Annotated in this window: 780 protein-coding genes, 3 tRNA genes and 2 pseudogenes (1 of these 785 only partly in view); 399 read left to right on the forward strand and 386 right to left on the reverse strand. The window is 68.3% G+C overall.

The genetic code is table 11. From position 1 onward, the window contains the following. Positions 1–434: protein kinase (locus KEG38_RS04320; RefSeq protein ID WP_272417726.1), on the reverse strand; the 434-nt coding region annotated here is incomplete at its 3' end. 391 nt (positions 435–825) lie between these two features. After that, a complete protein-coding gene (locus KEG38_RS04325; RefSeq protein WP_272458200.1) occupies positions 826–1,947 on the reverse strand; it encodes a lysine-2,3-aminomutase-like protein in 1,122 nt (373 codons plus the stop codon). A 137-nt stretch (positions 1,948–2,084) separates the two neighbouring features. Here KEG38_RS04325 and KEG38_RS04330 point away from each other — a divergent pair, with 137 nt between their 5' ends. Next, positions 2,085–4,868 (forward strand): tetratricopeptide repeat protein, encoded by a 2,784-nt coding sequence (locus tag KEG38_RS04330; RefSeq protein WP_272417728.1) that lies wholly within the window; start codon positions 2,085–2,087, stop codon positions 4,866–4,868. An 85-nt stretch (positions 4,869–4,953) separates the two neighbouring features. Here the strand turns inward: KEG38_RS04330 and KEG38_RS04335 are convergent, their stop codons facing one another. The 4 genes from KEG38_RS04335 to KEG38_RS04350 all read right to left on the reverse strand — a co-directional run bounded on the left by KEG38_RS04335 (position 4,954) and on the right by KEG38_RS04350 (position 9,639). Then, positions 4,954–5,649, reverse strand: coding sequence for a hypothetical protein (locus tag KEG38_RS04335; RefSeq protein WP_272417729.1), 696 nt, complete (start codon positions 5,647–5,649; stop codon positions 4,954–4,956). Between the two features lie 75 nt (positions 5,650–5,724). Continuing rightward, positions 5,725–6,693, reverse strand: coding sequence for a tetratricopeptide repeat protein (locus tag KEG38_RS04340; protein ID WP_272417730.1), 969 nt, complete (start codon positions 6,691–6,693; stop codon positions 5,725–5,727). A 27-nt stretch (positions 6,694–6,720) separates the two neighbouring features. Then, the gene (locus KEG38_RS04345; protein ID WP_272417731.1) at positions 6,721–8,277 is read right to left on the reverse strand and encodes a serine/threonine protein kinase; all 1,557 of its coding nucleotides are present in this window, start codon (positions 8,275–8,277) and stop codon (positions 6,721–6,723) included. A gap of 435 nt (positions 8,278–8,712) precedes the next feature. Continuing rightward, the gene (locus tag KEG38_RS04350; protein ID WP_272417732.1) at positions 8,713–9,639 is read right to left on the reverse strand and encodes a hypothetical protein; all 927 of its coding nucleotides are present in this window, start codon (positions 9,637–9,639) and stop codon (positions 8,713–8,715) included. A 96-nt stretch (positions 9,640–9,735) separates the two neighbouring features. On the opposite strand from KEG38_RS04350, the gene KEG38_RS04355 reads away from it, so the two are divergent. Both KEG38_RS04355 and KEG38_RS04360 read left to right on the forward strand, forming a co-directional pair. Next, positions 9,736–11,490, forward strand: a complete 1,755-nt coding sequence (locus KEG38_RS04355) for a M1 family aminopeptidase (protein WP_272417733.1) — start codon at positions 9,736–9,738, stop codon at positions 11,488–11,490. A 229-nt stretch (positions 11,491–11,719) separates the two neighbouring features. After that, positions 11,720–12,181 carry a hypothetical protein gene (locus KEG38_RS04360; RefSeq protein WP_272417734.1) on the forward strand — a complete coding sequence of 154 codons (462 nt, stop codon included), beginning with the start codon at positions 11,720–11,722 and terminating at the stop codon, positions 12,179–12,181. A 4-nt stretch (positions 12,182–12,185) separates the two neighbouring features. On the opposite strand, the gene KEG38_RS04365 is transcribed toward KEG38_RS04360, so the two are convergent. From KEG38_RS04365 to KEG38_RS04400, 8 genes are all read right to left on the reverse strand, one after another. Continuing rightward, on the reverse strand, positions 12,186–13,046 hold the full coding sequence (locus KEG38_RS04365; RefSeq protein WP_272417735.1) for a sugar ABC transporter permease: 861 nt from the start codon (positions 13,044–13,046) through the stop codon (positions 12,186–12,188). Further along, positions 13,043–15,304: an extracellular solute-binding protein gene (locus tag KEG38_RS04370; RefSeq protein WP_272417736.1), complete on the reverse strand. Its 2,262-nt coding sequence runs from the start codon at positions 15,302–15,304 to the stop codon at positions 13,043–13,045. The genes KEG38_RS04365 and KEG38_RS04370 overlap by 4 nt, the downstream gene beginning before the upstream one ends. A 4-nt stretch (positions 15,305–15,308) precedes the next feature. Next, positions 15,309–16,388 carry an ABC transporter ATP-binding protein gene (locus KEG38_RS04375; protein ID WP_272417737.1) on the reverse strand — a complete coding sequence of 360 codons (1,080 nt, stop codon included), beginning with the start codon at positions 16,386–16,388 and terminating at the stop codon, positions 15,309–15,311. Between the two features lie 17 nt (positions 16,389–16,405). After that, positions 16,406–18,337, reverse strand: a complete 1,932-nt coding sequence (locus KEG38_RS04380; protein ID WP_272417738.1) for an alpha-amylase family glycosyl hydrolase — start codon at positions 18,335–18,337, stop codon at positions 16,406–16,408. Positions 18,338–18,362: 25 nt separating this feature from the next. Then, complete coding sequence (locus tag KEG38_RS04385) at positions 18,363–20,042, reverse strand: carbohydrate porin (RefSeq protein WP_272417740.1); 1,680 nt, start codon at positions 20,040–20,042, stop codon at positions 18,363–18,365. Positions 20,043–20,109: 67 nt separating this feature from the next. After that, complete coding sequence (locus tag KEG38_RS04390) at positions 20,110–21,429, reverse strand: ArnT family glycosyltransferase (RefSeq protein ID WP_272417741.1); 1,320 nt, start codon at positions 21,427–21,429, stop codon at positions 20,110–20,112. Beyond that, positions 21,426–22,214 (reverse strand): BtpA/SgcQ family protein, encoded by a 789-nt coding sequence (locus tag KEG38_RS04395; protein WP_272417742.1) that lies wholly within the window; start codon positions 22,212–22,214, stop codon positions 21,426–21,428. Before KEG38_RS04395 ends, KEG38_RS04390 begins: the two co-directional genes overlap by 4 nt. A gap of 22 nt (positions 22,215–22,236) precedes the next feature. After that, complete coding sequence (locus KEG38_RS04400) at positions 22,237–23,082, reverse strand: coiled-coil domain-containing protein (RefSeq protein WP_272417743.1); 846 nt, start codon at positions 23,080–23,082, stop codon at positions 22,237–22,239. A 115-nt stretch (positions 23,083–23,197) separates the two neighbouring features. Here KEG38_RS04400 and KEG38_RS04405 point away from each other — a divergent pair, with 115 nt between their 5' ends. Continuing rightward, positions 23,198–24,073: a hypothetical protein gene (locus tag KEG38_RS04405; RefSeq protein ID WP_272417744.1), complete on the forward strand. Its 876-nt coding sequence runs from the start codon at positions 23,198–23,200 to the stop codon at positions 24,071–24,073. A gap of 34 nt (positions 24,074–24,107) precedes the next feature. Here KEG38_RS04405 and KEG38_RS04410 read toward each other — a convergent pair whose 3' ends face one another. The 7 genes from KEG38_RS04410 to KEG38_RS04440 all read right to left on the reverse strand — a co-directional run bounded on the left by KEG38_RS04410 (position 24,108) and on the right by KEG38_RS04440 (position 29,588). Then, positions 24,108–24,854: a hypothetical protein gene (locus KEG38_RS04410; protein WP_272417745.1), complete on the reverse strand. Its 747-nt coding sequence runs from the start codon at positions 24,852–24,854 to the stop codon at positions 24,108–24,110. Positions 24,855–25,929: 1,075 nt separating this feature from the next. Then, positions 25,930–26,565 (reverse strand): cyclase family protein, encoded by a 636-nt coding sequence (locus tag KEG38_RS04415; RefSeq protein WP_272417746.1) that lies wholly within the window; start codon positions 26,563–26,565, stop codon positions 25,930–25,932. Between the two features lie 45 nt (positions 26,566–26,610). Further along, on the reverse strand, positions 26,611–26,892 hold the full coding sequence (locus KEG38_RS04420; RefSeq protein WP_272417747.1) for a hypothetical protein: 282 nt from the start codon (positions 26,890–26,892) through the stop codon (positions 26,611–26,613). Between the two features lie 82 nt (positions 26,893–26,974). Continuing rightward, positions 26,975–27,277, reverse strand: a complete 303-nt coding sequence (locus tag KEG38_RS04425; RefSeq protein WP_272417748.1) for a CPCC family cysteine-rich protein — start codon at positions 27,275–27,277, stop codon at positions 26,975–26,977. A gap of 44 nt (positions 27,278–27,321) precedes the next feature. Continuing rightward, positions 27,322–27,777: a hypothetical protein gene (locus KEG38_RS04430; protein WP_272417749.1), complete on the reverse strand. Its 456-nt coding sequence runs from the start codon at positions 27,775–27,777 to the stop codon at positions 27,322–27,324. Positions 27,778–28,053: 276 nt separating this feature from the next. After that, the gene (locus KEG38_RS04435) at positions 28,054–28,518 is read right to left on the reverse strand and encodes a hypothetical protein (protein WP_272417750.1); all 465 of its coding nucleotides are present in this window, start codon (positions 28,516–28,518) and stop codon (positions 28,054–28,056) included. Between the two features lie 98 nt (positions 28,519–28,616). Beyond that, the gene (locus tag KEG38_RS04440) at positions 28,617–29,588 is read right to left on the reverse strand and encodes a PAS domain-containing protein (protein WP_272417751.1); all 972 of its coding nucleotides are present in this window, start codon (positions 29,586–29,588) and stop codon (positions 28,617–28,619) included. A gap of 736 nt (positions 29,589–30,324) precedes the next feature. Here KEG38_RS04440 and KEG38_RS04445 point away from each other — a divergent pair. The 3 genes from KEG38_RS04445 to KEG38_RS04455 are packed head-to-tail and all read left to right on the forward strand — an operon-like array spanning position 30,325 to position 32,826. Further along, on the forward strand, positions 30,325–30,927 hold the full coding sequence (locus KEG38_RS04445) for a hypothetical protein (protein WP_272417752.1): 603 nt from the start codon (positions 30,325–30,327) through the stop codon (positions 30,925–30,927). Next, positions 30,924–31,610, forward strand: a complete 687-nt coding sequence (locus tag KEG38_RS04450) for a hypothetical protein (RefSeq protein WP_272417753.1) — start codon at positions 30,924–30,926, stop codon at positions 31,608–31,610. The genes KEG38_RS04445 and KEG38_RS04450 overlap by 4 nt, the downstream gene beginning before the upstream one ends. 7 nt (positions 31,611–31,617) lie before the next feature. After that, positions 31,618–32,826, forward strand: coding sequence for a hypothetical protein (locus KEG38_RS04455; protein ID WP_272417754.1), 1,209 nt, complete (start codon positions 31,618–31,620; stop codon positions 32,824–32,826). A 32-nt stretch (positions 32,827–32,858) separates the two neighbouring features. Here the strand turns inward: KEG38_RS04455 and KEG38_RS04460 are convergent, their stop codons facing one another. The 7 genes from KEG38_RS04460 to KEG38_RS04490 all read right to left on the reverse strand — a co-directional run bounded on the left by KEG38_RS04460 (position 32,859) and on the right by KEG38_RS04490 (position 39,547). Next, on the reverse strand, positions 32,859–33,410 hold the full coding sequence (locus KEG38_RS04460) for a hypothetical protein (RefSeq protein WP_272417755.1): 552 nt from the start codon (positions 33,408–33,410) through the stop codon (positions 32,859–32,861). A gap of 34 nt (positions 33,411–33,444) precedes the next feature. Further along, entirely contained in the window at positions 33,445–34,446 is a 1,002-nt protein-coding gene (locus KEG38_RS04465) for a hypothetical protein (RefSeq protein ID WP_272417757.1), read from the reverse strand. A 33-nt stretch (positions 34,447–34,479) separates the two neighbouring features. After that, positions 34,480–36,183: a VanW family protein gene (locus KEG38_RS04470; RefSeq protein WP_272417758.1), complete on the reverse strand. Its 1,704-nt coding sequence runs from the start codon at positions 36,181–36,183 to the stop codon at positions 34,480–34,482. 162 nt (positions 36,184–36,345) lie between these two features. Further along, the gene (locus tag KEG38_RS04475) at positions 36,346–37,101 is read right to left on the reverse strand and encodes a trypsin-like serine peptidase (RefSeq protein WP_272417759.1); all 756 of its coding nucleotides are present in this window, start codon (positions 37,099–37,101) and stop codon (positions 36,346–36,348) included. A 15-nt stretch (positions 37,102–37,116) separates the two neighbouring features. After that, a complete protein-coding gene (locus tag KEG38_RS04480) occupies positions 37,117–37,548 on the reverse strand; it encodes a cysteine peptidase family C39 domain-containing protein (protein ID WP_272417760.1) in 432 nt (143 codons plus the stop codon). A gap of 59 nt (positions 37,549–37,607) precedes the next feature. Next, positions 37,608–38,045 carry a hypothetical protein gene (locus tag KEG38_RS04485; protein WP_272417761.1) on the reverse strand — a complete coding sequence of 146 codons (438 nt, stop codon included), beginning with the start codon at positions 38,043–38,045 and terminating at the stop codon, positions 37,608–37,610. A 404-nt stretch (positions 38,046–38,449) separates the two neighbouring features. Further along, positions 38,450–39,547, reverse strand: a complete 1,098-nt coding sequence (locus tag KEG38_RS04490) for an oxidoreductase (RefSeq protein ID WP_272417762.1) — start codon at positions 39,545–39,547, stop codon at positions 38,450–38,452. Positions 39,548–39,761: 214 nt separating this feature from the next. Between KEG38_RS04490 and KEG38_RS04495 the strand changes: the two genes are divergently transcribed. Next, positions 39,762–40,985: a hypothetical protein gene (locus tag KEG38_RS04495; protein ID WP_272417763.1), complete on the forward strand. Its 1,224-nt coding sequence runs from the start codon at positions 39,762–39,764 to the stop codon at positions 40,983–40,985. A 46-nt stretch (positions 40,986–41,031) separates the two neighbouring features. After that, on the forward strand, positions 41,032–44,481 hold the full coding sequence (locus KEG38_RS04500) for a VIT domain-containing protein (RefSeq protein ID WP_272417764.1): 3,450 nt from the start codon (positions 41,032–41,034) through the stop codon (positions 44,479–44,481). A gap of 12 nt (positions 44,482–44,493) precedes the next feature. On the opposite strand, the gene KEG38_RS04505 is transcribed toward KEG38_RS04500, so the two are convergent. Next, positions 44,494–45,273 carry a hypothetical protein gene (locus tag KEG38_RS04505; protein ID WP_272417765.1) on the reverse strand — a complete coding sequence of 260 codons (780 nt, stop codon included), beginning with the start codon at positions 45,271–45,273 and terminating at the stop codon, positions 44,494–44,496. A 522-nt stretch (positions 45,274–45,795) separates the two neighbouring features. Here KEG38_RS04505 and KEG38_RS04510 point away from each other — a divergent pair. From KEG38_RS04510 to KEG38_RS04545, 8 genes are all read left to right on the forward strand, one after another. After that, the gene (locus tag KEG38_RS04510) at positions 45,796–47,238 is read left to right on the forward strand and encodes a sigma 54-interacting transcriptional regulator (protein ID WP_272417766.1); all 1,443 of its coding nucleotides are present in this window, start codon (positions 45,796–45,798) and stop codon (positions 47,236–47,238) included. Between the two features lie 164 nt (positions 47,239–47,402). Then, positions 47,403–48,845 (forward strand): serine/threonine protein kinase, encoded by a 1,443-nt coding sequence (locus KEG38_RS04515; RefSeq protein ID WP_272417767.1) that lies wholly within the window; start codon positions 47,403–47,405, stop codon positions 48,843–48,845. Positions 48,846–48,860: 15 nt separating this feature from the next. Then, the gene (locus KEG38_RS04520; protein WP_272417768.1) at positions 48,861–49,991 is read left to right on the forward strand and encodes a tetratricopeptide repeat protein; all 1,131 of its coding nucleotides are present in this window, start codon (positions 48,861–48,863) and stop codon (positions 49,989–49,991) included. 21 nt (positions 49,992–50,012) lie between these two features. Next, a complete protein-coding gene (locus tag KEG38_RS04525; protein WP_272417769.1) occupies positions 50,013–52,724 on the forward strand; it encodes a MopE-related protein in 2,712 nt (903 codons plus the stop codon). 77 nt (positions 52,725–52,801) lie between these two features. Further along, on the forward strand, positions 52,802–53,365 hold the full coding sequence (locus tag KEG38_RS04530) for a hypothetical protein (protein WP_272417770.1): 564 nt from the start codon (positions 52,802–52,804) through the stop codon (positions 53,363–53,365). 154 nt (positions 53,366–53,519) lie between these two features. After that, positions 53,520–55,328, forward strand: coding sequence for a DUF3604 domain-containing protein (locus KEG38_RS04535; protein WP_272417771.1), 1,809 nt, complete (start codon positions 53,520–53,522; stop codon positions 55,326–55,328). Between the two features lie 161 nt (positions 55,329–55,489). Continuing rightward, positions 55,490–57,109 (forward strand): sensor histidine kinase, encoded by a 1,620-nt coding sequence (locus KEG38_RS04540; RefSeq protein ID WP_272417772.1) that lies wholly within the window; start codon positions 55,490–55,492, stop codon positions 57,107–57,109. A 195-nt stretch (positions 57,110–57,304) separates the two neighbouring features. Continuing rightward, positions 57,305–58,354, forward strand: coding sequence for an SGNH/GDSL hydrolase family protein (locus KEG38_RS04545; RefSeq protein WP_272417773.1), 1,050 nt, complete (start codon positions 57,305–57,307; stop codon positions 58,352–58,354). A gap of 4 nt (positions 58,355–58,358) precedes the next feature. Here KEG38_RS04545 and KEG38_RS04550 read toward each other — a convergent pair whose 3' ends face one another. The 3 genes from KEG38_RS04550 to KEG38_RS04560 are packed head-to-tail and all read right to left on the reverse strand — an operon-like array spanning position 58,359 to position 61,977. Next, a complete protein-coding gene (locus tag KEG38_RS04550; RefSeq protein ID WP_272417774.1) occupies positions 58,359–60,698 on the reverse strand; it encodes an Eco57I restriction-modification methylase domain-containing protein in 2,340 nt (779 codons plus the stop codon). Between the two features lie 8 nt (positions 60,699–60,706). Continuing rightward, complete coding sequence (locus KEG38_RS04555; protein WP_272417775.1) at positions 60,707–61,558, reverse strand: hypothetical protein; 852 nt, start codon at positions 61,556–61,558, stop codon at positions 60,707–60,709. Continuing rightward, on the reverse strand, positions 61,555–61,977 hold the full coding sequence (locus tag KEG38_RS04560; RefSeq protein ID WP_272417776.1) for a hypothetical protein: 423 nt from the start codon (positions 61,975–61,977) through the stop codon (positions 61,555–61,557). Before KEG38_RS04560 ends, KEG38_RS04555 begins: the two co-directional genes overlap by 4 nt. 164 nt (positions 61,978–62,141) lie before the next feature. Between KEG38_RS04560 and KEG38_RS04565 the strand changes: the two genes are divergently transcribed. After that, positions 62,142–64,745, forward strand: coding sequence for a DUF2169 family type VI secretion system accessory protein (locus tag KEG38_RS04565; protein ID WP_272417778.1), 2,604 nt, complete (start codon positions 62,142–62,144; stop codon positions 64,743–64,745). A gap of 57 nt (positions 64,746–64,802) precedes the next feature. Continuing rightward, positions 64,803–65,069, forward strand: coding sequence for a hypothetical protein (locus KEG38_RS04570; protein ID WP_272417779.1), 267 nt, complete (start codon positions 64,803–64,805; stop codon positions 65,067–65,069). Here KEG38_RS04570 and KEG38_RS04575 read toward each other — a convergent pair. Continuing rightward, a complete protein-coding gene (locus tag KEG38_RS04575) occupies positions 65,008–66,681 on the reverse strand; it encodes a sensor histidine kinase (protein ID WP_272417780.1) in 1,674 nt (557 codons plus the stop codon). The two genes, KEG38_RS04570 and KEG38_RS04575, sit on opposite strands and share 62 nt — an antisense overlap. A 537-nt stretch (positions 66,682–67,218) precedes the next feature. Here KEG38_RS04575 and KEG38_RS04580 point away from each other — a divergent pair. After that, complete coding sequence (locus KEG38_RS04580; protein WP_272417781.1) at positions 67,219–68,061, forward strand: sigma-54-dependent transcriptional regulator family protein; 843 nt, start codon at positions 67,219–67,221, stop codon at positions 68,059–68,061. A 6-nt stretch (positions 68,062–68,067) separates the two neighbouring features. On the opposite strand, the gene KEG38_RS04585 is transcribed toward KEG38_RS04580, so the two are convergent. From KEG38_RS04585 to KEG38_RS04630, 10 genes are all read right to left on the reverse strand, one after another. Then, the gene (locus tag KEG38_RS04585; RefSeq protein WP_272417782.1) at positions 68,068–68,799 is read right to left on the reverse strand and encodes an N-acetylmuramoyl-L-alanine amidase family protein; all 732 of its coding nucleotides are present in this window, start codon (positions 68,797–68,799) and stop codon (positions 68,068–68,070) included. Between the two features lie 60 nt (positions 68,800–68,859). Next, a complete protein-coding gene (locus tag KEG38_RS04590) occupies positions 68,860–69,570 on the reverse strand; it encodes an N-acetylmuramoyl-L-alanine amidase family protein (RefSeq protein ID WP_272417783.1) in 711 nt (236 codons plus the stop codon). An 84-nt stretch (positions 69,571–69,654) separates the two neighbouring features. Then, a complete protein-coding gene (locus tag KEG38_RS04595) occupies positions 69,655–71,790 on the reverse strand; it encodes a type VI secretion system Vgr family protein (RefSeq protein WP_272417784.1) in 2,136 nt (711 codons plus the stop codon). Positions 71,791–71,805: 15 nt separating this feature from the next. After that, positions 71,806–72,666 carry a DUF4123 domain-containing protein gene (locus KEG38_RS04600; protein WP_272417785.1) on the reverse strand — a complete coding sequence of 287 codons (861 nt, stop codon included), beginning with the start codon at positions 72,664–72,666 and terminating at the stop codon, positions 71,806–71,808. Continuing rightward, positions 72,663–73,025 (reverse strand): PAAR domain-containing protein, encoded by a 363-nt coding sequence (locus tag KEG38_RS04605; RefSeq protein ID WP_272417787.1) that lies wholly within the window; start codon positions 73,023–73,025, stop codon positions 72,663–72,665. The genes KEG38_RS04600 and KEG38_RS04605 overlap by 4 nt, the downstream gene beginning before the upstream one ends. A gap of 14 nt (positions 73,026–73,039) precedes the next feature. Next, positions 73,040–75,124: a type VI secretion system Vgr family protein gene (locus KEG38_RS04610; RefSeq protein ID WP_272417788.1), complete on the reverse strand. Its 2,085-nt coding sequence runs from the start codon at positions 75,122–75,124 to the stop codon at positions 73,040–73,042. A 134-nt stretch (positions 75,125–75,258) separates the two neighbouring features. Further along, a complete protein-coding gene (locus KEG38_RS04615; protein ID WP_272417789.1) occupies positions 75,259–77,367 on the reverse strand; it encodes a type VI secretion system Vgr family protein in 2,109 nt (702 codons plus the stop codon). 18 nt (positions 77,368–77,385) lie between these two features. Beyond that, positions 77,386–78,243, reverse strand: a complete 858-nt coding sequence (locus tag KEG38_RS04620; RefSeq protein ID WP_272417790.1) for a DUF4123 domain-containing protein — start codon at positions 78,241–78,243, stop codon at positions 77,386–77,388. After that, on the reverse strand, positions 78,240–78,602 hold the full coding sequence (locus KEG38_RS04625) for a PAAR domain-containing protein (RefSeq protein WP_272417791.1): 363 nt from the start codon (positions 78,600–78,602) through the stop codon (positions 78,240–78,242). The genes KEG38_RS04620 and KEG38_RS04625 overlap by 4 nt, the downstream gene beginning before the upstream one ends. A gap of 14 nt (positions 78,603–78,616) precedes the next feature. Continuing rightward, complete coding sequence (locus tag KEG38_RS04630; RefSeq protein WP_272417792.1) at positions 78,617–80,701, reverse strand: type VI secretion system Vgr family protein; 2,085 nt, start codon at positions 80,699–80,701, stop codon at positions 78,617–78,619. A 98-nt stretch (positions 80,702–80,799) separates the two neighbouring features. Here KEG38_RS04630 and KEG38_RS04635 point away from each other — a divergent pair, with 98 nt between their 5' ends. Next, entirely contained in the window at positions 80,800–82,020 is a 1,221-nt protein-coding gene (locus KEG38_RS04635; RefSeq protein ID WP_272417793.1) for a hypothetical protein, read from the forward strand. A gap of 7 nt (positions 82,021–82,027) precedes the next feature. Here KEG38_RS04635 and KEG38_RS04640 read toward each other — a convergent pair whose 3' ends face one another. Beyond that, positions 82,028–82,228 carry a hypothetical protein gene (locus KEG38_RS04640; RefSeq protein WP_272417794.1) on the reverse strand — a complete coding sequence of 67 codons (201 nt, stop codon included), beginning with the start codon at positions 82,226–82,228 and terminating at the stop codon, positions 82,028–82,030. A 1,086-nt stretch (positions 82,229–83,314) separates the two neighbouring features. On the opposite strand from KEG38_RS04640, the gene KEG38_RS04645 reads away from it, so the two are divergent. The 4 genes from KEG38_RS04645 (at position 83,315) to KEG38_RS04660 (ending at position 88,870) form a co-directional block, all read left to right on the forward strand. Next, positions 83,315–83,623, forward strand: coding sequence for a hypothetical protein (locus KEG38_RS04645; protein ID WP_272417796.1), 309 nt, complete (start codon positions 83,315–83,317; stop codon positions 83,621–83,623). 135 nt (positions 83,624–83,758) lie between these two features. Beyond that, complete coding sequence (locus tag KEG38_RS04650) at positions 83,759–86,746, forward strand: hypothetical protein (protein WP_272417797.1); 2,988 nt, start codon at positions 83,759–83,761, stop codon at positions 86,744–86,746. Positions 86,747–86,841: 95 nt separating this feature from the next. Further along, positions 86,842–87,354 (forward strand): hypothetical protein, encoded by a 513-nt coding sequence (locus tag KEG38_RS04655; protein WP_272417799.1) that lies wholly within the window; start codon positions 86,842–86,844, stop codon positions 87,352–87,354. Positions 87,355–87,487: 133 nt separating this feature from the next. Beyond that, a complete protein-coding gene (locus tag KEG38_RS04660; protein WP_272417800.1) occupies positions 87,488–88,870 on the forward strand; it encodes an STAS domain-containing protein in 1,383 nt (460 codons plus the stop codon). A 38-nt stretch (positions 88,871–88,908) separates the two neighbouring features. Here the strand turns inward: KEG38_RS04660 and uvrC are convergent, their stop codons facing one another. Continuing rightward, the gene (uvrC, locus tag KEG38_RS04665) at positions 88,909–91,053 is read right to left on the reverse strand and encodes an excinuclease ABC subunit UvrC (RefSeq protein ID WP_272417801.1); all 2,145 of its coding nucleotides are present in this window, start codon (positions 91,051–91,053) and stop codon (positions 88,909–88,911) included. 93 nt (positions 91,054–91,146) lie between these two features. On the opposite strand from uvrC, the gene KEG38_RS04670 reads away from it, so the two are divergent. The 7 genes from KEG38_RS04670 (at position 91,147) to KEG38_RS04700 (ending at position 98,856) form a co-directional block, all read left to right on the forward strand. Further along, positions 91,147–92,421, forward strand: coding sequence for a S1C family serine protease (locus KEG38_RS04670; protein WP_272417802.1), 1,275 nt, complete (start codon positions 91,147–91,149; stop codon positions 92,419–92,421). Between the two features lie 5 nt (positions 92,422–92,426). Then, entirely contained in the window at positions 92,427–93,971 is a 1,545-nt protein-coding gene (locus KEG38_RS04675; RefSeq protein ID WP_272417804.1) for a substrate-binding domain-containing protein, read from the forward strand. A 35-nt stretch (positions 93,972–94,006) separates the two neighbouring features. Next, positions 94,007–94,399, forward strand: coding sequence for a hypothetical protein (locus tag KEG38_RS04680; protein ID WP_272417805.1), 393 nt, complete (start codon positions 94,007–94,009; stop codon positions 94,397–94,399). Then, a complete protein-coding gene (locus KEG38_RS55410) occupies positions 94,392–95,516 on the forward strand; it encodes a D-Ala-D-Ala carboxypeptidase family metallohydrolase (protein ID WP_272417806.1) in 1,125 nt (374 codons plus the stop codon). The genes KEG38_RS04680 and KEG38_RS55410 overlap by 8 nt, the downstream gene beginning before the upstream one ends. A gap of 78 nt (positions 95,517–95,594) precedes the next feature. Continuing rightward, positions 95,595–97,040 (forward strand): serine/threonine-protein kinase, encoded by a 1,446-nt coding sequence (locus tag KEG38_RS04690; RefSeq protein WP_272417807.1) that lies wholly within the window; start codon positions 95,595–95,597, stop codon positions 97,038–97,040. An 8-nt stretch (positions 97,041–97,048) separates the two neighbouring features. Beyond that, positions 97,049–98,020: a hypothetical protein gene (locus KEG38_RS04695; RefSeq protein WP_272417808.1), complete on the forward strand. Its 972-nt coding sequence runs from the start codon at positions 97,049–97,051 to the stop codon at positions 98,018–98,020. 17 nt (positions 98,021–98,037) lie between these two features. Beyond that, positions 98,038–98,856 carry a hypothetical protein gene (locus KEG38_RS04700; protein WP_272417809.1) on the forward strand — a complete coding sequence of 273 codons (819 nt, stop codon included), beginning with the start codon at positions 98,038–98,040 and terminating at the stop codon, positions 98,854–98,856. 21 nt (positions 98,857–98,877) lie between these two features. On the opposite strand, the gene KEG38_RS04705 is transcribed toward KEG38_RS04700, so the two are convergent. From KEG38_RS04705 to KEG38_RS04715, 3 genes are all read right to left on the reverse strand, one after another. Then, on the reverse strand, positions 98,878–99,789 hold the full coding sequence (locus tag KEG38_RS04705; RefSeq protein ID WP_272417810.1) for a M23 family metallopeptidase: 912 nt from the start codon (positions 99,787–99,789) through the stop codon (positions 98,878–98,880). Positions 99,790–99,850: 61 nt separating this feature from the next. Further along, positions 99,851–102,106 carry a hypothetical protein gene (locus KEG38_RS04710; protein ID WP_272417811.1) on the reverse strand — a complete coding sequence of 752 codons (2,256 nt, stop codon included), beginning with the start codon at positions 102,104–102,106 and terminating at the stop codon, positions 99,851–99,853. 105 nt (positions 102,107–102,211) lie between these two features. Then, positions 102,212–102,610: a PilZ domain-containing protein gene (locus tag KEG38_RS04715; protein ID WP_272417812.1), complete on the reverse strand. Its 399-nt coding sequence runs from the start codon at positions 102,608–102,610 to the stop codon at positions 102,212–102,214. 42 nt (positions 102,611–102,652) lie between these two features. Between KEG38_RS04715 and KEG38_RS04720 the strand changes: the two genes are divergently transcribed. Together KEG38_RS04720 and KEG38_RS04725 are read left to right on the forward strand one after the other, a co-directional pair. Next, complete coding sequence (locus tag KEG38_RS04720; protein ID WP_272417813.1) at positions 102,653–104,356, forward strand: class I adenylate-forming enzyme family protein; 1,704 nt, start codon at positions 102,653–102,655, stop codon at positions 104,354–104,356. A 31-nt stretch (positions 104,357–104,387) separates the two neighbouring features. Further along, a complete protein-coding gene (locus KEG38_RS04725; RefSeq protein ID WP_272417814.1) occupies positions 104,388–105,323 on the forward strand; it encodes an ATP-grasp domain-containing protein in 936 nt (311 codons plus the stop codon). Here the strand turns inward: KEG38_RS04725 and KEG38_RS04730 are convergent, their stop codons facing one another. From KEG38_RS04730 to KEG38_RS04760, 7 genes are all read right to left on the reverse strand, one after another. Next, entirely contained in the window at positions 105,324–106,334 is a 1,011-nt protein-coding gene (locus KEG38_RS04730; RefSeq protein WP_272417815.1) for an AAA-type ATPase lid domain-containing protein, read from the reverse strand. It lies immediately after the preceding gene. A 203-nt stretch (positions 106,335–106,537) separates the two neighbouring features. Then, the gene (locus KEG38_RS04735) at positions 106,538–107,932 is read right to left on the reverse strand and encodes an Ig-like domain-containing protein (RefSeq protein ID WP_272417816.1); all 1,395 of its coding nucleotides are present in this window, start codon (positions 107,930–107,932) and stop codon (positions 106,538–106,540) included. 59 nt (positions 107,933–107,991) lie between these two features. Then, complete coding sequence (locus KEG38_RS04740) at positions 107,992–109,179, reverse strand: serine/threonine-protein kinase (RefSeq protein ID WP_272417817.1); 1,188 nt, start codon at positions 109,177–109,179, stop codon at positions 107,992–107,994. A 2-nt stretch (positions 109,180–109,181) separates the two neighbouring features. Further along, complete coding sequence (locus tag KEG38_RS55415) at positions 109,182–110,240, reverse strand: LysM peptidoglycan-binding domain-containing protein (protein WP_272417818.1); 1,059 nt, start codon at positions 110,238–110,240, stop codon at positions 109,182–109,184. Between the two features lie 40 nt (positions 110,241–110,280). Next, positions 110,281–110,607, reverse strand: coding sequence for a tellurite resistance TerB family protein (locus KEG38_RS04750; RefSeq protein WP_272417819.1), 327 nt, complete (start codon positions 110,605–110,607; stop codon positions 110,281–110,283). Between the two features lie 22 nt (positions 110,608–110,629). After that, positions 110,630–112,078, reverse strand: coding sequence for an ArnT family glycosyltransferase (locus KEG38_RS04755; protein ID WP_272417820.1), 1,449 nt, complete (start codon positions 112,076–112,078; stop codon positions 110,630–110,632). Continuing rightward, entirely contained in the window at positions 112,071–113,699 is a 1,629-nt protein-coding gene (locus KEG38_RS04760; protein ID WP_272417821.1) for a helix-turn-helix domain-containing protein, read from the reverse strand. Before KEG38_RS04760 ends, KEG38_RS04755 begins: the two co-directional genes overlap by 8 nt. Before the next feature lie 93 nt (positions 113,700–113,792). Here KEG38_RS04760 and KEG38_RS04765 point away from each other — a divergent pair, with 93 nt between their 5' ends. From KEG38_RS04765 to KEG38_RS04780, 4 genes are read left to right on the forward strand one after another with little or no spacing between them, the layout of a single operon-like run. After that, positions 113,793–114,338, forward strand: a complete 546-nt coding sequence (locus KEG38_RS04765; protein ID WP_272417822.1) for a hypothetical protein — start codon at positions 113,793–113,795, stop codon at positions 114,336–114,338. Between the two features lie 55 nt (positions 114,339–114,393). Further along, positions 114,394–115,617, forward strand: coding sequence for a DUF1015 domain-containing protein (locus KEG38_RS04770; RefSeq protein WP_272417823.1), 1,224 nt, complete (start codon positions 114,394–114,396; stop codon positions 115,615–115,617). Positions 115,618–115,675: 58 nt separating this feature from the next. After that, complete coding sequence (locus tag KEG38_RS04775) at positions 115,676–116,263, forward strand: hypothetical protein (RefSeq protein WP_272417824.1); 588 nt, start codon at positions 115,676–115,678, stop codon at positions 116,261–116,263. An 11-nt stretch (positions 116,264–116,274) separates the two neighbouring features. After that, complete coding sequence (locus tag KEG38_RS04780) at positions 116,275–116,808, forward strand: hypothetical protein (protein WP_272417825.1); 534 nt, start codon at positions 116,275–116,277, stop codon at positions 116,806–116,808. Between the two features lie 32 nt (positions 116,809–116,840). On the opposite strand, the gene KEG38_RS04785 is transcribed toward KEG38_RS04780, so the two are convergent. Both KEG38_RS04785 and KEG38_RS04790 read right to left on the reverse strand, forming a co-directional pair. After that, entirely contained in the window at positions 116,841–117,752 is a 912-nt protein-coding gene (locus tag KEG38_RS04785; protein ID WP_272417826.1) for a hypothetical protein, read from the reverse strand. Positions 117,753–117,784: 32 nt separating this feature from the next. Then, the gene (locus KEG38_RS04790) at positions 117,785–119,128 is read right to left on the reverse strand and encodes a hypothetical protein (protein ID WP_272417827.1); all 1,344 of its coding nucleotides are present in this window, start codon (positions 119,126–119,128) and stop codon (positions 117,785–117,787) included. A gap of 96 nt (positions 119,129–119,224) precedes the next feature. On the opposite strand from KEG38_RS04790, the gene KEG38_RS04795 reads away from it, so the two are divergent. The 9 genes from KEG38_RS04795 (at position 119,225) to KEG38_RS04835 (ending at position 128,084) form a co-directional block, all read left to right on the forward strand. Continuing rightward, the gene (locus KEG38_RS04795) at positions 119,225–119,980 is read left to right on the forward strand and encodes a hypothetical protein (RefSeq protein WP_272417828.1); all 756 of its coding nucleotides are present in this window, start codon (positions 119,225–119,227) and stop codon (positions 119,978–119,980) included. A gap of 277 nt (positions 119,981–120,257) precedes the next feature. Next, a complete protein-coding gene (gene gluQRS, locus KEG38_RS04800) occupies positions 120,258–121,205 on the forward strand; it encodes a tRNA glutamyl-Q(34) synthetase GluQRS (protein ID WP_272417829.1) in 948 nt (315 codons plus the stop codon). A 12-nt stretch (positions 121,206–121,217) separates the two neighbouring features. Further along, complete coding sequence (locus KEG38_RS04805) at positions 121,218–122,180, forward strand: serine/threonine-protein kinase (protein ID WP_272417830.1); 963 nt, start codon at positions 121,218–121,220, stop codon at positions 122,178–122,180. A gap of 140 nt (positions 122,181–122,320) precedes the next feature. Then, positions 122,321–123,631 (forward strand): polynucleotide adenylyltransferase PcnB, encoded by a 1,311-nt coding sequence (gene pcnB / locus KEG38_RS04810; RefSeq protein ID WP_272417831.1) that lies wholly within the window; start codon positions 122,321–122,323, stop codon positions 123,629–123,631. Positions 123,632–123,692: 61 nt separating this feature from the next. Next, complete coding sequence (locus tag KEG38_RS04815; protein ID WP_272417832.1) at positions 123,693–124,139, forward strand: nuclear transport factor 2 family protein; 447 nt, start codon at positions 123,693–123,695, stop codon at positions 124,137–124,139. A 61-nt stretch (positions 124,140–124,200) separates the two neighbouring features. Beyond that, the gene (locus KEG38_RS04820; RefSeq protein WP_272417833.1) at positions 124,201–125,847 is read left to right on the forward strand and encodes a transglutaminase domain-containing protein; all 1,647 of its coding nucleotides are present in this window, start codon (positions 124,201–124,203) and stop codon (positions 125,845–125,847) included. Continuing rightward, the gene (locus KEG38_RS04825) at positions 125,844–126,281 is read left to right on the forward strand and encodes an NUDIX hydrolase (RefSeq protein ID WP_272417834.1); all 438 of its coding nucleotides are present in this window, start codon (positions 125,844–125,846) and stop codon (positions 126,279–126,281) included. The genes KEG38_RS04820 and KEG38_RS04825 overlap by 4 nt, the downstream gene beginning before the upstream one ends. A gap of 176 nt (positions 126,282–126,457) precedes the next feature. After that, positions 126,458–126,607: a hypothetical protein gene (locus tag KEG38_RS04830; protein ID WP_153823572.1), complete on the forward strand. Its 150-nt coding sequence runs from the start codon at positions 126,458–126,460 to the stop codon at positions 126,605–126,607. Positions 126,608–126,713: 106 nt separating this feature from the next. Beyond that, positions 126,714–128,084: an RCC1 domain-containing protein gene (locus KEG38_RS04835; RefSeq protein WP_272417835.1), complete on the forward strand. Its 1,371-nt coding sequence runs from the start codon at positions 126,714–126,716 to the stop codon at positions 128,082–128,084. On the opposite strand, the gene KEG38_RS04840 is transcribed toward KEG38_RS04835, so the two are convergent. Then, positions 128,071–130,329, reverse strand: a complete 2,259-nt coding sequence (locus KEG38_RS04840; protein WP_272417836.1) for a carboxypeptidase-like regulatory domain-containing protein — start codon at positions 130,327–130,329, stop codon at positions 128,071–128,073. The genes KEG38_RS04835 and KEG38_RS04840 overlap by 14 nt on opposite strands. Before the next feature lie 64 nt (positions 130,330–130,393). On the opposite strand from KEG38_RS04840, the gene otsB reads away from it, so the two are divergent. Continuing rightward, a complete protein-coding gene (gene otsB, locus KEG38_RS04845) occupies positions 130,394–131,200 on the forward strand; it encodes a trehalose-phosphatase (RefSeq protein WP_272417837.1) in 807 nt (268 codons plus the stop codon). On the opposite strand, the gene KEG38_RS04850 is transcribed toward otsB, so the two are convergent. After that, on the reverse strand, positions 131,178–131,747 hold the full coding sequence (locus tag KEG38_RS04850; RefSeq protein ID WP_272417838.1) for a TlpA family protein disulfide reductase: 570 nt from the start codon (positions 131,745–131,747) through the stop codon (positions 131,178–131,180). The two genes, otsB and KEG38_RS04850, sit on opposite strands and share 23 nt — an antisense overlap. Before the next feature lie 170 nt (positions 131,748–131,917). Here KEG38_RS04850 and KEG38_RS04855 point away from each other — a divergent pair, with 170 nt between their 5' ends. The 5 genes from KEG38_RS04855 (at position 131,918) to KEG38_RS04875 (ending at position 136,255) form a co-directional block, all read left to right on the forward strand. Continuing rightward, positions 131,918–132,517, forward strand: coding sequence for a hypothetical protein (locus KEG38_RS04855; protein WP_272417839.1), 600 nt, complete (start codon positions 131,918–131,920; stop codon positions 132,515–132,517). Between the two features lie 81 nt (positions 132,518–132,598). Continuing rightward, positions 132,599–132,853, forward strand: a complete 255-nt coding sequence (locus tag KEG38_RS04860; RefSeq protein ID WP_272417840.1) for a DUF4266 domain-containing protein — start codon at positions 132,599–132,601, stop codon at positions 132,851–132,853. 74 nt (positions 132,854–132,927) lie between these two features. Further along, positions 132,928–135,117: a DUF3570 domain-containing protein gene (locus KEG38_RS55420; RefSeq protein ID WP_272417841.1), complete on the forward strand. Its 2,190-nt coding sequence runs from the start codon at positions 132,928–132,930 to the stop codon at positions 135,115–135,117. Beyond that, the gene (locus tag KEG38_RS04870; RefSeq protein WP_272417842.1) at positions 135,114–135,716 is read left to right on the forward strand and encodes a hypothetical protein; all 603 of its coding nucleotides are present in this window, start codon (positions 135,114–135,116) and stop codon (positions 135,714–135,716) included. The genes KEG38_RS55420 and KEG38_RS04870 overlap by 4 nt, the downstream gene beginning before the upstream one ends. Beyond that, entirely contained in the window at positions 135,713–136,255 is a 543-nt protein-coding gene (locus KEG38_RS04875; protein WP_272417843.1) for a hypothetical protein, read from the forward strand. The genes KEG38_RS04870 and KEG38_RS04875 overlap by 4 nt, the downstream gene beginning before the upstream one ends. Before the next feature lie 802 nt (positions 136,256–137,057). Here the strand turns inward: KEG38_RS04875 and KEG38_RS04880 are convergent. Continuing rightward, entirely contained in the window at positions 137,058–137,570 is a 513-nt protein-coding gene (locus KEG38_RS04880) for a DUF3224 domain-containing protein (RefSeq protein WP_272417844.1), read from the reverse strand. A gap of 586 nt (positions 137,571–138,156) precedes the next feature. Between KEG38_RS04880 and KEG38_RS04885 the strand changes: the two genes are divergently transcribed. From KEG38_RS04885 to KEG38_RS04895, 3 genes are all read left to right on the forward strand, one after another. Beyond that, a complete protein-coding gene (locus KEG38_RS04885) occupies positions 138,157–138,660 on the forward strand; it encodes a hypothetical protein (RefSeq protein WP_272417845.1) in 504 nt (167 codons plus the stop codon). Between the two features lie 171 nt (positions 138,661–138,831). Continuing rightward, on the forward strand, positions 138,832–140,829 hold the full coding sequence (locus tag KEG38_RS04890; protein ID WP_272417846.1) for a hypothetical protein: 1,998 nt from the start codon (positions 138,832–138,834) through the stop codon (positions 140,827–140,829). Between the two features lie 49 nt (positions 140,830–140,878). Beyond that, on the forward strand, positions 140,879–142,228 hold the full coding sequence (locus KEG38_RS04895) for a hypothetical protein (RefSeq protein WP_272417847.1): 1,350 nt from the start codon (positions 140,879–140,881) through the stop codon (positions 142,226–142,228). Between the two features lie 19 nt (positions 142,229–142,247). On the opposite strand, the gene KEG38_RS04900 is transcribed toward KEG38_RS04895, so the two are convergent. From KEG38_RS04900 to KEG38_RS04910, 3 genes are all read right to left on the reverse strand, one after another. Next, positions 142,248–143,693, reverse strand: a complete 1,446-nt coding sequence (locus tag KEG38_RS04900; RefSeq protein ID WP_272417848.1) for a S41 family peptidase — start codon at positions 143,691–143,693, stop codon at positions 142,248–142,250. A 117-nt stretch (positions 143,694–143,810) separates the two neighbouring features. After that, a complete protein-coding gene (locus KEG38_RS04905; RefSeq protein WP_272417849.1) occupies positions 143,811–144,218 on the reverse strand; it encodes a GFA family protein in 408 nt (135 codons plus the stop codon). A gap of 407 nt (positions 144,219–144,625) precedes the next feature. Further along, on the reverse strand, positions 144,626–144,835 hold the full coding sequence (locus KEG38_RS04910; protein WP_272417850.1) for an RtcB family protein: 210 nt from the start codon (positions 144,833–144,835) through the stop codon (positions 144,626–144,628). Positions 144,836–145,125: 290 nt separating this feature from the next. Here KEG38_RS04910 and KEG38_RS04915 point away from each other — a divergent pair, with 290 nt between their 5' ends. The 3 genes from KEG38_RS04915 to KEG38_RS04925 all read left to right on the forward strand — a co-directional run bounded on the left by KEG38_RS04915 (position 145,126) and on the right by KEG38_RS04925 (position 150,614). Then, a complete protein-coding gene (locus tag KEG38_RS04915) occupies positions 145,126–146,160 on the forward strand; it encodes an STAS domain-containing protein (RefSeq protein WP_272417851.1) in 1,035 nt (344 codons plus the stop codon). Positions 146,161–146,225: 65 nt separating this feature from the next. Beyond that, positions 146,226–149,366: an amino acid adenylation domain-containing protein gene (locus KEG38_RS04920; RefSeq protein WP_272418618.1), complete on the forward strand. Its 3,141-nt coding sequence runs from the start codon at positions 146,226–146,228 to the stop codon at positions 149,364–149,366. Between the two features lie 948 nt (positions 149,367–150,314). Then, a complete protein-coding gene (locus tag KEG38_RS04925; protein WP_272417852.1) occupies positions 150,315–150,614 on the forward strand; it encodes a hypothetical protein in 300 nt (99 codons plus the stop codon). A 144-nt stretch (positions 150,615–150,758) separates the two neighbouring features. Here the strand turns inward: KEG38_RS04925 and KEG38_RS04930 are convergent, their stop codons facing one another. The 5 genes from KEG38_RS04930 to KEG38_RS04950 form a co-directional block, all read right to left on the reverse strand. Further along, positions 150,759–151,151 carry a hypothetical protein gene (locus KEG38_RS04930; protein ID WP_272417854.1) on the reverse strand — a complete coding sequence of 131 codons (393 nt, stop codon included), beginning with the start codon at positions 151,149–151,151 and terminating at the stop codon, positions 150,759–150,761. Positions 151,152–151,288: 137 nt separating this feature from the next. Next, a complete protein-coding gene (locus tag KEG38_RS04935) occupies positions 151,289–151,711 on the reverse strand; it encodes a hypothetical protein (RefSeq protein WP_272417856.1) in 423 nt (140 codons plus the stop codon). Between the two features lie 85 nt (positions 151,712–151,796). Beyond that, a complete protein-coding gene (locus KEG38_RS04940) occupies positions 151,797–152,921 on the reverse strand; it encodes an RNA polymerase sigma factor (RefSeq protein ID WP_272417857.1) in 1,125 nt (374 codons plus the stop codon). A 44-nt stretch (positions 152,922–152,965) separates the two neighbouring features. Then, entirely contained in the window at positions 152,966–153,676 is a 711-nt protein-coding gene (locus KEG38_RS04945) for a hypothetical protein (RefSeq protein ID WP_272417858.1), read from the reverse strand. 383 nt (positions 153,677–154,059) lie between these two features. Then, complete coding sequence (locus tag KEG38_RS04950) at positions 154,060–155,103, reverse strand: hypothetical protein (RefSeq protein ID WP_272417859.1); 1,044 nt, start codon at positions 155,101–155,103, stop codon at positions 154,060–154,062. A gap of 674 nt (positions 155,104–155,777) precedes the next feature. Between KEG38_RS04950 and KEG38_RS04955 the strand changes: the two genes are divergently transcribed. From KEG38_RS04955 to KEG38_RS04975, 5 genes are all read left to right on the forward strand, one after another. Further along, complete coding sequence (locus KEG38_RS04955; RefSeq protein WP_272417860.1) at positions 155,778–156,482, forward strand: hypothetical protein; 705 nt, start codon at positions 155,778–155,780, stop codon at positions 156,480–156,482. 133 nt (positions 156,483–156,615) lie between these two features. Continuing rightward, the gene (locus tag KEG38_RS04960) at positions 156,616–157,269 is read left to right on the forward strand and encodes a hypothetical protein (RefSeq protein ID WP_272417861.1); all 654 of its coding nucleotides are present in this window, start codon (positions 156,616–156,618) and stop codon (positions 157,267–157,269) included. Between the two features lies 1 nt (position 157,270). Next, the gene (locus KEG38_RS04965) at positions 157,271–158,371 is read left to right on the forward strand and encodes a hypothetical protein (protein WP_272417862.1); all 1,101 of its coding nucleotides are present in this window, start codon (positions 157,271–157,273) and stop codon (positions 158,369–158,371) included. Next, positions 158,368–158,916 (forward strand): hypothetical protein, encoded by a 549-nt coding sequence (locus tag KEG38_RS04970; RefSeq protein ID WP_272417863.1) that lies wholly within the window; start codon positions 158,368–158,370, stop codon positions 158,914–158,916. Before KEG38_RS04965 ends, KEG38_RS04970 begins: the two co-directional genes overlap by 4 nt. 890 nt (positions 158,917–159,806) lie before the next feature. Further along, a complete protein-coding gene (locus KEG38_RS04975; RefSeq protein WP_272417864.1) occupies positions 159,807–160,079 on the forward strand; it encodes a hypothetical protein in 273 nt (90 codons plus the stop codon). Between the two features lie 34 nt (positions 160,080–160,113). Here KEG38_RS04975 and KEG38_RS04980 read toward each other — a convergent pair whose 3' ends face one another. Then, positions 160,114–160,392 (reverse strand): hypothetical protein, encoded by a 279-nt coding sequence (locus KEG38_RS04980; protein WP_272417865.1) that lies wholly within the window; start codon positions 160,390–160,392, stop codon positions 160,114–160,116. A 119-nt stretch (positions 160,393–160,511) separates the two neighbouring features. Here KEG38_RS04980 and KEG38_RS04985 point away from each other — a divergent pair, with 119 nt between their 5' ends. The 3 genes from KEG38_RS04985 to KEG38_RS04995 all read left to right on the forward strand — a co-directional run bounded on the left by KEG38_RS04985 (position 160,512) and on the right by KEG38_RS04995 (position 163,603). Then, on the forward strand, positions 160,512–162,539 hold the full coding sequence (locus KEG38_RS04985; RefSeq protein ID WP_272417866.1) for an HTTM domain-containing protein: 2,028 nt from the start codon (positions 160,512–160,514) through the stop codon (positions 162,537–162,539). A gap of 71 nt (positions 162,540–162,610) precedes the next feature. Beyond that, positions 162,611–162,686, forward strand: a tRNA-Ala gene (locus tag KEG38_RS04990). Positions 162,687–162,967: 281 nt separating this feature from the next. Then, on the forward strand, positions 162,968–163,603 hold the full coding sequence (locus tag KEG38_RS04995; protein ID WP_272417867.1) for a DUF4360 domain-containing protein: 636 nt from the start codon (positions 162,968–162,970) through the stop codon (positions 163,601–163,603). Positions 163,604–163,667: 64 nt separating this feature from the next. Here the strand turns inward: KEG38_RS04995 and KEG38_RS05000 are convergent, their stop codons facing one another. Further along, the gene (locus KEG38_RS05000; protein WP_272417868.1) at positions 163,668–164,291 is read right to left on the reverse strand and encodes a histidine phosphatase family protein; all 624 of its coding nucleotides are present in this window, start codon (positions 164,289–164,291) and stop codon (positions 163,668–163,670) included. Positions 164,292–164,501: 210 nt separating this feature from the next. Here KEG38_RS05000 and KEG38_RS05005 point away from each other — a divergent pair, with 210 nt between their 5' ends. Continuing rightward, positions 164,502–168,419: an isopeptide-forming domain-containing fimbrial protein gene (locus tag KEG38_RS05005; RefSeq protein WP_272417869.1), complete on the forward strand. Its 3,918-nt coding sequence runs from the start codon at positions 164,502–164,504 to the stop codon at positions 168,417–168,419. Between the two features lie 72 nt (positions 168,420–168,491). Here the strand turns inward: KEG38_RS05005 and KEG38_RS05010 are convergent, their stop codons facing one another. Next, positions 168,492–169,676 carry a hypothetical protein gene (locus KEG38_RS05010; RefSeq protein WP_272417870.1) on the reverse strand — a complete coding sequence of 395 codons (1,185 nt, stop codon included), beginning with the start codon at positions 169,674–169,676 and terminating at the stop codon, positions 168,492–168,494. A 174-nt stretch (positions 169,677–169,850) separates the two neighbouring features. Between KEG38_RS05010 and KEG38_RS05015 the strand changes: the two genes are divergently transcribed. Further along, the gene (locus KEG38_RS05015) at positions 169,851–170,405 is read left to right on the forward strand and encodes a GNAT family N-acetyltransferase (RefSeq protein ID WP_272417871.1); all 555 of its coding nucleotides are present in this window, start codon (positions 169,851–169,853) and stop codon (positions 170,403–170,405) included. A gap of 5 nt (positions 170,406–170,410) precedes the next feature. On the opposite strand, the gene KEG38_RS05020 is transcribed toward KEG38_RS05015, so the two are convergent. Together KEG38_RS05020 and KEG38_RS05025 are read right to left on the reverse strand one after the other, a co-directional pair. Then, the gene (locus KEG38_RS05020) at positions 170,411–171,289 is read right to left on the reverse strand and encodes a 1-acyl-sn-glycerol-3-phosphate acyltransferase (RefSeq protein WP_272417872.1); all 879 of its coding nucleotides are present in this window, start codon (positions 171,287–171,289) and stop codon (positions 170,411–170,413) included. Then, positions 171,286–172,176, reverse strand: a complete 891-nt coding sequence (locus KEG38_RS05025) for an alpha/beta fold hydrolase (protein WP_272417874.1) — start codon at positions 172,174–172,176, stop codon at positions 171,286–171,288. Before KEG38_RS05025 ends, KEG38_RS05020 begins: the two co-directional genes overlap by 4 nt. 269 nt (positions 172,177–172,445) lie before the next feature. Here KEG38_RS05025 and KEG38_RS05030 point away from each other — a divergent pair, with 269 nt between their 5' ends. Genes KEG38_RS05030 through KEG38_RS05040 form a run of 3 tightly spaced genes read left to right on the forward strand, consistent with a single transcriptional unit; the run spans position 172,446 to position 174,647 of the window. After that, the gene (locus KEG38_RS05030; protein WP_272417875.1) at positions 172,446–172,970 is read left to right on the forward strand and encodes a hypothetical protein; all 525 of its coding nucleotides are present in this window, start codon (positions 172,446–172,448) and stop codon (positions 172,968–172,970) included. Positions 172,971–173,007: 37 nt separating this feature from the next. Beyond that, the gene (locus KEG38_RS05035; RefSeq protein ID WP_272417876.1) at positions 173,008–173,952 is read left to right on the forward strand and encodes an ABC transporter permease; all 945 of its coding nucleotides are present in this window, start codon (positions 173,008–173,010) and stop codon (positions 173,950–173,952) included. Further along, the gene (locus KEG38_RS05040; RefSeq protein ID WP_272417877.1) at positions 173,949–174,647 is read left to right on the forward strand and encodes a hypothetical protein; all 699 of its coding nucleotides are present in this window, start codon (positions 173,949–173,951) and stop codon (positions 174,645–174,647) included. The genes KEG38_RS05035 and KEG38_RS05040 overlap by 4 nt, the downstream gene beginning before the upstream one ends. Position 174,648: 1 nt before the next feature. Here the strand turns inward: KEG38_RS05040 and KEG38_RS05045 are convergent, their stop codons facing one another. The 3 genes from KEG38_RS05045 to KEG38_RS05055 are packed head-to-tail and all read right to left on the reverse strand — an operon-like array spanning position 174,649 to position 176,460. After that, the gene (locus KEG38_RS05045) at positions 174,649–175,533 is read right to left on the reverse strand and encodes a hypothetical protein (protein ID WP_272417878.1); all 885 of its coding nucleotides are present in this window, start codon (positions 175,531–175,533) and stop codon (positions 174,649–174,651) included. A 55-nt stretch (positions 175,534–175,588) separates the two neighbouring features. Then, positions 175,589–176,155 (reverse strand): oligoribonuclease, encoded by a 567-nt coding sequence (gene orn / locus KEG38_RS05050; protein ID WP_272417880.1) that lies wholly within the window; start codon positions 176,153–176,155, stop codon positions 175,589–175,591. Between the two features lie 14 nt (positions 176,156–176,169). Further along, entirely contained in the window at positions 176,170–176,460 is a 291-nt protein-coding gene (locus KEG38_RS05055; RefSeq protein WP_272417881.1) for a hypothetical protein, read from the reverse strand. Positions 176,461–176,463: 3 nt separating this feature from the next. Here KEG38_RS05055 and KEG38_RS05060 point away from each other — a divergent pair, with 3 nt between their 5' ends. Next, positions 176,464–177,390, forward strand: coding sequence for a cation diffusion facilitator family transporter (locus tag KEG38_RS05060; RefSeq protein ID WP_272417882.1), 927 nt, complete (start codon positions 176,464–176,466; stop codon positions 177,388–177,390). Between the two features lie 3 nt (positions 177,391–177,393). On the opposite strand, the gene KEG38_RS05065 is transcribed toward KEG38_RS05060, so the two are convergent. Continuing rightward, positions 177,394–178,602, reverse strand: a complete 1,209-nt coding sequence (locus KEG38_RS05065; RefSeq protein ID WP_272417883.1) for a CAP domain-containing protein — start codon at positions 178,600–178,602, stop codon at positions 177,394–177,396. A 19-nt stretch (positions 178,603–178,621) separates the two neighbouring features. Then, on the reverse strand, positions 178,622–179,932 hold the full coding sequence (locus KEG38_RS05070) for a tetratricopeptide repeat protein (protein WP_272417884.1): 1,311 nt from the start codon (positions 179,930–179,932) through the stop codon (positions 178,622–178,624). Between the two features lie 90 nt (positions 179,933–180,022). Here KEG38_RS05070 and KEG38_RS05075 point away from each other — a divergent pair, with 90 nt between their 5' ends. The 5 genes from KEG38_RS05075 to KEG38_RS05095 all read left to right on the forward strand — a co-directional run bounded on the left by KEG38_RS05075 (position 180,023) and on the right by KEG38_RS05095 (position 186,442). Continuing rightward, entirely contained in the window at positions 180,023–181,507 is a 1,485-nt protein-coding gene (locus KEG38_RS05075) for an MlaD family protein (RefSeq protein WP_272417885.1), read from the forward strand. Positions 181,508–181,687: 180 nt separating this feature from the next. Then, positions 181,688–182,134 carry a hypothetical protein gene (locus KEG38_RS05080; protein ID WP_272417886.1) on the forward strand — a complete coding sequence of 149 codons (447 nt, stop codon included), beginning with the start codon at positions 181,688–181,690 and terminating at the stop codon, positions 182,132–182,134. Between the two features lie 295 nt (positions 182,135–182,429). After that, a complete protein-coding gene (locus KEG38_RS05085; protein WP_272417887.1) occupies positions 182,430–183,494 on the forward strand; it encodes a hypothetical protein in 1,065 nt (354 codons plus the stop codon). 56 nt (positions 183,495–183,550) lie between these two features. After that, a complete protein-coding gene (locus KEG38_RS05090) occupies positions 183,551–185,182 on the forward strand; it encodes a multiheme c-type cytochrome (protein ID WP_272417888.1) in 1,632 nt (543 codons plus the stop codon). Between the two features lie 252 nt (positions 185,183–185,434). After that, the gene (locus tag KEG38_RS05095; protein ID WP_272417889.1) at positions 185,435–186,442 is read left to right on the forward strand and encodes a FliH/SctL family protein; all 1,008 of its coding nucleotides are present in this window, start codon (positions 185,435–185,437) and stop codon (positions 186,440–186,442) included. 203 nt (positions 186,443–186,645) lie between these two features. Here KEG38_RS05095 and KEG38_RS05100 read toward each other — a convergent pair whose 3' ends face one another. Further along, on the reverse strand, positions 186,646–187,350 hold the full coding sequence (locus tag KEG38_RS05100) for a small ribosomal subunit Rsm22 family protein (protein WP_272417890.1): 705 nt from the start codon (positions 187,348–187,350) through the stop codon (positions 186,646–186,648). Positions 187,351–187,561: 211 nt separating this feature from the next. On the opposite strand from KEG38_RS05100, the gene KEG38_RS05105 reads away from it, so the two are divergent. Then, positions 187,562–188,776 carry a hypothetical protein gene (locus KEG38_RS05105; RefSeq protein ID WP_272417891.1) on the forward strand — a complete coding sequence of 405 codons (1,215 nt, stop codon included), beginning with the start codon at positions 187,562–187,564 and terminating at the stop codon, positions 188,774–188,776. 2 nt (positions 188,777–188,778) lie between these two features. Here KEG38_RS05105 and KEG38_RS05110 read toward each other — a convergent pair whose 3' ends face one another. The 4 genes from KEG38_RS05110 to KEG38_RS05125 form a co-directional block, all read right to left on the reverse strand. Continuing rightward, positions 188,779–189,192 (reverse strand): hypothetical protein, encoded by a 414-nt coding sequence (locus tag KEG38_RS05110; RefSeq protein WP_272417892.1) that lies wholly within the window; start codon positions 189,190–189,192, stop codon positions 188,779–188,781. A 150-nt stretch (positions 189,193–189,342) separates the two neighbouring features. Further along, a complete protein-coding gene (locus KEG38_RS05115; RefSeq protein ID WP_272417893.1) occupies positions 189,343–189,888 on the reverse strand; it encodes a hypothetical protein in 546 nt (181 codons plus the stop codon). Continuing rightward, positions 189,889–190,632, reverse strand: coding sequence for a 3'-5' exonuclease (locus tag KEG38_RS05120; protein ID WP_272417894.1), 744 nt, complete (start codon positions 190,630–190,632; stop codon positions 189,889–189,891). After that, positions 190,629–191,672, reverse strand: coding sequence for a DsbA family protein (locus KEG38_RS05125; protein ID WP_272417895.1), 1,044 nt, complete (start codon positions 191,670–191,672; stop codon positions 190,629–190,631). Before KEG38_RS05125 ends, KEG38_RS05120 begins: the two co-directional genes overlap by 4 nt. 129 nt (positions 191,673–191,801) lie before the next feature. Between KEG38_RS05125 and KEG38_RS05130 the strand changes: the two genes are divergently transcribed. Next, the gene (locus KEG38_RS05130; protein WP_272417896.1) at positions 191,802–192,545 is read left to right on the forward strand and encodes a response regulator transcription factor; all 744 of its coding nucleotides are present in this window, start codon (positions 191,802–191,804) and stop codon (positions 192,543–192,545) included. On the opposite strand, the gene KEG38_RS05135 is transcribed toward KEG38_RS05130, so the two are convergent. The 4 genes from KEG38_RS05135 to KEG38_RS05150 all read right to left on the reverse strand — a co-directional run bounded on the left by KEG38_RS05135 (position 192,508) and on the right by KEG38_RS05150 (position 198,906). Beyond that, positions 192,508–193,692, reverse strand: coding sequence for a metallophosphoesterase (locus KEG38_RS05135; protein WP_272417897.1), 1,185 nt, complete (start codon positions 193,690–193,692; stop codon positions 192,508–192,510). The two genes, KEG38_RS05130 and KEG38_RS05135, sit on opposite strands and share 38 nt — an antisense overlap. A 57-nt stretch (positions 193,693–193,749) precedes the next feature. Then, complete coding sequence (locus tag KEG38_RS05140; RefSeq protein ID WP_272417898.1) at positions 193,750–194,625, reverse strand: hypothetical protein; 876 nt, start codon at positions 194,623–194,625, stop codon at positions 193,750–193,752. Positions 194,626–194,903: 278 nt separating this feature from the next. Next, a complete protein-coding gene (locus KEG38_RS05145; RefSeq protein WP_272417899.1) occupies positions 194,904–196,970 on the reverse strand; it encodes a hypothetical protein in 2,067 nt (688 codons plus the stop codon). 70 nt (positions 196,971–197,040) lie between these two features. Continuing rightward, positions 197,041–198,906 carry a SpoIVB peptidase S55 domain-containing protein gene (locus KEG38_RS05150; RefSeq protein WP_272417900.1) on the reverse strand — a complete coding sequence of 622 codons (1,866 nt, stop codon included), beginning with the start codon at positions 198,904–198,906 and terminating at the stop codon, positions 197,041–197,043. A 233-nt stretch (positions 198,907–199,139) separates the two neighbouring features. On the opposite strand from KEG38_RS05150, the gene KEG38_RS05155 reads away from it, so the two are divergent. Next, positions 199,140–199,391 carry a hypothetical protein gene (locus tag KEG38_RS05155; protein WP_272417901.1) on the forward strand — a complete coding sequence of 84 codons (252 nt, stop codon included), beginning with the start codon at positions 199,140–199,142 and terminating at the stop codon, positions 199,389–199,391. Positions 199,392–199,394: 3 nt separating this feature from the next. Here KEG38_RS05155 and KEG38_RS05160 read toward each other — a convergent pair whose 3' ends face one another. The 3 genes from KEG38_RS05160 to KEG38_RS05170 all read right to left on the reverse strand — a co-directional run bounded on the left by KEG38_RS05160 (position 199,395) and on the right by KEG38_RS05170 (position 202,112). Beyond that, positions 199,395–200,141 (reverse strand): hypothetical protein, encoded by a 747-nt coding sequence (locus KEG38_RS05160; RefSeq protein WP_272417902.1) that lies wholly within the window; start codon positions 200,139–200,141, stop codon positions 199,395–199,397. Between the two features lie 125 nt (positions 200,142–200,266). Beyond that, a complete protein-coding gene (locus tag KEG38_RS05165) occupies positions 200,267–201,085 on the reverse strand; it encodes a Uma2 family endonuclease (RefSeq protein ID WP_272417903.1) in 819 nt (272 codons plus the stop codon). Positions 201,086–201,149: 64 nt separating this feature from the next. Then, on the reverse strand, positions 201,150–202,112 hold the full coding sequence (locus tag KEG38_RS05170) for a Uma2 family endonuclease (protein ID WP_272417905.1): 963 nt from the start codon (positions 202,110–202,112) through the stop codon (positions 201,150–201,152). Between the two features lie 75 nt (positions 202,113–202,187). Between KEG38_RS05170 and KEG38_RS05175 the strand changes: the two genes are divergently transcribed. Continuing rightward, positions 202,188–203,372 (forward strand): hypothetical protein, encoded by a 1,185-nt coding sequence (locus KEG38_RS05175; protein WP_272417906.1) that lies wholly within the window; start codon positions 202,188–202,190, stop codon positions 203,370–203,372. 293 nt (positions 203,373–203,665) lie between these two features. Here the strand turns inward: KEG38_RS05175 and KEG38_RS05180 are convergent, their stop codons facing one another. Further along, the gene (locus tag KEG38_RS05180; RefSeq protein ID WP_272417907.1) at positions 203,666–205,096 is read right to left on the reverse strand and encodes a hypothetical protein; all 1,431 of its coding nucleotides are present in this window, start codon (positions 205,094–205,096) and stop codon (positions 203,666–203,668) included. Next, positions 205,072–207,489 (reverse strand): hypothetical protein, encoded by a 2,418-nt coding sequence (locus KEG38_RS05185; protein WP_272417908.1) that lies wholly within the window; start codon positions 207,487–207,489, stop codon positions 205,072–205,074. The genes KEG38_RS05180 and KEG38_RS05185 overlap by 25 nt, the downstream gene beginning before the upstream one ends. Positions 207,490–207,615: 126 nt before the next feature. On the opposite strand from KEG38_RS05185, the gene KEG38_RS05190 reads away from it, so the two are divergent. The 3 genes from KEG38_RS05190 to KEG38_RS05200 all read left to right on the forward strand — a co-directional run bounded on the left by KEG38_RS05190 (position 207,616) and on the right by KEG38_RS05200 (position 209,294). Continuing rightward, a complete protein-coding gene (locus KEG38_RS05190; protein ID WP_272417909.1) occupies positions 207,616–207,951 on the forward strand; it encodes a DUF4258 domain-containing protein in 336 nt (111 codons plus the stop codon). 5 nt (positions 207,952–207,956) lie between these two features. After that, positions 207,957–208,178: a type II toxin-antitoxin system MqsA family antitoxin gene (locus KEG38_RS05195; RefSeq protein ID WP_272417910.1), complete on the forward strand. Its 222-nt coding sequence runs from the start codon at positions 207,957–207,959 to the stop codon at positions 208,176–208,178. Positions 208,179–208,478: 300 nt separating this feature from the next. Next, positions 208,479–209,294 carry a hypothetical protein gene (locus tag KEG38_RS05200; RefSeq protein WP_272417911.1) on the forward strand — a complete coding sequence of 272 codons (816 nt, stop codon included), beginning with the start codon at positions 208,479–208,481 and terminating at the stop codon, positions 209,292–209,294. Positions 209,295–209,615: 321 nt separating this feature from the next. On the opposite strand, the gene KEG38_RS05205 is transcribed toward KEG38_RS05200, so the two are convergent. Then, positions 209,616–210,767 (reverse strand): DUF362 domain-containing protein, encoded by a 1,152-nt coding sequence (locus KEG38_RS05205; protein WP_272417912.1) that lies wholly within the window; start codon positions 210,765–210,767, stop codon positions 209,616–209,618. Between the two features lie 107 nt (positions 210,768–210,874). Here KEG38_RS05205 and KEG38_RS05210 point away from each other — a divergent pair, with 107 nt between their 5' ends. The 8 genes from KEG38_RS05210 (at position 210,875) to KEG38_RS05245 (ending at position 215,941) form a co-directional block, all read left to right on the forward strand. Continuing rightward, on the forward strand, positions 210,875–211,420 hold the full coding sequence (locus KEG38_RS05210) for a ComEA family DNA-binding protein (RefSeq protein WP_272417913.1): 546 nt from the start codon (positions 210,875–210,877) through the stop codon (positions 211,418–211,420). Positions 211,421–211,453: 33 nt separating this feature from the next. After that, complete coding sequence (locus tag KEG38_RS05215; protein WP_272417914.1) at positions 211,454–212,170, forward strand: hypothetical protein; 717 nt, start codon at positions 211,454–211,456, stop codon at positions 212,168–212,170. Between the two features lie 95 nt (positions 212,171–212,265). Next, complete coding sequence (gene rph, locus KEG38_RS05220; RefSeq protein ID WP_272417915.1) at positions 212,266–213,030, forward strand: ribonuclease PH; 765 nt, start codon at positions 212,266–212,268, stop codon at positions 213,028–213,030. Continuing rightward, positions 213,027–213,692 carry an RdgB/HAM1 family non-canonical purine NTP pyrophosphatase gene (gene rdgB / locus KEG38_RS05225; RefSeq protein ID WP_272417916.1) on the forward strand — a complete coding sequence of 222 codons (666 nt, stop codon included), beginning with the start codon at positions 213,027–213,029 and terminating at the stop codon, positions 213,690–213,692. Before rph ends, rdgB begins: the two co-directional genes overlap by 4 nt. Continuing rightward, positions 213,689–214,045 carry an AtpZ/AtpI family protein gene (locus KEG38_RS05230; protein WP_272417917.1) on the forward strand — a complete coding sequence of 119 codons (357 nt, stop codon included), beginning with the start codon at positions 213,689–213,691 and terminating at the stop codon, positions 214,043–214,045. Before rdgB ends, KEG38_RS05230 begins: the two co-directional genes overlap by 4 nt. Next, positions 214,042–214,563, forward strand: coding sequence for an ATP synthase subunit I (locus tag KEG38_RS05235; protein ID WP_272417918.1), 522 nt, complete (start codon positions 214,042–214,044; stop codon positions 214,561–214,563). The genes KEG38_RS05230 and KEG38_RS05235 overlap by 4 nt, the downstream gene beginning before the upstream one ends. Positions 214,564–214,617: 54 nt before the next feature. Beyond that, positions 214,618–215,391 (forward strand): F0F1 ATP synthase subunit A, encoded by a 774-nt coding sequence (atpB, locus tag KEG38_RS05240; RefSeq protein ID WP_272417919.1) that lies wholly within the window; start codon positions 214,618–214,620, stop codon positions 215,389–215,391. 208 nt (positions 215,392–215,599) lie between these two features. Next, entirely contained in the window at positions 215,600–215,941 is a 342-nt protein-coding gene (locus KEG38_RS05245; protein ID WP_136928778.1) for an ATP synthase F0 subunit C, read from the forward strand. Between the two features lie 96 nt (positions 215,942–216,037). Here KEG38_RS05245 and KEG38_RS05250 read toward each other — a convergent pair whose 3' ends face one another. The 4 genes from KEG38_RS05250 to KEG38_RS05265 form a co-directional block, all read right to left on the reverse strand. Then, on the reverse strand, positions 216,038–217,756 hold the full coding sequence (locus KEG38_RS05250; RefSeq protein WP_272417920.1) for an ABC1 kinase family protein: 1,719 nt from the start codon (positions 217,754–217,756) through the stop codon (positions 216,038–216,040). A gap of 28 nt (positions 217,757–217,784) precedes the next feature. Beyond that, positions 217,785–219,101 (reverse strand): L,D-transpeptidase, encoded by a 1,317-nt coding sequence (locus tag KEG38_RS05255; protein WP_272417921.1) that lies wholly within the window; start codon positions 219,099–219,101, stop codon positions 217,785–217,787. A gap of 19 nt (positions 219,102–219,120) precedes the next feature. Then, positions 219,121–220,764: an FHA domain-containing protein gene (locus tag KEG38_RS05260; protein ID WP_272417922.1), complete on the reverse strand. Its 1,644-nt coding sequence runs from the start codon at positions 220,762–220,764 to the stop codon at positions 219,121–219,123. A gap of 117 nt (positions 220,765–220,881) precedes the next feature. Continuing rightward, positions 220,882–222,531, reverse strand: coding sequence for a HEAT repeat domain-containing protein (locus KEG38_RS05265; protein ID WP_272417923.1), 1,650 nt, complete (start codon positions 222,529–222,531; stop codon positions 220,882–220,884). 218 nt (positions 222,532–222,749) lie between these two features. Between KEG38_RS05265 and KEG38_RS05270 the strand changes: the two genes are divergently transcribed. The 4 genes from KEG38_RS05270 to KEG38_RS05285 are packed head-to-tail and all read left to right on the forward strand — an operon-like array spanning position 222,750 to position 230,522. Beyond that, complete coding sequence (locus KEG38_RS05270) at positions 222,750–226,097, forward strand: FtsK/SpoIIIE family DNA translocase (protein ID WP_272417924.1); 3,348 nt, start codon at positions 222,750–222,752, stop codon at positions 226,095–226,097. A 24-nt stretch (positions 226,098–226,121) separates the two neighbouring features. Next, positions 226,122–226,505 (forward strand): hypothetical protein, encoded by a 384-nt coding sequence (locus KEG38_RS05275; RefSeq protein ID WP_272417925.1) that lies wholly within the window; start codon positions 226,122–226,124, stop codon positions 226,503–226,505. After that, positions 226,502–227,788, forward strand: a complete 1,287-nt coding sequence (locus tag KEG38_RS05280; RefSeq protein ID WP_272417926.1) for an outer membrane protein assembly factor BamB family protein — start codon at positions 226,502–226,504, stop codon at positions 227,786–227,788. The genes KEG38_RS05275 and KEG38_RS05280 overlap by 4 nt, the downstream gene beginning before the upstream one ends. 16 nt (positions 227,789–227,804) lie before the next feature. Beyond that, a complete protein-coding gene (locus tag KEG38_RS05285; protein ID WP_272417927.1) occupies positions 227,805–230,522 on the forward strand; it encodes a cyclic nucleotide-binding domain-containing protein in 2,718 nt (905 codons plus the stop codon). Between the two features lie 318 nt (positions 230,523–230,840). On the opposite strand, the gene KEG38_RS05290 is transcribed toward KEG38_RS05285, so the two are convergent. The 3 genes from KEG38_RS05290 to KEG38_RS05300 form a co-directional block, all read right to left on the reverse strand. Beyond that, positions 230,841–231,572: a hypothetical protein gene (locus tag KEG38_RS05290; protein WP_272417928.1), complete on the reverse strand. Its 732-nt coding sequence runs from the start codon at positions 231,570–231,572 to the stop codon at positions 230,841–230,843. A 5-nt stretch (positions 231,573–231,577) separates the two neighbouring features. Continuing rightward, on the reverse strand, positions 231,578–232,702 hold the full coding sequence (locus tag KEG38_RS05295; RefSeq protein WP_272417929.1) for a M50 family metallopeptidase: 1,125 nt from the start codon (positions 232,700–232,702) through the stop codon (positions 231,578–231,580). A gap of 184 nt (positions 232,703–232,886) precedes the next feature. Beyond that, positions 232,887–233,462, reverse strand: coding sequence for a hypothetical protein (locus KEG38_RS05300; protein WP_272417930.1), 576 nt, complete (start codon positions 233,460–233,462; stop codon positions 232,887–232,889). 217 nt (positions 233,463–233,679) lie between these two features. On the opposite strand from KEG38_RS05300, the gene KEG38_RS05305 reads away from it, so the two are divergent. Beyond that, positions 233,680–235,722 (forward strand): TonB-dependent receptor domain-containing protein, encoded by a 2,043-nt coding sequence (locus tag KEG38_RS05305; RefSeq protein ID WP_272417931.1) that lies wholly within the window; start codon positions 233,680–233,682, stop codon positions 235,720–235,722. Positions 235,723–235,777: 55 nt separating this feature from the next. On the opposite strand, the gene KEG38_RS05310 is transcribed toward KEG38_RS05305, so the two are convergent. Both KEG38_RS05310 and KEG38_RS05315 read right to left on the reverse strand, forming a co-directional pair. Next, a complete protein-coding gene (locus KEG38_RS05310) occupies positions 235,778–236,578 on the reverse strand; it encodes a hypothetical protein (RefSeq protein ID WP_272417932.1) in 801 nt (266 codons plus the stop codon). Positions 236,579–237,271: 693 nt separating this feature from the next. Beyond that, positions 237,272–237,796: a hypothetical protein gene (locus tag KEG38_RS05315; RefSeq protein WP_272417933.1), complete on the reverse strand. Its 525-nt coding sequence runs from the start codon at positions 237,794–237,796 to the stop codon at positions 237,272–237,274. A 332-nt stretch (positions 237,797–238,128) separates the two neighbouring features. On the opposite strand from KEG38_RS05315, the gene KEG38_RS05320 reads away from it, so the two are divergent. From KEG38_RS05320 to KEG38_RS05335, 4 genes are all read left to right on the forward strand, one after another. After that, positions 238,129–238,800 (forward strand): macro domain-containing protein, encoded by a 672-nt coding sequence (locus tag KEG38_RS05320; RefSeq protein WP_272417934.1) that lies wholly within the window; start codon positions 238,129–238,131, stop codon positions 238,798–238,800. Between the two features lie 121 nt (positions 238,801–238,921). Beyond that, complete coding sequence (locus KEG38_RS05325) at positions 238,922–239,467, forward strand: ricin-type beta-trefoil lectin domain protein (RefSeq protein ID WP_272417935.1); 546 nt, start codon at positions 238,922–238,924, stop codon at positions 239,465–239,467. 11 nt (positions 239,468–239,478) lie between these two features. After that, positions 239,479–239,985, forward strand: coding sequence for a hypothetical protein (locus KEG38_RS05330; RefSeq protein ID WP_272417936.1), 507 nt, complete (start codon positions 239,479–239,481; stop codon positions 239,983–239,985). Between the two features lie 86 nt (positions 239,986–240,071). After that, the gene (locus tag KEG38_RS05335) at positions 240,072–240,584 is read left to right on the forward strand and encodes an RICIN domain-containing protein (RefSeq protein ID WP_272417937.1); all 513 of its coding nucleotides are present in this window, start codon (positions 240,072–240,074) and stop codon (positions 240,582–240,584) included. 15 nt (positions 240,585–240,599) lie between these two features. Here KEG38_RS05335 and KEG38_RS05340 read toward each other — a convergent pair whose 3' ends face one another. The 3 genes from KEG38_RS05340 to KEG38_RS05350 form a co-directional block, all read right to left on the reverse strand. Further along, complete coding sequence (locus KEG38_RS05340; protein WP_272417938.1) at positions 240,600–240,869, reverse strand: hypothetical protein; 270 nt, start codon at positions 240,867–240,869, stop codon at positions 240,600–240,602. Positions 240,870–240,974: 105 nt separating this feature from the next. Beyond that, complete coding sequence (gene mgtA, locus KEG38_RS05345) at positions 240,975–243,428, reverse strand: magnesium-translocating P-type ATPase (protein WP_272417939.1); 2,454 nt, start codon at positions 243,426–243,428, stop codon at positions 240,975–240,977. Next, positions 243,425–246,868 carry a serine/threonine-protein kinase gene (locus KEG38_RS05350; protein ID WP_272417940.1) on the reverse strand — a complete coding sequence of 1,148 codons (3,444 nt, stop codon included), beginning with the start codon at positions 246,866–246,868 and terminating at the stop codon, positions 243,425–243,427. Before KEG38_RS05350 ends, mgtA begins: the two co-directional genes overlap by 4 nt. A gap of 80 nt (positions 246,869–246,948) precedes the next feature. Here KEG38_RS05350 and KEG38_RS05355 point away from each other — a divergent pair, with 80 nt between their 5' ends. The 4 genes from KEG38_RS05355 (at position 246,949) to KEG38_RS05370 (ending at position 251,820) form a co-directional block, all read left to right on the forward strand. Beyond that, a complete protein-coding gene (locus KEG38_RS05355; RefSeq protein ID WP_272417941.1) occupies positions 246,949–248,763 on the forward strand; it encodes a TolB-like translocation protein in 1,815 nt (604 codons plus the stop codon). Between the two features lie 65 nt (positions 248,764–248,828). Further along, a complete protein-coding gene (locus KEG38_RS05360) occupies positions 248,829–249,659 on the forward strand; it encodes an SDR family oxidoreductase (protein WP_272417942.1) in 831 nt (276 codons plus the stop codon). 71 nt (positions 249,660–249,730) lie between these two features. Beyond that, the gene (tpx, locus tag KEG38_RS05365; protein WP_272417943.1) at positions 249,731–250,222 is read left to right on the forward strand and encodes a thiol peroxidase; all 492 of its coding nucleotides are present in this window, start codon (positions 249,731–249,733) and stop codon (positions 250,220–250,222) included. A 155-nt stretch (positions 250,223–250,377) separates the two neighbouring features. Further along, on the forward strand, positions 250,378–251,820 hold the full coding sequence (locus KEG38_RS05370) for an NHL repeat-containing protein (protein ID WP_272417944.1): 1,443 nt from the start codon (positions 250,378–250,380) through the stop codon (positions 251,818–251,820). Positions 251,821–251,833: 13 nt separating this feature from the next. Here KEG38_RS05370 and KEG38_RS05375 read toward each other — a convergent pair whose 3' ends face one another. Continuing rightward, positions 251,834–251,986: a hypothetical protein gene (locus KEG38_RS05375; RefSeq protein WP_272417945.1), complete on the reverse strand. Its 153-nt coding sequence runs from the start codon at positions 251,984–251,986 to the stop codon at positions 251,834–251,836. 208 nt (positions 251,987–252,194) lie between these two features. Here KEG38_RS05375 and KEG38_RS05380 point away from each other — a divergent pair, with 208 nt between their 5' ends. The 3 genes from KEG38_RS05380 (at position 252,195) to KEG38_RS05390 (ending at position 254,025) form a co-directional block, all read left to right on the forward strand. Further along, complete coding sequence (locus KEG38_RS05380; protein ID WP_272417946.1) at positions 252,195–252,626, forward strand: hypothetical protein; 432 nt, start codon at positions 252,195–252,197, stop codon at positions 252,624–252,626. 79 nt (positions 252,627–252,705) lie between these two features. After that, a complete protein-coding gene (locus KEG38_RS05385) occupies positions 252,706–253,377 on the forward strand; it encodes a hypothetical protein (RefSeq protein WP_272417947.1) in 672 nt (223 codons plus the stop codon). Between the two features lie 42 nt (positions 253,378–253,419). After that, entirely contained in the window at positions 253,420–254,025 is a 606-nt protein-coding gene (locus KEG38_RS05390; RefSeq protein ID WP_272417948.1) for a pentapeptide repeat-containing protein, read from the forward strand. A 5-nt stretch (positions 254,026–254,030) separates the two neighbouring features. On the opposite strand, the gene KEG38_RS05395 is transcribed toward KEG38_RS05390, so the two are convergent. From KEG38_RS05395 to KEG38_RS05415, 5 genes are read right to left on the reverse strand one after another with little or no spacing between them, the layout of a single operon-like run. Continuing rightward, a complete protein-coding gene (locus tag KEG38_RS05395; RefSeq protein WP_272417949.1) occupies positions 254,031–254,837 on the reverse strand; it encodes a carbohydrate ABC transporter permease in 807 nt (268 codons plus the stop codon). Further along, positions 254,834–255,712, reverse strand: coding sequence for a carbohydrate ABC transporter permease (locus KEG38_RS05400; RefSeq protein ID WP_272417950.1), 879 nt, complete (start codon positions 255,710–255,712; stop codon positions 254,834–254,836). Before KEG38_RS05400 ends, KEG38_RS05395 begins: the two co-directional genes overlap by 4 nt. Then, complete coding sequence (locus tag KEG38_RS05405) at positions 255,709–256,980, reverse strand: ABC transporter substrate-binding protein (protein ID WP_272417951.1); 1,272 nt, start codon at positions 256,978–256,980, stop codon at positions 255,709–255,711. The genes KEG38_RS05400 and KEG38_RS05405 overlap by 4 nt, the downstream gene beginning before the upstream one ends. Further along, positions 256,977–258,062, reverse strand: coding sequence for an ABC transporter ATP-binding protein (locus KEG38_RS05410; RefSeq protein ID WP_272417952.1), 1,086 nt, complete (start codon positions 258,060–258,062; stop codon positions 256,977–256,979). Before KEG38_RS05410 ends, KEG38_RS05405 begins: the two co-directional genes overlap by 4 nt. Before the next feature lie 3 nt (positions 258,063–258,065). Beyond that, positions 258,066–258,860, reverse strand: coding sequence for an HAD family hydrolase (locus tag KEG38_RS05415; RefSeq protein ID WP_272417953.1), 795 nt, complete (start codon positions 258,858–258,860; stop codon positions 258,066–258,068). Positions 258,861–259,052: 192 nt separating this feature from the next. On the opposite strand from KEG38_RS05415, the gene KEG38_RS05420 reads away from it, so the two are divergent. Continuing rightward, the gene (locus KEG38_RS05420; protein ID WP_272417954.1) at positions 259,053–259,436 is read left to right on the forward strand and encodes a hypothetical protein; all 384 of its coding nucleotides are present in this window, start codon (positions 259,053–259,055) and stop codon (positions 259,434–259,436) included. A 10-nt stretch (positions 259,437–259,446) separates the two neighbouring features. Here the strand turns inward: KEG38_RS05420 and treS are convergent, their stop codons facing one another. Together treS and KEG38_RS05430 are read right to left on the reverse strand one after the other, a co-directional pair. After that, positions 259,447–262,761: a maltose alpha-D-glucosyltransferase gene (gene treS / locus KEG38_RS05425; RefSeq protein WP_272417955.1), complete on the reverse strand. Its 3,315-nt coding sequence runs from the start codon at positions 262,759–262,761 to the stop codon at positions 259,447–259,449. Further along, positions 262,758–264,770, reverse strand: a complete 2,013-nt coding sequence (locus KEG38_RS05430; protein ID WP_272418619.1) for an alpha-1,4-glucan--maltose-1-phosphate maltosyltransferase — start codon at positions 264,768–264,770, stop codon at positions 262,758–262,760. The genes treS and KEG38_RS05430 overlap by 4 nt, the downstream gene beginning before the upstream one ends. A gap of 103 nt (positions 264,771–264,873) precedes the next feature. Between KEG38_RS05430 and KEG38_RS05435 the strand changes: the two genes are divergently transcribed. The 5 genes and pseudogenes from KEG38_RS05435 (at position 264,874) to KEG38_RS05450 (ending at position 270,716) form a co-directional block, all read left to right on the forward strand. Further along, on the forward strand, positions 264,874–265,728 hold the full coding sequence (locus KEG38_RS05435) for a DUF6929 family protein (protein WP_272417956.1): 855 nt from the start codon (positions 264,874–264,876) through the stop codon (positions 265,726–265,728). 165 nt (positions 265,729–265,893) lie between these two features. After that, positions 265,894–266,163 (forward strand): annotated as a pseudogene (locus KEG38_RS55975) (DUF2321 domain-containing protein); the annotation flags it as partial. A gap of 15 nt (positions 266,164–266,178) precedes the next feature. Further along, positions 266,179–266,643 carry a PD-(D/E)XK nuclease domain-containing protein gene (locus tag KEG38_RS05440; protein WP_272417958.1) on the forward strand — a complete coding sequence of 155 codons (465 nt, stop codon included), beginning with the start codon at positions 266,179–266,181 and terminating at the stop codon, positions 266,641–266,643. A 6-nt stretch (positions 266,644–266,649) separates the two neighbouring features. After that, positions 266,650–267,639, forward strand: a complete 990-nt coding sequence (locus KEG38_RS05445) for an nSTAND1 domain-containing NTPase (RefSeq protein WP_272417959.1) — start codon at positions 266,650–266,652, stop codon at positions 267,637–267,639. A 101-nt stretch (positions 267,640–267,740) separates the two neighbouring features. After that, positions 267,741–270,716 carry an AAA family ATPase gene (locus KEG38_RS05450; protein WP_272417960.1) on the forward strand — a complete coding sequence of 992 codons (2,976 nt, stop codon included), beginning with the start codon at positions 267,741–267,743 and terminating at the stop codon, positions 270,714–270,716. An 82-nt stretch (positions 270,717–270,798) separates the two neighbouring features. Here the strand turns inward: KEG38_RS05450 and KEG38_RS05455 are convergent, their stop codons facing one another. Beyond that, positions 270,799–272,361, reverse strand: coding sequence for a 4-hydroxyphenylacetate 3-hydroxylase N-terminal domain-containing protein (locus tag KEG38_RS05455; protein WP_272417961.1), 1,563 nt, complete (start codon positions 272,359–272,361; stop codon positions 270,799–270,801). A gap of 146 nt (positions 272,362–272,507) precedes the next feature. On the opposite strand from KEG38_RS05455, the gene KEG38_RS05460 reads away from it, so the two are divergent. Beyond that, positions 272,508–273,224 carry a hypothetical protein gene (locus KEG38_RS05460; RefSeq protein WP_272417962.1) on the forward strand — a complete coding sequence of 239 codons (717 nt, stop codon included), beginning with the start codon at positions 272,508–272,510 and terminating at the stop codon, positions 273,222–273,224. 56 nt (positions 273,225–273,280) lie between these two features. Continuing rightward, positions 273,281–274,276, forward strand: a complete 996-nt coding sequence (locus KEG38_RS05465; RefSeq protein ID WP_272418620.1) for a nucleoside hydrolase — start codon at positions 273,281–273,283, stop codon at positions 274,274–274,276. A gap of 153 nt (positions 274,277–274,429) precedes the next feature. Here KEG38_RS05465 and KEG38_RS05470 read toward each other — a convergent pair whose 3' ends face one another. Then, positions 274,430–275,350, reverse strand: a complete 921-nt coding sequence (locus KEG38_RS05470; protein ID WP_272417963.1) for an alpha/beta fold hydrolase — start codon at positions 275,348–275,350, stop codon at positions 274,430–274,432. Positions 275,351–275,396: 46 nt separating this feature from the next. Here KEG38_RS05470 and KEG38_RS05475 point away from each other — a divergent pair, with 46 nt between their 5' ends. From KEG38_RS05475 to KEG38_RS05490, 4 genes are read left to right on the forward strand one after another with little or no spacing between them, the layout of a single operon-like run. Continuing rightward, positions 275,397–276,590 (forward strand): mechanosensitive ion channel family protein, encoded by a 1,194-nt coding sequence (locus KEG38_RS05475; protein ID WP_272417964.1) that lies wholly within the window; start codon positions 275,397–275,399, stop codon positions 276,588–276,590. 60 nt (positions 276,591–276,650) lie between these two features. Beyond that, the gene (locus tag KEG38_RS05480; protein ID WP_272417965.1) at positions 276,651–277,064 is read left to right on the forward strand and encodes a hypothetical protein; all 414 of its coding nucleotides are present in this window, start codon (positions 276,651–276,653) and stop codon (positions 277,062–277,064) included. A 34-nt stretch (positions 277,065–277,098) separates the two neighbouring features. Next, complete coding sequence (locus KEG38_RS05485) at positions 277,099–279,000, forward strand: M20/M25/M40 family metallo-hydrolase (RefSeq protein ID WP_272417967.1); 1,902 nt, start codon at positions 277,099–277,101, stop codon at positions 278,998–279,000. Continuing rightward, positions 278,997–280,028: a formylglycine-generating enzyme family protein gene (locus KEG38_RS05490; RefSeq protein ID WP_272417968.1), complete on the forward strand. Its 1,032-nt coding sequence runs from the start codon at positions 278,997–278,999 to the stop codon at positions 280,026–280,028. Before KEG38_RS05485 ends, KEG38_RS05490 begins: the two co-directional genes overlap by 4 nt. A gap of 100 nt (positions 280,029–280,128) precedes the next feature. On the opposite strand, the gene KEG38_RS05495 is transcribed toward KEG38_RS05490, so the two are convergent. Further along, positions 280,129–280,443, reverse strand: a complete 315-nt coding sequence (locus KEG38_RS05495; protein ID WP_272417969.1) for an RpnC/YadD family protein — start codon at positions 280,441–280,443, stop codon at positions 280,129–280,131. Positions 280,444–280,733: 290 nt separating this feature from the next. Between KEG38_RS05495 and KEG38_RS05500 the strand changes: the two genes are divergently transcribed. Next, the gene (locus tag KEG38_RS05500) at positions 280,734–281,165 is read left to right on the forward strand and encodes a hypothetical protein (protein WP_272417970.1); all 432 of its coding nucleotides are present in this window, start codon (positions 280,734–280,736) and stop codon (positions 281,163–281,165) included. A 7-nt stretch (positions 281,166–281,172) separates the two neighbouring features. Here KEG38_RS05500 and KEG38_RS05505 read toward each other — a convergent pair whose 3' ends face one another. Then, positions 281,173–282,183 (reverse strand): fatty acid desaturase family protein, encoded by a 1,011-nt coding sequence (locus KEG38_RS05505; RefSeq protein ID WP_272417971.1) that lies wholly within the window; start codon positions 282,181–282,183, stop codon positions 281,173–281,175. A gap of 86 nt (positions 282,184–282,269) precedes the next feature. On the opposite strand from KEG38_RS05505, the gene fumC reads away from it, so the two are divergent. Then, on the forward strand, positions 282,270–283,667 hold the full coding sequence (fumC, locus tag KEG38_RS05510; RefSeq protein ID WP_272417972.1) for a class II fumarate hydratase: 1,398 nt from the start codon (positions 282,270–282,272) through the stop codon (positions 283,665–283,667). Between the two features lie 75 nt (positions 283,668–283,742). Here fumC and KEG38_RS05515 read toward each other — a convergent pair whose 3' ends face one another. Both KEG38_RS05515 and KEG38_RS05520 read right to left on the reverse strand, forming a co-directional pair. Next, positions 283,743–284,204 carry a hypothetical protein gene (locus KEG38_RS05515; RefSeq protein WP_272417974.1) on the reverse strand — a complete coding sequence of 154 codons (462 nt, stop codon included), beginning with the start codon at positions 284,202–284,204 and terminating at the stop codon, positions 283,743–283,745. A 284-nt stretch (positions 284,205–284,488) separates the two neighbouring features. After that, positions 284,489–286,330 carry a hypothetical protein gene (locus tag KEG38_RS05520; RefSeq protein ID WP_272417975.1) on the reverse strand — a complete coding sequence of 614 codons (1,842 nt, stop codon included), beginning with the start codon at positions 286,328–286,330 and terminating at the stop codon, positions 284,489–284,491. A 111-nt stretch (positions 286,331–286,441) separates the two neighbouring features. Between KEG38_RS05520 and pip the strand changes: the two genes are divergently transcribed. Together pip and KEG38_RS05530 are read left to right on the forward strand one after the other, a co-directional pair. Continuing rightward, positions 286,442–287,416, forward strand: coding sequence for a prolyl aminopeptidase (pip, locus tag KEG38_RS05525; protein ID WP_272417976.1), 975 nt, complete (start codon positions 286,442–286,444; stop codon positions 287,414–287,416). Between the two features lie 51 nt (positions 287,417–287,467). Continuing rightward, complete coding sequence (locus tag KEG38_RS05530; RefSeq protein WP_272417977.1) at positions 287,468–288,196, forward strand: PP2C family serine/threonine-protein phosphatase; 729 nt, start codon at positions 287,468–287,470, stop codon at positions 288,194–288,196. Between the two features lie 12 nt (positions 288,197–288,208). Here KEG38_RS05530 and KEG38_RS05535 read toward each other — a convergent pair whose 3' ends face one another. From KEG38_RS05535 to sucC, 5 genes are all read right to left on the reverse strand, one after another. Beyond that, the gene (locus KEG38_RS05535) at positions 288,209–289,975 is read right to left on the reverse strand and encodes a GMC oxidoreductase (protein WP_272417978.1); all 1,767 of its coding nucleotides are present in this window, start codon (positions 289,973–289,975) and stop codon (positions 288,209–288,211) included. Positions 289,976–290,182: 207 nt separating this feature from the next. After that, positions 290,183–290,803 carry a DUF4360 domain-containing protein gene (locus KEG38_RS05540; RefSeq protein WP_272417979.1) on the reverse strand — a complete coding sequence of 207 codons (621 nt, stop codon included), beginning with the start codon at positions 290,801–290,803 and terminating at the stop codon, positions 290,183–290,185. Positions 290,804–290,876: 73 nt separating this feature from the next. After that, the gene (locus KEG38_RS05545; RefSeq protein WP_272417980.1) at positions 290,877–291,938 is read right to left on the reverse strand and encodes an alpha/beta fold hydrolase; all 1,062 of its coding nucleotides are present in this window, start codon (positions 291,936–291,938) and stop codon (positions 290,877–290,879) included. 221 nt (positions 291,939–292,159) lie between these two features. Continuing rightward, the gene (gene sucD, locus KEG38_RS05550) at positions 292,160–293,032 is read right to left on the reverse strand and encodes a succinate--CoA ligase subunit alpha (protein ID WP_272417981.1); all 873 of its coding nucleotides are present in this window, start codon (positions 293,030–293,032) and stop codon (positions 292,160–292,162) included. A gap of 40 nt (positions 293,033–293,072) precedes the next feature. Continuing rightward, positions 293,073–294,266 carry an ADP-forming succinate--CoA ligase subunit beta gene (gene sucC, locus KEG38_RS05555; protein ID WP_272417982.1) on the reverse strand — a complete coding sequence of 398 codons (1,194 nt, stop codon included), beginning with the start codon at positions 294,264–294,266 and terminating at the stop codon, positions 293,073–293,075. A gap of 142 nt (positions 294,267–294,408) precedes the next feature. On the opposite strand from sucC, the gene KEG38_RS05560 reads away from it, so the two are divergent. After that, positions 294,409–295,344: a formylglycine-generating enzyme family protein gene (locus tag KEG38_RS05560; RefSeq protein ID WP_272417983.1), complete on the forward strand. Its 936-nt coding sequence runs from the start codon at positions 294,409–294,411 to the stop codon at positions 295,342–295,344. A gap of 117 nt (positions 295,345–295,461) precedes the next feature. Continuing rightward, complete coding sequence (locus KEG38_RS05565; RefSeq protein ID WP_272417984.1) at positions 295,462–300,465, forward strand: AAA family ATPase; 5,004 nt, start codon at positions 295,462–295,464, stop codon at positions 300,463–300,465. A 527-nt stretch (positions 300,466–300,992) separates the two neighbouring features. Here KEG38_RS05565 and KEG38_RS05570 read toward each other — a convergent pair. The 3 genes from KEG38_RS05570 to KEG38_RS05580 form a co-directional block, all read right to left on the reverse strand. Then, on the reverse strand, positions 300,993–302,090 hold the full coding sequence (locus KEG38_RS05570) for a hypothetical protein (protein ID WP_272417985.1): 1,098 nt from the start codon (positions 302,088–302,090) through the stop codon (positions 300,993–300,995). Next, positions 302,087–302,545, reverse strand: a complete 459-nt coding sequence (locus KEG38_RS05575) for a hypothetical protein (RefSeq protein WP_272417986.1) — start codon at positions 302,543–302,545, stop codon at positions 302,087–302,089. The genes KEG38_RS05570 and KEG38_RS05575 overlap by 4 nt, the downstream gene beginning before the upstream one ends. 399 nt (positions 302,546–302,944) lie before the next feature. After that, a complete protein-coding gene (locus KEG38_RS05580) occupies positions 302,945–303,877 on the reverse strand; it encodes an STAS domain-containing protein (protein ID WP_272417987.1) in 933 nt (310 codons plus the stop codon). Positions 303,878–304,014: 137 nt separating this feature from the next. Between KEG38_RS05580 and parA the strand changes: the two genes are divergently transcribed. The 4 genes from parA (at position 304,015) to KEG38_RS05600 (ending at position 307,511) form a co-directional block, all read left to right on the forward strand. Continuing rightward, positions 304,015–304,698, forward strand: coding sequence for a ParA family partition ATPase (gene parA / locus KEG38_RS05585; protein ID WP_272417988.1), 684 nt, complete (start codon positions 304,015–304,017; stop codon positions 304,696–304,698). After that, on the forward strand, positions 304,649–305,290 hold the full coding sequence (locus tag KEG38_RS05590) for a hypothetical protein (protein WP_272417989.1): 642 nt from the start codon (positions 304,649–304,651) through the stop codon (positions 305,288–305,290). The genes parA and KEG38_RS05590 overlap by 50 nt, the downstream gene beginning before the upstream one ends. A gap of 223 nt (positions 305,291–305,513) precedes the next feature. Beyond that, positions 305,514–306,902 carry a hypothetical protein gene (locus tag KEG38_RS05595; RefSeq protein ID WP_272417990.1) on the forward strand — a complete coding sequence of 463 codons (1,389 nt, stop codon included), beginning with the start codon at positions 305,514–305,516 and terminating at the stop codon, positions 306,900–306,902. A 147-nt stretch (positions 306,903–307,049) separates the two neighbouring features. Beyond that, complete coding sequence (locus KEG38_RS05600) at positions 307,050–307,511, forward strand: VOC family protein (RefSeq protein WP_272417991.1); 462 nt, start codon at positions 307,050–307,052, stop codon at positions 307,509–307,511. A gap of 3 nt (positions 307,512–307,514) precedes the next feature. On the opposite strand, the gene KEG38_RS05605 is transcribed toward KEG38_RS05600, so the two are convergent. Further along, positions 307,515–309,344: a TIM-barrel domain-containing protein gene (locus tag KEG38_RS05605; RefSeq protein ID WP_272417992.1), complete on the reverse strand. Its 1,830-nt coding sequence runs from the start codon at positions 309,342–309,344 to the stop codon at positions 307,515–307,517. An 85-nt stretch (positions 309,345–309,429) separates the two neighbouring features. Here KEG38_RS05605 and KEG38_RS05610 point away from each other — a divergent pair, with 85 nt between their 5' ends. Next, a complete protein-coding gene (locus tag KEG38_RS05610) occupies positions 309,430–310,641 on the forward strand; it encodes a cytochrome P450 family protein (protein ID WP_272417993.1) in 1,212 nt (403 codons plus the stop codon). A gap of 72 nt (positions 310,642–310,713) precedes the next feature. Here KEG38_RS05610 and KEG38_RS05615 read toward each other — a convergent pair whose 3' ends face one another. After that, positions 310,714–313,479: a HEAT repeat domain-containing protein gene (locus KEG38_RS05615; protein ID WP_272417994.1), complete on the reverse strand. Its 2,766-nt coding sequence runs from the start codon at positions 313,477–313,479 to the stop codon at positions 310,714–310,716. A gap of 119 nt (positions 313,480–313,598) precedes the next feature. Between KEG38_RS05615 and KEG38_RS05620 the strand changes: the two genes are divergently transcribed. Continuing rightward, positions 313,599–314,150, forward strand: coding sequence for a TlpA family protein disulfide reductase (locus tag KEG38_RS05620; RefSeq protein WP_272417995.1), 552 nt, complete (start codon positions 313,599–313,601; stop codon positions 314,148–314,150). A 4-nt stretch (positions 314,151–314,154) separates the two neighbouring features. Here the strand turns inward: KEG38_RS05620 and KEG38_RS05625 are convergent, their stop codons facing one another. Beyond that, positions 314,155–315,501, reverse strand: coding sequence for an alpha/beta hydrolase fold domain-containing protein (locus tag KEG38_RS05625; RefSeq protein WP_272417996.1), 1,347 nt, complete (start codon positions 315,499–315,501; stop codon positions 314,155–314,157). Positions 315,502–315,601: 100 nt separating this feature from the next. Between KEG38_RS05625 and KEG38_RS05630 the strand changes: the two genes are divergently transcribed. Then, a complete protein-coding gene (locus KEG38_RS05630) occupies positions 315,602–316,087 on the forward strand; it encodes a hypothetical protein (protein ID WP_272417997.1) in 486 nt (161 codons plus the stop codon). Between the two features lie 3 nt (positions 316,088–316,090). Here KEG38_RS05630 and KEG38_RS05635 read toward each other — a convergent pair whose 3' ends face one another. Further along, positions 316,091–316,924, reverse strand: coding sequence for a class I SAM-dependent methyltransferase (locus tag KEG38_RS05635; RefSeq protein WP_272417998.1), 834 nt, complete (start codon positions 316,922–316,924; stop codon positions 316,091–316,093). A gap of 98 nt (positions 316,925–317,022) precedes the next feature. Here KEG38_RS05635 and KEG38_RS05640 point away from each other — a divergent pair, with 98 nt between their 5' ends. Both KEG38_RS05640 and KEG38_RS05645 read left to right on the forward strand, forming a co-directional pair. Further along, positions 317,023–317,709: a metallophosphoesterase family protein gene (locus KEG38_RS05640; RefSeq protein ID WP_272417999.1), complete on the forward strand. Its 687-nt coding sequence runs from the start codon at positions 317,023–317,025 to the stop codon at positions 317,707–317,709. Positions 317,710–317,752: 43 nt separating this feature from the next. Next, a complete protein-coding gene (locus tag KEG38_RS05645; RefSeq protein WP_272418000.1) occupies positions 317,753–318,697 on the forward strand; it encodes a tetratricopeptide repeat protein in 945 nt (314 codons plus the stop codon). 5 nt (positions 318,698–318,702) lie between these two features. Here KEG38_RS05645 and KEG38_RS05650 read toward each other — a convergent pair whose 3' ends face one another. Continuing rightward, the gene (locus tag KEG38_RS05650; RefSeq protein ID WP_272418001.1) at positions 318,703–319,842 is read right to left on the reverse strand and encodes a cysteine desulfurase family protein; all 1,140 of its coding nucleotides are present in this window, start codon (positions 319,840–319,842) and stop codon (positions 318,703–318,705) included. A 147-nt stretch (positions 319,843–319,989) separates the two neighbouring features. Between KEG38_RS05650 and KEG38_RS05655 the strand changes: the two genes are divergently transcribed. The 3 genes from KEG38_RS05655 (at position 319,990) to KEG38_RS05665 (ending at position 322,828) form a co-directional block, all read left to right on the forward strand. Next, positions 319,990–320,586 carry a hypothetical protein gene (locus KEG38_RS05655; RefSeq protein ID WP_272418002.1) on the forward strand — a complete coding sequence of 199 codons (597 nt, stop codon included), beginning with the start codon at positions 319,990–319,992 and terminating at the stop codon, positions 320,584–320,586. A 70-nt stretch (positions 320,587–320,656) separates the two neighbouring features. After that, positions 320,657–321,583, forward strand: a complete 927-nt coding sequence (locus tag KEG38_RS05660; RefSeq protein ID WP_272418004.1) for an exopolyphosphatase — start codon at positions 320,657–320,659, stop codon at positions 321,581–321,583. Positions 321,584–321,640: 57 nt separating this feature from the next. Next, positions 321,641–322,828 (forward strand): NAD-dependent epimerase/dehydratase family protein, encoded by a 1,188-nt coding sequence (locus KEG38_RS05665; RefSeq protein ID WP_272418005.1) that lies wholly within the window; start codon positions 321,641–321,643, stop codon positions 322,826–322,828. Between the two features lie 5 nt (positions 322,829–322,833). Here KEG38_RS05665 and KEG38_RS05670 read toward each other — a convergent pair whose 3' ends face one another. The 4 genes from KEG38_RS05670 to KEG38_RS05685 are packed head-to-tail and all read right to left on the reverse strand — an operon-like array spanning position 322,834 to position 328,391. Continuing rightward, positions 322,834–324,693 carry a hypothetical protein gene (locus KEG38_RS05670; RefSeq protein WP_272418006.1) on the reverse strand — a complete coding sequence of 620 codons (1,860 nt, stop codon included), beginning with the start codon at positions 324,691–324,693 and terminating at the stop codon, positions 322,834–322,836. Further along, the gene (locus tag KEG38_RS05675; protein WP_272418007.1) at positions 324,657–326,534 is read right to left on the reverse strand and encodes an acyltransferase family protein; all 1,878 of its coding nucleotides are present in this window, start codon (positions 326,532–326,534) and stop codon (positions 324,657–324,659) included. The genes KEG38_RS05670 and KEG38_RS05675 overlap by 37 nt, the downstream gene beginning before the upstream one ends. Positions 326,535–326,594: 60 nt before the next feature. Continuing rightward, positions 326,595–327,647 (reverse strand): Rieske 2Fe-2S domain-containing protein, encoded by a 1,053-nt coding sequence (locus tag KEG38_RS55425; RefSeq protein ID WP_272418008.1) that lies wholly within the window; start codon positions 327,645–327,647, stop codon positions 326,595–326,597. An 18-nt stretch (positions 327,648–327,665) separates the two neighbouring features. After that, complete coding sequence (locus KEG38_RS05685; RefSeq protein ID WP_272418009.1) at positions 327,666–328,391, reverse strand: Rieske (2Fe-2S) protein; 726 nt, start codon at positions 328,389–328,391, stop codon at positions 327,666–327,668. Positions 328,392–328,475: 84 nt separating this feature from the next. Here KEG38_RS05685 and KEG38_RS05690 point away from each other — a divergent pair, with 84 nt between their 5' ends. Next, positions 328,476–329,186, forward strand: coding sequence for a TetR/AcrR family transcriptional regulator (locus tag KEG38_RS05690; protein ID WP_272418010.1), 711 nt, complete (start codon positions 328,476–328,478; stop codon positions 329,184–329,186). A 4-nt stretch (positions 329,187–329,190) separates the two neighbouring features. On the opposite strand, the gene KEG38_RS05695 is transcribed toward KEG38_RS05690, so the two are convergent. Genes KEG38_RS05695 through KEG38_RS05705 form a run of 3 tightly spaced genes read right to left on the reverse strand, consistent with a single transcriptional unit; the run spans position 329,191 to position 333,515 of the window. Beyond that, positions 329,191–332,673 carry a WD40 repeat domain-containing serine/threonine-protein kinase gene (locus KEG38_RS05695; RefSeq protein WP_272418011.1) on the reverse strand — a complete coding sequence of 1,161 codons (3,483 nt, stop codon included), beginning with the start codon at positions 332,671–332,673 and terminating at the stop codon, positions 329,191–329,193. Next, a complete protein-coding gene (locus KEG38_RS05700; protein WP_272418012.1) occupies positions 332,670–333,038 on the reverse strand; it encodes a hypothetical protein in 369 nt (122 codons plus the stop codon). The genes KEG38_RS05695 and KEG38_RS05700 overlap by 4 nt, the downstream gene beginning before the upstream one ends. 3 nt (positions 333,039–333,041) lie before the next feature. Next, positions 333,042–333,515: a hypothetical protein gene (locus KEG38_RS05705; protein WP_272418013.1), complete on the reverse strand. Its 474-nt coding sequence runs from the start codon at positions 333,513–333,515 to the stop codon at positions 333,042–333,044. 150 nt (positions 333,516–333,665) lie between these two features. Here KEG38_RS05705 and KEG38_RS05710 point away from each other — a divergent pair, with 150 nt between their 5' ends. From KEG38_RS05710 to KEG38_RS05720, 3 genes are all read left to right on the forward strand, one after another. Beyond that, positions 333,666–333,977 (forward strand): hypothetical protein, encoded by a 312-nt coding sequence (locus KEG38_RS05710; protein ID WP_272418014.1) that lies wholly within the window; start codon positions 333,666–333,668, stop codon positions 333,975–333,977. Positions 333,978–333,983: 6 nt separating this feature from the next. Then, positions 333,984–334,478 carry an MmcQ/YjbR family DNA-binding protein gene (locus KEG38_RS05715; protein WP_272418015.1) on the forward strand — a complete coding sequence of 165 codons (495 nt, stop codon included), beginning with the start codon at positions 333,984–333,986 and terminating at the stop codon, positions 334,476–334,478. Positions 334,479–334,626: 148 nt separating this feature from the next. Beyond that, the gene (locus tag KEG38_RS05720; RefSeq protein WP_272418016.1) at positions 334,627–335,796 is read left to right on the forward strand and encodes an STAS domain-containing protein; all 1,170 of its coding nucleotides are present in this window, start codon (positions 334,627–334,629) and stop codon (positions 335,794–335,796) included. Here KEG38_RS05720 and KEG38_RS05725 read toward each other — a convergent pair. From KEG38_RS05725 to KEG38_RS05745, 5 genes are read right to left on the reverse strand one after another with little or no spacing between them, the layout of a single operon-like run. Next, a complete protein-coding gene (locus tag KEG38_RS05725; RefSeq protein WP_272418017.1) occupies positions 335,790–336,809 on the reverse strand; it encodes a DUF1152 domain-containing protein in 1,020 nt (339 codons plus the stop codon). The two genes, KEG38_RS05720 and KEG38_RS05725, sit on opposite strands and share 7 nt — an antisense overlap. 53 nt (positions 336,810–336,862) lie before the next feature. Beyond that, on the reverse strand, positions 336,863–337,660 hold the full coding sequence (locus KEG38_RS05730; RefSeq protein ID WP_272418018.1) for a succinate dehydrogenase/fumarate reductase iron-sulfur subunit: 798 nt from the start codon (positions 337,658–337,660) through the stop codon (positions 336,863–336,865). Beyond that, on the reverse strand, positions 337,660–339,573 hold the full coding sequence (locus KEG38_RS05735) for a fumarate reductase/succinate dehydrogenase flavoprotein subunit (protein WP_272418019.1): 1,914 nt from the start codon (positions 339,571–339,573) through the stop codon (positions 337,660–337,662). Before KEG38_RS05735 ends, KEG38_RS05730 begins: the two co-directional genes overlap by 1 nt. A gap of 9 nt (positions 339,574–339,582) precedes the next feature. Further along, positions 339,583–340,251, reverse strand: a complete 669-nt coding sequence (locus KEG38_RS05740; protein ID WP_272418020.1) for a succinate dehydrogenase cytochrome b subunit — start codon at positions 340,249–340,251, stop codon at positions 339,583–339,585. Between the two features lie 36 nt (positions 340,252–340,287). Then, positions 340,288–340,965 carry a hypothetical protein gene (locus tag KEG38_RS05745; RefSeq protein WP_272418021.1) on the reverse strand — a complete coding sequence of 226 codons (678 nt, stop codon included), beginning with the start codon at positions 340,963–340,965 and terminating at the stop codon, positions 340,288–340,290. A gap of 176 nt (positions 340,966–341,141) precedes the next feature. Here KEG38_RS05745 and KEG38_RS56390 point away from each other — a divergent pair, with 176 nt between their 5' ends. The 4 genes from KEG38_RS56390 (at position 341,142) to KEG38_RS05765 (ending at position 344,420) form a co-directional block, all read left to right on the forward strand. Further along, the gene (locus tag KEG38_RS56390) at positions 341,142–341,915 is read left to right on the forward strand and encodes an Hsp20/alpha crystallin family protein (protein WP_272418022.1); all 774 of its coding nucleotides are present in this window, start codon (positions 341,142–341,144) and stop codon (positions 341,913–341,915) included. A 45-nt stretch (positions 341,916–341,960) separates the two neighbouring features. Continuing rightward, positions 341,961–342,863, forward strand: coding sequence for an undecaprenyl-diphosphate phosphatase (locus tag KEG38_RS05755; RefSeq protein WP_272418023.1), 903 nt, complete (start codon positions 341,961–341,963; stop codon positions 342,861–342,863). Beyond that, positions 342,833–343,930, forward strand: a complete 1,098-nt coding sequence (locus KEG38_RS05760; protein ID WP_272418024.1) for a mannose-1-phosphate guanylyltransferase — start codon at positions 342,833–342,835, stop codon at positions 343,928–343,930. Before KEG38_RS05755 ends, KEG38_RS05760 begins: the two co-directional genes overlap by 31 nt. 85 nt (positions 343,931–344,015) lie before the next feature. Beyond that, a complete protein-coding gene (locus KEG38_RS05765) occupies positions 344,016–344,420 on the forward strand; it encodes a CBS domain-containing protein (protein ID WP_272418025.1) in 405 nt (134 codons plus the stop codon). A 97-nt stretch (positions 344,421–344,517) separates the two neighbouring features. On the opposite strand, the gene KEG38_RS05770 is transcribed toward KEG38_RS05765, so the two are convergent. From KEG38_RS05770 to gshB, 4 genes are read right to left on the reverse strand one after another with little or no spacing between them, the layout of a single operon-like run. Then, positions 344,518–345,162: a hypothetical protein gene (locus KEG38_RS05770; RefSeq protein WP_272418026.1), complete on the reverse strand. Its 645-nt coding sequence runs from the start codon at positions 345,160–345,162 to the stop codon at positions 344,518–344,520. Positions 345,163–345,218: 56 nt separating this feature from the next. Further along, positions 345,219–345,737 carry a 2-amino-4-hydroxy-6-hydroxymethyldihydropteridine diphosphokinase gene (folK, locus tag KEG38_RS05775; protein ID WP_272418028.1) on the reverse strand — a complete coding sequence of 173 codons (519 nt, stop codon included), beginning with the start codon at positions 345,735–345,737 and terminating at the stop codon, positions 345,219–345,221. Further along, positions 345,730–346,044, reverse strand: coding sequence for a hypothetical protein (locus KEG38_RS05780; RefSeq protein WP_272418029.1), 315 nt, complete (start codon positions 346,042–346,044; stop codon positions 345,730–345,732). Before KEG38_RS05780 ends, folK begins: the two co-directional genes overlap by 8 nt. 53 nt (positions 346,045–346,097) lie before the next feature. Then, positions 346,098–347,048 carry a glutathione synthase gene (gene gshB, locus KEG38_RS05785; protein ID WP_272418030.1) on the reverse strand — a complete coding sequence of 317 codons (951 nt, stop codon included), beginning with the start codon at positions 347,046–347,048 and terminating at the stop codon, positions 346,098–346,100. A 113-nt stretch (positions 347,049–347,161) separates the two neighbouring features. On the opposite strand from gshB, the gene ggt reads away from it, so the two are divergent. Further along, positions 347,162–348,955 carry a gamma-glutamyltransferase gene (gene ggt / locus KEG38_RS05790; RefSeq protein ID WP_272418031.1) on the forward strand — a complete coding sequence of 598 codons (1,794 nt, stop codon included), beginning with the start codon at positions 347,162–347,164 and terminating at the stop codon, positions 348,953–348,955. A gap of 107 nt (positions 348,956–349,062) precedes the next feature. On the opposite strand, the gene KEG38_RS05795 is transcribed toward ggt, so the two are convergent. Genes KEG38_RS05795 through KEG38_RS05805 form a run of 3 tightly spaced genes read right to left on the reverse strand, consistent with a single transcriptional unit; the run spans position 349,063 to position 351,371 of the window. Then, a complete protein-coding gene (locus KEG38_RS05795) occupies positions 349,063–349,929 on the reverse strand; it encodes an anti-sigma factor family protein (RefSeq protein WP_272418032.1) in 867 nt (288 codons plus the stop codon). After that, positions 349,926–350,630 carry a sigma-70 family RNA polymerase sigma factor gene (locus KEG38_RS05800; RefSeq protein ID WP_272418033.1) on the reverse strand — a complete coding sequence of 235 codons (705 nt, stop codon included), beginning with the start codon at positions 350,628–350,630 and terminating at the stop codon, positions 349,926–349,928. The genes KEG38_RS05795 and KEG38_RS05800 overlap by 4 nt, the downstream gene beginning before the upstream one ends. 30 nt (positions 350,631–350,660) lie before the next feature. Continuing rightward, entirely contained in the window at positions 350,661–351,371 is a 711-nt protein-coding gene (locus KEG38_RS05805) for a polyhydroxyalkanoate synthesis regulator DNA-binding domain-containing protein (RefSeq protein ID WP_272418034.1), read from the reverse strand. 102 nt (positions 351,372–351,473) lie between these two features. Between KEG38_RS05805 and KEG38_RS05810 the strand changes: the two genes are divergently transcribed. The 4 genes from KEG38_RS05810 (at position 351,474) to KEG38_RS05825 (ending at position 357,246) form a co-directional block, all read left to right on the forward strand. Continuing rightward, the gene (locus tag KEG38_RS05810; protein ID WP_272418035.1) at positions 351,474–352,286 is read left to right on the forward strand and encodes an ABC transporter ATP-binding protein; all 813 of its coding nucleotides are present in this window, start codon (positions 351,474–351,476) and stop codon (positions 352,284–352,286) included. Between the two features lie 8 nt (positions 352,287–352,294). Further along, positions 352,295–354,253, forward strand: coding sequence for an NADH-quinone oxidoreductase subunit H (locus tag KEG38_RS05815; RefSeq protein ID WP_272418036.1), 1,959 nt, complete (start codon positions 352,295–352,297; stop codon positions 354,251–354,253). 207 nt (positions 354,254–354,460) lie between these two features. Continuing rightward, the gene (locus KEG38_RS05820; protein WP_272418037.1) at positions 354,461–356,074 is read left to right on the forward strand and encodes a hypothetical protein; all 1,614 of its coding nucleotides are present in this window, start codon (positions 354,461–354,463) and stop codon (positions 356,072–356,074) included. After that, the gene (locus tag KEG38_RS05825) at positions 356,071–357,246 is read left to right on the forward strand and encodes a serine protease (RefSeq protein ID WP_272418039.1); all 1,176 of its coding nucleotides are present in this window, start codon (positions 356,071–356,073) and stop codon (positions 357,244–357,246) included. The genes KEG38_RS05820 and KEG38_RS05825 overlap by 4 nt, the downstream gene beginning before the upstream one ends. Before the next feature lie 79 nt (positions 357,247–357,325). Here KEG38_RS05825 and KEG38_RS05830 read toward each other — a convergent pair whose 3' ends face one another. Then, positions 357,326–358,270: a hypothetical protein gene (locus KEG38_RS05830; RefSeq protein WP_272418040.1), complete on the reverse strand. Its 945-nt coding sequence runs from the start codon at positions 358,268–358,270 to the stop codon at positions 357,326–357,328. A gap of 412 nt (positions 358,271–358,682) precedes the next feature. Beyond that, a complete protein-coding gene (locus tag KEG38_RS05835; RefSeq protein ID WP_272418041.1) occupies positions 358,683–358,853 on the reverse strand; it encodes a hypothetical protein in 171 nt (56 codons plus the stop codon). A gap of 74 nt (positions 358,854–358,927) precedes the next feature. On the opposite strand from KEG38_RS05835, the gene KEG38_RS05840 reads away from it, so the two are divergent. Next, positions 358,928–359,803 carry an alpha/beta fold hydrolase gene (locus tag KEG38_RS05840; RefSeq protein ID WP_272418042.1) on the forward strand — a complete coding sequence of 292 codons (876 nt, stop codon included), beginning with the start codon at positions 358,928–358,930 and terminating at the stop codon, positions 359,801–359,803. 132 nt (positions 359,804–359,935) lie between these two features. Here the strand turns inward: KEG38_RS05840 and KEG38_RS05845 are convergent, their stop codons facing one another. Further along, entirely contained in the window at positions 359,936–360,652 is a 717-nt protein-coding gene (locus KEG38_RS05845; RefSeq protein WP_272418043.1) for a hypothetical protein, read from the reverse strand. A 139-nt stretch (positions 360,653–360,791) separates the two neighbouring features. Between KEG38_RS05845 and KEG38_RS05850 the strand changes: the two genes are divergently transcribed. The 4 genes from KEG38_RS05850 (at position 360,792) to KEG38_RS05865 (ending at position 364,317) form a co-directional block, all read left to right on the forward strand. Further along, entirely contained in the window at positions 360,792–361,334 is a 543-nt protein-coding gene (locus KEG38_RS05850; RefSeq protein WP_272418044.1) for a hypothetical protein, read from the forward strand. Next, positions 361,331–361,744, forward strand: coding sequence for a hypothetical protein (locus tag KEG38_RS05855; protein WP_272418045.1), 414 nt, complete (start codon positions 361,331–361,333; stop codon positions 361,742–361,744). Before KEG38_RS05850 ends, KEG38_RS05855 begins: the two co-directional genes overlap by 4 nt. Positions 361,745–361,826: 82 nt before the next feature. Continuing rightward, positions 361,827–363,482: a signal recognition particle protein gene (gene ffh, locus KEG38_RS05860; RefSeq protein WP_272418046.1), complete on the forward strand. Its 1,656-nt coding sequence runs from the start codon at positions 361,827–361,829 to the stop codon at positions 363,480–363,482. Positions 363,483–363,495: 13 nt separating this feature from the next. Beyond that, on the forward strand, positions 363,496–364,317 hold the full coding sequence (locus KEG38_RS05865) for a carbohydrate-binding family 9-like protein (RefSeq protein WP_272418047.1): 822 nt from the start codon (positions 363,496–363,498) through the stop codon (positions 364,315–364,317). Between the two features lie 7 nt (positions 364,318–364,324). Here the strand turns inward: KEG38_RS05865 and KEG38_RS05870 are convergent, their stop codons facing one another. After that, positions 364,325–365,602, reverse strand: a complete 1,278-nt coding sequence (locus KEG38_RS05870) for an agmatine deiminase family protein (protein WP_272418048.1) — start codon at positions 365,600–365,602, stop codon at positions 364,325–364,327. 670 nt (positions 365,603–366,272) lie between these two features. Between KEG38_RS05870 and KEG38_RS05875 the strand changes: the two genes are divergently transcribed. Beyond that, a complete protein-coding gene (locus tag KEG38_RS05875) occupies positions 366,273–366,893 on the forward strand; it encodes a hypothetical protein (RefSeq protein WP_272418049.1) in 621 nt (206 codons plus the stop codon). Between the two features lie 67 nt (positions 366,894–366,960). Here the strand turns inward: KEG38_RS05875 and KEG38_RS05880 are convergent, their stop codons facing one another. The 3 genes from KEG38_RS05880 to KEG38_RS05890 form a co-directional block, all read right to left on the reverse strand. After that, complete coding sequence (locus KEG38_RS05880; protein ID WP_272418050.1) at positions 366,961–368,565, reverse strand: protein kinase domain-containing protein; 1,605 nt, start codon at positions 368,563–368,565, stop codon at positions 366,961–366,963. Between the two features lie 82 nt (positions 368,566–368,647). Next, the gene (locus tag KEG38_RS05885; protein ID WP_272418052.1) at positions 368,648–369,133 is read right to left on the reverse strand and encodes a hypothetical protein; all 486 of its coding nucleotides are present in this window, start codon (positions 369,131–369,133) and stop codon (positions 368,648–368,650) included. A gap of 27 nt (positions 369,134–369,160) precedes the next feature. After that, a complete protein-coding gene (locus KEG38_RS05890; RefSeq protein WP_272418053.1) occupies positions 369,161–369,502 on the reverse strand; it encodes a hypothetical protein in 342 nt (113 codons plus the stop codon). Between the two features lie 192 nt (positions 369,503–369,694). On the opposite strand from KEG38_RS05890, the gene argC reads away from it, so the two are divergent. The 3 genes from argC to KEG38_RS05905 all read left to right on the forward strand — a co-directional run bounded on the left by argC (position 369,695) and on the right by KEG38_RS05905 (position 374,188). Further along, positions 369,695–370,741 (forward strand): N-acetyl-gamma-glutamyl-phosphate reductase, encoded by a 1,047-nt coding sequence (gene argC, locus KEG38_RS05895; protein ID WP_272418055.1) that lies wholly within the window; start codon positions 369,695–369,697, stop codon positions 370,739–370,741. A gap of 67 nt (positions 370,742–370,808) precedes the next feature. Then, the gene (gene argJ / locus KEG38_RS05900) at positions 370,809–372,935 is read left to right on the forward strand and encodes a bifunctional glutamate N-acetyltransferase/amino-acid acetyltransferase ArgJ (RefSeq protein WP_272418056.1); all 2,127 of its coding nucleotides are present in this window, start codon (positions 370,809–370,811) and stop codon (positions 372,933–372,935) included. Between the two features lie 14 nt (positions 372,936–372,949). Continuing rightward, positions 372,950–374,188 carry an NAD(P)/FAD-dependent oxidoreductase gene (locus tag KEG38_RS05905; protein WP_272418057.1) on the forward strand — a complete coding sequence of 413 codons (1,239 nt, stop codon included), beginning with the start codon at positions 372,950–372,952 and terminating at the stop codon, positions 374,186–374,188. Here KEG38_RS05905 and KEG38_RS05910 read toward each other — a convergent pair. After that, positions 374,154–374,888: a hypothetical protein gene (locus KEG38_RS05910; RefSeq protein ID WP_272418059.1), complete on the reverse strand. Its 735-nt coding sequence runs from the start codon at positions 374,886–374,888 to the stop codon at positions 374,154–374,156. The two genes, KEG38_RS05905 and KEG38_RS05910, sit on opposite strands and share 35 nt — an antisense overlap. Before the next feature lie 101 nt (positions 374,889–374,989). On the opposite strand from KEG38_RS05910, the gene KEG38_RS05915 reads away from it, so the two are divergent. The 3 genes from KEG38_RS05915 (at position 374,990) to KEG38_RS55430 (ending at position 378,526) form a co-directional block, all read left to right on the forward strand. Further along, positions 374,990–376,984 carry a hypothetical protein gene (locus KEG38_RS05915; protein WP_272418062.1) on the forward strand — a complete coding sequence of 665 codons (1,995 nt, stop codon included), beginning with the start codon at positions 374,990–374,992 and terminating at the stop codon, positions 376,982–376,984. A gap of 108 nt (positions 376,985–377,092) precedes the next feature. After that, positions 377,093–377,572: a TraR/DksA family transcriptional regulator gene (locus tag KEG38_RS05920; RefSeq protein WP_272418063.1), complete on the forward strand. Its 480-nt coding sequence runs from the start codon at positions 377,093–377,095 to the stop codon at positions 377,570–377,572. A gap of 84 nt (positions 377,573–377,656) precedes the next feature. After that, a complete protein-coding gene (locus tag KEG38_RS55430; protein WP_272418064.1) occupies positions 377,657–378,526 on the forward strand; it encodes a thioredoxin-like domain-containing protein in 870 nt (289 codons plus the stop codon). 12 nt (positions 378,527–378,538) lie between these two features. Here the strand turns inward: KEG38_RS55430 and KEG38_RS05930 are convergent, their stop codons facing one another. The 6 genes from KEG38_RS05930 to KEG38_RS05955 all read right to left on the reverse strand — a co-directional run bounded on the left by KEG38_RS05930 (position 378,539) and on the right by KEG38_RS05955 (position 385,253). Beyond that, a complete protein-coding gene (locus tag KEG38_RS05930; protein WP_272418066.1) occupies positions 378,539–379,999 on the reverse strand; it encodes a DUF1552 domain-containing protein in 1,461 nt (486 codons plus the stop codon). A gap of 7 nt (positions 380,000–380,006) precedes the next feature. Next, a complete protein-coding gene (locus tag KEG38_RS05935) occupies positions 380,007–381,713 on the reverse strand; it encodes a DUF1592 domain-containing protein (protein WP_272418067.1) in 1,707 nt (568 codons plus the stop codon). A gap of 301 nt (positions 381,714–382,014) precedes the next feature. Next, on the reverse strand, positions 382,015–382,626 hold the full coding sequence (locus tag KEG38_RS05940) for a TetR/AcrR family transcriptional regulator (protein WP_272418068.1): 612 nt from the start codon (positions 382,624–382,626) through the stop codon (positions 382,015–382,017). A gap of 171 nt (positions 382,627–382,797) precedes the next feature. Beyond that, on the reverse strand, positions 382,798–383,973 hold the full coding sequence (locus KEG38_RS05945) for a hypothetical protein (RefSeq protein WP_272418069.1): 1,176 nt from the start codon (positions 383,971–383,973) through the stop codon (positions 382,798–382,800). Positions 383,974–384,021: 48 nt separating this feature from the next. Beyond that, positions 384,022–384,735, reverse strand: a complete 714-nt coding sequence (locus KEG38_RS05950) for a hypothetical protein (RefSeq protein ID WP_272418070.1) — start codon at positions 384,733–384,735, stop codon at positions 384,022–384,024. Beyond that, positions 384,732–385,253 (reverse strand): hypothetical protein, encoded by a 522-nt coding sequence (locus KEG38_RS05955; RefSeq protein ID WP_272418071.1) that lies wholly within the window; start codon positions 385,251–385,253, stop codon positions 384,732–384,734. Before KEG38_RS05955 ends, KEG38_RS05950 begins: the two co-directional genes overlap by 4 nt. A gap of 284 nt (positions 385,254–385,537) precedes the next feature. On the opposite strand from KEG38_RS05955, the gene KEG38_RS05960 reads away from it, so the two are divergent. Both KEG38_RS05960 and KEG38_RS05965 read left to right on the forward strand, forming a co-directional pair. Then, positions 385,538–385,762, forward strand: coding sequence for a hypothetical protein (locus tag KEG38_RS05960; protein WP_272418073.1), 225 nt, complete (start codon positions 385,538–385,540; stop codon positions 385,760–385,762). Between the two features lie 50 nt (positions 385,763–385,812). After that, a complete protein-coding gene (locus KEG38_RS05965) occupies positions 385,813–387,084 on the forward strand; it encodes a vWA domain-containing protein (protein ID WP_272418075.1) in 1,272 nt (423 codons plus the stop codon). A 28-nt stretch (positions 387,085–387,112) separates the two neighbouring features. Here KEG38_RS05965 and def read toward each other — a convergent pair whose 3' ends face one another. After that, positions 387,113–387,688 (reverse strand): peptide deformylase, encoded by a 576-nt coding sequence (def, locus tag KEG38_RS05970; protein ID WP_272418077.1) that lies wholly within the window; start codon positions 387,686–387,688, stop codon positions 387,113–387,115. A 76-nt stretch (positions 387,689–387,764) separates the two neighbouring features. Between def and KEG38_RS05975 the strand changes: the two genes are divergently transcribed. After that, the gene (locus KEG38_RS05975) at positions 387,765–388,511 is read left to right on the forward strand and encodes a DUF2383 domain-containing protein (protein ID WP_272418078.1); all 747 of its coding nucleotides are present in this window, start codon (positions 387,765–387,767) and stop codon (positions 388,509–388,511) included. Between the two features lie 33 nt (positions 388,512–388,544). On the opposite strand, the gene KEG38_RS05980 is transcribed toward KEG38_RS05975, so the two are convergent. The 7 genes from KEG38_RS05980 to KEG38_RS06010 form a co-directional block, all read right to left on the reverse strand. Then, a complete protein-coding gene (locus KEG38_RS05980; RefSeq protein ID WP_272418079.1) occupies positions 388,545–389,642 on the reverse strand; it encodes a serine/threonine-protein kinase in 1,098 nt (365 codons plus the stop codon). An 8-nt stretch (positions 389,643–389,650) separates the two neighbouring features. Beyond that, positions 389,651–390,295 carry a PE-PGRS family protein gene (locus KEG38_RS05985; protein ID WP_272418081.1) on the reverse strand — a complete coding sequence of 215 codons (645 nt, stop codon included), beginning with the start codon at positions 390,293–390,295 and terminating at the stop codon, positions 389,651–389,653. Positions 390,296–390,339: 44 nt separating this feature from the next. Then, positions 390,340–391,017, reverse strand: coding sequence for a dienelactone hydrolase family protein (locus tag KEG38_RS05990; protein ID WP_272418083.1), 678 nt, complete (start codon positions 391,015–391,017; stop codon positions 390,340–390,342). A gap of 125 nt (positions 391,018–391,142) precedes the next feature. Further along, complete coding sequence (locus tag KEG38_RS05995; RefSeq protein WP_272418084.1) at positions 391,143–393,803, reverse strand: serine/threonine-protein kinase; 2,661 nt, start codon at positions 393,801–393,803, stop codon at positions 391,143–391,145. Positions 393,804–393,819: 16 nt separating this feature from the next. Further along, positions 393,820–394,449 (reverse strand): hypothetical protein, encoded by a 630-nt coding sequence (locus KEG38_RS06000; RefSeq protein ID WP_272418086.1) that lies wholly within the window; start codon positions 394,447–394,449, stop codon positions 393,820–393,822. A 98-nt stretch (positions 394,450–394,547) separates the two neighbouring features. Then, positions 394,548–395,480, reverse strand: coding sequence for a sigma factor-like helix-turn-helix DNA-binding protein (locus KEG38_RS06005; protein WP_272418087.1), 933 nt, complete (start codon positions 395,478–395,480; stop codon positions 394,548–394,550). Between the two features lie 10 nt (positions 395,481–395,490). Then, positions 395,491–396,060, reverse strand: a complete 570-nt coding sequence (locus tag KEG38_RS06010) for an O-acetyl-ADP-ribose deacetylase (RefSeq protein ID WP_272418088.1) — start codon at positions 396,058–396,060, stop codon at positions 395,491–395,493. A gap of 118 nt (positions 396,061–396,178) precedes the next feature. Between KEG38_RS06010 and KEG38_RS06015 the strand changes: the two genes are divergently transcribed. The 3 genes from KEG38_RS06015 to KEG38_RS06025 all read left to right on the forward strand — a co-directional run bounded on the left by KEG38_RS06015 (position 396,179) and on the right by KEG38_RS06025 (position 402,164). After that, a complete protein-coding gene (locus KEG38_RS06015) occupies positions 396,179–397,009 on the forward strand; it encodes a formylglycine-generating enzyme family protein (RefSeq protein ID WP_272418090.1) in 831 nt (276 codons plus the stop codon). Between the two features lie 311 nt (positions 397,010–397,320). Continuing rightward, positions 397,321–400,161 (forward strand): hypothetical protein, encoded by a 2,841-nt coding sequence (locus KEG38_RS06020; protein WP_272418091.1) that lies wholly within the window; start codon positions 397,321–397,323, stop codon positions 400,159–400,161. A 95-nt stretch (positions 400,162–400,256) separates the two neighbouring features. After that, positions 400,257–402,164, forward strand: a complete 1,908-nt coding sequence (locus KEG38_RS06025) for a bifunctional homocysteine S-methyltransferase/methylenetetrahydrofolate reductase (RefSeq protein ID WP_272418092.1) — start codon at positions 400,257–400,259, stop codon at positions 402,162–402,164. Between the two features lie 114 nt (positions 402,165–402,278). Here the strand turns inward: KEG38_RS06025 and KEG38_RS06030 are convergent, their stop codons facing one another. Then, entirely contained in the window at positions 402,279–403,133 is an 855-nt protein-coding gene (locus tag KEG38_RS06030) for a hypothetical protein (RefSeq protein ID WP_272418094.1), read from the reverse strand. A gap of 617 nt (positions 403,134–403,750) precedes the next feature. Between KEG38_RS06030 and KEG38_RS06035 the strand changes: the two genes are divergently transcribed. From KEG38_RS06035 to KEG38_RS06045, 3 genes are all read left to right on the forward strand, one after another. Continuing rightward, entirely contained in the window at positions 403,751–405,262 is a 1,512-nt protein-coding gene (locus KEG38_RS06035; RefSeq protein ID WP_272418095.1) for a hypothetical protein, read from the forward strand. A 73-nt stretch (positions 405,263–405,335) separates the two neighbouring features. Then, entirely contained in the window at positions 405,336–406,148 is an 813-nt protein-coding gene (locus tag KEG38_RS06040) for a hypothetical protein (RefSeq protein WP_272418096.1), read from the forward strand. Positions 406,149–406,186: 38 nt separating this feature from the next. Beyond that, entirely contained in the window at positions 406,187–408,775 is a 2,589-nt protein-coding gene (locus KEG38_RS06045; protein WP_272418097.1) for a DUF2169 family type VI secretion system accessory protein, read from the forward strand. Between the two features lie 16 nt (positions 408,776–408,791). Here KEG38_RS06045 and KEG38_RS06050 read toward each other — a convergent pair whose 3' ends face one another. From KEG38_RS06050 to KEG38_RS06105, 12 genes are all read right to left on the reverse strand, one after another. Then, complete coding sequence (locus KEG38_RS06050; RefSeq protein WP_272418098.1) at positions 408,792–409,220, reverse strand: META domain-containing protein; 429 nt, start codon at positions 409,218–409,220, stop codon at positions 408,792–408,794. A gap of 108 nt (positions 409,221–409,328) precedes the next feature. Continuing rightward, a complete protein-coding gene (locus KEG38_RS06055; protein WP_272418099.1) occupies positions 409,329–410,015 on the reverse strand; it encodes a penicillin-insensitive murein endopeptidase in 687 nt (228 codons plus the stop codon). Between the two features lie 18 nt (positions 410,016–410,033). Beyond that, positions 410,034–410,648 (reverse strand): HEAT repeat domain-containing protein, encoded by a 615-nt coding sequence (locus tag KEG38_RS06060; RefSeq protein ID WP_272418100.1) that lies wholly within the window; start codon positions 410,646–410,648, stop codon positions 410,034–410,036. Then, a complete protein-coding gene (gene tssI / locus KEG38_RS06065) occupies positions 410,645–413,473 on the reverse strand; it encodes a type VI secretion system tip protein TssI/VgrG (RefSeq protein ID WP_272418101.1) in 2,829 nt (942 codons plus the stop codon). The genes KEG38_RS06060 and tssI overlap by 4 nt, the downstream gene beginning before the upstream one ends. 12 nt (positions 413,474–413,485) lie before the next feature. Further along, the gene (locus KEG38_RS06070) at positions 413,486–415,129 is read right to left on the reverse strand and encodes a T6SS phospholipase effector Tle1-like catalytic domain-containing protein (RefSeq protein ID WP_272418102.1); all 1,644 of its coding nucleotides are present in this window, start codon (positions 415,127–415,129) and stop codon (positions 413,486–413,488) included. Beyond that, positions 415,126–415,545: a hypothetical protein gene (locus KEG38_RS06075; RefSeq protein ID WP_272418103.1), complete on the reverse strand. Its 420-nt coding sequence runs from the start codon at positions 415,543–415,545 to the stop codon at positions 415,126–415,128. The genes KEG38_RS06070 and KEG38_RS06075 overlap by 4 nt, the downstream gene beginning before the upstream one ends. Then, entirely contained in the window at positions 415,545–416,462 is a 918-nt protein-coding gene (locus KEG38_RS06080; protein WP_272418104.1) for a DUF4123 domain-containing protein, read from the reverse strand. Before KEG38_RS06080 ends, KEG38_RS06075 begins: the two co-directional genes overlap by 1 nt. A gap of 3 nt (positions 416,463–416,465) precedes the next feature. After that, a complete protein-coding gene (locus tag KEG38_RS06085) occupies positions 416,466–416,867 on the reverse strand; it encodes a PAAR domain-containing protein (RefSeq protein WP_272418105.1) in 402 nt (133 codons plus the stop codon). A gap of 17 nt (positions 416,868–416,884) precedes the next feature. Further along, on the reverse strand, positions 416,885–419,107 hold the full coding sequence (locus KEG38_RS06090; RefSeq protein ID WP_272418106.1) for a type VI secretion system Vgr family protein: 2,223 nt from the start codon (positions 419,105–419,107) through the stop codon (positions 416,885–416,887). Positions 419,108–419,230: 123 nt separating this feature from the next. Then, positions 419,231–419,596, reverse strand: a complete 366-nt coding sequence (locus KEG38_RS06095; RefSeq protein WP_272418107.1) for a DUF2752 domain-containing protein — start codon at positions 419,594–419,596, stop codon at positions 419,231–419,233. Positions 419,597–419,609: 13 nt separating this feature from the next. Continuing rightward, complete coding sequence (locus KEG38_RS06100) at positions 419,610–420,638, reverse strand: DUF898 family protein (protein WP_272418108.1); 1,029 nt, start codon at positions 420,636–420,638, stop codon at positions 419,610–419,612. Between the two features lie 245 nt (positions 420,639–420,883). Next, positions 420,884–423,139 (reverse strand): DUF4139 domain-containing protein, encoded by a 2,256-nt coding sequence (locus KEG38_RS06105; protein ID WP_272418109.1) that lies wholly within the window; start codon positions 423,137–423,139, stop codon positions 420,884–420,886. Positions 423,140–423,372: 233 nt separating this feature from the next. Between KEG38_RS06105 and KEG38_RS06110 the strand changes: the two genes are divergently transcribed. Further along, on the forward strand, positions 423,373–423,819 hold the full coding sequence (locus tag KEG38_RS06110) for a Fur family transcriptional regulator (protein WP_272418110.1): 447 nt from the start codon (positions 423,373–423,375) through the stop codon (positions 423,817–423,819). Between the two features lie 19 nt (positions 423,820–423,838). Here KEG38_RS06110 and KEG38_RS06115 read toward each other — a convergent pair whose 3' ends face one another. Continuing rightward, a complete protein-coding gene (locus KEG38_RS06115; protein WP_272418111.1) occupies positions 423,839–424,225 on the reverse strand; it encodes a hypothetical protein in 387 nt (128 codons plus the stop codon). A gap of 409 nt (positions 424,226–424,634) precedes the next feature. On the opposite strand from KEG38_RS06115, the gene KEG38_RS06120 reads away from it, so the two are divergent. The 7 genes from KEG38_RS06120 (at position 424,635) to KEG38_RS06150 (ending at position 433,245) form a co-directional block, all read left to right on the forward strand. Further along, on the forward strand, positions 424,635–424,940 hold the full coding sequence (locus KEG38_RS06120; protein ID WP_272418112.1) for a hypothetical protein: 306 nt from the start codon (positions 424,635–424,637) through the stop codon (positions 424,938–424,940). Positions 424,941–425,411: 471 nt separating this feature from the next. Continuing rightward, a complete protein-coding gene (locus KEG38_RS06125) occupies positions 425,412–426,047 on the forward strand; it encodes a hypothetical protein (protein WP_272418113.1) in 636 nt (211 codons plus the stop codon). Between the two features lie 106 nt (positions 426,048–426,153). Beyond that, entirely contained in the window at positions 426,154–427,320 is a 1,167-nt protein-coding gene (locus KEG38_RS06130) for an AAA family ATPase (protein WP_272418114.1), read from the forward strand. After that, positions 427,317–427,817, forward strand: a complete 501-nt coding sequence (locus KEG38_RS06135) for a hypothetical protein (RefSeq protein ID WP_272418115.1) — start codon at positions 427,317–427,319, stop codon at positions 427,815–427,817. The genes KEG38_RS06130 and KEG38_RS06135 overlap by 4 nt, the downstream gene beginning before the upstream one ends. A 239-nt stretch (positions 427,818–428,056) precedes the next feature. Beyond that, on the forward strand, positions 428,057–428,632 hold the full coding sequence (locus KEG38_RS06140; RefSeq protein WP_272418116.1) for a DUF2760 domain-containing protein: 576 nt from the start codon (positions 428,057–428,059) through the stop codon (positions 428,630–428,632). Then, positions 428,629–430,476, forward strand: coding sequence for an Hsp70 family protein (locus tag KEG38_RS06145; protein WP_272418117.1), 1,848 nt, complete (start codon positions 428,629–428,631; stop codon positions 430,474–430,476). The genes KEG38_RS06140 and KEG38_RS06145 overlap by 4 nt, the downstream gene beginning before the upstream one ends. 9 nt (positions 430,477–430,485) lie before the next feature. Then, positions 430,486–433,245, forward strand: a complete 2,760-nt coding sequence (locus KEG38_RS06150) for a hsp70 family protein (RefSeq protein WP_272418118.1) — start codon at positions 430,486–430,488, stop codon at positions 433,243–433,245. A gap of 6 nt (positions 433,246–433,251) precedes the next feature. Here KEG38_RS06150 and KEG38_RS06155 read toward each other — a convergent pair whose 3' ends face one another. Continuing rightward, positions 433,252–434,250: an RNA ligase (ATP) gene (locus tag KEG38_RS06155; protein WP_272418119.1), complete on the reverse strand. Its 999-nt coding sequence runs from the start codon at positions 434,248–434,250 to the stop codon at positions 433,252–433,254. A gap of 166 nt (positions 434,251–434,416) precedes the next feature. Here KEG38_RS06155 and KEG38_RS06160 point away from each other — a divergent pair, with 166 nt between their 5' ends. Beyond that, on the forward strand, positions 434,417–436,435 hold the full coding sequence (locus tag KEG38_RS06160; RefSeq protein WP_272418120.1) for a hypothetical protein: 2,019 nt from the start codon (positions 434,417–434,419) through the stop codon (positions 436,433–436,435). Positions 436,436–436,449: 14 nt separating this feature from the next. On the opposite strand, the gene KEG38_RS06165 is transcribed toward KEG38_RS06160, so the two are convergent. Next, positions 436,450–436,986 carry a pyridoxamine 5'-phosphate oxidase family protein gene (locus tag KEG38_RS06165; RefSeq protein ID WP_272418121.1) on the reverse strand — a complete coding sequence of 179 codons (537 nt, stop codon included), beginning with the start codon at positions 436,984–436,986 and terminating at the stop codon, positions 436,450–436,452. 140 nt (positions 436,987–437,126) lie between these two features. Between KEG38_RS06165 and KEG38_RS06170 the strand changes: the two genes are divergently transcribed. Together KEG38_RS06170 and KEG38_RS06175 are read left to right on the forward strand one after the other, a co-directional pair. After that, positions 437,127–437,969: a nuclear transport factor 2 family protein gene (locus tag KEG38_RS06170; RefSeq protein ID WP_272418122.1), complete on the forward strand. Its 843-nt coding sequence runs from the start codon at positions 437,127–437,129 to the stop codon at positions 437,967–437,969. Between the two features lie 90 nt (positions 437,970–438,059). Beyond that, a complete protein-coding gene (locus KEG38_RS06175; RefSeq protein WP_272418123.1) occupies positions 438,060–438,617 on the forward strand; it encodes a hypothetical protein in 558 nt (185 codons plus the stop codon). 18 nt (positions 438,618–438,635) lie between these two features. Here the strand turns inward: KEG38_RS06175 and KEG38_RS06180 are convergent, their stop codons facing one another. Then, positions 438,636–439,619: an NAD(P)H-dependent flavin oxidoreductase gene (locus KEG38_RS06180; protein WP_272418124.1), complete on the reverse strand. Its 984-nt coding sequence runs from the start codon at positions 439,617–439,619 to the stop codon at positions 438,636–438,638. Positions 439,620–439,799: 180 nt separating this feature from the next. Between KEG38_RS06180 and KEG38_RS06185 the strand changes: the two genes are divergently transcribed. The 7 genes from KEG38_RS06185 to KEG38_RS06215 are packed head-to-tail and all read left to right on the forward strand — an operon-like array spanning position 439,800 to position 445,378. After that, positions 439,800–440,366: an OmpA family protein gene (locus KEG38_RS06185; protein ID WP_272418125.1), complete on the forward strand. Its 567-nt coding sequence runs from the start codon at positions 439,800–439,802 to the stop codon at positions 440,364–440,366. A 12-nt stretch (positions 440,367–440,378) separates the two neighbouring features. Continuing rightward, positions 440,379–441,068 (forward strand): MotA/TolQ/ExbB proton channel family protein, encoded by a 690-nt coding sequence (locus tag KEG38_RS06190; protein ID WP_272418126.1) that lies wholly within the window; start codon positions 440,379–440,381, stop codon positions 441,066–441,068. Between the two features lie 15 nt (positions 441,069–441,083). Next, positions 441,084–441,524, forward strand: a complete 441-nt coding sequence (locus KEG38_RS06195; protein ID WP_271928148.1) for a biopolymer transporter ExbD — start codon at positions 441,084–441,086, stop codon at positions 441,522–441,524. Continuing rightward, positions 441,521–442,354: a TonB C-terminal domain-containing protein gene (locus tag KEG38_RS06200; RefSeq protein WP_272418127.1), complete on the forward strand. Its 834-nt coding sequence runs from the start codon at positions 441,521–441,523 to the stop codon at positions 442,352–442,354. The genes KEG38_RS06195 and KEG38_RS06200 overlap by 4 nt, the downstream gene beginning before the upstream one ends. Beyond that, positions 442,345–443,682: a beta-propeller domain-containing protein gene (locus KEG38_RS06205; RefSeq protein WP_272418128.1), complete on the forward strand. Its 1,338-nt coding sequence runs from the start codon at positions 442,345–442,347 to the stop codon at positions 443,680–443,682. Before KEG38_RS06200 ends, KEG38_RS06205 begins: the two co-directional genes overlap by 10 nt. A 14-nt stretch (positions 443,683–443,696) precedes the next feature. After that, positions 443,697–444,509, forward strand: a complete 813-nt coding sequence (locus KEG38_RS06210) for a ferritin-like domain-containing protein (protein WP_272418621.1) — start codon at positions 443,697–443,699, stop codon at positions 444,507–444,509. Next, on the forward strand, positions 444,482–445,378 hold the full coding sequence (locus KEG38_RS06215) for a hypothetical protein (RefSeq protein ID WP_272418129.1): 897 nt from the start codon (positions 444,482–444,484) through the stop codon (positions 445,376–445,378). Before KEG38_RS06210 ends, KEG38_RS06215 begins: the two co-directional genes overlap by 28 nt. Positions 445,379–445,380: 2 nt before the next feature. Here KEG38_RS06215 and KEG38_RS06220 read toward each other — a convergent pair whose 3' ends face one another. Continuing rightward, positions 445,381–446,043 (reverse strand): thioredoxin family protein, encoded by a 663-nt coding sequence (locus KEG38_RS06220; RefSeq protein WP_272418130.1) that lies wholly within the window; start codon positions 446,041–446,043, stop codon positions 445,381–445,383. Between the two features lie 119 nt (positions 446,044–446,162). Then, positions 446,163–448,406, reverse strand: coding sequence for a DUF4215 domain-containing protein (locus tag KEG38_RS06225; protein WP_272418131.1), 2,244 nt, complete (start codon positions 448,404–448,406; stop codon positions 446,163–446,165). Between the two features lie 293 nt (positions 448,407–448,699). Here KEG38_RS06225 and KEG38_RS06230 point away from each other — a divergent pair, with 293 nt between their 5' ends. Next, positions 448,700–449,545, forward strand: a complete 846-nt coding sequence (locus KEG38_RS06230; RefSeq protein ID WP_272418132.1) for a DUF309 domain-containing protein — start codon at positions 448,700–448,702, stop codon at positions 449,543–449,545. A 31-nt stretch (positions 449,546–449,576) separates the two neighbouring features. Here the strand turns inward: KEG38_RS06230 and uvrB are convergent, their stop codons facing one another. After that, positions 449,577–451,724, reverse strand: a complete 2,148-nt coding sequence (gene uvrB / locus KEG38_RS06235; protein ID WP_272418133.1) for an excinuclease ABC subunit UvrB — start codon at positions 451,722–451,724, stop codon at positions 449,577–449,579. Between the two features lie 132 nt (positions 451,725–451,856). Here uvrB and KEG38_RS06240 point away from each other — a divergent pair, with 132 nt between their 5' ends. The 3 genes from KEG38_RS06240 to KEG38_RS06250 all read left to right on the forward strand — a co-directional run bounded on the left by KEG38_RS06240 (position 451,857) and on the right by KEG38_RS06250 (position 456,600). After that, positions 451,857–454,769, forward strand: a complete 2,913-nt coding sequence (locus KEG38_RS06240) for a TIGR03960 family B12-binding radical SAM protein (protein WP_272418134.1) — start codon at positions 451,857–451,859, stop codon at positions 454,767–454,769. Positions 454,770–454,806: 37 nt separating this feature from the next. Beyond that, on the forward strand, positions 454,807–455,601 hold the full coding sequence (locus KEG38_RS06245; RefSeq protein WP_272418135.1) for a TSUP family transporter: 795 nt from the start codon (positions 454,807–454,809) through the stop codon (positions 455,599–455,601). 297 nt (positions 455,602–455,898) lie between these two features. Beyond that, entirely contained in the window at positions 455,899–456,600 is a 702-nt protein-coding gene (locus KEG38_RS06250; protein WP_272418136.1) for a sensor histidine kinase, read from the forward strand. Here KEG38_RS06250 and KEG38_RS06255 read toward each other — a convergent pair. Continuing rightward, entirely contained in the window at positions 456,597–457,775 is a 1,179-nt protein-coding gene (locus KEG38_RS06255) for a vWA domain-containing protein (protein WP_272418137.1), read from the reverse strand. The two genes, KEG38_RS06250 and KEG38_RS06255, sit on opposite strands and share 4 nt — an antisense overlap. A gap of 116 nt (positions 457,776–457,891) precedes the next feature. Here KEG38_RS06255 and KEG38_RS06260 point away from each other — a divergent pair, with 116 nt between their 5' ends. From KEG38_RS06260 to KEG38_RS06280, 5 genes are read left to right on the forward strand one after another with little or no spacing between them, the layout of a single operon-like run. Further along, entirely contained in the window at positions 457,892–458,317 is a 426-nt protein-coding gene (locus tag KEG38_RS06260; protein ID WP_272418138.1) for a hypothetical protein, read from the forward strand. Positions 458,318–458,376: 59 nt separating this feature from the next. After that, the gene (locus KEG38_RS06265; protein WP_272418139.1) at positions 458,377–459,195 is read left to right on the forward strand and encodes a ParA family protein; all 819 of its coding nucleotides are present in this window, start codon (positions 458,377–458,379) and stop codon (positions 459,193–459,195) included. Next, entirely contained in the window at positions 459,170–459,841 is a 672-nt protein-coding gene (locus KEG38_RS06270; RefSeq protein ID WP_272418140.1) for a hypothetical protein, read from the forward strand. Before KEG38_RS06265 ends, KEG38_RS06270 begins: the two co-directional genes overlap by 26 nt. Continuing rightward, entirely contained in the window at positions 459,838–460,671 is an 834-nt protein-coding gene (locus tag KEG38_RS06275) for a hypothetical protein (protein WP_272418141.1), read from the forward strand. The genes KEG38_RS06270 and KEG38_RS06275 overlap by 4 nt, the downstream gene beginning before the upstream one ends. After that, complete coding sequence (locus KEG38_RS06280) at positions 460,668–461,936, forward strand: hypothetical protein (RefSeq protein WP_272418142.1); 1,269 nt, start codon at positions 460,668–460,670, stop codon at positions 461,934–461,936. Before KEG38_RS06275 ends, KEG38_RS06280 begins: the two co-directional genes overlap by 4 nt. Positions 461,937–461,948: 12 nt before the next feature. Here the strand turns inward: KEG38_RS06280 and KEG38_RS06285 are convergent, their stop codons facing one another. Further along, complete coding sequence (locus tag KEG38_RS06285; protein WP_272418143.1) at positions 461,949–462,842, reverse strand: LysR family transcriptional regulator; 894 nt, start codon at positions 462,840–462,842, stop codon at positions 461,949–461,951. 106 nt (positions 462,843–462,948) lie between these two features. Here KEG38_RS06285 and KEG38_RS06290 point away from each other — a divergent pair, with 106 nt between their 5' ends. Together KEG38_RS06290 and KEG38_RS06295 are read left to right on the forward strand one after the other, a co-directional pair. Further along, on the forward strand, positions 462,949–464,100 hold the full coding sequence (locus KEG38_RS06290) for a cytochrome P450 (RefSeq protein ID WP_272418144.1): 1,152 nt from the start codon (positions 462,949–462,951) through the stop codon (positions 464,098–464,100). Positions 464,101–464,105: 5 nt separating this feature from the next. After that, positions 464,106–465,131 carry a ferredoxin--NADP reductase gene (locus KEG38_RS06295; protein WP_272418145.1) on the forward strand — a complete coding sequence of 342 codons (1,026 nt, stop codon included), beginning with the start codon at positions 464,106–464,108 and terminating at the stop codon, positions 465,129–465,131. Between the two features lie 15 nt (positions 465,132–465,146). Here the strand turns inward: KEG38_RS06295 and KEG38_RS06300 are convergent, their stop codons facing one another. The 4 genes from KEG38_RS06300 to KEG38_RS06315 form a co-directional block, all read right to left on the reverse strand. Continuing rightward, a complete protein-coding gene (locus KEG38_RS06300) occupies positions 465,147–465,395 on the reverse strand; it encodes a DUF4351 domain-containing protein (protein ID WP_272418146.1) in 249 nt (82 codons plus the stop codon). Between the two features lie 122 nt (positions 465,396–465,517). Continuing rightward, positions 465,518–467,968: a hypothetical protein gene (locus tag KEG38_RS06305; protein ID WP_272418147.1), complete on the reverse strand. Its 2,451-nt coding sequence runs from the start codon at positions 467,966–467,968 to the stop codon at positions 465,518–465,520. 134 nt (positions 467,969–468,102) lie between these two features. Continuing rightward, positions 468,103–469,074 (reverse strand): electron transfer flavoprotein subunit alpha/FixB family protein, encoded by a 972-nt coding sequence (locus tag KEG38_RS06310; RefSeq protein WP_272418148.1) that lies wholly within the window; start codon positions 469,072–469,074, stop codon positions 468,103–468,105. Between the two features lie 51 nt (positions 469,075–469,125). Beyond that, positions 469,126–469,953, reverse strand: coding sequence for an electron transfer flavoprotein subunit beta/FixA family protein (locus tag KEG38_RS06315; RefSeq protein ID WP_272418149.1), 828 nt, complete (start codon positions 469,951–469,953; stop codon positions 469,126–469,128). A gap of 121 nt (positions 469,954–470,074) precedes the next feature. On the opposite strand from KEG38_RS06315, the gene nadB reads away from it, so the two are divergent. The 3 genes from nadB to KEG38_RS06330 are packed head-to-tail and all read left to right on the forward strand — an operon-like array spanning position 470,075 to position 473,696. Next, positions 470,075–471,712, forward strand: coding sequence for an L-aspartate oxidase (nadB, locus tag KEG38_RS06320; RefSeq protein ID WP_272418150.1), 1,638 nt, complete (start codon positions 470,075–470,077; stop codon positions 471,710–471,712). After that, positions 471,712–472,587, forward strand: coding sequence for a CPBP family intramembrane glutamic endopeptidase (locus KEG38_RS06325; RefSeq protein ID WP_272418151.1), 876 nt, complete (start codon positions 471,712–471,714; stop codon positions 472,585–472,587). Before nadB ends, KEG38_RS06325 begins: the two co-directional genes overlap by 1 nt. After that, entirely contained in the window at positions 472,584–473,696 is a 1,113-nt protein-coding gene (locus KEG38_RS06330) for a patatin-like phospholipase family protein (RefSeq protein WP_272418152.1), read from the forward strand. Before KEG38_RS06325 ends, KEG38_RS06330 begins: the two co-directional genes overlap by 4 nt. On the opposite strand, the gene KEG38_RS06335 is transcribed toward KEG38_RS06330, so the two are convergent. Next, positions 473,693–474,112, reverse strand: coding sequence for a SpoIIAA family protein (locus KEG38_RS06335; protein WP_272418153.1), 420 nt, complete (start codon positions 474,110–474,112; stop codon positions 473,693–473,695). The two genes, KEG38_RS06330 and KEG38_RS06335, sit on opposite strands and share 4 nt — an antisense overlap. A 181-nt stretch (positions 474,113–474,293) precedes the next feature. On the opposite strand from KEG38_RS06335, the gene KEG38_RS06340 reads away from it, so the two are divergent. After that, entirely contained in the window at positions 474,294–475,010 is a 717-nt protein-coding gene (locus KEG38_RS06340) for a DNA-directed RNA polymerase (protein WP_272418154.1), read from the forward strand. Position 475,011: 1 nt separating this feature from the next. Here the strand turns inward: KEG38_RS06340 and KEG38_RS06345 are convergent, their stop codons facing one another. After that, positions 475,012–476,487 carry a 5'-methylthioadenosine/S-adenosylhomocysteine nucleosidase family protein gene (locus KEG38_RS06345; protein ID WP_272418155.1) on the reverse strand — a complete coding sequence of 492 codons (1,476 nt, stop codon included), beginning with the start codon at positions 476,485–476,487 and terminating at the stop codon, positions 475,012–475,014. 85 nt (positions 476,488–476,572) lie between these two features. On the opposite strand from KEG38_RS06345, the gene KEG38_RS06350 reads away from it, so the two are divergent. Continuing rightward, on the forward strand, positions 476,573–477,967 hold the full coding sequence (locus tag KEG38_RS06350) for an SIR2 family protein (RefSeq protein ID WP_272418156.1): 1,395 nt from the start codon (positions 476,573–476,575) through the stop codon (positions 477,965–477,967). A gap of 48 nt (positions 477,968–478,015) precedes the next feature. Continuing rightward, the gene (locus KEG38_RS06355) at positions 478,016–478,939 is read left to right on the forward strand and encodes an adenylate/guanylate cyclase domain-containing protein (RefSeq protein ID WP_272418157.1); all 924 of its coding nucleotides are present in this window, start codon (positions 478,016–478,018) and stop codon (positions 478,937–478,939) included. 3 nt (positions 478,940–478,942) lie between these two features. On the opposite strand, the gene KEG38_RS06360 is transcribed toward KEG38_RS06355, so the two are convergent. The 3 genes from KEG38_RS06360 to KEG38_RS06370 form a co-directional block, all read right to left on the reverse strand. Beyond that, a complete protein-coding gene (locus KEG38_RS06360; protein WP_272418158.1) occupies positions 478,943–479,461 on the reverse strand; it encodes a class I SAM-dependent methyltransferase in 519 nt (172 codons plus the stop codon). Positions 479,462–480,042: 581 nt separating this feature from the next. Further along, the gene (locus KEG38_RS06365; RefSeq protein WP_272418159.1) at positions 480,043–480,963 is read right to left on the reverse strand and encodes a hypothetical protein; all 921 of its coding nucleotides are present in this window, start codon (positions 480,961–480,963) and stop codon (positions 480,043–480,045) included. Positions 480,964–481,229: 266 nt separating this feature from the next. Continuing rightward, positions 481,230–482,051 carry a hypothetical protein gene (locus KEG38_RS06370; protein WP_272418160.1) on the reverse strand — a complete coding sequence of 274 codons (822 nt, stop codon included), beginning with the start codon at positions 482,049–482,051 and terminating at the stop codon, positions 481,230–481,232. A gap of 6 nt (positions 482,052–482,057) precedes the next feature. On the opposite strand from KEG38_RS06370, the gene KEG38_RS06375 reads away from it, so the two are divergent. Next, entirely contained in the window at positions 482,058–482,468 is a 411-nt protein-coding gene (locus KEG38_RS06375; RefSeq protein WP_272418161.1) for a hypothetical protein, read from the forward strand. 19 nt (positions 482,469–482,487) lie between these two features. Here the strand turns inward: KEG38_RS06375 and KEG38_RS06380 are convergent, their stop codons facing one another. Further along, positions 482,488–483,396 carry an RNA polymerase sigma factor gene (locus KEG38_RS06380; RefSeq protein WP_272418162.1) on the reverse strand — a complete coding sequence of 303 codons (909 nt, stop codon included), beginning with the start codon at positions 483,394–483,396 and terminating at the stop codon, positions 482,488–482,490. A 508-nt stretch (positions 483,397–483,904) separates the two neighbouring features. Between KEG38_RS06380 and KEG38_RS06385 the strand changes: the two genes are divergently transcribed. Together KEG38_RS06385 and KEG38_RS06390 are read left to right on the forward strand one after the other, a co-directional pair. After that, the gene (locus tag KEG38_RS06385) at positions 483,905–484,507 is read left to right on the forward strand and encodes a hypothetical protein (protein WP_272418163.1); all 603 of its coding nucleotides are present in this window, start codon (positions 483,905–483,907) and stop codon (positions 484,505–484,507) included. After that, the gene (locus KEG38_RS06390; protein WP_272418164.1) at positions 484,495–485,619 is read left to right on the forward strand and encodes a hypothetical protein; all 1,125 of its coding nucleotides are present in this window, start codon (positions 484,495–484,497) and stop codon (positions 485,617–485,619) included. Before KEG38_RS06385 ends, KEG38_RS06390 begins: the two co-directional genes overlap by 13 nt. Positions 485,620–485,785: 166 nt before the next feature. On the opposite strand, the gene KEG38_RS06395 is transcribed toward KEG38_RS06390, so the two are convergent. After that, a complete protein-coding gene (locus KEG38_RS06395; protein ID WP_272418165.1) occupies positions 485,786–485,965 on the reverse strand; it encodes a hypothetical protein in 180 nt (59 codons plus the stop codon). Between the two features lie 42 nt (positions 485,966–486,007). Further along, positions 486,008–486,328 (reverse strand): helix-turn-helix domain-containing protein, encoded by a 321-nt coding sequence (locus KEG38_RS06400; RefSeq protein ID WP_272418166.1) that lies wholly within the window; start codon positions 486,326–486,328, stop codon positions 486,008–486,010. Positions 486,329–486,523: 195 nt separating this feature from the next. On the opposite strand from KEG38_RS06400, the gene KEG38_RS06405 reads away from it, so the two are divergent. Next, on the forward strand, positions 486,524–487,426 hold the full coding sequence (locus KEG38_RS06405) for a hypothetical protein (RefSeq protein ID WP_272418167.1): 903 nt from the start codon (positions 486,524–486,526) through the stop codon (positions 487,424–487,426). Positions 487,427–487,668: 242 nt separating this feature from the next. On the opposite strand, the gene KEG38_RS06410 is transcribed toward KEG38_RS06405, so the two are convergent. From KEG38_RS06410 to KEG38_RS06425, 4 genes are all read right to left on the reverse strand, one after another. Further along, positions 487,669–491,304, reverse strand: a complete 3,636-nt coding sequence (locus tag KEG38_RS06410; RefSeq protein WP_272418168.1) for a hypothetical protein — start codon at positions 491,302–491,304, stop codon at positions 487,669–487,671. Positions 491,305–491,381: 77 nt separating this feature from the next. Further along, positions 491,382–492,461 (reverse strand): tetratricopeptide repeat protein, encoded by a 1,080-nt coding sequence (locus tag KEG38_RS06415; protein ID WP_272418169.1) that lies wholly within the window; start codon positions 492,459–492,461, stop codon positions 491,382–491,384. A 517-nt stretch (positions 492,462–492,978) separates the two neighbouring features. Then, positions 492,979–494,817, reverse strand: coding sequence for a vWA domain-containing protein (locus KEG38_RS06420; RefSeq protein ID WP_272418170.1), 1,839 nt, complete (start codon positions 494,815–494,817; stop codon positions 492,979–492,981). Positions 494,818–494,902: 85 nt separating this feature from the next. Further along, on the reverse strand, positions 494,903–496,249 hold the full coding sequence (locus KEG38_RS06425; RefSeq protein WP_272418171.1) for an RCC1 domain-containing protein: 1,347 nt from the start codon (positions 496,247–496,249) through the stop codon (positions 494,903–494,905). Between the two features lie 153 nt (positions 496,250–496,402). On the opposite strand from KEG38_RS06425, the gene KEG38_RS06430 reads away from it, so the two are divergent. Both KEG38_RS06430 and KEG38_RS06435 read left to right on the forward strand, forming a co-directional pair. Then, positions 496,403–496,693, forward strand: a complete 291-nt coding sequence (locus KEG38_RS06430) for a DUF485 domain-containing protein (protein ID WP_272418172.1) — start codon at positions 496,403–496,405, stop codon at positions 496,691–496,693. Beyond that, entirely contained in the window at positions 496,690–498,255 is a 1,566-nt protein-coding gene (locus KEG38_RS06435) for a sodium:solute symporter family transporter (protein ID WP_272418173.1), read from the forward strand. Before KEG38_RS06430 ends, KEG38_RS06435 begins: the two co-directional genes overlap by 4 nt. 3 nt (positions 498,256–498,258) lie before the next feature. Here KEG38_RS06435 and KEG38_RS06440 read toward each other — a convergent pair whose 3' ends face one another. Next, positions 498,259–498,855 (reverse strand): Uma2 family endonuclease, encoded by a 597-nt coding sequence (locus tag KEG38_RS06440; RefSeq protein WP_308216879.1) that lies wholly within the window; start codon positions 498,853–498,855, stop codon positions 498,259–498,261. A 68-nt stretch (positions 498,856–498,923) separates the two neighbouring features. Continuing rightward, entirely contained in the window at positions 498,924–500,054 is a 1,131-nt protein-coding gene (locus KEG38_RS06445) for a Rieske 2Fe-2S domain-containing protein (protein ID WP_276072291.1), read from the reverse strand. 141 nt (positions 500,055–500,195) lie between these two features. On the opposite strand from KEG38_RS06445, the gene KEG38_RS06450 reads away from it, so the two are divergent. The 3 genes from KEG38_RS06450 (at position 500,196) to KEG38_RS06460 (ending at position 503,208) form a co-directional block, all read left to right on the forward strand. After that, on the forward strand, positions 500,196–500,918 hold the full coding sequence (locus KEG38_RS06450; RefSeq protein WP_272418175.1) for a lipocalin/fatty-acid binding family protein: 723 nt from the start codon (positions 500,196–500,198) through the stop codon (positions 500,916–500,918). Positions 500,919–500,983: 65 nt separating this feature from the next. Continuing rightward, entirely contained in the window at positions 500,984–502,042 is a 1,059-nt protein-coding gene (locus KEG38_RS06455; protein WP_272418176.1) for an OmpA family protein, read from the forward strand. A 38-nt stretch (positions 502,043–502,080) separates the two neighbouring features. Continuing rightward, complete coding sequence (locus tag KEG38_RS06460; RefSeq protein WP_272418177.1) at positions 502,081–503,208, forward strand: hypothetical protein; 1,128 nt, start codon at positions 502,081–502,083, stop codon at positions 503,206–503,208. 4 nt (positions 503,209–503,212) lie between these two features. Here KEG38_RS06460 and KEG38_RS06465 read toward each other — a convergent pair whose 3' ends face one another. The 4 genes from KEG38_RS06465 to KEG38_RS06480 all read right to left on the reverse strand — a co-directional run bounded on the left by KEG38_RS06465 (position 503,213) and on the right by KEG38_RS06480 (position 507,642). Then, on the reverse strand, positions 503,213–503,869 hold the full coding sequence (locus tag KEG38_RS06465) for a hypothetical protein (protein WP_272418178.1): 657 nt from the start codon (positions 503,867–503,869) through the stop codon (positions 503,213–503,215). Between the two features lie 17 nt (positions 503,870–503,886). After that, positions 503,887–505,521, reverse strand: a complete 1,635-nt coding sequence (locus KEG38_RS06470) for a serine/threonine-protein kinase (RefSeq protein WP_272418179.1) — start codon at positions 505,519–505,521, stop codon at positions 503,887–503,889. Next, entirely contained in the window at positions 505,518–506,396 is an 879-nt protein-coding gene (locus KEG38_RS06475; protein WP_272418180.1) for a formylglycine-generating enzyme family protein, read from the reverse strand. Before KEG38_RS06475 ends, KEG38_RS06470 begins: the two co-directional genes overlap by 4 nt. Positions 506,397–506,463: 67 nt before the next feature. Next, positions 506,464–507,642 carry a cytochrome P450 gene (locus KEG38_RS06480; protein ID WP_272418181.1) on the reverse strand — a complete coding sequence of 393 codons (1,179 nt, stop codon included), beginning with the start codon at positions 507,640–507,642 and terminating at the stop codon, positions 506,464–506,466. Positions 507,643–507,814: 172 nt separating this feature from the next. On the opposite strand from KEG38_RS06480, the gene KEG38_RS06485 reads away from it, so the two are divergent. The 5 genes from KEG38_RS06485 to KEG38_RS06505 all read left to right on the forward strand — a co-directional run bounded on the left by KEG38_RS06485 (position 507,815) and on the right by KEG38_RS06505 (position 514,014). Beyond that, entirely contained in the window at positions 507,815–508,279 is a 465-nt protein-coding gene (locus KEG38_RS06485) for a Tudor-knot domain-containing protein (RefSeq protein ID WP_272418182.1), read from the forward strand. A gap of 15 nt (positions 508,280–508,294) precedes the next feature. Further along, the gene (locus KEG38_RS06490) at positions 508,295–509,461 is read left to right on the forward strand and encodes an acyltransferase family protein (protein ID WP_272418183.1); all 1,167 of its coding nucleotides are present in this window, start codon (positions 508,295–508,297) and stop codon (positions 509,459–509,461) included. Positions 509,462–509,585: 124 nt separating this feature from the next. Further along, on the forward strand, positions 509,586–511,670 hold the full coding sequence (fusA, locus tag KEG38_RS06495; protein WP_272418184.1) for an elongation factor G: 2,085 nt from the start codon (positions 509,586–509,588) through the stop codon (positions 511,668–511,670). Between the two features lie 8 nt (positions 511,671–511,678). Then, entirely contained in the window at positions 511,679–512,995 is a 1,317-nt protein-coding gene (locus KEG38_RS06500) for a hypothetical protein (RefSeq protein ID WP_272418185.1), read from the forward strand. An 89-nt stretch (positions 512,996–513,084) separates the two neighbouring features. Beyond that, a complete protein-coding gene (locus KEG38_RS06505; protein WP_272418187.1) occupies positions 513,085–514,014 on the forward strand; it encodes a cation diffusion facilitator family transporter in 930 nt (309 codons plus the stop codon). Positions 514,015–514,162: 148 nt separating this feature from the next. On the opposite strand, the gene KEG38_RS06510 is transcribed toward KEG38_RS06505, so the two are convergent. Beyond that, positions 514,163–514,591, reverse strand: coding sequence for a DUF6918 family protein (locus KEG38_RS06510; RefSeq protein ID WP_272418188.1), 429 nt, complete (start codon positions 514,589–514,591; stop codon positions 514,163–514,165). A 319-nt stretch (positions 514,592–514,910) separates the two neighbouring features. Here KEG38_RS06510 and KEG38_RS06515 point away from each other — a divergent pair, with 319 nt between their 5' ends. Then, entirely contained in the window at positions 514,911–515,648 is a 738-nt protein-coding gene (locus KEG38_RS06515) for a hypothetical protein (RefSeq protein ID WP_272418190.1), read from the forward strand. A gap of 104 nt (positions 515,649–515,752) precedes the next feature. Then, on the forward strand, positions 515,753–516,022 hold the full coding sequence (locus tag KEG38_RS06520; protein WP_272418191.1) for a hypothetical protein: 270 nt from the start codon (positions 515,753–515,755) through the stop codon (positions 516,020–516,022). A gap of 4 nt (positions 516,023–516,026) precedes the next feature. Here the strand turns inward: KEG38_RS06520 and KEG38_RS06525 are convergent, their stop codons facing one another. The 8 genes from KEG38_RS06525 to KEG38_RS06560 all read right to left on the reverse strand — a co-directional run bounded on the left by KEG38_RS06525 (position 516,027) and on the right by KEG38_RS06560 (position 525,824). Next, positions 516,027–516,641, reverse strand: a complete 615-nt coding sequence (locus KEG38_RS06525) for a hypothetical protein (protein WP_272418192.1) — start codon at positions 516,639–516,641, stop codon at positions 516,027–516,029. A 1-nt stretch (position 516,642) separates the two neighbouring features. Beyond that, a complete protein-coding gene (locus KEG38_RS06530) occupies positions 516,643–517,650 on the reverse strand; it encodes a site-2 protease family protein (RefSeq protein ID WP_272418193.1) in 1,008 nt (335 codons plus the stop codon). 32 nt (positions 517,651–517,682) lie between these two features. Further along, positions 517,683–518,342 (reverse strand): molybdenum cofactor guanylyltransferase, encoded by a 660-nt coding sequence (gene mobA / locus KEG38_RS06535; protein ID WP_272418194.1) that lies wholly within the window; start codon positions 518,340–518,342, stop codon positions 517,683–517,685. Next, a complete protein-coding gene (locus tag KEG38_RS06540; RefSeq protein ID WP_272418195.1) occupies positions 518,339–520,258 on the reverse strand; it encodes a molybdopterin biosynthesis protein in 1,920 nt (639 codons plus the stop codon). The genes mobA and KEG38_RS06540 overlap by 4 nt, the downstream gene beginning before the upstream one ends. Positions 520,259–520,273: 15 nt before the next feature. Then, positions 520,274–521,527, reverse strand: coding sequence for a molybdopterin molybdotransferase MoeA (locus tag KEG38_RS06545; RefSeq protein ID WP_272418196.1), 1,254 nt, complete (start codon positions 521,525–521,527; stop codon positions 520,274–520,276). A gap of 7 nt (positions 521,528–521,534) precedes the next feature. Further along, positions 521,535–523,166 carry an NADH-ubiquinone oxidoreductase-F iron-sulfur binding region domain-containing protein gene (locus tag KEG38_RS06550; RefSeq protein WP_272418197.1) on the reverse strand — a complete coding sequence of 544 codons (1,632 nt, stop codon included), beginning with the start codon at positions 523,164–523,166 and terminating at the stop codon, positions 521,535–521,537. Positions 523,167–523,187: 21 nt separating this feature from the next. Beyond that, positions 523,188–523,412 carry a hypothetical protein gene (locus KEG38_RS06555; protein WP_136928993.1) on the reverse strand — a complete coding sequence of 75 codons (225 nt, stop codon included), beginning with the start codon at positions 523,410–523,412 and terminating at the stop codon, positions 523,188–523,190. A gap of 321 nt (positions 523,413–523,733) precedes the next feature. Further along, positions 523,734–525,824, reverse strand: a complete 2,091-nt coding sequence (locus KEG38_RS06560; protein WP_272418198.1) for a DUF2330 domain-containing protein — start codon at positions 525,822–525,824, stop codon at positions 523,734–523,736. Between the two features lie 253 nt (positions 525,825–526,077). On the opposite strand from KEG38_RS06560, the gene KEG38_RS06565 reads away from it, so the two are divergent. The 5 genes from KEG38_RS06565 to KEG38_RS06585 all read left to right on the forward strand — a co-directional run bounded on the left by KEG38_RS06565 (position 526,078) and on the right by KEG38_RS06585 (position 529,398). Beyond that, a complete protein-coding gene (locus tag KEG38_RS06565) occupies positions 526,078–526,662 on the forward strand; it encodes a helix-turn-helix domain-containing protein (protein ID WP_272418199.1) in 585 nt (194 codons plus the stop codon). Next, entirely contained in the window at positions 526,659–527,087 is a 429-nt protein-coding gene (locus KEG38_RS06570; protein ID WP_272418200.1) for a DUF2203 domain-containing protein, read from the forward strand. The genes KEG38_RS06565 and KEG38_RS06570 overlap by 4 nt, the downstream gene beginning before the upstream one ends. 5 nt (positions 527,088–527,092) lie before the next feature. Next, the gene (folE, locus tag KEG38_RS06575; RefSeq protein WP_272418201.1) at positions 527,093–527,656 is read left to right on the forward strand and encodes a GTP cyclohydrolase I; all 564 of its coding nucleotides are present in this window, start codon (positions 527,093–527,095) and stop codon (positions 527,654–527,656) included. A gap of 61 nt (positions 527,657–527,717) precedes the next feature. Continuing rightward, the gene (locus KEG38_RS06580; protein ID WP_272418202.1) at positions 527,718–528,371 is read left to right on the forward strand and encodes an LON peptidase substrate-binding domain-containing protein; all 654 of its coding nucleotides are present in this window, start codon (positions 527,718–527,720) and stop codon (positions 528,369–528,371) included. 49 nt (positions 528,372–528,420) lie between these two features. Then, positions 528,421–529,398 carry a hypothetical protein gene (locus KEG38_RS06585; protein ID WP_272418203.1) on the forward strand — a complete coding sequence of 326 codons (978 nt, stop codon included), beginning with the start codon at positions 528,421–528,423 and terminating at the stop codon, positions 529,396–529,398. Between the two features lie 40 nt (positions 529,399–529,438). Here the strand turns inward: KEG38_RS06585 and KEG38_RS06590 are convergent, their stop codons facing one another. Next, positions 529,439–529,966: a hypothetical protein gene (locus KEG38_RS06590; RefSeq protein ID WP_272418204.1), complete on the reverse strand. Its 528-nt coding sequence runs from the start codon at positions 529,964–529,966 to the stop codon at positions 529,439–529,441. Then, positions 529,963–530,538, reverse strand: coding sequence for a hypothetical protein (locus KEG38_RS06595; protein ID WP_272418205.1), 576 nt, complete (start codon positions 530,536–530,538; stop codon positions 529,963–529,965). The genes KEG38_RS06590 and KEG38_RS06595 overlap by 4 nt, the downstream gene beginning before the upstream one ends. 9 nt (positions 530,539–530,547) lie before the next feature. Here KEG38_RS06595 and KEG38_RS06600 point away from each other — a divergent pair, with 9 nt between their 5' ends. Next, entirely contained in the window at positions 530,548–531,975 is a 1,428-nt protein-coding gene (locus KEG38_RS06600) for a hypothetical protein (RefSeq protein ID WP_272418206.1), read from the forward strand. Between the two features lie 14 nt (positions 531,976–531,989). On the opposite strand, the gene KEG38_RS06605 is transcribed toward KEG38_RS06600, so the two are convergent. After that, the gene (locus tag KEG38_RS06605; protein WP_272418207.1) at positions 531,990–532,628 is read right to left on the reverse strand and encodes a TetR/AcrR family transcriptional regulator; all 639 of its coding nucleotides are present in this window, start codon (positions 532,626–532,628) and stop codon (positions 531,990–531,992) included. A 109-nt stretch (positions 532,629–532,737) separates the two neighbouring features. Here KEG38_RS06605 and KEG38_RS06610 point away from each other — a divergent pair, with 109 nt between their 5' ends. Further along, positions 532,738–533,460: a Coq4 family protein gene (locus tag KEG38_RS06610; protein WP_272418208.1), complete on the forward strand. Its 723-nt coding sequence runs from the start codon at positions 532,738–532,740 to the stop codon at positions 533,458–533,460. 4 nt (positions 533,461–533,464) lie between these two features. Here KEG38_RS06610 and KEG38_RS06615 read toward each other — a convergent pair whose 3' ends face one another. The 8 genes from KEG38_RS06615 to KEG38_RS06650 all read right to left on the reverse strand — a co-directional run bounded on the left by KEG38_RS06615 (position 533,465) and on the right by KEG38_RS06650 (position 540,623). Continuing rightward, on the reverse strand, positions 533,465–534,112 hold the full coding sequence (locus KEG38_RS06615) for a hypothetical protein (protein ID WP_272418209.1): 648 nt from the start codon (positions 534,110–534,112) through the stop codon (positions 533,465–533,467). A 472-nt stretch (positions 534,113–534,584) separates the two neighbouring features. Continuing rightward, positions 534,585–535,244, reverse strand: a complete 660-nt coding sequence (locus KEG38_RS06620) for a hypothetical protein (protein WP_272418210.1) — start codon at positions 535,242–535,244, stop codon at positions 534,585–534,587. A 79-nt stretch (positions 535,245–535,323) separates the two neighbouring features. After that, positions 535,324–535,944: a hypothetical protein gene (locus tag KEG38_RS06625; RefSeq protein WP_272418211.1), complete on the reverse strand. Its 621-nt coding sequence runs from the start codon at positions 535,942–535,944 to the stop codon at positions 535,324–535,326. A gap of 464 nt (positions 535,945–536,408) precedes the next feature. Beyond that, positions 536,409–537,065 (reverse strand): hypothetical protein, encoded by a 657-nt coding sequence (locus KEG38_RS06630; protein WP_272418213.1) that lies wholly within the window; start codon positions 537,063–537,065, stop codon positions 536,409–536,411. Positions 537,066–537,162: 97 nt separating this feature from the next. Beyond that, positions 537,163–537,723 (reverse strand): hypothetical protein, encoded by a 561-nt coding sequence (locus KEG38_RS06635; RefSeq protein ID WP_272418214.1) that lies wholly within the window; start codon positions 537,721–537,723, stop codon positions 537,163–537,165. A gap of 253 nt (positions 537,724–537,976) precedes the next feature. After that, positions 537,977–538,834 (reverse strand): hypothetical protein, encoded by an 858-nt coding sequence (locus KEG38_RS06640; RefSeq protein WP_272418215.1) that lies wholly within the window; start codon positions 538,832–538,834, stop codon positions 537,977–537,979. A 105-nt stretch (positions 538,835–538,939) separates the two neighbouring features. Then, complete coding sequence (locus KEG38_RS06645; RefSeq protein ID WP_272418216.1) at positions 538,940–539,572, reverse strand: hypothetical protein; 633 nt, start codon at positions 539,570–539,572, stop codon at positions 538,940–538,942. A gap of 190 nt (positions 539,573–539,762) precedes the next feature. Beyond that, the gene (locus KEG38_RS06650) at positions 539,763–540,623 is read right to left on the reverse strand and encodes a hypothetical protein (protein ID WP_272418217.1); all 861 of its coding nucleotides are present in this window, start codon (positions 540,621–540,623) and stop codon (positions 539,763–539,765) included. 171 nt (positions 540,624–540,794) lie between these two features. Between KEG38_RS06650 and KEG38_RS06655 the strand changes: the two genes are divergently transcribed. After that, positions 540,795–543,536 carry an ArnT family glycosyltransferase gene (locus KEG38_RS06655; RefSeq protein ID WP_272418218.1) on the forward strand — a complete coding sequence of 914 codons (2,742 nt, stop codon included), beginning with the start codon at positions 540,795–540,797 and terminating at the stop codon, positions 543,534–543,536. Here the strand turns inward: KEG38_RS06655 and KEG38_RS56395 are convergent, their stop codons facing one another. Then, positions 543,537–544,145, reverse strand: a complete 609-nt coding sequence (locus KEG38_RS56395) for a hypothetical protein (protein ID WP_272418220.1) — start codon at positions 544,143–544,145, stop codon at positions 543,537–543,539. 101 nt (positions 544,146–544,246) lie between these two features. Between KEG38_RS56395 and KEG38_RS06665 the strand changes: the two genes are divergently transcribed. Then, on the forward strand, positions 544,247–544,600 hold the full coding sequence (locus KEG38_RS06665; protein WP_272418221.1) for a hypothetical protein: 354 nt from the start codon (positions 544,247–544,249) through the stop codon (positions 544,598–544,600). Here KEG38_RS06665 and coaD read toward each other — a convergent pair. From coaD to KEG38_RS06685, 4 genes are read right to left on the reverse strand one after another with little or no spacing between them, the layout of a single operon-like run. Beyond that, complete coding sequence (gene coaD / locus KEG38_RS06670) at positions 544,597–545,082, reverse strand: pantetheine-phosphate adenylyltransferase (protein ID WP_272418223.1); 486 nt, start codon at positions 545,080–545,082, stop codon at positions 544,597–544,599. The two genes, KEG38_RS06665 and coaD, sit on opposite strands and share 4 nt — an antisense overlap. A 3-nt stretch (positions 545,083–545,085) precedes the next feature. Then, on the reverse strand, positions 545,086–546,564 hold the full coding sequence (locus tag KEG38_RS06675; protein ID WP_272418224.1) for a tetratricopeptide repeat protein: 1,479 nt from the start codon (positions 546,562–546,564) through the stop codon (positions 545,086–545,088). A gap of 26 nt (positions 546,565–546,590) precedes the next feature. Next, positions 546,591–547,433, reverse strand: coding sequence for a 3'-5' exonuclease (locus KEG38_RS06680; RefSeq protein ID WP_272418225.1), 843 nt, complete (start codon positions 547,431–547,433; stop codon positions 546,591–546,593). Next, entirely contained in the window at positions 547,433–548,293 is an 861-nt protein-coding gene (locus KEG38_RS06685) for an SDR family oxidoreductase (protein WP_272418226.1), read from the reverse strand. Before KEG38_RS06685 ends, KEG38_RS06680 begins: the two co-directional genes overlap by 1 nt. Before the next feature lie 188 nt (positions 548,294–548,481). On the opposite strand from KEG38_RS06685, the gene KEG38_RS06690 reads away from it, so the two are divergent. Further along, entirely contained in the window at positions 548,482–549,150 is a 669-nt protein-coding gene (locus tag KEG38_RS06690) for an HNH endonuclease (RefSeq protein WP_272418227.1), read from the forward strand. Positions 549,151–549,257: 107 nt separating this feature from the next. Here the strand turns inward: KEG38_RS06690 and KEG38_RS06695 are convergent, their stop codons facing one another. Both KEG38_RS06695 and KEG38_RS06700 read right to left on the reverse strand, forming a co-directional pair. Then, positions 549,258–549,737: a hypothetical protein gene (locus KEG38_RS06695; protein ID WP_272418228.1), complete on the reverse strand. Its 480-nt coding sequence runs from the start codon at positions 549,735–549,737 to the stop codon at positions 549,258–549,260. Next, positions 549,734–550,195, reverse strand: coding sequence for a hypothetical protein (locus KEG38_RS06700; protein WP_272418230.1), 462 nt, complete (start codon positions 550,193–550,195; stop codon positions 549,734–549,736). The genes KEG38_RS06695 and KEG38_RS06700 overlap by 4 nt, the downstream gene beginning before the upstream one ends. 78 nt (positions 550,196–550,273) lie before the next feature. Between KEG38_RS06700 and KEG38_RS06705 the strand changes: the two genes are divergently transcribed. Beyond that, complete coding sequence (locus KEG38_RS06705) at positions 550,274–550,921, forward strand: AgmX/PglI C-terminal domain-containing protein (protein ID WP_272418231.1); 648 nt, start codon at positions 550,274–550,276, stop codon at positions 550,919–550,921. A gap of 15 nt (positions 550,922–550,936) precedes the next feature. Continuing rightward, the gene (locus KEG38_RS06710) at positions 550,937–552,541 is read left to right on the forward strand and encodes a hypothetical protein (protein ID WP_272418232.1); all 1,605 of its coding nucleotides are present in this window, start codon (positions 550,937–550,939) and stop codon (positions 552,539–552,541) included. Here the strand turns inward: KEG38_RS06710 and KEG38_RS06715 are convergent. Together KEG38_RS06715 and KEG38_RS06720 are read right to left on the reverse strand one after the other, a co-directional pair. Further along, positions 552,538–553,794, reverse strand: a complete 1,257-nt coding sequence (locus KEG38_RS06715) for a spinster family MFS transporter (RefSeq protein ID WP_272418233.1) — start codon at positions 553,792–553,794, stop codon at positions 552,538–552,540. The two genes, KEG38_RS06710 and KEG38_RS06715, sit on opposite strands and share 4 nt — an antisense overlap. Before the next feature lie 221 nt (positions 553,795–554,015). After that, complete coding sequence (locus KEG38_RS06720; RefSeq protein WP_272418234.1) at positions 554,016–554,354, reverse strand: hypothetical protein; 339 nt, start codon at positions 554,352–554,354, stop codon at positions 554,016–554,018. Positions 554,355–554,741: 387 nt separating this feature from the next. On the opposite strand from KEG38_RS06720, the gene KEG38_RS06725 reads away from it, so the two are divergent. From KEG38_RS06725 to KEG38_RS06735, 3 genes are all read left to right on the forward strand, one after another. After that, a complete protein-coding gene (locus KEG38_RS06725; protein ID WP_272418235.1) occupies positions 554,742–555,566 on the forward strand; it encodes an OmpA/MotB family protein in 825 nt (274 codons plus the stop codon). A gap of 44 nt (positions 555,567–555,610) precedes the next feature. Beyond that, on the forward strand, positions 555,611–556,561 hold the full coding sequence (locus KEG38_RS06730; RefSeq protein WP_272418236.1) for a Ppx/GppA phosphatase family protein: 951 nt from the start codon (positions 555,611–555,613) through the stop codon (positions 556,559–556,561). 443 nt (positions 556,562–557,004) lie between these two features. Then, entirely contained in the window at positions 557,005–557,511 is a 507-nt protein-coding gene (locus tag KEG38_RS06735; protein WP_136920397.1) for a CarD family transcriptional regulator, read from the forward strand. A gap of 81 nt (positions 557,512–557,592) precedes the next feature. Here KEG38_RS06735 and KEG38_RS06740 read toward each other — a convergent pair whose 3' ends face one another. Then, positions 557,593–558,045 carry a hypothetical protein gene (locus KEG38_RS06740; protein ID WP_272418237.1) on the reverse strand — a complete coding sequence of 151 codons (453 nt, stop codon included), beginning with the start codon at positions 558,043–558,045 and terminating at the stop codon, positions 557,593–557,595. A 5-nt stretch (positions 558,046–558,050) separates the two neighbouring features. Further along, positions 558,051–558,569 carry a tRNA (cytidine(34)-2'-O)-methyltransferase gene (locus tag KEG38_RS06745; RefSeq protein WP_272418238.1) on the reverse strand — a complete coding sequence of 173 codons (519 nt, stop codon included), beginning with the start codon at positions 558,567–558,569 and terminating at the stop codon, positions 558,051–558,053. A 103-nt stretch (positions 558,570–558,672) separates the two neighbouring features. On the opposite strand from KEG38_RS06745, the gene KEG38_RS06750 reads away from it, so the two are divergent. Continuing rightward, positions 558,673–559,833, forward strand: coding sequence for a hypothetical protein (locus KEG38_RS06750; RefSeq protein ID WP_272418239.1), 1,161 nt, complete (start codon positions 558,673–558,675; stop codon positions 559,831–559,833). 76 nt (positions 559,834–559,909) lie between these two features. Here KEG38_RS06750 and KEG38_RS06755 read toward each other — a convergent pair whose 3' ends face one another. The 3 genes from KEG38_RS06755 to KEG38_RS06765 are packed head-to-tail and all read right to left on the reverse strand — an operon-like array spanning position 559,910 to position 561,452. After that, positions 559,910–560,326, reverse strand: coding sequence for a hypothetical protein (locus tag KEG38_RS06755; RefSeq protein ID WP_272418240.1), 417 nt, complete (start codon positions 560,324–560,326; stop codon positions 559,910–559,912). A gap of 24 nt (positions 560,327–560,350) precedes the next feature. Further along, entirely contained in the window at positions 560,351–561,136 is a 786-nt protein-coding gene (gene rnc / locus KEG38_RS06760) for a ribonuclease III (RefSeq protein WP_272418241.1), read from the reverse strand. A 19-nt stretch (positions 561,137–561,155) separates the two neighbouring features. Continuing rightward, positions 561,156–561,452: a 4a-hydroxytetrahydrobiopterin dehydratase gene (locus KEG38_RS06765; protein WP_272418242.1), complete on the reverse strand. Its 297-nt coding sequence runs from the start codon at positions 561,450–561,452 to the stop codon at positions 561,156–561,158. A 68-nt stretch (positions 561,453–561,520) separates the two neighbouring features. Between KEG38_RS06765 and KEG38_RS06770 the strand changes: the two genes are divergently transcribed. After that, positions 561,521–562,144, forward strand: coding sequence for a zinc ribbon domain-containing protein (locus KEG38_RS06770; RefSeq protein ID WP_272418243.1), 624 nt, complete (start codon positions 561,521–561,523; stop codon positions 562,142–562,144). 105 nt (positions 562,145–562,249) lie between these two features. Continuing rightward, positions 562,250–563,065 carry a hypothetical protein gene (locus KEG38_RS06775; RefSeq protein ID WP_272418244.1) on the forward strand — a complete coding sequence of 272 codons (816 nt, stop codon included), beginning with the start codon at positions 562,250–562,252 and terminating at the stop codon, positions 563,063–563,065. Between the two features lie 11 nt (positions 563,066–563,076). Here the strand turns inward: KEG38_RS06775 and KEG38_RS06780 are convergent, their stop codons facing one another. Both KEG38_RS06780 and KEG38_RS06785 read right to left on the reverse strand, forming a co-directional pair. After that, a complete protein-coding gene (locus KEG38_RS06780) occupies positions 563,077–564,108 on the reverse strand; it encodes a peptidyl-prolyl cis-trans isomerase (RefSeq protein ID WP_272418245.1) in 1,032 nt (343 codons plus the stop codon). Between the two features lie 52 nt (positions 564,109–564,160). Then, positions 564,161–565,435, reverse strand: coding sequence for a metallopeptidase family protein (locus KEG38_RS06785; RefSeq protein ID WP_272418246.1), 1,275 nt, complete (start codon positions 565,433–565,435; stop codon positions 564,161–564,163). 198 nt (positions 565,436–565,633) lie between these two features. Here KEG38_RS06785 and KEG38_RS55435 point away from each other — a divergent pair, with 198 nt between their 5' ends. Beyond that, entirely contained in the window at positions 565,634–567,409 is a 1,776-nt protein-coding gene (locus tag KEG38_RS55435; protein ID WP_272418247.1) for an SBBP repeat-containing protein, read from the forward strand. Positions 567,410–567,421: 12 nt separating this feature from the next. Here KEG38_RS55435 and KEG38_RS06795 read toward each other — a convergent pair whose 3' ends face one another. The 4 genes from KEG38_RS06795 to KEG38_RS06810 form a co-directional block, all read right to left on the reverse strand. Continuing rightward, positions 567,422–568,279, reverse strand: a complete 858-nt coding sequence (locus KEG38_RS06795) for a hypothetical protein (RefSeq protein WP_272418248.1) — start codon at positions 568,277–568,279, stop codon at positions 567,422–567,424. A gap of 51 nt (positions 568,280–568,330) precedes the next feature. After that, on the reverse strand, positions 568,331–570,694 hold the full coding sequence (locus KEG38_RS06800; protein ID WP_272418249.1) for an N-6 DNA methylase: 2,364 nt from the start codon (positions 570,692–570,694) through the stop codon (positions 568,331–568,333). Positions 570,695–570,725: 31 nt separating this feature from the next. Further along, positions 570,726–571,346: a hypothetical protein gene (locus KEG38_RS06805; RefSeq protein WP_272418250.1), complete on the reverse strand. Its 621-nt coding sequence runs from the start codon at positions 571,344–571,346 to the stop codon at positions 570,726–570,728. 274 nt (positions 571,347–571,620) lie between these two features. Next, entirely contained in the window at positions 571,621–573,213 is a 1,593-nt protein-coding gene (locus tag KEG38_RS06810) for a hypothetical protein (RefSeq protein ID WP_272418251.1), read from the reverse strand. 260 nt (positions 573,214–573,473) lie between these two features. On the opposite strand from KEG38_RS06810, the gene KEG38_RS06815 reads away from it, so the two are divergent. Beyond that, entirely contained in the window at positions 573,474–574,859 is a 1,386-nt protein-coding gene (locus KEG38_RS06815) for a sigma-54-dependent transcriptional regulator (protein WP_272418253.1), read from the forward strand. 44 nt (positions 574,860–574,903) lie between these two features. Beyond that, positions 574,904–576,109, forward strand: a complete 1,206-nt coding sequence (locus tag KEG38_RS06820) for a hypothetical protein (RefSeq protein WP_272418254.1) — start codon at positions 574,904–574,906, stop codon at positions 576,107–576,109. Between the two features lie 24 nt (positions 576,110–576,133). Here KEG38_RS06820 and KEG38_RS06825 read toward each other — a convergent pair whose 3' ends face one another. After that, positions 576,134–577,381 (reverse strand): hypothetical protein, encoded by a 1,248-nt coding sequence (locus KEG38_RS06825; protein WP_272418255.1) that lies wholly within the window; start codon positions 577,379–577,381, stop codon positions 576,134–576,136. 158 nt (positions 577,382–577,539) lie between these two features. Between KEG38_RS06825 and KEG38_RS06830 the strand changes: the two genes are divergently transcribed. Further along, positions 577,540–577,614: transfer RNA gene (locus KEG38_RS06830), tRNA-Cys, on the forward strand. Positions 577,615–577,650: 36 nt separating this feature from the next. Here KEG38_RS06830 and KEG38_RS06835 read toward each other — a convergent pair. Next, entirely contained in the window at positions 577,651–578,424 is a 774-nt protein-coding gene (locus KEG38_RS06835; RefSeq protein WP_272418256.1) for a hypothetical protein, read from the reverse strand. A 113-nt stretch (positions 578,425–578,537) separates the two neighbouring features. Between KEG38_RS06835 and cobA the strand changes: the two genes are divergently transcribed. After that, positions 578,538–580,148: a uroporphyrinogen-III C-methyltransferase gene (gene cobA, locus KEG38_RS06840; RefSeq protein ID WP_272418257.1), complete on the forward strand. Its 1,611-nt coding sequence runs from the start codon at positions 578,538–578,540 to the stop codon at positions 580,146–580,148. Positions 580,149–580,157: 9 nt separating this feature from the next. Here cobA and nhaR read toward each other — a convergent pair whose 3' ends face one another. From nhaR to KEG38_RS06890, 10 genes are all read right to left on the reverse strand, one after another. Continuing rightward, positions 580,158–581,057, reverse strand: coding sequence for a transcriptional activator NhaR (gene nhaR / locus KEG38_RS06845; protein ID WP_272418258.1), 900 nt, complete (start codon positions 581,055–581,057; stop codon positions 580,158–580,160). Positions 581,058–581,140: 83 nt separating this feature from the next. Further along, on the reverse strand, positions 581,141–582,538 hold the full coding sequence (locus KEG38_RS06850; protein WP_272418259.1) for a hypothetical protein: 1,398 nt from the start codon (positions 582,536–582,538) through the stop codon (positions 581,141–581,143). Positions 582,539–582,574: 36 nt separating this feature from the next. After that, entirely contained in the window at positions 582,575–582,952 is a 378-nt protein-coding gene (gene folB, locus KEG38_RS06855) for a dihydroneopterin aldolase (protein ID WP_272418260.1), read from the reverse strand. 85 nt (positions 582,953–583,037) lie between these two features. Continuing rightward, positions 583,038–583,763 (reverse strand): Crp/Fnr family transcriptional regulator, encoded by a 726-nt coding sequence (locus KEG38_RS06860; protein WP_272418261.1) that lies wholly within the window; start codon positions 583,761–583,763, stop codon positions 583,038–583,040. 44 nt (positions 583,764–583,807) lie between these two features. Continuing rightward, complete coding sequence (locus KEG38_RS06865) at positions 583,808–587,671, reverse strand: hypothetical protein (protein WP_272418262.1); 3,864 nt, start codon at positions 587,669–587,671, stop codon at positions 583,808–583,810. A 91-nt stretch (positions 587,672–587,762) separates the two neighbouring features. Continuing rightward, positions 587,763–589,835 carry a hypothetical protein gene (locus KEG38_RS06870; protein ID WP_272418263.1) on the reverse strand — a complete coding sequence of 691 codons (2,073 nt, stop codon included), beginning with the start codon at positions 589,833–589,835 and terminating at the stop codon, positions 587,763–587,765. Beyond that, a complete protein-coding gene (secA, locus tag KEG38_RS06875) occupies positions 589,832–592,864 on the reverse strand; it encodes a preprotein translocase subunit SecA (protein ID WP_272418264.1) in 3,033 nt (1,010 codons plus the stop codon). Before secA ends, KEG38_RS06870 begins: the two co-directional genes overlap by 4 nt. A 270-nt stretch (positions 592,865–593,134) precedes the next feature. Further along, positions 593,135–593,219, reverse strand: a tRNA-Leu gene (locus KEG38_RS06880). Positions 593,220–593,291: 72 nt separating this feature from the next. Beyond that, positions 593,292–594,233 (reverse strand): hypothetical protein, encoded by a 942-nt coding sequence (locus KEG38_RS06885; protein ID WP_272418265.1) that lies wholly within the window; start codon positions 594,231–594,233, stop codon positions 593,292–593,294. Positions 594,234–594,301: 68 nt separating this feature from the next. Further along, positions 594,302–595,699, reverse strand: coding sequence for a hypothetical protein (locus KEG38_RS06890; RefSeq protein WP_272418266.1), 1,398 nt, complete (start codon positions 595,697–595,699; stop codon positions 594,302–594,304). A 455-nt stretch (positions 595,700–596,154) separates the two neighbouring features. Here KEG38_RS06890 and KEG38_RS06895 point away from each other — a divergent pair, with 455 nt between their 5' ends. Beyond that, positions 596,155–596,604 (forward strand): response regulator, encoded by a 450-nt coding sequence (locus KEG38_RS06895; protein ID WP_272418267.1) that lies wholly within the window; start codon positions 596,155–596,157, stop codon positions 596,602–596,604. Here the strand turns inward: KEG38_RS06895 and KEG38_RS06900 are convergent. After that, positions 596,558–597,283: a Crp/Fnr family transcriptional regulator gene (locus KEG38_RS06900; protein ID WP_272418268.1), complete on the reverse strand. Its 726-nt coding sequence runs from the start codon at positions 597,281–597,283 to the stop codon at positions 596,558–596,560. The genes KEG38_RS06895 and KEG38_RS06900 overlap by 47 nt on opposite strands. A 352-nt stretch (positions 597,284–597,635) precedes the next feature. Here KEG38_RS06900 and rpoN point away from each other — a divergent pair, with 352 nt between their 5' ends. Then, the gene (rpoN, locus tag KEG38_RS06905) at positions 597,636–599,168 is read left to right on the forward strand and encodes an RNA polymerase factor sigma-54 (RefSeq protein ID WP_272418269.1); all 1,533 of its coding nucleotides are present in this window, start codon (positions 597,636–597,638) and stop codon (positions 599,166–599,168) included. A 15-nt stretch (positions 599,169–599,183) separates the two neighbouring features. Further along, a complete protein-coding gene (locus KEG38_RS06910) occupies positions 599,184–600,128 on the forward strand; it encodes a hypothetical protein (protein ID WP_272418270.1) in 945 nt (314 codons plus the stop codon). A gap of 3 nt (positions 600,129–600,131) precedes the next feature. Here the strand turns inward: KEG38_RS06910 and KEG38_RS06915 are convergent, their stop codons facing one another. Then, complete coding sequence (locus KEG38_RS06915; RefSeq protein ID WP_272418271.1) at positions 600,132–600,704, reverse strand: Uma2 family endonuclease; 573 nt, start codon at positions 600,702–600,704, stop codon at positions 600,132–600,134. 32 nt (positions 600,705–600,736) lie between these two features. Beyond that, a complete protein-coding gene (locus KEG38_RS06920) occupies positions 600,737–603,538 on the reverse strand; it encodes a valine--tRNA ligase (RefSeq protein WP_272418272.1) in 2,802 nt (933 codons plus the stop codon). A 525-nt stretch (positions 603,539–604,063) separates the two neighbouring features. Here KEG38_RS06920 and KEG38_RS06925 point away from each other — a divergent pair. Next, positions 604,064–605,440 carry a Vps62-related protein gene (locus KEG38_RS06925; RefSeq protein ID WP_272418273.1) on the forward strand — a complete coding sequence of 459 codons (1,377 nt, stop codon included), beginning with the start codon at positions 604,064–604,066 and terminating at the stop codon, positions 605,438–605,440. A gap of 119 nt (positions 605,441–605,559) precedes the next feature. Here KEG38_RS06925 and KEG38_RS06930 read toward each other — a convergent pair whose 3' ends face one another. The 3 genes from KEG38_RS06930 to KEG38_RS06940 form a co-directional block, all read right to left on the reverse strand. Further along, complete coding sequence (locus tag KEG38_RS06930) at positions 605,560–606,129, reverse strand: DUF642 domain-containing protein (protein ID WP_272418274.1); 570 nt, start codon at positions 606,127–606,129, stop codon at positions 605,560–605,562. Between the two features lie 289 nt (positions 606,130–606,418). Then, positions 606,419–607,153 (reverse strand): hypothetical protein, encoded by a 735-nt coding sequence (locus KEG38_RS06935; protein WP_272418275.1) that lies wholly within the window; start codon positions 607,151–607,153, stop codon positions 606,419–606,421. Between the two features lie 77 nt (positions 607,154–607,230). After that, positions 607,231–607,674 (reverse strand): HNH endonuclease, encoded by a 444-nt coding sequence (locus KEG38_RS06940; RefSeq protein ID WP_272418276.1) that lies wholly within the window; start codon positions 607,672–607,674, stop codon positions 607,231–607,233. 102 nt (positions 607,675–607,776) lie between these two features. Between KEG38_RS06940 and KEG38_RS06945 the strand changes: the two genes are divergently transcribed. After that, positions 607,777–608,784 carry a helix-turn-helix transcriptional regulator gene (locus KEG38_RS06945; RefSeq protein WP_272418277.1) on the forward strand — a complete coding sequence of 336 codons (1,008 nt, stop codon included), beginning with the start codon at positions 607,777–607,779 and terminating at the stop codon, positions 608,782–608,784. 12 nt (positions 608,785–608,796) lie between these two features. Here the strand turns inward: KEG38_RS06945 and KEG38_RS06950 are convergent, their stop codons facing one another. Further along, positions 608,797–609,606 (reverse strand): response regulator transcription factor, encoded by an 810-nt coding sequence (locus KEG38_RS06950; protein WP_272418278.1) that lies wholly within the window; start codon positions 609,604–609,606, stop codon positions 608,797–608,799. A gap of 271 nt (positions 609,607–609,877) precedes the next feature. On the opposite strand from KEG38_RS06950, the gene KEG38_RS06955 reads away from it, so the two are divergent. After that, positions 609,878–610,921, forward strand: coding sequence for an RluA family pseudouridine synthase (locus KEG38_RS06955; RefSeq protein ID WP_272418279.1), 1,044 nt, complete (start codon positions 609,878–609,880; stop codon positions 610,919–610,921). On the opposite strand, the gene hrcA is transcribed toward KEG38_RS06955, so the two are convergent. Then, positions 610,913–611,962: a heat-inducible transcriptional repressor HrcA gene (gene hrcA, locus KEG38_RS06960; protein WP_272418280.1), complete on the reverse strand. Its 1,050-nt coding sequence runs from the start codon at positions 611,960–611,962 to the stop codon at positions 610,913–610,915. The genes KEG38_RS06955 and hrcA overlap by 9 nt on opposite strands. Before the next feature lie 309 nt (positions 611,963–612,271). Between hrcA and KEG38_RS06965 the strand changes: the two genes are divergently transcribed. Continuing rightward, positions 612,272–613,336, forward strand: coding sequence for a hypothetical protein (locus KEG38_RS06965; protein WP_272418281.1), 1,065 nt, complete (start codon positions 612,272–612,274; stop codon positions 613,334–613,336). Between the two features lie 40 nt (positions 613,337–613,376). Here the strand turns inward: KEG38_RS06965 and KEG38_RS06970 are convergent, their stop codons facing one another. The 4 genes from KEG38_RS06970 to KEG38_RS06985 are packed head-to-tail and all read right to left on the reverse strand — an operon-like array spanning position 613,377 to position 618,462. Continuing rightward, positions 613,377–613,838, reverse strand: a complete 462-nt coding sequence (locus KEG38_RS06970) for a transcriptional repressor (RefSeq protein ID WP_308215602.1) — start codon at positions 613,836–613,838, stop codon at positions 613,377–613,379. Positions 613,839–613,897: 59 nt separating this feature from the next. After that, positions 613,898–616,240 carry an HAD-IC family P-type ATPase gene (locus KEG38_RS06975; protein WP_272418282.1) on the reverse strand — a complete coding sequence of 781 codons (2,343 nt, stop codon included), beginning with the start codon at positions 616,238–616,240 and terminating at the stop codon, positions 613,898–613,900. 9 nt (positions 616,241–616,249) lie between these two features. Further along, positions 616,250–617,212: an ornithine carbamoyltransferase gene (argF, locus tag KEG38_RS06980; protein WP_272418283.1), complete on the reverse strand. Its 963-nt coding sequence runs from the start codon at positions 617,210–617,212 to the stop codon at positions 616,250–616,252. Further along, positions 617,209–618,462 carry an aspartate aminotransferase family protein gene (locus KEG38_RS06985; protein ID WP_272418284.1) on the reverse strand — a complete coding sequence of 418 codons (1,254 nt, stop codon included), beginning with the start codon at positions 618,460–618,462 and terminating at the stop codon, positions 617,209–617,211. Before KEG38_RS06985 ends, argF begins: the two co-directional genes overlap by 4 nt. A 129-nt stretch (positions 618,463–618,591) precedes the next feature. On the opposite strand from KEG38_RS06985, the gene grpE reads away from it, so the two are divergent. From grpE to KEG38_RS07000, 3 genes are all read left to right on the forward strand, one after another. After that, entirely contained in the window at positions 618,592–619,197 is a 606-nt protein-coding gene (gene grpE / locus KEG38_RS06990; RefSeq protein WP_272418285.1) for a nucleotide exchange factor GrpE, read from the forward strand. Between the two features lie 85 nt (positions 619,198–619,282). Next, a complete protein-coding gene (dnaK, locus tag KEG38_RS06995) occupies positions 619,283–621,130 on the forward strand; it encodes a molecular chaperone DnaK (protein ID WP_272418286.1) in 1,848 nt (615 codons plus the stop codon). Between the two features lie 87 nt (positions 621,131–621,217). Then, on the forward strand, positions 621,218–625,135 hold the full coding sequence (locus tag KEG38_RS07000) for a serine/threonine-protein kinase (protein ID WP_272418287.1): 3,918 nt from the start codon (positions 621,218–621,220) through the stop codon (positions 625,133–625,135). Positions 625,136–625,150: 15 nt separating this feature from the next. Here the strand turns inward: KEG38_RS07000 and KEG38_RS07005 are convergent, their stop codons facing one another. After that, a complete protein-coding gene (locus KEG38_RS07005; RefSeq protein ID WP_272418288.1) occupies positions 625,151–626,758 on the reverse strand; it encodes a thioredoxin-like domain-containing protein in 1,608 nt (535 codons plus the stop codon). Between the two features lie 53 nt (positions 626,759–626,811). Continuing rightward, positions 626,812–628,272 carry a chromosomal replication initiator protein DnaA gene (gene dnaA / locus KEG38_RS07010; RefSeq protein ID WP_272418289.1) on the reverse strand — a complete coding sequence of 487 codons (1,461 nt, stop codon included), beginning with the start codon at positions 628,270–628,272 and terminating at the stop codon, positions 626,812–626,814. Positions 628,273–629,066: 794 nt separating this feature from the next. On the opposite strand from dnaA, the gene KEG38_RS07015 reads away from it, so the two are divergent. The 11 genes from KEG38_RS07015 to KEG38_RS07065 all read left to right on the forward strand — a co-directional run bounded on the left by KEG38_RS07015 (position 629,067) and on the right by KEG38_RS07065 (position 638,739). Then, the gene (locus KEG38_RS07015) at positions 629,067–630,140 is read left to right on the forward strand and encodes a PorV/PorQ family protein (RefSeq protein WP_272418291.1); all 1,074 of its coding nucleotides are present in this window, start codon (positions 629,067–629,069) and stop codon (positions 630,138–630,140) included. Between the two features lie 91 nt (positions 630,141–630,231). After that, positions 630,232–630,834 carry a MiaE family protein gene (locus KEG38_RS07020; RefSeq protein WP_272418292.1) on the forward strand — a complete coding sequence of 201 codons (603 nt, stop codon included), beginning with the start codon at positions 630,232–630,234 and terminating at the stop codon, positions 630,832–630,834. 5 nt (positions 630,835–630,839) lie between these two features. Beyond that, positions 630,840–632,177 carry a hypothetical protein gene (locus KEG38_RS07025; protein ID WP_272418293.1) on the forward strand — a complete coding sequence of 446 codons (1,338 nt, stop codon included), beginning with the start codon at positions 630,840–630,842 and terminating at the stop codon, positions 632,175–632,177. Positions 632,178–632,225: 48 nt separating this feature from the next. Next, the gene (locus KEG38_RS07030; RefSeq protein WP_272418294.1) at positions 632,226–632,504 is read left to right on the forward strand and encodes a type II toxin-antitoxin system Phd/YefM family antitoxin; all 279 of its coding nucleotides are present in this window, start codon (positions 632,226–632,228) and stop codon (positions 632,502–632,504) included. A 5-nt stretch (positions 632,505–632,509) separates the two neighbouring features. Next, entirely contained in the window at positions 632,510–632,902 is a 393-nt protein-coding gene (locus tag KEG38_RS07035; protein ID WP_272418295.1) for a PIN domain-containing protein, read from the forward strand. Between the two features lie 354 nt (positions 632,903–633,256). Then, complete coding sequence (locus KEG38_RS07040; RefSeq protein ID WP_272418297.1) at positions 633,257–633,730, forward strand: F0F1 ATP synthase subunit B; 474 nt, start codon at positions 633,257–633,259, stop codon at positions 633,728–633,730. Continuing rightward, on the forward strand, positions 633,727–634,695 hold the full coding sequence (locus KEG38_RS07045; protein WP_272418298.1) for a F0F1 ATP synthase subunit B: 969 nt from the start codon (positions 633,727–633,729) through the stop codon (positions 634,693–634,695). The genes KEG38_RS07040 and KEG38_RS07045 overlap by 4 nt, the downstream gene beginning before the upstream one ends. Then, positions 634,692–635,234 carry an ATP synthase F1 subunit delta gene (gene atpH / locus KEG38_RS07050; RefSeq protein WP_272418299.1) on the forward strand — a complete coding sequence of 181 codons (543 nt, stop codon included), beginning with the start codon at positions 634,692–634,694 and terminating at the stop codon, positions 635,232–635,234. The genes KEG38_RS07045 and atpH overlap by 4 nt, the downstream gene beginning before the upstream one ends. Before the next feature lie 79 nt (positions 635,235–635,313). After that, complete coding sequence (gene atpA, locus KEG38_RS07055; protein ID WP_272418300.1) at positions 635,314–637,098, forward strand: F0F1 ATP synthase subunit alpha; 1,785 nt, start codon at positions 635,314–635,316, stop codon at positions 637,096–637,098. Positions 637,099–637,101: 3 nt separating this feature from the next. Continuing rightward, on the forward strand, positions 637,102–638,037 hold the full coding sequence (atpG, locus tag KEG38_RS07060; RefSeq protein WP_272418302.1) for an ATP synthase F1 subunit gamma: 936 nt from the start codon (positions 637,102–637,104) through the stop codon (positions 638,035–638,037). A gap of 90 nt (positions 638,038–638,127) precedes the next feature. Continuing rightward, on the forward strand, positions 638,128–638,739 hold the full coding sequence (locus tag KEG38_RS07065; RefSeq protein WP_272418303.1) for an L-threonylcarbamoyladenylate synthase: 612 nt from the start codon (positions 638,128–638,130) through the stop codon (positions 638,737–638,739). A 21-nt stretch (positions 638,740–638,760) separates the two neighbouring features. On the opposite strand, the gene KEG38_RS07070 is transcribed toward KEG38_RS07065, so the two are convergent. Together KEG38_RS07070 and KEG38_RS07075 are read right to left on the reverse strand one after the other, a co-directional pair. Next, a complete protein-coding gene (locus KEG38_RS07070; protein WP_272418305.1) occupies positions 638,761–641,385 on the reverse strand; it encodes a penicillin-binding protein 1A in 2,625 nt (874 codons plus the stop codon). A gap of 42 nt (positions 641,386–641,427) precedes the next feature. Further along, positions 641,428–642,834 carry a serine/threonine-protein kinase gene (locus KEG38_RS07075; RefSeq protein ID WP_272418306.1) on the reverse strand — a complete coding sequence of 469 codons (1,407 nt, stop codon included), beginning with the start codon at positions 642,832–642,834 and terminating at the stop codon, positions 641,428–641,430. A 193-nt stretch (positions 642,835–643,027) separates the two neighbouring features. On the opposite strand from KEG38_RS07075, the gene pgeF reads away from it, so the two are divergent. Next, a complete protein-coding gene (gene pgeF / locus KEG38_RS07080) occupies positions 643,028–643,804 on the forward strand; it encodes a peptidoglycan editing factor PgeF (protein WP_272418624.1) in 777 nt (258 codons plus the stop codon). Here pgeF and KEG38_RS07085 read toward each other — a convergent pair whose 3' ends face one another. Both KEG38_RS07085 and KEG38_RS07090 read right to left on the reverse strand, forming a co-directional pair. Continuing rightward, positions 643,805–644,794 carry a zinc-dependent alcohol dehydrogenase family protein gene (locus KEG38_RS07085; protein ID WP_272418307.1) on the reverse strand — a complete coding sequence of 330 codons (990 nt, stop codon included), beginning with the start codon at positions 644,792–644,794 and terminating at the stop codon, positions 643,805–643,807. Between the two features lie 6 nt (positions 644,795–644,800). Then, positions 644,801–648,040, reverse strand: coding sequence for a protein kinase domain-containing protein (locus tag KEG38_RS07090; protein ID WP_272418308.1), 3,240 nt, complete (start codon positions 648,038–648,040; stop codon positions 644,801–644,803). A gap of 376 nt (positions 648,041–648,416) precedes the next feature. Between KEG38_RS07090 and KEG38_RS07095 the strand changes: the two genes are divergently transcribed. The 3 genes from KEG38_RS07095 (at position 648,417) to KEG38_RS07105 (ending at position 650,491) form a co-directional block, all read left to right on the forward strand. Continuing rightward, on the forward strand, positions 648,417–648,806 hold the full coding sequence (locus KEG38_RS07095) for a hypothetical protein (RefSeq protein WP_272418309.1): 390 nt from the start codon (positions 648,417–648,419) through the stop codon (positions 648,804–648,806). A gap of 30 nt (positions 648,807–648,836) precedes the next feature. Next, the gene (locus tag KEG38_RS07100) at positions 648,837–649,700 is read left to right on the forward strand and encodes a hypothetical protein (protein WP_272418310.1); all 864 of its coding nucleotides are present in this window, start codon (positions 648,837–648,839) and stop codon (positions 649,698–649,700) included. An 83-nt stretch (positions 649,701–649,783) separates the two neighbouring features. Beyond that, entirely contained in the window at positions 649,784–650,491 is a 708-nt protein-coding gene (locus tag KEG38_RS07105; protein ID WP_272418312.1) for a glutathione binding-like protein, read from the forward strand. 49 nt (positions 650,492–650,540) lie between these two features. Here KEG38_RS07105 and KEG38_RS07110 read toward each other — a convergent pair whose 3' ends face one another. Beyond that, positions 650,541–651,926 carry a cystathionine beta-synthase gene (locus KEG38_RS07110; protein WP_272418313.1) on the reverse strand — a complete coding sequence of 462 codons (1,386 nt, stop codon included), beginning with the start codon at positions 651,924–651,926 and terminating at the stop codon, positions 650,541–650,543. Positions 651,927–652,109: 183 nt separating this feature from the next. Between KEG38_RS07110 and KEG38_RS07115 the strand changes: the two genes are divergently transcribed. Beyond that, the gene (locus tag KEG38_RS07115) at positions 652,110–654,104 is read left to right on the forward strand and encodes a protein kinase domain-containing protein (RefSeq protein WP_272418314.1); all 1,995 of its coding nucleotides are present in this window, start codon (positions 652,110–652,112) and stop codon (positions 654,102–654,104) included. An 11-nt stretch (positions 654,105–654,115) separates the two neighbouring features. Beyond that, positions 654,116–656,743, forward strand: a complete 2,628-nt coding sequence (locus KEG38_RS07120) for a B12-binding domain-containing radical SAM protein (protein WP_272418315.1) — start codon at positions 654,116–654,118, stop codon at positions 656,741–656,743. A 3-nt stretch (positions 656,744–656,746) separates the two neighbouring features. Here the strand turns inward: KEG38_RS07120 and KEG38_RS07125 are convergent, their stop codons facing one another. Continuing rightward, positions 656,747–658,096, reverse strand: a complete 1,350-nt coding sequence (locus tag KEG38_RS07125) for a hypothetical protein (RefSeq protein WP_272418316.1) — start codon at positions 658,094–658,096, stop codon at positions 656,747–656,749. A 78-nt stretch (positions 658,097–658,174) separates the two neighbouring features. Here KEG38_RS07125 and KEG38_RS07130 point away from each other — a divergent pair, with 78 nt between their 5' ends. Next, positions 658,175–660,961: a radical SAM protein gene (locus KEG38_RS07130; protein WP_272418317.1), complete on the forward strand. Its 2,787-nt coding sequence runs from the start codon at positions 658,175–658,177 to the stop codon at positions 660,959–660,961. A 65-nt stretch (positions 660,962–661,026) separates the two neighbouring features. Here KEG38_RS07130 and KEG38_RS07135 read toward each other — a convergent pair whose 3' ends face one another. The 3 genes from KEG38_RS07135 to KEG38_RS07145 all read right to left on the reverse strand — a co-directional run bounded on the left by KEG38_RS07135 (position 661,027) and on the right by KEG38_RS07145 (position 663,411). Beyond that, entirely contained in the window at positions 661,027–661,365 is a 339-nt protein-coding gene (locus tag KEG38_RS07135; protein ID WP_271927784.1) for a helix-turn-helix domain-containing protein, read from the reverse strand. A 587-nt stretch (positions 661,366–661,952) separates the two neighbouring features. After that, positions 661,953–662,489: a TlpA family protein disulfide reductase gene (locus tag KEG38_RS07140; protein WP_272418318.1), complete on the reverse strand. Its 537-nt coding sequence runs from the start codon at positions 662,487–662,489 to the stop codon at positions 661,953–661,955. Between the two features lie 13 nt (positions 662,490–662,502). Further along, positions 662,503–663,411, reverse strand: coding sequence for a hypothetical protein (locus KEG38_RS07145; RefSeq protein WP_272418319.1), 909 nt, complete (start codon positions 663,409–663,411; stop codon positions 662,503–662,505). A 58-nt stretch (positions 663,412–663,469) separates the two neighbouring features. Here KEG38_RS07145 and KEG38_RS07150 point away from each other — a divergent pair, with 58 nt between their 5' ends. Further along, on the forward strand, positions 663,470–664,708 hold the full coding sequence (locus KEG38_RS07150) for an aminotransferase class V-fold PLP-dependent enzyme (RefSeq protein WP_272418320.1): 1,239 nt from the start codon (positions 663,470–663,472) through the stop codon (positions 664,706–664,708). 18 nt (positions 664,709–664,726) lie between these two features. Here KEG38_RS07150 and KEG38_RS07155 read toward each other — a convergent pair whose 3' ends face one another. Continuing rightward, on the reverse strand, positions 664,727–667,441 hold the full coding sequence (locus KEG38_RS07155; RefSeq protein WP_272418321.1) for a TolB family protein: 2,715 nt from the start codon (positions 667,439–667,441) through the stop codon (positions 664,727–664,729). A gap of 83 nt (positions 667,442–667,524) precedes the next feature. Further along, on the reverse strand, positions 667,525–669,261 hold the full coding sequence (locus tag KEG38_RS07160) for a sensor histidine kinase (RefSeq protein ID WP_272418322.1): 1,737 nt from the start codon (positions 669,259–669,261) through the stop codon (positions 667,525–667,527). A gap of 180 nt (positions 669,262–669,441) precedes the next feature. On the opposite strand from KEG38_RS07160, the gene KEG38_RS07165 reads away from it, so the two are divergent. The 4 genes from KEG38_RS07165 (at position 669,442) to KEG38_RS07180 (ending at position 673,705) form a co-directional block, all read left to right on the forward strand. Then, entirely contained in the window at positions 669,442–669,669 is a 228-nt protein-coding gene (locus KEG38_RS07165) for a hypothetical protein (protein WP_272418323.1), read from the forward strand. A 144-nt stretch (positions 669,670–669,813) separates the two neighbouring features. Then, positions 669,814–672,168, forward strand: coding sequence for a methyl-accepting chemotaxis protein (locus KEG38_RS07170; protein WP_272418324.1), 2,355 nt, complete (start codon positions 669,814–669,816; stop codon positions 672,166–672,168). A gap of 46 nt (positions 672,169–672,214) precedes the next feature. Next, complete coding sequence (locus KEG38_RS07175) at positions 672,215–673,183, forward strand: FHA domain-containing protein (protein WP_272418325.1); 969 nt, start codon at positions 672,215–672,217, stop codon at positions 673,181–673,183. A 60-nt stretch (positions 673,184–673,243) separates the two neighbouring features. Continuing rightward, on the forward strand, positions 673,244–673,705 hold the full coding sequence (locus tag KEG38_RS07180; RefSeq protein WP_272418329.1) for a 1,2-dihydroxy-3-keto-5-methylthiopentene dioxygenase: 462 nt from the start codon (positions 673,244–673,246) through the stop codon (positions 673,703–673,705). On the opposite strand, the gene rnr is transcribed toward KEG38_RS07180, so the two are convergent. Further along, on the reverse strand, positions 673,702–676,041 hold the full coding sequence (rnr, locus tag KEG38_RS07185) for a ribonuclease R (RefSeq protein ID WP_272418330.1): 2,340 nt from the start codon (positions 676,039–676,041) through the stop codon (positions 673,702–673,704). The genes KEG38_RS07180 and rnr overlap by 4 nt on opposite strands. 129 nt (positions 676,042–676,170) lie before the next feature. On the opposite strand from rnr, the gene KEG38_RS07190 reads away from it, so the two are divergent. Both KEG38_RS07190 and add read left to right on the forward strand, forming a co-directional pair. Beyond that, on the forward strand, positions 676,171–677,340 hold the full coding sequence (locus KEG38_RS07190; RefSeq protein WP_272418331.1) for a vitamin K epoxide reductase family protein: 1,170 nt from the start codon (positions 676,171–676,173) through the stop codon (positions 677,338–677,340). Between the two features lie 59 nt (positions 677,341–677,399). After that, positions 677,400–678,632 carry an adenosine deaminase gene (gene add / locus KEG38_RS07195; protein WP_272418332.1) on the forward strand — a complete coding sequence of 411 codons (1,233 nt, stop codon included), beginning with the start codon at positions 677,400–677,402 and terminating at the stop codon, positions 678,630–678,632. A 563-nt stretch (positions 678,633–679,195) separates the two neighbouring features. Here add and KEG38_RS07200 read toward each other — a convergent pair. Next, positions 679,196–680,071, reverse strand: coding sequence for a hypothetical protein (locus KEG38_RS07200; protein WP_272418333.1), 876 nt, complete (start codon positions 680,069–680,071; stop codon positions 679,196–679,198). Positions 680,072–680,234: 163 nt separating this feature from the next. Between KEG38_RS07200 and KEG38_RS07205 the strand changes: the two genes are divergently transcribed. From KEG38_RS07205 to KEG38_RS07235, 7 genes are all read left to right on the forward strand, one after another. Then, positions 680,235–681,521, forward strand: a complete 1,287-nt coding sequence (locus KEG38_RS07205; protein WP_272418334.1) for an HNH/ENDO VII family nuclease — start codon at positions 680,235–680,237, stop codon at positions 681,519–681,521. A 549-nt stretch (positions 681,522–682,070) separates the two neighbouring features. Further along, positions 682,071–682,604 carry an RNA polymerase sigma factor gene (locus KEG38_RS07210; RefSeq protein ID WP_272418335.1) on the forward strand — a complete coding sequence of 178 codons (534 nt, stop codon included), beginning with the start codon at positions 682,071–682,073 and terminating at the stop codon, positions 682,602–682,604. A gap of 1,106 nt (positions 682,605–683,710) precedes the next feature. Beyond that, positions 683,711–684,022: a hypothetical protein gene (locus KEG38_RS07215; RefSeq protein WP_272418336.1), complete on the forward strand. Its 312-nt coding sequence runs from the start codon at positions 683,711–683,713 to the stop codon at positions 684,020–684,022. Positions 684,023–684,030: 8 nt separating this feature from the next. Then, positions 684,031–684,561 (forward strand): DUF8467 domain-containing protein, encoded by a 531-nt coding sequence (locus tag KEG38_RS07220; RefSeq protein WP_272418338.1) that lies wholly within the window; start codon positions 684,031–684,033, stop codon positions 684,559–684,561. 1,011 nt (positions 684,562–685,572) lie between these two features. Beyond that, a complete protein-coding gene (locus tag KEG38_RS07225) occupies positions 685,573–687,252 on the forward strand; it encodes a sensor histidine kinase (protein ID WP_272418339.1) in 1,680 nt (559 codons plus the stop codon). A 57-nt stretch (positions 687,253–687,309) separates the two neighbouring features. After that, entirely contained in the window at positions 687,310–687,465 is a 156-nt protein-coding gene (locus KEG38_RS07230) for a hypothetical protein (RefSeq protein WP_272418340.1), read from the forward strand. 129 nt (positions 687,466–687,594) lie between these two features. Continuing rightward, the gene (locus KEG38_RS07235) at positions 687,595–688,236 is read left to right on the forward strand and encodes a hypothetical protein (protein WP_272418341.1); all 642 of its coding nucleotides are present in this window, start codon (positions 687,595–687,597) and stop codon (positions 688,234–688,236) included. Between the two features lie 19 nt (positions 688,237–688,255). Here the strand turns inward: KEG38_RS07235 and KEG38_RS07240 are convergent, their stop codons facing one another. Together KEG38_RS07240 and KEG38_RS07245 are read right to left on the reverse strand one after the other, a co-directional pair. Continuing rightward, complete coding sequence (locus KEG38_RS07240) at positions 688,256–689,632, reverse strand: flavin monoamine oxidase family protein (RefSeq protein WP_272418342.1); 1,377 nt, start codon at positions 689,630–689,632, stop codon at positions 688,256–688,258. A 44-nt stretch (positions 689,633–689,676) separates the two neighbouring features. After that, positions 689,677–690,099, reverse strand: coding sequence for a (deoxy)nucleoside triphosphate pyrophosphohydrolase (locus tag KEG38_RS07245; RefSeq protein WP_272418343.1), 423 nt, complete (start codon positions 690,097–690,099; stop codon positions 689,677–689,679). 50 nt (positions 690,100–690,149) lie between these two features. Between KEG38_RS07245 and purM the strand changes: the two genes are divergently transcribed. The 3 genes from purM to KEG38_RS07260 are packed head-to-tail and all read left to right on the forward strand — an operon-like array spanning position 690,150 to position 693,093. Next, entirely contained in the window at positions 690,150–691,202 is a 1,053-nt protein-coding gene (gene purM / locus KEG38_RS07250; protein ID WP_272418344.1) for a phosphoribosylformylglycinamidine cyclo-ligase, read from the forward strand. Between the two features lie 41 nt (positions 691,203–691,243). Further along, the gene (locus KEG38_RS07255) at positions 691,244–692,143 is read left to right on the forward strand and encodes an SPFH domain-containing protein (protein ID WP_272418345.1); all 900 of its coding nucleotides are present in this window, start codon (positions 691,244–691,246) and stop codon (positions 692,141–692,143) included. A gap of 5 nt (positions 692,144–692,148) precedes the next feature. Continuing rightward, positions 692,149–693,093, forward strand: a complete 945-nt coding sequence (locus tag KEG38_RS07260; RefSeq protein WP_272418347.1) for a hypothetical protein — start codon at positions 692,149–692,151, stop codon at positions 693,091–693,093. Here KEG38_RS07260 and KEG38_RS07265 read toward each other — a convergent pair. The 3 genes from KEG38_RS07265 to KEG38_RS07275 all read right to left on the reverse strand — a co-directional run bounded on the left by KEG38_RS07265 (position 693,090) and on the right by KEG38_RS07275 (position 696,301). Further along, complete coding sequence (locus KEG38_RS07265; RefSeq protein ID WP_272418348.1) at positions 693,090–693,746, reverse strand: CAP domain-containing protein; 657 nt, start codon at positions 693,744–693,746, stop codon at positions 693,090–693,092. The genes KEG38_RS07260 and KEG38_RS07265 overlap by 4 nt on opposite strands. 117 nt (positions 693,747–693,863) lie before the next feature. After that, positions 693,864–695,096, reverse strand: coding sequence for a PAS domain S-box protein (locus tag KEG38_RS07270; RefSeq protein ID WP_272418349.1), 1,233 nt, complete (start codon positions 695,094–695,096; stop codon positions 693,864–693,866). After that, a complete protein-coding gene (locus tag KEG38_RS07275; protein WP_272418350.1) occupies positions 695,093–696,301 on the reverse strand; it encodes a PAS domain S-box protein in 1,209 nt (402 codons plus the stop codon). Before KEG38_RS07275 ends, KEG38_RS07270 begins: the two co-directional genes overlap by 4 nt. Positions 696,302–696,597: 296 nt before the next feature. Here KEG38_RS07275 and KEG38_RS07280 point away from each other — a divergent pair, with 296 nt between their 5' ends. From KEG38_RS07280 to KEG38_RS07310, 7 genes are all read left to right on the forward strand, one after another. Next, on the forward strand, positions 696,598–698,046 hold the full coding sequence (locus KEG38_RS07280; RefSeq protein WP_272418351.1) for a CoA-acylating methylmalonate-semialdehyde dehydrogenase: 1,449 nt from the start codon (positions 696,598–696,600) through the stop codon (positions 698,044–698,046). Then, entirely contained in the window at positions 698,046–698,921 is an 876-nt protein-coding gene (locus KEG38_RS07285; protein ID WP_272418352.1) for a nitrilase-related carbon-nitrogen hydrolase, read from the forward strand. The genes KEG38_RS07280 and KEG38_RS07285 overlap by 1 nt, the downstream gene beginning before the upstream one ends. 24 nt (positions 698,922–698,945) lie before the next feature. Next, positions 698,946–700,352: a dihydropyrimidinase gene (hydA, locus tag KEG38_RS07290; RefSeq protein WP_272418353.1), complete on the forward strand. Its 1,407-nt coding sequence runs from the start codon at positions 698,946–698,948 to the stop codon at positions 700,350–700,352. Next, entirely contained in the window at positions 700,349–701,704 is a 1,356-nt protein-coding gene (locus KEG38_RS07295; protein ID WP_272418354.1) for an FAD-dependent oxidoreductase, read from the forward strand. The genes hydA and KEG38_RS07295 overlap by 4 nt, the downstream gene beginning before the upstream one ends. A 3-nt stretch (positions 701,705–701,707) precedes the next feature. Further along, the gene (preA, locus tag KEG38_RS07300) at positions 701,708–703,093 is read left to right on the forward strand and encodes an NAD-dependent dihydropyrimidine dehydrogenase subunit PreA (protein ID WP_272418355.1); all 1,386 of its coding nucleotides are present in this window, start codon (positions 701,708–701,710) and stop codon (positions 703,091–703,093) included. Between the two features lie 32 nt (positions 703,094–703,125). After that, positions 703,126–704,649 carry an NCS1 family nucleobase:cation symporter-1 gene (locus KEG38_RS07305; protein WP_272418356.1) on the forward strand — a complete coding sequence of 508 codons (1,524 nt, stop codon included), beginning with the start codon at positions 703,126–703,128 and terminating at the stop codon, positions 704,647–704,649. Positions 704,650–704,803: 154 nt separating this feature from the next. Beyond that, positions 704,804–706,543, forward strand: a complete 1,740-nt coding sequence (locus KEG38_RS07310; protein ID WP_272418357.1) for a hypothetical protein — start codon at positions 704,804–704,806, stop codon at positions 706,541–706,543. Here KEG38_RS07310 and KEG38_RS07315 read toward each other — a convergent pair whose 3' ends face one another. The 4 genes from KEG38_RS07315 to murA form a co-directional block, all read right to left on the reverse strand. Then, on the reverse strand, positions 706,544–707,974 hold the full coding sequence (locus KEG38_RS07315) for an Ig-like domain-containing protein (protein WP_272418358.1): 1,431 nt from the start codon (positions 707,972–707,974) through the stop codon (positions 706,544–706,546). A gap of 19 nt (positions 707,975–707,993) precedes the next feature. Then, entirely contained in the window at positions 707,994–710,285 is a 2,292-nt protein-coding gene (locus KEG38_RS07320) for an FG-GAP repeat domain-containing protein (RefSeq protein WP_272418359.1), read from the reverse strand. 61 nt (positions 710,286–710,346) lie between these two features. Then, a complete protein-coding gene (hisG, locus tag KEG38_RS07325; RefSeq protein WP_272418360.1) occupies positions 710,347–710,988 on the reverse strand; it encodes an ATP phosphoribosyltransferase in 642 nt (213 codons plus the stop codon). Next, entirely contained in the window at positions 710,985–712,274 is a 1,290-nt protein-coding gene (murA, locus tag KEG38_RS07330) for a UDP-N-acetylglucosamine 1-carboxyvinyltransferase (protein ID WP_276072239.1), read from the reverse strand. Before murA ends, hisG begins: the two co-directional genes overlap by 4 nt. Positions 712,275–712,391: 117 nt before the next feature. Here murA and KEG38_RS07335 point away from each other — a divergent pair, with 117 nt between their 5' ends. The 3 genes from KEG38_RS07335 (at position 712,392) to KEG38_RS07345 (ending at position 715,504) form a co-directional block, all read left to right on the forward strand. Beyond that, positions 712,392–713,723 (forward strand): DUF6688 domain-containing protein, encoded by a 1,332-nt coding sequence (locus tag KEG38_RS07335; RefSeq protein ID WP_272418361.1) that lies wholly within the window; start codon positions 712,392–712,394, stop codon positions 713,721–713,723. An 82-nt stretch (positions 713,724–713,805) separates the two neighbouring features. Then, positions 713,806–715,014, forward strand: a complete 1,209-nt coding sequence (locus KEG38_RS07340; RefSeq protein ID WP_272418362.1) for a hypothetical protein — start codon at positions 713,806–713,808, stop codon at positions 715,012–715,014. Between the two features lie 112 nt (positions 715,015–715,126). Then, on the forward strand, positions 715,127–715,504 hold the full coding sequence (locus KEG38_RS07345; RefSeq protein ID WP_272418363.1) for a hypothetical protein: 378 nt from the start codon (positions 715,127–715,129) through the stop codon (positions 715,502–715,504). 357 nt (positions 715,505–715,861) lie between these two features. Here the strand turns inward: KEG38_RS07345 and KEG38_RS07350 are convergent, their stop codons facing one another. Beyond that, positions 715,862–717,730 carry a radical SAM protein gene (locus KEG38_RS07350; protein WP_272418364.1) on the reverse strand — a complete coding sequence of 623 codons (1,869 nt, stop codon included), beginning with the start codon at positions 717,728–717,730 and terminating at the stop codon, positions 715,862–715,864. A 227-nt stretch (positions 717,731–717,957) separates the two neighbouring features. On the opposite strand from KEG38_RS07350, the gene KEG38_RS07355 reads away from it, so the two are divergent. The 9 genes from KEG38_RS07355 (at position 717,958) to KEG38_RS07395 (ending at position 728,312) form a co-directional block, all read left to right on the forward strand. Further along, a complete protein-coding gene (locus tag KEG38_RS07355) occupies positions 717,958–720,135 on the forward strand; it encodes a HEAT repeat domain-containing protein (RefSeq protein ID WP_272418365.1) in 2,178 nt (725 codons plus the stop codon). Between the two features lie 17 nt (positions 720,136–720,152). Further along, the gene (xseB, locus tag KEG38_RS07360) at positions 720,153–720,404 is read left to right on the forward strand and encodes an exodeoxyribonuclease VII small subunit (protein WP_272418366.1); all 252 of its coding nucleotides are present in this window, start codon (positions 720,153–720,155) and stop codon (positions 720,402–720,404) included. An 11-nt stretch (positions 720,405–720,415) separates the two neighbouring features. After that, positions 720,416–721,144: a competence/damage-inducible protein A gene (locus KEG38_RS07365; RefSeq protein ID WP_272418367.1), complete on the forward strand. Its 729-nt coding sequence runs from the start codon at positions 720,416–720,418 to the stop codon at positions 721,142–721,144. A gap of 401 nt (positions 721,145–721,545) precedes the next feature. Next, positions 721,546–722,295, forward strand: coding sequence for a hypothetical protein (locus KEG38_RS07370; RefSeq protein WP_272418368.1), 750 nt, complete (start codon positions 721,546–721,548; stop codon positions 722,293–722,295). 121 nt (positions 722,296–722,416) lie between these two features. Then, positions 722,417–723,133, forward strand: coding sequence for a RadC family protein (gene radC / locus KEG38_RS07375; RefSeq protein ID WP_272418369.1), 717 nt, complete (start codon positions 722,417–722,419; stop codon positions 723,131–723,133). Between the two features lie 100 nt (positions 723,134–723,233). Then, a complete protein-coding gene (amaB, locus tag KEG38_RS07380; RefSeq protein WP_272418370.1) occupies positions 723,234–724,805 on the forward strand; it encodes an L-piperidine-6-carboxylate dehydrogenase in 1,572 nt (523 codons plus the stop codon). 2 nt (positions 724,806–724,807) lie between these two features. Further along, entirely contained in the window at positions 724,808–726,151 is a 1,344-nt protein-coding gene (locus KEG38_RS07385; protein WP_272418371.1) for a PQQ-binding-like beta-propeller repeat protein, read from the forward strand. A gap of 172 nt (positions 726,152–726,323) precedes the next feature. Continuing rightward, the gene (locus KEG38_RS07390; RefSeq protein ID WP_272418372.1) at positions 726,324–727,754 is read left to right on the forward strand and encodes a PPC domain-containing protein; all 1,431 of its coding nucleotides are present in this window, start codon (positions 726,324–726,326) and stop codon (positions 727,752–727,754) included. Positions 727,755–727,820: 66 nt separating this feature from the next. Further along, the gene (locus tag KEG38_RS07395; protein WP_272418373.1) at positions 727,821–728,312 is read left to right on the forward strand and encodes a hypothetical protein; all 492 of its coding nucleotides are present in this window, start codon (positions 727,821–727,823) and stop codon (positions 728,310–728,312) included. Position 728,313: 1 nt separating this feature from the next. Here the strand turns inward: KEG38_RS07395 and KEG38_RS07400 are convergent, their stop codons facing one another. Next, positions 728,314–728,760 (reverse strand): hypothetical protein, encoded by a 447-nt coding sequence (locus KEG38_RS07400; RefSeq protein WP_272418374.1) that lies wholly within the window; start codon positions 728,758–728,760, stop codon positions 728,314–728,316. Positions 728,761–729,506: 746 nt separating this feature from the next. Next, entirely contained in the window at positions 729,507–730,520 is a 1,014-nt protein-coding gene (gene ppk2 / locus KEG38_RS07405) for a polyphosphate kinase 2 (protein WP_272418375.1), read from the reverse strand. Positions 730,521–730,573: 53 nt separating this feature from the next. On the opposite strand from ppk2, the gene KEG38_RS07410 reads away from it, so the two are divergent. The 3 genes from KEG38_RS07410 (at position 730,574) to KEG38_RS07420 (ending at position 735,112) form a co-directional block, all read left to right on the forward strand. After that, positions 730,574–730,960 carry a hypothetical protein gene (locus KEG38_RS07410; protein ID WP_272418376.1) on the forward strand — a complete coding sequence of 129 codons (387 nt, stop codon included), beginning with the start codon at positions 730,574–730,576 and terminating at the stop codon, positions 730,958–730,960. A 103-nt stretch (positions 730,961–731,063) separates the two neighbouring features. Beyond that, entirely contained in the window at positions 731,064–733,289 is a 2,226-nt protein-coding gene (locus tag KEG38_RS07415; RefSeq protein ID WP_272418377.1) for an ATP-binding protein, read from the forward strand. Positions 733,290–733,354: 65 nt separating this feature from the next. Then, a complete protein-coding gene (locus KEG38_RS07420; RefSeq protein ID WP_272418378.1) occupies positions 733,355–735,112 on the forward strand; it encodes a C25 family cysteine peptidase in 1,758 nt (585 codons plus the stop codon). A 40-nt stretch (positions 735,113–735,152) separates the two neighbouring features. On the opposite strand, the gene KEG38_RS07425 is transcribed toward KEG38_RS07420, so the two are convergent. Beyond that, positions 735,153–735,959, reverse strand: a complete 807-nt coding sequence (locus KEG38_RS07425) for a CPBP family glutamic-type intramembrane protease (protein ID WP_272418379.1) — start codon at positions 735,957–735,959, stop codon at positions 735,153–735,155. Between the two features lie 164 nt (positions 735,960–736,123). Here KEG38_RS07425 and KEG38_RS07430 point away from each other — a divergent pair, with 164 nt between their 5' ends. The 5 genes from KEG38_RS07430 to KEG38_RS07450 all read left to right on the forward strand — a co-directional run bounded on the left by KEG38_RS07430 (position 736,124) and on the right by KEG38_RS07450 (position 738,541). Continuing rightward, positions 736,124–736,519, forward strand: a complete 396-nt coding sequence (locus KEG38_RS07430; protein ID WP_272418380.1) for a bactofilin family protein — start codon at positions 736,124–736,126, stop codon at positions 736,517–736,519. A gap of 57 nt (positions 736,520–736,576) precedes the next feature. After that, entirely contained in the window at positions 736,577–736,891 is a 315-nt protein-coding gene (locus KEG38_RS07435) for a bactofilin family protein (protein WP_272418381.1), read from the forward strand. A 3-nt stretch (positions 736,892–736,894) separates the two neighbouring features. Further along, on the forward strand, positions 736,895–737,596 hold the full coding sequence (locus KEG38_RS07440) for a bactofilin family protein (RefSeq protein WP_272418382.1): 702 nt from the start codon (positions 736,895–736,897) through the stop codon (positions 737,594–737,596). Further along, the gene (gene pyrE / locus KEG38_RS07445) at positions 737,593–738,153 is read left to right on the forward strand and encodes an orotate phosphoribosyltransferase (RefSeq protein ID WP_272418383.1); all 561 of its coding nucleotides are present in this window, start codon (positions 737,593–737,595) and stop codon (positions 738,151–738,153) included. The genes KEG38_RS07440 and pyrE overlap by 4 nt, the downstream gene beginning before the upstream one ends. A 67-nt stretch (positions 738,154–738,220) precedes the next feature. Continuing rightward, on the forward strand, positions 738,221–738,541 hold the full coding sequence (locus KEG38_RS07450; RefSeq protein WP_272418384.1) for a hypothetical protein: 321 nt from the start codon (positions 738,221–738,223) through the stop codon (positions 738,539–738,541). Between the two features lie 28 nt (positions 738,542–738,569). Here the strand turns inward: KEG38_RS07450 and glyQ are convergent, their stop codons facing one another. Further along, on the reverse strand, positions 738,570–739,514 hold the full coding sequence (glyQ, locus tag KEG38_RS07455; protein ID WP_272418385.1) for a glycine--tRNA ligase subunit alpha: 945 nt from the start codon (positions 739,512–739,514) through the stop codon (positions 738,570–738,572). 421 nt (positions 739,515–739,935) lie between these two features. Between glyQ and KEG38_RS07460 the strand changes: the two genes are divergently transcribed. Beyond that, positions 739,936–740,313, forward strand: a complete 378-nt coding sequence (locus tag KEG38_RS07460; protein WP_272418386.1) for a response regulator — start codon at positions 739,936–739,938, stop codon at positions 740,311–740,313. 30 nt (positions 740,314–740,343) lie between these two features. Here the strand turns inward: KEG38_RS07460 and KEG38_RS07465 are convergent, their stop codons facing one another. Continuing rightward, positions 740,344–741,984 (reverse strand): acyl-CoA synthetase, encoded by a 1,641-nt coding sequence (locus tag KEG38_RS07465; protein WP_276072240.1) that lies wholly within the window; start codon positions 741,982–741,984, stop codon positions 740,344–740,346. Here KEG38_RS07465 and KEG38_RS07470 point away from each other — a divergent pair. From KEG38_RS07470 to KEG38_RS07490, 5 genes are all read left to right on the forward strand, one after another. Next, positions 741,983–742,516: a polyhydroxyalkanoate synthesis regulator DNA-binding domain-containing protein gene (locus KEG38_RS07470; RefSeq protein WP_272418387.1), complete on the forward strand. Its 534-nt coding sequence runs from the start codon at positions 741,983–741,985 to the stop codon at positions 742,514–742,516. The two genes, KEG38_RS07465 and KEG38_RS07470, sit on opposite strands and share 2 nt — an antisense overlap. A 120-nt stretch (positions 742,517–742,636) precedes the next feature. Further along, entirely contained in the window at positions 742,637–742,894 is a 258-nt protein-coding gene (locus KEG38_RS07475; protein WP_272418388.1) for a hypothetical protein, read from the forward strand. A 90-nt stretch (positions 742,895–742,984) separates the two neighbouring features. Then, a complete protein-coding gene (locus tag KEG38_RS07480; RefSeq protein WP_272418389.1) occupies positions 742,985–744,526 on the forward strand; it encodes an acyl-CoA synthetase in 1,542 nt (513 codons plus the stop codon). Between the two features lie 22 nt (positions 744,527–744,548). Beyond that, positions 744,549–744,989 carry a hypothetical protein gene (locus KEG38_RS07485; protein WP_272418390.1) on the forward strand — a complete coding sequence of 147 codons (441 nt, stop codon included), beginning with the start codon at positions 744,549–744,551 and terminating at the stop codon, positions 744,987–744,989. Positions 744,990–745,012: 23 nt separating this feature from the next. Further along, on the forward strand, positions 745,013–746,143 hold the full coding sequence (locus KEG38_RS07490) for an alpha/beta fold hydrolase (protein ID WP_272418391.1): 1,131 nt from the start codon (positions 745,013–745,015) through the stop codon (positions 746,141–746,143). A gap of 12 nt (positions 746,144–746,155) precedes the next feature. On the opposite strand, the gene KEG38_RS07495 is transcribed toward KEG38_RS07490, so the two are convergent. The 5 genes from KEG38_RS07495 to KEG38_RS07515 form a co-directional block, all read right to left on the reverse strand. Next, positions 746,156–746,860 (reverse strand): hypothetical protein, encoded by a 705-nt coding sequence (locus KEG38_RS07495; protein ID WP_272418392.1) that lies wholly within the window; start codon positions 746,858–746,860, stop codon positions 746,156–746,158. After that, positions 746,853–747,095 carry a hypothetical protein gene (locus KEG38_RS07500; protein WP_272418393.1) on the reverse strand — a complete coding sequence of 81 codons (243 nt, stop codon included), beginning with the start codon at positions 747,093–747,095 and terminating at the stop codon, positions 746,853–746,855. Before KEG38_RS07500 ends, KEG38_RS07495 begins: the two co-directional genes overlap by 8 nt. Positions 747,096–747,132: 37 nt before the next feature. Beyond that, positions 747,133–747,936, reverse strand: coding sequence for a PP2C family protein-serine/threonine phosphatase (locus tag KEG38_RS07505; protein WP_272418394.1), 804 nt, complete (start codon positions 747,934–747,936; stop codon positions 747,133–747,135). Position 747,937: 1 nt separating this feature from the next. Then, complete coding sequence (locus tag KEG38_RS07510; protein WP_272418395.1) at positions 747,938–748,927, reverse strand: NHL repeat-containing protein; 990 nt, start codon at positions 748,925–748,927, stop codon at positions 747,938–747,940. A 75-nt stretch (positions 748,928–749,002) separates the two neighbouring features. Next, positions 749,003–750,682, reverse strand: coding sequence for an RCC1 domain-containing protein (locus KEG38_RS07515; protein ID WP_272418396.1), 1,680 nt, complete (start codon positions 750,680–750,682; stop codon positions 749,003–749,005). Positions 750,683–750,814: 132 nt separating this feature from the next. Between KEG38_RS07515 and KEG38_RS07520 the strand changes: the two genes are divergently transcribed. From KEG38_RS07520 to KEG38_RS07535, 4 genes are all read left to right on the forward strand, one after another. Beyond that, complete coding sequence (locus KEG38_RS07520; protein ID WP_272418397.1) at positions 750,815–751,537, forward strand: hypothetical protein; 723 nt, start codon at positions 750,815–750,817, stop codon at positions 751,535–751,537. 5 nt (positions 751,538–751,542) lie between these two features. Beyond that, positions 751,543–751,911 (forward strand): hypothetical protein, encoded by a 369-nt coding sequence (locus tag KEG38_RS07525; protein ID WP_272418398.1) that lies wholly within the window; start codon positions 751,543–751,545, stop codon positions 751,909–751,911. Further along, the gene (locus KEG38_RS07530; RefSeq protein WP_272418399.1) at positions 751,908–753,689 is read left to right on the forward strand and encodes a radical SAM protein; all 1,782 of its coding nucleotides are present in this window, start codon (positions 751,908–751,910) and stop codon (positions 753,687–753,689) included. Before KEG38_RS07525 ends, KEG38_RS07530 begins: the two co-directional genes overlap by 4 nt. A 107-nt stretch (positions 753,690–753,796) precedes the next feature. Next, positions 753,797–755,365, forward strand: a complete 1,569-nt coding sequence (locus KEG38_RS07535) for a serine/threonine protein kinase (RefSeq protein WP_272418400.1) — start codon at positions 753,797–753,799, stop codon at positions 755,363–755,365. Here KEG38_RS07535 and KEG38_RS07540 read toward each other — a convergent pair whose 3' ends face one another. Then, positions 755,366–756,562 (reverse strand): trans-sulfuration enzyme family protein, encoded by a 1,197-nt coding sequence (locus KEG38_RS07540; RefSeq protein ID WP_272418401.1) that lies wholly within the window; start codon positions 756,560–756,562, stop codon positions 755,366–755,368. It lies immediately after the preceding gene. Between the two features lie 120 nt (positions 756,563–756,682). On the opposite strand from KEG38_RS07540, the gene KEG38_RS07545 reads away from it, so the two are divergent. Together KEG38_RS07545 and KEG38_RS07550 are read left to right on the forward strand one after the other, a co-directional pair. Beyond that, positions 756,683–758,347 carry a nitrite/sulfite reductase gene (locus tag KEG38_RS07545; RefSeq protein WP_272418402.1) on the forward strand — a complete coding sequence of 555 codons (1,665 nt, stop codon included), beginning with the start codon at positions 756,683–756,685 and terminating at the stop codon, positions 758,345–758,347. 71 nt (positions 758,348–758,418) lie between these two features. Then, positions 758,419–761,103, forward strand: coding sequence for an acetylxylan esterase family protein (locus tag KEG38_RS07550; protein ID WP_272418403.1), 2,685 nt, complete (start codon positions 758,419–758,421; stop codon positions 761,101–761,103). A 9-nt stretch (positions 761,104–761,112) separates the two neighbouring features. On the opposite strand, the gene KEG38_RS07555 is transcribed toward KEG38_RS07550, so the two are convergent. Continuing rightward, positions 761,113–761,643 carry a mismatch-specific DNA-glycosylase gene (locus tag KEG38_RS07555; protein ID WP_272418405.1) on the reverse strand — a complete coding sequence of 177 codons (531 nt, stop codon included), beginning with the start codon at positions 761,641–761,643 and terminating at the stop codon, positions 761,113–761,115. 70 nt (positions 761,644–761,713) lie between these two features. Between KEG38_RS07555 and KEG38_RS07560 the strand changes: the two genes are divergently transcribed. Then, positions 761,714–762,520: an acetate and sugar kinases/Hsc70/actin family protein gene (locus KEG38_RS07560; protein ID WP_272418406.1), complete on the forward strand. Its 807-nt coding sequence runs from the start codon at positions 761,714–761,716 to the stop codon at positions 762,518–762,520. 64 nt (positions 762,521–762,584) lie between these two features. After that, positions 762,585–763,214 (forward strand): hypothetical protein, encoded by a 630-nt coding sequence (locus tag KEG38_RS07565; RefSeq protein WP_272418407.1) that lies wholly within the window; start codon positions 762,585–762,587, stop codon positions 763,212–763,214. 15 nt (positions 763,215–763,229) lie between these two features. Here the strand turns inward: KEG38_RS07565 and KEG38_RS07570 are convergent, their stop codons facing one another. After that, on the reverse strand, positions 763,230–764,807 hold the full coding sequence (locus KEG38_RS07570) for a tetratricopeptide repeat protein (RefSeq protein WP_272418408.1): 1,578 nt from the start codon (positions 764,805–764,807) through the stop codon (positions 763,230–763,232). Between the two features lie 96 nt (positions 764,808–764,903). On the opposite strand from KEG38_RS07570, the gene KEG38_RS07575 reads away from it, so the two are divergent. Beyond that, positions 764,904–766,808, forward strand: a complete 1,905-nt coding sequence (locus KEG38_RS07575) for a serine hydrolase domain-containing protein (RefSeq protein ID WP_272418409.1) — start codon at positions 764,904–764,906, stop codon at positions 766,806–766,808. Between the two features lie 12 nt (positions 766,809–766,820). Here KEG38_RS07575 and KEG38_RS07580 read toward each other — a convergent pair whose 3' ends face one another. The 3 genes from KEG38_RS07580 to KEG38_RS07590 form a co-directional block, all read right to left on the reverse strand. Further along, on the reverse strand, positions 766,821–767,927 hold the full coding sequence (locus KEG38_RS07580; RefSeq protein WP_272418410.1) for an HmuY family protein: 1,107 nt from the start codon (positions 767,925–767,927) through the stop codon (positions 766,821–766,823). Beyond that, on the reverse strand, positions 767,924–769,918 hold the full coding sequence (locus KEG38_RS07585) for a TonB-dependent receptor plug domain-containing protein (protein WP_272418411.1): 1,995 nt from the start codon (positions 769,916–769,918) through the stop codon (positions 767,924–767,926). Before KEG38_RS07585 ends, KEG38_RS07580 begins: the two co-directional genes overlap by 4 nt. Positions 769,919–770,030: 112 nt before the next feature. Next, positions 770,031–772,220, reverse strand: a complete 2,190-nt coding sequence (locus tag KEG38_RS07590) for a S9 family peptidase (protein WP_272418413.1) — start codon at positions 772,218–772,220, stop codon at positions 770,031–770,033. Positions 772,221–772,568: 348 nt separating this feature from the next. Here KEG38_RS07590 and KEG38_RS07595 point away from each other — a divergent pair, with 348 nt between their 5' ends. Then, on the forward strand, positions 772,569–773,228 hold the full coding sequence (locus tag KEG38_RS07595; protein ID WP_272418414.1) for a hypothetical protein: 660 nt from the start codon (positions 772,569–772,571) through the stop codon (positions 773,226–773,228). Positions 773,229–773,297: 69 nt separating this feature from the next. Next, a complete protein-coding gene (locus KEG38_RS07600) occupies positions 773,298–774,668 on the forward strand; it encodes an NAD(P)/FAD-dependent oxidoreductase (RefSeq protein WP_272418416.1) in 1,371 nt (456 codons plus the stop codon). Here the strand turns inward: KEG38_RS07600 and KEG38_RS55440 are convergent. Then, complete coding sequence (locus KEG38_RS55440; RefSeq protein WP_272418417.1) at positions 774,658–775,452, reverse strand: phosphatidylethanolamine N-methyltransferase family domain-containing protein; 795 nt, start codon at positions 775,450–775,452, stop codon at positions 774,658–774,660. The two genes, KEG38_RS07600 and KEG38_RS55440, sit on opposite strands and share 11 nt — an antisense overlap. 74 nt (positions 775,453–775,526) lie before the next feature. On the opposite strand from KEG38_RS55440, the gene KEG38_RS07610 reads away from it, so the two are divergent. Both KEG38_RS07610 and KEG38_RS07615 read left to right on the forward strand, forming a co-directional pair. After that, positions 775,527–776,270 carry a c-type cytochrome gene (locus KEG38_RS07610; protein WP_272418418.1) on the forward strand — a complete coding sequence of 248 codons (744 nt, stop codon included), beginning with the start codon at positions 775,527–775,529 and terminating at the stop codon, positions 776,268–776,270. Next, positions 776,267–777,181: a methyltransferase domain-containing protein gene (locus KEG38_RS07615; RefSeq protein ID WP_272418419.1), complete on the forward strand. Its 915-nt coding sequence runs from the start codon at positions 776,267–776,269 to the stop codon at positions 777,179–777,181. The genes KEG38_RS07610 and KEG38_RS07615 overlap by 4 nt, the downstream gene beginning before the upstream one ends. Here KEG38_RS07615 and KEG38_RS07620 read toward each other — a convergent pair. The 4 genes from KEG38_RS07620 to KEG38_RS07635 form a co-directional block, all read right to left on the reverse strand. Continuing rightward, positions 777,121–777,684, reverse strand: coding sequence for an EF-hand domain-containing protein (locus tag KEG38_RS07620; RefSeq protein WP_272418420.1), 564 nt, complete (start codon positions 777,682–777,684; stop codon positions 777,121–777,123). The two genes, KEG38_RS07615 and KEG38_RS07620, sit on opposite strands and share 61 nt — an antisense overlap. 54 nt (positions 777,685–777,738) lie before the next feature. Continuing rightward, positions 777,739–778,965: a YncE family protein gene (locus KEG38_RS07625; RefSeq protein WP_272418421.1), complete on the reverse strand. Its 1,227-nt coding sequence runs from the start codon at positions 778,963–778,965 to the stop codon at positions 777,739–777,741. After that, on the reverse strand, positions 778,962–779,594 hold the full coding sequence (locus tag KEG38_RS07630) for a hypothetical protein (RefSeq protein WP_272418422.1): 633 nt from the start codon (positions 779,592–779,594) through the stop codon (positions 778,962–778,964). Before KEG38_RS07630 ends, KEG38_RS07625 begins: the two co-directional genes overlap by 4 nt. Positions 779,595–779,669: 75 nt before the next feature. Then, on the reverse strand, positions 779,670–781,643 hold the full coding sequence (locus KEG38_RS07635) for an alpha-amylase family glycosyl hydrolase (RefSeq protein WP_272418423.1): 1,974 nt from the start codon (positions 781,641–781,643) through the stop codon (positions 779,670–779,672). Between the two features lie 24 nt (positions 781,644–781,667). Here KEG38_RS07635 and KEG38_RS07640 point away from each other — a divergent pair, with 24 nt between their 5' ends. From KEG38_RS07640 to KEG38_RS07655, 4 genes are read left to right on the forward strand one after another with little or no spacing between them, the layout of a single operon-like run. After that, entirely contained in the window at positions 781,668–782,786 is a 1,119-nt protein-coding gene (locus tag KEG38_RS07640; protein ID WP_272418425.1) for a hypothetical protein, read from the forward strand. Continuing rightward, positions 782,787–783,653: a PHP domain-containing protein gene (locus KEG38_RS07645; RefSeq protein ID WP_272418426.1), complete on the forward strand. Its 867-nt coding sequence runs from the start codon at positions 782,787–782,789 to the stop codon at positions 783,651–783,653. After that, the gene (locus KEG38_RS07650; RefSeq protein ID WP_272418427.1) at positions 783,650–785,833 is read left to right on the forward strand and encodes a hypothetical protein; all 2,184 of its coding nucleotides are present in this window, start codon (positions 783,650–783,652) and stop codon (positions 785,831–785,833) included. The genes KEG38_RS07645 and KEG38_RS07650 overlap by 4 nt, the downstream gene beginning before the upstream one ends. Then, entirely contained in the window at positions 785,830–786,378 is a 549-nt protein-coding gene (locus tag KEG38_RS07655; protein WP_272418428.1) for a peptidylprolyl isomerase, read from the forward strand. Before KEG38_RS07650 ends, KEG38_RS07655 begins: the two co-directional genes overlap by 4 nt. Positions 786,379–786,451: 73 nt before the next feature. Here the strand turns inward: KEG38_RS07655 and KEG38_RS07660 are convergent, their stop codons facing one another. Beyond that, positions 786,452–787,066, reverse strand: a complete 615-nt coding sequence (locus tag KEG38_RS07660; protein ID WP_272418429.1) for a glutathione S-transferase family protein — start codon at positions 787,064–787,066, stop codon at positions 786,452–786,454. 120 nt (positions 787,067–787,186) lie between these two features. Then, positions 787,187–789,112 carry a myxococcus cysteine-rich repeat containing protein gene (locus tag KEG38_RS07665; protein ID WP_272418430.1) on the reverse strand — a complete coding sequence of 642 codons (1,926 nt, stop codon included), beginning with the start codon at positions 789,110–789,112 and terminating at the stop codon, positions 787,187–787,189. Positions 789,113–789,389: 277 nt separating this feature from the next. Here KEG38_RS07665 and KEG38_RS07670 point away from each other — a divergent pair, with 277 nt between their 5' ends. Next, positions 789,390–790,160, forward strand: coding sequence for a hypothetical protein (locus tag KEG38_RS07670; protein WP_272418431.1), 771 nt, complete (start codon positions 789,390–789,392; stop codon positions 790,158–790,160). Continuing rightward, positions 790,157–791,173: an STAS domain-containing protein gene (locus KEG38_RS07675; RefSeq protein ID WP_272418432.1), complete on the forward strand. Its 1,017-nt coding sequence runs from the start codon at positions 790,157–790,159 to the stop codon at positions 791,171–791,173. The genes KEG38_RS07670 and KEG38_RS07675 overlap by 4 nt, the downstream gene beginning before the upstream one ends. Positions 791,174–791,188: 15 nt before the next feature. On the opposite strand, the gene KEG38_RS07680 is transcribed toward KEG38_RS07675, so the two are convergent. The 4 genes from KEG38_RS07680 to KEG38_RS07695 form a co-directional block, all read right to left on the reverse strand. Further along, complete coding sequence (locus KEG38_RS07680; protein WP_272418433.1) at positions 791,189–791,911, reverse strand: hypothetical protein; 723 nt, start codon at positions 791,909–791,911, stop codon at positions 791,189–791,191. A gap of 186 nt (positions 791,912–792,097) precedes the next feature. Further along, complete coding sequence (locus KEG38_RS07685) at positions 792,098–793,195, reverse strand: serine/threonine-protein kinase (protein WP_272418434.1); 1,098 nt, start codon at positions 793,193–793,195, stop codon at positions 792,098–792,100. 76 nt (positions 793,196–793,271) lie between these two features. Then, entirely contained in the window at positions 793,272–794,684 is a 1,413-nt protein-coding gene (glnA, locus tag KEG38_RS07690) for a type I glutamate--ammonia ligase (protein WP_272418435.1), read from the reverse strand. Between the two features lie 13 nt (positions 794,685–794,697). Continuing rightward, entirely contained in the window at positions 794,698–795,036 is a 339-nt protein-coding gene (locus KEG38_RS07695; protein ID WP_136930265.1) for a P-II family nitrogen regulator, read from the reverse strand. A gap of 308 nt (positions 795,037–795,344) precedes the next feature. Here KEG38_RS07695 and KEG38_RS07700 point away from each other — a divergent pair, with 308 nt between their 5' ends. The 7 genes from KEG38_RS07700 (at position 795,345) to KEG38_RS07730 (ending at position 806,592) form a co-directional block, all read left to right on the forward strand. Then, on the forward strand, positions 795,345–798,074 hold the full coding sequence (locus KEG38_RS07700; RefSeq protein WP_272418436.1) for a serine/threonine protein kinase: 2,730 nt from the start codon (positions 795,345–795,347) through the stop codon (positions 798,072–798,074). 5 nt (positions 798,075–798,079) lie between these two features. Continuing rightward, positions 798,080–798,661, forward strand: coding sequence for a GNAT family N-acetyltransferase (locus KEG38_RS07705; protein WP_272418437.1), 582 nt, complete (start codon positions 798,080–798,082; stop codon positions 798,659–798,661). 58 nt (positions 798,662–798,719) lie between these two features. Beyond that, a complete protein-coding gene (locus KEG38_RS07710; protein WP_272418438.1) occupies positions 798,720–800,294 on the forward strand; it encodes a sensor histidine kinase in 1,575 nt (524 codons plus the stop codon). Then, entirely contained in the window at positions 800,291–802,195 is a 1,905-nt protein-coding gene (locus KEG38_RS07715; RefSeq protein ID WP_272418439.1) for a sensor histidine kinase, read from the forward strand. The genes KEG38_RS07710 and KEG38_RS07715 overlap by 4 nt, the downstream gene beginning before the upstream one ends. Before the next feature lie 45 nt (positions 802,196–802,240). Then, on the forward strand, positions 802,241–803,269 hold the full coding sequence (gene ruvB, locus KEG38_RS07720) for a Holliday junction branch migration DNA helicase RuvB (RefSeq protein ID WP_272418440.1): 1,029 nt from the start codon (positions 802,241–802,243) through the stop codon (positions 803,267–803,269). A 56-nt stretch (positions 803,270–803,325) separates the two neighbouring features. Continuing rightward, the gene (locus KEG38_RS07725) at positions 803,326–805,356 is read left to right on the forward strand and encodes a PAS domain S-box protein (RefSeq protein ID WP_272418441.1); all 2,031 of its coding nucleotides are present in this window, start codon (positions 803,326–803,328) and stop codon (positions 805,354–805,356) included. 69 nt (positions 805,357–805,425) lie between these two features. Next, positions 805,426–806,592 (forward strand): sensor histidine kinase, encoded by a 1,167-nt coding sequence (locus tag KEG38_RS07730; RefSeq protein WP_272418442.1) that lies wholly within the window; start codon positions 805,426–805,428, stop codon positions 806,590–806,592. Between the two features lie 9 nt (positions 806,593–806,601). Here the strand turns inward: KEG38_RS07730 and KEG38_RS07735 are convergent, their stop codons facing one another. The 8 genes from KEG38_RS07735 to KEG38_RS07770 form a co-directional block, all read right to left on the reverse strand. Continuing rightward, positions 806,602–807,156, reverse strand: coding sequence for a M23 family metallopeptidase (locus KEG38_RS07735; RefSeq protein WP_272418443.1), 555 nt, complete (start codon positions 807,154–807,156; stop codon positions 806,602–806,604). Between the two features lie 111 nt (positions 807,157–807,267). Next, a complete protein-coding gene (locus tag KEG38_RS07740) occupies positions 807,268–807,771 on the reverse strand; it encodes a hypothetical protein (protein ID WP_272418444.1) in 504 nt (167 codons plus the stop codon). Continuing rightward, positions 807,768–808,520, reverse strand: coding sequence for an anti-sigma factor (locus KEG38_RS07745; RefSeq protein ID WP_272418445.1), 753 nt, complete (start codon positions 808,518–808,520; stop codon positions 807,768–807,770). Before KEG38_RS07745 ends, KEG38_RS07740 begins: the two co-directional genes overlap by 4 nt. Beyond that, complete coding sequence (locus KEG38_RS07750; protein WP_272418446.1) at positions 808,517–809,350, reverse strand: sigma-70 family RNA polymerase sigma factor; 834 nt, start codon at positions 809,348–809,350, stop codon at positions 808,517–808,519. The genes KEG38_RS07745 and KEG38_RS07750 overlap by 4 nt, the downstream gene beginning before the upstream one ends. Positions 809,351–809,392: 42 nt before the next feature. Further along, positions 809,393–810,586: a S1C family serine protease gene (locus KEG38_RS07755; protein ID WP_272418447.1), complete on the reverse strand. Its 1,194-nt coding sequence runs from the start codon at positions 810,584–810,586 to the stop codon at positions 809,393–809,395. Then, positions 810,583–810,870: a DUF1844 domain-containing protein gene (locus KEG38_RS07760; protein ID WP_272418448.1), complete on the reverse strand. Its 288-nt coding sequence runs from the start codon at positions 810,868–810,870 to the stop codon at positions 810,583–810,585. Before KEG38_RS07760 ends, KEG38_RS07755 begins: the two co-directional genes overlap by 4 nt. After that, the gene (locus KEG38_RS07765) at positions 810,867–811,178 is read right to left on the reverse strand and encodes a hypothetical protein (RefSeq protein WP_272418449.1); all 312 of its coding nucleotides are present in this window, start codon (positions 811,176–811,178) and stop codon (positions 810,867–810,869) included. Before KEG38_RS07765 ends, KEG38_RS07760 begins: the two co-directional genes overlap by 4 nt. Before the next feature lie 53 nt (positions 811,179–811,231). Then, on the reverse strand, positions 811,232–811,846 hold the full coding sequence (locus KEG38_RS07770) for an FKBP-type peptidyl-prolyl cis-trans isomerase (RefSeq protein WP_272418450.1): 615 nt from the start codon (positions 811,844–811,846) through the stop codon (positions 811,232–811,234). 104 nt (positions 811,847–811,950) lie between these two features. On the opposite strand from KEG38_RS07770, the gene KEG38_RS07775 reads away from it, so the two are divergent. From KEG38_RS07775 to KEG38_RS07790, 4 genes are read left to right on the forward strand one after another with little or no spacing between them, the layout of a single operon-like run. Beyond that, complete coding sequence (locus tag KEG38_RS07775; protein WP_272418451.1) at positions 811,951–813,261, forward strand: efflux RND transporter periplasmic adaptor subunit; 1,311 nt, start codon at positions 811,951–811,953, stop codon at positions 813,259–813,261. 12 nt (positions 813,262–813,273) lie between these two features. Next, on the forward strand, positions 813,274–814,038 hold the full coding sequence (locus tag KEG38_RS07780) for an ABC transporter ATP-binding protein (RefSeq protein ID WP_272418452.1): 765 nt from the start codon (positions 813,274–813,276) through the stop codon (positions 814,036–814,038). Further along, the gene (locus tag KEG38_RS07785; protein WP_272418453.1) at positions 814,035–815,255 is read left to right on the forward strand and encodes an ABC transporter permease; all 1,221 of its coding nucleotides are present in this window, start codon (positions 814,035–814,037) and stop codon (positions 815,253–815,255) included. The genes KEG38_RS07780 and KEG38_RS07785 overlap by 4 nt, the downstream gene beginning before the upstream one ends. After that, positions 815,252–816,481, forward strand: a complete 1,230-nt coding sequence (locus KEG38_RS07790; RefSeq protein WP_272418454.1) for an ABC transporter permease — start codon at positions 815,252–815,254, stop codon at positions 816,479–816,481. The genes KEG38_RS07785 and KEG38_RS07790 overlap by 4 nt, the downstream gene beginning before the upstream one ends. Positions 816,482–816,556: 75 nt before the next feature. On the opposite strand, the gene KEG38_RS07795 is transcribed toward KEG38_RS07790, so the two are convergent. The 4 genes from KEG38_RS07795 to KEG38_RS07810 all read right to left on the reverse strand — a co-directional run bounded on the left by KEG38_RS07795 (position 816,557) and on the right by KEG38_RS07810 (position 822,579). Further along, positions 816,557–818,425 carry a S1 RNA-binding domain-containing protein gene (locus KEG38_RS07795; RefSeq protein ID WP_272418455.1) on the reverse strand — a complete coding sequence of 623 codons (1,869 nt, stop codon included), beginning with the start codon at positions 818,423–818,425 and terminating at the stop codon, positions 816,557–816,559. Positions 818,426–818,572: 147 nt separating this feature from the next. After that, a complete protein-coding gene (locus KEG38_RS07800) occupies positions 818,573–819,682 on the reverse strand; it encodes an Mrp/NBP35 family ATP-binding protein (RefSeq protein ID WP_272418456.1) in 1,110 nt (369 codons plus the stop codon). A gap of 174 nt (positions 819,683–819,856) precedes the next feature. Continuing rightward, the gene (locus tag KEG38_RS07805; protein WP_272418457.1) at positions 819,857–821,035 is read right to left on the reverse strand and encodes a hypothetical protein; all 1,179 of its coding nucleotides are present in this window, start codon (positions 821,033–821,035) and stop codon (positions 819,857–819,859) included. A 215-nt stretch (positions 821,036–821,250) separates the two neighbouring features. Then, complete coding sequence (locus KEG38_RS07810; protein ID WP_272418458.1) at positions 821,251–822,579, reverse strand: hypothetical protein; 1,329 nt, start codon at positions 822,577–822,579, stop codon at positions 821,251–821,253. 284 nt (positions 822,580–822,863) lie between these two features. Between KEG38_RS07810 and KEG38_RS07815 the strand changes: the two genes are divergently transcribed. From KEG38_RS07815 to KEG38_RS07825, 3 genes are read left to right on the forward strand one after another with little or no spacing between them, the layout of a single operon-like run. Continuing rightward, positions 822,864–823,481, forward strand: coding sequence for a TlpA family protein disulfide reductase (locus KEG38_RS07815; RefSeq protein ID WP_272418459.1), 618 nt, complete (start codon positions 822,864–822,866; stop codon positions 823,479–823,481). Between the two features lie 58 nt (positions 823,482–823,539). Next, entirely contained in the window at positions 823,540–824,067 is a 528-nt protein-coding gene (locus tag KEG38_RS07820; protein ID WP_272418460.1) for a peroxiredoxin family protein, read from the forward strand. A 34-nt stretch (positions 824,068–824,101) separates the two neighbouring features. Further along, positions 824,102–826,192, forward strand: a complete 2,091-nt coding sequence (locus KEG38_RS07825) for a DUF6029 family protein (RefSeq protein WP_272418461.1) — start codon at positions 824,102–824,104, stop codon at positions 826,190–826,192. 12 nt (positions 826,193–826,204) lie between these two features. Here the strand turns inward: KEG38_RS07825 and KEG38_RS07830 are convergent, their stop codons facing one another. Continuing rightward, positions 826,205–827,536, reverse strand: a complete 1,332-nt coding sequence (locus tag KEG38_RS07830; RefSeq protein WP_272418462.1) for a HEAT repeat domain-containing protein — start codon at positions 827,534–827,536, stop codon at positions 826,205–826,207. Between the two features lie 190 nt (positions 827,537–827,726). Here KEG38_RS07830 and KEG38_RS07835 point away from each other — a divergent pair, with 190 nt between their 5' ends. Beyond that, positions 827,727–828,662, forward strand: a complete 936-nt coding sequence (locus tag KEG38_RS07835; RefSeq protein ID WP_272418463.1) for a diacylglycerol/lipid kinase family protein — start codon at positions 827,727–827,729, stop codon at positions 828,660–828,662. 5 nt (positions 828,663–828,667) lie between these two features. On the opposite strand, the gene KEG38_RS07840 is transcribed toward KEG38_RS07835, so the two are convergent. Continuing rightward, a complete protein-coding gene (locus tag KEG38_RS07840) occupies positions 828,668–829,321 on the reverse strand; it encodes a CBS domain-containing protein (protein WP_272418464.1) in 654 nt (217 codons plus the stop codon). A 168-nt stretch (positions 829,322–829,489) separates the two neighbouring features. Here KEG38_RS07840 and KEG38_RS07845 point away from each other — a divergent pair, with 168 nt between their 5' ends. Continuing rightward, positions 829,490–830,455 carry an acyl-CoA desaturase gene (locus tag KEG38_RS07845; protein ID WP_272418465.1) on the forward strand — a complete coding sequence of 322 codons (966 nt, stop codon included), beginning with the start codon at positions 829,490–829,492 and terminating at the stop codon, positions 830,453–830,455. On the opposite strand, the gene pyrG is transcribed toward KEG38_RS07845, so the two are convergent. Then, complete coding sequence (pyrG, locus tag KEG38_RS07850; RefSeq protein ID WP_272418466.1) at positions 830,448–832,139, reverse strand: CTP synthase; 1,692 nt, start codon at positions 832,137–832,139, stop codon at positions 830,448–830,450. The genes KEG38_RS07845 and pyrG overlap by 8 nt on opposite strands. A 311-nt stretch (positions 832,140–832,450) precedes the next feature. Here pyrG and KEG38_RS07855 point away from each other — a divergent pair, with 311 nt between their 5' ends. Next, the gene (locus KEG38_RS07855) at positions 832,451–833,353 is read left to right on the forward strand and encodes a fumarylacetoacetate hydrolase family protein (RefSeq protein ID WP_272418467.1); all 903 of its coding nucleotides are present in this window, start codon (positions 832,451–832,453) and stop codon (positions 833,351–833,353) included. On the opposite strand, the gene KEG38_RS07860 is transcribed toward KEG38_RS07855, so the two are convergent. Beyond that, entirely contained in the window at positions 833,350–833,844 is a 495-nt protein-coding gene (locus KEG38_RS07860) for a hypothetical protein (RefSeq protein WP_272418468.1), read from the reverse strand. The genes KEG38_RS07855 and KEG38_RS07860 overlap by 4 nt on opposite strands. 8 nt (positions 833,845–833,852) lie before the next feature. Further along, positions 833,853–834,386, reverse strand: a complete 534-nt coding sequence (locus tag KEG38_RS07865; RefSeq protein WP_272418469.1) for a hypothetical protein — start codon at positions 834,384–834,386, stop codon at positions 833,853–833,855. 134 nt (positions 834,387–834,520) lie between these two features. On the opposite strand from KEG38_RS07865, the gene dacB reads away from it, so the two are divergent. Continuing rightward, complete coding sequence (gene dacB / locus KEG38_RS07870; protein ID WP_272418470.1) at positions 834,521–836,044, forward strand: D-alanyl-D-alanine carboxypeptidase/D-alanyl-D-alanine endopeptidase; 1,524 nt, start codon at positions 834,521–834,523, stop codon at positions 836,042–836,044. A 152-nt stretch (positions 836,045–836,196) separates the two neighbouring features. Here the strand turns inward: dacB and KEG38_RS07875 are convergent, their stop codons facing one another. After that, a complete protein-coding gene (locus tag KEG38_RS07875; protein WP_272418471.1) occupies positions 836,197–837,936 on the reverse strand; it encodes a sigma-70 family RNA polymerase sigma factor in 1,740 nt (579 codons plus the stop codon). Positions 837,937–838,772: 836 nt separating this feature from the next. Between KEG38_RS07875 and KEG38_RS07880 the strand changes: the two genes are divergently transcribed. Next, entirely contained in the window at positions 838,773–840,140 is a 1,368-nt protein-coding gene (locus KEG38_RS07880; RefSeq protein WP_272418472.1) for an ATP-binding cassette domain-containing protein, read from the forward strand. Here KEG38_RS07880 and pheS read toward each other — a convergent pair. Genes pheS through rpmI form a run of 3 tightly spaced genes read right to left on the reverse strand, consistent with a single transcriptional unit; the run spans position 840,131 to position 841,793 of the window. After that, complete coding sequence (gene pheS / locus KEG38_RS07885) at positions 840,131–841,201, reverse strand: phenylalanine--tRNA ligase subunit alpha (protein WP_272418473.1); 1,071 nt, start codon at positions 841,199–841,201, stop codon at positions 840,131–840,133. The genes KEG38_RS07880 and pheS overlap by 10 nt on opposite strands. Before the next feature lie 16 nt (positions 841,202–841,217). Beyond that, positions 841,218–841,571 carry a 50S ribosomal protein L20 gene (gene rplT / locus KEG38_RS07890; RefSeq protein ID WP_272418474.1) on the reverse strand — a complete coding sequence of 118 codons (354 nt, stop codon included), beginning with the start codon at positions 841,569–841,571 and terminating at the stop codon, positions 841,218–841,220. Positions 841,572–841,595: 24 nt separating this feature from the next. Beyond that, positions 841,596–841,793, reverse strand: a complete 198-nt coding sequence (rpmI, locus tag KEG38_RS07895) for a 50S ribosomal protein L35 (RefSeq protein WP_153819534.1) — start codon at positions 841,791–841,793, stop codon at positions 841,596–841,598. Between the two features lie 162 nt (positions 841,794–841,955). Here rpmI and KEG38_RS07900 point away from each other — a divergent pair, with 162 nt between their 5' ends. Then, a complete protein-coding gene (locus tag KEG38_RS07900; protein WP_272418475.1) occupies positions 841,956–843,491 on the forward strand; it encodes an ASKHA domain-containing protein in 1,536 nt (511 codons plus the stop codon). Positions 843,492–843,548: 57 nt separating this feature from the next. After that, a complete protein-coding gene (carB, locus tag KEG38_RS07905) occupies positions 843,549–846,920 on the forward strand; it encodes a carbamoyl-phosphate synthase large subunit (RefSeq protein ID WP_272418476.1) in 3,372 nt (1,123 codons plus the stop codon). Positions 846,921–846,959: 39 nt separating this feature from the next. Here the strand turns inward: carB and KEG38_RS07910 are convergent, their stop codons facing one another. Together KEG38_RS07910 and KEG38_RS07915 are read right to left on the reverse strand one after the other, a co-directional pair. Beyond that, entirely contained in the window at positions 846,960–847,223 is a 264-nt protein-coding gene (locus tag KEG38_RS07910) for a hypothetical protein (RefSeq protein ID WP_272418477.1), read from the reverse strand. Further along, positions 847,220–850,957, reverse strand: coding sequence for a DUF3857 domain-containing protein (locus KEG38_RS07915; protein WP_272418478.1), 3,738 nt, complete (start codon positions 850,955–850,957; stop codon positions 847,220–847,222). Before KEG38_RS07915 ends, KEG38_RS07910 begins: the two co-directional genes overlap by 4 nt. Before the next feature lie 491 nt (positions 850,958–851,448). Between KEG38_RS07915 and KEG38_RS07920 the strand changes: the two genes are divergently transcribed. The 6 genes from KEG38_RS07920 (at position 851,449) to rimI (ending at position 856,586) form a co-directional block, all read left to right on the forward strand. Further along, a complete protein-coding gene (locus KEG38_RS07920) occupies positions 851,449–851,931 on the forward strand; it encodes a roadblock/LC7 domain-containing protein (RefSeq protein ID WP_136930304.1) in 483 nt (160 codons plus the stop codon). Positions 851,932–851,942: 11 nt separating this feature from the next. Next, positions 851,943–852,533: a GTP-binding protein gene (locus KEG38_RS07925; RefSeq protein ID WP_272418479.1), complete on the forward strand. Its 591-nt coding sequence runs from the start codon at positions 851,943–851,945 to the stop codon at positions 852,531–852,533. A 433-nt stretch (positions 852,534–852,966) separates the two neighbouring features. Further along, a complete protein-coding gene (locus KEG38_RS07930) occupies positions 852,967–853,566 on the forward strand; it encodes a hypothetical protein (protein WP_272418480.1) in 600 nt (199 codons plus the stop codon). A gap of 174 nt (positions 853,567–853,740) precedes the next feature. Next, positions 853,741–854,886 carry an alanine racemase gene (alr, locus tag KEG38_RS07935; protein WP_272418481.1) on the forward strand — a complete coding sequence of 382 codons (1,146 nt, stop codon included), beginning with the start codon at positions 853,741–853,743 and terminating at the stop codon, positions 854,884–854,886. Between the two features lie 42 nt (positions 854,887–854,928). Continuing rightward, complete coding sequence (locus tag KEG38_RS07940) at positions 854,929–856,119, forward strand: vWA domain-containing protein (RefSeq protein WP_272418482.1); 1,191 nt, start codon at positions 854,929–854,931, stop codon at positions 856,117–856,119. Beyond that, complete coding sequence (gene rimI / locus KEG38_RS07945) at positions 856,116–856,586, forward strand: ribosomal protein S18-alanine N-acetyltransferase (protein WP_272418483.1); 471 nt, start codon at positions 856,116–856,118, stop codon at positions 856,584–856,586. The genes KEG38_RS07940 and rimI overlap by 4 nt, the downstream gene beginning before the upstream one ends. A gap of 71 nt (positions 856,587–856,657) precedes the next feature. On the opposite strand, the gene tssM is transcribed toward rimI, so the two are convergent. Together tssM and KEG38_RS07955 are read right to left on the reverse strand one after the other, a co-directional pair. Beyond that, positions 856,658–859,603, reverse strand: a complete 2,946-nt coding sequence (gene tssM, locus KEG38_RS07950) for a type VI secretion system membrane subunit TssM (protein ID WP_272418484.1) — start codon at positions 859,601–859,603, stop codon at positions 856,658–856,660. A gap of 101 nt (positions 859,604–859,704) precedes the next feature. After that, positions 859,705–860,499: a hypothetical protein gene (locus KEG38_RS07955; protein ID WP_272418485.1), complete on the reverse strand. Its 795-nt coding sequence runs from the start codon at positions 860,497–860,499 to the stop codon at positions 859,705–859,707. 221 nt (positions 860,500–860,720) lie between these two features. On the opposite strand from KEG38_RS07955, the gene KEG38_RS07960 reads away from it, so the two are divergent. Continuing rightward, complete coding sequence (locus KEG38_RS07960) at positions 860,721–861,458, forward strand: metallophosphoesterase family protein (RefSeq protein WP_272418486.1); 738 nt, start codon at positions 860,721–860,723, stop codon at positions 861,456–861,458. A 130-nt stretch (positions 861,459–861,588) separates the two neighbouring features. Here KEG38_RS07960 and KEG38_RS07965 read toward each other — a convergent pair whose 3' ends face one another. The 3 genes from KEG38_RS07965 to pyrH form a co-directional block, all read right to left on the reverse strand. Next, positions 861,589–862,437 carry a class I SAM-dependent methyltransferase gene (locus KEG38_RS07965; protein ID WP_272418487.1) on the reverse strand — a complete coding sequence of 283 codons (849 nt, stop codon included), beginning with the start codon at positions 862,435–862,437 and terminating at the stop codon, positions 861,589–861,591. 24 nt (positions 862,438–862,461) lie between these two features. Beyond that, a complete protein-coding gene (rpoZ, locus tag KEG38_RS07970) occupies positions 862,462–862,701 on the reverse strand; it encodes a DNA-directed RNA polymerase subunit omega (protein ID WP_136930313.1) in 240 nt (79 codons plus the stop codon). 82 nt (positions 862,702–862,783) lie between these two features. Further along, positions 862,784–863,563, reverse strand: coding sequence for a UMP kinase (pyrH, locus tag KEG38_RS07975; RefSeq protein ID WP_281317878.1), 780 nt, complete (start codon positions 863,561–863,563; stop codon positions 862,784–862,786). 138 nt (positions 863,564–863,701) lie between these two features. Between pyrH and KEG38_RS07980 the strand changes: the two genes are divergently transcribed. Further along, the gene (locus tag KEG38_RS07980; RefSeq protein WP_272418488.1) at positions 863,702–864,781 is read left to right on the forward strand and encodes a peptidyl-prolyl cis-trans isomerase; all 1,080 of its coding nucleotides are present in this window, start codon (positions 863,702–863,704) and stop codon (positions 864,779–864,781) included. An 18-nt stretch (positions 864,782–864,799) separates the two neighbouring features. On the opposite strand, the gene KEG38_RS07985 is transcribed toward KEG38_RS07980, so the two are convergent. Continuing rightward, positions 864,800–867,289 carry a bifunctional serine/threonine-protein kinase/formylglycine-generating enzyme family protein gene (locus KEG38_RS07985; protein WP_272418490.1) on the reverse strand — a complete coding sequence of 830 codons (2,490 nt, stop codon included), beginning with the start codon at positions 867,287–867,289 and terminating at the stop codon, positions 864,800–864,802. Between the two features lie 189 nt (positions 867,290–867,478). Between KEG38_RS07985 and KEG38_RS07990 the strand changes: the two genes are divergently transcribed. The 9 genes and pseudogenes from KEG38_RS07990 to nusB all read left to right on the forward strand — a co-directional run. Then, positions 867,479–869,047, forward strand: coding sequence for an acyl-CoA carboxylase subunit beta (locus KEG38_RS07990; RefSeq protein WP_272418491.1), 1,569 nt, complete (start codon positions 867,479–867,481; stop codon positions 869,045–869,047). A 185-nt stretch (positions 869,048–869,232) separates the two neighbouring features. After that, positions 869,233–869,748: a hypothetical protein gene (locus tag KEG38_RS07995; protein WP_272418492.1), complete on the forward strand. Its 516-nt coding sequence runs from the start codon at positions 869,233–869,235 to the stop codon at positions 869,746–869,748. Positions 869,749–869,858: 110 nt separating this feature from the next. Beyond that, positions 869,859–870,326, forward strand: a complete 468-nt coding sequence (locus KEG38_RS08000; RefSeq protein ID WP_272418494.1) for a hypothetical protein — start codon at positions 869,859–869,861, stop codon at positions 870,324–870,326. A gap of 223 nt (positions 870,327–870,549) precedes the next feature. Further along, positions 870,550–872,802, forward strand: coding sequence for an Rne/Rng family ribonuclease (locus tag KEG38_RS08005; protein ID WP_272418495.1), 2,253 nt, complete (start codon positions 870,550–870,552; stop codon positions 872,800–872,802). An 8-nt stretch (positions 872,803–872,810) separates the two neighbouring features. Continuing rightward, positions 872,811–873,155, forward strand: a complete 345-nt coding sequence (locus KEG38_RS08010) for a PilZ domain-containing protein (RefSeq protein WP_272418496.1) — start codon at positions 872,811–872,813, stop codon at positions 873,153–873,155. A gap of 23 nt (positions 873,156–873,178) precedes the next feature. Beyond that, entirely contained in the window at positions 873,179–873,919 is a 741-nt protein-coding gene (locus KEG38_RS08015) for a riboflavin synthase (protein WP_272418497.1), read from the forward strand. A gap of 43 nt (positions 873,920–873,962) precedes the next feature. Further along, entirely contained in the window at positions 873,963–875,114 is a 1,152-nt protein-coding gene (ribB, locus tag KEG38_RS08020; protein ID WP_272418498.1) for a 3,4-dihydroxy-2-butanone-4-phosphate synthase, read from the forward strand. A 10-nt stretch (positions 875,115–875,124) separates the two neighbouring features. Further along, complete coding sequence (gene ribH / locus KEG38_RS08025; RefSeq protein ID WP_272418499.1) at positions 875,125–875,631, forward strand: 6,7-dimethyl-8-ribityllumazine synthase; 507 nt, start codon at positions 875,125–875,127, stop codon at positions 875,629–875,631. Positions 875,632–875,649: 18 nt separating this feature from the next. Continuing rightward, positions 875,650–876,069 (forward strand): annotated as a pseudogene (nusB, locus tag KEG38_RS08030) (transcription antitermination factor NusB); the annotation flags it as partial. An 82-nt stretch (positions 876,070–876,151) separates the two neighbouring features. Here the strand turns inward: nusB and KEG38_RS08035 are convergent. The 4 genes from KEG38_RS08035 to KEG38_RS08050 form a co-directional block, all read right to left on the reverse strand. Continuing rightward, a complete protein-coding gene (locus KEG38_RS08035) occupies positions 876,152–878,584 on the reverse strand; it encodes an endonuclease MutS2 (RefSeq protein ID WP_272418500.1) in 2,433 nt (810 codons plus the stop codon). Further along, a complete protein-coding gene (locus KEG38_RS08040; protein WP_272418501.1) occupies positions 878,585–880,501 on the reverse strand; it encodes a sigma 54-interacting transcriptional regulator in 1,917 nt (638 codons plus the stop codon). Between the two features lie 86 nt (positions 880,502–880,587). Further along, positions 880,588–881,982 carry a hypothetical protein gene (locus KEG38_RS08045; RefSeq protein WP_272418502.1) on the reverse strand — a complete coding sequence of 465 codons (1,395 nt, stop codon included), beginning with the start codon at positions 881,980–881,982 and terminating at the stop codon, positions 880,588–880,590. An 84-nt stretch (positions 881,983–882,066) separates the two neighbouring features. Beyond that, positions 882,067–883,065 carry an NAD(P)H-dependent glycerol-3-phosphate dehydrogenase gene (locus KEG38_RS08050; RefSeq protein ID WP_272418503.1) on the reverse strand — a complete coding sequence of 333 codons (999 nt, stop codon included), beginning with the start codon at positions 883,063–883,065 and terminating at the stop codon, positions 882,067–882,069. A 158-nt stretch (positions 883,066–883,223) separates the two neighbouring features. Here KEG38_RS08050 and KEG38_RS08055 point away from each other — a divergent pair, with 158 nt between their 5' ends. The 3 genes from KEG38_RS08055 (at position 883,224) to KEG38_RS08065 (ending at position 887,083) form a co-directional block, all read left to right on the forward strand. Further along, a complete protein-coding gene (locus tag KEG38_RS08055; protein WP_272418504.1) occupies positions 883,224–884,288 on the forward strand; it encodes a hypothetical protein in 1,065 nt (354 codons plus the stop codon). A gap of 60 nt (positions 884,289–884,348) precedes the next feature. Continuing rightward, a complete protein-coding gene (gene lepB / locus KEG38_RS08060) occupies positions 884,349–885,812 on the forward strand; it encodes a signal peptidase I (protein ID WP_272418505.1) in 1,464 nt (487 codons plus the stop codon). Between the two features lie 71 nt (positions 885,813–885,883). Continuing rightward, the gene (locus KEG38_RS08065; protein ID WP_272418506.1) at positions 885,884–887,083 is read left to right on the forward strand and encodes a zinc-binding dehydrogenase; all 1,200 of its coding nucleotides are present in this window, start codon (positions 885,884–885,886) and stop codon (positions 887,081–887,083) included. Positions 887,084–887,168: 85 nt separating this feature from the next. Here the strand turns inward: KEG38_RS08065 and kbl are convergent, their stop codons facing one another. Further along, a complete protein-coding gene (gene kbl, locus KEG38_RS08070) occupies positions 887,169–888,377 on the reverse strand; it encodes a glycine C-acetyltransferase (RefSeq protein WP_272418507.1) in 1,209 nt (402 codons plus the stop codon). Positions 888,378–888,739: 362 nt separating this feature from the next. After that, positions 888,740–889,555, reverse strand: a complete 816-nt coding sequence (locus KEG38_RS08075) for a hypothetical protein (RefSeq protein WP_272418508.1) — start codon at positions 889,553–889,555, stop codon at positions 888,740–888,742. 81 nt (positions 889,556–889,636) lie between these two features. Here KEG38_RS08075 and KEG38_RS08080 point away from each other — a divergent pair, with 81 nt between their 5' ends. Further along, a complete protein-coding gene (locus KEG38_RS08080; RefSeq protein ID WP_272418509.1) occupies positions 889,637–890,230 on the forward strand; it encodes a hypothetical protein in 594 nt (197 codons plus the stop codon). A 17-nt stretch (positions 890,231–890,247) separates the two neighbouring features. Here KEG38_RS08080 and KEG38_RS08085 read toward each other — a convergent pair whose 3' ends face one another. Further along, positions 890,248–890,370 (reverse strand): hypothetical protein, encoded by a 123-nt coding sequence (locus KEG38_RS08085; protein ID WP_272418510.1) that lies wholly within the window; start codon positions 890,368–890,370, stop codon positions 890,248–890,250. Between the two features lie 196 nt (positions 890,371–890,566). Between KEG38_RS08085 and KEG38_RS08090 the strand changes: the two genes are divergently transcribed. Further along, a complete protein-coding gene (locus tag KEG38_RS08090) occupies positions 890,567–890,773 on the forward strand; it encodes a hypothetical protein (RefSeq protein WP_272418511.1) in 207 nt (68 codons plus the stop codon). A 65-nt stretch (positions 890,774–890,838) separates the two neighbouring features. Beyond that, the gene (locus KEG38_RS08095) at positions 890,839–891,957 is read left to right on the forward strand and encodes a HupE/UreJ family protein (protein WP_272418512.1); all 1,119 of its coding nucleotides are present in this window, start codon (positions 890,839–890,841) and stop codon (positions 891,955–891,957) included. A 2-nt stretch (positions 891,958–891,959) separates the two neighbouring features. Here KEG38_RS08095 and KEG38_RS08100 read toward each other — a convergent pair whose 3' ends face one another. From KEG38_RS08100 to KEG38_RS08110, 3 genes are all read right to left on the reverse strand, one after another. Beyond that, on the reverse strand, positions 891,960–892,250 hold the full coding sequence (locus KEG38_RS08100; RefSeq protein WP_272418513.1) for a hypothetical protein: 291 nt from the start codon (positions 892,248–892,250) through the stop codon (positions 891,960–891,962). Between the two features lie 27 nt (positions 892,251–892,277). Beyond that, the gene (locus KEG38_RS08105; RefSeq protein ID WP_272418514.1) at positions 892,278–892,979 is read right to left on the reverse strand and encodes a hypothetical protein; all 702 of its coding nucleotides are present in this window, start codon (positions 892,977–892,979) and stop codon (positions 892,278–892,280) included. Positions 892,980–893,147: 168 nt separating this feature from the next. Further along, entirely contained in the window at positions 893,148–894,236 is a 1,089-nt protein-coding gene (locus KEG38_RS08110) for a polysaccharide deacetylase family protein (RefSeq protein ID WP_272418515.1), read from the reverse strand. Positions 894,237–894,361: 125 nt separating this feature from the next. Here KEG38_RS08110 and KEG38_RS08115 point away from each other — a divergent pair, with 125 nt between their 5' ends. Then, positions 894,362–896,932: a serine/threonine protein kinase gene (locus KEG38_RS08115; protein ID WP_372518161.1), complete on the forward strand. Its 2,571-nt coding sequence runs from the start codon at positions 894,362–894,364 to the stop codon at positions 896,930–896,932. Here the strand turns inward: KEG38_RS08115 and KEG38_RS08120 are convergent. After that, positions 896,929–897,618 carry a ComF family protein gene (locus tag KEG38_RS08120; RefSeq protein WP_272418517.1) on the reverse strand — a complete coding sequence of 230 codons (690 nt, stop codon included), beginning with the start codon at positions 897,616–897,618 and terminating at the stop codon, positions 896,929–896,931. The two genes, KEG38_RS08115 and KEG38_RS08120, sit on opposite strands and share 4 nt — an antisense overlap. 147 nt (positions 897,619–897,765) lie before the next feature. Here KEG38_RS08120 and KEG38_RS08125 point away from each other — a divergent pair, with 147 nt between their 5' ends. From KEG38_RS08125 to KEG38_RS08135, 3 genes are read left to right on the forward strand one after another with little or no spacing between them, the layout of a single operon-like run. Then, positions 897,766–900,567 carry a GYF domain-containing protein gene (locus tag KEG38_RS08125; protein ID WP_272418518.1) on the forward strand — a complete coding sequence of 934 codons (2,802 nt, stop codon included), beginning with the start codon at positions 897,766–897,768 and terminating at the stop codon, positions 900,565–900,567. Further along, complete coding sequence (locus KEG38_RS08130; protein WP_272418519.1) at positions 900,564–901,355, forward strand: hypothetical protein; 792 nt, start codon at positions 900,564–900,566, stop codon at positions 901,353–901,355. Before KEG38_RS08125 ends, KEG38_RS08130 begins: the two co-directional genes overlap by 4 nt. Before the next feature lies 1 nt (position 901,356). After that, entirely contained in the window at positions 901,357–902,865 is a 1,509-nt protein-coding gene (locus KEG38_RS08135; protein WP_272418520.1) for an alginate export family protein, read from the forward strand. Here KEG38_RS08135 and KEG38_RS08140 read toward each other — a convergent pair. The 8 genes from KEG38_RS08140 to mnmA all read right to left on the reverse strand — a co-directional run bounded on the left by KEG38_RS08140 (position 902,862) and on the right by mnmA (position 912,480). Next, positions 902,862–903,491, reverse strand: a complete 630-nt coding sequence (locus KEG38_RS08140) for a YcbK family protein (protein WP_272418521.1) — start codon at positions 903,489–903,491, stop codon at positions 902,862–902,864. The genes KEG38_RS08135 and KEG38_RS08140 overlap by 4 nt on opposite strands. Next, positions 903,488–905,431, reverse strand: coding sequence for an ATP-dependent zinc metalloprotease FtsH (gene ftsH, locus KEG38_RS08145; protein ID WP_272418522.1), 1,944 nt, complete (start codon positions 905,429–905,431; stop codon positions 903,488–903,490). The genes KEG38_RS08140 and ftsH overlap by 4 nt, the downstream gene beginning before the upstream one ends. A gap of 148 nt (positions 905,432–905,579) precedes the next feature. Continuing rightward, a complete protein-coding gene (tilS, locus tag KEG38_RS08150) occupies positions 905,580–906,470 on the reverse strand; it encodes a tRNA lysidine(34) synthetase TilS (RefSeq protein WP_272418523.1) in 891 nt (296 codons plus the stop codon). After that, positions 906,467–906,661 (reverse strand): hypothetical protein, encoded by a 195-nt coding sequence (locus KEG38_RS08155; RefSeq protein WP_272418524.1) that lies wholly within the window; start codon positions 906,659–906,661, stop codon positions 906,467–906,469. The genes tilS and KEG38_RS08155 overlap by 4 nt, the downstream gene beginning before the upstream one ends. Before the next feature lie 28 nt (positions 906,662–906,689). Continuing rightward, positions 906,690–908,063, reverse strand: coding sequence for a class I SAM-dependent RNA methyltransferase (locus KEG38_RS08160; RefSeq protein WP_272418525.1), 1,374 nt, complete (start codon positions 908,061–908,063; stop codon positions 906,690–906,692). 71 nt (positions 908,064–908,134) lie between these two features. After that, a complete protein-coding gene (locus KEG38_RS08165) occupies positions 908,135–910,642 on the reverse strand; it encodes a serine/threonine protein kinase (RefSeq protein ID WP_308216880.1) in 2,508 nt (835 codons plus the stop codon). Between the two features lie 78 nt (positions 910,643–910,720). After that, entirely contained in the window at positions 910,721–911,368 is a 648-nt protein-coding gene (locus tag KEG38_RS08170; RefSeq protein WP_272418527.1) for a hypothetical protein, read from the reverse strand. Further along, a complete protein-coding gene (gene mnmA, locus KEG38_RS08175; protein WP_272418528.1) occupies positions 911,365–912,480 on the reverse strand; it encodes a tRNA 2-thiouridine(34) synthase MnmA in 1,116 nt (371 codons plus the stop codon). Before mnmA ends, KEG38_RS08170 begins: the two co-directional genes overlap by 4 nt. A 157-nt stretch (positions 912,481–912,637) precedes the next feature. On the opposite strand from mnmA, the gene KEG38_RS08180 reads away from it, so the two are divergent. Further along, positions 912,638–914,404, forward strand: coding sequence for a response regulator (locus KEG38_RS08180; RefSeq protein WP_272418529.1), 1,767 nt, complete (start codon positions 912,638–912,640; stop codon positions 914,402–914,404). 25 nt (positions 914,405–914,429) lie between these two features. Here KEG38_RS08180 and KEG38_RS08185 read toward each other — a convergent pair whose 3' ends face one another. Further along, a complete protein-coding gene (locus KEG38_RS08185; protein WP_272418530.1) occupies positions 914,430–915,038 on the reverse strand; it encodes a CPBP family intramembrane glutamic endopeptidase in 609 nt (202 codons plus the stop codon). A gap of 224 nt (positions 915,039–915,262) precedes the next feature. Between KEG38_RS08185 and KEG38_RS08190 the strand changes: the two genes are divergently transcribed. From KEG38_RS08190 to KEG38_RS08200, 3 genes are all read left to right on the forward strand, one after another. Beyond that, positions 915,263–916,030, forward strand: coding sequence for a zinc ribbon domain-containing protein (locus KEG38_RS08190; protein ID WP_272418531.1), 768 nt, complete (start codon positions 915,263–915,265; stop codon positions 916,028–916,030). After that, entirely contained in the window at positions 916,030–917,382 is a 1,353-nt protein-coding gene (locus KEG38_RS08195) for a DNA methyltransferase (protein ID WP_272418532.1), read from the forward strand. The genes KEG38_RS08190 and KEG38_RS08195 overlap by 1 nt, the downstream gene beginning before the upstream one ends. 84 nt (positions 917,383–917,466) lie before the next feature. After that, positions 917,467–917,772: a hypothetical protein gene (locus KEG38_RS08200; RefSeq protein WP_272418533.1), complete on the forward strand. Its 306-nt coding sequence runs from the start codon at positions 917,467–917,469 to the stop codon at positions 917,770–917,772. A 9-nt stretch (positions 917,773–917,781) separates the two neighbouring features. On the opposite strand, the gene KEG38_RS08205 is transcribed toward KEG38_RS08200, so the two are convergent. Beyond that, on the reverse strand, positions 917,782–919,029 hold the full coding sequence (locus KEG38_RS08205; RefSeq protein WP_272418534.1) for an NAD(P)/FAD-dependent oxidoreductase: 1,248 nt from the start codon (positions 919,027–919,029) through the stop codon (positions 917,782–917,784). Positions 919,030–919,114: 85 nt separating this feature from the next. Between KEG38_RS08205 and KEG38_RS08210 the strand changes: the two genes are divergently transcribed. Then, a complete protein-coding gene (locus tag KEG38_RS08210) occupies positions 919,115–919,429 on the forward strand; it encodes a 2Fe-2S iron-sulfur cluster-binding protein (protein ID WP_272418535.1) in 315 nt (104 codons plus the stop codon). A gap of 31 nt (positions 919,430–919,460) precedes the next feature. Here the strand turns inward: KEG38_RS08210 and KEG38_RS08215 are convergent, their stop codons facing one another. Next, complete coding sequence (locus KEG38_RS08215) at positions 919,461–920,459, reverse strand: phosphatase PAP2 family protein (RefSeq protein WP_272418536.1); 999 nt, start codon at positions 920,457–920,459, stop codon at positions 919,461–919,463. Positions 920,460–920,757: 298 nt separating this feature from the next. After that, on the reverse strand, positions 920,758–920,973 hold the full coding sequence (locus KEG38_RS08220) for a hypothetical protein (RefSeq protein WP_272418537.1): 216 nt from the start codon (positions 920,971–920,973) through the stop codon (positions 920,758–920,760). A 75-nt stretch (positions 920,974–921,048) separates the two neighbouring features. On the opposite strand from KEG38_RS08220, the gene KEG38_RS08225 reads away from it, so the two are divergent. Continuing rightward, positions 921,049–921,429, forward strand: coding sequence for a PDZ domain-containing protein (locus tag KEG38_RS08225; RefSeq protein WP_272418538.1), 381 nt, complete (start codon positions 921,049–921,051; stop codon positions 921,427–921,429). 49 nt (positions 921,430–921,478) lie between these two features. Here the strand turns inward: KEG38_RS08225 and KEG38_RS08230 are convergent, their stop codons facing one another. Then, complete coding sequence (locus KEG38_RS08230) at positions 921,479–921,874, reverse strand: YbjN domain-containing protein (protein ID WP_272418539.1); 396 nt, start codon at positions 921,872–921,874, stop codon at positions 921,479–921,481. Between the two features lie 249 nt (positions 921,875–922,123). Between KEG38_RS08230 and dctP the strand changes: the two genes are divergently transcribed. Beyond that, positions 922,124–922,746: the 5' portion of a TRAP transporter substrate-binding protein DctP gene (gene dctP, locus KEG38_RS08235; protein ID WP_272418540.1), read on the forward strand. It continues 379 nt past the right edge of the window; the window shows 623 of its 1,002 coding nt (coding positions 1–623); its start codon is at positions 922,124–922,126; the stop codon falls past the right edge of the window.

A 922,746-nucleotide genomic window follows, 5' to 3' on the forward strand; every position in this document is an offset into this window, starting at 1 on the left:
ACCGCGCCGCGCGCGCCGACGAGCACGTTCTGCGGGCGCAGATCGCGGTGGACGAGCCCGGCCGCGTGCACCACGGCGAGCCCTTCGGCGAGCGCAGCCGCGAGATCGAGCGCTTCGCCGACCGGCATCCTGCGTGACGGGCGCGCGGCGAGGATCCGCGCGAGATCGCGACCCGGGAAGTCCTCGAGGACGACGATCAAGGAGCCGGCGAGCGCCTCGACGCCGCACAGCGCGACGAGGCGGGGCGAGGCGAGGCGCGCGATGCGCTCGTACTGGTGCTTGAAGCGCGCGACCTCGGCGCCAGTCGCTCTTTCCGCGCGCAGGATTTTCAGCAAGACCGGGACGCCGTCGCCCTCGCGGCACGCGCGGTACAGGGAAAAATCGGCGGTTTCCTCGATCTTCTCGCGGAGCGCGTAGCCTCTCCCGACGATCATCGAAGACCTTGCTCGCTCGCCCGTCAAGGCGACGCACTACGACCAGCTATTTTTATATCCCAAAGGGGGTGACTTGGCACCGGCGGAGTTTGGCCCACGCAGAGCTCGTGCGACTCTTGGGTGTGCAGGCGCGTGAGGTCGTCATGAAACTCCGAACGCCGCCCTGGAGTCCAGACGCTCGGCGCACCCCTTGGCGGCCAGGGGTCTCATGGGAGGGGCGCTATGGGCAGCGTGGACGTGGTGCGTCCGAGCTGCGGACAGGAGAGGCGTCGAACCATCCCTCGGCTCTCGGTTCGGCCCGGGAGGTGCTGGCATGCGTCCAGGTCACCCACGCCATGCATTACATCGATACGGTCTGCGCCTGGAAACGCCCCGCCTGACCTGCCCCCCTTCAATCCCCCGTCTTCCCGTTCCCCGGCGGATATTCATGCCTCCGCCCCCACGGATCTTCCACCGTCCGCCGCCCGTCTTCCCCTTCCGCCCCGAGATACCCCGGCCCGATCGGCACCTTCCCGTAACCGCCCGGGATATCGAGCACGTACGTCGGCTGCGCGATCCCCGACAAGCTCTGCCTGAGCTCGCGCAGGATCGTTTGCCCCTCCGCGATGCTCGTCCGGAAATGACCCGTCCCCACCGCCAGATCCCCGTGGTGCAGGTAATACGGTTTGACCCGTAAAACCACGAGCTCACGGAACAGCTCCTTCAAGGTCTCGGCGTCCGCGTTCACCCCGCGCAGGAGCACCGTCTGCGACAGCATCGGGATCCCCGCGTCCACGATCCGCGTGCACGCCTCGCGCGCCTTCGGACCGAGCTCGCGGGGATGGTTGGTGTGCAAAACGACGTACGTCGTCAGGCCCGGCACGCGCAGCGCCTCGATCATCGCCGCGTCGATGCGCCCGGGCTCCATCACCGGCACGCGCGTGTGCACGCGCAGGATCCGCACGTGCTCGATCGCGGCGAGCGCGGAGGTGATCTCGGCGAGCTTGCGGGGCGGCAGGATCAGCGGATCGCCCCCGCTCAGGATCACCTCCCACACCTCCTCGTGCGCGCGCACGTACGCGAGCGCCGCCGCGAGCTCCTCGCGCGACAGCACCTCGCTGCCCGGACCGACCTTCTCGCGCCGGAAGCAGAAACGGCAGTACGCGGGACAGACGTGGACCGGCTTCAAGAGCAGCCTGTCCGGGTAGCGGTGCGTGATCCCCTTGACCGGCGTGTGCGGATCGTCGCCGATCGGATCCACGCGTTCTTCCGGCAGGATCCGGAGCTCGCGTTTGCTCGGTACGAACTGCTTCGCGATCGGGTCGTTCGGATCACCCGGCGTGACGAGGTCCACGAGGTCGGGCGTGATGGCCACGCTGAAGCGCTCTGCGACACGCTCGAGCGCCTCCATCTCGCCGCGATCCACGAGACCCTTCTCGACCAGCTCGCTGACGCGTCGCGACGTCCGGCGCGCGTCTTCGTGCGCGCCCTCGCGCTCTTGCGCGCGTTCCACTTCGCATGCCCTCGCACCCACGGCGCCGCTCCTCCTAGACTCCTTTCGGTCCAAAAGCCAGCGACGTCGAGCGCCCGCCTGCTCGCCAGCGTACGCTCGCCCTGGAAAGGGGCCGGCGCGCGTCGTAAGAAAGAACCTGCCTTTCCGGCTCGACGAACATGCGCACGAACCGCTCCTTTCTCGCTGCCCTCTTCGCTGCCACCTTGCTCGCTCCGGCTGGATCCTTCGCGGACGACACGTCCGGCAAGGCCGTCGGGCGCGCCGCGATCCTCGCGCAGAAGGGCGACTACGCCGCCGCGCAGAAGGAGCTCGACGCCGTCAAGTCCGGGCCCGAGCGCGGCCCGGCCCTCGTCGAGAAAGCGCGGCTCGAACTCCTCCAGGGCCGCTACGCCGACGCCGTGAAGACGGCGAAGAGCGCCGCGGCGCTCGGCAAGGACACGAAGATCCAGGCCGCGCCCATCATCGCCGAGGCGCTCGCGTCGCAAGGGAAGGTGAACGAGGCGATCGACGCCGTGAAGGACGTCGCGGACGAGGACACGGCGCACAGGGCGCGGCTCGTCCTCGGCGAGCTCTTGATCCGCAGCGGAAAACGCGGCGCGGCGAGCGTGCCGCTGCGCAGGCTCGTCGAGGCGTACAACGACGACACGATCAACGATCGTGACGCCGAAGGCCTCTCGCTCGTCGGTCGCGCGGCGCATCTCCTGCGCTCGGCGCACGACGCGAACCAGGCGTATGGCGAGGCCGAGAAGGCGGGCGCGAAGACGCGCGTCGAGACGCTCCTCTGGCGCGCCGAGCTCTTCCTCGACAAGTACAACCCCGGCGAGGCGGGCGAGTCCGTCAAGGCCGCGCAGAAGATCGCGCCCAAGGATCCGCGCGTCCACGTCGCGATGGCGCGCGTCAAGCTCGAGAACGCCATGGACTTCGAGGCGGCCGAGAGCGAGATCAAGCAGGCGCTCGAGGTGAATCCGAACCTCACCTCGGCGTACGTGATCCGCGCCGGCCTCGCGCTGCGCACGATGGACATCGCGGCGGCGGACGCGGCGGTCAAGCGTGGCCTCGAGGTCGACGCGACGAACCTGGAGCTGCTCGCGATGAAGGCGGCGACGCGCTTCCTCGCCGACGATCTCGCGGGTTACGAGGCCACGAAGAAGCAGGTCCTCTCGCTGAACCCCGAGTACTCCGCGTTCTTCCAGATCGTCGCGGAGTACGCCGAGTGGGAGCATCGCTACGAGGACATCGTCCGCATGATGGACGAGGCCACGCAGGTCGACGCGCAGGACATGAAGGCCTTCGCGACGCTCGGCTTGAACAAGATCCGCCTCGGCGACGATGACGGCGGCCTCGATGCGCTCCGCAAATCGTGGAAGAAGGATCGGTTCAACGTCCGCGCCTACAACACGCTGAACCTGTTCGAGAAGACGATCCCCGGGGAGTACGTCGCGACGAACGGCACGCGCTTCCGCATTCGGTATCACAAGGAGGAGAAGCCCGTCCTCGAGCGCTACGTCCCGCGCATGCTCGACGAGGCGTGGGATTCGATGGTGAAGCGTTATGGCTTCACGCCGAAGATGCCCGTCTCGATCGAGCTCTACGCCGACTCGGAGCACTTCAGCATTCGCACGAGCGGCCTGCCGAACGTCGGCATCCAGGGCGTTTGCTTCGGCCAGTCCCTCGCGGCGCTCTCGCCTGGCGCGGGCCCGTTCAACTGGGGCAACGTGCTCTGGCACGAGCTCGGGCACGTCTTCGCGATCCAGTATTCGAAGAGCCACGTTCCGCGCTGGTTCACCGAGGGCCTCAGCGAATACGAGACCATCATTCGCCGCCCCGAATGGCAACGCGAGGAGGACCCGGCGCTCTTCGCCGCGCTGAAGGGCGGGCGCATCCCGCCGCTCGACGGCTTCAACCGCGCCTTCACCCACGTCGACTCCGTGGAGGACGTGACGATGGCCTATTTCGCGGCGAGCCAGCTCGTCGTGTTCATGGCCGACAAATACGGATTCGACAAAGTCGCGGCCATGCTGCCGCGCTGGGGCAAAGGCGAGCGCACGCCGGACGTCATCAAGGGCGCGCTCGGCGTCTCGCACGACGAGGTCGATCGGCAGTTCCGCGAATGGCTGAAGAAGCGGCTCGCGCGTTACGAAAAGCAATACGTGCCCGACCTGCACGCGCCTCCGCTCGACGAGGCGCGCAAGGCGCTGCGTACCGATCCGAAAAACCCGAAGAAGCTCGTGGAGCTCGCGCTCGCGCTTTTTTCGGACGGGCAGAAGCCGGAGGCGCTCGCGGTGCTCGACGAGGCGCTCGCGCTCGATCCGAAGCAACCCGACGCGAACTTCGTGCGCCTGCGCCTCGCGATGGGCGAAAAGAAGCTCGACGACGCGGCGCGGATCCTCGACAAGATGGTGGCGAACGGCCACGACGGCTACGTCCTGCGCATGAAGGCCGCCGACCTCGCCGAGATGCGCAAGGACAAGACGCGCATGAAGGCCTGCTTCGAGGCCGCGTTCAAGTTCGACCCCTCGCAGGCCGAGCCGCTCCAGGGTCTCTACGACCTCGCGAAGGAGCAAAAGGACATCGCCGGGCAGCTCGACGCCTTGCGGCGGCTATCGCTGCTCGATCAGCACGATCGGCGCGTGTGGGTGAAGCTTCTGGAGCTGCTCGTCGAGCGCGGCCTCTGGGAAGAGGCGGTCAAGGTGGGCGAAAGCGCGATCTACGTCGACGTCTCGAACACCAAGGTCCACCGCCTCTACGCCAAGGCCCTCGCGCGCTCGGGCCGGCAGGTCTCGGCGATCTTCGAGCTGAACAGCGCGATCCTCACGAAACCCGAGCCCGCCGAGATGACCCAGATCTACGAGGACCTCGCCAAGGGCTACGACAAGCTCGGCAAAGCCGATTACGCCAAACAAGCCCGCGACCTCGCGAAGCTCGTCGCGCCGAAGGGCTGAGCGCCTCTTTCCCTCGTCTCCCCTCTCCCGCAAGGGAGAGGGGCCGGGGGTGAGGGAGTTGTTCGGGGGTGAGGGAATCGTCCCGTTACGCGCGTTTTTCCTTCGCGTCGGCGCGCTTCTGCGAGAGCTCATCGAAGCCGCCGAAGATCCGCTCGTCGAGATCACGCGGCATGTGCGGGTGCTCGACCAGCTCGTCGCGCAACGCGGCGCGGAAACGGCCGAGCAGGCCGATCGTGGTCACGCGCAGCGCCGTCTGCTGGCGGAAATACTCGAACCCCGTCGCTTGCCCGCGCCCCGCGAGGAGCTGCGCGAGTTTGTCGCCGTGATCCACGAACGCGCTCGCCCAGTCGTAGAGCGTCTTTCCGTCGGGCGTCGGCGCGGCGCGCAGATCGGCTTCGAGCTCCGCGAGCTTCGGCCGGTTCTGCTTCGCCGCCGCCGCCTCCTCCGCATAGCTGTCGCTGAGCACGCCGAGGTCACGGATGAACGCCTCGCGAATGCGACGCGCCGCCGCGCGCCGCTCCTCGGGCACGAACGGATGGGAGAGGACGGCCTCGGTGTAATGCCAGATCGCCGTGCCGAGTCCGTCGTGATGCGCGTCGGCCTCGGTCAGATCGCCGACGGGCCTGCCCCCCGCGTCCTCGAGGTTCTCGATCGCCTTGCGCTTCGCGGCCAGGATCGGGCCATACAGCTTGCCCGTCTGCGTGGCCTTCAGCGCCTCGTCGCGGTGATGGAACAGGTCCAAGAGGCCCGCGCGCAGGTCGGACAGGGTCAGGTTTCGCATGACAAATCCCTCCGTGATCCTTCGTTCCCGACGGAGGGTAGCAGCCGGGCTTGGCGCGGGGGAAGAACGAGCGGCTCAGAATCGTCCGAGGAGGGAAACGCCGCCGCCGAGGGGACCGACGGTGGGCACGACGGCCATGGCCGCGCCGCTGTCGCGCTTGGCCTGTGGTGTGACGAGCCAAAGGACGCCCGCAGCCACGACGCTCGCGCCGCCGAGCCCGAGGCCGATCGCGGACGTGGAGCGCGTCGTCCCAGACAAACCTCCCGTCGCCAGGGACACCCCGGCGATGCCCGCGCCCACGAGGAAGGCGCTGGCGCCGCCGACACCGAGCACGAGCGCGGCCGTGGTGCGCACGCTCGGGGCCGGGGTCGCTGCGCTCGCGTGCGTCACGGGAATCGTGGCTTCGGCGTGAGGCACGGGCGGTGCTTCGTGCTCGCCGCGCAGCGTAGGCACGCTGAGCTCGACGGGGACGGACGTATCGCGCACGGGCACGACACGACGATAGGGCTTTCGCCCGGGCGCCATGGCTTCGAGCACGTGCTCGCCGAGCTCGACCGGGAGCGGATCGCCGGTCCAGGCCGCCCGATCGAGCGGCCTGCCGTCGATCGTGACCTCGAGATCGGGCGTCTCCGCGACCTCCTTCGGCACCCAGACGACGAGCCGCGCGAGCATCGCCGACAGCGCCTCGCTGCGCAGGCGCGCCCGGCTCTCCCGATCGGTCATGCCGGCGCGCTTCGCCTCGATCGCGACCTCGGTATAGAGCCGATACGCGGTTTCGCGGTGGTTGGTCTTTTCATAACATTCCGCGAGCCTGTACCGTGTGCCCATGGCCGGATCGAGCTCGAGGCTCTGTTCGAGCATGGGACAGGCCTCGACGTCGCGTCCCTCGGCCGAGAGCTCCATCGCGCGGGTGAAGAGCACCTCCGCGCGCTCGACCGGACCGAGCCCGTGCGTGGACGTGGGCTCCTCGGCGCGCGCGGCCGTCATCGTGCAGAAAAGGGCGATCGCTGTGAACAGCGCGGCTCCTGTGTGTTTTCCGGACATGTCGAAGCTCCTTCCTCGATCGCCGCGTCAATGGCGCCCCGTGAAGGGGTCGTAAGGGCGGTGCCCGGTCTGCCCGGGTTTGGTAGGGCTTGCCGCCGTGGGCGTCGATCCCGGCGTTTTTCGCGAGGGCTTGCGGTCCGCGTCGGCGGACGCCGAAGCGGTCGGCGCAGGCTCGATATCGATATCCATTTCGTTCGCCGCGGGCGTCACCGTGGACGCGGGCGCGGGTGGCTGCGCCGCGGGCACGGGGAGCGATTCCCGCGTGGTCGTGAAAGGCACGTGCACGCCGAGGGCCCTCGTCTCCTGGGTTCGTTGCGGCGCTGCCCGGAAGGCGGGCCATTGCACGCCGATCGCCGCGACCCCCGCGCCTGCGAGCGCCGAGAGCGCGGTCAAGCCCGCGACGAGCACGAGGCGCACTGGCCGTGAAGCGGGTTTGTCGTGCGAGCCCTCCCAGGGCCCCATGCTCCGATCGTCTTTCTCGATCACCTCGGCAGCGGGCTCCTGCTCCCCGAGCAGGGCGAGGTGGGGACGGCTCGGCATGCGCACGGACCCCGAGGGCGGCGTGGACGTCCGCGCCGGCGTCGGCGTCGGGGGCGACGATTCGAGGGTTTCTCGCGGCGTGACCAGCCGGAGCCGGCCGGGCGGAATGCTGCTGCGGCGCGCGAGGGTTCCAAGACGGGTCGCTTCCCCGTCCTCCTCCAGCGTCGCGTCCCACGGCCCGAACGGCCGGAGCGCGTTGAGCAGCTCGGTGGCCGAGGCATACCGGCGCGAGGTATGTTTGTCCAGGCAACGCATCACGACGTTATCGAGGCCGCGCGGAACGTCGGGCCGGATCGCGGAGGGCAGCTTGACGGGTTTGGCGAGGACGGCCGCGAAGATCTCGGGCACCGTGGCCGCCTGGAACGGAGCGCGCCCCGTGAGCAATTTGTAGAGAATGGCGCCGAGGGCCCAGACGTCGGCCCGTGCGCAAACCTTGCTCGCCGAGCGCATTTGCTCCGGCGCCATGTAAAGTGGAGAGCCCATGAGGTCGCGCGCGCCGGTCATCTCCGGATCGTCCACCTCGGGCCTCGTGTGCTTGGAGATCCCGAAATCGAGAACCTTGATGCAGGGCGATCCGTCCGAGCGGCGCGTGAGGAAGAGGTTTCCGGGCTTCAAATCGCGGTGGACGATCCCGGCGGCATGGGCCTCGGCGAGCGCATGGCAGGCTTGCGCGACGTACAGGACGGCCTCTTCGATGGGGAAGGCGCCGCGGCGCTTTTGCATCGCGGCGAGGTCCTGTCCTTCGAGCATCTCCATCACGATGTAGGGCGCGCCGGAATCGAGGCGGCCGACGTCGTACACCTCGGCGACGTGCTCGCTGCGGAGGCGAACGACGGCGCGCGCCTCGCGCAGGAAACGCTCGACGCATTGCTCGCTCGACGCCTCGGGACGCATGAGCTTCACGGCCCGGACCTCGCGCAGGTCGAGGTGCGTGGCGGCGACGACGACGCCCATTCCGCCCATCCCGAGCACCTTCTCCACGCGATACTTGCCGGCGAGGACGTCCCCCACCGAAACGATGTTCGATGCCTCCTGCTTCGACATGGTGCCTTCCGATCAAATGAAGAAAGGTAGGTATGGCCCCCACGCCCCCGAGGGCGCGCAGCGGCGAGCGCACGAAAGCCCTGCGTCCGCCGCTGAATCAGCGTCACGGACGTTTCGTTGTGGCATGGCCCCGCCGGTCGGGCCGTAATGTGTCCCACCCCTGGAGCTTTGCAAGTCTCTGCAAAACCGGGCGACCCGAGATCGCGGCGAAAAACCACGAAATCATGCCAAGGATTTTTTTCGTGGTCGGCAGCCTTCTACCCGGGTCGTCCGGGCAGCAGCGCATGTCCGCGTCATGCGGAGGCTTTTCCCCGATGCAGGGCGTTCCTGAAGGAAATACGCGATCAGGACGAGATCGCGGTGTCGTGGGGCGGAAGGAGGGAATGCGGGGGAAAACGCGGTGCGCCGCGACGGACGCGCGGGCGCCCGGAACGATTACTTCCGCGGGAGCGACACGCGCACGACCTCACCGCCGCTCGTCCCGACCCAAACCCAGGCCGAGCCTTTGTTCGTGATGAGCATCGTGGTCGGCTCCCCGCGCGCGCCGAGCGAGAGGGAATGCGTCGGGGTCATCGGCCCGCCGCCCGCGGCGTCGAGCGTCTGGCCGTCGAAGAGCGCCGCGCGTCCGTCGGCGAAGCCCACGACGAGGCTCGTCTCGCTCACCGCCGCGCACGTGATCGGCACGCCAATGTCGACCAGCTTCGCCGCGAGCCGTCCGCCGCGCTGGGTCACGATGCACGCGGCGCTATCGCCCTTCTTGTAAAGCACGTGCAGGGCCGTGCCGCTGCTCAGGCGGTCGAACTTTTTCGCCTCGGCGGGAAGGCCCACGCGTCCGTTCGCGCCGGGCTCCGGCGTCGGGCCGGGGTGCATGCGCAGCTCGAGCCCGCCGGGGACCTCCACGACGACCGTCGTGTCGACGGCGCCGAGGTCGGCGACTTTCACAGTTCCGCGCAGCACGAAGGGCCGCGCCTCGACCTCGTTGCCCGACACCGAAAGCTGGATGGCGTTGCCGTCCCAGGTGAGCGCGAGCGCGTGTTCGCCCGAGGGGCGACCGCGGAGCGAGCGCACGTCGCTGGCGACGCGCTCGGTCTTGGCGCGGTGGTGGATGTCGAGCACCGCCCAGACCTCGTTTTCGCTGCGCACGAGGGCCACGTCGCGCGACAGCATCGCGACTTCGTCGCCCTGGCCGAGCGAGAGGTTCACCGTCTTGTTCGTGCCGCTGCCGATCGGCACGACGGCGAGGCGCGCGGGCGCGGCGGAGACCATGGCCACGAGGCCCGGATTGTCGATCGCGGCCGCGCCGCGGACGTCCGCGTCGAGGGACTCGACACGACGGGGAGCAGAGAGGCTTTTGTAAGGCATCGCGAGGAGCGTAATGGATCCCGTGCCCGGTGCGGAAGCACCTTTCGCCGCCCGCGCGCATCTTCTCGGGTGGGCATTTTCCTGTACGATGCCCCCATGCGCTTCCCCTCAAGCTCCTGTCTCGATTCGCCCCGAAAGCTCTTTGCCGGCCTCACGGCGCTCGCCTTGCTCGTCACCGGTTGCAGTGACGACCCTGCCGCCAACTGCGGCGTCGCCGGGTGTGGCGAGGGGGGGGCCGGCGGCGGCGGCGGCGCGGGCGGCGCCGGAGGAGGCGGCGGCACGGGGCTCACCGGAGACATCACGGCGAACGTCGTCCGATACGACTACACGTTCGATCTCGTCACGGCCGAGGCGCAGTCGTTGCTCGCGCTCGACGTCGCGGCGCCGGGCGGGGATTGTTACAGCGTATCGTGCGAGGCTTCCTCGCTCACGGACGTCACGTGGAACGAAGGTCCCGCGGCATCCGCCGAATTTGCGAGCAACGTGCTCAAAGCGTGTGGCGCGGGCATGCCCGCGGGCCCGACGGTCACGGTCGGGGCAACCACGACGGTTTCGAAGGATACGTGGTGGGGCCTCGACGTCGGGTTCTCGCGCAAGAAGGACCTCGCGGGTGGCGAATTTTCGTATCTGCTCTCGTGGGTCGGCGGCTGCGACAGGTTCGGTCCTTGCGACGATGATCCCGCGCGCATGAGCGATTTCCATTTCGAGGTCACGCACCCCGCGGGCACCGTCGTGCTTTGCCCGGGGACGCTCACGGCGGGCGAGACGAAGACGACGTGCGACGTCACGAATGCGCCGACCTATTCCGCGTTCGCGATCGCCGCCGATCCGCTCTGGGAGCGCGCGCCCTATGGCACGTTCGCGGACGTCGAGCTCGTGTTTTACGAGGTCCCGCTCGGCACCCTCGCCGCGTCGCTCGACAAGCCGAGCGTCGGCGCGTTCATGGACTGGATCACCGCGCTGCTCGGGCCGTTCCCGTATGGCAAGGAGCTGCGCATCGCGGGCGGGCCGACGGCGTGGCTTGGCTTCGAGCACCCGGGCAACATCGTCTTGCAGGAGCAGCTCGACAAACTCCAGACCGATTACGCCGACGCCCCGATGCACGTGCTCATGCACGAGATCGTCCACCAATGGGCCGGCGACCACACGACGCTCGCGTCCGCGACCGATTTCGTCTGGAAGGAAGCGACGGCGGAGTATCTCGCTTACGTCTTCGAGGAGCTGGCGCGTCCCGAGGGCGAGGCGGCGGCGACGCGCGCCTACTGGGATGGCATCTCGCCGTTCTCCACCCATTGGCCCCGCCCCATGGACGAGCCCGCGCCCGAGGTGCAGGACTTTTACGGGGACGTGTATGGCCCCGGGCCGATGGTGCTTTACCTCCAGCTCGAACCGCTCATCGGCAAGAATGCGGTGCTCGCGGGCATCGCGGACTTCCTCTCGAAATCGGGGGGGCGCAGCGTGGCGGAGCTCAAGGACGCGCTCGAAGCTGCGTCCGGGCAGGACCTCGACGTTTATTTCGACGCGTGGGTCTTCGGCAAAGGCGCGCCGGTCTGGCCCACGTTCGACGTCTCGGCGACGCAGCTCGACGGCCTGGCCACGATCACGGTCACACAGCAAAACCCCGCCGGAAAACTCTTCCCCTGCGTCGTCGAGGTCGAGGTGAAGGGCGCGACGGAGACGGCGCGCGTCAACGTCGATTTCGGCCTCGCTCCCCAGAACGCCACGGCCACGATGCAGGTCCCGTTCTCCGAGGCGGTCGTCACCGTCACGCTCGATCCGGATCACCGCCTCCTCGGCACGAAGGCGGGCGTGCAGCCGATCACGATCGCGCGGCCGGTCTGGATTTTCTGACTCTCCGCGTTCGACGCCATTTTCGCGAGCGCGCCCGCAAGCCCTGACGACGACGACCGCCGGGCATCCGTTGGCATCATCCTGGCAATCGCTCCGGGACGAGGGGTCCGGTTGCCTGGGGCGCGCGCAAAACGCGCTCCCCCGGCAGGGCCGCTGGAGGGATATGGTCAGGTCCAAAGGTACGGGACTCGGTCGACTCGCTGCATTCGCGCTTCTTCCGCTTTCCGGCGTGGCACTCGCGGATACGGTCTCGCTCCTGGCGCAGCGAGGCGGGCCCGACGGAGGGTCCGAGGTTCCACCACCCCCAGACGGACCACGTGTTTCGTCGGACTGGTCCTACGACGAGCTTTTCACGTTTGCCCTCGATAACGGCTGCTGGTACAGCGCCAGCATTCGCGGCACGGTGCGCCCGATCGTCGCGGGCCGCGACGCGGGGCAAAAGGTCGAGCCCGACCTCGCGGTGACGGCCGTGCTCTCCTGCCAGGGCGCTCCGACGGTCAAGGTTGCCGAGCGCGTCGGCGGCACGGGTCCGATCACGCGGGCGCAGGTGGAAAACCTGCTCGAACGACGCGCGAGCATTCTGACCGACGAGGCCGGGAAGAAATGTTCGTACGTGCCGGAAATCGATCTCGTGGGCGAGGGGCTCGTGGGGGCGGGCGTCACCTACCTTTGCCCGCTGTCGAGACCGTAAAAGACTACCCCTTCACGCCACCTGCCGTGAGACCTGCGACGAGATGGCGCTGGGCCACGTAAAAGAGCGCCATCACCGGGAGCGACACGACGAGCGCGCCCGCGGCGAATTTTTCCCATTGCGCGTCGTACTCGCCGATGAACCGCTGCAGCATCACGGGCAGCGTGAACATCTCCTCCTTGTCGAGCAGCGTCGCGGCAAGGATGAACTCGTTGTAGGCGCCCATGAACGCGAAGAGCGCGGTCACGGCAATCGCAGGGCGCGCGGCCGGCAAGACCACGCGGACGAACGCGGAGAAACGCGTGGCGCCGTCGACCATCGCGGCCTCTTCCAGGTCGACCGGGATCGCCTCGAACGCCGCGCGGAGCTGGAAGATCGAAAAAGGCACGCTCGTCGAGGCATAACAGACGACGAGGCCCGTCCGCGAGTTCAAAAGGCCCAGGTAATTGAGGATCATGTAGAGCGGGATCGCGCTCGCCACGGCCGGGAACATCTGCGTGGCGAGCAGCGCCCGCACGCCGGACTCCTTGCCGGCGAAGCGGAACCGCGCGAGGGCGTACGCCGTCGGAATGGCGATGAGCACGCCGACGAGCGTCGTCGCGAGCGAGACGACGAGCGAATTCGCGAGCTGGCGGCCGAAGAGCCAGGTCTCGACGCCATCGACCTTGCGCGTGGCGCCCACGACGGCCGAGAGGTGCGCGAGCGTCGGCGCCTCCGGAACGGGAATCACGCGGGGCGAAGGCGTTTGCGTGCCCGAGAACGCGAGCGCGACGACCCAGAGGACGGGATAGAGCGCGAACGCCACCGCAATCACGAGGACGACGTGACACGCAGCCGATTCGAGAAACGGAGGCTTCTTGTTCACGCCGCACCTCCCGCCGCCTTCGCGATCGCCGCCGCCGAGGCCTCCTTTTCGCGCGCCTCGCGCCGCTCCGCGAGCCAATCCGAGAGCCGGGTCCGACCGAAGAGCAGGAGGAAGATCAGCACGGCGTACGCCGCGGCGTACCCGTATTGCGCATTGCGGGTGAAGGCCCAGCGATAGGCCTCGGTGACGAGGATCTCGGTCGTCCCGTCGGGCTCGCCGCCCGAGACGAGGAAGACGACGTTGAACATGTTGAACGTCCAGACCGCGCCCATCGTCACGGCAGGCAGGAGGCTCGGCCGGATCATCGGGAGCGTGACGAGCCAGAGCCTTTGCCAGCGGCTCGCGCCGTCGACCTTCGCCGCTTCGAGCACGTCGTCCGGCACCGCGGTGAGCGCGCCGATCGTCACCACCATCATGAAGGGAAAGCCGAGCCAGACGTTCGTCGCCACGTTCGCCGCGAAGGCCGTGGAGAAACGAGCGAACCACGAAATGGGCTCGAGGCTCGTGCCGAAGGTTTCGTTGAGGGCCTGGATGAGCCCCGTGACCGCCCCGAACTGGCGGTGGAACATGCCCTTCCACGCGAGCGCGGTCACGTAGCTCGGCACGGCCCAGGGGATGATCAGGAGCACGCGGTAGAGCGCGCGCAGCCGCAGCATCGGCCGGGAGAGCAGGAGCGCGAGCGCGACGCCGATCGCGACGTGGAAAAACACGTTGATCACGGTCCAGAGGACGGTGACGAGCAGGACCACGTAAAACGATCCCGTCGAGAGGAGCGGGCTGCCGCGCGCCGTGAGGATCTGGACGAAATTGTGGAGCCCGACGTAATTGTTCCAGCCGACCTCTTTCAGATTCTGGATCGAGCCGCCGAGCAGCGACGTGAGCGCGCCGAGCACGAGCGGCAAGACCACGAGGACGCCGACTGCAATCATGGCATGCGCGACGTACGCGTACGCGGGCAGCGAGCGCTTCACATCTTTTCGGAATTCCGGATCCTTCGCGCGCCGGACGAGCGTCAACGCGCCGAGCAGGAGCAGCGCGCCGAACACGACGAGCCCGGGCGTGCGCGAGGCGGGCGGCGGCGCCGGGCGGCGCACGTCGTCGAATCGACGCTTGGCCTCGGAGAGCGCGGCGGCGGGGAGCGCGTCGCGGCGGAGGACCTTGCGAATGGCCCGGTCCGCAGGCTCCCACACGGAGTTCATCGCGAGCGAGGAGGGCATCGCAATCGAGGACCTGGCTTGCTCGGCGAATGCGGCGAGGAACGCGTCCTCCGGCGGCAAGGGGACGTCGATGCGCGCGGGCAAGGTGCGCGCTCGTTCGAGGCGGATCTTCGTGGCCTCGGGGCTCGCGAGCAGCCGCGCGAGCGCGCGGACCTCGGGGCGCGTCGCGCCTTTCGGCGTGAGCATGACGGCCTCGACGCCGAGATAAGGCTGGATGGGTTTTCCCGCCGCGCGGATGAGCGGCAGCGGCGCCACGCGGTAATGGAGCGAGGTCGCTTCCGCCAGGCTCGTCGCGAGCCACGGGCCGTCGATCGCAAACGCAGCCTTGCCAGAGCGGAAGAGGTTCGTGACGACCGAGACGTCGGTATCCTCGGCGACGACCTTTTTCGCGCGCAGGTCGAGGACGAAATCGAGCGATTTTTCCGCCGCGGGCCCCGCGAACCCGAACTGATCGTCGGGCGTCAGCATGAGCCCGCCGAACGCGTGGACGAACCCGGCGTGGTAATACGTCGACTGCGAGTAGTAGGCGAGGGGAACGACCCCGGCCGGGAGATTTTTGGCGAGTGCCTCGATCGATTCGAGGTCGGCCGGGATTTCCTTGACGAGGTCCGTGTTCACGTAAAGAGCGATGCTCTTCTGCGTGATCGGAACGCCATACGGCTCGCCGTGGAGCGAGACGGCGGCGAGCGTGGGGCCGGCGAACGCGTTTCGGTCGAGCGCGTCGCCCACGGGCGCGACGACCTTGCGGCCGTCGTAATCACCGAGCTTGTCGTGCGCGTCGACGAAGAGGTCCGGCCCCTCGCCGAACTGGACGGCGGCGGAGACCTTGGATTTGAAGGCGTCCGAGGGGAGCGCGAGCAATTCGACGCGCTCGCCCTGAAAGCGGGCGACGATCTCTTCGAGCGCCTTTTGCTCGTCGCCGCGTTGCGCGTGCCAGAGCCGGATCGGCTCGGCCCGGGCCGCGGGCGCGAAAAAGACGACCACGAACAGCAGTGCGAAGGCCCAGAACCCGCGGAACGGTCGCCGCTCGGTCGATTTCACGCTTTCACCTCGCGCGGAGCGATTTTCCGGTGGCCGCGTCGAACAGGTGGATCGATCGGAACACGAGGGGAAGCGTCTCGCCTTTTTTGATGCTTCGGCGAGCTTCCACGCGGGCAATGAACGGCGCACCCGCGATCTCGCCGTGCGCATACGTCTCCGGGCCGAGCGCCTCGACGACCGTGACCACGAGCTTCGTCGTCTCCCCGCCACCCTCGGCGAGCGCCACCTCGTGCGGCCGAATGCCGAGCGTCACCTTCCGCCCCGGTTCGAGCCCGCCGAAGGTCGCCTCGTCGACCGGCACGACGAGGTGATTGGCGCGAAACACCCACGCCGAGTCTGCCCGTTCCAGCGCCCCGTCGATGAAATTCATGGCGGGGCTCCCGAGGAACGCCGCGACGAACTTCGTCGCCGGTTTGTCGAAGATTTCCAAAGGCGCGCCCGATTGCTCGACCTGGCCCTTGTTCAGCACGAAGATCACGTCGGCGAGCGTCATCGCCTCGACCTGGTCGTGCGTGACGTACACGCTCGTCGCGCCGAGCTCGTCGTGGAGCTTGCGGATGTCGACGCGGACCTGCGCCCGCAAGGCCGCGTCGAGGTTCGAAAGCGGCTCGTCGTAGAGGTAGAGATCCGCTTTGCGGACGATCGCGCGCCCCATCGCGACGCGCTGCCGCTGCCCGCCCGAGAGCTGCTTCGGCAATCGATCGAGCAGCGCCCCGAGCCCGAGCATGTCGGAGGCGCGCTTCACCTGCTTTTCGATCTCGGCTGGGTCGGTCTTGCGCAGCTTGAGCCCGAACGCGAGGTTTTCCCGCACGGTGAGGTGCGGGTACAGCGCGTACGATTGGAACACCATGGCGATGTTCCGATCGCGCGGCTCGAGCCGCGTGACGTCTCGATCCCCGAGCTCGATCTTGCCGGTGTCGGCCTCTTCGAGCCCGGCGAGCAGGCGCAGGAGCGTGGATTTCCCGCACCCACTCGGGCCGACGAGGACGGCGAAATGGCCCTCGGGCACGCGCACGTCCACGCCCTTGAGCACTTCGGTTTGTCCGAACTTCTTCTTGAGGGCCGTGACCGTGACCGACGCCATCGTGGGGAGCTCCGGGGCTAGCGCTGGGACTCGGGGACGAGGACGGCGCCGCTCGAAGGCGGCAGTTGTATGGAAAGGCGGCCGTCGTTCGTGACGGTGTAGGTTTGTCCGCCCTCATTGAGCACGTCGACGAGCACCGTGCCGGGCGCGGCGCCGACCTGCATGGGCTGGCCGCCGAATTCGGGCGAGCCTTCCTTCTCGATGTTCGCGTTGATCACGACGATCGCATAAGAGTCGCCCGCGTCGCCGCCCGTGCGCTCGAACGCGAAGACATTCGCGTCGGGATCACTCGGGCCCGTGCGATCGCTGGCCCAGAGGATCTGGAGGTCGCCCTTGCTCAGGGCGGGGTACTTGCGCCGGATCTCCGAGAGGCGGCGAATCCACTGGAACGTGGGCGCCCCCATGTTGTAGCCGGACGTCCAGAGGTCCTCGCGATTGCCGGGGTCGTTGCCGCCCTGGAAATCCTGCTCGGTGCCGTAATACACGCAGGGAATGCCCTCCTCGGTGAAGAGGAAGAGCAATGCGTTGTGCAGCATCTTTCGGCGCGTCTCGAGCGAGAGCGGCGTGCCGAAGGTCGGATCCTCGGGGTACATGCCCGCGCCCGTGAAGAGGAAGCGGGGCACGTCGTGGTTGTCGAGGAAGTTGACGAGCAGCTTTTGCGGGGAGACGCCCTGGCCCGCCGCGTTCACCGCGCCGCCCTGCGCCGGCGTCGCGCCGTAATTGACGACGCGATCGGCCCAGAGCTTCTGGATGTTCGAGGTGGGCCCGCGATAACGGAAGACGTCGCGGATGACCTGGAATTGCTGCGGGAAGTAGAACACGCTGTCGAGCATGTCCGCCGTCAGCGGGACGCCGTCCGTCACGCACTGGTTGTCCGTGGCGAGCTCGTCGGCCGGCGGCGGGGCGTCGTTTCCGTTTTTCGTGAACGAACCGACGAGCTGATCGCGGCCGTCGAACGCCTCGCCGAACATGAAGAAGTTCGTCTTGCCCTTCGCGGCCAGGCGCTGCCGCACCTTCTGCGTGAAATGCCGCCAGAAGCCGTTTTCGACGTGCTTGACCGTGTCGATGCGGAAGCCGTCGATGTCGGTGAGCTCGATCCAGCGCGTGTAGGCGTCGACCATCGCGTCGCGGATCGGGCAGAGCTCCGTGTTGACGTCCTTCAATCCGCCCGGGAAGTCGCCGCGCACGAGCTGATCGGGGTCGTCGAAATTGTACGTGCGGCCCTTGCGGTTGTAGGCGAGGGGGTTTTGCAGGATCTCCGGGAACGGCGGCATGTGGTTCGACGCCGGGTCGTGCGCGAAGATGATCGGCGCGAGGCCCGATTCCCCGAGGGAGGTCTCCGCCTGCACGCCGCGGACGTCGTAGGTCGGGTCGTACTCGTTCTCCTTGAGGACGTTCGGCGTGCCGGGCACGGATTGGTTGAGCGGGTCGTCCGCCTGCCCATTGCCGTTGATGTCGTAGAAGAAGAGCTGCCCCATGTGGTTCGTGACGATGTCCAGGATGACCTTGATGTTGCGGCCATGCGCCGCCTTCACGAGGCTCTGGAGCGCCGCGAGGTCACCGAACTGCGGGGCGGGCTGGGTGAGGTCCTGCGCCCAGTAGCCGTGGTATGCGTCGAATCCGGCGTCCGTGTAGACGTTCTTCACGACGGGTGAAATCCACAGCGTGGTGACGCCGAGCTCGTCGAGGTAATCGAGCCGCTCTTCGAGCCCCTTCCAATCGCCGCCGTGCCATTTGCCGGGCGCCGACGGGTAGACGGCAAAATTGTTTCCCCAGTCGCCGTCGGCGAACCGGTCGACGAGGATCTGGTAGATGATCTCCTCGCGCCAGTCGACGACGTTCGTCTTGAGCTCGACCTCCGGCGGGTCCTCGAACTCCATGCAGCCGCTCGTCGCGAGTCCGGAGACGACGAGGCCGAGGATTGCGGCCGATGAACGCGCTCGATTCATGAGGCTCCTTCGATTCGCTTTCATGTCATCCACCGTAGGTCGTCTGCGCGTTGAACCACCACTCGACCCCGACGCCGAAGAAATGCTCCCATTCCCGCAGGCTGAACACGTCGTCCTTCGGGTACATCGAGCGCGCCCCCTCGTCGCGGTGCGTGAGGAGATAAATCAGGCGGAGCTGCGGGCGGCTGTAGCTGCCCTTGCCGGCGGGATTCAGGAAAGGCACGAGGCCGATGCGGAAGAGGCCACCCATGACCGGATCGTTCGTGGGCGCCGGAATGGGCTGGCCCGGCGGCGTCGGCGGCTGGTACCGCACGCCGCGCTGCTGCGCCTGGTAGGAGATCTCCGTCGCGATGCCGCCCCACTCCGTGAGGAAGAAATGGGGACGGGCCATGATGATGCCCTCGTCGACGTCGTTGTAGTCGAGGGACGTGCTCGCATCCCGAAAACTCCGGAAATAACCGGCCGCCATGAGCCCGAGCGGGCCTGTTTCCCAGTTACCGCTCAGGGTGATCCAGAGCTCGCGCGCGCCCGCCGAGGTGCGGTCCGGCGCGAGCTGGAACGGCGTGCCGAACTCGCCGTACGCCGCGGCGCCGCCCGCATACCGGATGAACAGGTTCACGTGCGAGGCGTCGCGCCCCGTGAACGCGCCGAATTGCGCGCCGACCACGTACCCGAAATCGGCCGGCATGGTCTGGAACGTGCCCTTGACCTCGGTCTCGCGCTGGCCCGAGGGGATGTCGTGGAGCTCGCCGTAAAAGACCGCCTTCACGCCGGCCGTCTCCCCGACCTTGACGACATGGCTCGCCTTCAGGCTCGTGATAAACTTCTGCCGGTCGAGGATGTTGACGTTCGTCGCGCCGACCTGGTTCAAGGCCGGCGTGCGCGTCACGGTTTGGCTGAAGAAACCCGTGCGCGGCTGGTTCAGGCCGGCGTGCCAGGCGATGAAGGTGCGGCCGTTCGCGAAATCGTAGCGCAGGCCGCCGCCCATCGTGTTCAGGTTGTCGAGGGGCCAGTAATCGATGAGGTAGGCGTCGTCGCCGCGGTACATGCGCGAGCCGACCCAGGCCGAGAGGCCCTTCGTGACGATGTTGTTCGCCTGGAGGAACAGGTTCCGGACCGCCATGCGGATGTTGAAGTCCGCATTGTAATGAAAGAGCGGCGCCGAGGTGCCGAGCGTGATGACGGCCCGCGTCGTCGTGCCCGTGGCTTTCCAGTAATCCTGGCGCTGGACGTCGAGCTCGAAATAAGGTGATTCGTCGAGGCGCGATCCACGCGCGACGATGTCGGCGTCGCGACCGGGGCGCTTTCGGAAATCGGTGGCCGCACCGACGCGGCCGTACGAGCCCAGGAAAAACCCGCTCTCCGGCGGCGGAGGTTCGGCCGCTTTGGGCGCCTCGGCCGTTTTCGGCGGCTCCGCCTTGGGCTCGGCGGGCTTCACGTCGCCTGCGTCGGGGCGCCTTTGCTCCTTTGCGCCGTCGTTCGCGGGGGGCGGATCCGCCTGCTTGCCCGCTTCTGCCGCGGGCGGCGGCGGCGCATCGGGCAGCGGCGGCGCGCCTTCGGACGCGGCAGGCTTCGGTTCGGCGGTGGGCTCGGTTTGCGCTGCCGCGAGAGACGGGGAGGCACAGAGCGCCGCGGCGAGGAGGGCCAGCGGGACGCCGTGAACACGGCTCCTTCGCGGCCCGAATTCGGGTCCGGGTCGTCGCACGCCGGCACGGTACACCAAGGTGCGGCCCCGCGTGAAGATTGCATCGTCGAGACGCACGACCCCGTCGTCAAACCCGGGCTCTGCGCGACAGGATGCTGCGGACCCACCCGAGCACGCGCGCGTACCCGTCGAATGCGAGGGCGATCACGATGCCATCGTAGGGTACGCGATACCGTACGTCTCCAAAGTAAACCATCGCCATGAGCACGAGCGCGACGAGGTGCGCGGAGAGGAGCGCGTGCCGCGCGAGGTGACGGCGGACGGAGGCGGCGAAGGCCACGAGCATCGGCGGCAGGAGCAGCACGTTGTGCAGATCGATCGCGCGCCGCATGGGGCGGCGATAGTCGTCGGTGCCCGAGTCGGGCCAGACGATATTGTAGCCCCAGAGCAGCACCACGTGGCCGAGGGCGTATCGCGCCTGCCGGAGGAGACCGGTCGTCGCGACGCACTTCCGCGCGAGCGCGTAGAACGGGCCGTCATTCCACATCGTGCCCTGGACGGTGAGCCTCACGCCGAACGCAGGATCGAGCCGGACGAACGCATCGGGGTATTTCTTGTCGCGATAGGCGAGGTAGCCCATCGGAGGCGGCCCGAACGAGGCGTAGTAGCCACGCGTGCGCGCCTCGATGTCGACGGCGTGGCATCGGCCGAACGCATAATTGAGCGGGCCGTTCGCGGAGATCAGGCCGACGCGGTCCACGTGGTGATGAAAACGCGCGGCGGAGACGGCGAGCACGAGGACGACGGGCACGAGGGCGCGCGCGAGGTGCGCGGGGCGGATGCGCGGCAAGGCGCGGCGGCGCGCGAGCCAGACGAGGAAAAGCAAGGGGAGCGAGAGCAGGATCTGCGGGCGGAACGTAGCGCCGAGCGCGACGGCCGCGCCGAAGAGATAGGCGTCACGCGCGCGCCCCGTATCCGCGAGGCGAACCGAAAAGAGCGCGGCGGCGGTGACGCAGACTGTGAAGGGCAGCTCGCTCAGGAAGTATCCACCGAGCGAGATCCACGGATAATAGAAGCAAGCGACGAGCGCGGCGATCCGCGGCGCCATTCGGCCGCGGCCGATCCGCTCCACGAGGAGCGAGACGAGCGGCACGAGCGAGGCGCCGAGGAGCGCGTAGAGGACGGCCGGCGCGGCATGGTTTTCCCGGCCAAACACGGCGCGGACGAGGGCGAGCAGGACGTGGGTGCCGTACGGGAAGAAGGCGGCGGAGGGGTCCTTGCGGAGCGGGGCGTCGAGCAGCGCGGTCGAGCGCTCGAAGTAACCCGCCATGTCGGAGTAGAGGTGCTCGGACGGCGGGTGGACGACGAGGTTCCACACGAGCCGGAGCGCGAGCGCGAGGAGCGTGACGGCGACGAGGAACGTGCGGCGCGGAGGCCGGATCGTCATCGACGCGAGGCGCGGAAAGCTTCGGCGAAGCGCGCGGCGAGGTCGCGATCGATCGGAGCGCCGGCGCGACCGCCTGCGCGGAGCGCGGAGCCGACGATGATGCCGTGGGCTTTTCGGACGGCGGCGAGGTTTTCCGTGGTGACGCCGCTCGCGACGTAGACGGGGACGGAGACGGCGCGCGAGACCGTGTCGAGATCGGCCTCGGAGGCGGCGCGGCCGGTGCCGCTGCCCGTGACGAGCAGGGCGTCGGCGAGACCGCGCTCGGCGAGGTCGTGCGCTTCTTCTTCGATGGGGCGCGGCGCGAGGGGCGCGGAGTGCTTGACGTCGACGTCGCAGAAGATGCGGACGCGATCGGCCGCGAGCGCGCGGCGCGTGCGGAGCGTGTGGTGCGCGGCGCCTTGCACGAGGCCCTGATCGGTGACGCGCGCGCCGGTGTGCACGTTGACGCGGATCATGTCGGCGTGTGCGGCGACGGCGACGGCGAGCGCGGCGTCGGCATCGTTGCGCAGGATGTTCACGCCGAGGAAGAGGCCCTTGCTGCCTTCCCGCGCGGCGCGCGCGCAGGCGGTCATGCACGCGATCGTGATCGGCGGGACGGGGCCGGGGAAGAAGGGCGCGTCGCCGAAGTTCTCGATGACGATGCCGTCGTAGCCGGCGGCCACGAGCAGCTCCGCCTCGCGAAAGGCGCGCTCTTCGGCGGGGCCGAGATCGCCGTCGGATCGAGGGCTGCCGGGCAGGGGCGGGAGGTGGATGACGCCGAGGAGGCTGGGGAGGACGCTCGTCACGCGGAGACCCTTACCACGAGGTTCAAGACGATCGCTTCTTCGCCGTGAACTGGTTGTAGGTCATACGGATCGTCTCCTTCTGACCGCGGTTCAGATAGGGATCGCCATCGAGCGCCGCGATGAAATCCCCAGCGCCGCCGCCGCTCGCCGCTGCGGCCGCGGGGGCGGGCGTCTTCGCTGCTTCTTCGCGGGCTTTTCCGAGTTCGGCTTCGAGGGCCGTGGCCTTCTCCTGGGCTTCCTTCGCGGCCGCTTCACGCTCGTAGAGCTTCGCCTCGATCTCCGAGAGTTGCTTCTTCGCGGCGACGGCCCCCTCCTCGGCGGCCTTCTTCTGCCGCTCCACGTCGGCGAGCTTTTTCGCGGCGGCTACCGCCTCGGCGCGCGCGGCGCTCTCGGCCTTCGCGAGCTCGCTGATCTTCTGCTCGCTCGCGGCCGCTGCGCTGCGACCTTCCTCGGCGACCCGGGCGAGCTCGGCGATGGTCTTCTGCGCGACGTCGCCTTCGAAGGCCTTCGCTTCGAGCGCGCGTTTCGCTTCTTCCTGCAGCTTCTGCGCCGCGTCCCGCTCCTCTGCGAGCCGCGCGACCTCGGCCTCGCTCGCTTCGAGCTTCTGCCTCGCCTCGGCGGCCGCTTCGGCTTCCTTCTTCGCGGCCTCGGCCTCCTTCTTCGCGGCCTCGGCTTCCTTCTCGGCGGCGGCGCGCTGGGACTTCAGGTGGATGAGCTCGCTCGTCGCGCGCTCGCGATCTTTGCGCTCATCGAGGAGCTGCCGCTGCGCGGTTTTGAGGCGCGCGACGGTTTGTCGCCGGAGCAGCGAGAGCATCACGCAGAGGCCGAGGGCGATGAGGGTGAGCCAGTAGAGCGAGGACTGCGGCATCGAGCTTTGGGGTCTACGGTAACGGAAACGGCGCTTCGTTTCACCTCCCGCGGGGGAGATCGGCTCGCCTCGATCCTGTGGGAAAAATCCCGAAGACGGACTAGGCTCCGCCGCCATGTGGTGGCTGTGGATCGTCGCGCCGATCGCCGCGGGGCTCATCTTCGTGCTCACGGGGCAGGTCGACAAGCGAGCACTTTCGGCAATCGAAGCGTGGCGTGACGCGCTCGGCGCGCGGCGGACCGGGCAAGGCAAGGCCCGGGCGAAGGCGGCGGGCGCGAAAAAGAAGAAGGGCAAGGACACGCGTCCGAAGCGCGTGGGGAACCTCCCGCCCGTGCTCGGGCCGGTGGCGGAGCTCGCGGGCGGCGGGAAGTTGCTCGGCGATTACGAGATCGTGCCGAAGGTGGCCTACGCGCGGTTCGTCCAGGGAGACGTCGCGGGCAGCAGCGATCACCAGACGGTGATCGTGGCGCTGGAGGAGGCGGGCCCCGCGTTCACCGCGCGGCCGCTGCTGGTCGTGGACGGCAAACCCGCGCCGAACACGGGCATCCAGTTCCGCAAGCACCCGGAGTTCATGGAGGCGTACGTCGTCGAGGGATCAACGGCGGTGGCGAAAGCGATCGGCAAGTGGCTGACGCGACCGCTGCGCGATCTTCTGTGCGAGTCGGGCGAGGTGTGGGTGCGCGTGGAGGGGAAGGCCATGGCGCTCTCGATCTACGGGACGGTGCGCGAGGAGAAGATCGCGGCGCTGCTCGAGATCGCCGACCTGTTCGTCGCGGAGCACGGCGCGGCGGGCGGGCCGTCGCTGTTCGGTGAGGACGAGGAGACGCGCGCGGCGCGGCTCGCCGAGGACGAGAGCGACGACGAGGACGAGAGCGACCTCGAGGACGACGAGGACGAGGACGAGGACGAAGAAGAGGACGACGAGGAAGAAGAGCCCGCGAAGCCTGCGGCGAAGGCGCCGGCGAAGTCCTCGAAGTCGGCGAAGGGCTGAGGGGCCGGCGCCTAGATCCGATTGGGCGGGCTTGTCAAGCCTGGGCGGGGAGGGGTGCGTCCTCGGACGGGGCTCCGCTCTGCATGGCGGCGCGCGCGCGGTCGGCGCTCAGCTTGTCGATGTAGGCGAAGAGCGAGGCCTCGTAGTTGGCGGGCAGGAGGGAGGCTTCCTCTTCGAGCTCGTCGCGGAGCGCGTCGCGGAAGCGGCCGAGGAGGCCGAGGGTCGAGGCGCGGAGAGGGGCGGTGCTCGCGGCGTTCTCGGCGCACGCGAGGAGCTTGGCGCGCTCGCGGAGGAGGGAATCGATCGAATCGCCCGCGGCGAGGAAGTCCGTGGCCCAGGCGAAAAGGTTTCCGCCGCCAGGGGTGGTGATGGCCGTGAGATCGGGTTCGAGGGCGTCGAGCTGTTTGCGCGAATCGAGCGCCGCGGCGGCCTCGTCGATATAAGGACGGCGCAGAACGGCGAGCTGGGGGATGAAGGTCTCGCGAATGCGCTTGGCGGCGTCTTTCTTGGAAGGCGCGAGCATGGGGTGGGCCTCGACGGCAAGGCAGACGTAATGGATGGCGGTGCCAAGCCCGTCGTGGAGCCCGTCGGTGGACGCGAGCTCGGCGGCGAGGGGGGCCTGGGTGAGCGCGGGATCGGGGATGGATTCGATCTCGGTTTGCTTCTTGCGGAGGCGCGGCTCGTAGAGCTTGCCGGTCTTCGAAAGGCGCAATTCGTCGACGCGAGTATCGAGGAGATCACGGAGCGAGAGCCTGAGGTCACCGAGGGTCAGATTTCGCATGGTATGCCTGCCTTGTAAATTGACGGCACGGGTACAGACGAACGAGGGGCACGGAACGTCAATGGCAGGGCGGGCGAGCAAGAACTGGACGGTGCTGTTGGCAGGTGTGTGGGTTGGGACACGGATGGTTAGCGGATGGCAGGAGACGGGACGAACGCGAAGAACGGGAGTGTGCGTCGACCGCGAGATACAATCGGGGTACGGGCAGATGCCCGCGCCATACATGTCGCCGCATCCCTCGCATGCTCGCGGGATCCGCAGGGGACTATGAGCAAGCGTCGCTACGCGCCTGCCACATACGGCTATACGCGCTTGCCCTTCGGATCCTCTCCTGGCAGGCCGCGTTGTTGTCGATGGTATCGTCGTAGCCCCGGCGGCAGGCCGCTCGGAACCGTTCCGTGATGGGCTCCGGCTCAGGGAGGCTCCCGAAGATGCTCGCAAGGGTCCCCACCCCCTCGTAGCGCAGATCGCGGCAGAAGTCGTTCGCTGCGTCCGATCCCGTCTCGTACGCCTGCAGTTCGAGGTCGTTGGCCAGCGCAGAAGCGCCGGCGACCATGGACAGCGCCGCACAAACGATTCCGAGTATCATTGCTGATTTCATGTCACGTCTCCTTTTCGAGTGCTCGTGATCGTCGTCGACCTATGCGCTCTGCATTCTGCCGGGCGCATCGATCGTGATCCGATCCGTCACATGTCCGTTCACGAAGCAAGGCCTGTTCCGTGTGGAAGGTATGGCTAAAGGAGCCGACGAGGTGCATGAGCTGGAATCGATTGCCTAGGATATCCCGAGGCGCACGCAGGCGATGCTGCACGGCACGGTGCGAGGAGCGCTATGGACCTGGGCATCCTTGCGGTACGTTGCCGGCTGTCCGTCTTTCGTCTTGTAGCGGATGTCAATGAACAGCCGGGTTTCCCCGCGGCGGTTGGCTCCGCGCTTGGACCGGGACATTCAGTTGCAGGTGGGGGCACCGTCGATGAACAGCACCCGACCGGATTGGGTCGGGAGCACGACGCTGCCGCTCACGGGTGCATCGTAGAGCCCGGAGACCGGATCCCAGCGGTTCCACTTCCTGCATCAAAGCGAGAAGAGCAGCGCGCGCACGGGGCTCGCCTCGAGTGCGACCGGCAGAGGCGGGCAAACGAGCGTGTAGCTGCCCGTCGCGACGCCATCGAGATCGAGCGCGACGAGCGCGGGCAGCCCCGCGGTCGCAAGGCGGGTGTGGGCGGGGAAGGTCGTGGAATCGAGAGGGTCGAGGCTGTAGGCATCGAATCCGATAAGGACGGGGCGGCGAGCGAGCAGCGCGTCAATCGCCTGCGGATCCAGAAAGGCGAGGTCGACAGCGGGAGAAGGACCATGCCAGCAGGCGCTGTTGCGCGTGCGGAGGAGGAGGCGACTCCGGCGCGGGATGCGGGTGAGGTCGCCGAGGTCGGAGGCCTCGATGCGGTCCTTGGGGAGGCGCGCGAGATCCACGACGAAGGCGGGGCCGACGAAGGTGTCGGGCGGAAAGGCGGAGAGATCCGGCGCGCCGAGGAGGAAATGGGAGGGCGCGTCGAGGTGGGTGCCGACGTGGGCGTGAAGGTGGAGGCTGGAGACGTCGAGCGGGGCGCCGTCACGAATGCGCGCGAGGGGACGCAGCTCCGGGGGGGGATCGCCGGGAAAAACAGGGGTTGTCGCGGCAAGGGGGAGCGAGAGGTCCTTGACGAGGCGCATGGCTTGCGAAGGTAGCCGGCCGAGTGGGGAGGTGTCGAGGGAGTGTCAGCGTGTCGAGCGGCTACCCTCGTGCGTGCAGCGCTCGAGGAACTGCTCGCGACGACGGAGGTACTCCTCGTGCGTCACGCGTGGATACGTTCCCGGCACCTCGACATCGCCCTCCATGGTGATCAGCAAGGCCCCGCCCATGTCGGCGTACACCGGAAGAGCTGAGGCCTCCCGGGCGACATCGACCAGATCAGCGACCATCTTGCGCGAATCTGTCGACTCGAGATACCGAGACAGTTCCTCGCGAACCAGGGCTTGCTGCTCCGCCGTCAGCTTCATCGAGCAGCCTCTCGCAAGAGGCTAACGAAAGCTTCTGCCGCGGCGCAGAGCGCCGTCGACAGCGGGCGCTTGTTGGGCTGCGTCATGCATCCGCCTCCGGTGGCGACAGCGGCTCGTACCGAAATCTTCCGCGGTCATGCACGGGGAGAACGTGCACCAGCATTTCTGCATCACACGCGCCGATCTCGATGAAATTGGCCCTTGCTTGCCGCAGGGTCATCTTGTTGCAAAGGGAGTACTCATCCAATTCATTGCCGATGAACGCGTCATCCTCCCAGAAGCATACGAGGCAGATGAGGCTCATGCCGCGCTCGGGCAGACTTATGTAACCGCAGCAAGGGCATTGCTCACGCGGCGTCGGATCCTTTGGTTCGTACCACGGCATGAATTTCTCCGCTCGAGCTTCTCGCAGGGCAACAAAGCTCAGGCTCAACCGTCGCCGATGACGATGGGGACGAGGCCGGAAAGGTCGATCTGCACGACGGTGGCAAATCGGATGCTTGGGAAGCAGACAAGGCGTGCAGCGCGACGAAGAATGGGGGGCGCCTCGGGCTCTCGCAGAGGGCGTACGGGTGAGGCGTCGAGATAGTAGACCGTCTGTCCCCCGTAGCCTGGGTCTGCATCAAAGGAGTAGAGGCCACAGGAAGCTTCGAGCGACGGGATTGTTGGAGACGCCCCTGATTCGCGCCACCGAGCACTGAGGATAGCCTCCGTGGTGGGGGGAGCGGATGCGAGGAACGCGTCGGCCGCGTCGACCGCTTGGTAATCATCGAATACCGACGCTGGCCACGCCGCGTACGGGCCCGTGAAGACACCAATATGGGAGTCCGCATCGACGGCGAACCAACGCGCCAGAGTACCTTCGACGTCCCTTCGGGTGGTCATGCCATCGTCTCCGTCCGCTGAGCGATTGAGTCAGGTTGCCTGCCGCTTGGAGCGCCACATTGCAGTGATGGCGACTACAGCGGGTGATACCCAAGCCGTTGCGGCAATTAGCTTTTGAACCAGGCCGCCGACGGCAGACAAGTCAACGCTCGTAGCCCCTGACATGACCACGCCAAGAGCAACGAATGCAACTGAATTTAGAAGCAAAGAGGAGGACGAAGCCCCCTACGTCCATGGCGACCGAATCGCCCCCGTGTCTCCCATTCGCCTTTCCGTCTACTGGGCCTGCGTGTTCTGCACTGCCTTGCAGCCGCCGACAGGGCAATCGAGGATGTAGCTCGCCTTCTTCCCGCACCCCTCTGCGCCGAACGTATCGGCGTTGAGTGTCGAAAACTTGAGCTGCTCGGCGCTGCACGAAAGATCGAAGGTCGCCTGCTTCGTGATGATTGCCTTCACGTCGGTCCCTTCCGTATTCCCGCCCGGCGGGCTCACGTAGCGCCAGAGTTTGTCGCACCCTTCGGCGTAGTACGGCCCCGCGGGTGGCCCCGACGGGGATGCTGGACGCACCTGAATGGATTGTGGGTCGCACTGAAGATCCGTAGGAGCGCGCGCGCGCACCCCCTCGATCCCTCCCCCGCATGCGGGGAGCGCGATGAGCGCAAGGAAGAGCCAGACGGGGGGATGGTTCGCGCGCCGGTGCATCGAAATGCTCGCTTGTTTCGGTTCAAACAAGTTCATCATGCGCCCCGTATCATGTCCTTGCGACGGGCGAAAGGGGACTGCCAGAGCTGCCCGCGCGCACCAAGTGCCGGATGTAGGTCACCAAGACCCACGCGGGCTCACTTTCCCACGCGCGCGATTGCCCCCGGCCGCGCGATGGTTCCGAGCGCATATGCGATACCGCTTCGCAGCGTGCTGCGCGTGATGATCCCGGTGATGTCTGCGTTCATGTCGACGAGGGTCTGCGCGATGGCCGGCTTGATGCCGGTAAGCACCACCTGCGCGCCGAGCAGCCGCGTGGCCTGCGCGGCTTGCACGAGCGCCTGGGCCACCTGCTCGTCGATCTCCCGGACCCCGGTGATATCGATGATCACGATGGTCGCCGCGTGCATTGCGACGCCCGCGAGCAACGTCTCGAGGATCTGCTCGGCTCGTTCCCCTTCGATTGCGCCGACGAGCGGCATGGCCACGACCCCGCGCTCGATCGGCAGGAGCGGCGTGACGAGCTCACGGATCGTCTGCTTCTGGGCCGCGATGATCCTGTCCCGGACTGCGGCTTCTTGTGTCTCGAGTTGCTTGCGGGCGGTAACATCGGTGGCCGTCACGCCGATCGCCACGATGGTTCCCTGGTGGAAGATCGGAAACTTCAGCGTGAGGAAGACGCGTTCGCCCTGGGGGTGCTGGATCGTGTCCTCGGCCTCGACCGATTTCCCTGTCGCGAGGACCGTGGCGTCGGACGCCTCGATGACCTTTGCAAACTCAGGTGGAAAAAGGTCCCGATCGATGATGCCGAGCAGCTCTGCCTTCTCCATTCCAAAGAAGTTTGCGCAATGCTGGTTGACCAGGATGAGGCGCCCCTGCAGATCTTTGGCGTACATCGGCGAGGGGGCATGATCGACGAGCGCCTGGAGGATGTTGAGGTTGACGCCTCGCTCCTCTACGGCACTCCTCGGTCCGCTGGCGAGCGCCCCTCGCGCGGATTCGAGCTCCGCTTCGAGCGCGACCACGCGCCCCTCCAGCTCCTCGACGCGCGCTCGCCAGGCGAGCGCATCGACGGATGCTGCCATCTCCTTGTTCGCGTCTTCCGTCACGCGCGGCCCCTCCCTCCCGTCGCAGCTCATCTCGCACGGTAGGCTTTCGTCCGCGGCAGATCAAGACAGCTGGGTACTCTTGAGCTCGTGCGGCAGAAGTCCCTTCTGCCCCAACACCGAATCGCCACAGCGTGAGCGAGCGTTATCGGCGTCCAACCTCTACGGGGAATCCGAGTTCACCATGCGGGAGATGCATCCCTCATGGCTTGCGCCGAGGTCCCTCTGTGCTTCCGAGTCTTCTACGGGTTCCTCCATCGTGAGGGCATGCGACGATCGGAGGCGCCTCGCGTCACGTGGTCGACGCTTGATCTTGTGCGTACCCGCTTGCCGCTTCCACTTGCCGCTTCCGCTCCTGACTCCGCTACTTGCCTCGTCGCCGAGCCCCCGGCCGTGATCGGACTCCGTCGCTTGCCTCGTCGCCGAGCCCCCGGCCGTGATCGGACTCCGTCGCTTGCCTCGCCGCCGAGACCCCCGCCCTGATCGGACTCCGTCGCTTGCCTCGTCCGCGAGACCCCGGCCCTGATCGGACTCCGTCGGCTGCCTCGTCCGCGAGACCCCGGCCCTGATCGGACCTCGTCGGGGCCTCGTCGACCAGGCACCCGACGAGGTCCGATCTCCTCCGGGGTCTCGTCGACGAGGCATCCGGGTGAACTTACCTTGTGCTGGTGTGTAGGTCCCGCTTCATGGCAGTGGTGATGCGTCGGAAGGCGCGTTACAAGGGTAGGGGGAGGATGTCGTGACCAGCGACAGCGAACGGTTGCCGACGGCGATCCAGCTCACGGACGGCGCCATGGCGATGGACGGCGGCTCTCTCGTTCTTCACGCCGTGGACCAGGACGGAGCTCGGGTCGAGCTCTTCCTCGATTGGTCCATCCAGAGCCATCGGGAGGGCAAGACGCAGTTTTACGCAAACGGCCGGGTCGTTCTCCGAGGGTCGCCCGAAGAGGCGCACTGGCTGGCGCTCATCGGGGGTGCGGTGCCAAAGCCGTCCAATTCACGGCCCGCGCCCGAGGCGAAGGGCAGGGCCGGCAAGGGCGTCATCTTGGCAGAAGACGCCGCCGGGTATTTCAATGCAATCGAGCAAGGACCCGCGTCCGCCCTCGCTCATCTGGCGGCTCGCTTCGTCTCCCTGGTCTCATCGCAGGCCTATCAAGAGGCCCGCGCGCCCGCTCCGCCGCAAGCTCCAGAGGATCGCGTCGAATCGTTGTTGAGGGAGGGCAAGACGATAGAGGCCATCGAAGCTTTTCGTGAAGCTCACCCTCACATCGGGCTCGAGGCGGCCAGCAGGGCCGTGAAGGCAATGGCGGCAGAGATGGAGGAGGCTACGCTGCGGCGATGAGCGTCCCCATGGCAGAACACCTTTCTCGGACGGTCGATTATTTTCTGGTGCTGTCCCGCGCACGCGACCTCCTGCCAGATGCAAAGGCAGTTCTCGACGAGAGGGCTCTCGTGAGTCCCGACCGGATGGTCGAAGCATTGCGGATGTGCGGCACGACGCCAGCGTGGGCGACCTTCGATCCCGAAGATGCCTCGCACCTCGAACGGCTGATCGAGGCGGTCGACGGGGACGTTTATGTCGTTGGTGATTCCGCGTATTCGGCCGGCTTGCAAATGATTCACGTTCGACATGACGAATGGGATGACGTTCAGCTCGACGTCGATCTTGGTTTCGACGCCACGCTGATCGGAGTCACCGCTCCAGCCATCGTTCTCCTTCATCACGAAGGACTGTGCGCAGTCGTGACCGGCCTCAGAGCCCACGGGTCGCCAGAAGACGCGCGAGAGCTCGAACGACATCTGGTGGAGCAAGCCGAGCGACGACGTCGCGAAGCGCTGGAGCGCGTGCCACGGGGAGTGCGGGAGGGCATGCTGGCGATTCTCGAAGAGAAGAGGCGCGTGGATGCCATCAAGTATCTTCGAGCACAGCTCGGGTATTCGCTGGCGACCGCGAAAGACATCGTCGACGCCGTTCAACCGGGGTGGTGGACTTGCGGCGCGGATGGGCGACTTGCGACTCGATGAGGAAGCAATGGCCACGTACCCTTCCGACATCGAGGAGATCCCCGGGTTCATGGACTGGTTCGTGGGGGAGCCCGCCGCGTCCCGCGGGGAGCCGGCCGAGAGCGTCGAGGTTCATGGATTCGGTTGCTCGTTCTCTCGCTCGCTCACCGAAGAAGAGCGGGCCGAGGTCCTCGACTTTCTTCGCAGCCACGTCGACCCATACAAGGAGTACCGACTGATCGGAACCCTCTCGTTGCCTCTGGCGGAGATCTCGATGGAGCGCATCGATGAAATTCGCACCGTCGCGCGCGGGATCGAGGTCGCAGGCGGTCATGGCGGCCGCTGGCTGAGTTTGGAATCGAGCGTGATCCTTTATTTCGGTACGCGTCGCGAGGCCGCCGAGAAGAAACTCGAGACGCTCGGGCCCAGGGTGTATGGCACGCGGATCGTGGACAGCGACGGAGAATGCCTCTTGAACGGGAAGCTCCAGATTCCCCTCCGCGAGGACCTGGGGACGAGCGCCGAGGTCGAGCGGTACATCGCTCTCGCACGCAAAGAAATCGGCGACGACGAGTTCGAGGCCCCGCCGAGGTTTCTTGCCGAATTATCCATGCTCTTCGACGAGCGCGCTGCGGCCGAGGCCATGCGTCCGCGGTTCGGCGCCATCGGGCTCGGGACCAAGGTCGTCGAGGAAATCCACAAAATGGTGCGCTCGACGGTCGTCGCGTGGCAACAGGCCTGGCTGGTGACGTCGGGGCGTGTCGAAGAGCTGATGCGACCGGGCGTGCTCTCCACGGCGGGATTCCTGGGAGAGGCGGAGCGCCTCGGGGACGTGCTGAAGGAGGACGCGAGCACGCTGGCAGCGCTGGGGGTCACCCCCGCCGATGTCGCTGGCCGTATTCGCGAGATCGTCCGTGCGGCACTCGGCTCTCGGAAGAGAGAGTGGGAAGAGGGCGGTGACGTGATCGGCAGGTTTCGTGTTCGATTGAGGCACTGGGGCGGATATCAGCGATGCCCTTGGCTTTGCACATCCAATACCGCCTGGGGTTCGTTCGATTTCATGATCGAGAACCGCCGCACGGGCGCGAAGCTCGAGGGACCCGGCCTCATCGTGCACTTGATCGCCGAGCATGGCTTTTTCGAGGGCAAGGAGAGCCCCTACCGCGTGGACCCCAGGCATGCGGCGGAGGTCCTGGGGCTCCCGCGCACCTTCTGGGATCGGCTCTTGCGGCGCTAGAACATCGATCGGTTTGACAACCGCTCGATGTTCTAGGCGCGCCGTCCGCCGACGGCAGCGTGTAGCCGACCGAGCATGACACGCCCTCGTTCGATGAGCGCTTCGTGCTCGGCGGAGAGGACGAGCATGCCTTCGTCCTCCACCGCGCCAGGGATGTGAGGCGCGAACTCCTCGGCGAGCCCCTCCTCGGCGATCTCCGCGAGGTATTCGGGCTGTTCGGTGCAGCGCAAGGCAGTCATGGCGCGGCGAAGTTTCGGGACGGAGTTCTCCTTCAACGCCTCCTCGGCTTGATGGAGCGCCGCCTCGATCACCGACGGAATGAGCGCCGGCCAGTACGAGCGCAAACGCTGCTCGGGCGTCTGCTGCTTCTTCTTCGCGAGCGAGACGTAATTTGCGAGATCGCCGAGCTGCTGAACGATCACGGTCAATCCGCGGTTCGAGGCCTTCCGGCGCAGCGATCGGAGCTTCGAGCTCACCGCCTCGAAGTCGTAGCCGGCAAAGTCTGCATCGCGCGCCGCGTGGTATTCGCTCCAGAGTCGACGGGACTCTTCTTCAAAATCCAGGGGGACGTCCGATTCCTTCATTTACGTCGTGAGCTATTCGTGATGCGGCGCTAGGTCAATCGTCCCGCACGAGCAGCTTCCGCAAGAGCTCCAGCGGATGGAAGCCGAGCATCTCTTCGAGCTCTCCATGCTGCGCGCTCTTCGCCGCCCGATCCCACAATCGCTCGATCGACCCCGCCACCACGCCATTCGAATCGACCCGCTCCATCACCTTGCGCACCGCCAAAAACGCCGCCCGGCTCGCGTCGATCCCCAGCGGAATCGCCATCGGCGCAGGCAACGGCGAAAGAATGATGTCGCGCACGAACGCCGCACGCGCCCACGCGCCGGGGCTCGGGTCCACTTCGAGCGCGCGGAACGTCGCCGTCTCCGCATAACAGCCGAACGCGATCGGCCCGACACGATCCTCGATCGCATGCGACAGGTGCCGGTAGTCGCGGCGCCAGTCGCCCGAGAGCAGGCCCATGTCGCCGCGGATCTCGTCGGGGCCGAGGATCAAGCTGATCCCATCCTGACCACGACGCAGCGCCACGCTCGTCCAGAGCTCGCCGCCCTCGAAGATGCCGAGCACCATCGCCTTGCCGATCGGACACACCGCGTCGAGGCTCGTGCGCACCATGCCCGACGTCGGGATCGGCACGCCGCGCAGGCGCAGCGGCCACGCCGAGAGACGGCCCGCCGCGAGCTCGGCTTGCGCGAGCGAGAAGAGCGTGACCGTCTGCGCCGCGAGGTCGTCGCCCTTGCGCGAGCGCGAGGCGAAGCGCTCCATGATCCGTTCGAGTGTACCGCTCTCGAGCACGATGCAGAAGCTCGCGTCGTTTCGCTTCGCGAGCTCTTCGGCCGTCATCGGCCACTCGATGTCCTCGATCCCGAGGCGGCCCACGTTCGTGTGCAGGAGCTTGCGCAGGCGGCCGCGGTCGTGGATGGCGATCACGCCGCCGCGCGGGCGGTTCGGATCACGCAGCTCGCCCGTGGTGCGACGTGGCCGGAAGAGCGACAGGACGCGGACCCAGTCCGTCGCGGTGAACCCCTCGAAGCGTACGTGGGGGGAGAGCACGGCGGCGGAGGGTACCCCGACGCGTGGAGGTTGTCAGGTCCCGCTCTCGGCCGCGGGCTTCTTCTTCTTGCGCTTCTTCTTCTTGCCCTTGTCGTCCTCGGGCTTCTTGGCCTTGCCCTCGTCCTTCGACTCCGCCGAGGCAGGCTGCGCCGCCGGCGCCTCGCCCTCGCTCGCGCCTTCGGCCGTGTCCTTGCTGCGGTAGTGCGAGAAGCCGAGCTTCTCGTAGTAGCCCGGCTTGCCCGTCGGTCCGGGCTCGCGGCTCTCGATCGTGCCGCCACCCGGCTGGGCCTCGGTGACGCCCGGCGTGCGGATGTCGGGGCCCTGCGTGACCACGAGGTACTCGTCCACGACGTACTCGGGGTGCTCGTCGTCCTTCGCGTTGACCTCGAGCTCCTTCGGGCCCGTGCCGACGTTGATGATCTGCGCCGTCGGCGGGTACGAGTCGCTCCACTTGTAACGAAGCGCGTGCGCGCCGTCGCGCACGACGCGCGAGCTCGTGGTCTTGAAGCCGGGGATGCCGCGCTGCGCGAGCACGCGCATGCCCTCGGGGAGTTTTGGTGTTTGGCGCTCGACCTCCTCGAACGGGAGGACCTCGTCGATGCGCCGGAAGTACGTGACCGTGTGGCGGCGCTCGGGACCGAGGATCTCGGCGCGCACGACGCCGTTCGAGACCGTCTCGTGCAGGACGATCGGGAAGTCGAAGGGGTTGCGGAAGCGGAAGCTGATCGTCGGGTACACGACGGTCGCGTCGAGACCAAGCTTGATGTAGGAGCTCGGCCGCGAGTGCGGGTAACGCTCGACGATGTCGAGGCCCGCGAAGAAGGCAGCGCCGTGCAGCGTGCCGGAGATCTGGCAGGTGCCGCCGCCGAGGCCGTCGACGAGCTCGCCTTGCGCGATGACGGTCGCGACGCGGTAGCCGTGCGCCTCGTCGCGCGGGCCGACGACGTCGTTGAAGTCGAAGACCTCGCCGGGCATGACGACGGCGCCGTCGAGCTTCGAGGCCGCGAGGCGCAGGTTGTACGTGCGGTCCTTGGTGCGCTCGCCTTGCGTGTAACGCGTCTCGAAGTAGCCGAGCACGTGGCTGAACTGGACGTTGCCCATCTGCTCGGCGCGGCGCTTCGGCGGGACTTTTTCCACCGCGGCGGCGACCTCGTCCGCGCCCTGGCGGAAGGCCGCGTCGATGCGCGCGATCGTGCCGTAGACGTCGAGCCGGTGGCCGTCCTTCTCGGGGACGAGTTTTTTCTGCGCGAGGTCGACGTACGCGTCGGTCGCGGCCGCGTCGAGCTCGCTCTTCAGCGCGAGGAGTTTGTCGACGGCGGCCTCGGCGTCGAGGATGAGCGGCAAGGGGACGTCGAGCGGCTTGCCGGGGTTCGTTTCGTCGTGCGCGCGGCGGAGGGGGCTCTCGGGGCGAAGCGCCTCGCGCACGAAGCCGGCGAGGCGGACGCGATCGATCTCGGCGCCGAGTGCACCGCGGCGGATCTTTCGGCCCGTGCCGTCGGGCAGCTTGATCGTGATCTCGCCGGCGGCGTACCTGCGCACGAGGTCGAGCGCGTTCGCGACCGGGTCGCCCTGCATCGGCACGGCCATGCCGGCGACGCGCAGCTCGGGCGTGGGATGCACGACGGGCGTGTCGGGCGCGGGCGGCAAGAGCAGCCACGTGATGCCGAGTCCGGAGGCGATCGCCACGGCGGCCATCGCCGCGTAACGTTTTACCTCGGAGGATCGCGGGGCTCGCATCGCTCCGGCATCTTGGAAAGAGAGGCGGGGCGCGTCAAGAAAGGGAAGTGTTGTTCGGGGGAGTCAGCGGTCGGTCCCACACGCCGCGCTCATCCTCCTTGCGCTGGAGCATCGCAGTCATCGCGTCGTGCAGCCCGTTCAATGCTCTGGCAGCGGTGTGCATCACCCCCGAAGGAGATCGAGAAGAGGTGCCACCTTCGTCGCAAGGATCAGCTTCTCGTCTGGGCACCACGTCGTAACGATGCCGACGAGCAGGCAGAGATCGGGCTTCCACGCGTCGACACGCTGCCCGCTCGCGCCGATGCGCCACACTGGGCTACCCGAGAGGCCGTGGGGATCAAGCCAGTCGGCGGCGTTGCCATCGCGCAAGAACATGTTCGTGGGATCGAAGTCCATCGCGAACTGGAACGGCTTCATGCTGGCGGGAAGCTCGTCCTCTCGCAGCATGACCCCGTACGGAAGCGACTGTTTCGCGAGGCTGCCAAGGAGCGGGCTGAATCGCGAGCGGACTCCAGGGAAGCCATGTACGAAGAGATAGTCCGTCGAGAGCTTCTCCTCGTAGGGATCGATGCGCTCCTTGGGCCAGAACGCGAGCCCATGGGTGGGGTACTCGGCGGGGAGGAAGTACGCTGCCACGTCGAACTCGTCGTCGATACGGGCAGGATCGCCGTGCAACTCGAAAGGTGCCTCGCCACGCACCGCAGTGACGGCGAACCGTCCACCGCTCCGTGCCTCACGGACGACGTGCGCTGCTGTGATGATGATGTTGCGACCAGCGACCGCGCAGCGCAGCGCGGACCCGACGTGACGACCGGTGTCATCTTCGATGGCAACGAAGCCAGCGATGTGCGGGTACGTGTGCAGGGCCATCGGCTCGATGGTCGATTGGACGAACCTGATCTTATCCTGGACATCCATGGATCGTCGATCTCCTCATCCAACTCGCCACAGGACACCATTGTACGCTCGTGTCCATCGCTCGAGGAACGTCGCCCGCTTCATCACCACGACCGCGCCAACTGACGGTTCTGCTTCCGTTCCAGCAGGATCACGTAGGCGGACGTCAGTCGAGCCGACCTCATCGACGATGACGAAGTGTCGCGAAGGCATCCGCAGTAGGGCGATGAAGGGTGCTTTTCCTGCCAGAGCGTCAAGGTCTTCGGGCCGAACTCCGCCATGTCTATAGGTCGCGCCAGGATGGAGCACAGTGAGGGCGTCGGCTAATCCGTCCAGAAGCATGGGCATCTCTGGGTGGTAACCTGCGATGTCGCGGATGGTCGCCTCGGGCACGTCGATCTGCGCCTCTAGCAAGATCTGACGCACGCAGGCGGCGCCGCATGACATCGGCAGTTCCTGCCGGACCATGAGAATGGTCGGTTCTCGACACATTGTTCAGGTCGCGCTGATCTCGATATGTCGTTCGATCAACGACCGACCTCGGCAGAGAGCATGCCTCGATCGCGGTAAACTCGGAGGATAAACTCGACCGCCTGGGTGAGGGTAGCAACGGTGACTTCTTCGTCGGCAAAGGGTCGAACGCCAGCAACCGCTGCGGTGAAGTGCCCTTCGGGCTCCTCCAAGATCATGAAGGGGCGCTCGAAGCCTCGAATGCCGCAGTCAAGGAAGGCGCTCGTGCCTCCCAGGATGTGAACGCGCTCCCCTGGGCCACGCCCACAAGCAAGCCCTGCCTGCGACAGCTTTGCGAGTGCCGCGTCGACCGTCAACTCCGCAGGCAACGTCGCTCGAGCTGCATGGCCGGAGATCACACGGAGGCGATCAATACCCCTCCTCAACCATGGGTTGCGAAGGAGATCAGGTAACAGGAACAGGCTGCTGGTCGGCATCTCCGTGGAATGCGCCATTTCCGTCCTTCTCTATCGTTCCTGATCTCACCACACGTTCGGCACTGGGATCATGCATCCCGGTTGGGACGTCGGTCAACCCTCGTCCTGTGCGCTGTACCGCGCCTCGGAGCAACCAAGGACTTGGCTGCGCACGACGTCGCCATCCGCGCGGCCATCGCCGCGTAACGTTTTACCTCGGAGGATCGCGGGGTCCGCATCGCTCCGGCATCTTGGAAAGAGAGGCGGGGCGCGTCAAGCGAACGGCTCGATGCAACAGTGTTGCAAAAGCATCCGAGGTCGTTTAGAAGGGACGTCGTGGCACGACGGTGCGTTGGTCGACCGTCGTGCGTCACGCCGCTCGCGGGGGCGCGGGTTCCCGGACCCCTTCTTCCCCGCGCCCTCGCGAGCGTTTTTTCTCGGCGTCAGCGCGACTCGTCCGCCACAAAACCCTTCCAGCGGCGCATGTAGTCGATGAACCTCGGGCTGAGGCCACGCTCGGCGAGCTCCGCGGCCGGCATCGGAGGCCGCCTCGGCTCCCACGTCGCATCGCGCGCGCGGAGCGGCCAGTCGGGGTTCAGGATGGCGGAGCGCGCGAGCGAGACGCCGTCGGCGCCGAGGGCGAGGAGCGAGTCGGCCTCGGCGCGCGTCCAGATCTTGCCCGCGACGAAGAGCGGGACGGAGGCAGGGAGAGCGCGACGGAAGAGCGGGATGGGATGCTCGTCGGGGCGCTTCTTCGTGCTCGCAAAACTGTCCCAGAGCGAGACGCCGAGGAAGTCGATGCCGTCCTCGGCGAGCCAGCCCGCGAGCGTGAGGTTTTCGTCGAGGTCGAGGCCCTTGGCCTGGCCCCAGTCCTCGGGCGAGATGCGCACGCCGACGAGGAACGACGCAGGGACGGCGGCACGCACAGCGCGCGTGGCTTCGCGCAGGAGGCGCGCGCGGTTCTCGAAGGAGCCGCCGTAGGCGTCGTCGCGCTTGTTGCCGGTCGCGCTGAGGAACTGGCCGAAGAGGTAGCCGTGCGCGCCGTGGAGCTGGACGCCGTCGAAGCCGGCGCGGTGCGCGCGCACGGCGGCGTCGCGGAAGGCGGCGATCACGCGCTCGATGTCCTCACGCGTCGCGGCGCGGGGGTTCCCGGGGTCGCCTTCGATCTCGCTCGCGCTCCAGGGGCGCTCGCCGGTGACGCTCGCGTCGGCGCGGGCGCCGCCGTGGAAGATCTGCACGATGGAGACGGTGCCTCGTTCGCGGAGCGCCGCGGCGAGGCGCGTGAGACCCGGCAGGAGCTTGTCGTCGTAGATGCCGAGCTCACCGGGCCAGCCCTGACCGTCGAGCGTCACGTGCGCGGCGCACGTGGCGACGATGCCGAAGCCGCCCTCGGCCCGCAGGGCGAGCCAGCGGAGCTCGTCGTCGGAGAGCGTGCCATCGGCGTGGCTCTGCTGGTTCGTCATGGGCGCGAGCGCGATGCGATTGCGCGCCGTGCGGCCGTTGCGAAACGTGATCGGTTCGAAGAGGTCTTTCGAGGCCATCGTGCGGCGAAGCTAGCAGCGGCGGGAGCACGGGTCACCTTCGGTCATACAATGTCCGAGCAAAGAGCCTCGTGCATTGAAATGGGCCCGGCGATCCATTAAAGAGAGCAGACGCACCGCGGCCGGTAGAGGGACGCGGCGAGGGTGGGCCGGACACGCCGGCTGCCCGCGCCGCGCGGGCGCGCGGACGCACGCTTTTTTCCACGAGGCTCGCATGAACCTTGCTGCACAGCGCTCGCCTGCGGCGCGCTCGGGCGTGGACGATCGATTCGTCGCCGATGAATTCCTCACGCTTCGCGGCCGCGCGGTCCGATGGGAGCTCGCCGCCTGGTCAGGGGCCATCACGCAGGCGCTCGCACGGGCGCTCGCGCAGAGCCGCGAGGACAGGGTCGCGGCGCTCGCCCCGTGCTTCGAGGAGGCCACGATCGTGGCAGGGCACCTCGGCCGGCACGAGGACGCGCGCCGCGTCGCGGAGGCCGCTGTCCGGTTCTATGCGGCGATCGCCCGGCAAAAGCGATCGGCCGAGGCGCTCGCGTTCGCGGTCTCGGCGCTCGTCGGGCTCGGCGCCGCGGAGCGCGCAGCAGGTCGGCTCGACGAGGCGCTGCTACACCTCGGGCGGGTGCGTTCGCTCGGGCTCGGCGCGGAGATCGGCGCGGGGCTGCTCCGCGTGTCGCGCGCGCAATGGGAGAGCGTGCTCGCGCTGGAGCCCGCGGCGGCGCGGTCGATCGCGCTCGCGTCGGCGACGGAGACGCTCTCGGCGTTGCTCGCGGCGCGCAGGCTCGAAGACGTGGTTTCGCTGGCGCTCGTCTCGCGCCGTGGCGCGACGGATCCTCCGACGCTCGAATGGGCGCGCAAGGAGGCCGCGCTCGCCGCGCTTTGCCACCTCGGCCGCCCCGACGAGGCGCTCGCGCTCGCCGCGCGTTACACCGTGGAGGCCGGCGAAGGCGAGCGGCTCGTCTTCGAGCTGCGCCGGGCCGAGGTGCTCGCGTGTTTCGGCGACGCTGCGAAGGCGCGCGCGCTCGCCGAGGTGGTGCTCGGGCAACTCGAACGCAAATGGCGCGCGCGCCCCGGCACGCTCGAAGACGTGCGGCTCGCCGCGCGTGTGGCGAGGCTCTGCGCGCTGCTCGGCGAGGCGACCTCGGCCGATTTCTGCTGGGCCGCGCTGGCCGAGGCGCTCGCGATCGGCGACGTGCCGCTGCAAGCGGAGCTGCTCGTGTCCATCGTGGAGACGGATTGGGATCAGGAGCGGCGCGAGGACGCGTCGGACCTTTTACGCGCGGTGGCGCTCGGGTCGGGGTATCGATTGCCTGCGGCCGAGCGCCTTCTTTCGCCTGAGGACGGACCGCGCTCGTCGCGCTCGGCCGACGAGCGCGCGCCGGGCTTCACCTCGCTCGTCGCCTCGCTCTGCGCGCTCGACCCGAGCAAGCGCACGTCGTGACCCTCGAAAGCCGCGCCGATCGGTGTAGCATCGGTGTCGGCCCGCCATGACCGATCCCACGACCGACCGAATCACCCAGGGGACGATGCGCACGTCGAGCGGCGCGCCTTTGCCGCTCGAGCACACCGACGTCGAGGCCAAGATCAACGGCCCCGTCGCGAGCGTCACGCTGAAGCAGCGCTTTCGCAACACGACGGGCGGTCCCATCGAGGCCGAATACCTCTTCCCGCTTCCGCACGAGGCGTCGGTGCACACGATGCGTTTTCGCATCGGCGCGCGCACGGTCGAGGCCGTCGTCAAGGAAAAGGAAGAGGCGAAGCGCGCCTACGAGGCTGCGCGGCGCGAGGGGCGCAGCGCGACGCTGCTCGAACAGGATCGGCCGAACCTGTTCACGTTGAGTGTCGCGAACATCCCGGACGGCGAGACGATCGAGGTCACGCTCGGTTATCAGGAGAAGCTCGCGTTCGACGAGGGGGAGTGGCGCTTCGTGTTTCCCATGGTCACGACCGAGCGTTACCACGCGAGGACGGCCGCCGACGTGCAGGACGCGGGGGCGATTCAGCCGCCGCGCGCGGCGACGGGCGAGCGGAAGGCGGACGTGAGCGTCAGCCTGGAGATCCGCCCCGGCGTGCCGATCGAGCCGCCCCGCTCGCCGTCGCACCGGATCGACCTCGAGCCCCTCGAAGGCGGCGCATTCCGGGTGAAGCTGCACGCAGCGGAGACCGTCGCGAACCGGGATTTGGTCGTTGCTTATCATGCGCAGCACGACAAGGGCGTGCGGCCGCGGGTGTATTTCGAGCGCCAGGCCGACAAGATGGGCACGTTCCTGCTCGTCGTGACGCCGCCAGTTGCGCCGATCGAGGATCTCTCGCTCGCGGAGGCTGGCCCGGCCGGCGATCACCGCACGTTCCGCTGCAACAATTGCGGCGGCGCGCTGCGGGATCCTTCGGTCGTGAAGGAATGGCCGGGCCTCGGGCCGGCGTGGAAATGCGAGTATTGCGGCGTCGTCGTGGCGGCGACGCGCGAGCTCGCCAAGGTCGGGCTCCCGCGCGACGTCGTTTTCCTCGTCGATCGATCCTGCTCGATGCGCGGGCAAAGCCTCCCGCAGGCCCGGCGCGCGGTGCGCTTGATCCTCGATCACCTCGGGCCGGGTGATCGCGCGCAGGTCTTCGCGTTCGATCACGACCGGATCGCCGCGGATCAGCAAGGAGAAAAATTCGTTCCGATCTCGAAAGAATGGGCCGAGCAGATCGACGTGTTCCTTCGAGGCATGACGTCGCGCGGCGGCACGGAGCTCGAAGAAGCCCTCGTCCGCGCCGCGAAATTGCAATCCGACAAGGGCCGGACGCGGCTCGTCGTCTTGCTGACGGACGGCGCCGTGGGCAACGAGGGCCGGATCTTTCGGCGCGCGCCGGAGATCCTCGGCAAGGAGACGCGCCTGTACGTGCTCGGCGTGGGGCCTTCGGTGAATCGTTATCTCGTCGAGCGGCTCGCGCGGGCGGGAGGAGGCGCGAGCGACGTGCTCTTGCCCGGCGAGGACGTGGAGACCGTCGTGCCGCGTTTCGCGCGCCGCGTCCGCCAGGCCGGCCCCGTGCTCACGAATTTGCGTTTGTCCTGGGACGACGCGATGCCCGTGGACGTGTATCCGCATCCGGCGCCCGAGCTCTTTGGTGGACAAACCGTGCAGCTCCTCGGGCGTTTCGCCGGATCGGGAAAGAGCAGGCTCGTGCTCACGGCCGAGCGCGCGACGGGGGAGCCGTTTCGGCAGGAGGTCGACGTGGAGCTGCCGGAGCAATCCGATCAGATCCCGGGGCTCGAACGGCTCTGGGCAAGGCTCCGGATCGACGCGCGTTTGGCTCGGCTCGCCGAGGCGCCCGGGGAGGCGGCCGAGGTGCGGATGGAGGTGCTCGCGCTCGCGCTCAAGCACAAGCTCTTGAGCCCGTACACGGCGCTCGTGGCGGAGGACAGCGAGAAACGCGTCGAGGGGCCCGCGAAGAAGGTGCAAATGGAGGCCGTGGCCTCGCACGAGGACGCGTTCGTGGAGGAGGCAGAAGACGAACCGGTCGCGGAAGGCGCCGGGGGGTTCGGCGAAAAAATGGCGAAGGGGGGCGGGGCAAGGCGGGAGAGAGGGGGCGGCGGCGCGATGGATATGCTTTCCGCCCGCTCGATCTCCTTCGAGGACGAGCTCGACGACGGCGCCGAGGAGCATTCGAGGAGCACGCGCGCCGGCACGATGGGAAGGTCTGCGCCCGTCGCCGCGGCGGCGCGCCCGGCGATAGCCGTGCCCCCCGCGCCGGGAGCGCCTCGGTCGCGAGGATCGTTTGGCGCGCCACCCGGGGCCAAGTCTCCGCCGCCGCCCTCCTCGGCGTCGGTGTTCGATGCCGAATCGGTCGAAGCGCCCAAGCGCGGCGGAGGGTTTTTCTCGAAGGTAAAGGATGCCCTGGGGATCGGCGGAAAAGAAGAGGCGCCGCCCCCGGCGCCGGCCATGGACTTCATGCCGATGGAGGATGAGCCGGCTCCGGCCGGTCGGGCGCAGCAAGGCCGGTCGCAAGGCGCGCCGCCGTTGCAATCGAGCGATTCCGAGGCCTATTCGCCCGAGATGATCGCCCGCGTGGCGAGCGCCGGGGTCGGCGAGCTCGATCTCGTGTTCCTCGTCGACGAGACGGGCAGCATGGGCGAATACATCGAGGAGGTGAAGCGCAGGCTCGTCGAGATCATCGACGCCCTCCGGCGCGCCCCGCTTTGCCGCAGCCTGCGCCTCGGCCTCGTGAGTTATCGCGACCATCCTCCGCAGGATCGCTCTTTCGCGAGCCGCGTCGTGCCCCTCACCGACGATATCGCGTCGATCAAGAAGGGAGTCGAGCGCATGCAGGCCTCGGGCGGCGGCGATGGCCCCGAATCGGTGACGGACGGGCTGTACGACCTCGTACGGCTCGATTGGCGGCCCCGCGCGGCGCGTGTCGTCGTCTGGGTCGGCGACGCGCCCCCGCACGGCGTAGAGCCCTCGGGCGACGCCTTCCCCCAGGGCTGCCCCTGCGGGCACCACTGGTATGCGCAGGCCGAGAACGCCCGCGAGATGGGCATCGTCATTCACGCCGTCGGCTGCCTGCCCACGCTGCGCCAATACGTGGGCGCCGAGGACGTGTTCAAAACGGTGGCGCGGACGGCCCGCGGCCTTTACTTGCCGCTCGAACGCGCGAACCTCTTGATCCCCATCATCACCGGCGTCGCCGAGACCGAGCTCGACAAGCAACGCATCGAGGAGCACATCGCCGAGGTGCTCGCGAAATACGAAAACGTGCTCGTCCCGGCCGATCAGGAGGAGCGCGTCCGTTTCGTGACCGACGTCCTCCGCCAGGGAAACGTGCGCCCGCGCGGCCTCGTCTACGACCCTTCCAAATCCGGCCCCTCGCCGCTCCGCTTCCGCGACATCACGTCCGCCGACGTGGAGGAAGGAATCGAGCGGCTCCGCAGGGTCGCCCGGACCTCCCTGTAAAACTCATTCCTCTCAATGGCAGAGCTCGGGCTGCGAGCTCCGCGGACTCGAGGGCCGCTCGCCCGTGATCGCGCGGGCGCTCGCCTGCGCGGCTTGCACGCATTCGCGCAAAAAATGCCGGTAGATGTCGAGCGCGCCCGCGCCGATCTCCGCGAGCTGCTCGGCGGACTCGGGCATTCCGTCGAGGATCGTCTCCAGCGTCGAGCCATAAAGCGCCGCGCGCTCCACGCCGACCGACGCGCGCTTGCGCAGCCACGTGAGCCGCTCGGCCATGTCCACGCCGAGCACCCGCTGGGACTGGATCAGGAGCCCGATGGAGAGCGCGCTCGTGATGCGCTCGATCTCGTACTGGATCGCCGCATACCCGAGGGGAAGGTCTGCCCCGAGGACCTCCTCGTTCAGCACACGATAGGCCCGCATGACCACGGTCGGGCGCTCGGCGAGCATGGCGACGTCGATCGAGATGCCGCATCGCATGGCGATGATCTGGGCGACGGCGCGCGCGTCGCGCAGGACGAGCGAGGCGCGGACGTCTTCCTCCGCCGCGTGCTCCCGGAACGACTGGGCGACGGCGTGGAGCCCGAGCTTTTCGCATTGCTCGGCGGCGCGCCGCGACCAGCGCGCCGTTGGCTGCGTGAGGTAGGGCGTCCGGGCGAACCATTCGAGCAAAAAGCACTCGACCAGGACGGGGGATGCGTCCGCCGCCAGGATCTCCCCGAGGACGTGATCATTCTCGACCTCCGCACGGAGAGAAAGGACACGTGGCTCGTAGAGGGTCTTCAAGCTGTTCATAGGAATGCCTCGTACGGATGAATTTGCATTCGCCATGCCACGAGCGAAAAAGGCCGGGAAACTGAAACCGTCACGGGATTGTCGAGCCGATTCTGCTCGATTGGCGCTTCGAGGGCCCTCGTTCGCGCGAGATCGTACTGACGCGCGTGCCCTACGGTGATGCTTCGCCGCATCAGGGATGCGACGCAGGCTCCCCATCGCGGCGCACCTCCGCACCCGAGGTTGTTTCGTATATGTTCACACATCAAACTTGACTGTTGACAAGGAAACGTTTTTCGTGTGGAGGGCCCGTCAGGTGTTCGTGTCGCCTGGACGGAGTGAGCGGGGACGCCGGGAAAAAGGAAGCAAGTTCACCGAGACCACGCCCGACCGCCGCTTCGCGAGGTCACACACGGCGCGCGGTCACCTCGGGGGTGGTTCGAAGCGAACACGCAGGCGCATGGTGGCTTGCGTTTCGGGTCGTGCTCGACCTACGGTTCCGCGAGCGGTGCTGTCCATCGGAACGAAGGGAACGACGAGAACGTGAAGGGGCGCCTCGAGCTCGCAGTCTTCGCCGCGGGCGGCGTCACCCGTCACCCCCTGCCCGCCGAGGGGAAGGTGATCCTGGGCCGCGCCGAGGAGAGCGACATCCGGATCGACGACGGCTCGGTCTCGCGCCGTCACGCGCAGATCTACCTCGGGCCACCCTTGCGCATCGAGGACCTCGGCAGCGCGAACGGAACCACGGTGCGTCGCGAGAAGGGCGCAGGCGGAACGGTGCGCCTGCTCGACACGCGCGTCGAACCCGGGAAACTCGTGGAGTTCGGCGTCGGCGATGCCATCAACCTCGGCTCGACGATCCTCGTCGTTCGCAAGGTCGACGACGAAGAGCCCGAGGTGCGCGGTGACGGTTCGCCGAGCAGCTACGTCATCCGCGACGAGGCGATGAAGCGCCTCTACGCGCTCGCCGAGCGCGTCGCCGAAGGTCCGATCAGCGTGCTCTTGCTCGGCGAAACCGGCTCCGGCAAGGAGGTCCTCGCCGAGACGATCCACCGCAAGTCGCCGCGCGCGTCGGGGCCGTTTTTGCGCTTGAACTGCGCCGCGCTGAGCGAGTCGCTCCTCGAGAGCGAGCTCTTCGGTCACGAGAAGGGCGCGTTCACGAACGCGGTGCGCTCGAAGCCGGGCCTCTTCGAGACCGCGGAGAAAGGCACGGTTTTCCTCGACGAGGTCGGCGAGCTGCCGCTCGGCATCCAGGTGAAGCTCTTGCGTGTGCTCGAGGACCGCCAGGTGATGCGCGTCGGCGGGCTTGCGCCGCGCCCCATCGACGTGCGCTTCGTTTCCGCGACGAACCGCGACCTCGCGAGCGAGGTGCAGAAGGGCACGTTCCGCCAGGACCTGTACTTCCGGCTCAACGGCATCGCGCTCTCGATCCCTCCCTTGCGCGAGCGTCGCTCGGAGATCGAGCCCCTCGCGCGGACGTTCGCGGGGCGCGCGGCGGCCTCGATCGGCAGGAGCCCGCCGGAGATCACGCGCGAGGCGCTCGCGGCGATGACGAGCTACGACTGGCCGGGCAACGTGCGCGAGCTGCGCAACGCCATCGAGCGCGCCGTCGTGCTCTGCGAGGGCGTGATCCGGCCCGAGGACCTCGTGCTGGAAGGGCGCGTGCAAGGCACGGCTTCTTCGCCGCGGAACGTGCCGCTCACGGGCACCGTCCCGCTCACCCCGATGATGGAGCCGCTGCTGCCGTCGTTCACGGTCGCCGCCGACGATGCGACGTCGCAGCTGCGCGGCAGCGTCGTCGACACGAGCTCGTCGGGCAGCTTGCGCGAGGAGCTCGGCTCGCTCGAGCGTCAGCGCATGATCGACGCGCTCGAAAAATGCGCGGGCAACCAGACTGCGGCCGCGGCGATGCTCGGAATGCCTCGACGTACGTTCGTCTCGAAGCTCTCGGCCTACAACATCCCTCGGCCGCGGAAGAAGGGCTAGAGCGCCGAACCGTTCGGGTTTGACCGTAGGGGCGTAGTAGCTCGGCGAGCCGAGTCACGCCCCATACCCCCCGAGGGGTGTCGGGATCCGGATCGCGCACGAAACGTACGATCTTGGTCCCCCGCGCCCGAACTCTGGCATAATGGGGAATAATCGAGGAACGCATGGGCGCGCCGAGCGTGGTCTTTCTCCCGACTGGAACGCTATTTCACGAGCGTTATCGTGTCCTTCGGGGCATCAAGGCGGGCGCGATGGGCGCGGTGCACGAGGCGCGCGACGAGCGCACCCACGGCCTGTGCGCGCTCAAGGTGATGCTGCCCGGCGTACTCGAAGACGCGGTGCTGCGGGATCGCTTCGCCCAGGAGGCGCGGATCACCGGCGAAATCCGGAGCGATCACGTCGTGCGCGTGACCGACGCGGGCATCGATCAAGCGACGAGCATGCCGTTCCTCGTGATGGAGCTGCTCCACGGCGAGGAGGTCGGCGCGATGCTGAAGAAGCGCGGCCACATCCCGATCGACGAGGCGCTCGTCTACCTCGGGCAGGTCGCGTTTGCGCTCGACAAGGCCCACGCCGGGGGCATCGTCCACCGGGATCTGAAGCCGGGCAACCTCTTCATCGCGGAGCGCGACGACGGCACGCCGTGCGTGAAGATCCTCGATTTCGGCATCGCGAAGATCGTCTCCGAAGGGACGAACTCGAACATGACGCAGGCCGTCGGAACGCCGACGTACATGGCCCCCGAGCAGATCGCCGGCAGGAGCAACCAGATCGGGCCCGCGACGGACATCCACGCGCTCGGCCACATCACCTACACGATGCTCACGGGCGAGGCGTACTGGCAGGAAGAGGCGCGCGAGCACGGCGTCTACGCGCTCATCCGCCGCGTCGTCGACGGGCCGGAGGAGATGCCGACGGCGCGCGCGCTTCGCCGTCGCGGCATGGTCTTGCCGCCCTGGTTCGACGGCTGGTTCGCCCGCGCGACGGCGATCCACCCCGAGGATCGTTTCCAGCGCGCGACGGAGGCGATCGCGGAGCTGCGGGATCAGTATGCGGAGTCGGGGCCGGATTCGTTCCGGATGAACTTGACGATCCCGCTCGTGCGGCGCTCCGAAGGGCCGGAGCGGCCGCTCGAAGAGGCGTCGACGACGCGCGCGTCGGTGGCCTTGATTCAGGCCTCGACGCCGCCTGCGCCGCCGCCTGCGCGGTCGCGCTGGGCGACGGCCGTGCTCGTCGCGCTCGTTTGTAGCGTTCTCACCCTCGTAGGTGGGCTCGGGGTGCAGGCGCTCGTCGGCGCGGCGCCGCTCTCGGTCGCGCGCGCGGGGTTGCCCGATACCGTGCCGCTTCCGCCGATCGCGGCGGGCGAGGTGCCGCGCACCGAGCTCGCGAATCCCGCGCCCGAGGCCTCCGCCGAGGCGATCGACATCGAGCCTGCCCCGGCGGCCGGGACGCCTGCGGCTGCGCAGACGGCTGCCTTGTCCGGAAAAACCGGATCGATTGGGCAACCTGTACGCCCGGCTTCCACCGGGGCACAACCTCCGTCCACGAAGAGCACGGGGACGAAGTCGACCCGCAAGCCCTACGAGCCTCCGACCTCGATCGATTAGGAGACCGCTTTGCCCATGATGAGCGGAAAACCCAGCGCGTGGATCGTTCGTTCGTTCGTCGCGCTCGGGGGTATCCTCGTCGCGTCGGGCGCGCGCGCGGCAGACCCGGCCGACGAGGCCCGGGCGAATACGCTGTTCCAGGAGGCGCGCGCGGCGTTCATCGCGGAGGATTACGCGACGGCGTGCCCGAAATACGAGGAGGTCGTCAAGCTGCGCCCGGGCCTCGGCGCGCGTATCGGTCTCGGCGATTGTTACCGGAAAATGGGCCGGCTCGCGCGGGCGTGGGAGACGTACCGGGGCATCGTGGACGACGCGGCGCGCATCGCTTCGACGTCGAAGGGTTTTACCGAGAAGTCGACGGCCCAGAAGCGCGGGAGCGAGGCGAAATCGCGAATGGGCGAGATCGAGCCGCGGCTCGGCTGGATCACGGTTTCCGTGCCCGAGGCGGTCCTCGCGCTCCCGAATCTCGTGGTCACGCTGGACGGCGTCCCGCTCGCGCGGGAGGTGTTCGGCACGCGCCTGCCAGCCGAGCGTGGCGAGCATGTGGTCGACGCCAGCGCGCCCGGGAAAAAGTCCTGGGAAAAGAGCCTGGCCATTGCCGAGGGCGCGGAGCTCACGGTTGCGGTGCAAGCGCTCGAGGATGAGGCCGCGCCGAAGCCCGAGCCGAAATCGTCCCCGCAGACGATGGGGCAGGAGTCGCCCAAGGGGACGAATCCGGCGACGACCGCAAATCCGGCGATGATGCAGGGCCCCTCCGGACCGCTCGGGCCCCGCGAGCCGGACCGCATTCCGGAAGCGCCGACGGAGAGCTTTTTCAGCACCCAGCGCATCGTCGGCCTCGGCCTCGGCATCGCGGGGCTCGGGGCAGGCGCCGTCGGCACGTATTTCGGGCTCCGCACGATGCAAAAACGCGACGAGAGCGAGGTGGACGGGCATTGCGCCGGCAACACCTGCAACGAGTTCGGCTACGACGCGCGCAAGGATGCTTATCAGTCGGGAAACCTTTCCACGGGGCTTTTCGTCGCGGGCGGCGTCGCGTTTGCCGGCGGCCTCGCCCTCTTCTTGACCGCGCCGAAGCGCACGAAGACGCAGACGACGTCGCTCATTGTGGGTCCTTCTTCTTTGTACTGGACGGGGCAGTTCTAGCGCCCGAAAGGGAACTCGGTCATGCGGCGTGCATTGGTGCTTGGGCTCGTGCTCGTGGGGATTGGGGCGGGGGCCGTCGGGTGCAATGCAGCCCTCGGGGTCGACGATCCGGTGCTCGTGCAGACGGGGCCTGGTGGGACGGGCAGCGGCGGCCAGGGCGGCGTCGGAGGCCAGGGCGGGAGCGGCGGGGCGGAGTGCACGGCCGTGGAGACGGCCTGCGACGGGATCGACGACGATTGCAATGGAACGATCGACGACCTGCCGCTCGCGAGCTGCGGGGACGGCGTCTGCCGTGTGACCGTGGAGGCGTGCGTGGACGGCATGCCCGTGCCGTGCGTGCCCGGCTCGCCCTCGCAAGACGAGCTCTGCGACGACGACAACGACGGCATCGACGACAACTGCAATGGCCAGGTCGACGAGGGCTGCCCCTGCAAGGTCGGCGAGACGCAGGCCTGTTACACCGGCTCGCCGGACACGCGGAACATCGGCGCGTGCAAGGACGGCTCGCAGACGTGCATCGCGGAGAACACGTGGGGGCCCTGCGAGGGCGACACGCTCCCGTCGCTCGAGACCTGCAATGCGGTCGACGACGATTGCGACAACCTCGTCGACGACGGCTTCCCGGAGATCGTCTGCGGCGAGGGCGCTTGCCAGGTGACCGTGTCCACCTGCAATCCGGCCGGCGGCGATCCGCCCGAATGTACGCCGAAGGACCCGGTCGAGGAGACCTGCAACGGCCTGGATGACGATTGTAACGGCGTCGTCGACAACGGCGATCCGGGCGGCGGCGGGGCGTGTATGTCGGGGGTGCCGGGGCAATGTGCCACGGGGACATACCATTGTGATGGCGGCGCGCTCAACTGCATCCCCGACGCGAAGCCCACGATGGAGACCTGCAACGGCGTCGACGACGATTGCGACGGCACGACGGACGAGGACAACCCCGGCGGCGGCATCGACTGCCCGACGGGCCAGATGGGCGAGTGCGGGTTCGGCAAGACGAAATGCTTCGTGGGCTCCTTGATCTGCGCCGCGCCGCCCCCGGTGGACGAGATCTGCGACGGCAAGGACAACGACTGCGACGGCGAGGTCGACACGCACGGCGTCGACGCCGACAAGCCGTGCACGACGGGCATGCCGGGCGAATGCTCGCCGGGCAAGACCCTCTGCGTGGCGGGCGAGCTCCAGTGCAAGCCTTCGATGTTGCCCCAAATGGAGTATTGCGACGGCAAGGACAACGACTGCGACGGGACGACCGACGAGGGCAACCCGAACGGCGGCGCGGCCTGCACGCTTTCCTTCAACAAGGGCGTGTGCGCGGCGGGGACCGAGACGTGTGTGGGCGGCATCGTCACCTGCGTGCAGAACGTGCAGCCGTCGGCCGAGACGTGCGACGGCCTCGACAACGATTGCGACGGCGACGTGGACGAGAGCCTCGCCTGCGGCACCTGCGGCTCGTCGACGATCGCCTCGGGGAGCTGCACGAGCTTCGCGATCCCCGCGCAAAACCCGCTCACGACGAATTGCGAGCAGGTCTTCCCCCCGGCGTCGAGCATCCAGAACTCGATCGCGGAGACGGCCGTCAAGTATTACGTCAATGCCGCGGGCGGCAATGACAACAACGACGGCAAGAGCCCCGCGAAGGCCTGGGCGACGCTCTGCAAGGCCGTGGCGATGGCGCCCGCGGGCAGCACGATCCTCGTCGCGCAGGGCGGCTACGCGTCGACCTCGGTCATCGTGGCCAAGGAGCTCACGATCAAGGGCGGATTCAGCTCTTCGTTCGCGAACTGGAACCCGGACACGTACACCACCGCGTTTTACGGGCAGCTCACGCTCGACCACAACAAGGCGGTCTGGGGCGGCTTCCGGATGCACGCGTCGCCCACGAGCTCGCTCACGCAGCACAACCTTCGTGCCGGCACGTTCGTGCGCAATTACGTGGAGACGCTGTTCAGCGGCGGCGCCACGACCTCGGCGGCCCTCGGCGCGACGGCCTGCCCGGGAAGCACGTCGACGCTCTTCGGCAATGACGTGTATGCCCGCTCCACCACCTCGACGACGCACGCGGCCATCCAGTTCGGCAACCAGCGCGGCACGACGATCCTCGATTCGAACCGCGTCTGCGTCGAGGGCAAGAGCAACGGCGCCACGACGTATGCCATCAACGGATCCGGCCCGAGCACGGCCAACGTGGCCTCCCTGATCGCCCGGAACAACGTGCTCGAAGCGGCGAGCAACAATGCCTACCTCGTCAATTTCCTGGGCAGCAACGGCGGCGTCGATTTCAACCTGATCTTCACGAACAACACGATGTTCGCTCGCACGTACGGCGTCTGGGGCACCGCGGCGACGAGCGGCAAGATGCGCTGGCGGTTGACGAACAACATCCTGTTCAGCATCACGGGCGGCAGCACGGCGGTGAACCTCGGCGCAGGCGCGGGCGTCTCGCTCGACTCCGCGGAGGGCAACCTCGTCTTCGGGTTCAACAACAACCTCTTCAGCGCGCCCGTCCCCCTGGCCTCGTCCGGCAACGACACGACGAACACGCCCACGGTGACGAGCGTCTTCATCAATGCGACGGGCGGCGATCTCCGGCTGAAGACCGGCGGCCAGGGCGACGGTACCGGGAAAAACGTCTACAACCAGGCCACGTACGGTACGGTCACGACGGACATCCTGCAATCGGCGCGGCCCCAGGCGGGGGTCTGGGATCGCGGGGCGTTCATGAATTGAGGGCCAGGCCTCGGGGAACGGCGCGGTTGGTGCGCCCGGCCTCTTGCGACGCGCCGCGGATCGAGGCTCAATGAGGCATGCACAAGCCGCTCCCCGGAGCGCGCATGGACCGCCGTGTCGCGCTCCAGAACCTCGTCCTCGCGGTCGCAGCAGCCGTCGTCACGAGCTGCGACAACATCGATAACTTCGAAGTGGACGTCGGCGCCAAAGCGACGATCCCCGCTGGCACCGTCCTCGACGAGCTGCTCGGCGTCCTCGCGTTCAACGAATTTCAGAGCATCAATCTCACGCAGGAGCTCGACAACCAGGGCGTCACGAAGGACGACGTCGATTCGGTACGCATGATCTCGCTCTCGCTCGTCATCGATGGGCCTGCGGGGGCGAACTTCGATTTTCTCGAATCGCTCGCATTCTACGCGGAGACCGAGGGACAACCCAAGGTGCTCGTCGCCGAGCTCGATCCCGTCCCGAAGGGGCAGACGTCCCTCGATCTCGTCGTGTCCGGCGCCGAGCTGAAACCGTACGTCGTCGCGCCCTCGATGAAGCTCACGACCACGACGAAGGGCAAGCGCCCGCCGGAGGAGACGATGGTCACGGCCGCGGCGGTGCTCGACGTCGACGTCACCGTGCCCGGTTGCTGAGCTTGACGACGGCGCCGAGCACGTTTTCCATGGCCTGGTGAGGATCGTCGGGCTCGCTCTTTTTCTTCCCCTCCTCTTCGACGGATGCGCGGAGGCGCCTTCCCCCGCGGCGCCCCCACGCGTGCCGCGGCCGCGCGCTCCTTGCGCGGAGCGCGTGCCCACACGCGTCCCGCTCTATGGCGATCTTCACGTCCACACGGCATTTTCTTTCGACGCACGCTCCTACGACACCGTGGTCACGCCGGCCGACGCGTATCGCTTTGCGCGCGGCGAGGCGATCCACCTGCCGCCGCTCGACGCGTCGGGCAAGGGCACGCGCGAGGCGCGGATCGACAGGCCGCTCGATTTCGTGGCCGTCACCGACCACGGCGAGTTCCTCGGCGAGATGTACCATTGCACCACGCCCACCTCGCCCAAGTACGACACGTTCACCTGCCAGACGTACCGCGAGGAGGTCGGGCAGGGCGCCTCCACGTTCGCCGTGCGCCTCTCCCAGGCAAACCCGATGCGCGTGGCCGAGCTCTGCGGCGAGGGCAAGGACTGCGAGGCGGCGGCGCGGGAGCGCTGGCAGGCCATGCAGGACGCGGCCGAGGCGGCCTATGATCGCACCGCGTCCTGCTCCTTCACCACGTTCGTCGGGTACGAATACACGAACACGTTCGGGATCTCGAACCTGCACCGGAACGTGATCTTCGTGAACGACATCGTGCCGGACCTGCCGGTCACCTATTTCGAGGCCCCGACGCCGCTCGACCTCTGGACGCTTTTACGCGACGGATGCAGAAGCGCCGAGAACGGCTGCGACGTGCTCGTGTTGCCGCACAACTCGAACCTCTCGAACGGCCGGCTCTTCGACCCCACGTACCCCGGCGGCGCGACGATCGAGGAGGAGGCCTCGCGCGCGGAGCTCCGGGCGGAGATGGAGCCCGTCGCCGAGATCTTTCAGCACAAAGGATCGAGCGAGTGCCGCAATGGCTTCCTCGACGTCGAGGCCGACGTCGATCCGCTCTGCGACTTCGAGGAGCTCCGGCCGGACGACGACGAGCAATGCGGGGACAAACCCGGCTCGGGCGGCATGCGCCTCTGGGGCTGCACGCACCGGCACGATTTTCTCCGGTATGTCCTGAAAACCGGCCTCCTCGAGGCCGAGCGGCTCGGGACGAACCCCTTTCAATTCGGCCTCATCGGCTCGACCGACACCCACAACGGCACGCCGGGCAACACCTCCAGCGTGGGGTTTCCCGGGCACGTCGGGCTCGTCGATGATACCCCGGACAAACGCCTCGGCGCCGGCACGGAGACGCACGACGGCGTCATCAACAACCCCGGCGGCCTCGCGGGGGTCTGGGCCGAGGAGAACTCGCGCGAGTCGATCTTCGAGGCGATCCGCCGCCGCGAGACCTTCGCCACGAGCGGCCCCCGCATTCCGATCCGCTTCTTCGGCGGCTTCGGCTACGACGCGGGCCTCTGCGGGCGTCCCGAGCGGCTCGAAGAGGCCTACGCGGCTGGCATCCCGATGGGCGGGATGCTCGGGGCGTCGTCGGGATCGGAGCCGACGTTTTTCGTGCAGGCGAGCGCCGATCCCGGCACGGCGAGCTGGCCGGGTCGGCCGCTCGAGCGGCTCCAGATCATCAAAGGTTACGTGCGCGAAGGAAAGGTGTACGAGAAGGTCTATGACGTCGCGGGCACGGCCGCCGCGGAGCCCTCCGTGGATACCTCGACCTGCGAGGTGCTGGCCGAGGGCGCGGAGGAGCTCTGCGTGGTCTGGACGGACCCCGATTTCGATCCGAAGGAGCGCGCGTTCTATTATGCCCGCGCCCTCGAGGTGCCGAGCTGCCGCTACAGCACGTACGAATGCAACGAACTCGATCCGGCCTCGGCGCCCGCGGCGTGCGCCGATGCGTCCCTCCCGAAGACGGTGCAGCACCGCGCCTGGAGCTCGCCGATCTGGTACGGGCCGTGAAGGCCGCCCGCCTGTCAGTCCCGGGCGGCGGTCGCGGGCCCTCGACAACGTCCGCCGTTGCGCCTACGAACTTTCCGGAGTCGTGCGCGCCCGACTCGTATCGAAACGAGAGGAGGCCGGAATGGAGCAGAACGAGGGCCAATGGGTAGCGCGAGGAGCCCATGACGGAACACGCCTTCTCCAGCATTCATGACTTTACCGCGGAGGCCGTCCTTCTCCTCCGCAGCGCCCTCGATGTGCTCGACGAGGCGATCATCATGGCGGATCAGACCGGCCGGATCGTCGCGTGGAACAAGACGGCGGCGCGCCTCATCGGTCTGCCCGTCGACGCCTCGCCCGAGGCGTGGAACGAGGCCTTTGGCATTTTCCTGCCGGACGAACGGACGCCTTGCCCCGCCGAGGCCGTCCCGCTGTGGCGAGCGCTCCAGGGCGAACGCGTGGACGACGTCGAGCTTTACGTGAAGAACCCGCGTATGCCGCAGGGGGTTCACGTCTTCGTCTCCGCGCGGCCCATTCCGGGCGAGCAAGGGCGCGTCCGCGGGGGCATCGTGGTCTTCCAGGACGCGACGTTCCCCAGGCTCGCGCAGGTCGCGCGGAGGCATGGCGAGACGCGCCTGCGCGCGATCGTCGCCAACACGCCGAACGTCGCGATCGAGGGGTACGACATGCAAGGCCGGGTTCTCTACTGGAATCGCGCGGCCGAGCGTCTCTTCGGCTGGTCCGAGGAGGAGGTCGTGGGCAAGACGCTCGACGGCATGATGCTGGATACGCCCTCGACGCAGAAGTTCGTGGAGACGCTCGAGGAGATCGCGCGCACGGGGAAACCGAACGGGCCCAATGAATGGTCGTGCCATCGCAAGGATGGCAGCGAGGTCTGGGTCTACTCGACGATCTTTGCGATCCCAACGATCGCGGGGGCCTGCGAGTTCGTCTGCATGGACGTGGACGTGACGCCGCTCAAGCTCGCCGAAGACCGGATCCGCGAGCAGGCGAAGCAGATGGAGGCGCAGGCCATCGGCAACGCGAACCTTTTTCACGAGGCGCTGCAGGCGATCTCGGCGCGCGACGACTTTCTCGCCGTCGCCTCGCACGAGCTCCGCACGCCGCTCACGCCGCTCAAGCTGCAGCTCGAGCGCCTCGTGCGCGACGCGCGCGCGGGCGTCTCGCAGGAGCGCATGGCGCCAGCGCTCGAAGTGGCCTATCGGCAGGTCGGACGGCTTGCGGCGCTCATCGATCGCCTGCTCGACGTCTCGCGCATCACGGCCGGCAAGCTCGATCTCTGCCTCGACGAGGTCGATCTTTGCGCGCTCGTGCACGATGTCGTCACGCGCTTCGGGCGCGAGGCCGAGGACGCCGGGTGTCTCGTCGCGTTCCACCATGACAAACCTATCTGGGGCACGTGGGATCGGCTGCGGATCGAGCAGGTGGTCACGAACCTCCTCGGCAATGCGCTCAAGTACGGCCGCGGCAAGCCGATCGAGATCGAGCTCGAGGCGGACGAGGGCACGGCGCGCCTCACGGTCCGCGACCACGGCGTCGGCATTGCGCCCGAGGATCAGGGCAAGATCTTCGAGCGATTCGAGCGCGCCGTCTCCAACCAGTCTTTCGGCGGCCTCGGGCTCGGGCTGTGGATCGTGCGACAGATCGTGGAAACGCACGGCGGGACCGTGCGGGTGGAGAGCGCGCCGGGCGTGGGCTCCACGTTCCGGGTGGAGCTGCCGCGGCGGGGGAAATCGCTCGACGAATCGCACGGCACGATTTCGATTGCCCCGGGGACGTGATCGCTGTTGCCAGCGGCGCGCCGGGGAGCGATCCTCGCGCGCATGCAGAAGCTCGCGCTCGCCTCCTTTGCCTCCTTCGCTCTTTTTGCCCTTGCTTGCAGCTCGCCTTCGGGCGGGGGAAGTTCGCAGGGTTCGGGCTCGGGGGGCGGTGGCGGTGGCTCCTCGTCATCAAGCGGCAGCGCGTCGTCGAGCGGCATGTCGTCCTCCTCGGGCTCCTCGTCGTCGAGCGGCGCCGGGGGCGGCGGGCCCATGGCGGAGGTGCATTTCATCGGTCGATTCACGAACGAGGCGGACCCGCGTTTCGCCTGGCCGGGCAGCACGATCGTCGCGCGCTTTTCGGGCACGGGCCTCGACGTGCGCCTCGCGGACGCCGGCAACAACCATTTCGCCGTGGTGATCGACGACGGGCCGCCGACCGACCTCGCGACGAGCAGCGCGAAGGATACGTACACGCTCGCAGCGAACCTGCCCGCCGGGGAGCACACGGTCCTGCTCGAAAAACGCACCGAATCGTTCGTGGGCGTCGTGCAGTTCAAGGGCTTCGTGCCAGCGGCCGGCGGCGCGCTCGTCCCCACGCCCGCGCCGTGGACCCGCAAAATCGAGCTCATCGGCGACTCGATCACCTGCGGTTATGGCAACACCGGCGCGGGCCCGCTCTGCCCGTTTTCGCCCGAGACCGAGGACGAGTATTCGGCGTACGGCGCCATCGCGGCGCGCAAGCTCGGAGCCGCACACGTGGGAGTCTCGTATTCGGGGATCGGCGTGTACCGCGATTACGGAGGTGTGACGGAGAACCAGATGCCGGTCCGCTTCGAGCGCACGCTCGCCGATGATCCTGCCTCGACCTGGGATTTTTCCTATCTTCCGGACGTCGTCGTCGTGAACCTCGGGACGAACGATTTCGCCAAGGGTGACCCCGGGCAGGCGTACGTCGACGCGCTCTCCGGGTTTCTGGACAAACTGCGCGGGCATTACCCGAACGCGTACCTGCTCTGCGCCGTCGGCTCCATGCTCAGCGACTCGTACCCGTCCGGCGCGACGCACCTGACGAAGGCGAAGCAGTACGTGAACACGGCGGTCGAATCCCGCAAGACGAAGGGCGATACGAACGTGGGGTTCGTGGACCTTGGCGAGCAGAACTCGGGCGTGGACGGGATTGGCTGCGATTACCACCCGAGCGTCGCCACGCACCAGAAGATGGCGGACAAGCTCGCGGCTGCCATTCAAACGGCCAAGGGGTGGTGAGGCGTCAAGGCGAGGGGGCGCGATCCGGGGTCACGGTCCGCGCCCATCGTTCGATGGGCCCCCGCTCCGGCGGCGCGACGCCGAGCGCGCGGGCGACGAGGTCGTCGAGCGTGTCCTGCTCGGACCGGCTGATGCCCTGATTGCGGGTGCCGAAGTGCCCGGCGAACGCTTCGATCTCCGGGACGAGCTCGGGATGGGCCGGCGCGGGGAGCGCGCGCAGGTGGGTGATCTTCACCTGCGGCATTCCTTGCCGGGCGTCACGGTGCCGCATGTAATGGTAAAAGCGAATGGGGCTCGCGTTGAGCCAGCCGAGCAGAAACGCCGCGCTCCATTGATCGTCGGAAAAACCCGCGAGGATCGAGTTCCGGAAGGCGATGCCGTCCGACAACGCGACCATCGGGAAGCGGGCCGTCTGGCGGATGAGGAGGCGCACGGCGAGCCATTCGACGTCCTTGCGGAAGCGACCCGAGAAATCGGTGGGGTCGCAATAAAGGCGCGGAGGACGCCGGGAAAACGGCTCGATGTCGCCGCCCACGCGCAGGCCGATCTGGAAACGGCCGTCGGGCGCCTCGCGCTCGTGGAGGTGCCGGACGTCGTCGCCGTTGCTCTGAAAACCCCGCTCGCCGAAGAGGTGCGGCGGGAGCTTCGGCAGGGCCGAGAGTTTTTCGAGCAGGGCTGCCGTCTCGGCGTCGAGGTCCGAGCGCGCGAGGGGCCAGGCGAGGGCCGTGCCGAGCGAGGCTTTCTCGTTTCGACGCGTGGAGAGCAGGCCCATGCTCGGCTGGAAGACGCCTTCGAAGGCGTCCCCGAAATCGGGCAGCTCGTCGTCGCACACGCAGAGCACGTCGTGCGCGCGGCGTGAGGGCTCGTAGCCGCCGAGGTCGGACATCGACGTGGGCAAGACGAGCCCGAGCCGACCTCCAGGACGGAGCATGCGGGCGCACTGGTGGACGAAGAGGCCCTGCAGATTGCGATATCCGGCGAAGGCGGGATTCGTGCGTCGATAAAATTCGCGAAGATCGTCCGCGAGCGGCTGCGCGGCGCGGCCGGCGTACGAGACCCAGGGCGGGTTTCCCACGAACGCGTCGAAGCCGCCGCGACCGAAGACCTCGGGCAGCTCGATGTGCCAGTGAAACGGAAAGCGGGTGGCCGCAAGCGCCGCGGCCTCGGCTTCGAGCTCGGCGAGACCCTCGCCGGTGAGATACCTCGCAGCGAGATCGGGCAGGGCGGCGAGGCGTTCTTTCTGGGCTTTTTTGTCCTTCGAGGCAAAATGCGCGGCGAGCAGGGCATGGCCCACGGTGCGCAGCGGCGCGAGGGCGCGATCGGCCTCGGCGAGCAGATCCGGATTGGCCGTCTCGAAAAAACGTCGCCGCGCCGTCGCTGCCTCGGCCAGGCGCTCGCGTACCGGCGCGGGGGAGACGTTTTCGATCTCCTCGCGCCCGAGGCCCACGAGCGAATCCCCGTGGCGCAGGCTGGCTTCGAGGAACAAAAAGGGATGCGTCTTCGGCGCCGTGAGCAGCCATAACGAGACGCGGGCGAGGTCCACGGCGATGGGATTGCGATCCACGCCGTACAGGCAAACCTCGGCGACCCGCCTCCGCGCGAGGGATTGCGGGTCCTCGTCGGGCGCCTCGGGCGCGGACATTCCTGCGCGCTCCCAGGCGGCGACGAGGCGATCGGCGAGCCACCGACAAACCTGCACGAGAAATGCGCCCGCTCCCATGGCGGGATCGCAGACCGAGAGGCCGAGGATCTCCTCGGCGCTCGCGTCCGGGCGCACGAGCGGGGCGAGCGTGCGCTCGACCATGATCCGCGTGAGGAGCGGCGAGGTGTAATGGGCGCCGAGGCGCCGACGCTCCTCGGAAAAACCCATCAGGGTCTCGTAGACGGTGCCGAGGTGCTCGACGTCGAGCTCGGCGTAGGCGAGGCGCTCGCCCGCGGCGAGGAGGAGTTTGTCGAGGATACGCAGGACGACGGCGTCGGAGAGCGGCCCTTCGAGGAAGGGATACGCGTCCGCGTCGAAGAGCGAGCCGCGCCGGGCGGGGCCCGGGGGCGGGGTTTGTCCGAGGAATCCTTCGTGAAGATGGCGAAACAGGGCGAGGACACGCGGCCAGGCGTCGTGACGATCGGCGAGCGAGGCGCGGTCGGCCGCGGTGAGCTCGGCGTGGAGGGCGCCGAGGTCGTCGCCTGGAAAGAGCCCGCGCGACGACGCGAAAAGGACGACGACGAGGCGCAGGATCGCGCTCACGAGCCCCGCGGCGTCCGCTCCCGGAAATCCGGAGGCGAGCTCGCGCAGGGCGAGGGGTGCCTGTTCTCGCAAAACGCCCGCGCCTCGGGCCGCCTTCACGCTCTCCGTCACTGTTTTTCGCAATGGATGAGCTCGATCCAGGGGAGCGCCGCCTCGCTCGCGTCCGCCTCCGCTTGGCTCGTGTACGTGTCGTTTCGCGCATACCCGGTCGCGGCGCCGTTGCTCACGAGCCCGATTCCGTGGGAGGTCGTGGCGAGCGAGACCTCGCCTCCGTGGAGATGCGTGCGCGGGGTCGCGCTCGAAAGAGGTTCGCCGCCGAACGAGAGATCGGCAGGCGCGTCTTTCGGCAGGCCCACGACGAGCCGCCCTTGTGTCGCGGCGGCCTGCTGGAAGCCCGTGGGGCACGTGGGGCCGTCGTAAAAGATTTGCATGCCCTTCGGCAAAGGTTTGACCCCGGCCACGGGCTCCGCGAGCTTTTTGCACGCGAGGAGCTGAACGTAGGGCAAACGCGTGGTCGATTCCTCGGAGGTCGTCACGAATTCGACCGTGCCGGCCGCGGCGACGCCCTGGTTGCCGCCGCCCGGGGCGCCCGCATACGTGATGGGGACGAGGTCGAACGCCGCGCGCACCCCGTGCGTGTGGGGCCGCTCTTCCCCGCTCAGGAGCGGCTCGCCCACGGTCGTGCCACCCGACGCGTCGGCGATCGTCGGCAAGATCGTTCGTCCGGCCGCGGCCTTGTACGGCTCCCATCCGCTCGGGCAGGCGGGTACCTGGAAAAACCCGATCGTGTTCGTGGGCAATGCGTCGCCGCGCGCCCCGGGGCCGCCGCCCGCGCCGCCGCCGCTCCCGCCGCTTCCATTCCCGCCGGCGCCGTCCGACGATCCACCGGTCGTCGAAACCGACCCGGCCGCGCAGGCCGTGACGAGGGCGATCGCCGCGATCGTGACCATGCTTTTCATTGCTTGACGCATGCGATCACCTGCACGAAAGGAAGGCCCGACACACCCGGATCGGTGGTCCCTGCAATGGCGTACGTTTGCGCCTGCGCCCCCGCCTGATTGCTCCCGTCGGCGGCCGCGATCGCCTTCGAGGGCAGGGCGATCTCCCCCGCATAGTCGTGGGTGTGCGTGCGATCCTCGCGGTCCGAAAGCGGCTCGCCGACCTGCACGCCGACATCCTTGCCCTCGGCGACCGCCACGACGAGCCGTCCCTCGATGTTCGGCGCGGGCGCCCATCCAGGGGGACAAACACCACCCTCGACGTGAGCCACCATGCCGGGCGGCACACCATCTTCCTCCACGGGTTCCCCGGACGCGCTCCGGCTCGCGACGAGCCCGAGGCCAAGACCGAGGCCGAGGAGCAGAAATCTTCCTGTCATCGTACCCGAGATTGGTTTGTGCATGTGCGAGGCGTATCGACCCGCTCCCGCGGCGTCAACGGGTAGCGTATGACGCACCGCTCCCGTGTCCGACTCCACAGCGTCGACACCCCCTTCCATTTTTCCCGTCGGATCCCGTGCCATTTGAGATAGGCTCCGGCGCGATGCAAATCCTCTCGGTCGGTCCCCTGCGCACCGGATCGCTCGTGTGGCAGAAGCGCGCCGGGGGCTTCGTCCTCACGGTCGTTTGCAAGGCCACGTATTGGCTTCAGCCCGGCGAGGCCGTGCTCAACAACGAGCAAGAGGCCCTCAATGAGGCCGACGATCACTGGGACGACGACCCGAACCGGAGCTTGCGCGCCGCGAGCGACCTCGTGCCGCTCAAGCCGCGCCCCGAGGTCACGCTCGTCGGTTATGCCTACGCGCCGAACCAGCAGCCCGTCCGATCCCTCGTGGCCCGTCTCATCGTCGGCGAGGTCGACAAGTCGATCGAGGTGTTCTGCGATCGCTCGTTCCTGCCCGATGGCTCGCTCCAGGAAGGCAGCCGGTTCACCCGCATGCGCCTCACATGGGAGCGCGCAGGCGGCGGGCCCGGGACGAACAACCCCGTCGGCGTGCGCGCCGACGTGCGCGACGGATATGGAAGACGCGCGCTGCCGAACCTGCAGCCCCTCGGGATGTACGTCTCCTCGGCCGACGATTTCGTGCCGCCCGTGTGTTACGCGCCGATCGCGACGAGCTGGCCCTCGCGCGCGGACCTCGTGGGGCGCGCGCCGCCGCCTGCAGGCGTGGGCCTCGAGGGGCCGAGCGAGGCGTATTTCAATGCCGCGCCCTCGGATCAGCTCCTCACGGCGCTGCGCGACAACGAGCGTATCGTGCTCGAGAACCTGCACCCGGAGCACACGCGGCTCGTGACGAACCTGCCGGGCGTGCGGCCCGCCATCTTCGTCGACCGTGGGCAAGGGCCGGCGCAACGGCAGAAGGTGCGCGCCGACGCGCTCTGGATCGATACGGACCGCGGGATCGCCACGCTGACGTGGCGCGTGCAGATCCCGCTTTCGCGGCCGGACGAGCCGGGGCGTATCATCGTCGGAATGGAGATGCCCGGCCACGAGATGAGCTGGGGCGAGATCGTCCAGGCCATGGCGGCCTCGGAATCGAAGGGGTATTCGGAGGAAGACCATACCCAGACGAACGTGATCTCGCAGGCGGAGGCCGAAGCGGCGCGCCGCGCGGCGCTGCCCTTCGCAGCCGCATCCCTGCAGCCGGCCGCGCGCGAGCCGCAGCCCTCGCTCGCGGGGGATCTGCCGTTCCAATCGTCGGCGCCGCGCCCCTGGCCGCAGCAGCTCCAGACGCCGCAGCCGCCGACGATGAAGCCCCCGCCCTTGCCCTCGGCGGCGCGGGGCTCGCTACCGGGGACCGTCGTCTCCCCCGCGATCGTGCCGCCCGTGCCCAAGCCCGCGCCGTCGGTGCCACAGGCCACGCCCAAGCCCGCGTCGATCTCCACCCCCGCGTTCGTCCCGCCCGTCGTGCCCGCGCCGGTCGTGCCGCCCGCGCCCGTGGCCGCACCGCCGCCGGTCGTCTCCGTGCCCGTTCCAGCGCCCGTGCCGGTCCCGGCGCCCGTTCCTGTCTCCACGATTCCCGCGGCGCCCCCGTCGCGCCCGCCGGCTGTGCCTGCGCCGGTTCGTCCTGGAACAACGTCGTCGTCGGAGGGCGGCCGCGCGCCGAGCCCGTGGGCCGGCGGCGCGCCCGGCGGCGTGGCTCCGGGGCGCGAGACGCTCGGCACGGCGGCGGCCGCGGCCGCGGCGGCGGTCGCGGAGGCGCCCAAGGAGTCGGCGTCCGACGGCGGCGCGCTCGGCGCTTCGAATGATGCCGCGGGCTTGCGCCCGTGGAGCGCGCCGCGCCGGGAGATTCGCTCGCTCGTCGCGGAGGAAGAGGCGGCAAAGCCCGTCATCGTCCGCGAGCTTTTGCACCTCGTATGGTTCGAGCCGAGCTTCGTGCCGCGCATCCGGCGCGTGCCCGCGTGGAAGAGGTTGCTCTCCGAGCTCGAGCAGCGCGGCGCCGACAAGGAGATCGACGACGTGCTCGCCGGCAAGGAGGCGTGGGAAATCGAGGATCGCCGCGAGATCTTCGAGATCCTCGCCCGCGCCGATCGAATGGACGACCGGAGCCTCGTCGAGCTCATGGACCAGGCCATTCGCGAGGACGGGAAATACGCGACGCCGATCGTGCTCGTGGGCGGCGAGATCGAGACGCCGTTCGACGAAATGGAGACGCTGAAGGCGCTCTCGACCGCGGCGGCGCCGCTCGTCGGGCCCACGGACGAGGGGCTGAAGGCGGCCGTCGAGGCGGCGGACAAGTTCATCGCGCGGTCGGGGCTGTCCTGGGCGCCGGTCGTGCCGGAGGGTTTGTCGAACCGGATCCGCGAGGCGTTCGCCCGGGAGAAGAAGGGTTTGCCCGCGGACGCGCTCGACATGCAGGCCGAGCGGGCGCTGCTCGGCGGGCGTCATTATCAGAAGCGCGAGGTGCTCGGCGGGACGTACCTGCGGCTGCTCCTGCGCATCCATTCGGACATCCTGCCCATCGTGGCGTACGCGCCGGACGCGGTCGCCCGCAAGCTGCCGATGTTCCGCAAATTCCGGGCGCGGCTCGTGGGCGAGCTGCACCCGGCGCAGGACCAATACGAGGGGCGGGGCGAGGCGCTCCGGGCGCTCGCGATCGGGACGGTGACGGTGCCGGAGCGGGGGACGGCCGGGGCCAAGAGTTGATGGTGGAGCCCCACCCTGGCGACGGCGGCGCCTGGCCCCACATGCGGGCAGAGGCGCATGACGGAGCTCATTGGCTGGGTCAGCTCGCTCATCCTGCTCGCCACGCTCACCGGGCAAAATTGGAAACAGTGGCGCAGCGATTCGGTGGCGGGCGTATCGAAATGGCTGTGGATCGGACAAACCGCGGCCTCGATCGGGTTCACGTCGTACAGCGTGCTTCTGGGAAACTGGGTGTTCATCGCCACGAACGCGCTCTTGCTCGTCAATGGCCTCGTCGGCTTCGTGGTGGTCCACCGCCGGGCGAAGCGTGCTCGATCGGTTTGACGGGGAGGGTGAACGAGAATGTCGTCCCCACGCCGAGCTTGCTGTCGACGGACACGATCCCGCCGTGGGCCTCGACGATCCCCTTGACGATGTACAGGCCGAGCCCCGCTCCCGCGCCGCGCGCCGCGCGCGGACGCCAGTAGCGATCGAAGAGACGCGGGACGTCTTCCGGCCGGATCCCCGGCCCTGTGTCGGCGACCGAAAATCGCACCCAGGCGTCGTCGAGCTCGGCAGAGAGCGTGATCATCCCGCCCCCGGGGGTGAACTTCAATGCATTGCCGAGGAGGTTCGAGAGGACCTGGATCACGCGGCCGCGGTCGCACGTCGTCGAAAGGGCGCAGCCCAGCGTGCGGGTGCCGAGCTCGATTTTCTTTTGCTCGGCGATCGGCGCGTGGATGTCGGCAACCTCGGCGAGCAGCGCGTCGACCTCGCACCGCTCGCGCTCGAGCGCCAGCGTGTTCGCCTCGATGATCGCGGCGTCGAGGAGGTTGTGGAGCAGCTCCATCGCGTGCTCGGCGGTCACCTTGAGCTTTTGCGCCCGTTCCCGGACCCATTTCCCGATTTCGTCCTCGGGCGCCGTCCGCATCATGGACGAGGCGACCAGCGTGATCGCCGAGAGTGGATTCCGGAGGTCGTGCGCCGCAATGGCGAGCGCCTCTTCCCGCGCGAGCCGCGCCCGCTGCTCTGCCTCGTACAGGCGTGCCCGCTCCAGGGCCTGCCCGCATTGCTGGGCGAGCGTGCACATGTACGCCCGATCGTCCTGGTTGATCCTGCAGGTATCGAGGTACGTGACGCCGAGCGCGCCGATCGTCCGATCGCCGACCTTCATCGGGACAACCACCCAGGTCTTGGCCCAGCGCTGCGAAGGCGCATCGGGGTAGGCCGCGCGAAACGCTTGCGGGGAGTCGTAAACGAGGAGGCGGCCGGTGCGAATGCAATCGGCCCACGGCAAAGCTGCGGTGAGGAGGGGCACGCGGCGCAATCGCTCGAGGTCATTTTCCGGATAACCGGGGGCGAGGAGGACCTCGATCATGCTGCCCTCCGCCAGCGCGACGTACCCCGCGTCCGCGTAGACGGCGGCGAGCCCCTGCCGCAGCACGACGTCCGCCACCTCGGTGGGCGTCACGGCGCGCGCAAGCTCGGACGTGATCGTCTGGAGGCGCGCCATTCGCGCCTCGGCCAGCTCGACCCGGATGCGCGCCGCCCGTTCGCCGGCGAGGTCGCGCTCCCGCGCCTCCTCGGCGCGCTTGTAGCGCCCGGTTTCTTGCATGACTTCGAGGATGTGGAGCGGAGCCCCCGAGGGGCCGCGGGCGACGGAGCGGGTGACCGCGACCCATAGCGACGAGCCATCCCTTCGTAGCAAGCGCTCCTCGGTCGTGGCGGATTGCACGACGCCCTCGCCGAGCACCTGCATGTGCTGGAGGGCGGCCTTCGTGTCGTCCGGATGTCGGAGGTCCTGCGCGGGGCGCCCGGCGAGCTCTTCTTCCCTGCGGCCGAGCAAATCGCAGAGCTTCGGGTTGGCGCGGAGCAAGACGCCTTCGAGGGAGACGACCGCCATTCCCACGGCGGCCAGATCAAACGTCGCGTCGGGTCGCTCCCCTAGGTCCGCCATGGCGCGGCTCGACTCCATCTTTCGCCACGGAAGGTTTCGTCAGGCACCTCGCGCTCGTACACTTCTCAGGATGTAGTCTAGACACAGCGGAGAGCGGAAGATGGCCATGTGCACCAAACTTTCGCTCGGAGATGGGAGGGGCCATGGTCACGGTGTCCCAGGAAGGCGTTGTCGAAGCAGGGCGGCTTTACCGGTCGACGGGAGCCATTTCGTCGGCGCTTTTGCGTCCGCACGTGCGGAACTCCTGGGAGCGCTCGCACCTCGGCGGCGCCAATCCACGACGCCCGTTCGCCGAGAGGCTCGGTGTGCTCGACACCGAGCGCCTGCGCGCGCGGCACGACACGCTGGTTCGCGCCGCGCAGCCGTACATGCAGGCGCTCTCGCGCGCCTCGGGACGCGAGCTGCACGCGGCCATTCTGGGGGATTCGCGGGCGGTGGTCCTCGACGTGCTCGGCGACGCGCGGACGATCCATGGCCCCGGGCCGATGCCCGGCCCCGGCTCGTTGCTCGACGAGGGCGTCTTCCGGGACGAACGGGGTGGGCACGGCAATCGTGGAAAACGCATACGTGGAGATCGTCGGGCCGGAGCATTTCATCGAAGGGTTTCAGGTCTTCAACTGCCAGGCGATCCCGGTGCGCGACGGCGCCGGGGCGATGGCCGGCGTGCTCAGCATCTCCGTGCGCAAGCACGAGGCCGGGCATCGGCTGCGCGAGATCATGCTCTGCGCCGCGCATGGCATCGAAATGGAGCTTTTGGCCGCGCGGCTGGAGGAGGAGCTGAAGCAGGCGCTCGTGGTGGGTGGGCAGCTCGAAGAGGCGCTCGAGCGGCTCCTCGGCGACATCCTCCAGGCGCAGGCGGGCGTGCGCCTTCGGCTCGCGTTTGCCGCGGAACAGCTCTCCTTCGACCGGTTGACACACGCGCGCGACCTCCTCGCGCTCGTGACCACGATCCTCGAGCGGTTCCGGCTTCACGCGGCCTTGTGGAGAGAGCTCGCGCGGGACGAGCCCGCCGCATCGCGTCCGGTTCCTCTCGACGCGCTGGTGCATGATCTCCTGGAATTGCTCCAGACCGAGGCGTCCATGCGCAATGTCGAGGTCGTCCTGCACGACATCGAGCCCCTCGTGATCGAGGCGGATCCGAATACCCTGTCACGAACGGTGTTTCGTCACCTGCTCGGGGCCATGCGGGCCGCCCGCGGCGGCGCCATGCAGGTGGACCTGCGCCGAAATGCCGATGGCGCCGAGCTGCACATCCTCCCCATTCCCGGCCCGGGTTTGACGCGGGAGAGCCTCGCGCCGTGGAAGCTCGTGGTGCCGGGCCGTCTGATCCTCTCGCCCGATCTGGGCGACGGGATCGCAGGGGCGTGGCTCAGCTCGTGAACGAATTCATCGATTGGCCGGGCGGGGCTGCGGGATGGGCACGTTCTTCGGCAGGCTGGAGTCCTCGCTGAAGATGGCCTTGTTCGCGAGGATGAAATCCTCGACGCCGTCGGCGATCTCGGCCGCGATCTCGCTCTGCTTCGTCTGGCAGGCCGTGCGGTCGGCGTCGTTCGAGATGAACCCGAGCTCGATCAGCACGGAGGCTTTCGTCTCCTTGCCGAAATGGTTCTTGTTGAGCACGTGGAGGTCGCTCCTGGGACTGATGGCGCCCTTCGTTTTGGGCTTGACCACCTTGGCGCGCGCGGAGATCGCAGTCGCGAGCTTGACCGAGTTCTTGAAACTCGGGTGATGGCAGACCGACTGGCCTGACGCCGACGCGCCGGCCGCGTCGAGGTGGAGGCTGATGAAGATGTTCGCCTTCTTGTCCTTGGCGATGTTGGTCCGCCAGTGGAGCCTCCTCCGGAGCTCGCTGATATCGCCGTCGCGCGTCAGGTGGACGGACTCGACGCAACTGGTCTTCGCCTCGAGCTTCGGCTTCAGGAGCTTTCCAATGGCGAGCGCGAGGTCCTTCTCGTAGATGTCGCCATGGACGCAGCCGGGGTCGATCGGGTTTCCCTTCTTGAGCCGGTCTCCGTGCCCGGGGTCGATGACCACGATGACGGCGCATTTCTGGACGGCGCTGCCGTCGCTCTGCTCCGTTGCGAGCGCCTTTTCTTGGTCCGGGGATACGGTCGTCATGATGGGATCGAGCCTCCGATGTCGTCGAGCAATCGGGAAGCGTGAATTGCTGAGCTCTGGTCAGGGGCCGCAGAGCGCGGCGCGATTGGCGCTCGCGTACGAGCAGATCCCTTCGCAGAGATACTCGGCGATCGGGTCCTTGTTGTTGAGGACGGCCGTGCGGTCTCCCGTATTCGAGATGAAGCCCAGCTCGAAGAGCGCGGCAGCCTTCACCGATTGGAAGATCGTGGAATCGCGCCAGATGCCGAGCTTTTTCGACTTCCACTTGTACGTGGCAAGCACGCTGAGGCCCATCGTTTTGACGCCCCGGGGGTCGAGCGGCAGTTTGTATGCCGCGTACAGCGAGGCCGCGAGCTTCGCGCTCTCCGCCTTGTTGGACGCTTTCTGATTGTAGTAGACCTCTTTGCCCAGGGCCGCTGTATTCGCGTTGGAGTTCAGGTGGAGGCTGACGAAGATATCGGCCTTCTTGGCGACAGCGACCTTCTGGCGCCACAGAAGCTTCTCCTGCGAGGGGTCATTGGCGATGCCCTCACGGGTCAGGTGCACCGCCTCGATGACGTCGGTCCGCGCGGCGAGCTTGCCCTTGAGGAGCTTCGAGACCTCGAGGACGTAGTCACTCTCCTGGAGGCCACCGCCGACGGCCCCCGGGTCGACGACGCTGCTCTCGTCGTGTGTATCGCCGTGCCCCGGATCGATCACCACGACGACGGCGCACTTCTGGACGCCGTTTGCACCCGCGACCTGCTGCTGCTGCTTGGACGAAACGTTCATGCCGGAACCCAAAAAATCGTGGCTATTCGTTGGCTTCCAGGAAGATGGTCCAGCTTGCCAGGACGAACCTCTTTGAAACGGACGTCATGACGGGATCGAGGTCCCGTCCTCGTCGGCGGGATCATCGACCGGGGCGTGATCATTCGGGCTCTCGTCGGACGTGGCCTGCTCCTCGGGCGGGGGCGGATCGAAGGGCTCCTCGGGCTTGCTGCCGCTGCCGTCGCCAGGCTCGCCGCGCTCGTTGATCCACACCATCGTGCCCCAGATCGTGACGCCCGCGCCGTCGAGCTTGATGAAGCCGCCCGGGCCCTTGATCGTGGCCGCGCCGCCCGCCTCGCCAACCCACTCCTCGCCGGCCACGTGGTGAATCTCTTGGCCCGCCCGGAGCGCGCTGCGACCCTCGACCTTCTCGTGGCGGCTCTTCTTCACCGTGAGGGATTGCTTGCCGTCGATCCGCTCGCGCCGGCTGCCCTTCACCACGAGGTGGACGTCTTTGTTGTACGTCTCGTTCTTGTTTTGCTTCGTGACCTCGTCGTAATCCTTGCCGACCCAGAACTTGCGGTTGCCCATCGTCTGCTCGGATTCGTCGTTCTTCACGAGCTTCTGCCGGTCGTGGACGATCGTGGCGAACTCGTCGTTGTTGACGTTCCGGTTGCGGTCCTTCTGCGCCTGCTGCCAGACGAGCTCTTTCTGCGCGAGATCCTCGAACATGATCTCGTTGAACCCGTCCGAGCCGAGCGAGGAATCGCTCTTCCACGTGCTGCGCGTCTTGTCTTGCGGCAGCTTGTACGGGACCTGCTGGGCGGCGTTGTAGACGCGGCCCACGATGATCGGGTGGTCCGGGTCGCCCTCGAGGTACGCAATGAGCACCTCGTGGCCGATGCGGGGCACGGTGACCATGCCATAGCCCATGCCGCCCCAGCCCTGGCTCACGCGGATCCAGCACGAGCTCTGCTCGTTCTTCTGGCCCTCGCGATCCCAGTGGAATTGTACGCGCACGCGGCCGAACTCGTCGACGTGGATCTCCTGGCCCGAGGGCCCGACGACCGTCGCGCTTTGCAAGCCGTTGATGCGCGGCTTCGGCGTCTGCCTTGCCGGACGATAAGGCGCCTCGGCGAAGAACGCGTGGCCGTAGAAGCTGAAATCGCCCGTGTCCGTGCCTTCGAGCGAGGCGCCGACGACGAGGAACTGGCGGCTCTCGGGGAGTGCTGCATGCGGGTGGCGCGCCATCGAGAAGATGACGCCCGGCGCGAGGTCGAACGTGTTGGCCGCGAAGGAGACCATCCGCTCGCCCGTGCGCTCAGCTTCGAGGACACGCGTCGAGAGCTCGGTGCCGTATTTGCCATCGTGCCGCGCGAAGCCGCGATCGTCGGCGTTCGGCGTGCCTTCGGCCTTGCCCGTCTCGACGAGGAACGAGCCCGCATCGTAATGGTACTGCTCCATCTTGCCCTCGATGCCGGCCGTCGGCTCGGCCTTGCCGAAGAGGGCGAGATCGGGCTTGCGCGGGTCGTAATCGCGAAACGTCGCCGCGCCGGGGCGAACCTCGCGGCCGAAGCGCACGCGGCTGATGAACTCTTTCTCGGCCGCCTCGTTCGGGTTGTCGACGTACGGAATGGGCGGGCCGGAGCGGGGCGCATTCGTCTGGATGCGATCGCCGAAAACGAGCGTCGTGCCGCGTTCGGGGTGCTCGCTCAGGGTATACGCGATGCCCGCCTCTTCGAGGAGGCGGCACATGAAGGCGTAATCGGTCTCCCGGTACTGGACCTTGTAATCGAGCTTCGGATACTTGTCGCGCTCGATGCGCCAGGTCGGCCGGATGTTCCACTCGCCGAGGAGGCGATCGAGGATGTCCGGAATCGAGACCTGCTGGTAGATGCGATTGTTCTGGCGATGCGTGAGCAGCCAGAGCTCCGGCACGATGTGGATGTGGTACGTCGAGAGCCCGTCCTCGGCGGAGACCTCTTGCAGCGCGTGCGCCTGCTCGGCGCGGGACACGATGCCCGTCCACGTGCGCTGGGCGCCGCTCTGCACGTGGGCATACCCGGCGTGCAGGCGGAAGCCCGCGGGATACCCGACCACGGCCCCGAGGTCGAGGCTATGGTCCGGCGAGCGGACGAGGAGGTGAATCGAAAAGAGGTTCGAGACGGCTTCCCGGACGGAAAAACGCCGCACGTAGAGGTCGCGTTGACCGGAGGCGAGGGAGAGCTCGAGGTTTGCCACGGCATTGACTCCGAATCAGTGAGGCCTTACGAGCGCCGAGATCGAGAGGTCCTCTTCCTCGACGAAGATTTCCTCCATGCCGGCCGAGAACTCCTGGCGTTGCGCGGGGCTGCAGGTCGGCCAGAAGACGCGGAACACGCCCGGATCGTAGAAACGGAAGTAGACCTTCTCGTTCGTCGATTCGAGGGTCACCATCAAGAAGCGCCGCCAATGCCGCCGCACCTCCACGAACTTGTCGTAGCTCGTGCAGAAGATGCCCCAGCGGTTGCCGAAACCCTCGGCGAGGAGACGGTCGAGCAGCGCCGAGTCCTTGCGGAACGGGCCCACGAGGTACGGCGCGACGTCTTCGAGCGTCTCGCCCTGCAGGCCGTCGTAGAGCGATTGATGCGGCTCGACGCCTTCCCGCAGCACTTCGAGGATCCGGCGATCACGCGCGCTGTCGACGACGGCATAAAGCGGCACCTTCGCCGCCTCCGCGCGCAAACGCTCGCACGCACGCGCCGCCGCCTCGATGCGCGCTTCTTCGTCCTCGGGTGAACGTTCGAGCTTTCGCCGCGGCGGCTTCGTCTTGCCCTCGACGTACACCAGGAAATCGGTCTCGCCGGCCTGAATCCAGCCGCCGTGCGGGACTTCGCCCTGCGTGGTGGCCTGGCCGCCGAGGCGCGTCCCGCCCTGGCTGCCGAGGTCACGCAAGAGGCACGACGCGCCGTCCCAGTGCAGCTCGAAATGCGTGCCCGACATCTGCCCGTCGTGCGCGATGACGAGGTCCGCGAGCTCGGTGCGGCCGACCTTCAGCGCGTGACCCGCCTCGACGGCCTTTTTCGTGCCGGCGAGCTTGCCATAACGCACCTCGACGATGAGCCGAGGCTCGGTCACGACCCGTCCCTCCCGGCCTTCTGGCGCGCGGCGCGCTCGGCCGCCTTCCTGGCGCAGTCCTCGCAGAAAGGTTTGTCCGTCTGGAGGACGGCCATCGGATTGGAGCCGATGATGACGGTTGGGCACCCCGACGCGATCGTTCCGCCGTGGTTCGTGGGGTCGCCTTTTCGCGCGGCGTCCTTTCCGCCGATGATGACGGTGGGCTCGCCGGCTGAAATGGCCGCGCCGCAAGCCTCGGCGTCGCCGACGCGCGCCTGGGGCTGAAAACCGACGATGACCGTGCCCTCGCCCTCCACGATGACATTCGGCGGATGAATCCCGCAGTTGTGGCGATCCGTGATTCGTGCGGCAGGAGGCATCTTCGTGGCTCCTTTTATTGCGCGATGAGCGTCTTGCTCACGTCGTCGACGACCGCCTCGATCGCCTCGTCCGGCTTCTCCGGCGACGCGCCCGAGCCCTGGCCCGCCGCGCCGCCGCTGTTGATGTAGACCTTCGTGCCGCGGATCGTGACGCCGCTGCCGTCGATGCGGATGAACCCGCCCGGGCCCTTCAGCGTGAGATCCTCGGCCTCGATCACGAGCGCCGTGCCCGCCTTGATGTGGAGCTCCTTCGACACCGCGAGCGCGTGGTTCTCGCCGATGAGCTCGTGCCGATCGCCCTTCACTTCGAGCGACTGATTGCCCTCGATGCGCTGGTTGCGCTTGCCCTGCACGTGCAGGTGGCTGTTGCCCTCGACGCGCTCGCGTTTGTCCTGCTTGATGACGATGTCCTGGTCCTTGCCGACGAACACCTTTACGAAGCCGATCGTCTTGTCCTGCTCGTCGTTCGAGACGAGCTTCTGCCGATCGTGGCCGATCGTGATCGTCTCGTCGTTCTTGACGAGCCTGCGCCGGTTCTTTTGCGCCTGCTCCCAGACGAGCTCCTGGCCCTTGAGATCCTCGAACATGATCTCGTTGAAGCCGTTGCCGCCGAGCGACGTATCGCTCTTCCACGTCGAGCGCGTCTTGTTGTCCGGCAGCTTGTACGGTACGGCCTGCTTCGCGTTGTAGACGCGGCCCACGATGATCGGCTGATCCGGATCGCCGTCGAGGAAGCCGACCATCACCTCGTGCCCGATGCGCGGGATCACGATCATGCCGTACCCCGTGCCCGCCCAGCCCTGGCTCACGCGGATCCAGCAGGAGCTATTGTCGTCGTTTTTCCCCTCGCGATCCCAGGGGAACTGCACGCGCACACGGCCGAACTCGTCGGTGTGGATCTCCTGGCCGGATGGACCCACCACGACCGCGCTCTGCACGCCCTCGACCTTCGGCTTCGACGTCTTCTGCTGCGGCCTGTAGGGCGCGTCCGTGAACACGGCTTGCCCCGACATGCTCCACTCCTCGCCTGGCGTGCCCTCGACCGTGAACTCCGTCACGAGCAGGCGTTTGTCGTCGCCGAGCTCGGCGTGCGGGTGTTTGTCGACGGAGAAGATTTGCCCCGGCCAGAGATCGATCGTGTTCGTCTCGAAGGCGATCGTGCGCTTGTCCGCGCGCGTGCCACCGAGCATGCGGTCCGCGCGGTCCTTGCCGAACCCTTGATCGTACCGCGCCGTGCCCTTGTCGTCCGCGGTCGGCGTGCCGCCGCCGCCCTTGCCGTTCTCGACGAGCGTGGCGCCCGGCTGATAATGATACTGCTCGTACTTGGCCTCGGGGCCCTCGGCCTTCGGCGACTCGCCGAAGAGCGCGAACATCGGATTGCGGAAATCGTAGTCGCGAATCGTGTGCGCGCCCGGCCGGACGAGGTGCGTGAGGCGGACCTTCGAGAGGTACTCCTTCTCGGACTCGCGGTTCGGGTTGTCCACGTAGGGCAGGGCGCCGCCGGGCCGCGCGGGGTTCGCTTCGAGGCGATCACTCAGCGTGAGCTTCGAGCCCTTCGCGTCGTCGTCCGGGAACGTGTACGAGATGCCCGCCTCTTCGAGCAGGCGGCTCACGAAGGCGAAATCGGTCTCGCCGTACTGCACCTTGTACTCAAGCTTCGGGTAGCGGCCCCGATCGATCTCCCACTTCGACTCGACGTTCCACTCGCCGAGCAGACGATCGACGATGTCGGGGATCGAGAGGTGCTGGTAGATGCGATACCCGCGCCGCTGCGTGAGCAGCCACAAGGTCGGCACGATGCGGAGCGAATACGTCGACAGCTCCTTGCCTTGGCCGCCCGGCTGCACCGCGTGCACCTGCTCGATCGAGCTCACCACGCCCGTCCAGAGCCGCGCGCCGCCGAGGCGCGCGTACTGCCAGCCGCTCACGACGCGGAGGCTCGCTGGCTGCCCGACGATCGCTTCGAGATCGATCGAAGGGCTCTCCGAACGCGCCATCACGTTCACGCTGAACAAGCTCGAGACGCTCTCTTGCACCGAGAAGTGGCGCACCGACAACGACGTCTCACCACTAGCGAACGATAGCTCCAAGATCGGCATGGAAGCCGCCTCCTCGACGTGACGTGACCGCCAGGACCAATGCGCGTACTGTCCGAATTTTGGCACCGGCACCCTAAACCGGCTTCGCGGTCGGGCTCAAGATCAAAATGGGCGCAAAAGCGTGTCGCTCTGCGTCAATGCTGGCAGCTCGCCTCTTCTTCGTCGCCGAGCTGGCCGGACCCTTCGCCGAGGCCCTCGTCGAGCTTGGGGCCCGTCTGCTCGCCGAACGCGGGCGCCTCGGCCTTCGCGCCGCGGCCCTTGCCGGGGGATCCGCGCTCGTTGATCCACACCATCGTGCCCGAAATGGTAATGCCGCCCCCGTCAATACGGAGGAAGCCGCCGGGCCCCTTCACGGTCGCGTCACCGCCACCCTCGCCGACCCAGTTTTCGCCGGCCACGTGGTGCACGTCGCTCCCCGCGCGCAGCGCAAGGCTTCCATTGACCTTCTCCTGAAGGTCTTTTTTCACCGTCAGTGAATGCTTGCCTGTGACTTCCTCACGTCGGCTGCCTTTCACCACGAGGTGAGCGTTTTTCTCGATCCACTCGTGCTTGTTCGTTTTCGTGACCGCATCGAGATTCTTACCGACCCAAAGCTTTTGGTTGCCCTCGATACGCTCGTTCTCGTCGTTCTTCACGAGCTTCGTCCGGTCGTGAACGATCGTGGCGAACTCGTCGTTTTCGACCTTGCGCCGGCGGTCTTTTTGCGCCTGTTGCCAGACGAGCTCCTTCTCGGCGAGGTCCTCGAACATGATCTCGTTGAAGCCGCCGCCGCCGAGCGAGGTGTCGCTCTTCCACGTGCTGCGCGTCTTGTGCTGCGGCAGCTTGTACGGGACCTGCTGGATGGCATTGAAGACGCGGCCGACCACCTCGGGCTGATCGGGGTCGCCTTCGAGGAAGACGACGAGCACCTCCTGGCCGACGCGCGGGAGGTTCAGCATTCCATACCCGAGCCCGCCCCAGCCCTGGTTCACGTGGATCCAGCAAGAGCTGTCGTCGTCGCGTTTGCCCTCGCGATCCCAGGGGAACTGGACGCGGACGCGGCCGTATTCGTCGGTGTGGATCTCCTGGCCCGCGGGGCCGACGACGGTCGCGCTCTGCACGCCGTGGAGGAGCGGCTTCGGGGTCTTCTTCGGCGGGCGGTATTTGTAATCGGTGAAGAAGGCGCGCGCGCTCATCTCGAACTCACCCGTGTCGGAGCCCGAGAGCTTGCTCTCGACGACGACGAGCGAGCGGCCCTCGGGTAGCTCGGGGTGCGGGTGGCGCGCGATCGAGAAGACGACGCCGGGCGAGAGGTCGAGCGTGTTGCCTTCGACGGTGACGTCGCGGTGATCGGCGCGCGCGGCTTCGAGCGTGTGGCGGGCGAGGCCGTAGCCGTACGTATGATCGTGCCGGGCAAACCCCTTGTCGTCGGCGACGGGCGTGAAGCCGGCCTTGCCCGTCTCGACGAGGAAGGCGCCGGCATCGTAATGGTACTGCTCGAGGGGTTTTTCCACGCCGGTGTGCGGCGCGGCGAGCGCGGTGAGCTCGAGCTCGGGGTGGCGCGGGTCGTAATCACGATACGCGACGGCGCCGGGACGCACGACGCGGCCGATGCCCACGTTCTTGACGTATTCTTTTTCGGCCGCGGTGCTCGGGTTGTCGACGTACGGAATGGGCGGGCCTTTGCGCTTCGGGCCCGCTTCGAGCGCGTCGCTGAAGACGAGCCGGCCGCCGTCCTCGAAGACGAACGCGACGCCGGCCTCTTCCAGGAGGCGCGAGACGAAGTCGTAATCGGTCTCGGCGTACTGGACCTTGAACTCGAGCTTGGGATACGCGCCGCCGTCGATGCGCCACTCGCCGCTGATTCCGAATTCGCCGAGGACACGCTTGACGATGTCCGGGATCGAGAGGTGCTGGAAGATGCGATTGCCGCGGCGCTGGGTCAAAAGCCAGAGGTCGGGGACGATGCAGAGGACGTAGGTCGAGAGTCCATCCTCGGCGCTGACCTCCTGCAAAGCTTCGACCTGCTCCGCATAGGAGACGATGCCCGCGAGCGCGCGCGTGCCGCCGCCTGCGACGTGCTCGTAGCCAGCTTGCAAGCGGAAGGAGGCGGGCTTTCCGACAATGGAGGAGAAGTCGAGGCTATGGTCGCGCGAGCGGACGAGGAGCGTGACCGTGAAGAGCTCGGAGACGCCCTCATCCATGGAGAAATGACGGACGAAGAGCTCGTGTTCTCCGGCGACCTTCAAATCCAGGATGGCCATCGCAAAACTCCCAGTGCGTCAGCGCGGCAGGCGGAGGAGCGAGAGGTCCTTGCCCTCGACGAAGATGTCCCCGAGCGTGCCGTAAAGCTCGGTTCGTTGCGCGGCATTGCACGTCGGCCAGAAGACCCGCGCGACCCCGGGGTCGTAGAAACGGAAATAGACCTGCTCCCCGGTTTCGTCGAGCTCGACCATCAAGAAGCGCCGGAAATGGCGGCGCACCTCGACGAACTTCTCGTCGCTCGTGCAATAGATGCCCCAGCGCTTGCCGAAGCCCTCGCGCACGAGGCGATCGAGCAACGCGGAGTCGCGGCGCATCGGGCCCACGAGGTACGGCGCGACGTCCTCGAACGTCTCGCCCTGCGGACCGTCGTAAAGCGAGCGGTGCAGCTCGACGTGCTCGCGGACGAGGGCGAGGATGCGTCGATCCCGGGCCATGTCGAGGACGGCATAAAGAGGCTTGTCCCCGGCGAGCGAGCGCAGGGAGAAGAGCGCCTGTTCGGCCGCGAGGACACGCGCCTGTTCCCGCGCGAGCTCGTCCTCTTCGAGGAAGTCTACCGGCGGATTCGTCTTGCCCTCGACGTAGACCATGAAATCGGTCTCGCCCGCTTGAATCCAGCCGCCGTGCGGGACCTCGCCTTGCTCGACGGCCTGCCCGCCGAGGCGTGTGCCGCTCTGGCTGTGGAGGTCCCGCAAGGCGCAGCGCGCGCCGTCCCATTGCAGCTCGAAATGCGTGCCCGACATCTGCATGTCGTGCGCGATGACGAGGTCGGCGAGGTCGGTCCGGCCCACGCGCAAGCCGCGACCGGAATCGATCACGGTCTTCGTGCCGGCGAGCTTGCCATAACGCACCTCGACGATGAGCCGAGGCTCCGTCACGACCCGTCCCTCCCGGCCTTCTGCCGCGCCGCACGCTCGGCGGCCTTCTTGGCGCAGTCCTCGCAGAAAGGTTTGTCCGTCTGGAGGACTGCCATCGGATTGGAGCCGATGATCACGGTTGGGCAGCCCGACGCGATCGTGCCGCCGTGGTTCGTGGGGTCGCCTTTTCGCGCGGCGTCCTTTCCACCGATGATGACGGTGGGCTCGCCGGCCGAAATGGCCGCGCCGCAGGCCTCGGCGTCGCCGACGCGCGCCTGGGGCTGAAAGCCGACGATGACCGTGCCCTCGCCTTCCACGATGACGTTCGGCGGATGAATCCCGCAGTTGTGTCGATCCGTGATGCGCGCGGCAGGAGGCATCGCCCGGCTCCTTCCTATTGCCCGATCAGGGTCTTGCTCACGTCGTCCACGACCGCCTCGATCGCCTCGGCCGGCGCCTCGGGCGACGCGCCACGGCCTTCGCCGGGCGATCCGCCGCTGTTGATCCAGACCTTCTTGCCGCGGATCGTGACGCCGCCCGAATCGATGCGGATGAACCCGCCGGGGCCCTTCAGCGTGAGATCGCTGGCCGCCTCGATGACGATCGCCGATCCGGCCGCGACGTGGATGTCCTGCACGACCGCGAGCGCGTGGTTTTTCCCAACGACCTCGTGCCGGTCGCCCTGCACCACGAACGAGCGGTTGCCCTCGATGGCCGTGCTCTGCTTGCCCCACACGGCCAGGTGATCGTCACCCTCGACGCGCTCGCGTTTGTCCTGCTTGACGACGACGTCCTGGTCCTTGCCGACGTAGATCTTGAGGTTGCCGAGCGTCTTTTCCTGCTCGTCGTTCTGCACGAGCTTCTGACGATCGTGGCCGATCGTGATCGTCTCGTCGTTCTTGACGAGCCTGCGCCGGTTCTTCTGCGCGTGCTCCCAGACGAGCTCCTGATCCTTGAGATCCTCGAACATGATCTCGTTGAAGCCGTCGCCGCCCTGCGAGGTGTTCGTCTTCCACGCCGAGCGCGTCTTGTTCTCGGGCAGCTTGTACGGGACGGCCTGCTTCGCGTTGTAGACGCGGCCCACGACGATCGGCTGATCCGGATCGCCGTCGAGGAAGCCAACGAGGACCTCCTGCCCGACGCGCGGGATCACGATCATGCCGTACCCCGTGCCCGCCCAGCCCTGGCTCACGCGGATCCAGCACGAGCTGTCGTCGTCGTTCTGGCCGTCGCGATCCCAGGGGAACTGTACGCGCACGCGGCCGAACTCGTCGGTGTGGATCTCCTGGCCCGAAGGCCCGACCACACGCGCGCTCTGCACGCCCTCGACCTTGGGCTTCGGCGTCTTCTGCTGCGGCCTGTAGGGCGCGTCCGTGAACACGGCTTGCCCCGACATGTGCCACTCCTCGCCCGGCGTGCCGTCGACGGAGAAGCGCGTCACGAGCAGGCGCGTCTCGTCGCCGAGCAGCGCGTGCGGGTGCTTGTCGATGCGGAAGATCTGGCCCGGCCAGAGGTCGATCGTGTTCGTCTCGAACGAGGCCGCGCGCCGGTCGCTCCGCGCCCCGCCGAGCATCCGCGCCGCACGATCCTTGCCGTGCGACTCGACGTACCGCGCCGTGCCCTTGTCGTCCGCGACCGGCGTGCCGCCGCCCTTGCCGCCTTCGATCAGCGTGGCGCCGGGCTGGTAATGGTACTGCTCGTACTTGGCCTCGTTGCCTTCGGCGTTCTGGGCGTCGCCGAGGAGCGCGTAGCTCGGGTTGCGGAAATCGTAGTCGCGAATCACGTGCGCGCCGGGGCGCACGGCCTGCGAGAGGCGGACCTTGGAGACGTACTCTTTCTCGGACTCGCGGTTCGGGTTGTCGACGTACGGAAGCGCCGGGCCCGGGCGGAGCGGGTTCGCTTCGAGGCTGTCGCCGAGCGTGAGCTTCGAGCCCTTCGCGTCGTCGTCGGGGAACGTGTACGAGATGCCCGCTTCTTCGAGCAGGCGGCTCACGAACGCGAAGTCGCTCTCGCCGTACTGGACCTTGTACTCGAGCTTGGGATAACGGCCGCGATCGACGGCCCAGGTGCGCTCGAGGCTCCACTCGTCGAGGACACGATCGACGATGTCGGGGATGGAGAGGTGCTGGAAGATCTTGTAGTTGCGGCGCTGGGTGAGGAGCCACAACGTGGGGACGATCGTGAGCGAATAGGTGGAGAGCTCCTTGCCCTGTCCCCCGGGCTGGACGGCGTGCACCTGCTCGATCGAGTTGACGATGCCCGACCAGAGGCGAGCGCCGCCGAGGCGGGCGTAGAGCCAGCCGCTGACGACGCGCAGGCTCGCGGGCTTGCCGATGATCGCTTCGAGGTCGATGCCGGGGCTCTCGGACCGAGCCATCACGGACACGGTGAACAAGCTCGAGACGGCCTCCTGCACCGCGAAGTGGCGCACGGACAAGGACGTCTCTCCACACGCGAACGAAAGCTCGAGAATCGGCATGAAAGCCGCCTCCTGGGGGGCCATGACTCTAAAGCGGCCCTTTCCTGGAAGACAAGCGTAAACTGCGACGCGGCTCGCGGCGGCGTCGCTCGGGCCACGTGGATGTGGTATCCACGAGCGTGCCCTCGTTCCTCGAGCGCTACGTCGATCCGGTGCCCATTCGATCGCGCAGCGCGTACAACGTCGTCGCAGCGAGGCGCGCGGACGATGGCGGGCGCTGCACGGTGGTGCTCCCTGGAGCATCCGCGAATCCGAGGCGGATCGGCGAGGCGCTCGCCGAGGTGGAGCGCACGCACGCGCTTCTCGATCACCCGCGGATCCCGAAGGTCGCCTTTCGCGGCGAGGCGCAGGGGACGCCATTCCTCGAGCTCGCCTGCGACGCTGTCGTCGACGGTCAGGACGTGGTGCGGGCGATGGCCGATTCAACGCAAAAAATCCCCTATGGCGCGGCCGACGGGTTCATCGTGGGGCTGCGCACGGCGATGCAGGCCGCGCACGCGCAGCGTGACCCGCGCACGGGCGGGCCGATCTGCCTCGGCCGCATTTCTACAGGCAATGTGCTGTTCAACGCCGAGGGCCGTTTCTTCCTCGTAGGATTCGGCAGGAACTTCCCGGTCGAGAAGGACGACGGGACGAGCGACGGCACCCTCACGCCGTATCAAGCGCCCGAGCTCGCAATGCAGGGGAGCGCGTCGCCGATGGGCGATTACGTGGCGCTCGTGCTTTTCATGCGCTCGCTGATGCCTTACGTGGACATCTCGGACGCCGTGGGTCGCATCGTGCGGGGCGAGCTCCAGCCGTCGGACGCGGAGCTCGTCGATTGCTTGCGCTGGGTGGAGCAACGCGTGCTCGGCGAGCTGCCAGCGCTCAGGGCGAGCATGGAGGAGGCGATCGAGGTGGCCGACCGCATCCGCGCCTGCGTGGGCGCCGTGCCGGAGCCGGAGGCCTTCGAGGCGCACGTCGCCGCGCTGATCGGGCGGGGCGGAGCGCGGACGGGCGCGGAGCTCATGCTCACGCTCGGACAGGACGCGGCCTGGGTGGCGGGATCGGATGGAGAGCGGCGCCGGCTCGGCCGGGCGCAGCGGCGCATTTTGCTGGCGCTCGTGGAGAAGCAAAAGGCGGGGTCGGGCGAGCCGCTCACGATGTGGGAGCTGCTCGAAGCGGGGTGGCCCGGCGAGCGGCCGAGCTTCGAGGTGGGCGCGAACCGGGTGTACGTGGCGCTCACCCGGCTCAGGCATTTCGGGCTGCGTGAGGTGATCGAGCGATTCGAGGACGGCTATCGGCTGGCGCCGAAGGCCATGGTGCGCGTCGTCGATTGAGGCGCCGTCAAGGCGCGGGCTCTTTCACCACCGGCTCGGGGTCGAGCGGATCGACGGGATCTAGCGTGCCCGTCCCCGGGTCCGTGGCGGCCGCCGGCGGGCATCTCGGGGGCTGGTCGCCGCCGGCGCCGCTCCATCCGCACGATTTGCACTGCACCCAGCCGATCGAGCCGTAAGGTCCCTTGATTGCTTCCACGTCGTGAGCCATGGGGCATTCTCCTTCGAGGTCCGGTGAACCTCTCTCGAAAGGATCGATATCACCCTGCGGCTCGGTGGTGTCCTTACAGGTCCTTTCAATCGAACGATACGCACCTTACCCGTGGGATTGGGGCGGGGGTGGGGTCGGTGTTTCGTGAGGCGAGGGGCGGGTATGGCGGGGAGGGATTGGGCGTCGGGGGCAGGTTTGAGCGGGGTGGATGGGAGGAGGGATCAGGCTGGATTGGGGAGCTGGTGGATGTCGGTGCGGAGAGGAGTGGGCGTGGGGGTGAGGGAAAGGGGTCTCGGGGGGAAGAGGGGCGGGACTGGGGGCGGCGGTAGGTGAGGGGGTCGAGGGGAGAGGTGCGAGAGGTCACGGGGGGAGGCGTGGACATGTCCGGGCGAATTCGGACAGTTTTGGGAGATGGTTCGGAGTGGATGCGCGGCCAGGTGACAGTGGGTCGCGGGGGGGTGCGACTGTCTTGGAGGTGTGGTGCGACTGTCTTGGAGGTGTGGTGCGACTGTCTTGGAGGTGTGGTGCGACTGTCTTGGAGGTGTGGTGCGACTGGTGCGCGACGTCCCCCGAACACGCGCGCACGGTCCGGCGGACGGAGCGACAAGGAAGCCCCCGCCGGTCCGGTCATCGACGCGCCGCCGAGCGAACCCATGTAGCCCTGCGTGCCCGGCAGGCTTTGCCGGGGAGGGGGAGGCATGGGTCGAGGTGGCAAGCGCTGGTTCCATCCGGCGCGGATGAATGACCTCGGCGCTAGAGTACGCGCACAATGAAGCACTCGCCCCAGGAGTTGATCGAGCTCGCTCGCCAGTACTATCCCGGAATCGGCATCTCGCCTAGCGAGCGCGAATATAGGCAGACAGCGGAACATCGACGGCTGATCGAACGGCGCAGACAGGCCATCACAGGCGCGGAATACGAGGTCTGGCGCGGCCTGCTCCGCCGCCTCCGGGACCGGTTTCCGGAATGCGACGTAGAGAACGCGTTCCCGCATTTTTGGGGGGGGGACCGGTAGGGGCTCACGTGGGGGGCATCCGTCTCCCCACGTGAGCCCGGGACGTTGGTTTTCACTCGCTCGCCTTCGGGGTGAGCTTTCTCGTACCCTACTACGTCCTTCATAGCTATCGCTATCTCTTCTTCGACGAGCCGGACGGCCACGGCAATCTCTTCCCACCGGCGGAGCGGCGTATCGAGCTCACACCCGAGGAGCAACCCTATGCGGATGGGATCGCACAGGAAATCGCAGTCGCGTATCCCGGGTACGAGCTCATGCCGCCCGAAATCGGTCATGTCGTCGTTCCGGACGTTCAACACCCGTCGAAATGGGCAGGTGAGGCCACGATCTACGATTGCCTGATCGACGAGCTGACGCTCCCACCCAAAAAGGACGCATGAGCTGATCAGCCCACGCTGCAGCCTTCGCGCAAGGCTGTTCTTGACGTTCGGGTGCAGTTTGTCTTACCTACGCCAAGCGTCGCCGTAACCCGCGGTCCGACCCCGGCCCCTTCGCCCCACCCCCCATCGAAAACCATGCTCACTGCCCGCCAGATCGAAGAGATTGCCTTGCGGTTCCTCCCGTTCGAGCACGACGGGGTCACCTTCGGGTTCAGGAGCCTTTTTTATCAAGACAAGTCGCCATACGACGACATCGAGATCGAAGGCGATACCCTCACCCTGACCTACATGCTCGTGATAAGAATGCCCGATGGCAGCATCTCCGACGTCATGGAGTTTGCGAGGACGTACGACCTGACGAAGTTCACCGAGGAGCGCTGGGTGGCCTATCTGGAGGGCTTCCAGCGGGCGTTCCCCTCCCTCGAGCACGACCCCGGCGTGGCGCGTGAGGAGGCGTTCGACGATCCGGCGAACGTGACGGCGGACGATTTCAAGCGGGCGTTCCTGACGCCTGATCCCGAGGACGAGGACGACCGGACGTTCCTCGAGAAGACCGAGGAGGGCTACCAGGCCTTCCTGCTCCGGGCGCGGCCCAAGGGCAAAGAAGACGCCCAGCGCCGGCGCGCCGAAGCCGTCGACCAATGCATGGCTCGCCACGCGGAGGTGGCGGCCCGGGTCGAGCAGACCTACGGACTTCTCCTGCCCAAGCATGCGGCGCTGACCTGGGCTTTTTTCTCGAGCCTCTCCGCGTCCGAGTGGAAGGCGCCTCGCCGGCTCCTCAGCATCAACCCTTACACGCTGTCCTCGGGGGTGCTCGGCCTCTATTCGGAGGCCGGTTTCCGGCGGCCGCTCAAGGAGGGCTTCGATCCGCGGATGCACTTCGTCGCTCCGGCCTTCCCGCCGGAGGCCCTGACCATGTTTTGCGGGGACTTCAGCGCATTTGCGCTCTTCTATGACGATCCGGCCTACCTTCCCAGCGGCGCGGTCGTCTACGACATGGAAGACAAGTCCCGCTGGATTGGAGAGACCTTTTTCGATTTCTTCCGGGACTGGGCAAGGCAGCTCGTCACGTACCCCGCGTTTCTGAGGGATGATGACGGGGAGATCGACGAAAACACGTTCTTCAGCGTCCGCTTGTTCCTGGAGGCGATCGAGGAGTTCGAAGAATACATGGAGCAGGTCCGCGAAGAAGACCGCGCCCGGATGCGCTGGCCTTACAGCGAACGCACGCAGATGGCGGAGCATGGTTCGGGGGTCGGCATTTGCACCGACCAAGGGGACGGCGCGGGCTTCGAGATTCCGTCGGACATCCATGCCGCCGAATCCCAGGAGGCCGTCACGCAGGCGGTCGCGCGCGCCAGGCAGCTCCTCGCGGAAGGAGATCCGCGATATGCATTGGCGCTCGGCCGGGAGCTCCATTGCGCCTGCGGCGTCCCGGATCGGCAGAACTTCTCCACCCTCTGGCAGGCCGAGGCGCTTTCGTTGATGGTGGCCGCGTACGAGGCCCTCGGGCGAGGCGCGCTCGCGCGCAAGGCGGAGGTCCACCACGCGAATCGTGGGATCTTCATGAAGGACGCCTACAAGGACGCAGATCCCGCCACCGAGCCGCTGGGGCTCGAGTTTGCCGTGTCGCTTGCGGGAGACTACTTTCCCTTCCTGATCCAGCGCGGCGAATACAAGCTGGGATTCGAGACCGCGGACGGACAGGCCGCGGATCCGAGCGACTGTATCCAGCTCCAGGATGGAATCCTTACCATGACCCTGGCCTTCACCCACACGGATCCCGAGGACGATTCGGCCGTGGGGTTCTTCGTTACCGCGCAGTACGACGTGAAGAACGTCTCCGTGCAGCGCTTTCACTCGTTCCTCGCCGGGTGGCAGAAGGGGTTCCCGGACATCGCGAGGCGCTGGAAGCCGTGCATCGACCGCCTTCGAGCGGAGGAAGACGCGGGTCAGGAGGTCATCGACGCGATGGACATCCGTGACATGTGGAGCGACTACGCGCTGGCCAATGAAGCGAATACCACCGAGGAGGACTTCGCGTGGGCCATCCGGGACGGTCTCCAGAACGGCGGCAGAAACAAGGAGCAGCAATACAGGGCCTATCTGGAGGCCGAGCACCCTTCGGACGCGGAGCAGGACGAGCGTCGCTGGGCCGCCGCGCTCGAAACGGCCCTTTTGCGCTTCCCGGCGGTCGCGGCGCGGGTGGAGAAGACGTACGGGTTCCGCTTGCCCAAACATGTCGCGCTCGCGTGGGCCTATTTCTCGAGCCTGCAGGAATCCGAGGCGCGTGGTTTCCGGGAGCTGTTCAGCGTCGATCCCGCGGGCGTGATGGAGCTATTCGAAGACGGCGGGCTCGATCGAAAGGTCAAGGAGGGCTTCGACGAGCGACTGCACCAGGTCCAGCCGTGCGATGCCCCCGAGTGCCTGCTCGTCGCGGCAGCCGGCTCCGACCATCGGCTCGCCCTGGTGTACGACGATCCGTCCTGTACGCCGAGCGGCTTGATGCTCGTCGATAATAGCTTGCACTTCCAGGTTTGGCGCGGGGAGACGCTGCTGGACCAGATCCGCGCGTGGGCGAACGGCGTCCTCGAAGACAAGGTGGGCGCATTCCACTGCCGAAAGGACCAGATGCTCCTGGCGCGGCGGCTGCTCGAGGTGCTGGATGGGTTCGCGGAGCACGAAGCGCGAATTCGACGGGAGGACCGCGCCGCCATGCGCTGGTCCTACGAGGAGCGGAGCGCGGTGGGCCCTAAGATGGGTCTCTTTGGCATCTGGACCGACCAGGGAGATGCCCAAGGAATGGAGCTCGAAGGCGCGCTGACGAAGTACCAGGATGCGGCGGACGAGGTCCAGGCAAAGCTGCCGAGCTGGATTGCGCGCGCCAAGCGAGAGCTCGCGGACGGAGATCCTCGTTATGCGCTGACGCTCGGGCGGGAATTACACGCCTCCTATCCCTGGCCGCCCCAGGACGAGCGCCCCCCGCTTTGGCAAGCCGAGGCCCTGGAACTGATGGTCGCAGGGTATGAGGCCCTCGGGCGGCACGCCCTGGCGCGTCGGGTGGAGGCCCACCACGCCCATCGGTCCCTGTTCGACGAGAGCGCGTTCGAGGCGGACGGCTGAACCTCACCCGGAGCGCGATCCGAGCATCGACGCGACGCCGAGCGGACCCATGTAGCCCTCGCGTGCCCGGCAGGTTCTGCCGGGGAGGAGGAGACATGGTTCGAGCTGGCAATCCCTGGTTTGCGTGGATGGTCGCGGCCTTTTGTGCAGCGATTCCTGCGATTGCGCAGGCGGCTTCGGAGGATGTCCCGGAGGACACGGAAGGGGTCGCGGAAGCGGAAAGTCCGATCGTGTGGATCGGCGGCGTCTCGGAGGCAGAATTCCCCTTCATCACCGTCGTGGCCGACGGCGGGACGGAGCAAGCCGGCGGATGGCAAGCCGCCGGCACCACGCTGCGCTTCGTGGATGGTCGGGGTATTTTCTTCTCGAATGCCTGGTCTTGCCAGGTCTTCGTCTGGATGCCGATCCGGCACGCGGTTCACGGGGTGATCACGCCGCAGAAGGCCGCGCAGGTGACCGCCGCAGCCTCGAGCAGCGCGTCCACGCTCGTGATGCATCGAAGGCCGCACTGGATCCGTGCGTCCTTCTGTTCGGATTTTGCGACCGAGCTGGAAACGCAACTGAACACGCAAATGACGGGGCTCGGCGCCAAAGCGTCGGCACGTTGACGCCCAAAACCTGGGTCGCGGGTGACGACGCCTGGTATTCGTCAATGCGTTGACGATTCGTGCCGCGGCGAAGCCCGGGCGAGAGCGTGATCTCTGTTGCAGCGCTTCGTGCCGCTCGGATACGTTCGTTTTCATGAATGGCTCTTCCGAGGGGGGATCCGTGGAGGCGCTATCCCGGCGCATCGCCGCGCTGGAGGAGCTGGTCGTTCAGCAGGAGCGAACCATCGAGGCCCTGCGCGCCAAGGAGGCGCTGCTCGAACGCATGGGGGAGGAGCGGCGCGTCATGATCGCCGCCCTCGAGTGCTGCACGGATTTCGTGGGTATCGCCTCGCTCGAGGGGGAGGCCATTTTCGTCAATTCGGCCGGCCGCAAGCTCGTGGGGCTCGAGAGCGCGGAAGCGGTGCAGGGCACCGTGATGCCCGATTACGTGATGCCGGAAGAAATCCCCCGGCTGATAAACGAGATCGTCCCCATTCTCATGACCGAAGGCCGCTGGGAGGGCGAGCTCAGGTTCCGGCACATGCCCACGGGCGAGCCCGTCGCCGTCTATTACAGCGCGTATCTCGTCCACCACCCCGAGACGGGGGCGCCGCTCGCCCTGGCCACGGTCACGCGCGACCTGCGGGCGTCGAAGCGGGAGGCCGAGGAGCGGCAGCGGCTTTTGGAGCAGCAATCGGAGGCGGCCGCGGCATTGCGCCACGGGCAGGCGCGCATGGAGAGCCTCGACGAGGAGCGCCAGCAGATGATCGCCGCCGTGGAAGCCTGCGCCGATTTCATCGGCATCTGCACGCTGGACGGCCGCACGATCTACTGCAACGCGGCCGGCCGCAGGCTGATCGGATTCGACGTCGACGCGGACATGCGAGGCTTCGACGTCACGAAGGTGCTCACGCCGGAGGCCACCCGCTATTTCGTGCAGCAAATCGTTCCGGTGATCCTGGAGACGGGGGGCTGGGAGGGGGAGCTCGAATTCAGGCACCTCGTGACGGGCGAGGCCTTCCCCACGCAATACAACGCGTTCCTCATCAAGGACCAGCAGACGGGACAGCCGATCGGTATCGGGGCGGTCACGCGTGATTTACGGGCGGCAAAACGGGCGGAGGAGGAGCGGCAGCAGCTCGCGGAAGAGATCATCCGGGCGCAGGCGGCCATGCTGGCGGAGCTTTCGACGCCCCTCATCCCCATCAGCGATCACGCGGTCGTGATGCCGCTCATCGGTACGGTGGACGAGGCGCGCGCCGAGCGTGTGCTCGATAGCTTGCTTTCGGGCGTGGCGGCGCGGGGCGCGAAGGTGGCGATCCTCGATATCACGGGCGTGGCGACCGTCGACGCCGCGGTGGCCGAGGCGCTGCTACGCGCCGCCAAGGCGGTGCGGCTGCTCGGCGCCGAGGTGGTGCTCACGGGGATTCGCGCCGAGGTGGCCCAGGCGCTCATCGGTCTCGGCGTGGATCTCGGCAACATCGTCACGCGCAGCACGCTCCAGAGTGGGATTGCGTTCGCCATGCGGCGCGTGTAGGGCTCTCTGAGCCGTTCTCGATCGTGCGAACGGCTCGCCTAAGCTTCGTCCTTGCGGTCTTCTGCGGGCGTAGCCTCTGCGGCAGCCGGCCCTGGCGCAGGCTCCACCACCGCCCCCGGCGCCGCAATCACCTTCCGGATCGCCGTCAAATGCCGCTTCGTCACGCCCGTCACGGCGAGGATCTGCGCATCCGTCGCCGTGCGCAGCGCCGCCATCGAGCCGAGCTCGCGCAGGAGCGCCTTGCGCACGGCGTCGCCGAGCCCCGGGATGTCTTCGATCTCGGAGCGCAGTCGCCGCGCTTTGCCGAGCTTTTCGCGAATATGGTTCGCGAACCGGTGCGCCTCGTCGCGTGCACGCGCCAGGAAGAACAGTGACGAGCTGCCCGGCCGGAGCAAGATGCCGTTTTTCTGGCCAGGCAAATACACGCGGTCGACCATCTTCTCGCCGATCACGCTCTCCCGCTCCTTTGCGAGGCCCACGATCGGCAAGTCGTGCAGGCCCAGATCGCGCGCCGCCGAGAGCGCGACATTGAGCTGGCCCCGGCCGCCGTCGACCACGAAAAGGTCCGGCAAATCCCAGTCGGCTTCGGCCTTCTTTCCCGACGACGGCGGCGGCGGCTCCGAGGGCGTCTCCGTCCGTGCCTCGTCGATCACCTCCGCGGCCGCATCGAGCTCCGTCCCCGGCTCCGCAATCGCGGAAGCCTCCGACGCGAGCTCCGCCTCCGCCGCCGCTTCGGCAGCCAGTTCCGCGGCCAGCTCCGCCTCCTTGACCTCCTTCGCCGTGCGGCCGCGCCGGAAGCGGCGGGCGAGGACCTCGTACATCGCGGCGTAATCGTCGCCCTCGGTCTTCGTGCGCACCCGGAAGCTTCTGTAATGCTTGCGGTCGGGCTGGCCGTCCTTGAGCGAGACGATCGAGCCGACGGTGTCGCCGCCGCCGAGATGCGAGATGTCGCAACACTCAATGCGCCGCGGGAGCGCGGGCAAACGAAGGCGCTCGCGCAGGTCGTCGAGCCGCGCCTCGATGTCGTCCGAGGCGCGCTGCTTTTCCTTGAATGCGTGCTCGGCATTCTCGCGCGCCATCGCGAGGAGCTCGACCCGCGGGCCGCGCTGCGGCACGACGAGCGCGACCTTGCGGCCCCGGCGATCGCCGAGCCATTCCGAGACACCCTCGGCGCCGTCCGGCAAGACAGGCAGGAGGATCTCGTCCGGGATGACGTCGACCGGGACCTCGGCCTCGTCGCCGTAGTATTGCGTGAGGAAATTGCCGAGGATCTCTTCGTCGGGCAGCTCGACGCCGCGCAGGGAGAACGAGACCGTGTCGGCGACGCGGCCGCTTCGGACCTTGATGAGCTCGACCTCGGCGATCGAGCCCTCGCGGTAGAGGCCGACGACGTCCTGGTCGACGTCCTTCACGGAGACGACGCGTTGCGATTCACGCGCGCTCTCGACGGCCTTGAGCTGGTCGCGGTAGATCGCAGCGCGCTCGAACTCCATGGCGCGCGCCGCTTCCTTCATGCGTTTTTCGAGCTCGCCCGTGAGCTCGTCGTGGCGACCTTCGAGGAAGAGCGAGACGGAGCGGACCTGCTCGGCGTATTCGTCGCGGTCGACCTCGTAGACGCACGGCGCGGGGCAACGCTTGATCTGGTACTGCAAGCAGGGCCTGCGCCGCGAGGCCATGTCGAGGTCGGTGCAGGTGCGGAGCTTCCAGTGCTTGTTGACGAGGTGGAGCGTGCGGCGCGCGCTCGTCGCCGAGTGGAAGGGGCCGAAGTAACGGGCGCCGTCGGGCGAGGGGCGGCGCACGGTCTCGAGGCGCGGCCAGGGGTTTTTCGTGTCGATGCGCAGGCAGAGGAAGTCCTTGTCGTCCCGGAGCTTCACGTTGAAGCGCGGCTTGTGCTTCTTGATGAGCTCGTTCTCGAGGACGGCCGCTTCCTTCTCCGTGGAGGTGACGACGGTCTCCAGGTCCCGCACGATCTTGCGCAGGATCGGGATGAAGTACCGCGAGTCGCTGCCACCCTCCTGGAAGTAGCTGCGGACGCGCGAGCGCAGGCTCTTCGCCTTGCCCACGTAGATCGCGGCGCCGGTCTTGTCGTAGAAGAGGTAACAGCCGGGTTTTACGGGGAGCGTGTCGAGCTTCGCGAGGACGGGATCGGTCTCGGGCTCGGGAGCACGTGCGTCGTCGGACACGTCCTTCGTCTAGCGCCGGATCGGCGCTCCTAGCAAGCTCTGGCTTGACGCGACGCCGAACCGAGAGCGACGCTCCTCCCCGCGAAAGCGTCCATGCCCAGCCCCAAACCTACGCCCAAGCCAGCACCCAGGCCCACGCTGAGCCAGCCTTCGGCAGGCTTTCGTGTCGCGCTGGTCCTCCTCAAGATCGTCGCGATCGTCTGGGGGTTCGTCGCCACCCTGGTCTCACTCATGGCCGCGGTCGGCGCGTTGACGGAGAACGGTTATGCCCGGGCGCTCATCGCGCTCGCCGTGACCGTGATCGTGCCGCTCGGGATCGCCGACAGGCTGCTGCCCGAAGGAGAAACCAAGGGCGGGGCGAGCGTCGTTTCCGACGTGCTCGCGATCTTCCTGCTCGGCGTGTCGCTCGCGTTCACGGGCGCCGCGAAGTTCACCGGGTCGCTCTACGTGAAGGAAGGCGATCGTCTCGCCGCCTCGGGCTACAAGACGCTCGCGCAGGTCGCGTACCTGCTCGGCGGCGTAAAGCCCGCGTTCCCGGAGCCCGTGCCTGCGCCCGCGCCCGCAGCGGACGCGGCCACGGATGCCGGCGCGGACGCGGAAGCCGCAGCGGATGCAGGCGCAGCAACGGACGCGGCGGCGGTGACGCCCGCGGCCACGGACGCAGGCGTGGCGGTCGATGCGAGCGCGCCCGTGGACGCCGGCGCGACGGGGAAGGCCGACAAGACGCCCGCCGAGCTCTTCCGTGATCTCTCGCCGTCGGTGGTGACGATCTTCGTGAAGAAGGGCGAGGCGCAGGGCGGCGGGACCGGGTTCTTGATCGACGAGGCCGGAGTCGTCGTGACGAACCACCACGTGATCGACGGCGCCGGGTCGGCGCGGCTCAAGTTCGAGAACGGCGCGACCTACGCCGACATCCAGGTGCTCGTGGACAACCGCGAGGCGGACCTCGCGCTGCTCGCGATCGAGATCAAGAAGCCGCTCGAAGGCGGCACGCCGCCGAGCGCGAAAGTGCTCGACCTCGGCGACTCGGACAAGATCGTGGTCGGCGAGAGGGCGATCGCGATCGGCAATCCGCTAGGGCTCGAGCACACGCTGACCGACGGGCTCGTGTCGGCGCGTCGGCTTCACGAGGGGCGGCAGTGGATCCAGATCTCGGTGCCGATTTCCCCGGGAAACTCGGGCGGACCGCTGTTCAACATGCGCGGTGAGGTGATCGGGATCAACACGGCCCAGTTCGGTGGGGCCTTCGCAGGGGCGCAGAACCTGAACCTCGCCGTGCCGGTGAACGAGCTCAAGCGCCTCGTCAAATCGAGCTACCCCGGGCGGCGCAAGCTCGGCGATCCGAGCGCCTCCTCCAGCCAGTGGTGAGTCCATTGCGCCAGAAAATCGTCTTCGTCTTGCTCATCTGCCTCCTCGGAGGGTTCGGCGCGATCTTCGTGACGCGGAGCCGCGCACCCCACACAGCGCCGCCGCCGCCGAAAGGCGAGGCCGCCGATGCCGCGCTGCCCGTCCCGAGCGGGAGCGCGAGCGCAGGCCCCGGGACGAGCGCCGTCGCGAGCGCGGGGCCTGTGCCAGGCACGAGCGCGAGCGCAGGCCCGGTGCCCGTGGCGAACGGGAGCTCGAGCGCAGGCGCGCCGCCGGTCGATGCGAAGCCGCAGGCGCTGCTCGATCGGCCGCTGAAGGTGGTGTCGCTCGGCTGGGAGCTCGCAGCGCCGGGGATGCTCGCGAACGAGGGACAAACGCCGGGGCCGAAGAGCGTGTTCACGGCCGCGGGGCTCGACGTGCGGATCTCCGTGTCGGACGCGATGAGCGCGGTCGAGGAGGCGCTCGCGCGCGGCGGCGGCGACGAGAACGGCGCGGACGTGGCCGTGGTGCCGCTGCCGACGTTCATCGCGGCCTACGAGCGGCTGCGGGCGCTCTCGCCCGAGGTGTTTTTCGTGGCCGGGTTTTCCCGCGGGCGTGAGGCGTTCGCGGCGAAGGACGGTTTGCCCTCGGGGCCCGTGAAGGGCGACGTGACGCTCGTGGGTACGCCGGGCGCACCGTCGACGTTCGTGGGGCTCTTCTTGCTCGACGTGGCGGGCGTGCCGTCCGCGAACGTGAAGGTCGTGGCGCCGGGAAGCCACGACGAAAAAGAGGCTGGGTTCGTCGCGTTCGATCGGACGGAGATGGGCGCGGACGGGGCCGCGGGACGCAAGATCGTGCTGACGACGGCGGACGCGCCGCGGCTCGTTCCGCTCGTGGCCGTGGCGCCGCGTGGGCTCGTCGCCGACAAGGAGCGCGCGCTCGTGGCGCTCGCGAAGGGCCTGCTCGAGGGCCAGAAGAAGCTCGCGACGGATCCGCCGGGCGGGGCGCGGATCGTGGCCGCGGCGAAGGGCGCGCCGGAGCCGCTCACGCTCTTGCGACGGCTCGGGGACGTCGCGCCGGCGTCGATCGGGGACAACGCGCGGATGGCGGGATTGTCGGGGCGCGGGGCGCTCACGTTGACGACTTTGTTCCAGCGATCGTGGCAGCTCTATCGCGGGGCTTCGGTGCTCGCGACGCCGCCGCCGGAGGCGCCGCCGATCGCGACGAACGTGATCGCGGCGCTCGCGCGGTCGGGCGCGCTGCCCGGCGGTGACGCGAAGGCCGAGGCGGGCAAGGGCAAGCTGGAAGAGGGCGCGAAGCCGCTCGTCGTGTTCCGTCAGGAAAAACTCGACGAGGAGGCGCTGATCGACACGATCGGGCTGCTCGCGGCGGTGTTCGAGCGGAGCGTGGTGCGCGTGTCCGTGACGAGCGGGGCAGGCGTGGACGGGGCGAAGACGAAGAAGGTGATCGAGGCGGCGGCGGGTCGCTTCGATCTCGAGAGCGGAAAGCTCGTGGCACCGAAGAAGGCGGGTGCGAAGGGGGCGGCGGTGGTGGAGGTGATGGCGCTGCCGTAGTGGGGCGCCGTGATTTCGGAGGCTGTGGCCGGGCCATGTTGAGAATCCTTCGCGAACAGGTCGATGCGCTGCGCCAGGCGGAGCTCGAAGAGTACCGGGAGCGCGTGCTCGCGCAGATCCAAGGGATTTTTCCGGCGGAATGGTCGAGGCTCGGCGAGGAGGGATGCGCCGCGCTCGTCGATCGGGCGCTCGGGCGCGCGGCGCGTCACGGGTGCAAGTCGGAGCAGGACGTGTTCCGCTACGTGTCGCTGATGCTGGTGCTCGGGCCCGATTTCGAGGAAGATCCGGCGCTGCCCTGGGTGCGCGAGATTCTCGAAGACCCGGAGGCGAGCGGGTGGCAGAAGGTGAGCGCATTGATGGACCGGGCCATCGCGTGGCTGCGCGAGCGCGACGCGCCAAAGGCTTCCGAGGAGGTGGGTCGTGAGTGAAGGCGATGTGCCCATTCCGCGGCCGCGGCCGGAGCGGCCGGAGGACCAGACCGCAACGGCCAACCAGCTAGAGAACGCGAACCAGGCCGCGTCGAACATGCCCGCGTCCGAGGCCGGCGCGGCGTGCGCGGATTGCCCGGCGGGCTTCAAGCTCGAATACAAGAGCCGCTACACGGAAGCCGGGCAGAAGGACAAGACGCCGAACCGGTACACGAAAGAGGTGTGGGTGCCGGCGAAGGAGTTCATCTTCCTGATCGGGCAGGATCGGAAGCTGACGGTCCGGACAAACCCGCCGATGGCCGACGCGGAGTGGGAGGTGAAACCCATCGGGAGTCACAGCGGGACGCCGACGCCGAACAAGGGCAAGGGCGCGGAGTTCACGTGGGTCCCGAAGGTGACGGCGTCGCAGCGGCCCGTGGGCGGCTCGAAGTCGCCGAACAAGCCGGTAGGCTACGAGATCACGGTGAAGCTGACGCGGGGGCGGTCGACGACGTACACGGAGAAGATCGAGCAGGACGTGCGCGACATCATCCGGCAGGAGTACGTCGATTATCGTTCGCTGGCGGCGAAGAAGACGTCGCTGCACGTGCCGTATCGGGACCAGATCGTGACGGCGCCGCGGGAGGAGTTCCTCAACAACAACAACTACGCGTCGCACCGCGTGGTGCTGAACTCCGGAATGCTGGAGCTGCTCCAGGCCGTCGAGGCGGAGTATGGGGAGCGGGTGACGGTGAACAGCTCGTGGCGGTGCCCGCAACGCAACAAGGCGGTCGGGGGCGTGCCGAACTCGAATCACCAGCACGGCGGCGCGATCGACATGGCGCCCGGCAATTACAACAGCACGCGGGGGACGCAGGCAGGTCGGACCGCGATCCTGAACCTCTACCGGGCCGCGCTGCGGGCGAAGGAGACCGCGGGCGGGCGGATGGTGCTGCTCGAAAAGGGGACGAAGGCGCTGCAAACGGGCAATACGGATCTGCCGCTGCCGAACGCGAAGAACCCCGACGAGAACAACGACGGGCTCCGCGACAACGACACGACGTCGGTCGGCAAATTGAACATCGCGTCGCACGTGCACATCGACAAGGAACCACCGGGGGGCGGGAACGACGATTAGCCGGCCGTGACGAGCCCCGCGAAGGGCTCGTGATCTGGAGGACTTCCAGAGATCGGGGCCCTCGTGTACCCTGGTCGGATGGCATCCGAGCGCGGCCGTTACGACAAGCTTGCCGAGATCGCGTCCGGCGGCATGGCCACGGTCTACCTCGCGCGTGCCCACGGCCTCGGCGGGTTCGAACGGCTCGTCGCCGTGAAGGAGATGCATCCGCATCTCGCCAAGGAGCCGGAGTTCGTCGCGATGTTCCTCGACGAAGCCCGGCTCGCCGCGCAGATCCGGCACCCGAACGTGGTCGCGACCCTGGACGTGACCGAGAACGAGGAGGGCTCGCTCTCGCTCGTGATGGAATACGTCGAGGGGCCGAGCCTGCAGCAGATCCTGCGGCGCGCCGTTCGTCAACACGATCGCGTGCCGATCGACCTCGGGCTCCGGCTCTTCCTCGACGCACTCTCGGGCCTCGAGGCCGCGCACGAGCTCACGGACGAGAGCGGCACGCCGCTGCACATCGTGCATCGTGATGTGTCCCCGCAAAACATTCTCGTGAGCACGGATGGGATTGCCAAGCTCACGGATTTCGGGGTCGCGCGCGCCGATTCACGGCTTTCGAGCACGCGCACGGGGACGGTGAAGGGGAAGGTGCCGTACATGGCGCCCGAGCAGATTCGCTCGAAGTCGCTCGATCGGCGCACGGACGTGTATGCGGCGGGGGCGGTGCTGTGGGAGATGCTCGCGTGCCGGCGGCTCGTGCAGGGCGATAGCGAGGTCGCGATGATGTACCAGATCACCGAGGGCGTGGCTGTCTCGCCACGCGAGGTGATTCCGGAGGTGCCCGAGGGCGTTGCGCGCGCTTGCTTGAAGGCATTGGAGAAAAACCCGGACCAGCGATACCCGAGCGCCGCCGAATTCGCCGAGGCGCTGGAGGCGTCCGCGCGCGCGGAAGGGGTCGTGGTTGCGAATCACCGCGCGGTGGCGGCGTATGTCCGGGCGATCAACGTGCACCGCGCGCCGTCGGCGCTCGCCCCGGAGGGCCGGCGCTCGGTGATATCCGGCCTTTCGAGCGTGACGGGCTCGGGGTCGGGGCCGGCGAGCAAGGAGGCGCCGCTGTCCCCGCCCGCGACGCCGGCGCGCACGGCGCTCACGAGCACGCGGGATGCGGACGTCGAGGCGTCGAAGAAGAGGTCGTTCCGGGGGGTTTTCATTTCAGTGGGCGCGGTGGCGGTGGCGGCGCTCGCGTTGTTCGTGTGGATCCGGTATGGAAAGCCGCCCACGGACGCGAATGGGCCGAACGAGCGGCCGGCCGCGCAGGGCGCGCCGGTCGAGACGCAAGCGCCGCCCGCGACGACGGCCGCGGTGCCGCCGCCGGCCGCGTCTGCCACGGCGTCCGCGGCGACGTCGGCGAATGCGGCGCCCGCGGAGGTGGTGCAGCCCGCGGTGGCGAAGCCCGCGGCGCCTCCTTCGACGGCCACGACGAGCCGAACGGCAAAACCTCCGGTGAAGGGGGGCTATCGCCCCCGGGAGTTATGACGGGTTTCATGCGACGTTTTCTCGCTTCATTCGTGGTGGCGGCCCAGCTCACGATTTCGAGCGCGCCCGCGTTCGCCGAGCCGACCACCGCATCCCCGGCCGCGGCGCAGAAGGCGTTCGACGCGGGGCAGGATCTATTCGACAAGGGCCGGCACGAGGAGGCGATCGCCAAGTTTCGCGAGGCCTACTCCATCACGAAGAGCCCGAATGCACGATTGATGGTCGCACGCGCGCTCCTCGCGCTGGGCAAGGTCGTCGAGGCGTACGAAGAGCTCGCGGCCACGCGGATCGAGGCGGCGACACTCGCCGAGCAGCAACCAAAATACGAGCGGGCCCGCGACAGCGCGGCCGCCGACCTCGCGGCGCTCGAGCCCAAGGTGGCGAAGGTGATCGTGGCGCTCGCGCAGCCCGAGGGCGCGCGCGTGACCCTCAATGGCACGGAGCTGTCCGCCGAGCGGCTCGGCGTGGCCATCGTGGTGCTGCCGGGCAAGGTGGTGGTGGACGTCGAGCCGGCGAAAGGCGCGCCCATGCACCGCGAGGAGGTCGTGGTCGGCGGGCAGACGAAGACGATCTTCGTGGCCCCGGGCGCCGAGGCGCAAAAGACCGAGCCGAGCGCGCCCGCGCCCGCAGAATCGACGACGGGCGGCGGGGTGCGGATCGCCGGATACGTGGTCGCAGGGCTCGGCGTGGTGGGGCTCGGGGTGTTTGGCGTGACGACCGCCATGGCGCAGAGCAAGTATGATGGGCTCGTCGCCGATTGCGGGGGCAATCGGTGCACGGATCCGCGCTATGCGGACGTGATCGACGAGGGAAAACGGCTCGATACGATCGCGCTCGGCTCGCTCGTGGGCGGCGCGGTGGGCGTGGCAGCGGGCGCGCTGATGATTGCGCTCGGCGGGCCAAAAGCGGCGAAGAAGGCGGACGCGAGGGTGATGGTCGGGCCCGCGGGCGCGTTCGTCGAGGTGGGCGGGGCGTTCTGAGCCGGGCGAGGTTTGGCATGACGTACAACAACACGATTTCGAGGCTCGCCTGGTTGCCGCTCTTCGTGGGTCTCGTCGGTTGCAGCCGAGACTGGGACGCATACGATCCGCGGCTCGGCGGCGGAGGCGCGGATACGGGGACGAGCGCTTCGAGCAGCGATTCCGGCGTGGGCGTTTCGGTGAGCAGCAGCAGCGCAAGCTCCGGCACGGGCGGCGCCGGGGGCGCCGGGGGCGCGGGCGGCGCGGGCGGCGCGGGCGGCGCTCCGCAGTGCACGATCGACTTGAAGGACGATTTCGACGATGGGATGACCGATCCGGCGAAATGGTCGATCTACGTGGAAAACGGCGGGTCGATCGCCGAGTCCGAGGGCAACCTGGTCGTGGAGATCCAGTCCGGGGCCCCCGGGTACGCGGTGCATTACTCGACCCAGCCGTACGACGTTTCGAATTGCGGCGCGTTCGTCCAGGTGCTGGAGGTCCCGAACCCGGCCGCCAAAGCTTATGCGTCGTTCCAGATCGGCACGGGGAGCGACAACGCGGTCGAGATCGCTTTCTACCAGGGGACGCTGTACTTCCACAAGATCCTCGACAACAACTACACCGATGTGGCGTTCACCGAATACGATCCCACCGAACACGCGTTCTGGCGCATTCGCGAGCAGGACGGGACGACGCTCTGGGAGACGTCGCCCGACGCGCAGCAATGGACGGTGCAGGCGAGCGAGCCGAACCCGCTGCCCTTCGGGGAGATGTACGTGGCCTTGACCGGAGGAATCGACGAACCGGCGCAGGACCCGGGCCGCGCGCGTTTCGACAATTTCAACATCCTGCCCTGACGCGGGCAGGTTTTCCGCGCGTCACTGCGATTCGACGCTGATCTTGTTGCCCTTCACGTCGACGGCCACGGCCCGGACGCGGAGCATGCCGCTCGTGACGGTGCCGACGAGCCCCGTGAACGTGAAATCGATCTCCTGCGCCGGCATCGTGTTGTTGTATTTTTGCGGCCGGACGAGGATTCCCTCGTTGTTCGGGTCGTCGATCACGACGTCGGATTCGCTCGACGTATAGGTGCGATTCCAGGTCTCGATGTCGTAGGTCCGCTCGGAGAGAGGCACGAGGCCTTCGAGGATGGCGGCCGCGTCGGCCTCGTAGGTGGCGACGGAAACGCTGCGAAGATCGAGCTCGCCCGCGCCCACACGGGCCGTGACCGTGACCTTGGGCTGGAGAGGGGTTGTCATGTCCACCTTGCCGATCTCCAGCGTGGGCGCGCCTTTGTCGGTATAGGGCAGGACGTCGAGCGGGTGGACGCAGTCCTTCTTGTTGTCGCCGGGCTTGCGAATCTCGAAGTGCAGGTGCGCAAAGCCATTCGAGGCCTTGCCGCTCTCGGCGATGAACTCGCCGGCGTCGACCCTGTCTCCGACGTCGACGTCGACCTCGGAGCAATGCACGTACGTGCTGTAATAGCTGCCGTGATCGACCTTGACGAGCATACCGCCAGCGCTCGTGTCCTCCTGAATCTCGCTGACCACGCCCGCGGCGATCGAGTAGATGTCCGTGCCCTCGGGGACGGCAATGTCGATGCCACGATGAAAGTCGTATACGTCGTCGTCCGTACGAACGCGGGGACCAAAGGTCGATGAGAGCGGAAAATCACCGTCTGTCGCGCCGCTGATTGGCCAAACGACAGGCCCGTCGGCGCCGCAGCCGCCGAGGACGAGCGCGCTTGCAGAAACGAGGACGGAAGCACCCCGCGCCAATAAGAATTTCATGAATGTATGATAACATTCGTGGCCGGTCGCGGGAGGGAAATGCGCTTCCCAGGGCGACCGTTCAGGGCAGCGCGGCGCCCTGTGGCAGCTCTACGCGAAAATTCGGCGCAAGCAGATCTCGCGCGAGCTGAACCTCGACGAGATCGAGGACCGGACTGTCCGCGACTTTGCGCAAACGCTCCGCCGCCGCCGGGTCGCCCGACGCGCGGCGTGCCATGGCCGTGTAAAACTCCGCCTCGACTCGCTGCGCCGCATTCTGTGCCGCGGCGAGCAGGCCGTCGTCCGTCATGCGCCCGAGCGCCCATTGCGCGAGCTTGACGACCCACGCGTCCCGATCGCCGTTCGTCGCAAGCGCGCGCGTGGCCGTGTCATCCGGCGTCGCGCGGAGCTCCCGTTCGAGGAGGTGGAGCCAGAGGCCGCCGTAGATGCGCTCTTCCTGATCGACGTCGGCTTCGAGGCCCTGGCGGACGGCCGCGCGCGCCGCGTCGAGGTCGCGACGCACGAGCGCGCGGGAGGTGACCTGGAGGATGGTGGCGCCGAGCGCAGGACGATCGGTGGCCGCGACGGCGAGGGCACGATCGTGCGCGCGCCTTGCAGCCTTGGCATCGCCGTACGCTTCGAGGACACGGGCGAGCAAGGTCTCGGCCCGCGCGCGCATCCCTGCATCGCCACGTTGCTTCTGCGAGGCGAGCGCGGCGGTGAGCGCGTCCGCGAGCTCGGCCTTGGCGGCGTCGGCAGCGCCGAGGTCGCGCTGGATCTCGAACGCGAGCAGGTGCGCCTCGGCGAGGTCGGCGAGGGCGACACGCGCGTCGGGCGCGGCATACGCGCGGCGCAGGTTGTCGAGTGCGGCGGCAGAGTCCTTCGCCTGGCGATCTGCGCGCGCGACGCGGATCCACGCGGCGACCGAGGGATCACCTTTCGCGGCGGCCACGAAGAGCGGGCGCGCCGCGGCGAGGTCGCCACTGCGGACCTCGACGGAGGCCATGAGCAAGCGCAGGCGCGCGGGCGTGGGTTCGAGGCCGGCCGTCGCGATCTCCGGTCGATCCGCGGCCGCGAGGATCGGCGCGGCGGCGCGGAAGGTGCGGCGAACGGCGTCGACGTCGCCCGCGTCGGCGTCGACGGCCATGGCCTCGAAGACGATGCGGTTCGCGGCCGCGACGAACCTCGCACTCGGCTGCGCCCCGAGCGCGCCCGCGAGCACGGCCGGCGCGCCCTCGGACATGCCGAGGCGCACGAGCTCCTCGGCAAGGAGCGCGGCCATGCGGAAGTTCTTCGGGTCCTTGCGGTACGCCTCGAGCACGCTGCCCCAGACGCCCGCTTCGACGAGGCACGGATCGAGCCGCTCTTCGCGTTCGTCCTCGTCCTCGCTCGTCGGCGCGCCTTCGTTGGCGAACGCCGCCGCGACCATCTCCCACGCCTCTGCATCGCCGTCCTCCGAGGCGACCATGAGGCTCCTGCGCAGCGCGGGCTCGGTGATGAGCCGGACCTCGGAGCTCTCGATGCGCGACAAGGCGCCCTGGGCGTCGCCGTGGCGGATGAAGATCGACGCGAGCATGACCGCGCCCGTCTCGATGGAGCGCGCCGCCTCCATGGCCTCGGCGCGCTCGGGCCGCTTACCCGTTTGCCGGAAGATGCGGTTGATCTCGATGCCACGATTGACCCACGCCTCGATCGCGTTCGCCGCGGCGTCGAGGGTCTCGCCGGACGGATCGACCATCGCACGCGCGGCCAGGTAACGCGCTTCGGCGCCGAGCCGCACGCCGGGGCTGCCCGCGTGGGTGTCGCCGATCCACCGTTCGAGGTTCGAGAGGTGCTCGTCGAGCTCGGCGCGGCCCGGGGCGCTCGTGCCGAGCGCGGTGGCGCGCATGCGCATGAGCGCGTGCACGCGGCCCTCGTCGCCGAGCGTGCTCAGGTGTCGGATCGCGCCGTCGAGCGCGCGCGCGCCGGACGCGTCGACCATCGCGCCTTGTCCCTCGCCGACGCGGACGAGGTAGAGCGCGCCCATCACGCTCGAGGTCCCTCGCTCGGGTGCGCCGAGCGCGAAGCGTCGCTCGGCGTGGGCGAGCTGGCGGCGCACGACGCCCGCGACGGTGCCGAGCCGCTCCGGGGTGCGCGAGCCGTCCGAAAGGACACGCGCGAGCGTCGTGGCGAAGTCCGCGTCCTGGACGTCGACGGGTTTGACCGGGCCCTCGACGACCTGCACGGGGGTCTTCGTGGGCCGGGCCGACGTCCCGCAGCCCGCGGCGCCGGCGGCGAGGAGCGAGGCGAGGATGGCTCGGGCGAACGCGCGCGCGCGGGGCGTAGATCTCGGAGGCATCTTCGCGGAGTGTACACGGCGGGCGCGAACCTGCACGAGGCGACGAGTCCCTCCGGACGCCGAAGCAAGCTTGAAACCGGCGTAGACGAACGGAGCTCTTCGCGCTTACGCCTTCGTGTTCGGCTTGTGTCCGAGGAGCTTGCCGGCGAGCTCGTCGCCAAGCTCGTTCGCCATGAGCTTCTCGACGATCGCCTCGGTCTCGCGGCGCTCTTTCTCGTCGTTGTACTGGAACTCGATGCCCATGCCGGCGGGCGAGTCGGGCGTGGCGTCGACGGGGCGCACGATCCACTTGACCCGACCGCGGAGGCGGAGCGGCTCGGCGAGGTTCTTGATGCTGAGCGCGAAGACGAACTCGGTGTTCACGTCGAGGGGCCGATCCGTGCGGATGAACGTGCCGCCCTTCGAGATGTTGCGCGTGTAGTCGGCGAAGAACGTGTTGAGGCGCTTGTACTCGACGTTCAGCTCGATGGCCGCGCGGCCTCCGGTGGTTCGCCGGTCACTCACGGGAGTAACCTATCCCCAACGTCGCGAGACTACAATCCGCGCATGCACTGGAAGGAGAGGCTCTCCTCGCTGAAGCAGGCCGCCGAGGGCATGGTGTTCGGGGCGCGGACGGTAGGCCGCGTCGCGATCCAGACCAAGATGCCGCGTCACGTCCACTGGTCCGGGCTCGAAGCCGCCGCGCGCGAGCTTTTTCGGACCAAGAAGGCCGCGCCGCCGCTCTTGTTCCACTTCATGGCCCACAACGATCCGCACACCGTGGGCCTCGTGGGGCTTTCCGCGCTGCCGAGCGGCAGGCTCGTGGAGGAGCGCGCGTACTCGTTCGCCGAGATGAACGAGCGGATCGAGCGCATCGCCGCAGGCCTCGCCGAGCGAGGCGTTCGGTCGGGCGATCGCGTCGCGTTGATGCTCAAGAACCGGCCGGAGTTCGTGCTGCTGCAGATCGCCGCCGGCAAGCTCGGCTGCGGGGCGGTGAGTTGTTCGTTCCGGTCGACGCCGAACGAGCTCGAGTACGTGGCGACGCACTCGGGCGCGCGTGCGCTGTTCTTCGACGTGGACGTCGCCGAGACCGTGCAGGAAGCAGGGCCGAAGCTCGCGCAGATCGGCGCATCGCGATGCTTCTCGGTGGGCGGCGCGGCCGCGCCGTTCCCGACGCTCGAAGCGCTGGTCGCGTCGGCGAAGGGGCCGCCGCCGGACGCGGGCGACGAGCCCGCGGTGGTGATGTACACGTCGGGCACGACGGGCAAACCAAAGGGCGCGGTGCGGCAGTTCGCCAAGGGCGCGACGACGGCGGCGCTCGCGTTCATCGGGGAGACGCCGATGGAAATGGGCGAGGTGCACCTCGCGGTGTGCCCGCTCTATCACGCGACGGCGTTCGGGTTCATCACGATGTCGTACCTCGTCGGGAGCACGGTGATCGTGCTGCGTGAATTCCGGCCCGAGTCGTTCCTCGAAGCGATCGAGCGCTACCGCGTGACCACGACCGCCGTGGTGCCGACGATGCTGCACCGGATCGTGGAGCTCGGGGAGGAGAGGATCCGGCGCTACGACACGTCGTCGCTGAAGGCGATCTTCACGGGCGGCGCGGCGATCTCGGTCCCGCTGGCGAACGAGGTGCTCCGGCTCTTTGGGGACAAACTGTTCAACTTCTACGGGGCGACGGAGACGGGCGTGGTGACGCTGGCGAAGCCCGCGGATCTGCGCGCGGCGCCGGGCACGATCGGACGCGCGATTCCGGGCGCGGAGGTGCGGCTCTACGACGAGTCCGGGCGGATCTGCGGGCCCGGCGCGGTGGGCGAGCTCTACGCACGGAGCGGGCAGCTTTTCTCGGGCTACCACGCCGACGACGCGGGGACGCGCGACGCGATGCGGGACGGGTTCTTCTCGGTCGGCGATCTCGCGCGGAGGGACGAGCGCGGCTACTTCTTTCTCGAAGGTCGCAAGCGCGACATGGTCATCTCGGGCGGCGTGAACGTGTATCCGGCCGAGGTGGAGGGCGTGCTCCACGATCATCCGGCGGTCGCGGAGGTCGCAATCGTGGGCGTCCCGGACGAAGCGTGGGGCGAGCGGGTGCGCGCGTTCGTGGTGCTGAAAGCGGACGTGAGCGCCGAAGCGAAGGAGCTCGAGGCGTTCGCGCGCGCGCGGTTGTCGGGCGCGAAGGTGCCGCGCGAATTCGTGTTTCTTCCGTCCTTACCGCGGAACCCGACAGGCAAGGTCCTGAAGCGCGAACTCCGCAGCATGGCCCTGTGACGAGCGCAGAGGTTTGGTGTAGGACGGCCCTATGGTCCTCCGCGTTGGCTTGCTCGTCGGACGTGAGCGCTCCTTTCCCGATGCCCTGATCGCCGAGGTCGCGCGGCGCGACGCCGGCGTGGTCGCGAGTTACGCAGAGCTCGACATCACCTCGATCGATCGTCCGCCGCCGTACGACGTGCTCGTCGATCGCATCTCGCACGAGGTGACCTGTTACCAGCCGGTGCTGAAGCTCGCGGTGCTGAACGGCACGCGCGTGGTGAACAACCCCTTCTGGCGGATCGCCGACGACAAACTCTTCGGGACCGCACTCGCCGCGCGGCTCGGCGTGCGCGTGCCGAGGACGGTGGTCTTGCCGTCGAAGTCGTACGGCGAGGGGGTGTCGAGCCAGACGCTCTGCAACCTGCGTTTCCCGCTCGACTGGGAAGGCGCGGCGCGCGAGCTCGGCTTTCCGATGTTCATCAAGCCGCACTGGGGCGGAGGGTTTCGCGACGTCTACCGCGTGAGCTCGATGGAGGAGCTCTGGGGCGCGTACGATCGGACCGGGACGCTCACGATGATCGCGCAGGAGGCGATCCCGTGGTCGCAGTACGTGCGGTGCATCGTGATCGGCAAGGAGCACGTGCGGCCCGCGCTCTGGGATCCGCGGCTCGGGCATTTCGACCGGTATGTGCGGGCGAGCGAGACGATGCCGCCGCTCGAACCGGCGCTGCTCGCGCGCTGCGTGGAGGACGCTCGCTCGCTCTGTCGCGCGCTCGGCTACGACATGAACACGGTCGAGCTCGCGATCCGCGACGGCGTGCCGTACGCGATCGACTTCATGAACTCGGCGCCCGACTTCGACATCACGTCGCTCGGGCCCGAGCACTTTCCGTGGGTGGTGGAGAAGATGGCCGACCTCGTGATCCGGCTGGCCCACGAGGGTTCGCCGAAGCCGGCCATGAGCTTCAAGGACGTGATGCGCTGATCACTCGGCGTCGGCGAGCACCTCGTGCGCGTCGGCCTTCGTCGTGGTCGGCTTGCGCGCGCCGAGCGGCGGTGCGAGGCGCTTGCGCTTGATCATCTCGACGAGCGTCGTGCGGTTCAGGCCGAGCAAGCGCGAGGCGCGGTTCTTGTTCCAGCCCGTGCGCTCGAGCGCCTGGAGGATCATGCGCGTCTCGAACTCCTCGACCGCGGCGCGCAGATCGAGGCCGTTCACGGGCAGCGCGCCGAGCAGGAGCGACGAGCCGAGCGGCTTCGATCCGCGGATCTCCTCCGGCAGATCCGAGACGGTCACGTACGGGCCTTCGGCGAACGCCATCGCCTGATCGATCGCGCGGTCGAGGCCACGCACGTGGTCGGCGAAGGTGTGCCCTTCGAGCAGCGCGGTCGCCTCGGGCGACAGGCCGCGCAGATCGGTGCGGCGCGAGCGCGTCGCGTGCAGCTCGAAGAAGTGCTGGATGAGCTGCGGGACGTCCTCGGCGCGCTCGTGCAGGCTCGGGAGCTTCACCGTGCTCGTGGTGAAGAGCGCGCAGAGCGCGGCGTGACAGCAGCTCGGATCGAGCGCCATCGTGGAGGTTGCGACGAGGCGCGTGTCGCCGCGGCTCGCCAGCGCGACGAGCTCGTCGGCGAGCTCGGGGGTGAGACGATCGATGTCGACGACGACGAGCGTGCCGCCGCGAGCGCTCTCCGTGGCGGTGCGGAGCGCGGCGGCGTCGATGGGCGCGGCTTCGTCGGAGAGCAGAACGAGCGGACCCTGGGCCGTCGTCTCGTGCAGGACCCGGGCGAAGAAGCGCTTGCCGGCGCCGGGCTCGCCCACGAAGAGCACGGGCGTGCGGGACGTCGAGAGGACTCCGATGTTGCGGACGACCTCCTCGATCGCCGCGCCTTGTCCGACGACGCGCGATCCCATGGAGACGAGCGCCTGGCGTACGGCGCGGGTCTGCGAAGAGGGCTGGGTTTCGTGGATGTGCTGGTCCTGCTGCGTGGCCGTCGACATGTCAGGAACTCCCCGATGCTGAAGTCAGGTCCGGAATGGACATCAGCAACGGTCATGCCAGCCAAGGAATTGGCGGAGTTTCGCAGGTTTTTGTCGGACGGGGGGTCGCGACAGACCCAGGGGTGAGTTTGTAAGCTGGCGAAATGCCGTGTGCGTCGTTCCTGTGGCGGGCGGAAAGGGGGGTCGCACAGGACCCATGGGGGTCAACCTCGACCCACCCTCCGATTTCGCCGTACGAGGGCTGCGAACCCAGCGAGGGCGGTGAGCGCGAGGCCCGCCGGGGCGGAGGTGGGCGCGTCGTTTCCGGCGGCGCGGCAGGCGCACCCGCTCTCCTGCGAGATGTCCTGCGACGGCGCCACGGGGCCGCCGAAGCCCACGCCCTTGAGGACGATCTCCTGGACCGGGTCGTTCGGGTCGTTGGACGCGATGAACAACGTCGCCTCGAAGGGGCCGTTTTTCCGGGGCATGAAGCGCACGGCCGTGTCCGCCGTGACGCCGGGCTCGATGTCGATGCTCGGATCCCACGCGGGGAAGAGCTCCGGGCTGCTCGACACGAGCGTCACCTTCGCGCGCGCCTCGCCCGCGTTCCACACGCTGAAGCTCTCGAGGCTCTTCTGGCCGACCTCGACCTCGCCAAAATCGATCTCGGCCTTCGGCAGCACGACGTCGGGCAGAGGCACGTGCACGCGTTGCTTGGGGAACGACCACGTCGTCTGCGTGATCGGGAAGGTGATCGGGATGTCGACGAGGTCGAACGCGAAGTTCTGGCCGAGGATCTCGATCCACATGCCCGGGATCAGGTGAATGATGCCGTCGTAGTCGATGTTCCCTTCGGGATGCACGTCGAGGTCGATCGCGGGGCCGTTCAAATACTCGGCCTTCGTCTCACCGTCTTCCTCGGTGATGTCGCCGCCTTTGACGCTCTTGCCCTCGGCGGTCTCCACGACGATGCGCTCGGTCGTGTACGTCGCGGCGAGCTCCATCTGCACGTCGACCTTGAGGCCGCCGTCCACGAAGACGCTGGGGATGCTGATGATGTCGCTGAGGCCGACCTCGATGATCGTCTGCGGCTGCGTCTTGCTGGCGAGCGTGGCGCCGGGGTTCCATCCCCACGCGTTGAAGACCTGTTCGCCTTCGACCTGGAAATCGATCTGCGGGATATACGGGATGTCGCCGACCCAGTCGTACGGGATGCCCGCGATCTCCACGTGGAACTGCGCCTGCGCGCCGAGCTCGACGCCGTAGTGATACGAGAGCAAACCGCCGTCGACGTTGCCCGGCGCGCGGAGGAGAAGCGCCTCGGGCCAGCTCGTTTCGAGCGCACCCTTGAGCGAGACGCGCGTGGTCGCATAAACGCCCGCCCAGATGTGGACCTGCAAGGGCGAGTTCGCCGGGACCCAACCCGTGTCGAAGCTCCATTCGATCGGGAGAGAGTCGCTGTGCGAGAAGCCGATCGGAGCGGTCTTGCACCAGTCGGGATCGACGTCGCAATCGACGGCGACGACCTCGGCGCGCGCCGCGCTCGGAAAAAGCGCGACCCCGAGTGCGACAGCGGAGGCCGCGAGGAAACCTTTCTTCCCAAGAAAGCGCGTCTTCATGATCGCGCGCATTATCGCCGCGATGCCGCGCGAAAGCCATCCGCGATGCGCGTTGCCTGCTATCGCGCGCCGGCCATCGCGCCGACGGCGATCGCCACGGCCGCGAGCACGACCGCCACGAGGATCCACGGCCACCGCACCGGCTGTCCCGGGCGCTCCGCGGCGGCCTTCGTCGTCGACGCCTTCTGCTCGAGCGCGACGGCCTTCGCGACGGCCGTGCGGAGCTCGAGCTCGGTGTCGCCCGTGGCGAGCGCGTCGGCGTCGTCCACGGCGGCCGGCGCGATGACGTGGTGTTCGTCGCGCGCGGCGGAGAGGGCCTCGGCGAAGGCGCGCGCGGTCTCGTATCGCTCGTCGGGGTTTTTCGCGAGGGCGCGATGGACGACGGCTTCGAGCGTGGGCGGGATGTCGCGATCGGGGCTCGAGGCGCGCGGGGAGGGGACGGGCTCGGTGAGGTGCGCGGTCATGGCCGCGATGGGCGTTTTGCCCGCGAACGGCGCGCGGCCCGTGAGCATCTCGAAGAGCAGGACGCCGGCCGCGTAGATGTCGCAGCGATGATCGAGCTCGTCGCCGCGGACCTGCTCGGGCGACATGTACTCGGGCGTGCCGAGGATCATGTTGCGCTCGGTGAGCGAGGTGCCCGAAGGATCGCGGTGCAAGGCCTTGCCGAGGCCGAAGTCGACGACCCAGACCATGGGCGGGGGGTTTGGGGGCGCAGCTCCGCTTGTCGGAGCGGAGCCCCCATGCGTTGGCTGACGGCCCGTGCCGAGCTCGCCCTGGATGATGACGTTGCCGGGCTTGAGATCGCGGTGCACGAAGCCACCCGCGTGCGCGGCGCCGAGCGCGGCGCAGATCTGGAGCGTGATCTCCACGGCCTCCTCGATCGTGGGCCTGTGCTTGCGCAAGGTCGCTTCGAGCGAGAGGCCCTCGACGTACTCGAGCACGAGCACGGGCAGGCCGTCGTCCTCGGTGACGTCGAGCAGGCGCACGATGTGGTTGCCTTCGAGCTGCTTCAGGATCGAGGCCTCGCGCGTGAAGCGGCGCGAGAAGTGCGGGTCGAAGCAGAGGCTCCTGTGGATGACCTTGAGCGCGACACGCGCGCCCGTCTCGCCGTCCGTGGCGACGTAGACGATGCCCGTCGCGCCCTCGCCGACGACGGACGCGACGGTGTACCGCGAGGCGACGACGGTGCCCGGCGCGAGATACTCGGCGTCGGAGGAGGCCGGGGCGCGCGTCTCGCCTTGCTGCACGCCTACCGACCTCCCACGGGCGAGCGGCGCGGCGCGCTGGGGGGCGTGGACGAGGCTGCGGACGCGGATGCTGGGGCGGACGGGATCACGGCGGCGGGCGGAGCCGCGGCGCCGAGGGTGCTCGCGTTCGTGCAGGCACGCACGATCTTCGGGGAGAGCTCGATCGGGTCGAGGACGAGCGCGGGATCGGCCTCGCGCCAGGCGAGGCAGGACGTCTCGGCGAGGCCCTGGGCGTCGAGCGCGACGTAGGCTTCGACGAGGCGCTGGTGGATCTGGGCGAGCTGCGTGCGCGAGAGCTCGCCGGAGCCGAGCATGCGGCTCGCGCGGGCGACGGCGTCGACGTAGCGGCCGCTCCGCACGTCGGCGGCGAGCTGTGGCAGCTCGGTCTCGGCGCGACGCTGGGCTTCGCGGGCGCGGCCTGCGCCTTCCGAGCGGACGAGCGCGCCGGCGCTCGCGGCGAGGGCTTTTCCTTCGGTCGTGAGCTCGAGCTCGGTGAGCGGCACGAGCACCACGTCGCCGCGCTGCAGCGACTCGCCGCCGAGGCGGTTGTACCGATCGAGCATCCACGCCTTGTCGCGCTGGCCGAGGAAACGGTAGGCGACGGTCAGCGTCGAGTCGCCCGGGCCGGCGACGTAGCGCAGGTTGTAGGGGACGCGGATCTCCTGGCCTTCGGTGGGCTGGATCCAGGGCTTGGCTTCGTTCGCGAAGGCGAGGACGTCGCTGCGCTCGGGGTGGCCGAGCAGCGTGTCGGCGAGCGAGGTCCAGGTCTCGCCGGCGGTGACGCGGTGGTGCCCGACCGACGGGATCTCCAGGCGCATGCCGGGCACGATCGACAGGCCTCTGCCCGCGTCGAGGGAGTTTGCCGCGACGAGGATCTGCTCCATCTCGACGCGGCCGTACACGCGCTCGGCGATCTGCGCGAGCGTCTCACCGGAGCGGACGACGTGCGGGAACGCGCCGGCGGGCCTTGCAGGGGTGATCGTGAGGGCGAGCGCGGTCGCCACGCACGCGAGGGTGATCCCCCACGGCCCGTGCCGGCGACCGAGACCTTGGCGAAGCACGCCCCGAGCGTACCAGACGGACGCTGGGGGTGGCGAACGGTTACGCTAGCAACTGCTCGAGAAGCTCGAAGCTCTCCGCCTCTTCCGGGTCCACGTTCCCGTCCGCCTTGATGATCCGGCGTGCGGCGTCGAGCACCATCTTCCGGTGCGCGGCCGGGATCGTGGCCGGGTCGACCTCCTCGGCGCGCGGCGGCACCTGCAGCCAGCCCTCGACTTGCTTTGCCTCGTCGGGATCGAGCTGGAACTCCTTGACCATCTTGTGGACGAGGGCGCGCTCCTTGGGCTTGACCTCGAGGTCCGCCCAGGCGAACGAGCACACGAACCGCATCACCTGAAGACGATCCTCGTGGCTCAGGTTCTTCAACATGACGGTACTCTATCAGACCTGGTCAGGACGGTGGGGGAACGTCTGCGGCTGCTCGTGAGGGAGCGGCGAGCGCTCCGGACGGCCGCAACGCGAGGGCCGCGAGCAAGCAGAGGACCGGCGTGATCACCACGTGATAGCGGTCTTCGCCGAAGAAGATCGCGTGCGTGAGCGCCACGGTGGCGACGGCGAAGACCAGGTAACCGACGGCCGCGTTGCGGGCCGGCGCGCCCGGGAGCGGCAGGGCGCCGAAGAGCACGATCAGCACGGCGAGCGGCCAGAACGGATGCGCGTCGGAGAGGATGCCGTGGAGCACGACGCCCAGGACCGCGAGGAGCGCCGCGATCTGCGTGAGGCGCGCGCGGAGCGGCAAACGTCCGAGCGGGGAGGCGACGAGTCCCAGCGCGGCGAGCGCGAGCAGCGCGACGTGCACCGTGGTGAGCACGGCGCGGCCTGTGGCTTTGCGCGGCTCGGGCCAGGCCGCGGGGTTCGCTTCGCCGAGGTAGCCCATCGGGAACGATTCGTGATCGAAGGTGTGGCTGAGCTTCTTCGGGACGAGCGAGAGCCAGCGGATCGGGTCGTTCGTGATCCAGCGCAGGCCCTCGTCGCGCCAGCATTGATCCTGCTGCACCTGGCCCGTGACGACCTTGCAGCCGTCGCTCGCGCGCAGCGTTTCGAAGCGGCCCGTGGCGCGCGGGGAGGCGCCGATCGCGAGGTTCCACCCGGCGTTCGTCGACACGAACGCGCAGCCGTCCATCACGCGGCAGTTGCGCGCGGTCCACGGCAGGACGACGAGCACGGCCGTCGCGAGCGCGATTCCGGCCGTGACGAGCCCCTTCTTCAGCTTCGTGCGCAGCGTGCCGTCGCCCAGCGTGAACAAGCCGAGCGCAGGCGCGCAGAGCAGGCTCTGCGGCCGCACCAGCGTGGCGAGGCCGAGCGTGAGGCCCGCGAGCAGCGCGCCGCGCATTGGCTTGGTCTTCGCGTCCCGCGCGACGAGCCACCCCGCCGCGACGAGGCCGAGCGCGGCGAGCGGCTCGGTCATCACGAGCGCGGCGTAGACGATGAGGCCGGGATCGAGCGCGCAGAGAAGGCCCGCGGCGCGGGCGCGGTTCTTCGTCGTCGCGTACCTCGCGAGCCTGTGTACGAGCACCACGACGAGCGCGCCCGTGACGGCGTTGACGACGGGCGCGGTCATGGGGCCCGCGCCGAAGAGCCGATAGAAGATCGCGAGGAAGCCGCTGTAGCCGACGGGGTAGTGGCACCAGGGATGCCAGACGCGCTGACCGCCCACGACGACGTCGTCGGAGTAGCCAAAACCCTCGGCGATGCGGCGCGCGCCGAAGTCGTAGTAGTGCCCGTCCCACACGGGCTCGCGGGCCCAGGCGATGGCGACGTAGAGGCGCAGGAGGAGCGCCAGCACGAAGAGGGCGGCCGAAAAGAGCCGATCCCGTCCTTCGTCCGAAGGCTTATCCACTGCCCCTCGCGCGCCCAAGGGAGATATCCCGCAGCCTTCGCGTGTACGTCTTCGCGACCTGCGCCGGGTCGAGCTTCAAGAACTTCGCGACCTGCTGCACGAAGCCCTGCACGTACACGAGCGCGGGCAGGTCCCCGAACGACTCGTTCTCGATCGCGTTGAGGTGCGCGACGTTGATCTTCGTGCGCTGCGCGATCTCGGTGATCTCGATCCCCTGCGACTCGCGCACCTTGCGCAGGAGCGCGCCCGTGAACTGCGTCTCGGCGTTGATCTCGCGCGCGAGCTCGGCCTGCAGCATGGCGAGCTCGGCTACCTGCGCCGCGTTGCTGCTGCGCTGCGGCACGACCGTCGCGGGCGTGTCGTCCGGGAACGTGGAGAGGTCGTAGGCGCGGCGGCGCACGGGATCGAGCAGGGTGTCGTGCGCTTCTTCGATGCGCGCTTGCACCTTTTGCAAGACCTCGGGCGCGACGACGGAGCAGAGCGGCAAGCTGCCCTCGCGGAAGATCTCCCGCTGGCGCTTCACTGCACGGCGGATCTCGTCGTCAGCGCCGGTGCGTGGCACGCCGAGCACCTCGTAGAGCGTGGCAGGCAGGGCGCCGGCACGTTGGGCGACCGGCGCGCGGGCCGGGAGCGCGCCGCCGCGGGTGCTCTGCGCGGCGAGCAGCGCGAGGATGCGGCGCGCGACGCGCTCGATGTTGCGCGCGCTCTTCGACGTGGGGCTGTCGATGAGGAGCGGCTGCCTGCGCCGCACCGTCAGCCACACGGCGTCGTCGTGCTCGATGTGGCCGAGGTAGTCGAGCGAGATGCCGAGGAAACGCTCGGCGATGACGTGCATGCTCATGCCGAGGTCGAGGTCGGAGCGCAGGCGTGTCTGGCCGACGACGAGGTGCGCGGCGACGCTCAGCATCTCCTCGGCCGCGACCTTGGCCACGCCGTCGTCGTAGCGCTTGATCTCGGCGACGATCGCCGGCGGCGGGGCGAGCGGTGGGAGCGCCGCGATCACGCGCTCGACGAGGCGCAGCTTGAAGCGCTCCTTCGTGAGCGCGCGCCGGAGCACGCGCAGGTAGAGCGCGCGGCAGAAGCGGTAGGTCGTCTCGATCGCGAGCGGCTCGGGCGCCGTCACGCAGATCCCGACGTCGGCCTGGAGGAAGAGATCCAGCGTGGAGGCCGTCGTCGAGGCGCCGAGGTTCAGGAGGACGTAGTCGACGTCGAGCTTCTCGATCTGCCTCGCCCAGTGCGATCCGCGGTTCGGGCGGATCGGTGTCGCGGTCATCGGATCGTAGGCCGTGGGCAAGAGGCGCAGCCCCGGGACGATCGTGCTCACGGGCTTGGCCTTGCCTTCTTCGAGGGCCTCGCTCGTCACGAGCGGCGGCGTCTCCAGGCCGAGCACGCCGTGCAGGTTCGAACCGAACGGATCGGTGTCGCAGACGACGACCTCGCGGCCGAGCTGGGCGAAGTAGACGCCGAGGTTCACGGTGAGCAGCGTCTTGCCGACGCCGCCGCGCCCGCCTCCGACGGCGATGACACGTCGCGTCCGGGCGCCCGAGGCCGACTCGATCATGGGCGGCGGCGGGATCGTGGGTGTCAGCCGCTCGTTGTCGTCGTCTCCGGGCACGGGCACGGCGGGACGTGTACCACAGGATCCGACCGATCGGCTCCGAGCGCTTGACCGGGGCGCGCTCGCGGGCCGACACTCTCGGGCAAGGGGGCGGCCATGTCGACGCCGGACTCGGAGATCGATCGAGCCTACGCGGCCGCGCGGTTCGCGGAGATGTCCGATGAACAGCTGAGAGCGGTCGTCGGCCCCGCGCGAGAGGACTACACCGAAGAGGCCCGGGCGCTCGCCGCCGCGGAGCTGCAAAAGCGAGGCGCGCGCGTCGATCGGAAGAAGCTCTCGATCGCGCGTCGGGTGCAAGAGGACCCGCGCCTCGGATTCTCGTGGTTGAACTACTACCCGGCGCTGCTCGGCATGAGCGGCGTGGGGACCGCGTTCATCGCTGCCCAGACCTTCTGGGAGGGGCGGAGCAGCCTCATAGCGTTCCTCGTCACCGCGTTGCAGTGCTCGTTCGTGGTGACGGTCGCCGTCTTGCTCTCGCGGCGGCGCGCGTTCGGCTACTACCTCCACTGGGTCCTGCCCGTCGCGGCGATCTTCCTCCACTACGCGCCGTTCGCGCTGCTCTGGGTCGTCGGCAACCAGGTGTACCTGTACCGGCACCGGCGTGTCTTCCTCTCGACCGAAGAGCCCGTCCGCCCTCGTTGAGGGCCTGCGCGCCGCCCATCTCGACACGACGCCCGAACCGGGTTAACCGCCTCGCATGGCCAAAGTCCGCCCCTTCCGCGCCTTCCGCCCCCCGCCCGCCTTGGCCCTCGAGGTTGCGAGCCCGCCGTATGACGTCATCTCCACGGCCGAGGCCCGCAAGCTCGCCGAGGGCAACCCGGCGAGCTTCCTGCACGTCTCCCGGCCCGAGATCGACCTCCCCGAGGGCACGGACGAGCACGACGATGCGGTCTACGCCATGGGCGCGAAGAACCTGGCGAAGCTCATCGCCGAGGGCGCGCTCACCCAGGACCCCGAGCCGCACCTCTACCTCTACGCGCAATCCATGGGCGACCACCGGCAGATCGGCGTCGTCGGCTGCGCGGCCGTGTCCGAGTACCTCGCCGGCGCGATCAAGAAGCACGAGAAAACCCGGGCCGACAAGGAAGACGACCGCACGCGCCACATCGAAGAGCTCGCCGCGCATGACGAGCCTGTCTTCCTCACGTACCGCAAGGACCCGACGATCGACGCGCTCGTCCGGGCCTCGACCGAGGCGCCGCCGATCTACGACTTCACCACGAAGGACGGTGTCGGCCATCGCTTCTGGGTGCTTGGCCGCGACGCCACGCGCGCGCTCGAAGAGCGCTTCGAGGACGTCGCGTGTCTCTACGTGGCCGACGGCCATCACCGCAGCGCCGCCGCGGCGCGCGTGCACCAGATCTTCCGCGGCGACGGCCGCGAGCACGACATCTTCCTCGCGGTCGTCTTCCCGCACGACCAGATGAAGATCATGCCGTACAACCGCGTCGTGCGGGACCTCGAAGGCCGCTCGCCCGAGGCGATCCTCGAGCGCCTCGCGTCGGTCATGCAGGTCGAGCCGCGCCCCGACGGCCTTGCCGCGACCCCGCCCGAGCCGCGCACCTTCGGCGCGTACCTCGCGGGCAAGTGGTACCTCCTGCGCGCCCCGCAGGATCCTGCGCGGGACCAGGATCCGGTCGCCTCGCTCGACTGCTCGATCGCGCAGGACCTCCTCCTCGGCCCGATCTTCGGCGTGAAGGACCCGCGCCGGGACAAGCATGTCGACTTCGTGGGCGGCATCCGCGGCTACGGCGAGCTCGAGCGGCGCGTCGACGCGGGGGAGTTCACGCTGGGCCTCCACCTCTATCCGACGCAGATCGAGCAGCTCTTCGCGGTGAGCGACGCGGGCCTGCTCATGCCGCCGAAGAGCACGTGGTTCGAGCCGAAGCTCCGGAGCGGCTTGTTCGTGCACACCTTCTGATGCGCCTGGCTGCTTGCCGAGCGGCCTTCCACGTGGAAACGAGACGCTAACCTCGCCGATGCCCCTCACGCGCCGCCAAGCCCTCGCCTCCGGCCTCGCCCTCTTCACGCTCGGCGGCGCTGGCTACGTCTTCTGGTCGGCGTCTCGTTTCCCGCCGGATACCACGCCCGAGGGCGCCTACCTGCGGGTTGCGTTCAACCTCTCGCAGGGCGACGCGCGCACCTGCTTCCATTACCTCGAAGACTCCGCGCAGCACGCTGCCTACAGCATCCGCGATTATCGCAAGAAGGCGAGCGACCGCATCACGCAGGCCTACCCCGAGCCCGAGCGCACGCGCCTGCTCGACGCGTACCGGACGCACGCGACGGCCGAGGACGGGGCGGACGTGTGGGTGGATCTGGCGACGAAAAAAGGATTCGTGACGCGGCTGCGGCGGGATCTGTCGGGAATGGCGAAGGTCGAAATCGTGGGCGAGCGGGCGACGGTGGAGACGGCGCGCGGGACGCGGTACGGGTTTCGGCGGCGCGAGAATGGGATCTGGGGGCTCACGTTGTTCACGGCGGACCTCGTGGCCGAGTCGGAGCGCGCGGCGCGGGATTGGGACATCGTCGAGCGCGCGGCGAAGGATTACGAGCGGGGTCGGTAGGAGCGATTTCGATGGCGGACGACGACGATCTCCAGCAACGGCTCGACGCGCTCACGGTCTCCGAGATGCGCCGTCGTGTCGACCTCGTGGTGGCTTTCCTGCGCGAGCAACGCCGCGCCCTCGCGGTGGAGGTGGGCATGACGCTCGAGGACGCCCCTGGGCCGAGGCCCACCATCGACCATGAGCAGGGCCAGCGGCACCTGCAGGAGCTCGTGGAGATGCTCCCGCTCCTTCGGAGGCGACTCACGCCGGAGGAGCGCGCGCGGATCCAGCCCATGAGCGAAGCGCGAGCGGAGCAGATGAAAGAGGTCTTGGACGAGCTCGCCTCGCAGCCGGAGCTCTTCGATTCCCTGATGGAGGAGGGGGGAATCGATGTCCGGCACGCGGACATCGTGCGGATGCGCGAGGGCGTCGAAAAGATGGAGATGCTCAAGGACATCGAGCGCGAGGTTCGGCTCCTCGTGGAGGAGCTCACCGCGTACCGGGAGCGCCTCGAGGAGAGCGTCGCGGAGATGATGAAGAAGGCGGGCGGGCCTTCGAATTGAGGGGCAGTCCGCTCGACAGCCGATTGAAAACGTCACTCCTCCTCGACGACGCGGATGGGGATCCACTGGAACCCGGTCACGCCCGCGTCGCGGAAGATGCGCCAGACCTTGGGGGTGACGAGGAAAAAGGGTTGCCCCAGTACGGCCGTTTTCAGATCGCCGTTCCACTGAACGTGACCGAAGCGCTCCCACATCCGGTTGACGTCCTGGGCCCCGACGAGGTCCTGGGCGCGGTAGGCGACACGCAGGGGCCCCGGGCTTGACCTTTCCAGCTTGCTACGCCCGCAGGTTTTGCACGCCCGGTCCCAGGAGACCCCTGTCGAGCGTGGGGACATCGGTGGCAACGTGTGCGACGCCCACATCTGCCGCCAGGGCAGCTTGGTCTGGCGCTTATCCTTCTGCAGGACGTACACGCTCCGGAACGAGAGCCCCGAGAGGCCTGTGCCTTCGAGGACCTCGGCCAGCCGCTCGTTCACCAGGATCTCCTCGTTGCTGGCGACGGCGGGAGACTTCTCAAGTTTTCCGATCTCCTCGGGGTATGCGCCATCGATCACGAACGCCGAGGTTTGCCGCATCCCCGCGCCGCACGCCGGGCACGCGCTCGACAGGTCGTAATCCGTTCCGAACCTCGGGCCCCCGTTGACGTCGATCTCGATGAGCGGGCGCGCGAGGATCAAGCGCGCAGCGTCGAAATCCTCGTCCGTGTACTCATCCCAGCGCTCCTCGCTCCAGTCTACTTTGTAGGCGAGAAGGAGCTTTTGCAGGAGCGCCAGACGAGGATCGTCGACGTTGAGGGTGACGTAGACGAATACCGAGAGCCTTCCCTGCCATTCGATGTCGCTCACGCGAGCGACGTCGGGCCCGCAGCCTGCAGGTTCCAGGACGATCTGCTCTCGTCCTGGGACCTCCGTGCCGTGAAAAAAAAGCTGTACCTTGGTTTTCATTCCTTGTCCTTCACGGTCCACGGGTGCCTTGCTCACTCCCCGAAGTAGTGCGTGATAGCCTTGAGCCATGCAGGGTTGGCCTTGTAGACCTTCTTGTATGCTTCCCACAGTTTTGGGAGCTCCCGCTCACCGATGCCTTTCGTAGCCTGTGCCAATTCGGTCGTGAACCTCTGATGCACCTCCTTCGAAAGGATCACGCACGGCCCATCCAGGGGATCGAGGCCCGCCTTGATCATCCTCGCCGTCTCGTAGACGTGATGCGCTTGCCAATCCCGTCCATACTTCTTCGTGAAGTGCTGCAGCACGCGATACGGCCCGATCACCTCCGCCTTGGCAAGAGCCTCCGTCAGCTCCTCTCCAAACTCCTCCGCCAGGTACTTCGCCGCGTCCTCCGATAGCTCACCCACGTCCTTGATGACGACCTTCTCCCCGCGTGCCAAGGCCTCCGACGTCGCCTTCATGAACTTGTTGCCGAGCGCCATCGCGACCGGGGAAAACATCACCGCCGCGGCCGCCGCCTGGAGCCTCGGGTCGTTCGGCCCGTCGGCGTTCATCCCGCCGACGATCCCGTATTCCTTTCCGTCGGGCCGATGGAGGTCCTCGTTCATTTGCAGGTTGAAGATCGCCCCCGCGATCACCACCTGCTCCAGGAGCGCCCCGGCCCGCGTCTTCTGCTTCCGCGCCGGGCAGCCCTCCTTCGTCTGCTCGCACGACGTGACGTTCAAAGGCTTCCGGTCCTCCGTCTCCACGAGCAGCGGCAGCGCGCCGCCTCGATCCACGAGCCCGTGCTCCTTGTCGGCCCACTTCGCCTCTCGTCGCGGGAGGATCGGTTCGCTCGACAAGACGCCTTCCCGCGGCAAGACCGGATCCTGTCGCTTCTCCGGGGCCGAAGCACGCGGAGGCGGCGGGCCCTCCTTCGGCTGCGGGAGGCGATGCTCCTCGACGCGCTTCTCGACGCTGCCCTCGTCGTCCCCGCCTTTGCGTTCCTCGTCGCCGCCGCGCTTGCCAGGCGCTTTGCTCGCGCTCCCGTCCTCCGCTTTCTTCTCTTCTTTTGGTGGCTCCTTCGCCGGCGCCGGTTTCGGCGGCGGCGGCGGGCATTTCAGCGCGTTGTACGGGATGGGCAGGACCCGGACGCTCTCTGGCGGGGCATGAGCGTCGTATATAAAAACGGCGCGCCCCTCGACCCTCCGCGCGAACTCCATCCGGCTGCGCGTGGTCCACACCTTCGCCGACCCCTGCTCATAGGCCCACTGGGTCATGCCGGGCGGGACGTCCGGCGGCTTGACGCAGACGCGGAACTCCAGCGCATGCGCAGGCGAGGCGAAGAAGAGAAGGGGCAGTGCCAGCAGGGACGAGGTGAAGACGCCACGGCGCATGGGACTTCCCGCGCCGATGCTACCGCCGTTTCGAACGCAACTGGAAGCCCTCTTGCCTTGCCGTTGTACCCCATGATACCGTCCCGGCCATTCTCCATGGCCCTCAAAAACCTCCAAACCGAAGAAATGCTCCAGGTCTCCGCCACCTGGGTCGACCCCCAATCCCTCGCCCGCGCGGCCATTCTCGGAAACCCCGATCTCTCCGCCAAGCTCTCCCGTATCGACGAGATTCATTCCATCCTCGCCGCCGCGGCGCAGCCCTCCAAGAATCCGCGGCTCGACGAGATCAGCGCCGAGCAGGCCAAGATCGACGTCCGGCACGATTCGATCATCCGCGGCATCTTCGGGTTCCTCACCGCGACCGCCGAGCTCCTCGGGGGCGAGACCGGGGCTGACCTCATCCAGCTCCGCGATCTCCTCATCCCCGACGGCCTCCCCAGCGTGCAAAAGACCTATCGCGCGCAAGCCGGCCAGGCGCAGCAGCTCGAAGGCCGCCTCACGCCCGCGATCAAGGCGCGCACGAATGTCATTTTTATTGGCCAGGGGCCCGCGCAGACATCCCTGACGGAGTACCTCGACGAGTGGATTGCCCTCGGCAAGCAGCTCGGCGAGCGCGAGGACGAAAGGGGCCGCCTCCTCGCCGAGCAATCCGAGCTCGCCTCCGGGATGTCGCTCGTCAAGGCTCGCAATCGGTGGATCCGGGTCGTCAATGCCTTCGTCGCCGACGGCGAGCTCGCCGAGCTCGCGCCCGCCACGGAGGCGCTCGTCTTCGGGCCGCTCCGTGACGCGGAGAAGAAGGCCGACGCGCGTGCGAGGAGCGCCTTCGCCGCGAGCGTCCCCGCGAAGGCCTAGTCGAACCACTTCGAACCGCCGCCGACCCGGCTTTCAGGTGGTTCGAAACCACTTCGAACCGCCGCCGACCCGGCTTTCAGGTGGTTCGAAACCACCTCGAACCGCCGCCGACCCGGCTTTCATGTGGTTCGAAACCACTTCGAGCCGCCGCCGACCTGGCTCGCCGGTGGTTCGAAACCACCTCGAACCGCCGCCGACCCGGCTCGCCGGTGGTTCGAAACCATTTCGACCCCTCGACGACCCGCCTCGCGGGTGGTTCAGTCCCTCTCGTCCCACCATGCCCGCCTACCGCGGCCGATTCGCCCCATCCCCCACCGGCGCGCTCCACCTTGGCAGCGCCGCCGCTGCGATCTTCTGCGCCGCCGCCGCCCAGCAAGCAGGCGGCACCCTCGTCCTCCGCATGGAAGACATCGACCGTCCGCGCGTCGTCCCCGGCGCGGCCGAGGCCATCCTCGACGACCTCGCGTGGTTGGGTCTGCGCTGGGACGAATCTCCTCTGCGCGGCCCCTTCGCGCCCTACGTCCAATCCGAGCGCCTCGCCCTCTACGAAGCCGCCCTCGACGACCTCGCCGCGCGTGGACTCGTCTACTACTGCGACTGCTCCCGCGCCGAGATTGCCCGCGTCGCCAGCGCGCCGCACGCCGGCGAGGAAGGCCCGCGGTATCCCGGCACGTGCAGGCCCTTCGGCATGCGGAAGCGTGACTTCCGTCGCCCGCCCGCCGTTCGCCTCGCCGTGCCCGACGACGACCGCGCGATCATCACCGTCCACGACCGCGTGCTCGGCACGTACACCGAGCACGTCGGCGTGGTGACGGGCGACTTCGTCCTTCGTCGGGGCGACGGCGTCTTCGCGTATCAGCTCGCCGTCGTCGTCGACGACCTCCACATGCAGATCACCGACGTCGTGCGCGGCGGCGACCTGGCGAGCTCCTCCGCGCGCCAGATCCTCCTCGGAACACTCCTTCGCGGAACACCGCCCACCTTCGCGCACGTCCCCTTGCTCGTCGCCGACGACGGCAGCCGCCTCGCCAAGCGCGACAAGCTCATGGCGCTCCGTGATCACCGCGCCGCGGGAAGCGACCCGCGCGCGCTCGTGCGCGCCATCGCCCACGCGTACGGACACGACCTCGGCGACACCGACGCGCCGCTCGAAGCCCTCGCCGAGACGCTCGACTGGTCTCGCTTGCCGCGTGAACCCGTGCGCGTGTCGGCGATCGTGCGGTAGGATGGATTGCCGATGCACCGCGAGAGCTCCGCCACGTCCGATGCGCTCATCGGAGCCGTCATCGACAAGCGCTTCCGCGTCGTCCAGTACCTCGGCAGCGGCGGCGTGGGTCACGTCTACGTCGCCGAAGGACTCGTGCGCGGCGCGCGCAACGGTCCTCGCGTCACGGTGAAGGTGCTCCGCCCCGAGCACCAGTCGAACGACATGCTCCGCGCGCGCTTCCACCGCGAGGTCGCCGCCGCGACACGCATCTCCGATCCACGCGTCCTCCAGATTCACGACTTCGGCACCTTGCCGAGCGACTTGCCCTACTTCGTCGCCGAGCTCCTCGTCGGCCTCGACCTCGCCGACACGCTCTCCTACGCGGGCACTCTCTCTCCCATCCGCGCCACACGCATCGCCCTCGATACCGCCTTCGCCCTCGCCGCCGCGCACACGTCGGGCGTCGTGCATCGCGACGTCAAACCGGAGAACATCTTCCTCGTGCACGCGCCGGACGGCCGCGAGCTCGTCAAGCTGCTCGACTTCGGCTTCGCCTGGATCGATGGCGATCCGGGCGGCCCGGGGTTTGGGGCGCAGGGCGCCGACGGCGACCCGAAGCCCCAAGCGTCGAAGGAGTCGTTCCGCCTCACCACGCGACGCGGGGCCGTGGGCACGCCCGAGTACATGCCGTCGGAGCAAGCCGCGGGCGAGCTCGCGCAGCCGACCGCCGACATCTACGCGCTCGGCGTCGTGCTCTTCGAGATGCTCGCGGGTCGTCCGCCCTTCACAGGGCCGCCCGCGGTCGTCGCCGAGAAACACGCGACGGAGCGACCGCCGCAGCTCCGCGCGGTGAACGCCGCGCTCGAAGCCTCCACCGCGCTCGAAGCCGTCGTCGTCCGCTCGCTCGAAAAAGACCCGGGACGCCGCTACGGCTCGGCCGCCGCCATGGCCGAGGCCCTGCGCGACACCCCCGAGGGACGGGCTTTGCGGTAAGATTTTACACTATCCTGCGCTGGACGTTTGCCCCCGGGGCCGTCCCCTGCTAGACGCCCTGAATCCTCTCGAAGGGCGGCCCAGGCCGTGCAAAGCGCTCGGACGAGCCGAGCAACACTCCCACGAGCCGCATGGAAGCCATGGGGCGAACGACCCCCTCTCCTCTGAATCCCCTCCCTGATTTCGCCGAGGCCGACATCGAGCCGAGCTACACCGTCGGCCCGGCGCCGCTCCCGCCGTCCGAACCTGCGCGTCGTTACGACGTTTCCTTCGACGAAGCGCGCATCGACCCGGACGTGCAGAAGGTGCTCCGGCGCCTGACGCGGCACGGCCACGAGGCGTACCTCGTCGGCGGCTGCGTCCGTGACCTCCTGCTCGATCGGAGCCCCAAGGACTTCGACGTCGCGACGAGCGCGCGGCCCGAGGAGGTGCGCGAGCTCTTCCGCAACTCCCGCATCATCGGCCGTCGCTTCCGCCTCGTGCACGTGCTCTTCCAGGGCGGCAAGGTCATCGAGGTCGCCACGTTCCGTCGCAACCCCAAGGACGACGCGGACGAGTCGACGGAGCTGCTCATCCGCAGCGACAACGCGTTCGGCGTCGCCAGCGAAGACGCCATGCGGCGCGACTTCACCATGAACGCGCTGTTCTACGACATCGATGCGCGTCAAATCCTCGACTGGGTAGGCGGCATGGCCGACGTCGAGCGCCGCGTGGTGCACACGATCGGCGACCCCGAGACGCGCTTCCGCGAAGATCCGGTGCGCATCCTGCGCGCGCTCAAGTTCGCAGGCAGGCTCGGCTTCGCGATCACGCCCGACGTCTACGACGCGATCGTCTTCTGCCGCGAGGCCCTCGCGCTCGCGGCGCGCCCGCGCCTCTCGGAGGAGATCCTGCGGTTGCTCCGCGGCGGTCAGGCGCGCCGGACGATCTACCTCGCGTGGGAGACGGGCGTGCTCGACGTGCTCCTGCCCGAGCTCTCCTCGCTGCTCTACGACGAGGAGCGCGAGGACGGCCCGGGCGCGCGGCAGTGGCGCTTGCTCGAGTACATCGATCGTCGCACCACGGAGTCGGGTCCGCTCGACGACACCGTCCTCTGGACCTTGCTGCTGCTCGAACCGCTCAAGGAAGCGTGCGACGGCGCGCGTGACCGTGGCGCCGCCGTGGCCGATTTCCTCGACCCGCTCATCGAGCGGCTCGCGCTCTCGCGCAGGTACGCCGACGGCATCCGCCGCATCATCGGCGTCATGCCGCGCCTCTCCACCGGCCGCGCAGGTCGCTTCGCCCGCACCGAGCTCTTCCAGGCAGCCCTCGAGGTCGCCTTCGCCGACCTCACGGCCCGCGGCGAGCCAACGGCCGCGCTCGAACGATTCCGCGGCGCTGCGCCCTCGACGTCCCTGCCGCACCACCACCATCGCGAGCGGCCGCATCCGTCCCATCGCGGTCGGCGGTAGGCACTCGACGTAGTTCGCTCTGATACGCTCCGCGGTGTCCCGCACGACAGGAGGACCCGCGATGAACGATCTTCCCTCGCGCATCGATCGGCTCGAAGCGCTCGAAGCACTCCGCACGCTCAAGGCTCGGTACGTCGTCCTTGCCGACCGTTGCCTCATCACGCCGAGCGTCGACAACGCCCGCGCTCTCGTCGAGCTGTTCACCGACGACGCCACGGCGGACTACGGCCCCTTCGGCAAGTTCTCCGGCAAGGACGGCCTCGTCCGCGCCTTCGCCGAGGTCCTACCCGCGGGCTCGCGCTGGGCCGCCCACTACGCGATGACCCCCATCCTCTCGGTCGACGGCGACACCGCGGAGGGAACGTGGGCGTTCTTCGTGCACAACGTCCCGCGCGAACCGAAGGACGCCGCGCAACGCACGTATTTCGGCAGCTACGAGGAAAAGTACCGTCGCGTAGGAGGCGTCTGGAAGATCGCCTCGCTCGTCGTCCTCTTTTCCTCTCCCTGACGCGATCACACGCGCCTCGCGTGGAACTTCCGCGCCCGTCGTGGTTCACTAGCGGAACGTCATGCGCGTGGCTCCTTCACCGCTTCCCGCCCGCTCGCGACTGCGCCGCGCCCTCGCGCGCCTTCCGTTCGTGCCCTTCGTTCTCGCCGCGACGATCGCCCTCTCGGGCACGGTCGACGCGCAGAGCACGATCCTGCACGAGTTTCTCCCGCCCGATCCGCAGGAGAACCTCTCGTTCAACACCACGACCATCGACGGTGACTTGCCCGCCGCCGTGCAGACGCCGAGCGGCATCGCCACCGCGCCCGATCCGCGCAGGCCGCCCGACGCGCGCAACCTCTACGGCGGCTCCACCACCGACGACACCCCCGAGTCCACCTACGAGCCCGACCGGGACACGCGCCGCCCCAACGTCGAGAACTACGAAGATCCCTTCACGCCCTCCACCGCGCCCTTCAAGCGCCTGCGCGCGTTCGACGCCGTCCTTGACGACTACACCCTCGCCGTCCGCGACAAGACCCTCCGCCCCGTGCCCATCGGCGGCACGCTCGCGCCCGGCGAGGAGACGTTTTACGGCGACTTCTCCGTCGGTCTCGTCCCCGACCAGCCCGTACGCATCCCGAACGTCGGGCCCGGCACGCGCCTGCTCCGGCTGAGCTCGAACCCCGAGACGCGCATCGAGGTTCTTCGCGACGGCGCCGACAACTGGTTCGTCCGCGGACACGATCGCAAAGAGGTGCGCCTCGTGGTCCAGCTCGGCATCCCGCGCGCCACGTTCGGCAGCGCGTTCGCCGACATCGGCTGGTCCGAGCTCGAGCGTCTCGTTCCGCCGCAGCCCACCACGCACCGCACGGCCTTCGCCCAGGTCGCCGACGCGATCGGCATCTCGCGCGCGATGCGCCCGCGCGACGTGCTCGAAAAGATGGTCGGCTACTTCCGCTCGTTCGAGCCCTCCGACGATCCGCCGCGCGGCCGCGAGGACATCTACCTCGACCTCGCGCTCACGCGAAAAGGCGTCTGCCGGCATCGCTCGTTCGCGTTCCTCGTCACGGCCCTCAACATCGGCCTGCCCGCGCGCATGGTCGTCAACGAGGCGCACGCGTGGGTCGAGGCGTTCGATGGGAATCTCTGGCATCGCATCGACCTCGGCGGCGCCGCGCTGAACATGGAGTCGCAGCAGGACGATCGTCCCGCGCACCAGCCGCCCGCCGATCCGTATGCGTGGCCGGAGAACCAGGACTCCGGGCAAGAGATGGCCGACCGTGCACGGAACAGCAACAGCGGCGGCCAGAGCGGCAACGCGCAGAACGGCGGCACGAACGGCAGCGCGCCTTCGCCGAGCGCGACGACCTCGTCCAGCACGACGCCGCCCGAGCCCGCGCCGAGCGCCTCGGAGCCCGTCGATCCGAATGCGCCGCCCGCGGAGATCACGGTGGGCGAGGTCGGCCGTGACGTGCGTCGAGGTTTGCCGGTGATCCTGCGCGGCGAGGTGAAGAGCGGCGGCAGCGCTTGCCCGAACGTGCGCGTGGATGTGCTTCTGCGCAGCACGAACGCGCCCGAGGGCATCGTCGTCGGCTCGCTCTCCACCGACGATCGGGGCGGGTACAATGGGCCCGTCGTCATTCCGCGCGAGCTCTCGCTCGGCGAGTACGAGCTCGTCCTGCGTACGCCGGGCGGTGCGCGGTGCGGGGCAGGGGAGACGAAGTGAAGGTCCCAGGCGCGCCTTCGAGATTCGTCGAGGGCGCGCCCCGTCTCGCTGTCGGGGCGGCTGTGATCGATCGTGGGGAGGACGAACCGCGCATCCTGCTCGTCCGCCGCGCGCACCCGCCGATGGCGGGGACGTGGTCGCTTCCGGGAGGACGTGTCGAACCGGGCGAGCGGCTGGAGGTCGCGGTCGCTCGGGAGGTCCTGGAGGAGTCGGGGCTCATCGTAAAGGTCGGTCCGCTCGTCGAGGTTGTCGAGGTCGTCGATCCTCCCTACCATTACGTGATTCTCGATTATGCCTGTCTCCGGACGGGGGGCGACCTACAGGCGGGGGATGACGCGAGCGAGGCGATCCTCGCGCGTGTGGACGATCTCGGCCGTCTCGGGGTGACGGAGGCCGTTCGGCGCGTCGTGACCCGGGCGCTCGTCTTGCAATGAGGTCGAATGGCGGGATCGTCCGCGCGCGGTGCCAGAGGCCTGCGCAATGCCCGTGCAAGGGCCGCGCATCGGGAAGCTGGTCCTTCGCCTGGGACGGATGAATTGCATGTGAGGGACGTGGGAATCCGCGCGCCACGCCGGGGTTCTGTGGCCCATCGATTGCACCCCTGACCTGCGTGCGCATCCTCGAAGTCGACCCCGGTCGCTGGCGCGTCGAATTCGACAGCGGTCTGGGCCTCGAAGTGGTCCTGCTATTCAGCCGCACCGTGGCCTTCTGGCGATGGGGCGGTGAGCTCTTCGCGGAGGTAAATATCGGCGAGTCATGAAGGCGAGTGGAAATGCAGAGGAGGTCCCCGAAGAGCCTGCCGGATGGCGGGCTCTTCCTGTTTTCGGCGCGGAAGTCAGGTGTGGTAGCCTCCTCGCCCGAAGCCCATGACGAGAGCACGACGAGCGTTTTTACGAGTCACGGGTGCGGCCACGTTTGCCTTGCTCTCCGCGGCTTGTGGGGCGGGCAAGGACGTGGGCGCCGGCCCCGCGGTTCTGGGGCCGCCGCCGAACATCTCCGCGGGGTATCGGGAGTCGCCGCGCGTCCTGTCGGGCCACCGCTGCTTGCGCCTCGCGGACGGGCGGGTGGCGGTGGCGTCGGTCGGGCGCGGGGGGGATCAGGTGATCCTGCAGGCGAGCTGGACGTCCTCGGAGCCCGTGCTCGATTACCTGTGTCGCCGCGAGGACGTCGTGCTCCTTTTCCGGGATGGCCGCGTGGCGCTTCGCAGCTTCGACGCGCACATCGGCCCCGAGAGGCCTTACAACGACTTCACCGAGGGGGGAGTCGGGTTCGAGGCGAAGGGCGGGACGCGTCTCGCCGAGGTCGTCAGCCGTGATTATGGCCTCGCCTGCGTGACGGGCGACGGCCAGGTGCGTTGTCCGCGGGACATGAAGGCGATTTACGGGGAGCTCGAGGCGTACGGCCGCATCCGGACGATGTACGCACAGGGCCGGGCCGCGCTGCTCGAGGATGGTCGATTCGTCCTCGGAGGCCCCGGACGCCCGGAAAACCAGGTGCTGCTCGATCGGGTGGTCCGGGGGTCGATGGCGGACTTCGGATCCAACAGCCTCGTCGGGTGCCTGGTGCGCGACGACGCGAGCGTGTGGTGCTGGGGTCGGAACGATTTCGGCCAGCTCGGCGACGGCACGCGCGAGAGGCGCGACATGCCCGTGCGGGTGGTCGGATTGCCGCGCGTGGTGGATGTCGCCACGTCCGGCGAGCACGCCTGCGCGATCGACGAGCAGGGCGACGTGTGGTGCTGGGGCCGCTCGAAAGACAGAGAGACGGGCGAGGCGGGCAAGAAGGCGACTGCGAAGGTCGCGGTTTGCCCCGTCGACGAAAAGGCGACCCAGGAGGCGCGGAAGTGGGCGGAAGAGCATCCCCCGTGCGAGCCGTCCCCGAAACGGAGCTCGCTCGTCGAGGTGGTCGATCCAAATGTGCCTGTGCGACGACCCGACGACGCATGCGCGCGGCTTCAATGGAATGCGCGGCGCGCCGGGGAGAGCGTGCAGCCCGTGTACAAGCGCGTCCCAGGTTGCGTGATGCCGGACGACGTCCGCGAGGGTCACCCATTGCCCGTCCGGATCGACGAGGTCGAGGACGCCGTGGCGCTCGACCTCTCCCCGAGGCGCACGTGGGCGGTGCGTCGGGACGGCGTCATCGTGATGTGGGGGGCCGACGCGAAGGTCGGCGGCGGGCCGCGAATGCAGGCCTTTCCCGTGGAGAAGGGCGCGGGGGCTTCTCCTAGTTCGCGCTGACGCTCTCCTTCCGCGTCGCCGCCACCCAATCCAGCGCCTCCCAGCCTCGCTCTTTTGCCATCCCCACCGGCACCGGCCGATACAGCGCCGTCGCTGTCACCGTTACGCTCGGACAACCCGCCGGCAGCACGAACGAATGCTGACTTGTGACAGGCGTGAACGGCGGCAGGCGATTGTCGCTCACCATGTCCACCGCGCGATAATGCGGGACGAACCGGTTTCCCTCCGCGTCCACGAGCACCCGCGCGAATGCTTGCCCCGCCGCGCCCGCGAGCGCCGCCGCGCCCGATCCGTCCATCACCTCGGCCGCGAGCGCATCCCCGAGGAAGACCCGATCCCCCGGCATCACCTCCGCCACGCCCTCCGTCACGATTTGGCCGTTCGCCGCGGATACGATCTTCCATTCGGCGACCGGCACCCGGATCGGAATTCCCTTTTCCGCCGGGGAGAGCGCCGGATCCGCAAAGATGCCGACGCCCGGATAGTCCAGCCAGTTCCCCGTCTCCCGCACCACCCGCAAAACCTGCCCCGGCTTCGCGTGGGCCGCGCCCTCCGGCCAGGACCATTGCGTCCCCGTGACCGCCACGCCTTGCCCGATCACCCCCTCCGCCCACGCGCCGCCCACGTCCGGCACCGTCGGCCCCGCGCTCGCCACGAGCAGCTCGCCGCAGGCCTCGGCACGGACCACGAGCACGAGTGATCGCATCGGCTCGCCCGTCGGCAATGCGTGCCCGCATCCCTGGTTCGACAGCGTCACTGCCACGTCGACCACGCCTGCCGCCGTCTTCGCCGTCATCCACATTCCGAGCGCCAGATCCAAAAGACGCGGCGTCCCCGTGAGCGGGCCTCGAAATGCGTGGGATCGAATCTGCTCCGGCGGCCGCACGAATCCGAACGTGATGCCTCCGTTCTTCGGGGTCGTCTTGTCCAGCGTGTTCCAGAGCCCCTCGTTCGGCGGCATGTGGCAATGCTGGCAAGGAGCGCCGACTTCGGCCCACGGGCTCGCCGACCACTCCGCGAACGTCGAATGCACGGGCAGGCCACCGGGAAAACGCGCCGGATCGACCGTCTGGCCCGGGAGCAAGGCCGGCTGCGTTTGCTCGTGGCAGCCCGCGCAGAACGTCGCCTCGGAGAATTTCGGCTGATAACTCCCGCCCATGAACTCGTTCGGCACGTCGGGCAGCGGGCCGAACATCACCTGGCGGAGTTTTCCGAGGGGCTCGTCGGACACCTTCTCGCTCGGCCGCTGCATGAGCAGCCGTCCCGCCGTTCCCGGCGGTTTCGTCAGATCGATGTCCCGCACCTTGTGGCACGTGTCGCAATGGTTTCCATTCTCGAACGCGATGCCCGTCGCCTCCAGCAAATCCCGCCCGCCCGCCTTTCCATCGAGCCCCGCCGCGTGGCAATCGGCGCACGCGCCGAACGACGTGGGTTTTTCCGCCGCCGGTAGCGCCGGATCATCGCAGGCGAGCGCGCCCTTCGCGCCGCACCCATTGAGATCCGGCAAGACCCCGCCGCCGAGATAACAACGCGGCCCGGCCTCCATCATCGTGCCCGGCACCCGCCCCGTCCGCCATTCCCCGCCCGCTGCCGCGCACGACGCCGCGTCCGCGTGCGCGCGCGAAGTCCCCGCATAAAGATCCTGCACGAGCGGGTCGCGCGTCGCCTTCGCGTGCGCCGATTGCTGAAATTGCGCCACGAGCGTCGTGTGACAGTGCCCGCAAACCGCCGTCGTCGCGTCGAGGTTCTCGTCCCCCACGCCCGGCGGTCCGAACTTGTAGCCGTCCGCATTGTCGGGCGGCGCCACCTCGTGCAGTACGAGCTCGAGCGGCCCCTCGGGAAGCGCGTCGAGCTCGATCCCGGCGCTCCGGTAGCCCACCTTCGCCGCGACCACCGTGGGCGCGCCCGGGATCGACGCGGAGAGCTCGATCGAAAACGCACCATCGTCGCCCGTCACGAGCGCGGGCGCGCCGCCGCCTTGCATCACGATCGCGCCGGCGAGGGGCGAAGCGCCGTCCGTCACCACGCCCGTCACGGTGAAGACCTCGGGCAACGCGCCTCCCGCGCCCGTCGTCGGACCGACCGACGCCGAAGACGACGACGAGGACGACACGGTCGTCGCCGCGCCGCCCGCGCCGCCTGCACCCGCGGGTGCGTCTTCCCCGCAGCCGGAGAGCATCCTGGTCGTGGCCGCGACCACGATCGAGGCCGCGGCGAGACGCGCGTGTTTCACGGGACCCCTCATGCGCGAACGCTACCACCACGCTCGCTCGTTTGCGCTCGGCGTGCCTTCGGGGGAGGCTCGGGCCATGGATGAGGATGTGCTGATCGCGCGGGCGTCGCGCGCCCCGTCGTTGCTCGTCGCGACGGACTTCGACGGCACGATCGCCGACATCGTGCGCGAGCCGGACAACGCGCGCGGAAGGAACGACGCGTTCGCCGCGCTGTCCAAGCTCGCGTCCATGCCCGCCGTGGACGTGGCCGTCGTCTCGGGGCGCGACATGGAGAGCCTGCGCGCGCGGACGGCCATGCTCGGACGGATCTACCGCATCGCCGAGCACGGGGCCTTCATCGAGGAGCCCGACGGCAGCGTCATCCGATCGGTGCACGGCGTGATGTCACACGAGGTCATCGATCGCGTCGCGCGTCGCGCCGAGGCCATGGCCGCGCGTGTGCCCGGGATGCGCGCGGAGCGCAAGGTGAGGGGCGCGGCCCTGCACGTGCGCGAGGTCGAGCCAGCGTTTCGCGACGCTGCGGCGGAGGTGCTCGCCGCGTTTCGCGAGATCGCCGCGGCCGAGGGGCTCGCGGTGATGGAGGGTCGGCAGGTGGTCGAGGCGCGTGACCCGGCGGCCTCGAAGGAGGACGCGCTGAATCAGCTTCTCTGGGAATTTTCCCAGAAGACGTTCCTGATCTACGCCGGAGACGACACCACCGACGAGGGCGCGATCGCCCTCGCGCGGCAGCATGATGGGGCGGGGATTTACGTGGCCTCGGCGGAGCGGCCGACGCCGAACGTCGAAGCGGACTTGGTGCTGCCCGGCCCACGCGCGTGGGCCGAGCTGCTCGATCGCATCGCGGAGGCCCGCGCCGCGGTCACTGACCGATCAGCGCCTTGATCTCCTCGGCGATCTTCTCTTCTTCGCCCTCGCCGTAGCCGGCGTGCATGTGGCGGATCGTGCCCGTCTTGTCGACGATGAACGCGGTCGGCATCTTGGGCGGGCTGTAGGCCTTCGCGGCGCTCTTGTTCTTGTCCCAGACGATCGAGAACTTCACGCCCGTCGCCTTGACGAACTCCTCGAGCTTGGCCTTGTCCGTGTCCTCCTCGTCGACGCTCACCGCGATGACGCTGAGGTCGCCGCCGAACTGATCGACGAGCTCCTGGTACTTCGGGAACGACTTCTTGCACGGTCCGCAGTACGTCGCCCAGAAGTCGATGATGGTCACCTTGCCGGAGGCTTCCTTCACGCTCTTCGGGCCCTCGCCGGTGACCGCCTCGGCGGTGAACTCGGGCGCCGGCTTCCCGACGAGGTCGCCCTCGGCGCCTCCGGTCTCTGCACCGCCACCCGACGCGGCGCCGCCGCCGCACGCGGCGAGGGTGAGCGAGAGGGCCGCGCCCATGACGAGCGCGCTGAGGGTGCGGACAATCGACGATCTCGAGCTCATTCAGGTCTCCTGGTTTTGCTAAGACGGCGCTCTTTGCGCTCGGAAACTGCGGCTTCGGGCCTCGATCGCACGATCACGATCGGGGGCGAACCGCGCGCACGGCGCGAGCTTACCTCAGCCCAAACCCACCCAGTCGACTTTGTGACGAACCAAGGGCACCATGCGGGCCCATGACCGCGAGAACCTCGCCCAGGGTCCGGTCGCGCCACACCCTCCGCGCCGCCCTCGCCTCGATCGCCGTCCTCGCGCTCGCCGCGTTTGCAGGCTGTCAAATCAGCGTCGGTGATCAGGCGTGCACCGAGCAGTCCATCGTCAACGACAAGGACGACGCCTGCCCCTACGGCCCGCCCGGAGGCCCCAAGGTCCGCGAAACCGGCTGCCCCGAGCTCACGATCCTCGACCCCTCGGCATGCACCACGGCCCCGAGCTGGGCCGAGGTCTACGAGATCCTCCGCGGCCCCTCGGCGGGCTGCACGATCGGCGGCTGCCACGGCGCGGCGCCGGGCGCGCGTGGCATCTTCCTCTCGGCCGACAGCTCCGACGCGTTCTACGACGAGCTCAAGGGCTACGCAGGTGCGCAGGGGTATCCGTACATCAACGAGGAAGACCCCTCGCGCTCCTGGATCCTCTGCAACCTCCAGGGCACGCCGGGCGGCGGCGCGCCGATGCCGCCGCCGAGTGGTCTGTCGGACGCCGACTACGCCCTCATCGAGCAGTGGGCCCTCTGCGGCCTGCGGCGGACGGGCGGCGGCAGCGACGCCGGTCCCTGAAGCGCGGGGTCACCTCTGGAAGAATCTTGACGCGGGGCGAGAAAAACCCCGTTATACAAGAGAAAACCGGAGCTTCTCGCGATGCTGAACGAAGACACCTCTGCCTCGCTCGTCGTGCGCGCCGGTCGCGCGCTCCTCGTGGTTCTCGTGCTCGGCGGAGGCCTCTTCGCGAGCACCGGCTGCGCGCCGGTCGCGCCCTATGAGCGCGGCAAGCTCGCGCACCCGACGATGACGGCCGCGGACATGGCCGGGTTCGGTGAGTCGCACCTGCGCGCCATCACCGAGGGCGCGGTCGGGGGCAGCGGCGGCACCGGCAGCGGTTGCGGCTGCAACTGATTTCCTCCTCCGAGCCGAAGGTCGCCATCTTGTCGGATCCTTTTTTTCGGGGACGGGGCTATCGTGGCCACCGCGTGATTCGCCGCCTCGCACAAGCCCTCCTCGCCCCGCTCGTCGCCGCCGCGATCACCTTCGCGCCCGCGCCCGCGAGCGCCGCGCCCAACGACGAGGAGGTCGAGACCCTCGTCCAGACGGTGCTCGAGGCGAGCTACAAAGAAGGCAACTACAAGGAAGCGCTCGACACGCTGAACCTCGCGAAGCAAGCGTGCGCCAAGAAGAGCGCGTGCAGCTCCAAGGTCCGCGCCAAGCTCTACGTCGCGCTCGGCACCGTGCTCGCCGGCGGCATGAAGAAGCCGAGCGACGCGAAGGCCGCGTTCGCCACGGCGATCAAGGAAGACCCGACCGTCGCGCTTTTCCCCGACTTCACCTCGCCCGAGATCGAGAAGGCGTGGAGCGAAGCGCGGAACGCGGGCTCGCCGAGCGGCGGCAACCAGGAGACGAAAGAGGCCAAGGCCGCGTCGGGCGGATCGAAGAAGCTCAAGGCCACGTACGAGGGCCAGGCCCCTGGGCGCGGCTGGCGCACCGGCGAGGGCTCGTTCTACTACGAGCAGGCGATCAAGGCGGAGAAGCAGAGCGAGTGGCTCGACTGCGCCACGTACGGCAGGGCGTCGTACGAGGCCGAGGATCGCACCTCGACGCTCTTCCTCGTTGCTTCATGTGAGTCGCGCGCCGGCCTCTGGGTCGAGGCCGTCTCCGACTACGAGGCCACGGCCGAGGCCGCGCAGCGCAAGAACATCCGCCAGATGGCCGCGCAGGCCCAGCGACGCGCCGAAGAACTGCGCGGAAAAATTCCGAAGATCGTCATCCAGAAGCCTTCGGGCGCGACCGACCTCAAGGTCCGCATGAACGGCGTCACGCTCGAAGACGATCAGCTCGGCAGCGAGATCCTCGTCAACCCCGGCGAGCGCACGGTCATCGCGACGGGCAAGGTGAACGGCGCCGAGCAGTCCTTCGAGCAGAGCGTGAACGTCGGCGAGGGCGAGACGGCGACGGTCGAGATCAAGCTGCGGCCGAAGGGCAAGGCGATCGACCGCGCCCTCGTCCAGTGCATGCAGAACGCGCAGACGCAGGACGAGTTCGACGAGTGCATCGCGAAGAACAGAAAGCTCCCGCTGAACCTCAAGTTCGGCCTCGAGTTCTCCGCGTACCACGACTCCGACAAGGTCGACGTCGTGAGCCCGACGCTCTTCTTCAACGTCGAGAACCCCACGAGCGGCTGGGGTTTTGGTGGCTCGTTCCTCGTGGACGTGGTGACGGCTGCCTCGACGGACATCGTGGCCACGGCCTCGCCACGCTGGACCGAGCAGCGCTACGTGCCTGCGCTCGGCGGACACAAGAAGTTCGGCGACGTCGACGTGAACCTTCACGCGGCGATGTCGATCGAGCCCGACTACCTGGCGACGAGCGTCGGCACCACGCTCGCGCTCGACCTCCGGCAGAAGACGGTCACGCCGAGCCTGAGCTACGACTTCTCGTACGACGTCGCGGGTCGATCGGGCACGAGCTACGAGGTCTTCTCGCGGCGCATCCAGCGCCACGCGGTCGACCTCGCTTCTTCGTTCGTGCTCGACAAGAACTCCGTGCTGACGACGAACTTCAGCTTGGTGATCGAGTCGGGCGACAGCTCCAAGCCCTACCGCTACATCCCGACGTTCGCGCCGGACATCGCTCCGCGCGTCTTGCCGGGACAGTCGCTCGCGACGGTGAACTTCTACCGCAACCCCGAGCGCATCCTCGAGCAGCTCCCGCTCTCCCGCCAGCGCTTCGCGCTCGCCGGCCGCTACGCGCGTCGCTTCTCCGCGAGCACGCTGCGCATGGAAGAGCGTCTCTACGCGGATAGTTGGGGCCTCAAGGCCACGACGACGGATCTGCGCTACCTCTACGACGTCGGCAAGAACGTGCGCATCTGGCCGCACTTCCGCTTCCACGCGCAGACGGGCGCGGCGTTCTGGCAACTCGCGTACGTGGCGGAACGGACGCCGACGGGCCTGCAAGTTCCCGCGCTGCGCACCGGCGACCGTGAGCTCGGGCCGCTGCTCGGCGTGACCGGCGGGCTCGGCACGCGCATCGCGTTCGGCGAGGCCAAGAACTGGGGCCTCATCGCGAGCGGCGACGTCATCTACACGCGCTTCATGAACACGCTCTTCATCCTGCAGCGCTTCGGTTACTTCGGCGCGCTCACGCTGGAGGTCGACGTCGAATGATGACGGTCAAGACCGCCTTCGCCTCGTCGCTCCTTGCCCTTGGCACGCTTGGCACGTTGGGCCTCCTCGTCGGCTGCGGCAACCGCGCCGTCGACGAGCGCATCGCCGCGCTCGGCGAAGAGGATCCGAACGTCCCCGTCGGCGAGTTCCATCGCCCCGGACAACCCTGCGTGCTTTGCCACGGCGAGTACTTGCGGGAGAACCCGATCATGAGCGTCGGCGGGACGATCTACGCGTATCCGACGCTTTCGGCGGAGCAGAAGCCGCTGCCCGTCAAGGGCGTGAAGGTCAAGCTGACCGACTCGTTCGGCGAGCAATACGAGGTCGGCACGAACTGCGCGGGCAACTTCTTCATCGAAGCGGAGAAGTGGGACCCAGCCTTTCCGCTGCGCGCCGAGATGGAGTACCCGGTGCCGGGGTCGCTCGAGAGCACGAAACGCGTGGTCATGTCGACGCGCATCAGCCGCGACGGATCCTGCGCGGGCTGCCACGTGGGCACGCGGAACCAGGGTTCGCCTGGGTGGGTGACGTGCGCCGAGGCCGAGACGGAGCCGCCGTTCCCGCCGCAAGATGCCACCTGCCCGGGAGCTCCGAAATGAACACACGACGCAAGGCAAGCCTTCTTTGCTTCGGCGTGACGCTCCTCGCCGCCGCGGGCTGCGGCGACCTCGGCCCCGCCGTGAACGAAATCGCGGCGCCGCCCTTCGACCCGACCTCGTTCCGCGCGGTCTCCGCGGTCCTCGAGCGCCGCTGCGGCACGCTCGATTGCCACGGCCACATGGCGCGGCCGCTGCGGCTCTACGGGCAATACGGATTGCGTCGGTACGAGGAGCGGAACACGCCGAACGTCGAGAACTACGACGAATACTATTCCGGCGGGAAGGAGCCCACGACGCTCGCCGAGCTGGAGGACAACTACCGCTCGATTTTGGCGCTCGAACCGGAGCTTGCGGCGAAGGTCTTCGCGAAGACCGCGGATCCCGAGGTGCTGTCGATCGTGCGCAAGGCGCGATTGCGCGAGAAACACAAGGGCGGACTCTTGTGGAACAAAGGCGACCCCGGGGATGTGTGCCTGGTCAACTGGCTGACGGGGAATACGGATACGACGCAGTGTGAGGTCGAGCTCGGGCATCCGTAGCGCGACGCGTCCGTAGCGCAATGAAGTGCCGAGGCGGGTTCAGCCCGCCGTAAACGCGCCTGTTGCGCAAATGGGCGCATATTTTGCGCGAGTTGCGCAATGCACCAACTGCGCATCCGAGGCCATTTCGGGCCCCGTGCCGAGAGCTGCCCGGCGGAATTCAGCGGCTTCCGTTGTTGGCACGATAACTGCCTCGCGTCCGCGCCCCGCGATGGCGCCGTCGTCATCTCGCGGATTTGTCGAGGAGGTTCATCATGTTTCGTAGGTTTGCAACGTTGATCAAGCCCTTGGCTGCGCTCGTGCTCTTCTGCGCTGCCCCGGCCGCATGTTTCATGGGGAGTCCCGACCCGCAGGAGAATGTCGAGGCGGACACCGACGAGGCGAGCAGCGCGCTGCTGCCAGTGGGCAGCCCGTGTTCCAAGGACTGTCAATGCGAGCTGGGCACGGCCTGCAAGTCGTATGAAGGCGCTCCAAAGGTGTGCACGAGGCTCGCTGCGGGCAGCCCGCCCCCGCCGAGCCCCCTTTGCGCAGCCACATGCCAATGTCCGGGTTCCACGACCTGTGTCTTCAACGGGGGACTCTATGGCACCTGCCAGGCGCCGAAGGAGCCTTGCAGTAGCGATTGTGATTGCGGCGTCCGTAAGATTTGCTCCAACGGTGTCTGCAGCACTGCCTTCCAGCCCTACCCGCAGTGCGTTTGCGACAAGCACTGTCCCTCAGGGAAGGCCTGCGTCAGCGGCGGCTGTCAATAGCTGCGCAGCGCGGTCACCGTCGTGAGACCTGGGGTCCCGCCCCATCTCGATTAGAACCGTAGGTGACCTCGGTATGAGAATGTTATCGGGTCGTCTTCGACGTTGTCTTTGAAGTCGAGTCTCCCCGTGACACCCTCGAAAACACCCGTGCCGCTGCCCGGTACGATGGGATGTTGGCATCGTCCAAAGATCTCAGTAGCCGGGTCGGGGCAATCCTCGTACTTCGCCTCGAACCGGTAGGTCGTCTCGAACGTGCCTTCGTTTCCGTTGTACGAGCCAACGAAGATCTCCCTGCCCGTCTCGAGATAGGTCCCACTCGGCTTGCATTCGCTGGTCTCGACGATGACATAAAGGCACCCGTTCAAGTCCCCCGTCATCGGGTTGAAGAAGTCGGCTCCGAAGGTGTCGAGGTCGGGACATTCTGGGGTGCTCTCGGAAACGGGAGCCAAGGCGAGCCCGTCTATCTGCGTCGCACCCCCGGCAAGCACCGGGGAGGGAGCCATCGAAAAAGCACTGATGATGGCCCCCACCGATATCACCGCGACGATGTAACCTTGCCTCATGGTCAGCCTTCTTCTTCATGCAGGGTTCTGCGCAAGCGAGAGGTGGAGGAAAGGTACTCGTCGAGGATAAATCGTGAATGGGGAATCCCCTGATTTTCACCCCGAGAAGGGTGTAAATGACATGTAGGCGCTACAGGCCGGGGCAAAAACCCCTCTCGGACGGTCGCGCTGGGGGGATATTGCCAGCGGTCGCTCGGTCGCTTGATCGACGCGCTCACGCTACCAGGCGCCGGTGCTCGGCGCCTTCCCAGCGTTCCAGAGCCAGATGCTCAGCGCGCCCATGCCAGAACCGTAGGCACGAAAGGCCCAGGGATCGAACCCCACCGGCGCGTTCCAGCCATAAGGGTCGATCGTGAGCCTTTGGCCATCATTGGCGCGGGGTTGCCGTGGTGAGCCTGCAAAGCTTCAGCGAGAGCGCCATTTCGGTCATTTCCGACATGATCACGCGGCCTTGGCCAGGTCGAAGAGATTCCCACGTTCAGCATCCTCACCCGGCCAGCTGCGGGGCGGTCGATCATGCTATCTGGCAGGGTCGTTTTGCTTTATTCTGCGCGTACAGCGCCTGATCACGCGTCCAGGAGGCCCCATGTTCGAAATTATTCAAAGGAATGACCAGAGAGCCCCCCTCGCCATCATGGAGGACCATATCAATAACAACGTAAACGATCCGTGGACGACGTGCCCGTGGGTGAAGGTTGGAAACCTTTACATGTCCGTGACCCAAACGTCCGATTCATCCTGGCCGACACTGGTCAGGCACCTTCAGAGCCAGGGACAAACGAAATTCACCGTATTCTCGGGACGGCACGGTACACAGGCTGGGCAGGCGGTCTCGGAAAGCAAGGGGATTTTGAGTTCCAAATACGTCCTCGACAAGGCATTTTATCAAAACGATGTGAGGGCGGCGGCGCAGTTCGGCAATGCAGTGAAGGTGGTCGACGTCGGGGCGAGCCCCCAGACGACGACCACGGTCGATTTTGCAGGCCAACACGAAGCAAGCGCTCGCCAGCGGTGTCGTCATCTATGCGTGGTGCCACTCGCTGTTTTCGATGATGGACCACAGCGCAGAACTTTACAGCGCCGTGTATAACAAGAAAGTCGTGAACAAGGATGGAATTCGCATGAGGAACTACGCTGTCGAATCGAGAGCGTTGTGGCTCAGCAACCTCAAAGTCGCGCAGCTCGTGACCGATTGGTACAGTTGGGTCCCTTGAGGCCTAGGCCTTGCGCTCGGCCGCTCGCTCGGGCATAGGCCTCGCCCATGGGCGCCTTCTTCACCAACGTGCATGTCCGCCTCCCCAAGGGGGCCTCGTTCGAGCCGTTCCGCGCCGCGCTGATCGCCGCCGCCGAGGAAGAGGGCGCGGAGCTCTGCGCCGAGGGCGCGGAGCCGGACCGGACTGTGCTGATCCTCGGGCCGAACAAGCACGGCTGGGTGTCCATTTACGACGAGCGCACCGAGGGCCAGGACCAGGCGCTGCTCGACGGTCTCGCCGCGCTGGCCTCGCGCGCGCTGGGGGCGCCCGCCATCACCGTACTCGTGCACGACAGCGACGTGCTTTGCATGGACCTCTTTGCCGAGGGCGCCTGCGTCGACCGATACAATAGCCATCCGAGCTATTTCGGCGAGGAGGCCGATGAAAGCGACGCCGAAGAAGTTTCGGGACACCCGGAGCGGTGGGCGTCGCGCTTCGCGCTGGGAATATCGGCCGCGGAGCTCAGCGCCATCTGGAGCGGCAAGGAGCTCTTCGCGGAGGCCACGCTGGCCGAGACGGCGCGCGCCCTGGGGGCACCGCCGGAGCGGATGGGCGTGGGGTACCGTTATCTGGACGAGAAGACCCGGGCGAAGGCGACGGCGCTGCGCTTCCGGCTACGCGAGCGGCCGGGGTACGAGGCCGCCGCCGCGGGGCCGACGGTGCTCGTGGCACAGACGGTCGGGGAAAGCGTGCCGGCGAGGTTTTCGGTGGGCGACGAATTGCGCGTATCGCTGACCACGCATAACCACGGCGGGCCGTCGCAGGGATTGCAGGTGGTGGCCTGGGGCGAGGCGATCACGCAGGGCCTCGTGAAGGTGGAGCGCTTCGAGGTGCTCGTCGGCGATGTGCGCGCGGGCGCGCAGCACGAGAATGTGGCGCCCTCGGCGCGCGACTACAAGTGCACCCCGATGGTGGTGGCCGAGCTGGAAAAGGCCGTCTTGCCTGCGGGCGTGCCTGGCGGCTTTCATGCAATGGCACCCGGCGGGGACTGGCAGCGCGCCTTCACGGCCATGCAACGGGCGCAGGTGCACGTGAACGTGGTGGGCCGGGTGGTCTCCGCGGGAGCGGCGACGCTCCACGTGGGATTGAAGCCGCTCGCGCATCGCGAGGGGCGGACGTCGATCACTTACGAGCTTACCCTGGACGCGCCTCTCTGGCGTCCGCTGCGCGCGGCGCCGGAGATGCCATCGCAGGTGCTCCTGCCGCTCTCGATGGGGCAGCTTTGGGTGGCATTCGTGGTTTTCCCCGACCGCAGCGAGGCCGTCGTCCAGCACGCGGCGCAGGCGTTCGAGAAGCTCGCGACGCTGGTGGCGCCAGCGTCGGGCTTCGACACCGCCATGTTCCTCGCCAAGGCGGGCCGCCGTCCCGACTCGAAATCGGCGCCGGGCAAAGGGTTTTTCGAGGGCGCGCGCTGGCGGAAGCTCGTCGAGGGAATGCACAAGGAGCAGGTCGTCACTGTACAACGGCAAGAGGACATGCACGCGCTCATGGCCCAGGCGGCGGCCACGGGCGTGATGCCAATGCCAGGGCTCGGGGTCTCGTTCGGCGGCTCGATCCTGCCGCAAAACAAGCCGGAGACCGCGGTGCTCAGCCTATGGGTGAACGTCACGGAGCTCGCCGAGGCGCAGGTATCCGCGGAACGGGCGCATCTCGTCGAGGTGGTGGAGGGCGCCATGGAGCGGCTTGGCGCGCTGCAAGGGTTTCTGACGCGCTGGGGGACGGCGCCGTCGAACAGCCTGAACACGACGCCGTACGAGGTGGCGTGCGGCATTCACGGGGACACGCTGCACCCGAGCTGGGCCTCGCGCTGGCTGCGCGCGGTGGGGAGCGAGGCGACGTGGATCGGGGCGCCGCTGCTCGCGCATCTGGACGCGGATTCGCGGAAGAGGCTCGCGCAGGTGGCGGACGTGCGCCCGGGGACAGGATGGCTGCGCGTGGAGCCGCGGCCGGGGGAATCGCTGACGGAGATCGAGCAGGCGCTCGCGGCGTTGTTGCCGGAGCGTTGAGGAATGTCGGTTATTTGCCCTTCGTGCTCGTTTGGGCAAAGAAGCCGTCATGCGATTTCGCGATGTAGCGCTCGGGCTCGTGGGATTTTTCGGTTGTGCTTGCGGCGGCAAGTCCGCCCTCGAAGTGGAAAGCGGTGCCGGCGGTGCTGGGAACGGAAGCAGCAGCGCAAGCTCGTCCAGCTCCGGCGGCGGAGGCGTCGGACCTGGCGCGCCCTATAGCCTCATGCTCTCGGGCAAGCTCGCGACCTATCCCCTCGCCATCGCCCCAGACGGCTCCGCCTGGGTGTTCGGCGGGACCTACACCGAGCCAACCCCCGGCTACCCCGAATGGGAGAGCGCCTGGGTCTCGAAGATCGATCCCCACGGAACCATCGTGTTCACCGGGACCCTCGACGGCGAGGACATCGTCGTCGAGCCCATCGCCATCAAAACCGACGCAGAAGGCAACGTGCTCCTCACCGCCTATGCGAAGCGGACGCCGGGCTCGCAGGCGGACCTCGACATCCTGGGGAACAAGTTCGGAACCTACGACGAAGCTCCCTTCATCGTGCGTCTCGATCCGAGCGGAAACATTCTGTGGGTATCCATCACCGACAGCCAGAAGACCCCGAGTGATCCGCCCGCGCATCGCTTCACCGACATCGGCGCCGATGGCGAGGGGAATGTGTATGTGGCCGGCTCGATCTCGAGCCCGTTCGTATCGGATGAAATCGATTCCGAGGTGACGGTTCGAGCGCCTGGTGGAGGCACGTATCTGGACGGGTACACGATGCCGGCCATGAAAACCGTGTTCTGGAAGCTCGAAGTGGAGCCGAATGGGGACTTCTGGCTCGCGCGATCATCGTATTACCAGAAAGCACGGGTCCAGAGGTTCAAACAGGGTGGGCAGTTGCAGAGCGAGGTGACGGAGAGCGTGTGCTGGGTCGATGTGTTCGCCTTCGCGCCCGACGGCAAAGAAGGATTTTTCATGGCCCGCGCAGAGGACCCCGCCGAGCACTGTTATTCCTCCCTACGGCATCACTCGCTCGACGGGAAAAGCGATTGGTTCATCGAAGGAACCGAGTTCTACGCCGTCCACACGACGCTCACGAGAAGCTCCCCCGGACGTGCATGGCTGGGCCTCGGGCTCGAAGGGACCATCAACATCAATGGATCCACGCTCACAGGCAAAGATTACGGCGATATCGTCGTTGCCGAGATCGACGAGCACGGGACGTTCTTGCAATCCGCGACGTACGGAGGACCAGGAGACGATTACGTGGAGCAAATCGCGCTCGATGACGAAGGTCGTCGGTACATGGCCGGCTATTTCACGAGTCAAATCGACTTTGGACAAGGCGAGCTCGTGAACAGCAGCGGACAGCCGCGCGCCATTTTCGTGACCCGGTTGGATCCTTGAGTCGGGCGGGCTCCCCCCGCTACTTTGCCGCCGCCTCCGGGCGAGCGGAAAGCTGCGCCAGCCGAAGGACGGCTTTGGCATGTCCGTTCGACAGGTCATCCTTGGGAAAGATATCGATCGTCTCCTCGGGAGGAATGCCGCGCGCCTCGAACAGCTGGCCTTCCGTGTCCAGGTAGATCTCGTTCGACAATTCCACCTTCCAGCCGTTCGGCAGAGGCTTCTCGAGCACGTCGGAGAAAGCGCCTCGTGTCGTCGTCCCGAAGTGCTTGACGTGGGGGAGAGCCCGCATGGCGAGCGTGAACGTTTCTCCAGCGCTCACGGTGACGTCGCTCGTCAGCAGATAGACCTGACCGGTAAAGCGCGGCCGCGGGCTCGGCTCCACATGGAATGCCTGCGGCGCCATGCCCTTCGCGCGGTAGGCCTGCTTGGTGAAGGCAAGCCGCTTCTGGTCGGCAAAGCGGTTCGCAATCGCGCGGGAGATCAGGTCGTAGCCGCCGCGGTTGTTGGTGACGTCCACGATGACCGCAGCGGCGCCGTGAAAGGCTGACATGGCCTCGTCCAGCACGAGGTCCAGGGCGGAGAGCTCCTTCTCGCGCGAGAGCTTATCGCCGAAGCCCCCCATCGTGACCACGTTGAGATACCCGACGCGCGGGGCGGCGAACCCCCATAAGATCCGATCGTTGGCGGCCTGATGCCCCTTTCCGCCGAGGATGACCTGCAGAATGCCATCGCGGTAGGCCCGCAACCACGCGCGCTCGACCTCCTTCGCGGGTCGACCCTCGGCGCGGGCACGCGCCGAGAGCAGCTCGAGCGTTGGGCTGTGCGTCTCCTCGAAGTTCAGCGCGTCGGCGCCGATTTCGGCCGAGAGATTGACATGCGCGTCGCCGAGGCCTTGCAGCGTCGTGGAGAGGACGTCGAACAGCTTCCGCTCGGGCATTCCAGGCGACACCTGCGCGCGCCCCGCTTCAACACGTGCCGACCAGTCCAGGTTGCGTTCCTTGAAGAATGCGTAGTGCTCCGCGAGGGTGGCGGCGAAGACTTCGAAGACCGCAGGTGCATCCCACGCGCGGTTCTCATCATTGCAGGAGGCCGGCAGCCGGTCGATCCTGTCGAAGAGGTATCGCGTCTCGTCCGGACGGCTGAGAAAGTGCATGGCACCCTCCGGTCCGGGCTGGCTATAGCCAAAAATCTCGAGCAGCCCCGCAGTCTCGTTGGGGTCTGCATAGCAGCCTGCGGCGCTTTCGTGGTGAAGCCGTAGCCCCTTGTCGGATACCGTCAGGAGCCAGCCGTAGCCGCGCGAGCGCCACGAGCCTCGCACACCCTTCGCCGTCGTCTCTCCCTGGATGACCGGGCTTATCGTGGCGGCCGCCGGCGGGGCGAGCGGCGGAGAGCTGCCGCCGGGGCCCGATGCGGCGCAGCCGGTCATCAGAACGCAAAACCCAGCAAGAAGGCGGAGATGCATCATATCGATCGAGGTTCTAGAGCGCCGAACGGTTCGGCGCTCTGCGAGATCGCGAAGCGGTTTCCCCCTCGGGACGAAAGAAGGCTAGAACATCGAGCGGTTGTCAAACCGATCGATGTTCTAGCTGAACTGCTCCATCACCTGCTGGCCGGTCATTTCCCGGGTCTGGTTGGCGAAGCAGTAATAGGCCGGTTTCTCGTCGATGTAGACCTGCAGGTTGAAGGCCCACTGGGTATCGCCGTCGAGCACGCCGACCGGCACCGCATGGAAGCCGCCGGCCTTCAAACGATAGAACAGGTGGGTGCCGCACTGGCCGCAGAAGCCGCGCTGGGCCCAGTCGGAGGAATCGTAGATGCTCGGCTCGCGACCGCTGAAACGTACCTGTTGGGTGCTGTGCACCACCAGCAGCGGGCCACCGGCCCACTTGCGGCACATGCTGCAGTGGCAGGCGCTGACGCTGGCATCTTCCAGGGTGACGCTGACCTTGGTAGCACCGCAGAGGCAATTACCGTGTTTTTCAAGGGACATGGGGATGGCTCCGTGCGCTGGGTAGGGCCTGACGGTCTAGCAGGTCGGTGAGCGCATAGGGCAAACCGGGAATTCCTGCTCCCCGGCGCCTAGCACGCTTCCCGTGCGGCTGGCAACCGTGTCCTTATCAGATGGGAGACACTCGACGTCATCGAGCGGGAGGCCCGCGTCTCACCCACCGGCGAGGCACTCGGGATTGCAGCGCTCGGCGATGCAACCGGGGACTTGACGCACGGAGCACAGGACTCGGACAGGCTCTTCGTCATCGTGCACGCGGCGACTGACTCGGGGCTCACCGGCGCCGGGCGAAGTTTCATTCGCCCACGCTGGTAGCACTCGGGCGGTCTGGACGTCACGACCGTTCCGCCCAGGGCGCGCAGAGGGAGTCCGAGGAGAGGCGGTTTCTTTCATCCCTTCACGGTCGTGAGCGGCCAGAGGCGGGCCACTCGCCGCGCGACCCCCGCGTCTTCCACCGATTGCACGACCGGCGTTATCGGTTTGTATGCATAGGGCGCCTCCTCCTTCATACGCTGGTGATACTTGGCGAGGATATCCCGCCGGCAGCGCACCTGAGGTGAGTCGGGATCGCTCGGCGTCACCACGCGGAGCCGGGCCATGGCTTCCGTTGCCGCGGTTCGTCGTGCGGGAGGTCGAGGAGTATCTCCGGTGCGGACTCCTCGAATATGGGGTCATTCGTGTGGCGTACGCGGCGTGGAAGGACACGGTTGCGTTTGCGGCATCGTCGGTTTGTCCACGGGAGCGGGGGAAGATCAGGGACATCCTCCCCCGCCTTCATGATCGAAGTGCCGAACGCGCTGCTCTCGCTCGATACCGATCACGGTCCATCCTCCGTGCGCCTCGGGTACGGGCGTACGCATTCTGATGGGGACGGTGCGCCCTTGCCCTGGTGCTGTCCAGCCGTTGCGAATGTCCCGCATTCAGGGTGGCGCGTTGGCGTGCATCTATCCTAGAATCTTGGTGGAGGTGGAGTATCATGAATACGCTCACCGGCGTGGAACCACAAGCACTCGACGATACGTCCCCGTCGAATCGCACGGATGCACTCGGTCCGGAGACATATCTCCATTGCAATGGTATCGCGTGCGCTGAGGAGGAAGTGCGCACGCTGAGGGCTGTCGTGAAGTCGCAGACCTCCATGATCGAGCAGCTTGGCGTTGCTCAGGCGCTCGTCAATTACGCCCTCGACGGCATCACGCTCACGTCCCTCGACGGCCGCGTTATTTATGCGAACGCGAGCTTCAAGGCAATGAGCGGGTTTGGAGAGAGCGCCGTCGGACTCACTCTCGAGGAGTTCTACGATCCCGAGAATTATGCAAGGCTCCAGGCTGAAGTCGTCCCTGTGCTCTTTGACACGGGCGCATGGAGCGGCACCCTTCGAATCAGGCGTCCGAATGGCAGTGAATGGCTGGGACAGACCTCCGCCTTCCTCATCAGAGACGCCGCGGGGGCGCCCACGGGAATGGCCGGATTTTTTCGGGATGTCACGACGAGCACGGCCGAGCGCCTCCAGCTCAAGCTCCAAACCGAGCTGGTCAAGACCCAGCAGCGGGCCCTCCGCGCGCTCGGGACTCCGCTCTTGCCTATCGCCGACGGTGTCGTGGCCATGCCCCTCGTCGGAGATATCGACGACGCGCGGGCAGCGGAGATCCAAAGGGCGCTCATCGACGGCATCGCTTCGCACCACGCACGGGTCGCCATCCTCGACATCACAGGCGTGAAGCTCGTGGATGCCGAGATTGCAGATGCGCTGGTGAGCGCCGCGAAGGCAGCCCGGCTGCTCGGCGTTGAAATGTTGATGACCGGCATCAGCCCCGCCGTCGCGAAGACCCTCGTCGAAATCGGAGCCGAGCTTTCAGGCATCGTCACACGCGGAACGCTCCAGAGCGGGATCGCGTATGCGCTATCGCGCGATCGGCGCTGAGGCTCAGCCAGTTCCTACCGCGGAATTCTGTTGGCAAGGGGGAAAGCGTGACACTGACAACGATGATGAGCACGGATGCGCCTCGTGACACAACGGTTCACTCTCTTTTCGAGGCGCAGGCCCGAGCGGCACCAGACATGATAGTGGCCGTGCACGAGGGGCGAACACTCACCTATGGCGCGCTCGATCGCAGCGCCGGACGGCTCGCACGCAGATTGCGGCGGTGCGGGGTGGGACCGGGCGTGCTCGTCGGCATATCCGTGGCCCGGTCACTTCCGATGCTCGTGGGCATCCTCGGCGTTCTCAAGGCGGGGGGCGCTTATGTTCCCATGGACCCCACATACCCCAAGGAGCGCCTGCGATGGATGCTCCACGAGACCGAGGCTCCGGTGCTCGTCGCGCAGCCGGACCACGCGCGTCAGCTTGGATTCCAGGGCGACGTCGTCCCGCCCGATGACGACAAGGCGAACGGAGATGCCTACCTTCCATCGGGCGATCCGTTACAAAATCTCACATCCGAGGCCCCGGCGTACGTGATGTTCACGTCCGGCTCAACGGGCCGCCCGAAGGGCGTCGTCGTGCCTCATCGCGCGATCGTCCGGCTCGTCGTGCAGACCAATTACATCGAGTTTTGTCGCTCCGACCGCGTCATGCACGCTGCGAGCCTGTCCTTCGACGCGTCCACGTTCGAGATATGGGGCGCGCTGCTCAACGGCGCGCGCCTCGTCCTCGTCCCGCAAGACACGTTGTTGTCGCCTGCCGCTCTCCGCGCCGCCAAGGACCGCGCCGGCATCACCGTGATGTTCGTGACGACCTCGATCTTTCATCATTTGGCGAGCGCCGATCCCGATATCTTCTCGGGCCTCGAATATCTCGTCGTCGGCGGGGAGACGCTCGACCCGAAATGGGCTCGTGCCGTGCTGCGTACCGGCGGCGTGAGACGACTGATCAACGGGTATGGTCCGACCGAGAATACGACATTCTCCACGACGCATCTCGTCCGTGATGAGCCCCATGACGCCTCGAGCATCCCGATCGGTCGGCCCATCGCAAAATCTACCGCCTACGTGCTCGATCCGGACCTCTCGCCCGTTGCCGCGGGTGTACCTGGCGAGCTTTATGTCGGCGGCGACGGGCTCGCCATCGGGTATCTTCGCCAGCCCGAGCTCACGGCCGAGCGTTTCATTGCGGATCCGTTTTCGAGCAAGCCCGGGGCGCGGCTCTATCGTACCGGGGACTTTGCTCGTTATCTACAGGACGGCACCATCGACTTCCTCGGGCGACAAGATCGTCAAGTCAAGATCCGCGGCTTTCGCATCGAACTCGGGGAGATCGAGGTGGCGCTCTGCGCCTGTCCCCTCGTCAAAGAGGCCGCCGTGGTCGTGCGGGAGGACGTCCCCGGCGACAAACGCATCGTGGCTTATGTCGTCGCCCACGCGAGCGTCGACACGAAGCAGATAGGCGCCCACCTCGAGGCACGCTTACCAAGCCACCTCCTCCCCTCATACACCGTACTCTTACCCGCGCTCCCCCTCTCGTGCAATGGCAAACTCGACGTCTCCGCCCTTCCGTCGCCACGGGACGTGCGTGCACGGGCCGAGTTCGACGAGGCGTCGCCTCCTTCCACGAGCACCGAGACGCACCTCGCACGAATCTTTAATGATATCCTCCGCATGGGGGGCATCCACCGGGAGGACTCCTTCTTCGACCTAGGAGGTGATTCCATCCTTGCCGCGCGGCTCATCGTCCGTATCCGCCAGGATTTTCGGGTTGACTTGCCCGCGCGATATCTCTTCGACGCGCCGTCGCTCGCGCGCCTTGCGCAGAATATCGACGATGCTCGACGCTGCGTCTGCAATGACGTCGCGTCGAGCACGATCGCGTCGTTCCACGACGACGTCGAGCTTGATCCGAGCATCCGCCCAGGTCCTGCGACCCGCCCGAGCGGCCCTCCCCGGCATATCTTCTTGACCGGCGCCACTGGCTTTCTCGGCGCCTTCCTCCTGCGCGATCTCCTTCGACATACACGCGCGGAGATCCGCTGCCTCGTGCGCGCGGAGGATACGCAGGCGGGCATGGAGCGTATTCGCGCGGCGCTCACGATGTACGGACTGTGGCAGCCGCAGCACGAGGCACGCATTCTGCCCATTCCTGGCGATCTGAGGCAGCCGCTCCTCGGGCTCGATGCGCCCCAATTCCACGCCCTGGCCGGGCAGATCGACACGATTTACCATTCCGCCGCCGAGGTCAATTATGTCAAGCCCTACCACGCGCTCAGGAGCGCGAACGTCTCGGGGACGTGTGAGGTCCTCCGGCTGGCGTGCGCGATCCGGCAGAAGCCGGTGCATTACCTATCATCGATCGGTATCGTCGGCCATGTGGGTTATTTCAAGGGCGTGAGCGTCGTGTACGAGACCGACAATCTCGCGCACGGCGCGCCCTACCTCGATACGGACATGGGCTACTCACAGAGCAAGTGGGTCGCCGAGCAACTCGTCTCCACGGCGCGCTCGCGTGGGCTCGCCACGAGCATCTTCCGACCGGGGTTCATCATGGGCGACACGACGACGGGCGCCGCCAACGTGGACGATTTCGTCTGCCGGTTGATCGAGGGTTGCATACATGCGGGCTGTTATCCCGACCTGCCGCGCCAGCGCAAGGACTTCGTCCCTGTCGATTACGTGAGCGCCGCCGTCACGCGCATCTCGCTGAACCCTGCAAACCTGGGCCGGACGTACCATCTCGTGCCGCCGGTGGCCGAGTCGCCCGATCTGCAGGGCTTCTTCGAACTCCTGCGCGGCGCCGGACATGCGCTCCGGAGGCTCCCGTTTGCGTCTTGGCTCGAATGCGTGCTCGATTCGGTCGGGCGCTCTCTGAGCAGCCCGCTCCTTCCGCTCATCCCGATGTTGACGGAGAAGGTGCACGAGGGGCTCACGCGATGGGAGCTCTACGAAGGCATGCCGGTCTTCGATGACACGAACACGCGCCAGGCGCTCGCGGATACCTCGTTATCATGTCCACCGCTTGACGCCAGGTTGCTGCGCGTCAACCTGGCCTATCTAGGCGGTCGCACGCGCCACCGAGGGGCGCGACGCGAATTGAGCGGGGTGATGGAACCGACCTCCGAGGTTACCTTCGAGCCTCGCTCGGAGCTCCGACCTAAGCTCCGACGTCACCTTCGAGCCTCGCGCAGAACTCGGACCTGACCTCCGAGAACGGTTCCATCCCCCCTGACCCGGCGTGACCCGCTCGATCCGCGTCCCATGGACGCCGGATCGCCCCCGTTGACGCGTGGTGGTGCCACTTCGGATCCAGTGGCCACCCCTTGGGGCGCCCCGCCGGCGCGTGGTGGTGCCACTTCGGACGTTGCCGCCCTTCCGAGCTCCGGGGCCGAGCCACGCACGGACCTACTCGCGGTGCTCATTCCGCAGTGACGCCAATCAGCACCTCGACGCCGCCGATTCTTGAAACCGATCGCTAGTCGACGCGGAACGTCCCGACCTCCCGGCCGTCGATGATGGCGGTCGCCATGCCGCTATAACCTCGTTCATTGGGGACCGTATGACCGAGACAGCCCCGTTGATGACCCGTGTCGAGCGAAACCGCGCCGCATGAATCGACGCTGCGAAGGACGCATCGAGTGCCAGACATGACACACACTCGGGTCACGGCGATCCGGTGAGGGCGACCCGTGTGGTTGTTCATGGCGACGAATGCTTGAACGCTTTGCCTGCCCCGCGAAAATCCAAGGCATACCTGATATTTGACACCATCATGATCATACGTCGGCCCACATCGAGTGCCGCCGGCCCACCGAGGGAGCGGCTTCCAAGTGGCCGCGTCCGCCGTAGCCGGGCAGAGGAGATGGACGGCCGCCGCGAATGCGAGGAAAATCAATGATTGCTTGACGATGTTCATGCGCGCCCCTGCCAAGCTCGTTGCGTCCACGGCGCCGTCCGTCAAGCAGCCCGCGCAGAGCTCGTTCCCAGCGGCCCCTCGGCAGCAGCACCTTGCGCAGCGCCATACTCCCGTCCTGCCACCGCTTCACGTTGCGGCTCACCCGTCGCGCCGTCGCGTTCACGCTCTCGATTGGATTGGCTCGTCGGCGAGCGTGGGCTCCGATTGTGTCTCGAGCGCGCCGGCCTTAGAAAAGATTGAGCATCACCGATGGTCGCGATGACAAAGGGGAGATCATGAGAAAAATGGTAACTGCGCTCGCGCTTGGCGCGTTCTCGCTGTCTCTCGTGCTGCTCAGCGGTGGCTCGGCGGTGGCCCAGCATCGACCGCGGGGATCGTACATGCGCACCTGCAGGAACATCCGCATGGAGGGGGGGACCCTGTTCGCGATGTGCGAAGATCGTGGCGGGCACTTCCGGAGGACGATGCTGCGCGATTTTCATCGCTGCAGGGGCGACATCTCCAACGACAACGGTCGACTGCGCTGCAGGCGCTGAAGAAAGCAATTCCTGAGCGGCTCGCCGGATCGCAGAGGAGGCGTCCATGGGGGCCGGCCCTGAGGGGGTGGGGTGTCTGAGGGCATCACCTCCGGGGCCTATGGTGTCGGGAAAACCGACACATCGTGGGCATGTGTGTCGCGGTCACGGCGAGCGTCCGCAGGCGCGCTTCTCGCCCAAATCCACTCGCTGACCCGGCTGACCCGGCCTTATCACCCTCATGCTGCGAAATACGTGGCAGAAGCCCGGAGAGTCCCACTCGGTGCGTAGGTAGCGGTGGTAGACGGCCTGTTCGCCGCACCTCGTGGCGTGAGTGCGCCTGACAAAATTCGGATCGTCACAGGCTGCTGCGGCTGGCGATGGGCTGACGACCAGCAGCGGGCCGACCAGCGCAAAGATGGCAGCGATACAGGACTTTTTGGCCCTGAGCCTCCGCTTGTACGAAGTGGTGGCGGGTGCGCTCATCGGTTTTCCGGCTGCTTCGAGCTCGGAGGCGAGATTGGCCAGAAATTCGGGCTTGATTGTTTCCACGTTCATCCCCTCCACGTTGATGGTATCGTTCCGTCTCTCTCGTTCGAGCCGAAAGCAATACATCGTTCGTGCCAAACGAGGCGAGAAGCTCCTTCCACCGCACCATGATGGCCCCCGCAGGTGCTCCCCAAGGCTGCCGTCTTTCATAGCTGGGCGCGATCGCTCGCCGCGCGCTTCCGCGCGAACACCTCCACGGTGATGTTGAACGCGGCGCGGTGCAATACCTCAGCCGCGCGCGCAGCTTCCTCCGCCGTCGCAGCAAAACCGCGGAACACGTCCCGGCCTTCCGCGTCGATGGCCCCCTCCTCCACGTAAATGCAGCCATCACTCCCGAGCGCAAGCTTGTGGAGCATGCCCCACGCGAGCACGTCCGCCGCGTTGAACTTCATGACCTCTTCCGCATGCAATGCGTAACCAACGAAGACCGGACGCCCCGGGGGTGGCTCGTCCTCGAACTGGAAATAAAGCTTGCCGTCGCTGGCGAGTGCGAGCTCCGTGGTCAGCTCCGCGGGTTCGGACGGCTCGGGAGCGGGGGGGACCATTCTCTTGCTGAGCTTCCTGGGCATGGCTCGTTTCCTTCGGCTCGTCGTTGGGACGGACCTACTTAGGGGGATTGGTTCAGCCGCGGCGAAGGGACACCAAAAAACTCACTCAGCGCGCGGCCTTCACGATTTTCCCGAGGACCGCTGCCCTCACGTTGGGGAAGGGATTCGCAGGGAAACGGCGATCGTAGCGAGCAAGAACCTCCCGAGCATCCGCGATGTCCCCCTGCTCCAAGGCGCCTCGGGCCCGATCCAGCAAGGCGCGCGCCTCGAGCAGGGGATCCGCCGGTTGCTGCCCCGCAGTGAGTTTCCGCGGTGGCACCGCTGGCGGCGTGGTTGGCTGCGCAGGCGTCGCGTCCACGGCAGGGACGTGCGGGACGCGCTCGTCAATGTAGGCCCGTGCGGCCACCGGCACCGGGGCCGGCGTGGTCTGCATGAGGAGATAAACGATGACCCCACCCACAATCCCGCCCGTCAAGTTTCCGCCGACAAACGAGCCGACGTTCGAAGCGACAGACGTGGCCGCCTCGGCATTCGGCACGGCATCCGGAACCGCTGGCTGGGCCCCCGACGCGGGGCTCTGCTCGACGATGGCGCGGAGCTCGGCGAGCTGGTCCTCCGGCACCTGCTCCGTGCGGGCGCGAATGAACGCGAACAGCCCGTCCACCGCGAACGGCAGGACGACGAGCCCGCGGTCGCGCATCTTCCTCTTGATCCGGCGGGAAAAATCCTGCCGCGCCCGTTCCAGCCGATCCTTGACCGTTCGTTTCGAGCCCCCGATGAGCTGCGCCGTCTCCTCGTAGCTCAGCTCCGCGAGCTCCACGGCCGTGAGCACCTCGCGCAGATCCTCGTCCATTTCCCCGATGGTCTCGTGAACAAGCCGCTCATATTGCGCTGTCGCCATGGCTTCCTCGGGGTTTTTCGCGCCCACCGGCAGGACGGTCACGTCTTGCTCGTCGGTGAAATCGCTTCGATAGTCCTCGCGCTGGCGAAGATCGCGCGCCATCCGCCTCGTGATCACGTACAGCCAGAGGCCCAGCGAACCTTTGGCCGGGTCGTACCTCGACAAGCTTGCGATGGCCGCGAGCAGCACCTCCTGCGCGAGGTCTGGAATGTGCTCGTCGGCGACGGGCCCCCAGGGCGGCGTGAGACGGGCCAGCCAGATAGGCACGCGGCGCGAGAGCTGCACGAGCTGGTCACGAGTCGATGGGTTCGAGGTTCGTTCTTGGGTCACATCTTCGGGGATTGGGTCGAGCCCCCGAGAGGGACACCAAAATCCTACGGTCGACAGCAAATCGTCGACGGGCGGAGGCGCTCCACCTCGCCGGTGGACTCACCGTCGATCGGCTGACACGTGCCCGGGTGGTATTTGACGTCCGACAGGGCCTTGCTTCCGAGTGCCTGTCCTGGTGGCGTCAAGGGCAAACACACCTCTTGCAGCGACGAGATCGGGTATCCCGAAATCAGTGGCGTCTGACACATCGCATCCGAGTAGATCGAGGCGGTCGCGGTACACAGGCTGCCGACGACCTCGGGCGAGCACGTGCAATCCGTGCAGGTCCGTTTGTCGTCGTAGCCGGTATAAATGACGAGGCGGTCGGTATAACTTTCGCCTTCGCAGGGGACGTCCCCTTCTTGATACACGCAGATCCGGAACTCGGGAGGGGGCACGGGCGCGGGGGCACACTTCGACGCGGAGCCGCACCCCACCTCCCCACCTTCCGGAAACCCCTCGCAGCCAATGACCGTCAGCCCCCACCTCGGCACGTCGGAGGTTCCCGTGAGGATCTGCTCCTCCTCTACCTCGCAGCCGACGTCCACGGCTTGCATCGGGCCAATCGTGAGAGACTCGACGCACGCTTTCCCGCCGCATTGTTTGCCGGCGGCGATTGCGCTCGCGTTCGAGCAGGCTCCATCCCACTCGGTCGGAGGATCGAACGACGTTACCACGGTCTCCGGCGCGTCGCAGGCGGCATTTTGCGCGGTCATCGTCGCGGGAAGGATGCACGTCCCGGTGGATGGCTTGCAGGCGCAAGCGCAGTTGAGCGGCCCCGCGATCAGGTCAGCGTACTTGGTAAAATGGTGTACGGGCGCCTCCGGGGGACATTCGAGAGGGTGACCCGGCGACCTCGCGATGAGGATAGGGTCGCTCCATCCGATGGGCCGCAAAGGGACGCACTGCCCGCCCCGTGCCTCGCATGACTTGGCCTCGACGCCGCCGCCGCCGCCGCCGCCTTCCTCGCCGCCATCGTTCGTTCCGGCGTCATCGGCATCCGGACCGGCGTCGCCTATTCCAATAACTTCAAGCGTCCCCGTATAACATGCCGAACACAGCGTCACGAATGCACCACAAATAGCCAACCGAATAAATGCTATGGTTTCCATATCGCCCCAACTCCAATAGACGGCAACACCGCAGGCATGGCCCAAATTCTTTCCGACTCTCGCGACCCAGGGGAAAGATAGACGATTTCGGTCCTGGTAGCCGCAATCAGTACCTCTGCATATCCGCGGAGTCGCACGTGCGGGGAGAGTGCGACGTCGTACGAACCCCGCAGGCCGGCACCGCCGAATGGCTCGGCGAAGCTACTACCCGTCTTTGCCGCGGCGCCGACGCCAATTTGATAGACCCCAGCGGATATCGGAATGCAGGCACGGACATGTTCGCCAATGACGAGGCACGGGAGCACGACGCCCGTTGCAAACCACGTGCGGATCGGGACCTCGGCGACCTCCCCTCGATGATCGACCACGACGCGCAGCTCGACGCCGAGGCTAGCCCGCGGCCAACGCAGCGCGACCTGGAGGGCTCCGCCGAAGGCGACGTTCGGGGTGTCGAGAGGCCCGAACACGGCGGCTGCGGACAGCTCCGGGCGGAACGGGGGCGCGGCGGCTGCGCCGGCCGGTGGAGCGGCCTGCGGAGGGGGCGCGGCCGGGGGCAGTACGTCAGGCGGCTGCCGCTCTGGCGTAGGCACCGAGGCCGGAGACGCGGGCGGCGGCGGGACCAGGAGTGCCCACGCCTCCGGCTTCTCGCCCTTCACGGTCACGAACCGCACCGCCACCATGAGCGCGACGTCCTCGACGAGATCATTGCACTTCCCTCGGGGCGTCGCCGTTTCCTCCCATTGAACCGTCCCCTGCTCGTCGCGCGCGATGAGCACGGCCTCCAGTTGCCCCCCGGCACGCCGCACCCTGACGGAGAGGGACGCACGCGCCGATTCCGGGAAGACGTCGTAGCGGAACTTCGCGCTCGTCAGCTCGGCAAGGGCCGCTTCCGTGGGACACCGAACGTCCGCGGGAACGACATACTCCAGGCGAAACGCGAGCCGCTGGTCCACCAGCGCGTCGTCGGCCATTGCAGGCGCCGCAAACGCGACGACCGAGGCGGTGAGCAGGTTGAGGCCCGGGCAGCGCATCGAATCCGTGGACGAACCCTGATGCTACCAGGGAACGCCCGGAAAACACAAGGGGACGGCGCACGGTTCGGTCACGACGAACCAGGGGGGGGTCACTCGGACGAACCCCGGATCCTGCCTACGGCCATTCGCGGCGGCAGTTCGAAGAGCGTCGGCCGGTATTCGGGATCTTGCCCGGTGCCGGTCGACGTCGAGGTCGAAACGCACGCCGATCGTGCAGGGGATGTCTCGCGCCGGCGCGAACACCTTCCAGACCTCGGCAGGGCGCGCCTTGCGCCGGCGCGCGCACCTTCCAGACCTCGGCAGGGCGCGCCTTGCGCCGGCGCGAGCGCCTCGCAAGGCTCGTCAGGCAGCGCCTCGCACCGACGCAAACACCTTCCTGCACCTGACAGGACGTGTCTTGCGCCGACGCAAACACCTCCCGGCCGTCGGCAGGACGTGTCTTGCGCCGACGCAAACACCTCCCGGCCGTCGGCAGGACAGGTCTTGCGTCGACGCGGACACCTCCCAGCGCTCGCCGGGAGCCCACCGACGCGCCTGCGCCCGCGCGCCCCGTCGAAAGCAAGAATCCGCCTCGCATGAGATGACCCTCCGTACGTCTCACGGCCCGCACGGCCGCAGCGGCCTGCGCTTTCTCGACACTCCGCATCCCCTTTTGGAAGGAGGATTCCTCGATGCAATCGCCCACGCGTGACACCCCCGTCTCGAAATGCTCCGAGCTTGCGCGTTACTCCGCCCGAATGCTCGGTAAATTCAGCGCCAATGCCGTGCTCGTCGGCCTCGCCGAGAAGATGACGTGCGGCGAGGCGGAGCTCATCGCGGCGCAAGTCGTTTACGAGGAGGCCGTCAAGGCCATTCTTCCCGCGCGGGTCGACGTCAAATACGAGAACCACGTCTCCGATCGCCGCGTCCGCATCTCGCTCCAGAAGGCCGAGATCGCCGACGGCAGGAGCGGCGGGCGTATCGCGGGCATGGTCTTCCCCGAGGGATCTGGCGTGATCACGAGGCTGCTCGGCGAATCGCAGGTGCAGGCGATGATCGACCTCGAAGGCCGCCTCGCCGCCGCGGCGCCATTTTGGCCGGAGGCGGAGGCCGAGAGGCTCGTCATTGCGGCGCACAGGCAGCAATATCAGGTCGCGCTCGCGAGCCGGAAGGTCGCGGCGCAGAAGGCGCGGGACGCGCGGGCGGCGAGGGACGCGGCGAAGGAGAAGTTTCTCCTCGTATACACCGAGGTGATGAGCCGCCTCGTGGCCGAGTTTCCTCGCGATAGAGTCACGCAGGACCTCTTCTTCGACGAGGTCCGCACGAGGTCGGCCCTCGCCGCCGCCGATACGGGCGCAGGCGACGAGGCGCTCGAAACCGATCCCGCACAGGGCTGACGCCGCCGCCCGCCGCGATGGTGGACGCCATTCGCGCTCCATTGTTCGCGGCGAAGGCGAAGCAGACGCCGGAAGGCTGAGGCTTGGGGGGAGCGGGTTGATTTCCTTGTCAAACCCGTGAGAACATGCCCGCATGAACCCGCTCCTCCGCGCTGTGGCGATCGGGGTGTTCGCCCTCGTTCTCCCGAGCTGTTCGATCATGGACCCGGATGACCGGCAGGCGCTGCGCGACCGTCTGGCCGCGATGGCGCCGGAGGACATGGTCCTCTTGCGGCGCACGGTTCTGAACGCCAAGGGGCTCAACTACTTTCAGCAAAGGCCAAGCAACGATCAGGTGGGACGCCTCTTCTGCCGCGAGTATGCCGATGGTCAGTGGGGCGACTGGAAGGAAGAGAAGCGCTGGGAAGTCAAGGATGTCATTGAGTGTCTCATGACGGACGGCCTCGCGGTGACCTTCATCTTGTGCAAAGACAAATTTCTGTATACAGAGATGTCGAAGAAGAAGGGGGACATTATGGCGCAGCAGATCCCCGGCAAGGATGCGGAGTGCCGATTCGACTTCGATTGGCGGTACGAACCCGAGAAACTCCCTGAGGAGATCTGGAAGGAAGAATCGATCTCGTTCGACGACGTGATCGACGTGCTGGTCAGCCTCCCCGCGCCGCCGCCGGGATTCATCGCGCCTGAGCTTGTGCCCCTGCTTTGCCCGCTCGGTGCCGGGCCTGGGTGGGGGTGCCCGAGCGATCCGGCTACCGAAGGGGATCCGCCGCCGGAAGGAGGGGGTTGACGTGGAGCCGAAAGGACCTCCTCACAGCATCGCGAAAGGACCGTGCGCCGCGCTCGAGGCTGAGCTCCAGAAGGAGTGGTTTTTCCGGAAGGATCCGGCCGAGAGGGCTGCAATTGCGGACGCGCGCGCCCAGGTCGTTCTCTTGGCCTATCGAGATCCCCTTCCGGAAGAGGATGCGGAGTGGGCCCGCCTGCATCGTGAACGTTCGAAACGGGATCCAGAGCCGGCGCGCCGCGATTTTGCTGGGAGGTGCGCGTACAAGGGATACCTCGAAAGCACGGGCGGCACCTTCGAGGGCCGTGCGGCACCATGGGACAGCATCGATCGTGAACCATGGTGCGCGTTCGGCTACCACGTGTGGAAAGCCCCTGAAGACGAGCCCGAACACGAGACGCTCGCGGCTGCCCTCACCGCGTATGGGAACCGCGCCGGCCAGCCGGCGCCGCCGCCGTCGGAGCCCTGGCTCGCGGCCGCTCGCGCCGTCCGGAAGAATTTCCCCAAGCCGACGCCGCCACCATCCCGAGAGGCCGTGATGGAGGCCGCGCGAAAATGGCTCACGAGCCCGGAGGAGCGGACGCAGCGCCGGAGGGCGGAGGCCGAGGCGAAGATCCGCCCGATTGCGCCAGGACCGAGCGCCGCGCGTGAGGCAGAGCTCGCGAAAAAACTTTCGTGGGTCGAGGATCCTGCCGAAAAGGAAGCGCTCATGGCGGAGTACAAGGCGCTCATGAGCCGGGCCAAAAAAGACCCCGTCCCCGAGGAGGACGCGGAATGGGCCCTCATTCATCGGGAGTGGGATCAAGATTGGCTGCGAGAGTTTCGCCCCGCGCGCAGGGGCATCGCCGCCAAGCTTGCCTACCGCGCGTATTGCGAGACCGAGGGTATCCCCGTAGACGAGAAGGTGCTCGCGACGCGCCTCCCGGACGAGTTCTATTTCGTTGGCGATCGGATGATCGATAAGTTCGAGGAGCCCGAACAGGAGACACTCGCTGCGGTCCTTGCCGTCTATGTGAGGCGCACCGGCAAACCGCCTCCGCGCCCCTCGGAAGCCTGGCTTGCCGCAATCCGCAAGGTCCGCGAAGTCCTCCCGAAGCCCAAACCATGATTCCCCGCGTCACGATTGGGCTCTGCGCGCCCTTCCTCGCCGCGTCCCTCCACGCCGCCACGGCCCACGCCGATCCCGCCCCGTGGCAATTCGACGTAAAAGCCTCCTACGTCGTCCTCGGCGACCACGCCCAGCGCTCGACCGGCGGCCTCATGCCGTCCCTCTCCGCCCGCCGCACCTTTGCCCTGCGCGAAAACGTATCCCTCGGCCTCGGCGCTCATCTCGGCGCTTTCGGCCTCTTCCGCGACTCCGCCTGGATGGGCATCCTCGGAGGCCCCCTCCTGAGCGCTGGCTATCGACCCTCCCGCGCCCCCTTGTCCTTCGAGCTCGCCGCGCACCTCGATTTCGGCCGCGTCCCCGTCTGCAATGCGTGGGGCCTCTGCTCGCGGTATCTCGGCTTCTTCCCCGCGGTTCACCTCGGGCTTGCCTACACGCTCGCGAAGCACCTCGCCCTCGTCGCCGCCTGCGGCGTGCGCTTCCTCCGCACGCTCGCGTGGACCGGCGTGAGCGTGGAGCCCGCGGTCGCTGGCAGGTTTTCCTTCTGAGCGACTTGTCAAGGCACAACGGAGAGCGGGAAACGAGCGGCGAAGGTGAAAGCGGATACGGGCTTGACGGGTGGAAACACGGAGAGATAGCGTACGGGAATGAGGAGGCCGATGAGGTACGCCGTCGCGATGAGCATGCTCGTGCTGGCTGCCATGCTGATGGTCGGTGGATGCACGACGGATCCTGACCTCGGGGTCGATGCGGGCGTCGCGCAAAGCTATTGATGCACGCTGAGGTGAACGCGTGCATCAATAGCTGTTACAAAGCCGATCAGGGGCTGCCATGTCGTATGTGCGGCCGCCGTAATGGTGCGCAGTGCGACGCGGATGCTGGTTATAGCTTCTACTCATGCCTCGGGGACTGAGCGTCGTGGGGCTCGCATGGGCGCCCTCCTGCATCATCTTGAGTGCGGGTCTTGTCCTGCTCGCAGGTTGTAGCCCCCGGGAAAAGAAGAAGGGCCGGTACGATGCATACGATGGCGGCGTTCCGCCGTTTCGGGAGGAGTGTATCGTACCGGGGGACAACTGTTATCGTGACTGCCACGATCGAGAGGCCAGCGTCACGTGTGTAGGATGCTGCCGCGATCAGGATTTTTTGTGCAACACGCAGCAGCAGCATTCCTTCGAGTCGTGTAAGACCGTGAAGTGATCGAGCACTCTGTTGACGTATGGCTGGGCGCCGGGTGCACCGCCGGAAGCCACTCGCCTCCCGGACGAGCTCTATTTCGTTGGCGATCGGATGATCGATAAGTTCGAGGAGCCCGAACAGGAGGCACTCGCTGCGGTCCTCGCCGTGTATGCGAGGCGCACCGGCAAAGCGCCGCCCCGCCCTCGGAAGCCTGGCTCGCCGCAATCCGCAAGGTCCGCGAAGTTCTACCGAAGCCCAAACCATGATTCCCCGCGTCATGATTGGGCTCTGCGCGCCCTTCCTCGCCGCGTCCCTCCACGCCGCCACGGCCCACGCCGATCCCCACCCGTGGCAATTCGACGTAAAAGCCTCTTACGTCGTCCTCGGCGACCACGCCAAGCGCTCCACCGGCGGCCTCATGCCCTCTCTGAAGCACCTCGCCCTCGTCGCCGCCTGCGGCCTGCGCTTCCTCCGCACGCTCGCGTGGACCGGCGTGAGCGTGGAGCCCGCGGTCGCCGGCAGGTTTTCCTTCTGAGCGACTTGTCAAGGCCCAACGGAGAGCGGCTTTGCTACGCCCCGCCCGTTCGAGCGCTCTCCTCGGCCGGCGTGGCATCTCCCGGCGTCGACCCCGCTTCGGTCCGGGATCTCCACACGTGGTGGATCAAGATCAGCGCGGCGATCACCCACGCGATCTGCGTTGCCCGATGCTCCAGCAGCCGGTCGAGCAGGACCTGCCGTGCGTAGTCCCATATCCTCGGCCCGCGCGGCGTCTCTCCGGGGATCAGGCATAACACCCCTGCGAGGAAGGCGCTCCAGGCCAGGGTCTTCCGTTCCGTAGCGGTAAGCATGCGATAGCCCCGCCCTCGATACGCGGGATCGCGCCGAGCCTAACGCAAATTTCCCGCGTAAGGGAAGGGAAGTGAAGGGGTGCGGCGCCTCGAAATTCGCGCTAATGGGGGGACGCCCCATGAGCTCCGCCACAGGCCAGCCGCCCCTCGACGCAAGCACGGCCCCCGAAGCCCTCGACGAAGCGCCGGAAGAGGCCTCCGAAGCCGCGCCCAGCGCCGCTTTCGAGACGCCCAAGGGCCTCGGGTGGCTCTCGTGGCACCTCCAGGGCTACTGGACGATCATCCGCGACGTCTACCTCTCGATCGACCGGCGGACCCTCGGCTTCGCCCGGATCATGCTCGGCTTCCTCCTCGTCACGGACCTCTTCCGGCGCACGCCGGACTGGCTCCACATGTACTCGGACAAGGGGGTCCTGCCGACGCACCTGAACCTCTTCCGGCCTCAGGCCTGGGGCGCGTTCACCCTCTTCAATGCCTTCTCCACCGCCCCCGAGCTCTGGGCCCTCTGGGCGGTCCTCCTCGTCACGTTCACCTGCGTCCTCGTCGGCTACAAGACGCGGATCGCCCACGTGCTCGCCGCGATCTTCGTGGCCAGCATGAATGGCCGCATCCTGCTCATCGAGAATGGCGGATACGTCGTTTTCAACCTCCTCGTGATGTGGACCGCGTTCCTCCCGATGGGGGACCGCTTCTCCGTCGACGCCCTGCTCGACTCGATGCGCCGCCGCAAAGAGGCGAACGCGGACGAGCTCAACGACCGCACGAACCTCATCGAGCCGCGCAAGCTCACGCCCCACGTCTCGCTCGTGGCCGGCGTCATCCTCCTCCAGATCTGCGCCATTTATTACTTCAACGTCATTCACAAGACCGGCACGGCCTGGAAAAACGGCACGGCGGTTCATTACGTGCTCTGGGTCGACCGCATGGTCACGCCGATCGTGGCGGCCGTGCGTGGCCTCGTCCCGCCCGCGCTCATCATCGTCGGCACGAAGTTCGTCCTGATGGCCGAGGCCACGATCCCGATCTGCCTCGCCTCGCCGCTCGGCCGCGCCTGGGCCCGCCGGCTCGCCGTCGCGCTCATGTGCATCCTGCACATCGGCTTCGGCGCGACGTTCGTCCTCGGCCCCTTCGCCTGGGCAATGTGCGTCTTCTCCACGCTGCTCTTCACCACCGACGACTGGGACCTCGCCGTCCGCACGATGCGCCGCACGCATCGCGCGCGTGTCGTCCTCTTCGACGCCTCGTCCGGCGCCTCGCTCTGGCTCTGCCGTGTCTTGAAGCGCCTCGACCGCTACGAGCTCCTCACGTTCCGCGCCGAGGAAGGCCTCACGCGTGGCATCGCGGTGGAGCGCCCGAAGGACCATGCGCGCCTCGAGCAGAGCGCCGCGCTCGCCGACATCGTCGCGGCCTTGCCGCTCGGGCCCACGGTGGCCTGGCTCTTCCGCGTCCCTGGCCTCTCGCACCTCGTCGACGCGATCTGGAACGCCGTCACCACGCGTGACGTCTCGCGTGTCTTCGGCCTGCGTGTCCCGCGCGCGCCGGGCCCCGTCACCCTCACCGAGCCCTCGCCGCTTCGCCGCAAGGTCGGTCGGTTCGTCGTGACGCTGCGCGAGCTCGCGGTCGTCGCGATGCTCGCGGGCGCGGTGAACCAGGCGATGGTCGAGCTCTGGGTCGTCAACCGCCGCATCAAGGTCCCGCACCCCGAGCCCTTGCGCGTCCTCGCGCAGAAGATGCGGTACTTGCAGGGCTGGTTCATGTTCTCGCCGAACCCCGTGATGGACGACGGCACGATCATCGTCGACGCGAAGACCATCGACGGCCGCTCGATCGACCCGTTCACCGGCAAGCCGCCGGAGTTCGACCTCACGAAGGCGCAGAGCCTCCGGTACAACCAGATCTGGAGCGACTACTTCAACCGCATCCACCTGCCGGCGAACTCCGCGTACCGGGACGCGATGCGGGACTTCATCTTCCGCTACCCGGAGCGCACGGGGCGCCCGGAGGACACGATCGTCTCGGGGGACGTGTACTGGATCCAGGACATGAACCCGCCCTTCGGCAAGACGGCGTCGTACAAGCTGGAGAAGAACAAGCTGTTCTCCTTCGAAAACCCGGCCGCTCGCTCGCAGGCGCGGTCCGGAGGCTGACCGAACCGCCGAAACAAAACTTTCGTCTTGACTCGCGAGGCTCAATCAGTAGAGTCCCGCGAGTCGCTGACGGGCCTGTAGCTCAGTTGGGAGAGCGCTAGAATCGCACTCTAGAGGTCGCAGGTTCGATCCCTGTCAGGTCCACCAAGAAAAACCCGCAGCGAGATCAAACGCCGTGTTCCCGAGCTGGAACACGGCGTTTTTCGTTTTCCGCGCGCTCCTTGCTCGGGCGCACGCTGGCGCGTTCGAAAACGCGGGAAAGGAAGCGCGCGAAGAGCGCCGTCCGAGGCTTGCGACCGCCTGCTCGGCTCCTCAGGTTCGCGATCGGACGGCACGGAGGAGGCGGTCTGGGCGGACCCCTGCGCCTTCGTCGTGCCCATACACCGCCGCGGGCCGAACACCCGCGAGCGATCTGGGGGGACATCATCATGAAGAAGCTGCTCGTTGCGTTCGTCGCGGCCGGTTCGACCGTCCTCGGCATCTCGCAGCAGGCCAACGCAGAGCCTTACGAGCTCGTCGAGCCGCCCGAGGGCGTCGAGATCCGCGGGCTCGTGTACAACGGAACCGGCTGCCCGCAGAGCTCGGTCGCCGGCACCCTCTCCGAGGACCGCAAGGCCCTCGAGCTCATCTTCGGGGCCTTCACCGCCGAGGCGAGCCCGCTCGGACTGCCGAGCGAGGCGCGCAAGTTCTGCCAGCTCACGGTCGATATGGCCTTCCCGCAGGGCTACAGCTACTCGCTCGTCTCGGCCGACTACCGCGGCTTCGCCGAACTCGGGGCGGCCGTCGTCGGCACGCAGACGTCGAGTTACTACTTCACCGGCGGCTTCGGGCGCACCTTCCGCACCAAGCTCGTCGGTCCCTTCTCGGAAAACTACTTCCGCCGCGACGACCTCACCCTCGAGGCCGTGGTGTGGTCGCCGTGCGGCGCGAGCCGTCCGCTCAACATCAGCACGCAGGCGGCCGTCTCGACGCTCGCGAACCGCTCGGGCAGCGGCCTCATGACCGTCGACTCGGTGAGCCTCGTCGTGCGGCAGACGTACGGCATCGCCTGGCGCAAGTGCTGACGCGATCCGCGTGAACGAACGGCGGGCCTCCGGACGTGTGTTCGTCCGGGGGCCCGCGCTCGTTTCAGGTCAAACCTTCGAGGTGGCTGCGGTCGTTGATGCAGAGGATGCGCACGGTGTCCTCGTGGCGCTCGACGCGCTGGACCGAGCAGTTGTCCACGCGGAAGACGACCGGTGGCGGCTGCGAAGCCGGCACGCCGAGCAGGTGGTAGAGGAGCTGGTTGATCGCCACGCCGTGGCTGACGAGCACGATCCGGCCCTCGACGCCGCGGGCGAAGAGGCCCTCGACGAAGCCTGAGATCCGGGCCCGGCAATCGGCGTTCGACTCGCCGCCCGGGGGGCGGAAGAGCGGGTCGCGCGCGAGCAGCGCCCGCCACACGTCGGGATGGCGCGCCTCGATGTCGGCGAACGACGTGCCGGTCAGATCGCCGAAATTGCGCTCACGTAGAGCCGGGTCCGCGACGAGCGGAACGCCTGATTTTTCGACGAGGGGCGCCGCCGTTTCCAGGGCCCGCGGCAGATCACTCGCGAAGATCGCGGTGACTGGCTTCTCCGTGATCCGCCGGGCCACGGCCTCGGCTTCGCGGCGCCCGCGGTCGGTGAGCGGTGAGGGGCCGTGCCCCGTGAAGACACGATCCCGGTTTCCCTCCGACTGACCGTGGCGAACGATGATGAGTTCGATGTGCATGGTGCGAGAGCGACTGTGCTCGCGCTCAGCATAACGCGTCCGCAAGGGGTGAGGACCACGAGCCGCACGTGATTGATGCCTGTAGGCATCGAGATGAATTCTTCTTCATGCAGCAGGATCGCGCTTCTTGCCGGGATGACGCGCGGATTGACTGCTGGTACGGAACTTGATGATAAACGGGGGTTGCATCCGATTGCTTGGAGAGGACGCATGAGAAGAAGAACGGCTCTCAGCGGTATCGTCGCCACGCTCATCTGCGGGGCGGCGGGGACCGTGAGCGCAGAACCGGCGCAGCGTTTCCAGGTCACCCAGCGGGGTGACTTCGTTTTGATCGGCAACACGCTCGCGCAGGACTGTGGTCCTGGAGTCCCCGTGCCGATCGCCGGAAACGTCGGCGCCTGCGGCACGAACACGAACGACTCGGCGCCTGACGTGTACTGGCAAGCGGACGCGCAGGCCTCCGCGAGCACGATGGTGAGCGCGAGTTCCGCGAGGACGACCGCGCAACTGACCCTGCCGATCGGCGCCACCGTGACGCATGCATACCTCTACTGGGCTGCGCGCAGTCCGACCGGGGTGGCCGATCTCGAAGTGACCCTCGATGATCCCCTGGGCGACTTCACCCACAACATCACGGCGATCGACTCTGTGCTCGGGGATCCGCTCTCGAACATCAGCGGGTACTACCAGTCGGTCGCCGACATCACGGCGTACGTGCAGCAGTACGGCTCGGGCCCCTACCGCGTGAGCGGCGTCGACACGGTGGCGCTGAACAACCTCAACAACAACTCGGTGTTCGCCGGCTGGTGGATGGTCGTCGTCTACGAGCTCCAGAGCGAGCCGCCGCGCAACATCACGCTCTTCGACGGCTTCGACGAGGTCAGCAGCGAAAACCAGGATGGCATCGCGGCGACGATCTCCGGCTTCGCCGTGCCGCTCGCGGCCTACAACGCGAAGCTCGGCGTCGTCGCGTACGAGGGCGATGATCAGCAAGGGGGAGACAGCCTGAGCTGGAACGCGCTCCCGCTCTCGGACGCCTCCAACCTCGCCACCAACTTCTTCAACGGCACGCGCTCACGCCTCGGCACGCCCGTCTCGGTGATGGGAGATCTGCCGCAGCTCACGGGCGCCGCGCGGAGCATGAGCGGCATCGATCTCGACATCCTCGACATCACGAGCATCGTCACGCCCGGCTCGACCTCGGCCGAGCTCGTCGCGAAGACGTCGAGCGACGGCTACATCCTCGGCGGCTTCATCACCGCGATCTCCACGCTCAAGCCGAACTTCACCTCGTCCGCGAAGAGCGTCGCCGATCTGAACGGCGGCGTGGTCAACCCCGACGACGAGCTCGAGTACACGATCGTCGTCAGCAACACGGGCGACGACACCTCGAAGGAGACGGTTCTCTCCGACAAACTCCCCGCCGAAGTGACCTACGTCCCGGGCTCGCTCGAGGTCGTCACGGGCCCGAACATGGGCGCGAAGACGGACGCGAACGCCGACGATCAAGGCGAGTTCGACGCGGCCACGAGCACGGTGATCGTTCGTCTCGGCACGGGCGCGAACGCCACCGTCGGCGGTAACCTCAACGTCGGTGAGACGACGACGATCCGTTTCCGCGTCAAGGTGAATCCCGGCGTCGGCGGCAGCATCGTGAACCAGGCCGTGATCAACGCGAGCGGCACGCAAGGCGCGCCCGCCGAGGACACGCCCACCGACGGCAACGGCGGCGATCCCGGCGCGCCTCCCACGGTGATCATCGTCGACTCCGACGGCGACGGCCTCTCGAACGACGAGGAGGAAGCCGGCGGCACGGACCCGAACGACGCCGACTCCGACGACGACGGCGTGATCGACGGCCAAGAGCCGCAGTGGAACGTCGACTCCGACGGCGACGGCCTCATCAACGCGCTCGACCCCGACAGCGACAACGACGGCCTGCTCGACGGCACCGAGCTCGGCCTCGGCTGCGACAATCCCGCGACCAATGCCTCGGCCGGCGCGTGCCGCCCCGATGCGGACATGGGCGCGACGACGACCGATCCGCTCGACGCCGACACCGACAACGGCGGCGTGAGCGACGGCTCCGAGGACGCAGACCTCGACGGCAAGATCAATCAGGGCGAGGGCAACCCGCTCGATCCGAGCGACGACAACACGATCAACGACAGCGACGGCGACGGCCTCTCCGACATCGTCGAGGGCACGCTCGGCTCGAATCCGAACGACGCCGACAGCGACGACGACGGCGTCATCGACGGCCAGGAGCCGAACCCGTCGATCGACACCGACGGCGACGGCGTGCCCAACGTGCTCGACGCCGACAGCGACAACGACGGCCTCTTCGACGGCACCGAGCTCGGGTTCGACTGTTCGAACCCCGCGACCGACACGACGGCCGGCACCTGCAAGCCGGACGCGGATAGCGGCGCGACGAAGACGAGCCCGATCGACGCCGACACGGACGACGGCGGCGTGTCCGATGGTTCGGAGGACGGGAACCTCAACGGCCAGATCGATCCGGGCGAGGGGGATCCGAACGTCGCCGCCGACGACAGCACCGTCGTCGACACGGACAACGACGGCCTCTCCGACGTCGTCGAAGGTACGCTCGGCACCGATCCGAACGACGCCGACACGGACGACGACGGCGTGCCCGACGGGCAAGAGCCGAACCCCGCCGAGGACTCGGACGGCGACGGCCTCATCAACGCGCTCGATCCTGACAGCGACAACGACGGCCTGCTCGACGGCACCGAGCTCGGCTACGACTGCAAGGCGCCCGGCACGAACGAGGTCTTCTGCGTGCCCGACGCCGACATGGGCGCGACGAAGACGAGCCCGATCGACGCCGACACGGACAACGGCGGCGTGAAGGACGGCTCGGAGGACGGAAACCTCAACGGCCAGATCGATCCGGGCGAGAAGGATCCGAACGATCCGAGCGACGACAGCGTCATCATCGACGCGGACGGCGATGGCCTCTCCGATGACCTCGAAGAGCACCTCGGCTCGGATCCGAACGACGCGGACACGGACGACGACGGCGTGGCCGACGGCGCCGAGCCGAACCCGTCGTTCGACACGGATGGCGACGGCACGCCGAACATCGCCGACGCCGACAGCGACAACGACGGCCTGTTCGACGGCACCGAGCTCGGCCTCGGCTGCGACAGCCCCGCGACCGATCCGAACGCTGGCCGCTGCGTGCCCGACGGCGACATGGGCGCGACGAAGACGAGCCCGCTCGACGCGGACACGGACGACGGCGGCATCTCCGACGGCTCCGAGGATTGGAACCTCAACGGCGTCGTCGATCCGGGCGAGGGCGATCCGAACAATCCCGGCGATGACAACACCGTCGTCGACACGGACGGCGACGGTCTCGGCGACGATCTCGAGGACTTCCTCGGCTCGGATCCGAACGACGCGGACACCGACGACGACGGCGTGATCGACGGCAAGGAGCCGAACCCGAGCGACGACTCGGACGGCGACGGCATCAAGAACGTCGTCGATCCGGACAGCGACAACGACGGCCTGCCCGACGGTCTCGAGCTCGGGTTCGACTGCTCGAACCCGGCGACGGATGCGGCGGCGAACATCTGCAAGCCCGACGCGGACGGCGGCGCCACGACGACGAGCCCGATCGACGCGGATACGGACAACGGCGGCATCCCCGACGGCGCCGAGGACGCGAACGGCAACGGCGCGGTCGACGCCGGCGAGACCGATCCGACGAACCCCGGCGACGACATCTCATGCAACACGGACGCCGATTGCGGCAACGCGACGAGCGGCATGGTCTGCAACGAGAGCAAGGCTTGCGTCGAGGGTTGCCGTGGCAGTGATGGCAACGGTTGCCCGACGGGGCTCGAGTGCACCTCGATGGACAGCAGCATCGGGCAGTGCGTCGATCCGACCGGCGTGGGCGGCGCAGGCGGTGAGGGTGGCGCAGGCGGCGCAGGCGGTGCGGGTGGCACGGGCGGCGCCGCTGCGGACGGCGTCCAGCTCAGCGGTGGTTGCGCGGGTTGCACGGTCGCGGCCGACGATGACGCCTCGCGTGGCCTGCTCGCGGCGCTCGGCGCGGCGCTCCTCGCGTTCGGCCGTCGTCGCCGGCGCGCCTGAGGCCATGAACAAGGGGCTCGGCCTTCCGCGCCGAGCCCCTCCTTCCCCTCGTTCATCTCTCCAAACCTGAGCTCACTTGCAGCAGAAGGTCACCGCGCCTTCGGGCGTGACCTCGCCTGTCGGCGCGCCGCCCGTCGGGGTGCACGAGCCGCTCGGCATGGCCGGGACTTGCTCGACCGACCACGAGTTCGAGTCGAGCTGCCCGCTCACGTTCCTGCACGTGTTGCTGTCGACCGCGATCCGGGCGGTGCTGGCGCCCTCGGCCACGCACATGTCGAGATCATAAAAGACGTACTGCCCGCCCGTGCACGTCGTGTCGGACTCGCACGCGCATGCGCTGCACGCGCGCGTGTCCGTGGCGCTCTTGTAACTCACGACCTGCGTGAAGCCGTTGGGGCACGCGTGCTCGCCCTCCTGCCGGAGGCAGAGGCTCTCCGTGTCCGCGGCGGGCTTCGGCGCGCACGCCGAGCCGGCGCCGCAGCCACCGTTCGAGGTCTTGGCGTCGCACACCGTGATCTTGCCGGCGAAGGGCTCCTTGTTCTGGAAATCGCTCACCGAGGGCGGACAGCTCCCGGGCGAGGTCACCATCGCCGTCCCGTTCAGCCGGCACGAGAGCGAGATGGCAAAGCCGAGCAGGTTCGTCGGCTTGGCGCAGGCGCCGTTCTGGAACGCGCCCGACCAGCTCTCGCCGCCGCCGAAGCAATTGTTCGAGTTCGTATGACACTGCAGGCCCGGGGTCGAGCACGCCGCGCCTTGCAGATCGCCGCACGTACACGCCGAACACTCGGCCGCGCCCGCGGGATCCGTGAAGAGCTCCTCGGGCTGGAAGCCGGGTTCGCAGGACGTGGGCGTCGCGTCCCCTTCTGCGGTCCACGTGTACGACCATCCCGCCGGTGCCTCGTCCACGCAGGTAAAACCTTCCGTGCAATCGGCATCTGCGCAGTCGACATCGCCGTCGCCGTCGTTGTCCGCGCCGTCGAGGCAGTCCTCGGACCCGCTCATCCCGGCGCCTGCGCCACCTTGCCCGCCCCCGCCGCCGCCTTGCCCGCCGCCGCCTTGCCCGCCGGAGCCGCCGGGTCCCGCGTTCGTGGTGTTTCCTGCGCCGGCGCTCCCGCCGCCGGTCTGGAACACGTCCGACGTATCGGTTCCGCATCCGAAGAGCGACGCACCGAGCAGGGTGAGCGCGCCGCCTGCCATGGCGGTGGAGGCGACGATGGAGAGACGCAATGTGCGACGAGGCCGAACGCGGCTGAACATGGTTAAGCTCCCGGGTTTTCGAAGGATTCGAACGACCCCGAGAGATACCGTGAAACCTGGGATTCGAGAAGGATCGTCGCGCACCCTACCTGCATCCATTGCGCGAGGGGACGACTGCCCTTAGCATCGCGACCCTCGCGGACTGCCCCCGCGGTTTTCTTCGATGCGATGACGATGGCCTTCTCTGCGGTTTCGCGCCCTTCCCAGGTCCTGCTCGTGCCGCCTCGTGCTGCGCATGCGCACCTCTGGTTCGGCTGGCGGAGCGAGGCGCACGCCCAAAGGCACATGCCGATCGAGCCCTGGTCGGTCGACGCGCTGCGCCGAAGGCTCGTCGCGTCGACGCCGGACCTCTCGGACCCGGAGAAGCAGGAGCACCGCTGGATCGTGCAGTGGCAGGAGGAGTGCGTGGGGATCGTCTCGATCCTGCGGCCGAGCTTCCGCCTCGGCCACGCCGAGCTCAGCTACCACGTCGCGCAGGCCCACCATCGCCGAGGCATCGCCACGCACGCGGTGGCGGCGCTCATCGATCGCGTCTTCGAGCAGACCGACCTCGCGCGGCTCTACGCGTACATCAGCGAACCGAACCGGCCCTCGCGCAGGCTCGCGGAGAAGCTCGGCTTCGTGCACGAGGGCACGCTGCGCGAGCATTTCATGATCCACGGACGCCGCGTGGATCAGTGCATCTACGGCCTGCTCCGGCGCGAGTGGGTCTCGCCGCGCAAGCGCTGAACGGCTCAGCCGATGACGGGGTACTTGCGCTCGTCGTAGAGCTCGCCGAGGCGCTTGCGCATGCGGCCGACGACGAGGTCGAAGCCGGCCTGCACGATCTCCGGATCGGAGGCGTGGTGCGGCGCGAGGTCCCTCCCGAGCGCCTCGGAGAGGTGGATCGGGGGCAGGACCTCGGTCGTGATTTTCGCGGGCAGCGGGATTTGCGGCAGGAACGGCAGCGCCCAGATGCCCCAGGGCAGCCCCGCGAGGACCGGCCAGATGTCGGCGGAGCGCACGATCTTCGGGATTCCGATCGCCTTGGCGAACTCGTGGCCGCCGGAGAGGACGACGACGGTTTCGTGGGAGCCGGCGGAGACCACGGGCGTGATGGGCAGGTTCCAGCGGATTGCCTGCGCGATAAAGCCTTTGCGGCCGCCGAGGTCGATGTTCGCGCGGTGCCAGAAGGGGCGGAACGACTCGCGGGCGGCGCCGGGAAAAATCAGGACGGATTGCCCGCGCTCGAGCACGGCGTCCATGGCGTTGCGATCGGCGCGGAGCAGCCCCGAATCCGCGAGCAGCTTGGAGAACGGATCCCACAGGCTGTGCAGGAGATCGTGCGTGAGGACGTAGAGGGGACGGTCGAATCCGAAATGGTCGTACCAGTGGACCCCGAGGCAGAGACCATTGATCGGCAGCACGCCGCCGTCGTGATGGGAGACGATGATCGTTTGGGACGACGGGAGTCGCTCGGCGCCTCGAATCTCGCTACGGAAATACGATTTCACGATCCGCGAGATGATGCGGTGCGAGCGCCGGACGACCTCGGTCCGGATCTCGGGAACGGTATGGCCGTATTTTCGTGGACTGCGGGACGCGCTCGAATGCTGCGCGGCTTCGAATTTCATGCGAGGATCGTCCTGGTCACCTCGGGCACGATCACGGAACCAAAGAATCCCTCGATCGTCCGGACGACCTCGTCCGGGCACTCGATCATGGGCAAGTGGCCGCACCCAGGAATGACTCTCATTATAACCCTGGGTAGCTTGGCCGCCACCTCCGCCGCGCTTTCCCGCGGAATCAACCGATCTCGTTCTCCCCATACGACCAGGACTGGCATGCCGAAGCGATGCGCATTCTCCAGGATCGTCGGGGACACCAGATCCTTCGCCAGGTCGTGAAATACCTTCGCCATTTCATCCATCGTCGGGTGAATGGGCCGGTCGAGGGAATCTTTCACGAATTTCTCGGTATACTCGTTTCGAGCGACGAACACATGGTCGAGCATCGGCATCGCCAAGCGGTCGAGCGTGCGCGACAGGAGCCACGGCTGAAGCAGCGTCTCGGCGAGCCACGGGGTGAACGGCGGGTACCTGCGCATCCCCGCCGAGCCGATGAGCACGAGCCGCTCGACCCGATCGGGCGCACGGAGCGCCGCCTCCGCCACGACCTGCCCCCCGGCCGAGTGCCCGACGAGCGTCACCCGGCGCATCCCACGCTCATCCAGCCATTCCAGGAGCGTGTCGGCGTAACCGGCGATCGTGTTCCGCGTCGTCGGTTTGTACGAGAGCCCGCAGCCCGGAAGATCGAGCCCAGCGAGGCGAAATCGCCCGGCGAAGGGCTTCACGACATGCTCGAAGTGCGTGAAATCACCCACGAGTCCGTGGACGAACACCACGCTTTCACCCTCTCCCGCGTCGAAGTAAGCGACGCTCCCACGCCGGAGCGCGGCGAAGCGCGTAGGGAACGGAAACGACTGCGAACGCCCCTGACCCAGACCACCGGTGACGACCACGGGCCGGAGGGTAGTAACGAGCCGGGCGACGTCGAGCGAAACCATTCGCCTGGGCGCGCGTCCGGGTCGGGTAGCAAGCCACGCCGAACCCGTGAAATATTGCCCACATCACGCAACCACACGAAGGAAAGCTTTTTCGAGGGATGCACGTGGGGGCTCGACGGCGCGCCCACATGGAAGTACATACGCCGCTCGCTCGGCCTCGATCCGGGGCTGGAACGGGCAAGATGACACCTCCTCGAAATCGCCGACGGTCGACCTCTCTTCGGGTGGAATCGGAAAACCACGGCGAGCCGGGCTTTGTGCAGGCCAGCCGCGACGCGCAGGTCGATTGGGTCTTCGAGATCCTGTTCGGCAAGGGCGCGCTCGACAGGGACGATGCGATCGGGCAAGCGCTCGACGCGCTCGTGCTGCTCGGCCTCGCCGACGAGGAGGACGAAGCGAAGAAGGCCAAAGCGCGCATCGCCGTGGAGCGAGCGATCGACAACGGCCTGCGCGCGGGCCGCTTCGATCGGCCGAAGCGCGGCCAGATCCGCGCCATTCGTACCGACGCGAAGGACTATTCGTCCGAGGATTGGACGCTCTGCCTGATGAACGCGCTCGACCGCGAGCCGACCGATCGTGACGCGGCCTTGCGCTTCGCCGCGTACTGGGCGGCGTCGAACACGGGTCTCTCGTTTGCGCGTTTGCAGCGCGGCGGCTCGATCTTGACGGGCCTCGACGCTGCGCTCGAGTCGGCTCTGCGGCGTGGTCGCTTCCTCGACGTGGGCGGCGGCTGCGTGCGCAAGGTCTGACAGGAACGACCGATCGCTTCGTGATACGTTCCGCGCCATGTTCGGCCGGATCGGCGTCATCGCCCTGAACACGTACCGCGAGGCGGTGCGCGCGCGCATCTTGCTCGGGCTCGCGGTCGTGGCCTTCTTCGTGTCGCTCTACTCGCTCGTGGTCGGCGCCTTCACGCTGAAGAACGCGCCGCGCGTCGTGAGTGACCTCGGCGCGGCGTCGATCTCGATCTTCAGCTTGCTCGTGGCGATCGTCATCGGCGCGACCTCGCTCTACCGCGAGCTCGAACAGAAGACGCTCTTTCCGATCCTGGCCCGACCGATCCGCCGCAGCGAGTACCTCGTCGGCAAGTACCTCGGCACGCTGCTCACGATCGTGGTCTTCGTCATGGCCGACGCGGGCCTCGTGCTCCTGCTCAGCGCGGGCCTCGGCGCGGGCGACTCGGCCGCGCACCTCTCTCGCATCGCAGGCGGCGGGCTCGGCTGGCTCGTGCTCATGGGCCTCGTCGGCTGGCGGATCCCGTCGATGCGCACCTACGGCGTGATCCCGTGGGCCGCGGGCATGCTCGTGCTCGGCGTGGTCCTCTCGGGCGTCGCGCCGGACGAGCGGCGCGTCGTGCTCGCGTCGAGCGTGCTCACGCTCCTCGAGATCGCCATCGTTGCCGCGGCGGCCACGCTCTTCGCCTCGTTCTCCACGCCGTTCCTTTCGGCGCTTTTGACGCTCGGCGTGTGGATCGTGGGCCGGCAGGCCGACAGCCTTTCGCGACTGCCGGTGAAACAATTCGGACAACAAATTCACGACATGGGTGTCGTGCTTTCGAAGATCGTACCGAACCTGCAAATCTTCGTGCCGCCGCGGCCGCTGCTCGTGGGCGCGGCGATCGATGTGAAGTTATCTTCGTACCTCGGCATGGCTTCGCTCACGTCGCTCGGCTGGTCGATGGGGCTTTTGGCCGTGGCTGCGCTCGTCTTCAACGAGCGTGATTTCCTGTGAGCGACGCAGCCCCCACGACTTCGATTTCGCCCGAGCGCGCGCGCTTCGTCACGCGTGTCGTGCGCGCGCTCGGGGCCGCGGCGATCGTCGGGCTCCTCGTCGGCGCGGTGACGGCGCGTGTCGTGTGGTCGGGCGAGTCGGAGATCGCCGAGAGCACGGCGGCTTTGCGGCACGGCAACGCGTACGAGGCCACGGTGCGGGCGCGGAGGGCCGCGGGCTGGTATGCGCCGGGCGCGCCGCACGTGCGGGTCGCCTACGAGCGGCTCGCGTCGATTGCCACGACGGCCGAAGGTCTCGGCGATCGGGATCTCGCGCTCCTCGCTTGGCGCGGCATCCGCACGGCGGCGATCGAGACGCGCTGGCTCCTCGTGCCGCACAAGGAGGACCTCGACCGCGCGAACCTGGCCATCGCGCGGATCGAGGCTGCGGCGCCGCGTCCGCCGGGCACGCGGACCGAGCCGCCCCAGCGCATCGAAGAAAAGCAGCTCGCGGCGCTGCTCCGCGACGAGGCTCCGCGCACGCCGTGGGTCGTCCTCTTGCTCGTCGCGTTCGTCGCGTGGGCGGGCGGCGCGGCGTGGGCCGTGCGCCGTTCGAGTGCTTCCCCGGACGGCATCGATCTCGCGCGGGCGCGGGCGGGCGTGTTCGTTGCGCTTGCCGGCGTGCTCTTGTGGGTGCTCGCGCTCTGGCGCGCTTGATTCAGCGTTTGGCGAGGTCCATTTCCGCGGGCACGCTCGTCCCGGGCGAGAACGCGACGACGGGCGAGGGCAGGAGCTTCGGCTTCGGCTGTGCGCCGTGCGTGGCCTCGGCGAAGGCGACGAGCGCGTTCGTCTGCACGTGCACGCGTTTGGCGAGCGAGCGCGCCCCATCGGCGGCGATCTTCCCTTGTTCCTCCTTGTGCGAGCGTGCCGCGCCGATCATCTGCTCCTTCTTCGACACGCGCAGCGGCTCGGTCACCGAAAACAGGATCGTTCCTGTGCGTACGTCGAGGAAATCGGCCTGGGCGATCCCCTGGCTCTCCACGGTCACGCCTGGCGCGAAGAACATGCCGAGCACGGTCGGATAGAGCCACGCCCAGCCGTTCAGGTGCGTGCTGTCCTCGAAGCGCTCCGAATAAAGCACGAGATACCTGAGCCGGTAGCGGGCGGCGATCACGCGCAGCCCCTCGATTCCGCCCACGTTCGGCAGGTCCGTCGAGATGTCCGTGACCTGCGAGAAATGGGGATTTCCCGCGAGCGCCTTGGCGAAATGGTGCGACGCCGTGTTGCGGAGGCCGAGGGACGGCGATCCTTTGGGATCAAAGGGTTCCGCCAGGGGAATCACGCCAATGCGTGCGGGGAGCTGCAGATCGATCGGCGCTTCGAGCACGGTTTGCAGGTCCTGCTCGGTGAGCGCGCCGGTCACGTCCTTCGTGAAGTACGAGCGCTGGAGCGCGGGCGCGGTGGGCGCCACCATTTCGGGCCGCGCGGCGGCGTAGGCCTGGGGCTCGGCCACGGGTGACGGCGCGCCGCCGCAGCCGGCGAGAAGGGCGATCGAGGCGAGGACGGGGGCGATTGTCGAGGCGAGGCGGCTCAGGGCGATCATGGCGGGTATCCGTTCTCCGTGGCGTGTGCATGAGAACGAGATCGCCGCCTTCGCCTTACACCGGGATCGTCAGGCGCGCGAGGGGCGCGAAGAGCAGCTTCTGGTAATGGGCGAGCTCCTCGATCGATTCGCGGATGTCATCGAGCGCGCGGTGCGTCTCCTTCTTCTTCGGCGCCTGCCGCTCTGGACACCACCGCTTCACGAGCTCCTTCAACGTGGACACGTCGATCATGCGGTAATGCAGGTGCGCCACGAACGCGGGCATGTAGCGCTCGAGGAACTCGCGGTCCTTCCAGACGGAGTTGCCGCAGAGCGGCGCCGTCCCCTTCGTCACGTGCTTCTGCACGAAGGCGAGCGTTTGCGCGGCGGCGTCGTCGAGGGTGACCCTCGAGGTCGGGATCCGTTCGAGCAGCCCCGAGCGCGCGTGCAGCTCGCGGACGAAGTCGTTCATCGTGGCGAGCACCTCGGGCGGCTGGTGGATGACGAGGTTCGGCCCTTCTTCCACGACGCGAAGGTTACAATCCGTGATGATCGTCGCGATCTCGACGATCGCGCAGCGCTGTGGATCGAGCCCTGTCATCTCGAGGTCCACCCACACGAGGCGGTCCGACGGTTCGGCCATGGGGCGGAGCATAGTCAACGAAGCCCGCCCCCCGCCAAGTTTTGACCCGCTCGGCTCGCCCGCGTGCGCGTCCTCGCGTCCGGGCGCGTCGATCGGTGCCTTCGCTCGCTCCCGAATGGACTACCCTCCCGGCCATGGCCCGTGCGGCGCACCCCGATGAACACGCGCATCACGACCACGCGCATCACGATGGTCACGATCACGACCACGATCACGACCACCACGACGATCACGACCACGCGCACGACGAACGCGCGAAGGGCGACGCGCACCACGACCACGGCCACGACCACGGCCACGCGCACGGCTTGAGCGAGCTACGGCGCACGCCGATCCGGCGGCTCGTCCTGGCGTTCACGATCACGGCCGGCTTCATGGTCGTCGAGGCGATCGTCGGCTTTTTGTCGGGCAGCCTCGCGCTCCTCGCGGACGCGGGCCACATGCTCGCGGATGCGGCCGCGCTCGCGCTCGCCATGATCGCGCAGCGCATCGCCTCGCAGCAGCGCACGCGCGCCCGCACGTACGGCTATCGCCGCGCCGAGGTGCTCGCGGCCTTCGCGAACGGCGTCGCGCTTGCGCTCACGGCCGTGTGGATCTTCGGCGAGGCCGTGCAACGGTTCAACGAGCCGCGCCCAATCGACGGCACGGCCATGACGGCGACCGCGGCGGCCGGCCTCGTCGTCAACCTCGTCGCCGCGGCGGTGCTCTCGTTCGGCGACAAGGGGCACAACATCAACACCCGCGCGGCGCTCGCGCACGTCCTCTCCGACGCGCTCGGCTCCGTCGGGGCGATCGTGGGCGGCGTGCTCGTCCTCTCGCTCGGCTGGACCCGGGCCGACCCGATCATCAGCGGCGTCATCGCGCTCTTGATCTGCTGGGGTGGCTTCAAGCTCGTGCGTGACACCTCGCACGTGCTCATGGAGGGCAGCCCCATCGAGATCGACATCGCCCACGTGGAGGAGACGCTCCTCAAGGTCCCGGGCGTCGTGGGCTTCCACGACCTGCACGTCTGGTCGATCTCGGAGGGCTTCGACGTGCTCACGGTGCACATCGTCATCGCCCGCGGCTTCCACGGCACCGACGTCGTCCAGGCCGTCGCCGCGCGCATGCGCGAGGCCCACGGCCTCGAGCACTGCACCATCCAGCCCGAGCCCTCCTCCGAGCCCCAGCTCGTCCCCCTTCGCCGCAAGTCCCAGGGGGAAAACCCTTCGACCTCCAACGAAGGGAAACCCTGAACGTTACGATCCGGAGAACATCTCCGTCACCCAGAACGACCCATCCGCCCCGCGCGACACCGCCACCCCCACGCGGGTGAACTTCTCGAGGAGCAAATTCCCTCGGTGTGACGGGCTCGCCCAGAGCGCCCGATGCGCGTTCGGCAGCGAGCTCGCGCTCGCCACGTTTTCCCCGGCGATCGCCGCCTGGATCCCCGCCGCCTCGATGCGCTTGCGTGGATCGCCCCCGCCCACGTCGTGGCCGACGAGCCGCGTCTTCATCATCTCCTCGGAGTGCGCCCGCGCCACCTTGTCGAGCGCCGCGTCCCGCACGAGCGGCTTGCGACCTTCGGCGATACGCGCCGCGTTGATCATGCGCAGCATCGCGTCCGCGTCGTCCTTCGCGCCTGCCGCGGCCTCCTCGCCCGGCACCGCGGCTCGAACGAACTCGCTCGGCGGCTTTTGCCCGGCGTAGATCGTCGTTTCCAGCACCGGCCGCGGCCCCGTCGACACCGTCGCGAGCACCTGCACGAGCCACGCGCCCGGCTGGTCCACCGAGAACGTCGACCGGATCTTCCCGCCCGACAGCGAGCTCGGCACCGTGCGCGGCGCCGCGCGTGGCCCGAGCAGCACGACCTGCACGCCCGAGGCCGGCACGAGCATCGTCCCTTCCAGCGTGATCCACTGCCCCACGCGCGCCGTCGTCGTCACTGGCGCCATGTCCGCGAGCGCGTCGAACGTGATCACCGTCGCGACCGACGCCCCGCCTTCGCCGTCGAGCTTCGCCACCCCGCACCGGCGCGCGCCGAGCGAACGAAGGCCGTTGATCCACCCCTTGAAGCGCGTCTCCGTGTCCGCGTCGTCGAGGTTCACTCCGGAGAGCGACCACGCCTTCGGCCACACGTGCGGGTCTCCCGCGGCGCGCAGCGCGAAGGCGAGCTCATCGGCCGTCAGCGCGCTCGCCCCGTCGAGCTGGCGCCGCGCCACGATCCCCGCGACCTCCATGAGCGCGCTGTCCGCGGGCCCGCAGAGGCCGAGCAGTGGAGCCTCGCGCGAACCGGTCTTCGCGGCGGGGTGGGGGGACGAAACGGTGGGCTTCCAGGTGACGCGCAGCGCGCCGGCCTGGGCGGAGGCGACGAGCGGTAGCACGAGTGCGGCCAGGGCGGGCAGCGAGCAAACGAGCGCGTGGAGGCGGGACGGACCTCGGTGCAATCGACGCGAATGAGCGTTCATCGACGATCTCCGGGTGGGGTCAACGCGCCGCTGTGTACACCCCTTGCGCGGGGTCGGCGACGAGCGGCGTGCCGAGCATCGTGCGTTCGACGTACCGCACCATGGCCTCATGCACCTCGCGTGGCGCGCCGCGCGCCCGCTCGGGACGGTACCGGCCCAGGATCTCGGTCATGACGTACCCGCCGAGACCTTCCTCGTGGGCGACCTCGAGCAGCGCCTCCATCGCCGGATCGACCGCCGCGCCCTCCTTGGACATCCGCGCGGCGACGTACGCCCCGATCGCCGATTCCATGCAGATGAGCTCTTCCATCATCGTGAGGTGGTAGGGCACGTCCTCGGGCTGCTCGAAGATCCGCGCGCGGACCTCGGGCTCGTAGCGCATCACGGCGCGGCAGCCGGCGTAGATCCGCGCGGGATCGCCGCCCGAGGAGCCGACGTGGATCGCGCCCACGTCGTCGACGTCGAGGAAGACGCGGAAGAGGGGAAGGCGCGTGTGACGCGACGAGACCAGGCCGTTCGAGAGCCGGTCGGCGAGATCGAGCGCGCGGCGCGAGGCGGGCCAGAAGGCGATGGCCTCGGCGACCCGGCGACGCGCCTCGTCGCGATCGGTCCGTTTCTCTGCGAGCTCGGCGAGCCGGAGATGCGCCGTCGCGAGCGTCGGGTCGATACGGAGCGCCTCTTCGAACGCCTCGCGCGCTTCCTTCGGCTGGTTTTGCGCGACGAGCATTTCCCCGAGCTCCAGGGCAATCCCCGCGGCCCGCGTGAACCCGAGCGCGGCGCGGAACGCCTCGGCGGCGGCCTTCGTATCACCCGCGTCGCGCTTCGATCGGGCCGTCGCGAGCGACGCTTTCGCCTCGTCCGACAATTTTACCGCGGTCAGCGTGAGCGCGCGCTCCTTGCGAACCACCTCCGCCGTTTGCCACGGGTCCGGCTCTGCGGCCGGGGGCGGCCCGTACTGCGCCACCAGGTTCGCGAGCTCGGGCGCCGCGTTGTCGAGCGCGTACAAGCGCGGCGATTTGTCGATCACCGTGACGATCAACGTCGAGAACCGGATCGTTCTCCGTAGATCGTCGAGGCGCGCCGGGCCCGCGTACTGGAAGCGGTGCAGGTCCGGATAGACGCGCGCCGCGGGCACCTGAATCGGCGTCTCGACCGGGGCGAGCAGGGCGCGCTGCGCCGCGGAGTACGCGGGGAGCCACGCTGGCCGATCGCCGTTCACCTGCGTTTCTGCGGCCGGCGCGTCGGGGGCGGGCGTCATCGGCGCGGCGCCGGCACAGCCCATGCCGCCGAGCGCGAACGTCACGAGCGCTGCCCGAGCTACGCCACGCATGCTTCTGGTGGTAGCAAATTTCGGCGCGCCTGACACCCTCGGTGACCACGCCCCGGCTGCAAGAAAGGGGCGCGTCTCTTCGGCATTTCCGTGGTACGCTCGGTTTGCTTGGGCATCGAGGTCAATAAAGGCGCCAAGGTCGGCTTGATGACCGTCGCGCTCGCGGCTGCGGCGTACGGCGCGTATCGCTTCATCTCGCCGGATGCGGGCACCGAGAACGGTTATCGCGTCTGGGCGTACTTGCCCGACGTGACCGGCGTGGCGCCGCACTCGCGCGTGATGATCCAGGGCATCCAGGTTGGCACCGTGGATCGCATCTGGCTCGACGGCGGCAAAGCGCGCGTCGACATCAAGATGTTCCCGACGGCCCCGCTCTACGACAACGCGGCCATTGGCAAGCGCGCGACAAGCCTGATCGGCGAATACTACATCGTGCTCGCGCCCGGGACGGAAGGATATCCACGCATCCCGGATCAGGGGCAGATCACGCACTACATCGAGGAGCCCTCGATCCAGTCCTTGCAGGGGCAGGTCTCCGAGATCCTGAAGGACGTCAAGACGGTGACCGAGTCGTTGAAGGGCACCGTCGGCAGCGACACGGGCAAGGATCAGCTCGAAAAGATCCTGAAGAACCTCGCCGAGGTGACCGAGGCGCTGAACGAGACCGTCCGGGAGAACCGCACGGCGGTCCGCGACACGATCAACAACATCAACACGATCACCCAGAACTCGCAGCCGAACATCAACGCCATCCTCGACAACCTGCGGCAGGTGACGGGCGACGTCCGCAAGATGACGAGCGCCAACGGCGAGAACGGCAAGGCGGGCGAGCTCCGGAGCGCGGCGGCGCGCATCGACAAGGCGACGACCTCCCTCGAGAGCGCGCTTTCGCATGCGGACAACGTCGCGGCGCGGATCGATCGGGGCGAGGGCACGCTCGGAAAGCTCACGAAGGACGAGACGCTCATCAACGAGGTCGAGAGCGCCGTCGGCGACGTGGGCGAGCTCGTCGGCGGCATGGGCCGATTGCAGACGATCGTCGGCCTGCGGACCGATTACAACTTCCTCGCGAACACCATCAAGAGCTACGTCGAGCTGCGATTGCAGCCGTCCGAGGACAAATACTACCTCATCGAGCTCGTCAACGACCCGCGCGGCCTCACCACATTCGAGCAGATCGACGTCGACACGACGAACCCGAACGACCCGCCGCATTACCGCGAGATCCGTACGGTCACGACGAATGCCTTCCGCTTCTCGTTCCAGTTCGCCAAGCGTTTCGGCCCCTTCACGGGCCGCTTCGGCATCAAGGAGTCGACCGGCGGCATCGGCCTCGATTTGCATCTGCTCGATGATCGATTCGAGCTTCGGCAGGACCTCTTCGGCTTCGGCGAGCAGATCTCGCCGCGCTGGCGCGTCGCGCTCGCGTACGAGTTCATTCGCAAACTGTGGCTGCTCGGTGGCGTCGACGACATCCTGAATGCCGATCGCCGTGATTACTTCATCGGCCTTCAGCTCCGCTTCAACGACAAGGATCTGAAGACGATCCTGCCCTTCGCGCCGCCCGTGTTCTGAGATCGCGAAGGGTGCGGAGCCAGCGCCGCACCGTTCTCTCCGCAGGCGAGGGGCGCGGCGATCGCTCCGCAGCCGATTTTTCGCGCAAATCGCGAATTCGGAGCGGAAATGACCTCGGCACGGACCGTGCAATTCCTCCTCGCGAGCGCCGAGACAAGGCGCTGTCCCAAGGAGCCAGCCATGATGCACGTCCCCTCGTTCTTCCGCCCCCTCGCCGTCGCCCTTTGCCTCGCTTTCGCCGCCGCGCCCACGGTCGCTTTCGCGGGTGACGGCAGCGCCCCGGCCGGCGCCAAGGCCAAGGACGAGGCGGGCAAGAAGAAGCGCGTCGCCTTCCCGATCCCGGCCGATCAGTTCACGAAGCACCTGGAAAAGCGCATCGAGAAGGCACGCGGTCGCATGGAGAGCCACATGAAGGAGAAAAACCTCCCCGAGGCCGACCGCGCCGCACGCCGCAAGGCCTTCGACGCGAGCGCCACCGAGGTCCGCGCCGCCGCCAAGCGCGTCGCGCAGGACGGCACGGTCACGAAAGAGGAGGCCAAGGAGGTCCGCAAGCTCGCGAAGGGCCTCAAGCCGGGCGGCCACAAGAAGGGCCGCGACCACGGCAAGAAGCCTGGCAAGGCCGCCTGATCCGACGCTCGCGCCCCGCGCCGCTCACGCCCGCCTCGACCGGAGGCCCCTGCTGTACTACTGAACAACCGAACCCTGTTCACCCGGTCGAGGCGGCCCCGATAGCGTATCCTGCCAAACGTAGCGCCCGTTCGTCCGCTTGGAACCCCAACGGTTTTTTCTCGGTAGATCCTGCGTCGAACCTGGATCGAGAGCCCGGTTGACATGACCTGAAACTTCGTTCAGTATCCGGCCCAGGTCGCGCCTCGCCCGGACGTGCTGCTCGGGCCTGCTCGCGCGCGCCAGGGATGTCGCCATGACTCCGCCCAGCGCCAGTCATCGTGTCGTTTGCCTCGGAGTGCCCGGCGTGCCGGAGCTCGGGTGCGAAGAGACCAATGCCCGCGATATGTTTCGCCTGTTCAGCGGAGCACTCGGGCCGCCGGGGACCATCGCGACGTGTCTCGTCGGCGAGGACGCCACGAAAACGGCCGTAAAGCGCGTATTCGACGCGGCGTCGCGCGAGAGCGCGCCGTTTTTCGTGGTGTATTTCTCGGGTCGGGCCAGCGAAAAAGGGCTGCACGTCGCGGATGGGTGCATCGGCGCTGACACGCTCGCGCGTCATTTCGAGCGCGTCGCGGCGCCGTCGGTGCTGGTTGTCCTTGATCTCGTGGTCGGCGCCGTTCCCGATGAAGACGTCGTGCCGGCGTGGGTCGAAGCCTTCGCGCGCGCACGCAAAGGCCTGCGTGTGGCGGCGGCGCGCGCGACACGAATTGGCGCGGGCAGCGCGGGCGCGGGGCGGGGGCGGTTCACGGGCGCGCTGCTCGAAGCGTTGCAAACCTCCGAGGGCGATCTGGAGTTTCAGGGGGCGAAGTACATCTCGGATATGCGGGCGCTCGACCAGTCGCAGGCCATTTTGCAGCGGCGGTGGCATGCGACCCATTTGCCCGTCCGGATGGGGCCATTCGGGGAATTTCCGCTTGCGCGTTGCCAGGCTGTCGCGGGCATTGGAAAAGGCACGATTGTCGGGGTCGCGGCCGGGACGCGCCTCTCGGCGACGGTGCGTTATTCGATCGAAGGTCGCGCGTACGTGCCGACAGTGCTGCAGTACGCGCTCGAAGACACGAGCCAGGAGGTGCTCGGGGAGGGCGAGGTGATGGTGCTCCCCGACGGTCCGGTGTGCGTGGGTCGTCAGCGTATTCGCCTGCCCGCGCGCGTGCTCGCCGATCATACCGTCTGGGGGCCGACGCTCGAGCTTGGCGAGCGGGTGCACGTCCGCTGGCGCATCTCCCTGCGAGATGCTCGCGGTCGCACGCTCGATCGCAAGGTCTTCGGCCACGAATACGCCGCGCCGCCGAAGTCGTCCCGGCGTTCGCGACGCTAGTCGGCGGGGCGGCCGGGCGGCTCCGAAGCGCCGCGCCCTGTGCTACAAGCCGTCCGATGCCTCGCGCGCTCCCCAGCACGGCTCTCGTTCTGTCCCTCGTCCTCGGAGCCACCGTGGCCGCGTGTCAGGGTTGCCGTACGCCTCCGGCCGTCACCGCCGAGGAGGACGCAGCCTCCGCGCAGCCGACCCTACGCCTCTACCTCCTGAGCACGGTCGCCGGCGCGATCGAGCCGTGCGGCTGCACGAAGGATCAGCTCGGAGGCGTCGATCACCTGGCCGCGTTCCTCCGCGCGGAGTCGGCCGCGGCGCCTTCGAGCCTCGTGCTCGGCGCAGGTCCGATGCTCTTCGGCGAGCCGACGCTGCGGCCCGAGGAAGTGACGCAGCAGTCGTGGAAGGCGGAGACGCTCGCCGCGGCGGCGAAGGAGCTCGGGCTCGTGGCGTGGGCGCCCGGCTTGAACGACTGGGCGGCCGGCGGCGAGGCGCTCACGAAGTACGTCTCGACCGCGGGATCGGCGCTTCTCGCGGGCAACGTCGAGGGCGTGCCGGGCGTGACGAGCGTCGTGGTGCGCGAGGTGTCGGGCGTGAAGGTGGGGATCATCGGCGTGGCGGAGCCGCGGGATCGCGCGGGAAAACTGCCGGACGGGATCACCACGAAGCCCGCGCTCGATGCGATGAAGGCGGGGGTCTTGGAGGCGAAGAAGCAGGGCGCGCGCGTGCTCGTGGGGCTCGCGGCGATCCCGCGCGGCGATGCGCTGCGGCTGGCGGACGCGATCCCGGAGCTCGCGGTCCTCGTGCTCGGCAAGCCCCAGGAGACGGACCACAACAACGACGCGCCGAAGCCGCCGATGCGCGTGGGCTCGACGCTCGTCGTGGAAACGTCGAACCATCTACAAACGGTGGGCGTCGTGGATCTCTACGTGCGGGCGCGGGACGCGGAGGTGCTCTCGTTCGCGGACGCGAGCGGGATCGAGCGCGCCGAGGAGCTCGTCGTGCTCGCGGGCCGCATTCGCGACCTCGAGACGCGGATTCAGTCGTGGGAAAAGGGCGGCAAGGTGAAGGCCGAGGATCTCGCCGCGCGCAAGGCCGACCTCGAAAAGCTGCGCGCCGAGAAGGCGAAGCTCGAAGAGCCCATGCCTTCGCCGAAGGGCAGCTTCTTCCGGTACAAGCTCGTCGAGGTGCGCGAGAAGCTCGGCATCGAGCCGGCAATGGCGACCAAGCTCGTCGATTACTACAAGCGCGTGAACGAGCACAACCGCACGGCGTTCGCGGATCGCAAGCCCGCGGCCGCGCCGGCGGGGAAGGCGAGTTTCATCGGCATCGAGGCGTGCACGGTTTGCCATGACGAGGAGCGCAAGGTCTTCGACGGCACGGCGCACGCGAAGGCGTACGAGACGCTGGAAAAGGACTTCAAGGAGTTCAACCTCGATTGCGTGAGCTGCCACGTGACGGGCTATGACAAACCCGGTGGCTCGACGGTCACGTTCGTGGACAAACTCAAGGACGTGCAATGCGAGGAGTGCCACGGGCCGGGGTCGCTCCACGCGAAGAAACCGGACGCGAAGGGGCTCATCATCCTGAAGCCCGATCCGCAATCGTGCGTCTCGCAATGCCATCACCCGCCGCATGTCGAGAACTTCGATCCGGTGGCGAAGATGGACCTCGTGCTCGGGCCGGGGCACGGGAAGTAGGGCTTTCGCCGATGTCTGGCCCTCGCGAGGGTCGTCGCGGAGGGTGTGAGGAACGGTCTCACGGTCGGGCTGCGGGGCTGGTTTTCGGGTGGGAGCGGGGAGCTCGCGGGAGGTCTCGGGCGGGTATCCGCGGTTCCGATCCCCATTCCAGCGAGACGTGGCGTGATCGGAGGTCGCTGCTGCGCTCGTCACGCTCGTTCCTGGTAAAACGTTTTACTTGACGGAACCCCGCCCCGCCGGTACACGGCGCACGTGTCCCCCGAAGACGACAGCGTCGACTTGATCCTGCGCCACATCTCGCAGCGGTTCCCGGCCGAGCTCGCGCGTGGTCTCCTCGGCTGCGAAGGGCCTCTCACCGCCGCCGTGCTCGAGACCCAGGTCACCTCGCGCCACCGCGAGCTCGATCGCACGCTTGACGTACGCATCGACGGAGAGCGGAGGCTGCTCCACGTGGAATGGCAGACCGCGATGCCCGCCAACATGCCGTATCGGACCTACGAGTATCAAGCGCTGCTCGGCTTCGCGGTCGCGGAAGAGAACAAGAGCGGCCCGGAGCTCGTGCCGCCCATCGAGAGCATCGTCGTCCTCTTGGGCGGTCGTGAGGAGCCGTGGCCCCTCTATGGCACCTACCGGGTTTCCCCGCGGGGCGCGCCGTTTTCGGGGGTCCACTTCCGCATCGAGCCTGTCTACCAGCGGACGATCGCCGAGCTCGCCGCCTGGGGCAGCTTCTGGCTCGCGTTCGCGCCGCTCGCCGTGGACGCGGACGAACGTAGCGTCGCACGCGTGCTCGACGAGCTCCGCGCGCGCGTCCCGCCCTCGACGTTCGACGAGCTCGGCACGGCCATGGCCGTCCTTGCGGAAGCGGATCAACGCGAGCGGGGATTACGAGACGTGGTACGATCGCTGTTGCCGAGGGAGCTGGTGATGCAGAACTGGATCTACAAGGAAGGGCTGGAGGAAGGGTACGCGAAGGGTATCGAGAAGGGCATCGAGACGGGTATCGAGAAGGGCATCGAGAAGGGCATCGAGAAGGGTATCGAGAAGGGCATCGAGAAGGGCATCGAGAAGGGCATCCACGAGGGCCTCCGGCCGCTCGTTCACCTCTTCGAGCGCCGGCTCGGCCGTGCGCTGACCGAGCCCGAGCGCGCGACGTTGCTCGCGCGCATCCGCGCCGACGGCCCCGATCGGGTGGGCGACGCCGTCCTCGACCTTTCCCCGCAGGACCTCGCCGCCTGGATCGCCGCGACGAACGGCCATTGAGCGCCGCGCCCCCTCGCGCTCCCCATCCCCGCGCTGTCGCTGGCAGGTGGTCCGGTAAAACCACATCGCCCTCGCATACCGCCGCCGCGTGATCCATTGACGAGCGCGAGACCTGCGTCGACGCACGCGATCCGTCGACATGGCCGACCGAAGGGGGCCTGGCCGACGAAAATCCGGTGTCCGGCGCCGGTTTGCTTTCGCCTTCAGCCGCGCGGGGGCAGCACGACATTCATCATGACCCGCGTCGCATTGGCCTCGCCGTCTCCCGGCTGGGCGCGGATCACGACGCGGTCGCGGAAGCGGTACGTGCACTCGATCGACGAAAGCCCCGCCGCGTAGAGGCGCTCTTCGAGCTCCGGGAGTTGAAGCCTGCGCACGGGTCCGTCGAGGCCGCCGCGGGCCCAGGGCGCGCCGAGCGTCTCGACGAGGAACAAAGAGCCGCTCGGCGAGAGCATGGCCGAAAGCTCTTCGAGCGCTCGATCGAGCCACGCGATTCCGTCGCGCAACGTCCCGCCGCGCAGCTCCATGATGGGCATGAGCACGCTGCCCACCGTGACGACCGTGGCGAGCGGCGCGATCGCGAGCCCGCCTTCGCCGAGCCCCTGCGTGATCGACTTGATGCGTGTCGACCCGCGGTGGAGGGCCTCGGCGAGCGCACGTTCGGCGCGGATGATCTTCTGCACGTTCGGCTCGACCAGCGTGATCCGGCCGAGCTCGGGGTAGGCCGAGGCGACGAGGCGCGTGAGCTTGCCCGTGCCGGCGCCGACGTCGACGAGGTGATCGTCGGCGCCGAGCGGGGGGAGCGAGAGTACGAGCTCGCGGTAGTGCTCGGGTTCCCGCTCGGGCCCGGCCGTGAAGGTGGTGTCGTGCAGGTCGTACCAGTCGGGGTGCTCCCACGGGGGCATCATGCCCCGAGTTTATCGCGACGCCGCCGCCCGCGCCACGCCCGTCCGCCCGCGCGCCGGGGCCGCGCGCCGGGGCCGCGCATGCGCCTCGGGCGGGTTCGGCCGGACGTACCCTGGGTTTGCCCGCGGCAGGTTCGGACGACAAAAACACGCCCGCCGACAAACGTGGAGGTTGTCAAACCCGGCCGTGCCTTCTATAGTTTGCCCCGGAACGATGTTCGTCTGGACAACCAACGGCGCGACGCGCTGCGAGGGCTTCGACGAGACAGGCGCGCTCTTCGGCGGCCTCGGCGCGATCGTGCTCGGGGGATTTCTCGGGCTCGTCTTCTTGCCTGTGTCCTGGGGCCTCGTGGTCCTCGGTATCGTCGTCACCTTGTGCGTGGGCTGCCGGTATTCGATCCGGATTGGTACGGATGGCATTCGCCTCACGCTCTACCGGTTCTGGCTCGTTCCCGTGCACCGGCGGCATTCGTTGCTCGACGCGGACATCGACATCCATCACGACCTCGACGCGGCAGGCCCGAAGGGCCTCGTCATCCGCGAGCCGTACGCCGATCCCGGCTTCGACAACGAATCCGACGTGTTCGGGCCCCGCTTCGGTCCGCCGCGCCTTCTTCGGCTACACGCGCGGCTCGTGACCGCGCTCGAAGTTATGCGCGCGGCCGCGGCCCGTACGCCGGTGCCGCCGGAGCTGCGCAATTTCTGGCTGGGCCCGCAGATGGGCGCGTTCGACCTCGTCCGGGCCATTCGCGACCCGCGTGGGCGGCTCCGGCGGGTCCGTTCGGTCTCGCCCGTGTACGTCGGCGAGGTCGAGGTGCCGCCGGGATCCATTTTCCATTTCAATGAAGACCGCTTCCTCGATCCGCGCCGGGAGGACCGGCTGCACGAGGTGGTGCTCGGCGGTCCGATTTCGCTGCTCGGGAGGAGGGTCCGCCCGGGGGCGAGCCTCGTGTTCGCGCCCTCGGGCCGTTTGTCGAGCCTGCGCGGCGCATTCGAATCGGAGGTGGAGATCGACGGGACGTGGGTGAACGGGCGGGACGTGCTCTCCTTCAATGAAGACGGCGAGCTCATGGGATTCACGTTGGGCCGGGACGGGCGCGCGGCGGGTCGCTGTTTCCCCAAAGGGAGCCGCTTTCAATGCTGGCCGGCCGACGACGTGCTGCCCACGCGCTGGACCGTGCGCCTCGGGGGCACCTTGAAATTGCCCGACATCACGCTCCGCGCCGGCGAGTCGATCGAGCTCTCGGACGACATCAGCCGGATCACCGCCATCTGCCCGCGCCGTGACGTGAAGGCCTCCGGGCTCGTGGTGCGGGCCGGCATCGTGCCGATTCCGCTCCGCCAAGACGGGCGAATCGACGTGGCGGGTTGCTTGAAGAATGGAATCTTGCGGCCTCGCGAGGAGGCCGAGGAGCAACGAGGCTTCTGACCTCAGGCCTTCGGCATCGGCGGCGTCGGCACGAAGAACCCTTCGAATTCGTCCCAGCCTTCACGCGGGCCGGGGAAGCCGAGCACGGCGAGCGTGCGGCGCGCAGGCTCCACGACCGCGGACGGCAATTCTTCCTCGATGGGAGCGCCGCCGGGCAGCGCCTCGCAGATCTCCTCGACGAGCGTCGCCGCCTCGACCACGCGGCCGACGTCCCCCGAGAGCGAGCCGCTCCGTGTCCGGATGCCTTCCGCCGTGCGCACGAACGCGCGGAGCGTCTCCGCCGCCGAGGCGAGCGACTCCGGGCTCGCCGAGCGGACGGAGGCGAACACGCGGGGCGCCGCGAACAGGAAGAGGAGGTTCATGCACTGGGACATCGCATGCGCGACCTCGGCCGCGCGCGTGGCGCTCGCATTCATGGACAGGCATGGTACCACGGACTTTCAGCGTCGGAAAAGCCCTTCCCCACGTACAGCACGGCTACGACGTGGGAGGACCGCCGCTCCGTCCACAATGGAGAATGACCGTACGATCACTCTGCCGGCAAGGCGGAAAATCGTTTGGCGAGATTAAACGTTACGGTCCGGAGCCGGCTTTTCGGCCGGATGACGGCGCGCATATCCGAGGCGAGCGCCGAAAAAGCCGAAGACCGCGCCGAGGCCGCCGAGCAAGACGAGCAGAAGTGCCCAGGTCGGCGCGCCGGGACCCGGCGCAGGCGCAGCCGCCGCGAGCGCCCAGGCGAGGGCGGCCGCGACGAAACCGCCCACCGCGCCCTCCTTCGGCCCCGCCTTGCCGCCGAACCGACCCACGAGGAATCCGCCCGCGAGCGAGGCGATCAAAAACCCCGCGAGCTGCAAGCCGATGAACGCGAGCTGCGCGGAGAGCGGCACGACCATTTTGGCGTCCGCGGGCGCGGGGACGCCGAGCTCGGCCCGATCGACGATCCGCGCGCCGACCTTCGCCGCGATCGCCGCGAGCGGTAGCCAGACGAGGAACGTCGCGACCGCGCCGATCCCGGACCAGTGCCACGGCGGCCGATCCTCGGCGTCCGGCTCGTCCGGCGGCGGGCCCGCTTGCACGAGCGGGAGGCGTCGCTTCTTGTCGGGTGCGCTCACCTAGCTCGGCCTGCGCCAACGCGCGCGGGCCTCGTCCTGCATGCGGAGGAGCCGGCGTTGCTCCTGGATGAAGCTGCCGTAGGCGCGCGGGACGCGTGAATCCTTGGCGAGCGCGTAGAGCACGCGCAGCGCCGCCTCGGCGTCGTCGGTGGCGCGGTGCGCGTTGACGAGCTCGATGCCGAGCAGTGCGGCCATGTCGCCGAGCGCGCGGCTGCCCTCGTGCTTGTAGAGCTCGCGCGCGAACGTGAGCGGATCGATCCAGTCGACCTCGCGGCGCATCGCGGGCGGCGGGTTTTCGGGACGAACCGAGGCGCGCTCGAGCTCGGCGAGCAAGAAGCCGCGGTCGAAGACGGCGTTGTACGCGGCGGGGATCGCGCCCCCGAGTGTCGCGAGGAACTCGCCGGCGATCTCCGAGAACGCGGGCTTTCCGGCGACGTCCTCGTCGCGGATGCCGTGCACCGCGGTGGACTCGGCGGGGATCGGGCGGCCGGGGTTCACGAGCCAGCTGTGGCGCGCGACCACGTCGCCGCGGATGCCGATGACGACGGCGACCTCGACGAGCCGATCCTGCTGCGCGTTCTTGCCGGTGGTCTCGACGTCGAGGAAGGCGATCGGGTGATCGATCCACGGCGCGCTCGCGTCGAGCTCGGAGGCGACGCCGACGGCGCGCACCTTGAGCAGGTGCGCGATGCCGGGGTAGTGCCTCCCGGTCGGGAAGCAGCCGCAGGGATCGGCGACCTTCATTTCTTCGCGGGACCCGCCGCGGGCACGGCCGAACCGGCTGCGGGCACCGCGGAGCCGGCCGCGGGGATCGCGGAACCAGCCGCGGGCGCCGCCGAACCGGCCGCGGGGATCGCCGAACCTTCGGGCTTCGCGGGGGCCGGCGCTGGCTTGATGCCCGCGAGCTCGAGGTCGAGCTTGATCCACTCCTCGAGGTCTCCGTAGAGGTCCGTGAGTTTGCCGAGGTTGACCTCACGGCCGTTGATGAAGACCGTGGGCGTGCCTTCGAGGCCCACGCCGTCGGCTTGCTTCTTGTCCTTCTCGATGCGGCCGGTCGTGTCGTCCGAGACCATGTCCGCGCGGAACTTCACGGCGTCGAGCTCGAGCTTCTTCGCGTACCGTTCGAGGTCCGACTGCTCCAGCCGATCCTGGTTGTCGAATAGGAGATGGTGCATCTCCCAGAACTTGCCTTGCTTGAACGCCGCGTTCGCCGCGCGCGCGGAAATCTCGCCGTGGGGATGGCTCCCGAGCGGGTAGAACTTGTAGACGGCGCGCACCTGGCCCGGGAAACGCTTCACGAGGTCGTCGACCACCGGGTAAAACGCGCGGCACGCGGGGCACTCGAAGTCGGCCCACTCGACGATCGTCACGGGCGCGTCGGGCGGACCGAGCTCGGGCGAGCCGTCGGTCACCAGCGTCCGGACCTTCTTGGAATCGAAGCGAGCCGTGTACGCTTCCTCGCGCTCCTGCTTGCTACGCCCGGCTTGCACCTGTTTGAGCAGAAACTGTGCCGCGGGAAGACACGCCTTGCAGGGCCGGTTTTCCTGGATGCACTGGGTGATCGGGACCGGCGTCTCGGCGCAAGGGGCGAGCAGCGTCGAGACCTGCGCCGTCCACTCGCGTCGCTCCCGCGGCGTGAGCTGACCCAGCTCGACGCCCGGGATGCTCGGATCGGGCGCCGCCGAGGGAGCCGGCTTCGATTCGCTCCGGTCGGACGAACCATGACAGGCGCCGCCGCTCCCGAGAAGGGCCAAGAGGAGAGGCGACCATCGCAGTAGGGACATCGCGGCGCGAGCTTAGTCGGACCCTTCGCGGGGCGCTAGCCCCGGAGCTCCATGGGCGAACCGGGGTTTGGGGCGTAGCTCGGTTTGCCGAGCGTAGCCCCATGGGCGAACTGGGTGTAGCGTGTGCGCGTGCGGAGCGTCTGCTATCGGTTTCCCGACCCTCGGCAGTTCGAGCAGATGATCGGTTCGGCCGGGGATTCCGAGCTCGAGCTCGGTCTTCCTTCCGGCGAATCGGTGGAAGACGGCGAGTGGGTGCTCGCCATCTTCGACGTTGGTCCGGAGAGACGGGCCACGTCCGCGGCGGCGCGCGCCTCGATCGGCCCCGAGGGGCCTCTCCTCGCGTTCGAACCTCGCGACTGGCGCAGGCTTGCGGACTTCGCGGCGATCGAAGCGTTCCATCGTCCCTCGTCGCGGCCGCCGGCGCGCGCCTCGCAGCCCGAGATCGAGCTGCCCCTGAGCCTGCCGCGCTCGTGGCCGCCGCGTGCCGGTGAAGGCGCGCAGATCCTCGTCGTCGACGACGACCCCGACATCCGCGACGTCGTGAGCGCGATGCTCGAAGCCGTGGGCCTCGTCGTCACGACCCGCACGAGCGCGGAGGAAGCGCTCGAGACCGTGCAGCGCGAGCACTTCGATCTGCTCGTGCTCGACTGGAACCTGCCGAAGATGACGGGCATCGAGCTCTGCCGGATGATCCGGCGCGACCTCAACGTCGCGCTGCCCGTCTTGTTCTTGACGGCGAACGCGTCGAGCCAGGACATGGTCGAGGCGTTCGCGAGCGGCGCCGACGACTACGTGGTCAAGCCCTTCCGCGCGCCCGAGCTCGGCGCGCGCATCTTCAGCTTGCTGCGCCGGACGATAGCTCGAGGAGCGTGATCTCCGCGGGCGCGCCGACGCGCATCGGCGGACCCCAGTAGCCCGTCCCGCGGCTCACGTAGATCTGCGTCTCGCCGAGACGATCGAGCCCCGCGACGAACGGCTGCTGCAGGCGCACGAACATCGTCGCGGGGAAGATCTGCCCGCCGTGCGTGTGGCCGCTGATCTGCAGGCCCACGCCGTGCGCGGCGGCCTCGAAGATCTGGCGCGGCTGGTGCGCGAGCAGGACGAGCTCGCGGTTCGGATCACGGCCCGCCACGACCTTCGCCATGTTCGGGCCGTGCCCCTTCACGTACGAGCCGCCGGTCCAGTCGTCGACGCCCGCGAGGTCGAAGCTCGCCGCGCCTTCGCCGATCGATACGCGCTCGTTCCGAAGCACGCGCACGCCGATGCGGCCGAGCTCCTCGATCCACGCCTCGACGCCCGAGTAGTACTCGTGGTTCCCCGTGACGAAGTAGACGCCGTGCTTCGCGCGCAGATCCGCGAGCGGCGCGACGTGCTCGCGCAGCGCCTCGACCGAGCCGTCGACGAGGTCGCCCGTGATGACGACGACATCGGGATCGAGCGCGTTGACGCGGCCGACGATCTCCGCGAGCCACGCGCGCCCGATCGTCGGGCCCACGTGCACGTCCGTGAGCTGCACGATGCGCAGGCCGGAAAGCTCCTTCGGCAACCTGCCGAGCGCCACGTTCACCTTGCGCACCGCGACCTCGCCGAGCGCCTCCGCCGCGCCCGAGCCCGCGAGCCCGAACGTGATCATGCCGGCCGAACCGGCGATCGTGCGCGAGAGAAACTTGCGCCGCGCCTCGTCGAGCGGGCGCGAGACGAGCTTCGACAGCGCGTGCACCGCGGCGCGCATCGGCTCGCTCACGAGCAGCGTCGAGACGAGCAGCGCCGCCACGCCCATCCACGTGTACACGACGAACGAGACGAGCGCGCCCGCCGAGCGTGGCAGGAGCCGCACGACGAACATCGACACGGGCAGCGCGACGCCGAGCGCGACGAGCACGCGCTTGCCCCAGGTCTGCACGCGCTGATGCAGCGCCGGCGCGCGCAGCAGCCGGTGCCAGAGGTAGAAGTGGATCGCGAAGACGAGCAGGGCGAAGACGACGATGAAGATCGCGTACTGGAGGACGGAGCGCTGCACGGGCGAAAGGATGCCACGCGCGGCCGCGCGGCGCTCCGTCCGGGCCGCGCGATCACACTACTTCACACAGACGCCGATCCCGTCGGGGAAGCTGTTCGCCCCGCCCTGGCAGAACATGCCATCGGGGCAGTCGTTGCCGCCCGTGTGGCAGAGCGCGAGGCACTTCTTGAAGGCGGCCACGCAGAGGAAGCCCGCGGCGCACGGGCACGGGTCGTCGAGCCCGCTCGCGCCGGGCGCCACGCAGCTCGTCGTGCCGTCCTCACGCACGAGCGTGCACGTGAGGCCCTCGGGGCACGACGTGTCGTCGAGCAGCGTGCACTCCGTCGCGGGGATGCACACGGGGATGATGAGCGGCACCTCGCTCGTCGTGTCGTCGGCCATCGGCGCGGGCGCGCAGTAGGTGTCCTCGGGACACGCCTCGACCGCGCCGCAGCAGTACGGCCTGCACGAGCCGACGCTCGATCCGGTGAGCGCGCAGCCGAGCCCCGGCGCGCAGTCGCTCGCGCGCGTGCACGGGTCGCCGGCCTTGAACGTGCCCGGCGTCAAACACTGGGCCGACGCGCCGTTCTCGGTCGGCACGATTTGACACGCCACCTGGGGCGTGCCGTCGGGGTTCATCGCGACGCTACAGCCGAGCGCGCTCTCGCTCGACATGCACCCGCCGCCGCAGAGGTGCGTGTACGACGTGTTGCCGTCGGGCGGCGGGTTCGGCGGGGGAAAATCGATGCCGCTCGAGTTCCCGCCGCCGCCGTCGGTCGTGGTCGGCCCCGTCGCTTCGCCGCCGGCCGTGGACCCGGGGTCTTCGTCATTCACCGTCGAACGCTCGTAGGTCGAGGCGTTGAGCTGAATGTTGCACGCGACGCCGAGGACAGACGCAGCCGCGAGCGAGGAAAGCAGGCAAAGGGAGTGGAGGAAGCGCGTCGTAGAGGCCATGGCAAGGTGGGGTGCGAGCGCGGGAAGGAATGCCCGAGTTTATCACCACGCCTCATTCACGTCCCGTGCCGCAGGTCGCTCGCGCAAGGGAACGACGCGTCGGAATCCACCTCCGCCGAGAGATGCGGCGCGAACGGCTCGGCGGGTCCTTTCGAGGTGTCGAGCCTCTGGCGCACGGGGCATGACGCCCGTGTCGTGGGGCGAGGTGGAGGCACATCGTCTGAGCACCCTCCGCGCTCCCGCGGAAGGAGAGGGGAGAGCGTCAGGAAGTCGTCGGATTACTTCGCTTCGACGTCGCGCGTGACCACGTTGCCGGCGCTGTCGTAGACGCGGACGGCCACGATGTGCGCCCCGGGCGGCACGATCGAGGCGATGTCGACGTCGAAGGCCTCGGAGGGCTCGTCGAGCACGCCGTCGCTCGGGAAGAGCGGGCGCCACTCGTCGGAGCCGGCGATCGAGACCTCGATGCGGGCGATCGGGCCGAGGCCGTCGACAACCTCGCCCTTCAGCTTGCGGCCCTGCATCGCGAGGGCCTTGTAGACGGGCGGCGTGTTGTCGACGAGGACCGTGGCCGACTCGAGCGAGTGCTTCTGCACGCGGTCGGGCGGGTTCGAAAGCTCGTCCGTCGCCTCGACGAGGATGCGGTACGGGCCCTCGGGCAGGCCCGTCGTGTCCCAGTCGAGCTCGGGCCGCGTGAGCTTCTCGCCTGGCTTCTGCACGCTGCGCCAGGTGTTCTGGCCTTCGAGCCGGTACGAGACGCGGTACCGCAGGTCGTCCTGATCGGGGTTGTCGACGCGCCACGAGAGCTTGACCGAGCTCGACGGACGCGGCGACTCGCCGCCCGAGGACACGATGCCCATCTTGCCGCTCTTGCTGCCGCTGTTCTTCGCCGTCGCGTCGATCGAGGTGATCACCGCGCGCGCGTTGTCGGTGACGAAGTACAGCGTGACCTCGCGCAGCACCGCCTTCGGGTCGCGGCTCCATCGCGCGCGGATCTGCACGTAGCGGCCCGGCGGACTCTGCACGTCGCCGGGCGCGCCGAGGCCCGCCGACCACGCGCTCCACGTCGCGTCCGGTGTCTCGGTGTTGCCGCTGCGCGTGGAGAGCTCGAGCTGGCCCTCCGAGCGCCACGCGAGACGACCGAACGTCGCGCGCAGGCCCGCGTCGAGCACCTTGCTCGTCCACACCGCGTCGGCGCCGCCCGTACCCTTGATCTCGCGGAACACCACGGGGTCGGTCGTCGCGAGGAAACGCTGCTTGCCGCTCACCACGACGGCGCCGATCTGGCGCTCGTCCGTGTCGGCGACGAGGCTCGCGACGTGCGCCTCGTCGACCGTGTAGAGCCGTCCCTCGGCGCCCGTGCCCACGTACGGCGCGCCCGTGTCGTCGATCGCGAGCGACACGTAGTGCGCCTCGTTGTCCGTGAGGAGCTGCTCGGCGATGCCGTCCTTGCCGAAGCGGTAGAGCATGCCCTTGCCGGGCTTCGAGGGCCGCGTCGACTGCGGTCCGGCCGGGCCTCCGCGGTTGCGCTTCGGCGGCGCGAAGCTCTCGCCCATCTTGTTCGCCACCACGAACATCGAGCCGTTCTTGCCGAACGCGATCGCCTTCACCTCGTCGGCGTCGAAGTCGTACGCGACCGTCGCGCGGCCCGGGCCCGTGATCTTGTAGAGCAAGCCCTTGCCGTTCGAGCCCGCGTAGAGCGTGCCGTCCTCGGCGACCGCGAGCGAGACGATGTGCGCCTCGTCGCTGTCGAAATGCACCTGCGACTTGCCCGCCTGATCGACGCGGAAGACCTTCCCCTCGGGCCCCGTCGCCGCGTAGAGCGACTTCGACTTCGCGTCGAACGCGAGCGCCCAGACGTCCTCCGCGCCCGGCAGATCGCCGAACGCCGCCGCGGGGCCGCCATTGCCGCCGCCCGCGGGCAAACGATAAAGCTTGCCCTCGGGGAACGTCCCCGCGATGACGTCGCCGTTCCACGCGACGACCAGCGCGCTCACGGCCATTGCGCCCGTCGTCGCGACGAGCGTGGCCTTGCCGCCCGAGACCTTGAAGATCTTGCCGTCGCTGCCGGTGCCGAGCAGCACCGAGCCGTCGGGCAGCACGACTGAGCTCCACACGCTGCTCGCGTCCTGCACGGGGAGCGATCCGAGCGTGAGGCCTGCGCGCACGTTGCCGTTCGAGTCGACGCTGACGCCGGTCAGATCGCCGCCCTTGAGCTCGTCGATCGTGTCGAGCTGGAAGGTGCGGGTACCGACGGCGGAGGCCGTCTTCGCGGGAATGACGGCGGCAGCGAGGACGAGCGCGCCGATGCCGAGGCGCGCGAGCTTTCCGGGAGAGAGTGTCATGCGTGGGCTTTCTTCAGGCGGCGAGGGTAATGGGCTCTTGCGGGGAGAGGGATTGGGGGGTGAGGGGCGTTCACCGGAGGACGTTGCGAACCTTCACGCGCACGGTGTCGCGACCGACCATGAACTGCTTGAGCGGCACGGCAGACTGCACCTGCGCGACGAAGGTCTCGGGCGTATCGGAATCGACGCTCGAACGGAGCGTGTCGATCGCGCCGGCGGGCAGGCGCGAGGCGATCTTGCCCTTGTAGGACGCGCCGTTCTCGCGCAGCCGGAACGAGGCCACGACGCTCTCCGGATCGAAGGTCTGGTTCGGCAGGTTCGCCACGAGCTGCGCCACGGTCTCGGGCGAGGGCAGCGGGCGCTCGACCTCGTAGCCGGGGGCGAGCTCGATCTCGACCTCGCGGCCCGCGAGTTCCGTGGGCACGTCGACCTCGATGATCTTCGTCTCGGTCTTGCCCTGGAAGCGCTGCAGCTCGAGCTGGATGTGCACCTTCGCGCCCGCGTCGATCTCGGGCTCTAGGATCTTCGCGCCACGCAAGGTCACGACCTCGCGCTCGTAAGAGACCTTGACCTCGGTGTCGATGCCTTCGATCGAGATCGGCTCCCAGGGGTTGTTCAAGAGCGAGCCGACCGCGCGCACGAGGCGGCCACGCACGAAGTCCTCGGCGCCCGGGGGATTGCCATTGCCGGCGCCGAAGTCCGTGAGCGTGATCGTGCCCCACCGGCCGATCTTCAGCTTGCTCGTGGCGCGGTAGGTGAGGTCGTTGCGCTCGGAGGCCGAGGTCTCGAACGCGTTGCCGATCGCCATCGCGACGAACGTCGGCGAGAGGAACTGATCCTGCGCGACCTCCAGGTTCCACGTCGGGTGCGGGACGCCGCCGGGCGCGGTGATCGTGACCTTCATCGGGAAGATGGGCGCCTTGACGGACGAGTCGACGACGATGGCGGCTTGTCGATCGTTCACGAGCGCGCCGACGGAGCGCACGGCCTCGCCAATTTTGAAACTGCGGTTCTGGCTCGCCATGATCCAGTGCACGCGCGCGACGGCCGTGGGCAGGGCCTCGATGCCGCCGCCGAGCATGGGGTGACCGAAGGCGACGAGCTTGTCGCCGCTCACGCGCGTGACCGTGCCGAGGCCCATCGCGGAGATGTCGCCGCGGATCATCTCGACGCCGATTGCGCCGCCGTCGACGAACTTCGTGGGCGCGTCGGGCGGCGGCTTCGTCGACGTCCCGCCGCCGGCCTGGAGCGGCTCCATGCCCATCGGGCCGAGCAGGTTCTGCGCGATCTTGAGCGACGTCCCCGAAAGCCCGCCGAGCATGATGGGCGTCGAGGCGCGGGCGAGCGCGCTGCCCTCGGGCGGCGCGAGCAGGCTCGCGGCGCGCGACGCGAGCTGTGTCGCGTGTCCTTGGAGGTCATAACTTTCGGGCGTGCCGTGGAACAACCGGGCGTGCTTGTCGCGCTTCGGCCTGCCGTCGTCGTCGACGGAGGGCAGGGGGCCCTTGCCGGGAATGGGCATGATTGCCTTCGGCATGGGGCGCGCGAGCTCGTCGAGCATTGACTTGATGGGCGTGACGCCGGCGATGGGCTCGACGCCGAAGAGCCAGCCGTAGGCGTAGGCGCCGATCATCTTGCCGTTGAGATAGATGGGGCTCCCGCTCATGCCGCCGACGGTGCGGGCGACGTCGAGGCGCGGGTGGTTCGGCGTCTTGATCAGGATGAGATCCTGGTTGGGCCGGAAATTCTTGAGGGTGGAGATGACCTCGACGTCGAAGCGCTCGGGGTTCGTCCCGGAGAAGACGGTGAGGCCGTAGCCCTTCATGCCGGGTTTGACCTCGGAGAGGGGCAACGTATCGGGCGGGTCCGTGACAGCCTCGGCGACGCCGACGCCCACGAGGGCGCTCGTGATCACGCCGAGGGCGAGGCCCGCGGGCACGACGCGAGATCCGGGGAGGCGGTCGAGGAACGAAGATCGAGGAGAGGCGGGGAGATCTGTGTCGCGGACGGGGATGGGGCTTCTCGGCACGCGCAGAGCTTAGCGTGAAAATGGAGCGGGGACAGAGCCGCGAGCGTGGATCGATCGTGGTGATCGCGCCGGGTTCGTGGGAAAGGGCGCCTTGGGTCCGCGAAGTCGAGGCGAGTCGCCTCCGCCCGCGCTACGCTCGCCGCGTGTCCGGCAAGGACGTTGCCGTCGTCGCCCTCCTGATCCTGGGGTTCGCCTCGTTCGTGACCACGCACGTGTGGCTCGCGGCGAGGCTGATTCTCCGCGGCTCGTCACGTCTGCGCGGCGCGCTCGCGTTCTTCGTGCCGCCGCTCGCGCCGATCTGGGGATATCGGCAAGGCTTCCGAAAAGGGGCCGTGTTGTGGGTGGCCGCGCTCCTCACGTACGTGGCGGCGCGTGTCGTCGCGCAGTTCGCATGAGGCTCAGCGCGTGAGGGGCTCGGGCGCCTGCTTGACGTGGCGCTCCCAGACGAGCTGGTTCGCGCCCTCGGCGACCCATCGATCGCGGACCTTCTTGGCGGTTTCGCGGTGCTCGGTGGCGACGACGGCAAAACCCTGGACGAGGCACGTGCCCGGGAAGGATTGGTAGGCGGCGACGGCGCCGACGTAATCGTCGCGGCCGAGCAAGCTGTCGAGCCTGCCTTCGACGAGGTCGACGATCATGGGGCGGACCTCGGCGCCGACGCTCTGGTTCATGCGGACGCGCTGGCGGGCGCCGATACGCACGCCGTTCGCGTCGGCGATGGGCGTGGCCATGTCGAGGAACTTGGCGAGGCAGGCCTCGGGATCGTTCGGGCCCTCGATGGTCGTATACCAGATGGAGGCGACGGCGTAGTGATCGTCGCCGTAGCGATACGAGGCGCGGGTGGGATGGCCGAAGATGCGGACCCTGCGCCAGTTTTTCCAGTCGGCGAGGGGGACGTGGAGGGTGTTCCAGAAGTCGCGGCGAAAGCCCCAGGGCTCGGCGGCGAGGCGAGCGAGGGCCGCGCTTTCCGGATCGTCGGCGTCGCCGCCGGGGTTTTCGCGGGTGACGGTCTTGGGGGTCGGAGGCGCGCCGGGGGGCTGCGTGTTCGTCTGCGAGGCGCATCCCTCGGTAGCGAGCAGGAGTGCAAGGAGAGGAAGCAAACGCGGCAGCGACATGGCGAGCCCCTCGGGGTGAACGAGCCTCAAGGCTAGCAGGTAGACGAAGGTCACGCGGAGAGCACGCAGCGGCAAGCGCGGGATCGGGGGAGGTTGCGCGCGGCGTCAGGGAGGTCGCGAACGTCGCGGGCGTGGTCGGGGACCGTGCGGGCGTGTCAGGCGCGTTCGCCCATCGCGTCCACGAAGGCGCTCGCACTCGCCGCGGTGGCCGCGAGGACGAGCCAGCGCTTCAGCATCGTGACGTCGGTGCATGCGGTGATGCGTGCCCGTGCCGTTTCCGGAAGATCGAGCCCGCGCGCGTCGAGAAACTCGAGGAGCGTCTCCCCACGTGCGCGCGCTTCCGCTCGCTTTTGCACCCATTCGTCCGTGTAACGCGTCACCTCGCGCTGATCGAAGAACGCGGTCACGGGGAGCGCCGTGAGCCCGTACTTGTCGAGCGCGGGGATCATCGGGACTTCCGTGCCGGGGCGGTAGACGACGGACGCGACGCCGCGGCGCAAGACCTCGACCTCGTGCCGTTCGGCGTGGACGAGCCAGACCTCGGGCCAGTCGTGCTCGAGGTAAAGCTTCACCTTGTCGTCGAGGTACTTCTTCGATTGCGTGCCGCGGATCTCGACGGCGAGCAAAGGCGTGCCGCGATAAGCGTCGTTCCGGGGCGTGACGAGGTCGCTGACGACGACGACGTCGGGGGCGCGAAGCGAGGGGCCCTGCTCGTCGGTCAGGTCGCAGTAGATGTCGGCGAGGACCGTGTGCCCCTCACGGGCATGCACGCGGAACAGGGCCGCGAGCAGGGCCATGGTGATGCCGTGGATGTCCTTGCTCCCCATCTGCTGCACCAGCTCGCCGCGGTGGAGCTCCCACGGGCTACCGTCGTAGCAGTCGTCGGGCGTACCCAGCCGATGGCCGTTCGGTCCGAAGTCGCGGAGCTCGATCGGGCCGGTCCTGCGGGGAGGGCGGGTCGGTCGCGCGTCCATGGAGGGCAAACGTAGCACGGGGGGAGGGCGTTCGACCGGACGAGGAGGCGCGAGCGGAGGGCCCTTACGACTTGCCACCACGGAGCCGATCGAGCTCCGCCTGCAGCGCAGCCGCTCGCCGTTCGGCTTCGTCGGCCCGCCTGCGCTCCTCTTCGGCCCGCACGTGCTCCTCTTCGGCCCGCACGTGCTCCTCTTCGGCCCGCTTGCGTTCCTCTTCGGCCCGCACGTGTTCCTCTTCGGCCCGCTTGCGTTCCTCCTTGGCCCGCTTGCGTTCTTCCTTCACCCGCCGTCGCTCCTCCTCGATCTGCCGCCTCGCTTCTTCCAGCGCGCGCTCGTCCTCCTCGCGTCGATGCACGAGGCCGTCCACCATCGACTCGAGCTGGCCGATGATCTCCTCTGATTCCAGGAGCGGCGTGCCTCCGACCACGAACCGCAGGCGACCCTCCACGAGCATCAATTCGAGCCCCAGCAGCGCGGACGCATAACGCCCCCCTTGCGGCACGATGGGCTGGTAGACGCGCGCCCCCGAGGACGGGAGCCGGTGCCCGCGCAGGCTCAGCCGGCCACGGTCGAAGATGAAATACTCCGGAATGCCCAGCTCGGCGTAGAGCGCGACGTTGCGCTCGTGATCCTTGCGCTTGTCACCCTCGACGTGCACTTCGAGCACGAAGTCGAGCCCCTTGCCTTCGTCGTCGACGACCCACTTGCTCCGCGGATGCGGGTCGACGTCGAGGACGGCCAGGACGTCGGGCACGACGCGCGGGCGGCCAGGGTAATACGTCGCGAGCTCCGACGAGAGGTAAACCCTGCGCCCGGTGCGACGGAAGAAGCGGCCGAGCGCGTCGAGCGTGCGCTCCTTGGCCTCGCGGTGCGGGTCGCCCTCGGGCGCCATGATGTCGATGGGCACCTCGGCCGGGAGCATGGAGACGACGCGGCGTCGCTCCTCCGCGGACATGGACGCCCAGACCTCCTCAGGCGGGGCGCGCGGGTCCTCGGGGTCGACGGTGAACGCGAGCGGCTGCGTCATGGGGGAAACGTAGCATGTCGTGCTTCTCGACACGCCGCTCGCAGGGACGGCTCGCTGGCGTTGTAAGATCCGCCCATGAGACGTTCGTTCCTTCGCGCTTTTTCGATGGGCATCACGGCCGTGCTCGTGTCGAGCTGCGTCGACGATGGTTACGACGAGTATGCGCCGAAGCCCCCGCCGAACCTCGCGTGCGCCTCGATTCCCTGCGGGGGCAGCGGGGACACGTGCGAGCCGTTCCTCATCGAGCCGAACGTCGTCATGGGCGCGCTGAGCTCGGATGCCGAGTCGATCGTCGTCCGGCAATACGCGACGCCCGGCTCGATTCGACGCCTGCCGAAGCCGGGCTGCTCGGCGCCTCTGCTCGACATCGGCGGCTTGCGGGTCGAATGGGCCGTGGTCTCGCACGATTTCATCGCCTGGACCCAGCGCGGCAACGAATCGACCTGCCTCGGGTCGAATCTCTCCTGGTGCGACCCGAGGAACTGCGATCCCGACGTGATCCCCGTGCTCGGCGAGCAACCGGAGTTCGAGAAGCTCGCCGGGATCACCCTCGGAGGCGAATACCTCTATTACATGCTCACGGACGGGCTCGTGGGACGGGTGGCGAAGGGATCGACCACGTACGAGGCGCTCTGGATCGACCCGGAATACAAGCAGGGAACGGCGGCCTCGATGCTCTACGACATCCGCTACAGCGACGGCCGTCTTTATTTCACGCGCTTTGCGCTGGGCGACGACGTGCCGAACTCGTGCGACGACGGCGAGAAACCCTTGACCGGCGCGGTGTACTCGCTCGATCCGTCGGTCGGCGTGGGCGTGGAGGAGAAGGCGCTCGCGACGGGCCTCAATTACGTGTCGAGCCTCGACGTCTCGGGCGAATACGTGTTTTTCTTCGCGCAGAACAACGCGCTTTTGAACCGCGTACCGAAGGCCGGCGGGGCGGTGGAGTCGTTCGTGCCGACCAGCGGCGAGCTCATCTTCTCGAATGCGGCGACAGACTTCACGCTCGCGGTCCTGCCGCCGATCGAGGTTCAAGGAGACTGGGTCTATTTCGGCGCCTCGACGTTCGACGGCGGCAAGGCAATCGCGCGGCTGCCCGTGGGCGGCTCGAACTGGGGGACCCAGGCGGCCGAGATCGTCGTGCGGCCGACCGGGCCGTTTCATTTCACGGTCGACGACGAGGCGCTCTACTGGATCGAATGCGAGACGAACACGGCGTGCGAGAACGGGCGGCTCCAGGCCCTGGTTCTTTCGCCGTAGGCTTTGGCAGGGATCCGTGGACGGGGAGCCACCTCCTGAGCGCGAGCGCGAGCAGCGCCGCGGGGTGGTTCTCGTATTGGGCCCTGCGCCTCCGCGGCGCTCGTCGAGCGGAAGCACTGGAACATGGGGAGCTGCGTGCCGAGGGGTGGGGCTACGGCAGGTGGGGGGTCATGTCGAGGCGTTGCCTGTGCAGGCGGGGCGCGCGGGAGCGGGCGTGACAGCGGGCGGTGCACGCTGGACACGCAGATGCTTGCCAAGCCTGGCAGCGGCGGGGGCGGTGCCAGCCTTGACGGTCAGGAAGTCAGATCCAACGCGATATGGTAGACGAAATGCGGCGCGTCATCGCGAACGTAGTCGAGTCGAACAACGACGAGCTTGCGATGGTTCTGATCGGCATATGGTTCAGAAAATCTGATCGGCAGAAGCCCTCGAAGTTGCGTGTTGCACACGTGGTCAACGTACTTGTTCCAGAACTGCAAGAATGGCGTGCCCCCTTCGTAGTACACGACAATGTATGCTTGAGGATGACCACTCGTGTCGTATTTGAAGACCGTCTTGTCAACGTGCTCGTCGATGTACTTGCGGCGTATCTTCGTCAGCACGAGTGCCTCGAAAATGGCAATCTCGCCCCCGGCGCCCGGATTCTCCAAAGTCCAATCCCGCAAGCCGGCATCCCTCCCCACGGTCGACGAACCGCCGCGGCCCTCTTTGACTGCCCACTTGAGGAACGCGACCCGCATCTGGAGCAGGGAAGCGAAAAAGTCGTTGCGCTTGGGCTCGTTGCCCCCTTTGAACAGCAGGTTGCGCTTCATGACCTCCTTCGCAATGTCGTACAGCTCGTCCATTAGGAACTGGTGCACGGGTGTTCCGGGGCCTCGCAAGACCTCCACGGCTCTTGAGGCACGGTAATCGCGCAATCTCTGGTGTACCCTGTACTCTGCTGCAGGGTCATCTTGAGACGCGGGGATCGTCATCGCTGCGCTGCCAAGCCCTGCCTGTGGCGCCGCCTTCAGAAGCCGCTCGAATGCATCATCGAACTTGCCTGTCTCGACCATGTGATAGGGTCGGGCATGTTCCAGCATGATGACTGCACGCTCCTCCAGCCCGCGGCGTCGGGCATTGGTAACGCCGACGGTGACGATGTCGATATCCGCCCGCATCTCGGGCTCCAGCCTTGCCCACGCTGCATCGAAGGCTTCGTCCATTCGAGCGCCGTCCAGTGCCATCAGTCGAAGGCCAGCAACATTGTTGCGTACACGCGCGAAAGCAGCGGTAGGGATGGTCTGCTCGATGGATTCCCAGGCACGGAGCGCCTGCAGGAAGGCCAGCTTTTGTGCATCCGGGTCCTGGATGCGCTTCGCTGCCTCCAGGGATGCCGCCGTCAGGTTGATGGCATGAGACACGGACCCTGGGTATCTGGCGGCTAATTCGACGAAAAGCCTCTGCGCCTCCGCGGGGTTTTTTTCGACTAGGATCAGGGCGCGGTAGAAATCGCGCGTGTCTCGCGCCTCGTCCTGTACGTGGCCATCTACGCGAATCCGGTGTCGAGCATGGGTCGGTGGCAACGCGACGGCGTCGAGCTCGTTCTCGTCCCGGCTGTGATAGGCGAGCATGATCCGCATTTTGTAGGCAAACATCGCCCACTCGTTGTCCCGGTAAGAGGCCCGCAGGTGCTCATTCCCATAGGCCAGAACCTTGTTTACGATGTCTTTCTGGCCAGCCACGTTCGCGGCCAGGGCAAGTTGCTGGAGCTGGTCCGCGTGTAGCTTCCTTGCAATCTGCTTGATGTCGAAAGCAGAGAGCTTGTCGACGACCTGCCGCTTCGCACTCGCTGAAAGCGCTCGATCGAGACTCTCAGGAGTACCGTAGGATCGTCCTCGACAGGGATCCAGTCGGCGAACGCCTTGTCGCGTCTATCGACACTGGTGAAGCGGTTAAAGGTACGTACGATCGGCTCCAGAATTCCCTCGGGCCCCGCGATGCCGCCAGCGAACGCTTCCTTGTCGGGCGTGAACAACGATCCATGCTTCCCGTCGTGCGCCGAGTTCTCGCTCGTGCATACAAGCAAACTCATCCGCTCTTCCACCTTGGCCAATAGCTCGGCCGCCTGCTTCGAAGACAGCCCGAGCACAGGATCAAAGTCGCCCTTTACCAAAGCGTTGTGAATGGCCATGAGGACCCGCAAGTGCAGGCGTGTCTTCCTTAGCCAGGACCGGTGCGCATCCCCTCCGCCATACCTGTCCGCGTGGTAGCACCCCGCCAGATGGTTGCTCAAGTCGACGCCGCGAGGCGCCAGCAATTCGTCTGCCCTCCCCTCCCGATGAAGGAAAATTGCGAGGTCCGTCCATGGCTGGGCCACCATGTCCGGCGCGTCGTCGTACCAAATTTTAAGGTTGCCGCGGTCATCGACACATTCGCGTAGGAACAAGCTTTCGTACGCGGACAATAGGGTACCCGCGACCGTGGCCGCATCGAGTGTGGCCCCCTCGGGGTCGGTCATCAGCGTTCGTAGCAACCAGAGGAGAACGCGTACCTCTGCCGAGGGCCTGGCCCACGGATGGTTGGCTACACGGGCGGCCAAGAATCGGTGTAGCTCCGTGGCGAGCGGGAACAACACGAAATGTTTCGTCGTCGAAAGCTCGCGAAACAGAATCTGGAGCCGCTCCTCCGATCCATTGCGCAGAACTTCGTCAACCTCCGGAAGATGAGCCCGGCGTGAAATCGTTGGCACGGACAGGAGGATGGTTTCCCCGAGCGCTGTCGCACATTCCTTCAGGCGATCAGGCCTCTCGTTCATTTCGTCGCGGACCGTACCGAGTAAGAGGCCAACGGCTTCACGCCAAAGCCTGTTCTTTTCAGCCTCCTGGATTCTCGTCCGATCGCTCGGCTCCTCCCAGTTGAAGTCCGCCTCGACACGCACGCTGTGCTCTGCGAGAAGGAGCATTCCGAGCGGAGCTGTCTCCACATGCGCAACAACGCCGGCGATGACGCTATCTCCAGCCGCCATGCTCAGCATTGCGCGATAAATGAGATAGGGCTTTTGACGCGATGCCTGCAACACCTCGACCAAGCCGTAGCGCCAGACGTCTTCTTCGTGACGCACGACGAGCGAGATCAGGAGGTCGAGCCAATTCCGTATGCGGCGCAGCCCGCTCGGGTCGTAGAGGAAGGCATGATCGAACCATCGGTAGACCTCCAGCAAGCTGGCATCATCTGCTGGTCTGGCCGGTGGACGGAACGTGGTCTCGCGGTCGAAACCCACGGTTTCCCAAAGAAAACGCTCAACTTCTTTATCGGGATCGCTCACATCCGTCTCGGCTAGGATGAAGCGCGTCGCAGCCTTTACGAGGCGCGCTCGCATCGGCGCCGTCATGTGCTCGGTATGTGACCCCCACCAGGGAAATTCGATGGCACGTACGAGCCACTCCCGAAACATGGAATCATCCAGGTTCGTGTCGGCCCTGCGTGGCGTACTTCGCGTTAGGGCTTCCCAGTAAAGCCCAACCGCACGTGTGCATAGCCACGGAGTAACCCCTTTCTCACCACCACGATTCCTCCAGGGCAAGAGATACCCTTCTCGACCCTGGTGCGCTGCCGGGGCGATCACGTGCGTCTTCTCCAGATCGCACAACGTGGGCGTGAGCGGGTGCGCGTTCTTATGCACAGCATGTATGCGTTCGAGATCGTCGCGCTCCACCCAGAACAGAGGAGTATTGTCGTCCCGCGCGTCGACGAGCTGCTTGAGCGCTCCGCGCTCGGCGTCCGGCAAAGCGTCCCTGTGCCTCCCCGTCTGAAGCTCCCTGCGAATCGCGTCGGGGATCTCCAGTTGACCTACGACGAACCGCACCCAGAACTTCTCTTCGAGGCTCTCCAGCGTGACGCTGCTGCCGGCATCCTTCAGGATCTCCCTCGCACGCTCGCGACCGAGCCACGCTCTCCGGGGCTTCGCATGCACCAACAGCTCGACGAGGAACCGTGATTCTGCCCAGTCGTTTTCGGCCGCCGATACGAGCCGCTCTTCCGGCTGTTGCGTTGCGCGACTCCATCGCGCAAGCGCTCGAGCGAGAGGGTACGGTTGGCGTGCGTAGGAGAATGAAAACGACCTTGTCGTGAGCACGTTACCTCTTCGCGAGGCTACCGCGCGCAGCCAGGTCCGTCCATGCACCCTCCCGCGTGCCTGCTCGACCACCCGCGCCAGACTTCCCTCTTGCGCCCCGCGCGGGGCCCATGAAACCTTCCGCCGATGGCCGAGCCGCGGCTGCTACCATCCGACCCGCTCGACTTCGTCAAGCGCTGCGTGCGCTCGGGGAGCCTCCTCTGGACGCACCACGTGAACATGCGGTTCGGCGTGCGGCGCGTGACGCGGGACATGATCCTGGGCGCCGTGGACACGTTCGAGATCATCGAACACTACCCGGACGACAAGTACCTGCCGAGTTACCTCGTCCGCGGCGAGCATCCGGATGGAGTCTTCCACGTTCTCTTCGCAACCGATGTCGCGGGTGACAACGTACGGGTCGTCACGGCATACTTGCCGGACGTCGCGAAATGGGACGCCGAGTTCCGGCAACGGAGGTAACGCACATGCTGTGCACGACGTGTGGTGGTGACATGGAGGAACGCGTGACCGACTTGCCCTTCAAGCTCGGCGACCGGTCGATCGTCATCGTAAAGGACGTGCCCGTCCTCCAGTGCCCTGACTGCCACGCGTATCTCCTTCGTGATCCCGTCATGGCGAATATCGAGCGTCTGCTCGAATCGGCCAACCGCAGCACCGAACTCGCCATCTTCCGCTACGCAGCCTGAAGCGGAAACGCTCGTCCAAAGACGAGCCCCACCGTCTCCCTCGCTCGCTCTCCGTCGAACCCGGTCCTCGCCCTCCTTCGCTGACGGTCGACCCCCAGCGAACCCGGTCCTCGCCCTCCTTCGAGGCGGGTCGACCCCCAGCGAACCTGGTCCGTGCTCCCCTTCGCCGACGGTCGACCCCCAGCGAAGCCGGTCGCCGCTCTCCTTCGCCGAAATGCTGCTCCGATTGCGTGGCGAGCCCTCCGTTTGGCGTCTACCGCCCCGACCGAATTTTCCGGCATGCCCCAAAGGAGGCTCTGCATGGATACCTCGCTCGCCACGCTCTTCAATCTGTACATGTTCACTCCCGGCCGTCGTCTCTTCGCCATCACGCAGGTGCGCAAGGCTGCGCTCGCTGCGGGCGACATGGACATCGCGGCGTTCGCGGCTTCGTGCGTCGATCACGACGAGGCATTGCGCACGCTCGAGGCGAGGTGGGCAGCGCAGGACGAAAAGGTCCCGGCGTTCGCGCCCGAGGCGAAGCCGATCGACCTCGCCGTCGACGGTGTGCTCGTCGCCATTCGTGATACCGCGGAGCGGCAGATCGAAGCGTCCGCGCCAGGGGATCCCGTCGCCACGAGCGGCTCCGCGCTCTTGAAAGAGATCTTTCCGCGCGGTCTCTTCGCCGTGACGTCCCTCCCTTACGTGGAGGAGCTTTGCGAGGTGGAGCGGATCCTCGGCGTGCTCCAACATCCGATGCGTGTATCCACGGTGCAGGAGCTCGGGCTCTCGCGGTATGTCACGCGGCTCGTCGATCTGGCGAAGCAATATCGCACCGCGCTCGAACTGCCTTGGCCGAAGCGGATCACGTTTCCCGAGGTGAAAGCCGCGCGCGCCGAGGGGCAGCGGCGAATGCTTCAGCTCGTGGCCATGATCGTCGGGCGATACCCGTCGGAGGCGCCGGAGGATCAGGCTTCCCGTTTGGCCATGCTCGGACCCATCGTGCAGCAGAATGAGGCCATCGGGCAGGCCCTGCGCGCGCGGCGAGCGGCCGACGACGTGGATCCCGAGACGGGTGAGCCTTTGCATGCTCCCGTCGTGAGCGACGCACCGGCGCTCACGACGAGCCCCGCCTGATGTGCGCGGCAGCGTAGCGCCGGGGTTTCACCCCGGACCCGAGCAGGGGCTCTCCGCCCCTGCACCCGGACCAGCGCAAGCGCTGGACCCAGGGCGACAGCGCGCGATGCGCGCTGTCGACAGGGAAGACGTCCCCAGCACGTAGGACAGTGCTGCTGTCTCAGCTGGCAAGGTCGTCGCGGGTCTTGCCACGGTCTGTTCGATGAACTGCGCATCGCGCAGTTCATCGACCCCGAGTCCAGCGCTTGCGCTGGTCCGGGGTGCAGGGGGCGGACAGCCCCCCTGCTGGGGGGGCGGGGCAAAGCCCCGCGCCGCGCCCCCTCAGAGCGTGACTTCGCGCAACGAGATGCGGTTCTTGTCGAACACGCCGAGCCCGAGCTCACTCGCGATGCGGATGTACGTGGGCTCGCGGCCGGCGTCCTTGAGCGTTGGCAGGCCGTTGTCCTTGCGCCATTGCTCGATGATGCCCCAGCCGAGCGTGTCCATCGCCACGGGGTCCGTCGTCGCGTAGACGGCCTCGTGCAGCACGCGGCGCTTCTTGTTCTTGTCGAGCGGACCCTCGTCGTAGATGAGCTTGAAGCCGTCGATGATGTGCAAGCGCACGCGGCTCTTCACGACGTCCTGCGCGTAGAGCTCGGCGATCTGCGGGCTCGCGTTGTGCTGGTGGAAGGCGTGCGGGTTGATCGTCGCGCCGTGCGTGATGTTCTTGAGGCAACCCGTGAAGCCGCAGATCGAGTGATCCTTGATCAAGCCGAGGTTGATCACGGCCGTCGCCTCGGTGAAGGGACGGACGAACTTCGTCGGGATGCCCATCACGCTTCGCTCGGGCATCGTGGCGTCCTCGTTCTCGTGCACCGCGGTCGCGATGCCCGCGGGCAGCGCCGGGTCCGGGCCCTTGTGGCGATCCCAGATGCGCGTGCCTTCCAAGAACTTCGGGTACTGCTCGAAGATCATGATCTGGCTCGCGGGCACGCCGGCAGCCATGACGCCTCGGACGACTTCGAGGATGAGCTCGCGGTTCGTGGCCATCGTCGCGCCCTTCTGGCCCGCGATGCCGTTCGGCTTGATGGCGACCTTGTCGTCTTTGTGGACGAACTTGGCGAAGGCCTCGCCGAGATCACTCTTGCCCGTGAGCTCGGCCATCACGCGTTCGAGCATGAGCTTCGCGGCGCCCTCGGTGGGCCAGAGGCCGTTCGGCTGCATCACGTTCGACTTCGCGACCTTCACGACCTTGCCGGGGATCGAGAGGGGCATGAAGCCCGCGGGCGGCTGGGCCACGAGGCCCGAGCCCGCGGCGAGCGCGTGATCGGCGCCGAGCAGCGCCGCGCCGGTGAGCGCAGCGCCGAGGAAGGTGCGTCGCGAGAAGGCCTCGGGGTACGGGGAAAAACGCGGGTCGGACATGGTCACCTGCTCCGCCGCATCGTAGCGCAGGTCGAGCAAGAGGTCCCGGTGGCGTCGCCACCCATCCACCATGGCGGCGCCACCCCCGCGTGGACCGTTTGCACCCAAAAGGGCCGCGTGTTTCCGCGTCCCGTTCGCTGGCACGAAGATCGCCGAAGAGGCCGCCGAGGAGGCTCTCGGTGGAACTTTCGGCAGAGGACAAGCAGGTCGGAGCGCGGGCGTTTTTCGGGTCGATCGCGGCACGGCTGCGCGGATCGGCATGGATGCCGCTCGCAGGGAAAGCCGCGCTCGGGGTGCTCGGGTTCCTGGCGCTCGCGTTCATGGGATCGGGGGCGGGCGCGGATTTGATGCCGCGTCGCGTCGGGGCTTACCTCGGTCCGCCGGCGACGAGCGCGAGCGCGGCGGCGCCTTTGCCTACGGCGGACGCGGGCGCGGGTGCGCACGCGGAGGCGGATGCGGGCGCGGGAGCGGATGCGGGAGCGGCGGCGGATGCGGCCGCGCCGATCGCGGCGGTGACCCCGGATGGAAGAGTGATCCTGAACCTCGCGACGGAGGAGGATCTGCGAAAGCTGCCGGGCATCGGGGCCACGAAGGCCAAGGCGATCCTCGCGCTGCGGGCGAAGCTCGGGCGGTTCAAGCGGCCGGAGGATCTCCTGCGCGTGAAGGGACTTGGGCGGAAGTCGCTCGGGCGGCTCCGGCCGAAGCTCCTGATCGACCCGCCGTAGCGGACGAGCGACAGCGTGCCAGACTGCGCGCCCATGCGAACGCGCCCCTTCGTCGTCCTCGTCTCGATCGCCGTCGCCGCGTGTTCCCAGGAGCCCGCCGGGGACTCCGCGGCGCCCGCGCGCACCGGGGCGCCCACACCTCCGTCCGCCGCGCCGCCCGCGACGACGGCGCCCGAGGCCGTCGCCGCGCCCGACGATCTCGACGTCGCCGCGTTCAAGAAGACGCTCGCGTGCGCGGCCGACGCGAAGAGTGGCCCGTGCGCGGTGCTCAACGCGTTCGCGTCGTGCAAGCCGTGGAACGCGATCGTGCCGTCCGGCGACGGTCGATGGATCGGCCGGGGTCACCGTGTCGAGGGCGCCAAGACGACCGAGGAGTTCACCATCGTTCGTTCGCGCCGCGTGCCCGCGAACGAGGTCGGTCCGGGGCAGCTGCCCGCGAAGGTCGGCATCGCCGACATCGCCAAGCAGGATGGCGCGGCGTTTTCCCAGGCGGACCGGCTCATCCGTATCCTCGAACGGTCCGACGTGCCTCCGCGGTCGAACCCCGCGCTCGAATACTTGAAGAAGCGCGAGACGTGGCCGGAGGGGTTCACCATGAGGACCGTCGGGCTCCAGGTGTACGTCGCGTCCGAGGGAGGCGCGTTCGTCTGTCAGGGACCGAAGCAGGAGCTTTATCTCGTCCAGCGCGCCTCGACGCGGGGCGGTTCGGCCGACGGGCTTTACGCCACGGTGTATCCCGTGAGCTGGTGACGGACGCGACGAGCGGGCGCGCAGGCCGGACGAGGATGCACAGGTCGAGAGTGAGGATGCACTGCGCGGCTCTTCGCCTGTGCTAAGGACGCGGCGTGTCCCGCCCCGATGGCCGTAGCCCCGCCGAACCTCGTCCCGTCGAGATCGTCCCGCACTTCCACCGCAACGCGGAGGGCTCCGTGCTCTACCGCGCGGGCGGCACGGTCGTGCTTTGCACCGCGTCGATCGACACGGTCGTGCCCCCATGGATGGCAGGCAAGGGCAAAGGCTGGCTGACGGCCGAGTACCAGATGCATCCCCGCGCGAGCCGCGCGCGAAGGGAAGCACGCGAGGGGCGCGGCAAGTCGCCGAGCGGGCGGACGCAGGAGATTCAGCGGCTCATCGGGCGCGCGCTCCGCAGCGCGATCGACCTCGACGCGATCGGCGAGCGCACGATCGTGATCGACTGCGATGTGCTGGAGGCCGATGGTGGGACGCGGACGGCGTCGATCACCGGAGGCTTCGTGGCCGCGGCGCTCGCGCTCGCGAAGCTGCGCGCGGCGGACCAGATCGCGCCGGTGCTGCGGGATCAGGTGGCCGCGATCAGCGTGGGGCACGTGGACGGCGAGGCGATCCTCGACCTCGTCTACGTGGAAGACAGCCAGGCGCGCGTGGACCTCAACGTCGTGGGTACGGCGCGTGGATCGATCGTCGAGGTGCAAGCGACGGCCGAGGGCGAGGCGATCGAGCGGCGCGACCTCGACGGCATGATCGACATCGGTCTCGTGGGCGTCGCGAAGCTCGTGGCGATGCAACGCAGCGTGCTCGCGTCCGCGGGCGTCGAGCTCGCTTCGCTCTTCCAGGCGGGGAGGTTCTCGTGAGCGAGTCGAACCTGCCGCTGTCGATCCTCGTCGCCTCGACGAACCGCGGCAAGCTCGCGGAGCTCGCGGCGCTCTTCTCCGACCTGCCCATCAAGCTCCTGCCGCTCTCGCAGGTGCTGCCCGACCTGCCGCCGATCATCGAGGACGGCGCGACGTTCGTGGACAACGCGCTCATCAAGGTACGCACGGCGTCCGAGGCCGCGATGATGGTGACGCTCGCGGAGGACTCGGGGCTCGAGGTCGACGCGCTCGCGGGCCGGCCCGGCGTGCGCTCGGCGCGCTTCGCGAAGGAAGGCGCGACCGACTCGGAGAACAACGCGGCGCTGCTCGCGGCGCTCGAAGAGATCGACGATGAGCACCGCACGGCGCGCTTCCGCTGCACGATGGTGCTGCTCGATCCGTGGAACGAACTGCAGCCCGAGGTCATCTGCGAGGGCCGCTGCGAGGGGACGATCGCGCGGCAAGCGCGCGGCGCGGGCGGCTTCGGCTACGACCCGCTCTTCATCGTCAAGGGCGACGGCCGCACGATGGCCGAGCTCGGCGACGACGAGAAGAACCGCATCAGCCACCGCGCCGAAGCGGCGCGCGCGATGCGGCCCGTGCTGGAGGCGTTGATCGAGAACAGGCGCGCGACGGTGACGCGCGTCGCGGGCGAGCGGTGAACGGGAACGAGCGCAAGCGCCCGCCCAAGGTCGAGGAGTGGCGTGGCGTCGGGAGCCTCGGGACGATCGGTCTCGAGATCGTCCTCTCGATCGCCTTCGGCTTCTTCGGCGGGCGCTGGCTCGACGGCAAGCTCGGCACCGAGCCGTACCTCTCGATTCTCGGTTTCTTCTTCGGCTGCGGCGCGGCGGTGAAGGCCTTCCTGCGCGCCTCGCGCGAGATGAAGGCGCAGGCCGAGCGCGAGGAGCGCGAGCAAGGCAATCCGCGGCCGCGTTACGACACGCCCGAGGAGCGCAAGGACGCGCCTCCGATCACGAAGGCGGACGATGAAGACGAGGGGAGGGGAGGCGGATGAGCGACGACGCGCAGAAGCCTTCCAAGCTCGACGCGCAGATGCGCGCGGCGCTCTTCGGGGTGATCGGAACGGGGGTTGTCCTTTCGCTCGGCGCGTTCGCGTTCGGCGGGCCGCGGTTCGGGATCGGCGTGGCGATCGGCGGGGCGCTCGCGCCGATGAACCTCTGGGTCTTCGCGCAGGTGGGCGAAGCGTTTTTGTCCCGGCGGGGAAACACCGCGCCCTGGGCGGTCATCGCGACGATCAAGCTCGCGCTTTTGCTGGGCGGGGTTTGGCTCATCCTGCGCAGCGGGATCGCGTCGGGTCTCTCCCTCATCGTGGGATATGGGGCGCTGCCCATTGGGATCACGGTGGGGACGCTGTTTGGCCCGAAGCCCCCGGAGGACCTTCCGGAGGGGGACGGGCGGCGAACCGCGGGGCCTGGTTCACAAACTTCGCGAAGATCTTTCGGGGACGCGCCGCGCGAAGATGTGCTAAAGGCGAGGCCCGCCGACGAGGGGGACCCCTCGAACGAGCCCTGAGATCGAGATCGAGCTCAAGATTGGAGCGCTCCTCGTGACGGAGCGACGACGGTCATGCCCGAGCATACTGGTTTTCTGACCTTCCTCCTGGCCCACCTCCCTGGTCTCCGCGAGAACGCGAAGAACCTCGGCCACACCTTCATCGCTCACGAGCCGATGAGCTACCACTCGGTCGAGCCGATCTTCTCGAGCCTGCTCATCATCGTCGTGTTCATCGCGATGGCGATGTCGGTGCGCTCGAAGTTCCGGCGGCTCAACGAGTCGGTCGTTCCGGACGATCGGCTCAGCCTGCGCACGTTCTTCGAGGCGTTCTTTGGCTACTTCTACGACATGGCCAAGGACGTGATGGGGGCCGAGAACGCCAAGCGGTACTTCCCGCTGATCGGCGGCGCCGCGGGCTTCATCTTCTTCTCGAACGTCTCGGGCCTGATCCCCGGCTTCTCGCCGCCCACGTCGAGCCTGAACGTCACGCTCGGCTGCGCGCTGCTCGTTTTCCTCTCCTTCAACATCTGGGGCATCAAGGAGAACGGCTGGAGCTACATCGCGCACCTCGCGGGGCCGAAGTGGTACCTCGCGCCGCTCATCTTCCCGATCGAGGTCATCTCGACCTGCGTCCGTCCGATCACGCTCAGCGTGCGTCTGATGGTCAACATCGCGGTCGACCACCTCATCGCCTCGGTCTTCTTCGGCCTCGTGGCGATCTTCCTGCCGCTGCCCGTGATGATGCTCGGGCTCATCGTGATCGTCGTGCAGACGCTGGTGTTCTGCCTGCTCAGCAGCATCTACATCGGCCTCGCCACGGAGCACCACCACGCAGAACACCACTGAGGCGCCCCCGCGAAAGATCGCGGTGGGATCCTCAAAAAGCTGCTAGCCAAACCGTCAGTTTCGGAATAAAGGGGGGCCGCCCGAAGCGAAGCCCCCGAGCCCTCGGCGGGCTGGGACCAACAGTCAGTCCCCCCAAACCCCGTGGGTCGTCTCGAATGATGCATGCAGCCCCCCATGGGGGCGCGTGGCCTGAAAGGAGCAGAACCCGATGTCTCTCAAGAGCAAGCTCACCCTGTCCACGCTGGTCGCCACCGCGCTGGCCCTCGTTCCCAGCATGGCGTTCGCGCAGGATGCTGCTGCTTCGAACAAGTTCGACACGAGCGGCATGATCGCGCTGGCCGCCGGCCTCGCGATCGGCATCGCCGCCCTCGGCGGTACGCTCGGTCAGGGCCGCGCCGCCGCGGCTGCCCTCGAGGGCATCTCGCGCAACCCGGGCGCCGCGGCTCGTATCCAGACGCCGATGATTCTCGGCCTGGCGCTCATCGAGTCGCTCGTGCTCTTCGCGCTGATCATCGCGTTCTTGCTCCAGGGCAAGATCCCGCAGCTCTGATCGGACAGGCCACGCGCGGATTCACCGGGCCGCGAAGCAGGGCGTCGAGGTAGCTCGGCGCCCTGCTCTGCGCATGTGGCAGTCAGTGAGCGGTCGTTAGCGAAGATGGCGGAGCACGTCGAGGACGACGTGCCCGAACATCACGAGCACGCCGAAGACGAGGAGCGTGATGCCGAGCGGATCCTTTCGATCCGTTTGAAGCAGCCACGTCCCCGCGAAAACGAAGGTCGCCACGACGAGGCCCGCGAAGAGGCGCCGTCCGAGGCGATCGACCGTGCGCGGGAGGGTCGGATCGGTGGTGCGTAAGGTCAGCCGCCCGAGGCGCAGGTCGTCGAGGACCTCGCGGAGCTGTTGCGGCAAGTCGTAGGCAGCGCCGGATAGGCGCTCGACGCCGCGCCAGAGCTCCATCCCGACGCGCTCGGGCGAGTAACGTTTGCGCAGGAGATCGAGGAAGAACGGACGCGCGACGCCAAAGACGTCGAGGTCCGGGTCGATCTCCTTGCCGACGCCCTCGATCGTCATGATCGCCTTGCCGACGAGCAAGAAGTCCGGCGGGATCTCGATGCCGTACTTGCTCGCGCCACGCATGAGGTCGCTGATCATCGCAGCGACGTCGATCTCCTTGAGCGGGCGGCCGAGGTACTTCTCCGCCAGGACGCTGACCTCGGCGCGGTAGGCGCGCATGTCGACCTTCTTCGTCGGCGTGCCGATCGCATAAAGCGCGTCCGCGACGCCGAGGTGGTCCTGACGGACCGCGGCAATCATCAGGTCGAGCGTCTTGTCGCGCATCTCCGGGGACAAACGGCCGACCATGCCGAGGTCGATGAGGCCGATCGTGGGGCTGTCCGGATCGCCGGAGATCAAGATGTTCCCGGGGTGCGGGTCCGCGTGGAAGAACCCGTCCTCGAAGATCATCTTCACGACGATGCCTACCGCGGCCTGCGCGATCGCAGGGCCCTTGTGCCCGTGGTCGCGGATCTCGTCGTAGACCTTGCCGCCAGGCAAGAGCTCGAGCGTGAGCACGGTTTTCGAGGAGGCTTCGCGGTAGACGTGCGGGAAACGCGCGTGCGGGTGGCCCGCGAAGTGGCGCCTGAACTTCTCGGCGTGCTCGGCTTCGAGTCCGAAGTCGAGCTCGCTCGTGATCGCGCGATCGAACTGATCGACGAGCGCCGATGGTTGGTACAAGGACGATTCGGGGATCGTGCGCTCGATGAGCTTCGCGAGCGCGTGCAAGAGCTCGAGGTCACGCGCGACGGTCGTGCGCACGCCGGGCCGCTGCACCTTCACCACGACCTCTTGCGGGCCGTCCGCGTGCTTGAGCACCGCGCGATGCACCTGGCCGATCGAGGCCGCGGCGAGAGGTTTTTCCTCGAACCGCTCGTAGATGTCCTCGATGGGCGCGCCGAGCGAGGCCTCGACCGCGGCCTTGATGTCGCTCCACGGCAGCGGGTTGACCTCGTCCTGGAGCTTCTTCAGCTCGATGATCCAGTCGTTCGGCAGGACGTCGGGGCGCGTGGAGGCGATCTGGCCGAGCTTCACGAACGAGGGGCCGAGATCCATGCACACGAGCCGCACGCGCTCGGGGAGCGAGATGCGACGTCGCTCTTCTTCACCACGCTTCGCGTCGGCCTCGGGCGCCTCGACCAGCGCGTCGCTCGCATCGACGCCCGCAGGCAGTTCGGGCATGGCCTGCGTGCGCGAGCGGCCGCCGAGGCCGAGCCGCTGCGCGAGCTCGCCGAAGCCGTGACGAACGAGCACGACGTAGATCTGGCGCAGTCGGCCGAGATCACGGACAGCGTTGACGATCGAGACCATGGGTGAGCGCCCTCTCGCGTGAGGGCTTCTAGCGTACTCGCACGACCGTGCCTACGTCGTGCGTGCTCGGCAAGGCGGCGGTCCATCCGGCGGGCACGCGCGGCGTGGTCCAGAAGAAGAGCCTCTGCGCGTCGAGCGGCGCGAGGTTCACGCAGCCGTGGCTACGCACGGTCCCGAACGATCGATGCCAGAACGCGCCGTGCAGGCCTACGCCCTTCGCGAAGAATTGCACCCAGGGCACGTCCTCCATCCGGTAGTACCGCGTCGCGCCCTCGTCCTCGAGGTTGTCCATGTTCGAGGTGAAGAGCTTGGCCCAGATCCGCGAGGTTCCGCGCGGCGTCGCCGTCGCCGTTCCTTCACGGCCCTTGCCCGTCGAGACGAGCGTCGCGAACACGGGCCGTTTGCCCTCGTAGGCCACGAGCGTCTGGCTCTCGAGCTCCACGTCGATCCACTTCTCGCCCGCGGCGACGTCGACCTCGGGTGGCGGCGGCGCGATCGTCGGGTGGCGGAGCTCCGACGAGCGGACCCACGCGTTCTCGCCGATACGCGTGAAGCGCGCGCCGCCCACGTGTTTCTCCTCGAAGAAGGGGACACGTTCGAAGCGCGCGCGGCTGCCTTCCGTTTTGCCGAGCGCGCTCGGCGTCGAGAAGACCTTTGCTTTGTCGACGAGGATCCATGCGAAGGGCAAGACGTCCGCGGGCGCGTCGGGCTTGATCTCCTCGCCGCGGAACGCGAGCGGTCGCGCGGGGCCGAGGTCCCGCATCGGGATCCAGAGCTCGTTGTGGCTGCGTCCGTAACGAGCGCCCTCGACCACGCGCTCCTCCACGATCGCCACGGCGAACCCCGGTTCGAGCTGCATGTCGGGCGCGCCGATGTCGACCGCGTGAAGCTTTTTGTACGCAAACGATCCGTCGGGGCCGACGAAGTAGTACCGGAAGGGCAAACCATCGGCGGTCTCGCGGATCGCGCGGTAGGCGGCGTTGACGAAGGGCGTCTCCGCGAGCTCGACGGCGTCCTCGCAGACCCACGCGAGCGGGCCGATCGAGAGGAACCGTCCTTTGCAGCCCGGGCCGCGGCGCACGGCGAAGATCGGCAGGTGCACGTCGAGCGCAGCCGAGCCGCGGCGCTGTGCACCTTCCCATGGAGATGCGAGGATCGGCTGATCGGCCTTGAGGATCCGCGCGCTCACGATGCCCTGCGGCAAGGGCTCTGTCTCGGGCGCGACCCAGGGCGGCTCGTTCGAGGCGCGGGCGTGTCCCGTGACGAGGAGCGCAGCGAGCGTGAAGGAGAGGAAGGGCGGGGCGTGGCGGGTGGCTCGCAGGGTTTGTCCACGCGAGCCACCCATGACCGCACCCATCAGCGCGTCAGCGGAAGGAGAACCGGACCTCGTGGTCGCAGATCCGGAACGAGTCGCCCTCGCCGATCGCCTTGCGCGTGATGCGCTGGCCGTTGAACTCGACGCCGTTCGTCGAGCCCATGTCGACCATGTAGTACTGGCCGTTCAGGTACTCGACCATCGCGTGCTGGCGCGAGACGTTCGGGTCCTTGATCGTCAGGTCGCTCGACTGCTTGCCGCGGCCAATGATGAAGCGGTCCTTGTTCACGACGCTCCGCTCGCCTGCGTAATACGCGAAGAGCGGGATCGCGCCCGGGATGCCGCCGGCCGCGGAAGGCGCAGGCGCAGGCGGGGCCGGAGGCGGTCCCGGAGGCGCCATGTTGCCATACTGCGGCGGAGGCGGCGGCGGAGCCCCGAAGCCAATCGCCGAGGGAGGTCCCGGCGGGGGCGGCGGAGGCGCACCCATCATCGGGGGGCCCGGCGGCGGAGGCGGCGGCGCACCCATCATCGGGCCCGGCGGGGGCGGCGGAGGCGCGCCCATCATCGAACCCGGCGGCGGAGGCGGCGGCGCACCCAGCGACGGCGGGGCCGGCGGCGGGGGCGGGCCTCCGGTGGCCATCGGAGGCACCGGCGTGGCCGGAGGCGGCACCGAGCGCGCGGGCGGCGGCGGCGGAGCGCCCGGGCCCATCGTCTGCCGGGTCGGCGGCGGGGGCGGGGGCGGACCACCGGGACGCGCGGCGCCCGTGGGCGGCGGCGGCGGCACGTTCGGGCGCGACGGCATGCCGGGGGCCGGCGGCGCGGGGACGCTCGGCGGGCGGGTCGCCGTCTTCGGGGGCGGCGGCGGCGCGCCGGCCAGGGAGCCGGTCGGCGGACGCGTCGGCCCCGGCGGAGGCGGCGGCGGGGTCGCGGTCGCGGGTCCGGGCGGAGGCGGCGGCGCGCCGAGGCCCGGCCCCGGGCCACCCATCATGGGCGGAGGCGCGGGCGGCATGCCCGGACTTTGGGTACCCGTGAGGCTCGGCGGCGCACCGTAGGGCGAAGGCGGCGGAGGCGGCGGCGCACCATACGGCGAAGGCGGCGGAGGCGGCGGCGCACCGAGACCCGGTCCCGGGCCGGGACCCCCCATCATGGGCGGGGGCGCGGGCGGCGCACCCGGGCCACCCATCATGGGCGGGAGCGCGGGCGGCGCACCCGGACCCCCCATCATGGGCGGGGGCGCGGGCGGCGCACCGGGGCCACCCATCATGGGCGGGGGCGGCGCGGGCGGCGCGCCGAGCATGGGCGGCGGCGCGGGCGGCTGCGCCGGGGCGCCGACCATGGGCGGCGGTGCGGGCGGCATGCCGGCGCCGATCGGGGCCGAGCTGTACGCCGCGGGCATCGAGACGCCGGTGGTGGGGCCCGGGGCCGGCGGATAACCCGGCGGCGGCGACGGCGGCGGCGCGGGGATTCCCGGCGTCGACATCGGGCTGCCGCTTCCGGGGGCCGACTCATTGCGGACCGCGCCGGGGAACGGTGTACGCGGGCTGTAGCTACGCTGCCGCGCGTACTGCTTCATCGACTCGTTGATGAGGTAGTCGATCGAGCACTCCAGCTCGCGTGCCATCTGTTCGAACGTCTCCCAGAGGACGTCGCGGCACTGGAATGTCCTTGCGCTCTTCTTGTTCGGGTCCGACATTGTTCCCTGATCGTCGTCGATGGTTCCGGGGCCGTACTGAGGATCCGGAAAGCCGATCCTCCGCGATGTCGACCTGCACGCTCTACGAAGGCTCTTCGTCGATGCGTGCGGTGCCGCTCATTTCTTTTGCTCCTTGGCAGCTTCGGGTTTGCGCTCCTTCATGGCCGGCACGACGCAGTGGCGGACGAACTCGCCGATCGTCTTGATCTCTTTCTGCTCGCGCTCCTGGCTGCCCTCTTTCGGGACATCGCAAACCCATTTGCAGTCCGGGTCGCTGTCGCACTTCGGGGCCCTGCCCTCGTCGGCTTCCAGCGAGGACAGGGCGGACACGTCCGCGGATGTCCCGTACGTGAAATAATACGCGATCGCGCTCGTCCGCGCTGCGGGTGATCCAGGGCCGAAGTATTTCTTCAGCGCGTCGAGGGGCGTGCCCTCCTTCAGCTCGCCCAGATATGCGCCATACGTGAGCGCCTCGCCGAGGGCGAAGTTTTTGTCGTCCGGGAGCTTCCCGAGGAACTCGCCCACGTCCTTGACCGTCGACATCTTGAGCACTGTCGTCGCGGCGGCGCGGCGCACCTTCCACTTGTCGGTCTTGAACAGGGCGTAGAGCTTCTCGACCACCGCCTCGCGGGGCAGCTCGCCGATGCGGCGGAAGGCTTGATCCAGCACCACGTCGGGCGCGTCGCTGCCCGCGATCTCGAGGATCCGCTTGACGTCGTCGGCGTTGTCCTTCTTGAGGTGCCCCTCGAGCGCGGCGAGCGCGGTTTGCCTTCGTTTCTCGCTCTGATCCTTGCGCGCCGCGAAGCCGAGCAGGTGGTCGACCACGGGCCTCTGGCCAACCCTGCGCATCGAGGCGAAAACCTTGATGAGCTCGTCGTCCTGGAGCGTCTCGATCTGCTTCTTGAATTGCTCCTCGGTCGGCGTGAGCTTTTGCGCCGCGTTCGAGTCCTTGAGCTCGGGCGTGCGCACCTTCGTCCAGTCGTCCGAGAGGATCCACTTCGCGACCTCGACGAGCGCCGCGGACGCGCCTTCCTTCGTCTTCGCGTCGCCGAGCTCCGCCACGAGCGAGGCCATGGAGTCGAGCTTGCGCGCGTCCTTCGTCATGAGCTTCGGCAGCCCCACGACCGCTTCCGCCCCGATCACGCGCAGGAGCTGCTCCATCCCGTAGGCCTGGCCGCGTGCTTCGAGGCGGCGTTCGAAGTCCGCCATGGCCCACTCGACGAGCGCGCCGCGCAGCGTCTGCTTCAGGCCTTCGTCCGTGATGAGCGGCGGCTTGTCCGCCACGAGCATCGCGTAGGCCGCGTCCTTGTACGGAAACGATCCGTCCGCGGGCGCCGGCTGTCCCGGCTGTGCGACGGGCGGCGGGCGCTTCAGCTCCACGATGATCGACGAGACGAGCTGCGACACGATCGGCGCCTGGACGTCGGCGCGCAGGCCCGAGAGCACCTCGACGAGGCTGCCTTTGCAGGCCTCGTTCTCCGGCGGATTCTCGCTGTCGATCTGGGTGAAGGCGAGGCGCCGCCCGGATCGTGGCTTCATGCGGATCAGCGCGAGCGCGCTCTCGACGCGGAGCGAGGTGTCGTACTTGTCGTACAACAGCACGGCGCAGAGCTTTTTCGGGCCGTGGGCCGTGTTTTCCCAGCGGTGGATGTCGTTGTCGTCGACACGGCAACCGCTCACCGCGAGCCCCATGCCCAAGGTCACGAGGCACGTCGCGAGAACCCTCGCGGTCTTGGGGCGCGGCCCTGCTCCATCAACGCTTCGCATGCTGTCCTTGGGAATGGCGGCGATGGTACCGCTCGGGGCGTCCCAGGCTCAAAGAATTTCGGGTCCTTAACAAAGGCGCGACCTCGCCGCGCCGCGCCGAAGAGGGGGATCCTCTGTAACCCCGATCACGAACTCGGTGCGTCCCGCCGCCTTCGCCACCAGGGACTTGCATAGAGGGAAGAGTGGGAATATGTAGGCAAGGTAGGTTCAGGTAGGCCATGACCGTTCCTCTCTTCGCTCCGCGTCGTGTGCAGACCGCCCCGGGTCCCGGTGAAACTGTTTCGTCGCCCACGAAAAAAACACGTGGGGGCGGAGGCCGGGGGGGCGAGGGCGAGGGTGCGTCCGCGGCGACGGCCGCGCCGGCGCGCCATACGTATGCGCGGGAGGCGGCAGCGCTCGTGCTGCTCGCGTCCGCGCTCTACACGTCGCTCGCGCTGGCTTCGTTCCGGGGGGATCCGCTGCGGCCCGAGGTCGTGGGTCCGGACTGGGTCGGGCCCGTGGGCGCGGCGTTCGCGGAATTCGCGGCGAGTACGGTGGGCGTCGTCGCGTGGGCGCTGCCGCTCGAGCTCGTGGCGCTGTCGGCGCCGCTGCTCGGGGGCAAGCCGTCGCGCGCGAGCGTGTCGCGGTTCGGCGGCGACATCGTGGTCATCGTGATCCTGGCGGCGCTCGCGCACGTGGCGTTTCCCGTGGCGACGTCGTTCGGCGCGATGCCGCTCGGCGGCGCGGTGGGCGAGCTCTTCGGCGAGGTGATGCGCTCGCTGTTCTCGGCGATCGGCTCGTACATCATCGGCCTGACGGTGGTCTCGTTGATCCTGGTCCAGCGCGCGACGTTCTCGTTCATCGAGCTCGTGCAGCGGATGCGGAAGTCGCTGGAGACGGCCGGCGAGAAGGGCGCGTTCGGGCTGAAGGCGCTCGCGTCGGCGTGGCAGAAGGCGCGCGAGATCGAGCGCGCGAGCACGAAGGACGAGAAGGCCGAGCGCGCAGTGGACGCGAAGATCGTGGCGACGCCCGCGGCGGACGCGATCATCGCGGCGCTGACGGCGGGCGATGATGGTGACGAGGTCAAGAAGGACGCGACGCCCGATGCGATGAACGTGGTGATCGCGAAGGGCGCATCGGAGCCGGCGCTGCCGGTCGCGTGGAACGACGGCGGCGTGATCGCGAGTGCGCTCGTGGAGGCGGATGCGCCGAAGCCGCAGCAGCGCAAGCGGCGCGCGCAGACGGCGAAGCCCGCGGCTGCGTCGGGGGACGCGGAGACGAAGGAGAATGCGGTCGCGGCGCCGGTGATCGTGACGAACGGGGCGGCGGCGGAGGCGGTGGCGGAGCGGTCGATCACGCCGGCTGCATCGGCTGCACCTGCGCCTGCTGCGATCACGCCGGCTGCGTCGGCTGCGCCTGCGCCTGCTGCGATCGCGCCTGCCCCGATCACGCCTGCGGAACGTGCCCCTGCGCCTGCTGCATCTGCGGAACGTGCACCCGCGGCGCCTGCGCCCGCGCCGATCACGTCGACCGTCAAGGAACCGACGGGCCCCGCGATCTTCGCGCCGCCCGCGGATCCCGTGGCGATCGTGGCCGTCTCGGACATGGCCGCGGGAGACGCGTTCTTCGACGCCGTCGCCACGCCGACGCCGCCCGCGGCGCCGCCGAAGGCACAAGCACCCAAGCCGACGACCTCGAAGCCCCGCGCGATCGAGCCGAAGGCGAAGCCGTTGCCGCCGCCTCCGCCGCCCACGCCCACGCCCGAGCCTGCGGTCGTGAACGAGGTCGACAACGAAGAGGACGAAGCGGACGACGAGGACGAGCGCGACTTCGAGCACGAAGCGCCGACGAGCGAGGACGAACCGGAGGAGGCGATCGACGAGAGCCCGATCGCGCCCGTGAAGGTCGAGCCCCCGAAGCCCATCGCCAAGCCCGTGACGCCCGCGGCCGCGGCCGCGCCCGCGCCCGCCGCGCCTGTCGCGACCGTCGCGACCGTTGCACCTCAAGCGATCACGCGCGCGCCCGAAAAGCCGAGCGCGCCCGAGGTCGTGAAGGTCGTGCCTGCCGTCGGCAAGGGCTTCCGCTTGCCCACGACGGACATGCTCGAACCGCCCTCGCCTGGCGACAAGTTCGCCATCGACGAAGAGCAGCTCCGCGACAACGCCGCGCTCCTCGAGAAGACGCTCGCGGACTACGGCGTGAGCGGCAAGGTCGAGGAGATCCACCCGGGCCCGACCGTCACCACATTCGAGGTCGCGCCGGCCGCGGGCACGAAGGTCTCGAAGGTCGCGAGCCTCGCCGACGACCTCGCGCTCGGCCTCTCGCGCAAGGTGCGCATCATCGCGCCGATCCCGGGCAAGAATCGCATCGGCTTCGAGCTGCCGAACGAGCGGCGCATGCCCGTGTCGCTGCGCGAGCTCGTCGAGGATCGCCGCTTCCAGGAGATGAAGGCGCCGCTGCCTTGTGTCCTCGGCCGCGACATCATCGGCGCGCCGTACTTCGCCGACCTCGCGTCCATGCCGCACGTGATCGTCGCGGGCGCGACGGGCGCCGGCAAGAGCGTCGGCCTCAACGTCATGCTCGTCAGCCTCCTCTTCCGCAAGACGCCGGAGGAGTTGCGCATGCTCATGATCGATCCGAAGGTCGTCGAGCTCGCGCCCTTCGATCGCATCCCGCACATGCTGCTTCCGGTCGTGACGGACATGAAGCAGGCGGCGAACGCGCTCAAGTGGGCCGTCGACGAGATGGAGCGTCGCTACCAGCTCTTCGCGAACGCGGGCACGAAGAACATCGGCACCTACAACGCGTGGGTCGAGCGGGTGCAGCGCGGCGAGGCGAAGCCGCCGCGTCCGCCGAAGAAGGTCGCCGCGATCTCGGCCGAGGGGCTCGAGGTCGAGGTCGATGCCGCGAAGGACGGAACCGACGTGGCCTTGCCGGAGAAGATTCCGTACATCGTGATCGTCGTCGACGAGTTCGCCGACCTCATGATGCAGCAGGGCAAGGACGTGGAGGCGAGCGTCGCGCGTCTCGCACAGAAGGCGCGCGCGGCGGGCATGCACGTCATCCTCGCGACGCAGCGCCCGAGCGTCGACGTGATCACGGGCATGATCAAGGCGAACTTCCCGACGCGCATCGCGTTCCGCGTGGCGCAGAAGGTCGACAGCCGCACGATCCTCGACGAGCAGGGCGCCGAGCACCTGCTCGGCCGCGGCGACATGCTCGTGAAGATGAACGGCGCGACCGACACGCGCCGCGTGCAGTGCCCCTTCGCGAGCGAGGAGGAAGTGCAGCGGGTCACGGACTTCCTGCGCCTCCAGGGCGAGCCGGTCTACGACGAGGCGATCCTCAAGCCGCGCGACGAGGAGGGCCAGGAGGCCGACACGAATGATGCCGAGAACGATCCCATGTACGACGCTGCCGTAAGGATCGTGGCCGAGACGCGGCGCTGCTCGACCTCGTGGATCCAGCGTAAGCTCGGGGTTGGCTACAACCGTGCGGCAAAAATCGTCGAGGCCATGGAAAAGCGTGGGATCGTCGGTCCTGCGAACGGAGCGAAGGACCGGGAGGTGCTGATCGCGCCCCTCTGATCGCTATTTGTTTTCCGTCCCCGCGTGCTAGAGAAACCGCTCGAGATGGCCTGCGAAGAAGAGCGCACACAGCTCATCGGCCAGATCGCGAGCCTCCTTCGGGAAAACTCGCTGCCGCCCGCCGCTCGGGAAGCGGGGCTCACGCTGATCGCGTGGCTCGCGCGGCGCATGCCCGGCGAGTCGGTTTCGCTCGCCGGAAAAGAAGAGATGATGCGTCGCTGCGTGGAGCACGGCTACACGATGAACGGCGCGCATGGCGTGAACGGCGTGGTCACGAACGGCGTGAACGGCGCGGCCAAGAACGGCGCGCATGGTGCGTCGGGTCTGAACGGCGCGAGCTCGGCGAAGAGCCGCGCCGCCGAGAAGCGCAGCGGTTCGTCGCGGAGTAACGGTCGCCGCGCGCGGTGAAGATCAAGCCGGGGCCGCTCTTCGCGTCCGCGGCCGCAGCGACGATCTGCGCAGCCCTCGCCGCAGGACGCGCGCCAGAGACGCTCGCAACCGCGCGCTCGACCGAACACGCGATCCTCGATCCGGCCCTTCGCCTCGCGGACGCGTTCCCGCCGCCTCCACCACCGCCGCCGCCCGAGGTCGTGGTGCGAGGTCCTCCGAGCCGCACCTTCCGCGGTGACGCGAAACGCCGGCATCGAAGCCCTTTCTACGGCCCACGCGCGCTCCCCACCGCCACCGTCCTCCACGAGGCCAGCGCCTCCATCGCCGCGATGCCTGCCATCCTCGAAGGCGGCGATCTCCTCGTCGCGTCGCTCGACGGCTCGCTCGTGCGCCTCTCGCCCACCGGCGATCTCCGCTGGAAGATCCGCCTCGGCGATCGCATCTACACGAGCCCGCTCATCACGGGTGATCACGCCGTCGTCGGCTCCGATGCCGATCGTGTCGTCGCCGTTCGCCTCTCGGATGGCCGCATCCTCTGGCAGCTTCTCGTCGATGGGGACGCCGACACCGCGCCGGCCGAAGCGCCCGATGGATCGATCGTGATCGCCGCCGGCAGCTCGCTCTACGTGATCCGCCCGAGCGGATCGCTCCGCACGCGTGTCCGCTTGCAGCGCAAGATCTACGGCTCGCCCGCGATCGACGACGACGGCACGATCTACGTCGGCGCGCAGGACGATCACCTCTACGCGTTCACGCTCTCGGGCGCGCGTGTCTTCCGCCGCGAGCTCGGCGCCGACGTCGACTGCGCGCCGCTCCTCGGCGACGAGGGCGCGATCTTTGTCGGCACCGACGGCGGCCACGTCTTCGCCTTCGAGAAGAGCGGCGCGCTCCGGTTTCGTGTCGACGTCGGCGGGTTCGTCCGCGGAGGGCTCTCGCTCGGCCTCGATGGGAGCGTGATCGCGGGAGTGTACGGCCCGAGGCCAGGGATTGTCGCGCTGGATCCGACGAGCGGCGCCGAGCGGTTTGCCTTTCGAATACGGGAGGGCGGCCCCCGCGAGCTCGGCGTTCACGGCGGGCCCCTCGTCGACGCCGAGGGACGCCTCTACTTCGGCGCCGCCGACGACCACGTCTACGCCCTGGATTCCCGCGGATCACGCCTCTTTGCGGTCCCCGTGACCGGCGACGTGGACGCGCCGCTCGTCCTTGGCCCGGGCGGGGTTCTGTACGCCGGCGCAGAGGACGGTCGCCTCTACGCGATCCAAGGCGCGGCACTTCCCGCACCGACCAGAAACGGCCTGTGATAGGGGTGGTCTGGTCATGGCCGAGCTTTCGGTGACGCTTCCCGAGGCGCGCCCCGACGACGCGGAGGATGTCGTCTGGGGGTTGTCGACTGCGAGAACGCTGTGGGCGCGTGGTGAGCGAAGAGATGCCGTCGTGTGGCTCCGGCGCGCAGCCGAGGCCGCCGAGTCCTCGGGCAACGCCTTCCGCGCCTCGGAGCTCGGGATGTATGCCCAGGAGCTCGACGACGCCCTCACCGCCGCCGCCGCGCCCGCCGCGCCGGACGTGCCGCCGCGCCCGCCGCTGCCGTCGTTCGACATCGACTTCGATGCCAACACCGGCACGCCGCCGCCCGCGCACGTGAGGCCCGCGATCGTGCCGCCCGCGCCGGCAGCGCCGCCGCTCCCGCCGATGGCGCCGCCGCCGCTTCCGCCGCAAGCGACGCCCCAACCGCCTTCCGCTGTCCCCCTCACCGCGCGGCCCCCCTCGATAGCGCCGCCGCCGCTTCCACCGCAGAGCGCACTGACCGCGCCGTCGCCCGGCTCCTTGCGGCCGCCGCCTCCGCCCTCGGTCATGCCGCCGGCCGCGCCGTTCGTGGCGTCTCCCGCGCCGAGCGTACCGCCGCCGGTCGCGGCGCCGCTCCCGCCGCCCGTCTCGCCCGTGCCGCCGCCGGTCCCGGAAGGCGACCCTCTCGGGCCGCCGTCGCACCCGCCCTCGGTGCGTCCTCCGCCGCGTTCGGTCACGCCGCCGCCGATGTCCGCGACGACCACGCGGCCGACGACCACGCCGCCGCCCGCGCCTGGCAAGGCCGCCGCCGCGCAGCAACGGAAAACCCCCCTCCGCTCGCCGATCCTCGATCCCTGGTCGGAAGGTGATCCGCAGAGCGCGAACCTGCCCCGCGGGGAAGAGCCCGCGCCGCGGCGCAAGACCGTGACGGGCGAATCGAGCGCCTCGCTCGCACGGCCGCGCGTTTCGGCCTTGCTCGAAGACGCGGACGTCATCACCTCGGCCGCGCCGCTCGAGCAGACCCTCGGGAAGAAGCGCGCCGTCCCGCCGCCGCTCCCGGGCGGCACCGCGCTCGCCGGGCCGCCGGCTTCGGCCGCCGCGCCGCCGCCTCCCAAGGCGCCCCCGCCTCCGCCGGTGCGCGCCTCGTCCCCCGCGAACCCCGCGGTCGCGCCGCCGCCTCCCGCCTCCGTGCGCCCGCCCGTGCCGCCGCAGCCGCCATCCGTGCGGCCGCCGCCTCTGCCGCCGGTGCCGCTTGTGCCGTCCGTCGCCGAAGCGCCGAACGAGGCCGCCGCCGCGCCGCCGCCTCCGCCGGTCCCGGCTGCCCCCGAAGCGCCTCCTCCCGCGGCGCCGGCTGCTGCGCCGCAGGCCCCCGCAGCCGAAGCGGACGGCTCGGTCGATCCCGCCGCCGCGCCGCAGCCCGGACAGCTTGCCGCCCAGGCCCAGGCCGTCCCGCAAAAGCAGGGCCCGCGCGCGCCGAGCGTGCCCCCGAAGGCCCCTGCGCCGGCCGCCATCCCCAAGACCGGCGGCCCCGCGACCACGCCCTCTCCCCCCGTCGCCGAGCCGCGCGCCGAGACGAAAACGCAGCCGCCTGCCCTCAAGGCCGACGCGCCCCCGCCCGAAGCCACCAAGGTGACGGTCCCGAAGCCCGCGCCGGGCGGCATCAACCCGGCGGCGCGTCGTGCCCTCGCCGACACGCTCCAGAGCCCCATCGCCGCGAGCGCGCTCCGCGTGCCGAAGCCCCCGACCGTCGCGACGCAACCCGCGCCGGAGAAGGAGCCCGCCTGGGCCGTGCCTCCGCCGGCAAAGACGGCGCCCGCCGTGCCCGACGCCATGAAGAGGTCCGGCACCACGATGCCGCCGCCTGCGCCGCCGCGTCCTTCCCCCGCCACGACCACGGGTCGTGCCGCGCTCGCCGCGCTCAAGCCGGACGCAGCGCAGCCCCCGGCCGAAGCGCCCAAGCCTGCGCCGCCTGCTGCTCCCGAACCTGCGCCGCTCTCCTCGGGACCGCCGCGCATCGGCGACGTGATGCTCGAAGCGATCGAGCCGCTCACGGACCTGCCCGAGGACGTGCAGCGCGCCCTCTCGCGCGCCGCAAAGATCGAGGAGCTCGGCCCCGGCCAGACGCGCGCGCTCAACGTGATGCTGGTGATCGCGGGCGAGGTCTCCGTCTACGCGACCGACGCGACCGTACCGGGTCACGTCGCGGGCCCGCGCTCGTTCTCGACGTCGCGCGGCTCGCTCGAAAGCAGCTTCCCCATGCGGTTCGTCACCGGCGCGAGCGGCGCGAAGATCGCCTCGTGGGACGAGGCCACCTTCGACCACGCGCTGCGCTCGTGCCCCTGGGTCCTCGACGACTGCAAGGCGACCGCCGATCGCTTGCAGGCGCGCGCGGGCCTCGCGCTCGGCGCCCTCGGCGGGCTCGACGCAAAGACCCGCGACAGCCTGGCCACGCGTCTCGACATGCGCGTGGTCGAGCCGGGCGAGGTCATCACGCAAGAGAACGAGCCGATGCCCGGTCTGATCTTCGTGGTCGGAGGCGGCGTCGAGATCGTCGAGGGGGATCCGTCGGCCGTCGTCGGCGAGGCACGCGCGGGAGAGCTCCTCTTCGCGGATGCTCTCTGGGCCGGCGTTCCCGCGCCGCTCACGTCACGCGCGAAGGCCTCGGGCGCGCTTCTGCTCGTCGCGGATCGCAAGCTCGCGCTCGAGCTCGCGGCGGATGTTCCGCTCGTCGCCGAGTTGCTTTCGCGCTGAAGCCGCTGCGCTGGGGCGTCGCCCCAGGCCCCACCAGGGGCTATCCGCCCCTGGACCCGGACCAGCGCAAGCGCTGGACCCGGGGTCGATGAACTGCGCGATGCGCAGTTCATCGAATAGCCGATTCAAGACCAGGAGCGACCCTGCCCGTCAAGACCGCCGTGTCGACTGGCAACGCCGTCCCTGGTCTTGCCACCGGCCTGTGGAAGAACCGCGCATCGCGCGGTTCTTCCAACCCGAGTCCAGGGCTTGCCCTGGTTCGGGTCGAGGGGCGAACAGCCCCCGCGGGGCCCGGGGCAGAGCCCCGGCGCGGCGTCTTCAGCGCACAGCCGTCGTCGTGCTGCGCGGATCCGCGGCTGGCGCGTTCGGGCTCGCTGGATCACTCGCGCTCGCGCCATCCGCGGGACCCGTCTCCTCGATCAACCAGACGAGCTCGCTGTTGCCTTGTGCGCCGGCGAAGCGGATTCCGAACCACTTCGCTTGTGGTGAGATCGTTGGCCTTCCATCCGCTGTCGATCGCGGAAAGCGGATCCGGAACGCTTGCCTGTGCACCGTGCTGTACGGGAAGTATGTCCGTTCGAGCGCGTTCGGCTTCGTGATTGCGATGATCTCTTCCGGCGCTGTCTCGTTGCCCGTGTCGTCGATCAGCCGCACGATCCACGCGCTGTCGGCCTTCGTCAGATCGTTGAACCGACGCTCACCGCCGTAGAGTGCCACGAAGAACTGATGCCGCTGCCGCGTCTCCTCGAGCGTGCGCTCGAGCAGCTTCTTCCGTTGATCGATCGTGAGCCGGTAGTCCTGCACGTACCGCACGACGTAGGCCCAGCGGAAATCCCACGACTCGAACGTTGCTGTCGCGGTCAGGTAGTTTTCGAGCTCGCTCACTGCGAACAGATCTTCGGTGCGCGTCCACTTCCGCAGCACGCTCTCGTAGTCCGTTGCGACGTACTCGCGTGGACCTTCGGCGAGGCTCACGTGGGGCGTGACGCAGCCCGAGGCGCCGAGGAGAAGAGTCACCGCGAGCGTGGCGCCGAGCAGCGTGCGTTCCATCGTGATCACTTCGACAGCATGTGCGGCACGTCTTTGAAGACCGTGATGTACAGCGCGAACCCGAGCAGCGTCAGGATGCCGAAGCCGTTCGTGTAGACCTCGACCATCGCGTTTGGCTTGCGCCGCGTCACCGCCTCGTATGCGAGGAACACGAGCCTCCCGCCGTCGAGCGCCGGGAACGGCAGCAGGTTGAAGATCCCGATGTAGGCCGACAGCACGCCGAGCAGCCACAGGTACGCGGCGAGCCCTTGCTTTGCGGCGTCCTCGGTCTCCTTGATCATTCGCAGCGGGCCGCCGAGGTCGTCGGTGTTGCCGCGGAAGAGCTGCGACAGACCTGCGCCGATGCTCTTCACCACCTTCGGCGGCTCGGTCAGCGCGAAGATCGCCGCATCCTTGATCGGCACGGGCAGCTTGTGCGGCGCGACGCCGATCTTGCCCTTGCCGTCCTCGTTCGTGGGCGTGATGTCGAGCGTCTTGCGCTCCTCGTGGTTGTCGTCGATCTTGCGCTCGATCACCACCTTGATCGGCTCGCCCGGACGCTTCGAGATCTGCTCCGCCATCTCGTTCCACGTCGTCACGGGTGCGCCTGCGACCTCGACGATCTTGTCGCCCGGCTGCACCCCTGCCGCTTGCGCTGGCCTTCCGGGCACCGCGTCGACGTACGTGAGCAGCTGACGCTCGTTGTTGATGACGGCTTCGGCTGCCTTGCCGCCGTAGAGCGTCGCGCCGAAGAAGAACACCGAGGCGAAGACGTAGTTCGCCAGCGGGCCGCTGAAGATCGTGACGATGCGGCCCCACAGGCTCCCGTTCGAGAAGTTACCCTTGTCCTTCGGGTCCACCTCTTCGAGCGGGTTCATCCCCGCGATCTGCACGTACGCGAGGAACGGGATGATCGCGACCTGGTAGACCGTCGGCCCTTGCTTCTCGGCGTCGTGCTTCCAGAGCCGCAGCTTCACCTTTTCGGCGGCCGACGTGAACCAGTAGTAGCCGTCCTTCGGGGAGACCTTGAAGAACGTCGGTCCGAACCCGATCGAGAACTTCAGCACGCGCATCCCGAACATACGCGCGGCGAGGAAGTGCCCGCCTTCGTGGACGACCATCAGCAAGGCGAGGGCCAGGATCCCGAACATCGACGTCAGTTTACCTGCCCGGCGGACGATCCGCACGCGCGAGATAAGCTCGGATGACCAGCTTTACCGTGCTTTCTGGCTCGAACGAGGGGGCGAGGCGAGCGAAGCGCCCGCCAGGGCGGGTCCGTCCCCGGGGGGCGGGGAGCGGTGGGGGGCAGGGAGGCGGACCGGCCGCGGAGGCCTTTCAGCTCCCGACGAAGAAGGACACGCCTACGCTGAACATCGGGTAGCCGAGGCGGAACGTGAGGGCGATGTCGTTGTTGAAGTGGATACGCGTGCCGAACCAGATGGCCGGGTCGATGTCGACGTAGCGGAAGGCGCCCTCGCTGCGGACGATGCCGCCGAACTCGGCGAACGCGCTCCAGCTCCTCGTGAGGAAGAAGTTCCACTGGAGCGCCACGGGCGACCAGATCGCGTAGTTGTCGCGGTAGTAGCGGCAGTAGCGACACTGGGTGAAGTCGAGGCCGAACGAGATGCCGATCGTGTTGTTGATCTTCTTGATGAACATCGGATCGGCGAGCTCGATCGTGGCGCGGAAGCCACCGCCGAGCTCGGCGCCGCTGCCGTAGCGACCGACGCCGTAGCCGCGTCGGAAGAGGATGAAGTTGGCGTGCGGCTCGAGCTCAGCCCGGTACTCCGGGTGCTGCGAAGGGTTCTTGATCACCCAGTCGACGGCGTGGGCGTCTGGCGAGTACGCCACGAAGGCCCCAGCAGCAGCGAGACCTGCAGCGAGCAAGTGGTGTGTCGTGCGCGTCTTCATGGAACCTTCGTAGCAAGAGAATTTCCGGGAAGGAAGGAACCAGCATCAACTCGTTCGCTCGGTGGTAACTCCGGTTTCCAGCGCGAAGCCAATCTCTGCGGCTTTTTGCGTCGAGGGCGGCACCGACGCAGCAAACGCTCGCCTCGCGGTGTGGATCGATCTACGAGCGGCGCGGTTCGTCCCCGTGCGTCACGGGTGACCCTCGTCCCGGATCGGCATGTCCTCTCGCACGAGCGCACGTTTCCTCGTCGCAGCTGCGTTCGTCGCGGCGCTCGTGGCTCCTCTGCGCGTCCGGGCGGACGAGGAACCGGCGAAGCCCGCGCCCATCGACGTCACCATCCGTGGCTCCACCGCGCCTGCGTTCGTCACGCGCGCGTCGAGCGACGAACGCGCCCGCGAGCCCATCGACGCGGCCTCGATCCTCGCCGAGCTGCCGAGCGTACACGTCCGTCGTCTCGGCGCTGACGGCGCGCAGTCCACGCTCTCCATCCGCGGCTCGGCGTCCACGCAGGTTGGCGTCTTGCTTGCCGGCATTCCGCTCACGAGCGGCGCGGATCCTTCGCTCGATGTCGGCTCGCTCCCGCTCTGGCCCGGCGCGAGCTTCCGCGTCTACCGCGGCTTCGCGCCTGCTTCGCTCGGCGCAACGGGCTACCTCGGCGGCGTCCTCGTCATCGATCCGCCGACGCCGCTCGCGGGCGCGCGCACCGAGTGGCAAGCGCTCGCGGGCTCTTTCGGCGCGCTCAAGGTCCGCGCGGGCGACGCGCGCAAGATCGGCGACGTCACGATCGGCCTCGGCGTCTTCGGCGCGCGCTCCGATGGCGACTTCCCGTACGAGATCACGAACCCGCGCACGGACAAGCTCGACACGCGCACGCGCACGAACGCGAGTGCCGTCTCCGCGGGGGCGATCGGCCGCGTCGCGCTCGAACGATCGTGGGGCACGATCGGCGCGACCTTCCTCGCCGACGCGCGCCGCGTCGGTCTGCCCGGTTCGGCCACGTACCCCACGTTGCTCCCGCGCCTCGAAACGGATCGCCTCGTCCTCGGCGTCGACGCCACCGTGCGTGACGCCCTGCGTGGCTCGCTCCGCTTGCAAGCGTGGGGACGACGCGAGGGCGCGACCTTCTCGGATCCGAACGGCGAGATCGATCCCACGCGCGTCGGCATCGACGCGCGGCAATCGATCCTCGCGGCGGGCGGCTCCCTTGGCTACCGCGCCGTGTTCCCTCGCGTCGCGCGATCGAGCCTCGGCGTCTTCCTCGACCTCCGCGGCGAGTCCCTCACGCCTCCCGAGACGAGCACCGTGCTCGTGGGCGTCACGGCATCACGTATCGCGGGTGGCCTCGGCGTCGAGCTCGAAGCGCGCCCGTTCGAACCGCTCCGCCTCTTCGCCACCGCGCGCCTCGACGCGCGACGCGACCGTGCGACCGACGTCCCCTCCTCGCTCTCTCCGACGGGCGACACGGACCCCACGGCGAGCGACCTCGTCCCGAGTGGCCACGTCGGCGCCTCCTACCGCTTCGCCGATGCGGCGATCCTCTCGGCGCACGCGGGCGCGCTTCGCCGCTTCCCGAGCTTCGTCGAGCTCTACGGGGATCGTGGCAGCTTGCTCGGCGACCCGCGCTTGCGTGTCGAGGGCGCGCTCGCGGCGGACGTCGGCGTGCATGGCGACGTCGCGGCGGGTCGCGTGTCGTTTCACTACGAGCTCGTCGGGTTCGTCACGTCGGCGCGTGACCTCATCGTCTTCTTGCCGCTCGGCCGCAGCACGTTCCGCGCGGGCAACGTGGACGCGGCGCGTATCGCGGGCGCTGAGGTCTCGGCCTCGCTCACCGGGACGCGTTTTGCGACCACGCTGAGCTACACGCTCATGCACACGGAAAACCTCGGCGAGGATCCGCTCGCGCATGGCAGGCCCTTACCGGGCCGCCCGCTGCACGACCTTTCGTACGATGCGGCATACCGATTCGGCCCGGTGCGGCTGCGTTATGGGATCGACGCGGTGGCGGGCACGACGGTGGATACGGCGGGCACGATCCTGGTCCCGCCGCGCCTGTTCCACGGCGCGGGCGCGTCGCTCGACGTCCCGGGTATTCCGTCGCTGCGCGTGGGCGTCGAGGTGCAGAACCTGTTCGACGTGCGGACATTGCGCGTGCCGTCGCCGCTGTCACGGACGTCGGTCGCGGTGCCTGTCAGTGACTTTTTGGGGTTTCCGCTGCCGGGGCGGACGGTGTGGGTGACGGCGCGTTATCGGGCGCCTTAGGGGAAAAACTCCCTCCCTCTCCACGCGTGGAGAGGGAGGGTTGGGGAGGGTGAGGTCAGGCGGTGGGCTCGGCGGCGGGCGCGGCAGCAGCCGGCGCAGCCGGCTTCTTCTTGCGGCGCGTCGCGCGCGCGGCGGCCACGGCCTTGGCGTGTGCGATGGCGTCATTCAGCGGGGCGAGCAGCGCCCCATTTTCCAGGGCGATCTCGACATTCCCTGCCGGAGCGCGAGATTCGAGGTATTTCCGCAGGCGCCCGACCACGTCGACCCAGGCGGCCTCCGCACCCTTGCCCAGGCTGATATGGTCGCCGATGGCTCCACGCGCCGTGGCTTTCTCGGCGAGCGCGAAGTCACTCTCTTCGACCGCGGATTCGAGGCGGTCGAGCCATACCATGGGAAACGAGATCCCGGCGAGCGTCGGTGCATGCTCGGGCGCGCGCAGGACGGAGAGGATTCGTCGAATCTCCTGGTTCTGGTCGGGGATGTAATCATCGAGGAATGCGCGCCCACGCGGGAATGCGGCGGTGTGGAGCGCGCGGGCCGAGGCGACATGAGGACCCGCCCGGCGGCTGGCCTCGATGTCGATGTATCCCTCGATGTGCCGGGCGAGGGTATCGACCTCGATATCGGCCTTCTCGCTGCGGTCGGCATGCGCGGCGCGCGCGGCGCTCGTCTCGTCCTTGCCGGTCACGTGGGTTTCGAGGCGGATGGTGATTGCGTCGAGCTGGGGGATGAAGGCGTCGAGCATGGGCTCGGGCGGGCCTTTTTGGGCGCGGAGGATGAGGTTGTCGTGGAGCTTGCGGCCGATGGTGGCTTTCTGGGCGCGGGAGAGCTTGGCGGGGGAATTGTTGGTCGACATGGGAAACACCTCGCTGAAACGAGCGCGGCGGGATGCCGCGCGGCGGGTTCGGGGGGTGATGCAGCAAGGGCGGTGCCAGGGGTGGAAGAGGCGGAAAATGGGGGGTTGGGTGGGACGGGCCAAGGCGGAGTGATCCGAAACGAAGCGGTTGGGTGCTCCAAAATGGAGCGGCGGTGCTCCAGAACGGAGCGGCGACGCGCCGAAGGGAGGTCGGGGCGGTGGGGGAGGGGTTTTCCGGTGCGCCAAGCGGAGGCCGGGGCGGCCCGGGTCGCGCTTGGCGACGCGCCGAAGGGAGGCCGGGGCGGTGGGGGAGGGGTTCTCCGGTGCGCCAAGCGGAGGTCGGGGCGGTCCGGGGCGCGCTTGGCGGTGCGCCGAAGGGGGGGCCGGGCGGTCGGGATGGTGCTCGGCGATGCGCCAGGCGAAGGTCGGGGCGATCCGGGCGAGGCTTGGCGAAGCGCCAAAGCGAGGTCCGGACGGTCGCAGGGGTGCGCGGCGATGCGCCGGGCGACGATCCGGGCGGTCCGGGGGGCGGTTGGCGCGGCGCCGGAGCGGACCTGCTGGCGAGGTATGGGGGATGGCGTCTGTTGCGGGCGTGAACGTGCACGGAGAGGCGGGCCGCGACCCGCCCCCAGCCTCTCCGTCAGCACCTCGTTGGACCGGGACGGTTGGTGGCGTGGGGGTCCCGGTGCGTGTTCATCGGATTTCCCCGCTGCCGGCCACGGAAACGGCGACTGCGACGGCGTCGTCGATCCTGTTCCGCGCCCGCGCCAGCGCTCGGGAAAGCCCCGGACCGCCGCGCGTGATCGCACTGGAATTGGCGACCACCTGGGCGTGGCCGAAGTCGATATAGGCGGCGTCCTCCATCGACTTCGCGATGGCCGCTGCGTCGCCCCGGCTGAAGGAGTCCGATCGTGAGACGGCCAGGGCGCTCCCGAGCACGCTCTGCGCCTGTGCCAGCGATTGGCTGATCGCCGACACACCCGGCCCGGTGACGGCGGCCGAATTGGCGAACGCTTGCGCATCCCGGAGCGCGCGGATGGCGACCGCGATGGATGTGGAAATGGCGACCCTGACCTCCGGCCGCACGGGTTCCGTACGCAGCTCCATGGAGTCCTCGCGCACGGGTTCATCCGCGGTGACGTCCGATGCCCCGGTGAGGGCGAGCAATGCGCAGCCGACGACGATGCCCAAACGTGCCCGGTTCGTCTTCATCATCATGATACCCCCGCTCGTTCCACGGCAATCTATGCTTCCCGAACGAGCGGCGTCAACGTGCAGGGCGTGTGTATCCTCATTCGGACGTCGAGCTCGGCTCCCCACGGACGTTCGGCCGTCTGCGCTCGACCTCGAACCCTGGTACACCGTGTCGCCCGGCACAGGCGCGACACCGGCGGCCCCGCCGAGCGCGCCGAAAGAAGAAAAGGCAGACGGGGAGGAGCTCGATCTCGTGTTTTCCCAGAAGGGCTTGCAGCGGAGTCCCGCTCCCCATGACCGACGACGGCACGGCGTCTCTCCTGTCCGTGGATTGCGCGCCACCTTAAGGGTCGCGCGTGGAGGCGAAGTGGGGCATCCTCGTTCCACCCATGCCCATCTCGCTCTCGATTCACCTACGAGACTTGAACCAAGCGCTGGTGCATGCCTGGCGAGAGGAGTTCGCCGGCGTGCCGGGGGTCACCGTCTCCCATGGCGATATGTTCACCGATCGACCCGGCCCGGTCACGGCGAGTGATCCCATCGACCTTCGCGCGGACGCCGTGGTCAGCCCCGCCAATAGCTTTGGCTTCATGGATGGCGGCATCGACGCGGTGTACACGTACCACCTGGGCCCAAAGCTCGAAGAGCAATTGCGGGCGACGCTCGCAACACGATTCGGCGGCGAGCTTCCCGTGGGCCAGGCCATCGTCGTTCCGACAGGCCACCCGGCCATTCCCTGGTGCATCAGCGCGCCCACCATGCGCGTCCCCGCGGACGTGAGCGACACCGTCCATGCGTACCTCGCGATGCGCGCCGCGCTGCTCGCGGTGCTTTCGCATAACGAGAGCTCCGCCGAGCCCATTCGGACCGTGCTCTGTCCGGGGCTCGGGACGGCCACCGGGCGCATGCCGCCCGCTCGCTGCGCGCGGCAGATGCGAGAGGCTTGGAACCAGGTCCTCGGCGGACAGCCATCCATTCCCTCCTCGGTTTACGAGGCCATGGAGCACGATCGCCGGTTGCGAGCCTGAACGAGCCTCGAGCTACGCGGCTGTCCTTGACGGCCGGCCGGCACGCCTCGATGAAATACTCGCAGGGTCTTCGAGCTCCGGCCGGCGCGCCGCGGGGCCGAAGGACGAGAAGGGGGGCGTCATGCAATATGGATGGATCGCTGGTTTCGTCGTCGCAGCCGGCGCTGCCATGCTGTCCTTGTGCAGCGTGGCGATGGCAGAGACCCCGGAGAGCGTGGCGGAAGCCGAGCAGCCGCAGACGGTCGCGAACGTGATGCTGCGCAATGATTCTACGGGGTACTGCGCGTACGTTGCCGACCTGCGCGAAAAGGTCGTTCGCAGCGGCCGCTGCCAGTCGCAAAATCCAACCTTTCGATGGGACGTCGTGCTGGGCGCCGGGGGGTTTTACAGGATCCGCTGGGCCGCACCCGGCGCCGGCGTCGACAGATGCATGCTGCCCGTCGGCGGAGTCGTCCATCGGACCAACTGTGGGAATCCTGCGACCGCGCGGTGGCAGATCGGTGCCGGTACGGGGGCGGGGGTGTCGCATTTCATACGGTATGTGCCCCCTGCGGGCGTTGTCCCGTCGTTCTTGCGGGGGAACGGCGCGGGCGCGCCGCTCACCGTGAACGCGCTGCCGCTGGCGCCGCCCCCCGTTCAGAAGTGGAAATGGTGGGTCGTGCCATAGGGGAGGAAATGATGAAGACACCCATCGTGTGGTTCTTCGGGGCGGCCTTCGTCGCCATGGGCTTGTCACCGACACGAGCGTGGGCGCTGCCCACGGTCGACCTCGTCCCGATAAGCCTCAGCTTCACCGAAGTCGTGAACGACGACGTCACGGGAACCTACTCCCAAAGCGTCAACGTCACGATCAAGAATACAGGCAATGTGGCATGGGAAAGCTCGGACGCCACGATGTCGGTCGCGATCGGTGACAATGTGGTAACGGGGGTGATCTACGGGCCCACGGCCGGAGGAGGGTTCGCCTTGGGCCATCGGATCGCTCCAGGAAAACGGGGGTTCGTCCACCTCTCGTTGCCCTCGGGCACGCTCCACCACTGCCAGCGCGTCAGGGTGCAGATCGACCTCGGGCACGAGCACCAGACCATGATTCGCGCGGTGTTTTACAACGATACCGCGGTGCTCAGCGCCAGGGATGCAAACAGGTCGACGGCGTGCGCCATCTTGCCACCGCCGCACCTCTGAGGACCGATCTTGCCTCGGCTGGGCATTGGCCCAACGTATCGCGTGATCCATGCATGGGGCGCCCATGCGGGGAAGGGAGGCGCGCGATGAAGGAAGGAACATCGTTCGGGTACGTGGCCGTCGCGGCGAGCCTGCTCGCGCTTTCGGGATGCGGGGAGGCGGGCGAGGAAGCGGGGAGCGTGGCGGAGGAAGCGGAGGCATTGACCGCCACCGCCGTGAAATTGAAGAGTGTCAATACGGGGAATTGCATGCGCGCGACGGAGACATTCGTCAGGAACGGGGATTGTGGTGATTCGCTGCTCCAGCGATGGGATGTCTTCCAGCTCCCTGGGGGTCTCCATGCCGTTCGCTCCGTCGGCCTGAGCAGGGTGCTGCGGGAACCGATGTGCATGACCGTGGTCGAGCCGTCGCCCGGGGACCTGGTCACGATGCAGCGTTGTGATCGCTCCGTGGACGGCCAGCGGTGGCGGATCAGCATACCCGCGCCGCACGCATTCTCCATCGCGTACGGCGGCAGCGCGCAGTCGGGGGTGTTGGGCACCCCGATCTTCGTGACGACCGGAATGGGCGCGTCGGACAGGTGGGACGTCGTTCCCTGAGAGGCGCGGCCCACGTCACTCGGTGCTCTCGCAGATCGGCTCCGAGGGCGCGGGAGGGTTCCCTGACCCGCACCAGATCTCGATCTCGCAAGAATGGTTCGTGCGTATCCCGCGCAGCGTGTTGCCCCTGGGCCGGCCGAAGCAGGTCATGACCGTCTCGCGCCCCACGATGGTCGCATAACTGCCGGAGGAATAATAAAATCGCACGATCCTGTAGGCGGGCAGCGCGTTCCCAAGGGTCGCGACGAGCAGCAAGCTCGCGCCGGCCATGATGGCCGTGGTCATTCGTCGTTTGGTCCTCATGCGTTCCGAAGGGCAGCTCGTGTGCCAGAGCGAACGGCCTCGTGATGTACGGAAAGCATACGTCCCCGCATCGGATCGGGCGGCCTCTCAACCCCACCCGAACCGCCGATAAAACCACCGCTTCACCACCTCGACCGTCACCAGATACGCCGCCACGAGCGGCACGAGCACAGCAAAAAACACCGGCGGCAGCGGCGCGAACCCCACCTTGGGCCCGATCGGCGTGAATGGCAGGAACATCGCGAGCGCCACCACGAGCAGGCTCGTCATCAGAAGCGCCTGGCTCGGCTTTCCGCGCAGCGGATTCCCCTGCGTCCGGATCACGAAAATCACGAGCACCTGCGTCGCCAGCGATTCCACGAACCAGCCCGTCTGGAACAGCCGCTCGTCGCCATGGAACAGGTGCAAGAGCAGCGCGAACGTCGCGAAGTCGAAAAGCGAGCTCACCGGCCCGATCGTCAGCATGAACCGACGAATGAACGGCATGTCCCACCGGTGCGGGCGGGCCACGAAGTCCGGGTCCACACGGTCCGTCGGGATCGGCAGCTCGGAGAGGTCGTACAGAAAATTGTTCAAGAGAATCTGCGCCGGCAGCATCGGCAGAAACGGAAGAAACAGCGCCGCGCCGGCCATGCTGAACATGTTGCCGAAATTCGAGCTCGTCCCCATCAGGATGTATTTGAGGATGTTGCCGAGCGTCCGCCGCCCCTCGACGATTCCATCCGCCACCACCGATAGGTCCTGCTCGAGCAGGATGATGTCCGCCGCCTCCTTCGCCACGTCCACCGCGCTGTCCACCGAGATCCCCACGTCCGCCGAATGCAACGACGGCGCGTCGTTGATCCCGTCGCCGAGATAACCCACCACCCGCCCTCGTTTCTTCAAGGCGAGGATCACCCGGTTCTTTTGCGTCGGGGAAAGCCGGCAAAACAAATTCGTCGTCTCCACGCGCGCCCCGAGCGCGTGCACGTCGAGCGCGTCGAGCTCCGTCCCCGTCAGGCACCCGCGCACCGGGACGCCGAGTGTCTTGCAGACGTGCGCGGCCACGTGCTCGTTGTCCCCCGTCACGATCACCACGGACACGCCCGCGTCGCGGAGCGCTCGCAGCGCCGCCCCCGCGCTCTCCTTCGGCGGGTCCTCGAAGGCGGCGAAGCCCGCGAAGACGAGCTCGATCTCGTCGCCTGTCACCACGTGCCGGCATTCCGGCGACTCGGCTTTCCAGGCGATCCCGAGCACGCGGTAGCCCTCCCGCCCGAGGTCCTCGAATCGCGCGAAAAAGGCGCGTCGCGCCGCCGCGTCGAGGGGACGCATGTCCTCGGGCCCACTCCCCTCGTAATGCGTCGAGAGCCGCAGGATCTCCTCGAACGCGCCCTTCACGACGAGCCGCACGTACCCGTCGCGCCGCAAAAGCACCGAGATGCGCCGCCGCTCGAAATCGAACGGCACCTCGTCGAGCTTCTCCCAGCCCCGGACGTCGACCGCCTCGTGCCGCAGGATCGCCTCGTCGAGCGGGCTCCGCAGGCCCGACTCGAAATGACTATTGAGGTAGGCGAGCTCCAGCACCCGCGGGCTGTCCTGGCCTTGCGGGTCGATGTGCTTTTCCAGGCGAATGCGCGCTTCGGTCAACGTCCCCGTCTTGTCCGTGCAGAGCACGTCCATGCTCCCGAGGTCGTGAATGGCCGAGAGCCGCTTGACGAGCACCTTCTTCCGCGACATCCGCAGCGCGCCCCGCGCCAGGGTCACCGAGACGACCATGGGCAAGAGCTCCGGCGCGAGCCCCACCGCGAGCGCAAGGGCAAACATGAACGAGGTCAGCCACGTGCGCTCGCGGACGAGATTCACGAGCAGCACGAACAGCACCATCCACATCGCGAGGCGCAGGATGAGCAGGCCAAAATTGCGCGTGCCGAGCTCGAACGCCGTGGGCGGCGGCTGCCGCGTCAATGCGACGCCGATCTTGCCGACCTCCGTGTTCGTCCCCGTCTGCGTGATCAATGCTTTGCCGCTGCCGCTGATCACGGACGTGCCCATGAAGACCGCGGCGGTGGCGTCGCTCGACCCGGGGTGTTTTTCCACGGGATACGGCTCGCCCGTGAGGAGCGCCTGATTGACGAAGAGGTCGCGCGCTTCGAGCAGCGTTCCATCGGCGGGGACGAGGTCGCCGGCCGCGAGGAGCACGACGTCGCCGGGGACGACCTCCTCGGTGGGCACGTCGCGCGCCGCCCCGTCCCGCACGACGGTCGCGTGGACCCGCGTCGCTTTGCGCAGCTCCTCGGCCGCGCGGCCGGCGCGGTGCTCCTGCACGAAATCGAGCACCACGCTCAAGAGGACCACGACCATGATGATCGTGGAGCTCTCGAGGTCCCCCGTCGCCGCCGAGACGACGCACGCCGCGAGCAAAAGCAGAATGAGCGGGTTCTTGAAACGAGCCAAAAGCTCCAGGGCGGCGGAGCGGCGTGTCGCGCCGAGGAGCACATTGCGTCCGTGGAGGGCGAGGCGCCTCTTCGCTTCGGCCTGCGAGAGACCTCGGTCCGTGTTCAATGCGTCCCTCCGAGGCCCATTTCTTCGGCGAGCGCGAGGGTTCTTCGATGCGCCGGCACGTCTTCGAGGAAGCTCCGTCGAAATGCAGGGTCTTCGATGCGCGCCGCCGTCGCGATGAGCACGTCCCTCGCCTCGACGCATGCTTCGCGCGCTGCCGTGGTGTCTCCCGTCGCCCATCGCGCCTCGACCACGGCGAGACGAAATCGACTTTCGCCGACGCCCATGCTCCCGGGCCCTTCGATCCGCCCGAGGTCCTGCTCGGCCATTTCACGCGCCTCGGCCGCGCGCCCCTGCCGGAGGAGCGCCGTGATGAGGTACGACGACGCGAGCAACCGATAGCTCGGCGTCGTCGCCATGCCGTCCCGCGCCATGCGGGCCTCCGCCTCGGCGCTCGCGAGGTCGCCTTCGTGGAGCGCGGTGCTCGAAAGGCAGACATGGGCGAACGCCGAGAACAGGCTGGGCCTGGGGTAGACGTGGACGCTCTCGCGCGAAAGACGGTTTTGCTCCTCGACGTGCCGGGCGTCCTCGAGCAGGGCCCATTGCAGAGCGCTTTGGGCGAACCCGAGGACGAGCGGATCCCGCACGCGCTGGGCGAGCGCCAGCGCCTTTCGGGCGTGCTCGATGCTCGCCTCGCGCTGCCCCATCCAGAACAGCATGGCCGTGGCCCCGTTCTCCACGAACACCTTTTGCCGGAGGTCCCCTACCTCCGTGAAGCCCGCGGCGGCCTTCCGGAAGAGGACGAAGCTCGTCCAGGGATCATGGTCCCGCGCCATGAGGTACCACGCTCGGGTTTGCCAGGCATGGCAGCGCTCGAGGAGGTCCGTCTCCTCCAAACGATCCTCCACGCGCCGCAAGTAATCGAGCATTTCGCGCGCAATCGAGCCCTCGCCCGCCACGACCAGCCCCCCGACGACGACCACGAGGAGCTCCATCACGGCGGCGCGCGCCGAGGTGTCGGCCGTGGTCGCGGCGACCTCCCTCGCGAGCGTGATGGCGTACTCCCGCCGGCCGGTGAACATGCAATGGGAGCACAAGACGTGGGTGACCCTGTACCACGCGGCGCTGCCGGGCCTCGCCGTCGCGCGTGCCTCCTCGGCCAGGCGAAGCACCTCCTCCGTGAAGCTCCCCCGGAAATCGTGCGCCATGAGCTGCCAGCTCCGGAGCGTGAGCAGCACCTCGCCGGCCGCCCCGCACGAGACCCCGCGCTCCACATGAACGAGGACGGAATCCAGATCAAAATGCGCGAACGACCGCTCGGCCGCGCGGGCGTGATAATGGCAGGCGCGTTCGAGGTCGCCGCCGCGCTCGAAATGCTCGGCCAGGACCGACGGGTCCTCTTCGCCGTGCCGTTCGAGCCATTGCCCGGCGAGGAGGTGGCCGAGCGCGCGATCCTCGCCGAGCAGCATCGAATACGCGCCCTCCCGGAGCAGCGCGTGCCGGAAGCGGAATTCCTCCTCGCCGGGGAACCGGCTCTCGCGCACCCGCACGACGAGCTCGCCGTCCATGAGCCGCGCGAACGCGGACTGCACCTCGGAGGCGTGATGGCTCTCGCCCATCAAGGACACGACCCCGCCGGCCCAGAACGTCTCCCCGAAAATGCTGGCCGCCCGGAGCATGCGCCGCGCCGTGCCATCGAGCTGCGCGAGCCGCGATTGCACCATGGAGACCACGGTCTCCGGCAGCGTCGTCCGGTCCTCCCCCGCCGCGCGAATGAGCTCCTCCAGATAAAACGCATTGCCATCGGAGAGCGCGCAGATCCGCGAGGCGGTCTCCTCCGAGGCCGCCTCGCCGAGCACGTGCCGGACGAGCTCCTCGCTTGCTTTCAGGCCGAGCTTCCGGAGCCGGAGCTCATAAAAGCGCCGCTTCGACCAGAGGTTCGGGAAGACGTCGTGGACCTCCGGCCGCCCGAGCGCGAGCACGAGGAGCGGCGAGCCGCGGCATTCCCGCAGCGCGGCGTCCACGAGCTGCGCCGTCGGCCGATCGCTCCATTGCAGATCGTCGAGCAGGAGCAGCACCGGCGCCACGCTGCATTCGGCTTGCAGGAAGGAAAGCCAGGCGTCCTGGATTCGATCCGCGAGGAGCTGGGCATTCTTGCGCGCCTCGCGGAGCCTCGGGGTCTCCGTGTCCGGAAACGGCACGCCCACGATTTCGCCGAGCATCTCGGCCACGGGCTGCCCCGCCAGCCCCATGCGCGTCGTGATGCGCGTGAGCAGCGCGTCCCTCGCCGCTTCGAGCGGCTGACCTTCGCGAAGACCACACGCGACGCGGAGGGCCTGGCCGAGCAGGCCGAGCGCCGAGCTTTGCCGGAGCGGATCGGCCCGCGCATTCCAGATCGAAAGAGGCTCGCCCCGGGCGCGCAGCACCCGCAAAAGCTCGTGCGCAAGGCGCGATTTGCCCATCCCCGGCGGCGCCACGACGAGCACGGCGTGCGCGACCCCGTCCTCCACGCATTCGTCGAAGATCCGCGTGACCATGTCGAGATCGCGCTCCCGGCCCACGCACGGCGTGGGCTTTCCGAGCAGGAGCCGCGGACCCTCCGCGATCTGCCGCCGCACGATCATGCGCCGCTCGCTCCTGGTAATGGCGCTCCGCGGCCGCTCCGGGGCCGGGACGTCGTCCGTGATCCACGCATTCGAGAGGGCCGCGGCGACGGCCCGTCCATCGGCCGGCCGGTCCTCCGCGTGTTTCGAAAGCATTCGCGCGACGAGCTCGTCGAGCCCCTCGGGCGCGCGCGGGACGAGGTCCCGCAGCCGCGGCGGCTCCTCGAAGAGCGTCTTGCTCATGACGGCCAGGAACGTCCCGCCTCGAAACGCAGGCCTTCCGGTCAGGCATTCGAACAGGACCGCGCCCAGCGAAAACACGTCGGCCCGCGCATCGACCGTCTCCCGGTCCCGCGCTTGCTCGGGGGCCATGTACCCGGGTGTCCCGAGGATCAACCCCGTATCCGTCAGCCGCGAGGCCCCGGGGAGCTGGGCGATGCCGAAATCGAGCACCTTCAATCCCTCGATGCACCCGCCCACGAGGAACAGGTTGCTCGGCTTGACGTCCCGATGCACGACGCCGCGCGCGTGCATGGCGCCGAGCGCCCCGGCCGCGGCGCGCAGCAATCGAACGCCCTCCGCGACGCCGAGCGGACCACGCCGGAGCCGGCTCGCGAGGTCCTCCCCTTCGAGCCATTCCATCACGAGCCAGGGCTCTCCGGTCGGCAGGGCCCCGCGCGCCACGTACCGCACGATATGCGGGTGCGACGACGTCGAGAGGATCTGCGTCTCCCGCTCGAAGCGCTCGGCCGCCTCTTCCCGGCCGGTCCGGAGCACCTTCACGGCGAGCCGCTCGCCGGTCGCGCGCTCCCGCGCCTCGTAAATCTCGCCCATCCCGCCGGTCTCGGCGAGCCGCACGAGCTCGAACCGCCCCCCCAGGGTGTCTCCGATCCCGAGCATGTCCTCTCCCCCCTCGCCTCGGGCGGGCAACGCTACCATTGCCTCCCGCTCGCCGCGAGGTTATGCGCGAACGTACGGCCATGACCACTCCCGTCGAGCCTGCCGAGACCGAGACCGAGATCCCGCCGGAGCTCGTCCCCAAAAAGCGCCGCTTCTGGCCCATCGCCGGCGCGCTCGCCGTGCTCGCGGGCGCGGCCGGGTTCTTCGGCCTGCGTTCCCTCGGCGAGCCCGAGCCCTTGCGTGTCGTCGTCGCCGTCGACCTCGACGGTCACTTCTGGGATGGCTCGCGCGCCTCGGCCAGGCTCGTGAACGAGCTTTGCCAGCGCCTCGACGCGATCGGCTTCGAGCCCGTGCGCGCCGGCGACCCCGAGGTGCTCGACGTCCTGCGCGAGAGCGAGAGCCCCGAGGCGGCCGCGAAGAAGCTCCGCGCCGCGTTCGTCGTCAAGGCCAAATTGACCCCCGAGATGATCGAGCATCCGGTCGAGGGCGGCTACTTCGAGCTCCGCGCCGACGCTTCGTTCGAGCTGCGCCACGTCCGCGACGAGGTCGCGCAGAGCGGCCGCCTCGTCAGCTGGTCGGGCGGCCACACGAAGAGCGAGGCCTTCCGCCACCTCGCCGACACGCTCGCGCTGCAGGCCTTCGATCAGGTCGTGCCGCACCTGATCAAGCACCCGGCGATCCAGAGCATTTTCCAGGGCAACGACATCAAGCTCGCCGACCACGTCGCCAAGGCGAAAAAATACGTCGAGGTCCGCGGCGGCCGCCTCGAAGACGCGCAGCGCGCCTACGAGGACCTGGAGAAGCGCCGCAAGGACTTCGACAAGGGCCCCGCGAAGGTCACCTACCACAGCATCATCGGCGCGGACGACGCCCTCGGCGGATCGGCCGCGCCCGGGTTTCTCGTGAAGACGGCCGACATCACGCCGTTCGTCGCGCCGCGCACCATGAATCTCTCGTGGATCACGGGGCTCGAAACCCTCGAATGGCGAAAGCCCGGCGGCGAACGAAAGCTGCTCTGGAGCGGCTACCACCTCTTCAGTTATCCGGCGGCCGCGCCGGACGGCGGGCGCGTGGTCTTCGCCGAGGACCTGTTCGGCTGGGCGAAGACGCTCACCGTGGTCGAGCCCGACGGCAAGGCGCGGCGATTGCGCCTCGACGAGGACCATCGATTCTCCTCGCCCAAGGTCGCGCCCGGCGGCAAGGCGACCGCGCTCTACGATCGCCCGTGCCGCGATTGCCCGGGCAACCTGATCGTCGTCTCGCTCGACGACGGCAAGACGCTCTACGAGCGCGGGCCCGAGGGCGGCTTCTTCTCGGGTTTCGCCTGGCTCGACCCGAACCGCCTCGCGTTCCTGCACAAGGCCATTTCGCAGGACGATCCGCCCGCCCCGGACGCGGAGGAATCGGGCAAGCCCGCGCCCAAGCCCCCGCACCAGATCTTGTACGTCGCCGACCTCGGGGCCTCGCCGCCCGCGGTGAAGCCGCTTTACGAGGTGCCCGAGTACACCCGCTTTTCGGCCCTCGAAGCGAGCCGCAATGGGAAAAAGCTCGTCATGGAGGGGACCAACCTTTCGATCTTCGACGTGGAGGCGGGCAAGCTCCAGCGCTTCGCGATCGGGTCGGTGTCGGAAAACCCGAGCTTCTCGCCCGACGGCAAGCTCGTCACGTTCACCCAGGCCGGGGACGTATACCTGTTCGACATCGAGCAGCAGGCCGTCCGTCGATTCACCCAGAACCCCTGGAGAGAGCGATATCCGGTTTTCTCCGAGGACGGGACGCGGATCTATTTCGAGTCCTTGGGCGACGACCCGAACTACGAGCGCCGCTCGATGTCGCTCATCGGCTCCGTGGCGGTCAAGGACGCCGGACCGCCCGAGCCCGCCCCCGCACCTTGACGTCCTGATTCCTTCCCCTTATCCCTTTTGCCTCCCGCGCGAGGGGAGAAAAGGCAGCCGGCATCATGTCCCAGCAGCGGATCGTCCTCGTCACCGGCGCGACCGACGGAATCGGACGCCAGACCGCGCTCGAGCTCCTTCGCCGCGGCGCCCGCGTCCTCGTGCACGGGCGAACCTTGGCAAAAGCAAAGGCCGTCCGCGACGTGCTCGCCCGGGAGAGCGGATCGAGCGATCTCCTGCCCGTCGCCGCGGATCTCTCGTCGATGGCCGCGGTCCGCGCGCTCGCCGCGGAGGTCATGGCCCGCGTGGATCGGCTCGACGTGCTGCTGAGCAATGCCGGCGTCTTCATGCACGAGCGAAAGCTCACGGAGGACGGATTCGAGACGACGTTCGCGGTCAATCACCTCGCGCCGTTCCTGCTCACGCACCTGCTTCTCCCGCACGTCCAGAAGAGCGACGGCGGCCGCATCGTCGCCGTGAGCTCGATCGCCCATGCCCGCGGGCAGATCGATTTCACCGACCTCACCTCGGAGCGGTATTTCCACGGCTATACGGCGTACGCCACGTCGAAGCTCGCGAACGTGCTTTTCACCTACGAAATCGGTCGGCGCCTCGGGGGCACGAACGTCACGGCGAATGCGCTGCATCCGGGCGTCATCAGCACGAAGCTCTTGCGCAGCGGCTTCGGGATGGGCGGGGGCACGGTCGTGCAGGGCGCCGCCACGTCCGTTCGGCTCGCGATCGACCCCGCGCTCGCCGGGGTCACCTGCAAATACTTCTCCGACGAGCACGAGGAGGCCTCGTCGCAGACCTCACACGATCGCGCGCTCCAGCGCCGTCTCTACGAGGTGAGCGCGAAGCTCGTGGGCATCGCGGGTCTCCCGGACGTCACGTAGGGTGAGATTCGCCCCTTGTGGCGCTCGCCCTTGTGTGTACACTCGCGCCAAACCGAACAGGAGACCACCACATGGCGAAGATCACGCTGAAGGGCAATCCGATTCACACGTCCGGCGAGCTGCCGGCGAAGGGCAGCGCGGCGCCCGATTTCAAGCTCGTCCGGGCGGACCTCTCCGAGGCCTCGCTCGCGTCGTTCTCGGGCAAGAAGATCCTCAATATCTTCCCGAGCGTCGACACGCCCGTCTGCGCCATCTCGGTGCGCACGTTCAACAAGCTCGCGTCCGAGAAGGGCGTGACCGTGCTGAACATCTCCAAGGACCTGCCCTTCGCACAGAAGCGCTTCTGCGGCGCCGAGGGCATCGACAAGGCCGAGACGCTCTCCGCGTTCCGCTCCTCGTTCGGCAAGGATTACGGCGTCGAGATCACCGACGGCCCCCTTGCCGGCCTCGCGGGGCGCGCCGTGCTGGTCCTCGACGGTGACAACAAGGTCATCCACGCCGAGCTCGTCCCCGAGATCGCGCAGGAGCCGAATTACGACGCCGCGCTCGCCGCCCTCGGCTGAGCTCCCCCGCCTCGCCCCCTTCGCGCCTCCCCCGCGAAAAAGATTACACATTTCCAGACATTGACGCCGCTTCCAGGCGCCGCGACAATCTGGCGCATTGCGTCGAGTTCGCGCCGCTCGGAAGGCGACGGCCCGCGCTCGACGGGAGATGGCGTATGAGGAAGCTTGCGCTTGCGGTCGTTCTCGGTTCGGGTCTGGGGGGTTGCACGGTCACGCAATACGAGCCGCCGCCTCCACCGGGATTGGGCGAGGGCTGCACCGCGGAGGTGACCTGCAACGGGACACCTGTTGCCCTCGCGCACGGGGTCGCCACGCCGAAGGACGACGCCTTCCACGCCGTCGCGGCCTCTGACGACGGCGTGGTGTTCCTGGGCGGCTTCGGGTCGGGGACGGCGGAGACCGATGGCATTCCGAAAGAGGGCCACGCCCTGCTCACCCGGATCGGCCCCGAAGGGCATGTCGAGGATTGGTCCGGCAAGTTCGTGCCGGGGCCGGATGGCACGCTCGTCCAGATCGCGAGCCTCGCGGTCGCGCCGAACGGCGACGTCGCGGTGGCTGGGTATTTCATTGGCACGCTCCAGATCGGGATCGCGTCGTTCGCCTCGCAGTTGAACTCACGGGACGCGTTTCTGGCCGTGTTCGACGCGAAGGGCGCGCTCCGGTACGTCAAAGCCCTCGGCAACGAGTTCTACCAGGTGGCGCACGCCGTCGCGTTCGATCCGGACGGCAACGTGTACCTCGGCGGTTCGTTCGCGGGGTCGGTGAATTTCGGCGGCGAGGCAGCGCTCGAGGCGTCGGGTACGGGCGACGGGTTCGTGGTGTCGTACAAGCCCGACGGCACGTTCCGCTGGCAGCTGCCGGTGCTTGGCGGCGGGTTTCAGGCGGTTTACGCGCTCGCGGTCACGGATGACGGCGGCGTCATCGCGGCCGGGCTCATGGATGGGGAAAGCTCCCTTGGGTCGCTCGAGGGTGAGCTCACCCAGGGAAAAGACATGTTCCTCGCGCGTCTCGACGTGGCGTCGGGCGAGGCGAAATGGGCGCAGAGGATGGGCGGGTCGGGCGACCAGCTCGTCGACGCGATCGACATCTCCAAGAAGACCGGCGAAATCGCGCTCGTCGGCAATTTTCGCGGCGGGTCGATGGACCTCCTCGGCAAGCAATACACGAACAATGACATGAACGTGTGGGACATGTTCGCCGCGTTTTATGCGCCGACGGACGGCGCGCTGCTCCGGAGCGCGGCTTTCCAGGGACCCGGCATCCAGGCCGGCACGGGCGTCGCATTCGATCCGGCCGGGGATGTGGTCATTGGCTGCACGTTCTCGCAGCAGCTCCAGCTCGGCATCACGGTCCTCCAGACGGAGGGCGCGCTCGACGCCGACGCCTGCGCCTTCAAATTGCGGGGCGGGACCCTCGAGGTGGTCTGGGGCCACGATTATGGCGACGCCTGGACGCAGGGGATCACCGCTGTCGGCGCCTCCCCCAAGACGGGCCGTCCGCTCCTCGTAGGCGGCTTCCAGAGCAAGCTCGTGGGCGCCTTCAACGGGCCCCAGAGCGCCGGCGGGTTCGACGCGTTTTTCCTCGAGCTCTCGCCCTGACCGCGCCCGCGCTTCAATCGACCGGCGCCTCCTCCCCGCGCCTCAGTACCTCGCGGGCCACGATCTCCGTGAGCGCGTAAATCACGAACGCATCCTGATCGTCGATCGGCGTCTCGTTGTCGCGGGTGTGGGTCTTCTTTCGCCGCTCGTTGATCGCGCCGAACACGCTGTCCTCGAACTTCCTCCTTCAGGGCGGCGAGGTCGGCGAGCGGGCGCCGGACGTTCGTCCCGGACTTTTCCTCCGTGACCTTCGGGGCGGACGGGGCCGTCATGGCGGCGAGGATATCCTCGTCCCGAAAAAAAAGTTGGTCACAGAAAGGCCCGACCTCGCCACGTGACGAGCGCGCGACGCTCGCGCTCGGAGGGAGGACGTGATGGTGAACGTGTGGAAGGTCTCGACGCTGGTGCTCGCAGGGGCGCTCGTCGTCGTCGTGGGTCGGGGCGCCGTGCAGGAGTCGGCCGCGTGTGATGCGGATCTCCCGACGGCCGAGCAGATCACGCGGCTCAAGCTTGCGCGGGGCTTCGCGTTCCTCGAACGCGCCGAGCAGGAGGTCGAGCAAGCCACCGCCGCCCGCCCCCGGGAGCGCGCGAATGCGCTCGCCCAGATTGCCAAGGCCAAGGCCTCGATCGAGCTCGCGCTCGGCCCGGTCGCCGAGCCCGAGCCCCGGCCCCTCCCGAAGCCCCAGCCCGTGCCGCGCCCGCTCCCGCGCAAGAGCACCGAGACGCCGGCCACGCAGGCGGCGGGGACGACGGTGCCGGCGAACGTGGTCAATCCGTTCCTGGTCTCCACGCGCAAGATCCGCTGAGCGCCCGCAACGGAGCGCGCCGCCGCGAATTTTCACACCCCCCCGCAAACCGCGGCGCCAGATCGTGCGTCCAAGGGCCATGGCCTATCGCGACGACGAGCACGCCCTGCAAACCAAAAAGGCCGACATCGAGGCCCGCCTCGCGCAGATCGAGGAGCAGCGGCGCGAGCTCGAAGGCCTGTCGCGTGAGGAGGCGGAGCTCGGCAAGGCGCTCGCGGACGTCGAGCGCCGGCTCGAAGAGAGGCGGCGCTTGCCTTTGCTTTCGCAGGTCCAGGTCGCGGCCCCGTGCCCTGCCGATTGGAACAAGATGGTGGGCGACGAGCACGCGCGGTTCTGTCCGTCCTGCGAAAAGAACGTGTACAACCTCTCGGCGATGACCGGCCAGGAGGCCGAGCAGCTCATTCGCGAGAAGGAGGGCAACCTCTGCGTCCGGTACTTCCAGCGGAAGGACGGGACGGTGATGACCTCCGATTGTCCCGTCGGCGTGCGCAAGCGGCGGGTGCGGCGGTCGGTGGCCGCGGGGGTGGTGGTGGCTGTGGCGGGCGCGGGGGCCGTGTCGGCCGTGCAATTCGCTCGAAACTACGAGACGATGCTGATCGACGAGAGGTTCATGCGCGTGCAGCACGAGCCCAAGGCCGATCCGCCCGCGGTCGCCGGTCAGGTCACGCCGGAGCAATTTTTGATGTGGGAGGCGGAGGAGGCCGGGAAGAAGCCGGTGCGGGTGAAGAACAAGATCACGGAAAAGCCTTAGGCATTGAAACCGAGATGGCGACCGGCCTATGATGATCGCCAGATGAACCCATTCGAAGGCAAGAATTCGTTCGACGGCGAGACATTCGACAAGGTCACTCTCGAACGAGCGGACCTGCGTGATCGAGAGTTCTCCTCCTGCGTATTTCGACGCTCCAAGCTCAGCGAGGCCCGATGGTCGCGGACTCGGCTCGAGGGCTGCACATTCGAGGAATGTGATCTGCGGCAAGCCGACGTCACCATGCTCTCGCTGCGGGGCGTGACGTTCAAGTCTTGCAAGCTGATGGGGATCAACTGGACGAAGATCGCAAAGTTCCCCGACGTATCCTTCGAGGACTGCGACCTCCGATACACCGTGATGGACTCGCTCGCGCTGCGCAAGACGCACTTCACGCGGTGCGGGATCACCGAGTCGGTCTTCGCGGCGACGGACCTCTCCGGCGCTGTGTTCGAGGAGTGCCGTTTCGCGGGGACGCGCTTCGATGATTGCGACCTTCGCAATGCGCAGTTCCCCCGCTCCTCGGATCTGTACGTCGATCCGGCGAAGAACAAGGTGAAAGGCGCCCAGGTTCCGCTCGATACGGCGATCCTCCTCGCGGCCTCGTTCGGCATGCGCGTGCTCGGCTTCGCCGAGCACCGAGACGAATGAACGCGCTACCCGACCCGCGCCGTCACCGCCCGTAAGATCTGCTTTTGCACCGCCGCGAAGAGCGCGAGGACGGGCAAACTCAGAATCACGTTCCCCGCCATCACGATGTGCCAGCGCACGCCGGTGCCTTGCTCGCGGAGCAACGCGACGGCGAGGGGCAAGGTGCGCACGTCGTCGTCGGTCGTCATGACGAGCGGCCAGAAATAATCGTTGTAATGGAAGACGAAGCTGAAGAGGAAGAGCGACGCGAGGGTCGGTCGTAACATCGGGGCGAGCAGGCCGTAGACGATACGAAGCTCGCTCGCGCCGTCGAGCCGCGCTGCTTCGATCATCTCGTCGGGCACGGAGAGCAGCGCTTGCCGCACGAGGAACGTCCCGAGCGCGCTCACGCCGAACGGCAGGGTGAGCGCCGCGAACGTGTTCACGAGGCCGATCGGGCCGAGCATCGAGAAGACAGGGACGAACGTCACCTGCGCCGGGATGAGGAGGCAGGCGAGGACCAGCGCGAAGGCGACCTTCTTGCCGACGAAATGCAATTTGGCGAGCGCGTATCCCGCGGGCAATGCGAGCAGGATCTGGAGGAGCGCGATGGCGACGGCCATGGCCGTCGTGTTGAGGAAATAACGACCGACGGGGATCGTCCGGAGGACCTCGCGGTAGGCCTCGAACTGGATCGATTTCGGGATGGGCCACGCGGGCGCCGCGACGATCTCCGGCAAGGTCCGGAGCGAGGTCAGCACCATCCACGCATAGGGCCCGACCCAGAGCAGGGCCACGAGGACGAGCAGGATCCACGAAAAACGCCGCTTCATGCGCGCCTCGCGCCCGGCTTCCCGAGTCGCCAGGACCCGAGCTGCAAGGCCGTGAGCCCGAGCAGGAGCACGAAAAATGCGACGGTCATCGCGCTCGCCCGCCCGACGCGCAGGTTCACGAAGACGTGCTCGTAAATCGCGTAGACGAAGACCGTCGTCGATTTCACGGGCCCGCCCTGGGTCATCACGCGGACCACGTCGAAGGCCTGGAACGAGAGGATCAGGCTGGTCGTCCCGACGAACGAGGCGCTCGGGCGCAGCATCGGCCAGGTGACGTGGAGAAACCGCGAAAAGGGCCCGGCGCCGTCGAGCGCCGCGGCCTCGTGCAAGGAGCGGGGGATGTCTTGCAATCCCGCCAGGAAAATCACCATCGAATACCCCGTGATTTTCCAGACGCTCACGGCCGCGAGCGTGTAGAGCGCGACCGCGGGATCCCCGAGCCAGTTCTTGGGGGTGATGCCGACCGAGCGGCAAAACGTCGAGAGCAGCCCGCCGTCCGCGTCGAGGATCCACATCCAGAGCAGCGCCACGGCGACCCACGAGACGACGTATGCGCTGAAGACCGCGCCTCGCACGAAGGCATAAAGCTTTCCGGGCCGATCGAGCGCGAGCGCGAGGCCGAGGCCAAGGGCGAGCGAAACGACGACGACCACGATGCTGTAGGAGAGCGTCCGTCCGATCGTGCCCCAGAGCTCGCCGCTCGCGAGGATCTGCGCGTAGTTGGCGGTGCCCACCCATTCGGGGGGCGTGAGCATGTCCCAGCGATAAAAGCTGTTCTTGAAGACGAGCGCGAGCGGCCAGAAAAAGAAGAGGCCGAGCACGAGCGCCGTCGGGGCGAGGAAGAGGTACGGATCGAGCGGGCGCTTCGGCTTCATGGCTCCCCCGCGGCGCGGCGCGCCTCGTCGAGCGTCGCCCGTGCGTCCCTTTGGGCGAGGACGGCCTCTTCGAGCCGCGGCTGCACCGCCTCGCGCTGGATGCGGAACAAGGACGGCGCCCAGGGCCACGCGAAGGCGTCTTTTAATTGATCGAGCGCGACCCGGTCATTCGGATGCTTGCCGTAATACCCGCTCGCTTCGAGCTCGGCGAGCCCCTTCTGCGAGACGGGGAGATAACCCGTCCGCGTGGCCCACTCGTTTGCCTGCCGCGGCAGCATCATCCATTGCAGGAACGCGCGGGCCGCGGGGCGCTCGCGTTCCGACGAGGCAGCCGGGATGACGAACATCGTGCCGCCCGTGGGCACGCTTTTCCGCACGTCCCCCGGCAGCGGCGCGGCGCCCACGGGAAATTTCGCGTTCGTTTCGAGGTATTTGAGGAACGCGGTCGACGTCCAGATCATCGCCACCCGGCCCGCGAGGAAATCGGTGTTCGTGGCTTGCCAGGCATTGTAATCGCGGCCCGGCGGCGGCTTCATCGTGCGCTCCTCGTGCACGAGCCGCTGCCAGAATTCGAGCGCGCGCACCCCGGCCTCGCCGCCGAGCGAGGGCGTCCCGTCGTCCTCGATCACGGTCCCGCCCGCTTGCCCCACGAGCGCCACCCAGAACCACCAATCGATGGGGCAGGCGAATCCGTGGCGGGTCACGGTTCCGTCGTTCGCCCGGACCGTCGCCGCACGGGCCACGGAAACGAGCTCGTTCCAGGTGGTCGGCGGGCGCAGGCCGAGCTCGTCGAAGATCGTGCGGTTGTAATACGCAATCGGCGTCGACCGATTGAACGGCGCGCAGATGATGGGCCGCTCGCCGCCCCGCACGAAACACCCGGTTTGCCCGAGGGCGGGGACGATGTCGCCGGTCACGTGGTTCGTTTCGTCGATTGGCAGCAGCGTGCCGGCTTGCGCGAGGTACGGCACGACTTCGCCGACCACGTGCGTGAGCGCGGGCGCCGCGCGGGCCGCGATGGCCGTGCGGAGTTTTGCCAAGGCCTCGAAGTAATCGCCCTGGTAAATGGCCTTGATGCGATACGTGCTTTGCTCGGCGTTGAACCGACCGACGAGCGAAAGCAAAACCTCGCGGTTCGTGCCGCCGTAAGCGAACCAGAGCGACGCCTCGCCGTCCCTGCCGCCGCGCGCGCAGCCCGCCCCCGCGAGGGCGGCGAACGACGAGGCGAGCGTGATCAGCGCGTCCCTACGCCCGAGGCGCGCGCTCATCCTCGCGCCTCCGCGACCCTTCGGCCCGTCTGGGCATCGAAGAACAAGCAATGGCGCAGCTCGACCGCGGCGAGGAGCGCGTCGCCCGGCGAAAAGGCCCCCCAGCCCGGCATACGCGCCGCGATGCGCGTCCCCGAGGCGTCGAGGTAAAGGTACGTCTCGGCGCCGAGCGGCTCGGCGTGCACGACCTTCACGGCGATCGAAATGTCGTCGGCGCGTGGTTTGTCACGCACGATCGATACGTGCTCCGGCCGGATCCCCACGACGACGCGGTTCGGGAGCCCGAGCGTCATCGGCACCGAAAAAAGGAGGCTCGGCGCCTCGATCGTCCCCGCGTGGTATGTCGCCTCGATGCGATTGATGGCCGGCGTCCCGAGGAACGAGGCCACGAAGACGTTCGCAGGCGCCTCGTAAATGTCCTTCGGCGTCCCCACCTGCTGGAGCACGCCGCTTTTCATCACGGCGATCCGATCGCCGATCGTCATCGCCTCGACCTGATCGTGCGTGACGTAAATGCTCGTGACGCCGAGCCGGCGCACGAGCGAAGCGAGCTCGACCCTGAGCTCGGCCCGGAGCGCGGCGTCGAGGTTCGAGAGCGGCTCATCGAAGAGAAAAACCCGCGGCGAACGCACGATGGCCCGCCCCATCGCGACCCTTTGCCGCTCCCCGCCCGAGAGCTCCCCGGGGCGCCGATCGAGCAGCTTCGACAACCCCAGCATCTCCGCCGCCTCGAGGACCTTTTTTTCCTGCTCGGGACGCCCCGCGCCGCGCATCTTGAGGGGGAACGCCAGAATCTCGCGCACCTTCATGTGCGGATAAAGGGCATATCCCTGAAAAACCATCGCGACGTCCCGATCCTGCGGGGGCACGTGCGTGACGTCGCGCCCGTCGATCCGGATCGTCCCGGCGTCGGGCGTATCGAGCCCCGAGACGAGGCGCAATGTCGTCGATTTGCCGCAGCCCGACGGACCGACGAGCACGAGCATCTCGCCGTCGCGCACGTCGAGGTCGAGTTTGTCGAGGGCAGGGATTTCGGTGCCGAGGTGCCTTCGGACGAGGCCACGAAGCTCGATCGTCGCCATGGTTCAGGTACCGACGACGACGAGGCTCGGCACCTCGGCCGCGCGCGCGAGCAATCCCGCCTTCGGCCGCACGCCGACAGGTACACGTGAAGCCGCGAGCATGGGCACGTCATAACTCGAATCCCCGAACGCGCCGAGCAACGTGGCGCCAGGGCAGGCCTCGCGCAGCGCGATGGGCTTGTCATTGCCATACACGGGCCGCCCGGCGAGCTCGGCGGCGATACGCCCGTCCTGCATCCGAGGCGTCATCGCGACCACGCGATGCGCCGGGATTCCGAGGAGCGCGACGCCAATCTCGACGATCCAGCGCGGCGAAGCCGAGACCACCCACACGGGTACCTTTTCGGTTTCGGCCCAGGCGAGGACGGGCGAAAGAAATCGATGCAGCCGCGCATCCAGCCCCCGCGCGGCGATGACGCGCCGGGCAAACGCCTCCGCTTCGGGGAGGGCAAACCCCGCGAAGACCCAGGCCATCATCGCGAAGGCGCGGACCTCTTCATACGTGCCGTCCGTGAGCGCGCGGTAGAGGCCCTGCGCGATGTCGGTCGTGCTGCCGCCTTCGTTCGTGCCGGCCGCGCGCGCCTCGACGATCAACGCCGCGCGCGCCTCTTCGCGCACCGCTTCTTCGGCGATCAACGCCTCGAAGAGATCGTTGCCGACGTCGCCGCTCCACAGCGTACCGTCGGCGTCGAACGCGAGGACCGGGTCCTCCTCGCGCGGGAGCGCCGCGCGCGCGGCCACGAGGCGCCGAACGACGCCCTCGGGGGTCTCGTGAATCGGGGTTCGACCTTCCTGCACGGTCTCCCCCCTACCACATCCGCGGCGCGGCGGGACAACCGGCCAGCGAACGAACACGTCCGTCGTCGCAGTCCTTGCGCCGCCACGCACGCCTTGCGTTTCCTCGCGCCGCGATCCACCGCGTCTTCGCGCGTTCCTGGCGTTTTACGCGGATCGTCTCCGCGGCACGGCCGTTGCGAAGGCAGGTTTCCCATGAACACCCGACATGCCGTCGTTTGGCTCGATCACAATGAGGCCCACATTTTCCACCTCACGCCCGAGAGTTATGCCGGGGAGGTGATCAAGTCGCCGCACGCGCACACGAAGCTGCACCGCAAGGCGGGGCCGACGGCTTCGTCGGGACACGCGGGCGAGGATCAGCATTATTATCACGACGTCGCGGAGCACCTCGCCGGCACGGAGGAGATCCTCGTGGTCGGCCCGGCAAACGCGAAGATCGAGTTCGTGCGGCACCTCGAGAACCACCACCACGACCTGAAATCGAGGGTCGTCGCGGTGGAGACCCTGGATCACCCGACCGACAAGGAGATCGCCGCCCACGCGCGCACGTTCTTCAAGCGCGAGGGCACGCTGTAGCGAGCGAGCATCATCCTTCGAGCATACGCGCGAGGCTGCGGAGCGGGATGCCGATCCAGTCGGGGCGATTGTCGAGCTCGTAGCCGATTTCGTAGATGCACTTCTCCAGGACGTAGAAATCGAGGAGGAGGTCGATGTCGGGATCGTTTTTCGGGAGGAACTCGCTGCCCGCGGCGGCGCCGAGGTAGCCGCCGAGGTAGACGGTCTCGGCCCAGGCGACCCAGGCATGGGTCCAGGGTTCGAGCACGGGCCGGTCCTCGGGCCGCGCGCGGCCGGCGGCGAGGGCGGAGGCCGCCGCGTAATCGAAGGAGCGGATCATGCCGGCGACGTCCCTGAGCGGTGTACGTCGGAAGCGGCGCGTCGCGAGCGGGCGCGTGGGTTCACCCTCGAAATCGATGAAAACGAAATCCTCGCCGGTGAAGAGGACCTGGCCGAGGTGGAAGTCGCCGTGACAACGGATACGCGTGGCGTCGACCTTGCGTGCGCCGATCGCCTTGAACCGCCGGTCGACCTCGTCTTCGCGACGCGTGATTTCCCGCGCGAGCTCCTGCACGCCCTCCGGCAAGGTGTGCGCGCGCCGGCGAAGCGCGTCGAAGGTGCGCGCGAGCATCGTGTGCGCGCCTTGATAAAGGGATTGCTGGTGCAGCGTGGAGTAGGGCTCACGGCCGAACGTGGTATCGGTCGTGTCCGTCGCGAGCGCCGCGTGGAGCTCGGCCGTTCTCTGGCCCAGTTTGTTCAGCCAAACCCCCTGCGCGCCGAGCTGATCGTGCGCGAGCGGCGGTAGCTGCGTGCGCGCGCGCTCGGTGTACGTGCCCCGCGGCAGGGGCGGCGTGGCGCCGGCGCGTGTGGCCTCGTCGGCGAGGACGCGCTCGAAGAAGAGGTCGAGGGATTCGAGCGCGGCCTGGAACGCGTTCCCACGGCTCGGCACCCATTGCTGGACCATCGCGAGCACCGTCCGGTCACGCCCGGTAGCCTGGTATTCGATGGCGCCTCCGAGCCGCGGGACATTCTTGTAGCCTTGCGCGTCGAGGAACGCCTGGACCTCGAACTCGGGATTGATGCCCTCCTCGACCTGGCGGAAGAGCTTGAGCATCATGGCTTCGCCATACACGAGGATGCTGTTCGATTGCTCGGCCGAGAGGAGCCGGCCGCGCTCGGTGGCCTCCTCGGGGACGCTTTGCAGGAAGGGGTGCGGGACGAACCGGAGCTCGCCGCGCGTGCCGGTGAATTTCGCGCCCTGGCGCACGAAGCGTAGGAGCGCATTCGCGAGGTCGGGGTCGACGAGCGCGTCGACGAGCGTGCCTTCCACGACCTCGGTATGGCCATTGCTCACGTGCAGCCGCACGGCCGCGATGACGGCGTGGGCCGCGTTCTCTTCGATTTCGCGCGCGCGCTCGCCCGAGGCGAAGGCGATGGGCAGGACGTACGTCTCCGGGGGCCCGGAGGCGAAATCGACGCGGACGAAGAGCAGCCACGCGAGCGGGGCATTGGGGTCGCCGAGGGGAATGGCGTCCAGGACCGAGGCGCTCGAGCGTACGCGGCCCTTGCTGCGGAAGTACCGACGCCCCGCGAGGTAATTGCAAAGGACGCGTTCGAGCGCGCGCCGTCCGTCGGGCCGCTTCACGAGGCTCTCGATGGACTGGTAGGCGAGCAGGACCGGGAGCCTTTCGTGCGCGGCGATCGCGAGCGGCGCCGTGCGTTCGAGGCCGAACCAGAAGAAATCGTGCGGCCCGAGCGAGAGCGGGTATTTGCCTTCGACCTCGGGGAATCGCGTCCGGCCGAAGAGCTCCGTGGGCACCATGCCGCGGTATCGCGAGAGGTCGAGCTCGACGTACTGGCCATACCGCGAGAGGTTCGCGACGACGAGCACGTGCTCGTCCCGATGGGAACGAACGAACGCGAGGACGCGGTGGTTGTCGGGGTGGAGGAACTCGATCGAGCCGCGGCCGAAGACCTCGTGTTGCTTGCGCAGGCCGATGAGGCGCTTCATCCACCAGAGGAGCGAAGCGGAGTTCGCCTGCTGGGCCTCGACGTTGACGGCCTCGTAATGGTATTCGGGGTCGACGATGACCGGCAGATAGAGCCTTTGCGGGTTGCACCGCGAAAACCCGGCATTGCGGTCGGAGCTCCATTGCATGGGCGTGCGGACGCCGTCGCGGTCGCCGAGGAAGATGTTGTCGCCCATGCCGATCTCGTCGCCGTAATAGAGGACGGGCGTGCCCGGCAGCGAGAAGAGGAGCGCGTTCATGAGCTCGATGCGGCGGCGCGTGCGCATGAGCGGCGCGAGGCGGCGGCGGATGCCGAGGTTGATGCGCGCGTTGCGCTCCTCGGCGTAGACCTTGACCATGTAATCGCGGTCCTCGTCGGTGACCATTTCGAGCGTGAGCTCGTCATGGTTGCGGAGGAACGTCGCCCACTGGCAGGTCTCGGGGATCGCCGGGGTCTGGCGGAGGATATTGACGATCGGAAAGCTGTCTTCGAGCTCGACCGCCATGAACATGCGCGGCATGAGCGGGAAATGGAAGTTCATGTGGCACTCGTCGCCGGCGCCGAAATAGGCAGCGGCGTCGCTGGGCCACTGGTTCGCCTCGGCGAGGAGCATTCGCCCGCCCTCGTAGCGAGCCTCGATGTGGGAGCGGAGTTTTCGCAGGAACGCGTGCGTCTCGGCGAGGTTCTCGCAGTTCGTCCCTTCGCGCTCGTAGAGATAGGGCACGGCGTCGAGGCGCATGCCGTCGACGCCCATGTCGAACCAGAGGTCGACGACCTGGAGCAGCGCGTCGTGGACGGCAGGGTTGTCGAAGTTGAGGTCGGGCTGGTGGGCATAAAAGCGGTGCCAGTAATAGGCCCGCGCGACCGGATCCCAGGCCCAGTTCGAGCTCTCGAAATCCTGGAAGATGATGCGCGCCTCCTCGAAGCGGTTCGGCGCGTCGCTCCACACGTAAAAATCGCGATGCGGGTGATCGGGCGGGGCACGGCGCGCGCGCTGGAACCAGGCGTGCTCGCTCGACGTATGATTGAGGACGAGCTCGGTGATGACGCGGATGTCTCGGTCGTGAGCTTCGCGGAGCAGCCGGGCGAAGTCGTCGCGCGTGCCGTAGCTCTCGCTGACGCCCGTGTAATCCGCGATGTCGTAGCCGCCGTCGCGGAGCGGGGAGGGGTAGAACGGCAGGAGCCAGATCGCCGTGACGCCGAGGTCATGGAGGTAATCGAGCTTGTGCACGAGCCCCGGGAGATCCCCTATCCCGTCGCTGTTCTGATCGTTGAACGCGCGGACATGCAGCTCGTAGACGACGGCGTCCTTGTACCAGAGGGGATCACGTTTCATAGGAAATACTCGTAATCGTTCTCCCTGCGGGCGAGCCTCCGTGCATGGAATACACAGGCGGGCGACGTCCGCGGATCGATCTCGACCCAGTTTCGCTTTCCTCGGAACGTATAACGCGCACCGCTCAGGAGGTCATGGACCTCGAAGCCACGCCCCGCATCCGTGAGGCCCGGCAGATCGAGCTCGACCCACGCGCCGTGGCGATGATACGGATCGAGGTTGACGACGACGATCAGCGAGTCGTCCCCGTGCGTCTTGCCATACGCGAGGACGAGGTCGCTGTCGGTGTGGAAAAATTGAAGATTGTCGTTGCGCGCGAGCGCGGGGTGCTCCATGCGGATGCGGTTGATGCGCGTGATCATGGGGCGCAGGCTGTCCGGCCGGCGGAGGTCCCAGCGGCGAAGCTCGTATTTCTCGCTGTCCGCATACTCCTCGGCGCCCTCGCGCGGGGGCTTGTGCTCCATGAGCTCGAACGCCGGGCCATAAATGCCGTACGAGCTCGACAGTGTCGCGGCGAGGACGAGGCGCACGAGGAACGCCGCGGGCTGGCCGTTCTGGAGGTGCTCGGGCAGGATGTCGGGCGTGTTCGGCCAGAAGTTCGGCCGGTAAAACTCGGCGATCTCGGTCTTCGTGAGGTCGTGCATGTAGGACGTGATCTCGTCCTTGGAGACGCGCCAGGTGAAATAGGTGTACGACTGGCTGAACCCGCGCTTGGCGAGGCCGTACATGAGCGCAGGGCGCGTAAACGCCTCGGAGAGGAAGACGACTTCGGGGTGGTCGCGCTTGATCGAGCGAATGACCCACTCCCAGAAGGGCAGGGGCTTCGTGTGCGGGTTGTCGACCCGGAAGAAGCGGACGCCGCGGGCGATCCAGAACCGGAAAATGCCTTCGAGCGAGCGCCAGAGCTCGGGCCACTCCTCGGTTTCGAAATCGAACGGGTGGATGTCCTGGTATTTCTTGGGCGGATTCTCGGCATAACGAGCCGTGCCGTCGGCGCGGCGCGGGAACCACCCGGGATGCTCCTGGACCCAGGGGTGATCGGGCGAGGCCTGCAAGGCGATGTCGAGCGCGATGTCGATGCCGAGCCGCGCTGCGGCTTGGAAAAACCTGTCGAAATCGTCGAGGGTGCCGAGCGAGGGGTGCACCGCGGTATGACCTCCCTGGGGCGCGCCGATGGCCCAGGGGCTGCCGACGTCGCCGTGCTCCGCGACGAGGGTGTTGTTTTTCCCTTTGCGGTTCGTCTGGCCAATCGGATGAATCGGCGGGAGGTAAAGGATGTCGAAGCCCAGGTCGGCGACGTATGGCAGGCGCGCCTCGGCGTCGGCGAAGGTGCCGTGGCGGCCGCCTTCGCCGAAGGAGCGCGGAAAGAGCTCGTACCAGGAGGAGAAGCGGGCCTTTTCGGGGTCGACGACGACCTCGAGGATGCCCGGATATCGCGAGGCGAGGCGGCGATCGGGATGGCGCGCGGCGGCCATGCAAAGGCCGCTGTCGAGCGCGAGCGTGATTCGCTCCGTGAGCGGAATGGTGTCGTCGCGCAGGCGCGCGGCCACGTCCGCGAGGGAGCGAGCGTCGTCGCCGGTCGCGTCCTTGGCGGCCTGTTCGAGCAGGGTCGCGCCGTCGAGGATGTCGACGGAGACGTCCTGCGCCGCCTCGACGCGCTTTTTGAGGTCGCGGCGGAACGTGCCGTACCGATCGATGAAGGCCTCGACGGTGTATTGCCAGAGGCCGAGCGTGTCGGGCGTGAACGACGCGACGAATCGATCGGGCTCCGCCGTGGGCTCGAGGGGGACGAAGAGCCAGGGCGGATCGGGATCGCCCAGGGACGGCGCGGGGCGATAGAGGAGCGAGCAGGCGAGCAGATCGTGCCCGTCGGCATAAACGATGGCCGAGACGTCGATCCGATCGCCGAGGATACGCTTGATCGGGAAGCGCCCGCCGTCGATCTCGGGACGAACGCGCTCGATCTGCACACGCCTGCGGCCTTCTTCAGGGAGCTTGTCGAGGTCCACCAAGGCGCTTCGATGCGCCGCGGGGGAGGGCGGTTGTCCGAGCGGGCGGGCGCGGGAAGCGAAAGGTTGTCGTCCGACCGCGGTCCAGGGTAGTGGCGGACGGGTGATCAAAGCCTCCCAGGATCCCCATCTGCGCGCCCGCATCCTCTCGTCACGGCCCCTGCCCGGAGTGCGGGCGGGCTCGGCTGTGGTTTGGCACGACCGACGTTTGCTCGTGATCCAGGACGACGCGTTCTCCGTGGTGTGGATCGATCCGGATTCGGGGGCGATGTCGCGCGTCACGCTCGAAGGGCGTGGGGAGGAGTTGCCCAAAGCACGAAAGCCCGATTTCGAGGCGGCGTTCGTGGGGCCGGGGCGGGCCGTGACGGTCCTCGGGTCGGGGTCTTCGGACAGGCGCAGGCACAAGGCGTCGGTCGATCTCGATTCCGGTCGCGTAGAGGTCACGGATTTCGGGTCGCTCTTCGACGTGGTCGAGGCGCGGATCGGCGCGCGGCCGAACGTCGAGGGCGCGGTGCTCGTCGGCGAGGTTTTGCGGGTGTTTCATCGCGGCGCGGGGCCTTTGGCGAGCGCGATCGTGGACGTCGCCGGGAGCGTGCTCGAAGGTCGCGGCGTGGAGCTCCTCGGGCACGCGTTTTACGACCTCGGAATCGCGGGCGGCGTGCCGCTGCATTTCACGGACGCGGCAGCGTTCGGCGGGCGGACGTTTTATCTCGCCGTCGCGGAGGGCACGCCGAACGCAATCGACGATGGGCCTGTGGTGGGCGCCGCGGTCGGGATTCTCGCGGGGGATCAGGCGAGGTATGCGTTCCTCGAAGAACCCTCGGGGGAACGATCATGCCGGAAGGTCGAGGGGATCACGTTCGATCCCGGGCGGAAAACGATCTGGGCCGTCACGGATCCCGATGATCCCGAGCGGCCGGCGGAGCTTTGCGTGATCGCGCTGGAGGGGTTTTTCTGAGGCGAGGTCCGGGCGCTGCATATGCCGCGAGCTAGCCGATCCGCCCCTCTTGGAAGCGGGTCGAGAGCCTCTTGGCAAGCGCTGCTACGCGCGACTTCGGAGGGACCATCGTAGCCCGCGAAGCTAGAACCCAGGCGACCACCGTGGTAAGCAGCGGCCCTCATGATGTCCAACCGCAATGCGCGCGAGGGAAACCGCCGAGGGGGAAGGGGGGAGCTCGGAACACTTCAACTGTGCGAGAATGGGCACCTTGTCTCCATTCGTCGGGACAGAGTTTCCCGGACGCTCAGGACGCACTGTCCGGAATGTGGGGCCTCGACCATGACTCGCTGCCCGAAGTGCGGCGAGGACATACGTGAAAGGTTGCCGGTCGTCGATGCGCCCTGCTTCTGCGAGCATTGTGGCGTAGCGTTCCCTTGGGCTCAGCGAAGGTGCGACAAGGAACACGGGATGCCTGATCCGACATCGCGTCTGGTATTTGCGCTCTCTCGATTCGATCGAGTCGCCATTCAGCTAAGGAACCGGGGTCGCAAGCCGCCGCTCGATATCGCCGACGAGTACGATGTGCAGTATGTCTTGCGCGCGCTCCTCTCGACGGATTTCGATGACGTGAGGACGGAGGAGCCTACGCCTTCTGTGGCAGCTGGCTCGGCACGCGTTGATTTTTTGCTGAAAAACGAGCAGATTCTCATCGAGGTTAAAAAGACCAGGAACGACCTCGGCCCCAAGGAGCTCAAGAAGCAGCTCCTCGCGGACATTCCCCATTATCGCCAGCACCCCGACTGTCGCACGCTGATCTGCTTCATCTATGATCCTGACGGCCGCATCGACAACCAAGCCGCGCTGAAGCGTGATCTCGAAGCTGAAACGAGGGAGACCACACGCGTGATCGTGGTGATTTCGCCAGGTCGATAGTCTGCCATGCAAAAGGATACTCCGGGAGTCAACCCGTTCGGGTACGGCGTGCCAGTGCCCCCGCAGTACTTCGCAGGGCGAGTCGAGCAGCGTGCTGATTTGAAGGCACGGGTCGGCGGCATTTCGGCGCAATCGGTGTCCGTGGTTGGTCTTCATCGCAGCGGCAAGAGCTCCCTGCTCCAGTACATCGCCGGACGCATCCACGAGTTCTGCCTTCCTGAGCAAAATCCGCTCGTGATCACACTGGACCTACAATCCAAGTCACTACACACTCCCGAGGGGATCGTGGAGGGTCTCAGACGCCGTATCGAGCGTCAGACCGGGCATACGCCTTGGCGCACCGATCAAAATTCTGACGGCTTCGCTGTCGACGATGGGCTCGAAGCGTTGCGGGACAGCAACGTACGACTGCTTGTACAGCTTGACGAGTTCGAGCGAATTGCGGCGAGACTGGATCTGTTCCAGGAATGGGGCGAAGATTTTCGTGCCAAGGCATCGGCGGGGTACTTCGCTATGATTTTGTCGACGCGGCGTCCCCTCGCCGAGATCTACGATGAATGCGGGCTTACGTCCCCCTTTGGGAACATCTTCAGCACGATCACCCTGGGCGCCTTGAAGCGAACGGAGTGGATGGATTTCGTACGAAATAGCTTCGCCCGGACTGGCATGACGGTGAGTGATGTCGATTTGGCCCTAATCGAGGAGCTGTCCGGAGGACTTCCATTTTATATGCAGATGGCAGCGTCGCTCCTCTGGCAGCATAGGGATCAAGACAAGACGCGGCAGGCGTTCCGTGTACAGTCGTCGGAGCGGTTCCGCGAACTCTGGAGCGCGCTGTCACCGGCGGAGCGGTCGGCGCTTCGCCGAGCGATCGGTAGTGGAGGGCAGCCACCGCTCGCTCCGGGTGTCGTCGACGACCTCGAGAGGCACGGGCTCCTTCGCGACGGCGACGTGTTCAGCAGCGCGTTTGCCTCGTTCGTGCAGGAACAACGATGAGGCGGTTTCTCCGCGAGACCTTGGAGCTTTGGCATTGGGCGCTCTTCAGCCCAACGAAGCTCGAGGGACGCTTGAAAGAATGGGTCCCCCTAGCGGACCTCATGCCAAGAGAAAAGGCGCAGAACGACGAGGCACACGACGAGGAGCCCAAGGACACCTCGTTTCGAGACATCCTTTGGTTCCGCGCCAAGCCCGAAACGAGAGCGGGTCGGCTCGTGGCCGAGTACGTACTCGCCGTGGCCATTTCGACGTTGCCGCTCGCAATTGTGATCGTGACACTGGGGAGGCCTCGCGATATCACCATTGTTTTGGCTGCCCTGCTACTTTCACTCGGGCTTGGTGCAGTCAGTCATTCCGTAGCCCTCATCGCTCCGATCCTGTGCGCTCTCACCTGTCTATTCCGGCTGTCGATCGTGCAAGGCAGCCTGGATACTTTGATTCGCTCCTTTCCCCCCTATCGACGCCTGGGACTCGCGCTCTGCATTGCGGTTGCGATACTCAACCTGACCGCCGTCACGGTCGCCAAGATATGGCGACACCGTTGGCTTAAGTGCGGGTGGGTCTTGCTCATTTTGGGAATCACAGCGGGGCTCTCGGCAGGCTTCTGGTTGACGAGCGGAGATCGTGGCGGTGCCACGCTGAGCGGCATGGGGATGGGACTGTTTGCGTTCGTCATGTTCAAGGAACTGTCGAAGTCGGAGGACACGACCGATCTCCTCGTTTTTAATGCGGCGCTGGTGGCGCTCGGGACGGGGCTCGGGTTGTCCGGTGAGATCGAGTACCGGATTGGTTCGGATATCATTGAAATATCCATCTTTTTTGTCATGCTGACGTCGAGCATGGGCGCCATCGGATTCCTAGTGAAAGGGCTCGTCCGTGCACTCAAAGGAAATCTACCGCTCACCGTACCGGGCTCTGCTCTTGCGGGAGTCGCGTGCGGAATTCTGTATCCTGTAGCGACCGGCTTCGTAGCGGGACTCGTGCACGCGCCTCTGAGCTGCTTGACCATCGCGGGGCTGCTCTTCGGACATTCCCTCGCACCCACGCGTGCGGGTGTTCGCATTTTTGTAGAGCTATGGGACATCATAAAAACAGCGTGGAGCGACGGGTGGATGGAGCTCAGGCTTGTTCCCATGGCCATATTGGACTTCGAGCCCACGCGCAGCCTCGTCGTAGGCATGTCCTGGGTCGCTGTATTGAGCTTTCCGCGCGGAGTCTGGGCACTACTCCCTGTGTCAGCCATGCTGGTCGGATATTTTCGTCTGTTGCCCGAATATTTGTTCCTAGTAATGAAGGCGCTGTGGCGCGTCCGGCGAGCGCAGCGGACCTCGCGGGATGAGCTATCGCGGTACCTGAGTGACCTACCGCCATACGAGCATGAGCTCATCGTCATCCCGATCGTCGGGCATGCCCGTCTTCTGGTTGCTTCTTTTCGTATCGCACCGCAGGCCACGCTGGAGACCGTGAGCAAGGCCGTGCAGATGGGGCCGTCGTGGGGCTACTGGCGAACTCTGGAATCTGCCTGGGACGAGATCGCTGCTATTGCCGCAGAATTCGATGGCGCCGAGCGGAGCAGGCTCGTACGCACGCGGCTGCTTGCATTCTGTGAGCCAGAGCGTATAGCCGAGATTGCGACACACGACCTCAGCCTCGCCACGCTCACGAATCACCTCTACAATCCATCGGAAGCATCTGGTGACGACACGGAATCGCCCGAGGGCGAACGGGGCGACCTCGCAGAGCTCATGCCGGCGTTGAAAGGGGTAGCGCAAGGCGTCGCCGACGCGCTTGCCCAGGATCTACCCATTCAACGAGAGCGTGGGCTAGAGCGCTGCATCAACGTACTCGATCGGCTGCAAGGACGCACTCAGCAGCTTGGTCTCGGCGATCGCGCGGCCGCTGAATGGCTGCGTGTACTGAAGCACTGGCAAGTGGTGTTGAGGGAGAGGATCGAGACAGACGCATCCGTAATCCCCCACAAGGAGGTGATTCAGCCCTTCCAGAGCGGTAATCCCCTACGCGCAGATCGGCCGTACCTGTTCAAGGGTCGCAAGCGTCTAGCGCAAGACATCGTTCGGACCATCCGCACCGGCGGCCGGCCGACGCTCGTGCTCCATGGTCCACGTCGCTGCGGAAAGAGCTCGTTTCTTCTGAACTTGTCCCGCCTTCTACCCGACGACGTCCTGCCCATCTACGTGGACCTCCAGAGTCAGGCCATGACGAGCAGCGAAGGAGACTTCTGCTATGGGCTGGTGCGGGCAGCAATTCGAGATCTGCGCAGCCGAGGTCTCGATCCTCCGATGGCCGATCGCTCCACGTTCAAGTCGGCGCCCTACCCGGCACTCGAGGATTGGCTGGATGAACTCCGTCCTCGGCTGGGCGAGCGGCGCCTGCTTCTCTGCCTGGACGAATTCGAGAAGCTAGGCGATGCCATGGAGCGCGGCAGGGTTACCACCTCACTTTTCGACGAACTGCGCCATCTCGCGCAGCACCGAGACGAGTTTGATCTCATCTTCTGCGGCGCGCAGACGCTCGAGGAGCTGGGACCCGGGTGGACGAGCTATTTCATCAACGCACGCCCGATCGAGATTCTCTACCTCGAGCCTGACGAGGCCCGCGAGCTACTTTTGGACCCAGATCCCGCGTTCAACCTCAAGTACGACGAGGGCGTCGTCCGTCGTGTCCTGGAGATGACCGCGTGCCAGCCCTATCTCTTGCAGCTCATTGGCGAGGCGATGGTAAAGACGGCGAACCGACACGGAATGCGCCATATCGATGAAGCGTACCTCGAGGAAGCGCTCGGCGAAGCGCTGGCCGCGGGCGCGATCTACTTTGCGAATCTGTGGGAGGAAACGACTGGCGCAACGCCAAGCGAGGTCGCTGCGGGCCAGAGGTTGCTCCTGGCGCTCGCGCACGAGCGACCTCTCCCGGCCATGGATGCGGCCGCGAGCGCTGCTCTGCGCCGGTTGAAGCGCTATCACGTCGTCACGACAGGCGACAAATACCGCATCGAGATCCCGCTTGTTGCGCGGTGGCTGCGGGATTGGAAGGGAGACGAGGCCCGTGTCGGCACCTGATGGCACCGATGCGGACCCTTCGGGGGCCGGACGGTCGTGCCGATCTGCGTCGCAACGGGATCGAAACCGAGGCCCCTCGGATTCACCACGACGAAGGCCGCCTCCGCGAGGACACGACCGGGATGAGCTCGTTCGGGGTGAAGAGATCCTTGGTGCGCCAACCTTCGAGGTCGTACTCGTCGAGGCAGCGACCTGCGAAGGCCTTGCAGCGGTCGGCGAGCCCGCTCGTGGCGGCCGCGGCGAGCACGTCGATGCGCATGTCGTCGGCGCTCTCCAGGCGGTCGCCGGAAGCGAAATGGCTGTCGATCTGGCCGCCGAGCGCGTCCCAGAGCAGCTTCGTGAGCTTGACCCGATCGAGCGCGGTGTAGCCGTTCTCCCCGCGCACGAAGCGCTCGAGGTACGCCCGCGTCTCGGGGTTCATGAAGTCGCTCGCGTTCGCGGTGAGGAAGACCTGGCCGCTCCCCACCGCCCGCTCGATGACGTCGCGCAGCCGCGGATAGGCGAGCGTCGAAAAGATGCGGAAGGACAAACCATGCTCCGGGTTTGGCAGCAATGCGTCCTGCGCCCACGGGGCGGGGACCCGCGCCTGCGCTTCGGTGAGGCCCCAGAAGAGATTGCGATACGAGAGGACCTCGCCGAGCGAAGCGCGCACCTCCGGCGAGCCGCCCGTGCCCGCCGCCTCGACGGAGCGCAGGAGCAGGCCCGCGAGGAATTCGAGCTTGATGCTGAGGCGCGTGCACTCCTGGAAGCTCGCGCGCGCGGCGAACGAGGCGCGCTGGAAGGCCGCCGCCCGGTCGCTCGCGTCGCGGTACAGGAACACGTTTTCCCAGGGTATGAGCGCCTCGTCGAACGAGAGGACGGCCTCGTCCTCTTCGAGGCGGCTCGTCAGCGGATGATCGAAGGGGCTTCCGTGGAGCTTCGTGTTCGTGGTGGCGCTCGGGCGGCATTGCAGCTTCACGCCGCGGCTGCCGAGCGGCACGACGAACGAGAGGAGGAGCTCCTCGTCGCGCAGGATGCCCGGGTGCACGACGAAGCTGCAATGGGAGAGCGCCGCGACCGAGGGGACGGGCGTCGTGCCATTGACGACGATCCCCGCGTCGGTCTCGCGCTCGATGTAGAGCGGCGTGGGGGCCGGGGCGTTCGGCGGGTGGCTTCTGCGATCGAGCATCGCGTGGTGGAAAAAGAGCGCCTGTCCGCTCGCTTTGCGATACCAGCTCCGCGCGTTCTCGGCGAAGCGGCCATAGACTTCGGGCGCGGCGCCGAGCGTGGCGACGAGGCTCGCGCCTTCTTCCGGGCTCTGTCCCATCCAGCCGTACGTGATGCGCGCCGATTCCGCGATGGCGTCGCGGGTCGCGACGAGATCGTCGATGCTGCGCGGGATGCAGAAGAAGCGGTGTGTCCGGGCACCCGATCCCGTTTCCGTCTCCGCCGTGAGCGCGGCTTGCCTTCCGGGATCGTTCAGGGCGTCGTAGAGCCGCGCGAGCATCCGCGTGGCGTTGCGGAAGACCGGGTGGCTCGGGAGATCGATGACCCGTTCGCCACGGATCCAGACTTCACGCCCGTCGCGCAGGCTCTCGAGGTACTCCGCGCCGGTGAGCGGGCGGGTACGAGGGACCGCAGTGCCATTCGTGGGAGGGGCGCTCATGAAGTCGTCTCCTGGGCAAGCCCGGTAGTGTAGACCGGTCCGCCCGAACTCCAGTAAATTTCGCCGAGAATACCCCACAGCGCAGCGAAAAGACGTCGCTTTTTTGGCGCGCCCGGCCCGTCGATGCGAGCATCGCGGGCGCCGTCATGCGGAGCTCGCTCGCTCGAAAGGTCGCCCTCGCCTGCACGCTTGCCCTCGGTGCTGGCTGCTCGCGCGAGGTCGCGGAGCTCGACGCGTCTTTCCTCCTGCCGCCGATCCCCACGGCCGAGCCGCGCGCCGCGCTGGCCCTCGACTGCGACGATCTGCCCCCCCTGTCGCCGGAGGAAGCCGCCCGCCCGCCTCTATCGCCGCCGCGCCTCGAAAAGTCGACACCACGGGGAAAACCTCCGGCGTGGAGTGCGCTTACGGACGTAACGTTGCCGGATCCGGTCGCGGACAAGGTGGACGCGATCGACGAGGCGTACTTCAAGCGGACGGGAAAACACGTCACGGTCACGAGCGGGACGCGGGACGCGGCGCGGCAGGCCAAGGCGATGTACAAGATGCTGCGCCTCGGCGGCGATCCGATGCAGCTCTACCGGAACAAGGAAGCTGCGCGGGAGATCAAGCAGGCGTACGAGCGAGCGCGGGCGGCGCGCAAGGAGCCGGACGACGTCGTCGCCGCGATGCACGAGGTGCTCAAATCGCAGATCGCCCGGGGCGTGTACATTTCGGCGCATCTGCGCGCTGGTGCCGTGGACGTGCGAAACCGCGACATGTCGTCCGCCGACAAGAAGGCATTCGTCGCGGCCGTGAACGAGGCGAAGGGCGTGACGCTGCTCGAAGAGTCGGCCCCGCCGCACTGGCATTTGCAGATCGATTGAAAGCGCCGGCCGGCAGCCCACGCTGAGCACGGAGACGCGAGGAGGACCTCTTGAACGTGCTTCGACAGATCGTGATCGACACCGACGCCGGCTGGGACGACTGGCTCGCGCTGCTCTTCCTCATGAAATGCCCCGAGATCGAGATCCTGGGCGTCACCGTCACGGGCGTGGGCGAGGCCCACCTGACGCCGGGGATGACGAACATGCAGCGTCTCCTGGTCTTCGGGGGACAATCGGCGAACGTTTATCCCGGCGCCCAGAAGCCGCTGCTCTACAGCAATGTGTTTCCGGCCTCGTTCCGGGCCACGATCGATTCGTTTTGGGGCGTCTCGATCCCGCCCCCGCCCGGACGAACCGGGACCTCCACGATCTCCACGACGAGCGCCGTGGATTTCCTGTACCAGACGTTCGCCGCGGCCGCGGCCCGGGGCAAACCCGTCGACATGCTTTGCATCGGCGGCTTCACGAACCTCGCCACGCTGCTCGCGGAGCGGCCGCTTCCTGAATTTCAGGCCGGGATCGGCACCATCTACGCCATGGCCGGCGCGGTGGGCGTCCCGGGGAACGTGTACGACCCGGGCGATGCCACCTGGGGGTATTACGACAACACGAAGGCCGAGTGGAACGTCTTCGTCGACGCGAAGGCCGCGGAGATCGCCCTTCGCGCGGGCCTTCGTATCGTCCTCGTGCCGCTCGACGCGACGAACCACGTGCCGGTCACCACGGCGTACGTCAACGCGTATGGAAGTGCTGCCGGAAGTGACGTGTACGCGGGGTTCGTCTACACGCTCCTCCAGCTCCAGGCCGGGGAGACCAATTTCTTCGACCCGCTCGCGGCCGCCGTCCTGCGCACGCAGAGCGCGAAGGACCTCGTGACGACAGCCCCCTTCCGCCTCGAGGTCTCGACCGGTTTCGACGAAGAAGACAACACGACCGGCGCCCTCACACCCACGGCCGATCCTGCGTTCCCCGAGGTCGTCGTCTGCACGTCGGCGAACGCCACGACGTTCGAGGGGCTCTTCTCGTCGGCGACGCTGCCGCGGCAGGGCTAGAGCATCGACCGGTTGGATGCTCGGAAGATCGCGAAGCGATCTTCCCTCGGGGGGTGAATCGTCCGGGCTTTGCCCGGTCGAGAGGGGGACGCGAGGCGTCCCCCTCGGGACAAAAGAGCTAGGACATCGAGCGGTTGCAAACCGATCGATGTCCTAGCGCGACGCTGCCACGTCCCCCCAAACCTTTTCAGCGAGCGCCGAGGCCCACGCGGCGATTTCTTCCCAGATGGGTCGTGACCGCGGATCGGTGACGAGCCCCATGTGGTCGGGCGCCCGGCCTTCGTGCTCGGCGTTCGTCACGATCCGCAGCTTCTTCTGCGCGCTCCCGATGCGCGCGAAGAAACGCGTCACGGATTCGGGGTGCGCGAGCAGTTTGTCGCCCTCGCTTGCCACGGCGAGGACCGGGCAGGTGACGCGAGAGAGCGCCTCAGCATAATCGTACCGCTCGTCGATGCTGCCCCACCGATCGGAGGACCAGACCTTCCAGAACTGGCGGATGTACGGCAACGCGACGGCATCCGAGCCGATGCGGAATGGTTTGGGGTCGAAATGACCGACCGTCTCGGCCGCGGCGAGCCACGTCCGGAGGACGGCCGCCTTCGCGGCGCGCCGCGCGAGGCTCGGTTCGTCCGAAGGGAACCAGAAGTTGCCGGCGATCGAGGCGACGGCGTCGGCCGCCTTGTCCGGAAAAACACCGGCCGCAGCGAGCGCGGCGTGCGCGCCGAGGCTGTGTCCCACGACGATCACGCGTTTGCCCGGGAACAGGGAGCGCGTGAGCCCGACGAGCGCGGGGACGTCGAAGAGCACGCAATCATCGTACGTGTACCTTGCGCCCTCTCGCGCGGAGGGGCCGCTCTCGCCGTGGCCGCGCAAGTCCATGGAGACGACCGAGAGCCCGGCCGCGGCGAGCGTCGTGGCGAGGCCTGCGCCGCGGGGTTTGTCCATGCTCCTTCGGCTCGCCATCATCGCGTGCAGGAGCAACGCCACCGCGGGCCGACGGCCTTCGGCGAGCACCTCGCCGCGCAGGTGCCAGCCGTCGTCGGTCCGGGCGGAGACGGGCCCGATTGCGATCATGGGGACGAGGCTACCACGCCCCGAATCCTTCGCTACAGTGCGCGCCATGCTGGACGAACCGCCGATCGCCCTGTTCGCCGCGCAGCCCGGCGTGACGCCGGGATGGGTGATCCGCAACCTGCCGGCCTGGTCTTACACGAAGTCGGTCTACGGCGTGACCGTGTGGCAGTGGGTCGCGTTGCCGCTCGCGTTCGTGCTGTCGATGCTCACGGGCGCCCTCCTGTCCGCGATTTTCGTGCGCCTCACCTCGCCGATCGCCCGGCGCACGGCGACGACCTGGGACGACGAGCTGCTCGTCGCGCTGCGCGGACCCGCGACGCTTTTCCTCGGGACGACGGCGTTCTGGTCCGTGGAGCCCGCGATCGCGCTGCGCCGCGCGGCAAGCGATGTGGTGGGCCGGGGCGTCGACGCGCTGCTCGTCGCGAGCCTGCTCTGGGGCCTGTTCGGCCTGCTCGACGTGCTCGCGCACCACGTGGGGGCGCGCATCGCGAAGGCGGGCGACACGAAGGATCGTGGCGGCGCGCTCTCGCTCGTGGCGATCTCCACGAAGGCCGCGAAGGTGCTGCTCGTGATCTTCGGGTTCATCTTGGTGCTCGGGCAGCTCGGGCTCAACGTGACGGGGATCATCGCCGGCCTCGGGATCGGCGGCATCGCGGTCGCGCTCGCGAGCCAGAAGACGCTCGAGAACCTGTTTGGCTCGTTCACGATCGGCGTGGACCGGCCGCTGCACATCGGCGATTTCGTGAGGGTCGACGAGCTCGTGGGGACCGTGGAGCAGATCGGCCTGCGTTCGACGCGGATCCGGACGCTCGACCGGACACTCGTGACGATGCCGAACGGGCGGCTGTCGGACATGCGGATCGAGAACTACAGCGCCCGCGACCGGCTGCGGCTACACGCGAAGATCGGCCTCGTGTATTCGACGAGCCCCGCCGTGGTGCGGCGGATCGTGGAGGAGATGCGCAGCTATCTCGCCGAGCGGCCGGGCATTTACCCCGACGCGGTGAACGTGAACTTCATCGGCTTCGGCGACTCGGCGCTCACGATCGAGGTGATGGTGTGGCTCGACTCGTGCGAGTGGACCGAGTTCCTCACGTGGCGGGAGGAGATCCTGTTCGGGCTGATGGAAATCGTCGAGAAAAACGGCTCGGCGTTCGCGTTTCCGACGCAGACGATCCACGTGGCGTCTTATCCGTCCCCTCCGCAGCCGGGGCCGGCCGAAAAGAGGTCCGAGCGGTGAGGCTTTACAGCGGGACCGTTCTGAAGGATACGTGACAAAAGTCCGAGACGAGGAGGCCCCGTGGCAAGCTGGCGAGACGAGCTCATCGAGGCAGCGAAGACCAAGGCGGAGCGCGACGCCGAGGAGCAGGAACGGCATCGAAAGCGCGTCCAAGAGGCGCTCCACACGGCCGAGGCCGCGCTCTCGCTGGGCGCCGAGGCGCTGCGCTTCACCAGCGACCGGCTGCGCGACAAGGGGCAGTCGCCCGCGTTCAGCGAGCAGGCGGACGACTTCAAGCTGAAGCTCGGCGATTTCAGCCTGCGCGTGGAGCTCGCCCGAGACGCGGCCGTCGTGCGCGTGACGTTCGGCGACGGCAAGCCGCGCGAGTTCGACTTCGCCAAGGACCGGCACATCGCCCCGGCCGACGTGGAGGAGTACATCGGCCGCCGCGCCGTCGAGCTCGTACGTACGGCCCAGAAGGCATCGCCCTGGTGATCGCAAGCCCGACTTCGTGGTAGAGGCGTTGGCCGTGAAGCCGACCCTCCTGCGCCTTCGTGGGCGCCTCGCGATCCACGCGTCCATCCTCGCCCTGCTCGCCGCCTGTGGTCCCGCGGCCGAGCCCGTCACCCCGCCGCCGCCCGCGCCGCCGGAGCTCTCCTCCGCAGCGCCGGCGCCGAAGGCGGAAAACCCGATCGAGAAGGGCGATCCGCAGCGGATCGGCGAGGACGTGAAGCGGCTCGCGTCGGACGAGCTCGCAGGTCGCGGCACGGGTGATGCGGGCGCGCAGCAAGCGGCCGAGCACGTGGAGAAGCGCTTCCGCGAGCTCGGGCTCGAGCCGTTCGGCGATGCGGAGGGGAACGGCAAGAACTTCAAGCAGAAGTTTTCCGCGCGTGTCGGCGCGAAGGTCGAGGCGCCGATGGTCTCGCTCGCGAAGAAGGGTCAGAAGGCGGCGAAGACGCCGGCGCCGGCCGACGTGATCACGGCGGAAGGCGCGCAGACGGGCGAGGCGAAGGGCGAGGTCGTGTTCGTCGGGCACGGCGTGACGGCACCCGCGGCGTCGTGGGACGACTACGCCGGCAAGGAGATCGCCGGGAAGGTGGCGCTGATCGTGGACGGCGCGCCAAAGCCCGAGTCCGGTGGCAAGAACGCCGAGGCGCTGCGCGACTTCAAGAGCGTGCGGTACAAGCTGCGCACGGCCCGCGAGCACAAGGCCGTGGCAGCGATCGTGGTGGCCGCGGGCGAGGAGCTCCCGGCCGCGCCGGAGAACGCGAGCGGGATGGGCATCCCGGCCGTGGTGCTCAAGCGGAGCGCGGCGAAGGTGCTGTTCCCGGAGATCAAGTGGGACGACGCGGCGGTGAGCTCGCCGAAGGCCGCCGTGAAGCCGAAGGCGCTCACGGGCACGGAGCTCACGGTGGCGACGCGGCTCGAGCCGACGTTCGCGGACGCGTGGAACGTGGTCGCGCGGCTGCCTGCGCGCGCGGGCTCGAAGACGGCCGAGGAGTACGTGGTGATCGGGGCGCACTATGATCACCTCGGCAAGGGCGGCACGTCGCACTCGCGCGCGCCGGGCGCGCGCGAGATCCATCACGGCGCGGACGACAACGCCTCGGGGACGGCGCTGCTGCTCGACGTGGCACGGCGTTTCTCGAAGCTCACCGAGAAGCCCGCGCGGAACATCGTGTTCATCGCGTTCGGAGCCGAGGAGCTCGGTACGCTGGGATCACGGCACTGGGTGGAGCACCCGCCCGTGCCGATCGGCTCGGTGACGGCGATGATCAATGCGGACATGGTCGGCCGCATGCGTGACCGGACGCTGGTCGTCGACGGCACGGGAACGGCGGCGGCGTGGCCGGAGCTCGTGAACGCGGCGAACGCGGGGATCTCGCTCACGCTGAAGCTCGGCGCCGAGGGCTTCGGCGCGAGTGATCACGCCTCGTTCACCGCGGCGCGCGTGCCCGTGGCGTTCCTGTTCACGGGCGTGCACGACGACTACCACAAGCCGAGTGACACGGCCGACAAGGTCGACGTGGGCGGCATCGACCTCATCGCGACGCTCGCCGCGCGCCTCACGCAAGCGGTCGCGGAGCGGCCGGAGCGGCTCGCGTTTGTCGAGGCGCCGGCGGCGCAGGATCCACACAAGGGCGGCGGAGGCGGCGGGCGAGGGTTCCGGGCGTCGCTCGGGTCGATCCCGGACTACGCGTGGCAGGGCAAGGGCGTGAAGCTCACGGGGGTGCGTCCGGACGCACCCGCGGCGCGCGCGGGCCTGCAAGCGGGGGACATCATCGTGAAGCTCGACAAGCACGAGATCACGAACGTGCACGACTACGTGTTCGCGCTCGGCGATCTGGAGCCGGGGCGCGAGATCACGGTCGAGGTCGAGCGCGACGGCAAGCGTGTGGCCCTGAAGATCATCCCCGCCCCGGGCCGATGAGCGAGCGTTTTTCGAACCCGTCGAGGCTGGGCCTCGGCCTTCTGTTTTGCGTCGCGCTCGCCACTTCGGCGACGGCGCCCGCATGCTCGGGCGGTGGCTCCACGCCGCCCGCGCCCGACGCGGCTGCCGATGCCGCGATCGAAGCTGCGGAGGCACGCGCGGAGCTCGACGCAGCGCTCGCCGATGCGGCGCTGGATGCGGAAGCCGACGCGGATGCGGCGGCGGATGCGGACGCGGCGACGGACGCGAATGCGGCGCTCCCTGGGACGAGCGAGGGGTGTCCGTCCGATATGGTGCTGGTCGCGGGCGAGTATTGTCCGCTCGTGCAGCAGCGGTGCGTGGAGCACCACGACGAATTCGAGAAGGACCAGGCCAAGAAGAAAAAGGCGTCTGAGGGGGGCGAGGGCTCCGGGCCGAGCACGGTGAGCGAGCGGTGCATGCGGTACGAGGAGCCATCGGTGTGCCTCTCGAAGAAACGCACGCCGATGCGGTACTGCATGGACCGCTATGAATGGCCGAACCAGAAAGGCGAGCTGCCGGCGCTCCTGGTCTCATGGGGCGACGCGCAGAAGCTTTGCGAAGCGAAGGGAAAACGGCTCTGCACGGAGGCCGAGTTCAATTTCGCGTGCGAGGGCGAGGCGATGCTGCCGTACACGTACGGCTACGAGCGCGACCCCACGGCGTGCAACATCGACAAGGCCTATCGAAAACGCGAAAAGAAGCTGTTCAAGTACGAGCGATGCATGAAGCGCCCCGAGTGCAAAGCGGAGCTCGAGAAGCTCGATCAGCGCTTGCCGACGGGCTCGATGCCGCGCTGCGTGTCGCCGTTCGGGGTGTATGACCTGAACGGCAACATCAACGAATGGGTGGTGCGGCCGAAGCAGAAATACCCGAACCGGAGCGGCCTGAAAGGCGGCTGGTGGGGCCCGGTGCGCGGCCGCTGCCGGCCGACGGTGGGGTTCCACAAGGAAGACGATTACGGCTACGAGGAAGGGTTCCGCTGCTGCAAGGAGGCAGAGGGGACCTGAAGGGGCGGACGGGCGTCAGAGGGTGTTCCACAGGCTGCTGCGGGACTCGATGCGTCGGTCGGCCTCGCTCGACGTACAGTGTACGCCTCGCTCGGACTCCCTAGCCTCGAGTCGCTCGCGACGCCTGTGGAACACCCTCTCCGTGCCCGTTCGTCGCGGCGAGCCAGGAGGCGAGGTCCTCCGGGGAGAGGTCGAGGACCACGTCGCCGAGCCGCTCGGCGCCTTGCTGAAGGAGCTGCTCGGCCAGCGTCGCACGTTCGGTCGGCGTGAGGGGGCGGCGGAGGCGGCGTTCGAACAGGTGAGCGAGCGGGGCGAGGCCCTCCTGCCGGCCCTCCTCGCGGCCCTTCTGCCGACCGTCCTCCAAACCTTCCTTGTAAATCCAGTTCTGCATCACGAGCTCCCTGGGTAACATCATTCTTACCACACTTCGGAGATCGCGGCCTCGCCTCCTTCCTGGACGGCTGTGCAACGCTTACGTTTGTCCCCGGGTTCCGTCAAGAAAAACGTTTGTCGAAACATGTGCAGCGGTACCCATAAAATTCTGGGATAAAAAGCCGCGTCGACACAGCCACACTCGGAGGGCCTCCTCCGTCCCCGGCACAGCCCGGCGGGCACGATCCCCTGCCTTTTGACCCACTGCGTCGAGCACGCCCCCGCCTCTCGTTGGGGTTTTCCACGGGCCCTCGTCTCCGCTAGGCTGTGGGCATGGGGTCACGACATCGTGGGCGACATGGCTTCCACGGCGGGCTCGTGCTCGTCGGGGCGCTCTTCTTCGCGGCATGTGGCGGGAGCCAGGCCGACGGCTCGCCCCCGACGGTCGAGGGGGGCAACGCGTACGCGCCCGCGGCCGCGCCCGGGCAAGGCACCGTCGCCGGATCTTATGGCCCCGCGCCCCAAGGCCAGGCCGCCGGATACGGACAGACGTCCGCCGCGCCGACATCCACGGCCACGCCCCCGCCGAGCCCGCTCTCCCCCCTCTGCACCGAGGCCACCGCGATCGTGTGCGGTGGTCATCGCTGCAATGCCCAGGTCGGACGGTGCGCGATGCCCTGCGGCTCGGCGCAGGATTGCAATCCGGGGTTTTCGTGTCTAGGGGCGGGCGGGCCGACGGCGATCTGCGTGCCCGGAGGACCGTGAGGCGAGATCAGGCCGCGCCGGGCTGAATGCCCTGCACCGCGAGCATCTTCTCGCGCTCTTTTTGCTTGTCGAGGTCGCGGTACTTCTCCTCGAGCTTGTCGACGTCGAGCTTCAGGATGCGGCCCCAGAGCATGAACGTCGGGCCGAGGACCGAGCCGTAGCATTCGGCCTTCACCCGCTCGTCGTAATGGGGATACGCCGCGTGGTGGAAGCTCTTCAGGTTGTAGAACGGAATCCCCGGGTACTTGTGGTGCTCGTTGTGGTACGTGACGTTGTTCCACAAGAAATTAAGGAAATCGCTCTTCGTCCCGTACGTGCGTGAGCTGTAGGCGTCGTCGTCCGTCGCCGGCATCTCGAAATGCTCGATCATCGACGTCACGCTCGCCAGGATCGCCCCGAAGATGAAGGGCAGGGCGAAGCAGAAGAACCACACCTGGAACGGCATCTTCCAGGCCGCGAGGCCCACGAGCGAGAAGTAACCGAGCGTCTCCAGGTGCGTTCGCACCTGCTGCCCCAGCGTGAGGCGGCTCATGTAGAACTTCATCATCTGCCCGAGGAAATACATCGGGTACGCGAACGTGTAGACGCAGAAGAGGAAGATCTTCGCCAGCGTTGGATTTTTCGTGTAATCGGTGACCACGACGTTGTCGACGTCGGGATACGTGTTCGTGATCTTGTGATGGTGCAGGTGATAGTTCGCGTAGAGCGTCACCGGAAACCCCGACGGGGACCAGCACAGGAGCGCGAGCCAGTACGAGATCGTCTTCGAACGCGAGAGATTTCCGTGCACGGCGTCGTGCCCCGCCGCCCCGAGCCCGCGGATCAGGTTCGCGATCGTAAACGCGACCACGATGCCGATCGGGATCGCGAAGCGATGATGCTGCGTCGCGTAGAGGACCCAGGCGAGGCCCGCCCAGAGACCATAATGCAGCGGAATCTTGAGCAGGTAGATCGGCTTGCGCTCGTAGGCCGCGCGCAAGATCTCCCGGGGTACCGCGTCCATGCCCTGTCCGGCCATCACTCGCTCCACGTAAGAATCGTCGGGGGCGGAAGGTGGCAAAGATCCGGACAGATGACAAGCGCGGACGCTGCTAAGCCTGCGGCATGACGACGCGCATCGAGACCGACACGTTCGGACCCATCGAGGTCGAGGCCTCCCGCTACTGGGGCGCCCAGACGGAGCGATCGCTGCATCACTTCGCGATCGGCGCCGAGCGCTTCCCGAGGCCGTTCCTCCGCGCCCTCGGCATCGTGAAGAAGGCCGCCGCGCTCACGAACGCCGAGTTCGGGCTGCTCGGGCCAGAGGAGTCGCAGCGGATCGTGGCCGCCGCCGACGAGGTGATCCAAGGCCAGCACGACGCGCATTTTCCGCTCTCGATCTGGCAGACCGGCAGCGGGACGCAGACGAACATGAACGCGAACGAGGTGATCGCGAACCGCGCCATCGAGTCGAGCGGCGGCGTGCTCGGCTCGAAGAAGCCGATCCACCCGAACGATCACGTGAACCTCGGCCAGAGCTCGAACGACGTGTTCCCGACCGCGATGCACGTGGCCATCGCCTCCGAGATCACGGCCGCGCTGCTGCCGAAGCTCACCACGCTGCGCGACACGCTCGCGCGGAAAGCCGAGGCGTTCGCCGAGGTCGTGAAGATCGGAAGGACGCACCTGCAGGACGCGACGCCGCTCACGCTCGGGCAGGAGATCTCGGGCTGGGTCGCACAGCTCGATCACGTGAAGGGGATGATCGAGCGGGCGCTGCCGCCGCTCTACGAGCTCGCGCTCGGCGGGACCGCGGTCGGGACGGGGCTCAACACGCATCCGGAGTTCACGACGCGCGCCGTCGCGAAGATCGCCGCGCTCTCGGGCTTGCCGTTCGTGCCCGCGCCGAACAAGTTCCAGGCGCTCGCGGGGCACGAGGCGATCGTGTTCGCCCACGGCGCGCTGAAGACGCTGGCTGCGACCCTGACGAAGATCGCGAACGACGTGCGGTGGCTGTCGAGTGGGCCGCGCGCCGGGCTCGGCGAGATCACGATCCCCGAGAACGAGCCCGGCAGCTCCATCATGCCGGGCAAGGTGAACCCGACGCAGAGCGAAGCCGTGATCATGGTCGCGGCCATGGTGCAAGGGAACGACGTCGCCGTGGGGATCGCCGGCGCGGGCGGGAACTTCGAGCTCAACGTGATGAAGCCGCTCCTGCTCCACGTGACGCTTCAGTCGATCCGGCTGCTCGGCGACGCGATGGCCTCGTTCGAGGAGCACTGCGCGCGCGGGATCGAGCCGAACCGCGCCCGCATCGCGGAGAACCTCCAGAAGAGCCTGATGCTCGTGACGGCGCTCGCGCCGCGGCTCGGCTACGACGCGGCCGCGCGTATCGCGAAGAAGGCGCACGCCGAGGGGACGACGCTACGCGAGGCGACACTCGCGCTCGGGCTGCTCACCGGCGAAGAGTTCGACGCGATCGTGCGGCCCGAGCGCATGATCGGCCCGAGCCCATCGGCCTGAAAGAAATACCGGGCGCGCGTGGCCAGGGGGATCACCACGCGCGCCCGGCGACCGGAAGCGTTTTGTTTCGGGCCCCTACGGAATCATCCAGGGCAGCTCGAGCTGAAAGCCCACGAGCACGCCCTGCATGCCGCGGGACTCAGCCACCACCGTCGACGCGGTCTCGATGGGGATGAGCTGGGCCCGCGCCGGCCCCACGTAAATGATGGGCTGCTCGGGGCTCGGCGGAATGAACGTGCGCATGTCCGCGCCCCAGAATTGCGAGGGGACGCTCACTTGCACGGCCGGCGTGATGGCGGGCGGCGCGCCATAACGGGAGAGATCCGCGAATGCCTCGAATGCCTCGAACGTATCGCGCAGGACACGCTGGTAGCCGTCCCCGAACGGGGTCGCTCGTGTAAACACCTGACCGGGCTGCCAGGGCAAGCCGCTCTCCGACAGCGGCGCCAGAGGCGCCTGCGCCCAAGCCAAAGCAGGCGTGCCGAGCGCGATTCCCATCGCGACGACCGCTCCCAGCACCTTCGTGCAAGCTCCCATCGCACGCTCCTCCATGGACGCACGCCGCGCGCGCGCCGGTGACCGTGGGAGGCGGAGAACCGCCCCCGAATCCAATGGCAAACACGAATATAGCGAGTGCCAGCGACAGTGAAAAGAGGGTCTCCTCACGCAGGCGGCATTTTCCAGCGCGCGGTCGCGTTCCGAGCCGCTCGCCCGCGGAAGGGCCCGACGTGCCTACGGTCCTTCCTCGGGTGGCTGCTTGCGCCGCCCGGACGTGACACGCGGCGGCAAACATGAAGCGTGGTGGGGCTCGCGTGGCGCCGTCACTCCCAGGTGACGTCGACGGGCGTCATCCCGCCGCCGGTGTCGAGGCGCAGCGCATACACGCCCGTCACCGTCGAGAGGAGCAGGATCGCGAATCCATCGCGGGAGAAGAGCCGGAGGTCGAAGAGCGTCGAGAGCTTCTGGACCTGGCCGTCCTTGTAGAGGTCGTCGTAGAGGATCGAGTCGTCCGCGCGCTCGATCTCTTCGGCCTTGGCATAACGCATGCGTACGCCGCCACGTTCGCCCGCCGCCCACACGACGAGGAGCTTTCCGTTGACGTCGACCGCGTCGACCTTCAGCTCGCGCGGGCCGAACTCGTATTGGCCCTTCAGGATCTTGTCGAACGAGACGTCGTGCACGCGGCAGCCGGCGGTCGTGCACTGGCTCTGGGCGATCTTCGTGGCCCAGCCTTTGTCCGGGCCGCCCGGATAGAGCCGCGTGACCACGGCTTCGGTGCCGTGGCAGGAGAGCAAGCCGTCGCTGACCTTGGGCGACATCGGCGGGCTCCACTTGCCTCCGACGAGGAAGCTCATGAAATCGTTGTCGTAGCCTTTCACGCGAACGACCATGGCCTCCGACGATCGGCAGCCGCCGATGTGCGGGGGTTCGTCCGCGCCGCCCTCGACGAGGCCCGGCTCGGGCAGCTCGCCGATGTCGGCGAACGAAGGCTCGGTTTTACCCGCGACGCCATACGGCGAGACGAAGAGGCGGCGCTCGTTCTGCTTGGTCACGCCGCGCAGGATGAGGTGATCCCAGAGGATCTGCGTCGAATAATAATAATTGCCAACGCGGAAATCGGGCTCGATCTTGGTGCGTCCGGGCTCGCCGCCCGAGGCCTTCCGCGTGAGGAGCAGGTCCTTCGTCTTCTCGTCGAACCCGAGCGCCGCGGCCGCGCCGTCTTTCTTGGCATAACCGCCATAACTGTACATGGCGTCGACCTTGTCGCCGCTGTCCGCGCGAAAGATGCCGGCCTGGCCACGCTCGCCCGCGAAGACGAGCGGCGCGGAGTCGTCGTCGGCCGTGCCCCAGAGGCGCAGGCCGTGGCCCTTCGGTAGCGAGCCCGGGAGCGATTTGCAGGTGGCCTTCGCGTCCTTCGCGGCGAACGTGCAGAGGAACGGCGCCTTCTCCACGCCCTTTTCCTCGATGAGCAGCCGCATCACGCCCGCCGGGTGCGCGTCGGTGTAGGCCGCCCGCAAGGTGAACGCCGTGCGCGAGAGGGGCTCGGTGAGCTCGTCGAGGCGCGTCGCGTCGAGGGGACGGACCGCCTCGGGCGCGCGCGGGCCCTTCTCGACGACGACGCGCTGCACGGCGGCCTTTTTCGCCTGCGTGAAGGCCGCGTCGATGGCCTCGGAGAGGTCGGCCATGCGTGCTGTCGGCTCGGCCAGGGATTTCGCCAGGGATTCGGCCATCGCGCCGAGGTCCTTGCCGCCTTCCTCGGTGCGACCCGCGCTCTTCCAGACCTCGGCGACGGCGTGGCCGAGCGGCGCGCACGCGGCGGGCCAGGGTTTGTCCACGCCCGGCGTCATCCGCTCGGCGTCCGTCATCGTCATCGCTTCGAGCTGCACGCGCCGGAAGCGCTTGCTCGCGGCCTCGTTCTCGTCGAGCTCGGGACCGATCGTGCACGTGGCGAACGCGCTCCACGCCTCGGAGAGCGCTTTCGTGTTTTGCGCGTCCTGATACCGGAGCAGCCCGAAGAGGCCGCCGCCCCCGATCACGAGCGCGAGCGCTCCGAACGTGACGAGCCGACGCCCGCGCTTCTTGCGGTCTTCCACGAGCTCGTCGACAGGCTCGGGCGGAGGCGGCTCGTGATCGGCCGCGTGTGAGGAAATGGGTTCGTTCATGATGGAGCGTTCTCCCTCCCTGGGGGGCCCGACACATACCACGCGTTTCGAGCGACCTGGAAGATTCCCCCGATGGACAGACGTGAGCCTGTCTGGCAAGCTCGCGCGCCCATGGCCGGTTCTCTCTCCATTCCCAGGACGCTGTACCCAGAAATCGAGCCTTACCGCACCGGGCGCCTGCGCGTCTCCGACGTGCACGAGCTCTACTTCGAGGAGTCCGGCAATCCCGCCGGAAAACCCGTCGTCTTCCTGCACGGCGGCCCCGGCGGCGGCAGCGACGCGAAGCAGCGGCGGTTCTTCGATCCCGCCCATTACCGCATCGTCCTCTTCGATCAGCGCGGCTGCGGCAAGAGCACCCCCCATGCCTCGCTCGTGGACAATACGACCTGGCACCTGGTCTCGGACATCGAGCAATTGCGCGAGCACCTCGGGATCGAGCGCTGGCAGGTCTTCGGCGGCTCGTGGGGCTCGACACTGGCGCTCGCGTACGCGGAGAAGCATCCGGAGCGCGTCACCGAGCTCGTGCTGCGGGGGATTTTCCTCCTGCGCAAGTGGGAGATCGACTGGTTTTACCAGGACATCGGCGCGGCTGCGTTTTTCCCCGACGCCTGGGAGTCCTACCTCGCCGCGATCCCCGAGGCGGAGCGAGGCGACATCGTGGCCGCGTATTACAAGCGCCTCACGAGCGAAGACGCGGCCGTGCGGCAGGCCGCTGCCCGCGCGTGGAGCGTGTGGGAGGGCAGCACGAGCTTTCTCTTGCAGAATCCGGATTACATCGCGCGGTGCGCGGGCGACAAGTTCGCGGACGCATTCGCCCGCATCGAGTGCCATTACTTCGTGAACCGCGGGTTTTTCGAGCACGACGGGCAGCTCCTCACGGACGCGGTACGCATTCGGCACATCCCCACGGTCATCGTGCAAGGGCGCTACGATGTGGTTTGTCCCGCAAAGAGCGCCTGGGACCTCCACCGCGCCTTGCCCGAGGCAAATCTGCGTATCGTGCCCGACGCGGGGCACTCGGCGTTCGAGCCGGGGATCGTTCACGAGCTCGTCACGGCGACGGACGCTTTCCGCAGCAAGAAGTGAGCGTGCCCGGCGATTGACGTCGCTCCGCGGACCTGGTTCATTGTCGAGGACATGAAGCGAAAGGCCCCCCGGAAAGCGCTGGCCATGACGGTCGAGACGCTCTTCGAAGCGGCCTCGTCCAAATCGCACGGGGAGGTGACCCCGAACGAGGACGTGCTGCTCGTGTCGGGGCACGTCTACGGCGTGTTCGACGGGGCGCGGAGCGGGGTGATCGCGAGCGAAGTGTTCGGCGAGCGGACGAGCGCGCCGCTCGCGGAGCTCTGTCAGGAGGCGAATCGGCGTATCGGTGAGGCGCGGGCGCAAGGCGGCTCGCAAACGGGCAGCGCGGCGGCCGTGGTGCGGGTGGCGAAGGACGCGTTCGAGTGGGTGATGGTCGGAAGGAGCCAGGTCGTCGTGGTGCGGGCGGACGGCTCGTTCGAGCGGCTCGCGCCGGAGGACGAGCACGTGCTCTCCGGCGAGCTTTCGGCCGAGGCGCACGTGCGTGCGGGCGTGCGCAAGCTCGCGGGCGTGCGGCACCTGCTTCTGTTCACGGACGGTCTGCTCGCATCGAGCGCGGACGAGGCCATGGAGGGCCTCGTGAGCCGTTTCCTCGACGGAGGGCTCACGGCGGTGCGGCACGGGGCGAACGAGGCGGACGTTGCCGCGGTGGCCATTTCGTTTTTGCCGCCAAACCCCGTGGCGCGAAAGCGTATTTCGCTCTATCCGCGGCGGATCATCACGGCAGGCTCGAAGCGGAGCTCGGGCGTGCCTTCGCGCAGGCGGCGGAGCCGGTTTCCCTGAGCCCCGGATTCCCTAGCTTCGCTTGGCCAGCTTGTCGGCGAGGTGCTGCGCGAGGGCGACCATCGTCAGGGTGGGGTTCCACGAACCGCTGGCTGGCCAGAGGCCGCCGCCCGTCACGTACACGTTCTCCACGCCGTTGAGCTTGTAGTTCAGGTCCACCACGCCCTCGTTGCCCTTGCCGATCCAGAGGGTCGATCCCTCGTGGACGAGGCCGGCGACGCGGCGCTGCGTGGGGCTCGGCCGCACCTGCGACCATGCGCCCTCGTTGGGTTCGCCGTGCCAGTATTCGAGCCCCTTGTCATTCGCGCCCTTCGGCAAAAGCGCGCGTTCGAGAAGCTGGAACGTGCCCTCATCCATCGTATCCCACGTTTGCCGGTCCTTGTCGCTGGCGAGCACCTGCAACGTCACGTTGGTGGTGGGATCCGATCCGCCGTTCGGGCGGAAGAAGTTCTCGGGGTTGTCGTGGTCGATTTCTCCGAGCACGGCGCACACGAAGACCAGGTGGTCCTTGGACGTCGCGAGCTGCTCGGGCGAAGCCGTCGCCACGACGTCGGGCATGTAGCGAGCTGCCTTTTCAGCGAACTTTTCGGGGTTCTTGTCCGAGAGCACGGAGAGCTGAACGTGGTACTGCATCTTGCTCCTCGGGTCCTCGCCCGCGACGTAGATCGCCGCGAGCTCGAGCTCCTCGAGCTCGTCGCCGAAGGAGTAGGCGTCCCGGGGGATCCGCGCGACCACCGAGGTGATGAAATGCGACGTGAAGCGCGTGCCCGCCTTTTCGACCTGCGGAAATGAATTGAGCACCAGCGTGGTCGCCGGCAGCGTCCCCATGGCGAGGACCACGTTCGCGTCACCCACGTTGAGCACGCCGCGCGAAGTTTCGAGCGCGGTGGCGTGGTATTCCTTGCTCTCGCCTCGGAGGATCTCCTGCTGGAGGATCCGGGTGACCACGCAGTCGGTCACGATGTACAGCGGGTTGCCCTCGCCTATCTTCGCGCGTCGTGCCTGACGGTCGATGAGGTTGAGCAGTGGGGCGGGCGTCGAGAACTTCGCGAAATCGAGCCCCTCCTGGACCCCGGCCCCGACCGCCAACGGCGCCGCCATGAAGCGCGTCATCGACGGGATCTCGTGGCGGTTGTCCTTCAGCATGCTCTGCAGGCGCCTCTGCAGCTTGGAGTAGACCGGGCGGCTCTCGGCGACCTTGCGCCGGAGCTTGGGCTCGTCGAGGTTTTCGTCGATCTTGTCGGCGGGGACGACGTTGAGCAGCTTCTCGGCATCCTCGAAGTATCGGTTCGCGGCTTGAATGACCTCCTCGGGCCAGCCCGCCATTTCCTCGTGCGTGGGGCGGGGGCACCACGCGCTCCACAGGGTGCTGCGGCCGCCGAAGAAAGGCACCATCCCGTGCTGGTACTGGATGTTGCCCTTCGGCTGTTTCGCTGTATTGACCGACAGGGTCCAGGGGAAGGTCTCGGAGAGGCCGCCCAGGGTGCGTTGATAGGAGATGGGCAGGTTCTGGAAGTGCTGCGGGAGGAAAAACGAGCCGCGCTCGATGATGAGGATCTTGGCGTGGGGGTTCCGGTCGAGCGTGCGCTCGGCGAGGGCCAGGGCGCAGAAGCCGCTGCCGATGATGATGAGGTCGAGCTTCTCTTCTTCTCGCACCCTCTTCCATTCCGTCTCGGAGAGGAAGAAGACGTGGTTCATCACCTTCTGGCCGCTGGGCGTCTGCGGGCCGGGCGTCGGAAAACCGTAATTGAAATTGGGCGATGACGAGGCAGCGCTCATGGGTCCCTCCCCTTTCAGATGTATTTTGATGGCCCCCTCGAGCTCGGACATGACGAGCCCACGCTCGCCCCCGCACCCCGCCGGCACGGACACCGTGTGGTGGGTGCTCGGTGGGCGATCGTACGACCATCCAACATCAATCGCCGCCCCGACGTCAAGACTTTTCGATCACGGCTACCGTGGACCCGGCTCGACGAGCCAGGCTGGTCAGCGGCAGCGGGTCCAGCGCAATCGATACGTTTGTCGAACCACTCCGTCCACGCTGTCGACGGTGAGCAGACCGCTCTTGCCGCGGGCGAAGCGGTCGTCGATGACGGTGTCGGTCTTGATGTGGAGGTTTTTTCGACCGGTGCAGGGGACGGGGCGGTCCGGCGTAACGACGTCGTGGTTCTCGTAATTATCGGCCATCTCGCCCTGGAGCACGATTTCGAACGCGCGCTCCTCGCGGGACAGGCCGGGGAACGAATACGTCGAGCGGATGATGCCGCTGAGGCCCGCTTCGAGGAAGGCATACCCGCGCACTTCGCCGCCCTCGATCGCGAAGGACCAGCCAGCCGGGAAATCGAAGAGGATGTTCAGATTGCAGCGCTTCTTGGCGTTGCCGCGGTCCACGTTCGGGCCGACCTCGGCGTAGAGCTTGGAAAAGAGAATCGTGAAGGCCTCCGCATCCTGCGAGGCGAGGTAGGCGACGGATCCTTCGGGGCAGCCGGGGCCGGAGTATTTGAGGTCGCGGATGGAGAACGCCTCCGGCGCTTCGGCCCGCGCTTCCGCGGAGAAGGCGGCGATCGCGGCGGAAAAGGCGAGGAAAGAGAGCGCGAAATGCCTCATGGTCGTGGCCTCCCGTGGCCTCCATGAGACGGCCTCGCCGGCTCGGCAAGCGAGCCGGAGCCCCGGCCCTAGCTCATTTCGAGCATGTCTCCATCGCGCTGGCCACGGCATCGGGGGCCGAGATGAGCATGTCGTGGACGGCATCGGAGCGCGTCACGAGCACGAAGCGCTGGTATTGCGTGTCGCCCGTGAGATAACGATAAAGAGCCATCTCCTCGTCGACGGCGATGAAGATGTCCTCGCTGAAGGCAATGACGCAGGCCTCGCTCCCGTGGCGTCGACCGAAGATTCCCGGACCCACCGTGGGGCGACTCCATCCGCCGGCCCCGAGCATTTCCAGGCTGGCGGTCAGCGCCTCGGGCGCGATGTATCCTTGGGCGACGACGTCGGCGGCGCTCGGCGCACCCGGCGCAAGGTCGCCGATCGTGTTCGTGAAAAACAGGCCCGGCCAGACCGCGGGAGGGATGGATAGATGAGGGCCGAGAATCGGATCCGAAAGGATGACGAGGGGCGCAAGAAACGCCGCGCCCGCGCCGGAGTCCGCGAGGTCCCAAGGCAACACGTTCGGGGGGACCGCGTTCGGAATGGTGGAGGCGAGCAGCACGACTTCTTTGATGCCGAAACGGGTTCGGAAGTCGGTCTCGTCGTCAATCAGCCGGTCCTGCGCGTGCTCGACGATTCCCGCTCCCATGCTGTGGCCCACGAGGACATCGGGGCGAAGCCCGCGAGCCACGAGGGCATCCAGGGCGCCGATCAGGGCCGCCGCGTCATCGTCGAGCGTGAGGTCTCCAAAGAGAACGCCTTGGCCCTGAGGCAGGGAGCTCCCGCCATGGCCGGGCAGGCTCAGGAGCACCGCCCTCGACGCTTTGAGCGCCTTGTTCGCGAATACGGCTTCGACCAGCGGTCGAAGGGCGTCGCCGGTGTGGGCCAGACCGTGGAGCAGCACGAACGTGCGGCCTCCGCTCGGATGGTCTGGATTCACGAGCACGTGGGCCTCGATATCGGCCGTCACCAGAGGACGCAGCTCTACCTGGAGCAAGAGGTCCTGCTCGCCGGGCTGATCCGCGGATGCGGGACGTGCAAACAGGAATGTCACCAGCGAAAGCAGGCGGCTCCAGATGGCCACGGATTTCATGGGACGTCCTTCCTGATCCGGCAGAGCCGGAAGCAATCACCTCTGCTTGCCATCCGCAGGCCAGGCTTCGGTAGCGCACTGGAAAATGAGAGCACACGGGAGGAACCCGCGACGGACACGAGCGCCGAAGACGTCGAGGACGCGCAGAACTCACCCGGACAGGCGAGCCGAACGAATGTGGGGTGAGGAAATGCGAGGAGGGGAGGGGAGGGAGGAGCCGATTACTTCATCAGGCTCATCAGCGTCGACGCCATGTCGGCCGGGGTCGGGGCGACCTTCACGCCGGCGTCTTCGAGCGCCTCGATCTTCTCGGCTGCCGTGCCCTTGCCGCCCGAGATGATGGCGCCCGCGTGGCCCATGCGCTTGCCGGGAGGCGCGGCGCGGCCCGCGATCAGCGCCGCCACGGGCTTCTTCATGTTCGCCTTGATCCACGCCGCGGCCTTCTGCTCCGCGCCGCCGCCGATCTCGCCGATCATGATCACGCCGTGCGTGTCCGGGTCTTCATTGAAGAGCTCGAGCACGTCGATGAAGTCCATGCCCGCGACCGGGTCGCCGCCGATACCCACGCACGACGACTGGCCCACGCCCATTGCCGTGAGCTGACCGACGGCCTCGTACGTGAGCGTGCCCGACTTCGACAGGACGCCGATATGGCCCTTCTTGTGGATATGCCCCGGCATGATGCCGATCTTGCATTCCTCGGGCGTGATGATGCCGGGGCAGTTCGGCCCGATGAGACGCGTGGGCTTGCCTTCGAGATACCGGCGCACCTTCACCATGTCGAGCACCGGAATGCCCTCCGTGATGCAGATGACGAGCCGACAGCCGGCGTCCGCGGCCTCGACGATCGCGTCGGCCGCGCCCACGGGCGGGACGAAGATACACGAGACGTCGGCGCCCTCTTTCTTCACGGCGTCTTCCACCGTGTCGTACATCGGGACCTTGTCCTCGAATCGCTGGCCGCCGCGGCCGGGCGTGACGCCGGCGACGACCTTCGTGCCGTACGCGAGGCAGGCGCGGGCGTGCTGCGAGCCGTACTCCCCGGTGATGCCCTGGATGACGACCCGCGTGTCCTTGTTGACGAGAATGCTCATCGCAACTGGTTCCTTTTCGTGACGAAAATCATCCCCGGCATCAGGCCGCGGCGCCCTGCTTCACCGCGGCGACGATCTTTTGCGCGCCGTCGCCCATGGAGGAGGCGCTCTCGATTTTCAGGCCGCTCTCGTCGAGGATCTTGCGACCCGCCTCGACGTTCGTGCCTTCGAGCCGCACCACGAGCGGCACCGACAAACCGAGCTCCTTCGTCGCCGCGACGATACCCGCGGCGACCACGTCGCAGCGCATGATGCCGCCGAAGATGTTGACGAAGATGCCCTTCACCTTGTCGGAGCGAAGGATCATCTGGAACGCCTTCTTCACCTGCTCCTGCGTGGCGCCGCCGCCCACGTCGAGGAAGTTCGCGGGCTTGCCGCCGTAGTTCTGGATGATGTCCATCGTGCCCATCGCGAGGCCCGCGCCGTTCACGAGGCAGCCGATGTCGCCGTCGAGCGAGACGTACGAGATGCCCACCTTCTTCGCCTCGAGCTCGACCGGATCCTCCTCGTCCGCGTCGCGCAGATCCGCCCACTCGGGGTGGCGGATCTCGGCGTTGTCGTCGAACGTCATCTTGCCGTCGAGCGCGACGATGTCGCCCTTCTTCGTCACGATGAGCGGGTTCACCTCGATGAGCGAGCAGTCCTCGGCGAGGAAGCACTTGTAGAGGCTGTCGACGAGCTTCGTGAACTGCCGCATCTGCTCCTTCGCCCCGAGCCCGAGCGCGAACGCGAGCTTGCGGGCCTGGTAGGGGGCGAGGCCGATCACGGGGTCGACGTGCAGCGTGTGGATCTTCTCGGGCGTGTCGTGGGCGACCTGCTCGATGTCCATGCCGCCCTCGCGCGAGGCCATGATCGCGATGCGACGGCGATCCCGGTCGAGCGTGAGCGCGAGGTAGATCTCGCGGTCGATGTCGAGGCCCTGCTCGATGTAGAGCCTGCGGACCTTCTGCCCGGCGGGGCCCGTCTGCACCGTGATGAGCTGCATGCCGAGGATCTGCTCGGCGAGCTTTCGCGCCTCGGCGACGCCGCCCTTGGCGACCTTCACGCCGCCGCCTTTGCCGCGACCACCGGCGTGGATCTGGGCTTTCACGACGACCACCGGGATCCCGGTCGCCTCGATCAGGCGCTGCGCCGCAGCCTCCGCCTCCGCCACGGAGAAGGCAGGCTCACCCTTCGGCACGGGGATCCCGTAGCGTGCGAAGATTTGCTTGGCTTGATACTCGTGGATTTTCATGCGAGGGCGGGCAAGGTATCACACGCATGAGTCCAGCATGGGATCGAATTTGAGCTTGTTGACCGCAGCTGCCGTGATGTCCCTCACGGCATCGAGCTGCGGCGGTCCGACCGAGTTACCAAAAGGCGCGAACGCGACGGGCGTGCCCAGCCAGACTGCGGCCGCGCCCCCGGCGGAGCTCGTTCCCGCGGCGGAAACGGCCGCGCCTGCGGCGAGCGCAGTCTCCACGGCGCCGGTGAGCGAGGCCAAACCGAAGTCGCCCTGCCCGGAGGACATGGCCTTCGTCGACACCACGTATTGCCCCGACGTCGAGCTCGAGTGCCTGAAAAAAGAGCACAACAAGCCGAACAAGATCATCATCTGCCACGAGTTCGCCGAGCAGGCGCAGAAGTGCAAGACGGAGCTCCGGCGGCAGCGATACTGCATCGACAAATACGAGTACCCGAACAAAGAAGGCGCGCATCCGCCGGTCATGGTCGACTGGTACGACTCGCTGCAAATGTGCCAGGAGCAGGGAAAACGCCTCTGCTGGGAGAGCGAGTGGGTCGCGGCCTGTGAAGGGCCGAAAAAGACGCCTTTTCCTTATGGGTACAAGCGCGACCCGAAAAGCTGCAACATCGACAACCCCTGGTATCAGCCCGTCCTCAAGAACATTTATTCGCGTGAGGCCTGGATCCAGGATCAAGAGCTCTTTCGGCTCGACCAGAGCGTGTCGAGCGGCGAGATGCCCGGCTGTGTGAGCGGGTTCGGCGTCCACGATCAAACCGGAAACGTGGACGAGTGGGTCAACGCGGAGAAGAACTACGAAAAGTCGAAGTGGGCAGGGCTCAAAGGCGGCGCCTGGGGCCACGTGCGCAACGCCTGCCGGCCCATGACCGTGAGCCACGAGCCGGAGTTCACCTATTACTTCGTCTCCTTCCGCTGCTGCGCCGACGCCGCCCCCGACCCCGCCGCCGAGGCCGATCCGAAGCTCTGGCGCCCGCCGCCCCAGCCCACCCCCAAGAAACACGGCGCCTTCTCCAAGGGGTGGACGCCGAAGACGCGCGCGCCCCACCAGCCGTCCCCCCCGAAGCCCTGAGGTTTTTCCGGGGTGGCTCGACCTTGAGGAGTCGGACTTGGGCTGAGCCCTTCCATCCGCGCCCGAACCCGCCGTATCGTTCGCCGAAACTCCCCCTCCGGCGGAGGTTTCCCCCGCATGGTTCCCGAGTTCCCCGGCTGCACCATCTTTGCCACCCTCGCTGAGGACACGCGCTTCGCGCTGCACCGCGGCCACCTCGAAGACGGCACGCCCGTGCTCGTCGAGACCGCTCGTGCTCGCGCCCGCGGCGAGGAACGCGCGAGGATCCGTCGCGCCCACGCGATCGCCAAGGACCTCGGCGACTCCATCGTCCCGCGCACGCTCGGCCTCGTCGAGCACGGCGACGTGTTCGCGCTCCTCCGCGCCGACCCCGGCGGATGCACGCTCGCGGAGCTGCTCGCGTCGCGAAGGTTGCGCATCGAGACCGCGCTGGAAATCACGGCCTCGCTCGGGCAAGCGCTCTCGACGCTCGCGGCGCACGGCATCGTGCATCGCGACATCGCCCCGAAGAATGTGCTCTTCCGCGAGGAAGACGACGCCGTTTGGCTCCTGCACTTCACCTCGGCCGCGCGCGTGGGCGAGGAGTCTCTGCGCACGCCGAACCCGCAAGCGCCCGAGGGGACGCTCGCGTACATGCCGCCCGAGCAGACGGGCCGAACGAACCGACCCGTCGATCACCGCGCCGACCTCTACGGGCTCGGCGCCGTGCTCTACGAGATGCTGACGGGCTCGCCGCCCTTCACCACGCAGGACCCGGTCACGCTCGTGCACGCGCACCTCGCGCGCACGCCGAAGCCGCCGCACGAGCTCGAGCCGAACGTGCCGCCGGCCGTGTCGCGCATCGTGCTCAAGCTGCTCGCGAAGGGCGCGGACGATCGGTACCAGAGCGCGCGTGGGCTCGTCGCCGACCTCGAGACGTGCCTCACGCGCCTGCGCAAATCGGGTCGGATCGATCCGTTCCCGCTCGGCGGTCAGGACCGACCGACGATGCTGGCGTCGGCGGTGCGTCTCTACGGTCGCGACGCGGAGCGCGAGTCGTTCGCCTCGGCGATCGAGCGAGCGCGGCGCGGCGGGCGTGAGCTCTTCGCCATCCAGGGCGGCGCCGGCATGGGCAAGACCGCGCTCGTGCTCGACGCGGCCACGCGCATCGGCCCCGACGACGCCTACATCGTCACGGGTAAGTTCGATCCGATCGGGCAGGGCCTGCCGTTCTCTGGGTTCGGCCATGCGCTCGGCGAGCTCGTGCGCGCGGCGCTTGCCGAGAGCGAGTCCGAGCTCGCGCGTATCCGCAGCGAGATCGACACGGCGCTCGGTCCGAACGCCGAGCTCGTCACGCGTGTGGTCCCCGAGGTGGGGCTGCTCTTCGGCGGGCCCGCGGAGGCCGCGCCGGACCTCGGCCCGATCGAGTCGCAGAACCGCTTCGCGCTCGTCGTGCAGCGCTTCTTGTCGGTGTTCACGCGGCGCCGCCCGGTGCTGCTCTTCCTCGACGATCTACAGTGGGCCGACCCTGCATCGCTAAAACTCCTGCGCGACCTGCTCGCCGATCCGCAGTCGAGTTACCTGCTCGTCATCGTGGCGTTCCGCGGACGCGAGGACGGCGACGGCTTCCGGTCCATCGGGCGCGTGATCGACGAGATCGAGTGGCAAGGCGTGCCCGTGTCGAAGGTGGAGCTCCGTCCGCTCCGGCCGTCCGACGTGCGCGCGCTCGTGGCGGGGCTGCTCGGTTGCGACCTCGCGGACGTCGAGTCGCTCGGCGTGCTCTTGTGGAGCAAGACGAGCGGCAATCCGCTCTTCATCCGGCAGCTCCTCGGCACGCTCGTGCGCGAGGGCCTCGTCGAGGTCGATCCGGCGACGGGTGCCGTGGTCTCGGACGAGGCGCGCATCGAGGAGACGGTCACCGACGACATCGTGACGCTCTTGCTCGACAAGATCGGCGACCTCTCGCCCCCGGCGCAGCGGACGCTCATGCTCGCGTCGGTGTTCGGGCACGAGTTCGAGATCGATGCGCTCGCGGCGCTCTCCGGGCGCACCGAGTCTGACGTGCGCGCGGATCTCGCGGCGGCGCTGACCGAAGGCCTCGTGATCCCCGTGCGCATGCGGCAGTTCGCTCCGCGCGGGTCGGGCAAGTCGACCCCGCCCAAGCCGCTCGCGCCGCGCGCGTTCCGCTTCTCGCACGACAAGGTGCAGCAGGCGGCCTACTCGCTCCTGCGCCCGGAGGAGGTGCCGCACTTGCACCTCGCGATCGGGCGGCGGCTGCGCGACGAGATCGGCACGGAGGGCGAGGGGCTCTTCGAGCTGCTCTTGCACATGAGCCGCGGCATCGCGGTGATGACGGATCCAGCCGAGCGGCTGGAGGTCGCGCGGCTTGCGCTCGACGGCGGACAACAAGCGAAGGGCGCGGCCGCGTACGAGGCGGCGATCGGCTACCTCGCGACGGGCATGGAGCTCGTGGGCGAGCGCGGCTGGGAGGAGCAGTCGTTCCTCACGTTCGCGCTCACGCGTGACCGCGCGGCGTGCGCCTACCTGACGGGCCAGTTCCACGAGGCCGAACAGCTCTTCGCGCTCCTCCTCTCGCACGCGACCTCGGCGCTCGATCGGGCGGGCGTGCACGACCTGCTCGTCGTGCTCTACGTGACGCAGGGACGCTTCGCGGACGCGGTGCGCGTGGGCCGCGAAGCGCTCGCGCTCCTCGGCGAGACGCTCCCCGACGAGGCGACGCTCGAAGAGGCGCTCGCGAAGGAGCAAGCCGAGCTCGCGGCCGAGCTCGAGGCGCGCTCGGTCGAGTCGATCACCTCGGCGCCGCCGCTCGACGACGCGCGCAAGCGCGCGACCTTGCGGACGCTCATGCATCTCGTGTCGGCGTCGTACGGCACGTCGCCGTCGCTCATGTTTTTCGTGTGCGCGCGCATGGTGCGCGCGACGCTCGCGTGGGGCCCGACGGAGCTCTCCGCGTACGGGTTCTCGGCGTACGGCATGAGCCTCGTCGCGGCGCGGCGGTACGAAGAGGCCCATCGGATGGGCGAGATCGCGCTGCGCCTGCACGAGCGCCTCCCGAGCCCGACCATCGCGTGCAAGGTCTACCTGAACCAGGGCGCGACCTTGCACCCGTTCCGCCGCCCGCTCTCGGCGTGCTTGCCGTTCCTCGAACGCGCGCAGCGCGAGGGTCTCGCGACGGGCGACTTCTCGTTCCTCTCGTACGCGTGTTTCTCGACGACGGGGATCCGGCTCGGGATCGGCGAAGACCTCGCCGTCGTCGAGCAGGAGGCCGAGGGCTTCCTCACGCTGATGCAGAAGACGCGGGACACGACCTCGGAGGCGTACCTGCGGATCATGTACCAGCTCATCCGTTGCCTGCGCGGCCGGACGCGGGGTCGGATCTCGCTGTCGGATCGGGAGTTCGAAGAAGTCTCATTCGTCGCCTCGCTCGTCGAGCGAAAGCTCCCGTTCATCGCGTGCCGCTACCACGCGGCGCGCCTCAAGCTCGCCCTGCTCTTCCACGACCTCGACCTCGCGGAGAAGGCGTGCGCCGAGGCCGAGACGCTTCTCCCCACGGTCGTCGCGCAGTACTTCGCGACGGAGGTCGTCTTCCACGGCGCGATCGTCGCGGCGGCGCTCATGAACACTGGTACACCCACAGACCAGGCGCGTCGGCGGGCGGACCTCGATCGTCGCGAGGCCGAGCTCGCGGCGCTCGCGCGGAGCTGCCCGGAGACCTACCAGCACCGGCTCGACCTCGTCCGTGCCGAACGCGCGCGCGCGGAGGGACGTGACGCCGAGGCGATCGACCTCTTCGAGGCGGCGATCGCGGGCGCGTGCGAGCACAGCTTCACCAAGGACGAGGCGCTCGCGAGCGAGCGCGCTGCCTTGCATCACATCGCGAAGGGCCGAAAGCGCCTCGCGCGCGCCTACGTGCTCGACGCGCGCAAGGCGTACCTGCGCTGGGGCGCGCGCGCGAAGGTGGACAACATCGCGGCGCGGTACGAGGATCTCTGGGAGAACGAGACGCCGCCGTGGGACCTGCCGGCGAACTCGAGCCCGGGCGAGCGTTCGTTCGCGACGCTCGACACGGCCACGGTCATCCGCGCGGCGCAGGCGATCGCGGGCGAGATTCTCCTCGAGCGAGTGCTGTTGCGTGTCGTGCGCGCCGTCATCGAGAGCGCGGGCGCGGACCGGGGGATGCTCCTCATCGAGCGGGGCGGTCGTCTCTGGGTCGAGGCGACGATGGTGGTGGACCCGGAGCGGCTGACGGCGGGCCCGAGCGTGCTGGCGGAGGAGACGGAGGATCTACCGCTCTCGGTGGTGGAGTACGTGCGGCGCACGCGCGAGCCGCTCTTGCTCGGCGATGCGCGTTCGGATCGGCGCTTCGCGAAGGATCGGTACATGGTGGCGCGCGCGCCGCGCTCGATCCTGTGCACGCCGATGCTGCACAAGGGCCGGCTCGTGGGGATCATCTATCTGGAGCACGCGCTCGCTACGGAGGCGTTCGTGCCGGCGCGGCTCGTGCTCGTGGACTTCCTCGCCTCGCAGGCGGGCGCCGCGGTGGAGAGCGCGCTGCTCTACACGGAGGTGCAGCGCGTGACGGAGGAGCTCTTGCGCACGAACGAGGGCCTCGAAGAGGAGGTCGCGCGGCGGACGCGGGAGGCGAACGAGACGGCGGAACAACTGCGCATCGAGCTCGCACAACGCATGGTCGCGGAGCTCGAGCGCGAGTCGCTGCAGCAGCACGTCATCGACGTGCAGCGTGAGCGTCTGGCGGAGCTGTCGACGCCGATCATCCCGATCACGGACGACGTGGTGGTGATGCCGCTCATCGGGACGATGGATCGAGCGCGCTCGGACGAGGTGATGGGGGCGGCGCTACGCGGCGCGTCGGAGCGAAGGGCGCGCGCGGTGATCCTCGACGTGACGGGCGTGAAGGGTGGCGACATCTACATCGCGGAGGCGCTCGTTCGAACGGCGTCGGCGCTCCGGCTGCTCGGCGCACAGGCGATCCTGACGGGCATGCGCGCGGACGTGGCGCGGTCGCTCGTGGGCAGCTCGGCGGAGCTGACGGGGATCGTGACGAAGGGGAGCTTGCAGGCGGGGATTGCGTTTGCGATGGGGGCGAGGAAGCGGAGCTAGGTCGCGGCGTTTTGGACCCTGCGGTCGAAGACCTCGGTCATCGAGTACGAGGTCGCGGACTTCGAGTACGAGGTCGGCGACTTCGAGTACGAGGTCGGCGGCTTCGAGTACGAAGACCTTGGCCATCGAGTACGAGGTCGGCGACTTCGAGTACGAGGTCGGCGACTTCGAGAACGAAGACCTTGGCCATCGAGTACGAGGTCGGCGGCTTCGAGTACGAAGACCTTGGCCATCGAGTACGAGGTCGGCGACTTCGAGTACGAAGACCTTGGCCATCGAGTACGAGGTCGGCGGCTTCGAGTACGAAGACCTTGGCCATCGAGTACGAGGTCGGCGACTTCGAGTACGAGGTCCTTGGACCTTGAGAGGGTGTTCCACAGGCATCAGCTCGACGTCCGGACCTCACCCACCCCAACCCTCCCTCTCCACACAGTGGAGAGGGAGGGAGTTTCATTCGCCCCCTCTCCGCCGCGCGGAGAGGGGGTGGGGGGGTGAGGTTCTGGGGGAACACCCTCCGAAAACGCGGTCTACTCCGCTGGAATCACGAGCGCCTCGCAGCAGAACACGCTCGGATCCGTGGGGACCGCCTCGCCGCTCGCCTCGCCGCCCGTCACCACGCAGGACCCCGGCTCCTCCGCCAGCCACGCCGCGGAGATCGAGCCGAGGGCCAGGGGCATGGACGTGTCGTAACAAGCGGGGGAGTTCAGGCCCACGGCCGCGTTCTGAAAGATAGGCATGGGAGCGCCGCCGCAGCTCGCGTCCTGGAACGCGCTCACCGCCGCAATGCAGATCCCGTCCACCGGCGGCGCACACGAGCACGCAGCGCATTCACGCGTGTCCGACAGGCCCGCGTAAAACACATGCCGCTCCGGGAACGCCGCCGGGCACGCCTGCACCTCGTTCTCCTCCGTCCCCTCGGGATAACGAAGACATCGCCGAAATCCGCTCGGAAGCTCCTCGATCCCACGCACGCACGGCGCCCCCGCACACGCGGGCGCTCCCTCCTCTTCTTCCGCCGCGCAAGCTCGCGCCGCCTCTGCCCACTGGGCCGGCCAGGCATAGGCGAAATGCGGTGTCGGCAGGGGATCCTCGACGAGCTCGCACCCCGCCGTGCCCACCGCGCCAATCTGCACCGAGCTGAACATCCCCGGCTCGAGTGACGGCCCCTCGAGGCACCCGCCTTCCCACGAGGGCGGCGGCTCGACCGCGCCGACGACGCTCCCAGCACACGCGTCCCCCGCCGTCGCGCTCACCGAGGGCAAGACGCACGACGGCTCGGAGCATTGGCACGGCGCGCACGTGTTCGGGGCCGTCAGCCCGGCATATCCATTGAAGACCGCCTTGGGCGCTTCCTTCGGGCACGCCGGCTCCCGGCCCTCGGGGCCTATCCACAAAGCGACGATCATCCGATCGAACTCCAGGGAAACCTCCTCGCAGCCCCCTCGACAAATGGACTGCTGCTGCCCTTTCTCCTCCAGATGGCAGGGGTCGGGGTTTCCCTTGGAATCGAAGTGGCCGATGTCCGGGTTGTCGCAGGAATAAACGACGTCCTCCGTTTCCTCCTCGCATCCCAGGACGAGCGCCGACATCGAGAGCAAAACGAACACAAAAGGCGAAGTCTTCATTCCGTGGGATCCTTCGTTCCGTATTGCATGATGTCGTAAACGATCTGCATCGAGAGGACGCCGAAGACAGGAAACGGCGGGCCCCAGATCTGGTCGAACCTCGCGTCCACGCGGAGCGTGGGTTTGGCGAAGGTGTACCCGCCTTCGGCGAGAACACGAAAGGCGAGCCTCTGCGTGAAGCGCCGGTAAAACTCGGCGCCGACGAGCCCCGCCGCGCTCGACCCCTTGGATTCCAGGGGACCACTCGGCGTCTCGTTCCAGCCGTACCAGTCGCCGATCCGAACGCCGCCGAAAACCCCGAGAAACTCCAAGGGGCGGAAGCCGATGTGCGCGAAGAGCGAGGCATTGTATCCACGCATCGGCGCCCGAAAGCGCTCCTCGGGGACCACGGCCACGGCGAACGTCGTGCCCAGGTCCCACAGCCACATCGGGCTCCGGATGCTCAGGTTCACCATGCCCCCCGCGTGATAGAGGCTGGGGACGGGCCCGCCGATCTGGGCGAGCGGGCCGGCGGCGACGGAGAACGCCTTGAGGCCCCGCGGGGTCGATGGCGCCGGTGATGGGGTTGGTCCGGGGGCGGCGCCGGGTGTTGCGTTCCCGGCGGAGGAAGCGACGGCCCCGAGAAATACCGCGCCTCCTACGCCCAGGGCCAGACGTCGACAAACCGGCATCCCCAGGCCTTACCCGGGGGTTTTTCCGGGGTCAAGGGATGTTTGTCTCAGTACGCGCTTGCTTCATGGCCCCACGGGAGGGCCGAATATCGCAATCGTGGCGCTATCGTGCACAGCCCGGACGTTGTCGGCCGTCCTGGTTGTGGCCTCGATTTCTTCTTGCCGCCCCCCTCGTTCTGTGCCCTACCGCCGCCGCCAAGCCCCCCGGAGCGCCTCCGCAATCGCGGCCGCCAGCGTGCTCTTCGTGGTCATCCCTCGCATCTCCACGCCGAGCTCCACCAAGGTCCGCGCCACGGCCGGCCCGATTCCCGACAGGATCACCTTCGTCCCGAGTAGCCCCGCCGCCCCCGCCGCCGAGATCAACGCGTTCGCCGCCGACGTGTCCACCGTGGGCACGCCCGTGATGTCGAGGATCGCCGTCGTCGCCTGGTGCTCCTGGATCCCGGCCAGGAGCGTTTCGAGGATCTGCTGCGCGCGCGTGTCGCCGATCGTGCCCACGAGCGGCATCGCGATCACGCCCTCCGCGATCGGCACGAGCGGCGTCGAGAGCTCGCGGATCAGCGCCTCCTGCGAAGCGATCACCTTCGCTTCGAGCTCCGCGCGCTCCACTTCCTCCCGCTGCTCGTCCGAGAGGTCCCGGACGATCGCAGCGAGGCCGAGCACCTCCTCGGGGCCGGTGCGCACCACGTAGCAGTCGACCTGCGCCGGCAAGGGCGCGCCTCTCGCGCCGCGCAGCGTGAGAATCCCGCGATACGTGCTGCCGTCGACGAGCGCCGCGTAAAGCGCCTCGCGCGTCGATGCGTCGCCCGGCCGGATCGCGTCGACGAGCGGCGTGCCGAGGACCTCCACGTCCCTGCCGAACAGCCGGTGGTAAGAGCCGTTCACGCGCGTCACGTCCCCCTCGGGGCTCGCGATCACCACCGCGTCCGGCGTGTGGTCCGAGAGCGCCGCGAAGATGCGTAGCTCGTCGTTTGCCTTCCGGCGATCGGCCTCGTGCAGCGCCACCGTTCGCGCGAGCTCCGCGCGCAGCACCTCCGCTTCGCGCTCCTTCTCGGCAAGGGCTCGTTCGAGCGCCGCGACGCGCTCCTCGATGTTGCCCTCGCCCCCGGTCGCCACGATGACGCATCGTAGGCCCTTTTCCTCTGGCCCATCCAGTGCTTCCGACCTGGGAACGGGTCCCGCATGGCGCAACGCGTCCGAGGTGCGTCACCAAAAATTGGGCCCGTCGGCGTCGCTTCCGGTAGGGGGGCTTCATGATCATCGCGCTCACCGGACAGAAGGGTGGGATCGGCAAGAGCACGACGGCGGTGAGCCTCGCCGTGGCAGCGCTCTCGCGGGGAAAGCGCGTGCTCCTCGTGGACGCCGATCCGCAGGGCACGGTGCGCACGTGGGGCGAGGTCGCGAGCGAAGCGGGGCACAAGACGCCGACCATCGTGGCCATGGGCGCGCAGATGCATCGTCCCGGGCAGCTCGATGCGGTCTCTCCCGCGTACGACCTCACGATCATCGATTGCCCGCCGCGGCACGGAGAAATCTCCCGCTCGGCCCTCATGGTCGCGGACCTCGCCGTCTTCCCCTCGGGGCCGACGGCCGCCGACGCCTGGGCGCTGACGGCCGCGATCGAAGTGTTCCAGGAGGCGCGCGCGCTCCGGGACAAACTTTCCGGCTGCGTGCTCATCACGCGCAAGCAAGGCCGCACCGCGCTCGCCAAGAGCGCGCGCACTGTGCTCGAAACCTCGGGCCTGCCGGTCCTCGGCACCGAGCTCGGGTTTCGCGTGGCTTACCAGGAGGCGATCGCCGTGGGGAAGGGCGTCACCACGTACGCCCCGCGCGACGCCTCCGCCAAAGAGATCTACCAATTGCTCGACGAGCTCACGAGGTTCCACCATGGCCAAGAAGCAAGTCGCGGTTTCGCTCCGCAAGCCGCCGTCGCCTGAATCGATCGACGCATTCGTCAGCGGGGACGAGCCGCCCGCCGTCGCGGCCGCGCCGAAGCGCACGCGCCGCGCGTCGGCGAAATCGGAGAAAGTGGCCGAGACCTCGCCCGTCCCGCCGAGCGTCACGCCCGTCCCCGAGAGCGCCGTCGTCGCCGTCGAGGCACGCGCCGAAGCACCAGCCGAGCCTGCCGCTGCGCCTGCCGAGCCCGTGGCTGAGCCCGCGCCCGCGGCTGCGCCCGCGCCGCTGCCCGAGCCGACGATCGTGGGAGGCGTGCCGCTCCGTGCGGTCACCGTTTACCTCACGCCCGAGCTTGCCGAGCGCCTCACGGTCCATTGCATTCAGCACGACCGCGATCTGAGCAACGTCATTGGCGAGGCCCTCACGAATCACCTCGCGCCGCGCCTCGGCGCCGGCCCGACCGAAGGCGCCCCCGCGCCCGGCGGCGCCTCGCCCCCGCGCCCCTCCCCGTTCTGGGGCAACGCGCCCTTCCCGCGTGTGGAATGGCCTCCGCGTCGCTTCGACCAGATCGTGGAAATCGGCCGTATTCTGCTCGATGTCGTCCGTCGGCGTGGATACGCCGCGACGGCGTAGTCCTGCACGTAACGAAATTCCGTCCCGTGCGGGCACCTCACATCCCGGAGAAATCTTGCACGGCCGTTGAAAGCGCCCGTCGTTTGCGCTGAACATGGCCCCTCGGCGCCGGCCCCCCCCGTCGCCGTGACTTCGTTACGCTACGACTCTCAAGGCTTGGCGGTTCTCGCCTCGGACGTTCCGAGGGAGGCCTCCAAACCCCCTTACTGAGGAGCTTCTTCCCATGCGAATGAGCCGAGTGGGTCTTCTGTCGTTGTCTCTCGTCACGCTGTTTGCGCTCGGTTGCGCCGGGGAGACCGGTCCGGCGGGGCCCGCGGGACAGCCGGGCGAGGAGGGGCCGAGCGCGGACCCGAGCATCAGCGCCATCACGCCGAGCAAGGCGTTCGTCTCGCGCCGCGCCGAGGTCACGGTCAGCGGCTTCAACACGACCTGGACCGACGCCGCGACGCTCGACTTCGGGCCGGACATCACGGTCGTCGAGAAGAAGATCGCGAGCCCGACGGGGATCGTCGCGGTGATCGAGATCTCCGAGAAGGCCGCGGTCGGCGCGCGCGACGTGAACGTCACCGAGGGCGGCTCGACGGTCACCTACAAGGGCGCCTTCTCCCTCGACGCGCCGCTCGAGGTTTCGTTCGAGGGCACGCAGGCGCAGGGCTCGATCCTCATCGCGAGCGCCAAGCAGAAGGATCTCTCGACGCCGTTCGACCTGACGACCACGGGCGACGGGCTCTTCGAGCCGATCGTCTACACGAACCTCGCCGTCTCGGGCTCGGAGGGCGTCTTCGGCAGCGTCGAGGACGCGCAGCTCTACGGCGCCTCGATGATCGTCTTCACCGACGTGAAGGCGGCCGCGGGGGCTGCTGACGTCGCGATCGCGAGCGGCCCGCAAGGCGAGGAGATCCTCTCGCCCGCGACGGGCGGCTTGCAGATCGCGGCGCGCGAGCCGGTCGCGCTCACGGCGGGCATGAGCATCAGCGGCACGGTCGATCAGCCGTTCGCCACGCTGCTCTACTCGTACACGCCCTCGGGTCCGGGGAAGATCATCTCCGTCGAGGCGCTGGCCGACTCGGCCGACGCGGCGACGGGCTTTGCGGTGCTGCCGGCGAGCGGCAAGTTCTCCGAGCTGCTCGCGTTCGAGACGGCGCCCACGCTCGAGGTCGGCGCGGAGCCGGTCTACTTCGTGTACTGGGACAACTCGGGCACGGCTGGCTACAACATCGACGTGACGGTCAAGGAGATCGTCCCGGCGGAGACCGAGCCGAACAACGTCTGCGGCGAGGCGCAAGCGGTCACGGCGCTGCCGGCGACGCTCGACGCGTTCAAGATGGCGGACAAGGACGACCAGGACTGGCTCGTCATCGACGTCGTGGAGGCGGACGTGGGCAAGGTCATCCACGTCGTCACGTCGCCCGGCGAGGCGCAGACGGACACGGTCGTCGAGGTCGTGGGTTCGGACTGCACGACGTCGCTCGGCGTGAGCGAGGATTCGAACTACCACGAGGACTTCACGAGCGAGCCGATCACGGCGCCCGGCAAGTACTTCATCAAGATCTCGAACTCGACGTACGGCTACTCCGGCGCCCTCTACAACGTCGCGATCACGCTCGAGTGATCCGAACGTGAGGGGGAGCGCGCTCGTCCTTGCGCTCCCCCTTGCCCCGCCCATTTCCCGGAAAAACCTCCTCGCCGTCCCGAGCGTCTTGACGCTCGCTCGGGTCTTGGGAAAGCTCTGCCCGCTCGCCCAAGAGGAGGGAACGACATGACCACGCAAGAACCGTCGAAGCCGGCCCCGTCGAACTGGCCCCGCATCTCGTCCGCGCTCTACTACGAAGATTCGAGGGCCGCGATCGACTGGCTCTGCCGCGCCTTCGGGTTTCAGGTGCGGCTGCTCGTCGAGGGGGAAAATGGGAGGGTCGAGCATTCGGAGCTCGTCTACGGCGACGGGCTCATCATGGTGGGTCATCCCAAACCGGAGAAATTGCCGCACACGCGGGCCCCGAACCAGCTCGGCGGCGCGAACACGCAGAACATCCTGGTGTACGTCGACGACGTGGAGGCGCACTGCGCGCGGGCCCGGGCCGCGGGCGCGAGGATCGTCAAGGAGCCGGAGACGGTCGATTACGGCGAGGAATACTGGTCGGACCGCGGATACGAGTGTGTGGACCTCGGCGGCCATCACTGGTGGTTTTACCAGCGGCTGCGCGATCCGAAGACGGGCTGAGCGTCAGGGCTTCTGCACCTCGATCGTGCTCTCCCCGGCGGCCTTGGGGACCTTCACCCACAGAGAGCGCGTCTCGGCCTCGTAATGGAAGCCCGAGGGCGCCGCATCGAACGCGTCCCGCGTGGCGTGCTTGGTCGCCGCATTGCCGGAGACCGTGACGCTCGCGGGCTCTTCCTCCACGCGGACGCGGAACAACGTATCGACGAGCGTGCGCGAAATCGTCACGGAGGCCCCGCTGGCCGTCGCGCTTGCCTTGACCGTGGTGACCACGTCATCCGTGTCGTGCAGGGAAAAACTCGTCGACGTCGCGTCCGGGAACACGAGCACCGTCAGCTTGCCGGCCGAAGCTGCATTGCCGAGCCCGGTGACGTCGTCCGCGACGTGCATCGGCACGATCGCGCCGGCCCGGTAATACAGCGGCACCTTCTGCAGATCGGCCGAGAAATCGGCGGCCACCGTGGTTCCGCCTTCGAGCGGCGCCGCCGACGGCGTCCAGAAATCATAATAACGCGCGCCTGCCGGAAGCGCGACGTCCCGCTTTCCCGTGCCATCGAGCAGCGGCGCCACGAGGAGCGCGTCGCCGATCGCATAACGATAATCCTTGGGCCAGCTCTCCTCCGCGCCCACGGGCCGCACGGGGACCGCGGCCCCGGCATAGGCCTCCTCGGAGAGGCTGTACCAGAACGGGACGAGCTCGTGGTGGAGCTTCGACCAGAATCGATAGATGTCGGCGATCTCGGTCCCATTCTGCGGCACGGTCCAGGGCGTGATGTTCGCGCGGCCGTGGAGCTGCATGAACGGCGAGAGCGCGCCGATCGCCGTCCAGCGCGCGAAATTCACGGGGTCGAGCGGGATCTGTTCGCCGAGCAGGTCCTTGTCGTCCCGATCGAGATACCCGCCGATGTCCGACCCGAGCACCACGTACCCCGCGGCGGCTGAGCGGAACATGTGATCGAGCGAGTCTTCGAGGCCCACCCAATCGCGGCGGTTGTCGCCCATCCACGCGACGGGCGCGTGCTCCTTGCGGGCGAAGAACCGGCCCTTGAAATCGTACGACTCGTCCCACGCCCGGACCATCGTGACGAACTCGGGCCCGCGCCGCGCCACGCCATGGGCCAAGAAATCCTGGTAATAGGCCTCCGAGTATTGCTGGTGCGGCACCGGCCCCGCGGCCGTCGCGACCGTGTCGAGCCGGACGTAGCTGTCGCCGAAATCGATCTTCCAGCCGTCGATCCCCATGTCGAGCACGCCGTTCTGCTGCTCGTGCCACCACGCCCGCGCCGACGGATTCATGAAATCGACCGCGGCGCCCGAGCCCTTCCACCACGAGAAACGCAAGCCTTCCTCGACGAAGTAATTGCACGCCTCGCCCTCCGCGAGGTTCGGTGAGGGGCCCTCGTAGGCATCGCCGCCGTCTTCGAGGTCGTACGACACCGAATTCACGAGGTTCGTGATCCAGAGGACGACACGCACGCCGTCCGCGTGCATGTCGTCCACCATCTTCTTGAAGTCGGGGTAGCGCGAGGGGTTCGGGATGAACGTGTTGTAATGGGTTTCCCAGGGGCTATCGAGGACCACGGCGCCGACGGGGATGTCTCGCTCGCGGAAGCCGGACACGAAGGCATACGTGTCCGGGCCGTCCGAGATGTCCTTGGAGATCCATGGTTCGAATGCCCAGCGTGGCGTGTGACGCGCAGGCTCGGGCAGGTTCTCGGCCGGCCGGACGCAAGGGTCGGTCGGGCTCGCGGGCGGCGTATCCAGATCCTCCGGGCACCCGAGGAGCGCAAGGAGAGACAAAGGCAGAACACGGAGCGAGGGCGAAAGCATTTTCATTCCGCGAACCTATCGCGGCTCGTCCGCCCCTGTCACCCGCTCGGCGCCGCCTGCCTCGTTCCGGGGCGCGTGGTACGATCGAGCGATGCCCCCGATCACGCCGGTCGACATCCTCGCCTCGGGATTCAAGGCGAATCCATTTCCATTCTACGCCCGCCTCCGGGCCCAATCGCCCGTGTTTCCCCAGAAGCTCGAGGACGGGCGCACGGCGTGGCTCGTCACGCGATACGACGACGTCGTGGCCGTCCTCAAGGATCCGCGCTTCGCCAAGGATCGCACGAAGGTCCTCACCCGGGAGCAACAGGCGAAGCAGCCGTGGGTCCCGGACTTCATCAAGCCCCTCGAGCGCAACATGCTCGACGTCGACGAGCCCGATCACCGTCGCCTGCGCAACCTCGTCCACCAGGTATTCACCCCGCGCATGGTCGAGGACATGCGCGTGCGCGTGCAGCAAATCGCCGACGATCTCCTCGCGAAGGTCGCGGCACGCGGCCGCATGGACCTCGTGCGTGATTATGCGCTCCCGCTGCCGCTCACCGTGATCGCCGAGCTGCTCGGCATCCCCCCCGAGACCCGCCCCAGGTTCCATCGCTTCTCGAAGGCGCTGATGGAGACCACCTCGAACGTGAAGATGGTGCTCGCGCTCCCGCAGTTCTACTTCATGGTGCGGTATCTCCGCGCGCTCATCGCCGAGAAACGCGCGCGGCCCCGGGACGATCTCCTGAGCGCTCTCGCGCAGGCGGAGGAGGAGGGCAGCCACCTCAGCGAGAACGAGCTGCTCGCGATGATCATCCTCCTGACCGTCGCCGGGCACGAGACCACGGTGAACCTCATCGCCTCCGGCACGCTCGCGCTCCTGCAACACCCGCGCGAGCTCGATCGGCTCCGCCAGAATCCCTCGCTGATCAAATCGGCCGTCGAGGAGCTCCTCCGGTTCACGAGCCCCGTCGAGATGGCGACCGAGCGTTATACCCGCGAGGACGTCGAGCTCGCCGGTGTCAGGCTCCCCCGCGGCGAGCTCGTGCTCGTGGTCCTCGCCTCCGCGAACCGCGACGCCGCCCAGTTCGAGGACCCGGACAAACTCGACCTCGCGCGCGACCCGAACCGTCACGTCGCGTTCGGCCAGGGCATCCATTATTGCCTCGGCGCCCCGCTCGCGCGGCTCGAAGGGCAGATCGCACTCGCCACGCTTTTGCGCACGCTGCCCGATCTCCGCCTCGACGCCGCGCCGCACACCCTGCGCTGGCGCCCCACGTACGTCGTGCGTGGGCTCGAAGCGCTCCCCGTCGCGTTCTAGCCCCTTCCAAAACAAAACCCCCTCTCATCGCGCGGAGGAGAGGGGGCTTCGGGACCTACGAGCGGGCGTGTTTTACTGCTTGTCGCCCTTGCCGCCCTTGTCCTTCGACTGCAGCGCCGAGAGGTCCTCGGCGATGATCGCCTTCGGGTTCATGATCTCGAAGAATGCCTTCTTCGCCATCTCGCCCGTCTCGCCCTGCTCCTGACGGAGCGCCATCAGCACGCCGCGCTCCTTCATGAACTTGAGCGTCTGGATCGCGCCCTTCTTCCGCGCCGCATCGCCGCTCTTCGCGTCCTGCCAGAGCCGGTAACGAAGCACGACGCGCGTCTCGGAGTGCGGGCCGTTGTCGAACTTGAGGTTGTCGAACTGCGACTGCAGGCGCTGACGCGACCACTCCTGCGGCACGTCCGCCACCTTGATGCGCGCGATGGCCTCGGCGTTCGCCACCCAGCGGTAGATGTTGCCGCGCTTGAAGTCCTCGTCCGACCAGTAGCCGAACGCGCGGAAGTAGTGGTCCTTGAGGTCGTTCAGCGCGTCGGGGCCGAAGTCGCCGTACATCGCGACCGTACGGGCCGCCGTCTCCGCCGAGCCGCCGAGGATCAGCGCGAGCGCCGCCGCGTTGCGGATCTCCGGGTTCTGGAGCTTCTCGAAGAGCTTCGCCTCCGTCCCCTGATCGAAGCCGCCGATGCCGATCGCGCGGGCGTAGGCCATGCGCAGGCCGATGTCGAGGTCGGGCGTGAGCAGGTCCGCGAGCTCGCCCGCGATCGCCGGCACGGGCTTGAGCGAGAGCGTCGAGGCGTAGCAGGCGCCGATGAGCTGCTTGCGCGGCTCCTTCTTCGCCCCGTACTCCTTCGCCTTCTTCGCGACCTCGCTCATCGTCTTGTCGTCGGCGCACCACGCGAGCGCGTCACAGGCGGCCTGACGCGCCTCCTCGTGCCACGACTCGTCCTCGATGAGCTCCATGAGCGGCTTCGAGGCCTTGCCGTCGCCCCATTGTCCGAGGCCCTGCGCCGCGCCGTAGGCCACCGCGCGGAGCGCCATGCCGAGCATCGCCAGGCCCGCGCCGTTCAGCGCCTCCTGCGTGATGTCCATCTTCTTGTCGGGCTTGCGCTTGAACTGCTCGAGCAGCTTCGGGAACGTCGGCTCGTCCTTCATCAGGCCGACGTAGCGGAGCGCGCTCTGCGCCGTCTCGAAGGCCGTGGGGAAGGGAGGCTGCGCGCCCTCCTTCGGCAGCGGATCCTTCGGGAACGCCCAGTCGCGCAGATCGTTCTTGATCTTGTCGCTCTGCACGGCGGCGAGGAAACGCAGGCCGTTCGCGTGCGGCTGCGGGCGGTCCTTGATCCAGAAGATCACGCCGTCCTCGGCCGCGGCCTTGAGCTCGTCCTTCTTGTCGGTGTGGATCATCGCGAGGTCCGCGAGCATGCGGCTGGCGACCACGCGCGGCAGATCCGTGCGCGAAAGGTGGCCGCCCTCGTCGGCCTCCCAGAACCGCTCCTGCGCGTAGAGCTTCGAAGGATCGGCGCGCATGCGCTCGCCGAGGTACTTCGCCGCGCGGATGTCGCCGACCTCGGCGAGCCGCGTGCCGGCCTCGCCCTGCCAGTGCAGCGTGGGCTTCGAGCCCTCGAGCCACTTCACGAGCGAGTCACCGACGCGCGGATCGGCGACGTCCTTCATCATCTCCATGAGCTGCTTCGTCTGGAACCACTCGGTCTCGGCCGGATCCTTCTTCACGCTGGCGAGCGCGAGCACGAGGCCTTCGCCGCCGATGCCGTCGCGCAGCGCTTCGAGGAACTTCTGCCGGTTCTCCTTGCTCGAGCTGCTGAGCGCCGAGAGCAATGGAGCGCGCGCGGTCTCGTCGCCGATCTTGCCGAGGCCCGTCGCGGCCTCGCGGCCGACCTCGGAGTCGGGATCCTTCACGAGCTGGATGAGCGTCTGCGTCCACTTCGGGTTCGCGTCGCGCGAGAGCAGCGTGGCCACGAGCTGACGCACCGACGGGCTCTGATCGCCCGCGAGCTTCGCGAACTCGTCGAGCGACACGAGCTGCGCGAGCTTCTCCGGATCGAACGCGGTGCCGCCGCCGAGACGCTCGACCTTCGACAGGAAGCCCTTCCTGTACTGGTCCATCGCGTCCTTGAAGACCTGCGGCTCCTTCAGCATGACGAGGGCCCACACGATCTGCGGCCTGTCGCTGTCGTCGGCCTCCTTGAGCGCGGCGAGCAGTGCGGCCTTGCCAGCGTCGCCCTTCGGCGATCCGTAGTAGGCGAGCACCTGCGCGGCGACGCCCTTCACGCGGTGATCGGGCTGCTCGAGCGCCTTGGCCGCGTGCGTCACGCCCTCGGGATCCTCGGCGTAGGCGAGCTGGATCAGCGCCTCTTGCTGGAGGGCCACCTCGTTCGGGTTCGCGGCCCAGGTGCGCCAGCGCGGGACCTGGTCCTTCACGGGCAGGACGAAGATGTTCTTCTTCTCCTTGACGACCTGCTCGACCGTCATCTTCTCCTGGCCCTGCTTGATGCCGAAGAAGAGCGCGGCCGCGCCGCCGGCGACGATGAGCAGCGCCACGATGATCGTGACGGGATTGAAGCGACCTTTCTTGAAGTCGCCGTCGCCGAAGTCGGCGCCGCCGCCGCCGCCGCCTGCGGGTGCAGGAGGCACGGCGCCGCCGGGCGGGGCGCCGGGAAGATCGTCGTCGTCCGGCGGCCATTTCGCGAGGTCGAGCCGATCGGGCGTGCGGAGCCTGCGCTTGATGGGCTTCTCGGTGCCCCCGATCCCCCGGGGAGGAGGCTGTTTTCCGTTGGGAAGAGGAGACGGTTCGGGCTGTGAGTTCGGACGATCGAGCATGGTTCCTCCCCGCGTCGCTCTCGTGCGACCGGCGGAGCGGCGGCGCCGCTTTGCGGGGACCGAACATACCAGGGGACGCCTTTCGGGCGCAGCCGCAAAGAACTTGCTAAGAAGAACGGGTGCCGACGCCCGCCCCCGCTCCCTCCGATGGCAAGCTTCGCTCCTGGGTGTTTGCGGGCCTTCTGGGCCTGGGCGCGCTCGGGGGGGTCTCGCTCTTGCCTCGCGTCGTCGGCGGGGGCAGCCCGTTCGAGGGCAAGCCGGCGCCCGACGCGGTCTTCGCGGTCGCGGCGAACGGCGATCCCGGGGCGCGGATGCAGATCGAGAGCCTCAAGGGGCACCCGGTGGTCCTGGACTTCTGGGCGACCTGGTGTGGCCCTTGCGCCGCGCAGGCCCCGATCCTCGACCGCATCGCGCGTCGTTACGAGAAGCAGGGCCTCGTCGTGCTCGGCGTGAACGCGCACGACCCGCCCGCGAAGGCGAAGAGCTACGCCGAAAAAAAGGGACTTTCGTATCCCATCGTGATCGACGCGGGCCAGGAGGCGGCGCAGGCGTACGACGTGCAGAACCTGCCGAGCCTCGTGGTCATCGATCGTGAGGGCCGCGTCGTCCGGTACATGACGGGCCTCGTGGACGAGGCTTCGCTCGACGAGATCGTGGCGGCGACGTTGTAGTGCCTCACCCCCAACCCCTCTCCACTCCGTGGAGAGGGGAGAGGAGGCGCCCATCACCCCTCTCCACGGAGTGGAGAGGGGCCGGGGGTGAGGTCTGGTGCTGCGCCCACTGGTACGCGAGAAACCGCTCCACCGCGGCGAGCGCGTGCCCCGTGCGCTCCGACGGAAACACCTCGAACGCGTGTTGCGCGCCCGGTAGCTCCGCGTAGAGCACCGGCGCGCGGCTCTCGGCGCGCAGAAGCTCCACGAAGAGCCGCGCCTCCTGCACCGGCACGAGCGAGTCGCGATCGCCGTGCACCACGAAGAACGGCGGCGCGTCCTTGCGCGTGAGGCTCATCGGCGAGGCCGCCTCGAACGCCGTGCGATCCTCGTCGAGCTGCTTCTTCATCACGCTCTTCTCGAGGATCGTACGCAAGAGCGTGCCCCTCCAGATCCCGCGCCGATCCGTGAAGTCGTAGACCCCGTAGAACGGCACGCAGGCTTGCACGCGCGTATCCACGTCCTCGAAGCCCGGCTGGTAGCGCGGATCGTTCGGCGTGAGCGCCGCGAGCGCCGCGAGGTGACCGCCCGCCGATCCGCCCGTGATCACGAGGAAGCTCGGGTCCGCCCCGTGCTCCTTGCCGTGCTCGCGGATCCAGCGGATCGCGCTCTTCACGTCGATCAGGTGATCCGGGAACGTGAAGCGCGGCGAGAGCCGATAGTTCGCCGACACCACGACCCACCCGTGCGCGGCGAGCCGGTAGGCGAGGGGTTTGCCCTGGTCGTCCTTGCTCCCGATCACCCACGCTCCGCCGTGCACGAACAGCACCGTCGGCCGCGGCTTCGTGTTGCCGCGCGGCCGGTAGACGTCGAGCCGCAGGTTCACGCCGCCCGCGCGCGAGAAGATCACGTTGCGCACGACCTCCACGCGCCCGTCGAGCACCGGCAGCGGGAAGAGGCGCTGCCGGAGGGAAAAATGCTCGTCGACGTGCGCGCCGATCTCCTCGGGGATCACGCTGCGATACTCCGTCCCGAGCCCCTCGCAGAGCGCCGCCTCCGTCACGTCGCGCGCCTTCCGCGCGTCGATCACGATCCGCACGAGCCCCACCCACGACAGCGTCACGATGAACAGCGCGACCCAGCCGGGCCATCCGTCGAGCCCGCCGGCCCACACGAACAGCGTGGTCGCGACGGCTTGCCAGAACAGGTGATGCGCGGCGAGCTCGCCGGTCAGCCACGACGCGAAGAACCCTGCGCCGACCAGCGGCCAGAACTTGCGGGCCGGCCGGAGCGCGTTCAGCGTGAACATCGCCCCGACCGCTGCGGCGATCAGGAAGAGCACGGGGGCGGGGAGCAGGAAGGGCAGGGGCACGTCGCGTGGAGGATGACCGAGGCGCGTGGTGTTGTCTCGCGCCGCGAGAGCACGAAATGCTGCGTGGGAGGAGCCTTGCCCTGCGGTATCCTGCGTCGCGATGAAGAAGAGGCTCGCGTTCGGAACGCTCGGCGAGCTGCTCGTGCTCGCGCATTCCGAGCAACCGCCGACCGATCCCGAGTGGAAGGCGTACATCGAGGCGTGGGAAGTCCATCACCGCGCGAACGGCCGCTCTCGCCTCCTCGTCTGCACCGAGGGCGGCGCGCCGACGGCGGCGCAGCGCCACATCCTCGACGAGCGCGTACGAACGTTCAGCAGGGACTCCGCGCGCGCCGCGATCCTCAGCGAATCGCTCTTCGCGCGTGTCGTCACGAACGCCTTGAGCGCGATGGAGCACGCGCGTGCGAGCCGCTTCCTCGGCGGGCTCGGCGCGCGCGGCGGGCCCGACGCGTCCCAGATCTACCGCATGTTTGCCCGGACCGACCTGCGCCAGGCGCTCGTCTGGCTCGACGTCTCCCCCGCGCGCGAGCCCGAGGTCGTTCGCTACATCGAGCAGCTGAAGGACGTGATCAAGAACAGCGGCTAACCTTCACGCCCACACGTCTTCGGCCACGCTCGCCACGACCGCGTGCTGGAACCGGAACGTCCGCGCCCGGTCGTACGTCCCCGTCAGGTTCAGCGCGATCTCGTCGAACGAAGCACATCGCGCGTGCCGAAACCCCTCTTCGTAGAGCATCGGCAGCACATGATCGATCCCGAACACCACCGGCTCGCCCATCTCCGCAACGCCGTCGCGCGCTGCGATCGACGACGCGTCGCGCACGTTCCCCTGGCCCATGCGTTTGCCCACGTGGTCGAACAGGATCACCGAGCTCGGGTGCAGCTTTTCCGCGATGCGCCGCAGCGTCGCCCGCACGGCCGGTTCTTCCAGGTAATACGTCACGCCTTCCCAGATCAGGAGCGCCGGGTTGTCCGCGCGAAACCCGCTCGAATCGAGCCGCTCCACGAAATCGTGCAACGCGAAATCACACGGCACGTACGTCGCATTCTCGAACGGATACCCGGGCAACGCGGAGAGACGCGCGAGTTTGTCCGCCTGCGTCGTCGGGTGATCCACCTCGAAGAACCGCACGCCTTTCCGCCCGAGCCGCGCGGCGCGGGTATCGAGCCCCGCACCGAGCAGAACCACCTGGGTACACCCTCGCGCAAGCCAGCGCCGCGTCTCGCGGTCGAAGAGCGCCGTGCGCAGCGCCACGAAGAGTTCGATGTGCGGATAGCCTTGCTCGTAACGCGTCGCGTCCTCGAACCCGCCGGGACCGGCGAGCGTGCGGGCGAACGGATCGTCGCAGAGCGGCGTTTCTCGCTCCGTCGCTCGTGCTCGGAGGGCCGCCACCATCCTCGCCGTTCGGCTCGGCTGCTGCATCGCCTCAGAATGACAGGGTATGCCGCGGTGCGCAATGTCCACGTTTCAACCGGGACGGACCACATGCCTCGTGGAGGTCTGTCATGTAGGATCTCACCGTGACGACCCTGCGCCGCGTCGGTTTTCTGGGCGACGTCCACGCCGAGGACGAACGGCTCGCGCGTGCCATCGACGTCCTCGAGGCCGAGGGCGCCGAGGCGCTCGCGTGCGTCGGGGACATCGTCGACGGCAAAGGCGACCTCGAACGCGTGGTCGACCTGCTCCGCGAGCACCGGGTCGTCACGGTACGCGGCAACCACGAGCGGTGGTTTCTCGCGAACGACATGCGCGACCTGCCCGACGCGCACGGCCGCGATCGGGTCTCCGAACCGGCGCGGACCCACCTCGCTTCTTTGCCGACGATGGTCGAAATCCCCACGATCGCCGGCTCGATCTTGCTTTGCCACGGCCTCGGCGAGGACGACATGGCCGGCGTTTCGCCGTGGGATCCGGACACCTGGCTCCGCCACGACCCGTCGCTGAAGCGGCTCCTCCGGACGACCTCGATGCGGTTTGTCCTCAATGGTCATACCCACCGACGGCTCGTGCGCCCCATCGAGGATCGCCTCTTCGTCAACGCCGGCACGTTGTATCGCGATCACGACCCGAGCTTCGGCCTCCTCGACCTCGAAGCCTCCGTCGTGCGCACCTGGCTGTTCGATCCGGACCTCTCCGTCCGCGAAATCGCTCCCACGCCCTTCGACCTCGCCGAGCCGCCTCCGACCCCGAAGCGCCGGCCCGCCTGAAACCTCATTTCGCCCCGCGGGACGATGTTCTAAGCTCGAATCCATGCGCGCCCTCGCTTCGCCCCTCGTCTCGCTTTTGCTTCTCGTGTCCGCGTGTGGCGGCGGGCCCTCCGCGCAGCAGGAGCCCGCGAAGGCGCCCGTCGTCGAGGTGGGCGCGGGCTCCGCGGCGCCGCTCTTGCTCGCGCAGGGGCCCGAGGACGAGAAGACGACCGTCGAGCCGGTCGATACCTGCATCGAGCGGCTGCGGGACGGCCGGGGTTTGCCCGAGCGCGTGAAGGCCTCGCCCGAGGGGTCGAAATATGCCCAGGCCCTCGCCGCCGAGCGGGCGGGCAACAGGAACGAGGCGAACAACGGGTACCTGCACTTCATCCAGCAATACTACCCGCAATCGCCCTACATCCCGCTCGTCTATGTCGGGTTCGGCGAGCGCTTCTTCAAGAATGGCCAGGAGGACCCCATAAGCCTCGATTTCGCCGAGCAGTCGTACCTCGATGTGGTCAAATTCGCCATGCCCACCAACACCGCCTGGCTCGTGGCGCACTTCCGCCTCGCCGAGATCTACCGGCAAAAAGGCGACCACCCGCAGGCGCTCTCCTCGCTGAAGAAGGTCGCCGACGCCGTGGCGAAAGAGCCGGGCGCGCCATGCGCGGCCTCGCTCGCCGCACCCACCCGCGCGAGCCTCGTCACTGTGTATGCCGACGCGGGACGGCCGAGCGCCGCGTTCGATTTTTTCAAGAGAGCGAGCGGGGACAAGGGCGACGAACGCACGAATGCCCTCGCCATGGTCGCCTCCCTCGCGGAGCTTTACATCCAGCAGCAGAAGCACGACGACGCGGCGACGGCGCTGCTCTCGACGAATGCGGAGTTTTACGATGCGGCGTATTGCCGGCGCGAGGGCCAGCTCGTCACGAAGCTTGGGCCTTCGCTCACGGCGACGCGCCGGGACGAGCTCGTCCGCGCGCACTCGCTCCATTGCGTGGCGCGCTGAAAAGCCTACCGCGAAAGCTTGATCCACGCCGCCGCGAGCACCTCGGCGGCCCGCACGATCTCCGCCTCCGTCGTCCCTCGCCCGAGCGTCAATCGCACCGAACCGATCGCCTCCTCCGGCTTCACGCCCATCGCGAGGATCACGCTCGACGCCGATTCGTGCCCGTCGTGGCAAGCCGAACCCGTCGACGCCGCCACCTCCTCCGCCTGCGCGAGCAGCGCCGTCCCGCTCACCCGCGGGAACCGCACGTTCAACGTATTCGGCAATCGTTTCTCCGGATGCCCATTCAGCGCGAGCCCCGGCACCCGCTCCCGGAGCAGGACAAACAGATTGTCACGTAAAACGCACACCCGCGCGCTCTCCGCCGCGAGGTCGCGCATGGCCATCTTCGCCGCGACCCCGAGCCCCACGAGCGACGGCACGTTCTCCGTCCCGGGCCGGATTCCCCGCTCGTGCCCCGCGCCCAGCATGAACGGCGCGATCGGCAGGTCTTTCCGGATGAACAGCGCCCCCACGCCCTTCGGCGCGTACAGCTTGTGCCCTGCGATCGACAGCAAATCCACCCCGAGCGCGCCCACGTCGATCGGCACCTTGCCCACCGATTGCGCCGCGTCCGTGTGCACGACCGCGCCCGCGCGCCACGCCGCCCGCGTGATCTCCTCGATTGGCTGGATCACGCCCGTCTCGTTGTTCGCGTGCATCACCGTGATCACGCCGGTCTCGTCCCCGAGCTTCGCGGCAATCTCCTCGGCGCGCACCCGCCCCTCCGCGTCGACGCCCACCACCTCTATGCGATGCCCGTGCCGCGCGAGCCAAGCGCAGAGCTTCGACGTCGCTGGATGCTCGATCGACGACGTGATCATGTGCCTTCGATCGGGCAGCGCCTCGGCCACGCCTCGGATCGCGAGGTTATTCGCCTCGGTCCCGCCCGACGTGAAGACGAGCTCTTCCGGCGTGCATCCGACGAGCGCCGCGACCTCCACGCGCGCCGCCTCGATCGCGGCCCGCGCGCGCCTGCCGTACACGTGGCTGCTCGACGGATTGCCGAATCCGCCGCGCAGCCAGGGCAGCATGGCGTCGACCACCTCGGGCAAGAGCGGCGTGGACGCGTTGTAGTCGAGGTAGATCGGATCTTTGGCGTGCACGATCTCTCGCGGTACTCAGCCCCGGCCTTCGCGTCAAGCGCGCTTTTCGCCGCGGAGCCCGTGCGACTGCCTTGACGTGTCGCGCCTGCTCGTGTCCATTCGTTATGGGCATCGCACCCCGACGCCCGCTTGATCTGGAGACACACGATGAAAATGCTTGGTATCCTTGGAATTCTGATCCTTTCCGCGACCTCCTTCCTCGCCTGCAGCAGCGGCGAGGGTGAGAGCAGCAGCAACAATACGCCTCCCGCCTCTTCGCTCGACGTCACACCCTCGATCAGCGCGTGTGGCGGCTTCCTCGGCGGCTCGGAGAGCGCGAAGATCCCGCCGTCCCCCGATCCGGCCACGTATTGCGAGGCCGAGCGCCTCCTCTGGAATTACGACCCCGAAACGCGCACGCTGGGCTTCCTCGACGCGCGCATCCAGCTCAATTGCTGCGGCGAGCACTCCATCGACGTCGCCGTCGAGAACGGTGTCCACGTCGTCACGCAGACCGACGCCCCGGAAAAACTCGAGGACGGCAGCGAGGCACGCTGCGGCTGCATGTGCGTCTTCGATTATGCGGCCGACATCGCGCCTGTCGAGAGCTCCACGATATCGCTGCGCATCATGCGCAACGTGACGGACGACGACCCGCCCGTCACGCTCGTCTGGGAGGGCATGGTCGACCTCACGGCCGGCTCGGGCGAGGTCGTCCTCTCCACGGCGAGCGCCGAGCCCTGGTGCAGTAACAAGGAACCCTGATTCTCGGGGCTTCCCCGCGCGCGCGGCCTCGGTTATCCTCCGGCGCGAAAAGCGGTCCGGAGGGCAGATCATGGCGGAAAAGTACCGGCTGGTGACGCGGAGCGACTTCGACGGCCTCGTGTGCGCCGTCCTCTTGAAGAAGCTCGGCATCCTCGACGAAATCAAGTTCGTCCACCCGAAGGACATGCAGGACGGCAAGGTCCCCGTCACCGATCGGGACATCACGACGAACCTCCCGTACGTCGAGGGCGTCCACCTCGCCTTCGATCACCACGCGAGCGAGACGCAGCGGGTCGGCAAGCGCCAAAACCACATCATCGACCCCCACGCCCCCTCCGCCGCGCGTGTCGTCTTTCGCCATTACGGCGGCAAAGAGAGGTTTGCCGACATCCCCGACGAGATGATGGAGGCCGTCGACAAGGCCGACGCCGCGCAATTCTCCCGCGACGAGATCCTCTCGCCGAAGGGCTGGGTCCTCCTCAACTACCTCATGGATGCGCGCACCGGCCTTGGCCGATTCCGACAGTTCCGCATCTCGAACTACGACCTCATGATGCGCCTCATCGACGCGTGTCTGCAGCATTCGGTCGAGGAGATCCTCGAGATGCCGGACGTCAAGGAGCGCGTCGACATGTATTTCGAGCACGAGAAGCGGTTCAAGGAGCAGATCCGCCGCTGCTCCACGGTGCACAAGAACCTCGTCGTGCTCGACCTCCGGAACGAGGAGACGATCTGGGCGGGCAACCGTTTCGTGATCTACGCGCTCCACCCGGAGTGCAACATCTCGATCCACGTGATGTGGGGCCTCAAGAAGCAGAACACCGTCTTCGCCACCGGCAAATCGATCCTCGACCGCAGCAGCAAGACGAACGTCGGCACGCTCATGCTCGAATACGGCGGCGGCGGGCACGAGGCGGCCGGCACCTGCCAGATCGACAACGACAAGGCCGACGACGTCCTCCAGACCCTCATCGCCCGCATCAACGAAGGCGGCTGATCGCGGACTTCACGATCGTCGTTCACAACCCTCCTGCGCCGTCGTCCATCCCTCGCCATGATCAAACGTCGCTCGTTCCTCGTCGGCTCGCTCGCCGCGGCCGCGTCCACGACCCTCGGCTGCGCGTCCCAGCCCCCCACGCCGCCCGCGGATCCTGCGGGCGCGGCGGGCGCGGGCGCGGCGCCTCCGCCCCCGACGAACCAGAAAAAAAGCCTGCTCATCCTCGGCGGCACGGGGTTCGTCGGGCCTGCCGTCGTCGAGGCGGCGCGGGCGCGCGGATTCGCCATCACCCTCTTCAATCGCGGCAAGACCCGCCCCGAGCTCTTCCCCGACATCGAAAAGCTCCGCGGCAACCGCGACCCGAGCAAGGACGAGGGCCTCAAAGCCCTCGAAGGCCGGAGCTTCGACGCCGTCATCGACACCTCGGGCTACGTCCCGCGCATCGTCCGCGCCTCGGCGGAGCTGCTCGCGAAAAACGTCAAGCAATACATCTTCATCTCCAGCATCTCGGTCTACAAGGACACCTCCAAGCCCAACATGGACGAGACCGCGGCGGTCGGGACGATGGCCGATCCCACGGTCGAGACCATGGGCAAGGAATTCGAGAATTACGGCCCTTTGAAGGCGCTCTGCGAGCAGGCCGCCGAAAAAGCCATGCCGGGCCGTGTCGCCAATGTGCGGCCCGGGTACATCGTCGGCCCGGGGGACGGCACCGATCGATTCACGTACTGGCCGCTCCGCGTCGCGAAGGGCGGCGAAATGCTCGTCCCCGGCACGCCGAACGACCCCATTCAGGTGATCGACGTCCGCGACCTCGCCGAGTGGCTCGTCAAGCTCGTCGTGGACGGCACGACCGGCGTCTTCAATGCGACGGGCCCGGGCGCGCCGCTCACGATGGGCGGTGTGATCGAGGCCAGCAAGAAGGCCTCGCCGAAGAGCGACGTCAAGCTCACCTGGGTCCCGCCCGCGTGGCTGAAGACGAAGGAGTCGGGCGGCGGCGAGCCGATCGACCTGCCGATCTGGGCGCCGCCCGAGGGCGAGAGCGCGGGCTTCCACCTCGTCAACGTCGACCGCGCGCGCAAGGCGGGCCTCACGTTCCGGCCGATCGACACGACCGTCACGGACCTGCTCGCCTGGTTCAATGCATTGCCCCCGGAGCGCCAGGCCAAACGCCGCGCGGGCCTCTCGCCCGAGCGCGAGGCCGAGCTGCTCCGCGCGTTCCACGAGGAATCGAAGAAAAAATAGCCGCCTCAGCGCGGATCGAGCGCCTCGCAGACGGGTGGTTTTACGTTCGTGTTCCAGCGGAACGATTGAAGCCACCCGTCGAGCGTGCGTTGCGCCATCGGGTCGCTTGTCGATTGCAGGAACACGAGCGACCCCGTCCCGCCGCAGATCGGGACCATCACCGCGCGCACCGAGATCGCCGTCTCTCCAATCGTCCACCACCGCTCGATCCCGGCCCCGAGCGGCGTCGCCACGGGTCCGGTCCTCGCGGCCACGACCTGCTTTCCTTCCGTGCCCTTCGCGAGCCCGCCCGCGACGTCGGCGAAGAGTTTTTCCTGGAATCGCGGCGTCGTCACGAGGTCCGAGACGAACAGGGCCCCGCTGACGAGCACGTCGGGGCGGCTGATCCGGAGCTCGAGCCCCTCGTATCCGACGACCGTGTTCAATCCGAGCGGGATCCGCCCGGCGATGCCGAGCCACCGGCTGAAATAATCGTGACCGACGAGAAAGCCAGGCTCGCGCTGCGGCAAGGGCGCGCGTGGCAGGAGCCGGTACGGCAGCGCCACGGACGGGCTCGCGGGCGCGGCGATCGGCGCGTCGAGGATCTGCTTCGCGGCCGCCTCGGCGATCGTCCCTGACAAACCACGCACCACGGCCACGCGGTTTTTCTCGGCGCGCACCACGATCCCGCCGTCGATCGACGTGGCCCCGAGCGAGAGCGCGCGCAGGCATCCGGGCCTCGATTGAATGGCTGTGACGAACTCCGCCGCGTCGCTCTCCGAATCCCACGCCGTGCTCCACAGCAATCCCACGCCGCCGTTCGGCGCCGCAACCAGCGTGTATCGATCGCCGCCCCAGCCCGCGGCCGCCGCGGCGGACAATGGCGAACATCGATCGAGCACGACACGTGTCTCCAGCTCGCCGAGCGTCCCTTCGTCGAGCGTCCGATACCCCTCGGGCGCGCGCGGCGCCGCGAGCATGACGGGCCGCTCCCCGGCGAGGTATTTTTCGGGGTGGATCACCTGCTCGGTCGACACCGGCGGCGACACGAACATTCGATTGACGAGATCGAGCCCACCCGCGCGATAAAGCTCCGCGACCATGGCCGTACCGGCGTGATACCGGAAGAGGAGCCGCTCGCGCACGATCGGCAGCGCGCGAAACAGCGCCGCGTCCCCGTCCCCGGCGACGAACCGCTCGGCCGGCACATCACGCATCACGTCCGCCGCCCGTCGCACCATGCGCTGGAATGGCACGCCGCGCTCCGCCGCGAGATACGCGAACATCGTGAGCATCGCATCGCCTTCGAGCAGCGATCCGTACGCGAGAACCTCGTCCGCGCCCATCGTCGCCTGCTTCTGCACATCCGGCCGACCGAAGCTCTGATCCTGCAACGCGTGCTCGATCTCGTGCGCGAGGATCGCACGCTCTTTCTCGGCCTCGGCCTCGTTTCGAGGCCGAGACGCGCGCACCACGATGATCCTTTGTTCGTGATCGTAAAACCCGCGCACTTGCTCTTCGAGCACCTCGCGCGTGCTGCTCGGCGGCGCGGCGCCCGGCTTTCCGTCGGGCAGGAGATCGAACGCCAGATGAAATGCCTTCCGCGCCTCGTTCTCGGCCGCCGCCGCCTTCCGCTCGGCCCGCTCGCGCAGCGCCGCCAGAAACGCCGGTTCGTCGAGCAAATACACCGGCACGGGCGCGCGTTGCGGCAATCCGCGCAGATGCGCGACCTCGGCGACGAGCGCCTGAATGCGCTCCTGCGTGAGCGGCGCCGGAGGAGCGGCCGCGGCGGGGTTTTCCGCGGCAGGCGGCGGGGACCCGGCACAACCGGCGAGGGCGAGGAAAAGCCCTACCGCACCGGCTCTTTGACCTGCTCGATCACCCATCGCGCGATCTCCTTCGCCCCTGGCCCCGCGAAATGCATTCCATCCGGCCGGATCGCCGCCCCGTCGCTCTCCATCGAGCATTGTCCCCCGGGGCAGAGGTGCGCCGCGAGGTCGAACATGCGCACGCGCGCATCACGCTTCGCCGTCCGCTCCAGCAGCGTATTGTAGCAATCGACCTGCGCGTTCAGCCCCGGCCTCTGCCACCCGCCCACCGGATACGGCACGCGCGCCAGATACACCCGCCCGCTCTTGTCCGCGAGGATCTTCAGCTTGCGCTCGAGCTCGTCCGCGTACGCATCGTCCCATTCCGCCTCGCACACGTGCTGCCAGCGCCCGTCGATCTCCACCGGCGCGAAATAGCCCCCGCCGAGCACCACGAGCGTCACGTCGGGGCGTAGCTCCTCCACGTCGCTCGCCCAGCGCTTGCCGCAATCGCCGCCGGCGTGCGGCTCGTTCGTCAGCGAGCGCGTCGGCAGCTTTCCCTCCATGATGCTGCAATTCGGCGTGCCTCGCTGGCTCACGATCGTCCCCGTGCCCGCCTGCACCGATTGCATGCGCTCGCCGAGCGACTCCGCCACCGAATCGCCGATGATCAGAATCTTCACCGCGTTCGGAGCCGCCGGCCACGGCAAGAGCTGCAGCCCCACCCGCATCACCGCCCGATGCTGCGTGCCGACGAGCAGCGCGCCGAGGCAGAGCGCCACCGACGACGAGAGCATGACCGCCGGACGCCCGAACGGCGCGCCGCGCTTGCGGATCGGCTGCTCCAGGAAATGATAGGAGATCAGCGCCACCCCGAACGTCGTCGCGTACCTCAGCGCCGAGAGCCCGAGCCCGGACAAACCAATTCGTTCCGGCCGCAGCACCACGTAGATCGGCCAGTGCCAGAGGTAGAGCCCGTAACTCACGAGCCCCACCCACGCCACCGGGCGGAACGCGAGCGCGCGCGCCACGAGGCTCTGCTCGCCGTGCGCCGCGCACATGATGAGCACGAGCACGCAGAGCTCCGTCCCGAAAAATCCTCCGCGGTAGAGCAGCGGGTTCTGCCCGTCGAGCTTCACCCACGCCACCCCGAGCCCGATCGCCGCGACGAGCCCGAGCCCATCGAGCGCCCGCACCACCGACTTGTTCTTCGACGTCCCGCGCTCGGCCATCAAACACGCGAGCGAGGCGCCGAGGAGGATCGCCACGCCGCGCGTATCCGTGCCCATGTAGGCCCGCGACGTATCCACCCGATTGCCCAGCCAAACCATCACCGCGCCCGACACCACGGCGAGCGCGAGCGACACGCCGAGCATCACCCGCCGCGAGCCCCGCGAGAGGTAGAGCACGCCGAACGCGAGCAGCGGCCAGACAACGTAAAATTGCTCCTCGATCGCGAGGCTCCAGGTGTGCTCGAGCGGCGAGGGCACCTGGAACATGTCCCAGTAGCTCCGCCCCGAGAAAATCGCGCGCCAGTTCGCCACGTACGCCAGCGTGGCGAGCCCGTCCTTGCGGATCCGAGCGAGCTCTTCGGGTTTCGCGAGGTGATGCGCATACGCCGCGACCACCGGCAGGAGCGCGAGGAGCGCCGGGAAGAGGCGGCGCGCGCGGCGAATCCAGAAAGCCTTGAGATCGATCGTCCCGGCCTTGTTCCACTCCGCGAGCAAGAGCGAGTGGATGAGGTATCCGGACAGCACGAAGAACAGGTCGACGCCGAGATACCCGCCGTCGAGCCTTCCATCGTGGAACAAGAGCACGCCGAGCACGGCGAGGCCCCGCAACCCATCGAGCGCGGGCAAATGCGGGATGGTGGCGCGGCGGAGGGGATTGTGCGGTTGGTCGAGGGCAGGCGGGCTCACGGGCAGCCCGGGAGATAGCGCATTCCGGGCGCCCGGGACATGAAGAATGTGCGGCCGATGTCAGTGGACGATGGCGGCGCCGTCGGGCATGCCCGCTTCTTCGGCTTCCGGCTGGGCGGCGCCAGGCCTGCGGACGAGCCGACCCGTGGGCACGAGCGACGAGGTGGAGCCGCGCAGCTCACGGAAGTAATACTTTCGGAAAAACAGCGTCGGCGCGTCGGTCGCGACGGACGGCTCCTCGCCCGGCGGCGGCACCTCGGGCGGGTTCGACGTTTCGAGCACCTCCCGATCCTCGGCGAGGATGTTGTTGAACTTCGTGGCGATCCACGTGAGCACCTCCGAGCCGAAGAACGTCCGCGCCGAGGCGAGCATCATCTTCGTGTGACCCTCGTCGACCGGAATGCAATAGACGGCCAGGGACATCCGGCGCTTCGGATCGTCCATGATCTGGAGCTCCATCGCGTTCGGCTTGCGCCACTTCAAGAACTGCTTCTCGGCCTCCTCGTAGTCCCATTTCGAGTAAATGAGGCCGCCGAAGGGAGCGGGCTCGATGCGCATCTCGAGCGTCGTGTCCGGCCGGAGCTTTTTCCGGGCCTCGCGGCCGATGCTCTTGCGATGGATGAAAGGCAGGTGGGGCGTGTCGAGCATGTTTTCCATGGCCCGCGTCCAGTGCGTCTTCCAGATCTCCTGGGTGAAGCCGACGTGCCACCCCTTCTCGACCAGCACGGGTGGCGGCTCGGGCTCCGTGCCGGCGGGATCGGGGCCTGTGAAGATCCAGATAAGCCTCCCGACCTCGCGCACCGGCACGGCCGTCGCGCCATAACGAGCGCGTTTCTCCGGCGGGACTTGGTTCAGCGGGATCTTCGCGCAGGCGCCGTCCTTCTGGAACGCCCAGCCGTGAAAAGGACACGCGAGACAGCCGTCCTCGTCGATCTGGCCGAGCGAGAGCGCGACGCCGCGGTGCGGACATCGATCGAGGAGCGCGCCGACGCCGCCTTTTCCATCCCGGAAGAGGGCGATCGTCTCGCCGGCGACCTTCACCGAAAGCGGCTTCTTCCCGAGCTCTTTGGCCAGGATGACCGGGGTCCAGACGTTCGCGAAGCTCTCGAACACGTTTGCCTCCCGTTTTTGTTACACCATGTGTTCTAAGAAATCGCGGGTCGTTGTCAAGCCCTCGTCCGCGCCGATCGCGGCGGCCTTGGAGGCGCGCTCTCGGGCGAGGTCCGTGGCCGCGAAATACTCGGTGATCCAGGAGGTCATGTCGTCCTCGCCCGGCGCGCGCGTGGCGCAGAAGAGGACACGCGTCGTCGCTCCGGTTTCGGGGAAGCAGTAGAGCAGCGTGCGCTTTTCGGGGACGTTCGTCGGCAAAAAAAGCTCGACGCAGCCGGGCGCGCGAAACGCGAGCATGGGCTCTTCGGGCGCGCCTTGGGCCCACGTGAAGGGCAGGTTCGCCGGATCGAGCAGCGCCTCGAGCACGCGCGCAAACGGCGCGGACCAGGTCTCTCCGTGGACCACGAGAGGCCGCACCGGATCGATCGCAGGCAACGCCGGACCCTCGGCCGGGGTCTCGCGGCCCGTGAAGATCCAGATGAGCCCGAGGGCCTCGCGCGCGGGCAGGCGAGCCTCCAGCGTGATCACCTCGGGCGGCGAAGACGACGAACGATCGAGACATGCGCCAGGATCTCCGCGCCCGTCGCGGAAGAGCAAGATCGGCTCCCCGGCGACCCGCACGCGCCGGATCTCGTCGCGCAGATCCCACGCGGGCAAGACCGGCGTCCAGACGTTCGCGAAGCCCTCGAACATGGAAGCCTCCGTTTTGTAGAACGCAAGAGTTACGAAAAATTCGAGCGTCGTCAAGGCGGTCGAGCCGGGCCCGCGAGAGGGGGGCCGCGCCCGACGCTTGAACTGGAGGATGGATGTTCTAGAGTACCGAACGAAGGTATGGGCAGGCCCGCAGGTTCACGCAATCCGGACTTCGAGGCGACACGCGCGTCGCTCGTCGCGGCCGTGCAAAAGCGGCTCTCGGAGCCCGACGGCCCACGAGCGAGCTTCCGCGAAATGGCGGCGTCCGCGGGGGTGAGCGTGGCGACGCTGCGTCATTATTTCGGCTCGCGCGAGGGCGTGGTCTCGGCGGTGCTCTCGCTGTGGCACGAGCGCGGGCAGCGGTACTTGCTGGAGGTCGCGACGGGCCCGCTCCTGCCCGTGCGCGCGTCGCTGCGGGGGTTTTTGTTTTATCTGGAGCTCGGCTTCCGGAACGGCGTCGGGGAGGTGCACGCGATCGGCCTCGCCTGCGGCCTGCGGGAGCCCACGCTCGGCCCGAAATACCTCTGCGAGGTGCTCGATCCGACGCTCGAATGCGTGGAGGCGCGCCTCGCGCGGCACATGGCGCGGGGCGAGCTCCGCACGGGGGACGTGCGGCAGATGGCCCTCGCGCTGGTCGCGCCGCCCTTCGTCGTCCTCCTGCATCAAGGCTCGCTCGGCGGGGCGAAGACACGCCCGCTGGAATGGGACAAATTCGCCGACGAGCACATCGACGCATTCCTGCGCGCTTACGGTACGGGCCACGAGGCGCCGCCCGAGCCGGGCGCCGAAGCCTCGTTCGGCGGCGGGCCGCCGCGAAAACGGCCACGCGGCGGGCAAAACGAGGCCTGAACGATCAGCGTTTGTCCGGGTGAAGGCCGAGCGACGTGACCGTCTCCGGCGTCGCGGTCTCGACGAAGGCGCGGATGCTCGTCGCTTCCATGGGCAGATCGTCCATCCAGCGCCGCACGGTCCGGTCTTTTCCGGCCGTGACGAGGGATCGGCCTCCCTCGGCGAACGTCACGGCGAAGACGTGGCCCTCGTGCCCTTCGAGCAGCCGGCTCTCGCCCGCTTCGAGGTCCCATGACCGCACGACGCCGTCCGCGCCCGCCGCCGCGAGCCGGCTGCCCTCGGGCGAGACGTCGAGCCCCGCGACGACGCCTCGACATCCTCGCAGGACGTCGAGCAATCGGCCGTCGGACGTGCTCCACAGTTTTACGTTGGCCTCGCCGCCGAGCGTCGCGAATCGTTTGCCGTCCGGGAAAAACACGAGCCGCGTGAGCCCTGTCCCTGCCGCGTCGAGGACGTGGCGCGCGGCGCCTGTGGTCACGTCCCAGAGCCGCACGGAATGGTCCATGCCGCCCGACGCGAGCAGACCTCCGTCCGGGGAAAACACGAGCACGTGCACCGCGTCGTGGTGGCCGGCGAGAATCGTTTCTCGGCCCGTGGCGACCTCACGCAAGACGACCCGCCCATCGGCGAACGAATACGCGATGCGTGCGCCGTCCGGGGAAAACGCAAGCGCTGTCGCGGCCGCCGAATGCCGCGCGAGGATCTGCCCCTCGCCGCCCTTCGCGGGAAACATTCGAATGGCCCCGTCCTCGCCCGCGGAGACGATGCGCGCGCCGTCCGGCGAAAACAGGACGACATTCGCCGCGCCGGCGTGGGCCTCGAACGAGAGCGCCGCGCCCTGCGTGCTGAAGACACGCACGCGTCCGTCCGCGCCCGCGGAGGCGATCGCCGCGCCGTCGCGGGAAAACGCGACGCCCCGCACCTCGCCCGCGTGCTGGCCCAGCGTCCGCGTCGTCCCGTCCGCGAGGTTCGTCCAGACGACCGCCCCGTCGGCGCTGCCCGAGGCGACACACGTCCCGTCGGGCGAGACGGCGATCACGCCCGCCTCGCGCTCGTGCACGGCCACGACGCGGTCGCGGAGGGCTTCGAGCGAATAGACGCGCAGGCTGTTGTCGTAACTCGCGACGAGCGCGCGCTTGCCGTCGCGGGAAAAGTCGACATCCGACAAGGAATCGTTCGGGCCGCGGAACACCCGCGACGTCCCGGAGGCCACGTCCCAGAGGCGCGCGGTCTGGTCCGCGGAGCCGGTCAACAAGTGCTTGCCGTCCGGCGACAGGGCGAGCGTGTAAATCGTCCCCTCGTGCCCCTTCAGCACGCGCGCTTCCCCCGTGCGGACGTCCCAGATGCGCACGGCGCGGTCGTTGCCCGCGGAGACGAAGCGCGAGCCGTCCGGGAGAAACACGATCGCGCGCACCATGGCGGTGTGGCCTTCGAGCCGCTTCGATTCACCCGTCGAGACGTCCCACAATCGAACGTCTCCTTTCCGGTCGCCCGTAGCCACGAGGGCTCCATCGGGCGAGAATGCGATGGCCTGCGTCTCCTGCGCCTCGCCCTCGAAGCGGCGCTCCGACCCGGTGTCGGCGTCGTAAAGAACGAGCGAACCTGCCCCCACGAACGCGAGGGTGCGCCCGTCCGGCGAAATGACGAGCTGTCGCTCCGTGCCGCTTGCAGACCAGGCACGCTTGCACTCCCTCGCAGCGAGGTCCCACACGCATACGGATCCATCACGACCCCGGGAGGCGAGGCGCCGCCCGTCCGGGAAGAATTGAATCGCGCCGAGCGGCGCCGCGTGTCCCGCGAGGACCGTGGTTTCGCTCGTCTGCATGCTCCAGAGCCGGACCGTGGTGTCCTTGCTGCGGCTGGCGAGCCAGGAGCCATCGGGAGAGAAGGCCGCGTCCCAGACCTCGTCGGTATGTCCTTCGAGCACGCGTGCCTTTGCCGTCGTCACGTCCCAGAGCCGGAGCGTCCGGTCGTCGCTCGCCGTGGCCACGAACCGGCCATCCGGCGAAAAGGCCCCGCGATTGATGCCCGCCATATGGCCCCGGAGGAGCAGCGGGACGCCTCTCGAAATCGCGTCCGCCGCCACGAGCCGCTCGCGCCGATGCCCGCGGAACGACGCCGAGAGGGTCTTGAGCCAGGCGAGCGCTGCGAGCGGATCGCGCGAGGCCGCCGTGCGCGCCTCGACGAGCGTGAGCGTATCGGCGCGCTCCGATTCCCGCCGCTCGGCCTCCGCGGCCCTGTCGCGCTCGCGCCGCGCCTCGTCGCGCGCGTCGAGGACGCGTCCGACCGCGAGCGCGCCCGTGACCGCGAGCGCGAGGGCCGCGGCAAAGGCCATGAGCAACGTCGCGCGATGGCGCCGGCCGAACCGCAGGAGCCGCTCGCGTGCCGAGTAATGGTGTGCCCGGACAATCTGCCCCGTCTGGAAGCAGCGCAAGTCCGCGGCGAGCTCGCCGGCCGTCCGGTATCGGTCGGCCTTGGACCGTGCCATGGCCTTTTGCACGATCGTCACGAGATCACGCGGCACGCCTGGCTGGAGCTTTTCGATGGGCGCCGGCGGCTCGCGCAGCACGCGCCGGACGATATCCATCGGGTAGTTGCCCTCGTAGGAGGGTTTGCCCGCGAGCAGGTGGTACAGAATCGCGCCGATCGCATACACGTCGGCGCGCTCGTCCACGCTGCGCCCCGCGGCCTGCTCGGGCGGCATGTACGCGGGCGTGCCCATGACCACGCCGAGCACGGTGAGCGCCATCGATCCCGACGAGGACGGCGAAGACAATCTCTTCGACGGCAGCTTCGACGAAGGTGGCGGCTCGGAGGATTCCTCGTCGAGATCCTTCGCGAGGCCCCAATCGATGACCACGGTCTCGCCGAACGGACCGAGCAAGATGTTTTGCGGCTTGAGGTCGCGATGAATGACGCGCTCGTTATGCGCATACGCCATCGCCTCGGCGACCGCGAGCACGTGGGGGAGCAGGGCGAGGCGTTGATCGAGCGTGCTCGCCTCCGCGATGAAGTGGTCGAGCGAGCGGCCGGAGACGAGCTTCATCGCGAAAAACGGCTCGCCCGAGGGCCAGACGCCTGCCTCGTAGAGCGGCACGATCGAGGGGTGCTGCAGGCGCGCCGTGATCCGCGCCTCGCGGATGAACCGCTCCTCGGCCTGCGGGTCGCGCGTGATGAGCTCCTTCAGCGCGACGGGGCGATCGAGGTGCGTGTCGTGCGCCCGCAGGATCCGACCGATGCCGCCCTTCGCGACCTCCGATTCCACCGCATACGTCTCCGGATCGACCACGCGCATGCGCCGCATGGCCGCGCTCTCCTCGGCATTCTCGTCCTCGCCGTCGTCCTTGCCGGTGCGGGCGATGAGCGTGTTCATCGGGGGCGCGGGCAGCGTCGCCTCGCCGAGCGTGCCGGGCCGAACGCCTCTCCCCTCCGCGGGATCGAGCGTCGCGGCCTCGAGCGGGGAGGGGAGCGTGCGTCCGGCGGTCACGGCCAATCGAAGAGCGCGCGGCTCGCAAAACCCAGGGTGACGCTCGCCATGTTCGCGGCGAACGCCCACCCGAGTGTTTTTTTCTTACCGATGAAACGAAAATACCCCGCCTCGGCGGTCACGGCGAACGTCTCGGCGATGACCACCATGATCCAGTATCGCGGGACAGCCGAGATCCATAACGAGGGATGAGGCGCGAACACGGCGAGGTAGATGCGCTCCCAGAGGTTCGGAATGACGAACCAGACGATCGGGTGCGTCAGCGCGCTCGCGCCAAATGCCTCGTACACGCGGACGCGGAGCCCATAGACGTAGATGGGGATCTCGACGACCTGCGTGAAGACGAATGCCCAGAACCAGTCCACCCCTCACCCCGCGGGCTGCGCGCGGCGTTTCACTCGGTAGAGGGCGAGCGCGGCCAGGGCGACGGTGATCACGAGCGGCGCCCCTTCGTTCGAGCTCCCGACGGCCGACACGGAGCAGCCCTTTTTCTCGGCCACGGACACGGTCGCGGCGGACGGCGTCGGGCTCGGGGTCTTTGCCTCGGTCGGCTGCGGGGTCTGGGTCTTCGTGTCGGCCGGCTGCGTGGCCGGAGCTTTGGCGCCCGCCAAGCAGCGGAGTAGCTCGCGACCTCGCAAGTCTTTCACGCCGGTGCACGTGCCGGCGGCGCCCGCGGGATCGGCGCATGCATCGCCGGACTTCTTGTTGTAACAGCTCTCTTCGAGCGGCCCGACCTCGTCCGCGGCCGCTGAGGCGGGGCCGACGAGCGCGGCGATCGCGAGGAGGACGCCGGAAAGCCGACGCGAGAAGGAGGGTTTGTCGTGGGAAATGGGGGCGCGCATCAAGCACACCTCGCTCCTTCGCCCGGCGAAGTCAAGGGCGACGGGCGCGTCAAGGTGCGGCGGGGGCGGGGTGGCGGCGTCCGGGGCCGGATCGAGCGCGTGATTCTACCCCTCGACATCCGGCGGGAGGGGGCGGCAGAATGGCGGTCCATGTCTCGATGGGTCGCTTGCGCCGCGCTCGTCCTCGGCCTTGCTTCGGGTCCGCTCGCGCGCGCTGGCGAGCCGGAGAACGTCGCCGTCGTGACGGGCGCGGCGACCGAGGAGGTGAAGGCGACGGTTGACGGCAAACCGCTCGCGCTCGGGACCGGCATGGCCACGCGCCCCGTACGCGACGGGAAGGAGGACGCCCGCCGTTCGGTCTCGGCCTTGGCCGCGCGCGGGCCTCTGCCCGCGACCGACGCGAAGACCGCCAAACCATTGCCTTCCACGACGACGAAAAAGATGCGTGACCTCGGGTACTGAGGGACCATGGCGAGCACGAAAGCCAGCACGACGAAATTGACGAAAACCACCAAAAAGGCGGCCGCGAAGACGGCCAAAACGACGGCGAAGAAGGCCGCTCCCCCGGCGAAAAAGGCGGTCCGTGGGGCGAGCAAGATGGAGGGACCCGGCGGGATACTCGATCGGTTCCGCGCCATTTGCATGAGTTTTCCCGAGGCGACCGAGGTCGAGGCCTGGGGACATCCGACGTTCCGGGTGCGCGATAAAATCTTCGCGGGGATCGGCGGGGAGAACGGCGTGTGGTCGTTCGGGGTGAAGACCACGTTCGAGATGCAAGCCGGGCTCGTGGCCACCGATCCGCGATTCACGATCGCGAAATACGTGGGCAAGCACGGGTGGGTCGACGTGCGACTCGATGAGCAGGACGATGATCCGCTCGACTGGAACGAGGTGCGGGCCCTCGTCGCGGGGAGCTACAAAATGATCGCCCCGAAAGCCCTCGCCGCACGCGTGGACGACTGAGCCGCGCCGCCTCCCCACGTCACATCGTTGACGTATCCGCGGGAAATTCCTTCCGAGGTGTAATCGATTTTGCAGATTTCCCGCTCGACGCTGCCACGAGCGACGTGATAGTCCATTCGTTGGACTGCATAGGTTCGTGGAGAGTGTAATGGATTCGGCTTGGTTCCAGCATTGCCCTGGTATCCTCGTGGCCACGAGCCAGGAGGGCGCGATTTCCGGCTTCAATCCTGAGGCCGAGCGTGTCCTTGGAGCTGAGCGCGTGCGAGGCGGATCCTTGTTCGAGTCCCTTCACCCCGATTACAGGGACACGGTCGCGTCGGCGTGGGCGACGATGAGCGAGGGCGAAGACTGGAATGCCCTCTGCCAAATGCGTGACGCCGAGGGGCTCTATCGCTCGTTCTCCTTGCACGCGCGGCGTGCGCCGGGTCGCTCCGAGATCTACGTCACCATTGTCCCGACGCCGCGCGTCTCCTCGGGTCGGCTCGCCGTGCCGCCTGCCGAAGACCTCGCATTGCTGCCCCCGACCGCGCCCGAGCGTGTCCTTCGCGCGATCCTCGATAGCCTGGATCTATCGGCATACGTGATCGATCAAGAGGGCACGTACCTGCTGCATGACGGCAAAGGATGCAGGACCGGTGGCAACGAGCCCGGGACGCTCATCGGACAGAACCTCTTCGAGCTTTACAAGGACGTGACCGATGGAGTGGCCGCCATCCGTCGCGCGCTCGAGGGAGAGTTCATCAATTCAACGAATGATGCCCTCGACATCCTGTGGGAGAGCTGGTTCGTCCCGATACGCAACAAGGAGGGCGAGACCACGCACATGCTGGGCCTGACGCTCGCCAAGAGGGACATGCGAAAAGCAATGCTCGAGCTCCGGGCGAAGATGGAGCTCATCGAGCGGCAAGAGGAGGTCATCCGGAACCTGGAGACACCCGTGATTCAGGTCTGGGAGAACGTGGTCACGCTCCCGATGATGGGCGTCGTCGATAGCCGGCGCGTGGCGCGCGTGATGGATGACCTGCTTTCGGCCGTGGTGCGCACGTCGGCGCGGTTCGCGATCCTCGATCTGACCGGCGTCGATATGGTCGACACGATGACGGCGAGCCACCTCTTCAGCCTCATTCGCGCGATCCGGCTGCTCGGCGCGGAGGGCATCGTCACGGGGATCCGGCCAACGGTGGCGCAGACGATGGTGACGCTCGGGCTCGATCTGTCGAGCCTGACGACCTGCGCGAACCTGCGGGAGGGGCTAAGGCTCTGCATTCGGCGGATGGCAGACGAGACGCGTGTTCGTCGGGCCGAACCGGCTCAATAACCGACCATGTCCTCCTGCCGCGGCAGGTTCTCCACCTCGCGCGGGCCCTCCGCGAGCAAGGTGCGGCCGCGGCGGAGCGCGAGGTGGCAATCCCGCACTGTGGTGCAATCGCGGATCCAGCCGACGATTTTCGACCGGCCCGCCACGACCTCGACGTCGAACGCCCAGACCATGGCCATGAGCGGCCAGACGAAGAAGCGGCCGGGGCTCACCCGGCTGCGCAGGGCCGGCGGGACTTCTTCGCCGCCGAAATGGCCCTCGGCCGCAGAGAGAATGAATCCGGTGAGCGCCGAGCGGAACGTCTGGTTCGCATAGACGTGCTCGATGCAGCGTTTGTAAAAGCGATACCCGGGGCTCGTCGGTTCGAGGCTCACGGCGCCGAGGAACCCGCCCGCCTCGGTGAGCTCGGCGATGGCGCGCAAGCTGGCGGCGTCCGAGACGCCATTGAAGCGGTCAGCGCCGAGGCCGATCGAGCAGAGCAGCTTGAGCTTCACGCCTTCGAGCGAGGCGACTGCGCCGACGGAAACCGCGTCCTCGATCGGATCGCCGAGCCCCTCTTCGTCGCCGCGCATCAGCGAATCCGAGCCGCCGTCGACGAGGACCACCGCGTCGACGGCGTGCCGGCGGACGAGCTCGGCATAAAAAGCGCGGAGGGCGGGCACGGTGAAGGCCCGTGCATAATAAGCGTAGACGAAATGCGGCGCGCCCTCGGGGCGCTCTTGATCGAGGAAGCTCGCGAGGTGCACCTCGGGGCCGTAATCGGGCGGGGGGCTCGAATGCCCGAGGACCCGCTTGACGACGGCGCCGGTCTCGGCCGTGTACACGACGGGCGCGTCGTCGATGCGCTCGGGCTCCCCGAACGAATAACTACCGAGGATCACGCGCTTGCCGAGGCGCTCGAGCTCGGGCAGGAGCGTCGCGCCTTGCAAGAAATCGAAGCCTCCCCCGCAGCCGCAGAGGAGGACGGTCTCGATGGCGGGGTCGGCGAGGCGCGCGAGGAAGGTCGGGAGCATGGCGCGGTGCCGAGGTTACCACGGCGGCGGTCGAGGCGCGTAGCGCGAGCGCGTCAGCGGCGTCGTTTCGGCGTGCCGGGCTCGATGTGCCTTGGTTGCGCGCGTCCCTCGCCGCGGAGCCGGGCCGCGAGGTAGTCGTGGTTCATTTGCGTGATGACCTGGAGGGGGATGCTTTTCGGGCATGCGGTCTCGCATTCACCCGCGAATGTGCAATGGCCGAATCCCTCGACCGCCGCGGCCCGGACCATGCGCAGCGCGCGCCGCCCTCGCTCGGGCTGGCCCTCCGGGAGTTTTCCGAGGTGCGTGATCTTGGCGCCCGTGAAGAGCGCGGCCGAGGTATTCGGGCAAGCCGCGATGCAGGCGCCGCACGCGATGCACGCCGCGGCATCCATGGCTTGCTCGGCAAGGTCCTTGGGGATCGTCGAGGTGTTCGCCTCCGGCGCATTGCCCGTGTTCACCGTAACGTAACCACCCGCGGCGATGATTCGATCGAGCGCGCTGCGGTTGATGACGAGGTCCTTGATGAGAGGAAATGCTTTCGCCCGGAAAGGCTCGATCCAGAGCGTCTCTCCATCGCGGAAGTTGCGGAGATAGACCTGGCACGCGGCCGCGCCCTGGAGCGGGCCGTGCGCGAGGCCGTTGACCATGAATCCGCAGGTGCCGCAAATGCCTTCGCGGCAATCGCTGTCGAATGCGATCGGTTCCTCGCCGTTTTGCACGAGGCCCTCGTTGACGACGTCGAGCAGCTCGAGCAGCGACATGTCGGGCGAGGCCTCCGCGGTCTCGTACCGGACGAACCGGCCGGGCTCCTCGGGGCTTCGCTGACGCCAGACCTCGAGCGCGATCCGCATCACTTGTAGCTCCTTTGCATGGGCGGGGCCGCCTCGAAGACGAGCGGCTCCTTGTGCAGGACGTGGGGTCCACCCTCGCCGCGCCATTCCCATGCGGCGACGTAGCCGAAATGCTCGTCGTCGCGCAGGGCCTCGCCGTCCGGCGTCTGGTACTCCTCTCGGAAATGGCCGCCGCAGGACTCCTCGCGGCGGAGGGCGTCGCGGCAGATGAGCTCGGCGAGCTCGAAATAATCGGCAACACGGCCGGCGGTTTCGAGCTCCCGGTTCAAGGATTCGCCCTGGCCGGGGATGAGGATTTCCCGGTAAAACCTCTCGCGCATCTCGGGGATCTGGGCGAGTGCGCTTTCGAGGCCTGCGCGGTTCCGCGACATGCCGCATTGGTCCCAGAGCAGCTTGCCGAGCTCGCGGTGGAACGAGGCGGCGGTGCGCTTGCCGTGCACCGAGAGCAGCCGTTCGATGCGGGATGCCGTATCCTTGCGCGCCTCTCCGAACGCGGGGTGAGAATCGTCGATGGACGGCGGCTTCGCGCGCGCGAGGTAGCTGCCGACGGCGAGCGGCGCGATGAAATAGCCGTCCGCGAGGCCCTGCATGAGCGCACTCGCGCCGAGCCGGTTTGCCCCGTGGTCGGAGAAGTTCGCCTCGCCGATGACGAAGAGGCCGTCGATCGTGCTCATGAGATCATAATCGACCCAGAGGCCGCCCATCGTGTAATGAATGGCCGGGTAGATGCGCATCGGGGTGCGGTAGGGGTCCTCGCCGGTGATTTCGGCGTACATGGCGAAGAGGTTTCCATACCGCTCGCCGATGACGCTCGCGCCGAGGCGGCGAATGGCGTCCGCGAAATCGAGGTAGACGCCGAGGCCGCTCTTGCCGACGCCGCGGCCCTCGTCGCAAACAGCCTTGGCCGCGCGGGAGGCGACGTCGCGCGGCGTGAGGTTTCCATAACTCGGGTAGCGGCGCTCGAGGTAATAGTCGCGCTCGGCCTCGGGGATCTGCTCGGGCGTTCGTTCGTCCCCGGCGCGGAGCGGGACCCAGATGCGGCCGTCGTTGCGGAGCGATTCGCTCATGAGCGTGAGCTTCGATTGGTGCTCGCCGCTGACGGGGATGCACGTGGGGTGGATCTGCGTGAAGCAGGGGTTTGCGAAGTACGCGCCGCGGCGATGGGCGCGCCAGATCGCGGTCGCATTCGAGTTGCGCGCGTACGTCGAGAGGTAATAGGCATTGCCGTACCCGCCCGTGGCGAGGACGACGGCGTCGGCGACGAACGTGCGGATCTCGCCGGTCACGAGGTCACGCGCGACGATGCCGCGGGCTTTGCCGTTGGCGACGACGAGGTCGAGCATCTCCGTGCGCGGCGAGATGCGCACCGTGCCCGCCTGGACCTGGCGGAGCAGGGCCTGGTAGGCGCCGAGGAGGAGCTGCTGGCCCGTCTGGCCGCGCGCATAAAACGTGCGGGAGACCTGGGCGCCGCCGAAGGAGCGGTTCGCGAGTTTTCCGCCGTATTCACGGGCGAACGGGACGCCCTGCGCGACGCATTGATCGATGATGCGCAGGCTCACCTCGGCGAGTCGGTAGACGTTGCCCTCGCGGGCCCGGTAATCGCCGCCCTTGATCGTGTCCTGGAAGAGGCGCTGCACGCTGTCGCCGTCGTTCTGGTAGTTTTTCGCGGCATTGATGCCACCCTGGGCCGCGATGCTGTGCGCGCGGCGGGGGCTGTCGTGGAAGAAGACGCATTCGACGCGGTAGCCGAGCTCGCCGAGCGTGGCGGCGCACGAGGCGCCCGCGAGGCCCGTGCCGACGACGAGCACACGGTATTTGCGGCGGTTCGCCGGGCTCACGAGCGCGTATTCGAGCTTGCGGCGCTCCCATTTCTGCGGAAGAGGACCGCCGGGGATCTTGCCGTCGAGGTGCATGAATTTCCCCTACCGCCCCCTCGTGAAAGAGAGCGCGAGCGCGGTGATCGGAATGGCGGCGAGGCCCAGGGCGACGATCAGCGCGAGGACGACGGACAGCCGCCGGAGCGCGCGCAGCCGGTCACGCTGCAGGGTGAGCCCCAGCGATTGCGTCATCGCGAGCACGCCGTGCGAGACGTGCAAGCCGAGCGCGATCATGCTGACCACGTAAATCACCGTGGGCACGACCGAGGCGAACGCGACCGAGACATTGGAATACACGCGCCCTGGGGCGTACGCGGGGTGCGCGAGACCGAGGGTCAAATGGAGGACGTGATAGACGACGAAGCCGAGGAGGATGAGGCCGGTCCAGAGCATCGAGCGCGCGCCGAGGCTGCTCGCCGCGCGTTCGTAGCGGCCATACGAGATCGGACGCGCGACCTGCTTGCGCATGTAGAGGTCGAGCGCGACGACCACGTGTACGCCGAACGACGCGAAGAGGACGGCGCGGGCCGACCAGAGCAGGGCGGCATTTTGGTGGAGGAGAGCGCCATACGCGTCGAGCGCCTCGGGGCCGGCGAAATAAAGCAGGTTGCCCGCGAGGTGCAGGACGACGTACACCGTGAGCACGATCCCGCTCACCGCCATGAGCGCCTTTTTGGCGACGCTCGTCGTTCCGAATTCCACGCTCGTCGCCATTGCGGGCCCTCCTCCCTGTACGACGATCCGGAGTTCTCAGCGGGGATATCCGTAGTAATAAACGCGCGGCTGCGCAGGGCCTCGCTGGATGACCACCGAGCGTGGATAAAAGAACGGATCGTACCACCAGTACGGATACGCCCCACCGCCCCAGCCATAACCATACCCGTACGTCACCGTGGACGGGGGAGGCTCGATGGTGCGCCGCTCGAACGGGGTCCGCTGCGTGACGACACGATCGTCGGTGTGCACGCGCCAGACGATGTCGAATTGCGGCAGGTCGCGGGCGCCCCGGAGCGACTCCGGGAGCGGGAAGTAGGCGTCGATCGTCGTCGATTCGCCGCGCGGGACCACGACGACGGGCATCCCCTCGTGGGTCGCATTCGCGAGCGCAGGCGCGGTCTCACCCGCCATGTCGGCGAACTGCACGCGGAGCTCGCGTGTATCGACGGTCCACGGTTCGGTGCCGTCCTCGTTCGCCACGACGAAGCGGACGTGCAGCGCGCGGACCGGTTTCTCGTCCTCGGAGAGGCGCACGTCCGTCACGCCAAACGAGCTCACCCGCACGTCCCCTTTGCCAGAGCCCGGCGGGATGTCGTACCGCGCCGCGGGATATCCTGATACCGACGCGTTGGCTTGTTCGGCGGGCTGATAATAATACGAGCTGCCGCATCCGGTCACGGCGAGCGCGAGGGCGAGGAGCAAACGGCGCATGTCCTCCGATCCGTGCAACCTTCATGCGCAGGGGGAGCGCGACCGTCCTTCCAGGACGCCCGTTCGCGGGCCCTCCGAGGCGGACTCCTCCGTGGCACTGTGCAATCGTCACCGTGCCCGCCTTGCGCACGGAACGTGCATGAAGTGCAAAGTCAATCGAATAGGAGGGGGTCATCATGGCTGGATTCATGCGCAGACGAGAAGGCCGAGAAGGACAGGGGCAATCGCGCGAGATGACGCAGGCAGGCGCCCGGGAGCCGGGTCGGGAGCAGCGGCTCGCGACCGTGGATCCGTTCCGCGCGCTCGGTTACGGAGATCCATTCCGGCGCATGCGCGAGATGCTCTCCTGGGATCCGTTCGCCGAAATGGAGTCCTTCCTGCCGCAAGGCCGGGCCTTCATGCCCGACATGGAGGTGCGCGAGACGAAGGATGGATACATGATCCGCGCGGATCTGCCGGGGCTGAAGGAGGACGACGTCTCGATCGACGTCTCCGGCCGGCGGCTCACGATCAGCGGCAGGCGCGAGGAGGAGCAGCGCGACGAGGGCGACCGATACTGGGCCTACGAGCGCTCGTACGGGAGTTTTACCCGGTCGTTCACGCTGCCCGAGGGGATCGATCCGGAGCGGATCGAAGCAAACCTGAACAGCGGCGTGCTGGAGGTGGTCATCCCGAAATCGAAGGCAGAAGAGCCGAAGCGCATCAGCGTGAAGCGGGGTGAAGGCCGCGCAGAGGAGCAAGCCGTGCAATCGGGCGTGCGTCCGCAAACCTCGGCGAGCGGCGCGTCGGGCACGGGCGCGAGCACGACCGCGGGACAAACATCCGCGACAGGCACGACAGGCGCGACGAGCACGGCTGGCGGGACGCACGGGACCTCGCAAGCCACGACGGGCGCGGGAAGCAGTGAACAGGGCATGACGCAGGGCGGCTCACGGGAGAAGGCGGCCTAGCAGCCCGATTTACAAGGGCGCCGCGGCGCTGCTATCACTGCCCGCGTGCTGCCGCTCGCGGAAGTCGTGCTGCTCGCCGGGATTCAGGGCCTCGCCGAGGCGCTGCCGATCTCGCGTTCGGGGCACGACGCAGTCGCCCGCCTCTGGCTCGATCCGGGGCGAAGCGCCGCGGCGCTCGAGTCGATCCTGCACGTCGCGACGGCCTCCGCGTTGCTCGTCGGCGCCCGGCGGAGCCTCGTCGCCGCGGTCTCCGAGGGCCTCAGGGCTGTCGCGCGTCCTTCGCTCGTGCGTTCGTCGCCGGGCGCGCACGACGCGGCCGTGCTCGTGGTCGCGGCGGGCACGAGCTTGCTCGCGCGCGCGCTCGCGGCGCCCTACGTCGAGCTCTGGAGCGGCGCGCCGATCGCGGTGGGCTTCGGCCTCGTCTGGACGGGGCTCGTCGTGGCCACGATGAGCCTCGCCCCGGCCGGGCGCGAGGAGGCGCCGCCGCTCTCGCTCGCCGCGCTGCTTGGCCTCGTGCACGGGACGGGCGCACTGCCCGGCGGCTCGGACGTGGGCGCGGCGCTCGTGATCACGATGTGGATGGGCACGAAGCCCGAGCGCGCGCTCGATCTTGCGTTCGCGCTCACGGGCATCACGCTGCTTGCGTCGTTCGTCTCGGGCCTGTTCGGGATGCCGGAGGTCCCGGAGATGGGCGCGCCGGCGATCGGCTTCGGCCTTTTGACGGCTTTCCTCGGCGCGACGGTCGCGATCGGCCTCGCGCGCAGCTTGCTCGAAAAACACGCCCTTGCGCGGCTTGCGTTCTGGATCCTCCCCTTGGGCTTCGCCACGGTCTCGTACGGCCGTTCGTTCGGCGAGGTTTCGGCAGGGGAGGCACCGGCGTCGCCCGTGATGGCCGTTATGTCCATGGATGACAAACCATGCAATCCGCTCCTTCCGTCTACGCCCTGATCCTCGCCGGCGGCGCCGGCACGCGTTTCTGGCCGGCCTCGCGCGCCGCGCGGCCGAAGCAGCTCTTGCCCCTCGTCGGGAAGTCTCCGCTCATCCGGCAGACGGCGGAGCGGATCACGCCGCTCGTCGGCTGGGATCGGCTCTTCGTGGCGACGGGCAAGCACCTCGTGGAGCAGACGGCCGAGGCATTGCCGGAATTGCTCGCCGAGAACACGCTCGTCGAGCCCGCCGCGCGGAACACGGCGCCTTGCATTGGTTGGGCCGCATTTCACATTGCCCGGACGAACCCCGACGCGGTGCTGATGGTCCTGCCGAGTGATCACCACGTGCGCGACGTCCCGGGTTTTCGGCGTGCGCTCGAGCGCGCCGTGGCGTCGGCCGCGAGCGGGACGATCACGACGATCGGAATCAAGCCCACGCACCCGGAGACGGGGTATGGGTACATCGAGGTCGAAGGAGAAGCGCGCGGCGTCGAGGCGCTTCTGGCGAAACGATTCGTTGAGAAGCCGGACGCGGCGCGCGCGGAAAGCTTTGTGGCCGGCGGCAAGCATCTCTGGAATGCGGGGATGTTCTTTTTCCGGGTACGCGACATGGTGGAGGCGATCCGCGCGCACATGCCCGCCCTCGCCGAGGGGCTCGACGCGATCGACCGCGCCGCCGAGGAGGGCGAGGAGCAAGCCGCGCTCGAACGAATCTTCCCGACATTGCCGTCGATCAGCATCGATCACGGCGTGATGGACCACGTCGACCATTTCGCCGTCGTCCCCGGCGATTTCGGCTGGAGCGACGTGGGGAGTTTTCAGACGGCATTCGATCTCGCCGAGAAGGACGCGCAGCAGAATGCGGCGCCCCCGAGCGCGCTGTTCGTCGACGCGCGGCGGAACCTGGTGCTCGATCTGCGCGCCGGGGCCGAGGAGGGCAAACGCGTGATTGCGCTCGTCGGCGTGGAGGATCTCGTGGTGGTGGAGACCGACGACGCTTTGCTCGTGGTGCCGCGGGCGCGGGCGCAGGACGTGAAAGAGGTGGTCGCGGCGCTCAAGGCGCGCGGACGAACCCGCCTCGTTTGATACGGAAGTCCGTTCCGCTCATGTGGGGACGGACGCTCGCGAGGGGTGGACAGGCCGGTCGCGAGGCTCCATTCTTCCCCCGGCCATGAAGGGACACGCGCGCCACATCATGACGCATCACGCCGACGCCGTCTCGCTCGGGACGCCGCTCGAGGAGATCGCACGGCTGCTCGTGGACGCGCGGATCGGCGGCGTCCCGGTCGTCGACGAGCACGAGCGCGTGGTCGGATTCGTGAGCGAGACGGATCTGATGGCGACGCTCTTGCAAGGGCAGACGCCCGGCGCCGCGGCGCGCGACGTGATGAGCCACCCGCCGATCGTCGTGGACGAGTTCGCCACGACGGACGAGGTGATGACCATTCTCCGCACGGGCCAGATTCACCATTTGCCGGTGGTGCGGAGCGGACGGCTCGTCGGGATCATCACCCCGCTCGACGTGCTCAGGTATTTCGTGGAAAAAGTGATGCCGCCCGAGCCCGAAGTGGGCTGACGGTCAGCAGGTTGTCGAGAAACGCCGCGAGCGCCCTGGAGCTAGGGAGGACGACGACCGACGATCCAGGGCGTGCAGCAAGTTTATCGACAATCTGCTAGAGATTGAAGAATTGCGCGCAGCAGCTCGTGTCGACGCCGCAGCCCTGGGCGTCGGTGTTCGTGCAGGTGCCGACGACCATGTCGCCCTGCGTGCACGTACACGTCGTCATTCCGCCGCCGGCGGGGGTATCGCAGACCGTCGAATAAACAACGCCCTTGCAGGTGGTGTCGCAGCCGCAGCTCGTCGCGCCATCCGGCCCGCCGCTCTCGAAGCATCCGCTGTCGACGCAACCGTTCGCCTCCTGGCAGGCCTCCACGGCTTCCGCCTCGTCGTTGCACTCGGGCGGCGGGTCGTCCGGACAGTCCTTCGCGGCGGGGATGTAACACGCGAAGAGCGTGCCCACTTCGTCCTCGCATTCGGCGCCGGCGTCGGCGAAAACCTTATCGCAGAACTCGCTGCAATTGTCGATCTCCATGCCGCAGTTGTTGACCTCGCCGATGTGGCAGAAATCCATGCAAGCCTGCTTGGCGTCGCCCGGCGATGCGCCGCCGCTACCGCCCGCGCCGCCGCTGCCGCCCGCGCCGCCGCTGCCGGCCGAGCCGCCCTGCCCGTTATTCGTGACGTCGCCGCCACACGCCGCGAGGGTTTGCGCGGCACCCAAAAGGAAAAGCCCAACCAAGGAAAGACGAAGCATTCGCATGCCGCGACGATACCCGGTCCGCGTGGCTATGTCGAGGACGCTTCCGTGCGCGTGCCTTATGCGCGCGTGATCGGGAGGTGCGCCGCAGGTAACTCATCGTAACGTTTGCCTGTGCGCGGATGCGCCGCGTCCGGGGCGACGTCGAGCAGCGGGCGGAGCGCAAAGACGCGGCCTTCGAGGCGCGGATGCGGGACTTCGAGGCCGGGCTCGTCGATGCATTCACCCTCGATCCAGAGGATGTCGATGTCGATCGTGCGCGGCCCCCAGCGGACGGGATCCGGCCTTACGCGGCCGAGCGCGCGCTCGATCGCCTGCGTCCGTGCGAGGACGTCACGCGCCGGCAAAGCCGTGGAGACGAGGACGGCGCCATTCAAATAATCCCCCTGGGGCGGCCCGCCGGCCGGCGGCGTGACGTAGAGCGGCGAGCAGTCGACCACGACAAACCCCGGCGTGGCGCCGAGCTCGGCGATGGCGCGCTCGATCGTGGCGGCACGGTCGCCGAGGTTCGAGCCGAGGGCGAGGGCGATGCGCCGGGCTTGCTGCATGCGTGTCGTGTAGGGCGCGGGCTCAGTCATGAGGATCGGTGGAGCGGCGGCCGTTCGCGACGCGGCGGCCTTCGGGGCGGGGCGGGAAGGCGCGTCGATCCTCGCCCCAGCGGCGCGGAATGGGCGACCTGCGTTCGACGCCGCTGCCCGTGCGTACGGTGACGCCGACGAAGAGCGCGCGGAGCTCTTCGAACGTCTCCGGGCGCGCGGCGACGACGGTGGCCGCGTGGTTGCGGCAGAGGTGGAGTGTGCGTCCCTCGACGTAAACGCGGACGAGCGAGGTCGTCGCCGAGGCCTCGGCGGCGCAGACGGCGCAAGCGTGGGCGGGCGGGGCCATGCGCGAACCCTCGTCGAGAGGGGCCGCGCGGGCCAAGTTTTTGCGGGTCGAAATCAACGCGAGCGGGCGGTCTTTTCGGCCCACTCGATGACGCTGGCCGCCTGGTCCTTGCCGGTGAAGCGGCTGAGCTCCTGGATGCCGGTCGGGCTCGTGACGTTCACCTCGGTGAGGTGCTCGCCGATGACGTCGAGGCCAACGAAGTAGAGGCCGTCAGCCTTGAGGCGCGCGCCGACGGAGCGGACGAGCTCGCGCTCGCGCGGCGTGAGGTCGGTCGGGACGACGCGGCCGCCGACGTGGATGTTCGAGCGGATCTCGTCGCCGCGCGGCACGCGCAGGATCGCGCCGAGGGGTTCGCCGTCGAGCAGGAGGATGCGTTTGTCGCCCTCGGACACAGCCGGGAGAAACTCCTGCACCATCGCGAGCCGCTGTCCTTCGCCGGTGAGCATGTCGGCGATGGCGCGGGCGTTCTTGTCGTCCGAGCGGAGCATCATGACGCCCCAGCCGCCGGCGCCGTCGAGCGGCTTGATGACGGCGCTTCCGCCGACGTCGCGGACGAAGTCGTGGATCATGTCGCGATCGGCCGTGACGAGGGTCTTCGGCGTCCACTCGGAGAAGCCGAGTGCGTAGAGTTTTTCGTTCGCGTCGCGAAGGCCCCGCGGGTCGTTGACGATGAGCGTTTTGCCGCGCGCGGGTTCGAGCATGAGCGTCGCGTAGAGGTAGGCCTGGTCGAAGGGCGGGTCCTTGCGGATGAAGACGGCCTCGACGTCGTGCAGCGGCAGGCGCTGCGCGCCTTCGTCCCGACGGAGCGTGATGTACGGCGGATCGGAGAGGATCTCGACACGGTGCGCCGTGGCAAACGGAAATCCCTGCGAGACGTAGAGGTCCTGCGGCAAGCAGTGGAAGCTCTGATGACCTCGCGCCTGCGCCGCGCGGATGAACGCGAAGGTGGTGTCCTTGTCGTGCGTCACGCGGGTCAGGGGGTCCATCACGAACACGAAGCGCATGGTTTGGCTCTCCCGTCGGGGATCGAATGCTCTCTCCGGCCACGGTTGATCCCCGCGGCACGGCCGGGGCATCCTAGCGCACGCGCGGGGCGCCCGCGCAGAGGAGCTACTTCATGCGAACTCTCCGTGCCCTCTCGACGGCATCGTTTGCCGCCGCCCTCGCGCTGCTCGTCGCCCTGCCCGGTTCGGGCTGCAGCGCACCGGCCGCACGCTCGCCGGACGAGGCCACGGCGAAGGCCCCGCCGCCCGCGCCCACGCCCGCCGCGCCCGCCGCGAACCTGATCCCCCAAGGCTCCGCGCAAGCGCCCGCGCCGGCCGCGCCCGCGGCGAAGGCGAAGCACAAGTACGCCGTGGCGACGGAGAACGCGACGGCGTCGGCGATCGCGATGGACGTGCTCGCCCGCGGCGGGAGCGCGGTCGACGCGGCGATCGCGGGGGCTTTCGCGATCGGCGTGGTGCATCCGGTGTCGAGCGGGATCGGGGGCGGCGGGTTCGCGACGGTGTACGACGCGAAAACGAAGGAGATCCGGATCCTCGATTTCCGGGAGACCGCGCCGCAGGACCTCGTGCCGACGGAGCTCGCGAAGCGGCCGGTGCCCGAGGACAAACGCGGCGTGATGACGGGCGTGCCGGGGGAAGTCGCGGGCATCGCGGAGCTGCATGCGCGCTGGGGCAAGCTCGCGATGACGGATCTCGTGCGCGGCGCGGCGGACGCGGCGGAGAAGGGTTTTCCCGTGAGCGCGCACATGGTGCGGGCGCTCAAGTGGAACGAGAAGTGGCTGCTTTCGACGCCGCGGTACGGGCTCTTCGCGAAGGCCGGCGCGATCGTGCCGGTGGGCGAGATGGTGAAGAACCCGGCGCTCGCCGCGACGCTGCGGAAGATCGCGGCCGAGGGGAAGAAGGCGTTTTACGAAGGGTCGATCGCGGCCGACATCCTTTCGACGGCGCGCGCCGGCAAGTGCCGCATGACGAAGAAGGATCTCGAGGAGTACAAGGTGCTCGAGCGAGAGCCGCTGCGCACGCAGTGGGAAGGCTACGAGGTCGTCACGATGCCGCCGCCCTCGGCGGGTGGGGTGATGATGCTCGAGACGCTCCACATGCACTCGAAGGCGGATCTCGCGGCGCTCGGGCACAACACGGGCGCGTACACGCACCTGCTCGCCGAGACGATGCGCGGCGCGGTGGCGGATCGCGTGCGGCTGCTCGGCGATCCGAAATTCGTGAAGATGGATCTGGCGAAGATCGTGAGCCCCGAGCGGATGAAGGCGCGGCGCGCGAAGATCTCGATGACGTCGACGACGAAGGCCGAGAACTTCCCCGTGAACGACGCGGGCACGACGCACATCGTGACGGTGGACGCGGAGGGGAACGTCGCGTCGATCACGACGACGGTGAACAACATGTTCGGCGCGCAGCTCGCGACGGAAGCCGGGTTCTTGCTGAACGACGAGCTCGGGGACTTCACGGCCGAGCGCGTGGAGAAGCTGTTCGGCATGTCGAACGGGCCGAACTATCCACGCGGCGGCGCGCGGCCGGCCTCGAGCATGACGCCGACGATCGTGCTGAAGGATGGAAAGCCCGTGCTCGCGCTCGGCGGGTCGGGCGGGACGCGCATCGCGACGGGGACGACGCAGGTGCTCCTGTCGCACCTCGTGTTCGGGATGCCGGTGGACAAGGCCGTGGCCGCGCCGCGCTTCGAGACGCCGCCGACGGGCGGGCTGTTCATCGACGCGGCGATCGGGACCGAGGTGCTGCAAGACCTGGAGAAGCGCGGCGAGGTCGTGGACACGAGCAAGCCGAACTTCTCTGCGGTGCAGGCCGTGTCGATCGCGGAGGGCCCGGACGGCGCGCGGGCGCTTCTGGTCGGCGCCGATCCGCGCAAGGGCGGCGCCGGGCTCGTGCAGTAGGGAAGGTTTGTCGGGGAGGAAGAGGGGTTTGCCGGGTTTGTCCCCGCGAACCCCTCGTGGGGGTTTGGGGGCGTAGCTCGGCTTGTCCGAGCGTAGCCCCCAAGCGGTTATTGCTGCGTGGCGGCGAGGACGAGCTGCGCGCTGCGTTCGTCGTCGAAGTCCGTCGCGAGCGCGTAACCGACGCCGCTCTTCTCGACCGCAGCGACCGAGTAGCCGCGGAGTTTGCCCACGTAGACGGGACGCTCGCGCACGACGCGCGGCTCGAGCCGCGTCACGCGCATCATCGGCACGGCGCGCGGATCGAAGACGTACACCGTGACGCGGTGTTTGCCCTCGACGGTGTATTGCAGGAGCGCGGCGCGTTGATCACGCATCGCGTGCACGCGCGCGCCGTTGAAGCTCGCCACGAACGGCTGGAACGCAGGCCGACGAACGGGCACGCCGACGAGCGGATCAAAACGGACGAGCTCCTCGGGGTTCGTCGTCTCGGGCGGCAAGGGATGCGCGTGAAGCGCGACGAGATCGTCGAGCAGCGAGTCCATGCCAGCCGCAGCCATCTCCGTCGTCGCGCCGCTTCGCGCGAGCTCCGGCGTGACCGCCACGTCCTTCTGGTTCTTCGCGGCCGCCACCGTGAGCGCGACACCGGCCGCAGCCGCGAGCGTCGCAGCGTATTTCCAGCTCACGAGCTTCGCGGAATGGACCTCGCGATCGGCGTCCTTCACGCGGCGCTTCTCGGCGAGCATCGCGGCGTGGAGGCGCGCGCGCATCGCGTCGGGGACACGCTTTTCAGCCGTGCGCTTCATGCTCGCGCGCATCGCGCGAAGGAACGTGACGCGCTCGGAGCACGTGCCGCAATGAAGGACGTGCGCCTCCATGTCGACCGCGTGTCCTGGATCGAGTTCTCCGTCCACGTACGCCGACATGCAACGCGCGAACAACGAGCACTCGTCGGTCATCACCTTGAGCCCATTCATACCGCAGCACTCCGCTTCCGCTTCCGGTACGCCGCGAGGTCCGTCGGAGCCTGGTCGGCCTTGTTCGAGGACCCCTCGCTCACGATGCCCATGGCGACCGCATGGTCGCGCAACGTCTTCTGCAAGAGCTTCCGGCCGCGATGCAGCCGCGACATCACCGTTCCGATCGGCGTGCCCATCGCCTCGGCGATCTCCTTGTAGGAGAGCTCTTCGATGTCGGAGAGCACGACAGCGACGCGGAACTCCGGCGGCAGATCGTCGAGCGCGCGCTGGACCTCGGCCTCGACGAGCGGTGCGAGGGCCGCCGTCTCGGGATCCCGCATGCCACGCATCGTCGTCGCGCCGATCCATCCGTCGGTCAGCGACTCGACGTCCGGACCTTCGAGGATGTCGCGCTCGAGTCCGCCGCGGCGGTAGCGGTTGATGAAGGTGTTCGTGAGGATGCGAAGGAGCCAGGCCTTGAGGTTCGTGCCCGGCTCGAACTGGTCGCGGGCGCGCATGGCCTTCACGACCGTGTCCTGGACGAGATCCTCGGCCTCGGTCGTGCTTCGCGTCATGCGGCAGCTCACCGCATAAAGCGTGTCGAGGTGGCCAAGCAGCTCCACCTCGAACGTGTCGAGCCCCGACGTACCGTCCCCAGCGCCGGAGATGCTCAGGTCCTGGGCGACCGAAGCTGGCTTTTTACTGAAGAAAAACGCCATCGCGGTCTCCCAACAGGAGCCCCCCTCGGACTATTCCTCGGCCGAGGTCTCTGGTTGCGCAGGCGTCTCGGACGTGTTGCCTGGATCACCGCCGAGCTTGCGGACGAGGGCTTCGAGCTCCTCGACGCGCTGCGAAAGGCGCTGGACGTCGGTCTGGAGGTCGCGGAAGAGGCCAACGCCGGGCAGGATGTGGCGGATCCGCTCGTCCACGGCGTGTTGCCACTGGTCGAGGGTCTGCTTCGAGCTCTCGACGATCTCGGACAAACGCCCCTTCGCGCCCTGGGCGGCGGCGGGTTTGTCCGCCTCGGCCGGAGCGGCCGCGACAGGCGCGGGCGGCGGCTGCGTGGGCGGTTTCTCCGCGGGGGCGGCCGGCGCCGCTTCCGCGGGGGCGTCTTCTTGTCCGCCGCCCGGGATGAGCCGACCGATCGGGCCTTCGCGGAGCGTGTTGAGCAGGCGCTCGCCGCGCTCCTGGATCAGATCACGCAGCGTCCCGAGAGGCACGCTGCGCGGCTGGGACTTGAGGTCCTCCGAGATGATGAGCGCCAGCGTGACCTCGGTTTTATCCTCCTTGGTCGCGTTGTCGATGATCTGGACCTCTTCGCCGGCACGGACCATCTCCCCGATCTGCTGGAGGGTCACGTAGCGGCTGTCCTTCGTATCGTACAACTTACGGTTGGAGTACCGCTTGATGACGCGTCGCGGCGTCGCACTGGCCCCCGAGGTCTCCTTCACCGTATCCATGATCTCCCCTTCGCGCTGCGATCGAATTGGACCACCTGTAACGCATATGTGCAAGGTGATGACAGCGTGAATCGTCCGAGGGCCTGAAATGTCGCGGTTGCCATGAATGCCATCGAACTATCCGGGGTCTCGGTTCGCTACGCGGCAGGAGGCGTGGCGCTCGAGAACATCGACCTTTCCGTGCGGAAAGGCGAGATTTGCGCGGTCCTCGGGCCGAACGGCGCCGGAAAGTCGACGCTCGTGAAGGTGATCTCGGGCGCGCTCCCGCCCCAGCGTGGCGAGGTACAGGTGCTCGGCGAGTCCCTCGCGCGCATGGAGCGTAGGGAGATCGCGAAGAGGATCGCGCTCGTGCCGCAGTCGTCGGAGCCGGTGGTGGGCTTTTCGGTGCGCGAGATCGTGATGATGGGGCGCGCGCCGTACCAGGGCGCATGGATGCGCGCGTCGAAGCACGATGAAGAGGCGGTGGAGAGGGCGATCGCCGCGTGCGAGCTCGAAACGCTCGCGGATCGGCGCGTGTCAGAGCTGTCGGGCGGCGAGCAGCAGAGGGTCGCGATCGCGCGGGCGCTCGCGCAGGAGGCGCCGGTGCTCTTGCTCGACGAGGCGACGGCGCACCTCGATGTGCGGCACTTCCTCGCGTTGTCGGAGCTCGTGTGGCGCGAGGTGCGGGAGCGTGGGCTCGCGTGCCTGATGGTGCTGCACGATCTGAACGCGGCGGCGCAGTACGCGGATCGGATCGCGCTCTTGAAGGCGGGGAGGCTCGTGGCGCACGGGTCGATCGAGGAGGTGATGACGTACCGGCGCCTCAAAGAGGTGTTCGAGGTGGAGCTCTTCGTGGGGGTGAACGAGCTCGACCACGCCCGGTATTTCCTGCCGGTTCGCCCTCAACTTGGCCCTTTGCCGCGGCGCGATGGATAAGCCGGGCCATGCCCGGTCATGGAAGGATCACGCTCGCCCTCGCCTGTCTCCTGGCGAGCGGCTGTAACGTGAACGACAGCGCGCCCGATCTCCTGCGGGTGGTCGACGTGGCGCCGCGCGAGCTCGAGTCGGGCGATCGGCTGGAGGTGCTCGGGACGAACCTGCCGACCGGAGAGGCGCGCGAGGCGACGATCACGTTCCGCGGGACGCTGAAGCGGCCCGGAGAAGCGCCGATCGAAGGGCAAACGATCGTCGTCGACAAGGCGAGGATCTCGACCGACAAGGTGAGCGCCGCAGTGAGCGAGGCGCTCGTGGCGCGGTTCTGCAGGCAAGGCGATGAGTCGGCGCACACGACGTTCCACGGCGACGTGACGGTCACGCTGGAGACGAAGGCCGAGGGCGCGCTGCCCGTGACGGGATCGGTCAAGGAGGTGACGATCGACGTGCGGCCGAAGGCGCCGCGGCGCGCGATCGCGCTGGCACGGGAGCGCGACGGGCAGCGGGCGCTCGACTTCCTGGGGATCACGGTTTCACCGGACGCACCCACGTCGAACGGGCTCGTGGTGGCGGCGGTTCGTCCGGACAGTCCCGCAGCCGCGGCGCGGATCGAGGGCGGCGACGTGATCACGAGCTTCGAGGGCGTGAAGGTGACGAGCGTGGCCGACGTGATTCCGAGCGGCGAGGAGCGCGCGCCACTCGTGGCCGTGCAGCGCGGCGCGGAGGAGCCGCGGATCGTCCCGATCTCGATCGAAGGGTTCCACGCGAGCGCGCCTTCGGATCTGCTCGGCGCGGCCATCGTGCTGGGTTTGTCCGCGGCGACGCTGCTCGTGTTCGCGACGCCGCTCGGCGCGCTCGTGGCGTGGCTCGTGCGGCGTGTGGCGTCGCGGCTCGCAGGGCAGCGGAGCGGGAAGAAGACGCTCGCGCGCTCGCCGGTCGCGCGGCTCGCCGCGGAGGTGCATCGCGAGGTGGCCTCGGCGATCGCGCCGCCGGACGCGGATCCGATCCTGTCGAAGCTCGCGCCGGTGCTCGCGTTCGCGGCGATCTCGGCGACGTTCGTGGTGATGCCGTTCTCGCAAAGGTTCGTGGGCGCGGACCTCGATGTCGGGATGCTGTTTCTGCTCGCGCTCGTGGCGCTGCTCGGGCTCGGGTTCGTGACGGGTGGGTCGCTCGCGGGGGAGCGCTGGTCCGTGCTGCGAGGTCTGCGCGGCGCAGGGCGGGTGCTTCTGCAGGAGCTGCCGGCCGTGGTGGCGATCGTGTGCGTCGTGTCGAGCACGGGGTCGCTCCGGCTCGAGGACATCGTGGCGGCGCAAGGTGGGCAGGGGGGATCGCCGCTCGACGCGGGCGGGTGGCCCTGGCACTGGTTCGTGTTCCGGAACCCGGCGACGTTCGTGCTGTTCCTCGCGTACGTGACGTCGATGATCACGGCCGACGGGCGTGCGCCGGGCGCGCTGCGGGAGGCGGAAGCGAGCGGGGAGGAGCTCGCGCCACCCGCAAAGGTCGGCGCGCGGCAGCTTCTGTTCTACTTCGGGGAGTGGGCGCACGTGTTCGTGGCCTGCGGGATCGCGAGCGCGATCTTCCTCGGCGGCTGGCAGCTCCCGGGCGTGGCAGGCGCGACGCAGGAGAGCGCGGGCGCGCTGAAGATCGTGGGCGCGCTGCTCTTCTTGCTGAAGAGCTGGGGCCTCGTGCTGACGGTGGTGTGGCTGCGCTGGGCGCTGCCGCGGCTCTGCGCGGAGGAGCGGTCGCGGATCGCGCTGCGATGGTTCTTGCCGCTCGCGATCGTGGCCTCGGCGTTCGTTCTGCTCGGCGCCCTTGCGACGACGGTGATCAGCTTCGGCCGGAACGCCGGGCTCGTGAGCGGAGTGGTCACGTTCGTGACCTGGGCCGCCTTCGCCGCCCATTTCGTGCGCCGGATCCAGGTGGACCTGCGAGAAACGCGAACCCCGCTGCACCTGAACCCCCTGATCTGATCGGGGCGAACGGGCCGGAAAAGGCGGCGCGGATCACGGCGCACGCACATTGTGCCCGCGGCGGGCCGTGTTCGCTTTATCCTCTGCGCGGTGGGAGCCGCGAGCCGAACGGCCCGGGAGTTCTGCACGGTGTGCGGATGGCCCGTCCACGGGCCACGCTGCGACGCCTGCGGGGAATACCGCGCGCCGCTGGCGCTTGAAGATTCGATGCGGAGGTTCGTGCCGCGCGGGCACGCGTCGCTCGATCCTTCCGGGCTGGAGAGGGCGACGGAAGCGTTCCGGCGTGGCGAGTATGCGCGCGCGCTCGGCATCGTCGCCTCTGCCGAGTCGAACCTGACGGCGCGCGCGGTGAACCTGCCCGAGGGGCCGGGCTGGGCGCTCATCGGCAAGGAGTCGAGCGTGTTCCTGTCGCTCGACATGCAGTCGATGCACCTCATCGTGGAGTCGCCGGTGGCGCGCCTGCCGCGCAGCCAGCGCGTCCCCGCGATGCGGCTGTCGCTCGAGCTCTGCGACGAGGAGGCGATCACGTCACGCGTGTGCCTGCGGGACGATCTGCTCCTTCTGCGCTTCGTCACGCAGCTCGGCGCCGCGTCGCCGCCGCTCGTGCGGCACGTGATCCGCGAGATGATGGCGACGTCGGAGCGGTACGCGGAGATCTTCGTGGCGTCGTTTGATGCGCGCACCGCGGCACACGGAGATGCGCGCGGAGGCGGTGGATGGGAGTCGCTCGGGAGGAAGCGGACGCTCTCGACGTTGCAGCCGGCGCCGCAGCGACGATCAGTCGTGCCGCCGCCGCCCTCGACGCTCAGGCCCGCGGACAACGCGACGCCGCCGGATGACGATCTGCCGCCGATCCTCGCGCCGGCCTTCGCGAACGATGCGTCGCGGCCTCCCGTCGCGGAGGAGGAGCTGCCGCCGGTGCTCGCGCCGTTCCGCCTCTCGGATACGTGGCGCGGCGAGGACGGCGTGCCGCCGGTGCTCGCGCCTCCCGAGAACGTGCCGCAGACGGCGCGGCTCGGTGTTCCGCAGACGTCCGCGTTCGCTGCGCCGCCTGGGCCCGACCGCGAGCCGCCGCCGGAGACCGCGCGCCTCGGGGCGATCCCGTCGCTCACGACGCCGATGCCGTTCGCCGCGCCCGGCGCGCGTCGACGCACGGTGCCCGGGATGCCCGCGGTCGAAGGCGCGACGCGCCCCGGCTCGCCAGACCTCGACGATGCTGCGGCGCGCCGCGCGCTCACGCCCGCGGACAAACTCTGCGAGCTCTTGCATCAGGCGCAGGCGCTCGCGACGGCGCTGAGCTACGAGGAGCGGCCCGCGACGATGCTCCTGCTCGTGCGCGCCGCGGTGTATCGCGCGATCTACGAGTTCGGCGAGCACGTGCCCGACGCGGTCTCGTACCTCTACCGGAACGCGTCGGGCGTGACGCGTGCGATCTGGCCGAGCGCGTCGCCCGGCGGCAAGCGTCCGTCGTCGCCGATCCCGATGGCCGAGCCGGCGCTGCTCGCGATGGAGCGGATCGTCGCGGCGCGCGCGCTTCTCCCGAAGGAGAGGGCGTTCATCGTCGAGCCGCTCGCGACGGCGGCGCAGGCGCGTGAGCACCTGGCGAAGTACGTCGAGGAGATCGAGCTCGCGCCGCAGGACGCGACGCTCCGCCACTTCCTCGCGCTCGGCGCGCTGACGGAGTTGCTCACACGGACGCGTTTGCCACAGCAGACGTCGCAACGCTTGAAGGACATCGTGGCGCACGCGCATCGCGACGTGCCCAAGCAGGCGGCGCTCGATCTGATGATGACGGCGCTGAAGAGGATCGCGTCCGGATGAGCTCGCGTATCGCCTCGTCGCTCGCGGATTTCATGCAACACGGCAACCCGGGAGAGAGCGTGCTCGGCGTCGCGCGGCGATCGGTCGTGACGGTGACGTCGGGGACGTCGAGCGGCACGGGCTGGGTCGCGCTCGGCAACGGCGTGGTCGTGACGAGCTGGCGCACCGTGGGCTTCCAGTCCGAGGTGGTGCTCTCGACCGAGGAAGGCAGGCGCGCGGCGGGTCGCGTCGTCGCCGTGGACGCGGAACGGGATCTCGCGTTCGTGCTCCCACTCGAAGCGATCGGCGCAGCGCCGCTGCCCTTGCGCGCGGATCCGTTGCCGCGGCTCGGCGAGCCCGTCACCACGCTGATCGCGGCGCCAGGCGATACCTTCGTGACGGCGATGGCCGTGGTGTGCGCCGAGGGGCGCGGCGGCGAGCTCGCGGCGCTCGATCCGGATCTCGGCGCGCGCGCCGGGCGCGGCGGCTCTCCCGTGATCGATGCGGCCGGGCGTGTGATCGGTGTGATCACCACGGCGCGGCGCATCGGCCGGGATGCGCTCGATCGCGCTCGGTGCATCCTGCCCGTCGGTCTCCTCGCGCGGGACCTCCGCGCGCTCGACGTGCCTGCGTCGGAGCTCGGCGAGCGCACCCTCATTCACCGCTGCCCTGGCTGCACGGAGGCGTTCTCCGCGGACAACGATCGTTGCGAGTCGTGCGGGATCCTCTTGCCGCATGCGTTCGAGACCGAGTCGGCCGGGGCCGAGCGCGTGGTGCGCGACGCGCTCACCGCGCTCGGGATCGTCGCGAACAAGGCACGCACCGGGCCGCGATCGTGGCGCATTCATCATCGCGCGCTCGGCGGAGACGCGACACCTTCCGAGGTGACGATCCGCCTCGACAGCGCGGGCTTGCAGGTGATCTTGCGCGTGCCGCTCGTGCGTGTGCCTTCGGCGAACCACGAACCGTTCTACCGGCTCCTGCTCACGGCGAACGATCAGACCTCGGGCGTGTGTCGCCTCTCGCTCGCGGGGGATGTCGTCGTGCTCTCCTTCTCCGAGCCCGTCTCCGCGTTCGCGAGCGAGCACGACATCGCCGCGGTCTTCCACGACCTCGTGCGGCTCGCCGATCAGTACCGCAAGGTGCTTGCCGAGCTCTTCGGCGCCGAGCCGCTCCGCGACGGCTCGTGGTGATCACGGGTTCGGAAAGAAAAAACCGATCCCGGGCGAACCGAAGCCCGGGATCGGGAGGAGGAGTCGACGACCGCGACGCTCAGTAGGCCTTGTTGATGTCGCCCTTGCCGCCGCTGTACTGAACGTCGCCCTTGCTCGGGGCGTACTGGCTGTCGCCGCCGCTGTACTGGATGTCGCCCTTGCTGGGGCCGTACTGGACATCGCCCTTGCTAGGGCCGTACTGGACATCGCCCTTGCCGGGGCCGTACTGCACGTCGCCCTTGCCGGGGCCGTACTGCACGTCGCCCTTGCCGGGGCCGTACTGCACGTCGCCCTTGCCGGGGCCGTACTGCACGTCGCCGCCGTACTGCGTGTCGCCCGGGCCGATGTCGAACTGATCGTCGGCGCCGCCGTACTGGCCCTCGTCGCCGTAGTACTCGTCGCCCTTGCCGGGGCCGTACTGGATGTCGCCCTTGCCGGGGCCGTACTGGATGTCGCCCTTGCCCGGGCCGTACTGCGTGTCGTCGTAGCCGTAGGCGCCGCGCGCGTCGCACGTGATGCGCTCGCGCGCGTACGGCAGGTTGTGTGTCTCGTCGAGCAGGCGCACGTTCACGATCGTGACCCGCATGAGCACCGGCTGTTGGTAGCTGCCACGGCAAGCGCCCGCGCCGCGGAACCGATCCCGCGGCATGAGAAACTCGCCGTAGACGCGGCCCTGCCGGGACGCTTGGAAGCTCTTCGCGTCGTTCCACGAATCGCGGAGGACGATCGGCTCGCCGGCGAAGTTTCCGCGCTGATCCTGGCAACGGTACGTCGCCTGGAGGTCGGCGTTGATCGAGTACCGGGCGAACTGCCGGCGGATGTTCATCTGCTCGAAGCCGAACCGCAGGTCGCCGTTGTCGAGGAAGCGGGCGTCGACCTGACCGAAGCGCGGGTTGTAGTCGTAGCCGCCGTAGCCGCCGTCCGCCGACGCGTCGCCGATGCTCAGGAAGGGTGCGCTCGTGGCGATCGCCGCCGCCATGAGGAGTTGGATCGACTTCTTCATCGAGATACCTCTCCTTGTCTCGCGTGGTGCCCTGCGCGTGGCGTGCGCCGCGTGCAGGGGACGACGCCTTGCGACCAGCAGCGGGTGCTCGTCGTCGAGGCGCGCGCTCACCTCGCAATGCAAGGCGGCGGCCGTCGGCCGATCCGGCCCCGTGCATCCAGCCTGCGTGAACGCGCGGCGGCGCATGCGGGGAATTCGCGGACCACGTGGCGCTCGTTCTCCACGGATCGCCGCGCTTTTTTGCCACGTCTGCCCCGAGGCGATCGGCGCCGTCTGCGGCGGTTCGCAGCGCGTTCGTCCGGCGCGTTCGGACGTGCGTCGATTTTGCCCCCGTCTATTCGCCCACGACCCGAGCGTGCGCACACGCGCCGGACACGTCGACACGAGCCGATCGGGACGTACGCGTCCGTCGTCAGTCCTTCTGCGACTTCTTCGAAACGACAGCCGCGAAGACGAGGCCAATCGGGCCGAGCACCGCGCACGTGAGGAACCAGAAGCAGCCGCCGCGGCCCTTCGTCGTGGCGATCCAGGCGCCGAGGATGCCGCAGAGCAACCAGACCGGAATCCCGAGCTCGAGCTTCATCACCGCTGACGCTAGCACGCGGACGCACGTCGCGCGGTCGCCGGCTCTCACGCCGCATCGTGTAGCCTCTCGGCATGGCTGAGACGAAGACGCTCGAGACGAAGACGCTCGACCTCGGCGATGTCGAGCTCTCCTGCACCGTGCACGGCGACGGTCCCCTCGTCCTCTGCGCGCACGGCTTCCCCGACGACGCGCGCTCGTTCCGCGCCCAGATCGATCCCCTCGTCGCGCGAGGCTTCCGCGTCGCGTGCCCGACGATGCGCGGCTACGCGCCGAGCGGCATCCCGAAGAGCCGTCGTTACGACGCCGAAGCACTCGGCCGTGACCTCGTCGCGCTCGCGGATCGACTCTCGCCCGGCTCGCCCGTGCGCCTCGTCGGTCACGACTGGGGCGCCATCGCGGCGTATGCGGCGACCGCGCTCGCGCCCGCGCGCTTCTCCCACCTCGTCACGATCGCCGTGCCGCACCTCCGCGCCACGCTCCCGAAGCTCGCGCTTCCCGCGCAGCTCCGCCGCTCCTGGTACACCGCGTACTTCCAGCTCCGCGGCATCGCCGAGCGTGGCCTCGCGAAGAACGACTTCGCGCTCATCGATCGTCTCTGGCGCGACTGGTCCCCCGGCTACACGGCATCCCGCGAGGACCTCGATCGCATCAAGGCCGGCATCGCCCCGCGCGTGACCGAGGTCATCGCCTACTACCGCGCGTTCTTCACGCCGAGCGCGCTCTTCGGGGAGGCGCGGCGTCTGCTCCTCGAGAAGACGACCGTCCCTGCGATTCACATCCACGGCGAGGACGACGGCTGCGTCGGCGTCGAGCTCACGCGCGACATCGAGCGACATTTCCTCGCGGGCATCCGCGTGCACACCATCCCGCGCGCGGGCCACTTCGTGCACCTCGAGCGGCCCGAGATCGTGAACCCGATCCTGCTCGATTTTCTCGGCGCGCCCTGAGAGGGTGCTCCACAGGCTGCTGCGCGGCTCGATGCGTCGGTCGGCCTCGCTCGACGTACGGTGTACGCCTCGCTCGGCCTCCCTAGCCTCGAGCCGCTCGCGACGCCTGTGGCAGCACCCTCTGATGCGCGACTAGCGCGCTTCGCCGTCTCGTACGCGCGCGAGCACGCGCACGATGCCCGCGAAGTTCCACGCCGCGAAGCCGAGGAAGAGCGCCACCAGCGCGACGGCCCATCGCGACGCGCGCGGCGAGCTCCCGTCGATCAGCACCCATGCGTCGTCGGGCACGACCTTGCTCGTCTGCGCGTGCACCGCTTCGGGCAGGCGCGCGTGGCGCAGACCTGCTTTGCGGAACGGAACGAGCCGGCCGGCGAAGCTCGTCGGCGGCACGAAGCGTGGACCCTCGAAGCCCTCGGGCACGCGGATCTCCACCCAGATCTTCTCGTTGCCCGCGACGGGCGCGAGCCGGAACGAATCTCCCTCCGCCGCGCGTCCGTACCGGATCGCCCCCGTCGTGCCGAGCAGGCCCGACGTGCGCACGTAGCGGTTCTCCACATCCGCGCTGGGCGTGAGCGTCGCGAGATCCGGCACCTCCACGAGCTGGCCCTGCGTGAGCGCGTAACGCGCTTCTCCGGAGAGCACGAAGGCCATCCAGGCGGCCGCGAGCGCCGTGATCCCCATCAGCACCACCGTCGCCGTGCGCTCGCGTTTCGGCGGCGCGGGCAGCGCGACGAGCTCGGGATCCGACCCCGCGGCGTCGAGGGACGGCGGGCGGGGCGCGGTCAGGGTGGGCGACGGATCGCGGGGCACGAGCAGGGCGGTGGGGGTCGGGTAGCGGTTTCCGGTCACGAGTATAACCGACGGACATCGCCGGGCGGGCCCGGTTCCTTCGGCCTCGCGTCGGATTTCCGCCGCCTGCCCGTCCGGTTCCTCGGGGCCGGGCGGGGGATCTCTTGCCCTCGTGGCCTCGCTTTTCTAGCCTACGCGCGTGGCAACGTCCGCGAAGAAGGTTTCCTCCGTCGCCTGCCCCTCCTGCGGCGTGACGAACTCGCCCGTCCCGCCGAGCGGCCGGTGCGTCTCGTGCGGCGCGTCGATGGAGCTCGGCCGGAGCCGCGACGAAGGCGAAGGGCGGCGCGGCCCTGACGGCTTCAGCGTTGCCTGGGCCGGCATCGCGCTGCTCGTGCAGGCCGTGCTCACGGCGGCGATCGTCGTCGGCTTGCCGATGGTCGTCAGCGCCTTCGACTTCGAGGGCCGCTACGGCATGATGATCGCGGTGCCCGTGTGGTTCGTCGGGGGCATCCTGCTCGGCATGATCTCGCCTGGAAAGACGGTGGCTGAGCCCGTCGTCGCCACGATGCTCGTCGCGATCCCCACGGTCTTTCAGCTCATGAAGTCGCAGACCGTGCGGACACTGCCGCTCTTCATGTACGTCATCCTCGCGGTGATCGGCGTGCTCTTCACGATGGTCGGCTCCTACATCGGCGAGCGCATCCAGATGGGCCCGGCGCCGAAGCGCGCGGGCGCGGATTGACCTTCCGAACCACGCTCCTCCTCGCGTTGGGCCTCGGCTCTGCCCTCGGCTGCACGTCGGCCGAGGCTGAGGAGGAGCGCGCGCTCCTCGCGGCGATCGAGGCGCTCCGCAACGCGCCCGCGGAGGACCTCGGCGGGCGGAAGAACCTCCTTTCGGCGCTCGAAAAGAAGCCGGCCCGAAGCCCCGAGGCCCAGCGCGCCCGGGACGGTTGCGCCGAGGCGTACCGGCTCCTCCTCGAAGGCAAGGAGGGCACCGAGGGCGTCAAGCGCGCGCTCGGTGGCGGGGGGCCCGTGCCGACAACCCTGCTCGCCGACCTCGCCGCGGCCGAGGAGAAGATCAAGAAAAGCAGCGAGCAGGCCATGCCGGCCTGTGAGAAGGCGGCGGCCGAGCTGCGCCTTCGCCGCCGCTGACGGAGTATTCGGAACCAGGCAAGGGAAAACGCGCCCTGGGGGGTACGGGACGCGCGCGCCTCGTGCTAAAGAGCGCCCCCGTATGTTCGACACGCTCGCCCGAGGTTTTCGTCAGGCCCGCAACCGCCTCGCGGGGCTCACGGAGCTCACCGAGTCCAATATCGAGCCCGCGCTCCGCGAGGTGAGGCTCAGCTTGCTCGAAGCCGACGTCGAGATCGGCGTCGTGAAGGCCTTCTTGAGCCGCGTGAAGGCGAAGGCCGTCGGCCGCACGCTCGAAGCGAAGGTCAAGCACGAGGGCGAGACGATGCAGGTCTCGGCGAGTGATCACTTCGTCAAGATCTGCCACGACGAGCTCGAGGCCATGATGTCGCACGAGGGCGAGCCCATCGTGTGGGCGTCGGGTCGCCCGACCGGCCTCATGATGGTTGGTCTCCAGGGCTCCGGTAAGACCACGACGTGTGCCAAGCTCGCTCGGTACATCTCGAAGCAGGGCAAGAAGCCCATGCTCGTCGCGGCCGACATGCAGCGCCCGGCGGCCGTCGAGCAGCTCAAGGTGCTCGGCAACCAGATCAAGATCCCGGTCTTCAACATCGCGGGCAAGTCGCCCGTCGAGATCTGCGCGGCCGCTGAGGCCGAGGCGAAGAAGCTCGGCCGCGACGTCATCATCTACGACACCGCGGGCCGCCTCGCGATCGACGAGAAGCTCATGCAGGAGCTCGCGGAGATCAAATCGCGCGTCGCGCCGGACAACATCTTCCTCGTGGTCGACGCGATGATCGGCCAGGACTCGGTGAAGACGGCGCGCTCCTTCCACGAGCGTCTCGGCATCAGCGGCGTCGTGCTCACGAAGCTCGACGGTGACGCGCGCGGCGGCGCGGCGATCAGCATCAAGGAGGTCACGGGCGCGCCCGTCCTCTTCAGCGGCATCGGCGAGACGACGGACAAGTTCGAGGAGTTCCGCGCCGACGGCATGGCGAGCCGCATCCTCGGCATGGGCGACGTCGTCGGCCTCATGCAGGACTTCGAGCAGGTCGTCGATCAGAAGAAGGCAGAGAAGGACGCCGAGCGTTTGCTCCAGGGCGACTTCTCGCTCGACGACTTCCTCGAGCAGGTCCGCATGATCCAGAAGATGGGGTCGCTCAAGGACCTCGTCGACAAGCTCCCGCTCGGCGGCATGTTCCCCGGGGGTTTGCCGAAGGACGTGAACCTCGATGACCGCGAGCTCGTGCGGATCGAGGCGATCATCCAGTCGATGACGAAGTTCGAGAAGCGCGACCCGTACGCGCTCATCCGCGAGCCGAAGCGGGCCGAGCGTATCGCGAAGGGCTCGGGCTCGAACCCCGAGGCCGTCGCGGAGCTCGTGCAGAAGTTCCTGTTCATGAAGCAGATGATGTCGGGGCTCGGCCAGAACCTCGGCATGATGGGCAAGATCCCCGGCCTGAAGCAGATGGCCCAGATGCGGAACATGCAGAAGGCCATGGCCGGCGGCGGCGGCATGCCTGGTTTCCCGGGCATGGGCATGCCGGGCATGGGCATGCCGGGCATGGGGATGCCGGGCTTCCCGGGCATGGGCATGCCAGGCTTCCCCGGGATGGGCATGCCGGGCATGGGCATGCCGGGCGGCGGCGCCGAGGGGCCGAGCATGACGAAGATGCGCACGCTCAGTCAGGCCGAGAAGAACGCGAAAAAGGCGCAACGCAAGCGCGAGCGCGACGCGCGGAAGAAGGGCCGGAAGTAGGAGGCACGCGCGCATGCGTCGAGCTCTCTTCGTCGCGTGCGCGCTTGCCATCGCCGCGTGCTCGCGGGATTCGGTCGCGCCGCCGGAAAAACAGGTTGGCGGGACGAACACGCAGGGGGCGTCGACCGAGGATCCGCGGCGCGTGATCAAGGAGATCGCCGTGAAGGCGCTGGCGCCCGGCGACGCGGTCACGATCGACGGCAAGCTCGACGAGCCGGCGTGGGCGAAGGCGGCGGACACGGGTCCGTTCGTCGACGTCTCGTCTGGCGCGCCAAACCCGCGGATCCCGGTGCAGGGCAGCGCGCGGCTCCTCTGGGACGACCAGTTCCTTTACGTCGGCTTCGACGTCAAAGACACCACGATCCGCGGCGGTTTTCCCACGGACGCGCCCGATCCGCACCTCTGGGAGCGCGACACCGTCGAGTTGATGATCGATCCCGACGGCGACGGCGACAACAAGGACTATTACGAGATCCAGATCAATCCGCAGAACCTCGTCTTCGACTCGCAGTTCGACGATTACAATCGTCCGCGAGGCGGAAACGCCGGGCCGTTCGGGCACCAGGAATGGAGTGCGGGGCTCGAAAGTGCGGTCGTTCTGCGCGGCACGATCGACGACGACAAGGACAAAGACGAGGGATACACCGTCGAGGCGAAGATTCCCTGGAAATCATTCGCAAAAGCGAAAGCGTCGCCCCCCGCGCCCGGGGACACCTGGCGGATGAATTTGTATGCGATGCAGAACAACGGCGGCGTCGCCTGGTCGCCGATCCTCGGGATGGGGAATTTTCACAAGGCGGCGCGGTTCGGCCGGGTGAAGTGGGTGCGCGAGTAGGCGGCCCTCAGAGCGGTTCCTGCTGCGTGATGCAATGAACGCCGCCGCCGCCGAGGTTCACGGCCTCGGCGTCGATCGGGACGACTTTCCGCCCCGGAAAAACCTCGCCGAGGATCCGCAGCGCGGCCTCGTCTTTTTCTTTCACGCGCGGCGACCTTCCCTCCTTGGAATACACCTGCGCGAGGACCACGCCGTTCGTGACCAGGAAATTCAGGTAACTCGTCGACACGATGATCCGCACCGGCTTGCCCTTCGGAAAAGGCACGCCGCTCGTGTATCGCATCTCCTTCATCGACTCGTAGACGCCGTCTCCGGGCCCGAGCGTGTCGTAGAGCGGCTCGGGCATCGGGACCCGCACGATCCGGAAAGGACGCCCGTCCTGATCGCCCGCCGCTTCGATCGCCGCGCGCGCCTTTTCGAGCCGCTCGCGCGTCATCGCCCGGATCGGGTCTTCTTGCGCCTCGGCCTCCGTCACCTCGCCGAGCAGGATCGTGTGGGCATCGGCGAACCGCGCATACTCGTCGATGTGTCCTCCCGGCGTGAGCGGCGTATAAATGCCGCCCGGGAGCGGCCCTTCCCAGGTCGCATCGTCCTCCGCGATTCCTTGCGGCAGCCACACGAAATGCGTTGCGCCGAGCGTCCGCCGGAACTCCGCCTCGATCTGCTCGCGCGAGAGCCCCGGGTTTCGTTGCCGCTCCACCTGCTCGGTGAGCATCAACGTCCCCGCGCCGTTCGACTCCCGATCGCCGCCTTCGCTCGACATGCTCGATCGCACGACGGGCAGGCCTCGTAGCGCCGCCACCTTTCGATCGACGGCATCCTCGATCAACCCCGTCCGGCTCGAACGATCGAAACCGGGATATCCCCAGGCATTGAACGCGTAATCGACGACCGCGCGCCCGCCGCCGCTCGTCTTCACGAAGATCGGCCCCATGTCCCGCAGCCAGATGTCCGCGTGCGGCACGGCGTGGATTCGTACGTGATCGGACGGCACGGCATCCCGGGCGAGCCGCTCCCGGATCATGCCCGCCTCCGCCTCGTCCTGGGCGAGCAGGTCGACCGACACGTGGCCGTGGAGCGCGCGGAGGATGTCCTCCACGACGGGCTCGGTCGGGTGCCCCGCCTTGTTCTGGTAGGTCGGCCAGGCGAGCCAGATCGACGCGTGCGGCTCGAACTCCGCCGGGAACGAATACGTCTCGCGGGCCTCGGCCTTCCGTACGGGCGCGTCCGGTGCCTTCGTGCACGCGGCGAGAAAGAGGCCAAGGAAGGCGAAGGCAATACGCATCGAAGCGCGACTCGTATCACGAATCTCGGGGAGGGTCTCGACGCCAACCATGGGGGCGGATGCTAGAGGGGGCTCGCGTCGGGCTTCAAGGACGGAGGAGGCCCGGAGACGCCGCGGTCCTCTGCGCGGGAGGGCTCGGACGCGTCGGCGACGGCTTGCCGGGGCGTTCGAGGTGGCTGAAGTGGCATTGCAACGCGTTGCGGGGGCGCTCGGGGCGCCGGAAGTGGGGTTGCAACGTCGACGGGCGGGACGTGGCAGGGCGCGCAGGGGCGTGCGCGGTTGCGCCGGGAGGAGCGGCGCCCGAGGCGCGCGGTGCGAACGTCGGCCCCGTCGGCGGAGGACGCTCGAACCTGCATGCCAACGCGTCGACGGAGCGGTTTGGGCGAAGCGCGCGGGGTGGCGACGCGTCGACGTTCGGCTTTTGGCCCCCGAGAGGACCTGCGGAACTCTCCCTGTGCAGAAGGGCGGGCGGAGGCGGGGGCGTCGCTCCGTGGCGAACGCGGTTCGGACCTTTCAAGTGGAATGTCGAGCCGTTGCGGAACGACTTTCCGCGCCAGGCCCACGTGTGAAACTGGCGGGTTCGTTTTCCTGAGCGCTCGCCCCAGGCGATGAGCGCAGCGCACGCGTCTCGAGCGATCACATTGCGCGAAGTTGAGCTATCGTCGCAAGCATGCGAATGTTTTCGGCACTCTTGGGGATGGTCCTTCTGGGCGCGGCGAGTTTGCTCTCCGCGTGCGAAGGCGACTCGACGAACAACGATTCGGGGGGCGCGGGCGGCACCGGTCCGACAGGAAGGCAGGCCTGTTACGATTACTGTCACGCGCTCGAGGTGAACAGCTGCCCGAAGGCGTCGGACACGTGCACGAAGCAGTGCGACGGTCTCATCGACTTGTACACCACCGAATGCGAGGACGAATTGGGTGCGGCCTACGCCTGCCGTCTGCCATTCACGTCGACTTGCGCGGACGAGGAGGGCGCGTGCAAGGACGAGTGGGACACGTTCGAGATGTGCGGGGGGATGCACGGGTGTCTCATCTTGGGCTCGGACTCGTGCCCGGGAGGCGCGGACATGAACGGCGACGTGAGCTGCGGCTGCGGCGACCTCTGCTTTGGCAAGACCTACCAGACCGACTGCTCGACGCCTGCCGGCGGCACGATGACCTGCAAATGCCTCATCGACGGCGTCGAGGTGGGCACGTGTGACGATGGAGACCAGCTGTATTGCAAGTCTGCTACAAGGGGCTGCTGCCAGGCCGAATATTTCAAGATTCCCCCGCCGTGGGGGCTCTGATTCCGAAGGCCAACCTGGTTGCGGTTCTCCCAGCGAAAAGCGAGCGACAAGATGAAGGGCTTATCTGTCAGGCGTCGCTTTGCAATGCCGCCCGCGTCGCCCGCTCGATCAAATCGATCGCCGACTTCTCCAGCGGATCGACCCGCTCCGCGCCCACGCGTAGCCGCACCGTGAGCCGCCGCGTCTCCTTGCGCTTGCCGAACTCCTCGCGGAGCTTCTCGCTGAGCGCCTTCGCGAGCGCGCGCGAGAAGTTGCTGCCCGCGTCCGGCACGATCAGCACGAGGCTCGACGGGCCATACCGGCCGAGGAAACTCTTTCGACCGTAGAGCCCGTGCAGTGTGGTCACGAGCTCCCGCAGGTCGGCCTCGATCGTCGCCTTGTCCCGCGTCGGATCGAGGCCCCGGAGCGGTAGCTCGAAGACGACGATCGAGAACTTCGTGCCCTTCATCTTCGCCTTCGCGATTGCCTCGTCGAGCGTCAGGCGCAGGTAGCGCTCGCTGTAGGCGCCCGTCGCCGGATCCCGGAACAGCGGGACGTTGTCCTCCCACGACTCGTGGACCGGCTTCGCCTTGCTCTTCGGCGGCTTCGACGGGACCGAGGCCGGAGCATGTGCGTCGGCGTAGAGGAGAGGTTTGTCCGCGTAGAAGAGCGGTTTTTCAGGGGCCGGCGCCGGCCGCGCGGGCATGGGCGAGCTGAGACGCGGGGTCGACGGCGGGGGCAGGGCGACCGCGATCGTGGCGTTCGAGGTCACGACGCCGAGGGCCTCGCAGAGCTCGGCGATCGCGTGCGTCGCGCGCTCGGGGCGCCTCTGTGGTTCGAGGTTCGTGGTGCGCGAGAACCAGGCGTCGAACGGGGGCGTGATCCGCACACCACGCCGCGCCGCGCGGGTCGTCGCCGGTTCGGGCGGGCCCGCCATGATCCGCTTGAAGAGCACGAAGAGCGAGAGCGAGCTCTTCGCCTCGCTCATCCAGTACGCCTCGCCGGAGAGCAGCGTGTAGGCGAGGTGGCCGAGCGCGTAGACGTCGGCGCGCGGGCCGATCGCGCCGTCGCCCTGCACCTGCTCGGGCGCCATGTAGAGCGGCGTGCCGACGATCGCCGTGCGCCTTTGGAACGTCGTCTCCACCATCACCTTGGCGACGCCGTAATCCAGGATCTTCAAGCACGGGCTTCCGTCGTCGCGCGTCGTGATGAACAGGTTCTCGGGCTTGAGATCCCTGTGCACGATGTTCGCCGCGTGCGTCTTGTCGAGCGCGATCGCCGCCTGTCCCAGATAGAGCACGACCTCGGCCGGCGGCAGGGCGCCGCGCCGCGCGAGCATGCTGCCGAGCTCTTCGCCCGAGAGCAGGTCCATCACGAGGAACGGCATGCTCGTGCTCTCGTCGATGCCCGCGTCGGAGACCTGGACGATGTGGTCGCTCTCGATGCCGCCCGTGATCGTGGCCTCCTGCGCGAACCGCTCGCGCAGGATCGGGTCCTCGATGGTGCCCGGCAGCATCACCTTGAGCGCGCGCCTTCGCCGCGTCGCCTCGTCGGCGACCTCGTACACGGCGCCCATGCCGCCCGCCTTGATGCAGCGGATGACGCGGTATCGGCCGTGAAAAAGCGCGTCGGGTACGAGCACGTGGGCGCGGCGCCGCCTTGCCGGAACGAAGGAGGCGAGCGCGGAGAGCATGGATGAAGATGGGGACGTAGATCAAGGCCGACGCGTCGGCCTCCGCACGCGTCTCACGTCCCCCGGTCGTGTGTCCCCTGGATCAGGGAGCTTCGTCGTCGACCTCCGCGCTCGAGGCGACCGCGTCCACCGAGAGCACCGTCAGCATCGACGACGTCGGGAAGTCGGTGTCGACGGGCGTATCGGTGTTCGAGAGGATGCGGAACGGCAGCAGCTCGAGCGTGGTGCTCACCTCCGAGCCGTCGCGGGCGATGAGCGTCGCGTCGCCCTTGTACGTCCCTTCGGGCAGCTTCACGCTCATCTGCATCTCCCTGCAGGGCTGATATGCGCGCGCCACGGTGCGGTCGGACATGTCGCGGATGACGAGCTCCATGCGATCGGCGCCGTAGGTCCGGCAGAGGCTCGGGTCGAAGCGGCCTCCGATGGACCAGGTTTGCGTCACCGTCCCCGTATCGCGGCCGATGGGCACGTACACGACGGACCCCTCGGCCAGGCACCCCATCGCGGTGGGGGCGAGCGAAAGCACAAAGGCCGCGGAGCCTGCCCATTTCATGATCGAATCGCGCATGGAAAACCTCCCCCTGTCTGTCATCGGTCAACGAGGCCGGTACTCGCGATGGATCTCGCGTGGTTTCGTGGGACGAACCGGCGGGTAGCCGTACTCGACCGCGGGCGGCGGCACGGCGCGCGGCGCGGTCTGGACGTTCGTGCGGTAACGCGCGAGCTCAGGCGGCTCCTCGAGGAACACGACCCAGCCATTGTCCGTCGGCCAGTACCAGCGTCCCTCGACGAGGTAAGCGAGCCGGCCCCGATAGGCGACGGCCGGGTACGTATTCACATCGATGGGAACCGCCTCCGCATACGCCACGTCGTACCCGCCCACGTTCGGGGTCCCGGCCGACAGCGTCGCGGTACAGCCCGCGGCCAGCATCGACAATGCGATGACGGGCGCGAATATCCACGCGCCGCGATTCGTTCGACGATATCGTCCGTCCGGGGCGCCAACGTTGCTTCTGATCCGCACAGGTCACCTCGCTTTCGACTCGGACGAGCAACCGAGGTGCCATCACGCGGCGAGCATGCACAACCGTTTGACAAGGGCGTCATCGCTCAGTAGGGAAGCGCGCCCGTGAGCGCCTCCAAAGTCCCCGTCTCGATCCTCGGCGTCAGTGGCTTCGCCGGCAGCGAGCTCGCGCGGCTCGTCGCCGAACATGCGTCCCTCTCGCTCGCGGGTGTCGCCGCGGATCGATGGCAGGGATCGAAGCTCGGTGATCGCGTGCGTGTGCCCGCGAGCGTCGGAAAGCTCCCTGTCGCGCCGATGAGCGACGCCGTCGCCGTGGCCCGGCAGAGCGAGGTCGCGCTGCTCGCGACGCCCGCCGAGGTCTCGGCCAAGCTCGCGCCGGAGCTCCTTTCGCACGGCGTGCGCGTCGTTGATCTCTCGGGCGCGTTTCGCCTGGAGGATCCGGCCGCGTATCCGCGCTGGTACGGCTTCGAGCATCCCGCGCCCGAGCTCCTCGCCGAGGCGCACTACGGTTTGCCCGAGGTCGCCTCCGCCTCGACGCGCACGGGCGGCGCGAAGGACGCGCGCCTCATCGCGAACCCCGGTTGTTATGCGACGGCCGCGATCCTCGCGCTCGCGCCGCTCGTCGAGGCGGGCGCGATCGACCCGGCTTCGATGTACGTCGACGGCAAGAGCGGCGTATCGGGCGCGGGTCGCAAAGTTGAAGAGCGCCTCCTGTTCATGGAGGTCGACGAGAACCTCTCGGCGTACCGCGTGGGCAACCACCAGCACACGCCCGAGATCGAGCAAGCGCTCTCCCGCGCGGGCCGCGTGCGCGCCTCCGTGACGTTCGTCCCGCATCTCCTGCCCGTTCGTCGAGGCCTGCTCGTCACGGCCTTCGCGCGCCTCTCCGGCGCGGTCCCGCACGACCAGATCGAAGCGCTCTTCCGGCGCGCGTACGCCCCTGCCGACCTCGTCGAGGTGCGCGCGCCGGAGGACGTCACGCTCGCGCAGGTCGCGTACACCCCGTACGCGCGCCTCGGCGTTCGTGCCGACGCCGAGCGAGGCTCGGTCGTCGTCACGTCGGCGCTCGACAACCTGCTGAAGGGAGCCGCCTCCCAGGCGCTCCAGAACCTCTGCGCCATGATCGGCGCGCCGCCGCTTTCGCCGCATTGACAGACAAAAAGAAGGGCTCCCCCGCGTCGTGATTCGCGCCGCGGCTCCCCCTACCCCGAGGTGGCCCGTGAAGATACCGCTTGGATTCTCGTTCGCCGGGGCCTCTGCCGGCATCAAGGTCAAACGCCCCGATCTCGCGCTCGTGCTCTCGGAGGTTCCCGCCGTCGCGGCCGGATGCTTCACGCGCTCGAAGTCGCGCGCGGCGTGTGTCGACTGGAACGTCGCGCGGCTGCCTCGCAAGGACGCGCGCGCGATCGTGGCGAACAGCGGCAACGCGAACTGCCTCGCGGGCGACGAGGGCGTCCAGGCGAACCAGCGCATGGCCGCGTCCGTCGCCGACGCGCTCGGCGTCCCCGTCGACGCGGTCCTCACGTGCTCGACCGGCGTCATCGGCGTGCCTCTGCCGCATGGAAAAGTCTCCGCTGCGGTCCCCGGCCTCATCGCCAAGCTCAGCCAGGATCCCACGCCTGCGGCCGAGGCGATCCTCACGACGGACACGTGCACGAAGCTCGCCTCGCGCGAGATCTTCCTCGGCGGTGATCGCGTGCGTATCGCGGGCATCGCCAAGGGCTCGGGCATGATTCACCCGAACATGGCCACGATGCTCGCGTTCCTCGTGACCGACGTGGCCATCGACGTCTCCGTGCTCGACGCGATCCTGCATGCGGCCGTCGACGAGACGTTCAACATGGTCAGCGTCGATCGCGACACGTCGACGAACGATCAGGTCCTCGTGCTCGCGAACGGCATGGCGGAGAACGATCCGATCACGCGCCGCGACTCGCCCGAAGCGCAGAGCTTCGCCGCTGCGCTCATCGACATCTGCCGCGAGCTCGCGCGCACGATCGCCGCCGACGGCGAGGGCGCGCAGCACCTCATCACGGTCACCGTGCGTGGCGCCGAGGACCTCACGTCCGCGCGCGCGCTCGCTCGCGCCGTCACGGAATCGAACCTCGCGAAGGCGGCGTTTTTCGGGACGGACCCGAACTGGGGCCGTGTCCTCGCGGCGGTCGGCTCGCGCGCGGCCGAGCAGCACATTCGTTTCGATCCGACCGTGGCGAGCGTGCGCCTGCAGAACGTCCTCGTCTACGCGCAGGGCAAACCGCAGGCCTTCGACGCCGACGCGCTCCGCGCGCTTCTTCGCGGTGAAGAGGTCTTCGTCGACATCGAGGTCGGCACGGGCGTGGGTGAGGCGACGGCCTGGGGCTGCGACCTTTCCTACGATTACGTACGAATCAACGCCGACTACGCGGCCGTCCTCGTCGACCCCGCGGGCGGCCCGGTGCGCCGTGATCCGAGCCTCGACCACAAGACGCCGGAGCTCAAGGCCGACACGCTCGTGCAGGCGCTCCGCTACATCGAGCGCTTCGCCGGCACGCGCGCGGTCATCAAGTACGGCGGCGCCGCGATGGTGCGGGCCGACCTCAAGGATCGCTTCGCCGAGGACGTGCGCCTGCTCCAGGCCGTGGGTTTGCGCCCGATCATCGTGCACGGCGGTGGCCCCGAGATCTCGCGCACGCTCGAGCAGATGGGGCAGGCGACCGAGTTCGTCGACGGCCTGCGCGTCACGGACGCCGCGAGCTTGCGTATCGTCGAGATGGTCCTCACGGGCCAGATCAACAAGGAGGTCGTCGCCTCGCTCGCGCGCGCGGGCACGAAGGCCGTGGGGTTGTCCGGAAAGGACGGCGGCTTGATCGAGGCGCGCAAGATGAACATGCCGCCGGGCAAGGACCTCGGCTACGTCGGCGAGGTTGCGCGGATCGATCCCGACGTGCTCGAGCTTTTGCTCGGCAAGGGGTACATCCCCGTCATCTCGCCCATCGGCCTCGGCAAGGATGGGAACACGTACAACATCAACGCCGACACCGTCGCCGCGGAGGTCGCGGTCGCGTGCGGCGCGCGCAAGCTCATCTACCTGACCGACGTCGCGGGCATCCTCTCGAATGGCCTGCTCGTGTCGGAGATGAGCGCGGAGGAGCTCGACGCGCGCATGCGTGACGGCACGGTCACGGGCGGCATGCTCCCGAAGGCGGCGTCGATCCTGCGCGCGCTCGAGGGCGGCGTGGAGACGGTGCACATCATCGACGGCCGCGTCCCGCACAACGTGGTGGCGGAGCTCTTCACCTCGCGTGGCGTCGGCACGATGATCCGCGCAGGCGCGCCCAAAGAGGGCGAAGAATTCCCCATGGGCTGAGCCCCCTCGACACCATGCTCGACGCGGAGATCGTGATCGTCGGCGGAGGCCCCGCCGGCATCTCGACGGCGCTCTTCTTCGCGCACGCCGCACCTCGACTCGCCGAGCGGATCGTCGTGCTCGAACGAGCGACGTATCCGCGCGAAAAGATCTGCGCGGGTGCGATCGGCGCGCGCGCGGATCGGCTGCTCGCGTCCATCGGCGTGCGTGTCTTCGTCCCGTCGGTCCCGATCCACGGTTTGTCTGTGGATGCTTCGGGCCGAAGGCTCGCCGCGCGCGCCGAGGGACCGCCGATCGGCCGTGTCGTCCGCCGCTTCGAGTTCGATCACGCCTTCGCGCGCGAGGCCATGGCGCGTGGCATACGCGTGCGCGACGGCGTGAAGGTCACGGGCCTCGTGATCGGCGAACACGACGCGCGGATCGAGAGCTCGATCGGCGAGATTCGCGCACGCGCCGTCATCGGCGCCGACGGCGTCGGCAGCGTCGTGCGGCGCGCGCTCGGCTTGCCACGCGGCGCGTTCATGGCCCAGGCCGTGGAAGTCGACACCCCCGAAGCTCGCGGCGACGGCCCGCGCGACGTCCTCCATTTCGACATGGCCGCACGGGGTTTGCCCGGGTACGCGTGGGACTTTCCGACGCTCGTCCACGGACGGCCCATGGTTTGTCGTGGCATCTACGAGCTCCGCGCCGAGGGCGTACCCGAGCGCGCCGCGACCGAGCCTGCGCCGGCCGAGCGGCTCCTCGCTCGTGCGAACGACCAGGGCGTGGCCGTGCCCGCGTCCTCGCTGCGACGCTTCGCCGAGCGAGGCCTCTCCTTGCATGAGCCCTTCGCCCAGCCACGTGTGCTCCTCGTGGGGGAGGCGGCGGGCATCGATCCGGCGCTTGGCGAGGGCATCGCGCAGGCGATCCAGTACGGCTCCGTCGCGGGCCCGTTCCTCGCGCGCGCGCTCGAAGCGGGCGACCTCTCGTTCGCCTCGTTTCCTTCGGTGCTCCGCGAGAGCCGCCTCGGTTTGGATCTCCGCCTGCGCGCGCGCGCGGCGCGCTTCGTGTACGGCGGCGCGCGCCCCGTGATCGAGCGATGGGTCACGCGCTCGCACGCGCTCGCGCGGGCGGGGATGGATTATTTCGCGGGTGAACGAGTTGATCGGCGCGCGCTCGGCAGGAGTGCGCTCGATCTCGGAGGGGCGTTGTTCGGCTGGGCGCTCGATCAGGCGCGTTTCACTTGGGCGCCTCGGTCGGGGCCTTCGCCGTGACGTGCATGAAGTAGTTTCCGATCGCCTTGATCTTGAAGAACGCCGTCCCCGTCGCGTCGTCGATCTTCTCGGGCGCGACCACCGTCCACGTGATCTTCTCGCGGCCCTTGTCGTCGACCTTCAGCTCGCCGATCGCGAGGTTCGCGTCCTTCTTGTTGCCCGCGGGGAAGCTGAACTCGAAGGGTTTGTCCAGGGACTCGAGCGTGGGCAGATCCGGCGAGTTCTCGATCTGCACGAGCAGCCGGTAGATCTTCCCGATCGGCACGCCCGTCGACTTGCCCTTCGGATCGAGCTTGAACGTGATGATGTGCGGCGAGCCCAGCGAGCCTTCGCGAATGCGGAAGACGGCGCGGCCCGAATCGTCGCCGAGCTCGAGCTTCGCGCCCGGGCTCGTGGTGAAGATCGATTGCAGCTCCTTGTCGGAGCTCATCAGCACCGGCGGCCGCTCCTCCGCGGCGGACTTCGGCGGCGGCGGCGCTTCGGCGGACGCCGACGCCGTAGGCTTGGGCGGAGGCGTCTCGGGCGCGGCCGTTGGAGTCTCCGTCGGCGTGGGCGCAGGTGTCGCCGCGGGGGGCGGCTCGGGATTGGCCGGGGGCGGGGTCGGCTCGCCGCCGCACGCCACGGCAAAGGCGGCGATGAGCGCCGGCAATCCGAGGATCGAGGTGCGGAGCAGCTTGTCGAAGCGGGTCCGTAGACGCATGAAGCTCGGCGTAGGACGAGGTCGCGCGGAAGGCAAGTCCGAGCCCGCGCGTGAATCTGGCTCTCTCGACGTCCGCTTCCGCCCGCCGTATAAGGCGGCCCATGCGTACGTCGCTCCTCCCGGCCTTTGCCCTCCTCGCACTCGCGTGTGGCCCGTCGCCCGCGACCGTCGAACCCACGAAGACGCCGGCCGATGCTTCGAAGGAAAAAGGCGCCGCGCAAGTCGCCGCCCCTCAGCCGACCGAGACGGCCTACGACCTCTCGCCGGTGCCGGAGCCCGAGGACGTCGTCGCATTCTTCGGCTGGAAGAGCCCCGCGGCCACGCTGACGAGCTTCGGGACCTGCGCGGCCATCCCGCCCGAACCGCTCATGGGCGGCGTCGAAGGCCAGCTCCGTGCGCTCCTCCGCGACGTCGTGTCGAGCAACGTCGACGTGCGTAGTCTCGCGGCCGCCGTCTCCCTCGACGCGCCCGTCTTCGCCGTGGCCTCACTCGAAACGCAATCGAAGCGCGCTGGCGCCTTCGTCGCGTTCTCGCTCGGCCTCACGTCCCTCGAAAAGGCGAAGATGGCCGTCGAGGGCGCGGGTCCCGTCACGGAGCTCGGCCCGGGCATGTTCCGCATCGGCGGCAGGTCGGGCTCGACGTGCGTGATCGCGGCGTCCGCGGGCGCGACGCCCGCGCGGCTCGTGTGCGGGCCGAAGGAGAAGGACGTCACCACGCTCGCGCCGTACCTCACGCGCACCTTGCCGACGAAGGCCGGCGCGGCCTCGGACATGCACCTCGAGGTGCGCTTCGCCCCGGCCGAGGCCCGGTATGGCTCGCTTTTGCGCACGCAGGTGCAGGGTTTGCCCGTGATCGCGCAGGCCGAGCTCGCCATTGGCGAGCCCAAGTTCGACCGTGCGATCGTCGACGCGGCCACGGGCCTCGCGGACGAGATCGTCGCCTTCGCGCAGGACGCGGACAAACTCACGCTCGACGTCTCCATGGATCCGGCCACGTGCCTGCGCGCGAGCGCCTCGCTCGCGATGCGCGGGAAAAACTCCTGGGTGAGCGGCCTCATGGGCGAGCGCCCGGAGCGAGCCGGCCCGCCGCCCGCGATCTTCTGGCGCGCGCCCAAGGACAGCGCGTCCGTCTTCTACGGCCGCGGCTCCGACCCGAAGCGCTTCCAGCCGATCCTGCGCACGGCGCGCCTCCTCGTCGAAGGCATCCTCGCGAAGGTGAACGTCGGCTCCGAGGCCGATCATCGCGCGGTCGGCGAGCTCTTCGACTGGCCCATGGGCAAGGACGTCGAGACGGTCACGGCGAGCGGCCGCGTGGAGGTCGCGGAGGTCAAGGGCACGCGCACCCCGCAGCAAGAGGCCGAGGCCCTCGTGAACGGCTGGATCGGCTGGGGCCTCGCCGGTTACGAGGAGGGCTCGGCGAACCTCGCAAAGCAGCTCCGCAAGATCGCGGACGTCTACAACCGCAAGGGTTTTCAGGATCCGCTGCGCAAGGAGCTCGGGCCGGAGCTCTCGAAGGCGCTCCCCAAGGTGAAGGTCGGCCCGGGCCCCGCGGCCCTCGGGCCCGACTCGCTGGATCTGTCGATCAAGATCGAGAACGTCCCGGCGGCGTTGCTCGACAAGAGCGCCCCGCAGAAGGCTCTCGTCAGCGTCGAGGTGCACGTCCTGCTCATGACCGACGGCAAGTCGCGCACGTGGCTCGCCGTCGGGGGCGGTAAGCCCGACGGGCTCGTCAAGCGCCTGCTCGCGGTGAAAACCGGCGCGCCCGACGCGGGGACGATCGCGTCGCGCACGGATCTCGAGCCGCTCCGTCGCGGCACCCACATGGGCTCCGGCTTCCTCTCGATGGGCCCGCTGGTCAAGAGCCTGGACCGCATGAAGGACGTGTTCGGCCCGCGCGAGGATGCTCGCGTCCAGCAGCTGATTCGCGCCGTCTCGACGATGCCGCACCAGGGCGAAACGCCCATCTTCGTCACGTCGAGCTCGACGGGCACCGTGGACGCACCGCGCGGTGAGCTTGCTGTCACGGCTTCGAAGGCGGCCTTCGAGGACATCGGCTGGCTCATCAAGACGCTCGGTGTGAGCGGCGCGCGCCGCTGAGCCTGCTAGGCTCTCGGTCTTCGGCGTGACGTGCGATTCGTGCGCAGGGCGAGGGGCATGTCCCTTGCCGTTCGTCCGGAAAACATTCGCCGAACGACAAAGGGGACCATGGACGCTCGAAAGGGAGTAGGGATCGGGAGCATCGCGCCGCGGGGACCCGCTGCGAGGCCTGCGACGCGCGCGGGCGCGCTGAACCCCGAGTCGATCGACGAAGAGCCGGAGCTCACGCCCGAGCAGCGCGACGAGCTGCGCACCTTGCTCGAGACGAAGCGCGCGGAGATCCTGGCGAGCATCGAGACGCGCCAGGAGCAAGAACGCGACACCGGGCGCGAGGTCGGCGACGAGATGGACGAGGCGAACATCGAGGGCGCGACGGCGATGGCCTCGCGCCTGCTCGAACGCGACGTGCAGCTCCTCTCGGAGATCGATCGCGCGCTCGCGAAGTTCAGGGACGGCACGTACGGCCTGTGCGAGGGCACGGGCGAGCCGATTGGCTTCCCGCGGCTGCGCTCGCGGCCATGGGCGCGCTTCAGCGTGGAGTACCAGGAGCAGCTCGAGCGCGAGGCGCGTACGCGCGGCGGCGTCTGAAAACCGGCCCGACGGGGGCGCCTGCCTGATAAAGTCTCGGCGGTGATTCGCCGCCGAGACCGCTCATTTTTGTGGAGCGCGGGGGTGCTTTTTGCGCTCGCGCTCCCGGCCCTTGGGTTCGCGTGCTCGCCGGTCGAGACGGTGTCGCCTGCGCCGGTGGACGCCGGTGCGGATGGGTCGTTTGTCTCGTCGTCGTCGTCGTCCTCTGCCTCGTCCAGCGGCGCGGGAGGGCAGGGGGGCGTTGGCGGAAGCGGCGGCGTCGGAAGCGGTGGCGTTGGCGGCACCGGCGGCGGAAGCGGCGGCGCTGGCGGAGGCGGTGGCGCAGGCGGCAGCGGCGGCGCAGGCGGAAGCGGAGGCGGCGGCGGCGGCGCGGGTGGCGCAGGCGGCAACGAGCCCGACGCCGGGCCGAGTGATGCCGGCGCCTGCCCCGTCACCACGATGGCCGTGCCCATCCTTCCTTCCCCGCACGTCGCGATGTGCTCCCCTGTCGTGTACCCGACAAACCCTCCGACCTCGGGCCCGCACTATCCCTCGTGGGCCGCATTCAAATGGTACGACGCGCCCGTCCCGCGAGGCTTCCTCGTCCATTCGATGGAGCACGGCGCGGTCGTCATCTCGTACCATTGCGATGGCGGCTGCGAATCCGAGCTCGCGACCCTCGCGGCATTCCTCGACGCGCGCCCGGCCGATCCGCTCTGCGTCGCGCCATTGAAGGCGCGCATCATCGTCGTGCCCGATCCCGAGCTCGACGTCCGTTTCGCCGCGGCCGCGTGGGGCGGGCTCCTCCGCGCCGATTGCCTCGACACCGCCGCGCTCGGCGCTTTCCTCGACACGTATTATGCGAAGGGGCCGGAAAACTTCTGCTACGACGGCATCGACGTCCTCGCGCCGGGCAGCGGCGTTCCGGCTGATTGCGGCGCCCCGACGATGGATGCGGGCGTCGATGCCCCGTGACCTGACGAGCGCTCAGCCCATCGCTTCGCCGGTGTACAGGAAGGGCACCGGCGACCGGCGACCGGCCGTGGTGTCCCAGAAGGCGCCATTCGGCTTTTTCGCGAGGGCGTTCGGAGGATAGCTCCCATAGCCCTTCCCGGGCGTCGCCTCGTAGTCCGACGACGACAGGCCCATGCAGTTCATGAACGTCACGAGGAGGTTGTTCATCGGGATCCCGCGCCGGCTGTCATCATGGAGCGTCTCGCTCGCCGGCTCCCGAAAGTCGATGTAATGGCCTTGCTTCAGCTTGCCGCCTGCGCCGCCGGCGACCATCACAGGCATACCATTGGCGCTGTGCTCGCCTCCGATCACGACGCAGCCGTATTGCATGGACCAGTAGACGAGCGAATTGTCGAGCAATGTGCCCGAAGGCTCCACCACCGCGTCGAGGATGCCGAGCAGCTTCGCCACGCGGGCTCCGGTGAGCTTCAGGTCGACGGCCAGCTCCGACGCGGTCGCACCCGACAAGGTTTTCCCATAGATCTTGTGATGCTGTTCGTGACGTGGGTAGGTGCCCATGGACATGCCGAGCGTGATGCTGGCGACGCGCGTCAAGTCACAGACCATGGCCGCTGCGAGGATGCGGAACTGATTGGCGATCACGGCCTCGATGTCGACCTCGTCCTCCTGCATGGCAGGGGAGCACGTGCCGGCTCCCTTCTGGATGTCGGCGACGAGCGACATGTACGATTCGAGCTTCTGCTTGTCGGCAGCCGAGATGCGGCTACTGTCACGCACCTTCTTGTAGTCGGCGTGCACGGCCTGCAAGAGGGCCGTTTCGCGCGGGTCGCCATCGCCCACCGCACCGAAGCCCGAAGCGAATGCATCGAAGAAGGCCTGGGTCTGCTTCACGGGCCTTACCATCTCGAGCTTCGCGTTCGTCGAACGCCACGAGAACGAGCGATTCTTGCTGTAGTCGTCGGTAATGACCGGGTTGAGGACCACCGAGCGCCGCACCGCAGGCACCTCGGGCCCGTACATCTTGGCCGAATTCGACAGCAGCACATCAATCGACTCCTGGCCGCTGGTCGGTGGCGCCTCGTCATTGTCGAGGCCCGCCGCGTACGAGGAGGCGCAGGTGGGGAAGCAGTACTGATGGTTCCAGTTCTCGGCCAGCACGTCAATCCCGCGCAGGACCGAGAGCTTGTTCGTGAACGGCGTGAACGCGTCCCCGAGGATGGGCGACATGGCGCCCTCGAGCTCGCTCAGGGCCTTCACGTTGACGTACGGCTCGATATTCTGGTTTGCCTTCAGTGCGCCATAGTAGAGCGAGGCGCTCGGACCGTAGGGGTTCAAGACCTGGATGTACCGAGGCGGCGTGGTCTCGGGCCCCGCGTACGCCTCCCTCGGCATCAACGAACGCAGCGCAGGCAGCACCAGGGCCGCCCCCGCGCCGCACAGGAACAATCGTCGGCTCTTCGGGTTGTATTTCATGGCGTCCTCAGGGCTCCTGCTTCCAGAAAATGTCTTCGTTGGCGATGGTGGCGAGCAGCACGGATTGGAGCGTGCCGCTTTGACTTCGAGCCTCTCCCTCGCTGAGGATGCAGCTGTCGCTTTCGATGTCGACGGTGCTCGCGTGGTAGTACTCGAAGAGTCGACGCGAGATGCAGGCCCGGGCTTTGTAGCTCTCGGACATGGCGAGCGCGAGCTCCACCGAGTCGCTCAAGTTCTCCGGCCCCCCGGGCTCGAGCTCCGGGTCCTGTGCCGTGGTATCGATGGGCCAGGTGGCTCCGGGCTCGCCCTGTTCATTGAACACGAGCTCCACGCTCCGCTTCGCGCCGAGCTGATCGAACCCCTCGAAGGCGAACCCGATCCCGTTGACTCTCGCGTGGCAGGCAATGCAAGCGGGGGCGTCGGTGAGCTTCGTCGTTTTGTCGCGGTTGCTCATGTTTTCGATGTCGCCGACCTCATTCTTGCGCTCCGCGACCGCCGCCGGGTCCGGCATTCCCATCTCGTCGCAAAGGAACGCTTTACGCAAGCGCGCGCCGCGCACGATGGGGCTCGTGCGCCCGCCAGCGTTCGTCAGCAGCGCGGGGCGGTGCAGCAGCCCTGGGTGCGACGATGCGCTGGCGACCGGCTCCTCGCTCGACACCACCTCCGTATCGAAGATTCGGGCCATCGCCTCGGACCGCGGGAAGGCCGCGCTCGAGGTCATCAGCTCGTTGAACGTGCCCTCTTCCGACCAGAAGACGTGCTCGAAGAAGTCGAACGCCTCCTGCCTCATCTCGTCCCCGAGCCCCGAGGTATCGGGGATGCCGATCTGCGCGCCCACCGCGGGCATCGGATCGGGCACCGTGCCCAGGCGCGCGTAATAGCGGAAGAAGTCGCGCACCTTGATGTGCGCCTTCTCCCCGGCGAGCAGCCGCTCCACGTGAGCTTGCACGCCCTCGAGGGACTGAAGCTCTCCGCTGCGCGCCGCTTTCATGAGCGCGTCGTCGGGCATGGTGTTCTGCGTGAGGTACGAGATGCGCGAGGCCACCTCGAAATCGGTGAGGCGAATTCGGCCGTTCTTGATCTCGGCGCCTTCCTCGATGTGGAACACCAGAGAGGGCGACTGCAGCAGTCGACGCAAGAGGTACGAGAGCCCCCCCATATCCGCGCCGGCTTCGTGATAGTAACTCAGGTACGACTGCACCTCGTCGGGGCTGAGATCGCGGCGCCAGACCTGGCCGCCGAATTGCTCCACGACCTCCTCCACACAAGCGTCGGTGAGCGGGCTCGTGCCGGCGCAGCTCGGCAGGTGATCGGTTTTCCACGTGGGGCTCGCCATCGCGAGCTCGACGGCGCGCTTCGACACCTGGGAAAGCGCGAGCGCCGTGCCCACCGGTGGGTTGTCCGTGAAGTCACCGGCGATCACCATCTCGTCGACCGGCAACCCGGACAATTTCGTCTGAATCTCGGCGTCTCCGATGATGGACTCGCCCAGCAGCGCACCCAGCGTATGGACCAGCTCGGCGTGCGACAGTCGACGCATGTGGTCGAAGGTGACGCCGCGCGAGAGCTTCCGCTGCTCGGTGCAGGCATACGTGAGCCGAGTCCTTTCGTTTTCCGAAGGATCGGGGCCACCAATTGTACCCACGCAGCTCACAGCCGTGCAGGCGAGGACGGCGAGCCATCCGCCGGCATGAGCTTTCGCCAGCTTTTTCATGCGCATCTCCTCGGCGGTTGCAACGGATGGCGCTGCTCCGCCCGTCCCCAATGAAAAGCCATGCTCCGCCATCTCGGCGCGACGACACGCTGCCAAGCTTCCATGCGCGAAGGGCAACCTCGACGGCGAGACGACTGCGCACTCAAATACGGGACGAAGCCCGCACCTGTCAATGCACGTGCTCTCCGGCGCGGGTCGCGTTCGACTTCGCGCGCACGACGAATCCGCTGTGATTTTCGGATGTTTCAGCGTGCCACGTGGATCGGGTGTTCGATTTCGATCGGGGCATGCCGGAGGGCCGTCATCGCTCGTCGATGTCGGCGAGGAGGTACCGCAGGATCATATCGCTCAGCTCGCGCTGGAATTCACCGCTCTTCACGCGATCGTGATGCCGATGCGCCGCGGCCCACGACATGAGCGCGAGGGTCTCCGTTGCCATGAGCAGGCTCGCCCGGAGGTCCGGTCTGCGAAAGCGCGGGGCGATCACGGCCAGCGTTTGAGCCAGAAAATCTGCGGTCTTTTCATACCTCTCGTACATCACGGTGCGCATGTCGGCGTCGTCCATCGAGATGCCGTGCCGGTCGACGCGCTGGAGGACTCTCTCGACGGTGAATCCGATCAGCTGCGACGCGACCATCTCGACCGTGGCCGGGTCGATCGTGGTCGGGTCGATCTCGGTCAAGCGCCCGAGGAGCACCGCGTACTCCGCCTCCCACGCGCGCCGCTCCGCCTCGCGCAGGAGTGCCACGCGATCGGCGAAGTGGTGGTAGACGGTCCCGACGCCGACGCCGGCCTCGCGAGCGACGCGCTTGGTCGTCACGGCAGAGGGCCCCTCGCGCGCGAGAATCCGATCCGTCGCCTCGAGGATGAAGCGGACCGTATCCTCGCTTCGCTTCTGACGCGCAGCTTTCATGAGTCGACGCAGGATCCTACGCGAAACGACCGCATGCGCGAGGGGCATGTTCGGCGACCTGATACGCCGTTGTAGCTTTGCGGTAGGATTGCTGCGGGGGCGTCGCCCCGGGGAGAGTTCCGGCCGATGGCGGCGCCCAGCCGAGGGACGCGGGCACGGATTCGCGCGAATTCAGCGATATCGATCGGAGCAGACGCCGAGCCCCACCCCCGTCGTCTGCAAGCACTTGCCGAGCTCGGCGCACGAGGCCAGCGGTTCTCGGTAGCTGCATTGCCGCGCCACGTCGTAGCAGCGTATGCAGGCCGCCTCGTTGAACTTTTCGGCGGAGAGCTTGCGCTCGTAGACCACGAACTCCGAGGTGCCTCGCCCGGGCTCGAATTTGGGCGGGTTTTTCAGCATGGTGCCGTCGAAGGTCGTGAACGAGAGCTGCGCTGGCTGGGTCCGATAGACGGGGCAGGCGATCTCCCCGGCTCCCGTGCGAGACCAGATCCCGTCGAGGTGGTGCAACGAGCGAAACATGCTCTTATCCCCGTCGCGCCGCTCGCTGAAGCCGCCGGCAGCGGCGTTGTTGTGCGGGATGCCGGGGAATACCTCCGGATTGGGGACCTTGTACGTGAAATTGATCGAGGTGACCTTTCCGCGCGGTCGATCGATGGGCTCGGGGTGGAAGGCGATGGCCAGCGTGTAGCAATGGCCGCGCTTGAGCTGGATGGTCTCGGGCGCCCGGTCGGGGAGCTCCTCGAGCTTCGCGGTGAACCGTTTGACCTCGTGGTAGCCGTCCTTTTTGAGCTCCAGCCGCCCGAGGAGCGTCTCGACGTCGGGATACCGAGGTGGGTCGGGCGAGAGGTAGACGGCCAGATAGGTGCGCTTCCGCTCGGGCATTCGAGCGAAGCGATCGGTCGAACTGAAAATCAAATAGAGGGCGTTCGCGCCATGGCGCGCCGCCTCCGCGGCGAGCAGTTTTTCCCGGCGCGCGCGCAGGGCCTCGTTTTTCCACGCGGCCGTGAGCTTCTCTTCGTTGTACCCCGAGACATCGACGCGCTCCTTCAGCCTGATCGTGCCGAGGACACGATGGGGCCGCTCCTCGCTCGGATACCCCGGCGCGACCGTGAACCTCTTCTCCGGCGTCCCGGCATACTCGTCGTAGTAGAAGGCGTCCGGCAGCTCGCTGCGCGAATCGTGGATCTCGACGCGCGACGCTTCGGCGGAGGGTGCGTCCTCGGCGAGGGGCTCGTAGGCGAGGTCGTGGTGGTGCTCGAAGTTGATCCCGTCCGCCCCGTGCCTGCGGCAACCCGAGGCCGAGGCGATGGACAGGACGAGCGCGAGGAGGAGGGAGGTGCGCTTCACGGATGAGCTCGCTCGTGGGAGAGGCGGCCCGTATACCCCGTCAAGCCCTCAGGTCGCGAGCCAGAAATCCTTGCCGAGCAAGCTCTTTGCCGTCTCGATCGTGCTGAACGCGCGCTTCAGGTCCGTCTTCGCCTGGTGCTCGGAGAGCTGCACGATGTACGGGATCCACAGCGGCCGGCACACGAGCAGCGCCGCGTAGTACCCCTCGACCTCCTCGTTCCAGCCCTGCGCCGCGGCGATCCGGGCGAGCAGGTAGTTCACCGGCACGGGCGATCCGACCTGCCCGATCTCCGACGCGCGCGCCATCACGTCGCGAGCGAGCTCCGCACGCGCGGCCTCGTCCGTCACGTTCTTCGTGCCGCGGAACTTCTGGAAGGCGATCTCCAGCCGTTGCTCGTTGTCGACCTGCTCCTGCAGCCGATCCCGCACGATCACGCTCCAGGCCTCCACGAACGGCCGCCCGTCGAGGTCCGGCGCCGCCTCGCAGTGCGCGAGGAGCAGCTCCGCTTCCTTCCAGTCGCCCGCGTCGCGCGCGAGCTCGAGGCCCGACAGCACGCGCTCTTCCCCGCAGCGGCCCGGGTCCTTCTCGAGCAGCCAGCGCTCCCAGTAGAGCGCGCCGCGCGACAGCGTCCGGAAGACCATCGCCGGCTGCGTGAGCCGTGCGTACATCGCCTGCTGGATCAGGAGGCTCTTGTGGCGCTCGACGTCCGACACCGTGAGGCTCTTCGGCCAGGCCTCGGCCCCGAAGGCGAAGGTGATCATGACAGGACCCGGATCGCGGCCTTTCCTCCGCCGAAGGCCACGGCGCCGGCGATCTTTCGCCCACCCGGCGCGCCGTGCACGTGTTTCACCACGTCCGCGAGCACGGAGTCCGTATCCGCGCCCTGGGTCCCGAACGCGACGAGCACGCGGTCATCGCGGCCGTCGAGCTTCTGGAGATGCAGATCCAGCCACGGACCCCGCTTCGACACGCGCACCACGCGCAGTTCGTCCCGCGCCCGCAGGATTGCCGTGATCACGCCGGCCGCGGCCACGTGCAGCACGTCTTCGCGTCCGGCCGAGCGCAGCGCCTCGACGTCGGCCGTGGAGATGTCGGTCGCGTGCACGAGCGAGAAACGTTCGATCGTCGGATCCTCCGAGCCCGGCTTGAAGTAGGCGAGCTCGAAGGGGCTCGTCGTCCCGGGCGCGGCCTCGCAGGCGAGCAGACACGCAGGCAGCACGAGCGGCGGCCACAGGTTCGGCTGATCCGCCCTCAGTTTCGCGAGGTTATAAGTCTGCATCGACGAGATCCGCGAGCAGGGTACCACGCCACGAACGGGCTCAAAAGACCCATGGCGCGCCTTCGTCCCGGATCGTCACGGCCGCGCCGCGGTGGGCTGCTCCACGCTGGAAAGGACAAACATGGTCGCTCGCGCAGGGCCGTCCGCCGTCACGGTGATCACCAGCCGCCCCCGTTTTTCGATGTATGATGGGCGGGCGTCCGCCCATGCGTCCCGAACCGGCACCGATCGAACCATGCCCGCTCTGTGAACGGCCGAATCTGAACCCTTCGGACCATCACCTCGTGCCGCGGAGCCGCGGGGGCAAGGAGACGCTCGCGATTTGCCGCGATTGCCATCACGCCGTCCACGCGGTGCTCACGAACAAGGAGCTCGAGGCCCGGTATCACACCGTCGCCGAGCTACTCGCGCATCCCGAGCTCGCGAAGATGATCGCGTTCATCGCGCGGCAAGATCCCGGCGGGCGCGTGCGCGTGCGGAGGACGAACACACGCCCGAAGCGGCCTTGAACAGCGTGCCGCGCTACACTTCGAGAACCTACGAACACAGGAGCTTACGCATGCATTTTGCCCGTTCTCCACGTCCTCGAAAGCCCTCGTGGTTCCGCCGTCTCTTGGCGCCCGCGCTCGCGATGGGGCTCGCGTCCATGGTCACGGCGCTCGCTTCGAGCTGCGGTTCGACGAGCACCGGCACGCCTCCGTGCGACTCGGTCTACGCCGGCAAGTGCGGCGGCTTCTGCGCCAACGACTTCGCGTGCGCGGACGGCCTGTATTGCGGCAACAGCGCCACCTGCACGGCGGACTGCGCCCCCGGCGCGGCCGGTTGCCCCACGGGGCAAACCTGCAACGTCAAGGGCCGGTGTATCCCCACGGGCGGCGAGGGCGGGTCCGGCGGCGGCGGCGGCATCGATTTTGTGACGTCGAACACCGGCACCGGCAGCGGCGCCGACGCCTGCGCCGACGTGAACGTCAATTTCGAGAAGCAGATCCCGACCGTGATGCTGCTCATCGATCAATCGGGCAGCATGACCGCGAGCTTCGGAAATGGCGATCGCTGGAACGTCCTTTACGACACGCTCATGGATCCCAATGACGGGATCGTGAAGAAGCTCGAAAAGGACGTGCGGTTCGGGCTCGCGCTCTACACGAGCAACGGCGGCAATGCGGGCGGCACGTGCCCCATGCTCGCGAAGGTGCCGCTCGCATTGAACAACCATGCGGCCATCGACGCGGTTTATGCCCCGCAGGACCCCGCGGGCGACACGCCGACGGGCGAGAGCATCACGGCCGTGACCGCGGATCTCGTCGCCTACCAGGAGCCGGGGCCGAAGATCATCGTGCTCGCGACCGACGGCGAGCCCGATACCTGCGCCGAGCCGAATCCGCAAAATGGCCAGGACGAGTCGATCGCCGCCGCGCAGGCCTCGTTTGGCAAGGACGTCCGCACGTTCGTGATCAGCGTCGGCGCCGAGGTGAGCCTCGGCCATTTGCAGGACCTGGCGAACGCGGGCGCGGGCCTGCCCATCGGCGGCGCCGAGAAGGCCACGTACTACCAGGCGCTCAATCCGCAAACGCTGATCGACGCCTTCGACAAGATCATCAACGGCGTCCGCTCCTGCGTGCTCAAATTGAACGGCATCGTCGACGAGACCGCGGCCGCCGAGGGCCAGGTCTCCCTCGACGGCAAGGCGCTGCCCTACAACGACATGAACGGCTGGCGGCTCAACGGCCCCGACGAGATCGAGCTGCTCGGTACCGCGTGCGATACGATCAAGCAGGGCGACCACTCCATTTCGGTCCAGTTCCCCTGCGGGATCGTCATCCCGAAGTGATCCGCTGAGCGCCGAACGGTTCGGCGCTCTAGCCCCCCATTCGCTTCACGAACGGCACGATCCGCTCCACGAACGCCTGCTTGTGGAACCGATCGAACTCGGCCCACGTGCAGAGCGTCGAGGTATCGGTCACCCGATCCACGAAGAGCTTGCCGTCGAGGTGGTCCACCTCGTGCTGGAACGTCCCCGCCGTCAAGCCCCGCGCGACGCGCTCGAACGGCGCGCCATGCCGATCCCAGCCGGTCACGCGCACCTCGGCGAACCGCGACACCACGCCGCGCAGGTTCGGCACCGAGAGGCAGCCCTCGAAATTGTCGAATCGCTCCTCCGTGAGCGGCTCGATCACCGGATTGACCACGATCGTGAGCGGGATGTTCGGCTTGTACGGATAACGCGGGTTGTCCTTGACCTCGATCGCCACGATCCGCTTCGGCACGTGCACCTGCGTCGCGGCGAGCCCGGCGCCGTTCGCGTCGTGCATGGTCTCGACGAGGTCGTCGATGAACGTCTGCACCTCGGCCGTGGCAAGCTCGTCCCGCTCGACCTCGCGCGCCCGGTTTCGGAGCACAGGATGTCCAATATGAGCAATTTTCAGGAGCGTCACGGAGGCGAGCCTACCACGAGACGTCGGGGACGACGCGCGCTCGACGAAAGTGCGTGGGCGCCCCAGGGATCGGCGCATGAACCAGGACAAGCGCCAGCCCGACTTTTCCACGAACGTCCCCCAAGGCAGTGACACCGAGTCAAGCGGACGAACGGACGTCGAGCACGAGGTGCAGGGCGAGGAGGAGAACGCCCCGATCGAGCGCAGCAGCGTCGATCAGCGCGAAAGCGGCTCGATCGAGCGCGCCAAGGCCCACCTCGAGCACGCGGGCCGGGACCTCGCCGCCGCGGCGAGCGAGGTAGCCACCGTCGCGCGCGCAGCAGCCGAGTCCGCCAAGGATGCGTTCAAGGACGAAGTTCCCTCGACCCGGCGGACGGGCGAGCCCTCGAAGGAGAGCACGCTCGACCGGCTGAACGACCTCCTGCGCGGCGAGCTCGCCAGCGTCGAGACGTACGAGCTCGCCCTGCGCAGCGTGCGCGACGCGGACCTCACGAGCTCGCTACGCCAGCTCTTGGAGAGCCACGAGCGGCGCGTCGACAAGCTCCGCAACAAGGTCAGCGAGTTCGGCGGCGAGCCCGCGCAGAGCTCGGGCGTGTGGGGCGCGTTCGCGCGGATCGTGCAACGCGGCGCGGATCTGCTCGGCCACCGCGCCGCGCTCGCCGCATTGGAAGAGGGCGAGGATCAAGGCAAGAAGCGGTACGCCCGGGATCTCGACGAGCTCGAGCCGCCCGTGCGTGATTTCGTCCTCCAGGAGCTCGCACCCGAGCAACAACGCACGCACGACCTCGCGCAATCGCTGCAGAAGTTCGTGAAGGCGGCGTGACGCGGAAAAACGACCCCGGGGCGCCGCCCGCCTTCACTTCCAAGCAGGCGGCGTCATCCCGAGCTTGTTGTAAAAAAACTTCGCCGCCGTCCGCGAGAGCTGATCCTTCGGCTCGTACACGTCCGGCCCGCGCGGCAAGAGCCCCGCCGACAGCGACCCGAGCCGCTTGCCCATGAGCCGCTCGAGGTCGTCGCAGAACGCCTCCATCGTCGAATACCGATCCTCGGGCTTCTTGCGCAATGCCTTCAGGATCACGCCTTCCGTGGCCCGATCGATCCCCGGCTGCGCTTCCGACGGCTCGCGCGGCGGCGCGATGAGCTGCCTCGCCAGGAGGACCGCATAATCGTCTGCGCGGAACGGCAGCTCTCCGACGAGCATGCGATACATCATCACCCCGAGCGCATACACGTCCGACCGCGAATCCGACTTGTCCCCCACCACCTGCTCGGGCGGCATGTATTCGGGCGTCCCCACGGCCACCCCGGCCTGCGTGACCGCCTTGGCCGCCTCGAGCTTGGACAAACCAAAATCTAGCACCTTCGTGTTGTAAGGCTCGCCCGGCTCGCCGACCAGGAACAGATTGTCCGGCTTCACGTCCCGATGCACGATCCCCGCGCGGTGCGCCGCTCCGAGCGCCGAGGCCGTCTGCGAGAGCACCGGGAGCGCGAGGTGGAGTGGCATCGTCGTCTCGCGACGTAGCCAGTCTCCGAGCGTCTCGCCGAAGAGATATTCCATCACGAGGAAAGGCACGCCGTCCGGCCGCTCCCCCGTATCGAGCACCTTGACGATGTTTGGATGCGCGAGCGCGTTTGCTGCCTTCGCCTCGCGGTCGAAGCGAGCGCGTGCGCCGGGCGCGCGGAGGTGCAGCGAGTCGAGCATCTTGATGGCGACCGGCTCGCTCGTGTTCCGATCCAGCGCCAGGTAAATGCGGGCCATGCCCCCCCGACCGATGAGCCCCCGCACCTCGTAGCGTCCGCCGAGCACCACGCCCGTCTCGGGTGTGGGTTTGGCGCGGAGCGACGAGACATCCGGCGTCGCGACGAGCTTCGTGCCGTCGTACGGACAGAAGCGGTGCTCTTCATCCTCGAAACGCCTGAGACAACGCGAGCAATACATCGGTCCCCGTCCCATTCAATCCATCACGGCATCGCGCCGCCGCAGATCCAGTCCGAGATCGTCTGAATCTTGTCCTCCGAGAGCGCGATCGCCGGCGGCATCTTGTTTCCGGAGCACTTGTCGACGTTCATGATCTTGTCGATGAGGTAGCTCTCCGAAGGATCGCCCGCCTTGACGCGCATCCGCGTCCCGCCCGCGCATTGCTCCGCCGGAACGTCCACGAGCTCGGCGTGCGCGTTCGCGTTCGTCAGATCGAGCCCTTGCTTCGCCCCCGCGCCCGAATGGCAGCCGCCGATCGCGCAGCTCGCCGACAGGATCGCCTGCACGTCCGCGAACGCTACGCTCGACGATCCGCAGGTGCAAACGCCGCCCGCGCACGTCTGGCCCGGCGCGCATTGGTTGTCGCAGGCGCCGCAGTTCAGCGGGTCCGTCATGGTATCGCCGCAGCCGCCGCCCGCGCCGCCTTGTCCGCCCGCGCCGCCTTGTCCGCCCGTGCCGCCGGTCCCGGAGCTCGAGCTCGAGCTGCTTGCCGGCGATCCACCCGCGCCACCTTCGCCGCCCGCGCCGCCCGAGCCGTCCGAGCCGTCCGAGCAGCCCGTGCCCGCGAAGCCGAGCACGGCCGCGCAAGGCACGGCAAAAAGCCAAACCCTCATCCAACGATTCGACATCGACCGACCTCCAACCAAGTCATTCCGAATGACGGCCCCTCGGATCAGCCGAGGTGCCGGTGCAAGAAAGCAATGGTGCGGCTCCAGGCGAGCGCGGCCGCCTCCGGGACGTACACGTCCTTGCGCGACTCGTGCGCGAACGCGTGCCCGGCCTCGTACACGTGGAGCTCCATGGATTGTCCACGCGAATGCATCTGTTCCATGACCGCCCGCGCGTTATCCGCCCGGGCCCAATCGTCCTGGCTCGCGAAATGCGCGAGGACAGGCGCCTTCACCTTCGAGAAATCGAACTTGTCCGCGGGGGGGAGACCGTAAAACGGCACGACGGCCTCGAACTCGGGCACGAGGGTGGCCGAGGCGAACGAGAGCGCGCCGCCGAGGCAGAAGCCGACCACGCCGACGTGCCCGTTGCTCCGCGGATGCTTCTTCAGGAAGGCTGCCGCGCTGCCGATCTCGTCGAGCGCGCGGGGCCACTCGAGGCCTTCCATCAGCTTCTGGGCCTCGGCGGGATCGACGGTCCAGCGCCCGTGATAGAGGTCGGGGATCGCCACGAGGAACCCTTCCCGCGCGAGGCGGGCGGCGACGTGACGGATCTGCCCGTTGAGCCCCCACCACTCCTGGATCAGCACCACCGCGGGCGCCCGCTCCACACCCTCCGGCGCCACGAGCTCCCCCTGTGCCTCCGCCCCACTTTTCGTCGGAAATTTGATCGGTTCGTACATGGTGCTCGCCTCCGTGCATCCTCGCGCAGCCGCGCGGGCGGGCGGAGCATAGCCTAGTTCGTCGTGGCGGGGGCGGCTGTCGAGGCGGGGGTTCGATACGACGGCGAAGCAACCTCGCACTCACTTCACCGGAGCCACGCTTCGATCTCTGCGATCTCCTCCTCGGTGCCGGGGCCGAGGGAGCGGAAGAGCTCGACAGCACGGCGGGCGTGCGGGAGGGCCTGGGCCTTCGCGTGGCCTGCGCAGACCCACGCCTTCGCGTGCAGGAACGCGAGGGCCGCTGCGTTGTTGGGCTCGCACGCGGACTTCGCGCAGATGTCGAGCGCCCGCTGCGTCTCGCCGAGGCCCTCGGCGCACGCGCCCTCCGCGACGTACACCTGACCGAGGCCCGTGAGCGCGAGCGCGCGGTCCGGCGTGTCGGCCCCGAGGGCCCGCTCGAAGGCCGCCGCAGATTCGAGGTAACGAGCGCGCGCGTCTGGATATCGCTTCAAGCGGTAGAGCGCCTCGGCGAGGTTCGAGGCCGCACGGCCAATCCGTGGATGGTTCGCGCCGAGCGTGCGCTTGTACCCGGCGAGCGCCGCCTCGAACACCGGGACCGCCTCCGTGAAGCGGCCGGCGTTGCCGAGCGCCGCGCCGTAGGCATTGAGCGCCTGGAACGCGTCGGGGTGATCGGCGCCGAGCGCCGCGACGAAGAGGTCGTACGACTCCTTCAGCAGCGGAAGCGCGTCGTCGAAGCGACCCTGGTGCAAGATCGTGCTCGCCAGATTGGTGAGCACGCGGGCGCGGCTCGGGTGCGCCGCGCCGAGCCGCTTGCGGACGCGCTCCTCCACGCGGCGAAAATGCTCCTCGGCCAGCCGAAGGTTGCCGCGGCGCGTCTCGATGACCCCGCGCACCATGGCGACGCGATCGAGGATCGGCGCATCGTCGGGGCCGAGCAGCGCGTCCGCTTGGAGCGCCCATCGTTCGCCGTCGTCGGGACGCGCGCGCAGGTACCCGACGACGTAGGCGAGCTCCGCGAACGCCTCGGCGGCGAGGGCGCGGCTTCCCACCCGGTGCGCGGCCAGCGCCGCGTCGAATATCTCGCGCTCGGCCTCGTCGAGGCGGCCGAGCGGTTCGAGCGTGCGCGCGTGCTCGACGAGGAGCGCGGCCCGCGCGGCGGCGGCGTTTGGTGGAGCCTCGCGTGCGAGCGCGTCCTTGGTCACACGCTCGGCCTCGGCGAACTTTCCGAGCTGCTGCAGCGTCCTCCCGCGCTGCACATCGGCGCGGATCACCACGCACGCCTCGCAGGGTTCTGCGTCGGCAGGTCGGACGTCGACCGCCACGCAGGCCTCGAGCGGCGCCATCTTCTCGACGACGGACGTCGCGCGGTTGACCGCGTCGTTCCCGCCGAGCGAAAGCACCTCGACGGCGGCATCGAGCTCTGCCAGGCGCTCGTCCAGGCAGGCGACACGCGCGCGGAAGAGGGGATCGGGCTGCGCCGCTTCGACGAGCGCCTCGCACGCCTCGACGCGCTCGGCCCGCCAGGCGGACGCGCGCGCCGAGACCGCGCCGTCGACGGCACCAAAGGCCTTCGCGGCATACGAGAGACCCGTGCGGTCGAAGGCTTCACGCACCACGGCGCGGCGCGCCTCGTCCCACCCGGCCCGGTGCCGCTCCTCGGCGAGCACGCACGTCGGGTGACGGCGAACGGTCTCGGTCGGCCGCGCGACGAGGACGACGCCGAGGGCCAGCGCGGCCGCGCCGATCAGCATGGGGATGCCGAAGCGACGAGGCTTCTCCGTCGCGCGCTCGAGCGCATCGACGAGCGCGGCAACCGAAGGATAGCGCTCGCGTGGATCGGGATGGAGCCCGCGTTGCAGCAGGCGGCGCACGGCTTGTGGCACCGGCGACGATGCCGGCGCGCGTGGTGTTTCCTCCCGCGCGGCGCGCGCGAGCTCGGCGACCGTGCGACCGACGAAGGGACGCTCGCCATGCAGCGCTTCCCATAACGACACGCAGAACGCGAACTGATCGGAGGCCTCGGTGGCCGGCGCGCCTTCGAGCTGATCCGGCGCCATGTAGACCGGCGTCCCGAGGAGCGCGCCCGTCTCCGTGAGGGCCATCTCGGTCGGAGCGGCTGCCACGTCGCGGGGCCGTGTATCGGCGGCCAGACCAAAATCGGTCACCTGTGCGCGGCCATCGGCGCGCACGAGGACGTTGTCGGGCTTCAGGTCCCGGTGCACGACCCCGGCTGCGTGCGCTGCGGCGAGACCACGCCCGACCTGCATCCATAGCTGCACAATGTCGCGCCACGCGCGCGGCTCTCGCGAGGCCCATGCGCGGGCCGACCCTCCGGGGACGAACTCGAGCGCCACGAAAAACTGCGTCTCCCACGTCCCCACGTCGAACACGGTCACGACGTTCGGGTGCGATAGCCGCGCCAGCGTCTGCGCCTCGCGCGCGAGCCGCGCGCGCCTCTGCTCCTCTTCCGCGCGAGGCCGCGACGAGAAGCGCAAAAGCTTCAGCGCCACCTTGCGGTCGAGCTCGGGATCGTAGGCGGCGAACACCTGCCCCATGGCGCCGACGCCCACGCGCTCCACGACGAGGTACCGGCCGATCGCCGTGCCACGTGTCACGAGCGTCAGGGGCGGCGGCGGCGCGGCGGCCCCGCTCGCGCGCAGCGTCGCGGCCACCACGCGCCGGCAGCGGGGGCAGGTGTCGAGGTGCTCTTCGGCCTTGGCCAAGGCGGCCCCGTCGAGCTGCCCGACGGACAGCTCGAACAAGAGGTTCTCGTCGAGGCAGGCCATCAGCGAGTCTCGCGCCTCAGTTCAAGACGCACTGCCCGAGCGCGTCGTTGCACGTGAATGCGCTCGGGCAATCGGCGCTGTATTTGCACGGCAGCCCGCCGCACTTGGCGCTCGTCTGCACGCAATGCTTCGTGGCGTCGTTGCAGACCCCATCGCCCGAGCAATCGGCGCTGTACATGCACGCGGCTCCGTAACAGTCCGGAGTGGCGACGGCGATGCGGCAATACGAGCCGAACCCGTACTCGTCGCGACAGACCGTGCCGACGATCTCCGGCTCGCCGAAACCGTTGCAGGTCCAGTCCCCGGCCTGCGTCTTGCCGAGGCAATCGGTCTCCGCGACCCATTTGTCCTGGCATAGATCGCTCTGCGTCTTGCTCATGATGTCGACGCACTGGGCCGCGGAGGTGAACCAGGCGGCGCAGCCGGCGAGCATCGTCTTCTCGCAGAAGACCTGGAGGCGATCCATTTCGGTGAGGCCACTCGGCCCGGACGACGTGGACGACGAGCTGGAAGAAGACGACGAACCAGGGCCGCTCCCGCCCTCGCCCCCGCTCCCGCCCTCGCCATTGTCGGAGCCGGAGCTTCCGGTGCCGGCGCTGCAGGCGAGGAGGAAAGCGAGAGGGAGCGACCACACGAGTTGTTTCACGACGAGACTCCTTGGTGACGTGGATGAACACCGCGGCCGGTGCACATGCACCCCGCACCAAGGGACAGGTCGTGTCGGGTCGAGGTCGCACGAAATCGTCAGGTCGCATCGGGAGGGGCGCCTTCGCCGTGGGATTCGCGCATCAGGCGCGACAGGCTGAGGTCGAAGCGGCTGAGCACGCCGCCGAGCAGGCTCTCGAGGTCGTCGGGACGCAGGTGCAGGCGGCTGGCGAGCGCCTGCCGGGTCCGGGTGGCCAGAAGATCACGCGCGGCGCCGAGCCAGCGGGCCACGGTCGCGCGATGGGCGCCGTACATCGGCGCGATGTCGTCGATCGAGAGCCCATCGAGCAAGCTGAGACGCAAAAGCGCCCGGTCGCGCGACGAGAGCGTGGCGAGCGCCTCCCGAAAGGCCGCGCGGAAGTGCTGCTGCTGGTCCAGCCGGCAGAGCCCCGCCTCCACGTCGGCGGCTTCGGGGAGCGCGGCCAGCGCGTCGTCGTCGTCCTCGACCGGCTTCGCGGCGGCCTCGTCGTTCGCCAAGAGGTGGACCGCGACGGTGCGCACGAACCCGCCGAGGGGCCCGCGCCCGGCGTACAGCGCGAGCTTGGGCGAACCGTGGAGCTCGGTGAGCAGGCGCGTGCGTGTCCGTTGCAGCACCTCGTCGACGCGCGCTTCGTCGGCGCGCATGGACAGGGCGCGTCGCGCCGACGGAAGCACCTCCCGCTCGAACGCTTCGAGCGCCGCATGCACGCCGCGCAAGCAAGCTGCGGCGAGGTAAAGGCCGCCCGCGTCGATGGCCTCGAGCTGCGCGGCGAGCGGCTCGCCCTCTCGGAGACGGCTCGCGAGGTGACCCAACCACACCTCGTCCTCGATCCGGACCGAGGGCCACGCCTCTCGGCCGCGCGCCGCCGCCCGCTCGAGCGCGCCCTCGGCCTGCGTATCGAGCTCACCGCGCAGCGGCTCAGGCAGGCCCGCCTCGAACGCGTCTCGTGCAATCCTCTTTTTCCCGATCACGGCGCCATCGTTCGTGGCCAAGGCCTGCTCGTCAAGGCTCGGCCGCGGGGAAAACCTCCTCGGCCGCGCGCAGGAATGCCGAAAGCGCGCTCTGCCCGAACAGCACCATCTTCACGACGGACGGCGTTCCGTGGGCGCGCAGATCGTCACGCACCGCCGTGAGCGACACCCGCGCGGCTGCGTCGAGCGGATAGCCGTACACACCCGTGCTGATCGCGGGGAATGCGATGGACGACAGCCCGTGCTCGCGGCAAAGGCGCAGCGCCTCGGTGTAGCAGCTCGCGAGGAGCTTCGGCGCGTCTGCTCCCTCGCGCTCGTAGACCGGGCCGACGCAGTGAATCACGTGCCTGGCGCGCAGGCGGAAGCCGGGCGTGATCACGGCCCCGCCGGTCTGCAAAAGGCCTCCGGGGAGGGATTTCTTCACCTCGCGACAAGCCGCGACGAGCTCCGGCCCCGCGGCCCGATGAATGGCGCCGTCCACGCCGCCGCCGCCGAGCAGCCCGGCATTCGCGGCATTGGCAATGGCGTCGACGTCCTCGGTCGTGATGTCACCTTCCACCAGGGAGACTTTGCAAGGACCCACGGCGAACTCGCGCGGCATACGTCACTCCTCGTTTCGGGGCGCGTACGATACGGCAGGATGGTTCCCTTTGCACCTGCGTCGCGAGGCGACGCGGCGGACGTGCAGGCAGGTCGAGGGGGCGCTATCGTCGCGCGTGATGGATCGCCTCCGTGCGTCATGGCTTTGGGTGGGACTCGGGTTTGCGGGCCTGTTCGGATGCGGGACGCCCGGTGTGCGTCCCGCGGATCCCGTCGTCGCCGAGCCCACGCTGCCGGCCCGGACCACGAAGACCACGGAGCCGGTGCAGCCGGCGTCCGACGACGGAGGGTGTCCCGACGGAATGGTCGAGGTCCCCGGCGGCAAGCTCAGGTTGCGCGCCAGCAGGGACGAGGTGACCCTCGCTCGTTTCTGCATGGATCGCACCGAGGTGACCATGGGCCGTTATGCCGCCTGCGTGAAGGCGGGCAAGTGCTCGGACCAGCACCTCGACGAGTTCTCGGCCGAGGGCACCTTCTATAGCCTGGACGACGCGTGCAATTACGGGGAGCCTGGCAAGGAAGACCATCCCATGAATTGCGTCGACTGGAACCAGGCGGCGACGTTCTGCAAGACGTACGGCCACCGCCTGCCCAGCGAGGAAGAATGGGTGTGGGCCGCGCGTGGGGGGCCGCGTGGTACGACGTATTCGTGGGGCGAAGCCGAGCCGAGCACCCAGCTCTGCTGGTCGGGCATCTCGAAGCGGGATGGAACATGCCCCGTGGGCAGCTTCCCGGCCGATGATTCTCCCGAGGGCATTCACGACCTCGCCGGCAATGTCTGCGAGTGGACCGCGTCCGTATTCGAGTACGAGCCCAAGGAGCGCATGCTTTGCGGCGGTGCCTGGTCCGACAACCACTGGCTCGGCGTGCGGTCCGCGTCGCACGAAGGCGAGCCGCCCGCGAGCCGCGGCAGCAGCCGGGGGTTTCGGTGTGTGCATGATCTCCCCTGATCCCGGGGGACCGACGGCGAAATCGCATTGCATGGGAGGCTCCTCGCTCCGGGCCGGGTTTGCTCGGAACACATTCGGCCCGCAGGGCAGGTGCAAAAAGAACGTGCGCCATGACCCTGACGCCGACGGAATGAATTGAAAGTTCGAAACCGATAAATCGGAAAAATCATCCCAATCCTCGAACTATCAGGAGCGGCTCCGTCCTCGGGTGCGCCCGCGGACGGATGCGCCGCTCCTGCGTCGATGCTGGAGGGGATGACATGTCACGATGGCCAAGACTGAATTCGACCGTTGGGGGAGGAAAGCGCTGGATGGACGGGCTCGTCGTCCTGCTCGTCGCCGCTGCCGCGTGCAGCTCGGATGAGCCGTTCGATTCGAGCCCCGAGCGCGCTCCCGGCGACGAGGAGCAAGCCACGGCTCCAGCACGATTGCGAGCTGCGTACATCGCGACGATGCAGGCGGATGCGCCGAGACATTACGATGTCCTGGAAGCGGAACGGGGGCTCCAGGCGACGAATCCAGCCCATCGATGGAACTCGGTTTTTACCAGCGAAGGCGTCCGCGTTCGGCCCGACGGCGACGAGGCGTGGAGCTTCCATATTTCAGCTGCGCGATACGGATGTGACGGCGATCTGCGGCCTCTCGAGCCGAGTGAGCCCAGGGCGTCGGCAAACCGTGTCGAGTACCTGCGCGCGCAGGCGGCGGGGACGGCGCTCGGGGAGTGGTACGTCAACGGACCGCTCGGGCTCGAACAGGGGTTTACGCTCCCGTCCATGCCGCCCTGCGAAGACGGGCGGAAGGGGGAGGTCATCGTCGAGCTCTCGGTCGAGGGCGACCTTCATGCCGTGGCGAGGGGGGATGACGAGGCCGTGTTGCAAGACGGCGAGGGCCATGCGGTGCTGCATTACACGGATTTGTACGCGCAAGACGCACGGGGGCGCGTGCTCCCCGCGCGGCTCTCGGTGGGGGCAGATCGGTTATCGATTCACGTCGACGTGGCAGGTGCCGTCTATCCCATCGAGATCGATCCGCTCATCTCGACGCAGCAAGCCAAGCTCACGGCAGCGGATGCATCACCTTTCCGCTTGTTCGGCTCCTCGGTGTCCGTATCGGACGACGGGAACACGGCCGTCGTCGGCAGCTCCGCGGGCCAGGGCTCGGCGTACGTATTCGTACGCACCGGGACGAGCTGGACCCAGCAGGCCACGCTGACGGCGGCGGACGCCGCCCCCGACGACCAGTTCGGCATTTCGGTGGCGATGTCGGGGGACGGGAACACCGTGCTGGTCGGGGCCTTCGCGGACGATATCGGCATCAATGGGAACCAGGGCTCGGCGTACGTATTCGTGCGTAGCGGTACGACCTGGCCGCAGCAGGCCAAGCTGACGGCCTCGGACGGTCAGAGGCTCGCTCTTTTTGGCAACTCGGTCGGGGTATCGAACGACGGGAACACGGCGGTCGTCGGCGCCCCTCAGCACCTCGGCGACAACATCAACCCGGGCCAGGCCTACGTGTTCGTGCGCAGCGGCGCGAGCTGGACCGAGCAGATCAAATTGACGGCCGGGGACGGCTTGCTCGCGGATGCCTTCGGCATTTCGGCGACCGTATCGGGAGACGGGAACACGGTCGTCGTCGGAGCCTCCCAGGACGATATCGGCATCAACGGGGACCAGGGCTCGGCGTACGTATTCGTGCGCAGCGGCTCGAGCTGGGCCCAGGAGGCCAAGCTGACGGTCGCGGACGGCCGGACGGCCGATATTTTCGGCATCTCGGTGGCGGCATCCGGGGATGGGAACACGGTGGTCATCGGAGCCTCCCAGGATGACGTCCTCACCGCCTCCAATTTGAACCACGGCTCGGCGTACGTATTCGTGCGCAGCAGTTCGACGTGGAGCCAGCAGGCGCAACTCGTGGCCCCGGACCGTTTACCTGCCGATCTGCTCGGTGAATCGGTGGCCGTGTCGGCGGACGGGAACACGGCGATCGTCGGCGCCTTCTTTGCCGACGTCAGCGGCTTCGTCAACGCAGGCGCGGCGTACGTGTTCGCGCGCAGTGGCGCGGCCTGGCCCCTCCAGGTCAAGCTGACGGAGGGGGTGGGGGACGTTGCGGCTGGCGACCAGTTCGGTCAATCGGTGGCGTTGTCGGCGGACGGGCGTACGCGGCTCGTCGGGGCCGACAGGGATGATGTCGGCTTCGCGGACCAGGGCGCGGCGTACGTGTTCCTCTTCGCGAACACGAACGGGGAGCCGTGCGGCGCGGCGTCGGAGTGCGTGAGTGGCCATTGCGTCGACGGCGTCTGCTGCGACTCCGCCTGCGGCGGCGGCGTTTCCACGGATTGCCAGGCGTGCAGCGTCACCGCGGGTGCTCCGGTCAATGGCATATGCGCGCCCGTTCTCCCGGGCATCTTGTGCCGTGCATCGGCGGGCGTATGTGATCTGGTGGAGACGTGCGACGGAGCGTCGTCTGCATGCCCAGCGGATGTCTTCTCAACGGCCGAATGCCGCGCGAAAGCGGGCGATTGCGACATTGCCGAGACGTGCACCGGCAGCTCTGCGGACTGCCCGACGGACGTCCTCACCACGGCGGGAACCGAATGCCGAGCCGCAGCGGGCGATTGCGACGTAGCCGAGACGTGCACCGGCAGCTCTGCGGACTGCCCGGCCGACGTCATCACCCCCATGGGAACCGAATGCCGAGCCGCAGCGGGCGTATGTGACCTGGCGGAGACGTGCGACGGCGCGTCGTCTGCATGCCCAGGGGATGTCTTCTCCACGGCCGAATGCCGAGCCGCCATGGGCGTTTGCGACGTTGCCGAGACGTGCACCGGCAGCTCAGCGGATTGCCCGACCGACGTCTTCACCCCGGAGGGAACCGAATGCGGCCCCCTTCCGGGCGATTGCGAGGTGGTCGCGGTTTGCTCCGGCAGCTCGGCGGCTTGCCCGGCCAATGGCATCGCACCGAACAACACACCTTGCAATGACGGGAACGTCTGTCGCGTGGGTGACACGTGCCAGGCCGGGATCTGCACCGCTGGAGCGACCGTCGTGCAGGGCGCGGCATGCGACGACGACAACCCATGCACGGCGGACGACCGCTGCGGAGGCAACGGTCAGTGCAAAGGGAAAAAGATCAAGGGCTGTACCCCTCCATGACAGGTCGTGAGCCGAGGCGGTGAAACGCCCGCCAGCGGGGGTTCGGGGCCGCTCGTCCGTCTGCTACCGACATCTCCTGTGCTAGGGTGCGCGCGATGTCGAGCGCCCCGTCCTCTCTGACCCCGAAACCCACGCGTTTCCTCGACGCCGTTCGTCGCGGCGTGCTCGTCGTCGACGGGGGCATGGGCACCCAGATCTACGAGCGCGGCGTCCTCTTCAACGTCAACTACGAAGAGCTCGTCGTCTCGCGCCCGGAGCTCGTCCTCCGCATCCACGAAGACTACGTGCGCGCCGGCGCCCAGGTCGTGGAGACCAACACCTTCGGCGCCAACCGCGTCCGGCTCGCCCGCCACGGCTACGCCGACCGCGTCCGTGAGTTCAACCTCGCCGCCACCCAGCTCGCCCGCAAAGCCATGGGCGACCGCGGCTACGTCGCCGGCGCCATCGGCCCGAGCGGCCTCGTGCTCGCCGCCTTTGGCGAGGACGACCGCGCCCGCGTGCGCGACGCCTTCCGCGAGCAGGCCGAAGCCCTCGCCGAGGGCGGCGCCGACCTCCTCCTCATCGAGACCATGCGCCAGCCCGAGGAGCTCCTCCTCGCGATCGACGGCGTCCGCAGGGCCGTCGGCGACGCCCTCCCCATCGTCGCCGGTGTCTCCGTCGACGCCGACCTCACCCTCTCCGACGGCACGCCTGTCGCCGACATCGGCGCGCGCCTGCGTGACCTCGGCTGCAACGTCATCGGCGTCAATTGCTCCGACGGCCCGCAGGTCGTCCTCGCCGCGGTCGAAAAACTCCTGCCGCTCGGCATTCCGCTCGCGGCCATTCCCAACGCCGGCATTCCTCGCCGCGTCGACGACCGCTTCATTTACGTCTCCACGCCCGAATACTTCGGCGTCTTCGCGCGCCGCCTCTGCAAGCTCGGCGTCCGGCTCATCGGCGGCTGTTGTGGCACGACGCCCGAGCACATTCGCCGCATGGCCGCCGCCGCGCGCATGGAGGCGAGCGCCGCCGCGGGCGCGTGCGAGGACGCGGGCCCACTATGGGTCGGGGTCTCCGATAGCAGCGTTCCTCCCGAGCCGCCCGTCATGGTGATCGGCCAGCGGCCCGTCGCCACGGCGGAAAAGAGCAAACTCGCGTCCAAGATTGGCAAGAAGTTCGTCGTCTCCGTCGAGGTGAACCCGCCTGTCGGCGTCGATCCGACCTCCGCCATCCAGGCCGCGAAGATGCTCGTCACGGGCGGGGTCGACGTCATCAACATCGCGGACGGCGCGCGCGCCCAGGCGCGCATGTCGAACCTCGCGCTCGCCGTGCGTATGCAGGAGGAGCTCGGCGTCGAGACGCTCCTGCACGTCTGCGGCCGCGATCGGAACCTGCTCGGGCAGGTCGCGCACCTCCTCGGCGCCCACGCGCTCGGCATTCGAAACCTCGTCGTCATCACCGGCGATCCCCCGAAGATGGGCGATTTCCCCGACGCGACGGCCGTCTACGACCTCGACTCGATCGGCATCCTCCGCCTCGCCTCGCGCCTCAATGCCGGCATCGACCCCGGCGGCAAACCGCTCGGCGGCGTGACCTCGTTCTTCTGCGCCACCGGCGCCGAGCCCGCGGCTTTGAACTACGAGCGCGAATTCGAGCGCCTCAAGCTGAAGAAACGCGCCGGCGCCGAATTGATCATGACGCAGCCGGTCTACGATCCGGTCGTGCTCGATCGATTCTTGAAAGACGCCGAGCCCCTGGGCCTGCCCGTCCTCGTCGGCATCTTGCCGCTCGCGAGCCACAAGAATGCCGAGTTCCTGCACAACGAGGTCCCCGGCATGCAGATTCCGAAGGACGTGCGCGACCGCATGCAACGCGCCGGCAGCGGCCCCGCCGCGCGCAAGGAGGGCGTCGCCATTGCCCGGGAGATGCTCGCGGCGGTGCGTAATCGCGTGGCGGGCGCGTACATCATGCCGCCGCTCGGGCGGTATGAGCTCGCGCTCGAGGTGATGGACGGGATCGTTTAGGGGCAATCTTCACGAGGAAGCCGCTCCCCGGATACTCGGCCGTCCCTTGCATCTGGGACATGCCGTTGAAATCGAGCGTCGACTCGAGCCTCGCGTGGAGGGCTGGCCCACGCGTCAGTACCGCGACGGAACCCAGCGCCCACGCGCGATGGGAAGGTGCCACCCGGGGTCTTTCTCGGTTCCCCGGTATACCATGAATCGTTCACACTCGTATTCACCGGCGATGTTCCTGCAAAACACGGCCACCTGCTTCCGACGATCCCCGGTCAAATCGACGACGGTGAACGGCTTCCACATGGATTCGCTGCCGTCTTGCTTTGGCGCGACATTGTCCGCGATCCAATTCTTTTCGAGTCGGACAGCGTTCGTTGCGTCCGACGCGCGAACTGCAACGAGCCCGAACGGGATGGGCCATTTCAGCGCGCAGCCTTCCACGTCCCATATGGTGTCGGAGAACTCGTTGCTGACCGTCGCGCGACACGCCACACCTTGTTTGTCGACGATCAGCATAGCCTCGCCGCGCGAGGGGGCTCGGGCGCTAAAGGCTGTCCTCGATCCGATCCGGAGCGTCCCTGGCGAAACGGGCGAAACGAGGAACACTTCGACGCCCTCCAGCTCCACGCCGTGCTTCTCGGAGACACGATACAACTGATACGAGCCACACCCTTCCGCGCCATAGACGAAGTCGTCGTTTGCAGGAATCTCTCGGACGTACACTTGCTGTGCGGAGCAGTGCAGGTCCGTCGCCGCGACCTTCCGTATCCGGGACTCGATATCGTCGCCGACACGGGACGCATCGGGCTCCGAGGCCACGGCCGGGTCTGGGGCCGTCGGGACTCTCCTGCATTCGGTGCCGTTGCCCGACAGCGCTTTCCCTCCCGTGTCGCCGACGGCGAGGGACGGTTCTCTCGCGTGGCTGCAACCAAGGGCGAACGCCACGGTGAGGGCGGGGAGCAGCAGCGACTTCATTCGACCCTGCACGTTCTCGAATGCCAGAGAACACGCAGACGAGCTTGCGCTTTGCTCGAAACGCTCGGCGCCGTTCCCTGAAGCCGCAGGCGACATCCCTGAAGCCGCAGGCGACATCCCTGTAGCCGTGGACGACATCCCTGAAGCCGTGCGCGGCATGACTGAACCCCGCGGGCGGCATCCCTGTAGCCGCGGGCGGCGTCCCTGAAGCCGCGGGCGACATCCCTGAAGCCGTGCGCGGCATGACTGAACCCCGCGGGCGGCGTCCCTGAAGCCGCGGGCGACATCAAGGTAGCCGCGGGCAGCGTCCCTGTAGCCGTGGACGACATCCCTGAAGCCGTGCGCGGCATGACTGAACCCCGTGGGCGGCGTCCCTGAAGCCGCAGGCGGCATCAAGGTAGCCGCGGGCGGCATCAAGGCAGCCGTGCGCGGCATGACTGAACCCCCGCGGGCGACATCCCCCGACATCTTCTTCGAGAATGACGGGCCCCCACGGCATACGAGCAACCGCTACGGCGAGAGCGCGACCGGAAAGCCCAGCCTGTCGGCTCGAGCAAGCGGGACGTCGGTCCCCCGTGGCACGGCCCCTGCGGAGGGCCGCACCCGGGAGGATACTGATGATCCGACGTACCCACGTAGCACACGCCGCGACCCTTCTTGCTCTCGCTTCCTTCCCTGCTTGCGGCGGCAAGGACGAAGGCACAGGCGGCCCGCCATCGACGAGCCCTCCGGGCCCCTCGGAGGGCGGCGGCGAGGCCGGCGCCGTGTCCGTCCGTTCGCTCGACGTCTGGATCGGAGAAAAGGCCACCGTCGAGGCCCCCCAAGACCTCAGCAAGACCCCCATCGAGGCCCTCGTCCCCATGGGCGGCGGGCAGTGGCAGACATTCGAAGGCAAGGGCAAGGCGGATGGCTCGGTCGTCATCCCCGGCGTCCCCGAGGGCCCCTATGTCCTCCACGTAGGCGAGTTCGATTATATCTACACCTCGGCCAGGGACATCGACCTCGGCGGCGCAATCGCCGGGCGCAAGGATGCCCCGCGCGCGACGGTCAATCCGACCAAGGTTACCCTGGACATCACGAACCTCGACCCTTGGAAGGCCGGTGATGACATCCAATTGTTCGTCCCCAACAGCGGTGCAGGGCAGAGGCTGTACGGCTCGGCCGCCGAGGACTGGCCTGCGGTCGGCGACACCACGCTCGACAGGTTCACCGTGAACTGGTCGGGCTTCGCCTGGAGCAGCCTCATCGACGCGAGCAAGGGGGATGTCCTCACGGTCTCCCAGCTCTCGCAGCAGACGGGCGCTTCCGGCGTGTCTTACGCCATCATCACGCGATTCGCGAGCTTCGACGATATCACGCAGACCGACGGGAGTACCGTCTCGAAGAGCGGCGCGTTCACCAGCGTCCCGTCGAACGTGAGCGCCTCGCTCGATGTCCGTACGACGAAATTCACGAGCCACCTCGCCGCGGTGAACCCAAAGGCCGTCGATCAAGGTACCTTCGTCGAGATCCACACGCGGCCCGGCAACAAGTACGCCCCCGTCGGCTCTTCCGCGACGCTTCTTTCCCTCAGCCTCGCGGCCGGTTCCGCCGACGTCAATCTGGGCGCAATCCCGTATGGAAACCCGTATCCCGCGGACTGGGGAAGCTCCGCGTTCGTCTACCACTATGGCATGGTGACCTATACCGCGCCCGGCGTGGCGACCCCGTGGAACGACTTCGGTGCCATCATGTTCGGACGTGATGTCGCGAGCGTCAGCGGGCAGCCCATCGAGCCGCCTTTGAGCCCGGTCCAGGACCTCGAAATCAACGGAAAAAGCGCGTTCAGCGATCAGACGGGCGTCACGCGGACACCACGCTTGAGCTGGACGGCGCCGGCCGTCGGGACGCCGACGCACTACACGATCGAGATCTTGAAGCCCAGCGAGTTCTCGTACGGGATGGTTGTCGCGAGGCTGCACACGAAGGACACGAAGGTCGATCTCCCGCCGCGCATCCTCGAGGACGTGAGCGCCTTCTATGTCCGTGTCCAGGCCCATGTGTCGCCTGTCGACATCACGACCCACCCGTATCGCTCCGCCGCGGAATTCGCGCGGGCAGACGCCTTGTCGAACATCCTCGTCCCCTGACGCGGCACGGGGGAGCAAAGCGGGCCGGGCGGCGCCGCCGCCCCCCGTTCCCTGCTACCCTCCCTCCTTCCCCTTGAACCCCGCTCCCCCCACCTCCGGCGACCCCTCCGTCCTCGCCGCGCGCCTTTGCAAGGTCGTCCCCGCGCTCTCCGACCTCGCGATGCGCACCGCCCTCGTCCGGAGAACCCTCGAAGCCGCCGGCCCGCCCACCGCCGCCCGCGCCCTCGAAGACATCGCCTCCCGCGCCGAACAGACCGACCCGACCGCCCGCGAAGTCATCGCCGCCCTCCTCCCGCTCCTCGGCGACGCTGCCCACGCGCCCTTCATCGGCGCCCTCCGCGCCGTCGCCAAGGACGCCTCCCTCCTCGCCCTCTCCCGCCTCCTCCGCCGCAAGGCAAAACATGCCGAACCCCGCCCCACCTCGCCCATCGAACACCGCGGCATCGCCCTCGAACCCGGCGGCCGGCCCCTCTCCCTCGGCGAACGCCGCGCCCTCGCGCGCAAACCCTCGCGCGTGATCCTCGACAAACTCCTCGCCGACCCGCATCCCCGCGTCATCGAAAACCTCCTCGGCAATCCGCGCCTCACCGAGGACGACGTCGTCCGTATCGCCGCCAAGCGCCCGCAAAAGCCCGAAATCGCCTTCGAGGTCGCTCGCTCCGCGCGCTGGATGGCCCGCGCCCGCGTGCGCATGGCGTTCGTCTTGAACCCCGGCACGCCCCCCGAGCTCTCCGTCCCCGTCCTCTCGCAGCTCCTCCGCCACGAGCTCGCCGAGGTCGCCGACGCCACCCAGGTCCCCGCTGTCCTTCGCTCCGCCGCCCTCGAGCTCCTCGCCCGCCGTCCACCGCTGCCGCCCGATCCGAACGGCGGCGCCTCGATGCAATGACCTGGTAAGCCGCGTGCCCGTTGGTTTACCCTCTCCGAATGGAGGTCGTTTCCCTCTCCCCGCTGCCGGTCGCCTCGATGATCTGGCAGTCCGGACCCGGCGCCTGGACCCTCACGTTCGTCGCCAAGGCGACGTGCCAGATCCAGCCCGGAAAATCGCCCCTCGCCACGGCCCAGGAGCCCGTGCACGAGGAGGACTCCCACTGGGACGACGACGACGCCCGTAGCCTCTTCGCCGCCAGCGACCTCGCCCCCCTCAAGCCGCGCGTCGACGTGACGCTCGTCGGCTCCGCGTTCGCGCCGCAAGGACAACCCGTCCGCTCCCTCTTCGCGCGCCTCATCGTCGGCGACCTCGACAAATCGATCGAGGTCCACCAGGACCGCTCCTTCACCGCCGACGGCGCCCTCGTCGAGGGCCCGCGTTTTTCCCGCATGTCCCTCGCGTACGAGCGCGCCGCGGGCGGGGCCGACTCCACGAACCCCGTCGGCGTCCGGACCGACGTCCGCGACTCCTTCGGCCGCACGAAACTGCCGAACCTCCAGCCCCCCGGCCTGCTCGTCAGCTCCCCCAGCACCGCCATTGCCCCCGTCGGCTTCGGCCCTGTCGCGCCGGGCTGGCTGCTCCGCCGCGGAAAGCTCGGCCGATATGCCGCGACCTTCACCCCGCATTCCCTCATCGCGGCCCCCTTGCCCGAGGACCTCGATCTTTCCTTCTTCAATGTCGCGCCTGGCGACCAGCAGCTCGGCGAGCTCGCCGAGGACGCGCGTATCGTCCTCGAAAACATGCATCCGCAGATTCCCCGCCTCGTGACGAACCTGCCGGGTCTCCGCCCCCGCGCCGTGCTCGAAGGCCGGGGTGGCTCGCACGCTCTTTCCTTGCTTTGCGATACGCTCTGGATCGATACCGATCGCCAGCTCGCGACGCTCACGTTCCGCGGGCGTATTCAGCTCGAACGTCTCGAAGAGCCCGGTCGGATCGTGATCACGCTCGAAGAGGCCACGACCGTCGTCGCCATCGCGCCGCCCGTCCCCGGGAGGCCGGTCCATCCGGATCCGGCCATTCCCCCGCCGCCCAAGCCGCGCGCCACCACGATGACGATGATCACGCCCGACGACGAGGGCATCGAAACCGTCATTCCCACGGATCCGTCGCGCGCGAAAGGCGCGCTCCCGTTCGTCAAGGCCTCGACCGGGCACAACATCGTCGACGAGCGCACGACACAATCGGGCGGGCTTCCCTTTGCAGCGCCGGGCGCGCAGCCGGCGCAGGCCCGGGCGATCTGGGACGAGCGGACCACGACATCGGGCGGGCTCCCGTTCGCCAAGCCAACCCAAAAAGCGAATCCTTGGCCCGCGGCGACACCCGCGCCCGCCGCGCCGCAGCCTCCGGCCCCGCAGCCGCCGCAGCCGCCGCCGGTGCCTCCGGCGCGTAGCTCGTCGCCGTCCTGGAAAGCGGCGTCCATGCCGGGCCAGCCTCCCGCGGCGCCGCCGTCGCCCGTGGCTCCGCCGCCGCCGCCCGTGCAGCCGCCGCCGCCTGTCGCGCGCTCCTCGCAGCCGGGCGGCGCCCCGAGGCCTGCCGCCGACGACAGCGTGTGGGGCGCGGGCATCAGCCGCGGCGACGCCCCGGCCGGGCAATCGATTGGCCAGGTCGTCGTCGCCGCCACCGCCGCCGCGCAGGCCGCCCCGCAGGACGCGACCGCCGGCGTCCTCGGTGCCTCCAATGCCGCCGCGGGCCCTTCGAATGCGGGCGTCGCGGGCAAACGCGACGACGTCCGCATCTCTCCCACCGCCTTCGGCGCGGGCGTCCGCCCCTCGGGCCGGCTCGACACGCGCGACGTCCTGCATTTGATCTGGTACAACCCCGAGAGCGTCGCGCGCATTTGTCGCGTCCCCGTCTGGCGCGCCATCCTCGACGAAATGGAGGACAAACCCGCCGACGAAACGCTGAACGATCCGGCCCCCACGAAGGACCCGATCGAGATCGAGGACACGCGCGACATCTTCGAGATCATGTCCCGCGGCGTCTCCCAGGACGTCGACCAGCTCGAAGCCGAGCTCGGCGCGGCCGTTCGACCGGGCAACAAGTTCGTCCCGTCCTTGCTCCTGCTCGCCGGCGAGCTCTCGTTCCCCTTCGACGAACGCAAGACGCTCGAAGCCGCCGTGGCCGTGGCGACGCCGATCGCGGGCGCCGACGAGGGGCTCAAGACGGCGCTACGCGAGGCCCGCGACTTCCTCGCGACGCCCGATCAGCTCTGCCCCGCGCCGATCATCGAGGGATACACGGCGCGCCTTCGCGAGGCGTATCAGCGCGGCCGCCGCGCCCTCGGTCCCGACGCGCTGGAGCTGCAAATGGAGCGCGCGCTCATCGAGGGCCGCCATTACCAGAAGCGTCAGGTCCTCGGCATGAACGCGATTCGCGCGCACCTCCACACGAGCACCGGCACCGGCGCGCGTCCCGCGCCTGTCTACCTGCCCGAGGACATCGCCAAAAAGCTCCCCCTCTTCCAGAAGTTCCGCGCGCGCCTGCTCGTCGAGCTTTATTTCCAGGAAGATCAGTACGAGCCGCACCCGGCCGCGCTCAAGGCGCTCGCCATCGGCCGGGTGCAATCGTCGCTCGATCGGCGCTGACGCTGGCTGGCCTCCCTCAGTCGTCGTCTTCTTCTCTCTCGAAGATGAGCGTGCCCTGCCCATTGGCGAACACGATTCTCAGTTCATCTCCCACGAGCTGGAAGGAGTCGGCCTGCTCCAGCGCGCGGAGGTACCGCCCCTCCTCTTCCATCACGCCCGCGCAAAACATTCTCGTGCTCGCCACGGAGGACATCGAGAGCGTGTTTCCCTCGACCGTGTAGGAGGTGAAGTAGTAGTTGCAGGGGGCTCTGCCAGTCGCTTTCCCGTCCGCCTGGAACTCCAGCGTGACCTCGGTCCTCCCGGAGGGCTCCCACACCGTCCTTCCCTGGACGAGCGATTCGAGCTCCCATTGCGTATTCGCCAGGATATTCGCCTCCGCCGTTGCAGGGGCGACCATCGACAGGACCGGCAACATCGCGAACAGGGATCGCAGAACGTACCCCATGGTGTACCTCCCAGGACCCGAAGCCAGAGCAATGCTTGCGCCCCGCGCGTGCCTTGGGCGGATGTGCAATCGCTGCCCTTGCGCGAACGAGCGAGCCGACGCGGCTCCTCACTCCTCGAAGCGCACGTGCAGGTGATTGTGGTGCCCTTCCCAGGGGCGCACGCCGGGCATCTTCGAATCGTTGAACAGAATCAGCTTCAGGTTCGGCTCCGCGCGCAGCGCCTCCACGAGCAGCTTCGTCCGCGCGTGGCTGTAATTCGGATCCGTGATCGTCACCGGCGCCCTGCGACCGTCCTCGCGCACCGGCCGAATGTCCACGTCCGTGCCGCGCCGGTGCGAGCCGTGCGGCGCCATCTTGCCGCCTTGCTGGAAGCTGATGTCCCCGATTGCGATCTCGAACCCGTGCGGCCGCAGCACCGCGGCGACGTTCCGGATCGATTGAATCGTCGCCGGTGTCCCCCAGACCCGGTCCTGCGGCTCGTACAGATAAAAATTGCCGTTTTCCCCCGAGAGCTGCACGAACGCCACGTTCGTCGCCTGGGGCTGATCGCCGAGCAGCATGCGCCAGGTTCGTCCGTGCGGATCGACGCGCCCGTCGGGTGATCCGAGCCGCACGACCGACCGCTGGAACGAGAGGATCGCGCGCAGCGTCGCCTCGTCCATGATGCCGGTCTCGGGCAACGTGCCGATGGCCGACGCGATGTGCGCGTTCTTGTTGAGCTGCTTCTGGACGAGAACGACGTCGTCGTGCGCGTTGCGCCCGCCCTGGCCGACCGAACCCGTGAGACGATACATGCTCGCTTCTCCGCTATCTCAAGAATCAGCCATCTCGGGAGGGAATTGCGCGATCTTGCAGATCTCCCGGAACGCATTCCGGCGAACCGCCATGTCGTCCGAGCCGAGCGGCAAATAAAGCGGCCGTAGCTTCCAGGCGAGCGGGTCGTCCGTGGCCCCGGAGTGATAAATCAGGATCGAGCCCGCGCTCCTTCGCACGTTCGGATCCGGGTGATGCAACGCCGCCCAGGCGAGCGCGTCCGCGATCTCCGGCTTGTTCATCCCGCGCGCCGCGGAGACGGCGGGGACGCCTCCGTCGAGATCACCCGAGCGAATGACCTCGGCGATCAGGGGCTCGGCCGGGCTCACCTCGAGGTCGCGGAGCGCGAGCGCGATGGCCACCTTCATGCGGCCCTTCACATTCGGATAAGCCCGCTGCATGGGGACGACGGCGCCTCGGCATTGCACCTCGGCGAGCGTCCGCGGAGCGCGCGTATCGTTGTCCTCGAGGCGCCTCATCAAGAGCTCCTCCGCCTCGCGCCGCTCGTCCTTGTCGAGCGCGCGGAACGCCTCCATGTCGACGTCCTCTCGCCATTTCGGATCGACGCCCTCGACGCTCTCGACGAAGCGCTGGAACATGGGTGAATACGTCACGCCGCGACCTCCTCGTCGTCCTCGTCGTCGGGTTCGGGCGCCGGTGGCGGCGGTGGTTTCAGCCCGAGCGCCTCTTGCATCGTGATCGGCACGAGGTCGTACGCCGTCCCGCCCGCGTCCTTGTATTTTCCGGTCGCGCTCACCTGCATCTGGAGCACCGTGATCGATGTCACGTTGGGGTTGTTCGAGAGCATTTCGATTTCATGGCGCACGATCCGGCCCTCCGGAATGGGCACGATCCCGAGCACGATGTGCACGTCGCCCGCGGCTTGCGTCGCGAGCTTTTTCGAGACGATCGTCCACGCCTCGTCCTTTTGCTCGCTCGGATCCCGCGACGACAGGTGACCGAGCTCGATCCCGCCCGGCGTCTGCTCGAGTGTCGTCGACGGGAGCCCCAGGGCCGAACGCTGGTTGGCGAAGTCCTGCGCGACCGTGCCCGCGATCGGCGGCCCCTTGCCCGACCAGAGCACGAGCCCGTTCAAAGGCGTCTCCACGTCCGCATTCGCCGCGATCTTGTTGAGCTCCTCGATTCGCTTGAGCGCCGCGTACTTCACATCGGCGGGCTTGACCGCGAGGTCGGCCACGAGCTGATCCCAGAGCGCCTTCATCGTGGCGAACGCCGGCGAATCGGGCTGCACGTGGACGTCACCGATGATCGGCACCGCCTCCTTCGCCTTCGCGATCTCCTTCGGCCGCGAGCCGTGCCCGTGCCCCGGGCTGCCGCCGACGTTGATGTCGACCTTCGTCCCTGAAATGACGATGCCGCTCCCGTCGATCCGGATGAACCCGCCGGGCCCCTTCAGCGTGATGTCGGGCGCCTGGCCGACCGCGTTCTCGCCGGCCGTGTAATGGATCTCCTTGCCCGCCTCCCGGGCATAATCGCCGCCCACCTTCTCGTGTTTTTCCTGGTACACGAAGAGCGAGTGATCCTTGCCCGTCCGGTCCTTGCGGTTCTCCTTCGTGTACAGGTGGAGATCCCACTCCGTGCGCTCGCGCTTCTCGCCCTTGACCACCGCGTCGACGTTCTTCTTGACGAGCAGGCGCCGGCGCAAGAAGTTGACCTCGATCTCGTCCTTGCGCACGAGCTGCCGGCGGTCGCCCTTGATCAGCGTGTGGTGCAGGCGCCCCGTCATCTCGTCCCGCTCTTTTTCGGTGTGCTGGATGCGGTTGCCGCCGACGGTCTCGAACTCCCAGGCCTGCACCAGTTTGTCACGTACGTGGCCGACGGTATCGATCTCGTCGTTCTTGACCAGCTTGCGGAGGTTCTTCTCCGCCTGCATGTAAAAGAGCTCCTCGCCCTTCTGGTCCTCGAACTTGATCTCGTTGTACCCATTCAGAGCCGGCATCGACTGGCTCTTCCACGTGCTGACGGTCTTGTGCTCCGGCAGCTTGTACGGGACAGGTTTCTCCGCATTGTAGAGGCGGCCCGCGAGCACGGGCCGGTCGGGATCCCCGTCGAGGAACGTCACGAGAAGCTCGTGTCCGACGCGCGGCAGGTTCAGCCAGCCATAGCCTGCGCCGCCCCAGCCTTCGACGACGCGGATCCAGCACGAGCTGTCGTCGTCGAGGTTGCCCTCGCGATCCCAGGGGAATTGCACGCGCACGCGCCCGAACTCGTCGACGTGGACCGCCTGATCCAGGTCGATCCCGTTTCGCGGCGCCACGACCCGCACCGATTGCACGCCGAGCACCTCGGGGCGTGGCGTCACGAGCGGCGGCCGATAAGGGACGTCCGCGAACGTCGCGTGCCCCGACACCATCCATTCGCCCTCGGCCGACCCTTCGAGGATGGTATCCGTCGTGAGAAACGGCCGCGCGAGATCCGGGTGCGGGTGGTGATCGACCTTGAACACCACGCCCGGCGTGAGATCGTTCAAATTGCTCTCGAACGAAATTCCCCCGCGATCGGCCCGCGCCGCCTCGAGCGCGCGCGTCGCCCGCTTCTCGCCGGTCGGCTGATCGTGCCGCGCGATGCCCTTGTCGTCCGCGAACGGCGTATCACCTCCGCGCCCCGCCTCGACGAACATGCCGCCGGGGATGTAATGGTACTGCTCGAAGCGCGCCTCATCGCCCGCCTTCGGCGCCTCCGTGAAGAGCGGATACTCGGGCCTCCGGAAATCGTAATCGCGGAGGACGAGCGCGCCCGGCCTCACGTCGCGCACGAGGGAGATTTTCGAGACGAACTCCCGCTCGGCCTCCATCGTCGGGTTGTGCTCGTACGGCACGGGCGGCCCGGGGCGTGGTGGGTTCTTGTGGAGCTGGTCGCTGAACGTGAGCAGCGAGCCATTGTCGTCCACGTCCGGGAACGTATAAGCGATGCCCGCCTCCTCGAGCAGACGGCTCACGAACGTAAAATCGCTCTCGCCGTACTGCACCCGGAACTCGTGCTTCGGGTATTGCCCGCGATCGATCTTCCACGCGCGCCGGACGTTCCACTCGGTGAGGATCTTGTCGACGATGTCGGGGATCGAGAGGTGCTGGAAGATGCGGTGATTGCGGCGCTGATCGAGGAGCCACAGGTGCGGGACGATCCGGAAATGGTACGTCGAGAGCACCTTGTTTTGCCGGTGCTCCGCGTGCGTCTGCTCCATGTAGCTCACGTACCCGCTCCAGACGCGCAGGCCGCCGCCCGTGAGGTTCAGGTAGCCGGAGCGCACCTTGAAGATTGCCGGCTGCCCGACGATCGCGCCGATGTCGACGGCCGGGTTCTCGCTGCGCACCCAGAGCGAGACCGTGAACGGCGTCGACACCGCCTCGTGAATCGAGAAGCGGCGGACGACGAGCGAGGTCTCTCCGCAATCGAAGCTCAATTCGAAGAAAGGCATGATAACCTCGCGTCAGTACGTCGACCGCGGTGGGCGGTGCTCGTTCCGGACCGGGATCTGGGGCGTATACTGCGGCTGCGCGCCCGCTGGTTTGACCTTCCTTTGCAGCCGCTGCCGCCCGCGGCGATCCGTCGCCTCGCCGAGGATCGTGGAGCCCGGCGACTCCGTCGCGGAGTCGTGGATGTAGTGCCGGAGCAAGAGCTGGTACGCCGGGTTCGAGTCGCGCGCCGTGAGGGCGAGCAAACGCGCGGGCCACTGCGGCCGGCGGGGAACCGGCGGGGGTATGTATGCGCCGTGCGCGCCGGCCCCCGCCTGCGAGAAACCCACGACGACGGGGCTTACGCCGCGGTACGGATCATCCGCGTGCGGGTCTGGCCCGTAAAACCGCGCCATGTATTCGTCCGTCTCGAACCAGTGGACGTACTGGCTCTTCGGCGCGCCGGGTTGCTCGGGGTGGAGCGCCCAGTCCTTGTCTTGCCGGAACCCGCAATACTCTTCGTACAAGCGCAGGATGATCCCGTCGAAGGGAAGCTCGACCGGCCCGATCGGGACCTTCGCCTTCACCATGGCCTTGTGCATGTCCCGCAGCGTGATGAACTGCAGGTGCCACTTCTTGTTCGTGCGCGGCTGGTAGGAGCCGCCGACGTCGCTGTGGCAGCCTGGGTACCAGACCTCGAGCATCCATCGTTTGTAATCGCGCGGCTCCTGATACCGCTGATCGGCCTGCGGGCGCGGCGGCCGGTGCGCCTCCAGCGGCGGAAACGCCCGGCCCGGCTCCGTGTTCGGATCCATGAAGATGGAAGTGAGCGGGAAGAGCGTGCGGAACTCGTCCTCGGCGACGAGGTGGACACAATGCTCCACGTAGGTGTGATCGACATCCGGCAGGAACGTCCCGGTGCTCGGGCCCCACATCTCCACCGTGTCGAAGATCGCCATGAACTTCGGATAGATCGTCGCCGGATCGATCGGCTCGTAGAACTCGCGGATGCCAATGTCCTGGAACTCGGTCTCGATCGACGGGATCGCGTCCGGGTTTCGCCGGAAAAAACCGGGCGAAGTGGTCTTCGTCAGGTTCGCGACGCGCTGAGCCCGGACCTGGTTCACGAAATCACGCGCGAGGGCCGCGCCGCGGCTGAAGCCGCAGACGTCGAAGTATTTCTCCTTGGCGCGCCATTTGTTGTTGTTGCTGAAGAACTCGGCCAGCATGCGCAGGCCCCACTCGATACGGGCCTTGCCGCCGGCGCCCACCGTCATGCCCGAGAGGTTCCGGTGCACCAGGGGCGTCGAGGGTTTGGCCGCCGGATCGTCCATGTTCGGCTGGGCCCGCGTGAACCAGCCGGTGTAGTCCGTGCCGACGCCGTGGTGGTAGGCCTTGTCGAGCACGATCCCCTGCTTGCGGTACGCCCGGAAGAGCCGCGCGACGTTCGTCGGGCCATTGGGCCCTCCATCCTCGCCGTACGTATCGTTCGCGTGGGCCTCGTCGACCCAGAGGTTGTTGCCGGTGCCGTCGAAGAAGATACCGATCCGGATGCGGGCTTTCGGGCATTCCGCCTCTCCGGTCGGGGGCTCCAGCGGCAAGCCCTGGCCATTCTCCATGGCCTCCAGCGCCTTGAGGAACGAGTCGACCCCACCGCCGCCTTGACCATTGCCGCTCATGGCTCACTCCTCGTCGCTGGATCGGCCATCGTTCGATCCACGCTCCACCAGTATTCCTTCGCGTCGCACATCGCCCCGGCCTCGGCCCAGGCAGCGGGCGAGATCTCCTTCACGAGCCCCTCGAGCCGCTCCTGCTCGGGCCGGTCCGCGGAGGCGAGCAGCGCCGCGATATTCTTCTGCTCGTGAAACCTCGGATCGATGCGCATCATGTTCGCGGTGAAGATCGCGAGGCTCCGCTCGTAGGTAAACCCCCGCTCGCGCCCCTTCTCGATGCAATGGGAAACCCGCCGCCACAGGACCTCGGGCGGCAGGTGCCCCACGTCGGCCCAGTAATGGAGCTTCATGTGCCGCACGACGCGATCCACGAACGCCGAATACCCGGCGTCTCGCCTCTGGGCTTTCGTGACGAGCAGCATCAGGAGACCTCCGCCGCGAAGCGCGCGACATACGCGAACGGATCCTCGACGAGGAAGGCGCGAATCTCCCCGAAAAGCTCCGCCTTCTGCTTCGTCGTGCACGTCGGCAAGAACTCGCGCAAGACGACCGGATCGTAGAATCGAAAATAGAATTTCTTCCGCGTCTCGGCGTCCGCGACCATCAGAAACCGCCGGAGGTGCCGCCGCAGCTCCTTGAAGCTGCGCGGATAGTCGATGAAGATCCCCCAGCGATTCCCCCAGCCCTCCTCGATGATCCGCGGGAGCAACGAGGAGGAAGGGTCGAGCTCGACGAGGTACGGCGCCACGTCCTCGAGCGCCTCGCCGTCGATCCCTTCGTACAGCGACTTGTACCGATCCACCGATTCCCGCACGACCGTGAGGATCCGGTCCGTCCGCGCCGCGTCGAGCACCACGTACAGCGGGCCGTCCACCTTCCGCAGCCGATCGAGTGCCTCCACGCGCCGCGCTTCCAGTTTCCGTTTGTCCCGTAGAATCCGCTCGCGGTGCTCTTCGAGCCACTGCGCCGCCATGGGGTCGAGGTCGTCCGACTCCGCTTCGAGCATGCGATCGAGCTCGTCCTCCTCGGGCGGCGTCGCGGCCTCGAAGTACACCATGAAATCGGTCTCGCCCGCGCGGATCCAGCCCCCGTTCGCGAGCTCTTCGGCCGCCGTGATCTTCTGCCCCCCGACGAGCGTCCCGCTTGCGCTCGCGAGGTCCCGCACCTCGAAGCGCCTCCCGTCGTAAGCGACCTCGAAATGCACGCCCGACATGTGTTTGTCGGGGACGACCCATTGCGCCTTCGGCTTCCTCCCGACGCGCAGGCGCTCGCCGGGCGCGAGCACCTTCTTCGTGCCGCCCTCCGGACCCCAGCGCAGCTCCAGGATTGCGCGCTGCATCGCTCAGCCCGTCCCGTCGTCGCCGCGATTCTTCCGCGCCGCCTCGCGCTCCTGCTTCGCCCGCTCGCACTCCTCGCAGAATGGCTCGTCCGTTCGGAGCGCGTCCGCCTGCGGCGACGAGCCGATGTTCACCGTCGGGCAGCCGAGCACGATCTTCCCGCCGTGCTCCGTCGGATCGCCGCGCCGCGCCGCGTCCTTCCTCCCGATCTTCACCGTCGGCTCGCCTTGAGACACCGCGTCGGGCGGCCCGATGCAAATGAGTTTGTCCCCGACCCGCGCCGCCGGCATGTAACCGATGAGCACCGTCGGCTCGCCCGAGATCACCGGTCCGCCGACGTGTGGCTTCGGCCCCGGATCCACCTTGGGGCAGACGTGCATGTCCGTGATGCGTGCAGCAGGAGGCATGACCCCTCGTCCCCTTTCTATTGCCCGATCCCCTCGACCCGCAGATCGATCGGCTTCGGCCTCTCCGGCTCGTCCACCACCGCGAGCTTCGCCTCGTCCGGCACAATCGGCTTCGCGCCCGACCCCGATCCGGCGCTGCCGCCGCTGTTGATCCGCACGAGGTTGCCCTTGATCGTCACGCCCTTCGAATCGATGCGAATGAACCCGCCGGGCCCCTTCAGCGTGAGATCCTTCGCCGCCTCGATGACGATCGACGAGCCTGCCTTGAGGTGGATCTCCTTCGACACTTCGAGCGCCGCGTTCTTCGCGATCTTCTCGTAGTGGTTCTTGTCGACCGTGACCGAGAGCGTCCCGTCGACGCGCTCGTTGCGATTGCCGACCACGTACAGGCTCGAATCCTTCTCGACCCGCTCGCGGCGCATCTGCCGCACCACGATGTCCTGATCCTTCTGGACGAGCAGCTGCATGTTGCCGTCCGTGATCTCGTGCTCGTCGCCGTTCACGAGCTTCAGGCTCCCACCGCCGACGAACAGCGTCCGATCCTTGTCGGTGATCTCGATGCGGTTCACGCTCGTCACCTCGACGCGCGTGCCGCTCGTCGACTCGATCTCGTTGCGCACGACGTACTTCTGCCGGTCGTGCCCGATCGTGATGATCTCGTCGTTCTTGACGTACTTGCGCAGGTTCTTCTCGGCCTGCATCCACACGAGCTCGCGCGTCTTCAGATCCTCGAACATGATCTCGTTGAAGCCGTTTCCGCCGAGCGACGAGTTGCTCTTCCACGTGCTCCTCGTCTTGTACTTGGGCAGCTCGTACGGCACGACCTGCGTCGCGTTGAACACGCGGCCCGTGATGATGGGCATGTCGGGATCGCCGTCGAGGAAGCCGACGAGCACCTCCTGACCGATGCGCGGAATCACGATCATGCCGTAACCCGTGCCCGCCCAGCCCTGGCTCACGCGGATCCAGCAGGAGCTATTGTCGTCGAACGTGCCCTCGCGATCCCACGGGAACTGCACGCGCACGCGGCCGAACTCGTCGACGTGGATCTCCTGCCCGGGCGGGCCGACCACCGTCGCGCTCTGCACGTTGTTGAGCTTCGGCTTCGGCGTCCGCATCGGCGGCCGGTACACGACATCCGTGTAGACGCTGCGCGCCGAGATGCTCCACTCGTCTTGCGGGCTGCCCTCGATCCGTAGATCGATCACGAGCAGATCCGATCCCTCGCCGATCTCGGGGTGCGGGTGATGTCCGATGTTGAAGATCATGCCCGGCGCGAGATCGGGGCAATTCGTATCGATCGCGACCTGCCTCCGGCCCATGCGCCGCCCGAGCATCGCCCGCTCCGCGCGCCCCTTGCCGTATTTCTCTTCGTGCCGCGCCACGCCCTTGTCGTCGGCGACCGGCGTGTTCCCGTCGGCCTTGCCCGTCTCGGAGAGGAACGAGCCCGGCTGGTAGACGTATTGCTCGTATTTGTCCTCGGGCGCGGCCGCGCGCGGCGACTGCTGGGCGAGCTCGTACGAGGGCCTGCGGAAGTCGTAGTCGCGCTGCGTGTGCAGACCCGGCCGCACCTCGTGCGACAGCCGCACGTTCGTCACGAACTCCTTCTCCGACTCCTGGTTCGGCTCCTCGATGTACGGGATGGGCAAACCCCCGCGCTTCGGACCCTTCTCCAGTTTGTCGTGGAACGTGATGTTCGTGCCCGCCTCGTCGGGGAACGTGAACGCGATGCCTGCCTCCTCCACGAGGCGGCTCATGAACGCGTAGTCGCTCTCGCCGTACTGCACCTTGTATTCGAGCTTCGGGTACGTGCCGCGATCGATCTTCCAGACGGGCGTGATCGCCCACTCGCCGAGGAGTTTGTCGACGATGTCCGGGATCGAGAGGTGCTGGTAGATGCGGTGACCACGGCGCTGCGTGAGCAGCCAGGCCTTCGGTGCGATCCGCAAGAAGTACGTCGATTCGGCCTTCTGCCCCGGCAGCGGCGCGACGCCGTGGACCTGTTCGACGTGCGTCACCACGCCCTTCCACGTCCGCGATCCGAGCCCGGCGACGAACCGCACGCCGTGCACGATCCGAAGCGATGCGTCCTTGCCGATGATGCCCTCGAGATCGACGTCCGGCTCTTCGCAGCGTGCCCACACGGCGATCGTGGACAGGGTCGAAACGCTCTCCTCCACCGTGAAGCGTCGAACGGAGAGATCCGCGCCTGAAGCTACCTTGAGCTCGAGGATGGGCATGTTTGTAATCCTACCACGCGTGTCAGACCCGAAAACAAGGGCTTTTTCCCTCGTTTTCGCGTCTACGCGCCGCGCGCCGTGGCGGATTTTTCTGGTGGAATCACGTTGCCGCGCCGCGTGAAGTCAGGGCACGGGCCCCCCGAAGAGGCCGAGGAACCGAAGCGCCCAGACGATCACGATCGCGACCCCGCTGCCGCCGGAGACATCCCTGCCAAACCTTTTCCACGCGGCGTCGTCGAGGAAACGCGCGGCGAAGACCGTGGCGATCGCCACGAACGCGAGCGGCAGCGCGAGCGGATGGAAAGCGGTCGCGGTCGCGAGATCGAGGCGCAGGAGCGCGAGCGCGGCGCGCGTGAGGCCACACGCGGGGCAGGGGAGCCCGAGCGTCAGGCGGAGGATGCAGGTGGTTTGGGGGACGAGGGCGAGGAGGAAAGCTATCGAGAGCGCCGGCAGGGCGAAGCGGAGCCGCTTTGCGGCGCTCTCGCGCATGGGCCGGAACGCGTCAGGTGACGCGCTCCGCCTCCCACTTGAGGATGTTGCAGATGCCCCAGGGGTAATAAATACCGCAGGTGAGGTACGTGAAGAGCAACGTGAGCAGGTATGTCCCGAAGAACCCACCCGGATCCTTGCGGAACTGGTAGCCCCGGCCGTCGAGCTTCGTGTTCTCCCACATGAAGGCGAAGAGGTTGTTCGCGAACCAGGGGCCGTAGATCCCGAGCGTGCAGTACATGAGGAGCAGGCCGAGGATGTACGTGCCGAGCAGCGACGCCGGATCGCCGTGGAACGTGAGCCGCCCCGGCTGCCCGTTCACGAGCACCTTGCTGTCCACGTACTGCTTCGTCTTCACGATCGCCCACGGCGTGTAGATGCCGCAGGTGACCGCCGTGAGCAGCGTGTTGACGACCATCACCTTCGCGAGCTCTTGCGGCGTGCCCGTGTACTGGCATTGCTGCCCGTCGAGCTGGAGCGCCTCGTAATAGAACTCGTAGAACTTGTTCGAGAAGAGCACGATGGCCGTGAGAATGGCAGCCAGGTAGATCAGGCCGCCGACCATGGAGGAGAGGATGGCGATGATGTCGCCCACCCCCCCGCGCCCGATCGCGCCGCCGATGGCGCCGCCGATCCCGCTTATGATCGCGAAGACGATCCCGCCGGCGGCGACAGGCACCACGTTGAACAGCAGGTACGTGCCGAAGAGCTTGCCGCCGTCACCATTGAACACGACGCGTTGCCCGATGCCGGGAAAGCCCGCGCCCATCATGCCCATCGGCGGTCCGGGCGGCGCTCCATAACCACCCTGCGGCGGCGCATAGGCCCCCATGCCCGGGGCGCCGGCCGGAGGTTGTCCCCAGCCACCTCCACCACCCGCAGGCGGCGCGCCGCCCGGAGGCGGTCCCCAGCCACCACCTCCACCAGAAGGCGGCATTCCACCGCCGGGCGGATAACCACCGCCGGGCGGATAACCACCACCGGGAGGATAACCACCGCCGGGCGGGTATCCCCCGCCGCCACCGTAACCGCCTGGGTTCATCCGTGCACCGTCCCTGGTTGCGAGTCAGGGCGGAGCGTACAGCCCTCGGGGAGAGGGTGTAAAGATGGCTTCGCGCCTGGCGCTCTAGAACATCGATCGGTTTGACAACCGATCGATGTTCTAGGCTTCTTTCGTCCCGAGGGAGACGCCTCGCGTCCCCCTCTCGTCCGGGCAAAGCCCGGCCGATTCACCCCCCGAGGCGAGCTCGCTTTGCGATCTCGCAGAGCGCCGAACAGTTCGGCGCTCTAGATCTTCGTGGTCGAACCGTCTTTCGCGTCCGCACCCGCCGTCTCCTTTTCCAGCGACAGCTCGGAGACGCCGTCCTGGAAGCGGATACGCGCGAGCATCAGCTTCTCCTGCAGCGCGACGAGATCGATCGTGGCCTTCGAGATCCGATCGCTCACCTCTTGCATCTTCTTTTCGAGGCTCTGCATCAGCGGCCCGCCGCTCTTCACGACCTTCAGCGTGACGATCTGCGCGTGCAGCTCGTCGAGGCGCTGCCGGTATTCGGACATCTGCTCGCGTGACGTGGTGATCCTCTGCTCGAGGTTTGCCATCTCCTTCTGCAGCTCGAGCAGCTTCGTCACCGACTCCTTCAGCGGGCCCGCGGCCGCGGCGCTCGACAGATGCACGCGCACCATCTCCATCCCCACCGTGCTGCGGATGTCGGTGCTCTTGAAGAGCGGCGTCGCCTCCTCGATGTCCACCTCGACCTGCTTGCCTGCCGGGATCTCGATCTTGAAGAGGTACGACTCGCCGATCCGCTCCTGCGACGGCGGCGCCTTCGCCAGCTTGTATCCGGGCGAGACCGTATGCCGCACGTACACCGTCGCCGTGTCTTGCAGGCGGTTCGTCATGACGAGCGTCTTCTTCTTCGTGTGGCGGACCTCGGTGGAGAACACGCCGCGCTGCACGCTGAGGATGCGGGCGATCTCGTCGCGTGTATCGTCCTTGCGCTCCACCACGATTTGCCGATCGAGCGCGAACGGCACGAACGCGAACGAGTGCGCCGGGATCGGATCACTCATGCCCTCGCCGATGAACCGGCCCTCGCCGAACACGGTCACGGGCCCGCTCTCCAGCACCGACCCGGTGGGGTTCTTGAGGCGCACCGCGCGGAACGGAAACGTCGTGTTTCCGCGCGCGCTCTCGGGATCGTAGAAATACACGAAGCCGCCCTCGGTCTCCTCGCTCAGGATCGACACCATCGCGCTCGTCAGGCGCGGCACCGTCATCGGCGTGGGCGACTCGAAGTGCGACGTCCCGATCGGCTCGGCGCTCGCCGGCGCCGCCGCGTTCGGATCGAGGGTCGCGGTGTTTTGCATCTGCCCTTGCTGCTGGGCCTCTTCCGGCGCCTCGACGATCCGGACGCCGCCCGCGCGGCCCGCTTGCATGCCGTTGCCCACGGCGACGACCTGCGAAGGATCGAGCCCGCTGCGGATGAGCTGCTCGCGCGCCCGGTTCGCTCGTTCGAGCGACGCGCCGTACTTGTCGCCGTCGCGCCCGTCGGCATACCCCTCGACGACCACCTGCCGCCGCGAATTCTTGTACTGCGCGGCCAGCCGATCGAGCCCGGAGGTGTCCTTCGGTTTGTTGTCCACCCACGGCTCGCGCGCCGGCTCCCTCTTCGCGGGCGCGCTGTTGGTCGCGCGCCTGCCTCCGCCTCCGCCGAAGCCCCCGAGCCCGCTCGTCGGGCCGCCGTTGCTCTTCTTGTCGGCCGACTGCGTCCGCGCCTCCGTGCGCTCTGTCTCCGCGTCACGCGCGACGGTCGCGTCCGCGAGCCGCGCGTCGTCGAGCTCCGCGACCACGCGTTTGCCCGGGGCAAGGCCTCCGCCCGGAAGCGCTGGCTGCCCCGCGTACGTCGATCCGCCCATGGGGGGCGCCTGCGCGAAGAGATCGTTCGACTGCAAAGTTTCTCGCTGGACCATGCGGACCGAGCGCAGATCGAAGCGGAAGGAGAGCGCCGAGCTCGAGCCGACGCCGAGCTTCACCTTGTTCCAGTCCTCGCCCGAGGTGTTGTCCACGATGGCCCACGCCTCGACCTTCATCTTGCCGTCCTTGCCGACGGAGACGCGGTAGCTCGGCTTCCACGACGGGGCCTCGGTCACGTACGAGAGCAGGAGCTTGTGCGGCTTCGGCCCCTGGAGCTGGATCTCCATGTTGACGAGGGGCGAACCGCCGTACTGCTGGTTGTTCTGGTAGTTCTGCTGGTTGTTCTCTTGTCCGACGAACGCCGAACCGGAGGTCGGGTACGCGACGGGCGCGGGTTTGCCCGTGGTCGCGTCGATCACGGTGAGCGACTTCAAGAAATCGTCGATCTTGTCCCCCGGCACGCTGAGCCGGAGCGAGTCGCCGTCGATCTCGGCGTAGCGCTCGAAGTAGGCGATGCCGTTGCGGTAGACGACCACGCGGCCGAGCGTGGTGTCGCTCTTGACGAAGGTCGTCGTCTTGGCGCAACCGGCGAGCCAGAGGAGCGCGATCGGAGCCAGAATCTTTCTCATCGGGAAGACCTCTACGTGCGAGCCAGCAGAAGGCGCGGTGCGCCGAAGGCCCTTCGACGAACGACCCGCCCCAACGATCTGAGGATGGTAAACCGAGTCCCGCGGCTTCGAGACAGAAAGAACGGCGACGGGGCCAGCTCCTTACACACGGTGGACATCTGCAACAGCATCCGCGTTGCTCCTTCTCCTCTGTCCCCATTGCGACCCGACCGTGGTCGGGGTAGGGAACATGCATGGCGCGCTCGACCGACCCTCCCAACATTGACGAGCTGCGATCGCTCGTCCGGACCAAGGGCCTGCGCGCGACGGCTCCCCGCCTGGCCGTGCTCCGCCGGCTGCTCGCGCAGAAGACGCCCGTGAGCCACGGCGATCTGTGCGCCGAGCTCGCGCCCGAGGGCTGGGACCGCGCGACGATCTACCGCAACCTGATCGACCTGACGGAGGTCGGTCTCGTGCGACGCACCGACGTGGGCGACCACGTCTGGCGTTTCGAGCTGGTGCGCGAAGGGGGCGAGCACGACAGCGGGACGCACCCGCACTTCGTCTGCAACAGCTGCGGCGAGGTGGCATGCCTGCCCGACGAGATCGTCGAGGTGAAGCCAGCACGCGGCATCCCGCGGGCGCTACGCAAGAAGGGGCTGGAGATTCAGTTCCGCGGGACGTGTGATCGGTGCGCGTGAGGGGCGTGCCCTCCTCCCGCTACCGGATCAGCTCCAGGTGTTGCTCGGCCTTCCGCGGCTTCTTGTACGTCGCCTTGAACGACGCCTTGTCCTCCTCGATCGCCTCCACGCAATAATAAGCCGTGTCGAGCGGGAGGCAGTCGCCCACGTTCATCGAGAAACCCAAGGGCTGGGGTTTGTCGCCCCACCAGCTCTTCTCGTTCAGGGCTGACGCGGGCACGTCACACACGTACGCGAGCGCCGCATAACGGACGTCATCTCGGAGGACCGTATGGTCCACCCGGAGGTGACAACTTTCCACGCGCGCGACCTTTCCGGCTTCGAGCGTGAATCGATTGGATTCCGAACGCCCGCAGGCGGAGACGGCGACGGCGGCGATGAGAAGGAACCATCGTCGACGTTGCATGCACTCCGCCCCCAAACCTCCCCGCCACGCTACCGCCCCCCACGTCCCCGGTCAACGTCGAGGCAGGGAAGGGGAGCAGGAGGAAGAAGGGGTGAGCGGGGGAAAGGCAGAGAAGTGGCGTGCGGGGGGAAGGGGGATAAGGGGACCGTAGAGGCGGGTGCGATGCGGAAGCTTTGCGCGCTGGTGCTTTGGGTGTGGGTCGTGATGGTGGCGGGTTGGGGGTGCTCCGATGCGGATGACCCTCCGCTCACGGCCTGCGAGAGAAAGGCGCGCGCTTGCCAGAACAGTTGCTTCAAGGCTGGCGCTGGCTCGGCGTGTTTCTCCTGCTGCAACCAGAACGCCGTTGCTTGCAGCTCGGACTCCGGCTCGTATAGCTTTTACAGTTGCCCGGACAAGGAAGATTAGCGTCATGAACAGGCATCGAGCCATGCTCGTAATCACATGGTTCCTGGCGCTGCTCGTCGGCTGCAAAGAGTCCCCAAGCAAGGCGTCGAGGCCCGAGAACGATGCCGGGAAGGTCGTCCTGCGCGAGGAGTGCGACCTCCCGACCACGAATTGCTACAAGGGCTGCTTCGAGCGAAAAGAGGAGCTCTATTGCCCTGCCTGCTGCTTCGACAACTTGATCTTCTGCAACGAGGGCAACCCGTACGACTTCGAGCGGTGCAAGACTGCCGAAACGGACCCGAAGCCGACGCGTCCGCCGTTTGAGAAGTGAACGCGGCCCCCGCCCACCCCGCCTAGAAGCGCCCAGAGCTACACGACATCCCCCACGTCCCTCACGAAACCGCTCGCAACAAACCGACGCGCCCGCCCTTCGAACGCCCGTGCCGTTCGCTCACCGCCTCCGCGCGTTCCCTTCCCGCGCGTCGAGTAAAGCTAGCTACATCACACGCCTGCCCTCCTACGGGTTTGCGTTTCGCTCCTACAGGTTTGCGTTTCGCTCCTGCGGGTTTGCGTTCTGCTCCTCGACCGCGAGCCTTTTTCTCCCACGGACGAGCGTTTTGCTCGCGCGCGACCGCGTTTCGCTCGTGCGCGCCCCGCCGCGCTCCCTGCACGTCCGCCCCGTCCTCGGGGGCGTCTCCACGCCGATCGCGTACAGCCGTACGGTTCTGCTACTCGGCTCACAGGTCTTCTGGTACCGTCCATACCGAACCAGCGTACGCCGCTTGGTCGGGAGGATGGGTTGATGGGTGCGATTGACTACAAGCGTTTTCACCGGATTCTCACGCGATGCCAGGAGCTCGGCACGGACCCGAATGCGCGGCCGGTGGTGGCGCGGGTGTATACGGATGTCTTGAAGGGGTCGGCGGAGGCGTTTCTCACCGCGCACAAGTCCGTCATCGCCGGGGAGAGCGCGGCGGGCAAGGAGGGGGCGGAGGCGAATGCCGCGCTCGTGTCGATCGACCAACCTTATCGCGAGGCGCGCGCCGTTGCATTGGCCTACGTGCCCACGTTGGAGGTGCCCGATACCCTCAAGCGGCAGCCGACCGACACGGACAAGGTGACCGCGCTCGAGGACCTGCTCGACGCCGTCGACGATCACCTGGGGACGCCGTGGGCCGACGACATCGTGAACGGCGTTTTCGGCCAGCGCGCGCCCCAGGTGATCAAAGAAATCCGCGAATCGGTCGATGCGAACACGGCGCTCGCCAATGCCAAAAACGCGCGCGCGACGGCTTACGGGCCCGCCTACGAGAAGTACATCTCGTTCAAGCGCGTGGTGCGCGAGGTGCACGGGCCGTCGTCGAAAGAATACAAGCGAATCCACCTGCGCGCGGCGAGCGGGGGGGACGACGGCGGAGACGACGGCCCGAAGGAGTGAGGGGACGGACGGGGCGGGGCGGGTTCGAGATGGGACGGCTCGCCCCGTGCTCCCGTGGGATCGTTGACCGATCCGCGGACATGTGGTTGCCTGCGCACAGGCGACCATGAAGCGGCTGCAAGTCCGGGGCTTCGGCCCCATCCAGAAAGGTGATGTCGAGTTCGGGGACCTCACGGTCCTCGTCGGGCCGCAGGCCACCGGCAAGAGCCTTTTTGTTCAGCTCTTCAAGGCGATCCAGGATGCGGGGGCGATCGAGTATGAGCTGGGTGAGTACGGCTTCGACTGGTCGGATGGGGACGATCCCGTTAGCGACTACTGTGGCCTCTACTTCGGTGGTGGTCTGGAGACCGTGATTCAAACGGATACCGTAGTTCTTCGCAACGGTAAGCCCTTTGACTTCAGAAAGGTCGCGGTTCCTCTCCGCGGAACTTCCTTGAAGGAGACTGTATGTCTGATCCCGGCGCAACGAGTGCTCGTGCTTCAGGACGGCTGGCCTAAGCCGTTTATGGCTTATGCAGCCGGTGATCCCTATGCAATTCGCAAGTTTAGCGAGTCACTCCGAAAGTTTATGGAGGACGCCTTTCGGCGCCCAAGATCGCTTTCCCGTTTTCCACAGCCGATGGGTCTCGACGCAGGTTTACATGCCGTCGTCGATGCATCCGTTTACGTCGGTTCGAAGATTGTTTTGGAAAAAGAAGGAATGCGCAAAAGAATTGCGCTGAAGCCTCCCGGTGCCGACTTTGCGTTGCCTTATAACGCATGGTCTGCAGGGCAGCGAGAGTTCACTCCCCTGTTGCTCGGTCTCTACTCGCTCATGCCATGGAGGTCACGGGCGGGGGACATTGATACCGTCATTATCGAAGAGCCAGAGATGGGGCTTCACCCCCAGGCTATCGTCAGCTTCGGGTTACTAGTGCTGGAACTCTTAGTTCGGGATTATCGGGTGATCTTGTCAACTCATTCACCCGTGGTATTGGATCTCGTGTGGGCCATACGTGAGCTTTCCAGCACGGCCCCTGACAACGGCGTCAAAGCTCTCTGTGATATCTTCAATATCGATCAGCTTACAGTGTCCATGCCCGCACTCTTAAAGAGTGCTTTGCAAAAGAAGTATCGCACCTACTACTTTCACCCCACCAACTCCGGCGTGATCACGGAAGACATCTCTACCCTGGACCCCGGCTCCTCGGACCCGAGCGTCGCCGGCTGGGGCGGGCTCAGTGGCTTCTCGGGGCGTATCGCGCAGATTGTCGGCGAGGCCGTGTCGCGATGACGGCGGGCAAGAAGAAAGCCCGGCCGCCGAAAGAGACGTTCCGCGACGCCGTGAACCCGTGCAAGCCCCTGCAACACCGCGACGGTCTCCAGGCCATCAAGCGGGGTGAAGGCAAGGGGCAGATCTCTGGAGAGGACGCCGGCAAGATCCTCGGCAGCGTGGACATCGACGGCGACTGCCGGGCGACCCATCCGGAGTCCAACCGCTGGGACTACGTCGTCGGGTACGACCGCTCGGGGCAGGTGATCGCCCACTTCATCGAGGTTCATTCCGCCGAGACGAGCGAGGTCTCGGTCGTCGAGAAGAAGCTCGATTGGCTGGAATCCTTCCTCCAGCACGACGCGGCGCGACAACTCGCAGCACTCCCGCGCGAGCTCCACTGGCTGGCCTCCGGCCGTATCAACATCCTCACGCACACCCCCCAGTACAGAAAGCTCCAGACCACCCTCCGCAAGCGTGGCCTCCTCTTCGCCGGCAAGACCCTCCTCCTCACCTGAGCCCGTCTCCCTGACCTGCATCGAGGCGCGCGGGAGGCGTGGCACGCGCGGGGGTGGTGGGTCCTGTTGTTTGAGGGGTCGCTCCGCGACCCCGAGTTCGGGGGGACCACCCCCGCGCGTGCCACGCCTCCCGCGCGCCGGTCGTCCCGTCCGAGCTCACGCCGCCCTTTCCACCCGTCCGAACAAAACCCGCTCGCCGGAAACTCCCACCTTCGCGCAGCACGCGTTACCCTTCCCGCGTGTCCGAAGAAGCCCCGCTCCCTCTCGCCACACGGCTCTGGTTTGCCTGGGCCTGCCTGGTTCGGATCCTGTTCGACGGCCAATTCGCGGCTCGCGTGTTCAAGGCCGCCGTTCCGGCCCTCCCGCCCCCCGAACCCGAGCCGGCCAAGCTGCCCGAAAAGGCCAAGAAACCCGAGCCGAAAAAGCCCGCGGAACCCGACCTCTCCCCGGCGCTCTCGCTCCTCGCCCTCCTCCAGCGGGAGGGCAGGCTCGTCGATTTCCTTGAGCAGGACATCGCCACCTTCCCCGACGCCGAGATCGGCGCCGCCGTCCGCGTCGTCCACGAGGGATGCCGCAAGGCGCTCCACGACCACGTGACGATCGTTCCTGTGCGGAGCGAGGACGAGGGGCAAAAGGTGACGCTGGAGGCGGGCTTCTCTCCGGCCGAGGTGAAGCTCACGGGCAACGTGCAGGGCAAACCTCCTTATCGAGGGACGATCCAGCATCGGGGCTGGAAGGTGGCGGAGCTCCACCTGCCCACGCCCACGGAAGGGCACGACCCGAAGATCCTCGCGCCCGCGGAGGTGGAGCTGTGACCGCTCGTTTCGTCGTTGGTATCGATCTCGGCACCACCCATTCGGCCCTCGCGTTCGCCGAGAGCGCGGCTGAAAAACCGCGCGCCGAGGTATTGCCCGTCCTCCAGCTCGTCGCCCGCGGCACGCTGGAAGAGCGGGTGCTCTTGCCTTCGTTTTATTATGCCGCGCACGAGAGCGAGGGCGCGCAGAGTCTGCCCTGGGACGCGGAGCGCACGTTCGTGGTGGGTGAATATGCCCGCACGCGTGGCATCGACGCGCCGATCCGGCTCGTGTCGAGCGCGAAGAGCTGGCTCTCGCATGCGGGCGTGGACCGGCGATCGGCGCTCTTGCCGCTCGGCGCGCCCGAGGACGTCGAGAAGATTTCGCCCGTCGAGGCCTCGTGGCGATACCTGGAGCACCTCGCCGAGGCGTGGGTGCATCGGCAAGGAAAGGAGCAATCGCTCTCGGCGCAGGAGATCGTGCTCACGGTGCCGGCCTCGTTCGACGCGGCGGCGCGGGATCTCACCGTGGAGGCCGCGGGCCTCGCCGGGTTCGAGGATCTCACGTTGCTCGAAGAGCCGCAGGCCGCGCTGTATGCCTGGATCGACGCCGCGGGTGAGGACTGGCGCAAATACATTCACCCGGGCGACGTGATCCTCGTGGTCGACGTCGGCGGCGGCACGACCGATTTTTCGGCCATCGCTGCGACCGAGGTGAATGGCTCGCTCGCGCTCGAGCGCGTGGCCGTGGGGGATCACATCCTGCTCGGCGGCGACAACATGGACCTCGCGCTCGCGCACGTGGCGCGGCAGAAGTTCGTCGCCGAGGGCAAGGAGCTCGATCGATGGCAAATGATCGCGCTCACGCACGGGGCGCGCGGGGCCAAGGAGCGGCTGCTTTCGGACGCCTCGATCGAGAGCTTGCCCGTCGTCGTCCCGAGCCGCGGGGCAAAGCTCCTCGGCTCGTCCTTGCGCACCGAGCTCTCGCAATCCGAGGTCGGAAAAATTCTCGTCGACGGGTTTTTTCCGGTCGTCGGGGCAAACGCCCGACCCGCGCAACGCGCCCGCGGCGGCCTCACGCAGCTCGGCTTGCCGTATGCGCAGGACCCGGCCGTCACGCGCCACCTCGCGGCGTTCCTCGGCCGCCATGCGCGCGCGCTCGATCGGATCGAAGGGTTTCCGAAGCACGAGGGACGCACGCTCCTGCACCCGACGGTCCTGCTCTTCAATGGCGGCGTCATGAAGGGCAAGGTCCTCGCCGATCGGATCGTCTCGACCCTCAATGCATGGCTCGAGGCCGACGGCGGAAAGCCGGTGCGCGTCTTGCCCGCGGCCGATCTCGACCTCGCGGTCGCGCGTGGCGCGGCCACGTACGGGCTCGTGCGCAAGGGCCGGGGCCTGCGCATTCGCGGCGGGACGGCGCGCGCGTATTACGTGGGCATCGAGAGCGCGGTGCCGGCCGTGCCTGGAATCGAACCGCCGATCACCGCGCTTTGCGTCGCGCCGTTCGGCATGGAAGAGGGCACGGAGGCGGCCTTGCCGCCGCAGGAGCTCGGCGTCGTGGTCGGCGAGCCCGTGCGATTCCGGTTCTTCGGCTCGTCGGTTCGTCGGGACGACCCGGCCGGCGTCGAGCTCGAATCGTGGGGCGAGGGCGAGCTCGACGAGCTCGCGCCCATGGAAGTGACCTTGCCGGCCGACGGGCGGCGCGAGGGAGACGTCGTGCCCGTGCGGCTGCGATCGAGCATCACGGAGGTCGGGACCTTGCTCGTCGAGGCCGTGCCGATCGAGCCGCAAAAGCCGGGTGAAAAGTGGAAAGTGGAGCTCGGCGTACGCGCGCACGGCGGCGAGGTCGCCGTGGAAGGCTAGGGGTCGTTCATGAGCGCGCGGCGCATCGTCGGGATTGATCTCGGCACGACGCATACCGTGGTCGCGTGGGCCGATCCGCAGGCGAACCGGCCGCCGGAGGTCTTTCCGATCCCCCAGCTCGTGAGCGCGGGCGAGATCGAGCCGCAGCCGCTTTTCCCCTCGTTTCTTTATGCGCCCATTCCGGGCGAGGCCCTGCCCGATCCGTTCGGCGACGCGCCCTGGGTGCTCGGCGTGCATGCGCGGCGCCGCGGGGGCGAGGTCGCGGGAAGGCTCGTCGCCTCGTCGAAGAGCTGGCTCGCGCACGCGGGCGTCGATCGCACCGCGCCCATTCTGCCGTGGGGCGCGGGCGAGGAGGCCGAGGACCTGCCGCGCATTTCGCCGGTCGACGCCGCAGCGCGATTGCTCCTGCACGTGAGGCGCGCGTGGAACGAGGCGTTCCTCGCGTATCCGCTCGAAAAGCAGGACGTTGTCTTGACCGTGCCCGCGTCGTTCGACGAGGACGCGCGTGAGCTCACGGTCGAGGCCGCGCGGCGCGCGGGGATCGAGGTGCGGCTGCTCGAAGAGCCGCAAGCGGCCTTTTACGATTACATGGCCCGCGCCGGCGAGGGCGATCTCGCCGCGCTTTGCCAGCGGAGTGGCGGCGAGGCGCTCGTCCTCGTTTGCGACGTCGGCGGCGGGACCACGGATCTGTCGTTGATCCGGGTTCGCCCAGGCGAACAGCGCGGATCCACCGAGGTCGAGCGTGTCGCCGTGGGAAAACATCTTCTCCTGGGCGGCGACAACATGGATCTTGCGCTCGCGCATCTCTGCGAGAGCCGCCTGATCGAACCTCCCGATCGATTGCCCCCCGCGCGCTTCGGCCAGCTCGTGCTCGCTTGCCGCGCCGCCAAGGAGCGGCTCCTCGGGGACGAGCCGCCGAGCGATGTCGCGGTCACGGTGCTCGGAAAGGGCGCGCGCCTCATTGGCTCCGCGCTTTCCACGCGCCTTTCCCGCGAGGAGGCCGAGCGCGTCGTGCTCGACGGCTTTTTGCCGCCCGCCTCCCTCGCCGATCGCCCGCGCCGCGGCGGCAGCGCGCTCGTCGCATTCGGCCTCCCCTACGAGCGCGACGTCGCCATCACCCGTCACGTCGCCCATTTCTTCGCCCGCCATGCCCCCGGCGCGCCCGCACCGCATGCCTTGCTCCTGAATGGCGGGGTCTTTCGCGCCAAACGTATCGTCGATCGGCTCGCGGACTCCATCGGAACGTGGAGCGCCATTCGCCCGGAGATTCTGCCGCATCCGGATCCCGACCTCGCCGTCGCGCGCGGCGCCGTCGCGTATGGGTTGTCCCTCCTCGGCCGTGGCGTCCGGATCGGAGGCGGCTCGGCGCGCGGGTATTACCTCGGCTTGTCGGCGGGGCCGTCCGGCCAGCGGCAGGCCGTCTGCGTCGTCCCGCGCGGCGCGCGCGAGGGCATTCGCTACGAGGTGCCCGGACGAACGTTTTCGCTCACGGTCGGCCGCCCGGTGCGATTCCCGATGTATACCTCCGACGAGGCGCTCGACCTGCCGGGCGCGGTCGTCACGCCGGACATCGAGCGTTTTTCTGCCTTGCCACCCGTCTCCTCGGCCTTCGAGCCGGGCGCGCGTCCCGGCGAGGTGACCGTTTCGCTCGCGGGCGAGCTCAGCGCGATCGGCACGCTTGAGCTCGCGTGTGTCGAGGTGGACGCCGAGGCCGGACGCCGCTTTCGATTGACCTGGGATCTGCGCGAGACGAGCCCCGACACCGCGGTCGAGACCGAGGGTGGTGTTTCCTCGGGCAAGACGATGCGGCCGGGCGTGACGGCCGGGGGCAAACGGCTGGAGGACGCGCGCGAGGCGATTGCGCGGATCTATGGCAAGGGGCGGGCGGACGTCACGCCGCGCGAGGTGAAGGACCTCGTGCGCGAGCTCGAACGGATCCTCGGCGAGCGGCCCACGTGGACGGCCGAGACGAACCGCGCGCTTTTCGACGTGCTCTGGCCTGGGCACAAGGGCCGGCGGCGCTCGGCCGATCACGAACGGGTCTTCTGGCAGCTCGCGGGGTATACGCTCCGGCCGGGTTTCGGTCACGCGCTCGACGAGGAGCGCGCGGCGAATCTGTTTTCGTTGTTCCACGAGCGTGTCGTGTTCGCGCAGGAGGCGCGCACCTGGCAGCACTTCTGGATCGCATGGCGGCGCATTGCGGGGGGACTCGAAGAGGCGGCGCAGGTGGCGATCCGGGACCTCGTCGATCCGTTCCTCGCACCTACCGAAAAACGATTGAAGAAGCCCAAGGGCATTCGGGCCGAGCCCGACGCGGACGTCGTGGACCTCGCCTCGTCGCTGGAGCGCGTGCCGCCGGCGCGGCGGACCGAGCTCGGCGGCTTTTTGCTCGAACGAACCTGGACCGATCGTGATCCGCGGATCTGGGCGGCGATCGGGCGCATCGGCGCGCGCGTGCCCGCGTATGCGAGCGCGCACCATGTCATCGCGCCAAACGTCGCCGAGCGCTGGCTCGATCATCTTTTGCGCGAAAAATGGGCCGAGATGCCCACGGCGACGCGGGCGGCGATGGAGATGGCGCGGCTCACGGGTGACCGAGCGCGCGATGTGTCGGAGCGGGTGCGGCGCGACGTCGAGCGGAGGCTCGTGGCTTCGGGCGCGCGCGAGGAATGGGTGCGGGCCGTGCGTGAGGTCGTCGCGGTGGAAGAGGCGGACCGGGCGGCGTTTTATGGCGAGGGCTTGCCCGTCGGTATCAGGCTCGTCTCCTGATGGGACTCAGTCCTCGTCCTTCAGCAAGAAGTCGTTGTTGATCACCTTGAACGAGAGCCGGCCGCCGAGCGTGGCCGAGCGCGACTCGACGAGGGGACGGATCACGATGCCCTCCTTGCGGTTTTTCGTCTTCGTATAAAGACCCCGCGCCGCTTCGAGCCAGCGATCGAGCGTGTGCTCGAAATGCTTCGCTTCCTCGCCGCGGACCTCGCGCTCGATGGGCACGGTGCGCAGGCCGTACTCCTTGCAGAACGCGATGAAGTCCGCGAAATCGAGGTAACGGCCCGCCCGCGCGTCGTACACGCCGAACATGAAGACGTCGACCTCGGAGAGCCCGAGCCGGTTCTTTTGAATGCCCGGGCCGCAAAGCTCGCCCTGCACCGCGATGCCCGGGGGCAAACGGTGCGCGAGCTCGTACCGCTCCGCCATCCGCCATACTGCGTTCGGGCCGGGCGCGAGGGCCCAGTTGCGCGAGCACGCGAAGAACTCGCCGTCGGGCGCGCGGAAAAACGTCGCCGACGAGCCGTCGAGCTTCGTCGAGACATAAAACTCCTGGCCGCGGATCTCGTCGAGCACCCCGAGCGCCGATTGCAGGCGAATCTCGTCCGTCTTCGGCACGAGCGCCGGAAAACCGCCCGCGACTTCACGCGCGTCCGGCAAGATGGCCTCGTATTTGGTGACGCCGAGCCGATCGCGCACGTCCGTCCCGACCTCGGGGATCTCGCCGTCGAGGATGGTGGCCGGCAAAGCGAGGCCTTGCGAGAGCACGCCACGGAGCTTGACCGTCCGCACGCGATACCCGCGTGACCGCATGAACTCCGCCCACGGCGCGCTCGAAGGGAGCACGCTGTCGATTTCGAAGAACACGCAGCGGTCGCCGGGGCGAAATTCCCCTTTCTTGACGACCACGGTCCAGCCCATCACCCGGGCCTGTTCGATTTGATCCGCGCCCTCGATGGGCGCGAGGCTCTCCACCACCTGAATCGAAACGAGTTTGCGTTCCACGACGTCCTCCGGACGCCACGCGCACGTATCCACCCACGCTCGAAATCGAGCCTGCGGACCGCCGCGAACGGCGCGATGAGGCGGACGAATAAGGAGGCCGAAGGAGCCCGAACGGCCCGCCAGGGTCCACGACTAGCGGATTTTCCATGGCGCGTCAAGCGAGAACATGATTGCCTTTCTCCCGGGATCCATGCGCGCGACCCATCACTACCGCTCCGCCGGCGCCGAGCCACGCGTCGTCCGCGTTCTCGATTTCGATCGGCTCCCGGACATCGTGCGGGAACGGCTCGTCCGCGGGCTCGCGGACGGCGGCATGCCCGGGCCGCTCCTGCGCGTCGAGGAGGACGCGGCGGGCACGATCCCGGGCTCTCGGCGCTTCTGGCTCGGCGCGGGGATCACCGCTGCGTTCGTTTGGCTCGTGCTCTGGTTCGTGCAGTTCGGCGACCTCGAAGGACGCTTCGCCGTGCAGCCGCGTGCGTTCATGCTCGGTCACGCGCTCGTGGTATCGGTGCTCGCGCTCGCGGTGATCGTGCATGTGTACTTTCGGCGATCGAAGGACGAGGGCGCGCCGTTCCCGTCGGGCCGGTATCTCTATTCGCTCGACCTCGTGGAGGTCCGCGGGCGGATTCTCACGGTCACCTCGCTCGCGACGCTCCGGCGTGTCGAGGGGCGCGCGGGCGGAAGGCGCGAGGAGGTGATCCTCGTCTTCGGCGACGGCGAGGCGGCGCCGCTACGCGTATTCGGGGATGCGACGGAGCTCGCGTGCGAGGCCCAGGCCGCGATCGAAGAGGCCACACGCCTGGTTTTACCAGACGACCAGCCCGCGATCGAACGGCTCGACCCCTTTTTCGAATTGCGCGTCGCCGACGACTGGGCGAGCGCGGAGTCGATCGCGAAGGACAACGGTAGCCGCGTTCCCGCATTTCGATGGCTCGTCCTCGCGTCGACCGCCGTGGGCGCGCTCCTCGGCCCGGCGTCGTGGTTCGCGCGCAATCACGCGAGCGACGCGTCCATGTTCGGCCAGGTCCTCGAGGCGGCCGAGAGTGCCTCGGACGCCGAGTTCGCCTGGAGGCAAATGCTCTATGGCGACGTGGGCCTGCGCCCTCGGAGCGCGTTCGACGACATTGCGTTCGAGCGGGCGAAGAAACGAGCGGTCTCGCTCGCAGAGTATTTGTCGATGTACCCCGACGGCAAACACGCGGCCGAGGCGGACGAGCTGCTCTTCGGCATGGTGAAACAGGCGGATAACCTCGCGACGTACGGCATCTACCTCGGCGACGCGCGGGGCCGGCGGCACACGGACGAGGTCGACGACGCGATGTTCGCGGCGGCGAAGCGGAACAATAACCTCTTCGCGTACCGGCAATACCTCGAATTCCTCGGTAAAAAACACGAGCACGAGATCCGCACGGAGCTCCTGCCCAGGTCCGAAATCGTGGACGCCCGGCAAAAGCAGGACGTGGCGGAGCTCCACGCGATCGAAGGTCGCTACGGGAACAAGTGGGCCGAGGAGGTGAGCGAGGCGATTCACCACGTGTATGCCGATCGGCTCGACCTGCTCCGGCTGCGAAAAGGGTCGGGCGGCGAGAGCGCGCGTGCGATCTTCCATCCGCTGCTCACGAGGCTCGATACGAAGGGGGATCCCCGGGTCGTGCTGGATGTGGATTTCGTCCTGCCGAACGCGTTCCTGGACGCGGAGACGGACCTGATACACAAGCACGGGAACCGATACCACCCGGTTGGCCAGGTCTTCTGGAAGTCCGAGAACGATGTCGAAGAGCGGGTCTTCAACACGATCGTCTCGCGCGCGAGGGGCACGCTCGGCCGCGCCGTTCAGTTCCAGCGTGCGACGGAGAACGCGGCGCCGGATGTTCCTCGGCTCGTGGTCTCGATGACCCTCGTCTCGGGCGACGAGCCGTTCGTATCCACGGAAGACAAACTCGTCTTCAACGACATTCGGATCCGGCTGGAGATGCACGCCGCGATCCCCGGGGAGGGCACGACGCCGTCGTTCGTCACGACGACCGGTCGCTCCACGGCGTTTTTCCCGAACGATTACGATTCGTCGTCGAAGAGATTGCAGCTCGTCCTCGGAATGCCGGAAAAGCTGCTCGAAAACGCGTATCCGACCCTGCTTCGCAAGGCCTCGGAGGAGCTCGGCGAGCTCCTCGCCCCGGTCCTTTGAGGAAACCGGCCTGATCAGGCCGCCCGCGGCTGCTCCTCCTCGTGCCGGAGCTCGATCCGGCCGTGCCGCGCCGGGAATCCCGGGGCGCCCGTCACGGCCGAGCGCACGCGGCTCACGATCGCGGAGAACAGGCCCGCCGAGGGATCCCAGTATTCCGCACGCTCGACCTCGACCCGCAAGAGGGCGATGTCCGGCTCGTCGAGCCCGCGCGGAAACCACAGGCGCAGCGTCGGGCTCCAGAGTTTTTGCATCTTCTCGCGGTCGCGGACGATCCGAGCCATGCCCGCGATGGAGACGTATCGATCATCGTTCGGATCGGAGTACGCGACGTTCACGTGGTGATCGGCGTTGATCTCCCGCACCTTCTCGGTCTCGCAGGACGTGAAGAACCAGAGCGCGCCGTCCTCGTCGAGCGCCTCGCACGTGGCCATCGGGCGGCTGTGCAAGGTGCCGTCCCCGTGGGTCGTGGTCATCATCGCCACGCGGATGCCCTTCACGAGCCGCCTCAGCTTTCGCATCGCCGCCGCTTGACCATTGCCGTCTTTCGCCATGCGCGTCCCCCCTCTCCAGCAAGAGGCATAAGGCCAGGACGGGCGCAGCGTGAGCCCCTCGCTCGCCGAGGAGAGATGCCGTGCGCGGCCGCGCGCCTTCCCGCTGCCCTTGCCCGGCCTGTTCGTGTTATACGCGGCGCATGGAATGGAGCCGAGACGATGTGCTCGCGGTCGTGAAGAGCTCACCCGACCGCGTCGCCGCGCACGACAAAGCAGGCTGGGTGGGGCTCTTCGCGCACGGCGCCGTCGTCGAGGACCCGGTGGGCGGGCCGCCCGCGCGGAAGGGCGCCGACCCGCGCGACGGCGACGACGAGCTCGGGCGCTTTTACGATGTGTACATCGCCCCGAACGACGTGCACTTCGAGGTGCTCGCGGACGTCGTGCAAGGGCTTGTGGTGGTGCGGGACGTGAACATCACGACGCGCACGCCGAACGATGCGCGCGTGGCGCTGCCGGCGTATCTGATTTACGAGCTCGGCGAGTTCGACGGGGCGCTGCGGGTTACGCGCATGCGGGCGTTCTGGGAGCTGCGGGGCGTGACCGCGGCGGCACTGAAGGGCGGCCCGAAGAGCCTGATTGCGATGACGGGGCTCACGGCGCGCATGCTCCGGATTCAGGGTTTTTCCAATGTGTCGACGTACCTCGAAGGCCTCTGGCGGGGCATTTTCGAGCGCGGGCACGCGACGGTCGAGGAGCTCGCCCGCACGATCGGGGAGCGGGATCTGGCGGGGTTGCGGGGGCTCTTCACGGACGACGAGCCGCGGATCGAGATCGATCCGGGGAAGCGGTATACGCCGCGGAGCCTCTTCGACGCGCTCGGGCCGGGCGCATCGCTGGAGGTCGAGGCGCCCATCTCCGCGGGGTTCTTCACGGGCTTCCGCTGCACGCTGATGGCCCACGGCGCGCGCCGGAGCGGCATCGGGCTGCTCGAATTCGATCCGCACACGCGGTCCTGCACCTCGGCGCGGCTTTATCTGGAATGAGCGGGGACAACTTTTGAACGGGAGTGGAAACCGGACGCGGGCGCCCCTATCGTCTCCTCGTGGCCGGCGCTCGCTGGCCGGGAGATCACGATGACCACGACGTTCGACGCGCTGCACGATGTCGCAGAGGCCCCGCTGTTCCCGCGTGATCGCCCGCTTCCTCCCACGCTGACCGTGCGCCAGGCGCGTGACGCGTACCTCGCGGAGAACGGCTTCACGACGGACGAGTATACGGCCGAGACGTTTTCGGTGATGATCTTCGGCGGGCGGGCCAAGGTGACGCTGCCGAACCCGCCGCCGCGGCGCTGGGCGATCGGGTTGCACGATTTGCATCACGTGGCGACGGGGTACGGCGCCAATTTGATCGGAGAAGGCGAGATCGCGCTCTGGGAGCTGATGGGCGGCTGCGAGACGTGGATCGTGTATCTGCTGAACGCCTCGGCCGCGATGGGGGGATTCGTGCTCTCGCCGCGCCGCATGCTGCAAGCGTACCGCGACGCCAGACCGGCGAAGGCGCTCTACCGGCAGGGGATGAGGGTCGACGAGCTGCTCGACATGCCACTCGGGGATCTGCGTGAGCGGCTCGGGATCCCGCGCGAGGGCCTGGCGAAGGGCGAGCGCGCGGTCGCGGCGAAGCCGCGCGCCTGAGAGGTTTTCAAGAAAAACCTATCCGCGGAAGGTGCTCGAACGGGTGAGGAGGTCCCCGCACGCCGCGTCGTATTCGGCGCGCATGCGGCGGACGAGCGTCTCCACGCTGGGCGCGTCCGCGATGCTGCCGACGCCCTGGCCCGCGCTCCAGATGTCGCGCCACGCCTTCGCGGCCGTGTTGCCGCCGGAGCCGAAGTTCATGGTGGATTTGTCGGCCGAGGGGAGGTTGTCCGGGTCGAACCCGGCCGCCGCGACGGAGGGCTTGAGATAATTGCCGTGAACGCCCGTGAAGAGGGACGAATAGACGATGTCCTTCGCCGCCGTGTCGACGAGCATTTGCTTGTAGGCAGGCATCGCGTTCGCCTCCTCGGTGGCGATGAAGCGCGTGCCGACATAGGCGAGGTCGGCGCCGATCGATTGCGCGGTGAGGACGTCGCGGCCCGTGGAGATCGCGCCGGCGAGGCAAACCGTGCCCTGATAGAACTTGCGGACCTCGGCGACGAGCGCGAACGGCGAGAGCGTGCCGGCGTGGCCGCCCGCGCCCGCGCAGACGAGGATGAGGCCGTCGACGCCCTCTTCGATCGCTTTTTCGGCGTGCCGCACGTTGATGACGTCGTGGAGCACGATGCCGCCGTACGAATGCACGGCCTTCACCACCTCGGCCGGCGGGCGCAGGCTCGTGATGATGATGGGCACCTCATGCCGGACGCAGACCTCCATGTCGTGCTCGAGCCGATCATTCGAGCGGTGCGCGATCTGATTGACCGCGAACGGCGCCACGCGCGCGCCGGGGTTTTGCGCGCGGTATTCTTCGAGCTCGGTTTTGATCCGCGTGATCCAGACCTCGAGCTGCTCCTTCGGGCGCGCGTTGAGCGCCGGGAAGGACCCGACCACGCCCGCCTTGCACTGGGCAATGACGAGCTCGGGGCCCGAGACGATGAACATGGGCGCGCCGATCACGGGGAGCGTGAGGCGGCCTTCGAGGCTCTTGGGAATCGGCATGGTCGGGGTCCTCCGGGGAAGCGTCCCAACGTCGTAGGCCCTAGACGCGCCTCACGTCAAGAGGGCTGCGATCATGGCCTCTATACCAAGTGCTCGGGTTTCGCCAAATTTGTGCCCGAACACGAGCGACGTGGTAAGCGCGAGTCGATGGACGCCGGGGGGCGTCTCGCCGGAGGAATCATGTCGCGTCACAAGGTCATCACCCTCCTCAGCACCACGCTCGCCGCGCTCTCGATCGGTTGTGGTTCGGATCCCGTGGCCGCGCCGAGCACGGCCGCCGCGGTGGCCGCGCCGAACCCCGCAGCCGCGAAAGCGCCCGAGGCCGCGAACACGCTCGCCGCGCCCGTGAGGAAGGACAAGACCACCCCCACCGCCGGCTCGGTGCACATCGAGGACCGTATCGTGAAGGCGTGCGGCGACATTCCGCGCGCGCGCTTCGCGTTCGACTCGTCCGACCTCGAGCCAGAGGCGACGAAGGCGCTCGAAGCGCTCGCCCGCTGCTTCACGACGGGCCCGCTCGCCGGCAAGGGAATGAAGCTCGTCGGACATGCCGATCCGCGCGGAGAGACCGAATACAACTTCGGTTTGGGCCAGAAGCGCGCCGGCAACGTGGCGGACTTCCTGGGCAAGAAGGGGCTCGAAAAGTCGCGCGTGGAGATGTCGTCGCGCGGGGAAATCGAGGCAACCGGGGTGGACGAGGACGGCTGGGCCCAGGATCGCAAAGTCGACGTGTATCTCGCCGACTGAGGACGAAAAGCCATGATCGATACGCCGATCGAAACTGCCGCGGCGCCGATCCGTCTGGATCCGGTCTCGCTCGTCTTGCATTCGTCCGGGCCCGTGTTCGTCGTGGTCTGGCTGCTCGTGGCCGCGGCGGTGATGGTCTGGGTCATCGCCTTCTTGAAGGCGCTCCAGCTCGGCCGGTTGAGCCGGGCGGAGCGGCGTTTCCAGCAAGAGGCGAAGCATGCGCTCTCGGCCGACGCGCTCTTCGCCGCGGCGAGCCGGTATGCGGACGCTCCGGGCGCCGTGGTCGTGCTCGAGCTCGGGAAACGCGCGGGGAGCCCGAAATTGCTCGATTCCGTGGCCAAGCGCGCGCTCGTCGATCAGGAGCAGCGGGCCGGGTCGCTCATGGCCTCGTTGTCCACGATTGCCGCGGCCGCGCCGTTCGTCGGGCTGTTTGGCACGGTGTACGGGATCATGGACGCGTTTTTGCGGATCGGGCAGGCGAAGAGCGCGAGCCTGCCGGTCGTGGCGCCGGCGATCGGCGAGGCGTTGATCGCGACGGCGATCGGGCTTGCGGCAGCCATTCCGGCGGTCGTGGCCTACAATGCGCTGAACAAGCGGATCGACGCGCTTTTGTCGGCGATCGAGGCGGCGAGCGAGGGCTGGGTGGCGCTCGTCTCCGAGGTGCCGGCGACGTTGCCGAAGCCGAGCACGCAGGGCTCCTGAGGAAAAGGACGCGCCATGGGCATGTCGACCGGCGGATCGAGGCGGGGCAGGGGAAAAGGGTTCGGCGATATCAACGTCACGCCGCTCGTCGACGTGATGCTGGTCCTGCTCGTGGTGTTCATGGTGACGGCGCCGCTGCTCGCGTCGGGCCTGCGGGTCGAATTGCCGCAGGTCGAGGCGACGGAGGCGCCCGTCAAGGACACGAAGCTCGTCGTGACGGTGACCAAGGAGGAAAAAATCCTCTTCGGGGAAGATGACGTGACGACGAGCGTCGAGGATGTGCTCGCGACGAACCCGCGGGTGCAAAAAGAAAAAGAGCTGTACATCCGCGCGGACAAGGACGCGCGGTATGCGGCGGTCGCGCGTGTGGTCGCGGCGGCGCGCTCGGCGGGTGTGCTGGGGCTCAATTTGCTGGTCGAGCCGGAGCCCGACGAGGCGCGGGAGGCGGTCCGGTGAGCACGGACGCGGCGCCGTCCACGAAAAGCGATTTTCGGGTCCACGAGATCGCGCTGGCCGTGATCTGCGCGGTCGGGCTCCAGGGCGGGGCATTGTTGCTGCTGCGCGCGGCGAATCTCGATCGGCCGGCCATGGCGCCGGAGATCGACAAGGGGCCGAGCGTGCCCGTGAAGGTGGTGCCCGTGCTCGATCTCGACGCGGCGCCAGCCTTGAAGCTCGGCGGAAAACGGGATCCGGCGAAGCTTCCGGATCGATGGTTGAAGCCGCGGGCGAAACGCCGCGTGGAGGAAAAAGCGTTCGTCTCGACGAAGGCGGAAAAGACCGAGGAGGCGATTCCGCCGAAAGAGATCGAGGTGGCCGAGGCGAAAACGCCGGTGCCGCCGCCCGAGGCCGAAGTCGCGAAGGTGGTCGAGACGCCGATCGAGGAGCCCGCGAAGGTCGAGCCTCCGCCGAACGTGGATGAAAAAGGCCACGAGGACGGCGTGAAGGGCGGGACCGAGATGGATCCCTTGAAGGCGCGCGCGGTGGACATCTACCGGGAGAAGGTCCGGAGCTGGTTCAGCCGTAGGTTCCGCGTCTCGGGGTCGGGTTTGTCGCCTGAGGAGATCACGAAGTTCCGCGTGGCCGCGACGGTGACGCTCTCGGGCGGTCGATCGGTCGCGAGCTTTGCGATCGTATCGAGTGGCCAGGCTGCATTCGATGCCGCGGCCCGCGCCGCGCTGGAGAGCGCCAAGGGCGAGGAATTGCCGCCGCCGCCCGAGAATTATCCGGACATCGTCCAGAGCCAGATTTCGCTCACCTTCACCTGCACGCCGGAGCGATGCGATTGAAGAAGACCCTGCTCGCCCTCGCCGCCGTTTCGTCCGTCTCGGTCGCCGCATTCGCGGAGGAGCCCGCGCCCGCGGAGACGCCGCCGTCGCCGGAGGATTTGCTCGGCAATATCGTGGTCGTCGCCGGGGCGACGCGGCCTCTGCCGCGGATCGCGGTCCTGCCCTCGTCGAGCTGGGACGAGGAGGATGTGATCATGCGGAGCGTGGCGCGGCGTGATCTGGAGCTCTCGGGCGAATTCGAGGTGCTCACGGACGACGACGCGCCGGAGGAGGCGTGGGGCGCGGAGACGCTCGATGTCTCGATCTGGGCGAAAAAGAAGGTCGAGGCGCTCGTGGAGGCGCGCGCGCGGCCGGTGCCGGGGCAGGACAAGGTGGAGCTCCGGGCGCGGGTGTATTTCGTGCGCAACGGGGCCGGGGCTGTTCTCGACAAACGGTTTTTGATCCCGGCGTCGGAGCTGCGGGAGGAGGCGCACCGGATCTCGGATCTCGTGATCGGGGCGCTGACGGGGCAAAATGGCGGATTCGCCAGCCGGATGACGTTCGTCGCGGGCGTGGGCAAGCTCAGGCGCGTGTTCACGGTGGATGCGGACGGGCACGATCCGAAGCCGGTTTCACCGACGGAGGAGATCGCGGTCGCGCCGGCGTTTGGTAAGGGGGACGAGCTTTACTGGGCGGCGAGCGCGCAAAACGGAGAATACCGGATCCGGACGGCGAGTGGGCGGGCGGTGGATTTGCCCATCAAGGGCTCGGTGTACGGGCTCGCGTTCTCGCGCGACAAATCGCGCGTCGCCGTGTCGATCGCGGACGGGGGTACGATCAAGATGTTCGTGGGCCCGGATTTCGCGGGCCTTTCGCCCGCGAGCGAGGTGGGCATGGCCCTCCGGCCGACGTTCACGCCGAGCGGCAACCTCGCGTATTCCGGCGAGGGGCGGTTCGGGCAACGAATCTACGTGGACGACAAACCTATCTCGCCGGACGGGCTCTTCGCGACGGCTCCGACGTTCTGCAATCACCCGGACGGAGTGCGGGCGGTGTACGCGGTGGGGGTCGGCAAAGATACGGACCTCGTGTCGACGGACGAACGCGGGCGCGGGATGGTGCGGCTGACGCAGGGGCAAGGGCGCAATGGATATCCGGCGTGCAGCCCCGACGGGCGGCTCGTGGCGTTTTTCTCGACGCGGACGTCGGGCGAGGGGCCGGGGCTCTACGTGATGCGGCTCGACGGCGGGCGGCCGAAGCGGATCTCGACACTCGTCGGAGATTCGTTACGATGGGATCCGCTCCCGCCCGGGCGCGGCGTCGAGCTGAAGAACGAGCCAAAGAACTGACGAGCAAGGTCGTGATGGAGATCCCGATCCCGCCGGAAGGGACGGCGGAGCGCTGGGCGTACGATTACGTGACGAGCGAGGCGCTCGAGCACAAGCTCGCCCCGCCGCCCGTGCCCGCGGGATGGGAAGAGGATGCGCCCGCGCGGCGGATCGAGCGGCCAGGGAGGCCGAGCACGCTCGAGATTGCGAAACGCGCGCACAAGTCGCCGGGGCCGGATGCGATCCGGGACCCGGCGCGAAGGGCGCAGCTCGTGCACACGTTCCTGCACCACGAATTGCAGGCCGCCGAGCTGATGGCCTGGGCGCTGCTCGCGTTTCCGGAGGCGCCGCGGGCGTTCAAGAAGGGGCTTTTGCAGATCGCCGGGGACGAGATCCGTCACATGGCGATGTACGCGCGGTACATGGAGGGGCTCGGTCACGCATTCGGAGAGTTTCCGGTGCGGGATTGGTTCTGGGAGCGGGTGCCGCGCTCGAAATCGCCGGCGCATTTCGCGGCCGTGATGGGGATGGGGCTCGAAGGGGGGAATCTCGATCATACGGCGCGGTTTGCCGGGCGATTTCGCGCGATCGGGGACGAGGAGGGGGCGCGCATCCAGGAGATCGTCTGCGCCGAGGAGGTGCCGCATGTGCGCTTCGGGCTGCACTGGTTCCGGCGATTTACCGAAGGGCTCGATTTCGAGGCGTGGCGCGCGCATCTGCCGGAGCCGCTTTCGCCGATGGTGATGCGAGGATCGCCGCTGAATCGAGAGGATCGGATCCGGGCAGGTTTTCCCGAGGTGTTTTTGCAGGAGCTCGACAAATGGGCGCCCGAACCGCGTGGCTCCTGAACCTCGGCGCGGAAGTCGAGCTGGAAGACGCGCGACGGACGCTCGGAGCGGAAGCGCGCGCGCGGCTGCCGGAACTCGCGGGGCGGCTCGGGGCATTGGTGCGTCCGAACGATATATTGCTGTTTGGTGCGCCGGACGAGGTGAAGCGCGCTGAAGGGGCGGTGGGAAAGGCATGGTTGCCGACGCCGCGCGCGCTCGAGGCGCTCGCGTACGCGGGCGCGCGCGTGCCCACGGCGCCCGCGTATGAGGCGCTGCGTCGGGTGAACGATCGTCGATTCTCGCTCGCGCTCGGGGCGACGCTGCCGGGGCAACGGACCGCGACGACGCTGGACGAGGTGCGCGAGGCGCTCGCGGCGCCGTCGCTGGGGGGAAACTGGCTTTTGCGCAGGCCGCATGGATTCGCCGGGCGCGGGCGGCGGCGGGCGCGGGTGGACGAGGTGCTCGGCGCGGCACGGGGCTGGATTGAAGCGTCCCTGCGCTCGTTCGGCGCGCTCGTGGTCGAGCCGTGGGTCGAGCGCGTGGCCGATTTCGGGTGGCACGGGTTCGTGTCACGCGAGGGGCGAATGTCGCTCGGCGAGCCGACGTGGCAGGAGACGGCGCCGGACGGGACGTGGCTCGCGACGCGGCCCGCGAAGCCCGGGGAGATCGGCCGGGAGGAGACGGCGCTCCTCGCGCAGGCGGTCGAGCAAGCGGGCGCTGCGCTCGCGGATGCGGGTTATTTCGGGCCGTTCGGGGTGGACGCGTTCCGCTGGCGAGACGGAAAAGGGAATTTGCAGTTCAATCCGCGCTGCGAGATCAACGCGCGGTATTCGATGGGGTGGGGGATCGGAATGGGGGAGCGCCGTCCGGATCTGGATCCGGAGGAATAGGCTCACATCGGCCGCGCGAGCTTGCGCAGGGCCGCGTCCATACCGCCGAGGAGTGAGCCCGGGTCGTTCTCGTCGTAGAAATGCTGGAACTTGGGGCGCGGCGCGTGGACGTCGGCCATGAGCGCTCCGTCCGGGGCGAGGAAAAACGTGCGCGGGACGTATGAGCCGTCGGGGGCGTATCGGTCGCCGATCGCGGACTCGTCATCCGGGTTCACGCGAATCATCACGAAATCCTTGGCGCGCGTGACGATGCGCGGATCCTGGAAGACGTTCGCGTAATTGCGGCAATGCGGGCACCAGGCGGTGTAGAAGACGAGACAAACCGGTTTGTTCTCGGCCTTCGCGCGGGCCATGCCGGCCTCGTAGCTTTGCCACGCGATCTGCGCGTCGTTCCAGTTCTCGCCATTCGCTGATTTTCCAGGCGGAGGCGGCGGCCTGGGGGCGGGCGCGGTCGTGACGGCGGGCGGCGCGGTCGTGGCGGCGGGGACGGGCTCGGGGCTCACCGAGGCCGTAGAATCTTCCGCCTTGAAGGAGCCGTAGAGCAGGGCGCCGAGCATCGCGACGGCGCCGATCGCCGCGGCGAGGCTGCCCCACGAGCCCTTCGCGGGTGCCTCCTTGCCCTTTTTACGACCCCGCTCCCCGCGTTTTCCTTGATCCTTCGTCACCTGGGAGGTGTAGCCCCGAAAGGTCCGAAGGTCCACACACATCGCGGGCGCCGCGAGGGCGAGCGGGCCGTTTCGCTCGCCCCCGCAGCCGGATCACGCGCAGGGAGGGTGGGCCCGCTTCACGGCGCGAGGCCGAGGAGGAAGACGTTGTCGGCCGCGCCGCCCGCGAGGGCGCCGCCGCCGAAATTGACGTTTCCAACGAACGAGCCGGTGAACCAGGAGGCGCCCGCGGCGTCGACGGCGACGGCCTCGCCGCGGTCGTTTTGCGGGCTGCCGAAGCCACGGAGCCAGACCTGCGTGCCCGTGGGGCTCAGCTTGGCAACGAAGATGTCAGCCATGCCGGACGAGACGATCGTATTGCCGCCGAACCCGATGACGCTGAAGAATTCGCCCGTGAGGATGACGTTGCCGAAGGCGTCGGTCGTGATGTCCTTGCCGCGCTGCGCGCTCACGGCGCCGAAGCTCTTGCTCCAGGCGTGATTGCCGTTCGGATCGAACTTCACGACGAACCCGTCGTCGCCGCCGACGCTGGTGGTCGCGCCGCCGCCGAGGTCGATCGTGCCCGCATACTGGCCCGTGACGACGATGTTGCCGCTCGGATCCGCGGCGACCGCGAGAGCGCGCTGATCCGAGGCGTCGCCGAAGTGCTTGCTGAAGAGGTGATTGCCCGTGGGGCCGAATTTCGCGACGAAGACGTCCTCGCCACCGGTGGCCACGAACTGGCCGCCGCCGAAATCGGCGACGTTCTCCATGCCGCCGACGATGATGACGTTGCCGGCGGTGTCGGTCGCGACGTCGAACCCTTGCTGGTTCTGCGCGGAGCCGAATCCCTTGGCCCAGAGCGCGTTGCCCGCGTTGTCCATCTTCGCCACGTAGACGTCGAGGTTGCCGGCGCCCGTGAGCATCATCATGCCCCAGGAGAACGTGCCGGAGAACGCGCCGGTGACGAGGACGTTGCCCGCATTGTCGACGGTGACGCCGGACGAGGTTTGCGTGAAGTTCGCGCCGAATCCCTTGGCGAAGACCTCGGCCCCCGCGGCGTCGAGCTTCGCCACGAAGAAATCGTCGGCGCCTCCGCTCGTGAGGGTCGTTGCGCCAATGGTGATGGTCGTGGAGAAGTTGCCGGTGAGGAACGCATTGCCCTGGGCGTCGACGGCGAGGCCCGTGGCGAGCTGGTCGCCGGCGCCGCCGTAAGCCTTGGACCAGATGTGGTTGCCCTGCGCGTTGAATTTCGCGACGAATACGTCGACGCCGCCCGCGCTCGTGAGCAGGCCGCCGCCGAAATCGATCGTGCCGGCGAAATTGCCCGCGACGAGGATGTTGCCCATGGAATCGACGGCGATCGCGAGGCCCTGCTGGGCCGAGGCGTCGCCATAGGATTTGCTGACGACGTGCGCCCCGGTGCAAGCGGGCGCCGTGCCATTACAATCGTCGTCGACCGGGGTGGCGCAGTTCTCCAGCGAGGGGAGGACCTGGCCGACGCAGGGGCCGTACGATTTGCCGTCGGCCGCGCAGGTCTCGGTGCCGGCCACGCATTGGCCGACGCCCTGCGTGTTCATGGGGCCCGTGTAGCAGGTCTGCGTGGTGCCGGGCATGCAGATGCAGCCGACGCTGTCGTCCGGCGTGCCGTCGCAATCCTGGTCGATGCCGTCGCAGATCTCCATCGTGGGGACGACCTCGCCGACGCAGGGGCCCCATTGCCCGCCCGCGCAGGTCTGGGTGCCGCCCACGCAGATGCCGACGTTCTGGGTGCCCGGCGGGCCCATGTAACAGGACTGCGTGGTGCCGTCGACGCAATCGCAGCCCTCGTCCGGGACGCCATTGCAATCGTTATCCATTCCGTCGCACGTCTCCGGTTGCGGAGCGCAACAGGCGCTCGGCTCGCCGGTGCACTGGTAGCCCGCCTCGATCATGCAGGCCGCGTCGCAGCCGTCGCCGGGCATCGTATTGCCGTCGTCGCAGAGCTCGGCGCCCTTCACCAGGCCGTCGCCACAGAGGGCCGTGCACACGGAGGGCGCGCCGGTGCATTGGAATCCGGTCTCGATGGCGCACGCGGCGTCGCAGCCGTCGCCCGCCGTCGCATTGCCGTCATCGCAGGCCTCCTCCTGGATTACGCCGTCGCCGCAGACGTCCGACATGCCGCCCACGCCACCGGAGCCGCCCACGCCGCCGGAGCCGCCCACGCCGCCCACGCCGCCGATTCCGCCGGAGCCGCCTGCACCGCCGACCCCGCCCATTCCACCGCTGCCGCTCGAGCTCGAGGTGCCGAACGGGAGCGGTCCGTCATCGCTGCAGCCGGCAGCGCCCCCGAGCGCCGCAGCCGAAAGGAGAAGGACCAGGCTCGTTCGTGTCGTTCCGATCATGAGAGTCTCCCGAAGAATGTTGTCGTCCGATCCGGAGACGCCCATGTGAGCGTCGCACGGGCGGATGGATCCACGATGCGGGACATGGCGAAAGGCGAGCGGTAAAAAGCGACCGTGCCGATCGAGATGATCCGCACGTCGGTTTCGTGCCTTCGGAGTGTGAGGTGGATCGGCTAGGCGCTGCACATGTCCCCGGACAGACCCGAGGTGTCGATCGGCTGGCGCTAAGGGCGCGGGCACGAGTCCGTCCGGTCGATGAGAGATCGGCAAGGAGCACGCGCCTACCCTTTCAAATGCCTACCTGGTCGTGTATCGTCTCCCACGCCGCCATGGCCGACGACGCGAACCAAGATCGTGAAGCTGCATTCAATCGAGGTCTCGAGTGGTACCGCGCCGGTTGCCATTTCGATGCCTACGACACCTGGAAGCAGGTCTACCAGGACGAGCAAAACGAGACAAATCGCCGGTTTTTGCAGGCGATCATTCAAGTGACGGACGCGATGCACAAGGTTCGTCACAACGCCGAGCTGCGCGGATCGGTGCACCTGCTCGAACGCGCGCTGATCAAGCTCGACGCGCTGCCCGACGTCCACGGCGGCATCGATCTCGCCACGTTCCGCGATGCGACGCGCACGTGCCTGGCCGAGATCAAGCGCCTCCTGTCCGTCGCCCAGAAGAACCTGGAAGACTCGTTCATTCCGCCGCTGAAGAGCGTGGGCTCGGGTCCCGTGCTGGAGCCGCGCGTTTCTCCGCCGTCAAATGATCCGGAGACGCTCTTCCAGAACGGCCTCGACGCGTACGCCGCAGAGCGGTTCTACGACGCGCACGAGATCTGGGAGGACTACCGGCGCACGCGGCCGGAATCGGATCCGTCGCGCGAGTTCGTCAAGGGGCTGATCCTCGTGGCGACGGCGATGCACAAACTGCATCGCGCCAAGAGCCCGAGCGGCGCGGCCCAACTGCTGGAGCTCGCCCTCGACAAACTGCGCGACGCGCCCGAAGGGACGTCGGGCCTCGACGTGAAGGCCGTCGTGGACGAGGTGTCGCGCGTGCACGCCGACATCGAGGCACTCGAAACGACGGGCGCCGAAGGGCCGATCGAGGCCCGCTACATCCCGGCCATCCGTCGCAGCACGTGAGATCGAATCGAGCCCGCGAGGCCGCCGCCGCTCAGCGGTAGCGGCCCCGGCTCGTGCTGCCGCCGCCGCCGCGCGGGCTCGACTTCTTCGCGCCACGCGAGGGCTGCGCGTCGCTCCCCTTGGCCTTCGCACGAGGCTTGGCCTTGGTCGCCGGAGGCGGGACCTCCGCGCCCGAATCTTCGAGCTCGCCCTTGAGCGTGCGGAGCTGATCACGCAGGCGCGCTGCCTTCTCGAACTCGAGGTTTTCCGCAGCGGCGAACATCTCCAAGCGCAGCGCTTCGATGCGCTCGGCGAGATCAGCGCCCGTCGGTGCGGCTTCCTTGCCGGAGGCTGTAGCGCCACGTCCGCCCTTGGGAACGGCGTAGTAGTCGCGCGCGCCGGAGGTCGGTGAGAGATCGAGGATCGCCTTCGTGACCGTCGCGGGCGTGATGTTGTGCGCGACGTTGTACGCGCTCTGGATCTCGCGGCGGCGGTTCGTCTCCTGGATGGCGTAACGCATCGCGTCCGTCTCGCGATCCGCGTACATGATGACCTCGCCGCGGACGTTACGCGCGGCGCGGCCGATCGTCTGGATGAGCGAGCGCGGGCTGCGGAGGAAGCCTTCCTTGTCGGCGTCGAGGATCGCCACGAGCGAGACCTCGGGCAGATCGAGGCCCTCGCGCAGGAGGTTGATGCCGACGAGGACGTCGAACTCGCCGCGCCTGAGATCGCGGAGGATCTCCACGCGTTCGAGCGTGTCGATGTCCGAGTGCAGGTAGCGGACGCGGACGCCGAGCTCCGTGTAGTACTCGGTCAGATCCTCGGCCATGCGCTTGGTCAACGTGGTGACGAGGACACGCTCGCTCTGCGCGACGCGCTCGCGGATGCGTTCGAGTAGATCGTCGACCTGGCCGGCGACGGGGCGGACGACGATCTGCGGATCCGTGAGGCCCGTCGGGCGGATGATCTGTTCGACGACCTCGCCGCCGGTCTTCTGGAGCTCGTAGTCGCCGGGCGTGGCGCTGACGAGCAGGACGCGGTCGTAGTGCGACTCGAACTCCTCGAACTTGAGGGGCCGGTTGTCGAGCGCGCTCGGCAAGCGGAAGCCGTACTCGACGAGGGTTTCTTTGCGCGCGCGGTCGCCGCGGTACATCGCCGCGACCTGCGGGATCGTCTGGTGCGACTCGTCGATGATGAGGAGAAAATCCTTGGGGAAGTAGTCGATGAGCGTGGGCGGCGGCTCGCCGGGCTTGCGGCCCGAGAGGTGGCGCGAGTAGTTCTCGATGCCGTTGCAGAAGCCCATCTGCTCGAGCATTTCGAGGTCGTACATCGTGCGCTGCTCGATGCGCTGCTTCTCCAAGAAGCGGCCGGCCTTGTCGTAGAAGTCGAGCCGGTCGCGCAGCTCTTCGCGGATCGAGGCGATGGCGATCCGGAGCTGCTGCTGCTCGGTGACGTAGTGCGAGCCGGGGTAGATCGCGATGCGGTCGAGCGTGCCGAGCACCTTGCCGCGGACGGGATCGACCTCCTTGATGGCCTCGATCTCGTCGCCGAAGAACTCGACGCGGATCGCGATGTTCTCCTCGTACGCCGGGAAGATCTCCACGACGTCGCCGCGCACGCGGAAGGTGCCGCGGTGGAAGTCGATGTCGTTTCTGTCGTACTGGATGTCGACGAGGCGGCGGAGGAGCTCGTCGCGGCGCAGCTCCTGGCCACGCTCCATCTTGATGAGCAGGCCGTGGTAGCTCTCGGCCGAGCCGATGCCGTAGATGCAGCTCACGGAGGCGACGATGAGCACGTCCGGCCGGGACAGGAGCGCGTGCGTGGCGGCGTGGCGCATCCGGTCGATGGCGTCGTTGATGATCGCGTCCTTCTCGATGAAGGTGTCGCTCGCGGGGACGTACGCCTCGGGCTGGTAGTAGTCGTAGTAGCTGACGAAGTAGTGGACGGCGTTGTTCGGGAAGAGCTCGCGCATCTCGCCGTAGAGCTGGGCCGCCAGCGTCTTGTTGGGTGCGAGGATGAGCGTCGGGCGCTGGAGGCGCTCGATGACCTTGGCCGCCGTGAACGTCTTGCCGCTCCCGGTGACGCCGAGCAGGCACTGGAAGGTCTCCGACCGGCCGAAGGCCCCGCAGATTTCCTCGATCGCGCGAGGTTGGTCGCCACGCGGGGTGAAGCCTGAGACGAGCTCGAAACGCCTTGACACGAGGGCGGGCAACCTAGTCGCCAAGAGCAGCCCGCGCAACCCGGCGCGCCCATGCGCACGTTCGCTGCACGCGAACCTTCTCGCTGCGGTTCTCGCGTGCTACCCGAAAGACCCTTCGCCCGAGGTTTTCCCATGGCAGAAGCCCCCGCAGTTCTCGATGGCCACCCGTACGCCGCTTTTCTCGATCGCGTGGAGAAGCCCGCGCGTTACACCGGCGGCGAGGTTGGCTCGGTCGTCAAGGACTGGGGAAGCGTAGAGGCGACGGTCTGCCTCGCGTTCCCCGACGTCTACGACATCGGGATGAGCCACCTCGGGTTCAAGATTCTCTACAAGCTCCTGAACGACGATCCACGCACGCTGGCCGAGCGTTGCTACGCGCCGTGGAAGGACGTCGAGGCAGAGCTACGAGCCCGGAACATTCCGCTCGTTTCGTTGGAAAGCAAACGAAAGTTGCGGGACTTCGACGTGGTCGGCTTCTCGCTCCAGTTCGAGCTGACCTACACGAACATCCTGCTCATGCTCGATCTCGGCGGCGTGCCGCTGCGTTCGTCCGATCGCGGCGAGGATGATCCGCTGGTCATCGCCGGCGGGCCGGTGGCGACGCACCCGGAGCCGGTGAGCGCGTTCATCGACGCGGTGGTGATCGGCGACGGCGAGGAGAAGGCGACCCAGGTGGCGCTGACGTGGGCACGGCTGAAGAAGGCCGGCGTGCCGCGACGCGAGCGGCTCGCAACGCTTGCGAAGCTCGGCGCGGTTTACGTGCCGTCGCTCTACCGGACCGAGGTCGATCCGGAGACGGGTTTCCAGATCGTGCAGGCGCCGATCGAGAAGGGGTTGCCCTTGCCGATCGATCGCGCGCTCGTCGACCTCGACAAGTACCCGTTCCCCGCAGTGAGCCCGACGGGCGGGCCGGAGGCGATCTTCGACCGCGTGTCGATCGAGATCGCGCGCGGCTGCACGGAAGGATGCCGCTTCTGCCAGGCGGGCATGATTTACCGGCCCGTGCGCGAGCGTGACCCGGAGCAGGTGGTGAACACGGTGCTCGAAGCGGTGCGCGCGTCGGGCAACGACGAGGTGTCGCTGACGGCGCTCAGCACGGCCGACGTCTCGTGCATCTCGCCGCTCATCAAGAAGGTCGCGGACAAACTCGCGAAGGAGCGCGTGAGCATGAGCGTCTCGTCGCTGCGCGCCTACGGCCTCGAGCCCGATCTGCTCGACGAGCTCAAGCGCGTGCGCGCGACAGGCCTGACGTTCGCGCCGGAGGCGGGCACGCAGCGGATGCGCGACGTGGTGAACAAGAACGTCACCGAGGAGCAACTGCTCGAGACGGCCGAGCGCATCTTCTCGCGCGGCTGGGACCGGATGAAGCTCTACTCGATGATCGGCCTGCCGACCGAGGAGGACGCGGACGTCGCCGGCATCGTGGAGATGGGCGCACGCACGGCCGGCGTGGGTCGGAAGATCGGCAAGAAAAACGTGGAGGTGACGGTGAGCGTGTCGACGCACGTTCCGAAGCCTCACACGCCGTTCCAGTGGGCCGCGATGGACACGCTCGGCGAGGTCGCGCGCAAGCAAGACCTCTTGCGGCAGACGGTGAGGAACTACCGCAACGTGAAGCTCAAGACGCACGGCGCGGACGCGAGCGTGCTCGAAGGGATTTTTGCGCGCGGAGATCGGAGTCTGTGCGACGTGCTGGAGCGCGCGTACCGGAACGGGGCGCGCTTCGACTCGTGGGACGATCGGCTGCGGCTCGACGTGTGGGAGGAGGCGTTCACGCACTTCGGGACGGATCGCTCGCGCTTCCTCAACACGATCCCCGTGACCGCGCGCCTGCCCTGGGACCACATCGACGTCGGCCTCGAAGAAGGGTTTTTGGCGCGCGAGTACAGGAAGGCGCTGCAGAATCGGTTGAGTCCGCCGTGCGGGAAGGTCGCGGGGACGTTCGTGCACCACACGAACGTGGAGGACGCAGTCGGCGATCAACGCAGGCTCGTCTGTTACGACTGCGGCGTCGCCTGCGACATGACGCAGATGCGGAGCGAGCGGGTCGACTTCCTCCGCAGGCTCGGCGCGAACAAGCGGCTGCCGCTGATCACGGATGCGCCCGTGGCAGCGCCGACGGTCGAGGCGCCCGTGGACGGCGAGGTCGACGAGGCGATCGAGCAAGCGCCCGCGCCGGTGAAGAAGGCGCCGCCGGTGAAGGGGCGCGGCGGATTCTTGTATCGCATCCGGTTCGAGAAGACGGGCGCGATGGCGCTGCTCGGGCACCTCGACGTGGTGCGCGAGCTGCCGCGCGTGTTCCGGCGCGTCGGCGAGCGGATGGTCTACACGAAGGGCTTCCACCCGAAGCCCGACATGATCTTCTCGCCGGCGCTCTCGCTCGGCGTGGCGAGCCTCGACGAGTACGCGGACGTGCGGCTCGAACGCGCGCTCGAACCCGCGGAGATCGCGTCGCTCGTCGAGCGGATGAACGCGGCGAGCCCCTCGGGACTGCGATTCCGCGGAGCTGCGCTGCTCGGGTCGGAGGACGCGGCGATCTCCCGGGTGATCCGCGGCGCGCGGTACGTGCTCGCGTTCGCGCGTTCGGCGCTCGTGGCGCCGCCGGGGCAAACCGCCGAGGAGATGCTCGCTTCCGCGTGCCGCGCGGCGATGGCCGCGCCATCGCTCCAGATCCGGCGCGAGATCGAGGGGATCGGCAAGGTGGTCGACGTGCGCAAGTACCTGCTCTCGGCCGAGGTGGGCGGCGCGGAGGCGCGCGCGGCGCTCGATCGTGCAGGGCTTCTGGGCGACCTCGTGACGCTCGACGTCTTCGTGGAGATCACGGGCTCGGGCGCGGCGAAGTCGTCGGAGATCGCAGCCGTGATCTGTGGCGAAGGCGGCGTCGCTCCGGCGCATCGCGCGATCCGCCTGGAGCTCTTCGGCGGCGCTGCGGACGCGCGTTTCTCGCCGCTCGATCTCGCGGCAGTGAAGAGCGCGCTCGGGCGGGAACGTTCGGCATCCTCCGCCGCTTCCGCGTCCGCGCTCGCGTCGGCCGACGCCGAGTGACAGCGCGTTCGCTTTTGGATAGGAACGCCCTGCGTTCGTGTTCGTCCTCCCGCTCCTCTGCGCGGTCGCCCTCGCCGCCGGCCTGATCGACGCGATCGCCGGCGGCGGCGGTCTGCTCACGGTGCCCGCGCTGCTCGTGGCGATCGCCGATCCGCGCCTCGCGCTCGGCACGAACAAGGGGCAGGCCGTCTTCGGCTCGGGCGCGTCGCTCCTCTCGTTCGTGCGCGCGGGCCGCGTCGACAAGAAGCGCTTCTGGCCGACCTTCCTCGCCGCCGGCCTCGGCTCCGCGGCGGGCGCGCGCGCGCTGCTCGCGGCGCGCCCCGAGGTGCTGCGCCCGATCGTGCTCGTGCTCCTGATCGGCGTCGCGATCTTCTTCGCATCACGCGGAAGACGACGGCCGAAGGAGCAATCGAAGCCCGATGCGCCGCCGCCCGCGCCGAAGCCGTGGGCGATCGCGGAGCGTCGTCCGCTCGTGACGGCCGTGGTGATCGCGCTCGTGATCGGAGCGTACGACGGCTTCTTCGGGCCGGGCACGGGAACGTTTTTGATCCTGCTCTACACCACGGTGTTCGGCGACGACCTCACGCGCGCGACGGCCAACGCGAAGGTCGCGAACTTCGCCTCGAACCTCGCCGCGATGGTGAGCTTCGCGCTCGCCGGACGGATCGACTTCCGCCTCGCGTTGCCGATGGCCGTGGCGCAAGCCGTCGGCGGCGTCCTCGGCGCACGCGCGGCCGTGAAGGGCGGCGAGCAGCTCATTCGATCGGCCGTCCTGCTCGTCTCGCTCGCGCTCGCGGCGCGGCTCGCCTACCAGCTCCTCGCCGGCACCTGAATTTCTACGCCCGGAGCGTCCGCGCGGCGGGGAGCCCTGCGCACGGCAGGACCCACCGATGCGACAGCGTTGTCAGAGGAGGCGCCTTCGCACGCCCTTGGAGGACGCAGGAATCCCGGGCGAGCAGGCGCGGCCCAGCTCTTGCTCGATGTCCTCGTCGCAGCGCGCGAGCGCTCTTTCCTTTGCTTCGCTTCGATCGGTTCCCCGGCGTCGGCGTGTGATGGCAGCGAGTCGACGAGGACCACGCCGCCGCCGGGGGACCTTGCTTTACGCGCCTTCGCGCTAGACTCGCGCGCCGTGACGACGTCATCCGATCCGAACGATCGAGACGCGCGCGCGGCGGCGCTCGCGATCGCAGGCGCCCTCGGCGCAGGCGTGGCGCACGAGCTCCGGAACACGCTCGCCGCGATCGAGTCGGCGCTCTACCTCGCCAAGCGCCACGCGGAGGATCGTACGCGCCTCTGTGAGCATCTCGCCCGCGCGGAGAACGAGGTGCGGAAGGGGCAAGAGGTGATCGACCGCGTGCTCGGCCTCGCGCGGGGTGAGCCGCTCGGCGTGGAGACCGCGTCCGTCGCGGAGATCTTGGCCTCCGCGGAGCGAGAGCTCTTCGACGTGAGCGCGACGATCGAGGTGCAGGTGACGCCGCCGGATCTCGAGGTTGCGTGTGATCCGATCCTGATCGAGCGGGTGATCCTGAACCTGCTCCTGAACGCGCGTGACGCGCTCGAAGGCCGCGCGTCAGGAAGGATCGTCGTGCGGGCGCGCGCGGCCGACGAGGCTGTCGTGCTGGAGGTCGAGGACGACGGGCCGGGCGTCGATCCGGCGATCGCGCCCTGCATCTTCGAGCCCGCCGTGACCAGCAAACCGACGGGCACGGGGCTCGGCCTTGCCTTGTGCCGCACCATCGCGCGCGCGCACGGCGGCACGATCCAGGCGCTCGCCGCGCCCTCGGGAGGCGCGCTCTTCCGGCTCACGTTGCCCGCGAAGGCCGATTCCTAGCGACGCGTTTTCCTGCCACGGACGAGCTGTGCCACGGCCTCGCCGAGCCCTTCGAGCGTGAGCTGGTACATCGGGAACACGTCCCGCACGATCTGCACCGTGCCGTGCGACCAGCCGCTCGGCGGATCCGGGTTCAGCCAGACCGATCGTTCGAAGTGCTCGCGCAGCATCGCGAGCCACGCGACGCCCGGCGTGCCCGCGTCGTCGCCCCAGCCTGCCGCGCCGAGCAGCTCGTAGGGCGCCATCGACGCGTCGCCGACCAGCACCAGCTTGTAGTGCTTGCCGCACTCGTGGATGAGGTCGCGCACGTTCACGGGGTCCTGAAAACCCTCGGTCTTGTAGACCTTCCCGTAGACGCAGTTGTGGAAGTAGTACGTGCGCAGCTCCTTCCAGTGCGTCGCGCGCTTGGCCGCGCTGAAGAGCTGCGAGACGGCGTGCGCGTACGGATCCATCGAGCCGCCGACGTCCATCAGCAGGATGACGCGCGTGTTCGGCCGGCGCGGCGGCCGCGTCACGACCTCGAGCTCGCCCGCGTTCCGCGCCGTCGCGTCGATCGTCCCCTCGACGTCGAGCTCCTCGTGGGCGCCCTCGCGCTCGAAGCCGCGGAGCTTGCGCAGCGCGACCTCGATCGTGCGCACGTCGAGCGTGATGTCGCTGCGGTACGAGCGGTACTTGCGCGCATCCGCCGTATGGATCGCGCTCTTGCCCCCCGAGCCCCCACCGACGCTGATCCCCGACGGATGGAAGCCCGCGCGGCCGAACGGCGACGTTCCGCCCGTGCCGATCCACCGGTTGCCCCCGTCGTGGCGCTCCTTCTGTTCGCGCAGCCGCTCCTCGAATTGGCGCAGCACTTCCTCGAGGTCGAGCGCCTCGATCATCGCCTTCTCTTCCTCGCTGAGCTGGCGGAGCTGCTTCGGATCCCGGAGCCACGCCTGGAGCTCCTCGGCGATCTTTTTCGCCTCGACGTGCACGCCGCGAAAGTGCTTCGCAAAGGCGAGATCGAAGTCGTCGAGGTGGGCCTCGGAGTGCACGCACAGGGCCCGCGCCACGTGGTAAAAACCTTCCAGCGACGAGTCGTGCAGACCTGCGGCGAGGGCGCGGCCGAGCGCCACGGCTTCCTGCGTGCCGACCGGCACCTGCCTGCCTCTGAGCTCGTACAGGAAATCGAGGAACATCCTGGGCAGAGCTTAGCCTCTTCCGCGTCCTCCGCTCCCCGTTCGTGACGCCGCTCTCGTGCCTTGCATGCGCTCGCGGCTCCCCTCCGCGCGTGCTCTTGTGTATCGTTCCCAGAATGGCGAACAAGGAGGAACTGGTTCAGACGGTCAAGGTCATCGTGAAGCACTGGCGGGACGGCCAGCTCGACGAGGCATACGCGGGCTACCGCGACCTCTTCTCGAGGCCTGACTTCGCGGAGCATCGACCGGAGGATCAGAGGAGCGCGTTCAAGCTCATGATCATGGCGAAGGGCGCGCCGAACCCTGAGCGGCCCACGGACGCGATGCGTGAGGCGCATCTTGCCGCTGTGCCACCCCTCACGGAGCTCGTGACGACGCACGGCGATCCGGCAGATCACGAGATGCTCGGCATGTGTCACGTCGTGCTCGGCAACATCGAGAGCGCGAGCGCGATCTTCCGGGCCGGGCTCAATATCGAACGTCAAAGAAATCCGCAGTCGGATCTGTGCGGCTCGCTGATGAAGCGGATCAGCCTGATCTAGTTCGTCGCCGCGCGGGGCCACCTTTTCGCGTGGTGTCCTGCTACGATGGCGCGAGAAGCATGCACGTCATCTGCGTGGCCAGCCAAAAGGGAGGCGTCGGTAAGACCACGATCTCGCTCAATCTGGGTCTCGCCCTCGCCCGGGCCGGCAACCGCACGCTGCTCATGGAGCTCGACGCGCAAGGCAGCCTCTGCCTCTCGCTCGGGCTTCCCGACCGCGCGCGGCCAGGCATCGCAGAGGTGCTCACGGGCGCCGAGCACATCGGCAACGTCCTGCTCCGGACGCGCGATCCGCAGCTCCACGTGCTCAGCGTGGGTCGCGTCGATCCCACGACCGTCGCCGGCTTCGAGGAGGCGCTCACGCGCACCGGCATGCTCACCGGCATGCTCAGCAAGCTCGAAAGCGAGTTCGACATCGTGCTCCTCGACTGCCCCGCGGGCCTCGGCAAGGTGACGAGCCGCGCGCTCGAGGCCGCGACGCACGTGCTCTCCCCGCTCCAGGCCGAACCGCTCGCGCTCCGCTCGGTCGGTCAGCTCCTCGCGCTCGTCGACCGCATCCGCGCCGAGAAGAACCCGCGCCTCACGCTGATCGGTATCGTGCTGTCGATGTTCGATCGGCAAACGCCGGCCTCGCTCGAGGTCGCCGAGACGCTGTGGACGCGTTTCCCGGGCGGCATCATCCTCGACAGCGTGATTCCCCGCGACGAGGTGTTCCTCGAAGCATCGCTGCGCGGCTCGCCGCTCTTGCTCATGCAGAAGCGACCGCCGCCGCTCGCGCGCGTCTTCGATCAGCTCGCGAACGACGTGCTCGATCGCCTCGACACCCAGAGCGGCGCCGCCACGGAGGAGGACGATGGCCCGATCCCGCTCCTCGTTTGACCTTACGAACGCGATCGCGGCCGCGAACGCGATCGCGGGGGATGAGAAGGGCAAGAAGAAGGCGCCGGCCGTCGAGCCGCTGCCGCCCGACCTCGTCTCCTTCGATCCCGGAGCGACCGCGCCGGCGACCGAGGCCTCGCCGCCGCCGCTTGCAGAGGCGCCGCCGCGTGGCGGGTACGCCGCGGCCTCCGCCGCGCACGACGCGGAAGCGAACGCGGGCGATTCGCCGCGGAACCTGCCGAAGCTGCCGGACCTCTCGGGCATCACGAGCCCCGTGCAGCGCTGCGAGAAGATCGTGCAGTGGATCGGCGAAGCCACGGGCGCGACCGACGTGTTCCTCGCCGACGCCGCGGGTTTGCCGCTCGCAGGCGCCGTGAGCGATACCGAGGCGAAGCTCGCGGGTTCGGGCCTCGTCGCTTCGTCGATCGCCTCGCTCGCGTCCGCCGTGCCCGGCAACCTCGGCGCGACGTTCGAGATGCACATCGGCGAGGGGCCGTGCTTCCAGCTCGTCGGCTTCCAGGTCGGCGCGACGCTCTTCTTCGTCGGCCTGAACCGCACGCGTCCGCTCACGCCAACGCAGTCCCACGGCATTCGCCTCGCTTGCCGCCATGCCCTCGGCGACACGCTCCGCACCGGAGGACCATGACGGCGAGGCCTGCTCGGCCGAAAGGAGCTCCTCCCGCCGGCGCGTCCCTCGTCGAGCAGCTCGCCCTGAGCGCTGACGGCGTCGAGGCGATCGTCGCGTTCCACATCGCCGACGGGAAGATTCACGCGGCCTGGATCCGCCCGGGATCCGGCTATACGGCGGGCGCCGTCACGCAGAGCCTGCGTGAGGTCTACAAGACGAGCCAGGTCCACGCGCGAAGGCTCGATTTCCTCGCGCCCACGCCGATGCTCGATCCGGGCCCGGCCGACCTCTCCGATCCGCTGATCACGCTGGAGATGCCGGGCCGCGTGATCGTGATCCGGCGCGTGCACGGCCACGTCGTGGCGGTCTCCTTCGACGGCACGGTGCCGCTCGGCTTCGTCCGCTACCACGCGGCGCGGATCGCCATGACGCTCCGGCCCGAGCTGCCGCAGGACTCGATCACGCCGCCCTCGGGTGTGCCTGCGGTCTCGGCGCCGCCGCCGACGGTGAACGTCGTCTCGAAGCCCCAGCCGGACGAAGCCGATCACGAGGAGCCGGCGCGCACGCTCGCGTTTCCGACGGGCGGCGCGGTCGTCGTGCGTTCGTCGCGCCCGCCGCCGCGGGGCACGAAGGTGGAGATCGATCGCGCGACGAAGCTCCTCGCGTACCTCGACGCGCACGCGCCCGATCCGCACGTCGTGCGCCTCCGCGTGGCGCTGCGCGCGGGCATCAAACCGCTCGCGCTCGACCACCCCGAGTCGCTCGGTGCTGACGCGATGGTCCTGCTCGAGACGGCGGCGGAGGACATCCTCGGCATCGACCGCGCCGAGCTTCGGAGCAAGATATGAAGTCGCTTGGCGAGCTCGTCCGCGACTTGCAGCCGCACTCGCTCCTCACGCTGAGCGACCAGCTCGTCTACGTCCAGAGCCACCACCACGGGATTTTTCTCGACCAGACGATCTCCGACGCGCTCGGCGGCGAGGGCTGGGCCGTGCGCAAGCAATCGGCCTTCGAGAGTTCGCACGCGCTGCTCGAAGCGGTCTTCAAGACGCAGAGCGTCGAGGGCGCGAAGGACCGGCTCGAAGTGGCGTCCGCGCTCTTCTCGTCGATGGGCCACGGCAAGCTCGTCTTCGACGTCGCGGCCGAGGGCGGCGTGGTGCGTGGCGAGGCGCTCTTCTACGGGTCGAGCTTCGCCTCGAAGTACGGCAAGGTCATCCGGCACAAGCAACCGGTCGACTCGTTCGCGGCGGGCTTCTCGGCGGCGGCGGCGAGCCTCGCGTTTCCCTCGGACTGGGGGCATTTCGAGGCCGAGGAGGTCTCGTGCGTGGGTCGGGGCGACGGCAGCTGCGCCTTCACGCTCTCGCGCCGCCCGGAGAGACCGCGGCTCGGCGTGGCGGTCACGCGGCAGGTCGTCGCGAGCCTCCCGCTCAAGGCGCCGCCGCTCGACGCGCCGGCCTCGCAGTATCCGCAGGCGATTCCCTCGGCGATGCGGGTCATCCGGAACCTCGTGGCGACCGAGGAGGGCGTCGTGCGGGCGTTTGGCGTGCGCCTCGCGATCGTGCCGGTCGGGTACGTGAATCAGATCACGTTCGACACGATGCACCTTTTGGAGAGCCGCACGCCGGAGCTCGTGCCCGTGTATGCGGCGCTGGTGCGCGAGGCAGCTCAGTCGGGGGCCTTTCATCTGCTTGGCGGGGTGCTCTCGTCGCCGGAGTGGGCGATCTCCTCGAAGGCGACGGGGCCGGTCGAGCACAGGCTGGAGAAATTCCTGTCGATCGCCCGCGTGCTCGGCTGGGGTCGGTGGTATTCGGTCGAGTTTTTCCCGGGCCAATCGCTGGTCGTGCGCAGCCCGACCACGCAGGAGAGCATCTATTACGGGACGCGCTATGGTGCGTCCGTGCGAAACCGCCTTTTCTTCCAGCAGGGCGCGGTTCTCGCCGTGATGCAGCTTCTCCACCGGGTGGATTTCGCGGCGCCGAACCCGATCAGCGCGGCGTCGTACGCGGCGCTCTTCGGCGGGGGCGGTGGGCGGTTCCACGTGGAGGAGACGCGTTCGCCGCTGCGCGGGGACGATATGTGCGAAATCGTGGTCGAGGCGCTCTCCGAGCGCTGAGCGGCCGCGCGATTACCTGGTTCGCGCGCCGCCGGCCTGATGCAGGTGGCGCAGCGCTTTTTCGATGAGGAGCCGTATTCGACGTCCGCGCTTCGAATCGTTGAGGCGTTGCCCCATCGACAAAAAGAACTCTCCTTCGGCGCCGATCTCGTCTTGCAGCACCGGGACGAGCTCGCGCGTGGCCGCGAAAGCGATGTCCGGCAAGAGCCCGATGCCCCTGCCGGCGAGCACCATCTGAAGCGCGGCGCTCATACTATTGGACACGAACCATGGGTTCACGCGGAGGCCCCTGCCGGTCCGCAAGGGCCACAAAAAGGGAGAGACGCCGCCGGGAATGCGTAACGCGATGCAGGAATGCGCGGCGAGGTCCGCAGCGCGTGCGGGATGGCCCCGCGTGGCGAGATAGGCCGGCGCCGCGAAGCATCGCCACGAAAATCGCAGGAAGGAGCGACAGTAAAGGGTGCCGTCGGTGGGCGGCACCAGGTTGACCACCAGATCGAAATCGTCTCGAATGGGGTGCATTTCCCGGTCCGTGTAGATGATTTCCAGCCCGAGACCGGCGAGCGCCTCGTCGTCGGGCTGCAGAATGGGCGCGAGCAGATCCATGCCCACGCCGGGCGGCACCGCCGTGCGAAGGCGGAAATGCGTGCTCGCCTGGAGCGTGGCTTCGACTTGCCGCGCGGCGTCCACGAGCGGCGCCCCTTGCTCGACGAGGAGCCTTCCCGCTTCGGTGAGACGAAGATGCCGCTGGCTTCGCTCGACGAGCCGCACGCCGAGCGCCTCCTCCAGCAGGGCCACGCGACGGGTGAGCGTCGTGCGCGGAAGCCCGAGCGTCCGGCTGGCGTGCGCGAGGGATCCGTCCCGCGCAATGGCCATGATCATGACGACGGCGTCGAGATCGAGCATCGCCCGCGAACATACACGAGCGGCGGCCGCGTGTGACCGAGATTGGTCATCTCTTGCCCGGATCCCGTCATTGCCGCACGGAGGCGGCCGTTTCATCAATGGGCGCATGCTCCTCGACACCCAGACCTTGCTCGACCCCTTCCCGATGTACCGAGAATTCCGCGAAAAGGCCCCCGTCCTCTGGTCGGACGTCATGGATTCGTGGCTCTTGTTCCGATACGAGGACGTCAAGCGCGCGATGGAGGACGCCGACGCATTCTCATCGGCAAACCCGCTGAAGATGCCGCCCGATTCATTTTCGACGGAGAACATGGTCTTCCAGGACGACCCGAACCACGCGCGCCTCCGCGCATTCGCGCAGCCTGCCTTCACGCCCCGGCGGGTGGCCATGCTCGAGCAGCGGATAAAGGAGCTCTGCGACGAGCTGCTCACCGAAATGGCGGACAAGGGCGGGGCCTTCGATCTCGTCCGCGCGTTCACGGGCCCCTTGCCGGCCATGGTCATCGCCGAGCTCCTCGGCGTCCCGCGCTCCGATTTCAGGACGTTCCAGCGCATCGCGGACGATATGGTCCACATCGGTACCAAGGGAAAGCAAGAGCAGGCGCAGCGGGCCAGCCGGGAGCTCGCCGAGTATTATGCCGCCCTCGTGGCCGAAAAGCGCCGCACGGGCGCCCTCGGCCATGACCTGACCAGCGACTTCCTTCGTAACCAGGGCGCCGGCGCGAATTTCTCCGAGCGCGAGCTCGTCGCCATGGGCCCCCTGTTCCTATTCGCCGGGCACGAGACCACGACGAACCTGCTCAACAATACAGTGCGTTGCCTCAGCGAGAACCCGGAGGCCAAGACGTTCCTCCTCGCCGATCTCGGCCGCGCGCCGATGATCATCGAGGAAGTCCTGCGGTGCCGTGGCCCCGCCACGGGCGCCCCGCGTATCGCGCGCCGCGACATCGAGCTTCATGGCGTGACCATTCCCGCCGGCAGCCGCGTCTGGCCTCTCAGCCTTTCCGCGAACCGCGACCCGCGCGTCTTCGACGATCCGGAGCGCTTCCTTCCCGATCGCAACCCCAAGAACATCCTTTCCTTCGGCCGTGGCATCCACAAATGCCTCGGCGAGCCCCTGGCCCGCCTCGAAGCGAAGATCGCCGTCCCCGCGCTTTATCGCCGGTTCCCCGAGCTCCGCGTCGATCCGGAGCGCCCGGCGGTGCCGACCCCGTCGCCCCTCATTCATGGCTGCCTCGAGCTCCCCGTTCGGATTTGAAGACCATGAAACTCGAACGATTCCACCTGACGGTCGAATCCGTGCGAAGGCCGACGCCTTCGTCGGTCGAGCTCGTCTTCGCCCCACCACCTGCGCCGGTCCCTTATCGCGCCGGCCAGTACCTGACGTTCCACGTTCCCGTCGACGGGCGCATTCACCCGCGCGCTTATTCACTCGTGGGGAGCCCAGGTCGCGCAGACCCACTCTCCATCATCGTCAAGCGGGTCCGCGACGGCGTCGTGTCCAATCACCTGTACGCGCACGCGGCACCGGGCTCGACTTGGGCCGTCTCCGGGCCGCAGGGACGTTTTTGTGTCGAGCCGCGCGCGGGAGGGCGGCACGTGGTCCTGGTCGCCGGGGGCAGCGGAATCACGCCGATCCACGCCATGACGCGCGAGCTCTTGCACGGCGAGCCGGACACCACGGTGTCGCTCCTGTATTGCAACGTCGCGCCGGAGGAGATCATTCTGCGCGCCGAGCTCGAGCGCCTCATCGAGCAGAGCGGAGGGCGATTGGACGTCGTACACGTTCTGGAGCAAGGCGCCGCGGATATGAGCGGGCTCCCGGGGCGCCTCGACGCCGCGCGAGCGGCCACATTGCTCGGTGAGCTCGCCCAGGAAAAACCTGCCGAATTCTACGTATGCGGCCCCGAGGGCCTGATGGCGGTCGTGGGCGAGGCGCTGCGAGCGCTCTCTGTACCCCCCGAGCGCATCTTCCAGGAGTATTTCACCCGTCCCGACGCGGCGGGCGACACGCAGGCGCAGCTCGTCACCTTGCGGCTCGACGGCAAGGAGCATTCGGTGCCCGTCCCGGCGGGCGCGACGATCCTCGAAGCCGCGACCGCGGCGGGTGTATCCATCGAGACTTCGTGCCGCGTGGGGGATTGCGGCACATGCAAGCTTCGATGTCTCTCAGGAGAGGTCGAGCAGTCGTGCGTCGAGGGGTTGAGCCCCGACGAGGAGCAATCGGGGTACGTGCTGGCCTGCGTGGCCCGCCCGCGCACGTCGGGCGTGGTGCTCGCGGGGCCTTGACCTCGACGAGACCGTTCACTCGTCCGCGACGACTTCGTCCGCGCTCTTCGCGACGAGGAGCCGCGCGGCGAAGGACTCGAGCGCCTCCGTGTCGGCCGCCTCGACGCGAGCGACGACGGCGGGCGGCAACTCCCCGAAGCGGCGGCGGAGGAGCTGGAGCAGGAGCGAACGCTGGCCTTCCCTGAGGCCCTCGTTCCGTCCCCGCAGGGCACCACGTTCCTCGATTCGTCGTTCCCACATCTCCAGGACATCCTGTGTACTCATCAGAAATTCCTCATCCGAAGGTGTGACAGGACCGGCCGCCGCCTCGATCCGGAAGCGTACCAGGATCGGCAGGGCCGTGCTCGTCCAACCTCCTCACCGTTTGGCCGGACAATCCTATCCCGCTACGGCTTGCCCGCCACCCACCGGATCCGCCTCCGCCCCGACCGCGTATCCTCCCACGCCACCACCATCGCCCCGATCCCATTCGCCGCGGCCGCTGGCCCCGTCTGATAACTCGGCCCATCTCCACCGTCGTCGAGCCGCTTCTCCGCCCCGAAGCTCGCGCCTCCGTCGACGCTCGTCGCAAGGTACACGTCTTTCCCTCCCGTCCGATCGTCCTGCCAAACGGCCGCGAGGCTCCCGGCGCCGAGCGCCACGAGCCGCGGCCGGAAGGCGCTCGCCTCGGCGGGCCCCTCGCCGAGCTTTCGGCCTTGACCGATCACGTTGCCAGAGACCAGCGAGACACGCGCCGTTGCATTCGGCTCACGTTTTCGCATGTCGCTCCAGCCGAGCGCGACCGTCACGGCGCCGCCGCCGGGCACGAAGAGCAGCGAAGGATCGTCGTGCAGGCGCTCGGGCGTGTCCGTGCCGTCGTCGACACGCACGGGCGCCCCGAAGCCCATGCCGCCGTCGACCGAACGCGCGAGGAAGACGTCCCAGTTATAGCTGCGGAAATCGACCCAGGAGACCGCGACCTCGTCGCCGAGGGCCGCGACCGCCGGCGCCCACTGGTTGTTCCGGATGTTCGGTCCGGGATGCATTTTCGTGCCCTCGATCGGCTGGACCTCGAAATCGAGCGTCCCTTCCGGCGCGCGCGCCAGCACGACGCGCTCGTTCCCCGACGAACCGTCGACATAGGCCAGGAACACCCGGCCCTTGGCGCTCGCGAGCGCCGGGAGCCAGGCATCCGGCGTCATGCCTTCGGACGGCAGGAACACCGGCGCGCCGAAGGTTTTCCCGCGGTCGGTCGAGAGCACGCAAGCCACGCGCGCCCCTCCCGCGCTGCGCTCCTGGTACGCGACGTACACGTGATCCCCCGCCGCGAGCACGGCCGGCGTGATCTGCGCCTCTCCCCCCGACGCCGCCGGGTGCGGCATGCCAAACGTTTTTCCTTCGTCCTCCGACGTCGCCACGAGCACGCGTGTCGCCCCACGAGAGCCCTCCTGGAACGCGAGCACGAGCGGCCCACCGCCGCCCCACGCGAGCGCCGGATGGCTCTGCTCCGCGTCCCCCGTGCCTTGCAATGCCTGGCTCGCACCGAGCGCGCCCGGAGCACCCGCGGCCTCCATGGGGAAGGGGAGCGCCGGATCCAGGTCCGCGGCGATCACCGTCTCCACGTATTGGTTTTTCTGGACGCCCGCCGGAAGCAGCTCCTCTCCCACGGCGCGGAGCGTGGCCCGGCGTGATTCCAGCGTCGCCGCCGAATCATTCTCCCCGGGATCCGCCATCACCCACGGCGCGACCTCGATCACCCCGCCCATCTCGTTTTGCCCGACATACGCCCGCCGCGCCTCGCCGGGAACGACGTCGCCCACGACGATCGATTGTCCGTCGAACGGCAAATCGAACAGATTGCCCGTGAGATGCGGGACGACGCCATACCGGACCGCGCCGTGCTTTTGCACCGCGGCCATCGTGCTCTGGCTCAGGATATCCGGCGCCCATGCGTTTGGTTCGTCCGGGCTCTCGGGAAGGGTCCAGCCGGAGAAGGCCTCGGGCTGGACGAAAACATCGGCCCCGAGCGCCGCGAGCCGGTCCACCATGTCCGGCATCCACGCATCCTTGCTCGTCACGATGCCGACCCCGAGCGGACCTATGTCCATCGGAACAGCCTCGCGGAGCGGACCCGGCGTGAGCGCGAGATCGACCTCCTCCATGAGGATCGGATACGGCTTTTTCCGGCTCGTGACGATCTCCCCGTCCGGCCCATACACGAACGCCGCATTGTACACGGCCGGATCGCGCGCCACGTACACGTACGGCACGTCCTCCAAATCAGGATCCGCGAGCGCCGCGATCTCCGCCGGATCCTCGCTCCGCTCGACGCGCCCGCTCACGTTCGTCGACGAGACCAGCCACGCTCCCGTCTCCTTCACGATCGCCTGGTTCGTCTCGTGAAACGCGCGCCACGCCGTGTCCGTGAGCCCAAGCAGGATCTGCGTGGGCAGCGGCGCCTCGGGCCATTTCGATTTGTAGAAATCGATTGGCTTCGTGTATTGCCCGCCGAGCGTGAGGAACGCCGGGAGCGCGCCGTTCGACACGCGCGCCGTCTCCCCGCGGCTGCCCAGGAATCCGGCCGAGAGGCCCGTGTTCTCGGGGAAAACGATGACGTTCGGCCGATCCATCGCGAGGCACGGCGAAACGTGCGTCTCTACGAGGCCGACGAGGTGCGCGCGGTAGCTGTCGTAACTCTCGAAATGCGCCGGATCGACACGCGGCTGCAGGACGAAGACCCGCGCCCCGCCCTCGCCGAGCTCGTCCGTGGGACAAGCGTCGTCGCTGCCCCCAGGCAGCGAATTCTCGCCGCAGCCGACGAGCAAAACACCCAAAACGCCCAGGATTGCGCCGCGCATGGGGCGCAATCCTAGCGGCAAGGCGCACGAATGGAATCGTCCTCGATCACGTCACCAAAAACACGAAGGCCCCCTCCCGCTGTAGCGAGAGAGGGCCTCGTTTTACGCTCGAAAGCGCGTTCTTCCGGGTCGGCTCAGCCCTTCGCCGCCTGGATCCCCTTCACGAGCTCCGGCACCGTCGTGAACAGGTCCGCGACGAGGCCGTAGTCCGCCACCTGGAAGATCGGCGCGTCGGCGTCCTTGTTGATCGCCACGATCACCTTCGAGCCCTTCATGCCCGCGAGGTGCTGGATCGCGCCCGAGATGCCGATCGCGAAGTAGAGCTGCGGCGCCACGATCTTGCCCGTCTGACCGACTTGCAGATCGCTCGGCGCGTAGCCCGCGTCGCAGGCCGCGCGGCTCGCGCCCACGGCCGCGCCGAGCGCGTCCGCGAGCGGGTCGAGCACCTGGTTGAACTTCTCCTTCAGCGCGCGGCCGCCCGACACGACCACACGCGCCTCCGTCAGTTCCGGACGCGCGCTCTTCACCTGGTCGAACGAGACGAACTCCACGCGCTCCGCCGCCTTGCTCGGCCCCGCGTACGCGACCGTCTCCACCGGCGACTGCCCGCCCGTGGGCTCCGCGGCGGCGAACGCGCTCTGACGCACGCTCACCACCTGGATCGGCGTCGAGATCGAAGCGATCCCGAACGCGTTGCCCGCGAACATCGGCCGCTTGTACTTGAGCGCGCCGCCGTCCGCGATGACCTCCGTGATGTCGCTCGCGTAGCCCGCGCCGAGCCGCGCCGCGACGCGCGGCAGCAGGTCCTTGCCGTAGGCGCTCGCCGTGCCCACGACGACGCCGTAGTTCTTGCCGATGGCCGCCACCGTCGGCGCGTACCGCTCGGCGAGGTAGTTCTTCAGCGACGCGTCCTCGACCACGAGGATCTTCGCCGCGCCAAAGCCCTGCGCCTCGGCCGCCGCCTTCCCGGCGCCGTCGCCGATCACCAGGATCGAGAACGTCCCGCCGATCGTCGCCGCCGCCTTCTGCGCGAACGTGATCGCCGAGTGCGTGGTCTTCTTGAGCTTGCCCTCGGCAACCTCCGCCACAACGAGAACGTCAGCCATTCTGATTCCTCTTCTCCGAAATGGGGGTTTGTCTTGTGCCTAGGGAAGTCCTCAGAGGACCTTCGCCTCGTTCTTGAGCTTCGAGACGAGCTCGCTCACGTCCTTGACCTTGATGCCGGCCTTGCGCGCCGGGGGCGCCGCGAAGCCGTGGTACAGCACCTTCGTCGCCTGATCCGGCGCGAGGTCCGCGAGCTTCACCTCGGCGAGCGGCTTCTTCTTCGCCGCCATGATCGCCGGCAGCGCCGCGAAGCGCACGCCGTCGTTGTACTTGTGGGTCTGCGGCGTCTTCAACGAGTACACGCTCGTCGGCGCCACGATGCGCAGGTCGACCGTCACCACGGCCGGCAGCTTCACGCGCAGCGTCGACACGCCGCCGTCGACCTCGCGGCCCACGAGCAGCGCGCCCGCCTCTTCGCGGATCGTCGCGGCGAACGTCGCCATCGGCCAGTCGAGCAGCTCCGCGAGGATCTGCCCCACCTGGTTCGAATCGCCGTCGACCGCCTGCTTGCCCATCAGCACGACGTCCGGCTTCTCCTTCTCGACGAGCGCCCGAAGCGCACGCGCCACGAGATCACCGTCGAGTTTGTCGTCGGACGCGTCCACGCGGATCGCTCGATCGGCGCCTGTCGCCAGCGCGGCGCGCAGCGTCGTCTCCGTCTCCTTCGGGCCGAACGTCACCACCACGACCTCGCCGGCACGGACCTTCGGCTGCGTGCCGTTTTCCGTGAGCCGCAGGGCGGCCTCGAGGGCGTACTCGTCGAACGGGTTCGGCTTCCACTCGAGCCCGGTGGTGTCGATCTTCTCTCCCGAGGCGGGGATCTTCACCTTGTTGGCGTTGTCCGGGTCGGCGACGCGCTTGAGGGGGACGAGGATCTTCACGGTGCGGGAGGCTCCTTTCGACGGCCAAGGGTCGGGCCCAACAGGACGCGCGCGCCCGTCGGGCGGCTGGCTCATGACAGCGTTGTCGTTGTGCGTCAAGGAGCCTGCTACCCTGCCGCCCGTGGCCGTCACGACCGATTTTCTCGTCATCGGCAGCGGGATCGCTGGCCTGACCTTCGCCCTCGACATCGCCGAGCACGGCGAGGTCGTGGTCGTCACCAAACGCAGCAGCGAGGAGTCGAACACCCGCTGGGCGCAGGGCGGGATCGCCGCCGTCATCTCGCCCGAGGACACCTTCGACGCGCACATCAAGGACACGCTCGTCGCCGGCGCCGGCCTTTGCCACGAGGTCGTGGTCGACATCTGCGTGCGCGAGGGGCCCGATCGGATCCGCGAGCTCATGGACCGCGGCGCGCGCTTCGACCGCGAAAAAGACGGCTCGATCGCCCTCGCCCGCGAGGGCGGGCACAGCGCGCGCCGCGTCCTGCACGTCGCGGACGCGACCGGATTCGAGGTCGAGCGTGCGCTCCTCGATCGCTGCCGCGCGCACCCGAACATCCGCATCCTCGAGCATCACATGGCGATCGACCTCATCGTCATGTCGCGCTTCGGCGGCCCCGACGTCTGCGTCGGCGCGTACGTGCTCAACACGGCCACGCGCTCGGACGGCGAGGACGACGCGAAGAGCCACCTCGTCGAGACGTACCTCGCGCGCGCCACGATCCTCGCCTCGGGCGGCGCGGGCAAGGTCTACCTCTACACCTCGAACCCCGACGTCGCGACGGGCGACGGCATCGCGATGGCGTACCGAGCAGGCGCCGAGATCGCGAACATGGAGTTCTACCAGTTCCACCCGACCTGCCTCTATCACCCGCAGGCGAAGAGCTTTCTCATCACGGAGGCGCTGCGCGGCGAGGGCGCGATCCTGCGTTTGCCCGACGGCACGCCGTTCATGGCGAACCACGATCCGCGCAAGGAGCTCGCCCCGCGCGACATCGTCGCCCGCGCGATCGACTTCGAGATGAAGCGCACGGGCAGCGAGTTCGTCCTGCTCGACATCACGCACAGGCCCGCGAGCTTCGTCTGCGACCACTTCCCCACGATCTACGCCGAGTGCCTGCGCTTCGGGATCGACATCACCTCGCAGCCGATCCCCGTCGTCCCCGCGGCGCACTACCTCTGCGGCGGCATCAGCACCGACCTCCACGGCCGCACCACGATCCCCGGCCTCTGGGCCGTCGGCGAGTGCGCGTGCACGGGCCTCCACGGCGCGAACCGCCTCGCCTCGAACTCGCTCCTCGAAGGCCTCGTCTTTGGCCACCGCGCCGCCGTGCGCCTCGCGAGCACGATCGGCGAGCTCGGAGAGAGCCCGTTCCCCGAGGTCCCCGAGTGGCAGATCGGCGACGCCGTCCCGAGCGACGAGGAGGTCGTCGTGACGCACAACTGGGACGAGCTGCGCCGCACCATGTGGAACTACGTCGGCATCGTCCGCTCGAACGCGCGCCTGCGCCGCGCCGCCCGCCGCATCGCCCTCTTGCAGGACGAGATCCGCGAGTATTACTGGCGGCACCTCGTGACGCGCGACCTCCTCGAGCTCCGCAACATCGCCACCGTCGCCGAGCTCATCGTCGGCTGCGCGGCCGCGCGCCACGAGAGCCGCGGGCTGCACGCGACGATCGATTATCCGCAGACGAACGAAAAGTTCGCCGCGGACACGGTGGTCAAGCGGGGCGTCGTGCCCCATCTTCGAGGTCGTTGATGGATCCGGACGAGGACGAACGCCCGAGCAGCCCGCTCCTCCCGCGCCCCGAGGGCGGCGAGCGGTCGATGAGCTACCTCGCCGCCGCGGGCTTCGCGGTCGGCACGACGTTCGTCTACATCTTTTTCCTCGCGTTCATCGGCTCGATCCGCGGCGGCGATGGGCGCACCGACCTCGTCACGAGCTTCGGCTGCCAGCTCGTCGCCACGCTGAGCGCGCTCTTCCTGATCCTGCAGCTCCACGCGCCGGACAAATCGATCCGCGACTACCTCGGCGTGCGCGCCACGCACCGCGGCTTCTTCCCGCTCGCGGCAATGCTCGGCATCGCCGTGCAGATCCCGGCGAACGCGCTCTACGACCTCATCGTCAAGCGATGGCCCACGGGGCAGCCGCGCGAGGAGATGCTCCAGGAGGAGCTCGCGGGCGGCGTGCCGAAGCGTTTCCTCTTCTTCGTCATCCTCGTGCTCGCCGGCCCGCTTCTCGAAGAGGTCTTCTTCCGCGGCGCGCTCTTCCGTCCGCTCCGCCGCCGCTACGACGCCCTCGGCACGGTCCTCGCGACGAGCACCTACTTCGCGTTCGCGCACCTCGAGTGGCAGCTCGTCCTGCCCATCGGCCTCGTCGGCTTCTCGCTCGGTTTGCTCCGCAGCGCGAGCGGCTCGCTCTTGCCGAGCTTCATCATGCACGGACTCTTCAACGGCATCACCCTCGGATCCGTCTACTCGCGATCCCCCACGGACGTCGCGGACAACACGCCGATTCCGCTCTCCGTGACGATCGGCGGATCCGCCGCCACCATCGTCTTGCTGCTCCTCGTTCACCTCCTCGGAAAGAAGTCCGAGCTGGCGCGCGAGGCCCGAGGAAAGGACGAAGCGTGAACGACGCGCCCCGCTCCTCCCACGAACCTCCGAAGACCGCCCTCTGCTTGCCCGGCGGAGGCCTGACCGGCGCGCTCTACCAGATCGGCGCGCTCGCCGCGCTCGCCGACGGCGTGCGAGGCGTCGACGGACAGAGTTTTTCCCTCTACCTCGGGCAATCGAGCGGCGCGAGCGTCGCAGCCGCGCTCGCCGGCGGCATCCCCGTCGATCGCCTCTACCGCGCGCTCCTCGATCCGGTCGACAACTTCTTCCCGCTCGAACGGAGCCACGTCTTCCGCATGGACATCGACGAGTGGCGCCGCGCGCTCTCCACGTCGTGGGTCGCGATTCGCCACGCCGTCGCGCGCCTCTCGTCGCGCCGCGACGCCGTCTCGCCCACCGCGCCGAGCCACCTCTACCTGTGGGAGCAGATCGATCGCCTCGCCGACTCCCTGCCCGCGGGCTTCTTCACGCTCGATCGCTACGAGCGTTTCCTCGCCGAGTTTTTCCTCCGCCGCGGCATCCCGAACGCCTTCCGCGCGATGCCGCGCCCCTTGCGCATCCCCACGTACGACGTCGACTGCGGCGACCGCATCCTCTTCGGCGCCGAGGGGCACGAGGACATCCCGGTCTCGCTTGCGTGCGCCGCGACGCTCGCGCTCCCGCCCTTCTTTTCGCCGATCCGCATCGGGGATCGGCACTACATCGACGGCGGGCTCGGCGACGTCGCGCACCTCGACGTCGCGGCCGAGGCGGGCGTCGAGTTCGCGGTCGTCGTGAACCCTATGGTGCCCGTCTCCGTCGCGCACCGCGCCGTCCCCACGGGGCACGGCGTACGGCAGAGCGTGCGCGACAAGGGCCTGTTCTGGGTGATGAACCAGGCGATGCGCATCGGCACGCACGCGCGGCTCGCGCAGAACGTCGAGCAGATCCAGCAGAAGACCGGCATGCACGTCCTCGTGCTCGAACCCGAGCCGACGGACGTCCTGCTCTTCTTGCACAACCCTTCGAACCTCGCCGCGCGCCGCGCCATCCTCGAATACGCCTACCGCACGACGCGCGAGCGCATCGCCGAGTGGATGGAGAAGCGCCGCGGCGTGGTCGCGCGCCTCGGCTGGGAAGCGGCTTAGGTCGCGCGCAACGACGCGCGTTGCGCGGCGAGCCAGGCGCGGGCGCTCGCCTCGTCGTCGAAGAACGCCGTGGGCGAGGTCTTGCCCTGGACCAGTCGCGCGGCCGTCTCCAGCATGGACACGACGACGCGGACCTGGAAGTTCGTCCCGACCATCGCCAGGGGTCCCATCAGCACCATGCGCCGGTCGTTCGCGGCGAGCTGCCGCGCCTGCATGGTCGGGCCGGGCGTGCGCGACACGTCGCACAAGAGCAGGACTTGCCGTCCCCCGGAGACCTCTTCGAGCACGTCGAAGACCGCCACCATGTCGTCCGCCTCGATCGGGCCGTCCCACGACACCATCACGAGGTCGGGCGGCTCGAAGGTCACGCGATGGGCCGAGCCGATGCGGAAAATGCGCGGCGCGTCGTGTTCCAAGGCTACTCCGCCGTCGTTCCCCGACATTTGTAGCGAGGACGTCCACGGATATCGCCCGGCCTTCACCTCGTCAACGAACACCTTCGGGGCGCGCCTGTAAGTCTTGCTGGGCTCTCGACGTTCTCGGGGCATGCCGGCCCTTGAAAGCCGCCCCTCGCTGCGCTCTCCTCGGAGGATCCCGATGCTCGCCCGTCCTGCTTTCCTCGCGTCCCTCGCCACCGTCGCCCTCGCGGGCCTCACCGGCTGCGCGAGCCTCGTCCCGTTCACCCACGAGATCCGCACCGAGCACGGGCTCACCGACGACGAGGTCAAGAACCTCCAGTTCTACAGCTCGCACGGCATCACGCTCCGCCGCGAGATCGAGTCGGGCGGCCGCAAGATCACGCCGGGCCACAAACTGCTCCTCATCTCGGGCAAGCAGATCGAGGAGGTCGTGATTCCGGCGAAGACCCCGGGCGTCGCCGTGAAGGTCGGCCCGCGCGCGCTCGCCGTGAGCTTCGAGCCGGGTACCTCGCTCGTCTTCACCGTGAAGGGCTCGCGCCTCGCGATGGATGATCGCAATTTCCTGCGCCCGCTCGCGCTTGATCCTTCGCCCGCGTCGCCGTTCGAGCGGAACGTGACAAACCTGCTCGGCCAGCAGTTCGCGCAGCCGCCGAACCCGTTCCCGGGCAATGACAGTAATGCTGATCTCGCAGGCCCCGGGGCGGTGGCCAGCGACGACGCGAGCGGCAATTACTGGCTCGACACGGACAGCGCGGGCCGCATCTCGTTCGCGGGCAAGCTCTGGAACAGCGAAGAAGACAGCATGCAGGCGCACCTGCTCATCGACTCCGATCTTCTGGAGGAGGTCGACAAGAAGCGGAACGTCCTGCACGGCGTGAAGCTCGAGCCGAAGTGATTCATTCGCGCTCTTTGCTCTTCAAAAACGGAATCGGGTGGCTCTTCAAGAGCTCCACCGTGTAACTCGCGGCCACATCACACGCATACGCTCGAAACTCTTGCACGCGCGGCGTGTTCTTTTGCTCGTCGGCGAGGTCCGACACGCCGCGCACCATGAAGAACTCCGGCTGACGCGCCGCCGCGAAGCACGCGCTCGCCACGCCCGCGGCCTCCATCTCCACGCCGATCATCGTTGGCCACACGCTTCGATACTCCGTGAGCACTCGCTCGACCGCGACGACCTTGTCGCCCGACGCGATCGGCCCGAGGTGGATCCTCGGCGCGCCCTCGCCCGGACGCGGCACCAGGAGGCTCTTCGTCCACGCGTCGCCGAGCACGTTCAGCGCCGCCGCGTAGAGCCGCCGTGATGCTTTGTGCACCGACCATCGCACCTCGATCCCCTGCTCCGTGAGCTTTTGCAGCTCGTAATCGACGACCTGGTCCGAGATCAAAAGATCCCCGAGCGAGACGCGGTGCGCCGCGACGCCCCCCGCGATCCCCACGAGCACCACGTGCCGCGGCCGCCAGCGCTTGATCGCCTCGCTCGTCGCCGTCGCCGCATTCACGCGGCCCATTCCGAGCAGCGGCAGCACCACGATTCGATAGCTGCCCGAGCCGTCCGTGACGGGCAACGTGGCCCGGAAGTAGACGTGCACGTCGTCCTTGCGCGGCACGACCCGCTCGAAGCCGGGCAGGCGTCGCAAGAGCGCGTCGCGTTCCTCGGGCAGCGCCGTCACCAGCAAAAAATCGACCCGCTCGGGCTTCGTTTTCGACGCGCTCTTGCGCTCCCGCGGCCCCTTCGGACGATCCGTGGCGGTGACGGGCTTCCGGCCCGAAAGCTCCTCCGTGATGAGATCGAGCAGCCGCTCGGCGACGTCGTCGGCCGCCTCGCGCGTGGCAATCGGCGTATCGAGCGCGGCGAGCTGCGCCCGCGTCACACGCCGGTAGAGGCCTGTGCCCTCGAAATCGGCCATGATCTCGTCGAATGCCTTCTTCGCGTCGCCGCCCGTGGACGGCAGCGGAAAGACGGGCACCTGCTCATTGCGCGCGGTTTGATAGGTCTTGTACGTACCGCTGATGCCGCCGATGAGCACCACGGCTTGCGCGCGCCGGACGCTTTCGACCCATTCGGGCACACCTTTCTCCACGTAAACCACGTCCCCGCCGAAAAAGGCGGGCTCATCGGGGCGCGGGACGATTTGCTTGAGGCGCGTGGAGAGCGGGAGCCCAAGAGCTTGCAGCTCACCGGCGAAGGCCATCGTCGCGGCCTTGTCCACGCCGTTCCAGCCGCACGTCACGAGCCCTGCGCCGCTCTGCGCCAGCGCCCGCCCGATCGCCTGCGCCGTGAGCTCCTCCGTCCTGGGCAACGGCGCTTTTCGCGAACCCGTGCCCGCGACCTGCACCCACATCTCCTGCCCCTCTGCGGCGTCACTCATGAAGGCGGAGTCTACCAGGCGCGGCGCCTCGGGTGTACGCTCGAGAGAGCCGCGCGGCGCGGGCCGGGCGCGAAGGAGCCGGAGCATGGATCAGGGCCTCACCGATTTCCTGCGAGATTACGTCGACGCCCTCGAACGCGGGAGCGCGGCCCTCTTCGTCGGCGCGGGTTTGTCGATGGCCGCGGGCTTGCCCGGCTGGGGCAAGCTGCTCGACGGCATGGCGCGCGAGATCGGGCTCGACGTGGGCAAAGAGCACGACCTCGTCCTCCTCGCCCAGTTTTACGTCAATCGCCAAGCCGGCAGCCGTTCGTACCTCGAATCCCTCGTCCGACGCACATTCGATCGGGAGGTGGGGATCCCGGACAACCACCGCATCCTGGCAAGGCTCCCCATCGGCCATGTCTGGACCACCAATTATGACGAGATCCTCGAAGGCGCGTGGCGGCAGGCGGGCAAGTCTTTCGACGTGAAATCCCGCAGCGTGGACCTGACGACCTCGGACCCCGAGGCCGACGCGGTGCTCTTCAAGATGCACGGCACGGCCTCGCAACCGTCCGAGATCGTCCTGACGAAAGACGATTACGAGCTGTATCCCCGCGCGCGACCGGGATTTTTGGAGCTCCTCGGGACCGACCTCACGACGCGCACCTTCTTGTTCCTCGGATTGAGCTTCACGGACCCGAACCTCGGACACGTCCTTTCCGTGCTGCGCCGATCGTTCGAGGACGGCGCGCGCCGGCATTACGCGATCCTGAAGCGCCCCTCGGATCCGTACGACGCGCAGCGGTTCGATCACCACGTCATGGATCTGAACCGGTATGGCATTCGTGCGCTCGTCGTGAACGACTATGCCGAGATCACGAACGTCCTGCGCAAGCTGGAGCGGCGTCGGGCGCAGCGCAGCGTGTTCGTATCGGGCAGTTTTCCCGAGGACGGGGACGAAAAGGAGCGCGCGTTCGTCACGACGATCGCGCGTGGCGTCGGGCGCATCGTGGGCGCGAGGAACCTCAGGCTCGTGACGGGGCTCGGGCGCGTCGTGGGCAGCGCCGCGGTCACGGGGCTCGTCGAGGCGCTCGACGGACGAACGGCTGCGGCCATTTCGAGGCGGCTCGTGGTGCGCCCGGTCCGCGAGGTGGTCCCGCCCGGCGCGTCGCTGGAGGCGTGGAAGCGAAAATCACGCGAGGACCTGCTCGCGCAGGCGGGCGTGATGATCGTCATCGGAGGATTGCGGCGCGGCGCGCCCGCGCCCGGGGTGCTGGAAGAGTTCGAGATCGCGAAAACGCAAGGCCTCGTCGTCCTGCCGATCGCGGCCACGGGGCACGCGGCGCAAGTGATTCACGAAAAGATGCGCGCAAACCCCGCCGCACATCTCCCCGCGGAAATCGACGCAACCTCGTTCGATGCGCTCGGGGCGGAGGCGAAGGACGAAGGCGCGATCCTCGCGGCGATCGAGCGTTGCCTCTCGCGCCTCGCGACGTAAGCCTTCGGGGTGGATTTCGAGGGCCCGCGCGCCCTAGGATGCCTGGCGATGCCGAGCATCTTCTACGCGCCCGATCAGATCCGCATCGACGTCGAGGAGAGACAAACCCTCTTGAATGCCGCGCTTTCCGCCGGCATCCCTCACACCCACGTCTGCGGCGGCCACGCGCGTTGCTCGACGTGCCGCGTGATCGTGGTCGAGGGACTCGACAACATCGAGCCGCCGAACGAGGTCGAGCGCGCGCTCGCCGAGCGCCTCGGCTTGCCGCGCGAGGTCCGCATCGCTTGCCAGGCCACGGTGCGCGGGTCGGTGCGCGTGCGCAGGCTCGTGCTCGATGACGACGACGTCGCGCTCGTCGATCGCATGCGCAAATCGAAGGTCGACCTCACCCCGGTCGGCGAGGAGATCCGCGTCGCCATCCTCTTCTCCGACATTCGCGGCTTCACCCCGTTCACCGAGGCCCTCTTGCCGTACGACGTGATCCACGTCCTGAACCGCCATTTCGAGGCGATGGGCAGCGCCGTCGCGACCGAGGGCGGGTTCATCAACAATTACATGGGCGACGGCTTCATGGCGCTCTTCGGGGTCGATGGCAAACCCGACGCCCCGATGCGCGCGGTGCGCGCCGCGCTCGGCATGCTTTCGGCGATGACATCGAAGATGACGCCGTATCTCCTCGCGACGTACGGGCACGCCTTCGACATCGGAATCGGGATCCATTACGGCGAGGCCGTCGTCGGCCCGGTCGGCTCGAGCGACCGGAAGGCGATCACCGCGATCGGCGACGCGGTCAATTTCGCGAGCCGCATCGAATCCGCGACGAAGGACATCGGCGCCCGCCTCCTCGTCTCGGAGGCCATTCATCGTGAAATCACCGGGCGCGCCGTGATCGGAAAAACCGCGCGTGTCTCCGTCAAAGGAAAAACCGGCGAGCACGAGCTCTTCGAGGTGACGGCCGTCCGCGAGGGCTGACGCTCAGTTTTTCCGGTACACGAGCAACTCGTTTCCGTATTCGAGCCTCCGCATTCGCCGGAGACCGTGCTGCGCCATCACGCGATCGAGGATCCGAGGATCCAGGTATTCGATGCCGATCCACGTGAACGCTGGATTCGGATTGACGACCACCACGTGCCCGCCCGCCGTCAGATGCTCGGCCATGGTCGCCGCAGCCCGATCCAGGTGCGGCACGTCATTCAGCGCGTGGACCGCCGTCATCACGTCGTATCGCTTCCGCAGCCGCCGCGTGGACGCGCTCGCGCTGAAATCGAATCGATCGACCCCGTCGATGCGCCTTCCCGGATGCCGCCCCCGCGCCTCGCGCACCACGAGCCCCGTTCCGCTGCCGACATCGAGCATCGAGCGGAACGGCAATTCGTCGAGCATCGTGAAGAGCGCCACGAGGTCCATCCGATAGCTCGGGGATCGATGAAACGCTTCGAGCTCCCATCGGGGCCGCTCGGCGACTTGGATCGGTTGCAGGGCGACGTGGTTCATGGTGCAGCCGGAGCAGGAAAACGTGGTGCGGACGGATGCTGCATTTGCACCTCACGTGCCACGGCTTTGACGCGTGGTTTTGCGTCGCAGGTCCTCGGGCGCGCTGCGCAGGTTGCGCAGGAACGGCGCGACCTGCGCCGCGCCCTTCCCGCGCTGTCACGGCCTACAGGCCCGGGATGCTTCCGAAGAGCGACGAACGCCGGCGGGGCAGATGAGGCGCTCGGGTCGCTGCACGACCCGAGGCGGCTGCGTCGCGTGGAGCGTGCGCGTACGGGGAAACGCTGCGCGGCGCAGCCGCCTCGGATCGGTGACGAACGACCGGCAGAAGAGGACGATGGAGGCGAGAGGTGCTTGCCCAGACGCGCGCGCCCCCATCGCCCTCTTCTGCGGGCCGTTTATCGGAGAACCCGCCCGAAGCCGAACACGGCGCCTTTTCGTTTACGAGGCCAGGAGGACCGCGTTCGGCTCGGGCAGGAGGGACTGGCGTCGCCCGAGAGCAGCAAAGCCGCGCCCCTCGCCCACGCCCTTGACCGACCCCCGAATTTTGTTCGCTGATTTTTCGAGAAAGGTGGGAGCTTTTCCTACTTGGCGAACTCGAACGGCGGGAGACAGCAGAACGTCACCACGTCGGCGGGGTCTTCCGAGGCTGCGCCCGTAGGCTCGCCTCCCGTCGCAAGGCAGATGCCGGGGAGGTACGCGAGGTCCGTGATCGCCTTGCTCCCGAGCGCTCGGCCCGGCGGGTAGACGTTCGTGCATTGGTCTCCGAACGAGGCCACGTCAACCGTGTCCGCCCCGACTTCGCACGCCACATCGCTGTAAAACCGCAAATTTCCAAGGCACGCGCTCCCGACGGGGCTACCGCCGCACTCGCACGCCGTGCAGTCGCGCGTGTCGACGGGCAGCTCCCCGTAGAGGTGGATGGGATCGTAGCGGTCGTAGTTGCCGGGGCACTTGTTGTGCTTCCCCTTCAGCGCGACGCACTGGAGCCATGGGTAGGGCAGATCGTACATGCATCGCCGCGTCGTCGGATCGCACGTGCCCTCGCGCTCTTTCGCCTCGCAGGCGAGGCCGATCCACTTCCAGTCGGTCGCGGTCGTGAAGCTGGCCGGCTTCGTGATCGACGGGCAGGATTCACTCGTCGGGCCGGGGAGCGGAGAGGCGTAGACGGACTGCGCGCAAGGCTCGCCGCCACAATCAGCCCCCGCCGGCAGGGCGTTCGTGCTCGTGCACGAGCCGTCCCAGCCGGCGGGTCCTCCGAAAGGGAGCCCGGGGGCTCCGTCCTCCGCGCACGAGGCGGCGCGTACCTCGATCGTCTCGGGGAGCTTGGTGCACGAGCCTTCCGATGCCGGACACGAGCACTCGCACGTCGCGGGGGGCGCATTGAGGTACGCGTAGCGCCGGTACTTCTCGAAGAACTCCACATCGTCGCCGTAGCCACCCAGCTTGCGCGCCTCGTCGCAGTTCGCGGGCGCGAGCTCACGCGGCCCATACCAGAGGAGCATCGGCGTGCGCGGCCAGTCACCGGCCGACTCGCTGCTCGGCTCGGGGACGCAACGGCCGGGGCATTCGATGGCTTGGGGATCCGGGTTTGGCGCTGCGTCGCTTGCGTCCGCGCCGTCGGCAGCATCCGTGCCGGCGTCAAGGCACTCGGGGGCCGGGACGAGCGCATCGGGATCGCATTGTCCCTGCCAAAAAGCCTCTGGCGCTGAACATGCGCCGACCGCATAGCCGAAAGATGACGCCAATAAAAATGCGAACCTACGCATGATTAAAACTCCCATCCTACCCCGAGCGAAACACTGAGCATCACTGGCGGTTGGTCGACGATGACGGTTTGACCAACCGCGATCTTGGTACCTTTCGTCAAGCCTAGAACATCGGTTGCTGCATCCACCCTGAAGGATGGTGAAACACGCAATTGTGCGCCGACCCGACCACCCGCTCCGGGATACACGTCGACGAAACTTGCTGCCTGGTAGCTTTGCGCGGAGAAGTCGCCCTTCATCACGCCGAGGTGGCCAAGCGCGCAGCCGAACAACCAGCGCCAGTGCCCGCACGCGCTGAGAAGCCCGCCTGCCGTCATCGCCGCGATTTGCCTTCCCCCGACACCCGTCGTCAGCCACGCCGCACGCCCCTCGAGCCCGAGCGACACGTACTCGCTTGCTCTCCAGCTTCCGCCTGCCACCAAACCCACCGCAGGCATCCACGACGCCACGCCGAACACCACGACTGGCCCACCTCCGATTGACCAGCGTTTTTCTTCGGACTTCTGCGCAGGCCGCGGATCCTCGTACCCCCACGGGTCCTCTTGCTTCGGGAGATTCGCATCGCCCCCAACAACCACCCGCTCTACCTTCGGCGGGTCCTTCTCCGGTTCGTACACCGCTGGCACAGGTGGGGCAGGCACGGGCAGCGGTTTCAACGTGACCGGGAGCTGCTTGTCCTCGCGCTTCTTCACGGTGAACGGGACGATCGCCTCCTCGTACCCGTCGAGCGTCGCGCGCAGCTCGTGGTCTCCCGACCGCATGAAGATCCAGAAGGACGAGCGCCCCATGCGGTTCTTCGGCTTCCCGTCGATCGTCACGCGCACGCCCGCATGCGAGAGGAGCACCTCGATCCAAGCGCCTGCGTCACGCGCGACTTCGTGCGCCTCGAAAAACCGTTTCCGCTCGGCCGGCGTCGCCTTCACGGCGAGCTGGAGGGCGTCCAGGAGATGGTCCGTCGCCTGCTCGGGCTTACCGAGCTGCACGAGAAGGACACCGAGCCGGCCGGCGATGAGGGGATCCGGCCGGAGTTTGAGCGCCTGCCGGTAGGCCGCGACTGCCGCGCGCGGACGGCCCGCGGCGGCCTCGCGATCTCCCAGCGCTGCGAACGCCTGGAATCGCTGCTCGTCGGTGCTCTCCTCAGTCTCGTCGGCATCGTCGTCAGCCTGCGCCCACGCGGGCGAGACGAGGCCAACGACGATCGCGGACACCGCAGCGAGCCGACGCATACGCCTAGATCCTAGCGCATTCTCGCGAGCGGTTCTAGAGGGACCAACCTCTCCCCTCCGTCACGGAGCGCTCCGAATCTTCACTCTCGCCTGCGTCGGTGGCGTCCGGCGCTAGGGGCGCACGGGCACGCGCGGGGCCAGACGTTCGCAAGGGTTCTACGGGATTCGGTGACCGCGACGGCGCGGATGCACTCGGGAGATCGTCGGGGACAACGAGCGCGGCACCGGTGGCGAGACCCGCGAGCACGCGCGCCGTGCCCGCGAAGGAGGCTCGCACGCGGGCCAACTCCGGCTCGGGGCAGTGCATGCAGGCGAGCGCGAAGATGATCGGGCCGGACAGATGCGCGGCACGGTGGATGCACTCGTAGGCGCTGCGCATCGAGACAGCACGACGTAGCCGCACGAGCAGCACGCCAATCCAGTCCTCGCGCTCCCCGAGGTGGTAGCGAAGGTGGTCGATGGCGGCGGATCGCCTCGACTTCACGGTGCCGATCGAGATCCGAAGCCTCTCCGCGGTTTCCTCGTACGAGACGTCCATGAGGTCGACGAGCACGAACACCGCGAGGTATCGCTCAGGCATGCTGCTCATCGCCGCCGTGAGCTTGGTTCGGGCTTCGGCGAGGAAGGCGTCCTCCTCGGGCGTCCGCCCGCGGCCCGCCGCCGGCTCGGCGTCGTTCGTGTCCGCGGAGAACAGGCGCCGCTCGCGCCGCTCTGCGCGGCGCGCCTCGCGCTCGACGTTCTTCGCAATGCCGAACGTCCAAGGGCGAATGCCGTCCTCGTGGGGCACGTAGGAAGGGAGGCGGGCAAACGCTCGCGCCATCACTTCCTGGACGCACTCCTCGGCTTTCGGGGTTCGTCGTCCCCGGCGCACAAAGCGGGCGAGTTCAGGGCAAACCGCAAGTAGTTCAGTCCACAGTTGGGAAAGTTTGGCAGGACGCTCCATGCGCGCCCCATGACCGAGCGCGGGATTTGGTTCGCAGAAATCGACCGTCGCATGTCGATTTCTTCCGGCCCCCGAAAAACGCGTCAAGTCGAGCGATTATCTACCACGGCGGGGGCTTGTCCGGCAAGAGTTGGGTCTGCGCCCCTTGCAGGCATTGAGCGCACGCGCGAGCTCTCGGCGCGCCGTTACGACGTCGCCGCCCGTCGCCGAGAGGAGGGCCTTGGCAAGCGAGGCGCGCGCGTCCATCCCCTCACGTGCGGCGGAGGCGTAGAAGCAAGCGAGGTCGTGGTCGTCGATGGCGAAGCGGGCCTCCATGTCGAAAGCGGCGAGACACGCACTGCGTTGACGGGAGTTCGGTGTTCCTGCTCAGATTCAGGAAATGAGACGTCCGCGTTGGCGCCGGCTCCTCTCCCTGGGCTTTCTCGGTTGCCTGACGCTCTCGCTCGTGCCCCTTGGCTGCTCGTCGGCGAGGCTCTACCGCCCTCCGGCGCCCGATGACCGGCCGCGCGTGCCTGAAGCCACCGCAGAGCGCCTCAGGGCGTGTGTGGATGAGCTCAGCGGCACCATCGAGCCCGGATACTACTCGCTCGACGCCTCGGTGAAGGTCGACCAGGAAGGTCGTGTCGTGGAGGTGGAGACGACGGGCCAGCCCAATCCGGACGTTGGGAGTTGCATGCGGCTCGCCCTGCGAGGCATGACGCTGCCCGAGGATGTCCTCGAGAGGGGCATGTTGCGTACGTCCGCGTCGGCGAACAGGCAGGCGATGCCGGATCGGGGGCCGATCGGGGAGGTCGTGACCATCGTGGTCGTCACGATCGTCTTCACCGAGGTCATCATCGAAGCCTTCGCGATCGCCGTCGGCGTGACGGTCACGGCGACGGTCGCGGCGGGGGCGGCGGAGGCGTTTGCGAAGAGGAGAAAGCGACGGAGCTGTACGACGCATTATGAGATGTGCATGGACGATATCACAGGAGACGAAGATGGGAATCATCGAAAGGAATCCCTCTGTGGTACGTGCCTATCGATATGCACAAACAAGAAAGAGTGGCCCAGACAGATCGGCACAGGGCAATCCTGTTTGTATCGGGGATATAGCGAATGGGACGACTGAAGCACGGCAGAAAATTGGAAGGGGAAGAGCTTGCCTTCGTGAAGGCGCACGGCAAGCTCTTGGTCGAGTCGCTGAAGCCATGCCGGAACTTCGCCGAGGCCGTGGAGGACTTCCGCAAGCTCGAGGCGGAGTTCGTGGAGCGCGCCGGGGACGACGAATTCGATGTGACCGAGACGAGGCGGCGCATCGCTGAAACCATCCTGTTGCTAGCCCAGGACAAGCATCCCCCCTTCGAGGCCTGCCGCGACGCCTGGAACGATCTGGTTCGCCTCGGCTTCTCGGGCATCGATATCGAGTGCAACACATCCTGGCGTTACGCGGACTGCTGCGCGTATGACGAGCGGCCTGACGAAGGGCTCGCGGTGCTCGAGCCGCTCCTCGCGAAGCTCGAGCGGCAGTTCCAGGACGCGAGGGGGGCGGGGGCGGAGTACCCCGCGCACTTTTACGAACACGAGATCGAGCAACTGGCGAACCTCCGGGACGCGCTCCTTGCCCAGAAACGGGGCGAGGTCGTCCCGTGGCTAGAGACCCGCCGCGCGGACGAGGCGCAGCAGAGCACTCCGCCAACGCCGGAGGAAGAACAGGAAGACGCGCTCTGGGATGAGTTCGCGAGCGCGCGCCGCGCCGTGTACAACACCTTTGCAAAATCAAAAGGTCGGAGCTTTGCCGACGTCGCGGCCGACTACCGACGGGTCGAGGCGGAATTCACGGCGCGCGCGGGCGAAGGCAAAGCGTTCGAGGAGTGTGTGCGCGACATGAGGGCAGCGACCGCCGAGTCGATCTTCATGGCGGCGGAGATGCTCGGCGCGCCGTTCGCTGCATGGCGTGAGGGCTGGGACGCACTCGTCCGGTCCGGCTTCATCAGCGACGGGAAGGGATGGGTGCATAGGGGGATGTACGTGGAAATCTGCCTCGCGAGCAACGAACCCGAGGCGGGGCTCGCGGTTGTCGAGCCGTGGATAGCCGAGATCGAGGGCCAGCTCCAGGAGCCCAAAAAACCGTTGCAGCCCCCGGGGCACACCCGCGCGGAGCTCGGGCGCAAGCTCGAGGAGCTGCACGAGCTACGGGACAAGCTCATGGCCAAGCGCAGGGGCGGCGAGCCGTCGACTTGAGGATCGGGACAAGGCCCGGCGAGGGTTTGTCGAGGCGGGCTCGTCGCCGTCCCGCACGAAGCGCCGCGGGCGTGGGTTGGTGCGGCGTGAGAATGCGGACCTCGGTGCCCGCCGCCGCCGCGGGGACGAAGTGGAAGCGCGGCCCCCCGCCTTCCATCGTGTTTCGTCAGTACTTTCGCTGCTTGCGGAGGAGCTTCGCCATCTCGCGAGGCGTAAGCTTGCGGATGATCTCGACAGGGCGGGCGAGGTCGCGCTCGTCGGGGAGGATGACCAGATCCCGCAGCGGGACGTCGAGGTCGCGGGCGAGTCGTCGGAGCGTCTTCATTGCCTCATCGGTGATCGCCATGAATTTCCTGTAGCACGACCCGGTGTGCGGACAAACCCCCGCTCAGCGCTTGGCGAGCTCGCGGCGCACCTTCGCTACCTCGCGCGTGGGCATCTTGCGGACCAGTTCGGCGACGCGGGCGCGCTCGTCCTCGTCGGGGAAGGTGAAGAGGTACAGCGGCGGGAGTTCGAGGGCCTGGGCGATGCGAAAGATCGTCGGCACCGTGATCGCCGCGAGGCCGTGCTCGATGCTGGAGAGGTGGCCCTTCGAGAGCTGGGACGCGTCGGCGACCTGGCCGAGGGACACACCGCGTTCGACGCGCAGCTCGCGGAGACGTGCGCCAATCTTCGCGGCGTAGGGTTCGGGTGTGGACCTTCTGGGCATGGCGGACGTGTACCATGCGCCGGATGCGGGGACAAACCCCGCATCCGCCGAACGAGGGCGAGCGCGCTCGCCGACGGGCTCGGACTGCCGCGCGACGTCCGCATCGCCTGCCAGACCACGGTGCGCGTGCCGGTGCGCGTGCGCAGGCTCGTGCTCGACGACGCCCGTTTCCCCCTTCCTCGCCCACCGCGCCTCGTGTCCCGTGCCATTCCCATGCCGAACGCAGGCGCTATCAAACCGACCGATTTCACGCTCGACGCGCTCCACCAAAAGCTCGGGACGCCGGACCAGGCCCTCGTCGATGCGATCGTCGACGAGGAGACCCGCGAGGAGTTCATCGCGCTCGGCTCCCAGATCGCGAGCCGCCATATCCTCTCCGACGCTCCGCGCATTTATGGCGTCGCATATGCATTCCTTTCCACCGCGACCGAGGCGCAGCGGGACAAGATCGACGTCTCGCAGGATCTCGTCGCTGTGGGCGTCCATCTGGCGCGCGAGCTCACCGAGCTCAACAATGGCACACGGAAGGCCGGCGAGGAGGCCGACGCCGGCCGCTCGCAGGCCGAGCGCGAGGCAGCGGCCGCGTTCGCCGAGGGCCTCGGGCTGCGCACGCGCACGGTGAAATTGCTCAAGGGTATCGCGGGCCGCGACGCCAACGAGCGGAAGCGGGTCGACGATCGGACGGGGACCGCGGAGAACGCCGAGGCCCTCGCCCAGGGGCTCGAAGCGCAGGCCGCATTGCTGCGCGAGTTGCTCGCGCACGAGAGCGACAAGATTGCCAAGCGGCTCGCGCTTTATGGGGCGACCGAAGCGCGGGCGAAGAAGCTCGACGATGCGGCCGCCCGCGTCCGCGCGACGGCGAAGGCCGCCGATGCGCGATCGGTCGCGAAGGTGCGGCAGCTCGAGATCGATTTCATGGACGGCGTCAACCTGCACGTGCTCGGCGAGTTGATCCACGCATTCGAAGCGGCGCACGACATGGACGCGAGCATCCCGCGCCTCGTCCCCATCGCGACGCGGCGCCTGCTCGCGCGGCATGGCGCCCGGCGCGCCGCGGAGGTGGCTCCCGAGGCGCCTCCCGCGGGCGATACAGCCTGACACGGCGGCCGGCCCGGTCTCGGCGGCGGCTCGCCGGACGATTCCTTACGGTTTGCTCATCGGCAGCCGCGGCGGGGCGGGGGAGCAGTGGTGGCTCGGTGGGTGCTCCGCGGCGGCTCGGGGGACGACCCGTCGCGGCTCGGCGCGGGCGCCGTGGCGGCTCGGAGGACACCCCGTCGCGGCGCGGCAGACGACCCGTCGCGGCTCGGCGCGGGTGATTCACGAGGCGAACGACGCGGAAATCAAAGCCCGGGGATGCTTCCGAAGAGCGAAGGCTCGATCTTGCCGACCGTTGCTTCGACCTCGAACCGATACACCACGCCGTCGACGTCCTCGGCGACGACGTGCCGGAGCGCCGCGGGATCGCCCCGCGTCACGAGCACACGATCGACGTGGAGCTCGACGCGCAAGATCCCCGTGCCGGGCTCGCGCGGCCCGCCCGTGAGCACGACCGTCGTGGGCGATGACGATCCCGGCGCGGCCGAGAGCGAAAACGTGCCCTGCGGGCCCATCGCGAGCGCACGCCACAAGGCGAGCAGGGGCGTGGCCACGCGGCGCGGCGCCGACGGGCCCTGGCCGTCGCGGAACTGGATCGAGGTAACGCCGTCGTAGATCAGCCGATCGTGGCCGTGCACGTCGCTCAGCACCGCGAGACGGAAGGTCGCGCCGTCCCGCGCCTCCACCTCGACGGCGACCAGCGGCACCGTGACGATCGCGCCATCGGGTCCCGTCGCCTGGCCCTTGATGAGCGCAGCGACGGGCGAAGTGCGCGGATAAAGCGCGTCGATCGCGCTGCCGAGCTCCTCGCCCGCGCCCGCGGGCGCACTGACGCGCTCGGGCCAGGTGAGCGGCGACGCGAGCGAGACCGGCGAGATCCGCGTCGATTTCACGGGCTCGGTCGCGAGTGGGCCGAACGTGGCGAGGTCGTTCTCCGTGCCGTCAGGAGGATCGAGCAGGAGCAACCGACCCACGTGCGTGAGCGCGGCCGTCTGCGGTAGGCCCGGCGCATCGAGCGCGAGCGCAGGCGTGGCCGAGGCCGCGAAACGCGCGGCCACGGGCGGGAAGGGCAGGGGAGGCAGGAGCGGCTCGGGCGGACGGCCCGGGTAGACGAGCGCGCGGATCAAGGTCACGCCGAGCGGATCGGCGGCGCGCAGCGCGTCCGTACGGTCGCGCGGGACCCAGTCGAAGGCCTCGCGCACGGCCGACACCAGCGCCTCGACGTCGAGCCCTTCGCCCTGCATGCGCTCGACGGACCATTGCAGCGCGGCCGTCCCGCCTTGCTCGGCGGCCTTGCGCAGGAGCGGGATGCCGCGCTGCGCCGCGCCGCGCGACAGGGCCACGAGACCCGCGCAGGCGAGCATCGCCGCGTCGCCCGGCGGCCGCGAGCCCGCGCGCTCGAGCCGCGACATCGCCTCCTCGTAACAAGCGACGGCCGCGCGGTGGGCGCCGAGATCGTCGAGCCTGCGCCCGTGCCGCACGAGCTCGAAGGCCGCGCGCAGGTGCACGCGCCCGTGCCGCGCGTCGCCTTCCTCCTCGCTCGCCTGGAGCAGCCCCGGCAGCTCGTCCACGCCGCGGGCCTGCTCGCGCATCAGCGTGAGGTACCAGGCGACGTCGGCGCGGCGCTCGCGCATGTACACCTCGCCCGGGTGGTCTAGACAAACATCCACCCAGCGCAGCGTGTCCTGGAGCGCTTCGAGCCGCGCGATCGCCTCGTCCTTCCGGCCGAGCGTGGAGAGCAAGTGCCCTTCGAGCAGCGCGGCCGAGAAGCGCACGCGGTGCACGACCGCGCCGAGCCCGCCGAGCGAGGCCCGCACACGTTCGAGCCGTTCGAGCGCCGCTTCGGGTTTGCCCGCGCGCGCGAGCACCGCCACCTCGTTGTAGGCCGCCGCCGCCGCGATTTCGTGGAACGGGCTCTGCCACGTCCCCGCGAGTCGCTCGGAGAGCGCGCTCAGCACGGCGAGCGCGTCGTCGTAGCGCCCCGCGAGCCCCAGCGCGGCGCCCTCGTTGCACGCCGCGATCGCCGCGAGCGCGCCTTCCGCCGGGGCCGGCGAAGGACCGAGCCGCTCGCGCAGCGCGCTTGCCCGTTCGGCGGCCTCGTCCGGCCGGCCCGAGCGCGCGAGCACGAACGCCGTCAGGCACGCGGCCGCCGCTTCCGTCTCCCGCTGCGCCGGGCTGCTCCCGCCCGGCGTGGACAGCGCCGCGTGGCTGAGCGCCGCGAGCGCGCGCGCATCGTCGCCGCGCTCGATCGAGATCACGCCGAGCACGAGCGCCGCGTCCGCCGCGAGCGCGCGCAGATCCACCGAGGACGTTTGACCTGCAAACTTCCACTCCCCGGCGAGCTCCAGCGCGGCCGACAGGCTGTCGGTCGCGAGGGCGAAGCGCTCGCGGGCCGCGTGGCGCTTGCCTCTGCGGTAGAGCGCGAGCAGCACGGCCTCGAAGATCTCGGGATCCTCGTGCCTGCGGTCGTGGAACCTCCGCACGACCTCGTCGTACTCGCCCGTCTCCGTCTGCGCCGAGAGGTCGCCGAGCGCGAGGAACGCCTTCGCCGTCTCCTTGCTCCCGCGCTCGTCGCGCACCGCCTCGCGCACGATCGCCGCGCAGATCTTGGCGGCCTCGGCGTTCCGCCCCTGCGCCCGGAGCGCCATCGCCTCGGCCAGGCGCTCGGCGTGCTGGGCCGAGAGCTTGCGCGACGAGAGCGGATCGGCCCGCGTCGGCCGCTCCGTGGGGCTCGTCGGGCGGCTGCTGGACGCGCTCCCGGGCGGCGACGACAGCCCCGGCGAGCTTGGCCTCTCCGTGGGCACGACGCGGATGCCTTCCGCGGGCGTCGCCTGGGGCGCCGCGCGGCGCGCTTCGATCGCGGAGAGCAGCTCCGCCGACATGGGCCGCGCGCGCGCGCCGACCTTGATCGGGCTCGTCTTCGAGAGGCACTGCACGAAGCGGAAGTACGCGTGCGAGAGCCCTTGCGGATCCGACGTCGGCTCGACCTCGGCGGCGAGGCGCGGGGCGGGCTTCGTCGTGCTGCGCTGCGGGATCTGCGCGAGCTCGAGGTAGAGCGAGAGATCACACGCGGGCAGCGCCAGCGTCTGTCGGAGGAGCGCTTCGAGCCGCGGCCGCGCCTCCTCGATGAACGCGCGCCCCGCGGAGCCGTCGGCCACGTGCACGAGCAGCGGGAACAGGTGGATCGGCCGATCCGTCGAGGCGATCGCGCGCCTGCCATGCGCCCAGGCGCCGAGCTCGATGGCCTCTTCGAGCGACGCATCGTCGAGCACCACCACGAGCTTGTCGGCGAGGTGCGAGGTGAGGAGCGCCGTCGTCTCGGTCTCGCCCGTCGGCGCGTCGAGGAGCACCGCGTCGTAGCGCCCGCGGAGCGCTGCGGCGATCTCTTCGAGCACGCCGGGGAACGCTTCGAACCCGTCGAGCGGGCGGTTTCGTTCGCGTGGCGTGTCCTCACCGCCGACCGGCAGGAAGTGAAGCTCCACCGTCCGGTCCTCGGGCAGACCGGGGTAGCGCAGGGGCACGCGCCGGATCGTGGCCTCGTTTGCCTCGATGATGCGCTCGACGAACTCGCGCGCTGCGCCGCCGCCGGCGGGCCCGCGCGTCGCGGGGAAGCGCCGGGCTTCTTCGCGCACGGACGCGAGCAGATCGACGACGCCGGGCGCGGGCCGCGGCCTCGGGGTGCTCGACGTGGCGGCGCGGCGCTTCGTGTCGTCCGGGAAGTACCGCGTGAGTGTGGGCGAGTCGACGGCGAGGTCGACGACGAGGACCTTGTCGCCGCGATGGGCGAGCAGGGCCGCGACGTTTGCCAGGGCCATCGCGCGTCCCGCGTCGCTGCGGGCCGACGCGAACACGGCGAGGTAGCCATCCCGAACGGTAGGCAATCGAAAACCCTCCAGCGGCCTACTTTCGCATGTTGCGGCCGCGGTACAAGAGGGTCTCTAGCGGCAGCCGTGCTGCCTTACAGTGCCCCGGACTCCATCGCCGCCTTCTCGGCTGCGCGCACCGCCGTCTTTGCTTTGGCCTTGCCGGCGATCACGCGCGCGAGTGCGTCGGCGTAGACCTCGGTCGTATCCATCGCGTCGAAGATCATGTTCCGCACGAGCAGCGCCGAGAGCGGCTCGTCGGTGTAATCGAGAGCGACCTTGAACCGGACGGAACCGTCGTCGAAGTCCATCTCGAAATTGCCATCGCCCATGCCGAAATTCGCGCGCGTGATGAACTCGGCGAGCTCTGCGCGCAGCTCCTTCTTCGCCTTCGGCTCGAACATCACGTACACGACGACCCGCTCGAGCTCCTCGGCCAGACGAACCGCGAACGACTCCACGATCCCCTGGCCCACGGCGGCCAGGTAGTCGATGTACCCCGACTCGTCCTCGGCAAGCGCGAACGAAAATCCCGAGGCCCCGAGCACCTCCTCGACGACCGTCCGGGCTGTCTGCGGCGCTTCCTCGACCTTGGCGGCCTTCGCGCTTTTCGCGCCCTTGCGCCCCTTCGTTCCTTCCTTTTTGCCTTCCATCGTTCCGGTCCTTTGATTTCCCGCGGCCTTGCGAATCGTGTCGAGCAGATGCTGCGTGTTCGGGCGATGGTGCCAGTCGGGCGGGGCCATCGCGAGGGCGCGCTCGCAATCCTCCACGGCGCCTGCGAAATCCGCGCGCAGGGCCCTGAGCGCGGCCCGCTCGCCATAGGCGCTCGGCTCGTCCGGCGCAAGGCGGATGGCCTCGTCGAGGTCGGCGATGGCCCCCGCGAGATCCCCGTGCCGTTGCTTCGTCAAACCACGGCGCTGCCAGGCGGGCGCGAATTCCGGCGCCATCTCGATCGCCGTCGTGTAATCGTCGAGCGCGCCGTGGACATCCCCGCCGAGCGACCGGGCATTGCCGCGGTTGTATATCGGCGCGTGCTCCCCGGGGGCGAGCTTCATGGCCTCCGTGAAATCGGCGATCGCGCCGTCGAGATCGCCCTCCTCCTGCTTGCGATTGCCACGATTGTTGATCACGGCCCAGGCAGGCATCCCGCCCTCGGGCGCCTCCGTCGTGAGCACGGGCCGCGTCGGAGCGCGCTTCGAGGTTTGCTTTACGGGGGCTTTCTTGGCGGGGGCTTTCTTGGCGGGGGTTTTCTTGGTGGGGAGTTTCTTGGTCGGGCGCGGCATGCGTTTGGCGGAGGGTAGCACGGGGGCGCGCGTCTCCTCACCTCCGAACCGGTGCCGGAGCGGCCTGGGCCGTTTTTCGTGACGCGAGAGGGTCGCGGCGTTGCGAGAGGGGCGCGCGAACGTGACGCGAGGGGGTCGCAGCGTTGCGAGGGGGCCCGCGCGAACGTGACGCGAGGGGGTCGCGGCGTTGCGAGGGGGCCCGCGCGAACGTGACGCGAGGGGGTCAGAGCGTTGCGAGGGGGCCCGCGCGACGTGACGCGAGGGGGTCAGAGCGTTGCGAGGGGGCCCGCGCGAACGTGACGTGAGGGGGTCGCCGCGTTGCGAGGGGGCCCGCGCGAACGTGACGCGAGGGGGTCAGAGCGTTGCGAGGGCGGGGGGCACGCATCGCGGATGCTGCCCCCATGCTCGTTTACTGAATGAGCCGCTTGATCTCGCCGCCCGCGATGTACGATCCGCCGCCCGAGGCCTCGACGACCTCGTCGCAGACGTAGAGCACCCCGAGCTCGCGGATGCTGCGCGGGAAGCGGATGTTGTAGTCCGGGTTGTAGCCGTCGCTCACCACGCGCGCGCGGAGCTTCTTGCCCTCGGGCACGCATTGCACGAGCACGCCGTCGCCGATCTCCGTGCACGTCGGCAGATCCGCTGCCGTCGCCGGCGTCTTCGCCGCCTTCGAGGACGACCCCGAAGACCGCCGGCTCGACCCGCCGGAGCTCGCGCTCACGGTCTCGCCCGGCCGGAGCAGCCGCTTGATCCAGCCTGCCGCGCGGTAGAAGCTCCCGTCGTTGCTTCCCACCACGTTCTCGACGAGGTACGTCACGCCCTCCTGCCGGATCGCGCGCGGGAACTGGACGTTCTTCGACGAATCGAAGCCGTCCGAGATCACCTTGATCCGGAGCTTGCCGCCCTCCTTCTCGCAGCGCACCACCACGCCGCCGTCCGCGCTCGTGACCGTGGGCAAACCTGCCGCGCTTCCGCCCGCCGTGCCGCGCTGCGCGAGGTCGCTGCGGTTGCGCGTCCCGGCCTGGTACGACTGATCGCGCAGCTCCTTGCGGAGCACGCCGTCGTACGACCGCTTCTCCAGCCGGTCGGCGAAATGCTCGAGCTGCTCGATCTCCTCGGCGAACGCGAACTGGTTCGCGAGCGGGCTGTTGCGCAGGTCATCGGCCATCTTCCGCAGCTTTTGCGCCGCGTTCTTGAGGTCGCCCTTGTCCGCGAGATCGACCGCCTCGTCCTTGAGTTTCGCCGTCTCCAGGCGTCGCGCCTCGCCGATGACGTTGATGTCCTGCGCCGCCGCGGCGGCTTCCTCGGCCGTGCCTGCGTTCACGGTCACGACAAACTCGCCCGACCCGTCCTTGATCGCGCCGTCCACCACCGTCTGGTACTGGAACTGGACCGACGCGACCTTGATCGTCCCGGCCTTCGTCGGCTTCACCTCGAGCTCGAGCGCGAGGACCTTGTCTTCCACGGCGTACACGTCGCCGAGCGTCACTTCGAGCTCGCTGCCCTTCTCCTGGATGCGGTACTTGTTCAGCACCCAGCCGTGCTCCACGACGTCGTCGGGCCGCACGCTCACCACGAGGTTCTGCCCGATCACGGAGGACAAACCTTCGAGCTCGATCTTGAAGACCTGCTCGACGTCCTCGGGCGACTCGATGAAATAGAAGTTGCCCTCGGCCTCGCGGGCCATGCCGATGAGCAGGTCCTCGTTGAAGCCCGATCCGAAGCCGAGCGTCGTGGTCACCACGCCCTCGCCGGCCTTCTCGCCGGACGTCTTCTTCAGCACGTCGGGATCGGTGATCCCCATGTTCGCCTGGCCGTCCGTGAGAAGCAGGACGCGGTTCACCTCGTCCTTCTTCGCGTGCTTCTTCACGTGCTTGATGCCTTCGAGCCATCCGCCCGAGAGGTTCGTGCAGCCGCCGGCGCGCGCCTTGCCGATCTTGTCCTGGATGCTCTTCTTGTCCTTGGCGAGCACCGGATCGACGATCGTGTCGGCGCTGTCGTCGAAGATGACGACGCTCACGCGATCGTCTTCCTTCATCTCGCCGACGAGCGCCTGCGCGGCTTTGATCGCCTGCCGCAGCGGCGTGCCGCCCATCGAACCGGAGCGATCGAGCACGAGGCTCAGGTTCAGCTTCCGCCTCGGCGCGTCTTCTTTTTTCCCCTCCGCCCCGAAGCGGACGACGAGCGATAGCTTGGTGGACTCACCGACGACGATCGTCGGCTTGCTCAATGCGTAGGTCGCTTTCACGGAGTTTCCCCTCTGGACGCCCGAAGTGGCCGCCCGCGCGGCCTAGAGAGGTAACACAAGGTACCCAGGGCGGAAAATCAGGATCTCAAAGAGGGAACACAACGAGCATGGGGACGAGCGCCTCCTCGCCCGCCTTTGCGTTCCCCACCTGTCCCTCGGTGTTGCTCCCCCAGCAGGCGACCTGGCCCTTGCTCGTCCGCGCGCACGTGTGGCGCCATCCGGCCGCGATCTCCACGGCGTCGGGCAGCTCCACGGGCAGCGGCAGGTACGTGGTATCCATCGTCCCATTGCCGAGGCGCACCACCGTGCTCGATACGTAGGGCTTGCCTTCCGAGCCCGAGACGCTCGCCGTGTGCTGGAAACCCGCGGAGACGGAGATCGGCGAGGGCAGCGCGGAAGGATCCGTGGGCGACGTGCGCCAGGTGGACTCGCCGTCGATCCCGAGCTGCCCCTGATATCCGTTGCCCCAGCAATATTGCTGCCCGCCCTTCAAGGCGCAGGTGTGCTCGTAGCCGGCCGAGATCTGCTCCACGCCGGTCAAGCTCACGACCTTCGGCGCGGGCTGATCCGGCCCGTCCCCGATCCCGAGCCGACCATAAATGCCGTTCACGCCCCAGCAATGAAGGGTCCCGTCCTTTTTCACCGCGCACGTGTGCTCGTTGCCCGCGGAGACGTGGGCGACGTCCGATAGCGCCACGAGCGATGGCATCTCGACCTTCTCGCTCGGCGCCCCGAGCCCGCATTGACCCATATCGTTCGCGCCCCAGCAATAAAGCTCGCCCTGGTTCGTCACCGCGCACGTGTGCCGCCCGCCCACGCTCACCTCCTTCGCGCCGACCAGGCTCACCACCGTGGTGGGTTTGTCCTGCCAGTTCCCGCTCGCCGTCCCGAGCTGCCCGCTCGTGTTCCAGCCCCAGCACTGGACCGTCGTGTCCTCGATGACTGCGCACGTGTGCGCGACGAGCTGCTCTGCGCCGGCCGCGTTCATGAAGAGGCCGCCGCCCGCGTCGAGGTGGACGGCCTTTCCCCCGACGGCGACCTTCTGCGGCGAACCCTGGTTCACATTGTCCCCGATCCCGAGCTCGTACGATGCGTTGCTCCCCCAGCAATACACGTCCCCGAGCGCCGTCCTTGCGCACGAGTGATTGTAGCCGAGGGCGATCTGGACCGGATCGTTGCACGTTGAATCGACGCACTGGAGCTGGCAGCGCACGCTGCAGCCGCCGCAGTTTTCCGGATCGTCCGTGACGGGCGTCTCGCAGCCCGGCGTCTCGTCGCAATCGGCCATCCCGGGGTCACACGTGGGACCGCCGCCGCCGCCGCCCGCGCCGCCGGTGCCGCCGCCGCCTGCACCGTAATTGCGTGTCTCTGGGGAACACGCGACGAGGGCGAGGCCGACGACGAGGGCGCTTACGGAGAGAGCATTTCGCATGATGGAACCTCGGAGCCAGAAAGCTTACCCCGGTATGCTCGCGTACGGCAGCCCGATTGTCAACGTCCGCCCTCGCTGCGAGCATGAAAGGCTCCTCGAAAAACCCGCCGAGGGCGCGACGAAATCGCGTAGGCTGAGCGCCGAGGTGAGGGCATGAACGAGAAGGATCTTCGCCGGGTCGCCGCGGCGCGCGACCGCATCGCGCTCGTCCTGACCGCGGCCACGATGTTCGCCTATTTCGGCTTCATCCTGCTCGTGGCCTGGGGCAAACCCCTGCTCGGGAGCCTGCTCGCGCCAGGCTTGAGCCTCGGGATGCTCCTCGGCTCCCTCGTGATCTTCCTGTCCTGGGTGTTCACGGGCGTCTACGTTTACTGGGCGAACCGCCATTACGACGTCCACGTCGATCGCATCGCCGGCAAATCGAAGAGCGGGGGCGGCACATGAACGGCGTCCAAACCTCGCTCGGCGAGACGAGCGGCACGGCGATCGCGTTTTTCCTGCTCTTCATCTCCGCGACACTCGCGATCACGGGCTGGGCCGCGCGCAAGACGAAGACCACGAGCGAGTTCTTCGCGGCCGGCGGCAACGTGAGCGGCTTGCAGAATGGATTCGCGCTCGCCGGCGATTACATGAGCGCCGCGAGTTTCCTCGGCATCGCGGGCCTCGTGGCGACGAGCGGCTTCGACGGCCTCATCTATTCGGTCGGCTGGCTCGTCGGCTGGCCCGTGGTGACGTTCCTCATCGCCGAGCCGCTGCGCAACCTCGGCAAGTACACGTTCGCCGACGTCGTGGCCTATCGCCTCAAGAAGAAGCCTGTGCGTATCGCCTCGGCGATCGGCGGGCTCACGGTGATCAGCTTTTATCTCATCGCGCAGATGGTCGGCGCGGGCAACCTCATCAAGATGATGTTCGGCCTGCAATACGAGACCGCGTTGCTCATCGTGGGCACGGTCATGCTGCTCTACGTGCTCTTCGGCGGCATGATCGCGACGACGTGGGTGCAGATCGTCAAAGCGGTGCTCCTGCTCGGCGGGGCGACGCTCCTCGCGGTCCTCTCGCTCGTTCCTTTCGGGATGAACCCGCTCGCGCTTTTCGCGAAGGCGGCCGAGACCTATGGCCCTGAGGCCCTCGCGCCCGGCAAGCTCGTGTCGAGCCCGCTCGAAGCCGTCTCGCTCGGCCTCGCGCTCATGTTCGGCACGGCCGGCCTGCCGCACATCCTGATGCGTTTCTACACGGTGCCCGACGCGAAGGCCGCGCGCGCGTCCGTCTTTTATGCGACGGGCTTCATCGGCTTCTTTTACCTCGTCACGTTCATCCTCGGCTTCGGCGCGAGCGTGCACGTGGGCCGGGCGGCCATTACCACGGTCGACAAGGGCGGCAACATGGCCGCGCTTTTGCTCGCCGAGGCCGTGGGTGGTCGTCCTTTCCTCGGGTTCGTCTCGGCCGTCGCTTTTGCGACCATCCTCGCGGTCGTCGCGGGCCTGACGCTCTCGGGCGCGGCGGCGCTGGCGCACGACCTCTGGGTCGGCGTCATTCGACACGGGAAGGCGGACGAAAAAGAGCAGCTCAAGGTGGCGCGTGTCGCGACGATCGTGCTCGCGGTGGTCGCGATGGGCCTCGGCCTGCTCTTCAAGGGTCAGAACGTGGCCTTCATGGTCGGCCTCGCGTTTGCGGTCGCGGCGAGCTCGAATTTCCCGGTCCTGCTCCTGTCGATCACGTGGAGGAAGTTCACGACCCGGGGCGCCGTGAGCGCGATCGTGGTGGGCGTCGTCAGCGCGCTCGTGCTCATCTGGATGTCGCCGACCATTCAGGTGGACCTGCTCAAGAACCCCACGGCGATCCTGTCCCTGAAAAACCCTGGCATCATCACGGTGCCGCTCTCGTTCGTCGTGGGAATCGTGGTCAGCCTGCTTTTCCCGGAGCCGGAGGCCGAGGCGAAATATGCCGAGGTCGAGCGCCGCATGCACCTCGGCGCGGAGGAGAGGGAGCCGGTCGCGGCGGAGTGAGCGTTATGCGCTCTCCTCGAACACGTCCCGGTACACCTCGTCGAGCGACAGCTTGCATCCGATCGATGTCAGCTCTGCCGCGCCCTTGTCCTTGGTGTCGCGGAGTGTCCAGGACCCGTCGGGGTTTCGCCGGAAGACCTCCACATGCCTCCTGTGTGACGATACGAGAACGTACTCCTGCAGCGACGGGATCTGTCGGTAGTGGTGGAATTTACTCCCGCGGTCGTAGGCTTCGGTGCTCTCTGAGAGCACTTCCACCAGCACGGTCGGGTTTACGAAGCTGTTCTTGTCCTCCGGGTGCCGCTCGAGCGGACCGCAGACCACGGAGACGTCCGGGTACGTAGAGAGCCCGGTCGCCTCGACCCGCACGCGAGCGTCCGAAGGGAACACCGAGCAACGCCGATCGCCGAGCCGATTGCGGAGCTCGTGGTACACGTTTCCCTGTAGGCGAGCGTGCTCCAGCGTTCCCCCCGCCATCGCAAAGGTTTCACCGTTCAAGAACTCGTGCTTCGTGTCACTCGTCTCTTCAGCGGCAAGGTACTCGGCCAACGTGACGAGCTTGCGAGCGGCCTCTCCCATGTGCGCTGCCTCCTTGCTCATCGCCCTACCACGCTCCTCGCCCCGTTCAAAGTTTTTCCTTCTGGAACCCGTTTTACCTTCTCGAACCCCTACACGAGCAGTTTCACCGTTTCCTCATGAACATTTTCGCTCGTCGACACATCCCCCCGCTCGGCCTTCCGCATGAGCCGCCAGATGTGCCGGCCGAGCACGTCGATCTCCGTCGACGCATACTGCTCGCCCCCGAACCGCTTGATGTTCTCCGTCTGCAACTTCAAGAGCGCCGCGTCCTGCGCGAACACCTTGAGCCCGAGCGGCATCAGGAACGGCTTCAGCAGCCAGCCCGGGAAAAGCCGCACCCGGAAGCTCACCACCGCGTAGATGTGCGTCAAGAAGTCCGTCACCGGCGTCATCGCGGCCGACACCAGAAAATGGTTTTCCGTGCCAATCTTGTACTCGACCTCCGCGATCGAGGGCAGAATGAACCGATCGAAATGCGTCACCTCCCCGCCCGACGGCGAGAGGATCCGCGCCACGAGGCCCGTCGGGCGCGGCTCGCCCACGTACTCGGCCACCACGCGGTCGTGCGTGCGCGTCACGCGCGCCTCGATCTCGATGCCCCGCGGCTTCGAACGAAACAGGCCACGGTGCAGGTACTGCGTGTGCGGCACGTCGAGCGCGTTCTCCAGCGCCGCGTGCATCGTGCTCTCGGACTCGACCCGCCGCCGCACCGTCGTGTACCCCGCGCCGAGCTCGGGAAAACGGTACGGCTCGGTCTTCGGCGCCTCGTTCGGCGTGGAGTACACCCACACGAACCCGTCCTGCTCGCGCGCCGCGTAACTCGGCGCGTTGCGCGCCTTCGCCATGGCGTCGCCGAGGAGCGACGGGACGAACTTGCACGTGCCCCCGCGGTCGAAACGCCAGCCGTGGTACGAGCACTGGAGCTGCCCCTCCACGACCTCGCCGATCGAAAGAGGCACGTTCCGGTGCGGGCAGCGGTCGAGCAGCGCGCCCGGCTTGCCCTCGCCGTCGCGGAAGAGCACGAGCGGCACGCCGAGCAAGGTCCGCGCGATCGGCCGGTCCCGAAGCTCGTTCGATGCCGCCACGACGAACCAGTGGCCATGAAGGCGCGCCACCGAGGCCCGCACCTTCGCCCGTGGCGGCGCGAGCAGGGCCTCGGCCGGGACGAGGGGCGCGCTCTCGGAAGGCTCGGTAACGACGTCGCGATCGTCGGGTCCCATCACGCTCGAAGCCTCCCCACTTTCGGCCCCGATGGCAAGCACCCGTTGGGGCTCGGCCCGTGTGTACGATCTGTCACGATGTTTTTACCCGGCGGCTTTCCGGAGATCTCACGCTCCGGGAGGTATGTTATGCGATCGTCCATGAACAGGGCCTTTTCGTTACTTCTCCTGGGCATGGGAATGGTCGGGATTCCGTGCGTCCTCGGCGGATGCGGGAGCGACGTCTCGGAGACGTTCACGGGCAGCACGGGGACGGCTGGATCCGGCGGGACCGGCGGGGCCGGGGGCGCGGGCGGCATCGGCGGGACCGGCGGTGTTGGGGGTATGGGCGGCGCGGGCGGCGCGGGCGGCGGAATGGGCGGGGCCGGAGGCATGGGCGGCGCGGGCGGCGGCAGCCAGGCGTGTATGCAGCCGGCGAACGGATGCGCCGCGTGCATGTTCCAGCAGTGCAACGTCGCGTACTGCGACTGCGCGGGCGAGCCTTCCTGCCTCGGAATCGTCCCCTGCGTGCAGGCGTGCCCGGCGATGGACCAGGCGTGCGCGGAGTCCTGTTATCAGAAAAACTCGCTCGGCTTTGCGGAGTTCGTGATCACGTCGAGCTGCGCGAACACGCTCTGCGCGCCCTCGTGCCCCGGCGCGGGCATGATCGGCGCCTGCGAGCTCTGCCTCGCCCAGCAATGCGAGCAGCAGTTCGAGGCCTGCGTCGGGAATCCCGAGTGCACGGCGCTCATCAACTGCCTCCAGGGTTGCCAGAACAACTTGGCCTGCCAGCAGACGTGCGCCGCGCAGCACGCGGGCGGCACGAACCAGGTGCAGCAGCTCAACCAGTGCGCCACCATGAGCTGCGACAACGCGTGTAACTGAACGTCACCTCGGCTCTTTTCTTCCCAACGGCGCGGAGGACGGCTAGGCTCCTCGGCCGTCGCACCATGTCCCTTCGAAGAACCTTCGCTCATCGACCTCTTCTCGCCCTCGTCCTCTCGCTCTTGCCCGCCGCCTGCGGCTCCGGTTATGCGCCGCGGCCGATGTACGGCCAAGCGGATCGAGGCGCCGACACCGATCAAGACGGCGCCGCCGACATCGACGACGCCTGTCCCGCGGAGCCCGAGGACGGCCTGCCGCCGAAGGCGAACGACGGCTGTCCCGCGACCGATCCCGACAACGACGGCGTCCTGCTCGCCGACGACAAATGCCCCTACGCGAAGGAGGACGGCCTGCCGCCGAAGGCCGAGGACGGCTGCCCGTCGGACGACGAGGACCAGGACGGCGTCGCCAATGCGAAGGACAAGTGCCCCGTCCAGCCCGAGGACAACCTGCCGCCGAACGTGGGCGACGGCTGTCCCTCGCCCGACGGCGATGGGGACGGCGTCGCCGACGTGAACGACAAGTGCCCGAAGCAGCCCGAGACGCAGAATGGGTACCGCGACGACGACGGCTGCCCCGACCAGGCGGCCGGCGAGGTCGCGTATGACGAGAGCTCGCACGAGATCGTCATCCCCGAGACGAAGAAGGTCGATTTCGAGCTCGATTCGGCTGAGCTCACCCCGGCCGCGAAGTCGACCGTCGCCGAAATCGCCAAGGTGCTGAAGGAAGTCCCGCAGATCCAGCGCATGGAGATCGAGGGGCACGCGTCGAGCAAGGGCGACAAGAATTACAACCTGAACCTCACCGAGCGCCGTGCCCAGGCCATCGCGAACGCGCTCGTTGCCGGCGGCGTCGATCGGAACCGGCTCGTCCCGGTCGGTTATGGTGAGTATTGCCCCGCCGTCGATCGCGGCGACGAGGTCGACGACCCCGTCAATCGGCGCGTGCTGCTCAAGGCCGTGCAGGTGAACGGCGTTTGGCAAGACGTACCCCGTGGCTGCTGGCGCGCGAAGGCGGCCGGGATCGACCCCACGAAGCGCAAGCCCGGCGTGTGGCAAACCCCGTCGAGCCAGCCGCCGTCTTCGCCGCAGACGCCTTACGTCCCGCCGGCCGGCGGCGCGTGAACGCCATCGTTCGTCTTGGTTTATCGAGGAGCCCCGTCATGTCTTTCCTGCGTCATATCGCCTCCCTCCCGTTCGTTGCCGCGCTGCCCTTGCTCGTGGGCTGCGGCCCCTCCCAAGCGCAGATCGACCCGAAGAACGTGGTGAACGTCTCGGTCCGGCCGGCGTCGGGGCAAATGCTGTTTTGCCCGGGCGACGCCTTCCAGGTCGAGCTCGTCGCCAAGCTGAAGGACGGCTCGTCCTGCAGCAACGTGGACCCGAACAAGGGGTGCATGGGGCAAAAGGACACGGTCATCTCCTCGGAGATGGTGCGGATCCAGGGCAGCTCGGGGGCTGTCGGCGGGGGCAATTTCATCTGGATGCCGGACAGGGACGTGCTCAAGACGGCTGACACGGGCATGGGCCTGCGCGGCTGGCTGGAATCGGCGACGAGCGGCAAATCGATGGAGGGCGAGGCCCAGCTCAAGCCCGTCTACGATTGCCAGATGGAGCAAAAGATCCGCGGCGGAAAGGGTCGCGAGGGCGAGCCGGGCGCGCCGGGGCCGGAGCTCACGGTCGCGATCACCACGCTCTCGACGCCGTTTTTCCCCGACGCCGCGCTCGTTCGTATCGATTGGCCGGGAAACCGCTTCTACATGATCAGCCCCTCCGCGGACAAACCCGTGCGGATCACGAGCATCGGCGGGGAAGGCGGCCACGGCAGGGAGGGCGCGCCCGGCATTCAGGGCAAGGATGGCAAGGACGCGACCGAGGATTGCGCCGAAGGCACGAACGGCACGGACGGCACGGAGGGCGGCCCCGGCGGACGCGGCGGCGATGGTGGCCCCGGCGGTTTGATCAAGGTCATCCTCGACGACGCGAACCCGGACAAACTCAAGGGACGTCTGTTGCTCGAGAGCGTCGGCGGGCCGGGCGGCGATCGTGGTCCCGGCGGCAAGGGCGGTTTCGGCGGCAAGGGCGGCAAGGGCGGCCCGCTCAAGGCCGGGGACGCCACATGCAAGCCGAAGGACGGCAAGAATGGGCAGCTCGGGCGAAGGGGTCCGAGCGGCGATGCGGGCCGACAGGGTCCGTCGGGGCCTGCGCCCGTGTTCGAGATGGGTCAGCGCAAGGTGATGTTCGCGAACGAGATCTCGAGCATCCAGCGGATCGAGGCGGGGAAGGGGAAATAACCCTTCAGAAGACGATTTTGATATCGCCGCTGGCGAAGGGCTCGCGCTGAAAGCGGCCGGAGATGTTCCGGCCGCTTTCGGCTTCAGGCAGTTCGATGCGAATCACGGCCGGCGCGCCCGGCACGATCCGCACGAGATCGGCGCCCGCGGTGAGCATGGTCTTCATGCGCGTCTTCCCGTCGAGCCAGAAGCTCACGTCTTGCTCGGGGTCGCAGGGCTCGCCCCAATCGATGGGCCTGGGGCCTCGATTGTCGAGCGTGAGCTCGACCGCCCCTGCGGAGACGGGCCGCAACGTCGCCACATACGATTTCCGGTCGCCGAGGACACGATATTCGACGACGTTGCTCTCCGCGCCGCCCCAGCGGCATTGAGCGCGGTACAGGCCGACGTCGCGCATGCTCCCGCACGCGGAGGAGGAGACGATCATTTCGTGGACGCCGCCGGGGGGAATCTCGATTTCCTCGGGCGGGTAGGGCCACGGAGCACGCGGAAGGAAGTTGAGCCACTGGCCTCGTTCGTCCGTCGTGAGCAGGCTCATCCCGTCCGGCTTCTCGCCCCGGACCGGCGTCGGGCCATGGTTCTCGATTTGCAATCGAAATTGGATCGAGGAGGGCTGGAGCGCGTAGGGCGTGTGCGCGTGGAGCGTGAGCCTGAGGGACACGGTTCGAGCCTCCCGGATCAGGGCCGGCCGAGCACGCTTTCAAGGGGCGTGAGCGGCGCGGTGGCGAGGTTCTTGCAGCCCGTGACGCGTTTGCCGGCGAGCGTGTAGCTCGCCACCGGCGGCTGCGTCTGCACCATGGAGACGCGCAGCTTCCCGCCGTCGAGCCGCGCTTCGAGAGGTTTGCCCCCGATCTCGGTGTACGGGACGATGCAGGTCGAGCGGGCGAGCGCGACGTCGTATTCGTTCCCCGCCGGCGGGTTCGGCCGCAGCCGATCCTCCACGCCGAAGACCTCGGTTTTTCCGGGCAAAGCGCGGAGCACGAAGCGGGCCTCGCCCTCCTCGTATCCTTGGACCGCAAACGGTTTGGCGTCGCGGATCCGCATTTCGAGCCGGTCGCCGACGAGGACCGCGTCGTATTCGCGGCCGCTCTCGCTCCGCCAGCGCCCGGCGAGCGCAAGCAGAGGGTTTTTCGGGGCCACGCTCGGCGCCGCGCTCGCGGGCGCTCCCGCGCTTGCAGCGGGCTCCACCGCGGGCGGGCCCTTGGCCTCCGCGCGCCGATCGTCCTTCGGCGCGCCGAACAAGCCGAGCGAATAGGAGATACCGAGCCCAGCGAGGGCCGCGATCCCCACGGTGAGCGCCACGGCGAGCCCACGCTTCGAGGTCGGTTCGTTCCCGGGTGCCGTGACCACCGAAGCCTCCGCGGTCTGCGGGACACCCGGCGGCGCCGTGACGTTCGCGTAGAGCGGCGCCGCCGGCGTGGTCAGGTGGAGCGGCGCGGCGGGCGCGGTGCGGCCGGACAACCCCTGGCCCTGCATGTCGAGCGCCGCGAGGATCTCCTCGCACGAGCCGAACCGATCCTCACGACGTTTTTCGGCGCAGCGCTCGGCGACGGCCTCGAGCCAGGCGGGCACGTCCGGCCGCCGCGCGCGGATCTTCGGCAGCGGCTCCCTCACGTGCGACGTCATGATCATGTAATGGCTCTCGCCGTCGAACGGGACCTGCCCGACGAGCAGCTCGTACAGCACGATGCCGAGCGAATAGACGTCGACCCGTTTGTCGAGGTCCTTCTTGCCGGTGCATTGCTCGGGCGACATGTAGAGCACCGAGCCGATGACGCCCTCGGTGTTTCCCTTGCCCTTCTGCGCGTCGCTCTCCTCCTTGGCGATGCCGAAATCCGTGACCTTGACGATGCCGTCCTTGCCGCGGATGAGCACGTTCGCGGGCTTCAAGTCGCGGTGGATGATGCCCTCGGTGTGGGCCGCGGCGACGCCCTGCACGATGGGGCGGAAGAGCGCGAGCGCCTCGGCGACGGAGAGCGGCGTGCCCGATTTCGCGTAGCGCGCGATGCGATCTTCGAGGGTCTCGCCCTCGATGAACTGCATGACGAGGCAGAGCCCGTCCTCGTCGGAGACGACGGCATTGAGGCGCACCACGTTCGGGTGGTCGATCCGGGCGAGCGCGCGGCCCTCGGCGAGGATGCGGTCCCGGAAATCCTTGCGATGCGCGTATTCGGTGCGGATGGCCTTCACGACGACGGGCACCTCGGTGTGCACGTCGCGCGCGAGCCAGACGACGCCCATGCCACCCTCCCCGAGGGGTTTTTCGAGGGCGTACTTCCTGTCGATGATCGAGCCGGGAGCGAGTTCTTTCATGGAACATCCACACAGCAACGGAATCCGGTGGTCTCGTTCGAGGCATTGCGCGCCCCGCCGCCAGCCGTCGGGCAATCGAGGTCCGAGGTGATGCTTTCGTATCCGCCGCCGCGCCGGCGACACGTGTCGTTCTCCCCCGTCGACCCGTCGCAGACGTCCTCCCACTCCCAGACGTTGCCGCTCATGTCGAAGAGGCCCGGCAATCCGCCCTCGCAGGAGAGCTGCGTCCCGGCCTCGTGGGAGCTGCCGACCATTGCATCGTGGCCATTGCATGCGGCCGGGTTGTACGTGTTGCCGTAGGGAAAGACGAACTCGCCGGAGCGGCTACAAGCGTTGTGCCACTGGCTCACGGCAGCATTGTTGATCTCGAAATACGGGACCGGCCCGCCGCCGATCTTCCCGCAGAGCCGCTTTCCGTGCGATTTGCAGAAGGCGTAGGCATCGCACCAATCGACGAACGCGACGGGGCGATCGTTCGCGGGTGGCGTCATTCCATTGGGCACGAAGCTCGTGTTGAAGGCGCATTCGGGGGTCTGCTTCTCTTCATTCGCGTTGGCCGAGGAGAGCCAGGCCGCATACTGGCTGTTCGTGACCTCGGTGCTGTCGATGCAATAGTTCCCGGACGGGGACGCCACGGGCACCATCGTCGGCGTGTTCGGCGCCTGGGGGCAGACGATCACGCCGCCGCTCCCACCGCCGCCGCCGGCGCCCCCGCTCCCGCCCGTGCCTCCGCTGCCGTCGCCGCCCTCGCCGCCCGCGCCGCCGGTCGTGGTGAGGTTCGGCGCGCACGCCACGACGAGGGCCCCGAGGCCAAGCCTGACGGCTCGCGCGCCCCACGCCCTCGCCCCTTCGACAAAACGTTCGCCGGACCTCACGACGCGGCCGAGGGTAGCGCAGAACGAAGCCCGATCCCACCCGACCTTGCCGCGGCGTGGGCCGCGCTCAGAGCGGCTCGAACCGCATGCGGCAGCTCGTGACGCCCCGGACCGTGAGCCCGCAATTCCACGTGGGCTCCTGGGTCACGTGGATCGCCCCGACCCGAGGCACGAGCTCTTCGAACGCGATGCGAGTCTCGGCGCGGGCGAGCGGGGCGCCGAGGCAGAAATGGATGCCGTGCCCGAACGCCACACTCGGCTTCCGATCCCGGTCGACGTCGAATCGATCCGCGTGCTCGTATCGCGTCTCGTCGCGGTTCGCCGAGGCGAGGAGCGCCGCGACGACGGCGCCTGCGGGCAGGGGAACCCCCGCGATCTCGGTGTCTCGGGTCGCGACACGCAGCGTCACGTGTACGGAGGGGTCGAAGCGCAGCGCCTCCTCCACGAAGTGCGGGATCACGGACGGTGCTTCGCGCAGGCGCGCGAGCAACTCGGGGCGCTCGGCGAGGATGCGCAGCGAATTCACGAGGAGGTGTGTCGTCGTCTCGAAGCCGGCGACGAACAGGACGAACATGAAGCTCATCAGTTCCGCTTGGTCGAGGCGACGCCCGTCGATCTCTGCGTCGAGCAGATCACTCGCGAGATCGTCACGCCGCGCGCGCCTGCGGTCCTCGAAGACCTCCTCGAGGTACTGCCCGAGCTCCGCGATGGAAGCGACGATGCTCGGGCGCAAAGCCTCGGGTGTCCCGGGGCTGATGGCCACGATGGTCTCCGACCAGGTGCGAAACTTGTCGCACGCGTCGTCCAGGCCGAGCAGGTTGCCGATGACCTGCGCGGGCAAGGTCGTGGCGAGATCGTCGCAGATGTCGACCTCGAGGCCACGGCTCGCGCGCTCGGCGAACGCGCCGGCGACCTTGCGGGCGAGCGGCTCGACGCGTGGCAGGACGCGCAAGGTGAACGCGTGGTTGACGAGCGAGCGGATGGCCGTGTGTCGCGGCGGGTCGAGCAGGACCAGCGAGTCGGTGAGCGGGTTGTACCCGGCCCAGGGCTGCTCGGTCGCCGCGCGGAGGCCTTGCGACGAGAAGACAGCGGGGTTCTTCAGGACGGACACGACGTCGTCGTACCGGCTGATCGCCCATATCTCGCCCGGGTCGATGACCGAGACCGGCGCCGCGCGGCGGAGCTCGGCGTAGTACGGGTACGGGTTCGCACGGACCTGGGGATCGAGGAGATTCAAGCGTGCCATCGGCGACCTCGTGACGTGTGATGCGCCTCCCTCGGAGGGGGCGTTATCGCAGTCAGAGAAGATATAGCGCCAGCGTACCTTGGTGACGCACAGGTCCACGCGCTTGAAAGCCTTGCTCCTCGGGAGTATCTACGCCGCCGGAGGCGTCTCTCGGACGCTCGAACTCCGCGTCATGGCTTTCGTTCGGTCCTCGGTGCTCTCCCTCGCGCTTCTGGCCGCCCTCTCGTCGGGCTGCAAGACGCGTTATGCCGTGGGAGATAAAATTCTCGTCGAGTGGGAACAGAACGTCTACCCGGCGGTCATCCTCGAGACCCAGGGGCCGACGAAGTTCAAGGTCCACTACGAGGGGTACGACGCGATCTGGGACGAGGTCGTGCCGCGCGAACGCGTGAGGGGTTTGGCCGAGGGCACGATCGTGCACCCCGAGCCGCCGCAGAAGGTGCGCGCGAAGGCGCTCGCCGCGGCACAGACGAACATCTACAAGATCGGCGATCGCGTGCGCGTCGAGTGGCACGGCACGATGTACCCGGCCGTGATCGTCGGCATCGTGGGGCAGGAGCGTTACCGCATCCACTTCGAGGGCTACGGCGACGAGTGGGACGACACCGTGGGCCTCGCCCGCATCCAGCCTCGCTAGCGCGGGTTTGCCCGCATGCCCCTCACCCTCGAGAGGCCGGCGCCGAGCGCGGGCCCGTCCTTGCCGCAGCTCGACGCGCTGCGCGGCGTGGCGATCCTCGCCGTCTTCGTCCAGCACCTCGGCGATCGATTCCTCCCGCTCGTGCGCGGCGCGGTGGAGGCGCGCGCGCCGGCGCCGCTCGTGCCGTGGATCCTGACGGTGCTCCACCACGCGTGGTGGGGCGTCGATCTCTTCTTCGTGCTCTCGGGCTTTTCGCTCGGGCTCTCGTGGATCCGTTCTGGAGGACAAACCCCGCGCGACTTCTTGCTCCGGCGCGCGGCGCGCATCCTGCCCGCGTACTGGGTCGCGCTCGTGGTGACGCTCGCCTTTCATCGCGGCGTGCTCGGCGCGCCCTCGTTCGCCGCCTCGCTCGCCGCGCATCTGTTGGTGCTCCAAGGATATGTGTCGCCAGGCGGGATCGTGATCATCGGGGCGACGTGGTCGCTCACCACGGAGGCGTGCTTTTATTTGGTCTTTCCGTGGCTCGCGCCCCTCGTCCTCAAGGAGGGCCGGCGCGCGCTCTGGATCGGCGCGGGGATCGTGATCGCAAGCTGGCTCGTGCGCATGCTGCTCCACGCGATCGTGCTCGAACCGGGGATCCACACGGGGCTGCTCGAAGCGACGCAGCGGCGGTGGATCCCGAGCCGGCTCGATCAGTTCGTGCTCGGCGCGCTCGCGGCGCGGGCGTTCGTCACGCTTTCACGATCCGAGCGCGCGGCCGCATGCGCGCCGTATGCGCTCGCCGCGTGCGTGCCCGCGCTCGTGATCGCGTTCCGGCTCGAGGGGCTTCATTACCTCGAACCGGGCGGCGGCGCGCCGTATGCGCTGCTCTCGCTCGTGACGGCGGCGCTCGTTCTTTCGGCGGTCCTCTGCCGCGGCCGCGCGCTCGTGATCGTCGCGCCGCGCCCGCTCGCCTTCGTTGGAATCGTGAGCTACGGGGTGTTTCTCTTTCATCAGCTCGCGCTCGGGCTCTCGGATCTCGAACCCTCGGCGCCGCCAACTTGGAAGAACCTCGCGCGGACCGCGTCGTTCGCGCTGGTCGCCTCGGTGATCGTGGGCTACGCATCGTGGGTGCTCGTCGAGCGCCCTTCGATGCGGTGGGCGAGCCAGAAAAGAAGGGAAACTCGTCCCTCACCGGCGTGACGAGACGGTGTCAGCCGGCACGCCAGTCCACTTTCCTCTGGCGTGACCGCCGGCTACCGATTATAGCGCGCCGCGTTTTTTGCCGAGAGCCGCCCTCCCCCGGTAGGCGGCAGGAGTCCTCTTCGTGATCAGCGATCTGTCCAGGCTCAGGAACATAGGAATCAGCGCCCACATCGACTCGGGGAAGACCACGCTGACCGAGCGCATCCTCTTCTACACGAAGAGGATCCACGCCATTCACGACGTGAAGGGCAAGGACGGCGTCGGCGCGAAGATGGACTCGATGGACCTCGAGCGCGAGCGCGGGATCACCATCCAGTCCGCGGCCACGCACTGCACCTGGGGCAACACCCAGATCAACATCATCGACACGCCCGGCCACGTCGACTTCACCATCGAAGTCGAGCGTTCGCTCCGCGTGCTCGATGGCGCGATCCTGGTGCTCTGCTCGGTCGCAGGCGTGCAGTCGCAGTCGCTCACGGTCGATCGCCAGATGCGCCGCTACGGCGTCCCGCGCATCGCGTTCGTCAACAAGTGTGACCGCGCTGGCGCGAACCCGCTCCGCGCGCGCGACCAGCTCCGCGAGAAGCTCAACCTGAACCCGGTGCTCTTGCAGCTCCCGATCGGCCTCGAGGACAAGTTCGAGGGCGTCGTCGACCTGATCAAGATGAAGGCGTTCCGGTTCGAAGGCGCGAACGGCGAGAAGATCCTCGAGTCGGACATTCCGGCCGGCATGCAGGCCGAGGCGCAGAAGTGCCGCGAGGAGATGCTCGACTCGCTGAGCATGTTCTCCGACGAGCTCACCGAGGCGATGCTCGAGGAGAAGGTCACCGAGGACCTCATCAACAAGGCTGTCCGCTCGGCCACGGTGAACCTCAAGATCGTGCCCGTGATGATGGGTTCGGCCTACAAGAACAAGGCCGTGCAGCTCCTGCTCGACGGGGTCACGAAGTTCCTGCCCTGCCCGACGGACATCACGAACCACGCCGTCGACCTGGAGAAGGACGAGGCGAAGATCACGCTCGAGAGCGACGCGGACAAACCGCTCGTCATGCTCGCGTTCAAGCTCGAGGACGGCCGCTTCGGCCAGCTCTCGTACCTGCGCGTCTACCAGGGCACGATCTCGAAGGGCAAGGAGATCACGAACACGCGCACGGGCAAGCGCCACAAGGTCGGCCGCCTCGTCCGCATGCACGCCGACGAGATGGAGGACATCGAGAACGCGGGCGCCGGCGACATCGTCGCGATGTTCGGCGTCGACTGCAACTCGGGTGACACGTTCACCGACGGCACGCTCAGCGTGGCCATGACGAGCATGCACGTGCCCGATTCGGTCATCTCGTTGACCGTGACGCCGAAGGACAACAAGGCGCAGGTCAACATGTCGAAGGCGCTGAAGCGCTTCACGAAGGAGGACCCGACCTTCCGCGTGGGCAGCGATCCCGAGACGAACGAGACGGTCATCCACGGCATGGGCGAGCTGCACCTCGACGTGTACATCGAGCGCATGAAGCGCGAGTACGGGGCCGAGGTGGTGACGAGCCCGCCGCGCGTCGCGTACCGCGAGACGATCACGCGCAGGATCGATTTCAACTACACGCACAAGAAGCAGACCGGCGGCTCGGGTCAGTACGGCAAGGTCGCGGGCTTCATGGAGCCCTGCGACGAGGCGTACGAGTTCGTCGACGACATCACGGGCGGCTCGATCCCGAAGGAGTTCATCCCCTCCTGCGACAAGGGCTTCCGCTCGATGCTCGCGAAGGGCCTCGTCATGCAGGCGCCCGTGACGGGCGTGCGCGTGACGATCAACGACGGTGCGGCCCACGCGGTCGACTCCTCGGACATCGCGTTCCAGGAGGCAGCGCGCGGCGCGTGGCGTGAGGCCTACCCGAAGGCGGGTCCGCAGATCCTCGAGCCGCTCATGAAGGTGGCCGCCGAGAGCCCGAGCGAGTTCCAGGGCGGCGTCGTCGGCATCCTGATGCAGCGCCGCGGCATCATCATCGGCACGACGGAGTCGGACGGCTTCTGCCGCGTCGAGGCAGAGGTCCCCCTCGCCGAGATGTTCGGGTTCTCGACCATCCTTCGCTCCGCGACGCAGGGCAAAGCTGAGTTTACCATGGAGTTCTCCCGGTACGCTCCGGTCCCCGGAGCGATCGCGGAGGAGCTCATCAAGAAGCACAAAGAAGAGCAGGCGAAGAAGGGGAAGTGAGGGCACCGATGTACCGCAAAGAGGTCAACGAGCGGAGCCCCATGCGGGTCTTCGAGAAGTCGATGCACGGCGGCCTGGGCCGCGGGAACGTGGGCGTCGTTCTCTCGCGCGCGGGCGTCGGCAAGACGGCGCTCCTCGTGCAGATCGCGCTGGACGATCTGCTGCGTGACCGGCGCGTGCTGCACATCTCGACGGAGCACGCCGTCGATCACGTGCGCGCTTACTACGACGAGCTGTTCCACGACATCGCCACGTACACGAAGCTCGCCGAGCCCGAGTCCGTGCGCCTCGATCTGGAGCGTCACCGGCTGATCTTCTCGCTCCTCGGTCACGCGAACACGACCGAGGGCGCGTCGTCGTCGATGAAGAAGCTCGTCGACACCGTGGCGTTCGCCCGCGAGATCGCGCACTTCTCGCCGGACGTGATCATCGTCGACGGCTTCGACTGCGCGCACGCGACCGAGGCGATGATCGACACGCTGAGCGCGCTCGCGCGGGATCACTCGGCCGAGCTCTGGCTCTCGACGACGACGAAGGCCGGCGAGGCGACGGCGGGCTCGGCGCCCGCGCCGGTCGATCGGTTCTTCGACAAACTCGGCGTCGTGGTCTTCCTCGACCCCGAGAAGGACGTCGTGCGCCTGCGCCTGTTGAAGGATCACGACAACAAGGAGATCGCCGATCTCTCGCTCCGCCTCGAGCCGCACACGATGCGGATCATCGACGCGGACATCCCGCCGGCCTCCGAGCGCCCGCGCGATGCCAAGCGCTTCCGCCTGTACTCGGGCGGCGCGAAGGGCGCGGAGGCGGCGTTCGGCGCGTGTGCGGAGCGCTGGGGCCTCACGGAGACGAACTACAGCTTCGAGGGCCACACGCTGCGCGAGCGCACGCGCGGCGTGCAGGTGCTGAGCGAGGCGGACCTGCGCCGCGGCGACTTCAGCCTGGTCTACGTGTCGAAGCGCCTCGGCCGCGTGCTCAGCGAGATCCCGCTGGTGCGCAACGTGCTGCAGACGATCTGGTACCAGATCAACGCGGCGCGCGAGGTGTTCGTCGTCGGCCAGATCCAGGACGATGGCACCGTGCGCGGCGGCACGGGCTGGGGCGCGGAGCTCGCGCGCCTCTGGAAGAAGCCGCTCTACGTCTTCGATCAGCAGAAGCGGACCTGGTTCCGCTGGAGCGGGACGGCGTGGGAGATGGCGACGCTGCCGATGATCAAGAGCGAGGCCTTCGCTGGCATCGGCACGCAGAACCTGACCGACGACGGCAAGCAGGCGATCGAGGAGCTCTTCCAGCGGTCGTTCGGCGACCCGCCCTCGAAGCGCGACTGACGTAGATCGCGGTAAGCAAAAACCCCCAGCATGCTTCGGCCTGCTGGGGGTTTTCTTTTTCGGGGCCTGCTCGTGATACAAGGGCTCCCGTGTCGTCGTCGGAAGACCATTCGACCTCCCATATCGTCCAGTCGCTGCTCGCCAACCTCGCCATCGCGGCGGGCAAGGGCGTGGTCGCGTTCCTGACGGGCTCGGGCGCGCTGCTCGCCGAGACGCTGCACTCGGCGGCGGACTGCGGCAATCAGCTCCTGCTCCTGCTTGGCGTGAACCGGGCGCGGAAGAAGCCGGACGCGTCGCACCCGCTCGGCTACGGGCGCTCGCTCTACTTCTGGTCGTTCCTCGTCGCGCTGCTCCTGTTCTCGGGCGGCGGCGTGTTCTCGATCTACGAAGGGATCCACAAGCTCGGCCACCCCGAGCCCGTGGAGAAGGTGCACCTCGGCCTCGGCATCCTCGGGTTTTCCCTGCTGCTCGAGGGCGGCGCGACGCTTTCGAACATCCGCGAGATGAACAAGCGCCGCGGGCAGAAGCCGTTCTTCCAGTACCTGAAGGACACGAAGGACTCGGACCTCGTCGTCGTCTTCGGCGAGAACGCGGCGGCCTCGCTCGGCTTGATCCTCGCGTCGCTCGCGCTGACGGCGGCGTGGCTCACGCACGATCCGAAGTGGGACGCGATCGGCAGCATCGCGATCGGGCTCGTGCTCGTGGCGGTGGCGGTCTTCCTCGCGGTGGAGATCATGTCGCTCCTGATCGGCGAGTCGGCTGATCCGGAGGTCGAGGTGGCGGTGCGGCAGACGGTCGCGGCGCACCCGAAGATCGATCGGGTGCTGCACGTGATCACGGTGCAGCAAGGGCCTGGCGAGGTGCTCGTCTGCGTGAAGGTGAGCTTCTACGACGGCGTGACCACGAACGAGGTCTGCGCGGCGATCAACGAGTTCGAGGCGTCGCTGCGCAACCGCCGGTCCGACGTACGCTGGTGCTTCGTCGAGCCGGACATTCCCCGCACGGCGCAGGTGGCCTGAGAGGCTGCCTTTTGCATCGACCGCATCGCGGTTGATGCACCAAAGGTCCAGGGCTGCGCCCTGGTTCGGGTCCAGGGGCGAAGAGCCCCTGGTCGGGCCCGGGGTGAAACCCCGGCGCTACGCTGTGGCGACAGCCCCCTTCCGAGAATCAGGCGTACTTTTCGATGACCTTCGAGAGGCGCGGGATGGCCTCCTCGACGTGCTTCTTGGCCGTGCCGCGCAGCGATTCGTAGGTCGAACGGACGAGCGCGTTTTTCGCGTTTTTCGATTTCGCGTCGGTCACGGAGAGCAGGGCGTCCGCGACGCGCCCGCGGTTGTCCTGGAAGAATTTGACGGGATTGCCGGCGGAGACGCCCTCGGCCCAGATCGGGTCCACCTTCGTGGCCATCTCGGGCAGGAGCGACTCGATGACGTGCGGAATGAAGCCGGGCTTGATGCCCTTGATCGCCTTGTAACCGGCCTTCAGCGGCAACGCGGCGAGCCCCTTCGACGCGACCTCTTCGTCGATCAGCGTGGCGCAGTCGGAGATGATCCGACCCTTCTTGTCCTTGTCCGCGAGCGCATCGGAAAGTCCCATTCTTTTTTCCTCCAATTCGTAGAAGCGCGGCCTTCCTAGCACATGCACCGCGTCATGCGCGAGTTTCACGCCCCGCGCGAAACGCGTGCGTCCGCCCCGAGCAAGCACCTTTTGTCGCGACCCTCGCTGAGCTCGGCGCATCGAATGGACATGCGCGTTCGCTTCAAGTTGGTAACATGAGGCACTAGCTGATCCTACGGCTTGGATTCGGGGGGATCCAATGAGTTCGAGTTGCAGCGTCTGTGGGGGGACCCGGGAGGGCGAACGCCCGGGGACGGAGGGGACGATCTGTCCCCGGTGTGTGTCGGAGGTGTTTGCCGTGCGTTTTCGGAGTCGAACGGACAACTCGGACGACGATCCGACATGCAACTGGGCGCCCGGCAAGGGCCGCGAGGGGCCGCGGAGCGTGCGGGATCGGATTGATGATCTGCAGGAGCTCGCGGACCAGTCGCGTTCGTCGAAGCTGCCGCCACCGCCGCCCGATTTCGGCGAGGTGTCGATGAGCATCCGCGCGGCGATCCGCGGCATCGACCTGTTCCCGGCGCGCGCGGCGGCGCCACCGCCACCGCCGACCCCGGCGAGCAGCGACGCCCCGCGCGAGCGGGAGCCGACCTCGTCGCGTCCGCGGCCGATCACGTTCGACCGGATGCTCCTGGCGGTGGCCGTGGGCGGGTCGCTCGTGATGGGGTACAAGGTCGGCGAGGAGCGAGCGGCGCGGTCGGGGCGTTCGTCGCTGTCGGCGCCGGAGCTCGCGGGCAAGGTGTTGCCGGACGCGACGGAGCGGGCGCATCGGATCGCCACGAACTTCCAGCTGGCGATGACGCCGCCGCGCGCGGAGGAGCCGGTGAAGACGCTCCCCGACGCGAAGCCTACGCCGATGCCCGCGCCGAGCTGGCAGAGCCACGCGCCCCGGGCGAATCGGAATGCGGCGCCCGTCGCGAAGGCGCCCGCGCCTGCGCCCGCGGCGGAGGCCGAAGAGGAGCCGACGCCCTCGGTGCCTCCGCCTACGAGGTCGCTCGTCGAGGCGATGGCGGAGGCGGTCAAAGCGAAGCCTTGAATTTCGCGTGCCCTTTTCGCGACGCGGCCGCGAGCGAAAAGGGCACGAGCAGCATCTCTTGATACGTACTTAGAGCTGTCACGTCTTACCTTCGAGAGAACGACATGCGCTTTCTTGCACCTCACATTCGCCGCCGTCCATTCAATCCCCGCCACGAACGGAGGCCCGTCCCGGCCGATCCCTGGTCTTTTACGACGAACGAATACATGGAGAGCGTGACGTTCGTCGAGTTTGTCTTGGCCGATTTCGAGGACGACGAGGAGTGTTACGGGCCCGGTTCCGCCGCGGACGCGCATATGACGGGCGCGCGTGTGGCCCGGGCGCGGCGCATGGGGCGGCCGCGTGCGGGGCTCCGCCGGCGCGCGGCGGGGTGAGGCGTCAGCGCGGGCAGTCCACGTCGGGATTCTTGCGGTCGGAGGGCGCGCCGGAGTCCTCGAGCCCGAGGATGCCCACGAGGAGGCCGAGGGTCCCGATGGACTCCTCCAGCGCCGGCAAACGGTCGAGGTTTCCTTGTAGGCCGATCGTGACGTAGGTGAGCGAGCGGCACAGAACGAGGGCCTTCGGATCGTAGGTCTTGCGCACGGGGATCCCGGCCGCGAGCATTCCGTACAGGCCGACGTTTCCGTACGTGGCGTCTTCGAGGGTCTGCAATCCGAGGGAGAGGCCGGCGGTCCCGAGGATCGCTAGTTTCGCGTCCGTCGAGCCCACGAAAATCCCCGGCCGCATTCCGAGGCCGAACCCGAGCGGCGATCCGCGCAGGTAGGCCCCCGAAGCGAGGCCCCACCGCCGCGCGGTCTCGGCGAGCGGCCTGCGGTTGGTGAGGTCGTCCGCGGGCTGCATGTCCACGTACATGTTCGCGTTTGCCTCGACGCCGCCCACGGGCGTGCCGTCGCGCGACGCTACCGTCGGCCCGAGCTGCGTGTGTCCGAGAACATTACAACCCGTGACGAGCAGCGCGAGCGCGAAGAGTGGGGCGGGGGAGGCGAAGCTCATTTCAATACTTCGACCAGGGCGTGGGCATGAAGAGCAGGACGAAGACGACGAGCGAGAGGACCGCGATGCCGCGGCGCACGGGCGAGAGCTCGCCGGGCTCCGTCGGGGGATGGTCCTTGCCGCCGAGCCGGCCGAGCAGGTGGACCAGGACGAACCACACGAGCCACGAGATCGAATTGCCGACCGCGTCGCCGATGCCCTCGCCGGCCCGCAGCGCCGGGGGCAGGAAGCGGGCGAGGTTCAGGAGGAACATGCCGAGCATCGTCACGTGGACGATCCGGGCATAACGATTTTGCTTTTCGCCGAAGAGGGCGTACGCGATGTGCCCGCCGTCGAGCTGGCCGACGGGGACGAGGTTCAACATGGTGACGAAGAGCCCGACCCAGCCGGCGAACGCGGGGCCATTGAGGAAGACGTCGTGCCCCGGGGGAATTGTGCCGAGGGCGAGGCGCTTCAGGGCGAAATAGAGGAGGCATTGCCCCTCCTGGATGCCCTCCTCGGGAATGGGCAGGACGGGCGAGGTGCGCAGGCCGTAGAGGATCACCGGAATGGCGACGAGGAGCCCGGCGAGCGGGCCGGCCGCGCCGATGTCGAGCAAGGCATTGCGGCTCTTGATGCGGCCGCTCATGCCGATGACCGCGCCCATCGTGCCGAACGGGCTCAGGAGCGGGAGGGGAATGAAAAAAGGGAGCGAGGCGGGGACTTTGTGGAGGCGCGCCGCGAAGTAATGGCCGAGCTCGTGCGTCAGCAGGATGGCCATGAGCGGAACGGTATAAGTCCACGCGCGAAGCACGCCGCGGAGCTGCTCGGCGAACGGCGCTCCCTCGGGGACGAGGCCGTTCGAGAGGGCGAAGGTGACGAGCGTCGAGGCGATGGTCAGGACGAGGAGGAGCAGGTTTTTCTGCCACCGGAGCGGGCCCGCGGCGGGCGCGGGGTCGGCATAGGGATCGGGCAGAGGCGCCTCGGCCGCGGGGGGAAGGTCGGTCGTCTCGGCTTGGTCCCTTTGCATCGGGCGTAGCGTGGCTGGCATCCGTCCTTCGCTCAAGCCGGATCGCTCGGCCGCGGCAGGCCCGCGACGTCGAGCGCCGCGCGCCAGTCGTCGGGCGTGTTGAGGTTTCGCAAGGCGAGGATTTCGTCGCCGGAAAGGGAAAGGCCCGGCGCCTCGCGGAGCCGATCTTCGGGGACGACGAGGGTGCGCACGCGCTCGAACAGGAAAAACGGGCGGAGTCGATCTTCAGCGAGGAGGTGGTCGATCTCGGATTTTACCGAGACGCCGTAGACGGCCGCGAGCGGGTGGTAATGGCCGCCGGCGCGAGGAACGGCGACGTCGTGCGCAGAGCCACGGAGATCCCAGAGAAAACGCACGAGCGCGGGATCCACGAAAGGCGCGTCGGTGGAGGAGACGTATGCGGCGTCCGCTTTGCCGGCGAGCGCCGCGAGGCCGACCGCGATGCCCTGGAGAGGTCCGCGGCCCTCGACGGGGTCTTCGGCGATGGCGACGTCGGGCGGGAGAGGTGGGAGCGCTTGCCCAGGGGCGCAGACGACGACGAGGGGCGCGGCGACGTCGACGAGGCGACGCACGACGCGCTGGAGGAGGACCTCGTCGCCAAAGGGGAGCCAGGCCTTGGGGCGGCCCATGCGGCTGCTGCGGCCGCCCGCGAGGACGACGGCGCCGAGGCTGGGGATGACGCCTCCGCTCATGCGAGGAGTCCTCGGTCGCGCAGCGCGGCGCGGGCCGGTTCGGATGCGAGCTCGGCGAGGAAGGCGCGCACGGCGGGACGGGCGAGGCGGTTTTTGGGGACGACGAAGTCGAAGCGCTCCTCGCCGAGCGGAAGGAAGCCGAGGCCACGATCCCGCGCGACGATGTCGATCGCGATGCCAAAATCGGCGCGGCCTTGCGCGACGGCCGCGGCGACGGCGCGGTGGGACGAGGCCTCGACGGAGTGGCCGGCGGGGCGCGCATCGCCGAGGAGGCGATCGTAGAGCGCGCGGGTGCCGCTGCCGCGGTTTCGGTTGATCATCACGATGCCTTCGGCGCACGCGGCCTCGCGGACGGCGTCCTCGGCGCGCTTGCCCTCGAAGCGCGGATCGCCGGGGCGGAAGACGACGCCTTGCATGCGGCCGTAGCCGCGGATGAGCTCGATGCCGGGGCTGAGGAAGGGTTCGTTGTAGGTGCCGGTGTTCGGGTCGTAGAGGTGCACGCCGGCGAGGTCGCATTCGCCGCGGCGCACGGCCGCGAGGCCGGCTTCGCTGCCGACGGCGATGAGCTTGCTCGTGATGCCACGCGCGGCCAGGCGGCCGAGCAGGACGTCGAGGCCGACGCAATGGCTGCCGATGACGACGAGATCGACCTGCCGCGGGCGGGATCCGGCGATGGGGTGGATCACGACGGTGTCGCCGGCGTCGAGCATCTCGACGTGCTCGTCGACGATGAAGAAGCCGTCGGCTTGCGAGAACGTGGTGACGGAGCCCGAGCCCTTGCCGATGGGATACGCGACGCGCTCGCCGTGCTCGTCCGGGACGAGGCGCACGAGCACGTACTCCGTGCGGCCGTGCTCGCTCGTGACGCGGAACGGCAAGCGCGCCGCGACCGTGTCGTCCGCGCGCTCGGAGAGGCCCGCGAAGGCGCGGATGACGGGCGCGACGAACTCGTGGAACGTGAAGATCGCCGAGGTCGGAAAGCCAGGGAGGACGACGACGGGTTTGCCGGCGGAGACCGCGAGGCAGAGAGGTTTGCCAGGCTTGAGCGCGACGCCGTGCACGACGATGCCGGGCGGTTCGAGGGCCTCGGCGAGGACACGCGCGTTGAGGTCGCCGGGTCCTTTCGAGGTGCCGCCCGAGAGGAGCACGACGTGCGCTTCGGCGAGGCAACGCGCGAGGGCTTCGCGCACGGAGGTTTCGTCATCGGGCACGATGCCGGCGAGGATCGGCTCGCCGCCGGCTTCGCGGACGGCGTCGGCGAGGATGCGCGCATTCGAATCGTAGACAGAGCCCGGCGGGAGAGGTCGACCCGGCGGAACGATCTCGTCGCCCGTCGAGAGGATCGCCACGCGAGGCCGTGCGAGCACGGCGACACGGTCGAGGCCGATCGCCGCGAGGACGCCCGTCTCCCGCGAGGTGAGCCGCTCCTTCGCGCGAAGCACGACCTCACCCTGCGCGACGTCGGTGCCCGCGTAGGTGATCCATCGGCCGGGGATCGTGGCCTTCGTGATCAGCACGTCGTCGCCGTCGAGGAGCGTATGCTCGACCATGACGATCGCGTCGGCGCCGCGCGGCACGGCGCCGCCCGTGGGGATCGCGAGGGCCGTGCCCGGCTCGACGGTGACGTCGGGAATGCGGCCCATCGCGACGACCGCGGGCAAGCGTCGGAGCCGACGCGGCTCGTGTTCGCTCGCGCCGAAGGTGTCGGCGGCGCGCACCGCGTATCCATCGACGTTCGAGCGATCGAAGCCGGGCACGTCGATGGGGCTCGCGACGTCCTCGGCGAGCAAGCGCCCGAGCGCCGCGTCGAGCGGGACGACCTCGATGCCGATCGCGCCGAGCTCGCCGATCGCCGCGCGGAAGCGCCGCTCGGCCTCGTCCCGGTCCACGACGTTGAGGAACTGCGCTTGCTTCACGACGCCCCCCCGAGGTCAATCGTACAGGAAGACCTCGACCTCCTCGCCCTCGCCATGGCCCTCGCTGCCGGCCGGGACGAGCACGACGCCGTCCGCGCGGGTCGTGGAGGAGAGAATCGACGCGCCGCTCGTCATGAGCGGCGTCACGAGCGCGCCGTCGTACTGCACGCGGACGTAATCCACGCGGCCGAGCTCGGAGACGATCTTCGCGACGAGCCGGCCCTTTCCACGCGCGTGAGGCCATGCGCGAGGCAGGCCGCCGAACGCGCGGATCGTTGGACCTGCAAAGAACTCGTACGCACACAAACAAGAGACCGGGTTGCCCGGCAGGAGGAAGACGGGGCGCGGGCGATCGCGGCCGGGGACGAAGCCGAAGCCGGCCGGGCTCGACGGGCGCATCGCCACGCCGTGCACCGTGACCTCGCCGATCTCGGCGAGCGCGAGCGGCGCGTGATCCTCGGGGCCCACGGACGAGCCGCCGGAGACGAGCACGACGTCCTCGTCGCCCCCGGCGATCGCGTCGCGCACGAGCTCGTACCGATCGACCGCGCGCACCGTGGGCGAGAGCGCGCCGCCGTCCCGCGCGACGAGCGCCGCGAGCACCACGCTGTTCGAGTCCACGATGCACGATCCCTCGGGCATGCTGCCCGGCGCGAGTAGCTCGTCCCCCGTGATCACGACCCGCACGCGGGGCCTGCGCACGACCGGCACGAGGCCCGCGCCGACGCTCGCCAGAAGGCCCACGTCCTGCGGCCGGAGCTTGCGGCCTCGCCGCGCCACGATCGTCCCGGCCGGCACGTCCTCGCCGATCCCACTCACGTGCTTGCCGGGCGACACGGGCTCCGCGACGGAGACGATCGTCTGACCGTCCCGCGTGATCTCCTCAGCGCGCTCGGCCATGAGGATCGCGTCCGCGCCTTCGGGCACCGGCGCACCCGTCGTGATGCGCACGGCCTCGCCGCGACGGAGCGCGCCTGCGAACGGCCTTCCCGGCCTCGCCTCGCCGATCAGCACGAGCGAGACGGGCGCGTACGTGCTCGCCCCGAACGTCGACTCTCCGACGACGGCCCATCCATCCATCGCGGCGCGGCGGAAGTGCGGCACGCTCGCGGCGGCGGCCACGTCTTCCGCGAGCACACGCCCGGCCGCCTCCGTGACGCGTACGCGCTCGGCTTCGAGCTCGCCTGTGCGCGACGCGAGCGTCGCAACCGCCTCCTCGACGCTCGCGCGCTTCCGGAAGCCGCGCATGCGCACGTCTCGCACGCCCATGGCTCGATCAATCCTCCGGGAAGCGCGCGCGCACGTCGTCCTCGAAGGCGCGCAGGACGGAGAGGAACGGCGCGATCGCGACCTGACCGAGGCCGCAGATCGAGGTGTCGGCGAGCGTCTCGGCAAGCTCGGACAGCACCACGAGGTGACGCTTCTTCCCGCGTCCGAGCACGGCTTCTTCGAGGATCGCGACGGCCTTCTCCGTGCCCACGCGGCACGGCACGCACTTGCCGCACGACTCGTTGCGGAAGAACGCCACGACGTTCGTGACGAGATCCACGATGTCCGCCCCTTCGCACACCACGAGCACCGCGCCCGATCCGAGCATCGATCCGCGCTTCTGGAGCGCGTCGAAGTCGAGCGGCGCGTCCACGGCATCCGCGCGCAAAAAGTTCGACGAGGCGCCGCCGGGCGCGATCGCGAGGATGGGCTTTCCGTCCTTCGTGCCGCCGGCCATCGCGATGAGCTCGCCGATCGTCGTGCCCATGGGCACCTGATAGACGCCTGGCTTTGCGACGTCACCCGAGAGCGCGATGAACTTGAGCCCACCCGAGCCCCGCACGCCGCGCGCCTTCCACGCCTCGGCGCCCTCTTTCACGATGAGCGGGACGTACGAGAGCGTCTCGACGTTGTTGATCAGCGTGGGCCGACCGAAGAGCCCCTTCTGACCGGGGAACGGCGGCTTGTTCCGCGGCTCGCCGCGGTTGTCTTCGAGGCACTCGAGCAGCGCCGTCTCCTCGCCGAGGATGTATCCGCCCGGCGAGACGGCAATCCGCACGTCGAAGGGCAAACCTGGTCCGAGCGCGTCGGGACCGAGCGCGCCGCGCTGCCGTGCTTCCTCGATCGCGCGAGCGAGGTTGTCTCGCTCGGGACCGTACTCGTGGCGGATGAACACGATCCCTTCGGAGGCCCCGACGACGAGCGCCGCGATGGCCATGCCCTCGATCACGAGGTGCGGCAGCTCGTCGAGGATCACGCGGTCCTTGAACGTGCCCGGCTCGCTCTCGTCCGCGTTGCACACGACGTACTTCGGGCGTGCCGTCTCCTTGCGGACGAGCTTCCACTTGAGCCCCGTGGGGAACCCCGCGCCGCCCATGCCACGCAGCCCGCTCGTTTCGAGCGTCGCCTGGACGCGGTCGCCCGCGAGCGCATCCCCGCGGAGCGAAGCGAGCACGCCGTAGCGGGATGCTTGGTCCTCGTACGGATCACTCGCCCAGCGTCGCGACGGCGGGGAGGGTGCTCGTTCGGGCCGCGGCTCGTCGGCCCAGCGGACGGCTATGGCGAAGGCGTCGAGGTCCCCGGCGTACACCGGTCGCTCGTTCAGCGCGGCGGCCGGCGCTCGATCACATCGGCCGAGGCAGCTCACCTCGCGCACTTCCACCGAGGGATCGCCGCTGACCACCTGCCGCGCCCGCGCCAAAAAATCGCGGCCGCCGGCGAGCCTGCACGTCACGTCGCGGCAGAGCGCGACCTCCACGCGCGGCGGAGGTTTTCGGCGGAAGTGCGGGTAAAACGAGACGAGCCCTTCGAGCCGGTAGAGCGGAACGCCGAGCTTCTGTGCGAGCGCGGCGAGGCGCTCGTCGTCGAGCCAGCCGTGCTCGTGCTGTAGGTCGGTTAGCGCGTCGATGATGGCGCCCACGTGCGCCCCCCTGCTCCGCGATCAGCGGCAGAGCCTGCCGATGTCCGTGATGCGCTCCTTGAGCTCCTGCGGTGGCAGGAACACGCCCAGCGCGGCCTGGAGCGTGGGGAGCGCACGCTCGAGATCGTCGCGCTTCATCTTTGCGGCATCGACGCCGATTCGCGCGAACGCCCGCTGGATCGTGCCCTTCGCGAATACCGGCGAAAGGCCGCTACGCTGGACTACTTGATCGAACAGGGAGTCCACGCGGGCGCCATCCTTCGTTGAGCGGGTTCATGCATCCCGAGCCGATCGATCATATCGGATCTCGTGACTCGTGGGGCGTGTGGGCGATCTTCGCCCGTGCCGCGTTGACGCTGTACCGCCTCGCGAGTCTGGCGCCCGGCGCGATGCATGGTTCTCGTATCCTACCATGCCGGCCCAGACGGCAACACGGCCCATCGGGGGATCGCCCGACGTTTTCCTGCCAAGCCAACGGTGCCTTGGCGCATGCCCGCTCGCCCCGGACAGCCTCGGAAGCGGGCATGCAGAACGGCGCGCAAAGGCCGACGCACCAAGGCCGCCTGCTCAAGTCGACGAACGTTCGCGCCGGGGTTTGTCCTTGGCGCTGCGCCGTGAACGATCGGGCCGCGCCAGGCGACGAAGCGGCGCGAGGATGGCGAGCAAGCCCAGCGTGATGACGGACGCCTTCGGCCCACGCTTGCGCATCTTTTTCGCCGGCGCGTGACGCACGACCGACGACGCGTCGTCGCGGTGGGACACGTCGATCGTCGCGACGCGTCGAGCTGCGCTGCTCGACTTGCGCGCCTCTTCCCAGTCGCCCCAGTCGTCGCTGCTGTCGCTGTCGTCGTCGGTGTCGCCGCTGCAGTCCGAGTCGCTGCTGTCGCTGCTGTCGCTGTCGTCGTCGGTGTCGCCGCTGCAGCCCTCGCTGGACGAGTCGTCGTAGGAGTCGTCGTAGGAGTCGTCCTCGGACGTGTCGCCACTGCAGTCCTCGCTGGACGAGTCGTCGTAGTAGTCGTCCTCGGACGTGTCGCCGCTGCAGTCCTCGCTGGACGAGTCGTCGTAGTAATAATCGTCCTCGGTCGTGTCGCCGCTGCAGTCCTCGCTGGACGAGTCGTCGTAGTAATCGTCCTCGGTCGTGTCGCCGCTGCAGTCCTCGCTGGACGAGTCGTCGTAGTAGTAGTCATCGCCGCCGCTGCCCGTGTCGTCGGGGACCACCGGATCCGCGGTGCCCACGCAGGAGCATGCGACGTCGCTGTCGTAGTCGTCGTCGTACCAACCGGCCGATCCGCCGACGCCGACGCCGTTCGATGCACCTTGCCCGCCCGAGCTATTGTTCCCTCCCGAACTGCTGCTGCCGCTGCCCGTCGTGCTGCTGCTGCTGTTGTTGCAGGAGGCGAGATCGAGGCTCGTCGCAGTGAGCAAGGGATCCACGTCCGAAGCCGCGGCCTCGAACGTCACGGGCCACGTGCTGCCGGCCGCGTTTTTCGCGATGAACAGCGTCGCGCGCGTGAGCACCGCGTCCTTCGGGACCATGCCGGAAAGCGCGACGGCGAGATCGTCCGTGATGCCGCCGCAACGCAGCTTCGCGGGATCGATCTCCGCACCCGCGGGCGACTCCACACACGCGGGGCCACCATCCACGATGCCGAGTCCGGCGCGCGGACACGTCTCGGCCACCGGATAAGATTCGTCGAGCGCGATGGCAGCCGTCGTGATGCAAGCCGACGTGCTCGGGTTGCCGTCGCCGTACGTCGCGGCGCGCTGGAAGAAACTCGTCACCACGCCCGTGACGGAGCCCGTGCCGTTTGCGATCGGCACGTTGCGCACGAGCGCGTCGTGGCTCGCCGCCTCGATCAACACCGCGCTCTTGCCCCAGGCGAGGAGCTCCTGCTCGCGCAGCTCCGCGTAGTTCGACGCGTCGTTGCCCGCCTCCCAGGAGAGAGCGTTCGTCGTGAGCGTGATCGGCTTGCTGCCCGAAAGAGCGGCCCTTCCCTTGCCGAGCAGCCACGCTGTCACGCGTAGATCCGCGGCGCCGGCGCGCGTGAGGGCGAGCGGGAGCACGGGGTCTGCCGCCTCCGATACGACGCGCAAGGTGGACGTGACGAACGGCGCGCTCGGCGCGTTGAAGCGCTCGGCGAAGAAGCGTTTTCCGGCCATGTCGTCGAGCGCGGTGGCGACGTCGGGCGAGATGTCGAAGCCATGCAGGTTCGCCCACGCGAGGACCGCGGCCGTGTCCGGCAAGAGGACCGATTCGACGGGCGCGAGGCTCTCGACCGCGCCGAGATCGTCGGTCACGTGGAACGGATCCGATCCGCCCGAAGGGTCTTCGCCGGGGCACGTCGGGGTCACGCCCGTCGGCGGGAAGATGCGCGGCGCGGTGGCGGCGTTGAGGGCCTCGAGCCACGCGTCGGAGCTGTGATCGAGCGCGGCGCCCGGTGCGACGGGCACGATGATCCCGAACGGTCCGCTGTCGGCCGATGCGCGGAGGCTCGTCCAGAGCGCCACGCGCGTGGGGCCGACGGCGACGGCCACGCGCTGCTCGATCGGCGTGGCCTCTCCACTCGGGAGCCAGGCGCCGGCCGCGTCGGCGGGCTGGGTCATGGCGAGGGTCGTGATCGCGGCGAGGCTCGTGAGAGGGAGCAAGCGCAAGTGCATGCCCAGCCCGTGAGCAAGCGACGTGCCTCCGCCGAATTCAAGCGACGATGCGGAGTTTCGTGCTTTGCCGCGCGGGGTGAGAACCGTCGTTCATAGCGGGCGCGCGCGAACGCGGAGGGAAACGACAACGCCGCATGTGCGGACCTAAACACGCAAGGCCACGCGGCGAGTCCCCTTGCCGGTTACGTAACCTCATGTACCCTCGAAACCCGTGGATCCTCATGCCCCTGCTCCGCGCACCGATTCGCCCGCCGTGGCGGGTGCCCCTGCGGAGACGGACCGCCCGCGCGAAACGCAGCTTTTGACCACCGGTGAGATGGCGCGGCTGTCGAACAGCACGCTGCGAACGGTGCGTTTCTATGAGGAAGAAGGCATCTTGCGGCCCGCCCGGCGCACCGACGGCGGGCATCGGCTCTTCGAGCGCTCCGAGCTCGATCGGCTGATGCTCGTGACGGACATGCGCATGGCCGGCCTGTCGCTCGACGACATCAAGGCCATCCTCGACGTGAAGAAGACGGCGTCGTCGGGGTCGGCGGCCGCGCAGCAGGCCACGAAGGTCCTCGCCGCGCGCATCGACGAGCTGAAGGAAAAGCTCGCGGTCCTGAACCGCCTGCGCGACGACCTCGAGGAGACCACGAAGATCGTCGAGCCTTGCATGAAGTGCGAGGACGAGAAGGCGTTCCCGACGGCCTGCGAGACGTGCACCGTGATGACGTCGCACCCGGTCTTGCCGCGGAGCGTGCGCGTGCTCTGGTCGATCAATCCGTGCAACCACGATCAGGCGCGCAAGGTGCTGGCGCAGCCGGGCGGGGCCGAGGGCGAGAAAGAGTCCCCTTGAGCGTCCGGCGGATCTGGACGCCCGCGGAAGCGAACGCGCTCGTGCCGCGGCTGTCCTTGCTCGTCGGCGAGCAGATGCGCCGCGCGTTCGACATCGACCAGCGCCTGCGCGCGATGCGTGCGCGAGGCCAGGGCGGTCGCCTGCTCGTGATGATCGAGGGCGAAGAGACGCTCGACGCCGAGGAGCGAGCCCTCCGCGCGGAGCTTCTGGTCTACGAAGACGGCTGGCGCGCCATCGAGGAGCTCGGCGTGACGGTAAAGGATCCGCGCATCGGCCTTTGCGATTTCCTCGGGCAGATCGAGGGCCGCGACGTCTGGCTCTGCTGGCGGTACGGCGAGCGTGCCGTCGAGCACTGGCACGAGCTCGACCAGGGGTTTTCGGGGCGCAAGCCCATCGGGATCCCTTCGAAGCCGCTGTATAACTGACCATCATGATCGATCGCAGAGCGGCCGCGCGGGCCGTGGAAGATTTCCTGCGTGCCCTCGGGCACGAGCCCGTGGGCGAGCTCGAGGGCACGGGCGAACGCGTGGCCGATGCATGGGCCGACGACCTGCTCGAAGGCGAGTCGATCGACGCCGCCACCGTCCTGCGTGAAGGCTCGCTCGGCGTGACCGACACGGGCACGAGCATCGTCGTCGTGCGTGATCTCGCGGTCACGACGATCTGCCCGCATCACCTCTTGCCCGCGTTTGGCTCGGCGATCGTCGCGTATCAGCCGGGCGCGCGTGTCGCGGGCATCGGCACGCTCGCGCGCGTCGTCGACGTCGTGGCGCGCAGGCTGACGCTCCAGGAGCAGATCGGCGCCACGGTGGTCGACCTCATCGGCCGCGAGCTCGAAGCGAAGGGCGCGCTCTGCAAGCTCTCGCTCACGCACACCTGCCTCGTCTCGCGGGGCGAGCGGAAAACCGGGGCGATCGTGGAGACCCTGTCGTTCGGTGGATCGTTCGCCACGAGCGACGGCCGCGCGCTCGCGCTCGCTGCGCTCGGCCGCTGACGCTCGTCCGTTCGGGGTCGTCCTCGTACGCCCTGCCTGTGGTGCGTGCTACGTTCGTTCGATGAACACCCTTTCGGATCTGCTGGAGGCGCTCCCGGCGCTGCCCCTCTTCCCGCTGCCGAACACGGTGCTCTTTCCGGGCGCGCTCCTGCCGCTGCACATCTTCGAGCCGCGGTACCGCGCCATGGTGGCCGACGTGCTGAAGACGCACCGCTCGATGGCGATCGTCATGATCACGAACGAGCGCCCCGTGGACGCGCACGGGCATCCCGAGATTGCCGAGGTCGCTGGGCTCGGGACGATCCTCGACCACACCGAGCTTCCGGGCGGTCGATACAACATCCTCCTCCGAGGCCGCGTGCGGGTGCGTCTGTCGGAGCTTCCGTTCGAGCCGCCGTACCGGCGCGCGGCTGCGGAGGTGCTCGTTCCGCCGGACGAAGAAATCACGCAGAGCGAGCTATCGGCATTGGTATCGACCGCGACGTCGTTCGCGCAGTTCGTACGGGAGCGGGATCGCGGCTTCGAGTTTCGCTTGCCGCGCGATGCGAAGCCGGCTTTGCTCGCCGATCTCTGCGCCCACCATCTCGTGCTCGACGCGCGTGAGCGTCAAGCGATCCTCGAGACAATCTCGCCGCGTGCGCGTGTTCGCCGCGTAGCTGAGGTCCTCGCGATGCAGAGGCACACGCTCGCGCCGGGCGGGCGCGAGCTGAATTGAGCGCGGACGGCGCGTGCGCCGCGCTCCCCATGGGCTACTCTGGCCGCCCATGACCGTGAACGTCCCCCCTGCCTCCGCCGTCGCGCCGATGATCGTCAAGCACCCGGGCTGTCCCGAGTGGGGCCTCGGGTATCTCTCGGAAGAACGCGACGACAAGCGCTTTTACGATTTCGAGGATGGCATGAGCCACTCGATCGCCAAGGCCTTCTGGTCGAAGCTCGAGCCGGTCACGCTCGGCGCCGCGGAGGCGCGCGCCCTCGAGAAGAAGGTCCGCGGGCTCAAGGATCAGAGGTCGCCGTCGGGCAAGCCCAAGCAGAAGGCCGTCGCGCCCGTCCTGCCGAACTTCGACGCGCAGTTCGCGCTTTTCCTCGAGATCTTCCCGGGCGGCTTCTCGAGCGCGCGTTTCGCCAAGGAGGAGCGCGGCGTCGAGGACCCGAACCCGACGGCGAAGAAGGCCAAGGCCACGCGCGCGATCGCGATGGCCACGGCGCGTGATCTCCTCTCGCGCGACGTGCTCGACAAGCAGATCCAGGCCGGCGCGTTCGCGGAGATCGTGGCCAACGTTCGCACGATTCACAAGGCGGCGACGGGCCTCTTGCACCCGCTCGGCGACATCATCCCGTTCAGCAAGATGGCGGCCGAGCACGACCGTGCCGTCGCCGAGGCCGTGCGTGATCTGCTGCATGGATCCGACGCGTACGACGCGCGCTTCGATCGGCTCGTCGCGGTCCTCGGGAAGGCGAAGCTCGCGACGTGGCCGCTCGCCACGGTGCTCTCGGCGCTCATGAACCCGGAGGAGCACGTGTTCGTAAAACCGTCGTTCTACGAGAAGCAGGCGGCGATGATGAGCTTCCCGCTCAAGTACGAGCGCGCGCCGAGCGCGGCCGCGTACGAGCGCATGCGCGCGCTCGTCGACGACATCGCGCAGAAGCTCACCGAGAAGGGGCAGGCGCCGCGCGACAAGATGGACGTCTACTCGTTCATGGCGCGGACCATGTCGCCGCAGCAGCCGCCGAAGAAGGGCTGATCGCCCTCTCCCGGAGGGAGAGGGGTTGGGGGTGAGGGACTCACTCCCTTTCGTCCTCGTCACCCAGAGACAGCGTTGCATCGAGCAGCTCGCCGAACGTCGCGGGACGGTGGGCGCGTGCAGGAGAGCCGAGCGCGACGAGCTCGTCCTCAGGCAGCACGCGCCGCACGACGTTCGGCCCCGCGGCTGCGTTCTGCTCGATGCGCACGCGTGTGCCCTCGACCGGCGTCTTTCGCTCCACGCCGAGCCAGCCGGCCTTGCGCGTGGGCGGAGGCTCGGCCGTGAGCCCGTCGATCTCCCAGGTCGAGTAGTCGTCGACGCGCTCGTCGCCGCGCGCATCGGGCACGCGCACGCTCGCGACCTTGCGCGAGGCCGGGGGGCGCTCCTCGGACTCGGGCAGCGGCTCGGCATCGGGATCGAGGATGCCGGGCAAGGCGTCGTCGAGCGGCAGCTCGTCCTTGAGCGAGCGCGGTTGTCGCGACGAAGCGGGCGGCACGAGGTCCGGCGTGGACTTCGAAACCTTCGTATCCGGCGAGCCGGGCCAGTCCTGGTCGTCGTCGTCGCTCAAGCGTCACCTCGGGAGGAGGGCCCGTCGAGCTCGGCGAGCACCTCGGCCCATACCGTGCCTTGCGCGAGCTCCGCGCGCATCCTCGCCGTTGCGCCGGCGTTGCTCACGAAAAACCGCGCGCGCGCCTCGATGCGCTCGATCCGCACGACCCGGGCGCTCTTGCCGCTCGCCATGGACAGCGCGCCTTCGAGCGCGATCTCGCAGAGCTCGTCACCGTCCGCGCCGAGCGGCGATCCCCCCACGACGAACACGAGCGCGCGGCCCCATCGCTCGAGGTCGAGCGCGCCGAGCCCCGCGAGCGCCCATGCGGCGGAGAGCTCGGAGAGCGCGGCTTCGGGGCTCGCGTCGAGCATTGCGCTCGTCAGGTCTGCGCCTTCGGGGGCGAGGCGTTTGGCGGCGGCGCGACCGATCGACTCGCCGAGGGCGCGGCCGAAGACGCGCCGCGCGGCGGGGCTCGCGCCGCCCCAGAGCGCCATGAGTGCGGAGGCGGGCACGACGAGACGCGCCTCTCCGCCGAGCCGCACGAGCCCTTCGGCGAGGTCGAACGACAAAGTCCCCGCGTTCGTGTACATACGCTACCCGTGTCGAGCGGCCTTCGGAGCCCGACGAGCTCGGACTTCATGGTTGTAGGGCGTCGCGCCGAGGGGTGTCAAATGGCGGCGTCGCGCTTGTTGCGCGTGCGCGCGCTCATCGGGTGGGCAGCCCTCCTGGTCGCCGCGGTTGCCGCCTCCGCGCCCGCTGCCGCCTCCGCCCCCGCTCCCGCTCGCCCCGCTGGTCCCTCGGTCCTTCCTGCCCGCGAGCGCCCGCCCGCCGCCTCGGTCCCCAGGGCCGCCTGTTCCTTCGTCGCGCCCGTCTGCGTCCACGCAGGCGCCTCCGTGGCCGAGGGCTCGATCCTCCGCGCGCTCGCCTCCGCCGAACGCTCTTTCCGCGCCATGGCCGCGCTCGGCTTGCCGCTCCCTTTGCCCGACGACGATCGCGGCGGCGATGCGCGGTACGACCTCTACCTCGTCGAGGACGCTCTCCCGCCGTTCACCGTGCCCGACGGCATTGCCACGGGTGGGGCCTGGGACCGCGCCGCTGCGTTTACCGTCCTGCCGCCGCCCGATCCTGCGGCCGGATGCGCATTCGACGCAACCATCACGCGCGCGATCGCTCATGCCGCCGTGCTCCGCCTCGACGCGGGCGCCGAGCCTTCTGCCATCGGCATGGCCTCCGCGGAGCTCGCCGCCACGATCGTCGATTGTGGCCTCGTCGATGCCGCCGCCGTTGACGATTTCCAGCGCGCTCCCGAGCGCTCGATCACCGCATTCGGAACACCCGACGAACCCACGGGCGCCTTCCTCTTCACGCGATTCCTCGACGAGAACTACGGCACCGGCACACCTTCCGGTGTCCTCTTTGGCCTCCTCGCCGTCGCCGGCCAGCGCACCGAGCCTTCCGCGCTTCATTTCGCCAACGAGCCCGACGTCTTCGACGCCTTGCGCAGCAATGCCCGGGCCCGCGAAAAACCTTTCGAGGACCTCCTCCTCGATTTTGCCATCGATCGCGCCTTCATCGGCTCACGAAGCGACGGCGGACACCTCGCGGACGTCGATCGGTTCGGCGATTTCGGCCGCGTGCGCTTCGAATGGTCCGTCACCTACGACACCCTGCCGCGCAGGCTCGCGCCGCTTCGACCGATCGAGCCGACCGGCGCGACGTACCTCTGGCTCGATTTGCAAGGCGCGCCCGAGGACGCCGAGATCACGTTCGCCGCGGACTGGGAGCTCGGCGTGTTTTTCCACTGGGCGCTCGTGAAGATCGATCGCACGGGCGCCGAGGCCGGCCGTGTGGTCCTCGCCGGCATCAACGGCGCGACCCATGAAGGCCGCACGATTCGCGACCTGCGTGGCCTCGCGGGTCTCATGGTCGTCGGCGTGAATGCAGGCAGCATCGACCGGAGCCACCCGTTCGACCCTGACGAGGGCCCCGAATTGCCCCGCGCGTATACCGTCACGCTCTACAAATGAGGAAGGGGCCGACTTCACTCGCCATCGAGGTGTCGCAGGAGCACGCGCGTCAGCCATGCACGGAAGCGCGCGCCCGCGTCGTCGTCGCCTTCGAGCCCGGCGTTCGCGAGCATCGTCCGCCCGAGGACCGATGAGCCGAGCAGCGCGAGCGCCGCGAGCACCACGACGTGCGCGGTGTCCTCGCGTGTCTTCTGCTTGAGACCCTTCTCGTTTCGCTTCGCCTTGCGCATGACGTGCGTCGCGTCGACGACGTCCGCGAGGCGCACGTCGACGGAATCGAACGGCTCGCCCTCGAGCGCGAGCCACATGAGCACGCGCCCGTGACCGCTCTTCGTCAGCGCGTCGAACACGGCTTCGAGCATCGCAGAAAGCTGCGCCTCGTCGCCGCTCGAAGCCTCGATCGCCTCGATGAGCTGCCGATGAATCGATGCGAGCGCGCGGCTACAGACCGCCTTCACGAGCGCCTCGCGGCTGCCGAAGTGGTGGAGCACCGTCGGGTGTGACACGCCGACGTCGGCGGCGACCTCCTGGAGACGGATGCCCGCGGGGCCGTTCGACACGAGGCGCTTCTCCGCGGCCTCGAGGATGAGCGCGCGCGCGCTCTCAGCGTCCCGACGAACGCGGGGTTTCGTTTCGCGACGCGAGGTGGACACGTCCCCAACGTCGCATGTCCTGGTGTTGCCGACAATCTTGTCGGTAGTTGTTGACAAGATTGTTCATAATGTACATCTTCCGGATCATCCCTGCTTCGGAGGTCTTCCCATGGCCAAGTCGCACGCCCGCATCGAGTTCGGTCGCGCTTTCCGCGCCGCCCGCACCCTCGCCGCCGATCCCGACGACCTGCCGCAGGTCTTCACCATCATCGAGGCGCTCTCGGGCGGCACGATGCAGCGCATCGCCGACCGCATGGCGAAGAGCGAGACGGGGCGAAAGCTGCTCGCCGAGCGCCCCGACATCGTCGACGTGCTCGTCGATCGCGAGGCGCTCGCCCGTCTGCCCGAGGGCACGCTCGGCCGCGCCTACTTGGCCTTCGTCGAGCGCGAGAACATTTCGGCCGAGGGCATTCGCGCGGCCGCCGTGCGCGGCATGACGGGGCGAACGCCGCTTCCCGAGACGGCCGAATGGGTGCACGCCCGCATGCGCGACACGCACGATCTGTGGCACGCCGCGGTCGGATATCAGGGCGACGTCCTCGGCGAGACGGCTTTGCTCGCCTTCTCCCTCGCGCAGACGAATAACCCCGCGATCGCGCTCATCGTCGCGATCGGCCTGATGAAGACGATCGGCAAACCCGAGGCGCGCCAGGTGATCCTCGACGGTTTCCGCCGCGGCAAGAAGGCGGCGTGGCTGCCGGGCCAAGACTGGGCGTCGATGCTCGCGCTCCCGGTCGACGAGGTGCGCCGCCGCCTCTCGCTCGAAGCGCCGCCGCGTTATACGCGGGTCAATAGCTCCGAGCTCAAAGCCGCCGCCGGCGCCGCCGCGTGACGATTCAGGTGACGATCGGCACGCACAAGCTTTGCGTGCTGTTGATCGTCCCCGCCGCATACCCGAGCACGCCTTGCAGGAAATACCCGGGCGGGCAGGTATCCGTGAACGGCACGCCGCCGACGCCGCCAAACGAGGGCTCGATGCTTCCGGGCGAGCCCATTTGCACCCAGGGCCGCACGCGGGCGCAGCGCACGCCGATGCGGTCGAGCGTCGTCGCGGCGCGGCCCCGGACGGCGATGACGGCCTCGTTTTGCGGGCATTCCGAGGAAAACTCGTCCCCCACCGTCCCCCCGATCATCGGCCTCTCATCCCGATTCGCGAACGTGCCATTCTCCAGCATTCGCGCACAAACCAGCCCGAGCGCGCTCACCGTCGTATCACTTCGCCCCCGAAGCCCGACCACGAGCTCGTCCTGCGCGCACGTCAATGCGTAAGGATCGCCGGTCGCGCCTCCACGCAGATCGAGGAGAAGCGGCGTGGTTACGTCGATCGTGTACGTGGCCTGGGCCTCGGGTGCCGGAAGCGGCGTCGGCGCGTCGGAATCGAGGGTGAAAAGAGCGGACGGCTCGGGAGCAGGCTCGCACGCGGCGAGGGCGAAGCACGCGGCGAGCGTGAGCAAGGGCTTCGCAGGGGAGGGAGGCGCGGGCATGGTGAGGGAGCGAGCGGGCAGCCGGTGTGCCAGGGGGGCGGGGCGGTGTTTGCGCGTGTTTCCCCGGTTTTCGTAGGCGTTTTGTAGCCGGAAACCAGCAAACACGAGGGTGGAACGCGTGGACCTGGCGAAGAATGCGCGCCGCGACGGTTCGCAGGACCCGTCCCTCCGGAAGGACGCGCGCTCCAAGGCGGGGGAGGACGTGGATGCCTGGAAGGACGACGGTTGCGACGTCGTGAAAGACGTGTCGTTTCGGCAGAAAACGTGCGCGGGCTGGTGTGGAGGGCGCGTCTCGGCGGAAGGATGACGTCTCCGCGCGAGCGGAGGGCGCGTCCTTCCGGAGGGACGCGTCCTGCGCCGTGTCGGAGGCGGCGTTCTTCGAGGTGGGGCGACGGCTGCGAGATGTAGAAACGCGAAATCTGGCGAGGGACGCACGTTGCGAGCGCCCGCGCGTCTCAGCGACCGGTCTTGCTCAGCCCTTGGGCTCTTTCGCTGCCCGCCGCCGGCCTTCCTTCAGAAAGAACGTCTCGGCGAGCGCGGGCCTTGCCTTGTAGAAATCGCGCAGACGACCGTAGGCGCTTTCGAGCTGCTCCCGGATGGCCCTCCGCGCGTCGAGCTCCGCCTGGAATGCGGCTTCGACCGCGTCCTCCGCGGCTTCCTCCGCCTCGATGGCCTTCTTGAACGCGTGGTGCGCCGCGTCGAACTTCGTGAGCATCGCGCTGACGAGCGGGTGACCGCTGAATTTGGCGATTCGATCCCGCAATGCATCCAGGGTCTTGAGCTGCGATGCCCCCTCGGGGTCGATCTCTTTGCCATACCCCTCGGGGAACACGGTGGCCCGCGCATTCAGCGTCTGGTCCTCGCGATCGACTTTGGCCAGGTCGCCGTCGATATCACGGATCACGTTCTCCAGGGCGATTTCCGCCGCGTCACTCGTCGCCGAGGCGGCGACCGCGTCATCCTCCGCGTCTTCATGAGCGCGCGCCTTCGCCTTGAGGTCGGCGAGCTTGAGGGACATCTCCTCATGGAGGTCGGCGTGGAGCTTCGTATTGCCCGTCTTGACCTTCGTGCGGTGATAGCCGCCGGTGCGCTTGTGGGCGGGGGTGCCGTCGGTGGGGCGAAGGCGACGCATGGGGGGTCCTTTCTAGGGGTTGAGGGTGGGGGAGCGTACGGAGGGGAGTAGGTGGGACGCAAGGGAAAAGTGGATGGGCCTACTCATCCGGAGGCGGCTGGCAGCAGAAGACTTTCGGCTTTGCGGGCTTGGCTTCGCCGTACGGCTGGCCTCCGCTGGGCACGCAGGCCCCAAGCTCGTTGACGCCCCACGAGGCCGAGAACGCCCCTAGCGATGCTCCTCCCATGACGGTGACGCACGCGACGGGATCACCCAGGCCGATCGCGTAATTCTCGAAGAGCGGCATCGGCTGCCCTCCGCAGACGGGATCTTGGAAAACCGACACCTGCGCAATGCACTGGTTGCCGAGCGGTTCGTCGCACGCGCACGGGGTGCACTGCCGCTGGTCGTCCACGTCCGCGTAGAACACGAGCTGCTCCGGGTAGGCCTCGGGGCACGTCGGGAGCGCGATCTCGTCCACCGGGTCCGTGTACACGATGCACTGCTGGAAGCCCGGAGGCGGGGGCTTGGCGGTTGGACTGCACATGAGGTCCGACGCGTCGCATCGCCCTTGCACGAGCCCGTCGCAAGCCCGTGCTCTCGTCGTCCACGAGAAGTCTCCGCTGGCCTTCGGGGGAGGCGGCACCTCGATGACCTCGCACGCGTCAGCCATCGGCGGAGGGATCACGACGGAGCCGAAGGTGCCAGGGTCGAGCGTCATCGGTGACGTACACGAACCGTCCCACGGCACCGGCGCCAGAAGATCCGTGAAAGTCGGCCCGCCGCAGAACTGCCCGGGAGAAGCTGCAATGCCCACCGGCAGCACGCACTCCGAGGGCCCGCACGTGCAGAGAGGGCAATCCGGGGACGCGACAAGCCCAGTGTTCCCGGTCCAATACTCGCCCTTGGCGTGATCGGGACAGCCCGGGTCCACAGCCGTAGCGTCTCCCGTCCAAAGGAGGAGCGGCTCGCGACGGAAACCAGCCGGGCCCATGGGAAGGCAATCTCCCGGGCACGGTTCTGGCTCCGGAGCCGGAGGTTTCACGACATGGCAGGGGTCTGAATGGCCCTCGTGGTCGACGTGAGTCCAATCCGGGTGAGGGCACGAGTACGCATTTGCGACCTTGCGCTCGCAGCCCATCGACAGCATCGCGACAGCCGCCAAGACACCAAGCGATAACGTTCTCATTTCGGCTCCTCCCCGGGCTTCAAGAGCGTCGGCAGCGTGATGGCGAAGTTGATAGACAGTGTGCCGAACAGCGGGAACGGCTCGTAGACCTGATCGGGTTGGTGGTCGATCATCGTGACCGGCACGCCCACCATCGGCCCACCCTCCAGCATGGGCTTGATTTTGAACCAATCGTTGATACGAAAATCAGCTCCGATTCCGAGCATCGGCAAAAAGTGGACATCGTTGGGGAAACCGCCGCTGGCGATGTTGTTGGCGCTCACGACGGTCATGCCTGCCATCGCGCCGGCGAGACAGAAGAACATGATCGACGCGTGTGTGCAGGCGCGAGCGGCAATACGAAAATGGGAGCCGCCGATCGGCGCTCCGAAAACCGCCTCCTTACGAACCGTCTGCGTGAACGTGACGTCACCGCCGAGCGAGAAGTACCGATGAATCCTGGCGTGCATCCCGACACGCCCGCCTATGCTGATCGGGTACGGGTGGGGGCCGCCGAGCTGAACCGCTGGCCCGATCTCAAACGCGACGGGCGTCGGGTAGAACGTCCGGTCCCCTGGATCTCGGTCCTTCGTTGGATCTGCTGCGTGAGCCTGGGAGGCGGTGAGCAGCGCGAGCCCCGCTGCACCGCCGGAAACGAACTGTACTGCCTTCATGACAGCCAGCGTACGCGGTCAACAACCGGGCGGTCAAGACGAAAGGTTTGCCCAAGGGTGCGAGGGCAAACCGGAGGTTCGTCCAGGAGTTTGCGAGCTACTGGGGCCGGCGTCGCACCCCCACACGATAGACCTCCTGGCCGTTACGGAGCTTCACGCGTTCGAGGGTCGTCTCGTATTCGTTTTCCTCGTCGGTGACGAAGACCGGCCCACGGCCGGCCGCGTGCGCGAGCTCGGCGGAGACGATGGTGGCGACGGAGAGCGCGCGTGGCTCGGTGATCGACTTGTACATCTCGCCCCAGGCGTCCATGTACCGGCTCCCCGGGCCGTAGCGGATATAGGGCTCGTAAATCGGCCCGGCGACCTCGTTGAGCCACCACGCGCCGCCGGTCGCCTTGCGCATGACCTCGCCGGTGTAGGCGATGAGGCCCGGGAAGAGGTTCGGGATTTCGAGGATCCGCTTCTTGGGGCGGACCTTCTTCAAGGCTTTGTCGACGAGCTGGAGGCTGTCGAAGGAGCTGTCGAGCGACTCGCGGGGGATTTTGATGATCTTGGCGAGCTCGTCGATGAGCGAGGGGACGGCCTCGACGAAATGCGGGCCTTGGGGGAGGTTGCCTTCGAGCATGTGGAAGGGGCGCTCGGGGGGGCGGTTTCGCATTTCCTCGAGCTTCTCCATGAGCTCCTGGCGAGACGCGTAGAGAGTGCTGCGTCCCCGCGGCCGCAAGCGGAGCAGCTCGCCGCGATCGGAGACGTATGCTTCCCAAAAACGGTCACAGTTCTCGGGGTCCCGTGTCCAATTCCCCTCGGCCAACACCGCCTTGGCCTCGGCCTTCGTGATGAGCCATCCCTTCGCCCAATCCTCAGGCGTAGAGCGTCGGCGCTTTCGCGGGTCATTCTCCATGACATTCCTCTCAATGCGGGCGGGTGTTGCCTGGCGTTCCGGGGTAACCGACGAGGCCGTCGTCGAGGATCGGTTTGTCGAGGCCCCGATCGCCGGCATCCCTGAGGTTGTCGATGTGGAACGACGAGCCGTACAGGGTCGCTGGGAGGCGTTTGGCCGGAAGGACGGCGTCGCAATTGTGGCACTGGGGCGGCGCCACCTTGAGCTTGCCGCCTCCCTCATCGACGACCCCGGAGACCCACATCAGGATCTGGCGGTGCGTGGCTTCCGTTTGGACCTCCGTGTTGAATGACGTGTCGCCGGTCACGATGAAGTAGAGCGAGGGGTAGGCCCGGTTGGGTCCTGTGGAGAAGGCCGCTTGCGAGGCTGCGAGCGCGTCCAGCATGCCGAGGATCTGGTACCGCGCGTAGTCGAGGCCGATGACCCCTTTGACGGCCTTGACCTCGATGAACGTGCTCTCCATGTGCGTGCTGATGACGGGCGGGAGCGCGCCATCGAACCCTTCGACGGCGCCGGTCACGCCGTCGGGGATCACGCTGCGGAAGCGACCGTCGGTCTTGTTCTGGCGCAGGGCTGATGGGAACGGCTTCCTGTTCGACGAGAGCACCTTCCCCCCCGGCAACGCTCCGAGCACGTCCCTTTGGAACTGGAGCCCCACGGCCTGATTGTACCGGATCCCCTCGTAGTGGTTGGGGTTCCCGTAGATCTGCCGCAGCTTCGCCGTCGTCACCATGTCGGAGAGCGCCGGCATGTCGTCGACCATGCACCCGGTCGTCGAGACGGCGATCACCACCCAGCTGAGCGCGAACATCACGAACCGCGCGAACCCCCTCCACGTCGCTTTGGCATCGCCAAGGGAGCGAGGCATGAAAAGCACTTCCCTGTCCGTCGTCCACCCCTCTGTCATGGTGTGCATTCTACAAGGTGGTGTGATTTCGCGTCTGTCCCTTCCGACCACAGATGCGAGGGTGAGCTACGGGGTCCGGCGTCGCACCCCCACACGATAGACCTCCTGGCCGTTAAGGAGCTTCACGCGTTCGACGGTTGTCTCGTATTCGTTTTCCTCGTCGACGTCGGTGACGAAGACCGGCCCACTGCCGCCCGCGTGCGCGAGCTCGGCGTAGACGATGGTGGCGACGGAGAGCGCGCGTGGCTCGGTGATCGACTTGTACATCTCGCCCCACGCGTCCATGTACCGGCTCCCCGGGCCGTAGCGGATATAGGGCTCGTAAATCGGCCCGGCGACCTCGTTGAGCCACCACTCACCGCCGGTCGCCTTGCGCATGACCTCGCCGGTGTAGGCGATGAGGCCCGGGAAGAGGTTCGGGATTTCGAGGATCCGTTTCTTGGGGCGGACCTTCTTCAAGGCTTTGTCGACGAGCTGGAGACTGTCGAAGGAGCTGTCGAGCGACTCGCGGGGGATTTTGAGGAGCTTGGCGAGCTCGTCGATGAGCGAGGGGACGGCCTCGACGAAATGCGGGCCTTGGGGGAGGTGCCCTTCGAGCATGTGACGCGGGACCTCGGGGGGGCGATTTCGCAACTCCTCGCGCTTCTGCATGAGCTCCTGGCGAGATGCATAGAGGTCGCCGCGGCCGCTCGACTTCACTCGAAGAAGCTCGCCGCGGTCAGAAACGTATGCCTCCCAGAGATACGGCTCGCAATTCTCGGGGTCCCGTGTCCAATTCCCCTCGGCCAAGAGTGCCTTCACCTCGGATTTCGTGACCGACCAGCATTGGGCCCAGCCTTTTCCGTTGGAAGGGCGACGATGACGCGGGTCCTTCTTCATAAGGCTCCTCTCAGTGGGGGCGGGTATTGCCAGGCGTTCCAGGGTGGCCCACAAGGCCGTCGTCGAGGATCGGTTTGTCGAGGCCCCGATCGTTGGCGGCGCGCAGCTTCTGAACGTAGAACGACGGGCCGGGGAGCGTGGGGGCGGGAAGTTGCTTTCCGGGGAAAACCGCGTCGCAGTTGAAGCACCAAGGGGGAGCCACCTGAAGCTCGCCGCCCCCGTGGTCGCGCACCGGGGATACCCACACCAGGATCTGGAGGGAGGCAGCACGGGCCCCGACGTCCGTTCCGATCGATGTGTCACCGGTTACGACGAAGTACAGCGAGGGATAAGCCCGATCGGGTCCTGTGGAGAAGGCCGCCGGCGACTTGGAGAGCGCGTCGAGCATGCCGAGGATCTGGTACTGGGCGTACTCCAGGTTGACGACCCCCTTGACAGCCTTGACTTCCACGAACGTGCTCTCGGGGTGGGTGCTGATGACCGGCGGGAGGGGTCCGTGAAACCCTTCGACCGCGGCGGTCACGCCGTCGGGAATGACGCCGCGGAAGCGCTCGTTGCTCGCCTCCTGGCGCCACGCCGAGGGGAACACCTTCCTGTTCGACGAAAGCACCCTCGGCCCCGGCAAGGCTCCCAGCACGTCCCTCTGGAACTGGAGGCCCACCGCCTGGTTGTACGTGATCCCCGTGTAGTTGTTCGGATTGCCGTAATACTCCCGCAACTTCACCGTCGTCACCATGTCGGAGAGCGCCGGCATGTCGTCGACCATGCACCCGGTGGTCGAACCGACGAGCACCACCCAGCCGAGCGCGCAGACCACGAACCGCGCGAACTCCCTCCACGTCGCTTTGGCATCGCCAAGGGAGCGAGGCATGGAAAGCACTTCCCTGTCCGTCGTCCACCCCTCTGTCATGGTGTGCATTCTACAAGGAGGTGTGATTTCGCGTCTGTCCCTTCCGACCACAGTTCCCGCGGTAGGAGAAACCTCCCCCTTTGCCCCCGCCCGCAGGCTTGCTAGTGCATGGCCTCCCCGAGCCCGCGAGCCATGAGCGAGATCAAGCAAGATCCGACCGACGAAGCCGACAAGGAAGCCGACCGGCCGGAAACAGAGCCGGCCGCGGAGACGGAGACGGAAGCCGGCCCGGACGCGGACGCGGAAGCGGGTTCGGAAGCGGACGCGGAAGCGGACGCGGAAGCGGAAGCGGACTCGGACGACCCCGACGCCGACGAATCCGACGAACCCCCCGCCCCCGAGCCTCTCCTCCGCCCTGGCAACCCTCTCCAGCTCGTCCGCGGCACCTCCACGCTTGCCACCGGCGCGCTCGTTGCCTTCCTCCTCATGGCGCTGCGCCCGCAGTACCGCGTCGGCGTTCCGCTCGGGTTCCTCGCCATCCTCGTCGCCACCTTCGGCCTCCTCGACCTCTGCGGCACCTTCGACGACCCCGACGACCGCGTCGCCAAGCGGCTCGCGCTCGCCGACCTCGTGGGGCCCCTCGGCCTCTTTGGCGGCTCCGTCCTCGGCCTCTTCGGCGCGGTCTCCCTCGCCGTCGCCGGCTACATCGGCCCCATCGGCGCTGGCCTTGCCGTGCCCGCGTGTTTTCTCGGCGCCGTCGCCTCCGTCTACCGCGTCGGCGACAAACTCGGCGCCTGGGAGAAAAATCCCGCCGGCAAACCCATCCCGCTCCTGCGCCGCCACGGCTTCTGGCTCGTCACGCTCGTCACGCTCCTCTACCTGCCGGCGCTCGGCAGCCATTCGCTCAGCGATCCGTGGGAGACCCATTATGGCGAGGTCGCGCGGGAGATCCTCGCGCGGAACGACTGGATCTCGCTCTGGTGGGCGCAGGATGGCTGGTTCTGGTCGAAGCCCATCCTCGATTTCTGGGTGCAGGCGCTCGCGATGGCGAGTTTCGGCGTCCGGTATCAACCCGGCGCCATGCTCTCCGCCGTCGCCGAGGGCCGCGAGCCCTGGCCCGAATGGGCCGTGCGTTTGCCGATCTTCCTGCTCACGCTCGTCGCGACGTATCTCCTCTACAAGGCCGTCGCGCGTGTGTTCGGTCGTCGCGCCGGCTTCCTCGGCGGCCTCGTGCTCACCACGATGCCGCAATGGTTTCTGGTCTCGCACCAGACCGTGACCGACATGCCCTTCGTCGCCACGATGTCCGCGGCGATGGCCCTCTTCCTGCTCGGCATTCACGAGGACGAAGAGCGCGAGGTGCGGGTCTACGAGGTCTCCGCGTTCGGCGCGAAATATCGCCTGTCCGCATATCACCTCGTCCTCGGCGTGATCATCGCCTGCGCATTGCCGCAGATCCTCTACCTGCTTTCGCGCAACGTCGAGATCATCCCGAACCCGTTTTCGCTGCGGTTCCACACGGACGCCTTCCGCTCCGGCTCGCCCATGAATTGTGGCTTGCCGGGCAACCAGCCCTGCGGCGACGCCTTCCCCGTGCTGAAGGGCCTCCAGCCCGCGCTCCAGGCGATCCTCTGGATCCAGGCGCTCGGCCTCCTGCTTTACATGTGCTGGGGCGAGCGGCGCGCGCAGCGTCTTTATTTCCTCGCGGCCTGGTTCTTCGCCGCCCTCTCCACGATGGCCAAGGGGCCCGCGGGTTTTGGTTTGCCCGTGCTCTGCGCCCTCGCGTACATCGTCGTCTCGCGCCGTTATCGGGACCTCCTGCGCCTCGAAATCGTCGCCGGCCTCTTGATTCTGCTCGCCGTGGCCCTGCCGTGGTTCGTCGCGATGTACGCGCGGCACGGGCAGCCGTTCACCGATCGGCTGCTCTTCCACGACATGTTCAAGCGCGCCTTCACGCACGTGCACGACACGAACGAGGGCGACGACGTAGGCTTCCGTTTCTACGTCTGGCAGCTCGGCTATGCGATGTTCCCCTGGACCGGCCTCGTGCCGGCGGCGCTCGTCGCATGGCTCCGGCGCCGCGAGGAGGGCGATCGCAAGAGCGACGCCTCGATCTTCCTCGCGATGTGGTTCCTCTTCGCATTCGCGCTCTTCACGCTGATGCTGACGAAGTTTCACCATTACATCATGCCGGCCCTCCCGCCGGCCGCGATGCTCACGGGCATTCTGCTCGACGAGATGGTGCAACGTTCGGGCGCGCGAAAGGTGACCGACGCATTCGCCGAGCAATACGAGCGAGTCCTCTGGGGCGCCTCTGGAATCGCGGGAGGCCTCCTCGTCTTTTTCGTGGGCCGTGATCTCATGGGCGCGCGCGAGGGCATGCTCGGCCCGGTGCGGCTCCTCCACCTCTTCACCTACAACTACAAGCGGGCGTTCCCCTCGACGCTCGATTTCCGGCCCGCGCTCCTCTTCTTCACCTGCGCCGCCGCTCTCTTCACGCTCGCCCTCGTCTGGGCCCGCGCCCGCCGCCACGTCGTCACGGGCCTCTGCGCCGTGTCCGTGCTCTTCGCCGCCTGGGGCATCGACGTGTACTTCGTGAAAACCTCGCCGCACTGGGGGCAACGCGAGACCGTGCTCGCGTATTACCGTGCCAAACAGGAGATCCCCGGGCCCGTCATCGCCTTCCAGATGAACTGGAAGGGCGAGAACTTCTACACGGGCAATACCCTCCCGGCCTTCGTCTCCAGCGGCAAGAAGTTCCAGGACTATGTCCTCGAGCAGAAGAAGAAGGGCGTGAAGACGTTCTACTTCATGACCGAGCACGGCCGCATGGGCTCGCTCGCGAACGAGCTCGGAGGCCCGCGCATCTTCGAAAAGCTCACGACGCCGGAGCTCAACAACAAGTTCGGGGTGGTACGCGCGACGTTCGAGTGATCAGGGACAAGCGTCGAGCGCGCTGATCGTCCGGGGCTTCGTCTGCGCCGTGGGCGACGCGCGCCATTGCTTGTAATACTGGCAAGCCGCGGCGTGGTCTTTCTGGGCGAGCGCGGTCGTCGCGAGGTGGAAGAGGACCAGATCGCCCGGCAAAATGCGGTACGCGTCCTCGAATCGACGCCGCGCCTCGGCGAAGTCCCCCCGATTGGAGGCGAAGATCGCCTCCTTGAAGGCACGTGCCGCGAGGATCTTCGGGGTCTCCGGACAGCCGTCCTCATCCTCGAAACCATCCCGGTTCTCCGGCTCGTCCGGGCACTTGTCATGCGCGTCCGCGACCCCGTCTCTGTCGTTGTCGATGTCGGGGCAGCCGTCATCATCCGCAAAACTGTCACGATCCTCGGGTTCGCCCGGGCAGCGGTCCGTGTCGTCGGGGATCCCGTCGCGGTCGGTGTCGTCAAGCTCGTCCGTGTCCTCGGACGCACCCTGCGCGCGCGCCGAACTGTTCGCGGCGGGCGCGGCGACCTCGACGACGGGGGTGGCAGAGCGCTCGGGCTGAGCTGCACAGGAGGCGCAGGCGAGCGCGAAGAGAAGGGACGAGCCGAGCCGCATGGAGGGAGTGTCGGCGCGACGCGGGGGCGGAGCAACAGGGTTTCCGTGGGCACCGTGCCCGGGGGCTGTCCCGTCCCGCGGCCTCGGGCTACGCTTCCTCCATGCGCTCGCGCGCCACGCTTCAGGATGCACGCTTCGAGCAGACCGATCCGCGGCGCCTCGTCGAGTACCACGATCCCGAAGAGTTCGACCGCATCGACTTCGCCATGCGCGCCCTCGACCGGCTCCGGCCGAAGCGGCTGCGCATCGCCGTCTACAAGACCGTGAGCGCCGTCCAGATCGAGACGGTGGAAGACTTGTCCCGCGAGGGCTACCGCATCGCGAGCGTGGGCATCCCGCCGCATGCGAGCCGGGAGCACATCGCTTATGCGCTTGCCGAGCTCGCGGGGGTCGCGTCGGTGCCGTACGTGGTGCGGACGCTGCTCGCGATGGAGCGTCCGAACCCGTATCGCTAGCGGCCGAACTTCTTGCGGAGCGCCTCGCTCACCGCGGGCGGCGCGTAATGGCTCACGTCGCCGCCGTGGCTCGCGATTTCACGCACGAGCGAGGCCGAGACGAATCCGTAATTCGTGCGCGTCGGCAGGAAGACCGTGTCGATGTGCGGCGCCATGTCCGCGTTCGCGTGCGCGATCTGGAGCTCGTACTCGAAGTCCGTCGCGGCGCGCAGGCCCCTCACGATCACGCGCGCGCCGACCCGCTCGCAATACTGGAAGAGCAGGCCCTCGAACGAGTCGACCGTGAGGTTCGGGATGCCCTTCGTCACCTCGGTCAGCAGGGCGAGGCGCTCGTCGAAGTTGAAGAGCGGGTTGCGCGTCGGGTGACGGCCGATCGCGATGATCACGCGGTCGAAGAGCTTCGCCGCGCGCTCCATCAGGTCGAGGTGCCCGAGCGTCGGGGGATCGAAGCTGCCGGCGTAGACGGCGATCGGGTGCTGCATGGCTCAGCGCTCCGGGGCCTTCTTCGGGGGCTTCGCGCCGCCGGCGGGCGCGTTGCCTCCGGGCGACGTGTTGCCTCCAGGCGCGAGGCCACCGCCCGGCTGCGGGACCAGGCCACCCGGCTGGCCGAGGCCCGGCTGCGGACCGAAGGGCGAAAGCGGATCGGGCATCCCCGGCATCGCGTCCTCGGGATACGGCTGCCCGCCGCCGCTCTCGGCCAGCATGCGCTGGATGAGCAGCCCCGTGTCCTCGAGCCACATGAGGCGGCCCTGATCGCCGAACGTCACGCGGAACGGCGCGAGCAGGCCCGTGCCGAGCACGCCGTCGATGTCGAGCGAGATCTGTCGCTCGATCTGGTCGACGGGCGTGCCGAACACGCCGGGCACCTTGGGCACGTCGAAGGCGCCGAGGCGCACCATCGGGACCACGCCCTCGCGCAGCTTCTGCTCCGGATCCTCGGCCACGATCTTGAGATCCTTCGCCACGGAGCCCGCCTTCTTCCAGCCGCCCTCGTCGAGCGCGAGCGGGAAGGTCATCGACGTGTCGAGGAGCAAGCTCACGGGCTCGCCACGCTCGCCGCCGAACTTGCCGCGCAGGATCATGCCGCCGCCGCGGATGTACGAGAGATCGACACGCGTCGCGTCGGGCGGCGGGGGCGGCGCGAAGCTGCGCGCCACGAACTGGTGGCCGTCGTAGTCGATCGTCGCGTGCAGGTGCCGGAGCAGGTTCACGCCGAGCAGCGCCTTGATCGGCGCGCCCATCTGCTTCGAGACACCCGAGAGGTCCTGCGTCAGCGCAGGCACGTCGTGCACCTCGAGCTTCTTGCCGAAGCGGAGCGAGATCCAGCTCGGCTCGGGGCGCGTCGCGCTGTCGAGCACGACCTCGGCGTTGCCCGTGGAGATCATCGCGAGCGCGCTCTCGCCGTCGATCTCGACCGGCACCACGAAGAACGGCGCGAGAGGGCTCACGTGCGGGAGCTCCACCGCGGCGAGCAGCGCGCCCGAGAGCGCGAACGGCGTGCGCCCCGAGCCGCGCCGCGCGAGCTTCGTGATCCCCTTGGCCCAGTCGTCGACGACGTCGGGATCGTTGAGCATCGCGTCGAGCTGATCGGCGGCGGCTTCGAGGTCGCCCTTGTACCAGAGCGCCCGGCCGCGCAGGCCCGAGGCCTCCGAGCCTTTGATGCCCTTCAAGAGGCGGAGCGTCTCGGCGTAGTCGAGTCGCGCGAGCGCGATGCGGGCCGCGAGCTTGCGGACCTCGGGGTCGTCGGGGACGATCGCGAGCGCCCGCTTGACGGCGTCGTGCGCGTCGTCGATGTCGGCGACCTTGAAGTCCTGCGTCGCGCGCTGGAACCATTTGTCGGCCGTGGCAGGCCGCGCATTCTGGAGCGTGCCCGCCGTGGGACACCCGGAAAGGAGCAGCGCGAGCGCGGCCGCGCCGAGGAGGGAGACGCGGCCCAGCGGCCGATCGGAATCTCGTCGAGACATACTGCTTCCCACGGACGTTTCGCTTTCTACTTTCCCGCTTCGCCGGGAGCTTCGATCAGCAGGATCCGATCGGCTCGTAGCTCCCTGCGGCTGCGCGAGGGAAGCAGATAGCCGAGAACCCGCGGAGGGTCGAGGTCCGTTCGCACGCTCGTCACGCAGAACTCGAGGTCCTCGGGCCCGCGATGGGCGGGGCGGTAGCGCAGACGCACGGGTCTCCCGATCTCGGCCGCCGCGACGGCCGCCGCCACGATGGCCGGACGCGCGTGGCGTTGTCCGATACGAACGTGCCAGAGATCCCGCGGCGTCGCGGGCGCGAGCACCTCTCGTATCTTCTTCCAGACCTCGCGCAGCGCGTGCACGTCGTCCTCGGCCCGGTGCGCGCGGGCCTGCGCCACGCCGAGGGAAGCGCAGAGCGATCCGAGCGCGTGCGTCGGCAGCGCGAAGGCGCGACGCGAGAGGACGAGGGTATCGAGGAAAAACGGAAACCGTTCGGGCCGCTTCGCCCGCGCGAGCTCCGCTTCCAGGAACGTCACGTCCCACGAGGCCGCGTGCGCGACGAGGATCCCGCCTTCGCACACGGCGAGCAGTTTGTCGGCGATCTCCACGAACGTCGGCGCGTGCGCGAGGTCCTCGCGCTGGATGCCGTGCACGTGGGCATTGCCGAACGTGCCGTCGTCGGGACGCACGAGCGTCGTGAGCGACGCCTCGACGCGGCTGCCGCGCGTGCGTTCGGCGCAGAGCTCGATCACGCGATCCGACGCGGGCCGGAGCCCCGTCATTTCCAGGTCCAGGAAGACGAGCGGCGCCTCGTCGATGGGATCGTCCCACGGCGATCCAGATGGCGGCCCGGCTGCCTCCGCGGTGGCCATCAGCCGCTCGACTTGGTCTTACCGCCTCGCATCATCGCGATGACGGGCTTGATCGTGTCGGGCTCCATCATGGCGATCTGGTTGAACGTGCCGCCTTCGGAAAGCCACGCGCCGCCATCGATCGTGATCACGTCCCCCGTGATGTACGCCGAATAATCACTCACCAGGAATGCCGCGAGGTTCGCGAGCTCCTCGTGCTCACCGTAGCGACCGAGCGGGACCTTGCTCTTGCCGATGCTGTCCATGCCTTCCGGCACGAGCGCCTTCCATGCGCCCTCCGTGGGGAAGGGTCCGGGCGCGATGCCGTTCACGCGGATCTTGTATTTCGCCCACTCGACGGCGAGCGAGCGCGTCATCGCCATCACGCCCGCCTTCGCCGACGCGCTCGGGATCACGAAGCCAGAGCCCGTCCACGCGTACGTGGCGAGCATGTTCAGGATCACGCCGCCCTTGCCCGCCGCGATCATCCGCCTCCCTGCGGCGAGCGTCGCGTGGAAGGTGCCGTTCAGCACGATGGAGACGACGGCGTTGAAGCCGTTGGGGCTCAAATCTTCCGTGGGGCAGAGGAAGTTTCCGGCCGCGTTGTTGATCAGGATGTCGATCGATCCGAACGTGCGCTCGGCCTCGGCGACCATGGCCTCGACCTCGGGGAAGTGCCTGACGTCACAGCGCACCGCGAGGGCTTTTCCGCCGCGCTCGCGCACCTTTTCGCATGCGGGTTCGATGTGCCCGGGGTCGCGGCTCGTGAGCACGAGGTTCGCACCGAGATCAGCGAGGCCGAGCGCCATGGAGAGTCCGAGGCCCGTGCCACCGCCGGTCACGATCGCGGTCCTGCCTTGCAAGCATCGCTCTTTGAACATGCGGAGCCTGTAAGCGATGGAGAGCGCGGGGCAAAGACCCGCGGCCGGGGGCGCTCTTTTTTTCGTGCGGGGGGCCGCCAGACCGGGCCATTTGTTGCTACATTCAGGCTGTGCCAAGGCCTGAGCTCTCCGAGCGATTGGGGGCCTCGCTCCTTTCGACGAGCCCCTCGGATGTTGGTGACGCCGACATGGTGGGCGGGCACGATGAGCTCGACGGTTCGTTCGAAATCGACGACGACCTCACGCTCGCGAACCCGACGCTCCTCCATCCCGAGAGGCGGAGCCGTGATCCGCTGACGTTGCCGGTCCTCGCGCTCAACCGGCATTTTCATCCTGTCCAGGTGACGACCGCACGCCGCGCATTCCTGCTTCTCTTCGGCGGCGCCGCGCACGCCATCGACGAGGTCGGCGAGGTCCACGATTTCTCGTCCTGGCGCGGCTTGCCCGTTCGCGACACCGACGACGGCCTGCCCATCGTCGGCGGCTCGCTGCGCGTGCCCCGCGTCCTCCACCTGCGCCGCTACGAGCGCGTGCGCCGTCCGACGGTGCGCCTGTCGCGCCGCAACGTGATGCTGCGCGACGCGCACCAGTGTCAGTACTGCTCGAAGCGGCCGCCCGTGCGTGACCTCAACATCGATCACGTCGTGCCGCGATCGCGCGGCGGCGTCGACTCGTGGGAGAACCTCGTCACCGCGTGTCGCCCGTGCAATTTGCGCAAAGGTCGACGCACGCCGGAGGAAGCGAGCATGCGCCTTCTCCGCACGCCCACGGCGCCGCGCTGGTCGGCCTCCATGCTCCTTTTGCTCGGCCGACCCGAGCCGTTCAAGGAGTGGGAGCCTTTCCTGAAGTCGGCTTGAATCAGCGCGGATACGCGCTGCGAGATCGCGAAGCGAACTCGCCTCGGGGGGTGAATCGGCCGGGCTTCGCCAGGCCGAGAGGGGGACGCGAGGCGTCCCCCTCGGGACTAAAGCTCGTGCCGCGTGCGCACTTCGAGCGTGACCGCGAGCTCGAAGCGCTCGCGGGACTGCGTCGTCGGGAACCTGAGCGCCGCCACGATTCGCTCGAGGCACGCGCGCGCGTCGTCCGTGCCGTAGGTCGTCGCTTGTTGCGAGGTCACGTCGAGCGTCGCGCCGTCCTCCTCGATCCCGAGCTTCAGCGCGATCACGCCCGTCGAATCATCGGGATCGATGCACGCGAGAAACGCGGGCTCCGCGTCGCGCAGCACCGCACGCACCGCCTCCACGTCGATCGCCGCGTCGGAGCGCACCGAGACGACGTCGACGGCCATGCCAGAAACCGGCGCGCGTGCGCCTTTCGCCGCGATCTCGGCCGTGGGTTCCACGACTTCGACCGGGCCGCGTTCGTCCGGACAGCCCACGAGCGCCATCGCCATCGCGAAGAACACCGCGGCTTCCGGGACTCGATGCAGACCTCGTCGCCTCACTGGGTCAGTACAAGCGTCCCTTCTTCATTGCAGTATGCCACGAGGTTCCAGCCTTCTCCGCTGCAAAGAAAAAAATCCAAGCAATCGGTCAGGCAAACGGTTTCGAAGCACTGCTCGGCCGCGACCGCAGGACAGTCCGGGTTCTGCAGGTCCGGCTTGCAGCCGGTGGTCTCGCCGGTATGGTCAATCACAGGTTTGGCGCAACCATCGGGGGAGACGCCGGCGTCCGGGTCCTGGCCGCCGCCGGGGCAGGCCTCGGCGAGGCGCCAGGCGCCGTCCACACAATCGTAGAGGGCCGCGCAAGTCTGGTCGTCGCACGTTCCACCGCGGCCGACGGGGCAGCCTTTCTCGGGGATCTGACCACACGGACGAACCTCGTAGGCGTCGCCGCACGCGGCTGGGAGGGCAAATGCGAGGGGGATCACGAGGAGTGCAAGCTTGGCGGGGAGCCTACGCATGGCCGAAGGATGGTCCGGCGCGCGCGTCCGGGCGAGGTGACGCACGGGAAGGAGGCAGGATCGGGTAGGATGGCCGCCATGCGAGCCTGCGCGACAGCCTCCTTCTTCGCGACGTTGAGCCTCACTTTCGCGGCGCTGTTTTCGGCGTGCGCGAGCGGATCGCCTCCCGAGGCGAGTTCGCCTGAAGCCTCGCCGGACAAAGCCGCGAGCGGCGAGACGGCAGCGCCGAAGGAAGAGGCGAAGCCCGGGCAAGGCGCTTCTCCGGCCGATCAAGGCGCGGGCGCGGCTGCGGCGCCTCCGCCTGCGCCGCGCAAGGCTCCGGAGAAGGCGTCCGACTGCAAGGACATGCTCGCGGAGATCACGAACGAGCCGCCGGCGAGCGGCGTCGTGATGAACAACGCGCAGACCGCGGGCGACGCGGGCGCGAGTGATCGCTTCCAGCCGATGAGCGACCTCATCAAGTCGAAGCGTGATGCGTTCCGCTGCTGCTTCGATCTCTGGGCGAAGAACAACCCGGGACAGAAGGGCAAGGTCGCCTTCACGTTCGAGCTCGCGCCGGACGGTCGGCTCAAGGAGGCGAAGATCAAGCGCGAGGACAGCGACATCACCGCGCCCGAGATCGAGAGCTGCATGCAGGACGTGGCCAAGGGCCTGACGTACCCGAAGTCGCCGAGCGGCAAGGACACGATCTTTACCTATCCCTTCGAGTTCAAGGCGCGCCGTTAGGCGCCGGACGAGCCCTTGACGAGCGATTCGAACCCTCCCACACGCGGCCAGGGCCTGGGCGGCGCGAACAACGCGTACGTCGAGCTTCTGCGCGACTCGCGAGGCCTGCGTCGTGAGCAACGCGAGGCGCGCGACGCCTGGTTCTCGAAGCTCGCCGAGAAGCAGAAGGACGAGATCCTCTTCGAGCTCGAGATCCTGCTGAAGGGCCTCGCCTGCTTCGCGAACCCGCGCAACCACCCGGGCTCGGGTCGTAGACAAACGATCGTCAGCCACGACTTCCGCGAGCAGCTCGCGCACGCGAAAGATGGCATGGCGCGCGTCGTGCAACTCGCGCGCATGATGCTCGGCGAGCGTGATCGCGCGTTCGTGTTCCAGCGCTACCTCGAGACCGTGCTGCCCGAGGACAACTCGCGCACGCGGCTCGTCTACGCGACGATGGCGCAGGAGTCGCCCGAGGCGGCGCTGTTCCTCTTGCGGCAGGCGTTCACGAACCTGATCGAGACGGGCACGGCGATGCTGCGCCTGCCGCGCGTGAGCTACCGCGTCTTCTACGCGCACCTCTCGATCACGATGCGCGAGATCACGCAGAGCGCATTCTTCAACCCGCTTTCGGCGCTCGAGTTCCGGCCCGAGTTCGATCGCATCGGCTCGTCGGCGGTGCTCGAGCTCATGCAGAACGTGAGCGGCGAGCACCCGCATCGACTCGTGGCGCTCACGTTCCTGTCGCTCTACCGCATGCTTCGGTATCTGCGGCTGCTCGATGCGATCGCGCTCGATCACACCGATCGTCGCGTGGCGGGGCGCGCGTACCTCGTGCTCGCGGTGCTGCGCAGCGACGGGCGCGCGCTGTCGAACTACCTGCGCAGGCGATCGGGTGAGCTGCTCGCGGAGGGGTTCAGCCGGGAGCTCGGGCGCGTGGGCGCGGCGGACATCGCGGCACGGCACGGCGCGCTCGTCGCGGAGGGGCAGAGGCTCTCGGCGATCAAGGACGCGCTGCTCACGGTGTCAGCGAGTCTGCGCATCGAGCTCCGACGAATCTTTGAGCACGAACTACCTCCCGCGGACGCGAAGCTCACGGAGCAGGATCTGCGCGCGCGGATTCAGGGCGCGACGGCGCTTCTGCGGCCGGCGATCGAGCTCTGCGTGCTCTTCCTCGGGCGCGCGCTCGGGGCGACGCTCGAGGAGGGGCGCGTCTTCGAGGACGTCGGCGTGCGGCGCGGGACGATCGCGCGCGTGCGGCAGAACGTGTGGATGTTCGCGCAGATCACGCGCGCATTCACGAGCAAGCTCCGGCACGCCGATCCCACGAGCGACCTTTGGGCCGTGCCCGAGAGCTTCGGCTTCGTGCGTGACTTCCTCGGCTACTTCCGCGCGATGGGCTATCCGCTCGTCGTGCTCGGCGACTACCCGCGCGCGAAGGACCTCGTCGCTTCGCTCGCGGCGCTGCGCGACGCCGATCTGCTCGACCCGACGCGCCTCGACACGGCCGCGCGTGAGTGCGAGGCCTTCTACGATTTTTCGATCCAGCTCTTCGAGCGCATGTCGCAACGCGAGCTCGCGGGCGTGCCGTTCGATCGTCCTTCCGCGGCGCGATCGCTCCGGCTCTACCTCGGCGACTAGCGGGGCGAGGGAACCGGGTTTTTCCGGCGCGCGCCGACAAACCAGAACGCGGCCGAGAGCGCGAGCGCGACGGGCAGCGTGAGCATGCCCCAGAAGAGGCCCGTGCCCGACGTGCACTGCGCCTTCGAGTCGCCGAACGCGTCGCTCACCGCGCCGACGATCGGAGGCGAGATCAGATCACCGAGCAGGTGGATCAGGAAGATCGACAGCGCCATCGCGCTCGCGCGTCGATCCTCGGGCACCGACTTCAAGATGGCGAGGTTCGTCGGGGCCATGCTCGCGAACACCGCGAGCTCGCAGACCCCGAGCAGCGCGAGGAAGCTCGTGGACGAGCGTGCGAAGAGCGCGAGGACGGCGACCGGCGTGGCCACGGCCGAGGAGATCGCGCAGACCCAGAGCGCCGCGCGCACGCGCTCCTCGCCCGGCACGCGCTCCGCGACGAGGCTGCCGATCGCGGTGCCGACGAGGCCCGTGAGCACCGTGAGCTTGCCGAACGCGCCGTCGGCGACGTGCAGATCGAGGCACAGCCTTCGATAGAGGAACGGCACGGCCCACTGCACGAAGCCGCCGAGCGCGAACGTCTGCGCGATGTAGCCCGCGACCGTGAGCACGTACGAGCGGCTTTGTGCGAGCGCGCGTGTGTCGTCGAGGAAGCTCGCGACGACGCCGCGATCGTCCTTCTTCTGTGCGAGCGTGCGTGGTGGCTCGTGGAGGAGCAGCGCGACGAGCGCGAGCAGCACGCCGGGCCCACCTGCGATGTAGAAGGCGTTGCGCCATCCGTAGCGCTGCTCGAGCAAGCCGCCGAGGATGAAGCCGAGCGCGGAGCCCGCGGGGATGGCGACGTAGAAGACGCCGAGCCATCGGTTCTTCTTTTTGGCGGGTGCGACGTCGTCGATGATCGTGGGGCTCAGGGTCGCGTAGCTCGCCTCGCCGACGCCCACGACGACACGCGCGGCGAGCAGCGACGCGAGCGCGCCTGCGAGGCCCGAGGCTGCGGTTGCGGCGGACCAGACGAGCACGCCGGCGGCGATGAGGGCTTTGCGCGGGAACCTGTCACCGAGCCACCCGAAGACGGGGCTCGTGACGAAGTAGCCGAGCATGAAGGCGCTCGTGACGAGGCCGAGCTCCTTGTCGGAGAGCCCGAGGTGTTCTTGAATGCGCGGTCCTACGGCCGTGACGACGAAGCGGTCGACGTAGTTCAGGAGGTTCAGGGCCGTGAGCAGCGCGAGGATCGCGCGCGGGCTCTTGATCACGGGACGAGACTACGGAAAGAGGCGCACAAAAACACGAATGGACGTGCGGTGCGTTCCGACGTCCATTCGGTCTAGGCTCTTCGATGTCTCTACCGCGACGGGTCGAGCTTCTTCGGGGCACATCATCCCTCGATCTTTGTCGAGGCCCCGACTCCCGCGAGGCGGACTCGAAATCCGCCTCCGGGAGGGCTGCGAAGAGCGTTGCGAGCTAGCTACCGAGCCTATTCCTCTTCGTGCGAGGCGGCGGGAGCGGGAGCCGGCGCGGACTTGGGAGCGGCGGGCTTGGCGGCGGCGCGGCCCCGTGGAGCGGCCGACTTCTTGGCCGGCGCGCGCTTCGTGGCCTTCTTCGCCGTGCGCTTCGTCGTGGCGGCGGCGCGCTTCTTCGCGGGGGCGCGCTTGGCGGCCGTCTTCTTCGCGGGGGCGCGCTTGGCGGCCGTCTTCTTCGCGGCAGCCTTCTTCGCCGGCTTCTTGGCGGCCTTCGTGGCCTTCTGGGCGGCCGGCTTGGTGGCCTTCTTGGTCGCCTTCTTCGCGGGCTTCTTCGCAGTCTTCTTCGCAGCCATCTGAGACCCTCCTGATTGGCCGCCTCGCTCTCGCTCTCGCTATGCGCTTTGCCTGAGTCGCGAGCCCCGAGACAACAGATGTTGCACGACGTATATTGCCACGCATGGTGACGGTCAAGGAAATTCTTGCAAGGCCTGCTCTGATGTACCCCTTCGGTTGAAGGGAGATCGCTCTGCAAGCATTGCGAGGGCGGAACGCAGGAACAGATGGGGTGTAGTGTCCCTCGCGATTCCAGGCGCCTACAACCTCCTCTTTCGTCGCCAAACGTCGCCTATTGACACTGTGAGCGATCTATGCATCGGGGGCCGCGAAGCATGTCTCCCCTTGTGCGACACATCGAACCTCGGCTACCGTCCGGACGTCCGTCAAGCGTCCAGGAGGACAGGATGTCGATGCGTCGCACGACCTCGTGGCTCCTGCTCGGATCCGCCCTCTTCGCCTTCACGGGCGCTACCGGGTGCGGCTACTCCGAGGAGGAGATGCAGGCCAAAGTCCGTGAAATCGAGGCCCTGAAGGGCCAGCTCGCCGATGAGGAGAGGCAAAACAAGAAGGCTCGCGGCGAGCTCGACGACGCGAAGGCGCAAATCGAGCAGCTCAAGCAGCAGCTCAAGAACGCCGGCGTCGATATATCGAAGCTCAACGCGAGCCTCGAGGAGCAGTCGAAGGCCCTCGAGGAGTACCGCCGCCGCGCCGAGCAGCTCGAGGCGATCAAGAAGCGCTTCGAGACGCTGCGCGAGAAGCTCCAGGCCCTGACGAAGCTCGGCCTCAACGTGACCGTGCGCAACAACCGCATGGTCATCCAGCTCCCGGGCGACGTGCTCTTCGACCCCGGCAAGGAGACGCTGAAGAAGGACGGGCAGGACATCCTGCTCAAGGTCGCCGAGGTCGTGCGCACCGACTCGGCCCTGTCGCAGCGCTCGTTCCAGGTCGCCGGTCACACCGACAGCGACAAGCTCACGGGCGGTCGCTTCAAGGACAACTGGGGCCTCAGCGTGATGCGCGCGCGTGAGGTGCTCTCGTTCCTCATCGAGACGAATGAGAAGGGCGGCGGCGGCCTGAGCCCCGCTCGCTGGAGCGCCGCGGGCTACGGCGACACCGACCCGGTGAAGCCGAACGACACGCCCGAGAACAAGCTCGCCAACCGCCGCTGCGAGCTCGTGGTGCTGCCGAACGTCGAGGAGATGCTCGACCTCAAGACGCTCGCGAACTGATCGAGCGTCCATCCGATCCTTTGTCCTCCAACCATCTGAGCTCCATGCGATTCGCCGCCATCGACATCGGCACGAACTCCGTTCTCTTGCTGGTCGTCGAGCAGAGGGGCGACGAGCTCGTTCCGATCCTCGAGCGCGCCACGATCACGCGCCTCGGGCAGGGCGTCGACGCGACGCGCAAGCTCGCGCCCGAGGCCGTGGAACGCACGCTCGATTGCCTCGCGCAGTACGGCAAAGAACTGCGCGCGGCCGGCGCCGCGAAGGTCGCCGCCGTGGGCACGAGCGCGATGCGCGACGCGAGCGGCGGTGACGCCTTCCGCGCCGAGGCAAAGGTGCGGCTCGGCGTCGAGCCACGTGTCGTCTCGGGTCGCGAGGAAGCGGAGCTCACGTTCGAAGGCGCGCTGTCGGGGCTCGGTCTCTCGGGCCCCGTCACGGTTTTCGACGTTGGGGGCGGCAGCACGGAGATCGTGACGGGCGACACGGCGAAAGGGCTCGCGCACGCGACGAGCCTCGACATTGGCAGCGTGCGGCTCACCGAGCGGCACGTGAAGAGCGACCCACCGACGGCGGCGGAGCTCGAAGCGGTGCGGGCGGATGTGCGCGCCTCGCTCGAGCGCACGGGCTTCTCGCCGAGCGGCGCGCTCGTCGGCGTGGCAGGCACGGTGACCACGCTCGCGGCCTATGCGCGGGACGTGTTCCCTTACGACGCTTCCCGCGTGCATGGCGCGCGTCTCTCGCGGGACGAGGTCGTCCGCGCCGTGGGCTCGCTCGCGGCCATGCCGCTCGCCGAGCGACGCGCCTTGCGGACGATCAAACCGGAGCGTGCGGACGTGATCGTGGCGGGTGGGGTCCTCGTCGCGGAGGTGCTCGCGTGGGCCTGTGAGGCACGGGCGTCGAGCACGCCCGCCGTGGAATCCACCGCCGAGCTCATCGTGTCGGATCGGGGTGTGCGCTGGGGGCTCGCGCGAAGGCTTGCGGAAGGGCGCGAGGCGTAACGGCGATCGCTCGCTCTGCCGCCCATCCATACGCGTGTCCGTTGCCGTTTCACCGGACCGTTGCCATAACTGTATGGAAGCTCGCCGGTAGAAGCCAATTCGGTTGACAGATCCCGGCGTTCTCACTAGAGTGCGCGCGCCTGGCGCAAACTAACCCCTCACCGGGACGTCGAGATCTCGAGACGTGAGGGGACTTCTCTCAACAACCCCGAAACCCCTTCCACCGTCAGCTCCCCCGCGGTGTCTTCGATGGTGACCGAACCAGCAGCGCTCTGCGATCTCCCGCATCCCCCAGGCCCTTATCGTGGTCTTCGCGGCGGCGCTCCCCTCTTCGGAATGAGACACCAGATCCAACGGTTCCTGGCCGACCTCGAGCGATCGCATCGCTCGGCCCAGCGGGGACACGGGATCGAAGCGGCGGGGCGGTAGGCAAAGGAGACAGTATGCAGGCTCGTTCGGAGATCCAGTTCAAGGTAGGCGACAAGGCGGTTTATCCGGCCCAGGGCGTGGCCGAGGTCGTCAACATCGAAGAGAAAGACATCGCCGGGAACCGCCAGCGCTTCTACGTTCTCCGCATCCTGGACACCGACCGCAAAATCATGGTGCCGGTCTCCAACGCCAGCGCCGTCGGGCTCCGTCAGGTGATCTCGGAGCAGGAGATCCGCGAGATCTTCGATATCCTGCGCGAGCGCACGATCGCGTTCGACAACCAGACCTGGAACCGCCGCTACCGCGGCTTCATGGACAAGATCAAGACGGGCTCGATTTACGACGTCGCCGAGGTCTTGCGTGATCTCTACCGTCTGAAGACGGACAAGCAGCTCTCCTTCGGCGAGCGCCGCATGCTCGACACGGCGCGTTCGCTCATCGTGAAGGAGATCGCGATCGCGCGGGGTCAGACCGAGGAGCAGGTGAAGACGGAGATCGAGGCGATCTTTCTCGCCAACTGAACCGTAGAGCCGCGCGCGCAAGGGGGCGGTGCGGTTCCCCGAAACAGGGCCGATTCCACGAGGAATCGGCCCTTCGTTTTTTTAATTATTTCCCGGACGAACCTGCACCGGCGGCAGCGGCGGAAACGGAAGATCCACGCGCCACGCTTCGTCCTCGAAGACACACGCGACCTGCGCGTGGTCCTCCGGCCCGAGGCCGATGATCTCGACGAGCGCGTGGTTGCCGGAGATCTGCGCCGCATACCGTTGGGGCTCGAAACGAACGACGAAGCGCGAGGGCACGATCATCGCCTCGGGCGCGATCGTCTTGCCGCTCGCCGCGCTGTAGCGCTGGGCTCGCTCGGCGAGGTTTCCACGCGCGCGCTTCGAGAGCAGCTCGAACGCGCTCTTCGCCGCGGCCGGGTCGCCGTTCACGAGCCGCAGGCGCTCGACGAGCTCGCGCACCGCGCCGTCGGGCGATGCGTTCACCGGGCGCCGGTTGCAGCCCGCCGCGGAGGCGAGCAGCGCCAGGCAAAGCAGGAGTGGCTTCATCATCGAGGTCATCCGAGCGTCGTCTGCGAGAACGCGCCGATCTGCCGCAGGGCCTCGTAGAGCACGATGCCCACCGCGTTCGCGAGGTTCAGCGAGCGCACGGGCCCGAGGGTCGGGATGCCGTAGACGTCGTCGGGGAAGCGCTCGAGCAGCGCGTCGTCGAGGCCCTTGCTCTCCTTGCCGAACACGAGCACGTCGCCGGGCCTGTAGCCCGCGTCGAGGTAGCTCTTCGTGGCCACCGCGCTGAAGAGGCAGAGGCGTGCGTTCGGCAAGCTCGCGCGGAATTGGTCGAAGTCGGCGTGCTGTTCGAGCTCGACGAGGTGCCAGTAGTCGACGCCGGCGCGGCGGACCGAGTGCTCGTCGATGCGGAAGCCGAGCTTGCCGACGAGGTGCAGCTTGCTCTTCGTGGCGGCCGTGAGCCGGGCGATGCTGCCGGTGTTCTGCGGGATCTCGGGGTCGACCAGCACGACGTGCAGGGGCTCGTCGAGGGGTCGTGCGCGGAGGCGAGGGCGCTGGTCCTTGGCCACGCGGTCTTTCTAGCCCCATGCGCCCCGGGCACAAGCTTCCGTTCGGAGAGACCTTGACGGGAAAGCGGCCCCCACCGTAGCCTCGCGGCTCGGAGATCCTGGTATGCGTCGATTCGGGTGGATCGCGGCAGCTGCCGCGCTCGTCGCGGCGGTGGCGGTGCCTCGCCAGGCAGAGGCGGACACGATGGACCCCGCCCTCGCGCGCCTCGTGACGGACGAGAGTTGCCGCGCGCCGGGCGGAAACGGCGGCCTCTACTACAACCCGCAGTCGGGCTATTCCCGCTGCGGCACCGACGATCTCGCCTTCGCCAAACTCATCGGCGAGTGGGGCTTCGCGCTTGCGCCGACGGCGATGCATCCCGCGCGAACGACCGGCTACGGCGGGTTCGATCTCGCGTTCGAGGGCGCGTTCACGAACATCTCGTCGGGCGCGCAATACTGGGAGCTCGGGACGCAAGGCAAGCAGGACCCGAACAACAAGCTCTTCTCCACGCGCAACACCGGGCCTGACAACTTCCTCCAGGTCTTCTCGATGAAGACCCGCTACGGCTTCGCGCCGCTGTCGTTGCCGCTCGGCATCCTCGGCGTGGAGCTCGGCACGAAGATCGGGTTCATGGCGAACTCGAACATCGGCATCCTCGGCGCCGACGTGCGCATCGCGCTGCTCGAAGGCTTCCGCACGGGCATCCCCGCGATCTTCCCGGACATCGCGGTCGGCGGCTCGGTCACGACCTTGACGGGCAACCCCGAGTTTCAGCTCACGGTCGCGGCCGCCGACGCGCAGCTCTCGAAGCCCATCCCGATCGCGGGCAGCGTCGTGCTCACGCCGTACGTCGGTTACTCGTTCCTCCGCATCTTCGGCGACTCGGGCCTCATCGACCTCACGCCGAACACCGACGCGCTGAACTACTGCGGCTACCGGGGCGGCAACTCGCCGGCCACGCCCGATCCGAGCAGGCCCTCCCGCGACGGTCAGCCTGTCTGCGCCACGGGCACGAGCGCAGACTTCAACAACACGGTCGTCTTCGATCCGGTCCGCATGACGCGCCACCGCATCGACGCGGGCCTGCAGTTCCGCTTCCAGATGGTGCGCATCGGCGCGCACTTCGTGACCGACGTCATCGATCCCGAGGAGGCGAACCAGGACGAGGCCTCGTTTGCCCCCACGCCGGATCCGAACGACGATGCGGCCGCCACGGTGAACAAGTTCCAGGGGCTTCCCCGGCAGTACACGCTGGCCTTCGACGTCGGCCTCGTCCTCTAGGAACGAGCGACGCCCAAAGCAAAACGGGCCGCCTCGTTCGAGGCGGCCCGTTTCGTTTTCAGGCCTGCGCGGCCGCTCATTTCTTCGTGTTCACGTCCGGCAGCGTGTAGCCGAGCTCCCGTATGATCGCGCGGAAGTTTCGGTCCTCGTCACGCGCCGTGCTCAGGTGCTCCATGAACTTCTTGAAGTTGCCGTCCTCGGCCGCGGCCGCCGCGCGCTCGTAGTTCGCGAGCACGAGCAAGAGGTGCGGGTGCGCCTTCGTCACGGCCGCGGGCACCTCCATCTTGCGACCGACCTTCGCGCGCGCCTCGGCCAGCGCCTTCACGACGAGCACGAGCTCCTTGTCGAACGTACGGGGCTGGAGCATGTCCCCTTCCTTGCGCGCCCCGTCGAGTAGGAGCGCGGCGCGGTCGAGATAACTGCCTGCCCACGCCGGCAGAACGGTGAAGACCAGCGCGAGCGTCACAAGCACGGCGAGCGCGATCCGGCGCATCTGCGAAAACCTCCTCAGAATGTCTCAGGCATCCTCCGTCCGCGGGAGGGCACCGTTGGACGGACGAACCTCGGACTCGTTGGATCCCGAAGATACTTCGCTCGCCGCGTCCGCGTCACCTGACCACAAGCGCAGGATCGCGGCCCGCGCGGCCTCCTGCTCCGCGAGCTTTTTCGAACGGCCCTGGCCTTCGCCCACGACCTGCTCGTCGATCTCCACGACGACCGTGAAATCCCGGTGGTGCGGCGGTCCCTCGACGCGCACGACGCGGTAGCGGGGCGAGGGGCCGCCCGTGGCTTGCACACGCTCTTGCAGCTCGCTCTTCGGATCCCGCGTGCGCTCGGGGCCCTCCGTGAGGCGCGCGAGCGGCTCGGCGATCACCGCGTGCACGAAGACGCGCGCCGCGTCGAGCCCACGATCGAGGTAGATCGCGCCCATCATCGCCTCGACCGCGTCCGCGAGCACGTTCATGCGGTCACGCTCGCCTGCAGCTTGCGCGCCTCGACCGAGCCGGAGCGCCGCGCCGAGCTCGACAGAGCGCGCCCACGTGGCGAGCGGATTCGGGTTCACCAGGGCCGCGCGCATCCGCGAGAGCTCGCCCTCGTCCGCGCCGGGAAAACGCAGCATCAAGAGCTCGGCCACGCAGAGTCCGAGCACCGCGTCGCCGAGGAATTCGAGCCGCTGGTTGTCGGCGCACGCGCCTTTGCGTTGCTCGTTCGAGAAGCTCGGGTGCGTGAGCGCCTCCTCCAGATGAGGCAGCTCGCCGCTCAACCCGAGCCGCGCGAGGAGCGCTTCTCGAGGGGACTCCATCACCGCGTCGGATCCTCGTTCATGCGCTTCCGTAGAGCCGATCGGTCGCTTCGGCCATCTCCGTGTCGAGGCCCGTGATCCCGCCGGCGTCGTGCGTCGACCAGACGACCGTCACGCGGCCCCAGCCGAGGTGGACGTCGGGGTGATGATCATGCTTCTCCGCTGCGAGGCCCACGCGCACGACGAAGGCGAGCGAGGTGGAAAAGTCAGGGAATTTGTAGGTCTTCTGGATGGTCTCGCCGGCGCGCGACCAGCCTGCGTGCGCGGCGAAGAACGTGGCGATGGCGTCGTCTTCGAGCTTCTGTCGCTTCGACATGGTGGGGCATTTGTAAACGTTGGGGCGCGCGCTGGGAACCCGGCGCGCGCTAAACTCCCCGCCGCCCGATGCCTGCCCTCGTCGCGTGCCCCTTCTGCCGTGAGATGTTCGAGCCCTCGGAGGCGCGCGTCTGCCCCGAGTGTGGCCTCGCGCTGGAGGACATCCGCAAGCTGCCGCCCTCGCGCGAGGCCCTCGAAGACGAGGAGCCGGTGCCGCCCGAGATGGAGACGTTGCCGTTCACGTACGTCGGCCGCGGACGCGGTCCGCTCGTGATGATCGCGGCGCTCGGACTCGTCGCGTTTTTTCTGCCCTGGATGCGCGAGACCGCGCCAGAGCTCCATGTGTTCACGGGATTCGGGTTCGCGGAGCGCTTGCAGTGGATGTGGGCGCCTTTCGTGTCGTGGATCGTGATGCTCCCGCTCGTGCTCTCGCGCCGCTCGATCCACGCGATGCGCGGCGCGCGCCTCGCGGTCGGATTCCTCGCGGCGATCGTGATCATGACCGTGATCATGCGCGTCGCCGTGGTCCCCGAGAGCACGCGCAACCTGCCTCGTCGCTTCGCGTGGGCGTACGGTCTGCACGTGACATTCGTGCTCGGCTTGCTCGCGCTCGGCGCGTCGACGCGCTTCGGCGGGCGCGTCGATGACTTGCGCTCGAAGGAGGCGCGCAAGGGCGACGAGATGTTGCATTGAGGCCTTTTGCGGCCGCCTCGGGTCGACACGGCCGAGGCGCTCGCGTATTCTGTGGGCGGCGGGTTTTCTTCGCGCGGCGCGGGGCGGGTCCGTCGGAGGTGCGCCATGGCCAAGTCACCGATGAGCGCGCAACGCGTCCGGCCGAGAGCGGACTCGTCCGACACCGATGCTTTCGAGGTGCCCGCGGCCGTGCTCTGCACGATCTGTGGTCAGTCGGATTGCTCGGGGTGCACGCCCGCGGACGAGACGGCCTCGGGCGTGATGGCCATCGTGCCGTGGGAACGCCCGGGTGGGACGGCGTGGTCGCGGCTCTGGGGGACGGCGCTCGCGACGACGCAGGGCGCGGACGCGTTTTTCTCGGCGCTGCCGGACGGCGCGCTGCCGCCGGCCGTGCGGTTCGCGATCGTGGCCGAGATGCTCGCGGTCGGCTCGATGGTGGCGATGCTCCTGCCGCTCGCCGCGCTCGCGCTGCCGAACCTGGCGCTCCAGGTGATCGGTGATCCGGAGATGCGCGTGCGGGCGATCGAGTGGTTCGTCATCGGCGTGCCTGCGCTCGCGCTCTGGATGGTCGTGGCGCACGCGAGCCACGGCGCGGCGCTCGACGCGGGCGCGCGAAAGCAGGGGGCGCGGCCGCAACGAAGGCGCGCGCTAAGGTTTGGCCTGTACTCCTGCGGCTGGGATCTGATGACGGGTCCGCTCGGCGCGATCTGGATGCTCGGATCGCGGGGCGCGAAGGCGGCGGCGGAGGTCCTCGCGCTCTCGATGCGCGTGCCGGGTCGGGCTTCGGACGCGCTCCTCAAGGGGGTCTATGGTTTGCCCGAGGATGCGGCGGCGCGCGCGCGGCGCACGGGCACGGTCGTCGCGGTGATCTCGGCGATCGTCTCGGCGTTCGGGCTGCTCCTGGCGATCGCGCTCGCCTGAGCGCGCTCGCGTCAGCGCGGGCCCGCGGGCGTCTGCGAGGGCGCGGGCGGGCCTGCGGCCGGGCGCCGCGACGAGGGCAAGGTGCCGGGGCGCTTGGCCGGCGTGATCTCGCCCATCGCGCTCACGCCGAGCATCTCGAGCAGGTCGGGGTTCGTCTCGCCGAGGTGCTCCTTGCGCAGCGCGGCCACGACCTCCTGGATCTTCTTCTGCGTGCGCTCGTGCATCAGGATCTGCTTGATCGAGGGCGCTTCGAGCTCGATCGGACGATCGACGGCCTTGATGCTCTGGCGCCGCCAGACGACGGCCCACGACGAACCTTCGGCGACGGGCTCGGGCACGAGCTCGCTGTCCTTCACGCCCTCGACGGCTTTCACGAGCGCGACGTCGACCTTCACGTTCGGGTCCGTCGTCGTTCCATCCGGCGCCGCGAGCCCGAGGTTGCCGCCGCGCATGTTCGTCGACTTGTCGAGCGAGAGATCACGCGCGAGCTCGTTCCAGCGCTTCGGCGAGAGGTCGGCCTTCGCCTTCTGGATGACGTCGAGCGCTTGTTCGCGCGTGGCCACGAGGATGCGCCAGATCGCGACGCGCGACGGCGCGTGGTACTTGTCGCGGTTCGCGTCGTAGTAGGCCCGCACCTCTTCGTCGGTCACGCCGCCCTGCGCGGCGACCTCGGCGCGGATCTGCGAGACGATCGCGTTGCGCAGCACGCTTCGAACGCGCTCGGCGACCTCGGGCAGCTCGCGCATCTTCGCGGCCTCGGCGCCCTCGGCGTAGAGCGTCTCCTTGAGGACGGTCTCTTCGACGAACTTGCGGCGGATCTCGTCGTGCGTCTTGCCGAAGTAGCGGAGCTGGAACGGCGGCATCGTGGCGAGCCTGCGCTCGACCTCGCGTACCGTGATCGTTCGAACTCCAACCTTCGCGACGACAGCGTCGCCGTCGGCCGGCGCAGCCGTCTGGGCGAGCACGTACGAGCTCGCGGCCGAGGCGGCGACGAGCGCGATCGAGGAGGCGAGGATCGCGCGAAGGATCGAGGCAGAGCGCATGACGAGGCCATTCTTGTCGGGCGGGGGCCGAGGTCAAGCTGGCTCGCTTCTTTCAACGGCAGAACGTGAAATACGTGGCGACGAACGCGATCACGAAGAGCGGCCATGTCGTTCGCACGAACCCCGCGAGGTCCGACGCGAGGCCTCGGCCCGCGCGGCGCGCGGCCTCGCGCTTGCCGATCCTGCGGATCGCTTCCTTCTCGATCACCGCGTGTTCTTCCTCGTCGAGTGGATCGTCGCCGGCGAGGTGATGCAGGTGGTGGGTGATCTCGTGGTCGATCGTCTCGTCGATCTCGGCGACCACGTCGAACGAACGATCGCGGCGGTGCTCGGTCTGAAATGTCCGGTAAAACAAGCGGATCTCGGGCGCGCGTGGGATGCCGAGCGTCGCGTCCGTGCCGCCGGGCGTGTAGCAGCCGAGCAGCGGCTCGCCGCCGTCGTCGCAGGCGGGCACGCCGTCGTCGACGATGAGGTCGATGTTGCGCACGCCGCGCGCGCGGTAGATGCGCTCGGCGGCCTCCGTGACCATCGCCTCGAACGTGTCGAGGTCCGGGAAGGCGCGGCGTGACTTGCGAGGTTCGCCGACCTCGTAAGGGATTTCGCGATGCCAGGGGACGTCGAGATCGTTTCGCGCGCCACACGCGGCGCAGCGATGCACGGCGACGAGGCGAGCCGAATAGTGCGCTTGGTAGAGGAGATCGGCGACGGCCTGGTAGGCCTCGGGCGGGGCTTCGGTGAGCGCCTTGGCGATGGCCGAGGCGCGGCGCTCGCGGCCGAGCGCGGTGATGCCCATGGCGACGACGAGCGCGGGCGTGATGCGTGTCTGCGCGGACTCGGCGCGGAAGAGCGGGAGGGCTTCCTCGACCGTGCGCGCGGAGATGCGGATCGAGCGGGCGAGCTCGGTGCCCACGCGGATGGCCGGGATCGCGTGGGCCACCTCGTGATCGAAGGGCGCGTCGAGCTCGGGGTCGTCGAGCTCGCCGTCGACGAACGGCGCGATCTCGAGCAGGCGCGAAGGGACCACACGGAAAACCTCGCTGCAGTTCTCGCAAGGCAGCTCGGCGAGCTCTTCCGTTTGCACGCCGGTGTGGACCAGGAGCGCGCGGAGCACGTGGAAGTCACGCAGGGACAAACCGCGCGCGTCGAGCGGCGCGCCGGCGTCGGTCTTCGCGACGTTCTCGGCTTCGAGGATCGCGAGCGCTTCCAGGCAGCCGCCCGGGCGTGTATCGGGCGTGCGGGCGCGTGTTTTGGCGCGCCGAGCGGCCTCGTCGGAGAGGCGCGCTACGCGGCCGGATGGCAGGTGCACGCGGGCGGAGAGGCGGGGCACGTCGAGGCGATGATGCCGGAACGCGCCAGCGTCAACCCGTGGTCGGATCGTGGGCGCGGGCCGATTGATTCGGCCGCCGGGCTCCCGTAGAGTCGATTCCTCCCCCAGCGCGTTATCGGCGCGTATTGCTTTTCGCACAGGAGAATGCTCATGCCCCACGCGGATCGTCGGATTCGTCGCTCGTTAGGTCTGCTCGCCGTGCTCGGTCTTTCCGCGGTACCACTCGCGTGCGGGTTCGATGAGAATGGATCGCTCCCCGTGCAGGCGGGCGGCGCGGCCGGCTCGGGGGGGACGGCGGGCGCAGGCGGGGCGGGGGGCACGGGGGGGACAGCGGGTGCGGGGGGCATGGGTGGCACGGGCGGGGGCGGCGTGATGTGCGCCCCGGGCGAGACGAGGCCGTGTTATTCGGGGCCTGCTGCCACGGAGGGCGTCGGCCTCTGCAAGGCTGGCACGGAGGTTTGCGGGGACAACGGCATGGAGTGGAGCACCTGCGAGGGCCAAGTCGTGCCTGCGTCTGCCGAGAATTGCAGTCTGCCCGGGGACGAGGATTGCAATGGGCTTGGCGATGCGGATGAGGCCGTCTGCTGTACGCCGACATTCGATGATTGCACGACGCCGGCGGATGAGGATTGCGACGGCACGGCCATCGCGATGTGCACGGGCGCGCCCCTGGGTAGTTTCTCGCCGCCGGGGAAGATTTCGGCGCCGATGGACGACACGATCTTCGACGTCGCGGTGGCGCCCGACGGCGGGTACGTGATCGCGGGCGTGATCGACGGCACACTCGACAACGATTTCTTTACTGTGTCGGCGGGCAGCGCCTACGTCGCGAAATTCGACGCGGCCGGCGTGAAACAATGGGAGAGAGCGTACCCTGCGACGGCGTACGGTGTCGTCCGTGCGCTCGACATCGACACGGGGGGCAATGTCATCCTCGTGGGCGAGTTCAGCGGGACGATCGATTTCGGCGGGGACGACCTGACGACGCCGAGCCCGGGGGCTGACATCTTCGTCGTGAAGCTCGACGCCATGGGCATGCATGTCTGGAGCAAGCGATTCGGGACGACGAGCACGCAGACGGCCCAGGGCGTGGCGGTGAACGGTGACGGAAATCTGTTCGTCACCGGATACATTCGTGATGACGAGTTCAGCTTCGGCGGCGATTCGTTCAATCCCGGGGGCAACGACGACATTTACGTGGTGAGCTTCGACGCCGACGGCACGCACCGCTGGAGCCGCGCGTTCATCACGGGCGGGGACCAGCGAGCTTGGAGCGTCGCGGTTACGAAGGACGGCCACCCGGTGATCGTCGGCCAGACGAGCAGCAACGTGAACCTCGGGGGCTCGTCGAACCCCGGCTACGGCTCGAACCAAGACGGCATCATCGCCGTGTACGACAAGCAGGACGGCGCTCATCTCTGGAGCAAATTCGTCGGCCCGTCCAACGATCAGAACGTCAACCATGTGGCCATCGCGCCGAATGGGAACGTCCTCGTCACGGGGCGCTTCGCGGGCTCCGTCGACTTCGGGTCCGACTCCATCAATGTGTCGGGCAGCACCGACACGTATTTCGCCGAGTTCAACGCGGCCGATGGCGCCCCCGTTCGCGGCAAGCGTATCGGCAGCACGAACACGGAGACGCGCGGCATCGGCGTCGCCGCCGACGGCGCAGGGCACATCATACTGACCGGGCGTTACTCCGGAGGCATGCTCGACGTGGATGGCCAGGTGCTTCCTGCCCCCAACGGGACCGACGCCTTCGTCGTCAAGCTCGCCGGCACGGACCTGTTGCCCCTCTGGGCCAAGGCGCTGGGCGGCGCGGGCAATCAGTTCGGCTGGGACCTGGGGATTGATGAGAAGGGCACCGTGATCGTCGTCGGCGGGTTCTACACGGAGCTCGAGCTCGGCAATCCGCTCGAGAAGCTCACCACCATGAACGGCGCCGACCTCTTCAGCGTCCGTCTCGCGCCCTGACGAACCGTGGAATCAGCTATCGGCGGGGGCCCCGTCCGGGGTTGTGGGCTCCTCCTTGGTCCCCCGCCGCTTCGGCCGTAGCCGCCGGAGCGCCTCTCGGAACGACGTCGCCTCGAACCTCCGCCGCGCCTCCGCGTCGTCGAAGCACGCATTGACCCCCGCCGCGCGGGCTTGTCGTCCGAGCAGGACGGCGTACGTCAGGATCCGGTTGCGCAGCAACATCGCCTCTTCCTGGTTGCGCAGCCCGAGCACGCCGAGCAGGTCTCGATTCTCGGCCTCGCGCAGGAGCCCTTCGCCCTGCTTCACGAAATCGTCGCTCATCCCAACCGCAGCGAGCGCACCCTGGTGTTGCTTCGCGGCCTGGAGGAGCAAACGCAGATCGTCCACCTCCTCGTCGAGCGTGCCCGTGGTGTTCACGTCGCCGAAGACGTCCGCGATCTCCGGCTCGAAGGCAAACGCATGTTCTCCATAGGCGGCCAGGCGCGCACGCCAGGGGCGGCTCGCTTCGACGACCTCCGCGACGGTCCGCACCCGGAACGCGCCGGTGCGGTGGCCCTCGCCAAACCAAAGGTGCGCCGTCTCGAGCAGGCGGATCGCGTCGCGGAACAGGGCGCGGCGTTCGGCCTTGTAGTTGTGCGCGTCGAGCTTCGGGGCGTGCTGGGTGACGGCGAGAAAGAGATCGCGCAGCTCCGTCAGGGTCACGCCAATCGGCTGGTTCGGCGCGAGAGATTCGCGCACGATCTTGTCCGTCTCGGGCTGCGCGGCGACGAGCAACGCCTCGAACTCGGCGGGCGTGGAGGCGGCGCGCGTCTCTTCCAGGATGGTCTGCTGTTCGGGGGTCAATGCGATCGGCATAAGGGCTCCTTTCATCGGGGCGAGGGGAGAGAGGGTCCGAGTGACATGGCGATGAGGACGCGCCGTCTATCCCAGCAGCGCGGCGACTTCCTCCTCGATCTGCCGGCCTGTTTCGGTCGCGGCGATCGCTTTGCGGATGAGGCCTCGCATCGTCTCGAAGCGCTTGCCCGTGGGAAGCGCGACGCCGGCCGCGATCCGCTCCGCTTCCTCGGCCAGCTTCGACAGTCGCTTATGGCGTTCATCGTCCGGCTCGTAGTGGGGAATCGGGAGGTGCCAGACGTACTTGTCATAATCGCGTGGGTTGTGCTCGCCACGCGCCTGGAGGGGCCGCAACCGCTCGGTAACGACGTTGCTATTGAGGATGGCCTCCAGATAACGTGCCTCTTCGAGGCTACTCGCCGTCCCCCAGTACAATTTATGCTCGACCACGGCATTGTCACGGATGATGGCGGCTGCCAGGTACATGCCGCTTGCATTGTAAACGACACGCTGCGGCGGGATCGGGAACTGGTTCGAGAGTCCGCGGTGGTAGTCGACGCGCTCGATCAGGGAAAGGCGCTCGCTGGATCGGTGCGCTTCCCACAGCGACTCAGCGTGCCGCCACCAATCGTCGAGCCCCGGATAGAGCCCGAGGCGCTCGTCCCGACCGTGAAGGAGGCGCTTGCCGTCCCAGGGGATGATGGCCTTGAGCGGCGCGATCGTCCGATAAGGCAGTACGGTCTCTCCGAGGTGCATGGATCGCACGAACTGGCGCTCGACGTTCCCTTCCAGTGAAGCGAGCGATTTCCAGGGCGCCTTTTCGTTCGGACTCCTCCGGCTGCGGACGGGAACCCGACCGGCACCCGAGCCCAGCGGCCCGGCCGCTCGCTGCTCGACGACGAGCAGGAAACGCGGGACGACCGTGGCTCCCTGTGCGAATCGCTCCTCGTACGGCGAGCCTTTGCCCGGCGTCGCATCCTTGGCCTCGCGGACCGAAGCCTCTGCGCGAGTGATGTGCCTCTTCGCGGTCTCCCATCCCAGATTGGTTTGCGGCAGCCGCCCCGACCATCGCTCGACGGAGGAGGGGAGCGCCGCGGGCTCGTCTGCATTTTCTCCGAGAATCACACAGCTCGGAACCGGGAAAAACGAGGGCTTCACCGCGTGGAGGTCCCAGGCCTCTTCAAACGATACCGTCAGGTCCTTCGATTGGACGAGGGAATAACGCCCCTTTCGAAACCCGGCGTGTTGCCGCCCGCGCAGGACGGACCAGGGCAGGACAAAGCCGAAGCGGCCGCCCGGACAGAGATAACGTTCGATGCTACGAAGGACGAACAATGTGGAGAGGTCTTGATTGGTGGCCACCGCGGCGCCGGCCCACAATCCGCGCTCCTCGCTCAGCTTGCGAAACTCGGCCTGCATCGCCGCCGTCATGAAGCGGTAGGATAACCATGGGGGGTTCCCGATCAGCACGTCGACGCGATTTTCTGGCCTCGCGAGCCAGACGGGGCGCGCCAGGTTGCGCACGTAATATCCCCAGATGTGATTGTGGCCATCGTCGTGCAACCGGCAGAGCGTCTTGAATGTATCGGTGATGATGGCTTGATCATCGGAGCGGACGGCGTAGCGACGGAAGACAGACGAGAGGCTCGGGACTGGTGCTCCGCGCGCACGGCGGATGCTTGCCAGCTCGGAGAGCTCCGCGACGAGTCGATCGAACTGGCCCACGTCGGCCAGCGTCCGCTCGGGAAAACGGAGCTCGGTCGACCATAGATGCCCCGCGAGCGTCGGGATGACGAGCGCGTTGCCCGTGAACAGGGTCCGCTCCTGTCCCCACTGGATGCTGTCGCCGAGATACACGGGAATCGAGAGCGCTGGCCGATCATCCGCCTGGAGACGCGCGGGGCCGATGGCCAGGAGGTAGGTGACGCGGGCGAACGTCACGGCGACGGGGTGGATGTCCATCCCGAACACATGCCGGGTCACGCCCGAGAGGGCGGTCGCATTGTCGAGCTTTGCCGCGTCGGCGGCGTCGAGGTAGCGCCGAATTGCGTGGAAGAGGAAGGTACCGGAGCCGCACGCCGGATCGAGCACGCGCTGGTCCAGCGGGTCCTTCACGGACACGTCGACGATACGATCGGCGAGCCAGTCGGGCGTATAGTATTCGCCGAGCTGCTTGCGTTGCTCCGTCGAAATGACGCTCTCGTAGAGCGTCTTGAGTACGTCGTGCTCGACGTCGCGCCAGGCGAAACGCGCGAGGCGACGAGCGAGCACCCTGATGAAGCGGTCCCCTTCCGGGACCTCGACGATCCAATCGAAAAAATCGGCGTCGACGACGCCGTGCACCTGCGCGTCGGCGAAGAGCTGGCCGGTTACGAGCGAGGCCGCGGAGACATCTTGTGCAGTGGGGTCGAGGCCAATGACGGCATGCGCGATCACCTCCGCGGTCGTCACGAGGAGCGTGTGCTCGACGAACAGCTCGTCGCTATCTGAATCCCGTGCCGAACGCGGTGGTAAGTAGACGCGCCCAGAGCTCGCGCTTGAGCTTCACTGTCGGCTCGTCGCGGTGCTGTGCATAAAGCCCGTAGAGCTCCGCGAAATCGAGCTTGTGCCCAGGGCTATCCGCGCCGAGGCGGCGCGTGATCTCCTGGGGCGTAGGCGCGATCTTCGCGCTCGTGGCGAGCACACCCTCGAGCCACACCGAGAGCCCTTCGACATCCGGCTTGCTCGGGTCGACCGTGAAGGACGAGACCAGGCGCAGCGCGCCCCCTTTCAGGTGGTACAGGCGCCATTCCGCGCCGTCGGTCAATACACCGACGTACCGTTGACCCATCTCCTGCGTCCGCGAGGCGACGTAGCCCGCGAGCTGCGCCTCGGCCTCCTGCCGCACGTTGCCCTTGCGCAGGTCGCGCTTGACCTCGAACACGCAGAGACCGGCCTCGACGTCGATCCGCTTGCGAGCACCCGCTTGCTGCTCCAGCACCACGTCGAGATCGCGTAGCTGTTCTTCTTCCAAGGAGAGCGGCGCCGCGAGGAGCAGCGCATGCAGGCCGCTCTGCACGTTGGCCTCTGTGCGCGTCACGTCCCGGTTCGCCAGGGTGCGCACGAGCTTGTCGAGATCGATCGTCCCCTGTCGTCATGCGCGGCAAGGTAGTCACATCGCAGCGGATAGCTCAAGCGACGTTGCGCCTTCCCGCCGCATCCGTACCTTCGCGCCAGCGCGGCGTGCACACCGCCCATCACCTCGAACGAACCGCTCCACGTCTTCGCGCGACCGAACCAGCGTTTGCTGGTACGGGCTCCACGATGTGCTGGCACGCCTCCATCGACGTGCGGGGCCCTTCGCGAGGCTCGTCGGCTCGTCTTCACAGAGTGAGGAGCTACATCCGGAAATAGCCGCTCGGCCGCTTCGCCGGTTTGCCCATGGCGATCCGGTGGAGCTCGCGCGCGGCGTCCTGGTGGTCCGGATCGAGGTCGAGCACGCGGCGGAGATCCTGCACCGCGCCTGGCTCGTCGCCGATCCGGCGGCGCAGATATCCCCGGTAGAACAAGGCCTGCGTGTGGTCCTCGCGGGCTTCGAGCAGCGCGTCGAGCTCGGCCACGCGCGCGCGCAGATCCGCGCCGCCGACGAGCGAGCGGATCCACACGGCGAGCGCGGCATAGTCGGGCTGCGTGGGATCGACCTCACGCGCGAGCTGGCACGCCGCGAGCGCGCCCGCGAGATCACGCTCCGCGATGCGCGACGTCGCGAGGCAGTAGAGCGCATGCGCCGGGCGCGCGGCGTCCGGTTGGCCCTCCGGCGGCATGGGCACGGTGGGCGCCTTGTCGCTCTCCGTGTCGCTTGCCGGGGGTTTGGGGGCAGAGCTCGGCTCGTCCGAGCGTCGCCCCCAAGCGTCGGAAGGAGGTTCGGCCGCGACGGGCTTCGGCACGTTCGGCGGCGAAGGGTCTGTCTCGACGACCGCGGACGGCGGCGGCTCCGTCACGGCGGCCCCGGACGGCCGCTCGCTCACGGCCTCCATCGGCGGAGGCGTGCCGACGCGCCGCGCGGCGAGCGTGAACGCGCTCGGACGACCGCGCTTCCGCGGGCGCGGTTGCACGCGTGAACGCTCGCCGTCGCCCGCGAGATCCGGCGCTGCCGCGCCCATGCGATGCGAGGCCGCGCGCAGGCGGATCCGCGCGAGCGTCACGGGACGCGCCGCGGCCGGCTGCGGCTCGGGCGGGATCTCCGCGCAGAGCGGCGTCGTGCCGAGGCCGAGATCGAGCGAGCGCGTGATCACGAGCGCGTAGACCATCCAGCAAAGCGTCTCTTCCGGCGCGAAGCCCGCGGTGAAGAGCTGCGCGAGTGCGAGCTCGCTCGTCCGGATCCGATCCAGGATCTCGCGCTCTTCGGTCGTCGGCGCGAACCTCTCGATCGCGGCCGTGGGGTGGATGCGGATCGTGACGTCGCGCAGGCGTTCGATCGTCTCGGTCATCATCGACGAGGCCGTCGCGTGGGCGCGCACGCCGGCCCAGAGAACCGCGAGCGGGTGCATCGTCGCGGTCGGCGCCGCGTCGTCGAGCAGGTCCGTGCGGCCGTCGAAGTAGCTGTACGTGGTGTCGGCGCCGAGGCTGAAGAGCCGCGTCATCCGCATCATGAACTGACGCGCCGCCGTTTGCTCGAGCAGGTCGCGCTCGACGCACCCCGCGAGCAAGAGCGCATCGCCGAGTAGCCCGTGCATCGAGAGTGCGCCTCGCAGCGTGGTCTCGTCGATCGCGCCTGCTTCGACGAGCATCTCGCCGAGCATCGCGTGCCCGTCGCCCGGACGAACTTTTACGGGCGCGCCCGCTTCGAGGCGGATCGCATGCTCGATGCCCGACGCCTCGCGCAGAAAAAGCGCGCCCGTGAGCTGCTTGTCCAGCGCGTAGACGAGCAGGTGTGCGAAGGGCGTTCGCCCGAGATCGCCTTCTGCGGTCGGAAGGATCTCGGCAGGCATGGGATCTCGAACGTATCACGAAGCGAACCACGTTCGTACATCCCCAACGTGCGGAACGCGGGTCGGCCCGACCTGAAAGCGGTTCATCGCTGCGCGAAAAATCGCGGTGCCTCCCACGACCCCCCACACCCTCCGGTCGCTCGCTTCTCCACGTCCACTTCGCGGAGCTTCGTTACAGCTCGCGTTCGAACCCGTGCCGTGACGGGGGCGTTCGGCGTGGGGCCGTCCCACCCCCGGCGGACGGGTGCTAGGGTCTGCCGATGCCGCGCGGCCATGTGCTCGTCGTCGATGACGAGCCCTCCATCCTCACCACGCTCCAGAAGGCCCTCTCGCTCGAAGGTTATACCGTCGACGTCGCCGGCGGCGTCCGCATCGCCGAGGAGAAGCTCGCCAAGAAGAGTTACGACATCGCGCTCTTCGACGTCGCGCTCCCCGACGGCGATGGCGTGTCGCTGCTCGAAAAAGTCCGCGTCGGGGGATCGGACCTGCCCATCGTGATGATGAGCGGCCATGCCTCGATCGACGCCGCCGTGCGCGCCACGCGTCTCGGCGCGCTCGATTTCCTGGAGAAGCCGCTCTCCACCGATCGGTTGCTCCTCGTGCTCGACAACACGCTGCGCCTCGTGCGGGCCGAGGCCGAGGCGCGCGCGCTGCGGGCGCAGGCGGGGCAGCTCGGGGAGCTCATCGGCGAGAGCCGGTCGATGGTGGCGCTCCGCGAGCAGATCGCGCGGGCCGCGAAGGCGAGCGCGACGGTGCTCGTGACCGGGGAGCGCGGGACGGGCAAGGAGCTCGTGGCGCGCGCGATCCACATCGCCGGCAAGCGCGCGAAGGGCCCGCTCGAGAAGATGAACTGCGCCGCGGTCCCGAGTGAGCTCATCGAGAGCGAGATGTTCGGGCACGAGGCCGGCGCGTTCACGGGCGCGACGAAGCAACGGCGCGGGAAGTTCGAGCGCGCGAGCGGCGGCACGCTCTTCCTCGACGAGGTCGGCGACATGCCGCTGCCGATGCAGGCGAAGCTGCTCCGCGTGCTGCAAGAGCGCGAGATCGAGCGTGTCGGTGGACACGAGACGATCAAGGTCGACGTGCGTGTCGTGGCCGCGACGAACCGCGATCTCGAAGCCGCTGGCCAGAAGGGCGAGTTCCGCGCCGACCTCTACGATCGGCTCAACGTCGTGCCGCTCGCGCTGCCGCCGCTCCGCGCGCGCCGCGAGGACGTACCGCTGCTCGCGCGGCATTTCCTGGGCCTCGCGATGGCCGCGAACGATCGGCCCGGCATGGTCCTGACCGAGGGCGCGATCGAGGTGCTCACGGGGTATGGTTTTCCCGGCAATGTGCGCGAGCTCCGGAACTTGATCGAGCGGCTCGTGATCTTGACGCCCGACGCGAAGATCGACGCGGAGGACGTGCGGGTTTGTCTGGGCGGCGCCTCGGCCGGGACGCCGACGGGCCTCTTTCGTCCGGGCACGCCGTTTCGGGTGCTCGCCGAGGAGGCGGAGCGGCGGATCCTGGAGGAGGCGCTCGCGCATCATGGCGGGGCGATGGCGGCGACGGCGCGCGGGCTCGGCCTCGAGCGGAGCCACCTTTACAAGAAATGCAAAGCGCTCGGGCTGCGCGGCGACAAGGCGGAGGCCGAGGACGAAGGGTAGAGCTTGGTCGTGGCAATCAAAAGGCCGCGGCGAGGAGACGGGTCATGAAGTCGAAGACGTACGTTGCTTTGATTCTTTCGGGTACTTTGGGCCTCGGGCTCGGGGCGTGTCGCGCGACGGGGAACAATACGACCGGAATCGGCGGCGAAGGCGGCGAAGGTGGCGCGGGCGCGTCGGGCGGCGAAGGTGGCGCGGGCGCGTCGGGCGGCATGGGCTCGGGCGGAATGACCACGTCGAGCACGGGCACGCCGGGCAGCTCGTCGTCGAGCGGCACGATGTGCACGCCGACGGGCGACGAGAACACCACGGAAGCGTGTAGCGACGGCGTCGACAACGATTGCGACGGCTTCAAGGACTGCAACGACTTCAACTGCGACAGCGTCGCGCCGTGCGCGAAGATCCAGGAAGCGTCGAACCCGCTCTGCTCCGACGGGATCGACAATGACATGGATGGGCAAACCGACTGCCAGGAGATGGCGTGTCAGGCGCTCGCGTTCTGCAAGCGTGAATGGTCGAACGGCCGGTGTTCCGACGGGATCGACAACGACGGCGACGGCAAGAGCGATTGCTTGGACACCGATTGCCAGGCCGAAGGCATCGTGGTCTGCACGGGCGACCAGCCGGCGAACCCCATGCCGATGGCGGCCGAGTTCGAGTCGCTCGCGAACGACGCGTGTACGAATGGGCAGAACGAGGACGGCAACAACTTCATCGATTGCAGCGACAATGCCTGCCTCGTGAACCCGGACGTGACGGCGTGCAAGAACCTCGTCAAGGAGGATTCGAACGTCTTCTGTGCGAACGGGCTCGACGATGACAAGGACGGGGTCTCCGATTGCGAGGATCCGGGCTGTCAGCGCGAGGGCATCATCGTGTGCAACGCGAACGTGCCGGCGAACCCGATGCCGGCGCCGAACGAGTGGACCGCGCTGGCGAACGCGGAGTGCTCGAACGGCGCGACGGACGACGGGAACAACTTCATCGATTGCGCGGATTTCGGCTGCTCGCTGAACCCCGACGTCACGATCTGCCCCGAGGCGAACGACGCCGAGTGCTCGGACAACGTCGACAACAATAGCAACACGTTCGTCGATTGCGCCGACAACTCCTGCAGCCGCAAGCCGAGCATCACCGTCTGCGGCCACGAGCTCTCGTTCGCCGAGTGCAGCGACGGCATCAGCAACGACGGCAATCCCTTCGTCGATTGCGACGACTTCGCCTGTGCCAACAGCGGCGCCTGCGTGAAGTGAGGAACCGCCCGGGGGGGGGCTCTCCTAAAAATATCCGTGAATCGTGGTGGCCACGCTCTGGTCGAGGAACTTTCCGACACCCGGGGCGGGGTGCTGCGTCCAGTGCGCGTATTCCACGAGGAACTGGAGATGGTCGTTCATGTTGTAGCCGAGGCCCGGCTGATGCATGAACTCCGTGTAGCCGACGTCCTGGTATCGCACGCCGCTCACGTTGTAGCGGGCCACGAATTTCCAGATGCGTGCCTCGCCGCCGACGAGGAGATAGTCGTTCCGTGACGAGGCGACGCCGGGGACGGCGGGCGCCGTGGCGGTCGCCGGGGTGGGCGGGATCGGCCAGTCCGTGACGCTCTGGCCCCGCTGGCGCATGACTTCGCCCCACACGCTCACCGGGCCGATGTTGATCGTGGCGTCGAGGGCGAACCGGAGCACGTCCCGGTTTTTCCCGGCGAGCGCCGGGATGTCCGCCTGGAAGTATTGCCCGGACACACCCAGGACGAGCGACGTGTCCTTGTTCCAGTAATACGCCGGCTCGGCGCGGACGATCGCGATGTGCCTTCGCCTCGCGCCGGGGATGCTGATCGTGTCGCGCCCGACGTACGAGCCGTTCGTCCGGCCGTCGACGAGGTAATATTGCCCGAAATACGCGAGCCGCAGGCCCGTCTCGTTGCCCGCGTTGCCCTCGATCGAGATGCCGTAGTTCGGGTCGAGCTTGATGCCGTCGTAGAAATGGATGGGCCCGAAAAACGAGTTGTCCCAGAAGAGGCCGAAGTGGCTGTACGATTTGCCGACCTTCACCGTGACGCGCGGGTGCTTGTAATAGAAATAGCCTTCCTCGATCCACGCCGGGCCTTCGTAAAACTCGCGCATGCGCGTGTCGCGCACGCTCGCGTTGAAGAAGAGGCCAAAATCGCCGATCGAGCCGTCGAAATTCAGGTGCGCGACGTGCATCCGGAGGAATGGCTTTTCCTCGGGAGGCTGGAAGGGCTGGTAGTAGAAGAGCCAGGCGCCGCCGTGGAGCTCGATCTTCAGCGTGGGTTTCGAGGGCGGCGGCTCTTTCGGCGGCTTCGGGGCGTCCTTCGCCGGGTCCTTGGCCGCGCCTCCGTCCGAGGGCTTCGGTCCGGGGTCGGGTTTGGTCGCCTTCTGCGTCGCGTCCGCTCCCCGCGGGTCCTCTTGGACACGGCGCGGAGGCGTGGACGTGATGCCCTGTCCCAGGGCAAACGACGGCGCCGCGAGGAGGCAAGCGGCCCAAACCCATCCGACGATCGCACGCATGCCCGTTCTCCGCTCGCCCTGCACGGACCATCGTACCGGATCGAGGCGCGGCGCCGAAAAGGTTTCAGGGGATGTGGCGGGGATCACCTGAAAGGTGTCGTGCACGGACGCTTGACAGAGGGCGCGGGATGGGGCAAAAACGCGCCCCTACCAACCGCGGTGAGGTAGCCAAGCGGTTAGGCAACGGTTTGCAAAACCGTCATACGCGGGTTCGAATCCCGTCCTCACCTCCAGAAACTGCTTCTTTCGGCCGGGATCTCCCGGCCTGATCACCAGCCGTCGTGATCGGCGCGGCACGAAAGGGCGTCGACGAGAGCTTCGACGACCGCGAGCTCACTCGCCCGGATGCGCGGCGCCTTGCGGCCGAGCTCGATGGACGCAGCAAGGCGGCCACCCGTGAGCACGGGGACCATCCACGCCGCGTCGCACGAGATGCCGAGGTTCAAGAGCCGATCCCGGACCGCCTGGCCCGCGGGGCCCGGCGAGGGCTCGGCGACGACCGTGTTGCCCTCCGCCGCCGCAGCGAGCGCCGGATCCACAAGGCTCGTGCGCTCGCCGATCATGTCGCGCGCGAAGGGGCCGTGTGCGTACAGGACAACCGCTCCGCCGGGACGCACCACGTGCACGAGCCCCGCATCGGCGCCCGTGCGCACGACGGCCGCGTTGAACAGGAGCAGCAACGCGTCGTCGAGGTCCGCGGCGCCCGCGAGGACGTCCTGCGGCATCACCTCGTCCGGAAAGACGGGCCGACCCGGCTGTGTGATGTCGTCGCCGAGGCTACCCGGGATGGTCTCCGCGGGGCGAGGATGGTAGGGCGGCGTGGGCGCCGCGGAGTCGACCGAGATCACCGCGAGCTCCGAGAGAGGTCGCCACACCTTCCACGCCTCGTGACGAACGTAGCTCTCCAGCGGCACCTTTCCCGCCTCGAGGCCCCGCGCGATGAGCTCGATGCCGACAGGACCGACCGCCGTCGCCCCATCGGACACGTACCATCGGTCGACGACGCCCGCGCTGGGCTCGGTGAGCAGCTTGATGGATCGCATACAGCAGCAGAGATCCCCAACGAGGAAGGGATGTGATGGGCGGAATCTAGGCGAATTGCGCATTGTGTCAAGGATGTGGCAATCGAGTTAAGAGGAAAGGTCGCGCGGGGATCATGAAAAATCGGTCAGAAGGCGAAGAAGGCGGGGATTTTACGCGATCCGCGGCACGTGCCGCCGCGCCCGGGACGGTGTACCTCGTGGGCGGAGGCCCCGGAGATCCTGGACTTTTGACCGAACGTGGGGCCGAGCTTCTATCGAGCGCGGAGGTCGTGCTGCACGATGAGCTCATTCATCCGGCCTTGCTTTTGCGCGTGCGGCCCGACGCGGTCGTGATGCCCGTGGGCAAACGAGGCTCGGATCGCGCCTCGAAGCAGGCCAAACAGGAGGCGATCGAGGCGGAGCTCGTGCGGCTCGGGCGCTCCGGCAAGAGCGTGGTGCGGCTGAAAGGCGGCGATCCGTACCTGTTCGGCCGAGGCTCGGAGGAGGCGGAGGCGCTCGCGCGCGCAGGCGTGCCGTTCGAGGTGGTGCCCGGCGTGTGCTCGCCGCTCGGAGCGACGGCGTACGCAGGGTTTTCCCTGACGCACCGGGATCTCGCGTCGAGCGTGATTTTCGTGAGCGGGACGATGCGATCGGGCGCGGGATACGACTGGTCGGAGCTCGCCAGCGTGAAAGGCACGATTTGCGTGCTGATGGGGATGCACAACCTGGAGGAGGTCGTGGCGGGGCTTCTCGGGCCTTCGAAACGCACCCCGGAGACGCCGGCGGCGGTGATCCAGTGGGGGACGCGGGCCGAGCAGCGGGTCGTGACGGGGACGGTCGCGGAGATCGCGGCGAAGGCGCGCGCGGCGGGGCTCGGGAGCCCGGGGATCTTGCTCGTGGGAGCGGTGGCCGCGCGGCGGGAGGCGCTGCGCTGGTTCGATACGCGGCCGCTGTTCGGGAAACGCGTGGCTTTGCTCCGGCCGCGGGGTCAAGCGCAATCGGTGGCGAAGCGGCTGCGAGAGCGAGGGGCCGAGCCCTACGTGTGGCCGGCGATCGAGATCGGTCCGCCGCCCGATCCTTCGGTGGTTTCGGCGCTCGTTTCGGAGCTCGGCGCCTGGGACGTGGTCGCGTTCACCAGCGAGAATGGCGTGGAGCGGCTGTTTGCGGCGCTCGCGGAGAAGGGCCTCGACGCACGGGCCTTTGGCCGCGCGAAGGTGGCGGCGATCGGGACGGGGACGTCGGCGGCGCTGCTTTCCCGGGGAATTCGCGCGGACATCGTAGCCAAGGATTTTCGCGGGGAGGGACTTTCGGCCGCGATCCTGGCGGACGAGGAAATCCGGAAACGTTTGTCGTACAATCAGATTGTGCGGGTGGTGATCCCGCGCGCGCTCGTGGCGCGGGAGGCGCTGCCCGAGATGCTGCGGGCGGCGGGCTGCGAGGTGCGGGTCGTGCCGGTGTACGAGACGCGCAAAGCCGGGCCCGAGCGGACGGCGGAGCTCGTGCAGCGGTTCGAGGAGAAATCGATCGATGTGGTGCTGCTTTCGGCGACGAGCACGGTGGAAGGGCTCGTGGCGGCGCTCGGCGCGCGGGCGGGCGAGCTGCTCGCGGGCGTGACGGTGGCGAGCATTGGCGAGATCACGACGGAGAGCGCGCGGGCACGGGGAATCGAGGTCGCCGTGACGGCGGAGACGAGCACGATGGAGGGGCTCGTGGAGGCGGTGGAGAGGTATTTCGCGCGGAAATGAGGGGCGGGCTCAGCCGAAGATGTTCTTGCGCGCAGCGCTGGCGACCGCGTTCGTGGCCGGGTTTTTGATTTTTCGTTCGCCGGTGATCGCGTAAAAGCGTTCCTTCACGGCTTCCGTGTGGCCGACGACACGAAGGTCGTATTGGTTCTGGATCTCTTTTTCGATCACCGAAGGCGCGACAAGCACGCCCGCGCCGGCCTGGCCGAAGACCTTGAGCAGCGCGCTGTCGTCGAACTCGCCCACGATGCGCGGACGAACTCGTTCGGATTCGAACCATTGCTCGAGCGAGCGCCGGAGCGTGGTGCCCTCGGCAGGCAGGAGGAACGGCGCGCCGTCGAGGAAGCCCGGGAACGGCCTGCGCGTGTCGAGCGCGATCGAGGGCGCGGCGAAGAAGCTGATCCCGCATTCGCCGAGCAAATGGCTGTAGGCCTTGATCTTCATGCCGGAGCCGAGCGGGGCGTCGGTGATCACCATGTCGAGGTTGTGGAGGGCGAGCTCCGCGATCAGCCGCTCGGCCTTGTCCTCGCGACAAACCATACGCACGGGCTCTTCGAGGTCGAGGGCCGGTTCGAGCAGGCGGTGCGCGATGAGCTTGGGCAGGGCGTCCGCGATGCCCACCACGAACCGGAGCGGCCTGCCGGTCGGTCGGCCTTTGACCGTGTCGAGTAGCTCGCGGCCGAGCGAGAAGATGTCGTCGGCATAACGGTAAACGACGCGCCCGACCTCGGTGAGGACGAGGTGCCGGCCGCTGCGAACGAAGAGCTTTTCCCCGAGCGCCTCCTCGAGGGCGCGAATCTGTCCGCTGATGGTGGGCTGGGCGAGCCGCAGCTCCTGGCTTGCCCGCGCGATGCTCCCTTCTCGCGCGACGACCCAGAAATAAAGCAGGTGATGATAGTTGAGCCACTCCACTGTAGCCGCAGCATACCATCGTTTTTCCCGATGTCTCCGCCGCGATCCATCGGCTTTTTCGGGCAGACGACCTCGCTTTGGCTTCAGGAAATGCGGATCGGATTCGCAAGGAGCCACAAGCGCTCGCGGATGTACGACTCGCCGGTGTCGCCGACGTGCGGGCGAAGGTGGGTCGGGAGGATGCGGACCTCGACGCGATACGCGCCGGGCGGCGCATTCTCGAGGCGGATCGTGTCGCCCTCGGCCGCGATCGTGGTGCCGGACGCGTCGATGCGGAGCAGGCGCATGGAGATCGTCGGTGCGTCGACGGCGGGATCGAGGTTATGAACCTTGGGAGCGTGGGCCACGATTGTGGCGCCGGCGGTGGTCTCCCCACCCATTTCAACGAAAGAACCGTTTGTCTCGGCATGAAAATCAAAGCCGGACGGCGTGCCGAGGATCTCGAACGCGACGTAGCTCCGGCCAGCGGCGAGGGCAGTCTTGACGGAAGCCGGGGTGATCGGGCCGTCGACGAGCGCGATGTTCGAGAACCACCGCATGAGGCGGCGGTAGCTGTCGCCACGCTCGCCGTCGCGGAGCATGCCCGGGAAGCTGTTTTCGTGGACGTCGGTGCCCGCGATGCCCGTGACGTGGCGCGTGGCAAGCAAGGCGTCCCAGCGCTGTCCGTAGATGGGCAGTTCTTCGAAGAAGCCGAGGAAAGCGAGGTCGGGCTGCGGGCCGTCTTCGTCCTGGCGGGTGAACGGGAGGATGGAGGCTCCCCCGCCATAAGCTTCGAGGCCGAGGAAGTCGCGGCGGATGTCGGGGTCGATCGCCGCGTGGACGTTGTAGACCTCGATGCCGTCGTACGGCATCGAAGCAAGCCACTCGGGTGTGCGGGACTCGGTGTGCGCGATGAAGACGAGGGCGCCGGCTTCGTGCATCACATCGACGGTGGCCGCGGTTTCGCCCTCGTACGTCGCGCGGCGCGTGGCCGGGTCGCCAGGGAGGTGGCGTTCGAGGCCCACGGACATGAAGGTGTTCTCGTTGCCCGCAGTGACGAGGACGCGGCGGCCGTCGCCACACGCGACGTAGTTGCCGATGGGCGCGCCGTCCGCGCCGAGGACGGGTTCGTCGCCAGGCTGGATGAAGAGCAACGAGGGGAAGTCGGCGTCCGCCATGTGGGCGGCGTGGTCGGTGAGGAAAACAAAATCCTCGGCGGCGTCGCACATGCCGCGGCGGAGGTTCGCGACGCAGTCGGTCCGAGGTACGCCGCTGTCGTCGAGGCCTTTGCCGTCGCACGCGTCGTGCGAGTAGGGCGAGTGGCTGTGGATGATGCCACGCGCCTGCGTGAAGCCACGCACGGGGCCGAGCGCGACGTCGCTCGGCGTGGCGAGTTTGTCCCAGGCACGCGGCGTGGGTTTGACGGAGGGGGTTACGTCCTCGCTAGAGCAAGCGAGGGCGAGGAGTGCGAGCGGAGCCGCGAGGAGCGAAAGGCGAGTCATGGCCCATGATAGGCCGCTCGCTCGTCTGCGGGATGGCTACGCGGGGCGGTTCGCCGAGAGCTCGACCGAGACCGCGTCGACCGACACCGACGTGGGCGGGCCGAACTTCTTGACCTGCACGGTGACAGCGACCGCAGGCGTGTCGGCGAGGATGCGCGTGATGAGCCGCTCGGCGAGGATTTCGAGCAGCTTGTACGAAGCACGCGTGCCCTCGTCGACGACGAGGTTCGCAAGGCCGTCGTAGTCGAAGACCTTCGCGAGGCTGTCCGTCCGGGGCAGACTCGAGACGGGCAACGAGACCTCGACATGGACGACGAAGTCCTGCGGCAAGCCGCGTTCGGCCCGCGAGACACCATGGCGCGCGCGGAACCGGATCCCTTCGAGTCGAATCCGGTAACTCTGGGCGATCGACATCGCGGTCGGGCGATAGCACGCCCGAGCGCGACCAAGCACGCGAAAAGGACGCGCGGGGCCGCCTGGCTGGTCGTTCGCCCGTGCGCTAGCGACGCTTCACGAGCGCGTCGCGGTCGACCACGATGAGCCGTCGACCCGCCACGGCGAGCAAGCCGTCCTTGCGGAGCGCGCCGAGGGTGATGGTGACGGTCTCACGCGTGGAGCCGATCGACTGCGCGATCTCGAGATGGGTGATCGGCGCAGAGATCAACGTGCCGCGTGTGTCGGGTACGCCCCAGCGATCAACGGCCCCGAGGAGGAACTCGACGAGGCGGCCCTCGACGTTGCGGAAGAGGAGCGACTCGATGCGATCCTCAGCCGCACGCTGGCGGTCGATGAGCAGGCCAAGGAGCGCGAGGCCAAGCGCAGGATCGTCGCGCAGCCACGCTTGAATCGCGGCAACCGGGAAGCGCACGACCTCGCTCTCGTCGATGGCGATTGCGCTCTCGGCGTACGTCCTGGCGCCCGCAAGCGCGGCCTCGCCGAGGAGATCACCGCTGCCGCGGTAACCAAGGGGGACCGTCTGTCCAGACGGTAGTTTGCGTTCGAGCCGCGCACGCCCGTGTCCGAGGAGCGCGAGCGACGTGACGTCGTCGTCCTGCTTCTGGATGGACATCCCCGCACGAACGACGTCGATTTCGGCGACTTCGAGCGCGCTGTCGAACGTCGAGCGAGCCACCTTCTCGAAGAGAGGGCAGAGCTTGAGCGCACGGTTGATGCGTACCTTGGGTGCGTCGACGGAGGGACGCCGGTTATCCTGGATCGTGACCATGATTCATGGTCCATATTACCAGGATTGGGCGTAACGCGAGATCGCTAACGTGATCCCACGGAAATCACGATGTCGCGATGCAGCGCCGCCTCCGCTTCGCGGACGAAGCTCTGGAAGGTGCCATACGCATCAGGCTGCACCCGGCCAGCGGGGATGTTGATCGCCCGTTCGAAGACGAGCGTGTCGCGATCCACGCGGTCACTGACGGTCGCCGTGCGGCCTCCGTCCTGGGTGGAAGCGGCGGCGAGTTGTGTGGTGACTCGCGCTCCCTCGGGGAGTTTGACCTTCAGGCGAACGTTCGAAAAGACCGAGGATTGCTCCGAGATGTAGAGCGGCGTTTCACGCGAGGGGAGGGCCGCGAAGGGCGAGAGGCGGAGCGCGAAGGGCGGCGAGACGACCATGTCGCCGGTGCGGACACGAGCGAAGTCGTTCATCTCGAGGTCCATGACGAGGACGAGCGGCGCGTCGAGGTCGGTCGCGTTCTTGATGTCGAGCGAGCGCAAACGCGCGCCGGGCAAGGCCTGGCCGATGAGCTTGGTCTCGATGGCCTCGTCGCGTTGCGCGTCGGGCAAGCTCTCGAGTGCGCTGCGGAGCATGATGGCGAACTTGCCCTCGAAGCGCTGTTCGAGCTTGAGCGTGGCCGATCCGTCGGTGCGGAGCTCGACCGTGCCCTCATAGGTGACGCCGTCGCGCGAGCCGGTGAGCGGCGTGGTCTCGCGCGGCGCGCCCTCTTCGAGCACGACCGCAGGCTGGCCACGCAAGGAGCTCGGGAGGTAGCCGAACGGCGCGAACTTGTCGCGCACGACCATCCAGCGCACGCCACGCTCGGTGTCGAGGCGGACGGCGAGCGCGTTGAAGGATTCGGCGTCGCTGAGCGGTCCCGTCGAAGGTGGGGTGAGGCGATCACGCACCATGCCGAGCGAGGCGTCGATGCCGGCGAGGCGGCAGAGGTAGAGGAACGCTTCGGTGCGGTTGCCGCTCTTGCCAATGACGATGCGGCGTCCGTCGTCCTCGCGGCCCTGCTCGACGTTCGCGAGGACCCAGCGGTAGATGCGGCGCGCCTGCTCGTCGACGGACGTCGGGCGGGCAGGTTTGTCCTTGTCGTCGTCGGGCGCGGCGCCGGTGACGATGCTCTCGGCGATGCGCTTGAGGCGCGGGTCGCGCGGGGTTTCGTCGCTCGTGGCGTCGACGAGGCGCTCGATGCGCTCGTCGAGGTTGATGCCCCAGCCGACACGCACGTTCGGGAGGAACTCCTGCGTCGGCGCGCTGCCGGGCTCCTCGGGGAGCGCGGGGCTGCGATCGACGCGGAAGCGACGCTCGACGAAGGCGCCGTTCTCCTTGAGGGTGGGCTTGGGGACGCTGCCGCCGATCTCGACGTCGAGCGGGCGGTTCTTGGGCGAGACGACGACGTACTCGCTGATGAAGTAGGGGATCTTTTCTTCGCGGAAGAACCAGCGCGGGCCCTCGAAGCTGCGGCCGCCGCGGCCGTCGCCGCGCAGCGTGTAGAGCGTCTCGGTCTCGATGTAATCGCCGACTTCGAGGTGCGGCATCGTGACGGTGGGCTTGCCGTCGACGAACTCGGGTTCGAGGACGCGGCCGTCTTTCTTGACGGTGCGGAGCTTGAGGACGAGGCCACGCGGGACGCGTTGTTCGGCGAGCTCCTCGATGGCCTCACGCGACTGGATGCCGATGATCTCGTGCTCCAGCATGCGCGCCGAGCCGTCGGCGTGGACCCAGACCGTGGCGTAATCGAGGACGCGTGCCGCGGTGCCAGGCATCGTGACGCCCGAGGCCTCGAACTGCGCGATGACCTTCTTGCCTTCGATGCGATACGGCGTGAGCTCGGTCGTGCCCTCGACGAGCTCGATCGCCTCGCGGAGCGCGGAAGGATCGGCGCCGGTCTGGATCGCCTCGACGAGCGCGGCGCGGAGGGCCGTTTTGTCGCCACGGGCGAGGCGCGCGTCGGCGAGCGCGAGGCGCGCCGAGGCGTCCTCGGGGTCGTTCTTGACGGCGCGTTCGAGGGCCTCGATCGACTCGCGTTGCGCGCCGGCGCGGGTGAGGAGATCGGCGATCTTGATGGCGATGTCCTGACGATCGCGGCGGGTCTTTCCGATGCGCTCGAGCTCGCGTATCGCGCCGCCCCAGTCGCGTCGTTCGAGCGCGCGCTGGAGGGCGACCTCGGCGTCGGGATCGAGGGCCTCGATGCGCTTCGCAATCTTGTCGGCCTCGGCGACGTCGCCGCGCTCGTCGTGGAGGCGGAGGAGCGCGAAGAGGGCCTCGGTGTCCTCGGAGAAGCGCGTGGCCGTGTCCTTGACGGTGCGCGCGTGCTCGACGGTCCAGCCGATCTGCGCGTACATGCGGCCGAGTCCCTTGAGGATGTCCGGGACTTCGCGGAAACGATCGGCGAGCTTGGCGACCTTGGTCGCGGCCTCGGGCGCGCCGACCTTGTCGGCCTCGTCGAGCGCGAGCCAGAAGAGCGAGAGCCAGAGGTCGGGATCCTTGGCGACGGCGCGGGCGCGGACGTCCTTCACGAGATCACGCGCGTCGTTCTGCGGGAAGATCGGGTCCTTCTCGATGAAGAGCGCCTGCGTGGAGAGCGCGGGGCCCGTGGCGCGCGACGGATCCTTCACGAGCGGTTCGAGCAGCACGGAGGCGAGGTCGTCCTGCCCCTCGATGTGCGAGAGCCACGCGGCGAGGTAACGCGCGATGGGATCGTTCGTGTCGCGCGGCGAAGGGCGCGGGGTGCGCGGCGCGGCCGGGACGCCGAGCGCGAGGAGGAAAGGTTCGAGGACGTTGGGATCGGGCAGGACGAGCGGCGGCTCGAGGACGTACGGCGCCGTAGGATCGTCGGAGGTCTCGGCGCCGAGGGGCAGGCCGTTCGGCGTGAGGATGCGGATGCCGGTCTCGGCGTTGCCGATGCGCGCGAGGATGCGATGGCGGCCCGCAGAGAGGCGGACGCGCGCGCCGAAACGAGGCCAGATGCCCCAGTCGCGCGGGTCACGCGTGAGGACCTCGACGTCGTCGATGCGGATCGAGAACGCGCCCTGCACGGCGACGATGAGCTCACGCTCGGCGGGGAGCTCGAGGAAGGTCTCGGCATAAAAGACGCCGCCCGAGACAGGCTCGCCGCTGCGGATTTGGCAGCCGCGCCGCTCGGTGGCGAGGACACGCGGTCGATCGGCGCGGCGCGGATCGGCCGGGAAGAGGCGAGGCCAGGGGCCAGCGCGCTCGGCCTCGTAATGCATGCGGTGATCATTCGCGGCGAGGTGGCCGAAGGGGCCAGCGAGGCGCGCCTTCTTGGCGCAGCCAAAGCGCTCGGCCGCGATCTCGGTCGGGCTCTTGTCCTTGCCCTCCGCTTCCTTGCGCAGGCCCTCGACGCTCCACCACTCCGCGAGGTCGCTGCGCGCGCGCCAGCCGATGTGGCCCGGTTGCTCGATCGTGCGCACGACCGTGTCCTTGGCGAGATCCCAGATGCCGGGGACGCTCGTGCGCAGGCGGAGGAGGTGGCTCGCCGCGTACCAGCCGATGAGCGGCGCGTCGGGGTGATCCGTGGTGCGGGCGGCGTTCACAGCGTCGAGGTGCGCGAGGGCGGCCGCGCGGAAGCGTCCGTGGGTCTCGTCGTCGACGGCGCGCGCGAGCGAGGCGTAGAGGCCCTTGTTCGAGGAAGCCTTGTCGAGCTTTCCGCGCGCCTCGCGTGCCCGCGCCGCGTCGCCACCGGGGACGAGCAGCTCGCCGAGCAGCCAGCGGCCGAGGACCTCACCGTCTTGCGAGGCGCTCGCGCCGGCGCGCATGGCCTCGATCGGATCGGCGGCCGGCTTGGGGACGGCCGAGCCGCAGGCGCCGAGGGCCGTCACGAGCGTGGCGGCGGTTGCGATGCGAGCGATCGCGGCGATCAGGCGAGGACGCATGGCCGACGTGTTAGCGCGGCCAGGCAGAGGGGGCGAGCCGTCAGGGGACGACGCCGTCGAGTTGGCGGGGGGTTTGGGGGCGCAGCTCCGTTTACGGAGCGGAGTCCCCAAGCGCGGCAGTAGAGATTTGGTGGAGGAGGACCGCCTGCTCGACCACGCCCGGCGCGACGTGCCCGCCCTCGGGACCGACCGCTCGTCGCAGCGTCGCGAGCTCCTGGTGGGCGGCGAGGAGCGCTTGCTCCAGCTCGACGGCCACGGCCGCGGGCTCTCCCTCGCCGCGCTCGGCGGACGCGAGGGCGAGCTCGAGCTGCGCGATGCGCCACTCCGCGGCCTTGAGATCGGCCTCGGAGCGGGCCGCGCGGGCCGCGAGCGTGTCGAGCTGCGTCTTCAGGGTGTCGGCGTCGGCGTTGGCGACGGGAGAGGCTTCCGCGGTCTCGGAAGGCGCCGCCTCGGGCGCGGATGCAAACCCGCCGAGCGCCGACGGAGGCACGGGCGCTCCGTTTTGCGGCGTGGCTGCCGGAGGAGCGGCCTCGCCCGCGGGGACCACGGCCGTCGCGCGAAGCGTTTCGAGCTCCTCGACGAGCTCCTTGCCCACGCGCAGGCCTTCGCGCAGCTCCGCTTCGAGCACCACGATGCGATGCCCGCGAGCCCGGAGCTGCGCTTCGAGCGCGTCGATCTCCGGCGCGAGTGACTCGCTCGCGGCGCGCTCGGCGAGCAGCGCGGCCGTTTGCTTCTCGAGCGTCTGGTTCTTCTCGGTCAGGTGGAGCCGCTCGGCCGTCGTCGCCGCGAGCGTCTCGGCGAGCTCGTCGGCGCGGCGCACGGCCGCTTGCCGGGTGGCCTCCGACCGTTCGAGCGCGGCTTCGAGCTGGGCGACGCGCGAGAGCAGACCGGGATCCGGCTCGCGTGAGGCGGCTTCCTGGGCAGCGAGGCGGAGCTCCAGCTCGGCGACGCGGGCGCGCAGCGCGGCCCGATCGCTCGAGAGCTCCTCGATGCCCACGCCGGCCGCGCTGAGCTCGCCTTCGAGCTCCATGGCGCGCGTGCGCGTCGTGGTGAGCTCGGCCGTGAGCTGCTCGATGCGCTCCTTTGCGCCCGGGATCTCCGGGCGTCCGCGGGCGAGCCCGAGCTCGACCTCGGCCTTCGTGCGGGATTTCTTCTCGTCGTCGAGTTGCTTCGCGAGCTTGGTCGCGCGGTCGCGCTGGCGGCGGAGCTCCTCTTCGAGATCGCGGATCTGGTGGGTGAGCCGCTCGGCCCGCACGTGCGTGTCGCCCGCGCGCGTGTCCACCTCGCGCAGCCGTTCGAGCTTCGCTTCGAGCTCGACCACGCGCGCCGCGGTCGCCACGGCGGCGGCCGCGCGCTCCTCGGCGGACTTCTCGTCCGTGCGCCTTCGCTCGTCGTGCGCGGCGAGCGCGGCTTCGAGCTCCTTCACGCGGCCCGTGTCGGCGGCCGTCGCGCCTGCCGTTCCGATCGCCTCGCGCACCTCGGACAGCGAGAGCTCCACGACCACGAATGCGTCGACGGAGACCTTTCGCTCGCTGGCGATCGCGATGAAGTGCTCGGGCTCCTCGGTCGCCTTGAGCAGCGACGTGTCGACGCTGACCTCGAGATCCGGGCCGGCGGCGAAGTCCGCCACCGTGTACCCGACGAACGGCGCTTGCCCGAGCATGCGCACGACGGGGAACTGGAGCGAGACGAGGTCGTAGAGCGCGTAATACCCGGGCGGCGACGTCTCCTTGCCGCGCGGCGAGGACAGCGCGAGCAGCCGGCGCGACGCGTCCGGGTTTGGCGAGGCGATCACCGCGACGCCGGCCGAGCCGACGAGCTTTCGTGCTCTGCGCAGCACGTCGGACGGGTCGGCGAAGATCGACAGATCGGGCAGGACGACCACGTCGAAGGCCCCATCGCGTACGCCGAGGTCGCCTTGGAGCACTGCGTGCGTCACGTGCCGGTCGCGATCCTGCGCGGTGCGCGCGAAGGCCTCGGCCGCGCGGGCAGCATCGGGATCGTAGGCGTGGACGAGCCTCGCGCCGCGCTCGACGAACCTCTCGGCGAGCTCCAGGGTCGCGTCACCGAGCACGGCGACGCGACGCGCGCGGACGAGGCGCTCGAGGTAGGCCCCGAGCACCATCGACGGGTGGACCGGCCTGTGTGACGCCGCGGTGCTCATACCGACGCCTCGTCCTCGGCGCCGTGGCACTGCATGAAGGGCTTACCGCTGCCGCAGGGGCACTCCATCTCGGCCGTGACGATCGGCTCTTGTGGCGGCGGCTCTTCGGAGGCGCCGGGCGGCAGCTCCTCGGCGTGGTGGGCCACGGCGTGATCGAGCTGCGCCTGGTGGCGGGCGAGGTCTTGCTCCTCGATCGCCTGCTCCTCCTCCTCGCGACGCACCTTCATCGCGAAGACCTTGGTCATCACGTTCGACTGCACGCGCGCGACCATGGTCACGAAGAGGTTGTAGCCTTCCTTCTTGTACTCCTGCTTCGGGTCCTTCTGGCCGTAGCCGCGCAGGCCGATGCCGTCGCGCAGGTGGTCCATGTCGGTCAGGTGATCGACCCAGGACTTGTCGAGCTCTTCCAGGTAGATGTGCCGGAAGATCCTGAGGAGCAGCTCCGTCCCGATCTCCTTCTCGCGGGCCTCGAAGGCCTTCTCGGCGCGATCGAAGAGGTCGTGCGCGAGGTGCTCGGCCTCGGCGTGCTCGGCGATCTCGTCGGGCAGCTCGATCCCGAAGTGCTCGCGGAAGCCCTGGAAGATCCCGCCCCAGTCCCAGTCCTCCGGCGGCTTCCGCGGCGGGCAGTTCTCCTCGACCATCGCGCCGATGATCCGGTCCATCAGGTCGAGGAAGCGCTCGCGTTGCTCGGTCAGCGCGCGCGGGATGATGTCGATGCACTCGTCGTAGATCTCGACGCCCGCGTCCTCGCGGCTCTCGAAGTCGATCTTCACGCCGTAGCGCGTGTAGAGCTCCTTCTGCAGGTTGTCGGTCTCGACGAACTTCTCGACCTTCTCGAAGTCCTTGCGCGAGAGCGTCCGCGGGTTGCCTTCCTTGTCGCGCGGCGAGATCGGATCGGCCGCGAACATGCCGAGCAGGTAGCCGATGTCCGGCACCACGTCCTCGACGATCCGCGGGAGCGGCTTGATCGTGCGCTTCTCGCCCGTCGCCTTGCCCTCCTCGTCGACGATGTCGGGCGAGTAGCGCCCCACGAGCAGCTGCTGACGAATGTCGTAGATCGTCTTGCGCTGCGCGTTCATCACGTCGTCGTACTCGAGCAGGTTCTTGCGGATGTCGAAGTTGCGCTCTTCGACCTTCTTCTGCGCGTTCTCTACGCTCTTCGTGACCCAGGGGTGCTCGATGGGCTCGTCGTCGGGCATGCCCATCTTCTCCATGAGGTTCTTCACGCGGTCGCCCGCGAAGATCCGCATGAGATCGTCCTCGAGCGACAGGTAGAAGCGCGACATGCCCGGGTCGCCCTGGCGGCCGGCGCGGCCGCGGAGCTGGTTGTCGATGCGCCGCGACTCGTGCCGCTCGGTGCCGATGATGTAGAGCCCGCCGATCTCGCGCACCTCGTTGCCCTCGGCCTCGCACTCCTTGCGGATCTGATCGACGAGCTCGTCGAACGCCTCGGGCTCGGCCTCGGGCAGGCGGTTCTGCTCCTTGAAGCGCAGCTTCGCGAGCATCTCGGGGTTGCCGCCGAGGAGGATGTCCGTGCCGCGGCCGGCCATGTTCGTGCTGACCGTGATCGCGCCTTTGCGACCGGCCTGGGCCACGATGAAGGCCTCATTCTCGTGCTGCTTCGCGTTCAGCACGCTGTGCTTGATCCCCTTCTTCCCGAGGATCTTCGCGATCGCGGCGCTCTTCTCGACGCTCGTCGTGCCGACCAGGATCGGCTGACCCTTCTCGTTCTTCTCGATGATCTCGTTGACGACGGCGGTGAACTTCTCGCGCTCGGTCTTGTAGACGACGTCCTCGTAGTCCGTGCGGATGATGTTCTTGTTCGTCGGGATGATGACGACGTCGAGCTTGTAGGTGCTGTGGAACTCCGAGGCCTCGGTGTCCGCCGTGCCGGTCATGCCGGAGAGCTTCTTGTAGATGCGGAAGAGGTTCTGGAACGTGATCGTCGCCATCGTGCGGCTCTCCTCCTGGATCCGCACGTTCTCCTTGGCTTCGACGGCCTGGTGCAGGCCGTCCGACCACCTGCGGCCCGCGAGCACGCGGCCGGTGAACTCGTCGACGATGAGGACCTTGCCCTCCTTCACCAGGTAGTTGACGTCGCGCTTGTAGAGCGAGTGCGCGCGCAAGCACTGGTTCAGGATGTGCAGCGTCTCCAGGTTGACCGGGTCGTAGAGGTTCTTGCTCTTCAGGACCCCGATCGCTTCGAGCAGCTTCTCGGCGAGCTCCACGCCATCGTCGGTGAGCGTGACGGAGTGGCCCTTCTCGTCGACGTTGTAGTGCTCCTCGTTGCGCAGGCGCGGGATCACGTCGTTGATGACGCGGTACTTGTCGCTCGACCGCTCGCCCTGGCCGCTGATGATGAGCGGCGTGCGCGCCTCGTCGATGAGGATCGAGTCGACCTCGTCGACGATCGCGTAGTTCAGCGGGCGCTGATGGTAGTCGAGCGCCGAGAACTTCATGTTGTCGCGGAGGTAGTCGAAGCCGAACTCGTTGTTCTGGCCGTAGGTGATGTCGCAGCGGTAGGCGTGCCGCTTGTCGGCGTCGTTCTGCTGGTTGACGACGACGCCGGTCGAAAGGCCGAGGGCGCCGTAGAGCCTGCCCATCCACTCGGCGTCACGCTTGGCGAGGTAGTCGTTCACGGTGATGACGTGGACGCCTTTACCTTCGAGCGCGTTGAGGTAGCAGGGCAGGGTGGCGACGAGCGTCTTGCCCTCGCCGGTGCGCATCTCGGCGATCGAGCCCTGGTGGAGCACCATGCCGCCGATGAGCTGCACGTCGTAGTGGCGCATGCGCAGGACGCGCCGGGAGGCTTCGCGGCAGACGGCGAAGGCCGGGATGAGGATGTCGTCGAGCTTCGCGCCGTTGTCGAGCTTGGTCTTGAACTCGGCCGTCTTGGCCTGGAGCTCGGCGTCCGAGAGCTTCTTCAGGTCTTTTTCGAGGGCCCCGATGGCCTCGACCTTCGGTCGCATGCGACGGATGGCACGATCGTGCGAGGTGCCGAAGATCTTCTTCATCGCCCAGGTGAGCATCGTCTTTCGCCTTGGCTCCGGGGCTCGTCGTCCCGGTCGGATCGAGGGTCGGGGGTGGCGCGGAGCCTGCCGAACGTAGTCCCTACGGCAAGCAGGCGCAAATCCCGGGATGGGGGCCTGAACACGTACCGGTTCGAAGCGCTTCCCGCAACGGGGCGAAGCGAAGTGGAGGGGAGCGCGCGGGGGGTGTGGGGGGCAGAGGAAGGCCCGGAGATTTTTTCGCAAAGCGAAAAATCGCTTCAGGGCCGACCGGAGCCCCCCACCGAGATGTGGTGCACGAGGAGGGAGTCGAACCCTCAATCCTTGCGGCGCCGGAACCTAAACCCGGTGCGTATGCCAGTTCCGCCACTCGTGCTCGGGGGCCGGCACTCTAGCAGCAAGTGGCGGAGCTGCGCATTCTTCCAGCGAACGACGGGATTTTCCGGCTCTAGGGGGCCACGCAGACCTGGTTTTCGCACTTCGGCTTGGCCGGATCGGTGCAGTGCTCGTCCTTGTCGCACTGCACGCAGACCTCGCCCTTGCAGATCGGCGAAAGCGGGTCCTTGCAGTCCGCGTTCCCGAGGCAGCCGACGCACTCGTTTTTGTCTTTGCAGACCGGCGTTTGCGGGTTCGTGCAGTCGCCGTTCGTCACGCACACCCGGCAGTTGTTCCCGTCGCAGATCGGCGCCGCAGCCCCGCAGTCGGCGTTCGCCAGGCATTCCACGCAACTGTTCTCGGCCACGTTGCAGACCGGCTTGCCCGCGTCCTTGCAGTCGGCGTTCGACGTGCAGGCTGAGTGGCACTTCGCGTCGGTCCCGCAGAGCGAGCCGGGCGGGCAGTGCCCGTCGACCAGGCACTCCTTGCACTCGCCTTTTTGCAGGTCGCAGACCGGCTGCCCGGCGCCGCAGTCCGCGTTCTCCGCGCACGCCCCGCACTGCCTGCGCGTCGGATCGCAGATCGGCTTCTTCGCGTCCGTGCAGTCCGTGTTCGAGAGACAGCCGAGGCACACGCCCGTGCTCGGGTCGCAGATCGGCGCCTCGCCGGGGCAGTCGCCGTTCGCCGCGCAGACCGGCTCGCACGTGAATTTGTGGGGGAAACACGCCTTGCCAGTGCCGCACTGCGCGGTCGTCTGGCACGCCTCGCAGCGGCCGAGCACGCAGAAGGGCGCGCTTGCGGGGCACATCTCGTCGGCCGAACACTCCACGCAGCCGAGCGTCGGGCTACAGCCGGCCGCGCATTTTTCACCGCCGAACGTGCACGTGTTCTCGTTGTTGTTGCTGCTGCCCGACGTGTTGTCACCGTCCGAGCTGCAGGCGCTCGCGAGCACCGCCGTGGCTGCGACCGTCACACACGCGACGAGCCAGGACTTCCAAAGACGTACGTTCGCCATGGTCACCTCCGGGGGGGACGAGGATCAGAAAAGCCTTGTTTTACGGGGAGAAAGGGAGGGGGGAGGGATCAGCGGGCGATGAACACGCCGCGGAGATCTTCGGTCTGCGAGATCGGCACGCCGTCCTTCATCGACGTCGCGCGGAACTGGTAGATCATGCCCGGGGTCAGCGCGTCGCCCTTGTACTCGACGGTCACGTTGTCCGAGCCGCTCACGCTCGGCACGGCCAGGTCTTCCCAGACGAGCACGCCGAACGCGTCGAACACGCGCACCTCGTACATGTCCTCGCTCGAGTCGTCGGCCCAGACGAACGTGGGCGTGCCCGTCACCTCTTCGATCGCGTCCTTGCCGGGCGAGACCGTCTCGAGCGAGCCCGTCACCTTGAAGCCCTCCTTCGTCACGCTCATGCCGTCCGCGATCGTCACGTCGAGGATGGCCGTCCCGCCGATCGAGATGTCGGGGTCACGCACGAGGCCGTCGTTCTCGAAGGCCGCGAGGATCACGTAGTCGCCGTCGGGTACGCCCGAGAACTCGTAGGCGCCGGTCACGCCGCCCACGCGCAGACCCTTCGGAACCTCGCCGCGCGCCGCTTCCGTGATGAACGTGTCCTTCAGCGCGAGCACGACGCTCGTCGTGTCGAAGCCGTTGCCATTCACGACCTGCACGCTGCCGGTTACCTTCGCCGTCGCCGCGCTCGTGATGCGCAGCTCCACGTTGCCCGTCTCCTTGCCCGCCTCGACGGCCACCGTCTTCGGCGTGATCTGCAGGCCTGCGGCGTAGGCCTTCACGTCCACGCTCGCGTTCGCCGGCACGTTGTACACGACGAAATTGCCCTTGAAGTCGACGATGCCCGTCGATCCGCCGGCGACGACCAGCGCGCCTGCGGGCACCAGCTCCACGCCTGTGTCGGCCACCACCGTGCCTGCGATCGACCCGAGGCCGGACGCATTCGGCAGCGGCACGAGCGCGATGTCCGTCGACGGGTTTTGCACCACAGGCGGGCTGCCTGTGGCCGCATCCACATCGATCGGCAGCGCGACGCGCGGGGCCACTGGGAACGTCTGGTAGCCCGACGCGTCCGCGCGCAGGGTCAGCTTTGCGGCCAGCGGTTTGCCTTCCGCGTTGCGTTTGGCCGGCACGTTCAGCGTGTATGACCCGTCCGCGCCCGAGATGGCGACCGGCGAGACGGCCGCGTCGTTCGCGTCGCGGGCGACGATACGCGCCCCCTGGACGGGTTTGTCGTCGAGGGCATTCACGACCACGCCCTTGAATGCCACGGGCGCAAAGCAGGCCGGCTCGGCTCCTTCGACCTCCTCGCACACGAGCCCGGTTTCGCAGCCGGACTGCGCCTGGACGGAGCAGCTCTTGTTCTCGTTCTTCGGCGGTTCGTCGTCGCCGCAGCCCACGAGCGCGGCGGTTGCGAGGGAAAGCGTGGCAATCGTCAATACGCGAAGCGAATGCATCATCGTGCCTCCAAGGAAACCTGGACCGGAAGGACCGGCCCGGCGCACCCAGCATATGCACGATTCGAACCAGGCCGTCGAGGACGGTTAAGTGCTTGAAATCACGCGGATCTTGGAGTTCTTGGAGGACGTACCGGACGACGTTGGTTGCGCTGTCTGGTCGACGACCTTTCCACGTCCCGACCGCTCGTTGATGGGAAGAAAGCGCGCACGGCAATCACGCGGCAATGTCCTCGGACGACGATTGCCCGTGTTTGGTCACCGATTTGCGCGCAAGGAGGCTCACGCAAGCCTCCTTCGGGCACAGAGCGTCCTCGTACAGAAAGGAACCAGGCAGCCGCGGGGGCGCCATTTGAACCAGGGATCTTCAGGCGCGGCGACGAACGCTGGTAAGCTCAGAAACCAACTTGCCGACGCCGAACCCTGACGGCACGCGCGCTGCAAGGTGCCGCGGCGCCATGCTCAATGTACCGACGATCCTGCTCTTGGATGAAGAACAACTGATGCGCGAAGCCACGGCGCTTCTGCTCACGAATCGCGGCGCGAAGGTGACGAAGACGGCGACGCTCGACGAGGCGCTCGCGGAGCTCGGGCATCGGACGTACGACGTCGCGGTCATCGATCTCTCGAGCTCCTCGCCGAAGTGTGTGGAGATCCTTCAGCGGATGCGCGCGCACGGGAACGTGCCGCACCGGGTGATCGTCACGACGAGCCAGCCCTTGCCCCGCCACGAGTCCGCGGACTTCGCGGACGTGATCGTCAAGCCCTATCCGTTCGAGCGGCTCCTCGACGCGGTCTTCGGCGTGCGTGCGACAAGGCGGGCCGCTCCGCGCTCCGGCGTCTTCCCGCTCGTCCGTCGCATCACGGCGTCTCGGCGTACCGCGCAAGCGCGTCGCGGTCGAGTATGACGATCCGGCGCCTGTCGAGCTCGATGAGCTTGGCGCGGCGCAACTTGCCGAGCTCGAGCGTCACGGTCTCGCGCGTCGAGCCGATGAGGCTCGCGAGATCGGCGTGGGTGAAGGGAGCGGAGAGGGCGGTCCCGCTTCGATGGGGTTCGCCCCAGCGGTCGAGCCCATCGAGCAGGAGCTCGACCAGCCGCGCGCGGACGCTGCGTAAGAGGAGAGAGGCGAGCCGGTCTTCCGCGGCGCGCTGCCCTTCGAGCAGCGCCCGCGCCACGACGGCTTGCAAGAGGGTATCGGTGGTCGCGAGCCGGCGCAGGAACGTGGCCGGGATCACGAGCGCCTCGACCTCGTCGGCGACGATGGCGTGCTCCGGAGCGACATTGCCCGTGAGCGCGGCCTCCCCGACGAGGTCGCCAGGGCCTCGGTGACCGACCGGGAACACGTGCCCGCTGCTGGCGCGCTCGAGCTTCACGCGGCCCTTGCCGAGGAGGAACAAGGCGGGGGCTAGCTCGCCTTGTTGTGCGATTCGCTGACGGCGGAGGAGGCGCTCGACCTTCCCGCCGTCGATCAAGGCGTGTCGTGTGGACTCGGGCAGGCCGCGGAGGCCGGAGCGCTCGAGGATTTCGAGGGCGCGGGCGCCTGGCTTGGTCGTCGTGGTTTGTGTCTCGCCTTCCTGCAAACCCATGGAACCCCCCTATGTTGCCGTGCAGCGCGTGAGCTAGGCTGCTCGTACAACATCATGGGCTGGGCCTCACGTCCATCCCTGACTGAGGGGTTCATCAGGATTTTCCTGAGGCGTGAGGGAGCTTCTCCAGCGATTGTGTTTCAGAACACCGTGTGGCAAGGCTTGTCGCGGGGCTACGGATGCGCAATTTTTGAACCAAGAGTTTATAGACGAGACAAAGCAAGACTCGGGCCGCGACAGGTTTCAGTGCTAGGGTGGGATGCGGTACCGGGCACGTAGTCGGTCCGGACCTCGCTCCCCACGCCGACCGGGCGTGGGGGTCCCAGGGTGTTCGACCAGGTAGGAGCTCTCGATGGGCATGGAGATGAAGCTCCAGTTCAAGCTGTCCCAGCAGCTGGTGATGACGCCGCAGCTGGTACAGGCGATCCGGCTGCTACAGCTGTCGCGCCTCGAACTGGTAGAGGAAATCCGCAAGGAGCTCGACGGCAACCCGCTGCTCGCCGACGACTCGGGCGAATCGGTGTCCTCGAAGTCGAGAGACGCCTCGGGGACGACGGGCCGGGAGGCGCAGGACCTCGACGGCCGGTCGAACATGACCCTCGAACGGGCGAACGCGGAGCACTCCGACACCGATCTCGCCATGCGAGACACCGAAAAACGGGTGAAGGAGGTCGACTGGGAGCAGTTCCTCGAGAACCGCCAGCTCCAGCAGGCGATGCCTTCGCAGCGCGGGGGGTTCGAGGAGCTGCCGCCGATCGAGCAGAACCTGACCCGGAACCTGAGCCTGCAAGAGCACCTGCTCTGGCAGCTCCAGATGAGCGACTTCGTGGAAAACGAGTGTCGTTTCGCCGAGCTCGTCATCGGCAACCTCGACGAGCGCGGCTACCTCGACATGTCGGGCGGGGAGAACCCGGACGGGACGAAGCGTCCGGACCTGACGCTCGACGATCTCGCCAACGAGTCGGGGCTCGACCCGGAGGACGCGCCGGAGGTGCTGGCGATGCTCCAGCGCTTCGACCCGGTGGGCGTGGCGGCGCGCGACCTCTCGGAGTGCCTGCGCATCCAGGCGGAGGTGCTCGGCTACGACGCGATCGAGATGGCCATCATCAAGGACCACCTCCACAACGTCGAGCGGCGCAACTTTCCGGCGATCGCCAAGGCGCTGAAGATCTCGCTCGAGGAGGTCTACGAGGCGGTCCAGGAGATCCAGAAGCTCGAAAGCGTCCCGGCGCGGAACTTCGCCGAGGTCGACGACAAGACGATCGCCATCACGCCCGACGTCTACGTCATCAAGGACGGCGACCTGTGGGTCGTGACGGACAACGACAAGGGTCTGCAGCGGCTCTTCATCAACGAGGGTCTGGCGCAGCGGATGCTGAAGGACCCGAAGGCGAAGGAGTTCATCAGCGAGAAGCTCCGCTCCGCGCAGTGGTTGATCCGTGCGATCGAGCAGCGGCGGCGGACGATCATCAAGGTGACCGAGTGCATCGTCGAGAAGCAGAAGGACTTTCTCGAGCGAGGCGTGGCCTACCTGAAGCCGATGATCCTGCGCGACGTGGCCGAGAGCGTGGGGATGCACGAGTCGACGATCTCGCGCGTGACGTCGAACAAGTACGTCCACACGCCGCAGGGGCTCTTCGAGCTGAAGTACTTCTTCAACTCGTCGATCCACCGTGTCGCGGACGAGGACATCGCCTCGGAGAGCGTGAAGCAGGCGATCAAGAAGATCATCGCGGCGGAGGACAAGTCGAACCCGCTGAGTGATCAGGCGATCGTGAAGATCCTCGAGGACCAGGACGGCATCCGCATCGCGCGGAGAACGGTCGCGAAGTACCGAGAAATGCTCGGCATCCTGTCGTCCTCGAAGCGCAAGAAGATGTTCTGAGCGCGTCCCCCCTCCATGAGCGCCGAAAAACGCACCGCCGAGCTGCTGTTCGCCAGGTTTTTCCAGCCGTACTATCCGAAGGACGTCCGGTTCGACCTTCAGAAGGCACGGACCGAAGACGCGAACCCGGGGAAAAACCCGGCGATCCTCGCGCAGATCGACGAGATCGCCGCGACGTTCGCCCACCTCGCGCCGAAGGTCCTCGGCGCGCCCGACCTCGCGCTCGACTATTCGGACGCGTCGGTGCATCGGCTCGGCGCCCGGCTCACGCGCGAGAAGCGGGATGCTTGGCTCGAACCCGCCTCGAAGGGCGAGCCCCCGTTTCTCGTGCAGTTCGTGACGCACGGCGCGCTCTACGTGGGCGCGTGCGTCGTGAAGAACCACGGGGGCGAGTGGCATGTACGGAGGCCGCTCTGGGAGTCGCTCGTGCGGCTCACGTCACGCGCGGGCACGGGGGATCTGTCGATCTTCGGGTGGTGGCTGAAGGCGCTGTCCGACGACGAGATCGATCACCCGCGGCTCGTCGATCGATACCGAACGCACGTGGAGGTGCCGACGTTCGACGCGGACGCGCTGCCCGTGATTGCGCCGCCGGACCGGCGCATGCCGCGGCTCGCGAAGGTGCGGTACGACCTGCTCTACAAGCACCTGCGCGCGCACCTGCCGGAGCTGCGCGACGTGGGCGATGACTTCCCCTCGGCGGAGCGCTTCACGGAGCTCGGGTTCAAGTGGCTCGACTTCGTGTGGCTCGGCGGCGGGCGGATGCTCTTGATGCACGGGCCGACGCCCGAGGGCGTGCACCTGTTCTGGCTCGACGCGAAGGGCTTCGTGAAGAGCGCGTTTTATCCCGCGGACGGGTTTCCCGCGCACGTCGTGGAGACGGACGGGGACAAACTACGCGTGATCGTGAGCATCCAGGGGCAAATGCAGGTGCACGAGATGCTCTGGTGGGGAGCCTAGGCGTCAGGGGTCGAAGACGCCGCGGTAGATGTCGTCGAGCGAGAGCGTGACGTCGACCGAGGGGAGCTTGAGGGGCTGCGGGGGCCGCACGTGGCGGAACGTCCACGAGTCATCCTCGTTGCGCGTGTAGTGCTGGATGTGGGGTTCGTTCTGTGAGACCAGCAGGTACTCGCGGAGCGTGGGGATGCGCAGGTAGTGATCCAGTTTGTAGATCCCGTCGTACCTCTCGGTGCTCGGGGAGAGCACCTCGACGAGGACGATGGGGTTCGTGTACGTGGTCGCGCTCTCGGGGTCGTACCCGATGTGGCCGCAGACGACGGCCACGTCGGGGTAGGTCGCGAGTCCCGTCTCTTGCACGCGAAGGCGCATGTCCGGGCTGAAGACGCGGCACGGGCGGCTGCGGAGCGCGATACGCAGCTCACCGCTCATCGCGGTCGTGAGCAGCGAGTGTCGACCCGTGCCGCCCGCCATGGCGTAAATCTCGCCGTCGAGAAACTCGTGCTTGGTCTCGCTCGCCTCGTCATACGCGATGTACTCGGCGAACGTGTACTTGAGCTTGTGCGCGGGCTCGTTCATCCCGGGACCTCCGTGGACAAACGAGACCTTGTTCATCCGAGCTCCGCCGCCAAACTCTTGGCCTCCTCCAGACCCGTCCGCTTCTTCTTCAGCTCCTCCAGCTGATTGCGCGACTCCGCCACCACCTCCGGCGGCGCCTTCTCCGCGAAGCTCGGCAGCGAGAGCTTCTTCTCCAGCGCGGCGATGTCCTTCTCCGTCTTCTTGATCTCGCGCTCGATCCGCGCCGCTTCCTTCGCGCCCTCGACGAGCCCGCGCAGGTCGACGAGCACTTCCACGCCCGCCGCCACGCTCATCACCGCGCCCTTCGGACGCGCCGCGCCGCGCGCCTCGATCGCCGGCTCCGCCGTCGTCTTCACGAGCGTCTTGATCGCGCGCGCCTCGGCGCGCAGCAGCGACAGCGCCGCTTCGCCTTCCGCGCGGAGCACGAGCGGCACCTCGGCGCCCGGATGCACCTCGTGCTCGCTACGGATCGTTCGCGCCGCCGAGATCACCGCCATCACGACGCCCATCTCGCGCTCGGCGTCCGCATCCCGCGGCACCGTGCCCGGCTCCGGATACGCGGCGAGCGCGATCGATTTCGGCGCGCTCTCCGGCCGCGGCAGACGCTGCCAGAGCTCCTCCGTGATGTACGGGATGAACGGGTGCAGCGCGCGGATCGACGCCTCGACCACGTACGCGAGCACGTTCTTCGTCTCGTCCTGCTCCGGCCCCGGCACCGCGCCCGCGCTCGGGTTCAGCACGGGCTTCGTGAGCTCCAGGTACCAGTCGCAGAGCTCGCCCCAGAAGAAGTGGTAGAGCGCGAGCGCCGCTTCATCCAAACGGAACTCGTCGAGCCCGCTCTTCGTCGTCTCGAGCGCCGCGCCGAGCCGCGAGAGGATCCACCGGTTCGTCAGCGTCGTGGCCTTCGGCGGCTCGCTCGTCACGCGCGCGCCTTCGAGGTACGGCAGCGCGTAACGCACCGCGTTCCAGATCTTGTTGCAGAAGTGCCGGTTGCCCTCGATCTTCTTCGGCGAGAGCGGGATGCGCCGCGCCTGCGGAGAGTACGTGCTCAGCGTGAAGCGCAGCGCGTCGGCGCCGTACGAGGAGAAGCCCGCGCCCATCTGCGAGGCCGAGGGGTAGGCCTTCTTGAACTTCTTCAGCGACTCCTCGCGCGGCGCGCCGGGCAGCGTCTTCTCCACGACCGAATCGAACGTCGCGCCGTGCACGAGGTCGAGCGGATCGATCACGTTGCCCTTCACCTTGCTCATCTTGTCGCCGGTCTCGTCGACGACCATCCCGTGCAAGAGGATGCGCTTGAACGGCGGCACGCCCATGAAGTGGATGCCCATCATCATCATGCGCGCGACCCAGAAGAACAGGATGTCGTAGCCAGTCTCGAGGTCACTCGCCGGGTAGAACTTGCGGAGCATGTCCGTGTCGTTCGGCCAGCCGAGCGTGGAGAACGGCCAGAGCCCGCTCGAGAACCACGTGTCGAGCACGTCCTCGTCCTGGCGCAGCTTATCCGCGCCGCACTTCTCACACGCCGTCGGATCCTCGCGCGTGACCATCAGGTGACCGCAGGTGTCGCAGTAGAACGCCGGGATCCGATGGCCCCACCAGAGCTGGCGCGAGATGCACCAGTCGAGGATGTTCGTCATCCAGTGCTCGTAGGTCTTCGTCCAGTCCTCGGGGATGATCTTCGTGTGGCCATGACGAACCGCGGCGAGCGCCGGGCCCGCGAGCGGCTTCATCTTCACGAACCATTGCGTCGAGATCATCGGCTCGACGATCGAGCCGTTCCGCTCGCTGCGCGGGAGCACGAGCGTGTGGTTCTTCGAGCCACGCACGAGGCCCTTCTCGTCGAGCGCCTTCTTCACGGCCTTGCGCGCGGCGAAGCGCTCCATCCCCGCGAACGGCCCCGCCTCGGCGTTGAGCGTGCCGTCCTTGTTCATGATGGAGATCATCTCGAGCTTGTGGCGCTTGCCCGTCTCGTGATCGTTGAAGTCGTGCGCCGGCGTGACCTTCACGGCGCCCGTGCCGAACTTCGGATCGACGAGGATCGCATCCGTGATGATCGGGACTTTTCGATCGAGGAACGGGTGCTGCAGGAATTTCCCGTGTAGGTGCTTGTACCGAGGATCGTCGGGGTGCACCGCAACGGCCGTGTCGCCGAGCATCGTCTCGGGGCGCGTCGTCGCGACGACGAGCTCGCCTTCACCGCCGGCGATCGGATACGCGAACTCGAAGAGCTCGCCGTTCGCCTCTTCGTTCTCGACCTCGAGGTTCGAGAGCACGGTCTGCGCTTCGCAGTCCCAGTGCACGAGGCGCGTGTCGCGGTAGATGAGCTCTTGCTCGTAGAGACGGACGAACGCTTCACGCACGGCGCGCGACATGTCCGCGTCCATCGTGAACTTGCTGCGCGGCCAGTCGGGGCTCGCGCCGAGCTCGCGCTGCTGGAGCGCGATGCGGCCGCCGCTCTCGGCCTTCCACTGCCAGACGCGCTCGGTGAAAGCCTCGCGACCGAGGTCGTGGCGGCTCTTGCCCTCGCGGCGGAGCTGACGCTCGACGACGGTCTGCGTGGCGATGCCCGCGTGATCGATGCCGGGCTGCCAGAGCGTGTTGAACCCGCGCATGCGATGCCAGCGGGTGAGGACGTCCTCGAGCGTGACGAAGAGCGCGTGCCCCATGTGCAGCGACCCCGTCACGTTCGGGGGCGGCATGGGCAGGACGTAGACGGGCCGTTTGTCCGCCGGATCGGGGTTGGCGGCGAAGACGTTGTGCTCGACCCAGTAGGCGTACCAGCGGGGTTCGACGTCCTTCGGCTCGTAAGCTTTTGCGAGTTCGGCAGTGCTCATCGGAGGGCAGGCACATTGCCACACCGCGGCACGAGGGGAAGGGGTTCGGGGCGCAGCTCGGCTTGTCCGAGCGCAGCCCCGAGCGTTGGAACGGCTTGTCGGGGCGGAGCGGGGGCTTGTCAGACGTGCGTGGAGCTTGTCGGAGGCGCGGGCGGAGGGGAGGGAGCCGAAGAGGAAGCCTCGTCGGGTGTCAAGGAGGCGCGTGGGGCAGGGAAAATTCGTCCTGGGGAGGAGCGGAGGGCGAGGAGCGGCGGCAGGATTTTCAGGTTGGTGAGGCGGCACGCTTCGGGGTGCGGGCGACAGGGCGGAGGCGAGCTCGACAGGGTTCGCGAGGGGCTGAAAAGGAAGAGGGAGGGGGGAGTGGGAGCGGACGCGGGCGTGGGAACGCAAGCCGCGCGTGACAACGCGCCCCCTCCTCTCCATGAGTACGTTCGATGGGCAAGCGTACGCTCGAGCGCTTCAATCCCGCGCGTCGCGGCGCAGTGTCCTCATGCAAGGGGGGAGGTCATGAAGGTACGGAATTGCATGGTCGTGCTGTTCTGCGGGGCATTCGTTTCGAGCTGCGTCGCCCGCTCTAGCGAAGACGCAGATCCCACGGAGGAAGCCGATAACGTCGAGGTGGCGAGCCTGGCCCTTTTCCCTACGGCCAGGGTCAGATCGGTGACGGAGGCGCTGGCGGAGCCGCGCGCAGCGGACCTATTGGAGCAGGACGCAGCGTCGGATCTGGAGATCAAGTTCACGAACCGCTTCGAGCTTACCTGGAACGACCGGAGCAGCGGCGGTCGATACAACGGGGCCTACTACCGGCCGCTGCCGCCGGATGGATTCTACGCCCTCGGCCATTACGGGCGTAAGAACTACAATATGCCGACCGACACCGATCTGGTCCTGGTCGTCAAGGATACGTCGAGGGATCCGAGCCGGCCGGCGCTGCGTCCGCCGGTTGACCTGAAGCCAGTGTGGAATGACAGGGGCTCGGGCGCGAGTATGGATGGCTCATTTTGGCGGCCGGTGCCGCCCCAGGGTTATGTGGCGATGGGGCTGGTGAGCACGCGCGGCCACGGCAAGCCGCGCGTCGACGAGATCCGCTGCGTTCGCGCTGATCTGGCGGCGCCAGGGCTCCCGGGCGACCTGATCTGGAACAATCGCGAGACCGGGACGAGGCATGAGTTCGGCTCGTGGACCATCAAGGCGCAGAGTGGCGCCCCTTCGGGGGAGGCTTGGATCCAGCCGGGGACCTTCTACGGGGTGGCCTCCCGCAGCCAGCCTGAGCACGACGAGCTGCTCTGGGCCCTGCGGGTGCCAATCCCCACCTTGGCCAAGTACCAGTCTCCGGACGTGTTTCCGCGACTCCACAGCTTCGCGCGCCCATCCCCCCATGAGGAGGTGATCGCCGTCTACGAGGCGCAGGTGCCCTTCGTACTTGTCCACGACGCCCAGTACACCGACGCGCAGCGATTCGTGCTCAGCCCACTTTACACGCTGCGGCGGAGCGATCGCTACGTGCTCATCAACTGGGCGTACAACCAGGGCACCAGGGACCAGGCGGTGAGCTTCACCCACTCGGCTTCCGAGGAGAAATGGGACGCGGACGCGTGGTCCGCGAAGGTGGGTATCTCGGCGACAATGGGGGGGGAAGCCGCGTGGGAGGCGATTAGTCCGATCAAATTGAGCGCGTCCGCGACCATGGGGATGGACTTTACCTACACGAAAACGATCACATTGCGGACTGGTAAGGTGGATACGTGGACCATCCCGCTGTCGGTCCCCGCGGGCAAGGCGATCGCTGCGTGGTACCTTCAGTCCACGTATCGGCTCTTCCGCCAGGACGGCACCGAGGTCGGCACGGGCCTGGGGGTCACGGTTCCAGACTCGGTGGTTTTCGACGAGTTCCCGCGCTGAACGACCTTCCGGACCCCCGAGGGAAGATCGCTTCGCGATCTTCCGAGCATCGAACCGGTCGATGCTCCAGCTTCCGCCCGGTGCCGTGAGCGACTGGCATCTGTGCCAGCGCAGCGTTGTCACCGTAGCCGCAGCGAGACCGCGTCCACGTAGGTCCCTAGGCCGTTCGAGATGCCTGCGTCACGGAGCTCCAGTCGGGTTGTCTGGCCGGTCGCGGTGACGATATATGACTTCGTCGTCCAGCGAGTATCGGACAACCCCTCTCCGGACATCATCACTGTATCAAGATACCTACCGTCCCAGTGAATCTTCAGGATATTGTCGTTGGCCGGGGTGCCGGGGCGCGGCGAGAACGCGAGGGAGAGTGTGTAAGCTTGTCCTGGTCGAGTGGGGATGTCCTGGAAAATCGACGTGCTGCTGTGGCTATCAAGCTCTACGTGCTGGCTCCCGATATGCGGGCTACCAGCCACGTAGTCCTGGATCTCAATGTCTGCACCCCGCGCGAGGCGCCAGCCCGGAATGGAGTTGAACGTGCGCCACGTCTCGGATGCCAGGTGCGGCTCCTCGAAGCTGCCATTGACGATCAGCTCCTGCGCGAGCGCGGAAGCCTCCGAGCCTACAATCATACCGCTGGCGATCACTCCCACCATTCCAATCATTCCGACGGATTTTGCCAATTTCATCGACATGTTGTCCTCCTTTCGGGTGAAACCGACGAAAAGCAGGGGCATGCACCAACCAGGCCCCCCGAAGGAGCCATGGTGAGCCTTGGTTTGGCGCTGCTCTCGGTCAAGCAGTTGGCCGGTAGCCGGACAGGAAACCAAGTTGCCGGGCAAGAATGATCGTCACGGGCCGGGATCGAGGGGCGCGGGCGACGCCTCTACAACCAAAGCAGACTCGCCGTTGCTCTCGCCGAGGGCGCAAATCTCCTCGTCCTCGGGGATCAGGCAGCCCGCGCAAGAGCGTCGAGGGAGAACATCACCCCTCCGCCCCGCTCTTCCCTTCTTCACCGCCCTCCGCCTGCTTTGCCGCCTTCTTGCGCTTCGCGAGCCCCAGCCGGATCAAATGGTCCCGCCGCGTGATCACCGTCCGCGCCGTCTCCGACCAATCGTCGAACCAGGCGCGTAATGCCACGAGGTCCGCGCGCCGCGCGTCGGCCGTCGAATCGGCTTCTGCCTCGGCCGGCGCGCCCATCGCCTGCGCCGCTTCCACCAGTTTTCGGACGCGCTTTCGCTCATCCTTGGTGATTCCCCGTTTCGCCAGCGTCGCGAGCGCCGCGTGGTCCGCATTGCGCGTCGCTGTTCGCTCGGGCGCGCTCTCGAGCGCGTCGAGCCGATCGAGGAAGGTACGCACCGAGAGGACGGCGCCCGCGCCGACCTGCGCTTCGAGGCCATCGAATACGAACGCCGCCTGCGCCGGGTGCAATCGTTCGAGCGCGGCGCGGCTCACGCGAAAATTGGGTTCGTCCCAGGCGTCGAGCGCGACGATTGCTTTCTGCGCGTCCGTGTCGTCCGTCGAGGCAGCTTTCGGATCCCGATAACCCGAGACGCGATGCAGTAGCTCCCAGCCCTGGGCGTGCTCCTCGGACGAATAACCTCGCCCGGCGAGGGCCGTGCGAATGACGGCGGACGTGCCCACGCCGCGAAGAAAGGCGAGGACGCGGGCAGGGGTCTCTTCGAGGGTTTGACGGCTGAGGTGTTCGGCGTTGCTCATGAAGGTCTCCTCCATTCGGGGATGGTAGGAGTCACCCCGCTGTGGAAGCAACGCCCATGACGTGAGGGGGCCGACTTCTAAGCCGCGGAGCGGAAAAGGAGTGCCAACAGACCCACCACGGCCGCGGCCTCCGTGTTGAATCGCCGCGTTCCATCAGGTTGCTCCTTGGCCAAGACGGCTCCTGCCAGGAGACCGAAGCCGATCCCGCCGACGACAGCCACCGCGTCCTTTTCGGACCCGCTCATGGGCGCCCGCGTCGTGCCCGCGAGCGAAAGGCGCACGAGCTCCGCATCCCGTGTGCCGCGGATGCTGTTGCATCGCCCGTGCGCGATCATGAGGTTGTCGGGGTCGTCGTCGCCTCCAAAACTCTGAGGAACGAGGTGGTCCACGGTGACCGTCTCCTCGCCGAACGCTCCGGTGGGCCCATAAAACGCGACCTCCACGGGGTCGTGACAGAGATGGCAGTTGCCATCGGTCTTCGAGGCGATCTCCTCGATGTCTCCGTAACGTCTGCTGTGCATCGACGAACTCCTTTCGCCGGAGAGCCTGAACGATCTGGTGGGTCCAAACGGGACCCACCGCCCGGGACGGCGATGGTTCGTCTTCATGGTACATTGGCGTACATGCTCAAGGCAGCGGCGCGCTCTGGAGGGAGCCGGGTCGAGGACGTCGCCAAGAAGGTGTTGCGCCTGCTTCAGCGTGAGGAGTCCGTGCCGATCCAGCAGATGCAGCGCGGCGCAGGCGCCTCGGAGAAGACCATCAAACGAGCCATCGAGTGGTTACGGGATCGAGGCGCCGAGGTTCCGTACGTCGCAGCGCTGCGTGGGTACCAGCTCGTCGACCGCACGTTCAGCCTGCCGCTCACTGATCCCTCGAACGAGGATCTTCAAGCCATCCTCACCGCTGCCGGCCTGCTGCAGGAAGTGGGGCAGGGAGAGTGCGCGACCAGAGCATGGGCGCTGTTCCGGGGGCTTGCCGAGCGCGTCGGCGACGGGAAGAAGACCCCGATCAGGGGCGACGCTCTGCGCGTGACACAGCGCTCGGCGATGCTGCGCGAGCCCAGGTGGGTGCTCGAGCTTCTGCGCGCCGTCCGGCGCGAGGTCGTGTCGATCGAGTACCGGAGTCCATGGGCAAACGAGCTCAAACTGCATCGAATCGAGCCCTGGCAGGTTTGGCTCCACGACGGCGTGTTTTATGTCCGTGGCTACTCGCAGCTTCGTAAAGCGCCGCGTACCTTTCGGCTCGCCAACGTCACGAAACTGACCCGCCTGTCAAGCGAAAAACCGACGGCCGCGGTGCCGGCCGATCCGTGGAGCGAAGGCGACCCTCGCTACGGCATCGATGAAGATCGACCCGGGGTCGCGATTGTCCGTTTTCGTGGTCCTGTGGCTCGCTGGATCTCCGAGATACGTTGGCATCCCGAGCAGAAGGACGCGTGGGTCGCGCCCGACGAAGTCCTCGAACGCTGCGTTCCTTACCGGTCGGTTCGCGAGTTCGCGCGGCACCTGCTGGGCGTGATCGATGGCCTCGACGCCGTGGAACCCCCTGCGTTGCGGGAACGACTGGTCGAGCTGGCAAGTCAAGGCATCGCCAGCTTGACGCGGTCGGATGGCTCAGGGAGCAGCGGGTAGCGGATCGCGCCGCTACTTCGTCAAACGCGCGATCTCTTCCTTGATGAGCGTCTCGGCGAGGACGGGGACGACCTCCCACACGACACGCTCGACGACCTCGCGCGAGAGCGCGAGCACGCCTTCGATCTGCGCGGGCGTCAGGCCCATCTCTTCGAGGCGCGCGGCCATCTGACCACCGTTCACGGCGGCGGCGGCGGCCGTGCCGGGTTTGGCCGAGACATCCGTCTTGGCGAGCGCGGGCTCGGGCTTCGTGGCCGCGGGGGGCACGCCCGGGATCGCTGCGTTCACGCCGCCCGGGTTGCCCGGGTTGTAGAGCATCGTCTTGGCGCGCTGGGGCGGCGCGGCAGCTGCGGCAGCCGCGGCGGTCGGCACGGCGGCGGCGGGTTTGGCGGGGGCCGCGGGGACCGGGGTCGGCACGGCGACCGGCGCGGCGGCCTTCGGGGCCTCGGCCGGCTTCGCGGGCGACGCCAGCATCTTCTTGACCTTGTCGATCATCGCCGTGCTGTCGTACGGCTTGTCGATGTGGTCATCGGCCTGGGCCGCCGAGCCCTTGGCCTGATCGTACGGGTTTTGCTTGGACGACAGGATGAGGACCTGGGTCGCGGGCGAAGCTTGTTTGATCGCCTTGCAGAGGTCGTAACCGCTCTTGCCCTCGAGCGTGACGTCCGCGATCACGAGGGCAGGTTTCTCGGTCTTGAGCTTCTCCAGGGCCGCGTCGTGCCCATTGGCCGCCACGCAGCGAAACTCGGGACCCGCGAACGTGATCTCGAGGACCTTGCGCATGGTCACGCTGTCGTCGACGGCGAGGATGGTGCTGGCCACGGAACGGTCTCCTCTGGGGTAAAGCGCCGCTGGGGCTGTCTTTCGCGCTATCTTCGGTCTCGCGCGCGCAGCGTGTCAACAAGCCGGATGATTTTCCGCCGCGGGCGCCCATGCGGCGTTCGATGTCGAGCGCCCACGATCGAGCGTTGCTCTTGAAGAGCGCGGCGAGCATAGCGCAGTCGAGGCCCGCGAGGAAAAATCGAGCGGCGTATTCATGCGCGGCACGTCATCGTGAGCGCACGGTTGGTCCGCCATCCCGCCGATTTCCCGCATGTCCTCGCGCCCCCCGCCTCGCAACCGCCCCCGCGCCGCCCCGCGTGGTTCTCCTCGCACACCGCCGCCCGCCGGCCAGCCCGCGAGCTCGCTCGGTTCGCCCGACGCGACCTGGGTCGTCCCGCCCGACCTCGGGGGTCGACCGCTCGACGGCGTCGTCCGGACGCTCGCCGCGGTGTCCTGGTCCGACGCACGAAGGCTCATCGAGACCGGAAAGATCGCGGTCGACGGTACGCAGATCCTCGATCCGATGCGCAAGACGCGGGCGGGCGCGGAGATCACGCGGCACCCGCGCGCGCCGTCGCGCAAGGTCGCGCGGCTCGCGGAGCTCGGCGAAGAGCTCGTGGTGCACATGGATCCGGCTGTCGTCGTGGTGCGAAAGCCCGCGGGGATCTCGACGATCCCGTTCGGGGACGAGTCGCCCGAGGAGCGTGAAAAGACGCTCGACGCGCTCGTGCGTGATCTGCTCGCGCGTCGCGATCGGATCCGCGGGCGCGCGCCGCTCGGCATCGTGCACAGGCTGGACAAGGCGACGAGCGGGCTGCTCGTCTTCACGCGGACGCTCGCGGCGAAGAAGCACCTCACGCAGCAGTTCCGCGAGCACTCGGTGCGTCGTGTCTACCTGGCGATCGTGCACGGCGACATCGGCAAGCGGACGTTCCGATCGAGGCTCGTCGCGGACCGCGGTGACGGGCTGCGCGGATCGCTCGAAGAGGGTGAGCGTCGTGGTGAAGGTCAGCTCGCCGTGACGCACGTCGAGCCGCTCGAACGGTTGCGCGGCGCGACGCTCGTCGCATGCCGTCTCGAGACGGGACGCACGCATCAGATCCGCATCCACCTCTCCGAAGCGGGACATCCGATCGTCGGGGAGAACGTGTACGTGCGTAACTACGCGGGCCCGCGCATCGACGCGCCGCGGCTCATGCTGCACGCGGCGGAGCTCGGCTTCATCCACCCGCAGACGGGCGACGAGGTTTTTTTCGAAGAACCGCCGCCCCAGGATTTCGAGAGCGTCCTCGAACGACTGCGCGCGTCAGGATGAACCGCGTCGTCCGCCGAGCGCTTCGCTCATCGCGGTGGCCGTCGCGTCGACGAGGGGCATGACCTTCGCGTAGTCCATGCGCGTCGGACCGAGCACGCCGACGGTGCCCGCGACGCGTCCATGCTCCGTGTACGGCGCGACGACGAGGCTGAGATCACCCTCGCCGAGCTCACCGGCCTCGCTGCCGACGAACACCGTGACCGCGCCCGCGGCGATGACCTTGTCGAGCAGCGTGAGCAGATCCTCGCGCTCGGTGAGCGTGCGGAGGAGCTTCTTCAAGCGCGAGGCATCGGCGTACTCGGGCAGATCGATCAGCTTGCCCTGGCCCTCGATGACGACGTCCCCGCCGCGACGGTTCACGTCCGCGGTGGCGCGACGACCGAGCTCGAAGGCACGACGACGCAGGGCGTCGAGCGCGATGCGTTCGTCCGCGAGACGACGCGCGAAGAGGTCGCGTGCTTCGCCGAGCGATCGACCTTCGATGACGTCGGCGAGCAGGTTGTGGATGCGCGTGAGCTCCGGTTCGGCGGGGACCTCTTCGATCTGGATGAAGCGGTTCTCGACGGTGCCGTCGGAGAAGACGAGCACGGCGAGGAGCTGGCCGGGGCGTGTGGGGATGAAGCGGAGCTGCGAGAGCGCGCGGAGCTCGGTGCGCGGAGAGGCGATGACCGCGGCCGTACCGGAGAGCTCCGACAGGTAACGCCCGGCCTCGCGCATCGGGTCTGTCGCGACCGCGTAGATCTCGGCGAAACGTTGGCCGAGCTTGGCCTGTTCTTCGGGGCTGTAGGCGCGCGCCTGGACGAGCGTGTCGATGAAGAGGCGCAGCGCGCGGTCCGTCGGGACGCGCCCCGCGGACGTGTGGGGCTGCTTCAGGTATCCCGCCTCTTCGAGATCGGCGAGCACGTTACGGACAGAGGCTGCCGAGAGATCGAGCCCGTACTTACGCGCGAGCGTGCGACTTCCCACCGCCGCGCCTGTCGAGATGAACTCCGTGACGACGGCGAGCAGGATCTTGCGAGAGCGGTTCGTCAGGTCACTCATGATCGCATCCGTCCCTACGAGTTACCCGGGGTCGTCGTCTCCCTCCCCTGTGCTAGCTTGCTTCGCTTTTTGTAGGCCTGCTCGACGGAGAGGTCAAATCCGACCGACGAATCCCGGCCAGATTCCTCCAAGAGCCTCCGAAGTGCCGGATTCGTGCCCTTTTTTTAGGAAGATCGCCTTCCCGGTCGTCCAAGGAGCACCTTTCCCGCTCTGGCCTGCTTCCACCTTCAACGGAGCGCGCCCTGGATCCCGGCTTCCTGGTGCAGGTTCCCGGACACGCTCGCCCGCTCTGTCGCTATGGTAACCCGCGTGCTTCGTTCCCGTCGCAAGTCGTCCGCCCGACCGGCGGGCGCGTTCTTGGTCCTGCTCGTGCTCGCGCTCTCCTTCGCCGTGGCCGGCTGCCCTTGCGCCGGCACCGTGGTGAACGCGAACCCGCAGCTTCGGTGGTGGCTCTTCTCGAACTTCGGGGCGAGTCGGATCTGCCCGGAGATGCTCAAGCTCGGTGTTCCTTTGAAGACCGACTCGGCCTCGCCGGCGATGGGTCGCTTCTTCCCGATGACGTGCAGCTACACCGTCGATGACGCGCGTCAGACGGTGGCGGTGAGCTTCTCGGGGACGGGCTACGGCTACATGAACCCGGCCAAGCGCGTCGGGTTCTCGGCGTCGACGACGATCGAGCTCCGGCCGGACTTCGCGATCGCCGACGAAGACATCTACGTGTGGGGGCGGCTCAACCGCATCATCTCGGGGCCGGACTTCCGCGTCGGGTACATCGAGAACGCCGCGTTCAACGTGGCCTCGAACATCCCGCCGTTCGGCACGCTGACGAACTTCTTCGGCAACCAGGTGATGACGGGCGAGTTGACGCGCGGCTTCACGGTCGTCGCGAACGAGGACCGCGGCAACGAGTTCACGCTCGGGACCCTCACGCCGCCGAACAAGCCCATCAAGCCGTTCAAGGTGCAGGACGACGAGCGCTTCACGTTCGCGAACGAGAGCGTCGACATCCACGGCAACGCGCGCGACTACCTCGGCCCCTTCGAGGTCGCCTCGGGGCAGTCGCTCTACCTGACGATGAGCGTGCAAGGGCCGACGGTCGACGTGATGATCGTGAGCAAGATGGTCGGCGATCCGTGGCGCGAGGGCTACCAGACGGGTCAGCCGCTCGGGCCCGCGCCGGGGCCGGTGCTCGGCGGCGCGCCGCTCGCGCCGGGGCCGGCGCAGACGCGCAAGTTCGGCCTCGCGCCGGGGCTCTACTACGTGGTGCTCGACAACACGCAGTACGCGGGCCTCGTGGCTCCGCCGGTGCAGGTGTTGAACCCGCTCTACGATCCGGTCGCGCGCGTCAGCTACGTCGCGCAGGTCGGCGAGTAAAACCTCGGCCCCTCTCCCTCGCAGGAGAGGGGCGCGCCCCTCACGACACCTTCTTCTGACAGTCGGCGCAGGTCCCGTACATCTCGTGCTTGTGCGAGCTGACCTGGAAGCCGTAACGACGCGCGACCTCGTCCTGCAGCGCCTCGATGCGCGGCTCCTCGAACTCGACGATCGTGCTGCAGCTGATGCAGATCAGATGATCGTGGTGCGCCTTCGCGTCGTCGGCGAGCTCGTAACGGCTGAGGCCGTCACCGAAGCGACGCTCGGAGGCGACGCCGCACTCGGCGAGAAGCTTGAGCGTGCGGTAGACGGTCGCGTAGCCGATGCCCTTGTCGCGGGCGCGGACCTCGGTGAGGAGATCTTCGATCGTCATGTGCGACGCGCCTTCGAAGAAGGTGTCGACGATGAGCCGCCGCTGCGCGGTCGAGCGCAGTCCCTTTTTGGCCATGTACGCCTGGAGTCGAGCCCGCAAGCGATCCACGGCGGCCCTGTCCAGGGTCACGGCTTCCTCCCTCAGGCTCGCGACCATGGCGTCATTTATCCCGTTCACGTTTGCGTGCGTCAAGGGGCGCTTGGGCCGTTTTCCCACGTGTGTCCTCGCGTCGTTCCGGACTCTCGCACGCGATCGAGCGCTCGCACGTGCAAAACCGCCATCGCTCCCCCGAGCAGCGAGGCGAGCGGCGCATACGCCGGCGGAAGAACGCCGAACGCCACCGCGATCGCCCCGACGAGCGCAGGCAGAACGGCAATTGCCAGGCCCACGCGCGCTTCGAGGCGCGCGCGGTGCGCGATGGCAAGCGCGAGCGCGGCGTCCCGCACGTCGTCCGAGGCGAGCGAGACGGAAAGATCCCCCGGCGACGAGCCCGCCGCGCCAAGCGCGACCGCGACGTCCGCCGCGCCGAGCGCGCCTTCGTCGACGCCCGGATGACCAAGAACCGCGACGGACATGCCCGCGTCGATGAGCCGGCGGACCTCAGCCGCGCGTTCGGTCGGCAAGACCTCAGGGCGAATGTGGTCGACGTCGAGCGAGTGGCCGATGGCCTCGCACGTCTCGCGCGCGTCGCCCGACATGATCACGGGCTCGATCTGCGCGTCGAGTAGATGTTGCACCGCAGCACGCGCGCCCGGGCGGAGGCCATCCTGCAAGCCGAGGATGCCGACGAGGCGCGCGCCGACCGCGACGAGGACGACAGTGCGTCCGAGGGCCTCGAGCTCGGCGATGCGTTGCTCGGCCGCAGCGATGGAGATGCGGTTCGCGAGAAGGAGCGCGCGGCTGCCGACGCAGAGGTCCTCGCCCGAGCTCGTGACGGCCGTGACGCCGAGGCCCGGGACATGATGCGCGTTGCGCACGCCGTCGGGGCGAACGGAGCGGGTGACGGCAGCGCGCACGATCGCGGTGGCGATCGGGTGCTCTTCGCCGCGCTCGGCGCCGGCCGCGAGGGAGAGGACGTCGAGCGGCTCGAGTTTGCCGCCCGGAGCTTCGAGCTCCGCGAGCTCGGGCTCGCCGAGGAGGAGCGTGCCGCGCGCGCAGAAGACGGCGACGTTGACGCGCGCCGCGCGGTCCCACGCGCCCTCGCTCTTGTACGCGATGCCGCGGCGCTGCGCGTGCAGGATGCCACGCGCGACGTGCACGCCGGCGACGCCCGCGATGAGCGTGGTCGCGAGCGCGGCGTGCGATGCGACGGCGGTCATCGCGATCTCCACGTAGGTGCGGCCGCCGGCGATGAACGCGGAGAGCGCGCCGGTCACGAGCGCCGCGAGCGCCCAGCGCTCGGCGAGGGCCCGCGAGGCGCGCGCGATCGGAGCGAGGGCGTCGGCGCGGCGGCGTGGATCGAGCAGGACACGCGCGAACGCGCGGTCGTTGCCGGCGAAGGTGCAGGTGCCGCGCAGCCTGCCGCGCACGACCTTCGCGCCCGCGACGACAGGCTCACCCGCGCGCCTGCGCACGGGCGTGGTCGCGCCGAGCCAGGGCAGGACGAAGACCTCGCCCGAACCGACGACGAGATCGACGGGGACGACCTCGCCGGGCTCGACGAGGATCTGCTCGCCAGGGCAGAGGTCGAAGACTTTGTTCTTGGCGATCTCGCCGGTCGCGCCGTCGTCAGGCGCGCGCCTGCCCGGCACGGCGAGCGATTGCGCGACGAAGGCGCGCTCGGCGAGAGACGCGTGCCGCGCGCCTTCGAGCAGCCACGCGCCGACGGCCGTCGCCGTGACGATGATGCCGGCGAGCGAAGCGGCCTCGGCGCCGAGCGAAGGATGGGCGCGGAGCGCGGCGAAGGCGGCGAGGAAGAGCGAGAGGATCGAGGGCGCGAGGATCGGCGCGGGATGCGGATCGGAGGGCTCGCGCGGGGTCGTGGCGGCGCGGCCGACCAGCATGCCGGCGCCGACGGACGCGAGCACGATGCGCGCGCCGATGACGAGGGCCGCGTCACCCGCGAGGCCGAGCGCGACCGCGAGCGTGCCGGCGATCGTGGCGATGACGAGCAGGAGCGCGCCGATGTCGCGCGCCTCGGGCACGTCGATGCGGGAAGGCTCCTCGGTGTGGATGGCGTGCGCGATGGGTTCGACGAGGGTCCTGTCGTCGAAGGGCGCGGGCGGCTCGGGGAGCGCGGCGTCGCTCGAAGCGGGCGCGTGAAAAGGGACGATGGGCGCGTCGATGTTGCCGCGCGCGAGCTCGGGCTCGGACCGCCGGGGCGCGAAGAAGGAGAGCGGGACCCGCGCCGCGCGCGTGTTCTCGGCTTCACCGGGGGGCTCGCCGAGGAAACGGGCGCGGCAGGCGTGTCGATCGCAGAAGAAGTGGAACTTGCTGTCGAAGATCGCGACGTGGCCGGCGCGCAGCGGATCGAGCAGCTTGCCGCACCCCGAGCACGGCACGGGATCGGCGACGGGTCCGAGTGCTCGCAACGTCGAGCCTCAGCCTGCCGCGCCGCCGCGGCCGACAGCGTACGGCGGCGGGCCGAAGCCCGGCCCGAGCGCGGCCCATTCGAGCAGCGCCTTGCTCGTGTGCAGCCGCGACTCGACGGCGTCCCACACGAAGCTCCGCGGGCCTTCGAGCACGTCGGCGTCGATCTCCTCACCGCGATGCGCAGGCAGGCAGTGCAGCACCACGACCTCGGGTGACGCGAGCGAGACGAGCTCCTGCGTGATGCGGTAGGGCGAGAGCGCGCCGATGCGGTACTCGCGCTCGTCTTCCTGACCCATGCTGACCCACACGTCCGTGAGCAGGACGTCGGCGTCCTTCGCGGCCTCGCGCGCGTCGCTCGTGACCGTGATGCGACCGCCGCGGGCGCGCGCCTCCTCGACCTCGGGCAAGGGCGGGGCGAAGGCGGGCGGCGTCGCGAGCGTGATGTCGAGCTTGAGCAGGCCCGCGGCCTCGATCCACGAGCGGGCGACGTTGCTCGCGTCGCCGACCCAGCAGATGCGCAGGCCCTCGAGCCGGCCGCGCGCCTCGCGTGTCGTGTGCAGATCGGCGAGGACCTGCATCGGGTGCGCGTCGTCGGTGAGCGCGTTCAGCACGGGGGCGCGACATGCGCGGGCCATGGCCTCGAAGCGCGCCGTGGTGCTCGTGCGGTACGTGACGGCGGAGACCATGCGGCCGAGCACGCGCGCGGTGTCCTCGGTGGGCTCGCCGCGGCTCATCTGCGTGGAGTCGGGCGTGACGATGATCGGGTGGCCGCCGAGCTCGTAGGTCGCGACCTCGAGCGAGAGACGCGTGCGGGTCGAGGGCTTGTCGAAGAGGAGGGCGACGGCGTGGCCGGCGAGCGGCCGCGGATGTTCGGCCTTGCCTCGCACGCGGGCGAAAAAGGCCGAGCGATCCAGCATGGCGGTGATGCCGCCGTCCCCGAGGTCCGAGAGTCGAATCAGATCACGCTTCACGGCTTCATCTCCGAGAGCACACGGCCCGTGATGGCGATAGCTTCGTCGATCTCGGACTCGTGCACGACGAGCGGGGGCGTATAGCGGAGCGTGCTCGCGCCGGCGACCGTCAGGAGCAGGCCCTCTGCGCGGGCGCGGCCGAGGACGGCGCGCGTGTCGACGCCTTGCGCGAGCGTGAGGCCTTGCAAGAGGCCGCGGCCGCGTTGTCCCGTGCAGAGCGTGGGGTGCTCCTTCGTGAGCGCCGCGAGGCCCTCGGCGAGGCGCTTTCCCTTGGTGACGGCGCCTTCGACGAGCTTCTCCTCGTCGAGGACGGTGAGCACGGTGCGCGCGGCCCGCGACGCGAGGGCGTTCCCGCCGAACGTCGAGCCGTGCGTGCCTGGCGTGAGCGCGCCGTTGAGGCGCTCCTTGATGAGGAGCGCGCCGATCGGAAATCCGCCGCCGAGGCCCTTCGCGAGCGCGATCGCGTCGCCCTCGACGCCATCGTGTTGCGTGCCGAGGAAAGCGCCCGTGCGGCCGATTCCCGTCTGCACCTCGTCGAGGCAGAGGAGCGCGCCGTGCTCGTCGCAAAGACTGCGCAGGCCGGGGAGGAAGCCTTGCGGCGGCGGGATCACGCCACCCTCGCCTTGCACGGGCTCGACGAAGATCGCCGCGACATCCGGGCCCATGGCGGCCTTCACCGCGTCGAGATCGCCGTACGGAACGTGCGTGACGCCGGCGAGTGGCGGGCCGAACCCTTCGCGGTACTTCGGCGTACCGGTGAGCGCGACGGCGCCCATCGTGCGTCCGTGAAACGCGTTGTCGAAGGCGATGATGCGGTAGCGATCGGGCTCGCCTTTCGAGAAGAAGTACCGACGCGCGAGCTTGAGCATCGCCTCGTTCGCCTCGGCGCCCGAGTTGCAGAAGAAGGCGCGGTCCATGCCGCTGCGCTTGCAAAGCTCGTCGGCGAGGCGCGCGTTCTCGGCGTTGTAGAAGTAGTTCGACACGTGCATCAGCCGCGCGGCCTGTTCGGCGATGGCGGCGACGAGACGCGGGTGCGCGTGGCCGAGCGAGCAGACCGCGACGCCGGCGCAGAAGTCGAGGTAACGACGTCCCTCGGTGTCCCAGACCTCGGAACCCTTGCCTCGATCGAGGACGAACGGGGCCTGGCGGTAGTTGCCCACGAGCCTGCGCTCGGCGAGGGGAAGGAGGTCTTCGGGTTCGAGCAGCTCGGCGATGGGGCTCTCGGCTCCGTATGCGGGGGCGAGGGTCATGCGAGGCGATCTACGCCGACCGCCCCGCCGGGGCAAATGCCACGCGCGGCCCGCGCGAGGCAGCTCGGCCTGTCAGGTGGGGTGGCCCCGTTGCCAGTCGATCTTGGGAGGTTATAGTGGCCCGCACCCATGTCCGAAGCCGAGTCCACGACGAAGTCTGCCCAGGATCCGAACGGTCAAAACGGCGAAGCGACGAACGGCGAGCAGCCGTCGGCCGCGGCGGAGCCCTCGGCTCCTCCGACGCCCACGGCAGAGCAGCGCCTCGCAGACGCCTTGGCCGAGGCCGCCCGGACGCGTGATCAGCTCCTCCGCACGGCGGCCGATTTCGACAATTTCCGCAAGCGCTCGCGGCGCGAGGTCGACGACGCCCAGCGGCGCGGCCGAGAGACCACGGTGAAGGAGCTCCTTCCCGTCTTCGACAATTTCGAGCGCGCGCTCCTCCACGCCGAGGGCTCCGCCGACGCGAAGGCCGTGGCCGAGGGCCTGCGGATGGTGCTCAAGCAGTTCCTCGATACGCTGGAGAGGATGGGGATCCAGCGCGTCGTCGCAACCGGTCAGCCCTTCGATCCCGCGCAACACGAGGCCATCCAGCACCTCGAATCGCCCGAGCATCCGGCCGGTGTGGTCCTGCACGAGGTGCAGCCCGGATATCGCATGGGGGACTACCTCGTCCGTCCGGCGATGGTCGTCGTCTCGAAGGGCCCGCCCGGCGGCGGCGCGGCCACGGCGAGCTGATCTCCCGCGGACGGCACGCAAAACCCGGGCTCGTGGTCCACCGAGGACCATCGTTCGCCGCGTCTTTGATATCCTCGCCCCCGCCATGGGAAGGATCGTCGGCATCGACCTCGGGACCACCAACTCGTGCGTGGCCGTCGTCGACGTGGCGTCGGCTTCGTCGGTGCACGACGTCAAGGTGATCCCCAACGCCGAGGGCGCGCGGACGACGCCCTCGGTCGTCGCCATCGTCGCGAGCGGCGAGCGGCTCGTCGGGCAAGTCGCCCGCAGGCAGGCCGTGACGAATCCGCAGAGCACGGTTTACGCGGTCAAACGGCTGATGGGGCGCAAGAGCGACACGCCCGATGTCGAGCGCGCCGCCTCGCTCGTGCCGTACCCGATCGTGCGGGCGCCGAACGGCGATGCGTGGGTCGACCTCCGCGGCAAGGCGTACTCGCCGCCCGAGGTCAGCGCGATGATCCTCGCGCAGATGAAGGAGACCGCCGAGCGCTTCCTCGGCGAGCCGGTCACCGAGGCGGTGGTCACGGTCCCCGCGTACTTCGATGACGCGCAACGGCAAGCGACGAAGGACGCGGGCAGGATCGCGGGCCTCGAGGTGCGACGCATCATCAACGAGCCCACGGCGGCGGCGCTCGCGTACGGGCTCGACAAGATGGCCGCGGGCGCCGAGACGATCGCGGTCTACGACCTCGGCGGCGGCACGTTCGACATCTCGATCCTCGAGATCAGCGGCGGCGTCTTCAACGTGAAGGCGACGGGCGGCGACACGCACCTCGGCGGTGAGGACTTCGACGGGCGGCTGATGGACATGCTCGTCGGCGAGTTCCAGCTCGAGTTCGGCGTGGATCTGCGCACGGACCGGATGGCGATGCAGCGCTTGAAGGAGGCCGCGGAGAAGGCCAAGCACGAGCTCAGCTCGTCGCTCGAGACGCAGATCAACCTGCCCTTCATCGCGGTCGGACCGGACGGCGCGCCGCTCCATCTCGAACGATCGATGCCGCGCAACGAGCTCGAGATGCTCACGCAGGACCTCGTGGAGCGCACGATCGAGGTCTCGCGTGACGTGCTCCGAGATGCGCAGCTCTCGCCGAGCGCGATCCAGACCGTGGTGCTCGTCGGCGGCATGACGCGGATGCCGGCGGTGCAGGCGGCCGTGAAGGAGCTCTTCGGCAAGGATCCGTGCAAGGGCGTGAACCCCGACGAGGTCGTGGCCGTCGGCGCGGCGCTCCAGGCGGCCGCGCTCTCGGGGCAGGCCGACGAGATCCTCCTGCTCGACGTCACGCCGCTTTCGCTTGGCGTGGAGACGGGCGGCGGCATCATGACCAAGCTCATCCCGCGCAACACGACGATCCCCACCTCGCGCGGCGAGATCTTCACGACGAGCCTCGACCGGCAGACGTACGTGCCGATCCACGTGCTGCAAGGCGAGCGCGAGATGGCCGGCGACAACCAGAGCCTCGCGCGCTTCGACCTCACGGGCATCCCGCCCGCGCCGCGCGGCGTGCCGAAGATCCAGGTCGTCTTTCACATCGACGAGGATGGGATCGTGCACGTCGAGGCCACGGATCTCGGCACACGTCGCGCGCAGAAGGTGCGCGTCACGCCGACGAGCGGGCTCGCGTCGTCGGAGGTCGAGCGGCTCGTCGGCGAGGCCGAAAAATTCCGCGAGGAAGATACGAAGCGGCGTGATCGGGCCGAGCTCAAGAACCAGTCCGAGACCCTGCTCTACACGACCGAGCAAGCCATCGAGGCGTACGCCGAGCTCGTCGACGCGGCGACGCTCTCCCGCGCGCGCGAGGGCTGCGTGATCCTGCGCAAGCTGCTCGACGAGGACGCGTCGAGCAGCGACCTGAAAGGTGCGTACGGCAGGCTCGAGGCCGCGGCCTATCTCCTCTCGGAGGCGATCTACGGCGGCAGCGCCGGCAGTGCGTGAGCGCGGATTTCGGCTTGGTTTGGGGTCCCCCGGTACGAGCGAGGTGGTAGGATTCGGTTCCGCCGCGGGCATGCTCGGGGGACGAACTTGGAGAGACAGTTCGGGCGTTATGTGCTCCTCGAACGGCTCGGCGCCGGGGGGATGGCCGAAGTCTGGAAGGCGAAGAGCTTCGGCGCCTTGGGCTTCGAAAAGACGCTGGCGCTGAAGCGCATCCTGCCGGAGCTCGCGCGCGAGCCCGAGCTCATCGAGATGTTCGTGCACGAGGCGAAGCTCTCGGTGCGGCTCTCGCACGCGAACATCGTGCAGGTCTTCGACCTCGGCCGCGTCGAGCAGGAAGACGAGCCGCCGGGTTACTACATCGCGATGGAGTACGTCGCGGGGCTCGATCTCGCGACGCTGCTCGCGCGATGTCGACGGACGAAGACGCGGCTGCCGTTCGGGCTCGCGGTGTTCGTCGCGGCGGAGGTGGCGAAGGCGCTCGACCACGCGCACCGGAGGCGCGACGAGCAAGGAAAACCGCTCGGCATCGTGCACCGCGACGTCTCGCCGCAGAACATCCTCGTCTCGTGGGAAGGCGAGGTGAAGGTCACGGACTTCGGCATCGCGAAGGCCAAGGGCCTGATGCGCGAGGACGAGCCGACGGGCGGATCGGTGCTGCGCGTCCGCGGAAAACTCTCGTACATGAGCCCCGAGCAGTCGCTCGCGCAGCCGCTCGACGGGCGCAGTGATCTGTTCTCCCTCGGCACGGTGCTCTACGAGCTCGTCGCGGGGACGAACCCGTTTGCCGGCGCGGGGGACGCCGAGACGCTGCGGCGTGTGCGCGCGGCCGAAGCGCCGCCGCTCGAGATCGCCCGGCCCGAAGTGCCGCGGGAGCTCGCCGCGATCGTGCGACGCCTGCTCACGCGTCGGCCCGAGGATCGCGTGCACGATGCTGGTCGGCTGCACGAGCTGCTCCTCGGGTACTTCTATGCGACCGGGGATCGTTTTGGCTCAAACGATCTCGCGGAGCTCGTCGCGCCGTTCCAGGACGAGGCGAGGAAGGCGCCCGAGATCGAGGCGGGCTCGGTGCTCGGGGACCCGCAAGGCACGGAGCAAGAGCGCACGCCGGTCGAGGTGCCGACGACGTCGGCGTCGGTGAAGGTCGTGGCGGAGAACGTCGCGACGGCGAATTTCGTGGAGCCCGTGGGCGAGCGGCGCGAGGGGACGGTGCTCGTCGTCGCGGCGACGTGCCGCATCCCAGCGCTGCCGTTCGAAGTGGAGGGCGCGCGCGAGGTGATCACGCGGTACGGCGGGGTGATCCTGGAGCAGGAGTCCGCGCAGATCGTGGCGCTGTTTGGTCTCGAAGACGCGGACGGGCGCGACACGGAGGCGGCCGTCCGCGCGGCGCTCGTGATCCTTCGTGCTCAAAAGGGTCGCGGCGCGTCGGCGGGTGTGCACGTGGGCCGCGTGCTCGTGGATGCGCGCGGCGTGCCGATCGTCGAAGCGCGGCTCGGGACGCTGGTCACGCAGGCGCAGGGGCTCGCGCGCGCGGTCTCGGAGCAGGTCGCGGTCTCGCACCCGGCGGCGCGGATAGTGCGCGCGGCGTTCGCCTTCGACGAGCTGCCGGGCGGAGCAGGCTCGGTGCCGGAAGGCGGACGCGTGATCAGCTCGGCGCGGCCGCCGATCGGGGCGAGCGGCAAGTTCGTCGGTCGTCAGGAAGAGCTGCGCCGCATCGGCGAGATCCTCGCGGCCGCGACCCGCAAGCGCGCGCAGGTGATCACGGTCCTCGGCGAGAAGGGCATCGGCAAGTCGCGGCTCTGCGCCGAGATCGAGCGGCGGCTCGGGCGTGGCAACTGGTCCGTGGGGTTTTACGCGGCGAGTTGCCCGCCGAGCGGAGCGGAGCTTCCGTGGAGCGGGCTGCAGGCGATGCTGCAGGTGCTCTGCGGCGTGCAGGAGGGCGACGGCGAGCAGGCAATCCTCGCGACCTTGCCGCGGCTCCGCGCGCTCGGTCTGCAAGAGGAGGAGTCGTCGGCGGTGCTGCGTCAGCTCGGCGCGCGGCTCGGGGATCGTCCGTCGCGCCCCGTGGGCGGGATGGGGACGGCGCTGCGCGCGGCGTTCACGCGCATGGTGCACAAGCTCTGCGAGGATCGGATCCACTGCTTCGCGTGGGACGACGCGCAGGCGATGGACGCGGCGACGGCGGAGGCGATCGCGAGCGTGGCGAGCCGCAACGAGGGCGCAGCGTCGAACATCCGTGCGGTGTTCATGCTGGCGACGCGCACGGCGCCGCCAAGCGTGCTCTTGCCGCTCGCTCGTCATCACGTGGTCGCGCTCGGTCCGCTCGGCGCCGAGGAGAGCGAGCGGCTCGTGGCGGAGCGGATCGGCGTGCGCGCGGCGCCCCGCGAGCTCAGCGCGTTCTGTCGCGAGCGCGCCGCGGGGCATCCGCTCTTCATCGAGGAGCTCTTGAAGGAGCTCGTCGACGCGCGCGCCGTGGAGGTCGAGGACGGCCGCGTTCGCTTGCGGCTCGACGGCGCGCGGGCCGTGCCACGCGCGCTGCGCGCGCTCATGGAGGCGCGCGTGAGCCGCCTGCCGCAGCGTGAGCGTGGAGCGCTGAACGCCGCGGCGATCCTCGGCGATCCAGTGCACACGCAGGTGCTCGCGGCGCTGCTCGGCGAGAGCTTTTCCGTCGTCGATCGAGGGATCGGCGAGCTCGTCGCGCGCGGCTTTTTGCGTGCGGCCGGCGCCGCGGAGGTGAGCTTCCCGTCGCCGATGCACGGCGAGATCGTCCTCGACACGATCCCGCACGAGGCGCGGCGTGATCTGCACGGCAAGGCGGCCGAGGCGTACCGCGCCGTCTTCGGCCACGAGGTCGCGGAGGCGCACGGCGAGCGCGTCGGGAACCACCTCTACCACGCGGGCGATCGCGACCGCGCCGCCACGTTTTATGCACGCGCGGCCTCACGTCGCGTGCGCCTTTACCAGCTCGAGCCCGGCATCCGCCTCCTGCTCCGCGCGATCGATCTCGCCGACCTCGATCGGCGCCCCGCGACCGAGATCGCGGCATGGCTGCGTGAGCTCTGCGTTGCGGTCCTGCCCGTGCGGGCGGCGCCCTCGCTGGAAGATCTTTCCGCGAGGGCGCTTCGTCGCATCGATACTGCGGGCACGCTCGAACAACGTGTCGCGGCGCGGGTCGACGTCGCGCGCGCGCTCGGCGCCGTGAACCGCTTCGATCGGGCGTACGCGGAGATCGACGTCGCGTTCAAGCTCGCCGCGGAGAACGACGAGCTCCAGCGTCGCGCCCTTGTCGCGGAGATCGATCTCGGCGCGCGGAGCGGTGACTTTGCCCGCGCGGCGCGCGCCGCCGACCGGCTCGAAGCCATGGGGCCGGCCGAGGATCCGCGCACGCTGCTCGCCATCGCCCACGTGCGCGCCGCGACCGGCGTTGCGGCGGCGGCGTTGCTCGCGATCGATCGCGCCGAGGCCAAGAGCCCGATCGGTGACCTCACGCTCGCGAGCGAGCGCGAGAAGGAGCGCGTGCTCGTGTACGCGTTCATGCGTGATTTCCGCGCCGCGGCCGAGGCTTCAGCGCGCGCTGTCGAGCTCGCTCGTGCCGCGGGGCTACGCGCCGAGATGGCGGCGTCCTTGCACAACCTCGGCGACACGACGCGGCGCCTCGGCGACTTCCCACGCGCCTACGCCACGCTCACGGAGTCCCTCCAGATCGCCGAGGAGGCAGGCTACGAGCGCATCGCTTCCTTGAACCGCGTCCACCTCGCCTACCTCGACGGACGGAGCGGCAAGCCCGGGGCCGAGACGCGGATCCGCGAGCTCGTGAAGTACGCGGAAGCGCGCGGCTACCACGCCGATGCGCTCGAAGGACGCTCGCTCCTCGCTTCGCTGCTCGCCGAGGGGGGCGCGCGTGACGATGCGCAGCGAGAGCTCGAGCTCGTGCTCCGCATGGCCGACGCCTACGGCAACGGCTTCATCGCCGACGACGCGCGCGAGGCACTGGCGCGGCTCGGCTAGCTCGATCGTTCACGCTCACGGCGCCTTCGGAGGCGCGAGACCCGTGATGGCGACGGGCACGGCCTCGCCGCTGCCGGTGATCGCGCGCCGCACGATGCGACTCTTGTTCGTGTCGGCGATGACGAGGTCCTTGCCGGAGACCGTGATCCCCGCCGGCTCGGCGAGGCCCGAGAGCACCGTGCGTGTCGTGCCCTTCGCCGGGTCCACGCGCTTGACCTTGCCGTTGTACGAGTCGGCGACCCAGAGCGCGCCTTGCCCGTACGTCATGCCGATCGGGTGCTGCAGCCGCGCCTTGGAAGCCTCGCCGTCGACGTCACCGAACACGAAGAGGTCGACGCCGATCACGGTGCGCACGTTGGCCGTCGCGAAGTCGATCGCGCGCACGCTCGACGTCTCGCTGTCGAGCACGAACAAGCTCTTCTCGTCCGTGGCGAGCGCGCTCGGCTGGGCGAACGCGGCGGCCTGGGCCGGCCCGTCCTCGCGCGCCTCCCGTCCGCTGCCCGCGTAAAGGCGCACCGTGCCCATCTTCGGATCGAAGACCGCGATCTGATGCGAGCCGGCGAGCGCGACGTAGATCGATCCTTTGTAGTGCAACAGATCCCACGGTGAACGCAGCGGGGCCGTTCGCGCGGTATGCTCCTGCGATACGAGCGGCTCCGTGCCGATCACGCCCGTGCCGGCGACGGTCGTGACCTCGCGCGTGCGGCGGTCGATTTTGCGGATCAGGTGGTTGCCCGTATCGGCGACGTAGAGATCCGAGCCGACCTCCGTGAGCCCCTGCGGCCGCTGAAACGTCGCGCTCTCCGCCGCACCGTCCTTCGCGCCCGCCTCGCCCGCGCCGAACACGGCCTCCACCGCGCCGGCGGCGTTCGTCAGCACGATGCGGTGATGACCCGTGTCGGCGATGGCGAGGCCGCCGTTCTGCAGCGCGAGCACCTTGCCCGGGTATCGCAAAATGCCCGCAGGCCCGCGATCGGGGCGCAGTCCTTCGATCGGCGCCTTCGCGAGCACGTTCGCGGCCCGCCCTTCGGCGAGTGCTTCTTCGACCGCGCCGCTGAGCTCGCCTGGATCGGGCTCGCCCGATTCGATCCACGCGAGCCTGCCTTCCGCGTCGATCACCGCGACCGTGGGCCACGCGCGCACGCCCCACGCGTCCCAGATCGTCATGTTCGCGTCGACCGCGACGGGGTGGACGATCTCCAGATCACGCAGCGTGTCGCGCAGGCGCGCGGCGTTTTTCTCCTCGTCGAACTTGGGCGAGTGCACGCCCACGACGAGCACCGGATCCTTTGCGAAACGCCGCTCGATCGCGGCCAGCGTGGGCAGCGTTTGCAGGCAGTTGATGCAGCAGCTCGTCCAGAAATCGACCACCACGACGTGCCCACGCAGCGCGTCGCGTCGCAGCGGCCGATCCACGTTGAGCCACGCCGTCGCGCCGTTCCACTCGGGGATCGAAGGCCGATCGCCTGGCGGCAAGAGCAAGCTCTCCTTGGGCGCGCTCGCCTCCTTCGGCGTCGCGTCGACGACGGGCAGCTCGACCTTCGGCGCGGGCTTCGTGGCGGGGGTGGGGGACGTGCACGCGCTCGTGGCGACGAGCAGCGCGAGGGGCGGGATCCAGCGCATGGCCCCAGTCTACGCGCGGGGGGCCTTCGGGGCTGCCGCGCCTTGCCGGGCGCTCAGGAATCGCCGGCGAGCTTGCGCTCCAGGGCTTCGAGGTGGGCGCGGACCTGGGGGTCGGTGTCGCGCTGGGCCTCGATCTTCCGGACGGCGCTCATGACGGTCGTATGGTCGCGGTTGCCGAAGGCGCGGCCGATCTCGGGGAACGAGACCTTGAGCCGCTGCTTGCACAGGTACATCGCCACGTGCCGCGCGAACGCGATGCTCTTGTGGCGATCCTTGGACGTCAAATCGATCGAGCGAAGGTGGAAATGGTGGCAGACCGCGCGCTGGATGTCCTCCACGCTCATGATCGAGGCGCGCGGCGTGGCGGCCGTGATCTCGGCGCGGGCGAAGGCGAGATCCACGGGGCGGCCGGTGAGCGAGGACTTGGCGGCGAGGCGGATCAGCGTGCCTTCGAGCTCGCGCACGTTCGAGCGGATCACCTGGGCGAGGTAGAGCGCGACGTCGTCGGGAAGGACGATGCCTTCGAGGGCGGCCTTGTTGCGCACGATGGCCACGCGCGTCTCGAGCTCCGGGGCCTGGATGTCGGCGACGAGGCCCCACGAGAAGCGCGAGACGAGCCGCTCTTCCATGCGCTCGAGGTTCTGCGGGTACTTGTCGCTCGTCACCACGATCTGCCGATCGAGGCCGTGGAGCGCGTTGAACGTGTGGAAAAACTCTTCCTGCGTTTGCTCGCGGCCGGCGAGGAACTGGATGTCGTCGACGAGGAGCAGGTCGCAGTGGACGCGGTACTTCGCGCGGAAGTCGTCCATCCGGTGGTGCTGGATCGCCGTGATGAAGTCGTTCGTGAAGCGCTCGGCGGAGACGTAGATGATGCGGGCGCCGGGGCGCTCGTCGAGGACGCGGTGCGCGATCGCGTGGACGAGGTGGGTCTTGCCGAGGCCGGTGCCGCCGCAGATGAAGAGGGGGTTATACCGCCTGCCGCCGCCGCCCGCGGCCGCGATCGCGGCGGCGTGGGCGAGCTGGTTCGAGGGGCCGACGACGAACGTCGCGAAGGTGTGCTTCGGGTTCAAATCATCGGGCAGGGCAGGCCTGCGCTGCGGCGCGGGCGCGGGCGCCGGAGGGCGCGGCTCGGCGGCGACGGGCGCGCTCGGGGAGGCGGGCGCGGGCGCGGTCGGCGGATTCGTCGAGGGGCGCACGACGAGGGAGCGGGGGCGCACGGGCGGCATTTGCGGGACGTTTGCGATGGGCGCCTCGAGGTGCTGGTCGATGGTCCAGGCGACCTGAACGCTCCAGCCGGTGAGCTCACGGATCTTGTCGGTGATCGTGGGCAGGAAATTGGTCTTCACCCATTCGAGAACGAACTCGTTCTGCACCCTGAGCGAGAGGACCCCGTCGGTGAGGTCGTCGAACTGCACGCCGCCGAACCACTGATCGAACGTCGCAGGGGAGAGCCCGCGCGTATGCTCGATCGCCCGTTCGAAAATCGCTCGCGATTCGTCTCTCGAAGTGGTCATTCCAGCCCAGAAATCGCTGCGAATACAGTGCCGCGGCGATCCCCGTGCAGGATCGCCCCCAAGTTTTCCACAACCCGCATCAGCGATTCGTCTCGCTATCGTGCGGAATCAATACGGGAAGTTTACTGCCCGTGATGAATTCCCCGCGTTGTCCACAGGATATCCACAGAATGCCGAGGGGAACGCATGCTGTGGGCGCGAAGGGCACGATCAGGGGCCTGCGCCTCGGGGCTCGCCCGGCTCGGGGATGGGGGTCGACCCGCGTGGGCGACCCGCCCATTTCCAGGGGGGCTGTTCGAGCTTCGCGCAAGGGTTCATCACGGAACGCGAAAACGCACAATACAGGATCATGCCCCCCTGGGTAAGCCCTTGGGAGGTTTCCTTCACGATCGTCAGGAAAAATCCTAGTCCCGACGGGCCCCGCCAGAGGCCGCGGCGAAGACGAACCGGAGGTAGCACCGCGGACGGGCGGGCGTCCATCCCCATCGAAAACAAACCCGCCAACCACCTGATTTTACGACGGTTTTTCCGGGTTCGCCGATCCGACGCGTAACGCCGTTCGCGCTCTGCCGGGCGTCACGTTGCGGCGAGGGCCGAAACCATAGCCTCCGGAGGAAGCGCCCCCTCCGGACCCCCGAGAGAGGCGGGCATTGGCAGACGCGTCCGTCCGTCAAGAGGGAAGATTGTCCATGATTTCCGGCGTTTGCCCGCGACGGCCGTGGTCTGTCTCGAAGCCGTTTTGCGCCTGGCCCGAGAAGTTGCCCTGGGCCTCGACATGTGGCTAAGGCCCCCCCATGCGTCTGGTGAGCAGAAGAGCCACCACCCCCGCGGTCCTGTCCGCGCTCGTGGTCGGATCGTGGACAACGCTTGCGAGTGCGCAGGAAGCCGCCCTCGCCCCGCAGTTCGCCTACTCCTACGGAGAGCACGAGACGGCGCGTAGCCTCGCCATGGGCGGCGCGACGCGCGCCGTCGGCAACGGCACGACGGCGGTCTTCGCGAACCCGGCGAATATGGCGCTCACGCGCCTCTATCACATCGAGGCGATGGGGGAGTTCACGCCCGAGGTGACACGCGCCATCGGTGGTGGTGCCATCGTCGACTCGATCACGTCGTCGACCCGCATCGCCGGCGGCCTCGCGTTCTCGGGCGGCATCATCGATCCCGACGGCGTCGATCGTGGCTTCATCGACGCACGCGCGGCCGCCGCATACCCCATCGGCGATCGTGTCTTCATCGGCCTCGGCGGTCGCTACCTGCGCATGATCCAGGACGGCTTCGGCCCGCTCGATGACGCGGCAGCGGCACGTTACAGCTCCGTGTCAGGCGGCCTCGTCGACGCCGCGGGCAAGCGCATGCCGTCGGTCGACGCGCTGACCTTCGACGCAGGGCTCACCATCAAGATCACGCAGTCGGTGCACCTCGGCGTCTCGGGGCAGAACCTCACGCACCCGGGTCACGGCCTCCTGCCCACCACGATCGGCGCCGCGCTCGGGTACGGATCGAAGGACCTCACGCTCGAGGTCGACGGCGTCGCCGATCTCGACTCGTGGAACAAGGCGACGGCGCGCGTCATGGCCGGCGGCGAGTACCTCGCGGCCAACCACTACCCGATCCGCCTCGGCTACCGCTTCGATCAAGGCGCGGGCGTTCATCAGCTCTCCGCCGGCCTCGGCTACATCGGCCAGGAGCTCGCCGCCGAGGTCTCCATCCGCCGGACGCTCTCGACCGAGATCAACAGCACGATGATCGCCATCGGCCTGACGTATCACCTCGAGTCGAGCGGCCTCACGCGCAACCGCGTGAGCGGCGAAGGGTCGAGCGGCGAAGGCACGAGCAGCGAAGGCACGGGTGGCGACGCGGAGAAGTGACGCGCAGCGGTAGGCCGCGTGGGCGCATCCGGGACGGAAGGACGCGCCGCGCGTCTTGCGCCCGGAGACGTCGTGCCATAGTTCGGGCGTCGTGCTCTGCCTGACCCGACCGACCGATCCCACCTGGGCTGCCGTGGCCCTCGCCGACCTCGCCACCCTGCTGCGGGATCACGCGCACTGCGAGATGAAGGCGGCGTCGAACGCTCTGTCGCTCGCGGCGCGGTGGCCGGAGCGGACGGAGGTGGCGCGCGCGCTCGTCGAGCTCGCCGAAGAGGAGCTGCGTCATTTCCGGGGCGTACTCGACGAGCTCACCCGCCGCGGTCTCACGCTCGGCAAGCCCGAGGTCGACGTCTACGCGGCCGAGCTGCGCAAGGCGATCGGCGTCGGTCGCAAGGGCGCGCCGGAGGATCCGCTCGTCGATCGGCTGCTCGTCGGCGCGGTGATCGAGGCGCGCTCGTGCGAGCGGTTTCGCCTGCTCTGCGAGGCCTTGCGGGCGCGCGGCGACGAGCCCGAGCTGCTCGCGTTCTACGAGGAGCTCTTTGCTTGCGAGGCGCGGCACTACCGCACGTTCGTCGACCTCGCGACGAGCGTGAAGGCGGACGCTGCCGCCGTGCGCGCGCGCCTCGAAGAGATCGCGCGGGCCGAGGGGAGGCTCGTGGAGGTGCTCGGCAAAGAGCCCACCGTGCACGGGTGACACACATGGATCTTCCTCCGCACGAGATCGATCGTCTGATCGCGCGAGCCACCGACGAGCTCCGCCAGAAGGCGCGCGCCTTCCGCGTCGAGGGACCCGCTCCGCGTGGCAACGTGCTCGAAGCCTTCCGCGCAGTGAGCACCCGATCGATGTGGATCGAGCTCGGCGAGCGCGGCGCGAAGGATCCGATCCTCGCGGCCGCGTGCGCGCACGTTGCAGCACTCACGATCGCGCGCGTCACCTGGGCCGAGCGTGTGCGCCTCGCCGAGGCGTGGCACGCGCCCACGATCGAGATCGAAGGTCCCGTGCCCGAGCGCGTGAGCCCGCGCGTGACGCTCGAACGTCTGCTCGACGAGACCGTGCCCGCACGCCGCCACGTCCTCGCCGATGCGCTCACGCGTGGCGCGGGGGATCTCTCGGACGCCGCGCTCGTCCACGAAGAGCGCCGCGCCGAGGCGTTTCGCCGCCTCGGGATCGAGGACGTCGATGCCCTCGAGATCCCCGTGAAGCCTCCGACCTCGCTCGCGCGCATCGCCGAGCGCTTGCTCGACGTAACGGCCGAGCTCATGCCGAAGCGCGCGCTGCGCTGGGACGACGCGCTCGCTGCGATGCTCGCGCGTGACGCCGGCGAGGGCTGGCCTGCGCGCCTCTCGCCGCGCTGGTTCCAGGAGCTCTTCGGCAAGACGGGCCTCTTCGAAGGCCTCTCGATCCCGCCGTTCCCGCTCCCGCGCCTCCTCGGCGCCGCCTCCTTCGCGCGCGCGCTCGCTCGCTTCGGTGAAGCCTTCGCCGAGGCCGACGTCCCGCGCGCGGCGCCCTTCGTGCTCGCGCGTCCGCCGTTTGATCTTCGTCGCGCTCGCAGGGCCGCCCTCTTCGGTGCGTTGCCCACCGACCCCATGTTCGGCATGCGGTCGCTCGGCCTCGGCCGTTCGCGCGCGCGATCGCAAGCCCAAGAGGTCGCAAGCGCGCTTCTCCTCTCCCTCCGCCTCGACGCGGCGCGTGTCCTCCTTCGTGGCACGGTCACCCTCCCGCATCGCGCGCGGCGCGAGCGCTTCGAGGAGCTCACCGATCGTGCCCTCGGCGCATCGATCCCCGGCGTGCTCGCGTTCGTCCTTCCCGGTTCCGATCCTCAGGATCCGACGCGCCTCGCGGGGGCGCTTCTCGCCATGTCGGATCGCCGCGCGCTCCTCGAGCGCTTCGACGAGGACTGGTTCCAGAACCCGCGCGCGGCTCTCGCCTTGCGTGAGGAGCACACCGTCCTGCCGCGGGATCCGACGAGCACCGAGGCCGCGATCGAGGCGGGCCTCGTCGACCTCTCGCGCTCGCTCGCCGAGCTCTTCCGCTGATGCACGGTCGTGACTCCGGCCGCCCGATCCGGTAGGTATCGTGCCGTGGTGCAGAAGTACGGGATCCCCATCACCGACCTGCCGGGTCACTGCCTCGACGCCGTCGATGCGGCCGAACGCGTCCGCGCGCGCACGCTCGTCACGCGCGAGGGGCATCCGATCGCGGCCATCGTCCCGATGAGCGACCTCGACAAGATCGATCCGCCCGATCCTGCGGTCGACGGCATCGACCCGCTGCTCTCCTTGTGCGGCACGTGCCGCCATGACGAGTTCGTCGACTCGCTCCTCACCGACATCTCGCAGACCGGTCTCTGGCGTCGGGGCTAGCGCGCGTGGGTTACCTCTTCGATACGGCCACGCTGGCCGAGGTCCTCCGCACGGTCCCTTCGCGACTGCTCGTCAAACGTCTCTCCGGCGTGCCCACCTCGGAACGCTGGACGACGTCGATCACGGTCAGCCAGATCCTGATCGCCGCGCGCCGCACGAAGCACCCGAAGCTCATGCAGGACGTCATCCGCCTCGTCGCGGCGGTGAAGGTCGCGCCCTTCGACACGCTCGCGGCGCAGTCCTTCGCCAAGCTCCGCACGACCGTCGCGCCCGACGTCGACACCGACGACGTCATGATCGCGGCCATCGCCGTCACGCACGACTTCACGCTCGTGACCCGCAGGCCTGCTGCGTTCCGCATCTATCCGCACCTGCGCGTCGAGGACTGGACGCTCTAGCGACCGAGCTGGTTCGTCCACGCGACCCCTTCCGTTCGTGGGGTGTTCCGTTGGGGCCGACCTCGGACCGGACGCACTTTTTTCGGGAAACGGCGGGCTCGGAGCCGGGTCCTTTGCCCCCTTTCTGCCGCGCGCGGGTGGGCCTGCTTCCGGCGAACAAAAGGGGCCTTCCCGTTCCCTTCGTCACGTGCTAGTTGCCCCCGCGCCCATCGAGAGGGTGTCTTTTTGCCTCTCGCGCGGCCCGTGACGTTCGGAGGCTCTCTCCTCGGGATCAACCGAGGGTCATGACCCCTGGCCTCCCCGCCTCATCGAGCCGATCGAGACATCGAGGCCCTCCGGAGACCGCCGGATCCCGTGAACCACCTCGCCTCAGCCAAGCTCTTCGCCTCGGCGATCAACGTCGATTTCGACCCGACGTTCATCGCCCAGTTCATCCTTTTCACGACCTTCGTCGTCGTGCTGCGGCCCTTGCTCTTCGATCCGCTGCTTCGCGTGTTCGAGGAGCGCGAGAAGCGCACCGAGGGCGCGAAGGTCGAGGCCCGCGCGATGGACGCGAAGGCCGGCGAGCTGCTCACGAAGTACGAGGCGGAGCTCGAGAAGGTCCGGCGCGAGGCGAACGTCGAGCGCGAGAAGCTGCGCCGCGAGGCCAAGGAGCTCGAGACGAAGATCATGAACGAGGCGCGTGACGAGGCGGCGCGCATCCTCGAGACGGGCAAGACGCGGATCGCCGCGGAGGTCGAGCAGATGAGGAAGGAACTGAAGGACGCGCAGCCGGCGCTCGCCGCCGAGATCGCGTCCCGGGTCCTCGGTCGGGAGGTCGGTCGATGATGTCGCGAAGGCTTGCGAAAGTCTTCTTCCCGCTCGCGGTGGGTCTCGCGGGCGCTTCGGCGTTCGCGCAGACGAACCCGAACCAGGGTTTGCCCGCGGGGCACCCGCCGCTCGACGTCCCGCCCGGCCAGGCGCGGCCGGCGCCGGGGCAGATGCCCCGTCCGATGCCGGGTGGCCAGCCGGGGCAGGCGATGCCGGGGCGCCCTGGTTTTCCGCCGGGGATGCAGCGGCAGCCGCAGCGCGCGCCCGCGCCGGCGCACGCCAAGGCGAGCGATCATGGCGGCGGGCACGGCGGGCATTGCCCCGGCCACGGCCCGCACGACGCCCCGCATTTCGACCAGATCAACTGGTGGCACGGCATGATCGCCGTGAACAACGAGAAGGCGGTCCAGCCGGGCTTCGTGAACAAGCTCCTCTGGCGCTACGAGAACCACTCGGATCCCTGCGATCCGAAGAACGAGCCGCCGCCGTTCCTCGCGTCGATCCTGAACCTCGGCGTGCTCGGGTTCCTCCTCTACCGCTTCGGCAAGAAGCCGATCGGCGAGGCGCTCGTGAAGCGCAAGCAGTCGATCATGTCGGAGATCGACAACGCGGCGCGCCTGAAGAACGAGGCGCAGAAGCGGCTCGACGAGTACGAGACCAAGTTCGAGCAGATGGCCGAGACGCTCTCTGTGCTGAAGGCCGAGTACGCGGCCCAGGCCGAGCTCGAGAAGAAGCACATCCTCGCCGAGGCCGAGGAGCGTCGGGCGCGCATGCGTCGCGACGCCGAGTTCCGCATCGAGCAGGAGCTCCGGACGGCGCGGATCGAGCTCATGCACGAGGCGGTGCAGGGCGCGACGGCAGCGGCCGAGGACATCATTCGCAGCCGCACGGCGCAGGCCGATCTCGATCGGATGAGCGAGGACTACCTGACCTCGGTGCGTGAGGCGCTCGCTTCGAGCGGGCCTGCAGGAGGAGCGCGATGAGCAGCGAGACGATCGCCAGGCGGTATGCGCGCGCGGTCTTCGAGCTCGGCAAGGAGCTCAAGAATCTGCCCGTGATCGCGCGGGACCTCGCGGATTTCTCGGCGAGCTTCGAGAAGTCGGACGAGCTCCGGATGGTCCTTTCGAGCCCGCTCATCGCGGAGGAACAGCGTGAGGCGCTCCTCAAGGAGGTCGGCCAGCGCATGAGCCTCTCGGAGACCGCGCTCTCGACGCTTCGTCTGCTCGCCAAGCGCAGGCGCCTCTCGGCGCTGCCGGACATGGTCCGTCAGCTCGAGAAGCTCGTGGACGAGGACGCGGGCACGCTCCGCGCGACGGTCACGAGCGCTGGTCCGCTCAGCGAGAGCTACCTTGCGAAGCTTCGCGCCGAGCTCGAGAAATCGACGGGCCGCAAGGTCGTCATCACGAACGTGCAGGATCCCTCGCTCATCGCAGGCATCGTCACCCGCATCGGCGACCGGGTGATCGACGGGAGCGTCAAGGCCCGCCTCGAGAGCTTCCGCGAGTCGCTGCTCCGCACCTAGTCGATAGGCCGACCGAGGCCCCCAAATTTTCACCGCCCCTCGCACGGGCCGGGTCGAACCAGGATCAAGGACTTCCCCCATGCAGCTCAGAGCCGAAGAGATTTCCCAGATCATCAAGAAGCAGATCCAGAACATCGACAAGGCCGCGCTCGTCACCGAGGTGGGCACGGTGCTCACGGTCGGCGACGGTATCGCCCGCGTGTACGGCCTCAGCCGCGCGATGGCCGGTGAGCTCGTCGAGTTCGTGGGCGCGGGCGGCGAGACGCTCGCGGGGCTCGTGCTGAACCTCGAGGCCGACAACGTCGGCTGCGCGATCTTCGGCGACACGAGCATCATCAAGGAAGGCGACTCCGTGAAGCGCACGGGCCGCATCCTCGACGTGCCGGCGGGCGAGGCCGTCGTTGGCCGCGTCCTGAACGCGCTCGGCATGCCGATCGACGGCAAGGGCCCGATCGAGACGAAGGAGCGCCGCCGCGTCGAGGTGAAGGCGCCCGGCATCATCCAGCGCCAGCCGGTCAAGGACCCGCTCCAGACGGGCATCAAGGCGATCGACGCGATGATCCCGATCGGCCGTGGTCAGCGCGAGCTCATCATCGGCGACCGCCAGGTTGGCAAGACTGCCGTCGCCATCGACGCGATCATCAACCAGAAGGGCAAGGGCGTTCACTGCATCTACGTCGCGATCGGCCAGAAGCTCAGCACGGTCCGGCAGGTCGTCGATCGCCTCGAGTCCTACGGCGCCATGGAGTACACGACCGTCGTCGCTGCGACCGCGAGCGAGACGGCGCCGCTGCAGTACATCGCGCCGTACACGGGCGTCACGATCGGCGAGTACTTCCGCGACACGGGCCGCCATGCGCTCTGCGTCTACGACGACCTCTCGAAGCAGGCCGTTGCGTACCGCCAGCTCTCGCTGCTCCTCCGCCGCCCGCCGGGCCGCGAGGCGTACCCGGGCGACGTCTTCTACCTCCACTCGCGTCTGCTCGAGCGCGCCGCGAAGATGGCGGACGTCTTCTGGGTCGTGAAGAAGGGCACGCCTGCGCCGCCGGACGGAGACCGTGACTATCGCGGCGCCGACGGCAAGATCCACATCGGCGAGCAGGGCAAGGAGTCGTCGCACCACAGCTTGAAGCAGCTCGGCAGCGACTACGAGATCATCAAGGACAAGTGGTCCGGCGGTTCGCTCACGGCGCTCCCCGTCATCGAGACGCAGGCCGGTGACGTCTCGGCGTACATCCCAACGAACGTCATCAGCATCACGGACGGGCAGATCTTCCTCGAGGCGGACCTGTTCTTCTCGGGCGTTCGTCCGGCCATCAACGTCGGCATCTCGGTCAGCCGCGTCGGCGGCAACGCGCAGATCAAGGCGATGAAGAGCGTCGCCGGTACGCTCCGCCTCGACCTCGCGCAGTACCGCGCCATGGCGGCGTTCGCGCAGTTCGCGGGCGACCTCGACGCCAAGACGCGCAAGCAGCTCGAGCGCGGCGCGCGCATGGTCGAGATCCTGAAGCAGGGCCAGTACGTCCCGCTCTCGGTCGAGAAGCAGGTCCTCATCATCTACGCCGGCATCAACGGCTACGTCGACGACCTGCCGGTCGAGTCGCTCGCGCAGTTCGAGGACGAGCTCTACAAGTACGTCGAGTCGAAGCACTCGACGCTTTTGCCGGCGATCGCCGAGAAGAAGGCGCTCGACGACGAGCTCAAGAAGCAGATGAACAAGGCGATCGAGTCCTTCAAGAAGACCTTCGTCCCCGGCGGCAAGTCGAAGCCTGCCGTCGAGGAGGAGGAGGCCGAGGCCCCGAAGGCCGAGGCGAAGGCCGATGGCAAGGCGGCCGCGAAGAAGGCCGCAAAGAAAGCGAAGTAAGCCGTGCCTTCGCTCAAAGCGATCCGCAAGCGCATCACCAGCGTCCGCTCGACGCAGAAGATCACGCGCGCGATGAAGATGGTTGCTGGCGCGCGGCTCAACCGTGCCCAGCAGCGCATCACCGAGCTGCGTCCGTACGCCATCAAGACGCAGGAGGTCCTCGCGGCGATCACGGCCTCGGCGCGCGCGGCGAGCGCGCAGGACGCCGGGCAAGGCGTCCCTGCGGACGCCGACGTCGTCCTCGAGCGCCCGCTCCACCCGCTGCTCGTCGAGCGTCCGGAGCGCCGCGTGATGCTCCTGATCCTCACGAGTGATCGTGGCCTCTGCGGCGCGTTCAACACGAACATCAACAAGCGCGCCGAGCGCGAGTGGAAGAGCCGCGTCGATCAGGGGCAGGAGGTGACCATGAAGGTCATCGGCCGCAAAGGCCGGGACTACATGAGCCGCCGCAACGCCCCGAACCTCGGCTACCTCCCGGGCGTCTGGGAGAAGCTCGCCCTCGAGACGGCGCAGCGCGTGGGCAAGGAGATCCTCGATCCCTTCCTCAAGGGCGAGGTCGACAGCATTTACGTCATCTACAACGAGTTCAAGAGCGCGGTCACCCAGCAGGTCGTGGTCGAGCGCCTCTTGCCCGTTCGTCCCCTCGCCGAGGGCGACCAGGCCGAGGCGACGTCGGCGACCGAGTTCATCTTCGAGCCGAGCCGCGAGGCACTGCTCGACGTGCTCGCGCCGATGTACGTCGACATCTCGCTCCTGCGCGCGCTCTACGAGTCGATGGCGAGCGAGTTTGGCGCAAAGCTCACGGCGATGGACGCGGCCACGAAGAACGCGAAGGAAATGGTCGAGCGCTTGACGCTCGAATACAACCGCGCGCGTCAGGCTGCGATCACCAAGGAGCTCATGGAGATCATCGGTGGCAGCGAGGCGCTGAAGGACTAGGTCCTTCCTCGTCCCGCTCGTGGGGCGCGTCGCTCGGACGCGCCGAGCCGCGCCCCACAGCCCGCAGTCCTCACCTCCCGAGCCGCACCTGTGGCCATCCTCCTCCCTATCAACCCCGAGCACCCCGAGCCTCGCAAGATCCGGCGCGCCGTCGAGATCCTGGAGAAGGGCGGCGTCATCGCTTACCCGACGGACACCGTCTACGGGCTCGGCTGCGACCTCTTCAACAAGCAGGCGATCGAGACGCTCTACCAGATCAAGGGGATGCAGCGAGACAAGAACCTCGCCTTCATCTGCCCGGATCTCGGTGACATCGCGCGGTACGCGATCGTCGAGAACGCGGCCTACCGCGTGCTCAAGCGCTTCCTGCCCGGCCCGTATTGCTTTGTGCTCCAAGCGACGCGGGAGGTGCCGAAGATCGTGCAGATGAACAAGAAGACCGTGGGCATCCGCGTGCCTTCGCATCCCGTCACGCTCGCGATCGTGCGTGAGCTCGGGCGGCCGATCATCAGCACGACCGCGGCGCCCCCCGGCGAGGATCCCATGGTCGATCCGTGGGAGATCAAGGAGCGCTTCCCCGGCCTCGAGCTCGTCCTCGACGCCGGTGCTGGCGGCACCCTGCCCACGACCGTCGTCGACCTCAGCGCAGGCGACGTGCACATCCTGCGCGAGGGCGCAGGGCCCACCGACGAGCTCGTTTGAGCTCGAACGAACGCCGGAGCCTCAAGGCTCCTTGGCGTGCTCCCCTTCGCCCTCGCCGGGCGACCCCTCCGGCTTCAGCGTCGGCACCGGGATGACCGGGAGCGGCTCCTCCGCGCCCGCCTCCGCGCCCTCCTCGGCTGCGCCCGTCTCCGCGTCCGCCTCGCCGTCCGGCGCGGCGTCGACGCCCGCGTCGGGCGAGGTGTCCTTCAAGAACACCTCGTCGACCGCGTTCTCCTGCCCCTCGTACGCGAGCAGGCCCGTCTCCGGATCGATCTGCTTGTGCTCGAGGCCCGCGGGCTCGGTCGGCGCGCGCTTCGGTTTGCCCGCGTGCGCCTCGCGCATGAAGTCCACGAACGCGGGCAGCGACGCGACTGCGCCCGTCTCGCCCGCGCCGAGCGGCGCTGCGTCGTCGAAGCCTGTCCACACCGCGCACGCGATGTCCATCGAGTAACCGACGAACCACGCGTCCTTCGACTGGTTGCTCGTCCCGGTCTTGCCGGCGATCCATCGATCGAGCGCCTTCGCGCGTGTCGCCGTGCCTCGCTCCACCACGGTCCGGAGCAGGCTGTTCATCAGGAACGCCTCCTCCTCGGTGAGCACGCGCTTCGGCTCCGGCTCCGCGTCGAGCTGGATGTCGACCCCGTTCGGCCCGGTGATCCGCGTGATGAGCCGCGGCTTCTTGTACTCGCCGCCTGCCGCGAACGCCGCGTACGCCGCGGCCATCTCGCGCGGCGTCACCTCGTAGGCCCCGAGCGCGAGCGACAGATCCGCGCCGAGCTTCGACTCGATCCCGAGCTCTTGCGCGAACGTCATCACGTTCGCCGGACCGAGCTCCTGGATCGACCACACCGCGGCCACGTTCACGCTGTGCGCGAGCGCCTCACGCAGACGTGCCGGCGTCTTCCCTTCGCTCTCGTCGTAGTTGTTCGGCTGGTAGCCCTTCAGCGCTGCGGGGTTCGTCTCGAGCAACGTGGCCGGCGTGAGCTTGCGCGTGTGGATGCCGTACGCGTAGACGAACGCCTTGAACGTCGAGCCCGGCTGCCTCTTCGCGAGCGTCCGATCGAGCCCGGCGCGCACGCCCTCGTAGCCACCGACGAGCGCCACGATGTCGCGCGTCGCGACGTCGATCGCCACGAGCGCCGACTGCGGACCTAGCTCGAGCCGTAGCCCCGCGGGCTGCGTCTTCTCCTTCGGCATTTGCTCCGGCGGCGGCTCCTCGTGCGGCGGCTCGGGCGCGCCCTGGCGCGGATCCGCGGCCGACGCGGCGGCCTCCTTCGGGTCCACGAGGCTCACGCGCAGCACCTTGCCGACCTTCGCGAACTGGCTCGGCAGGAGATCCTTCGGGTTGTACCGACTCTTCCCGCGCAGATCGACCGCGCCTGCGAGCGCGCCGATCCGCACGAACAAGAGCCCCTTCGTGTCGTCGTGTCCCGTCACGACGCCGGCGTACACGCGATGACCACTCGGCTTCGGCGCGCCCTCGAACGCGGGCGGCTCGCGTTTGCCCGGCGCGAGCGGCGCGACCATGTTGTGCCGCTTCAAGTACGCGTCGAGGCTCGACCGCACCGCGCCGCGCGCCTTCGACTGCAGCGTCGGATCGATCGTCGTCGTGATCGTGTAGCCGCCACGATCCGCGTCCGGCCCCACGAGCGCGCGCAGCGTCCGCTTCGCTTCCTCGACGACCTCGGGCGCGAGCTCGCGCATCTCTTCCTGCGCGGGCGCGAGGTTCACCTCCTCCGTCCGCGCGCGCTCCACCTCTTCCGCCGTCGCGAAGCCCTTCGCGAGCATCTGCCCGAGCACGTACTCGCGCCGCTTCTTCGCGCGCTCGAGGCTCACGCGTGGCGAGTAGATGCCCGGCCCCTTCACGATCCCCGCGAGGAGCGCGGCCTGCGCGAGCGTCGCCTCGCGGATCGACTTGCCGAAGTAGTACCGACAAGCCTCCTCGATCCCGTAGCGCCCGTGCCCGAAGTAGATGTGGTTCAGGTAGAGCCCGAGGATCTCGTTCTTCGTGAGCTCCTGCTCGATGCGACGCGCGAGGATGACCTCCTTCATCTTCCGGTCGAACGTGCGCTCGGACGTGAGCAGCACGTTCTTCACGACCTGCTGCGTGATCGTGCTCGCACCCTGCTTCGTGCTCGCGCCGCGCAGGTTCTTGTAGAGCGCGCGCAGCATCCCCGGATAGTCGAGCCCCTTGTGCTCGTAGAAGGCCGCGTCCTCCGCGGCGAGCGCCGCGTAGCGCACGTGCGCAGGCAAGGACTCGACATCGACGATCGTGCGCCGCTCGACGAACAGCTCGCCGAGCACCACCTGACCGCCACGCGCGAGCACGCGCGTCACCTGCGGCGGCCTGTAACTCTTGAGCTCCTCCGTCGACGGCAGGTCCGCCTCGTAGTGCCGGATCGTCAGCGCGACGCCGAGCATCGCCGCCGCCGCGAGCAGCACGATCGCGATCCCCGCGCGCCGCACCCAGCGCTGGATCGTTCGCTTGCGCCTGCGCGCGGCGCGCCGCTTCTCGCGCTCCTCGTCGGTCGTGCTCATCGCCTCGTTCGGCGCTGCGGGCGAGCTCTTCGCCTCGTTTGGCGCTGCGGGCGAGCTCTTCCTCGCGTCGCTACCGTTCTGTTCTTCGGAGGGGCGATCGGCCGGCATGGTGGGTGTCTCGGAAACGCCGAGCGCGCTTCGGATCGTCCGCTAGCGAAGCAGCTTGAGGACGATGACGGCGAGGAGCACGCCCACGATCAAGAAGCCCACTGCCACGCCGACGAGCATCAGCGTCGACGGCGTGCCCTTCACGACGACGGGCGCGGGCGTGGGCGCGGGCGTGGGGCCCGGCTGCGACCTCGACGCGGGTGGCGCGATGCGCAGCGACGACGGGCCGTCGGTGATCCCCGACCTGAGCTTCGGGCTCACGGCGTGCGGCGACGGCATCGGCCGCGGCGCCGACGCCGGGTTGCCCGTGCTCGTCATCGGCGACCGCGGCGCCGACGCCGGATTGCCCGTGCTCGTCATCGGGTTGGCGCCGTTCGGCTTGCGGTTCGAGGGCGCGCCGTCCATCGCGGCGGGCGCGGCCGCGCCTCCTTGCCGTGAGGACCCGGGTGCGGGCTGGCGCTGCGACTCCGGCTTCGCCTCCGGCATGTTCGCGACCTCGGCGTGCGAGCGCGACGCCTTCTCGAGCACCTCCATGCTGCTCGCGGGGAACAGCCCGGAGAAACCCTTGCCTCCGCCCGGCGCGTACGGCTTCAGCGCGTCGGCGAAGTCCGCGGCCGTCGTGTATCGATCCTCCGGCCGCTTCTCGAGCGCCTTCGCGATCACCGCGCCGAGTCCTTGCGGGAAGGTTTTCCCCGGCACGCGCGTCTCCAGCGCGAGCGGCGGCTTCGTCACGTGGTGCTGGATGAACTCCATCGGCGTGCGCGCATCGAACGGCAGCTTGCCGGTGAGCATCTCGTAGAGGATCACCGCGAGCGAGTAGATGTCGCTGCGCGCGTCGAGCGGTTTGCCCTGGGCTTGCTCGGGCGACATGAACTCCGGCGTCCCGAAGACCATGCCCTCCTGCGTGAGCATCACGGAGCCTGGGCGCAGCTCGCGCTCGGTGACCTTCGCGAGACCGAAGTCGAGCACCTTCGGGAAGTCGCGCAGACCTCCGTTGGTGGACAAAAAGATGTTCTCGGGCTTCAGGTCGCGGTGGACGATCCCCTGCGAGTGCGCCTCTTGCAGCGCGCCGCAGACCTGGATGAGCACCGGGATCGCGCGATCGAGGGGCATCGGCCCCTCCTTGCGGACGATCTGGTTGAGGTTTTTCCCCTCCAGGTACTCCATCACGATGTACAGCGAGCCGTCTTCGAGCTCGCCGTAGAGCAGCACCTTCACCGTGTTCGGGTGCGTCAGGTGGCTCATCGCGCGCGCTTCGCGTCGGAACCTCGAGACGAGGTCTTTGCGGTTCGCGAGCTTCGGATGGAGGATCTTCACGGCCACCATCCGGTTCATCGCCGGTTGCGCGGCCTTGTAGACGGATCCCATCCCGCCCGAGCCGATCTTCTGCAGGATCTGGAACTGACCGCCCAGAATGTCTCGGCCGATGTTCGGGTCTTGCGGGCGCATCGGATCTTCAGCCGGAAAATATCACCTCGCCGGCCTCGCTCGTCCATGACAGCCTCACGTCCGGCGAGGAAGATCCGTGAAAAGCCCGAATGGAGAGCAGGCGTCCCAACGCACCACGCCATCCCGGGATTCCGGTAACCCCCCGGCCGAAGCCCTTGCCGATCCCCCTTCGGGCCCCCCTTCCGGACCCCCCCTGGCGAGCGCGCCGAGCCCTGTTTTCTCGGCACTTCTCGACGCCGAGGGCTTCCGCCACGCGTTCTTCACGCGCGCTGGCGGGGTCAGCCGTCCCCCGTGGGACTCCCTGAACGTCGCCGCCGCCGCCACCGGAGACGACCCGTCGGACGTGCAGGAGAACATTCGTCGTTGCGCCGAGGCCCTGGGTGTGCCCCTGTCGCGCCTTTACATCCTCAGCCAGGTTCACGGCACCGACGCGCACATCCTCGACGGTACCGAAGACCGCGAGGAGGTCGTGAAGCGCCTCGGCGACATCACTGCCTCGCGCACGCGCGGCGTCGCGTGCGGCGTGCGCTCCGCCGACTGCGTGCCCGTCTTGCTCGCCGATCGACAGAGCGGCGCCGTCGTCGCCGTGCACAGCGGTTGGCGCGGCACCGTGGCGAACGCAGCCGCCGCGGGCGTCGCCGTTCTCCGCACGCTCGCGTCTTCACCGAGCATCGTCGCGGCGATCGGCCCGCACATCGAGCCGTGTTGCTTCGAGGTCGGCGATGACGTCGCAGCCTCGCTCGCCAGCGCCTCCGACGCCGGCGACGACGTCGTCGATCGCAGCCGCGACCGCGCGCACGTCGACCTTCGCCGCATCGTCCGCGCGCAGCTCACGGCCGCGGGCGTCGAGCCCTCGCGAATCGACGATGTCCGCGGCTGTACCGTGTGTGATCGCGAGCGTTACTTCTCGTATCGGCGTGACGCCGCGAAGAGCGGACGGCTCCTCTCGGCGATCGTCGCGCGCGCTTGATCAGCGGCCCTGCGGGACGAGGACGATCTTGCCGCCGCGGCCTTCACGCTCGGCGTGCGTCACGGCGTCCTTGATTCGATCGAGCGTGTACGTCGCCTCGACCGGCACGGCGACCGCGCTCGTCGCGACCAGGCCCGCGAGCCGCTTCCAGAGCTCGCAGAGCTCCTCCTTCGGGATCGTCGCGAGGTGCGAAGCGAGCCAGAAGCCGCGCAGGTGGATGTCGCGGAACACGAGATCGTTCGTCGCGATGTGCCCCGGCTGTCCGCTCAGCATGCCGTAACTCACGACAGTGCCGCCGCGACCGAGACAACCCGCGATGCGCGTCGTCGCGCCGCCCGCGACCGCGTCGAGCCCGAGCTTGATCGACGCGCCACGCGTCGCCGCGGTGATGCGCTTGCCGAGCTCGGCGCCGTCGACGAGCACCACGTTCGCGCCGAGCGCGCGCAACGGCTCGCACTGCGACGCGCGCCGCACCACGTTCACCGTCTTGATGCCGCGCTCCTTCGCGAGCGTGACGATCCACCGCCCGATCGCCGAGCTCGCCGCGTTCTGCACGAGGAAGTCGCCGGGCCCGAGGTTCACGAGCGCCGTCAGCAGGAAGTGCGCGGCGAGCGGGTTCAACGTCGCCATCGCGAGCTGCTCGGCCGGCACGCCTTCCGGCGCGGGGATCACGTCCTCGGCGTGGACCTTCAGCCGCTCGCGCCACGCGCCTGCGCCGATCGGCAAGAGCACGCGCGTGCCTCGCTCGATTCCGCGCACGCCGGGGCCCACGTCGATCACGCGGCCCACGCCTTCTTTTCCGGGCACCGTCGGCAGACGCGGCAGCGCGCCGTAGATGCCCGACAGGATCAAGAGATCCGACGGGTTGATCGGGGTTGCCTCGACCGAGACCGTGATCTCGCCCTCGCGCGGCGATTCCGGCTCGGGCACCTCGAGGTAACGGACCACCTCGGCCGGGGGCCCGAACGCATCGACTCGAATTGCCTTCATGTCTCGCTAAAAGGGCCGCTTCTTCAGGTCCTTGACGTTGCCGAGCGGGTCGTCGGGGTTGTCCTTCATGAGCCCGCGCAGCACTTCCTTCACGTCCTTCTGAGGCGACCGATGGGGTTCGTCCGAGGACGATGTCTTGTCGTCGCTCCGCGCTTGCGAAGGCGCGTTGCCACTCGCGCCGGCCTCGCGGTTCTGTTTCGCGTCGCCGAGCTGCGAGGCCGCCATGGAGCGCTGCAGGAGCACCTGCGCGATCTTGCGATGGTAGGCCTGGCGCGTGTTGTGGAGCAGCGACTCGTACGCCGTGTCCTGCACGAGCACGTACTTGAACGTGTACGTCGCGCGCGGGATGCGGCCGCGCTGGTAGAGCACGTCCGCCTCGACGAGTCGATCGAGCTCGCGTTGTAGCGTCGTCGGATCGATCGGCGACACGGCCTCGATGAGATCGTAGGTGAACTCGCGCCCGAGGATCGCGCCGAGCTGCGCCACGCGTTTGGCGGAGCCGAGCCTGTCGAGCCGCGCCATGAGCGAGTCGCGCAGCGTCGCGGGGATCGCGAACGCGGGCAGCGGGCCCGTGAGCAGGTAACGACCGCCGCGCTCTTCGAGCAGCCCCGATTCGAGCAGCATCTTCGTCACTTCCTCGACGAAGAGCGGCACGCCGTCCGTCTTCTCGACGAGCTGATCGAAGACCTCCTGGGGCAGCTCTTTCCCCTTCGTGATCTCCTCGACCATCATCTTCACGCGCTTCGGCGTGAGGCGGCTCAGCGTCACGGTGCTGACGTGCGAGCGCGCGGGCCACGGCGGGACGAACCCGGGGCGCGCCGTGCCGAGCAGCATCGTGCTCACCGTCGGCAGGTCGTGCACGATGTCGCCGAGGATCGCGAGCGTCGAGGGATCGGCCCAGTGCAGATCCGCGAACATGACCACGACCGGCCTCTTCCGCGCGAGCGTCTCGATCGCCGTGAAGAGCACCTCTTGCAGCTTCGCGCGCTGATCATCGGCGGCCATCGTGATCGGCGGATAGCGATGCCAGACCGGCAGGCCGAGCAGCGCGCCGAAGAGCGGCATCACCTCGGGCAGCGGATAGCCGTAGTGCGTGAGCGCGCGCTCGAGTTTGCTGATCTTCTCCTCGGGGGTGTCGCGCGGGACCAGCACGAAGAGCTGGTTCACGAGCCCCGCGATCGGGAAGAGCGGGCGGTCGCGCTGATCTTGCAGGCAACGCGTCTCGAGCCACGTGTGCGGTGAGGTCTCGAGTCTGTCCCGGAACACGCGCGTCAGGCGCGACTTGCCGATGCCCGCCTCGCCCGAGATCAAAAGGAGCTGCCCCGAACCCTCTTCCACGCGGGCCCAGCGATCGAGCATCAGGCCGAGCTCCAGATCGCGGCCGACCATGGGCGTGAGCCTGCCCGTGGTCATGCCCTCGATGCGGCTCTTCGCGCCGCTCTCGTCGCTCACCTGGTACGTCTCGACCGGCTGCGGGTAGCCCTTCAGCGTGCGCAGGCCGAGGCCCTGGCATTGGTAGTAGTTGCGCACGAGCCGGTACGTCGTGCCGCTGATGAGCACCGTGTTGCGCCGCGCGAGGTTCGCCAGGCGCCAGGCCATCGTCGGCGTCGCGCCCGCGATCGCGGCGGGCTTGCTCGCCGCTTCGTCGATGATCTCCCACGTCAGCACGAGGCCCGTGTGCACGCCGACCCGCACGTCGAGCAGTGGTTTGTCGTGGCGGCTGTTCAGCTTCTGCGCCGACTCCACGAGCTCGAGGGCTGCGCTCACGGCGCGGCGCGCATCGTCCTCGCGCGCGATCGGGTAGCCGAAGTACGCGATCTGTCCCTCGCCGAGCGGCTGCGCGGTCTGGCCCTTGTAGCCCTTCATCACCTGCGCGAACGTGTCCTCGTACTCCTTCATCGAATCGCGCAGCTTCTGCGGATCGAGCTTCGAGGCGTTCTCCGTCGAGGGCAAAAGCTCGTACGAGACGATCGTGAGCTGCCGGCGTTCGCCCTCGGGGACCAGCGTGTCGCTGCCGGCGCGCAGCACCGTCCCGATGCCCACGTGCAACGGCTCCGAGCCCTTCGCGGGCATCGGCGTCACCGTCCCGGGCTGCGCCTTCGCCTCGGCATCGGCGGCCTTCGCCTGGGCGTCGGCCTCGGCCGCCTTCTTCATGTTGTGCCGCGAGCGCGACGAGGGGCGCGTGTGCGTCCGCTCCCGCTCCGATCGCGGCAGCGCGCCCGAGGGCATCGTCGCCGGCGGCGGCGGGTTGCTCGGCGTGCTCGGCAGGTTCTGCGGACGCAGCGTCTCCGCGTGCTCGATCGTCTCGGGGGCTTGCGGCGCCTGGCCCGTGAGCATCGTCCGATGCGCCTCGTTCGCCTTCTCCGGCGGCCCGATCCCGAGGCTCTCGGCCAGCGCCTTGACCTGATCCCACACGGTCGCGAACCGCTTCTTCGGATCGCGATCACACGAGCGCAAAAACCACGCGTCGAACGCCGGCGGCAGGCTCGGATCGCGAACCGACGGCGCCTCCATCGGGCGCGTCAGGATCTCGACGAGCAGCTCCGCCATCGTGTGGGCCTTCCAGTAGACCAGGCCCGTGAGCAGACGGAACGCGATGAGCCCGAGCGCCCACATGTCCGCGGGCGGCCCGACGCGTGGCGTGTCGCCGGTGGCTTGCTCGGGCGGCATGTAGAGCGGCGTCCCGAGCACCGCGCCTGTGCGGGTCAGGCGCGCCTCCTCGATGTTGCCCTCGTCGCCGGCCATCTTCGAGATGCCGAAATCGAGCACCTTCACGATCACGCGGCCGTCGTAGTGCTCGTGCAGGAAGATGTTCTCGGGCTTGAGATCGCGATGGACGATCCCGAGCGCGTGCGCCTTGCTCAGCGCGTCTGCGACTTGCCAGTAGATGCCCACGACCTCGGCGGCGGGCACCTTTTGCATGCGCTGCACGTACGCTTCGAGATCGGAGCCGCGCAGGAGCTCCATCACGAGGAACGGCGCGTTGCCGAGCTCGGGCGCGACGTCGGCGTCGATCACGCGCACCACGTGATCGCTGCGGATCCGCGCGGGCAGCCAGGCCTCGCGCTTGAAGCGCTTGACGAGCTTCGCATTGGTGCCGACGTGCGCTTGCAGCACCTTCATCGCCAGCTCTTCGCCGGTGTACACGTGCTCGACGAGGTACACCGTCCCCATGTTCCCCTCGCCAATGGGGTGAACGACGCGATATCGCGATGCGATGAGCTCGGGGATCTTCTCCGGCAGCATAGTCAGCGACGCGCACCACACCGGGCGGCTGGCCGGGCAGCTTCGTTCCCGGGCGCGCGCGCGGGGCAACGGTGCCTCGGTGCGCGCGCGGCAGGGACGAGGAGGGGCATCCCGAACATCGTATTCTTCCTCCTTGCGCCTTACCAGCCTTCTACATGTGGATCGTTCGCCCCTCCGCGTGCGCTCTGCTTACGAAACGTCGGCAATTCTTTCGCGTCTGGTCACAGACCTTTCCACGGCCCTCCCGAGGAACGCCCCGCCGGTTTTTCGTACGACGCCATCGGATCGTGCCCCACAGGCTCGATCGCTGCATTCTTGGCCTCGGGGGGCTCCTCCAAGGTAGTGTCATGTCCCACGCGACCGGAGGTTCTCCTACATGACGAACGAACGACGCAGGAAACGGAGCGAGCTGGTCCAGGTGGCGGCCAGCCTCTATCTCGAAGCCGTGATCGAGCGGAGCCGGATCAAGGCCGTGGCGCTCGCGAGCGACGAGGGGCTGCTCGTGGCCGGGGCCGGGGCCGGGTACGACCACGAGTGGCTCGCGGCGCTCGGCATCGTCACGGGGGAGCCTCATTTCAACGACGTGATCACGGAGATCACGCGGGGCGAGGGGATGGTTTCGTTCGACGTCCCGGTCCATGGCCGCACCCTTCGGCTCTCGGCCGTGGGCAAGGTGCCTCCTTCGCTCGAAGACGCGAGCGCGGCGCTTTCGCGCATCTTCGCGCCGCTCTTCGGGGCGAGCCTGCCGGTCGTCGCGTCTTCCTGAGCTCGCTCCCTTCCTGATACGTTCGGGGTCGTGCTTGTCCTCCGCTCGACCCCTACGCTTATTTCCGTCCTCCTCGCCTCCCTCATTGCCGTCGGCTGCGCGCCGGCGCTCTCCAGCATGCAGCCGGCGCACGTGGCACCCAAAGGCCACGTCCAGGCCGAGCTCGGGATGGATATCTCCATACCGACGGGCTCGATCTCGGACCTCGTCGACGTCGCCACGGTGCTCGTCGACGCCTCCGACGATCGCGACCTCACGCAGGCGGAGGTCGATCAGATCTACGCCGCGGCCGGCAGCCTCGCCCTGAATCCGCCTTCGGTGACCCCGCATATCGGCGTCGGATACACGCCGATCGACAACCTCGAAGTCTCGCTGCGCTTCGCCACGAGCTCCCTTCGCTTGGGCGGCCGTTATCAATTTTTGAATGGGGAAAAGCACGGTGTCGACGCCTCCGTGGGGCTCGGGCTCGGCTATTACATTTTGCCCTTGCCGCTCGGCGACACGCTGCAGATCGTCGAGCTCGAGGATTTCACGCGATTTCAGATCGACGTCCCGCTCGTGTTCGGCAAACAGGGGAACTGGTATCGGATCTGGGGCGGGCCGCGGTTCATGTACACGCATTTCGGCACCTCGCTGAAGCTCGCGATCCCGGAGGACGTCGCGAAGGCGATCGCGGGCCGCAGCGAGCTCGCGTCGTTCGGCGGAAATGCGTTTTACGTGGGCGGACAGGGCGGCGTGGCCGTTGGATACAAGCACGTCTTTTTCGGTTTCGAGCTCACCCTGGTGCAGCTCATCTCGAACGGCAACCTGCAGGTGCTCAACCAAACCGTGCGCGAGCTCGACCACAATAGCTTCATCGTGTATCCGGCGCTCGGCTTCATGGGCGAGTTTTGAGGGGAAGACGGCGCGCTCCGTGCATCGTTCCTGAGCGGGGGTAAGATGTCCGCGCGCCGGCCCGCGGCGCCCGAGGAGGGAAGATGATCGATCTTCATTTTTGGCCCACGCCGAACGGTCGCAAAATCTCCATCATGCTCGAAGAGGTGGAGCTCCCGTACCGGGTCATCCCCGTGAACATCGGACGCGGCGAGCAGTTCAAGCCCGAGTTCCTGGCGATCAGCCCGAACAACCGCATGCCGGCCATCGTCGACCACGAACCCGAGGGCGGCGGCGCGCCGATCAGCGTCTTCGAATCGGGCGCCATTCTGGTCTACCTCGCCGAGAAGACCGGTCGTTTCTTGCCGAAAGACGCGCGCGGTCGGGCTGAAACGTTGCAATGGCTCTTCTGGCAAATGGGCGGACTCGGGCCCATGGCCGGCCAGGCTCACCATTTCCGCATCTATGCGCCCGAGAAGATCGAATACGCGATCGAGCGATACACCAAGGAGGTGAACCGCCTCTACGGCGTCATGGACAAACGCCTCTCGGACCGCGACTACCTCGCGGGCGACTACTCGATCGCGGACATGGCCGCCTGGCCGTGGGTCGTGCCGTGGAAGGCGCAGGGGCAGAACCTCGACGACTTCCCGCACCTGAAGCGCTGGTTCGAGGCGATCGAAGCCCGCCCTGCCGTCGAGCGCGGCCGCGCCGTCGGTCGCGATCTCGTGCAGACCCAGGGCCCGGCGATGGACGACGAGGCGAAGAAGGTTCTGTTCGGACAAACGGCCGCGACGGTGCGCGGGCGCTGAAAGGGAAGGGGGGCGAGCTCGTTCGCGACGTGCTCGCCCCTTCCAGGCGTCAGACCGCGGGCTCGGCCGCGCGCTTCGCCAGGTAATCGATCAGATCGATCTTCGAGATGATCCCGACGACCCGCGTGCCGTCGGTGACGATGGCGACGCGCGCGTCGTTCAGCACGCCCTTCAAGAGCTCGACCTTCGTGTCGACGGTGACCGTCGCGTATTCGCTCTCGATGAGCTCCTGGATGTGCGAGTCGAGGCTGCCCTTGCCGCCGACGAGGTGACGGAGCAGGTCGACCTCGTGCACGAGGCCGCAGAGCTTGCCCTCGTCGACGATGGGGATCTGGCTGATGCCGTGGGTCTTCAGCTTGTTGATGACCTCGCCGACCCGGTCCTGCGGCCGCGCGGACACGACCTCGCCGAGGGGTTTGCCCGCGAGCAGATCACGCACCGTGCCGAGGCTCTTCTCCTCTTCGAGGAAGCCGTTCGAGCGCATCCAGTTGTCGTTGAAGATCTTGCCGAGGTACTTCGAGGCCGCGTCGGGCAAGAGGATCAGGATGTTCTCCTTCCGGCCGCTCTGCCGCGCGTACTTGATCGCGCCCGCGACGGCCGCGCCCCCGGATCCGCCGACGAACAGGCCCTCGAGACGCACGAGATCACGCGTCATGAGGAAGCACTCCTTGTCATCGACGCGGATGACCTCGTCGATGATCTGGAGGTTCATCGTGCTCGGGAAGAAGTCCTCACCGATGCCCTCGACCTTGTAGCTGAAGGGCTTCGTGATGCGGCCCGTCTTCACGAAGTCGTAGTAGAGCGAGCCCACGGGATCGACGCCGACGAGCTTGATCGAGGGCTTCTTCTCGCGGAGGTACTTGCCCGTCCCGCTGATCGTGCCGCCCGTGCCCATGCCTGCGACGAACACGTCGAGCTCGTCGCCGCACTGCTCCCAGATCTCGGGACCGGTCGAAAGGTAGTGCGCGCCCGGGTTCGAGGGGTTGTGGTACTGGTTCGCGTAGAAGCAATTCGGCGTCTCGTCCGCGATGCGCTTGGCGACCTGGTAGTAGCTGCGCGGGTCGTCGGGCTCGACGGCCGTGGGACAAACGACGACCTTCGCCCCGAACGCGCGCAGGGTGTCGACCTTCTCCTGCGACATCTTGTCGGGCATCACGAAGATGCACTTGTAGCCTTTGACGGCCGCGTTCAGCGCGAGCGCCGCGCCGGTGTTGCCGCTCGTCGCCTCGACGATCGTGCCGCCCGGCTTGAGCCCGGCCGCCTCGGCGTCCCGGATCATGTTGATGGCGACCCTGTCCTTGTGGCTCCCGCCGGGATTCAGGTACTCGCACTTGACGTAGATGTCGCTCTCGATCCCCTCGGTCACCTTGTTCAGCTTGACGATGGGAGTCCGACCGACGGCCTTGGTGATGTCACTCAGGGCGCCTCGCATCATGGGGGTCGTTTCTAGTAGGCCACGGGAACCGACACAAGCTTTGTCGGGCAGACCCGCACGCAGCGGCGCGGTTCGGTGGGCGCGGGGACGGACGGGAAAAAGTGCCACGATCGACGGCGATTGGCCTTACCCTCGAAGGGTGGCCGCGCGCGGCCGAGCGCGCGAGGTGGCCCATCCCTCACCATGGCGGATCGAGAGATACGCGCGAGATACGAGCTCCTTGGTGCCGTCCACGACGCGCCGGTGAGCCTCTTCCGCGCGCTCGATCGCGTCACGGGCAAGGCCGTCGCGGTCAAGATTCTCCGCGGCGCTTCGAGCGATGACGCAGCGCGTTTCGCGCGCGAGACGAGCATTCTCGCGACCCTCGATCATCAGGCGATCGTGCGGTACCTCGACCACGGCACGACTGAGGCGGGCGAGCCGTTCCTCGTGATGGAGTGGCTCGACGGCTTCACGCTCGCCGAGCGCCTCGCCGAGCCTGCGCCCCTCACGTTCTCCGAGTCGATCCTCATCGCCACGCGCGTCGCCGAGGCGCTCGAGGCCGTGCACGCGCTCGGGATCGTGCATCGCGACGTGAAGCCGGAGAACGTGCTGCTCGTCTCGCGAAGGCCCGACGACGCGCGCCTGCTCGACTTCGGCATCGCCCGCGCATCGAGCCCCGCGCGCGCCTTGACGTGCGACGGGCTCGTCGTCGGCACGTTCGGGTACATGGCCCCCGAGCAGGCGCGCGGTGCGGGCGAGATCGATGCGCGGACCGACCTCTTCGCGCTCGGCTGCCTGCTCTTCGAATGCGTCGCGCGGCGCCGGCTTTTCGCGGGCGCGACCGAGGGCGAGGTCCTCTCCTCGGTGCTCTACACGGCCGCGCCGCGCCTCTCCACGATCGTGCCGGGCGTGCCTCCTCTGCTCGACGATCTCGTCGCGCGCCTGCTCCACGAAGACCCGGCGTCGAGGCCGCAGAGCGCGGCCGCCGTGCTGCGCGCGCTCGCCGCGATCGACGTCGACGAGCCCATCTCGGAAAGGCCTCCGGGCGCGCCGCCTGCGCTCACCGAGCGTGAGGTGCGCACGCGTGATGTCACGGCGGCGCAGATCTTCGGCGAGGCGTCTGCCTCGCTCCTCGACAGGCCGTTCGTGGGCCGGGAGCGCGAGCTCGGGGCGCTGCTCTCCGCGCTCGAAGCGTGCCTCGAAGAGGTATCGCCGCGCGCGGTGCTCGTGACGGGCCCGCCGGGCATCGGCAAATCGCGGCTCGGGCGCGAGCTCGTGCGCGAGGTACGCCGCCGCGGGATCACGAACGTGGCGATCTCGCGGGCGGGGCGCTCGACCGTTGATGCCTCGGTCGATTGCGCCGAGGCGCTCGCCATGGCCCGCGCCGGCCGCCCGGCGATCGTCGTCGTCGACGACCTCCAGGGGTGCGACGCGCGCTCCGTCGCCGCGCTCGGCGACGTGCTCGGCGAGCTCCACGATTGCCCGCTCTTCGTGCTTGCTCTCGCGCGGCCCGAGCTCTTCGACGAGTTCGGCCACACGGCCGCCGTCACGTTCACGCAGGTCATGCCGCTCGCGCCGCTGCCGCGCAAAGCCGCGGTCGAGCTCGCGCGCGGCTGGCTCGGCGATCGGGCCGAAGCCGCGCGTGTCGACCGCCTCGTCGAGCGCGCCGCGGGTCTGCCGCTCGTGCTCGAAGAGCTCGCGCGCGCCGAGCTCGAAGGGCGCGGCGACGAGCTACCGACCTCGGCGCGTTCGCTGCTCGAGACGCAGATCGGCGCGCTCGACGCCGAGGCGCGGCGCACCCTGCGCGCGGCCAGCATCTTCGGCGACGTCTTCTGGTCGGGTGGCCTCTCGGCGCTGCTCGGCCACACGCGCACGACGACCGAGAGCGGCCGGCTCCGTGTGCTCGTCGATCGGGGCTTCGTCGTACCGCACGCGGGCAGCCGTTTTCCCGGCGAGCAGGAACTCGCGTTCCGCCACACGCTCGTGCGGGAAGCGGCTTACGGCATGCTCACCGAGGCCGATCGCGCGCTCGGGCACGCGCTCGCGGCGGCGTGGCTCGAGCAGAAGGGCGAGCGGGACATCATCCTCGCCGAGCATTTCCACCATGCCGGGGATCGCGCCCGCGCCATGCATCACGCCGAGCGGGCTGCGCGGGCCGGGGACGGCCACTTTCGTCGGGGGCCCATCCGCTGGTAGCATCGATCGGGATGACGGACGCGCACGGCAAGCGGCAAGCTCTCCTCGTCGCCGTCGCTGGGAAACCGGAATCGGCGCCGCGCGTCGTCTCGCCCCTCTCGCGCCTCGCGCGCGGCGCGCGCATCGTGCCCACGACCGCGGCCGAAGCGCAGAGGCGCGCGCCCGATCTCGCGGCCAAGCTCGCGGGCGATGGCGGCTGCCTCGTGCTTGGCGACGACGTATCGGAAGAGGCCGCGCGTGCGCTCGTCGTGGGGGCGCCCGGCGTGCGGATCGTCGTCCCCGCGGCGCTCGCCGAGGCGCTTCGGGACACGGCTTCTCCCGACGTGATCGACGCGGGCGCGCTCGTCCTCGAACCGATGTTCCTCGCGCTCGTCGAGGAGGCGCGGCGTGAATCGATGGGCGCGCTCGTGGGTTTGTCCGTGCGCTCGCCGGCGGGCCGCCGCGTGCGGCGCGCGGCCTCCACGCGCACGCCGTTCGTCGCGGGCGCGCGCATCCCGTTCGAGCTTCCGGCGGATGCTGCGGCGCGGATCGCCCGCCTTGCCGCGGGCCCGTTCGCGCTCGCGGACGCGGTCGTCCCGGGCGCGGCGCGTGGGCTCGAAGTCACCGAGGTCGTCGCGCTCGCGGGTGCGGATCGGCTCGTTTGCCACGCGCGTATCGGCGACGTCGTCGTCGAGGTCGACCTCGACGAGGAGATGCAGGGCGAGGGCCCGCTCGAAGTCGAGGCTGTCATGCGGCGCGGGACATTGGTTTGTCGCTGGAGCAAGCAGGGCGCATCGCTCACACGAAAGGCGCTCCTCCGGGACGGCCCCGTGCGGCTCGACGTCGTCCCGAGCCCCTTCGAGGTCGCGACGCGCCACGCCCTTTCGGCGCCTCGTATTGCAGACGCGCCCTCGCCGGCCTCGCTTGCCGGTGCCGCCGCGTCCGTCGCCATCGCGCGGGCGAGCCTCGAACGATATGCGACACGCGCGACGAAAAGGCCGCTCGAAATGGTCCTCGTGCACGTCCCGCGTTATCGCAACAGCTACGACGAGCTGGAATTGCCCTCGCTCGCGGCCGCGCGGCTCGCGGCGTTCACCCGCGGCCACGGTTTTTCCACGCACATCCACGACCTGCAAATCACGCACGCCGACGATCGGCTCGATTGTTTCGTAGACGATACCGCGGTCGACGGCTGGCTCGCGGGCGCCGAGAGCCCCGCGGTCGCGGCGGCGGCCGAGCACCTGTGGAATTCCTTCGGCCCGGAGCTCGTGCGCGCCGCCGAGGCCGGCCGCCGCGCGCTGGTCGGGTTTTCCATCGTCGATTACTTCGGCCATTTCCAGATGAACATCGCGGCGTGTCTCGCGCGCCTCGTCAAGGAGCGGACGGGTTTTCCCACGGTCCTCGGCGGCGAGCGGGATCAGGTAAACGGTGATCGCGCGCTCGGCACCGAAAAGACCTTCGATTACGTGGTCGACGGCGACGGCGAGATCCCGCTCCTCGGCCTCCTGCACCTCGAAGCGTACCGGGATCGCCGCGCGGCCGACATTCCAGGCGTCTGGTCCCGCGAGGGCGAGAGCGTCACGAAAAACAAGCTCGTCCGCTCGCACCTCAACGCCATGCCGCGTCCCGACTTCGACGACGTCCCGTTCGAGCTGTACCGCGGCAAACCCACCGAGCGCCTCCTCGCCGCCCTTGCGCGGGACGGCCTCTACCATGGCGAGCCCATCGAACCCTTCGCGTATCTCCCTTATGGATTCGTGAAGGGCTGCACCGCGAAATGCGAGTTCTGCAGCGCGAAGGAATGGCTCGACGTCCAGTCGCCCGAGAAGACCGCGGACGAGCTCATCCAGCTCTCCGAGCGCTACGGCGTCCGGGACTTCATGTTCCTGAACAACCTCGTCAACGTGAGCCCGCGCCTGCTCGAACGCCTTTGCCGGCGGCTCGTCGATTCGAAGGCCGGCCTGCAATGGACCGACTCCTGCCGCCCCACCGACATCTCCGCCGAGCTCGCCGCGCTCATGCGTGAATCCGGCTGCCTCCTGCTCAATTACGGCGCCGAGAGCGGCAGCGACAAGATCCTCGAATTGATGAAGAAGGGCCTGCTCTCGCGGGACATCATCGAGACGCTGCAGAACACCCACAAGGCCGGCATCATCAACCGCGTCAATTTCATCTCCGGTTATTTCCACGAAACCGAGGAGGACGTCGACGCGACGGTGCGGCTCGTGGAGACGCTCGCCGAGGAGATCGACATCGTCGGCTGCTTCCAGGGGTTTTACCTGTTCCCCGGCATGGGCGTCGACCCCGAGGCGGCCGGCATCGTGCTCCGCCCAGGCTTCGACCGATTGAAGACGGGGCAGGTGACGCTCGCGTACGACGAGATCGGTGGGTTGAAATGGGAGGACAAACGCGACGTGATCGATGCGTCGCGCAATCGAATCCTCGCCCGCATGGGCGACCTCGGCATCCGCACGCTCGACAAGATCAACGAGTACGATCTTTTCTGGATGTCACGGCGCTACGACAAGGAGACCGTGACGAAGTATCTGCTCGAAATCCCGCCGCGGCCGGTGGGGCGACGCAATCAAGCGGCAATTCCCCCCGGCGGCCAGCGCGGGCGCGTGGACGCAATGCCCGGCGGCTCGGGATATCTCGGCTGAGGGTTACCCGGACGAACCACCAAACGGCAAGAGCACGCCGAGCCGCGGCGTGGTTCGTCCGAGGCGACGGTTAAACGAGGCGCCGCGCACCTCGAAGGCGTCGTCCGTGCACACGAGCGCGCCGCCGCCCTCGAAAAGCGCCCCGAAAAGTTTCCGTGCGAAAAGCTCGCCTTCGGGATCGAGCGAGGCCGGGGCGGGGAGGAAACGCGCGGATTCGAAGGTGATCGCGGCGCCGTCGATCTGGGCGCCTTCGAGTGCGACGGCGCGTGCCTCGTCGAGGTAAAGCACGGGCCGCGCGAGCGCGCGGGTGAGCGGCTCGGACTGGTCGCGCGGGAGTGATGCGACGACACGCGCGGCCACGGAAGCGGCGCGCTCGCAGCCGAACGAGCACGGGGTGAAGGGGACGACGCGCCGCACGGCCACGTCGAGCAGCGGATGAAAGGACGCGCCGAGCGCGCGGGTGCGCGCGGCCGTGACGTACACGAGCGCCGCGTTGTTCCGGCGATCGGCGAGCGCCACGAACGCGGCCGTGCAGCAGGGCGGATACCCGAGCAGCTCGCCGATCGCGGCCGCGTTCCGGGACGAACCCTGCTCCCAGAGCGAAGCCGCGCGCGCGGCAAGATCCGGGTCCGTCGAGAAAAACACATGCACGGTCGCCTCGCCGGAGGCGCCTTCGATGCGCCGGCCCGTCGCGCCCTCGACCGCGAGTGGCAAAGCCTCCGCGCGCGCGAGGGCCATCGCCGCGCCCGGGTGCCGCGCGCGCACGGCATCGAGCGAGCGAGCGGGGACGACCAGATAAAGCACGGGTTTGTCCCCGTTCGTGAACGCGACCTCCTCCAGGTTCTCGGACAAACCCGGCACGGGCGCGTCCATCGGCAGCGGCTCCGCGGCCTCGGCGGCTTCTTCCCAGGCGGCATCGACGTCGAGCCCGATCGTCGCCGCCTGCCTGCTTTTCCCCGTCGTCGCACGCACGGCCGCTTCCCACGCAGTGACCTCGGGCGCGCCCACCTGAACACGCTCGCTCGCCGCGCGCACGCGCTCGTATCCGCGCGTGTCGTCGTGCACGAAGAGCTCGCGCCCGAAGCTCCGCGCCCGCGCGGCGAGCTCTTTTTCGTACGCTTCCACGAACGCGCCGCGGCGCAGGACCACGGCTTTCACGCCCCGCTCGAGGCACAAGCTCGCGCGAAAAAAACCTTCGTCGCCGCCCGAGGTCACGACGGCCGCGCGTGGGCTCCGGGCGAGGAGCGCCTCGATGGCTTCGAGGCCCGAGCCTTCGGGCTCGACGAGCACATCCCCGTCCGCCGCCGCGAGCGAGACTTCGCCTTTGCCGAGGAGGATGACGGGCTGCCGCACCCGGTGTAGCCTACGGGCTTCCGGGCCCCGATGCGATCCTTGCCGCTCGTTCGCGAGGCGGGTGTGCCGCCCCTTTCCTTGTCTGCCCAAGATGCGCGCGGCGAAGGCGCGCTCCCGGCGGCCATCCTCAGCCTGCACAGCCACCGCGATCGGTCGTTCCTCGATGACGTGGGCCTGCACCACATCGCGGGCGCCATGCGCGCCGCGGGGCTTTCGGGCGACCTCGTCGTGGCGCACCTGCCGCGCGGCGCGGAGACGGAACCGAGCGCCGCCTGGGACGCGCTCGTCCGCGCGCTTCGCCCCTATCCGACGATCCTTTACGAGCGGCTCTGGAGCGCGGCGATCGTCACGCGGCTCGCCCGCGAATTGCCCGACGCCACGTTCGTCCGCCTCGTCGGCGAGCACGACCTCTCGGACGCGCCGGCGAACCACGTTTGTCCGGCAGAACCGAAGGCCGTGGTCGCGCTCCTCTCCGCGCTCGCGGGCCGCTCGGCGCCCAGCGAGCTGCCGCGTTATGCGCCGCTGCTCCGACCCGTGTACGCGACCGAGGACGCGCGCCCGCGGTTCCCGTCGTTTCCGATCACGGGCAACACGGGCTGCCCGTACCAGGCCGACGCGCGGGAAAACCCGCTTTATGCGGGCACGACGATCCCCGAAGGCGCGGGCCGCGGTTGCGCGTTCTGCACCACGGGCAACCATTACGAGCACAAGTCGCGCGACGAGGCGCTCGCCTGGGCCCTCGTCCAGCTCCGGTATCTGCGGGCGAACGCGCCGGAGATCCAGGCGCTCGTCCTGCGCGACCAGAACCCGTTTTATTACCTCACCGAGCTCGTCGAGGCGGCCGAGGCCGAAAAGCTCGGGCCCTTCACGCTGCTCATCGAGTCCCGCGCCGACTGGTGGCTCCAGAACACGGCCCGCTTCACGCGCGCGCTCGCGTCCGCGCGGCGCTCGTCGATCCGCCTCGCGCCTTTCCTCGTCGGCGTGGAGAACTTCTCCCAGCCCGAGCTCGATCGTTTCAACAAAGGCGCGACGCAGGAGACGCTCCTCCGCTTCCTCGAAGCGCTCCGCCGCTGGAACACCGAATACACGCCCGCGATGGACCTCTCGCACGCGGCCTTCGGCTTCATCCTGTTCACACCGTGGACCACGATGGACGACCTCCGGACAAACCTCGCGTGCATGAGGCGAACCGGCATGCACGAGCTCCGCGGCCACCTGCTCCTCTCGCGCGTGCGGCTTTATCCCGACACCGCGCTCTACTGGCTCGCCGAGCGCGACGGCCTGCTCGCCGACACGTACGACAGCCCCGAGGACGACGCGAGCGCGCGTTATGGGTATCTGCCCGCGCGGCCGTGGCGGTTCCAGGACAAACATGTGCACCGCGTCGCCGACCTCGCCGCCGCTTCGATCCGCCGAAGTGGGGGGCGCGACGAGCTCACGCTCTTCGAGACGCTGCTCGCGCTCGTCTCGTCCGCGGCCGATCCGGCGCTCCTTTCGGTCGACGACATCGAGCGCGCCATGGCCGCGAAGGGCCACGCGCGCGGGCGCGACGTGGCCGGGACGAACGGTGTCGTCTTTCGGGATCCGCCGAGCGTCGAGAACGAGGCGGCCGAGAAGAAACGCGCGCTCGCGCGGGTGCTCGTGAACGCGCCGTCGCTGCCCGTGGACCTGCCCGCGTTCGGGCTCGCGCTGCTCGACGTGAATGCGGACAAACATCACGTGGAGCTCGTGCTCGGCAAACGTGATCCCGTCGCGCGCCTCAGGCTCGGCTGGGACAAGGCCGCTGGCATTGCCACGGTGGAGGTTTGTCCGAGCGTACCCGAGGCCGCGCGATGGTCGAAGGCGTTCGAGGCGATGGCAGCGCGGCTCGTCGTGGCGACGACGAAAGAGCGATGGGAGCGCGCTTCGGCGATCGCAAAGGAGCTCACGCGGCTGCCCGTCGGCGTGCCGCTTGGCTTCTTCCGCCAGATCGTCGCCGGCGTCGAGCCGCTCGAAGGTATCGTGCGGACGGGCTTCGGTTGCAACCAGGACTGCGGCATGTGCTGGCAGGGCCGCGATTGGGGGCGCTACGGGCCCGAGCAGGTCGTTCGATGGATCGAGGACCTATGGACGGCCGGCGCGCGTTCGCTCATCGTCTCGGGCGGCGAGCCCATGCTCGACCCGGAGCTCATTCGTTATGTGGAGCGGGCGCGCGCGCTCGGTTTTACCGGGGTGACGCTCGAGACGAACGCCATCCAGGCGAGCAAGCCAGGGTATGCCACGCGCCTTGCGAACGCGGGCGTCACGCAAGCGTTTGTCTCGCTCCATAGCGGAGACGCGAAGGTGTCGGACGCCATCACGCGAGCGCCCGGCACGCACGAGCGTACCGTGCGGGGCATCCATGCGCTGCTCGACGCGGGCATCCCGATCGTGCTGAACGCCGTGACCACGGCCGAGGGCATCGATGAGCTCGGCGCGCTGCCCGATTTCATCCACGACACGTTCGGCCGCCATCCGAAGCTCCTGCACCTCATGATCTCGTACCCGACGATGCCGTTCGATCGTGCGCTCGTCCGGACGATCGTGCCGGATCCCGAGCGCCTGCGCACAGCGCTCCGCAAAGCGCTCGATCGCGCGTTTGTCCTGGGGATCGTGGTGCGCGGGCTCGATGGGCCGTGCGGCCCGCCGCTCTGCGCTTTCGACGCCGACGAACGGTTCATCTCGGGCAAACCCATCCCCGGGCCGGTCGAGTTTCGCCGGAAGGTCCCCGCGTGCGACCGTTGTGCCGTGAAATCGGCGTGCTTCGGCGTTCGGCACGTGGACGTCGAGCGCTTCGGGGAAACGTGTGTCACGCCGATCGAGATGCGTTCGTCGCGGTCGACCTAAAAAAATCGGGGCCACCTTTCAGGGCGGCCCCGATTTCGGGATCGGTCGAGATACGTGCGTCGGGATCAGCGTTTACGCAGACCGAGCTGCACCTGGAGCTGCCGGCGGAGCTTGCGGACCTGATCGGTAGGCAGCTTGCGAACGAGCTCCGCGGCGTGCGCGCGCTCGTCCTCCGCGGGGAAGGTCAGCAAGTAGAGCGGCGGCAGCGAGAGCCCCCGGGCGAGCCGGGAGATCGTCTGGATCGTGATGGCAGCGAGCCCGTGTTCGACGCTGGAAAGGTGTCCTTTTGACAGCTCGCTCGCGTCCGCGAGCTCGGCCAGGGACATGCCTCGTTCCAGACGAAGCTCACGGATGCGGCCACCCACCTGCGTTGCAAAAGGATCCGGTACGGTTCGTCGCGGCATGGCGTTTCTTTCGGGACGTCCTCACGGACGACCCCGCCGGCCCTCCTCGTGCCGGATCAAGTAAGTGGTTGATTGCTGAGCCTGGAACCTGGTTTGTCGTCGGGCGGGCGCAGGCCCCACGTCCACCCTGTTATGCTTTTGGGCGAGCACGACCCTACTATGCACTGTTCCGACGAACCTGGGCACTGGAAAATACGGTTTTATTGCAGTTACCAGCCCCGAGACACGTTTGTCATAGGAGCTAGTTGATGTAAGATGTGTTACATGTTGATGCATGCGCGCACGCTCCCCTCCCGAGGCGAACGGCTCGCCTCGAAGGCCGGCAGACACGCGCAAAACGCGAGCAACCACGCGCGTCTTCCCGGAGATCTCGATGATGCGGCGCGTGCACACGATGACGCGCCGGCGGCGATGACGTGATCGTTATGATCGGTTCGGCCGAACCCTCGCCCCCCACGAGCGAAGGACGCACCCAAAGCGACCCCCGCGGGCTTCGAGGGTTTCGTTCGAGACGCGAGGGGTGCGAAAAGAACGTAGCAGTCGGACAGACGCTTCCGCGTCGCCGGGGGCCGTGAATGGCGAGCGGTTCAGCCGGTAGGGCCAGCCGAGGCGCGCGGCAAGATGCGGCGGAGACGGGTCGCAATCTCCATGACGGCCGCCTCGCCCTTGACCGAGCCCTCGATGCGTCGATCCGAGGCGGTGCCGTCTTCGTTTGGCGCGACAAATAAGGGGATGAGCCGCGACGTGTAACCGGCGACCGCGAGCCGCTCGGCGTCACGATCGAGGTCGAACTCCAGGATCCGCAGGCGCGGAAAGATGTCGTCGAGCTCCCCCTTCTCGGCCGCGTGATGGAACCTTTGGCAGGGCTCGCACCACGTCGCGCCCACGTAGACGAGCAGATCTCGTCCGTCCTTGCGAGCGCGCTCGATCTCGCGCCGCACGGTCGTCGCGACGTCCTCCCCCTCGGTCGCACGGACCCACTCGACACGTCCCTTCGACGCGGCGGATGCAGCCGGCTTGGCTTCGGGCGTGGGGGTTTGGTCGTTCGAACATCCCATCGCGCCCAGGATCGCGGCCACGGAGAACAACAGCGCCGAATATTTCCACTTCGAGGCGGCCTTCATCCGTCGCAATGTATCAGCGCAGGAGCGAGACGCGGACAGGGGCTTTTCGGATCCCAGCGAGCGCGAGGGTGGCGTTGCGGATGAGGCGCTCGTTCGGCTCGAAGCGGAAGTGGAGGACGGCGCGGCCGCCACGTACGTCGAGATCGGGGATGTCGAAGGCGGCGACAGCGAGCAGCGCCTTGCGCACGGCGGGTCCGAACAGGCTCTTTGCGACGTCAGCCTCGGCTTCGATGAGGAACAAATCATCGAAACGTTCGTCCCCGACCTCCGCCTCGCGCACGAGGCCGATCGCCTTGCCGAGGCCATGCAAAAGCGTCTGGGGACGAATCCGTAATGGTGGTGTTCCAGCGGCGACGGAGGTTGCGATGAAGACGTGGACCTCGGCCGGGGTCTCGTTGGGGGAGTAGGCGATCTGGGTGAGGATCGAGAAGGGCGCGTCGTGCGCGTGGAAGCGGGCGCGATAGGCGTACGCGGTCTGTTTCTCGACCTCGGCGTTCTTGTCGAGCGCGAGCGCGGCAAGGCGTAGCCCTCGTTCGGCGGCGTCGCAGGTCTCGACGACGATGTCGGCCTTGAAGAGGTCGATGAAGGGGCGCAGCGAGCCCGAGAGCTGCGGATCGGGCGCTTCTTGGGGGAGCGCGCGTTGCTCGTCTTCGAGGTCTGGCGCGAGCTCGATCGCGCGGTCGAGGGCGTCGCGATAAACGAGGAACGTGGCCTCGGCGGCGAGGAGCTCGGCCTCAGTGTTCGCCGGCAAGCGCGCGCGGGCGCGGCCGTCGCGGAGGGTTTCGGCGAGCTTTCGAGGCAGGTGCTCGAAGAGCGCGTCGGTGAGCATGGTCTCGCGTTCCTCGACCTCGCTCGCGAGGTCCTGCACGCGGGCACGCAAGCCCTGCAGCGGATCCCGATAAGCACCGTCGTTGCCGCGCACGTCGTGACGCGAGCGTAACCTTGCCAGGAGGCCTTGGGGAGGGGCATCCTCTCGGCCCATGGGTCGCGTCGACGACGTCAAATTCACGGCAAAACTCGGCGATCGGGAGCATTTTCCGGATCTCGAGGCGCTCGTTTATTGCAACCACGCGGCCATCTCGCCGCCGTCCTGGCCCGTGCGTCGCGCGATGCAAAACGCGATCGCGGACTGGGGAAAGCGCGGGTCGCAAGCCTTCGGGACCTACGGGGCCCAAAGGTCGCGGCTGCGTGAGAAGATCGCGCGGCTCGTGGGCGCGTCGGCCGAGGAGATCGCGTTCGTCCCGAACACGTCGTCGGGCGTGACGGCGATCGCGCTGTCGTTTCCGTGGAAGCGCGGTGATCGGGTGATCCTGTTCGAGGGGGAGTTCCCGGCGAACGTGACGCCGTGGCTGCGCGCGGGGGAGCTCTTCGGCGTTACGCCGGTGTTCCTGCCGCTTTCGGATTTCCAGGAGAGCGACGAGCGAGGGCTCGGGCGGCTCGCGGAGGAGCTCGCGAAGGGCGCGCGGCTCGTGGCGGTGAGCGCGGTGCAGTTCCGGACGGGGCTCAGGATGCCGCTCGGGGAGATGGCGCGGCTCTGCCACACGCACGGGGCGGAGCTCTTCGTCGACGGGATCCAGGCGACGGGCGCGGTGCCGGTGGACGTGCGCGCGCTCGGCATCGATTACTGGGCCTCGGGCGGGCACAAGTGGCTGATGGGGCCCGAGGGGACGGGGATGCTGTACGTGCGGAAGGAGCGCGTGGAGGCGCTCGAACCGTACGTCGCCGGATGGCTGAGCCACGAGGACGCGGTGCGCTTCCTGCTCGAAGGGCCGGGGCACATGCGGTACGACCGGCCGCTCAAGAAGCGCGCGGACGTGTTCGAGGTCGGCTGCATCAACGCGATCGGGCTCGTGGGGCTCGAAGCAGCGGTGGATGTCGTGGACGAGCTCGGCGTGGAGAAGATTTACGCGCACGTGGTGCGCTGGGGCGATGCGGTGGAGGCGGGGCTCGTGGAGCGAGGTTTCACGAGTCTTCGTGCGGCCGAGGCGAACCGGCGGAGCGGGATCCTCGCGGTGTTGCCGCCAAAGGACATCGACGTGGTGGCGCTTCACCGCGCACTGCTCGGCCGCGGGATCAGCACGGCGATCCCGGACGGCGTGCTGCGGTTCAGCCCGCACTGGCCAAACAACGTGGACGAGGCGGAGCAGGTGCTCCTGTCGATGGAGGACGCGCTCGCCGAGCTCAGGGGCGCGCCGCGGCCGCGCTCGGATGATTGGTAATCAAACGATCGGTGAGAGCTAGGGCCAGCCGATCGTCATGAACCGGACGCGGCCGGTGCCGCCGATGGCGTCGTCGCCGAAGAAGAGCGAGGTGCCCTCGCGGCCGGCGAACGAGGGGGAGACGTCCGCGTTGGCGCCGCCCGTGAGCGTGACGAGGGCCTTGAGCGGGCCAGGCGGCGCGCCAGGCGAGAGCTCGAACGCGTCGAGGATCATGCTGTCGCGGAGCGCCGAGGTGAGGACGCCGCGGCACTTCGAAGGGCCGCACGCGAGGGCCACGGAGGTGACCGCGCTCTGCTCCTCGCCGCGCACGAGGCGAGAGCTGCCGGCGAGGGTGCCGCGCTCGTCGAGGATGGCGATGCGCACGCCCGCCTCGGTTTCTTCGGGCTTTGCGTCGTGGGCGGCTTCCTCGATCCACGCGACGACCACGCGATCGCCGGCGAGCGCGATCGTGGGAGAGCGCGAGTGCCCGGGGGACGTGTAGAGGCGCGTCTCGGGGCCGACCTTCTGCAGCGTGCGCGTGTCGAGGCGGACGACGTGGATGTCGCCGGCACCCTCGTCGGGGTTTCCGCGCGCGTCGGACCACACGAGGAAGGTCTCCTTGCCGCGCACCGCGATCTGCACCTCGGTGGAGTCGCCGGGGGCCTCGGTGATGCGTCGGTCCTGGACGACCTTGCGCAGCGTGCGATCGACGCGCGCGGCGTAAATCTCGGCGTTGCCGTCGCGCGTGTCGACCCACGCGACGATGAAGCCGTCGTCGGTGCTCTTGCCCGGATCCGACGGAGGCGCGTAGGCGACGGCGACATCGGAGACCTCGCTCGGGACGCCGTCCTTGCTCGGCTTGCGCGCGATCGTGGTGAGCGGTTTTTGCGCGAGTTTGTCGCCCTCGGGGCCGAGCTTGGCGATCTGGACCTGCGCTTCGTTCTTGTCGCGCGCGGCCCAGACGAGCGCGCTTTCTTCGGTTTTGCCGCCCGGCGCGGAGGCGATCGCGACGCCGCCGATCGAGAGCGCGCGGCGGGAGAGGATCTGGGTTTTTCCGGGAACACCGGCCGCGGAGACGGGTCGCACGCCGACGGTGGCGAGCGGGTCGTCCTTGCGGGCAGGTTTGCCGCCGGCGCCGTCGTTGTTGCCTTCGATGAAGTAGGTGACCCACGCAGCAAGCGAGCCGCCGGAGGGGCGTTCCGTCGCGGCCACGCGGGCGAGGTGTTCGCCGTCGTAGAGGGCCGTGACGCCGAGCGGGCGCGGCGGGGTGTCGTCGGGATCGCGCGAGGCCGGCGCGCGCCACGGGCTTTGCCGCACGGGCAAGCCGACCGCCGCGAGCGTCGCCGGGGAGCCCTCGTTCGCCGCGAGCGTGGTGCAAGCGCCTGCCTGGCAGGACAAACCTCGCGTGAGGTAGGGGATGCCGTCGCTCGTCGCGAAGGCCTCGGCGCGCACCGGCTCGGCGGCGCGGACCTGGAGGTCGGGGCCGAAGCGCACGAACGTGGGCCAGATCGGCGCGTCCTTGGGCAGCGGGCCCGGCTCGCTCGACGCGGGCGCGAGCGTGAGCGCGGCGAAGCCGTCGCCGTCGGCGATGATGTCGGGCGGGCCGCTCGCGCTGAACACGAGCGTGGTGCGCTCGGCGCCGAGCTTGCCGTCGGGGTCCATCGTGGCGAGGTGGATGAGGCGTCCATCGCGCGGCGATCGCAGGAGATCCTCCCACGCGAGCAGCGCGCGTTTGCCCGCGCCTCCGCCCGAGACGAGCGAGACGAGCGCCTGCTCGCCGACGGGCGTGGTGGCGCGCTTCGGAGGCGTGACGATCTTGCCGCCGGGCTCGACGGCCGCGACGTACACGCTGGAGTCGATGTTGCGCACGTCGGTCCAGCCGATGAGCGTGCGGCCGCCCGCGCGGCCCACGATGATGTCGTTCTGCGCCGTGGCCTCGGGGTTCACGACGACGGGCGCCGAGACCTTCCCGGTGAAATCGACGTCGGCGTAGAGCACGCGGCCCACGCGGCCTTGCTCGGCCTGGTTCTGCGCGCCGCCCGCGCCGGCGACGACGCTCGCGATCGCGGCGCCGCGATCGGTCGCGACGAGGTCCCAGCCGAGGGCGTCGTGGGCGAGGACGACGGCGGGGGAGGGGGTTTTTCCGGGCGTCACGGGCGCCGCGAGCACGTCGGAGTGATCGTCGCGAGGAACCTCCCAGACGACGAGCGCCGAGCTCGGACCCGCCACGATCTGGACCCAGCTCACCTCGTCGGCGGACTGCGCGATCGTGACGGGCGCGCCACGCGCGGCGCCCGTGGCGTCGAGCGAGAGCAGCTTCACCGCGGCGTTGCTCTTCATGCCCTCGACCCACGCGGCGAGGTAGCCGTCGCCGACGGCCTCGACCGTCGCGACGGGAATCTCCGCCGCGGCGGGTCCGATGTCGATGGGCTCGGCCGTCCTCGGCTTTCCATCCGGCCCGCAAAGGCGCGTGAAGAGCCGGCCGCGCGCGTCGTAAAAGACGAGCATGTCCTCGCCGCGTCGCGCGACGTACGGCGCCGCGTTCTCGTTGTCGAGCCGCGCGATCACGTACGAGGGCAAGAGCGCCGGGCCCGGGATCGCGGCGGCGGGCTTGGGGTTTGCCGTGGGGCGGAGCGTGGTCTTCGGGCGCGAGGTGCGGGACTGCTTCGGAGGCGCGCCGCCGCAACCCAGCACGAGCGACGAGAGAGCCACGAGCGAGAGGGCGAACCGAGCGCGTGCCGTCGAGCTTCGCATGGTCGGACCATGCCAGAGCCGATCGAGGCAGGCCAGCGCCGAAGGCCCGCTTTTCAGACCTGGAGCGGAATGACTCGAAAGGGTTAAACGCTCTTGTCGGGCCCCCGAAGCGTGGCCTCGATCGCGGGCGGTTTGTCGAGCAGCGGCGGGCCGGACACGGGGAGCCACACCTCGAAGACCGCGCCGCCCTTCATCGCCTCGCGGTACGTGATCTCGCCGCCGTGCTCGAACACGATGCGCTGGACGATCGCGAGGCCGAGGCCGGTCCCCTTCTCCTTCGTCGTCGCGTACGCCTCGAAGAGCCGCGGCACCATCTCCGCCGGTACGCCCGGGCCGTTGTCGCGCACGACGATGCGGACTTTGTTGTCCGGTTGTGGCCCGATCGTCACGAGCACACGCGGGTCCGGACGCACGGCGCTCGCCGCGTCGAGGCCGTTCTGGATCAGGTTGGTCAAGACCTGCACCATCTGATCCCGATCAGCCATCACGTTCGGGATCGGCTCGGACGAAAGGTCGACCCGCCGCGTCCCCGTGCGCTCGACGCCTTCGCCCGCCGAGGCGTGCAGCGTGACCACGCCCTTCGCCACGGAGACGAGATCGATCGGCGCGGGGTTCGGCGGGGGCAGGCGCGCGAAGCGGGTGAACTCCGTGACGATGTTCGCGATCCGGTGGACCTCTTGAAGGACCGTGACCGTCGCCTCCTCGAAGTACTCGTCGAAGGCTGGATCTTCGCGGGCACGGAGCCTGCGGAGCGTCTCGACGGCGGCACGGATCGGGGCGAGCGGGTTCTTGATCTCGTGCGCGATCTGCCGCGCGACCTCGCGTTGCGCGGCGATGCGTTCCGTCGCGGCGAGGCGCCTGCGGATCGCGGCGAGCTCGGCGATCGTGCGGTTCCAGGCGTCGGCGAGGTCCGAGAGCTCGCGGCCCCCGCGCCCCTTCACCGTGCGCGGCGCGCCGGCCACGACCTCGCGCGTCTCGCGGGCGAGCTCGACGAGCGGTCGCGAGAGGCTTCGCGCGAGGACGAACGCGATCGCGAGGCCGAGGACGAGCGCGACGGAGCCGGCGAAGAGCATCGCGCGATCGAGCTTCGCGAGCGCGCCGTGGAGCTTGTCACGCGTGGCGATGGCGACGACGCGCAGGCCCGGGACCTCGGCGACGTCGATCGGACGGACGACGGCGTCGCCCGTCCCCTTCGCGCGATCCGGCCCTTCGACGCGCAGCTCGACGCCGTGCGAGGCGCCGATGCGCTCGAGGATCTTGCCGACGCGGCGCGCGCCGACGAGCCCGACCTCGACGCCGCCGCCCGAGCGCGCGCAGTGCACTTCGAGCGAGGCCTCGCCGCCCTTCGGATCGGGGCGGAGACGCGGCGCGCCGCCCGCCGGCGATCGCAAAAGCTTCGCGAGCTCGGGGGCCTTCGTGCCCGTGAGCGAGACATCCGAGGCGGCCAGGATCAGGCCCTTGTCCGTGACGAGCACGAGGTCGTCGAGCCCGAGCGCGCGCGCTTGATCCGGAACGAAATGCCGCATCGAGATGCGCGCATCCGACTCGAGCGCGGACTCGTCCCCCCGCGCGCGTTCGAGCAAGAGGTGCGCTTTGTCCACGAACGTATCGTGCGCGCAGAGCGGCCCGAGCAAGCCTTCGAGCGCGCGCGCTTCCCTCGCGAGCTCGCGACGAACGCCCACCGCGGCGGCCTCGATCCGGTCCTCGAAATCGCTCTCGATGATCTGACGCGAGGCGTCGCGCAGCGACAGACCCACGAGCGCCGCGGCGAAGATGGCGACGAGGCCGAAGGCGAGGAGCAGCCGGGCAGCGAGGGTCACAGGCGACGAGGCGTTGAAAGGGCCCGCATCATAAGCGCACCGGCGCTCTCGCGCCGCAACGTCCCTTGCGAGCGAGACTTCGCGTGGGCGAAAAATTCTCCACCCACGCCGTAGGGTGTCCAGGCCTGCCGACGTTCACCGAGTTCGGGGTTCCGAACATCAGCACATGGAGGTTCTTCCATGAGGAGACTCGTCGGCTTGCTGCTTCTTTCCGGGATGCTTGTGGGATGCGGCACGTTCATCGGCTCGAACGACCGTGCCCCGACCCGCAGACCTCCGCATCGTCGCGGATACGACAAGCCCTTCGGGACGTCGCCGGACTACAGCACGCCGGCGAAAAACGGCGCGGGGCAGGGGGATTCTCGGCGGACGGGCGGCGAGGGGGCCGAGGGGAGGGGCGGGTCCTAGGCCTCGATCGCGAGGAAATGATCCCTCTCCTTGCACCCGAGGCCCCGGCGCTCTTAACCTCGGCGAGCGTTCGCGTGTCGGCTCGGGCCTGCCTCTCGGCCGGAGCATCGTCCGACCCGCGCCACCCGCAAGCCGCTTCAGACCATGAACTCAAGGCAGCTCGGCCCCCCCGCCGTCGTCCTCGTCGCCGCCGTTCTCTTCGGCATCGGAACCAAGTCCTTCCTCAAGGACTTCACGTCCGAGCTCTTCTACCTGATAGGCCTCGTCGCCGCGGGCGCGGTCTTCGTCGCCAGCGCGTCCCAGGGCGCGAACGTCAAGCTCGGCGGGCTTGTCGACGCGCTGAAAGCCGCAGCCCGCGGCAAGAAGCCGGCGCTGCCCGAAGGCGTGACCGGAGAGCTCGCGGACGTCTACGAGGAGATCCAGCGTCTCTCGAAGAAGACCGCGGAACTCAATGAAGAGGTCGCGAAGCTCGAGCAGAACGCAGGCACGAGCAGCGTGAACGTCGACGAGGTGATCGAAGCCCTCGGTCGCGCCGCGGCTGGCGAGCGTCTGCGCGCTCCGGCCGGCGCGAAGCCCGACATGGCGCGCATCTACGCGGAGCTCTCGGGCGTCTCCGAGGTGGTCCGCGACGCGACGAAGGATGCGGACAAGAAAGTCCAGTTCGCCGAGGAGCGCGCGAACGTCGCGGAGCAACGCGCCGGCAGCGCCGAGCAGCGCCTCCAGTCGCTCGAGGCGCGGATCTCGGCCGCCGAGTCGCGCGCGATCGCCGCGGAGCAAGGGCTCGCCGCCGCCGAGCAACGCGCGCAGACCGCCGAGCAGCGCGAGACCCAGCGCCGCAGCGAGCTCACCGAGACGCTCGCGAACGTCGAGGCCGACGTCATCGACGCGGTCCAGCGCGTCGCCGAGGGCGAGCGCGTTCGTCCCCCGCCCGGTGCGAAGCCGGAGGTGGCCCGCATCTTCATGGAGCTCGCGTCGATCGGCGATCGCCTGACCCAGGCCGAGCAGCGCGAGCAGAAGCGCCGCGCCGAGCTCGCCGAGGCGATGCAGATCCTCGAGGGCGAGATCGTCAACGCCGTGCAGCGCGCCGGCGAGGGCGAGCGTGTTCGTGCGCCGGTGGGCGCGAAGCCCGAGGTCGCGCGGATCTACATGGAGCTCGCGTCGATCGGCGAGCGTCTCGCGGGCTCGGAGCAGCGCGAGCAGAAGCGGCGCGCGGAGCTCGGCGAGGCCCTCGGCGTCATCGACGAGTACCTGCCGCGGCTCGGCGACGGCCTCGGCACCGTGCTCACCTCGGCCGAGCAGGCGACGGCGCACGCGCGCGACATCAACGCCTCCCTGTCGACCTTCTCGCAATCGATCGAGATGCTCGCGACGAGCGCCGAAGAAAGCTCGTCGAGCATCCTCGAGATGACGGCGACGAGCGACGAGGTCGCCGAGAACGTCGGTGAGCTCGCGGCGAGCGTGCGCGAGACGGTCTCCTCGATCGAGGAGATGGCCTACTCGATCCGCGAGGTCGCGAAGAACGTCGACGGCCTGTCGCTGACGGCCGAAGAGACGAGCTCCTCGATGAACCAGATGGACGTGTCCATCGACCAGGTTCAGTCGAACGCGAACGAGACGGCGCGTCTGTCCGAGGAGGTCGCCATGGACGCCGAGAAGGGCGCCGAGGCGATCCTGAAGACGATCAGCGAGATCTACCGCATCAAGGAGTCGAGCCAGGAGGCCGTGAGCGTCATCTCGAACCTCGGCTTCCGCATCGAGGCGATCGGCCAGATCCTCGCCGTCATCGACGACGTCGCCGAGCAGACGAACCTGCTCGCGCTGAACGCCGCCATCCTCTCGGCCCAGGCCGGCGAGCACGGCAAGGGTTTTGCGGTCGTCGCCGACGAGATCAAAGAGCTCGCGGATCGCGCGGGCGGCAGCACCAAGGAGATCGCGGACCTCATCAAGACGATCCAGGCCGAGTCGAAGAACGCGATCGCCGCCGTCGAGCGCGGCGCGCACAACGTCGACCGCGGCGTGGAGGTCTCGAACGAGGCCGAGCGCGCGCTGAAGAAGATCCTCGACAGCTCGCAGAAGAGCACGAACATGGTGCGCGCCATCGCGCGCGCCACGGTCGAGCAGGCCAAGGGCTCGAAGCAGGTCACCGACGCGATCGGCCGCATCGCCGAGACCGTGCAGCAGATCGCCGCGGCCACGGCCGAGCAGGCGCGCGGCTCGGAGCTCATCATGAAGAGCGCCGAGAAGATGCGCACGATCACGCAGCACGTGGAGCGCTCGAGCCAGGAGCAAGCCCGCGGCGGTCGTCAGATGACGAGCTCGATCGAGCAGATCTCCGCGATGGTCAACAACCTGAACGCCTCGCAGCGCAACCAGAACCGCGGCTTCGAACAGCTCCTCGACGCCTCCAAGAAGATCGAGGAGGCGGCGCGTATTCAGGAGCAGACGATGCGCCAGCTCGGCAACGCCGTGGAGCGCGTGCGCCGGAGCATCGGCGCCTAGCGGCACGCGCGGCGAAGCCTTCCGCCGCGCGTTCGCCCGAGGATTCATGGCAGTCACGATCACGGTGCGGACGGGGGAAACGAGCGAGGAGCTCTCGCTCACCTTCGACATGCCGCGCGTGTTCATCGGCCGCGGCGAGGGCGCAGACCTCCGCCTCCCCGACCCCAGCGTCAGCCTCCGTCACGCCTCGATCCGGCAACGCGGCCACGAGTACGTGATCGTCGACGAGGGGAGCACGAACGGCACGGCCCTCGGCTCCGTGCTCCTGCCGCCGCAATCGCCACGCGTCCTCCGATCCGGAGAGCTCTTCCGCCTCGGCCGCGTGTGGCTCGAAGTGAAGATCGATCCGCTCGCGACCGCACGCGCGACGCCCGCGACGACGAAGGCGCTCGCACTCGAGCTCGTCACACGTGGGCCCGCCGCGCAGGGCGAGGACGCGGGCCCGAGGCTCGTCGTCGTCTCGGGGCCCGACGAAGGCAAGACGCTCGCGCTCACGGACGCGGGCAGGCGTTACGTGCTCGGCCGCGCGCGCGAGGTCGACCTCCCGCTCGACGATCCGGAGACCGCGTTCCGGCACGTCGAGGTGGGCCTCAAGGGCGAACACCTGCTCGTGCGGGACCTCGGCGCGAAGGCCGCGCTGCTCGAAGGCGCGCCGCTCGGCGCGACGGATGTCGCCTGGCGTGCCGGACAAACCCTCGCCATCGGCCGCAACGCCCTCGTGTTCGTGTATCCCGCGGCCGAGGCGCTCGCGGAGCTATCGCGGTGCGCGGACGAGCCGATGCGCCCCGAGGACGCGCCTCCGCCGCCTGTCGCGGAGGACGACACGCCTTCCGCGGCCGCCGCGCCCGAGCCCACGCCCGCCCCGGAGGACGCCTCGCGCCCGCTTCGGCCCGAGCGATCTGCCACGCCGGCGCCCGAGTCTGGCTGGAGCCTCACCGACGGTCTGGTGCTCGTCTTTGCGGCCTGCGTCCTCGTGCTCAGCGTCGTCGGGTTCTTCTGGTTGATCCGGCGTTAGGCGCTTGACGCCGCGACTCCGTGCGGGCCGGATGAAACGAGCGGCCGGACGGAGGTTTGGATGCAAGCGGTGTGGATGAGCCCGAGCGAGCGCGTGTGCAGCCCCGAGGAGCTGCGGGCCGAGGGGATCCTCGCCGAGGCGTTCGATCCACGGTCGATGCAGCCGTTCGTCGATCGCATCTGCGCCGAGCGTGGGTTCACCAAGCAGGATGACGTCCGGCTCAGCGTGGCGAATCCGCGCGACGAGGCGACCATCGCGCGTGAGATCGACGAGCATCTGCACCTCATCGCCGAGGTGCGGCTCTTCCTCGAAGGTGAGGGCGTCTACGACGTCCGCGCGACGGACGAGCGCTGGGTGCGGATCTGGGTCGGCCCTGGCGACGCGCTCGTGATCCCGGAGAAGCGTTATCACCGCTTCCTGCCGAGCGCGCAGACGTCGCTCCGCTACCTGCAGCCTTACGCGGAGCGCGGGGGCCTCTCGCCGCTGTATCGCGCGTCGAGCGAGGATACCCGCGCCGGCTAGTGCCGCGTCTTCTTCGTCTTCGCGACTTTTTTCGTCTTCGTCTTCTTCGGCCCGTTCGTGCCGCTGCGCGTGAGGCGACCTTTCGCCTCGGCCTTCGTCACCTTGCCACGGGCGCGTTTGTCTGGGCCGTTCGTCGACGCCGTGCGGCGGACCTTGCGGGGCCTCGCCTCGGACACGCCTTCCTCGTCCACCGCGATCACGCGCCTGCCGTAGATCGAGCGGCGCAGCACGGCGACGTCCTCGATCTGCACGAGCATCGTATCGCCGAGCTTGATCTGCTCGCCGCTGCGCGTGCCCGTCACGTAGAGGCCCGTCTCGTCGACCTCGTAGCCGTCGGGGCCGAGGGCATCGAGACGCACGAGCACGTCCACGAAGGGGTTGTCGATCGCCACGAACAGGCCCGTGCCCACGACGGCCGTCACCGTGCCTTCGTAGATCTCGCCGATGTGCGAGCGCATGTAGAGCGCGCGGTAGAGGTCGACGACCTCGCGCTCGATGTCCATCCCGCGCCGCTCGCAGTCGGACGCGGTCGACGCGGCGAGGCGCAGTTTTTCCTCGGCCTCGGGGCTCGTGTCGATCCGCTCTCTCTGGAGCAGCGCGCGCACCATCCGGTGCACGACGAGGTCCGGGTAGCGGCGGATCGGCGAGGTGAAGTGCAGGTACGCCGTCGACGCGAGGCCGAAGTGCCCGCCGTTGTTCACGTCGTAGACGGCCTGCTTCATCGCGCGGAGCAGCAGCGAGTGCAGCACCTGCTTCTGCGGGTGGTTCGCGATGCGCTTCAGGAACGTCGAGAGCTTCTTCGGATCCGAGGCGTCTTCGAGCTCGAAGCCCACGTCGAGCGTCTCGCACATCGTGACGAAGCGCTCGAGGCGCTCGGGGTTCGGCGGCGCGTGCACGCGGAAGATCCCCGGCACGTTGCGGGTCACGAGCTCGCGCGCGACCGTCTCGTTCGCGAGCAGCATCAGCTCCTCGATGAGCTCGTAGGCCTTCTTCACGCCCGGATCGTGGGCGCGCTTTTCCACGTCGAGCGGCGCGCCCGTTTCCAGATCGAGCACGACCTTCGCCTCGGGCAGATCAAAATCGAGTGCGCCGCGCCGCATGCGCCGCGCGCGGAGCAGCCGCGAGAGCTCCCACAACACCGCGAGGTCCTCGCGCATCGCTTCCGCGTCGGGGTTTGCCACCGCGTGCTTGGCGAGCCCGAGCGCGCGCGCCACGGACGGGTACGTGAGAGCCGCGCGCGAGCGCATGAAGCCTTCGAAGATACGCGCGTGCGTCACGGTCCCGGTCGGGTCGAGGTCGATCTCCACGCACAAGCACAGGCGCGTGACATTCGGCACGAGTGAGCACAGGTTCGAGGAGAGCGCGCGCGGCAGCATCGGGATCGCTCGATCCGGCAGATAGATCGAGTTGCCACGCGTCATCGCGCTCTCGTCGAGCGCGGTCCCGAGCCGCACGTAGTGCGACACGTCGGCGATCGCGATCCACGCCCGATACGAGCCGTCTTCCTTCCGCACGGCCCAGACCGCGTCGTCGTGATCACGCGCGTCTTCCGGGTCGATCGTCGGCAGCGGCAGGTGCGTCAGGTCCTCGCGGCCGGCGAGCGCCTCGTGCGGCACCTCGTCGCCGTACGCCTCCGCTTCCGCGATCGCCTCGGCCGGATGCTCCTCCTCGATCGCCTCGCGCACGAGCACCTTGGCGACCTCGACGTTCGGATCACCGGGCACGCCGAGCACGGCTTCGAGCACGCCCTCGGGGTTCTCGTCGGGCAGCTCCGGGAAGCGCGTGATCGTGGCGACGGCGGCGAGCCCGTCTTCGAGCTTCGTGCGCGGCTCGGATTTCAGGACGATCGGGCCACGCAGCCGCGAATCGTCCGGCTCGATCCACACGCTGCGCCCGCGCTTGCGCAAGACGCCCGCGACGCGCGTCGTCTTGCGTTTCACGACGCGCACCACCTCGCCCTCGATGCCTCGGCGCGACGTCGTCACCACGCGGATCGCCACGGTGTCGCCGTGCAGCGCGCCGGCCATCGCCTCGGGCGGCACGTACACGTCGTCGGGCAGATCGAGCACCGTGACGAACCCGAAGCCGCGCGGGTTCACGTTCAGCGTCCCCTCGTACTCCTTGGCGCGCCGCTCCTCGCGGGCGCGTGCGAGGCGGAAGCGCTGGCCTGGCAAGGCCACGACACTTCCGTCCCAGCAGAGGTCGTCGAGCACGCGCCGCAGCGGCTCGTAGGCGCCTTCCGTGAGGCCGAGCCGGCTGGCGATCTCGTGGATGTGCAGGGGGCGACTGTGCTCGGCGAGCACATCGGCGATGGTTACGCGGCCGATCGACGTCATGGGTCGTGGAGCCCGGAGGCCGGACTTCCCCTCCTGTTCGCGTTTTTGGGCACGCGCTGGGCGGTTTCCTAGCATGTCCCGAACCAAAGCCGGCTGCGAAAGGACGGCGCTTGTGCGAAACATGAGCCGATGCGCACCTTGCCCGTCCTCTTGCTCCGTTTGCCTCTGCTCGTCGCGATCGCCGCTTCCGCCGCGCTCGTCGTCGAGTACACGAACGCGGGCGATCCCGCGTTCTGCGGCGTGACGTCGGGCTGCTTCGCGGTGCGCATGTCCCCCTGGTCGCGCCTGTTCGGCCTCGCCCCGCTGCCGAGCCTCGGCCTCGCGGCCTACGCGCTTCTCTTCGGGCTGACCCTCGTCGCTCGGCGCAAATCGCAGCACGTGCTCGTCGCGTCGCTCGCCGTGCCCGGTGGCCTCTTCGCGGCCTTCCTCCTGTGGCTGCAAAAGACCGAAATCGGCGCGTTCTGCGCGTGGTGTGTCGCCGTCGACCTCTCCGCGATCGTCGCGGCGTTGGCCTCGGTGTGGGTCGCTCTCCGCGCGTGGAAGGACGAGGGCAGCGTCCTCTTGCCGCAACGCAGGTCCGTCACGACGGCCTGGGTCACGGCCGCGATGCTCGCGGTGCTCGTGCCCTTCGTCTGGGGTCGATACCCCGTCGAGCCGCCGCTGCCCGCGGCCATCCAGACCGCGAGCACGCCGGGCAAGGTCACGATCATCGGGTTCACCGACTTCGAGTGCCCCTTCTGCCGGCGCATGCACCCCGTGCTGCACGGCGTCGTCGAGAAGTACGGCGACCGCGTGACGCTCGTGCGCAAGATGATGCCGCTCTCGGGCCACCCGGGCGCCGAGCCCGCGGCGCTCGCCTACCTCTGCACGCCTCTCCCGAAGCGCGAGATCGTCGCCGACGAGCTCTACGCGGCCGAGCCCGAAGAACTCACGCACGAAAAGATCCCGAAGCTCCTCGCGCAGAAGGCGGGCCTCGACGCGGACGTCCTCGCGGGCTGCATGAAGGCGCCGGAGACGAGGGCCGAACTAGAGCGGGACAAAAAACTCTTCGAGGACCTCGGCGGCCGTGGTTTGCCGTTCACGTTCGTCGGCAAGCGCGTGGTGCTCGGGTTCAACCCGGACCGCGTCGAGATGGCCATGACGCAGGAGCTCGGGGGTCCGCGCTTGTCGCTGCCGCTCTGGGGCATGTTCGTCGTGCTCGGCGTGGCGTTCCTACTCGCGGTGCTCGTCACGCTGATGACGCCGGTGGGCGACCCGGACGGAGACGCGCCGCGCAAGGACCGCTCGCCCTCCGCGTGACCCTTGCTGGCCGGGCGGATCGGCCTCCCCTCGCGGCGCCGTCCGTGTAACACTTCACCATGGATACAGATACAGCGACCGGCGGCGTAAGTACGCTGCCGCTCGAGTTCTTCCAGCAGCTTCCGAAGACGGACCTTCACGTCCATCTCGACGGCTCGCTGCGACTCGAGACGATCATCGACCTCGCGAAGAAACACGGCGTCGAGATGCCGTCGTACGAACCGGCCGAGCTCCGGCGCGCGATGCGGCTCGGCCAGAACACGGGTTCGCTCGTCGAGTACCTCAAGGCCTTCGACGTCACGCTGCGCGTCCTGCAGACCGAGGACGCGCTCTTCCGCTGCGCTTACGAGCTCGCCGAGGACGCGGCGCGCGAGAACGTCCGCTACATGGAGGTTCGTTACGCGCCGATGCTCCACACGCGGCTCGGGCTCAAGCTCACGAGCGTCGTCGAGGCGGTGCTCGCGGGCCTGCGCGCCGCGCACGACAACCTCGGCATCGAGAGCGCGGTCATCGTGTGCGGCATCCGCAACATCTCGCCGCACTCCTCGCTGGAGATGGCCGAGCTCGCGGTGGCGTACAAGAACCGCGGCGTCGTCGGCTTCGACCTCGCCGGCGCCGAGTACGACAACCCCGCCAAGCACCACAAGGCCGCCTTCCAGCTCGTCCGCGACAACAACATCAACTGCACGATCCACGCGGGCGAGGCGTACGGGCCCGAGTCGATCGCGCAGGCGATCCACGTCTGCGGCGCGCATCGCATCGGCCACGGCTGCCGCCTGCGCGAAAACGGCGACCTTTTGCATTACGTGAACGACCACCGCATCCCGCTCGAAGCCTGCCCGTCGTCGAACGTGCAGACCGGCGCGGTGCGTGATCTCGCGTCGCACCCGCTGAAGCTCTATTACAACCTGGGCCTGCGCGTCACGGTCAACACGGACAACCGGCTCGTCACGGACACGACGGTGTCGAACGAGCTCTGGCTCTGCCACACGAAGATGGGCATGTCGCTGAAGGACATCAAGACGATCCTCGTCTCGGGGTTCAAGAGCGCGTTCATGCCGTTCCACATCAAGCAGTCGTATCTCCGGCGCGTGACCGAGGAGCTCGAGCGGTTCCAGCCGGATGGGCGCATCCTGCCGGCGCGCAAGCCCGAGTCGTCGCGGAGCGAGCAGGAGACGTGGCTGCCGCGCGGCGTGCTGCCGCCGGTGAGCTTCGACGTGCAGAAGCCCGCGAGCGACGTTTCTCCGGTGCACGCCGCCGTCGAGCGCGCCATCGAGGACGGCGCGAACTGACACCCCGATCCGCGCGGACCGTACACACGGCCCGCGCGGCGTCTTTCGCCTGCTCTCCCCTCCAAACCATCTCCGCGGATTGCGCCGTCCGACCCAGGAGCGCCCAAACATTCGCCGTTCGCGGCGGACGGGCGCTGTTCGGCCATGGGACGAGCAGGCGAGCGACAGCGCGGGGAGGGTCTGGCGCCGGAACGATCCTGGCGCGTTGCCTGCGGGCCCTCGGGGACGGAACAACGGTGGGACCCTGACGCGGCCCCGGGTTGTTTCCGGGAAACACGGCGCGGACGTCGCGTCGCCCCGGGGTTGTTTCGGGCGAAAACGGCCGGTGGGCAGGGCTCACGGGAGTGGTCGGGCGGCCGAACAGGGGGCGGCGTCCGCGACGGCATTGGCTTCGGGCGGGGACCGAGGACGAGCGGCCGGCTTGGAAAGCGGTCACGCGGGACCGGCGAGGGTCGACGTAGATCCCGAGGTCGTTTGGTTGGCAGGACAGGCGCCGGTTTTTTCCGCGGCGCTTGTTTGGGCGATTCGAGGGAGCACCGTCCCTCCGCCGCACCATTGGCGCGCTACGTTCGGGCCTTTGCCTTGAGCGCGGCGGCCTTTTCGAGCAGGGCTTTGGCCTGCGCCTCGAGCTCCTCGACCGCTTGCACCTGGGCCAGGCGCTCCTCGGCGGCGCGGGCTTCGGCCTCGGCTTCTGCTTCGAGTTTCGCGAGGAGCGCCTGCCGCTCTTCGAGCTGGGCCTGAAGCTCCTCGATCGACGTCTTGACCTCGTCGATCGTCTCCTCCTCGTCCCGCGGCGACTCGCTATAGAAGAAGCCATCGGCGAAATCCCGCGGCAGAGCGAGGTTCTCGAATGGCAGCTTGCCGAGCCCGCCATGCGCCTCCTTGCGGGCGGCATTGACCTTGTCGAGGAACTGCTTGCGCGTGCCGACGTCGCGGAAGTCGCGATTGGTCGATTGCGCATGCTTGCGTTGGTTTTCGGCGTCCTGGCCCGCGGCGATGAGCGTCTCGGCCTCGGGCGCAAGGGCGACGAGCGCCGGCACGCCGCATTTCGCGAGCGTCTCGGCCCAATCGCTCATGAGCTCGAGTTGCCCACCGAGTACCGGCCGCCGGAACTTCGCGAGCGGCTTGTTCTTGAAGAGCGCGGAGCGTAGCTGCTTGCGCGAATGGCCGCTGGTCGACTCGTCCGTGATGCGGGAGACGCGGCCGGCGAAAGCATCGAGCCCCTCGTCGGCCTTGTTGACGCTGGCCTGCGCCTGCGCCAGCGAATCGAGGATATCGATTTCCTCGAGGAGGATGAGCTTCCATTCGTCGCGAAGCGCCTGGAAGACCGGCACATAACCTGCCGCGAGCGGCTCCTGCTTGGCGCGGGAGAGGGTGTATTGCAGCTCCCGGAGGAGCGTGAAAAGGCCAATACGATAGGCGAGGATGCGAGCGGACATGGCGGGACGGTAACCGAGGCTACGGGGGAGGTGTCAAGAGGATTTGTGCGGATGGGTACCGGAAGGGCGCGGGCCCGCGGCGTCGTGTCGTATGCTCATGGCTCGGATGGCTGCCCGCCGATGGGGGTGAGGGCTGGTCCATTCCGAGAGACAGGAGCGGTCCATGCGACGATCGACTCGATTGGCTCGCCTTTGGCATTTCCTCGTCACGGCGCTTGTCCTGTGCTTCGTTTTGATTTTGACCGGATGCGCCTCCTCGCGCGATCCCACGATGGCGCGGATCTTCGAGGCGCCGAACGTCGTCCACGTCTGCGTACGTCCGCCGAACGTGGCGAAAGACAAGCGAATCTGGGGGGTCACCACCGATGGCACGCCCTTCTTCGGGGCCCGGGAGGTGGACCGCGCGAGAAGCAATGGCAGCCCCATCTTCGTTTTCGACGAGAGCTCGCCTCCCGCGAGCGCGAAACTCCTGCCGATTCCGTACAACACGCTCGAATGTCCGGCGCGGACTCCGCCGCCGAAGCCGCGCGTCGCCGCGGCGAAGGTCGACAGCAAAAAGAAGGACGAGGCCAAACAGGTCGAGCGACCGAAGCCGCTGCCGCGACCGATCGCGAGGTCGTCGGAGGAGCAGCGGTGCGCAGCGTATCGGGAGCCGGGCCAGACGCGGAGACGGAGCGGGACGGGCGCGGGTGCCTGTACGAGGTTGCTCGTCAAGTGGCGCTGCGCGAAGCAGGCTGTCGCGGACAAACAGCCGCCCGCGGCCGAGCCTTGCCCATTCCAGGAGCCCGAGCCGGCCGAGCCGAGAGAGTTGCCGGAGAGCGCGGCCCAGGCGTATGAGGACTGGGGACTCAGCCGTGCGGATACCTCCGCGCTCGCGAAAGACCGGGCCAGGGAGTGCCTCGAGGGGCTTTGCCATGCCCGGCATCCGAACTTTGTTCCGAAGTCCAAGAAGAAGCCCGCCGAGACGCACAACGGGCAATCGTTGTCAACGGGCAGCGGGAGCGGTGGGGGAGCGAGCGCGCCACAGGCCGCGCCGAAGACGACGACGGTCAAGACGACGACGAAGCCGGTCTCGAAGCCGAACGGCGCGGCGTCGGGGCAGGCGGGGTCGAGCGGAGGGAAGACGGCGGGAAGTGGAGGCGGTACGGTTGTTCCGGAGGGCAGGAGAATTCCTAACGATGAGCTCAAAGCGCCGCCGGCAAAACGTGGAAAAGCACCAACAGGAAGCGATGGGCATCCGGTTGAGTTGCACCACCGCGGGCAGAAACCGGATAGCCCTCTGGACGAAATGACTCGCACCGAGCACCGTGGCAAAGGGAACTTCTCGGAAAATCACTCGAATACCGGGCAAGAGCCCAGCAAAATTGATAGAAGGACCTGGAAAGAGCAGCAGCGGCGGTACTGGACGAAGGAGCACGACCGTGGGCGATTCGACGGCAAAAAGCAATGAGGTTCTCTTGCGCTTCGATCATCCGGATGGAAGCCTTGCGGTCGTCTTGGATGATGACAATCGAGTGGCGTACGCATACCTCCTTGAAGACGAGGAGGTCGTGGGCGATGTATGGCTTTATAATGTCATGGAGTCACCCGACACAGTCAATTGGGAGGACCCCAGTCCGATGCCCTTCCTCAATCCGAGAGACTACTGCAAATCCGAGAAGGTGCGTCGGTTGACCCCGCAGTCTGCTGTCCAGTGTGCATGGTTCGACGCGGGGGTTGAAGTAAGTATCGATGGCATACTATGGGCTCGGATCGAGCGCGGTTCGAAGCCGGGTTGGTCGCGTCTCGCGGCGCAACCCGGGCCGCTCGCCATCCCGTTGGAAGCACGTATGCCTAGCCGATAAGCCCCCAGGGCATCGTTTCCCGCTGGAGGACGGAAATCGACGCGAGCCGGTCGATTCCTTCGATCCAAATGTCTCGCCCGATCATGTAGGGGGACATGGCGCGCGCTACGATTCCCTCTCCGCTCACGACTGAACTGGTCGCGCTTCGTTCCCAGGTGGCAGGTATTCTGCAACGCCAGGCGGACACCCTCGCGACGGACAGGATGCAGGAGCTCATGCTGCGGGGATTCGCGGCGCTCTCCGGCTACACGTCCCACCCCGACGGGGTGCGTCCCTGGCTGTTCGGCATCGCCAAGAACCTACGGAGCGAGGAAAAGCGCCGGGCGCGGCGCGAGCGCGAGCATTTCTGTCCGGACCTCGGGGACGCCGAGCGCACGGCAATGCCCGACGTGTCGCCCGAGGAGGACGCTTTTCGTTCCGAGGCCCGCCGCGCGCTCCTATCGGCGCTGAAGACGCTCTCGCCGGAGCAGCTCGCCGTGCTCGTCCTCGTCGACCTCGCCGAGTGCTCGTGCTCGGAGGCGGCCGAGTTGCTCGACAGCCCGCTCGGCACCGTCAAGTCGAGGCTCCTCGCGGCGCGCACGAACATGCAGCGCGCCCGTTCGTTCCTTCGACGATATCGCCTCCGCCCGCGCCTGGTTCGACGAGCTCCAGTGGAATCACGCCTGACCGATCCATCCGCGACTTCTTGAACCGTCGTTGACGGCGGCCGAATGTCCCCGCATCGTCTGACCCTTGCTCGGATGGCTGCCCGCCGATGGGGGTGAGGGCTGGTCCATTCCGAGAGACAGGAGCGGTCCATGCGACGATCGACTCGATTGGCTCGCCTTTTCCTCGTCACGGCGTTCGCCGTTCTGTGGTTCGTTTTGATTTTGTCCGGATGCGCCTCCTCGCGTGATCCCACGATGGCCCGGATCTTCGAGGCGCCGAACGTCGTCCACGTCTGCGTACGTCCGCCGAACGTACCGAACGACAAGCGAATTTGGGGGGTCACCTCCGACGGCGCGCCCTTCTTCGGGGTCCGGGAGGTGGACCTCGCGAGAGACAATGGCAGCCCCGTGTTCGTATTCAATGCGGACTCGCCTCCAGAGAGCGCGCGGCTCTTACCGATTCCGTACAACAAGCTCGAATGCCCCGCGCGGACCCCGCCGCCAAAGCCCCGCGTCGCCGCGGCGACGGAGGAGGCCAAAGAGGCAGAAAAGAAGAAGGACGAGATCCAAAAGGCCGAGCAGCCGAAGCCGCTGCCGCGGCCGATCGCGAGGTCGCCGGAGCCGCAGCGGTGCACGGCGTATCGGGAGCCAGGCCAGACGAGGAGACGGAGCGGGACGGGCGCGGGTGCCTGTACGAGGTTGCTCGTCAAGTGGCGCTGCGCGAAGCAGGCTGTCGCGGACAAACGGCCGCCCGCGGCCGAGCCTTGCCCCGTCCTGGAGCCCGAGCGGGCTGAGCCGAGGGAGTTGCCGGAGAGCGCGGCCCAGGCGTATGAGGACTGGGACTCAGCCGTGCGGACACCTCCGCGCTCGCGAAAGACCGAGCCAGGGAGTGCCTCGAGGGGCTTTGCCATGCCCGGCATCCGAACTTCGTTCCGAAGTCCAAGAAGAAGCCCGCCGAGACGCACAACGGGCAGTCGTTGTCGACGGGGAGCGGCAGCGGTGGGGGAGCGAGCGCGCCACAGGCCGCGCCGAAGACGACGACGGTCAAGACGACCACGAAGCCCGTCTCGAAGCCGAACGGCGCGGCGGCGGAGCAGGCGTCAGCGGCGGGCAGCCCAGATACAGCCGCGGCGACGAACGGAAAGCGCGTGCCGAATCCGAACGGCAAGAAGGGCGGGAAGGCGCATCAGAACAAGGTGGCAGAGGTCGCGGCCGACATCGAGAAGCGCGGCCTCGAGCCGGTGAAGGAACATCCCGTCGACACCCCGGGCGGCGCGAAGAAGAGACGCTACGTGGACGTCGCCGGGCTGGATGAAAACAAGAAGCCTGTTGAGTTCCACCAGGTCGGAAAACAAACCAAGGACGGGCGGCCGGTGGCGCGAGAACGGAAAGCTATGGACGATGTGGAGCGCGCGAAGGGTGAGCGGCCGACGTTCCACCCGTACAATAAGGAGAAGTGACGAGAGCCATGGGACACCAGTCGACCTTCTACATCACGCCCAAGGATGAGGCGGACCTGGAGCAGCGGCTCCGGGAGCGGACGGACCTCGTCATCCTCCACTCTCGGTCGCCCACCGCCTCGCCGCGCATGGTGGACACGTTGAGCTTCTTCGAGAACGGAAAGCCGTGGTACTTCCTGTACCTCGCACGGCCCGAGGACCTGAACGCGGTCGTCATGCGCCACGTACCCGAGCAGGGGTATTGGAGGCTGCAGGACAGCCCATCGCCGGTGGTCGAGCTCCTTCGCTGCCGGTTGGACGGGAAGACCCTGTCGGAAGGACGCGTGTACTACGTCGACAAGTTCTTGGGTCCCGACAAGGACTGGGTGGAGAAGAGCGAGGCATTCCGGAAGTGGGCCAGGATGGTGCATACGACCATCAAGAAATCGTTGAAGCGCCGTGATTCGAAGTATGTCGACTACATCGGCGAGGACGCCCAGGCGTGGGTCGACGCCGGAGGACAGCTCGTGACTGGCGACGGGCGGCCCGTCACCTGGTAGCGGGCGGCCTGTAGACGGAGCCCAAGCCCTCCTCGCGTCGAGCGTCGTGCCGGTTGTCGCTGCGCCAAACGCTAGGGCGGCGACCGGCACGTGCGCAGAGGATGGAGCCACCTCGCTCCCTTTCGGCGGGGGCTGATTGCGGCGGCGAGCCTTGCGCGCAGTCCGTGTGGTCCTGGCCGCTCCCCGGACCGACGAGTGAATCCTGCCCGTCGATCACGAAGCCTGCCACCTCCACGACCACGACCGATTGGAAGTGGATTGGCCTCGCCTGCGAGGCGAAGGAGCGCGAGGGCACGTGCGAGACGTCCACGCACCGATGCTTGTACGATCTGCCGTACCCGTTCCTCCAGTGCGTCGCGCTCCGGGGGAAACACGACAAGTGTCCTGGCAATTACGACCGCTACGACCCCATCCACCTCTACGCGGAGCAGCCGGTCGACACGCGTGGCTGCACCTCGCCTACATGCCCGGCCTCTGCCTCGCGACGCGCGGGGAGCCCACGGGCGCGGCCTCGGAAGATCCCGCAGACGTCGTCACGTTCTGCTGCCTCGCGCCGTGTTCGGCCTCGGGCGGGTTTTCCGCGAAACGAAACGGCCCGCAGGGGAGGGCGATGGGGGCGGAGCGCGTCTGGGCAAGCACCTCTCGCCTCCATCGTCCTCTCCTGCGGGTCGTTTGTCCCTGATGTGCGCTTTTGAAAAAAGGAGAGCGCGACCATTGACCGGAGTGCCGAAAAGGCGGTTTTTCTCGGCCCGTCTCCCGGAGACCGGGTGGGTGACTCGAGTTCGTGGATCCGGTGTAGCCGCGCTCTCCGACACCTAGTTTGTCCAAGAACGGGTGTTCCGTCAAGCCAAACGTTTCTCGACCCGCAGAAGAGGGCGATGGGGGCGCGCGCATCTGGGCAAGCACCTCTCGCCTCCATCGTCCTCTCCTGCAGGTCGGATCCGTGACTTCCTGGAGGGAAACGGTACGACCTGTCGACGGACCCCCCTGACACGCTCTACCATCGCGTTCGTGTCCGGCTCCCCGCACCCTCCTCGCCCCACGCCTCTCATCAAGACACGGAAGATCGAGCGCCGCGTCGTCCTCGCAGTGCTCGTGACCGCCGTCATCCCGCTCGTCGCCGCGCTGCTCATGGCCCGGGCCATGGTGGCGCGTGTCAGCGCGACCGCGTTTCAGCCGGAGTTCGGCGCGCACCTCGACCGGGCCCTCGGCGTGTATGCCGACCTCGCGAAGACGATCAAGCAAGGCATGCGGTACGAGGCCGACGCCATTGCGATGCGGCCCGAGCTCTCCCGCGTGGCGAAGGCGGGGGAGGGGGATCGGGTCTCGGCCGAGCTCGCGCGGGAGTTTTCCGCACATCCCTCGCTCGTCTCCCTGAAAATCGAGGATGCGTCGGGTGCGGTCCTCGGCAAACACGAGCGCGAGCGGCCCGTGGATCCGGCCGTGGAGCGCACCCTGCTCGTGCGCAGGCCGCTCGGCGAGGCCTCCGAGGACGATGGCCCCTTCCTCGTCGCCACGTTCGCCGCGCCAAACGCGCGGTTCGCCGAGATGGAGTCCGCGCAGGAGTTCGTTCAGGCATACCATCAGATCGAACGGCATCACCGCGAGGAGTACGTCGACCGGACGTACACGCGGGCGTTTGGCCTCCTGTTCGGGCTTTTGATCTTGCTCGCGGCGCTCGCCGGAATCGTGGTGGCACGGCCCGTCACGCGGCGGATCGCCGAGCTCGCGGCGGCGACGCGTCCCGTGGCGGCGGGTGATTTGACGGTGCGGGTCACGGTGACGGGGGACGACGAGGTCGGCGACCTCGGGCGGGCGTTCAATCGAATGCTCGAGGAGCTCGACGAGAGCCGCGCCCGGATCGAGTTCCTCCGGCGCATGAGCGAATGGCAGAAGATGGCGCGGCACCTCGCGCACGAAATCAAGAATCCGCTCACGCCGATCCAGCTCGCCGTGCAGGAATGCCATCGCCGGTATGCCGGCGACGATCCCGATTATCAGCGTATCGTGCAAACCACGCTGGAGGTCGTCGAGGAGGAGGTGGGCACGCTCCGCCGCCTCGTCGGCGAGTTCTCGAGCTTCGCGCGGCTGCCGCGGGCAGAGCTCGCGTCCGTCGACCTCGGGGCCTTTTTGCGCGAGCAGCGGGACCATTTCTCGGCCCGGACGGAGGGCCCCATGAGCTCCGACGAAGAGGCGCTGCTCTCGCGGATCGATCTGCGCTTCGACGTGCCCGAGGGCGCGATGCCCGCGGTCCTCGATCGGGAAATGCTCCACCGCGTGCTCACGAATGTCGTGCAGAATGCGGCGCAGGCGCTCCGCGATGCGCGCAAGCGCGCCGGAAAGAGCGAGGGGACCTGGGGGCGCGTCATGGTCTCGGCGCGGACCGTGGGCGGCTCGTACGTCGTCGACGTGGACGACGATGGCCCGGGCATTGCGGCCGAGGTGCGCGACGTGCTCTTCGATCCTTACGTGACGACGAAGCGCGACGGCACGGGGCTCGGGCTTACCATCGTGAAGAAAGTCGTCGTCGATCACGGCGGCATCATCGAGGCCACGACCTCACCGCTCGGGGGCGCGCGGTTTCGGATTCGGCTGCCCCGCGCGGACAGCGCCGAGGCGCGCGCTGCCGTCGAGCGCTCTCTCGCGGCGGATGACGAAGAGGCGGTGCGATCGTCCTCCGCCGGTGCGTAGCGTCGTGCACGACGGCAACACCCTACGTGGCACGACCGCTGCAATGGTCACCCGTTCATGGCGCCCTGGCTCCGTATCGTTCTCTGGGTGGTGGCGATCGTGGCGCCCGGTGGATTCGCGCTCTTGCCCTTCCTCGCGGGTGAACACGTCAAGCGGAGGCGCGACGAGCAGTCGCGCGCCCTTGCCACCTCTTCGGTGAAGGCGGGGCGGTAGCGCGAGGTCCGCCTGGGACGGCATCCGGGCGAGCTCGACTTTTTGCGTCAATTCTGCGGTCGAGTTTGGCGGGCCGAGCATCGAAGAATGGGCGTCGGGCCATTGCTCCTAGCTTGACGAAGAGGACCGATGAACAACGAGGCAGGGACCAAGACGCGTTCGCCGCTCCGCACGTTGCGCCTGGGCACGGTGACGGCGGGATCGGCCGAGACGGCGCAGCCCGTGTCCGAACGGTACGGGCCTCGATCCGTAATGCGCCCAATGGCGCCGGATTACTTCTCGATTCCGCCGGAGCCCTCGGGCGTGGTCCAGGCGCTCTCCGCGGAGCCGCGCTCGGGCCCCGGGAGCCGGAAATTTCGGACACCGCTGGACGAGGTGAGCGAACTCATCCGTAAAATGGAGATTCGCGAGCTCGGGGATGTTCTCCTCTATGCGCAACGATTGCTCGCAGCGCGCGGCAAGGCGCCCGACCCGGACGTGATTTCCGCGGTCCTCGCGGCCATGGGCCGACTGTACGCGGCCTATCGCAATGCACCCGGCGTGCCCGTGCCGATTCTGCGTGGGGCGCTCCCGGACATCCCCCGCAAGACGCTCGACGACGCGCTGCTCGAAGCGGAGGCGCGGCGCATGCTCCGGCTCGTCGTGGTCTCGCCGCTCACGCCGTTCGTCGAGCGGGCGGCGGGCCTTCACGATCCGCGGCGCGGGCTTCTGTATTTCGTGTCGGCGCCGGACGGCACGCCGCGCGAGCCCGAGCCCATGCGAAAGCGTTGAATCGGGCCGCGCCCGATCCTCAGCCGAGGGCGGCGAGCACCTCGTCCGAGGCGCGCTCGCCGGCTTCGACGGCGCCTTCCATGTAACCGGTCCACACGCGCGCCGTCTCCGTCCCGGCCCAATGCACGCGGCCCACGGGCGCGCGCAAAGCCGAAGCGTGCGCGGTGAGCACGCCCGGGCCGAGGACCATCGAATAGCAACCACGCGACCAGCGCTCGGCGGGCCAGTCTTGATCGACGTAATCGATCGGCGCGGCCGCGCTCGGGCCGAAGAAACGCGTGAACGAATCGACGGCGGCCTTTTTCCGCTCCTCGGGGCTTTTTCCGCTCATGGCGCGCGCGTCCTTGCCCATGAAGAATCCGACGAGCGCGCCGTGCGAGCCGTCCTCGGGAGAATCGTCGAACACGAGTTTCACCGACCCCACGTCGGAGAGCGCTTCCCCCGAATATCCAGCTTGCCGCCAAAACGGTGACGCGTAGGTCGCGACGCACTTGATCACGCTGCCCATCGGCGACCGCTGCGTGAGCTGGTCCCGCGACGCGGGCAGGCCCGGCTCGTAATCGATCCGCCCTGCGAGCGCCGGCGGCACGGCCACGATCACCCGCTTGCACCGCCATGTCCCCGCGTCCGAGGTCACGGTCACGCCGTCCGCGTCCTGCGCGATGCGCCGCACCGGCGCGCCGAGGACCACCCGCTCCTCGCCGAGGGCGCGCGCGAGCCGCTTCGAGACCTCCTGAAAGCCCTCCGCGAGGCGCGTCTCCTGCGCACCATTCACGATCTCCGTCAGGCGCATGAGCCCGCCGCCCTGACGCAGGTAATACAGGAAAAACAGGAGGGACAGCTCGGACGGCTCCGCCGCGAAGACGGCCCGCACTGCCGTGTCGAGCATCGCTTTGGCGCCGCGGGTCTTCACGTTTTTGCGTTTCCACGCCTCGACCGTGGTCCCGTCCCATTCGAAGGCTTTCGCGGCCGAAAGCGGATCCTCGATCGGGACCTCCTTCACGAGCGTCTCGATGCGCTGGATCGTGATTCCGAGGTCGACGGCGCCGATCAAGGACAGGCTCGGGATCGACGTCTTGTACGTCGTCAGCGTCCCGCCGAGCGACAGCACCTTCTTGCCGTCGTACCATTGCTTGAACGTCGACAAACCGAGCTCGGCGACGAGCTTCGTCATCCGGTCCTGCGTGGGGCCGATCCATTGCGCGCCGAGGTCCACGCGGTCGCCCTGCGCCGTCGTGTGGCTCAGGGTCCGGCCGCCGACCCGGTCTCGCGCCTCCAGCACCACGACCGAGACGCCCGCGGCCGCGAGCCGCCGGGCCGCCACGAGGCCACTGAGCCCCGCGCCCACGACCACCACGGACGCCTCGCGTGGCGCTCCTTGCCCAATTTCTTCCATCGCGGGGGCAGGATACCGCTGTTCGGGCCGGTCGTGTGCTCCGATTACGTGCGGGGCGCGAGCAGCGCGCGGACCTTCGAAAGGATCGCGACATCCGCCGGCGGGAAGAGCTCGTCCTGCAGATCTTCGGGCCCGGCCCACTTCACGTCCGCGACGTCGAGCGCCTGCGGATCGGGCGATCCGACCACGCGCGTCACCGCAAAAAACAGGAGCAGCACGGACTTTTCCGGGTATCGATGGAACGTCACCTCGACGGGATCGCCGACCGAGACCTCCATCCCGATCTCCTCGCGCAGCTCACGCACGAGGGCCGCGCGCGGATCCTCGCCGGGCTCGACCTTGCCGCCGGGGAACTCCCAGGCGCCGGCGAGGTGCGTGCCGCGCTTGCGCTGGGTGAGCAGGACGCGCCCCTCCTCGACGAGGACGGCGGCGGAGACGAGGACGGGCGGACGCAGCGAATCGGTCATGACGGCGACGAACCCTAGCACCTCGCCCCAAGCTGTGACATTCCGCCGGCATGCCCATCACCTACAGCCAGGCAGGCGTGGACATCGACCGCGGCGACGCCCTCGTCGAGCGCATCAAGAAGCTCGCGCGCCCGACGCGCATCCCCGAGGTCGTCGCCGACGTCGGCGGCTTCGCGGGCCTCTGCGCCCTGCCGAGCGGGCTCGTCGACCCGATCCTCGTGAGCGGCACCGACGGCGTCGGCACGAAGCTCAAGGTCGCCTTCGCCGCGAACGTGCACGACACCGTGGGTCAGGACCTCGTGGCGATGTGTGTGAACGACGTGATCACCGTCGGCGCGCGTCCCCTGTTTTTCCTGGACTATTTCGCGACCGGCACGCTCGAGCTCGACGTGGGCGAGGCCGTCGTGCGGGGCATCGCCGAGGGGTGCAAGCTCGCCGGCTGCGCGCTGCTCGGCGGCGAGACGGCGGAGCTGCCGGGCATGTACGCGCCGGGCGAGTACGACCTCGCGGGCTTCGCGGTGGGCGTGGTCGAGCGGGCGAAGATGCTCGACGGCACGAAGGCGCGGGCAGGCGACGTCGTGCTCGGCGTCGCGTCGAGTGGTTTGCACTCGAACGGTTATTCGCTGGCGCGCAAGGTGCTCTTCGAGCGCATGGGGCTCGGCATCCACGACCAGGTCCCCGGGCTCGGGCGCACGGCAGCCGAGGCGCTTCTCGTGCCGACGCGCATTTACGCCCGCGCGGTGCGCGAGCTGCTCGCGGCGTTGCCCGAGGCCGTGCGCGGACTCTCGCACATCACGGGCGGGGGCTTGCCGGGCAACCTCCCGCGTGTCCTGCCGGAGGGGCTTGGCGCGCGGCTCGATTTGTCCGCGTACGAAAGGCCTGCGATTTTCCGGGTGATCGCCGAGCAAGGGCCGGTCGAGGAAGCCGAGATGCGCCGCACGTTCAACCTCGGTGTCGGGCTCGTCGTGGTGGTCGCGCCCGAGGCCGAGGCCGCCGCGCTCGGCGCGCTGCGTGGCGCCGGCGAGCAGGCCTTCCGGCTCGGCGAGGTCATCGAGGTCGGCGCCGACGTGCCGTTCGAGGATCGGGTGCAATTCGACCGATAGCCCGTGGTGGACGCGTTTGCGCCGGTTACATTGGCGCGACCATGGATCCGCTCCTCCTCGTGCTCGGGTTTCTCCTTCTGGCGTACCTCCTCGCGGGCATCCGGCAGATCAACCAGTGGGAGGTCGCGCTGCGCTTCACGCTCGGCAAGCTCTCGGGCCGGGTCGAGCCCGGCGTGACGCTGTTCCTGCCGGGCTTCCAGTCGCTCCGCAAAATCGACACGCGCACGAAAAACCGCGACCTTTTGCGGCAAATGGTGATCACGCGCGACAACGTGACGACCATGGTCGACACCGTGCTCTATTACCGCGTCGTCGACCCGGAGAAGGCCACGCTGGCGGTGGAGAACTACGAGGCGGCGGTGAAGGATCGGGCGAAGGTCGTGCTGCGCGACGTCGTCGGCGAGACGCGCCTCGACGAGCTGCTCGCGCACCGCGAGGAGGTCGCCGCCAAGGTGCGCGCGCAGGTCGAGACCACGGTCTCGCAGTGGGGCCTGCACGTCGAGCTCATCGGCCTCCAGGACGTGCAGCTCCCGCCGCAAATGCAGGAGGTCCTGGCGAAGGTCGCGATCGCCGAGCGGGACAGGAAGTACGTGGTCATCAAGAGCGAGGCCGACGTGGAGAGCGCGAAGAACTTCGCCGAGGCGGCCACGATCCTCTCGAAGTCGCCGGGCGCGATGGAGCTGCGGCGCTTCGAGGCCCTCGCGAACCTGAGTCAGGGCAACACGAAGGTCATCTTCGACCTCGCCAAGCCCTACGACGACGTCCGGCACACGGCGGCGGCGATGGCCGAGGCGGCCACGACCGAGCCGCAACGCGTGCGCGTCGACAACCCCGGCGCAGGCGCGCTCCGCACGGCCTCGCAGCACGAGGCCGAGGCCATCGCCGAGGCCGAGGCCGAGCTCCAGGCCCGCAAGTTCATGGCGTCGGGCCGGAAGATCTAGCCGCGATGATCCCCGAAGGCAGCGCGCTCGCCGCGGGCGCGAGGAGCCTGCTCGACGTGTGGGGCGAGGCCGAGCTCTCGGCGCTCGTCGAGCGCAGCGCGGTCGAGCTCGCCGGCGCGGCCGATCGCTGGTCGATGGGCTCGCGCGAGGTGTGCGCGTATCGCGTCGTGCTCACGGTCTCCGCGACGGATCACGTCCTCCTCACCGCGCAACCGAACCTGCTCTCCACCGTGCGCGACGCGTTCGCCGCGGCCGCGCGGACGCCTGAAACCGAGCTCGAGAGCCTCTCGCTCGTGCTCGCGCTCCCGCCCACGGGCGTGGGGTTTCATCGCCACGCCTACCGCGACGCGCCGATGGCACGCGCCGAGCCGCCGCCCCCGCCCGCGGCCGTGCTCTCGGGTGCGGCCGAGCTCTGCAAGGCCCGGAAGAACCGCGACGCGGAGGGCATCCTGCGGCGGGCGTCGATGGAGCAATCATACGTGCAGGCCGCGGCCCGCTCGATGCGCCGCTTCTTGCTGCGCCTCGACCCGGCCGACTTTGCGCGGATCGAGCGGGATCCGCCGCTCGCCGAGAGCCTCCTGTCGGCCGTGCGGGATGCGGCGGCGACGGCGGACGACCCGGCGTCGGCCATTCATTTCGGCCTGCGCCTCGACGGGCCTCTGCCGGAGCTCCTGGACCCCGAGGCCCGGCTCGCGCTCTCGCTCGCGGAGAAGGGCGTCGCGTGCGTGCCCGTGGCGCGGCTCGAGGGAAAGAGCGTGCTCGCGGCGATGGGCTCTTCGGGGGTCGTGCTCGTGGAGGTCGCGTCAGGCGGGCAGGGCACCGCTACACGCGGCGGCGAGGTGAAGGTCTCGCGCCTGCGCGTGCCGGAGGGCGCGCTCGCGACGGCGGAAGGTGCCGATAACGTGAGCGTCCAGATCGTGGCCGCGCTCGGGGCTGCAAAAATCCGTTAAGGCGTCCCGAAATCCTGCGTCCAGTAGTTCTTGTACCCCGTCGTCCCCTGGTAATACCCCACGCCGATCTGCTTGAGCGAGGCATTCATGATGTTCTTGCAATGCCCCGTGCTCGTCATCCATCCGTTCACGACGGCCGTCGGCGTGCTATACCCGGCCGCGATGTTCTCGGCTGCGCTCTTGTATGTGTAGGCGGCGTTCTTGATGCGCTGCCACGGCGTCGAGCCATTCGATCCGGTGTGGCTGAAGAAATTGTTCACCCCCATGTCTTTCGAATGCTTGCGCGCGGCACACCGCAGCCGCTCGTCGAGCACGAGCGCGGGCGCGGGCGCATACGCTACTCCTCCACAGGTCGCGCCGGCCGCGCGTTTCTGGTTTACCAGCGTCAGCACCTGCGCCTCGTAATCGGACCAGGTCTGATTCCAGCTCACGATGTCGTCGCACCAGGCCACGAGATCCGCTTCGCTCTCCTCTTCGAGGGCAAAGGCCTTCGTGTCCTCGTCGTCGCCGATCTCCAGCGCCTCCCCCAGCGCTTCGCCCATTTCCTCGGCCACTTCGTCCGCGTAGTCGTCCTCTGCTTCCATGGGGCCACCGCAGCCGATCAGCGCCAGCGACCCCATCACGAAGAGCACGGAGCATGAAATGGTTTTCATGAACGAGGACGTTATCATCGTGTCCTCGATTCTCGAATCCCTCAATGGCGCCGCATTCGTGCTTCCATCGTAATCGTAATGGTTCGCCGTGGGCGGCACTCGTTTGAGGTAGAACAATCAGCGAACTGGGCCGTGTCCCCGCGCGATCCGGAGCGCGTATGCCACGCCGTCCCGCAGCGTGCCTTTTGTCACAATCGTTCCTAGCTCTGCACCATTTTCCACGAATGCCCGCGCGAGCTCCGGCCCCGTCCCCGTCGTGACCACCTCCGCGCCGAGCAGCCGCGCCGCCTGCGCCGCCCGCACGAGCGCCTCGGCCGCCTCCGCGGTCGCCTCTTTCACGCCCGTCAGGTCGAGGATCACGACCTTTGCGTTCTGCTGCCCGATCCCTTCGAGCAGCACACCAAGCATCCGCTCGGCCCGCGCCGGCTCGATCACCCCGACGAGCGGCATCACGAGCACGCCCTCCGCGATCGGCACGAGCGGCGTTCCGAGCTCTTCGAGCGCTGCTTTTTGCGTCGCGATCACCTCGGCCGCGAGCTTGCGCCGCTCCTCCTCCGCGCGTCGCGCCTCCGTCAGATCCCGGATGATCGCGCACCGCGCGACGCCTCGGCCTCGCTCGTCGCGCACGAGGAACGCCGTCACGTGCGCGTCGAACGTCGCCCCATCGGCGCGCTGGTACGTGAGCTCCCCGCTCCACGAGCCTCGTTCGAGCACCGCCTTCGCCACCTGTTCCCGATGCATCGACTCCGCGTGCAGCGCCACGAGCTCGTAGATCGAGCGGCCCAGGAGATCGCTCCGCCCGAGCAGCCGCTCGAGCGCCGGGTTCACATAGTGCAGCGTCCCGTCGGGCGTCGCCACGCCCATCCCGTCCGGCGCGTGGTGGATCAGCGCCTCGAAGATCTGCGCTTTGCGGTGCAAAAATTCCGCCCGCGCGCGGAGCTCTTCGTCGATGAGGTACAGCGCCTCGCTCGACGAGCGGATGAACGCGCGGATCTTCGACGTCGCCTCCGGCACGCCGGCCGCGCGGAGCTCGAGACCCGCGTCGATGAACACCTGCCGCATCGCGCCGAGCACACCCTGCAGCGTCGTCGCCGACCAGCCGCGCTGCACCGAGCTGTCGATCCAGCGCTTCCAGCTCTGCGTCGCGAACGACATGGTGCCGTCTTGGAGCGCCTCGATCGCCACATCGACCTCCCAGGCGCGATCCGCGCGGAAGGCCTCCATCGGCGCCCCGAGCGTCCCGCCGAGGGCCGTGAGCGCCTCCTCGGTCAGCCGCTCGACGAGTTTGTCCCGGTGCGAAGCAAACACCTCCGCGAACGACGCGTCCCCCGCTCCCTCGGGCCCGCTCATCGCAGAGGTCCCGCCCCTCGGCGCATCTGCCGCCGCTTCTGCCGCTCGTGCCCGATCGCGTGCGCCACGCCCGCGCGCAGCGTGCTCCACGTATCCATGCCGCCGAGATCCACGTCGAGATCGACCAGCGTCTTCGCCACCGCGCCTCGCACGCCCGTCAGGACCACCTCCGCGCCGACGAGCTCGGCGGCTCTCGCCGCGCGCACGATCGACTCGGCCACCTCCGCGTCCACCACCGGCACGCCCGTGATGTCCACGATCACGTGCCCCGCGCCTGTCCGCGTGATCCCTTCGAGCATCAACTCGATGATCCGCGGCGTCCGCGCGGCGTCGAGCGAGCCGACGAGTGGCATCGCCAGGACCCCTTCGGCGAGCGGCAGAAGCGGCGCGGCGAGCTCCCGCAGCGCCTCGGCTTGCGCCCTTTGTATCTCCTCTTCGAGCGCGCGCCGCTGCTCCTCGGACCGCTCTTCCGGCGTCGCATCGCGCACGAGCACGCACCGCGCGATCGTCTCGCCGTTCGCCGACTTCACGCGGAACGCCTTGAGCCGCGCGTTGAACGACGTCCCGTCGGCGCGCTTGTACCGGAGGTGTCCGTCCCAGTGCCCCACGTGCTCTGCGACCTCGGCGATCTGCGCGAGCTTCGGGCCCTCGTCCGGGTGCACGAAATCCGCGAAGTGCCCGCGGCTGGCCTCTTCCGAGCCCATCATCGTGCAGAACGCCGGGTTCGCGTACATCACCGACCCATCGGGTTTGGCGATGCCGATCCCGTCGGGTGCGTTCTCCGCGACCGAGCGGAGCACCGCCGCACGTTTCGCCGCTTCCTCCGCTTTCACCCGGAACGCTCGATTGAACGCGGCCGCGGCCGTGTTCATCGCGCCGACGACCCGCCGCGCGCCCACGTCCGCGCCCGGCACGCCCTCTTCCACCGCGTCGAGCGCTGCTTCGAGCATCGCTTGGCCGATACGTTCGAGCCAGATGAGCACCCTGCGCTCGTTCCAGCCGCGCGTCTGGGCGTCTTCGCCCAGGCGCGAGGCCCACGTTTCTGCCAGGTCCGCCGCCGGTTTTTCCAGGCCGTCGAGCCATGCGTCGAAGCTCGCGTCGAGCTCGGCGCGGAACGACGGCGGCACCTCGCCGAGCTCGGATGACGCGGGATCCGCGGCCGTATCCACGAGGCGTGCAAGGACGTCGGGGCGCCGTTGCAGCATCGCCCGTCGGAACGCGGAAACTTCGGCTCCCGACATGTAGGGCCCAGCGTAAGAGCATCCTGGTCGCGCTCGCAAGCGCTCCTGCCGCGCTGCGTGCGCCCGAACCGTGCCTCTCGCGACGACGCGGGGCGGCATACGTTGCGGCCGTGCCCGTGTTCGCCCTTGGGCCTTGTCGCGGGGAGAAAATCACGGTTGATTGTGCTCGGCGCGTCTCGCTCTGCCCCCGTCGGGGCGGAGGTGGCGCGCGCGAGGGGGGAAGGGCGAAAGGCCCACGTCAGGAGGAGGATCGTCGTTTTATGCGCGTGCTCGAGAACTTCATCAACGGCGCCTGGGTTGCTTCTGCGGGCACCACGTTGCTCGACGTGAAGAATCCCGCGACCGGGGAGGTGCTTGCCAAGGTCCCGCTCTCGACCTCGGCCGACGTCGACGCCGCGGTGCAGGCGGCCAAGGCTGCGTTCCCTGCGTGGCGCGCCGTCCCGCCGGTGCAGCGCGCGCGGTACCTCTTCAAGCTGAAGAGCCTCTTCGACCAGCACCGCGAGGAGATCGCGAACATCTGCACGAGCGAGCATGGCAAGACGTTCGCCGAGTCGTTCAACGATTTCGGTCGCGGCATCGAGAACGTCGAGCACGCGTGTGGCACCCCGTCCTTGCTCATGGGGCAGAACCTCGAGGACGTCGCCTCGGGCATCGACTCGAAAGTCCTGCGCCAGCCGCTCGGCGTCTTCGCGGCGATCACGCCGTTCAACTTTCCGCCGATGGTGCCGCTCTGGTTCCTCCCGTACGCGATCGCCACGGGCAACACGTTCGTGCTCAAACCGAGTGAGCAGGTGCCGCTCTCGCAGCGCCGCATCTTCGAGCTCATCCAGCAGATCGGCCTGCCGAACGGCGTCGTGAACCTGGTGAACGGCGGCCGTGAGGTCGTCGAGGCGATCTGCGAGCACCCGGACGTGAAGGGCGTCTCCTTCGTCGGCTCCTCGAACGTCGCGAAGATCGTCTACCGGAAGTGCGGCGAGACCGGCAAGCGCGTCCAGGCGCTCGGCGGCGCCAAGAATTTCATCGTGATCATGCCCGACGCGGACATGGAGCGCGCGGTGCAGAACGCGGTCGAGTCCTGCTACGGCTGCGCGGGCCAGCGCTGTCTCGCGGGCAGCGTGATCGTCCCCGTCGGCGACGCGTACGAGCGCGTGCGTGACCTCTTCGTCGCGTACGCGAAGAAGATCGTGCTCGGCGACGGCAAGGACCCGGCCACCACGCTCGGCCCCGTCATCTCGCGGGCGCACAAGGACCGCGTCCTCTCGTACATCGAGAAGGGCCTGCAGGAGGGCGCGAAGCTCGTGCTCGACGGCCGCAACGCGACCGTCCCGGGCCTCCCGGACGGCAACTGGATCGGGCCGACGATCTTCGAGGACGTGCGCCCCGACATGGTGATCGGCCGCGAGGAGATCTTCGGGCCGGTGGCTTCGTTCATGCGTGCGAAGGACCTCGACGAGGCGATCCGGCTCGCGAACGCGAGCGAATTCGGCAACGCGGCGAGCATCTACACGACGAACGGCAAGGCCGCGCGCGAGTTCGGTGCCCGCGTCGAGGCGGGCATGGTCGGCGTGAACATCGGCGTCGCTGCGCCCATGTCGTTCTTCCCGTTCGGTGGCCAGAAGGCGAGCCTCTTCGGCGACACGAAGGCGCACGGATCGGCTGGCATCGATTTCTACACCGAGCGCAAGATCGTCATCGAGAGGTGGTTCTAATGGCCAGGAAAGTCATCGGCGGGCTCATCCAGTGCTCGAACGCGCTCAATGATCCGGGCGCCTCGGTCCTCCAGATCCGCGACGCGATGTTCGAGAAGCACCTCCCGTACATCGAGGAGGCGGGCAAGAAGGGCGTGCAGATCCTCTGCTTGCAGGAGGTCTTCAACACCCCGTATTTCTGCCCCTCGCAGGACGCGAAATGGTGCGACACGGCCGAGGCGGTCCCGAACGGCCCCACGGTCCAGCGGCTCACCGAGTACGCGAAGAAGTACCAGATGGCGATGATCATTCCCGTCTACGAGCGGGAGCAGGCCGGCGTGTATTACAACACGGCCGCCGTCATCGACGCGGACGGGACGTATCTCGGCAAGTACCGGAAAAACCACATCCCGCAGACGAACGGCTTCTGGGAGAAGTACTTCTTCAAGCCGGGCAACCTCGGCTATCCCACGTTCCAGACGCGGTACGCGAAGATCGGCGTCTACATCTGCTACGACCGCCATTTCCCGGAGGGCGCGCGACTTCTCGGCCTGAACGGCGCCGAGATCGTCTTCAACCCCTCGGCGACCGTGGCCGGTTTGTCCCAGTACCTCTGGAAGCTCGAGCAGCCCGCGCACGCCGTGGCGAACGGGTATTACATCGCGGCGAGTAACCGCGTCGGCACCGAGGCGCCGTGGAACATCGGCAAGTTCTACGGGACGAGCTATTTCTGCGATCCGCGGGGCAATTTCCTCGCCGTCGGAAGCGAGGATCGTGACGAGCTCGTCGTCGCGGAGATGGACCTCGACGTGATCGAGGAGGTGCGTCGCACCTGGCAGTTCTATCGCGACCGCAGGCCCGAGACGTACGAGGACATGGTCAAGCTCTTGCCCTGATCGAGGGGCGTTCGGGAGGACGAGATGGGCATCCTGATCAAGAACGGCGAGATCGTCACCGCCTCCGATAAGTTTGTCGGTGACGTATATTGCGATGGCGACAAGATCGTGGCGGTCGGGTCCGGGCTCGTGAAGCAGGGCGCGGACGACGTCGTCATCGACGCCTCGGGCCAGCTCGTCTTCCCGGGCGGCATCGACGCGCACGTGCACATGGAGCTGCCGTTCATGGGGACGGAGAGCTCCGACGATTTCGAGACGGGCACCGCGGCGGGCGTCGCCGGCGGTACCACGTCGATCATCGATTTCGTCATCCCGGCGCGTGGCCAGCATTTGCTCGACGGCCTAGCCATGTGGAAGGAGAAGGCGAAGAAGGCCGTCGCCGATTATGCCTTCCACATGGCGGTCACCTGGTGGGGCGACCGCACGAAGTCCGAGATGGAGCAGTGCGTCCGCGAGGAGGGCATTCCCTCCTTCAAGACGTTCATGGCCTATCGCGGCGCGATCGGCGTCGACGACGTCGAGCTCATCCAGGTCATGCAGACCGCGAAGGACCTCGGCGCGCTCGTCACGGTGCACGCCGAGCACGGCGACATCGTCGTTGCTTTGCAGAAGAAGCTCGTGGCCGAGGGCAAACTCGAGCCGAAATACCACGCCCTCTCGCGCCCCGCGCCCGTCGAGGGCGAGGCCACGAACCGCGCGATCATGATGGCGCGTATGATCGGCGAGCCCATTTACATCGTCCACCTCACGTGTCGCGAGGCGCTCGACGCCGTCACCGACGCGCGCCGGCGTGGCCAGCTCGTCATGGCCGAGACGTGCCCGCAATACCTCATCCTCGACGACTCGGTCTACGACAAACCCGATTTCGAGGGCGCGGCGTACGTCATGAGCCCGCCGATCCGGCCGAAGGGCCACCAGGAGGCGCTCTGGGCGGGCATCGCTTCGGGGCTCATCCAGGTGGTCGCGACGGACCATTGCCCCTTCAATCAGGTCGGCCAGAAGGACATGGGCCGGGACAATTTCACCAAGATCCCGAACGGCGCGGCGGGCATCGAGAATCGCCTCGGTCTGCTCTGGACCTACGGCGTGCTCGGCGGCCACATCGACGTGAACCGCTTCGTCGATCTCTTCTCCACGCAGCCCGCGAAGATCTTCGGCCTCTATCCGCGCAAGGGCGCGATCGTGCCGGGCGCGGACGCCGATCTCGTGGTCTTCGATCCGAAGGGGTCGAGCGTCATCTCGGCGAAGACGCACCACCACCGCTGCGATCGCAACATCTTCGAGGGATTCGAGGTCAAGGGCAAGGTGAGCCACACCATCGTCCACGGCCGCGTCCAATACAAGGACGGCAAGCTCGACGTCGTGCGCGGCGCGGGGCGTTATCTCCCGCGCAAGCTCGAGGCGCCGGCTGCCGCAAGGGAGCTTCGATGAGCCATCATTCGCCGCACATCCCGGACGTCGAGGGGGACCGGCTCGAGGTCCTTTACGAGGACAAGAAGCCGCCGTACGAGGATGCCGAGGCCATCGCCGAGGCGAATCGCTGCTTGTATTGCGTCGACGCGCCCTGCATCAAGGCGTGCCCGACCGCGATCGACATCCCCACGTTCATCCGGAAGATCGGCACGGGCAACGTCAAGGGCGCGGCGCGCACCATTCTCACGCAGAACCTGCTCGGCAAGTCGTGCGGCCAGGTTTGTCCGGTGGAGGTCCTCTGCGCCGGCGCCTGCGTCTACAATGATTGGCACCGCGATCCGATCAAGATCGGCCGGCTCCAGCGATATGCGGTGGAGAAAGCGCTCGCCGAGGATCCGCAGCTCTTCAAGCCCAAGGCGCCGACGGGCAAACGCGTCGCGCTCGTCGGCGCGGGCCCGGCGTCCATTGCGGCGGCCGGCTGGCTCGCGCTCGAAGGGCACGAGGTGGCCATTTACGAGAAGAAGCTCCTGCCGGGCGGGCTCAATACGCTCGGCATCGCCCCGTACAAGATGAAGGTCGAGGAGGCGCTCACGGAGATCACGTGGGTGCTCTCGCTCGGCAATGTCGAGCTTTATCAGGGCGTGGAGATCGTCCCCGTCTCGGGCTCGCCCGAGGAGGTCTCGGTCGCGACGCTGCTCCAGCAATACGACGCGGTCCTCCTCGGCCTCGGCCTCGGTCCGGATTCGCGCCTCAAGATCCCCGGCGAGGACGGCGGCGGCGTGGTTGGCGCGACGCACCTCATCGAGCGGCTCAAGGCCGACCCGACGCTCCGCTTCAAAGGCGTCGATCGGGTGATCATCGTCGGCGGCGGCAACACGGCCGTCGACGTCGCGCACGAGCTTGCATTGCTCGGCATCGACGCGACCATGCTCTACCGCGGCGGCGACCACGAGCTCTCGGCCTACGAGCACGAGCTTGCGAGCGGCCGCGTCGACGGCATGAAGGTCCTCTGCGAGCGCTCGCCGGTCGCGGTTTTACGGGACAACATGGGCAAGGTCACGGGCGTCCGCGTGGTCCGGACCGAGGACAAAAAGCCTGTCCCCGGCACCGAGGAGGACCTGCGTGCGGATCTCGTGGTCGTCGCGGTCGGCCAGAGCCGGGCGACCGAGGTCGCGCGCTCGTTCCCGGGCGTCGAGCTCGACACGCGCGGCCGGGTCATCGTCGATCCGAAGACCCATCGCACCGGAAACCCCAAGGTCTGGAGCGCCGGCGATTGCGTCAACGGCGGCAAGGAGGTCGTGAACGCGGTCGCCGAGGCGAAGATCGCGGTCACGAGCATGCACGCGTTTCTCATGGGCGTGGGAGCCTGAGACATGGCAGATCTATCGATTGATTTCGCGGGTATCAAGAGCCCGAACCCGTTCTGGCTCGCCTCGGCGCCGCCCACGAATACGGGCGACCAGGTCATGCGCGCGTTCGACGCCGGCTGGGGCGGCGCCGTCTGGAAGACGCTCGGCAATCCGATCGTCAACGTGTCGAGCCGGTTCGGCGGCATCGATTACGGCAATACGCGCATGATGGGCCTCAACAACATCGAGCTCATCACGGACCGGCCGCTCGAGGTGAACCTGCGCGAGATTCGCGAGGTCAAGCGCCGGTATCCGAACCACGCCGTCATCACTTCGCTCATGGTCGAGACGAAGGAGGAGTGGAAGGAGATCATCCAGCGCGCCGAGGAGGCGGGCTCGGACGGCCATGAGCTCAATTTCGGCTGTCCGCACGGCATGTGCGAGCGCGGCATGGGCTCGGCCGTGAGCTCGGAGCCGAAGGTGCTCCGGGAGATCGCGCGCTGGGCCGTCGAATTCGCGACGAAGCCGGTCATCGTCAAGCTGAGCCCGAACGTGACGGACATCGTCGAGCCGGGCGAGGCGGTGCTCGAATCGGGGGCGCACGGGATCAGCTTGATCAACACGATCAAGTCGATCATGGGCATCGACCTCGACCGCATGGTGCCGCTGCCGCGCGTCGGCGACGCCTCGACGAACGGCGGTTATTGTGGCCCGGCGGTCAAGCCCGTCGCGCTGCACATGGTCGGCGAGTTGACGCGGCATCCGTACGTCGCGAAGCTGCCGATCTCGGGCATTGGCGGCATCTCGAACTGGCGCGACGCGGCCGAGTTCATCGCGCTCGGGTGCACGAGCGTGCAGGTCTGCACGGCGGTCATGCATTATGGCTACCGCATCGTCGAGGACATGATCGAGGGCCTGAACGATTTCCTCGATTCGAAGGGCCTGAAATCAGTCCTCGAGCTCCGGGGCCAGGCGGCGCAGCAATACAAGAACTGGGGCGATCTCGACCTCGGGTATCGCGTCGTCGCGGACATCTCGACCGACAAATGCATCGGCTGCCAGCTCTGTTACACGGCCTGCATGGATGGCGCGCACCAGTGCATCCACCTGCCTGGCCGCACGGAGGAGCAGGCGCGCAAGGCCGGGCATACGCATATCCCCAAGCTCATCCCGGACCGCGCGGTCACGGCGAAGGGCGGGACGCCGGGCGCGCGCGTGCCGTTTGTGGACGAGGAGGAGTGCATCGGCTGCAATCTTTGCCAGCTCGTTTGCCCCGTCTCGGGCTGCATCACGATGAAGGAAGTGTCCTCGGACAAACCGCACGAGACCTGGAACGACCGCGTCCAGCGCGGCGCCGATTTCGTACCCGGCGGGCTTCACGTCACGGAGATCGAGCGCGCCAAGCGGTAACGGCTGATCCTACCAAATCGGGGGTTCCCTCCATGATGAGCGACGCTCGCCTCGCCGTACGTGTCTCGGGTGACATTCACGAGCTCGAGGGCGAGATCGTCTCGCCCTACATCAATCACGACCTCGAGCCGACCCGGATCAAGCAGCGCAAGTGGGCGATGAAGGACATCGCCGCGCTCTGGATCTCCATGTCGGCCTGCGTGCCCACGTACATGCTCGCCTCCTCGCTCATCGCCGAGGGAATGAGCTGGTGGCAGGCCGTGGTGACGATCTTCCTCGGCAACACGATCGTCCTCTTGCCGATGATCTTGAATGCGCACGCGGGCACGAAATACGGCATTCCATTCCCGGTGTATTGCCGCCCGTCGTTCGGCATTCTCGGCGCGAACATCCCGGCGATCCTGCGCGCGCTCGTCGCGTGCGGCTGGTTCGGGATCCAGGCGTGGATCGGGGGCTGGGCGATTTTCAAGATCATCGCCGTCTTCGTCCCCTCGTGGGAGAGCGCGCCCACGGAAATCCTTGGCATCAGCCTCCCCCAGCTCCTTTGCTTCCTGTTTTTCTGGGGGATCAACATGTGGGTCATCCACAAGGGGATCGATTCGATCCGGATCCTCCTGAACATCAAGGCGCCCTTGCTCATCGCGCTCGGGCTCGCGCTGCTCGCGTGGGCGTATGGCAAGGCGGGCGGGTTTGGCCCGATGCTCGACACGCCCTCGGCATTCTCCGCGGGCGGGAAGAAAGAGGGCCAGTTCTGGTCGTTTTTCTTCCCCGCGCTCACGGGCATGATCGGCTTCTGGGCTACGCTTTCGCTGAACATCCCCGATTTCACGCGTTATGCGTACTCGCAGCGGGATCAGGTCGTGGGGCAGGCGCTCGGCCTGCCCACCACGATGGGGCTTTATTCGTTCATCGGCGTGGCGGTCACCTCGGCGACGGCAGTGATTTACGGCGAGACCATCTGGGACCCGGTCGTGCTCCTCACGAAGTTCAAGAGCCCGGTCCTGCTCGTGGTCGCGCTCTTCTCGCTTTGTATTGCGACGCTCGCGACGAACATCGCGGCGAACGTGGTGAGCCCGGCGAATGATTTCGCGAACCTCTGGCCGAAGGGCATCTCGTTCCGGACGGGCGGTTTCATCACGGGCGTGATCGGCATCCTGATCCAGCCCTGGCGGCTCGTTTCGGACCCGTCGGGGTACATCTTCACGTGGCTCGTCGGGTATTCGGCGCTGCTCGGCGCGATCGGCGGGATCCTCATCGCGGACTATTTCATCGTCCGCAAAACGAAGCTCGACCTCGTGCAGCTTTACGTCCGCGAGGGCTCGTACTGGTATCGGGGCGGCTTCAATCCGGCGGCCATCCTCGCGCTGCTCGCGGGCATCCTGCCGAACCTGCCGGGTTTCCTCGGGACGAGCAAGGTCATGACCGTCGCTCCGATCTGGATGAAGCTCTACAACTATGCTTGGTTCGTGGGTTTCTTCATCTCGGGCGCGCTTTACGTCCTCCTCGCGCCGATCCTCGGCCGGAGCGAGGCGACGCCGGTGAAGGTCGAGTCCTGACGAAACCTCCGTTTTAGCGGCCGGCGCCCTCTTTCCTGCCACGCCGCGCATCGACAAAGGAATTGAAATCTCGGTGGATCCCGGGATAATCGTGACTTAGGTCGCGGCTTTCCCGACGGAGGCGTCGATGCGGTTCGGTGTTTTGTCTGCCCTCATGGCCCTTGCCCTCGCGGGTCTGGGCGTCGCGAGCTGTACCCAGAATTTCGACCAGTTCGAACCGACGGGGGGCAGCGGCGGCAATGGCGGCTCGTCTCCGTGCCCGACCGGCCAGGTGAGCTGCAATGACACGTGCGTCTCCGCCGACGATCCGGCGTTCGGCTGCGGCACCGGGTGCACGCCGTGCAACGTCCCCCATGCGACGGCCGCCTGCGTCAGCGGCGCCTGCGCCGTGGGCACGTGCAACGCGGGGTTCTCCGATTGCGACGGCCTCGCGACGAGCGGGTGCGAATCGGATACGGCCACCGATCCGAACAACTGCGGCGCCTGCGGCACGGTCTGCACGGCGCCGAACGCTATGCCCACGTGCGCGGCGAGCATGTGCGGTGTCGGCCCGTGCACGCCGGGGTTCGCCGATTGCGACATGATGGCGGAGACCGGCTGCGAGACGAACACCGAGTCTGATCCGCAGCATTGTGGCGGTTGTGACTCGGCCTGCACCGTCTTCGAGACCTGCACCAATGGCGGTTGCGAGCCGAACCCCTGCGAACCGGGCACAGCCGATTGCAACATGGACAACGCCGACGGCTGCGAGACCACGCTCGGCACGCTGCTCGATTGCAATTTCTGCGGCGACGTGTGCGACCTCGCGAACGCAGCCGAGACGTGCGACATGGGCGCGTGCACGCTCGGCGCATGTGACGGCGGGTTTGCCGATTGCGACATGATGGGCGCGACGGGCTGCGAGGTGAACCTCCAGAACGACCCGATGAACTGCGGCGCGTGTAGCAACGTCTGTCCCGGCGGCGCGCTCGCGGCCTGCACGAACGGCATGTGTGGTATCGAGTGTGCGGCGGGGACGGCCGATTGTAATAACGACCCGTCGGATGGCTGCGAGGTGAACACGCAGACCGACGTGATGCATTGCGGCGCGTGCGGCCATGCTTGCTCGAACGCGAACGCGTCGGCCACCGTGTGCACGGCCGGCGCGTGCGTGCCCACGTGTAATGCCGGCTCCGGCGATTGCACGAAGCCCATGGCGCCCGCGGCGGACGACGGCTGCGAGACGAACACGGCGACGAGCGTCGACCATTGCGGCGCCTGCGGCCGCGCGTGCTCCGGGACGAACGTCGCCTCGAAGAGCTGCGCGGCGGGCGTGTGCGATTCGTCGTGTGATCTCGGGTTTGCGAACTGCGACATGCCCGCGATGGGCAATGACGACGGCTGCGAGCTCAACACCCAGCAGAACGACACGAACTGCGGCGGCTGCGGCAATGATTGCAGCGGCACGCTCGATTGCGACCGCGGCCCCCTCACGCAGAAGTTCTGCGGCTGCAACACGAACAACGAGTGTGGCGGGGGCGGCACGTGCAACGGCGGCACGGGGCTCTGTGCCTGCCTCTTGACGACCTGCGCGGCGGGCGAGGTCTGCGGGGCTGTGGGGTGCTCGTGCAATGGCGGCGCCGCGTGCGGCGCGAACATGCTCTGCTGCCAGAGCCCGGCGGGCTGCGTCAACCCGTACACCGACGCCGCGAACTGCGGCGCTTGCGGCCGCGAATGCCCCACAGGCTTCGTTTGCGGCGGCATGGCCCCGCAGGCGCCCACGTGCCGCTGCGACGCGGACGCCGATTGTAATGCCGGATCGGCGGGCACGTGCGGGGGCAACGGGCAATGCACCTGCGGCGGCACGCAATGCGCTGTCGGCGAGCGGTGCTTGCCGAACGGGATGTGCGGCTGATCAGAAGCGACGGCCGCGCCGCCGCGCGACGAGCGCCACGCACGCGCCTGCGAGCGCGAGAAGCGACCCGGCGTTCGTCTCGCGGCGCGCCGGCGCGGCCGTGCAGCCGCTTTCCTCCGCGACGGGATTGACGTTCGTCGGCGGAGGCGGGATTTCCTCTTCCGGAGGCACCGTCTCGGGCCGCGTCGTGTACGCGTCGTCGAGCTTCGGGCACGGCGAGGCGGGCGGTGGGCCTACCGGCACCGCGCAATCGCCGCCCGGGGAATCCGGCGTGCAGGTCGTGAACGGAAAGACGAGATCCTCGGTCGGGGAGACGCCGGTGAGCGTCTTGATCGATTTGTGCAGGGACGCGGTGTATTTCGTGGCCGCTTTCCAGGGCTCTTGCGCCGTGACCAGGACGACGTTCGCCCACTTGTCCCCGCGATACACGCTGACCTTCGTCGGGACCACGGACCCCGCGTCGTCGCGCACGGTCACGACCGCGTCGTCGATCGTGGCCCGGTCCATTCCCTCGCCGAAGAACAGCACGATTCGACCATCGGGCCGCGTGTTGTCGAGCGTGACGAGCGGATAGGCCTCGTCCGGATAGGCGCCGATGACGACGCCATCGGCGGACGAATTGCCATCGAGGCGGCGGAGGATCTCGCGGTAATAACCCTTCGTGACCCGGGCGCCGAACGGATATCCGCCGGGCGTCCGCGGATCACGCAGGCTTTGCCTGGCCCAGGGGAACCTCTTCCCGTAATCGTCGGCGCCGATGTAGAGGTATTGTGCGACCAGGAAGATACCGGACCTGGCCGTCGACATGGCCTTCTTGATGGCGTCGGGCGTGACGGGGTGGGCGATCTTCTGCTCGAAGATTTCGCTTTGCGTCTGCGTGTCGACGGCGATCTCGGGCAGGTAATATCGCGGATGGTCGTGGACGAGGAAGATGTCCATCGCCATGTCGAAGGTATCCATGTCCCCGGGATCGACCTGATCCGCGCGCTCGTAGAGGAGCGAATCGAATGTCGAATCCGTGATCCCGTGGGCGGCGAGGCCCATCAAGAACGCCACGTGCGCCGCGGCGTCCGGATTCTCGAGGGGTTTGTCGCCGTATCGGCTGCGGATGAGCTCGACGTAGCCCTGGACGTATTGCTCCCAGTGCGGAATTTCGCCTTGATCGTGGTCTTCGGCTGTGTAGCCGGAGTCGGGGAAGAAGGCGCCGTTCGAGAGGTCGTTCAGGTGCGCGTCGAACACGGCGCGCAGACGCGTATCCGTGACCTGCTCGGCGGCGCACTGGGCCATGTAGATATGGCCCTGCATGCCCGTGGCCGAGGCGGTCCCCGCGGCGCCGAGGGTCGAGAGGAGACAAGCGAGGGCGGCGAGGGGTCTCTCCTTCGAGGAAATGCGGGGGGCGTGCATCATCACCTCCAGGGAGGGATGATACATGGAAATCGAGGGGAGGGCGTCAGTTCGGCACGGCGCCGCACTCGACGCCGGTATAAAGCGCGTCGTTGTTCTTCTCGTGGCACTCGAGCGTCTGCGTTTGCGGGTCGACGCGGACGTAGATGTCGAGCCTCTTGCCCCCGAGATCGGCCTGGCAACTCACGATCGTGCACTCCGAGACGCCGAGCGCGACCGGGATCGCGGCCGTGCACAGCGCGGGCCCCTCGGCCGAGCCGTCATAAAAGGTGACCTCGGTGCCGCTGACCATCGGGAGCGTGCCGCGGTTGCATACCCGAGCCTCGATCGTCGCGAGGGTCCCGACGCATTTCACCGCGCCGACATCGCCGCCGGCCGTGAGATCGGGCTGCCCGAGCGCTTCGAGGTCGCCCTGCACGTTCTGGCGGAAATTGTTGAGCGCGGGATCTTTCCAGTTGAGCGCCACGCTCGACGATTTGGGGATCTCACCGTGATTGCCGACGTGCGTGACGGCATAGGCGTGCTGGTTCCACACCGGCCGCGAAGCTGCCCAGCGCTCCTGCTCGTCGCGCAGGACCAGGATGCCGTGGTTCTGGCTGAACGTCGCGTTCGGGAAGAGCGGATCCGTGGCCGGGCAGCCGAGGTTGCCCGCATAGTTGTTCACGGCCGTGACGATTTCGGTGTGGTAATCGCCGTCCACGTCGACGATCACCGGATTCTCGTACGTCGTCCCCGACGACCGCGCGACGCTGTAGATGACGGTGCCCGTCGTGCCGTCGTAGACCCGGAGGAAACACTCGTCCGCGTAGACCGCCTCGGCTTTGCCGTCGTAATCGAAATCGAAGACGCTCGACCCGGTCACGTTGGAGCTCGCGTCCTTCGAGGGCTGGCTCCAGAGGATGCCCGTCCCCGGGGACTGGCCTCCGCATTTCGCGGGGTCGCCGCCCGCGAGGCAGTCGAAATCGAACACGACGTACTGCGTGCCGCCCGCGCTCGCGAATTCGCGACGGCCATCCCCATCGAAATCGGCGATCGTGGGGGGACCACCGGTTCCGCCGCCTGGAATCGTGACCGGCCCGAAGACGACGGTACCGGCGAGCGTCTGCACGCGGATGGTCCCGCCCGACACGACCACGACCTCGGCGCGATCCTGCCCGCCGAACGCGTCGAGCGGGAAGCTCCCGAGCTCGGCGATGGCGACCTGACCGGCGGCGAGGTTGCCCGGCGTGAAGTACGCCTCCGCGACCCAGTCGCCGGTCGCGGCATCCCATTGATGAATGCCATTGCCGAGGACGAGCTCCATCTTCCCGTCCTCGTCGACGTCGGCGACGACGGGCACGTAGCCTTTGCTGTACGCCGGGAAGCCGAGGCTCGTCGAGGCCATGCACCCATCGGCGCGGTAGACCGCGGCGCCGTAAATGATCTCGGGTTTGCCGTCGTCGTCGAGGTCGTGAATCGACGGACCGCTCCATTTGTCATTGCCGCCCGTCGTATCGAACGTGGTCGGCGGGCCGGAGCCTCCGGGGCAGGTGCCGGAGCGCCAGAGCTGGGAGAACTTGTTCGCCGCGGGATCGAAACGGAACGCGATGACACCGCCGCCGTGGCGCGCCGCGACGATCTCCGCGCGCCCGTCGCCGTCGAGGTCCCCGGCGGCCACCGACGCGGGCGCCATGGTCGCGTCGGCCGCGTCGGCGAAGCTCCATTGCTGCGAGCAATCCTTCCCGCTGATGACGCGCAGCACGCCCGGATTCGAGTAGCTCCCCGTCGTGGGGAACGAGCTGAAGACGATGGACGGCGAGAGCGTCGTGGGATCGCTATCGAAATCGAAATCGACGACGATGGGCGTGGCCATCACTTGGAAGCTGTCCGGATGCGCGTCCCCGTCGGGCGGCCCCGTCCAGCGGCATTGCTCGGACGGCACGATGGCACCGATCTCGACGGGGCTCGTGCAGCTCGGATCGTTCTCCTGCGCGCCCGGAATCCCGTAAGGAATGCACTGCCCCGCGTTGCAGTAACTATCGAACAAGCAATCGTCGTTCGTCACGCAAGCCGGCTGCTCGCGGGCGCACGTGGTCCCGAGCACGCACGTCTCGCCCGTGGGGCAGCACGTGTCTCCGCAGATCAGCGCCGGCGGGCACCCGGCGTCCGTGAATACGTCACCGCCCGACCCCGCGTCCCCGCCCGTGCCGCCGCCGCCGGTATTCCCGCCGCCCGTGCCCCCGGAGCCGCCCGCGTTCGTGCCCGTGGGGGCCGTGCCGCTGCCGCCTCCGCAGGCGAACACCATTCCGCCCGTGAGCAGGCCGAGCGCCGCGAAGCGCATCGTTCCGCGCATCTTCATGATGGATTCCTCGCTTTCGCGGCGATCCTAGGCCGGCTTCGAGAGCGAGGTCAATGCCGGATCAGGCAGGCGCGGACTCCGCCACGGCCTTGCCGATGGCCTCACAAAGCGGTCGTATCTCCGCCGCGCGGAGCTTGTACGCCGCGCGGTTCGCGATGAGCATCGTGCTCACCTCGGCCACCGTCTCGATCACCTCGAGGTCATTCTCTTCGAGGGTTTTTCCCGTCTCGACCACGTCGACGATCAGGTCCGACAAACCCACGAGCGGCGCGAGCTCCACCGAGCCGGAGACGGGGATCACCTCGGCCTGAATCCCCTTTTTCGCGAAAAACTCCGCCGTGACGCGCGGGTATTTCGTGGCCACGCGTGGCACGTCCGGCGCCCGTTTGCCCCGCGGCCCGGCCACCGCGAGGCGGCAGCGGCCGATGCCGAGGTCGAGCGGCGTGTAGAGGTCCGCCTTCTTTTCGAGCAGCGTATCCCGCCCGGCGATGCCGAGGTCGACCGCGCCGTACTCCACGTACGTCGGCACGTCGTCGGGCTTCAAGAACACGTACCGGAGGCGGCCCGCCGCGTCGTCGCGCACGAGCCGCCGATCGTCGGCGACGAGCGGGCCCACGTCGAGGCCCGCGCGGGAAAACAGGGGCGCGAGCGCCTTGAGGATGCGGCCTTTCGGGACGGCGATCGAGAGCGGACCCTCGTTCACCCCGGCTGCCCCTTCATCCGCACCGTATCGGCCCCGAGCTGCGCGAGCTTGCGCTCCATGTACTCGTAACCTCGATCGAGGTGATAGACGCGCAAGACCTCCGTCTCGCCTTCCGTCGCGAGCAGGCCTGCGATCACGAGCGACGCGCTCGCGCGCAGATCCGTGGCCATCACCTTCGCGCCCGACAGCGGGCGGCCGCCGTGCACGTGCGCCGTGTGCCCGTCGGTGTCGATCTCCGCGCCCATGCGGCGCAGCTCCGGCACGTGCATGAACCGGTTCTCGAAGATCGTCTCGACGATCCGCGACGTCCCGCGCGCCAGGCACATGAGCACCATGAACTGCGCTTGCATGTCCGTGGGGAAGCCCGGGTGCGGCGCGGTCATCACGTCCACGGGGCGCAGCGGCCGATCGGGGTCGCGGCGGATGCGCACGCAGTCGCCCTCGCGCCCGACCTCCACGCCCGTCGCGCGGAGCTTCGACACCACGGCTTCGAGGTCCTCGAGCGGCGCGTTCTCGAGCAGCACGTCGCCGCCCGCCGCGGCCGCCGCGACCATGTACGTCCCGGTCTCGATGCGGTCCGAGATGATCGCGTGATCGAACGGATCGAGCTCGTCGCGGCCCTCGATGTGGATGACGTCCGTGCCCGCGCCGTCGACGCGCGCGCCCATCTTGTTGAGCACGCGGCCGAGCTCCTCGACCTCCGGCTCGCGGGCGCAGTTGACCAGCGTGGTGCGGCCCTTCGCGAGCGCGGCGGCCATCATGATGTTCTCGGTGCCCGTCACGGTGGGCATGTCGAAGACGACCTCGGCGCCCTTCAGCCGCTTGCACTCGGCGTGGATGTAGCCGTTCGAAAGGCGGATCGTCGCGCCGAGCGCTTCGAGGCCCTTCAGGTGCTGATCGACGGGGCGCGAGCCGATCTGGCATCCGCCGGGGAGGCTGACCTTGGCGCGGCCGTACCGCGCGACGAGGGGCCCGAGCACGAGCACGCTGGCGCGCATCTGCTTGACGAGCTCGTAGGGGGCCTCGGGGTTCGCCTCGGGGCCGCCGGCGACGCGCACAAGCGGCGGGTCGACCATCACGTTGCGGCCAAGCACGCGCAAAAGCTCGCCCGTGGTCTCGATGTCCTTGAGGGCCGGCACGTTGCGCAGGATGCTCTCGCCGTCCGAGAGGAGCGTCGCGCACAGGATCGGCAGCGCCGCGTTCTTCGCGCCGCTCACGCGGATCTTGCCCTGAAGCTGCTTTCCACCGCGAATCCGGATGACGTCCATGGCTTCGACTCTTCGCATGATTCGCTCGGGAAGGCGAACGTTTGGCGAGCGTCCCCCGGGGCCGCGCATGTAGGCGTGGGTAGGATCCGCGTGTCAGCTCGCAGGGCACGAGGTACGATGGGTCGCGGAGAGCGCATGGATTCCGAGGAACACGAACGCGACGAGGAGCCCGAGGCGCCGGCCGAAGACAGGGCCCCGCCGAGCCCCGAGATGGTCCCCTTCGCGCCGCCCGAGGCTACGCTCGCGGCGCCCGAACCGACGCCCTCCACGCACAGCCGACTCGCGGACGCCGCGCTCGTGATGTTGCTCGTCATCGGGTACGTCTCGCCAACCGTCGCGGCTCTCGTCGCGCTTGCCACGGGAGCCCGCGGCCTCGCGTTCATCTGCTTCGGGATCGCGGCCGTCGGCATCGGGATCTGGGCCGTCATCAGGCTCTACCGTCGCACCCGAACGCACGGGCGGGGCGCGGCTCTGGCGTGGGCGGATGTCCTCGTCCTCGGCATCCTCCCCGCGTGGGGGCTGCTCTACAACCACATCGTCAACGCGACGTGCCAGGTGATCGAGTGCGAGGCGAGCGGCGAGGTTTTCCGCCCGCTCGCCGAGCCCGAGGTCTTTGGCCTGCTCGCGTTTCACCTCGTGACGGCGCTCGCGTACGTGGTCTCGCGGCGCAGGCGCGCGGCGTTGCACCCGCCGATGGCCGAGCTTCTCGTGCACGCGGGCATGCTCGCGGGAATGGCCATCCACGTGCTGCTCGCGGTGCATTTCGGCAAATGGGTGCTCATTGGCGTGGTGTTCCCGCCGGCCTTCTTGCCCTGTTTGTCCCCGGTCCTGACCGTGATCCTCTACGGCGCGGAGCTTCGCCACCGCCTGCGCCTGCGCGGCGCGGACGCGCGGGCGATCGGAAAGCCGCTCGCCGTGTATCGCGAAGGCCCGGAGCAAACCTTCCTCCCGGAGAGGATCCACCACCCGACGCTCCTCCGCGCCCTCGCCCTGTCTCCGGTCGTGCTCGGCGTGCACGCGGTCCTCCAGGCGGTTTGGCTGGGCCATGCGGCGGGCGCGCTCCAGGTCTTCACGCGGACGTGCGACTACACGCTCTCGCGGCTCCCGGTGGAGTTGCTCCCCGGCGATTGCCATTACCTCTGCACCGTGGCCGCGCGCGGCCATTCCTGGCTCGTGCGCCCGCTCCGCATGGGCCGGCGCGGCGGCGTGCCGATCGTCGTGAACCGGCAGCTCGCGGTGGCGAACGCGTTCGAGGACCTGCTCCACGAGCGCTGGCCCCGGTTCGGTCGTTTGGCACGACGCACGTACGACCTCCTCGCCCGGCCCGTGTGCAACTACCTCCGCCCAGCGTGGGTCTCGGACGTCGTGTACCTCTTCATGAAGCCGGCGGAGTGGGTCTTCTACCTCGTGCTCGTGCTCCTGGATCCGCGGTCGCCGGAGACGCGGATCGACCGGATGTATCGGTGATCCGTTTGGGGCGAAGAACCCCGGGGACCAACATCGCCCCCTTTTCCCCGAGGTTTCACCTGGGCTAACCTACGCCCGCGTCATGCCTTTCTTCTCTTCGCGACTTGCCACGGGCCTCGCGCTCGCCGCGTCCCTCGTGGCGCGTTCGGCCGCGGCCATCGAGCCTGATCCCGTGCCCTCGCTTGATCTGCGCGGGTACCGTCCTTCCACCGATCCCGCCGCGGGCCTCTTCCTCGAACCCGTCTCCACGCCGGCGCACGGCGACTGGAACGTCGCCGTCTACGGATCGTATGCGTACAAATCAATCACGCTTCGCGATCCCGTGACGAACGAGCACGCGTTCGACGTCCTGACCCATCAGCTCACCGGCGACCTCGTCGCCAACATCGGCGCCCTCGGCCGCCTTTCCTTCGGCGTCAACCTGCCCTTCGCCCTGTACCAGAAGGGCAACCCCCCCGACTTCGACTCGATCGCTACGCTCGGACCGACGAACATCCCCGAGCAGGCCCTCGGCGACCTCGCGTTCACCGGCAAGCTCGTGATCGTAAAACCCACCGGCGGCGACCTCGGCGGGTTTGCCCTCGGCCTCCACGAGCGGTTCACCGTCCCCACCGGCGATCGGGGCTCCTTCCTCGGCGAAGGCGCCATCACCAGCACCACGCGCCTGCTCGCCGAGTACCGCCTCCTCGTCCTCGGCTTCCACCTCGCCGCGGGCGTCAAGCTTCGCGCGGAGACCGAGAATTTCGCCTGCGCGCACGTCCCCGTCACCGACCGCCCCTACGGCTGCCGCCAGCGCATCGGACACGAGCTCCCGTTCTCCTTCGGCCTCTCCTTCCGACCGCAAGCCCTCGGCATCGACGAAGCTGGGCGCTTCACCGTGTTCGTCGAGACGAACGGGCACGTGCCGGTCTACCCCATGGTGCCCACCCAGAACCGCACCCTCACCGCGTTCGAGGCCGCGGTCGGGGCGCGGGCGCAGCTCGGGGATTTTTCGATCCTCGCCGGCGCGTCGCGCGGGTTCTTCGGCGGCATCGGCACGGGGCCCTTGCGCGTCATGCTGGGCATCGGCTGGGCGCCGCGCGTGCGCGACGTCGACGAGGACGGCGTGCCGGACGAGGCCGACCAGTGCCGCGAGCTCGCCGAGGACAAGGACGGCTTCGAGGACCAAGACGGCTGCCCCGACGGCGACAACGACGACGACGGCGTGCCCGACAACGAAGACAAGTGCCCCAAGACCAAGGAAGACGAGGACGGCAAGGACGACGACGACGGCTGCCCCGAGCCCGAGTGATGTGAGTGGCCCTTGGACGGAATAATCCTGGGAGGGAAGAATCCGTTGGGGTCGATGAAGTAAGGTGGTTGACGGGCGAGGTGTCCCGTAGGATGCTGGGTGGTCTGCCTCGATGGCGCAACACCGCTTCCACTTCACGACGACTTCGCCCGATCGGGTCACGATCGAGATCGGCGGTGCGCTCGGGGATCTGATCGCGGAGGAGCTCACGGCGAAGACCGTGGAGGCGCTCGCGAACCAGACGACCACGAAGTTCGTGCTTCTGGACATCCGCGGGCTCACGGATTTCACGGTGATGGCGCGCGTCGGCCTCGGCACGTGCCAGAAGCTCCTCCGGCGGCGGCAGATCCGGACGGCGTGGCTCGTCTCGACGCCGCGGCAACACGGGCTCGCCACGCTCGTCACGTACAGCGCCGCCGATGACGGGGCGGGCGTGTTTCAGACGCTCGCGCAGGCCGAGGCGTGGTTCGCTGCGAAGAAGTCTACGTGAGCGAGCCGTTCTCCCGCGAGGGCTGAGCATGGGTCTCATCGCGAGGCGTCGCGCCGGGGCGCTGCCCCGGGCCCCGCGGGGGCTATTCGCCCCTCGACCCGAACCAGGGCAAGCCCTGGACTCGGGGTGGAAGAACTGCGCGATGCGCAGTTCTTCCAACAGGCCGCTGGGATCGCCCCGCCCGTCGAGACGTCAGCGCTGCTGTCGCCCGTCTCGACCGGGCCTGCGCGATGAACTGCGCACCGCGCAGTTCATCGTCCTGGGTCCAGCCCCTGGCTGGTCCGGGTGCAGGGGCGGACAGCCCCTGCTGGGGCCTGGGGCAACGCCCCAGCGCAGCGGCGTCGACATCTCAGGACACTAGGACGGCACGATCGGCAAGCGGACGGCCTTCTTCCGCTCCTGCTTGGCGAGATCGTGCTCCTTCACGGTGAGGGCGTTCTCGAATTCGGGCAGGGGCAGGTCCTTGTTCTTTGCGTAGATCGGGTGCCTACCGTATTTGCGGTACCACTCGGCGACCGTGGCGTTCGCCTTGATCTTTTCGAGCACGTTGCGCCAGCCGACGCCCGTGTTGTAGGCGCAGAAGCTGATCTCGCCCATCTGCGTGCCGTAGGGGATGATGCACATCTCCGTCCGGCGGAAATCGTAATTGAAAAGGTCCTGGAACCACATGCCGGCGACGAAGAGCACCCGCCACTCGTAGTCCTTCGCGTCGTTCTCGCCCGCGTGCGCGGCGCCCGTCTGGCTCATGAACTGCTTCACGAGCGTCTTCACGTCGAACCCGGGCGGCGCCATTTCCGGCTTGTAATGGCGGAGGATGCTCGTGAGCACCTGCGCCTTCGTCCATTTCGAGCCCCGGCCCGCGTCGAAGATCGTCCGGAAATCCCGCAGGATGCCTTCCATGTCGAGGAACTCGAGCAAGGGGACCATCTGCTTCGTCTTCTTGTTGACGAAGAGCACGGTGCCGATGCCGCAATTCGGGTGACATCCGCAATTGAGCTGGCCGAAATCCTTGTCCGGGCCGTCGAGCAGATCGACGACGTCGCCGAACGGCGAGAGCGCCGAGAGCGGGAACCAATCGCGCAAGGGATCGGTGACGCCGGTCTGCGCCGCCACGTCGCGCGCCAGGTGGCTCAGCGTGTACCGTTGCTTTTCGCGCAGCTCGTCGGAGATGTCCTCGTCGCGGCCGGTGAAGCTCACCGGCTGGAAGCTCACGACCGTGACCTTGTCGGCGTTCTCGATCGCGAACTGGATGATCGGACCGACCATGTCGTTGTTCACGCCATTGACGACGGTCACGACGAGGATGACGTCGATGCCCGCCGCCGCGAGCTCCTCGATCGCCCGGAGCTTCACGTCGTAGAGGTTCGCGATTTTGCGGTGGCTGTTCGCCTCGTTCGTGACCCCGTCGAACTGGAGATAGGCCATCCGCAGGCCCGCCTCCTTGCATTGCTTGGCGAAGCCGGGCTCCTGGGCGAAGCGCAGGCCATTCGTCGCGCATTGCACGGCGAAATAACCCTTCTTGCGGGCGTAGCGGATCGCGTCGAGGAAATGGGGCGAGAGCGTGGGCTCGCCGCCGGAGAACTGGATCGACATCTGCCGCCGCGGCCGCACGTCGGCCGCGTCGTCGAGGATCTGCGTGATCTCCTCCCAGGAGAGCTCGTGCACGTAGCCGACCTGATTCGCGTCCATGAAACACGGATCGCACATCATGTTGCAGCGATTCGTGAGATCGACCGTGAGCACCGAGCCGCGGCCGTACTTGATGGTGCTCGATCCATGCTGGTGGATACGGTCGGGCGTCATCACCACGTCGCGACCCTGGAAGAGGCTCTCGATCCGCTCGAGGAATTTCGGATCGATCGAGAGGACGTCGCTCACGCGGCCGTGCTTCGGGCACTCCTTCTCCATCCGGATCTGGCCGTCGCGCTCGACGATGTGCGCCTTGATCTCGCCGGGGCTCTCCGTGACGAGCTTCGTCCAGTCCGCGTCGCCGCGCAGGATCTCCGCGCGCGCCTCCTTGACGCACGTCGGGCACAAGCTGTCCGTCATCCGAGGCCAGCCGAGCGGCGGCTTCGTCCGCTCCTTGCCGCGCGGGATGGGGCGATCGCTCCATCGAGGCTTGAACGGCACGGGCTCCGGGCCGAGCGTGTTCAGCGTTTGCATCACCGACCAGGCCCGATTCGCGGAGGCCGTGACGAATTTCTCCAGATGGCGCACGGACAACATCGGTGCTGTTTTCCTCCTCGGCCCCCCCGAAGGGTGACGTAACGTAGTTGCTGCCCGCCGGGCCGACCAGCAATTTCGTTTCGTTCTGACGATGCGGAATCGTACGCGGGGCGTCATTTGGGGCCTGGCGAGCTATCGAAGGATTCACCCTCGAACAACCGAACGGTTCGACGCGCTGGAGGATGAGGCGTGACAACCCGGCATCCCTCGTCGATAGTGGCGCCTCGATGTCGCGCTGCTCCCGGGCTTTTACCGCGCTCTCCTTCGCGCTCTCCTTCGCCGCGTCTTCGCTCGTGCCCGCCATGGCGAGCGCGCAAGGGATCGCGGTGGGCGTGGCGCGCAGGGCCGAAGCCGACGACGACTACGGCGAGTTATCCGCTCCGAGCCGAGGGACGCTGCGTGGTCTGTTCGGCGTGCCCGTGGCCGAGCGGCTGCTCGCGGCGGGGTCGGTCGAGGAGCGGCTGCGCGGCGTGCGCAGGCTCGGCGCGATCGGGACGCCCGAGGCGATCGACGCCCTGACGAACGCGTTCGAGCAGTCGTCGCTCCTTTCGCGCGACGGGCGCACGCGGCTCGAAGGCGTGCGGATCCTCGCGGCGCACGCCGATCGCGAGGCGGTGCGTCCGCTGCTCATCCGTGAGCTGACCGAAGGCGGACCCGAGGCGCGCGCCGTGTCGCACGGAGGGCTCGCGCGCGGGGCCGCTGCGCTCGCGCTCGCGAGGAGCCGCGACAAGAAGGCGACGTCGGCGCTCGTGAGCGCGGTGCTTCAAGGCGGGCCGGGCGGAGAGGCGGCGTCCGCGGCGCTCGTGGTGTACCCGCCGGTGTCGATCGCGCCGCTGCTCGAAGGGCGTCGGCGGATCGAGCCGGCCCTCGCCGCGCTGCTCGGCGATCTCGGCGATGTGCGGGCGATCCCGCGGCTGCGTCAGGCCCTCGAGGACACGGATCCGGGCTTTCGCGCGGCCGCGGCGCTCGCGCTCGCGCGGCTCGGCGATACGAGCGCGCAGGTCGCGGCCCGCTCGTGGGTGAAGAGCGACGACGTGAAGCAAAAGCGCGCAGGCGCCGAGGTGCTCGCGCGGCTCGGCGTGGACGGCGCGGCCGAGGCGATCACGGCGCTGCTCGCAGCAGGCCCGACGCGCGTCGACGGCGTGCGCCTCGCGCTCACCGCCCCCTCGCCGGCGCTCGTCAAACCACTCGTCGCGGCGCTCGATGCGCTCGACGGCGACGATCGGGAGCAAGCCATCGCGGCGATCGGTCGCGCGGGCGGGCCGGAGGCCGCGGCGGCGCTGCTCGCGCAGCTCGGCAAGCCCGAGCATGCGACGGCCGCGGCGTTCGCGCTGGCACGGATGCCGGGCAAGGAGGCGCGCGCGGCCCTCGAACGGGCGCTCGGGAGCACGTCGGCGAAGAAGGGCGCGCCGCGCCGGCTGATCACGCGTGCGGCGCTCGTGCGCGCGCTCGTGCTCGGGGACGAGCCGAGCGGCCTCGGGGAAGCGCTCGACGCGATGGCGAACGAGAAGGAGCCGGCCGACCGCGCGGTGAGCGTCTTCGGCCGGGTCGCGACGGGCCGCACGAGCGTGCGCGCCGCGCTCGACGCGGCTTGCCCCGAGAAACGCTCGTGCGACGTGGCCCTCGTGGCCGCCGTGGCGCGCGCCTCGCTCGCGCGCGCGGCCACCGGCAAGGACGAGGCGCCGGCGGAGCTCTCGCGCGTGCTCGGCGCGAAGGCGGCGGGCAAGGGGGACGCACCTTCGGCGATCGAGGTCGCGGCGGGCGTCGCGCTCCTCGCCGATCCGAGCGGCACGGGCCTGTCGACGGCGTTGCTCGCACGCTGGGCCGAAGGGGAGAGCCCGCTCGCGCCGCTCGCCGCGCGCGCCTTGCCGAGCCGCGACGACGAGGCGATCCGCGCCCGCATCAAGCGCCTGCTCGCGGGCACCGACCCGGTCATCCGCGCGCACACGGCGCTCGGCCTCGCGCTCGACCCCGAGCCGGACGCGACGTCGCTTCTCGCAAATGCCTACCGTTTCGAGGACGATCCGACCGTGCGCCGCGCGGTCGTGCGTGCCCTCTCCGCGCGTCGCGAGCCCCTGCGCGCGGCGACGCTCGAGCTTGCGCGCGACTTCGATCCGGACGACCAGGTCCGTGCTCTCGCGCGTGCGGCCTTGTCCGGCCGCACGCTTCTCCCGACGCTGGCCGTGACGGGCGGCCCGGTCGCGTGGATCTCGCTCGTGGCGAACGCGCCTTCGGCGCTTCCGTCGATCCAGGGACGCGCGGCGCGGCTCGTTCGCTCCGACGGCGTGGCTGTGCCGATCGTGGCGGATCCGGACGGCGTGGTGCTCGTCCCGGGCCTGCCGGACGGCCCGGCCGCGCTCACGCTTGCGCCCGAGGCCATCCCGGGGGACGCTGGGTCGCCATGAGCCAAGAGACGGCTTCGATGACCAAGCCTACCGGACCGGAGCAGGTGTCTGCGCTCTCGTTCGAGGAGTCGACGCGGAGGCTCTCCGCGATCGTGGAGGAGCTCGAAGGCGGGGAGCTCCCGCTCGAGCGATCGCTCGCGCTTTTCGAGGAGGGCGTGCGCCTCGCGCGTGCGGCGAAGGAGCGGCTCGACCGAGCCGAGCGTCGGGTCGAGGAGCTCCTCGGCGTCGACGCGCAGGGCAAGCCCATCGTGCGCGAGTTCGAGAGCTAGGAGCATTTTCCGTGCGAACGGCGGCGGCGCTCATCATCGGCAACGAGCTGCTCAGCGGCAAGATCGCGGACGCGAACGTGGTCGTGCTCGCGCGGGCCCTGCGTTCGCTCGGCGTGGTCCTTCGGCGCGTGGTGATGGTGCTCGACGAGATCGACGTCATCGCCGAGGAAGTGCGGACGCTGTCGAAGACGCACGACTGGCTCTTCACCTCGGGTGGGGTCGGCCCGACGCACGACGACGTCACGATCGACGGGGTGGCGCGGGCGTTTGGCACGCACGTCGTGAGCGAGCCGTCGATGGAGTCGATGCTGCGGACCTACTACGGCGAGAAGCTGACCGAGGGGCACCTCTTGATGGCGCGTATGCCGCACGGCGCGCGCCTCGCCGCGTCGAAGTCGATGCCGTGGCCGACGGTGGTGATGAACAACGTGTGGATCTTGCCGGGCGTGCCGGAGATCTTCCAGGCGAAGATCCCGCTGATCGCGGAGGAGCTCGGCGCGGACAAGCCGTTCATCTCGCACGCGGTGTTCACGACGCTCGACGAGGGGACGATCAAGCCGATGCTCGACCGCGTGGTCTCGGAGCACCCGGACGTGGAGGTCGGCTCGTATCCGCGGTGGAGCGCGGTCGAATATCGGACGAAGCTGACGTTCGATGGGCGCGACGCGGAGAAGGTGCGGACGGCGCGGGATGCGTTCGCGGCGAGTTTGCCGGAAGAGGCGGTTGTTCGGGTGGAGTGAGGGATCCACGCCCCGAACCTCAACGCGTATCGGTTCCGGCCCTCCCCCCCACGACCGGAACCTCAACGCGTATCACTTCCGGTCCTCCCCCCCACGACCGAAACCGCAACGCGTATCGGTTCCAGTCCTCCCTCCCACGACCGGAACCTCAACGCGTATCGGTTCCAGTCCTCCCCCCCACGACCGGAACCTCAACGCGTATCGGTTCCGATCCTCCCCCCCACGCCCCGAACCTCAACGCGTATCGGTTCCAGTCCTCCCCTGGACCTCCCGCACCTCAACGCCCGGCACCCTTCCAGCACCCACGCACGTTTCCGTCATGACTACGCCAGCCCGGCGTCCGTCCCACCCTCCGCTGCACCCCACACGTCCCCCGGCTCTGACCGGGAGGAGGAATCCGGATGCCTCGCTCGTTCTCGCCCATCCAGCTCGTCTCCTTGCCTCGCATGACCGCCGTCTCCACCGCTCGCCTCCTCGCCGAGCTCCTCGAGACGGCCTTCCGTGAGCCGATGCTCCCCGCCCCCATTGCCGACGATCGCACGACGCTCTCCGCCCTGCACGAGACCCTCCAGGTCGAGCTCGGCAAGCGTGTGGTCGCGGAGGGCGAGGCGCCGCCGGTCGTCAGCGTCGTCGATCGCATCGAGGACAATGCGTTCGGCGCGCTTTCGGATTGGCTCCTTTCCTTCAAGCGATTGCCGACGGAGCGTCATCCCGTGGCCGCGGACGCCGCGATGGTGCACGACACCCTCTTCGGCCAGGGACTCGGCTTCCTCAGGCTGCGCGCCGCCGACGAGTGGCAGGAGGCCGAGACGCGAATGCGGATCCTCAAGGAGAAAGGGCTCGACCTCGTGATCGAAAAGCTCGGAGGGAAGCCTTTCCTCGACGAGCTCACCTTCGCGCACACAGCGTACGGAGAGGCACTCGGGATCACGAAGCCCCGGCCCGCGTCCGATCCGCCCAGCTTGGGCAAGGCCCAGAGCGAGGCGATCGATGCCCTGCGGAGTTACGTGCTGCGCGTCGCGGCGCACGTACGGGAGAACGAGCCCGCCACGGCGGAGCTCGCGGAGAGGCTGCTCGCGCCCCTCGCACAGTGGAGGGACCGGCCTTCGAAGAAACGCCGAAGCGCGAAAGCGGACGATTCCACGCGCTGACGGACCCCCCCACCCCCTGGCGGCCGCCAGGCGGATGTTTCGTTTCGCCACCCCCTGAACCCTCCCATTGCCGCGAAAAACCGCGCGGCCTGGATCCTGCTCCAGCCGGGGCATGGACGCGATGCTCGAACTGGCGACGGCCAGTGAAACCCTCTTCGAGCCGATGCCGCTCGGGCCACGCGGCCCCCGCGAGCGCGCGCTCGAAGAGGGGATCTTGATGCTCTCGGACGCCGATCTGCTCGCCATCGTGCTCGGCACCGGGCTCGTCGGCTGCTCCGTCTTTCGCCTCGCGAACGAGCTGCTCGATCGGGTCGGCGGGCTCGAAGGGCTCGGGCGCCTCGGGCCGTCGGCGATCGCCGAGATCCCCGGCGTGGGCACCGCCAAGGCCCTGCGCCTCCTGGCCGGGCTCGAGATCGGACGGCGCTCGCTCATGCGCTCGATCCGGCCGCGCCCCGCGGTCTGCAACTCCGCCACCGTGGCCGCGTGGTTCACGAGCCGCCTCGCCTGGCGCGAGTACGAAGAGCTCTGGGTGATCTCGCTCGACGGCCGCAACGGCCTGCGCAGCGCGCGCCGCGTCGCCCAGGGCGGCGTGCACGGGCTCGGCATCACCTCGCGCGACGTCCTGCGTGTCGCCCTCCAGGACACCGCGGCGGCCCTGATCCTCGTGCACAACCACCCGAGCGGCGACCCCACGCCCTCGGACGCCGACGTGGCCATGACCCGCAAGGTCGCCGAGGCCAGCAACGTCGTGGGCGTACCCCTGCTCGATCACGTGATCGTTTCGAGCACGGGCGACTACTGCTCGATGCTGGACCGCGGGATCCTGCCCTTCGAGTGAGCCGTCGGGTTCGTACGGTCGCTCCCGTGGGGCACCAAGGTTCGCCGAGATCTTCCCTTTCGTGCCGGGATGATCGGACACTCGCACGTGGAGCTCCCTGATGCATGAACTGCTCTCCCGGCTCGGTCTCGCGCGCGACGAGAATTTCGGCGGCTTCGACGGCGAGCACTGGCTCGGCGAAGGCAAGCCCATCGACGTGATCACCCCGATCGACGGCTCGCGGATCGCCTCCGTGCGCCCGATCCACCGTGGCGAATACGAGCACATCGTCGCCCGCGCCGAGTCCGCCTTCCGTACGTGGCGCGAGGTGCCGGCGCCGAAGCGCGGCGAGGTCGTGCGCAGGCTCGGCGACGCCCTGCGCGCGCGCAAGAAGGACCTCGGCGCCCTCGTCACCCTGGAGATGGGCAAGATCACGGCCGAGGGCGAGGGCGAGGTGCAGGAGATGGTCGACGTCTGCGATTTCGCCTGCGGCCTGTCGCGCCAGCTCCACGGCCTCACCATGCACAGCGAGCGGCCGCGGCATCGCATGTACGAGCAATGGCATCCGCTCGGCGTCATCGGCGTGATCACCGCCTTCAATTTCCCCGTGGCCGTGTGGAGCTGGAATGCGGCGATCGCGGCCGTCTCTGGCGACACCACGGTCTGGAAGCCCTCGCCGAAGACCCCGCTCACGGCCATTGCCACCACGAACATCGCGGCGCGCGTCTGCCGCGAGAGCGGCGTTGATCCGGCCATCTTCTCCCTCGCCTTCGGCAGCGTCGAGGACGTCGGAGAGCCCATGCTCGCCGATGCACGATTGCCGCTCGTCTCGGCCACGGGCAGCACCCGCATGGGCCGGCGCGTCGCCGAGGTCGTCGGCCGGCGCCTCGGCCGCACCTTGCTGGAGCTCGGCGGCAACAATGCGCTCCTCGTGACGAGTCATGCCGACCTCGACCTCGCCACGCGGGCCATCCTTTTCGGCGCGGTCGGCACCGCCGGGCAACGTTGCACCTCGACCCGGCGCATTCTCGTGCACCGCTCGGTCCGGGACGAGCTCGTCGCGCGGCTCGTTCGCGCGTACGCCTCCATCAAGATCGGCGATCCACGCGAGCCCGGCACGCTCATGGGGCCCCTCGTCAGCCACGACGCCGTCGCCGCCATGCAATCGGCCCTCGCACGGCTGAAAGAGGAGGGCGGCGAGGTGCTCTACGGCGGCGCGCCGCAGGTCGGCCCCGCGTTCCCCGGCGGGCATTACGTCGAGCCTTGCATCGCCGCGGCGAAAAACGAGTATCGCATCGTGCAGGAGGAGACGTTCGCGCCGATCCTCTACGTCATCGAATACGGCGGCGCCTCACGGCCGAGCGATCACGCGACGCTCATGCGCGAGATGCGCGAGGCGATCACGCTCCACAACGCCGTCCCGCAAGGCCTCTCCGGCTCGATCTTCACGCACCACCTCATCGAGGCCGAGGCCTTCCTCTCCCACGCCGGCAGCGATTGCGGGATCGCGAACGTCAACATCGGCACGAGCGGCGCGGAGATCGGCGGCGCGTTCGGCGGCGAAAAAGACACGGGCGGCGGACGCGAGAGCGGCTCCGATGCCTGGAAAGCCTACATGCGACGACAAACCAACACCCTCAACTGGGGCATGGACCTGCCCCTGTCGCAGGGAATTGCCTTCGGGGAGCCCTGAGCATGCCGCGCCTGCCTCTCACCGAACCGGAACTGCTCTTTTCGAGCCAGGCCCCGCGCCCCTGGTCGGGCTTCCTCGAGCGGCCCGTCGTGACCGAGGAGGGCGTCCTCCTCGCGGGCGACGACGCCTCCGCCGTATGCGTCGACGCCGCGACCGGACGCACCATTTACACGCTCCACGTCCCGCTCGAAACCACCGACGCCTACACGGGGCTGCCAATCCCCTGGAACGACGGCCGCGCGCTCGTGCCGGTCTACCAGAAAGACACCTCGCTCAAGGTCTATGACGTCAGCCCCGCCGGGGCCATCGGCCTCGTCGATTCGCCCGGCGCCGAGGAGGAGGCCCGCGGCAACGACATGCGCATCCTCGCGAGCGACGCGGGCTGCAAGCTCTTCTTGATGCCCCTCGCCCGCGCGGCCGACGATCATTACCTGATTTCGTGGCTCTACCGCCAGGTCCGGTTTTACCGCACCGAATGCCGCTCCTTCACGCGAGGCCTTCGCTGGGGCAGCGAGGAGGCCATGCTCACCACCACCGCGGACGTCGTGCTCGGCGTGACCGCGCCCGTGCGCGGGACCGACGATCGGGGGACGCTCGTCGCGAGATCGGCCAAGGATGGCGAGGTCCTCTGGTCGCTCGGCGCCCGCAGCCGCACCGTCGCCGGGGCCGGCGCGGGCATGTTTTTCCTTCTGGATCGATCGGCCCGCGTGGCCGAGGACGCCGCGCGCAAGATCGCTTGCGACGAGGAGCTGCTCGAAGCGCTCGCCGAGGAGCCGGCGCTCATGGGAGAGGCCCTCCAATCGCTCCTCCGCGGCTTGCTCGCGCAGCGGCCCGTCCGCGCGCCCTCGCGGATCGCCGCGCTCGACGCCGAGACGGGGATCGTCCGCTGGGAGGCGCAGGTGCCCGGGGACGTCGTCTCGATGGGCGGACCGGGCGGGGGCGTGCTCGCGGCCGTGGGCGTCGAGGGCACGGCCGCGCATCTGTACCGGTTCGACGTCGAGACGGGCGCGCCGCGGGGCGCCTCGTCGCTCGGCGCGGGCTGGCCCGGCTCGCCCTTCGATCCGTGGAGCGGGCGCCTCTCGTTCGAGCTCTGGTCGACCGAAATGCCGGCGATCGTCGCCGTCGACGAGCACGCCATTGCCTGGTCGAGCCCCGAGGGCCTTTTCGTCGAGCGCCTCGAAGAGCCGTTCACCCGGCTCTGGCAGTGGACCCTGCCGGCTCCTTGCCGCGCTTTCCGCCCTCGCGTCCTCGACCGCGTGCTCAACGAGCCGGCCATCAGCGTGGGCGATGGCCGCATCTACCTCCGCGACAGCTGGAGCCTCTGGGGCATTGGCGAGCGTCGGTAGCGCTGCCGACGTTCTTGCGTGTTTCACGCGGCGAGTTTTGCGCCCGAGGCCGGAAAATCGGCCAATGCTCCCATTTATTCGCGGGCAAACGCTCGTTCAAGCTTGATCGGGCTGCACGCTCGAATCACGTTCGGCTCCATCCGGGGGGGAACTTCAACCGGATGGAAGACAAATGATTGTACGCCGTGAATGGTCTTACTTCGTCGTCATGGCTCTCGCCGCCATGGCGTATGGTTGTCAGGGAGAACAGGGCGAGACCGGAATCGACGACGCGGCGGATCCCACCGCGTCCGAGGCCGAAACGTCGGCCGATTCCGAGGGCGCCGCGTCCGCCGAGGTGACCGACGAGGCGCTCCTCTCCGCCTTCGGGGATCACCAGCCCGAGGCGCCGGGCTCCTTGCGGGCCGGCAGTGGGGATGTCGAGCCGAACGATGCGAGCGCGACCGCCGAGCAAGCGCCGCTCGGCGTCACGAACAACCTCTCCATTACCAAGGGCGATGAAGACTGGTATCGTGTCGTCGTGCCCGCGCGCACCATCGCGCGTGTCGGCATCGAGATGAATCACGCGGCCGGGGATCTGGATCTCGTGGCGTATGATGCGCAGGGACACCTGCTCGGCTCCCGCAACGGCGCCGAGTACCCCTACACGTGGCGCGGCCAGGAGACGAACAGCGAATATTATGGCTTTTATTCAGAGGACGGCGGCGCGGTGTATTACGTCCGCGTCCTCGGGCACGCGGGCGCGACGAACACGTACAGCCTGCACGTCAATCATTACTCTTACGTGGATGGCCAGACCTGCACGGGCGCCGGTTTTTCCCTCGCCGATTGCGATGGGCGCGGCAGCGGCGGCAGCGGCCTGATCCCGTTCCCCTTCCCGGATCCTTCCGATTCCGTCGTCGGGGACGGGTACGACTTTGCCTCGTATTCCAACTACCGCTTTGCCCGGCGCGAGCTCGTCATGCTCGTGCGCCACGCCCTCGCCGAGACGCGCAAGGCGTTCCCGGGCACGAAGCCGCTCTCGCTCATCGACATCTGCCAGATGGACGGCGTCACGCCGGGCTACGACATCGGCGACCCGCGCCATCCGCAGAGCACGCATGATCAGGGCGGCAACATCGACATCTCGTACTTCCAGACCGACGGCTCGAACGACGCCGAGATCGTGTGCAACGACGGCGCGAACCACGCCGACGGGTATTGCACGTCCGCCGCGGCGCAGAAGCACATCGTCGATCTGCCCCGCCAGGCCTATTTCATGGCCAAGCTCTTTGCTTCGTCGCGCACGCGCGTGATTGGCACGGACACGGTCCTCGCGCCCCTGCTTCGCCAGACCGCGCAAGCGCTCGCCGCGCTCCCTGCCGGGGATCGCCGGAAGATCAGCCAGTCCGAGCTCAGCTCGTTCTCGAGCCGGCTCGCGTATGGCTCGGGGTGGCCGTACCACCACCACCACATTCACCTGAGCCTGCAATGGCTGCCGCAGGGCAGCAGCGCGCGTGGGGGAGAGCCGATGCCGCTGTCGGCGCCCGCGCCGTTCCACACGCTGCAGGCGCCCGGCGAGTCTGTCGATTCGCTCGACATGGCCTGGCCGCCGCGCCCCTGAGGCGCTCCGATCGCAGAGGCGCGGCGAGGGCTTTTCTTTCGCTCGCGCCTCTGCGATCGTTCTTTCATGACGGATGCCCGCATCCCGCTCACCGCCGAGGACCGCGTCCTGGTCTCGACCCAGCTCGCGAGCCGGCGCTCGGTGGCGAACCGGTTCGCGACCATCGTTGCGATCGCGACCGCCGTTTTCCTTCTGAAACTGGTCGTGAGCGTGCGCGGGGGCAATGGGCCCGCCCTGGCCGGCCTCGGGATCGCCTTCGTGATCGCGATCGGCCTGCTCGTCTGGTATTTCGGCTATCGCCTCGTGTCCCGCATCACCGCGGACCTCGCCGCGGGCGAGAAGCGGGCGATCACCGGCAAGATCGAGGACATTTCGAGCACCGGCAATGCGTACGGCGAGACGATCACGTACGTCACCGTGGGCGGCGAGAAGTTCGTGACGCGCGGCCGGTTCTTCGACAGATGCCGCGGCGGCGAGCCTGTCGTGCTGGAGATCCTGCCCCGCTCACGCGTGGCCATCCGGGGCCGCGTGCTCGAAGCCGAGGGCGCGTCGATCTGAATCAGGACGGTTCGTGGTTGTCGTCGTCGCCGAGCTTGCGCCAGCGGGCGAGGTCACGCGCGCCGGCGACGTTCTTGTAGCCGAGGAAGCAAAGCGCGCCCGAGAGCAGGAGGGAGCCCAGCGCCGTCGGGTGAAAAGTCTCCACGCCCGTGACGATCGCGGGCAGGCCGGTGACCGCGCCCATCGCGATCGACGTCGCGCCCCAGCCGAGGCTCGGCTTGCCGCGCCCGAGGTGCACGAGGTTCTTCACGATGACGAAGACCATCGCGCCCCAGACGACGAGGTGCACGACGACGAGGACGATGGCGAGGAGGACGAGGGCCTCGAGGAGGCGCTCCAGCTCCCGACCGTTGCACCCCGGCAAGAGGGCCATCGAGGCCACGAGGGCGGCGAGGATGGCGGCGCGGCGGGGGTACGAGGAGCCTTCGTGCTTGGTACTTGGGACCATGTTCGTTTGCGGCTCCCACTGAGCAAGAACCGCTCCCGCGACGAACGGGCCCTTTTCCGCGGCTTTTTGAGGCTCGCGCGGCTCGAAGAGCGCAGCGCCTTGCGCGATCGCCGCGATACGCGCTTCGCACGCGGCGCGTCGTTTACCCAGACAACCTGCGTCCAACGCAATGCGCGACGCTGTGCTTCGGGTTACCATTCTGACGCGAAGGCAAAAAAAGAGCGCCTACTCGACGGCGGGGGGGGGGACCGGAGCAGGCGCTCGCGTAGAGATAGAGCAACCTCTGGGCCAGGTACTTCCTGACCTGATTTCGAGGGGTTAACGCAACCAGGCCCCCTCAGCCCTTCAACCCTGCAACCACGAGCCGACAACCATGCAGGACCGGAGCTGGCTGCGGACGCCCACGAGGCGCACGCGAGGGCCGGCCGGACGCGCGGGTCAGGCGGCTCAGGCAGGCCTTTGGCTGCGGCACGGACGGAGGCGCGAGCGGACAGCCGGGAAGGGCGTCCACGGGCTCGCGCTGCGGCGTCTCGGCTGGCAGCGGACAAAAAAAGAGCGCCTACTCGACGGCGGGGGGGGGGACCGGAGCAGGCGCTCGCGTAGAGATAGAGCAAGCGCTGGGCCAGGTACTTCCAGACGTGAATTCGCTGGGTTTGCGATCAGGCGGCCCCCTCGGCATCGCATCGGTGAAATTCCTGATGACGAACCTGCAGGGGACGTAGGTGGTGGACCCTACGGACGCCGGATCAGTCGACCTTGGGGGCGGCGCGGTGGAAGCGCATCACGACGTTCGGGTCGGGGACGAGCGAGATGCCCGCGTCCTTCTTGCCCCTGTACTCGAGGATCGACAGCACGTGCCGGATGCTCTCGAGCCGCGCCTTCCGCTTGTTGTTGGCCTGCACGATGATCCACGGGCTGAAGCTCGTGTGCGTCCGGCCAAACATGCTCTCCTTGTACCGCGTGTAGCTGTCCCAGAGCGCCTCGGCTTTCCCGTCGAGGGGCGAGAGCTTCCATTGCTTGAGCGGGTTTTTTCGGCGTGCTTCGATGCGCGCGCTCTGGATCTCCTTCGAGATCGAGAACCAGAACTTCACGAGCACCACGCCGTCCTCGACGAGCATGTGCTCGAACTCCGGCACCTGGCGCATGAAGCGCTCGTATTGCTCCTGCGTGCAAAAACCGTTCACGGGCTCGACGACGGCGCGGTTGTACCAGCTCCGGTCGAAGAACACGATCTCGCCGCGGTTCGGGAGCTGGCGCATGTAGCGCTGGAAATACCATTGCCCCGTCTCCTCGTCCGTCGGCTTGGGCAGCGCCACCACGCGCATCGCCCGCGGGTTCAGGTACTCCGTGAAACGCCTGATCGTGCCGCCTTTGCCCGCCGCGTCGCGCCCCTCGAACACGACCGCGATCCGCCTGCCCTCCTCCTGCACCCAGCGCTGCATCTTCACGAGCTCGACCTGCAGCTTCTCCAGCTCGTTCTCGTAATCGACGGCCGCCTTGATGCGTCGGGCGTCCACGTTCTTCGAGCGCAAGAGCTGGATGAACTCGCGTGACGAGTGCAAGTCGGAGAGCTCTTCGAGCGAAAGGACGGACTCCGGCATGCTCGCCGGCGGCAGGTCGCAGAGCGCCTGCATCACGGGCCCGACCTCGCACGACACTCCGGGCGGATGAACCCGCACGCCATCCTGCTCCCCGCGCGCTTCTCGGCCCTCACCATTGCCTTCGTCCCGCCTGACCTCGCTGCTCCGATCGAGCGACATGCGCACCTCACCTCGCCTTGGTGGTCGTGGTGGCAAATGCTACCCATCGAAAGGTGAGCTGGCGCGTCGTCTTGTTCAATTTCGACGGTCACCCGCCGCCGAGCAAGCTCGTACGAGGCTTTCGGCCGAGGCCCATGGGCTCGCCTGCCTACGTCCGGGAGTCGATCTCGGCGCTGCTTTGCGACGTCGACTGGTCGGATCCGTCCCGGGCTATCTTCGACGAGGGCGAATACACGATGTGGCTCGCCTTGCCGGCCGGCGACGTCGTGGATCGTGTCGAGGTCGAGGTCGTGGGCGGCGGCAACCCCGTGCCCGTGCTCTCACATCTTTGCCAGGTCAACGGGTGGTTCGCGTACGACGTCGGCGAGCGTGTCTTTCTCGATCCCGAAGAGCCGCGGGCGAGCGGCTGGGAAGCGAGCTTGCGCGTGCCAAAGGACTGACGTGCAAGTGTGCTGTAACGACGTGCCATCGAGCTCAATCGCAGTCGCCCGCGTGCCTGCTTGACGCCGCGTCGAAATGCAATGACCCTGGGATCGGCCCCCCATGCCGGATGAGGACCCGCGAGCCCGGCTCGAATCGCTGGAGCGCGAGATCGAGCACCTGCGCCGGGAGAACCAGCGATTGCTGGAGGTACAACGCGGAGAATCCTCCGTTTCGGACGGATGCCCCCCGCCGAGCGCGCGGAGCTTGCGCCCGATCGCCGAGGCGCTGCCGCACCTCGTATGGATCTGGGGTCCGGACGGGGTCGAATACTACAATCGTCGATTCGTGGAGTATACAGGCCGGACGCTCGAGACCGGACGGAAGGTGAGCTGGCTCGAGTGGGTTCACCCTGACGACCGGGAAAGGGCCGGGCGCGCGTTCGGACGTTGCCAGCAGACGGGCGAGATTTTCGAGTGCGAGGAGCGGATACGCGGGATGGACGGCCAGTATCGCTGGTTTCTCTCGCGCGCCTGGCCCTTGCTCGGCCCGGACGGACGCCCCGAGCGATGGTTCGGCGCGCTCACGGACATCGACCAGCAAAAGCGCAACGAGGCGACCCTTGCGAATCTTTACGAAACGGCCGAGCGTGAGCGCAAGCGCATGGAGCGGCTGCAGGCATTCACCGCGGAGCTCTCGGCCGCGCGCACGATCCGCGAGGTGATCGACGCGACCGTGATCGAGGGGTGCGTGTCGTTCGGAGCCTCGCGCGGCGTGTTCGCGAAGGTCGTGGCGGAGCAGGGGGTTTTGGAGATCGTACGCCTTTGGGGTTTTTCCGAGGAGATGCACGCGATCTGGCATGGCCGGCGTTTGCCGCTCGTCGAGGAGCTGCCGCTGACCGACGCGGCGCGCACGGATTCTACTGTTTGTCTTGGCAATCGTCGCGTGATCGAAGCGCGTTATCCCCGATTCGCGGGGCGCGTCCTCGACCTTTCGGCGATGCTCGTCTTGCCGATCCGCGCGGGCGGCAGCCAGCTCGGGGTGCTCGGGCTCCTGTACGATGGTCCGGTCGAGTTCTCGGACGACGACGATCACCGGGAAATGCAGACGTTCGCGCGGCTCGCGGGGCAGGCGCTCGAGCGGGGCCAGCTCTTCGACACGGCCAAGGCCGAGATGCGGCGCGCGGAGGAGGCGAACCACGCGAAGGACCTCTTTCTCGGAATGATGAGCCATGAATTGCGCACGCCGCTCACGGCCATCCTCGGCTGGGCGACGATTCTGCGCGCGAGGACGCCGCCGCCGGAGACGCTGGCGAAGGCGCTGCAGGTAATCGAGCGGAACGCGCGGGCCCAGGCGCAGCTCATCGACGATCTGCTCGACGTGACGAAGATTCTCGCGGGATCGCTGCGGATCGAGGCGCAAGAGGTGGAGCCGATCGCCGTGGTGGAAAAGGCGATCGACGACGTGCGGGAGGCGGCGACGGCAAAAGGCGTGGAGCTCGTCCGGGCCCTCGACACGGGCGTTCGCCCACTGCGCGCCGATCCGGCGCGGCTCCAGCAGGTCGTGTGGAACCTGCTCTCGAATGCGGTGAAATTCACGCCGGCCGGGGGGCAAGTCTTCGTCTCGTTGCTCGGCGACGACAGCCATGTCGAGTTTGCCGTGGAGGACACGGGCAAAGGCATTTCGGCGGCGTTTTTGCCGCATGTGTTCGAGCCCTTTCGCCAGGCGGACGTGGGCACGACGCGCGCGCACGGCGGGCTCGGGCTCGGGCTTGCGCTCGTGCGCCATCTCGTCGAATTGCACGGGGGCGTGATCGAGGTGACGAGCAAGGGCGAGGGCAAGGGCGCGCGTTTCGTGGTGCGGCTGCCGCGAAAGCAGGATTCGCTCGTGGTGTCGGAGGGCGCGTCCTCGTTTTGGGGCCTCGGGAAAGCGCCAGGTCCGAGCCTCGAAGGTCACCGGATCCTGGTCATCGACGACGAGCCCGACGTGCTCGAAATGCTCTCCTCGTATCTGTCGAGCCGTGGCGCCACGGTCTTCGTGGCCGGCAGCGCCGCCGAGGGACTCGGGAAAATCAAGGAAGCGCGGCCGGACATCGTGATTTGCGACATCGGCATGCCGGGGCAGGATGGGTACGGGTTCATCGAGGAGCTTCGTAACTCGTCGCCCGCGGAGGGAAGCGCGACGCCGGTCGTCGCGCTCACGGCGTACGCGCGCCCCGAGGACCGGAATCGCGCGATCTTGCATGGATTCGACACGCACTTGGCGAAGCCGCTCGATCCGGGCGAGCTCGCCAGCGTGATCGAGCGGCTCTCTACTTCAAAGGCGGCTGCGCGATCTCGCGCAAGTTGAGCCCGCCGGGGTACCCATGAACGGGCCCTTCCCGGAAGGCCGCGGTCCCAGGTAGACTGCTTGTGATGCGTGTTCGTCGTTTCGCGCTCGTCGCCCTGTTCCTCGGGCTCGCAGGCTGCGGCGCGGCCGCCCCGGCGAACCCTTCTGCGTTCCCGGGAAAGGCCGCCGCGACGAAGGGACGCGCGGACGTGGAGTACGTCGCGATAGGTCCTCGCGCGCTGCTCGAAGGAATCGAGCCGCTGCTCGTGCACCGCGAGGCGCGGGGCCTCCGGGTCGCGCGGGTTTCGCTGGAAGAGATCGCCCGGCCGAACGGCGGCGGCGCGCCGTCGCCGGAGCAGATCGAAGGGGCGATCCGGCAGGTCGCGTCGCATGCGGGGAAACGACTTCGGTTCGTCCTGCTCGTGGGGGACGCGCCGGGGTATGGCGAGTCACGGGGCGGGTCCTCGTTCGTGCCGACGTTTTACCGGACAAAGATTCACTACGAGAACGAGGACATCGAGGAGTATGCGTTCCTGGAGGCGAATCTACGGGAGGAGGATCGCGGCCTCCTGCGTCACATGGAGGGGAGTTATGCGACGGACTTCCCGTATTCCCTCGCGCACATTGGTGCGCCCGGACAACCAGAGCTCTCGGCCCAGCGCGCGCCCACGGCGCTCGCGGTGGGGCGGGTGCCGGCGCGGACCGCGGACGAGGCGCGCGATTTCGCGAAGAAGGTGGTCGCGTACGAGACAGCGCGCCCCGAGCGCGCGTGGCGCCGCAGCATCACGCTTTTCAGCGCACCAGCGCGTTTTGGCCCGGTCGCCGATCTCCTGATCGAGAGAAGGATGACGCGTATCCTGGACGATCAGGTCCCGTACGACTGGGACGTGGACATCGTTTTCCCGAAGGCAGGGTCGCCGTACGCGTATCCCTTTCCGGAGCTTCGCCATCGGCTCGTCGAGCGGCTCGACGCGGGCGCGCTGATCGCCGGCTACGTCGGCCACGGGTCGCCGATGTTCCTCGACTCCGTCCGCTTCAATGGCGCTCGGTACAGCACCGGGAGCATCCTGGATCTGGAGCACCTGCGTATCCCCGATGGCAAGCCGTTTTTCGTGGCGATCACGTGCAGCACGGGGTTTTTTGATCTCCGAAACGGGCGCCGCTCCGTCGCGGAGGCCCTCGTCATGAATCCGGAGGGCGTGATCGCCGCGTTCGCGTCGAGCCGCGAGAGCCATCCTTATCCGAATGCGCTTTATGGAGAGGCGATCGTGCAGACGTTCGTCGAGGAGCGCGCGCCGACGATCGGGGAGGGGATCGTGACGGCGAAGCGGAGAATGCGCGAGGGCGAGGTCCCGCTCGCGCCGCTGCTCTTTCAATCGGACCCGGAGGAGCTCGCGGAGGAGCACCTCGGCCTCTACAACCTGCTCGGCGATCCAGCGACGGTGCTGCAATACCCGGCGAGCGCCAAGGTGTTGCTCGAAGGCGGCCCCGGGCCGCGCGCGCCGTCCGCCGATGTGGTCGTCTCGGTGGATACGCCGTCGATTCCGATGGGGAAAGCGCTTTTCACGCTGGAGACGAAGCGCAGCGTGGTGCGGACGAAGGTCCCGGGCGAGGCGGAGCTCGAGTCGATGCCCGAGGAAGCGGCGTGGGAGGCGTTGCGAAAGACCTACGCCGCGGCCTCGGACAAGGTGATCACGCGCATGGAAAAGGCCGTCAGCGATGGACGCGCGGAGTTTCTCGTGAGGTTGCCGCTCGACCCGGGTGATTACGTGATCAAGGTGTTCGTCGCGGGCAGTGGGCAGGCGGCCGCGGGGCACGCGCGGGTCCAGGTGGCGAAGCCGTAGGCACGGGCGCTGTCGCAATGCATGACGTTGGACAGCGCCTCTACGCGTCCGCTTTATCGACCGCTCTCGCCGGAAGGTTCTTCCACGCCGCGATCGCCATCCCCACGGCGACGGCCGCGGCCACGAGCGCCACCACGCCCCGCGCGCGCGGCCCGTCTCCGAGCAGCCCGCTCTTCCACGTCACGTCGACGAGCCCGCCGCGCAGCCCCACGCCTGCCAGCAGGATGAAGCCCGCGTGCGCCGCGACCGACGCCCACGCGACGCCCGTGCGCACCCAGAGCACCGCGAACAGCGCGCCCTGGGCGGCCGCGAGCACGAGCGCCTCCCATGACGCACCCGGCACGAGCGCGAGCGCCGCTGCGCCCGCGAGCACCGCGTACCCGATCCCGAAGCGCGTCCCGAGCCCCGCGCGCGCAGCCACCACGAGCGGCAACCCCCGGTAGAGCAGCTCGTCCCGCGTCGCCACGGCCGCCGCGCGGAGCAGGGCAAACCCGAGCGAGCTCGACGGGCTGCCCAGAGAGACCGAGGCAAACCCCGCGAGCACGGCCACGAGGAGCGGCACGGCCACGAGCACGAGCGCGACGCCGAGCCCGAGCCCGATGCCACGGAGCGCGCGTGCTCGTGGCTCCTTGCCGGTGCTCGGATCCGGGTCCCAGCGCACGCCGGCGCGGTACGTCCCGAGGTCCACGATGATCGCGCCGACGAGCGCAGCGACGAGCGGATTGCGACCGACGACGACCTCGGCGAGGCGCACGGCGGCCGCGGTGCCGAGCAGCCACGCGGAGCCCTTGGCGATCTCGCGCAAGGCGGAGCGGGATGCGTCGAGCCGTACGGTCGCGGAAGGCACGGGCCGCATGGTGGCATGTTTCCGCGAGGGACGCTTCGCTTGCCGCGGCGTGCGTGGCCCCGACAGACAGGCGTTGCGGGCCGGATCGCCTTGGAGTAGCTTGCGCGCGCTTTCCGCCCCGCGCGTGTTTCGCCGTGGCGGACGCGAACGTGGAGAAGAGGTCCATGGTCCGAGCGCCGGCGATGCAAGAGAACGATCTCGATACGAGCGGCTCCGTGCTCGGGCGCGGCACGCGCGTGCGTGGCCGCGTCGTGGGCGAGGGAGATCTGCGCGTGGAGGGCCACGTCGAGGGCGGCGTGAATCTCACGGGCGAGCTCTTGATCGAGGAGGGCGCCGAGGTGACCGGCGATGTCGAGGCCGCGGTCGTGACGATCGCCGGCACCTTGACCGGAGACGTCTCGGCGCGTGGTCCCGTGGCGATCCGCGCGTCGGCGAAGGTCTCGGGCAACCTCGGCGGCACCGAGGTGAGCCTCGACGAGGGCGCCGAGTTCTCCGGGCGAATCGAGGCGGATTTCGAGCTGCCGGCCGAGCTCACAGAGGGCCGCGCCGGCGGTCGGTGAAGGTTTTTCCGAGGAACACGAACGTGCTGCGGCGGGCGCGGCGAGGGAGCGTGGAAGGTGGCGGGTACGATCATCGGCAGCGGCATCACGATCGAGGGTGAGATCACCTCCGACGAGGAGGTGGTCGTGGCCGGCACGGTTCGCGGCAAGCTCAGCGTCGACGGCGGCGTGACCGTCGAGGGAGGCGCGGTCGTCGAGGCGGACATCGCGGCGGCCTCGCTCTCGGTCGGCGGCAACGTGACGGGCAACGTGAGCGCCTCGGATCGCGTCGATCTGCTCACCGGCGGGCGCCTCGTCGGCGACGTCAAGGCGGCGCGGCTGACCATCGCGGACGGTGCCTCGTTCAAGGGCAACGTCGACATGGACGTGTAGCCGATGACCACCCCCTCGACCATCGGCCGCGGGACCACGATCCGCGGCTCCATCCGCGGCGACGGGGACCTCGACCTCCACGGCTTCGTGGAGGGAAGCGTCACTGTCCAGGGTGAGCTGCTCATCGGCGAGACGGCGCTCGTCAAGAGCGACGTCTCCGGCCGCCGCATCATCGTGCGCGGCGCCGTCGCGGGCAACGTGTCGGCGACCGAGCTCGTCGTGCTCGAGCCCGGCGCGCGCGTCGTCGGCGACATCGGCGCCCCGCAGATCGGCATCCGGCCCGGCGCGCTCGTGCGAGGCAACGTCTCGACCGGCGCCCCGCTGCCGGCCCGCGCCCCGCAGCCCGCGGCCGCCGCGCCTGCACAGGCGGCCCCGCGTGGTCGTGCAGCTGCGCCTGCCGCCGCGCCTGCGCGTCCCGCGCCCGCCCCGGCCCGCGCGCCTGCGCCCGCGGCTCGCCCGGCGCCTGCGCCTGCGGCTCGCCCGGCGCCTGCGCCTGCGGCTCGCCCGGCCCCGGCGCGCCCGGCGCCTGCGCCTGCCGCGCCTCCTCCCCCGCCTGCTGCCGCCGCCGAGCCTGAGCTGGCTGCTGCGGAAGAGGCGCCGGAGAGCGCTCCTGCCGAACATTTGGGCGGCCCCCCGCCCCCGGTCGTGCCTGCGGTGCCCAAGGGTGCCAAGGCGCAGATCAGGCGCGGCAAGGGCGCGAAGTGAGCAAAACCGAGCGGGAGCGGCTCGTCGAGCTGCTCCGCGAACGATCATTCGAACGCAAACGAGTCGTGCTCGCCTCCGGGCGCGAGAGCGACTTCTTCATCGACTGCAAGCAGACGGCCTTGACCGCCGAGGGGCACTTTCTCCTCGGCGCGCTCATGTTCGACGCGCTCGACGGCCTGCCGCGATGCGACGCGGTCGCGGGCGTGGAGCTCGGCGGCTGTCCGCTCGCGAGCGCCGTCTCCCTGACGAGCTTCGTCCGCGGCCGGCCGCTCCCTGCGCTCTACGTGCGCAAGGAGGCGAAGGACCACGGCTCGAAGCGGCTCATCGAGGGGGATCGCGCGCTCGTGCCAGGGATGGCGGTGGTGATGTTGGAGGACGTGATCACGACGGGCGGGTCGACGCTCAAGGCCGTCGACAAGATCACGGCGGCGGGCGCGCGCGTGGTGGGCGTGGTGGCGATCGTGGATCGGCTCGAAGGCGGGGCCGAGGCGATCCGTCAGGCGGGTTTGCCGGTGGTCTCGATCTGCACGCGGCGCGATTTCATTCCGGACACGTGACGCGAGCGTTTGTCCGAGGGTGGGACGACCCGTGGACAGCGGCGGAGGAGGCGGGTAGGGTAGGCGTATGGCGCCGCCCGATCCTGCGTACGTGGTTGATCCGGCCGATCCTCGCGCGCCGAGCGAGGAGAGGTGGGCGTGCATGAGCGTGGAGGAGCGGGCGCGGGTCGTGGATCTGTTGCCGCCAGCCGAGAAGCACCTCGCGGCCGAAGCTGCAATCGCGGAAGAGCGAAAGCGCGCGGAGGCTGCCGAGGCCAAGGCGGAAGCGGCCGAGGTGGAGAAGCAGCGCGCAGAGGCAGAGAAGCAGCGCGCAGAGACAGAGAAGCAACGCGCCGAAGCGCGCCTCGCCGAGGCCCTCGCCGAGCTGGAGAAACTTCGGGGGCGGTAACCCCTTCGGCAACCGCCCCCTCCGCGCCTCACTCCGCCGCTTCAGCCACCTTCGGCATCAGCGGATACCCCAGCGCTTCCCGCTGCGCCAGATAGCTCTCGGCCACGAGCTTCGCGAGCCCGCGCACGCGACCGATGAACCTCTGCCGCTCCGTCACGCTGATCGCGCCGCGCGCGTCGAGCACGTTGAACCGGTGCGCTGCCTTCACCACGAAGTCGTAGGCGGGCAGCACGAGCGCCTTCTTCGGGTCCGGCTTCGCACCCTTCGCCGTCGCGTCGACGCCTCGGAAGAGCAGCCGCTTCACCTCGGACTCGCACTTGTCGAAGGCCGCGAAGTGCTCCTCCACGTCGGCTTCCTCGAAGTTGTACGTCGACCACTCCCACTCGGCCCGCTGGAACAGCTCGCCGTAACGCACCACCTGCCCGCCCGTGTTCGAGTACACGAGGTCGTACATGCTGTCCTTGTCCTGCAGGTACATCGCGATGCGCTCGAGCCCGTACGTCAGCTCGCCCGAGATCGGCTTGCAGTCGATGCCGCCGATCTGCTGGAAGTAGGTGAACTGCGAGATCTCCTGCCCGTCGAGCCACACCTGCCAGCCGAGGCCCCAGGCGCCGAGGGTCGGCGATTCCCAGTCGTCCTCGATGAACCGCACGTCGTGCTGCAGCGGGTCCGTGCCGAGCGCGCGGAGCGACTCCAGGTAGAGCTCCTGGATGTTCAGCGGGCTCGGCTTCAGGATCACCTGGAACTGGTGGAACTGCTGCGCGCGGTTCGGGTTCTCGCCGTAGCGGCCGTCCGAGGGCCTGCGCGAGGGCTCCACGAAGGCCACGTTCCACGGCTCCGGTCCGAGCGCGCGGAGGAACGTCGCGGGGTTGTACGTGCCTGCGCCGACCTCGGAGTTGTAGGGCTGCACGATGAGGCAGCCGCGCTCGGCCCAGAAGCGCTGGAGCGTCAGGATGATGTCTTGGAACGTCATGGCGACGGGCAAGCCATACCCCAGGCCCGACCGCTCGTCGACGGCGACCTCGCGCCTCGTGGCGCCCGGGGCGAACGGCTCCCCTCGTGCCTGTCCAGTCTTTTGTGTACGAACCGTCACAAACCGAAAATTACGCCAGAATTCGCTTGCGTATGAGGTTCAAACCTTGAACAATCGGTCCATACGTTGAACAAACGTAGAACAACAACCCTGGCCGGAAAACGCCCTTGACGCCCAAACCGAGGAGCGATACCCGCAATCACCAGGTGCCAAACAACTGACGCTTGTTTGGTGGGTTACCTCGGGGTCGGAGGGAATAGAACGGCTCTCGATGGTTCGGCCTGAGCAAGGTCGTGTCCGTCGGCATGGGTCGGTTAGCTTGGTCGGGGGCGCCGGGGAACGCCCACGGGAGGACGGTCCGATGCCGCGCATCCTGATCATCGACGACGACGCGATCTTCGGCGCCAGCGCGGTGCGGACCCTGGAGAGCGCAGGCTTCTCGGCGCGCTTCCACCGCGGCCCCTTCGGCAGCTTGCAGGCCATCCGCGAGACGGTCTGCGACCTCGTGCTGCTCGACGTCAACATGCCGAAGCTCGACGGTCCTCTGCTCGTCCGCATGATCCGCGACGCCTTCGGCCGCGGCGGCGTGAAGGTCCTGCTCTGCAGCGACATGGAGCCCGGGCCCCTCGAGCGGCTCGCGAAGGTGATGGGCGTGCACGGCGCCGTCCCCAAGCACCTGCCCGAAACGCATCTCGTCGATCAGGTGCGCGCCGCGTTGCCGCCGCGCGCCACGGCCTGATTCGAAGCGAACACGCTGTTCGCGCGGCGCTCAGCCGTGCTGTTTTTCCAGCGCCTTCTTGTCGATCTTGCCCGCGCCCGTGCGCGGTAGCTCGCGGACGAACACCACCGACTGCGGAACCTTGTACTTCGCGAGCCGCGCGCGGCAGTGCGCGAGGATCGGCTCGGCGTCGGGCGACGCGCCCGGGGCGAGCACCACGATCGCCCGGCCCACCTGGCCCCATTTCTCGTGCGGCACGCCGATGAGCGCCGCCTCCGCGACCGACGGGTGCCCCGCGATCACCGTCTCGACCTCGGCCGGATACACGTTTTCACCGCCGGAAATGAGCAGATCCTTGCTACGGCCCGCGATGTAGAAATGCCCCTCGTCGTCGCAGCGCGCGAGATCCCCTGTCTTTAACCAGCCGTCGACCACCACCTTCGCCGTCTCCTCGGGCCGGCCCCAGTAGCCGCCGAAGACGTGCGGTCCGCGCACCTCGAGCTCGCCCACCTCGCCGGGACGAACGGCATCACGCGCCGCGTCGACGACCCGCGCTTCCACGAAAAACAGCGGCGCGCCCACGGATCCGACCTTTCGACGCACATCCGCGGGCGGCAGCCAGAAATTGTTCGGCCCCGCCTCGGTCAGCCCGTAGCCCGTCTTCAGATCGATCCCTCGCTCCCAGTACGTGTGGAACAAGGGCTCCGGACACGGCGCGCCGCCGCTGATGCAGATGCGCAAGCTCCGGAGCTCGCCCTCGCCGAACCGGCGATGCTGCGACAGCGAGAGGAACATCGTTGGAACACCAAAGAACACCGTCACGCCCTGGTCGCGCACGCCCGCGTACACCTCGTCCGGATCGAAGGCGCGACAGACCACGGACGTGCCGCCCGCGAGCACGAGCGGCGCCGTGAACACGTTGAGCCCGCCCGTGTGGAAGAGCGGCGCGTTGAGCAGCGCCACGTCCGAGGACGAAAGCCCCCAGCTCGAGATCGTGTTCACCGCGTTTGCCGTGATCGACCGGTACGTCAGCATCGCCGCCTTCGGTGTGCCCGTCGTCCCGCCCGTCCCGCAAAGTACCCAGGGTTCGTCCCAGCCGATCTGGAGCGCCGGCGGCGGCCTGTCCGTGGCGGCGTCGCGCTCGCCGAGATCCACGTCGTCCCCGCGCGCCCGCGACGCGCCCTGCATCGCCACGAACGCGCGCGGGACGAAGCTCGCCTCGCGCCGGATCGCCTCGCTCGTCGCGGCGAAATCCGGCCCGTAGACGAGCACCTCGGGCGTCGTCGCGGCGAGGTACTGCCCGAGCTCGCCCGGCGTGAGCCTGTAGTTCAGCGGCGCGAAGATCGCGCCGAGCTTGCCGCAGGCGAACCAGAGATCGAGCATCGCGACATCGTTCATCGCGAGCGCCGCGACCCTATCGCCGCGACGCACCCCGAGTCGCTCCCGCAGGAAATGCGCCGTGCGGTTCGCCGTGTGATCCCAGGCTCGGTAAGTCAGGGCCCGCCCGCCTGCGCCGTTGTCGAGCAGCGCTATCTTGTCGGGGGTCAACGCCGCGCGTCGTCCGAGCCAGTCGCCGAGGTGCATGGCGCCCTGCGTAGCAAAGCCGCGCGCGCGCTGGAATGGCTCGCGTGCATTGTTGCGGCGCAACAGGCCATTGCGATCTGGACGATCGGGGTGTACGACCGTCCGCATGGTCGTGAAGAAGTACGGCAACCGGAGGCTGTACGACACCGAGGCGAGTCGTTACGTCACGCTCGAAGAGGTGGAGGCGCGTGTCAGGCGTGGCGACGACGTCGAGGTCGTCGACGCGAAGACCGGCCGCGACCTGACGCAGGCGACGCTGGCGCAGATCATCCTGGAGAGCCGCGGCGCCGCGCGCCTCTTGCCCGTGCCGCTCCTGCGCCAGCTCATCCGCATGGGCGACGATGCGCTGGCCGAGTTCTTCGAGCGCACGGTGATCTGGGCGCTCGACATCTACTTGCTCGCGAAGAAGGGCGCGCGTGTCTTTCCGATCGGCCCCCTCGGCGCGCTTCCGTTCCTCAACGCGATGCTCGGCGGCGGCAAGAGCCCGCCGTGGTCTCAGCCGCGCGAGCCCGAGCCCGAAGAGCAGGTCCCTCCGCCCGACCCGAACGAACGTGGCGAGCAGGCCGAGGAGATCGCCGCGCTCCGCCGCGAGCTCGAGGAGCTCAAGCGCATCGTCGGCAAGAAGCGCCGCGAGCCCTGAGCATTGTTGCAGTGCAACAATGTTTGCTTGACAGCGTGTAGGGCGGGGTTTAGGTTCGGCTCCCGACGGACGTGAATCGTCGTGAAATCAAGGCGATCCTGCTGGGGTGAGGAGCAGACGATGAGCGAAGGGGCCGATTCGCAGGTGCAGCAAAGTCGCGACGTCTTGCAGGGACGGAGCGCGCTCGCCGACGTGTTCGAGGGGCTCGCTGCGCTGGAGACGGCGGGGGTGGCGCAGATGGGCGTGATGCTGCGCGGCATGGCGCGCATCGGCCAGGCGTCGCTGCTCTACGGCGCGCGTGTGGCCGCGGAATGGCAGCGGATGGCGCTCGAAGCGACGAAACGCGCGGGCGACACGTTCGGCGCGCCGTTCCTTTGAGCGGCCTTCCAAGCAAAGCCGAGCTCGCGTAAACTCGGTTCGGTCCGGGCGAAACCAGCGAACACGCGCCGGCGAGCGGAGAAAAAGAGCATGTACATCGGGGACTGGATGGAGCGCGGTGAGCGGTATTTCCCGGAATCGCTCGCCGTCGTCGACGTGGCCAAGGGGGACGCCGGCCGCTTTTCGTATCGCGAAATGAACCGCCGCGCGAATCGCCTCGCCGGGTTCCTCCGCGACGAGGCCGCGATTGGCAAGGGCGATCGCGTGGGCATCCTGGCCATGAACGGCGTCGAATTCCTCGACGCGTTCTTCGCGTGCGCGAAGCTCGGCGCCGTGCTCGTCCCGTTCAACTGGCGCAGCCATCCGCGCGAAATCGCCGAGCTCACGAGCCAGACCGAGCCGAAGGTGATGATCTTCGGCGACGATTTCCGCGCCGGAATCAGCGAAATCGCGGGCCTTCCGGCGTGTGCGTCGGTCAAGACGTGGCTGCACCTCGATGGCGAGGGCATCGCGGGGAGCCTGCCGTATGCAGCGACGGTGCAGACGCGCGAGGCGCATCCCGTGAAGAATGACGCCGTCGAGGCCGAGGACATCGTTTGCCTGCTCTTCACGGGCGGCACGACGGGCCTGCCGAAGGGCGCGAAGATCTCCTACCGAATGATCGCGTGGAACACGCTGAACACGGTGGTCCACGAGCTCTCGCGCGGCGACGTCACGCTCACGCACACGCCGATGTTCCACACGGGCGCGCTCTTCGTGTACACGCTGCCCCTGCTCACGCTCGGCGGGACGGTGGTCATCATGCGCAAATGGACCGCCGACGACATGCTCTCGCTCATCGAGCACGAGAAGGCGACGGTGCTCTTCTGCGTGCCGACGCAATACCAGATGATGATGCAATCGCCGCGCTTCGAATCGGCGAAATTGTCCTCCCTGCGCTTCTTGACGAGCGGCGGCGCGCCCCTGCCCGTGCCGATCATCCGCGCGTACCGGGAAAAACACGGCGTCGTCTTCAAGCAGGGCTTCGGCATGACCGAGTTCGGCCCGGGCATCTTCTCGATGGACCCCGAATTCGCCGAGACGAAGGCCGGCAGCATCGGGAAGCCGAACTATTTCATCGACGCCCGGATCGTCGATGACGATAACACCCCCTTGCCCGTGGGCGAGGTCGGCGAGCTCGTGCTCAAGGGGCCGAGCGCGTGTTCGGGGTATTTCAACAATCCCGAGGCCTCGAAAGCGTCCGTGGACGCGGAGGGCTGGTTCCATACGGGCGACATGGCCCGCGTGGACGAGGACGGGTTCTATTACATCGCCGACCGCAAGAAGGACATGTTCATCTCGGGCGGCGAGAACGTCTACCCGGCCGAGATCGAAAAGGTCCTCTACGAGCACCCCGCCGTGGCGCAGGTCGCGGTGATCGGCGTTCCGGACGAGAAATGGGGCGAGGTCGGCCGGGCCATCGTGATCACGAAGCCGGGCGCGAGCACGACCGAGGAGGCGATCCTGGCCCATTGTCGCGATCACCTTGCGAAATACAAGGTGCCGAAATCGGTCGTCTTCGTGGACGCGATGCCGATCTCGGCGGCCGGCAAGATTCTGAAGAGGGAGCTGAAGGAAAAATACGCGCGGTGAGGCGCGAGAGGGAGAGGATGCCGTGGCAAAACAACCCACGAACAAACAACCGAAGCTCTTGACCCGCGTGGTGAAGGGCCTCGGTCATTGGCTCGGGCCGGAGACGCCGACGGGCAAGGCGTTCGTCGCCGCCGAGAAGGGCATGACCAAGGCGTTCGACAAGCTCGGCCGCAGCGAGCGGTACCTCGACCTCGTCGGCGGCGCCCTGAACCGCGCCCTGCGCGTCCGCAAAGCGTACGTCGAGGCCCAGGAAAATTGGCTCCACCTCCTCCGCCTGCCCACGTCGACGGAGATGGACGACCTGCGCGAAGAGGTACGCGACGTCAAGAACCAGATCGAGGCCCTCTCGTCGCAGCTCGAGCTGGTCGTCGACGCGTTCGAAAAGAGCCGCCGCGATGCCGAAGGGGTCGAGGTTGTCCGGACGAACGCGAACGGGAGCGCGTCGACCGATCGCCCCTCCTGACGGGGAGAAGGACGGGAAACACCATGACGACGCAATCGACCACAGCGCGCCTCCGCGCCCTCGTGGAGGGCCAGATCGAGCTCTCGCGCGAGATCATACACGCCGCGCAGAAGGGCTCGATGAGCCCGTACCACTACGTAAAACCGTTCATCCTCCGCGCCGCGGACGTCGGCGAGCCCCCGCTCGCGCCGACCCCGCACAAGGTGGTCTACACGAACGGCAAGATGCGCCTGCTCCGCTTCGAGCCCACGGTCCGCAAGCACGCGACGCCGATCCTCTTCGTCTACTCGCTCATCAATCGTTATTACATCCTCGACTTCCTGCCCGGCCGCAGCATCATCGAATTCATGGTCGGCCAGGGCTACGACGTCTACGCGATCGACTGGGGCACGCCCGGCGCAGCCGAGCGGCGGATGGGCTGGGACGACGTGCTCAACGTGCTCATCAAGAACGCCGTGAAGTGGACGCTCCGCCTGAGCGGCGCGAAGGACCTCACGCTGTACGGCTACTGCATGGGCGGCACGATGGCGCTCGCTTATGCGGCGCTGCACCCGCAGGGCCTCCGCAATTTCGTGGCACAGGCGACGCCGGTCGATTTCCACGAGGGCGGCGTCTTCGCCGAATGGACGAAGCCGAACCGCTTCGACGTCGACGCGCTCGTCGACGCCTACGGCAACGTGCCGATCGAGCTCATGGAGACAGGCTTCTCGTCGATGGCGCCGATCCAGCGCATGACGAAATGGCTCGAGGTCTTCCGCCGGATCGACGACCCCGACTTCGTGACCACGTTTCTCGGCATGGAACACTGGGCGTCGGACAACGTGCAGTTCCCCGGCGAGATTTACCGGCAATACATCAAGGATTGCTACCAGTACAACAACTTCTGCAAGGGCCGCATGAAGGTCGCCGGGCAGACCGTGGACCTCTCGAAGATCAAGGTTCCGCTGCTCAACATCATCGCCGACAACGACACGATCGCGCCCCCGAAGTCGAGCGAGATCCTGAACACGATCGTGGCCTCGACCGACAAGGAGATCATGCGCTTCCCGGTCGGGCACATCGGTTTGTCCACGTCGAGCAAAGGCCCGAAGCAGATCTGGCCGAAGGTCGCCGGATGGATCGCGAAGCGATCCGATCCGTGGACCGAAGTCTGAGCTTCGCTTCGATCAGGGGTTCGGCGGCGGGGCGTGGAACTGAAACTGCCCCGGCCGCTGGACCGGGGGGGCCTCGCCGAGGCGAGGCGGATAGGGCGCGAGAGGCTCGAGCTCCGTGATGAGCGCATCGACGAACGGGTCGGGCCCCTGCTGCTCCCGGATGCGACGCAACGCCGGGAGGTTGTGCGCGCAGACGGGGAAGGCGCCCCAGGGGCAATTCTTGCAAGGGTCGTCGAGGCGTTTGGCGCGGAGGCGCAAGGCCACCGTGCCGAGGCCGACGGTCGTCGCGACGACCGCGACGCGGATCACCCAGCCCCAAAGGGTGTTCGGGACGATCCACGCCGCGCCCGCGACGAGGCCAAAGCCCACGCCGAGGACGAAGCGCGCCGGGATTTTGTACCAGCGACGCTGGATGAAGGGCTGAAAGAAAGTCGGCACGGCGCAGCCGAGGGCCGCCATGGCGACCCAGAAAGCGGTCGCCATGTCGTGCGCGGGTGAAACGAAGAAAAGGGCGATGAGCGCGACCCCGATACCCGGATACATGCAGGCGCAGCCCAGGCACAAAGGCACGCCAAACGGGCGGACGAGGTGATGATCGTGCCGCCCGCAGGTCGGATGATGAGCGAAGGAAGGATAACGGCCGAGCTCGCTCAACGCGAACGCAGCCGGAGGTACCCCCGCGAGCTCGAGCCTGCGCGGGGATACGGGATCAGCCACGCTTGAAGACCAGCACGGCACAACGCTTGGGGCAGAACGGACCAAACGCGCTGCGCACGTCCATGAAGACGTTGGAGAGAACGAAGCCCTGCGCGCCCATCTGGTTCGCGAGGTCGGCGATCTTGCTGTGCTCGATGGTGCCGCCGCAGCCAGCATCGATCGTCAAGACCTGGAACGAAGCGCCGCCAGCCTGCGCGCCAGCGTAGCCACCACCATAACCGGGATTCTGTTGCACGACCGGGATCCTTTCCTGAAAGGAGACCAGGCGAACGCTACGTCCGAGACGGGGCGCAAGTCAACACCCTCGCGACGATCAACGCCACGTCGTCCCGGCCGAACCGTTCGTCCGTCCGCTCTGTTCCTGGCACAGTTTGCGCCGCCCGGAGGAGCCGCGCGCACGTCTCCCCCACGTCGTCCCCGCCGTCCCGGAGGATCTCGGTGATGCGGGCATCGTCGACCGGGTCCCAAAGGCCGTCGGTGCAGAGGAGAAATCGGTCGTTCGGACAAACCTCGATCTCGACGAGGTCGACGTCCACGGTGTCCTTGATGCCGAGCGAGCGCGTGAGGATGTTCGCGACGACGTTCTCCAGGTCGGCCTCCGGGATGCCGAGCTCCGCGCGCTTGTCGGGGTTCTGCCGGAGGAAGTGGGCGAGGGAATGGTCTTCCGTCAGGCGCCGGAGCGCGCCGTCTCGATAAAGGTAGACCCGGCTGTCGCCCACGTGCGCGACATAGGCGACCCGGCCGTCGTGCGGGAGGAAGAGGAGCGCCACCGTCGAGCCCATGCCGAGGAGCCGCCGGTCCGTGCTGCTCCGGTGGAAGATCTCTCGATTGGCTGCGGCGACGGCAGCGCGAATACGATCGGGCGCGGGGCCTTCACCCGGCGCGACGAGGAGGTCGGTCGTGAAGGAGACGGCGATGCCGGAGGCGACGTCCCCCGCGCCGTGCCCGCCCATCCCGTCCGCCACGACGCACACGTGTCCGGAAGGGCCGCTTAGAATGCGGAAGGCGTCGTCGTTCTGAAACCGCACTCCGCGCTGCGTGACGCCGAAGGCCTGGACCCCGCGCCCGATCGTCATGTCACTTCGGCGGCTCGAGCGGCGCGCACGTGGAGACGCCGGCCCCGACGATGCGGAAGCCGATGTTGGTCATGTACGCATTGTCGATGGTGCCCGCCACCGGGTCGTACTTCGTCACGTTCGAATAGTCGAGGCCCGCGGCGGCATAGAGGTAAAACGATCCGCCCCAGAACGAGAATGCCCACGCCGAGGGCGTCGCCAGGCCCGTGATCGCCTTGGCGTTCGTCACGGCGCCGGTCGCTTTGTTGATCTGGCCGACCTGGACCGGGCTTGTCGTGTAATACCCATAGAGCCGACCGTCACCCGTGCCCGTGAGCTCGGCGCTCTGGCCCGTGAACGCCCCGGGGGAGAAGTTCGCAATCGTCTCGACGCCGAACGAGAGCGGATTGATCTTCCCGAGCCCGGGGCTATCACCCGCGCCGATCGTGCCCGTGCCCGTGATGTAGAGCGTCTCGCCCATTCCGCCGTCGTTCGTGGAAAAACCCATTCCGAGGCGGAACCAGTTCGAGATGAGCTGCACCGTGGGCTGCGGGTCGCAGCTCGCGTCCTTCGTGCTGACCTTGTAGATCACGCCGTTGATGTCGTCCCCGAGGAACGGGTCGGATTCGACGTAGTTCACCCAGGCGACCGCGTTCCGGTCGACGGCCATCGAGTTCGGCTGCATCGTGGTGTTGCAGCCGAGCGTGCCGATCTTCGTGAACTTCTTCGCCGGCGGGTCGAAGCTGTAGAGCTCGTTCTCGTCCGAGAGCACGTAAATCAGCTTCGCCGCGTCGGTGCAATCCTCGCCGGGCGTGGAGCCGCCGCTCCCGCCCGCGCCCGGGATGAAGCCGCCGCCGGCGCCGCCGGCACCGCCCTGGTTCCCCGCGCCCGAGCCGCCGTCGCCCGAGCCGCCGCCGCCCTCATTGTCGAATTGACTGCCGCCCCCCGTCGCGCTGCAGCCGACGGCGAGGCCAATCGTAAGCACACTCAAAGAACCCCAGAAAAGCTTCATGTCGCTCACCTCCGAGCCGAGGGCCAGTATATCCGAGCGCGCCGCCCGCGAGGGGCGCAGGTGGTCATAAAATCGTCACCAGATCACGGCCGTGGGGGCGCCGCGATCCGTGGTCGTGCCGTCGCCGACCTCGCCGGCCCCATTTCCGCCCCAGCATCGTGTTGCCCCGCCTTCGAGCATCACGCACGTGTGCGCGCCGCCCGCGGAAAGAGCGCGCACGCCCGCGAGACCGGGCACGGGGACGGGGGAAGGTCGCGCCTCGGTCGTGCCGTCGCCGAGCTGGTTCCGATCGTTTTTGCCCCAGCACACGACCACGCCGCCTTCCTTCCGCGCGCACCCGTGCTCGGCGCCGAGCGCGATCGCCGTCGCGCCGGTCAGGCCCTTGACGAGCACCGATTCCGCCCGCGCCTCGGTCGTGCCATCACCGAGCTGCCCCGCGGCATTGTCGCCCCAGCAGCGCACGGATCCCTCTTCGAGCAGGGCGCAGCCGAACGCGGCGCCGAGCGCGATCGCGCTCGCCCCCTCGATGCCCTTGACGGAGACGAGGCGTGAGGTCGGGCGCGGGCCGGGTTTGGGTTTGGCAGGGGACGACGGGCGGAAATGGCCGAGCTCGCCGCTCTCGTTTTCGCCCCAGCAAGCGACCTGGCCGCCGGGCCCGAGCGCGCAGGCATGCCGGCCGCCGAGCGCGATTTTCGTGGCGCCGAGCAGGCCCGCGACAGGCGAAGGCGCGCCGCCCGAGGAGGCAGGGAGAGGCGAGGGGACCTCGCTCGCCGGGGGTTTGCCCGCGGGCCCCGCGGGTTTCGCGCCGAGCTGCCCGCGGCCTTCGCGTCCCCAGCAGACGACCTTGCCGCCGTTCACGATCGCGCAGGTATGCGCCGCGCCCGCCGCGATCGCGGTCGCGCCCGCGAGGCCGACGACTTGTGTGGGCGGGCGAGGCCCTTCCGTCGTGCCATCGCCGACCTGCCCGAATGCATTGTGACCCCAGCAAAGCGCGGTTCCATCGGCCCGCCGCGCGCAGGCGTGCGCGCCCCCGAGCGCGAGCTCGACCGCGCCGACGACGCCCGGGACCGGCGGCGCTCCGTACGCGCCCCGCCGCACGCCCGAGGCGCCGAAGCACGATGCCGATCCATCCTCGAAAAGCGCGCAGGTATGCGCCCCGCCGGCCGCGATTTGCCGGATCCCCACGCACGCTTTTTCCTTGCAGATCGGGCGTCCCTCGGGGCAGACCGCTGCCTTCCACGCGCCCTCGTCGTTGCACGTCGCGACGGCGTTCCCCTCGCAGCGCTCGGCTCCGGGCAGACACGCCCCGCACGCGCCTTTGCCGTTGCACACGCCGTCTTCGCCGCACGACTCGCCGACCGGGGCCGGCTCGTGCACGCCCGCGCCTTCCTTGCAGGTCGCTATCGTGCACTCGTTGTCGTCGTCGCCCGGCACGTCGACGTCGTCGTCGATCTCCATCGTGTGGCCATTGCCATCGCATACCCGCATGTGGCAATCGCCCGCCTCTTGATCACGCACGACCGTGTTCTGCGCGGCCGCCACCATCGCGCACTGCTGCTCGAAGCAGGTCGACACGATGCACGGATCGTTCGAGGGCGGGCAGTCCATCACGTTGAAACACGGGATCGGCTGCGTCGGGCTCTCCGCGACCCGGAGCCCGCATCCCGAGGCCTCGGGCAGCCCTCCGGCGAGCGCGAGCGCGGCCGCGAGCGCGAAGGAGCGCGGCAGGGAGGAAAATTGCGCTCGGGCCCACATGGTATCCGCGACTCTATCGAAGTCGGGCCCTTCGTCGCAAGGCGGTTCGCCTTCGGCGAACGGCGGCGCTTGGCACTCGAACGACGTTTCTGTATCGTTTCCGCCCCGATCGTGGGGCAGCGAGCGCGAGCCATGGAAGAGACGACGAGAGCCGAGCGCGGGGGCTGGGGCAAGGTGGCCGAGGTCGAAGGCGAAGACGCCGAGGCGAAAGCGCCGCGGATCAAGGAACGCGCGAAGACGCTCGCGCGCGACGTGGGCGCGGCGATCGAAGGTCGCGTCGCGCCCGCCGCGGACCGGGCGGCGCAGGCGGTGAAGAGCGGCGCGGGGACGGCCCTGCGTGCGCTCGAAGATCCGACGGCGTTCCAGGTCTCGGAGATCCTCGCGCAGGCGGATCTGCCCACGGTCTCGGGTGAGGACCCGCTCGCGGATCTCGCGATCCGGCTCGATCGCGAGGCCGATCTGCACCGCGGGATCGCCCTGCGGCAGCACGCGCGGGCGGCGTGGATGGATCGGCTCGGCGCGATCGGCGCTGTCGTCGCGCTCGTGGGGATCGTCGTCCTCGCCGCCATTGCAGGGTTTCGGGCCCTGTTCGCCCCGGAGGGCGCGCTCTTCGTGTCGCTGCTCCTCGGCGTCGGCGCGCTTCTCCTTTTGCTCGGCGCCTTCTCGCTCGGCCGCGCGACCGCGCGGATCCGCGCGAGCCAGGCGCAATCGGCGCGCGAGGCGCTCGTCCGATCGGACCTCGCGGAGGCGCGCCTGCACCGCGTCGCCGCGCTCCTCGCCTTGCGGCAGCTCGATCCGGAGGCCTTCAGCAAGGCGACCCAGGACCTCGAGCGCGACATGCGCGCCTCCGGATGAACGACATGACCGAACCCGACGTGATCGAGCGCCTCGCCTTTGCCCTCTCCGCGGCCTTCACGCGTGATTTCGGCGGCCCCGCCTTTCCGAATCCGGAGGGCTGGCGAAACAAGGGCGCCCGCCTCCGCACGTTTCGCCGCACCGTGCCCGTTGTCGAGCTCGAAATGGAGGGACGAACCCTCTCGTTCATCGTCACGCCCACGGATCCGGCCGAGCCCGCGTATCGCCGTTCGTCCCGGTACGATATCGTGTATTTCTCCGAGGACGTGCCCGATCACGAGCAATCACGCATTTATGCCCGCGACCGCGCCACGATCGATCGTTTCGTGGCCTGGGTGAAGGCCTGGGACCAGGCCGGCGGGGGATCCGTTTGAGCACCAACGAAACGGCGCTCGCGCGGCCCGAGGCGTCGGGGATGGAGATGGCCCTCGTGCCGCTCAGGCTCGGGGGATTTTCCTGCAAGGCGATCCTGCTCGAAGGCGAAGACCGGCTCACGGCGCGGTTCGAGGCGAAGGGCAGCGCGGACTGGGTCGAGGTCACGGTCCTGCCGCTCGGCGCGCCCGGCCCCGTGTTCCGGCGGCTCACGCACGCGGCCGTGCGGTATCGCGGCGCGATCGCCGAGCGCACGCCCGAGCGGCGCGAGGAGGTCTCGCGGCTCGTGATGGCCGTCGCGGCCTCGATCGACGCGCTGCTCGAACGGAGCCCGGGAAAAACGATCGCCGAGGTCCTCGGCCGCTCCCGCGAACGAGGACGCCTGATCTTCGGCCGCGACGGCCTGCGCGCCCTGCTCTCGCCGGAGATCGTCGAAGGCGCGCCCGCCGCGGCGGGGTTTTCCCTGGTCGACGTCTATCCGAGCTCGTACCTGCAAAAATCGCACGAAGGAGGCCTCGAGCTCGTGCTGGATTTCCGCCGGGAATCGGACGCGCGCAGGCTCCTCGTCCTCGTCGGGCGCCGCGACGACAACAAGCCCGCATTCGCCACGACAGCGCATTTTTCGATCAAGCACCTCTCGCTCGGCGCCGCCGATCCTCCCGGCGCGGACGAGCTCCGCGCGCTCGTCGCGTTCGTCCTGCAATTGCGCGATCACGAGGGACTCGATGTCGTTTTTCCGGACATCCTCTCGGACGTCGCCCCGGCGCTTCTCTTGCCGTCGGCATCCGAGGCGGTCGAGCCCTCGGCCGACGGCGAGGTCTTGAACCTCGCGATCGACGCCGATTGCGGGCAATCCTGCGCGTTCTGCTCGATCAAGGAGACGGCCCCGCCCGAGGACGGCGGGGATCGCGTGCTCGCCCGGCTCTACGCCGACCTCGAATCGAACCGCCGCCGCGGCGTGCGCAAAGTCCGCATCAATGGATACGATCCGCTCGCGCATTCGCGGATCCTCGACGTCCTCCGCCGCGCCAAGGACCTCGGCTACCAGACCGCGCACGTCTTCTCCCCGTGCACGCGCCTCGCCGACCCGGCCTTCTGCGACGACGTCGTCGCCGCGCTCCCCGAGGAAACACGCTTCCACGTGCCGCTTTATTCGGTATCACCCGAGGCGCACGACCGGATCGTCGGCCGCAAGGGCGCGCATGCGGAGGTCACCCGCGCCATAGGCAACCTCCTCGCCCGCGTCTCGCCCGAATCCGTGTGGATCCTCTGCGTTGCCACGCGCGAGGGCCTCGGCGAACTCGAAGGCGTCGCGCGATTCGCCGCCGCGCGAGGTTTGTCCTTCTACCCGCACATGCCGTACCCGAGCTTCGAATCGCGCGCCGATCGGTACTTTTCGTCCGCGCCGCGCATGACCGACGTGGCTGAAGTGATGTCCCGGGCGCTCGCGCGCGGCGTGCGCATGAACGTGCAGGGCGTCGTCCCTTGCGTGGTTTTTCGGCGGATGCGCGAAGACGGCGCGCCGCCGCGGACCTGGCTCGACGCGCCCGCCGAGCGGCCTCCGCTTCCGGGCACCGAGTACCGCGACCCGCGCTTCCGTCATCGCGCCGGCGAGGCAGAACACGCGGCCTTCCATGCTTCCGCGATCTCCTGTCCTCACGAGACCCGCTGCGTGCTCGCCTCCGCCTGCCCGGGCGAGATCCTGCGCAGTTATGCCGAGATCCACGGCCTCGCCGAGCTCGAGCCCGTCTCGTTGCGAGAGCTCGTGGAAGCGACGTAAAACTGCGCTAGATCGCGTGCAAGTGGCCGGACGGACCGGTCCTGTTTGCCAGAACCCCTTTCAACGAGCCGCGCGTTTGGTCTAGGATGCGCGAGCCGGTCTCCTCCATGCTCGTCACAGGCGCCTTGTTCCACGACCGTTACCGCGTCGTCCGCAGCATCAAGGCGGGCGGTATGGGCGCGGTGTTCGAGGTCCACGACGAGCCGACGAACCGCAAGCGCGCGCTGAAGGTCATGCACCCGGCCGTGCTGGAGAATTCGGTGATGCGCGGCCGCTTCGCGCAGGAGGCCACGGTCACCGGCGGCATCGAGAGCGAGCACCTCGTGCAGGTGCTCGACGCGGGCGTGGACAGCTCGACGCAACTGCCGTTTCTCGTGATGGAGCTGCTCGTCGGCGAGGAGCTCGGCGGCATGGTGAAGCGCCGCGGCCCATTGCCCGAGCCCGAGGCCGTGCTCTACCTCTCCCAGGTCGCGCTCGCCCTCGACAAGACGCACGCCGCGAACATCGTCCACCGCGATCTCAAGCCGGAAAATCTCTTCGTCACGACGCGCGACGACGGCCGGCCCTGCGTGAAGATCCTCGACTTCGGCGTGGCCAAGGTCGCCGTCGCATCGACCCTCGCGCACACCACCGCCGTCGTCGGTACGCCTCTCTACATGGCGCCGGAACAAATTCACGGCGATGGCGGGATCCGGGCATCCGCCGATATTTATTCGCTCGCCCACGTTGCTTATACACTGCTCGTCGGCGAGGCATACTGGAGGCCGGAGCTCTTGCAGCTTCCGTCCGTTTATGCGCTCTTCGGCAAGATCATCGCCGGCGAGCTGCCGGAGCCGCCCACGACACGCGCGTCGAGGCGCGGCGTGCAGCTCCCGGCGGGATTCGACGAGTGGTTCCGCAAGGTCGGGGCGCGCGAGCCCAAGGAGCGGCCCGAGCGGGCGAGCACGGCGATCGGCCTGCTCGCCGAGCTCTTCCGCGTCCCGATGTCCGTGCCGCCGTCCGGGCCCCTCCTGCCGCTCTCCGAGCTGCCTCCGCCCTCGCAGGCGGCGCGGCGCATCTCCCAGCGCCCGCCCATGGCCATTCCCGCGCCGCGCCCGTCGCGCGACCGGCTGCGTGACGACCCGACGCCGCCCCCGAGCGCGCCCGCGCCGGGCAGCACGAAGCCGCGGTCCCGGTTCAGCGACGCCCCCGTGACGTACGAGCCGACCTTGCGGAGCGAGGTGAAGGGCGTGCTCGACCAGCCAGGGCTCACGGAGGCCCTCGAGGCCGAGTACCAATTCAGCGCGAGCACGGGCATTCCTTTCTCGGTGCTCGTGTTCCAGGTGCAGGAGCCGTCGAAGCTGGAGGGGCCTCGCGCGCGGCCGCCCTTCGCCGGCTGGGGGCTCGAGCGCACGATCGGCGAGCTCGTCCATCTCGCTCGCGCGCTCGGTCCGGAGAAATCGACGATCGGGCGCTGGCCGAGCAGCACGATCGTGGTCGTCGTCCGCGCCTCGCTCGGCATCACGCTCTCGCCGAGCGAGGCCCGCGACATCCTCGCATTCGTGGGCAAACAGCTCGCGGGCCGGGACGAACTGCCCGAGATCCGCGGCGGTTATTCGCAATGCTGGCTCACGGACCGGTCGGGCATGGATGCCCTCGACCGCGCCCGTTTCGCCTTGAAGCCCTTCAACCGCTGATCAAGCGCCCGCGGCCGCGTCGAGGGCCTGCAAGAGATCCGCGACCACGTCCTCGGTCTCCTCGATTCCTACGGCGAGCCGCACGAGCCCCGGCGCGATCCCGACCGCCACGAGCTCCTCGGGCCCGAGCTCCGAATAACTCATGATCGCGGGCTGCTCGATGAGCGTCTCCACGCCGCCGAGGCTCGGCGCGATCCGCGCGAGCTTGCACGCGTCCACCACGCGCCGCGCCCCGTCCTTGCCGCCGCGCACCACGAACGACACGACGCCGCCGCCGCCCGCGAGGTGCTTCTTGGCGATCGCGTGATCCGGGTGGGATTCGAGCATCGGGTAATACACGCGCTCCACGGCCGGGTGCGCTTCCAGGCCGCGCGCGACCGCGAGCGCCGTCTGGTTTTGCCGGGATACGCGCAAGGACAGCGTCTTGATGCCACGCCCGATGAGCATCGCCGCGTGTGGATCGGACACGGCGCCGAGCACGTCGCGCGCCTCGTGCACGAGCGAGAGCAGCGACGACGGCCCCGACACGCTCCCGCCGAGCACGTCGTTGTGCCCGCCGAGGTACTTCGTCGCGCTGTGCACCACGAGGTCGATGCCCACGGCCGAGAACATCGCATTGACGGGCGTGGCGAACGTCGCGTCCACGAGCGTCTTCGCCCGCGTCTTCTTGCAGATGTCCGCGAGCCTCTCCACGTCGACGCAGCGCAGGTACGGGTTCGTCGGCATCTCGGTGATGACGAGCCGCGTCTTCGGTCCGATCGCCGCCGCGAGCCCGTCGAGGTCTCCGGGCTCGAGCAGCGTGTGCGACACGCCGAGCCGCGACAGCATCTTCACCACGAACTGACGCGTCCTGCGGTACGTGTCGCGGAAGAGCACCACGTCGTCGCCGGCCTTCACGAACGAGAGGATCGTCGTCGTCAGCGCGGCCATGCCGCTCGGGAAGAGCAGCGCGTCCTCGGTCCCGTCGAGCGCGGCGATGCGCGCCTCGACCTCGCGTACGGTCGGGTTTCCGTAGCGCCCGTAGTCGAGCCGCCCGGGGTCCGGATCCTCGCCGCGCATGAACCGTTCGAGGTCGTCCGAGTCGTCGAACGTGTACGTCGCGGTGAGCGCGATCGAAGGCGCGAGCGTGTGGTGCGGGCGATCGACGCGTTCCCCTGCGTGAACGGAGTCCGTGCTGGTCGGGAGGGCGGTCTTCACGGAACCGTCCTAGCGGAATTGGAAGCGGGCGCGAAGGCCCCAGCATCCTTCCGAGGTCTCCGGCCTCGAAAGATTGTCACACTTGACGCGTCGGAAAAGTGAGGGATAAAGTTGGCTGCCATGTCTGACGCAGCGTCACGTATGCAGACCGCGCTCGACGAGTACGCGGAGAACATTCAGCGGTTCAAGCGGGGGGAGATCACACCGGACCAGTTTCGCCCGCTTCGCCTCGGGATGGGCGTGTACGCGCAGCTCGCGCACGTGAAGCACATGCAGCGCATCAAGGTCCCGGGCGGGCGCATGACGGCGGCGCAGCTCGAGGTGGTCGCGGAGGTGACGGAGCGCTGGGCGCTCGGGCTCGCGCACGTCACGACGCGTCAAGACATCCAGCTCCACCACCTGGAGATCGAGGAGACGGTGGAGCTGCAGCGTGTTCTCGCGAAGGCGGACGTGACCACGGTGGGCGCCTGCGCCGACACGGTGCGCAACGTGACCGCGTCGCACCTCGCGGGCGTCGCCCCGGACGAAGTCTTCGACGTGACGCCGCACGCCCATGCGATCACGCAATACTTCCTGTTCCACCCGCACAACCGCAAGCTTCCGCGCAAGTTCAAGATCGGCCTGTCCGGCAGCGTTCGCGACCACGCGCAGATCATGATCAACGACCTCGGCCTGCTCGCGCGCGTCACCGACGCGGGGCGGGGCTTTGCCGTGTACGTCGCAGGCGGACTCGGATCGACGCCGGAGATCGCGCACCTCTGGCGTGACTTCGTGCCGGAGCGGGACGTGCTCGCCGCGTGCGACGCGGTGATTCGTGTTTTCTGGCGCGACGGCGAGCGCAAGAACCGCAAGAAGGCGCGCATCAAGTTCCTCCTGCGCAAGCTCGGCGAGGCCGAGTTCTTGAAGCGGCTCGACGACGAGCTCGCGAAGATCAAGGCCGAAGAGGGCGCGAAGATCGAGGCGGACCTCGATCGATACCTCGGCGAATACACGAACGAGGAGGCGCCTCCGCCGGCCCCGGGCGGCGACGCGATCGGCGACGCAGCCTTCGCGCGCTGGAAGAGGACGAACACGCTGGCGCAGACCCAGGCCGGCTACCGAGTCGTCACGATCAAACTCCCGCTCGGCGACATCACGGCCGAGCAGATGCGCAGGCTCGCGGCGCTGTCGCGCGAGTTTGGCAACGGCGAGGTTCGCACCACGAACACGCAGAACTTCGTGATGCGCTTCGTTCCCGAGGGTCACCTCGTGGGCTTGCACCGCGCGCTCTCGCAGATCGGCCTCGCCGAGCCCGACGCCGGGCACATCACGGACATCGTGGCCTGTCCCGGCGCCGATTATTGCTCGCTCGCGATCACGAAGAGCATGGGCGTCGGCGCCCGCGTGCGCGAGCACCTCTCGGAGAGCGGAAACCGCGCCGAGGCCGACGATCTCGTGCAGAAGATCGGCGCCTTCGACATCAAGATCTCGGGCTGCCCGAACTCGTGCGGCCAGCACCACGTGGCCGACATCGGCATGACGGGGCTCATGGTGAAGGGCAAAGACGGCGTCGAGCGCCCGCATTATTCGCTGCGCGTCGGCGGCGGCTGCGGCCCGGACGCGAAGATCGGCGACCGCCTCGACGGCCGCGTGCCCGAGGAGGAGACGCCCAAGGTGATCGCCGCGATCGCGAGGCATTACGTGACCGAGCGGGCCGAGGGCGAGAGCTTCCGCGAATTCGTGGCGCGCAAGGGCGCGAGCGAGATCGGGAGGATCGGATTCGCGGCGGCGACCGACGTGATCTGAACACGCGCGCCGGCCTCGTATCGGCCGGCCGGTCCTCCGTGATACCGTCGCGGCCACTGGAGGATCTTTCCATGCGTCGAACTCGTCTTGCCTACGCGCTCGTGCTCGCCACCCTCGGCGCGGCCGGGTGCGGCTCGGACCCCGCGCCCGTGACGCCGCCGCCCGCGGCGCCCAACGAATACAGCCTCGGAGGCACCGTATCGGGCCTCGAAGGGAAGGGCCTCGTCCTCGAGGTCGCCCTCCCCGGGGATCTCTTCTCGAATCTCGCCATCGAGGCGAACGGCGAATTCACCTTCAAGCCCGCCCTCGAAGGCGGCGACAGCTACGAGGTCACGGTGGCCGTGCAGCCCGCGGATCCCGCGCAGAGCTGTACCGTCAAGGGGGGCAAGGGCGTCGTGGCAAGCGCCGACGTGACCGGCGTCTCCGTCGAATGCGTGAGGCTCCCGGCGGATCCGCGCTGGATTGGCGGCGAGGTCTCGGGCCTCAAAGGAACGGGCCTCGTCCTCCAGAACAATGGCAAGGACGACCTCTCCGTCACGATGGACGGCGCCTTCCAGTTCGCGACGCCCCAGGCCGACGGCGAGACGTACGACGTCACCGTCTCCGCGCAGCCCACGAATCCCGCGCAGACGTGCGCCATCGAGGCGGGAAAGGGGACCGTGGACGGCGCCGACGTGAAGGGCGTCCTCGTTAAATGCACCGACGACCCGCCGGTCTTCAACGTGGATCCCAGCACGATCGACGTGACGAACGCGGATCGCTGCGATTTCCTGGACACCGCCCATTGCCTCTTCCCCTGGCCGAACGACCATTTCACCGTGGCCGACCCCACGACGAGCACGGGCCGCCGCGTCGCGCTCCACCCGCTTTCGATGCCCGTCAATGCCGAGGTCGACCTCTCCCCGGCGGTGAATGCACCGGCGGGCACGATCGTGAGCCCCGGCGGGATCGGAATGGATCCGACGGACTGGAACCGCGCCGATGGTTTTTCCCCGGGCCAGATGCTGCTCACGTACGTGCCGGGCCTCGACCTCGGCATGACCGGAATCGGTCCGATCACGCACATGGAGCGCTCACTCGAAGCCGATTCGCCGCTCGTGGTGATCGACGCCGAGACCCTCGAACGCCATCTCGTCTGGGGCGAGCTCGATTCGTATGCGACGAGCGACGCCACGCGCGCCCTCATCATCCGCGCCGGCATGAATTTCCGCGAAGGACACCGGTACGTCGTGGCGCTGCGCAACTTGAAGGACAGCGCCGGGCAGATCCTCGAAGCCTCGGACGCGTTCCAGGTCTACCGCGACGCGATCCCCTCGAACGTGCCGGCGATCGAGGCCCGGCGTGATTCGATGGAGAAGATCTTCGACGTCCTCGCGGGCGCGGGCGTCGAGCGCAAGGAGCTCTACCTCGCCTGGGATTTTACGGTTGCCAGCGCGAACAGCCTCGCCGGCCGCATGCTCCACATCCGCGACGACGCCTTCGAAAAACTCGGCAATGCGGCGCCCACGTTCACGATCACGCAGGTCCTCCAGAACCCCGACGCGAACCGCTCGCGCCGCATCATCGGCACGTTCACCGTCCCGAATTACCTGAACCAGGCGAACGGCGTCGCGGGTGCGTCCTTCAATTACAATGCGCCGGACGACGGCCTCCCGGATCAGTTCGACGGCAGTGGCACGCTCCAGGCGAACTTCATCTGCAACATCCCGCGCGCGGCCCTCCCGGACGGGAACGACGCGACCTCACCCGTCGTGCCCGGCCGCGCGGCGCTGTATGGCCACGGCCAGCAGGGATCGGCGAGCCAGGTGAACGGCGGAGCCGCGACCGGCGAGCTCTCGAACACGTACAATTTCGTGTTCTGCGCGACGGACTTCATCGGCATGTCCTCGGGCGACAACGAGAACATCCTCCGCCTCGTCACCGAGTTTGGCAGGATGAACACGCTCGCCGACCGGCTCCAGCAGGGCCTCTTGAACAACCTCTTCCTCGCGCGGCTCATGATCCACCCGCAGGGCTTCATCTCGGATCCGGCGTTCCGGGGCGGCCCGCAGAACCAGCCGCTCATCGACACGAGCGACGTCTTTTATTACGGCATCAGCCAGGGCGGCATCCTCGGCGGTGCGCTCGTCGCGATCTCGCAGGACATCCGCCGTGGCGTGCTCGGCGTCACGGGCATGAACTACAGCCTCCTTCTCGACCGCGCCACGGGCTTCGATCAGCTCCGCGTCTTCTTCGACCAGGCCTACACGAACGAGTTCGACCGGCGTTTCGTCTTCTCGTCCGTGCAAATGCTCTGGGATCGCGGCGAGACGAACGGGTATGCCTGGCACGTCGGCAATGATCCGCTCCCGAAGACGCCGACGCACGCGGTGCTCATGCAAAACGCGTTCGCCGATCATCAGGTCACGCAATGGTCGGCCGACGTCGAGGCCCGCACCATCGGCGCGGGGATCCACGTACCCGTCGTGAATCCGGGCCGCTCGATCGACACGACGCCTTATTTCGGCATCGAGCCGATCGCGAGTTATCCGCACTTCGGCTCGGCGGTCTTCGTCTGGGATACGGGGCCGTTCGATGCGATGCAGAACAAGGGCACGCCGCCGCCGCCCGTCGAGAACAAGCCGCTGCGCGACGGCGTCGATCCCCACGGCGTTCCGCGCGTGCAGCCCGGCGCGCGTCTTCAGATCTCCGAGTTCCTGCGCTCGACCGGCAAAATCATCGATCCGTGTGGTGACATGCCCTGCCTCGCGCCGTAGCAAGGCCCGCTAAGCGCGTTCGAGCGCGCGGGCCACGACCCGGTAGTGCTCGAGCATCTCCGCATACGAAAAATGCGCATTGCGCCCGCTGGGGTTCGGGACCACGAAGACCCGGGCCCCGCAGACCTCCTCTGGCTGCTCGCCGCAGGGGATGGGCTCCGAGGCCTTCTTGTTCAAATAACTCCGACAAACCGTGATGCCCACGAAGACCACCATGCGGGGCCTGAACTTCCGGATCTTCGTGGTGAGCGCGCGCCTGCCCGCGTCGTAGTCCTCGCGCCCAAGGTCCATCACGCCGCGTGTCGCGCGGGCGACCAGGTTCGTCAGCCCGAGGCCGTGATCGAGCAGGCGCATCTCGTCCTCGGGGGCGAGGCGCACGGGGACGAGGCCGCTCTCGTGGAGCAATTTCCAGAACGCGTTCGCCGGATTGGCGAAGTTGTGCCCCTTCTGCGCCGAGAGGAGCCCCGGGTTGATCCCGATGAACAAGGCGTCGAGGTCCGGAGCGAGGATGTCGGGGGTGGCAAACGTTCGCGAGGGCATGGCGAGAAATGCCCGATCTTAGTCCCCTCGCAGGGTTTGTCCACGGGAACCGTGATATCGTGCGGCCACCATGCCGTCTGCTCCTCCCGTCCTCGGCCTCGACCTCGGCGCGACCCTCACGAAGATCGCGTTTCGCCAAGGCGAGCTTCACACCGAGCGATGGCCCTCGCGCGACCTCGACGCCATCCGCGCGCGTATCGCCGAGCTCGCTCCCCGAAGCATCGTGGTGACGGGCGGCGGCGCGAGCGCCCTCGGCGCGGCCGTGGAGGGCGTCTCCGAGTTCGAGGCCTGGTCGCTCGGCGCCGCGGCCCTCGCCGCCGAGGAGGGCCTGGCCTTGCCCGCGCGGCACTTGCTCGTCTCGGCGGGCACGGGCACGTCGGTGCTCGTCGTCGACGGCGACTCGGCCGTGCGCGCGGGCGGGACGGGGCTCGGTGGGGGCACGCTCGTCGGGCTCGGAAGGTTGCTCGTGGGCGCGGCCTCGTTCGCCGAGCTTTCGGCGCTCGCGGCGCGCGGCAAGCGCGGGTCGGTGGACCTGCTCGTCGGTGACATCTATTCGCAAGGGGCGCCCATTCCGCCGCACCTCACGGCGTCCAATTTCGCGAAGCTCGCCTCGACGGAGCCGGCCGACCTCGCGCATGCGCTCGTCGGGCTCGTCGGCGAGAACATCGCGCTCGTTTGCGCGGGGATCGCGCGGCTTGCCGGCGCGGATACGGTCGTGCTCGGCGGCTCCACGCTCGCGGAGAACCCGGCGCTCGTCGAGGTCCTCACGCAGACGCTCGGGCTCACGGGGCTTTCCGCGCGTTTTCTTCGACGCGGCGCGTATTGCGGCGCCGTCGGGGCCCTCGTGGCCGGCGAGCGCCTCGCTCGGTCCGCCTGAGCGCTGCTTGCGAGCGCGAAACGAAGCGCGATACGATGTCACGACGATCGAGGGGCATGGGGCGATGAAACGCAATTGGCAACGAACGTTCGTGGTCGCAGCGGCGAGCCTCGCGCTCGTCGTGGCCTCCTCCGTGGCAGGGGCCGAGGGCGCGCCCTCGCAGCCGCAGCCGGGCTCCGCGCCGCCCGATCCGCGTTATCCTGCCCCGTATCCGTATCCCTATCCGTATCCTCCTCCGCCGTACGGATATCGTTTGCCGAGCGTCGACCCGCAGCCCGAGATCATCGAGTACGAGGAGGGCAAGCCGATCCCGCTCGGATACACGCGGGTCCATCGAAACCGCAGGAAGCTCGTCATCGCCGGCACGGTCTTGCTCGCGACGGCCTACGGGATCTCGCTCATGGGCGCGACGACCTCGGTGCTTTCGGGGGACGAACGATTCGCGATGATGTACATCCCCGTCGCGGGGCCTTTCCTCACCATCGGCGCGGCGAAGCGCGACTTGCCCAGCGGCCTGAAAACCGTGTTCTTGCTCGACGGTTTGACCCAGGTCGTCGGTACGGCGCTGCTCGTCACCGGCATCGCGTGGAAAGAGGATTTCCTCCAGCGGGACGATACGATCAAGCCCAAAGAAGCGCTCGTGCCGGAGCTCTTGATCGGGCCGGGATCGGCGGGTGTGCGCTTGCGGTTTTGAGCGAGTTCGTCCGGGCTAGCCCACGTCGAAGACCGTGCGTAGCTCGCCTTCCCGCGTGAAATAAGTGACGCAGGACGAGGAGCGATTGCCACGCAGCATCCGGAGCGCGTGCTCCAGCGTGGCGCGGCGTTCGCGCTCGTCCTCGACCGCGGGCAAGGCGAGGCCGAGCGCCTCCTCGGCGGCGTCCGCGAGGAGCCACGGCGCGCGACGCGTGAGCTCTTTCCAAGCTGCATCACGTGCATCGGTGTGGCCGAGGTCGTCCTCCGCGAGCCAGAGGTTCACCCAGGCGCTCGCGCGGGAGGGTGTGTCGCGGCACGTGCGCGCGAGGTCTTCCACGGCTGCGGAGTGATCCCCTCGCAATCGATGCGCCTCGCCACGAACCCCGTACAGCGTGGGACCCACGAGCGCCGGGGCGCAATCGATGCTGCGCTGGAAACAGGCGAGCGCCGCGGCGTATTCGCTCCTGAGGACGTGCACCGCGCCCATGCCGATGTGCAGCCATCGGGCGCGAGGCTGGATGGCGAGGCCACGACGGAAATCCTCCTCGGCCTCGTCGACGCGCCCGAGCCAGAGGAGCAATTCGCCCCGGTAGGCATGCGGGTGATGCGAGCGCGGATGATCTCGCAAAATGGCGTCGAATTCGCCGAGCACGTCCGCGGGGGTGCGGCTCCGGATCGACCATTGCAAGATCTTGGCGCGTTGCCGCGCCGAGCTGCGGAGCGGCGGCAGCGTGCGCGTGGGCGGGTCGCCGAGCCGCGCGAGCATCGCCTCGGGGAAGAGGTGCGCGAGGAGCCGGAGCCTTCGCGCGCGTGGAGCCGTGAGACCGCCTTCCTCCTCGTAGGATGCGTCTCGGAGTCCCCACGCGAGTGGCGCGAGCGCGGCCTCCGGGAGCACGTCCCAGGCGCGGTTCACGAGGCGCACGGCGCGATCGAGGGCGGGGGCCAGAAACCGCCGATACCGCGCGTGCTCGATTTCGGCTTTGCGGCTGGGTTCGTCCGGGCCACGGACCATCGCCGTGAGCGCCTCGACGTCGAGGAACCCGAAATGCCGCCGGCCGAGCGCGACGAGCTCCAGATCGATCACCCAGATCTGCGCCTCGTCCGCGATGTGTTTGGCCGCGAGCAGATCCCGAACAGCGCCGCGCGGGTCGCCGCTCGCGCTCTTCTCCCGGGCGCGCATCACGAGCGCTTCGGCCTCCGCGGACCGAGGATGGGATGTCTCCGAAAAGCTTGTTTCGTTTGGCGCGCCGAACGCATGCAGGAGGACGCCCGCGCGCTCCCGCAGCGCGGGTTCGTCGGGCGCCAGCGCGATCACTCGCTCGACGTGCCGTTTGCAGCCCAAAAACCGCCCCGCGCTGCGCTCGAAGCTCGCCGCGGCGAGGTGCACCTTCGCCGCCGCGCGTGGGCCCTCCGCCGTCGCGAGCGCGAGCGCCTGCGTGATCCATGCATCGAAGAGGCGAAGGTCGCCGAGGCGAAACGCGAGGCGCGCGGCTTCGAGCGCCTGATTCACGTCGCGGGCGGACGCCGGAGCGTGGCGCCCGAGCGCTTCCCAGGCTGCACGTGCTCCACCTTTGCGCCCCTCGTCGATCGTCACGACACGTTTCGATACGTCGAGCGTTCGCCGGCGTAAAGCGGGAACCGCCCTTTTTCGTTGGCACGCACGCGCCGGCGGGGCGAAGATGCGCGCTCGATGGTGCCCGCCCGCCGGATTCTGCCCCTCGCCGCGCTGCTCGTATCGGCCTGCGGATCTTCGAAGCCGCCCGAGGTCGCGAAGGCCGAGGGCCGCGACATGCAGTTCGCGCGCCCCTCGATGCAGCCGCCCGTGTTCCTCGATCCGCAGCGGAAAGAGAAGCTCGCCGCGGCCTTCCCCGCGATCGAGCGATATGTCGCGGACGAGGTTTCGCGCCGGGGGTTGCCCGGCGTGGCCGTCGGGATCGTGATCGACGGCGAGCTCGTTTATGCGAAGGGATTCGGCGTGGCTGACGTCGCGACGAAGGCGCCCGTCGACAAGGACTCCGTGTTTCGGATCGCCTCGGTGACGAAGAGCTTCACGGCGATGACCATTCTGCAGCTCCGGGACGAGGGAAAACTCTCGCTCGACGATCCGGCCGCGAGATATGTCCCCGAGCTTGCCGGCCTCCGGTATCCCACGCGCGACGCGGCGCCGATCACGCTCCGGCAGCTCCTCGGGCACGGCGCCGGGTTCCCCGAGGACAATCCCTGGGGCGATCGGCAGCTCGGCATTTCCGAGGCCGAGTTCTCGAAGATGATGCGCGAGGGGTTTCCCTTCTCGACGTCGCCCGGATCGACGTTCGAGTATTCGAACACGGGATTCGCGATCCTCGGGCGCGTGATCACGAACGTCTCGGGAATCGATTACGCGGACTCTTTGCGTACGCGGATTCTCTCGCCGCTCGGGATGAACCGGACGGTCCTCGACGAGCGGATGGTCGAAAAGAAGCATCTCGCGCGCGGATATCGGAAGGAGGGGGATACGCTCGTGCCCGAGGTGAACCTGCCGCACGGCGCGTACGGGGCCATGGGCGGGCTTTATTCGTCGGTCGCCGACATGGCGAAGTACGTGGCGTATCACCTCGCGGCGTGGCCGCCGCGTGACGAGCGGGAGGCGGGGCCGGTCCGGCGAAGCACGCTGCGCGAGATGCACGAGATCGGCCGCTCGACGGGGCTCTGGGCCTCGCCCGGACTCGGGGACGAGCCGCCGTCCGTGCGCGCGACGGGATATACGTTCGGGCTCGGCACGTTCGAGACGTGCGAATTTTCGCGAGGCGTCTCGCACACCGGGGGTTTGCCCGGGTATGGGTCGGTGATCCAGTTCTTGCCGGATCACGGCGTCGGGGTGATCGCCATGTCGAACCTCACGTACGCGCCCATGTGGCGGATCGCGCGCGAGGCGTTGCGGCGCCTGCACGAGACGGGCGCGCTCGTGCCGCGCGCGTTCGTGCCCTCGGAGGCGCTCGTGCGGGCGAAGGAGGCCACGAGCCGGCTCGTCGCGAAATGGAGCGATGCGGAGGCGAATGCGATCTTCGCGGATTCGATTTACCTCGACAAACCACGCGAAAGATGGGCGGCGGATGTCGGCAAGCTCCGCGCCGCGCACGGCGCTTGCCGAGAGGAGGGGACGTTCGAGGCGGAGAACGCGCTCCGCGGAACGTTCCGGCTCGAATGCGAGAAGGGGTGGATCGGCGTGTCGTTCACGCTCGCGCCGACCTCGCCGCCGCGGATCCAGTTCCTCGATTTCCGCAGCGTGCTGCCGCCGCCGAGCGCGCTCGCGTCGGGCGGGGACAAACTCGTCCGGCTCGTGAATCGATGGGACGACGCCGCGGCGGCGGAGCTCTTCGATGCGAGCGTGGACCTCGGTCGCATGAAGGCATCCCTCGCGAGCCTGAAGGAGATTCGCGGGGCGTGCCGGATCGGCGACGTGATCGGGGGCGACGGCGCCACGCGGGCGGGCTTCCGCCTTTCGTGCGAGCGATATCCGGTGGCCGTGGAGATCACGCGGAAGGCGGGCGCCGAGAAGATCGACGGCGCCCGGTTTTTCCCGGTACCCGGGGAGGCCGCGCGGTGCGCGCAATAGGCGCGCACCCGCTCATTGCTGCGGAACGCCCTCCGGCTTGACGCGCAGGACCACCTTGCCCGGCCCGTCGGCCGTCGCGCCGTCGAAGCGGTCGAAGACCAGGAGGTACCGCGAAACGCCGTCCGCGGCCGATTGCACGAGCCAGGTGGCGTCCGTCGGCGCGGGCGTCGCCGCCGCCCGATCGATCCAGTAGTCCGACAACGCGCTGAAGATCCGATCGCCCCGCCAAACGAGCTTCGGATCGGACAGCTCCGCATGTCCGACCGCGTCGAACCGCGGGAGCTCGGAATCATCCGTGCGCGTTTTGACGATGTCGAGCGTTTCGTCCTTCGTCTCGGCCGCGTGCAGATCGACGGCGGTCACGCCGCGCGGCCCGCCGAGCTCGCCATTGACGCTGACCGAGGCGCGGCGGAAGCAGAGGTGCCAGTCCTTCGTGGTGAGCGCCTCGGCCGGCGTGTGTTTCGTCCGCGCGCCCGTGCCGAGATCGAGGCATTCGCTGGGCGCGTCCTCGGGCGCCTGCGAGCCGCCCGCGGTGCCGTCGATGTCGGCGAGCGTCTGCGTCGGGCCCACGCCGGCGGACGTCACCTCGGCCCACCGGACCCGATAAATGGCCGCCACCGGCGCGCCTTGTTGCTCGGCGTAATACCCGAGGACCTGCACCTTCCATTGCTTGTCGCCGTCGCGCACGCCGTACACGTGATAACGCACCCAGAGCACGTGGACGCTCGGATCGTACGCCCAGAAATCACGGAACGCGCCGCCCGATTCGTCCTTCGTCATGAAGGGGACCGCCGGCGCGATGCCGTCGTCGAACGTCACCGCGTCGAGCGGACCGAACGCCCCGCCCTCGCCGGACCCGGACGCGCCGCTGTTCGTGAAGACGTCGAGTTTCTCGAATGCGAGATCCCAGGCCGTCGAGGCCGTGGCGTCACCCTCGGGCACGACGATCTCGGGTTTTGCGAGCGAGACGTAGGTACGCCCCTCGGCGGGGACGGGCACTTCGAACGTCGCGTCGTTCTCGTTGCCCGGGGGCTCTCCCGTCGTCGCGGGTTTGCCCACCTCCTCGCTGCAGGCGCAAAGAAGGAGCGGAAAAGCTGCGGCCAATACTGATCGTTTCATGGTTCCTCCGCGGGAAAGTCGGCCGTGAGGCCAAGGTAAAGGGTCCGCCCCTGGACCGGCCGCTGGTCGCCCAATCGGCTGGGGTCTTTCTGGGCGCCGAGCGCGTTGAGCACCCCGGCATAGGCGCGGACCCCGCGAAAAATCGGGCGCGCGATCCGCGCGTCGATCGTCTGGAAGCCGGGCGTGCGCAAGCCCTCGTCGAGGAAGGCATCGGTAACCATGCGATACCGGAGCACGAGCTCGAGCCGCAGCGGCAGGTCGGCCCGGATCGCGGTGACCACGGTGTGCGGCGGGCGGCCTTCGAGCGGGCGCTCGTTCTCGTCGTCCCGGGTCCAGAGATAGGAATACCCGGCCTCCGCGCGCAGCACGTTCGCGAGGGTGAAGGCGCCGTCGATCTGCGCGCCGAACGTGCGCGCACGGCCGATGTTGCGGTAGGTATAATCGTCGATGCCGCCCTGGCTCGCCGAGGGCCGGATGTCGATGTCGATGAGGCCGTCGATCCAGTTCGCGAAGACGCTGCCGCGGATCTGAAAGCCGTTTTTCGATCGATAACTCACGTCCCCACTCGTGCCCCACGAGGTTTCGGGGCCGAGATTGGGATTTCCGAGCACGCGATATCCGAGGGCGCCGTGATCGAAGGCGAACCCGATTTCCTTTGCCGCCGGGGCGCGAAACCCGCGCCCGACGGAGGCCCGCACGGTGACGCTCGGCGAGGGCTGATACGAGAGCGCGAGCCGCGGCACGGCGACGCCGCCATAACGCAGGTGCATCTCCACGCGGCCGCCGGCGAGCAGGGTGAGCGAATCGAAGAGCTTCCAGCCGAGCTGCGCATACCCCGCGACGCTGCCCAGCGTGACGGGGACGAGCTCCTCGATCGTTTTCGTCTGCACGGCGCCGCTGATGAGCTCGGCGCGCGTGAGCGATTGCGAGAGTTTTTCCACCTCGGCGCGCATGCCCACGACCCAGGTGCGCCGGCCGTCCGCGATGGTGCCGGTCGCCTCCAGGCTGGAGAGCGAGGCCTCGCGGTCGCGGGTCTCGTCGATCGGCGATTCGTATCGGTCTTTCTGGGTCGTGTCGAACGCCCATTGTTGCCCGAGCGCGAGGCGCAGGGTCGATCCGCGGCCGAGATCGACGAGCTCGACGAGATGGACGGCAAATCGATTCGTGCTCTGCGGCAGGTCGATCCGGTACGTCCCGAGGCCCGGGACGACCTGGCTTTGCCGGCCCTCGGATGCGTCGTGGATCCAGCGCACGCGGCCTTGCAGGCGCGTGCGAGTATTGATGTTTCCGCCGACCCGGAGCCCGACCATTCCCTGCAGGCGCGAGGGCATGGCGAGGTCGACCGCGTCTTCGAGGAGCGAGACCCCGTCCGTGCGGAAGAAATTGCCGTCGAGCGTGGCCCAGGCCCGCTCGCCGCGCCACGCCGCATTGCCCTGGGCGATGACGCCGCGGCGATTGCGACCTTCGAGCCGCGCCCGCCCGCTGAATCCCGGGTGCAGGGGTTGTCCTGTGACGACATTGACGACCCCGCCGATCGCGCTCGTGCCATAGAGCGAGCTCATCGGCCCGGCGACGACCTCGACGCGGGCGACGTCCGAGAGCGGCATGCGTGAGAGATCGATCGCGCCGCCCACGTCGCCGATGACGCGCTCGCCGTCTTCGAGGACGAGCACGCGTTGTTTGTCGAGGCCCTGGATCTGGATCGCGCTCGGATTGCCGATGTCGCCGTACGCCGACGGATTGATCTGGACGCCGGGCTGCCCCGCGATTGCCTCGGCCACGTTCGTCGCGCCGCGCCGCTCGGCCTCCTCGCGGGTGACGACGTCGACGCGCACCGTGGCGCGCTGGCTCTGCTCGGGCATGCGTGTGCCCGTGACGACGACCTCGGCGCCTTTGTCCTTGCCGCTCGGCGCAGGCTCCTCGGCGTGTGCCGTCGCCGCAGCCAGCAGCGAGGCCCCGAAACACAGGACGGCCGAGGTTGAAAGTCTCATCTGCGTAGATGAAAGTGACTTTCAAGTTCTAGACGGGAACGCTGAAGAAGTCAAGAACAAGCGGAAGACGTCCGGCCGCGTACGGTCTTCCGCTTGTTCTGTGTGCGTTGTCTCAGAGGTTCCGCACGAAATAGTCGCGGATGAGCTCCTCCATGTAGATGCGGTCCGGGGGACGGCGGGGCATGTGGCGCTCGTCCGGGAAGAGGAGGAGGTCGTACGGCTTGCGGGCGGCGATCATGGCATTGATGAGCCGCGCCGTGTGTCGGAAATGAACATTCTCGTCGATGAGGCCGTGCACGAGCATGAGCTTGCCGCGGATGCCATCGACGTGGCGCATCACGCTGCTGTCCTCGTAGCCGCGCATGTTCTCCGACGGCATACCCATGTACCGCTCGGTGTAATGGGTGTCGTAGCCGTCCCAGTGCGTGACCGGAGCGCCCGAGACCGCGACCTTGAACGTCTCCGGCGCACGCGCGAGGCACATCGCGGCCATGTATCCGCCGTAGCTCCAGCCATAGACGCCGACACGCGTCGGATCCGCGAGTCCCTGGGAGACGAGAAAGCGGACGCCGTCGACCTGATCGTCGACCTCGATCGAGCCCATGCGGTGCTTGATCGCACCCTCGAACGCGAGCCCGCGCCGCGCGCTGCCGCGGTTGTCCACCATGAACACGAGATACCCGAGGCTACGCAGCCATTGCGGGCGCATCGTGACCGTCATGTTCCAGCCGTTCGTCACGAGCTGCACGTGAGGGCCGCCATATACGTAGACGATCGTCGGGAAGGGGCCCTTGCCGAAATGCGCCGGCGGGCGATAGAGCGCGCCATACAAAGTCTCGCCGTCCCGCGAGGGGAACGAGACGATCTCGGGCGGCGTGAGGCCGAGCGCGGTGATGCGAGGATCGGGCTCGTCGTGGATCGTGGCGAGCACGGCGCCGTCCTCGATCGACCGGAGTTTTACGGTGGGCGGGCGATCGTTCGCGTGATGGACGTCGACGAAACGACGGCAGGCGCGGTCGCAGGTGACCACGTGCATGCCAGGCTCGGTGGTGATGCGTCGCATCTCGCCGCCGTCGAGAGGCACGGCATAGAGGTGGCTTTCGAGCGGGCCCGCGGCCGTGGCCGTGAAATAAACGAAGCCGCCCTTTTCATCGACGCCGCGGACGTCGTCGACCATCCACGCCCCGCGCGTCAGCTCGGCGACGAGGGTTCCTTCGTGGTCGTAGCGATAAAGGTGTCGATACCCCGTCCGCTCCGAAGCCCACAAGAATCCACCGTCCGCGAGCGGGCGGAGGAGGTCGTGCAGGTTGATCCAGACGTTCGTCTCCTCGCGCAAGAGGCGCGTCCGCGCGCCCGTCGCGCGGTCGAAGCTCACGAGCTCGAGCCAGGTCTGCACCCGATTCTGGAGCTCCGCCGCGAGCCGGCCGCCCGCGAGCCAATGGACGCGGGCGAGATACACTTCTTCGCCGTAGCTCGTATCCACCCAGACGGGCTCGCCACCCGACACGGAGACGACGCCGAGCCGCACGCGGGCGTTCTCCTTGCCGGTGAAGGGGTAATGGTGGTCCTCTTCCGCCTCGACGCCCGTCGTGGCCTTGCCCTGGTGGACGATTCGATAAATGGGGATATGCGTCTCGTCGACCTCGGCGAACGCAATCCATTTCCCGTCCGGCGACCACCAGTACCCGTGGTGCCGCGACATCTCCTCCTGCGCCACGTATTCGGCGAGGCCGTGCGTCTTGCCCGTGCCCCGCGCGCCCGAGGTGATCTGCCGCGGCGAGCCGCCGGCCGCATCGACCACATAAAGCTCCGCGTCACGGACGAACGCGACAAAAGCGCCGTCGGGCGAGAGCTGCGGGTCGAGGATCGGCGCGCCGCCGGACGCGACAAGCTTGCGGAGCGGCGCGCCGGGACCGTCCTGCACGTAGAGATCACCCTTGATGGGCACGAGCACGCGGCTTGCGCGGTTCGCCCAGGCGTACGTGGTGACGCCGATCTCGCGCTGGCGCAGCCGCTCGCGGCGTAGCGCCTCCGCGAGCGAGACGTTCTCCTCGGTGGTACCGCCGTCGGGCGGCGAGACGAAGAGGTTTTCTTTCCCCGTCTGGGGGTCGAAGACGAAGAGTTGCCGCACGAGGCTGCGCTCGGGGCTCTTCAGATAGGTGATCAGGCGATCGTCGGGGCTAAAAGCCACCTGATCGGGGATCGCCATGCCCGGCAGCGGGTGGCGGGCGACCTCCTCCACAGCGAGGGTGCCCTCGGCGGCTTCGAGGGCCTTCGGGGCGTCGGTTTCGGTAACGGACATCGTGGTTCTTTCCGGGTGAGCGTGGCGCGCAACGTATACCATCGCCGCGGGAAACTCCACGCGAGCGACCACGCCCGAGGGAGACGACGAAGAGGGCGGATCGTGAGCGGGTGTGATGTCGGCCACGGTTTGACCGGATTGCGCAACGGGTCGGGGGCGGGTTGCGCGAATTGCGCAACGGGCGTTTCACAATTCGCGCAAATGGCGCGGGGCGTCAGGAGCTCTCCTGGGCTTTCCGGGGGTGGATGGTCGGGCACGTTCATTGCCGATCGTCCGGACGAATCCCACGGGACGGCCAGGATGCGCGTCCCTTTAGCGCCCCGTGCAGGTACACAGGCAGGTAACCGCATGCGAATCTCCCTTCTCGTCGCCTCGAAGCTCGCGCTCCTCGCAACCCTCGTGACGGTCTCGGCGAGCGCCGCCGAGGACGCGCCCGTGGATGCGCCGCCGCCTGTGCCCGCGAAGCCGCGCCTGTTCCACGTGGGCATCTCGGGCGGCGTGGCCTACCAGACGGTGCGCGTGCCGATGGTGATCCCGACGGCGTACGCGGCCGCGACGCTCGGCCTGCACGCGGGTTACAACGTGACCGACCGGCTCTCGATTGGCTTCGAGGTGTCGACCATCGAGAAGAACATGGGGCGCGGGGGGCCCTTCCAGAGTTTCGATCCGGGGCTCGCGCCGCAAGCGGGGTGCAACAACTGCGAGCCGCCGCCGTTCGGCGGCTGGGTGAAGAACACGACGGCGGTCTTCGGGACCCTCGGGCCGCGCATCGAGTTTTCGCCCTTCGGCAAGGACGGCCTTTACCTCGGCGCCGCGGCCGGGCTCGCGTTCCTCTGGGGCGTCGATTCGACCTACGGCTTCGGCGGCGCGGGTCGCGTGGGTTATCGCGTGCGCATCGCCGACATCCTCGGCCTCGCCGTCGAAGGCGGCGCCCAGGCGCAGGCGTTCGGCAGCGGCGCCTACACGACCGCGCCTTACGGGATGGTTTATTTCCGGCCTTATTTCTGAGGGCATCACAAAGCCGCCCCCGATCCCGGATTGACGGGTGAAATTGGAGGGCGGTAGCCTCCGGACCCCGTGACCCAGATCCACGACGTGGTGGTGCTCGGCGGCGGGCCTTCCGGGCTCGCCGCTGCGATCGCACTCGGCGCGCGAGGCCGGAGTGTCGTCGTCCTCGAGCGGGGGCGGCTCGGGCGGCCACGCGTGGGCGAGACATTCGGGCCCGAAATCGAGCCGCACCTCGCCACGCTCGGGGTCCGCGAAGTGTTTCGGGCCGAGGCATGCGTGCCCTTTCGAGGCGTGCGTTCGGCCTGGGGCTCGGCGGAGATCACGGCGCGCCCGTCGATCGTTCATCCGCTCGGCGAGGGGTTTCACGTGGACCGCGCCCGCTTCGACGCGATGCTCGCGGGCGCCGCAGCCGAGCGCGGGGTCGTGCTCCGCGAAGAGACCGGGGTCCCGACGATCGAGGAGGCCGCCGAGGGATTTTTCGTGCGTTCGCGCGATGGCGTCGAGGTTCGGTGCAGGTTTGTCGTGGACGCGAGCGGTCGCGGCGCGCCCGCGGGCGCCGTGGGATCGAGCGCGCGGCGCTGGGTCGCGTGTGATCGCACGATCGCGATCCTCGCGCGGATGACGCCGCCCGAGGGCCGGGACGTGGAGCCCGAGCTGCTGATCGAGTCCGCCGAGGAGGGGTGGTGGTACGTCGCGCCGCAGCCCGGCCGGAAGCTCTTCTGCGTGCTCCTGACGGACGCGGACCTCACGGCCGGGGCGCCTCGCGCAGAGCCCCTCGAACGATTTCGCGCGGCGCTCGAAAGGACGAACCACGTGCGTGCGCTCGCGGAGGGATGCACGATCGACGAGCCGCCACGCGTGGTGCGGGCCGACGTGGGGATGCTCGTGCCGGGTCGGGGCGCGCGTTGGTGCGCGGTCGGGGACGCGCTCGTCGCGGGGGATCCGCTGGCCGGAGACGGCGTGGCGCGGGGGTTTCATTCGGCGATCGAGGCGGCGACGGACATCGATCGGGCCCTCGCGGAGGGCGCGGACGCCTTGCCCGAGGCGGCCACGGATGCGGCGGCGTTCCTCGCGGGGCATCTCGATCGACGCGCCCGATACTACGGCATGGAGCCCCGTTTTTCCGAGGCGCTCTTCTGGAAGCGGCGCCAGGCGTTCGATTGGCAGGCCGCGCCGATCGGCCTGGATCCGCGGGTGACCCTGCGATGGGACGGACGCGAGCCCGATCCGCATGCGATCGCGCCGATCGAGGCGCTCGTGCCGCCGAAGGCGCTCGCCTCCGTGCTCGATTTCCTCCGGAGCCCGCGCGCCGCGCACGAGGCGCTCGCCGCGCTCCGGTCCGCGGCGCCGCTCGGCGATCGACGTCTGCTCGTCGGGCTCGAAGGGCTCGTCGCGCTGGGGATCGTGAACGAAGAGGCCGTGAGCGCTCTCAGAGGATGAACGGGATCAGGGCGCGCCGTTCGACCGGGTAATCGGGGAATTTTTCGCGGTACCAGGCGTGCGTGGCGAACGCGCGCGGCACGAGGTTCGCCGCGCTGATGGCGAAGATGAAGACGCCGGCGAGCGACCACGTGCACAGGGCAAACCCGGCCCAGCCCGTGAGCTCGGTCAGGTAGCTCGGATTCGTGACCCATTGGAAGAGGCCGCCGCGGGGGATGCGGTAGATCCGCTCGCCGCTGTCGATCTCCGCGCGGGTGCGCAGGTTCCTGAGGATCGAGTCCGAGTGCAAGGTGAGGCCGAACGAAATGTAATAGACTACGAAACCCACAAGAAAGCGCGGGTCCGTGAGCCATTCGGGGCCGTACTGGGGGCCGAGGCGCGAGATGAAGTCGGCGTGGAGGTAGCCGTGCATCGTGGTGACGAGGACGCCCGTGCCCACGACGAGCAGGCCGAACGAGGAGCGCTGGCCTTTCGGGACGCGCATCGAGAGCGGGAAATAAAAGCCGCGGTTGCCGTAATGGAGGAGCCACATCCCCAGGAAGACGAGCGGGACGAGCTCGCCGCGGTGCGGGCCGCGAATGTAAAAGTACAGGAACGAGAGCGTCGCGGGCAGCTCCATGAGGAACCAGCCGAGGCGTGGATCGAGCGCGACGCCGAAGCGTGGGCTCGCGAAGCGTCCATACGGCGAGGGGACGAACCACGCGGCGACCGCGACGAACAGGGCAAAGCCGAGCGCGATCGAGAGGACGAGGTCGTAGGTGGCGTCGCCGGTGTAGGTGAGCACGGTTTCCGGGGTGATACTACAGCCTGCGCGGCGGGCACAAGCCAGCTCGAGGGGCGGCTGCTAGGATGGGCCTTATGCGATGGATGTCTTTTTTCACCGGAGCCGCGCTCCTTTCGGGGCTCCTTTGCGCGTGCGAGCCGGAGCCCGAGATCGTGGAGGGCTCCGCGGAAGACCACGGCAAGGCGCTCTTTTCGGACCCGACGATCACCGAGACCCAGGCGAATTCGTTCTCCTGCGCGACGTGCCACCCGACGTCGAAGCCGTCCGCGGACGGACCCATCCTGCCCGGCGCGCCGCTCGCAGGCGTGACGCGGCGGACCTCGTACTGGGGCGGAATGGAGCTCGAGCTGCTCCGCTCGATGAACCATTGCCTTTATTATTTCATGCTGTCGAGCAAATCCTGGTCGGCCGAGGACGAGCGGAGCCGCGCGCTGTATGCGTACCTCGACGCATTGCCCGCAGGGCCGGAGGACGAGCAGGCATGGCCGTTCACGGTGCCCGTGCAGATCTCGGCGCCGGCCGCGGCGGGCGACGCGACCGCGGGCGCGTCCGTTTACAGGCGCGCGTGCGAGAGCTGTCACGGCGCGGCAAAGACGGGGGAGGGGCGCCTCGTGGCGCGGGCGCCGATCCTACCGGATCAGACGCTCGCCGAGCACCCGCTCGGCATGTATACGGCGGAGCAACGCAGGCTCGTCTTCGTGCAGAAGACGCGGCACGGCGGGTTTTTGGGGTACGGCGGGCAGATGCCGCCGTTCTCGATGGAGGTGCTTTCGGATGAGCAGATGGCGGATCTGCTCACGTATCTCGGCGTTCCTTGACAGGCTCGATACCCTCGTCAGAGATGACATTCATCATGTCAGAATCCGACCTCTATCTGCTCGGGGGCAGCGCGCGGGAGGCAGAGCGTCTCCGCAAGCAAATTCAGGAGCTCGCGGGTGAGGCCCGGTGGTTGCTTGATCAACTCCAGATTCGCCCGGGTGCAAGGGCCATCGAGCTCGGCTGCGGGCCGCAGGGGGTGCTCGAGCTGCTCTCCGAGCGCGTGGGGCCGTCTGGGACCGTGGTCGGGCTGGATAAGAACGAGGGTTTCGTCGCTTCGGCACGCAAGCATATGGCGGAGCAACGGCGAACCAACGTCGAGGTCGTGCAAGGGGACGCGAGGGCCACGAACCTCCCCAAAGAATCGTTCGACGTGGTGTTCTGTCGGTTGCTGCTCGTGAACGTCCCAGAGCCAGAACAAGTCGTCCAGGAGATGGTCTCTTTGCTGCGTCCCGGAGGCGTCATTGCGAGCCACGAGGCAGACTATCTACCGCACATGTGCGACCCACCTTCCCCGGCCTGGGATCGTCTGTTCGAGATTTTTCAGGCATATACGCGCGCAAAGGGCGTCGACCTGTTCGTCGGGCGGAGAGTCCACCGGATGCTGCGTGACGCCGGGATCGTGGAGATTCAAGTGAATCCAGTGATCCACGTCTACCCGCATGGCCATAACCGCCGGAGCATCTTCCTCGACTTCGTCCAGAATATCCGCGACGAGCTCGTCAGGGACGGTTTCGCCAAGGACGAGGAGCTGAACGCGCTCACGCAAGACCTGAAGCGCCATTGCGACGACCCCGATACACTGGTCGTTTCGCACCTGTTCTTTCAGGTTTGGGGCCGCAAACCGGAAGGTCAGATATCGAGCGGGCCGAGGAGCCAGTGGCCGGGGGAGTCGGGTGATTCGTCGAAGTAATAACCGCGAATGGTCTCGACCAGATCGCTGACGGTGATGAAGCCGTCGTTGTCCTTGTCGATGCGGTGGAACGCATCTCGAACGACCTGTTCGGGCACGCGCATCAGCGTTCCCATCCAGCGAACCTCGTCGGTCATGGTGAGCTTCCCGTCGCGATCCAGATCGACGACATCCATCACCGCGTTGATGTAGGGGACATAGCTCTGATCGAACGTTTCGGGCGTCTCGAGCATGCCCGCCGCGAACGCAGCCTTGTACTCGGCCAGGCTGATGCGATCGTCTGCGTCGAAGTCGGCGACCTTCCGCAGGTGCTCCCACAAGCCCAAGCTGATCTCGACGAGCCTTTGCCGGGCGGGAGACTCGGGCCCGTGACCGAACTCCTCGGCCATACGCACGGCCGAGATCTCGAAATCACGTCGCTGCAAAAAAACATTGAGATCGTGGTCGTGAGCGCGAAAGCGTCGTGCGAGCCTGCGCGCGAGAAAGTCCGTCATCTGGGTCATGCGGTGGCCGGTACCACAGCGATGGGGAGGGTGTCAATCGGTGGCAGCGTCGGCTCAGGGATTCGCGCCCGGGATCTGCGCAATGCCGTCGGGATACACGCCGACGACAGTCTCGCTCTTCGTCTCGAGCGTCGCTGCGTCGAGCGTGAGGACCTTGCCTGCCGCCACGTGATCACCCTCGCAGATGAGGGCCACGCGCGTGTCGTCGAGTCGATCGACGACGTGCGGCCATTTGCATTCGTCGGCTGTAAAATCGCGGCGGGTGATCTCCTGGTCCGTTTCGAGATCCCAGAGGATGAGCGCGTCGGGGGATTGCGTGGGGATCCAGAGGCGCTTGCCGTCCGCGGAGAAGGCCGGGAAAAAGGGCGCGCCGAGCGTCTTGATCTGGCGGTCGGGGTCCATCGCGTTCGCCTCGACGTCGAAGAAACGGACGTCCTTCGAGACCGTGTTGCCGAGCACCAGGGTTTTTCCGTCGGGGGAGAGGATGGCCGAGTAGGGGCCATAGTCCGGATCGCCGATCGAGCCGCCGGAGGCGTCGACGGGAATGCGATCGATCACCTCGCGTTTGTCGAGGTCGACCACGGTGACGACGTCTTCGCCATAACAGGCGACGTAGGCGCGGGCGCCGTCGGGGCGCGAGAGGGCCATGCCGTGCGGCGCGACGCAGGTGGTGATCCGCGGCGGATCGACCGAGCCCGTGGGAAGGACGGCCGCGGGGTCGACGAGGGCGATCGTGGCGCGGGCCCTGTCGAGGTCCCCCGGGTACTTGATGGCGCGCTGCAGATCGTAATGGGAGACGACGACGCGACGGCCGTCGTCCGAGGCCACGATTTCGCCGGGATTCGCGTCGACGCGGACCTGGCCGAGGATGCGGAAATCGTCGAGTGCGAACTTTTGCACGTAGCCGGGCTGGATGCTGCTGCCGTGCGAGGCGTGCGGGCCGCCGGTCGCGACGACGGGATACGAGAGGCCGATGTAGGCGAAGCCGCCGGTTCGGTCGATGGCGACGTGGTGGGGGCCGTCGAGGCCGACGGGATCCCGGCCGACCGGGACATGCCCGATTTTCTCGCCGGTGCCGAGGTCGAGCAGCGAGAGCGTATCCGAGAGGCTGTCCGTGACGATTCCGAGTCCGCCCGGAGGGACGGCGACGGGCTCACGGCGATCGGGGAATGCTTCGCCCGTGTACGGGTCGTATCGATATTCGATGGGGGCGTCCCCGCACGCAGGCAGGGCGGCAAGCAGGGCGGCGCCGGCGAGGGCGCGAAGGTGAGGAGCGCTCATGGCGTGATCGTAAAGGTGGTTTTGCTGCCCTGGAAGGGGCCGCCATCCATGTCGATGCGGTTGTCGACGAGCTGCGCGCCCTGGAGCTCGACCGTGATGGTCGCCTTGGCCGCGGTGATACGCGCCCAGATCGCGTCCGTGGGTTTCCACGAGGTCTCGCTCGTGAAGACGCGGGCGAGCTTGGGATCGGCGTCGGAGGAGACGACGAGCCAGGTCGCATACCCGGTGAACGGCGTGCCATGCGCGTGCGCCGCGCGGACGGGGCCGAGGAGCGCGGCGAGCGGGGCGAGGAGGGGCTCGGCGCGCGGCTCGGCGGGCAGGAGCGACGGCGGCGCGGACGGCGTGAGGCGCGAGGTGGCGCCGACGGCCCAGGAGAATGTGGGAATGGTGGAGGCCGAGAGCATGGTGCCGGCTGGTGGCGAGAGCAGCCCGGGCGCCTGGGAGGGGACATTCGCCGGCGGGTTCGCATCGGTTGCGGTGAGGAACGCGGCGAGGGCCTCGTCGGTGGTCGTCCCGCCGTAGACGACGTCTTCGTATCCCGCGGGGACGCCCTCCTCCTCGTGACCGCAGGCATAGAGGGATACCGAGGCGAGCGGGATCAAAAGGGCGAGGCGATAAAGGTTTTTCATGGCAAGCTCCGTGTGGCGCGCGGGCCGTCGCTCTTCGGAGCGTAGCGCATCGGGCGCCCGGGGCCAGCGCGGCGTTCAGCGGGCGCGACGGACGAGGGCCGCCGCGTCCGTGGCGAGCGTGAGCGTCGGGCCCGAGAGCCGCACCTCGTCGAGGGAGAAGAGGAGCGACGCGGAAGGGAATTCGTCGTCTTCGAGGTCGACGTCGACGGGGGCGCCGAGATTGACGGCGACGTCGATGACCTCGCCCTCGTGGGCGCGGCGGAAGATGAAGAGGCTGCCCTCGGCGAAGACGATTTCGACCGTGCCGCAGCGGAGCGCGGGGGAATGCGCGCGGAGGGCGAGGAGGGAACGCACGATCGAAAAGGCACGCGCGCCGGCGGGGTCGGGGTGAAGTGGGAGGGGCATTCGATCGGGCCAGACGTCTTCGGGTTCGGTGACGGGCGTTTCGGCGAAGAGGTCGTATTCCTCGCCATAAAGAATCGAAGGGACGCCGGGCCATGCGAGGAGGACGAAGAGGCCGAGGAGTCCGTGGCGCGAAGGGCCGCCGTGTTTGCGCGTGATGCTGGCGAAGCGTGGGTGGTCGTGTGTCGAGACGAACCGGAGCGAGCGGGCGCCGGGGGCGCCTCGATCGAGGTCGAGGAGGGCGAGCCGCTGGGCCGCGAGCTCGGCGGGGACGGCGCGTTTCGCGAGGAAATCGACGAGGACGTCGTGGAAGCCGAAATCGGTGGCGCAATCGAGGGCGCCGCGGCTCGTCCAGCGGTGGGCGTGGGCCGGGACGAGCTCGCCGAGGACGACGGCGTCGTGAATTTCGCGGCGGAAGGTTTCGCGAATGGCGACGGCGAGGTCGTGCGGGACCTCGGCGGCCATGTCGAGCCGCAGGCCGGAGGCGCCGCGCTTCGCCCAGCGGGACGTGGCGGAGAGGACGAGGGCCCGGACCTCGGGGTGATCGAGATTGAGCAAAGGGGCGTCCTTGCGCCGGCCGTAATGGCGGAGCTTGGGCGCGCCGCGGGACGGGATTGTCCAGTGAAACCAGGCGGCGAACGGGGAATCGAGGCCGCGTGCGCGGACGTCCTCGTAGGGGGGAAAGCCGCGGCCGGCGTGCGAGAAGGCGAGGTCGACGAGGATGCGGATTCCGCGTGCGCGGGCCTCCGCGACGAGGCGTTCGAAGGCGGGTTCGCCGCCGACGGCGGGGTCGATCTGGAGAGGATCGACGAGGTCGTAGCGATGGCAGGAGGCGGCGAGGATCGTGGGGGTGAGGTAAAGGACGGTGATGCCGAGGTCGGCGAGGCGAGGCAATGCGAGGCGAATGCCGTCGAGGTGGCCGCCGGCGGGGCGATCACGGCCGGGATCATGGCCCCAGGAGGCGCCGGGGCGCGGGGCGAAACGGTCGACGAAAATCGTGTAGAGGACGGCGTTTTTCCACCAGGCGGGGAGATCGTCCGTGGGCGTGGGGACGAGGGAAAATGCTTCGCGCGGGCCGGGATCAAATCGGATGCGGAGAGGCCTCGTCGGGCCGGGAAGCGAGGCGCGGAAAAAGAGGTGCTCGTCCTCCTCGGCGACGCGGGTCATTTCGATTTCGCCGCCTTCCCAAAGGAGTCGCAGGTGCTCCCCGTGGCCACGACGCAGGCCGGCGCTGACGATAAGATGGTCTTCCTCGGGCGCGCGCACGACGAAAGGCGGCGCAGGGGCGAAGAGCAGCGGCTCGGGCGCGCCGCCGACGGAGAGAACGCTATTTCGAATTCGATCCCGCGAGCGCGTCCGCGGGTTGTCGAGGTCGAGCGACCAGTGGCCGCCGGCGCGGAGCTTGTACGAATACACGCCCACGGGGAGGTCGAGCGTGGCCTCGGCGATTCGTTCGCCGGGCGTTTCGGCAGGCATCGACGCCAGGGGGATCCCCGTTTGCCAGTCGCAGACCTCGCCGAGGAGCTCCACGGGCGCGCCGGGCTTCGCGCCGGGGAAGGCGCAACGCGCGCGCAGGTGGACGGAACGGGGATCGGGCGGAGAGGCCGGATCAGGCGGGAGGGGTGTGGTCGGGTCTTGTCGCGGCACGTGGCTTCATCTTACCCTCGGACAATGATCAAGGTGAGGGTGCGAAAGGCGGGGACGGGCGTCGCCGCGGCGTCGGGGCTCATCGCCCTTTCGGGGGCGCAAACGGGGTGCGTAGCCGAGCCGATCGAGCCGGGCGACGAGTCCATCGCCGAGGCCGAAGACGAGCTCTCGCCGGGCACCGGCACGCTCGCGCTCGACGGCTTCCCGGGGAACTTCAACGTGAAGCTCGTCAACGCGAACACGGACGAGTTCCTGCGCGCCGGCCAGGCGCTCACGATCGAGCTGCCCGTGTGGATGCTCTGGGACAAGCTCTACGCGGGGACGCCGCTGCCCAATGATCTCGAGCGGCTCAAGCAGATCACGGCGACGGTGACCGTGAGCGCGGTCGACAAGACGACGACGATCGCATCGCTGAAGGCGCCGGTGACGACCTACGCCGGCATGGATTCGTATGGGTTCAAAGCGATCACGAAGACGTTCATCGTGCCGTCGAAGGCTGACTGGCTCGGCTTCGCGATCACGATCACGGACCTAGAGCCCGGGGGCCTGAGCGCGAGCATCACGGCGGCGGAGCTCTCGACGCTCGCGGTCTTCGGCGGGGAGTTGCCGAACAAGAGCCTGTTCATGGATTGGGCGCAGGCGACGAAACGAAACCGGATCATCGAGGGCGACGATCCGATCGCGGGGGCGGAGCTTTTGCTCGCGGTGTCGGACTGGCGGGCCGACGTGGTCGTGGACAAATCGCTGATCGACACGCAGATCGGCAAGGCGCAGAGCGCGAGCCGGTTCGGCTGGGTGACGATCCCGATTTACGGCAAGATCGTGCACGAGGTCGCCTACGCGGTGCATTTCGACGACGGGCTCGACTGGCGGCCCGAGGTGATGCTCACGGAAAAACCGAATTCGCGCTTCCTGGGATCGGGCCGCACGACGTACGAGGGGACGATCCAGGTGCCCGCGAAGGCGCGGCGTATGATGCTGTACATGCACGTGAAGACGTACCTCGTCGCCGATTACACGGGCTATGCGAACATCACGGAGAAGTGGTACGCGGACGGGGCGAAGATGCTGAAGGCCGACAAGTACGACAACCCGAACGGGGCCTTCACGAATTATTCGTTCTCGATCGCGAACTCGCTCTGAATGCTCCTCCCGACGGACCTGCACGGGCACACGTTGTTCTCCGACGGCCGCGCGACGCCGGAGGCGTACGTGGATTTCCGTCGCGAGATCGGGATGCGCGTGATCGCCGTGGCGGATCACGACGTGCTCGCCGCCGTGCCGCGCGCCGCGCGGGCGGCGGCGGCGGCGGGGCTTCTGTTCGTGCCGGCCCTGGAGGTGACGTCGTTTCTGCATTTCGGGACGGAGCGGGCCGAGCAGTTTCACGTGCTCGCGTATTTTCCGCCGCGTTTCTCGGTGCTGCCGCTCCTCCGGCAGACGGCGCTGTTCCGGCGAGGCGAGCGGGTGCAGGCGAAATGGAAGGCGTTCGTGCTGGCCTGGATGGAAGGGATTTCGGAAGAGGAGCGGCGCGCGATTGATCCGGAAGGTACATTCGAAGCCCTCGCGCCGGTCGATTTTCCGGCGCTGCAATCGATGCTGGATCGGGTCGCCGCGCGGACGACGCTGTTTCCGGCGTTCCGTGATCATCACGTGCGGTTCTGGGAAGAGGATCGAGAGCTCTTCGGCTGGACGCCGGAGGAGGCGATCGAATGCATCCGGCAGGACGGCGCGCTCGACGTGGTGGCCCACCCGGGCCGGTACCGCGACAAGGAGAGGACACGCGCGGTGCTGCTGCGGGCGAGCGGGATCGAGGTTTATACGTCGCGCCACAAGGCAGAGGTGGCCGAGTCGTTTCGCGCATTCGCGGAGGAGCACAAGAAATGCTGGACGGCATCGTCGGACGATCACCAGAATGCACGGTACGTGAGGCCCGCCGCGGGGACGCCGGTCGCGACGATCGAGCGGATCCTGGGGCGAGCGCTGCCGATCGAGTCGATTCTCTCGGCTTGAAGCGTCGCTCGCTCGGGCTCCTGTCGGCGGCGCTCTTGCTCGCGCCCGGCGCGGCGCGCGCGGCCGATCCGCCGGCGGCGCCGGCACCGGTGCAGCCAGCGCCGACCCCGGGAGGATGGGCGGGCGAGCTCGATGCGCTGTCGAAATGGATCGCGGACCGGGGCAAAGGGCCGTCGTGCGCGGCGCGATGTTACACGCTCGAACGATTGAAGCTCTCGGGGCGGGTCGGGGAGGGGCCGCTCGAATTCGAGCTCGTGGGCCGGGTGCTCGCGGACGGGGCCGTGGATGTGCCGCTGTTCGGGCCGCCGAAAGAGGTGCGGCTCGAAGGCGTGACGGAGAACGACAAGGAAGCGGCGATCGGGTTCGAGGGCGATCGGTATTTCCTGCACACGTCCGCCAAGCGGTTCGTGCTCAAAGGAAAGATGACGCTCGGGAGTGATCTGACGCTCCAGATCCCCGGGCCCTTGAACACGCTGGAAGCGGATCTCGCGTCGGGCGCGGTCGTCGAGGGATCACGTTTGTCCGGGATCATGGGGACGACGATCCACCTGAATCGGCAGGACAAGGCGGCCGAGGCCGGGCCCACGGTGTTTCAGCTCTCGCGCGCGGTGCGCGTGGGGCGCGAGATCGGCTTCGAATATCGGCTCGTGATGCGCTCGGGGACGGACCTCGGGGTCGTGCGATTGCCGCTCACGCTCGGCGAGAAGGTGCTCGACGTGACGGGCGCGGCGGGGTTCCGGGTCGAGGGAAATGAGCTCATCTTGCCGACGTCGGGGCGGACGGCGGAGATGACGATCACGGGCACGCTCGCGAAGCTCGGCGCCATCGCGCCGGACGCGCGCTCGGGCTACGAGTGGTGGCTCATCGAGAGTGATCCGGAGCATCGCGTGGCGGTGGCCGGGGACGCGCGGCAGGTGGATTCGGCGGAGTCGCCCATTCCGCGGTCGCAGCCGACGTCGCGGCTGTTTCTGGTGCAAAAAGGCCAGAAGATGGAGGCGACCGTGACGCCGCTCGCGGCCGTGGACGCGCTCGCCGCCGTGGTGCAATCGCATCAGCGCACGGTCGTGGTGACGGCGCGCGGAGACGTGGTCTCGCAGGATCAGGTGAACTACGAGAACAATGGCGTCGATTACCTCGCGTATTCGCCCTCGGGCCGGCCGATCTTCCTGTCGACGTCGGGGAAGGCCGAGCGGATCATGCGGCAGGGCGCGGATGCGGAGGAAATCCTGGTGCCGCTCCGGACGGGGAGCCAGTCGGTGCAGGTGCAATCGCTCTCGCAGACGGGGCTCAAGCCGCTCTTCGGAACGGTGACGGTGCCGATGCCGTCGTATGCATTGACGGCGAGCCGCGTGCACCTGACCGTGGGATTGCCCGCGGGGGTGTTCCCGCTGGCGTTGCTCGGTGGGGATCGGCCGAAATGGGCGGTGGAGGGGAGTGATCTCCTGGTGTCGGGCATCGGCTTCGCGGCCGGGTTGGCCGCGGTGCGGCCGGGGCCGGGGACGAGCCCGGCGCGATTGCGGACGCTTCGGATTCTTGGGGGAATCGTGCTCGCGTCGTTGTGGTTCCTCTGGAAGCCGGGGTTCGTTCTTTCGCTCATCGCGCTCGGGCTCTGGGCGCTCATCTGGGCCGTGGGCGTGTTCGCGAAGGGCGCGGCGCGGGTGGCGGCGACGGTCGTGCTCGTGGGCGGGCTCGGGCTCGTGGGGCTCATCGGCCTCGCCGCGATGAGTTCGCGGTCGCCGGTGAAGTCGTCGGACATCAGCTACGAGCCGCCGGCGCAGCGGGCCGCCGCGCCGGCCTCGACGCTAAGCGGCGGAAAACTCGACGACGATCGATCGGGCAATGGGTGGGTGGACAAGGGCGGCGGGGTGCTGGAGGGCGTGACGCCGGTGCCGCTGCCGTTGCCGGATTATCGGCATTCGATGAGCGCGAGCCGCGAGCTCGTGACGAAGGATCGGCCGTTCCGGCCGACCTTGGTGTACGTGACGGACACGGCCGTGGCGCCCTTCGCGGTGCTCTGGCTCGTGGGGTTGGCGATCGTGGTGAGCGCGCATCGAGAGCGTATGAAGGATGGATACCGGCGGCTGCGCGAGCGGATCGACCGCGCGGCGGCACAGCCACCGGCCGAGGCGAAGGCGGCAATCGTCGAGGCGCCGAAGGACAAGGAAGGAGAAGAGGGATGATGAAGGCAAGCAAAGGCGGTTTCGTGTCGCTCCTCGCCGCGACGCTGCTCATGGCGTGTGGCGGTGGAACCCCGGAGCCCGTGACGCCCGCGGAAAAGGCGCCCGAGAAGGCCGTCGAGGCGCCGAAGCCCGAGGCGGCGCCGGCCGGGCCGGACGCGGAGAAGGCCGCGCAATGTATTGCGACGGCAAACGCGCAGCGCGCGAAGTTCAGCGGTGAGCCGCCGAAGGTGACGGTCAAGCACATCCTGGTGAGGTACAAAGGCACGAAGAACGCGGACGCGTCGATCACGCGCACGCGCGAGGAAGCGTGCCTGCGGGCGATGGAGGCGCGCGACAAGCTGCGCGAGGGCGCGGATTTCGACGAGATGGTGAAGGAGTACAGCGAGGAGCCCGGCGCGGCGTCGCGCGGCGGATCCGTAGGGGAGATCGAGCGCTCGATGGTCGTGAAGAACTTCGCGGACGCGGCGTTCGAGCTGTCCGTGAACCAGATGAGCGACGTCGTGGAGACGGAGTTCGGCTTCCACCTGATCGTCCGCTCGCAGTGAGCAGAAACGAAAAGGCGCGCCCCCGGCTCTCCGGGAGGCGCGCCTTTTTCATTTTCTTACGACGTCGAACGAATCAGCCCTTGCCGATCGCCTTCCGCCAGGACGGGCGCTCGCTGATGCGGCCCCACCACGCCGCGACGTTCGGGCGCTCCTTGACGATGTCGCCGAGGCCCGTGTCGAAGAGGTACTGGAAGTACGGCGCGTAGGTGATCTCCGCGATCGAGAACGAGCCGGCGATCCACTCCTTGCCGACGAGCGCGCGCTCGAGCACGTCGAGCGCCTTCGCCGCGCCCTCCTTGCCATTCTTCACGACCTCCGGGTCCGGCGTCGTGCCCTTCATCGGCGAGAAAAAGATCTCGAGGATCGCCTTCATCGCGGGCGGGCTGAAGTACGACTGCTCGACGCTGATCCACTGCTCCATGACGCCGAGGTCCTTCGCGTCCGTCGGGGCGAGGCCGCCGAACTTCGCGTTGAGGTAACGCAGGATCGCGCGCGACTCGTAGAGCACGAAGCCGTCGTCATCGAGGACGGGCACGACGCCAAAGGGCTGACGGGCGAGGTGCTCGGGGCTCTTCTGATCGCCCTTCATGATGTCGACGAGCACGAACTCGTAATCCACGCCCTTCTCTGCCAGAGCACAAAGGACCTTGCGCACACACGTGCTCGCCGGATGACCGTAGACCTTCATGTGAATCCTCCTCCCCGTCACGCAACGGGACGTTTCGCTCCGCTGCATACTCCCCATTCTCGGCGCCGTCTACCGTCGCGATAGGCCACGCGTGATTGTGCGCCGCGTCGGGCGCGGGCGTCACAATCCGTAAACGTGGACGTCGTCGATTCGCCATTCCTCGGCGAAGCCGTCGCCCCCGCCCGTCTGGTCGTCGTAATGGAAGCGGACGACGAACGGCTTGCCGGCGACGAGCGCCGAGAGGTCGAGGCGGACATGGCCCGAGGCGTCGAGCGTGTACGTGGCGACGGGGCTGAAAGCGCCCATGACGGAGATCTCGACGCTGGCGCGGTCCGTGGCCGAGGTCCAGTGGTCGAAGGCGTGGTCGAATTCGAGGAAGACACGCGTGAAGGGGCCCGCGTCGAGGGAAGGTGTCGCGAGGATCTCGCCGTCGAGCGCGACGTTGCTCTCGTCCTTGACGAGCATGAACGCGCCGCCGGAGGCGCTGCCCGTGGTGTTGTCCTGGGAGCAGCCGAGGAGCGGATCGCAGCGGTAGAAGCTCTTGCCGTCGCTGTTCGCGTCGGTGACGACGAACGGCTCGAAGCCGCTGGAAAAGTCTTGCGCGAGGAGGCTCGTCACGGCGGCGCATTTCGGGCCCATGCCGAGATCAACGCAGGCCGCGCCGTCAGCACAGCGGTTCGTCTTTCCAGACGCATCGCAGGCGAGGCCCGGGGCAAGGACGGGGCGGACCGTGGCTTCGAGGGCATACGCGCCGACATCCATGGCGCTGAAGCCGTCGACGACGACGTAATACGTGCCGGCCGCGAGGTTCGTCAGGTCGAATGACTCGGGATGGCCGCCGAGCTGGGTGTCGGCGCAGGCGAGCTCGCCCGCATTCATCGTGCAAGCGTCGAGCAGGTATACGCCGACGTCGAAGAGGGGCGAGGAGGGCGCGACGCGGACGGAGAGATCGGCCGGGCCAGGAAGCGTGAGCGCATAAACGGCCTCGGGGCCGGCGCCGGTGCAGCTCGCGGAGAGGGCGGCGCCGTCCGAGACGAGCGTGGTGCCGGCGTAGTTGCCCGCGGAGGCGACGGAGGAGGGCATTGCGCAGGTGCCCGAAGCGTCGACGAGGGCAAAAGGCTGCTCGGTGACGCGGAGCTCGTAGGGGCCGACATTCGCGGCCGCATACCCGGAGACGACGAGGAAGACGGGCGTCTGGGGCGGCAAAACCGCGGTTTCGAGGCGCGCGAGGGGGCCGTCGCCGCTGTCGTCGTCGCAAGCGTGCTCGGCGCTGGTGTCGAGGCAGTCGAGGTAGGCCCAGGCGACGGTATCGGCGAGCGCGCCGCCGATGTCGGTGGTCTCGAAGGTGACGCGCGCGAGGGAGGAGCCCGTGATGTAACGGTGCACGACGGAAGGCGCCGCGGTGCCGCCGGCCGAGCAGGTTTTCGTGCCGAACCCGACGACGGGCGAGCCCATCGTGGTGCCCGCATAAACGAGCGTATCGCCCTGCGTTTGTCCCTTCGTGAGGAGATCGACGGCGTCACCGCACGTGGTGCCGGGTTCGAGGAGACATTGGGAGGAGCAACCATCGGCAGGCATCGTGTTGCCGTCGTCGCAGGTCTCGCCGGGCTCGATGAGGTCGTTGCCGCAGACGAACGAGGAGCCGCCTTGGCCACCGGCGCCGCCATTTCCGATGCCACCGGCGCCGCCAGCGCCGCCTTGGCCACCGGCGCCGCCAACGCCACCGCTGCCGCCAACACCACCGCTGCCGCCAGCGCCACCGATTCCGCCAGCGCCGCCGGTGCCTCCGACGCCGCCAGTGCCGCCCGCGCCGCCTTCCCCGGCCGCGCCACCTTGCCCGCCTACGCCGCCTGCGCCTGCGCTTCCCCCTTGTCCCCCGGCGCCGCCGCTGCCCCCGTTGCCGCCTGCGGCGCCCTGTCCTCCCGCGCCTGCCGTGCCGCTGCTCGAGCTCGACGTGGACGTGGATGCGCCTTCGTCTCCACACGCGGCGAGCGCCACGGTCGAGGCGAACATGCAGGCAAGAAAAGCGTCGCGGACGTGCGCCATGAATCCTCCGTTCGAGGCGCGATGAAAGCATGCCGAACGGGGAATTTGGAGCCCGCTTTGCGTCACGAACGGCGCGGATCGGGGAAAGGCGGGCCCCCGTCGGGAAAGCACGCAGGCCCATGCACGCCCTCGCCGGAGGCACGAACGGTGGGGTTCACCGGTTGTTCACCGTTCGTGTTCGAAGCATTCTCGACATGTCGCGTTTCGTCCGCGCGATAGACGAATTCATGCGGACGAACGATACGCGGCGGTGCGGAGTCTCCGGGGGGAGGTTTCGATGCACGACCTATCGACGTTCTCGCTCGACGACATGATCAGTTGCGGCGCAATGCTGCGCGGGCTCGGAGAGGGCGCCCGGAGCATGGAAGACACGGCCGGCCGGGTCGTTCGCGCGCTCTACGAAAACCTGGCGCGCCCCGCGACGGGCGAGCGCTCGTGTGCGCTCGTGAGGTTCTTCGAGACAGAGCGATTCGACGCGCTGCCGGCGGACCCGCGGAAATTCGCGCAGCGGATGGCCGGCGGAGAGGCGCTCGCGCCGGACACGACGTGCCTGCAATTGCTGGCGACCGCAGGCGACGAGCCGGCCTGGAACGATCCGAGGGCGTCGGCCGGGCACGTCGCGATTCCGCTGCCGAGCGAGACGGCGCTCGCGCGCATGCCGATGATCGCGCGGCTCTGCGCGCAGCTCGGGATCGCGACGAGCTCGGTGCTGCGCCCCGCGCGGTTCACGGAGCTCGCGGAGCGGACGTACGACGTGTTCCACGTGGAGCACGCCGCCGAGAGCCCGTACGTGCCGGCCAAGGCGAGCTTCGTGGAGCGATACGGGATCCGCTCGGTCGTCGGCTGCGGCGGCATCTTGCCGAGCGGGCAGATGTTCGCCGTGCTCCTGTTCTCGAAGGTGCACGTGGAGCCCGCGACGGCGCAGCTCTTCCGGCCGCTCGCGCTCGCGATCAAGCTCGCGATCCTGCCGTGGTCGTTCGCCGAGCAAGAGGACCCCACCACGAGCGAGGCGCGGCGCGCCCGGGAGGTGGTCTCTTGCGCCCCGTGACGCTCGACAGTGAGACCGCGGTCCTGAGGGCCCGGGTGGCGACGCTCGAAGCGCTGCTCACGGAGCACGAGCGCGCCGCGGCGGAGCGCGTGCAGCGGATGGAGCAGCTCATCGCGGATCTGTCGGCGCGTACGCAGGTCTTCGAGGCGACGCTGCAGAGCATCGTCGACGGGGTGGTCGTGAGCGACACGGCGGGACGAATCACGCACGTGAACGAGGCCGCGACGTCGATCATGGGGTTGGGCCGGCCCGGCGTCGACGCCGCCGAGAACTGGGAGGAGAGGTACGGGTTCTTCTACGCGGACGGCGTGACGCCGTACCCGAGGGAGGAGATTCCGCTCCATCGCGCGGTGCGTGGTGAGCCGGTCGACCACGCGGAGATGCTCGTCCGAAGCGCGCAAACGCCGGAAGGGATGATTCTCGAGACGAGCGCGCGGACGATCCACGACGCGCGAGGGGAGCGGCTCGGCGCCGTGGTGGTCTTCCGCGACATCACCGATCGCAAGCGGCGCGAGCGGGAGATGGCGCAGCAGCTCGTGGCCGAGCGGGAGAGAAACGAGACGCTCGAGCGGCTGCGGATCGCCGTGCACGAGCTGTCGACGCCAATCCTCGAGGTCTGGGACGGCGTGCTGGCGCTGCCGCTGATCGGGGTCGTCGACTCGAAGCGGTCAGCGCAGGTGATGGAGACGCTGCTCGAGTCGGTGGTGCGGATGAAGGGCCGGTACGTGATCCTCGACGTGACCGGCGTGGACGTGCTCGATACGGCGACGGCCGATCACCTGCTCAAGATCGTGCGCGCGGTGGAGCTGCTCGGGACACGCTGCGTGCTGAGCGGCGTGCGGCCATCCGTCGCGCAGACGCTGGTCGAGCTCGGGGTTTCGTTCGGCAAACTGGTGACGCTCCGCAACCTGAAGCACGGCCTCAAGGCGTGCATGCGGTGGAAGGAGGGGGATGCGGAGCGTGCAGGAAGAGAGGCTGCACCTTTGACCGTATCTCCTCCAGGAATGCGGTGAGCCCCCGCCCCCGGCTCACCCCTCCGCGTCCTCGTTCGTCCCGGCCGCCTCGTCCTCGCTCGTCCCTTCGCTCGGCTTCTCGCCCTTCAGGAAGAACGACTCCACGAAGTCCCGTTGCCCCGGGAAGAGCGCGCCGAGCGATCGGTGCACGCGCTCGAGCTCCAGCCGGAGCCGGCCCTTCGCGACGAGTTCCTCGGAGCGCTCCTTCGACCAGCCCATCTGCGCGCCGTCGTTCGCGTCGATCGCCTTCTGCGCGCGCTCGGCGGCGTCCTTCAGCTTGCCCACGAGGCCCCCGCGCTCGCCGAAGTCTTCGCCGGCTTCGAGGCGCCCGGCCGCCTCGTTCGCGCGCTTGGGCCGCTCGTCGATCGGTGCGCGCGTAAAACCCGTGAGCAGGCCAGGCAGGAAGGAGAGGACCGCCGGGTGCTTCTTCGAGCCTCCACCAAGACGGATCGTGACGAGCGCGAGCGCCTCGTCGATCCTGCGCTTGAGCAAGACGAGCGTCGCGTTCTGCTTGGCCTGCGCGGAGGGGCGGCCGAAGAGCTGGACCTCCTGCGTGTCGCGCGCCTCCTTGAGGAGGGAGTCGATGTGGGTCTTGAGGGACGCCGCGAGCTTTTCGAGCTCGGTCCGATCGCTCGGCTTGAGGTCCGGAAACTCCGCCCAGGCGCAGACGGAAGACCACGAGAAGGATGCAAAGACGAGGTGAACCCAGGAGGAAGCTGTCTCGTTGGGCAGGCGCATGGGGAGAAGGCTCCGGAAAGGTTGGGGGACGTACGAGGAGGCGGGAAGGACGCTAACGAAAGCGAGGAGGACGCGTCAAGGCGGTGTGGAGGAGGCAGACGCTGCGTTGCAGGAGGGTCAGGGAGGCGGGGAGGTGGCGCCCGAGGCGTCACTGAAGCGTCCGTGCGGCGGGGAGGGGCCGACTGGCTAGTGCAACAGGAACCGACTGAGCACGAACAGCGCGATCATCCCGAGCGCGATGCCGATGCCCGCGGCGAGGATCAGGATGCCGCTACCGCTCGACGCCGTGTTCGGCGCGACCATCGGCTCCATCGGCGCGGGCGCCGCATGCGCCGCGGGCGCTGAAGGCATGTTCGGACGCGGCATGCTCTGCGGCACGCTCGGCAGGCGCATGCCGGCGTGCGCGCTGCCCTGCGCGCCGTAACGCATCGGCTGCATCTCGTGCAGCGCTGCTTCGAGACGCGCCGCGAGCACGCCCGCCGTCGGACGGCGATCGCGATCGCGGCGCAGGCAGTCGTCGACGATCGAGGCGAGCGCGGGCGGTAGGTCCGGCCTGCGCGAGACCACGGGGTCGGCGTCGCGCGTCATGATGCGGACCATGAGCGCGTTGTAGTTCGGCGCCTCGTGCGGGAGCGTCGCCGTGAGCGCCTCGTGCATGACCACGCCGAGCGACCAGACGTCCGCGCGGCCGTCGATGTCGTCGCGCCCCGCGGCCTGCTCGGGGCTCATGTACGCGGGCGATCCGACGACGGTGCCCGTGCGCGTGAGCGTGAGGTGCTCGGGGTTGCCTTCGAGCATCTTGCTGATGCCGAAGTCGAGGATCTTCAGGACGAGCTCGCCCGTGGCCGCGCGGTGCGCGTAGAGGTTCGCGGGCTTGAGGTCGCGGTGGATGATCCCCTGCTGGTGCGCGCTGTCGAGCGCGCGGACCACGCCGACGAAGAGATCGGTGAGCATCCCCGGGTCGAGCATGCGCTCGCGCGCGATCCACGCGTCGAGCCCCTCGCCGTGGAGGAGCTCGAACACGAGGAAGGGCGAGCCGTCCTCGGCCTGTCCGAGGTCGAGGATCTCGACGATGCTCGGGCTTCGTACGCGGCCGCTTGCCTTCGCTTCGTTGAAGAAGCGCTGCAACGACACGGCGTCGGCCGCGACGTCGGGGTGCAGGATTTTGAGCGCGACCTCGCGGTCGATGAGCTCGTTCTTTGCAGCCCAAACGGTGCCGCTCGCGCCGGATCCGAGCATCCGGACGAGGCGGTACCGTGACTGGATGAGATCGCCAGGGTTCAACCGGCTGGGGAGGATACCAAAGCTCGGCCCGCCGGCGTAGCCGAGAGACGCGCGGCGGGCGTTCCCGTCCTACGGATCAAGTGTCGTAGTAGAGGAAGAACTCGTAGGGGACGGGGCGGAGGCGCACAGCATCGAGCTCGCGCTCGCGCTTGTACTCGATCCACGTGTGGATGATGTCCCGCGTGAAGACGTCGCCCCGGAGCAGGAACTCGTGGTCGCGCTCGAGGGCCGTGAGCGCCTCGTCGAGCGAGCCAGGGCACTTCGGCACCTCCTTGAGCTCCTCGGGCGAGAGCGCGTAGATGTCCTTGTCGAGCGGATCGCCCGGATCGATGCGGTTCTGGATGCCGTCGAGGCCCGCCATCATCATCGCCGCGAACGCGAGGTAGGGGTTGCACGAGGCGTCCGGGAAGCGGACCTCGATGCGACGGCCCTTCGGCGAGTTGCCAGCGGCGACCGGGATGCGGATCGCGGCCGAGCGGTTGCGGCTCGAGTACGCGAGGTTCACGGGCGCCTCGTAGCCGGGGACGAGCCTTCGGTAGCTGTTCGTCGTCGGGTTCGTGAGGGCCGCGAGCGCCTTCGCGTGCTTCAGGATGCCGCCGATGTACCAGAGGCCGATGTCCGACAGGCCCGCGTAGCCGTCGCCCGCGAAGAGGGGCTTGCCGTCCTTCCAGAGCGACTGATGGCAGTGCATGCCGCTGCCGTTGTCGCCGAAGAGGGGCTTCGGCATGAACGTCGCGGTCTTGTTGTGGCGCTTGGCCACGTTCTTCACGACGTACTTGAACCACATGAGCGTGTCGGCCATCGAAGTGAGCTTGTCGAAGCGCACGCCGATCTCACACTGGCCCGCGCTCGCGACCTCGTGGTGGCCGACCTCGACGAAGACGCCGCTCTCGATGAGCGTGGTCATCATGTCGCCACGCACGTCGCCGAGCGAGTCCGTGGGCGAGACCGGGAAATACCCTTCCTTGTGGCGGATCTTGTGCCCGAGGTTCGGGCCCGCCTTGCCCGTGTTCCACACGGCCTCGTCCGAGTCGATCTCGTAGAAGGCGCCGCGCGGCGAGTTGTCGTAACGGACCGAGTCGAAGACGAAGAACTCCGCCTCGGGGCCGAAGAACGTCGTGTCGGCGATGCCCGTCGCGCGGACGTGGTTCTCCGCCTTCTGCGCGATGTACCGCGGGTCGCGGCCGTAGGGCTGGCCCGTGACCGGGTCGGAGATTTTGCAGATGAGCGAGAGTGTCTTCTGCGCGTGGAACGGGTCGATCTTCGCCGTCGTCGGATCGGGCGTCATCGACATGTCCGACGCGTTGATGGGCTGCCAGCCGCGCACGGAGGAGCCGTCGAAGCCGATGCCCTCCTCGAACATGTCCTCGTTCAGCCGACTCGCAGGGATCGTCGTGTGCTGCCAGATGCCCGGCAGGTCGATGAACTTGAGGTCGACGAACTTGCAGTCGTGATCCTTCGCGAATTGAATGACGTCTTTCGGCTTCATGATTTGTTCTCCGTCAGATCGCGTCCTCGCCGCGCTCCCCGGTGCGGATGCGGACGGCTTCGTCGACCGGGACGACGAAGATCTTTCCATCGCCGATGCGACCGGTCTTCGCGCTCTTCTCGATGGCGTCGATGACGCTCTGGACCATGTGGTCCGGGACGACGATGTCGAGCTTCACCTTGGGGACGAAGTCGACGACGTACGCCGAGCCGCGATAGACCTCTTTCTTGCCGCCGGTGCGACCGAAACCCTTCACCTCGGTCACGGTCATGCCCTGGATGCCGACCTCTGCGAGGGCATCCTTGACCTCGTCGAGCTTGAACGGCTTGATGATCGCCTCGACCTTCTTCATCTCTCGGACCTCTCGCTCGGGGGGCCGGACGTGGTCTACGGCCCCCTCGGTTTCGGGAATGTTTCAGGCCACGCGGGGCGGGAGAAATTCCGCGCCCCCCGCATGGAGGACGGAAATTTGGTGACCTTCGTCGCCAACATCCAGCCTCGGAGTGCAAGAGCCCACGGGAAGGCGTTCGCCCGAGGCCCGCACTTCCGGGCGTTCCGAAGGCAATCGGCATCCGCCTACGTCGTAGAGTTGTCGGCGGGTTCCACCTCGCCTACCCTCGCGGGCGAGTTCGCCCTTTTCCGTTCGTCGCCGATGACCTGATGGCCTCACCGACCTCGACGAAGCTACCGGTAGGTACCATCCTGTCGGGGAAGTACAAGATCACCCGCGAGATCGGCCGTGGTGGGATGGCGGCCGTCTACGAGGCCGAGAACATCGACATCGGCAAGCGGATCGCGATCAAGGTCCTCGCGCAGGAGCTGACCACCTCGATGGTGGTGGTGGAGCGCTTCTTCCGTGAAGCACGCGCCGCCGCCGCGATCCGCAGCCCGTACATCTGCGACGTGTACGACTCGGGCCGCCTCGAGGATGGTCCGCCGTTCCTCGTGCTCGAGCTGCTCGAAGGCGAGTCGCTCTACGAGCGGATGACGAAGGTCCGCTACTTCGACGTGCCGACGACGCTGGCGATCGTCACGCAGGTCTGTCGCGGCCTCACGAAGGCGCACGCCGCGAACATCGTCCATCGCGATCTCAAGCCCGAGAACATCTTCCTCGGCAAGGACGAGGACGGGCAGCTGCTCGCGAAGATCCTCGATTTCGGGCTCGCCAAGTTCTACACGCCGCTCGACGGATCGGGCGGGGCGCAACAAGCGCGTCTCACGCGTGAAGGCGCGGTGTTCGGAACACCCGCGTACATGAGCCCCGAGCAGGTCCGCGGGCAGGGCGCCGTGGATCATCGCGCCGATCTCTGGGCGCTCGCGTGCATCGTCTACGAGTGCTTCACGGGACGGACCGTGTGGCAGACGGAGCAAGGCGTGGCGATGACGTTCGCGCAGATCGCGAGCGCGCAGCCGCCCGATCCACTCGTCTACCGGCCCGATCTTCCGGCGACGTTCAAGGCGTGGTTCGACAAGGCGCTCGATCGAAAGATCGATCATCGCTTCCAGACCGCGCGCGAGTTCGCTGAGGAGCTGTCCGCCGCGTTCGAGACGACGCGGCCGGAGTTTTCCGGGCTCTTCCCCGCCGAGCAGCTCAACTCGATGGGCCGGACCGTGCCCGCGCCGCCGCCCTCGAAGTCGGGCCTGACGGCGACGGGAAGCGACCTTCCGAGGGTGTCGATGTCGCCGCCGTCGTCGACGATGCCGCACCCGTTCGCATCGATGCCGCCGTCCGTGCGCGGAGGTGCGCCGTCGGAGGGCGGGTCGCCGCGCCACACGAAGTCGACGTTCGAAGCGCCGCCGGGCACGCTGGAGCCGCTCGGCCCGGGTTTGTCGCAAGCGCCTCCGAAGCCGAAGACGGCGGCGCTCGGGATCGTGACGGCCGTGGTGCTGGTCGCGCTCGTGGGCGGCGGATACGCGGCCTGGTCGAAGTTCGGTCCAAGCACGAAGGGCGGCGAAGTGGGGACCACGTCGTCGTCTTCGCCAAACGGGAGCGCGAGCGTCGCAGCGCCGCAACCGGCGTCGTCGTCGAGCGTGCGCCCGGCGTCGTCGACGGAGCCCTCGTCGTCCCCGTCGACGCTGCCGTGGAGGCCGCTCGTCGCGGAGGCGCAAACGACGCTCGCGAAGGGTGATCACAAGGGCGCGCTGAAGCTCCTGAAGGACGCGTTCGACAAGGGCGGCCACGGCGTGCCGCGCACGATGCTCGAGCACGTGCAGGTGGCGATCTCGGGCGACGCGGCAAAGTCGCCGTGCTCGCTCACGGGCCTCGCGCGGCCGCGATCGTACGATCTCGGAGCAGCGCAGCCGCGTCGCGTGGGCTCGGGGCGTCCGTGGATCGCGCTCGGTTCGCGCGGGCCGGTCATGGTCTGGACCGACACGCACGAGGGCCCGGAGCACGCGTTCGCGGTCGCGCTCGATGAAGCGCTACGGCCGCTCTCGGATCCGATCGACGTGACGCCGGAGGGCGGCGCGATCACGCGGCCGGTGGTGATGTCGTTCGACGAGCAGCTCGTGCTGCTTTACGCGGACGGGCACGGGACGGAGGCGGGCGTGCACGCGCGCTTGCTCGATCCCGACGGTCGGATCGGCGGGCCGATGGTGAACATCGCGCCGCTGCGCGGGTCGAGCTCGGGCACGTCGATGCAGCGCGCGCCGGACGGCACGTTCCTCGTCGCCTGGTCGGCCGAGGCCGACACGGGCAACGAAGAGCTCTTCCTGCGGCGCCTCTCATCGAAGCTCGAACCCCAAGGCGAGGTCGCGCGCGCGACGGACTTCGTGCCCGCAGGCCCGCAGAAGCCGCGCGTGCGTTCGCCGATGGTCGGCATTGCGGGCGACGCCGCGCACGTGTCGTTCCGGCTCGAGCGCACGCCGAACCAGGTCGCGTATCACATGCGCCTGCCGCTCGCCGACGTGGGCAAGGGCGTCGAGCCGCGCAAGAAGGGCGATCGCAACGATCGGTGGATCGGCAACACGATCGTGGTGAACACCGACAAGTCGAAGGCCGACATGACGGGGATCGCGTGCAGCAAGGACGCGTGCTTCCTCGTGTGGGACGGCGAGAGCAACTCGGGCGTGTCGGCGGCGTACCTCGACGCGGCGAACGCAGAGCCGCTCTGGCGTGACAAACGCTTCAGCAAGCTCGGCGCTCACCCGTCGGTCGGCGTGGACGCCTCGGGCAACGCGCGCATCGTGTGGTTCGAGAAGGGCGGCGTGATGACCGCGCCGATCAGCCGCGACGGCGTCGGTCCTTCCACGAAGATCGCCCGCGTGAGCGGCGCGCAGCCGAGCCCCGCGATCATCGCCGGCAAGGCGCCCGGCGAGTGGTTCATCGCGTGGCTCGACTTCGAGGCGGGGATCCTCGAACCCTACGCGGCGCGCTTCGTCTGCAAGTAACCCGCATGCTGGTCATCCCGCCGCGCGCCGACCTCCGTGCCCAGCCCATCGAGACGCCGCGCCTCCTGCTCGCGCCCGTCGATCCGTCGGACTCGCCCGAGGTGTGGCTCGCGGTGAACGGCTCGCGGCCGATGCTCTCGAAGTGGCTGCCGTGGGTGCAGTACTACACGGAGCCCGCGTCGAGCGTGCGTTTCACGGAGGCGTGCGTGGCCGACTGGGATCAAGGGCGCGCGGTGCGCTTCGCGATCCGGGAGCGCGCGGGGCGCACGTTCGCGGGCGTGGTGGGGCTCGAGTCGTGCGTGCACATGCATCGCTCGTGCGAGCTCGGGTACTGGCTGCGCAAGGAGAGCATGCGTCGCGGGCTGATGACAGAGGCGGCGCGCGCGGCGGTGGAGTTCGCGTTCCGGTACATGGGCGCGCATCGCGTGCGTGTCGCGGCCGCGACGGACAACCACGCATCACTGCGGGTGATCGGGCGGCTCGGTTTCCGCTTCGAGGGCATCGCGCGGCAAGCCGAGTGGTGTGAGAACCGCTGGCTCGATCACGCGGTCTTCGCGCTTCTCGCGACCGATCCGCGCCCGACCTGAGCCTTCCCCTTGAAGGCCGTACGCGGGCGGATGATGCTCGTCCGCGGGGGAGACGAACGTGCGGCGCATCCCGTTTCGACTGTTCCGCGGCAGCCTCCCGCTCTTGCCGGTGGCGCCCGTGCTCGTGCTGGTGATCGGCACCGCGACGGCGTTCGCCATCGCGCTGCTCGGGATCGCGCAGCTTCGGCGGATCAGCGACGACGCATCCTCGCTGCGCGCCGCGGCGATCGCGGGAACGCTGGCCGCGCGGATGCGCGTCGCGACGGTGGAGGAGCGGCACGAGATCGTGGGGCGCGCGGCGAGGCGCAGCGGCACGGAGCTTCTGCTCGTCGAGCAGGGCGGGCAGATCCTCGTGGACGAGAGCTTTGGCCCGCCGAACAAGGCCGAGGTGCAGCGGCTGCTCGCGGCGGGCAGCGGCGAGACGCGCACGGCGCTCGGCCGCGTGCGGTTTGCCGCGCGTCCGCTGGATCCGCCGCTCGACGGGATCGCGGTGCTCGCGTTCGTCTCGGCGCCGAGCCCACCGCCGGGTTACGTGCCTCTCGTGAACGCGGTCGCGGCGCTGACCGTGCTTCTGCTCGGCGTGGCGGTCTCCGTCGCGATCGCCTTCACGAAACAGCTACGCGACGACGTCGACTACGTGCGTGAGCGCATCGTCGACATGGCGCGGCCCGACGCGGCGCCGACGGGCGAGCCGATCCCGATTCGCTCGCTCGATCAGGTCGGCGTGCTGACGGCCGCGTTCAACCTGCTCGTCACGCGTTTCGCGGCTGCCGAGCGCAGTTACCGCGCGGATTTGCTCCAGGCCTCGGAGATGGACAAGGAGCGCTCGGCGTTCCTCGCGGGCCTCAGCCACGAGCTGCGCACGCCGCTGAACGCGATCCTCGGCTTCGCGCACGTGCTCGAGAGCGAGGTCGACGGCCCACTCAGCGACGAGGCGCGCGAGTCGCTGGCCGTGATCCGGACGAGCGGCGAGCATCTGCGGCAGCTCATCGACGACATCCTCGAGCTTTCCGCGCTGGAGACGGGCACGCTGCAGCTCTCGCGTGGCCCCGTGGACGTCCGTCAGATCGCCGAGCAAGTCGTGCGCGAGGCGACCGCGACCATCAAGGACAAACCGTTGGGGCTCGAAGTAACGGGTGAGAGCCGGCTCTATGCGTACGCGGACAAACGGCGCGTTCGGCAGATCATCACGAACCTCGTTTCGAACGCGGTGAAGTTCACGGTCCGCGGATCCGTGACGGTGAAGATCGAGGCGCGCGGCTCGTTCGTCGCGATCGTCGTGCGCGACACGGGGCCGGGCATTCCGCGCGAGCAGACGGCGGCAATTTTCGAGGAGTACCGGCAGCTCGGCGACGCGCAATCGCGCCGCCGCGGCACGGGGCTCGGCCTCGCCATCACGAAGCGGCTCGTGCACATGCACGGCGGCACGATCGACGTGAGCAGCGAGATGGGGCGCGGCTCGACGTTCACCGCGACCCTGCCGTACCTCGCGGATCCGGGCGCGATCGTGGAGTCGTCGAGCGACTCGCGCGTGATCGATCTGTCCTCGGATCCGCCGCCGCGCCCCGCGCGCCTGCTCGACTCGATGACGCCGCCGCCGATGCCGCTTCCGCGCAGGGAGGGCGAGCGATGACGAACGTCGCCCGCACCTTCACGCGCAACATCCTGGGACGCCAGCTCCTCACGGGCTTCGCGGGCTTCTTCGCGATCGCACTGCTCGCGCCGAACCTCATCGTGCTCGACTGGACGATGACGAAGCACATCCTCGTCATCGGCGCCGCGCTCGCGGTCGTCGCGTTTGGCCTGTGCCTGCTCGTGACGCTGCTCCGGGTCCGCAAGCATCGCGCGCTCCTCCACGTGCTGTCGGGCGGCACCGCGACCGTACGCGCGCAGGACTTCGGCGAACTCGCCTCCCTGCCGAGCGCGATCACGATGCGGACCTTCGTCGTCGGCGCGGTCGTGTCCATCATCGGCCTCGCGCCCGGCGTCCGCCCGGACAAGCTCGATCAGGGACGCGCCATCAGCCTGCTCTGCCTCACGATCACCATCGTCGGGGCCGCGTCGCTCATCCAGTACGTGTTCATCCGCGCCGCCACGGTGCGCCTGCTCGAGCTCGTCCCGATCGAGCCCATCACGACGCTGCTCGAATCACAGGAGCTGCACCAGATCCCGCGTCGCAGGCTCTTGCAGAAGTTCTTGATCGCGGTCGTCGCGCCCGTCGCGCTCGTCGGCGTGGGCGCGGTGCTCACGACGCACGCGCACATGCGCACGCTCACCGAGCAGAGCCGGAAAAACACGGCGCTGCTCCTCGCGAAGATCGCGCTCGATCCAGGGCCGGGGCAGGGCAACAAGAACGCGCGGGAGGACGCCGTGGCCGCGGCCGCGGAGCACGGGTTCCTCGCGCGGATCACGGGCCCGCGGCGCGACGGTGATCCGACCTTCCGGCGCGAGGCCGACGGCGAGCTCGTGCTCAGCATGCCGCTCGAAGACGGCCAGGCCGACGTGCGTTTCACGGCCGAGCTCGATCCCGCCGTGACGACCGAGGGCGTGGGGATCGCTCTCGCGTTTGGCCTCGTCGCGGCGCTGCTCGGCGTGCTCATCGGCCGGGCCCTCGCGGACGATCTCAAGCTCGCGACGCACCGCGTGCGCTTGCTCGGCACGGAGAGCGTGCTGCGCGGCGTGACGCAGATCGCGCGGCCCGCGCGCTTCGAGCTCGTCGCGCGGCTCGGCCGGGCCATCGAGGTGCTCGCCGAGCGGTTTCGCATCTTCGCCGGCGCGCAGGAGCGCGCGCTCGAAGCGCAGGAGGCCGCGCAACGCATGCGAGGTCTGCTCTTCGCGAGCGTGAGCCATGACCTGAAGAGCCCGCTCAACGCGATCCTCGGCTTCGCAGATCTCGTCGGCCGCGAGGAGCTCACCGTGAGCCAGCGCGAGAGCCTGGCGCTCATCACGAACCGCGGCCGCGAGCTGCTCGGACTCATCGAGTCGATCCTGGACACCGCGCGCGTCGAGGCCGGTCAGCTCACGCTCATGCCGCGCGCGACCGAGGTCGCGCTCCTCGCGACGGAGGCCGTGCGCAAGGCGCGCGAGCTCGCGGGCGACACGCAGAGCGACGTCGTCCTCGAGGTCGCGGAGGGCCTGCCGATGGTCCCCGTGGATCCTGCCTACGTCGCGCGCGCGATCGCGGTCGTCGTGGCGCACGGGATCCGCACGTCCGCGGCCGACGCGGCCTCTCGCGCGGTTCGTGTGCGCGCCCTCCGTCCTGCCGAACCGGGCCAGGCCGTGCGGATCGACGTCGAGCTCGGCAGCCGCAACACCACACGCGCCGAGCTCGAAGCCCTCTTCGCCCGCCGCGCCACCTCGCGTGGCCGCGGCCTCACCCTCGGCTTGAGCCTCGCGCAGTCGATCATGGAGCTGCACGGCGGCTCCGTGAAGGTGGAAGACACCCCCGACGGCGCGCCCGTCATACAGTGCTGGCTCCCCCTCGTGATCCCGGGCAGTCGCCCGCGGCTCTCCTCGAAGCCCGCCCTCGGCTGAACCGGCGCCTTCCCTCCTTCCTTCGTACGGGCTACGTCCTCACGCATGTCCGAGCGCGTGATCTCTCCGGCGTCCACCGCGGACGACGACCGCTTCGATCGTCTCTTCCGGCCGGACTCGCTCGACGAGTACGTCGGGCAGGACAAACACCGGCAGAACCTCAAGGTCTTCGTCGAGGCCGCCAAGCGCAGGCGCGAGCCGGTCGATCACACGCTCTTCTGCGGCCCGCCCGGCCTCGGCAAGACGACGCTCGCACACATCGTCGCGCGCGAGATGGGCGTGAACCTGCACGCTACGAGCGGCCCGGCGATCGAGCACAAGGGCGCGCTCGCCGGCCTGCTCACGAAGCTCGAAGCGCGCGACGTGCTCTTCATCGACGAGATCCACAGGCTCACGCCGGCCGTCGAGGAGAGCCTCTACCCCGCGATCGAGGCGTTCAAGATCGACATCATGACGGGCGACGGCCCGTACGCGACGACGATCCAGCTCGCGCTCAAACCCTTCACGCTGATCGGCGCGACGACCCGCACGGGCCTGCTCACGGCGCCGCTTCTCTCGCGCTTCGGCTACGTCGTGCGCCTCGACTTCTATCCCGTCGAGGATCTGCAGCGCATCATCACGCGCAGCGCGCGCCTCATCGAGGTGCCCATCGACGACGCAGGTGCCCGCGAGCTCGCCGCGCGCGCCCGCGGCACGCCGCGCGTGGCGAACCGCCTCTTGCGCCGCGCGCGCGACTTCGCCGAGATCCTCGGCACGGGCCGCATCACCGCGAAGATCGCCAGCATCACCGCCGAGCGCCTGGAGATCGACGCCGCGGGCCTCGACGAGATGGATCGGCGGCTGCTCATGGTGATCATCGATCACTACGACGGAGGCCCGGTCGGCATCGACACGATCGCGGCCGCGCTCAGCGAGCCGCGCGACACGATCGAGGACGTTTACGAGCCTTACCTTCTCCAGCAGGGTTTCCTCGGCCGCACGCCGCGTGGACGTATCGCCACGCGAAAGGCCTACGAGCACCTGGGCAAGCCGATGCCCGTGAAAGGCACACCGCAGGGCGATCTGTTCTCCTGAGACGGAAGAGCGGCAGCACGTTTCCCTTCCTGCGCGACCGCGGATAATCTCGTTCCGTGCTCCCCGCGCTCCCCGTGCTCGTCGTCGACGACGACGCCGTCAGCCGACACGTGCTGACGCAGGCGCTCGCGGGCGCCGGGATCCCCGTGGCCACGGCGGCGTCCGGCACCGAGGCGCTCGCGTGGCTCGCCGAGCGAGACGCGTCGCTCGTCCTGCTCGACCTCGTCATGCCGCCGCCCGACGGCTTCGAGGTGCTCCGTCACCTGCGCGAAGACACGCGCATCGGTGATGTCCCCGTCGTGGTGCTGACGGCGCTCGACACCGACGACGACATCACGCGCGCCTTCGACGCGGGCGCCGACGACTTCGTCCGCAAGCCGTTCCGCCCCGCCGAGCTCCTCGCGCGCATCCGCGGCCAGCTCCGCATGCGCGAGTACGTCGACGCGCTCTGGCGTCGCGAGCGGGACGCGCGTGTCGTCCTCGAGCTCACGCAGGCGCTCTCGTCGACGCTCGACTTCCGCGACATCCTCTTCACGGTCGTGCGCCGCATCGCCGAGGTCGCGCGGGTCGATCGATGCAGCATCGTGCTCGTCGGCGACAACGTCGACACGGGTTACGTCGTGGCCGCGAGCGACGATCGCGACCTGCGCGATCTGCCCATCGTGCTCAACAAGTACCCCGAGATCCGGAGGACGCTCGAGACAGGCGAAGTCCTCGCGATCGAGGACGCCGCGACGCACCCGCTCTTCGAGGTCGTTCGCGCGGATCTGCCGCAGAACTCGTTCCGCTCGCTCGCGCTCGTCCCGATCGTCTACGACGACAAACCCATGGGCGTGCTCTTCCTGCGCGCCCGGCAGCCGGGGACGATGCGGGATCACGAGCTCTCGCTCGCGCGCACCGTGGCGAACGCGACGGCCATCGCCCTGCGCAACGCGAAGATCCTCCAGTCGCTCCGCGATCAGACGCAGGAGATCAACGTCGCCCGCTTCGAGGCCGAGCGCCGCCTCGCCGCGCTCGAACGATACGCCGACTTCTTCCACTCGGCCGCGGACGGCATCGTGGTCGTCGACGTCGACGGCCGGATCCTTTTTTCGAACCCGCGCGCGCGCGAGATCACGGGCCTCACCGAGGAGCAGCTCGCCGCGAGCCGCCTCGCCGACGTCGTCGATCCGAAGGACCTCCCGACGCTCAACCGCATTCGCAGGAGCTTCAAGCGGAACGTCTTCCCGAGCATGGTCGACATCACGATCCGCCGTTCGAGCGAGATCGCCTGCGAGCGCCGCATCATCAGCGTGAGCTCGAGCTCGGTGCTGCGGGAGGACGGCGGCGCGATCCTCGTGAGTCTGCGCGACGTGACCGACGATCGCGCGACGGCCGCCGAGCTGAAGAAGACGAAGGAGTTCTTGGAGCGCGTCATCGAGAGCTCGGTCGACGCGATCATCTCGGCCGACAACGAGGGCGTGATTCGTCTCTTCAACCGCGCCGCGGAGCGCATCTACGGCTACCGCGCGAGCGAGGTCATCGGCACGATGAACGTGCGTGATCTCTACGCGCCGAACCGCGCTTCGCAGATCATGCGGCTCATCAAGTCACCGGAGCACGGAGGCCCCGGGAGGCTCGAAGGCTACCGGACGGATGCGCTCGCCAAGGACGGCACGCTGATCCCAGTGCTCCTCTCGGCCGCGCTGATCGTCGAGGACGATCGTCCCGTCGGCTCCGTCGGTCTCTTCACGGATCTGCGCGAACGCCTGCGCATGGAGGCGAAGCTGACGAAGGCGCAAGACGAGCTCCGCGCGCGCGAAAAACAGGCGCTCATCGCGGAGCTCGCGGGCGCGGCCGCGCACGAGCTCAACCAACCGCTCACGAGCGTGCTCGGCTACGCGGAGCTCATCAACCGGAGGGCGGAGGACCCGGCGTCCGTCCGCTCTGCGGCCGCGACGATCCTCGGGGAGGCGGAGCGAATGGCCGAGATCGTCCGGAAGATCGGCAAGATTACGCGCTACGAAACAAAGGCGTACGTGGGGGCAGCGAAGATCATCGACCTAGACCGGTCCAGCGAAGAGGACCCCAACCGAGCGCTCGGGTGAGAGATGGGTGCCGAAGGTCTCGAAGCTCCGATACGGGAATCTCAGATCCCGATCACGCAAAGGAAAGCGATGCGACGCGATCTCCCCGTCGAGTGGCTCGACGCTTTGCTCGTCGCCTCGTGCGAAATCCCGCCCGATGCGAGCGCAGAGCAAGCCACGACGTCGCTCGTCGCCGCAGCCTTCGATGTGCTGTCCGACGCGGCGATCGGCGTCTGCGTGCCCGGCGGCAGTGAGGGACAGGTCGTCGTGCGCCGCGGGGCGCGCAGCGACGGCGCCGAGTCCCCCGATCCGACGCGGCTCTTCCCCGAGTACGCGTTCGAGCGTGTCGTCGTCATCAACGGCGACGAGGGCTCGACGTTGCACCTCGCCTCCGACGACGAGGCGCGCTTCTCGGGCACGGGCTCGATGGAAGCGTTCGTCGATCGCCTCGCGCTCGCGCTCGGCGCGGCACTGCGCAACGCCCGCATGCATCGCGCGGCGCGCGCGCACGGCAGCGAGGTGAAGGAGCTCGAAGCGCAGGTCATCCAGGCCGGCAAGCTCGCCTCGCTCGGGCAGATCGCCGCCGGCATCGTGCACGAGCTCAACAACCCGCTCACGTCGATCGTCGCGTACTCGGACTACCTCCACAAAAAGGCCCTGCGCACCGAGGCGGATCCCGCCGACGTCGAGCGCCTCGCGCGCATCAACGAGGCTGCCGAGCGCATTCTGCGCTTCTCGCGCGACCTCATGGCGTACTCGCGCCCCACCGCGTCCGTGCCCGCGCCCGTCGCCATCCACGAAACGATCGAGCGCGCGCTCGTCTTCTGCGATCACGTGCTTGGCGAGATGAACGTGATGGTCGAGCGCGCGTTCGGCGACGTGCGTCTCGTCCGCGGTGTCGCCGGTCAGCTCACGCAGGTCTTCGTCAACCTCTTCACGAACGCCGCGCACGCGATGCGTGAAAGCGGTGGACGCCTGAGCATCAAGACCACGATGTCCGAGGCCGGCGACACCGTTCGCATCACGATCCAGGACGAAGGCCACGGCATCGACGCCGCGCACCTCGAGAAGATCTTCGAGCCGTTCTTCACGACGAAGACCGACGGCACAGGCTCGGGCCTCGGGCTCAGCATCGTGCGGAACATCGTGGCGTCGCACGGCGGCAAGATCCGCGCATACGCGCATCCGGAGAGGGGCACGGTCTTCGAGCTCGCTCTCCCGCTTGCCGCGTCTCCGAGCGAGCCCCCGCAGCGCTGACGGCGCGCTCTACTTCGCGAGGAGGCGATCGCCCTTCTGCGGGAGCTCGACCGACGTCGCGCCGTTGCGCTCGTAGGGCATGTACCGCGGCGGCACACCGCGCGCGGCGTTCGCGTCCGCGTCCGTCATGATCTGCCAGTGCAGGTGCGGCGCGAACGAATGCCCCGAGTTGCCGCATCGACCGAGCTCGGTGCCGGCCGGGACGAACATGCCTTTTCGCACGCGCACGGTGCCCGGGATGAGGTGCGCGAAGAGCGAGTACTCGCCGTTCTGATGATCGAGCACGACGAAGTTGCCGTGCATGTCGTACTTGTTCGCGCGCCCCGGGACGTTGTCGGGCACGCCGTCGACCGCGATCACCACGACGCCCGGCGCGTCCGCGACGATCGGCTGGTTGTACGAGGGATGGTCCTCGTTGCGCTGGGATCGCGGCATGTCGTCGTCGATCACGAGATCGAGCGCGTAGGCCTGGTCGTTGTTCGCGCCGTAGTGCGTGCGGTAGACGCGCCACTTGCCGACGACCGGGAGCCGGTAGGTCACCGTCCCGGGCGCGTAGCGCGGCATGTTCGGAGGAGGAGCGCTTCCGCCGCAGGCCGAGATCAGGAGGCTTCCGGCGATGAGGAGAGGAGTGAAGAAAGACGAGCGGGGGAGCATCCGCTCTTCACTATACCGAGTTCAGGGATTGACCTTGATCCCGATGACGAGGACCCCGCCCTTGTGGTTCTGGCCGGCCACGAAGAAGGTCTCGCCGGCCTTCGCGTTGACCTCGAGCAGCGGGAGGAAGTCGCTGCCGCCGGGCTTCTGGATGCTGGCGCTGATCACGTAGCGCTTCGGTTCGCCCTTTTTGCTCGGCTGGATCACGTCCTTCAGCGAGACCTTGAGCACCCGGTCGTTCGGGAGCTTCAGCGTGGAGGGGCTCGCCTTCGACGAGGTCTGCTTCGAGCGATCGAGCAGCTTGTAGCTGTTGTACGAGGAGAACGGCGGCTTCGCGAGCTCGGGCATCTTGCCGATCTTGGCGTCGATGCCCGTGCCGTCGTTCGTGCCGTGGAGGACCACGATCTCCATCGAGACGGACGTGTCCGCCTGAGCGGCGGCGTCCTGGGCATGCGCCACGGAGGGCCCGTGCCCGAGCGAGAGCCCGAACGCGGCCACGAGCAAAGCAATCAGCGGGAGCCTCATTGTTCTCCTCCAGCGGAATCGTCGGCCAACCACACGACGGTGGTGGTGTGGTTCGACGTGGCAGCCTCTGCCGGCACGTAAAAGATCGTGCCGATTTTGGTGCCAAAGTCGACGGCCGCGACGGCCACGCCCGGCTCGGCATCGCCGTCCTGCGCCTCCGATTCGGCCGCACGAGGCGCCTCCGCAGGCGTCGGGGCGGGCGCAGCGGGCAGCTCCTCGGGGGTCGTGACCGCGGCCACCGGCGCGCCTTGCGAATGCGGCGTACCCACGTCCATCCGCCCCCAGATCATGAGGCCCGCCGCCGCTGCGACCGCGATGGCCGCGAGCGCGAAGATCCCACGCGAGTTGTCGTTCGACGGCGCCGACTTCGCCGCCGTCTTGCCGAAGCCCGGCCGGAGCAGCGGTTTCACCTCGGCGTCCTTGCGCTCGACCGGCGCCTCCATCAGCGCGGGCGCGGCGTCCCTCGCGTCATGCATCGGACTCTTGTCGGCCGCGATCCGCGCCATGATCCCATCGGTCAGGTCGATCTCGGCGGCGCCGTTCTCGGCGTTCTCCCCGACGATCGACGACGCGAGTGACAGCGCGGCGACCTTGCTTCGCAGCACGCTGTCGCGCGCGAGAGCCTGACGAACCTCGCGCAGGCGCTCGCCTTCGAGCTCGCCGTCGACGTACATCATCAGCTCGAGGTCCGTCGGCGGCCGCTTCGTGCGCGTCTCGCGCGCTTCTCCGTTCATCGTCTTCGTGGTCACGGCGCCTCCTCCGGCTCGGCTGCGATCTCGTCCGTATTGCCGCTCCGCGAACGCCCTTCCTCCGCGTAGCAATCCGCGAGCGCGCGCTGGAGCTTCTGCCGGGCGTGGAACAGCCGGCTCATGATCGTCCCCTTCGAGACGCCCATGGCCACGGCCATTTCTTCGTACGACATGCCTTCGACCTCACGCATCAGAATCACGCCTCGGTGGTAGGGGGGCAGGGCATCGAGGGCGGCCTGGATGCGACCCGCGATCTCCCGGCGGCGCATGACGTCGATCGGGTCGGCGCCATCGATGCGAGAGACCAGCGGAAACTCCGTCGGCTCATCCGAAGCGGCTTGCCCGTCGACGAGCTCCGCGTCCCGACGCCCAGGCTTGCGCATGAGGTCGATCGCCAAATTCGTGACGATCCGGTAGAGCCAGGTGAAAAACGACGATCCACCCTGGAAGGAGTTGAGGTTGCGGTAAACCCGCAAGAAAGCATCCTGAACCAGCTCGCGTGCGTCGTTCTCGTCCCGGACGAGACCCATCGCGATCGCGAAGGCGCGGCGCTGGTGGCGCTCCACGAGCCGCCTGAACGCCGCCTGGTCCCCCTTCTGTGCCCGAAGGATGAGCTCACGATCTTCCTCTGCCTCCCGCCTTCGGGCCTCTTTGTTGGACGCCTCCTGCGAAGACCTATTCACGCGGCCGAGACGGCCGATCGCGGCTTCAGGAGGCGGGGCGTCAGGGAGATCGTCCGGCAGCCCCAGGGCGCCTTCAGTCTGGTCGTCCGTCGGGTCGGCCGGCTCGGGCCGGAGGGACTCGTCCGGGGGCGTGGGAATGGGGGGCACGGCGAGGTGGTACTCTAGGCGATCGGCCTTCCGGCCGGAAGGTCAAGGCTCCTCACGGTCGTCGATCGGCTCGAGCTCGGCAAGCGTCACGCGGACGTCGAAGACCCGCTCGAGGCGCGCAATCCGCAAGGACACCGTCTTGTTGACACCCGCGATGCTCGCGAGCCACCGGAGCTCGTTCGGATCGGCGACGGGCTTGCCGTCGAACGCGACGATGACGTCGTCGGGCGAAAGCCCCGCACGATCGGCTGGCCCACCCGCGATCACCTTTTGCACCCACGCGCCCTTGCGATCCGGCCGGCGCAGGCGACCGGCCTCGATCGGGTTCAGCGCGTCGACGAAGACCCCGAGCGCGCTGCGCCGGATCTTGCCGTCCCGCAGCAACATGGGCAGGAGCTGCTTGACCATGTTGATCGGGATCGCGAAGCCGATGTTGTTCGCGTTCGCGCGGACGGCCGCGTTGATGCCCACGACCTCGCCGCGCATGTTGAGCAGCGGGCCGCCGGAGTTGCCCGGGTTGATGCTGGCGTCCGTCTGCAGGAAGTTGAAATAACCGCTGGGATCGAGGCCCTTCACGTCGTCGCGCGTGCGGCCCTTCGCCGAGAGGATGCCTGCCGAGACGGTGTGCGAGAGGCCGAACGGGTTGCCGATCGCGACGACCCAATCGCCCACGTCGATCACGTCCGAGTCGCCGAGCGAAAGCGAGGGCAACCCTCGTTCGTCGACGCGCAGGACCGCGATGTCCGTGTGCTTGTCCCGGCCGACGACCGTCGCCCGCATCTCACGGCCATCGACGAAGCCGACGACGATGTCCGTCGCGTCCTCGATAACGTGGTTGTTCGTCAGCATGAACCCCTCGGGGTCGTAGACGAACGCAGTGCCGAGGCCCTCGGAGACGGCGCGCCTTCGACCCGACGAGGTCTCTTTCTCGACGCGCGCCTTCACCGTCGCCACGGCCGGATCCGCCTTCTTCGCGAGAGGCGCGAAGGAGATCGGCGTGCCCTCGGCCGTCACGATCGCCGGTCCGGAAGGCGCGGTCTGCGCGAGCGCCGGAGGCGGAGCGGTGGACGCCGCGCCGCTCGGGAGAGGGATGGCGCCGGGCGGGAGCGACGAGGTCGGCTCGCCCGTTTGGGACGAACCGCCCGGCGACCCGCCGCCCTTGCCACACGCCGACGCGGTCACGAGGAGCCACGAGAGCAGGACGATGAGCGAGAGCGGCGGACGACGTGAGCTCACGTCTCTTTGGATACCTCCGCGAGACGCTCGCGCAACTCGTCGAGGGCCTGCGTGAGGAGCCGCTCCTCGTCGCCCGTGAGGTTTCCCCTCGTCTTTTCCTCGAGCAGCGTGAGGAGCTCGATGTCCTGCTGCGCGAGGTCGAGGCTCCGGTCCGAATGCCCATCCGGGCCGGGCATATCGCCGAGGTGGACGTGCGCCGAGCCGATGATGGACATCACGAAGATCGAGAAGTCGAGCTTCGGGAGCTGCCCCGGCGGCACGTCGCGATCGCCCTGGCTGCTCACGCCTCGCCTGCCTCGTCGGCTGCGTCGTCGATGTCGACGTCGTCCTCGACCGCAGCGCTGCTCGCGGTCGGGGCGGGGGCAGGAGCCGCCGCGACGGGCTGCGGCGCGGGCGCCGGAGCCGAGGTCGCGGAGACGAGCGCGGGCTGCGGGATGCCGAGCGCCTCGGCCTGCGTCTCGAGCTCGGGGAGCCCGGCGAGGTAACCGTCGACGTCCGTCGGCGTGATCACGCCAGCGTCGATGAGGCGCGCGCGCACCCGGAGATCATAGGCAAGCGCGGAAAAGTAACCCTGATCGGAAGCAGCTTTCATCGGTCGTTGTGTCTCCCTTGGTCGGACTTGCTCCCCCCCGGGTGCAGAAGTCTTCAGCGCTTGCGGAGCTGGACGAGCTGTCCGCCGCCCGCGGGCGCGTGGCCATGATCGTGGTCGTGATCATGGTCGTGATCATGGTCGTGATCATGGTCGTGATCGCAGCAACCGCCGCCGTCGCCGGTGGCGCGCTCTTCGAGCTCGGACTGCGCCTCCGCGATCTCCTCCTCGCTCGCCGCGCGCACGTCGTGCACGACGACCTCGAAGCGGACCTTCTGACCCGCGAGCGGGTGGTTCGTATCCACGACGAACGCGTCCGGAAGCACCTCGACCACGCGCATCGCGATGGACTCGCCGTCGGGGGCCTGCGCGATGAACTCGTCGCCGGGCGTCACGTGCTCGCTGTCGGGGAAGTCGGCCTTGTCGACCTCGAAGACGCCTTCGTCGTCGTGCTCGCCGAACGCGTCCGCGGGCTCGACGATGATCTCGCGGCGCTCGCCTGCGCGCATGCCCTCGACCGCTCGTTCAAGGCCCGGGAGGATCTGCGCGTAGCCGTGGACGTACTCGAGCGGCTCGCTTTCGGTCGCGCGATCGACCGTGTCTCCGTCCTCATCGAAGAGGACGTACGAGAGCGAGACGCGCGTATCGGGGCCAATGGCGGGCTGGGACATGGGCCCGTGGATGTGCCACGTAGGTGTCGCCCCATCAAGCCCTGCGTAAGATCCTTCGCCACGGCCGCGCCGGAAGGCTCCTCCGTGCTATCACGGGTTCCGTCATGGCCAATCCGGGAGTGCACCTCGATGCGGGCGGACAGGCCCGGAACAACGCAGCCGAGCGGCCCGACCTGAACAAGGCGCTGTCGCGTGTCGAAGGCCGCGGCAAATGGCTCCGCTGGCTCGTCATTCTGCTCGTCCTTGGCGGCATCGTCGCAGGCGGGATGCTCTACCTGCAGAAGACCAAGCCGCCGCCGCCCGCGCGCTACGTGAGCGCGGCCCTCACGCAAGGCGACGTTTTCGAGACGATCCAGTCGACCGGACAGGTCAAGCCGGTCACCGAGGTGCAGATCGGTGCGCAGGTCTCCGGCCGCATCACGAAGGTCCACGTCGACTTCAACAGCCACGTGAAGGCCGGCGATCTGCTCGCGGAGATCGATACGCAGCTCCTCGGCGCGGAAATCGACGCGAACGCGGCGCAGGTCGCAGCCGCGAATGCGAGCGTCAAGCGAGCCGATGCGAACCTCGAGACGGCGAAGGTGCGGCTCGAGCGGGCGCGCAAGGTGTTCAAGGAAGGCGTGGGATCGCAGGCGGATCTGGATGCCGCGCAAGGCAGCTACGACATCGCGCTCGCCGACGTCGCGGCCTCGAAGGCGCAGGTCGCGCAGCTCAACGCAACGCTGCGGCGCTCGAACACGAACCTCGCGTTCACCAAGATCTACTCGCCCATCGAGGGTGTCGTGATCAACCGCGCGGTCGATCCCGGCCAGACCGTGGCTGCAAGTTTCCAGACGCCGACGCTCTTCGTGATCGCCCAGGATCTCCGCAAGATGCGCGTGCTCGCGGACATCGACGAGGCGGACGTGGGGCGCCTGAAGGAGGGGATGACCGCAGACATCCGCGTCGACGCGTTCCCCGGCGAGTCGTTCAAGGGGCTCGTGAGCCAGGTGCGCTTCAGCCCCGTGAACCAGGCGGGCGTCGTGACGTACGCCGCGGTGATCGAGGTCGAGAACCCCGACATCAAGCTGCGCCCCGGGATGACGGCGACGGCGACGATCCACTCGGCCGAGGCCAAGGGCATCAAGCGCCTGCCCAACGCGGCGCTGCGCTTCAAGCCCTCGCCGCCGATGACAAAGGAAGGCAAGCCCATCCCGCAGGATCCGCTGCCGCCGCTGCCCGCGGGCAAAGGGCGCATCTACGTGCTCACGAACGAGACGCTGGGCGCCGAGCAGATCGAGATGCGCGAGGTCGACATCGGCATCACGGACGGCATCTACACGGTTCTCCGTACAGACATCGGCAGCCTGAAGGTCGTGACCGAAGAGACCGACGCAGGGGCCGCAGGCGGGCGCGGCGGCCGCAGGCCGTTCTAGGCGGGGGACGTGATGAAGGACGTCCCGTCGATCATCGAGTTCGTCGAGATCCACAAGGACTACGTCACGGAGGCCGTCGTCGTGCGCGCGCTCCGCGGCGTGAACCTGACGATCCGGCGGGGCGAGTTCGTCGCGATCATCGGGCAGAGCGGCTCGGGCAAGAGCACGATGATGAACATCATCGGCTGCCTCGATCGGCCGACGCGCGGCAAGTACATCCTCGACGGGATCGACGTCGGCTCGCGGAGCAACGACGCGCGCGCCATCGTGCGAAACCATCTGATCGGATTCGTGTTCCAGGGCTTCAACCTGCTGCCCCGCACGACCGCCCTCGAGAACGTCGAGCTGCCCCTCGTGTACCGAGGCGTCGGCGCCGCGGAGCGAAGGAAACGCGCGCTCGCCTCGCTGAGCGCCGTTGGCCTCGGCGCGCGCCTGCATCACACGCCGAACCAGCTCTCCGGCGGTCAGCAGCAGCGCGTCGCGATCGCGCGCGCCCTCGTGACGCAGCCGCCGCTCCTGCTCGCCGACGAACCCACGGGCAACCTCGATACCCGCACGAGCTACGAGGTGCTCGATCTCTTGCAACGGCTCAACCGGGAGCAGGGCATCACGATCGTGCTGGTCACGCACGAGCGCGACATCGCCGACTGCGCAGGGCGCGTGGTCGAGATGCGTGACGGCTCGGTGCGGCGCGACATCGTGAACGAGAGGCCGACGGACGCGGCGCGCGCGCTCGCGGAGCTGCCGGTCCAGGACGAGCACGGAGCCGCTTCGTGACGGCGATCCTCGCCGCGATCCGGCTCGCGCTGCGCGCCATCGTGCGCTCCAAGCTGCGCTCGAGCCTGACGGTGCTCGGCATCCTCATCGGTGTCGCGGCCGTGGTGATCGTGGTGGCGCTCGGCACGGGCGTGCAGGCGCAGGTCGTCGGGCAGATCTCGAACCTCGGCGCGAACGTCATCTTCATCTTCCCGCAGTCGACGCAGACCTCGGGCGTACGCAGCGCCGACGTCAATCGCCTCACGGAGGCCGATGGACGCGCGCTTCTCTCGGAGGCGACGAGCATCGCGAACGTCGCGCCGTTCAGCTCCACGGGCGCGCAGGTGATCGCGGGCGATCGCAACGCCGTGACGCAGGTGATGGGCGTGTCGCGCAGCTACTTCCCGGTGCGCGGCTTCTCCGTGGACAAGGGCCAGATGTTCACGGAGTCGGAGGAGCTGCTCAAAGCGAAGGTCGTCATCATCGGCGAGACCGTACGCGAAAAGCTCTTCGGCCCCGGAGATCCTATCGGCCAGTACGTGCGCATCGGTCGTTATCCGTATCGCATCGTTGGTCTGCTCGCGAAGAAGGGGCAGTCGCCCTTCGGCGAGGATCAGGACGATCGTGTGCTCATGCCGATTGGCAGCTTCCGTGCGCGCGTCGTGCCAAGTCCGCCGGGGCGCGTGCAGCAGCTCATCGCCTCCGCGACGGACGAGCGGACGGTCGATCGCGCCGTCGCGCAAATCAACGCGATCCTGCGGCAGAGGCACGGGATCGCGCCCGACGCGGATCCGGATTTCGCGATCCGCACGCAGGCCGAGTTCCGCAAATCGTCCGAGGAGATCGTTGGCACGTTGACCGCGCTCCTCTCCTCGATCGCCGCCGTCTCGCTGCTCGTCGGCGGGATCGGCGTGATGAACATCATGCTCGTCAGCGTGACCGAGCGGACGCGCGAGATCGGCATCCGCATGGCGATCGGCGCTTCGGCGGCAAACATCATGACGCAGTTCCTCGTCGAGGCGATCGTGCTCAGCGTGATCGGCGGCGTGTTCGGGCTCGGTATCGGCGCGGGCGTGATCAAGGCGATCGGCGGCGCGCTCGGGTGGTCACTCGAGCTTCCGATGCCCGCGGTGATCGCGGCGATGGCGACGAGTACGGTGATCGGGGTCGTGTTCGGGTTCTTCCCGGCGAGGAGGGCGGCGCTGATGGATCCCATCGTCGCGCTGCGGCAAGAGTGATCGGCCTTTTTCGCGTCTTCTCCGCGATCGCCATCGCCATGCGGGCGGTGCTCCGCAACAAGCTGCGCGCGGCGCTGACGATCCTCGGCATCACCATCGGCATCGCGGCCGTCGTGACGATGACCGCGCTCGGCGACGGCGCGCGCGCGAAGATCAACGGGCAGATCACGAACCTCGGATCGAACGCGCTGATCGTCTTTCCGCAGTCGGCGAGGGCCTCGGGCGCGCGCACGACGGGCGGCTCGAAGCTCTCGGAATCTGACTGTCAGGCCCTCGAGCGCGAGTCGACGAGCATCAGGGCGGCTGTTCCGTTTCTGCGTGCATCGGCGCAGGTCGTCTACGAAGGGCAGAACGCGAAGGCCGAGGTGATCGGCTCGCGCATCGCGTACCTCGAGGTGCGCAACTGGAAGCTCCAGCGCGGCGAGCCGTGGACGGTCTCGGCCGAGAACGTCTCCGAGAAGATCGCGGTCATCGGCGCGGGGACGGCCAAGGATCTCTTCGGCACGGCCGATCCCGTGGGTCGATGGATCCGCATCGGCCGGCATCCGTACCGCGTGCTCGGCGTGCTCGAGGAGAAGGGCCCGTCGCCGTTCGGTCGGAGCCAAGACGACGTCGTGATCATGCCGATCACCACGATGCGCTCACACGTGCGCTTCACGCGACCGGGCGAGACGGACGCCATCATGATGAGCGCCACGAGCCCGGAGACGACCGACCGCGCGAAGAAGCAAGCCGAGGAGATCCTTCGCCAGCGGCATCGCATTCGCGAGGGAGACGAGGACGATTTTCTCATCCGCACGCAGGCCGAGTTCCAGCAGATGCAGGACAGCATCTACGGGGTCCTCTCGCTCCTGCTCGTCGGAATCGCGGCCGTATCGCTCGTCGTCGGCGGGATCGGCGTGATGAACATCATGCTCGTCAGCGTCACCGAGCGGACGCGCGAGATCGGCATCCGCATGGCGATCGGCGCGCGCGAGATGGACATCCTCGTGCAGTTCCTCGTCGAGTCGCTCGTGCTCGCAACGCTCGGCGGGATCGTGGGGACGACGCTCGGCTACGGCGCGATCGTCGGCCTCGGCGCGGCGCTCGATCTGCCGATGAAGCTCGCGCCTCAGGCGCTCGCGGTCGCGCTCGGGACGAGCACGGCGATCGGACTCGTCTTCGGGTTCTTCCCGGCGCGACGGGCCGCGCGCATGGATCCGGTGCAGGCGCTCGGCCGCGAATGAATTGATTGGACCCCAAAAGGACACGCGCCCCGGGCCTCTCGGCCGCGGGGCGCGTGATCCTTCAGCCAGCCTCGATCAGTGGCTCGACTGGCTCTTCTTCATGAGGTCGGCGAAGGTGCCGAACTTCGCCTCGCGAGCGACGCCCGCGCGGTACGACTGGTAAGCCTGCTTCTCGGCGTCCTCCTTGAGGGCGCGGATCGAAAGCTTCGCCTCGCCGCGGCGCGGGTCGACCTCGAGCACCTTCGCGTCGAGCTTCGTGCCCACGGGGAACTCCTTGCGGAGATCCGTGCCGCGCGCCGTGCCCGTGTGGCCTGCCGGGATGAAGCCACGCGCCGCGCGACCGGTGACGCCGAGGACGCGGACCGAGAGGCCTCCCTCGACGGCCTGCACGACGGCGACCTTCACGGCCTTGTACTGCTGCACGCGCTGACGCGGCTCTTCCTCCTCGCCGCTCGGCAGCGCGGGGTGCAGGCCGATCTTGTGCGCGCCCGGATCGCAGCTCGCGACCACGACGTCGATCTCGTCGCCGACCTTCACCACCTCGCTCGGGTGCTCGACCTGCTTGAACGAGATGTCCGCCGTGTGGCAGAGGCCGTCGATCCCGGGCTCGAGCTCGATGAACGCGCCGAACGGCTGCAGGCGCGCGACCTTGCCCTTGTGCTTCGTGCCGACCGCGTACTTCTCCTTCACCGTGTCCCACGGATCCGCGGTCGTGGCCTTGTGGCTGAGCCACAGCTTGCCCTTGTCGTCGATGCGGATGACCTTGACGTCGATCTCCGCGCCGGGACGGAAGAGGTCGCCGAGCCGCGCGCTGCGGTCGTGGCTCGCCTCGGTCATGTGGATGAGGCCCTCGACGTTGCCCGCGTCGGGCAGCGCGACGAAGACGCCCCACGCCACGACCTTGCGCACGATGCCCTTGTGCACGCTGTTCGGCGTGACCTTGCTGAGCGCCTCGGTGCGCAGGCGGCGCGCATCCTCTTCGAGCATGCGCTTGCGCGAGACCACGATGTCGCGGCCCTTCTTCGCGTACTGCGCAACCACGAAGTCGAGCTTCTGACCGACGAGGTGCGAGAGATCCGCGCCGTGACGAAGGTCCACGTGCGAGGCCGGCGCGAACGCGCGCAGGCCCCCGAGATCGACCTCGAGACCGCCCTTCACCGCGCCCGTCACGAAGCCGAAGACCGGCTCGCCGCTCTGCGACGCGGCTTCGAGCTGCTTCTTCAGCTCGTCGAGCGGCTTCGGCTGCCCCTTGCAGAGCACCAGCATGCCGCCGCGAACGCCCGTGCTTTGCACGCTCGCGATGAACTGATCGCCCTCGGCCGGCACTTCCTCGTCGCCGAGCTCCTGCCGATCGAAGAGGCCCGTCGCCTTGCCTGCGATGTCGATCCAGATCGCCTGGTCCGTCACCTTGCAGACCTTGCCGAAGACCTCTTCGCCCACGCTGAACGCAGGACGCTCGCGCTGGGCTGCGGCCGCTGCAGCGGCCTGTTTGTCCTTGCGCCGATCCTTGCGCTTGCCTTGCGGCGCTTCCCCTTCGGCCTGGGCCTCGGAAGCCTCGCCGGCCTCCGTGTCCTCGCCTTCCGCGTCCTCGCCGCTCGCCTCGGCGCCTTCGGCCCCTTCGGCCGCGCCTTCCGCCGTCGGGCCTTGCGCGCCCGGGGGACCCTTGCGCTTCCTGCGGCGCTTGCGCTTCTTCGCGTCGCCGGCCGGACCTTCGGCCTTCGCCGCAGGGCTCGCCTGCGGACGACCGCCGGGGCCCGGCAGGCGGTTGCCAATGTCGTCTCCCGGCTGCTCATCCTCCCACTCTTCGCGGGAAGGAGCGGCGGTGGGCGAGGCGGCCTGGGCCTCGGTGCTCGCCTCGGGCTTTTGATTCTGCGGCTGCGCCTCGGGCGCCGCGGCGTCCTTCTGGACCTCTGCCGCCTCGGTGGTGTTGTTGTCCGTGTTCATCCGGGATCTCGGGCCCCGCTCGCGGCGCGCGTCGTCAGGGGACGACCTTCGCGCACACGCGTAGCTCGGAAGGGGACGGAAACATAACGTACCTCGCGCACAGGCGCGAGGTCTCCGCGCACAGCGCTCGAACTTCGAGGCGCTTTTTCAACGTACGATGGGTAAAAACCGCTGCTGGCCGCCGCTACGGTCGATGCGGAGGGAGCCCCCGCGACCGAGGTCGTGCACGCTCACCTTGGCCGCCAGCCGCTGCGCCACCTCGAGGAACGCCCGGCCGACCGAGCTGTCCGGCGCCGCCTGCACGACGGGCGTGCCTGCATCGCCCCACTCCCGCACCGAAGGATCGAGCGGGATCTGACCGAGCAGCGGGGCGCCCGCGAACTCGGCGATCTTCTGACCGCCGCCCGAGCCGAAGAGCTCGTGACGCGCGGAGCAACCGTCACAGATGAAATAACTCTCGTTCTCGACGACGCCGAGGATGGGGATGCCCACCTTCTGGGCCATCGAGACCGATTTGTAAACGTCCTGGAGCGCGACTTCCTGCGGCGTCGTCACGATCACGGCGCCCGTGGTGCGCAGCTTTTGCGAGATCGTCAGGGCGATGTCGCCCGTACCGGGGGGCAGGTCGAGGATGAGGTAGTCGAGCGTGCCCCAGTCGACGTCTTTCATGAACTGGAGCAGCGCGTTCTGGATCATCGGCCCGCGCCACACGACAGCTTGACGCGCGTCCTCGAGCAGGAAGCCGATCGACATGAGCTTCACGCCGAAGCGCTCGAGCGGCAGGAAATGCTGGCCGTCGGCCGAGGTCGGCCGGCCCATCACGCCGAGCATCGTGGGCACGCTGGGCCCGTACATGTCGGCGTCGAGAAGGCCGACGCGGCAACCGAGGCGGTTCAGCGCGAGCGTCAGGTTCGCGGCGACCGTGCTCTTTCCGACGCCACCCTTGCCGCTCATGACGAGCACGATGTTCTTCACGCCGGGGCAAGGATCGTCGGCCATGATGTTGCGCTCGGGAACGTTGGAGCTCCAAGTAATCGTCACGTTCCCCGCGCCCGCGGCCTTGAGCGCCGCCGTCACGTCGTCCTGGATCCGCGCCTTGTACGGGCACGCCGGCGTCGTGAGCGTGAGGCCCACGGTGACGGTGTCTCCCTCGACGGTGACGTCGCCGAGCATGCCGACGTCGACGAGGGGACGAGAGAGCTCGGGGTCCTCGACCTTTCCGAGCGCGGATTTCGCGGATTCGACCGTGATTGCCATGATTTCCTTCGGGGCAGCGCGGGGCAGCCGGTCTGTTAGGACCAGCCACGGGTGTCGTCAACCCGTTCCGCGGTCGCGCGGGCGCGCCGCCGCCGGGAAAAACGGCCGGGGCGAAACAAAAAGAAAACACGCCGCCCGGCACGACGAGCGGCCGGGCGGCGCGTCATGCGTCGCTCAGTTGACGGAGCCGGCAGCCTTGCCGCCGATGCTGGCGCTGGCCTCGACGGAGACCTGCACCTCGACGCTCGCGTCGAGCGCGGCGGCCGCGGCCGTCGTCGCGCAGACGAGGGCCTTGCCGCTCGACGTGATCGCGCCCTCGAGGTTACCGCCGACCTCGACGAGGACCTTGCCGGCGTCGAGCGCGGCCTGACCACGCTCGATGCCCGTCACGATGAGCTTCGGCAGGTGCTCCTCGAGCGCGACGACGAGCGCCTCGAGATCCGCGGTCGCGCCGCCCTTGAGCTCGATCGTGACCTTGGGCGGCGTGCACGAGGCCTCCGCCTGGATCTCCGCGTTGCAGCTCGCCTGGCAGTCGGCGTCGAGCTCGCACTCGGGCGGCGTGATCTTGCCCTCGCAGTGCGGGGCCTCGAAGTCGACGGAGCACTCGCCGCGGCAGGTGCCGTCGCACTCCACGGCGGCGTTGGCCTCGAGCTCGCACGAGCCCGAGCAGGTGCCCTCGCACGTGCCGTCGCAGCGGCCGTTGCAGTTGTTCGCGTCGCCCGAGGAGCACGTGCCGTTGCACTTGCCGTTGCAGACGGCGCTGCACGAGCCCCTGCACTCGACCGTGGCGCCGACGTCGGCCGTACACGAGCCCCTGCACTCGGCGGTGCACGAGCCCGCGAGCTTGCCGGGCTCGCACTTGGCTTCGAGCTGCGCCGGCGTGCACTTGGCGTCCACGTCGCAACGCGCGTTGCACTCGGCGGCCGCGTCGAGGCTCGCCTCACACTTGCCGCCCTCGACGAGGGCGACGAGCTCTACGCTCGCGTTGGCCTTCATCACCTCGTCGAAGCCGAGCTGCGCCTCGGCGCAGACGGCCTCGAGGCGCTTGGCGCCCTCGAGCGACGACCACTTCGAGTCGTCGCGCTTCGTCGCCTTGGCGATGCCCTCGCAGGCCACGGTGACGTCGGCGATCATCTGATCGGCGAGCGTGACGAGCGCGCCCGAGGCGCTCATGAACGACTTCACGCGGAAGTCGATGTCGAGGTTCGCGCCCCACTGCGCGTCGGCCCGGAACTCATTGCACCCCTCGGCGATGTCGGCGACGTCGCTGCAACCGATGCCGGCGGTGAGGCCGATTCCGAGCACGAAGGCGGGCGCGGCGGCGAAGCGGATCCAGTTATTTTTCTGCGACATGCGAAGCTCTCCTTGTTGAAGAAGTGATGACTACGTTGAAGCGCACGTGCAGCTTTTGCGCCATGCGACGTGCGGACGGAGCACCCTCCCGTCCATCCCCGGGACCCTCACGGAATGCCCGGATAAGGGAGGATGGGTGCGAAAGAGACGCGCCGCGCGTGGCGAAAAGTTTTGCGCAGCAAGGATCGGTCGAGATCAGAAGAGACCAGCTTGTCTTACCAGCAGCTCGCCTCGCCGCCCTGATTCGGGTTCGACGGGTTGGCGAGCGTGTAGGGCAGGAGCTGGCACTTCTGGTAGTTCTGCGAATTTGGGTTGAGATCGCACTCGGCGTGCTTGCCGCTCGGTGACAGCGGGCAGTCGTCGTTCGACATGCAGGCCCCGCCCGAGGTGGCGAGGTCGACGCAGCCGCGGCTTCCGTCGGTGGCCTGGATGCAGACGGAGGTGCCGGTGAGCGGGCCGCAGTCCTCGTCGTTCACGCAGGGCTCGCAGTAGTTGCCCTCGCCGACGCAGGCGCCGAAGCGGTGGAAGCAGGCTTTCGGCCCCTCCGGCTTGGCCGCGTCGACGGCCTTGCACTCGTAGGAGCGTCCGCAGTCGGAGTCCTTCACGCACTCGGAGGCGCAGCGCTTCGTGGTGTCGTTCGGGAGCGAGATGCAGTGGCTGTTCGGGATCTGTGAGCAGTCCAGATCAGTGTTGCACGGGGCGCACGTGTCGCGCTGGATGCACGTCTTCCGAAGTACACACAGCTGCCCCTCGAACATCGTGTTGCCCTGCCCGAGCGAGCTCGGCTCGATGCAGTCGTCGGACGACTCGCCGCAGAGGCCGTTGTTGCCCTTCGTCGGATTCATGCTGCCGCAGAGCTCACGCGCCTCGCGGGTCGTGCCGCAGTAGAAGCCACCGGGGCACTCGGCGTCGCTCTGGCAATCTTGCTTGGTGCAGAAAGCATCGGCGTCACCCTCGGCCGCCGAGAGGCACGAGAGCGGCGCCGTGCACTCGCCCGGCGCGCACGTGAGCACGGTGCACGGCGTGTTGTCGGGGCATTTTCCGACGAGGCAGTTCGCACGTCCGTAACAGAAGTCGACGTCGGGCTCGCAGGCGTCGGGCGCGCCGCCGCACTGATCGAGGAAGCACGGCGTGCCCGTCTCCGGGCAGGAGAGCGTCTTGCTGCACTCGTCGCCGAAGGGGCATTTGAAGCCGAAGCCGAAAGGCTTGTCGTTCGGCTGGCAGGCGAAAAGTTCGCGTTTCGTGTCGTCCTCGACCGCGGCTGTGCAGTCCTGCGTCCCATCCGCGAGGCAATCGGTGTGCGCGGCGCACTCGAGCACGCAGCGGTTTTCCACGCAGGTGTTGCCGGGCAGGCACTTGTCAGGGGTGCATTTCCCCTCGCATTTGCCGTCTGCAGTCACGAAGCCGCCGAAGCAGAAGGGCAGCTGCTCCTCTTCGGAGCAGGCGCCGAGCGCGCCACCGAAAAGGAGCGAGAGGAGCGAGAGGGCGGCGGCAAAACGAAGGCGCGCGGGCTGCCGCGGACGGAGAACGGGAGAATGCTGCATGATGACCTCGAACCTCGGAGGGCCGCCCCTCCGTGGATGTGGGTATGCATGGGACGGTGCCGTGTTCCACGCATCTTGCCTGGGTAAGGATCGGGTCCAGGCGAGGCCTTTTGCCAAGGAGGGCGCTTGACGCGCCGCACCCCCGCGAGGACCATTCCGACCTACCTCATTCCAGGCGCGGTGGCATCATGCGAAACGACGTGCTCTTTCGGGGCTTGGTTCTCGGTCTGACGGCAGCTATCGGTTTGATCGGCTGCGGCAGTAGTGACGAGGGCGAAGCCAACGTGACACCGGGGTTCCCCGATCAAACGGGGCAGCTCCCGCGTGGATCGTGGGCTCTCCCGTATCCCGCGGGTCCTTACGGCATCAGCAAGGGCTCGATAGCGCAGAATTACGAGCTCATCGGTTTTCCGAACGCGAAGGAAAAGCTCGCCGAAGGCGTGCGATTCATCTCCTTTGCGGAGTTCTACAATCCGACGGGTGACGGGGTTTTTCCGGAAAACTCCGTGTTCCCCAAGGACACGCCGAAGCCGAAGGCGCTCGCGATCATCATCTCCGCTTCATGGTGCGGGCCTTGCCAGTACGAGGCGGCCGAGGTGCTCCCTGGTCTGCGCGCGAAGTACAACCCGATGGGCGGCGAGTTCCTCCTCGCGCTCGCGGAAGGCATCTCCGGTTCGCCGGCGACGCCCGACGATCTGACGAAGTGGGTGAAGAAGTTCGTCATCGACTACCCGTCGGTGACCGATCCGGGCGGCAAGCTCGCGGCGCTCTGGGAGAGCGATTCGTTCCCGGCGAACATCATCATCGACACGCGCACGATGGAGATCGTCCAAACGTACGCAGGTCCGCCTCCCTCGACGTACTGGAAGACCTTCGAGAAGGTCATCGCAGGAACGTTGTAGTCGTCTCTCCGCCTCCTGCGCGCGTGCCGCCCTTCCTCGTTTGCGGCATGATGCGCGGATGAACGCGCGAAAAGCACACGTCCTCGGGGCCGCGATCGCCGGCCTCCTCCTCAGCTCGTGTGGTGGCGAAATGCCCTCCGCGAAGGCCGGCGGCGGCGCGACAGCGCCCGACTTCACGCTGCCGTCGCTCGACGGCAAGCAAGTCCGGCTCTCGGACTACAAGGGAAACAGCGTGGTGCTCATCGACTTCTGGTCGACCACCTGCGACCCCTGCATGATCGAGATGCCGCACCTCGTCGACCTTTACAAAAAGCACAAGGATCGCGGGTTCGTCGTGCTCGCCGTCTCCGCCGACGGGCCGGAGTCCCGCGCGCAGGTGAGCAGCGTGGTGCGCTCGAAGGACATGGTCTTCCCCGTCCTCTTGGACGAGGAAACCGTGGTGACGGCCCGCTACAACCCGAAGCGCGAACTGCCCTTCACCGTGCTCATCAGCAAGGACGGTTCGATCGTGCACAAGCGTGGTGGATACACCGCGGGGGACGAAAAAACCCTGGCAGCCGAGGTCGAGAAGGCCCTCGCGGACTGATCGGGCAGCGCGCGCGTCATGGTAGAAGGCGCGCGTGAGCTCCTCCTCGCGTCGCGCCGCAGCCGCGCTGGCCGTCACCCTCGGAAGCCTCGCGATCGCGCCCGCCGCGAGCGCGCTCGACCTGCCTGGGCCGGCCGGTGAGCCGATCGGTCTCGACGTCACCAACACCACGGTCGTCGACTACCGCTGGGACAACCGCAACCACGATCCAAGGGCGTTCAACCCGCGGCCGATCGTCGACGACGACTACGGCGAGTGGATCAACCGCCTCAACGTGCAGGCCACGTGGTGGCGCTTCCGCGTGGGCGTGCGGCTCGACTCGGCGCTCTACTACCTGACCACGACGCGCACCGAGGCGCAGGTGATCGCGCAGAAGCAGATCGACGCGGTGAAGCAGGCGGATCCGAACGCCCAGGTGCCGCAGACGATCGACTATGCGAACCGCTTCTACAACGAGCTCAACACGCGGTTTCTGAACAGCATCTACCCGGCCAAACTCTACGTCGGATACAACCAGCCGGGCCTCGACGTCACGATCGGCGATTTCTACGCGCAGCTCGGTCGCGGCCTCGTGCTCAGCGTGCGCAAGATCGACGAGCTCGCGATCGACACGACGATCCGCGGCGGCAAGGTCGTCTTCGACAAGAAGCTCGGGCCCGCGCGGATCGGCGCGACCTTGCTCGCGGGGCAGATGAACCCGCTGCGTTTCGACGAGGTGAGCGGCCGGCGCCTGCACGGCGCAGGATCGCCCTTGTTTTTCGGCTTTCCGGACGCGAAGGCCGCGACGACGTACGCCATCAATGGGCAGCCGGTCGTGGCCGCGCCGAGGCCGAGTTACCTCGAAGACACGATCTTCGGCGGCCGCGTCGAGGGCGGGATCGACGCCGTCCAGTTCGCCGCGAACGCGTCGGTGCTGATGCGCAAATCCTTCACCGAGGAGAACCTCGCGTGCAGGAACGCCTGCTCCACGGGCGACTCGACGTGCGTGGATCGCTGCTACGCCGAGTTCCCCGAGTTCACGGTCCTGCCCGGAGGTCGTTCGCACAACCAGATCCGCACGTTCAGCGGATCGGTGAACGTGCCGTCGATCGCGGGGATCGGCGACCTCTACGTGGAGGTCGCCGGGCAGCAGCTCCGCGACGGGCACGTGGGCGCGATCGACGCGCAAGGCACGGCCACGGAGCGGCAGGCGGACGTGTCGGGATACGCGGTTTACGCGAACGCGAACTTCGGTCTCGGGAAGCTGCAGCTTTCCTTGGAGGCCAAACATAATCGAAAGTTCTTCCCGCTCGGCTCGAACATCGACGTGACCACGCCGGGCTACAGCGCGCCCGAGTACAGCGTCGTCGCCTACAGCGCGCCGCCGACCGCGGAGCCGATTTACATCGAGCCGATCGAGTCGCCGAACGTGTGCATGACCGGCGGCCGCGCGACCGCGAACTTCAAGTACGACGAGCACACGTCGGTCTACGGCTGGCTCGGCCGGTACCGGAGCTGGACCGAGGTGCCCACGAACGACCTCTGCCAGTCGATGGACGACCAGTTCCGCACGGATACGTGGGACACGGCCGTGGGCATCGACATGAGCCGCGAGCAGGGCAAGTCGCACGCGCGCGCCTGGATCGGCGCGCGTATCGCGGAGCGCGCCGTGCCCACGCTCGGGACGCGGGCGCCGGGCGAGACGGACGTCCTCTATTACGAGGGCTACATCCGCTACGACCTCGTCAAGCACATCAAGGGACCGTTTTCGTTGCAGCTCCAAGGGTTCCACCGGAACCGCTACCTGCCCGCGACGCACGGTCGGGTGTGGAACGAGGGCGAGAACTACACGGCGCTCCACTGGTCGCCGCACCTCTCGGCGGTGTTCGGCTACGAGTATTCGACGCGGCCCGGCTGCCAGCCCGAGCTCGCCGGCGAAGACGAGTTCAAGGTGGTGCTCTGCCACTACCTGAGCGGCGGCCTCACGTACCGATCCGGGAGCACGGACACGTGGGCCTCGCGGCTCGTGAACACCGTGAACCTCTTCGTCGGGCAGCGGCGCGGCGCGATCCGCTGCGTCTCCGGCGTCTGCCGCCTGTTCCCGCCCTTCGAAGGCGCGCGGCTCGAGGTCGTCTCCCGGTTCTAGTCGGACAAACTGTTACTTCGCACGGAGCATCGCGCATGCGACGCCCGTGCGAACGCGCGGATCCGCGTCGACCGCGAGGAGCGCGGCGCGCCCGAGCTCGCCGAGCGCCACGAGCGACGTGCCCGCGACCTTGCGCGCCTGCTCGCTCGTCGAGCGCGCGTCCGTCGTGAGGAGCGGGAGCACCTCGCGCGCGCCCGCCCGCGCGAGCGCCGCCTTCGCGAGCAGCGCGCGGATGCCTTTGCCCTTGGCCATGCCGAGAAGCTTTTGCGTGATCTCAGCGCGCTCCTTGGGCTTCGCGCCTTCGCCTTCGGCCGGCGCCATCTCCAGGCCGCGGCCGAGCGCCGCGATGGCGACGTCCTCGTCCGCATCGGTCCGCGCCTTCACGAGCGCCTCACGAACGCTCGGCACGCTGAGCGTCGCCGCGTGGATCGCGAACACCCGCTCGCGCGTCGAGCCCGTCTCGATCGCCCGCGCGAGCACGCCTGCAGCGTCCTCCGCGCCCAGCCCCGGCTGGCGGACGAGCACGGCCGCGGCCGCGATCTGCGGCAAACCTCGCTCGATCTGCGACACGCGTACGAGCTGCGCTCGCCCGCCTGCGTCCATCGCCCGCGTCGAGGACCACGCGCCCACGATCGCGACCCGTTCGTCCTCGTCGGCCTTCACGAAGAGATCCTTCAGCGCGAGCACGACGCGATCGCCGCCGAGGTTGCCTACCGCGTCGATCGCCTGCAGGCGTACGGGCGGGTGCGGATCGAGCCGCGCCGCTTCGAGCAGCGCTTCGGTGTCGTTCGGATCGAACGCGTCGAAGGAGGCCTTGAGCGCCGCGAGACGCACGGCCTGGTCCCCGTCGGCGAACAGGCTCCTGCGCTGCGGACCGTCCGCGTACGCGACGAGCCCACGCGCTTCCACGGCGCGCCACGCGCTCGACGCGCCCTTCGACGCGAGCGCCGCGCGGGCCGCCTCCGCGAGATCGTCGCGATCCCAGAGGCGTGCATCGAAGCGGATGAGCGCCGCGATCGCCGCGACCTCGTCGCTGCCCGCGGCGCGCGCTTCGAGCACCTCGTCGAGCCCTTCCGCGCACGAAGGCAGCTCCTTCAGCTTGCTCACGCCCGCGTCCCCCTTCGCGGCCTTCACCTCTTGTTCGAGCACCACGCGCGCGATGCGACGCGCCTCGGCCTCGTCCACCGCCTCCTCTGCGGAGCCACTCGCGAGCACGCGTCGCGCGCCGCCGAGATCCCCTTGCTCTGCGGCGCGTAGCGCGGGGCCTCCGCCGCAGCCTGCGGTGAGAGCGAGGACGAGGAGACTTCCAAGGGCGCGCGGGAATTTCGTGCGGCGAGCGATCATCGGGCGTTCCTTTCGAGCTACCTGACCTCGCCCCGTCTCGCAAAGCCTTCCGTCTCCACGCGCGCTCGGCCCTTTCCCCCGGGCCTCCGGTGCGTCACCCTGCGCGGCTCGGGCGGCTCTTTTGTCTCCCGATCACGCCCATCGCGTCCGCTCCCCCACAGGCCCCGGCGTCGCCGAGGACCTCTCGTTCATGCGTTTCGACGTCATCGCCAACATCACGGCGCGCCTCTACCGACGAAGGCCCTCGCTCCTCGACGAGGTGAGGCGCACCTGCGCGGGCGTCGCCGAGGTTCACCCCACCTCCCGTGTCGACGAGCTCGACGCCGTCTGCGCGCGGCTCGCCGCGCGCGGCACGGACCTCGTGATCCTCTCCGGCGGCGACGGCAGCTTCATGGCCGGCGTCACGGCGCTCGCGCGCGCCTTCGGCGAGGCCTCGCTCCCGCGCCTCGCGCTCCTGCCCGGCGGCACCGTTGCCACGGTCGCGCGGAACTTCGGCATGAAGGGGGATCCCACGCGGCTGCTCGCTCGGATCTTCGCCGCCCGCGCGCTCACCTCGCGACGAAGGGCCACGTTGCGCGTCCGCGAGGCACGCGAGGGCGCGACGAACGAGCGCCTCGGCTTCATCTTCGGCACCGGCCTCGTCGCGCGGTTCTTCGACCTCTACTACGCGGACGGCGCGCGCGGGTATGGCGGCGCGGCGCGGATCGCCGGCCGGATCTTCGTCGAGTCGTTCGTCGATGGTCCGTATGCACAGCAAGTGCTCACGCCCATGCCGTGCACGATCGAGGTCGACGGCCGTCGCCTCACCTCCGATCGCTGGTCGCTCGTGTGCGCGTCCGTCGTGCGTGACCTCGGCATCGGCATGCGCGTCAATTACCGCGCGGGTGAGGACCTCGATCGCCCGCACCTCGTCGCGAGCCCTCTGCCTCCACGCTCGCTCGGCCCGCGCGCGCCGCTTGTCCTCCTCGGCAAATCCATCGGCGGCGCGGGTTCCTTCGACGACCTCGCGCGCTCGTTCGTCGTGCGTTTCTCCCCCGAAGGTCCCTACGTGCTCGACGGCGACGTGCTGCGCGCCTCGGAGGTCACGGTCTCCGCGGGCCCGCCCATCGACGTCGTCACGCTCTGATCACGTCACGCGCTTCGCCGCGTCGGCGTTTTCCTCGTCATCGCGCCCTTTCGCACGTGCGCCTTCGTCGAGACCTTCGGCACGATCTTCGTCGCCGTCCCCTTTTTCGATGCGATCTTTGTCGCCCCTCGCGCGGACGTCGCTGTCGCAGCGACCTTCGCCGTCCCCTTCGCGAGCGAGGGCCTCGGCCTCGTCGCCACGGGCGCACGCACCACCACCGGCTGCTTCGTGGCCTGCGTGATCGTTCCTGCCCGGAGCGCGTCGCGCGCCATCGCCACGAAGTCCGAATCGGTCACGATGCCGAGCAGTCGATGCGCCTCGTCCACCACGGGCAAGCAGCCGATCTTCTGCGTGAGCATGATGTCCGCTGCGTCCGCCGCGTCGTCGTCCGGCCCGATCGTATCGACCGACCCACGCATCACATGGCGCACGCACGTCTTGCGCTTCGCCTCGGCCATGTCGTCCGCCGGCAGCTTGTCGAGGACGCGGCCCGTGGCTGCCAGGAGGTCGCGGTGCGACAGCAGGCCCACGAGCACGTCGCCATCCAGCACGGGCAGGTGACGTACGCGCTCGACGGTCATGAGCTCCTCCGCGAACAGAATGTTGTCGCCGAGCTCGAGCGTGCTGACGGGCGCGCTCATGATCTCTCGCACCTTCACACGATCCTCCTTGCTCCCGCGCGCGTCGTGCGCACCGCCCAAGGCGATGACGCGCGACGCGCTGCACCACGCGTCATGCGTGCATCTCGCGAGCCACGCGTGTTTGCATGACCGAATCGTGACGGGACGCAGGGCGACGGCTGAAGAGCGCATGTGACAGTCGGCCTCGTGCAAACGGACGCTCCGGATTCAAAGCCTTCCATCACGGTCGTCGCCTCTTCGAGGTGGTCGCTGTCCGAGCTGTTCCACGTCGCCGCGCTCTTCGCGATGCACGTGGGCGTCGTCGTCGCGCTCGTGCGTGGCCCGACGTGGCGCCTCGTCGCGCTCGCCGCCGCGGCTTACTTCGTGCGCATGTTCGCGATCACGGCCGCGTACCACCGCTACTTCTCGCACCGCAGCTTCAAGACGAGCCGGCTGTTTCAGCTCGTGCTCGCCTTCCTTGGCACCACGGCCGTGCAGAAGGGTCCGCTCTGGTGGGCCGCGGCGCACCGCGTTCACCACAAGCACTCCGACACCGAGCGCGACGTGCACAGCCCCCTGCGTCGTGGCTTCTGGTACGCGCACCTCGGCTGGTGGATGGGCAAAGAGCACCAGGAGACGCGGATCGATCTCGTCCCCGATCTCGCCGGTTACCCCGAGCTCCGCTGGCTCGATCGCTACCACGTGATCGGCTCGGCCGCGCTCATCGCCGCGGTCACGATCCCCTTCGGCTTCGACGGCTTCTTGTGGGGCTACGTCGTCTCGACGGTCGTGCTCATGCACGCGACGTTCACGATCAACTCGCTCGCGCACGTCTGGGGATCACGCAGGTACGCGACGAAGGACACGAGCCGCAACAACGCGTTTCTCGCGCTCCTCACGCTCGGCGAGGGCTGGCACAACAACCACCACCACTACATGTCGAGCGCGAACCAGGGCTTCTTCTGGTGGGAGATCGACATCAGCTTCTACGTGCTGCGCGCGCTCGAGAAGCTCGGCATCGTGTGGGATCTGCGCCGTCCGCCCGAGCGCGTCCTTCGCAAGGACCTCGTCGCGGACGTGGGCGAGCGTTCGCCGCTCCTCCTCGGCAAGCAGACGTCGAGCGAGGACGACGGCGCGCCCTCGCTCGCTCGTACGGCCACGCGCGTCAGTTGACGGTGGATGAGCTCTTGGCGGGGCCGGGCAGCGTGCCTTGCGCCCCGCCGACGCTCTCCGTCCGTGGCTTGCGTTGCTCGCGCTGACGCTCGACGGCCGCGCGCACGAAGCGCGAGAAGAGCGGGTGCGCCGCCTGCGGGCGGCTCTTGAACTCCGGGTGGAACTGGCAGCCCAGGAAGTAGGGGTGATCCCGGAGCTCGACCATCTCCACGAGGCGCTGATCGGGTGACGTCCCCGAGAGCACGAGGCCGCCCTGCGAGAGCGCGTCGCGGTACTTGTTCGACACCTCGTACCGATGGCGGTGACGCTCGCTGATCGACGTCGCGCCGTACGCCTCGGCCGCGAGCGAGCCACGCTCGAGCACGCACGGATACGCCCCGAGGCGCATCGTGCCGCCCTTGTCGAGCACGCCCTTCTGATCGGGCATCAGGTCGATGACCGGATGCTGCGCGTTGCGATCGAACTCGGCCGAGTTCGCCCCGTGCAGCCCGCAGATGTGCCGCGCGAACTCGACCACGGCGAGCTGCATGCCGAGGCAGATGCCGAAGAACGGCACCTTCTGCTCGCGCGCGTAGCGGATCGCCTCGATCTTCCCCTCGGTGCCGCGGTCGCCGAAGCCGCCGGGCACGAGGATCGCGTCGAGCGCGCCGAGCAGCTCCGCCGCGCCCTTCTGCTCGATCTGCTCCGAGTCGATGTACTCGAGGTCGACGCGCACGTCGTTGTGCAGCCCGCCGTGCACGAGCGCCTCGTGCAGCGACTTGTACGCGTCGCGCAGGTGCACGTACTTGCCGACGACGCCGATCTTCACCGTGCCGCGCGTGGGCCGCTTGAAGCGCTCGACCACCCAGTGCCACTGCGAGAGGTCCGGCTGACGCGCCCAGATGTTGAGCTTCTCGGCGATCTTCTCGTCGATGCCCTCGGCGTGCAGCACGATCGGCAGCTCGTAGATACACCCGACGTCGACCGCCGCGATCACGCAGTCGACCTCGACGTTCGAGAAGAGCGAGATCTTCTCCTTCATGCCGCGCGACAGCGGCCGATCGCAGCGGCAGAGCAGGATGTCCGGCTGGATGCCGATCTCGCGCATCTCCTTCACGGCGTGCTGCGTCGGCTTCGTCTTGAGCTCGCCCGCGGTCGCGATGAAGGGCACGAGCGTCACGTGCACGCTGACCGCGTTCTGGCTGCCGCACTCGACCTTGAGCTGACGGATCGCCTCGAGGAACGGGAGCGATTCGATGTCGCCGACCGTGCCGCCGATCTCGACGATCGCGATGTCCACGCCCTCGGCGGCCGCGCGGACGCGGTGCTTGATCTCGTCGGTCACGTGCGGAATCACCTGCACGGTGGCGCCGAGGTACTCGCCGCGCCGCTCCTTCGAGATGACCGACTCGTAGACGCGTCCGGTCGTGAAGTTGTTCTGGCGCGTCATGCGCGCGAGCGTGAAGCGCTCGTAATGGCCGAGGTCGAGGTCGGTCTCCGCGCCGTCGTCGGTCACGAACACCTCGCCGTGCTGGTACGGCGACATCGTCCCGGGATCGACGTTGATGTACGGATCGAGCTTGATGTGGGTGACGCGCAGCCCGCGCGCCTCCATCAGCGCGCCGATGGAGGCGGCGCCGAGGCCCTTGCCGATCGAGGAAACCACCCCACCCGTGACGAAGACGAATTTGGTCCGCTTGCTCATGAACCGCCGCTCCGGCCCCGCGTGGGCGCATCACTCCCGAGCCGCGCTCGGTTGGTTTGTCCGTACGGTCGGACAGCTCTGCCCGCTTGGGGCAAACATCTGCCTGAACACGTCTGGGGGTTTGGGATGCATCACTCCGCTCGATGGAAGTGACGCCCCAAGCGTCAACCAGGGCGCAGTCTAGGCGTCCAGGGTGGCGCGTCAACGCGCTCGCCGCTGAAGAAAAAACAGCCGTTTTCCAGCCTGAAAGCCGCGACGCACCCGACGAGGGATGCTAACGTGGTCGATCCTGGTGCCGAGGCGCCCTGCCCATGCGTCTTGCCCGTGTCCTCCTTCCGTCGTCGCCGGTGCCACGAATCGCGCTCGAGCGTGACGGCTGCCTCTACGACGTCGCCGAGCTCGAGCGAAGGCGCGACGAGCCGCTGCTCGACGAGAACTCGTTCACCGCCGAAGATTTTTTCGCGCGCGTCTTCTCCGTCGGCGGCGCGGGGCTCGACGTCCTGGACGATGGTCTCTGCGCCGGCGAGCGCCCCACCGAAGCGAGGCTTTGGCCCGACGAACTGCTCTGGCTCCCGCCATGCCTGCCGGAGCGCGCGCTCCTCGTGCAGTTCGTCGATGCACCCGAACGTGAAGAACCTCGGTACCACCTCGGCAACCCGCGCGGATTGTTGGGGCACCAAGAATCCGTTCCTTTCCCGCCGAACGAGCCGCGGCCCGACGTCGAGATCTCGATCGCGGCGCTACTCGGCGACGAGCTCCGCGCCGCGACGGTGGAAGAAGCCGAGCGCGCCATCTTCGGCTTCACGATCCTCCTCGGCTGGGTCGCGCGGGAACAGGAACGAACGAGCGGCCCCTCTCGCGCGCGTGACTTCGCCGCGACGATCGGCCCCGTACTGGTCACGAAGGACGAAGCCGGCTCGCTCGATGAAGCGCGCGTGCGACTGCGCGTGGGCGGCGTGATCGAAGAGCTCGCGCGACTTGCCGCGCCGGCGCTCTCGTTCGCGGAGTCGCTCGCCTTCGTCAGCCGCCACGTCACGCTGCTGCCGGGCGATATCGTTGGTGCTCCACCGATCGAAGGAGGCAGCGAAGCCGCGCGTCGCCTCGGCCTCGCGTTCGGCGCGACGCTCGAGGTCGCCGTCGATCGTCTCGGAAAAATCGCAGCGCGGCCCGTGCTCGGACCCGAGCCGCCGCCGTATCGCCGCGTGAAGGGCTAGAACCTGCCGACGAGCCCGAGCCCGGTCATGTTCGGCGCCACGATCGGCACCGGCATGATGAACGCGCTCTGCTCCGCCTCCGCGGGCTTCGGCGCGACCGCCTCGGTCTTCATGATGATCGCCTCCGCGACGAGGGCGAGCCCGCCGATCTGCGCGAGGCCGCCGAGGCCTGTCAAAAGCCCGCGGATCCAGATCGATCCCGAACAATCGGTCGCCTCGGGATCACCACACTTGTTCTCGGCGATCGCCATCCACGGCCCGACGATCGGGATCTTCAACGACTCCGCGCCCGGCGCATCCGGCCAGCTCGTCGCGGCGACGAACCCGACGCCATAGGCGATCGCCGTGATCGCGAGCCCGCCGCCGATGAGCTTCGGACGCACCGACGACGGCGGATACCGCGGCGGCGGAGCTTCTTCGGTCTCCTCGGCAAAACTCTGCGAAGCGCCGAGCAAGAGGGCGAGCGTGACGAGGATCGAGGCGTGCTTCATTCCGATCGTCACTTCTTCTTCGGCGGCGTCACCGCGGCGGCCTTCGCGGGCAGGTTCACCTTGTACTGCACGACCTTCGGATCACCGTCGAACGGCAGGCAGTACTCGCCGATGAACGAGCGCTTGATGCACTGCTCGACCGGCGTACCCGCGAACGGCGCGCCGACCTCGACATCGGTGATCTTGCCGATCTTGCCGTCGAACGTGACCGACACCGGGCCCTCACCCGTCGGACCGTTCTCGACGACGGTCGCGCAGTTCGCGGCCTTCGTCTGGCCACGCTTCAGCGCGATCTCCATCTGCTTGACCTGATCCTCGTTGAGCTTCGCCGGCTCGGCCGCGCCGGTCCACTTCGTGTCTTCGCCGGTGTCAGCGGCCGGCGCTTCTTCCTTCGGGCTGCTCTCCTCGGCCGCCTTCGCCGGCGGTTTTTCCCAGGTGGAGTCGTCGCCGGCTTGCTTCGGCTGAGCGCCGCCGCAGGCCACGAGCAGGATGGAGATCGAGAGCCCCAGGGTGAGATGCGAGGTCGAGGTGCGAAGAGCCACGGTCTTCTCCGGTCCCAAAGAGAGGATCGAGTTTGACCGGACCCTAGCAAGGTCTCGCGCTCTCCGCACAATGAAAGCCCACGTCTGCCCTCGTCGGATGCGCTCTCCCGACCCGGACGTTGTAGGAAGCTCCCATGCACCAAGGCAGCCGTCTCCGCCCCACGCTCGCCGGCCTCGCGCTCCTCGCCTTCACCGCCTCGGCGCGCTCGGAGGTCCCGACCCCCGCCGCGAGCCCGGCGCCGGCGCAGGCGGATCGGCCGAGCACCGAGGCCCCGGCGCGTCCTCGCGCGTCGATCGAGGCAGGGCCGATCCTGCAAGCGATCGACAAGCTCGCGGCGGACGTGAAGGGCTGGGGCGGGACCGCCGGGGTCGCGTTCGTCGACGTGGGAACGGGGGAGACGATCGCCGCGCGTGAGGGGCATGCGGCCTTCAATCCAGCCTCGAACGCGAAGCTCGTGACGGCCGCCGCCGCGCTGCGTCTGCTCGGGCCGGGGCATCGCTTCGTGACGGGCCTCTACGGCAAGCTCGACGGCGACCGCGTGCTGGAGCTCGTCCTGCGCGGGCAGGGGGATCCGTCGCTCGACGCCGGGAATCTCTGGCCGATGGTGCGCGAGCTCGTGACCGCGGGCGTGCGGCGCGTGGGCGCGATCGTCGTCGACCAGAGCTACTTCGACGATCGCTTCGTGCCGCCGGCGTTCGACGAGCAGCCGAATGAATGGGCGCCGTTCCGCGCGCCGGTCTCCGCGGTCGCGCTCGACGAGAACACGGTGACGCTCTCGGTGCGCGCGGCGGAGAAGGGCAAGGACGCGCAGGTGCGCGTCGATCCGCTCGGCTTCGTGGACGTCGTGGGGACGGTGCGAACGACGAAGAAGGGCGATCCGGAGAAGATCACGCTCGAGCTTTCGCCGAAGGGAGATCGCCTCGTCGCGCGCGTGGGTGGGCACCTGCCCGAGAATTCGCGCGTCGTGCGGGTCCGGCGGCGCCTCGACGATCCGCGTCTCGTGCCGGGTTATGCGCTGCGCACGGTCCTCGCGTCGGCGGGCATCGAGGTTGAAGGACCCGTGAAGCTCGGTGGCGCCAAAGAGAAGCGCCTGCTCGCGTCGCATCGATCCCGCCCGCTCGGCGAGCTGCTCGCGCTCCTCGGAAAGGACAGCGACAACTTCTACGCCGAGATGATCTTCAAGGCCGTCGGCGCCGAGAAGAAGGCCCGCCCCGGCACTGCGGAAGGCGCGGCGGAGGTCATCACCGGCTACCTCAAGGAGATCGGCGCGTTCGAGGAGGGGATGGTCGTGAAAAACGGCTCGGGTCTTTTCGACGCGAACCGCATCACGCCCCTCGGCACCACCTCGCTCCTCCGCGCCGCGTATCGCGATGTGACCATGGGCCCCGAATTCCTCGCGCACCTCGCGGTCGGCGGCGTCGACGGCACGCTGCGCGGACGCTTCAAGAACCTCGGCGATCGCGGCATCGTTCGCGCCAAGACCGGCACCTTGAACGCCGTCGCCGCGCTCTCGGGCTACGTGCTCGGTCCTCCGGGCCGCGCGCCGATCGCGTTCTCCATCTACGTGAACGGCATTCCCGACAAGGTCGGCCAGGCGCGTGGCTCGATCGACAAGGTCGTCGAGGCGGCCGCGCGTGCCCTCTGGAAGGACCGATAGCCCGAGAGCATCGCTTGCTCAGATCGCGCACGCCGTGCCCGTGCGTGTATGACAGAAATGTCATACCCCTCTGAACGTCGAAGGCCACGCCGGGGGTTTCTCCCGGGTGGCCTTCGGTCCTTCGATCCCGCGGGGTTGTGCCCCGCCGAACGTCAGTAGTAGTCGCGCATCTGCTTGCGGATCTTCACGAGCGCCTGCTCCTGGAGCTGGCGGATGCGCTCGCGCGACAGGTTGTACTTGTCACCGATCTCCTTGAGCGTGAGCTCGTCCTCGTCGTCGAGGCCGAAACGCCAGCGGATGATGCGCGACTCGATCGGCGTCAGCGTGGTGAGCAGCCGACGAACCTCGTCGCTCCACTTGCGATTCGCCAGGTGATCGAACGGCGAGAGCGCGTTCTCCTCCTGGAGGAAGTCGATGAACTTGCGCCCGTCCTCGTCGCCGACCGGGCGATCGAGGGAGAACGGGGTTTCCGCGTAGAAGTCCTTCACCTTGTCGAGCTTCTCGCGCGGGACGCCGGTCTCCTTCTCGAGCTCCTCGATCGTCGGCTCGTGGCCCGTGCGCGCGATGATCGCCTGGGTCGCGCGGGCGACGCGGTTGTACGTGTCGAGCATGTGCACCGGGATGCGAACCGCGCGGCCCTTGTCGGCGAGGGCGCGGCTGATCGCGTGCCGGATCCACCACGACGCGTACGTCGAGAAGCGGTAGCCGCGGTTGTGATCGAAGCGCTCGACCGCCTTCATGAGGCCGATGTTGCCCTCCTGAATGAGGTCGATCAGCGGGAGCCGGCCGCGGTTGTAGCGGCGCGCGATCGACACGACGAGACGGAGGTTCGCCTTGACGAACCGGTTTTTCGCGTCGTGCTGCGCCTGGAACGTCTTCTCGACCCGATCGAGGTAACGCTTGTACGACGGCGACATCGGGAGCGTCGGACGCGGCGGCCGGATCGGCGCGCCTTCCTCCGTGTCGGCGATCGTGTCCTCCTCGAAGTCCGGCTCGCGCACGAGATCACGCGCGATGCTGCTGGCGCGCGACATCCAGAGGCGGTCGGAGTCCGGCAGGCGGATCACCGTCGCAAGCTCGTTCGTGAGCTGGCTCCAAGCCTTCTCGTGCTCGGGCGCGAGCTTGTACTTCTGCTTCTTCGCGATCTTCACGAGCTTCTGCAGCTCTTCGATCTGCGGCGCCTTCACCTCGTCCTCGCCGGCCTTCGCCACGTCCTCGGCGAGCGCGTCGAGCACGAACTCGGCCGCGGGCAGGTACGAGAGCAATGCGACCCAGTGATCGATCTCCGTGCGCTCGACGGCACGCGCGGTATCGAGCTCCTCCTCCGGGCCCATGACCGGGTGCAGCGCCATGTCGCGGAAATACCGCGCGAGCATGGAGTCACCGCCGCCCTCCTCGATGTCCTTGAGCTCGCGGTCGGCGTTGGTCCGGGGAGAATCCGGCCGGCTGAGCGGCGTGAACTCGAGGTCGATGAACTCGGCCGTCGTCGGCTCCGGATCGTGCATCTCGGGCCGCGGGCGAATGGCGGCGGCCTCTTCCGCGGCCGCGCCTTCGTCATCCAGCATGCCGATGTCGATGTCCGACGCGGCGAGCGGCTCCTTGGCGAGCGGCGGGTTCGGCGTCTTACCGCGCGCGTCGTCGAGGAGGGCCTCGTCGTCGACCGGCGCCTGCGTTTGCTCGGGCTCCTGGCCCTTGGTGGGCCGGCGCTCGATCGTTCCGCTACGACGAACCGGGCGCGCGCTCGCGACGGCGGCGGTACCGCGACGACCGGGCGCGCTCCCACGCGCGGGCTTGGGGGCCGAGGCCGAGGCGGTGCGCGTCGTGGAGCCCGTCATCGCGGCCTTGGTGGAGGGGCGGTTGGCATCGGGGCGGCGGGCGGTCGACGTGCTCATCTTGCTCTTCGTTGCGGTGGAGGGTTTTTCGTTCACTTCTTCGGAATCACCCTTTCGAGAGTGGAAGCTCTCGGCGGGGTCAAGGAGGGATCGGTCCGGGCTCGTCGGGGTTTCGAAGCTCGCCATGGCTGGGCCCTTGTTCCCGCTGCCCGATAGGGGGCTGAACGGGGGATTGTGCGGTTTGATTCCGGTGGATCCTCTCCGAGAAGAAATCGGCTGGCTCGGGCCGCCGTTCACGGATGCAATGTTGGAGACTGGATCGCTCGTCTTCTCGAGTAATTCTGCAAATTTCATGCCGTCATCGGTGTATGTTCCCGAATTTCCCGCTCCCGGGTCGGGCCTATCGCCGGTCGGCATGCTAGGAGCATCCTCCGACGAGGCATGCAGGGAGGCCGGCTCCCCGACATGCGAGGCGGTGGGCGACGGGCTGCCTCGATGACGGTGTGCTCCCATGCTTACGCGCTCCGTTGTAGTCGATGATGCCGACTGAGAACACGTCCAGTCGGACATTCGTCTTGCGTGTCGTTCACGAGCTCCGCCGGGACCGGCGAAACTGTTGGATGTTTTCTGGGGCTACCCTGGTGCAGGCGATAGCCCATGGAATCTTGGCTTCGTGCGCTGGCCTTCTCGGCCAAGCGCTGATGGGTAGGCAACTTGCTTCCTTCAGCGCCCTTGTCGACCCCCACGACGCCCTGCATCATCCGATTTTTCTGGCTTCTATCGGTCTCGGGGCGTCCCTTGTAAAGACGGCAGCCAGCACCTTCTCCATCTACGGTCAGAAGAGGGCTGTCTTTCAGGTCGGAAACGCAATTCGGCGCACGATCACCGCCGGGATCGTGCTGCAAGGACAAGCGCCGAGCGCGGCCGCCGCCTCCCTCGCCGCGATCACCGTGCGAATCCGCGACGTCGAGCGTGGCGTCGATGAAGGCGTGCTCGCGGCCGCCCGTTCGATTGCACACCTCGTTCCGCTCGCCGTGGCGCTTCTCTGCCTGTCCTCGCGCCTCGCGATCGCCGCAATCCTGCTGCTCGCGCCGTTCGCGCTGATCCTGGCCTTCGCGCGGCGGTTCGTCCGGGTGCATCACGCGCGGTCGGCACGCCTCGCAGAGGGCCTGCATTCCGCTGTAGACGAGCTGGTACGGCACCTGGATCTATGGCGAACGTACGGAGCCGCGCGGCGGGTTCATACGGCGCTGGGAAAGGCCGGCGATGAGGCCGGTCGCGCCGCCGCACGGGCCGAAGCGACGAGGGGCGCGATTTCCGGTGCGAACGAGGTGCTCGCCGCAGCCGCGTTGCTGGGTCTCGTCGTCTGGATCGAGCGATCCCAGCCTTCGCTTGGGAATGGGTCGCTCGTCGCATTCGCGGCGGTGTTTTTTATGACGTATCGGCCGCTGCGCGATCTCGGGGATGCGCGGACGGCGATCGAGCGAGGCGCGGCGTCGCTCGAGGCGCTCGAAGCAAGCGTGCAGGTCGGAGGCGCTGAGGCGGCGCTCGAAGCGGCCGAGGCGGCAAGTGTGCAAGGGGCGCGCAGTCGGTTCCGGCTGGCGCAGCTGTCGGTCGAAGGGCTGCGTTTCGACGCGGGCGGCGTGAGCGGGCGGCCGGTGCGGTTCACGGCGGAGCCAGGGCGGATCGTGGCGATCGTGGGGCCAACAGGGAGCGGGAAGACGACGCTGCTCCGGGGGCTGCTCGGGCTCGTGCCCGCGACGGAAGGGGCCCTTCGTTATGATGGGGAGGAGCTGACGCGCGCCGGGGTCGGTCCAGACGAACGGCCGTTCGCGTGGGTGCCGCAAGAGGCGGCGATCGTGTCGGGGACGATCGAGGAGAACGTGGGGCTCGGCGCGAAGGATGCGCCCGCTGCGGAGATTCGGCGAGCGCTCGCGGAGGTGGGAGGGCTCGGGCTCGCCGAGGCGAGAGGGGGGGCGAGGATCGTCGCTGGGGGGCACGAGCTCTCGGGCGGGGAGAGGCAACTCGTGGCGATCGCGCGCGCGGTCGCGAGCCATCAGCCGGTGCTGCTTCTGGACGAGCCGACATCAGGGCTCGATGCCGAGGCCGAGGCGCGCGTGCTGGCAGCGCTCGCGGCGCAGCGGGGCACGCGGACGATCCTGATCGTGACGCATCGGCCGGGGCCGCTTTCGATCGCGGACGAGGTGATCTCGTTCGAGGGAGCGGCGGCCGTCTCGGCCACGACGCTCGCGGCTCAGAACTGAGACAAGAAGCGCGGATCGCTCTCGAAGTTCAGGCGGATGTTCGGGATGCCGTACCGGAGCATCGCCAGGCGATCGAGGCCCATGCCGAAGGCAAACCCGCTGTACCGCTCGGGATCCAGGCCCGAGTGACGGAAGACGTCGGGATGGATCATCCCGCAGCCGAGCACCTCGAGCCACCCCGTTTGCTTGCAGACTCGGCATCCGGCGTAGGTGCCGTCAGGCTTGCGGCAGAAGACGCAGCCGCAGTCGACCTCGGCGCCGGGCTCGACGAACGGGAAGTAGCTCGGCCGGAACCGCACCGGCAGGCCCGGGCCGTAAAGGCGCTCGATGAAGGCCGTGATGACGCCCTTGAGCTCCGCGAAGCTCACCTTCTCGTCGACGAGGAAGCCGTCGATCTGGTGGAACATCGGCGAGTGCGTGACGTCGTCGTCGCGGCGATACACCGAGCCCGCCATCACCACGGCGAGCGGCGGCTTGCGGAGCAAGAACTCACGCGGCTGAACCGTCGTCGTGTGCGTGCGCAGGAGCAAGCCCGGGCCGAGCCAGAAGCTGTCCTGCATGTCGGTCGCAGGGTGATCGGGCGGGAACGCGAGCTTCGTGAAGTTGTTCTCTTCGAGCTCGATCTCGGGCCCGGCCTCGGCAACGAAGCCGAGGTCGCGGAAGATCGCGAGCAGCTCGTCCCGAACCTGCGCGATGGGATGGAAATGGCCGCGGTCGAGCTCGAGGCGGCCCGGCAAGCTGAGGTCGTAGGGCAGTCCGCGCAGCTCCGCCTCGCGGGCGGCGCGCGCGATCGCCTTGAGCCGCGTCTCGAACGCGGCCTCGACCTCTTCCTTGAAGGTGTTGACGCGGCTGCCGACCGCGGCCTTCTGGTCGGCGGGGACGTGGCGCATCAGCGCGAGGACGGCCGTGAGCTCGCCCTTCTTGCCGAGGACGCGGGCGTGCTCGAGGCGGAGGGCCTGCTCGCTCGTCGCGGCCGCGAACGCGTCGCGGTAGCGCGTGCCGAGCGCAGCAAGGCCCTCGTCGATGGCCTTGATCGCCTGAGCGGGATCCGCGGCGCTCACGCCCCGACCTCCCGGCCTAGCGGCTTCCGCCCGCGAGCTTCACGACCGCGCCGAACGACGCCGGATCGTGGATGGCGAGCTCCGACAGGATCTTCCGATCGAGCGTGACGTTCGCCTTCTTGAGCGAGCTCATGAGGCGAGAGTACGTCGTGCCGTTCGTGCGGGCAGCGGCGTTGATGCGGACGATCCAGAGGCGCCTGAAATCCCGCTTCTTCAGCTTGCGGCTGATGTAGCCGTACTCCCACGCGTGGCGCAGGACCTCGACGGCTTGGCGGTAGCGGTTCTTCCTGCCAAGGAAATAACCCTCGGTCAGGTTCAGGACGCGGTTACGACGACGACGGGCTTTGAACCCACGCTTGACTCTCGGCATTGGGCGCTCCTCTCTTGCTCGGGATCAGCGGTAGGGGAGGAGGAGCTTCACACGCCCCTCCATCGCCGTGTCGACGGTGTCGTTCTTGCGGAGACGGCGCAGGCGCTTCTTGCTCTTCTCCTGCATGCAGTGATTCAAGCCGCCCTTGCTCCGGCGGATCTTGCCGGAGCCAGTGACGCGAAAGCGCTTCGCGGCGGCCCGGTTCGTCTTCATCTTGGGCATGATGCCTTCTCGCTCCCGTGAGGGGTGCGCTCTGCCTGGCCTCGCTCCGACCGTCGGAGCGCCGTTCGAAACCAAGGTAGATGCGGCGGGGCGAGCTTTATGGCGGACGGGTGCGGGGGTTGTCAAGGCCGCGAAGGTCCCCAAGAGCTAGCCTCCCGATCCATGCTCGTCCGCGCCACCTTCGAAGAGCCGTCCAGCGACGGAACCCCCGTCCGTACCACCGTGAGCTTCCATGCTGGACATTCGCTCCTGGAAGTCGCGCATTCGCGCGGAATCGCGATCAACGCGCCCTGCGGCGGTCGAGGTTCGTGCGGGAAATGCATCGTCCGTGTGCTCGCCGGGAACGCGCCGCCGACCGAGGAGGACCGGGCCGTCCTGAGCGAGGGCATGATCCGCGAGGGCCTGCGACTGTCGTGCCGGATCCGGCCGCGCACGCCCGTCACGGTGGAGGTGCAGAGCCGGTTCGATCTGCGCGCGGCGCCAAGCGTGACGAGACTCGCGGCCGGAGAGCTGCCGAAGATCGTGGATGCGGCGGTGGATCTCGGGTCGACGAGCGTGCAGCTCCGGACGATCGATCCAGCGACGCGCGAGGTGCTCGGCGAGGCGAGCGTGCTGAACCGGCAGGTGCGTCGTGGTCACGACGTGATGACGCGGCTGACGCACGCGCTGCAAGGAAAGCAGGCGCGCGAGGAGCTGACGGAGGACGCGCGCGAGACGCTGCGGCTGCTCGAAGGCGCGGCACGAGGGCGGATCTTCCCGGAAGACGGCGCGATCCGGAGATGGGTCGTCGCCGCGAACAGCGCGATGACGACGCTGCTCTGGGGCGAGGACGTGACGAGCCTGGCCGAAGCGCCGTACACGCCGCCGTTCTTCGACGAACGGACCGGGCCGGCCGCGGGCTTGGGTTTGTCCGGGGAGACGTTGACGACGTTCCCGCTGCTCGGATCGTTCGTCGGCGGTGACACGGCCGCGGCGGTGCTCGCGACCGAGCTCGATCGACCGGGTCCTCCGCGCATGCTGATCGACATCGGGACGAACACGGAGATCGTGCTCGCGCACGAGGGCTCGCTCTACGCGGCGTCGACGCCCGCGGGGCCGGCGTTCGAAGGAGGAAACATCTCGGTCGGGATGCGCGCGGAGCCAGGCGCGATCGTGCGGGTCGAGGTGCGCGACGACGGGGCCATTCGCGCGACGACGATCGGGACGGTGAAGGCAAAAGGGATCTGCGGGACGGGGCTGCTCGAGGTGCTGGGCGAGCTCGTGCGCGCGGGGCTCGTGGCGAAGGACGGCGCGATCGCGTCGGGCGCGGATCGGATCACGCTCGCGCGGGGCGTGGATCTCCTGCAGATGGACATTCGCGAGCTGCAGCTCGCGAAGGGCGCGTTGCGGGCGGCGACGAAGTTGCTCTGCATGACGGCGGGGATCCGGGACAAGGACCTCGCGCGCGTGGCGGTGGCAGGCGCGTTCGGGACGCACCTCCGGCACGACGTGGCGATCCGGCTCGGGATGCTGCCGGAGGTAGATCCGTCGGCGGTCGTCGCGGTGGGCAACGCGTCGCTCGAAGGCGCGACGGTGTTCGCGCGGGATCCGGAGGCGGCGCGGGCGAGGCTCGCGGATGTCCGGTCGCGGGTCCGGCACGTCGAGCTCGCGACCCGTGACGATTTCCAGGATGTCTTCGTGGCGAGCCTCGATTTCTGAGCGACCTTTCGCGCATTCATCGACGGTGCCGCGTTCCGGTGCTAACCCGCCCGCCCGATGCCGCGCCGTGACGATCTGAGAAAGATCCTGCTGATCGGCTCTGGTCCCATCATCATCGGGCAAGCGTGCGAGTTCGACTACTCGGGTACGCAGGGCGCGAAGGCGCTCGCGGCCGAGGGGTACGAGGTGATCCTCGTCAACTCGAACCCTGCGACGATCATGACGGACCCAGAGCTCGCGTACCGTACGTACGTGGAGCCGCTCGACGTGCCGACGTTGACGGCGATCCTCGAGCAAGAGCGGCCGGACGCGATCCTGCCGACGCTTGGAGGTCAAACGGCCTTGAACCTGGCGCTCGCGCTCGACGCGGCAGGCGTGCTCGCGCGGCTCGGGATCGAGCTCATCGGCGCGAGCCCCGCGGCGATCCGCAAGGCCGAGGATCGCGCGTTGTTCAAGGCGGCGATGGAGCGGATCGGGCTCACGTGTCCGCGGTCGGGCCACGTGAAGAGCGTGGAGGAGGCGCGCGCGCTGGCCGAGACGTCGGGGCCGTGGGGCGCGCCGCTCGGGTATCCGGTGATCGTGCGGCCGAGCTTCACGCTCGGGGGCTCGGGCGGCGGGATCGCGTTCCGGCCGGAGGAGCTCGATGCGAAGGTGCGCTGGGCGATCGAGCAGTCGCCGACGCACGAGACATTGATCGAGGAGAGCGTGCTCGGCTGGAAGGAGTTCGAGCTCGAAGTGATCCGCGACAAGGCGGACAACTTCATCGTCATCTGCTCGATCGAGAACATCGACCCGATGGGCGTGCACACGGGCGACTCGATCACGTGCGCGCCGTCGATGACGCTGACCGATCGCGAGTACCAGAGGCTCCGGAACGCGGCGCGCGCGGTGATGACGGAGATCGGGGTGGAGACGGGCGGCTCGAACGTCCAGTTCGCGGTGAACCCCGAGGACGGTCGGTTCGTGGTGATCGAGATGAACCCGCGCGTGTCGCGGTCGAGTGCGCTCGCCTCGAAAGCGACGGGGTATCCGATCGCGAAGATCGCGGCGAAGCTCGCGGTGGGCTACCGGCTCGACGAGCTGACGAACGACATCACGGGCACGAGCGCCGCGTTCGAACCGACGATCGATTACGTGGTCGTGAAGTGGCCGCGCTTCGCATTCGAAAAATTCCCCGGCGCGGATCGGCGGCTCGGGCCGCAGATGAAGAGCGTCGGCGAGGTGATGTCGATCGGGCGCACGTTCGCCGAGGCGCTGCAGAAGGCGGCGCGCTCGCTGGAGACCGGGCGAGATGGCCTGGAGTCACTGCTGGGGAAGGTCGACTACCGGCAGCTCGGCAGTGATCCGAACCAGGCGCGCGACATGTTGATGGACGCGCCGCGCGAGCCCTCGCTGCCCGTGGAGATGCCGCCGGCGAGCCACGAGGATCTGGTCACGGCGCTGGAGAAGATCGTGGGCGTGCCCGTCGCCGATCGCCTCTTCTACGTGGCGGACGCGGTGCGGCTCGGGATCCCGCTCGAGTCGCTGTACGAGGTGACGCGCATCGATCGCTGGTTCCTGTCGCAGATCGATCGGATCGTGCGGTTCGAGCGGACGCTCGCGGAGGTCGCGAAGGAGAAGGGCACGCTCGACGAGGGGACGCTGCGCGACGCGAAGCGGCTCGGGTTCTCGGATCGAGCGATCGCGCGGCTCATCGGGCGGACCGAGGACGAGGTGCGCGCGCTCCGGATGACGCTCGGCATGCGCGCGGTGTTCGGCCGCGTGGACACGTGCGCGGCGGAGTTCGTGGCGAAGACGCCGTACCTCTACTCGACGTACGAGCGCGAGAGCGAGGCCGCACCGAGCGGGCGGCGCAAGGTGATCATCCTGGGCGGCGGGCCGAACCGGATCGGGCAAGGGATCGAGTTCGACTACTGCTGCGTGCACGCAGCCTTCGCGCTCAGGGACCTCGGGTTCGAGACCATCATGGTCAACTGCAACCCGGAGACGGTCTCGACTGACTACGACACGTCCGATCGGCTCTACTTCGAGCCGCTCACGTTCGAGGACGTGCTCTCGATCTGCGACGAGGAGCGCAAGGACGGCGAGCTCGTCGGCGTCGTGGTGCAGTACGGCGGGCAGACGCCGCTGAAGCTCTCGGTGCCGCTCGCGCGCGCCGGTGTTCCGATCCTCGGCACGCCCGCGGATGCGATCGATCGCGCCGAGGATCGCGGTCGCTTCGACGCGCTGCTCACGAAGCTCGGGCTCAAGCGTCCGCGCGCAGCCGTGGCGTCGAGCGTCGAGGAGGCGATCGAGGCGGCGGGATCGATCGGCTACCCCGTGCTCGTGCGGCCTTCGTACGTGCTCGGCGGTCGGGCGATGATGATCTGCCACGAGGAGAAGGAGCTCGAGGCGTACACGCACGCGGCGGTCGAGGCTGCACGCGAGGCCGGCACGCACACGATCCTCGTGGACGAGTTCCTGAAGGACGCGATCGAGGTAGACGTCGACGCGCTCGGCGACGGTCGCGAGGTCGTGATCGGCGGCGTGATGCAGCACATCGAGGAAGCCGGGATCCACTCGGGTGACTCGTCGTGCGTGCTTCCGCCGCATTCGCTGCCGCTGGAGGTCGTGGCGTCGATCGAGGAGCAGACGCGGCAGCTCGCGCTGGAGCTCGGCGTGATCGGCCTCATGAACGTGCAGTTCGCGGTGAAGGGCGGGACGATCTACGTGCTCGAGGTCAACCCGCGCGCGTCGCGCACCGTGCCCTTCGTGTCGAAGGCGACGGGCCGACCGCTCGCGAAGATCGCGGCGCAGGTGATGGCGGGCAAGACGCTCGCGGAGCTCGGGATCACGGACGGCGTGATGCCGCAACACGTGGCCGTGAAGGAGTCCGTCTTCCCGTTCGCGAAGTTCCCGGGCGTCGACACGCAGCTCGGGCCGGAGATGCGCTCGACGGGCGAGGTGATGGGCATCGCGCCGACGTTCGCGCATGCGTTCGGCAAGGCGCTGCGGGCTTCGGGGATGCAGCTCCCGAAGACGGGGTGCGCGTTCATCTCGGTGAAGAACGACGACAAACCCGCGGCGTGCGTCATCGCGCGGCGGCTGCGCGCGCTCGGCTTCACGATCCTCGCGACGAGCGGGACGGCGCAAGCGCTCGCCCGCGCGCGGATCCCCGCGACGCCCATCAACAAGGTGAACGAGGGCTCGCCGCACGTCGTCGACGCGATCAAGGCAGGGCAGGTCTCGCTCGTCGTGAACACGACGGTCGGCGCGCGGTCGATCCGCGACAGCTACCCGATCCGGCGGAATGCTTTGCTCGCCAACGTTCCGTACTTCACGACGATGGCGGCCGCGATGGCCGCGGTCGACGTCCTCGAGGCGAGCGCGCACGACGCGCGTGCCGCGTATCGGGTCCGTTCGCTCCAGGAGTGGAACCCGTCTACGTGAGAGGCTGCGAGGGCCGCCGGCGTTCGATGCGCCGGCGGTCTACGTGTCCTTCGACTCGTTCGTGTCGTTCTTGCTCGCGTCGTTCGCGTCGCGATCGTCGTCATCCGACGATTCACGACGCTCACGTGGCGTGAGCGCCGCGGTGAGGGCCACCGCGAGCGCGCCGACGACGACGCTCCCGTAAAAGAGAATGTCGATGGCGCTGCCCGCGGACGAGCAGTTCGCACCCGGGCCGAGGCGCACCGCGAGCACGCCTTCGGGCAGCTCGGGCGGCCCCTCCGGCGTGCTCGCGCGTTCGGTCACTTGCCCACCACGATGCGCTGGCCGAAGGCCCGATCGACGGCCTCGCAGAACGAGCGAAACGCCTCGTACTCGGCCGACGTGATGCGCGCCTTCTTGAACGACAGGCCCGTCCGCACCGTGACCTTGCCCGGCGCTTGTTCGACCGTGACGTGGAACGCGCCGAACGGCGTGTCGAGCTTCTGCGCCGTGGGCGCCGCGCGCACCTTCATGCCCGCGGGCACCTTGATGACCCACTCCTCTTCACGGCTCGTGAGCGCCGAGAGCGTGACGTCGAGCGTGCGCTTCGACGACGGCGCGAGCTCGGCGACGAGGCGCGGCGTGATGCTGGCGGGCACGCTGAGCGCGTCGCCTTCGCGCCGCGCGAAGCTCGTGGCCTTGCCGCGGGTACGGATCTTCACGGCCTGCTCGACGTCGTCGAGGTCGCCCGTCTCCACGCCCGCGCGGCCCTTTTCGAGCTCGATCGGTCCGAAGTCCGAGGCGAGGTCCTGCGACGCGCGTTCGTGGCGCGTGCCCTCGGCGAGGTAGCGACGGCGCCAGTCGGGCGCGTACGCGCCGGCCACCTGCATGTCCGACACGAGCTGCGCCGAGCCACCGTCCGCGAGCGTCACCTCGACGTGGCGGCGCGTGAGCGACTGCTCCGGCGGCGGCTGCGGCAGCCGCACGAGCTTGGGTTTGCCCTCGTTTACGAGCAGGCCGATCGCCGCACGGTCCATCACGGGCAGCTCCATCGAGCCCGTGTGCTCGGCCGTGCCGTCGAGGTAGAGGTCCATCGAGGGCACGTAGACGATCGCGTGATCGAACGGCGCGAGGCTCGCGGGCTCGGGCGCGATGTCGCCGCGCATGCGCGTGCGGAGCAGGACGATCGTCGAGTTGATGCCGAGCTCGCGCAGCATCGTGACGATCAGGGTCGCCTTGTCCTTGCAGTCGCCCCAGCCGCGCGCGAGCGTCTGCGCGGCGCGGCGCGGCCGGATGCCCTCGATGCCGAACTCGAGCGCGACGTAACGTGTCTGCGTGGCGAACTTGTAGATCGCCTTCACCTTCGCGGCGTCGTCGGTCAGGCCCTTCGTGAGCTCGCGGGCGCGCTTGCGCACCTCGTCGTCGACGTCGAACTGCTCGCGCGCGAGGCCCCAGTACCACGCGCCCACCGCGTCCCACGTGTCGAACGTGGAGACGTGCACGGTGCCGAGCACCTCGGACCACGGCGGCATGTTGGGCTCGGGCGCGAGCGCCGGGACGTTCGTCCCCGTGAAGCGGTAGATGCGCTTGTCGCCCTCCTCCTTCACGTCTTCGACGAGCCCGGGGAGACGGTCGGTGCGGATGAAGAAGCGGCGCGACTTCGGCGTGATGAGGACGTACTCGCTGCTCGCGATGGGCTTGTCGTTCTGGAGGTACTGGACCTCGCCGAAGTAGTCGCTCTTCTCGTTGCGCGGCGCGACGTCCTCCACGCGGTAGCGCAGCTCGACGACGTCGCCCGCGTTGAGGCGCGGGAAGAGGACGACGAACGCGCGCTGCGACGTGTACATCGAGATCGCGGGGTTGTCCGCGGCGCCCTCGCCGCTCTCGATCGCCTCGTCGATCTTCCCGTTCGCGCGATAGACGCGGGCGGCGCGCAGATCGACGGTCTGGCGATCGGCCTCGTAGGCGAAGTCGTACTGGCGCGCCGACGCGGCGCTCTCGTCGGTGAGCGGCTGGAAGACGACCTGGTGGAAGCGGCTCGCGAGGCCGTTCGGGTAGACCGTCGTCACCGTGAGGTTGCGCATGAAGCGCATCGGGTAGCCCTGCGCGGGCTCCTTGCGCATCGGCAAAAACTTCTCGGGCGCCCACGCGTACGCCTCGTCCGCGCGCGGCGCCTTCGGCTCGATGTGCTCGACGTACTCGCGCACCTCCTTCGCTTGCGGGACGATCGTGAGGATCTGCCGCAATAGGTCGAGCTGCTTGTCGCGATCGCCTTCCTCTCCGTAGAGGTCGGAGAGCGCGCGCAGCGTCTGCACGTCTTCGGGCGCCATCGCCAGCGCTTGCTGGTAGGTCGCGAGCGCGCGGTCCTTTTGCCCGAGCGCGCGGTACGTGCGCGCCGCGAGCCCACGCGCCCACGCCGAGCCCGCGTCGACGCCGAGGAAACGATTGAGCCATCGCTCCGCGCCCGCGGCGTCGCGACGCGCCACCGCGAGCTCCACCTTCTGGCTCAGGAAGTCGGCGTCGTCGAAGCGCAGCGCGGCGTAACGCGCCTCGACCTCCTCGGCCTCGGTGTCGCGACCGAGCGAACGAAGTTGCGCGGCGAGTGCAGAGAGGAGCGAGACGCAGCGCGGGTTCTTCTGCACCGCCTTCTCCAGCATGCCGAGCGCCGTGCGCTTGAGGCCCGCTTCGACGGAGAGCTCGACCAGGCCGAGCGTGCCGCCGAGGTTGTCCGGGTCGAGCGCGAGGATGCGCTCGTAGATCGGCACCGCGTCGCGCCAATTCGCTCCCGTGCGCGCGAGGTGCGCCTCGGAGAGCAAGACGTCGAGCTTCTCGTCGTTCGTCTTCGCGAGCGCGCTCGCGCGTTCGACCCACGCGCGCCGCTGGTTTCGATCTTCCGCGAGCTCGCCTGCGAGCAAGAGCCTCTGCACGGTCGGCTCGGCCTCGGCGGCGCGGCGCGCGAGGTCGCGCGCCTTGTGCTCGGCCTTCGGATCACCGCCGGTGATCGCGAGGTAGCGCGCGTACTGCTCCAGCGCGGCGGGCGCAGGGCTCTTGCCGGACGTGAGCGTCTCGAACGCCTGCACGGGCCCGACCACGCGCCCTTGCTCCTTCGGCTCCTTTTTCTTTGCGCGCTCCTTCATCGCGGCGGCGGCCTCGGTGCTCGCTTCGAGGTCCGCGCGCACCTCGACGTCGAGGTCGGGCTTGCCGGTCTCGTCGCCGATGCGCAGCGCGAACTTCGGCGCGTCCTCGTCGCCGCAGACCTTCACCGTGACGCGGCTGAACGTCGGGCGCAGCGTCACGGTCGTCGCGAGCCGATCGATGTCGAGCTCGCGATACGCCGCGTCCTCGAGGATCTTCTCGCCGTCGTAGTAGACCTTGAACGCGCCCGCGGAGCCCATCCACAAGGTCGCCTTGCGTGCCTTCGTGCCGGGGCGCGCGCGGATGAACGTCGTCGCGTAGCCGCACACCGACTCGCGCGGGCGGAGGATGTCGCCGAAGTCGAACCATCCGTACGACGACGTCGTCGGCGGCACGCGCCAGCGAACGGCGCGCTCCTTTCCTTCGTAGGCGCGGCCTGCGGGGATCGCCTCGGTCAGCTCCGCCTCGGGCTGGTAGTCGATCGCGAAGCCCGTCTTGTTGTCGTTGTCGAACGGGCCCACGGTCATGTAGCGGCCGACGAACCCGAGCTTTTCGATCCGCGCGAGCGCGCCTTCGAGATCGCCGCGGCGCCGCCTCGCGTACGCGCCGAGCAGCTCCGCGTAGACACGCACGGGCGCGGGCAGCGCCTTGTTCTCCGTCGCCGCGACGATCGCCTCCTCGACGTGCGTCGGGTCCGCGCGATCCCAGGTGCGCCAGAGATCCCGCAGCGCCGTGTAGGCCTCGGGCCCCTTCGCGGAGGCGATCGAGGTGCTCGCATCGAGCACCTCGGTGTGGATCGTCCCGCCCTCTGCGCTCGCCGGGTACGTCGGGGCGATCGCGCAGCAGGCGAAAGTCAACGCGAGGGCGAGCCGTGCCTTCGCGCGGGGCGCGCGATCCAGGTGAGCACCACGTAAACGAGCCATCGACGGGCTATCCCGTGCGATGACCGGCTGGTCAAGGGGATGACAACGGGCCGTCCAGCGAGCTTCCCGACCGTGCGGGCGCGGGGGGATCCGGCCGTCGTGTCGCTGGCGTTTTCACTGCGTTTTTGTGAGCTTTTGTGGGAAACGCACGAGCTGCGTGGGGTAGGGTGGTCATCCGCCTTACCACGCTTCTCGATCATCGGGGAGGTTCATGGTGCGGGGGCGCCTTGGGTTTGGCGCTCGTGGAGGGGTCGGGCAGGAATCTGCGCGTTCGTTCCGAAAGGCCACCTTGCTCCGCGGCGCCTGCTTCGGATAGAACCATCGCTGCACGCGTCGACTGTGCGCCCGTGCGAAGAGCTCGAGCGGGTGTGCGAGGGTGGCTCTCCCGCGCCGTCATTCGGGGACGGGGCCCTCCGGCGGATCCGGCGGAAACGAAGGCACTCTAGGCAACGAGACGAAGACCCCATCGCGGAAGCGCTGGCGGAGGAACGATGGTCAATCCTCAGATGGTGATGTACGAGGAGGAGTTCAATCAGATCCAGAATGTGGTGGATCGCCTCGTCAAGGACGCCAATGCGAAGGTCGTTTTCATCGTTGACAAGAACGGGCAGCTGATCGCTGCGAGCGGCGACGTGGACAATCTCGACACCACGTCGCTCGCGTCGCTGACGGCCGGCAACATCGCGGCCACCGGCGGGATGGCGAAGCTCCTCAAGGAGAACGAGTTCGCGACTCAGTTCCACGAGGGCGAGAAGGCGAACATCCACATCCAGCTCGTCGGTAACCGCGTCATCCTCGTGGTGATCTTCGACTCCAAGTCCAGCCTCGGCCTCGTGCGTTTGCGCGTTCGCCGGGCGAGCGAGGAGCTGAACAACATCTTCGAGGCGCTCTTGAAGAAGGTCGCGGATCCCGGCGCCGACTCTCCGTTCGCCGAGATCACCGACGAAGACATCGACAACCTCTTCAACGACTAGGAGCGCGCGCGATGAGCTTCATCAACTACATGGCGCGCGAGATCAACTGCAAGATCGTCTATTACGGCCCGGGTTTGTGCGGGAAGACGACGAACTTGCAGTACATCTACGAGCGCACGAACCCCGATGCGAAGGGGAAGATGATCTCGCTGGCGACCGAAACGGATCGCACGCTCTTCTTCGACTTCTTGCCGCTCGCGCTCGGCGAAATTCGCGGCTTCAAGACCCGGTTCCACCTCTACACGGTGCCCGGTCAGGTCTTCTACGACGCGAGCCGCAAGCTCATCTTGAAGGGCGTCGACGGCGTCGTCTTCGTGGCCGACTCGCAGGTCGACCGCATGGAGGCGAACGAGGAGTCCGTCGAGAACCTCAAGACGAACCTCGAGGAGCAGGGCTACAAGCTCGAGAAGATCCCGTACGTCATCCAGTACAACAAGCGCGACCTGCCCGAGGTCGCGAGCGTCGAAGAGCTTCGCGAGAAGCTCAACCCGATGAACGTCCCCGACTTCGAGGGCGTCGCCCGAACCGGCGTCGGCGTGTTCGACACGCTGAAGGCGGTCGCGAAGCTCGTGCTCACCGAGCTCCGTAAAGGCGGCCCCTAAACCGTCGTCTCAGGACATCACACAACGCCTCGGCTTCTCGCATGCGCGAGGGGCCGGGGCGTTCGTGTTCCATGACGACAAAATGCCGAACGGCCGAAGGTCTCTCGTGGAGACATCTTCGGCCGTTGGCTTTTCGGGCGAGAGCCCCGGGCTTACCCGCGCTGGTAGATCCGGTTGCGGCGACCCTTGTTCTTCGCCTTCAACTTCGCGCGGTGGCGCTTCGACTTGCTGCGGTTGGTCTTCCGAGGACCCTTCGAGAGCATCAGGAACATGAGCCGACTTCCTCGTCTTGTGCGGCGCGATGGACGGCCGCTCCTGTAGGGAGGGCGGGAAGGTAGGCCATGTCGGCTCGAAGTTCAAACGAGATCGCGAAGTTTTCATGCACGGTCGAGGTCGTCTGCGGAAGACGGCCTTCGCGGTAGACTCGACGTCGATGCGGAGAGCGCCCACGCCGTCACGTCCCCGAAGGGCTCTGCCCAGGGCGATCACGTGGGTGCGTCTCGGCCTCGGCGGCGTCGTGGCGCTCGTGACGGCCTCGTGCGGCGCGAGCATCAACGCCGTCTACGAGGGCGACGTGCGGTTCGAGCACTGCATGGCGCTCGACATGGAGAAGCACGTCAAGCCCACGATCCGGAAGGCGTGCTGGGAAGAGTGGACGAAGTTCTACACGTTCGGTCAGACGCGTGATCGCGTGGAGTACGCGAAGCTGCGCATGAAGCAGCTCAGCGGCGCGAGCGACTTCGAAGAGTCGGACCTCGGCACGGAGGAGCCGCGCGTGGCCTCCGCGGTGCCAGAGCCGACGAGCGCGCTCGCGCCGCCGCCGATGATGCTCGCGGTGGACGCAGGCGCCTCGGGGCCCGGCGCGGACGCGTCCGCGGATGGCGCGGTGGATGCGTCGACGGCGCCGCCCGGATCGGCGTGCGCGGCATCGTGTGAAGCGACGTGGAACGAGTGCAAGGCGGCCTGCACGACGGCGACGTGCGAGCGCGGATGCACGGGGCAGTACAAGCGCTGCATGCGCAAGTGCTACTGAGCACGGGCGCGCCTCGGCAAAAAGACCCGGAATCTTGACGTTTTGCTCGGCGTATGGGTATCGGCAAACGAGATGACGTCGCTACCCGCATACGAGGACGGGGTGGCTCCCCATGAGGGGGGGCGGGGTGCAATTCGGGTGTTGAAGCCGCGCAGGGCCGCACCCGCGGACGCCGTGAGGCCGACGCGCGCCGAGGTGAACCTCGCGCACTTGCGGCACAACTACCGCGTCCTCGAGAAGATGCTCGGCGACGGCCAGACGAAGCCGGCGATCTGGGGCGTGCTCAAGGCCGACGCATACGGGCACGGCTCGGCGGCGGTGGCACGTACGCTCGAACGAGCCGGGATGCCGGGCCTTTGCGTGGCGCTGCTCGAAGAGGCGATCGAGCTACGGGACGCGGGGATCCGCGTGCCGATCCTGGTGATGGGCGGCTACTACGGGCCGCGGCGCGAGGGCCTGGAAGAGATCCTCGCGCGAGACCTCGTGCCGGTCGTGTACGACGCCGGGCAGATCGAGCGCATCGCGACGCTCGCGCGCTACGAGGCCGAAGGACGGCCGGTGCGCGTGCACCTGAAGGTGGACACGGGCATGGGCCGGCTCGGCGTGACGATGTCGGAGCTCGACGACGTGCTCGACGCGTTCGACGGTCGGCCGGAGGTGCAGCTCGACGGGCTGATGACGCACCTCGCCTGCGCGGACGGTGACGATCTCGAGCCGACGCAGGAGCAGCTCGCGCGGTTCGCGGAGGCGCGAGCACGCGTGCGAGCGCGTGGGTTCACGCCGCGGGTCGTGCATGCGGCGAACAGCGCGGGCGCGATGCGGCTCTCGGAGGCGCGTTTCGACGCGGTGCGGCCGGGGATCGCGCTCTTCGGAGTGCAGCCGATGCGTGGGCTCGCGCCGGAGCTGAAGACCGTGATCCGGGTGCGGACGGAGATCGTCGCGTTGCGGACGGTCGAGGCGGGTCAGTCGATCGGCTACGGGTACACGTGGCGAGCGCCGCGGCAGAGCGTGATCGCGACCGTGCCGATGGGGTACGCGGATGGCCTCGATCGGAAGCTTTCGAACCGCGGCCACGCGCTCGTGCGCGGGCGGCGCGTGCCGATGGTCGGGACGATGTCGATGGATCTGACGATGCTCGACGTGACGGAGATCCCGGGCGCGCGCATCGGCGACGAGGCGGTGCTCCTCGGACAGCAAGAGGGCGCGCTTGGGCGCGACGTCATCACGGCGGAGGAGATCGCCGAGACGACGGGCACGATCCCGTGGGAGGTGCTGACGAGCATCTCGCGGCGTGTTCCGCGGTTCTATCGCGAGCCCTGACGGTCGAGAGCGCGTGGCCCGGTCCTGCTAGGATCGGGTGTGATGGACCATCACGCGCTTCGTTCGGCTCGGGGGATCGTGGCCTCGTTCGTGCTCCTGGGTGCGTGTGGAATCGCGTCGACGCTCGGGGGGTGTGGGTCCGCGAGTGATGATCGCCTCCCGCCGCGTCCGCCGCTGCCCGTGCCCGATGCGGGCGGCGAAGGCGGCTTCGATGGAGGCGGTGGAGGCGGACCGCCGGCGCCCGACGCGGGCGGGTACTGCGGCAACGAGGTGCACCAGGCGATCGTCGATGCGCCGAACCTCTACTTCGTGCTCGATGCTTCGGGGAGCATGAACGCGCCCGCGCCCGGGGGGACGCGGTACGACGCGGTGCGGGTCGCGGTCGTGGATCTCGTGCGCAAGCTCGGGCCGCTCGTGAAGGTGGGCGCGGCGATCCTGCCGGCGCACGGTTCGAATCAGGATCAATGCGCGCCGGGCAAGCAGGTCTTTCCGGTCACGCAGGGCGATCCGATCACGGGCGAGGACGGGCCCACGACCACGGGGATCCGCGCGACGACGGCGACGAACCCGGTCGGAGGGACGCCGATCTCGCCGACGCTCGAAGCACTCACGCCGACGCTGCTCGCGCTCGAAGGCAAGACGTACGTCATCCTCGCGACGGACGGCGGTCCGAACTGCAACGAATCGGCCGCGTGTGGGAGCGAGGATTGCCAGCCGAACATGGAGGGCGACGAGGCATGTCTGTCCACGGGGACGAACTGCTGCGAGCCCGAACAACTTTGGGGTCCAACGTTCTGCGTGGACGAGCCCGCGTCGGTGGCTGCGATCGAGACGCTTCGTGCCGGAGGGCTCGAGGTGTTCGTCGTCGGGATCCCGGGCAGCGAGGCGTACGCGGGCGTGCTCGACGCGATGGCGATCGCGGGCGGATCGCCGAAGGACATAGCGCCGTTCTACTACCCGGTGAGCGAGCTCGGGTCGCTCGGCGGCGTGCTCGCGGAGATCGCGGCGGTCGCGGTGACGTGCGAGTTCGCGATCGTGGATCCGCCGAGCGAGGAGGGCATGACGAACGTGTACCTGGACGACGAGGTCTTGCCGTACAACGATCTCGACGGCTGGATCTGGATGCCGCCGTATATCGTGCGGCTGCTCGGCAAGGCTTGCGAGCGGCTGCAGGGTGGGCAGGTGAAGCAGGTGCAAATCGTGAGCGGTTGCCCGACGGAAATGCCGAAGTGAGCGAGCGTCTGCAGGTGTCGGTAGCGCGCGTCGAGCGCGGGGTCGAAGACGCGGAGGAGCTCGCGGCGATCGCGCACGCGGCGTTCTCGGGACCGTCGTTCTCGCCGGTGGACGAGCTCGAACGGCCCTGGGCGCGCGTGTGGGTCGCGCGGGGCGGCGTGCCGGGAGAGGCGCCGCGCGCGCTCGGGTTTCTCGTCGCGTGGCACGTCGTCGACGAGCTTCACGTGCTCAACGTGGCGACGGCGCCGGAGGTCCGTCGGCGTGGGATCGGCGCGGTGCTCGTGGAGACGGCGCTCGCGTTCGCAGCCGAGAATGGCGTGCGGCTCGTGCTGCTCGAGGTGCGACGCTCGAACGAGCCTGCGATCCGGCTCTACGAGAAGTTCGGCTTCGTCGTGTCGGGGGTGCGGGAGAGGTACTACGCGGACAACGACGAGGACGCGCTGGAGATGCAGCGCGTCCTCGCGTAGAGCAGCGATTCAATCGCTGCTCTGCGAGGTCGCGCAGCGAGTTCGCCTCGCGTCCCCCTCGGGACAAGAGGCTAGCGACGGAACGGGTTGGGGAACCGCTCCTTGGGCTTGTCGACGTAGTTGCCGCCGCCGACGGCCGCGATGCGCGTGCCCGAGATGCGGAGCGGGTTCAGGAGCAGCGGCCGGAGCAGCGCTTTGGCCTTCTCGTCGAGCGGCTGCAGGAACGCCTCGACCTTCTTCGCCGCGTCCGAGAGCTGCTCGCTCAGGTTGATCATGTCGTTCGACGTGGGCGGCGCTGGGATGTCCTGCATGACCCGCCGCAGCTCCGTGAGGCTGTCGAGGTACTTCTGCAGCGGCGTGTCCGTGATCGGCTGACCCGGGCGCGTGTTCTCGGGCGGAACGCCGAACGAGATGAGGCCGGAGAACGAGGGCGGCACGGTGCTCGGACGCTCGCCCATCTTCGTCACGTCGACGTTCGTGGTGATGCGCAGGCCGCCGGTCTTCTGCGAGAACTGCTGCTGGAGCTTCGTGTTGAACATCTTGTTCAACTCGTCCTTGTTCACGCTCGGACCGTCGCCCTTCTTGTACTTCTTCCACTGCGTGTGGTCCTCGACCGCGCGCAGGATCTGCAGGTACGGGTAGGGCGTGTTGAGCAGGATGTTGTAGAGATCGAGCGCCTCTTTCACGGTCGACGGCGGGGCGATCGTGATGTCGGCGAGGAAGTCGCTCCACTGCTCGATGTAGCGCTGGTCGTAGTCCTCGGAGAGGCGCTTCAGGTTCGTCGGGATCTTGTCGAGCGCCTCGTCGGGCCCGAGCGGCGCCACCCATTGCTCGCTGAGCAGGAGCGCCTCCGCGTTCGCGACGTTGAGGACCACGATGTAGTGGCCCTTGTCCGTGTAGGGACCCTCGACCTCCTTGTAGCGTTTGTCCTTCTGGTACCGCGCGCTCTGGATGTACTTCGTCGCGTTCGGACGATCGACGAAGAGGTCGGCAAGGCTGAGCGGCGGGTACTTGCGGTTCTCTTTGCGATCGTCGCCGGCCTCGTCGTACCGCTCGTCGTTCAGGCTGTTGACGAAGAGCTCGTAGTAACGGTCCTGGACCGGGACGGACTGGAGCGTCTTGCGAACGCTGTCGACGAGGTCCTTGTCCGCGGGCAGCGGCAAGACCTTCTTCTCTTTGACGAGCTCCAGGTAGTACCGCACGTGCTTCGCGAGCCGCTCTTTGAGCTCGTACTCCGGCATCGTGCTGTTCGTGGCCTTCAGGATCTCGGCCCAGAGGCCCGTGAGGCGGCCCGTCTCCCAGTCGACGTCGAGGTTCGCGACGTCGCTCATCATGAGGTACGTCTTCAGGTCCGTGCGCTCGCGCAGGTACTGTTTGCCCTTCGCGGCCTTGAGGCGCGCTTCGAGCTTCGTCTTGCAGGGCAGCACGAAGCCGGTCTGCAGGAGCGCGACGTACGCGGTGACCGTGGGGCGGTAGATCTCCTCGCCGCGGTACATGCCCCAGCCGTAGCCGAGGGGCAGGTTGGCGCGGAAGTCGTCGAGCTCTTTCAGGCGATTGAAGACGGGGTCGAGCTGCTCGAGCTTCGGGCCTGGTTCGCCCTCGCCCCAGTTGATCTTCATCGCGTTCTCCACGCGCTCCTGCGTGGTGAACATGAGCTCGCGGTTCGCGGCGAAGGAGCGGATGCTTGGGATCGAGAGGATCAATCCGAGCGTGAAGGCGGCGGCGCTGACCGCGATGCGCATGATCTTCTGCCGCTTGATCTCGGCCGCGCTGCGCGAGGCGACGTCGCCGTCGGGGAAGACGACGTTCATGAAGACGTCGTGCAGGAAGTAGCTCTTCGACTCGGTGACCTGCTGCGCCGCGGTCTCCGGCGGGCGGATGCCCATCGCGTGGCCCATGCGCGCGAGCACGCGATCGAGCGGGCGTCCTTCCTGCGTGCCGCTCGTGAAGTAGAAGCCGCGCAGGAGCGGCGTGCCCTGGAAGGCGTTCACCGCGAAGATCGTCTGCACGAGCTCGGTGAGGTTGCGCTTGATGCCCGCGAACTCGAGCGGGAACTGGTAGATGCGCTCGCGGGCCTCGCGGTTTCGCTCCTGCGCAAGGCGCTTCAGCGAGCGGGCGTGGATCTTCTGGACGAGCGTGTCGAACTCGCGCTCGAAGACCTGCTGCGGGTTCGACTTGTTCTCGGCGAGCTTGATCGTGGCGCCCCAGGCCTGCGCGCGATCACTCTTGCGGATGTCGCCGAAGAACTCGATGAAGCCGGCGATGAGGTCGCACTTCGTGAAGAGCACGTAGACGGGCACGACCATCTGGAGCTGGGTCATGACCTCGTCGATACGGGCGCGTAGCTTCTTGCCGGTCGACTCGATCTGCTGCTCGGAGGCGTCGATGAGCTCCGCGATGTTGATGGCCACGAGCACGCCGTTGATCGGCTTGCGACTGCGGTACTTCTTCAGCATCTGGAGGAACGAGATCCACTCGTCGTGGTCGTCGCCCTCCGTCGTGTAGCGACCCGCGGTGTCGAGCAGGATCGCCTCGTTCGTGAACCACCAGTCGCAGTTACGGGTGCCGCCGACGCCGCGCACGCCGCCGCCACGCGGATCGGCGAAGGGGAAGACGAGGCCGGAGTGCTTCAGCGCGGTCGTCTTGCCGGCGCCCGGAGGGCCGATGATCACGTACCAGGGCAGCGAGTAGAGCGCGGCCGCTCCGCCCTTCTTGTTTTTGCCGAGCTTCGAGGTCTTGAGGGCGTTGATGCCGCCCTGGACCTGCTTCTGGAGCTCCTGGATCTCGGCGCGACGCTCGGGCCGCGCGTTGAGCGCCTGCTGCGCGCCTTGCTGCGCGATGGCGCGCTCGAGCGCGGAGGCGGCGCGGCTTGCCCGGATCCGGTTCCAGAGGAGCCGCACGATCGAGGCGAGCACGATGAGCACCGTGCCGACGATCGGGAGCCAGAGCGGCAGCTTGAGGATGTACCAGAGCGCCCAGACGATAAGCGCGAGGAGCGCAGAAAGAACCCACCACACGGTGAAGCGACATTATCACGAGGCGCCTCCCTCGCTCCGCATCCTTCGGATCGAGCCCGCCGCGCCGCGTCGCCTGTGGTTTTCGAGAGCAAGACGCGTGTTCAGGAGTAGTCGTCGGGCTCGAGGTGCGCGTCGGCTTCCATGCCCGCGGCCATGCGGCAGGCGCGGAGGGCCTCGACGATGATCTCGACGACTTCCAGGTGCGTCGACGGGGCGTGGTACTCCGCGTCGGAGACGGGCGGGAGCAAGGCGAGGCGCTCGGCGACGGCCGCTCGGTCGTCCTCGTCGAGCTCGAGAAGCGCAGGGCCGAGGTCATCCGTGGGATCCGGGACGACCGCTTCCTCGGGCGCCTTCTCGCTCTCCGCAGCGGCCTCCGTGCCCTCGTTTTCGTCTTCGTCGTCCTCGTCGTCCTCCTCGTCCTTGCGCTCGCGGATCGGAGACGTGTCGCGTGGGGGCGTGGGGGGTAGATCGAGCGCGCGCGTGGCGAGCTCGATCGGGCGGAGGATCAGATAGACGGGCTCGAGCTCGACGCGCCACGAGCGAGGATCGTGCTCGTCTTCGAGGCGCCAGAAGCCTTGGAATTGGCGGCGCGCGACCTCGCCGAGGTAGGCGCCGATCGCTTGCGCGAGGAGCGGGCGCGCCTCCTTGCGATCACGCGTGTCTTCGCGTGCTTTCTCGATGTAGTGATCGAGCACGGGCAAGGTCTCGGGCTCGAAGTCGAGCTTGAAGCCGAGGGCTCGCTCGACGAATCGCACGCACGAGTCCGCGAGGTCCTGGACCGCGCGCGGCGGCGGCTTGATGGGCGTGTTCGAACGTTCGTTCGCGCCCTGCGTGGTCGCCGATGGGATCGCGTGACCGTTGGTTTTGCCGTTGCTTTTCCCGTTCGTCCCTGTCACGCGAGCCTTCCTTCCATCTTTTCGGCGCGGGATCCACGAGCGCTCGCTTCGCGCTCGCGAGGCGCGAGAACACGCTGGATCTTGGTGTTCGTTCTCTAACGATGGGCAACGTTTTTAGCGACGAAACCCTTTGAAAAAGGCTGATCCGAAGCAAAAATTTTTTGTGCGAAAATACTACCGTAACGGTAGGTGCCTCATGCTACCCTCCGGTCCTCACGCACATGCGGATTGGAGTCTTCAGCGACACGCATGCCAACTACGAGGCGCTCAGTGCTGTGCTGGAGGCGTACCGGCGCGAGCGCATCGATGTCTACTACTGTCTGGGCGACACGGTAGGCTATGGCGGATCCCCAAACGAGTGCGCCGATCTGGTCCGGAAGATCGCCAAAAAAACGATCCTCGGGAATCACGACGCGGCCGTCGCCGGACGAATGGATTACTCGTATTACTACGAGGCCGCTCGTCAGGCGCTCGATACGCACGCGTCGATGCTCTCGGCCGAGAACGCCGCCTGGCTCAAGAACCTGCCGTACCAGGAGAAGTTGACGGACATCGGCGTCGACCTCTGCCACGGCTCACCGGTTCGCCTCGAGGAGTTCGAGTACATCTTCGCCCCGGAGCAAGCACGCGAGTGCCTGCCGATGTACGCCGAGCTCGGGCATCTGACCCTCATCGGCCACTCGCACCTCTGCAAGGTCTTCGCGCTGACGCCGACGACCGTGGAAGAGCTGCCCGCGGTCGACTTCACCCTCGAAGCCAACAAGAAGTACATCGTGAGCGTCGGATCGGTCGGCCAGCCGCGCGACTACGACAACCGCGCGAGCTACACGATCTACGACAGCGACGCGAAACGCTTCGAGTTCAAACGAGTCGAGTACGACATCGAGACCGCCGCAGAAAAGGTGCTGCGGGCGAAGCTCGAGCGAAACTTCGCGCATCGGTTGTACATCGGCGTTTAGGAAAACGCCGATGTACCGGTAGGGGGCTCCGGTCGGCTCGCGAAGCGAGCCTTCCTCTGCCCCCTACACCCCCGCGGGTTCGAGCTGAGGCGTTTGCTCCCCGCGGGTTTGATTGAGGCGCTGGGCTTGATCAGCGGCGGCGCGCGCGGGCGCGCAGGATGAGCGTGATCGAGTCGCGGGTTGGGGGCGAGCGGTCGAAGTCGCCCCACGCGTCGAGGATCTCGAAGCCGTTGTAGTGCAGGAGCGCTTCGAGCTCGCGCGGGTAGAACTGCCGGTGCGCGAGCGGCGTCATCCAGGAGTCTTCGCCGGAGACCGGTGAGAACTCCATCGCGACGAACAGGATCTGGCGGATCTTGTCGTAGTCGAAGCGCTCCGTGTACCGGACGGGCATACCCTTGCCATCGGGCGTCGGGTAGTTGAAGCGCGGCGTCGCATAAGCACGGCCAGGATCCCGCGCGAGCTCTTCGGGCTCGGGGATCGAGACGTCGAAGACGAGCTCGCCGCGCGGCGCAAGGTGCGCACGTACGCGCGCGAGGAAGCGCTCGACGTCGACCCGCGTGTAGAGGTGCAGGAAGGCGTTGAAGGGGCAAATGACGAGCGGGAAGCGCCGTCCGAGCCGGACCGCGCGCATGTCGCCGCGCTTCGTCGTGACCCGCGCCCGGACGTCCGCAGGCTCGTCGCGAAGGCGGGCGCGGAGGTCCGCGAGCATGTCGGCGGAGAGATCGACACCCGTGACGTCGAGTCCGAGCCGCGCGATCGGGAGCGTGATGCGGCCGTTGCCGCAGCCGTACTCGAGCACGGGGCCGCCGCGCTCCGCGGCGTAGTCCGCGTAGAAGCGGACGTCGTCCAGCCGGGAGCGGTACGTCTTGGTGTAGTAGGCGGGGTCTTCGTAATGAGCCGAGGTGCCAGCCTCGAGCTCGAGATCACGCCGGGCACGCGTGCGCGTGCGCTCGGAGCGTTTGCTCGGGGGAGAAGACATGTCCGGGGCTGCCCGGCGACGCGATCAGCGGTCGAGGGCGTGCTGGTGGCGGAGCCACTCGTACACGACTTCCGAGGAGTTCCGGTGGAAGTGCACCTTGCCAGCCGCGATCTCGCGCAAGCTTGTCACAGCGGGCTTGTTCCTCGTCTTCAGCAAAGGCTCGGCGCCCTTCATGAGCTGCCGGGTGCGGTTCGAGGCCAGGACGACGAGGGCGAAGCGGTTCTCTTCACGCTCGAGGCAATCTTCGACGGTGACGCGTGCCATAGGTGGGACTCGGGAGGTTAGCCGTCCTCGGACAAAGGCGCAACTTGCGTTCCCACACGGCCGTCCGTCGGGAACGCTTCGCTCACGCCTCGACGACGGTGCCGATGTTTTCGCCTTTGCAGACGCGCAGGATGTTCCCGCGCGTCGTCAACTTGAAGACGCGGATGGGGAGCTTGTTCTCGCGGCAAAGCGTGACGGCGGTCGAATCCATCACGCCGATGCGGTCGACGAGGAAGCGGTCGTAGGAGAGCTTCGTGAACATCTGCGCGTCCTCGTGGCGCGCCGGATCACGGTCGTAGATGCCCTCGACCTTCGTGGCCTTGAAGAGCGCCTGCGCCTGGATCTCCATGGCCCGGAGCGCCGCCGCGGTGTCCGTCGAGAAGAACGGATTGCCCGTGCCGGCCGCGAAGATGACGACGCTGCCCTTCTCGAGGTGTCGCATCGCGCGGCGCCGGATGTACGGCTCGGCGACCTGGCGAATCTCGATCGCCGTCATCACGCGCGTCGGGACGCCGTGTTTTTCGAGCGCGTCCTGAAGCGCGAGCGAGTTGATGACCGTCGCGAGCATGCCCATGTAGTCGCTCTGGGAGCGATCCATGCCGGCGCTCGCGCCCTTCAGGCCGCGGAAGATGTTGCCGCCGCCGACGACGATCCCGATCTGCACGCCGAGTGAGGAGAGTTCCGCGATCTCGGCGGCGACGCGCTGGAGCGTGTCGGGGTGAATGCCGAAGTTGCCCTCGCCGCACAGGGCCTCGCCGCTGATCTTGAGGACGATGCGGCGGTACTTGAGGCCAGGAGCCGGGCTCGGCGGAGGAGGAAGGGTCGAGTCGTCGCGGTCTTTTCGGGTCGCGTCGCGGGTCACGCGGGGTCTCGTAGCCCCGGTTCGCCTCGTCCGCAACGCGTCGTTCGGCAAAAGGCCGGAGAAGCGGCAAGGTGCCGCGCGCAAACCTCGCAGAACCGCCCCCCAACCGCGTCAGAGAAGTGCTAGACCGGCCGCTCGATGCTGGTGAGGCGCGCGCAATCGTCCCTGTTCGTCGCGGCAATCGTCGCGCTCTCCGCGGGCTGCAACGACAAGGCCGTGGCGCCACCCGCACCGGACGCCGCAGCGCCCGCAGCAGGGCTCTCGCAAGAGCAGGCCGCGCGGACGCTCGCGAAGGTCGGTGAGCGGGTGATCACGCTCGGCGACTTCGCCGCGACGCTCGAGCGGATGGATCAATTCGACAGGCTCCGCTACCAGACGAAGGAGCGTCGAAAAGAGCTGCTCGACGAGATCATCGACGTGGAGCTGCTCGCCGCCGAGGCGCGGCGCCGCGGGCTCGACAAGCAGCCCGAGACGGAAGAGGCGATCCGACAGATCCTGCGCGACGCAATCCTCGCCGACGCGCGCAAAGGGCTGCCCGCGCCGGGCGAGATCCCCGCGTCCGAGGTGCGCGCGTACTACGAGGCGCACGCGGAGGAGTTCCGCGAGCCGGAGCGGCGTCGCGTCGCAGCGATCGTGCTGTCCGACAAGAAGACGGCGGAGCGCGTGGTGAAGGACGCGACGAAGATCAAGACCGCGGCCGAGTGGGGCGAGCTTTTCCACAAGCACTCGGTGACGGCGCCGAAGACGAAGGATCCGAGTGCGTCGCTCGATCTCGCGGGGGATCTCGGCGTGGTCGGCGCGCCCGACGATCCGCGCGGCAAGAACCCGAAGATCCCCGAGTCGATCCGCGCGGCGGTGTTCAAGATCGGCAGCGTGGGGTCGGTGCTCGACGAGATCGTGGAGGCCGACGGTCGGTTTTACGTGGTGCGGATGAACGGCATCACGGCGGGGCACAACCGGACCTTGCAGGAGGCGGATCGATCGATTCGCGTAAAACTTCTGCAGCAGAAGATGCAGGAGCGCGAGAAGGCGCTCGAAGCGGAGCTGCGGAAGAAGTTCGCCGTGGAGATCGACGACGCGGCGCTCGCGAAGGTGAAGCTGCCCGAGGGCGTGAAGCCGTTTGAGGGCAAAGATCCGGGGCCGTGGGTGCTGCCTGGATACACGCCGCCCGGGCAAGAGGCGGCCGATGGCGGCGCGGGCGACGCGGGTTCGCAATAGGGTTCGGAACGACGAACCTCAGCGTGGGCTGCGGCGCGGCAGATCGTGCGCGACGCGGAAGCCGAGGTGCGTCGCGCGGGTGAGCGCGAAGAAACGCGTGCGCGCGGCGCTGCGGGTGTACTCGGGCGTCGTGGACCAGCCGCCCGAGCGAATGACGCGCCACTCGGAGGCGTCGCGCACCGCGCCGGCCACGGGCTCGGGCTCGGCGCTCGTCTCGGACCACGTGCGCTCGCCGTGCACGTCGCCGACCCACTCGCGCACGCCGCCGGCCATGTCGCGCGCGCCGTACGGAGATTCGTCGAGCGGGAAGGTGCCGACGGGCTCGGGCTGCGGGAGGTAAGGGCGCGAGGCGCGCATGAGGCAGAAGGTGGGATCAAAAGGATCTCCCCAGGGGTGGATGCGGCCGTCGGTGCCGCGCGCCGCCTTCTCCCATTCGAGCTCCGTGGGCAAACGGATCTCGAAGCCCTCGTGTTCGGTGTGGAACGCGCAATAGGCAGCGGCGTCGAACCAGTCGACGAGCAGGACGGGCACGTCGAGAAGGTGCCCTTCTTCGTGCGGGAACTGCCTGCGCGCTTCGCCTTCGATCAGGCCGGGGACGGGCTCCCACTGGCCGTGCTTGCCGCGGCGCACGACGTAGCCTTCGGTGCCGCGGAAGTCGCGCGGGGCGCGCATGAGCGCGAGCGCGTGCGAGCGTTCCTCGATGCGGTCGAGGAAGTCGCAGTACTGCCGGAAGGTGACGGGGAAGCGCGAGATCGCGAAGTCGGCGACGACGGGCTCGGCGCGGGCGAGCGCGTCGGGCGCGTCGTCGTCGCCGCCCGCGATGAACGAGCCGCCGGGGATGTAGACGAAGCCCTCGCCGATCTCCTCCTCGGTGTAGAGGTTGACCGTGGCCTCGTGGCGCTCGCCGCGGCGGAGCAGGACGGGATAACGCACGTCGCGAAAGCCGGGGCGGCGAAGCACGAGCAGGTAGCTGCCCGGCGAGAGGCGGACCTCGGCGACGGGCGTGCGGCCGAGGTAGCGCTCTTCGCTCGCCACGAGGACACGATCCTTTTCGACGTAGCGATAGGCGAGCACGCGCGCGCCCGGAGGGTTCGTCTCGATCGCGAGGCACGCGTCGGAGCGGAGGAGCGCGGCGTAGCTGCCGACGTCGAACTCGGAGACGAGGGCCTCGTAATAGATGCGGCTCGCGTGGCGGCGCTCGGCATCGGCGGCGACGGCGCGGGCCCAGTAGAGATCGGCGAGGCCCGAGCGCGCCTCTTCGAGCTCGGGGTCGTATGCGAGCGCCTTCGTGTAGAGGTCGATCGCCTCGGCCATGGCGCGCGCCTGCTCGCGCTCGACGGCGGCGGCGCGATCTTCGAGGGCCCACGCGGGGCGCTTGCGGTCGATGGGATCGTAGCTCTTCACGTCGGCGCGCAGGCGTCGCGCCTCCGCGTCGAGCTGCGCGCGTTCGAGGCGCAAGGCCTTGTCGCGCTGGGCCGGCTCGCGCGCGAGCTCGCTGAGCGATCGCGCCTCGGCGCGGCGACGATCCCGCTCCTTCGCGCCTTCGAGGAAGGCCTCGGCGCCGCCCGCGACGGCCGCGGCGCACGAGGGCCGTCTCGCGGGATCCTTCGAGAGCATGGCGAGGCAGAGGTCTTCGAGCACGAGCGGGCAGCTCGGGGAGACGGCGCGCGGCGGTTTCGGATCCCGCGTCTGCGTCGCGAGGATCACGCCGAGCACGGTGGGCGCGTCGAACGGGTGTTCGCCCGTGAGCATCTCGTAGAGCACCACGCCGAGCGCGAAGAGATCGGCGCGGTGATCGATCTTCGCGCGCTCGCCGCGGATCTGCTCGGGGGCGATGTAGCCCGGGGTCCCGGACAAACCGCTCGGATAACCGATGAAGAAGGGGTCGTCGTCGGGGAGCGAGAGCGGCGAGGTGGGCTCGATGCCCGTGAGCATGCGCGCGTTGCCCCAGTCGCTCAGGTACACCTCGCCCTCGTCGCCGAGCAGGATGTTCTCCGGCTTGATGTCGCGGTGCACGACGCCGCGGCGGTGCGCGTAGGCGAGAGCGCGCGAGATCTGGACGAACGCGGAGACGAGGCGCGCGAGCGGCCACTTCGGGTGGAGGTCGGGCTGCGTGAGCACGTCGTGCAGGCTCTGCTGCTTGACGATGCGCATCGTGTAGTAGGGCCGGCGGTCGGGCAGGCGGCCGACGTCGTACACGGGGACGATGTTGGGGTGCTCGAGCTGCGCGGCGACGCGCGCCTCGTGGAGGAAGAGCTCGATGTTGTCGTGTGGATCGTCGCTGTCGTTCTTGCGCGTCTTCAGCGCGACGAGGCGGCTCGCGGCGCGGTCCTCGGCGGCGTAGACGATGCCCGTGCCGCCGCTGCCGAGGCGCTCGACGATGCGGTAGCGCGCGCCTCCGTCGGGGAGCGATGGAGCGAAGGGCTCCGTCTCCTCGAACGAGGGTGCATCACCTGTGGCGTTCGGCAGGGCCGACGCGCCGGCCTCGCAGGTCGGGGCGGGCTTCATGCGTTGTGTGCCCGAGGCGAGCGCGGCCCCCCTCTCTTCGTTTCCGTCGCTCTTCTCGTCACCGCGCAGGCGCGGGCTCGCTCGGGCCAGGAAATCGTACTTGGCGGCGAGCCCAGCGCAACGCCCGTTCGGTCGTCCTGTGGCGGGGGGAGGCGGCGCGCGCGCGCCCATGGTAGGGGCCCTCCCGCGATGTCCGAACAACAGAGCTCCCGCGCGAAAGACGCGATCGAACGACTCGACGACATGAACCGCCGCGCCCTCGAGGGGGGCGGCGCGGCCCGAATCGCAAAGCAACACGAGGCTGGCAAGCTCACCGCGCGCGAACGCGTCGAGCTCTTGCTCGACCCTGGCTCCTTCGTCGAGATCGACCGGTTCGTCGTGCACCGTTGCAACGACTTCGACATGGAGAAGACGAAGATCCTCGGCGACGGCGTGGTGACCGGCTGGGGGCTCGTCGACGGCCGCAAGGTCTGTGTGTTCGCGCAGGACTTCACGGTGATCGGGGGATCGCTCTCGGGAGCCTACGCGCAGAAGATCTGCAAGGTGATGGATCTCGCGATGAAGATCGGGGCGCCCGTCATCGGGCTCAACGACTCCGGCGGGGCGCGGATCCAGGAGGGCGTCGAGTCGCTCGCGGGCTACGCGGACATCTTCCTGCGCAACACGCTGGCGAGCGGCGTCGTGCCGCAGATCAGCGCCATCATGGGCCCGTGCGCGGGCGGCGCCGTGTACTCGCCGGCGATCACGGACTTCATCGTGATGGTCGAGGGGACGAGCTACATGTTCATCACGGGCCCCGAGGTCATCAAGACGGTGACGAACGAGGACGTGACCAAGGAGGACCTCGGCGGCGCCTCGGCGCACGCGGCGAAGAGCGGCGTCTGCCACCTGACGGCGCCCGACGATCGCGCCGCGCTCGCGCGCGTGCGGGAGCTGCTCTCCTTTTTGCCCTCCAACAATACCGAGGATCCGCCGCGCCGGCCCTCGACCGATCCCACGGATCGCGAGGTGCCGGAGCTCGACACCATGGTGCCGACGGAATCTTCGAAGCCGTACGACATCAAGAACGTCGTCCGCGCGGTCGTCGACGACGGCTACCTCTACGAGGTGCACGAGCGGTACGCGCAGAACATCGTGTGCGGCTTCGCGCGCGTCGGTGGCCGGACCGTGGGCGTCGTGGCGAACCAGCCGAACGTGCTCGCGGGCTGCCTCGACATCCGCGCGAGCATCAAGGGCGCGCGTTTCGTGCGGTTCTGCGACTGCTTCAACATCCCACTCGTCACGTTCGTCGACGTGCCCGGCTTCCTGCCCGGCACCGACCAGGAGTACGGCGGCATCATCACGCACGGCGCGAAGCTGCTCTACGCGTTCGCGGAAGCGACGGTCCCGAAGATCACGGTGATCACGCGCAAGGCCTACGGCGGCGCGTACGACGTGATGGCCTCGAAGCACATCCGCGCGGACTACAACCTCGCCTTCCCGACGGCGGAGATCGCGGTCATGGGACCCGACGGCGCGGTGAACATCGTCTACCGCAAGGAGATCCAGTCGGCGTCGGATCCGGCGGCGGCGCGCGCGCGGTTCGTCGAGGAGTACAAGGCGAAGTTCGCGAACCCGTACAAGGCCGCGGAGCTCGGCTTCATCGACGAGGTGATCCACCCGAGGACGCTCCGCATGCGCCTCGATCGCGCGCTCGAGCTTCTCCGGGACAAGCGGGACAAGAACCCGCCGAAGAAACACGGCAACATTCCGCTGTAGGCTGTCCCGAGGGAGACGCCTCGCGTCCCCCACTCGTCCGGGCAAAGCCCGGCCGATTCACCCCCTAGAGCGAGCTCGCTTCGCGATCTCGTTGCCTTGCCGATACGTCGCGTGTACGGACGCGTTTGTCCTCGTCCTCTCGTCCTTTTTTCGAGGCCGGGGGCGTACATCCTTGGAGGTTTCCGATGAAGTGGACGTTCGCGGCGGTGATCGTGTCGCTCGGGGCGCTCGTGGCGTGCAGCAGCGACGGCAGCAGCGGCAACGGTGGTGGTGGCGGCGAGGGCGGTGACGACTGGGGCGGCAACGGCGGCAGCGGCGGCAAGACCACGTCGGCGGCCTCTGCCTCGGGCGGCAGCGGCGGCACAGGTGGCGCGGGCGGCAGCGGCGGCGCCGGCGGCGGCGGTTCGACCTGCGACAACACCGGCAACTGCAACGGTTGCCAGCAGTGTGCCCAGACGAACGGCGGTCCTTGCGTGGACGAGGCCCAGGCGTTCCAGATGTCCCCGAACTCGCAGACGTTCTACAGCTGCATCACGCCTTGCACGATGCTGCCCGCGAACGAGCAGCAGACGTGCGCCCAGACCTGCTGCATGGCCAACCAGGCCGCGTGCATGTCGTACGGCACTTTCGTGAACTGTGTCCTTTGCGATACGTGTTACGCGGATTGCAACGGCGCCGGTCAGGGCTGCCCCGCGCCCTGAGGTTCCACGCAGCAGGCGGCCATGCCCCACCGTGACATAATCTGTCCGATGTAAGGCGATGTCGCCCTTTCGCGGTGAACCGCACCGAAGTACGCTGATCCGTTGCACTTATGGCGCAACGGATCGGCATTTTCGGGGCGGCGCTCGTGTTCCTTCTGGCCTGCGCGGACGCTGACCAATCGGGGGGGTTTTTCGAAGGGAACCAGGGGGGCGGTGGCATGGGGACCACGGTCTCCGGCAGCGTCGGTAGCGGCGGCGAGGCCGACGCGGGCGCCGACGCCTCGACCAAGCCCCCCGAGAACTGCGACGAGCTCGCCTCGTGCGGCGATTACAGCCGTGGCTGCACGGGCTGCGCGGTGAAGGGCCCGTGCGTCGTGGCCTACGAGGGCTGCTTCGGCGACAAATCCTGTGTCGAATTCAACATGTGCATGGCCGGCTGCGAGGACGACGTCGCCTGCCAGAACGGCTGCGCCATGGAAAATCCCCTCGGCGCCGAGCGGTACAACGCGCTCGTGACCTGCATCCTCTGCGACTCCTGCCCGACCTCGTGCGCCGACTCCGCGAGCCTCTGCCCCTAGGATCGACCCCGGCAGCGCGGCTGGAACCTTCCCGCTTTCCTGCACTTCCGCGGTTCGGCCGGCCCGACCCGAGCCGCCCTTGGTCGCGCCGCCGGGGGCACCGGTGAAGCGCGGGTCCGTCGCGAAGGACGATCCCTGAACGAAAGGCGAGCCAATCGGCTTCATGGCCCGGGCTTGTCGTGGTAACCCTTCGCTCGCGGCGCGGTAAGGGCGCTCCAGTGGCATGGGTAAGAATCTCCTCGTCATCAACGTCGACATCCGCGAGACGCGCGTCGCCCTCATCGAAAACGGGATCATCGCCGAGCTGCACATCGAGCGAGATGCGCAGAAGGGGACCCTCGGGAACATCTACCTCGGCAGGGTCAGCCGTGTTCTTCCGGGCATGCAGGCCGCGTTCATCGACATCGGGCTCGAACGCGCGGCCTTCCTGCACGTCGAGGACCTGATCCGGCCGGACGATTTCGACGCGTACCTCGCAGGTCGGCACACGCACGGCACGTCGCACGAAGAAGAAGAAAGGCCGGCGCACGCTCCGCCCGAGATCACGGCGCACGTGCCCGAAGAGCCGGTGCGCACCGAGCGCGACGTGTCGATCTCGCTGCCGACCGCACTCGACGTGATGGCCGAGCCGAGCGGCGAAGAGGTCTACGAAGAGGGCGAGGAAGAGCCGGCATCCGAGGCGCAGAGCACCGAGGGGCCAACCTCGGACGAACCGGCCTCGGAGGAGCTCGCCGCGGAGGAAGCTCTCGCAGACGAGGCGCGTGCCGAGGAAGAGGCGGACGACACGACGGAGTCGGAAGACGAAGGCGACGTCGAGGCTGTCGAAGCCGTCGAGGCGACCGAAGCGAGCGCGGAGCCCGAGGAGCAAGAGGACGCAGCGCAGGCCGAGGAAGGCGCGGAGGCGCAGGCGGCCGAGGTGAAGGTCGAGGGCGCAGCCAGCGAGGCGGCCGAGACCTCGCCGACGGAACCGCGCGGCGGGCGCTCACGGCGTGGTCGTGGGCAACGTGGTCGTGTGCGTCGGTCCGGACGAACCCGCGATCGTCGGCCGGAGGCCGCAGCTGCTGCGGTGGTGGTGGCGGTGAAGGAAGCGCCCAAGGAGGCCGCACGCGAGACGTCGCGGACGCCGAAGGAAGGGCGCAGCCGCGACCGCGGCGAGAAGGGACGCGGTCGGGATGGAGGTCGCGGAGGTCGTGATCGCGGGGGCGATCGTACGACCACGAAGCGAGCGCACGGCGGCCACCACGAGCCGATGCGCGTCTCGAAGACGACGCCGATCCGCGAGGTGATCCGCGAGGGCCAGGAGGTCCTCGTGCAGGTCTCGAAGGAGCCGATCGGGACGAAGGGCGCGCGCGTGACGAGCCACGTGTCGCTGCCGGGCCGGTACGTCGTGTACCTGCCGACGGTCGATCACGTGGGCATCTCGAAGCGCATCGGCTCGGAGAAGGAGCGCTCGCGGCTGCGCGAGGCGATCGAGTCGATGAAGCCGCCGCAGGGCGGGCTCATCGTGCGCACGGTGGCCGAGGGCCTGACGAAGAAGCAGCTCAAGTCGGACGTCGGCTACCTCGTGCGGCTCTGGGGCGAGGTCGTGAAGAAGCGCGAGAGCGTGGTGCGGGGGCCGGCGTGCCTCTACACGGAGCTCGATCTCGTGCTGAAGACGGCGCGGGATCTCTTCACGGACGACATCGAGAAGATCGTGATCGACAGCCGCGAGGAGTACGTGCGGCTGAAGCGCTTCATGGAGATGTTCATGCCGGAGCGCGTGGACGCCGTGGAGCTCTACGAGGGCGAGGAGCCGATCTTCGACGCGTACGGCATCGAGGACGAGATCCAGCGCGCCCTGTCGCGCAAGGTCCCGCTGCCCTCGGGCGGCCACCTGATCATCGATCAGGCCGAGGCGCTCACGGCGATCGACGTGAACACCGGAAAGTTTGTGGGCAAAGGATCGCGCGATCTCGAAGAGACGATCCTCACGACGAACCTGGAGGCGGTCGAGGAGATCGCTTACCAGCTCCGGTTCCGGAACATCGGCGGCCTGATCATCCTCGACCTCATCGACATGGAGCGCGCGGGCAACCGCGAGAAGGTGCGCAAGCGCCTGGAGGAGCTCCTGTCGAAGGACAAGGCCAAGACCACGTTCAACCGGATCTCGGAGCTCGGCCTCATCGAGATGACCCGCAAGCGCACGCGGGAAAGCCTCGGGCGCATCATGCTCGAGCCGTGCTTCTACTGCGACGGCACCGGGCAGCTCCAGTCGAAGCAGAGCATCGCGTACGAGATCTTGCGGCAGATCCGCCGCGAGCGCCTGAACCTCCCGGGGTACGTGGTCATCGTCAACGCGCACCCGGCGATCGTCGATCTTTTGAAGAACGACGAGCGTGTCGCCGTGCAAGAGGCCGAGCGCCTGTTCACGCGCCGGATCGAGCTCGTCCCCCGCAAGGAATACCACCTCGAACAGTTCGACCTGCTCGGCAGATGAGGTGACGCATGAACGAGAGCGACCGTCCTCCTGTTGACCACGGCCCGCGCAAGGACGAGCGCGTCACGATCAACAAGGAGTTCGAGAGCTACGACTCGTTCATCAACGAGTACGTGTCGAACATCTCCCGCACGGGCGTGTTCGTCCGCTCGAAGACCCCGCTCGAGGTCGGCACCAAGGTCAACCTGCGCTTCACCGTGATCATGGACGACATCGAGACGATCGAGGGCATCGGCGAGGTGGTGCGCATCCACGACGACCCGCCCGGCATGGGCGTCGTGTTCACCGAGCTCGACGAAGAGTCGAAGCGGATCGTCGACCGTCTGCTCGCCGCGCAGGCAAACAAAGAGTAAGCCCTCGGATCGAACCGAAGCGGATGTTCACGGGCCTCGTCGAGACCATCGGGATCCTCCGGCAAAGGGCCGGCAGCCCCGTCGCGCGCGCGTTCATCGAATGCTCGCTCGGGCCGCTCGAGCTCGGCGAGTCGATCAGCGTGAACGGCGCATGCCTCACGGTCGATCGCATCCGGCCGAGCGGGTTCGAGTGCGACATGTCCTCCGAGACGCTCGATCGGACGACGCTCGGCGCACTTGCCGTAGGCGCGCGGGTGCACCTCGAACGAGCGATGAAGCTCGGCGGGCGGATGGGCGGGCACATGGTGCTCGGGCACGTGGACGGCATCGGGCGCGTGAGCGAGCGGGCGCCGAGCGGAGACGCGACGAGGCTCGTGGTCGAGACCGACGGCGGGCTGGCGCCGTACCTCGCGGACAAGGGCTCGGTCGCGATCGATGGCGTGAGCCTGACGATCAACCGGGTGACGGATCAGGGGCAGGGGCGCTCGTCACGTGTCCTGTTCGAGGTCATGCTCGTGCCGCACACGCTCGGGCGGACGAACCTCGGCGATCTTCGGCCGGGGCAGGCCGTGAATCTTGAAGTCGATGTGCTCGCGCGCTACGTGGCGCGGCAGCTTTCGATCGCGAGCGGAGTGCGCGCTACGCCTTCATCGGAAGAGGCGCCGGGGTGGGGAGGAGAGGTCGCAGAGAACGATGAGCACCACCACCACGAATCCAGGGACGAACGCCTCCTCGCGAAGCTCCGATCGGGGGGATTCCTTTGACGAGCCCGCGGCGGGGCGCGCGGGCGAAAAGGGCGGGGGCACCATGCCGCATCGACTGACGATCGACTCTGCCGTCCTCGGCCGCGTGAACCGCGCGCTCGACGAGATTCGGAGCGGCCGGATGGTGATCCTCGTCGACGACGAGGACCGCGAGAACGAGGGCGACCTCTGCATGGCCGCCGAGCGCGTGTCGCCAGAGGCGATCAACTTCATGGCCAAGCACGGCCGCGGCCTCATCTGCCTCACGCTCGAAGAGGAGCAGGTCGAGCGGCTGGAGCTGCCGATGATGAGCGCGCCGGGGCGCGGCGGTCCGCCCCTCGGGACGGCGTTCACGGTGAGCATCGAAGCGCGCACGGGCGTGACCACGGGCATCAGCGCGGCCGATCGCGCGAGGACGATCCAGGTCGCGATTCAGCCGGACGCGCGGCCCACGGACCTCGTCACGCCGGGGCACGTGTTTCCCCTGCGCGCGCGGCGCGGCGGCGTGCTGGTTCGGACGGGACAAACCGAGGGTTCGGTGGATCTCGCGCGGCTCGCGGGCCTGCGGGCCGCGGGCGTGATCTGCGAGATCATGAACGACGACGGCACGATGGCGCGGATGCCGGACCTCGAGCGGTTCGCCGCGCACCACGAGCTCGTGATCCTGTCGGTGGCGGATCTCATCCAGTACCGGCTGCAGACCGAGCGGCTCGTGCGTCGCGTGTCGGAGCGGCAGATCCGGCTCGATCTGACGGGCACGACGTGGACGGCGGCGGTCTACGAGATCATCGGCGAGGCGCGGCAGTTCCTCGCGCTCGTGAAGGGCACGGTGGACGGCGCGAAGCCCACGCTCTGCCGCGTGCATTCGGGCGCGCTCGTGGCCGACCTCTTCAGCTCGACGCCGTTCGAGGGTGGGTCGAACCTGCGCGAGGCGATCTCGCTGATCGAGAAGGCAGGCGAGGGCGTGGTGCTCTACATCCCGCCGCGGCTCGATCTCGCGGCCGAGCTCGAAGCGAAGGGCCGCACGACGCAGGAGACGCGCGCGCCGCAGCAGGCGCTGCGGGAGTTCGGGCTCGGCGCGCAGGTGCTCGCGGACCTCGGCTGCCAGAAGCTCCGACTTCTGACGAACAGCCAGACGAAGATCGCAGGGCTCGACGGGTTCGGGCTCGAGGTGGTCGAGCGCGTGCCGCTCGTGTCCATGCAGGGCGAGGCTTGAGGAAAGTAGGATGAGCACCAACGGAGAGCGCGGCGCTCCGCGCACGGTCGAGGGCCACCTGGTCGTCCCGTCGGGGGCGAAGTTCGCCCTCGTCGTGAGCCGGTTCAATCACTTCATCGTCGACAGGCTGGTCGAGGGCGCGCTCGACGCGATCGCGCGGCACGGCGGTTCGATCTCGGACGTGACGATCGTGCGCGTGCCCGGCGCGTGGGAGATCCCCGTCGTGGTCCGCAGGCTCGCGGAGAAGCGCAGCGTGAGCGCGGTCGTGGCGCTCGGCGCGGTGATCCGCGGCTCGACGCCGCACTTCGACTACGTGGCGTCCGAGGTGACGAAGGGGATCGCGCAGGTCTCCTTGCAGACGGGCGTGCCCGTGACGTTTGGCGTCCTGACGACCGACACGATCGAGCAGGCGGTCGAGCGAGCCGGGACAAAAGCAGGCAACAAGGGCTGGGAGGCCGCCGTGAGCGCGATCGAGATGGTCTCGCTCGCCTCGGCCCTCGACGGCGCCGGGCTTTGACAGAAAGCTCTCGAGACCATGGGCGCTCGGTCGACGGGCCGCGAGGCCGCGCTGCAAATGTTGTTCGCGCTGGAGCAGGGCACGAGCTCCGCTGAGCGCGTGATCATGCACTACTGGCGTTTGACGCCCGGCGATCCGGAAGGCCGGCAGTACGCCGACCAGATCGTGCGAGGCGTCGAGAAGGACCTCACGAAGGTCGACGATACGATTCGCAAGGCGAGCGTGAACTGGCGGCTCGAGCGGATGGCGCGGGTCGATCGGAACGTGCTGCGCCTCGGCGCGTGGGAGCTCATCAACGGTGGGGACGTGCCGCGCGCGGTCATCCTCGACGAGGCGGTCGAGCTCGCCAAGCGCTTCGGCAGCGAGGACTCGTCGGCGTTCGTGAACGGTGTGCTCGATCGGATCGCCGAGGATCTCGGGCGCATCGATCGTGATCGCGCCGCTGCAAGCAAGCAGGCCGATCCCAACAAGGGCGCGGGCAAGCGCGACGGCGGCGGAGGCGGCGGAGGAAACCGGCCCGCTAAGCGCGGAGCCAGACGACCGTGACGCCGTCGCCGCCCTCGCGAGGTTCGCCGGGGCGGAGGCGGGAGACGTAGGGGCTCTGGCGCATCGCGTCCCGCACGGCGTCGCGCAGGGCCCCCTTGCCGTGGCCGTGGATCAGGAAAGCCACGCGGCGGCCCGCGCCGACGGAGCGATCGAGGAACTGCTCGGCCATGCCGACGGCCTCGTGCGCGCGGAGGCCGCGGAGATCGACGGTGTTTTCGCTCGTCTGGATGGGGATGTCGGGATCGGCGGCCGCGTCGAGATCGACGCGCTTTTTGCCGCCGCCCGCGCGGGTTTTCTCGGACGAACCCCCGTCGGCGGCGCGTACCTCGGCGACCGAGGTGGTGAGCTTGAGCGGACCGGCGGCGACACGGAGCTGGCCGCCCGCGAGGACCTCGACGACGTCGGCTTCGGCCCGCAGGCGCGGGACGTAGACGCGCGTGCCCACGCGAATCTCGGCCGGCGCGACGGTTCCGCGGGACAAACCTTCGTCACGCCCAGCGGGTTCGAGCTCGCCGAAGGTGCTCGTCTTCTGGGCGACGGCGTCGATCGCGCGGGCCGCGGCGCGCAGATCCTCGGCCGTGGGCTTGGCTCGGAGGCGCACCTGGGCGTCGCGGATGTCCTGCCGCGCCTTGCGGATCGACTCCAAAAGCTCGCGGCCGGCCTCGGTGACGTAGCGGCGCTCCTCGGCGCGGAGGCGCGTGAGCTCCTCGTCGAGCGCGCGTTGCTTGTCGCGTGCGATTCCGGCCTCGCGCTCGGCCGACGTACGCGCGACCTCGAGCGCGTTTCGCTCGGCCTGGAGCTTCGCGACCATGTCCTCGAACCGCACGGCCTCGCGCGAGAGGAAGCGATCGGCGCGTTCGAGCACGGTGCCCGGGATGCCGAAGCGTCGCGCCACGGCGAGCGCGCTCGACGCGCCGGGGATGCCCATCGAGAGTCGGAACGTCGGGCTCATCGTGGCGATGTCGAAGCCGACGGAGGCATTTTCGAAGCGCGGATCGGCGAGCGCGAGCGCCTTGAGGCCCTCGTAGTGGGTCGTCGTCGCGACGGTGCCGCCGCGCGCGCAGAGCGAGTCGAGCACTGCGGATGCGAGTGCCTCGCCCTCGCGCGGATCCGTGCCGCCCGCGAGTTCGTCGAGCAGTACCAGCGCGCCGGGCCGCGTGTCCGCGAGGATGTGCGCGAGGTTCTGCACGTGCGCGCTGAATGTGGAGAGGTTCTTGTGCAGGCTCTGATCGTCGCCGACGTCCGTGAGCACGACCTCGAAGACGTCGACACGCGAGCCTTCTTCGGCCGGCACGGGCAGGCCCGCGCGGACGCAGAGCGCGGCGAGGCCGAGCGTCTTCAGCGCGACCGTCTTGCCGCCCGCGTTCGGGCCCGAGACGATCATCGCGTGGCCTGCCGTGATCCCGAGGTCGCTCGGAACAACGGAGACGCCGTCGAGCGCGAGCAGCGGATGGCGTGCGCCCACGAGCCGGATCGTCCCGACGGATTCGGCCTCTGGCACCTCGGGGAACGTGAAGCGTAGATCCTTCGCGAGGCGCGCGGACGCGGCGCGCACGTCCGCATGTGCGAGGGCGAAGACGGCGGCCGCGACCGAATCGATCTCGCCGCCGATCTTCGCGCTGAGCGCCGCGTAGACGAGCTCCTCCTCGTGCTGCACGAGGGCCTCGAGCATCTTCAGGCGGTTGCCCATGTCGACGACGACACGCGGCTCGACGAAGAGCGTCGCGCCGCTCCCGCTCGTCGCATGCACGATCCCCGGGAACCGCTCGTGCGCGTCGGCGCGCACGGGCAGCACGTACCGTCCGTCGCGCTCCGTGTAGTACGTGTCCTGCAGGATGTCCGCGTGCTTGCGCATGATCTCGTCGAGCTTGCGGACGAGGCGTTCCCGCAGGTTCCGTCGCTCGCCGCGGAGCTCCGCGAGGCGCGGCGAAGCGCGATCGGAGAGCGTGCCGTCGGGATCGAACGCGGAGCTCACCTCGCGCTCGAGCGCGTCGAGGCCCGGATCGGTCGAGCAGGCGCGGAAGAGCAGCGGCACGCGCGCCTTGCGCGCCGCGAGGAAACGACGCAGCCGGCCGGCCTCCGCGAGGCAACGGCCCACCGCGCGAAGCTCCTCGTTCGCCAAGGTCGCGCCGATGCGCGCGCGATCGAGCGCGGCCTCGACCCAGGGCACGTCGGGCGCGGGCAAGGGCTCGGCGGTGCGGTCGAGATCGACGGCTTCCTGCACCTCGCCGAGCGCAATCCGTACGCCCTCGTGCGTCGAGGCGAACGGGAGATCACGGGCGATGCGCTTGCCCGCCTCGCTCGCCGCGCGATCGGCAAGCGCCGCGAGCAGCCGATCCCACTCGAGATCGGCGCGCGTTTTGTCGGGACAGGGGTGGGCGAGGGTCCGGGCTTCGGTGCTTTCCATTCAGCCTTCGGAGGGATCCCGCGGCGTGCCGCCCGCGCCGCTCGGCATCGGGTTTTGCTCTTTCTCCAGGTACCGGAAGATGGTGCGTGGATCGACGCCGAGGTCGCGGGCGGTCTGCGTGCGGTTCCCGTTGTTGCGTTCCAGCACTTCGAGGACGTACCTGCGCTGGAATTCTTCTTTCGCTTTCTCGAGCGGCAAGATGGCGGTCTCCGCGCCGGGACCGAGATCGAGGTCCTCGGGGCCGAGCAGCGTCTTGTCGCAGAGCACGAGCGCCTTTTTGATGCGGTTTTCGAGCTGCCGGATGTTCCCGGGCCAGCCGTATTTCTTGATCGCCGCGAGCGCCGCGGGGCTGTAGCCGCGCACCGAGCTCCCGAGCTCGTCCGCGTACTTCGAGAGCAGCGCCTTCGCGATGATGAGCACGTCGTCACCGCGCTCGCGCAGGGGCGGGAGCCACAGGTTCACGACGTTGAGCCGGTAGTAGAGGTCCTCGCGGAAGTGGCTCACGCGGATCTCCTCTTCGAGGTTCCGGTTTGTCGCGGCGACGATGCGGATGTCGACCTTCTCCGGCTTCGAGTCGCCGACGCGGAAGACGACACGCTCCTGCAGCGCGCGAAGCAGTTTGACCTGCAAGTTCAGCGGCAGCTCGCCGATCTCGTCGAGGAAGAGCGTGCCTTTGTCCGCGACCTGGAACTTGCCGGGCCGGCTCGCGATGGCGCCGGTGAACGCGCCCTTCACGTGGCCGAAGAGCTCGCTCTCGATGAGGTTCTCCGGGATCGCGCCGCAGTTGATCGTGACGAACGGCCCGTTCTCGCGGTTCGAACGCCTGTGGATCTCGCGCGCGATGAGCTCCTTGCCCGTCCCGGTCTCGCCCGTGATGAGCACGCTGATGTCCGTTGCCGCCACCTTCGTGAGCTTGCGGAAGACCTCGAGCATGCTCGGACACGCGCCGATGATCTCGCCGAACTTCTTGTCCTTGAGCTCCGCTTCGAGCTTCGCCTTGTCGGCCCTGAGCGCGCTGAGGAGCATCGCGTTCTGCAGGATCAGCGACGCTTGCGAGGCGAAGATGCCGAGCAGCTCGAGCTGCGTGCGATCGAAGAGGTGCTTGACCTTGTCGTTGCCGACGTAGAGCGCGCCGATCACCTCGCCCTGCGAGAGCAGCGGCGCGCACATGACGCTGGAGAGCTTCATCGCGATGACGCTCTCGCTGCGGCCGAACTGCGTGTCCGCGAGCGCGTCCGAGACGATGAGCGACCTCCCCGAGGCGAGGACCTGCCGCGCGATGCTGTCCGAGATCGAGCCCTGCGCATCCGTGATCGCCTCGCGCCGCACGTTGCGCGAGGCGCGCACCACGAGCTTGCGCTCCTCGCCCTGGGCCTCGCGACGTGCGCCCTTGCCCGGATCCGCGGCTTCTTCGGCGCCCTCGACGAGCAGGAGGAATCCCTTGTCCGCGTGCGTGAGCTCGATGATGTCGTCGAGCATCGCTTCGAGCAGCTCGTCGACGCTGCGCCGGTTGATGAGCTTCTCGCTGAACGCGAAGAGCTTGCGCACGCCCGCGAGCTCGGCCGAGACGCCGGGCGTCTCGCGTTTCTCGCTCGGGTCGTCGTCGTCCTGCCGTGCCTTCGTGGCCTCGGAGAACATCGAGAAGCCTAGCTCGACGCTGCCGAGCGTGACGCGGTCGCCGTGGACGAGGCGCGCGCGGCGCTTCTTCTTGCCGTTGATCTGGATGTCGCCGTCACGGTCGAGCTCTTCGAGGACGAAGTCGCGACCGTCGAAGGAGATCTGCGCGTGATGGTCCGCGAGCCCCGTCCCCGCGAGCGCGACGTCGTTTCCGAGCGCCTTGCCGATCGTCGTGACCGGCTTGTGCACGGCATACACCCGAGGCGCCCCGCGGGCGGCGAAGTACTTCAGTGTCGGCATGGGGACCCGGAGGATAGCGCTTTTGCCGCGGGCGTCGGCCCCGGCGCGCCGTTCGAGGTAGGGAGGCCCGGCTACGGAGCCGGGCTTCAGTAAAGCTCGCCGACGAGCGAGACACCTGCGCCGGGGCCCTGAACCGGCATGATGGAGGGGCCGAGGATGCGCGCGAACTTGGGGTGATTGCCGATGCCCATGGTCGTCGCGGGCGCCTGGGTCGTTTGGCTCTTGGACTCGGGCGCGCCGATGAGCGCGCCGCCGGCCGCGCCGAGCAGGGAGAGGACTCCCTGGAAGATCAGGCCGCTGCGCGGATCAGCGTCGTCCGAGAGCGCATAAAACGGATAGACGAGCGCAGAGACGGCGGCGCCCGCGCCGAAGCCGCCCCACATCCACCCGAGCTGGTTCCACGACGGCGTCCACACCGCGGAGACGCCCGCGGCCGCGACCATGCCGAGGTTGTAGCCAATCAGGCCGCCGAGGAAGACGCCGTCGTTGGCCCACGCGCTCCACGATCCGCTGCTGCCGCCGCCGCCGAACGCGCCGCCCGCAATCGCGCCCCAGAGCGCCGCCGAGCCGACGAACATGCTCGTCTGCGGGCGATACTTGAGGCCGTAATGCGTGAGGAAGCCGCCGACGCCGCCCAGGGTCGAGCTGATGACGTGGGCGCGGAAATATTGCTTCGGGCCCCACTCCTCGCCCGACTTGGCGGTGGTGTACTGGCGCGTCCAGATGAGCGCGGCCTCGCCCGAGCCGAGCATGATGCCGGTGGCGATCGCGGAGGGGCGGCCGAGGGGCATCTTTGGTCGGTCGAGGAAGAACATCGCGGTCGGCGCGGCGGCGCCGAAGAGCGCGGGCGCGATGAGCGCGAGGCCGGGGTTTTCCGTTTCCGCTTCGAGATCGATCCAGACGCCGGTGGTCACGCCCCAGGCGATCGAGGCGCCGTAGAGGTAGCCCATCTCGAGCTTCGTCCGATCCTGCACGAGCGGGACGACGGGCTGCGCTGACGGACAGGGCGGGCCATAGGGCTGCTGCACGCAGGGCTGCTGGCCATACGGTTGCTGCCCATAAGGTTGTTGCCCATAAGGTTGCTGGCCATAAGGTTGCTGCCCATACGGCTGTTGGCCATACGGCTGTTGGCCATACGGCTGCTGACCGTACGGGTTTTGCTGCGGCTGCGTGGGTTGCTGCGGCTGCGTGGGCTGCTGCGGGATGAGCGGCGGCAGGCCCGGGATCGTGGGCAGGCCGGGGAGCGTGGGCTGCTGTTGCGGGGGCTGCTGCGGCTGGTTCGGATCCGGCTGCGGCGCGGGCTGCTGCGGGACGAGCGGCGGCAGGCCCGGGATCGTGGGCAGCGTCGTCGGCAGCGGGAAGGGCTGCGGAGGCGGCGGCTGACCGGACGGATCCGGGACCGGGTTTTGCGCCGCGGCGGTCGCGGCGACGCCAAGGGAAAGAGCTGCAGCAAGGAGAGCGAACCAACGCGCACGTAGCATCGCGCCAGAGAGTCTACACCTTTCCAGCTCTCCTGCCTTCTTCTGCGCAATGTCGACCGCGTCGGCGAGGCGCGATCGGGCGCGTCATTCCTTGCGCAGCGACCGGTTCATGAGGTCCACGACCGCCTGGAGCGCGGGCTTTTGCTCGTAGAGCACGCGGTAGACCTCGGTCGTGATGGGCATGTCGACGTCGAGCTTCACCCCGAGATCGTAGGCGCTCTTTGCGGTCTTGACGCCCTCGGCGACGTGGCCGAGGTGCGTGAGCACGTCGTCGAGCGTGCGCCCACGCCCCATCTCGTAGCCGACGGTTCGATTGCGCGAGAGCTCGCCGGTGCACGTGAGCACGAGGTCGCCGAGCCCGGAGAGACCCGCGAGCGTGAGGGGACTGCCGCCCTTGACCATCGCGATGCGGGCGATCTCCGCGAGGCCACGCGTGATCAAGCCGGCGCGCGCATTGTGCCCGAAGCCGAACCCGTCGGCGGCGCCCGCCGCGATGGCCACCACGTTCTTCAGCGCCCCGCCGACCTCCACGCCGACGACGTCGTCCGACTGATAGACGCGCAGCCGTTCCGTGGCGAACGCGTGCTGCACCGCGACGGTCTCGTCGTTGCTTTTGCCCGCGACGACGACGGCCGTCGGTTGCCCCGCGGCGACCTCCTTCGCGAAGCTCGGGCCCGACAAATACGACAGCCGCGGCTCCACGCCGCGCCCGAGTTCGTCGACGAGCACCTCGCTCATCAACATGAGCGAGTCGTTCTCGATGCCCTTCGTCGCGCTGCAGATGAGCGCGCGGTTCGGGATGTACGGCCGCGCGAGCTTCACGACCTCGCGCATCGCGTGCGAGGGCACGACGAGCACGACGAGCTCGGCGCCGGCGAGCGCTTCTTCGAGGTCGCCGGTCGCGCGCAGCGTCGGCGGCAGCGGGGCCGAGGGCAGGTACCGCTCGTTGACGCGTCGCTCGTTGATGAGGAGCGCGAGCTCTTCGCGGTGCGACCAGAGGAACGTCGGGTTTTGTTTGTCTGCGAGGACCTTCGCGAGCGCCGTGCCCCACGCGCCCGCGCCGAGGACTGCCACCTTCGACATGAGGCAAAAACGCTATCACCGCTTTCGACGCTTGGGGCTGCGCTCGGACAAGCCGAGCTCTGCCCCAAACCCCGCAACGCTTGGGGCTCCCGCTCGGACAAGCCGAGCTGCGCCCCAAACCTGCCCGAGGCCGGGCGTATGCACTATTCTCCCCCGCCATGTCCTTCCGTGCCGTCACAGCGCGCCTCCTCTCCGTCGCTTTCGCGCTCTCCTTCGTGGGCGCGAGCTGCGGCCAGACGTCGCTCGCGGTGATGCCCGGCGTCGTGAACGATCCGGGCAACCTCACGCTCCGCCGCGGCATCTTCTCGTTCGCGCGCGGCCAGATCTGTAGCGAAGTGCAGAAGCGCAGCGTGCCGCTCAAGCTGCGCGAGGAAGATCCCGCGACGGGTCGCTTCTTCCCGCTCTCCTGCGCCGCGCAGGAGCTCGCCTCGGGCAACCTCTTCCTGCAGTTCGGGGGCTACGGCTATGCCTGGACCAACATCACGAAGCGCATCGGCTTCGATGCGAGCGCGGCCGTGGAGTACGACCACGACTTCCTGATGGATGGCAGCACGATGTACGTCTACTTCCGCGAGCACGCGACGAGCGCCACGACGTTCAGCTCGCGCCTCGTCGAGCAGCCGCCCGCGCCCGGCGCCTTCGGCCTGCCCGGCGGATCAACGCAGGGCTTCCTCGATCAGGTCGGCGGCGCTGTCCTGAAGAAGGAGATCAGTCGCGGATTCACGGTCATCCGTGATGCCGACGGCAGCGTCGACTTCGGCCTCGGCGTCGTCGAGAAGGGCAAGCGGCCGGGTTCGCCGTACAAGACCGCGGACAACGGAAGGCTCGTGCTCACGAACGAGCGCGTCGAGGTGCATCAGAACCAGCGTGATTACGCGGGGCCCTTCGAGGTGAAGGGGAAGGGGCAGGCCCTCTACCTCAGCGTGGCGGTCGACGGCGCGCCCGCGGTCGACGTGATCGTCGTGCATCGCGGGGTGGGTGACGCGTGGTTGCAGCAGTACACGACGAACGCGACGCTCGGGCCTTCGCCCGCGCCCCCCGTCCTGGACGAGCCCGTGACGAGCGGCATGGTGTGGCGAAGACCGCTGCCGCTGCCGGCCGGGCAGTACTACGTGGTCTTCGACAACACGGCGGCGGCCGGCAGGACGGCTCCGCCCAGCGCGGCCGGTGATGACCGAGCCGCACTCGTGAGTTACGCGGTCGAAGTCGGGGCCGCACCTTGAGCTACGCGGCGCCTCTCGCCCTTGCCCTGCCCCAGGGCGGCGTATAGAAAGGCTACCCCCTTGGCAACCACGCCGGAAGAACGGTCTCCCGAGAGCTCGCCCGCCCTCGCCAAAGAAGGCGGCGCGACGGAGGGATCCGACCCGTCTCCCTCGCCCCGGCCGAACACGGGCAGCGCCGGACCGACCTGGCTCCGTGGACTTTTCTACGCGATCTGGATCGTCACGCTCCCGTTTGTCCTGGCCATCCTCGCCGTCTGGCTTCTGACCCCGGCACCCGGGGACGCCTCGGCCGGAGCCCTGCGCGTCTTCGTCGGGGATCAGCAGATTCCATCGGGCATCGTGCTCTTCACGATCTTCGCGATGCTCGCGTGGCACTACCGCTACGAGCTCCCGCTCTCGAGCGCGATCAGCATCGGGCGCAAGGACGTCCCGCCGCAAGCGCGGGCGCGGTACGAGGAGGCGCAAGCGCTCGTCGACGAGGCGCGGCGCATCCTCAAGCAGAACACGCGCGAGGTGGAGAAGGGTCTCCGGGCCGCCGAGCGCGAGCGCCTCGAGGAGGCGCTGCGTGGCCTCGAGAAGGTGATGACCGCCGAGACGTTCGATCTCGCGGAGTTCGACGCGGCCCACACGCGGGCCGACCGCGCGGTCGGCGAGCACCTGTCGCGCTGGCGCAAAGGCGAGATGCGCGAGTACGCCGAGTCGATCGGCGTGGCCGTGGCGGTCGCGCTCATCCTGCGCGCGTTCGTGATCGAGGCGTTCAAGATCCCGAGCGGCTCGATGATCCCGAGCCTGATGATCGGCGATCACATCTTCGTGAACAAACTGACCTACGGCCCGCTGATCCCGTGGACGGAGAAGCGGCTCTTCTCGAGCCTGCCGCCCACGCGCGGGGACGTGATGGTCTTCAAGTTCCCGGAGAACAAGGAGCAAGACTTCATCAAGCGGGTGATCGCGGCCCCCGGCGACACGCTGGAGGCGATCAACGGCCGCCCGATCATCAACGGCTGGCTCGTGCCGCACTGCTACGTCGGGCGGTACGGGAGCGACGGCTGGCTCTACGTGGAGTACCTGGAGGACAAGTCGTACTTCACGCTGTTCGCGCACGACGACACGCACCCGAACGGTCCCGACGAACCCGTGTGCAAAGGGCAAGAGGACTGCGGGATCGGGCAGTCGTGCAAGGCGGGGATCTGCGGCCATCACCAGGGCCCGTTCAAGGTGGGCGCGAACGAGGTGTGGGTGATGGGCGACAACCGCTACAACAGCCACGACTCGCGAAGCTGGCGCGGCGGGATGGGCGCGGGCGTGCCTTTCGAGAACATCAAGGGCCGCGCGATGTTCGTGTGGATGAGCTTCGCGCCGGGCGGCGGTATCGCGCAGGACAGGCTCTTCGTGAACGTGATGGGCCGTCCGAAGCTCCCTGGCGGGCTCGACGCTTCGCTGCAAGCAGGCCTCGACAAGTGCATGCGCGAGCGCCCGCCGGTCTCACAGACGACGCCGCCGCCGGGTCGCAAGCTGCGTTAGCCCGCTGCGTCAAGCAGCGTTCGCTCGCCTTGGGACTTGCGCAGTCGCGTGCCGCGACGACACTGGCCGACGTGTCTTTCGAGGAGGCGCACAACGTGAGCGACGCGATGCAGGCCCTGACGTACGACCGCGAGACCGATCCGTGGGACAACACCACGGGCCTGCGAAAGACCGAAGTCGAGCGGCCGCGCATCGACGAGGCGAGCGACTACCACGATCGGTCGATGGTGCTCATCAAGCCCATCATGACCGGCTTCTGCGGCTCGGATCGCGGCATCTGGTTCCGCACGGCCTTCAAGGACATGATCTTCAAGTCGCTCGAGCGCGACAAGAAGTCGTCCCGCGTGATCGGGCACGAGCTGCTCGGCCGCGTGGTGGAGATCGGCACGGACGCGAAGCGGCATTACGGGCTCGAAGTGGGCGACGTGGTGACGACGGAGAGCCACATCCCCTGCGGCGTTTGCTACCAGTGCCGCATCGGCGACACGCACGTTTGCGCCGACGACAAGATCATCGGCATCAGCGAGGACGGCTGCTTCGCCGAGCTCGTGAAGCTGCCCGCGAAAAACCTCTGGCGGACGGACATCACGAAGATCCGGCCGGAGGTCGCGGCGATCCAGGAGCCGTTCGGCAACGCGGTGCACGCGTGCACGAAGGTGAACCTGCGCGGCAAGCGCGTGGCGATCGTCGGATGCGGGACGATCGGTCTGTTCGCCGTGGCGGTCGCGCGGGCGATGGGCGCGAACTACATCATCGGCGTCGAGCCGATGGAGAGCCACGCGGAGATGGCGCGGCGGCTCGGCGCGGACGTGGTGCTCCGGCCGCAGTTGCAGAACGGTTCGAAGGACAAACCGCACAAGAGCGATCCGGAGCTGACGGAGCGCATCCGGAAGCTGACGGACGGCGTCGGCGTGGACGTGGCGCTCGAGATGAGCGGCGTGAACTCGAGCGTGAACAACGCGATTCACGCGGTTCGTCGTGGCGGCGACGTGATCCTGTTCGGCTTGAAGAGCGGCGACGCGGTGATCGAGAACTTCGATCGGCTGATCGTCGACGGCATCAGCCTGCACAGCGTGATCGGCCGCCGGATCTTCGAGACGTGGCACATCACGCGGCATCTTCTGGAGTCGCGTGATCCGAACATCCACGACCTCATCTGGGAGGTCATCCTGAAGCGCGGCGAGGGGACGATGTTCGACTTCCGGGAGTACGACGCGTCGGACTTCCAGAAGGCGATCACGACCTACCCCAAGGTCGTCATTCGCTACTGATTCGAAACACCCTCACCCCCAGCTCGAAACACCCTCACCCCCAGCCCCTCTCCCGTTCCCGGGAGAGGGGTGGAGAGGCGCGTTTTCAGCTCAGGACGCCGAGCTTCTTGCCAACGCGGGTAAACGCCTCGATCGCGTGCTCCACGTGCTCGGGCGTGTGCGCGGCGCTGAGCTGCACGCGGATGCGGGCCTCGCCCTTCGGCACCACCGGGTACGAGAAGCCGATCACGTAGATCCCTTCCTCCAGCATCGCCGCGGCCATCTCGCCCGCGAGGCGCGCGTCGCCCAGCATGATCGGCACGATCGGGTGGATGCCCGGCTTGATGGTGAAGCCCGCCGCCGTCATGCCCTCGCGGAAGCGGCGCGCGTTCGACATCAGCCGCTCGCGCAGCGCGGGCTCGCGCTCGAGCAGCTCGAAGACTGCGATCGATGCGCCCGCGATCGGCGGCGCGACCGTGTTCGAGAACAGGTACGGCCGCGAGCGCTGGCGGAGCAGGTCGATGATCTCGCGCCGGCCCGTGGTGAAGCCGCCGCTCGCGCCGCCGAGGGCCTTGCCGAGCGTGGACGTCATGACGTCGATGCGGTGCAGGACGCCGCACTCCTCGGGCGTGCCGCGGCCCGTCGCGCCGATGAAGCCCGTCGCGTGCGAGTCGTCGACCATCACCATCGCGCGGTACTTGTCCGCGAGATCGCAGATCACGTCGAGCTTCGCGAGGTAGCCGTCCATCGAGAAGACGCCGTCGGTCGCGATCATGCGGATGCGCTTGTCCTGCGTCTTGCGCAGCGCGTCCTCGAGCGCGGCCATGTCGCCGTTCGTGTAGCGGTGGCGCTCGGCCTTGCAGAGACGGATGCCGTCGATGATCGAGGCGTGGTTCAGCGCGTCGGAGATGATCGCGTCTTCCTCGCCGAGCAGCGTCTCGAAGAGGCCGCCGTTTGCGTCGAAGCACGACGAGTAGAGGATCGTGTCGTCGGTGCCGAAGAAGCGGCTGATCGTGCCTTCGAGTTGCTTGTGCAGGTCCTGCGTGCCGCAGATGAAGCGGACGCTGGAGAGGCCGAACCCGTGCGTGTCGATGGCGTGTTTGGCCGCCTCGATGACCGCGGGATGCGAGGACAGGCCGAGGTAGTTGTTCGCGCAGAAATTCAAAACCTCGCGCGGCGCGGCGCCTGCGGGGCCGCCGGTCGTGCGGATGTTCGCGCCCTGGGGCGTCGTGATGACGCGCTCGTCCTTGTAGAGGCCGGCCGAACGGATTTCGCTGAGGGTTTGGGCGTAGATGGACTTCGCGACGTCGAACATGGCGCGCGCAGTCTAGATCGAGGGGCGTTCGTGGTCGATGCCCGCGGCTCGCACACGGAATCGCGCCATTCCCCGAATCACGCGCAGGAGCGCGCAACCGCGGCCACTCGTCGGGTAGCCCGCGAACCCCGATAAGGGCCACGCATCCTTCGCGCGCGTCGAGGTCCGTGCCACCCACTTCATCGAATGTGGCACGAGCTGCAAGCGTGACGGCTGGGTGGGGAGGCCCATTGAAGGAGGAAGCATGAGGGAAACGAGGCATTTCCGCCTCTTGTGCCCCATCGCCGTGACGGGACTCCCCCTTGCCGTTTCTCGATCGAAATCAATTGTCATGGAAAGCCCTGCCTCGGCGGGGCTTTCCGCTATTTGGGGGAAAACTCGGGAAGCGAGAGGCGTGTGCCCGGGGGCAAACCTCGCATCGTCGGGTCGTCGAGGTATTTCTGCACGTAGGCGCGCTTCGCGGCGATCACGTCCTTCAGCGCGGGCGAGGCGCTCGCCGCGATGTCGTCGAGCGCGCGGGCCAGGAATTCGGCCGTCCGGGGCACGGTGAGGGTTTGTCCGCGGAGAATTTCGATTTTCTCCGCGTCCGTGGGCGCCGCACGGAGCGCCTCGATCACGACGAGCTCGGGCAATACGTCCATCGCGAGGCACTGCACGACTTGCATGCGACGCATGCCCTCGCCCCCGTCGAAGGCCGCGAGCACGGCATTTTCGGTGTCGTCGTACGAGACGAGGATCCAGGGGTCGCCGATCTTCGGCGGCGGCGAGACACGAATGCCCTCGTTCGGAAGGTCGAAGCCGGAGATGTGCCGCGCGGACAAACGCGCGCCGAGCCGCTCGGGGTGGTCGAGCGGCGGGAGGATGCAGACGGCCGCGACATACGCGACGAACGCGGGCGACGTGGCCCTCGCGAGCGCCGCGTCGACGTGCGCCTGCGTGAGGCGCGCGGGCAGGCCGCTGCTCGGTCCGACGGCCGGGCGCAGGGTGATTCGGCGGCTGCCGCTGCCGAAGAAGGCGAGCGCGACGAGAAGCACGATCCCGGCGAGACCAACGGGGAGCCTGCGATTTCCGAGGCGCGCGGCGACCCGCGGGCGGTCGAGGGCCACGACGAGCGCCATGAGCCCGAGCACGGCGACGTAAAAACCCAGGAAATGGCCGCCCGACATGCCTCCGCTCATGGGAGGACCCTAGCAGCCGGGAGCGACGGGCGTTTCACCCGCGGGAGGGTCGGGATACGATGAAGTTTCGTGGAGGTGGGCATGGCCAGTCGCTGGGTGACAAGGTGCTTTGTTATCACGTGGCTCGGCGCCTTCGGGGCCGGGTGCGTCGATCCGGGGCGAGAGGACAGGGCGCTCGCCGAGATCGATGCCGTGCGGCGGGAGTCCGCCGCGCGGGAGACGCAGATTCGCGTGCTGGAGGAGCGGCAAGCCGCGTTCACGCAGCAGATGGCCATGGTGATGGCCCTGGCGCAAGCGAGCTATGGCCGCGACGCGCGGAGGGACAAGGACGACGAGCGCGACCAGCGGATCGCCGAGATGGCCGCCCGGCTCGCCCGCGTCGAGGGCATGGTGTCGCGCATCCACGCGACGGACGTGCCGCCCGAGGGCGACGCCGCGGCGGCCCGGCGCGCGTCGGAGCAAGGCTCGGCCGAGGAGCGAGCGGCCGCGGTGCGCAAGGTGCAAGCGCTGCTCGATTCGGGGCAGGTGAAGGTGACGGTGCGCGGGGGGAAGGTGCAGATTTCGCTGTTGCGCCCGCTCGACGCGAAGGATCCGTACACGGGCAAGGACGCGCCGCCGCCGAAGCCCTCGACGCCGCCGCCGCAGTTGGAGGCGGACATGCTGCAGTGGCGTTGAGCTAGCCCGTTCGTTCGTCACAACATGCTGCGCTTGCCCATGTCCGTGGGGCCCACGCCGAGGCAGCGGAGCCCGTGGCCGCATTCGAGCGACGATCGGCAAGGTTTGTCCGCGGCGACCACGCCGCACGAGGCCGTCACACGCCGCGGGGAGCGTCGTGCTCGCTGACGGTGCGGCCTCTCGGCCCGCGTCCTTCCCGCACGTGCAGCCGCTGAACAAGCCGAAAACGATGGGCAGAAGGTAAGCGGGCCTCATGCGTGGTCATCGCATCGCAGACACGGTCGCCGCCCAGCAAGGCGTTTTTTTGATACGTTTTCGCGGGGCCGGAGAGGCCCGTTGCGCGTAGCGCGTGAAGCCATCGTGCCCCCGAGCGAGCGTATCTCCCGAACCCCGAGCAAGCGTTGCCGCGCAGCCCTGCTCGTCCTCGTGATCCCCGCCTGCAACAAGGCGCTCGCGGCGTTCCTCGCGTCGAAGGACAAGGACCACGACGAGGCGCTCGCGCCAAAGAAGGCGAGAAGCTCGTGCGCGAGGCGCTCGCCATGAACCCGCACTTCGATGCGGCCGACGTGGCCGAGGCGAAGAAGCTCCTCGGCGAGGGAGGTTAGCGCGTGCGATCTCGCGCCCTCTTCGCCGTGCTGATCACGCTCCTCGGCGCGCTCGTTTTGCTCCTGCCGCGGGTCGCGTCGGCCCATCAGGTGGGTTTGTCCCGGGGCGAATACAAGATCGACGGGGCCACGATCACCGCGGAGCTCGTCTTCGCGCGGCGTGAGGTGCTCTCGCTCGTCCGGAGCATGGACGAGAACGGCGACGGCGCGATTTCACCGACCGAGATCCAGCACGCACGCGAGGCGCTCGGCCGCGCGGTGGTTGATCGCGTCTCCGTACGCGCTGGCGAGGGCGTTTGTCCAGGGACGCTCGACGACGCGTTCCTCGTGGAAGAGGACGGTTTTTCCGTGCGCATCGTGTACCGATGCCCCGCGTCTCCGCGAGCCGTGCGCGTGCGCCTCGACGTGCTCGACGATCTCCCCTACGGCCACCGCCACATCGCGCGCGCGGACGTGGGCACAGGGCCCACCGAGCACGTGCTCTTCGGCGCGAATCGCGAGATCGGGATCGCGGGTTTGCCCGGGGGCGGCGAGGCCCCGGCGGCGCCAAAAGCCAAGCACGAAAGCGAAGGCTTCTTCGGCTTTTTCCGGATGGGCATCGAGCACATCCTGTTCGGCTACGACCACCTCGTTTTCCTCTTCGGCCTCGTGCTCGTCGGCGGCCGTCTGCGCGCGCTCTTGCTCGTCGTCACGGCGTTCACGGTGGCGCATTCGATCACGCTCGGGCTCGCCGTGCTCGGGATCTGGGCGCCGAGTGGGCGGATCGTGGAGCCGATCATCGCGCTCTCCGTCGCGTACGTCGGGGTCGAGAACCAGTTCGTGAAGGACGCCGAGAACCGCTTTCGCATCACGTTTCCGTTTGGCCTCGTGCACGGCTTTGGGTTCGCAGGTGCGCTCGGGGAAATTGCGCTCCCGCGGCCGCAGATTCCGGGGGCGCTGCTCGCGTTCAACCTGGGCGTCGAGGCCGGGCAGCTCGCCGTGCTCGCGGTCGTGCTGCCGCTGCTCGTCACGGCGCAGAAGCGCAAATGGTTGGAGAAGCGCGGCGTGAAGATCCTGAGCCTCGGCATTGCCGCGCTCGGGCTCGTGTGGTTTGTCCTGCGAATCGTGGACGCGGACGGCTGACGTCAGCGCTTTTGATCGTCCGGGACCAGGGCGGGGACCGGAATCGAGACGCGCGGCGGGGGCGGGACGAAGGGGCGGGGCACGCGGATCGAGGCGGCGACCTGCGCGACCTCGGGGAACATCTTGCCGATCCCCTCGACGAACGCCGCGCGGGAGGTGTCGTCGGGCGACCGCGCCGAGGCCCCGGCCGTCGCGAGCGCGGCCGAGAGCTCGTAATACCAGGCCGAAAGAGATGCGTGCGCCTCCAGGAGATCCCGGAGCGTCTCCTCCGACACGATGACGTTTTTACCCATACCCGCTCAGCATAACCCAGGTCCGCATCAACCAGGCAGCCAGAGCAGGCCTTCCATGATGGGTTCGAGGCAACTCACGACCTGCGAGCCGACATCGCCGCACGAGAGGTTTTTCAGGCAAACCTCGAACGCCATGCGGCCGCGCCGGTTCATCGCGCCGACAGCGCGCTCGAGGTGCGGCGCGAGGCCATTGCCGAGCTCGCCCCGGCACTCGTCGTACGTGGCCTCGCCGCAACGGGCCATGCGCCCGCAGATCGCCGTGACGTACGGCGTGATCTCCTCGACCTTCACCTCCACCGCGTCGAGCGCGGACGAGCCGCAGCGGCTCACCTCGGCCGCGTAGGCGCTCGTGAACGGGTCGCCGTCGAACTTGTCGAGCGCGGCACGCGAGCAGCTCGCCGTGCGCCGTAGCATCTCCGGCGACGCCATCGTCTTCGCCTCGATGCACTCGTCCCGGCTCGGCCAGCGCTCCTTGTCGCCCGTGGCGCGGTGGTAGAGCGCTTCGAGGTACTCGCACCAGACGCGCTGCGCGGCTCGTTCGTCGGCCGCTTCCACGACGGCCGGATCTTCGGTGGTTCCCGCGACCTTCACGATGTTCGGATTCGCCGAGCGGGCGGCCCGGTTTCCCTTCGGCGCGGCTCCACAACCGGCCGCCGCGAAGGCGGCGGAGGCCGTGGCGAGCGAAAGCAGGAGAGCGCCGAGGGAGCGACGACGGAGTTTGCGTGACACGAGCCACCTGACCTTCCCGGGCGGAAGCCCACGGACGAGAGGGGGCAAACAACGGGCCTCGGTGATGGGCAGATCGGAGCCGCTTTCGAGAGGACGTCCGGGCTGCAAGGGGGTTCGGGGGCGTAGCTCGGCGTGTCCGAGCGTAGCCCCCGAGCGTCGAAAAAAACCTCAAGGCCGCGCGATCATCAGCGCTTTGAAGAGCGGTCCTTCGAACTCGGGGCCCATCGCGATCCGCGGGACGTTGAGCGGGTCCGCTCGGTCGCGCATGCAGAAGCCCGTCGCGTTCGTGAAGCCGAGGTCGAAGCCCGCGTCGCGAGCGACACGCAGGAACGGCCCCTGCACCTGATGGCCCACGGGATACGCCACGGTGCGCACGTCCTCTTCGAGCACGTCGGAGAGCACGCGGCGCGATCGTCCGAGATCGGAGAGCGCTTCGTCGGGCGTCATCGTGGCGATCACGCGGTGCTCGTGCGAATGCGAGGCGACGCTCATCCCGGCGTCCGCGAGCGCCCGGACCTCGCGGAAGCTCATGATGGTGCGCGTCGCGATCGAACGCTCCTCCGCGGGGTCGAGCGTGACGTCGACGGCGCGCGAGAGCTCCTCGAAGAAGCGCGCGAGATCGAGTCCCGGCGTGCGCTTGACGAGCCCGAGCAAGAAGCGCTTGGCGGCGGCGGGATCACGCCCGAGGTCGAGCACGATCGGGCGCGGATACGTGAGCACGAGCGTGCGCTTCTGGCAGCGCCGGAGGAGCAGCGCGATGCGATCCCACCAGAACATGCGCCCCGCGTCGGGGAAGGCCGTGGGGACGAAGAACGTCGCGGTCGCGCCGGCTTTCTTCAGAATGGGCAGCGCGACGTCATGGCAATCGCGATAGCCGTCGTCGAAGGCCAGCATCACGGCGTTCGCGGGCAGCGGCCCGCCCCGGAGGAAGCGCCGCACGTCGGGCAGCGACACGAACGCGCCGTGCTGCTTCACCACCTTGATCTGCTCGGCGAGCCCGCGCGCGTCGGTCTCGCGCACGTCGGCGTCGAGCTCCCCCACGGCCGCGGCGTCGGCGATCCGATGGTACGTGAGCACCATGAGCGATCGCGTGGCGAGCTTCGTCCGCATGGAGAGCAGCCGGTCCAAGATTCCCAGCGTGTCGAGCGCACGCGCGAGCCGCGCACGCTTGGAAGGCCACGCCGTGGGGCGCACGGGGTCGAGGTACATCGAGGTGATGTAGTTCAGCACACTTTCTGCGAAGTGCCCGTGCCCCACGGTTGTGCTCGTTTGGCCCGATTTTTCCGTCTGTAGCGGTGTGGGACCTGCGCGGGCGGACAGGATCCGCCGACAGCGTGCCTGCGATTTGGGGAAGACGACTCGGCTCCGGTATGATCGCGCCAATGTTCCCGAGTGAGCCCGTTCCCGAGCGTATCGGGGCGTACAAAGTGCTCCGAAGGTTGTCCGGAGTGGGCTCGGCGGACGTGTACGTCGGACGCATGGAAGGCCCGATGGGCTTCTCGCGGCTCTGCACGCTGAAGCTCGTCCGGAACACGATCGAGGGCGACGCGCACTTCGCCGAGGAGCTCGTGCGCGAGGCGGCGATCTGCGCGGTGCTGAACCACCCGTCGATCCAGCGGATGTTCGACTTCTTCGAGCACGATAAGCACCTCGTGCTGGTGCTCGAGCACGTGGAAGGCGTGACGCTCGATCGGCTGCAGGACGTGCTCGGGCGGCAGAAGTCGAAGCTCGACGACCGGACCATCGCGTTCATCGGCCGCGCGCTCGGCGGCGCGCTCGCGCACGCGCACGCGGCGAAGGACGAGGAGGGGACGCCGACGCCCGTGATTCACCGGACGATGCACCCAGAGAACGTGCTGATCGGGTGGGACGGTCAGGTGCGGCTGACGGGGTTCGGGCTCGGGAAGATCCTCGGGCGGAGCCCGGACACGGTGGCGTTCGTGATCAAGGGCGCGCCGGGGTTCATGGCGCCGGAGCAGGCGCGCGGCGAACGCGTGACGCCAAAGGCGGACGTGTACGGGCTCGGGGTCCTGCTCTGGTCGCTCTACGCGGGGACGAAGCCGCCCGAGGTGGGCACGAGGCCGATGCCGCTCGCCGTGCTGCGGTCGGATCTGCCGAAGGAGCTGACGAACGCGATCGACGCGGCGCTGGAGCCGTCCCCGGACAAACGCAAGGTGTCGTGCCAGGAGCTCGAGCGGGTCCTGAACAAGGCGCGGGGGATCGAGGAGGGGCAGAAGGACCTCGAAGAGAAGGTCGCGCCGCTCAAGGGGCCGCGGTCGAAGGCGACCGAAGGGGACGTTCCGCGGCGGCGGTTGCCGCTCGAGTCGGTGCGGCCCGCGAAGCCGCCGCCGTCGAGCAAGCAGAGGCTGTCGGCGCCGCCTTCGCGGCCGCCGGGGCGTTTGTCGGAACGACCCGGGGACGGCGGTGATGGGCCGGCCTCGGTGTACCCGCTCTTGCGGGCCCTCGCCGAGCGCGTGCCGGGTCCGCCGAAGCTGCCGCTCGCGGTGGTCGAGGCCGAGGCGGATGTGCAGCCGGAGGCGCCCACGGTGCGGCCGGCGCAGACCCCGGCGGGCGCGGCGCGAGGGCCGTCGAAGCCGACGATCGCGGCGCCGCTCGGGGCCGTGGTGCCCGAGAGCGAGTGGAAGGAGTCGGTGCCGGACGAGGAGCTGTTCGACCAGCTCTTCGAGGACGCGACGTCGCGCTCGGGCATCAGCCTGGCGGCGATGGGGTTTTCCGCGGAGGAGCGGGAGAAGGCCGCGCTGGCGATCACCGAACCCGATCAGGTCACGGCGCGAAAAGACAGGGTGACGCCTCCACCAGGTCCGCCCACGCTCGGATCGGGCAAGGTCATGCCTGGACCGGCGAAGGTGCTGACCGGGACGGAGAAGGTCGTCCCGCCGGGGCCGAAAATCGCGGGCAGCGCGGACAAAGTCGTCCCCGGTCCTTCCAAGCTCACGCCCGGAGCGGGGAGGGTCGCGCCCGTTCCTCCCCCGCTCACGCCCGGAGCGGGGAAAGTCGACGCTGCGCCGGCCGATCTGGGTGCAGGTGCGCCCAAGGCCGTGCCGCCGACGCTGCCGGAGGTGCTCGATCCGGCGGCCGCAGGGAAGGTGGGGGGCAAGCGGCTGGAGCTCGCGGACACGGTGATGGCGCTGCCGAAGCTGCCGGAGCCGACGCCCGCGGCGCCGCCTGCGTTGCCGGCGTTCGCGCCGCCGCCCGTGCCGCCGGCCGCGCCGAAGCCGCCGCCGATGGCCGCGCCGCCGGTGCCGCCGCCGATGGCCGCGCCGCCCGTGGCGCCACCGATGGGCGCACCTCCGGGGTTGCCTCGGTTTGGGACGCCGGCGGCGCCGTCCGCGCCGGGGGCCGTTTCCAAGTCCGCGCCTCCTGCGGCTCCTGCGGCCGTCTCCGCCTCCGCGCCCCCAGCCGCACCCGCTGCCGAGCCCGCGCTCGCACCGGCGCAACCCGCCAGTCGAAAGAAGCGACCGCCGCCGCTTGCGCTTGCGATCGCAGGAGGCGCGGTCGCGTTGATCACCGCGGGGGCCGTCGTGATGCTCACGGGCGGCTCGGATCCGGACGCGAATCCGAACGCCGGCGCCTCGGCGTCGACCTCGGCCAAGCCTCCGCTTTCGACGCCCGAGACCCAGCCGTCCGACTCCGCCGTCGCGCCGCCGTCCACCGCGCCCTCGCCGCCTCCCGCGGGATACGGGCTCTTGACGGTGGTGTTTCCCTCGGAGGGAAACGTGTACGTGAGCGGAAAGAAGCTCGGCCGCACGAACGAGACGTTCCAGGCGCCGTGCGGCAGCAAGTTCGTGCGCGTGTCGAGCTCGGCCGAAGGGCGCTATCCGGAGTGGCTCTCGGCAGGGGAGACGGTGCTCGTGCCTTGCCAGGAAATGCTCCGGATCGAGGTCGTTCCTGGCAGGCCGCCGCCGCAGGTGCCGCGGAAGAAGAAGCGTTAAGCGGGAGCCGCGGGGGAAGGTTCGCCCGTGCGGGCGAGGCAGAAGGTGATCACGTCGCGCGCGCCCGCCTCGACGAGCGCATCGCGGCAGGCCGAGAACGTGGCTCCCGTGGTGGCGACGTCGTCGACGAGGAGGATTCTGCGACCTCGTACGGCTCGTGGGGCTCGCACGACGAACGCTCGCGCGACGTTCGTGCGTCGCTCGGCGCGTCCGAGGGTCGCCTGCTGCGGCGTGTTCCGAAGCCGCACGAGCGCGCGCGCCGCGAGAGGCACGCCGAGCTCGTCGGCGGCTGCATGCGCGAGCAGCGCCGCCTGGTTGTAGCCGCGCTCCGCGAGCCTTCGCGGATGTAGCGGTACGGGGATCACGAGGTCCACGACAGGCGCCTCCTCCCGCACGAGCCCGCGCAGGAGATGGCCGAGCGGGCGCCCGAGATCGGGCCGCTCCCCGTACTTGAACCGCTTCAGCGCGGCCGCGAGGGCGCCTCCGAACGCGGCGAACGCGAGCGGCTCGTCGGGCGTGTTCGCGGTTCGGACGACGGTCGCCGCGCACGGCTGGCAAAAGACGCGGTCGCGGCGCACGGGCGCATCGCAGGCCGCGCAGGCCGGAGGGCTGAGGGTGTCGAGCAGGGCGCGGGCGATCGCACGCGCGGCCAGGAACGCGAGAACGAAGGGACGCAAGAGGGGCATGCCCGAACATCGAAGCCAAAGGCCCCGAGTTGCGTCGCGGCGAACGAAATTCCGCGCAACGTCGCAGGGGTCGCTGTACGATTCGCGCGAGGTGCTCGCCCGACACGAACTCGATCTGCGCACGACCTGCTCCACGCGGAGGCCCGCTTGACCGGCCGTGACGAGTGGCGCTGGACCGACGAGCAAGGCGTGCAGCGGCTCGTGCGAACTGACGAGCTGCGGGAAGCCATCGCGACCCGTGTGCTCCCGCCGTCCGTCCTCGTCTGGCGCGAGGGCATGGAAGAGTGGGTCCCCGCCTTCACGGTGCCCGCGTTCGCCGACGTCACGCCCACCGCGCAGGAGCTGATCGCTCCGCTGCACGAGCCCGCCATCGTCGCGCCGCATCGCTTCGGCGGGTCGCTGCCCGAGAAGCGCGGGCAGATGGGCACACTGCTCGGAATCCCGGGCCCGGCCGCGCCACAGAACGGCGCCCAGGGCGTGCCGATCGTCGTGCCCTCGGGCGCAGGCACGGAAGCCGCACCCCCGGGCGCCGCGCCGATCACGCTGCGACCCGAGTACGGCGGCGCGGCGTTCGAAGCCGCCGTTCCCCGAGGCCCGACCGCATCCCCCGAGCCACCGGCCGTCGTTCGACCGCCCCCGCCCGCGGGCCCTCTGCCACCTCCTGTCGCCGAGCCGGCCCCGAAGCGTCCGGCGACGAGCGCGAGTGCAGTCGACGAGCTCTGGGGCGACGTCAACGACGACGAGACGACGAACGTCGGGGATCTCGCTCCGCCTGCTGCAAAGCCGCCGAAAGAGACCACGGCCGCAGCGCTGCCGAAGCCTGCGATGATCGCACCTCGCGCGGCGGAGAGCCCCGCGAAGCCGCCTGCCGCGACGTCTCGATCGAGCCGACCGCCGCCGATCGCCGCGCCCGCCAAGCCCGCTGAGGGCCCGCGTGGGAAGGCCAGCGCGGAGAACACGTCGATCGGCCCCGCGCCGAAGCCCCTTGGCCCCAAGACGTCCGAGTACTCGACGGTGGGTCCGAGCCCGATGCGCGCGCCGTCGAAGGTCCTCACGAAGCCCACGACGGACGCGGCCGCGAAGCCCGCGGTGTCGCCGACGATCCCGCGGCCGGTCGCGGACAAGGGCGCGGACAAGCCCTCGGCGATCCTGAAGCCGTCGGCGCTGCTCAAGCCTGCCCCGGTGCCACGCGCCGGCGCGGCTCCGGGCACGTCGACCACGTCGACCGCAAAACTCTCGCCGAGCACGCCGCCGCCTCCCGCGCCGGTCGATCCGCCGGTCGCGCAAGCGCCGACCGCGCCTTCGGCCGAGCCGCCCGCCGCGGCCGCGCCTCCGCCGCTTGCCCCGACCGAGCCGCCGCCGCCCCTCGTCCCGTCGTCACCCGAGCTCGCGCCCGTGACGGCGCCCTCCCGCGTCGACGAGCTGCCTCCGGCGCCGCCTCCACGCGAGCCGAGCACGACCGCGATCTTGCCGCCCGACTTCACCTCGGGCGCCTACCCTGCCGCGTCCGGCGGATACACCGGCCCGTCGATGGCCGGCGCGGTGAAGCTTCCGCACGAGGTCACGCGGACGATCCGGATCGACAGCTTGCTCGTCGATCCCTCGACCGCGCCGCTGCCCGAAAAAGAAGCGTCCGCGCGGGGTTCGTCCGAAGAGGTTCGCACCTTGCCGTCGGCGGTCGAAGAGAGCCCGCCCGTGGCCCCGAGCCCGCCACCGTACACGTACGCGGAGACGCCGCGTGGACGTGCCGCGCTCGACGCGACGTCGGACGGCATGCGTGCGGTCAAGCCCGAGCAAGCGTCGAGCACGCTGCCGATCAAGGTGATCGCCACGAGCAGCGGCTTGCTCGTGATGATGGTGATCTCGGCCTTCTTCGTGGGTCGTTGCTCGGTCAAGCCGACGGTGGCCGGCGGCGGCGCGCGCGCGGTTCTGGCGAACACGGTCCGCGCGATCCGCGACGCCTTGCCGCAACCGCCGAAGCCTTGCTGGGTGGCGAAGCAGCCCGTGCGCTGGGCGCCCGTCGTCTCGAACAAGATCCCCTTCGAGCTCTTGCCGCTCCCCTCGGGCAACATCTCGATCGGCTACGCGAAGAGCTCGGACGAGGCCGTCGGCATCGAGGTCACGCCGTCGAGCGGCCAGGTGAACGAAGGGTTCGTCGAGAAGGTCAGCGGCGAGATCGATCGCGTCGCGCCAACCGGCACCGACAAGGGCTACTTCGTCGCCGCGAAGGAGTCGTCGGGCACGCTGAAGTCGATCGTGCAGGTGCCCGCGTCCACGCCGTTTTTCCTGGGCGTCGCCGAAGGCAACCTCGCGACGGCCGATCGTGTCGACGCCGCGCCGCAGTCGCTCTGGCCGATCGCGGGATCGGATCCGCTCGACGCCGCGCGCGTGGTGATCACCGACGACAAGGGCTACGCGCTCTCGTTCCGTCGCGACGGCGCCGTCATGGGCGGCTTCATCGGCCCGGATCACAAGCCCATCGGCGAGCTCGTGAAGGTCGCGGGCTCCGGCGGGCAGGTCGGTAAGCCCATGAGCGGATGGAACGGCCGCGAGGTCGCGATCCTCTTCGCCGATCGCGAGACCGAAGGGAGCCCGTGGAAGATCCGGCTCGGCCACGCACAGGCGGGCGCGATCCCGTCGTCGACCCAGGTGATCGAACTGCCGGCCGGAGGCCCTGGCGGCGACGCGTTCGCGCCCGGGATCGCGGGCTTGCCCGATGGGCGATGGGTGCTCATCTGGACCGAGGGATCGGCGGGCGCGCGCGCCGTGCGTGCGCAGACGCTCGGCCCGGACTTCGTTCCCGTGGGTGATCCGATCGCGCTCTCGCCGCCCGCGGGCAACTTCGGTCAGGGCATGGCCGCCGTCGCCGGCGCGTACGTGACCACGGTCTTCCTCCAGAGGGGCAAGTCGAGTTACGAGCTTTGGGGAGGCGTGCTCCAGTGCGGATGAGACTGTCGTCGAGGCGATCGTTCGCGTGGGCCTTCGTCGTGGCTGCGAGCCTGTCCTCGCTTCCCGCTTGCGGGCCGTCGCTGTCGCAGATCGAGCAAGGCAAGGCGATCACCACGAAGGAAGCCGCGCTCGACGACTTCTTCAAATCCGTCGTCGCGCTGCGTGGCGAGGTCGATCGCGCCGAGGGCGATCGCAAGGCCGCGCGCGTCGAGCTCGTGAAGGCCCTCGGCCTCGCGGAGACGGCGGAAGCGAGCGAGGCGCTCGAAGCGGCCGCGAAGAAGGCGAAGACGCTCGACGAGGCGGGCACGGCGCTGCACCTCGAGCTCACGCCCGACGCGAAGCTCATCGTGCTCGTGCAGAAGCGTGGCAAGACGAGCGAGGATCCCGAGGCGCTCGCGAAGGCCGTGGAGCAGTCCGTGAAGGCGTCGCTCGACGTGGCGCGGCGCATGGGCGAGCTCGAACAACGCGCGCGTTTCCTCGACACGAAACGAACGGAGCTTTCCACGACGCCCGCGGCGAAGTCGGGCGACGCCCCGCGCGAGCTCGAGGGCGCGCGGATCGTGCTCGCCGATCTGCGTGGACGCGCGACGACGGAGGCGGGGCTCGCGTCGTCGTTCGTCGTGGGCCTGGCGATGGCGCTGGAGACCGGCGGGGCCGACGCGGCGCTCGCGAAGTTCACCGGCAAGAATCCGCGTCCGCGGCCCGGCGGCGGTGGTGGCGGCGGCGCCGCGCCCGCGGGAGGATCGCCGGCGCCGAAGCCCAAGCCGAGCGACGATTTCGAGCCCTGACATGACGAGACCGAATCCTTCCGTATTCGCCGCGGCGGCTGCGCTCGCGCTCTCGTTCGCGAGCCCCTCCGCAGAGGCGCAGGCGACGCCCCTGCCCGAGTCGATCCCCGTCGGATCCTTCACCTTCCGCCCGTCGTTCGAGCTCCGCGTGCGCGGCGAATTCCGCACCGATCCGTTCGACATCGGCGGCGTGAACTTCACGCGCGGGGCGGTGCTCGAAGACGCGTACGGAACGAACCTGCCGCCGCGCTTCAACGCGCCGACGTACATGACGCCGATCTACACGTCGCAGTGGGCCGCGACGAGCCGCGCGCGGCTCGGGCTCGCCGTGGATCGCGGCCCGGTGACGGCGGCGATCGTGCTGCAGGACGCGCGGCCGATCGCGGGCGCGCCGGGAAGCGGCGTGCTGCAAAGCAGCCAGCTCGGCACGGGTCTCGGCCTCTTCGAGGCGTACCTCGACGTGCACCGCAAGAACCGGCGCGTGTGGTTCCGCCTCGGCCGCCAGCGCGTCGTGTGGGGCGACGGGCGCCTCGTCGGCGAGAGCGATTTCACGCAGCGACCGCGAGCGCTCGACGCCGCGCGGCTCGGTTTGTCCTGGAAGAACATCGATGTCGAGCTGCTCGCCGCGCTCATCGGCTCCTCGCCCTTCGGGGGGCTCGGCACCGTCGGGGCGGCGGGCGGGACGGCCGGCTCGGGATCGGCGGGTGACACGGACACCACGGTGCCCACGACGGTCCGCCCCCAGACGGGCAGCCAGCTCTACGGCGCGCACGCGATCTTCCGCATCTTCCCGCTGCTCGCGATCGACGTCACGGCGCTCGCGCGGATCGTCCGCCCGCCCGCCGCGCTCGATCTCACGCCGAGCGACACGTACGTGTTCGACGCGCGTTTCTCGGGCGACTACCGCGGCGTGCGGTACGCCGTCGAAGGCGCGTACGAGCTCGGCCGCATCTCGAGCTTCGGCGCGAATCGCGATCTCCGCGCCTTCGCGGGCGCCGCGCGCGTCACGTGGGAGACGGCGCTTCCGTGGCACCTCACGTTCGGCGCGGCGGGCGCGTACGCATCCGGCGACAACGGCAGCACCGACACGCTCGCCGTGCAGACGCGCTTCGATCCGATCCTCCCCGAGGAGCGCCCGATGCACGGCCGCATGGGCCTCTACGCGTGGTCGAACGTGATCGAAGCCGGCGCCGACATTGCGGCGCGCCCGACCGACGTGTTCTCGATGAACCTCGGCTACCGCTTCGTTGGCCTCGCCGAGCCGAAGGGCCGCTGGACGAGCGCGTCGCTGATTCCGATCGGCGCCTCGGCCACCAACGAGTCGCACATCCTTGGCCACCAGATCGACGCGACCTTCGGCCTGCGTGTTTGGGATCCGCTCGCGATCGAGGCCTCCTACGGCCTCTTCCTGACCGGCGAGGGCGCGCAGAACATCCTCGAAGCATCGAGCCGCGGCCGCCCCGAGATGCAGCACTTCGCCTATCTCCAGGCCGTGCTGCGCGCTCCTTAAAACCCGCTCCAGCGCCGCTTCGGCCCCGTGTCGACGTGGACGAACCTGTCGCGCCTCCCCGCGTAGGTGCCGAGCCCGCCTTGCCACTTCGCCTGCAGGATCTCGGCAGCGAGCTCCGGCACGGAGAGCCCGTCGACGCGGAAATCGATCGCCATGCCGAGCGTGTGCTGGCTGTGCGACGCCACGTGCCGGCCCTTCTTGCGCATCACCTCGTTGCGCTTGGGGCTCCGGTAGCCGCTCACGATCTCGATCCGTGTGCCCTCGTGTTTCTTCGCGATCGTACGAAGAAGATCGAGCAGCCGCGGATCGATCCGTGTCTCCTGCTCGTATCCGTGATCCGCGAGGAACGTGGAGAAGCGCTCGATCGTGGGTTCGTCTTCGGTGAGCGCGAGCGTCTCTTGCGTGTGACCGTGCACGATCGTCGCGAGCGGCTTCTTCGCGTGAGCGGCGTTCGCCGCGGGATCGGCGGGGCTTGGATCGCTCGATGGCGCAAGCGCCGCCGCCGCGTCGATCACGGAGGCGGCGGTGCTTCTGCGTGGGGGAGGAAGGGGAGCTTCGGAGAGCGGGGAGGGGACGGGCAGGGCGAACGCCGCGGCGACGAGGGCCGGGATCGCCCTGCTTTTCACGTGCTCGGAGCGGGCTTCGGCGCGCCGAAGATGCTCGCCGCGCGGCGCTTCTCCTTCGCGGCGCGCTCGCGGTCGGCGTAGGTCGGGATGACGACCTTCTGCCGCTCGGGCAGCTCGCGCCCGGCCACGATCGCGTCGACCTCCTCGGCGTCGAGCGTCTCGCGCTCGAGCAGCGCGTTCGCCAGCTTGTCGAGCGCCTCGCGGTGCTCCTCGAGCAGGCGGCGCGCCTCGGCGTGGCCGTCGAACACGAACTTGCGGACCTCGTCGTCGATCTGATTCGCGACCGTCTCCGAGTAGTCGCGGCGCTGGCTCGTGAAGTCGCGGCCGAGGAACACGCTCTCCTCGTTCGCGGCGTACGAGATCGGGCCGATGACGTCGCTCATGCCGAACTCGGTCACCATGCGGCGCGCGAGGTTCGACGCTTGCTTGATGTCGTTGCCCGCGCCCGTCGTGAACTGACCGAACACGATCTCCTCGGCGACGCGGCCGCCCATCAGCACCGCCAGGCGCGCCTTCGCGAAGTCGCGCGACATGCTCAGGCGGTCTTCCTTCGGGAGCTGCTGCGTGATGCCGAGCGCCGGGCCGCGCGGGATGATCGTCACCTTGTGCACGGGGTCGGCGTTCTTCTCGAGCAGCTTCGCCACGAGCGCGTGACCGGCTTCGTGCCACGCCGTCGTCTTCCGCTCCTCCTCGCTGATCACCATGCTGCGACGCTCGGTGCCCATGAGGACCTTGTCCTTGGCCATCTCGAAGTCGACCATCGAGACGAGGTCCTTGTCCTGACGCGCGGCGAGCAGCGCGGCCTCGTTGACGAGGTTCTCGAGGTCGGCCCCGACGAACCCGGGCGTGCCGCGGGCGATGATGTCGAGGTCGACGTCCGGACCGAGCGGCACCTTCTTCGTGTGCACGCGGAGGATGCCCTCGCGGCCGCGCACGTCGGGGCGGTTCACCACGATGCGCCGATCGAAGCGTCCGGGCCGCAGGATCGCGGGATCGAGGACGTCCGGCCGGTTCGTCGCGGCGATGATGATCACGCCCTCGTTCGACTCGAAGCCGTCCATCTCGACGAGGAGCTGGTTCAGCGTCTGCTCACGCTCGTCGTGCCCGCCGCCGAGGCCCGCGCCGCGGTGCCGGCCGACGGCATCGATCTCGTCGATGAAGATGATGCAGGGCGCGTGCTTCTTGCCCTGCTCGAAGAGATCGCGCACGCGGCTCGCGCCGACGCCCACGAACATCTCGACGAAGTCCGAGCCCGAGATCGAGAAGAACGGCACGCCCGCCTCGCCCGCGATCGCCTTCGCGAGCAGCGTCTTGCCCGTGCCGGGCGGGCCCATCATGAGCACGCCCTTGGGGATGCGGCCGCCGAGCTTCTGGAACTTCTTCGGATCCTTGAGGAACGCGATGATCTCTTCGAGCTCGTCCTTCGCCTCGTCGATGCCGGCGACGTCGGCGAACGTCACCTTGTTCTGCGACTCCGAGAGCAGCCGCGCGCGCGATTTGCCGAAGCTCATCGCCTTGCCGCCGCCCGCCTGGAGCTGCCGCATGAACAGGTAAAACATGACGAGGAGGAAGACCATCGGCAGGATGGTCACGAGCGCGCCCGACCAGAATGGCGAGGCGTCCTCCTTCTCGAAGGTGACGGCGACCTTGTTGTCGACCAGCGTCTTCGTGATCTCGTCGGCGTTGTCCGGGCCGATCGTGACCTTTTTGACCTTCGAGTTGCTCTTCGGGTCCTTCACCCAGAACGTGTATTCACGATCCTTGATCGAGACGGAGTCGACGTGCGGGTCCTTCTCTCGATCGGCCCGAACCTGGCTCATGAACTCGCTGAACGAGACCTGCGTTGCGGGCGGGCGATCTGGGCTCAGGAACTGCCAGATCACGAGGAACATCATGATCAGCAGGACCCAAAGCAGGAGCGTCTTGTGCGATTGCTTCACGAGGATCCTCGGGTTGCCCGACCCGATCTCCTCGGGACGAGCAGACTGCGTCCAAATGTAACGCTTCTTTGCACCAGCATGCCACGCGGTGGCATGCCCGTCGATGGAAGCCAAGCCGCGCCGTCCATTCGGGAAGGACGCGGCTCGATCATTTCTTTTCGTTAAGGACGATCTTCCCCGCTGGGAAGGTCACGTCGAGCTCCCGCCCTCCCTTCATACGAATCTTCACAATCCGAGAGCCCTTTTTCTGCGCTCGCTCGATCGTCGTCCGTTGTGCCCGGCCGAGCCCGCTCATCGGGTCCTCCGCGGGACAGACGTCGTGCAGCATGTCCGCGAGGGCACAGAGATGGTCGATGATCCGTGGTGAAAGCTCCTCCAAGAGCGGGATCAGCTCGCGGCGCACCCGGACACGCGTGAAGCGAGGGTCGAGGTTCGAAGGGTCGCGGGCGTGGGCGATCGCGTGGCGATCGAGGTGGAGCAGGACGTCGGACCGGCGCGCGCAGACGAGCGGACGCACGAGGTCTCGCGGGCTTTCGCCGCTGCTCGGCGGCACGGGCGCAGGCGCGCGCGGTTCGAGCACGGCGAGACCACGCGGCCCCGCGCCGCGTAACAAGCGAAGGAGCACGGTCTCGGCCTTGTCGTCGGCCGTGTGTCCCGTGGCGATCACGGCGGCGCCACGCCGCGCTGCAGCGTCCTGCAACGCCCGATGACGCGCTTCACGCGCCCGCGCCTGGAGGTTGCCCCCGGGCTCGACCTCGAGACGCGTCACCTCGAAAGGAACACCGAGCTTGTCCGCGAGCTCGGCCGCGAGCGCGAGCTCGTTTGCCGCTTCGGGGCGCAATCCATGGTCGACGCCGTGCCCGATCACCTCGTGGCCGATCGTGCGTCGGAGCAGCGCGAGCACGTGCAGGAGCGCCGTCGAGTCGGGGCCGCCCGAGCAGGCGACGAGCACGCGATCGCCGCGATCGAAGAGCGCTTCGTCGCGGATCGTGCGCTCGGCGAGGCGCCGTAACGAAGGCGGGTGCGAGGACTTGGTCAACGGAGCTCGAAGGCCTTGCAGAAGACGACCTCGTCACGCGCGTCGAGATCGGGCTCTTGGTGCATCACGTGCGGGTATCCGAGCGAGCAACGATCGGCTTCCGGATCGTACTGCGCGCAGTCGCCGCACGTGAACACGAGGCGAAAGCGGCGCGCCTCCTGCCGGAGCCGTTCGTCGACGCGGTGGATCATCCGGCGAGAGCGTAGCGCACGCGAGCGCTCAGCGCGCGCCGCGACGACGCACGAGGCGGGCCACGGTCTCGACGTGGCTCGTCTGCGGGAAGAGCTCGACCGTCTCGAGGTGCGTGAGCTCGAAACCCGCGCGCACGAGCACGCCGAGGTCACGCGCGAGCGTGGCCGGATCACACGCGACGTAGACGACCCGATGCACGCGCGAGGCCGCGATCGCAGCCGTCGCGCCCTCCGCGCCAGCGCGCGGCGGATCGAGCACGACGACCTCGACGCGCGGCGGAATCGGGTAAGCGTCCGCGTCCGCGACGACGACCTTGCCCGGAAGATCCCGCGCCGCAAGGTTTTCCCGCGCCGAACGCGCAGCTCCCTCGTCCGACTCGACCGCGACGAACGACGCGGCTCCACGCGCGAGCAGGATCGAGAGCGTGCCGCTGCCCGCGAAAAGCTCGAGCACGTGCCCGTTCGCCTTTTCGTCCGCGCCTTCCCGCGGCGCGTCCACCTCCGCGCGAGCGAGCTCCGCGGCGCGACGCGCGAGCAGCGTTGCGCCACGATCCGAGCTCTGCGCGAACGATCCCGCCGCGACGACGAGCGGCGCGCCGTCCGCGCCTTCGAGCACCGGCCGCGGATCCCCGAACACGGCCGGCGTCTTCGCGCCTTCCATGCGTACACGCGCGCCGGCCCACGCGCCCTCCGCGACGCGTCGATCGAGCGCCGCCCACGCCGCAGGCGCGATCTCGCCGCGCCACGTGGCATCGACGACGAGCCGCCCGCCCGCGCCTCGCGCGATCTGCACGTCGCCTTCGCCCGACGAACCCGCGAGCACGGTCGGGATCTCGTCGAGCGCGCCCGCGATCGACGGCGCGAGCACGATACAAGCCGGTGTCGCGACGAGCGCGTGCGAGCCCGGCGCGCGATACCCGATCCGCACCCGCCCTCGCTCGCCGCGCACGTAGAGCCGCGCGCGCGTGCGATAGCCGAGCGGCTCGGGCGCGCTGTGCACCTGGATCGCGGGCGGCGTCTCGCCCGTCGCGTGCGCGACCGCGCTCCGCACGATTTCCGCGTGCGCCGTTTCCTGCGCGTGCTGCGACAGATGCATGAAGTCGCAGCCGCCGCATGCATCCGCATACAGGCACGCGGGCTCCACGCGATCGGGGCTCGCCTCGATCACCCGCAGGAGCCGCCCTCGCGCGGGGCGCGTGTTCCTGTCGACCTCGGCCTCCACGCGCTCGCCCGGCGCCGTGCCCGGCACGAACACGGCCGTGCGATCGGCGAGTCGAGCCACGCCCGCTCCACCTGCGGCGAGGTTCTCGATGTGCAGGATCTCCGGGCGAGGCGCTTGCTTCGGCCTCGACGGTTTGTCCCTGCGGTCCGGCTTTCCAGCGGGACGCGTTCCTTGCGGCATCGAGGGAGACTACGTCACGACGAACGCACGTGCACCGCCCGCCCCGCCAGAAGGGCGAGCGGCCACGTTCGTCACTTCATCGACACGCGTTGCGCCGTCACCTGACCGGACACGACGATGACCGAGATGACCTTCGTCATGTCGCCCTTCTTGAGCGTGACCCGGTGCGAGCCCGGCTTGACCGAGAGGTGCACGATCGGCGAGGGGCCGAGCGAACGACCGTTGTCGAGCACGTCGTCGCAGAACGGGTTGCACACGATCGTCAGGAAGCCCGGCTCGCCGGACGCGGCCGCCGCGCTCGCCGTGGCCGTCGGCGCGGCCGCAGGCGTGGTCGCGGCCGTCTTCGCGGTGGCCGGCGCGTTCCCAGGCGCGGGGCCCGGCGCGGGCGTGGGCGCGGCCGTCTCCGTCGGCGCGGCCGCGGCCGTTTCGGTCGGCGCGGGCGCGGGCGCAGGAGCCGGTGCTGGCGCGGGTACGGCGACCGTGCTCGGGATCGCCGGCGCCTCGGGGACGGCCGTTCCCTGCGGCTGCGCCGTTCCCTGCGGCTGCTTCAGCTTGAAATACACGAGCACGCCGATGCCGATCACGCTGAGCGCGACGAGCGCGACCACCAGGACGAACACGCCCGTGTTGCGCTTCGGCCCGCCTTGCTGACGAGCCGCCTCCTGCTGCGCCATCCAGAGCGCGGCGGGATCGGGGCGCGGCAGCGACATCGCGGTCTCGATCTGCGACTGCGCGACGCGCTGGCCGTATTGCTGCGGCACGTGCACGTTCGGGTTGCTGATCGGATATTGCGGCTGCGGCTGCCCGTACTGCGGTTGCGGCGGCTGCTGCCCGAAGCCGAAGCCCGGCTGCTGCGGCGCCATCGCCCCGTTGAAGCCCGGCTGCTGCGGCGCGGGATAACCGCCGAATCCAGGCTGCTGCGGCGCGCCAAACCCTGGCCGCGGCGGCCCGGGATCCGGGATCTTCGAGTTTGCCGGGAGCGCGATCGTCGCGTTCAGATCGTCCGCGTCGCCCGGATATCCGCCGTTCGGCAGCGCCGCGGTGCGCTCGTTCTGCCCCGGACCGGGCATGCCCGCCGCGGGGAGCGGCGTCGTGAGCTGCGGCCTATGCTGCGCCTGCGGCATGCCCGGACGACCCGCGCTCGGCAGCGGTCCCCCCTGGGATTTTTCGAGGTGCTCGCGCGTCGCCACCGTGGTCGGCACGTCCTCGTCGTCGTCCATGAGCGACGTGGCGGCCATCTGCTGCGATGCGGATCGATCCTCGGGCGGCGGCATCGCCGCGGGCGCGCGGTTCGCGATCGGCTGCGCTGCCGACTTCGACGGCGCCGTCCCGCTCGCGCGGCCGCGGCGATCGTCGTCCTCGTCCTCCAGCAGCGGATCATCGTTCAGGCCGCCCTGCGCGCGGAGCTGATCGACGTTGACCGTCGACGTCACCTCCGCGGCCCACGCGAGATGCGCCTCGCGCTTGGCGATGCGATCGGTGAAGACATGCCGGACGAACTGCGCGACCTCCTCGGGTCCGACGAACGCTCCGCTCTGGTTCAGGTAGACCTGCAGGGCGCGGGAGAACTCGCGGGCCGTCTGGTAGCGGTCCTTCTTGTTCTTCGCGAGCGCCTTCATGACGACCGCTTCGAGCCCCTGCGGATAGCCGCGCACGATCGTCGAGGGCAGCGGCACCACGCAGGCCTGCACCTTCTCGAGCGTGTCGAGATCGGTGTCCATGCGGAAGAGGCGCTGGTTCGTGGTCAGCTCCCAGAGCACGACGCCGAGCGCGAAGATGTCCGTCGTGCGATCGACGTCCGCGCCGCGCACCTGCTCGGGCGACATGTACGCGAGTTTGCCCTTGAGCGTGCCCGCGCGGGTCGACGCGAGCCGATCGGCGACCTTCGCGATGCCGAAATCGACGACCTTCGTGTAGCCGTCGTACGTGACGAACAGGTTGTGCGGCGTCACGTCGCGGTGGACGAGCCCGAGGAGCTGGCCGTTCTTGCCGCGCAGCTCGTGCGCCGCGTGGAGGCCCTCGGCCGCGTCGGCGCAGATGCGCGCCGCGAGCTCGGGGCTGATGTTCATCCGCTTCTCCTCGGCCCGCCGCATGACCTCGCGCAGCGGCTCGCCGTGGAGGTACTCCATCGCGATCCAGTACGTGTTGTCGTCTTTGCCGAGATCGAAGACCTGCGCGACGTTCGCGTGGTTGATGCCGGCCGCGATGCGGGCTTCGTCGAGGAACATGTCGACGAACTGATCGTCCTCGACGAGGTGCGGGTGGATGCGCTTGATCGCGACCCACTTCTGGAAGCCGCCGGGGCCGTCCATGCGCGCCAGATGCACGCTCGCCATGCCTCCGACGCCGATCTCGTCGACGACGCGGTATCGTCCGAGGAAGAAGGTCCCAGGCGGCTGCTGCTTTTCCGGTTCCTTCGGGCGGGGACCGGACGAGGAGGCGGGCGCGCTCCTGTTGTTCGCCGGTGCCGGACCGCCCGGTCGCGAAGCAGCGGGTCGAGGCGGAGGTTGAGCCATGACGCGTTGATTGAATCCTACCGCGAAAACGATTCCACTTTCCATGCGCGGGAGAGAGCGCATGGACGCTTCCGGATGTTCAGCGGGCGAGCATGCTCCCCTTGGGCCAGAGGTAGGGAGCCTACCGAAGCGCCGCGAACTTCAGGGGAAGGGCTGTCCGGGCTGTCCGCGCTCGAAGTAGAAGCGGAAGAAACCCGTCACACGCGATTGCAGTTCCTTCGGGATCTCGTTCGCGGGCGCGTCCACGGGAGCGTCGCGCGGATCACCCATCCACACGTCGAACTCGGCGTCCGTGTACTTCTCCGCGGCCTCGGCCTCGTTCGGGTCCCCGCTGAACAGCGAATGAAACGTGATCGAGCCATCCACGGCATAGAGGATCACGTTCTGGTTGTGGCAAGAGCGCTGGAGGTAGAGCGCGACGTGAATCGCCGGCTGATCCGCGGGCGGCGGCGTCGGGAAATCCGAGCCCGGAGGCAAGACGCCCGGCGAGAGCGTCACGTCGAGCGGCTTGCCGATGAGCTCCTCCCGCACCTGGCTCACGTCCTCGACGAGCACCGCGAGCCCGTCCGACACCTCTTGCAGATCGGTCCCGCGCTGCACGCGCATCTGAAGCGTCGAGCGGTACGGCACCGCCGCGAAGAAGTCCGGGCGCAGATCGTAGGCGTCGAACCAGCAATCCTTCGCGACGAGCGCGTCGCTCTTGACCTCGCCTTCGCCCTGCCCGAGCGAACAACCCATCGCGCCGAGCGCGAGCAGCGACGCGACCGCGAGGCAAAGACGCGCGCTCATGCCGCGCCTCCCGCGCTCGCGTGGATCGCGGCCTTGATCGTGGCCCCGCCGCAGACACGATCGCCGTCGTACGCGACCGCCACCTGCCCGGGCGAGACGGCCTTCACCGGCGTATGGAAGCGCGCGACGAGCACTTCGCCCCGCTCCGGATCCTGCACGCGCTCGATCGTCGCGCGTTCACCCTCGTGACGCGCGCGCACGCGCACGTCGGCTTCGAGCGGGAACGCCACGTCGTCGCTCCACGCGCCCGCTTCGAGCAGCGCGCCCGTCGCGAGCAGCGCGTCCTCGCCGCCGAGACGCACCGCGCCGGAGTCCGCGTCGATCCCCACGACGAACGCAGGCCGACCGAGCGCCACGCCGATGCCCTTGCGCTGGCCGATCGTGAACCGATGCACGCCCTCGTGGTGCCCGACCGTGCGCCCCCGCTCGTCGACGATCGGGCCCGGACGAACCCGCTCGCGCCCCGCCCGGTTCTCGACGAACGCGCCGTAGCCGCCGGCCGGGACGAAACAAAGCTCCTGGCTCTCGCCCTTGTCCGCGCGCGGGATCCGCCGCGCGTGCGCCTCGGCGCGCACCTCTTCCTTCGTCGCGTCCCCGAGCGGCAGGACGAGCTTCCGCAGCTCGTCCTCGCGCAACATGTGCAGGAAGTAGCTCTGATCCTTGACGCGATCCTTGCCCCGATAGAGCCGCCCGCGTCCGTCCGCGCCGATCTCCGTCCGCGCGTAGTGGCCGGTCGCGATGAACGACGCGCCGAGCCGCTCCGCGAGCGGGAAGAGCTCGCGCATCTTCACCGAGCGGTTGCAGGCGACGCAGGGGCTCGGCGTCTCGCCGTCGAGGTACGCGTCGACGAACGGATCGACCACGTGCGCCCGGAAGAGCTCCCGCCGGTCGAACGTGTAGTGCGGGATGCCCAGGTGATCCGCCGAGCGCCGGGCGTCGTGTTGATCCTCGGGCGCGCAGCAACGACCCCGCTCGCTCCGGTCGTCGGGGTAGTCCCAGAGGTGGAGTGTCACCCCGATGACGTCGTAGCCGGCGTCGCAGAGGCGCGCCGCCGCCACGGAGGAGTCGACCCCGCCGCTCATGGCGACCACGATCCGCGTTCCTTTCGTCACGGAGCCCAGCTTAGCGCCGAAAACCCCGCCGCGCGCGGCCGAATCCCTTCGGCCGGCCGGGCCGAGACGTGGGCTCCCGCGCCCCCGAGACGAAACCGACCGGGCGGACCCCTTGCGACTTGGCCCCCCGGCGAGCGCACGTGATACGGTTTCGCCAATGCCCCGAGGGCTCGTGCTCGTGATCGAAGACGACGAGTGGGTCAGCAGCCTGCTCTCGGGCGCGATCCGTGACGCCGGCTACGACGTCATCGTCTGCAACACCGCGCAAGCTGGGCTCGATACGGCCTGCGATCGCGAGCCGGACTGCATCATCTGCGACATCGATCTGCCCGACAACGACGGCTACTGGGTCGCGCGAAACGTGCGCACGCAGCCGTCGCGTGTGTCGGTGACGCCGTTCCTCTTCCTCTCCGCCCTCGACGATCAAGAGGCGCGGCTCGAAGGGTTTCACGTCGGCGCCGATGCGTACATGACGAAGCCCTTCCGCGTCGACGAGGTCGTCGCGCAGGTCGGCGCGCTCGTGCAGATGGCGTGGCGTCTGCGGCAACGTCGCAACTCGCTCGTCTCCGTGCCTCCCTCGTCCGCGACCGAGACGACGGCGATCCAGGGCGATCTCAGTCAGATGTCGATCGCCACCGTGCTCACGGTGCTCGAGCTCGAGCGTCGCACGGGCATCGTCGAGGTCATCAGCAAGAAGCGCAAGGTGCAGCTCGACGTCGCCTCCGGCTTCATCGTGACCGGCACCATCGGCGGCACGACGACCGATGCGATCACGATCCTGCGCAACATCCTCGGCTGGAAGGTCGGTCGGTTCTCGTTCGTCCCGCAGCCCGATCGTCCGCCGACCGGAAGCGCGCAGCCGATCGGTCACCTCTTGCTCGAAGCCGTGCGTCTCGAAGACGAGAGCATCCACAACGGCGAGCAACCTCGTTCGAGTAGCAACGCGCCCTCCACGCGCCTCTCCGCGCCCGCGATGGGCGGGCCTCCGTCGCGTCGCACCGATCTCGGTCCTCCTTCGTCGAAGGCGATCGCCGAGCCGCCGAAGCCGATCAAAGCCGCCGCTGCGCCGGCCGCGCACGACGACGACAACGATCGGAAGGCCTACTACGACTGGGCCGACTTCGGCATGGACGAGCCCGTGGCGCCGCCGCAAAGCGGAGGCCGCGCGGAAGCCGCGCCGGGCTCGCAGGAGCTCGTGCCCGAGTCCGCATACGGCGACGAAGCGCAGCTCGTCGACGAGCCCGAGCAGCTCACCGAGCTCGCCGCTGAAGCGCTCGACGAGGTCGATGTGTCGCCCGCGTCCGAGTACCAGCTCGAAGAGGAAGATCTCGACGGCGCGCCGGCGTATCGCCCGAACTGGGGCACCGCGCCAAGGCAGCAACCCGGCGCGAGACCCGCGCCCGCAGGCGGTGCGCAGCGGCCGGCGGGAACGTACGCAGCGGGACCGGTTCGTCCGGGCGCCATGGCGCCACGATCGCCCCATCAGCCTCCGCCGCGCCTCACGCCGGCCGGTCGACCTGCGGTCTCCCCGGCTTTGCCCGGTCCGCCGCCGCGTCAGCCCGTACCGACGCGGACCGCGGGCGGTTTGCCCGGACCACCGCCTCGCGCGGCGGGCGGTGCGACGCGGCTGCCCGGTCCGCCGCCGCGACAACCACTCGCGCCAGCTCGTGCGAGCGGCGAGTACACGCGCCCGTCGTTCCCCGGCCCCGCGCCCGCGGCGCGCCCGCCGGCCCCGCACGGCCATTCGAAGAGCACGCCGCCACCGCTGCCGAACCCGGGCACGGGCCCGGTGCCGCGCTCGCCCACGCCGCCGCCGCGGCAAGCCGTGCAGACGCGACCCGATCTCACCGAGAGCGGCGTTCGTCCGGCGCCCCCGCCGCTGCCGCCGCGTCAGACAGGTCCGGTCAACGACAAGAAGCGCTGAGCGCGTTCACAACGAGCGCGGTTTTTCAGGCGAGGTTCTGCTCGGGATCGTTTCCCGGATCGTGATCACGCAGGTACCCGAGGTTCACCGCGTTCACGATCGCGTGCGCGAGCAGCGGCCCGACGAGCGAGCCCGTGGCCGCGAAGATCGCCCCGAGGATCAGGCCCACGACCGTCGCCCACCCCGTCCACACCCAGCGACTCGGCCCGCGCATCTGATGCAACAGGCCGAAGAGCACGCCCGATCCGATGACGCCGATCACCGGCGTGAGGAGCCCGCGAAAGAGGACCTCCTCGCCGAGGCTCGACAGACCCGCGAGAATGAAGATCTGTCCGACGGATAAATCTTTCGCGACCGGACGAAGTTCGCCGTGCAGCCTGCGCGCCCAACCGAACCGACCGACGGCGAAGCGCGTCGTGACCACGAGGATCGTGGCGAAGATGATCCCGGAGAGCGCGCTCGCGAGTGTCCCGACGGTCGACGTCAGGCCGAGCCACGGGTCCGGGTACAGCCAGGGCGCGCCGTCCCGCAGCGCGAGGGCGAGGGCTGTCGCGAGGCACGCGAGGAGTGCATAACCGGCGGCCACGCTCCACGCTGCAGCGCTCCGGCCCGTCCGGGTCCACCGTCCCCGCATGTCCCGCATGTTGGCACGTTCGCGCCTCGCCGTGAAGCCAGCCGAGCCGTCCTGACCGTGCGCCCGTCCGCATCCGCCTCGCCCGGAGCGTCGATCGGTGCGCTCTCCTCTGGCCGTGGGACCGGCCCCGGATTAGATGCGCCCATGATGCACGCGACCGTGTTCATCATACCGGCTCTGAAGGGCGCGAGGGCGACGCGCGGACGGATCGCTCGCGTGTCGCCATGACCGCCGGATCGGCCGAAGGTCGCTGCGTCGCCTGCGGCGTGGGCGTTCCCGCGGGCGCTGCGGTTTGTCCGCGCTGCGGAACCTCGCAACGCATGGAGGCCTGTCCGCACTGCGGCGCCACGGCGGGGGCCACGCGCGACGCGGAGTTCCGGTTCCGCTGCGACGTTTGTGGCGGCCCGCGCGTGCCTCTCGACACGAAGAAGATGCGGCGGAGCGGCAAGGAGGTCACGGCGCTCAAGCGCGCCGAGCTCGCGCGGAAGGGGCGCGCGAAGAACCGCGCGGCCGCGGTGTTCACGGGCGTCGCGCTCGCGGGCACGATCGGCATCCTCGCGATCTACGGGCTGCTCGGCGTCATCGGCGTGGTGAACCCGGGCCTCGGGTTTTTCCTCGCGAGTCTTTTGACGGCCGGCCCGCTCGCCGCGCTGATCGCCTGGTTCCTCGCGCGCTCGCGGGAGCAAGCCAAGGAGATCGTGCCCGCGCTCGACGAGGCGTGGCTCTCGGTGGCGGCGGACGTGGCCGCGCAGATCAAGGGACCCGTCACGGCGCGCGCGCTCACGGAGGCGCTCCCGATCGAGGAGCCGCAGGCCGAGGAGATGCTCGCGCTGCTCGAAGCGCACGAGATCATCCGCAACGACGGCAGTCTCACGCGGATGCGGATCGGCGCCTCCCCGGACAAACCCGACCTCGCGGCCGTCGAAGCAGAGGCCGAAGCCGAGGCGGAGGCCGAGGCGCGCGCGCCCGGCGTCACGCGCGAGAAAGTGTAATGCGCGAGCGAACGAAGCAGAACGAGCGGACGAAGCCCGGCGAGCGGACGAAGCCCATCGAGCGAAGAAGGCCTGGCGAGCGAACGAAGCCGAGGTCCAGCGAGCCGACGAAGCCGATGCCCAGCGAGCCGACGAAGCCCAACGTGCGGCGCGCGCTCTCCCACGTCGGTGGAGAGACCAACGTCGAGGGAGATTCTGCGCGTGGCGCGGCGCTCGTCCGAGCGCTCGACGTGCCTCCGTCCGAGGTCGCCGAGGAGGCCGCGCGCGCGCACGTGCACGGCTTCCACAGCTACCCGGCGCGCATGCATCCGGTCACTGCGCAGCGACTCGTCGAGTCCTTCTCGCGCCCCGGGAACGCCGTGCTCGATCCGTTCTGCGGCAGCGGCACGGTGCTCGTCGAAGCGCGCCTCGTGGGTCGCAAGGCGATCGGCGTCGACGCGAACCCGCTCGCCGTGCGCCTCGCCGCGCTGAAGCTCCGCGACACCACGGAGGCCGATCGCGCTGCGTTCGTTGAAGCGGCGCGCGCGGTCGCGCTTTTCGCGGACGAACGCCGCAAGGCGAAGAGCGGACCCACGCGGCGTTATGGCCCCGAGGATCTCGCCCTCTTCGATCGACACGTTCTTCTGGAGCTCGACGGCGTGCGCGCTGGGATCGATCGCATCGACGATCCCACCGTGCGCGGCGAGCTCGAGCTCGTGCTCTCGTCGATGCTCACGAAGCTCAGCCGCCGAACCTCCGACACCTCCGAGCGCGAGCTCGAACGACGCATCGCCTCCGGCTACGCCGCGCGCCTCTTCGTGCGCAAGGCCGAGGAGCTCATCGCGCGCCGCGCCGAGGTAGAAGCGCGCCTCGCCGCCGCGCCGCCCGCGCGTGTCCTCGAAGGCGACGCGCGCCGCCTCGACGGCATCAACGATCGCTCCGTCGATCTCGTCGTCACCTCGCCGCCGTACCCGGGCGTCTACGACTACCTCGCGCACCACGAGGCGCGCCTCCGCTGGCTGCGCCTTCGCCCCGAGCGCTTCGAGCGTGCCGAGATCGGCGCGCGTCGCCGCCTCGATCCCATGGGCCCAGACGAAGGCGTGGCCCGCTGGGAGCGCGAGATTGGCGACACCCTCGCCGCGCTCGGCCGCGTCATGCGTCCCGAGGGCGCTGCGATCCTCCTCCTCGCCGACAGCGTCGTCGCGGGCCGCCCCGTTTACTCCGTCGACGTGATCCGCCGCGTCGCGCCGCGCGCGCGCCTCCGCGTGGACACCGTCGCCTCGCAGCCGCGCCCACACTTCCACGCGCCCACGCGCAGCGCCTTCACCTCGCGCCCGCGACAGGAGCACGCGATCCTGCTCGTCCGCTCGTAGCGCCTGCGCCGCGTCGCCACGAACTGTCCTCGCTCGGTCCTCGTGTGGCAGGATGCTCGCGGCTTTCCCACGGAGACGTTCGAGATGCGCAGTGAAACGGTCGCGTTGGTCTTTGCGGTTTCTCTTTTGATGTTCGGCTGCAACAAGGGCCGCGAGGGCGAGGGGACCGCTGCCGAATCCGAGGGCGCGATCGGCGTCGCCGAGTGCGACGCGTACGTGAAGAAGATGGAGGCCTTCCTCGACAGTTTGCCCGAGGAGGCGCGCGCCGCGCGGGAGCCCGGCTTCAAGGCGATGCGCCAAGCGTGGCGTGACGCCGCGCAGGCGCCCGGCGGCAAGGAAGGGCTCGCCGCGACGTGCAAGGAGAACCTCGCGAACGTGCCCTCGAAGTAGCGCGCGCGTTCAGCCGAACGTGGGCACCTCGGCGGGGTAGTGCTCGCGGAGGAACGCGGCCCACGGCGGACGTCGCTCCACGTGGAACACGTCGCCCGCGAGGATCGACGTGATGAGCCTGCGGATCGTCGTCCGCTGGTTCGGCTCGAACAACGTCTCGCGGAACTGCCCTGCGTAGAAACTCTGCACGACGCCCAGGAACAGATCGACCGCGTACCGCACGTTCGCTTCGTACGAGGCGAACGCCGCGCGCGACACATCGCCCGTCGTGAGCGCGTGATCGATCGCCTCGGCCGCGAGCGAGGCGCCCTTGATGGCGAGGTGCGCACCCGTCGAGAACAGCGGATCGAGGAAGCCGCCCGCGTCGCCGACGAAGAGCCACCCATCACCGGCGAGCTGATCGATCCGATACGAGAAATCCGCCAGCGCGCCGACAGGCCGGAGTCGCGTCGCGCCGCTCAAGAGCTCGCTCGCCATCGGTGATCGCGCGAAGGTACGATCGTAAAACGATTCGAGCGTCTCGCCTTTTTGCTTCTGCCGCATCCACTCCGACGACACGACCACGCCCACGCTCGTCACGTCGCCGAGGAACGGGATGAACCAGAACCAGCCGTGCTCGAAGATCACGATCTGGATGTTCCCTTCGTCCTGTCCACTCGGCCGGAACGTGCCGCGGTAGTGCGAGAACAGCGCAGTCTTGTCGAGCCGCGCGATGTTCGCCTTCCGCCGCGTGCGTGAGGCCAGGAGCGTGTCGCGCCCCGTCGCGTCGACGACGACCGGCGCGAAGAGCTCCACCACCTCGGAAGGATTCAGGAGGTTTTTCGCGCGCACCCCGACGGCGCGGCTGCCTTCGAAGAGCACGTCCGTCGCCTCCCACTGCTCGCGCACCTCGGCGCCGAGCTTGCGCGCGTGTTCGAGCAGCACGTGATCGAACTCGGCGCGTGGCACCTGATAGGCGTACGTGAACTTCGGATCGAAGCTCTCCTCGAAGCGATACGTGCTCTCGCGCCTCGTCGTGCAGCAGAGGAACCGCGCGCCGTACTTGCGCAGAAACCTCCGATCGAGCTCCTCGTCCACGCCGAGCTCGGCGAAAACCTCGCGCGATCGCGGCAGGAGCGACTCGCCGATGTGAAACCGCGGGAACTTCTCCCGCTCGAGCACGAGCGCCCGCCGGCCGCGCCGCGCGAGGCTCGCGGCGAGCGTGGAACCACCGGGCCCGCCCCCGAGGATCAATGCATCCCACCCATGATTCGACATCGCCCCTGGATATCGCGGCCGCTCGGCCTCGCCAATGCCGAGGCAGCGGGTCGACGTCGCGCGCGCCTTCCGTTAGAGCTGCCTCGTGATCCGGGTGGAGTTCCTGGCGAACGATCTCGGCCCCGCCGCGGCCGTGGACGCCGAGCCTGGCGACGCGCTCGTCGACGTCAGCGACGCATGCCGCGCGCCCGTCTCGTTCTCGTGTCGCTCCGCGAGCTGCGGAACCTGCCTCGTCGAGGTCCTCGAAGGCGCCGCGCTCCTCGAACCCCCTTCGAGCGACGAGTCCGACGTGCTCGACGTCTTCGACGCGCCGCCTTCGCAGCGGCTCGCTTGCTCGGCGCGTCTCGTGGCTCGGGGGGAGGGGCTCGTGCGGCTTCGCTGGGCGGGGAGTGACGAATGATCGACGGTGCGGCGCGTCGTTCGCGTCTTCCTCAGTCGAAGACCCACGCGCCGCGCAGGCCTCGCGCGAGGCGCCACTCTTCTTCGCGCCGCGCGATCAGGGGCGCCAGCGTCCCGGCCGTGAACGCGAGCGTCAGGCCCGCGAGCACGTCGATGGCGTAGTGCCAGCGCAGGAACACCGTCGAGAAGATGATGTTCGCCGCGAAGAAGCCCGTCACGATCGCGGGCCAGAACCAGCGTCGATCCGTCTTCGCGTTGTGCAGCGCGTGCAGCGTGAACCACGTCGGCACGGCCGTGTGCAGCGAGGGGAAGATGTCCTTCATCGCGCTGCCGGCCTGCACCGTGTCCCAGACGCAGCCCCAGAAAAACCCGCCGTTGATCGGGCCCTTGAACTGCTGGGCCAGGTACTGGTGCGGGCCGTAGCCGGGCACCGCCATGTAGCCGAGTTGCCCGATGCCGAAGACGAGCAGCGTCCCGATCGCGAACGCCGTCGTCCGGCGACTCGGCTTCGTCAGCCACACGCTGACGATCATGTAGGTCGCGCCGATGAAGAAGTAGCTGAAGTAGAAAAACGAGAACCACTCGACCACGGGCCGCACGTTGAAGACCTCGAGCACGAGCGCTGGCTCGCGACCGAAGATCGCCTCGTCGATCCGGAGGAGCGTCCCGTCCACCGAATCCGGCCGCACCACGGGCAAGAGCCAGCGCAGCACGAGGTAGTTCTGGAGGAGCACGCCGACGATGCTCACGCGGTAGACGATCTTCCGGACGAGCGGCGGGATGCCGGGGATCACGCGGCCGATCAGCACGGCGCCGAGCACGACGCCGATGCAGAGCTCCGTCGTCCGCGCGCACGACACCTGATCGGCCGTGGCTTGCCGCTGCGCGAGCAGCAGCCGCACGACCGTCAGGTAGACGAGCAGGATGACGTCTTGCACGGTGAAGCTACCGAGCAGGAACTTGAGCCAACCGCCTTGCATGGCGGTGATCTGCGCGGGTGCTCCCTCGACGTGCTCTTCGGAGGCACGCATGTCCGACGGGCTCCAGAGTCCGTTTTGGTGCGTGGAGGTGCTCACTTGTTCTCTCCGCTTAGCCGAGATCCAGCGACGAACCGCGACGCCGCGGGAGATGACGCGGCGGAGTCTAGGGGGGAAGGCTCAGCAGGTCGAGGCTTCATCGCCATGGGTCGTGCGGCGGCCTCAAGCAAGATCGGCGCCCATCAAAGGTGCGCGAAACGTCGAGGTTTTGTCGAATTCGAGGGAACGACGTAGGGTGGAAAGGTCCTCGGCGCGTAGCTCGATGCGCTGTCGTCTCGCTCTCGGAAATTCTCTACGCACCGCCTTTCGCGTCCGCGCCCGCGTCGGTCGCCGGCGCGCCTTCCCCGATGAAGCGGAAGCATGCACCGGCCCGGCAAACGAGCCCTTCGCCGCACTCCGCGTCGCTCTGGCAGCCCGGCTCCTCGGGCGCGCCGAGCGTGCATGCGACGAGGCCGGTAGCGATCGGCGTGAAGGCGACGAGCAGGAGGAGGAGACGCCGCGCGCGCATGCGGAAATGCTCACCCGAGCGCTCGCCACGCTGCAAGCCGGCTCGTTCGTCGCGACGTCCGCTAGGATGCGGGGCATGCGCGTCGCCCGAGCGTCGCTCCTCGCGTCGTTCCTGTTCGTGGGCCTCGCTTGCGCGGCCGAGCAGAAGGGCTCCATCGGCGCGGTGCTTTCGCGGGACAACGACACAGGCGCGCTCTACGTGCGCGACCTGTCCCCGGGCCTTGCCGCCGAGCGCGCGGGCCTCTTGCCGGGTGACGAGCTCCTCATGATCGAGGGCCGCTACGTGCGCGACCTCGACGCCAAGGAGATTCGCGCGCTCCTGCGCGGCGACGTCGGCACGTCCGTGCGCCTCACCATCGTGCGCGGCGAAGAAGTCCGCCGGGTGCGCGTCGAGCGTCGCGCCCTGCTCGACCCGAAGAAGGAAGAGCGTCCGCGCACCGAGACGATCACCGAGTGAGAGGTTCGTCCTGCCGGGGTTCGCCCCGAACGCTCTGCACTCTTCTGCGTCACGGACTCGCGAGCTTGTGCACGTCCTCGTGATGTTTGTCGGCGTAGAACGAGAGCACGTCCACGGCGTCGCGGATCTCGCTCGGGTCGAGATGCTCGATCCGGTACTCGACGCTCAGGATGATGTCGCCGTCGTCGTCGACCGAGTACTTGGCGAGGTTGATCTCCCGGTTGAGCTTGAGCAGGCGCGTCATGACTGCCTCGGCCGTCTCCGGCTCCTCGGGCAAACGCGCGTAGGGGATCACCGCGAACGTCACGAAGAGTGGTTCGAGGTGCACGAACAGCGGAAAAATCCGGTCCTTGCTGCGGAAGCGGCTGCGCAGCGTGGCCTCGGAGAGCCGCTCGACCGGCCACTGTTGCGCCTCGAGGACGGCGCGGATCTCATCCAGGGTCATCGGGACGCTATCATCAGGGTTTTTCGCGATGCGGCAACGTGAATAACGTCATCGCAGCGACGTCCACTGTCCCGTGACGCCCTCTTCCTGGAACGCGACGCTCGATGCTGCGGTGCATCGTGCGTGCGTGCGGGGCGAGCCTGTCTGTTCGAGAGCGACAAGCTCCGGTATACGAACACGCGAAGGCCAGGAGCAACCCTCGAGACACGTCGCGTACGAGGGTCGGAAGAACCGAGACGGAGGCTTCTGATGATGCTGCGAAGAGCGATGGTGAAACTCCTCGGCGCCCTGACGGTCCTCGCGGGGATCGGCGCGTCGCAGGATGCAAGTGCGGCTGAAGTGATCAAGATCGGCACGCTTGCGCCGAAGGCGAGCCCCTGGGGGCAGGTGTTCAGTGTTTGGGAGAAGGCCGTCAAGGAGAAGAGCGGCGGCCGGCTCGAGCTGCAGTTCTTCTACAACGGTCAGCAAGGCGATGAAGGCGCGATGGTCGGCAAGATGAAGGCCGGCCAGCTCGACGGCGCCGCAGTCACGGCGGTTGGTCTCGGCAAGATTTACAAGCCAATCCTCGCGCTCCAGATGCCGGGCCTCTTCAGCTCGTGGGCGAAGCTCGACGCCGCGCGTGAAGCCATGCGGCCCGAGTTCGAGAAGGGCGCGGCGGACGCCGGCTTCAGCATCGTCGGCTGGGGCGACGTCGGACAGGCGCATCTCATGTCGAAGGGCGTCGCGATCCGAGCGCCCGAGGACTTCAAGGGCACGAAGCCCTACGTGTGGCGTGACGACGCGATGATGCCTGTGTTCTTCCAGGTCGTCGGTGGCACCACGCCGTTCCAGGCGAACATCCCGGAGGTCCTGCCGAACCTCAACACGGGCGC

This window comes from Polyangium jinanense (assembly GCF_028435265.1).
GTDB lineage: Bacteria > Myxococcota_A > Polyangia > Polyangiales > Polyangiaceae > Polyangium > Polyangium jinanense.

Bases quoted from the DNA above. Each gene is read 5' to 3' on its own strand.
- KEG38_RS04330 (WP_272417728.1), top strand. From the start codon at position 2,085: ATGCGCACGAACCGCTCCTTTCTCGCTGCCCTCTTCGCTGCCACCTTG.
- KEG38_RS04335 (WP_272417729.1), bottom strand. From the start codon at position 5,649: ATGCGAAACCTGACCCTGTCCGACCTGCGCGCGGGCCTCTTGGACCTG.
- KEG38_RS04340 (WP_272417730.1), bottom strand. From the start codon at position 6,693: ATGTCCGGAAAACACACAGGAGCCGCGCTGTTCACAGCGATCGCCCTT.
- KEG38_RS04345 (WP_272417731.1), bottom strand. From the start codon at position 8,277: ATGTCGAAGCAGGAGGCATCGAACATCGTTTCGGTGGGGGACGTCCTC.
- KEG38_RS04350 (WP_272417732.1), bottom strand. From the start codon at position 9,639: ATGCCTTACAAAAGCCTCTCTGCTCCCCGTCGTGTCGAGTCCCTCGAC.
- KEG38_RS04355 (WP_272417733.1), top strand. From the start codon at position 9,736: ATGCGCTTCCCCTCAAGCTCCTGTCTCGATTCGCCCCGAAAGCTCTTT.
- KEG38_RS04375 (WP_272417737.1), bottom strand. From the start codon at position 16,388: ATGGCGTCGGTCACGGTCACGGCCCTCAAGAAGAAGTTCGGACAAACC.
- KEG38_RS04380 (WP_272417738.1), bottom strand. From the start codon at position 18,337: ATGAATCGAGCGCGTTCATCGGCCGCAATCCTCGGCCTCGTCGTCTCC.
- KEG38_RS04390 (WP_272417741.1), bottom strand. From the start codon at position 21,429: ATGACGATCCGGCCTCCGCGCCGCACGTTCCTCGTCGCCGTCACGCTC.
- KEG38_RS04400 (WP_272417743.1), bottom strand. From the start codon at position 23,082: ATGCCGCAGTCCTCGCTCTACTGGCTCACCCTCATCGCCCTCGGCCTC.
- KEG38_RS04405 (WP_272417744.1), top strand. From the start codon at position 23,198: ATGTGGTGGCTGTGGATCGTCGCGCCGATCGCCGCGGGGCTCATCTTC.
- KEG38_RS04410 (WP_272417745.1), bottom strand. From the start codon at position 24,854: ATGCGAAATCTGACCCTCGGTGACCTCAGGCTCTCGCTCCGTGATCTC.
- KEG38_RS04415 (WP_272417746.1), bottom strand. From the start codon at position 26,565: ATGCGCCTCGTCAAGGACCTCTCGCTCCCCCTTGCCGCGACAACCCCT.
- KEG38_RS04420 (WP_272417747.1), bottom strand. From the start codon at position 26,892: ATGAAGCTGACGGCGGAGCAGCAAGCCCTGGTTCGCGAGGAACTGTCT.
- KEG38_RS04425 (WP_272417748.1), bottom strand. From the start codon at position 27,277: ATGCCGTGGTACGAACCAAAGGATCCGACGCCGCGTGAGCAATGCCCT.
- KEG38_RS04430 (WP_272417749.1), bottom strand. From the start codon at position 27,777: ATGACCACCCGAAGGGACGTCGAAGGTACTCTGGCGCGTTGGTTCGCC.
- KEG38_RS04435 (WP_272417750.1), bottom strand. From the start codon at position 28,518: ATGATGAACTTGTTTGAACCGAAACAAGCGAGCATTTCGATGCACCGG.
- KEG38_RS04450 (WP_272417753.1), top strand. From the start codon at position 30,924: ATGAGCGTCCCCATGGCAGAACACCTTTCTCGGACGGTCGATTATTTT.
- KEG38_RS04455 (WP_272417754.1), top strand. From the start codon at position 31,618: ATGGCCACGTACCCTTCCGACATCGAGGAGATCCCCGGGTTCATGGAC.
- KEG38_RS04460 (WP_272417755.1), bottom strand. From the start codon at position 33,410: ATGAAGGAATCGGACGTCCCCCTGGATTTTGAAGAAGAGTCCCGTCGA.
- KEG38_RS04470 (WP_272417758.1), bottom strand. From the start codon at position 36,183: ATGCGAGCCCCGCGATCCTCCGAGGTAAAACGTTACGCGGCGATGGCC.
- KEG38_RS04475 (WP_272417759.1), bottom strand. From the start codon at position 37,101: ATGGATGTCCAGGATAAGATCAGGTTCGTCCAATCGACCATCGAGCCG.
- KEG38_RS04480 (WP_272417760.1), bottom strand. From the start codon at position 37,548: ATGGTCCGGCAGGAACTGCCGATGTCATGCGGCGCCGCCTGCGTGCGT.
- KEG38_RS04485 (WP_272417761.1), bottom strand. From the start codon at position 38,045: ATGGCGCATTCCACGGAGATGCCGACCAGCAGCCTGTTCCTGTTACCT.
- KEG38_RS04490 (WP_272417762.1), bottom strand. From the start codon at position 39,547: ATGGCCTCGAAAGACCTCTTCGAACCGATCACGTTTCGCAACGGCCGC.
- KEG38_RS04495 (WP_272417763.1), top strand. From the start codon at position 39,762: ATGAACCTTGCTGCACAGCGCTCGCCTGCGGCGCGCTCGGGCGTGGAC.
- KEG38_RS04500 (WP_272417764.1), top strand. From the start codon at position 41,032: ATGACCGATCCCACGACCGACCGAATCACCCAGGGGACGATGCGCACG.
- KEG38_RS04505 (WP_272417765.1), bottom strand. From the start codon at position 45,273: ATGAACAGCTTGAAGACCCTCTACGAGCCACGTGTCCTTTCTCTCCGT.
- KEG38_RS04515 (WP_272417767.1), top strand. From the start codon at position 47,403: ATGGGCGCGCCGAGCGTGGTCTTTCTCCCGACTGGAACGCTATTTCAC.
- KEG38_RS04520 (WP_272417768.1), top strand. From the start codon at position 48,861: ATGATGAGCGGAAAACCCAGCGCGTGGATCGTTCGTTCGTTCGTCGCG.
- KEG38_RS04525 (WP_272417769.1), top strand. From the start codon at position 50,013: ATGCGGCGTGCATTGGTGCTTGGGCTCGTGCTCGTGGGGATTGGGGCG.
- KEG38_RS04530 (WP_272417770.1), top strand. From the start codon at position 52,802: ATGCACAAGCCGCTCCCCGGAGCGCGCATGGACCGCCGTGTCGCGCTC.
- KEG38_RS04540 (WP_272417772.1), top strand. From the start codon at position 55,490: ATGACGGAACACGCCTTCTCCAGCATTCATGACTTTACCGCGGAGGCC.
- KEG38_RS04545 (WP_272417773.1), top strand. From the start codon at position 57,305: ATGTCGTCCTCCTCGGGCTCCTCGTCGTCGAGCGGCGCCGGGGGCGGC.
- KEG38_RS04555 (WP_272417775.1), bottom strand. From the start codon at position 61,558: ATGAAAAGCATGGTCACGATCGCGGCGATCGCCCTCGTCACGGCCTGC.
- KEG38_RS04560 (WP_272417776.1), bottom strand. From the start codon at position 61,977: ATGACAGGAAGATTTCTGCTCCTCGGCCTCGGTCTTGGCCTCGGGCTC.
- KEG38_RS04565 (WP_272417778.1), top strand. From the start codon at position 62,142: ATGCAAATCCTCTCGGTCGGTCCCCTGCGCACCGGATCGCTCGTGTGG.
- KEG38_RS04570 (WP_272417779.1), top strand. From the start codon at position 64,803: ATGACGGAGCTCATTGGCTGGGTCAGCTCGCTCATCCTGCTCGCCACG.
- KEG38_RS04575 (WP_272417780.1), bottom strand. From the start codon at position 66,681: ATGGCGGACCTAGGGGAGCGACCCGACGCGACGTTTGATCTGGCCGCC.
- KEG38_RS04585 (WP_272417782.1), bottom strand. From the start codon at position 68,799: ATGACGACCGTATCCCCGGACCAAGAAAAGGCGCTCGCAACGGAGCAG.
- KEG38_RS04590 (WP_272417783.1), bottom strand. From the start codon at position 69,570: ATGAACGTTTCGTCCAAGCAGCAGCAGCAGGTCGCGGGTGCAAACGGC.
- KEG38_RS04605 (WP_272417787.1), bottom strand. From the start codon at position 73,025: ATGCCTCCTGCCGCACGAATCACGGATCGCCACAACTGCGGGATTCAT.
- KEG38_RS04610 (WP_272417788.1), bottom strand. From the start codon at position 75,124: ATGCCGATCTTGGAGCTATCGTTCGCTAGTGGTGAGACGTCGTTGTCG.
- KEG38_RS04615 (WP_272417789.1), bottom strand. From the start codon at position 77,367: ATGGCCATCCTGGATTTGAAGGTCGCCGGAGAACACGAGCTCTTCGTC.
- KEG38_RS04625 (WP_272417791.1), bottom strand. From the start codon at position 78,602: ATGCCTCCTGCCGCGCGCATCACGGATCGACACAACTGCGGGATTCAT.
- KEG38_RS04630 (WP_272417792.1), bottom strand. From the start codon at position 80,701: ATGCCGATTCTCGAGCTTTCGTTCGCGTGTGGAGAGACGTCCTTGTCC.
- KEG38_RS04640 (WP_272417794.1), bottom strand. From the start codon at position 82,228: ATGGCTCACGACGTGGAAGCAATCAAGGGACCTTACGGCTCGATCGGC.
- KEG38_RS04650 (WP_272417797.1), top strand. From the start codon at position 83,759: ATGCTCACTGCCCGCCAGATCGAAGAGATTGCCTTGCGGTTCCTCCCG.
- KEG38_RS04655 (WP_272417799.1), top strand. From the start codon at position 86,842: ATGGTTCGAGCTGGCAATCCCTGGTTTGCGTGGATGGTCGCGGCCTTT.
- KEG38_RS04660 (WP_272417800.1), top strand. From the start codon at position 87,488: ATGAATGGCTCTTCCGAGGGGGGATCCGTGGAGGCGCTATCCCGGCGC.
- KEG38_RS04670 (WP_272417802.1), top strand. From the start codon at position 91,147: ATGCCCAGCCCCAAACCTACGCCCAAGCCAGCACCCAGGCCCACGCTG.
- KEG38_RS04680 (WP_272417805.1), top strand. From the start codon at position 94,007: ATGTTGAGAATCCTTCGCGAACAGGTCGATGCGCTGCGCCAGGCGGAG.
- KEG38_RS04690 (WP_272417807.1), top strand. From the start codon at position 95,595: ATGGCATCCGAGCGCGGCCGTTACGACAAGCTTGCCGAGATCGCGTCC.
- KEG38_RS04695 (WP_272417808.1), top strand. From the start codon at position 97,049: ATGCGACGTTTTCTCGCTTCATTCGTGGTGGCGGCCCAGCTCACGATT.
- KEG38_RS04700 (WP_272417809.1), top strand. From the start codon at position 98,038: ATGACGTACAACAACACGATTTCGAGGCTCGCCTGGTTGCCGCTCTTC.
- KEG38_RS04705 (WP_272417810.1), bottom strand. From the start codon at position 99,789: ATGAAATTCTTATTGGCGCGGGGTGCTTCCGTCCTCGTTTCTGCAAGC.
- KEG38_RS04710 (WP_272417811.1), bottom strand. From the start codon at position 102,106: ATGCCTCCGAGATCTACGCCCCGCGCGCGCGCGTTCGCCCGAGCCATC.
- KEG38_RS04720 (WP_272417813.1), top strand. From the start codon at position 102,653: ATGCACTGGAAGGAGAGGCTCTCCTCGCTGAAGCAGGCCGCCGAGGGC.
- KEG38_RS04725 (WP_272417814.1), top strand. From the start codon at position 104,388: ATGGTCCTCCGCGTTGGCTTGCTCGTCGGACGTGAGCGCTCCTTTCCC.
- KEG38_RS04730 (WP_272417815.1), bottom strand. From the start codon at position 106,334: ATGTCGACGGCCACGCAGCAGGACCAGCACATCCACGAAACCCAGCCC.
- KEG38_RS04735 (WP_272417816.1), bottom strand. From the start codon at position 107,932: ATGAAGACGCGCTTTCTTGGGAAGAAAGGTTTCCTCGCGGCCTCCGCT.
- KEG38_RS04750 (WP_272417819.1), bottom strand. From the start codon at position 110,607: ATGTTGAAGAACCTGAGCCACGAGGATCGTCTTCAGGTGATGCGGTTC.
- KEG38_RS04765 (WP_272417822.1), top strand. From the start codon at position 113,793: ATGTCGACGCCGGACTCGGAGATCGATCGAGCCTACGCGGCCGCGCGG.
- KEG38_RS04770 (WP_272417823.1), top strand. From the start codon at position 114,394: ATGGCCAAAGTCCGCCCCTTCCGCGCCTTCCGCCCCCCGCCCGCCTTG.
- KEG38_RS04775 (WP_272417824.1), top strand. From the start codon at position 115,676: ATGCCCCTCACGCGCCGCCAAGCCCTCGCCTCCGGCCTCGCCCTCTTC.
- KEG38_RS04780 (WP_272417825.1), top strand. From the start codon at position 116,275: ATGGCGGACGACGACGATCTCCAGCAACGGCTCGACGCGCTCACGGTC.
- KEG38_RS04785 (WP_272417826.1), bottom strand. From the start codon at position 117,752: ATGAAAACCAAGGTACAGCTTTTTTTTCACGGCACGGAGGTCCCAGGA.
- KEG38_RS04790 (WP_272417827.1), bottom strand. From the start codon at position 119,128: ATGCGCCGTGGCGTCTTCACCTCGTCCCTGCTGGCACTGCCCCTTCTC.
- KEG38_RS04795 (WP_272417828.1), top strand. From the start codon at position 119,225: ATGGCCCTCAAAAACCTCCAAACCGAAGAAATGCTCCAGGTCTCCGCC.
- gluQRS (WP_272417829.1), top strand. From the start codon at position 120,258: ATGCCCGCCTACCGCGGCCGATTCGCCCCATCCCCCACCGGCGCGCTC.
- KEG38_RS04805 (WP_272417830.1), top strand. From the start codon at position 121,218: ATGCACCGCGAGAGCTCCGCCACGTCCGATGCGCTCATCGGAGCCGTC.
- pcnB (WP_272417831.1), top strand. From the start codon at position 122,321: ATGGGGCGAACGACCCCCTCTCCTCTGAATCCCCTCCCTGATTTCGCC.
- KEG38_RS04815 (WP_272417832.1), top strand. From the start codon at position 123,693: ATGAACGATCTTCCCTCGCGCATCGATCGGCTCGAAGCGCTCGAAGCA.
- KEG38_RS04820 (WP_272417833.1), top strand. From the start codon at position 124,201: ATGCGCGTGGCTCCTTCACCGCTTCCCGCCCGCTCGCGACTGCGCCGC.
- KEG38_RS04835 (WP_272417835.1), top strand. From the start codon at position 126,714: ATGACGAGAGCACGACGAGCGTTTTTACGAGTCACGGGTGCGGCCACG.
- KEG38_RS04840 (WP_272417836.1), bottom strand. From the start codon at position 130,329: ATGAGGGGTCCCGTGAAACACGCGCGTCTCGCCGCGGCCTCGATCGTG.
- otsB (WP_272417837.1), top strand. From the start codon at position 130,394: ATGGATGAGGATGTGCTGATCGCGCGGGCGTCGCGCGCCCCGTCGTTG.
- KEG38_RS04850 (WP_272417838.1), bottom strand. From the start codon at position 131,747: ATGAGCTCGAGATCGTCGATTGTCCGCACCCTCAGCGCGCTCGTCATG.
- KEG38_RS04855 (WP_272417839.1), top strand. From the start codon at position 131,918: ATGACCGCGAGAACCTCGCCCAGGGTCCGGTCGCGCCACACCCTCCGC.
- KEG38_RS04860 (WP_272417840.1), top strand. From the start codon at position 132,599: ATGCTGAACGAAGACACCTCTGCCTCGCTCGTCGTGCGCGCCGGTCGC.
- KEG38_RS04870 (WP_272417842.1), top strand. From the start codon at position 135,114: ATGATGACGGTCAAGACCGCCTTCGCCTCGTCGCTCCTTGCCCTTGGC.
- KEG38_RS04875 (WP_272417843.1), top strand. From the start codon at position 135,713: ATGAACACACGACGCAAGGCAAGCCTTCTTTGCTTCGGCGTGACGCTC.
- KEG38_RS04880 (WP_272417844.1), bottom strand. From the start codon at position 137,570: ATGAGGCAAGGTTACATCGTCGCGGTGATATCGGTGGGGGCCATCATC.
- KEG38_RS04885 (WP_272417845.1), top strand. From the start codon at position 138,157: ATGTTCGAAATTATTCAAAGGAATGACCAGAGAGCCCCCCTCGCCATC.
- KEG38_RS04890 (WP_272417846.1), top strand. From the start codon at position 138,832: ATGGGCGCCTTCTTCACCAACGTGCATGTCCGCCTCCCCAAGGGGGCC.
- KEG38_RS04895 (WP_272417847.1), top strand. From the start codon at position 140,879: ATGCGATTTCGCGATGTAGCGCTCGGGCTCGTGGGATTTTTCGGTTGT.
- KEG38_RS04900 (WP_272417848.1), bottom strand. From the start codon at position 143,693: ATGATGCATCTCCGCCTTCTTGCTGGGTTTTGCGTTCTGATGACCGGC.
- KEG38_RS04905 (WP_272417849.1), bottom strand. From the start codon at position 144,218: ATGTCCCTTGAAAAACACGGTAATTGCCTCTGCGGTGCTACCAAGGTC.
- KEG38_RS04910 (WP_272417850.1), bottom strand. From the start codon at position 144,835: ATGGCCCGGCTCCGCGTGGTGACGCCGAGCGATCCCGACTCACCTCAG.
- KEG38_RS04920 (WP_272418618.1), top strand. From the start codon at position 146,226: ATGAGCACGGATGCGCCTCGTGACACAACGGTTCACTCTCTTTTCGAG.
- KEG38_RS04930 (WP_272417854.1), bottom strand. From the start codon at position 151,151: ATGAACGTGGAAACAATCAAGCCCGAATTTCTGGCCAATCTCGCCTCC.
- KEG38_RS04935 (WP_272417856.1), bottom strand. From the start codon at position 151,711: ATGCCCAGGAAGCTCAGCAAGAGAATGGTCCCCCCCGCTCCCGAGCCG.
- KEG38_RS04945 (WP_272417858.1), bottom strand. From the start codon at position 153,676: ATGACCGCGCAAAATGCCGCCTGCGACGCGCCGGAGACCGTGGTAACG.
- KEG38_RS04950 (WP_272417859.1), bottom strand. From the start codon at position 155,103: ATGCGCTGCCCGGGCCTCAACCTGCTCACCGCCTCGGTCGTCGCGTTT.
- KEG38_RS04955 (WP_272417860.1), top strand. From the start codon at position 155,778: ATGCAATCGCCCACGCGTGACACCCCCGTCTCGAAATGCTCCGAGCTT.
- KEG38_RS04960 (WP_272417861.1), top strand. From the start codon at position 156,616: ATGAACCCGCTCCTCCGCGCTGTGGCGATCGGGGTGTTCGCCCTCGTT.
- KEG38_RS04970 (WP_272417863.1), top strand. From the start codon at position 158,368: ATGATTCCCCGCGTCACGATTGGGCTCTGCGCGCCCTTCCTCGCCGCG.
- KEG38_RS04975 (WP_272417864.1), top strand. From the start codon at position 159,807: ATGATTCCCCGCGTCATGATTGGGCTCTGCGCGCCCTTCCTCGCCGCG.
- KEG38_RS04980 (WP_272417865.1), bottom strand. From the start codon at position 160,392: ATGCTTACCGCTACGGAACGGAAGACCCTGGCCTGGAGCGCCTTCCTC.
- KEG38_RS04985 (WP_272417866.1), top strand. From the start codon at position 160,512: ATGAGCTCCGCCACAGGCCAGCCGCCCCTCGACGCAAGCACGGCCCCC.
- KEG38_RS04995 (WP_272417867.1), top strand. From the start codon at position 162,968: ATGAAGAAGCTGCTCGTTGCGTTCGTCGCGGCCGGTTCGACCGTCCTC.
- KEG38_RS05000 (WP_272417868.1), bottom strand. From the start codon at position 164,291: ATGCACATCGAACTCATCATCGTTCGCCACGGTCAGTCGGAGGGAAAC.
- KEG38_RS05005 (WP_272417869.1), top strand. From the start codon at position 164,502: ATGAGAAGAAGAACGGCTCTCAGCGGTATCGTCGCCACGCTCATCTGC.
- KEG38_RS05010 (WP_272417870.1), bottom strand. From the start codon at position 169,676: ATGTTCAGCCGCGTTCGGCCTCGTCGCACATTGCGTCTCTCCATCGTC.
- KEG38_RS05015 (WP_272417871.1), top strand. From the start codon at position 169,851: ATGGCCTTCTCTGCGGTTTCGCGCCCTTCCCAGGTCCTGCTCGTGCCG.
- KEG38_RS05020 (WP_272417872.1), bottom strand. From the start codon at position 171,289: ATGAAATTCGAAGCCGCGCAGCATTCGAGCGCGTCCCGCAGTCCACGA.
- KEG38_RS05035 (WP_272417876.1), top strand. From the start codon at position 173,008: ATGTTCGGCCGGATCGGCGTCATCGCCCTGAACACGTACCGCGAGGCG.
- KEG38_RS05045 (WP_272417878.1), bottom strand. From the start codon at position 175,533: ATGATCGCCCTGAGCCGCCTCGCCTCGACAATCGCCCCCGTCCTCGCC.
- orn (WP_272417880.1), bottom strand. From the start codon at position 176,155: ATGGCCGAACCGTCGGACCGCCTCGTGTGGGTGGACCTCGAGATGACA.
- KEG38_RS05065 (WP_272417883.1), bottom strand. From the start codon at position 178,602: ATGAACGCTCATTCGCGTCGATTGCACCGAGGTCCGTCCCGCCTCCAC.
- KEG38_RS05070 (WP_272417884.1), bottom strand. From the start codon at position 179,932: ATGCGTGGCGTAGCTCGGGCAGCGCTCGTGACGTTCGCGCTCGGCGGC.
- KEG38_RS05080 (WP_272417886.1), top strand. From the start codon at position 181,688: ATGATGCACGTCCCCTCGTTCTTCCGCCCCCTCGCCGTCGCCCTTTGC.
- KEG38_RS05085 (WP_272417887.1), top strand. From the start codon at position 182,430: ATGACTCCGCCCAGCGCCAGTCATCGTGTCGTTTGCCTCGGAGTGCCC.
- KEG38_RS05090 (WP_272417888.1), top strand. From the start codon at position 183,551: ATGCCTCGCGCGCTCCCCAGCACGGCTCTCGTTCTGTCCCTCGTCCTC.
- KEG38_RS05100 (WP_272417890.1), bottom strand. From the start codon at position 187,350: ATGATGCCCCCGTGGGAGCACCCCGACTGGTACGACCTGCACGACACC.
- KEG38_RS05105 (WP_272417891.1), top strand. From the start codon at position 187,562: ATGTTCGTCTGGACAACCAACGGCGCGACGCGCTGCGAGGGCTTCGAC.
- KEG38_RS05110 (WP_272417892.1), bottom strand. From the start codon at position 189,192: ATGAATGCGAGCGCCACGCGCGCGGCCGAGGTCGCGCATGCGATGTCC.
- KEG38_RS05120 (WP_272417894.1), bottom strand. From the start codon at position 190,632: ATGAAGGTCGCCGATCCCTGCGGCTGCTTCCCGACCGGGAGGCACTAC.
- KEG38_RS05125 (WP_272417895.1), bottom strand. From the start codon at position 191,672: ATGTCCCTACTGCGATGGTCGCCTCTCCTCTTGGCCCTTCTCGGGAGC.
- KEG38_RS05140 (WP_272417898.1), bottom strand. From the start codon at position 194,625: ATGGCCTCTACGACGCGCTTCCTCCACTCCCTTTGCCTGCTTTCCTCG.
- KEG38_RS05145 (WP_272417899.1), bottom strand. From the start codon at position 196,970: ATGACACTCTCTCCCGGAAAGCTCGCGCGCCTCGGCATCGGCGCGCTC.
- KEG38_RS05165 (WP_272417903.1), bottom strand. From the start codon at position 201,085: ATGGACGCGCGACCGACCCGCCCTCCCCGCAGGACCGGCCCGATCGAG.
- KEG38_RS05170 (WP_272417905.1), bottom strand. From the start codon at position 202,112: ATGACGCAGCCGCTCGCGTTCACCGTCGACCCCGAGGACCCGCGCGCC.
- KEG38_RS05175 (WP_272417906.1), top strand. From the start codon at position 202,188: ATGAGACGTTCGTTCCTTCGCGCTTTTTCGATGGGCATCACGGCCGTG.
- KEG38_RS05190 (WP_272417909.1), top strand. From the start codon at position 207,616: ATGGCCGAGCCGCGGCTGCTACCATCCGACCCGCTCGACTTCGTCAAG.
- KEG38_RS05195 (WP_272417910.1), top strand. From the start codon at position 207,957: ATGCTGTGCACGACGTGTGGTGGTGACATGGAGGAACGCGTGACCGAC.
- KEG38_RS05200 (WP_272417911.1), top strand. From the start codon at position 208,479: ATGGATACCTCGCTCGCCACGCTCTTCAATCTGTACATGTTCACTCCC.
- KEG38_RS05205 (WP_272417912.1), bottom strand. From the start codon at position 210,767: ATGGTGGATGGGTGGCGACGCCACCGGGACCTCTTGCTCGACCTGCGC.
- KEG38_RS05215 (WP_272417914.1), top strand. From the start codon at position 211,454: ATGCGAACGCGCCCCTTCGTCGTCCTCGTCTCGATCGCCGTCGCCGCG.
- KEG38_RS05235 (WP_272417918.1), top strand. From the start codon at position 214,042: ATGAGCGACGACGCGCAGAAGCCTTCCAAGCTCGACGCGCAGATGCGC.
- atpB (WP_272417919.1), top strand. From the start codon at position 214,618: ATGCCCGAGCATACTGGTTTTCTGACCTTCCTCCTGGCCCACCTCCCT.
- KEG38_RS05245 (WP_136928778.1), top strand. From the start codon at position 215,600: ATGTCTCTCAAGAGCAAGCTCACCCTGTCCACGCTGGTCGCCACCGCG.
- KEG38_RS05250 (WP_272417920.1), bottom strand. From the start codon at position 217,756: ATGGTCTCGATCGTCAACGCTGTCCGTGATCTCGGCCGACTGCGCCAG.
- KEG38_RS05255 (WP_272417921.1), bottom strand. From the start codon at position 219,101: ATGGGTGGCTCGCGTGGACAAACCCTGCGAGCCACCCGCCACGCCCCG.
- KEG38_RS05260 (WP_272417922.1), bottom strand. From the start codon at position 220,764: ATGTCGGACCCGAACAAGAAGAGCGCAAGGACATTCCAGTGCCGCGAC.
- KEG38_RS05265 (WP_272417923.1), bottom strand. From the start codon at position 222,531: ATGCGAAGCGTTGATGGAGCAGGGCCGCGCCCCAAGACCGCGAGGGTT.
- KEG38_RS05270 (WP_272417924.1), top strand. From the start codon at position 222,750: ATGACCGTTCCTCTCTTCGCTCCGCGTCGTGTGCAGACCGCCCCGGGT.
- KEG38_RS05285 (WP_272417927.1), top strand. From the start codon at position 227,805: ATGGCCGAGCTTTCGGTGACGCTTCCCGAGGCGCGCCCCGACGACGCG.
- KEG38_RS05290 (WP_272417928.1), bottom strand. From the start codon at position 231,572: ATGGAACGCACGCTGCTCGGCGCCACGCTCGCGGTGACTCTTCTCCTC.
- KEG38_RS05295 (WP_272417929.1), bottom strand. From the start codon at position 232,702: ATGTTCGGGATCCTGGCCCTCGCCTTGCTGATGGTCGTCCACGAAGGC.
- KEG38_RS05300 (WP_272417930.1), bottom strand. From the start codon at position 233,462: ATGAAGACGCGCACGACACACCACTTGCTCGCTGCAGGTCTCGCTGCT.
- KEG38_RS05305 (WP_272417931.1), top strand. From the start codon at position 233,680: ATGTCCTCTCGCACGAGCGCACGTTTCCTCGTCGCAGCTGCGTTCGTC.
- KEG38_RS05310 (WP_272417932.1), bottom strand. From the start codon at position 236,578: ATGTCGACCAACAATTCCCCCGCCAAGCTCTCCCGCGCCCAGAAAGCC.
- KEG38_RS05315 (WP_272417933.1), bottom strand. From the start codon at position 237,796: ATGATGATGAAGACGAACCGGGCACGTTTGGGCATCGTCGTCGGCTGC.
- KEG38_RS05325 (WP_272417935.1), top strand. From the start codon at position 238,922: ATGCAATATGGATGGATCGCTGGTTTCGTCGTCGCAGCCGGCGCTGCC.
- KEG38_RS05330 (WP_272417936.1), top strand. From the start codon at position 239,479: ATGAAGACACCCATCGTGTGGTTCTTCGGGGCGGCCTTCGTCGCCATG.
- KEG38_RS05335 (WP_272417937.1), top strand. From the start codon at position 240,072: ATGAAGGAAGGAACATCGTTCGGGTACGTGGCCGTCGCGGCGAGCCTG.
- KEG38_RS05340 (WP_272417938.1), bottom strand. From the start codon at position 240,869: ATGACCACGGCCATCATGGCCGGCGCGAGCTTGCTGCTCGTCGCGACC.
- KEG38_RS05350 (WP_272417940.1), bottom strand. From the start codon at position 246,868: ATGCTCGGGATCGGAGACACCCTGGGGGGGCGGTTCGAGCTCGTGCGG.
- KEG38_RS05355 (WP_272417941.1), top strand. From the start codon at position 246,949: ATGACCACTCCCGTCGAGCCTGCCGAGACCGAGACCGAGATCCCGCCG.
- KEG38_RS05360 (WP_272417942.1), top strand. From the start codon at position 248,829: ATGTCCCAGCAGCGGATCGTCCTCGTCACCGGCGCGACCGACGGAATC.
- tpx (WP_272417943.1), top strand. From the start codon at position 249,731: ATGGCGAAGATCACGCTGAAGGGCAATCCGATTCACACGTCCGGCGAG.
- KEG38_RS05370 (WP_272417944.1), top strand. From the start codon at position 250,378: ATGAGGAAGCTTGCGCTTGCGGTCGTTCTCGGTTCGGGTCTGGGGGGT.
- KEG38_RS05380 (WP_272417946.1), top strand. From the start codon at position 252,195: ATGGTGAACGTGTGGAAGGTCTCGACGCTGGTGCTCGCAGGGGCGCTC.
- KEG38_RS05385 (WP_272417947.1), top strand. From the start codon at position 252,706: ATGGCCTATCGCGACGACGAGCACGCCCTGCAAACCAAAAAGGCCGAC.
- KEG38_RS05390 (WP_272417948.1), top strand. From the start codon at position 253,420: ATGAACCCATTCGAAGGCAAGAATTCGTTCGACGGCGAGACATTCGAC.
- KEG38_RS05395 (WP_272417949.1), bottom strand. From the start codon at position 254,837: ATGAAGCGGCGTTTTTCGTGGATCCTGCTCGTCCTCGTGGCCCTGCTC.
- KEG38_RS05400 (WP_272417950.1), bottom strand. From the start codon at position 255,712: ATGAAGCCGAAGCGCCCGCTCGATCCGTACCTCTTCCTCGCCCCGACG.
- KEG38_RS05405 (WP_272417951.1), bottom strand. From the start codon at position 256,980: ATGAGCGCGCGCCTCGGGCGTAGGGACGCGCTGATCACGCTCGCCTCG.
- KEG38_RS05410 (WP_272417952.1), bottom strand. From the start codon at position 258,062: ATGGCGACGATCGAGCTTCGTGGCCTCGTCCGAAGGCACCTCGGCACC.
- KEG38_RS05420 (WP_272417954.1), top strand. From the start codon at position 259,053: ATGAACACCCGACATGCCGTCGTTTGGCTCGATCACAATGAGGCCCAC.
- treS (WP_272417955.1), bottom strand. From the start codon at position 262,761: ATGAAACGTGATCCCCTCTGGTACAAGGACGCCGTCGTCTACGAGCTG.
- KEG38_RS05440 (WP_272417958.1), top strand. From the start codon at position 266,179: ATGCCTGATCCGACATCGCGTCTGGTATTTGCGCTCTCTCGATTCGAT.
- KEG38_RS05445 (WP_272417959.1), top strand. From the start codon at position 266,650: ATGCAAAAGGATACTCCGGGAGTCAACCCGTTCGGGTACGGCGTGCCA.
- KEG38_RS05450 (WP_272417960.1), top strand. From the start codon at position 267,741: ATGCCAAGAGAAAAGGCGCAGAACGACGAGGCACACGACGAGGAGCCC.
- KEG38_RS05455 (WP_272417961.1), bottom strand. From the start codon at position 272,361: ATGAGCGCCCCTCCCACGAATGGCACTGCGGTCCCTCGTACCCGCCCG.
- KEG38_RS05460 (WP_272417962.1), top strand. From the start codon at position 272,508: ATGCGGAGCTCGCTCGCTCGAAAGGTCGCCCTCGCCTGCACGCTTGCC.
- KEG38_RS05470 (WP_272417963.1), bottom strand. From the start codon at position 275,350: ATGATCGCAATCGGGCCCGTCTCCGCCCGGACCGACGACGGCTGGCAC.
- KEG38_RS05475 (WP_272417964.1), top strand. From the start codon at position 275,397: ATGCTGGACGAACCGCCGATCGCCCTGTTCGCCGCGCAGCCCGGCGTG.
- KEG38_RS05490 (WP_272417968.1), top strand. From the start codon at position 278,997: ATGAGCGAGCGTTTTTCGAACCCGTCGAGGCTGGGCCTCGGCCTTCTG.
- KEG38_RS05495 (WP_272417969.1), bottom strand. From the start codon at position 280,443: ATGATGTTACCCAGGGAGCTCGTGATGCAGAACTGGATTTACAAGGAA.
- KEG38_RS05500 (WP_272417970.1), top strand. From the start codon at position 280,734: ATGGGGTCACGACATCGTGGGCGACATGGCTTCCACGGCGGGCTCGTG.
- KEG38_RS05505 (WP_272417971.1), bottom strand. From the start codon at position 282,183: ATGGCCGGACAGGGCATGGACGCGGTACCCCGGGAGATCTTGCGCGCG.
- fumC (WP_272417972.1), top strand. From the start codon at position 282,270: ATGACGACGCGCATCGAGACCGACACGTTCGGACCCATCGAGGTCGAG.
- KEG38_RS05515 (WP_272417974.1), bottom strand. From the start codon at position 284,204: ATGGGAGCTTGCACGAAGGTGCTGGGAGCGGTCGTCGCGATGGGAATC.
- KEG38_RS05520 (WP_272417975.1), bottom strand. From the start codon at position 286,330: ATGAACGAACCCATTTCCTCACACGCGGCCGATCACGAGCCGCCTCCG.
- pip (WP_272417976.1), top strand. From the start codon at position 286,442: ATGGCCGGTTCTCTCTCCATTCCCAGGACGCTGTACCCAGAAATCGAG.
- KEG38_RS05530 (WP_272417977.1), top strand. From the start codon at position 287,468: ATGAAGCGAAAGGCCCCCCGGAAAGCGCTGGCCATGACGGTCGAGACG.
- KEG38_RS05535 (WP_272417978.1), bottom strand. From the start codon at position 289,975: ATGAGCGCTGCCTCGTCATCGCCCAATTTCAATTACGGTTTTCCGACG.
- KEG38_RS05540 (WP_272417979.1), bottom strand. From the start codon at position 290,803: ATGAGGCATTTCGCGCTCTCTTTCCTCGCCTTTTCCGCCGCGATCGCC.
- KEG38_RS05545 (WP_272417980.1), bottom strand. From the start codon at position 291,938: ATGAAATCCGTGGCCATCTGGAGCCGCCTGCTTTCGCTGGTGACATTC.
- sucD (WP_272417981.1), bottom strand. From the start codon at position 293,032: ATGAGCATTCTCGTCAACAAGGACACGCGGGTCGTCATCCAGGGCATC.
- sucC (WP_272417982.1), bottom strand. From the start codon at position 294,266: ATGAAAATCCACGAGTATCAAGCCAAGCAAATCTTCGCACGCTACGGG.
- KEG38_RS05565 (WP_272417984.1), top strand. From the start codon at position 295,462: ATGGTTCCCGAGTTCCCCGGCTGCACCATCTTTGCCACCCTCGCTGAG.
- KEG38_RS05570 (WP_272417985.1), bottom strand. From the start codon at position 302,090: ATGAAGACTTCGCCTTTTGTGTTCGTTTTGCTCTCGATGTCGGCGCTC.
- KEG38_RS05575 (WP_272417986.1), bottom strand. From the start codon at position 302,545: ATGGTGAACCTGAGCATCCGGAGCCCGATGTGGCTGTGGGACCTGGGC.
- parA (WP_272417988.1), top strand. From the start codon at position 304,015: ATGATCATCGCGCTCACCGGACAGAAGGGTGGGATCGGCAAGAGCACG.
- KEG38_RS05590 (WP_272417989.1), top strand. From the start codon at position 304,649: ATGGCCAAGAAGCAAGTCGCGGTTTCGCTCCGCAAGCCGCCGTCGCCT.
- KEG38_RS05595 (WP_272417990.1), top strand. From the start codon at position 305,514: ATGCGAATGAGCCGAGTGGGTCTTCTGTCGTTGTCTCTCGTCACGCTG.
- KEG38_RS05600 (WP_272417991.1), top strand. From the start codon at position 307,050: ATGACCACGCAAGAACCGTCGAAGCCGGCCCCGTCGAACTGGCCCCGC.
- KEG38_RS05605 (WP_272417992.1), bottom strand. From the start codon at position 309,344: ATGAAAATGCTTTCGCCCTCGCTCCGTGTTCTGCCTTTGTCTCTCCTT.
- KEG38_RS05610 (WP_272417993.1), top strand. From the start codon at position 309,430: ATGCCCCCGATCACGCCGGTCGACATCCTCGCCTCGGGATTCAAGGCG.
- KEG38_RS05615 (WP_272417994.1), bottom strand. From the start codon at position 313,479: ATGCTCGATCGTCCGAACTCACAGCCCGAACCGTCTCCTCTTCCCAAC.
- KEG38_RS05630 (WP_272417997.1), top strand. From the start codon at position 315,602: ATGAAGAAGAGGCTCGCGTTCGGAACGCTCGGCGAGCTGCTCGTGCTC.
- KEG38_RS05635 (WP_272417998.1), bottom strand. From the start codon at position 316,924: ATGCAGCAGCCGAGCCGAACGGCGAGGATGGTGGCGGCCCTCCGAGCA.
- KEG38_RS05645 (WP_272418000.1), top strand. From the start codon at position 317,753: ATGCGCGCCCTCGCTTCGCCCCTCGTCTCGCTTTTGCTTCTCGTGTCC.
- KEG38_RS05655 (WP_272418002.1), top strand. From the start codon at position 319,990: ATGAAAATGCTTGGTATCCTTGGAATTCTGATCCTTTCCGCGACCTCC.
- KEG38_RS05660 (WP_272418004.1), top strand. From the start codon at position 320,657: ATGGCGGAAAAGTACCGGCTGGTGACGCGGAGCGACTTCGACGGCCTC.
- KEG38_RS05665 (WP_272418005.1), top strand. From the start codon at position 321,641: ATGATCAAACGTCGCTCGTTCCTCGTCGGCTCGCTCGCCGCGGCCGCG.
- KEG38_RS05670 (WP_272418006.1), bottom strand. From the start codon at position 324,693: ATGGGTGATCGAGCAGGTCAAAGAGCCGGTGCGGTAGGGCTTTTCCTC.
- KEG38_RS05690 (WP_272418010.1), top strand. From the start codon at position 328,476: ATGGGCAGGCCCGCAGGTTCACGCAATCCGGACTTCGAGGCGACACGC.
- KEG38_RS05705 (WP_272418013.1), bottom strand. From the start codon at position 333,515: ATGCGCGCCCCCATTTCCCACGACAAACCCTCCTTCTCGCGTCGGCTT.
- KEG38_RS05710 (WP_272418014.1), top strand. From the start codon at position 333,666: ATGTCTCGATGGGTCGCTTGCGCCGCGCTCGTCCTCGGCCTTGCTTCG.
- KEG38_RS05715 (WP_272418015.1), top strand. From the start codon at position 333,984: ATGGCGAGCACGAAAGCCAGCACGACGAAATTGACGAAAACCACCAAA.
- KEG38_RS05720 (WP_272418016.1), top strand. From the start codon at position 334,627: ATGGATTCGGCTTGGTTCCAGCATTGCCCTGGTATCCTCGTGGCCACG.
- KEG38_RS05725 (WP_272418017.1), bottom strand. From the start codon at position 336,809: ATGCTCCCGACCTTCCTCGCGCGCCTCGCCGACCCCGCCATCGAGACC.
- KEG38_RS05730 (WP_272418018.1), bottom strand. From the start codon at position 337,660: ATGCGGATCGCGCTCGAGGTCTGGCGTCAGCGAAGCCCCGAGGAGCCC.
- KEG38_RS05735 (WP_272418019.1), bottom strand. From the start codon at position 339,573: ATGCACCTCGACGGCAAGATCCCCGGCGGTCCTCTTCCGCAGAAATGG.
- KEG38_RS05740 (WP_272418020.1), bottom strand. From the start codon at position 340,251: ATGGCGACGAGCGTGGAATTCGGAACGACGAGCGTCGCCAAAAAGGCG.
- KEG38_RS05745 (WP_272418021.1), bottom strand. From the start codon at position 340,965: ATGCGCCGTTTGCTCCTCGCCCTCGCGCTCGCCGTGACCGGATGCGGC.
- KEG38_RS56390 (WP_272418022.1), top strand. From the start codon at position 341,142: ATGGCTGGATTCATGCGCAGACGAGAAGGCCGAGAAGGACAGGGGCAA.
- KEG38_RS05760 (WP_272418024.1), top strand. From the start codon at position 342,833: ATGCAATCCGCTCCTTCCGTCTACGCCCTGATCCTCGCCGGCGGCGCC.
- KEG38_RS05765 (WP_272418025.1), top strand. From the start codon at position 344,016: ATGAAGGGACACGCGCGCCACATCATGACGCATCACGCCGACGCCGTC.
- KEG38_RS05770 (WP_272418026.1), bottom strand. From the start codon at position 345,162: ATGCGAATGCTTCGTCTTTCCTTGGTTGGGCTTTTCCTTTTGGGTGCC.
- folK (WP_272418028.1), bottom strand. From the start codon at position 345,737: ATGACTGAGCCCGCGCCCTACACGACACGCATGCAGCAAGCCCGGCGC.
- KEG38_RS05780 (WP_272418029.1), bottom strand. From the start codon at position 346,044: ATGGCCCCGCCCGCCCACGCTTGCGCCGTCTGCGCCGCCGAGGCCTCG.
- gshB (WP_272418030.1), bottom strand. From the start codon at position 347,048: ATGCGCTTCGTGTTCGTGATGGACCCCCTGACCCGCGTGACGCACGAC.
- ggt (WP_272418031.1), top strand. From the start codon at position 347,162: ATGCGAACTCTCCGTGCCCTCTCGACGGCATCGTTTGCCGCCGCCCTC.
- KEG38_RS05795 (WP_272418032.1), bottom strand. From the start codon at position 349,929: ATGAATGGGCTCAAGGTGATGACCGACGAGTGCTCGTTGTTCGCGCGT.
- KEG38_RS05800 (WP_272418033.1), bottom strand. From the start codon at position 350,630: ATGGCGTTTTTCTTCAGTAAAAAGCCAGCTTCGGTCGCCCAGGACCTG.
- KEG38_RS05805 (WP_272418034.1), bottom strand. From the start codon at position 351,371: ATGGATACGGTGAAGGAGACCTCGGGGGCCAGTGCGACGCCGCGACGC.
- KEG38_RS05810 (WP_272418035.1), top strand. From the start codon at position 351,474: ATGAATGCCATCGAACTATCCGGGGTCTCGGTTCGCTACGCGGCAGGA.
- KEG38_RS05815 (WP_272418036.1), top strand. From the start codon at position 352,295: ATGCCCGGTCATGGAAGGATCACGCTCGCCCTCGCCTGTCTCCTGGCG.
- KEG38_RS05820 (WP_272418037.1), top strand. From the start codon at position 354,461: ATGCGGAGGTTCGTGCCGCGCGGGCACGCGTCGCTCGATCCTTCCGGG.
- KEG38_RS05825 (WP_272418039.1), top strand. From the start codon at position 356,071: ATGAGCTCGCGTATCGCCTCGTCGCTCGCGGATTTCATGCAACACGGC.
- KEG38_RS05830 (WP_272418040.1), bottom strand. From the start codon at position 358,270: ATGAAGAAGTCGATCCAACTCCTCATGGCGGCGGCGATCGCCACGAGC.
- KEG38_RS05835 (WP_272418041.1), bottom strand. From the start codon at position 358,853: ATGAAGCTCGAGCTCGGGATTCCGGTCTGGTTGCTCTGCGGCATCCTC.
- KEG38_RS05840 (WP_272418042.1), top strand. From the start codon at position 358,928: ATGGCTGAGACGAAGACGCTCGAGACGAAGACGCTCGACCTCGGCGAT.
- ffh (WP_272418046.1), top strand. From the start codon at position 361,827: ATGTTCGACACGCTCGCCCGAGGTTTTCGTCAGGCCCGCAACCGCCTC.
- KEG38_RS05865 (WP_272418047.1), top strand. From the start codon at position 363,496: ATGCGTCGAGCTCTCTTCGTCGCGTGCGCGCTTGCCATCGCCGCGTGC.
- KEG38_RS05870 (WP_272418048.1), bottom strand. From the start codon at position 365,602: ATGCGTATTGCCTTCGCCTTCCTTGGCCTCTTTCTCGCCGCGTGCACG.
- KEG38_RS05875 (WP_272418049.1), top strand. From the start codon at position 366,273: ATGCGAATGTTTTCGGCACTCTTGGGGATGGTCCTTCTGGGCGCGGCG.
- KEG38_RS05880 (WP_272418050.1), bottom strand. From the start codon at position 368,565: ATGCTCTCCGCGCTCGCCTCCTTCGTTCCGGCAAGGCGGCGCCGCGCC.
- KEG38_RS05885 (WP_272418052.1), bottom strand. From the start codon at position 369,133: ATGCGCGATTCGATCATGAAATGGGCAGGCTCCGCGGCCTTTGTGCTT.
- KEG38_RS05905 (WP_272418057.1), top strand. From the start codon at position 372,950: ATGCTCGACGCGGAGATCGTGATCGTCGGCGGAGGCCCCGCCGGCATC.
- KEG38_RS05910 (WP_272418059.1), bottom strand. From the start codon at position 374,888: ATGCGTCTACGGACCCGCTTCGACAAGCTGCTCCGCACCTCGATCCTC.
- KEG38_RS05915 (WP_272418062.1), top strand. From the start codon at position 374,990: ATGCGTACGTCGCTCCTCCCGGCCTTTGCCCTCCTCGCACTCGCGTGT.
- KEG38_RS05920 (WP_272418063.1), top strand. From the start codon at position 377,093: ATGGACGCTCGAAAGGGAGTAGGGATCGGGAGCATCGCGCCGCGGGGA.
- KEG38_RS05930 (WP_272418066.1), bottom strand. From the start codon at position 379,999: ATGAAATACAACCCGAAGAGCCGACGATTGTTCCTGTGCGGCGCGGGG.
- KEG38_RS05935 (WP_272418067.1), bottom strand. From the start codon at position 381,713: ATGAAAAAGCTGGCGAAAGCTCATGCCGGCGGATGGCTCGCCGTCCTC.
- KEG38_RS05940 (WP_272418068.1), bottom strand. From the start codon at position 382,626: ATGAAAGCTGCGCGTCAGAAGCGAAGCGAGGATACGGTCCGCTTCATC.
- KEG38_RS05950 (WP_272418070.1), bottom strand. From the start codon at position 384,735: ATGATCACCTTCGCCTTCGGGGCCGAGGCCTGGCCGAAGAGCCTCACG.
- KEG38_RS05955 (WP_272418071.1), bottom strand. From the start codon at position 385,253: ATGCAGACTTATAACCTCGCGAAACTGAGGGCGGATCAGCCGAACCTG.
- KEG38_RS05965 (WP_272418075.1), top strand. From the start codon at position 385,813: ATGCATTTTGCCCGTTCTCCACGTCCTCGAAAGCCCTCGTGGTTCCGC.
- KEG38_RS05975 (WP_272418078.1), top strand. From the start codon at position 387,765: ATGAACCAGGACAAGCGCCAGCCCGACTTTTCCACGAACGTCCCCCAA.
- KEG38_RS05980 (WP_272418079.1), bottom strand. From the start codon at position 389,642: ATGGGACGGGGACCGATGTATTGCTCGCGTTGTCTCAGGCGTTTCGAG.
- KEG38_RS05985 (WP_272418081.1), bottom strand. From the start codon at position 390,295: ATGTCGAATCGTTGGATGAGGGTTTGGCTTTTTGCCGTGCCTTGCGCG.
- KEG38_RS05990 (WP_272418083.1), bottom strand. From the start codon at position 391,017: ATGTACGAACCGATCAAATTTCCGACGAAAAGTGGGGCGGAGGCACAG.
- KEG38_RS05995 (WP_272418084.1), bottom strand. From the start codon at position 393,803: ATGGCCTGCCTCGACGAGAACCTCTTGTTCGAGCTGTCCGTCGGGCAG.
- KEG38_RS06010 (WP_272418088.1), bottom strand. From the start codon at position 396,060: ATGCCGCGCGAGTTCGCCGTGGGTCCTTGCAAAGTCTCCCTGGTGGAA.
- KEG38_RS06015 (WP_272418090.1), top strand. From the start codon at position 396,179: ATGGATCGCCTCCGTGCGTCATGGCTTTGGGTGGGACTCGGGTTTGCG.
- KEG38_RS06020 (WP_272418091.1), top strand. From the start codon at position 397,321: ATGGACGGGCTCGTCGTCCTGCTCGTCGCCGCTGCCGCGTGCAGCTCG.
- KEG38_RS06025 (WP_272418092.1), top strand. From the start codon at position 400,257: ATGTCGAGCGCCCCGTCCTCTCTGACCCCGAAACCCACGCGTTTCCTC.
- KEG38_RS06030 (WP_272418094.1), bottom strand. From the start codon at position 403,133: ATGAAGTCGCTGCTGCTCCCCGCCCTCACCGTGGCGTTCGCCCTTGGT.
- KEG38_RS06035 (WP_272418095.1), top strand. From the start codon at position 403,751: ATGATCCGACGTACCCACGTAGCACACGCCGCGACCCTTCTTGCTCTC.
- KEG38_RS06045 (WP_272418097.1), top strand. From the start codon at position 406,187: ATGGAGGTCGTTTCCCTCTCCCCGCTGCCGGTCGCCTCGATGATCTGG.
- KEG38_RS06050 (WP_272418098.1), bottom strand. From the start codon at position 409,220: ATGGGGTACGTTCTGCGATCCCTGTTCGCGATGTTGCCGGTCCTGTCG.
- KEG38_RS06055 (WP_272418099.1), bottom strand. From the start codon at position 410,015: ATGTATCGTCTCACGGGTTCGGTCGGCCAGGGCGGGCGCAACGCGCAC.
- tssI (WP_272418101.1), bottom strand. From the start codon at position 413,473: ATGCCTTTCTTCGAATTGAGCTTCGATTGCGGAGAGACCTCGCTCGTC.
- KEG38_RS06070 (WP_272418102.1), bottom strand. From the start codon at position 415,129: ATGAGCGGCAATGGTCAAGGCGGCGGTGGGGTCGACTCGTTCCTCAAG.
- KEG38_RS06075 (WP_272418103.1), bottom strand. From the start codon at position 415,545: ATGCTGCTCGTCACGAAAGCCCAGAGGCGAGACGCCGGGTATTCGGCG.
- KEG38_RS06080 (WP_272418104.1), bottom strand. From the start codon at position 416,462: ATGCAGCGCGCAATCCTGGAGCTGCGCTGGGGTCCGGAGGGCGGCACG.
- KEG38_RS06085 (WP_272418105.1), bottom strand. From the start codon at position 416,867: ATGCCTCCTGCTGCACGCATCACGGACATGCACGTCTGCCCCAAGGTG.
- KEG38_RS06090 (WP_272418106.1), bottom strand. From the start codon at position 419,107: ATGCCCATCCTCGAGCTCAAGGTAGCTTCAGGCGCGGATCTCTCCGTT.
- KEG38_RS06095 (WP_272418107.1), bottom strand. From the start codon at position 419,596: ATGCGCGAGAGCGCCGCAAAGCGGCTCCGCTTCGCCCTGCCGGCGCTC.
- KEG38_RS06100 (WP_272418108.1), bottom strand. From the start codon at position 420,638: ATGAACCCAGGCGGTTACGGTGGCGGCGGGGGATACCCGCCCGGCGGT.
- KEG38_RS06105 (WP_272418109.1), bottom strand. From the start codon at position 423,139: ATGAGAAAGATTCTGGCTCCGATCGCGCTCCTCTGGCTCGCCGGTTGC.
- KEG38_RS06110 (WP_272418110.1), top strand. From the start codon at position 423,373: ATGGCGCGCTCGACCGACCCTCCCAACATTGACGAGCTGCGATCGCTC.
- KEG38_RS06115 (WP_272418111.1), bottom strand. From the start codon at position 424,225: ATGCAACGTCGACGATGGTTCCTTCTCATCGCCGCCGTCGCCGTCTCC.
- KEG38_RS06120 (WP_272418112.1), top strand. From the start codon at position 424,635: ATGAACAGGCATCGAGCCATGCTCGTAATCACATGGTTCCTGGCGCTG.
- KEG38_RS06125 (WP_272418113.1), top strand. From the start codon at position 425,412: ATGGGTGCGATTGACTACAAGCGTTTTCACCGGATTCTCACGCGATGC.
- KEG38_RS06130 (WP_272418114.1), top strand. From the start codon at position 426,154: ATGAAGCGGCTGCAAGTCCGGGGCTTCGGCCCCATCCAGAAAGGTGAT.
- KEG38_RS06135 (WP_272418115.1), top strand. From the start codon at position 427,317: ATGACGGCGGGCAAGAAGAAAGCCCGGCCGCCGAAAGAGACGTTCCGC.
- KEG38_RS06150 (WP_272418118.1), top strand. From the start codon at position 430,486: ATGAGCGCGCGGCGCATCGTCGGGATTGATCTCGGCACGACGCATACC.
- KEG38_RS06160 (WP_272418120.1), top strand. From the start codon at position 434,417: ATGATTGCCTTTCTCCCGGGATCCATGCGCGCGACCCATCACTACCGC.
- KEG38_RS06165 (WP_272418121.1), bottom strand. From the start codon at position 436,986: ATGGCGAAAGACGGCAATGGTCAAGCGGCGGCGATGCGAAAGCTGAGG.
- KEG38_RS06170 (WP_272418122.1), top strand. From the start codon at position 437,127: ATGGAATGGAGCCGAGACGATGTGCTCGCGGTCGTGAAGAGCTCACCC.
- KEG38_RS06175 (WP_272418123.1), top strand. From the start codon at position 438,060: ATGACCACGACGTTCGACGCGCTGCACGATGTCGCAGAGGCCCCGCTG.
- KEG38_RS06180 (WP_272418124.1), bottom strand. From the start codon at position 439,619: ATGCCGATTCCCAAGAGCCTCGAAGGCCGCCTCACGCTCCCCGTGATC.
- KEG38_RS06185 (WP_272418125.1), top strand. From the start codon at position 439,800: ATGTCGCGTCACAAGGTCATCACCCTCCTCAGCACCACGCTCGCCGCG.
- KEG38_RS06190 (WP_272418126.1), top strand. From the start codon at position 440,379: ATGATCGATACGCCGATCGAAACTGCCGCGGCGCCGATCCGTCTGGAT.
- KEG38_RS06195 (WP_271928148.1), top strand. From the start codon at position 441,084: ATGGGCATGTCGACCGGCGGATCGAGGCGGGGCAGGGGAAAAGGGTTC.
- KEG38_RS06205 (WP_272418128.1), top strand. From the start codon at position 442,345: ATGCGATTGAAGAAGACCCTGCTCGCCCTCGCCGCCGTTTCGTCCGTC.
- KEG38_RS06210 (WP_272418621.1), top strand. From the start codon at position 443,697: ATGGAGATCCCGATCCCGCCGGAAGGGACGGCGGAGCGCTGGGCGTAC.
- KEG38_RS06215 (WP_272418129.1), top strand. From the start codon at position 444,482: ATGGGCGCCCGAACCGCGTGGCTCCTGAACCTCGGCGCGGAAGTCGAG.
- KEG38_RS06225 (WP_272418131.1), bottom strand. From the start codon at position 448,406: ATGATCGGAACGACACGAACGAGCCTGGTCCTTCTCCTTTCGGCTGCG.
- KEG38_RS06230 (WP_272418132.1), top strand. From the start codon at position 448,700: ATGCCTACCTGGTCGTGTATCGTCTCCCACGCCGCCATGGCCGACGAC.
- KEG38_RS06240 (WP_272418134.1), top strand. From the start codon at position 451,857: ATGGCAGAAGCCCCCGCAGTTCTCGATGGCCACCCGTACGCCGCTTTT.
- KEG38_RS06255 (WP_272418137.1), bottom strand. From the start codon at position 457,775: ATGTTCCTCGATTTCCTGTACGAGCTCAGAGGCAGGCAGGTGCCGGTC.
- KEG38_RS06260 (WP_272418138.1), top strand. From the start codon at position 457,892: ATGGCGAACAAGGAGGAACTGGTTCAGACGGTCAAGGTCATCGTGAAG.
- KEG38_RS06265 (WP_272418139.1), top strand. From the start codon at position 458,377: ATGCACGTCATCTGCGTGGCCAGCCAAAAGGGAGGCGTCGGTAAGACC.
- KEG38_RS06270 (WP_272418140.1), top strand. From the start codon at position 459,170: ATGGCCCGATCCCGCTCCTCGTTTGACCTTACGAACGCGATCGCGGCC.
- KEG38_RS06275 (WP_272418141.1), top strand. From the start codon at position 459,838: ATGACGGCGAGGCCTGCTCGGCCGAAAGGAGCTCCTCCCGCCGGCGCG.
- KEG38_RS06280 (WP_272418142.1), top strand. From the start codon at position 460,668: ATGAAGTCGCTTGGCGAGCTCGTCCGCGACTTGCAGCCGCACTCGCTC.
- KEG38_RS06285 (WP_272418143.1), bottom strand. From the start codon at position 462,842: ATGCTCGATCTCGACGCCGTCGTCATGATCATGGCCATTGCGCGGGAC.
- KEG38_RS06290 (WP_272418144.1), top strand. From the start codon at position 462,949: ATGCTCCTCGACACCCAGACCTTGCTCGACCCCTTCCCGATGTACCGA.
- KEG38_RS06295 (WP_272418145.1), top strand. From the start codon at position 464,106: ATGAAACTCGAACGATTCCACCTGACGGTCGAATCCGTGCGAAGGCCG.
- KEG38_RS06300 (WP_272418146.1), bottom strand. From the start codon at position 465,395: ATGAGTACACAGGATGTCCTGGAGATGTGGGAACGACGAATCGAGGAA.
- KEG38_RS06305 (WP_272418147.1), bottom strand. From the start codon at position 467,968: ATGCGCGGCGCAATCCTGGGCGTTTTGGGTGTTTTGCTCGTCGGCTGC.
- KEG38_RS06310 (WP_272418148.1), bottom strand. From the start codon at position 469,074: ATGGCTGACGTTCTCGTTGTGGCGGAGGTTGCCGAGGGCAAGCTCAAG.
- KEG38_RS06325 (WP_272418151.1), top strand. From the start codon at position 471,712: ATGGATCCGGACGAGGACGAACGCCCGAGCAGCCCGCTCCTCCCGCGC.
- KEG38_RS06340 (WP_272418154.1), top strand. From the start codon at position 474,294: ATGCTCGCCCGTCCTGCTTTCCTCGCGTCCCTCGCCACCGTCGCCCTC.
- KEG38_RS06345 (WP_272418155.1), bottom strand. From the start codon at position 476,487: ATGAGTGACGCCGCAGAGGGGCAGGAGATGTGGGTGCAGGTCGCGGGC.
- KEG38_RS06350 (WP_272418156.1), top strand. From the start codon at position 476,573: ATGGATCAGGGCCTCACCGATTTCCTGCGAGATTACGTCGACGCCCTC.
- KEG38_RS06355 (WP_272418157.1), top strand. From the start codon at position 478,016: ATGCCGAGCATCTTCTACGCGCCCGATCAGATCCGCATCGACGTCGAG.
- KEG38_RS06360 (WP_272418158.1), bottom strand. From the start codon at position 479,461: ATGAACCACGTCGCCCTGCAACCGATCCAAGTCGCCGAGCGGCCCCGA.
- KEG38_RS06365 (WP_272418159.1), bottom strand. From the start codon at position 480,963: ATGCTCCTCTGGTATGGGCCGCGTGAGCTCGCGCCCGCGAACTGCGAC.
- KEG38_RS06375 (WP_272418161.1), top strand. From the start codon at position 482,058: ATGCGAGAGGAGCACCTCGATCCAAGCGCCTGCGTCACGCGCGACTTC.
- KEG38_RS06380 (WP_272418162.1), bottom strand. From the start codon at position 483,396: ATGGAGCGTCCTGCCAAACTTTCCCAACTGTGGACTGAACTACTTGCG.
- KEG38_RS06390 (WP_272418164.1), top strand. From the start codon at position 484,495: ATGGGACGACTGAAGCACGGCAGAAAATTGGAAGGGGAAGAGCTTGCC.
- KEG38_RS06395 (WP_272418165.1), bottom strand. From the start codon at position 485,965: ATGGCGATCACCGATGAGGCAATGAAGACGCTCCGACGACTCGCCCGC.
- KEG38_RS06400 (WP_272418166.1), bottom strand. From the start codon at position 486,328: ATGCCCAGAAGGTCCACACCCGAACCCTACGCCGCGAAGATTGGCGCA.
- KEG38_RS06425 (WP_272418171.1), bottom strand. From the start codon at position 496,249: ATGCGAAATGCTCTCTCCGTAAGCGCCCTCGTCGTCGGCCTCGCCCTC.
- KEG38_RS06430 (WP_272418172.1), top strand. From the start codon at position 496,403: ATGAACGAGAAGGATCTTCGCCGGGTCGCCGCGGCGCGCGACCGCATC.
- KEG38_RS06435 (WP_272418173.1), top strand. From the start codon at position 496,690: ATGAACGGCGTCCAAACCTCGCTCGGCGAGACGAGCGGCACGGCGATC.
- KEG38_RS06440 (WP_308216879.1), bottom strand. From the start codon at position 498,855: ATGAGCAAGGAGGCAGCGCACATGGGAGAGGCCGCTCGCAAGCTCGTC.
- KEG38_RS06445 (WP_276072291.1), bottom strand. From the start codon at position 500,054: ATGGGACCCGACGATCGCGACGTCGTTACCGAGCCTTCCGAGAGCGCG.
- KEG38_RS06450 (WP_272418175.1), top strand. From the start codon at position 500,196: ATGAACAGGGCCTTTTCGTTACTTCTCCTGGGCATGGGAATGGTCGGG.
- KEG38_RS06455 (WP_272418176.1), top strand. From the start codon at position 500,984: ATGTCCCTTCGAAGAACCTTCGCTCATCGACCTCTTCTCGCCCTCGTC.
- KEG38_RS06460 (WP_272418177.1), top strand. From the start codon at position 502,081: ATGTCTTTCCTGCGTCATATCGCCTCCCTCCCGTTCGTTGCCGCGCTG.
- KEG38_RS06470 (WP_272418179.1), bottom strand. From the start codon at position 505,521: ATGAAAGAACTCGCTCCCGGCTCGATCATCGACAGGAAGTACGCCCTC.
- KEG38_RS06480 (WP_272418181.1), bottom strand. From the start codon at position 507,642: ATGGCACGCTTGAATCTCCTCGATCCCCAGGTCCGTGCGAACCCGTAC.
- KEG38_RS06485 (WP_272418182.1), top strand. From the start codon at position 507,815: ATGGCTTTCGTTCGGTCCTCGGTGCTCTCCCTCGCGCTTCTGGCCGCC.
- KEG38_RS06490 (WP_272418183.1), top strand. From the start codon at position 508,295: ATGCCCCTCACCCTCGAGAGGCCGGCGCCGAGCGCGGGCCCGTCCTTG.
- KEG38_RS06500 (WP_272418185.1), top strand. From the start codon at position 511,679: ATGTACCGCAAAGAGGTCAACGAGCGGAGCCCCATGCGGGTCTTCGAG.
- KEG38_RS06510 (WP_272418188.1), bottom strand. From the start codon at position 514,591: ATGGGACTTTCCGATGCGCTCGCGGACAAGGACAAGAAGGGTCGGATC.
- KEG38_RS06520 (WP_272418191.1), top strand. From the start codon at position 515,753: ATGCGCTTTCTTGCACCTCACATTCGCCGCCGTCCATTCAATCCCCGC.
- KEG38_RS06525 (WP_272418192.1), bottom strand. From the start codon at position 516,641: ATGAGCTTCGCCTCCCCCGCCCCACTCTTCGCGCTCGCGCTGCTCGTC.
- KEG38_RS06530 (WP_272418193.1), bottom strand. From the start codon at position 517,650: ATGCAAAGGGACCAAGCCGAGACGACCGACCTTCCCCCCGCGGCCGAG.
- mobA (WP_272418194.1), bottom strand. From the start codon at position 518,342: ATGAGCGGAGGCGTCATCCCCAGCCTCGGCGCCGTCGTCCTCGCGGGC.
- KEG38_RS06545 (WP_272418196.1), bottom strand. From the start codon at position 521,527: ATGGGCGTGCGAGACGTGCGCATGCGCGGCTTCCGGAAGCGCGCGAGC.
- KEG38_RS06560 (WP_272418198.1), bottom strand. From the start codon at position 525,824: ATGCACTTGCGCTTGCTCCCTCTCACGAGCCTCGCCGCGATCACGACC.
- folE (WP_272418201.1), top strand. From the start codon at position 527,093: ATGATCGATCGCAGAGCGGCCGCGCGGGCCGTGGAAGATTTCCTGCGT.
- KEG38_RS06580 (WP_272418202.1), top strand. From the start codon at position 527,718: ATGAACACCCTTTCGGATCTGCTGGAGGCGCTCCCGGCGCTGCCCCTC.
- KEG38_RS06585 (WP_272418203.1), top strand. From the start codon at position 528,421: ATGACCGTGAACGTCCCCCCTGCCTCCGCCGTCGCGCCGATGATCGTC.
- KEG38_RS06595 (WP_272418205.1), bottom strand. From the start codon at position 530,538: ATGTACACGAACGCGGGGACTTTGTCGTTCGACCTCGCCGAAGGGCTC.
- KEG38_RS06610 (WP_272418208.1), top strand. From the start codon at position 532,738: ATGGCCAAGTCGCACGCCCGCATCGAGTTCGGTCGCGCTTTCCGCGCC.
- KEG38_RS06615 (WP_272418209.1), bottom strand. From the start codon at position 534,112: ATGCCCGCGCCTCCCTCCCCTGCGAAGCCCTTGCTCACGCTCGCCGCG.
- KEG38_RS06620 (WP_272418210.1), bottom strand. From the start codon at position 535,244: ATGCGTCGCCTTCGCCCCACCGACGGCACCCCCGCCCACAAGCGCACC.
- KEG38_RS06625 (WP_272418211.1), bottom strand. From the start codon at position 535,944: ATGACGCTCGACCCTGGCACCTTCGGCTCCGTCGTGATCCCTCCGCCG.
- KEG38_RS06630 (WP_272418213.1), bottom strand. From the start codon at position 537,065: ATGAAGGCAGTACAGTTCGTTTCCGGCGGTGCAGCGGGGCTCGCGCTG.
- KEG38_RS06635 (WP_272418214.1), bottom strand. From the start codon at position 537,723: ATGCGAAACCGCCCCCCCGAGCGCCCCTTCCACATGCTCGAAGGCAAC.
- KEG38_RS06640 (WP_272418215.1), bottom strand. From the start codon at position 538,834: ATGCCTCGCTCCCTTGGCGATGCCAAAGCGACGTGGAGGGGGTTCGCG.
- KEG38_RS06650 (WP_272418217.1), bottom strand. From the start codon at position 540,623: ATGCCTCGCTCCCTTGGCGATGCCAAAGCGACGTGGAGGGAGTTCGCG.
- KEG38_RS06655 (WP_272418218.1), top strand. From the start codon at position 540,795: ATGAGCGAGATCAAGCAAGATCCGACCGACGAAGCCGACAAGGAAGCC.
- KEG38_RS56395 (WP_272418220.1), bottom strand. From the start codon at position 544,145: ATGCGGCTCGGCTCGTCCCTTCTCTTCGCGCTCGCCTGCGCCTCCTGT.
- KEG38_RS06665 (WP_272418221.1), top strand. From the start codon at position 544,247: ATGCGCTCGCGCGCCACGCTTCAGGATGCACGCTTCGAGCAGACCGAT.
- coaD (WP_272418223.1), bottom strand. From the start codon at position 545,082: ATGCAGCACCCGATCGCCGTCTACGCCGGCAGCTTCGATCCCCCGACG.
- KEG38_RS06675 (WP_272418224.1), bottom strand. From the start codon at position 546,564: ATGTCTCGACGAGATTCCGATCGGCCGCTGGGCCGCGTCTCCCTCCTC.
- KEG38_RS06680 (WP_272418225.1), bottom strand. From the start codon at position 547,433: ATGGCCACCGCGGAGGCAGCCGGGCCGCCATCTGGATCGCCGTGGGAC.
- KEG38_RS06685 (WP_272418226.1), bottom strand. From the start codon at position 548,293: ATGTTCAAAGAGCGATGCTTGCAAGGCAGGACCGCGATCGTGACCGGC.
- KEG38_RS06690 (WP_272418227.1), top strand. From the start codon at position 548,482: ATGGTGGGCGGGCACGATGAGCTCGACGGTTCGTTCGAAATCGACGAC.
- KEG38_RS06700 (WP_272418230.1), bottom strand. From the start codon at position 550,195: ATGCGTAGGCTCCCCGCCAAGCTTGCACTCCTCGTGATCCCCCTCGCA.
- KEG38_RS06705 (WP_272418231.1), top strand. From the start codon at position 550,274: ATGCGAGCCTGCGCGACAGCCTCCTTCTTCGCGACGTTGAGCCTCACT.
- KEG38_RS06720 (WP_272418234.1), bottom strand. From the start codon at position 554,354: ATGGCTGCGAAGAAGACTGCGAAGAAGCCCGCGAAGAAGGCGACCAAG.
- KEG38_RS06725 (WP_272418235.1), top strand. From the start codon at position 554,742: ATGTCGATGCGTCGCACGACCTCGTGGCTCCTGCTCGGATCCGCCCTC.
- KEG38_RS06730 (WP_272418236.1), top strand. From the start codon at position 555,611: ATGCGATTCGCCGCCATCGACATCGGCACGAACTCCGTTCTCTTGCTG.
- KEG38_RS06735 (WP_136920397.1), top strand. From the start codon at position 557,005: ATGCAGGCTCGTTCGGAGATCCAGTTCAAGGTAGGCGACAAGGCGGTT.
- KEG38_RS06740 (WP_272418237.1), bottom strand. From the start codon at position 558,045: ATGATGAAGCCACTCCTGCTTTGCCTGGCGCTGCTCGCCTCCGCGGCG.
- KEG38_RS06750 (WP_272418239.1), top strand. From the start codon at position 558,673: ATGCGTCGATTCGGGTGGATCGCGGCAGCTGCCGCGCTCGTCGCGGCG.
- KEG38_RS06755 (WP_272418240.1), bottom strand. From the start codon at position 560,326: ATGCGCCGGATCGCGCTCGCCGTGCTTGTGACGCTCGCGCTGGTCTTC.
- rnc (WP_272418241.1), bottom strand. From the start codon at position 561,136: ATGGAGTCCCCTCGAGAAGCGCTCCTCGCGCGGCTCGGGTTGAGCGGC.
- KEG38_RS06765 (WP_272418242.1), bottom strand. From the start codon at position 561,452: ATGTCGAAGCGACAGAAGCTCGAAGACGACGCCATCGCCACGTTCTTC.
- KEG38_RS06770 (WP_272418243.1), top strand. From the start codon at position 561,521: ATGCCTGCCCTCGTCGCGTGCCCCTTCTGCCGTGAGATGTTCGAGCCC.
- KEG38_RS06775 (WP_272418244.1), top strand. From the start codon at position 562,250: ATGGCCAAGTCACCGATGAGCGCGCAACGCGTCCGGCCGAGAGCGGAC.
- KEG38_RS06780 (WP_272418245.1), bottom strand. From the start codon at position 564,108: ATGCGCTCTGCCTCGATCCTTCGCGCGATCCTCGCCTCCTCGATCGCG.
- KEG38_RS06795 (WP_272418248.1), bottom strand. From the start codon at position 568,279: ATGAAAGGAGCCCTTATGCCGATCGCATTGACCCCCGAACAGCAGACC.
- KEG38_RS06810 (WP_272418251.1), bottom strand. From the start codon at position 573,213: ATGCCTGCCGAGATCCTTCCGACCGCAGAAGGCGATCTCGGGCGAACG.
- KEG38_RS06815 (WP_272418253.1), top strand. From the start codon at position 573,474: ATGCCGCGCGGCCATGTGCTCGTCGTCGATGACGAGCCCTCCATCCTC.
- KEG38_RS06820 (WP_272418254.1), top strand. From the start codon at position 574,904: ATGAAGTCGAAGACGTACGTTGCTTTGATTCTTTCGGGTACTTTGGGC.
- KEG38_RS06825 (WP_272418255.1), bottom strand. From the start codon at position 577,381: ATGCGTGCGATCGTCGGATGGGTTTGGGCCGCTTGCCTCCTCGCGGCG.
- KEG38_RS06835 (WP_272418256.1), bottom strand. From the start codon at position 578,424: ATGCGATCCATCAAGCTGCTCACCGAGCCCAGCGCGGGCGTCGTCGAC.
- cobA (WP_272418257.1), top strand. From the start codon at position 578,538: ATGAAAAATCGGTCAGAAGGCGAAGAAGGCGGGGATTTTACGCGATCC.
- KEG38_RS06850 (WP_272418259.1), bottom strand. From the start codon at position 582,538: ATGACTCGCCTTTCGCTCCTCGCGGCTCCGCTCGCACTCCTCGCCCTC.
- folB (WP_272418260.1), bottom strand. From the start codon at position 582,952: ATGTCGATCGCCCAGAGTTACCGGATTCGACTCGAAGGGATCCGGTTC.
- KEG38_RS06860 (WP_272418261.1), bottom strand. From the start codon at position 583,763: ATGGTCACGATCCAGGATAACCGGCGTCCCTCCGTCGACGCACCCAAG.
- KEG38_RS06865 (WP_272418262.1), bottom strand. From the start codon at position 587,671: ATGCGTCCTCGCCTGATCGCCGCGATCGCTCGCATCGCAACCGCCGCC.
- KEG38_RS06870 (WP_272418263.1), bottom strand. From the start codon at position 589,835: ATGAGCACCGCGGCGTCACACAGGCCGGTCCACCCGTCGATGGTGCTC.
- secA (WP_272418264.1), bottom strand. From the start codon at position 592,864: ATGCTCACCTGGGCGATGAAGAAGATCTTCGGCACCTCGCACGATCGT.
- KEG38_RS06885 (WP_272418265.1), bottom strand. From the start codon at position 594,233: ATGGCGAACGTACGTCTTTGGAAGTCCTGGCTCGTCGCGTGTGTGACG.
- KEG38_RS06890 (WP_272418266.1), bottom strand. From the start codon at position 595,699: ATGATGCATTCGCTTCGCGTATTGACGATTGCCACGCTTTCCCTCGCA.
- KEG38_RS06895 (WP_272418267.1), top strand. From the start codon at position 596,155: ATGCTCAATGTACCGACGATCCTGCTCTTGGATGAAGAACAACTGATG.
- KEG38_RS06900 (WP_272418268.1), bottom strand. From the start codon at position 597,283: ATGGGTTTGCAGGAAGGCGAGACACAAACCACGACGACCAAGCCAGGC.
- rpoN (WP_272418269.1), top strand. From the start codon at position 597,636: ATGGGCATGGAGATGAAGCTCCAGTTCAAGCTGTCCCAGCAGCTGGTG.
- KEG38_RS06910 (WP_272418270.1), top strand. From the start codon at position 599,184: ATGAGCGCCGAAAAACGCACCGCCGAGCTGCTGTTCGCCAGGTTTTTC.
- KEG38_RS06915 (WP_272418271.1), bottom strand. From the start codon at position 600,704: ATGAACGAGCCCGCGCACAAGCTCAAGTACACGTTCGCCGAGTACATC.
- KEG38_RS06920 (WP_272418272.1), bottom strand. From the start codon at position 603,538: ATGAGCACTGCCGAACTCGCAAAAGCTTACGAGCCGAAGGACGTCGAA.
- KEG38_RS06925 (WP_272418273.1), top strand. From the start codon at position 604,064: ATGGTCGTGCTGTTCTGCGGGGCATTCGTTTCGAGCTGCGTCGCCCGC.
- KEG38_RS06930 (WP_272418274.1), bottom strand. From the start codon at position 606,129: ATGTCGATGAAATTGGCAAAATCCGTCGGAATGATTGGAATGGTGGGA.
- KEG38_RS06935 (WP_272418275.1), bottom strand. From the start codon at position 607,153: ATGAGCAACGCCGAACACCTCAGCCGTCAAACCCTCGAAGAGACCCCT.
- KEG38_RS06940 (WP_272418276.1), bottom strand. From the start codon at position 607,674: ATGCACAGCAGACGTTACGGAGACATCGAGGAGATCGCCTCGAAGACC.
- KEG38_RS06945 (WP_272418277.1), top strand. From the start codon at position 607,777: ATGCTCAAGGCAGCGGCGCGCTCTGGAGGGAGCCGGGTCGAGGACGTC.
- KEG38_RS06955 (WP_272418279.1), top strand. From the start codon at position 609,878: ATGTCCTCGCGCCCCCCGCCTCGCAACCGCCCCCGCGCCGCCCCGCGT.
- hrcA (WP_272418280.1), bottom strand. From the start codon at position 611,962: ATGAGTGACCTGACGAACCGCTCTCGCAAGATCCTGCTCGCCGTCGTC.
- KEG38_RS06985 (WP_272418284.1), bottom strand. From the start codon at position 618,462: ATGACCCTCGCCCCCGCATACGGAGCCGAGAGCCCCATCGCCGAGCTG.
- grpE (WP_272418285.1), top strand. From the start codon at position 618,592: ATGTCCGAAGCCGAGTCCACGACGAAGTCTGCCCAGGATCCGAACGGT.
- dnaK (WP_272418286.1), top strand. From the start codon at position 619,283: ATGGGAAGGATCGTCGGCATCGACCTCGGGACCACCAACTCGTGCGTG.
- KEG38_RS07005 (WP_272418288.1), bottom strand. From the start codon at position 626,758: ATGCGCTGGATCCCGCCCCTCGCGCTGCTCGTCGCCACGAGCGCGTGC.
- dnaA (WP_272418289.1), bottom strand. From the start codon at position 628,272: ATGACCACTTCGAGAGACGAATCGCGAGCGATTTTCGAACGGGCGATC.
- KEG38_RS07015 (WP_272418291.1), top strand. From the start codon at position 629,067: ATGCGTCTGGTGAGCAGAAGAGCCACCACCCCCGCGGTCCTGTCCGCG.
- KEG38_RS07025 (WP_272418293.1), top strand. From the start codon at position 630,840: ATGGATCTTCCTCCGCACGAGATCGATCGTCTGATCGCGCGAGCCACC.
- KEG38_RS07045 (WP_272418298.1), top strand. From the start codon at position 633,727: ATGATGTCGCGAAGGCTTGCGAAAGTCTTCTTCCCGCTCGCGGTGGGT.
- atpH (WP_272418299.1), top strand. From the start codon at position 634,692: ATGAGCAGCGAGACGATCGCCAGGCGGTATGCGCGCGCGGTCTTCGAG.
- atpA (WP_272418300.1), top strand. From the start codon at position 635,314: ATGCAGCTCAGAGCCGAAGAGATTTCCCAGATCATCAAGAAGCAGATC.
- KEG38_RS07070 (WP_272418305.1), bottom strand. From the start codon at position 641,385: ATGCCGGCCGATCGCCCCTCCGAAGAACAGAACGGTAGCGACGCGAGG.
- KEG38_RS07075 (WP_272418306.1), bottom strand. From the start codon at position 642,834: ATGCGCCCGCAAGACCCGAACATCGGCCGAGACATTCTGGGCGGTCAG.
- KEG38_RS07085 (WP_272418307.1), bottom strand. From the start codon at position 644,794: ATGAAGGCAATTCGAGTCGATGCGTTCGGGCCCCCGGCCGAGGTGGTC.
- KEG38_RS07090 (WP_272418308.1), bottom strand. From the start codon at position 648,040: ATGCTGCCGGAGAAGATCCCCGAGCTCATCGCATCGCGATATCGCGTC.
- KEG38_RS07095 (WP_272418309.1), top strand. From the start codon at position 648,417: ATGACGAACGAACGACGCAGGAAACGGAGCGAGCTGGTCCAGGTGGCG.
- KEG38_RS07105 (WP_272418312.1), top strand. From the start codon at position 649,784: ATGATCGATCTTCATTTTTGGCCCACGCCGAACGGTCGCAAAATCTCC.
- KEG38_RS07110 (WP_272418313.1), bottom strand. From the start codon at position 651,926: ATGATGCGAGGCGCCCTGAGTGACATCACCAAGGCCGTCGGTCGGACT.
- KEG38_RS07115 (WP_272418314.1), top strand. From the start codon at position 652,110: ATGGCGGATCGAGAGATACGCGCGAGATACGAGCTCCTTGGTGCCGTC.
- KEG38_RS07120 (WP_272418315.1), top strand. From the start codon at position 654,116: ATGACGGACGCGCACGGCAAGCGGCAAGCTCTCCTCGTCGCCGTCGCT.
- KEG38_RS07135 (WP_271927784.1), bottom strand. From the start codon at position 661,365: ATGCCGCGACGAACCGTACCGGATCCTTTTGCAACGCAGGTGGGTGGC.
- KEG38_RS07140 (WP_272418318.1), bottom strand. From the start codon at position 662,489: ATGAAGGCCGCCTCGAAGTGGAAATATTCGGCGCTGTTGTTCTCCGTG.
- KEG38_RS07150 (WP_272418320.1), top strand. From the start codon at position 663,470: ATGGGTCGCGTCGACGACGTCAAATTCACGGCAAAACTCGGCGATCGG.
- KEG38_RS07155 (WP_272418321.1), bottom strand. From the start codon at position 667,441: ATGCGAAGCTCGACGGCACGCGCTCGGTTCGCCCTCTCGCTCGTGGCT.
- KEG38_RS07165 (WP_272418323.1), top strand. From the start codon at position 669,442: ATGAGGAGACTCGTCGGCTTGCTGCTTCTTTCCGGGATGCTTGTGGGA.
- KEG38_RS07170 (WP_272418324.1), top strand. From the start codon at position 669,814: ATGAACTCAAGGCAGCTCGGCCCCCCCGCCGTCGTCCTCGTCGCCGCC.
- KEG38_RS07175 (WP_272418325.1), top strand. From the start codon at position 672,215: ATGGCAGTCACGATCACGGTGCGGACGGGGGAAACGAGCGAGGAGCTC.
- KEG38_RS07180 (WP_272418329.1), top strand. From the start codon at position 673,244: ATGCAAGCGGTGTGGATGAGCCCGAGCGAGCGCGTGTGCAGCCCCGAG.
- rnr (WP_272418330.1), bottom strand. From the start codon at position 676,041: ATGACGTCGATCGGCCGCGTAACCATCGCCGATGTGCTCGCCGAGCAC.
- KEG38_RS07190 (WP_272418331.1), top strand. From the start codon at position 676,171: ATGCGCACCTTGCCCGTCCTCTTGCTCCGTTTGCCTCTGCTCGTCGCG.
- add (WP_272418332.1), top strand. From the start codon at position 677,400: ATGGATACAGATACAGCGACCGGCGGCGTAAGTACGCTGCCGCTCGAG.
- KEG38_RS07200 (WP_272418333.1), bottom strand. From the start codon at position 680,071: ATGTCCGCTCGCATCCTCGCCTATCGTATTGGCCTTTTCACGCTCCTC.
- KEG38_RS07205 (WP_272418334.1), top strand. From the start codon at position 680,235: ATGCGACGATCGACTCGATTGGCTCGCCTTTGGCATTTCCTCGTCACG.
- KEG38_RS07220 (WP_272418338.1), top strand. From the start codon at position 684,031: ATGGGACACCAGTCGACCTTCTACATCACGCCCAAGGATGAGGCGGAC.
- KEG38_RS07230 (WP_272418340.1), top strand. From the start codon at position 687,310: ATGGCGCCCTGGCTCCGTATCGTTCTCTGGGTGGTGGCGATCGTGGCG.
- KEG38_RS07235 (WP_272418341.1), top strand. From the start codon at position 687,595: ATGAACAACGAGGCAGGGACCAAGACGCGTTCGCCGCTCCGCACGTTG.
- KEG38_RS07240 (WP_272418342.1), bottom strand. From the start codon at position 689,632: ATGGAAGAAATTGGGCAAGGAGCGCCACGCGAGGCGTCCGTGGTGGTC.
- KEG38_RS07245 (WP_272418343.1), bottom strand. From the start codon at position 690,099: ATGACCGATTCGCTGCGTCCGCCCGTCCTCGTCTCCGCCGCCGTCCTC.
- purM (WP_272418344.1), top strand. From the start codon at position 690,150: ATGCCCATCACCTACAGCCAGGCAGGCGTGGACATCGACCGCGGCGAC.
- KEG38_RS07255 (WP_272418345.1), top strand. From the start codon at position 691,244: ATGGATCCGCTCCTCCTCGTGCTCGGGTTTCTCCTTCTGGCGTACCTC.
- KEG38_RS07260 (WP_272418347.1), top strand. From the start codon at position 692,149: ATGATCCCCGAAGGCAGCGCGCTCGCCGCGGGCGCGAGGAGCCTGCTC.
- KEG38_RS07265 (WP_272418348.1), bottom strand. From the start codon at position 693,746: ATGAAAACCATTTCATGCTCCGTGCTCTTCGTGATGGGGTCGCTGGCG.
- KEG38_RS07270 (WP_272418349.1), bottom strand. From the start codon at position 695,096: ATGAGCGGGCCCGAGGGAGCGGGGGACGCGTCGTTCGCGGAGGTGTTT.
- KEG38_RS07275 (WP_272418350.1), bottom strand. From the start codon at position 696,301: ATGCTGCAACGGCGCCCCGACGTCCTTGCACGCCTCGTGGATACGGCC.
- KEG38_RS07280 (WP_272418351.1), top strand. From the start codon at position 696,598: ATGCGCGTGCTCGAGAACTTCATCAACGGCGCCTGGGTTGCTTCTGCG.
- KEG38_RS07285 (WP_272418352.1), top strand. From the start codon at position 698,046: ATGGCCAGGAAAGTCATCGGCGGGCTCATCCAGTGCTCGAACGCGCTC.
- hydA (WP_272418353.1), top strand. From the start codon at position 698,946: ATGGGCATCCTGATCAAGAACGGCGAGATCGTCACCGCCTCCGATAAG.
- KEG38_RS07295 (WP_272418354.1), top strand. From the start codon at position 700,349: ATGAGCCATCATTCGCCGCACATCCCGGACGTCGAGGGGGACCGGCTC.
- preA (WP_272418355.1), top strand. From the start codon at position 701,708: ATGGCAGATCTATCGATTGATTTCGCGGGTATCAAGAGCCCGAACCCG.
- KEG38_RS07305 (WP_272418356.1), top strand. From the start codon at position 703,126: ATGATGAGCGACGCTCGCCTCGCCGTACGTGTCTCGGGTGACATTCAC.
- KEG38_RS07310 (WP_272418357.1), top strand. From the start codon at position 704,804: ATGGCCCTTGCCCTCGCGGGTCTGGGCGTCGCGAGCTGTACCCAGAAT.
- KEG38_RS07315 (WP_272418358.1), bottom strand. From the start codon at position 707,974: ATGTATCATCCCTCCCTGGAGGTGATGATGCACGCCCCCCGCATTTCC.
- KEG38_RS07320 (WP_272418359.1), bottom strand. From the start codon at position 710,285: ATGAAGATGCGCGGAACGATGCGCTTCGCGGCGCTCGGCCTGCTCACG.
- murA (WP_276072239.1), bottom strand. From the start codon at position 712,274: ATGCGAAGAGTCGAAGCCATGGACGTCATCCGGATTCGCGGTGGAAAG.
- KEG38_RS07335 (WP_272418361.1), top strand. From the start codon at position 712,392: ATGGATTCCGAGGAACACGAACGCGACGAGGAGCCCGAGGCGCCGGCC.
- KEG38_RS07340 (WP_272418362.1), top strand. From the start codon at position 713,806: ATGCCTTTCTTCTCTTCGCGACTTGCCACGGGCCTCGCGCTCGCCGCG.
- KEG38_RS07345 (WP_272418363.1), top strand. From the start codon at position 715,127: ATGGCGCAACACCGCTTCCACTTCACGACGACTTCGCCCGATCGGGTC.
- KEG38_RS07350 (WP_272418364.1), bottom strand. From the start codon at position 717,730: ATGTTGTCCGTGCGCCATCTGGAGAAATTCGTCACGGCCTCCGCGAAT.
- KEG38_RS07355 (WP_272418365.1), top strand. From the start codon at position 717,958: ATGTCGCGCTGCTCCCGGGCTTTTACCGCGCTCTCCTTCGCGCTCTCC.
- xseB (WP_272418366.1), top strand. From the start codon at position 720,153: ATGACCAAGCCTACCGGACCGGAGCAGGTGTCTGCGCTCTCGTTCGAG.
- KEG38_RS07370 (WP_272418368.1), top strand. From the start codon at position 721,546: ATGCCTCGCTCGTTCTCGCCCATCCAGCTCGTCTCCTTGCCTCGCATG.
- radC (WP_272418369.1), top strand. From the start codon at position 722,417: ATGCTCGAACTGGCGACGGCCAGTGAAACCCTCTTCGAGCCGATGCCG.
- amaB (WP_272418370.1), top strand. From the start codon at position 723,234: ATGCATGAACTGCTCTCCCGGCTCGGTCTCGCGCGCGACGAGAATTTC.
- KEG38_RS07385 (WP_272418371.1), top strand. From the start codon at position 724,808: ATGCCGCGCCTGCCTCTCACCGAACCGGAACTGCTCTTTTCGAGCCAG.
- KEG38_RS07390 (WP_272418372.1), top strand. From the start codon at position 726,324: ATGATTGTACGCCGTGAATGGTCTTACTTCGTCGTCATGGCTCTCGCC.
- KEG38_RS07395 (WP_272418373.1), top strand. From the start codon at position 727,821: ATGACGGATGCCCGCATCCCGCTCACCGCCGAGGACCGCGTCCTGGTC.
- KEG38_RS07400 (WP_272418374.1), bottom strand. From the start codon at position 728,760: ATGGTCCCAAGTACCAAGCACGAAGGCTCCTCGTACCCCCGCCGCGCC.
- ppk2 (WP_272418375.1), bottom strand. From the start codon at position 730,520: ATGTCGCTCGATCGGAGCAGCGAGGTCAGGCGGGACGAAGGCAATGGT.
- KEG38_RS07415 (WP_272418377.1), top strand. From the start codon at position 731,064: ATGCCGGATGAGGACCCGCGAGCCCGGCTCGAATCGCTGGAGCGCGAG.
- KEG38_RS07420 (WP_272418378.1), top strand. From the start codon at position 733,355: ATGCGTGTTCGTCGTTTCGCGCTCGTCGCCCTGTTCCTCGGGCTCGCA.
- KEG38_RS07430 (WP_272418380.1), top strand. From the start codon at position 736,124: ATGGTCCGAGCGCCGGCGATGCAAGAGAACGATCTCGATACGAGCGGC.
- KEG38_RS07440 (WP_272418382.1), top strand. From the start codon at position 736,895: ATGACCACCCCCTCGACCATCGGCCGCGGGACCACGATCCGCGGCTCC.
- KEG38_RS07450 (WP_272418384.1), top strand. From the start codon at position 738,221: ATGGCGCCGCCCGATCCTGCGTACGTGGTTGATCCGGCCGATCCTCGC.
- glyQ (WP_272418385.1), bottom strand. From the start codon at position 739,514: ATGACGTTCCAAGACATCATCCTGACGCTCCAGCGCTTCTGGGCCGAG.
- KEG38_RS07460 (WP_272418386.1), top strand. From the start codon at position 739,936: ATGCCGCGCATCCTGATCATCGACGACGACGCGATCTTCGGCGCCAGC.
- KEG38_RS07470 (WP_272418387.1), top strand. From the start codon at position 741,983: ATGGTCGTGAAGAAGTACGGCAACCGGAGGCTGTACGACACCGAGGCG.
- KEG38_RS07465 (WP_276072240.1), bottom strand. From the start codon at position 741,984: ATGCGGACGGTCGTACACCCCGATCGTCCAGATCGCAATGGCCTGTTG.
- KEG38_RS07475 (WP_272418388.1), top strand. From the start codon at position 742,637: ATGAGCGAAGGGGCCGATTCGCAGGTGCAGCAAAGTCGCGACGTCTTG.
- KEG38_RS07480 (WP_272418389.1), top strand. From the start codon at position 742,985: ATGTACATCGGGGACTGGATGGAGCGCGGTGAGCGGTATTTCCCGGAA.
- KEG38_RS07490 (WP_272418391.1), top strand. From the start codon at position 745,013: ATGACGACGCAATCGACCACAGCGCGCCTCCGCGCCCTCGTGGAGGGC.
- KEG38_RS07505 (WP_272418394.1), bottom strand. From the start codon at position 747,936: ATGACGATCGGGCGCGGGGTCCAGGCCTTCGGCGTCACGCAGCGCGGA.
- KEG38_RS07510 (WP_272418395.1), bottom strand. From the start codon at position 748,927: ATGAAGCTTTTCTGGGGTTCTTTGAGTGTGCTTACGATTGGCCTCGCC.
- KEG38_RS07515 (WP_272418396.1), bottom strand. From the start codon at position 750,682: ATGTGGGCCCGAGCGCAATTTTCCTCCCTGCCGCGCTCCTTCGCGCTC.
- KEG38_RS07520 (WP_272418397.1), top strand. From the start codon at position 750,815: ATGGAAGAGACGACGAGAGCCGAGCGCGGGGGCTGGGGCAAGGTGGCC.
- KEG38_RS07525 (WP_272418398.1), top strand. From the start codon at position 751,543: ATGACCGAACCCGACGTGATCGAGCGCCTCGCCTTTGCCCTCTCCGCG.
- KEG38_RS07535 (WP_272418400.1), top strand. From the start codon at position 753,797: ATGCTCGTCACAGGCGCCTTGTTCCACGACCGTTACCGCGTCGTCCGC.
- KEG38_RS07545 (WP_272418402.1), top strand. From the start codon at position 756,683: ATGTCTGACGCAGCGTCACGTATGCAGACCGCGCTCGACGAGTACGCG.
- KEG38_RS07550 (WP_272418403.1), top strand. From the start codon at position 758,419: ATGCGTCGAACTCGTCTTGCCTACGCGCTCGTGCTCGCCACCCTCGGC.
- KEG38_RS07555 (WP_272418405.1), bottom strand. From the start codon at position 761,643: ATGCCCTCGCGAACGTTTGCCACCCCCGACATCCTCGCTCCGGACCTC.
- KEG38_RS07560 (WP_272418406.1), top strand. From the start codon at position 761,714: ATGCCGTCTGCTCCTCCCGTCCTCGGCCTCGACCTCGGCGCGACCCTC.
- KEG38_RS07565 (WP_272418407.1), top strand. From the start codon at position 762,585: ATGAAACGCAATTGGCAACGAACGTTCGTGGTCGCAGCGGCGAGCCTC.
- KEG38_RS07575 (WP_272418409.1), top strand. From the start codon at position 764,904: ATGGTGCCCGCCCGCCGGATTCTGCCCCTCGCCGCGCTGCTCGTATCG.
- KEG38_RS07580 (WP_272418410.1), bottom strand. From the start codon at position 767,927: ATGAAACGATCAGTATTGGCCGCAGCTTTTCCGCTCCTTCTTTGCGCC.
- KEG38_RS07585 (WP_272418411.1), bottom strand. From the start codon at position 769,918: ATGAGACTTTCAACCTCGGCCGTCCTGTGTTTCGGGGCCTCGCTGCTG.
- KEG38_RS07590 (WP_272418413.1), bottom strand. From the start codon at position 772,220: ATGTCCGTTACCGAAACCGACGCCCCGAAGGCCCTCGAAGCCGCCGAG.
- KEG38_RS07595 (WP_272418414.1), top strand. From the start codon at position 772,569: ATGCGAATCTCCCTTCTCGTCGCCTCGAAGCTCGCGCTCCTCGCAACC.
- KEG38_RS07610 (WP_272418418.1), top strand. From the start codon at position 775,527: ATGCGATGGATGTCTTTTTTCACCGGAGCCGCGCTCCTTTCGGGGCTC.
- KEG38_RS07620 (WP_272418420.1), bottom strand. From the start codon at position 777,684: ATGACCCAGATGACGGACTTTCTCGCGCGCAGGCTCGCACGACGCTTT.
- KEG38_RS07625 (WP_272418421.1), bottom strand. From the start codon at position 778,965: ATGAGCGCTCCTCACCTTCGCGCCCTCGCCGGCGCCGCCCTGCTTGCC.
- KEG38_RS07630 (WP_272418422.1), bottom strand. From the start codon at position 779,594: ATGAAAAACCTTTATCGCCTCGCCCTTTTGATCCCGCTCGCCTCGGTA.
- KEG38_RS07640 (WP_272418425.1), top strand. From the start codon at position 781,668: ATGATCAAGGTGAGGGTGCGAAAGGCGGGGACGGGCGTCGCCGCGGCG.
- KEG38_RS07645 (WP_272418426.1), top strand. From the start codon at position 782,787: ATGCTCCTCCCGACGGACCTGCACGGGCACACGTTGTTCTCCGACGGC.
- KEG38_RS07655 (WP_272418428.1), top strand. From the start codon at position 785,830: ATGATGAAGGCAAGCAAAGGCGGTTTCGTGTCGCTCCTCGCCGCGACG.
- KEG38_RS07660 (WP_272418429.1), bottom strand. From the start codon at position 787,066: ATGAAGGTCTACGGTCATCCGGCGAGCACGTGTGTGCGCAAGGTCCTT.
- KEG38_RS07665 (WP_272418430.1), bottom strand. From the start codon at position 789,112: ATGGCGCACGTCCGCGACGCTTTTCTTGCCTGCATGTTCGCCTCGACC.
- KEG38_RS07670 (WP_272418431.1), top strand. From the start codon at position 789,390: ATGCACGACCTATCGACGTTCTCGCTCGACGACATGATCAGTTGCGGC.
- KEG38_RS07680 (WP_272418433.1), bottom strand. From the start codon at position 791,911: ATGCGCCTGCCCAACGAGACAGCTTCCTCCTGGGTTCACCTCGTCTTT.
- glnA (WP_272418435.1), bottom strand. From the start codon at position 794,684: ATGAAGCCGAAAGACGTCATTCAATTCGCGAAGGATCACGACTGCAAG.
- KEG38_RS07695 (WP_136930265.1), bottom strand. From the start codon at position 795,036: ATGAAGAAGGTCGAGGCGATCATCAAGCCGTTCAAGCTCGACGAGGTC.
- KEG38_RS07700 (WP_272418436.1), top strand. From the start codon at position 795,345: ATGGCCTCACCGACCTCGACGAAGCTACCGGTAGGTACCATCCTGTCG.
- KEG38_RS07705 (WP_272418437.1), top strand. From the start codon at position 798,080: ATGCTGGTCATCCCGCCGCGCGCCGACCTCCGTGCCCAGCCCATCGAG.
- KEG38_RS07715 (WP_272418439.1), top strand. From the start codon at position 800,291: ATGACGAACGTCGCCCGCACCTTCACGCGCAACATCCTGGGACGCCAG.
- ruvB (WP_272418440.1), top strand. From the start codon at position 802,241: ATGTCCGAGCGCGTGATCTCTCCGGCGTCCACCGCGGACGACGACCGC.
- KEG38_RS07730 (WP_272418442.1), top strand. From the start codon at position 805,426: ATGCGACGCGATCTCCCCGTCGAGTGGCTCGACGCTTTGCTCGTCGCC.
- KEG38_RS07735 (WP_272418443.1), bottom strand. From the start codon at position 807,156: ATGCCGCGCTACGCGCCCGGGACGGTGACCTACCGGCTCCCGGTCGTC.
- KEG38_RS07740 (WP_272418444.1), bottom strand. From the start codon at position 807,771: ATGAGGCTCCCGCTGATTGCTTTGCTCGTGGCCGCGTTCGGGCTCTCG.
- KEG38_RS07765 (WP_272418449.1), bottom strand. From the start codon at position 811,178: ATGAAAGCTGCTTCCGATCAGGGTTACTTTTCCGCGCTTGCCTATGAT.
- KEG38_RS07770 (WP_272418450.1), bottom strand. From the start codon at position 811,846: ATGTCCCAGCCCGCCATTGGCCCCGATACGCGCGTCTCGCTCTCGTAC.
- KEG38_RS07775 (WP_272418451.1), top strand. From the start codon at position 811,951: ATGGCCAATCCGGGAGTGCACCTCGATGCGGGCGGACAGGCCCGGAAC.
- KEG38_RS07780 (WP_272418452.1), top strand. From the start codon at position 813,274: ATGAAGGACGTCCCGTCGATCATCGAGTTCGTCGAGATCCACAAGGAC.
- KEG38_RS07795 (WP_272418455.1), bottom strand. From the start codon at position 818,425: ATGAACACGGACAACAACACCACCGAGGCGGCAGAGGTCCAGAAGGAC.
- KEG38_RS07800 (WP_272418456.1), bottom strand. From the start codon at position 819,682: ATGGCAATCACGGTCGAATCCGCGAAATCCGCGCTCGGAAAGGTCGAG.
- KEG38_RS07805 (WP_272418457.1), bottom strand. From the start codon at position 821,035: ATGTCGCAGAAAAATAACTGGATCCGCTTCGCCGCCGCGCCCGCCTTC.
- KEG38_RS07810 (WP_272418458.1), bottom strand. From the start codon at position 822,579: ATGCAGCATTCTCCCGTTCTCCGTCCGCGGCAGCCCGCGCGCCTTCGT.
- KEG38_RS07820 (WP_272418460.1), top strand. From the start codon at position 823,540: ATGAACGCGCGAAAAGCACACGTCCTCGGGGCCGCGATCGCCGGCCTC.
- KEG38_RS07830 (WP_272418462.1), bottom strand. From the start codon at position 827,536: ATGATCGCTCGCCGCACGAAATTCCCGCGCGCCCTTGGAAGTCTCCTC.
- KEG38_RS07835 (WP_272418463.1), top strand. From the start codon at position 827,727: ATGCGTTTCGACGTCATCGCCAACATCACGGCGCGCCTCTACCGACGA.
- pyrG (WP_272418466.1), bottom strand. From the start codon at position 832,139: ATGAGCAAGCGGACCAAATTCGTCTTCGTCACGGGTGGGGTGGTTTCC.
- KEG38_RS07855 (WP_272418467.1), top strand. From the start codon at position 832,451: ATGCGTCTTGCCCGTGTCCTCCTTCCGTCGTCGCCGGTGCCACGAATC.
- KEG38_RS07860 (WP_272418468.1), bottom strand. From the start codon at position 833,844: ATGAAGCACGCCTCGATCCTCGTCACGCTCGCCCTCTTGCTCGGCGCT.
- dacB (WP_272418470.1), top strand. From the start codon at position 834,521: ATGCACCAAGGCAGCCGTCTCCGCCCCACGCTCGCCGGCCTCGCGCTC.
- KEG38_RS07875 (WP_272418471.1), bottom strand. From the start codon at position 837,936: ATGAGCACGTCGACCGCCCGCCGCCCCGATGCCAACCGCCCCTCCACC.
- rplT (WP_272418474.1), bottom strand. From the start codon at position 841,571: ATGCCGAGAGTCAAGCGTGGGTTCAAAGCCCGTCGTCGTCGTAACCGC.
- rpmI (WP_153819534.1), bottom strand. From the start codon at position 841,793: ATGCCCAAGATGAAGACGAACCGGGCCGCCGCGAAGCGCTTTCGCGTC.
- KEG38_RS07900 (WP_272418475.1), top strand. From the start codon at position 841,956: ATGCTCGTCCGCGCCACCTTCGAAGAGCCGTCCAGCGACGGAACCCCC.
- carB (WP_272418476.1), top strand. From the start codon at position 843,549: ATGCCGCGCCGTGACGATCTGAGAAAGATCCTGCTGATCGGCTCTGGT.
- KEG38_RS07915 (WP_272418478.1), bottom strand. From the start codon at position 850,957: ATGGCTCGTTTACGTGGTGCTCACCTGGATCGCGCGCCCCGCGCGAAG.
- KEG38_RS07920 (WP_136930304.1), top strand. From the start codon at position 851,449: ATGGTCAATCCTCAGATGGTGATGTACGAGGAGGAGTTCAATCAGATC.
- KEG38_RS07925 (WP_272418479.1), top strand. From the start codon at position 851,943: ATGAGCTTCATCAACTACATGGCGCGCGAGATCAACTGCAAGATCGTC.
- KEG38_RS07930 (WP_272418480.1), top strand. From the start codon at position 852,967: ATGCGGAGAGCGCCCACGCCGTCACGTCCCCGAAGGGCTCTGCCCAGG.
- KEG38_RS07940 (WP_272418482.1), top strand. From the start codon at position 854,929: ATGGACCATCACGCGCTTCGTTCGGCTCGGGGGATCGTGGCCTCGTTC.
- KEG38_RS07960 (WP_272418486.1), top strand. From the start codon at position 860,721: ATGCGGATTGGAGTCTTCAGCGACACGCATGCCAACTACGAGGCGCTC.
- KEG38_RS07965 (WP_272418487.1), bottom strand. From the start codon at position 862,437: ATGTCTTCTCCCCCGAGCAAACGCTCCGAGCGCACGCGCACGCGTGCC.
- rpoZ (WP_136930313.1), bottom strand. From the start codon at position 862,701: ATGGCACGCGTCACCGTCGAAGATTGCCTCGAGCGTGAAGAGAACCGC.
- KEG38_RS07980 (WP_272418488.1), top strand. From the start codon at position 863,702: ATGCTGGTGAGGCGCGCGCAATCGTCCCTGTTCGTCGCGGCAATCGTC.
- KEG38_RS07985 (WP_272418490.1), bottom strand. From the start codon at position 867,289: ATGAAGCCCGCCCCGACCTGCGAGGCCGGCGCGTCGGCCCTGCCGAAC.
- KEG38_RS07990 (WP_272418491.1), top strand. From the start codon at position 867,479: ATGTCCGAACAACAGAGCTCCCGCGCGAAAGACGCGATCGAACGACTC.
- KEG38_RS07995 (WP_272418492.1), top strand. From the start codon at position 869,233: ATGAAGTGGACGTTCGCGGCGGTGATCGTGTCGCTCGGGGCGCTCGTG.
- KEG38_RS08000 (WP_272418494.1), top strand. From the start codon at position 869,859: ATGGCGCAACGGATCGGCATTTTCGGGGCGGCGCTCGTGTTCCTTCTG.
- KEG38_RS08005 (WP_272418495.1), top strand. From the start codon at position 870,550: ATGGGTAAGAATCTCCTCGTCATCAACGTCGACATCCGCGAGACGCGC.
- KEG38_RS08010 (WP_272418496.1), top strand. From the start codon at position 872,811: ATGAACGAGAGCGACCGTCCTCCTGTTGACCACGGCCCGCGCAAGGAC.
- KEG38_RS08015 (WP_272418497.1), top strand. From the start codon at position 873,179: ATGTTCACGGGCCTCGTCGAGACCATCGGGATCCTCCGGCAAAGGGCC.
- ribB (WP_272418498.1), top strand. From the start codon at position 873,963: ATGCCGCATCGACTGACGATCGACTCTGCCGTCCTCGGCCGCGTGAAC.
- ribH (WP_272418499.1), top strand. From the start codon at position 875,125: ATGAGCACCAACGGAGAGCGCGGCGCTCCGCGCACGGTCGAGGGCCAC.
- KEG38_RS08035 (WP_272418500.1), bottom strand. From the start codon at position 878,584: ATGGAAAGCACCGAAGCCCGGACCCTCGCCCACCCCTGTCCCGACAAA.
- KEG38_RS08040 (WP_272418501.1), bottom strand. From the start codon at position 880,501: ATGCCGACACTGAAGTACTTCGCCGCCCGCGGGGCGCCTCGGGTGTAT.
- KEG38_RS08045 (WP_272418502.1), bottom strand. From the start codon at position 881,982: ATGCTACGTGCGCGTTGGTTCGCTCTCCTTGCTGCAGCTCTTTCCCTT.
- KEG38_RS08050 (WP_272418503.1), bottom strand. From the start codon at position 883,065: ATGTCGAAGGTGGCAGTCCTCGGCGCGGGCGCGTGGGGCACGGCGCTC.
- KEG38_RS08055 (WP_272418504.1), top strand. From the start codon at position 883,224: ATGTCCTTCCGTGCCGTCACAGCGCGCCTCCTCTCCGTCGCTTTCGCG.
- kbl (WP_272418507.1), bottom strand. From the start codon at position 888,377: ATGTTCGACGTCGCGAAGTCCATCTACGCCCAAACCCTCAGCGAAATC.
- KEG38_RS08075 (WP_272418508.1), bottom strand. From the start codon at position 889,555: ATGAGCGGAGGCATGTCGGGCGGCCATTTCCTGGGTTTTTACGTCGCC.
- KEG38_RS08080 (WP_272418509.1), top strand. From the start codon at position 889,637: ATGGCCAGTCGCTGGGTGACAAGGTGCTTTGTTATCACGTGGCTCGGC.
- KEG38_RS08100 (WP_272418513.1), bottom strand. From the start codon at position 892,250: ATGGGTAAAAACGTCATCGTGTCGGAGGAGACGCTCCGGGATCTCCTG.
- KEG38_RS08115 (WP_372518161.1), top strand. From the start codon at position 894,362: ATGTTCCCGAGTGAGCCCGTTCCCGAGCGTATCGGGGCGTACAAAGTG.
- KEG38_RS08120 (WP_272418517.1), bottom strand. From the start codon at position 897,618: ATGCCCCTCTTGCGTCCCTTCGTTCTCGCGTTCCTGGCCGCGCGTGCG.
- KEG38_RS08130 (WP_272418519.1), top strand. From the start codon at position 900,564: ATGAGACTGTCGTCGAGGCGATCGTTCGCGTGGGCCTTCGTCGTGGCT.
- KEG38_RS08135 (WP_272418520.1), top strand. From the start codon at position 901,357: ATGACGAGACCGAATCCTTCCGTATTCGCCGCGGCGGCTGCGCTCGCG.
- KEG38_RS08155 (WP_272418524.1), bottom strand. From the start codon at position 906,661: ATGATCCACCGCGTCGACGAACGGCTCCGGCAGGAGGCGCGCCGCTTT.
- KEG38_RS08160 (WP_272418525.1), bottom strand. From the start codon at position 908,063: ATGCCGCAAGGAACGCGTCCCGCTGGAAAGCCGGACCGCAGGGACAAA.
- KEG38_RS08165 (WP_308216880.1), bottom strand. From the start codon at position 910,642: ATGCGCTCTCTCCCGCGCATGGAAAGTGGAATCGTTTTCGCGGTAGGA.
- KEG38_RS08170 (WP_272418527.1), bottom strand. From the start codon at position 911,368: ATGAGCGCGCGTCTTTGCCTCGCGGTCGCGTCGCTGCTCGCGCTCGGC.
- KEG38_RS08180 (WP_272418529.1), top strand. From the start codon at position 912,638: ATGCCCCGAGGGCTCGTGCTCGTGATCGAAGACGACGAGTGGGTCAGC.
- KEG38_RS08185 (WP_272418530.1), bottom strand. From the start codon at position 915,038: ATGCGGGGACGGTGGACCCGGACGGGCCGGAGCGCTGCAGCGTGGAGC.
- KEG38_RS08190 (WP_272418531.1), top strand. From the start codon at position 915,263: ATGACCGCCGGATCGGCCGAAGGTCGCTGCGTCGCCTGCGGCGTGGGC.
- KEG38_RS08195 (WP_272418532.1), top strand. From the start codon at position 916,030: ATGCGCGAGCGAACGAAGCAGAACGAGCGGACGAAGCCCGGCGAGCGG.
- KEG38_RS08200 (WP_272418533.1), top strand. From the start codon at position 917,467: ATGCGCAGTGAAACGGTCGCGTTGGTCTTTGCGGTTTCTCTTTTGATG.
- KEG38_RS08205 (WP_272418534.1), bottom strand. From the start codon at position 919,029: ATGTCGAATCATGGGTGGGATGCATTGATCCTCGGGGGCGGGCCCGGT.
- KEG38_RS08215 (WP_272418536.1), bottom strand. From the start codon at position 920,459: ATGCGTGCCTCCGAAGAGCACGTCGAGGGAGCACCCGCGCAGATCACC.
- KEG38_RS08220 (WP_272418537.1), bottom strand. From the start codon at position 920,973: ATGCGCGCGCGGCGTCTCCTCCTCCTGCTCGTCGCCTTCACGCCGATC.
- KEG38_RS08225 (WP_272418538.1), top strand. From the start codon at position 921,049: ATGCGCGTCGCCCGAGCGTCGCTCCTCGCGTCGTTCCTGTTCGTGGGC.
- KEG38_RS08230 (WP_272418539.1), bottom strand. From the start codon at position 921,874: ATGACCCTGGATGAGATCCGCGCCGTCCTCGAGGCGCAACAGTGGCCG.